The sequence below is a fragment of the Leptothrix mechoopdaensis (SeqCode) genome, from assembly GCF_053893855.1.
In genome coordinates, this window is record NZ_CM132699.1 from 56,033 (window position 1) to 963,103 (window position 907,071).

At 69.2% G+C, this 907,071-nt stretch carries 805 protein-coding genes, 9 tRNA genes, 3 rRNA genes, 6 pseudogenes, 1 riboswitch and 1 other annotated feature (1 of these 825 running past the window's edge); of the genes and pseudogenes, 420 read left to right on the forward strand and 403 right to left on the reverse strand.

The genetic code is table 11. The features are described 5' to 3' along the window. The first annotated feature begins 232 nt into the window (after positions 1 to 232). Positions 233 to 547 carry a c-type cytochrome gene (locus ACWA7K_RS00250; protein ID WP_456164506.1) on the forward strand — a complete coding sequence of 105 codons (315 nt, stop codon included), beginning with the start codon at positions 233 to 235 and terminating at the stop codon, positions 545 to 547. Between the two features lie 152 nt (positions 548 to 699). On the opposite strand, the gene ACWA7K_RS00255 is transcribed toward ACWA7K_RS00250, so the two are convergent. The 11 genes from ACWA7K_RS00255 to fliB all read right to left on the reverse strand — a co-directional run bounded on the left by ACWA7K_RS00255 (position 700) and on the right by fliB (position 10,030). Continuing rightward, complete coding sequence (locus ACWA7K_RS00255) at positions 700 to 1,473, reverse strand: ferredoxin--NADP reductase (RefSeq protein ID WP_456164508.1); 774 nt, start codon at positions 1,471 to 1,473, stop codon at positions 700 to 702. A 109-nt stretch (positions 1,474 to 1,582) separates the two neighbouring features. After that, positions 1,583 to 1,849 (reverse strand): acyl-CoA-binding protein, encoded by a 267-nt coding sequence (locus ACWA7K_RS00260; protein WP_456164510.1) that lies wholly within the window; start codon positions 1,847 to 1,849, stop codon positions 1,583 to 1,585. Between the two features lie 31 nt (positions 1,850 to 1,880). Further along, on the reverse strand, positions 1,881 to 2,513 hold the full coding sequence (locus ACWA7K_RS00265; protein ID WP_456164512.1) for a protein phosphatase CheZ: 633 nt from the start codon (positions 2,511 to 2,513) through the stop codon (positions 1,881 to 1,883). A gap of 16 nt (positions 2,514 to 2,529) precedes the next feature. Next, the gene (cheY, locus tag ACWA7K_RS00270; RefSeq protein WP_456164514.1) at positions 2,530 to 2,928 is read right to left on the reverse strand and encodes a chemotaxis response regulator CheY; all 399 of its coding nucleotides are present in this window, start codon (positions 2,926 to 2,928) and stop codon (positions 2,530 to 2,532) included. A 79-nt stretch (positions 2,929 to 3,007) separates the two neighbouring features. Next, positions 3,008 to 3,976 carry a flagellar motor protein MotB gene (gene motB / locus ACWA7K_RS00275; RefSeq protein WP_456164516.1) on the reverse strand — a complete coding sequence of 323 codons (969 nt, stop codon included), beginning with the start codon at positions 3,974 to 3,976 and terminating at the stop codon, positions 3,008 to 3,010. Between the two features lie 131 nt (positions 3,977 to 4,107). After that, complete coding sequence (motA, locus tag ACWA7K_RS00280) at positions 4,108 to 4,965, reverse strand: flagellar motor stator protein MotA (protein ID WP_456164518.1); 858 nt, start codon at positions 4,963 to 4,965, stop codon at positions 4,108 to 4,110. Positions 4,966 to 4,998: 33 nt separating this feature from the next. Then, on the reverse strand, positions 4,999 to 5,916 hold the full coding sequence (locus tag ACWA7K_RS00285) for a class I SAM-dependent methyltransferase (protein WP_456164520.1): 918 nt from the start codon (positions 5,914 to 5,916) through the stop codon (positions 4,999 to 5,001). Positions 5,917 to 6,018: 102 nt separating this feature from the next. Further along, positions 6,019 to 7,254: an HD-GYP domain-containing protein gene (locus tag ACWA7K_RS00290; protein ID WP_456164522.1), complete on the reverse strand. Its 1,236-nt coding sequence runs from the start codon at positions 7,252 to 7,254 to the stop codon at positions 6,019 to 6,021. A 185-nt stretch (positions 7,255 to 7,439) separates the two neighbouring features. After that, a complete protein-coding gene (gene flhC, locus ACWA7K_RS00295) occupies positions 7,440 to 7,976 on the reverse strand; it encodes a flagellar transcriptional regulator FlhC (RefSeq protein WP_456164524.1) in 537 nt (178 codons plus the stop codon). Between the two features lie 60 nt (positions 7,977 to 8,036). Continuing rightward, complete coding sequence (gene flhD / locus ACWA7K_RS00300) at positions 8,037 to 8,360, reverse strand: flagellar transcriptional regulator FlhD (protein ID WP_456164526.1); 324 nt, start codon at positions 8,358 to 8,360, stop codon at positions 8,037 to 8,039. A 389-nt stretch (positions 8,361 to 8,749) separates the two neighbouring features. Next, positions 8,750 to 10,030: a flagellin lysine-N-methylase gene (fliB, locus tag ACWA7K_RS00305; protein ID WP_456164528.1), complete on the reverse strand. Its 1,281-nt coding sequence runs from the start codon at positions 10,028 to 10,030 to the stop codon at positions 8,750 to 8,752. A 494-nt stretch (positions 10,031 to 10,524) separates the two neighbouring features. On the opposite strand from fliB, the gene ACWA7K_RS00310 reads away from it, so the two are divergent. The 7 genes from ACWA7K_RS00310 to ACWA7K_RS00340 all read left to right on the forward strand — a co-directional run bounded on the left by ACWA7K_RS00310 (position 10,525) and on the right by ACWA7K_RS00340 (position 17,318). Continuing rightward, positions 10,525 to 11,373 (forward strand): flagellin N-terminal helical domain-containing protein, encoded by an 849-nt coding sequence (locus ACWA7K_RS00310; RefSeq protein ID WP_456164530.1) that lies wholly within the window; start codon positions 10,525 to 10,527, stop codon positions 11,371 to 11,373. A gap of 298 nt (positions 11,374 to 11,671) precedes the next feature. Continuing rightward, entirely contained in the window at positions 11,672 to 12,538 is an 867-nt protein-coding gene (locus tag ACWA7K_RS00315; RefSeq protein ID WP_456164532.1) for a flagellin N-terminal helical domain-containing protein, read from the forward strand. 152 nt (positions 12,539 to 12,690) lie between these two features. Further along, complete coding sequence (gene fliD / locus ACWA7K_RS00320; RefSeq protein WP_456164534.1) at positions 12,691 to 14,109, forward strand: flagellar filament capping protein FliD; 1,419 nt, start codon at positions 12,691 to 12,693, stop codon at positions 14,107 to 14,109. A 155-nt stretch (positions 14,110 to 14,264) separates the two neighbouring features. After that, positions 14,265 to 14,684 (forward strand): flagellar export chaperone FliS, encoded by a 420-nt coding sequence (gene fliS / locus ACWA7K_RS00325; protein WP_456164535.1) that lies wholly within the window; start codon positions 14,265 to 14,267, stop codon positions 14,682 to 14,684. 71 nt (positions 14,685 to 14,755) lie between these two features. Further along, positions 14,756 to 15,091, forward strand: a complete 336-nt coding sequence (locus tag ACWA7K_RS00330) for a flagellar protein FliT (RefSeq protein ID WP_456210283.1) — start codon at positions 14,756 to 14,758, stop codon at positions 15,089 to 15,091. Between the two features lie 40 nt (positions 15,092 to 15,131). Continuing rightward, positions 15,132 to 15,911 carry a flagellar brake protein gene (locus tag ACWA7K_RS00335; protein ID WP_456164539.1) on the forward strand — a complete coding sequence of 260 codons (780 nt, stop codon included), beginning with the start codon at positions 15,132 to 15,134 and terminating at the stop codon, positions 15,909 to 15,911. A gap of 903 nt (positions 15,912 to 16,814) precedes the next feature. Next, positions 16,815 to 17,318, forward strand: coding sequence for an REP-associated tyrosine transposase (locus ACWA7K_RS00340; RefSeq protein WP_456164541.1), 504 nt, complete (start codon positions 16,815 to 16,817; stop codon positions 17,316 to 17,318). Here the strand turns inward: ACWA7K_RS00340 and fliE are convergent. Continuing rightward, a complete protein-coding gene (fliE, locus tag ACWA7K_RS00345; RefSeq protein ID WP_456164543.1) occupies positions 17,299 to 17,673 on the reverse strand; it encodes a flagellar hook-basal body complex protein FliE in 375 nt (124 codons plus the stop codon). The genes ACWA7K_RS00340 and fliE overlap by 20 nt on opposite strands. A gap of 199 nt (positions 17,674 to 17,872) precedes the next feature. On the opposite strand from fliE, the gene fliF reads away from it, so the two are divergent. The 16 genes from fliF (at position 17,873) to ACWA7K_RS00425 (ending at position 30,963) form a co-directional block, all read left to right on the forward strand. After that, positions 17,873 to 19,624, forward strand: a complete 1,752-nt coding sequence (gene fliF / locus ACWA7K_RS00350; protein WP_456164545.1) for a flagellar basal-body MS-ring/collar protein FliF — start codon at positions 17,873 to 17,875, stop codon at positions 19,622 to 19,624. 29 nt (positions 19,625 to 19,653) lie between these two features. Then, positions 19,654 to 20,649 (forward strand): flagellar motor switch protein FliG, encoded by a 996-nt coding sequence (gene fliG, locus ACWA7K_RS00355; RefSeq protein WP_456164547.1) that lies wholly within the window; start codon positions 19,654 to 19,656, stop codon positions 20,647 to 20,649. Next, entirely contained in the window at positions 20,633 to 21,580 is a 948-nt protein-coding gene (locus ACWA7K_RS00360) for a FliH/SctL family protein (RefSeq protein WP_456164549.1), read from the forward strand. Before fliG ends, ACWA7K_RS00360 begins: the two co-directional genes overlap by 17 nt. Next, positions 21,577 to 23,007, forward strand: coding sequence for a flagellar protein export ATPase FliI (gene fliI, locus ACWA7K_RS00365; protein WP_456164551.1), 1,431 nt, complete (start codon positions 21,577 to 21,579; stop codon positions 23,005 to 23,007). The genes ACWA7K_RS00360 and fliI overlap by 4 nt, the downstream gene beginning before the upstream one ends. 24 nt (positions 23,008 to 23,031) lie before the next feature. Further along, entirely contained in the window at positions 23,032 to 23,505 is a 474-nt protein-coding gene (gene fliJ / locus ACWA7K_RS00370) for a flagellar export protein FliJ (RefSeq protein ID WP_456164553.1), read from the forward strand. Between the two features lie 40 nt (positions 23,506 to 23,545). Next, entirely contained in the window at positions 23,546 to 24,994 is a 1,449-nt protein-coding gene (locus tag ACWA7K_RS00375) for a flagellar hook-length control protein FliK (RefSeq protein ID WP_456164555.1), read from the forward strand. Between the two features lie 170 nt (positions 24,995 to 25,164). Then, the gene (locus ACWA7K_RS00380; RefSeq protein WP_456164557.1) at positions 25,165 to 25,773 is read left to right on the forward strand and encodes a flagellar basal body-associated FliL family protein; all 609 of its coding nucleotides are present in this window, start codon (positions 25,165 to 25,167) and stop codon (positions 25,771 to 25,773) included. Positions 25,774 to 25,810: 37 nt separating this feature from the next. After that, entirely contained in the window at positions 25,811 to 26,818 is a 1,008-nt protein-coding gene (fliM, locus tag ACWA7K_RS00385; protein ID WP_130483611.1) for a flagellar motor switch protein FliM, read from the forward strand. Next, positions 26,808 to 27,269: a flagellar motor switch protein FliN gene (gene fliN, locus ACWA7K_RS00390; protein ID WP_456164560.1), complete on the forward strand. Its 462-nt coding sequence runs from the start codon at positions 26,808 to 26,810 to the stop codon at positions 27,267 to 27,269. The genes fliM and fliN overlap by 11 nt, the downstream gene beginning before the upstream one ends. Before the next feature lie 25 nt (positions 27,270 to 27,294). Next, the gene (locus ACWA7K_RS00395; RefSeq protein WP_456164562.1) at positions 27,295 to 27,684 is read left to right on the forward strand and encodes a FliO/MopB family protein; all 390 of its coding nucleotides are present in this window, start codon (positions 27,295 to 27,297) and stop codon (positions 27,682 to 27,684) included. After that, the gene (fliP, locus tag ACWA7K_RS00400; protein WP_456164564.1) at positions 27,677 to 28,471 is read left to right on the forward strand and encodes a flagellar type III secretion system pore protein FliP; all 795 of its coding nucleotides are present in this window, start codon (positions 27,677 to 27,679) and stop codon (positions 28,469 to 28,471) included. Before ACWA7K_RS00395 ends, fliP begins: the two co-directional genes overlap by 8 nt. Positions 28,472 to 28,500: 29 nt before the next feature. After that, the gene (gene fliQ / locus ACWA7K_RS00405; protein WP_456164566.1) at positions 28,501 to 28,770 is read left to right on the forward strand and encodes a flagellar biosynthesis protein FliQ; all 270 of its coding nucleotides are present in this window, start codon (positions 28,501 to 28,503) and stop codon (positions 28,768 to 28,770) included. 27 nt (positions 28,771 to 28,797) lie between these two features. After that, positions 28,798 to 29,568, forward strand: a complete 771-nt coding sequence (gene fliR / locus ACWA7K_RS00410) for a flagellar biosynthetic protein FliR (protein WP_456164568.1) — start codon at positions 28,798 to 28,800, stop codon at positions 29,566 to 29,568. 39 nt (positions 29,569 to 29,607) lie between these two features. After that, entirely contained in the window at positions 29,608 to 30,147 is a 540-nt protein-coding gene (locus ACWA7K_RS00415) for a hypothetical protein (RefSeq protein WP_456164570.1), read from the forward strand. Between the two features lie 122 nt (positions 30,148 to 30,269). Beyond that, positions 30,270 to 30,725 carry a PTS sugar transporter subunit IIA gene (locus ACWA7K_RS00420; protein ID WP_456164572.1) on the forward strand — a complete coding sequence of 152 codons (456 nt, stop codon included), beginning with the start codon at positions 30,270 to 30,272 and terminating at the stop codon, positions 30,723 to 30,725. Next, positions 30,694 to 30,963: an HPr family phosphocarrier protein gene (locus tag ACWA7K_RS00425; protein WP_456164574.1), complete on the forward strand. Its 270-nt coding sequence runs from the start codon at positions 30,694 to 30,696 to the stop codon at positions 30,961 to 30,963. Before ACWA7K_RS00420 ends, ACWA7K_RS00425 begins: the two co-directional genes overlap by 32 nt. An 18-nt stretch (positions 30,964 to 30,981) precedes the next feature. Here the strand turns inward: ACWA7K_RS00425 and ACWA7K_RS00430 are convergent, their stop codons facing one another. Continuing rightward, positions 30,982 to 31,866 carry a GNAT family N-acetyltransferase gene (locus ACWA7K_RS00430; protein WP_456164576.1) on the reverse strand — a complete coding sequence of 295 codons (885 nt, stop codon included), beginning with the start codon at positions 31,864 to 31,866 and terminating at the stop codon, positions 30,982 to 30,984. 151 nt (positions 31,867 to 32,017) lie between these two features. Between ACWA7K_RS00430 and ptsP the strand changes: the two genes are divergently transcribed. The 6 genes from ptsP to rrf all read left to right on the forward strand — a co-directional run bounded on the left by ptsP (position 32,018) and on the right by rrf (position 39,516). Continuing rightward, positions 32,018 to 33,802, forward strand: coding sequence for a phosphoenolpyruvate--protein phosphotransferase (ptsP, locus tag ACWA7K_RS00435; protein ID WP_456164578.1), 1,785 nt, complete (start codon positions 32,018 to 32,020; stop codon positions 33,800 to 33,802). A 492-nt stretch (positions 33,803 to 34,294) separates the two neighbouring features. Continuing rightward, a 16S ribosomal RNA gene (locus ACWA7K_RS00440) occupies positions 34,295 to 35,819 on the forward strand. A 68-nt stretch (positions 35,820 to 35,887) separates the two neighbouring features. Beyond that, positions 35,888 to 35,964: transfer RNA gene (locus ACWA7K_RS00445), tRNA-Ile, on the forward strand. A gap of 11 nt (positions 35,965 to 35,975) precedes the next feature. Beyond that, positions 35,976 to 36,051 (forward strand) — tRNA-Ala (locus ACWA7K_RS00450). 332 nt (positions 36,052 to 36,383) lie between these two features. After that, positions 36,384 to 39,259: ribosomal RNA gene (locus ACWA7K_RS00455) — 23S ribosomal RNA — on the forward strand. Between the two features lie 144 nt (positions 39,260 to 39,403). Further along, a 5S ribosomal RNA gene (rrf, locus tag ACWA7K_RS00460) occupies positions 39,404 to 39,516 on the forward strand. The 16S, 23S and 5S rRNA genes sit together here with 2 tRNA genes alongside, the layout of an rRNA operon. 177 nt (positions 39,517 to 39,693) lie before the next feature. Here the strand turns inward: rrf and ACWA7K_RS00465 are convergent. Continuing rightward, complete coding sequence (locus tag ACWA7K_RS00465) at positions 39,694 to 40,023, reverse strand: DUF3579 domain-containing protein (protein ID WP_456164580.1); 330 nt, start codon at positions 40,021 to 40,023, stop codon at positions 39,694 to 39,696. Between the two features lie 294 nt (positions 40,024 to 40,317). Between ACWA7K_RS00465 and ACWA7K_RS00470 the strand changes: the two genes are divergently transcribed. The 13 genes from ACWA7K_RS00470 (at position 40,318) to ACWA7K_RS00530 (ending at position 52,184) form a co-directional block, all read left to right on the forward strand. Next, complete coding sequence (locus ACWA7K_RS00470) at positions 40,318 to 41,535, forward strand: acetylornithine/succinylornithine family transaminase (RefSeq protein WP_456210285.1); 1,218 nt, start codon at positions 40,318 to 40,320, stop codon at positions 41,533 to 41,535. After that, positions 41,532 to 42,494, forward strand: a complete 963-nt coding sequence (argF, locus tag ACWA7K_RS00475; RefSeq protein WP_456164584.1) for an ornithine carbamoyltransferase — start codon at positions 41,532 to 41,534, stop codon at positions 42,492 to 42,494. The genes ACWA7K_RS00470 and argF overlap by 4 nt, the downstream gene beginning before the upstream one ends. Then, positions 42,494 to 43,891 carry an AMP-binding protein gene (locus tag ACWA7K_RS00480; protein WP_456164586.1) on the forward strand — a complete coding sequence of 466 codons (1,398 nt, stop codon included), beginning with the start codon at positions 42,494 to 42,496 and terminating at the stop codon, positions 43,889 to 43,891. The genes argF and ACWA7K_RS00480 overlap by 1 nt, the downstream gene beginning before the upstream one ends. A gap of 100 nt (positions 43,892 to 43,991) precedes the next feature. Continuing rightward, positions 43,992 to 44,318: a 3-hydroxyacyl-ACP dehydratase FabZ family protein gene (locus ACWA7K_RS00485; RefSeq protein ID WP_456164588.1), complete on the forward strand. Its 327-nt coding sequence runs from the start codon at positions 43,992 to 43,994 to the stop codon at positions 44,316 to 44,318. Then, on the forward strand, positions 44,318 to 45,268 hold the full coding sequence (locus tag ACWA7K_RS00490; RefSeq protein ID WP_456164590.1) for an acyl-CoA synthetase: 951 nt from the start codon (positions 44,318 to 44,320) through the stop codon (positions 45,266 to 45,268). Before ACWA7K_RS00485 ends, ACWA7K_RS00490 begins: the two co-directional genes overlap by 1 nt. Beyond that, on the forward strand, positions 45,255 to 45,881 hold the full coding sequence (locus tag ACWA7K_RS00495; protein ID WP_456164592.1) for an outer membrane lipoprotein carrier protein LolA: 627 nt from the start codon (positions 45,255 to 45,257) through the stop codon (positions 45,879 to 45,881). The genes ACWA7K_RS00490 and ACWA7K_RS00495 overlap by 14 nt, the downstream gene beginning before the upstream one ends. Positions 45,882 to 45,891: 10 nt before the next feature. Further along, a complete protein-coding gene (locus ACWA7K_RS00500) occupies positions 45,892 to 46,746 on the forward strand; it encodes a polysaccharide deacetylase family protein (protein WP_456164594.1) in 855 nt (284 codons plus the stop codon). Next, positions 46,743 to 47,546, forward strand: a complete 804-nt coding sequence (locus tag ACWA7K_RS00505; RefSeq protein WP_456164595.1) for a methyltransferase domain-containing protein — start codon at positions 46,743 to 46,745, stop codon at positions 47,544 to 47,546. The genes ACWA7K_RS00500 and ACWA7K_RS00505 overlap by 4 nt, the downstream gene beginning before the upstream one ends. Before the next feature lie 10 nt (positions 47,547 to 47,556). Next, positions 47,557 to 48,771, forward strand: a complete 1,215-nt coding sequence (locus ACWA7K_RS00510) for a beta-ketoacyl-[acyl-carrier-protein] synthase family protein (protein WP_456164596.1) — start codon at positions 47,557 to 47,559, stop codon at positions 48,769 to 48,771. Then, positions 48,768 to 49,586, forward strand: a complete 819-nt coding sequence (locus ACWA7K_RS00515) for a beta-ketoacyl synthase chain length factor (protein ID WP_456164597.1) — start codon at positions 48,768 to 48,770, stop codon at positions 49,584 to 49,586. The genes ACWA7K_RS00510 and ACWA7K_RS00515 overlap by 4 nt, the downstream gene beginning before the upstream one ends. Then, positions 49,583 to 50,065 carry a hydroxymyristoyl-ACP dehydratase gene (locus ACWA7K_RS00520; protein WP_456164599.1) on the forward strand — a complete coding sequence of 161 codons (483 nt, stop codon included), beginning with the start codon at positions 49,583 to 49,585 and terminating at the stop codon, positions 50,063 to 50,065. Before ACWA7K_RS00515 ends, ACWA7K_RS00520 begins: the two co-directional genes overlap by 4 nt. Before the next feature lie 17 nt (positions 50,066 to 50,082). Beyond that, on the forward strand, positions 50,083 to 50,826 hold the full coding sequence (fabG, locus tag ACWA7K_RS00525) for a 3-oxoacyl-ACP reductase FabG (RefSeq protein WP_456164601.1): 744 nt from the start codon (positions 50,083 to 50,085) through the stop codon (positions 50,824 to 50,826). Next, positions 50,823 to 52,184 carry a cation:proton antiporter gene (locus tag ACWA7K_RS00530; protein ID WP_456164603.1) on the forward strand — a complete coding sequence of 454 codons (1,362 nt, stop codon included), beginning with the start codon at positions 50,823 to 50,825 and terminating at the stop codon, positions 52,182 to 52,184. Before fabG ends, ACWA7K_RS00530 begins: the two co-directional genes overlap by 4 nt. Here the strand turns inward: ACWA7K_RS00530 and ACWA7K_RS00535 are convergent. Genes ACWA7K_RS00535 through ACWA7K_RS00550 form a run of 4 tightly spaced genes read right to left on the reverse strand, consistent with a single transcriptional unit; the run spans position 52,129 to position 55,592 of the window. Beyond that, positions 52,129 to 52,941, reverse strand: coding sequence for a glycosyltransferase family 2 protein (locus ACWA7K_RS00535; protein WP_456164605.1), 813 nt, complete (start codon positions 52,939 to 52,941; stop codon positions 52,129 to 52,131). The genes ACWA7K_RS00530 and ACWA7K_RS00535 overlap by 56 nt on opposite strands. After that, positions 52,938 to 53,717, reverse strand: coding sequence for a lysophospholipid acyltransferase family protein (locus ACWA7K_RS00540; protein WP_456164607.1), 780 nt, complete (start codon positions 53,715 to 53,717; stop codon positions 52,938 to 52,940). The genes ACWA7K_RS00535 and ACWA7K_RS00540 overlap by 4 nt, the downstream gene beginning before the upstream one ends. Positions 53,718 to 53,721: 4 nt before the next feature. After that, positions 53,722 to 54,606 carry a MipA/OmpV family protein gene (locus ACWA7K_RS00545; protein WP_456164609.1) on the reverse strand — a complete coding sequence of 295 codons (885 nt, stop codon included), beginning with the start codon at positions 54,604 to 54,606 and terminating at the stop codon, positions 53,722 to 53,724. Continuing rightward, the gene (locus tag ACWA7K_RS00550; RefSeq protein WP_456164611.1) at positions 54,603 to 55,592 is read right to left on the reverse strand and encodes a chorismate transformation enzyme, FkbO/Hyg5 family; all 990 of its coding nucleotides are present in this window, start codon (positions 55,590 to 55,592) and stop codon (positions 54,603 to 54,605) included. The genes ACWA7K_RS00545 and ACWA7K_RS00550 overlap by 4 nt, the downstream gene beginning before the upstream one ends. A gap of 236 nt (positions 55,593 to 55,828) precedes the next feature. On the opposite strand from ACWA7K_RS00550, the gene ACWA7K_RS00555 reads away from it, so the two are divergent. Genes ACWA7K_RS00555 through ACWA7K_RS00565 form a run of 3 tightly spaced genes read left to right on the forward strand, consistent with a single transcriptional unit; the run spans position 55,829 to position 58,576 of the window. Continuing rightward, a complete protein-coding gene (locus ACWA7K_RS00555; RefSeq protein ID WP_456164613.1) occupies positions 55,829 to 56,572 on the forward strand; it encodes a metallophosphoesterase family protein in 744 nt (247 codons plus the stop codon). A 46-nt stretch (positions 56,573 to 56,618) separates the two neighbouring features. After that, positions 56,619 to 58,076 (forward strand): serine/threonine protein kinase, encoded by a 1,458-nt coding sequence (locus tag ACWA7K_RS00560; RefSeq protein ID WP_456168632.1) that lies wholly within the window; start codon positions 56,619 to 56,621, stop codon positions 58,074 to 58,076. Positions 58,077 to 58,087: 11 nt separating this feature from the next. Continuing rightward, the gene (locus ACWA7K_RS00565) at positions 58,088 to 58,576 is read left to right on the forward strand and encodes a 3'-5' exonuclease (RefSeq protein WP_456164615.1); all 489 of its coding nucleotides are present in this window, start codon (positions 58,088 to 58,090) and stop codon (positions 58,574 to 58,576) included. A 19-nt stretch (positions 58,577 to 58,595) separates the two neighbouring features. Here the strand turns inward: ACWA7K_RS00565 and ACWA7K_RS00570 are convergent, their stop codons facing one another. From ACWA7K_RS00570 to ACWA7K_RS00610, 9 genes are all read right to left on the reverse strand, one after another. After that, a complete protein-coding gene (locus tag ACWA7K_RS00570) occupies positions 58,596 to 59,813 on the reverse strand; it encodes a beta-ketoacyl-[acyl-carrier-protein] synthase family protein (protein WP_456164617.1) in 1,218 nt (405 codons plus the stop codon). 12 nt (positions 59,814 to 59,825) lie between these two features. Next, positions 59,826 to 60,065 (reverse strand): acyl carrier protein, encoded by a 240-nt coding sequence (locus tag ACWA7K_RS00575; RefSeq protein WP_456164619.1) that lies wholly within the window; start codon positions 60,063 to 60,065, stop codon positions 59,826 to 59,828. A 130-nt stretch (positions 60,066 to 60,195) separates the two neighbouring features. Continuing rightward, on the reverse strand, positions 60,196 to 60,924 hold the full coding sequence (locus ACWA7K_RS00580; protein ID WP_456164621.1) for a phosphatase PAP2 family protein: 729 nt from the start codon (positions 60,922 to 60,924) through the stop codon (positions 60,196 to 60,198). After that, entirely contained in the window at positions 60,925 to 62,571 is a 1,647-nt protein-coding gene (locus tag ACWA7K_RS00585; protein ID WP_456164623.1) for an NAD(P)/FAD-dependent oxidoreductase, read from the reverse strand. Between the two features lie 91 nt (positions 62,572 to 62,662). After that, positions 62,663 to 63,562: a beta-ketoacyl synthase chain length factor gene (locus ACWA7K_RS00590; protein WP_456164625.1), complete on the reverse strand. Its 900-nt coding sequence runs from the start codon at positions 63,560 to 63,562 to the stop codon at positions 62,663 to 62,665. Next, positions 63,559 to 64,854 (reverse strand): beta-ketoacyl synthase N-terminal-like domain-containing protein, encoded by a 1,296-nt coding sequence (locus tag ACWA7K_RS00595; protein ID WP_456164627.1) that lies wholly within the window; start codon positions 64,852 to 64,854, stop codon positions 63,559 to 63,561. The genes ACWA7K_RS00590 and ACWA7K_RS00595 overlap by 4 nt, the downstream gene beginning before the upstream one ends. Then, positions 64,851 to 67,202 (reverse strand): MMPL family transporter, encoded by a 2,352-nt coding sequence (locus ACWA7K_RS00600; RefSeq protein WP_456164629.1) that lies wholly within the window; start codon positions 67,200 to 67,202, stop codon positions 64,851 to 64,853. The genes ACWA7K_RS00595 and ACWA7K_RS00600 overlap by 4 nt, the downstream gene beginning before the upstream one ends. Further along, positions 67,199 to 67,828, reverse strand: coding sequence for a hypothetical protein (locus tag ACWA7K_RS00605; protein WP_456164631.1), 630 nt, complete (start codon positions 67,826 to 67,828; stop codon positions 67,199 to 67,201). Before ACWA7K_RS00605 ends, ACWA7K_RS00600 begins: the two co-directional genes overlap by 4 nt. A gap of 24 nt (positions 67,829 to 67,852) precedes the next feature. Beyond that, complete coding sequence (locus tag ACWA7K_RS00610; protein ID WP_305751430.1) at positions 67,853 to 68,137, reverse strand: phosphopantetheine-binding protein; 285 nt, start codon at positions 68,135 to 68,137, stop codon at positions 67,853 to 67,855. Positions 68,138 to 68,308: 171 nt separating this feature from the next. Between ACWA7K_RS00610 and ACWA7K_RS00615 the strand changes: the two genes are divergently transcribed. The 4 genes from ACWA7K_RS00615 to ACWA7K_RS00630 all read left to right on the forward strand — a co-directional run bounded on the left by ACWA7K_RS00615 (position 68,309) and on the right by ACWA7K_RS00630 (position 73,177). Further along, the gene (locus tag ACWA7K_RS00615; RefSeq protein WP_456164633.1) at positions 68,309 to 69,643 is read left to right on the forward strand and encodes an argininosuccinate synthase; all 1,335 of its coding nucleotides are present in this window, start codon (positions 68,309 to 68,311) and stop codon (positions 69,641 to 69,643) included. A gap of 25 nt (positions 69,644 to 69,668) precedes the next feature. Beyond that, positions 69,669 to 69,989 (forward strand): pyrimidine/purine nucleoside phosphorylase, encoded by a 321-nt coding sequence (ppnP, locus tag ACWA7K_RS00620; protein WP_456164635.1) that lies wholly within the window; start codon positions 69,669 to 69,671, stop codon positions 69,987 to 69,989. Positions 69,990 to 70,180: 191 nt separating this feature from the next. After that, positions 70,181 to 70,690, forward strand: a complete 510-nt coding sequence (locus tag ACWA7K_RS00625) for a molybdopterin-dependent oxidoreductase (RefSeq protein WP_456164637.1) — start codon at positions 70,181 to 70,183, stop codon at positions 70,688 to 70,690. Positions 70,691 to 70,720: 30 nt separating this feature from the next. Further along, entirely contained in the window at positions 70,721 to 73,177 is a 2,457-nt protein-coding gene (locus tag ACWA7K_RS00630) for a response regulator (protein ID WP_456168634.1), read from the forward strand. Positions 73,178 to 73,186: 9 nt separating this feature from the next. Here the strand turns inward: ACWA7K_RS00630 and ACWA7K_RS00635 are convergent, their stop codons facing one another. From ACWA7K_RS00635 to alr, 6 genes are all read right to left on the reverse strand, one after another. Beyond that, the gene (locus ACWA7K_RS00635) at positions 73,187 to 73,591 is read right to left on the reverse strand and encodes a hypothetical protein (protein WP_456210287.1); all 405 of its coding nucleotides are present in this window, start codon (positions 73,589 to 73,591) and stop codon (positions 73,187 to 73,189) included. 47 nt (positions 73,592 to 73,638) lie between these two features. Beyond that, positions 73,639 to 75,006, reverse strand: coding sequence for a DNA repair protein RadA (gene radA / locus ACWA7K_RS00640; RefSeq protein ID WP_456164641.1), 1,368 nt, complete (start codon positions 75,004 to 75,006; stop codon positions 73,639 to 73,641). A gap of 87 nt (positions 75,007 to 75,093) precedes the next feature. After that, a complete protein-coding gene (locus tag ACWA7K_RS00645) occupies positions 75,094 to 75,555 on the reverse strand; it encodes a hypothetical protein (RefSeq protein WP_456164643.1) in 462 nt (153 codons plus the stop codon). Between the two features lie 113 nt (positions 75,556 to 75,668). After that, positions 75,669 to 76,250 carry a hypothetical protein gene (locus ACWA7K_RS00650; RefSeq protein ID WP_456164645.1) on the reverse strand — a complete coding sequence of 194 codons (582 nt, stop codon included), beginning with the start codon at positions 76,248 to 76,250 and terminating at the stop codon, positions 75,669 to 75,671. Between the two features lie 88 nt (positions 76,251 to 76,338). Beyond that, a complete protein-coding gene (gene arfB / locus ACWA7K_RS00655) occupies positions 76,339 to 76,740 on the reverse strand; it encodes an alternative ribosome rescue aminoacyl-tRNA hydrolase ArfB (RefSeq protein ID WP_456164647.1) in 402 nt (133 codons plus the stop codon). Continuing rightward, positions 76,737 to 77,855: an alanine racemase gene (alr, locus tag ACWA7K_RS00660; protein ID WP_456164649.1), complete on the reverse strand. Its 1,119-nt coding sequence runs from the start codon at positions 77,853 to 77,855 to the stop codon at positions 76,737 to 76,739. The genes arfB and alr overlap by 4 nt, the downstream gene beginning before the upstream one ends. A 225-nt stretch (positions 77,856 to 78,080) precedes the next feature. Between alr and lplT (ACWA7K_RS00665) the strand changes: the two genes are divergently transcribed. Together lplT (ACWA7K_RS00665) and ACWA7K_RS00670 are read left to right on the forward strand one after the other, a co-directional pair. After that, positions 78,081 to 79,358 (forward strand): lysophospholipid transporter LplT, encoded by a 1,278-nt coding sequence (lplT, locus tag ACWA7K_RS00665; RefSeq protein ID WP_456164650.1) that lies wholly within the window; start codon positions 78,081 to 78,083, stop codon positions 79,356 to 79,358. A gap of 22 nt (positions 79,359 to 79,380) precedes the next feature. Next, positions 79,381 to 80,301, forward strand: a complete 921-nt coding sequence (locus ACWA7K_RS00670; RefSeq protein WP_456164652.1) for a DMT family transporter — start codon at positions 79,381 to 79,383, stop codon at positions 80,299 to 80,301. Positions 80,302 to 80,325: 24 nt separating this feature from the next. Here the strand turns inward: ACWA7K_RS00670 and ACWA7K_RS00675 are convergent, their stop codons facing one another. Continuing rightward, entirely contained in the window at positions 80,326 to 81,168 is an 843-nt protein-coding gene (locus ACWA7K_RS00675) for a response regulator transcription factor (RefSeq protein WP_456164653.1), read from the reverse strand. A 256-nt stretch (positions 81,169 to 81,424) separates the two neighbouring features. Here ACWA7K_RS00675 and ACWA7K_RS00680 point away from each other — a divergent pair, with 256 nt between their 5' ends. Then, positions 81,425 to 82,618, forward strand: coding sequence for an amino acid aminotransferase (locus ACWA7K_RS00680; RefSeq protein ID WP_456164655.1), 1,194 nt, complete (start codon positions 81,425 to 81,427; stop codon positions 82,616 to 82,618). A gap of 23 nt (positions 82,619 to 82,641) precedes the next feature. On the opposite strand, the gene ACWA7K_RS00685 is transcribed toward ACWA7K_RS00680, so the two are convergent. Together ACWA7K_RS00685 and mscL are read right to left on the reverse strand one after the other, a co-directional pair. Beyond that, positions 82,642 to 84,129, reverse strand: coding sequence for an aldehyde dehydrogenase family protein (locus ACWA7K_RS00685; RefSeq protein ID WP_456164657.1), 1,488 nt, complete (start codon positions 84,127 to 84,129; stop codon positions 82,642 to 82,644). A gap of 186 nt (positions 84,130 to 84,315) precedes the next feature. Then, positions 84,316 to 84,741 carry a large conductance mechanosensitive channel protein MscL gene (mscL, locus tag ACWA7K_RS00690; RefSeq protein ID WP_456164659.1) on the reverse strand — a complete coding sequence of 142 codons (426 nt, stop codon included), beginning with the start codon at positions 84,739 to 84,741 and terminating at the stop codon, positions 84,316 to 84,318. 251 nt (positions 84,742 to 84,992) lie between these two features. Between mscL and petA the strand changes: the two genes are divergently transcribed. The 7 genes from petA (at position 84,993) to ACWA7K_RS00725 (ending at position 89,776) form a co-directional block, all read left to right on the forward strand. Further along, on the forward strand, positions 84,993 to 85,589 hold the full coding sequence (gene petA, locus ACWA7K_RS00695; protein WP_456164661.1) for a ubiquinol-cytochrome c reductase iron-sulfur subunit: 597 nt from the start codon (positions 84,993 to 84,995) through the stop codon (positions 85,587 to 85,589). Between the two features lie 18 nt (positions 85,590 to 85,607). Continuing rightward, positions 85,608 to 87,008: a cytochrome b gene (locus ACWA7K_RS00700; protein ID WP_456164663.1), complete on the forward strand. Its 1,401-nt coding sequence runs from the start codon at positions 85,608 to 85,610 to the stop codon at positions 87,006 to 87,008. A gap of 23 nt (positions 87,009 to 87,031) precedes the next feature. Beyond that, positions 87,032 to 87,814: a cytochrome c1 gene (locus ACWA7K_RS00705; protein WP_456164665.1), complete on the forward strand. Its 783-nt coding sequence runs from the start codon at positions 87,032 to 87,034 to the stop codon at positions 87,812 to 87,814. Positions 87,815 to 87,940: 126 nt separating this feature from the next. Further along, on the forward strand, positions 87,941 to 88,555 hold the full coding sequence (locus tag ACWA7K_RS00710) for a glutathione S-transferase N-terminal domain-containing protein (protein ID WP_130482952.1): 615 nt from the start codon (positions 87,941 to 87,943) through the stop codon (positions 88,553 to 88,555). Between the two features lie 15 nt (positions 88,556 to 88,570). Beyond that, complete coding sequence (locus ACWA7K_RS00715; protein ID WP_456164667.1) at positions 88,571 to 89,158, forward strand: ClpXP protease specificity-enhancing factor; 588 nt, start codon at positions 88,571 to 88,573, stop codon at positions 89,156 to 89,158. Between the two features lie 54 nt (positions 89,159 to 89,212). After that, positions 89,213 to 89,288 (forward strand) — tRNA-Thr (locus ACWA7K_RS00720). Positions 89,289 to 89,350: 62 nt separating this feature from the next. Then, complete coding sequence (locus ACWA7K_RS00725; protein ID WP_456164669.1) at positions 89,351 to 89,776, forward strand: YbaN family protein; 426 nt, start codon at positions 89,351 to 89,353, stop codon at positions 89,774 to 89,776. On the opposite strand, the gene dinB is transcribed toward ACWA7K_RS00725, so the two are convergent. Next, positions 89,716 to 90,987: a DNA polymerase IV gene (dinB, locus tag ACWA7K_RS00730; protein ID WP_456168636.1), complete on the reverse strand. Its 1,272-nt coding sequence runs from the start codon at positions 90,985 to 90,987 to the stop codon at positions 89,716 to 89,718. The two genes, ACWA7K_RS00725 and dinB, sit on opposite strands and share 61 nt — an antisense overlap. Positions 90,988 to 91,186: 199 nt before the next feature. Here dinB and ACWA7K_RS00735 point away from each other — a divergent pair, with 199 nt between their 5' ends. The 4 genes from ACWA7K_RS00735 to ACWA7K_RS00750 all read left to right on the forward strand — a co-directional run bounded on the left by ACWA7K_RS00735 (position 91,187) and on the right by ACWA7K_RS00750 (position 95,851). Further along, positions 91,187 to 92,467 carry a DUF5666 domain-containing protein gene (locus tag ACWA7K_RS00735; RefSeq protein ID WP_456164671.1) on the forward strand — a complete coding sequence of 427 codons (1,281 nt, stop codon included), beginning with the start codon at positions 91,187 to 91,189 and terminating at the stop codon, positions 92,465 to 92,467. Positions 92,468 to 92,561: 94 nt separating this feature from the next. Further along, complete coding sequence (tldD, locus tag ACWA7K_RS00740; RefSeq protein ID WP_456164673.1) at positions 92,562 to 94,025, forward strand: metalloprotease TldD; 1,464 nt, start codon at positions 92,562 to 92,564, stop codon at positions 94,023 to 94,025. Between the two features lie 307 nt (positions 94,026 to 94,332). After that, positions 94,333 to 95,451, forward strand: coding sequence for a 3-deoxy-7-phosphoheptulonate synthase (locus ACWA7K_RS00745; protein ID WP_456164675.1), 1,119 nt, complete (start codon positions 94,333 to 94,335; stop codon positions 95,449 to 95,451). Between the two features lie 97 nt (positions 95,452 to 95,548). Next, complete coding sequence (locus tag ACWA7K_RS00750) at positions 95,549 to 95,851, forward strand: hypothetical protein (RefSeq protein WP_456164677.1); 303 nt, start codon at positions 95,549 to 95,551, stop codon at positions 95,849 to 95,851. Here ACWA7K_RS00750 and ACWA7K_RS00755 read toward each other — a convergent pair. Beyond that, positions 95,845 to 96,453: a cob(I)yrinic acid a,c-diamide adenosyltransferase gene (locus tag ACWA7K_RS00755; RefSeq protein WP_456164679.1), complete on the reverse strand. Its 609-nt coding sequence runs from the start codon at positions 96,451 to 96,453 to the stop codon at positions 95,845 to 95,847. The genes ACWA7K_RS00750 and ACWA7K_RS00755 overlap by 7 nt on opposite strands. 57 nt (positions 96,454 to 96,510) lie before the next feature. Between ACWA7K_RS00755 and ACWA7K_RS00760 the strand changes: the two genes are divergently transcribed. Together ACWA7K_RS00760 and ACWA7K_RS00765 are read left to right on the forward strand one after the other, a co-directional pair. Beyond that, complete coding sequence (locus tag ACWA7K_RS00760) at positions 96,511 to 97,281, forward strand: UPF0149 family protein (protein WP_456164681.1); 771 nt, start codon at positions 96,511 to 96,513, stop codon at positions 97,279 to 97,281. A 118-nt stretch (positions 97,282 to 97,399) separates the two neighbouring features. Further along, a complete protein-coding gene (locus ACWA7K_RS00765; RefSeq protein ID WP_456164683.1) occupies positions 97,400 to 97,822 on the forward strand; it encodes a universal stress protein in 423 nt (140 codons plus the stop codon). A 69-nt stretch (positions 97,823 to 97,891) separates the two neighbouring features. Here ACWA7K_RS00765 and ACWA7K_RS00770 read toward each other — a convergent pair whose 3' ends face one another. The 3 genes from ACWA7K_RS00770 to ACWA7K_RS00780 all read right to left on the reverse strand — a co-directional run bounded on the left by ACWA7K_RS00770 (position 97,892) and on the right by ACWA7K_RS00780 (position 100,790). Then, entirely contained in the window at positions 97,892 to 98,101 is a 210-nt protein-coding gene (locus ACWA7K_RS00770; RefSeq protein ID WP_456164685.1) for a hypothetical protein, read from the reverse strand. A 111-nt stretch (positions 98,102 to 98,212) separates the two neighbouring features. Beyond that, positions 98,213 to 99,817: an alkaline phosphatase D family protein gene (locus ACWA7K_RS00775; RefSeq protein ID WP_456164687.1), complete on the reverse strand. Its 1,605-nt coding sequence runs from the start codon at positions 99,815 to 99,817 to the stop codon at positions 98,213 to 98,215. Positions 99,818 to 99,830: 13 nt separating this feature from the next. Then, the gene (locus ACWA7K_RS00780) at positions 99,831 to 100,790 is read right to left on the reverse strand and encodes a LysR family transcriptional regulator ArgP (protein WP_456164689.1); all 960 of its coding nucleotides are present in this window, start codon (positions 100,788 to 100,790) and stop codon (positions 99,831 to 99,833) included. 145 nt (positions 100,791 to 100,935) lie between these two features. On the opposite strand from ACWA7K_RS00780, the gene ACWA7K_RS00785 reads away from it, so the two are divergent. Beyond that, on the forward strand, positions 100,936 to 102,246 hold the full coding sequence (locus tag ACWA7K_RS00785; protein WP_456164691.1) for a D-amino acid dehydrogenase: 1,311 nt from the start codon (positions 100,936 to 100,938) through the stop codon (positions 102,244 to 102,246). 309 nt (positions 102,247 to 102,555) lie between these two features. Here the strand turns inward: ACWA7K_RS00785 and ACWA7K_RS00790 are convergent, their stop codons facing one another. Continuing rightward, positions 102,556 to 104,064: a hypothetical protein gene (locus ACWA7K_RS00790; protein ID WP_456164693.1), complete on the reverse strand. Its 1,509-nt coding sequence runs from the start codon at positions 104,062 to 104,064 to the stop codon at positions 102,556 to 102,558. A gap of 4 nt (positions 104,065 to 104,068) precedes the next feature. Then, positions 104,069 to 105,319, reverse strand: coding sequence for an SPFH domain-containing protein (locus ACWA7K_RS00795; protein ID WP_456164695.1), 1,251 nt, complete (start codon positions 105,317 to 105,319; stop codon positions 104,069 to 104,071). A 154-nt stretch (positions 105,320 to 105,473) separates the two neighbouring features. Here ACWA7K_RS00795 and ACWA7K_RS00800 point away from each other — a divergent pair, with 154 nt between their 5' ends. After that, positions 105,474 to 106,196 (forward strand): response regulator transcription factor, encoded by a 723-nt coding sequence (locus ACWA7K_RS00800; RefSeq protein ID WP_456164697.1) that lies wholly within the window; start codon positions 105,474 to 105,476, stop codon positions 106,194 to 106,196. After that, entirely contained in the window at positions 106,178 to 108,271 is a 2,094-nt protein-coding gene (locus ACWA7K_RS00805; protein ID WP_456164699.1) for an ATP-binding protein, read from the forward strand. The genes ACWA7K_RS00800 and ACWA7K_RS00805 overlap by 19 nt, the downstream gene beginning before the upstream one ends. A gap of 401 nt (positions 108,272 to 108,672) precedes the next feature. Here the strand turns inward: ACWA7K_RS00805 and ACWA7K_RS00810 are convergent, their stop codons facing one another. The 9 genes from ACWA7K_RS00810 to ACWA7K_RS00850 form a co-directional block, all read right to left on the reverse strand. After that, complete coding sequence (locus ACWA7K_RS00810) at positions 108,673 to 110,523, reverse strand: hypothetical protein (protein ID WP_456164701.1); 1,851 nt, start codon at positions 110,521 to 110,523, stop codon at positions 108,673 to 108,675. After that, positions 110,520 to 112,937 (reverse strand): AAA family ATPase, encoded by a 2,418-nt coding sequence (locus ACWA7K_RS00815; protein WP_456164703.1) that lies wholly within the window; start codon positions 112,935 to 112,937, stop codon positions 110,520 to 110,522. Before ACWA7K_RS00815 ends, ACWA7K_RS00810 begins: the two co-directional genes overlap by 4 nt. 10 nt (positions 112,938 to 112,947) lie before the next feature. Further along, complete coding sequence (locus ACWA7K_RS00820; RefSeq protein WP_456164705.1) at positions 112,948 to 114,372, reverse strand: hypothetical protein; 1,425 nt, start codon at positions 114,370 to 114,372, stop codon at positions 112,948 to 112,950. Further along, positions 114,365 to 117,700, reverse strand: a complete 3,336-nt coding sequence (locus tag ACWA7K_RS00825) for a DEAD/DEAH box helicase (protein WP_456164707.1) — start codon at positions 117,698 to 117,700, stop codon at positions 114,365 to 114,367. Before ACWA7K_RS00825 ends, ACWA7K_RS00820 begins: the two co-directional genes overlap by 8 nt. A 4-nt stretch (positions 117,701 to 117,704) precedes the next feature. Next, positions 117,705 to 119,138 (reverse strand): protein kinase domain-containing protein, encoded by a 1,434-nt coding sequence (locus ACWA7K_RS00830; RefSeq protein ID WP_456164709.1) that lies wholly within the window; start codon positions 119,136 to 119,138, stop codon positions 117,705 to 117,707. A 1-nt stretch (position 119,139) separates the two neighbouring features. Then, positions 119,140 to 119,844, reverse strand: a complete 705-nt coding sequence (locus tag ACWA7K_RS00835; RefSeq protein WP_456164711.1) for a PP2C family serine/threonine-protein phosphatase — start codon at positions 119,842 to 119,844, stop codon at positions 119,140 to 119,142. Next, on the reverse strand, positions 119,845 to 120,639 hold the full coding sequence (locus ACWA7K_RS00840) for a vWA domain-containing protein (RefSeq protein WP_456164713.1): 795 nt from the start codon (positions 120,637 to 120,639) through the stop codon (positions 119,845 to 119,847). It lies immediately after the preceding gene. A gap of 35 nt (positions 120,640 to 120,674) precedes the next feature. Next, entirely contained in the window at positions 120,675 to 121,022 is a 348-nt protein-coding gene (locus tag ACWA7K_RS00845; protein WP_456164715.1) for a DUF4258 domain-containing protein, read from the reverse strand. Between the two features lie 286 nt (positions 121,023 to 121,308). After that, positions 121,309 to 122,550 (reverse strand): hypothetical protein, encoded by a 1,242-nt coding sequence (locus tag ACWA7K_RS00850; protein ID WP_456210289.1) that lies wholly within the window; start codon positions 122,548 to 122,550, stop codon positions 121,309 to 121,311. Positions 122,551 to 123,140: 590 nt separating this feature from the next. Here ACWA7K_RS00850 and ACWA7K_RS00855 point away from each other — a divergent pair. Next, positions 123,141 to 124,315, forward strand: a protein-coding gene (locus ACWA7K_RS00855) for an IS3 family transposase (protein ID WP_456210291.1) whose coding sequence is annotated in 2 segments (ribosomal slippage) — positions 123,141 to 123,378 and positions 123,378 to 124,315 — 1,176 coding nt in all. Because the reading frame shifts where the segments join, the coding sequence is not laid out codon by codon here. Continuing rightward, positions 123,368 to 123,484: a sequence feature (AL1L pseudoknot), on the forward strand. It overlaps the preceding gene by 117 nt. Positions 124,316 to 124,393: 78 nt before the next feature. Here ACWA7K_RS00855 and ACWA7K_RS00860 read toward each other — a convergent pair. Continuing rightward, the gene (locus ACWA7K_RS00860; RefSeq protein ID WP_456164721.1) at positions 124,394 to 126,031 is read right to left on the reverse strand and encodes a sigma-54 interaction domain-containing protein; all 1,638 of its coding nucleotides are present in this window, start codon (positions 126,029 to 126,031) and stop codon (positions 124,394 to 124,396) included. Between the two features lie 204 nt (positions 126,032 to 126,235). Between ACWA7K_RS00860 and ACWA7K_RS00865 the strand changes: the two genes are divergently transcribed. From ACWA7K_RS00865 to ACWA7K_RS00875, 3 genes are all read left to right on the forward strand, one after another. Next, on the forward strand, positions 126,236 to 127,165 hold the full coding sequence (locus ACWA7K_RS00865) for a ParB/RepB/Spo0J family partition protein (protein ID WP_456164723.1): 930 nt from the start codon (positions 126,236 to 126,238) through the stop codon (positions 127,163 to 127,165). A gap of 91 nt (positions 127,166 to 127,256) precedes the next feature. Next, positions 127,257 to 127,781: a hypothetical protein gene (locus ACWA7K_RS00870; protein ID WP_456164725.1), complete on the forward strand. Its 525-nt coding sequence runs from the start codon at positions 127,257 to 127,259 to the stop codon at positions 127,779 to 127,781. A gap of 11 nt (positions 127,782 to 127,792) precedes the next feature. Continuing rightward, a complete protein-coding gene (locus ACWA7K_RS00875) occupies positions 127,793 to 128,794 on the forward strand; it encodes a relaxase/mobilization nuclease domain-containing protein (RefSeq protein WP_456164727.1) in 1,002 nt (333 codons plus the stop codon). A 410-nt stretch (positions 128,795 to 129,204) separates the two neighbouring features. Here the strand turns inward: ACWA7K_RS00875 and ACWA7K_RS00880 are convergent, their stop codons facing one another. Next, positions 129,205 to 130,473, reverse strand: a complete 1,269-nt coding sequence (locus ACWA7K_RS00880) for a tyrosine-type recombinase/integrase (protein ID WP_456164729.1) — start codon at positions 130,471 to 130,473, stop codon at positions 129,205 to 129,207. 194 nt (positions 130,474 to 130,667) lie between these two features. After that, positions 130,668 to 130,743, reverse strand: a tRNA-Ala gene (locus tag ACWA7K_RS00885). A gap of 109 nt (positions 130,744 to 130,852) precedes the next feature. Here ACWA7K_RS00885 and ACWA7K_RS00890 point away from each other — a divergent pair. Beyond that, positions 130,853 to 131,731: an alpha/beta hydrolase gene (locus tag ACWA7K_RS00890; RefSeq protein ID WP_456164731.1), complete on the forward strand. Its 879-nt coding sequence runs from the start codon at positions 130,853 to 130,855 to the stop codon at positions 131,729 to 131,731. On the opposite strand, the gene ACWA7K_RS00895 is transcribed toward ACWA7K_RS00890, so the two are convergent. From ACWA7K_RS00895 to ACWA7K_RS00910, 4 genes are all read right to left on the reverse strand, one after another. Beyond that, positions 131,732 to 132,403, reverse strand: a complete 672-nt coding sequence (locus ACWA7K_RS00895; RefSeq protein WP_456168638.1) for an RnfABCDGE type electron transport complex subunit B — start codon at positions 132,401 to 132,403, stop codon at positions 131,732 to 131,734. 4 nt (positions 132,404 to 132,407) lie between these two features. Continuing rightward, complete coding sequence (locus tag ACWA7K_RS00900) at positions 132,408 to 133,697, reverse strand: polyhydroxyalkanoate depolymerase (RefSeq protein ID WP_456164733.1); 1,290 nt, start codon at positions 133,695 to 133,697, stop codon at positions 132,408 to 132,410. 204 nt (positions 133,698 to 133,901) lie between these two features. Beyond that, complete coding sequence (locus ACWA7K_RS00905; protein WP_456164735.1) at positions 133,902 to 134,765, reverse strand: HDOD domain-containing protein; 864 nt, start codon at positions 134,763 to 134,765, stop codon at positions 133,902 to 133,904. Positions 134,766 to 134,909: 144 nt separating this feature from the next. Beyond that, complete coding sequence (locus tag ACWA7K_RS00910) at positions 134,910 to 137,075, reverse strand: sodium-translocating pyrophosphatase (protein WP_456164737.1); 2,166 nt, start codon at positions 137,073 to 137,075, stop codon at positions 134,910 to 134,912. A 307-nt stretch (positions 137,076 to 137,382) separates the two neighbouring features. On the opposite strand from ACWA7K_RS00910, the gene ppa reads away from it, so the two are divergent. Next, positions 137,383 to 137,922, forward strand: a complete 540-nt coding sequence (gene ppa, locus ACWA7K_RS00915; protein ID WP_456164739.1) for an inorganic diphosphatase — start codon at positions 137,383 to 137,385, stop codon at positions 137,920 to 137,922. A 127-nt stretch (positions 137,923 to 138,049) separates the two neighbouring features. Beyond that, positions 138,050 to 139,864 (forward strand): ABC transporter ATP-binding protein/permease, encoded by a 1,815-nt coding sequence (locus tag ACWA7K_RS00920; protein WP_456164741.1) that lies wholly within the window; start codon positions 138,050 to 138,052, stop codon positions 139,862 to 139,864. Between the two features lie 44 nt (positions 139,865 to 139,908). On the opposite strand, the gene ACWA7K_RS00925 is transcribed toward ACWA7K_RS00920, so the two are convergent. Next, positions 139,909 to 141,153 carry a GNAT family N-acetyltransferase gene (locus ACWA7K_RS00925; protein WP_456164743.1) on the reverse strand — a complete coding sequence of 415 codons (1,245 nt, stop codon included), beginning with the start codon at positions 141,151 to 141,153 and terminating at the stop codon, positions 139,909 to 139,911. A gap of 25 nt (positions 141,154 to 141,178) precedes the next feature. Here ACWA7K_RS00925 and ACWA7K_RS00930 point away from each other — a divergent pair, with 25 nt between their 5' ends. From ACWA7K_RS00930 to ACWA7K_RS00940, 3 genes are all read left to right on the forward strand, one after another. Further along, positions 141,179 to 142,903: an NAD+ synthase gene (locus ACWA7K_RS00930; protein ID WP_456164745.1), complete on the forward strand. Its 1,725-nt coding sequence runs from the start codon at positions 141,179 to 141,181 to the stop codon at positions 142,901 to 142,903. 43 nt (positions 142,904 to 142,946) lie between these two features. Beyond that, positions 142,947 to 145,748 (forward strand): zinc-dependent metalloprotease, encoded by a 2,802-nt coding sequence (locus ACWA7K_RS00935; RefSeq protein WP_456164747.1) that lies wholly within the window; start codon positions 142,947 to 142,949, stop codon positions 145,746 to 145,748. Between the two features lie 278 nt (positions 145,749 to 146,026). Beyond that, complete coding sequence (locus ACWA7K_RS00940) at positions 146,027 to 147,862, forward strand: methyl-accepting chemotaxis protein (RefSeq protein ID WP_456164749.1); 1,836 nt, start codon at positions 146,027 to 146,029, stop codon at positions 147,860 to 147,862. A 32-nt stretch (positions 147,863 to 147,894) separates the two neighbouring features. Here the strand turns inward: ACWA7K_RS00940 and ACWA7K_RS00945 are convergent, their stop codons facing one another. The 4 genes from ACWA7K_RS00945 to ACWA7K_RS00960 form a co-directional block, all read right to left on the reverse strand. Then, the gene (locus ACWA7K_RS00945; protein ID WP_456164751.1) at positions 147,895 to 149,718 is read right to left on the reverse strand and encodes a M24 family metallopeptidase; all 1,824 of its coding nucleotides are present in this window, start codon (positions 149,716 to 149,718) and stop codon (positions 147,895 to 147,897) included. A 96-nt stretch (positions 149,719 to 149,814) separates the two neighbouring features. After that, on the reverse strand, positions 149,815 to 150,480 hold the full coding sequence (pdeM, locus tag ACWA7K_RS00950) for a ligase-associated DNA damage response endonuclease PdeM (protein WP_456164753.1): 666 nt from the start codon (positions 150,478 to 150,480) through the stop codon (positions 149,815 to 149,817). Between the two features lie 4 nt (positions 150,481 to 150,484). Continuing rightward, positions 150,485 to 152,164, reverse strand: a complete 1,680-nt coding sequence (locus tag ACWA7K_RS00955) for a T6SS phospholipase effector Tle1-like catalytic domain-containing protein (protein WP_456164755.1) — start codon at positions 152,162 to 152,164, stop codon at positions 150,485 to 150,487. After that, entirely contained in the window at positions 152,161 to 154,965 is a 2,805-nt protein-coding gene (locus ACWA7K_RS00960; protein WP_456164756.1) for a ligase-associated DNA damage response DEXH box helicase, read from the reverse strand. The genes ACWA7K_RS00955 and ACWA7K_RS00960 overlap by 4 nt, the downstream gene beginning before the upstream one ends. A 103-nt stretch (positions 154,966 to 155,068) precedes the next feature. Here ACWA7K_RS00960 and ACWA7K_RS00965 point away from each other — a divergent pair, with 103 nt between their 5' ends. The 3 genes from ACWA7K_RS00965 to ACWA7K_RS00975 all read left to right on the forward strand — a co-directional run bounded on the left by ACWA7K_RS00965 (position 155,069) and on the right by ACWA7K_RS00975 (position 156,472). Then, on the forward strand, positions 155,069 to 155,887 hold the full coding sequence (locus ACWA7K_RS00965) for a DNA/RNA non-specific endonuclease (protein ID WP_456164758.1): 819 nt from the start codon (positions 155,069 to 155,071) through the stop codon (positions 155,885 to 155,887). Positions 155,888 to 155,969: 82 nt separating this feature from the next. Continuing rightward, positions 155,970 to 156,212 (forward strand): type II toxin-antitoxin system Phd/YefM family antitoxin, encoded by a 243-nt coding sequence (locus tag ACWA7K_RS00970; protein ID WP_456164760.1) that lies wholly within the window; start codon positions 155,970 to 155,972, stop codon positions 156,210 to 156,212. Then, on the forward strand, positions 156,209 to 156,472 hold the full coding sequence (locus ACWA7K_RS00975) for a Txe/YoeB family addiction module toxin (RefSeq protein ID WP_456164762.1): 264 nt from the start codon (positions 156,209 to 156,211) through the stop codon (positions 156,470 to 156,472). The genes ACWA7K_RS00970 and ACWA7K_RS00975 overlap by 4 nt, the downstream gene beginning before the upstream one ends. A gap of 16 nt (positions 156,473 to 156,488) precedes the next feature. On the opposite strand, the gene ACWA7K_RS00980 is transcribed toward ACWA7K_RS00975, so the two are convergent. Further along, positions 156,489 to 157,826 (reverse strand): TAXI family TRAP transporter solute-binding subunit, encoded by a 1,338-nt coding sequence (locus tag ACWA7K_RS00980; protein ID WP_456164764.1) that lies wholly within the window; start codon positions 157,824 to 157,826, stop codon positions 156,489 to 156,491. Positions 157,827 to 157,870: 44 nt separating this feature from the next. After that, entirely contained in the window at positions 157,871 to 158,764 is an 894-nt protein-coding gene (gene rarD / locus ACWA7K_RS00985) for an EamA family transporter RarD (RefSeq protein WP_456164765.1), read from the reverse strand. Positions 158,765 to 158,977: 213 nt separating this feature from the next. On the opposite strand from rarD, the gene ACWA7K_RS00990 reads away from it, so the two are divergent. Next, positions 158,978 to 160,093: a S1C family serine protease gene (locus tag ACWA7K_RS00990; protein WP_456164766.1), complete on the forward strand. Its 1,116-nt coding sequence runs from the start codon at positions 158,978 to 158,980 to the stop codon at positions 160,091 to 160,093. Between the two features lie 9 nt (positions 160,094 to 160,102). Here ACWA7K_RS00990 and ACWA7K_RS00995 read toward each other — a convergent pair whose 3' ends face one another. The 21 genes from ACWA7K_RS00995 to ACWA7K_RS01095 form a co-directional block, all read right to left on the reverse strand. Then, entirely contained in the window at positions 160,103 to 160,405 is a 303-nt protein-coding gene (locus ACWA7K_RS00995) for a GNAT family N-acetyltransferase (RefSeq protein ID WP_456164768.1), read from the reverse strand. Between the two features lie 46 nt (positions 160,406 to 160,451). Continuing rightward, a complete protein-coding gene (locus tag ACWA7K_RS01000) occupies positions 160,452 to 163,016 on the reverse strand; it encodes an EAL domain-containing protein (RefSeq protein WP_456164770.1) in 2,565 nt (854 codons plus the stop codon). A 21-nt stretch (positions 163,017 to 163,037) separates the two neighbouring features. Then, positions 163,038 to 164,393 (reverse strand): HD-GYP domain-containing protein, encoded by a 1,356-nt coding sequence (locus ACWA7K_RS01005; RefSeq protein ID WP_456164772.1) that lies wholly within the window; start codon positions 164,391 to 164,393, stop codon positions 163,038 to 163,040. A 132-nt stretch (positions 164,394 to 164,525) separates the two neighbouring features. Next, complete coding sequence (gene tolA / locus ACWA7K_RS01010; protein WP_456164774.1) at positions 164,526 to 165,476, reverse strand: cell envelope integrity protein TolA; 951 nt, start codon at positions 165,474 to 165,476, stop codon at positions 164,526 to 164,528. A gap of 34 nt (positions 165,477 to 165,510) precedes the next feature. Continuing rightward, entirely contained in the window at positions 165,511 to 165,987 is a 477-nt protein-coding gene (locus ACWA7K_RS01015) for a biopolymer transporter ExbD (protein WP_456164776.1), read from the reverse strand. A 15-nt stretch (positions 165,988 to 166,002) separates the two neighbouring features. Then, on the reverse strand, positions 166,003 to 166,707 hold the full coding sequence (tolQ, locus tag ACWA7K_RS01020) for a protein TolQ (RefSeq protein ID WP_456164778.1): 705 nt from the start codon (positions 166,705 to 166,707) through the stop codon (positions 166,003 to 166,005). Continuing rightward, positions 166,704 to 167,132 (reverse strand): tol-pal system-associated acyl-CoA thioesterase, encoded by a 429-nt coding sequence (gene ybgC / locus ACWA7K_RS01025; RefSeq protein WP_456164780.1) that lies wholly within the window; start codon positions 167,130 to 167,132, stop codon positions 166,704 to 166,706. The genes tolQ and ybgC overlap by 4 nt, the downstream gene beginning before the upstream one ends. Positions 167,133 to 167,140: 8 nt before the next feature. After that, positions 167,141 to 168,634, reverse strand: coding sequence for a serine/threonine-protein kinase (locus tag ACWA7K_RS01030; RefSeq protein WP_456210293.1), 1,494 nt, complete (start codon positions 168,632 to 168,634; stop codon positions 167,141 to 167,143). Continuing rightward, positions 168,631 to 169,848: a pyridoxal phosphate-dependent aminotransferase gene (locus ACWA7K_RS01035; protein ID WP_456168640.1), complete on the reverse strand. Its 1,218-nt coding sequence runs from the start codon at positions 169,846 to 169,848 to the stop codon at positions 168,631 to 168,633. Before ACWA7K_RS01035 ends, ACWA7K_RS01030 begins: the two co-directional genes overlap by 4 nt. A 24-nt stretch (positions 169,849 to 169,872) precedes the next feature. Then, complete coding sequence (gene nusB, locus ACWA7K_RS01040; RefSeq protein WP_456164784.1) at positions 169,873 to 170,418, reverse strand: transcription antitermination factor NusB; 546 nt, start codon at positions 170,416 to 170,418, stop codon at positions 169,873 to 169,875. Next, positions 170,415 to 170,879: a 6,7-dimethyl-8-ribityllumazine synthase gene (gene ribH, locus ACWA7K_RS01045; RefSeq protein ID WP_456164786.1), complete on the reverse strand. Its 465-nt coding sequence runs from the start codon at positions 170,877 to 170,879 to the stop codon at positions 170,415 to 170,417. The genes nusB and ribH overlap by 4 nt, the downstream gene beginning before the upstream one ends. A gap of 27 nt (positions 170,880 to 170,906) precedes the next feature. Next, positions 170,907 to 172,004 (reverse strand): bifunctional 3,4-dihydroxy-2-butanone-4-phosphate synthase/GTP cyclohydrolase II, encoded by a 1,098-nt coding sequence (ribBA, locus tag ACWA7K_RS01050; RefSeq protein WP_456164788.1) that lies wholly within the window; start codon positions 172,002 to 172,004, stop codon positions 170,907 to 170,909. A gap of 64 nt (positions 172,005 to 172,068) precedes the next feature. Next, positions 172,069 to 173,199: a bifunctional diaminohydroxyphosphoribosylaminopyrimidine deaminase/5-amino-6-(5-phosphoribosylamino)uracil reductase RibD gene (gene ribD, locus ACWA7K_RS01055; protein WP_456168642.1), complete on the reverse strand. Its 1,131-nt coding sequence runs from the start codon at positions 173,197 to 173,199 to the stop codon at positions 172,069 to 172,071. 192 nt (positions 173,200 to 173,391) lie between these two features. Then, positions 173,392 to 174,615, reverse strand: coding sequence for a type IV pilus modification PilV family protein (locus tag ACWA7K_RS01060; protein ID WP_456164790.1), 1,224 nt, complete (start codon positions 174,613 to 174,615; stop codon positions 173,392 to 173,394). Then, the gene (locus ACWA7K_RS01065; RefSeq protein ID WP_456164792.1) at positions 174,605 to 175,894 is read right to left on the reverse strand and encodes a hypothetical protein; all 1,290 of its coding nucleotides are present in this window, start codon (positions 175,892 to 175,894) and stop codon (positions 174,605 to 174,607) included. The genes ACWA7K_RS01060 and ACWA7K_RS01065 overlap by 11 nt, the downstream gene beginning before the upstream one ends. Before the next feature lie 3 nt (positions 175,895 to 175,897). Further along, positions 175,898 to 176,635, reverse strand: a complete 738-nt coding sequence (locus tag ACWA7K_RS01070; protein ID WP_456164794.1) for a PilW family protein — start codon at positions 176,633 to 176,635, stop codon at positions 175,898 to 175,900. Then, complete coding sequence (locus ACWA7K_RS01075) at positions 176,632 to 177,114, reverse strand: type IV pilin protein (RefSeq protein WP_456164796.1); 483 nt, start codon at positions 177,112 to 177,114, stop codon at positions 176,632 to 176,634. Before ACWA7K_RS01075 ends, ACWA7K_RS01070 begins: the two co-directional genes overlap by 4 nt. Then, positions 177,108 to 177,683: a hypothetical protein gene (locus tag ACWA7K_RS01080; protein ID WP_456164798.1), complete on the reverse strand. Its 576-nt coding sequence runs from the start codon at positions 177,681 to 177,683 to the stop codon at positions 177,108 to 177,110. Before ACWA7K_RS01080 ends, ACWA7K_RS01075 begins: the two co-directional genes overlap by 7 nt. A gap of 128 nt (positions 177,684 to 177,811) precedes the next feature. Beyond that, positions 177,812 to 178,255 (reverse strand): transcriptional regulator NrdR, encoded by a 444-nt coding sequence (nrdR, locus tag ACWA7K_RS01085; protein WP_456164800.1) that lies wholly within the window; start codon positions 178,253 to 178,255, stop codon positions 177,812 to 177,814. A 16-nt stretch (positions 178,256 to 178,271) separates the two neighbouring features. Further along, the gene (glyA, locus tag ACWA7K_RS01090) at positions 178,272 to 179,522 is read right to left on the reverse strand and encodes a serine hydroxymethyltransferase (protein ID WP_456164802.1); all 1,251 of its coding nucleotides are present in this window, start codon (positions 179,520 to 179,522) and stop codon (positions 178,272 to 178,274) included. Positions 179,523 to 179,622: 100 nt separating this feature from the next. After that, positions 179,623 to 179,753: riboswitch (ZMP/ZTP riboswitch) on the reverse strand. Positions 179,754 to 179,830: 77 nt separating this feature from the next. Beyond that, positions 179,831 to 180,790: a transglycosylase SLT domain-containing protein gene (locus ACWA7K_RS01095; protein ID WP_456164804.1), complete on the reverse strand. Its 960-nt coding sequence runs from the start codon at positions 180,788 to 180,790 to the stop codon at positions 179,831 to 179,833. A 258-nt stretch (positions 180,791 to 181,048) separates the two neighbouring features. On the opposite strand from ACWA7K_RS01095, the gene ACWA7K_RS01100 reads away from it, so the two are divergent. Further along, positions 181,049 to 182,623, forward strand: coding sequence for a UbiD family decarboxylase domain-containing protein (locus ACWA7K_RS01100; RefSeq protein WP_456164806.1), 1,575 nt, complete (start codon positions 181,049 to 181,051; stop codon positions 182,621 to 182,623). A gap of 273 nt (positions 182,624 to 182,896) precedes the next feature. Here ACWA7K_RS01100 and ACWA7K_RS01105 read toward each other — a convergent pair whose 3' ends face one another. After that, a complete protein-coding gene (locus ACWA7K_RS01105; protein WP_456164808.1) occupies positions 182,897 to 183,697 on the reverse strand; it encodes a YdcF family protein in 801 nt (266 codons plus the stop codon). A gap of 118 nt (positions 183,698 to 183,815) precedes the next feature. Here ACWA7K_RS01105 and msrA point away from each other — a divergent pair, with 118 nt between their 5' ends. After that, positions 183,816 to 184,376, forward strand: coding sequence for a peptide-methionine (S)-S-oxide reductase MsrA (msrA, locus tag ACWA7K_RS01110; protein WP_456164810.1), 561 nt, complete (start codon positions 183,816 to 183,818; stop codon positions 184,374 to 184,376). Here the strand turns inward: msrA and pdxH are convergent, their stop codons facing one another. Then, a complete protein-coding gene (gene pdxH, locus ACWA7K_RS01115; protein WP_456164812.1) occupies positions 184,377 to 185,027 on the reverse strand; it encodes a pyridoxamine 5'-phosphate oxidase in 651 nt (216 codons plus the stop codon). A gap of 241 nt (positions 185,028 to 185,268) precedes the next feature. On the opposite strand from pdxH, the gene ACWA7K_RS01120 reads away from it, so the two are divergent. Further along, positions 185,269 to 185,895 (forward strand): nucleotidyltransferase family protein, encoded by a 627-nt coding sequence (locus ACWA7K_RS01120; protein ID WP_456164814.1) that lies wholly within the window; start codon positions 185,269 to 185,271, stop codon positions 185,893 to 185,895. Positions 185,896 to 185,933: 38 nt separating this feature from the next. On the opposite strand, the gene ACWA7K_RS01125 is transcribed toward ACWA7K_RS01120, so the two are convergent. After that, positions 185,934 to 186,575, reverse strand: a complete 642-nt coding sequence (locus tag ACWA7K_RS01125) for a gamma-glutamylcyclotransferase (RefSeq protein ID WP_456164816.1) — start codon at positions 186,573 to 186,575, stop codon at positions 185,934 to 185,936. A 144-nt stretch (positions 186,576 to 186,719) separates the two neighbouring features. Between ACWA7K_RS01125 and edd the strand changes: the two genes are divergently transcribed. Then, positions 186,720 to 188,549, forward strand: a complete 1,830-nt coding sequence (gene edd / locus ACWA7K_RS01130; protein ID WP_456164818.1) for a phosphogluconate dehydratase — start codon at positions 186,720 to 186,722, stop codon at positions 188,547 to 188,549. 69 nt (positions 188,550 to 188,618) lie between these two features. Beyond that, the gene (gene eda, locus ACWA7K_RS01135; RefSeq protein ID WP_456164820.1) at positions 188,619 to 189,242 is read left to right on the forward strand and encodes a bifunctional 4-hydroxy-2-oxoglutarate aldolase/2-dehydro-3-deoxy-phosphogluconate aldolase; all 624 of its coding nucleotides are present in this window, start codon (positions 188,619 to 188,621) and stop codon (positions 189,240 to 189,242) included. 52 nt (positions 189,243 to 189,294) lie between these two features. On the opposite strand, the gene msbA is transcribed toward eda, so the two are convergent. The 5 genes from msbA to ACWA7K_RS01160 form a co-directional block, all read right to left on the reverse strand. Continuing rightward, the gene (gene msbA, locus ACWA7K_RS01140; RefSeq protein WP_456164822.1) at positions 189,295 to 191,022 is read right to left on the reverse strand and encodes a lipid A export permease/ATP-binding protein MsbA; all 1,728 of its coding nucleotides are present in this window, start codon (positions 191,020 to 191,022) and stop codon (positions 189,295 to 189,297) included. 115 nt (positions 191,023 to 191,137) lie between these two features. After that, positions 191,138 to 192,928 carry a hypothetical protein gene (locus ACWA7K_RS01145; protein WP_456164824.1) on the reverse strand — a complete coding sequence of 597 codons (1,791 nt, stop codon included), beginning with the start codon at positions 192,926 to 192,928 and terminating at the stop codon, positions 191,138 to 191,140. Between the two features lie 218 nt (positions 192,929 to 193,146). Continuing rightward, entirely contained in the window at positions 193,147 to 195,219 is a 2,073-nt protein-coding gene (locus ACWA7K_RS01150) for a transglutaminase family protein (protein ID WP_456210295.1), read from the reverse strand. Then, positions 195,216 to 196,307 (reverse strand): DUF58 domain-containing protein, encoded by a 1,092-nt coding sequence (locus ACWA7K_RS01155; protein WP_456164828.1) that lies wholly within the window; start codon positions 196,305 to 196,307, stop codon positions 195,216 to 195,218. The genes ACWA7K_RS01150 and ACWA7K_RS01155 overlap by 4 nt, the downstream gene beginning before the upstream one ends. After that, positions 196,307 to 197,263: an AAA family ATPase gene (locus tag ACWA7K_RS01160; protein ID WP_456164830.1), complete on the reverse strand. Its 957-nt coding sequence runs from the start codon at positions 197,261 to 197,263 to the stop codon at positions 196,307 to 196,309. Before ACWA7K_RS01160 ends, ACWA7K_RS01155 begins: the two co-directional genes overlap by 1 nt. 118 nt (positions 197,264 to 197,381) lie before the next feature. Here ACWA7K_RS01160 and ACWA7K_RS01165 point away from each other — a divergent pair, with 118 nt between their 5' ends. After that, positions 197,382 to 198,317, forward strand: coding sequence for a histone deacetylase family protein (locus ACWA7K_RS01165; protein ID WP_456164832.1), 936 nt, complete (start codon positions 197,382 to 197,384; stop codon positions 198,315 to 198,317). On the opposite strand, the gene ACWA7K_RS01170 is transcribed toward ACWA7K_RS01165, so the two are convergent. The 10 genes from ACWA7K_RS01170 to ACWA7K_RS01215 form a co-directional block, all read right to left on the reverse strand. Then, a complete protein-coding gene (locus ACWA7K_RS01170) occupies positions 198,318 to 198,992 on the reverse strand; it encodes an energy transducer TonB (protein ID WP_456164833.1) in 675 nt (224 codons plus the stop codon). It abuts the gene before it with no gap. Further along, positions 198,971 to 202,813 (reverse strand): pilus assembly protein, encoded by a 3,843-nt coding sequence (locus ACWA7K_RS01175; protein ID WP_456164835.1) that lies wholly within the window; start codon positions 202,811 to 202,813, stop codon positions 198,971 to 198,973. Before ACWA7K_RS01175 ends, ACWA7K_RS01170 begins: the two co-directional genes overlap by 22 nt. A gap of 10 nt (positions 202,814 to 202,823) precedes the next feature. Then, a complete protein-coding gene (locus ACWA7K_RS01180) occupies positions 202,824 to 203,513 on the reverse strand; it encodes a pilus assembly PilX family protein (RefSeq protein ID WP_456164837.1) in 690 nt (229 codons plus the stop codon). Positions 203,514 to 203,536: 23 nt separating this feature from the next. After that, positions 203,537 to 204,676: a PilW family protein gene (locus ACWA7K_RS01185; protein WP_456164839.1), complete on the reverse strand. Its 1,140-nt coding sequence runs from the start codon at positions 204,674 to 204,676 to the stop codon at positions 203,537 to 203,539. Continuing rightward, positions 204,676 to 205,098, reverse strand: a complete 423-nt coding sequence (locus ACWA7K_RS01190) for a type IV pilus modification PilV family protein (protein ID WP_456164841.1) — start codon at positions 205,096 to 205,098, stop codon at positions 204,676 to 204,678. Before ACWA7K_RS01190 ends, ACWA7K_RS01185 begins: the two co-directional genes overlap by 1 nt. A 10-nt stretch (positions 205,099 to 205,108) precedes the next feature. Further along, positions 205,109 to 205,741: a GspH/FimT family pseudopilin gene (locus ACWA7K_RS01195; protein WP_456164843.1), complete on the reverse strand. Its 633-nt coding sequence runs from the start codon at positions 205,739 to 205,741 to the stop codon at positions 205,109 to 205,111. Continuing rightward, a complete protein-coding gene (locus ACWA7K_RS01200) occupies positions 205,735 to 206,238 on the reverse strand; it encodes a type IV pilin protein (RefSeq protein ID WP_456210297.1) in 504 nt (167 codons plus the stop codon). Before ACWA7K_RS01200 ends, ACWA7K_RS01195 begins: the two co-directional genes overlap by 7 nt. 142 nt (positions 206,239 to 206,380) lie before the next feature. Then, positions 206,381 to 209,722: an error-prone DNA polymerase gene (locus ACWA7K_RS01205; RefSeq protein WP_456164847.1), complete on the reverse strand. Its 3,342-nt coding sequence runs from the start codon at positions 209,720 to 209,722 to the stop codon at positions 206,381 to 206,383. Next, positions 209,719 to 211,308: a Y-family DNA polymerase gene (locus ACWA7K_RS01210; protein ID WP_456164849.1), complete on the reverse strand. Its 1,590-nt coding sequence runs from the start codon at positions 211,306 to 211,308 to the stop codon at positions 209,719 to 209,721. The genes ACWA7K_RS01205 and ACWA7K_RS01210 overlap by 4 nt, the downstream gene beginning before the upstream one ends. Before the next feature lie 58 nt (positions 211,309 to 211,366). Continuing rightward, the gene (locus tag ACWA7K_RS01215; protein WP_456164851.1) at positions 211,367 to 212,272 is read right to left on the reverse strand and encodes a translesion DNA synthesis-associated protein ImuA; all 906 of its coding nucleotides are present in this window, start codon (positions 212,270 to 212,272) and stop codon (positions 211,367 to 211,369) included. A gap of 220 nt (positions 212,273 to 212,492) precedes the next feature. On the opposite strand from ACWA7K_RS01215, the gene ettA reads away from it, so the two are divergent. Beyond that, positions 212,493 to 214,157 (forward strand): energy-dependent translational throttle protein EttA, encoded by a 1,665-nt coding sequence (ettA, locus tag ACWA7K_RS01220; protein ID WP_456164853.1) that lies wholly within the window; start codon positions 212,493 to 212,495, stop codon positions 214,155 to 214,157. A gap of 71 nt (positions 214,158 to 214,228) precedes the next feature. Continuing rightward, on the forward strand, positions 214,229 to 214,567 hold the full coding sequence (locus tag ACWA7K_RS01225; protein WP_305748654.1) for a P-II family nitrogen regulator: 339 nt from the start codon (positions 214,229 to 214,231) through the stop codon (positions 214,565 to 214,567). Positions 214,568 to 214,625: 58 nt separating this feature from the next. On the opposite strand, the gene ACWA7K_RS01230 is transcribed toward ACWA7K_RS01225, so the two are convergent. Genes ACWA7K_RS01230 through ACWA7K_RS01255 form a run of 6 tightly spaced genes read right to left on the reverse strand, consistent with a single transcriptional unit; the run spans position 214,626 to position 218,093 of the window. Further along, complete coding sequence (locus ACWA7K_RS01230; RefSeq protein ID WP_456164856.1) at positions 214,626 to 215,213, reverse strand: LOG family protein; 588 nt, start codon at positions 215,211 to 215,213, stop codon at positions 214,626 to 214,628. Positions 215,214 to 215,238: 25 nt separating this feature from the next. Further along, positions 215,239 to 215,619 (reverse strand): diacylglycerol kinase, encoded by a 381-nt coding sequence (locus ACWA7K_RS01235; protein ID WP_456164858.1) that lies wholly within the window; start codon positions 215,617 to 215,619, stop codon positions 215,239 to 215,241. Between the two features lie 14 nt (positions 215,620 to 215,633). Then, on the reverse strand, positions 215,634 to 216,185 hold the full coding sequence (locus ACWA7K_RS01240; protein ID WP_456164860.1) for an RDD family protein: 552 nt from the start codon (positions 216,183 to 216,185) through the stop codon (positions 215,634 to 215,636). After that, entirely contained in the window at positions 216,182 to 216,937 is a 756-nt protein-coding gene (locus ACWA7K_RS01245) for a DUF3106 domain-containing protein (protein WP_456164862.1), read from the reverse strand. Before ACWA7K_RS01245 ends, ACWA7K_RS01240 begins: the two co-directional genes overlap by 4 nt. 50 nt (positions 216,938 to 216,987) lie before the next feature. Further along, positions 216,988 to 217,530 (reverse strand): DUF3619 family protein, encoded by a 543-nt coding sequence (locus tag ACWA7K_RS01250; RefSeq protein ID WP_456164864.1) that lies wholly within the window; start codon positions 217,528 to 217,530, stop codon positions 216,988 to 216,990. Further along, the gene (locus ACWA7K_RS01255) at positions 217,527 to 218,093 is read right to left on the reverse strand and encodes an RNA polymerase sigma factor (RefSeq protein WP_456164866.1); all 567 of its coding nucleotides are present in this window, start codon (positions 218,091 to 218,093) and stop codon (positions 217,527 to 217,529) included. The genes ACWA7K_RS01250 and ACWA7K_RS01255 overlap by 4 nt, the downstream gene beginning before the upstream one ends. Before the next feature lie 289 nt (positions 218,094 to 218,382). Here ACWA7K_RS01255 and ACWA7K_RS01260 point away from each other — a divergent pair, with 289 nt between their 5' ends. The 7 genes from ACWA7K_RS01260 to pbpG all read left to right on the forward strand — a co-directional run bounded on the left by ACWA7K_RS01260 (position 218,383) and on the right by pbpG (position 227,731). Then, positions 218,383 to 220,170 carry an acetolactate synthase 3 catalytic subunit gene (locus ACWA7K_RS01260; protein ID WP_456164868.1) on the forward strand — a complete coding sequence of 596 codons (1,788 nt, stop codon included), beginning with the start codon at positions 218,383 to 218,385 and terminating at the stop codon, positions 220,168 to 220,170. Between the two features lie 152 nt (positions 220,171 to 220,322). Next, positions 220,323 to 220,814, forward strand: a complete 492-nt coding sequence (ilvN, locus tag ACWA7K_RS01265; protein WP_130480800.1) for an acetolactate synthase small subunit — start codon at positions 220,323 to 220,325, stop codon at positions 220,812 to 220,814. Between the two features lie 148 nt (positions 220,815 to 220,962). After that, positions 220,963 to 221,979, forward strand: a complete 1,017-nt coding sequence (ilvC, locus tag ACWA7K_RS01270) for a ketol-acid reductoisomerase (RefSeq protein WP_456164870.1) — start codon at positions 220,963 to 220,965, stop codon at positions 221,977 to 221,979. Between the two features lie 107 nt (positions 221,980 to 222,086). Then, a complete protein-coding gene (gene pssA / locus ACWA7K_RS01275) occupies positions 222,087 to 222,923 on the forward strand; it encodes a CDP-diacylglycerol--serine O-phosphatidyltransferase (RefSeq protein ID WP_456164872.1) in 837 nt (278 codons plus the stop codon). Positions 222,924 to 223,201: 278 nt separating this feature from the next. Further along, positions 223,202 to 224,917 carry a 2-isopropylmalate synthase gene (gene leuA, locus ACWA7K_RS01280; protein ID WP_456168644.1) on the forward strand — a complete coding sequence of 572 codons (1,716 nt, stop codon included), beginning with the start codon at positions 223,202 to 223,204 and terminating at the stop codon, positions 224,915 to 224,917. A gap of 26 nt (positions 224,918 to 224,943) precedes the next feature. After that, positions 224,944 to 226,485 (forward strand): 2-isopropylmalate synthase, encoded by a 1,542-nt coding sequence (locus tag ACWA7K_RS01285; protein ID WP_456164874.1) that lies wholly within the window; start codon positions 224,944 to 224,946, stop codon positions 226,483 to 226,485. A 211-nt stretch (positions 226,486 to 226,696) separates the two neighbouring features. Continuing rightward, positions 226,697 to 227,731: a D-alanyl-D-alanine endopeptidase gene (pbpG, locus tag ACWA7K_RS01290; RefSeq protein WP_456168646.1), complete on the forward strand. Its 1,035-nt coding sequence runs from the start codon at positions 226,697 to 226,699 to the stop codon at positions 227,729 to 227,731. 82 nt (positions 227,732 to 227,813) lie between these two features. Here pbpG and ACWA7K_RS01295 read toward each other — a convergent pair whose 3' ends face one another. After that, entirely contained in the window at positions 227,814 to 228,587 is a 774-nt protein-coding gene (locus tag ACWA7K_RS01295) for an IclR family transcriptional regulator (protein ID WP_456164876.1), read from the reverse strand. A 314-nt stretch (positions 228,588 to 228,901) separates the two neighbouring features. On the opposite strand from ACWA7K_RS01295, the gene ACWA7K_RS01300 reads away from it, so the two are divergent. The 6 genes from ACWA7K_RS01300 (at position 228,902) to zapE (ending at position 236,191) form a co-directional block, all read left to right on the forward strand. After that, positions 228,902 to 231,760 carry a 2-oxoglutarate dehydrogenase E1 component gene (locus tag ACWA7K_RS01300; protein ID WP_456164878.1) on the forward strand — a complete coding sequence of 953 codons (2,859 nt, stop codon included), beginning with the start codon at positions 228,902 to 228,904 and terminating at the stop codon, positions 231,758 to 231,760. Positions 231,761 to 231,871: 111 nt separating this feature from the next. Continuing rightward, positions 231,872 to 233,125, forward strand: coding sequence for a 2-oxoglutarate dehydrogenase complex dihydrolipoyllysine-residue succinyltransferase (gene odhB / locus ACWA7K_RS01305; protein WP_456164880.1), 1,254 nt, complete (start codon positions 231,872 to 231,874; stop codon positions 233,123 to 233,125). A gap of 8 nt (positions 233,126 to 233,133) precedes the next feature. Then, a complete protein-coding gene (locus ACWA7K_RS01310) occupies positions 233,134 to 233,268 on the forward strand; it encodes a hypothetical protein (protein ID WP_456164882.1) in 135 nt (44 codons plus the stop codon). Between the two features lie 9 nt (positions 233,269 to 233,277). Beyond that, on the forward strand, positions 233,278 to 233,619 hold the full coding sequence (locus ACWA7K_RS01315) for a PspC domain-containing protein (RefSeq protein ID WP_456164884.1): 342 nt from the start codon (positions 233,278 to 233,280) through the stop codon (positions 233,617 to 233,619). A gap of 24 nt (positions 233,620 to 233,643) precedes the next feature. Continuing rightward, a complete protein-coding gene (gene lpdA / locus ACWA7K_RS01320) occupies positions 233,644 to 235,071 on the forward strand; it encodes a dihydrolipoyl dehydrogenase (protein WP_456164886.1) in 1,428 nt (475 codons plus the stop codon). Between the two features lie 22 nt (positions 235,072 to 235,093). After that, a complete protein-coding gene (gene zapE, locus ACWA7K_RS01325) occupies positions 235,094 to 236,191 on the forward strand; it encodes a cell division protein ZapE (protein ID WP_456164888.1) in 1,098 nt (365 codons plus the stop codon). Between the two features lie 19 nt (positions 236,192 to 236,210). Here zapE and ACWA7K_RS01330 read toward each other — a convergent pair whose 3' ends face one another. Next, complete coding sequence (locus ACWA7K_RS01330) at positions 236,211 to 236,996, reverse strand: PP2C family protein-serine/threonine phosphatase (protein WP_456164890.1); 786 nt, start codon at positions 236,994 to 236,996, stop codon at positions 236,211 to 236,213. 170 nt (positions 236,997 to 237,166) lie between these two features. Here ACWA7K_RS01330 and ACWA7K_RS01335 point away from each other — a divergent pair, with 170 nt between their 5' ends. Continuing rightward, entirely contained in the window at positions 237,167 to 239,140 is a 1,974-nt protein-coding gene (locus ACWA7K_RS01335) for an ATP-dependent DNA helicase (RefSeq protein WP_456164892.1), read from the forward strand. Between the two features lie 28 nt (positions 239,141 to 239,168). Here the strand turns inward: ACWA7K_RS01335 and ACWA7K_RS01340 are convergent, their stop codons facing one another. Beyond that, positions 239,169 to 239,999: an outer membrane protein assembly factor BamD gene (locus ACWA7K_RS01340; RefSeq protein WP_456164894.1), complete on the reverse strand. Its 831-nt coding sequence runs from the start codon at positions 239,997 to 239,999 to the stop codon at positions 239,169 to 239,171. A 72-nt stretch (positions 240,000 to 240,071) separates the two neighbouring features. Here ACWA7K_RS01340 and ACWA7K_RS01345 point away from each other — a divergent pair, with 72 nt between their 5' ends. The 20 genes from ACWA7K_RS01345 (at position 240,072) to ACWA7K_RS01440 (ending at position 261,472) form a co-directional block, all read left to right on the forward strand. Next, complete coding sequence (locus tag ACWA7K_RS01345) at positions 240,072 to 241,118, forward strand: RluA family pseudouridine synthase (RefSeq protein ID WP_456164896.1); 1,047 nt, start codon at positions 240,072 to 240,074, stop codon at positions 241,116 to 241,118. 315 nt (positions 241,119 to 241,433) lie between these two features. After that, positions 241,434 to 242,054 (forward strand): SMC-Scp complex subunit ScpB, encoded by a 621-nt coding sequence (gene scpB / locus ACWA7K_RS01350; RefSeq protein ID WP_456164898.1) that lies wholly within the window; start codon positions 241,434 to 241,436, stop codon positions 242,052 to 242,054. A 9-nt stretch (positions 242,055 to 242,063) separates the two neighbouring features. Beyond that, a complete protein-coding gene (locus ACWA7K_RS01355; RefSeq protein ID WP_456164900.1) occupies positions 242,064 to 244,301 on the forward strand; it encodes a pseudouridine synthase in 2,238 nt (745 codons plus the stop codon). Positions 244,302 to 244,510: 209 nt separating this feature from the next. After that, positions 244,511 to 244,936: a nucleoside-diphosphate kinase gene (ndk, locus tag ACWA7K_RS01360; protein ID WP_456164902.1), complete on the forward strand. Its 426-nt coding sequence runs from the start codon at positions 244,511 to 244,513 to the stop codon at positions 244,934 to 244,936. A 67-nt stretch (positions 244,937 to 245,003) separates the two neighbouring features. Continuing rightward, positions 245,004 to 246,176, forward strand: a complete 1,173-nt coding sequence (gene rlmN / locus ACWA7K_RS01365; protein WP_456164904.1) for a 23S rRNA (adenine(2503)-C(2))-methyltransferase RlmN — start codon at positions 245,004 to 245,006, stop codon at positions 246,174 to 246,176. Beyond that, complete coding sequence (gene pilW, locus ACWA7K_RS01370; RefSeq protein ID WP_456164906.1) at positions 246,173 to 247,072, forward strand: type IV pilus biogenesis/stability protein PilW; 900 nt, start codon at positions 246,173 to 246,175, stop codon at positions 247,070 to 247,072. The genes rlmN and pilW overlap by 4 nt, the downstream gene beginning before the upstream one ends. Further along, the gene (locus ACWA7K_RS01375; protein WP_456164908.1) at positions 247,065 to 248,099 is read left to right on the forward strand and encodes a helix-turn-helix domain-containing protein; all 1,035 of its coding nucleotides are present in this window, start codon (positions 247,065 to 247,067) and stop codon (positions 248,097 to 248,099) included. Before pilW ends, ACWA7K_RS01375 begins: the two co-directional genes overlap by 8 nt. A 29-nt stretch (positions 248,100 to 248,128) precedes the next feature. After that, on the forward strand, positions 248,129 to 249,415 hold the full coding sequence (gene ispG, locus ACWA7K_RS01380; protein WP_456168648.1) for a flavodoxin-dependent (E)-4-hydroxy-3-methylbut-2-enyl-diphosphate synthase: 1,287 nt from the start codon (positions 248,129 to 248,131) through the stop codon (positions 249,413 to 249,415). A 67-nt stretch (positions 249,416 to 249,482) separates the two neighbouring features. Further along, a complete protein-coding gene (gene hisS / locus ACWA7K_RS01385) occupies positions 249,483 to 250,820 on the forward strand; it encodes a histidine--tRNA ligase (RefSeq protein WP_456164909.1) in 1,338 nt (445 codons plus the stop codon). A 102-nt stretch (positions 250,821 to 250,922) separates the two neighbouring features. Then, the gene (locus tag ACWA7K_RS01390) at positions 250,923 to 251,597 is read left to right on the forward strand and encodes a YfgM family protein (protein WP_456164911.1); all 675 of its coding nucleotides are present in this window, start codon (positions 250,923 to 250,925) and stop codon (positions 251,595 to 251,597) included. Beyond that, positions 251,594 to 252,721 (forward strand): PQQ-binding-like beta-propeller repeat protein, encoded by a 1,128-nt coding sequence (locus tag ACWA7K_RS01395; RefSeq protein ID WP_456164913.1) that lies wholly within the window; start codon positions 251,594 to 251,596, stop codon positions 252,719 to 252,721. The genes ACWA7K_RS01390 and ACWA7K_RS01395 overlap by 4 nt, the downstream gene beginning before the upstream one ends. Positions 252,722 to 252,758: 37 nt before the next feature. Beyond that, a complete protein-coding gene (gene der, locus ACWA7K_RS01400; RefSeq protein ID WP_456164915.1) occupies positions 252,759 to 254,105 on the forward strand; it encodes a ribosome biogenesis GTPase Der in 1,347 nt (448 codons plus the stop codon). Positions 254,106 to 254,218: 113 nt separating this feature from the next. Beyond that, positions 254,219 to 254,461: an RNA chaperone Hfq gene (gene hfq / locus ACWA7K_RS01405; RefSeq protein WP_456164917.1), complete on the forward strand. Its 243-nt coding sequence runs from the start codon at positions 254,219 to 254,221 to the stop codon at positions 254,459 to 254,461. Positions 254,462 to 254,513: 52 nt separating this feature from the next. Next, positions 254,514 to 255,794, forward strand: coding sequence for a GTPase HflX (hflX, locus tag ACWA7K_RS01410; RefSeq protein ID WP_456164919.1), 1,281 nt, complete (start codon positions 254,514 to 254,516; stop codon positions 255,792 to 255,794). A gap of 144 nt (positions 255,795 to 255,938) precedes the next feature. Beyond that, positions 255,939 to 257,120 (forward strand): FtsH protease activity modulator HflK, encoded by a 1,182-nt coding sequence (gene hflK, locus ACWA7K_RS01415; RefSeq protein ID WP_456168650.1) that lies wholly within the window; start codon positions 255,939 to 255,941, stop codon positions 257,118 to 257,120. Between the two features lie 25 nt (positions 257,121 to 257,145). Next, a complete protein-coding gene (gene hflC, locus ACWA7K_RS01420; protein ID WP_456164921.1) occupies positions 257,146 to 258,042 on the forward strand; it encodes a protease modulator HflC in 897 nt (298 codons plus the stop codon). Positions 258,043 to 258,055: 13 nt separating this feature from the next. Then, complete coding sequence (locus tag ACWA7K_RS01425; protein ID WP_456164923.1) at positions 258,056 to 258,244, forward strand: DUF2065 domain-containing protein; 189 nt, start codon at positions 258,056 to 258,058, stop codon at positions 258,242 to 258,244. 103 nt (positions 258,245 to 258,347) lie between these two features. Next, complete coding sequence (locus tag ACWA7K_RS01430) at positions 258,348 to 259,511, forward strand: ATP phosphoribosyltransferase regulatory subunit (protein WP_456164925.1); 1,164 nt, start codon at positions 258,348 to 258,350, stop codon at positions 259,509 to 259,511. Positions 259,512 to 259,558: 47 nt separating this feature from the next. Beyond that, positions 259,559 to 260,896 (forward strand): adenylosuccinate synthase, encoded by a 1,338-nt coding sequence (locus tag ACWA7K_RS01435; RefSeq protein WP_456164927.1) that lies wholly within the window; start codon positions 259,559 to 259,561, stop codon positions 260,894 to 260,896. Positions 260,897 to 260,950: 54 nt separating this feature from the next. Beyond that, a complete protein-coding gene (locus ACWA7K_RS01440) occupies positions 260,951 to 261,472 on the forward strand; it encodes a phosphoribosyltransferase (RefSeq protein ID WP_456164929.1) in 522 nt (173 codons plus the stop codon). A 179-nt stretch (positions 261,473 to 261,651) separates the two neighbouring features. Here the strand turns inward: ACWA7K_RS01440 and ACWA7K_RS01445 are convergent. Continuing rightward, a tRNA-Leu gene (locus ACWA7K_RS01445) sits at positions 261,652 to 261,736 on the reverse strand. A gap of 148 nt (positions 261,737 to 261,884) precedes the next feature. On the opposite strand from ACWA7K_RS01445, the gene rnr reads away from it, so the two are divergent. Beyond that, on the forward strand, positions 261,885 to 264,209 hold the full coding sequence (rnr, locus tag ACWA7K_RS01450; protein ID WP_456164931.1) for a ribonuclease R: 2,325 nt from the start codon (positions 261,885 to 261,887) through the stop codon (positions 264,207 to 264,209). Here rnr and ACWA7K_RS01455 read toward each other — a convergent pair. Genes ACWA7K_RS01455 through ACWA7K_RS01470 form a run of 4 tightly spaced genes read right to left on the reverse strand, consistent with a single transcriptional unit; the run spans position 264,172 to position 269,050 of the window. Next, a complete protein-coding gene (locus ACWA7K_RS01455; protein ID WP_456164933.1) occupies positions 264,172 to 265,863 on the reverse strand; it encodes an NAD(P)H-hydrate dehydratase in 1,692 nt (563 codons plus the stop codon). The genes rnr and ACWA7K_RS01455 overlap by 38 nt on opposite strands. Positions 265,864 to 265,872: 9 nt before the next feature. After that, complete coding sequence (locus ACWA7K_RS01460; protein ID WP_456164935.1) at positions 265,873 to 266,337, reverse strand: PIN domain-containing protein; 465 nt, start codon at positions 266,335 to 266,337, stop codon at positions 265,873 to 265,875. After that, complete coding sequence (locus ACWA7K_RS01465) at positions 266,334 to 267,635, reverse strand: FAD-dependent oxidoreductase (protein WP_456164937.1); 1,302 nt, start codon at positions 267,633 to 267,635, stop codon at positions 266,334 to 266,336. The genes ACWA7K_RS01460 and ACWA7K_RS01465 overlap by 4 nt, the downstream gene beginning before the upstream one ends. After that, positions 267,635 to 269,050 carry an amidase gene (locus ACWA7K_RS01470; RefSeq protein WP_456164939.1) on the reverse strand — a complete coding sequence of 472 codons (1,416 nt, stop codon included), beginning with the start codon at positions 269,048 to 269,050 and terminating at the stop codon, positions 267,635 to 267,637. Before ACWA7K_RS01470 ends, ACWA7K_RS01465 begins: the two co-directional genes overlap by 1 nt. A 277-nt stretch (positions 269,051 to 269,327) precedes the next feature. Here ACWA7K_RS01470 and rpsB point away from each other — a divergent pair, with 277 nt between their 5' ends. From rpsB to ACWA7K_RS01555, 17 genes are all read left to right on the forward strand, one after another. Beyond that, positions 269,328 to 270,074, forward strand: a complete 747-nt coding sequence (rpsB, locus tag ACWA7K_RS01475; RefSeq protein WP_456164941.1) for a 30S ribosomal protein S2 — start codon at positions 269,328 to 269,330, stop codon at positions 270,072 to 270,074. 103 nt (positions 270,075 to 270,177) lie between these two features. Continuing rightward, positions 270,178 to 271,068, forward strand: a complete 891-nt coding sequence (tsf, locus tag ACWA7K_RS01480; protein ID WP_456164943.1) for a translation elongation factor Ts — start codon at positions 270,178 to 270,180, stop codon at positions 271,066 to 271,068. Between the two features lie 99 nt (positions 271,069 to 271,167). Beyond that, entirely contained in the window at positions 271,168 to 271,878 is a 711-nt protein-coding gene (pyrH, locus tag ACWA7K_RS01485; protein ID WP_456164945.1) for a UMP kinase, read from the forward strand. A 27-nt stretch (positions 271,879 to 271,905) separates the two neighbouring features. After that, positions 271,906 to 272,466 (forward strand): ribosome recycling factor, encoded by a 561-nt coding sequence (gene frr / locus ACWA7K_RS01490; RefSeq protein ID WP_456164947.1) that lies wholly within the window; start codon positions 271,906 to 271,908, stop codon positions 272,464 to 272,466. A 24-nt stretch (positions 272,467 to 272,490) separates the two neighbouring features. Continuing rightward, complete coding sequence (gene uppS, locus ACWA7K_RS01495; protein ID WP_456164949.1) at positions 272,491 to 273,255, forward strand: polyprenyl diphosphate synthase; 765 nt, start codon at positions 272,491 to 272,493, stop codon at positions 273,253 to 273,255. Between the two features lie 12 nt (positions 273,256 to 273,267). Beyond that, positions 273,268 to 274,104, forward strand: a complete 837-nt coding sequence (locus ACWA7K_RS01500) for a phosphatidate cytidylyltransferase (RefSeq protein ID WP_456164951.1) — start codon at positions 273,268 to 273,270, stop codon at positions 274,102 to 274,104. Further along, positions 274,101 to 275,327, forward strand: coding sequence for a 1-deoxy-D-xylulose-5-phosphate reductoisomerase (locus tag ACWA7K_RS01505; RefSeq protein WP_456210300.1), 1,227 nt, complete (start codon positions 274,101 to 274,103; stop codon positions 275,325 to 275,327). Before ACWA7K_RS01500 ends, ACWA7K_RS01505 begins: the two co-directional genes overlap by 4 nt. A gap of 19 nt (positions 275,328 to 275,346) precedes the next feature. After that, entirely contained in the window at positions 275,347 to 276,909 is a 1,563-nt protein-coding gene (gene rseP / locus ACWA7K_RS01510; protein WP_456164955.1) for an RIP metalloprotease RseP, read from the forward strand. Between the two features lie 5 nt (positions 276,910 to 276,914). Then, positions 276,915 to 279,227 carry an outer membrane protein assembly factor BamA gene (bamA, locus tag ACWA7K_RS01515; protein ID WP_456164957.1) on the forward strand — a complete coding sequence of 771 codons (2,313 nt, stop codon included), beginning with the start codon at positions 276,915 to 276,917 and terminating at the stop codon, positions 279,225 to 279,227. After that, positions 279,227 to 279,751 (forward strand): OmpH family outer membrane protein, encoded by a 525-nt coding sequence (locus ACWA7K_RS01520; protein WP_456164959.1) that lies wholly within the window; start codon positions 279,227 to 279,229, stop codon positions 279,749 to 279,751. The genes bamA and ACWA7K_RS01520 overlap by 1 nt, the downstream gene beginning before the upstream one ends. Beyond that, positions 279,748 to 280,803 carry a UDP-3-O-(3-hydroxymyristoyl)glucosamine N-acyltransferase gene (gene lpxD / locus ACWA7K_RS01525; RefSeq protein WP_456164961.1) on the forward strand — a complete coding sequence of 352 codons (1,056 nt, stop codon included), beginning with the start codon at positions 279,748 to 279,750 and terminating at the stop codon, positions 280,801 to 280,803. Before ACWA7K_RS01520 ends, lpxD begins: the two co-directional genes overlap by 4 nt. A 53-nt stretch (positions 280,804 to 280,856) precedes the next feature. Further along, entirely contained in the window at positions 280,857 to 281,294 is a 438-nt protein-coding gene (gene fabZ, locus ACWA7K_RS01530) for a 3-hydroxyacyl-ACP dehydratase FabZ (protein ID WP_456168652.1), read from the forward strand. Positions 281,295 to 281,328: 34 nt separating this feature from the next. Further along, positions 281,329 to 282,117: an acyl-ACP--UDP-N-acetylglucosamine O-acyltransferase gene (gene lpxA, locus ACWA7K_RS01535; protein ID WP_456164963.1), complete on the forward strand. Its 789-nt coding sequence runs from the start codon at positions 281,329 to 281,331 to the stop codon at positions 282,115 to 282,117. 4 nt (positions 282,118 to 282,121) lie between these two features. Continuing rightward, positions 282,122 to 283,324, forward strand: a complete 1,203-nt coding sequence (gene lpxB, locus ACWA7K_RS01540) for a lipid-A-disaccharide synthase (protein WP_456210302.1) — start codon at positions 282,122 to 282,124, stop codon at positions 283,322 to 283,324. Further along, positions 283,296 to 283,976, forward strand: coding sequence for a ribonuclease HII (rnhB, locus tag ACWA7K_RS01545; protein ID WP_456164967.1), 681 nt, complete (start codon positions 283,296 to 283,298; stop codon positions 283,974 to 283,976). The genes lpxB and rnhB overlap by 29 nt, the downstream gene beginning before the upstream one ends. Continuing rightward, positions 283,973 to 284,776 carry a TrmH family RNA methyltransferase gene (locus ACWA7K_RS01550; RefSeq protein WP_456164969.1) on the forward strand — a complete coding sequence of 268 codons (804 nt, stop codon included), beginning with the start codon at positions 283,973 to 283,975 and terminating at the stop codon, positions 284,774 to 284,776. The genes rnhB and ACWA7K_RS01550 overlap by 4 nt, the downstream gene beginning before the upstream one ends. After that, the gene (locus ACWA7K_RS01555) at positions 284,773 to 289,092 is read left to right on the forward strand and encodes a DEAD/DEAH box helicase (protein ID WP_456164971.1); all 4,320 of its coding nucleotides are present in this window, start codon (positions 284,773 to 284,775) and stop codon (positions 289,090 to 289,092) included. Before ACWA7K_RS01550 ends, ACWA7K_RS01555 begins: the two co-directional genes overlap by 4 nt. Here ACWA7K_RS01555 and ppsR read toward each other — a convergent pair whose 3' ends face one another. Beyond that, on the reverse strand, positions 289,093 to 289,914 hold the full coding sequence (gene ppsR / locus ACWA7K_RS01560) for a posphoenolpyruvate synthetase regulatory kinase/phosphorylase PpsR (RefSeq protein WP_456164973.1): 822 nt from the start codon (positions 289,912 to 289,914) through the stop codon (positions 289,093 to 289,095). A 246-nt stretch (positions 289,915 to 290,160) separates the two neighbouring features. Between ppsR and ppsA the strand changes: the two genes are divergently transcribed. The 8 genes from ppsA (at position 290,161) to dnaB (ending at position 298,369) form a co-directional block, all read left to right on the forward strand. Next, complete coding sequence (gene ppsA / locus ACWA7K_RS01565; RefSeq protein WP_456164975.1) at positions 290,161 to 292,572, forward strand: phosphoenolpyruvate synthase; 2,412 nt, start codon at positions 290,161 to 290,163, stop codon at positions 292,570 to 292,572. A 150-nt stretch (positions 292,573 to 292,722) separates the two neighbouring features. Then, complete coding sequence (locus tag ACWA7K_RS01570; protein ID WP_456164977.1) at positions 292,723 to 293,028, forward strand: DUF4212 domain-containing protein; 306 nt, start codon at positions 292,723 to 292,725, stop codon at positions 293,026 to 293,028. 4 nt (positions 293,029 to 293,032) lie between these two features. After that, positions 293,033 to 295,174 carry a VC_2705 family sodium/solute symporter gene (locus ACWA7K_RS01575; RefSeq protein ID WP_456164979.1) on the forward strand — a complete coding sequence of 714 codons (2,142 nt, stop codon included), beginning with the start codon at positions 293,033 to 293,035 and terminating at the stop codon, positions 295,172 to 295,174. 116 nt (positions 295,175 to 295,290) lie between these two features. Next, positions 295,291 to 295,659, forward strand: a complete 369-nt coding sequence (rpsF, locus tag ACWA7K_RS01580) for a 30S ribosomal protein S6 (RefSeq protein ID WP_456164981.1) — start codon at positions 295,291 to 295,293, stop codon at positions 295,657 to 295,659. 53 nt (positions 295,660 to 295,712) lie between these two features. Beyond that, positions 295,713 to 296,021, forward strand: coding sequence for a primosomal replication protein N (gene priB / locus ACWA7K_RS01585; protein ID WP_456164983.1), 309 nt, complete (start codon positions 295,713 to 295,715; stop codon positions 296,019 to 296,021). Between the two features lie 10 nt (positions 296,022 to 296,031). Continuing rightward, positions 296,032 to 296,316: a 30S ribosomal protein S18 gene (gene rpsR, locus ACWA7K_RS01590; protein ID WP_130480744.1), complete on the forward strand. Its 285-nt coding sequence runs from the start codon at positions 296,032 to 296,034 to the stop codon at positions 296,314 to 296,316. Between the two features lie 11 nt (positions 296,317 to 296,327). After that, positions 296,328 to 296,780 carry a 50S ribosomal protein L9 gene (gene rplI, locus ACWA7K_RS01595; RefSeq protein ID WP_456164985.1) on the forward strand — a complete coding sequence of 151 codons (453 nt, stop codon included), beginning with the start codon at positions 296,328 to 296,330 and terminating at the stop codon, positions 296,778 to 296,780. A 167-nt stretch (positions 296,781 to 296,947) separates the two neighbouring features. Further along, the gene (gene dnaB, locus ACWA7K_RS01600) at positions 296,948 to 298,369 is read left to right on the forward strand and encodes a replicative DNA helicase (RefSeq protein ID WP_456164987.1); all 1,422 of its coding nucleotides are present in this window, start codon (positions 296,948 to 296,950) and stop codon (positions 298,367 to 298,369) included. Between the two features lie 111 nt (positions 298,370 to 298,480). Here the strand turns inward: dnaB and ACWA7K_RS01605 are convergent, their stop codons facing one another. Then, on the reverse strand, positions 298,481 to 299,176 hold the full coding sequence (locus ACWA7K_RS01605; RefSeq protein ID WP_456164989.1) for a Bax inhibitor-1/YccA family protein: 696 nt from the start codon (positions 299,174 to 299,176) through the stop codon (positions 298,481 to 298,483). A gap of 171 nt (positions 299,177 to 299,347) precedes the next feature. On the opposite strand from ACWA7K_RS01605, the gene ACWA7K_RS01610 reads away from it, so the two are divergent. The 5 genes from ACWA7K_RS01610 to ACWA7K_RS01630 all read left to right on the forward strand — a co-directional run bounded on the left by ACWA7K_RS01610 (position 299,348) and on the right by ACWA7K_RS01630 (position 305,527). Beyond that, entirely contained in the window at positions 299,348 to 299,755 is a 408-nt protein-coding gene (locus ACWA7K_RS01610; protein WP_305748725.1) for a GlcG/HbpS family heme-binding protein, read from the forward strand. Between the two features lie 256 nt (positions 299,756 to 300,011). After that, positions 300,012 to 301,202: a glutamine-hydrolyzing carbamoyl-phosphate synthase small subunit gene (carA, locus tag ACWA7K_RS01615; protein ID WP_456164991.1), complete on the forward strand. Its 1,191-nt coding sequence runs from the start codon at positions 300,012 to 300,014 to the stop codon at positions 301,200 to 301,202. Continuing rightward, a complete protein-coding gene (carB, locus tag ACWA7K_RS01620) occupies positions 301,195 to 304,470 on the forward strand; it encodes a carbamoyl-phosphate synthase large subunit (RefSeq protein ID WP_456164993.1) in 3,276 nt (1,091 codons plus the stop codon). Before carA ends, carB begins: the two co-directional genes overlap by 8 nt. Before the next feature lie 119 nt (positions 304,471 to 304,589). Next, the gene (greA, locus tag ACWA7K_RS01625; protein ID WP_456164995.1) at positions 304,590 to 305,066 is read left to right on the forward strand and encodes a transcription elongation factor GreA; all 477 of its coding nucleotides are present in this window, start codon (positions 304,590 to 304,592) and stop codon (positions 305,064 to 305,066) included. Positions 305,067 to 305,074: 8 nt separating this feature from the next. Then, a complete protein-coding gene (locus tag ACWA7K_RS01630; protein WP_456164997.1) occupies positions 305,075 to 305,527 on the forward strand; it encodes a DUF4149 domain-containing protein in 453 nt (150 codons plus the stop codon). Between the two features lie 60 nt (positions 305,528 to 305,587). Here the strand turns inward: ACWA7K_RS01630 and ACWA7K_RS01635 are convergent, their stop codons facing one another. Beyond that, positions 305,588 to 306,070, reverse strand: a complete 483-nt coding sequence (locus tag ACWA7K_RS01635) for a YhbY family RNA-binding protein (protein ID WP_456164998.1) — start codon at positions 306,068 to 306,070, stop codon at positions 305,588 to 305,590. A gap of 20 nt (positions 306,071 to 306,090) precedes the next feature. On the opposite strand from ACWA7K_RS01635, the gene ACWA7K_RS01640 reads away from it, so the two are divergent. Both ACWA7K_RS01640 and ftsH read left to right on the forward strand, forming a co-directional pair. Next, positions 306,091 to 306,765: an RlmE family RNA methyltransferase gene (locus tag ACWA7K_RS01640; RefSeq protein ID WP_456165002.1), complete on the forward strand. Its 675-nt coding sequence runs from the start codon at positions 306,091 to 306,093 to the stop codon at positions 306,763 to 306,765. 199 nt (positions 306,766 to 306,964) lie between these two features. Beyond that, the gene (ftsH, locus tag ACWA7K_RS01645; protein WP_456165004.1) at positions 306,965 to 308,869 is read left to right on the forward strand and encodes an ATP-dependent zinc metalloprotease FtsH; all 1,905 of its coding nucleotides are present in this window, start codon (positions 306,965 to 306,967) and stop codon (positions 308,867 to 308,869) included. Positions 308,870 to 308,942: 73 nt separating this feature from the next. Here the strand turns inward: ftsH and ACWA7K_RS01650 are convergent, their stop codons facing one another. Both ACWA7K_RS01650 and ACWA7K_RS01655 read right to left on the reverse strand, forming a co-directional pair. After that, the gene (locus tag ACWA7K_RS01650) at positions 308,943 to 309,653 is read right to left on the reverse strand and encodes an anti-sigma factor (protein ID WP_456165006.1); all 711 of its coding nucleotides are present in this window, start codon (positions 309,651 to 309,653) and stop codon (positions 308,943 to 308,945) included. A gap of 3 nt (positions 309,654 to 309,656) precedes the next feature. Then, positions 309,657 to 310,334, reverse strand: a complete 678-nt coding sequence (locus ACWA7K_RS01655) for a sigma-70 family RNA polymerase sigma factor (protein ID WP_456165008.1) — start codon at positions 310,332 to 310,334, stop codon at positions 309,657 to 309,659. A 67-nt stretch (positions 310,335 to 310,401) separates the two neighbouring features. Between ACWA7K_RS01655 and purU the strand changes: the two genes are divergently transcribed. From purU to ACWA7K_RS01690, 7 genes are all read left to right on the forward strand, one after another. Beyond that, a complete protein-coding gene (gene purU / locus ACWA7K_RS01660) occupies positions 310,402 to 311,292 on the forward strand; it encodes a formyltetrahydrofolate deformylase (protein ID WP_456165010.1) in 891 nt (296 codons plus the stop codon). Between the two features lie 16 nt (positions 311,293 to 311,308). Further along, on the forward strand, positions 311,309 to 311,758 hold the full coding sequence (locus tag ACWA7K_RS01665; protein ID WP_456165012.1) for a YybH family protein: 450 nt from the start codon (positions 311,309 to 311,311) through the stop codon (positions 311,756 to 311,758). Between the two features lie 23 nt (positions 311,759 to 311,781). After that, positions 311,782 to 312,762 carry a YheT family hydrolase gene (locus ACWA7K_RS01670; protein WP_456165014.1) on the forward strand — a complete coding sequence of 327 codons (981 nt, stop codon included), beginning with the start codon at positions 311,782 to 311,784 and terminating at the stop codon, positions 312,760 to 312,762. A gap of 14 nt (positions 312,763 to 312,776) precedes the next feature. Further along, positions 312,777 to 313,313 (forward strand): DUF2946 family protein, encoded by a 537-nt coding sequence (locus ACWA7K_RS01675; RefSeq protein ID WP_456165016.1) that lies wholly within the window; start codon positions 312,777 to 312,779, stop codon positions 313,311 to 313,313. A gap of 166 nt (positions 313,314 to 313,479) precedes the next feature. Beyond that, a complete protein-coding gene (locus ACWA7K_RS01680) occupies positions 313,480 to 313,887 on the forward strand; it encodes a phosphonate transporter (RefSeq protein WP_456165018.1) in 408 nt (135 codons plus the stop codon). Further along, positions 313,887 to 315,170, forward strand: coding sequence for a diguanylate cyclase (locus ACWA7K_RS01685; protein ID WP_456165020.1), 1,284 nt, complete (start codon positions 313,887 to 313,889; stop codon positions 315,168 to 315,170). Before ACWA7K_RS01680 ends, ACWA7K_RS01685 begins: the two co-directional genes overlap by 1 nt. 50 nt (positions 315,171 to 315,220) lie before the next feature. Further along, the gene (locus tag ACWA7K_RS01690) at positions 315,221 to 315,766 is read left to right on the forward strand and encodes an ABC transporter ATP-binding protein (RefSeq protein ID WP_456165022.1); all 546 of its coding nucleotides are present in this window, start codon (positions 315,221 to 315,223) and stop codon (positions 315,764 to 315,766) included. Positions 315,767 to 315,809: 43 nt separating this feature from the next. Here ACWA7K_RS01690 and ACWA7K_RS01695 read toward each other — a convergent pair whose 3' ends face one another. Then, positions 315,810 to 316,919 (reverse strand): ComEC/Rec2 family competence protein, encoded by a 1,110-nt coding sequence (locus ACWA7K_RS01695; RefSeq protein WP_456165024.1) that lies wholly within the window; start codon positions 316,917 to 316,919, stop codon positions 315,810 to 315,812. A gap of 67 nt (positions 316,920 to 316,986) precedes the next feature. On the opposite strand from ACWA7K_RS01695, the gene ACWA7K_RS01700 reads away from it, so the two are divergent. The 3 genes from ACWA7K_RS01700 (at position 316,987) to ACWA7K_RS01710 (ending at position 323,139) form a co-directional block, all read left to right on the forward strand. Beyond that, positions 316,987 to 318,636 (forward strand): phage tail sheath family protein, encoded by a 1,650-nt coding sequence (locus ACWA7K_RS01700; protein ID WP_456165026.1) that lies wholly within the window; start codon positions 316,987 to 316,989, stop codon positions 318,634 to 318,636. A gap of 115 nt (positions 318,637 to 318,751) precedes the next feature. Further along, positions 318,752 to 321,811 (forward strand): alpha-mannosidase, encoded by a 3,060-nt coding sequence (locus ACWA7K_RS01705; RefSeq protein ID WP_456165028.1) that lies wholly within the window; start codon positions 318,752 to 318,754, stop codon positions 321,809 to 321,811. A gap of 101 nt (positions 321,812 to 321,912) precedes the next feature. Beyond that, entirely contained in the window at positions 321,913 to 323,139 is a 1,227-nt protein-coding gene (locus ACWA7K_RS01710) for a hypothetical protein (RefSeq protein ID WP_456165030.1), read from the forward strand. Between the two features lie 948 nt (positions 323,140 to 324,087). Here ACWA7K_RS01710 and codA read toward each other — a convergent pair. Beyond that, on the reverse strand, positions 324,088 to 325,332 hold the full coding sequence (gene codA / locus ACWA7K_RS01715) for a cytosine deaminase (RefSeq protein ID WP_456165032.1): 1,245 nt from the start codon (positions 325,330 to 325,332) through the stop codon (positions 324,088 to 324,090). A gap of 132 nt (positions 325,333 to 325,464) precedes the next feature. On the opposite strand from codA, the gene ACWA7K_RS01720 reads away from it, so the two are divergent. Then, on the forward strand, positions 325,465 to 327,261 hold the full coding sequence (locus tag ACWA7K_RS01720; RefSeq protein WP_456165034.1) for a sensor histidine kinase: 1,797 nt from the start codon (positions 325,465 to 325,467) through the stop codon (positions 327,259 to 327,261). A 16-nt stretch (positions 327,262 to 327,277) separates the two neighbouring features. Here the strand turns inward: ACWA7K_RS01720 and ACWA7K_RS01725 are convergent, their stop codons facing one another. The 4 genes from ACWA7K_RS01725 to ACWA7K_RS01740 form a co-directional block, all read right to left on the reverse strand. Next, positions 327,278 to 327,580 (reverse strand): high-potential iron-sulfur protein, encoded by a 303-nt coding sequence (locus ACWA7K_RS01725; RefSeq protein WP_456165036.1) that lies wholly within the window; start codon positions 327,578 to 327,580, stop codon positions 327,278 to 327,280. 165 nt (positions 327,581 to 327,745) lie between these two features. After that, complete coding sequence (locus tag ACWA7K_RS01730) at positions 327,746 to 328,126, reverse strand: MAPEG family protein (RefSeq protein ID WP_456165038.1); 381 nt, start codon at positions 328,124 to 328,126, stop codon at positions 327,746 to 327,748. A gap of 49 nt (positions 328,127 to 328,175) precedes the next feature. Then, the gene (locus ACWA7K_RS01735) at positions 328,176 to 328,607 is read right to left on the reverse strand and encodes a RidA family protein (RefSeq protein WP_456165040.1); all 432 of its coding nucleotides are present in this window, start codon (positions 328,605 to 328,607) and stop codon (positions 328,176 to 328,178) included. A 63-nt stretch (positions 328,608 to 328,670) separates the two neighbouring features. Next, positions 328,671 to 329,198, reverse strand: coding sequence for an N-acetyltransferase family protein (locus tag ACWA7K_RS01740; RefSeq protein WP_456165042.1), 528 nt, complete (start codon positions 329,196 to 329,198; stop codon positions 328,671 to 328,673). Positions 329,199 to 329,344: 146 nt separating this feature from the next. Between ACWA7K_RS01740 and ACWA7K_RS01745 the strand changes: the two genes are divergently transcribed. The 7 genes from ACWA7K_RS01745 (at position 329,345) to fae (ACWA7K_RS01775) (ending at position 336,182) form a co-directional block, all read left to right on the forward strand. Next, positions 329,345 to 330,427, forward strand: coding sequence for a beta-ribofuranosylaminobenzene 5'-phosphate synthase family protein (locus ACWA7K_RS01745; RefSeq protein WP_456165044.1), 1,083 nt, complete (start codon positions 329,345 to 329,347; stop codon positions 330,425 to 330,427). Between the two features lie 57 nt (positions 330,428 to 330,484). Then, positions 330,485 to 331,396 (forward strand): NAD(P)-dependent methylenetetrahydromethanopterin dehydrogenase, encoded by a 912-nt coding sequence (locus tag ACWA7K_RS01750; RefSeq protein ID WP_456165046.1) that lies wholly within the window; start codon positions 330,485 to 330,487, stop codon positions 331,394 to 331,396. Positions 331,397 to 331,403: 7 nt separating this feature from the next. Continuing rightward, positions 331,404 to 332,732 (forward strand): ATP-grasp domain-containing protein, encoded by a 1,329-nt coding sequence (locus ACWA7K_RS01755; RefSeq protein WP_456165048.1) that lies wholly within the window; start codon positions 331,404 to 331,406, stop codon positions 332,730 to 332,732. After that, on the forward strand, positions 332,729 to 333,745 hold the full coding sequence (gene mch, locus ACWA7K_RS01760) for a methenyltetrahydromethanopterin cyclohydrolase (protein ID WP_456165050.1): 1,017 nt from the start codon (positions 332,729 to 332,731) through the stop codon (positions 333,743 to 333,745). Before ACWA7K_RS01755 ends, mch begins: the two co-directional genes overlap by 4 nt. A gap of 12 nt (positions 333,746 to 333,757) precedes the next feature. Beyond that, complete coding sequence (locus ACWA7K_RS01765; protein ID WP_456165052.1) at positions 333,758 to 334,720, forward strand: ATP-grasp domain-containing protein; 963 nt, start codon at positions 333,758 to 333,760, stop codon at positions 334,718 to 334,720. Further along, positions 334,710 to 335,543 (forward strand): triphosphoribosyl-dephospho-CoA synthase, encoded by an 834-nt coding sequence (locus ACWA7K_RS01770; RefSeq protein WP_456165054.1) that lies wholly within the window; start codon positions 334,710 to 334,712, stop codon positions 335,541 to 335,543. Before ACWA7K_RS01765 ends, ACWA7K_RS01770 begins: the two co-directional genes overlap by 11 nt. A 129-nt stretch (positions 335,544 to 335,672) precedes the next feature. Continuing rightward, the gene (gene fae, locus ACWA7K_RS01775) at positions 335,673 to 336,182 is read left to right on the forward strand and encodes a formaldehyde-activating enzyme (RefSeq protein ID WP_456165056.1); all 510 of its coding nucleotides are present in this window, start codon (positions 335,673 to 335,675) and stop codon (positions 336,180 to 336,182) included. A 222-nt stretch (positions 336,183 to 336,404) separates the two neighbouring features. Here fae (ACWA7K_RS01775) and ACWA7K_RS01780 read toward each other — a convergent pair whose 3' ends face one another. Further along, the gene (locus ACWA7K_RS01780) at positions 336,405 to 336,950 is read right to left on the reverse strand and encodes a dihydroneopterin aldolase (RefSeq protein ID WP_456210304.1); all 546 of its coding nucleotides are present in this window, start codon (positions 336,948 to 336,950) and stop codon (positions 336,405 to 336,407) included. Positions 336,951 to 337,215: 265 nt separating this feature from the next. Between ACWA7K_RS01780 and ACWA7K_RS01785 the strand changes: the two genes are divergently transcribed. Genes ACWA7K_RS01785 through ACWA7K_RS01805 form a run of 5 tightly spaced genes read left to right on the forward strand, consistent with a single transcriptional unit; the run spans position 337,216 to position 342,742 of the window. Next, the gene (locus ACWA7K_RS01785) at positions 337,216 to 339,318 is read left to right on the forward strand and encodes a sigma-54-dependent Fis family transcriptional regulator (protein WP_456165060.1); all 2,103 of its coding nucleotides are present in this window, start codon (positions 337,216 to 337,218) and stop codon (positions 339,316 to 339,318) included. Beyond that, positions 339,251 to 339,946 carry a flavoprotein gene (locus ACWA7K_RS01790; protein WP_456165062.1) on the forward strand — a complete coding sequence of 232 codons (696 nt, stop codon included), beginning with the start codon at positions 339,251 to 339,253 and terminating at the stop codon, positions 339,944 to 339,946. Before ACWA7K_RS01785 ends, ACWA7K_RS01790 begins: the two co-directional genes overlap by 68 nt. Then, positions 339,925 to 341,355, forward strand: a complete 1,431-nt coding sequence (locus ACWA7K_RS01795) for a DUF6513 domain-containing protein (RefSeq protein ID WP_456165064.1) — start codon at positions 339,925 to 339,927, stop codon at positions 341,353 to 341,355. The genes ACWA7K_RS01790 and ACWA7K_RS01795 overlap by 22 nt, the downstream gene beginning before the upstream one ends. Beyond that, the gene (locus tag ACWA7K_RS01800) at positions 341,352 to 341,999 is read left to right on the forward strand and encodes a DUF447 domain-containing protein (RefSeq protein ID WP_456165066.1); all 648 of its coding nucleotides are present in this window, start codon (positions 341,352 to 341,354) and stop codon (positions 341,997 to 341,999) included. The genes ACWA7K_RS01795 and ACWA7K_RS01800 overlap by 4 nt, the downstream gene beginning before the upstream one ends. Further along, on the forward strand, positions 341,996 to 342,742 hold the full coding sequence (locus ACWA7K_RS01805) for a (5-formylfuran-3-yl)methyl phosphate synthase (RefSeq protein WP_456165068.1): 747 nt from the start codon (positions 341,996 to 341,998) through the stop codon (positions 342,740 to 342,742). The genes ACWA7K_RS01800 and ACWA7K_RS01805 overlap by 4 nt, the downstream gene beginning before the upstream one ends. A 323-nt stretch (positions 342,743 to 343,065) precedes the next feature. Here the strand turns inward: ACWA7K_RS01805 and ACWA7K_RS01810 are convergent, their stop codons facing one another. From ACWA7K_RS01810 to ACWA7K_RS01820, 3 genes are read right to left on the reverse strand one after another with little or no spacing between them, the layout of a single operon-like run. Further along, positions 343,066 to 343,677, reverse strand: coding sequence for an amino acid kinase family protein (locus ACWA7K_RS01810; protein ID WP_456165069.1), 612 nt, complete (start codon positions 343,675 to 343,677; stop codon positions 343,066 to 343,068). After that, complete coding sequence (locus ACWA7K_RS01815; protein ID WP_456165071.1) at positions 343,677 to 344,888, reverse strand: hydantoinase/oxoprolinase family protein; 1,212 nt, start codon at positions 344,886 to 344,888, stop codon at positions 343,677 to 343,679. Before ACWA7K_RS01815 ends, ACWA7K_RS01810 begins: the two co-directional genes overlap by 1 nt. Then, the gene (locus ACWA7K_RS01820) at positions 344,881 to 345,864 is read right to left on the reverse strand and encodes an ATP-grasp domain-containing protein (protein WP_456165073.1); all 984 of its coding nucleotides are present in this window, start codon (positions 345,862 to 345,864) and stop codon (positions 344,881 to 344,883) included. Before ACWA7K_RS01820 ends, ACWA7K_RS01815 begins: the two co-directional genes overlap by 8 nt. Positions 345,865 to 345,935: 71 nt before the next feature. Between ACWA7K_RS01820 and ACWA7K_RS01825 the strand changes: the two genes are divergently transcribed. The 7 genes from ACWA7K_RS01825 to ACWA7K_RS01855 all read left to right on the forward strand — a co-directional run bounded on the left by ACWA7K_RS01825 (position 345,936) and on the right by ACWA7K_RS01855 (position 353,244). Further along, positions 345,936 to 346,658: a HisA/HisF-related TIM barrel protein gene (locus ACWA7K_RS01825; RefSeq protein ID WP_456165075.1), complete on the forward strand. Its 723-nt coding sequence runs from the start codon at positions 345,936 to 345,938 to the stop codon at positions 346,656 to 346,658. Between the two features lie 287 nt (positions 346,659 to 346,945). Then, the gene (locus ACWA7K_RS01830; RefSeq protein WP_456165077.1) at positions 346,946 to 348,274 is read left to right on the forward strand and encodes a formylmethanofuran dehydrogenase; all 1,329 of its coding nucleotides are present in this window, start codon (positions 346,946 to 346,948) and stop codon (positions 348,272 to 348,274) included. After that, entirely contained in the window at positions 348,271 to 349,977 is a 1,707-nt protein-coding gene (locus ACWA7K_RS01835) for a formylmethanofuran dehydrogenase subunit A (RefSeq protein ID WP_456165079.1), read from the forward strand. The genes ACWA7K_RS01830 and ACWA7K_RS01835 overlap by 4 nt, the downstream gene beginning before the upstream one ends. Positions 349,978 to 350,024: 47 nt before the next feature. After that, positions 350,025 to 350,981 (forward strand): formylmethanofuran--tetrahydromethanopterin N-formyltransferase, encoded by a 957-nt coding sequence (gene fhcD / locus ACWA7K_RS01840; protein WP_456168654.1) that lies wholly within the window; start codon positions 350,025 to 350,027, stop codon positions 350,979 to 350,981. After that, a complete protein-coding gene (locus ACWA7K_RS01845; protein WP_456165081.1) occupies positions 350,978 to 351,889 on the forward strand; it encodes a formylmethanofuran dehydrogenase subunit C in 912 nt (303 codons plus the stop codon). Before fhcD ends, ACWA7K_RS01845 begins: the two co-directional genes overlap by 4 nt. A 36-nt stretch (positions 351,890 to 351,925) precedes the next feature. Then, positions 351,926 to 352,468, forward strand: coding sequence for a formaldehyde-activating enzyme (gene fae / locus ACWA7K_RS01850; RefSeq protein ID WP_456165083.1), 543 nt, complete (start codon positions 351,926 to 351,928; stop codon positions 352,466 to 352,468). Positions 352,469 to 352,533: 65 nt separating this feature from the next. Then, positions 352,534 to 353,244, forward strand: coding sequence for an HAD family hydrolase (locus tag ACWA7K_RS01855; protein WP_456165085.1), 711 nt, complete (start codon positions 352,534 to 352,536; stop codon positions 353,242 to 353,244). Positions 353,245 to 353,259: 15 nt separating this feature from the next. Here the strand turns inward: ACWA7K_RS01855 and ACWA7K_RS01860 are convergent, their stop codons facing one another. From ACWA7K_RS01860 to ACWA7K_RS01900, 9 genes are all read right to left on the reverse strand, one after another. Then, positions 353,260 to 353,676, reverse strand: a complete 417-nt coding sequence (locus ACWA7K_RS01860; protein WP_456165087.1) for a type II toxin-antitoxin system VapC family toxin — start codon at positions 353,674 to 353,676, stop codon at positions 353,260 to 353,262. After that, a complete protein-coding gene (locus ACWA7K_RS01865; RefSeq protein WP_456165089.1) occupies positions 353,673 to 353,909 on the reverse strand; it encodes an AbrB/MazE/SpoVT family DNA-binding domain-containing protein in 237 nt (78 codons plus the stop codon). Before ACWA7K_RS01865 ends, ACWA7K_RS01860 begins: the two co-directional genes overlap by 4 nt. 77 nt (positions 353,910 to 353,986) lie before the next feature. Further along, a complete protein-coding gene (locus ACWA7K_RS01870) occupies positions 353,987 to 354,388 on the reverse strand; it encodes a type II toxin-antitoxin system VapC family toxin (RefSeq protein ID WP_456165091.1) in 402 nt (133 codons plus the stop codon). Positions 354,389 to 354,406: 18 nt separating this feature from the next. Next, a complete protein-coding gene (locus ACWA7K_RS01875; RefSeq protein ID WP_456165093.1) occupies positions 354,407 to 354,658 on the reverse strand; it encodes an antitoxin in 252 nt (83 codons plus the stop codon). 121 nt (positions 354,659 to 354,779) lie between these two features. Continuing rightward, positions 354,780 to 355,325, reverse strand: a complete 546-nt coding sequence (locus tag ACWA7K_RS01880) for a thioredoxin family protein (protein ID WP_456165095.1) — start codon at positions 355,323 to 355,325, stop codon at positions 354,780 to 354,782. Beyond that, complete coding sequence (locus ACWA7K_RS01885; RefSeq protein WP_456165097.1) at positions 355,322 to 356,251, reverse strand: quinoprotein dehydrogenase-associated SoxYZ-like carrier; 930 nt, start codon at positions 356,249 to 356,251, stop codon at positions 355,322 to 355,324. Before ACWA7K_RS01885 ends, ACWA7K_RS01880 begins: the two co-directional genes overlap by 4 nt. A 13-nt stretch (positions 356,252 to 356,264) precedes the next feature. Next, positions 356,265 to 357,284 (reverse strand): MBL fold metallo-hydrolase, encoded by a 1,020-nt coding sequence (locus ACWA7K_RS01890; protein ID WP_456165099.1) that lies wholly within the window; start codon positions 357,282 to 357,284, stop codon positions 356,265 to 356,267. Beyond that, complete coding sequence (locus ACWA7K_RS01895; protein WP_456165101.1) at positions 357,285 to 357,833, reverse strand: SRPBCC family protein; 549 nt, start codon at positions 357,831 to 357,833, stop codon at positions 357,285 to 357,287. It lies immediately after the preceding gene. Positions 357,834 to 357,895: 62 nt separating this feature from the next. Next, positions 357,896 to 358,909, reverse strand: a complete 1,014-nt coding sequence (locus ACWA7K_RS01900) for a cytochrome D1 domain-containing protein (RefSeq protein WP_456165103.1) — start codon at positions 358,907 to 358,909, stop codon at positions 357,896 to 357,898. A gap of 36 nt (positions 358,910 to 358,945) precedes the next feature. Here ACWA7K_RS01900 and ACWA7K_RS01905 point away from each other — a divergent pair, with 36 nt between their 5' ends. Next, the gene (locus tag ACWA7K_RS01905) at positions 358,946 to 359,551 is read left to right on the forward strand and encodes a DUF3280 domain-containing protein (RefSeq protein ID WP_456165105.1); all 606 of its coding nucleotides are present in this window, start codon (positions 358,946 to 358,948) and stop codon (positions 359,549 to 359,551) included. Between the two features lie 5 nt (positions 359,552 to 359,556). Here ACWA7K_RS01905 and ACWA7K_RS01910 read toward each other — a convergent pair whose 3' ends face one another. From ACWA7K_RS01910 to mutS, 29 genes are all read right to left on the reverse strand, one after another. Then, complete coding sequence (locus ACWA7K_RS01910) at positions 359,557 to 360,438, reverse strand: quinoprotein dehydrogenase-associated SoxYZ-like carrier (protein ID WP_456165107.1); 882 nt, start codon at positions 360,436 to 360,438, stop codon at positions 359,557 to 359,559. Positions 360,439 to 360,451: 13 nt separating this feature from the next. Next, positions 360,452 to 360,832, reverse strand: coding sequence for a hypothetical protein (locus tag ACWA7K_RS01915; RefSeq protein ID WP_456165109.1), 381 nt, complete (start codon positions 360,830 to 360,832; stop codon positions 360,452 to 360,454). Positions 360,833 to 360,898: 66 nt separating this feature from the next. Further along, the gene (locus ACWA7K_RS01920) at positions 360,899 to 361,633 is read right to left on the reverse strand and encodes a hypothetical protein (protein ID WP_456165111.1); all 735 of its coding nucleotides are present in this window, start codon (positions 361,631 to 361,633) and stop codon (positions 360,899 to 360,901) included. Next, the gene (locus ACWA7K_RS01925) at positions 361,630 to 362,475 is read right to left on the reverse strand and encodes a quinoprotein dehydrogenase-associated putative ABC transporter substrate-binding protein (RefSeq protein ID WP_456165113.1); all 846 of its coding nucleotides are present in this window, start codon (positions 362,473 to 362,475) and stop codon (positions 361,630 to 361,632) included. The genes ACWA7K_RS01920 and ACWA7K_RS01925 overlap by 4 nt, the downstream gene beginning before the upstream one ends. Further along, complete coding sequence (locus ACWA7K_RS01930; protein WP_456165115.1) at positions 362,472 to 362,876, reverse strand: c-type cytochrome; 405 nt, start codon at positions 362,874 to 362,876, stop codon at positions 362,472 to 362,474. Before ACWA7K_RS01930 ends, ACWA7K_RS01925 begins: the two co-directional genes overlap by 4 nt. Positions 362,877 to 362,960: 84 nt before the next feature. Continuing rightward, positions 362,961 to 364,781 carry a methanol/ethanol family PQQ-dependent dehydrogenase gene (locus ACWA7K_RS01935; RefSeq protein WP_456165117.1) on the reverse strand — a complete coding sequence of 607 codons (1,821 nt, stop codon included), beginning with the start codon at positions 364,779 to 364,781 and terminating at the stop codon, positions 362,961 to 362,963. 441 nt (positions 364,782 to 365,222) lie between these two features. Further along, positions 365,223 to 365,564, reverse strand: coding sequence for a YkgJ family cysteine cluster protein (locus ACWA7K_RS01940; protein WP_456165119.1), 342 nt, complete (start codon positions 365,562 to 365,564; stop codon positions 365,223 to 365,225). A 60-nt stretch (positions 365,565 to 365,624) separates the two neighbouring features. Continuing rightward, entirely contained in the window at positions 365,625 to 366,089 is a 465-nt protein-coding gene (locus tag ACWA7K_RS01945) for an MSHA biogenesis protein MshP (RefSeq protein ID WP_456165121.1), read from the reverse strand. After that, positions 366,086 to 366,973: a PulJ/GspJ family protein gene (locus ACWA7K_RS01950; protein ID WP_456165123.1), complete on the reverse strand. Its 888-nt coding sequence runs from the start codon at positions 366,971 to 366,973 to the stop codon at positions 366,086 to 366,088. Before ACWA7K_RS01950 ends, ACWA7K_RS01945 begins: the two co-directional genes overlap by 4 nt. After that, the gene (locus ACWA7K_RS01955; RefSeq protein WP_456165125.1) at positions 366,970 to 367,452 is read right to left on the reverse strand and encodes a type IV pilus modification PilV family protein; all 483 of its coding nucleotides are present in this window, start codon (positions 367,450 to 367,452) and stop codon (positions 366,970 to 366,972) included. Before ACWA7K_RS01955 ends, ACWA7K_RS01950 begins: the two co-directional genes overlap by 4 nt. Beyond that, entirely contained in the window at positions 367,436 to 367,942 is a 507-nt protein-coding gene (locus ACWA7K_RS01960; protein ID WP_456165127.1) for a pilus assembly FimT family protein, read from the reverse strand. Before ACWA7K_RS01960 ends, ACWA7K_RS01955 begins: the two co-directional genes overlap by 17 nt. Positions 367,943 to 368,156: 214 nt before the next feature. Continuing rightward, complete coding sequence (locus ACWA7K_RS01965; protein ID WP_456165129.1) at positions 368,157 to 371,570, reverse strand: DUF6701 domain-containing protein; 3,414 nt, start codon at positions 371,568 to 371,570, stop codon at positions 368,157 to 368,159. A 12-nt stretch (positions 371,571 to 371,582) separates the two neighbouring features. Beyond that, positions 371,583 to 371,990: a type II secretion system protein gene (locus tag ACWA7K_RS01970; protein WP_456165131.1), complete on the reverse strand. Its 408-nt coding sequence runs from the start codon at positions 371,988 to 371,990 to the stop codon at positions 371,583 to 371,585. Between the two features lie 158 nt (positions 371,991 to 372,148). After that, complete coding sequence (locus ACWA7K_RS01975) at positions 372,149 to 373,420, reverse strand: type II secretion system F family protein (protein ID WP_456165133.1); 1,272 nt, start codon at positions 373,418 to 373,420, stop codon at positions 372,149 to 372,151. Positions 373,421 to 373,431: 11 nt separating this feature from the next. After that, positions 373,432 to 375,159: a GspE/PulE family protein gene (locus ACWA7K_RS01980; RefSeq protein WP_456165135.1), complete on the reverse strand. Its 1,728-nt coding sequence runs from the start codon at positions 375,157 to 375,159 to the stop codon at positions 373,432 to 373,434. A gap of 10 nt (positions 375,160 to 375,169) precedes the next feature. Continuing rightward, complete coding sequence (gene mshL, locus ACWA7K_RS01985) at positions 375,170 to 376,915, reverse strand: pilus (MSHA type) biogenesis protein MshL (RefSeq protein ID WP_456165137.1); 1,746 nt, start codon at positions 376,913 to 376,915, stop codon at positions 375,170 to 375,172. Further along, on the reverse strand, positions 376,915 to 377,364 hold the full coding sequence (locus tag ACWA7K_RS01990; RefSeq protein WP_456165139.1) for a hypothetical protein: 450 nt from the start codon (positions 377,362 to 377,364) through the stop codon (positions 376,915 to 376,917). The genes mshL and ACWA7K_RS01990 overlap by 1 nt, the downstream gene beginning before the upstream one ends. Further along, positions 377,361 to 378,068: a hypothetical protein gene (locus ACWA7K_RS01995; RefSeq protein ID WP_456165141.1), complete on the reverse strand. Its 708-nt coding sequence runs from the start codon at positions 378,066 to 378,068 to the stop codon at positions 377,361 to 377,363. Before ACWA7K_RS01995 ends, ACWA7K_RS01990 begins: the two co-directional genes overlap by 4 nt. Beyond that, positions 378,065 to 378,748: a PilN domain-containing protein gene (locus ACWA7K_RS02000; RefSeq protein ID WP_456165143.1), complete on the reverse strand. Its 684-nt coding sequence runs from the start codon at positions 378,746 to 378,748 to the stop codon at positions 378,065 to 378,067. The genes ACWA7K_RS01995 and ACWA7K_RS02000 overlap by 4 nt, the downstream gene beginning before the upstream one ends. Positions 378,749 to 378,761: 13 nt before the next feature. After that, entirely contained in the window at positions 378,762 to 379,694 is a 933-nt protein-coding gene (locus tag ACWA7K_RS02005) for an agglutinin biogenesis protein MshI (protein WP_456165145.1), read from the reverse strand. Between the two features lie 790 nt (positions 379,695 to 380,484). After that, a complete protein-coding gene (gene ftsB, locus ACWA7K_RS02010; RefSeq protein WP_456165147.1) occupies positions 380,485 to 380,796 on the reverse strand; it encodes a cell division protein FtsB in 312 nt (103 codons plus the stop codon). A 13-nt stretch (positions 380,797 to 380,809) separates the two neighbouring features. Further along, the gene (gene eno, locus ACWA7K_RS02015; protein WP_456165149.1) at positions 380,810 to 382,093 is read right to left on the reverse strand and encodes a phosphopyruvate hydratase; all 1,284 of its coding nucleotides are present in this window, start codon (positions 382,091 to 382,093) and stop codon (positions 380,810 to 380,812) included. Positions 382,094 to 382,200: 107 nt separating this feature from the next. Further along, the gene (kdsA, locus tag ACWA7K_RS02020; protein WP_456165152.1) at positions 382,201 to 383,058 is read right to left on the reverse strand and encodes a 3-deoxy-8-phosphooctulonate synthase; all 858 of its coding nucleotides are present in this window, start codon (positions 383,056 to 383,058) and stop codon (positions 382,201 to 382,203) included. Continuing rightward, entirely contained in the window at positions 383,055 to 384,719 is a 1,665-nt protein-coding gene (locus tag ACWA7K_RS02025) for a CTP synthase (RefSeq protein WP_456165154.1), read from the reverse strand. The genes kdsA and ACWA7K_RS02025 overlap by 4 nt, the downstream gene beginning before the upstream one ends. A 162-nt stretch (positions 384,720 to 384,881) precedes the next feature. Continuing rightward, positions 384,882 to 385,748, reverse strand: a complete 867-nt coding sequence (panC, locus tag ACWA7K_RS02030) for a pantoate--beta-alanine ligase (RefSeq protein WP_456165156.1) — start codon at positions 385,746 to 385,748, stop codon at positions 384,882 to 384,884. A 48-nt stretch (positions 385,749 to 385,796) separates the two neighbouring features. Beyond that, complete coding sequence (panB, locus tag ACWA7K_RS02035) at positions 385,797 to 386,669, reverse strand: 3-methyl-2-oxobutanoate hydroxymethyltransferase (RefSeq protein WP_456165158.1); 873 nt, start codon at positions 386,667 to 386,669, stop codon at positions 385,797 to 385,799. 152 nt (positions 386,670 to 386,821) lie between these two features. Continuing rightward, positions 386,822 to 387,679 (reverse strand): alpha/beta hydrolase, encoded by an 858-nt coding sequence (locus ACWA7K_RS02040; protein ID WP_456165160.1) that lies wholly within the window; start codon positions 387,677 to 387,679, stop codon positions 386,822 to 386,824. Position 387,680: 1 nt separating this feature from the next. Continuing rightward, positions 387,681 to 388,508 carry a peptidase gene (locus tag ACWA7K_RS02045; protein ID WP_456165162.1) on the reverse strand — a complete coding sequence of 276 codons (828 nt, stop codon included), beginning with the start codon at positions 388,506 to 388,508 and terminating at the stop codon, positions 387,681 to 387,683. 50 nt (positions 388,509 to 388,558) lie between these two features. Then, the gene (mutS, locus tag ACWA7K_RS02050) at positions 388,559 to 391,207 is read right to left on the reverse strand and encodes a DNA mismatch repair protein MutS (RefSeq protein WP_456210451.1); all 2,649 of its coding nucleotides are present in this window, start codon (positions 391,205 to 391,207) and stop codon (positions 388,559 to 388,561) included. A gap of 245 nt (positions 391,208 to 391,452) precedes the next feature. Here mutS and ACWA7K_RS02055 point away from each other — a divergent pair, with 245 nt between their 5' ends. The 6 genes from ACWA7K_RS02055 to ACWA7K_RS02080 all read left to right on the forward strand — a co-directional run bounded on the left by ACWA7K_RS02055 (position 391,453) and on the right by ACWA7K_RS02080 (position 397,338). Beyond that, positions 391,453 to 391,782, forward strand: coding sequence for a helix-turn-helix domain-containing protein (locus tag ACWA7K_RS02055; RefSeq protein WP_456165166.1), 330 nt, complete (start codon positions 391,453 to 391,455; stop codon positions 391,780 to 391,782). 2 nt (positions 391,783 to 391,784) lie between these two features. Further along, on the forward strand, positions 391,785 to 393,128 hold the full coding sequence (locus ACWA7K_RS02060; protein WP_456165168.1) for a type II toxin-antitoxin system HipA family toxin: 1,344 nt from the start codon (positions 391,785 to 391,787) through the stop codon (positions 393,126 to 393,128). 170 nt (positions 393,129 to 393,298) lie between these two features. Then, entirely contained in the window at positions 393,299 to 394,213 is a 915-nt protein-coding gene (locus ACWA7K_RS02065) for a methyltransferase domain-containing protein (protein ID WP_456165170.1), read from the forward strand. 54 nt (positions 394,214 to 394,267) lie between these two features. Further along, a complete protein-coding gene (locus tag ACWA7K_RS02070; protein ID WP_456165172.1) occupies positions 394,268 to 394,960 on the forward strand; it encodes a nitroreductase in 693 nt (230 codons plus the stop codon). Between the two features lie 415 nt (positions 394,961 to 395,375). Beyond that, on the forward strand, positions 395,376 to 396,179 hold the full coding sequence (locus tag ACWA7K_RS02075; protein ID WP_456210306.1) for a hypothetical protein: 804 nt from the start codon (positions 395,376 to 395,378) through the stop codon (positions 396,177 to 396,179). 310 nt (positions 396,180 to 396,489) lie between these two features. Next, positions 396,490 to 397,338 (forward strand): hypothetical protein, encoded by an 849-nt coding sequence (locus tag ACWA7K_RS02080; protein WP_456165176.1) that lies wholly within the window; start codon positions 396,490 to 396,492, stop codon positions 397,336 to 397,338. A 513-nt stretch (positions 397,339 to 397,851) separates the two neighbouring features. Here the strand turns inward: ACWA7K_RS02080 and ACWA7K_RS02085 are convergent. From ACWA7K_RS02085 to ACWA7K_RS02110, 6 genes and pseudogenes are all read right to left on the reverse strand, one after another. Then, positions 397,852 to 399,084, reverse strand: a complete 1,233-nt coding sequence (locus ACWA7K_RS02085) for an acetyl-CoA C-acyltransferase (RefSeq protein WP_456165178.1) — start codon at positions 399,082 to 399,084, stop codon at positions 397,852 to 397,854. Then, positions 399,063 to 400,559 (reverse strand): AMP-binding protein, encoded by a 1,497-nt coding sequence (locus ACWA7K_RS02090; RefSeq protein WP_456165180.1) that lies wholly within the window; start codon positions 400,557 to 400,559, stop codon positions 399,063 to 399,065. Before ACWA7K_RS02090 ends, ACWA7K_RS02085 begins: the two co-directional genes overlap by 22 nt. Before the next feature lie 17 nt (positions 400,560 to 400,576). Next, entirely contained in the window at positions 400,577 to 401,158 is a 582-nt protein-coding gene (locus ACWA7K_RS02095; protein ID WP_456165182.1) for a biotin transporter BioY, read from the reverse strand. 46 nt (positions 401,159 to 401,204) lie between these two features. Beyond that, positions 401,205 to 401,798, reverse strand: a complete 594-nt coding sequence (locus ACWA7K_RS02100; protein ID WP_456165184.1) for an energy-coupling factor transporter transmembrane component T family protein — start codon at positions 401,796 to 401,798, stop codon at positions 401,205 to 401,207. Next, positions 401,795 to 402,496 (reverse strand): energy-coupling factor ABC transporter ATP-binding protein, encoded by a 702-nt coding sequence (locus ACWA7K_RS02105; RefSeq protein WP_456165186.1) that lies wholly within the window; start codon positions 402,494 to 402,496, stop codon positions 401,795 to 401,797. Before ACWA7K_RS02105 ends, ACWA7K_RS02100 begins: the two co-directional genes overlap by 4 nt. A gap of 388 nt (positions 402,497 to 402,884) precedes the next feature. After that, positions 402,885 to 403,913 (reverse strand): annotated as a pseudogene (locus tag ACWA7K_RS02110) (inositol monophosphatase family protein); the annotation flags it as partial. A gap of 183 nt (positions 403,914 to 404,096) precedes the next feature. Here ACWA7K_RS02110 and ACWA7K_RS02115 point away from each other — a divergent pair. Both ACWA7K_RS02115 and cysE read left to right on the forward strand, forming a co-directional pair. Beyond that, entirely contained in the window at positions 404,097 to 404,864 is a 768-nt protein-coding gene (locus ACWA7K_RS02115; protein ID WP_456210308.1) for an RNA methyltransferase, read from the forward strand. 68 nt (positions 404,865 to 404,932) lie between these two features. Continuing rightward, the gene (cysE, locus tag ACWA7K_RS02120) at positions 404,933 to 405,712 is read left to right on the forward strand and encodes a serine O-acetyltransferase (protein ID WP_456165190.1); all 780 of its coding nucleotides are present in this window, start codon (positions 404,933 to 404,935) and stop codon (positions 405,710 to 405,712) included. A gap of 82 nt (positions 405,713 to 405,794) precedes the next feature. On the opposite strand, the gene ACWA7K_RS02125 is transcribed toward cysE, so the two are convergent. From ACWA7K_RS02125 to yjgA, 3 genes are all read right to left on the reverse strand, one after another. Continuing rightward, positions 405,795 to 407,309 carry a hypothetical protein gene (locus ACWA7K_RS02125; protein WP_456165192.1) on the reverse strand — a complete coding sequence of 505 codons (1,515 nt, stop codon included), beginning with the start codon at positions 407,307 to 407,309 and terminating at the stop codon, positions 405,795 to 405,797. Between the two features lie 122 nt (positions 407,310 to 407,431). Continuing rightward, positions 407,432 to 408,061 carry a molybdopterin adenylyltransferase gene (gene mog / locus ACWA7K_RS02130; protein WP_456165194.1) on the reverse strand — a complete coding sequence of 210 codons (630 nt, stop codon included), beginning with the start codon at positions 408,059 to 408,061 and terminating at the stop codon, positions 407,432 to 407,434. A gap of 12 nt (positions 408,062 to 408,073) precedes the next feature. After that, positions 408,074 to 408,769 carry a ribosome biogenesis factor YjgA gene (yjgA, locus tag ACWA7K_RS02135; protein ID WP_456165196.1) on the reverse strand — a complete coding sequence of 232 codons (696 nt, stop codon included), beginning with the start codon at positions 408,767 to 408,769 and terminating at the stop codon, positions 408,074 to 408,076. 81 nt (positions 408,770 to 408,850) lie between these two features. Here yjgA and pmbA point away from each other — a divergent pair, with 81 nt between their 5' ends. The 4 genes from pmbA (at position 408,851) to ACWA7K_RS02155 (ending at position 413,300) form a co-directional block, all read left to right on the forward strand. Next, a complete protein-coding gene (gene pmbA, locus ACWA7K_RS02140) occupies positions 408,851 to 410,239 on the forward strand; it encodes a metalloprotease PmbA (protein ID WP_456165198.1) in 1,389 nt (462 codons plus the stop codon). Positions 410,240 to 410,357: 118 nt separating this feature from the next. Next, positions 410,358 to 411,440 (forward strand): TRAP transporter substrate-binding protein, encoded by a 1,083-nt coding sequence (locus ACWA7K_RS02145; protein ID WP_456165200.1) that lies wholly within the window; start codon positions 410,358 to 410,360, stop codon positions 411,438 to 411,440. A gap of 94 nt (positions 411,441 to 411,534) precedes the next feature. Beyond that, positions 411,535 to 412,473, forward strand: coding sequence for a DMT family transporter (locus ACWA7K_RS02150; protein WP_456165202.1), 939 nt, complete (start codon positions 411,535 to 411,537; stop codon positions 412,471 to 412,473). 38 nt (positions 412,474 to 412,511) lie between these two features. Then, on the forward strand, positions 412,512 to 413,300 hold the full coding sequence (locus ACWA7K_RS02155; RefSeq protein WP_456165204.1) for an SDR family oxidoreductase: 789 nt from the start codon (positions 412,512 to 412,514) through the stop codon (positions 413,298 to 413,300). Here ACWA7K_RS02155 and ACWA7K_RS02160 read toward each other — a convergent pair. The 4 genes from ACWA7K_RS02160 to ACWA7K_RS02175 all read right to left on the reverse strand — a co-directional run bounded on the left by ACWA7K_RS02160 (position 413,297) and on the right by ACWA7K_RS02175 (position 420,764). Then, a complete protein-coding gene (locus ACWA7K_RS02160; RefSeq protein ID WP_456165206.1) occupies positions 413,297 to 417,400 on the reverse strand; it encodes a DEAD/DEAH box helicase in 4,104 nt (1,367 codons plus the stop codon). The genes ACWA7K_RS02155 and ACWA7K_RS02160 overlap by 4 nt on opposite strands. Next, on the reverse strand, positions 417,345 to 418,571 hold the full coding sequence (locus ACWA7K_RS02165) for a hypothetical protein (RefSeq protein ID WP_456165208.1): 1,227 nt from the start codon (positions 418,569 to 418,571) through the stop codon (positions 417,345 to 417,347). The genes ACWA7K_RS02160 and ACWA7K_RS02165 overlap by 56 nt, the downstream gene beginning before the upstream one ends. A gap of 12 nt (positions 418,572 to 418,583) precedes the next feature. After that, positions 418,584 to 420,149, reverse strand: coding sequence for a hypothetical protein (locus ACWA7K_RS02170; protein WP_456165210.1), 1,566 nt, complete (start codon positions 420,147 to 420,149; stop codon positions 418,584 to 418,586). 108 nt (positions 420,150 to 420,257) lie between these two features. Next, positions 420,258 to 420,764, reverse strand: coding sequence for a hypothetical protein (locus ACWA7K_RS02175; protein WP_456165212.1), 507 nt, complete (start codon positions 420,762 to 420,764; stop codon positions 420,258 to 420,260). 404 nt (positions 420,765 to 421,168) lie between these two features. Here ACWA7K_RS02175 and ACWA7K_RS02180 point away from each other — a divergent pair, with 404 nt between their 5' ends. Then, positions 421,169 to 422,740 carry a DUF4407 domain-containing protein gene (locus ACWA7K_RS02180; RefSeq protein WP_456165214.1) on the forward strand — a complete coding sequence of 524 codons (1,572 nt, stop codon included), beginning with the start codon at positions 421,169 to 421,171 and terminating at the stop codon, positions 422,738 to 422,740. Next, positions 422,737 to 423,744: a hypothetical protein gene (locus ACWA7K_RS02185; protein WP_456165216.1), complete on the forward strand. Its 1,008-nt coding sequence runs from the start codon at positions 422,737 to 422,739 to the stop codon at positions 423,742 to 423,744. Before ACWA7K_RS02180 ends, ACWA7K_RS02185 begins: the two co-directional genes overlap by 4 nt. Before the next feature lie 22 nt (positions 423,745 to 423,766). Here the strand turns inward: ACWA7K_RS02185 and ACWA7K_RS02190 are convergent, their stop codons facing one another. Next, positions 423,767 to 424,714 carry a DMT family transporter gene (locus ACWA7K_RS02190; protein ID WP_456165218.1) on the reverse strand — a complete coding sequence of 316 codons (948 nt, stop codon included), beginning with the start codon at positions 424,712 to 424,714 and terminating at the stop codon, positions 423,767 to 423,769. Between the two features lie 127 nt (positions 424,715 to 424,841). Here ACWA7K_RS02190 and ACWA7K_RS02195 point away from each other — a divergent pair, with 127 nt between their 5' ends. Then, positions 424,842 to 425,825: a quinone oxidoreductase family protein gene (locus ACWA7K_RS02195; protein WP_456165220.1), complete on the forward strand. Its 984-nt coding sequence runs from the start codon at positions 424,842 to 424,844 to the stop codon at positions 425,823 to 425,825. A 24-nt stretch (positions 425,826 to 425,849) separates the two neighbouring features. Here ACWA7K_RS02195 and ACWA7K_RS02200 read toward each other — a convergent pair whose 3' ends face one another. The 6 genes from ACWA7K_RS02200 to ACWA7K_RS02225 form a co-directional block, all read right to left on the reverse strand. Then, the gene (locus ACWA7K_RS02200; protein WP_456165222.1) at positions 425,850 to 426,701 is read right to left on the reverse strand and encodes a DUF2189 domain-containing protein; all 852 of its coding nucleotides are present in this window, start codon (positions 426,699 to 426,701) and stop codon (positions 425,850 to 425,852) included. Positions 426,702 to 426,799: 98 nt separating this feature from the next. Further along, on the reverse strand, positions 426,800 to 427,351 hold the full coding sequence (gene lspA / locus ACWA7K_RS02205; protein ID WP_456165224.1) for a signal peptidase II: 552 nt from the start codon (positions 427,349 to 427,351) through the stop codon (positions 426,800 to 426,802). Positions 427,352 to 427,413: 62 nt separating this feature from the next. Next, on the reverse strand, positions 427,414 to 427,950 hold the full coding sequence (locus ACWA7K_RS02210; protein WP_456165226.1) for a flavin reductase family protein: 537 nt from the start codon (positions 427,948 to 427,950) through the stop codon (positions 427,414 to 427,416). 72 nt (positions 427,951 to 428,022) lie between these two features. Beyond that, positions 428,023 to 428,949, reverse strand: a complete 927-nt coding sequence (locus tag ACWA7K_RS02215; protein WP_456165228.1) for an aldo/keto reductase — start codon at positions 428,947 to 428,949, stop codon at positions 428,023 to 428,025. A 29-nt stretch (positions 428,950 to 428,978) separates the two neighbouring features. After that, positions 428,979 to 431,849, reverse strand: coding sequence for an isoleucine--tRNA ligase (gene ileS, locus ACWA7K_RS02220; RefSeq protein ID WP_456168656.1), 2,871 nt, complete (start codon positions 431,847 to 431,849; stop codon positions 428,979 to 428,981). A 232-nt stretch (positions 431,850 to 432,081) separates the two neighbouring features. Further along, on the reverse strand, positions 432,082 to 433,140 hold the full coding sequence (locus tag ACWA7K_RS02225; RefSeq protein ID WP_456165230.1) for a bifunctional riboflavin kinase/FAD synthetase: 1,059 nt from the start codon (positions 433,138 to 433,140) through the stop codon (positions 432,082 to 432,084). Between the two features lie 73 nt (positions 433,141 to 433,213). On the opposite strand from ACWA7K_RS02225, the gene ACWA7K_RS02230 reads away from it, so the two are divergent. Then, positions 433,214 to 435,931, forward strand: coding sequence for a cation-translocating P-type ATPase (locus ACWA7K_RS02230; RefSeq protein WP_456165232.1), 2,718 nt, complete (start codon positions 433,214 to 433,216; stop codon positions 435,929 to 435,931). Here ACWA7K_RS02230 and ACWA7K_RS02235 read toward each other — a convergent pair. The 3 genes from ACWA7K_RS02235 to ACWA7K_RS02245 are packed head-to-tail and all read right to left on the reverse strand — an operon-like array spanning position 435,925 to position 437,644. After that, a complete protein-coding gene (locus ACWA7K_RS02235; RefSeq protein ID WP_456165234.1) occupies positions 435,925 to 436,599 on the reverse strand; it encodes a retropepsin-like aspartic protease family protein in 675 nt (224 codons plus the stop codon). The two genes, ACWA7K_RS02230 and ACWA7K_RS02235, sit on opposite strands and share 7 nt — an antisense overlap. Before the next feature lie 7 nt (positions 436,600 to 436,606). Beyond that, on the reverse strand, positions 436,607 to 437,095 hold the full coding sequence (locus tag ACWA7K_RS02240; RefSeq protein ID WP_456165236.1) for a YajQ family cyclic di-GMP-binding protein: 489 nt from the start codon (positions 437,093 to 437,095) through the stop codon (positions 436,607 to 436,609). A gap of 45 nt (positions 437,096 to 437,140) precedes the next feature. Further along, entirely contained in the window at positions 437,141 to 437,644 is a 504-nt protein-coding gene (locus ACWA7K_RS02245) for a DUF2442 domain-containing protein (protein WP_456165238.1), read from the reverse strand. Positions 437,645 to 437,816: 172 nt separating this feature from the next. On the opposite strand from ACWA7K_RS02245, the gene murB reads away from it, so the two are divergent. The 11 genes from murB (at position 437,817) to ACWA7K_RS02300 (ending at position 449,884) form a co-directional block, all read left to right on the forward strand. Then, positions 437,817 to 438,866 carry a UDP-N-acetylmuramate dehydrogenase gene (gene murB / locus ACWA7K_RS02250; protein ID WP_456165240.1) on the forward strand — a complete coding sequence of 350 codons (1,050 nt, stop codon included), beginning with the start codon at positions 437,817 to 437,819 and terminating at the stop codon, positions 438,864 to 438,866. A gap of 96 nt (positions 438,867 to 438,962) precedes the next feature. Further along, positions 438,963 to 440,606, forward strand: coding sequence for an allophanate hydrolase (atzF, locus tag ACWA7K_RS02255; RefSeq protein ID WP_456165242.1), 1,644 nt, complete (start codon positions 438,963 to 438,965; stop codon positions 440,604 to 440,606). Next, on the forward strand, positions 440,603 to 442,087 hold the full coding sequence (locus tag ACWA7K_RS02260) for an AtzE family amidohydrolase (RefSeq protein ID WP_456165244.1): 1,485 nt from the start codon (positions 440,603 to 440,605) through the stop codon (positions 442,085 to 442,087). Before atzF ends, ACWA7K_RS02260 begins: the two co-directional genes overlap by 4 nt. Positions 442,088 to 442,099: 12 nt before the next feature. After that, positions 442,100 to 442,477, forward strand: a complete 378-nt coding sequence (gene hpxZ, locus ACWA7K_RS02265; RefSeq protein WP_456165246.1) for an oxalurate catabolism protein HpxZ — start codon at positions 442,100 to 442,102, stop codon at positions 442,475 to 442,477. A gap of 70 nt (positions 442,478 to 442,547) precedes the next feature. After that, entirely contained in the window at positions 442,548 to 443,255 is a 708-nt protein-coding gene (locus ACWA7K_RS02270; protein WP_456165248.1) for a GntR family transcriptional regulator, read from the forward strand. A 245-nt stretch (positions 443,256 to 443,500) separates the two neighbouring features. Then, positions 443,501 to 444,604: a BMP family ABC transporter substrate-binding protein gene (locus ACWA7K_RS02275; protein ID WP_456165250.1), complete on the forward strand. Its 1,104-nt coding sequence runs from the start codon at positions 443,501 to 443,503 to the stop codon at positions 444,602 to 444,604. Positions 444,605 to 444,659: 55 nt separating this feature from the next. After that, positions 444,660 to 445,826 (forward strand): ABC transporter permease, encoded by a 1,167-nt coding sequence (locus tag ACWA7K_RS02280; RefSeq protein WP_456165252.1) that lies wholly within the window; start codon positions 444,660 to 444,662, stop codon positions 445,824 to 445,826. 34 nt (positions 445,827 to 445,860) lie between these two features. Next, positions 445,861 to 446,781 carry an ABC transporter permease gene (locus ACWA7K_RS02285; RefSeq protein WP_456165254.1) on the forward strand — a complete coding sequence of 307 codons (921 nt, stop codon included), beginning with the start codon at positions 445,861 to 445,863 and terminating at the stop codon, positions 446,779 to 446,781. A 63-nt stretch (positions 446,782 to 446,844) separates the two neighbouring features. Beyond that, positions 446,845 to 447,570, forward strand: coding sequence for a biuret amidohydrolase (gene biuH / locus ACWA7K_RS02290; RefSeq protein WP_456165256.1), 726 nt, complete (start codon positions 446,845 to 446,847; stop codon positions 447,568 to 447,570). Continuing rightward, the gene (locus ACWA7K_RS02295; RefSeq protein WP_456165258.1) at positions 447,567 to 449,207 is read left to right on the forward strand and encodes an ABC transporter ATP-binding protein; all 1,641 of its coding nucleotides are present in this window, start codon (positions 447,567 to 447,569) and stop codon (positions 449,205 to 449,207) included. The genes biuH and ACWA7K_RS02295 overlap by 4 nt, the downstream gene beginning before the upstream one ends. Further along, a complete protein-coding gene (locus ACWA7K_RS02300; RefSeq protein ID WP_456165260.1) occupies positions 449,204 to 449,884 on the forward strand; it encodes a cysteine hydrolase family protein in 681 nt (226 codons plus the stop codon). Before ACWA7K_RS02295 ends, ACWA7K_RS02300 begins: the two co-directional genes overlap by 4 nt. A 42-nt stretch (positions 449,885 to 449,926) precedes the next feature. Here the strand turns inward: ACWA7K_RS02300 and ACWA7K_RS02305 are convergent, their stop codons facing one another. The 4 genes from ACWA7K_RS02305 to ACWA7K_RS02320 form a co-directional block, all read right to left on the reverse strand. Further along, entirely contained in the window at positions 449,927 to 451,219 is a 1,293-nt protein-coding gene (locus tag ACWA7K_RS02305; protein ID WP_456165262.1) for a M16 family metallopeptidase, read from the reverse strand. A gap of 38 nt (positions 451,220 to 451,257) precedes the next feature. Then, on the reverse strand, positions 451,258 to 452,436 hold the full coding sequence (locus tag ACWA7K_RS02310) for a septal ring lytic transglycosylase RlpA family protein (protein WP_456165264.1): 1,179 nt from the start codon (positions 452,434 to 452,436) through the stop codon (positions 451,258 to 451,260). 46 nt (positions 452,437 to 452,482) lie between these two features. Beyond that, on the reverse strand, positions 452,483 to 453,346 hold the full coding sequence (locus ACWA7K_RS02315; RefSeq protein WP_456165266.1) for a septal ring lytic transglycosylase RlpA family protein: 864 nt from the start codon (positions 453,344 to 453,346) through the stop codon (positions 452,483 to 452,485). Positions 453,347 to 453,544: 198 nt separating this feature from the next. Then, entirely contained in the window at positions 453,545 to 454,327 is a 783-nt protein-coding gene (locus tag ACWA7K_RS02320; protein ID WP_456165268.1) for an exodeoxyribonuclease III, read from the reverse strand. 300 nt (positions 454,328 to 454,627) lie between these two features. On the opposite strand from ACWA7K_RS02320, the gene ACWA7K_RS02325 reads away from it, so the two are divergent. The 12 genes from ACWA7K_RS02325 to ACWA7K_RS02380 all read left to right on the forward strand — a co-directional run bounded on the left by ACWA7K_RS02325 (position 454,628) and on the right by ACWA7K_RS02380 (position 475,163). Next, positions 454,628 to 455,272 (forward strand): hypothetical protein, encoded by a 645-nt coding sequence (locus tag ACWA7K_RS02325; RefSeq protein WP_456165270.1) that lies wholly within the window; start codon positions 454,628 to 454,630, stop codon positions 455,270 to 455,272. Positions 455,273 to 455,311: 39 nt separating this feature from the next. Further along, entirely contained in the window at positions 455,312 to 458,569 is a 3,258-nt protein-coding gene (gene dpdE, locus ACWA7K_RS02330) for a protein DpdE (RefSeq protein WP_456165272.1), read from the forward strand. 38 nt (positions 458,570 to 458,607) lie between these two features. Beyond that, positions 458,608 to 461,127 (forward strand): protein DpdF, encoded by a 2,520-nt coding sequence (dpdF, locus tag ACWA7K_RS02335; RefSeq protein ID WP_456168658.1) that lies wholly within the window; start codon positions 458,608 to 458,610, stop codon positions 461,125 to 461,127. Beyond that, positions 461,124 to 462,023, forward strand: a complete 900-nt coding sequence (dpdG, locus tag ACWA7K_RS02340) for a protein DpdG (protein WP_456165274.1) — start codon at positions 461,124 to 461,126, stop codon at positions 462,021 to 462,023. The genes dpdF and dpdG overlap by 4 nt, the downstream gene beginning before the upstream one ends. Then, positions 462,020 to 465,091, forward strand: coding sequence for a protein DpdH (gene dpdH / locus ACWA7K_RS02345; protein WP_456165276.1), 3,072 nt, complete (start codon positions 462,020 to 462,022; stop codon positions 465,089 to 465,091). Before dpdG ends, dpdH begins: the two co-directional genes overlap by 4 nt. Further along, complete coding sequence (locus ACWA7K_RS02350; RefSeq protein ID WP_456165278.1) at positions 465,088 to 465,813, forward strand: hypothetical protein; 726 nt, start codon at positions 465,088 to 465,090, stop codon at positions 465,811 to 465,813. Before dpdH ends, ACWA7K_RS02350 begins: the two co-directional genes overlap by 4 nt. Then, positions 465,810 to 466,787, forward strand: coding sequence for a DEAD/DEAH box helicase (locus ACWA7K_RS02355; RefSeq protein ID WP_456210311.1), 978 nt, complete (start codon positions 465,810 to 465,812; stop codon positions 466,785 to 466,787). Before ACWA7K_RS02350 ends, ACWA7K_RS02355 begins: the two co-directional genes overlap by 4 nt. A 59-nt stretch (positions 466,788 to 466,846) precedes the next feature. Further along, positions 466,847 to 470,524, forward strand: coding sequence for a helicase-related protein (locus tag ACWA7K_RS02360; RefSeq protein WP_456210313.1), 3,678 nt, complete (start codon positions 466,847 to 466,849; stop codon positions 470,522 to 470,524). Further along, entirely contained in the window at positions 470,521 to 471,045 is a 525-nt protein-coding gene (gene dpdK / locus ACWA7K_RS02365) for a phospholipase D-like domain-containing protein DpdK (RefSeq protein ID WP_456165282.1), read from the forward strand. The genes ACWA7K_RS02360 and dpdK overlap by 4 nt, the downstream gene beginning before the upstream one ends. Further along, positions 471,038 to 473,266: a protein DpdD gene (gene dpdD, locus ACWA7K_RS02370; RefSeq protein WP_456165284.1), complete on the forward strand. Its 2,229-nt coding sequence runs from the start codon at positions 471,038 to 471,040 to the stop codon at positions 473,264 to 473,266. Before dpdK ends, dpdD begins: the two co-directional genes overlap by 8 nt. A gap of 90 nt (positions 473,267 to 473,356) precedes the next feature. Then, positions 473,357 to 474,370, forward strand: coding sequence for a hypothetical protein (locus tag ACWA7K_RS02375; protein ID WP_456165286.1), 1,014 nt, complete (start codon positions 473,357 to 473,359; stop codon positions 474,368 to 474,370). Further along, positions 474,360 to 475,163 carry an HAD family hydrolase gene (locus ACWA7K_RS02380; protein WP_456165288.1) on the forward strand — a complete coding sequence of 268 codons (804 nt, stop codon included), beginning with the start codon at positions 474,360 to 474,362 and terminating at the stop codon, positions 475,161 to 475,163. The genes ACWA7K_RS02375 and ACWA7K_RS02380 overlap by 11 nt, the downstream gene beginning before the upstream one ends. 22 nt (positions 475,164 to 475,185) lie before the next feature. On the opposite strand, the gene queE is transcribed toward ACWA7K_RS02380, so the two are convergent. Genes queE through ACWA7K_RS02415 form a run of 7 tightly spaced genes read right to left on the reverse strand, consistent with a single transcriptional unit; the run spans position 475,186 to position 481,993 of the window. Continuing rightward, positions 475,186 to 475,827 (reverse strand): 7-carboxy-7-deazaguanine synthase, encoded by a 642-nt coding sequence (gene queE, locus ACWA7K_RS02385; RefSeq protein ID WP_456165290.1) that lies wholly within the window; start codon positions 475,825 to 475,827, stop codon positions 475,186 to 475,188. Between the two features lie 3 nt (positions 475,828 to 475,830). Further along, positions 475,831 to 476,940 carry a 6-carboxytetrahydropterin synthase gene (locus ACWA7K_RS02390; protein ID WP_456165291.1) on the reverse strand — a complete coding sequence of 370 codons (1,110 nt, stop codon included), beginning with the start codon at positions 476,938 to 476,940 and terminating at the stop codon, positions 475,831 to 475,833. Next, the gene (gene queC, locus ACWA7K_RS02395) at positions 476,937 to 477,641 is read right to left on the reverse strand and encodes a 7-cyano-7-deazaguanine synthase QueC (RefSeq protein ID WP_456165293.1); all 705 of its coding nucleotides are present in this window, start codon (positions 477,639 to 477,641) and stop codon (positions 476,937 to 476,939) included. The genes ACWA7K_RS02390 and queC overlap by 4 nt, the downstream gene beginning before the upstream one ends. 5 nt (positions 477,642 to 477,646) lie before the next feature. Then, on the reverse strand, positions 477,647 to 478,723 hold the full coding sequence (gene dbpB / locus ACWA7K_RS02400; RefSeq protein WP_456165295.1) for a DGQHR domain-containing protein DpdB: 1,077 nt from the start codon (positions 478,721 to 478,723) through the stop codon (positions 477,647 to 477,649). After that, a complete protein-coding gene (gene dpdA, locus ACWA7K_RS02405; protein WP_456165297.1) occupies positions 478,720 to 480,015 on the reverse strand; it encodes a tRNA-guanine transglycosylase DpdA in 1,296 nt (431 codons plus the stop codon). Before dpdA ends, dbpB (ACWA7K_RS02400) begins: the two co-directional genes overlap by 4 nt. After that, on the reverse strand, positions 480,012 to 481,139 hold the full coding sequence (dbpB, locus tag ACWA7K_RS02410) for a DGQHR domain-containing protein DpdB (RefSeq protein ID WP_456165299.1): 1,128 nt from the start codon (positions 481,137 to 481,139) through the stop codon (positions 480,012 to 480,014). The genes dpdA and dbpB (ACWA7K_RS02410) overlap by 4 nt, the downstream gene beginning before the upstream one ends. Then, entirely contained in the window at positions 481,136 to 481,993 is an 858-nt protein-coding gene (locus tag ACWA7K_RS02415) for a hypothetical protein (RefSeq protein WP_456165301.1), read from the reverse strand. Before ACWA7K_RS02415 ends, dbpB (ACWA7K_RS02410) begins: the two co-directional genes overlap by 4 nt. A 1,390-nt stretch (positions 481,994 to 483,383) precedes the next feature. Between ACWA7K_RS02415 and ACWA7K_RS02420 the strand changes: the two genes are divergently transcribed. From ACWA7K_RS02420 to ACWA7K_RS02460, 9 genes and pseudogenes are all read left to right on the forward strand, one after another. After that, positions 483,384 to 483,875 carry a single-stranded DNA-binding protein gene (locus tag ACWA7K_RS02420; RefSeq protein ID WP_456165303.1) on the forward strand — a complete coding sequence of 164 codons (492 nt, stop codon included), beginning with the start codon at positions 483,384 to 483,386 and terminating at the stop codon, positions 483,873 to 483,875. A gap of 76 nt (positions 483,876 to 483,951) precedes the next feature. Continuing rightward, positions 483,952 to 484,842, forward strand: a complete 891-nt coding sequence (locus ACWA7K_RS02425) for a DUF932 domain-containing protein (RefSeq protein WP_456165305.1) — start codon at positions 483,952 to 483,954, stop codon at positions 484,840 to 484,842. Between the two features lie 318 nt (positions 484,843 to 485,160). Continuing rightward, complete coding sequence (locus tag ACWA7K_RS02430) at positions 485,161 to 486,021, forward strand: ParA family protein (protein ID WP_456165307.1); 861 nt, start codon at positions 485,161 to 485,163, stop codon at positions 486,019 to 486,021. Further along, complete coding sequence (locus ACWA7K_RS02435; protein ID WP_456165309.1) at positions 486,002 to 486,967, forward strand: ParB/RepB/Spo0J family partition protein; 966 nt, start codon at positions 486,002 to 486,004, stop codon at positions 486,965 to 486,967. The genes ACWA7K_RS02430 and ACWA7K_RS02435 overlap by 20 nt, the downstream gene beginning before the upstream one ends. Positions 486,968 to 487,381: 414 nt before the next feature. Continuing rightward, complete coding sequence (locus ACWA7K_RS02440; protein ID WP_456165311.1) at positions 487,382 to 487,945, forward strand: hypothetical protein; 564 nt, start codon at positions 487,382 to 487,384, stop codon at positions 487,943 to 487,945. 15 nt (positions 487,946 to 487,960) lie between these two features. After that, on the forward strand, positions 487,961 to 488,968 hold the full coding sequence (locus ACWA7K_RS02445; protein WP_456165313.1) for a relaxase/mobilization nuclease domain-containing protein: 1,008 nt from the start codon (positions 487,961 to 487,963) through the stop codon (positions 488,966 to 488,968). 342 nt (positions 488,969 to 489,310) lie between these two features. Beyond that, positions 489,311 to 489,721: pseudogene (locus ACWA7K_RS02450) on the forward strand (IS66 family transposase); the annotation flags it as partial. 464 nt (positions 489,722 to 490,185) lie between these two features. Then, a complete protein-coding gene (locus ACWA7K_RS02455; RefSeq protein ID WP_456165315.1) occupies positions 490,186 to 491,109 on the forward strand; it encodes a type IV toxin-antitoxin system AbiEi family antitoxin domain-containing protein in 924 nt (307 codons plus the stop codon). Next, entirely contained in the window at positions 491,106 to 491,963 is an 858-nt protein-coding gene (locus tag ACWA7K_RS02460) for a nucleotidyl transferase AbiEii/AbiGii toxin family protein (protein ID WP_456165317.1), read from the forward strand. The genes ACWA7K_RS02455 and ACWA7K_RS02460 overlap by 4 nt, the downstream gene beginning before the upstream one ends. A gap of 977 nt (positions 491,964 to 492,940) precedes the next feature. Here the strand turns inward: ACWA7K_RS02460 and ACWA7K_RS02465 are convergent. The 20 genes from ACWA7K_RS02465 to ACWA7K_RS02560 form a co-directional block, all read right to left on the reverse strand. Beyond that, complete coding sequence (locus tag ACWA7K_RS02465; RefSeq protein WP_456165319.1) at positions 492,941 to 493,243, reverse strand: hypothetical protein; 303 nt, start codon at positions 493,241 to 493,243, stop codon at positions 492,941 to 492,943. Positions 493,244 to 493,526: 283 nt separating this feature from the next. Beyond that, complete coding sequence (locus ACWA7K_RS02470) at positions 493,527 to 493,823, reverse strand: DUF3052 family protein (protein ID WP_456168660.1); 297 nt, start codon at positions 493,821 to 493,823, stop codon at positions 493,527 to 493,529. Between the two features lie 244 nt (positions 493,824 to 494,067). Continuing rightward, positions 494,068 to 495,177 (reverse strand): LPD7 domain-containing protein, encoded by a 1,110-nt coding sequence (locus ACWA7K_RS02475; protein ID WP_456165321.1) that lies wholly within the window; start codon positions 495,175 to 495,177, stop codon positions 494,068 to 494,070. A gap of 42 nt (positions 495,178 to 495,219) precedes the next feature. After that, the gene (locus tag ACWA7K_RS02480; RefSeq protein WP_456165323.1) at positions 495,220 to 495,936 is read right to left on the reverse strand and encodes an OmpA family protein; all 717 of its coding nucleotides are present in this window, start codon (positions 495,934 to 495,936) and stop codon (positions 495,220 to 495,222) included. A gap of 18 nt (positions 495,937 to 495,954) precedes the next feature. Then, positions 495,955 to 497,955, reverse strand: coding sequence for a type IV secretory system conjugative DNA transfer family protein (locus ACWA7K_RS02485; RefSeq protein ID WP_456210315.1), 2,001 nt, complete (start codon positions 497,953 to 497,955; stop codon positions 495,955 to 495,957). 95 nt (positions 497,956 to 498,050) lie between these two features. After that, complete coding sequence (gene virB11 / locus ACWA7K_RS02490; protein WP_456210317.1) at positions 498,051 to 499,070, reverse strand: P-type DNA transfer ATPase VirB11; 1,020 nt, start codon at positions 499,068 to 499,070, stop codon at positions 498,051 to 498,053. A gap of 118 nt (positions 499,071 to 499,188) precedes the next feature. After that, positions 499,189 to 500,718 carry a type IV secretion system protein VirB10 gene (gene virB10, locus ACWA7K_RS02495; RefSeq protein ID WP_456210319.1) on the reverse strand — a complete coding sequence of 510 codons (1,530 nt, stop codon included), beginning with the start codon at positions 500,716 to 500,718 and terminating at the stop codon, positions 499,189 to 499,191. Next, positions 500,696 to 501,511 carry a TrbG/VirB9 family P-type conjugative transfer protein gene (locus tag ACWA7K_RS02500; protein WP_456168662.1) on the reverse strand — a complete coding sequence of 272 codons (816 nt, stop codon included), beginning with the start codon at positions 501,509 to 501,511 and terminating at the stop codon, positions 500,696 to 500,698. The genes virB10 and ACWA7K_RS02500 overlap by 23 nt, the downstream gene beginning before the upstream one ends. Positions 501,512 to 501,642: 131 nt before the next feature. Then, complete coding sequence (locus ACWA7K_RS02505; RefSeq protein ID WP_456165331.1) at positions 501,643 to 502,512, reverse strand: virB8 family protein; 870 nt, start codon at positions 502,510 to 502,512, stop codon at positions 501,643 to 501,645. 14 nt (positions 502,513 to 502,526) lie between these two features. Further along, positions 502,527 to 503,243, reverse strand: coding sequence for a type IV secretion system protein (locus ACWA7K_RS02510; RefSeq protein ID WP_456165333.1), 717 nt, complete (start codon positions 503,241 to 503,243; stop codon positions 502,527 to 502,529). Positions 503,244 to 503,329: 86 nt separating this feature from the next. Beyond that, positions 503,330 to 504,403 (reverse strand): type IV secretion system protein, encoded by a 1,074-nt coding sequence (locus tag ACWA7K_RS02515; RefSeq protein WP_456165335.1) that lies wholly within the window; start codon positions 504,401 to 504,403, stop codon positions 503,330 to 503,332. A 19-nt stretch (positions 504,404 to 504,422) separates the two neighbouring features. Further along, positions 504,423 to 504,833, reverse strand: a complete 411-nt coding sequence (locus ACWA7K_RS02520) for a hypothetical protein (protein ID WP_456165337.1) — start codon at positions 504,831 to 504,833, stop codon at positions 504,423 to 504,425. Continuing rightward, on the reverse strand, positions 504,833 to 507,268 hold the full coding sequence (locus ACWA7K_RS02525) for a VirB4 family type IV secretion/conjugal transfer ATPase (protein WP_456168664.1): 2,436 nt from the start codon (positions 507,266 to 507,268) through the stop codon (positions 504,833 to 504,835). The genes ACWA7K_RS02520 and ACWA7K_RS02525 overlap by 1 nt, the downstream gene beginning before the upstream one ends. A gap of 97 nt (positions 507,269 to 507,365) precedes the next feature. Then, positions 507,366 to 507,698, reverse strand: coding sequence for a type IV secretion system protein VirB3 (locus ACWA7K_RS02530; protein ID WP_456165339.1), 333 nt, complete (start codon positions 507,696 to 507,698; stop codon positions 507,366 to 507,368). A gap of 18 nt (positions 507,699 to 507,716) precedes the next feature. Then, on the reverse strand, positions 507,717 to 508,007 hold the full coding sequence (locus tag ACWA7K_RS02535) for a TrbC/VirB2 family protein (RefSeq protein WP_456165341.1): 291 nt from the start codon (positions 508,005 to 508,007) through the stop codon (positions 507,717 to 507,719). A gap of 22 nt (positions 508,008 to 508,029) precedes the next feature. Continuing rightward, positions 508,030 to 508,539: a lytic transglycosylase domain-containing protein gene (locus tag ACWA7K_RS02540; protein ID WP_456165343.1), complete on the reverse strand. Its 510-nt coding sequence runs from the start codon at positions 508,537 to 508,539 to the stop codon at positions 508,030 to 508,032. 26 nt (positions 508,540 to 508,565) lie between these two features. Further along, positions 508,566 to 509,129, reverse strand: a complete 564-nt coding sequence (locus ACWA7K_RS02545; RefSeq protein WP_456165344.1) for a hypothetical protein — start codon at positions 509,127 to 509,129, stop codon at positions 508,566 to 508,568. Between the two features lie 130 nt (positions 509,130 to 509,259). Continuing rightward, positions 509,260 to 510,069, reverse strand: a complete 810-nt coding sequence (locus ACWA7K_RS02550) for a helix-turn-helix transcriptional regulator (protein ID WP_456165346.1) — start codon at positions 510,067 to 510,069, stop codon at positions 509,260 to 509,262. A 34-nt stretch (positions 510,070 to 510,103) separates the two neighbouring features. Beyond that, entirely contained in the window at positions 510,104 to 510,427 is a 324-nt protein-coding gene (locus ACWA7K_RS02555) for a hypothetical protein (protein WP_456165348.1), read from the reverse strand. A 360-nt stretch (positions 510,428 to 510,787) separates the two neighbouring features. After that, complete coding sequence (locus tag ACWA7K_RS02560) at positions 510,788 to 511,249, reverse strand: ACT domain-containing protein (protein WP_456165350.1); 462 nt, start codon at positions 511,247 to 511,249, stop codon at positions 510,788 to 510,790. Positions 511,250 to 511,605: 356 nt separating this feature from the next. On the opposite strand from ACWA7K_RS02560, the gene ACWA7K_RS02565 reads away from it, so the two are divergent. Together ACWA7K_RS02565 and ACWA7K_RS02570 are read left to right on the forward strand one after the other, a co-directional pair. Continuing rightward, on the forward strand, positions 511,606 to 512,562 hold the full coding sequence (locus ACWA7K_RS02565) for a fatty acid desaturase family protein (RefSeq protein WP_456165352.1): 957 nt from the start codon (positions 511,606 to 511,608) through the stop codon (positions 512,560 to 512,562). Beyond that, positions 512,559 to 513,797: a hypothetical protein gene (locus tag ACWA7K_RS02570; RefSeq protein ID WP_456165354.1), complete on the forward strand. Its 1,239-nt coding sequence runs from the start codon at positions 512,559 to 512,561 to the stop codon at positions 513,795 to 513,797. Before ACWA7K_RS02565 ends, ACWA7K_RS02570 begins: the two co-directional genes overlap by 4 nt. Positions 513,798 to 513,865: 68 nt before the next feature. Here the strand turns inward: ACWA7K_RS02570 and ACWA7K_RS02575 are convergent. Beyond that, a pseudogene (locus tag ACWA7K_RS02575) lies at positions 513,866 to 514,819 on the reverse strand (HTH-type transcriptional regulator ArgP); the annotation flags it as partial. Between the two features lie 382 nt (positions 514,820 to 515,201). Here ACWA7K_RS02575 and ACWA7K_RS02580 point away from each other — a divergent pair. Next, positions 515,202 to 515,510 (forward strand): hypothetical protein, encoded by a 309-nt coding sequence (locus ACWA7K_RS02580; protein WP_456165356.1) that lies wholly within the window; start codon positions 515,202 to 515,204, stop codon positions 515,508 to 515,510. A 21-nt stretch (positions 515,511 to 515,531) separates the two neighbouring features. Here the strand turns inward: ACWA7K_RS02580 and ACWA7K_RS02585 are convergent, their stop codons facing one another. After that, a complete protein-coding gene (locus ACWA7K_RS02585; protein ID WP_456210321.1) occupies positions 515,532 to 515,708 on the reverse strand; it encodes a helix-turn-helix transcriptional regulator in 177 nt (58 codons plus the stop codon). A 270-nt stretch (positions 515,709 to 515,978) separates the two neighbouring features. Here ACWA7K_RS02585 and ACWA7K_RS02590 point away from each other — a divergent pair, with 270 nt between their 5' ends. Continuing rightward, positions 515,979 to 516,431, forward strand: coding sequence for an H-NS histone family protein (locus tag ACWA7K_RS02590; RefSeq protein WP_456165359.1), 453 nt, complete (start codon positions 515,979 to 515,981; stop codon positions 516,429 to 516,431). 64 nt (positions 516,432 to 516,495) lie between these two features. Then, positions 516,496 to 517,583: pseudogene (locus tag ACWA7K_RS02595) on the forward strand (PDDEXK nuclease domain-containing protein). A 31-nt stretch (positions 517,584 to 517,614) separates the two neighbouring features. On the opposite strand, the gene ACWA7K_RS02600 reads toward ACWA7K_RS02595, so the two are convergent. Beyond that, positions 517,615 to 518,853: a tyrosine-type recombinase/integrase gene (locus ACWA7K_RS02600; protein WP_456165361.1), complete on the reverse strand. Its 1,239-nt coding sequence runs from the start codon at positions 518,851 to 518,853 to the stop codon at positions 517,615 to 517,617. A 287-nt stretch (positions 518,854 to 519,140) separates the two neighbouring features. On the opposite strand from ACWA7K_RS02600, the gene ACWA7K_RS02605 reads away from it, so the two are divergent. Next, positions 519,141 to 520,324, forward strand: a protein-coding gene (locus tag ACWA7K_RS02605) for an IS3 family transposase (protein WP_456165363.1) whose coding sequence is annotated in 2 segments (ribosomal slippage) — positions 519,141 to 519,411 and positions 519,411 to 520,324 — 1,185 coding nt in all. Because the reading frame shifts where the segments join, the coding sequence is not laid out codon by codon here. 97 nt (positions 520,325 to 520,421) lie between these two features. Here ACWA7K_RS02605 and ACWA7K_RS02610 read toward each other — a convergent pair. The 6 genes from ACWA7K_RS02610 to ACWA7K_RS02635 form a co-directional block, all read right to left on the reverse strand. Beyond that, positions 520,422 to 521,099 (reverse strand): DUF4336 domain-containing protein, encoded by a 678-nt coding sequence (locus ACWA7K_RS02610; RefSeq protein WP_456165365.1) that lies wholly within the window; start codon positions 521,097 to 521,099, stop codon positions 520,422 to 520,424. Positions 521,100 to 521,206: 107 nt separating this feature from the next. Then, positions 521,207 to 521,737 carry a GNAT family N-acetyltransferase gene (locus tag ACWA7K_RS02615; protein ID WP_456165367.1) on the reverse strand — a complete coding sequence of 177 codons (531 nt, stop codon included), beginning with the start codon at positions 521,735 to 521,737 and terminating at the stop codon, positions 521,207 to 521,209. A 31-nt stretch (positions 521,738 to 521,768) separates the two neighbouring features. Beyond that, positions 521,769 to 522,326 carry a GrpB family protein gene (locus tag ACWA7K_RS02620; protein ID WP_456165369.1) on the reverse strand — a complete coding sequence of 186 codons (558 nt, stop codon included), beginning with the start codon at positions 522,324 to 522,326 and terminating at the stop codon, positions 521,769 to 521,771. A 75-nt stretch (positions 522,327 to 522,401) separates the two neighbouring features. Further along, positions 522,402 to 523,172, reverse strand: a complete 771-nt coding sequence (locus ACWA7K_RS02625) for an SGNH/GDSL hydrolase family protein (protein ID WP_456165371.1) — start codon at positions 523,170 to 523,172, stop codon at positions 522,402 to 522,404. A 15-nt stretch (positions 523,173 to 523,187) separates the two neighbouring features. Continuing rightward, positions 523,188 to 524,378 carry an AAA family ATPase gene (locus tag ACWA7K_RS02630; RefSeq protein ID WP_456165373.1) on the reverse strand — a complete coding sequence of 397 codons (1,191 nt, stop codon included), beginning with the start codon at positions 524,376 to 524,378 and terminating at the stop codon, positions 523,188 to 523,190. A 110-nt stretch (positions 524,379 to 524,488) separates the two neighbouring features. After that, entirely contained in the window at positions 524,489 to 525,451 is a 963-nt protein-coding gene (locus ACWA7K_RS02635) for a MerR family transcriptional regulator (protein WP_456165375.1), read from the reverse strand. A 95-nt stretch (positions 525,452 to 525,546) separates the two neighbouring features. Between ACWA7K_RS02635 and ACWA7K_RS02640 the strand changes: the two genes are divergently transcribed. Genes ACWA7K_RS02640 through ACWA7K_RS02655 form a run of 4 tightly spaced genes read left to right on the forward strand, consistent with a single transcriptional unit; the run spans position 525,547 to position 529,966 of the window. Continuing rightward, complete coding sequence (locus ACWA7K_RS02640) at positions 525,547 to 526,707, forward strand: NAD(P)/FAD-dependent oxidoreductase (protein WP_456165377.1); 1,161 nt, start codon at positions 525,547 to 525,549, stop codon at positions 526,705 to 526,707. Continuing rightward, a complete protein-coding gene (locus tag ACWA7K_RS02645) occupies positions 526,704 to 526,886 on the forward strand; it encodes a DUF2256 domain-containing protein (RefSeq protein WP_456165379.1) in 183 nt (60 codons plus the stop codon). Before ACWA7K_RS02640 ends, ACWA7K_RS02645 begins: the two co-directional genes overlap by 4 nt. After that, the gene (locus ACWA7K_RS02650) at positions 526,879 to 528,432 is read left to right on the forward strand and encodes a cryptochrome/photolyase family protein (protein ID WP_456165381.1); all 1,554 of its coding nucleotides are present in this window, start codon (positions 526,879 to 526,881) and stop codon (positions 528,430 to 528,432) included. The genes ACWA7K_RS02645 and ACWA7K_RS02650 overlap by 8 nt, the downstream gene beginning before the upstream one ends. Positions 528,433 to 528,457: 25 nt before the next feature. After that, positions 528,458 to 529,966, forward strand: coding sequence for an FAD-binding domain-containing protein (locus ACWA7K_RS02655; RefSeq protein WP_456165383.1), 1,509 nt, complete (start codon positions 528,458 to 528,460; stop codon positions 529,964 to 529,966). A gap of 596 nt (positions 529,967 to 530,562) precedes the next feature. Here the strand turns inward: ACWA7K_RS02655 and ACWA7K_RS02660 are convergent. After that, positions 530,563 to 531,234 (reverse strand): hypothetical protein, encoded by a 672-nt coding sequence (locus ACWA7K_RS02660; RefSeq protein ID WP_456165384.1) that lies wholly within the window; start codon positions 531,232 to 531,234, stop codon positions 530,563 to 530,565. A gap of 491 nt (positions 531,235 to 531,725) precedes the next feature. Between ACWA7K_RS02660 and ACWA7K_RS02665 the strand changes: the two genes are divergently transcribed. The 10 genes and pseudogenes from ACWA7K_RS02665 (at position 531,726) to ACWA7K_RS02710 (ending at position 542,953) form a co-directional block, all read left to right on the forward strand. Further along, entirely contained in the window at positions 531,726 to 532,763 is a 1,038-nt protein-coding gene (locus tag ACWA7K_RS02665; protein WP_456165386.1) for a helix-turn-helix domain-containing protein, read from the forward strand. A 170-nt stretch (positions 532,764 to 532,933) separates the two neighbouring features. Beyond that, on the forward strand, positions 532,934 to 533,830 hold the full coding sequence (locus ACWA7K_RS02670; protein ID WP_456165388.1) for an NAD-dependent epimerase/dehydratase family protein: 897 nt from the start codon (positions 532,934 to 532,936) through the stop codon (positions 533,828 to 533,830). Further along, positions 533,827 to 534,282, forward strand: a pseudogene (locus ACWA7K_RS02675) (DUF2269 family protein); the annotation flags it as partial. The gene ACWA7K_RS02670 and the pseudogene ACWA7K_RS02675, both read left to right, overlap by 4 nt. A 110-nt stretch (positions 534,283 to 534,392) precedes the next feature. Further along, positions 534,393 to 534,968: a DUF4166 domain-containing protein gene (locus ACWA7K_RS02680; RefSeq protein ID WP_456165390.1), complete on the forward strand. Its 576-nt coding sequence runs from the start codon at positions 534,393 to 534,395 to the stop codon at positions 534,966 to 534,968. 173 nt (positions 534,969 to 535,141) lie between these two features. Next, positions 535,142 to 537,478, forward strand: a complete 2,337-nt coding sequence (locus ACWA7K_RS02685; protein WP_456165392.1) for a family 78 glycoside hydrolase catalytic domain — start codon at positions 535,142 to 535,144, stop codon at positions 537,476 to 537,478. Between the two features lie 86 nt (positions 537,479 to 537,564). After that, complete coding sequence (locus ACWA7K_RS02690; protein WP_456165394.1) at positions 537,565 to 538,860, forward strand: ABC transporter substrate-binding protein; 1,296 nt, start codon at positions 537,565 to 537,567, stop codon at positions 538,858 to 538,860. A gap of 137 nt (positions 538,861 to 538,997) precedes the next feature. Beyond that, complete coding sequence (locus ACWA7K_RS02695; RefSeq protein ID WP_456165396.1) at positions 538,998 to 539,894, forward strand: carbohydrate ABC transporter permease; 897 nt, start codon at positions 538,998 to 539,000, stop codon at positions 539,892 to 539,894. Then, positions 539,891 to 540,727, forward strand: a complete 837-nt coding sequence (locus ACWA7K_RS02700; protein ID WP_456165398.1) for a carbohydrate ABC transporter permease — start codon at positions 539,891 to 539,893, stop codon at positions 540,725 to 540,727. The genes ACWA7K_RS02695 and ACWA7K_RS02700 overlap by 4 nt, the downstream gene beginning before the upstream one ends. Before the next feature lie 2 nt (positions 540,728 to 540,729). Further along, positions 540,730 to 541,761, forward strand: a complete 1,032-nt coding sequence (locus ACWA7K_RS02705; protein WP_456165400.1) for a LacI family DNA-binding transcriptional regulator — start codon at positions 540,730 to 540,732, stop codon at positions 541,759 to 541,761. 46 nt (positions 541,762 to 541,807) lie between these two features. Then, entirely contained in the window at positions 541,808 to 542,953 is a 1,146-nt protein-coding gene (locus ACWA7K_RS02710; protein WP_456165402.1) for an ABC transporter ATP-binding protein, read from the forward strand. A gap of 16 nt (positions 542,954 to 542,969) precedes the next feature. Here ACWA7K_RS02710 and ACWA7K_RS02715 read toward each other — a convergent pair whose 3' ends face one another. The 7 genes from ACWA7K_RS02715 to alsB are packed head-to-tail and all read right to left on the reverse strand — an operon-like array spanning position 542,970 to position 550,098. Further along, positions 542,970 to 543,980 carry a hypothetical protein gene (locus ACWA7K_RS02715; RefSeq protein WP_456165404.1) on the reverse strand — a complete coding sequence of 337 codons (1,011 nt, stop codon included), beginning with the start codon at positions 543,978 to 543,980 and terminating at the stop codon, positions 542,970 to 542,972. Then, positions 543,977 to 544,612, reverse strand: coding sequence for a nucleoside/nucleotide kinase family protein (locus ACWA7K_RS02720; RefSeq protein WP_456165406.1), 636 nt, complete (start codon positions 544,610 to 544,612; stop codon positions 543,977 to 543,979). Before ACWA7K_RS02720 ends, ACWA7K_RS02715 begins: the two co-directional genes overlap by 4 nt. Positions 544,613 to 544,623: 11 nt before the next feature. Then, positions 544,624 to 545,487: a sugar phosphate isomerase/epimerase family protein gene (locus tag ACWA7K_RS02725; protein ID WP_456165408.1), complete on the reverse strand. Its 864-nt coding sequence runs from the start codon at positions 545,485 to 545,487 to the stop codon at positions 544,624 to 544,626. A gap of 59 nt (positions 545,488 to 545,546) precedes the next feature. Then, entirely contained in the window at positions 545,547 to 546,587 is a 1,041-nt protein-coding gene (locus tag ACWA7K_RS02730) for a hydroxyacid dehydrogenase (protein ID WP_456165410.1), read from the reverse strand. 10 nt (positions 546,588 to 546,597) lie between these two features. Next, on the reverse strand, positions 546,598 to 547,587 hold the full coding sequence (alsC, locus tag ACWA7K_RS02735) for a D-allose ABC transporter permease (protein ID WP_456165412.1): 990 nt from the start codon (positions 547,585 to 547,587) through the stop codon (positions 546,598 to 546,600). Between the two features lie 14 nt (positions 547,588 to 547,601). Beyond that, positions 547,602 to 549,110 (reverse strand): sugar ABC transporter ATP-binding protein, encoded by a 1,509-nt coding sequence (locus ACWA7K_RS02740; RefSeq protein WP_456165414.1) that lies wholly within the window; start codon positions 549,108 to 549,110, stop codon positions 547,602 to 547,604. Between the two features lie 46 nt (positions 549,111 to 549,156). Then, positions 549,157 to 550,098: a D-allose transporter substrate-binding protein gene (gene alsB / locus ACWA7K_RS02745; RefSeq protein WP_456165416.1), complete on the reverse strand. Its 942-nt coding sequence runs from the start codon at positions 550,096 to 550,098 to the stop codon at positions 549,157 to 549,159. Between the two features lie 271 nt (positions 550,099 to 550,369). Here alsB and ACWA7K_RS02750 point away from each other — a divergent pair, with 271 nt between their 5' ends. The 6 genes from ACWA7K_RS02750 to ACWA7K_RS02775 all read left to right on the forward strand — a co-directional run bounded on the left by ACWA7K_RS02750 (position 550,370) and on the right by ACWA7K_RS02775 (position 560,189). After that, positions 550,370 to 551,629, forward strand: coding sequence for an ROK family protein (locus ACWA7K_RS02750; RefSeq protein ID WP_456165418.1), 1,260 nt, complete (start codon positions 550,370 to 550,372; stop codon positions 551,627 to 551,629). Between the two features lie 135 nt (positions 551,630 to 551,764). Continuing rightward, entirely contained in the window at positions 551,765 to 552,571 is an 807-nt protein-coding gene (locus ACWA7K_RS02755) for a substrate-binding periplasmic protein (protein WP_456165420.1), read from the forward strand. Beyond that, positions 552,568 to 554,724: a diguanylate cyclase gene (locus ACWA7K_RS02760; RefSeq protein WP_456165422.1), complete on the forward strand. Its 2,157-nt coding sequence runs from the start codon at positions 552,568 to 552,570 to the stop codon at positions 554,722 to 554,724. Before ACWA7K_RS02755 ends, ACWA7K_RS02760 begins: the two co-directional genes overlap by 4 nt. Before the next feature lie 67 nt (positions 554,725 to 554,791). Then, positions 554,792 to 555,283 carry an MOSC domain-containing protein gene (locus ACWA7K_RS02765; protein ID WP_456165424.1) on the forward strand — a complete coding sequence of 164 codons (492 nt, stop codon included), beginning with the start codon at positions 554,792 to 554,794 and terminating at the stop codon, positions 555,281 to 555,283. 222 nt (positions 555,284 to 555,505) lie between these two features. Continuing rightward, the gene (locus ACWA7K_RS02770) at positions 555,506 to 558,022 is read left to right on the forward strand and encodes a sensor domain-containing protein (RefSeq protein ID WP_456165426.1); all 2,517 of its coding nucleotides are present in this window, start codon (positions 555,506 to 555,508) and stop codon (positions 558,020 to 558,022) included. 127 nt (positions 558,023 to 558,149) lie between these two features. Then, positions 558,150 to 560,189: a sensor domain-containing diguanylate cyclase gene (locus ACWA7K_RS02775; protein WP_456210324.1), complete on the forward strand. Its 2,040-nt coding sequence runs from the start codon at positions 558,150 to 558,152 to the stop codon at positions 560,187 to 560,189. On the opposite strand, the gene ACWA7K_RS02780 is transcribed toward ACWA7K_RS02775, so the two are convergent. Beyond that, the gene (locus tag ACWA7K_RS02780) at positions 560,092 to 561,009 is read right to left on the reverse strand and encodes a LysR family transcriptional regulator (protein ID WP_456165430.1); all 918 of its coding nucleotides are present in this window, start codon (positions 561,007 to 561,009) and stop codon (positions 560,092 to 560,094) included. The genes ACWA7K_RS02775 and ACWA7K_RS02780 overlap by 98 nt on opposite strands. 68 nt (positions 561,010 to 561,077) lie before the next feature. Here ACWA7K_RS02780 and ACWA7K_RS02785 point away from each other — a divergent pair, with 68 nt between their 5' ends. Genes ACWA7K_RS02785 through ACWA7K_RS02795 form a run of 3 tightly spaced genes read left to right on the forward strand, consistent with a single transcriptional unit; the run spans position 561,078 to position 563,915 of the window. After that, positions 561,078 to 562,046, forward strand: coding sequence for a 3-hydroxyacyl-CoA dehydrogenase family protein (locus tag ACWA7K_RS02785; RefSeq protein ID WP_456165432.1), 969 nt, complete (start codon positions 561,078 to 561,080; stop codon positions 562,044 to 562,046). A 3-nt stretch (positions 562,047 to 562,049) separates the two neighbouring features. Continuing rightward, on the forward strand, positions 562,050 to 562,880 hold the full coding sequence (locus ACWA7K_RS02790; RefSeq protein WP_456165434.1) for a 3-keto-5-aminohexanoate cleavage protein: 831 nt from the start codon (positions 562,050 to 562,052) through the stop codon (positions 562,878 to 562,880). 45 nt (positions 562,881 to 562,925) lie between these two features. Further along, positions 562,926 to 563,915 carry a Bug family tripartite tricarboxylate transporter substrate binding protein gene (locus tag ACWA7K_RS02795; RefSeq protein WP_456165436.1) on the forward strand — a complete coding sequence of 330 codons (990 nt, stop codon included), beginning with the start codon at positions 562,926 to 562,928 and terminating at the stop codon, positions 563,913 to 563,915. Between the two features lie 5 nt (positions 563,916 to 563,920). On the opposite strand, the gene ACWA7K_RS02800 is transcribed toward ACWA7K_RS02795, so the two are convergent. Continuing rightward, a complete protein-coding gene (locus ACWA7K_RS02800) occupies positions 563,921 to 564,829 on the reverse strand; it encodes a LysR substrate-binding domain-containing protein (protein WP_456165438.1) in 909 nt (302 codons plus the stop codon). Between the two features lie 118 nt (positions 564,830 to 564,947). On the opposite strand from ACWA7K_RS02800, the gene ACWA7K_RS02805 reads away from it, so the two are divergent. Next, on the forward strand, positions 564,948 to 565,718 hold the full coding sequence (locus ACWA7K_RS02805; RefSeq protein ID WP_456165440.1) for a type 1 glutamine amidotransferase domain-containing protein: 771 nt from the start codon (positions 564,948 to 564,950) through the stop codon (positions 565,716 to 565,718). Positions 565,719 to 565,735: 17 nt separating this feature from the next. Further along, a complete protein-coding gene (locus ACWA7K_RS02810) occupies positions 565,736 to 566,365 on the forward strand; it encodes an NADPH-dependent F420 reductase (RefSeq protein WP_456165442.1) in 630 nt (209 codons plus the stop codon). A 27-nt stretch (positions 566,366 to 566,392) separates the two neighbouring features. Here ACWA7K_RS02810 and ACWA7K_RS02815 read toward each other — a convergent pair whose 3' ends face one another. The 4 genes from ACWA7K_RS02815 to ACWA7K_RS02830 form a co-directional block, all read right to left on the reverse strand. After that, the gene (locus ACWA7K_RS02815) at positions 566,393 to 566,761 is read right to left on the reverse strand and encodes a DUF1428 domain-containing protein (RefSeq protein ID WP_456165444.1); all 369 of its coding nucleotides are present in this window, start codon (positions 566,759 to 566,761) and stop codon (positions 566,393 to 566,395) included. Between the two features lie 133 nt (positions 566,762 to 566,894). Next, positions 566,895 to 567,131 (reverse strand): hypothetical protein, encoded by a 237-nt coding sequence (locus ACWA7K_RS02820; protein ID WP_456165446.1) that lies wholly within the window; start codon positions 567,129 to 567,131, stop codon positions 566,895 to 566,897. Between the two features lie 51 nt (positions 567,132 to 567,182). Next, positions 567,183 to 567,344 carry a hypothetical protein gene (locus tag ACWA7K_RS02825; protein ID WP_456165448.1) on the reverse strand — a complete coding sequence of 54 codons (162 nt, stop codon included), beginning with the start codon at positions 567,342 to 567,344 and terminating at the stop codon, positions 567,183 to 567,185. Between the two features lie 74 nt (positions 567,345 to 567,418). Beyond that, a complete protein-coding gene (locus tag ACWA7K_RS02830) occupies positions 567,419 to 567,808 on the reverse strand; it encodes a hypothetical protein (protein ID WP_456165450.1) in 390 nt (129 codons plus the stop codon). 647 nt (positions 567,809 to 568,455) lie between these two features. Between ACWA7K_RS02830 and ACWA7K_RS02835 the strand changes: the two genes are divergently transcribed. Together ACWA7K_RS02835 and ACWA7K_RS02840 are read left to right on the forward strand one after the other, a co-directional pair. Continuing rightward, positions 568,456 to 569,427 (forward strand): Gfo/Idh/MocA family protein, encoded by a 972-nt coding sequence (locus ACWA7K_RS02835; protein WP_456165452.1) that lies wholly within the window; start codon positions 568,456 to 568,458, stop codon positions 569,425 to 569,427. A gap of 802 nt (positions 569,428 to 570,229) precedes the next feature. After that, positions 570,230 to 570,721 carry a single-stranded DNA-binding protein gene (locus tag ACWA7K_RS02840; protein ID WP_456165454.1) on the forward strand — a complete coding sequence of 164 codons (492 nt, stop codon included), beginning with the start codon at positions 570,230 to 570,232 and terminating at the stop codon, positions 570,719 to 570,721. A 200-nt stretch (positions 570,722 to 570,921) separates the two neighbouring features. On the opposite strand, the gene ACWA7K_RS02845 is transcribed toward ACWA7K_RS02840, so the two are convergent. From ACWA7K_RS02845 to ACWA7K_RS02855, 3 genes are read right to left on the reverse strand one after another with little or no spacing between them, the layout of a single operon-like run. Further along, positions 570,922 to 571,383, reverse strand: a complete 462-nt coding sequence (locus ACWA7K_RS02845) for a hypothetical protein (RefSeq protein ID WP_456165456.1) — start codon at positions 571,381 to 571,383, stop codon at positions 570,922 to 570,924. Next, entirely contained in the window at positions 571,380 to 572,129 is a 750-nt protein-coding gene (gene stbB, locus ACWA7K_RS02850; RefSeq protein ID WP_456165458.1) for a StbB family protein, read from the reverse strand. Before stbB ends, ACWA7K_RS02845 begins: the two co-directional genes overlap by 4 nt. After that, complete coding sequence (locus ACWA7K_RS02855; protein ID WP_456165460.1) at positions 572,126 to 572,497, reverse strand: hypothetical protein; 372 nt, start codon at positions 572,495 to 572,497, stop codon at positions 572,126 to 572,128. The genes stbB and ACWA7K_RS02855 overlap by 4 nt, the downstream gene beginning before the upstream one ends. A gap of 433 nt (positions 572,498 to 572,930) precedes the next feature. Between ACWA7K_RS02855 and ACWA7K_RS02860 the strand changes: the two genes are divergently transcribed. From ACWA7K_RS02860 to ACWA7K_RS02875, 4 genes are all read left to right on the forward strand, one after another. Continuing rightward, positions 572,931 to 573,476: a hypothetical protein gene (locus ACWA7K_RS02860; RefSeq protein ID WP_456165462.1), complete on the forward strand. Its 546-nt coding sequence runs from the start codon at positions 572,931 to 572,933 to the stop codon at positions 573,474 to 573,476. A gap of 241 nt (positions 573,477 to 573,717) precedes the next feature. Beyond that, complete coding sequence (locus ACWA7K_RS02865) at positions 573,718 to 573,972, forward strand: hypothetical protein (RefSeq protein ID WP_456165464.1); 255 nt, start codon at positions 573,718 to 573,720, stop codon at positions 573,970 to 573,972. A gap of 24 nt (positions 573,973 to 573,996) precedes the next feature. Beyond that, a complete protein-coding gene (locus tag ACWA7K_RS02870; RefSeq protein WP_456165466.1) occupies positions 573,997 to 574,275 on the forward strand; it encodes a hypothetical protein in 279 nt (92 codons plus the stop codon). A gap of 476 nt (positions 574,276 to 574,751) precedes the next feature. After that, entirely contained in the window at positions 574,752 to 575,621 is an 870-nt protein-coding gene (locus ACWA7K_RS02875; protein WP_456165468.1) for a MurR/RpiR family transcriptional regulator, read from the forward strand. Positions 575,622 to 575,705: 84 nt separating this feature from the next. Here ACWA7K_RS02875 and ACWA7K_RS02880 read toward each other — a convergent pair whose 3' ends face one another. The 4 genes from ACWA7K_RS02880 to iolG (ACWA7K_RS02895) are packed head-to-tail and all read right to left on the reverse strand — an operon-like array spanning position 575,706 to position 579,963. Further along, positions 575,706 to 576,677, reverse strand: a complete 972-nt coding sequence (locus tag ACWA7K_RS02880) for a hydroxyacid dehydrogenase (protein WP_456165469.1) — start codon at positions 576,675 to 576,677, stop codon at positions 575,706 to 575,708. Then, on the reverse strand, positions 576,677 to 577,492 hold the full coding sequence (locus ACWA7K_RS02885) for an HpcH/HpaI aldolase family protein (RefSeq protein WP_456165471.1): 816 nt from the start codon (positions 577,490 to 577,492) through the stop codon (positions 576,677 to 576,679). The genes ACWA7K_RS02880 and ACWA7K_RS02885 overlap by 1 nt, the downstream gene beginning before the upstream one ends. 12 nt (positions 577,493 to 577,504) lie before the next feature. Then, positions 577,505 to 578,953 (reverse strand): NAD-dependent succinate-semialdehyde dehydrogenase, encoded by a 1,449-nt coding sequence (locus ACWA7K_RS02890; RefSeq protein ID WP_456165473.1) that lies wholly within the window; start codon positions 578,951 to 578,953, stop codon positions 577,505 to 577,507. A gap of 2 nt (positions 578,954 to 578,955) precedes the next feature. Further along, positions 578,956 to 579,963, reverse strand: coding sequence for an inositol 2-dehydrogenase (iolG, locus tag ACWA7K_RS02895; RefSeq protein WP_456165475.1), 1,008 nt, complete (start codon positions 579,961 to 579,963; stop codon positions 578,956 to 578,958). A gap of 116 nt (positions 579,964 to 580,079) precedes the next feature. Here iolG (ACWA7K_RS02895) and iolD (ACWA7K_RS02900) point away from each other — a divergent pair, with 116 nt between their 5' ends. The 11 genes from iolD (ACWA7K_RS02900) to ACWA7K_RS02950 all read left to right on the forward strand — a co-directional run bounded on the left by iolD (ACWA7K_RS02900) (position 580,080) and on the right by ACWA7K_RS02950 (position 592,359). Continuing rightward, the gene (iolD, locus tag ACWA7K_RS02900; RefSeq protein WP_456165477.1) at positions 580,080 to 581,930 is read left to right on the forward strand and encodes a 3D-(3,5/4)-trihydroxycyclohexane-1,2-dione acylhydrolase (decyclizing); all 1,851 of its coding nucleotides are present in this window, start codon (positions 580,080 to 580,082) and stop codon (positions 581,928 to 581,930) included. A 103-nt stretch (positions 581,931 to 582,033) separates the two neighbouring features. Beyond that, on the forward strand, positions 582,034 to 582,852 hold the full coding sequence (locus tag ACWA7K_RS02905; RefSeq protein ID WP_456165479.1) for an SDR family oxidoreductase: 819 nt from the start codon (positions 582,034 to 582,036) through the stop codon (positions 582,850 to 582,852). A gap of 176 nt (positions 582,853 to 583,028) precedes the next feature. Continuing rightward, positions 583,029 to 583,247: a hypothetical protein gene (locus ACWA7K_RS02910; RefSeq protein WP_456210326.1), complete on the forward strand. Its 219-nt coding sequence runs from the start codon at positions 583,029 to 583,031 to the stop codon at positions 583,245 to 583,247. Positions 583,248 to 583,269: 22 nt separating this feature from the next. Then, positions 583,270 to 584,280, forward strand: coding sequence for an inositol 2-dehydrogenase (gene iolG, locus ACWA7K_RS02915; protein ID WP_456210328.1), 1,011 nt, complete (start codon positions 583,270 to 583,272; stop codon positions 584,278 to 584,280). Between the two features lie 108 nt (positions 584,281 to 584,388). Next, positions 584,389 to 585,423 (forward strand): sugar ABC transporter substrate-binding protein, encoded by a 1,035-nt coding sequence (locus ACWA7K_RS02920; protein WP_456165485.1) that lies wholly within the window; start codon positions 584,389 to 584,391, stop codon positions 585,421 to 585,423. A gap of 34 nt (positions 585,424 to 585,457) precedes the next feature. Beyond that, a complete protein-coding gene (locus tag ACWA7K_RS02925; protein ID WP_456165487.1) occupies positions 585,458 to 586,942 on the forward strand; it encodes a sugar ABC transporter ATP-binding protein in 1,485 nt (494 codons plus the stop codon). Beyond that, positions 586,939 to 587,985: an ABC transporter permease gene (locus ACWA7K_RS02930; protein ID WP_456165489.1), complete on the forward strand. Its 1,047-nt coding sequence runs from the start codon at positions 586,939 to 586,941 to the stop codon at positions 587,983 to 587,985. The genes ACWA7K_RS02925 and ACWA7K_RS02930 overlap by 4 nt, the downstream gene beginning before the upstream one ends. 37 nt (positions 587,986 to 588,022) lie before the next feature. Further along, positions 588,023 to 588,925, forward strand: coding sequence for a myo-inosose-2 dehydratase (gene iolE / locus ACWA7K_RS02935; RefSeq protein ID WP_456165491.1), 903 nt, complete (start codon positions 588,023 to 588,025; stop codon positions 588,923 to 588,925). A gap of 105 nt (positions 588,926 to 589,030) precedes the next feature. Further along, positions 589,031 to 589,915: a MurR/RpiR family transcriptional regulator gene (locus ACWA7K_RS02940; RefSeq protein WP_456165493.1), complete on the forward strand. Its 885-nt coding sequence runs from the start codon at positions 589,031 to 589,033 to the stop codon at positions 589,913 to 589,915. A 172-nt stretch (positions 589,916 to 590,087) separates the two neighbouring features. Beyond that, the gene (locus ACWA7K_RS02945) at positions 590,088 to 591,146 is read left to right on the forward strand and encodes a sugar phosphate isomerase/epimerase family protein (protein ID WP_456165495.1); all 1,059 of its coding nucleotides are present in this window, start codon (positions 590,088 to 590,090) and stop codon (positions 591,144 to 591,146) included. Positions 591,147 to 591,189: 43 nt separating this feature from the next. Beyond that, positions 591,190 to 592,359, forward strand: a complete 1,170-nt coding sequence (locus ACWA7K_RS02950) for a Gfo/Idh/MocA family protein (protein WP_456165497.1) — start codon at positions 591,190 to 591,192, stop codon at positions 592,357 to 592,359. 104 nt (positions 592,360 to 592,463) lie between these two features. Here ACWA7K_RS02950 and ACWA7K_RS02955 read toward each other — a convergent pair whose 3' ends face one another. Beyond that, positions 592,464 to 593,651, reverse strand: a complete 1,188-nt coding sequence (locus ACWA7K_RS02955) for a Gfo/Idh/MocA family protein (RefSeq protein ID WP_456165499.1) — start codon at positions 593,649 to 593,651, stop codon at positions 592,464 to 592,466. An 818-nt stretch (positions 593,652 to 594,469) separates the two neighbouring features. Between ACWA7K_RS02955 and xylF the strand changes: the two genes are divergently transcribed. The 8 genes from xylF to ACWA7K_RS02995 all read left to right on the forward strand — a co-directional run bounded on the left by xylF (position 594,470) and on the right by ACWA7K_RS02995 (position 604,142). Continuing rightward, positions 594,470 to 595,492, forward strand: a complete 1,023-nt coding sequence (gene xylF, locus ACWA7K_RS02960) for a D-xylose ABC transporter substrate-binding protein (RefSeq protein ID WP_456165501.1) — start codon at positions 594,470 to 594,472, stop codon at positions 595,490 to 595,492. 93 nt (positions 595,493 to 595,585) lie between these two features. After that, a complete protein-coding gene (locus tag ACWA7K_RS02965; RefSeq protein WP_456165503.1) occupies positions 595,586 to 596,776 on the forward strand; it encodes a sugar ABC transporter permease in 1,191 nt (396 codons plus the stop codon). Beyond that, entirely contained in the window at positions 596,773 to 597,579 is an 807-nt protein-coding gene (locus tag ACWA7K_RS02970) for an ATP-binding cassette domain-containing protein (RefSeq protein ID WP_456165505.1), read from the forward strand. Before ACWA7K_RS02965 ends, ACWA7K_RS02970 begins: the two co-directional genes overlap by 4 nt. A gap of 16 nt (positions 597,580 to 597,595) precedes the next feature. Next, complete coding sequence (locus ACWA7K_RS02975) at positions 597,596 to 599,224, forward strand: CRTAC1 family protein (RefSeq protein ID WP_456165507.1); 1,629 nt, start codon at positions 597,596 to 597,598, stop codon at positions 599,222 to 599,224. Continuing rightward, entirely contained in the window at positions 599,221 to 600,621 is a 1,401-nt protein-coding gene (locus ACWA7K_RS02980; RefSeq protein ID WP_456165509.1) for a vanadium-dependent haloperoxidase, read from the forward strand. Before ACWA7K_RS02975 ends, ACWA7K_RS02980 begins: the two co-directional genes overlap by 4 nt. Positions 600,622 to 600,718: 97 nt before the next feature. Next, entirely contained in the window at positions 600,719 to 601,480 is a 762-nt protein-coding gene (locus ACWA7K_RS02985) for an SDR family NAD(P)-dependent oxidoreductase (RefSeq protein WP_456165511.1), read from the forward strand. Then, positions 601,477 to 602,364, forward strand: coding sequence for an SMP-30/gluconolactonase/LRE family protein (locus ACWA7K_RS02990; protein WP_456165513.1), 888 nt, complete (start codon positions 601,477 to 601,479; stop codon positions 602,362 to 602,364). The genes ACWA7K_RS02985 and ACWA7K_RS02990 overlap by 4 nt, the downstream gene beginning before the upstream one ends. Beyond that, positions 602,361 to 604,142, forward strand: coding sequence for an IlvD/Edd family dehydratase (locus ACWA7K_RS02995; protein ID WP_456165515.1), 1,782 nt, complete (start codon positions 602,361 to 602,363; stop codon positions 604,140 to 604,142). The genes ACWA7K_RS02990 and ACWA7K_RS02995 overlap by 4 nt, the downstream gene beginning before the upstream one ends. A gap of 845 nt (positions 604,143 to 604,987) precedes the next feature. Here the strand turns inward: ACWA7K_RS02995 and ACWA7K_RS03000 are convergent. The 4 genes from ACWA7K_RS03000 to ACWA7K_RS03015 all read right to left on the reverse strand — a co-directional run bounded on the left by ACWA7K_RS03000 (position 604,988) and on the right by ACWA7K_RS03015 (position 608,108). Beyond that, the gene (locus tag ACWA7K_RS03000; protein ID WP_456165517.1) at positions 604,988 to 606,232 is read right to left on the reverse strand and encodes a tyrosine-type recombinase/integrase; all 1,245 of its coding nucleotides are present in this window, start codon (positions 606,230 to 606,232) and stop codon (positions 604,988 to 604,990) included. A 179-nt stretch (positions 606,233 to 606,411) separates the two neighbouring features. Continuing rightward, positions 606,412 to 606,486, reverse strand: a tRNA-Arg gene (locus ACWA7K_RS03005). A 294-nt stretch (positions 606,487 to 606,780) separates the two neighbouring features. After that, complete coding sequence (locus tag ACWA7K_RS03010; protein ID WP_456165519.1) at positions 606,781 to 607,452, reverse strand: hypothetical protein; 672 nt, start codon at positions 607,450 to 607,452, stop codon at positions 606,781 to 606,783. After that, positions 607,449 to 608,108 (reverse strand): hypothetical protein, encoded by a 660-nt coding sequence (locus ACWA7K_RS03015; protein ID WP_456165521.1) that lies wholly within the window; start codon positions 608,106 to 608,108, stop codon positions 607,449 to 607,451. Before ACWA7K_RS03015 ends, ACWA7K_RS03010 begins: the two co-directional genes overlap by 4 nt. Before the next feature lie 180 nt (positions 608,109 to 608,288). Here ACWA7K_RS03015 and ACWA7K_RS03020 point away from each other — a divergent pair, with 180 nt between their 5' ends. The 3 genes from ACWA7K_RS03020 to ACWA7K_RS03030 are packed head-to-tail and all read left to right on the forward strand — an operon-like array spanning position 608,289 to position 612,197. Continuing rightward, positions 608,289 to 609,197, forward strand: coding sequence for a TRAP transporter TatT component family protein (locus tag ACWA7K_RS03020; protein ID WP_456210330.1), 909 nt, complete (start codon positions 608,289 to 608,291; stop codon positions 609,195 to 609,197). Positions 609,198 to 609,249: 52 nt separating this feature from the next. Then, the gene (locus tag ACWA7K_RS03025; RefSeq protein WP_456165525.1) at positions 609,250 to 610,299 is read left to right on the forward strand and encodes a TRAP transporter substrate-binding protein; all 1,050 of its coding nucleotides are present in this window, start codon (positions 609,250 to 609,252) and stop codon (positions 610,297 to 610,299) included. Then, positions 610,296 to 612,197: a TRAP transporter large permease gene (locus tag ACWA7K_RS03030; RefSeq protein WP_456165527.1), complete on the forward strand. Its 1,902-nt coding sequence runs from the start codon at positions 610,296 to 610,298 to the stop codon at positions 612,195 to 612,197. The genes ACWA7K_RS03025 and ACWA7K_RS03030 overlap by 4 nt, the downstream gene beginning before the upstream one ends. Here ACWA7K_RS03030 and ACWA7K_RS03035 read toward each other — a convergent pair. Then, complete coding sequence (locus tag ACWA7K_RS03035; RefSeq protein WP_456165529.1) at positions 612,124 to 612,984, reverse strand: hypothetical protein; 861 nt, start codon at positions 612,982 to 612,984, stop codon at positions 612,124 to 612,126. The genes ACWA7K_RS03030 and ACWA7K_RS03035 overlap by 74 nt on opposite strands. Positions 612,985 to 613,160: 176 nt before the next feature. On the opposite strand from ACWA7K_RS03035, the gene phnC reads away from it, so the two are divergent. The 4 genes from phnC to ACWA7K_RS03055 all read left to right on the forward strand — a co-directional run bounded on the left by phnC (position 613,161) and on the right by ACWA7K_RS03055 (position 616,588). Next, a complete protein-coding gene (gene phnC, locus ACWA7K_RS03040; RefSeq protein ID WP_456165531.1) occupies positions 613,161 to 614,051 on the forward strand; it encodes a phosphonate ABC transporter ATP-binding protein in 891 nt (296 codons plus the stop codon). 32 nt (positions 614,052 to 614,083) lie between these two features. Beyond that, positions 614,084 to 615,076 carry a phosphonate ABC transporter substrate-binding protein gene (gene phnD, locus ACWA7K_RS03045; protein WP_456210332.1) on the forward strand — a complete coding sequence of 331 codons (993 nt, stop codon included), beginning with the start codon at positions 614,084 to 614,086 and terminating at the stop codon, positions 615,074 to 615,076. Positions 615,077 to 615,099: 23 nt separating this feature from the next. Then, complete coding sequence (gene phnE / locus ACWA7K_RS03050; protein WP_456165535.1) at positions 615,100 to 615,891, forward strand: phosphonate ABC transporter, permease protein PhnE; 792 nt, start codon at positions 615,100 to 615,102, stop codon at positions 615,889 to 615,891. A gap of 94 nt (positions 615,892 to 615,985) precedes the next feature. Continuing rightward, positions 615,986 to 616,588, forward strand: coding sequence for a phosphohydrolase (locus ACWA7K_RS03055; RefSeq protein ID WP_456168666.1), 603 nt, complete (start codon positions 615,986 to 615,988; stop codon positions 616,586 to 616,588). A 253-nt stretch (positions 616,589 to 616,841) separates the two neighbouring features. Here ACWA7K_RS03055 and ACWA7K_RS03060 read toward each other — a convergent pair whose 3' ends face one another. From ACWA7K_RS03060 to phnG, 7 genes are read right to left on the reverse strand one after another with little or no spacing between them, the layout of a single operon-like run. After that, positions 616,842 to 618,002 carry an alpha-D-ribose 1-methylphosphonate 5-triphosphate diphosphatase gene (locus ACWA7K_RS03060; RefSeq protein ID WP_456165536.1) on the reverse strand — a complete coding sequence of 387 codons (1,161 nt, stop codon included), beginning with the start codon at positions 618,000 to 618,002 and terminating at the stop codon, positions 616,842 to 616,844. Next, the gene (gene phnL / locus ACWA7K_RS03065) at positions 618,002 to 618,790 is read right to left on the reverse strand and encodes a phosphonate C-P lyase system protein PhnL (RefSeq protein ID WP_456165538.1); all 789 of its coding nucleotides are present in this window, start codon (positions 618,788 to 618,790) and stop codon (positions 618,002 to 618,004) included. Before phnL ends, ACWA7K_RS03060 begins: the two co-directional genes overlap by 1 nt. Next, positions 618,787 to 619,581, reverse strand: a complete 795-nt coding sequence (gene phnK / locus ACWA7K_RS03070; RefSeq protein WP_456165540.1) for a phosphonate C-P lyase system protein PhnK — start codon at positions 619,579 to 619,581, stop codon at positions 618,787 to 618,789. Before phnK ends, phnL begins: the two co-directional genes overlap by 4 nt. Continuing rightward, positions 619,578 to 620,477 carry an alpha-D-ribose 1-methylphosphonate 5-phosphate C-P-lyase PhnJ gene (locus tag ACWA7K_RS03075; RefSeq protein WP_456165542.1) on the reverse strand — a complete coding sequence of 300 codons (900 nt, stop codon included), beginning with the start codon at positions 620,475 to 620,477 and terminating at the stop codon, positions 619,578 to 619,580. Before ACWA7K_RS03075 ends, phnK begins: the two co-directional genes overlap by 4 nt. After that, positions 620,474 to 621,580: a carbon-phosphorus lyase complex subunit PhnI gene (locus tag ACWA7K_RS03080; protein ID WP_456165544.1), complete on the reverse strand. Its 1,107-nt coding sequence runs from the start codon at positions 621,578 to 621,580 to the stop codon at positions 620,474 to 620,476. The genes ACWA7K_RS03075 and ACWA7K_RS03080 overlap by 4 nt, the downstream gene beginning before the upstream one ends. Position 621,581: 1 nt before the next feature. Further along, a complete protein-coding gene (phnH, locus tag ACWA7K_RS03085) occupies positions 621,582 to 622,226 on the reverse strand; it encodes a phosphonate C-P lyase system protein PhnH (RefSeq protein ID WP_456165546.1) in 645 nt (214 codons plus the stop codon). Next, positions 622,223 to 622,714, reverse strand: a complete 492-nt coding sequence (phnG, locus tag ACWA7K_RS03090) for a phosphonate C-P lyase system protein PhnG (RefSeq protein WP_456165548.1) — start codon at positions 622,712 to 622,714, stop codon at positions 622,223 to 622,225. Before phnG ends, phnH begins: the two co-directional genes overlap by 4 nt. 125 nt (positions 622,715 to 622,839) lie before the next feature. Here phnG and ACWA7K_RS03095 point away from each other — a divergent pair, with 125 nt between their 5' ends. Next, positions 622,840 to 623,583, forward strand: coding sequence for a DUF1045 domain-containing protein (locus ACWA7K_RS03095; RefSeq protein ID WP_456165550.1), 744 nt, complete (start codon positions 622,840 to 622,842; stop codon positions 623,581 to 623,583). Here the strand turns inward: ACWA7K_RS03095 and ACWA7K_RS03100 are convergent. After that, positions 623,544 to 623,825 carry a hypothetical protein gene (locus ACWA7K_RS03100; protein WP_456165552.1) on the reverse strand — a complete coding sequence of 94 codons (282 nt, stop codon included), beginning with the start codon at positions 623,823 to 623,825 and terminating at the stop codon, positions 623,544 to 623,546. The two genes, ACWA7K_RS03095 and ACWA7K_RS03100, sit on opposite strands and share 40 nt — an antisense overlap. A 303-nt stretch (positions 623,826 to 624,128) precedes the next feature. On the opposite strand from ACWA7K_RS03100, the gene ACWA7K_RS03105 reads away from it, so the two are divergent. The 4 genes from ACWA7K_RS03105 (at position 624,129) to ACWA7K_RS03120 (ending at position 626,799) form a co-directional block, all read left to right on the forward strand. Next, positions 624,129 to 624,260 carry a hypothetical protein gene (locus ACWA7K_RS03105; RefSeq protein WP_456165554.1) on the forward strand — a complete coding sequence of 44 codons (132 nt, stop codon included), beginning with the start codon at positions 624,129 to 624,131 and terminating at the stop codon, positions 624,258 to 624,260. Beyond that, positions 624,257 to 625,237 carry a ketopantoate reductase family protein gene (locus ACWA7K_RS03110; RefSeq protein WP_456210334.1) on the forward strand — a complete coding sequence of 327 codons (981 nt, stop codon included), beginning with the start codon at positions 624,257 to 624,259 and terminating at the stop codon, positions 625,235 to 625,237. The genes ACWA7K_RS03105 and ACWA7K_RS03110 overlap by 4 nt, the downstream gene beginning before the upstream one ends. Beyond that, positions 625,234 to 625,773, forward strand: coding sequence for a GNAT family N-acetyltransferase (locus tag ACWA7K_RS03115; RefSeq protein ID WP_456165556.1), 540 nt, complete (start codon positions 625,234 to 625,236; stop codon positions 625,771 to 625,773). Before ACWA7K_RS03110 ends, ACWA7K_RS03115 begins: the two co-directional genes overlap by 4 nt. Positions 625,774 to 626,124: 351 nt before the next feature. Then, positions 626,125 to 626,799, forward strand: a complete 675-nt coding sequence (locus tag ACWA7K_RS03120; RefSeq protein ID WP_456165557.1) for an enoyl-CoA hydratase/isomerase family protein — start codon at positions 626,125 to 626,127, stop codon at positions 626,797 to 626,799. A gap of 319 nt (positions 626,800 to 627,118) precedes the next feature. Here ACWA7K_RS03120 and ACWA7K_RS03125 read toward each other — a convergent pair whose 3' ends face one another. Then, positions 627,119 to 627,868: a GH36-type glycosyl hydrolase domain-containing protein gene (locus tag ACWA7K_RS03125; protein ID WP_456165559.1), complete on the reverse strand. Its 750-nt coding sequence runs from the start codon at positions 627,866 to 627,868 to the stop codon at positions 627,119 to 627,121. Positions 627,869 to 628,038: 170 nt separating this feature from the next. Between ACWA7K_RS03125 and ACWA7K_RS03130 the strand changes: the two genes are divergently transcribed. After that, positions 628,039 to 628,911, forward strand: a complete 873-nt coding sequence (locus tag ACWA7K_RS03130) for a MurR/RpiR family transcriptional regulator (protein ID WP_456165560.1) — start codon at positions 628,039 to 628,041, stop codon at positions 628,909 to 628,911. Positions 628,912 to 628,936: 25 nt separating this feature from the next. Here the strand turns inward: ACWA7K_RS03130 and ACWA7K_RS03135 are convergent, their stop codons facing one another. The 4 genes from ACWA7K_RS03135 to iolG (ACWA7K_RS03150) are packed head-to-tail and all read right to left on the reverse strand — an operon-like array spanning position 628,937 to position 633,234. Beyond that, positions 628,937 to 629,908, reverse strand: coding sequence for a hydroxyacid dehydrogenase (locus tag ACWA7K_RS03135; protein WP_456165562.1), 972 nt, complete (start codon positions 629,906 to 629,908; stop codon positions 628,937 to 628,939). Next, on the reverse strand, positions 629,908 to 630,741 hold the full coding sequence (locus tag ACWA7K_RS03140; RefSeq protein ID WP_456165564.1) for an HpcH/HpaI aldolase family protein: 834 nt from the start codon (positions 630,739 to 630,741) through the stop codon (positions 629,908 to 629,910). Before ACWA7K_RS03140 ends, ACWA7K_RS03135 begins: the two co-directional genes overlap by 1 nt. Before the next feature lie 46 nt (positions 630,742 to 630,787). After that, positions 630,788 to 632,224: an NAD-dependent succinate-semialdehyde dehydrogenase gene (locus ACWA7K_RS03145; protein ID WP_456165566.1), complete on the reverse strand. Its 1,437-nt coding sequence runs from the start codon at positions 632,222 to 632,224 to the stop codon at positions 630,788 to 630,790. 2 nt (positions 632,225 to 632,226) lie between these two features. After that, entirely contained in the window at positions 632,227 to 633,234 is a 1,008-nt protein-coding gene (iolG, locus tag ACWA7K_RS03150; protein WP_456165568.1) for an inositol 2-dehydrogenase, read from the reverse strand. A 111-nt stretch (positions 633,235 to 633,345) separates the two neighbouring features. Here iolG (ACWA7K_RS03150) and iolD (ACWA7K_RS03155) point away from each other — a divergent pair, with 111 nt between their 5' ends. The 4 genes from iolD (ACWA7K_RS03155) to ACWA7K_RS03170 are packed head-to-tail and all read left to right on the forward strand — an operon-like array spanning position 633,346 to position 638,363. Then, on the forward strand, positions 633,346 to 635,211 hold the full coding sequence (gene iolD, locus ACWA7K_RS03155; protein ID WP_456165570.1) for a 3D-(3,5/4)-trihydroxycyclohexane-1,2-dione acylhydrolase (decyclizing): 1,866 nt from the start codon (positions 633,346 to 633,348) through the stop codon (positions 635,209 to 635,211). A 41-nt stretch (positions 635,212 to 635,252) separates the two neighbouring features. Further along, positions 635,253 to 636,071 carry an SDR family oxidoreductase gene (locus tag ACWA7K_RS03160; RefSeq protein WP_456165572.1) on the forward strand — a complete coding sequence of 273 codons (819 nt, stop codon included), beginning with the start codon at positions 635,253 to 635,255 and terminating at the stop codon, positions 636,069 to 636,071. 25 nt (positions 636,072 to 636,096) lie between these two features. Then, positions 636,097 to 637,155 (forward strand): sugar phosphate isomerase/epimerase family protein, encoded by a 1,059-nt coding sequence (locus ACWA7K_RS03165; RefSeq protein WP_456165574.1) that lies wholly within the window; start codon positions 636,097 to 636,099, stop codon positions 637,153 to 637,155. Positions 637,156 to 637,193: 38 nt separating this feature from the next. Next, positions 637,194 to 638,363, forward strand: a complete 1,170-nt coding sequence (locus ACWA7K_RS03170; protein WP_456165576.1) for a Gfo/Idh/MocA family protein — start codon at positions 637,194 to 637,196, stop codon at positions 638,361 to 638,363. A 24-nt stretch (positions 638,364 to 638,387) separates the two neighbouring features. Here the strand turns inward: ACWA7K_RS03170 and ACWA7K_RS03175 are convergent, their stop codons facing one another. Next, positions 638,388 to 639,581 (reverse strand): Gfo/Idh/MocA family protein, encoded by a 1,194-nt coding sequence (locus ACWA7K_RS03175; protein WP_456165578.1) that lies wholly within the window; start codon positions 639,579 to 639,581, stop codon positions 638,388 to 638,390. Between the two features lie 616 nt (positions 639,582 to 640,197). On the opposite strand from ACWA7K_RS03175, the gene ACWA7K_RS03180 reads away from it, so the two are divergent. The 4 genes from ACWA7K_RS03180 to ACWA7K_RS03195 all read left to right on the forward strand — a co-directional run bounded on the left by ACWA7K_RS03180 (position 640,198) and on the right by ACWA7K_RS03195 (position 644,591). Continuing rightward, positions 640,198 to 641,268: an ABC transporter substrate-binding protein gene (locus ACWA7K_RS03180; RefSeq protein WP_456165580.1), complete on the forward strand. Its 1,071-nt coding sequence runs from the start codon at positions 640,198 to 640,200 to the stop codon at positions 641,266 to 641,268. Between the two features lie 78 nt (positions 641,269 to 641,346). Further along, positions 641,347 to 642,162, forward strand: a complete 816-nt coding sequence (locus ACWA7K_RS03185; RefSeq protein ID WP_456165582.1) for an ATP-binding cassette domain-containing protein — start codon at positions 641,347 to 641,349, stop codon at positions 642,160 to 642,162. 26 nt (positions 642,163 to 642,188) lie between these two features. Further along, the gene (locus ACWA7K_RS03190; RefSeq protein ID WP_456165584.1) at positions 642,189 to 643,412 is read left to right on the forward strand and encodes a sugar ABC transporter permease; all 1,224 of its coding nucleotides are present in this window, start codon (positions 642,189 to 642,191) and stop codon (positions 643,410 to 643,412) included. A gap of 171 nt (positions 643,413 to 643,583) precedes the next feature. Then, positions 643,584 to 644,591, forward strand: a complete 1,008-nt coding sequence (locus ACWA7K_RS03195; protein ID WP_456165586.1) for a Gfo/Idh/MocA family oxidoreductase — start codon at positions 643,584 to 643,586, stop codon at positions 644,589 to 644,591. Positions 644,592 to 644,850: 259 nt separating this feature from the next. On the opposite strand, the gene ACWA7K_RS03200 is transcribed toward ACWA7K_RS03195, so the two are convergent. The 3 genes from ACWA7K_RS03200 to ACWA7K_RS03210 form a co-directional block, all read right to left on the reverse strand. Continuing rightward, a complete protein-coding gene (locus ACWA7K_RS03200) occupies positions 644,851 to 645,348 on the reverse strand; it encodes a GNAT family N-acetyltransferase (RefSeq protein WP_456165588.1) in 498 nt (165 codons plus the stop codon). Positions 645,349 to 645,690: 342 nt separating this feature from the next. Further along, positions 645,691 to 645,921 carry a hypothetical protein gene (locus ACWA7K_RS03205; protein ID WP_456165590.1) on the reverse strand — a complete coding sequence of 77 codons (231 nt, stop codon included), beginning with the start codon at positions 645,919 to 645,921 and terminating at the stop codon, positions 645,691 to 645,693. 418 nt (positions 645,922 to 646,339) lie between these two features. After that, entirely contained in the window at positions 646,340 to 646,693 is a 354-nt protein-coding gene (locus ACWA7K_RS03210) for a hypothetical protein (protein ID WP_456165592.1), read from the reverse strand. A 164-nt stretch (positions 646,694 to 646,857) separates the two neighbouring features. Here ACWA7K_RS03210 and ACWA7K_RS03215 point away from each other — a divergent pair, with 164 nt between their 5' ends. Continuing rightward, positions 646,858 to 647,004, forward strand: a complete 147-nt coding sequence (locus tag ACWA7K_RS03215) for a hypothetical protein (RefSeq protein ID WP_456168920.1) — start codon at positions 646,858 to 646,860, stop codon at positions 647,002 to 647,004. Between the two features lie 169 nt (positions 647,005 to 647,173). Here ACWA7K_RS03215 and ACWA7K_RS03220 read toward each other — a convergent pair whose 3' ends face one another. From ACWA7K_RS03220 to ACWA7K_RS03285, 14 genes are all read right to left on the reverse strand, one after another. Beyond that, positions 647,174 to 647,935, reverse strand: coding sequence for an Abi-alpha family protein (locus tag ACWA7K_RS03220; RefSeq protein WP_456165593.1), 762 nt, complete (start codon positions 647,933 to 647,935; stop codon positions 647,174 to 647,176). Positions 647,936 to 648,397: 462 nt separating this feature from the next. Then, the gene (locus ACWA7K_RS03225) at positions 648,398 to 648,988 is read right to left on the reverse strand and encodes a hypothetical protein (RefSeq protein ID WP_456210336.1); all 591 of its coding nucleotides are present in this window, start codon (positions 648,986 to 648,988) and stop codon (positions 648,398 to 648,400) included. 219 nt (positions 648,989 to 649,207) lie between these two features. Further along, positions 649,208 to 650,467, reverse strand: a complete 1,260-nt coding sequence (locus tag ACWA7K_RS03230; protein WP_456210338.1) for an STAS-like domain-containing protein — start codon at positions 650,465 to 650,467, stop codon at positions 649,208 to 649,210. Between the two features lie 465 nt (positions 650,468 to 650,932). After that, positions 650,933 to 655,405: a translocation/assembly module TamB domain-containing protein gene (locus ACWA7K_RS03235; protein ID WP_456165599.1), complete on the reverse strand. Its 4,473-nt coding sequence runs from the start codon at positions 655,403 to 655,405 to the stop codon at positions 650,933 to 650,935. Between the two features lie 18 nt (positions 655,406 to 655,423). Next, positions 655,424 to 657,379 (reverse strand): autotransporter assembly complex protein TamA, encoded by a 1,956-nt coding sequence (locus ACWA7K_RS03240; protein ID WP_456165601.1) that lies wholly within the window; start codon positions 657,377 to 657,379, stop codon positions 655,424 to 655,426. Further along, positions 657,376 to 658,557: a vWA domain-containing protein gene (locus ACWA7K_RS03245; RefSeq protein ID WP_456165603.1), complete on the reverse strand. Its 1,182-nt coding sequence runs from the start codon at positions 658,555 to 658,557 to the stop codon at positions 657,376 to 657,378. The genes ACWA7K_RS03240 and ACWA7K_RS03245 overlap by 4 nt, the downstream gene beginning before the upstream one ends. Before the next feature lie 71 nt (positions 658,558 to 658,628). Next, positions 658,629 to 659,717: a M48 family metallopeptidase gene (locus ACWA7K_RS03250; RefSeq protein WP_456165605.1), complete on the reverse strand. Its 1,089-nt coding sequence runs from the start codon at positions 659,715 to 659,717 to the stop codon at positions 658,629 to 658,631. Between the two features lie 7 nt (positions 659,718 to 659,724). Continuing rightward, positions 659,725 to 660,885, reverse strand: a complete 1,161-nt coding sequence (locus ACWA7K_RS03255) for a YjgN family protein (RefSeq protein ID WP_456165607.1) — start codon at positions 660,883 to 660,885, stop codon at positions 659,725 to 659,727. 15 nt (positions 660,886 to 660,900) lie between these two features. Further along, positions 660,901 to 662,901, reverse strand: coding sequence for a S9 family peptidase (locus ACWA7K_RS03260; protein WP_456165609.1), 2,001 nt, complete (start codon positions 662,899 to 662,901; stop codon positions 660,901 to 660,903). A 67-nt stretch (positions 662,902 to 662,968) separates the two neighbouring features. Further along, positions 662,969 to 663,586 carry a GNAT family N-acetyltransferase gene (locus tag ACWA7K_RS03265; protein ID WP_456165611.1) on the reverse strand — a complete coding sequence of 206 codons (618 nt, stop codon included), beginning with the start codon at positions 663,584 to 663,586 and terminating at the stop codon, positions 662,969 to 662,971. A 19-nt stretch (positions 663,587 to 663,605) separates the two neighbouring features. Further along, the gene (locus ACWA7K_RS03270; protein WP_456165613.1) at positions 663,606 to 663,920 is read right to left on the reverse strand and encodes a hypothetical protein; all 315 of its coding nucleotides are present in this window, start codon (positions 663,918 to 663,920) and stop codon (positions 663,606 to 663,608) included. A gap of 50 nt (positions 663,921 to 663,970) precedes the next feature. Next, the gene (locus ACWA7K_RS03275) at positions 663,971 to 664,834 is read right to left on the reverse strand and encodes an AAA family ATPase (RefSeq protein ID WP_456165615.1); all 864 of its coding nucleotides are present in this window, start codon (positions 664,832 to 664,834) and stop codon (positions 663,971 to 663,973) included. Positions 664,835 to 664,918: 84 nt separating this feature from the next. After that, positions 664,919 to 667,951, reverse strand: a complete 3,033-nt coding sequence (locus ACWA7K_RS03280; protein WP_456165617.1) for a bifunctional diguanylate cyclase/phosphodiesterase — start codon at positions 667,949 to 667,951, stop codon at positions 664,919 to 664,921. 150 nt (positions 667,952 to 668,101) lie between these two features. Next, entirely contained in the window at positions 668,102 to 668,878 is a 777-nt protein-coding gene (locus ACWA7K_RS03285) for an expansin EXLX1 family cellulose-binding protein (protein ID WP_456165619.1), read from the reverse strand. A 262-nt stretch (positions 668,879 to 669,140) separates the two neighbouring features. Here ACWA7K_RS03285 and ACWA7K_RS03290 point away from each other — a divergent pair, with 262 nt between their 5' ends. Together ACWA7K_RS03290 and ACWA7K_RS03295 are read left to right on the forward strand one after the other, a co-directional pair. Further along, complete coding sequence (locus tag ACWA7K_RS03290; RefSeq protein WP_456210340.1) at positions 669,141 to 670,748, forward strand: methyl-accepting chemotaxis protein; 1,608 nt, start codon at positions 669,141 to 669,143, stop codon at positions 670,746 to 670,748. Next, positions 670,718 to 670,915: a hypothetical protein gene (locus ACWA7K_RS03295; protein ID WP_456210342.1), complete on the forward strand. Its 198-nt coding sequence runs from the start codon at positions 670,718 to 670,720 to the stop codon at positions 670,913 to 670,915. Before ACWA7K_RS03290 ends, ACWA7K_RS03295 begins: the two co-directional genes overlap by 31 nt. Before the next feature lie 4 nt (positions 670,916 to 670,919). On the opposite strand, the gene ACWA7K_RS03300 is transcribed toward ACWA7K_RS03295, so the two are convergent. After that, positions 670,920 to 671,522, reverse strand: coding sequence for an HD domain-containing protein (locus tag ACWA7K_RS03300; protein WP_456165623.1), 603 nt, complete (start codon positions 671,520 to 671,522; stop codon positions 670,920 to 670,922). Between the two features lie 78 nt (positions 671,523 to 671,600). Next, positions 671,601 to 672,407: a hypothetical protein gene (locus ACWA7K_RS03305; protein WP_456165625.1), complete on the reverse strand. Its 807-nt coding sequence runs from the start codon at positions 672,405 to 672,407 to the stop codon at positions 671,601 to 671,603. Positions 672,408 to 672,707: 300 nt separating this feature from the next. Between ACWA7K_RS03305 and gstA the strand changes: the two genes are divergently transcribed. Beyond that, positions 672,708 to 673,316 (forward strand): glutathione transferase GstA, encoded by a 609-nt coding sequence (gene gstA / locus ACWA7K_RS03310; protein ID WP_456165627.1) that lies wholly within the window; start codon positions 672,708 to 672,710, stop codon positions 673,314 to 673,316. An 11-nt stretch (positions 673,317 to 673,327) separates the two neighbouring features. On the opposite strand, the gene ACWA7K_RS03315 is transcribed toward gstA, so the two are convergent. Further along, positions 673,328 to 674,164, reverse strand: a complete 837-nt coding sequence (locus ACWA7K_RS03315) for a UDP-2,3-diacylglucosamine diphosphatase (protein WP_456210453.1) — start codon at positions 674,162 to 674,164, stop codon at positions 673,328 to 673,330. A gap of 141 nt (positions 674,165 to 674,305) precedes the next feature. On the opposite strand from ACWA7K_RS03315, the gene ACWA7K_RS03320 reads away from it, so the two are divergent. Beyond that, a complete protein-coding gene (locus ACWA7K_RS03320) occupies positions 674,306 to 675,388 on the forward strand; it encodes a transporter (RefSeq protein ID WP_456165631.1) in 1,083 nt (360 codons plus the stop codon). A gap of 55 nt (positions 675,389 to 675,443) precedes the next feature. Then, positions 675,444 to 676,025 (forward strand): hypothetical protein, encoded by a 582-nt coding sequence (locus ACWA7K_RS03325; RefSeq protein WP_456165633.1) that lies wholly within the window; start codon positions 675,444 to 675,446, stop codon positions 676,023 to 676,025. On the opposite strand, the gene ACWA7K_RS03330 is transcribed toward ACWA7K_RS03325, so the two are convergent. Together ACWA7K_RS03330 and ACWA7K_RS03335 are read right to left on the reverse strand one after the other, a co-directional pair. Beyond that, positions 676,012 to 676,863, reverse strand: a complete 852-nt coding sequence (locus ACWA7K_RS03330; RefSeq protein WP_456165634.1) for an alpha/beta fold hydrolase — start codon at positions 676,861 to 676,863, stop codon at positions 676,012 to 676,014. The genes ACWA7K_RS03325 and ACWA7K_RS03330 overlap by 14 nt on opposite strands. After that, complete coding sequence (locus tag ACWA7K_RS03335; RefSeq protein WP_456165636.1) at positions 676,860 to 678,002, reverse strand: M14 family zinc carboxypeptidase; 1,143 nt, start codon at positions 678,000 to 678,002, stop codon at positions 676,860 to 676,862. Before ACWA7K_RS03335 ends, ACWA7K_RS03330 begins: the two co-directional genes overlap by 4 nt. Before the next feature lie 248 nt (positions 678,003 to 678,250). On the opposite strand from ACWA7K_RS03335, the gene ACWA7K_RS03340 reads away from it, so the two are divergent. Continuing rightward, positions 678,251 to 679,813 carry a Ppx/GppA phosphatase family protein gene (locus ACWA7K_RS03340; RefSeq protein WP_456210344.1) on the forward strand — a complete coding sequence of 521 codons (1,563 nt, stop codon included), beginning with the start codon at positions 678,251 to 678,253 and terminating at the stop codon, positions 679,811 to 679,813. Between the two features lie 24 nt (positions 679,814 to 679,837). On the opposite strand, the gene ACWA7K_RS03345 is transcribed toward ACWA7K_RS03340, so the two are convergent. Genes ACWA7K_RS03345 through ACWA7K_RS03380 form a run of 8 tightly spaced genes read right to left on the reverse strand, consistent with a single transcriptional unit; the run spans position 679,838 to position 689,491 of the window. Continuing rightward, positions 679,838 to 680,503 (reverse strand): N-acetyltransferase family protein, encoded by a 666-nt coding sequence (locus ACWA7K_RS03345; RefSeq protein ID WP_456165640.1) that lies wholly within the window; start codon positions 680,501 to 680,503, stop codon positions 679,838 to 679,840. Positions 680,504 to 680,529: 26 nt separating this feature from the next. After that, the gene (gene ppk1, locus ACWA7K_RS03350; protein WP_456165642.1) at positions 680,530 to 682,605 is read right to left on the reverse strand and encodes a polyphosphate kinase 1; all 2,076 of its coding nucleotides are present in this window, start codon (positions 682,603 to 682,605) and stop codon (positions 680,530 to 680,532) included. Positions 682,606 to 682,609: 4 nt separating this feature from the next. Next, positions 682,610 to 683,380: a phosphatase PAP2 family protein gene (locus ACWA7K_RS03355; RefSeq protein WP_456165644.1), complete on the reverse strand. Its 771-nt coding sequence runs from the start codon at positions 683,378 to 683,380 to the stop codon at positions 682,610 to 682,612. Between the two features lie 8 nt (positions 683,381 to 683,388). After that, positions 683,389 to 684,993, reverse strand: coding sequence for an ArnT family glycosyltransferase (locus tag ACWA7K_RS03360; protein WP_456165646.1), 1,605 nt, complete (start codon positions 684,991 to 684,993; stop codon positions 683,389 to 683,391). Then, positions 684,977 to 686,761 (reverse strand): ArnT family glycosyltransferase, encoded by a 1,785-nt coding sequence (locus tag ACWA7K_RS03365; protein ID WP_456165648.1) that lies wholly within the window; start codon positions 686,759 to 686,761, stop codon positions 684,977 to 684,979. The genes ACWA7K_RS03360 and ACWA7K_RS03365 overlap by 17 nt, the downstream gene beginning before the upstream one ends. Continuing rightward, positions 686,758 to 687,828 (reverse strand): glycosyltransferase family 2 protein, encoded by a 1,071-nt coding sequence (locus ACWA7K_RS03370; RefSeq protein WP_456165650.1) that lies wholly within the window; start codon positions 687,826 to 687,828, stop codon positions 686,758 to 686,760. The genes ACWA7K_RS03365 and ACWA7K_RS03370 overlap by 4 nt, the downstream gene beginning before the upstream one ends. Next, positions 687,825 to 688,724: a lysylphosphatidylglycerol synthase domain-containing protein gene (locus ACWA7K_RS03375; protein ID WP_456165652.1), complete on the reverse strand. Its 900-nt coding sequence runs from the start codon at positions 688,722 to 688,724 to the stop codon at positions 687,825 to 687,827. The genes ACWA7K_RS03370 and ACWA7K_RS03375 overlap by 4 nt, the downstream gene beginning before the upstream one ends. Next, positions 688,721 to 689,491, reverse strand: a complete 771-nt coding sequence (locus tag ACWA7K_RS03380) for a phosphatase PAP2 family protein (protein WP_456165654.1) — start codon at positions 689,489 to 689,491, stop codon at positions 688,721 to 688,723. Before ACWA7K_RS03380 ends, ACWA7K_RS03375 begins: the two co-directional genes overlap by 4 nt. Before the next feature lie 129 nt (positions 689,492 to 689,620). Between ACWA7K_RS03380 and ACWA7K_RS03385 the strand changes: the two genes are divergently transcribed. Together ACWA7K_RS03385 and lplT (ACWA7K_RS03390) are read left to right on the forward strand one after the other, a co-directional pair. After that, the gene (locus ACWA7K_RS03385; protein ID WP_456165656.1) at positions 689,621 to 690,670 is read left to right on the forward strand and encodes an NAD-dependent epimerase/dehydratase family protein; all 1,050 of its coding nucleotides are present in this window, start codon (positions 689,621 to 689,623) and stop codon (positions 690,668 to 690,670) included. Positions 690,671 to 690,673: 3 nt separating this feature from the next. Beyond that, positions 690,674 to 691,927, forward strand: coding sequence for a lysophospholipid transporter LplT (gene lplT / locus ACWA7K_RS03390; RefSeq protein ID WP_456165658.1), 1,254 nt, complete (start codon positions 690,674 to 690,676; stop codon positions 691,925 to 691,927). Here lplT (ACWA7K_RS03390) and ACWA7K_RS03395 read toward each other — a convergent pair. After that, positions 691,872 to 693,044, reverse strand: a complete 1,173-nt coding sequence (locus ACWA7K_RS03395; protein ID WP_456165660.1) for a glycosyltransferase family 4 protein — start codon at positions 693,042 to 693,044, stop codon at positions 691,872 to 691,874. The genes lplT (ACWA7K_RS03390) and ACWA7K_RS03395 overlap by 56 nt on opposite strands. A gap of 147 nt (positions 693,045 to 693,191) precedes the next feature. Between ACWA7K_RS03395 and ACWA7K_RS03400 the strand changes: the two genes are divergently transcribed. Continuing rightward, complete coding sequence (locus ACWA7K_RS03400; RefSeq protein WP_456210346.1) at positions 693,192 to 693,851, forward strand: hypothetical protein; 660 nt, start codon at positions 693,192 to 693,194, stop codon at positions 693,849 to 693,851. A gap of 25 nt (positions 693,852 to 693,876) precedes the next feature. On the opposite strand, the gene ACWA7K_RS03405 is transcribed toward ACWA7K_RS03400, so the two are convergent. After that, positions 693,877 to 695,532 carry an aminotransferase class III-fold pyridoxal phosphate-dependent enzyme gene (locus tag ACWA7K_RS03405; RefSeq protein ID WP_456165664.1) on the reverse strand — a complete coding sequence of 552 codons (1,656 nt, stop codon included), beginning with the start codon at positions 695,530 to 695,532 and terminating at the stop codon, positions 693,877 to 693,879. Positions 695,533 to 695,608: 76 nt separating this feature from the next. Between ACWA7K_RS03405 and asd the strand changes: the two genes are divergently transcribed. Genes asd through ACWA7K_RS03425 form a run of 4 tightly spaced genes read left to right on the forward strand, consistent with a single transcriptional unit; the run spans position 695,609 to position 701,001 of the window. Further along, a complete protein-coding gene (asd, locus tag ACWA7K_RS03410) occupies positions 695,609 to 696,487 on the forward strand; it encodes an archaetidylserine decarboxylase (protein WP_456165666.1) in 879 nt (292 codons plus the stop codon). 21 nt (positions 696,488 to 696,508) lie between these two features. Next, the gene (locus ACWA7K_RS03415; protein WP_456165668.1) at positions 696,509 to 697,744 is read left to right on the forward strand and encodes a glycosyltransferase; all 1,236 of its coding nucleotides are present in this window, start codon (positions 696,509 to 696,511) and stop codon (positions 697,742 to 697,744) included. Beyond that, positions 697,705 to 699,594: a bifunctional metallophosphatase/5'-nucleotidase gene (locus ACWA7K_RS03420; RefSeq protein ID WP_456165670.1), complete on the forward strand. Its 1,890-nt coding sequence runs from the start codon at positions 697,705 to 697,707 to the stop codon at positions 699,592 to 699,594. Before ACWA7K_RS03415 ends, ACWA7K_RS03420 begins: the two co-directional genes overlap by 40 nt. Positions 699,595 to 699,624: 30 nt before the next feature. Beyond that, positions 699,625 to 701,001 (forward strand): esterase-like activity of phytase family protein, encoded by a 1,377-nt coding sequence (locus ACWA7K_RS03425; RefSeq protein ID WP_456165672.1) that lies wholly within the window; start codon positions 699,625 to 699,627, stop codon positions 700,999 to 701,001. A 42-nt stretch (positions 701,002 to 701,043) separates the two neighbouring features. Here ACWA7K_RS03425 and ACWA7K_RS03430 read toward each other — a convergent pair whose 3' ends face one another. The 3 genes from ACWA7K_RS03430 to ACWA7K_RS03440 form a co-directional block, all read right to left on the reverse strand. Continuing rightward, positions 701,044 to 702,369, reverse strand: a complete 1,326-nt coding sequence (locus ACWA7K_RS03430; protein WP_456165674.1) for a TRAP transporter large permease — start codon at positions 702,367 to 702,369, stop codon at positions 701,044 to 701,046. Continuing rightward, positions 702,366 to 702,875, reverse strand: a complete 510-nt coding sequence (locus tag ACWA7K_RS03435; protein ID WP_456165676.1) for a TRAP transporter small permease — start codon at positions 702,873 to 702,875, stop codon at positions 702,366 to 702,368. The genes ACWA7K_RS03430 and ACWA7K_RS03435 overlap by 4 nt, the downstream gene beginning before the upstream one ends. Before the next feature lie 138 nt (positions 702,876 to 703,013). Beyond that, positions 703,014 to 704,057: a TRAP transporter substrate-binding protein gene (locus tag ACWA7K_RS03440; RefSeq protein WP_456165678.1), complete on the reverse strand. Its 1,044-nt coding sequence runs from the start codon at positions 704,055 to 704,057 to the stop codon at positions 703,014 to 703,016. A gap of 161 nt (positions 704,058 to 704,218) precedes the next feature. Here ACWA7K_RS03440 and ACWA7K_RS03445 point away from each other — a divergent pair, with 161 nt between their 5' ends. Beyond that, positions 704,219 to 704,752, forward strand: coding sequence for an SRPBCC family protein (locus ACWA7K_RS03445; protein WP_456165680.1), 534 nt, complete (start codon positions 704,219 to 704,221; stop codon positions 704,750 to 704,752). A 15-nt stretch (positions 704,753 to 704,767) separates the two neighbouring features. Here ACWA7K_RS03445 and ACWA7K_RS03450 read toward each other — a convergent pair whose 3' ends face one another. Next, positions 704,768 to 705,814: an AbrB family transcriptional regulator gene (locus ACWA7K_RS03450; RefSeq protein ID WP_456165682.1), complete on the reverse strand. Its 1,047-nt coding sequence runs from the start codon at positions 705,812 to 705,814 to the stop codon at positions 704,768 to 704,770. Positions 705,815 to 705,926: 112 nt separating this feature from the next. Beyond that, complete coding sequence (locus tag ACWA7K_RS03455) at positions 705,927 to 706,232, reverse strand: c-type cytochrome (protein ID WP_456165684.1); 306 nt, start codon at positions 706,230 to 706,232, stop codon at positions 705,927 to 705,929. Positions 706,233 to 706,407: 175 nt separating this feature from the next. Here ACWA7K_RS03455 and ACWA7K_RS03460 point away from each other — a divergent pair, with 175 nt between their 5' ends. The 28 genes from ACWA7K_RS03460 (at position 706,408) to ACWA7K_RS03595 (ending at position 733,362) form a co-directional block, all read left to right on the forward strand. Next, positions 706,408 to 706,659, forward strand: a complete 252-nt coding sequence (locus tag ACWA7K_RS03460) for a TIGR04438 family Trp-rich protein (protein WP_456165686.1) — start codon at positions 706,408 to 706,410, stop codon at positions 706,657 to 706,659. 50 nt (positions 706,660 to 706,709) lie between these two features. Then, positions 706,710 to 707,534, forward strand: a complete 825-nt coding sequence (gene lgt / locus ACWA7K_RS03465; RefSeq protein WP_456165688.1) for a prolipoprotein diacylglyceryl transferase — start codon at positions 706,710 to 706,712, stop codon at positions 707,532 to 707,534. Then, on the forward strand, positions 707,531 to 708,595 hold the full coding sequence (tsaD, locus tag ACWA7K_RS03470) for a tRNA (adenosine(37)-N6)-threonylcarbamoyltransferase complex transferase subunit TsaD (RefSeq protein WP_456165690.1): 1,065 nt from the start codon (positions 707,531 to 707,533) through the stop codon (positions 708,593 to 708,595). The genes lgt and tsaD overlap by 4 nt, the downstream gene beginning before the upstream one ends. Before the next feature lie 38 nt (positions 708,596 to 708,633). Continuing rightward, on the forward strand, positions 708,634 to 709,818 hold the full coding sequence (locus ACWA7K_RS03475; protein WP_456165692.1) for a pyridoxal phosphate-dependent aminotransferase: 1,185 nt from the start codon (positions 708,634 to 708,636) through the stop codon (positions 709,816 to 709,818). Positions 709,819 to 709,974: 156 nt separating this feature from the next. Further along, entirely contained in the window at positions 709,975 to 710,238 is a 264-nt protein-coding gene (rpsO, locus tag ACWA7K_RS03480; RefSeq protein WP_407068021.1) for a 30S ribosomal protein S15, read from the forward strand. A 301-nt stretch (positions 710,239 to 710,539) separates the two neighbouring features. After that, the gene (gene pnp / locus ACWA7K_RS03485) at positions 710,540 to 712,828 is read left to right on the forward strand and encodes a polyribonucleotide nucleotidyltransferase (protein WP_456165695.1); all 2,289 of its coding nucleotides are present in this window, start codon (positions 710,540 to 710,542) and stop codon (positions 712,826 to 712,828) included. 24 nt (positions 712,829 to 712,852) lie between these two features. Next, positions 712,853 to 713,839: an NAD(P)H-quinone oxidoreductase gene (locus tag ACWA7K_RS03490; protein WP_456168669.1), complete on the forward strand. Its 987-nt coding sequence runs from the start codon at positions 712,853 to 712,855 to the stop codon at positions 713,837 to 713,839. Between the two features lie 61 nt (positions 713,840 to 713,900). After that, on the forward strand, positions 713,901 to 714,647 hold the full coding sequence (gene tpiA, locus ACWA7K_RS03495; RefSeq protein ID WP_456165697.1) for a triose-phosphate isomerase: 747 nt from the start codon (positions 713,901 to 713,903) through the stop codon (positions 714,645 to 714,647). A gap of 46 nt (positions 714,648 to 714,693) precedes the next feature. Further along, complete coding sequence (gene secG, locus ACWA7K_RS03500) at positions 714,694 to 715,068, forward strand: preprotein translocase subunit SecG (protein WP_456165699.1); 375 nt, start codon at positions 714,694 to 714,696, stop codon at positions 715,066 to 715,068. A 232-nt stretch (positions 715,069 to 715,300) separates the two neighbouring features. Next, positions 715,301 to 715,385: transfer RNA gene (locus ACWA7K_RS03505), tRNA-Leu, on the forward strand. 280 nt (positions 715,386 to 715,665) lie between these two features. Beyond that, positions 715,666 to 716,025, forward strand: a complete 360-nt coding sequence (locus tag ACWA7K_RS03510) for an NADH-quinone oxidoreductase subunit A (RefSeq protein ID WP_130480623.1) — start codon at positions 715,666 to 715,668, stop codon at positions 716,023 to 716,025. Between the two features lie 27 nt (positions 716,026 to 716,052). Continuing rightward, the gene (locus tag ACWA7K_RS03515) at positions 716,053 to 716,529 is read left to right on the forward strand and encodes a NuoB/complex I 20 kDa subunit family protein (RefSeq protein ID WP_130480622.1); all 477 of its coding nucleotides are present in this window, start codon (positions 716,053 to 716,055) and stop codon (positions 716,527 to 716,529) included. A 14-nt stretch (positions 716,530 to 716,543) separates the two neighbouring features. After that, positions 716,544 to 717,143: an NADH-quinone oxidoreductase subunit C gene (locus ACWA7K_RS03520; RefSeq protein WP_456165702.1), complete on the forward strand. Its 600-nt coding sequence runs from the start codon at positions 716,544 to 716,546 to the stop codon at positions 717,141 to 717,143. A gap of 50 nt (positions 717,144 to 717,193) precedes the next feature. Continuing rightward, on the forward strand, positions 717,194 to 718,447 hold the full coding sequence (locus ACWA7K_RS03525) for an NADH-quinone oxidoreductase subunit D (protein ID WP_456165704.1): 1,254 nt from the start codon (positions 717,194 to 717,196) through the stop codon (positions 718,445 to 718,447). Then, the gene (gene nuoE, locus ACWA7K_RS03530) at positions 718,444 to 718,950 is read left to right on the forward strand and encodes an NADH-quinone oxidoreductase subunit NuoE (RefSeq protein WP_456165706.1); all 507 of its coding nucleotides are present in this window, start codon (positions 718,444 to 718,446) and stop codon (positions 718,948 to 718,950) included. The genes ACWA7K_RS03525 and nuoE overlap by 4 nt, the downstream gene beginning before the upstream one ends. A 4-nt stretch (positions 718,951 to 718,954) precedes the next feature. After that, positions 718,955 to 720,325 carry an NADH-quinone oxidoreductase subunit NuoF gene (nuoF, locus tag ACWA7K_RS03535; protein ID WP_456165708.1) on the forward strand — a complete coding sequence of 457 codons (1,371 nt, stop codon included), beginning with the start codon at positions 718,955 to 718,957 and terminating at the stop codon, positions 720,323 to 720,325. A 96-nt stretch (positions 720,326 to 720,421) separates the two neighbouring features. Continuing rightward, a complete protein-coding gene (gene nuoG, locus ACWA7K_RS03540; protein WP_456165709.1) occupies positions 720,422 to 722,737 on the forward strand; it encodes an NADH-quinone oxidoreductase subunit NuoG in 2,316 nt (771 codons plus the stop codon). Between the two features lie 26 nt (positions 722,738 to 722,763). Then, entirely contained in the window at positions 722,764 to 723,822 is a 1,059-nt protein-coding gene (gene nuoH, locus ACWA7K_RS03545) for an NADH-quinone oxidoreductase subunit NuoH (protein ID WP_456165711.1), read from the forward strand. Between the two features lie 29 nt (positions 723,823 to 723,851). After that, complete coding sequence (nuoI, locus tag ACWA7K_RS03550) at positions 723,852 to 724,364, forward strand: NADH-quinone oxidoreductase subunit NuoI (RefSeq protein ID WP_305750674.1); 513 nt, start codon at positions 723,852 to 723,854, stop codon at positions 724,362 to 724,364. A gap of 78 nt (positions 724,365 to 724,442) precedes the next feature. After that, positions 724,443 to 725,102: an NADH-quinone oxidoreductase subunit J gene (locus ACWA7K_RS03555; RefSeq protein WP_456165713.1), complete on the forward strand. Its 660-nt coding sequence runs from the start codon at positions 724,443 to 724,445 to the stop codon at positions 725,100 to 725,102. Continuing rightward, positions 725,102 to 725,410, forward strand: coding sequence for an NADH-quinone oxidoreductase subunit NuoK (gene nuoK, locus ACWA7K_RS03560; protein WP_305750676.1), 309 nt, complete (start codon positions 725,102 to 725,104; stop codon positions 725,408 to 725,410). The genes ACWA7K_RS03555 and nuoK overlap by 1 nt, the downstream gene beginning before the upstream one ends. A 20-nt stretch (positions 725,411 to 725,430) precedes the next feature. Beyond that, complete coding sequence (gene nuoL / locus ACWA7K_RS03565; RefSeq protein WP_456165716.1) at positions 725,431 to 727,476, forward strand: NADH-quinone oxidoreductase subunit L; 2,046 nt, start codon at positions 725,431 to 725,433, stop codon at positions 727,474 to 727,476. 18 nt (positions 727,477 to 727,494) lie between these two features. Then, the gene (locus tag ACWA7K_RS03570; protein WP_456165718.1) at positions 727,495 to 728,967 is read left to right on the forward strand and encodes an NADH-quinone oxidoreductase subunit M; all 1,473 of its coding nucleotides are present in this window, start codon (positions 727,495 to 727,497) and stop codon (positions 728,965 to 728,967) included. A gap of 20 nt (positions 728,968 to 728,987) precedes the next feature. Then, positions 728,988 to 730,466: an NADH-quinone oxidoreductase subunit NuoN gene (nuoN, locus tag ACWA7K_RS03575; RefSeq protein ID WP_456165720.1), complete on the forward strand. Its 1,479-nt coding sequence runs from the start codon at positions 728,988 to 728,990 to the stop codon at positions 730,464 to 730,466. A 122-nt stretch (positions 730,467 to 730,588) separates the two neighbouring features. Further along, positions 730,589 to 731,239: an NUDIX domain-containing protein gene (locus tag ACWA7K_RS03580; protein ID WP_456165722.1), complete on the forward strand. Its 651-nt coding sequence runs from the start codon at positions 730,589 to 730,591 to the stop codon at positions 731,237 to 731,239. Positions 731,240 to 731,249: 10 nt separating this feature from the next. Continuing rightward, positions 731,250 to 731,774, forward strand: coding sequence for a DUF1178 family protein (locus tag ACWA7K_RS03585; protein WP_456165724.1), 525 nt, complete (start codon positions 731,250 to 731,252; stop codon positions 731,772 to 731,774). Positions 731,775 to 731,913: 139 nt separating this feature from the next. Further along, positions 731,914 to 732,048, forward strand: a complete 135-nt coding sequence (locus ACWA7K_RS03590) for an HD domain-containing protein (RefSeq protein WP_456165726.1) — start codon at positions 731,914 to 731,916, stop codon at positions 732,046 to 732,048. A gap of 207 nt (positions 732,049 to 732,255) precedes the next feature. After that, entirely contained in the window at positions 732,256 to 733,362 is a 1,107-nt protein-coding gene (locus ACWA7K_RS03595) for a hypothetical protein (protein ID WP_456210348.1), read from the forward strand. Here the strand turns inward: ACWA7K_RS03595 and ACWA7K_RS03600 are convergent. Then, on the reverse strand, positions 733,319 to 733,723 hold the full coding sequence (locus ACWA7K_RS03600; RefSeq protein ID WP_456165730.1) for a hypothetical protein: 405 nt from the start codon (positions 733,721 to 733,723) through the stop codon (positions 733,319 to 733,321). The genes ACWA7K_RS03595 and ACWA7K_RS03600 overlap by 44 nt on opposite strands. Before the next feature lie 352 nt (positions 733,724 to 734,075). Between ACWA7K_RS03600 and ACWA7K_RS03605 the strand changes: the two genes are divergently transcribed. After that, positions 734,076 to 734,969 (forward strand): NAD(P)-dependent oxidoreductase, encoded by an 894-nt coding sequence (locus tag ACWA7K_RS03605; protein ID WP_456165732.1) that lies wholly within the window; start codon positions 734,076 to 734,078, stop codon positions 734,967 to 734,969. A 28-nt stretch (positions 734,970 to 734,997) separates the two neighbouring features. Here the strand turns inward: ACWA7K_RS03605 and ACWA7K_RS03610 are convergent, their stop codons facing one another. Genes ACWA7K_RS03610 through ACWA7K_RS03620 form a run of 3 tightly spaced genes read right to left on the reverse strand, consistent with a single transcriptional unit; the run spans position 734,998 to position 736,702 of the window. After that, on the reverse strand, positions 734,998 to 735,645 hold the full coding sequence (locus ACWA7K_RS03610; protein WP_456165734.1) for a BON domain-containing protein: 648 nt from the start codon (positions 735,643 to 735,645) through the stop codon (positions 734,998 to 735,000). Then, positions 735,642 to 736,235, reverse strand: coding sequence for an SIS domain-containing protein (locus ACWA7K_RS03615; RefSeq protein ID WP_456165736.1), 594 nt, complete (start codon positions 736,233 to 736,235; stop codon positions 735,642 to 735,644). The genes ACWA7K_RS03610 and ACWA7K_RS03615 overlap by 4 nt, the downstream gene beginning before the upstream one ends. A 38-nt stretch (positions 736,236 to 736,273) precedes the next feature. After that, on the reverse strand, positions 736,274 to 736,702 hold the full coding sequence (locus ACWA7K_RS03620; protein ID WP_456168671.1) for a YraN family protein: 429 nt from the start codon (positions 736,700 to 736,702) through the stop codon (positions 736,274 to 736,276). A gap of 25 nt (positions 736,703 to 736,727) precedes the next feature. Here ACWA7K_RS03620 and rsmI point away from each other — a divergent pair, with 25 nt between their 5' ends. The 3 genes from rsmI (at position 736,728) to ACWA7K_RS03635 (ending at position 741,089) form a co-directional block, all read left to right on the forward strand. Then, complete coding sequence (gene rsmI / locus ACWA7K_RS03625; protein ID WP_456165738.1) at positions 736,728 to 737,729, forward strand: 16S rRNA (cytidine(1402)-2'-O)-methyltransferase; 1,002 nt, start codon at positions 736,728 to 736,730, stop codon at positions 737,727 to 737,729. A gap of 91 nt (positions 737,730 to 737,820) precedes the next feature. Further along, entirely contained in the window at positions 737,821 to 738,780 is a 960-nt protein-coding gene (locus ACWA7K_RS03630) for a transporter substrate-binding domain-containing protein (protein WP_456165740.1), read from the forward strand. Then, positions 738,777 to 741,089 carry a diguanylate cyclase domain-containing protein gene (locus tag ACWA7K_RS03635; protein ID WP_456210350.1) on the forward strand — a complete coding sequence of 771 codons (2,313 nt, stop codon included), beginning with the start codon at positions 738,777 to 738,779 and terminating at the stop codon, positions 741,087 to 741,089. The genes ACWA7K_RS03630 and ACWA7K_RS03635 overlap by 4 nt, the downstream gene beginning before the upstream one ends. Here ACWA7K_RS03635 and ACWA7K_RS03640 read toward each other — a convergent pair whose 3' ends face one another. Both ACWA7K_RS03640 and exaC read right to left on the reverse strand, forming a co-directional pair. Beyond that, positions 741,090 to 743,147 carry a M3 family metallopeptidase gene (locus ACWA7K_RS03640; protein WP_456165744.1) on the reverse strand — a complete coding sequence of 686 codons (2,058 nt, stop codon included), beginning with the start codon at positions 743,145 to 743,147 and terminating at the stop codon, positions 741,090 to 741,092. 264 nt (positions 743,148 to 743,411) lie between these two features. Then, positions 743,412 to 744,932 (reverse strand): acetaldehyde dehydrogenase ExaC, encoded by a 1,521-nt coding sequence (gene exaC / locus ACWA7K_RS03645; protein WP_456165746.1) that lies wholly within the window; start codon positions 744,930 to 744,932, stop codon positions 743,412 to 743,414. Positions 744,933 to 745,187: 255 nt separating this feature from the next. On the opposite strand from exaC, the gene ACWA7K_RS03650 reads away from it, so the two are divergent. Further along, positions 745,188 to 747,188, forward strand: a complete 2,001-nt coding sequence (locus ACWA7K_RS03650; RefSeq protein ID WP_456165748.1) for a sigma-54-dependent Fis family transcriptional regulator — start codon at positions 745,188 to 745,190, stop codon at positions 747,186 to 747,188. Positions 747,189 to 747,214: 26 nt separating this feature from the next. Here the strand turns inward: ACWA7K_RS03650 and folD are convergent, their stop codons facing one another. The 3 genes from folD to ACWA7K_RS03665 all read right to left on the reverse strand — a co-directional run bounded on the left by folD (position 747,215) and on the right by ACWA7K_RS03665 (position 751,386). Next, the gene (folD, locus tag ACWA7K_RS03655) at positions 747,215 to 748,063 is read right to left on the reverse strand and encodes a bifunctional methylenetetrahydrofolate dehydrogenase/methenyltetrahydrofolate cyclohydrolase FolD (RefSeq protein WP_456165750.1); all 849 of its coding nucleotides are present in this window, start codon (positions 748,061 to 748,063) and stop codon (positions 747,215 to 747,217) included. 126 nt (positions 748,064 to 748,189) lie between these two features. Continuing rightward, complete coding sequence (locus ACWA7K_RS03660; RefSeq protein ID WP_130480508.1) at positions 748,190 to 748,813, reverse strand: response regulator transcription factor; 624 nt, start codon at positions 748,811 to 748,813, stop codon at positions 748,190 to 748,192. Further along, positions 748,810 to 751,386: a PAS domain S-box protein gene (locus ACWA7K_RS03665; protein ID WP_456165752.1), complete on the reverse strand. Its 2,577-nt coding sequence runs from the start codon at positions 751,384 to 751,386 to the stop codon at positions 748,810 to 748,812. Before ACWA7K_RS03665 ends, ACWA7K_RS03660 begins: the two co-directional genes overlap by 4 nt. Positions 751,387 to 751,559: 173 nt before the next feature. Here ACWA7K_RS03665 and aceE point away from each other — a divergent pair, with 173 nt between their 5' ends. From aceE to lpdA (ACWA7K_RS03680), 3 genes are read left to right on the forward strand one after another with little or no spacing between them, the layout of a single operon-like run. Further along, a complete protein-coding gene (gene aceE / locus ACWA7K_RS03670; protein ID WP_456165754.1) occupies positions 751,560 to 754,268 on the forward strand; it encodes a pyruvate dehydrogenase (acetyl-transferring), homodimeric type in 2,709 nt (902 codons plus the stop codon). Between the two features lie 21 nt (positions 754,269 to 754,289). Continuing rightward, on the forward strand, positions 754,290 to 755,966 hold the full coding sequence (gene aceF / locus ACWA7K_RS03675) for a dihydrolipoyllysine-residue acetyltransferase (RefSeq protein WP_456165756.1): 1,677 nt from the start codon (positions 754,290 to 754,292) through the stop codon (positions 755,964 to 755,966). A gap of 14 nt (positions 755,967 to 755,980) precedes the next feature. Further along, a complete protein-coding gene (lpdA, locus tag ACWA7K_RS03680) occupies positions 755,981 to 757,843 on the forward strand; it encodes a dihydrolipoyl dehydrogenase (protein ID WP_456165758.1) in 1,863 nt (620 codons plus the stop codon). A gap of 86 nt (positions 757,844 to 757,929) precedes the next feature. On the opposite strand, the gene ACWA7K_RS03685 is transcribed toward lpdA (ACWA7K_RS03680), so the two are convergent. Continuing rightward, a complete protein-coding gene (locus ACWA7K_RS03685) occupies positions 757,930 to 758,949 on the reverse strand; it encodes an MBL fold metallo-hydrolase (RefSeq protein ID WP_456165760.1) in 1,020 nt (339 codons plus the stop codon). 157 nt (positions 758,950 to 759,106) lie between these two features. Here ACWA7K_RS03685 and ACWA7K_RS03690 point away from each other — a divergent pair, with 157 nt between their 5' ends. Continuing rightward, positions 759,107 to 759,739, forward strand: coding sequence for a glutaredoxin family protein (locus ACWA7K_RS03690; RefSeq protein WP_456165762.1), 633 nt, complete (start codon positions 759,107 to 759,109; stop codon positions 759,737 to 759,739). 107 nt (positions 759,740 to 759,846) lie between these two features. Here the strand turns inward: ACWA7K_RS03690 and ACWA7K_RS03695 are convergent, their stop codons facing one another. Continuing rightward, positions 759,847 to 760,080 (reverse strand): cold shock domain-containing protein, encoded by a 234-nt coding sequence (locus ACWA7K_RS03695; protein WP_456165764.1) that lies wholly within the window; start codon positions 760,078 to 760,080, stop codon positions 759,847 to 759,849. Between the two features lie 185 nt (positions 760,081 to 760,265). On the opposite strand from ACWA7K_RS03695, the gene clpS reads away from it, so the two are divergent. Together clpS and clpA are read left to right on the forward strand one after the other, a co-directional pair. Then, the gene (gene clpS / locus ACWA7K_RS03700) at positions 760,266 to 760,622 is read left to right on the forward strand and encodes an ATP-dependent Clp protease adapter ClpS (protein ID WP_456168673.1); all 357 of its coding nucleotides are present in this window, start codon (positions 760,266 to 760,268) and stop codon (positions 760,620 to 760,622) included. Then, positions 760,619 to 762,937, forward strand: coding sequence for an ATP-dependent Clp protease ATP-binding subunit ClpA (clpA, locus tag ACWA7K_RS03705; RefSeq protein WP_456165766.1), 2,319 nt, complete (start codon positions 760,619 to 760,621; stop codon positions 762,935 to 762,937). Before clpS ends, clpA begins: the two co-directional genes overlap by 4 nt. A gap of 56 nt (positions 762,938 to 762,993) precedes the next feature. On the opposite strand, the gene ACWA7K_RS03710 is transcribed toward clpA, so the two are convergent. The 14 genes from ACWA7K_RS03710 to ACWA7K_RS03775 all read right to left on the reverse strand — a co-directional run bounded on the left by ACWA7K_RS03710 (position 762,994) and on the right by ACWA7K_RS03775 (position 778,745). Next, positions 762,994 to 763,089: transfer RNA gene (locus ACWA7K_RS03710), tRNA-Sec, on the reverse strand. A gap of 39 nt (positions 763,090 to 763,128) precedes the next feature. Then, positions 763,129 to 765,099 (reverse strand): selenocysteine-specific translation elongation factor, encoded by a 1,971-nt coding sequence (gene selB / locus ACWA7K_RS03715; protein WP_456165768.1) that lies wholly within the window; start codon positions 765,097 to 765,099, stop codon positions 763,129 to 763,131. Positions 765,100 to 765,121: 22 nt separating this feature from the next. After that, a complete protein-coding gene (locus ACWA7K_RS03720; RefSeq protein WP_456165770.1) occupies positions 765,122 to 766,246 on the reverse strand; it encodes a transglutaminase-like domain-containing protein in 1,125 nt (374 codons plus the stop codon). An 83-nt stretch (positions 766,247 to 766,329) separates the two neighbouring features. After that, on the reverse strand, positions 766,330 to 766,872 hold the full coding sequence (locus tag ACWA7K_RS03725) for a TlpA family protein disulfide reductase (protein ID WP_456165772.1): 543 nt from the start codon (positions 766,870 to 766,872) through the stop codon (positions 766,330 to 766,332). Positions 766,873 to 766,887: 15 nt separating this feature from the next. Next, positions 766,888 to 768,306 (reverse strand): L-seryl-tRNA(Sec) selenium transferase, encoded by a 1,419-nt coding sequence (gene selA / locus ACWA7K_RS03730; protein ID WP_456165774.1) that lies wholly within the window; start codon positions 768,304 to 768,306, stop codon positions 766,888 to 766,890. Positions 768,307 to 768,365: 59 nt separating this feature from the next. After that, positions 768,366 to 769,436, reverse strand: coding sequence for a formate dehydrogenase accessory protein FdhE (gene fdhE, locus ACWA7K_RS03735; RefSeq protein ID WP_456165776.1), 1,071 nt, complete (start codon positions 769,434 to 769,436; stop codon positions 768,366 to 768,368). Beyond that, positions 769,433 to 770,071 (reverse strand): formate dehydrogenase subunit gamma, encoded by a 639-nt coding sequence (locus ACWA7K_RS03740; protein WP_456165778.1) that lies wholly within the window; start codon positions 770,069 to 770,071, stop codon positions 769,433 to 769,435. Before ACWA7K_RS03740 ends, fdhE begins: the two co-directional genes overlap by 4 nt. Continuing rightward, complete coding sequence (fdxH, locus tag ACWA7K_RS03745) at positions 770,068 to 770,925, reverse strand: formate dehydrogenase subunit beta (protein WP_456165780.1); 858 nt, start codon at positions 770,923 to 770,925, stop codon at positions 770,068 to 770,070. The genes ACWA7K_RS03740 and fdxH overlap by 4 nt, the downstream gene beginning before the upstream one ends. Positions 770,926 to 770,937: 12 nt before the next feature. Beyond that, positions 770,938 to 774,069 (reverse strand): formate dehydrogenase-N subunit alpha, encoded by a 3,132-nt coding sequence (gene fdnG / locus ACWA7K_RS03750; protein ID WP_456165782.1) that lies wholly within the window; start codon positions 774,067 to 774,069, stop codon positions 770,938 to 770,940. A 116-nt stretch (positions 774,070 to 774,185) separates the two neighbouring features. Continuing rightward, positions 774,186 to 774,998 (reverse strand): M90 family metallopeptidase, encoded by an 813-nt coding sequence (locus tag ACWA7K_RS03755; RefSeq protein ID WP_456165784.1) that lies wholly within the window; start codon positions 774,996 to 774,998, stop codon positions 774,186 to 774,188. 12 nt (positions 774,999 to 775,010) lie between these two features. Next, on the reverse strand, positions 775,011 to 775,823 hold the full coding sequence (locus tag ACWA7K_RS03760) for a UDP-2,3-diacylglucosamine diphosphatase (protein WP_456165786.1): 813 nt from the start codon (positions 775,821 to 775,823) through the stop codon (positions 775,011 to 775,013). Continuing rightward, positions 775,823 to 776,332 carry a peptidylprolyl isomerase gene (locus tag ACWA7K_RS03765; protein WP_456165788.1) on the reverse strand — a complete coding sequence of 170 codons (510 nt, stop codon included), beginning with the start codon at positions 776,330 to 776,332 and terminating at the stop codon, positions 775,823 to 775,825. The genes ACWA7K_RS03760 and ACWA7K_RS03765 overlap by 1 nt, the downstream gene beginning before the upstream one ends. A 2-nt stretch (positions 776,333 to 776,334) precedes the next feature. Continuing rightward, a complete protein-coding gene (locus tag ACWA7K_RS03770) occupies positions 776,335 to 776,904 on the reverse strand; it encodes a peptidylprolyl isomerase (protein ID WP_456165789.1) in 570 nt (189 codons plus the stop codon). After that, complete coding sequence (locus tag ACWA7K_RS03775) at positions 776,901 to 778,745, reverse strand: L,D-transpeptidase family protein (protein ID WP_456165791.1); 1,845 nt, start codon at positions 778,743 to 778,745, stop codon at positions 776,901 to 776,903. Before ACWA7K_RS03775 ends, ACWA7K_RS03770 begins: the two co-directional genes overlap by 4 nt. 306 nt (positions 778,746 to 779,051) lie before the next feature. Here ACWA7K_RS03775 and cysS point away from each other — a divergent pair, with 306 nt between their 5' ends. The 9 genes and pseudogenes from cysS (at position 779,052) to ACWA7K_RS03820 (ending at position 786,984) form a co-directional block, all read left to right on the forward strand. After that, positions 779,052 to 780,428, forward strand: a complete 1,377-nt coding sequence (gene cysS, locus ACWA7K_RS03780; RefSeq protein ID WP_456165793.1) for a cysteine--tRNA ligase — start codon at positions 779,052 to 779,054, stop codon at positions 780,426 to 780,428. Positions 780,429 to 780,436: 8 nt separating this feature from the next. Next, entirely contained in the window at positions 780,437 to 781,093 is a 657-nt protein-coding gene (locus tag ACWA7K_RS03785; protein WP_456165795.1) for a DNA-3-methyladenine glycosylase family protein, read from the forward strand. An 89-nt stretch (positions 781,094 to 781,182) separates the two neighbouring features. Continuing rightward, entirely contained in the window at positions 781,183 to 782,151 is a 969-nt protein-coding gene (locus tag ACWA7K_RS03790) for an acetyl-CoA carboxylase carboxyltransferase subunit alpha (protein WP_456210352.1), read from the forward strand. A gap of 115 nt (positions 782,152 to 782,266) precedes the next feature. Next, a pseudogene (gene tilS, locus ACWA7K_RS03795) lies at positions 782,267 to 783,139 on the forward strand (tRNA lysidine(34) synthetase TilS); the annotation flags it as partial. Between the two features lie 277 nt (positions 783,140 to 783,416). Continuing rightward, positions 783,417 to 783,626: a TilS substrate C-terminal domain-containing protein gene (locus ACWA7K_RS03800; RefSeq protein WP_456210455.1), complete on the forward strand. Its 210-nt coding sequence runs from the start codon at positions 783,417 to 783,419 to the stop codon at positions 783,624 to 783,626. A 55-nt stretch (positions 783,627 to 783,681) separates the two neighbouring features. Beyond that, positions 783,682 to 784,950, forward strand: coding sequence for an aspartate kinase (locus tag ACWA7K_RS03805; protein WP_456165799.1), 1,269 nt, complete (start codon positions 783,682 to 783,684; stop codon positions 784,948 to 784,950). Between the two features lie 87 nt (positions 784,951 to 785,037). Next, a tRNA-Ser gene (locus ACWA7K_RS03810) sits at positions 785,038 to 785,128 on the forward strand. A gap of 337 nt (positions 785,129 to 785,465) precedes the next feature. After that, positions 785,466 to 786,098 (forward strand): type IV toxin-antitoxin system AbiEi family antitoxin domain-containing protein, encoded by a 633-nt coding sequence (locus ACWA7K_RS03815; RefSeq protein WP_456165801.1) that lies wholly within the window; start codon positions 785,466 to 785,468, stop codon positions 786,096 to 786,098. Beyond that, positions 786,091 to 786,984 carry a nucleotidyl transferase AbiEii/AbiGii toxin family protein gene (locus ACWA7K_RS03820; RefSeq protein WP_456165803.1) on the forward strand — a complete coding sequence of 298 codons (894 nt, stop codon included), beginning with the start codon at positions 786,091 to 786,093 and terminating at the stop codon, positions 786,982 to 786,984. The genes ACWA7K_RS03815 and ACWA7K_RS03820 overlap by 8 nt, the downstream gene beginning before the upstream one ends. On the opposite strand, the gene ACWA7K_RS03825 is transcribed toward ACWA7K_RS03820, so the two are convergent. From ACWA7K_RS03825 to gntR, 11 genes are all read right to left on the reverse strand, one after another. Beyond that, entirely contained in the window at positions 786,960 to 787,961 is a 1,002-nt protein-coding gene (locus ACWA7K_RS03825; protein ID WP_456165805.1) for a relaxase/mobilization nuclease domain-containing protein, read from the reverse strand. The two genes, ACWA7K_RS03820 and ACWA7K_RS03825, sit on opposite strands and share 25 nt — an antisense overlap. Positions 787,962 to 787,972: 11 nt before the next feature. Further along, on the reverse strand, positions 787,973 to 788,497 hold the full coding sequence (locus tag ACWA7K_RS03830; RefSeq protein WP_456165807.1) for a hypothetical protein: 525 nt from the start codon (positions 788,495 to 788,497) through the stop codon (positions 787,973 to 787,975). 99 nt (positions 788,498 to 788,596) lie between these two features. Further along, complete coding sequence (locus ACWA7K_RS03835; RefSeq protein ID WP_456165809.1) at positions 788,597 to 789,514, reverse strand: ParB/RepB/Spo0J family partition protein; 918 nt, start codon at positions 789,512 to 789,514, stop codon at positions 788,597 to 788,599. 478 nt (positions 789,515 to 789,992) lie between these two features. After that, positions 789,993 to 790,289 (reverse strand): hypothetical protein, encoded by a 297-nt coding sequence (locus tag ACWA7K_RS03840; protein WP_456165811.1) that lies wholly within the window; start codon positions 790,287 to 790,289, stop codon positions 789,993 to 789,995. A gap of 5 nt (positions 790,290 to 790,294) precedes the next feature. Further along, positions 790,295 to 792,649 carry an RHS repeat-associated core domain-containing protein gene (locus tag ACWA7K_RS03845; protein WP_456165813.1) on the reverse strand — a complete coding sequence of 785 codons (2,355 nt, stop codon included), beginning with the start codon at positions 792,647 to 792,649 and terminating at the stop codon, positions 790,295 to 790,297. Continuing rightward, entirely contained in the window at positions 792,646 to 794,946 is a 2,301-nt protein-coding gene (locus ACWA7K_RS03850; RefSeq protein WP_456210354.1) for an RHS repeat domain-containing protein, read from the reverse strand. Before ACWA7K_RS03850 ends, ACWA7K_RS03845 begins: the two co-directional genes overlap by 4 nt. A 792-nt stretch (positions 794,947 to 795,738) precedes the next feature. Further along, the gene (locus tag ACWA7K_RS03855; RefSeq protein ID WP_456165817.1) at positions 795,739 to 796,155 is read right to left on the reverse strand and encodes a hypothetical protein; all 417 of its coding nucleotides are present in this window, start codon (positions 796,153 to 796,155) and stop codon (positions 795,739 to 795,741) included. A 41-nt stretch (positions 796,156 to 796,196) separates the two neighbouring features. Next, complete coding sequence (locus tag ACWA7K_RS03860) at positions 796,197 to 798,650, reverse strand: RHS repeat-associated core domain-containing protein (protein ID WP_456165818.1); 2,454 nt, start codon at positions 798,648 to 798,650, stop codon at positions 796,197 to 796,199. Then, on the reverse strand, positions 798,647 to 801,151 hold the full coding sequence (locus tag ACWA7K_RS03865; RefSeq protein ID WP_456165820.1) for an RHS repeat domain-containing protein: 2,505 nt from the start codon (positions 801,149 to 801,151) through the stop codon (positions 798,647 to 798,649). The genes ACWA7K_RS03860 and ACWA7K_RS03865 overlap by 4 nt, the downstream gene beginning before the upstream one ends. 396 nt (positions 801,152 to 801,547) lie before the next feature. Then, entirely contained in the window at positions 801,548 to 802,759 is a 1,212-nt protein-coding gene (locus ACWA7K_RS03870) for a tyrosine-type recombinase/integrase (protein ID WP_456165822.1), read from the reverse strand. A gap of 208 nt (positions 802,760 to 802,967) precedes the next feature. Continuing rightward, complete coding sequence (gene gntR / locus ACWA7K_RS03875) at positions 802,968 to 803,987, reverse strand: HTH-type transcriptional regulator GntR (RefSeq protein ID WP_456165824.1); 1,020 nt, start codon at positions 803,985 to 803,987, stop codon at positions 802,968 to 802,970. A 164-nt stretch (positions 803,988 to 804,151) separates the two neighbouring features. Here gntR and ACWA7K_RS03880 point away from each other — a divergent pair, with 164 nt between their 5' ends. The 4 genes from ACWA7K_RS03880 (at position 804,152) to ACWA7K_RS03895 (ending at position 807,598) form a co-directional block, all read left to right on the forward strand. Continuing rightward, positions 804,152 to 804,667 (forward strand): gluconokinase, encoded by a 516-nt coding sequence (locus tag ACWA7K_RS03880; protein WP_456165826.1) that lies wholly within the window; start codon positions 804,152 to 804,154, stop codon positions 804,665 to 804,667. Beyond that, on the forward strand, positions 804,664 to 805,188 hold the full coding sequence (locus ACWA7K_RS03885) for a TRAP transporter small permease subunit (protein ID WP_456165828.1): 525 nt from the start codon (positions 804,664 to 804,666) through the stop codon (positions 805,186 to 805,188). Before ACWA7K_RS03880 ends, ACWA7K_RS03885 begins: the two co-directional genes overlap by 4 nt. A 5-nt stretch (positions 805,189 to 805,193) precedes the next feature. Then, on the forward strand, positions 805,194 to 806,486 hold the full coding sequence (locus ACWA7K_RS03890) for a TRAP transporter large permease (RefSeq protein ID WP_456165830.1): 1,293 nt from the start codon (positions 805,194 to 805,196) through the stop codon (positions 806,484 to 806,486). A gap of 92 nt (positions 806,487 to 806,578) precedes the next feature. Beyond that, a complete protein-coding gene (locus ACWA7K_RS03895) occupies positions 806,579 to 807,598 on the forward strand; it encodes a TRAP transporter substrate-binding protein (protein WP_456165832.1) in 1,020 nt (339 codons plus the stop codon). Positions 807,599 to 807,659: 61 nt separating this feature from the next. On the opposite strand, the gene ACWA7K_RS03900 is transcribed toward ACWA7K_RS03895, so the two are convergent. From ACWA7K_RS03900 to ACWA7K_RS03940, 9 genes are all read right to left on the reverse strand, one after another. Beyond that, the gene (locus ACWA7K_RS03900; protein ID WP_456165834.1) at positions 807,660 to 809,435 is read right to left on the reverse strand and encodes an IlvD/Edd family dehydratase; all 1,776 of its coding nucleotides are present in this window, start codon (positions 809,433 to 809,435) and stop codon (positions 807,660 to 807,662) included. Beyond that, a complete protein-coding gene (locus ACWA7K_RS03905; RefSeq protein ID WP_456165836.1) occupies positions 809,432 to 810,193 on the reverse strand; it encodes an SDR family NAD(P)-dependent oxidoreductase in 762 nt (253 codons plus the stop codon). The genes ACWA7K_RS03900 and ACWA7K_RS03905 overlap by 4 nt, the downstream gene beginning before the upstream one ends. 21 nt (positions 810,194 to 810,214) lie before the next feature. Next, the gene (locus tag ACWA7K_RS03910; RefSeq protein ID WP_456165838.1) at positions 810,215 to 811,426 is read right to left on the reverse strand and encodes a fumarylacetoacetate hydrolase family protein; all 1,212 of its coding nucleotides are present in this window, start codon (positions 811,424 to 811,426) and stop codon (positions 810,215 to 810,217) included. A gap of 37 nt (positions 811,427 to 811,463) precedes the next feature. Continuing rightward, on the reverse strand, positions 811,464 to 813,782 hold the full coding sequence (locus tag ACWA7K_RS03915; RefSeq protein ID WP_456210356.1) for a beta-glucosidase: 2,319 nt from the start codon (positions 813,780 to 813,782) through the stop codon (positions 811,464 to 811,466). Between the two features lie 110 nt (positions 813,783 to 813,892). Continuing rightward, complete coding sequence (locus tag ACWA7K_RS03920; protein WP_456165842.1) at positions 813,893 to 815,050, reverse strand: ABC transporter ATP-binding protein; 1,158 nt, start codon at positions 815,048 to 815,050, stop codon at positions 813,893 to 813,895. Positions 815,051 to 815,114: 64 nt separating this feature from the next. Then, the gene (locus ACWA7K_RS03925) at positions 815,115 to 816,509 is read right to left on the reverse strand and encodes a GH1 family beta-glucosidase (protein ID WP_456165844.1); all 1,395 of its coding nucleotides are present in this window, start codon (positions 816,507 to 816,509) and stop codon (positions 815,115 to 815,117) included. Between the two features lie 9 nt (positions 816,510 to 816,518). Next, a complete protein-coding gene (locus ACWA7K_RS03930; RefSeq protein ID WP_456165846.1) occupies positions 816,519 to 817,391 on the reverse strand; it encodes a carbohydrate ABC transporter permease in 873 nt (290 codons plus the stop codon). Next, the gene (locus ACWA7K_RS03935; protein WP_456165848.1) at positions 817,388 to 818,275 is read right to left on the reverse strand and encodes a carbohydrate ABC transporter permease; all 888 of its coding nucleotides are present in this window, start codon (positions 818,273 to 818,275) and stop codon (positions 817,388 to 817,390) included. The genes ACWA7K_RS03930 and ACWA7K_RS03935 overlap by 4 nt, the downstream gene beginning before the upstream one ends. 102 nt (positions 818,276 to 818,377) lie before the next feature. Continuing rightward, positions 818,378 to 819,652 carry an extracellular solute-binding protein gene (locus tag ACWA7K_RS03940; protein WP_456165850.1) on the reverse strand — a complete coding sequence of 425 codons (1,275 nt, stop codon included), beginning with the start codon at positions 819,650 to 819,652 and terminating at the stop codon, positions 818,378 to 818,380. A 251-nt stretch (positions 819,653 to 819,903) separates the two neighbouring features. On the opposite strand from ACWA7K_RS03940, the gene ACWA7K_RS03945 reads away from it, so the two are divergent. Further along, entirely contained in the window at positions 819,904 to 820,986 is a 1,083-nt protein-coding gene (locus ACWA7K_RS03945; RefSeq protein ID WP_456165852.1) for a LacI family DNA-binding transcriptional regulator, read from the forward strand. A gap of 46 nt (positions 820,987 to 821,032) precedes the next feature. Here ACWA7K_RS03945 and ACWA7K_RS03950 read toward each other — a convergent pair whose 3' ends face one another. Next, on the reverse strand, positions 821,033 to 821,947 hold the full coding sequence (locus ACWA7K_RS03950; RefSeq protein ID WP_456165854.1) for a LysR family transcriptional regulator: 915 nt from the start codon (positions 821,945 to 821,947) through the stop codon (positions 821,033 to 821,035). Between the two features lie 188 nt (positions 821,948 to 822,135). Here ACWA7K_RS03950 and ACWA7K_RS03955 point away from each other — a divergent pair, with 188 nt between their 5' ends. Genes ACWA7K_RS03955 through ACWA7K_RS03965 form a run of 3 tightly spaced genes read left to right on the forward strand, consistent with a single transcriptional unit; the run spans position 822,136 to position 824,231 of the window. Next, positions 822,136 to 823,383 carry an aromatic ring-hydroxylating dioxygenase subunit alpha gene (locus ACWA7K_RS03955; RefSeq protein WP_456168675.1) on the forward strand — a complete coding sequence of 416 codons (1,248 nt, stop codon included), beginning with the start codon at positions 822,136 to 822,138 and terminating at the stop codon, positions 823,381 to 823,383. Positions 823,384 to 823,406: 23 nt separating this feature from the next. Next, entirely contained in the window at positions 823,407 to 823,895 is a 489-nt protein-coding gene (locus ACWA7K_RS03960) for an aromatic-ring-hydroxylating dioxygenase subunit beta (RefSeq protein WP_456165856.1), read from the forward strand. A gap of 18 nt (positions 823,896 to 823,913) precedes the next feature. Next, complete coding sequence (locus ACWA7K_RS03965) at positions 823,914 to 824,231, forward strand: non-heme iron oxygenase ferredoxin subunit (RefSeq protein WP_456165858.1); 318 nt, start codon at positions 823,914 to 823,916, stop codon at positions 824,229 to 824,231. Between the two features lies 1 nt (position 824,232). Here ACWA7K_RS03965 and ACWA7K_RS03970 read toward each other — a convergent pair whose 3' ends face one another. The 6 genes from ACWA7K_RS03970 to putA form a co-directional block, all read right to left on the reverse strand. Then, entirely contained in the window at positions 824,233 to 824,736 is a 504-nt protein-coding gene (locus ACWA7K_RS03970; RefSeq protein ID WP_456165860.1) for a cupin domain-containing protein, read from the reverse strand. Between the two features lie 45 nt (positions 824,737 to 824,781). After that, entirely contained in the window at positions 824,782 to 825,060 is a 279-nt protein-coding gene (locus tag ACWA7K_RS03975) for a hypothetical protein (protein ID WP_456165862.1), read from the reverse strand. A gap of 144 nt (positions 825,061 to 825,204) precedes the next feature. Next, complete coding sequence (locus tag ACWA7K_RS03980) at positions 825,205 to 825,693, reverse strand: hemerythrin domain-containing protein (RefSeq protein WP_456165864.1); 489 nt, start codon at positions 825,691 to 825,693, stop codon at positions 825,205 to 825,207. Positions 825,694 to 825,794: 101 nt separating this feature from the next. After that, positions 825,795 to 827,084, reverse strand: a complete 1,290-nt coding sequence (locus tag ACWA7K_RS03985) for a Glu/Leu/Phe/Val family dehydrogenase (protein WP_456165866.1) — start codon at positions 827,082 to 827,084, stop codon at positions 825,795 to 825,797. 165 nt (positions 827,085 to 827,249) lie between these two features. Next, entirely contained in the window at positions 827,250 to 828,083 is an 834-nt protein-coding gene (proC, locus tag ACWA7K_RS03990; RefSeq protein WP_456165868.1) for a pyrroline-5-carboxylate reductase, read from the reverse strand. Positions 828,084 to 828,127: 44 nt separating this feature from the next. Continuing rightward, on the reverse strand, positions 828,128 to 831,271 hold the full coding sequence (gene putA / locus ACWA7K_RS03995) for a bifunctional proline dehydrogenase/L-glutamate gamma-semialdehyde dehydrogenase PutA (protein WP_456210358.1): 3,144 nt from the start codon (positions 831,269 to 831,271) through the stop codon (positions 828,128 to 828,130). 109 nt (positions 831,272 to 831,380) lie between these two features. Here putA and ACWA7K_RS04000 point away from each other — a divergent pair, with 109 nt between their 5' ends. Genes ACWA7K_RS04000 through ACWA7K_RS04020 form a run of 5 tightly spaced genes read left to right on the forward strand, consistent with a single transcriptional unit; the run spans position 831,381 to position 834,170 of the window. Further along, positions 831,381 to 831,851, forward strand: coding sequence for an Lrp/AsnC ligand binding domain-containing protein (locus ACWA7K_RS04000; RefSeq protein WP_130480523.1), 471 nt, complete (start codon positions 831,381 to 831,383; stop codon positions 831,849 to 831,851). A 3-nt stretch (positions 831,852 to 831,854) separates the two neighbouring features. Next, positions 831,855 to 832,298: a GNAT family N-acetyltransferase gene (locus ACWA7K_RS04005; protein WP_456165872.1), complete on the forward strand. Its 444-nt coding sequence runs from the start codon at positions 831,855 to 831,857 to the stop codon at positions 832,296 to 832,298. Between the two features lie 17 nt (positions 832,299 to 832,315). Next, positions 832,316 to 832,936, forward strand: a complete 621-nt coding sequence (locus ACWA7K_RS04010; RefSeq protein WP_456165874.1) for a DUF1294 domain-containing protein — start codon at positions 832,316 to 832,318, stop codon at positions 832,934 to 832,936. A gap of 8 nt (positions 832,937 to 832,944) precedes the next feature. Next, the gene (locus tag ACWA7K_RS04015; RefSeq protein ID WP_456165876.1) at positions 832,945 to 833,562 is read left to right on the forward strand and encodes a Crp/Fnr family transcriptional regulator; all 618 of its coding nucleotides are present in this window, start codon (positions 832,945 to 832,947) and stop codon (positions 833,560 to 833,562) included. A gap of 2 nt (positions 833,563 to 833,564) precedes the next feature. Continuing rightward, positions 833,565 to 834,170 (forward strand): DUF1349 domain-containing protein, encoded by a 606-nt coding sequence (locus ACWA7K_RS04020; RefSeq protein ID WP_456165878.1) that lies wholly within the window; start codon positions 833,565 to 833,567, stop codon positions 834,168 to 834,170. Between the two features lie 3 nt (positions 834,171 to 834,173). On the opposite strand, the gene ACWA7K_RS04025 is transcribed toward ACWA7K_RS04020, so the two are convergent. Continuing rightward, the gene (locus ACWA7K_RS04025) at positions 834,174 to 834,866 is read right to left on the reverse strand and encodes a YggS family pyridoxal phosphate-dependent enzyme (RefSeq protein ID WP_456165880.1); all 693 of its coding nucleotides are present in this window, start codon (positions 834,864 to 834,866) and stop codon (positions 834,174 to 834,176) included. A gap of 65 nt (positions 834,867 to 834,931) precedes the next feature. On the opposite strand from ACWA7K_RS04025, the gene ACWA7K_RS04030 reads away from it, so the two are divergent. Beyond that, positions 834,932 to 835,975 (forward strand): type IV pilus twitching motility protein PilT, encoded by a 1,044-nt coding sequence (locus tag ACWA7K_RS04030; RefSeq protein ID WP_456165882.1) that lies wholly within the window; start codon positions 834,932 to 834,934, stop codon positions 835,973 to 835,975. A gap of 34 nt (positions 835,976 to 836,009) precedes the next feature. Further along, positions 836,010 to 837,146 (forward strand): PilT/PilU family type 4a pilus ATPase, encoded by a 1,137-nt coding sequence (locus tag ACWA7K_RS04035; protein ID WP_456165884.1) that lies wholly within the window; start codon positions 836,010 to 836,012, stop codon positions 837,144 to 837,146. A gap of 6 nt (positions 837,147 to 837,152) precedes the next feature. Here ACWA7K_RS04035 and ACWA7K_RS04040 read toward each other — a convergent pair whose 3' ends face one another. Together ACWA7K_RS04040 and ACWA7K_RS04045 are read right to left on the reverse strand one after the other, a co-directional pair. After that, positions 837,153 to 838,619 carry an FAD-binding oxidoreductase gene (locus ACWA7K_RS04040; protein WP_456165886.1) on the reverse strand — a complete coding sequence of 489 codons (1,467 nt, stop codon included), beginning with the start codon at positions 838,617 to 838,619 and terminating at the stop codon, positions 837,153 to 837,155. Between the two features lie 10 nt (positions 838,620 to 838,629). Continuing rightward, positions 838,630 to 839,052 (reverse strand): DUF2069 domain-containing protein, encoded by a 423-nt coding sequence (locus tag ACWA7K_RS04045; protein ID WP_456165888.1) that lies wholly within the window; start codon positions 839,050 to 839,052, stop codon positions 838,630 to 838,632. Positions 839,053 to 839,107: 55 nt separating this feature from the next. Between ACWA7K_RS04045 and ACWA7K_RS04050 the strand changes: the two genes are divergently transcribed. Next, the gene (locus ACWA7K_RS04050) at positions 839,108 to 840,421 is read left to right on the forward strand and encodes a YihY family inner membrane protein (RefSeq protein ID WP_456165889.1); all 1,314 of its coding nucleotides are present in this window, start codon (positions 839,108 to 839,110) and stop codon (positions 840,419 to 840,421) included. 111 nt (positions 840,422 to 840,532) lie between these two features. Next, positions 840,533 to 842,161 carry a methyl-accepting chemotaxis protein gene (locus ACWA7K_RS04055; RefSeq protein ID WP_456165891.1) on the forward strand — a complete coding sequence of 543 codons (1,629 nt, stop codon included), beginning with the start codon at positions 840,533 to 840,535 and terminating at the stop codon, positions 842,159 to 842,161. A gap of 10 nt (positions 842,162 to 842,171) precedes the next feature. Here ACWA7K_RS04055 and ACWA7K_RS04060 read toward each other — a convergent pair whose 3' ends face one another. Beyond that, positions 842,172 to 843,044 (reverse strand): alpha/beta fold hydrolase, encoded by an 873-nt coding sequence (locus ACWA7K_RS04060; RefSeq protein ID WP_456165893.1) that lies wholly within the window; start codon positions 843,042 to 843,044, stop codon positions 842,172 to 842,174. Further along, positions 843,044 to 844,387 (reverse strand): O-acetylhomoserine aminocarboxypropyltransferase, encoded by a 1,344-nt coding sequence (locus ACWA7K_RS04065; RefSeq protein ID WP_456165895.1) that lies wholly within the window; start codon positions 844,385 to 844,387, stop codon positions 843,044 to 843,046. The genes ACWA7K_RS04060 and ACWA7K_RS04065 overlap by 1 nt, the downstream gene beginning before the upstream one ends. Before the next feature lie 95 nt (positions 844,388 to 844,482). Here ACWA7K_RS04065 and ACWA7K_RS04070 point away from each other — a divergent pair, with 95 nt between their 5' ends. Then, positions 844,483 to 844,965, forward strand: coding sequence for a CBS domain-containing protein (locus ACWA7K_RS04070; RefSeq protein ID WP_456165897.1), 483 nt, complete (start codon positions 844,483 to 844,485; stop codon positions 844,963 to 844,965). An 86-nt stretch (positions 844,966 to 845,051) separates the two neighbouring features. Here the strand turns inward: ACWA7K_RS04070 and ACWA7K_RS04075 are convergent, their stop codons facing one another. Then, complete coding sequence (locus ACWA7K_RS04075) at positions 845,052 to 845,585, reverse strand: YceI family protein (protein WP_456165899.1); 534 nt, start codon at positions 845,583 to 845,585, stop codon at positions 845,052 to 845,054. 335 nt (positions 845,586 to 845,920) lie between these two features. On the opposite strand from ACWA7K_RS04075, the gene ACWA7K_RS04080 reads away from it, so the two are divergent. Further along, complete coding sequence (locus ACWA7K_RS04080; protein ID WP_456165901.1) at positions 845,921 to 846,475, forward strand: RNA polymerase sigma factor; 555 nt, start codon at positions 845,921 to 845,923, stop codon at positions 846,473 to 846,475. Then, positions 846,462 to 847,286, forward strand: coding sequence for an anti-sigma factor family protein (locus ACWA7K_RS04085; protein WP_456165903.1), 825 nt, complete (start codon positions 846,462 to 846,464; stop codon positions 847,284 to 847,286). Before ACWA7K_RS04080 ends, ACWA7K_RS04085 begins: the two co-directional genes overlap by 14 nt. A gap of 51 nt (positions 847,287 to 847,337) precedes the next feature. Here the strand turns inward: ACWA7K_RS04085 and ACWA7K_RS04090 are convergent, their stop codons facing one another. Beyond that, on the reverse strand, positions 847,338 to 847,844 hold the full coding sequence (locus tag ACWA7K_RS04090) for a chemotaxis protein CheW (protein ID WP_456168677.1): 507 nt from the start codon (positions 847,842 to 847,844) through the stop codon (positions 847,338 to 847,340). 292 nt (positions 847,845 to 848,136) lie between these two features. Here ACWA7K_RS04090 and aroC point away from each other — a divergent pair, with 292 nt between their 5' ends. From aroC to ACWA7K_RS04105, 3 genes are all read left to right on the forward strand, one after another. After that, the gene (gene aroC / locus ACWA7K_RS04095) at positions 848,137 to 849,222 is read left to right on the forward strand and encodes a chorismate synthase (RefSeq protein WP_456165905.1); all 1,086 of its coding nucleotides are present in this window, start codon (positions 848,137 to 848,139) and stop codon (positions 849,220 to 849,222) included. A gap of 132 nt (positions 849,223 to 849,354) precedes the next feature. After that, positions 849,355 to 851,100, forward strand: coding sequence for a PAS domain S-box protein (locus tag ACWA7K_RS04100; RefSeq protein ID WP_456165907.1), 1,746 nt, complete (start codon positions 849,355 to 849,357; stop codon positions 851,098 to 851,100). Positions 851,101 to 851,116: 16 nt separating this feature from the next. Then, the gene (locus ACWA7K_RS04105; RefSeq protein ID WP_456168679.1) at positions 851,117 to 852,676 is read left to right on the forward strand and encodes a chemotaxis protein CheW; all 1,560 of its coding nucleotides are present in this window, start codon (positions 851,117 to 851,119) and stop codon (positions 852,674 to 852,676) included. Between the two features lie 32 nt (positions 852,677 to 852,708). Here the strand turns inward: ACWA7K_RS04105 and ACWA7K_RS04110 are convergent, their stop codons facing one another. From ACWA7K_RS04110 to ACWA7K_RS04165, 12 genes are all read right to left on the reverse strand, one after another. Next, positions 852,709 to 853,815, reverse strand: a complete 1,107-nt coding sequence (locus ACWA7K_RS04110) for a protein-glutamate methylesterase/protein-glutamine glutaminase (RefSeq protein WP_456165909.1) — start codon at positions 853,813 to 853,815, stop codon at positions 852,709 to 852,711. 53 nt (positions 853,816 to 853,868) lie between these two features. Beyond that, positions 853,869 to 854,375, reverse strand: coding sequence for a chemotaxis protein CheD (locus tag ACWA7K_RS04115; protein WP_456165910.1), 507 nt, complete (start codon positions 854,373 to 854,375; stop codon positions 853,869 to 853,871). Between the two features lie 25 nt (positions 854,376 to 854,400). Next, positions 854,401 to 855,213 (reverse strand): CheR family methyltransferase, encoded by an 813-nt coding sequence (locus tag ACWA7K_RS04120; protein ID WP_456165912.1) that lies wholly within the window; start codon positions 855,211 to 855,213, stop codon positions 854,401 to 854,403. Beyond that, positions 855,210 to 855,767 carry a chemotaxis protein CheW gene (locus ACWA7K_RS04125; RefSeq protein WP_456165914.1) on the reverse strand — a complete coding sequence of 186 codons (558 nt, stop codon included), beginning with the start codon at positions 855,765 to 855,767 and terminating at the stop codon, positions 855,210 to 855,212. Before ACWA7K_RS04125 ends, ACWA7K_RS04120 begins: the two co-directional genes overlap by 4 nt. A 35-nt stretch (positions 855,768 to 855,802) precedes the next feature. Next, complete coding sequence (locus ACWA7K_RS04130; protein WP_456165916.1) at positions 855,803 to 858,856, reverse strand: methyl-accepting chemotaxis protein; 3,054 nt, start codon at positions 858,854 to 858,856, stop codon at positions 855,803 to 855,805. 57 nt (positions 858,857 to 858,913) lie between these two features. After that, on the reverse strand, positions 858,914 to 859,468 hold the full coding sequence (locus tag ACWA7K_RS04135) for a methyl-accepting chemotaxis protein (protein ID WP_456210457.1): 555 nt from the start codon (positions 859,466 to 859,468) through the stop codon (positions 858,914 to 858,916). Further along, the gene (locus tag ACWA7K_RS04140) at positions 859,413 to 860,894 is read right to left on the reverse strand and encodes a PAS domain-containing protein (protein WP_456210360.1); all 1,482 of its coding nucleotides are present in this window, start codon (positions 860,892 to 860,894) and stop codon (positions 859,413 to 859,415) included. Before ACWA7K_RS04140 ends, ACWA7K_RS04135 begins: the two co-directional genes overlap by 56 nt. Before the next feature lie 67 nt (positions 860,895 to 860,961). Further along, on the reverse strand, positions 860,962 to 863,277 hold the full coding sequence (locus ACWA7K_RS04145) for a chemotaxis protein CheA (RefSeq protein ID WP_456165920.1): 2,316 nt from the start codon (positions 863,275 to 863,277) through the stop codon (positions 860,962 to 860,964). 14 nt (positions 863,278 to 863,291) lie between these two features. Further along, positions 863,292 to 863,588 carry an STAS domain-containing protein gene (locus tag ACWA7K_RS04150; RefSeq protein WP_456165922.1) on the reverse strand — a complete coding sequence of 99 codons (297 nt, stop codon included), beginning with the start codon at positions 863,586 to 863,588 and terminating at the stop codon, positions 863,292 to 863,294. A gap of 8 nt (positions 863,589 to 863,596) precedes the next feature. Beyond that, positions 863,597 to 863,962, reverse strand: a complete 366-nt coding sequence (locus ACWA7K_RS04155; protein WP_456165924.1) for a response regulator — start codon at positions 863,960 to 863,962, stop codon at positions 863,597 to 863,599. Between the two features lie 6 nt (positions 863,963 to 863,968). Then, the gene (locus ACWA7K_RS04160; RefSeq protein ID WP_456165925.1) at positions 863,969 to 864,340 is read right to left on the reverse strand and encodes a response regulator; all 372 of its coding nucleotides are present in this window, start codon (positions 864,338 to 864,340) and stop codon (positions 863,969 to 863,971) included. A gap of 38 nt (positions 864,341 to 864,378) precedes the next feature. After that, positions 864,379 to 865,530, reverse strand: coding sequence for a methyl-accepting chemotaxis protein (locus ACWA7K_RS04165; protein ID WP_456165927.1), 1,152 nt, complete (start codon positions 865,528 to 865,530; stop codon positions 864,379 to 864,381). 298 nt (positions 865,531 to 865,828) lie between these two features. On the opposite strand from ACWA7K_RS04165, the gene ACWA7K_RS04170 reads away from it, so the two are divergent. The 16 genes from ACWA7K_RS04170 to ACWA7K_RS04245 all read left to right on the forward strand — a co-directional run bounded on the left by ACWA7K_RS04170 (position 865,829) and on the right by ACWA7K_RS04245 (position 885,402). Then, positions 865,829 to 867,094, forward strand: a complete 1,266-nt coding sequence (locus tag ACWA7K_RS04170) for a methyl-accepting chemotaxis protein (protein ID WP_456165929.1) — start codon at positions 865,829 to 865,831, stop codon at positions 867,092 to 867,094. Between the two features lie 30 nt (positions 867,095 to 867,124). Continuing rightward, the gene (locus ACWA7K_RS04175; protein WP_456165931.1) at positions 867,125 to 869,233 is read left to right on the forward strand and encodes a diguanylate cyclase domain-containing protein; all 2,109 of its coding nucleotides are present in this window, start codon (positions 867,125 to 867,127) and stop codon (positions 869,231 to 869,233) included. A gap of 346 nt (positions 869,234 to 869,579) precedes the next feature. Beyond that, on the forward strand, positions 869,580 to 870,497 hold the full coding sequence (locus ACWA7K_RS04180; protein WP_456165933.1) for a hypothetical protein: 918 nt from the start codon (positions 869,580 to 869,582) through the stop codon (positions 870,495 to 870,497). Then, entirely contained in the window at positions 870,497 to 872,425 is a 1,929-nt protein-coding gene (locus tag ACWA7K_RS04185; protein ID WP_456165935.1) for a cytochrome C, read from the forward strand. The genes ACWA7K_RS04180 and ACWA7K_RS04185 overlap by 1 nt, the downstream gene beginning before the upstream one ends. Then, positions 872,422 to 874,200 (forward strand): cytochrome c3 family protein, encoded by a 1,779-nt coding sequence (locus ACWA7K_RS04190; protein WP_456165937.1) that lies wholly within the window; start codon positions 872,422 to 872,424, stop codon positions 874,198 to 874,200. The genes ACWA7K_RS04185 and ACWA7K_RS04190 overlap by 4 nt, the downstream gene beginning before the upstream one ends. Before the next feature lie 22 nt (positions 874,201 to 874,222). Continuing rightward, positions 874,223 to 876,694 (forward strand): hypothetical protein, encoded by a 2,472-nt coding sequence (locus tag ACWA7K_RS04195; protein WP_456165939.1) that lies wholly within the window; start codon positions 874,223 to 874,225, stop codon positions 876,692 to 876,694. Beyond that, positions 876,684 to 877,376: a cytochrome c biogenesis heme-transporting ATPase CcmA gene (gene ccmA, locus ACWA7K_RS04200; protein WP_456165941.1), complete on the forward strand. Its 693-nt coding sequence runs from the start codon at positions 876,684 to 876,686 to the stop codon at positions 877,374 to 877,376. The genes ACWA7K_RS04195 and ccmA overlap by 11 nt, the downstream gene beginning before the upstream one ends. Continuing rightward, on the forward strand, positions 877,373 to 878,128 hold the full coding sequence (gene ccmB / locus ACWA7K_RS04205) for a heme exporter protein CcmB (RefSeq protein WP_456165943.1): 756 nt from the start codon (positions 877,373 to 877,375) through the stop codon (positions 878,126 to 878,128). The genes ccmA and ccmB overlap by 4 nt, the downstream gene beginning before the upstream one ends. Positions 878,129 to 878,304: 176 nt before the next feature. Further along, entirely contained in the window at positions 878,305 to 879,066 is a 762-nt protein-coding gene (gene ccmC / locus ACWA7K_RS04210; RefSeq protein WP_456165945.1) for a heme ABC transporter permease CcmC, read from the forward strand. A 39-nt stretch (positions 879,067 to 879,105) separates the two neighbouring features. Next, the gene (ccmD, locus tag ACWA7K_RS04215) at positions 879,106 to 879,261 is read left to right on the forward strand and encodes a heme exporter protein CcmD (RefSeq protein WP_456165947.1); all 156 of its coding nucleotides are present in this window, start codon (positions 879,106 to 879,108) and stop codon (positions 879,259 to 879,261) included. Between the two features lie 3 nt (positions 879,262 to 879,264). Continuing rightward, positions 879,265 to 879,738 (forward strand): cytochrome c maturation protein CcmE, encoded by a 474-nt coding sequence (ccmE, locus tag ACWA7K_RS04220; RefSeq protein ID WP_456165949.1) that lies wholly within the window; start codon positions 879,265 to 879,267, stop codon positions 879,736 to 879,738. After that, positions 879,735 to 881,729 (forward strand): heme lyase CcmF/NrfE family subunit, encoded by a 1,995-nt coding sequence (locus ACWA7K_RS04225; protein WP_456165951.1) that lies wholly within the window; start codon positions 879,735 to 879,737, stop codon positions 881,727 to 881,729. The genes ccmE and ACWA7K_RS04225 overlap by 4 nt, the downstream gene beginning before the upstream one ends. Beyond that, complete coding sequence (locus ACWA7K_RS04230; RefSeq protein WP_456165953.1) at positions 881,726 to 882,262, forward strand: DsbE family thiol:disulfide interchange protein; 537 nt, start codon at positions 881,726 to 881,728, stop codon at positions 882,260 to 882,262. The genes ACWA7K_RS04225 and ACWA7K_RS04230 overlap by 4 nt, the downstream gene beginning before the upstream one ends. Next, positions 882,255 to 882,785, forward strand: a complete 531-nt coding sequence (locus tag ACWA7K_RS04235; RefSeq protein ID WP_456165955.1) for a cytochrome c-type biogenesis protein — start codon at positions 882,255 to 882,257, stop codon at positions 882,783 to 882,785. Before ACWA7K_RS04230 ends, ACWA7K_RS04235 begins: the two co-directional genes overlap by 8 nt. Further along, on the forward strand, positions 882,782 to 884,071 hold the full coding sequence (locus ACWA7K_RS04240) for a tetratricopeptide repeat protein (protein WP_456165957.1): 1,290 nt from the start codon (positions 882,782 to 882,784) through the stop codon (positions 884,069 to 884,071). The genes ACWA7K_RS04235 and ACWA7K_RS04240 overlap by 4 nt, the downstream gene beginning before the upstream one ends. 17 nt (positions 884,072 to 884,088) lie before the next feature. Next, a complete protein-coding gene (locus tag ACWA7K_RS04245; RefSeq protein WP_456165959.1) occupies positions 884,089 to 885,402 on the forward strand; it encodes an NAD(P)-binding domain-containing protein in 1,314 nt (437 codons plus the stop codon). A gap of 16 nt (positions 885,403 to 885,418) precedes the next feature. On the opposite strand, the gene ACWA7K_RS04250 is transcribed toward ACWA7K_RS04245, so the two are convergent. The 3 genes from ACWA7K_RS04250 to ACWA7K_RS04260 all read right to left on the reverse strand — a co-directional run bounded on the left by ACWA7K_RS04250 (position 885,419) and on the right by ACWA7K_RS04260 (position 888,918). Next, the gene (locus ACWA7K_RS04250; RefSeq protein WP_456165961.1) at positions 885,419 to 886,651 is read right to left on the reverse strand and encodes a GGDEF domain-containing protein; all 1,233 of its coding nucleotides are present in this window, start codon (positions 886,649 to 886,651) and stop codon (positions 885,419 to 885,421) included. Positions 886,652 to 886,664: 13 nt separating this feature from the next. Next, entirely contained in the window at positions 886,665 to 887,357 is a 693-nt protein-coding gene (locus ACWA7K_RS04255; RefSeq protein ID WP_456165963.1) for a GntR family transcriptional regulator, read from the reverse strand. Between the two features lie 94 nt (positions 887,358 to 887,451). Then, the gene (locus tag ACWA7K_RS04260; protein ID WP_456165965.1) at positions 887,452 to 888,918 is read right to left on the reverse strand and encodes an NCS1 family nucleobase:cation symporter-1; all 1,467 of its coding nucleotides are present in this window, start codon (positions 888,916 to 888,918) and stop codon (positions 887,452 to 887,454) included. A 235-nt stretch (positions 888,919 to 889,153) separates the two neighbouring features. Between ACWA7K_RS04260 and ylqF the strand changes: the two genes are divergently transcribed. Next, positions 889,154 to 890,164, forward strand: coding sequence for a ribosome biogenesis GTPase YlqF (gene ylqF, locus ACWA7K_RS04265; protein WP_456165967.1), 1,011 nt, complete (start codon positions 889,154 to 889,156; stop codon positions 890,162 to 890,164). Positions 890,165 to 890,170: 6 nt separating this feature from the next. Here ylqF and aroQ read toward each other — a convergent pair whose 3' ends face one another. Further along, positions 890,171 to 890,614, reverse strand: coding sequence for a type II 3-dehydroquinate dehydratase (gene aroQ, locus ACWA7K_RS04270; protein WP_456165969.1), 444 nt, complete (start codon positions 890,612 to 890,614; stop codon positions 890,171 to 890,173). A gap of 118 nt (positions 890,615 to 890,732) precedes the next feature. Beyond that, positions 890,733 to 891,416, reverse strand: coding sequence for a hypothetical protein (locus tag ACWA7K_RS04275; RefSeq protein ID WP_456165971.1), 684 nt, complete (start codon positions 891,414 to 891,416; stop codon positions 890,733 to 890,735). A gap of 304 nt (positions 891,417 to 891,720) precedes the next feature. Here ACWA7K_RS04275 and ACWA7K_RS04280 point away from each other — a divergent pair, with 304 nt between their 5' ends. The 3 genes from ACWA7K_RS04280 (at position 891,721) to ACWA7K_RS04290 (ending at position 894,787) form a co-directional block, all read left to right on the forward strand. After that, positions 891,721 to 892,917 (forward strand): 3-hydroxybenzoate 6-monooxygenase, encoded by a 1,197-nt coding sequence (locus ACWA7K_RS04280; protein WP_456210361.1) that lies wholly within the window; start codon positions 891,721 to 891,723, stop codon positions 892,915 to 892,917. Positions 892,918 to 892,936: 19 nt separating this feature from the next. Further along, on the forward strand, positions 892,937 to 893,986 hold the full coding sequence (locus ACWA7K_RS04285) for a cupin domain-containing protein (protein ID WP_456165973.1): 1,050 nt from the start codon (positions 892,937 to 892,939) through the stop codon (positions 893,984 to 893,986). Between the two features lie 99 nt (positions 893,987 to 894,085). Continuing rightward, positions 894,086 to 894,787 carry a fumarylacetoacetate hydrolase family protein gene (locus tag ACWA7K_RS04290; protein WP_456165975.1) on the forward strand — a complete coding sequence of 234 codons (702 nt, stop codon included), beginning with the start codon at positions 894,086 to 894,088 and terminating at the stop codon, positions 894,785 to 894,787. 284 nt (positions 894,788 to 895,071) lie between these two features. Here ACWA7K_RS04290 and ACWA7K_RS04295 read toward each other — a convergent pair whose 3' ends face one another. The 14 genes from ACWA7K_RS04295 to ACWA7K_RS04360 form a co-directional block, all read right to left on the reverse strand. Then, on the reverse strand, positions 895,072 to 895,263 hold the full coding sequence (locus ACWA7K_RS04295) for a 2-hydroxymuconate tautomerase (protein WP_456165977.1): 192 nt from the start codon (positions 895,261 to 895,263) through the stop codon (positions 895,072 to 895,074). A 47-nt stretch (positions 895,264 to 895,310) separates the two neighbouring features. Continuing rightward, the gene (gene dmpG, locus ACWA7K_RS04300) at positions 895,311 to 896,357 is read right to left on the reverse strand and encodes a 4-hydroxy-2-oxovalerate aldolase (protein ID WP_456165979.1); all 1,047 of its coding nucleotides are present in this window, start codon (positions 896,355 to 896,357) and stop codon (positions 895,311 to 895,313) included. A gap of 76 nt (positions 896,358 to 896,433) precedes the next feature. After that, positions 896,434 to 897,357, reverse strand: a complete 924-nt coding sequence (locus tag ACWA7K_RS04305) for an acetaldehyde dehydrogenase (acetylating) (protein WP_456165981.1) — start codon at positions 897,355 to 897,357, stop codon at positions 896,434 to 896,436. 45 nt (positions 897,358 to 897,402) lie between these two features. Beyond that, entirely contained in the window at positions 897,403 to 898,299 is an 897-nt protein-coding gene (locus ACWA7K_RS04310) for an alpha/beta fold hydrolase (RefSeq protein ID WP_456165983.1), read from the reverse strand. A 15-nt stretch (positions 898,300 to 898,314) separates the two neighbouring features. Beyond that, positions 898,315 to 899,103, reverse strand: a complete 789-nt coding sequence (gene dmpH / locus ACWA7K_RS04315; RefSeq protein ID WP_456165985.1) for a 2-oxo-3-hexenedioate decarboxylase — start codon at positions 899,101 to 899,103, stop codon at positions 898,315 to 898,317. Between the two features lie 111 nt (positions 899,104 to 899,214). After that, entirely contained in the window at positions 899,215 to 899,997 is a 783-nt protein-coding gene (gene dmpE, locus ACWA7K_RS04320; protein ID WP_456165987.1) for a 2-oxopent-4-enoate hydratase, read from the reverse strand. Positions 899,998 to 900,054: 57 nt separating this feature from the next. Continuing rightward, complete coding sequence (locus tag ACWA7K_RS04325) at positions 900,055 to 901,509, reverse strand: 2-hydroxymuconic semialdehyde dehydrogenase (protein ID WP_456165989.1); 1,455 nt, start codon at positions 901,507 to 901,509, stop codon at positions 900,055 to 900,057. A 129-nt stretch (positions 901,510 to 901,638) separates the two neighbouring features. Beyond that, positions 901,639 to 902,583, reverse strand: coding sequence for a catechol 2,3-dioxygenase (locus ACWA7K_RS04330; protein WP_456165991.1), 945 nt, complete (start codon positions 902,581 to 902,583; stop codon positions 901,639 to 901,641). Position 902,584: 1 nt separating this feature from the next. Continuing rightward, a complete protein-coding gene (locus ACWA7K_RS04335; protein WP_456165993.1) occupies positions 902,585 to 902,956 on the reverse strand; it encodes a 2Fe-2S iron-sulfur cluster binding domain-containing protein in 372 nt (123 codons plus the stop codon). 13 nt (positions 902,957 to 902,969) lie between these two features. Next, a complete protein-coding gene (locus ACWA7K_RS04340) occupies positions 902,970 to 904,040 on the reverse strand; it encodes a 2Fe-2S iron-sulfur cluster-binding protein (protein WP_456165994.1) in 1,071 nt (356 codons plus the stop codon). Positions 904,041 to 904,072: 32 nt separating this feature from the next. Further along, complete coding sequence (locus ACWA7K_RS04345; RefSeq protein WP_456165996.1) at positions 904,073 to 904,429, reverse strand: phenol hydroxylase subunit P4; 357 nt, start codon at positions 904,427 to 904,429, stop codon at positions 904,073 to 904,075. Next, on the reverse strand, positions 904,426 to 905,997 hold the full coding sequence (locus tag ACWA7K_RS04350) for an aromatic/alkene/methane monooxygenase hydroxylase/oxygenase subunit alpha (protein WP_456165998.1): 1,572 nt from the start codon (positions 905,995 to 905,997) through the stop codon (positions 904,426 to 904,428). Before ACWA7K_RS04350 ends, ACWA7K_RS04345 begins: the two co-directional genes overlap by 4 nt. Positions 905,998 to 906,040: 43 nt before the next feature. Further along, positions 906,041 to 906,310, reverse strand: a complete 270-nt coding sequence (locus ACWA7K_RS04355; protein WP_456166000.1) for an MmoB/DmpM family protein — start codon at positions 906,308 to 906,310, stop codon at positions 906,041 to 906,043. Positions 906,311 to 906,362: 52 nt separating this feature from the next. Next, positions 906,363 to 907,071 carry the 3' portion of an aromatic/alkene monooxygenase hydroxylase subunit beta gene (locus ACWA7K_RS04360; protein ID WP_456166002.1) on the reverse strand. The gene runs 287 nt beyond the window's last position, so the window shows 709 of its 996 coding nt (coding positions 288-996); its start codon lies off the right edge, out of view; it ends in the stop codon at positions 906,363 to 906,365.

Genomic DNA, 907,071 nt, shown 5'->3' on the forward strand with positions numbered 1-907,071 from the left:
CGCGGCGCAGGCTGTGCGCCGGCGGCGAGACGGATTGCGCCGTGCGCTGTCCGGTGCTGGCACAGCCGCTGCGGGTAGACCCTGGGCCCGGCTGGGTCACCGGGGGGAAAAACGGCCGTCGACGCAGGCTGCCTGGGGCGGCGGCACCGGGCACGCGGTTTGCGAAGACCGGCGACCCGCGAGCGCGCTTGCGCACCCGTCACGCCCGACACGTCCGACCGAGGAGACTTCCATGACCCGCGCCACCACCGCCCTGTCCGCCGCCGCGCTCTGCGCCGCCGCCTTCATCGCCGCCCCGGCCCAGGCCGCCGACGGCACGGCCGTCTACAACGCCAACTGCGCGATGTGCCACGTGCCCGGCCTGGCCAACGCCCCGAAGTTCGGCGACAAGGCCGCCTGGGCACCGCGCGTGGCGCTGGGCCGCGACGCGCTGCTGGCCAGCGCCGTCAAGGGCAAGGGCGCGATGCCGCCCAAGGCCGGCAACCCCAAGCTGACCGACGAGGAAATCGGCGCTGCGCTGGACCACATGCTGGCCGCGGTGAAGTGACCGCCTGATTGGCACCCAACGAAAAACGCGGCCGAGGCCGCGTTTTTTCATGGGGGATGCGTCAGCTCATCGGGCCGAGCGCCGGGCCGCCCCAAGCCGGCCCGAACCCCCTCGGGGGGTGGTCACGCGTATCCGCGTGACCGGGGGCTCCATCACTGCTCGGCGAAGGCGCGTTCGATGACGAAGTCGCCTGGCGACGTCGTGCTGCCTTCGCTGAACTTGCGCTCCTCCAGCATGTGCTTGAGGTCACGCAGCATCGCCGGGCTGCCGCAGATCATCACGCGGTCGGCGCCGGGGTCGAGCGGGGGCAGGCCGAAGTCGTTCCAGAGCCGGCCGTCGTTGATCAGGTCGGTGATGCGGCCCTGGCGCTCGAACGGTTCGCGCGTCACGGTCGGGCAATAGACCAGCTTGTCGCGGACCAGCTCGCCGAGGAACTCGTGGTTGGGCAGCTCGTTGAGGAACAGGTCCTGGTAGGCCAGCTCGTTGACCTGGCGGCAGCCGTGGACCACGATGACCTTCTCGAAGCGCTCGTAGGTTTCCGGGTCCTGGATGATGCTCAGCCACGGCGCCAGGCCGGTGCCGGTGCCGAACAGGTAGAGCCGCTTGCCGGGGTTCAGGTAGTCGATCAGCAGCGTGCCGGTGGGCTTGCGGCCGACCAGGATCTTGTCGCCCACCTTCAGGTGCTGCAGCCGCGAGGTCAGCGGTCCCTCGGGCACCTTGATGCTGAAGAAGTGCAGGTGCTCGGCCCAGTTCGGGCTGGCCACGCTGTAGGCCCGCAGCAGCGGCTTGCCGTTCACCGGCAGGCCGATCATGACGAAGTGACCGTTGGAGAACCGGAAGGCCGGATCGCGGGTGGTGGTGAAGCTGAACAGGCGATCGGTCCAGTGGTGGACCTCGGTCACGGTCTCTTCGTTGAACGGTTTCATGGCGGCGGGCGCGACGGGCGCGGCTACAGGTGCGGCAACAGGAATGAGGGTCTCGATCGCCGCCGGAAGGCTCCGGCGGCGAACCCTAGAGGATACCCGTAGCCCGCTTTCAGCCCTTCAACTCTTCGATCAGATCGATATAACCCTGCATCGCAGTGGCGCGGTCGGTGCCGGCCAGATCGGCCCAGGCGTCGAACTTGGCGCGGGCCACGAAATCGGTCATGCCGGGGCGCTCGCCGCTGGCGTCGCCCTCGCTGGCCTGCTTGAACAGCGCGTAGATGCGCAGCAGCGTGCGGTTGTCCGGCCGCTCGGGCAGGTCGCGCGACTGCGCCACGGCGGCATCGAACAGGGTCTTGAGGTCGGCGGTATCGGTCATGTCGGCAGGGCTCGTGAAAGAGCCGCCGAGTCTAGAACCCGAGGCTGGCCAGCAGGTCGTCGACCTCGGACTGGTCCTTGACCACGTCGGTGCGGCCTTCGGGGTTGACCACCGGGCCGTTGAGGATGTTGCTGTCGACCTTCTCGCGCTGGTCCGGCGGCACGACCTGGACCAGCAGCTTGACCAGCGCGTCCTCCAGGTCATCGGTCAGCGCGACGACCTTGGCGACCACCTGGCCGGTCAGGTCGTGGAAGTCCTGCGCTAGCATGATGTCGGTCAGGTGCTGGTCGATGCGCGCGGTGGCGGCCTCGACGTCATGGGCGAAGTTCAGCACCGCGCCGGTGGCCACGGCCTTGACCGGATCGGCGACCAGCGACCGCGCCAGCTCGCGCGTGTCGGCGCTGATGCGCTGGTGTTCCATCTTGGCCTGGTCGACCGAGTTCAGCACCTTGTTGGCCGCATCCGAGGTCTTGTTGGCGATGAAGGTCAGGCGGCTGCGCGCGTCGGGGATGCCGTCGGTGGCGATCTGCAGCTTGGGCATCACGCCGAGCTGCTGCATCGTGTCGTGCAGCAGCCGCGTGATCGCGCCGATCTGCTGGAACACCTCCGGCGAGGCCATCACCGGCTCGGTCGGGGCCATCGCGGCCAGGTCTTCGATCCTCATGATGTGCTCCCTGTGTTCAGGCCGTGGTGGCCATCTTCTGCATGATCTTGGTGACCTTCTCTTCCAGCGTGGCCTTGGTGAAGGGCTTGACGATGTAGCCGGCCGCACCGCTCTGGGCGGCCAGCACGATGTCTTCCTTGCGGGCCTCGGCCGTGACCATCAGCACCGGCACGTGCTTGAGGGTCTCGTCGGCCTTGACCGCCTTGAGCAGCTCGAAGCCGTTCATGACCGGCATGTTGATGTCGCTGACGACGAAGTCGAAGCGGCTGTTCTTCATCATGTTCAGCGCGACCTGGCCGTCCTCGGCCTCCTCGACGTTGTTGCAGCCCATTTCCTTGAGCAGCCCGCGCACGATGCGGCGCATGGTCGAGAAGTCGTCGACGACCAGGAATTTGAGATCGGATGCGTGGGTCATGGCGGTGTCCTTGACGGTCGGAGAGAGGGGGATCGAAGGGGGTGAGGTGTGCGTGGAAACGGGGAGTCGCCTGAGCGTCTTATCGGCTGTTCGGCGACGCCCTTGAATGCTCGGGAACGACACGCGGCGGGCCGACCAGCGGGGCCTGTTCGGGCTCCGCAGGCTCGGGCGCGGGTGCGTCGCCGCCGTGGAAGAAGCGGTCCTCGGCCTCGCGGGTCATCACGATGATGCTGATGCGCCGGTTGATCGGGTTGAGCGTGTCGGCCTGGTCGAACGGCACGCTCGCGGCCAGGCCCTGCACGCGCAGCACGCGCGATTCGTCCAGCCCGCCGGCCAGCAGCTCGCGCCGCGACGCGTTGGCCCGGTCGCTCGACAGCTCCCAGTTGCTGTAGCCGCGTTCGCCGGAGCCGAAGGGCTTGGCGTCGGTGTGGCCCTCCAGCGTGAGCTTGTTGGGCACCTCGGTCAGCACGCTGCCGATGGCACGCAGGATCTCGCGCATGTGCGGCTGCACGCTGGCATCGCCGCTCTGGAACATCGGCCGGTTCTGCTCGTCGACGATCTGGATGCGCAGGCCGTCGCGGGTCATGTCCAGGCGGATCTGGTTCTTGAAGGCCGACAGCTTGGCGGACGCGTCGATCACGTCGCTCATCTTCTGGCTCAGCGTCTCCAGCCGCTCGCGCTCCGCCTTGGCCTGGGCGTTCTTCAGTGACTGCATCGCGTGGCGGCGTTCGGACTCGATATCGCCGTTCTTGACCTGGCCGCCCTGGCGCGTGATGTCGGTGCCGCCGCCCTTGATGATCGAGGTCGCGTCGCCCGAACCCGAGCCGCCGCCCATGGCGACCTTCAGCGGGTTCTGGAAGTAGTCCTGGATGCCCTTCTTGTCGCCTTCGCTGGTCGAACCCAGCAGCCACATCAGCAGGAAGAAGGCCATCATGGCCGTCACGAAGTCGGCATAGGCGATCTTCCACGCGCCACCGTGGGCACCGTGGCCGCCCTTCTTGATCTTCTTGACGATGATCGGTTGAAGCTTCTTGGCATCACCAGCCATGGCAAGGCCTCACAGCGGTTGAGTTGGCCGGGCTTTCGTCCAGCTTCCCGCTGCGGATCCGGCTTTGCCGGTCCGCTAGCGGACGGCCCCCTCGGGGGGTAGCGAGCGAGAGCGAGCTTGGGGGCGCCATGTCACTTCTTCTTCACGTGGCTCTCGAGTTCCGCAAACGTCGGGCGCTCGGTGGAATAGAGCACCTTGCGGCCGAACTCGATCGCGATCTGCGGGGCGTAGCCCTGCATCGAGGCGAGCAGCGTGGTCTTGACGCACTGCAGCTCCTTGCCGTCCTCGTCGATCTTCTGTTCGAGCAGGCCGGCCAGCGGCTCGGCAAAGCCGTAGGCCAGCAGGATGCCCAGGAAGGTGCCGACCAGGGCCGAGCCGATCATCCCGCCCAGCACCGCCGGGGGCTGGCCGACCGAGCCCATGGTGTTCACGACGCCCAGCACGGCGGCGACGATGCCGAAGGCGGGCAGGGCGCCGGCCAGTCGGGCGATCGCGGCGGCGGCGCTGTGGGCCTCGTGGTGATGGGTCTCCAGCTCGGTGTCCATCAGCGACTCGATCTCGTGGGCATTGAGGTTGCCCGAGACCATCATGCGCAGGTAGTCGGTGACGAACTCGCTGACGTGGTGGTCGTTGCCCACCACCGGGTACTTCTGGAACAGCGGCGAGCTGTGCGGGTCCTCGATGTCTTTCTCGATCGACATCAGGCCTTCCTTGCGGGTCTTCTGCAGGATGTCGTAGAGCAGCGCGAGCAGGTCCATCGCACGGGCCTTGCTGTACTTCGAGCCCTTGAAGCAGGCGCCCAGGCCCTTCATCGTGGCCTTCAGCACCTTGGGCTGGTTGTTGGCCACGAAGGCGCCGAGCGCGCCGCCGAAGATGGTCAGCATCTCGAACGGCAGCGCGTGAAGGATCACGCTGATGTTGCCGCCGTGCGCGATGTAGACGCCGAAGATGCAGCCGATGGCCACGAGCCAGCCGACGATGACGAACATGGTGGGAGTCTTTCCGGTTGCGGGTTGCCAGCCTCACGCGGTGCGCGTGGCCGACGTTGCATGTCTTGCATATCGGGACGGCCGGTCGATCACTTGAGGCGCGGCTTGTCCAGATCGGGTCGGGCGTGAATTCGGTGACGGCATCGGGCCGGCATCGGCCGGGATGCGGTACAGCCAGACGGCGTGGCGGCGCTCGCCGCCGGCCTCCAACGTGGCCGGCAACGTGGCGGCGGGCGTGACGCCCGGCACCTCGAAGGCCAGGCTGACCAGCCAGGCGCCGGGTGCCAGTTCGGCGCAGGCCTTGGTCCAGACGCGCGCCATGCTCTCGGGCCGCTGGAACACGTAGACCATCGCCAGGCCCTGCCAGCCGTCGGCCCACAGGTCGCCACGGCGCACCGCCGCCCACGGGCAGCGCAGGCCGGCCAGCAGGCGCAGCGGCAGGCTCCATTCGATGCCCTCGATGCGGGCGTGCGGGTAGGACGTGTGCAGCGCCTGCAGGCCGTGGCCCATGCCGCAGCCGGCATCGCGCACGCGGGCGTCATCGGGCAGCGGGGCGAGTTCGGCCAGGCCGTCGAGCGCGCGGGCCGGCGTCGGGAACATCGGCGCGTCGCGCCAGGCGCGCAGCGGGTAGGCCGCCAGCAGCAGTGCCAGCGGCAGCAGCCACAGCCAGGCCGGCAGGTCTCGGGCCAGGCCGGCGGCCAGGCTCAGCGCCGGCCAGCCCAGCGCCAGCATCCAGCGCCGCCACGGCGCATCGGCCAGCAGCGCGGCGCCACCGCCCAGCGCCATCGCCGTGCCGGCGGCCACCGCCAGCGGCGCGCCCAGGCGCAGCAGCAGCGCCTGCAGCAGGCCGCAGGCCAGCCACAGCAGCAGGGCCGGCGCGGGCCAGGGCAGGCCGGGCAGCGGGGGCTGACTCGGGGAAATCCGATCGGATCGGGAAGGCGTCTTGCGCATCCCCAGGTTATGCCGCAGCTCCAGGCCGGGGGAGGCGCGGTGCAAGGGGGTGCGAGCGGCCCAGTTCCGGCGATGCCGTTGCGGCGCGCCCGGACGACGGCTTCACAGCAGCTCGATCAGCGCCTCGTGGTTCAGGCGCACCCGCACCTCGTCGACCGCCACGGCGGCCACGACCTTGCGGCTGGCCGACGCGGTGTCGCGCAGCACCGGCTCGGGCAGGGGCAGGCCGCTGCTGCCGACCAGCACGGCGACCCGCGGTTCGTTGGCGCGTTCGCCGCGTGCCATGACGACGGCGATCTCGCCGCCGACCAGGCGCACGTAGCTGCCCGGCGGGTACATGCCCAGCGTGCGCAGCAGCGCACTGCCGTATTCGTCGGGCTGGCCGTCCGGGCCGACGCAGGCCGCGCGTGCGGCGGCCAGCGGCGACATCGGCGGGCGACCGGCGCGGCGGCTGATCTTGGCGGTGAAGCGGTCGACCACGTTGAGCAGCCGCGCCATGCGCTGGGCCGGATCGAGCGAGGCCAGCGGCACCGTCAGCAGGCTGGCGTCGTGGTGCAGGCGCACGACCTTGAGCCAGCGCGGATCGGTCACGCCGCTCTCGGCCAGCAGCGCGGCCGAGCGCAGCGCGTGCTGGTCGATGCGCTGGCGCTGTTCCGGCGTCACGGGATCCTTCTGGCGCGCCAGCGTGTCCTGCAGCGCGGTCATCGCGACGTTCATCGTCATCGCGGCGATCGTCAGCGTCTCGCGGTCGTCGGTCGACCAGCCCAGCGTGGCGGCCACGCGGGCGCAGACCGTCGCGCACAGCGCCGCATGGTGGGCGCTGTACTGGCGGTGTTCGTGGCCGGCGTGCTGGATCAGCAGGAACAGCAGCTCGTTGGGCTTGCGGTCGGTCAGCGCCAGGCTCTGCGACATCGCCGCATGCAGCCGCAGGACCCAGTCGCCGTCCGGCGTGGCCTCCTGCAGCGCGCCGTTGATCTGGCGCATCAGGCTTTCCCAGCGTTCGCTCAGGCCGATGTCGAAGGTCGAACTTGGACTGCCGCGATCGGCGCTGGACGAGCCGGACGAACGGTTGCCGGGACGGCACCGCGCGATCGAGATGTCCTGCAGCTTGGCGTTGCGCAGCACCAGCGACTCGGCGGTCTCGTCGGCCAGGCGCAGCCAGGAGCCGGCCTCGGATTCGTCGACGAACAGCGGCATCGAACGCAGCGCCTGCAGCCGGCTTTCCAGCTCGATCGACAGCCCGGCGGGCGCCAGCAGCAGCCCCCGGCCGTCGAACAGACGGAAGGGCAGCGGCTGGTTCAGCGCCAGGTGACGAGCGGGGAATGCGATCAGGGCCATGGGTGTTCCGAAGATGAAACAACTATCGGCAGGGACGGCGGCGGACTTGATGGCTGAAACAGCTCAGCCGTGCGGGCCGTGTGCGGATCGCCCATAAAAAACGGGCCCCGAAGGGCCCGTGAATTGCATCGTCGGATGCAAGGAGGAGGAGACAAGCAAGAACTTCAGGATTCAGGAAGCAGGAATCAGTGCAGCTGGAGGGCGCCGTTGGCCTTGCCCTTGCCGGCGCGGGCGGGCGGGTTGCACAGGCCGCAGACGTAGTGCTTGGCGATCTCGTGCGGATGGGTCACGAAGTGGCCGCCGCACTTGGAGCAGGGGGTCATCGTCAGCATGCCGTTGTCGATGAACTTCACGAGGCGCCAGGCGCGCGTCACCGACAGCAGCGGCTCCAGGTTCTGGGCCTGGGTCTGTTCCAGGTAGAGCTGGTAGGCCTTGATGACGGTGTCGATCTCGTCGAGCTCGGCGACCTTGTTCAGGTACTCGTGGATGTTCAGGAACAGGCTGGCGTGGATGTTCGGTTGCCAGGTCATGAACCAGTCGGTCGAGAAGGGCAGCTGACCCTTGCTCGGCGACTTGCCCGCCACTTCCTTGTACAGGCGCAGCAGGCGCTCGTACGACAGGTCGGTCTCCGATTCGAGGACTTGCAGGCGGGCACCCAGCTTGATCAGGGTGACGGCCCGCTCGATCTGCTTGGCCTCGGTCAGGATGCTCTTGGCGCGCATGGTTCTCTCTCCGGCTGTTCTAGGTTTGTGCGTCTGGCGTGTCGGTCTGAAGCGGCCTGATCAGGCCGCTTCGCGGTGACGACCGGCCATCAGGATCGAGGCATGCAGACGGGACACGCCGTCATTGGCCGCGCTCTTGCCGTGGTTGGTCAGCAGGCTCCAGACCAGGTCGTCGTCGACGCGCATCCGGCACAGCAGCGTGTTGCCCGAGGCGATCTTCATCATCTGCGACGGCGACAGCGTCTCGATCACGGTGGCCGTCTCTTCCGACACGCCCAGGCGGAACAGGGCCTGTTCACGGTCGGCGCGGATGAGGCTCTGGGCCAGCATCAGGTAGGACAGGTTGGCTTCGCGGATTTCGCTGAGGATCTGTTCGGTGTTCATGGTGTGCTCCTGGCTGCTCGGTGTCTGAAGGTCTTCGGTTCTGCCGGGTGTCCACCGGGGCTTGCCGTCTGCCTGGGCGTCTGCCGGGGCGTTTGCGGTTTGCTTTTGGTGTCAACGTGGAATGAATTGTGAAGATCCGAACTGGCCCGGAACATCGGCCCACTTCTGTCGCTTGAGTCCGTCTTGCGCCATCCGGCGTGTCAGGCAAATTCCTACAAGCTGTCGGTGCGAGCGGCAGAAAAGCGGGGCCGGAGGGGCCCTTCAGGACCGATCGGGTCGACCGGGCGTGAGCTGCGTCACGAACCGGCCGTCCACGGCCGCCCGGGCGGGCGCGCCGTGTCGGATGCGGGATGACACGGCCTCCCGGCCTGTCATCCGCCGCCGTTGTCTCACTGCAGCAGCACGACGCCGGTGGCCAGGCTGCGGATGCCCTGTTCGTCCATCGCCTTGAGCACACCGGCCATGAAGGTGCGGTCGTGCTCGATGCTGCGCGACAGCGCGTAGACGGTGCGCACGGCATGGCCCTCGTCGAAGGCGTCGCCGTGCAGCGCCATCTGGCCGATCAGCCAGTAGCGCACCAGCGCCGCGCGGATGACCAGGTCGAGGTAGGCGTTCTCCAGCGCCTCGGGCGTGCCGAAGTGGCGCGCCATCAGGCTGGACTGCAGGCTGTTGTGCAGGTAGTTCTTCAGCACCTGCGGATGGGCGGCCTCCCAGGCGGTCCAGCGCTGCTCGCGGGTCTCGGCCCAGCGCGCCCGGGCGACCTGCTCGTCCGGGTGCTGCAGCTGCAGGCCGGCGACGACGTCGTCCAGCACGGCGCGGGCCGAGGCGGTCAGGCGGCGCTGCCAGATCATCTGGCTGACGGTGCGCAGCATGTCCGGCGCGAAGCGGCTGCCGACGTCCAGACCGCGCACGACATCGAGCAGCTCGGCGTTGTGGGCCGGATCCATGAACCGCGAGAACAGGTCGCTCAGATCCTGCAGGCGCTGCTCGCGCGGGGTCGCCTCGGGCGCGCGGCCCGACAGTCCAGCCACGTAGGCATTGACCCGGCGCACCAGCATCAGCCCGAGCGCGAGCGCGTCGAAGGCGCCCAGCTCGGGCGCCTCGAACAGGCTGGCCAGCAGGTCGTGCAGCACGCGCCCGCCCAGGTGGCTGACCCTGGGCGTGTCGGCCGGGTCGTTCCAGTGCGCGCCGGGCGGCAGCTCGCCGGCATTGGCGAAGGCCTCCAGCGTGACGGGTGCGGGCGTCATCGCCTGCGCATCGGTCAGCGCCAGGCGGGCGGCCTCGGGGCAGCTCAGCGTGGCGTAGACGCGGTGTTCGCCGTCGACTTCCTGGAACAGCCGCGGGTAGTGGTTGCAGGTGTCGGACAGCGCGCCCGCGCCCAGCGTCTTCTGGATGCTGCACAGCCGGTCCTCGTCGAGGAAGCCGCAGTCGCCGTTGGACTGCATGCGCAGGTGCGCGTAGGCGGCCGGGTCCTGGCCCTCGTCCTTGACCAGGTGGATGGCGATGCGCCGGCGCAGCGGCTCGTCGCCGATCGCCTTCATCTGCTTGAACGTGGCCTTGTCGATCGTCACGCGCCAGCCGCTGCAGCAGGTCTCCGGGCAGGCCGGGCCGATGCACTGGAAGGCTTGCAGGTAGCGCGGCAGCTGCGCGACGGGGCTGTACTTGGCCATGTTGTCGGGATCCTTCGGCGGTGACGGCGCCGCCGTGCGGCCCGTCGTGGTTTGCCACATTTTCCAGATGGCGCCAGCCGACCGGTGGACTGAATAGAAGGGTGTTTGCTGCGCTGGCGCGGTCCCTCAAGTCCCGCCGTCCTTGTGCCGAAAGCCTCTTGCGCCGGGCGGAAACGCTGCAGCGCGGTGGGACGGGCGAACAGGGCAGTCGAAGGTCAGACCGAGGTCAAACCAAGAAATGGCCTCGAAAAACTGATCAAAACGACCCTCAAGGAATCCTGAGACCCCACCGATAACCAAATCAACGGGTCGCAGAAATGGGATCCGCGGTCCGGTAAGCCGGCTGATGCAGTGAAGGCCCCAGTGGCACGTGACTGCACCGAGCTTGACGAGCGCCGGACACCAGGGACGAACCGGAAGGTTCGGAACAGTCGAAACCCCGGCGCTCATGCCGAGTTCAACAAGTCTTCAACGCTACAGCACAGGAGTTCATCATGGCTTCCACCATCAACACCAACGTCGTTTCCCTCAATGCCCAGCGCAACCAGGCTGCCTCGCAGTCGTCGCTGGCCACCTCGATGCAGCGCCTGTCGTCGGGTCTGCGTGTCAACAGCGCCAAGGACGACGCCGCCGGCCTGGCCATCGCCGAGCGCATGAGCGCCCAGGTCAAGGGCATGAACGTCGCGGTCCGCAACGCCAACGACGCGATCTCGCAGATGCAGACCGCTGAAGGCGCGATGGGCAAGATCGGCGAGAACCTGCAGCGCATCCGTGAACTGGCGGTGCAGTCGTCCAACGGCTCGCTGAGCCAGCCCGACCGCGACAACCTCCAGCTCGAAGTCGACCAGCTGCAAGAGGAAATCGTCCGCGTCGTCGACAACTCGAAGTTCAACGGCGTGGCCCTGTTCGACGGTGCCAGCAAGTCGGTCGACTTCCAGATCGGTGCCGACAACGGCGACAAGATCACCGCCGACACCACCGGCTTCGACCTGAAGACCAACGGCAACCTGAAGGCCTACGCCAGCGGTGCCAAGGCCAAGGCGATCGACATCAGCAGCCAGGCGTCGGCCCAGACGGTGCTGGACGACATGGACACCGACATCGACACGGTCAACACCGCCCGCTCGACCGCTGGTGCCCTGCAGAGCCGCTTCGAGGCCGTCATCAGCCAGCTGCAGGTGACCTCGGAGAACACCGCCGCCGCCCGCGGCCGGATCATGGATGCGGACTTCGCCTCGGAGACCGCGAACCTGAGCCGCGCGCAGATCCTGCAGCAGGCCGGCACGGCGATGATTGCCCAGGCCAACCAGCTGCCGCAGCAGGTCATGCAGCTGCTGCGCTGATCGGCTCGGCTGACGCGGCGGCCTGAGCGCCGCGTCCGATCCCTCTCACGCCACCGACACAAGCGCTGTGTCGGTGGCGTTGTCATTTCAGGATTCCCTGAGCGGAAACAGCCCCCCTTTGCGCCTCATTTCGACGATTCGGCCCGAACGCGCCTGACCACAATTCATTCCACAGCAGCAGCCACTTGCTTCTGTCGCCCGGGGCGGTTCCCGGTGGAATGTTTCCCAAGGTGCTTGGGGCCGCATCGGCAGTCGAGCCCGCCGGCTCGACGTGCGACTTACTTAGGGGTGAATCACCATGGCTCAGACGATCAACACCAACATGGCTTCGCTGAATGCCCAGCGCAACCAGTCGGCATCGCAAGCATCGCTGGCGACGTCGATGCAGCGGCTGTCCTCGGGCCTTCGCGTCAACAGCGCCAAGGACGACGCCGCCGGCCTGGCGATCGCCGAACGCATGAATGCCCAGGTCAAGGGCATGAACGTGGCGATCCGCAATTCGAACGACGGCATCTCGATGATGCAGACGACCGAAGGCGCGCTGGGCCAGCTCAGCACCAACATGCAGCGCATCCGCGAGCTGGCCGTGCAGGCCGCCAACGGCACGCTGTCCAACGCGGACCGGACCAATCTGCAGCAGGAAGCCGACCAGCTGCAGAACGAGATCGTGCGGGTGGTCAAGGACGCCAAGTTCAACGGCGTCAACCTGTTCGACTCGACCGCCGCGAACTCGCTGTCGGCGAATGCCACGCTGTCGTTCCAGGTCGGCGCCGACAGCGGCGAGACCATCGACATCGACGGCACCAAGTTCGACATGACGACGCTCAAGTCGTATGCCGCTGGCGCGACCGCGACCAAGTCGGTCGACATCAGCAGCAGCGCGGCGGCCGCATCGGCGGCGCTGACCGATCTCGATGCCGACCTCGACGCCGTCAACACCGCGCGGTCGACCGCCGGTGCCTTGCAGAGCCGCTTTGACGCGGTGATCTCGCAGCTGCAGGTCTCGGCCGAGAACACGTCCGCCGCCCGCGGCCGGATCATGGATGCGGACTTCGCGGCGGAAACCGCGAACCTGAGTCGCGCGCAGATCCTGCAGCAGGCCGGCACGGCCATGATTGCCCAGGCCAACCAGCTGCCGCAGTCGGTCATGAAGCTGCTGGGCTGAACCACCAGGCAGGCGCTCCTGCGCTGGCGCAAGCGGATGCGGGTCGCTGATCTCAAGTCGGCCCGCCAACTGCCGAAGAACAAGTCGTCCGAGGGCTGGCGCTGTCGGACGACTTTTTGCGTCGGCCCTCGGCGCATCCGGAGGTAAGCATCATGGCCAGCATCAGTTCCGCCGGGATCGGCAGCGGTCTCGACGTCGGTTCCATCGTCTCCCAGCTGATGACGGTGGAGAAGGCGCCGCTGCAGCAGATGCAGACGGCGGCCACCAAGATCCAGAACCAGCTGAGCGCGTACGGGAAGATCCAGAGCTTCGTCTCGACCCTGCGCGATGCGGCCGCCAAGCTGGCGAGTCCGACGACCTGGACCAGCACCTCGGCGACGTCGTCCGACAGCAGCGTGTTCAGCGCGTCGACCGACGGCACCGCGCAGGCGGGCAACTACAGCCTGTCGGTGCAGCAGCTGGCGACGGCCCAGACGGTGGCCTCGCCGGCCAGCGCCTTCCCGGTCGGCGGCGGACGGCTGCGCATCCAGGACGGCTCGGGCGGCCAGGCGGTCGACGTCAGCATCGACGCCGGCGACACGCCCGCCCAGGTGCGCGACAAGATCAACGCGGCCAAGGCCGGCGTGGTCGCCTCGGTCGTCACCGACGCCTCGGGCTCGCGGCTGCTGCTGCGGGCCAGCGACACCGGCACCGACCACGCCTTCACCGTCAAGGAGGTCGTCTCCGACGGCCAGGGCGGCGAGACCACCACCACCAGCGGCGACCTCGCCAAGCTGACCTACGACCCGGCGCAGCCGGCGGCGGCGGGCGTCAACATGGCGCTGACCCAGCCGGCGGCCAATGCCAAGGCGACCATCAACGGCCTGCCGGTCGAGTCGGGCAGCAACCTGCTGACCGGTGCGGTCGAGGGCGTGACGATCAAGCTGGCCAAGGTCAGCGCCTCGCCGGTCGACCTGACGGTGACCAACGACACCGAGTCGATCAAGACGGCCGTGCAGGCCTTCGCCGACGCCTACAACCAGCTCAACACCTACCTGTCGCAGCAGACCGCCTACGACGCCGCGACCAAGAAGGCCGGCACCCTGCAGGGCGACAGCGGCACCAACTCGCTGCGCTATGCGATGCGCGGCATCGTCGGCGCCACCGGCACGATGAGCGGCAGCTTCCAGCGCCTGGCGCAGCTGGGCATCGACGTCAAGAAGGACGGCTCGATGTCGGTCGACGCCACCAAGCTCGGCAATGCCCTGGGCAGTCGCCTGGCCGACGTCAAGACCGTGTTCGCCAACAAGGACACGGCCGTGGCGTCCAACAACGGCTTTGCGACACGCCTGCAGCAGTGGGGCGACGACCTGCTGAAGTTCAACGGCCCGCTGACCTCACGCAGCGAAAGCCTGCAGAGCCGGGCCAGCGCCAACACGAAGAAGCAGGACGAGTTCAACGACCGCATGACGCAGGTCGAGGCCCGCCTGAAGGCGCAGTACAGCGCGCTCGACACGCAGATGGGCAAGCTCAACAGCCTGTCGAGCTATGTCAGCCAGCAGGTCACGACCTGGAACAAGAACACCGCCTGAGCCCGTGGCCCGAGCCGTCGAAGTAGGCCGGCCGGACCGCCTTGTTCCCGGGCTCGAAATGCCCCGCGCCACTCAAGTCGGCCGGGTCCGCAGACGATAAACAAGGTACGCAGTTCATCTCGACAACGCGACAACATCAGCCAGGAAACACCCCCATGTTCAGCCAAGCCTCCACCTTCGGTCGTCCCCGCCACAGCGCCCTCATGTACCAGCAGGTGGGCGTGGAGACCTCCGTCGTCGCAGCCTCGCCGCACACCCTGACGCTGATGCTGTACGACGGCATGCTGACCCAGGTGAAGCTGGCCCGGCAGGCGCTCGTCGAAGGTCGCGTGGCCGACAAGGGCCGCCACATCGGCCGCGCCTCGCAGATCCTCGACGAGGGCCTGCGCTCGGCGCTGGACCTCAAGGGCGGCGGCGACCTGGCGATGAACCTGCGTGACGTCTACGACTACGCCCAGGTCCGGCTGCTGCTTGCGAACCGTCACAACGACGATGCCGCGCTGAAGGAAGTGCTCGGCCTGATCGAGCCGCTGCGGGAAGCGTGGGTGGCGATCGGCGCCAACGTGCCGGGCTGAGCCCGACCCCGATCGACGCTCGCTCTCCGGACCTTCCCGACACGCACCACAGGCAGACCATGCTCCAGACCATGACCACCACCGCCACCCCTTCCGCAACGACGCCGCACACGGCGCTGCTGCAGTACTACGAGGCCATCGAGAACGCCAGCCGCGACATGCTGCAGGCCGCCCGCGATGGCGACTGGGACCGCGTGGTCAAGCTCGAAGGCGCCTGCGCGGTGCTGATCTCGCAGCTCAAGCACGCCGCCAGCGGTGCCGCGCTGGACCGCGAGGAGGCGCAGGTGAAGGCGCGCATCATGCAGCGCATCCTGCTCAACGACGCCGAGATCCGCTACCTGGCCGAGCCCTGGCTGGAGGACATCGACCAGATGCTCTCGGGCCAGCCGCGCCAGGTCATGCACTGATCCCGTCCCGTCCGTCGAAACACCGAACCGCCGAGCCGACATGAGCCAGACCGCCGCCCTCGCCCCGCCGTCCGCCAGTGCCCCGAGCGAACACCGTGTCGTGGCGCCGCTGGCGGTGCGCGCCCACCTGGTCGAGCTGATCGGCCAGGGCGTGGCGGCCACGCTGGTCACGCCCGACGGCGCGACCCTGTCGGCCCGGCTGATCCACGAGGACACGACCGCGCGCCAGCTGCGCTTCGAGCCGCTCGGCGACGCCGCCGCCGTCGCCCGCCTGGTGCTGGCCGACGAGGCGGTCGTCGTGGCCTACCTCGCCAGCGTCAAGCTGCAGTTCGACCTGATGGGCCTGCGCGTGTGCGACGGCGAGCTGGTCACCTGCTACCCGCGCGAACTGTTCCGCTTCCAGCGCCGCAACGCCTTCCGCGTGCGGACCGAGCCGCCGCCGCAACTGGCGGCGCGACTCGGCAAGACGCTGCCCTACGTGATCGGCGGCCCCGAGCTGCTGCTCGGCGAACCCGGCCTGGCCGAGTCCCGCCACCGCCTGCGCGTGCTCGACATCAGCCACGGCGGCCTCGCCGTGCTGCTGCCGGCCGGCGACACCTCGCTGGCGCTGCACGGCCGCATCCCGGCCGCCTGCCTCGAACTCTCCCCCGGCCGCACCATCCAGATCGCCTTGCGCGTGGTCCGCACCGAACCCCTCGCCAGCCCCGAAGGCGCCCATCGCCTGGGCTGCGAAATGGAAGGCCTCTCCGGCGTCGCCGCCCGCTCGCTGCAGCGCTACATCGACGAGACGCAGATCAAGGCGCGGGCCTTGGCCGTCTGAGTGCGCCGCCGGAGGGCGGCGGGACCTGGATCGGGGAACGCGGGTTGAACGTGATCTGGTAGGTCGGACACCTGCGGTGTCCTCCGGGTTCGTGCCGGATGACCCGATCAACACGGATGCGATACGGAGGCCCATCGGCGCCAGCCCGTCGGACACGGAACGTGTCCGACCTACCGATGTGCCCCGGCGGTCGATGGGTCGGTGAACGCGGGTTGAATCTCATCCGGTCGTTCGGACACCTGTGGTGTCCGACGGGTTCGTGCCGGAAGACGCGATCAACACGGATGCGGTGCGGCGGCCCATCGGCGCCAGCCCGTCGGACACGGGGCGTGTCCGACCGACCGATGTGCCCCGGCGGTCGATGGGTCGGTGAACGCAGGTTGGATGTCATTCGGTAGGTCGGACACCTGTGGTGTCCGACGGGTTCGTGCCGGATGACCCGATCAACACGGTCGCGGTGCGCCGCCGGAGGGCGGCGGTCGACCGATCTGCGAACGCGGGTTGAACGTGATCCGGTAGGTCGGACACCTTTGGTGTCCGACGGGTTCGTGCCAGATGACGCGATCAACACGGTCGCGGCGCGGCGGCCCATCGGCGCCAGCCCGTCGGACACGGAACGTGTCCGACCGACCGATGCGCCCCGGCGGTCGATGGGTCGGTGAACGCAGGTTGGATGTCATTCGGTAGGTCGGACACCTGCGGTGTCCGACGGGTTCGTGCCAGATGACGCGATCAACACGGTCGCGGTCCGGCGGCCCATCGGCGCCAGCCCGTCGGACACGGGACGTGTCCGGCCGACCGGGTGGGCATGTCTCGTGGGACGTCCTTCGATCGGGGGCACCCCGAAGGGTGATGGTCGTGTCGGGGCGGGGGGTTCATGGTGGGCGTCCTCGTCAATGCCATGTGGATCCCGCCATGAATTTCCGTCGCCTGCACACGGCCGGGGCCGCGTATTTCTTCACCGTGGTGACCTGGCGCCGTGTGCCGTGGTTCGATGACCCGGAGAACGTGCGCCTGCTCGGTCGGGTGATGCGTGAGGTTCGGGCGCGTCGTCCGTTCCAGACCGACGCGATCTGCGTGTTGCCCGAGCATCTGCATGGCGTCTGGCGCTTGCCGGTCGACGATCCGGACTTCTCGACGCGGTGGATGCTGATCAAGCGCGCGGTGACCCTGGCGGTGCGTCGCAGGCCTGGGTTGGCCGATGTGCGGGTCTGGCAGGACCGTTACTGGGAACGACGGCTGCGCGACGAACGCGAACATGCGGCGCATTGCGCCTACGTGCACGAGAACCCCGTGCGACACGGCCGTGCCGAATGTGCCGAAGACTGGTGCGCCAGTTCGGTCCGCCGGTTCAACCGGACGGTCCCGTCCGAGACGGGTCAGCAGGTCACACCTGCATGTTCATGATGTCCGAATAAGCCTGCACCAGCTTGTTGCGCACCTGCACGGCGGCCTGGAAGCTGATCTGGGCCTTCTGCATCGCGACCATCGTTTCCTCGATGCTGACCGTCGGGTTGTCGAGCGTGACCTCGCGTTGCATCGACGAGGCCTGGGTCTGCTGGTTGCTGACGCCGCGCAGCGCCTGGGTGAAGACCTGGGAGAACTCGGTGCGCTCGACGCCCTGGCTGCGGCCGGTGGCGCCGGGCACGCCACCGCTCAGGCCGGCGGCCTGGGCGCTGTCGCGCACGCGCTGGGCGACCTGGGGCATGCCTGCCCGGGTGGCCGCCTCGGCGAAGTTGAAGGGTCTGAGCTTGACGTCCATGGTGTGGGGCGAGGGCAGGTAGCCACGTCGCCATGGAACGCACTTTAGTTTTCCGCCGAACGGCCGAAGGGGCGAACTGCACCACCCGGGGGGGCTTGTTCGTGGCATGTCGCGGCAGGGGGCGGGCGAACAATCGGTGACATCGCGGGACCCTTGCCGGTCCTGCCCATCGCACCGAAAACCTCACCCCGTACCCGTCATGGAAACCGCCACCCTGCAGCCCCTGACGCCCAACACGGCCGCCGCCGATGCGCCGCCGCCCGGATTCGCCGCCCGCCTGGCGGCCTTGCCGATGGGCCGCAAGCTCGCGCTGGTCGGCGGCGTGCTGGCGATGGTCGCGCTGTTCGCCTTCATGCTGATGGCCAACCGCGGCAACGACTACAAGGTGCTGTTCGCGAACCTGTCGGACAAGGACGGCGGCGCGATCGTCGCGCAGCTCGCGCAGATGAACGTGCCCTACAAGTACACCGAGGGCGGCTCGGCCATCCTGGTGCCGGCCGACAAGGTGCACGACGTGCGGCTCAAGCTGGCGCAGTCCGGCCTGCCCAAGGGCTCGATCGTCGGCTTCGAGCTGATGGACAACGCCCGTTTCGGCACGACCCAGTTCCAGGAACGCCTGAACTTCCAGCGCGGTCTGGAAGGCGAGCTGGTGCGCTCGATCACGGCGCTGTCGGCGGTGGAAGCCGCCCGTGTCCACCTGGCGCTGCCGAACCAGAACGGCTTCTTCCGCGACCAGCAGAAGCCCAGCGCGAGCGTGCTGCTGACGCTGCACCCCGGCCGCACGCTGGACCGCGCGCAGCTCGCCGGCATCGTCCACCTGGTGTCGTCCAGCGTGCCCGAGCTGAACCCGAAGGCGGTCAGCGTGCTCGACCAGAGCGGCAGCCTGCTGGCCGGTCCGCCCGAGGGCATGGCCGGCGTCAACGGCGGCGGCGCCAACGGCATGGATCCGCAGCAGCTGCAGTACGTCAACCAGATCGAGACGCTCTACACCAAGCGGATCATGGACATCCTCGAACCGGTGGTCGGCCGCGAGAACCTGCGTGCGCAGGTCAGCGCCGAGGTCGACTTCTCGCAGACCGAGTCGACCTCCGAGGAGTTCAAGCCGAACCAGAACGGCGAGCCGGCCTCCGTGCGCAGCGCCCAGTCCAGCGAGCAGACCAACGCCAACGCGGCGATGCCCACCGGCGTGCCCGGGGCGATGAGCAACCAGCCGCCGACGCCCGCGACCGCGCCGATCAACGGCCAGGCGCAGGCGATGCAGGCGGCCAATGCCGGCGGCGCGGCGTCGAGCAACACCGTCAAGCGCGAGGCCGTCACCAACTACGAGGTCGACAAGACCGTGCGGGTGACACGCGGCGCGACCGGCCAGGTCAAGCGCCTGAGCGCCGCCGTGGTGGTCAACCACCGCAGCAGCGTCGACAAGAAGGGCAAGACCCAGACCGTGCCGCTGTCGGCCGAGGAACTCGACAAGCTGACCGCCCTGGTCCAGGAGACGGTGGGCTTCAACAAGGACCGCGGCGACTCGGTCAAGGTCATCAACGCGCCGTTCCAGGTCGAGAAGCCGGCCGAGGACACCACGCCGCTGTGGAAGCAGCCGGAGGTGCAGGACATCGTCCGCACGCTGGCCCTGCCGCTGGGCCTGACGCTGCTGGCGCTGATCATCGTGTTCGGCGCGATCCGCCCGGCCCTGAACGCGGCCCGCCCGCCCGAGCCGGCGCCGCTGGTCGACGCGATGGTCGACGACCTGCAGGAACTGCCCAACGGCACCAGCGCCAGCGCGGCCGCCGGTGGCGTGGTCGAGCTCGGCGCGGACGGCGCCCATCTGCCGGCCCTGCCCGGTCCGGAGGACGGCGTCGCCAAGCGCCTGGAAGAGGCCCGCAAGCTGGCCCGCGAGAACCCGGCGGCCGTCGCCAACATCCTGCGCGGCTGGGTCAGCGGCGCGGCGTCCTGATCATCCCGATACGCTAGGCAACACGCACCATGGACGAAAACGGACTCGAGGACGCGGCGATCCTGCTGATGTCGCTCGGCGAGGAAGAGGCCGCCGAGGTCTTCAAGCACCTGACCCCGAAGGAGGTCCAGCGGCTGGGCGAGACCATCGCCAAGATGAAGACGGTCTCGCGCGAACGTTTCGACGGCGTGCTCGGCCGCTTCGAGTCGCAGGCCGACGAACACAGCACGCTGGTCAGCAACACCGATGAATACGTCAAGAACGTGCTGCGCAAGGCGCTCGGCGAGGACAAGGCCAACCTGCTGATCGACCGCATCCTGCAGGGCAGCGACGTCACCGGCATCGAGAGCCTGAAGTGGATGGACGCCGGCGCCATCGCCGAGCTGCTGCGCCACGAGCACCCGCAGATCATCGCGGCGATCCTGGTGCACCTGGAGTTCGACCAGGTCTCCGACGTGCTCAAGCACTTCAACGAACGGCTGCGCAACGAGGTGATGGTGCGCGTGGCCACGCTCGACGGCATCCAGCCGACGGCGCTGAAGGACCTCAACGAGGTGCTCTCCAAGGTGCTGGCCGGCGGCGACCGCATGCGCAAGGCCAACCTGGGCGGCGTGAAGTCGGCCGCCGAGATCATCAACATGATGGGCTCGGCGATCGAGACCTCGGTGCTGGACTACATCCGCGAGGCCGACAACGACCTGGCCCAGAAGATCATGGACAACATGTTCACGTTCGACGACGTGGTCAAGATCGACGACAAGGGCATCCAGGCGCTGCTCAAGGAAGTGCAGAGCGAGTCGCTCATCATCGCCCTCAAGGGCGCCACGCCCGAGCTGCGCGACAAGGTCTTCAAGAACATGTCCAGCCGTGCGGCCGAAACGCTCAAGGAAGACCTCGAGTCGCGCGGTCCGGTGCGGGTGTCCGACGTCGAGTCCGAGCAGAAGGAGATGCTGAAGATCGTCCGCCGCCTGGCCGACGAAGGCCAGATCGTGCTGGGAGGCGGCGGCGATGACCAGTTCCTCTGAACGATTCGCCGAACGGCTGCGCCGCGAGGCCGAACAGCGTTCGGAAATGCCGTCGCGCAGTCCCGCCCAGAGTCCCTTGCAAGGGGCGCCCGGTGCCGCCCACCTGGCCGCCCGGGCGGGCGTCTACAGCCGCTTCATCCCGCGCGAGGAGCTCAACGGCTTCGCCGCGTGGAAGCCCGGCAGCTTCGGCGACGACCCGTCGCGCAAGCCGCAGGCGGCTCCCGATCCGGCCGTGCTGGCACGCGAGGCCGAGGCCGCCGCGCGGCGCGAGGCCGCACGCCAGGCCGAGGCCGAGGCCCAGGCGGCGGCCGACCGGATCGAGGAGATCCGCCTGGCCCGCGACGGCGGCTATCACGACGGCTACCGCGACGGCACCGTCGCGATGGACGCCTTCAAGCAGAGCTTCGCCAGCCAGACCAGTGCCCAGGTGGCGGCGCTGCTGACGTCGATGTCGGGCCAGCTCGGCGCGATGGAACAGGCGCTGGCCGACCAGGTCGCGGCGATCGCGCTGTCGCTCGCCCGCCAGGTCGTGCGCAGCGAGCTGGCGCAGCGGCCGGAGGCCATCGTCGCGGTCGCGCAGGAGGCGCTCGGCGGCCTGCTGATGTCGGCCCGCCATGTCACGCTGCACCTGCATCCGGACGACGAGGCGCTGGTGGCGCTCGGTTGTGCCGACCTGATCGGCGCCCGCGAGGTCCGGCTGGTGGCCGATCCGTCGATCGAGCGCGGCGGTTGCCGGGTCGAGTCCGACATCGGCGTGACCGACGCCCAGGTCGCCGCGCGCTGGCAACGCGCCTGCGCGGCGATGGGCCGCGAGCTGCCGTGGACCGGTGGCGAATCGGCCGTGGACCTGCCGGGAGAACGACCGGGGAAGGCAGCGGTATTCGAGGCTTCGAAGGAGGACGACGCGGTCGATGATGCCCAGGCATCATGACCACCGTCCCCCTCCGTTCCCCCGCCACACCGGACCGGCCGCAGGCCTGGCGCCGCTACCTGGCCGATCTGCAGCACTTCGCCGACGCGCCGCAACCGCTGGCCACCTCCGGCACGCTGGTGCGCGTGGCCGGCCTGGTGCTGGAGGCGGCGGGCATCCGCGTGCCGGTCGGCTCGCTGTGCGAGGTCCGCATGCCGGGCCAGCCGGCGGTGCAGGCCGAGGTGGTCGGCTTCGCCGGTGACCGCGCCTTCCTGATGCCCACCGGCGAGGTCCACGGCCTCGTCAGCGGCGCGCAGGTCGTGCCGTGCGAGACGCCGGTGCAGGCGCCGAAGCTGGGTCAGGCGGCCCACCCGTGGCGCCGCACCGAGGACCGTTCACGCCACCTGCCGGTCGGTCGCGGCCTGCTCGGCCGTGTCGTCGATGCGCAGGGCGAGCCGATGGACCGGCAAGGGCCGCTGGCCGATGTCCACCCCGAACCGCTGGTGCGTCGCCCGATCAACGCGATGGACCGCGAGCCGGTGCGCCAGCCGCTGGACACCGGCGTGCGCTCGATCAACGCGCTGCTGACGGTCGGACGCGGCCAGCGTCTGGGCCTGTTCGCCGGCACCGGCGTGGGCAAGTCGGTGCTGCTGGGCATGATGGCCCGCTACACCGCCGCCGACGTGATCGTGGTCGGGCTGATCGGCGAACGCGGCCGTGAGGTGAAGGAATTCATCGAGGACATCCTTGGCGACGAAGGCCGCGCCCGCTCGGTCGTCGTGGCCGCGCCGGCCGATGCGCCGCCGCTGACGCGCATGCAGGGCGCCGCCTATGCCACCGCGATCGCCGAGTGGTTCCGCGACCAGGGCCAGCACGTGCTGCTGCTGATGGACTCGCTGACCCGCTACGCGATGGCGCAGCGCGAGATCGCGCTGGCCATCGGCGAGCCGCCGGCCACCAAGGGCTATCCGCCGAGCTGCTTCGCCAAGCTGCCGCAGCTGGTCGAACGCAGCGGCAACGGCCTGCACGGCATGGGCTCGATCACCGCGTTCTACACGGTGCTCAGCGAGGGCGACGACCAGCAGGACCCGATCGCCGACGCCGCCCGGGGCATCCTGGACGGCCACATCGTGCTGTCGCGCGAGCTGGCCGAGAGCGGCCACTACCCGGCCATCGACGTCGAGAAGTCGATCTCGCGGGTGATGACCAATGTCGCGCCGCGCGAGCACATCGAGTCGGCGCGCCGCATGAGGCAGCTGCTGGCCAAGGTCAACAAGGCGCGTGACCTGATCCAGCTGGGCGCCTACGCACCCGGCCACGACGCCGAACTCGACGCCGCCGTGCGCGTGCAGCCGGCGATGGTCGCGCTGCTGCAGCAGGACACCTGGACCCGCGCGCCGCTGACCGATGCGGTCGCGGCGATGCAGCAGATCACGCGCAGCGTCTGACCGACCTGAGCGAGGAACCCCACCATGACCCATCCCACGCTGCAACCGCTGTTCGTGCTGCTGGAGCAGGCCGAGCAGGCGCGCGACGAGATCGTCGCCCAGCAGGCCCGCGCCGAGCAGGCCCATGCCGCCGCGCAGGCCCAGCAGGCGCAGCTGCACGGCTATCGCCAGGACTACCAGCAGCGCTGGCAGCAGCAGTTCGCGCAGGGCGTGGCGATCGCGCTGGCCAACTGCTATCACGACTTCGCCGGCCGGCTCGACGGCGTGGTCGACCTGCAGGCCGAACAGGTCCAGCGTGCCGCCGAGGCGATGGCGGCGCTGCGCGAGCGCCGTCTGGCCGCCGAGCTGCGTGTCGCGTCGGTGCGCAAGCTGATCGAGCGCCGCGAGGCACTGATGGCCGCCCAGGGCGAGCGCCGTGACCAGAAACGCGCCGACGAGCTGGCCTCGCGCGCCGCCTGGCAGCGGCTGCAGCAGGGCAACGTGTTCGACCTCGCCTGAGCGCGGTCCCGAACACCCCAACAGAACACCGGAGTCCGCCATGTCCAGTCCTTCCCTGTCGTCGCTGAGTGCCGAGACCGCCCGGCTGGACCGCCAGGCCGCGAGCCGTGCCGGCCGTGACGAGGACACGTCGTCCGGCAAGGCGGCCGGCGCCGGCAGCTTCTCGGGCCTGCTCGACCAGGCGCGGCTGAGCCACACGCCCGACCCGGCTGACAGCGCCAGCGCGCAGCTGCAACGGCAGCTGCAGGCGCGGGCCTCGGCGCCGAGCCGTGTGCCGGTGCCGTCGACCCAGAGCCAGAACCAGCGCCCGGCCGAGACGCGGCCGGCCGACCAGCGCCAGCTCGACCAGCGTCGCGCGGAGGCCCGCCAGGCGTCCGGCGAGACGAACGACGCCACCGGACGTTCCGAGGTCGACGAGGCCAGCGCGTCCGACGACGCGCAGGACGGCAACCGCACCGATCCGAGCGCGGCCAGCGGCGCGACGCCGACATGGCTGATGCACACCGTCGTGCGCGCCAGCTTGCGCGGCGGCGCACCGGGGGGCGATGCCTCGGCGCTGGCCGCATCGACCGGCCCGGGTTCGGGCGGCACCGGTGACGCGGCGCCCGACAGCCTGTCTGCGGCCACGGCCACCCTCACGGCCACCACCACGGCCACCATCACGTCCACCACCGCCGCGCCGGGCGGCTGGGCCGGCGCACGCGGTGAGCCGGTCCAGGGCGGTGCGACGGACGCCCCGGGGCTCGAACCGGTCGGCGGCGGGCATCGTGGCAAGGGCGCCGCACCGGAGCTGGCCGATGTGGCCGGCAAGGCGGGGCCGATCGCGCTCGATGAATCGTTCCAGTCGGTGCCCGGCCAGGAGAGCTTTGCGGCCCAGCTGGCGGCGCAGGCGACCGCGGCCGCGCCGCAGCCCGTGGCCGACGGCGGCGCTGCGGCGACCCGCCTGGCCGAGGCGCAGATCGACACGCCGGTCGACGCGCCCGGCTTCGGCGAGGCGGTGATGCACAAGGTCGTCCACCTCGCCAAGGATGGCGCTCAGGACATCAAGCTGCACCTGAACCCGATTGAGATGGGGCCGATCCAGATCCGCATCGCGATCGAGAGCGGCCAGGCCCGCATCGAGTTCGGCGCCGCCGCCGAGGCGACCCGCCAGGCGCTGGAGCAGGCCATGCCGGCGCTGGCGCAGTCGCTGCAGGCCGACGGCCTGAACCTCGCCGCCGGCAGCGGCGTGGCGCCGACCGCCGACCCGACGCTGGCCAGCCTGGTCGGCCAGCAGCCGGGCGGGGCGATGGCGCAGTCCGGCGGCGGCCAGTCCGGCGCGCGGGGCCAGGGCGGTCAGTCCGGCCAGACCGGGACCGGCGAGCTGCGGGGCACGGCGACCGGCCGCAGCGGCCTGGCCGCGCCGGTGGGCCATGAGCTGCGCACCGGCTGGGCCGGCACGCCGAGCCTGTCAAACGGTGCGCTGCGCGCGCTCGACCTGTACGCCTGAGCCCGGCGGTGGTGAGCGTCGGGCCGGTTTTCGCCGGCTTTTCGCGGTATCGGTTTCAGGGCGGACTCGAATAATCGTCTCCAGAGGCCCCTGATGCGCATGGTGCGCGGCGGGTGCCGGAGTCGCCACGGGTCCGTCGGGTCCGGCGCCTCCCTCGTCAGGAGAACCGCATGTCCGCTGCCGCTGCGCCCGCCGCCGGCGACGCCCCCGCCAAGAAGGGCTCCAAGAAGATGCTCATCATCGCCATCGCGGCCGTGCTGCTGCTCGGCGGTGGTGGTGCCGCCTTCTTCCTGATGAAGAAGAAGGCCGCCGAGGCCGAGGACGGCGAGGAGGTCGCGGCCGATGCCGGCCACGCCAAGGCCGCCGCGCACGCCCCGGCGCCCAAGGCGGCCAAGCACGACCCCGGCCATCCGCCGACCTATGTCGCGCTGGACCCCTTCGTCGTCAACCTGGCCGACCGCGAGAGCGAGCGCTATGCCCAGATCGGCATGACGCTGGAGGTCGACGACCCCAAGTTCGCCGAGCAGATGAAGGGCTACATGCCTGCGATCCGCAACGGGATCCTGATGATCCTGGCGCACAAGACGTCGACCGAGCTGCTCAGCCGCGAAGGCAAGGAGACGCTGGCCGAGGAGGTCATGCGCGAGTCGGTCCGGCCGATGGGCATCGAGATCGATCCGCCCGAACACGAGGCCGATGCCAGCAAGAAGAAGCGCAAGCGCGCGCCGGTCTACAACCCGGTCACGCAGGTCCACTTCTCCAGCTTCATCATCCAGTGACAGCGAGCCCCGCAGGGCAACCCGGGGGACCGACGCGATGAACCAGCAGATCCTGTCGCAAGACGAAGTCGATGCACTGCTCCAGGGCATCACCGGCGAAAGCCAGAAGCTCGAGCAGGAGGACGCGCCCAAGGGCGGCATCCGCGACTACGACCTGGCCAGCCAGGAACGCATCGTGCGCGGGCGCATGCCCACGCTGGAGATCATCAACGAGCGCTTCTCGCGCAACATCCGCGTCGGCCTGTTCAACTTCATCCGCAAGACGCCGGAAGTGAGCGTGGGCGGCATCAAGGTGCAGAAGTACAGCGCCTTCCTGCGCGAGACGGTCGTGCCGACCAACTTCAACATCGTCAGCGTGCGCCCGCTGCGCGGCAACGGCCTGGTGGTGTGCGACCCGACGCTGGTGTTCGCGGTGATCGACGCGCTGTTCGGCGGCGTCGGCAAGTTCCACACCCGCATCGAGGGCCGCGACTTCTCGCCCACCGAGCAGCGCGTGATCCTGCGCATCGTCGAGGTCATCGCGGCCGAATACAAGAAGGCCTGGTCGGGCATCTACCCGCTGGAGCTGGAGTACCAGCGCTCGGAGATGCAGCCGCAGTTCGCCAACATCGCCGCGCCCGGCGAGATCGTCGTGACGACCTCGTTCACGCTGGAGATCGGCGACTCGACCGGCACGATCCACTTCTGCATCCCCTACGCGACGCTGGAGCCGATCCGCGACGTCCTCTATTCGAGCACCCAGGGCGACTCGGCCGAGCCCGATCGCCGCTGGGTCAAGCTGATGACCCACCAGATCCAGGCCGCCGAGGTGCAGCTGGTGGCCGAGCTGGCGCACGCGCCGGCCACGGTCGAGCAGCTGCTGGCGCTGAAGGCCGGCGACTTCATCGAGCTGGACCTGAACAAGTCCATCGAGGTGAAGGTCGACGGCGTGCCGGTGATGGAGGCCCAGTACGGCGCCTCCAACGGCCACTACGCCCTGAAGATCGAACGCATGTTGACCAACCAGGCCGGAATGGGCTGGATAGGAGAGAGCCATGTCGGCTGACAACACCGCCCGCGACGACTCGCAGTCCGAACAGGACGCGATGGCCGCCGAATGGGCGGCCGCACTGGAAGAACAGACCCACACCGGCAGTTCCGGCGGCGAGCTGGTCGGCAACGCCGAGTCGGTCGCGCCGGCCGCGTTCGCGAACTTCACGCCGACCACGTCGTCGGCCAACCCGGCCGTCAACGACATCAACCTGATCCTGGACATTCCCGTCCAGCTGACGGTTGAGCTGGGCCGCACGCGCATCCCGATCAAGAACATCCTGCAGCTGGCGCAGGGCTCGGTGGTCGAACTCGACGCGCTGGCCGGCGAGCCGATGGACGTGCTGGTCAATGGCTACCTGATCGCCCAGGGCGAGGTGGTGGTCGTCAACGACAAGTTCGGCATCCGGCTGACCGACATCGTCACGCCCAGCGAACGCATGCGCCGACTCTCGCGCGGGCAATGAACGCCGTGAACGCAGGAAAGATCCGATGACATCGAGCTGGACGGCCCTGCTGTGGCTGATCGTGGTGGTGGCGGCCATACCGGCCGCGCTGTGGCTGCTCAAGCGTTCCGGCATGGCCGGCCGCCTGGGAGCCGGCGCGGGTGGCATCGGCCTGAAGCAGGTCGGCGCGCTGGTGCTGGGCCCGCAGCAGCGCGTGGTGGCCGTCGAGGTCGGCAGCGGTGACCAGCGCCAGTGGCTGCTGCTGGGCGTGACGCCGCAGCAGATCAGCACGCTGCAGGTCCTGCCGCAATGGCCCGGTGCGGCCGAGCCGGTCGGCGCCACGAACCTGCCCGCCGGCAGCTTCGGGGTCGAACTGGCGCGGCGCCTGCACGGTGCGGCGCAAGGCAAGACGCAGCGGGAGGACGGCCATGTCTGAGCCCCTGTCCCGCCGTCTCCTCGCCAAGGGCGTTGCGCTCCTGGCCTTGTCGGTGTTGTCGGCCGTTTCTTCACCGGCTTTAGCCCAGGCTGCGGCCGGATCGACCGGCGCTGCGGCCACCTTGCCGCTGCTGGTGGGGCAGGGCGCCGGGGGCTCGTCGTTCTCGGTGCCGGTGCAGACGCTGCTGTTCTTCACGGCGCTGTCCTTCCTGCCGGCCATCCTGCTGATGATGACGGGCTTCACCCGCATCGTGATCGTGCTGGGCCTGCTGCGCCAGGCGCTGGGCACGCAGGCCGCGCCGCCCAACCAGGTCCTCGTCGGGCTGTCGCTGTTCCTGACCTTCTTCGTCATGAGCCCGACGCTCGACAAGGTCTACGCCGATGCCTACAAGCCCTATTCGGCCGGCCAGATCGGCTTCGAGGAAGCCCTCGCGCGCGGCGAGGCGCCGATGCGGCAGTTCATGCTCAAGCAGACCCGCCAGAGCGACCTGTCGCTGTTCGCCCGGCTCGCCAAGGTCGATCCGAAGATCAAGACCGAGGACGTGCCGATCCGCGTGCTGGTGCCGGCCTTCGTCACCAGCGAGCTGAAGTCGGCCTTCCAGATCGGCTTCCTGATCTTCATCCCCTTCCTGGTCATCGACATGGTCGTGGCCAGCGTGCTGATGAGCCTGGGGATGATGATGCTGTCGCCCGTGCTGGTGGCACTGCCCTTCAAGCTGATGCTGTTCGTGCTGGCCGACGGCTGGAACCTGCTGCTGGGTTCGCTGGCCGCCAGCTTCGTCACCTGACGCCCCGAGTTTCAAGAGGACCGTTTTCGATGGATGCAACCCAGGTGATGAGCCACGGCCAGGAAGGCCTGGCGATCCTGATGATGGTGGCCGCGCCGATGCTGCTGACCGTGCTCGTCGTGGGCCTGGTCGTGAGCATCTTCCAGGCCGCCACGCAGCTCAACGAGTCGACGCTGTCGTTCGTGCCGAAGATGATCGCCGCCGTGGTCGTCATGGCCGTGGCCGGCCCGTGGATGCTGACCACGCTGGTGGAGTACCTGCAGCGCACGCTGCAGGCGATTCCGGCGGCGGTCGGCTGACGCGACCGCACCACCTGACGGCATGACGTGATCGGCTTCAACGAGACCCAGCTGCTGCAGTGGCTCACGCCGCTGCTGTGGCCCTTCCTGCGCACGCTGGCGCTGTTCTCGGCGATGCCGGTGCTGTCGCTGCGGACCGTGCCGGTGCGGGTCAAGGTCGGCCTGGCGCTGCTGGTCGCGCTGGCCGCGCAGGCCAGCCTGCCCGACGTGACGGCCTTGCCGGCGGTGCCGCTGGACAGCCCGGCCGGGCTGGCGATGGTGGCCCAGCAGGTCGTGATCGGCCTGACGCTGGGCTTTGCCGCGCGGGTCGTGTTCGCGGCGGTCGAGTTCGCCGGCGAGCTGATCGGCCTGCAGATGGGCCTGAACTTCGCGGGCTTCTTCGACCCGGCCACCGGCGCGCAGGGCACGGCCACGTCGCGCTTCCTGAGCACCATCGGCTCGCTGCTGTTCGTCGTCATCAACGGCCACCTGCTGCTGACGCTGGCGGTGATCCGCAGCTTCGAGGCCTTCCCGGTCAGCGACCACCCGCTGTCGGTCATCGACCGGCTGCAGCCGCAGGTCTGGGGCGCCGAGATCTTCCGGCTCGGCCTGTGGATCGCGCTGCCGATCGTCGCGATGCTGCTGTTCGTCAACCTCGTGCTGGGCATCATTTCCCGCGTGGCGCAGCAGATCCAGATCTTCTCGGTCGGCTTCGCGATAACCGTGTCGGTCGGCCTGCTGGGCATGCTGCTGACGCTGCCGATGCTGGAGGCGCCGCTGACCAGCGCGCTCGAACGCATGCTGTCGCTGTTCGGTTGAGGCCACGGCCGCGCGGCAGGCGCTGCCGATAATCGACCGATGCGCTTTCCCATCCCGATCCACGTGTCCTGCACGGCCCTGGCCGCGCTGCTGCTGGCCGGCTGCACGCCGACGCTCGATTGGCGCGCCGTCCGGCTCGAACCCGACGCGCGGCTGCAGTTCCCGTGCAAGCCGGATGCGCACGAGCGCAGCCTCGATCTCGACGGGCAGCGCGTGGCCGCGCGCATGCTGGTCTGCGACGCCGGCGAGGTGACCTGGTCGGCGACGCAGTTCACGTTTGCCGACCCGGTGCTCGCGAGCGCTGCGGCCGTCACGCTGCAACGCACGGTGCGCGACAACCTGAAGGCGTCGGACGTCCAGTCCGTGACGCCCGAGGTGCCCGGCGCGACGCCCGGCTCGGCCTGGCGCGCCAGCATCGCCGGCCAGCGCCCGGATGGCAGCGCGGTCGCGGCACGCGCCCTGCTGGTCGCCCGCGGCGCGCGGGTCTACCAGCTGGTCGTGCTGGCCCGGTCGAAGGCCGCTGCAGGCTGGGAAGGCGCCGCGCAGGATTTCCTCGACGGCCTGCGCTGGCCGCTGTGAGCCGTCGGCCGATGCGTGTTCCCGATGTGAACCGGTCGAGCCGGTTGAGCGTTGGAGAGGGCCCGCTTCGTGGCCGTCGCCACGGTCCGGCACCCGTCCACCCCACCGCATAATCCGCCGCCATGGCCCGTCTGCTGATCCTTGCCCACGCCCCGCTGGCTTCGGCCCTCCAGGCGGTCGCGGCCCACACCTTCCCGGAGCTGGTCGACCGCATCCGCGTGGTCGACGTGCAGCCCGGCGACCAGCCCGAGCACGTCGAGGTCAAGGCCCGATCGCTGCTGGCCGGCGGTCCGGGCGTCGACGGCGAGACGCTGGTGCTGACCGACGTCTTCGGCGCCACGCCCGCCAACGTCGCCCAGCGCCTGGCCGACGGCCAGCGTGTGCGCGTGATCGCCGGGGTCAACGTGCCCATGCTGTGGCGGGCTCTCAACTACGCCCAACTGCCGCTGGAGGAACTGGCCAGCCGCGCGATGATGGGCGGTTCGCACGGCGTCATGCCGATCGCCACCACGCGCCCGCAGAACCAGGCGCACACGACCAACGTCCATGATTCGATCGAACATCACCATCAGCAATAAGCTGGGTCTGCATGCCCGGGCATCGGCCAAGCTGACGAAGCTGGCCGGCAGCTACCCCTGCGAGGTCTTCCTGACACGGGCAGGCCGGCGCGTGAATGCCAAGAGCATCATGGGCGTGATGATGCTGGCGGCCGGCCTCGGCAGCGAGGTCGAGATCGAGGTCAGCGGCGAGCGCGAGGAAGAGGCCATGGCCGCCCTGCGCCAGCTGATCGACGACAAGTTCGGCGAAGGCCAGTGAGGCCCGCCGGACGGCCGCTCAGGCGGCGTCCTTGAGGAAGTGCTTGCGGTAGCGCGGCGGGATGTCCGCCAGGCGCAACATGATCGGCAGGTCGGCGGTGTTGAAGTCCGGATCCCAGGCCGGCGCACCCAGCACCTTGGCGCCGCAGCGCAGGTAGCCCTTGATCAGCGGCGGCAGTTCCGCCGGCAGGCTCGAGTCGAGGTCATCGACCGGCAGCGGCAGGCGCGGCTGGACCTGCATCCCGATCGGCGCGAGGTGGGTCTTGCGCAGCTGTTCCCACAGGCTGGCGGCGACATGCCCGCCGTCGCGCATGCTGATGCTGGCGCAACCGACCATCGTGTCCAGGCCGTTGCGCACCATGAAGTCGGCCAGCGCGGCCCACAACGTCATGATCACGCCGCCGCTGCGGTGGTCCGGGTGCACGCACGAGCGACCCAGCTCGGCCATGCGCGGCATCAGCGGACGCAGGCGGGTCAGGTCGAACTCGGTCTCGCTGTACCAGCCGCCCAGGCGGGCAGCGGCCATCGGCGTCAGCACGCGGTAGGTGCCGATCACCGGGCCTTGCGCGCCGTCGCGCACCAGCAGGTGCTCGCAATGCGCGTCGAAGATGTCGCGGTCCAGTCCGGCCGGCGTGCCGGGCAGGTTGGACAGCCGGGCGCCCATCTCGCCGACGAAGACGTCATGGCGCAGGCGCTGGGCCTGGACGACATCCGCGTCGCTGCGCGCCCAGGTGGCGACGCATGCAGGGGTTTCGGTCTCCGCCACGGCAACGGCCGGCGCGGCCGGGGCCACGGGTGGCAGCGAGGTGCGCGGGCGCAGCAAGGCATGGCGGCGCGGTGTCGTCGCGGTGGCACGACCCCACAGGTCGGCCAGTGCCAGCGTGGGCTGGGGCAGTTCGAGCATGGTCATCTCCTGAATCGATGAGTCATCGTCGGCGGACCCGATGACCCCGCCATGTCGGTTCGGCGACGGCTTCATGACAGTGCGCGCGACGCCGCACGTCTCGGGGAGAGACCCGATCGGAGGCTGGCATGCCCGCTGCTAGCATGACCGCATGACCTTGCAAGTGTTCGGGTTGCCGGTGTCGCGGGGCGTCGCCATCGGACGTGCGGTGCTGGTGGCATCCAGCCGGATCGACGTCGCGCACTACTACATCGACCCGGTCGATGCGCCGGCCGAGATCTCCCGCCTGCGCCAGGCGCGCAAGCGCGTCACCCTCGAGCTCGAGGCTCTGAAGCAGGCCGTGCCAGCTGATGCCCAGCACGAGCTGGTGGCGCTGCTGGATGTCCACCTGATGCTGTTGAACGACGAGGCCGTCGCCGAGGCGACCTGCGCCTGGATCATCGACCGCCACTACAACGCCGAGTGGGCCATGGCCGCGCAGCTCGAAGTGCTGGCGCGCCAGTTCGACGAGATGGAGGACGACTACCTGCGCGAGCGCAAGGCCGACCTCGAACAGGTCGCCGAACGTGTGCTGCGGGCGCTGGCCGACAAGTCGGGCGAGCGGGGCACCTCCGCCGTCGGTCCGAAGGTCGGCGCACGGGACTTCGCCGGCGAGGATCCGCTGGTGCTGGTCGCCAACGACATCTCCCCTGCCGACATGCTGCAGTTCAAGGGCAGCGTCTTCACCGGCTTCGTCACCGACGTGGGCGGCAAGAACTCGCACACCGCGATCGTCGCCCGCAGCCTGGACATCCCGGCGGTGGTGGGCGCCCGCGAGGCGAGCCGGCTGATCCGCCAGGACGACTGGGTCATCATCGATGGCGATGCCGGCCTGGTGATCGTCGACCCGCCGCCGATCGTGCTGGAGGAATACCGCTTCCGGCAGCGACAGGGCCAGGTCGAGCGCGAGCGCCTGCACCGCCTGCGCCACAAGGCGGCCGTCTCGCTGGACGGCGCGAGGGTCGAGCTGCTGGCCAACATCGAGCTGCCGGGTGACGCGCCGGGTGCGCTGGCGAGTGGCGCCGAGGGGATCGGCCTGTTCCGCAGCGAGTTCCTCTTCATGAACCGCGAAGGGGCACTGCCGGACGAGGAAGAGCAGTACATCGCCTACCGGGATGCCGTCGTCGCGATGAACGGCCTGCCGGTGACGATCCGCACGGTGGACATCGGGGCGGACAAGCCGCTCGAGCGCATGTCCGGGCAGGAACTGCGGCACGAGCACACGCTGAATCCGGCCATGGGGCTGCGGGCGATCCGCTGGAGCCTGGCCGAGCCGCAGATGTTCGAGGCCCAGGTGCGGGCGATCTACCGCGCGGCGGCGCACGGCACGGTCCGCCTGCTGATCCCGATGCTGACGCACGCCAACGAGATCACCGCCAGCCTGGCCGTGATCCGCCGGGTGCGCGAGCAGCTGATGCGCGAGGGTGTGGCGCATGGCGCCGTGGAGGTCGGCGCGATGGTCGAGGTGCCGGCTGCGGCGCTGAGCCTGCCGCTGTTCCTGCGGCACTTCGACTTCCTGTCGATCGGCACCAATGACCTGATCCAGTACACGCTGGCCATCGACCGGGCCGACGAGGCCGTCGCCCATCTGTATGACCCCTGGCACCCGGCGGTGCTCCGGCTCATTGCCGACACCATCCGCCAAGGGCGTGTGGCGGGCAAGGATGTATGCGTCTGCGGCGAGATGGCCGGGGACATCGACTTCACCGAAGTGCTGCTCGGGTTCGGGCTGCGTTCCTTCAGCATGCACCCGGCATGCATCCCGGCGGTCAAGCAGCGGATCCTGCGGTCAGAGGTGCGGCGGCTGGAAGCCTATGCAGAGGACGTGCTCACGTCGGAAGACCCGCGCAGCGTGGTCCGCACGGGCATCGCCAACAGCGTCAAGGCGGCAGCCTGACCGGGACGCTCGGGCTTGCCCGAGCGTCCCGGTCAAGATTTTCTCGGTGAGGGCTTGCGCGCCTCGGAAGATCCACTGCATAATTGCGGTCTTCGCTGATCGCGACAACTTCTGAGTTGCAGCAGTCAGCGGGCGAAGCGGAAGCTTCGGTGTTCAGAGTGCTGTTCGACGCCGCAAGGCTCGTGAGTGCTTCGGGCTCCGAAGGTGGTCTTCAAGTCGGTCGACAAAAACTTCAAACGAAGCTGTTGACAAGATCGAAAAGACGACAGATACTTCCGCTTCTGCGCTGCAAACAGCAGTTTGCAGCAAACAACGCAAGTTGACCGACGCGAAAGCGAAGTTGATGAGTCGTTGAGCTCTTTAAAAATTTACAGCCGATAAGCGTGGGCGTTTGAAGGCGAATGCCAAGTCCTGGGTAAAACTGGGATGTCAAACGCTCACGGAAGAAGTGAATGTTAAGTCACTTCAATTCCGTTGAGTGAAATCAAGATCGAACTGAAGAGTTTGATCCTGGCTCAGATTGAACGCTGGCGGCATGCTTTACACATGCAAGTCGAACGGTAGAGGGGCAACCCTTGAGAGTGGCGAACGGGTGAGTAATGCATCGGAACGTGCCCAGTAGTGGGGGATAGCCCGGCGAAAGCCGGATTAATACCGCATGAGACCTGAGGGTGAAAGCGGGGGATCGCAAGACCTCGCGCTATTGGAGCGGCCGATGTCAGATTAGCTAGTTGGTGGGGTAAAGGCCTACCAAGGCGACGATCTGTAGCTGGTCTGAGAGGACGACCAGCCACACTGGGACTGAGACACGGCCCAGACTCCTACGGGAGGCAGCAGTGGGGAATTTTGGACAATGGGCGCAAGCCTGATCCAGCCATGCCGCGTGCGGGAAGAAGGCCTTCGGGTTGTAAACCGCTTTTGTCAGGGAAGAAATCTTCTGGGCTAATACCCTGGGAGGATGACGGTACCTGAAGAATAAGCACCGGCTAACTACGTGCCAGCAGCCGCGGTAATACGTAGGGTGCAAGCGTTAATCGGAATTACTGGGCGTAAAGCGTGCGCAGGCGGTTATATAAGACAGATGTGAAATCCCCGGGCTCAACCTGGGAACTGCATTTGTGACTGTATAGCTAGAGTACGGTAGAGGGGGATGGAATTCCGCGTGTAGCAGTGAAATGCGTAGATATGCGGAGGAACACCGATGGCGAAGGCAGTCCCCTGGACCTGTACTGACGCTCATGCACGAAAGCGTGGGGAGCAAACAGGATTAGATACCCTGGTAGTCCACGCCCTAAACGATGTCAACTGGTTGTTGGGAGGGTTTCTTCTCAGTAACGTAGCTAACGCGTGAAGTTGACCGCCTGGGGAGTACGGCCGCAAGGTTGAAACTCAAAGGAATTGACGGGGACCCGCACAAGCGGTGGATGATGTGGTTTAATTCGATGCAACGCGAAAAACCTTACCTACCCTTGACATGCTAGGAATCCTGCAGAGATGTGGGAGTGCTCGAAAGAGAACCTAGACACAGGTGCTGCATGGCCGTCGTCAGCTCGTGTCGTGAGATGTTGGGTTAAGTCCCGCAACGAGCGCAACCCTTGTCATTAGTTGCTACGAAAGGGCACTCTAATGAGACTGCCGGTGACAAACCGGAGGAAGGTGGGGATGACGTCAGGTCCTCATGGCCCTTATGGGTAGGGCTACACACGTCATACAATGGCCGGTACAGAGGGCTGCCAACCCGCGAGGGGGAGCCAATCCCAGAAAACCGGTCGTAGTCCGGATCGCAGTCTGCAACTCGACTGCGTGAAGTCGGAATCGCTAGTAATCGCGGATCAGCTTGCCGCGGTGAATACGTTCCCGGGTCTTGTACACACCGCCCGTCACACCATGGGAGCGGGTTCTGCCAGAAGTAGTTAGCCTAACCGCAAGGAGGGCGATTACCACGGCAGGGTTCGTGACTGGGGTGAAGTCGTAACAAGGTAGCCGTATCGGAAGGTGCGGCTGGATCACCTCCTTTCTGGAAAATGCATTCAAATTCATGCGCCCACACTTATCGGCTGTAGATACGACAGTGTAAGAAGATTGGGGTCTGTAGCTCAGTCGGTTAGAGCACCGTCTTGATAAGGCGGGGGTCGTTGGTTCGAATCCAACCAGACCCACCACTCATTCGAACGGGGGATTAGCTCAGCTGGGAGAGCACCTGCTTTGCAAGCAGGGGGTCGTCGGTTCGATCCCGTCATCCTCCACCAAAATCTTCTTCATGATCGGTGCAGACCTAAGCGTCGACCAGGCAGCGCGAGCTGAAACTGGGGTGTTTAGGTCTGCCATCGAAAGTTGGCTGTTGTTCTTTAACAATTCGTAGAGTCGAATCAGCGTCAGTAGCGGAAAGCTGCAACCGGTAAAGGGGTTGCAGCACCGTGCCGCTACTGACTATTGATTGCGTCACCAGACATCAATGAAGCGACGTAAGTCGTGAGAGTTGAAAGTACGGCAAACGTAAATACTCAAACACATGCCTCGATAGTCGATCGAGGTGGTGTAGTCCTTGACGACGTTCACGAGGTGGATGTCAAAGTTATAGGGTCAAGTGACTAAGTGCATGTGGTGGATGCCTTGGCGATTACAGGCGATGAAGGACGTGATAGCCTGCGAAAAGCTTCGGGGAGCTGGCAAATGAGCTTTGATCCGGAGATATCCGAATGGGGAAACCCACCCGCAAGGGTATCAACATCTGAATACATAGGGTGTTGAGGCGAACCCGGCGAACTGAAACATCTCAGTAGCTGGAGGAATAGACATCAACCGAGATTCCGAAAGTAGTGGCGAGCGAAATTGGAAGAGCCTGCATGATTTAGCAACCGACTTATCAGAACGGAATGGAAAGTCCGGCCATAGCGGGTGATAGCCCCGTATGAAAAAAGTTGGTTGTGGAACTGGGCATGCGACAAGTAGGGCGGGACACGTGAAATCCTGTCTGAAGATGGGGGGACCATCCTCCAAGGCTAAATACTCGTAATCGACCGATAGTGAACAAGTACCGTGAGGGAAAGGCGAAAAGAACCCCGGGAGGGGAGTGAAATAGATCCTGAAACCGCATGCATACAAAAAGTCGGAGCCTCGAAAGGGGTGACGGCGTACCTTTTGTATAATGGGTCAGCGACTTACATTCAGTGGCAAGCTTAACCGTGTAGGGAAGGCGAAGGGAAACCGAGTCCGAATAGGGCGATTGAGTCGCTGGGTGTAGACCCGAAACCAGGTGATCTATCCATGGCCAGGATGAAGGTGCGGTAACACGCACTGGAGGTCCGAACCGACTAGTGTTGCAAAACTAGCGGATGAGCTGTGGATAGGGGTGAAAGGCTAAACAAACCTGGAGATAGCTGGTTCTCTCCGAAAACTATTTAGGTAGTGCCTCAAGTATTACCATCGGGGGTAGAGCACTGTTATGGCTAGGGGGTCATGGCGACTTACCAAACCATTGCAAACTCCGAATACCGATGAGTACAGCTTGGGAGACAGAGCACCGGGTGCTAACGTCCGGACTCAAGAGGGAAACAACCCAGACCGCCAGCTAAGGTCCCTAAAATTGGCTAAGTGGGAAACGAAGTGGGAAGGCTAAAACAGTCAGGATGTTGGCTTAGAAGCAGCCATCATTTAAAGAAAGCGTAATAGCTCACTGATCGAGTCGTCCTGCGCGGAAGATGTAACGGGGCTCAAGCCAGTTACCGAAGCTGCGGATCACAGCAATGTGATGGTAGGAGAGCGTTCTGTAAGCCTGTGAAGGTGGCTTGTAAAGGCTGCTGGAGGTATCAGAAGTGCGAATGCTGACATGAGTAGCGTTAAAGGGGGTGAAAAGCCCCCTCGCCGTAAGCGCAAGGTTTTCTACGCAACGTTCATCGGCGTAGAGTGAGTCGGCCCCTAAGGCGAGGCAGAGATGCGTAGCTGATGGGAAACAGGTGAATATTCCTGTACCGATGTGCAATGCGATGTGGGGACGGAGAAGGTTAGCTCAGCCAAGTGTTGGATATCTTGGTTCAAGCCTGTAGTCATGGCCCTTAGGCAAATCCGGGGGTCTAAGATGAGGGGTGATAACGAGACGGCTTGCCGTCGAAGTGAGTGATACCCTGCTTCCAGGAAAAGCCACTAAGCTTCAGTTGCACACGACCGTACCGCAAACCGACACTGGTGCGCGTGATGAGTATTCTCAGGCGCTTGAGAGAACTCTGGAGAAGGAACTCGGCAAATTGACACCGTAACTTCGGAAGAAGGTGTGCCTTGAGTCAGTGAAGTTGAACAAACGGAGCTAAAAGAGGCCGCAGAGAATCGGTGGCTGCGACTGTTTATTAAAAACACAGCACTCTGCAAAGACGAAAGTCGACGTATAGGGTGTGGCGCCTGCCCGGTGCTGGAAGATTAAATGATGGGGTGCAAGCTCTTGACTGAAGTCCCAGTAAACGGCGGCCGTAACTATAACGGTCCTAAGGTAGCGAAATTCCTTGTCGGGTAAGTTCCGACCTGCACGAATGGCGTAACGATGGCCACACTGTCTCCTCCAGAGACTCAGCGAAGTTGAAATGTTTGTGATGATGCAATCTCCCCGCGGAAAGACGGAAAGACCCCATGAACCTTTACTGTAGCTTTGCATTGGACTTTGAACAGATCTGTGTAGGATAGGTGGGAGGCTTTGAAGTACGGTCGCTAGACTGTATGGAGCCGACCTTGAAATACCACCCTGGTGTGTTTGAGGTTCTAACCTTGGCCCGTTATCCGGGTTGGGGACAGTGCATGGTGGGCAGTTTGACTGGGGCGGTCTCCTCCTAAAGTGTAACGGAGGAGTTCGAAGGTACGCTAAGCACGGTCGGAAATCGTGCTGATAGTGCATAGGCATAAGCGTGCTTGACTGCGAGACTGACAAGTCGAGCAGGTACGAAAGTAGGACTAAGTGATCCGGTGGTTCTGTATGGAAGGGCCATCGCTCAACGGATAAAAGGTACTCTGGGGATAACAGGCTGATACCGCCCAAGAGTTCATATCGACGGCGGTGTTTGGCACCTCGATGTCGGCTCATCTCATCCTGGGGCTGTAGCCGGTCCCAAGGGTATGGCTGTTCGCCATTTAAAGAGGTACGTGAGCTGGGTTTAAAACGTCGTGAGACAGTTTGGTCCCTATCTTCCGTGGGCGCTGCAGATTTGAGGAAGCCTGCTCCTAGTACGAGAGGACCGGAGTGGACGCACCTCTGGTGTACCGGTTGTCACGCCAGTGGCATCGCCGGGTAGCTAAGTGCGGAAGAGATAACCGCTGAAAGCATCTAAGCGGGAAACTCGTTCCAAGATAAGATCTGCCGGGGCCTTGAGCCCCCTGAAGAGTCGTTCAAGACCAGGACGTTGATAGGCTGGGTGTGGAAGCGCAGTAATGCGTTAAGCTAACCAGTACTAATTGCTCGTGAGGCTTGACCCTATAACTTTGAGATCGCTTCGATCGTCAAAGCAGTAAATACGTTCCGTACTCTCTGGTACGCAATCAATATCGATTCGACTCTATGAATTGGCTGAAGCACCTCGCATCCCTTCGATGCGATAAACGCTCCAGCAACAAGTTATGCCTGACGACCATAGCGAGGTGGTCCCACTCCTTCCCATCCCGAACAGGACAGTGAAACGCCTCAGCGCCGATGATAGTGCGCATTCGCGTGTGAAAGTAGGTCATCGTCAGGCTACTATCCCCCAAACCCCCTCAGTGCAAACTGCAGGGGGTTTGTTCTTTTGGGGAATGGATTTCTCGATTGAAGAATATCGAGCGGAATCTTCGCCGGATACTCGAATCTGTTGATTCGAGCTGTGTGTGCTGACGGTGGTGCGCTCTCTCGAGCGTGGTCGACCCTGACGGACTTCTCAGCGTGAAGTGGGCGGGTCTGGCAGCAGGCAGGCTTCGCTGACCTGAAGTTCGTTGTCGCGGGCGAAGTTCATGACGAAGTCCCAGGCCATCGGCTCGATGTCGCGCAGGGCTTCGTTGACCACCACGCACTTGACCTTGCCGACCACCGTCGGGACGCAGTAGGGCGAGTAGCCGATCGAGGCGAACCGGTTGTTGGCCATGCCGCCCGGGCGGAACGCCGACATCGCACCCGCCAGTCGCTCGGCCCAGTCGCTGGGCCGGAAGGTGCGGCCGTCGCGGGTGATGCCTTGGATGAAGATCTCGCGGGATTTGGTCGTCGTGCTCATGCAGCCTCTACGCGTCCAGGGGAGGGGCCCCACGGCGCTCAACCCGGTATTGTGCTGCAGTGCACAAGCAGATGCCGTGCCGCAGTCTGACGCCGTTGGTGACGGCTCCCGGATCGCGGTGATCTTGCCGCATCCGGCTGTCACAAGGCTTGCCAGGACGTCGATCGACCGCATGCGGATCAACAGGCGACCTGACCGCCAAGGTCACCGACGCGTGCATGGGCTTGCCTACAATCGTGCAACGCGCCGTCCTCGACGGTGCGTTCTTTTTTGTCCTCTGCCTGGAGATCTGGGATGACCGCCGCTGCCGATGTGCCCGTGTCCGAACCGCACGTGATGAAGACCTATGGCCGACTGCCGATCGCGCTGTCGCATGGCCGAGGCTGCCGCGTCTGGGACACCGCCGGTCGGGAGTACCTCGACGGCCTGGGCGGCATCGCAGTGAACACGCTGGGCCATGCCCATCCGAAGCTGGTGGCCGCCTTGCAGGACCAGGTCGCCAAGCTGATCCACTGTTCGAACTACTACCACGTGCCCGGGCAGGAGGCACTGGCCGCCAAGCTGACCGAACTGTCCGGCCTGACCAACGCCTTCTTCTGCAGCACCGGCCTGGAAGCCAACGAGGCCGCGCTGAAGCTGGCGCGCAAGTTCGGCCATGACAAGGGCATCGAGCGCCCCGAGGTGATCGTCTACGAGAAGGCCTTCCACGGCCGCTCGATCGCGACCCTGTCGGCGACCGGCAATCCCAAGGTGCAGGCCGGCTTCGGTCCGCTGGTCGAGGGCTTCGTCCGCATCCCCCTGAACGATCTGGAGGCGGTCGAGCACGTCGCGCGCACCAACCCGAACGTCGTCGCCGTCTTCCTGGAGACGATCCAGGGCGAGGGCGGCATCAACCCGGCGCGCTGGGATTACCTGCGCAGCCTGCGCGCCATCTGCGACCGCCAGGACTGGCTGCTGATGCTCGACGAGGTGCAGTGCGGCATCGGCAGGACGGGCAAGTGGTTCGCGCACCAGTGGGCCGGCATCGTGCCGGACGTCATGCCGCTCGCGAAGGGCCTGGGCTCGGGCGTGCCGATCGGTGCGGTGGTCTGCGGCCCGCGTGCCGCCTCCATCTTCCAGCCGGGCAACCACGGCACCACCTTCGGCGGCAACCCGCTGTCGACCCGTGCGGGCGTCGAGACGCTGAAGATCATGGAAGAGGAGGGCCTGCTGGCGAACGCCGAACATGTGGGCGCCTACCTGCAGCGTTCGCTCGCCGAAGCCTTCCAGGGGCTGACGGGCGTGGTCGAGATCCGCGGCGCCGGCCTGATGATCGGCATCGAGCTGGACCGCCCCTGCGGCGAGATCCTGACGCTCGCGATGGAGGCCGGCTTGCTGCTGAGCGTCACCGCCGACCGCGTCATCCGCCTGGTGCCGCCGTTGATCCTCACCGAGGCCGAGGCCGACGAGATCGTCGCCAAGCTCGCGCCGCTGGTCCGCAACTTCCTCGCCCCTGGCGCCGAACACGCATGAAACCGGGCCTGTCTCTCATGAAGCACTACCTGCAATTCAAGGACCTGCGCGCCGAGGAGTACGCCTACCTCTTCGAGCGCGCGCGCCTGATCAAGACCCGCTTCAAGAACTACGAGAAATACACGCCGCTGGCCGACCGCACGCTGGCGATGATCTTCGAGAAGGCCAGCACCCGCACCCGCGTGAGCTTCGAGGCCGGCATGTACCAGATGGGCGGCTCGGTCGTGCACCTGACGACCGGCGACAGCCAACTGGGCCGCAGCGAGCCGATCGAGGACTCGGCCCGCGTCATCAGCCGCATGGTCGATCTGGTGATGATCCGCACCTTCGAGCACAGCAAGCTCGAGGCGTTCGCCGCCCACTCGCGCGTGCCGGTCATCAATGGCCTGACCAACGAGTTCCATCCCTGCCAGATCCTGGCCGACCTCTACACCTTCCTGGAACACCGCGGCACGCTCAGCGCCGCCGGCGTCGACCTGGGCGGGCTGAAGGGCAAGGTCGTGGCCTGGGTCGGCGACGGCAACAACATGGCCAACACCTGGCTGCAGGCGGCCGAGGTGCTGGGATTCACCGTCCACGTCAGCACGCCCAGCGGCTACGGCGTCGACCCGGCGGTGGCCGGCGTGCGCGACAGCAGCTGCTACCGCGTCTTTGACGATCCACGCGAGGCCTGTGCCGGTGCCGATCTCGTCACCACCGACGTCTGGACCAGCATGGGCTACGAGGCCGAGAACGAGGCCCGCAAGAAGGCCTTCGCGCTCTGGTGCGTGGACGCCGACATGATGTCGCGCGCGAAGCCCGACGCCCTGTTCATGCACTGCCTGCCGGCCCATCGCGGCGAAGAGGTCACCGCCCAGGTCATCGACGGTCCGCAGAGCGTCGTCTGGGACGAGGCCGAGAACCGCATGCACGTCCAGAAGGCGCTGATGGAGTACCTGCTCCTCGGCCGCATCGGCTGATGGCGCTTGTGCCCGACGGTGCGCGTTCGCTGCTGGCCGGCGACACGCTCGACGCGCCGCTGGCCTGGCGGGCGGGCCGGCCGATCACGCGAGGCCAGTACCTCGCCGATGTCGCGGCGCTGGCCGCACGCTGGCAGCCGCGCGGGCCGGTGCTGGCCCTCACCGGCGACCGCTACCGCTTCGCGCTGACGCTCGGTGCGAGCCTGGCCCACGGCCAGCCCGGTCTGCTGCCGCCGAATCACACGCCCGACATGCTGGCGCGGCTGACGCGCCTGTTCCCGGGTGCTTCCGCCTTGGCCGATGCGCCGGCGCTGGACGAGGCCCGCATCGGCGGCATGCCGGCGCAGGACTATGCCGAGGTGCTCGACGCCGCCAAGCCCGAGCCTGATCACGCGGAGCCGCCGTCGATCGACCTGCCGCCCGACGCGGTGATCGCCCAGGTGCTGACCTCCGGTTCGACCGGCGCGCCGATGCCGCATCCGAAGGTCTGGGACCGGCTGGTGCTGAACATCGACGCCGAAGCGCGCCGGGTCGCCGAGCATCTCGGTAGGCCGGACCTGCGCGGCGTCGTGCTGGTGGGCACCGTGCCACCGCACCACATGTACGGCTTCGAATCGACCGTGCTGCTGGCCTTGCGCGGCGGCGCCTCGTTCGCGGCCGAGCGGCCCTTCTTCCCGGCCGAGATCGCCGAGGTGCTGGCCGCGCTGCCGCGTCCACGCGTGCTGGTGACGACACCTTTCCACCTGAAGAACCTGCTCGACGCCGGCATCGACCTGCCGCCGGTCGACCTGGTGATCAGCGCCACCGCGCCGCTGTCGCCGCAGATGGCCGCCCGCGCCGAGGCCGCGCTGCAAGGTCCGCTGATGGAGATCTACGGCTGCACCGAGGCCGGCCAGGTTGCCACCCGCCGCAGCACCGCCGGACCGGAGTGGACCGCCTTCGACGGCCTGAGCCTGACGGGCGACGGCGCCGAATCGGTCGTGCAAGGCGGCCACGTCCAGCAGCCCACCCCGCTCGCGGACGTGCTGGAGGTGATCGACGCTCGCCGCTTCCGCCTGCTCGGCCGATCGAATGACCTGATCAACATCGCCGGCAAGCGCAGTTCGCTGTCGCACCTGAACTTCCACCTCAACAGCATCGACGGCGTGCGCGACGGCGCCGTCTGGTTGCCGCCGGGCGATGCGGCCGACGGCGTCGAGGCCGTCGTGCGCCTGACCGCCTTCGTCGTGCCCGAACCCGGCCTGACGCGGGTGACGCTGCTGGCGCGCCTGCGCGAGCGGGTCGATGCGGCCTTCCTGCCGCGCCCGATCGTGTTCGTCGACAGCCTTCCGCGCGATCCGACCGGCAAGCTCCCGGCCGGCCGGCTGGCCGAACTGGCCGCCGCCCTGAAGCGCTGAGACGCGCGACGACCTGCACGCTGATGTCTGCGCCGATGAATGCGCCGATGAATGCGCCGAAAAGGGCGCCGATGAGTGCGCCGATGAGTGCACCGAGACCATGCCCCACGCCGACCACACCGTCCCCGCCGATCACCCGAGCTTCGCCGGCCACTTCCCCGGCCACCCGATCCTGCCGGGCGTGGTCATGCTCGCCGAGGTCAGCGAGCGCCTGCTCGCCGACGCCGAGGCCGCCGCGCTGCTCGGGCCAGCGCCACGGTTGGGGGCGGTCAAGTTCCTGGCGCCGATCGGGCCGGGTGCGCGCCTGCGCATCGACTGGGCCTGCGCGCCGACCCGGGTGACCTTCGAGGTGCGCCTGCCGGACGCCGACGGACGCCTGGCCGTGAGCGGCCACTTCGATGTCCGTACACCGGCCCCGGGGGCGTGATGTCGGCGCCTGAAACGTCGCCCGACTGGACCCGCCAGCCCGAGCGCAGCAACGCGCAGGCGCTGGCCCTGATGCGCTGGATCGCGATGGCGCTGGGCCGCCGTGTCGCGCGCCTGGTGCTGCACCCGATCACGCTGTACTTCATGCTGACCGGCGGTGCGGCGACGCGGGCCTCGCGCCAGTACCTGGCCCGCGTGCTGGGCCGGCCGCCGACCTGGCGCGAGCGTTACGCCCACATCCACCACTTTGCCGCGACCATCCTGGACCGCGTGTACCTGCTGCAGCGCCGCTTCGAGGAGTTCGACATCACGGTGACGAATCCCGAGCTGCTGATGGTCCAGGTCGAACAGGGCCACGGGGCGATGCTGGCGGGCGCTCACGTCGGCAGCTTCGAGGTCCTGCGCTCGCTCGGCGAGGGCCAGCGCGACCTGCGGGTGGCGATGCTCATGTTCGAGGACAACGCGCGCCAGATCAACGCGACGCTGCGCGCCATCGCGCCCGACACGCCGCTGCACGTGATCGCGCTGGGGCGCATGTCGGCGATGCTCGAACTGCGCGCCTGGCTCGACGGCAATGGCGTCGCCGGCCTGCTGGCCGATCGGACGTTGCGCACGCCGGGTCATTCCTCGATGCAGCGCGGCGGCGTGCATCGCCTGAACTTCCTGGGCCAGCCCGCGTCCTTCTCGGACGGCCCGTTCCGGCTGGCGATGATGCTGCGCCGCCGGCTGCTGTTCATGGCCGGCCTGTACCACGGTGGTCGGCGCTACGAGCTGCGTTTCGTCGAGATCGCCGACTTCAGCCAGAAGCCGGCCGACGGCGCGCCGGCCGAGGTCGTCCTGCAGCGTGCGGTGCGGCGTTATGTCGAGATCCTGGAATCCATCTGCCATGAGACACCCTGCAACTGGTTCAACTTTTTCGACTTCTGGGCCGACCCTGATGCGCTGCACTGACCGTACGTTCACCCGTGGCCCGATCACCCGCCGCCGAGCCTGGGCCATCGTGGCGACGCTGCTGGGCGGCCTCCTGGCGGGCGGCGTCTCGCCGGCCTGGGCCTTCGGCCTCGAGGACCTGATGCGCACGCTCGCCAGCGTCAAGGAAGGCGAGGCCAGCTTCGTCGAGAAGCGCACCGTGGCGTCGCTGGACCAGCCGCTGGTGTCGTCCGGCCGGCTCAGCTTCACGGCTCCCGACCGCTTCGAGCGCGTCACGCTCAAGCCGCGCCGCGAGGCGTTGCAGGTCAACGGCAACACGCTGACGATGAGCCAGGGCAGCCGCAGCCGCACGCTCGCGCTGGACGCCGTGCCCGAGGCGCAGATCATGGTCGAGGCGGTGCGCGGCACGCTGACCGGCAACCAGGCCGCGCTGCAGAAGTACTTCAGCACCCAGGTGACGGGCGCGGCCGAACGCTGGTCGCTCGACCTGAAGCCGCTGGACGCCAAGCTGCGCGGCACGATCGCCGCGATCCGCGTCAGCGGCCGGCAGGCCGAGGTGCAGGAGATCGTGCTCGAACTGGCCGACGGCGACCGCTCGGTCATGAAGATCGAGCCGGCGATGGTCTCGCGTTGAGCCGGCGCCGATGACGACGTTGGCGAACGACCCGCCCCGCTGGCCCTGGCCGCCGCTGCTGCGCGCCAGCGTGGTGTTGCACGTCGTGGCGCTGGCCGTGCTGCTGGTCTGGCCGGCGTCATGGCCCTGGCTGCTGGCGGCGCTGGTGCTGGACCATGCGGTGATCACCTTCGCCGGCCTCTGGCCGCGCGCCGACTGGCTGGGCGCCAACCTGACCCGCCTGCCGCCGGCCGCCGCCGCGCGTGGCGAGGTCGCGTTGACGATCGACGACGGCCCGGACCCCGAGCTGACGCCCGCCGTGCTGGACCTGCTGGACGCGGCCGGCGCGCGCGCCACCTTCTTCTGCATCGCCGAACGGGCCGAGCGCCATGCCGGGCTGGTGCACGAGATCCTCCGGCGCGGCCACGAGGTGCAGAACCACAGCCTGCGGCACCGCCACACCTTCTCGCTGCTGGGCCCGCGTGGCTACGCGCAGGAACTGGCCGCGTCGCAGGCCGTGCTGACGCGCCTGACCGGCCACGCGCCGCGTTTCTTCCGCGCCCCGGCCGGCTTGCGCAACCCTTTCCTGGGCCCGCAGCTGCACCGCCTGGGCCTGACGCTGGCGAGCTGGACGCGGCGCGGCTACGACACCCGCGAGCGCGACCCGCAACGCGTGCTGGCGCGCCTGATCCGCGGTCTGGCCGCCGGTGACATCCTGCTGCTGCACGACGGCCATGCCGCCCGCGCCACCGATGGCCGGCCGGTCGTGCTGGCGGTCCTGCCGGCGCTGCTGGAACGGCTGCGAGCCCAGGGCCTGAAGGCGGTCACGCTGAGCGAGGCCTGCGGCAGCGCCGCCCACGACGAACCCATCCCCCAGACCCGATGACGACCCCGAACATGGCGCAAGCCAGCGCACCACCGCCGATCCGCCCGGACGCCGTCTGGCGCCGCCTGCTCGACGAGGCCACCACGCCCTACCGCAGCGCCGGGCGCTTCGCCTGGCACTTCGCGCGCGGCAAGCTCGCGCGCGACCCGGTCTTCCGCCACCTGCTCGAAAGCGGGCTGATCCGCCGTTCGGCCCGTGTGCTGGACATCGGCTGCGGCCAGGCGCTGCTGGCGCATCTGGTGCCGGCCTCCGACCGCGCCGAAGCCGCCGGCCAGTGGCCGACCGCCTGGGCCGCCGCGCCCGCGCTGGCGCACTACACCGGCGTCGAGCTGATGCCGCGCGACGTTGCCCGCGCCCAGGCCGCGCTGGTCGGCCGCGACGATGCGCAGGTGCTGTGCGGCGACATGCGCACGGTGCCGTTCCCGGACTGCGACACGGTCGTGATCCTGGACGTCCTGCACTACGTCGACCTCAGCGCGCAGGACGCCGTGCTGGCGCGGGTCCATGCCGCGCTGGCGCCCGGCGGCGTGCTGTTGCTGCGCATCGGCGACGTCGACCGGCGCGCCGGCTTCGTCGTCAGCCAATGGGTCGACCGGCTGGTGACCTGGACCCGCGGCCACCGCGTGCCGCCGACCTGGGGCCGGCCGCTGCGGGACTGGCTGGCCACGCTCGAACGCCTGGGCTTCGTCGCCGAGGCCCGCCCGATGAGCCAGGGCACGCCGTTTGCGAACGTGCTGCTCGTCGCCCGCAAGCCGGGCGCGGCGGCGCCGGTGCCGTCCGTTACTTCGCATCCCGTCTGACGAGGCCGACATGACGCCCTTGCCGATCACCCACCACACGCTGTGCACCGCCCTTGGCCGGGGGCTGGCCGAACACGCCGCCGCGCTGCACGAGGGCCGCAGCGGCCTGACGCCCTGCGACTTCCCCGACGTCACGTTGCCCGGCTGGATCGGCCAGGTGCGTGGCCTCGACGACGTGACGCTGCCCGAGTCGCTGGCCGACTGGAACTGCCGCAACCACCGGCTGGCCTGGCTGGCGCTGCAGCAGGACGGTTTCGCCGAGGCCGTCGCGCAGGCCCGGGCCCGCTGGGGCGCGCACCGCGTCGGCGTGCTGCTGGGCACCAGCACCTCCGGCATCTACGAGACGGAACTGGCCTACCGGCGCCGTGCCGAAGGTCCGGCCGGTCCTGGCACCGGCGCCTTGCCGGCCGACTTCCACTACGGGCTGACGCACAACAACGGCGCGCTCGGGCGTTTCGTCGCCGCCGCGCTCGACCTTTCCGGGCCGACCTGGGTCGTGTCGACCGCCTGCTCGTCCAGCGCCAAGGTCTACGCCTCGGCGCAACGCCTGATCGAGGCCGGCTGGATCGACGCGGCGGTGGTCGGTGGCGTCGACAGCCTGTGCCTGACGACGCTGTACGGCTTCAACGCGCTGGAGCTGTTCTCGCCCGAGATCTGCCGGCCCTGGGACGCGAACCGCAGCGGCCTGTCGCTCGGCGAGGCCGCCGCCTACGGCCTGCTGCAACGTGACACCAGCGGTGCCCCGGGCGGCGTGCCCGCCGGCTGGCTGCTGGGCTGTGGCGAGACCAGCGACGGCCACCACATGAGCTCGCCGCATCCCGAAGGCCTGGGCGCCGTCGCCGCGATGCGCATGGCGCTGGCCGACGCCGGCCTGGCGCCCGACGACATCGACTACCTCAACCTGCACGGCACCGCCACGCCGGGCAACGACGCGGCCGAGGACCGCGCGGTCATGGCCGTGTTCGGCGACCGCGTGCCCGGCAGCTCGACCAAGGGCGCGACCGGCCACACGCTGGGCGCCGCCGGCGGCGTCGAGGCCAGCCTGAGCCTGCTGGCGATCCGCGAGGGCCTGATGCCCGGCGGCCTGCACCGCCAGACGCCCGACCCGGACCTGCACATCGCCTACCTGGGCGAGAACCGCCGCGCGCCGGTGCGGCGGGTGCTGAGCAATTCCTTCGGCTTCGGCGGCTCCAACGCCAGCCTCGTCTTCGGAGACCAGCCATGAACGCGCCGCAGCCCGTCTTCGTGCGCGCCGCCGCGCTGATCGGCCCCGGCCTGAGCGACTGGGCCGCCGCGCAACCGGTGCTGACCGGCGCCCAGTCCTGGGCCCACGCGCCGACCGCGCTGGCCGCGCCGCAAGGCCTGCCGCCGGCCGAACGCCGCCGGGCCGGTGCGGCGGTCAAGGCGGCGCTGGTGACGGCCGAACAGGTCATCGCGCAGTCCGGCATCGACCCGGCCACGCTGGCCTCGGTCTTCACCTCGTCGAACGGCGATGGCGCCAATTGCCACGCGCTGTGCGAGGCGCTGGCCTTGCCACAGCGGTTGGTCTCGCCGACCCGCTTCACCAACTCGGTCCACAACGCGCCGGCCGGCTACTGGCACATCGCGGTCAGCGGCCGCCAGGCCTCGACCAGCCTGTGCGCGCACGACGGCAGCTTCGTCGCCGGCCTGGTCGAGGCGATCGGCCTGGTGCGTGCGCGCCGCCAGCCCATCCTGCTGGTGGCCAGCGACAGCCCCTACCCGGAACCGCTGCAGGCCTGCCGGCCGATGTCCGATGTGGTCGGCGTGGCGCTGATCCTGTCGCCTGTTCCGGCCGACGCGGCGGGGCTGGATCTGGCCCGGGTGACGGTCGACCTGCTGCCCGGCGCCGGTGTCGTCGAGACGCCCTGCCACGACGCCGGCCTTGAAGCCTTGCGCACGCAGGTGCCGGCGGCGCGGGCCTTGCCGCTGCTCGAAGCCATCGCGCGACGTGCCCCGGCCGAGGTCCGGCTCGCATGGCCGGCCGGACCGGCCGTGCGCCTCCACGTGGAGCCGGCATGACGGCCGCGCCGCTGATGGGCCGCGACGGCATCGCCGCGCGCATCCCGCATGCCGGCACGATGTGCCTGCTCGACCGCCTGATCGCCTGGGACGACGGCCGCATCACCTGCGAGGCCGACAGCCACCGCTGGGCCGACCACCCGCTGCGCAGCGCCAGCGGCCTGCTGGTCGGCGCGGCGATCGAATACGCCGCGCAGGCCATGGCGCTGCACGGCGCCCTGCTGGGCGAACGGCTCGCGGCCAGCGCGGCTGGCTCATCGACTGAGCCACCCAAGCCGGGCTTTCTCGCCAGCGCGCGCGGCGTCGACTTCAGCCGCTGGCGGCTCGACGACCTGACCGGCCCGCTGCGCATCGAGGTGGCCCGCCAGGCCGGCGATGCGCAACAGATCCTCTACCAATTCAGCGTCCGCCACGGCGACCAGACGCTGGCCAGCGGGCGGGCGGCGGTGGTGCTGAACACCCCCGTCACACCGACCTGAACCCGAACGAAAGCACCATGACCGACCCCGTGAAGAACCCCGCCCGCCGCGCCCTCGTGACCGGTGCCAGCGGCGACCTCGGCAGCGCCATCGCGCGCCGGCTGGCGCAGGCCGGTGCCCATGTCATCGTGCATGCCAACAGCCGCCTGTCGGCCGCGCAGGCGCTGGCCGATGCGCTGCGTGCGGAGGGCCTCAGCGCCGAGCCGGTCGCCTTCGACGTCACCGACCGCGCCGCCAGCGCCGCGGCGGTCGAGGCGCTGCTGAAGGACGGGCCGATCCAGATCCTCGTCAACAACGCCGGCATCCACGACGACGCCGTGTTCCCGGGGCTGCGGCCGGACCAGTGGGACCGCGTCATCGACGTGTCGGTCAACGGCTTCTTCAACGTCACCCAGCCGCTGACCCTGCCGATGCTGCGCACGCGCTGGGGCCGCATCGTCAACATCGGCTCGGTGGCCGGCATCACCGGCAACCGTGGCCAGGTCAACTACGCGGCGGCCAAGGGCGCGCTGCACAGCGCGACCAAGGCGCTGTCGATGGAGCTGGCCAGCCGGGGCGTGACGGTCAACGCGGTGGCGCCGGGCATCATTGCCTCGGCCATGGCCGACGCGGTGTTCGACGACAAGCTGATCGCCAACCTGGTGCCCGCCAAGCGCGCCGGCCGACCCGACGAGGTCGCCGCGCTGGTCGGCTTCCTGTGCAGCGACGAGGCCGGCTACATCTCCGGCCAGGTCGTGTCGATCAACGGCGGCATGGCATGAACACGGCCGCCGGTGCCGCCGCCGCTGCGGGCGTGCATGCCAGCGAGGCGCTGCTGTTCGCGGTGCTGCTGCAGCTGGTGGTGATCGTGCTGGCTGGCCGGCTCGGCGGGGCGGTGGCTCAGCGGGTGGGCCAGTCGACGGCGGTCGGCGAGATCGTCGTCGGGCTGATGCTCGGCCCGTCGCTGTTCGGCGCGCTGGCGCCGGAGCTGTTCACCTACGTGTTCCGTTCGGTCGGGCCGCAGACGCTGACCATCCTGTCGCAGATCGGCCTGCTGCTGCTGATGTTCCAGATCGGTCTGGCCTTCGACTTCGGCCACCTGTCCGAACAGCGCAACCGACGGGCTGTCTGGTGGGTCGCGCTGGCCGGGCTGGTCGCGCCGTTCAGCCTGGGCCTGGCGCTGGGCTGGGTCATGCCCGACAGCCTGATGACGGCCGCGCCGCGCCACGCCTTCGCGCTGTTCGTGGGCACCGCCTTCTCGATCACCGCGCTGCCCATCCTCGGCCGCATCCTGATGGAGTTCGGCCTGACGCGCACGCCGCTGGGCGTCATCACGATCAGCGCGGCGGCGATCAACGACGTGGTCGGCTGGCTGCTGCTGGCGCTGGTCACGGCGCTGACGACGGCGGCGTTCTCGACCGCCGTGTTCGTGCGCGAGGTCGTGCTGGTGCTCGCCTTCGCGCTCGGAGCCTGGTTCGTGCTGCGCCCGCCGATCGAACGGTTCATCGCCTGGCGGATGAAGGCCGATGGCGGCGAGCTCGGCCCGACCGCCATGGGCGCGGCCATCGCGCTGATCTTCGCGATGGGCATGTGCACCTACCAGCTCGGCATCTTCGCGATCTTCGGCGGCTTCATGGCCGGCGTGCTGCTGCATCGCCAGCAGGCCTTCGCGCTGGCCTGGCAGTCGCGCGTGGGCAGCTTCGTGCAGGTCTTCTTCCTGCCGATCTTCTTCACGTACACGGGGCTGCGCACCGACATCGGTTCGCTGTCGGGCGCCAGCGCCTGGGGCTGGTGCGCGCTGCTGATCGCCCTGGCCACGCTGGGCAAGTACGGCGCCTGCTCGCTGGCCGCGCGGGCCGCCGGCCTGTCGTCGCCGGCCGCGCGGCTGGTCGGCATCCTGATGAACACGCGCGCGCTGATGGAGCTGATCATCATCAACGTCGGCTACGACCTGGGCGTGATCTCGCGCGAGGTCTTCACGATGCTGGTGCTGATGGCGGTGTTCTCGACCATCGTCACCACGCCGATGCTGCGGCGCTGGCTGCCGGCGCTGCGCGGCGATGCCGTGCTGGCCGGCCGGGAGATCAGTCCGAGTTCCGCCCCAGGTACTGGAACGGCGGCTGCCGCAGCCAACGCCTGAGCAGCAGCAGCGGCAGTCGCAGCACGAACTCGACCATCAACCGCGTGTGCATCCACGTCAGCAGGACGTTGTCGCGCACGTAGTTGAAGTGGGAGACACCGCCTTCCTCGGCGCTGAGGTACTTCACCGGCGCCTGGCGGTTGATCGGCGCGACGCCGCGCCAGGCCAGCCGCACGACGGCCTCGGTGTCGAAGTCGAAGCGGCGCATCCACGGCTGGCTGCGCATCACCGCGATCAGCGGCTCGATCGGGTAGACGCGAAAGCCGTAGAGCGAATCGTGGATGCCCGCACCGAGCGTCTCGAGGTTGGTCCAGCCGTTGGAGATGCGCCGGCCGCGCACCCGCAGCAGCGGCGCGGAGGCGTCGAACACCGGCTCGCCCAGCACCATCGCGTCGGGCTTGTCGATCGAGGCCTGCATGAAGGCGCGGATCAGGTCGGCCGGATGCTGGCCGTCGGAATCCATCGCCAGCACGTGCGTGTGGCCGGCCGCGCGCGTTGCCTGCAGGCCGTGCAGCACGGCGGCGCCCTTGCCCTGGTTGTGCGGCAGCACCAGCACCTTCAGCAGCGGGTCCTCGGCGGCCATCGCCTGCAGGCCCTCGGCGGTGCCGTCGGTGCTGCCGTCGACGACGACCCAGACGGGCGCCCATTGCGCCCGCGCGGCCCGGACCGTCTCGTAGACCTTGGGGCCCGTGTTGTAGCTGGGGATCAGCAGGGCGTGGGTGGGGTGGGGCGTGGTCGCGGGCATGGGGTGGCTCATCGCGTGAGCTCGTGTTCGAGGTGGGACCGGAGCGCCTGCATCAGCTCGGCGGGCGCGGCCGGGTCATGGGCCGCAGGCGGATCGAAGCGTCGACCCAGCCGCAGCCGGTAGTGCATCGGCACGGGGGGCAGGCGCCAGATCGGCCAGCCCTTGGCGAGGAAGGGCGAGTCGGTCTCGATGATCACCGCCTGCACCGGCACCTGGGCCCGTTGCGCGATCAGCGCGATGCCGCCGCGCAGCGGCTGCAGCTGGTCGCCTTCGGTGCGTGTGCCTTCGGGGAACAGCACCAGCTGCGCACCGGCCTGCAGTTCCTCGACGGCATGGCGCACCAGCAGGTGCGGCACGTCGTTGGCGATGTAGCGCGCCAGCCGGGCACCGGCACCCAGGAAGATGTTGCGCTGCAGGCCCGCCTTCATGATGCAGACGCTGCGCGGCAGCCGCGCGACGATCAGCATCGCGTCGGCCATGCACGGGTGGTTGGCCGCGACGATCAGGCCGCCGGGCTGGCGGGCCAGCACGTCGAGTTCTCGCGCGTCGATGCGCATCAGCCCGCTGGCCCGGCCACACGCCCAGTAGAAGCGGTAGCCCCAGGCGATCACCGCGCGGCCCAGTCGCTGGCCGAAGGCGGCCGGCAGCAGCGGGTTCAGCAGCATCGCCAGCAGCGTCCAGGTCAGCGACAGCAGGCCCAGCCAGGCCACCAGCACCCACAGCCAGGCGATCAGCAGCCAGCGCAGCGGGCCGCGCGGCCCGCGCGAGGAGGTCGAGGCCTCGGGCACGGTGTCAGTCCGCCCGCGTGACCTGTTCGGACGACGTGGCGAAGACCCAGGCCATCGCCACGCCGCCGCTGAGGTTGTGACGCGAGCGCACCAGCGGGCTGTCGCCGAAGACGGCGCCGCCGACGTGGTCGTAGCGCAGGAAGGCGCCGACCCAGTGGCGGTCGTAGCGCCGCGAGGTGCCGGCCAGCGCCTGCCAGCCGCCGTAGCCGCCGCGCGCCTGGTAGGTCGGCCGGGTGCTGGTGGCCTCGGCCGCGCTGACGCCGTAGATGCGCTGGTTGACGCCTTGCGACGCCCACAGCGGACCGGCGACGAAGCCCAGTCGCCAAGGCGTGCCGGTGCTGACCGACAGGTCCAGGTTGGGCGTGAAGACGTTGCCGACGTGGCGCGGCGACGATTCCAGTGTCAGCACCGAACGCACCGGCAGTTCGAGGTTGAGCCGCAGCCCGGGCGTGCGCAGCAGCGTGCTGCGCAGCTTCGGGCCGATCTCGAAGGTGGCCGGCACGCGGCGCATGCCGGCGCGGGCGCCGGTTGCATCGGTGTAGACCGGCGGGCTGGCGTTGATGCTGACCTCCAGCTCGGCGACGGGGGTGTCGAGCAGCACGGCGCGTGCGCCTTCGCGGTCGGCACGCAGGAAGTCGCCGCGGTAGACCAGGAAGGGCAGCGGCAGCGCATAGCCGCGGTAGCTCTCGGCGCCCCGGTAGTCCGGCAGGCGCAGCAGGCTCAGGCCGGCGCCCAGCTCCCACAGCGGCAGCGACTTCATGACCGGGCGGGCCGGTGCGTCGGGCGTCATCGCCTCGGCGCTGTCGGCCGACCGGGCCGTTCCGGCGACCGACAGGGCGAGGGCGGCGACGAGGCCGGCGATCAGGTGGCCGCGAGGGCGTGAGGTCATGCGGGGGCTCCGTGGGTTCCGTCGGCGTTGACGTGGAAAGGCGTGGCGGCGAGTTCGGCCTGGGCCTCGATCTCGACCAGCAGCTCGGCGCGGCAGACGTCGGCGCGCAGCCAGGTGATGCGCGCCAGCGCGTCGGCATCGTGCTGCAACCAGGCCGCGATGATCGGCTGCACGACGGCGAGGTCGCCGCCATCGCGCAGGTAGACGCACAGGTCGAGGCGCTCGCGCAGGCGGGCCGCGTCGGCATCGACCTGGGCCAGCAGCACGTCGATGTTGCGCAGCGACTCGCGCGTCTGCTCGGCAACGTCGCCCAGGTGGACGCTGGCATGGCCGACGATGCTGGCGGTGCCGGAGATGAACAGCAGCCGGCGACGGTCCGGCAGCGGCAGCACGGCCGCACGCGAGAAGGTCGGGCTGACCGGGCCGTAGTCGCCGGGATAGCGGTAGGCGCTGACCTGGCGCGGGTTCTCGATCGCGCGGGGCACGAGGCGGCCGGCCAGCAGCGTGACGCTCAGCGCGCCGGCCCCGGTGCCCAGCGCGCAGGCGGCCGGCGCACCGTCGAAGGCGGCCTGCCCGGCGGCGGCGAAGGCCTGCTGACGGCCGATGTTGAACTGCCGGTAGCGCTCCAGCCGGCCGTGCGGGCTGTCGGTCTCGACGTTGATGTCGGCCAGGTAGTTCCAGAACCGCGCCGGCTCGGTCAGGCCGTGCTGCGCCATCAGCGCGAACAGCGTCGCGTAGGCGTGGCGTGCGGCGCCGACCAGGCCGTCCGGGTGGGCCGCCTCGTCGACGCCGATGTGGGCCAGCAGCCAGTCGCCGTCGCAGGCCCAGCGCAGCCGGGCCGATCCGTCGTGCCGCTCGCCACGGTTCAGCGGCCGGGCGGTCCACCACGGCTCGGCAGCCGGGCCGGCCGGCCGCAGCGCGTCCGGCGCGGCGATGGGGGCGGTGCCGGGCGGCAGCGACGCGTGTGACGGGTACGGCAGGGACATGAAGGGAGGTCGACGGGCAACGGCCCGGATGACGGCTTGAAGGCTCGCGTGGCGTGGACGCCATCGGCAGGAACCCTGAATCTTACGGGGGCCGGGTGAGCGGCCGACGCCGACCGGAGCGGGCCGGACAGCCCGGCGTCAGCCCGTTGCGCGACGCTGCAAGCCCGGCCGGACGTGATCGCGAGGCTATCCTCGACCGCTGGCTGGCGACCCCGCCGCCGTGTTCCAGAACCACCATGAAGCTCGCCCTCATCACCGACATCCACGCCAACCGCGAAGCCTTCGAGGCCGTGCTCGAACAGGCCCACCTGCACGGTGCCGAACGGATCGCGCTGCTGGGCGATTTCGTCGGCTACGGGGCCGACCCGGGCTGGGTCGTCGAGCGGGTGCAGGACCTCGTCGCGCAGGGCGCCATCGCCGTGCGCGGCAACCACGACGACGCGGTCGTGCAGGGGCCCAGCCCCAACCTGGTCGAGGACGCCCGCCGCGCGATCGCCTGGACCCGCGACCAGCTCAGCCCGGCGCAGATCGAGTTCCTGGCCAGCCTGCCCTACAAGGTCGAGGACAGCGGCTGCCTGTTCGTCCACGCCAACGCGCATGCGCCGTCGGGCTGGGAATACATCCTCGGCCGCACCGAGGCGGTGCGCTCGATGCACGCGACCGACTGCCGGCACACCTTCTGCGGGCATGTCCACCACCCGACGCTCTATCACATGTCCAGCACCGGCAAGATCGCCGACTTCCGCCCCGTGCCGGGCGTCGCGGTGCCGGTGCCGGGCCATCGCCAGTGGCTGGCGATCCCGGGTTCGACCGGCCAGCCGCGCGACGGCAATCCGGCCGCCTGCTGGGCGATGTTCGACAGCGCGCGCCACACGCTGACCTTCCATCGCGTGCCCTACGACCACGAGACCACCGGCGCCAAGATCGTCGCCGCCGGCCTGCCGCGCACGCTGGCCACGCGCCTGGTCGACGGCACCTGAGACCGGCCGCGAAGGAGCGGCCATCGCGAGGGAGGACAAGAACTTGATCGACGACACCACCAGCCAGTCGCCGCTGAACCCCGGCGACGTGGTCGACGGCTTCGAGCTGCAGGCCCGCCTGCACCAGGGCGGCATGGCCAACCTGTGGAGCGTGAGCCATCCGGACCATGCCGGCCCGCTGCTGATGAAGGTGCCGCGCATCAAGGGCGGCGAGGACCCGGCGACCATCGTCGGCTTCGAGGTCGAGCAGATGATCCTGCCGACGCTGCGCGGCATCCACGTGCCACGTTTCGTCGCCCGCGGCGACTTCATCACCCGGCCCTACATCGTGATGGAGCAGATCGGCGGCGAGTCGCTGCGGCCCCGGCTGGACCAGGCGCCGCTGCCGATCGACGAGGTCGTCTCGATCGGCATCCGCGTGGCGACCGCGCTGCACGACCTGCACCGCCAGCACGTCATCCACCTCGACATCAAGCCCAGCAACATCCTGTTCCGGCCGAGCGGCGAGGCGGTGCTGGTCGACTTCGGCCTGAGCCGCCACGACCACCTGCCCGACCTGCTCGACGAGGAGTTCAACCTGCCGATGGGCACCGGGCCCTACATGTCGCCCGAGCAGGTGCAGTTCGTGCGCAGCGAGCCGCGTTCGGACCTGTTCGCGCTGGGCGTGATGCTCTATCACCTCGTCACCGGCGCGCGCCCCTTCGGTGCGCCCAACAGCGTGCGCGGGCTGCGCGAGCGACTCTACGTGCGCCCGGTGCCGCCGATCACGCTGCGGCCGGACTGCCCGCCGTGGCTGCAGGAGGTCATCCTGCGCTGCCTGGAAGTCCAGGCCGACAAGCGCCATCCGAGCGCCGCCCACCTGGCCCAGGACCTGGCCAATCCGACGGGGGTGCCGCTGACCGAGCGGTCCCGCCAGCGCGACACCGGCAGCCAGCTGCAGCGCCTGAGCCGCTGGTTCAAGGCGCTGGGCGCCGAGCCGGTCGAACGGCCGAGCGTGTCCGAACAGCTCAAGCGCGCGCCGATCGTCATGGCGGCGGTCGACGTCAACGGCGCGGCCGACGACCTGCTGGACCTGCTGCGCGAGACGGTGCGGCGCATCGTCATCACCGAACAGGGCGCGCGTCTTGCATGCGTCAGCGTCATGAAGACCAACCGCATCGGGATGGACGAGCTGACCGACAAGCAGGGCAACAGCCTGCACGTCAAGCAGCTGGTCGGCCTCAAGCACTGGGCCCGGCCGCTGTCGCAGGCGCTCGGGCTGGCCGACAACCGCCTGACCTTCCACGTGCTGGAAGCGCCCGATGCGGCCTCGGCCATCATCGAGTTCGCCCGCCGCACCCAGGTCGACCACATCGTGATGGGCGCGCGCGGCAACTCGGCGCTGCGGCGCTATCTGGGCAGCGTGTCGTCGGAGGTGGTCGCGCAGGCCGAATGCACCGTGACGGTGGTGCGGGTGCCGAGCGCGTCCAGCGGCGAACCCGAGCCCGACAACGCCAACCCCTGAGGCGGCGCGACGTGGCCTTGCCCTGGGTGCTCGACGTCGAAGCCTCGGGCTTCGGCCGTGGCAGCTACCCGATCGAGGTCGGCTACGTCGGCCCGGCCAGCGAGGTCGGCTGCACGCTGATCCGGCCGGAACCGGACTGGACCGGCTGGGATCCGTCGGCCGCGAAGGTCCACGGCATCGAGCGCACCGTGCTGCTGCAGCACGGCCGGCCGGTCGGCATCGTGGCGAGGATGCTCAATGCCGCGCTGGCCGGCCAGCAGGTCTATTGCGATGCCTGGGCGCACGATTACGTCTGGCTGGCCCGGCTGTTCGATGCGGCCGATGTGGTGCCGACCTTCCGGCTGCGTGACCTGCGCGAGCTGCTGGAGCCCCATGAACTGGACCGGTTCGACGCGGTGCGCGAGCACGTGCGGCGCGAGACCGCCCTGCAGCGCCACCGCGCCAGCGGCGATGCGCGGGTGCTGCAGATGAGCGTCGCGGCGCTGCGCAGCCAGGCCTGACCGGGCCCGGTCAGGCCGTTCAGGTCCGCCTGAAGACCAGCGACGAGTTGGTGCCGCCGAAGGCGAAGGAGCTGCTCAGCGCCGCTTCCAGCGGGCGCGCCAGCGGCTCGTCCGCGCGCGCCAGCGGCACGTCGCAAAGCGGGTCGGGCGTGTCGCAATGGGCTTGCGGCGGCAGCTTCTGGCGGGCCAGCGCCTGGATCGTGATGACCGCCTCCAGCGCCCCGGCCGCGCCCAGCAGGTGGCCGTGCAGCGCCTTGGTCGAGCTGACCCGCAGACCGGGCAGGGCGTCGCCCCAGACCGCGCGGATGGCCTCGCACTCGACCGCGTCGCCAGCCTTCGTGGCCGTGCCGTGCGCGTTGACGTAGCCGACATCGGCGGGCGCCAGGCCGGCCATGCGCAGGGCCGCCCGCAGCGCGCGCTGCTGGCCTTGAACGTCCGGCTTGGTCAGGTGGCTGGCGTCGCAGCTGAGGCCCCAGCCGGCCAGTTCGGCATGGCGGTTCGGCGCCTGCCGGGCGGCGGCGCGTTCGGCGCTTTCCAGCACCAGGAAGGCCGCGCCCTCGCCGAGCACGAAGCCGCTGCGGTCGGCAGCAAACGGGCGACAGCAGCGCGCGGCGGCGTCGCCCCCGGGCGTGAAGCTGGCCAGCGTCTGCATGGCCTGCCAGGTCAGCACGACGCCCGGGACGATCAGCGATTCAGTGCCGCCGGCAATGGCCAGGTCGACCTCGCCGCAGCGCACCGCCTTGGCCGCCTCGGCGATCGCGACCGACGACGAGGCGCAGGCCACCGCATAGGTCAGCACCGGGCCGTGCACGCCCAGCCGCATCGCCACGTGGGCGGCGGGCGCGTTGGGCATGAAGGCGGGGATGGTCAGCGGCGAGACCCGGCCGGTGGTCGAGCGGTAGGCGGCATCCAGCGCCGCCGCACCGCCCATGCCGCAGCCGACGTAGATGCCGATGCGTTCGGGGGCGACATGGCCGAGACCGCCGGCGTCCTGCACCGCCAGGTCGGCGGCGGCCACGGCGAGCTGGCTGACGCGGTCGACGCCGGCCGACTGCAGCTTGTTGAACCAGCGGGTCAGGTCGATGTCGACGGTGGCCGCCGCAACCGGCTTGCCCAGTTCCATCGGCAGTTCACGCACCGCCGACGTGCCGCGGGCGACCGCCTCGAAGACGCTCGTCGCGTCGTGTCCGTGGGGCGCGATGACGCCCAGGCCGGTGACGAGGATGCCGTGGCTCACGCGCGGCGCTGCTCAGGCAGCCTGCGAGGCGCGGACCTTGTCGACCACCAGCGCCAGCGCGGCCAGCGTGTCGACATGCGATTCCTCTTCCGGGAGCTTGATGCCGTAGTGGTCCTCGACCGCGAACAGGAACTCGACCAGCGCCAGCGAGTCAATGCCGCTCTCGGCCATCGACGCGTTCGGATCGAGCTGGGACGGATCGAGGCCGTACTTTTCCTGGATCAGGGCCTGAAGCTCAGGGAGCGAACTCATGTGTAGGTTTCCGTGGTCGGGCGGCTGGCCCGTCGAGCGGGTCGACAGGTGGGAATCCGGGGGGGATTTCTGACCGGAGCAGGGCCTCCCATGCACCGGTTCCGGACTCGTCCGCAAACGTTCGATGATATCAGCGGCCCCCTGGCGTCAGCCCGGTGGAGCCGGGCTGCGGGCCCCCTTCGACAGGCGGTCCCCAGCGCAGCGAGGCCAGCGCGAAGACCACGCCCAACAGCGTCCCGGCGACGGCGTCGAGGACCACGTGCTGCTTGGTTGCCAGCGTCGACCAGGTGATCGCCAGGAACCACGCGATGTTGGCGACATGCCAGCTGCGCGGCGCCCCCAGCAGCGCCAGCTGGCGGCGCAACCACAGCGCCGAGAAGGCGGCCGAGGCCACGTGCAGCGACGGGCAGGCGTTGCCGGCCGCGTCGACACCCTGCAGCAGCGCGAAGCCGGCATGGCCGGACACGTCGATGCCGTGCGGGGGCACCGCGTTGGGCCAGAAGTAAAAACACGCCAGCCCCGTCAGGCACATCGCGCCGGCCCACAGGCCGTAGCGGATCAGGCCCCGCAGCGTCAGGAACAGGCCCGGCGGTATGCCGACATAGACCCACAGCGACACATAGGCCGCCAGCCAGCCCGGCTGCAGCGGGATGGCCTGGTCCAGCCAGGTCAGCGGCATCACGGTGACCGGGTAGACCGGGTGGCGCAGCAGGTGGAAGTAGCCGACGAAGAACAGCCACATGAAGCCGCTGATGCCGAAGACCTTGACCCACAGGTGGCGACGCCAGCAGCGCCACAGCGCCGGGTAGAAGCCGTCCGCCGTCGCAAGGCCGGCGCGGTGGTCCGGGACGCTGCCCACTCAGGCCGCGACGCGGTCGGGCGCGTCGAACAGCATCGGCTCGTAGGCGGCGACGCTGCCCTCGGGCAGCAGCGCGTCGAGGGCCGGGCAGTGCAGTGCCGGGTGATCGGCGCGGACACGCTCGCGCAGCTCCAGCGCCAGTGCCCGCAGCCGCCGCGTGCTCTCCTGGATGCGGGCCTTGAAGCCGGCCGCGTCCAGCGTGTCCTTCAGGCTGGCGTTCAGCGCGACGAACCACGGCACCGAGGCCTGGTCCAGCATCACCGGCCGGTTGCGGCGCGGGCTGTGTTCGCCCCAGGTGCGCAGCAGCGCCTGCACCTCGACATTGAGCCGCTGGCACAGCTGCAGCTCGTCGCGCAGCTGCGAGAGCGCGCCCAGGTCGGCCAGCTTCTGGTGGAAGAACAGCTGCGCCAGCACGCTCCAGTAGTAGGTGTAGTCCCAGCACACCTTGGACGGCAGCACCTCCGGGTCGCCGAACAGCCCGTACTGGTCGACGTAGAGCGCCAGCGTGCTGTCGTAGAAGGACCGGAAGATCTGCTCGAAGACCTGGGTGTGGGCCTCCAGCCGCTGGCCGGCGCGGTCGCGCATCACCAGCTCGGTGATGTAGGTGTTGCCGATGCCGATGAAGTCGCTGCCGGGCGAATAGAACGGGTCCAGGAAGCGGCCTGCCTCGCCGGCCAGCGCCCAGCGGTCGGCCGAGAAGACCTGCGAGCAGTCGTAGGAGAAGCGGCGGAAGAAGGCGAAGTCCTGCAGGTCGTCGCGGCGCGGATCGAGCTCGTCGAACAGCGCCGGCTGGTACGTCTCGAACCAGTCCATCGCCTTGTCGAAGGTGTCCATCGTCTCGACCGGGTGGATGCGCGGATCGGCCACGATGCCCACCGAATGCGAGCCCGACGACAGCGGGATCAGCCAGACCCAGTAGCCGCGCCCCACCAGGTGGTTGGTCGACAGCCAGCGGGTGGGCGTGACGCAGCGGGCCTGCCAGTCCGGGTTGTCGCTCCAGCGGTCGATCTCGATGTGGCCCTTGACGCGGAACCAGATCGCGTGCGCCGGGTGCGCGTTCTCGCGCGCCAGGCCGAGCTGGCGCTTGATCAGCCCGGCGCGGCCGCAGGCGTCGACGACCCAGCGCGCCTGCAGCGTCTGCTGCGGCTCGCCGGCACGTTGCCAGGCGACCGTGTGCAGGCCGTCGCCCGGGCCTTCGTGGAGCGTGACCTTGCGGATCAGCGCGCCGTCGACGAAGCGGATGCCGCGACGCTGGCATTCCTCGCCGAGGAAGTTCTCGAAGCTGCCGCGGTCGATCTGGTAGCTGGTGACCGGCAGCGGCCGGCTCGACCCGAGTTCGGTGACCTGGTCGATGTCGCGCCGGCCTTCGGAGAAGAAGAAGCGGAAGCCGAACTTGCGCAACTGCTGGCTGCGCAGGTGTTCGCCGAGGCCGAGCACCTGCTCGAAGTAGTGGGCACCGATCTCGACCGACGATTCGCCGACCTTGTGGCAGGCCAGCGGCACCGGATGCGAGCGCCGCTCCAGCACCACGATGTCGAGTGCCGGATCGGCCTGCCGCAGCTGCAGCGCCAGCGTCAGGCCGGCCAGTCCGCCGCCCATGATGACGAGGTCGTGCGTGTGGGCGGTCGATGGGTCGGTCGTGCTCATGCGGAGGGCGGTCCAGTGGGGCGTGCGGAATGGCCGGGGCATCATGCCTCAGGCCCCCGGGCGGTGTCTTGTCCGGATCGTGACGGCGACGTCAGCGCAACCGATCGAGTTGCAGCGCCAGGCCCGTGCCGCCCGGATGGCGGTCCAGCGGCAGGTCGAGCGCCAGATCGCTCGGATCGCTTGATGGCGGTCCGTTCGGATCGGGCGCTGCGGTCAGCACGGCCAGCGCCTCGGCCAGCGGCAGCGCGTCGGCCATCGCATGACCGGCCAGCGACCGCGCCGCCGCGCTGCGCAGCTCGGGCGCCAGGCCGACCGGGCCGGGCGCCAGCCGGATCGCGACGCTCGACCGCGCCGTGCGCTGCGGGCTCAGCACCAGCGCGAAGGCCAGCAGGCCGTGGTCGGCGTGGACCTCCGCCAGCCGGCCGCTGGCCGCCGTGTCCAGCGCCACCAGCAGCACCGGCTCGTCATCGGCCAGGCACAGCGCGGCGGCCTCGAACAGGCCGGCGGCGAAGCCGACGTGCTGCTGCGCCAGTGCGCTGCTGCCGCGCGTGCCGCCGCTGGCGATCGCCCAGTAGCCCGAGGCGGCGTTGTGGACCGAATGGTGGAAACGGGTCGGCGACAGCAGCAGCGGGTCGGCCGCCAGCGTGGTGCACAGCGCGTCGACGATTGCCAGGTCGCCGTGTGTCGACGTGAAGACGCTGGCCGGCGGTGCGTCGGTCAGCCCGGCGGCGGCGACGGCGGCCTGCGCCACTTCCAGCGCCAGCAGCACCGAGTCGGGCGCACGACGGCGTTCGTTGGCGGCCAGCATCGTGGCGGCCGGGCGTTGGCGTTGATGGGTACCGGCAGGCGCGGCCGGCGCGGTCGGGTCGGCGGTCGTGGCGGACGTCTCGCCGCGCAACGCGGCGGCGGCGCTGGCCCAGTCCGGCCAGGTGGCGGTCCATAAGGCGATGCCGTCGACGTAGAACGGGCGGGCGTGCGTCGTCTCGTTCATCGGGCCCCTCCGGCGCGGCCGAACAGCAGCACGCAGTTGTTGCCGCCGAAGCCGAAGGCGTGGCTCGCCACGTGGTTCACCGGGCTCACCGGGCTGACCGGTCCGGCCCCAGCGGGTTCGGCCTGCAGCCGCAGCTGCTGCGCGAACGGCGCCGGCAAGGCCGGGTCGACCGCCTGCGTGCCGATGCTGCCGGGCCGGCCGGCACCGGACAGCGCCTGCAGTCCCGCCACCGCCTGCACGATGCCCGCCGCGCCCATCGTGTGGCCGGTCAGGCCCTTGCTGGCGCTGGCATGGACGTCGGCGCGGTAGCGGCGCGCGACCAGCGCGGCCTCGACCTCGTCGTTGCGGGCGCTGGCGGTGCCGTGCAGCAGCACCAGGTCGACCGCGCCGGCGGGCAGGGCGGCACGCGCCAGCGCGTCGTCCAGCGCGAGTTCCGCACCCAGGCCCTGCGGGTGCGGGCTGGACATGTGGTGGGCGTCGTTCGACTCGCCGTGGCCGATCAGGCAGGGCGTGGCCGGGTCCTCGCCGGGTTCCCAGCGTTCGAGCAGCGCATAGCCGGCGGCCTCGCCGATGCTGATGCCATCGCGCGCCGCGTCGAAGGGGCGACACGGGGACGTCGACACCAGCCCGAGCGCGCGGAAACCGAACAGCACGCTGGCGCACAGCGCGTCGACGCCGCCGACGACCACCGCGTCGACCCAGCCCAGCCGCAGCCAGCGTTCGGCGCTGGCAAAGACCTTGGCGCTGGACGAGCAGGCGGTCGACACCGTCAGCGCCGGCCCGGCCAGGCCGAGCGCGCGTTGCACGAAGCCGGTGATCGCGTGCGGCGTGTTCAGGCTCGGGTGACGCAAGGCGGCCGGCACCGGCGCACCGGCCGGCCAGTCGCGAAAGGCCTGTTCGCTGACGCCGATGGTCGACGCCGAACTGCCCAGCAGCAGGCCGACCCGGTCGGCGCCCCAGCGCTGCACGGCGTCGCGCGTGGCGTCGAGGAAGCCGTCGCCCTGCAGGCCGAGCCAGGCCAGTTGCAGGGCGCGCGAGGTGCGCTCGATGCGGTCGCCGGGAAACGTGCTGTCGGGTTCGTCATCGAGCCCGTCGACCGCGCCGACCCAGGTGTCGAGCGCCCAGGCCGGCCAGCGCGTGGCGTCGAGCCGCTGCAGCGCCGTCGTGTTGCCGGCCAGCGCGGCGCTCAGCGCGTCGCGGCCGTGGCCGGCGGCGCTGGTGACGGTCCAGGCGCGCACCGGGATGGGCGTGATCGGGTGCAGCGGGCGCATCGGACGCTGCGGGCGGTTCATGCCGGCCGCCTTGGCGCGAACGCCGCCGACAGCAGCAGCGCCAGCAGCGCGCCGGGCGCGACCACGCGGCCCATCGCCGACAGCGCCGGGATGGCCGAGAACGCCAGCAGCGCGAACGACAGCACCAGCGTCAGGTTGGCCAGCGCCAGCGAGGCCAGCGTGTCGTCGTCAGGCTGCGGCTGCTCGCGCAGCAGGTCGAAGAACAGCGCGTAGTTCGAGCCGACCGCGACCACCAGCAGCAGCCCGATCAGGTGCAGGATGCCCAGCGGCACGCCGAGCGCGGCGCAACCGCCCATCGTCAGCAGCACGGCCAGCAGCAGCGGCTGGCAGACCGCGACGATGCGGCGCGGCGAGCGCAGCGACAGGGCGATCAGCCCGATCACCAGCAGCGCGCCAAGGCCGGCCTGCGCCTGCGCCTCGCCGAGGTAACGCTGGTACATGCGGCGCAGCTCGGTGCCGATGTCGAGCAGCTCGACGCCGTCCAGGCCGGCCAGCGCGGCGCTGACGGCGGGGGCGTCCAGGCCCTGGCCGCGGGCGGCCGGCGTCAGCGGCAGCAGCGCGGTCCAGCGGCCGTCCGGGCCTTCGAGCAGCAGGGCGTTGACCAGCGGTGCCAGCGCGCTGGCGCGGCCGTCCTCGGGCCGGTCGTCGCGGGCCTGGCGGGCCTGTTCGACCGCGTCGACGAAGGCCTGCAGTCGACGCGCCGGCAAGGGGCCACCGGCGGTCGCCTCGGCCAGCGCCTGTTGCAGCGCTTCCGGGGCGGGCAGGGCGGCGCGGCGCTGCTGCTGCGTCTGCAGGCTGGGCAGGAAGCGCGCGACGCTGCTGTAGCCGGCCAGCACGCCCTGGTCGACCAGGCTGTCGAGCCGCGCGCCGACCGCCTCGGCGCGTTGCAGCACCTGCTGCGCATCGGCGCCTTGCACGGCGACCAGCGCGCCGCCGTCGTCGGCACCGAGGTCCGCGCGCAGGCTGGCATCGAGCGCCAGCTGGGCCGGGTCGACGGGGCTCAGCGACGACAGCTCGGTGCCCCAGATCGCCCCGCGCGCCAGCATCGCGCCGGCGGCCAGCAGGCCCAGCGCCAGCCAGACCGGACGGGTGCGCGGCAGCCAGCCGAACAGCCGGCGCGAGGCCTGGCCGAGCTGGCGGCGCAGGCCCATGCCGCGGGCGCCGTCGGGCATCAGCACCGGCATCAGCCAGCGGGTCGTGGCGACGGCGCCGAGCAGGCCGGCGATCGAGAACACGCCGAGCTGCTGCAGCCCCGGGAAGCCCGAGAACAGCAGCGCCGCGAAGCCGCAGACGGAGGTCAGCAGGCCCAGCCGCACGGTCGGCCAGTTCTCGCGCAGCCAGTGGCGCCAGCCGTCGCCGCGGCCGCCGTGGCCACGGGCCTGGATCAGGTAGTAGATGGCGTAGTCGACCGCCTCGCCGATCAGGGTCGAGCCGAAGCCCAGCGTCACGCCGTGCACGTTGCCGAACACCAGACCGACGGCGGCGATGCCGGCCGCCACGCCGGTCGCCACCGGCAGCAGCGCCGTGCCCAGCGCGGCCAGCGACGCGAAGGCGACCAGCAGCAGCGCGCTCATCAGCACCGTGCCGGCGGCGGCCAGCAGGTGGACCTCGCGCTCGATGCCGGCGCGGCTGTCGACCGCGAACACCGGTGCGCCGGTCAACTGCAGCGCGAGGCCTTGCGCGGCCAGTGGGGCGAACTCGGTGCGGATGCGGTCGATCGCGCGCTGCATCGCGTCCAGGTCGGCACCGGGCGCGCGGGTGCTGGCCATCAGCACGGCGCGGGGTTCCTGGCGGCCGACCCAGACACCGTCCTGCGTGCGCGGTGACCCGGCCGGGATCAGGGCCTCGGCGATGCGGCGGGTCTCGCCGGTCGGGTCGCTCTCCAGGATCGGCTTGATCAGCGTGCCGGCCGGCGTGCCCAGCAGCGACAGCGTCTCGTCGATCGCCTCGCGCAGGCCCTCGGGCTGGAAGCGCTCGGGCGTGATCGCCGGGCTCAGCACGTAGCGGCGCTCGAAGACCCAGCGGCCGACCTCGGCCCAGGCGTCGTTCTCGCCGTTGCTGACCTGCTCGAACAGCCCGCTGGCGCGCAGCGCGGCGGCCAGCGTCTTCGAGGCGGCGGCCCGCTGCGCCGCGTCGCCACCGGTGATGCCCAGCATCAGCGTGCGGGCCGGCGCACCGCTGCGCACCTGGTCGATCAGCACCTGCTGGCGGGCGTCGGCGCTGGCCGGCAGGAAGGCCGACAGGTCGGCGACGAAGGGCGTGCGGGCGATCACCAGCGCGCACAGCGCCAGGGCGACCAGCCACAGGCCGATCACGGTTGCACGCAGGCGCGGGGTCAGGGTCGTCACTGCCGCGCGTCCACCGCGCGCCAGGCCTGCCAGGCGCTGGCCAGCGTCACGCGCTCGAACTCGGGGTGCAGGCGGTAGCGCAGCAGGTACTCGCCGACGAACAGCGCGAGGGCCGCCAGCGGCGTCAGCACGTTGCAGTAGAAGCTCCACCAGGCCCAGGGCGCGAGGCGGTAGATCAGCAGCGACACGCCGATCATCCCGATGAAATACGCGCACCAGATGCCGGTCAGCCGGCGTGTGTAGATGCGCTGCGCCTCGGGCAGATGGCGCTGCAGCCGCGCGGCCATCTGCGTGATCAGCGGCGTCGAGCCCTCGCGCAGCGTGATGCCGAAACCGTAGGCCATGACCGCGTGCATCGCGGCGTGCTGCAGCACGTAGAGCGTCTCGACGCGGCTGCCGCCGTCATGCTGTTGCACCAGCCACAGCACCAGGCCCAGGCCTGCCGCGCCCAGCAGCGACGGCACATGCCGCCGGACCACGCCGGCCAGCGCCAGGCCGCCCAGCAACGGGCCGAACAGCACCGCGATCGACCACGGCTGTTCGGGCCACCAGGCCATCAGGCCATGCGACAGCAGCGCATAGCCGGCCAGGGCGGTGGCGATCGCGGCGACTCGCCAGCGCGACATCGGCGGGGCTCGCGACGGATCGTCTTACTGGGTGCGGTGCCGGGCCACGTGTTCGGCCAGGCTGCGCAGCGACTGGAAGATGCGCTGGTTGTTCTCGTCATCCGACCGCAGCTGGAAGCCGTAACGCTGCGAGACCGCCAGAGCCACTTCCAGGATGTCGATCGAGTCGAGCCCGAGGCCGTCGCCATAGAGCGGCGCGGTCGGGTCGATGTCGGCGGCGGCCACCTCGAGGTTCAGGGCCGAGACGAAGATGTCGGCCAGCTCACGCTCGATCACGGACGGGTCGGTGGTGGGGGTCGGGCTGGTCAAGGCGATCTCTCCGTCTGGCGCGGCATCGATGGCCGCAGGGGTTTCGAACAACTGCGGGATTGTAGGAGGGCCCCTCCGGCGCTCCAGGCGGGCTGGCCGCTGACCGACGGGTGCCGCGCGTTCCTGCCAATAAAATGGCGGTTTGCTCTTTCAACGACTCCTCACCACACCATGTCCAAAGACATCAAGCGCGTTGTCCTCGCCTACTCCGGTGGTCTCGACACCTCGGTCATCCTGAAGTGGCTCCAAGACCAGTACCAATGCGAGGTGGTGACCTTCACCGCCGACATCGGCCAGGGCGAGGAGGTCGAACCGGCACGCGCCAAGGCGCTGAAGATGGGCATCAAGCCCGAGAACATCTTCATCGACGACCTGCGCGAGGAGTTCGTCCGTGACTTCGTCTTCCCGATGTTCCGCGCCAACGCGCTGTACGAGGGCGAGTACCTGCTGGGCACCTCGATCGCACGTCCGCTGATCGCCAAGCGCCTGATCGAGATCGCCCGCAAGACCAAGGCCGACGCCATCAGCCACGGCGCCACCGGCAAGGGCAACGACCAGGTCCGCTTTGAGCTCGGCGCCTACGCGCTGATGCCCAACGTCAAGGTCATCGCCCCGTGGCGCGAGTGGGACCTGCTGTCGCGCGAGAAGCTGCTGGCCTACGCCGACAAGCACAAGATCCCCGTCGACTTCAAGAAGCGCAAGGGCGGCGCGCCGTATTCGATGGACGCCAACCTGCTGCACATCAGCTACGAGGGCGGCATCCTCGAGGATCCGAACTTCGCGCCCGAAGAGAACATGTGGCGCCTGACGGTCAGCCCCGAGAAGGCGCCGGCCAAGCCGCAGGTCGTCGAGCTGAGCTACGTCAAGGGCGACATCGTCGCGATCGACGGCGTCGCGATGAGCCCGGCCACCGTGCTGGAGACGCTCAACAAGATCGGCGGCAAGCACGGCATCGGCCGTCTCGACAAGGTCGAGAACCGCTACGTCGGCATGAAGAGCCGCGGCTGCTACGAGACCCCTGGCGGCACCATCATGCTGGCCGGCCACCGCGCGATCGAGTCGATCACGCTGGACCGCGAAGTGCTGGCGCTGAAGGACGACCTGATGCCGCGTTACGCGCGCATGGTCTACAACGGCTACTGGTTCGCGCCCGAGCGCGAGCTGCTGCAGGTGCTGATCGACGCGTCGCAGCAGACCGTCAACGGCAACGTCAAGCTCAAGCTCTACAAGGGCACGATCATGTGCGTCGGCCGCGAGTCGGCGACCGACAGCCTGTTCGACATGAAGATCTCGACCTTCGACGACGACGGCGGCGCCTACAACCAGGCCGACGCGGCCGGCTTCATCAAGCTGAACGCGCTGCGCATGCGCATCGCGGCCAACGCGAAGGCGGCGCGCAAGACCGCCGCCAAGGTCGCCGGCAAGGCGGTCAAGGCAGCCGCCCAGCCGGCTGCCAAGGCCCCGGCCGCCAAGCGCAAGGCACCGGCCAAGAAGGCCGCAGCCTGATCCGGAACCGCAAGGAACAACGTCCATGAGCAACCTGCAACTCGCCGTCGCCAGCGTCGGCACCCAGGCCAACGTCTACTTCGACGGCAAGTGCGTCTCGCACGGCGTCACGCTGGCCGACGGCACGAAGAAGAGCGTCGGCGTCATCCTGCCGTCGTCGCTGACCTTCAACACCGGCGCACCGGAGGTGATGGAAACCGTCGCCGGCGCCTGCCGCATCAAGCTGGCCGGCTCCGACCAGTGGCAGACCTACGGCCCGGGCCAATCGTTCGATGTGCCCGGCAATTCGTCCTTTGACATCGTCGTCGAAGGCGCGCCGTATCACTATATTTGCCACTTCGGGTGATGCCGGCGTGACCAGTTGCCGGACCCGGCGGTCCGGTGACCGGTGGAAGCGTGGTCATCTGGCACGCACCTCAAGAAAATGCACCGACTGCCGAAACTGGCAAACGGCGCGCCGACAGCGGCGCGCAGCCTGTCCGGCGTCGGTTGCAACCGATGGCCTGTTCCGTTGCCATCCTGTACGAGGTGTGAAACATGCTCTTCTCCCGTCGCCATCTGCTCGCCTGCCTGGCCGCCTGCACCACCGTGCTCGCCACCGCCCCTGCGGTCCATGCCCAGGACAAGCCCAAGGTCGTCCTGACCGTCAGCGGCAAGATCTCCAAGACCAACGCACCCGGCAAGTTCGAGTTCACGATGGACATGCTCGCGGCACTGCCGCAGCACTCCTTCACGACCATGACGCCCTGGTACAAGGAGCCGCGCAAGTTCACCGGTCCGCTGCTGCGTGACGTGCTGGCCGCCGCCGGCGTGCAGGGCAAGGTGATCAAGGCCGTCGCGCTGAACGACTACAAGGCCGAGCTGCCGGTCGAGGACGGCACCAAGTTCCCGGTCGTGCTGGCCCGCCTGATGGACGACAAGCCGATGCCGGTGCGCGACAAGGGTCCGCTGTTCATCGTCTATCCCTACGACACCGACGAGGACCTGCGCTCGGAGCGTTACTACAACCGCTCGGCCTGGCAGCTCAAGACGCTCGAGATCGAATAAGGCCTGGCCAAGCAGGGATCTGCCTTGACGATGCCGTCCGATCGATCCGGTCGCCCGTTCGCCCCGCCGCCCGACATCCCCGACCGTCCCGCCGACGCCGTCGCGCTGGCCGAACCGGCCACCGGTCGACTGCGCAGCGACGGCCTGGGGCGCTGGCCGACGCTGCTCGCCGGCGTGCTGCTGGCGGTCTTCGCCGGCGTGGCCTGGGTGCAGTCGCAGTCGCTGGCGCTGCTCAATGGCACGGTCCAATACCAGGGCGACAACCTGGTGTGGAGCTTCTACCAGGTCGAGTCCGAGTTCGAGAAGCTGCGCGCCCAGACGCGCGAGCTGGCCTTCGATCCGTCACCGGCCAAGGTCGAGGCCCTGCAGACCCGCTTCGAGCTGTTCGTCAGCCGCACCAGCCTGATCGAGCCGGAGCGGACCGAGCTGATGCTGTTGCGGCTGCCGCTGCAGGCGCAGGTGCTGCAGCAGGTCCACGCTTTCGTCGAGGAGGCCGATCGCCTGATCGGCCCGGATGCCCCGCCGCCGCCGCTCGACGCCGCCTTCTGGCACGCCCTGGAAGCGCGTCTGGCCCCGTTGGGCGGGCCGATCCACGAACTCTCGCTGCAGGCCAACCGCGGCATTGCCGAGCAGGTCGCCGCGCGCAACGACGCGGTGCGCCAGCAGAACCGCATCGCCATCGGCCTGACGGTGTTCCAGTCGCTGCTGACGCTGCTGTTCGCCTTCGTCGTGGTGCGCCAGGTGCGTGCGCTGCAGCAGCGCCGTGTCCACCTGGAGGCCTTGGCGGTCAACCTGCAGGAAGCCCGGCTGGAAGCCGAGCAGGCCAGCCGCGCCAAGAGCGCCTTCCTGGCCAACATGAGCCACGAACTGCGCACGCCGTTCAACGGCCTGCTGGGCATGCTGTCGCTGCTGCAGCGCTCGTCGCTGGACAGCACGCAGGCCGACTACCTGCAGACCGCGCGCGAGTCCGGCGAGCATCTTCTGGGCATCCTCAACGACGTGCTGGACATCTCCAAGCTGGAGTCCGGCCGGCTCGAGATCTCGACCGCCCCGACCTCGCTGCAGCGCGTGCTCGGCGACGTGCGGTCGGTGATGAGCCCGCAGGCCCAGGCCAAGGGTCTGGGCTGGCATGTGACGCTCGCCGCCGACGTGCCGGGCTGGGTCGACACCGACGCCAAGCGGCTCAAGCAGATCCTGTTCAACCTGGTCGGCAATGCGCTGAAGTTCACCGAACGTGGCGAGGTCAGCCTGGTGGTCGATTGCCTGGCTGCCGACGCGCGCCAGGGCCGGCCCGAACCGCTGCTGCGGCTGCGTGTCAGCGACACCGGCATCGGCATGGACGCGCAGACGCTGTCGCGCCTGTTCCAGCGCTTCAGCCAGGGCGACGAGACCATCAACCGCCGCTACGGCGGCACCGGCCTGGGGCTGGAGATCTCGCGTTCGCTGGCCCAGATGATGGACGGCGACATCCAGGTCGAGAGCCGCCCTGGCGCCGGGAGCGTCTTCACGCTGGTGCTGCCGATGCGGCTGGCGCAGGCGCCAACCGATGACGCCGAAGCGGTCGTGCCGGATTCGGGTTGGCGCGATTCGGTCTCGGCCGCTGCGGCAGACCCGTCCGTCGATGACCCGCTCGCCCGCCAGCCGCTGGACGTGCTGGTGACCGACGACCATCCCGTCAACCGCAAGTTCATCCACGCGCTGCTGGCCCAGCTGGGCCACCAGGTCAGCTTCGCCGAGGACGGCCAGCAGGCGCTGGAACGGGTCCGGGCGCACCGTTACGACCTGGTGCTGATGGACGTCCACATGCCGGTGATGGACGGCATCGCCGCGACCCGGGCGATCCGCGCGCTGGACGGCGAGGCGGCCCGGACGCGGATCGTCGCGCTGACGGCCGATGCCTTCACCGAATCGCGCCAGCGCGTGTTCGACGCCGGCATGGACGACTTCCTCGCCAAGCCGGTCCAGGTCGAGGAGATCGAGCAACTGCTCAAGCGGCACTACGGCGCGCGCGGCCGCATCGAGCCGCCGGCCCGGGCGCCGATCCCGGCCATCGCCCCGGCCCAGGCAGCGAACCCGGAGCCGGTGGCACCGACGCCGCCGGCCGCCCCCCGTCGCCGCTTCCGCAAGGGCGATGCCGGACGGGTGCTGGATCTGGAGGCGATCGGCGAGGTCTGCGTCGCCGTGTCGGTCAGCGGCTACGGCTCGCTGCTCGGCGGTTTCCTGGCCGACGAGTCCGGCACGCTGGCCGATCTGCTCGAGGTGCTGCGGCTGGCCGATGTGGCGCGCCTGAAGGCCGCCGGCCACAAGCTCAAGGGCGCAGCGGCCAATCTCGGCCTGCGCGAGCTGGCCGCGACGGCCCGGGAGATCGAGCAGGGCGGCGAGACCTTCGATGCCGAGCAGTGCGCCGAGCTGCTGGTCCGACTGACCGACGAGTTCGAGACCGCCCGCGCGATCTGCACCCGCATGGGCTGGGTCGCGCCGGCCTGAGTCCCGCGATCAGGCGGTCGGCGGCTCGTTGGCCGGATCCCCGTCCGGTCCCTCGGCCCGCGCCACGGCCCAGCGCACCAGCACGTCGCGCCGGAAGGTCAGCACCAGCTCGTTGCCGCCGCCATCGCGCCAGCGCCACTCGTCGTGGTCGTTGAAGGCCTCGCCGAGGCTGCCGGTGATCTGCAGCACCTCCAGCCGCGACAGGCCGGGTTCCAGCCGCGCCTGCGTCATCACGACGCTGTCGACGAGGCCCTTGGGCCGCTGGCCGGCGTTGCGCAGCACGCGGGTGGCGCGGTTGAACTGCAGCACGGCCCAGAACACGATCAGCGTCAGCGCCAGGACCAGGCCCTGCCAGCCGTAGAACCAGAGACCGACGATCACGGCGGCACCGGCCAGCAAGGCGTTGAGGGGCATGCGGGACTTGGGGAACTTCATGGCGGCAAGGCAGTGGGTTGCGGGTTTCAGGTGAGCGAACGCGCCAGCTCGATGGCCTGTTCGATGCGTTCGACCGGGTGGACGGTCAGGCCCTCGATCGGCTTCTTCGGCGCGTTCGCCTTGGGCACGACCGCGACCGAGAAGCCGAGCTTGGCGGCTTCCTTCAGACGTTCCTGACCGCGTGGTGCCGGCCGCACCTCGCCGGCCAGGCCGACCTCGCCGAAGGCGATGAAGCCGCGCGGCAGCGCCCGGCCGCGCAGCGAACTCTGGATCGCCAGCAGCACGGCCAGGTCGGCGGCAGGCTCGCTGATGCGCACGCCGCCGACGGCGTTGACGAACACGTCCTGATCGGCGCAGGCCACGCCCGCGTGGCGGTGCAGCACGGCCAGCAGCATCGCCAGCCGGTCACGGTCCAGGCCGACGCTCAGGCGCCGCGGGCTCGGGCCGCCGGAGTCGACCAGCGCCTGCACCTCGACCAGCATCGGCCGGGTGCCTTCGAGCGTCACCAGCACGCAGGCGCCGGGCACCGGCTCGCCGTGGGTCGACAGGAAGATCGCGCTCGGATTGGCCACGCCCTTCAGGCCACGTTCGGTCATCGCGAACACGCCGATCTCGTTGACCGCACCGAAGCGGTTCTTGATCGCGCGCACCAGCCGGAAGCTGCTGTGCGTGTCGCCCTCGAAGTAGAGGACGGTGTCGACGATGTGCTCCAGCACGCGCGGCCCGGCCAGCGCGCCTTCCTTGGTCACATGGCCGACCAGCACGGTGGTGCAGCCGCTGGCCTTGGCCGCGCGGGTCAGGTGGGCGGCACATTCGCGCACCTGGGCGACCGAGCCGGGCGCCGAGGTGAGCTGGTCCGAATAGAGCGTCTGGATCGAGTCGATGACGCAGAAGTCGGGCTGCTCGTCGGCCAGCGTGGCGAGGATCTTCTCCAGCCCGATCTCGGCCAGCACGCGCAGGTGCCTGCCCTCCAGCCCGAGCCGTCCGGCCCGCAGCGCGACCTGGGCGCCGGACTCCTCGCCGGTCACGTACAGCACCTTCATCTGGCGCGACAGCGCCTCGGCCGCCTGCAGCAGCAGCGTGCTCTTGCCGATGCCCGGATCGCCGCCGATCAGCACCACGCCGCCGGCCACGATGCCGCCGCCGAGCACGCGGTCGAGCTCTTCCTGACCGGTGGGGGTGCGGGCAACCTCGGCGGCCTCGATGTCGGCCAGCGTTGCCACCGGCAGGCTGCGCGCCAGGCCCTGGAAGCGGTTGCGGACGGCGCCGGCGGCGGGTTCGGCCGGGCCTTCGTCGAGCGTGTTCCAGGCCCGGCAATGGGGGCACTGGCCCAGCCACTTCGGGCTGGTGCCGCCGCAGTCGCGGCAGGTGTAGAGGGTCTTGTCGCGGGCCATAGGGCCAGGATTGTGACGGTGCCGGCCGCGCCCGACGGGGGCGCGACGTCTGGCGCCGTGACCCGCGTTTCCGATCCGCGTTGCCGATCAGCGTGCTCGTTCCGGCACGCGTACGCCCGCGCCTTCGAAGATGCCTTCGGCGGCCTGGCGATGGCACTGCTCGCAGGCCGCCATCGACGTCACGCCGACCCGCTGCGAACGCACCTCGGCGGCGATCGACGTGTGGGCCCGCGCGATCGTCCGCACCTCGGAGATCCGCAGTGGCGCGGGGCCGCTGGCCGTCGCCACGGCGATCTTGCGTGAGCGCTTGTGCCAGGACCGATCGGCCGCCTGCCGGCTGGCCAGTTCGAGCAGCCGCTCCCGGACGGCGGGTTCGAGTTCCGCATGGACACCGAAGTGCGCCCCCAGCGCCTCCGGTGCCAGCAGCGCCTGCCATGACCGCGCCGGCAGCAGGCCGGGTGGGTAGGCCAGGTGACAGTCGCCGCATTCGCGTCGCCAGTCGGGGTCGGTGACCGGCTCGATCTCCTTCAGGCGGTCGATGGTGAGCATCCAGCCGAACCAGGACCCGGGTGAAGGTGCGGGCGCGGGGGCCTGTGCCCGCACCGGTGCGGTCAGCAGAGCCAGGCAAAGGGCCATCCAGGGGAGAAGTCTCGACATCGCGCTCACCAAGTCAGCTTGATGGCCGCGGCCATCGCCACGCCACCTGCAGCCGCCGTGCCTGCGTGCTGGGTCGGCACGGTCGAGTGCATCGACCTGTTGACGGCCGCCATCATCAGCAACGCGCCGCCCAGGCCCAGCAGCACGTGCTGGTTGTCCGGATCCGACAGGCCGTCCTCGAGGTGGAAGTCGTTCCAGTGCCATACCAGCCCGGTCGTCACCGTCGCCGCCGCGAACACGGAGGCTGCGCGGCCCAGCCGGGTGTGTGCCGTGCCGGACGTCCGGCGTGGCGTCGTGCCGGCGGTGCAGCCTTGCTCGCAGTCGCCGCCATCGTCGGGCGCGGTCACGGCGGTCAGGCCGATCAGGGCCAACGTGCCCAGGCCGAGCGCGAGGTGGGCATTGCGGCCGCTCAGCCAGGCGCTGTCGGGGATCAACGGACGCGGCTGCGGCCCGTCGCCGGAGGGGACGGACTGGGCGGCCACCGTCATCGGCGCCAGCGTGGCGAACAGCGAGGCGAACAGCCCGGCCCGGAGCCAGGCCCGGAGCGAGGGGGCCGAGCGGCGCCGGCGGGTGAAGGTCGATGTCATGCGCAAGGCCTGCGAGCGGTCATGTGGGAACGCAGGAATATCGACGCGCCACATGAAGGTTCACTGACGGCGAGCGCCGCCTGGCGGGTCAGCCGTCGATCCGTCGACGATCCGACTTGATCGCGCCGCGGTGCGACTTGCCCTCCAGCCGCCGCTGCTTCGAGCCGAAGGTCGGCCGGGTCGCCTTGCGGTCCTTGGGCACGAACAGCGCGCGCTGCAGCAGCTCGTCGAGCCGCGCCAGCGCCTCGGCCCGGTTGGCCTCCAGGCTGCGCGATTCCTGGGCCTTGATGACGACCACGCCGTCGCGCGTGATGCGGTGGTCGGGCAGGGCGACCATGCGCGCCTTGACCTCGTCGGGCAGGCTGGAGGCGCCGATGTCGAAGCGCAGGTGGACGGCGTTCGAGACCTTGTTGACGTTCTGTCCGCCAGCGCCCTGGGCGCGGATGGCCGACAGGTGCACCTCGTCGGGCGAGATGCGCACCGGCTTCATGGCGCCAGGCCGGCCGGCAAGGGCGCGACGTGTGTCGGCACCCGCGCGGCCAGCGCGCACATCAGCTCGTAGCCGATCGTGCCGGCCGGGTGCGCGACCGCGTCGATCGGCAGCTGCGTGCCGTGCGGGCCGTGGCCCCACAGCGTGACCTCGGTGCCGATGCCGGCGTGCGGCACCGGCGTCAGGTCGACCGCCAGCATGTCCATCGAGACCCGGCCCACCGTCGTGCAGCGCACACCGTCGACCAGCACCGGCGTGCCGGTCGGCGCGTGGCGCGGGTAGCCGTCGGCATAGCCGCAGGCGACGATGCCGATGCGCATCGCGCGTTCGGCACGGTAGGTGCTGCCGTAGCCGACGGTGTCGCCGGGCTGCAGGTCCTGCAGGCCGATCAGGCGGCTGCGCAGCGTCATCGCCGGGATCAGCTGCCAGTGGTCGATGTCGTGTTCGGGGTAGTCGGGCGCCGAGCCGTAGCTCAGGATGCCGCTGCGGACCCAGTCGGCGCGGACTTCGGGCCGGTGCGCATGGCGCAGGATTGCCGCGCTGTTGCCCAGGCTGCGCTCGCCGGGCAGGTCGTGCGTGACCGAGACGAAGGCGTCGACCGCCGCGTCGATCCCCTTGGGCCCGTCGGCGTCCGAGAAGTGGGTGACCAGCGAGATCTCGTCGACCTGCGGCAAGGCATTGAGCCGCACCCAGGCACCGCGCCAGGCTTGCGGCGTGTAGCCCAGCCGGTTCATGCCGGTGTTCATCTTCAGGAAGACGCGGTGCGGCTGGTGGGTCTTGTGCGCGGCCAGCCAGGCGATCTGCTCGTCGTGGTGGATCACGTGCCAGAGGTTCAGGCGCGAGCACAGCTCCAGGTCGCGCGCCTCGAAGCAGCCTTCGAGCAGCAGGATCGGCCCGCGCCAGCCGAGATCGCGCACGCGCTGGGCCTCGGCGAAGTCCAGCAGGGCCAGGCCGTCGGCGACCGCCAGGGCCGGCCAGACGCGCTCGATGCCATGCCCGTAGGCATTGGCCTTGATGACGCCCCAGAGCCGCGCGTCGCCGGCCTTCTGTCGGGCGATGCCCAGGTTGTGCGCGATGGCATCGGGGTGGATCAGGGCTTCGATCGGGCGCGGCATGGCCAAGATTCTGCCAGCCGGTCCGGAGCTGAAAGAGTCGGCCCGCCGACCCGTGCAGATGCCCGCGACAGGCCCTTGTTGGCGGGTGTGGATCGGGCCGGGGCGCCACAGGTGCCGTGCTATAACCCCGCCGCGTCCAACGCGACCCTCGGTGCATCCCGGCCCTTCCGCCCGTCCTGGCGTCAGTGGCTGTCCGGCAGGAGTCGCTCACCCCACCTGAGCCGGATGAAAAAAGGCTTCTACACCATCATGTCAGCGCAGTTCTTCAGCTCGCTGGCAGACAACGCCCTGTTCGTCGCCGCGGTCGAACTGCTGCGCACTTCGGGCGCCGGTGAATGGCAACGGGCCGCGCTGGTGCCGATGTTCGCGTTGTTCTATGTCGTGCTGGCGCCCTTCGTCGGAGCCTTCGCGGACGCGGTGCCCAAGGGCAAGGTCATGTTCTTCTCCAACAGCATCAAGGTGGTCGGCTGCCTGCTGATGCTGTTCGGCACGCACCCGCTGCTGTCCTATGCGGTGGTCGGCCTGGGCGCGGCGGCCTACTCGCCGGCCAAGTACGGCATCCTGACCGAGCTGCTGCCGCCGTCGCAGCTGGTCAAGGCCAACGGCTGGATCGAGGGCCTGACGATCAGCTCGATCATCCTGGGCGTGCTGCTCGGCGGCCAGCTGGTCGGCCCCCACATCGCGCCGTGGCTGACGACGGTCGACGTGCCCTTCGTCAACACCGGCATCGACTCGCCGGCCGAATCGGCGATCGCCTCGCTGGTCTCGCTCTACATCGTCGCGGCGCTGTTCAACCTCTACATCCCGCGCACCGACGCCGAGCTGCAGCCCTTCCCGGCCCAGCCGCTGGCGCTGGTTCGCGACTTCTCCGACTGCAACGCCAAGCTCTGGAACGACAAGCTCGGCCAGATCTCGCTGGCGACCACGACGCTGTTCTGGGGCGTCTCCGGCAACCTGCGCTACATCGTGCTGGCCTGGGCGGCGGCGGCGCTGGGCTACACGACCACGCAGGCCTCGTCGCTGGTCGGCGTGGTGGCCGTCGGCACGGCGGTCGGGGCGGTCGTCGCGTCGGTCGCGATGAAGCTGGACCAGGCCACCCGCGTGATCTCGCTGGGCATCGCGATGGGCCTGCTGGTGGTCGGCATGAACGTGATCGACAACGTCTGGTTGGCGGCGCCCTTCCTGATCCTGCTGGGCGGGCTCGGCGGCTTCCTGGTCGTGCCGATGAACGCGCTGCTGCAGCACCGCGGCCACAACCTGATGGGCGCCGGCCGTTCGATCGCCGTGCAGAACTTCAACGAGCAGGCCTGCATCCTGGCGCTCGGCGCCTTCTACACCGGCATGACGCGCGGCGGGCTCTCCGCCTTCGGCGCCATCACCATCTTCGGCCTGCTGGTGGCCGGCACGATGTGGCTGATCGGCCGCTGGCATCAGCGCAACCTGCGCGAGCACCCCGAGGAGCTGGCGCGCCTGCTGTCGGTGGCGCGCAGCGACGGCCACTGAGCCGCTCGCGCTCCCTTTCGCGATGACCTCGTCGAGCCGCGTCAGCGGCCTGGCCGTGCTGGCCCTGATGTTCAACGCCCTGACCTGGGGCCTGTCCTGGTGGCCGTTCCGGCAGCTGCAATCGGCCGGCCTGCACGCGCTGTGGAGCACTGTGCTGATCTACGGCTTCGCGGTCGTGGTGGTCGGCCTGCTGAAGCCGGGCGCCTGGGCCCAGCTGCTGCGCCAACGCAGCCTGTGGCTCATCGCGCTGGCCTCAGGCGGCACCAACCTCTGCTTCAACTGGGGCGTGACGATCGGCGACGTCAGCCGGGTCGTGCTGCTGTTCTACCTGACGCCGCTGTGGACGGTGATGCTGGCCCGCTGGCTGCTGCACGAGCGTGCCGACGCGCGGGTCTGGCTGCGGGTGGCGATGGCGCTGGCCGGCGCCGCGCTGGTGATCACCTCGGGCCACGAGTCCTCGACCGGCCAGCCGGTCCGACCGGCCGCGATGCCGCTGCTGGCCGACCTGCTGGCGCTGGCCGGCGGCTTCTGCTTCTCGCTCAACAACGTGATGCTCAAGCGCGCCGCCGGCCTGCCCGAGGAAGGCCGCGCGCTGGCGATGTTCGGCGGCGGCGCGATGGTGTCGCTGGTGGTGATCAGCGCCGGTTCGCTGGGCCTGGGCGCGTTGTCCGGGCTGGGCCTGCAGCCGCCGCCACCGTTGCAGGCCGCCTGGCTGGTGCCGGCGCTGGGGCTGGCCTTCGCCTTCCTGCTGTCGAACCTGGCGCTGCAGTACGGCGCGTCGCGGCTGCCGGCCAACGTCACGTCGGTCGTGATGCCCTGCGAGGTCGTGTTCGCGTCGTTGTCGGCCGCCTGGTGGGCCGGCGAGACGCTCGGCCCGATGCTGCTGATCGGCGGCGCGCTGATCCTCGGCGCGACCTTGCTGGCGGCCTGGCAGGGCCGCTGACCGGCGGGCGCACCGCGCTTGCGACTACTGCGGGATCGGCGCTGTCGGCTCGAAGACCCGTTCGAAGGTCCGGTCATGCTGGGCCAGCACACGCATCAGCTCGTTGCCGTCCAGCGGCGTGGTCAGGTAGGCGTCACACCCGGCGAAGGTCGCCCGGATGCGGTCGACCGCCCCGCTGCGATGGGCCAGCGCGACGACCACCGGCGCGACGCCGCTCCGGGTCGGATGGCGGCGGATGCGGCGGCAGACCTGGTAGCTGTCGATGCCGTCCTGGCCCAGTCCCAGGAAGACGAAGCCGAAGCTGCGGCTCTCGCTCAGCTCGATCGCCTTCTCGGCCGTGCGGGCCGTCGTGACGCCATAGCCGCAGCGGCCGAGCAGTTCTTCCAGCACGCTGCGTTCGGCCGGGCTGGCGCTGACGACCAGCACCTCGTCGAGCCGCAGTTCGCCTTCCACCATCACCGAGTTGCTGTAGCCCGTGCTGGTGCGGAAGTCGCCGACCTGCTGCGGGCTGTCGGCCGCCTGCTGGCGCGCCCGGCCGCTCGGGCGCGGCGGGTTGCGCTGGGCCAGCGCGTCGAGCGCGCGGCGGATCTGCAGCGCGTCGATCGGGCGCGCCAGATGGGCGCCGACGCTGGCCGGCGCGATCGCGCCACCCACCAGCACCGCGTCGCGCATGCGCCCGGCACGGCCCACGGCCAGCACGGCCTCCGGCTGCTCCGCATCGGCCACCACCAGGTCGCAGTCCTGCAGGTCGACGCCGACGACGTAGCTCACCGTGTCGCGCGCGGCGGCCAGGCGGAAGTAGCTTTCCAGCGTGCTGTGCTCGAACGGCGTGAAGCCCACGAAGGCCACCCGGTGCGTGGTGGTCATGCTGATCCCTGGTTGCTGCCGTTACAGATCGCAACGGTCGCCCATCTTTTGGCGCCGCGCCGACAGGGTCAAGGCCAGGGCTGGCGACGCTCGGGGGGTGACCCCGCGATCGAGGGGGCGCAGGGCCTGCGCGGTGTCGCGCTTGTCCGTTTTTGCCGACTTCGGCCTGCGCGTTCCGGCCGATGGGGCGCGCCGATAATCCGCGCCTTTCCGACACACCCCTTCCGACACCCCACCCGCGCCCCGGAGTCCAGCCATGTTCGAACACGTCGATGCCTACGCCGGCGATCCCATCCTGACGCTCAACGAGAACTTCCAGAAGGACCCGCGGGCCGACAAGATCAACCTGTCCATCGGCATCTACTTCGACGATGCCGGCCGCCTGCCGGTGATGGCTGCCGTGCGCGAGGCCGAGACGCAGCTGGCGCAGGCCATCGGGCCGCGTTCCTACCTGCCGATGCTCGGCCTGCCCGACTACCGCGTGCAGGTCCAGCACCTGCTGTTCGGCGCCGACCACCCGGCGGTGCGCGAAGGCCGCGTCGTCACGCTGCAGACGCTGGGCGGCTCGGGCGGCCTGAAGGTCGGTGGCGACTTCCTGAAGAAGTACTTCCCCGGCTCGGCCGTCTGGGTCAGCGACCCGACCTGGGACAACCACCGCGCGATGTTCGAAGGCGCCGGCTTCCAGGTTCACACCTACCCGTACTACGACGCGGCCACCGGGGGCCTGCGCTTCGAGGCGATGCTCGAGACGCTGCGCGGCCTGCCGCGCCACAGCATCGTGCTGCTGCACGCCTGCTGCCACAACCCGACCGGCGTCGACCTGAGCGACGCGCAGTGGCGCGAGCTGATCCCCGTGCTGGTCGAGCGTGAGCTGCTGCCCTACGTCGACATCGCCTACCAGGGTTTCGGCGACGGCATCCCCGAGGACGCGTTCGCGCTGCGGGCGCTGGCCGATTCGGGCCTGGCGTTCTTCGTCGCCAACAGCTTCTCGAAGAGCTTCTCGCTCTACGGCGAACGTGTCGGCGGCCTCAGCGTCGTCTGCCCGACGACGGCGGAGGCCCGGCTGGTCGAAGGCCAGCTGCAGATGGCCGTGCGCAAGAACTACTCCAGCCCGCCGACCCACGGCGCGCGCATCGTCGCCCGCGTGCTCGGCACCCCGGCGCTGCAGCAGCAGTGGTCCGATGAACTCGGCGCGATGCGCGTGCGCATCCAGGCGATGCGCCAGCGCCTGCACGCGGTCCTGAGCGAGATGCTGCCGGGCCGCGACTTCGGCTACTTCCTCAGCCAGCGCGGCATGTTCAGCTACACCGGCCTGAGCGCCGCGCAGGTCGACACGCTGCGCGAGGTCCACGGCGTCTACCTCGTGCGCTCCGGGCGCATGTGCGTGGCCGGTCTCAACACCGGCAACGTCGAGGCCACCGCGCGGGCGATGGCGGCCGTGCTGAAGTGATCGTCGCGGGGCGCGCCGCCGGCCTAGTCGTGCTGGATGCGCATGGACTTGACGCGCGTGTAGCGCTCGCGCAGGTCCAGCCCCCAGCTGGCGTGTGACGGCGCCTGGCCGGCCGCCGTCGAGGTGCAGGGATCGTCGGCGCCGTTGATGCTGATGCGGTCGCAGCGCAGCCCGTGCGCCAGGCGCCATTGCCGCGCGCCGTCGCGGGTCCACAGGCTGGCGCCGCGCAGCTGCTCGCAGGCATGGGCAAGGGCCAGCGCCTCGTCCTCGTCGTCGAACGGGATCACCACCTGCACCGGTCCGGCCGGGTCGACGGCGATGCGGCGGGTCCAGGCGGCCGTCCACGGCGTCAGCAGGGTCGGGCGGACCCAGTAGCCGCCTTGCGCGGCGGTCTCGTCGTCGATCTCGCCCTGGGCCACCAGCCGCAGGCCGCTCTCGCCGGCGAAGGCGATCTGGCTCTCGACCTGGTCGCGCCGGTGCGGCGAGGTCATCGGCCCGAGGTCCCGGTCGGCCAGCGCCGGCCCGACCCGCAGCTGCCGGTAGCGCTGCGCCATCCGTTCGACCAGCGCCGCGTGGATGCTGCGCCGCGCCAGGATGCAGGTCGGCCGCACGAGGCTCTGGCCGGAACGGTGGACGGCGGCGGCGACCAGCTCCGGCACGGCGCGGTCCAGGTCGGCGTCCTCGAACACCAGGTGCGGCAGGCTGCCGACCTGCAGCACGGTGAGGTCCTTGCCATGCCGGCTGGCCAGCGCGCGCACGGCGGCGGCGGCCTGGGACGAGCCGGCGACGGTGATGTGGGCGACGCCCGGGTGTTCGACCAGCGCCGCACCGGCCTCCTGGCTCAGGCCGGGCACGACGTTCAGCGTGCCCGCCGGCAGGCCGGCCTCGTGGCAGATATGGGCGAAGGCCAGCACGCTCAGCACGACCGTCTCGGCCGGCTTGACGATGCAGGCATTGCCGGCCGCCAGCGCCGCGCCGACGCAGTCGCCCAGCAGCGGCAGGCTGCCTTGCGTCGGCAGCATCAGGCCGATGACGCCGAGCGGTTCGCGCCAGCTCAGCAGCGTCTGTCCCGGCATGGCCGGCTGGGCGCTGCTGCCGGCCTGGCCGACATGGGCGGCCCAGCCTTCGAGGCGTCGCGCCAGCGCCATCGCGTCGGCCCGACCGCGTGACAGCGGCAGGCCGGCGTCGAGCGCCTCCAGCCGGGCCAGTTCGTCGACCCGTTCGCGCACCAGCGCGGCGATGCGCTGCAGGCACAGGCCACGTTCGTGCGGGCTGGCCTGGGCCCAGCTGCCGGGCTCGTCGGCGCGCAAGGCGCAGCGGGCGGCCTGCACGGCGGCGTCGACTTCCGGGGCGCCGGCCCGGGCGATGCGGCCCAGCTCGGCGCCGGTGGACGGGTCGACCAGCGGCAGCGTGTGCAGGCCTTGCGGCCGGCGCCACTGCCCGGCGATGCAGACCAGCGCCGGGTCGAAGGGCAGGGGAGCGCGCAGGCCGGTGGGCAGGGTCGGGGCCAATCAGGGTCCTTGGCGACCCTCGGACCTGGCAAACGTCGGCAATCCGGGGGCCGACGTTGTGGTGCAGCGCCGACGGGGTGCGTTGCATCTTAGGAGTCGACCCCGTCGCGACGTGGTGCGCGCGCGTCAGGTGTGTATCGGGTTGCTGCCCCGTGGCGCGCAGGCCACGGGTGACCCGAGCCGGGCTCAGCGCTTCAGGGCGTCGCGGATCTCGCGCAGCAGCACGATGTCCTCGGCCGGCGGCGCCGGTTCGGCCGGAGCGGCCGGTGCCGGTGCGGGTTCGGCCTTCAGGCGGTTGATCTGCTTGATCATCATGAAGATGATGAAGGCGAGGATCACGAAGTTCAGCGCCACGGTGATGAAGTTGCCGTAGGCCAGCACCGCGCCCGCCTTCTTGGCCTCGGCCAGCGTCGTGGCGGTCTGGCCGGCCAGCGGGATGAAGTAGTTGCTGAAGTCCAGGCCGCCGAAGATCTTGCCGACGATCGGCATGATCACGTCGCCGACCAGCGAGTCGACGATCTTGCCGAACGCGCCGCCGATGATCACGCCGACCGCCAGGTCGACCACGTTGCCCTTGACGGCAAAGTCCTTGAATTCGCTCATCACGCTCATCGCGCGCTCCTCGGAGATGTTGTGGGTTCGAGGGCGATGCCGCTTGGGTATCGCCCCGGCGTGCAGTATTCCCGGGGAGCCGGGGCTGTCAACCGGGCGGACATGGGGCTGCGGCGCTGTCGTTTTTTGACAGCCGCCGGCCGCAGCGCCCGTTTTCCGCGACTGCCGCTGTCAGGGAATCCCTCGGGGCGTGGACTAGAATCGCGGGTTGCTCCCATAACAGACCGGTTTACTTTTCCACGAGGACTCACATGAGTGACCAGCAAGTCGACCAGGCCAAGCGGACATGGCTGATTGCGTCGAGCTGCGCAGGTGCGATCGGCGGCGTGGCCGTTGCGGTGCCCTTCGTCAGCACATTTGCTCCGTCCGAGCGCGCCAAGGCGGCCGGTGCGCCGGTCGAGGCCGACATCGGTGGCCTGAAGCCCGGCGAGAAGATGACGGTCGAATGGCGCGGCAAGCCGGTCTGGATCGTGCGTCGTACCCCGGAACAGATCGACGCCCTGGCGAAGCTCGACGGCCAGCTGGCCGATCCGAACTCGGACCGCAAGGCCTACCCGATCCCCGACTACGCCAAGAACACCGCGCGCTCGATCAAGCCGGAATACCTCGTGGTCGTCGGCATCTGCTCGCACCTCGGCTGCTCGCCGAGCGACAAGTTCCAGGCCGGCCCGCAGCCGTCGCTGCCCGACGACTGGACCGGCGGCTTCCTGTGCCCCTGCCACGGTTCGACCTTCGACCTGGCCGGCCGCGTCTTCAAGAACAAGCCCGCGCCGGACAACCTCGAGGTGCCGCCGCACATGTACCTGTCCGAGACCAAGCTGCTGATTGGCGAAGACAAGAAGGCCTGACGAGGAACCGAGGACAACATGGCTGAATTCAAAGAGGCTCCCGCCGACGCATCGGCGGCACTCAAGCTCCTGACCTGGGTCGACAACCGCTTCCCGGCATCCAAGCTCTACAAGGAGCACCTGTCGGAGTACTACGCACCGAAGAACTTCAACTTCTGGTACTTCTTCGGCTCGCTCGCGCTGCTGGTGCTGGTCATCCAGATCGTCACCGGCATCTTCCTGGTGATGCACTACAAGCCCGACGCGGCGCTGGCGTTCGCCTCGGTCGAATACATCATGCGCGACGTCCCCTGGGGCTGGCTGGTGCGCTACATGCACTCGACCGGCGCCTCGGCCTTCTTCGTCGTGGTCTACCTGCACATGTACCGCGGCCTGATCTACGGCAGCTACCGCAAGCCGCGCGAGCTGGTGTGGATCTTCGGTTGCGCGATCTTCCTGTGCCTGATGGCCGAAGCCTTCATGGGCTACCTGCTGCCGTGGGGCCAGATGTCCTACTGGGGCGCGCAGGTGATCGTGAACCTGTTCGCCGCCGTGCCCTTCGTCGGCCAGGACCTGGCGCTGCTGATCCGCGGCGACTACGTCGTCAGCGACGCGACGCTCAACCGCTTCTTCAGCTTCCACGTCATCGCGGTGCCGCTGGTGCTGCTGGGCCTGGTGGTCGCGCACATCATCGCGCTGCATGAAGTGGGTTCGAACAACCCCGACGGCGTCGAGATCAAGGCCAAGAAGGACGAACGCGGCATCCCGCTGGACGGCATCCCCTTCCACCCCTACTACACGGTGCACGACATCCTGGGCGTGGGCGGCTTCCTGATGATCTTCACGGCGATCGTGTTCTTCGGGCCGGAGCTGGGTGGCTACTTCCTGGAGTACAACAACTTCATCCCGGCCGACCCGCTGAAGACGCCTGCGCACATCGCGCCGGTCTGGTACTTCACGCCGTTCTACTCGATGCTGCGGGCGACCACCGACGTGATGGTCAACGTGCTGAGCGTGATCGTCGCCGCCGGTGCCGTGCTGACGGTGCTCAAGGGCGGCCTGTCGGGCAAGGCCAAGGGCCTGGTGCTGATCGGCGGCCTGATCGCCATCGCGCTGCTCAAGACCTTCGACGCGAAGTTCTGGGGCGTGGTCGTGATGGGCGGCGCCGTGATCATCCTGTTCTTCCTGCCCTGGCTGGACCACAGCCCGGTCAAGTCGATCCGCTACCGCCCGAGCTGGCACAGCGTGCTCTACGGCATCTTCGTGGTGTTCTTCCTGGTGCTGGGCTACCTCGGCATCCAGCCGCCGTCGGACATCGGCACCCTGATCGCCCAGGCCGGCACGCTGTTCTATTTCGGCTTCTTCCTGCTGATGCCGTGGTGGAGCCAGATCGGCGAGTTCAAGCCGGTCCCGGACCGCGTCACGTTCGAAGCCCACTGAGTCGGCACGGAGTCATCACGATCATGATCAAGCGTATTGCCGCCTTGCTCGCATCCCTGGTCGCCTGCGCCGCCCTGCTGGCGCCGGCTGCCCACGCCAACACCGGCGGGATCGAGTGGGACAAGTTCCCCGTCGACAAGCTGCACGACACCGGCGCACTCCAGCGCGGTGCCAAGGTGTTCGTCAACTACTGCCTGAACTGCCACTCCGCCGCGTTCATGCGCTACAACCGCATGCGCGACATCGGCCTGACCGAGGAGCAGATCAAGACCAACCTGATGTTCGCCACCGAGAAGGTCGGCGACACCATGAAGGTCAACCTCGATCCGCGCCAGGCCAAGGAGTGGTTCGGTGCCACGCCGCCTGACCTGACGGTCATCGCGCGTTCGCGCGCCGGCTCCGGCGGTTCCGGTGCCGACTACCTCTACACCTACCTGCGCACCTACTACGCCGACGACACCAAGGCGACCGGCTGGAACAACCTGGCCTTCCCGAGCGTGGGCATGCCGCACGTGCTGTGGGAACTGCAGGGCGTTCGCCGCGCGGTGTACGAGGAGCAGGCCGATCCGCACGACCACGAGAAGAAGGTTCACGTGTTCAAGGGCTTCGAGCAGGTCTCGCCCGGCAAGCTGAGCGCTGCCGAGTACGACAGCACCGTGGCCGACCTCGTGGCCTACCTGCAGTGGATGGGCGAGCCGGCACAGACCACCCGCGTCAAGCTGGGTGCCTGGGTCCTGCTGTTCCTGTCGATCTTCACCGTCATCGCCTGGCGCCTGAACGCGGCGTTCTGGAAAGATGTGAAGTGAAGGCCTGACCGCCAGGGAGCCTGAAAGGCTCCCGGCGTCGGCGCGCAGTGGCGGGCAACCGTTGCTGCGCGATTTTGTTTTTGTGTCCCGCCTCTTTTGTGCGTCCTCTTGGGAGCGACTCCAGCCATGATGGTCCTCTACTCCGGCACCACCTGCCCCTATTCGCATCGCTGCCGCTTCGTCCTGTTCGAGAAGGGCATGGACTTCGAGATCCGCGACGTCGACCTGTTCGCCAAGCCCGAGGACATCGCGCTGATGAACCCGTACAACGAGGTTCCGATCCTCGTCGAGCGCGAACTGATCCTGTACGAATCGCACATCATCAACGAGTACATCGACGAGCGTTTCCCGCATCCGCAGCTGATGCCGGGTGACCCGGTCGCGCGTGCCCGCGTGCGCCTGTTCCTCTTCAACTTCGAGAAGGAACTGTTCGCGCACGTCAACGTGCTCGAAGGTCGTGGCGTGCCCAAAGGCAACGACAAGCAGCTCGAGAAGGCCCGTTCGCAGATCCGCGACCGCCTGACCCAGCTCGCGCCGATCTTCCTCAAGAACAAGTTCATGCTGGGCGACGACTTCTCGATGCTCGACGTGGCGATCGCGCCGCTGCTGTGGCGCCTCGACTACTACGGCATCGACCTGTCGAAGAACGCGGCGCCGCTGCTGAAGTACGCCGAGCGCATCTTCTCGCGCCCGGCCTACATCGAGGCGCTGACGCCGTCCGAGAAGGTGATGCGCAAGTAAGAAGGCGCCGCGACGATGCCCATCCCGACCGCGCCTGACGCCCAGGCCACCTCGACCCGGCCCTACCTGATCCGTGCGCTGCACGACTGGTGCACGGACAACGGCTACACGCCCTACATCGCGGTCTACGTCGATGCGAGCGTGCAGGTGCCGATGGAGTACGTGAAGAACCACGAGATCGTGCTGAACGTCGGCATCGACGCGACCAACGGCCTCAGCCTCGGCAACGACTACGTCGAGTTCAAGGCGCGGTTCGGTGGCGTGGCGCGGGACATCATCGTGCCGGTCGACCACGTGATCGCGATCTACGCCCGCGAGAACGGCCAGGGCATGGCCTTCCCGGTGCCGACCGAATCGACGCCGATCGTCGGCGGCGAGCAGGTCGGCGGATCGTCGGACGGTGCCCATGCGCAGTCGCAGGACCACGCGCCGGCGCCGGTCGTCGGCCTGCGACTGGCCAGCGTGCCGGGCAGCGTGCCGGGTAGCGATGGCGCGGGTGCATCGGCGGGGTCTTCGGGCGACGACACGTCCGATCGCGACGACGATCCCGTGCCGCCCGCCCCGGGTGGCACGCCGCGGCCGTCGCTCAAGCGCATCAAGTAGTGGGCACCGGGGTGCGACCTAGAATCGCGCCCCGTTGCATGTCAGAGCGACGCAGCCGGCTTAGCTCAGCTGGTAGAGCACCCGCCTTGTAAGCGGAAGGTCGTCCGTTCGATTCGGACAGCCGGCACCAACGCTGCGTCTCCCCACTCTCCCGCTTTCCCCGTTCCCCCGACCCTCCCGCTGGAGCTCGCGATGAGACGACCGCTGTGGATGCTGGCCGGCGCGATCAGCCTGATCGTCGGCATCGTCGGGATCGTCGTGCCGCTGCTGCCGACGACGCCGTTCGTGCTGCTGGCCGCCGCCTGCTGGTCGCGTGGCAGCGAACGCTGGGAACGCTGGTTGCTGGATCACCCCCGTTTCGGCCCGATGGTCATCGGCTGGCGCCGTGACCGTGCCATTCCGCTGCGCGCCAAGCAACTGGCGGCCGTGATGATGGCCGGCGGCAGCGCCTGGGCCTGGACCCGGATGCCGGTCGTGCCCTGGCTGCCCGCGCTGTGTTGCTCGGCGGTGCTGATCTGGATGTGGCGATTGCCGAACGGCCCATCCGGCTCGGACGCTCAGCCAGCGGACGGCGGTGCGGCCTGCGCGCCGTCGTCGTCGAACAGCGGCAGCGAATAGACATCGACCGGGGCGCTGCGCACCGCGCGCGGTGGCGCCTTGTCCGGTTCCGCATCCGCCGCACGGGCCGGATTCCTCGCAGCCTTCGGTGCCACGGCCTTGCCGATCGCGGGCGCCGCGAGCGCCCCGGGCCGGCTCAGGTTGCCGACCCTCACGCCGAGCAGCCGGATCCGCCGCGACAGCGTGATGCGCTTCAGGCACTGCCCGGCCGCCGCCCGGATCACCGCACCGTCGTCGGTCGGCGCCTCCAGCGTCAGGTCGCGGGTGACCGTGCGGAAGTCGTCGAAGCGCAGCTTGATGCCCACCGTGCGGCCGACGTAGCCCTTGCGCGCCAGGTCGTCGCCGACCCGCTGACACAGCGTCGTGAAGATCTCCGACAGCCGCGTGCGGTCGTTGCGCGGGTGCAGGTCGTGGTCGAAGGTGGTCTCGCGGCTCATCGACACCGGTTCGCTGTCGCGCACCACCGGCCGGTTGTCGCGGCCGTGGGCCGCTTCTTGCAGCCAGACGCCGTGGTGGTCGCCGAAGTGTTCGACCAGCCAGTCCAGCGGCCTCTGCGCCAGCTCGCCGATCGTGTGCACACCCAGCTCGATCAGCCGCGCGCTGGCCTTCGGGCCGACGCCGTGGATGCGGCCGACCGGCAGCGGCCAGATCCGCGTGGCGATGTCCTCGGGCATGACGACCGTCAGGCCATCGGGCTTGTCGAGGTCGCTGGCGATCTTCGACAGCAGCTTGTTGGGCGACACGCCGATCGAGCAGCTCAGGCCGGTCGCCGCGCGCACGTTGTTCTTCAGGTCGCGCGCCAGCGCCCTCAGGCCGCCGAGCGGGTCGTGGCCGACCGGATCGCGCGCGCCGGGCAGGTCGCTGAGGTCGATGTAGATCTCGTCGATGCCGCGGTCCTCGATGGTCGGTGCCAGCTCGGCCACGGCCGCCTTGAACAGCCGCGAGACGCGCCGGTACTCGTCGAAGTCGGCCGGCAGCAGGACGGCATGTGGCGCCAGCACGGCCGCCTTCATCAGGCCCATGCCCGAGTGGACGCCGAAGGCGCGCGCCTCGTAGGTCGCGGTCGTCACGACGCCCCGGCCGACGTAGTCCTTCAGCGGCGCCCCTTCCGGTGCATCGGCTGGCGCGGAACGGCGTCCGCCGACCACCACCGCCTTGCCGCGCAGCCCGGGCCGGCGCGCCAGTTCGACCGACGCGTAGAACGCGTCCATGTCGAGGTGGGCGATGAGCCGGTCAGGCAGGGCAGATGTCACGGTTGTTGCGCCAGGTGGGCGTTCAGCTTCGAGAGTTTGGCTTACAAGGTAGGCCTTGCCGACCGGGACTGAAGATGGGATGATTTCCCACATCGAGGCCAAGAACCGACTGCAACCCGGCTGCGCCGCTCGTCGTATCCCTTCCAGGAGCCAGAACATGACATCCATCACCTCTCGCGATTCCGTGGCGCCGGCCCGGCGACTGCTGCAACTGACCCTCGCCGGCCTCGCCGCCGCCGTGATCGCGGCCTGCGGCGGCGGTGGCGGCGTCGGTGCCGGCGGCACCGGTTCTGCAGCCGGCACGGTGAACGGCTTCGGCTCGGTCGTCATCGGCGGGGTCCGATACGACGACAGCGGCATCTCTGTCTCGGGCGAGGACGCTTCCGACGACAGCCGCTTGCGCCTTGGCATGTCGGTCGAAGTCTCGTACGACGACAGCAGCTGCTCGTCTGCCGCCACGCCGGTCTGCGTGGCCAAGGCCTTCGAGATTCACAGCGACCTCGCAGGCGAAGTGACCGCCGCCACGCTCGATTCGAACGGCAATGGCTCGATCACGCTGATGGGCCAGACCGTTTCGGTCACGGCCAACACCTTCGTCCATCGGTCCTCTGGCGTGTCGTCGTCGCTGGGACTCGGCCTCGGCCAGATCGTGAAGGTTCACGGGCGGCGCGCTGCGCCGGCTGCCGCCACCGACTGGGTCGCAACCTACATCGAGATCAAGGCGGCGACCGACGCAGGCCTTTCCGGCCTGAGCAGCAGCTTCCAGTTCCGCCTTGCAGGCCCGTTGACCGGGACCGCAGGCAACTACCAGATTGGTGGAGAAGCGGTCGATCTCACCGGTGTCACCGTGCCGACGGGCGCAAGCCCCTTCGTGCGCGCCCGCATCACGCCGGCCGCTGCGCGGCCATCGAATGGCTGGGTCGTCACCGAGATCAAGTCGCAGCGCAGCCGCGCGCTGGAACGAAGTGACCGCTCGCGTGTCGAGGTCCAGGGCTATGTGGAGTCGGCCACCGTCGGCACCAACAGCACCCTCCTGGTCATCAATGGCGTCGAGGTGCTGGTGGCGAGCAGTGGCGTCACCTACGACAACAGCAGCAGCCTGAGCTACGCAACGCTTCCGACCGAGACCGGTGTCATCGAGGTGAAGGGGACCATCAATGCGTCCGGCCAGCTCGTCGCGACCAAGATCGAGATCAGCAATGAGAACGAGCGCGAGTTCTACGTCCTGGCCTCCGAGATCGGCACCATCAACACGACGGCCAACACCTTCGTCGTGACCAAGCGCAACACGGATCCGATCACGGTGTCCTACACCCCCTCGGTGCTGGATACGCCTGTGACCGAGGCCAATCTGGGCACGATGAAGCTGGAGATCAAGGGCAACTTCGACCGCTCGACCAATCAGCTGATCGCCACCCGGATCAAGCGCGAAGACTGACTTTCCACACGATCACCCCGCGCTCAACCCCACGGCCCCGCCGTGGGGTTTTTCTTTGTCCGAAGGCCTTTCACCCGCTGCCTAGAATCGCCTCATGATTTCCCGCGAACCCACCCTCGAACGCCTCGTCATCGCCCGCCAGCTGCTGCTCGAGCCCTATGGCCTGAACAACGCGCATCTGCGGCAGGCGCTCAACACGATCTCGGCGCACAAGGTCGATGACGCCGACCTCTACTTCCAGTACACCCGCAGCGAGGGCTGGAGCCTGGAGGAAGGCATCGTCAAGAGCGGCAGCTTCAGCATCGATCAGGGCGTGGGCGTGCGCGCGGTGGCCGGCGAGAAGACGGCGTTCGCCTACTCCGACGACATCTCCGAGGCCGCCCTGCTGGACGCCGCCCGCACCGTGCGCAGCATCGCGGCGGCCGGGCAGAGCCGGCGGGTCAAGGTCGACACGCCGCAGCAGGTCGCGGCCAGCCGCAGCCTCTACCCGGGCATGGACCCGATCGCCACGCTCGACAGCGCCGCCAAGGTCGCGCTGCTCGAACGGGTCGAGCGCCTGGCGCGCGCCAAGGATCCGCGCGTGGTGCAGGTGATGGCCGGACTGGCCGGCGAATACGACGTCGTGCTGATCGCCCGCGCCGACGGCACGCTGGCCGCCGACATCCGCCCGCTGGTGCGCCTGTCGGTCACCGTGATCGCCGAACAGGGCGGCCGCCGCGAGATCGGGTCGGCCGGCGGCGGTGGCCGCTTCGGCATGGGCCATTTCCAGGACGACGTCATCGCCCGCTACGTTGACCAGGCCGTGCATGCGGCGCTGACCAACCTCGACAGCCAGGCCGCACCGGCCGGCGAGATGACCGTCGTGCTGGGTTCGGGCTGGCCGGGCATCCTGCTGCACGAGGCGGTCGGCCACGGTCTGGAAGGCGACTTCAACCGCAAGGGTTCGAGCACCTTCTCCGGCCGCATCGGCCAACGGGTCGCCGCCAAGGGCGTGACCGTGCTGGACGACGGCACGCTGGCCGACCGGCGCGGTTCGCTCAACATCGACGACGAGGGCCATGCCTCGCAGCGCAACGTGCTGATCGAGGACGGCATCCTCAAGGGCTACATCCAGGACGCCACCAACGCGCGCCTGATGAAGGTTGCCCCGACCGGCAACGGCCGCCGCGAGAGCTACGCCCACGTGCCGATGCCGCGCATGACCAACACCTACATGCTGCCGGGCGACAAGACGCCCGAGGAGATCATCGCCAGCATCGACCGCGGCCTCTACGCCAGCAACTTTGGCGGCGGCCAGGTCGACATCACCAGCGGCAAGTTCGTGTTCTCGGCCAGCGAGGCGTGGTGGGTCGAGAAGGGCAAGCTGCTGTACCCGGTCAAGGGCGCGACGCTGATCGGCAATGGCCCGGACGCGATGAACCGCGTCTCGATGATCGGCAACGACCTCGCGCTCGACCCCGGCGTGGGCACTTGCGGCAAGGAAGGCCAGAGCGTGCCGGTGGGCGTCGGCCAGCCGACGCTGCGCATCGACGGCATCACCGTCGGCGGCACCGGCTGAGTCGACGACACGGCCAGGAAGCCCGTGTTGATCGGCCTTCCCGGCCGTTGCGGCTTTCTCGCCACCCTCGGGTCATCACGTAGGCGGGTCGTCAGGATCCGCGTGCTAAAGTCTTTTGCATGTCTCGGTACTCGTTTTTCTTTGCGTACTTTTGGTTCTCGCACCGCACCGGCGGAGGAGAGGCCTGAACGCACGCGCAGAGCAGCGACAGACCGATCAAGAACCGCCGGATAGCCCGGCGGTTTTTTTTTGCCCCTTGAATTCCTCCTGCTTCCCTCCTTCGACCTCGTCATCACAGGACCCGACCATGACCGCTCCGCACGACCAAGCCGCCCAACGCTGGCAGGCCCCGATCGACAAGACCTCGCAGACCGATGACGAAAGGATTGTTGACGTGACCCCGCTGCCGCCGCCCGAGCACCTGATCCGCTTCTTCCCGATCCGCGGCACCGCCGTGGAGGGCCTGGTCTCCGGCACGCGCCAGAAGATCCGCGACATCCTGCATGGCCGCGACGACCGCCTGCTCGTGGTGATCGGCCCGTGCTCGATCCACGACCCGGCCGCCGCGCTCGACTACGCCCGCCGCCTGCTGCCGCTGCGCGAACAGCACGCCGACACGCTCGAGATCGTCATGCGCGTCTACTTCGAGAAGCCGCGCACGACGGTCGGCTGGAAGGGTCTGATCAACGACCCGTACCTGGATGGCAGCTTCCGCATCGACGAGGGCCTGCGCATCGCGCGCCAGCTGCTGGTCGACATCAACCGGCTGGGCATGCCCGCCGGCAGCGAGTTCCTCGACACCATCAGCCCGCAGTACATCGGTGACCTGATCAGCTGGGGCGCCATCGGTGCGCGCACGACCGAGAGCCAGGTGCACCGCGAGCTCGCCTCGGGCCTGTCGGCGCCGATCGGCTTCAAGAACGGCACCGACGGCAACATCAAGATCGCCACCGACGCGATCCAGGCGGCGGCCCGTCCGCACCATTTCCTGTCGGTCCACAAGAACGGCCAGGTGTCGATCGTCGAGACCCGCGGCAATGCCGACTGCCACGTCATCCTGCGCGGCGGCAAGGCGCCGAACTACGACGCCGCCAACGTCGCCGCCGCCTGTGCCGACCTGGGCGCCGCCAAGCTCGAACAGCGCCTGATGGTCGACTGCAGCCACGCCAACAGCAGCAAGCAGCACCAGCGCCAGATCGACGTCGCCCGCGACATTGCCGCGCAGATGGCCGGCGGCAGCCGATCGATCTTCGGCGTGATGGTCGAGAGCCACCTCGTCGGCGGCGCGCAGAAGTTCAACCCGGGCCAGGACAACCCGGCCGCGCTGGCCTATGGCCAGAGCATCACCGATGCCTGCATCGGCTGGGACGACTCGGCCGCCGTGCTGCAGACCCTGTCCGACGCGGTGCGGGCGCAACGCGGTTGAGGCGGCTCCAGGACGCCATCGGTTGATCTGCCGGTTGATCGTGTCGTCGGCGCCCCGCTAGCATCGACCCGATCAACCCGATAGCGGAGAAACCGACATGCCCCACGTCACCGTCAGCTGGTCCGAACGCGAGCAGGTGAGCCTGAACACCGAAGGTGGCCTGGACGCGCTCGATGCGCGCCGCTGGCTCGACGAGCAGTTCATCGCGCTCGACTGCGAGCCGCTGCGCGCCTCCGGCAAGGTGCTGGTGGCCGACAAGCTGCTGGCGCTGGCGGCCACCGGCGGACCCGAGCAGTTCGCCGATGCCGCCTGGGCCGCGCAGTTCGCGCGCGCTGCCGTCGCGGCGTCCGGTCGTGAATCCGTGCGGGTCGACGTCGCGACCGGCAAGGTCAGTTATTGAGCCGGGTCAGCGTCGGCGCCTGACGAGTCGGCCTGGTCCTTCGCCAGCCGCTCGCTGCGCCAATAGACGTCGTCGCCGCCCAGCCCGTCAAGGTTGGCACGGTTGAGCACGCGGGCCAGCACGAACAGCAGGTCCGACAGCCGATTGAGGTAGTGGCGCGGCGCCTCGTTGACCGCTTCCACGCCCGCCAGCGCAACGACCCCCCGTTCGGCCCGCCGCGCGATCGTGCGGGCGACATGCGCCAGCGCCGCGCTGCGGGTGCCGGCCGGCAGGATGAATTCCTGCAGCCGCGGCAGCTGGGCGTTGTAGTGCGCCAGGGCCTCGTCCAGACGGACGACAGCCTCGACCTTCAGCAGCGTGTAGCCCGGGATGGACAGCTCGCCGCCGAGGTTGAAGAGCTCGTGCTGGATGACGACCAGCAGTTCGCGCACATCGTCGGGCAGCGGCTCGGCCAGCAGCACGCCCAGTTGCGAGTTGAGCTCGTCGACATCGCCCATCGCGGCGATGCGCAGGTGGTTCTTTGGCACGCGCTGGCCGTCGCCCAGGCCGGTGCTGCCGTCGTCACCCGTGCGGGTGCTGATCTGTGTGAGTCGGTGTCCCATGGGGCGGCATCCTAGCGCCGGCACAATGCCCGTTTTCTGGAGAGCTGGAGAGCACCCATGGCCGCGATTGCCGACCTGACCGACGCCGAGATCGGCGAACTCGATGACCTGCTGGCCGCGATCCCGGAGCCCCTGGAGGCGCTGGACGTGGTCATGCTCGACGGCTACCTGTGCGGTGTGCTGGCGCAACCCCGCGTGATCGACCCGGCCCAGTGGCTGTCGCCCGCGTTCGACTGGAACCTGCTGGGTGCCGGCGAGACGGCCGAGCCCGACGCGCCGGCCGGCACGGTGCTGACGCCCGACACGCCCGGCTGGCATGCCGCCAAGCACGAGCGCCTGCTGCAACTGGTCATGCGCCGCCACGGCGCGCTGGCCCAGGGCCTGATCGACGGCTGGTTCGACCCGCTGGTCATGCAGCCGCTGGACGACGATGGCAAGCCGCTCAAGGGTCAGGACGCCATGACCGCCGCGCTGGCGCCGTGGGTCATCGGCTTCGAACATGCGCTGGAACACTTCCACGACCTCGAGTCGCTCGGCCTGCCCGAAATCCCCGACCTGCTCGCCTGCCTCTGGCGCCACCTGCCCGAACAGAGCGACGACGAGCGCGCGGAGTCGCAGGCGCTGGACCAGGAGCATCCGCTGACCTCGCTGGACGCGGCGATCGACGACCTCGTCGGCAACGTCGTCGAGCTGGCCGACCTGGCCCGCGCGGCCCGCGTCAAGGTCGAGACGGTGCGCCGTGAACAGCCCAAGGTCGGCCGCAACGACCCCTGTCCATGCGGCAGCGGGCGCAAGTTCAAGCAATGCCACGGCAAGGACGGCGCCTGACCGATCCGTCCATCGTGGGTTCCACGGATCCGGATCGGCACCTGAACTTGACGAACATCACGGGAACCGCCGGGGCCGGTGCCAAACTGGTCCCGATCTGCCAACAAGGAGCCTGTTCATGAAGATCCTGGTCGCCGTCGACGGCAGCGAGTTCACTCGCCGCATGGTCGCCTACTGGACCGCGCACGAGGAATGGCTCGGCGCGTCGCACACCTACACCGTGCTGACCGTCGTCCCGACGATCCCGCCGCGCGCCGCCGCCGTGCTGGACCGCGAGCTGCTGCACGCCTACTACGCCGACGAGGGCGAGAAGGTGTTCAAGCCGCTGCGGACCTTCCTGGACGGCCAGCGCATCCAGGCGACCTTCCTGAGCAAGACCGGCCATGTCGCCGACGTCATCGCCCGGACCGCCGAGGAAGGCAAGTTCGACCTCGTCATGATGGGCTCGCACGGCCACTCCGAACTGGCCGGGCTGGTGATGGGTTCGGTCACCACGCGCGTGCTGGCCGGCTGCAAGGTGCCGCTGCTGATCGTGCGCTGAATCGATTGCAGCGCCAGATGCGACAAGGCCCGCGACTGCGGGCCTTGTTCATTCCGGGAGCGGAGGGTCTCAGCGGACCGGTGCGGGCACCGGCACCGACGGCACCGCCGCTGCGGTCGGCGCATCGACCGTCTTGGCGAGGGTCGGCTGCGGTTCCGGCGTCATGCTCAGGTCCAGACCGAAGGCCGTGCCGTAGTCCGCGAAGTCCGGCACGCGGCGCTTGCGGCCGGCAGCGGTCCTCACGGTTTCCTTGCGTTTGAACCATTGGGTCCATGCCATCCAGGCGCTCATGACGTTACTCCCTGGCCCTGTGCGTCGAGCCTCACGGAACACGATCCCGGTCGTTGTCTGGTCCGACCGGGCTGGCTGGACGACAACCGGCCGCTGTCTTCAGGCGGCAAAGGGCGCTTCGTTCGAATCGTCCCTCTGGGGTCCGGCCCGGCCCGTTTCAATTGTGAACCGGACCTGAGTCCTCAGTTTCGCCTGATCGCGTACGGGGAAAGTCGTCGCCCGTGCAACGAAGTGTAGCGAGCGGTTACTGAGCTCCACACGCGCGTATCCCCTCTCATCACTACGAGCGTGCACGATGTCTGTGTTGCTTTCACGGATCAGGTCGTTTAGGGGATTGGGTAGGCCGCGCGTCGTGATCGATGTGGTCACGAACTCGCTGGCGACCACCGGCGAGCGGTCGTCGTTCGGGCGGACCCGCAGGTTGGCGGCGACGTGGCGGTGGACATCGCCACCGAGCACGACGACGTCGTCGATGCGGTGTTGCGCCACATGCCGCAGCAGCCGCTCGCGCGCAGCGGGGTAGCCGTCCCAGCCGTCGGTCGACACCAGGCGCCGCCCTGCCAGCGAGAGGGCGCTGCTGCTCATCTGCGTGCCCTGGGCGATCAGTTTCCAGCGCCGCTGACTGTTCGCCAGACCGTCCTGCAGCCAGCGTTCCTGGGCGGCACCCAGCAGCGTGCGGGCCGGATCGGCGCGGGCGATGTCGTCCGCGCTGGCCAGCCGGCCGCCGGGGGAGTCGAGGTCGGCGCCGACCTGGGGGCTGCGGTGCTGACGGCCGTCCAGCGTCCACAGTTCGGCCAGCCGTCCCCACGTCCAGCGGTCGTGCATGCGCATGCCGGCCGGCCCGGGCAGCTGGTCCAGCGCCAGCGGCAGGTGTTCGAAATAGGCCTGGTAGGCCGCCTGACGGATGGCCAGGAAGCGGCGCGTCTCGTCGGCGTCGCCGCCCAGTTCGCCGGCGTAGTCGTTGCGGACCTCGTGGTCGTCCCAGCACAGCAGCCACGGGTGGGCGGCATGGGCCGCCTGCAGGTCCGCATCGAGCTTGTAGGTGGCGTGGCGGGCCCGGTACTGGTCCAGCGTGACGGGCGGAGGGCCTTCGTGCGGGCGGATCAGGAAGGCCGGGTTGCTGGAGTCGTAGAGGTAGTCGCCGACGAACAGCACCAGGTCGATGTCGCTGCGGGCGATCTCGCGGTGCGCCACGAAGCGGCCCTGCTCGTAGTGCTGGCAGGACGCCAGCGCCAGCCGCAGGCGGTCGGGCAGGGCGTTCGGTGCGGGGGCCGTGCGGGTGCGACCGACGGGGCTGACGGCCGCGTCGAGCAGGAAGCGGTAGTGGTAGATGCGGCCGGGCGCCAGGCCCTGCACCGGCACGCGCACGCTGTGGCAGGCGTCCGGGTGGGCGATCACCTCGCCGCGCCGGACGACGCGGCCGAAGCCCTCGTCATCGGCGACTTCCCAGCGCAGCGGCACCGGCACCGGCGCCATGCCGCCAGCGGGCGCATGGGGTTGCGGCGCCAGGCGGGTCCACAGCACGACCGAATCCGGCCGCGGCTGGCCGCTGGCGATGCCGAGCGTGAACGGGTCGTCATCGAAGCGCGCACGCCAGGGCGGCAGGCGCGGCAACGCCGCCTCGGTCGAGCGCAGACGGCCGGCGGCCAGCACCAGCGCCAGTGCGGACAGGCGTTGCAGGGTCGAGCGGCGGGAGACGGTCATGCGCCGGCTGATCCTAGTCGGCGCCCTGGGGCGTGGCCCGTGCGACTCGCCCGGCGGCCGGCCATCCGTCACGCGGTGCGCCCCGGGCCAGCGCCGCGCCGATGCGGTCGAGCAGCGTCGGCCGGCCCGTGCCGCCGGCCTCGTCGCCCAGCAGCTTCCACTGGTGCCAGTGCAGCGCGACCTCCACGCTGACCTGCGGATGCAGCACCTGCAGCGCGCCCTGTTCGACGGCGGTCCGCACGAGTTCCCAGGCCGCCACGCCGATGCCCCAGCCGGCGGCGACCGCGCGCACGTAGGCCTCGGGCGACGGCACATGGCGCTGCACCAGACGCGGCTGGCGCACGCCGAAGGCCTTGGCGACCCACTGCGCCTGCACGTCGTCCTTGCGGTTGAAGACCACGAATGGCACCTGCGCGAAGTTGCCGCGGTGCAGGCCGTCGGGCAACTGGCGCGCGAGGAAGCCCGGACTGGCGACCGCGACGTAGTGCATCACCCCGAGCGGGCTGACGCGGCAGGCCCGCAGCGCCTCGTCCAGCGTCGTCACGCAACCCAGCACCTGGCCCTGTCGCAGCCATTCATGGGTGAAGTCCTGGTCGTCGACGATCAGCTCCAGCGACACGCCCTCGTCGACCAGCGGCTGCAGAGCCGGCAGCACCCAGGTCGCGAGGCTGTCGGCGTTGACGGCAATCGGCACCCGCTCGTGGGTGCGGCCCTGCTCGCCGAGTTCGCGGTCCAGGTCGGCCTGCAGCGCCTGCACCTGGCGGGCATGGCGCAGCAGCACCTGGCCCGAGGCGGTCAGCCGCAGCGGCCGCGAGCGCACCACCAGCGGCTGGCCGACGCGCGTTTCCAGCGCGCGCAGCCGCTGCGAGACGGCGCTCTGCGTCACGGCCAGCCGGCGCGCGGCGGCGTCGAAGCTGCCCTCGTCGACCAGGGCGATCAGGGCATCCAGTGCGGCGGGATCGAGCGGTTCCATGACCGCCATTTCATCAGATCGGCTAATGAATCGTGATGAATATTCATATCGCTTCTCGAATCACGGGTCAGCCCGCAAGATGCCGCTCACGGCGCGAAGGGCGTCGCCATCCAGCAGACGGCCGCGTGGCCGCAAGGAGTCCAGCATGCACGTGATCGTCCTGGGAGCCGGCATCATCGGCACGAGCACCGCGTGGCACCTGATCGAGCGCGGCCACACCGTCACGATGGTCGACCGGCAGCCCGATGCGGCGCTCGAGACCTCGTTCGCCAACGGCGCGCAGATCTCGGTCAGCTTCTGCGAACCCTGGGCCAGCGCCGACGCCCCGCTGAAGGTCGCGAAATGGCTGCTGCGCGACGACTCGCCGCTGCTGTTCCGCCCCCGGCTGGACCCGCACCAGTGGCGCTGGGGCCTGTCCTTCCTGACGCAGTGCCACGACGCCGCCTTCGAGCGCAACGTCGCGCAACTCGTCGCGCTGGGGCGCTACAGCCACCAGGCGCTCAAGCAGGTCGTCGCGTCGACGGGCATCCGCTACGACCGGCTCGAACGCGGCATCCTGCACTTCTTCTCGTCACAGGCCGACCTCGATGCCGGCGCCGCCGCCGCCGCGCTGATGCGCCGCCACGGCGTCGATCGCCAGGTGCTCGACCGCGCCGGCGTGCTGGCCATCGAGCCGGCGCTGGCGGCGTACGGCGACCGCATCTTCGGCGGCACCTACACCCGCAGCGACGAATCGGGCGACGCCCGCGTCTTCACCCAGGAACTGGCCCGACTGGCCATTGCACGCGGCCTGCACGCGCATTGGCAGCACGACGTGCTCGGGCTCGAACAGGGTCCGGGCGGGGCGGTCAACGGCGTGCGGGTGCGCGACAACGTCACCGGCGAATGCCGCACGCTGCGCGGCGATGCCGTGGTCGTCGCGATGGGTTCCTACAGCGCGCCGCTGCTGCGCCCGCTGGGCATCCACCTCAACATCTACCCGGCCAAGGGCTACTCGGCGACCTTCAAGCTGCGCGACCCGAGCCGCGCCAGCGTCGTCAGCCTGCTCGACGACAGCCGCAAGATCGCCATCTCGCGCCTGGGCGACCACTTGCGCGTGGCCGGCACCGCCGAGCTGGCCGGCTACGACACGAGCCTGGACAGCAAGACCGCCCGAGCCCGCTGCGCCGCGCTGACCCGGCGTGTCGAGGAGCTGTTCCCCGGTGTCGTCGACGCGAGCGAGCCGTCCTACTGGACCGGCCTGCGCCCGAGCACGCCCGACAACATCCCGCTGATCGGCCGCACCCGACTGCCCGGCCTGTGGGTCAACGCCGGCCACGGCACGCTGGGCTGGACCCACGGCGCAGGGTCCGGCCTCGCGCTGGCCGAACTGATGAGCGGCCGTCAGCCCGAACTGGCGTTCCGCTTCCTGGGGGCCACCCAAACAAGTCGGTCACCCGACATGGCGATGGCGTGAATCAGTTGTCGACAACGGCTCGACAACAACCAGGATCGGTGGGTTTGAGCCGTTGAGGCCCAAAAGCTGTGACAAATTCACCGGCCAGGCTCCACCTTCGTGGGGATGCCGATGGGGGGTAACCCCCCCTAAAGTGTGGACCAACAGCTGTCACACGGCCATGGAGTCCCGGCGCCAGCGATCTCCGCAGTCACACCAGAAAAGATCACAGACTGCTTCGATCCGGACGTTCGGTACCACTTTTCGTTCCCTTCAGAACGCCTGCAGGCCCACCCTCACCGGTGGGCCTGTTTTTTTTCGTGGCCGACTTCATCGGGCAATCGTCGAATTGCCGCGCCAGGCGGCGTCCGAGCTGCGCTGGAAGGTCGACAGCTGGCCGGGCTCCGCCACCCAGCGCGTGGCCTGAAGCAGGTCGGTGTCGTAGATCTCGAAGCGCCGCAGCTGACGGCCGCCCGCGTCGGCTTCGCGGGCGATCAGCATCTGTGGCCGGTCCTTGCCACCCTTGGACGGCACCCAGCCAGCCCATTCGACGGCGCCCAGGCCCGGCGATTCGCCGCTCGGGGGCAGGACGTCCAGACGCCCGTTGGCGTCCAGCCGCCAGAGTTCGGTCCAGCCGTCCAGCGGCTGCACGCCCAGCACGACGACGCTGCCATCGGGTGACAGGCGGGCGCTGTTCAGGTGGATGCGGCCGTGGCTGCATCGCCGTGATGTGTCCGGCGCGTCCGCATGGCGGAGCACGAGGCAGGTCTCGCCGGGGCCGCCGTCCTGCAGGCGCAGCTCGAAGCGGCCAAGCTGCACGGCGTCCACGGCCGGTTGCAGCAGCCAGCGCGCGGGGCTCAGGCGCAGTGCGGCGTCGCGCACGGCCGGCGCCTCGTCGGGCGACAGTTCCAGCGCGATCAGCTGGCTCCAGGCCGCGAAGGCCAGTGTGGCGGTGGCGCGCTCGGTGCCGTCGCGTTGCAGGAAGGACAGGCTGGCCAGCACGCTGGCGCGGCGCAGCAGCAGACGGTTGCGATCCACCGGGGCCAGCGCCGTCGGCGACAGGCTGTCGAGCCAGGCGACCTGCTGCTCCAGCAAGGCCCGCCGCTGCGACGGCAACGCGTCGGCCGGCAGGCAGTCGCTGCGGGTCAGCGACAGCGCGGCGCGCGCCTGCTGGGCCGGCGTGGCGGCCGGATGACCACGCAGCAGCACGGCCGGCTGCACGGCGGGGCAGGGTTGCAGTCCGCCGTCGGCCCGGGGCACCGAACGCAGCGCGAAGCCGTAGCGCTGCGCGACCTCGGCATGGGCCGCCGCAGCGGTCTGCTGCGCGCCGCTGGCGGCCGTCTGCACCCGCTGCGCCAGACGTTCGTTGAGCAACACCAGCGTGTCGAGCATCTCGGCACCCGCCGGCGACGCCAGCCAGGGCGCTGGCGCCCGTTCGATCAGTGCGGCGGCCAGGCCGATGCCAAGTGCTTCCGAACCGGGCAACTGGCGCAGCAGGCGCAGCTGCGCGGCCAGCTCCGGTACCGCCTCCGGGCCGGTCGGAAGCGATATCACCTGGGTGGCGCGCAGGTAGCCGCCACGTTCGCGTTGCGGGTCCCAGACCTGCACCCAGTCGCCGCTGGCGCCGCGCAACTCCATCGCCTCGCCGCGCCACAGCGGCAGGTGCAGGGGCGCGCTGTCGCGCGGAGCGGCGCGCAAGGCGGCCTGGTCGACGACCACCAGACCGGTGACCGGGCTGGCGCAGGCCACCACGCTGGTCAGCGCGGCCGTCACCGCGACGAGGGCGACACAGAGCGTGCGGGTCAACGCGGGTTCGAGCCGAGGGATCAGGCGCGTCATGCCATCACTCCTGCTGGCCGGACGTGTCCGGATTCGACTCGGCCGACGGGGTCGGGCCGGTGAGGTTGGCGAACAGCTGGCCCGACGTTCCCGGCGGCGCCACGATGACCTGCACCTTGTCGGCCAGCTTGTCGATCAGCGCCTTCTGCACCAGCAGCGGGTGACGGCTCAGCAGCTGGCCTTCGCGCGCCATCTGCGCTGCGCCGACCTGACCCAGCTGCGCGGCGCGGTAGGCCTCGGCGTCGGCCAGCTTCTGGCGTGCGGCGGCCTCGCCCTCGGCCTCGATGCGGCGGGCCTGCGCGGCGCCTTCGGCCAGCTTGACGCGCGACTGCCGCTCGGCCTCGGCCTCCAGCTGGCGCTGCTCGATCTGGCGCTGCTTGAAGGGCAGCACGTGTTTCATCGCCTCTTCCTGAGCCCGCGCGGCGATGACCTGCTCGCGCGCCGATGCGTCGGCCTCGATCTCGCGGCGCTCGCGTTCGGCGCTGGCGCGCAAGGCCGTCTCGCGCACCTGCTTCTCGCGCAACTCCAGCGTGAAGCGCATCTTGTCGCTGGCCAGCCCTTCGGTCAGCAGCGCGTCGAGGCCCTTGCGGTACTCGTCCGGCAGGTCGACGGCACCGAACTGCAGGTCCTTCAGCACCAGTCCTTCGACGGCCAGCCGCTCGCGCATCGTCTCCGACACGCGCTTCTGGATGTCGGCGCGCTGGCTGCTGAACAGCTCGCGCACCGTGCGTTGCGACACCTCCTGGTAGAGGATCCCGGCGAGCTGCGGCTCGACCAGGTCGGCGCCGATCGCGTCGGGCAGCGTGCGCGCCAGCGCCACCAGCCGCTGTTCGTCCAGGCCCAGCCGCAGCGTCACCTCCAGGCCGACCGACAGGCCTTCGACCGTCTGCAGCGCCTGCGGGCTGTCGTGCCGGGCCAGCTTGCTGGCGGTGATCGTCAGATCGCGCGCCGGCAGTCGCCGCGCCTGATGCAGGCCCGGCAGCACCCAGGCCGTGCCGCTGGCCAGCACGTCCGCGCCGCCGCTGAACGTGTTGGTCCGCACCAGGCGTTCGCCTCGCAGGATCTCGGTGCGCTGCTTCGACAGCCACAGCCCGCCGCCGCCCAGGGCGACCAGCACGGCCAGCGGCAGGGCGGCGCGACGCATCCACGGCAGGGCCGCGTCGCCCAGGCTCCGGATGTCGGGATGACGCGTGGGGGTGACGGGGCTGGCGCTGTCGGCGTTGTCGTCGTGATGGGGGCGTTCGCTGGTGTCCATGGCTTTCTGCCGGTGGGTGAGGGGTGACCTCACTGTCGGCCCGTACCCCCGGCGCAGGCCATGCCGTCGGCGGGTGCAAGCACCGCCGTCGCCCGGAAGATTTCTTCCGCGCCAGCCGCGTCGATGCCCCGTTGCCGCCCTGCAGAATGGCGCGATGAGCCCGCCCGTCCCCTGCATCGCCGTCGTCGAGGACGACCCGCCCACGCGCGACCAGCTGATCGGCTGGCTGCGGGCCGCCCGGCCCGATGCGCGGATCGTGTCCTACGCCGACCGCGACAGCGCCGAGGCCGGCCTGTCCGCCGAACGCTTCGACCTGGTCACGCTCGACCTCGAACTCGGCCGCGAACGCCATGCCGGCATCGCCCTGATCAACCTGCTCAACAAGCGCGGCCTGGGCACGCCGGTGCTGGTCGTCAGCGCCATGCCGGCGGCGGTCTACCGCTCGATCATGAAGGCGCTGGACGCCTGGGACTACCTGCAGAAGACGCAGTTCGACGAGGTCGAATTCATCGAGACCGTGCTCGAACTGCTGCGTCAGACCAGCCGGGCCGATGGCCGCCACGACCCGCTCGCGGCACCGGTCGATCCCCAGGTCGACCCGCAGATCGACCCGCTGCGCCAGCGCAATCCCACCTGGCGCGGCCAGCGCCTGAACCTGCCGCTGACGGCCCAGCGCATCCTCGCCACGCTGCTGGAACATCGCGGCGACGTGGTTGGCTACGACCAGCTGTTCGACGTCGTCAAGAGCGGGCGCAACAAGGACAACGTGCGCAAGCACGTGGCCACCATCCGCGATGCGCTGCGCGAGATCGACCCGGCCTTCGACGGCATCGAGAACGTGCCGATGCGGGGGTTCCGTTGGACCTCCCCACGCTGAACCTGCCGCGGCTGCCCGCCGCCGCCTTCCTGCGCCGCACGCTGCTGCGGCTGGTGTTCGTGGCGCTGCTGGTCGGCAGCGCGGCGCTGGTGCTGCAGCTGCTGACCGACGAGAAGCTGCGCCTGCAGCGCGCCTACGAGGCCGGCTTTCGCGGCCAGCTCGACGTCGTCGCCGAACGCCTGCGCCATCCCAGCGGCGAGCTGGTGCTGCTGAACCTGGACCGCCCGTCCGATGACGACCGGGGCAGCGTGCCGCTGCGCCTGCCGCTCGGCGCGATCGATTTCGACGACGAGGCCAAGGCCGAACGCGCGGTCGAGATGGTCGGCTGCACGCTGCGTCTGGCCGATGGCACCGAGTGGTGCCCGGGCGTCGGCCGTCGGGCCAGCGCCGGGGCCTTCGTCTATGCCGTGCTGCGCCTGCCGATGGGGCTGGCGCAAGGGCGACTGCGGGGTCAGACCGACCTGGATGGCGTCCACCGCCTGCAGATCGTGCTGCAGGACGGCGCCACCACGCAGCGCTGGCTGGCGCCGCTGGAGCTGATCGAGCCCGGGCGCGGCCAGTTCGCCGCCTTCCCGACCGACGCGGATCAGGTCGACCGGCTCGACCGCCTCGCCCGACCGGACCGCGACTTCCGCGGCTGGCTCTGGCAGGACCGCAGCTGCGCCCATGTCGCCGCCAGCGATGCCCGTGCCGATGTCCGTGCCGATGTCCGTGCCGATGACCGCCCCGACTGCCTGCGGCGCACGCTGGTCTCCCTGCGCATCCCGGTCGACGGCTGGCGCGACGCGGCGCGCACGTCAGCCGGCTGGCCGCCCGCCAACCTGCCGGCGGTGCGCCTGCAGCTGCGCGTGCGGGGCCCCGAGGCCGGCGCCGCGCCGCTGTTCGACAGCACCGGTGCGGCAGCGCCCGGGCCGACCCTGGCGGCGCTCGCCAGCAGCCTGCAACGCGACGAGACGCTGACCGTGCTGCGCGGCGACCAGGTCCTGGCCAGCGTTCACGGTGACGCCACCCGCGACGCCGGCGCGACCGCCATCCCCTGGCTGCAGTCGCTGGTCCGCCGCCTGCCGGGTGTGCGTCTGGAGGGCCCATTGCTCGCCCAAGCCCAGCTGCCCGGCGGCCTGAGCCTGCGCCTGCAAGGCGATCTGCAGCGCGTCGACAGCCAGCTGGCCGAGACCGCCTCGCGCTATTCGGTCTACTTCGGCGCGCTGGCGGCGGCCATCGCGCTGGCCTGGCTGATCGTCGAGGTCGGCCTGCTGCGCCGCATGGCCCTGCTGACGCGGCGCGCCAACGCGCTGTCGGTCGAGCTGCAGCGCCAGCCCGAGCAGCTGCCGCCGCTGGACGTCGCCGAACTGCGTGGCCGCGACGAGCTCGGCATCCTCGCCGGCACCCTCGACGACCTGCTCGCGCGGGCCCGCGAACACCTGCGCCGCGAGCAGCTGCGGGCGCATCAGGAGCGCGAGCAATGGCAGGCCGTGGGCCACGAGATCATGAGCCCGCTGCAGTCGCTGCTGGCCCTGCACCCACACGGCGGCGACAACGGCGGCGACACCAGCCGGCGTTATCTCGAACGCATGCAGGCGGCGCTGCAGCTGCTGTACGGCCAGGCCTCGGTCGGCGAAGCCGTCGCCCAGGCCAGCGCCGAACGCGACCGCTTCGACCTCGCCGCCTTCCTGCGCGAGGTCGCCACCAACGCCCCCCACGCCGGCATCGACCAGGTCGTCGCCCACCACTGCGAAGAACGCTGCGACGTCGTCGCCGATGCCCTCAAGCTCGAAGACGCCCTGACCCACCTGCTGACCAACGCCCAGCGTTACCGCACCCCTGGCAGCCCCATCACGCTGACCCTGCACGCGCAGCGCGATTGGGCCCAGGTGGACGTCTGCAACGACGGCCCGACCATCCCCGACGACCGCCTGCCGACCCTGTTCGAACTCGGCACCAGCGACCGCACCCAACCCGGCCAACGCGGCCAGGGCCTGTTCGTCGCCCGCGGCTACCTCGCCAAGATGGGCGGCTCGATCACGGTGCGCAACGAGCCGGCCGGGGTGTGTTTTTCGGTGCGGTTGCCGAGGTAGGACGAGGGGTCGTCGCCACAAGAAAAAAGCCCTGGAGCAGTGATGCTTCAGGGCTTCTTGTCTGCCTTGCGGGGCAAGGCGTGGTGTTGGTGGTGGGAGGAGGAGGATCGAAACGCGTCACGATGCTCGTCCTGAAGGGGTGCGACGTGCAGCGATCCATGAGTTACTGCAAAAGTTACTGCAACTCTTGGTTGAGACCCTCTACAGCGGGAGCGCCGAGCAGGCACTTGGTGCATCTCTCTCGAAAAGAAGGGTCGGTTGCCCGCTGTCTCTCCGTGGTCGGCTACTCGGACCTCATCGGGATCATCGAATGCTTCAGCTCGCAAGATGACGTCACATGAAGCATTCCTGCGGCTCCGATGAGGCTTTCCGGACCCCTGGTTGGTTGACAGTAGCGCAGTTCATGACTCCCCTTGCGTCACCAGATTAATCTCCACGCCGCCGCCGAACTCAAATCCAGCGCGCTCGCCGACATAGTTCGATGTCATGCTCCTAACCGGTGATGTCTTGACGGTGGTTTCCAGACGGCAAGACGGACAGACCAACCGCAACGCCCGCTCGTCGGCAGCCATGTCCCTAGCGCCGGCGGTTTCGCCACATGCGCGACACCTCATCAACCACTGGCCGAGGCCAATCGAATACTGGAGTTGGGCTTCAAGTTCAACCTGTGAGGCACATGCTTCCGTGACACGCCCGTAAAGACCTGATGCTGACTTTTTCGCACTTGGCAAGACCAGAAGCTCGTCCCCGCGTTGCTTGAATACATCCGCATCTCCATGGATCAACTTGTCCCGAATGCTCCCAGGAATCCGCCCGACCGCAGGCGGGTATTGGTCAAGAAAGACTTCACCGAGTTCATGTTCCAGAATCTGCCTGATCCGTTCAACGGCAAAGAACTGAAACGGATTGAGGACTCCTGGGTCTTGGTACTCGGCCGCGCCTGCTGCTACTGAGTCTTCCGAATAGAAGAGCGAACGACTCGGATCGAGGGTCTCCACCTCTGCCTCCTTGGTCAAGAGCAAGACGATCGTTCTCGTTCGCAGCAACTTGCCGCGGGCAAGGACCTTGAGTCGGACTTCGCCGATGTCATCGGTCTCAATCTGAACGTCCCAGGGGCCGACGCGGTAGTGGAGTTCGGTGGTGCCGATCCTGATAGCTCTCATGTCACGAAGCGCATGGCACAAGAGCAACAGCACATATCGTTGGAAGGCTGCCTGTCTCGCAGCGAACGATTGATAGCGCTCCGTCTCGCTGACCCGATCCTTGGTGGTCGCCGTGGCCAAGGCATCCCAAAGCGGCCGCAACTCTCGGTATCGCTTGTCGTACTGGAAGATGTTGGTCGGACGCAGCCTGAGCGCCACCCTGGCCGAGCGAGGAACACGCATATAGACACCTGCACGCCGAAGTCGCTCAACCTTGGACTTCATCTTCTCCAGCCTTTGAAGTGTGTCACGTGTGGTTTGCGTGTCTTCGGCTTCGCTGAACCAGGCAGTTCCCCATAGAGAACAGATGCGATGCCTGAGGAGCCGATGCCTCTCTTCGTTCTTCTCAAGCTCCATGGCCATGCTCTGGCCGTCCGCGATGGCGCGGACCTCTGCGATACGGGCATTCAGCCAGTGTGCACAGCCGTCCAGCAGACGCGCGAAGACGACGTTCTCGTAGATCGCGTGATCGTCTTCAGAGACCCTTGCCAGAACCTTTGAGGGGACGACACCGCTGATACTGCGTCGCGCCCAGAGCTCCGAGTGCTGGCAGAGGTGTTCCACCGCCGATGCCTGCACCCGCTTGGCACGGGCAACAGGCAAGGTTTCCGGTACATAGTGCATATCCATCCTGGGGCGGACAGAAATCTCGTCCCACTGCCCAGTCGCGAGTGCTCGCTCCAACTCGGGCTCTGGCTTCATCAACTCCATCCGATCACGGAGCACTGACGGCAGTAGCGGCGAGGGCAAGTTGCCAGCATCCACCTCGACAGACCAATCCTCGACAACCGCTGCGATCGACAAGCCCACGACACTGTGCGCTGTGGACTGCCCGGGGGCATTGGCGAATCGAATCGGCACGCGCAGATTGGGTTGATCCTCAGGCGTCAGCGACGCTGCTTCCTCTCCTGTTCGCCAGAGAGTGGCACCACGCGGGAGCTTGACCTCGCCGTTGAGGAGACAAGCCCGAGTCAAGAGGTAACGTCCACTGGCAATCTCAGTCGAGGGCAGGTCAACCTCCTGACCAGCGATCAGATCGTAGACCCTCACCCGCCACGCTCCAAACGTTGCTTGTCACGATGCAACGCATCCAGGCAGTTCCGGGGTTCTCCAGACAGTCCCAGATCCATCCAAAGCTCCCGAAGGTCCTCTTCCACGGACTCCAGTCGTCTCAGGTCGATATCGTGGCGGCCGGTCACCTTGCCATCACGGATCACACGTGTGTGAAGCAGATGGTCAATCGCCATCTCTTCATCTCCGCCGGCGGCAACGACCACAGGCACAAAGCGCTGCCACTGACGCTCCAGCCGTGACCCCCACCCAGTCTTGAAATCCCCTTCAAGGGTCTTCGAGAGACGGCTCGCGTTCAGCTTCTCGAGTTGGTCACGGCTGTGCGTGCTAGCCGCTTTCTCAGCGTCATCGAACGCAGTCAGAAGGCTACTGACGGACACCGTTCTCTTCTGCGGTAGGCGCTTCGCCTCCGCGACATCATTGCCAGGCCGATGAACCTCCATCACGAAGGACCTGTCATAGGTCTTGTCCGCGAAGGCGTTCGTTGTTTCATCCTGGTTGGCCGTGCCGATGAACCATACGTTCTGCGGTAGTTCCAGATCCCGCCCATCGATCAACGACCGCGGAGCGTTCTCGATGCGGTTGTCCACGAGCCGGATGTTTCGCGCCACGCCCTCACCCTCCAGCGCGGACAGGAAGTCCGCAAAGTACTGTTCAGGCCTGGATAGGTTCATCTCGTCCAGCAGTACCACATGCAATCGATCCTGATCTTGCCGTGTCTGCGCACGGTAGATGGCCTGCAGCGTCTTGAGCTCGTAGAACTTGCGATCGAACGCGTTGAAGTAGCCGAGCAGGTCCGCTCGCTCTCGCCAACCGGCCTGAACCGCAATCACCGTCAGCTCGGCACCTATGGCCTTCGCGAAGGCCGTCGCCAGGCTTGTCTTGCCGGTCCCACTGATGCCCTGAAGGATGTGCAGCTGGCTCATCGCCAGCCCGCCCACGAAAAGCTGAAGATCCCGCTCACGGAACTTCAGCACCCCTCGCTCCCCTGCGTGCGACATCGCGTTGCGCAGTTCAACGGTGAACTTCTTCAAGTCCGAAACAGGCTCGGTGTGGACAGGAATGGTGAACTCCCGGTCCATGCGGTTCAACTCAGGAAAGATGGACGCGGCCGATTGTCGATTGGTCAGATCATCGACCTGACTTTGCAGCTGCTGAACCCGCTCGTCCAACAAACGTCGGCTGCCTTCCATCACCAGCCGGGTACGTTCCCAATGCTGCCGTTCAACGACAGACAACTCCCATCGGTGCTCTCTTTCTCTGAGTGCGGCAAGTTCGCTTTGCTTTTGGGCCAATCGCTCCTCCAGATCGGCGACACGCTTCTTCAGCGCCACGGGGTCTCCGCGCTCCAGTGATGCACGAAGTTGCTGCAGCTCTTCTTCACGCTGATTCAACTGATCCCGTAGCGTTTGCACATCGGCCGCCAAGCGGGCCGGATCCCCGCCAGATCGCCGGTGAGCCTCTCGTGCGGCATGCAAATCGGCCTCCAGGCGCTGGATCTCCTCATGAGCAAGATCGAGTTGGGTCCTGATCCTGTCGCGCTCCGCGTGAATGGTCGCCACCATGTCATCGACGCGCTCTTGGACCTCGCTTGCGAGCGCCTGCCGGCGGGCCTGCAGTCGCTTCTCGCGCTCACTCATGAGCGACTGCGCTTTCTCGAGCTCGGCGTCCCGCTCAGCCACCTCTGCGAACCGTAGTTCCCACTGTGCCTTCTGCGAAAGTCCCTCTTCAACGATTCGAGCGGCATCTCGACGGGCCGCCGCCATCAGCTGATCTCGTTCAGCCTCCATGGACAGTTGCAGCTTGTCTCGTTCATCTCGCAACGCAGCCAGCTGATCCTTGACCGATCGGAGCATGGCGACTTCTTGTTGCATGAGCCCCTGCCTCAGCAGGTCTTCCTGTGCATCCAGGTCAAGCTGCAGCTTGGCAAGTGCACGCTCCTGCTGCTCGACCTGCTGCTCCCGAGACTGCAAACTTGCCTGCGACTGATCCAGTTCCTCGCAGCGGGCCTCCAGCGCCTTCTGCTGCTCATCGAGCTTCGTCTTGGCGGCTTCCTGGGCGGTTGCTTGCTCTTGCTCTCGCTGATCCAAGTGCTGAAGTTGCTTTGCAGCTTCTGCCTCACGGTCTGATGCTTCCTTAAGCACGTTGTGCATGGCAGAGCCCAGAGCACACAGCTGACTCTCGATGACGGAATCGAAGCGCGCCCGTTGATCCGGCGCTATCGCATCGCGAAGTGCCGACACCTCTGCCTCGTTCCACGTCGGGGCCCGATCCCCCAACACAGCGCTGGCTGATTGCTGAGTCGCCAACAACCGTGCAAGTGCACCGGCCGGCGCCGCCGTGGCGGATGCTCCTTGTCGCGGTTGGGGAAGGTTCTTGTGCTTCTTTGACATCTTGCTGCAGTTAGTAGTGATTCTTGAAAAGCTCGACCCAGTCAAGGGCCATCTCTGCGAAGTTGAGTACCGGGTCGCGCTGCAGCCGGAACGTCGAGGCGTGACCGCCCTTGTTGCGCAGACCGATCAAGCTCCAGTCCAGCGCGTTGATCGGGACCTGCCGAAGCGGATGCGACTCGTGGAGATGGGTGGACAGGAGCGCGGCGACCAGCAGCGCCTTCATGGGTTGATTGCGCTCCAAAGCCGCTTTTCGTACGGTCTTGCTCGACTGCGATTCCACTGCCCGCACGCAGGCCACGCCCAGCGGATCCGACAGCGGAAGATCTGCCAACCAAAGTCTCAGGTCTCGCTTATCCCACCGCTCAGGCCATTGCGCTGCTTCGGCTGGCCACCGCAGCAACATCCATTGCAGGAGGGCCTCCAGGCAACTCCCGCTGTGCACCACTGCACTGGACAGGTCTTCAGGCAGCGCGACCGCATCGCTCCTCAGGCGCTGAACCAACCTCAAGACCCTGGCCGTGTACTCTCTGATGAGCTCTACTGAGGAATCCGGGCTCGGCGATATGAGTTCAGAGACTTGCGCCTCCAATCGCAAAGTGGCTGAAAGTTGATCGCCATACTCGCTAACAGTGTCAGTGCGAAGGGCCAGTCGCTGTCCCAGCCAGCCCTCCAGCCGGGAATCGGATTGAACCAACTCGACCAACGCCTCGCGCATCGCTCTGTCAGGTCGATCGGTTTGAAATGGGTCGGTCACCAGCCACGGGTGCAGATCACCATCGACCACAAATGCCTGAACCCACACGCGCCCAGGTTGCGGCGCGTCGTCTAGAAACTGCAGCGCCGAATAGTTCGCGTCAACCTCGTCTTCGTCATCCGCGCTGGCACGCTCGCGCTGGAACTGTTTCAGCGCAGGCGCAAGCGCCTCTCGTTGGACCGTCCGATCACCTCTTGGCCTCTGAAGAACGAATGGCGAAATCGGATGCCCCGAATCGCGATCGATCAGAAAGCGGGGACGCTTGGCCGTCTCATCCAACGGGAAGATCTCCGGGGGATGCTCACACAAGAAGGGCATCCAACGGGCAGCCACCAGGTCCCAGAACGCGAACATCACGCGTTCTCTACCGGCAGCAGAAGCGCGGCCTTCCAATGCGGCCACGCCATCCTCCGTCAGGTCGAATCGATGGTCGACCCAACGGTTAGGCTGCAGCTCCTTCGCCAAGATGAACGCCACCAATTGCCGGTCCAATGCTGAAAGCTTGGCCAGTTCGTCCAGATCCTTGACGCCCGTCCGCAACAAGCGCAGCAGCACCTCCTGGAACAGGTTGACCACCACACCAAAGGCAGGCACCTGAACGGCGTGGATCTCCACCGGCCACAGCAAGTCGGCGCGACGCGCTCCGGCACGACGTCCCCAGCACAGGTAGGTCTCAGCCACGTCGCGCCTCCTCGTCGCAGAAGGTGAGGAACGCATGCATCTCCGGAACGGAGGCCTCTGCGATGGGCCCTTCGAACATGGCACGGTCCCCCACTGCAATGAGGATTCGGCGCTGGCGACTCATCGCCACATTGAGCCGATTCGGCGTACGGAGATGGCCATATCGGCTGCTGGCCTGTGACTGAAAGCGGTGGTGCTCCGCAGCATCTGCTTCAGGAGCTGGAACTTCAACGAGCCGCGCGTTCGAGCGGACGGTGGACAGCAGGACGACATCGAATTCCTTTCCCTGAAAGGCGTCGACGGTGCCCACGCGGAGTCGCTCGCCCCCACCCGGCAGTTGAGCGAAGGGTTCACTGACTTGCCAGGCTCCATCGAGGCACTCCATCAAGGGCTGCTGGCCCCCGCCCAAGGCTTGGCAGATGGCATCGCGCTGGCCCGCATAAAAGGTGATGACCCCTATGCTGACGTCCTGAGGCATCTGCTGGACCAGTCGCTTCACCAGTGACGAAATCCGCTTGGCTTCCGCGTTGCGAGTTCGAGTGGTGCTGCCGGGAGAGGGGCGGCCCTCCGGTCCTTCTGACGCTGGCACATTCACCCATGCGGCCACAGCGTGCCCGAAGTCGGGCAAAGCGAGCGCGAAGTCCGACTCTGGCCTGCCCGAGTGAACCCGCCCAAGGCCCACCTTCTCGTAAAAGTGTCTACTGACAAAATCGCCGAGGCGGGGATGCATGCGGAATTGCTGGTCCAGCATCACCACGCGATTGATCCCGTCGATGGCCTTCCGGCGCTCGAACTGCCGCCACAGCCTCTCAAACAGACTTTTCTGGTAGGTGTCGCTTGCCACCTGATCACCGCGTTCGGTGCGGATCTCTTCCTCGATCTCGGCATCCAGAAGATGCGGCAGTTGCCTTGGATCACCCACCAGAATGATTCGGCGCCGAGCCAAAGCCATCGGAATGAACAGATCCAATGGGTTCGCGCGGGCCGCCTCATCCACCACCACACTGCCGAAGCGCAGCCCTGAGATGGCGTCCTCGCTGCCATCCTTGAGCAGTGCCATCTGCTTGCTCACCGCCTGCTGACAGGTGGCACCGACAACACTGCTGTAGGTCTCCACAGCGCTCCGGACACGCCGAGGTTGAACCTCAAGCGCCTCCTGGTAACGCTCGATGGCAGCGATCACACCCCACTCGGAGTGAACCACCGCGCTCGCCATTCGAGCCTGAAGCTCATTCAGCAAGTCGCGCAGTTCGTCCGGAAGCCGATTGCGCTGAGCCAACGACCGCCGCTCATCCATCAGGCGGTCAAGAAGCCGCATCTGCAAGTTTTTCAGTGACTCCAGAAGGATCTCATCGGGTTCACAGGCAATTTCTGCCTCCTCAAGCATGGCCTGCTCTTCTGGCAGCAACCAACCCGAATAACTCGACACCTTGATGAGCAATCCCGACGCGCGTTCTGGTCCGTCATCCATGAATGAATCGCGTTCCGTGCGCAGCGCGCGCACGATCCGGCGAAGCTCAGGTCGGCGTTCGGCTGGGACCTTCTCGCTTGACCGAAGTCCGGGCCCCTGGGCTCGAAGGCTGTTCCAGTGCTGGCGCCATGCGTAGCCAACGCGGACCTTGCCATGGAGTTCCACATCGTCGAGCAGCCCGATCAGGGTGTCGAGATCCGCTGCCCGTCGTTCAGGCGGGGAACCCAACATGAGCATGTTGCGCGTGAGGGTCTGCAAGTCCGAGAAGGCCTGGTAGTGAGGATGCGCCTGCCTCAATTCGGTCAGAACCGCACCGACGCTGGCCTCCTGCTCATGCATCCACGTCGTCAGCGGGTCCTCGCCGGCTTGGTCTCGCCGTCCACCCACCTTGATGGCAGGCAGCCCATGGACACGGGTTCTGCCGAGCGCGTTCTCGACAGCGTCGTGCTGGAAGCTCGAGATCAACACCTCCTGTGCAATCACCTGCCCTTCATTCAATTCCGACAGGCGCCGCTCCAACGCTGCGATCACCTGCGTCTTGCCCGTACCTGGCGGACCGATGATGAGCGCCACGTCAGGTGTGTTCAAGGCCACATCCAATGCCTCAATCTGCCGCTCTGTGGGGCGCCCCTGATGAAACGTCTCGCGAACGTGGCGAGTCAGTGGCTGCAGCTTCGAGGCCCGAACACGCGGGAGTGGAATGTCCAGCAGCAGAGCGCTCAGGCCGGGCACGCCGTATCCGCCTTCAATGCTCTGGCGTGCACGAGTCCGTCGGAGATGCTGGGTACGATGCCCTGCCAAAGACAGGTAGACGTAGCCAGGGCACGGAGGCGCGCGGTCGTTGGAGTCGAGTACCAAACCGCCCTGACCCAGAAAGATCGTGCCCTTGATCGGCGCCCGCTTCCTCGTCGCCGGCGCTTCCAACTCGCGCTCTGCACTCCAGTCCGGAGGCGTCTCGCCAACTTCTGCCATGTCCGAACCGTTGGTCTCGTCCTGCCATCGTTTCCAGAACGCCTGCAGAAGGGACGGATCACCTTTCAGGATCCAGCCACCGCCCTCGGCGCTGACTGGCGCCACATCGGTGTAAGGCACCGCCTGGATCTGCGCGCCTCGGCGTAGTGTCCGATCCCACTCACGCTGCCCGTAGAGGCGCCATAGGTCCAGATATCCGCCCGGCGTCGTTGCAGCGGCGCGCAGCTTGTCGGCCTGACCGACGTTGTCTGGCTTTACATCGGCCGCCGCGTCTGTGATGCGGACCTCTCCCAACAGCAGCGTGAACGGTTGCTCCACCAATCTGGGGCGCCGAGCCACGCGCTCGAACCAAAGGTCGCCCTCGCCGTCCTCACGAAGGTCCCACGCGAATCGTCGACCGATCAGCTGTACTTGCCCCTTCCGGTCCGAACCATAAATCGCCAGGAACACCATGGATGCTCCGTCCAATGGATCGCTGCAGACGAACTCCTCCCTCAGCCATGCGACAGCCACGGCAATGTCGTCCGTATCGATGAGCCTCGACTGCCGCATCTGATCGACAGCCCGGGTGTCGATGAGGATGTCCAACTGAGGAAGCGCCAGCGTCTTTTGCGGCGTGAAGTACCGAAGCTTGACCTGACCGTTGCGGGCGTCCTGCAGCACCCATCGGGTCTCGGGGTTGGTGGCTCGCTGATCCAAGTCTTTGGAGCCGGAGGTGAGCGCCAGGTAGGCCAATCGTTGTCCTTGGGTGAGGACCCAGGCGTCGTCTACCAAGCTCAGCAGGACCGTCCCGCCGACCATCCATGCTGAGACAGGTGTCGAGCCGTCACTGATCCTTGCCGGCAGGACTTCGGTCGAGAGAAGTGGTGATTCGCTCAGCTTCATCGCATCACCACTCGAAGCCCCATGCGTCATGTGTGGCGCGTCGGTCTCCCACATGGAGGAGATAGGTCTGGCCGTTGCGCGGCAGGTCATGGCGCGCACGCAAAGGCTGAGCAGCGCGGGCACCGCGCCATTGCAGCGCCAGAGGCAAGCTGCCATCGGGGATCAATGACAGCTGCTGACCCGCCAAGCTGAACCCGAGAAACGGTTCTGCCCGGGCGTGTTCGGCACTCCCTGGCGGCGCAAGGCGCAGCTCGCCACGCCCGACATTGAGCACTTGCTTCCAGCCTGATCCGATCAACCGGTCTGCCGGCTTGGCGTTGTCGGGTAAATCTTCCTTGGAGGCCACGACAAAGTGACGCAGCAAAATCTGATGACCCTCTGGCGCCACCTGTTCACAGAACGGACACCGTCGCGCTGAGTTCCAGTAGAACGTACCGCCGCAGCAATGCTCGTGATGGTCGCAACGGACCTGAATGGCCGCCGCAGCCTCGAAGGCCTCCGCCCACTCGGCCATCACCGGGCGTTCGGCCGGCTCGTTGAGTCCTTGTCGAAAGCACTGGTCAAACAAGCGCTGCAATTCAGGCGTACACACCAGGGCTCGGTCCAATCCAGACTCCGCTCGGTTTCGGTCGTCGTCCGGATGATCGATCCAAGGGCAAGCACCCTTCAAGGCGTCAGCCTCCAACTCAGCATCGCCGTCAATCAGCAAGCCGCTCTTGATGGGATGCAAGTGCGTCAGGAGCTGGAAGGCAATGACCGCAAAACTCCAGATGTCCGTGTAGGTGCTGACGCCCAAGTCGCCACGCATCAGTTCGGGAGCACCGTAGTCCGGCGTAAAGATCTGCAGGCTGCTGTCGCGCACTGCGTAGCTCAGGTTGTCCACGTCGATGAGCCAGACCTGCGCATGGGCGTGGGTGCTTGAGACAAAGACGTTCCTGGGCGACAGATCTCCATGCGCGATACCCAGCCCATGCAGTGACGCGAGCACTCGGGCCAGTCGCGCCAGCAGGGCCAGGCGTCGCCCCAGGCCACCCGACTGCACGAAACCCTCCAGCTCACGCCCTTCTCTCATGGCCTGATCGAACTCGGTCATGAGCGACTCGAGTGGAACCAAGCCCTCCATCAGTTCCATGACATATCCGGGCCTGGGCTTGTTGATGTAAGCCACCGGCATCACCACGGGAAGGCCCATGTCCTGAATCGGCAGGTAACGGATTCGACTCAGTTGCTTTGCCCACGCCACCGTTGCAGGAGCGTCGGCCTTGGCATTCGCCAGTTTCACGATCTGGCGAGCGTTGCCCTTGATGTGAACGACGGTCCCCTGACCTCCCTTAGAGAGGCTAGCCCCCAGCGTGTACTCGCCGCCCTGGTCATCCCAGACTTTCTGTTCGCGCGCCGCCCCCCGAGCTTGTGTCGGTTCACGTTCTGCGTTTGGCATGTCAACTCCCCTTCTTGAATATCAATGCGAGGCTCTTGTCATCTGAATGCCCCGGCGTCCCCCAATGGGTCAATTCGTGCGTCAGCCATCGCCGCGCCCGTCTGCGACTCAGGCCTGAGACGCGGCGATGCAGCGCCTGCGGAAAGGTCGGCAATGACCTTGCGTCTATGTCGTCGGCCACACCGTCTGTCATCAGCACCACCATGTCGCCAACACGCGAGAGTTCAAATTCATGCGTTGACCACGCACTCCAAGCTCTATCAATGCCCAAGGCGCGTGTCTCATTGCCGAAGCCGCTCCTCGGAGGTGTCAACGCACGCACCTCTCCCTGGGATCGGATCAAGACCATGCCATCGCCCAGCTGCCAGGTTCGCACTTGGCCCTTGGCGTTGCATGCCGCGATGAGCAGCGTGGTGGCGGCGCCATCCGCGCGATCTGGACCTACCGCTCGCAGCCATGCGCGGTAGATCTGCGTCGCCAACTCCCGCGCAGCGCGCCGGTGGTCCAGTTCACGTCTCAACACCTGCATGGCCACCTGCGCGGCACACCGTGCCCCCCGGCCGCTCTGGGGCCGACTGCCCAGACCGTCTGCGACACAGACTATCCACCCACCTCGCCAGCCACGAACTGCACTGGCGTCTTGGCATGGCTCGCCTGCTTCGGCGTGGGTTGGTCCGACCACCGAGGTACCGACGGCGCTCAGCATTCAGAGTGCGTCCAGATCGAGGTCGTCCTCAAGGTCGTCGACCATGTTCAGGGGCTGGGCTGTGTTGGGCGAACCGCTGGTGGAACGTGCCACCACGCTCATCGTGACTGCCCGGAAGAACTTGACGATGTCTCGCGCACCGTCGGCCCCGAATACTGGTGCCTCCAGATCATTGTTGAACTGGCCCAGCATCGATCGATCAGCGTCGGCGCCGATCGCCATGGCGAAGCGAGTGGCCTTCTGGCCACGCTCGCTGGCCTTCAAAGCATTCAACGGTCCTTGCCAGTCGTCCGTCGGTGCACCATCAGAGACCAACACCAAGACCGGCCTGTAGGCCCGCGACGGCACCAGATCCTTGTCTTCCAGCCACTGGCGAGCCATCGCAAAAGCCGATCCCATCGGGGTGCTACCGCTGGCAACCAGTGCTTGTACGCCATCAATGCGGTGTGCACCCACCAATGGCACATGCGCTTGTGCAACATCGCCGCCGAACGTGATGAGGCCCACCTGGATCTCGGCGCGCAAGCGACTCTCTTGGCCGAAGCTCAGGATCATCGTCTTGAGCGCCTCGTTCAATGCGTCGATCTTGCCGTTGACCGACATGCTGCCGCTGGTGTCGGCCAACACGATCACCGGCAGCGGCCGAGGTTCCGGAGCCGCAAAGCCCTTCAACTTGGTGGGCGCGCCCTTGGACTCGGGTTCGGGTGAAAGGAGAGCGTCGTGCTCTTTGGCACGAATCACTGTGGCCTGATGAAAGCGAGAAACGATGTCTTCGCGGAACTTGGCGAGTGCCATGGTTGTGAATCCCTAGTGTTGCGTTTGTAGGTGTCTCAATGCCGAGACTGGATCTTCATGCGACGCTTGCTGCGGGCGGTGGTGCGAATTGCACGGAAATCGGTGTTGCGATAGGTGGTCACCACCAGCCCTTCCTCCTCTCGAACCAGAACCTGCAAGCCGGACAGAGAAGAGATGTCCAGCCCGTGTTGAGCGTGTCGTTCCACCTCCTTTCGCCCCACGACGTAGTACGTGAGGCCCTTGGAGTGGATGCGCCGTCCGTACTGAACGGCCAGTTCGATGTCGTTCCGACGAATTCCGCGCTGCTGCATCCTGACTTCCGCGTGGTGGCTCAACACCGGCTTGCGATCTAGCTGCGGGTCTGCGTCGTGGAACCGGTTCATGAAGGTCTCCCGAGGTTGCTGACGCTCAATACCTTGCGAGCACCGTACCAACATGAACGACTACTAGAACGCCTTAAAAATCAATGACTTAGACTCATGTTCAATCCAAAAGATGGAAATTCTTTTATTTATGTTTGTAATTTTTTTACTAGGCTTTGCCGCATCGCATGGCTGGCCGAGCCAATGCACATACAGTCGCCCCCATTGATGAGATGCGGGTCGCTCGACCACCCCTCTACCGTTGGTACCCCAACCGCCACAGCCTCCGAGGACTCGCTCCGATCGGCTATTGCGACAGATACGTTCGGGGTCCATCAAAGTCCCACAACGTGACCAACGGGCCAGCTATGGAACTCACCACCCTTAGGCGGGCAGGCGCAGATTTCGGCACCATGACGAGCACTCCGCGGGAAAGACCTGACCGTATCTTCAGCGCCTCAGGACCCATGCCGTTCAAGGCAAACCCGATAGCCATATGGTGCCGCAACCAGTTCGTCGCTCTAGCGCCTTCCGTACCGGTTGGAACTACCGTCATGCGGATGCTTCGCGCCAGCTCTGCGGCCTCCTCTGAATCGCACGCAGCTGGTGGCAGCAGCTCGTAGAGCACGGCATTTGCTCGCACAGCACGCATGGCATCCACCTCATCGACAAGAGGCCCTATGCGATCTGTCAGCTCCTCGCCCAAGTCCCAGGCCAGCCAAAGCAGAAGCGATCGAAGAAAGCTGACTTCTTCGATGGGCTCGTCCGCCTGATCGGTCACCGCATACAGCAGGCCAGAATCACGGCCGAACAGCGCCGACATGGCCGCGTCGAGAAGATCGCGCCGATCTGCCTCTTCAACCAGGCTTGGCGTGATGCGCCACCGAGGGTGATGCCGAAGACGCCTCAATTCTCGGACTAGGCCTAGCACCGCAACCAACTGCACGATGACGCCCTGAGCCCGCAGCCGCTCCCGGCGGGCTGCCTCGAGCTGCCTTTTCATGCGACGAATCAGGGTTCTGGCCTTACCACTGACAATTCCTGCAATCACTGAATCGCTCAGTCCTGCGGCCTCTTGCTTCGGAGCGTCAGGCAGATCGTCGTCATCCTGGCCAACGGCCTCTTCCTCGGTTCTACTTCGTGGATCAGTCGTACCTGGCGGGCGTTCGAGTTCAATACCAAGTCGCCTGATGAGTACATCCAACAAGTAGGCCAAGTCTCCCGACTTCAACAAGCGCAGCTTTTTCTTCTGCTTTGGCATGTCCGCGACGTGCACAGCGAGACTCGCAGGACGTGCAGGCATTGACGCACTTTCAATCGGGCGTCTCCCGCTGCGAGATAGCGTCGTCAATTCGGTATGAATGTCTTCAGAAAAGATGACCTTCTCGACCGAAGCAATCAAGCGGGCAACATCCCCCTCGCCAGAGCCCAGGGTGCCGAGCGCCTCGCGCAGGATGGCCTGGCGCTTGGTGTGTGCCAAGCCACTCAAATTGGCTGGGTGATGAACGATAGCGCGAAGTGTCTGATCGTTGCCAATCCGCAGCACCAAGGACCGAATGCGCCCAATATGTCCCTCGGGCCGTATCACTACACGGGACGGCCCAGTGACCGTCATTGATCCACCCCATCGTTCGTCTGCGCTTGCCCCTTCACAGTGCATCAATGTCAAGTGCTCTGGGCTTGAGTAGTCGAGGGATATCAACTCCGCGTCGGCGTCGGCGATAGCACCGCGCACGGACTCTGAAGTTTCAGCATCAGCCCGCTGATCCAACTCTCTATGGCATCGCTGGGCGACCAACTCCAAGTCAACCAGGAGCATGCGCGGAAGATCAAAGGCCTTTTTGAGGCCCATCGCCCCAGCGACTTCACTGGCGGCCGAACCCGCACGAACAGCGACTGCCTCAACGTTCCTGTATGCGGCGGTACTGAGCCAAGCTGGTCCGCTGGGATTAGCGCTGCCAGAGATAAACACATCCCCCTGGGCTGACTCGAAGTAGATGGCTTTTGCATGCAAGTACGAATGTGCATGATCTGGCCACTGAACCGCCCCGCCTTCCGCGGAGGCTCCATGATTTGAGAACATGGAGCCATCATGAGGAAGTCGAAGTTTTCCCCGAGGTGCGCGAGCGTGCGGTGCGCATGGTGTTCGAGCACAGCAGCGAACACGCGTCGCAGTGGGCCTGCATCGAGTCGATCGCCGGCAAGATCGGCTGCACGGCGCAGACGTTGGACAACTGGGTCAAGCAGCACGAGCGCGATAGCGGCGTGCGTGAAGGGATGACCACGACGGAGGCGCAGCGCATCCGTGAGCTTGAACGCGAGAACCGCGAACTGCGCAAGGCCAATGAGATCCTGAAGCTGGCCAGTGCGTTTTTCGCCCAGGCGGAGCTCGACCGCCGGCTGAAGTGATGTACGCGCTGGTGGACGAACACCGCGAGGCCCACGGGGTCGAGCCGATCTGCGCGGTGCTGCAGATTGCTCCGTCGGCATATCGGCGCCATGCCGCGCGGCGCCGGCAACCGTCGCTGTGCAGCGCCCGGGCGCAGCGCGACAAGGAACTGGCACCCAAGATCGAAGCGGTCTGGAACGCCAACCTGAAGGTCTACGGCGCCGACAAGGTCTGGCGTCAACTTCGTCGGGAAGGCACGGCCGTGGCGCGCTGCACGGTCGAGCGGCTGATGCGCCGGCACGGCTGGCGCGGCGTGCGTCGAGGCAAGGCCGTGCGCACGACGGTGGCCGATCAGAGGGCGCCATGTCCGCTGGACAAGGTGAACCGGCAGTTCAAGGCCAGCAGGCCGAACCAACTCTGGGTCTCGGACTTCACCTACGTCTCGACCTGGCAGGGCTGGGTCTACGTCGCCTTCGTCGTGGACGTCTTCAGCCGGCGCATCGTCGGCTGGCGCCAGAGCAGTTCGATGCACACCGAGTTCGTGCTCGACGCGCTGGAGCAGGCGCTGTATGCGCGTCGCCCGACCGATGAGGACAACCTCATTTGCCATTCCGACAGGGGGTCGCAATACCTGTCGATTCGCTACACCGAGCGTCTGGCCGAGGCCGGCATCGAGCCCTCGGTGGGATCCACGGGCGACAGTTACGACAACGCCCTGGCCGAGACCATCAACGGCTTGTACAAGGCCGAGGTGATCCACCGGCGCGCTCCCTGGAAGACCAAGCAGGCCGTCGAGATGGCCACGCTGGAATGGGTGTCCTGGTTCAACCACCACCGCCTGATGGAGCCCCTGGGATACCTGCCTCCGGCAGAGTTCGAGGACCTCTACCATCGACAACGCGCTGGTCAGGCCGCGACCGTCTGACTTAAACGAAGGGGCCTCCGCGATATGCGGGGCGGTTCATTCATGCCTCTTCTACAGCGAGCGCCGTGCCAGCCTCCTTCAGTCCTCTTGATCAGCCTCGTCAACACCGAGTCGCTTCATCCAATTCGCCAGGGTCTGATGGTTGGAGAAGCCAAGCAATCGCGCGGCGGCCGTCTTTCGTCGGCCCGATTGATGCAGCGCACGTGCAATGTAGTCGCGTGACACCTCGTCCAAAACTCCTTGCAAATCAAAGCCTTGGCTGAGGCTCCTGTGCAAGATGTCGTCGGGCCGTGTTTCTACATGAAGAAGCGCTCCCTGGACATCTTCAGCAGTCACTTCTGCCCCCCTTGACCATATGGCAGCCCGTAGCAACGAGTGGTAGAGCTCTCGGACGTTCCCAGGCCAAGGATAGGCGAAAAGAAGCTTTTTTGCAGGTAAGGAAAGAATTTTCTCAATGTACTCGGGCTGACCGCGAGAGTCGGCATTGATCTGCTCCATGAAACGATCAATCAGAAGTTCGACATCGCCGAGACGTTCACGCAGCGGCGGCAGACGAAGAATTCCTACTGCCAATCGATGGAACAGGTCCTCTCGAAACCGCCCTGCCTTGACTTCCATTGCCAAGTCCTTGTGGGTCGCGGCAATGACTCTGACGTCAATCTTCACGGGCGTCGATGCTCCCAAGGGGGTGACTTCTCTCGCCTGGAGCGCTCGGAGAAGGCGCACCTGTGAGTCTTGGGGAAGATCGCCAACCTCATCGAGAAAGAGGGTGCCACCATGAGCCTCCAGGAAGTGACCTTTTCGATCCGTCGAGGCTCCTGTGAAAGCCCCCTTCCTGTGGCCAAACAACTCGGATCCCGCAAGTTCCGATGTGATCGCGCCACAATTCACCGCAATGTAGGGCTTGCCGACTCGAGAACTGGCGTTATGGATTGCTTCGGCGAACAACTCCTTGCCAGTGCCGGTTTCTCCGAGAATGAGCACAGGGACGTCGTACACGGCCACTCGACGTGCAGCATCAATCTGCCCTGTCATTGCGTTGCTCGTGTGGATTATTTTCTCAAACCCTGGTGTCGGCGGCTTTGCGCCATCAACGAGCCTACTGATCCGCTCGTCCCCTCGCCTCAGGAACTCTGGCAGAAAGTCACTCGCAAGATCAAAGAAGAAATCCACTGCCTGTAGGCCATGCTCGCGGGATGTTTGAATGAGCTTGGCTGGGAATCGAGTCTTCGCCAGGATGATCCATATCGCCGTCATGGCCGATGTTCCGGGGCTGAGATGGAATGTGATCTCCACATCCTTCCTGGGTAGGCGAGCATCCTTCAGGTTTTTTGTTACCTCTTCATAGATTGATGCATAGTCAATCGGACTCCTGAGGTCGACCTGATATAGGTCGACTACATCTGATGGATAGTTCGTTCGTCTTTCAAGCCATTCGCAATAACGCTTGCTGACAGAATACTCATAGTTCGTCAGCAGGTATATTCGGTCGTACCGCTTGGCACCAAGCAGCGCCGAGGCGATCGGTCCTAGCTCTGTTCCGTTGGAGCGTTCGTCAGATGCATCGTGATCGGTCTTGCCGATCCAAGAGATGAGCCACGATTGTTGAGCCATGACCCATGTTACGAAGGTTCCTGTCAGGTAAGAAATCTGGCGGGTCGGTACCGATGACAAGTCGTGGCGCAATTCCGCTCTTGCCGCCATCAAGTCGCCCAATCATCGATGTGGCCGATGGTGAGCAAAGCGCTTCGGATTGCCGACTCAAGATGAGGGGGCAGTCAGAGTGAATCCAGTTGTTACCGAGATGCGCGCACCTTGGGACGTCATGAGGTGTCAAGGAACGTCAACGAACAATGCCGCACGCGCAGGCAGCAAGTAGGAGCTCTTTCGATCTGCGCGGCTCCTGGGCACGATCTTGTCATGCCCTCGAGACATGCAACTTCAGCATCGGCCCAACTCGATCTGCTGGGCGATGAGCTCTCGCTTGGCGGTTTCAATGCCATCGAACCGTCGCCGCGCAACTCGCCTCGACACAGGCAGCCTGCGCCACCTTGTCTCATCCCGATCACCCTGATCGACGAAGACCCCACCAGCCCGCGCATCAACTTCGCCGAAGCCGACCTCGACGCCCTGACCGCCGATATCCGATTGCGCGGCCTACTGGTGCCCCTGGTCGTCCACCCGGCCGATGCCCATGGCCGCCACCGACTGCACTTCGGGGCCCGTCGCTTGCGCGCTGCCCGGCGCGCCGGCTTGACCGAACTCCCCGTGGTCGTGCGCCTCGCCGCAGCCGACCGCTACGCCCAGGTCGCCGAGAACCTCAAGCGCTCGGATCTCTCGCCCCTCGACTTGGCCCGCTTCATCCGCCAGCAGATCGACGCTGGCGACTCGCACGCCGAGGTCTCACGGCGCCTGGGCATGAATCTCACCACGGTGGCCCACCACCTGTCGCTGCTGGACCTGCCGCCGGTGCTTGAGGCCGCGCTCAAGTCCGGCAGATGCACCTCGCCGCGAACACTGCATGAACTCAGCAAGCTGCACGTGCAGCGACCTGAACAGGTCCAGTCCCTCGTCGATGCCGCCGAGCCCATGACGCGTGAGGCAGTGGCCGCCTTGCGTGTCGAACCGAAGTCAAACGGTTTGACGACTCATGCATCAAGTTCGCGAGTGCTTCAGCAGGCCCATGCTGCATGTGAACGTCTGGAGCGATGGCTGCCTCGTGTGAAGCCGTCGGTCGATGCCAACGAGATCGCTGACCTGAAGCGCCGCCTGTCGGCTCTATCCGATCTGCTGCCCAAAGGGTCTGACCGTCAGACCCCTGGATCGGCCTCCAATCCACGCGGAGGATGAGCGATGAAGAGGATGCTTGGAAGGCTAGGGCAGGATAGGCGTCCCGCCAGCATTTGGATGCCACGCGGCCGGGCCGACGCCTGGGGCGGCCATGGCCAGCGCCTCGCGTGACCGTGTCACCGTCGACCTGCGCGGCATCGGGGACGCCGTGCGGTCCGTGGCGGCCGTCCGCCGCGTCACCATCGCCACCCTGGCGCGGGAGGCGCTGGTGGCGGTCATCGAGGCCGAGGGCCGTGGTGATGCGCCGCCGAACCCAGCGTCGAGCGGCCATCGTGACCGCACCTACAAGCTGACCCTGCGGCTGCCCGCGAGCGATGCGGCGCACTTGATGTGGCTGTCCGGTCGATTGGGTCTGTCCTACGGCGACCTGGTGGCGCGCCTCGTGCGCGACCGACCCCTGCCGCAGCCCGTCAAGGACCGGACTGCCGACCGGGCGGCCCTGCTGGCCTCGAACGATGCGCTCGCGGCCTTGTCGGCCGACCTCAACTCCTTCGTGCGGCTGGTGCGTCGGGCCCAGCGCGCGGAGGCCGAGCCCTTCGCCCAACGGCTGCGCAAGATGGACACGGAGGTGCAGAGCCATCTGGAACGTGTCACCAAGCTCTTGTCGGGACTCTGAAGGAAACCACCATGGCCGCACCGAATAGCGTCGATGGCGTGCTCGTCCTGTGGGGCGATCGGCTCTTCTACGCGGGCAACCGCCGCACGTCGGCCGCGCCCGGTGGGGTCCGAACGGCCGGGCTGCACGACCGCGCCACCTGGGTGCGCCAGCGCGTGGCGGCCACCGTCAAGCGGCGCGCGCCGCAGGTCATGGTCAAGGTCACCGGCGGCGGCCGCGGCATGGGCGCCATCGCCGCCCACCTGCGCTACATCAGCAAGGGCGGACAGTTGACGATCGAGGACGACCGGGGTGTCGAGCGCGAAGGCAGGGAGGCCCTGCAGGACGTGGTGACCCAATGGCGCCTGGGCGGCACGCGCATCCCCGACCGCAGCGAACGTCGCGAGGCCTTCAACATCATGCTGTCCATGCCCACGGGCACCAACACCGAGTACCTGAAGCAGGCGGTGCGCGAGTTCGCGGCCGACGAACTGGCCGGGCATCGCTACGTGATGGTGCTGCACATGCATCAAGCCAACCCGCACGTGCACCTGAGCGTGCGGGCCGAGGGGCGAGACGGCCAGCGCCTGAACCCGCGCAAGGAGGACCTGCGCCGCTGGCGTGAGGTCTTCGCGGAGAAGCTGCGCGGCTGGGGCATCGAGGCCGAGGCCTCGTCGCGGACCACGCGCGGCAGCCGGCATCACAACGAGCGGCTGTGGCAGATCAAGGCGCGGGAGCGCGGGGCGAGCGGCGACAGCCAAGCCAGCGGCGGGGAGGAGAAGCTCACGCCCAGTCGGCGGCAGGTGGCCAAGGCCTGGTGCGAGATCGCCAACGCGCTGGCTTCTTCGAATGACGCTGCGGACCGCGAACTCTCACGGCTGGTTGTCGACTACGCGCGGCACCTGCCGGGCGTTCGGTACAAGTCGCCGGAGCAGGTGGCGCGGCAGGCGTTGCAAGGGCAGCCGAAGGACTTGGATCGCGTGCCGACGCAGGAGGCGGGTCGGGCGTCGAGCGGGCCGGATTGGGAGCGTTGAGGCCTACTGCGGCGAGCGCGTTCGTTCGACGGAAGAAGCCGAGCCTGATGTCCTCGCCGCCGGACGGGCTCGGGGGCAGGCTGCTTTGAACAGCCTGCCCGATCCCGTCAGCGTGTGGGCGCCGCCCGCCGCGTCAAGGGTGCGCTGACGCCGGGCGATGCCCGCCCTTGACCCGGTGGGGGGCGCGACTCAATCGCCGACGTTTGGCACGAGGCGATTGGCTTGAGACGGCGAGAACTGTGTGCCAGCGGGTGCAGCCATCAAGGTCATTGCTTGGTGCTTCCGCTTTGCAGCGGAAAGCGACTTCCGGGCAGACGATCGGGCTCCGTCGGCCGACTTGAGGGTGCGTGGACACTGGCCTTGTCCACCCTCGACCTGTTGAGGGTTGACTTCGACTCAGCGACTTCCCGTCATGACGCGCGAGACCGCATCGGGACCACAGCTCCCAAGCCTCGTAGCTTGTCCAACTGATCCGCCCAAGCCTGCATCATGGTCCGCCGCGCAGGCAAGTGTTCTGCATGGTTGTAGGCCGCCTTCACTGCATTTCGCTCGGCGTGCGACAACTGCCGCTCGATCACGTCGGAGGGCCAGCCGGCCTCGTGTAGCAGCGTCGAGGCCATGCCCCTGAAGCCGTGCGCCGTGATGTCGGCCTTCTCGTAGCCGAGACGCCGCAGCGCCGCATTCACGGTGTTCTCGCTCATCGGCTCACCGTTCGTCCGCACGCCGGGAAAGACCCAGCGGCCTTTGCCAGTGAGGGGCTGCAGTTCCTTCAGGATCTCGATCGCCTGACGAGCCAGCGGGACGATGTGCATCACGCGGCCCTTCATCTTCGCGGCCGGGATGCGCCATTCAGCGGTGTCCAGATTGATCTCGCTCCACTCTGCGCGACGCAGCTCGCCAGGTCGCACGAACAGCAGCGGCGACAGCTTCAGCGCACATCGGGTGAGGAGTCCGCCGTCGTAGCCGTCGATATCGCGCAGCAGCTGGCCGATGTCGCGTGCGTCGACCAGGGTGGCGTAGTGCTCGGGCTTCCAGGGCGTCAGGGCGCCGCGCAAGTCGCGGCTCGGATCGCTTTCAGCGCGACCTGTCGCCACGGCGTAGCGGAAAACCTGGCCGCAGTTCTGCTGCACGCGGTGCGTGGTCTCGATGGCACCTCGTTCCTCGACGCGCTTGAGCAGGGCCAGCAGATCCATCGGCTTGATGCTGCCGACCGGCTTGGCGCCGATCCAGGGAAAGACGTCCATCTCCAGCCGACGGATGATCTTGGAGGCGTGCGACTCGGCCCAGGTCGGGGCGAACTTGGCGTGCCACTCGCGAGCAACCTCCTCGAAGCTGCCGGCCAGCGGGAGACCGGCCGCGATCCGCTTTTCGGTGTCTCGCTCGACGGTGGCGGCGTCCCTGGCTTCCTTGCGCACCTCGCTCGGATCCACGCCTGCACTGACAAGCGTTCGTGCCTCCTCGGCCTTCTGGCGAGCTAGGCTGAGGCCCGTGCTCGGATATGTGCCCAGGCTGAGCGTCTTGCGCCGCCCTCGGATGCTGTAGTCAAGGCGCCAGCCGTGCGATCCGCCTTTCACGAACAGCAGCAGGTAGAGGCCCGCGCCGTCGCTCAGGCGACGGCGCGAGTCACCCGGCTTGATCGACTTGATCGTGGTGTTCGAGGCGATGAGGTGGTGCGCCATGCAGTAACTCCGCAGCCAGTTCCTGCGGAATTCTGAGGTTACTGCGCGAGTTCCTGCAATGTGAACTCGGACCCGGTGGCACGCCCTGGGTCTGCTCCGGGCAAGAAAAAAGCCCTAGAGCGTTGATTCTCTAGGGCTTTTTCGCTACCTCAGGGCTGTTCCGGGACTGCCTGGAACACCTTCGGATGGTCTGGTGGTGGAGAGGAGGAGGATCGAACTCCCGACCTCCGCATTGCGAACGCGGCGCTCTCCCAGCTGAGCTACCCCCCCACGAACGACCGAAAGTATAGCAGTGGGCTATCGGGTGTCGGAATGTCTGACGGGCCAGGTGTGGTGTCGGTGTAGAAAGCGGGCTGTCGTGGTGGAGACGGAGAACGGGATGACGGGGCTGGAGAAGATGTCGACGCAGGCGCAGACGCAGGCGGCGCATGACGCGCTGTACGACAACCGGGCGCGGGTGCCCGAGCATGGGCAGATCTTCGAGCGATGGGCGGCGGCGTCGGCGCGGGCGCGGGAGCGCTTGCCGGGGGTGCAGGTCGACCTGGCCTACGGGACGACGGCGGGGCAGCGGCTGGATGTGTTTCCGTCGGACGAGGACGGCGCGCCGGTGCTGTTCTTCATCCACGGTGGCTGGTGGCGCTCGCTGGACAAGTCGCAGCACGGCTTCGTGGCGCCGGCCTTCGTGCAGGGTGGGGCGACGGTGGTGGTGCCGAACTACGACCTGTGCCCGGCGGTGACGATCGGCGAGATCGCCCTGCAGATGACGCGTGCGCTGGCCTGGACCTGGCGCGAGGTGGCGCGGTTCGGGGCGGATCGGCGCCGCATCCTCGTGGTCGGTCATTCGGCCGGCGCGCACCTGGCGGCCATGATGCTGGCGTGCGACTGGCAGAAGGTCGACCCGGCATTGCCGGCCGATCTGGTGCGGCGGGCGGTGGGGCTGTCGGGGGTCTACGACCTCGAACCGGTGGCGCGTGTGGGTTTCCTGCGCGACGACCTGAAGCTCGACGCCGACGGCGTGGCGCGCTGGAGCCCCGTGCGGATGCCGGCGCCGAAGGGCCGCATGGCCGCGCTGGTCGGTGGTGACGAGAGCGACGCCTTCCTGGCCCAGAACCGGGCGCTGGCGAGCGCCTGGGGCGCCCGCGCGGTGCCGGTCTGCGAGACCTTGGCCGGCGTCAACCACTTCACCGTCGTCGACGAGCTGGCCGAGCCGGGCACGCGCGCGCAGTCGCTGGTGTTCGAGTGGCTGGACGAGGTCTGATCAGCCCGGATCGGGCTTGCGCTGCGCCCGGGCCCGGGCGAGCGCGGCCTGGATGACGGCGCGCTTGCGGGCGAGTTCATCGCGGTGGGCGTCGCGGGTCTGGGTCTCGAGGTGCGCGAGCTTGTGCTCGGCCTTGGCCTGCAGCGTCTGGGCGTGACGCTGGCGCAGCCGTTCGCGGCGGGCCTGGCGTTCGAGGTAGAGGCGGCGGGCGGTGCCGGCGGCCTCGTCGCTCCAGGCCGACCAGCCGCTGCGGCCGGGCGTGACGACTTCGAGCTGGATGCAGTCGACCGGGCAGGCGGGGATGCACAGCTCGCAGCCGGTGCAGTCGGCCTCGACGACGGTGTGCATGCGCTTGTGGCTGCCGACGATGCAGTCGACCGGGCAGGCCTTGATGCACAGCGTGCAGCCGATGCACCAGCTCTCGTCGATCCAGGCGATGGTGCGCGGGCCTTCATGGCCGCAGGCCGGATCGAGCGGCTGTTCGGGCTGGCCGGTGATCTCGGCCAGACGCCGCACGCCTTCGGCACCGCCGGGCGGGCAGCGGTTGATCGGCGCGCGGCCGGCCACGATGGCTTCGGCATAGCCGTGGCAGTCCGGCTCGCCGCAGCGGGTGCACTGGGTCTGCGGCAGTGCCGCGTCGACCTGTGCGAGCGTGAAGACCGGCCGGGCCAGCGCGTCAGCCCTTCAGCGCCTTCGGGGCCTTCTGGCTCGCCACGGCCTTCGGTTCCTGCTGGTGCTGCAGGATGAACGAACGGATTTCCGGATAGGCCTTCTCGCGCCAGCGGCGGCCCGAGAAGATGCCGTAGTGGCCGGCGCCTTCGACGCTGTAGTGGCGCTTGTTGGCGGCGGGGATGCCGCTGCACAGGCCTTGCGCGGCCTCGGTCTGGCCGGCGCCGGAGATGTCGTCGAGCTCGCCTTCGACCGTCAGCAGCGCCGTTTGCGTGATGTCCTGCGGGCGCACCAGCTGGCCGCGCACGTTCCAGGTGCCGTAGACCAGCGCGAAGTCCTGGAAGACGGTCTTGATGGTGTCGAGGTAGTACTCGGCCGGCATGTCCAGCACGGCGTTGTATTCGTCGTAGAACTTGCGGTGGGCCTCGGCGCTGTCGTCGTCACCGCGGATCAGGTCGAGGAAGTAGTCCCAGTGCGAGTTCACGTGGCGATCGGGGTTCATCGCCACGAAGCCGGTGTGCTGCATGAAGCCGGGATAGACGCGGCGGCCCGAGCCCGGGAAGTTCTGAGGCACGCGGTAGATCACGTTGCTCTCGAACCAGTCGTGGCTGCGGTTCATCGCCAGGTTGTTGACGGCGGTGGGGCTCTTCCGGGCGTCGATCGGGCCGCCCATCATCGTCATCGTGCGCGGCGTGGCCTCGCCGTTGCTGGCCATCAGCGAGATCGCGGCGAGCACCGGCACGGTCGGCTGGCAGACCGAGATCACGTTGACCTCGGGGCCGATCTTGCGGATGAAGTCCTGCACGTAGGCGACGTAGTCGTCGAGGTGGAAGGCCCCCTCGCTGAGCGGCACCATGCGGGCGTCGACCCAGTCGGTGATGTAGACCTTGTGGTCCTGCAGCAGCGTGCGCACGGTGTCGCGCAGCAGCGTGCTGTGGTGGCCCGACAGCGGCGCGACGACCAGCACGGCCGGCTGGGCGCGCATGCGTTCGAGCACCTGGCTGTTGTCGGTGTAGCGCTTGAAGCGCAGCAGGCGGCAGAACGGGCGCGCCTCGACGGTCTGTTCCTGGACGGCGACGTCGACGCCATCGACCTTGACCGAGGTGATCTCGAAGGCCGGCTTCTCGTATTCCTTGGTCAGGCGATGCAGCAGGTCGAAGCCGGCGGCCATGCGCTGGGAGCCGGGCGCGTTCGCGAAGGGCGACATCGGGTGGCTGTACAGCTTGGCCGAGGCACTGGCGAATTCTGCGAACGGGCTCAGCAGGGCACGCTGGGTTTCATAGAGCTGGTAAAGCATCGCGCATCCTTTTGGGGCAATGGGGCCGATCGGGTGTCGGCGAACAGCACGAGGGTTGCATGCTGCGGTGCAACATTCTATCCGTGACACCCCGCAGACCGCAGCTTGGCGGGGCGCTTGACCGTGATCAAGCCGGAAAAAATGCGAGCTTGCGCGAGCGCGCTGAAACGATGCTGACACCCGTCGGGCATCGCGGTCCCGCGATCAGGCGGCCTGCAGGTGCTCGAACACGGGCTGCAGGGCGTCCTGCCAGTGGGTCAGCTCGTTCTCGTGGATCTGCAGGTGATGGAGGCAGTCGCCGCCGCGCTGGATCCACTCCGGCGCGTCCGGATGGCCCTCGTGGCTGTGCACCAGGTGTTCGGCGACGACGGTGGCGGCCAGCAGCACGCGCACCGGCTCGGCGATCGAGCGGTCGCCCAGCGCCTCGACCTCGTGGTGCAGGCGGATGGCGGTCTTCAGGTCATCGGGCAGGCCCCAGGTGCGGGCCACCAGCGCGCCGACGATGGTGTGGTCGGTCTTGTGCGCCAGCTGCTCGGTCAGCGTGTGGGTGCGGTCGATGCGGGCGCGCGCCTCGACCAGCGTGCCGGCGTAACCCGGCAGGCCCTGCAGCATGACGGGGATGCCGACGTCGCAGAACAGGCCCAGCGTGTGGGCCAGGTCGGGCGAGGTGCCGTAGAGCTGGCGGGCGATGTAGCCCATTGCCAGCGCGCGGCGCGAGGAGCCGAGCCAGAAGGTCTCCAGCAGCGGATGGTTCAGCGGCAGCGCGCGGGCGGCCAGGAACTGGGTCAGCAGGATCGCGGTCTGGCGCAGGCCCAGCAGCGACATCGCCTGTGGCACGTTGTCGACGCCGCGGCCGCGGCTGTAGACGGGGCTGTTGGCGGCACGCACCAGCGAGGCGGCCATCGCGACATCGGCCGAGGCGATCGCGGCCACGGCGTCCCAGTCCGGATCGGCCTCGGCCATCACCGCCTGCAGCCGCGTCAGCAGCTCGGGGCAGGGCGGGATGGTCAGCGTCCGCACGGGGCCCGAGCTTCGGGCCTGGTCTAGTTCGTGATCGATGTGGGGCATGGCCGGGCAGGAAATGGCGGACTGGACGCCGACTCTAGGCCCGCCCGCCGCAGCCCCAAAAGACGAACAGCGCGGACGAAGCCGCGCTGTTCGGAGTGGACAGGCCGCCAGGCCTGTCAGTCATCGAGCCTCAAGGGGCGGACATCACTGGCTGGCCGCCGGGGCCGCCGCCGGGGCGGAAGCCTCTGCCGCCTGCACCTGCGCGGCCGGTGCGGCGTGTGCCGCCTTGGGCGCCTGGGTGGCGCCGGCCGGCAGCAGCGGCACGATCAGCAGCGCCACGATGTTGATGATCTTGATCAGCGGGTTGACGGCCGGGCCGGCGGTGTCCTTGTACGGGTCGCCGACGGTGTCGCCGGTGACGGCCGACTTGTGGGCCTCGCTGCCCTTCTTGTGCAGCACGCCGTCGCTGTCCTTGAAGCCTTCCTCGATCAGCTTCTTGGCGTTGTCCCAGGCGCCGCCGCCGGTGCACATGCTGATGCCGACGAACAGGCCCGTGACGATGGTGCCCATCAGCAGGCCGCCGAGCGCGGCCGGGCCGAGCAGCAGGCCGACCACGATCGGGGCGACCACCGGCAGCAGCGACGGCACGATCATTTCCTTGATCGCCGCCGTGGTCAGCATGTCGACCGCCGCGCTGTAGTCGGGCTTGCGCTTGCCGGCCATGATCTGGCCGTCGGCGAACTGCTTGCGCACCTCGACGACCACCGCTCCGGCGGCGCGGCCGACGGCCTCCATCGCCATCGCGCCGAACAGGTAGGGGATCAGGCCGCCGATGAACAGGCCGACGATCACCTTGTGGTCCGACAGGTCGAAGGTCATCGACAGGCCGCGCGCTTCGAGCGCGTGGGTGTAGTCGGCGAACAGCACCAGCGCGGCCAGGCCGGCCGAGCCGATCGCGTAGCCCTTGGTGACGGCCTTGGTCGTATTGCCGACAGCGTCCAGCGGGTCGGTGATGTCGCGCACGCTGGCGGGCAGCTCGGCCATCTCGGCGATGCCGCCGGCGTTGTCGGTGATCGGGCCGTAGGCGTCCAGCGCCACGACGATGCCGGCCATCGACAGCATCGCCGTCGCCGCGATCGCGATGCCGTACAGGCCGGCCAGCGCGTGCGCCGCGTAGATCGCCACGCAGATGAAGGCGACCGGCCAGGCGGTCGACTTCATGCTGACGCCCAGGCCCGCGATGATGTTGGTGCCGTGGCCGGTGGTCGAGGCCTGCGCGATGTGCTGCACCGGGCTGAACTGCGTGCCGGTGTAGAACTCGGTGATCCAGACCATCGCTGCGGTCAGCAGCAGGCCGACCACGCAGGCGCCGAACAGGCTGGTGGCGCTGGCGGCGCCGCCACCGGTCAGGGCGACCGGCTGCGGGAACATCGCCGAGGTCACGAACCAGAAGGCCACCAGCGACAGCACGCCGGCGACGATCAGGCCCTTGTAGAGCGCCGGCATCACGTTCTTCATGCCCGGGCTGGCCTTGACGAACTGGCAGCCGATGATCGACGCGATGATCGACACGCCACCCAGCGCGAGCGGGTAGACGACGGCGGTCAGCGCCGAGCCGGTCACCATCAGCGCGCCCAGCGCCATCGCGGCGATCAGCGTGACGGCGTAGGTCTCGAACAGGTCGGCGGCCATGCCGGCGCAGTCGCCGACGTTGTCACCCACGTTGTCGGCGATCACCGCCGGGTTGCGCGGGTCGTCCTCGGGGATGCCGGCCTCGACCTTGCCGACCAGGTCGGCGCCGACGTCCGCGCCCTTGGTGAAGATGCCGCCGCCGAGGCGGGCGAAGATCGAGATCAGCGACGAGCCGAAGGCCAGGCCGAGCAGCGGCTTGAGGGTCTCGCTGGAGACGTCCGCACCGCCGGTGATGGCGTAGAAGAAGCCGGTCACGCCCAGCAGGCCCAGACCGACCACCAGCATGCCGGTGATGGCGCCGCCGCGGAAGGCGACGTCCAGCGCCGGGCCGATGCCGCGCGTGGCCGCCTGGGCGGTGCGGACGTTGGCGCGCACCGAGACGTTCATGCCGATGAAGCCGCAGGCACCCGACAGCACCGCGCCGATCACGAAGCCGGCCGCCGTGAGCTTGCCGAGGAACAGCGCGATCGGGATCGCCAGCACCACGCCGACGATGGCGATGGTGCGGTACTGGCGCGCCAGGTAGGCGGCCGCGCCCTGCTGGACGGCCGCGGAGATCTCCTGCATGCGGGCGTTGCCCGCGTCCTGCCCGAGGATCCAGCTGCGGGTGACGAAGCCGTAAATGACGGCTGCCACGCCACAGAGCAGCGCCAGGATCAGCGCCGTGGATGACGACATGGGGTTTCCTTCCTCATCGATCGTTCAATGGACGGTCGACATCGTCGTGGCCGCCAGGCGCCAGGCCTGGTGACCCGTATCCCTCGACGGTGTCGTGCCTGCGGTGCCTCCTGCGAGGCGGGGCCATGCTAGGGGAAGGGTTTCCGCCCCTCGCCCCGTGTTTTCCAGCACGTTCCATCGTGCGACAGCTGTGGCTGACGTGGGTCAAGCGCGCAAGGCCACCGCAAGGCCCGACCGTAGAATCCGGGCGATTCCCGGTTGACGCCGACCCAGCTTTCCAAGCATCACCAACCCACCTTCCCGAGCCATGAGCCTGCACAACGTCACCCCCGGCGCGAAGGCGCCCGAGCAGTTCAACGTGATCATCGAGATCCCGATGAACGCCGACCCGATCAAGTACGAGGTCGACAAGGAGACCGGCGCGATCTTCGTCGACCGCTTCATGACCACGGCGATGCACTACCCGTGCAACTACGGCTACATCCCGCAGACGCTGGCCGACGATGGCGACCCGGTGGACGTGCTGGTCATCACCCCCTATCCGCTGACCCCGGGCGTGGTCGTCACCTGCCGCCCGATCGGCGTGCTGAAGATGGACGACGAGGCCGGTGGCGACGCCAAGCTGCTGGCCGTGCCGATCGACAAGATCCTGCCGATCTACACCCACTGGCAGAAGCCCGAGGACATCAACCAGATGCGCCTGAAGGCGATCCAGCATTTCTTCGAGCACTACAAGGACCTCGAGGTCGGCAAGTGGGTCAAGGTGCAGGGCTGGGAAGGCCCCGAGTCGGCCAAGGCCGAGGTCGTCACCGGCATGCAGAACTACGCCCAGTCGGCCAAGTCCTGATCAGCGGTCGACGCGACGAGAAAGAGAGCCTGCGGGCTCTCTTTTTTTTTGCCCGTCGATTGATTTAGTCTCGCGGCTTCGTGCCTGTAGAACGACAAGGCACCACGAGGTCACCTCACGAGGACACATGGACTGGAACCAGGAATTGCTCAACAGCGCGCTGTGGCTGGCGCGCACCTACGCCGTCACGCTGGTCGCCTTCGTCGTCGTGATGGGCCTGCTGGCCCGCACGACGGTCTGGGGCCGGCAGTTCTGGGCCCTCAGCGGGGCGTGGTTCTGGCCGTCGCAGGCCGAACTCGGTGGCCGGGCGCGCCAGTGGCGCGACTGGAAACCGCTGATGGGCGTGGCCCTGATCCTGTTCTTCGTGCTGCTGACGGTGCGGATGAACGTGCTGTTTTCCTTCTGGTACAACGGTTTCTACACGGCGCTGCAGGGCGGGAACGAGCCAGCCTTCTGGACCCACATGCACCTGTTCGCGCTGCTGGCCTCGCTGCATGTGGTGCGGGCGCTGGTCAGTTCCTGGATCCGTTCGGCCTTCTCGATCCACTGGCGCGAATGGATGAACGACCGGCTGCTGACGCGCTGGCTCGACGGCCGCGCCTATCACCTTGGCCGCTATGCGAGCCCCGAGGTCGACAACCCCGAGCAGCGCATCCAGCAGGACGCCACCAGCCTGGTCGGCGACACGCTGAGCCTGTCGATGGGGCTGGTCGGCGCAGTCGTCTCGGTGGTCGAGTTCACCGGCATCCTGTGGCAACTGTCGGCGCCGCTGACCGTTGCCGGCATCGAGGTGCCGCAGGCGATGGTCTTCCTGGTCTACGTCTACGTGCTGGTCGCGACCTTCTTCGCGGTGCGCATCGGCCGTCCGTTGATCGGCCTGAACTTCCTCAACGAGAAGCTCTCGGCCACCTACCGCTACCTGCTGATGCGGCTGCGCGAGTACGGCGAGAGCGTCGCGATGTACCGCGGCGAGGCCGCCGAGCGTGTCACGCTGGAACGCGGCTTCGCGGCCGTCATCGCCAATGCCTGGGCGACGCTGTGGCGGTCGCTGAAGTTCGACGGCTACAACCTGTCGATCAGCCAGGTCGCGGTCGTCTTCCCTTTCCTGATCCAGGCCCCGCGCCTGTTCGCCGGCACGATCAAGCTCGGTGACGTGATGCAGACCGCGCAGGCCTTCGGCCAGGTGGAAGAGGCGCTGAGCTTCTTCCGGACCTCCTACGACTCGTTCGCCGGCTACCGCGCCGTGCTGGACCGCCTGACCGGCTTCACCGCCAACACCGACGCGGCCCGGGCGCTGCAGATGCCCGTCATCGCGAGCCGCCCGCAGGGCCTGTCGCTGGACCACCTGACCGTGCGCCGGCCGGACGGCCAGGTGCTGACCGAAGGCCTGAGCCTGCAGCTCGACCCGGGTCAGGCGCTGCTGATCCGCGGCCCGTCGGGCAGCGGCAAGACGACGCTGCTGCGCAGCCTGGCCGGCCTGTGGCCCCATGCCGAGGGCGATGCGGCGCGGCCCGACGATGCCGACTGCCTGTTCCTGTCGCAGAAGCCCTACCTGCCGCTGGGCACGCTGCGCCACGCGCTGGCCTACCCGCGTGCGACGCTCGACGACGCGCAGGCCCGCGCCATCCTCGAACAGGTCCAGCTTGGCCATCTGGCCGACCAGCTGGAGGTCGACCGCGACTGGTCGCAGGTGCTGTCGCCGGGCGAACAGCAGCGCCTCGCCTTCGGCCGCGTGCTGGCGACGCGCCCGGCGCTGGTGTTCCTCGACGAGGCCACGTCGGCCACCGACACCGGGCTCGAACACGGCCTGTACACGCTGATCCGGCGCGAGCTGCCGCAGTCGGTGCTGGTCAGCGTCGGCCACCGCGAGACCCTCGCGCCGCTGCACGACCAGGTCCTGCAGATCCAGAAGGGCGGCGGCTGGAGCCTGGCCGCTGCGTGATCTTTCGCTGATCGGTCGCTGATCGGCCGCTGAACGACGGCTGATCAGTCGCCGGCCGGCGGTGCGCCTTCCTTGAACGGATTGCGCTCGGCCAGTTCGTCGACATAGGCGGCCATGCCGGCGCCCTCGCGTTCGAGGTGCCGGGCCACGGCGTCGTGGAAGCGTCGGTCGGCCAGCTGGTGGGCCGACCAGGTGCTGACCGGCAACAGGCCGCGCGCCATCTTGTGTTCGCCCTGGGCGCCGCCCTCGAAGCGTTGCCAGCCGTGGGCGATGCACCACTCGATCGGGGCGTGGTAACAGGCCTCGAAATGCAGGCAGCGCACCGGCTCGGTCGCGCCCCAGTAGCGGCCCCAGGCGACCCGCCGCAACGGGTCCAGCGCGATCAGCGACCGGGCGATCGGCACGCCGTCGCGCAGCCCGGTGACCATCAGCCAGTGCTCGGGCAGGTCGCGCGCCATGCGGGCGAAGAAGTCGCGGCTCAGGTAGGGCGTGCTGTGGTGGGCCCGGTAGGTCAGCGTGTAGCAGTGGTGGAAGTGGTCCCAGTCGGCGGCCGTGATCTCGCGGCCGACACGGGTCTCGACCGTCACGCCGGCCTCGCGCACGTAGCGGCGCTCCTGCTGGATCTTCTTGCGCTTGTCGCGCTGCAGGCTGGCCAGGAAGTCGGCCATGTCGGCATAGGGCTGCGGCTGGCGGTTCTCCCAGTGGAACTGGACCGTGCGGCGCAGCAGCCAGCCGGCCGCCTCGGCGCAGCGGCGGTCGGCCTCGTCCATGAACAGCAGGTGGGCCGACGACAGGCCCATCGCCTGCACCTGCTGGCCGATCACCTGCAGCAGCCGCGCCCGGCCGGCGTCGTCGCGCGCCAGCAGCCGCGTGCCGGGCACCGGCGTGAACGGCACCGCGCCGAGCAGCTTCGGGTAGTAGCGGCCGCCGGCGCGTTCCCAGGCATCGGCCCAGGCCCAGTCGAACACGTACTCGCCGTAGGAATGGCTCTTGAGCCACAGCATCGCGGCGGCCTGCAACGTGCCGCCCGTGTCGCGGGCGACCAGCACCAGCGGCTGCCAGCCGGTCTCGGCGCAGGCGCTGGTGCTGTCGACCAGCGCGGCCAGGAAGGCGTGGCCCATGAAGGGCGTCGGCTGATCGCACTGCGTCAGCAGCGCGTCCCACTCGGCGGCGTCGACCTCGTCGAGGCCGGCGTGGGCCGTCCAGCGCCAGTCGGCACCGCCGTGGTCGGGGTGTCCTTCGGCGCTGTCGCCCGGGGGCTCGCCGCTACCATGCCCGACACTTTTCATGCCGCGATCTTCCGCACCGTCCGCCATGTCCTCACCGACCTCCGTGTCGTCCGCCGCCGGCCTGCCGGTGGCGCTGCTGCAACTCAATCCGACCGTCGGCGACCTGGCCGGCAACGTGCGCCGGATCGCCAGCGCCGCCCGCGAGGCCCATGCCGCCGGTGCGCGCGTGGCCGTCGCCCCCGAGCTGGCGCTGTGCGGCTACCCGCCCGAGGACCTGCTGCTGCGGCCGGCCTTCCTGGCCGCCTGTGAAACCGCGCTGGCCGACCTGGCCGCCGCGCTGGCCGACCTGACCGATCTGCACGTGGTGATCGGCCATCCGCGCGACCTGGGTGTCGAGATGGCACGCTGGCAGGCCAGCCATCCGGGCCATGTTCGCACGCGTTCCTGGGCCCTGCAGGGTTGCCTGAACATGGCCTCGGTGCTGCACGCCGGACAGGTCGTCGCCAGCTACGCCAAGCGCGAGCTGCCCAACTACCAGGTCTTCGACGAGCGGCGCTACTTCGTCAGCGGCCGCGATGCCGGACTTCTGCCCGTGGTGATCGAGGTCGGCGGCCACCGGCTCGGCCTGCTGATCTGCGAGGACGCGTGGTTCGACGAGCCCGCGCAGGCCGCCCGCGACGCCGGTGCCGATGCGCTGCTGGTGCTCAACGCCTCGCCCTTCCACCTCGGCAAGCCGGCCGAACGCGAAGCCCGCATGGCCGACCTGGCCCGCCGCATCGGCCTGCCGCTGCTGTATGCCCATCTGGTCGGGGCGCAGGACGAGGTCGCGTTCGACGGCGCGTCCTTCGCGGTCGATGCCGGCGGCGTGCTGGCCGCGCGGGCGCCGATGTTCGAGTCCGCCAACCTGCTGGTGACGCTGCAGCCCGGCGGCGCGGTCAGCGGGCCTGTGGCCGAACTGCCCGGCCTGGAAGCGCAGGCCTGGGGCGCGCTGGTCACCGGCGTGCGCGACTACATCGGCAAGAACGGCTTCCCGGGCGCGCTGATCGGCCTGTCCGGCGGCATCGACTCGGCGCTGGTGCTGGCCATCGCGGTCGACGCGATCGGCGCCGACAAGGTCCGCACCGTCATGATGCCCAGCCCCTACACGGCCGAGATCTCGTGGGTCGATGCACGCGACATGGCCGACCGGCTGAAGGTGCGCCACGACGAGGTCAGCATCGTGCCGATGTTCCAGGCCTTCCGCGCCACGCTCGATCCGCTGTTCGAGGGCCGGCCCGAGGACGCGACCGAGGAGAACATCCAGGCCCGCATCCGCGGCACGCTGCTGATGGCGCTGTCCAACAAGTTCGGCTCGATCGTGCTGACCACCGGCAACAAGAGCGAGATGGCGACCGGCTACTGCACCCTCTACGGCGACATGGCCGGCGGCTACGCGGTCATCAAGGACGTCGCCAAGACGCTGGTCTACCGGCTGGCCGAGTGGCGCAACCGCCAGGGCGACGGCCCGGTCATCCCCGAACGCATCATCACCCGGCCGCCGTCGGCCGAGCTGCGACCCGACCAGACCGACCAGGACAGCCTGCCGCCCTACGAGGTGCTCGACGCGATCCTGGCGATGTACATGGAAGAGGACCGCTCGCTCGACGAGATCGTCGCCGCCGGCTACGCGAGCGCCGATGTCGAGCGGGTGACACGGCTGATCAAGTTCAACGAGTACAAGCGACGCCAGGCCCCGATCGGCCTGCGCATCACGCACCGCGGCTTCGGCCGCGACTGGCGCTACCCGATCACCTCGAAGTTCCGCGCCTGACGATCCACCGCCCACCCTCCGACAGCCCTGCGACTGCCCCACGATGCCGACACGCCCGAACGCCGCCCGCCCGACCTGGCCCCTGTCGCTGTCCTGGCTGATGCTGCTGGCGGCCTGCGCGCAGCCGGGCGGCAAGATCGATGGGGCCACACCTTCTTCGGCTGCGGCTCCATCGGCGACCTCGACGGCCTCGACGGCCTCGGCGCCCAAGCCCGGCGCGGCGGCGTCGGCACCGGCGGCCGCGACCGCCGCGCCGGCACCCGGCCAGCCGCCGGCCTTTGCCACCGTCATCAAGGACGCCCGCCGCAGCGAGGGCCTGCTGTCGGTCTGGCAGCGCGAGGACAAGGTCTGGCTGGAGCTGGCCGAGTCCGACTTCAACCAGCCCTTCTTCCTGTCGCCCAAGATCGCCAGCGGCATCGGCGAGGGCCGGATCAGCGGCGGGCTGATGCTGGGCGGCGGTGCCTGGGTCGAGTTCCGGCGGGTCCACAACCAGGTCCAGCTGATCGAGCGCAACGCCGACTACGTCGCCCGCGCCGGCACACCCGAGGCCCGCGCGGTGGCCGCCGCCTACTCGCCCAGCCTGATCGCCAGCACGGCGGTCGCCAGCGCGCCGCACCCCGAGCGCAAGACCGTGCTGGTCGATGCCGGTGCGCTGCTGATGGGCGACTGGCCCGGTCTGGCCAGCGCGCTGCAGCGCAGCTACCGGCAGGGCTATGGCTATGACGGCCGCAACTCGGCGATCACGTCGGTGCGGGTCCAGCCCGAGCTGCTCGTGTTCGAGCTGCAGAACCACTACAGCACCGCCAACCTGAACTTCCCGCAGCCCGGCGCCGTGCCGCCCGGCGCGCCGCAGCCGTCGCTGCCGATGACGGTGCCGGACGCCCGCAGCCTGTTCGTGCGCCTGCACTACTCGCTGACCCGCCTGCCGGCCCAGCCGATGCGCGGGCGGCCGGCCGACCCGCGCATCGGCCACTTCAACACCGTCATCCACGACTTCAGCGACGACCTGGCGCGCAACGCCAAGGTCCGCCACGTCAACCGCTGGCGGCTGGAGAAGAAGGACCCGGCGGCGACGCTGTCCGAGCCGGTCAAGCCGATCACCTACTGGATCGACCGCAACGTGCCGCTGAAGTACCGCACGGTGATCAGCGAGGGCATCCTCGAATGGAACACCGCCTTCGAGCGGATCGGGTTCAAGAACGCGATCGAGGTGCGGGTCCAGCCCGATGACGCGCCCTTCGACACGCTCGACACCGGCATCGCGTCGGTGCGCTGGATGCTCAGCGTCCAGCCCGGCCTGGCCGGCATCGGCCCGAGCCACGTCGACCCGCGCAGCGGCGAGATCCTCGACGCCGACATCGCCTTCGAAGGCAACTCGCTGCGCTTCCAGCGCCTGCTGCGGCGCCAGATCCTGGCCGAGGGCGGGCAGACCGACTGGTCGGCCGTGCTGCAGGCTGGCGCCGGCCACGATCACGCCAGCCATGCCGGCACCGACCGCTGCGAGGCCGCCGAACGCGGCGCCGCCGAGCTGGGTTACGCGCTCGAACGGCTGGCGGCCGAAGGCGGCGGGCCGGCCGGCGACGACGACACGCCCGACGAGGCGGCCGAGGCGCTGGTGCGGTCCTACCTGAAGAACCTGGTGATGCACGAGGTCGGCCACACGCTCGGGCTGCGCCACAACTTCCGCGCCTCGACGGTGGTCGACGACGCGCACCTGTCCGATCCGGCCTGGACCCGCGAGAACGCGCTGACCGGCTCGGTGATGGACTACGTGCCCGCCAACCTGCCCAGCCCGGGCGCGCCGGCACCGGTCGCCTACCAGCAGCAGCTCGGGCCGTACGACTTCTGGGCCATCGACTACGCCTACCGCGACTTCGCGCCGGCCGACGAGCGCGAGGGCCTGGCCCGCATCGCCGCCCGCAGCGCCGAGCCCGGCCTGGCCTACGGCACCGACGAGGATGCCGGCCTCGGCCTCGACCCGCAGGTGCTGCAGTTCGACCTGGGCAGCGACCCGCTGGCGCATGTCACCAAGCGCCTGGCGATCGCCCGCGACCTGATCGCCCGGGCCGAACGCCAGACCCTGGCCGACGGCGACGAATACGCCCGGTTGCGCCGCCGCGTCTCCTATGCGCTGCTGGACATTGGCGGGGCGACCGGCATCGCGCTGCGCCAGATCGGCGGCGTCATCACGCTGCGCGACCGCGCCGGCACCGGCCGCGATCCGCTGCAGCCGGTGCCGGCGGCGCAGCAGCGTGCGGCGCTGGACCTGATCGCGCGCCAGGTGCTGTCGGCGCAGGGCCTGTCGGTCTCGCCGGCCTTGCAACGCCGGCTGGCGCCGGACTACTTCGACCGGGCCGAGAACCTGGGCCGTGGCGCGACCGTCACGACCGAGTTCCAGCCCGAACAGGTGCTCGGCGGCCTGCAGCGCAGCCTGCTGGCGCAGCTGACCAGCGACGCGCTGGCGCAACGCCTGCTCGACCAGCAGGGCAAGGCCCGCACGCCCGACGACGCGCTGACGCTGGCCGAGCTGCTCGACCGGGTCCGCGCCGAGGTTTGGTCCGAGCTGGAACGCCCGGGCGCGACGCGGATCGAGCCGCTGCGGCGCGACCTGCAGCGCGACCACGCCACCCGGCTGGCCGGCGCGCTGCTCAAGCCGGTGCCGGGCCAGCGCGCCGAGCTGCGCAGCCAGCTGCGGGTGCAGGCCCGCGATCTGCACGCCAGCCTGCGCCGGGCGGTCCAGGGCCGTGGCTGGGACGCCACCAGCCGGCGCCATCTGCAGGACCTGCTCGACGAGCTGGGCGAGGCGCTCGACGCGCGGGTGACCCGGGCGGTCAGCGGCGGCTGAGCCCAGTCTGATCGCGGGCTGAACGGCGGGCCGTCCGGCAAACGGCCCGGCCTACTCGCTTGGATTATTTGATCGCCGCGTCGCCGGGAACTGGCATCCTGAGTCTGGCCGGCCGCTCGAACCAGGGGTCGGCGCTGCGCGGTCTGCGCCTTCTTCGTGGTCTGCGTGGTCTGCGCGTTTGCGTGGCGGCCATCCCGCGAGTCGTGGCTTGCGGGAACGGGCGGCCTGCGAAGAATCGGGTCCGTTCCCCACACCTGCGCCGCGGCGCTGCCATCGCCATGTCCACCACCGTCTCGTCGTTCCTCCAGCGCCTGACGCGCAGCGTCGCCCGCCGCCTGGCGCTCGGCTATGCCGCGCTGTTGCTGGCCCTGGCGGTGATCGGTGGTCTGGCGCTGGTCAACCTGGACCAGCTCCAGCACGAGACCGAACTGGGCGAGAGCCGTCACCTCGACCGCATCGAGCTGGTGCAGGCGCTGCAGGCCGGCATCGACCGCGTCGCGCTGCACGCCCGCAACCTGGCGCTGGCAGAGGACACGCTGGCGCAGACCCAGGAACAGCGGCTGCTGAACCAGCAGCTGGCGCGGGTCGACGAACTCGAGCGGCGCCTGCGCACGCTCGAATGGGACGGCGCCAGCCTGGGCCTGCTCGATGCCTGGAGCCTGGCCGCCGGGACCGTGCGGCCGCGGCTCGACGCCCTGTCGCGACTGGGCCGCAGTCCGTCGCCGGCCGGTCGCGAGGCGGTGACGGTGGCGCTGGCGCAACTGCGTCCGGCCGAGGCGACCTGGCGTCAGCAGACCGAGGCGCTGACCCGCCACGTCACCGATGAGGCCGACGCCGCGCTGGCCGCCCACCGCGCCAGCCACGCGCAGGCGCGCCAGCAGCTCGGCGGCCTGCTGGCCGTCTTCCTGGTGATGGGCGCCTTCATGGCCTGGCAGCTGGTGCGCGGCGTGCGCAAACCCGTCAAGCAGGCCGTGCGCATGGCCGAGAAGCTGGCCCAGGGCGCCCAGGCCGACCTGTCGGCCCAGGGCGATGAACTCGAACGCATGCAACACGCGATGCGTGGCCTGCAGGACCGGCTGCGCGCCCAGGCGGTCGACCTGACGCGGCCGGCACCGGCCGCAGCCGTGGCGCCGACCGTCGCGGTACCGGGTCGCGTGCCGGAGGTCGGCGTGCAGGCGTCGACGGCGGCGGTGTCCGCGCTGGTCGCCGCGCCGCTGTCGCCCGTCAACCCGGAGCGCCTGCGCCAGGAGCCCCAGTTCGATGCCGAGGCCGTGGCCCCGGCGGCGCCGGCCGAGCCGGCGGTGCCCAACGACGCGCTGCAGGCCCTGCTCAAGCGGGTCCAGGCCGGTCCGCCGCCGACGGCCAACGACGGCGCCGAAACGCAGCCGGCTGCTGACGCGGAGGCCGCGCCGGCCGATCCCGACGCGCTGGTCAGCAACGCCGTCGAGGTTGCCGAACGGGGCAGCGAGGTCGTCACCCAGGTCGTCTCCAACATGGAGGACATCTCGGCGTCCAGCCGCAAGATCAACGAGATCCTGGCCACCATCGACGGCATCGCCTTCCAGACCAACCTGCTGGCGCTGAACGCGGCGGTGCAGGCCGCCAAGGCCGGCCATGAAGGCCAGGACAGCCACGGCGCCGTGGCCGGCGAGGTGCGCGGGCTGGCCCAGCGTGCGGCCAGCGCGGCGCGCGAGATCAAGGGGCTGATCAACGCCTCGCTCGACCAGGCCGAGGCCAGCAACCGGCTGGTGCGCGATGCCGGCGTGACGATGGATGCGCTGGTCTCGTCGGTCCAGAGCGTCACCGACCTGGTCGGCCAGATCGGCCAGGGCGGCGCGCCGCGCGAACCCGAGACGCTGCGCCAGGCCGACCGCTCGGTGCGCCAGCTCGACCAGCTGACGCGCAAGAACGCCGTGCTGGTCGAACAGAGCGCCAGCGCCGCCGACGCGCTGCGCGATCAGGCCGACCGGCTGCAGAAGGTCGTCGCCGCCTTCCGCCTGCTGCAGCAGACCCAGGAAGCGGCATGGACCGCCCACACCGCCATCCACAGCGCCCGCACGACCTCGCGCGGCGAGCCGCCGGTGGCCGGCAAGGGTGACTGGTCGACCTTCTGAGCCGACGTTCCGAGCCGACCGGTCGTCCCGCCTCAGATCGGCTCGGTCCGCCGCATCAGCCAGTCCAGTGCGGCGCCTTCGACGCGCGGCGACAGGCGCTGGCGGACCTCGGCGTGGTAGCCGTTGAGCCAGGCGCGTTCGTCCGGGCGCAGCAGCGCCGGGTCGATGCAGCGGGTGTCGATCGGGCAGAGCGTCAGCGTCTCGAATTCGAGGAAGTCGCCGAAGCCTTCGTTGACCGCCGCCGGCGTGTTCATCACCAGGTTCTCGATCCGCACGCCCCACTTGCCGGCCCGGTACAGGCCCGGCTCGATCGAGGTGACCATGCCCGGCTGCATCGCCATCTGCGGCTCGGGAATCGCCGGCGAGATGCTTTGCGGACCTTCGTGGACGTTGAGGAAATAACCGACGCCGTGGCCGGTGCCGTGGCCGTAGTTCAGGCCGGCCTCCCACAGCGGCGCGCGCGCGATCGAGTCCAGCATCGGTGACAGCGTGCCGAGCGGGAAGCGGGTGCGCGACAGCGCGATCGTGCCCTTGAGCACCCGCGTGTAGTCGGCCTTCTGCGCCGCGCTGGCCAGGCCGATCGGCCAGACCCGGGTGATGTCGGTGGTGCCGCCCAGGTACTGCGCGCCGGAGTCGATCAGCAGCAGGCCCTCGGCGACCAGGCCGTCGGGCGTCGAGATCGGCGCGTGCGACTCGGGCGTGGCGCGGTAGTGCGGCATCGCGCCGTTGGCGTTGAAGCCGGCGATGGTCGGGAAGCTCAGGCTGACGTAGCCGGGCTGTTTCGCGCGTTCGGCGCTCAGCCACTCGTCGACCGTCAGTTCGGTGATCGTCTCGTGACCGAGCGCGGCCTCGAAGCGGGCGTAGAAGGCGCACATCGCCGCGCCGTCGACCTCCATCGCCACGCGGATGTGGGCGGCCTCGGCGGCGGTCTTGCGGCTCTTGGCCAGCGTGCTGGGGTTGATCGCCTCGATCACCTGCACGCCGGCGGCGACCGCCTCGCGGAATCCGAGCGTGATGCGACGCGGGTCGATCAGCAGCTTCGCGTCGCCCGGCAGCGCGGCCAGCGCGGCGGCGGCGGCGTCGTAGGGCGCCAGCACCAGGCCGTCGCTGGCCAGCGTCGCGGCGAGTGCGGCGTCGACCTTGCCGGCGCCGACGAACAGCGTCGCCGCACCGCCGGCGGGGATCAGCAGGTGGGCCAGGAAGACCGGGTTGTAGTCGACGTCCGCGCCGCGCAGGTTGGTGATCCAGGCGATGTCGTCGACGGTCGAGACGAAGTGGTGCGTCGCGCCGTGGGCCTGCATCGCCGCACGGACCTGGGCGAGCTTGTCGGCGCGGCCGACGGCGGCCTCGGGCGGGCGGTGTTCGTAGACGGCGGCGGCGGGCAGGGCGGGGCGGTCGGTCCAGGCCTCGGCCAGCAGGTCGACATCGGTGCGCAGCGCGATGCCGTGCGGCGCGAGTGCCTCGGCCAGTGCCTTGGCAGCGGCCAGGCCCATCACGGCGCCGTCGACCGCCAGGGTCTGGCCCCGGCTGACGTGCTGGGTGAGCCATTGGATCTGGTGGCTGACCGCGCCGGACGGGATCCTGACCAGCTCGATGCCCGTCCCCGCCAGCTCGGCCTCGGCCTGCACCCAGTAGCGGCTGTCGGCGAACACCGCCGCGCAGTCACGCGTGACGATCAGCGTGCCCATCGAGCCCGTGAAGCCGCTGTAGCGCACGCGGCCCTGCCAGCGTTCGGGCAGGTACTCCGACAGGTGGGGGTCGGACGACGGCACCAGCACGGCGGCCAGGCCATGCGGGTCCAGCGCCAGGCGCAGTTCGGTCAGGCGCTGGCGGATCGGGTCGGTGCGGGTGTCCATGGGCGTCTGGTCTGTCGTGGAGAGGCGCAAAGGCCGATCGGCGGATTGTGGCAAGCCGGACCACCGCCCGGCATCGGGGCGGGCGATGACCTTCGCTCAGGGCCAGCCGATCACCTGTCCGTCACCCACGACATGCAGCCGCTCGCCCGGCCGGGCCCGCACCACATGCCCGCCGGTGAACTCGCCGAAGGCCGGCAGCACCAGCGCGCGCGGGGTGGCGTGGAAGCAGGGCAGGCGCAGGCTGTCCAGGCCCCGGCCGATGCGGGCGACCGGGTGGACGTGGCCGGCGATCACGTAAGCATCGGCGGAGGTCTCCGGTGCATGGCAGAGCGCCAGGCCGGCGCATGGCCAGGGCTCGTCGACGACCTCGATGGCCAGTTCGGCGGGTGGATCGCCGGCGTGGTCGTCGTGGTTGCCGCGCACGAGCGTGATCGGCAGGTCGGCGTGGCGTGCGCGCCAGTCGGCCAAGGCCGCCAACGTGGCCGGCGCCCGGCCGCTGGCGGCGTGCAGCAGGTCGCCCAGGACGACCAGCCGGCGCACCGGCCAGCGCGCCAGCAGGTCGTCGAGCCGTGCCAGGTTGGCGGCGGTCGTGCCGGCCGGCACCGGCACGCCCAGGCGCCGGAAGCTGGCGGCCTTGCCGATGTGGACGTCGGCGACCAGCAGCAGGCCGGCGTCGGCCAGGAAGGCGGCGCGTTCGGGCAGCAGCGTCAGCGTGCGGCCGTCGGGCAGGCTCAGGCAGGCGGTCGGGTCGGGCCGGCTCATCTCGTCAGCGGCGATGGCGGCGCAGCCACGCACTGCCGATCAGCCCGGCGACGCCCGCCAGCGCGACGCACTTGCCCGCGCTCGCCACGAACAGCGCCAGGCGCGGCGCCCAGGTCAGCAGGTCAGAACCCCAGGCACCCGCCGCCCACAGCGCCAGCGCGCTCAAGAGGTTTTCGGCCAGGTCGGCACCGACAGCAGCCGGCAAGGCCCAGCCCAGCAGGTTCAGCAGCCGCGCCGGCCGGTGCCCGACGTGGATCAGGCCGGCGTGGCGCGCAAAGGCGCGGCAGACCCAGGGCGCCAGCAGCACCGCGTAGAGGCCGATCAGCGCGAGGTCCAGCGTGAGCGCCAGGCCCGGATGCGCGAAGCTGGCGGCAGCGTTGCGCCAGTCGGTGGTCGATGCGAACAGGTCGAGCTGCCAGTGCTGGAAGCGCACGTTGGCGCACAGCAGCGCCAGCGCGTCGCGGGCGTCCGGATGCAGCAGCGCGCCGGTTCCCAGCATCAGCAGCAGGACCCCCAGCAGCTGGCCGGCCTGCCAGCCGAGGAAGGCGCGGCCGAGCGGTTTCGCCCAGACCGTGTCGCGCGGGAAGCGGGCGTCCCATTGCCCGACCGACGGGTGCGTGCAGGTCCGCACCGGCGCCGGGGCGGCACCGGCGACCGCGACGTGGTTGGTGTCGCGCACGGCCAGGCCGGTCAAGGCCCAGACGGCGCTTTCGGCGGTCTGGCTGCTGACGCTGGCCGGTTCGCGTGGCACGCCGGGCGGGTCGAGCAGCGGCAGCAGGGCCAGCAGATCGGCCTCGGTCTTCGGCGACGCCAGGTCCGATGGGGCCGGCAGCCGCAACCCGCAGCCGATCGCCTCGGCCACCAGCCACGCGAAGGGCGTGCGCGACAGCTCGCTGGCCTCGTGGTCGTTGCCGCCGCCGACGTCGCAATGCGCGCCGCGAAACCAGCACTGCACGATGTCGCCGGGCTGGTCATCGGCCAGCGTGTAGGGGCCGTCGTCCTGGGCATAGGCGCGCGGCGAGAACTGGGCGCGCTGTTCGTCCAGCGCCAGCGCGTGGCGGACGTGGCGGAAGCGCTTGCCGGCCAGTGTCGGCCTGGCGGCGATCTTCAGGCCGAACGGCGGCAGGCCGACGCTGGCCACCGTGTCCCAGACGCCGACGAAATGCACCACCGGCCGGCGATCCGGCGTCAGGCCCTGGCCGAACAGCCGCGAGGCCTGGTCGACGATGGCCTTCTGTTCGTCCGAAGGGGCCGAGAAATAGGTCGCCACGAGACTGCCGACCAGCGTGTCCTGGTGACCGTTGATGATCCCGAACGCGTTGACCATGCCGGCGATCGAGCGGGCGGTGAAGGCCCCGCGCGAGAAGCCGAGCACGTAGATCTCGTCGCCCGGCTGCCAGTGCGCCATCAGGAAGTGGTAGCCCTCGGCGACGTTGTCGTAGAGCCCGCGTCCGAAGGCCAGGCCGTTGATCCGGTCCAGCGCCCGCCCGGCCTTGTCGACCACCGTGGTGCCCGGCAGCTGGCCGGGATTGCCGACGCCGGGGTCGTAATAGACCAGCCGCTGCGGATCCGGAAAGCGCTGCAGCAGCTCGGCCAGCAGCACGACATGGGTGTCGGCGCGCCGGCCGCTGAGGTTGTTGTTGGTGCCGTCGCACAGCAGCACGAGCTGACGGGGGGTGGTCATCGGGCGGTTCTCCTGGTGCCGGGGCGTCGAGGATCACCGCTCGGGCGGCGGCTGTCCCGGGACTTTTTCGCTTTCGGGGCCGGATTCTGGACGCTGGACGGCTCGGTCCCCGGTCCTTCGACGTCCCGCGTCAGGTCCTCCATCAACCGCGCCAGCCGCTGGCGCACCGATTCGGTCGTGACCCGCTCGCGCAGCCGCTCGACCATCAGCGGGAAGCCGAACGGCGTCACGCGCGCCGGCCGGGTCATGACGACCTCGCCGGCGGCCATGCGGGCGAGGCAGCGCTGCAGCCGCTCGATGTCGAGCTCCTGCGCCAGCGTCTCGGCCTCGGCCTGGGCCAGCAGCAGGTTGCCGGGGTCGTAGGTGCGGAACACGTCGAAGAACAGGCTCGACGAGGCCTGCACCTGCCGCGTGCTGCGCGGCGCGCCCGGGTAGCCGGTGAAGACCAGCCCGGCGACACGGGCGATCTCGCGGAAGCGCCGCTGCGACAGCTCGGTCGCGTTCAGCGCCTGCGGCAGGTCGGCCATCAGCCGCTCGGCCGACAGCAGCCCGCGTGACCACGAGCCCGGGCCTTCGGGCTGCAGCAGCGCCGGCCAGTCGAACGGCGTGCGCGACAGCAGCTCGAAGCCGTGGTCGTTCATCGACAGGCTGAAGGTGCCCGGCAGGTCGCGCGCCGCCCGCCACGCCAGCAGCGCGCCCAGGCCGATGTGGACCATCCGCCCGGCCAACGGGTAGACGAACAGGTGGTGGCCCTCGTCGGTCTGCAGCAGCTCGAAGACGACCCGCCCGGTGCGCGGCAGCGCCGATTCGCGCGCCTGCAGCGCCAGCAGCGGGGCGATGGCGCGCAGCTCGGGCGGCGTGTCCTGGGGAAGGTCGCAAGCCGCCCCGCCGGGCTGCGCACCGGTCAGTTCACCGGTCAACGCCGGCAGCAGCGGCTCGGCCCGCGCCAGCAGGTCCAGCACGCTGTCGGCGAGTTCGCTCGACAGCGGCATCTTGCCGCCCTGCCAGGTCGGTACGGCGCCCTGGTTCTTCGGCGCCGGCTTGACGTAGGCGGTCAGGTCGCGCACGCGGATCAGCTGCAGCACGCGGCCGCTGAAGATGAAGCAGTCGCCCTCGCGCAGGCTGGCCAGGAAGCCTTCCTCGATCGAGCCGAGCCGGCCGCCGTTGAGCCACTGCACGGCCATCGACGCGTCCGACACGATCGTGCCGATGGCCATGCGGTGACGCCGCGCGACGTCGCGCCGGGCGACCCGGTGGCGGCCGTCCTCGGGGTCGATGGCGATGCGGTGGTGTTCCGGGTAGGCCGCCAGCGCGTGGCCGCCATGCACGGTGAAGCCCAGGCACCAGTCGAAGGTCTCGCGGTCCAGGTCGCGGTAGGGCCAGGCCAGCCGGACCTCGTCGAACAGCGCGTCGGGCTCGAAGCCCTCGCCGCAGGCCAGCGTCAGCAGGTGCTGCACCAGCACGTCGATCGGCCAGGGCGGCGGCTCGCGCGACTCGATGCGCCGCGCCAGCGCGGCCTCGCGCGCGGCGGCGCCTTCGAGGATCTCCAGCGCATGCGTGGGCACGACGGTGATGCGCGACGGCCGCCCCGGCGCGTGGCCCGAACGCCCGGCGCGCTGCAGCAGCCGGGCGATGCCCTTGGGCGAGCCGATCTGCAGCACCCGCTCGACCGGCAGGAAGTCCACGCCCAGGTCCAGGCTGCTGGTGCAGACGACGGCCTTCAGCGCGCCGTTCTTCAGCCCGGCCTCGACCCACTGCCGCACGGCGGGGTCCAGCGAGCCGTGGTGCAGCGCGATCAGGCCGGCCCAGTCCGGGCGCGCTTCCAGCAGGGCCTGATACCAGACCTCGGCCTGCGAGCGGGTGTTGGTGAAGACCAGGCAGGACGCGGCCGCGTCGATCTCTCGCACCACCTCGTCGCGCAGCCGCAGGCCGAGGTGGCCGCCCCAGGGAAAACGCTCCAGCGTGTCGGGCAGCAGCGTGTCGACCGTCAGCGCCTTGGGCAGCGCGCCCTGCACCCGCACGGCGTCGGGGCCGGCCAGCGCCTCGGCGGCCAGGCCGAGGTTGCCCAGCGTGGCCGACAGGCCCCAGACCCGCAGGCCCGGGTTGAGCCGGCGCATCCGGGCCAGCGCCAGCATCACCTGGGTGCCGCGCTTGTTGCCCAGCAGCTCGTGCCATTCGTCGACCACCAGCACCTCGACATCGCCCAGCACGGCCGAGCTGTCGGCCAGCGCCAGCATCAGGCTCAGGCTTTCCGGCGTCGTCACCAGCGCGGCCGGCCAGCGCTGGCGCTGGCGGGCCTTCTCGGACGCCGCCGTGTCGCCCGTGCGCACGGCGACGGTCCAGCCCATGCCCAGACCGTCGCAGGCGGCCTGCAGCGCCTGGGTGGTGTCGGCCGCCAGCGCGCGCATCGGCGTGATCCACAGGATGCGCGGGCCGCTGCGGCCGGCGCGCTCGGGCCGGTCGCGGCAGACCGCCAGCGCGCCGAACCACGCCGCCAGCGTCTTGCCCGCACCGGTCGTGGCGTGCAGCAGGCCGCTGCGTCCGGCGCGCATGTGGGCCCACACCTCGCGCTGGAAGTCGAACGGCTGCCAGCCGCGTCGGGCGAACCAGGCCTCGGCATCCGGGGCGACCGGGCCCGTTTCGACGCGGTCCTTCGCGTGTGCGGGCGCTGACGTGCGGCGCGCTGGCGTCGAGTCACGCCGCGCCTTCGCCCGCTTCAGCGCGGCGAGCTGCGTGCCCACGTTCGGCCCCGGCGGCAGGCCGCCGCGCCAGGGCGGATCGTCTTGTGGGGGCTCGCTCACGGGGGTGTCGGCTTCAGGCTTGGGGGTGGCTGGATCCAGGAAGGTCACGGGGCGGCTGCCTAAACTGCCGCCCGAACCCACAACGATGCCAGAGGGAGGCGCCATGTTCCGTCACGTCCAGCACATCCGGTGGCTGGCCCTGGTCATGTCCGCCAGCGTGCTGGTGGCCTGCGGCGGTGGCGATGCCGGCACGTCGGGCTACGACAACGTCGCCGGCTCGCCCGACAACGGCCACCGCGTCGTCACGCTGGACCACGGCGCCTTCGCGCTCAGCTACGACTGCGTCGACCGCATCACCGTGCGCTACGCCTACACGCTGGGCGTGGACACCGGTGCGGCGCTGCGCCCCGACACCTTCGTCCGCCAGGACCCGATGCTGCCGGCCGACTGCCCCGCGCAGACCAGCGCGGCGAGCTATGCCAGCGTGGCGCCGGGCTGGGACCGTGGCCACCTCGTGGCCGCCAACCACATGGACGCCAGCGACGCGCTGATCGCCCAGACCTTCCTGATGAGCAACATCGTCCCGCAGCGCGCCGCCTTCAACCAGGGCATCTGGGCCGAAGCCGAGGCCATCGCCGAATGCTGGCGCGACGTCGCGCCGGTCCAGGTGGTCGGCGGCGTGGTCGCCAACGATGCGGCCAACGACCTGTTCAAGGCCTCCCACGGCGTCGTCACGCCGGACATGTTCTGGATGGTGCTGGTCAGCGCCGACCCCGCCCACCCGGGCCAGCAGCGCGCGCTCGCCTGGTGGATCCCCAACATCGACGCCACCGGCACGCTGGCCAGCCGCCAGGTCCCGATCGCCACCGTCGAACGCCTCGCCGGCGTCTCGCGGGTCGGCCTGACCGGTCTGACGCCCAGCCTGAAGACGGGCACCGGGCCGGGCTGGGGCGAACCGGCGGGGGGGTGTCGGCTGGGGTGATGCGGGGAACGGACGGGCGGGGGCGCACGCGGACGGTGGACTTCTCGTACGAAATTACGTACGCTCTTGACCGGAGGTGTCCATGACCGTTCTGACTGCCAGCGAAGCGCGCGCCAATCTGTACCGCCTGATCGACGAGGCGGCTGCCACGCACGAACCGGTGCTGATCGCCGGCAAGCGCGCGAGTGCGGTGCTGGTGTCGGCGGAAGACTGGTCGGCGATCCAGGAGACGCTCCATCTGCTGTCCGTCCCTGGCATGCGCGAGTCGATCCGGGACGGCATGGCCGAGCCGATCGACGCCAGCGCCTCGACGCTGCCGTGGTGAGCTGGCAACTGCTGTACACGCGCCAGGCTCAGAAGGACTCGCTCAAGCTGGCCGCAGCCGGGCTCAAGGCCAAGGCGCAGGGCTTGCTCGACGTCCTGGCCGAGGATCCGTTCCAGCGTCCGCCCCCGTACGAGAAGCTGGTCGGCGATCTCGCCGGTGCCTATTCCCGCCGGATCAACATCCAGCATCGTCTGGTCTATGAAGTCCATCCGGAGGCGCGCATCGTGCGCGTGCTGCGCCTGTGGACCCACTACGAATAGGCCTCGATCGGCCCGATCACCCCGCCTGCAACCGCCTTCTCACCAGCTGGATATGGCTGCGCAGCGCGTACAGCTCCTCGGCATGGGACAGCGGCACGGGCAGGCGTTCGACGCGGGCGTCGAGGGCCTTCAGCTCGTCTTCCAGCGCGGTGACGGCCTCGGGCGCCAGGGACGTGTCGCCGGCCCGTTCCTCGATGTCGCGCAGGGTGCCGTACCAGCGGAAGATGCGTGAGCGGATCCGCATCGTGTAGAGCGGCGGGACGATGCGCGACAGCGGGAAGACCACCGCGACGATCGACACCAGCACGACCCACATCCGGTCGATCAGGTTGGCCAGCCAGAACGGCAGGTAGCGCTGCAGCAGCGGCGTGCCGCTTTCGTAGTAGCGCTGCGCCTCGGCCGACAGGGCGTAGTCGCTGGCGCCGGGCTGCGGGAACTCGCCCTTGCGCTGGAACCAGTTGCCCTCGCCGTGGATGCGCCCGGCCGCCTGCACCAGCAGCTGCTGCAGCGCTGGGTGGGTGTCCTCGCGCACGACCAGCGTGGCGTTGGCGGCCAGCAGGCGCAGGTCCTGTCGCGGCAGGTCGCGGGCCAGGTCGACGACGCCACGCGGCAGCAGCACCGGCTGGACCTGGGGCACGCGCCGCGCATAGGCCTCGGCCTGGGCGAAGTCCAGCAGCCGGATGCCCGGCGTGATCAGCAGCATCCGGACCAGCGGCGATTCGGGCGCCGAGACCAGCGCCATCGCGTCGATCCGGCCGGCCAGCAGCTCGACCACCGCCGGCGTGGGTTCGAGCCGGCCGAGCTTCTGCGTCTTCGGGTCGATGCCGTTGGCGTTGAACAGCCGGCGCATCACGTTGGTCACGCCGCTGCCCTCGTGGCCGATGTTGATGCGCCAGCCCTTGAGCTGCGCCAGGCTGTCCAGGCTGCGGCGCTCGTGCCGTTCGAGCGCGACGGCCTCGCGGTAGAACACCCAGACCGGCTCGCGGAACAGGTTGCCCAGGCTGGCCAGGCCCTCGGGCGGCGCCTCGTCCGGGCCCAGCTCGTCCTGCGCGCCGCCCTGCACGAAGGCGGCGTCGACCTCGCCGGACTGCAGCAGCGCCAGGTTTTCCTGCGAGCCCTTGGTGGTGCGCAGCTCGACCTCGATGCCGTGTTTCTTCAAGGCCGCCGCGTAGCGCGGGCCGAAGGCGGCGTAGGCGCCCTGGTCGGGGCCGGTGGCCAGCACCATCTGCCGGGGCGGCGTCGGGCTCAGCACCCGGTAGGCCAGCACCATCAGCACGATGGCCAGCAGCAGCACGGGGCCGGCGGTCAGCAGCAGGTCGCCGATCTGCAGCAGGGTGGTCTTGAACTTGCGCATGGGCAGGGGAAAGGTCTCGTCGAAAGGGGCGGCGGGCGAGCCGGTCAGACCGGCTCGGCGTCGACCGGATCGCGCGGCCGGTGACGCCACAGCATCTCGGCGCTGAAGACGGCGCAGGCGATCCAGATCAGCACGAAGCCCTGCAGCCGGGCGCCGCCGAAGGGTTCGCCGAACAGCCAGACGCCCAGCGCCAGCTGGATCGTCGGACCGATGTACTGCAGCATGCCCAGCAGGCTCATCGGGATGCGCTGGGCCGCCGCGCCGAAGAAGATCAGCGGGATGGCGGTCAGCGGTCCGGCGGCGGCCAGCAGCAGCTGCGTCGACAGGCTGGCGTGCTGGAAGGCGGTGGCACCGTGCGTGCCGACCCACAGCAGGCCGATGCCGGCCAGCGGGCCCAGCAGCAGGCTTTCCAGTGTCAGCCCTTCGAGCGTGCCCAGCGGAGCGCGCTTGCGCAACAGGCCGTAAGTCCCGAATGAAGCTGCCAGCGCCAGCGAGATCCACGGCACCTGCCCCGTGTGCCAGGCCAGCCAGGTGACCCCGGCGGCGGCCAGGCCGACCGCCAGCTTCTGCGCCGGCACCAGCCGCTCGCCCAGCACCAGCCGGCCGAGCAGCACGTTGAACAGCGGGTTGATGAAGTAGCCCAGGCTGGCCTCGACGACACGGCCGTGCGTGACGGCCCAGACGTAGATGAACCAGTTGCCCGCCAGCAGCGCCGAGCTGCCGACGAAGGCCAGCATCACGCGCCGGTCGGCCAGCGCCGGCCGCAGCCAGTCGGTGCGGCGCAGTGCCACCATCAGCACGGCCATGAAGGCCAGCGACCAGACGACCCGGTGGGCGGTGATCTCCAGCGCCGGGATCTCCGAGACCAGCCGGAAGTACAGCGGGAACAGCCCCCACAGCGCATAGGCCGTGGCCGCGTAGAGGGCGCCGCGGCGCATCAGCGTGCGGGTCCGCCGGCGCGGGCGGAGGCGTTCGGTTGGCGGCGCGGCATGGCGGAACTCAGGGCAAACACGGGGCCGCGAGCATAGCGGCGCGCCCTGAATCGTGTCGGCGACGCCGGACGTCGCGCCGTGGCCGGCCTTGAAAGCCGGTCGTTCCGCCCCAAGAACCGGGCCTTGATCCCGCCGCGAGGCGCTGCCGATACTGCCGCCATGAACCTGCTCCGATTGCTGACCCGTCCCCTGTCGCTGGCCCTGCCGGCCCTGCTGACCGCGCTGGCCGCCGTGACCGCCCTGGTCGGCTCGCAGCTGCTGGCCGATCCGGCTGGCGCGGCCGATGCCCAGCCGCGTCCCGTCAGCCCGCGTGGCGCTCTGCTGCCCGACGAGGCGGCGGTCGTGCGGCTGTTCGAGGAGACCGCGCCGTCGGTGGCCTACATCACCACCGAGTCGGTGCAGCGCAACGCGCTCGGCGGGGCCGAGGTCAGCCAGGGTGCCGGCAGCGGTTTCGTGTGGGACAGCGCCGGCCATGTCGTCACCAACTTCCATGTCGTCGACGGCGCCCGGCGGGTCTACGTGCAGCTGGATGCGGGCAAGCCGATCGAGGCCGAGACGATCGGCATCGCGCCCGAATACGACCTGGCCGTGATCCGCCTGAAGAGCCTGCCACGGGCGCTGCGCCCGGTGCCGCTGGGCAGCAGCCGCGACCTGCGCATCGGCCAGACCGTCTACGCCATCGGCAACCCGTTCGGCCTGCAGCGCACGCTGACCAAGGGCCTGGTCAGCGCGCTCGACCGCGAACTGCCGACCGCCAACTTCCGCGAGGTCGTCGGCGTGATCCAGACCGACGCGGCGATCAACCCCGGCAACTCCGGCGGCCCGCTGCTGGACAGCGCCGGCCGGCTGATCGGCGTCAACAGCGCGATCCGCTCGGCCAGCGGCAGCAGCTCGGGCATCGGCTTCGCGATCCCCGCCGACCTCGTCAACCGGGTCGTGCCGGCGCTGATCAGCAAGGGCCACGCGCCCTTGCCCGGCATCGGCGTGACGCCGGTCCGGCCGGACCTGGTGGCGCGGGCCGGCATCACCGGCGTGGTGCTGGCCGAGGTCGGCCGCGGCACCCCGGCCGCGCAGGCCGGCCTGGTGGCGATGAACCGCCGCACCGGCGACCTGGGCGACGTCATCACCGCCGTCAATGGCCGCTCGATCGAGTCGCTGTCGGACTTCGTCGTCGAGCTGGAGCGGGCCGGCGTCGACACCCAGGTCGAGCTGACGGTCAAGCGTGGCGAACGCGAGCGGCGGGTGCGCGTCCGCGTGATCGACCTTCGGGAATGAGCCGGACGCTCAGAGCACCTGACCGGGCGCCAGCAGGTCCTGCGTCTCGCGGTGGCGGCGCATGTAGGTGCGCACGTAGGAGCAGCTCGGCACGACGGCCAGGCCTTCGGCGCGGACCCAGTCCAGCGCCTGGCGGACCAGTTCGGCGGCGATGCCGCGGCCCTGCAGCGCGGGCGACACGCCGGTGTGGTTCATGACGACGGTGCGGCCGTCCTCGCGCCAGCGGTAGGCCGCCTCGCAGACGTGGCCGTCGACCTCGGCGACGAAGCGCTGGCGAGCGGGCTCGTGGCGCACGGTGATGTCGGTCTTCATCGCGACAGTGTCGCGCAGCGGTCGCGGCCCGAACCCGGGCGGGGGCTCAGGCGGTCAGCCGGAAGGGCGGATCGATCAGCGCCTCGAAGTCGGGCACGGTCAGCGCACCGGCGACCAGGAAACCCTGGAACGACGCGCAACCCAGCTCGCACAGGGCGCGGTGCTGCGCGTCGGTCTCGACGCCCTCGGCGATCACGTCCAGGCCCAGCGCCAGCGCGAGCTGCACGATGGTGTGGGTGATGGCGCGGTCGCTGGCGTCCTCCGGCAGGTGGCGGATGAACTCGCGGTCGATCTTCAGCCGGTGGATCGGCAGGCGCTTCAGGTAACGCAGGCTCGAATAGCCGGTGCCGAAGTCGTCGATCGCCAGCCGCACGCCCAGGTCGGCCAGCGCCTGCAGCTGCTGCAGGTGGGCGTCGACGTCGTCGAGCAGCAGGCTCTCGGTCAGCTCCAGCTCCAGCAGCTGCGGCGGCAGGCCGGCCTCGGCCAATGCGCAGGCCACGCCGTCGACGAAACCGGCATCGCGGAACTGCAGCGCCGAGACGTTGACCGACACCGGCAGCTCGCGGCCGTCGCGGTGCCAGCGGGCGGCCTGGGCGACCGCCTCGTGCAGCACCCAGTCGCCCAGCTCGGCGATGAAGCCGGTTTCCTCGGCCACGCCGATGAACTGGCCCGGCGAGACGGGGCCGCGCAGCGGATCGGTCCAGCGGCACAGCGCCTCGGCGCCGATCACGCGGCCGTCGCGCAGGTCGACCTGTGGCTGGTACTGCAGCCGGAAATGGCCGGCCGCCAGACCCAGGCGCATCGCCTGGTCCAGCTGCAGCCGCGCCAGCAGGTCGCGGTTCATGGCCGGTTGGTAGAAGCGCAGCTCGCCGCCCTGCTGCAGGCGGGCGGCCTGCATCGCGCTGTCGGCGTTGCGCAGCAAGGTGTCGGCGCTGACGCCATCTGCGGGGAACAGCGCGACACCGGCGCTGGCCTTGACCGTCAGGCTCAGGCCGGCCAGATCCAGGCGATCGACACGGTCCAGCGCCAGCGGTTCGGCCACCACCTGGAGCAGGCGGCGCCCGACCGCTTCCGCCTGGGCGGCGTCGGCGCCGTCCAGCATCAGCACGTAGCTGTCGCCCGCCAGCCGCCCGAGCACGTCGCCGCCGCGCACCTGGCCGCCCAGCCGGCGCGCGACCTCGACCAGCACCTGGTCGCCGCAGCCGTGGCCGAGCGAGTCGTTGATGCGGTCCAGCCGCTCCAGTCCCAGCATCAGCAGCGCAAAGCCGTTGCCCGACTGGCCGCGACGCTGGCGCTCGATGGCGGCCTGGATGCGCTGTTCCAGCCGGATCCGGTTGGGCAGCCCGGTCAGCGAGTCGGTCTCGGCCAGCTCGCGCAGCTGGCGCTGCTGGGCGACGCGTTCGCGCAAGTCGCGCAGGACCACGATGCAGGCCCCGATGCTGGTGCCGACATGCTCCGGCGACTCGCCGCCCGTGTTCGCCGCGGGCTGGCCATGCGCGATCAGGTGGGCCTGGACCGGGATGGGGCTGCGGGCACGGGTCCGCAGCTGCAGCTCGCCACGCCAGGGCCGGCCGGGCGCGATGCGGTCCAGCAGCGTGTCGATCGGGCCGTTGCCGCCGTGCAGCAGGTTGGCCAGCTGCAGGCCGACCAGGCCGTCGCGCGGGCAGCCGATCAGCGTCGCGGCGGCCGGGTTGGCGGCGATCACGGCGTGATGGGCGTCCAGCACCAGCAGCGCGTCGAGGCTGGTGTCGAAGACCTGGGCGGCCAGCCGCAGCCGGGCTTCCTGGGCCAGCGCCGGGCTCAGGTCATGCCAGACCTGGATCCAGCCGACCGGGCGACCCTGGCCGTATTGCGGCATCAGGCGGCGTTCGAAGACACGGCCGTCGACGCAGGCGATGCGGTCGACGGCGCAGCGCGCGTCGGCCTCCGTGCGGGCATCGCCCAGCGCGCGCTGGCGCTCGTGCAGCTGGTCAACGTAGCCGAGCGGATCGGCCAGGCGTTCGGCCAGGTGGGCCGACAGGCGGGCGTCGTCCCAGCCGTCCAGCGCGCTGTGGCCGTCGGCTGGCACCGGCAGGTCCCAGAGGGCGGCGCAGGCCGCGTTCAGGCCGCGCACGCGGCCGTCGAGATCGGTGACCAGGATCGCGTCGCGGCTGGACGCCAGCGTCGCGCCCAGCTCGCCGGCCAGCCGGCTGACCTCGTCGGCCAGGCGCTGCTCGGCGGCGCGGTCGATCCAGCTGACCAGCCAGGCGCGGCGGCCGTCGTCGAGCGTGACTGGCGCGATGCGGCGCTCGACCGCCACGCTGCGGCCGTCGGCCTGCATCACCAGGCTGTCCGAATGCAGCGACAGGCCACGGTCCAGGGCCGTCGGGTCGGCCGCCTCGAACCAGAACAGCTGGTCCTCCGGCGTGGCCGACAGACTGGCGACCGGCCGTCCGCCCTGATCGACCCGCTCGACCAGTTCGGCCAGCGACAGGCCGAACAGGCGCGCGGCAGCAGCGTTGGCCGCCCGGACCGTCAGGCGTTCCGGGTCGACCAGGCAGGCGGCCTGCGGCAGGCCGTCGAGCCAGTCCGGCGCGCTCGTGCCGTTCGGATCGGTCTGGGGGGGCGTCATCGCGGCGGGGGCGGCAGCCGCTCAGGCGAACTCGGCCGGGCGCACGCTGGCCGGTTCGAGGTCGTGGGCGAAGTAGTAGTGGATGCGGCCGCGCACCGACAGCGCCTCGACGACCGCACGCGGCAGGTGCTGCGGATGCAGGCTGCGGCGGATGCCGATCTCGGGGTGCGCGTCCAGGTGCAGCAGCGGCGTCTCGTCGGCGGCCAGGCGCGGGTCGTGGACCCGCACGCTCGGGCGCAACGGCCGCGCCGGATGCACGGCGATGACCAGCGCCATGCGCTCGTCGCTCAGCTGCACGATCGAGCCCGGCGGGTAGACGCCCAGCAGCTTGATGAAGGCGGCCAGCACGGTCGGATCGAGCTGCGCGCGCTGGTGCGCGAACAGGTGGGCCTGGGCCTCGTGCGGCGTGCGCAGCGGCTCGCCGGGGGGCGGGTTGCAGAGCCGGTCATAGCGGTTGACCAGCGCGACCACGCGCGCCGCCAGCGCGATGGCCGGACCGGCCAGGCCTTGTGGCAGGCCGCTGCCGTCGTGCCATTCATGGTGCTGGCCGATGACCCGCAGCACGTTGGCGTCCAGGCCCATCGCCATGCCCAGGCGCACACCCTGGGCGACGTGTTCGCGGCGCTCGCGCAGTTGCAGCGCCGGGTTGCTGGCATCGGCGTTGCGCAGGTGGTCGGGCAGCATCAGCTTGCCGACGTCGTGCAGCAGCGCGCCCATCGCGAGCTCCTGCAGCGCCGGGCCTTCCAGCCCGAGGCTGCGGCCCAGCAGCAGGCTCAGCACGGTCACGTTCATCGCATGCTGGGACTGGGCGGTGCCGGCCGCCTCGCCGATCACGCGGATGGCGGTCTCGGGGTCGCCGGACAGCTCATCGCACAGCCCGTGGGCCAGTGCGGCGGCGGCCTGGGCGGCCTGCATCGGCTGCGAGACGGCGTCGCGCATGACGCCCTGCCAGCCGCGCGTGATCTGCGCATGCACCCGTTCGCTGTGGGCCAGGCTGTCGCGCTGGGCCTGCAGCAACGCGCGACGCTGGCGTTGCGCCGTGCTGCCGAGCGCGCCGGCCGGTGGGTCGGCAGCGGGCGGGGCCGCCGGCGACACGGCCTTCGACACGGCGGGCGACAGGCTCGTTTCCGCCCGCTCCGCCTGAATGGCCAGATCCAATTGCGCCGAAGCCAGCGCCTGCGGGTCGCTGGCGGAACGCTGCACGCGGACCTCGCGCACGCCCAGGCGGCGCAGCGTGTCGATCTCGTCCGTGCCCTCCAGACGGAAACGGCCGCGCGGGAACGGGTGATCCATCCAGCCCAGGTCCAGCTGGATGAAGAGGCCGGCCCGCAGCAGGTCCACGGGCAGCATCAGGTGATCGTCGGGAGTCGAGGGCATCGGCGGCAGGTCTCAGGCGGGGCCGCTTGTCGACCCCTGTCCGCCTATCGGCCCTGCCGGATGTCAACTTGAGCACGCCCGGGCGGGCGGCTCGACGCCAGCGCCACAACCGTGACGGGTGGCGCATCCGGCTCAGCGCTGGGTCGGGTCGAAGCTCAGCACCATCACCGGCGGGATGCGGCCGTCGATGTCGGCCGGCAGCATGTCGGTGCGGGTCAAGGCCCGCAGCACCGCCTGGTCCCAGTCGGCATTGCCGCTGGGCTTGATCAGCCGGGTCGCGAGGATCTTGCCGTCCGGCGCGACCTTGACCTCGACATCGGCGAGGATGGGCTGGTCGCGGTTGCCCGAATAGACGATGTTGGGCAGCACGCGGGCGCGGATCCGTCCGGCATAGCTGGCCGACGGCGCGGCCGACACGGCGGCCCGGCCGCTGCTCGGCGCGGTGTTGTTGCCGACGGCCGGGTTGTCACTGCCCAGGTCGCGGTTCATGCGGGCGAGGTTTTCCTGGCGCTGACGGACGAGCTTGTCCTGTTCGACCTTCTCGCGCGCTTCCTTCTCGGCTTTCTCGGCCTTCTCGGCCTTTTCCGCCTTCTCGGCCTTCTCCGCCTTGTCCTTCGCGGCCTTCTCCTTGGCGGCCTTGTCCTTCTCGGCTTTTTCCTTGTCGGCCTTGAGCTTGTCCGCCTTCTCCTTCTCGGCGCGCTCCTTCTCCGCCTTGTCCTTCTCCGCCTTCTCCTTCTCGGCCTTTTCCTTGTCGGCCTTTTCCTTCTGTGCCTTCTTCAGCGCGATGTCGGCATCGGCCTTCTGCGCTGGTGCGGGCGGCGGTGGGGGCGGGGCGGGAACGGGCTTCGGGGCCGGTGCGGGCGCAGGCGGAGGAGGAGGCGGCGGCGGCGCGGCCATCGGTGCGGCGATCTGCGGCACGGCGGCCCAGAGTTCGGCCGAGACGGTGTTGACGTCCTGACGGCGCCAGGCGACGCCATAGGCGAGCGCGGCGACCAGGCCGACGTGGATCAGCAGCGCCAGCGTGATGCCGGTGCCCATGCCGTCGGGCGACGGCGGTCGGTGGAGGGCGTCGTAGGTGCTCAAGTCGGGAACGGCGTCGACGTCGGGGGCGACCGGCTCAGCTGCCGGTCGTGCGCACGGCCAGTCCCACGCGGGGCACGCCGGCCTTCTGCAGGATGTCCATCACCTTGACCACGGCCTCGTACTTGACGCCCTTGTCGGCCGAGATGATCACCGGCACCTGCTTGGCACCGCCGGGCGAGCCCTGCTGCAGCGCCTGCACGCGCGCGGCCAGGTTCTTCAGCGCGATGCGCTCGCCATCGGCCGACTTGCTGTCGGTGACGGCCGGGGCGCCCGGCGCGGCGCTGACCTTCAGGCGCAGCGTCTCGGCGCTGTCGAGGATCACCTCGACCACCCGGTCGGGCTGGCGCTGGGCCTGGCCGATGGTCGGCAGGTCGACGACGCCGGGCGTCATCAGCGGGGCGCTGACCATGAAGATGATCAGCAGCACCAGCATCACGTCGATGAAGGGCACCATGTTGATCTCGTTCATGGTGCGGCGGCGTCCATGGCCGCGGCCGGCGACGGCGGGCATCCCCGTGTCCCCCGCTCAGCGCGACACGCCCTGCGGGGCGGTCACGCCCTGGCCGACGTTGCGGGCCAGGATGTTGGAGAACTCTTCCATGAAGGTCTCGAGCTGGATCGCGATGCGGTCGATGTCGCGGGCGAAGCGGTTGTAGGCGATCACCGCCGGGATGGCCGCGAACAGGCCGATGGCGGTGGCCACCAGGGCCTCGGCGATGCCCGGCGCGACGGTGGCCAGCGTCACCTGCTGCAGGTTCGACAGGCCGGTGAAGGCATGCATGATTCCCCACACCGTGCCGAACAGGCCGACATAGGGCGAGACCGATCCGACCGTGGCCAGGAACGACAGGTTGTGCTCGATGGTGTCGAGCTCGCGCTGCAGGCTGGCGCGCATCGCGCGGCGGGCGCCGTCGAGCAGCGCGCCGGGGTCGGTGACGCGGCGCTCGCGCAGCTTGAGGTACTCGCGCATGCCGGCCGCGAAGATGCGCTCCATCGGCGCGCCGACCTCGGCATTGCGCTCGCTGGCGCCGTAGAGCTCCTGCACGTTGCGGCCGGACCAGAACTCGCGTTCGAAGCCGTCGTTGCCGCCGCGGACCTTCCGCAGGCCGATCAGCTTGCCGAAGATCACCGCCCAGCTGGCCAGCGAGACGCTCAGCAGGATGGCCATGACGAGCTGGACGACCAGGCTGGCCTGGGTGACGAGGTGCAGGATGTTCAGGTCCTGGTTCATGCGCGGGGTGTGTTCAACAGTCGTTCGAGAAGGTCGTCGGGCAGGCGGCACGGCGCAAAGCGCGTCGCGTCGACACAGCCGACACGGATGCGGCCCTCGGCCAGCACCGCGTCACCGCGCCGCACCTGCTGGTCGAGCAGCAGGCTGGCCCGACCCGGGCGCTCGCGCAGCTCGACGGTGACCTCGAGCGCGTCATCGAGCCGGGCCGGCTGGCGATAGCGGACCGCAGTATCGGCGACGACGAACAGCAGGCCCGTATCGAGGCGCAACCGTTCCTGCGACAGCCCGAGGCTGCGCAGCCACTCGGTGCGGGCGCGTTCGAAGTACTTCAGGTAGTTGGCGTAGAAGACGACGCCGCCGGCGTCGGTGTCTTCCCAGTAGACCCGGACGGGCCAGACGAACGAGGCGGTTTCAGCTGCGGGCATCGGGTCGATCAGGCGTGCGCGACCGCCCACCAGCCGAGCAGCAGCAGCAGGCCGAGCACGGCGACGCTGACGGCGGCGGACAGCCAGGGCGGACGCGACGACTCGGGGTTGCCTTCCGTGCCGTCGACCTCGTCGTCGTCGGAAGGCGCAGCGGCCGGTCCTGGCGCGGTGAGCCGGTCGGGGGCCGGATTGAGCGCCGGCGGCAGCACGGTGGCGTTGGCGTCGGCGCGGGAGCGGCCGGCCGGCGACCTTGGCGCGGCACTCGGCGGCGGCAACGGCAGGTCGGGCGTGCTGGGCAGCAGCAGGTCCGGCGAGGTCGGCAGGAAACCGGTCGGCGGATGGGTCGGCGCGAAGTCGCTGGCCTGCGGCGGCGGGCTGGCGATCGGGGTCAGGCGAGGGCGGTCGACCGGGGCCGGTGGCGGTGCCGGAACCTGGGCCTGGACCGGCGGCGCGGCGGCCGGCGCCGACAGCGTCGCCAGCCAGGTGCGCAGCTCGCGCGCCAGCGCACCGGCGCTGCGCGGACGATCGGCCGGGTCGACCTCGATGGCCTGCATCACCACGGCGTCGAGCGCCGCCGGCAGGCCTGGCACGCGCTCGGACGGGCGCGGCGCACCGCCCTGACGCACGGCGCTGCGGATCTCGTCGAGCGTCGCGCCGTTGTAGGGCCGCTGGCCGGTCAGCAGTTCGTAGAGCACGACGCCGAGCGAGTAGACGTCGCTGCGGGCATCACATTCGCGGCCGGCGTACTGCTCGGGCGCGGCGTAGTAGGGCGAGCCGAAGGCGGCGTCGTCGACCTCGTGGTGGACCAGCCGGGCCAGGCCGAAGTCCAGCACCATCGGCCGGGTTTTTCCGACCATGAAGATGTTGGCCGGCTTGACGTCGCGGTGCACCACGCCCTTGCTGTGGGCGTAGCCGAGCGCATCGGCGACCCGCCGCACGATCAGCGCGGCCTGGTCGGCGCCGGGCCGCCAGCCGCCGCGCAGCAGCTCGGCCAGGTCCTTGCCGCGCAGCAGTTCCATCGCGATGTAGGCGCCGTCGGCGCTGACGCCGGCGTCGTGCACCGTGACGATGTGCGGGTTGCTCAGCCGTGCGGTGGCGCGGGCTTCCTCCAGCACGCGCGCCGACAGCGTCGAGCGTTCCTCGGGCGTGCCGTGGATGCTGATGATCTTGACGGCGACCTGCCGCGCCAGCAGCGAGTCGTAGGCCGACCAGACCGTGCCGACGCCGCCGGAGCCCAGCCGCTCGTCGAGCCGGTAGCGACCGGCCGGGCCGATCTGCGGCGGCGCGCCGCTGGCGTCGACGCCGGGCGGCATCGCGCCGGGCTCCGTGTCCAGGTCGTCGTCCAGGCGCTGGGTGTCCTCATGGTCGTCGCGCATCGAGCCCGACAGGCTCAGGTCGACCGGCGTGCCCGGCACATGGGCGTCCATCGGCCAGTCGCCCGCGATGGACGGCGTGCCGGCGTTGAGCGGGGCGGCGTCGCCCCAGGCGTTCGGCTCGTTCATGCGCGTGATGCTCGCAATGCGCGGTCCAGCCGCCGCACGGCCAGTTCCAGCACGTCCATCGAGCTGGCGAAGGACAGGCGGGCGTGGTGGCCGGTGCCGGCATGGCCGAAGTCGCGGCCGGGGGTCAGTGCCACGTGGGCGCGGTCCATCATGTCGAGGCAGAAGTCCCAGCTGCTGGCCGCGTGCGCGCGGGTGTCGAACCAGACGTAGAAGGCGCCGTCGGGCATGACCGGCACCGGCAGGCCGATGGCTTCGAGCTGCGGCACCAGCCAGTCGCGGCGGGCCTGGAACTCGGCCCGGCGGCGTTCGCATTCGGCCAGCGTGTCGGCCTCGAAGCAGGCCAGCGCGGCATGCTGGGCCAGCGCCGAGGCGCAGATGTAGAGGTTCTGCGCCAGCTTCTCGACCGGCGCGACCAGGGCTTCGGGCAGCACCAGCCAGCCCAGTCGCCAGCCGGTCATGCCGAAGTACTTGCTGAAGCTGTTGATCACCAGCACGTCGTCACCCAGCGCCAGCGCGCTGCGTGCGTAGGCGTCGTCGTAGCCGAGCGCGAGGTAGATCTCGTCGACGATCGTGATGCCGCCGCGCGCCCGCACGACCTCGACGATGCGCGCCAGCTCGTCCGGCGCGATCGAGGTGCCCGTCGGGTTCGACGGTGACGCCAGCATCACCCCGCGCGTGGCCGGTCCCCAGGCGGCCGCGACCGAGGCGGCGTCAAGCTGGAAACGCTGCGCCGCGCCGGCCGGCAGCAGCCGGGGCGTGCCGCCCGCAGCCGTCACGAAATGGCGGTTGCAGGGGTAGCTCGGATCGGGCATCAGGATCTCGTCGCCCGGCTCGACCAGCGCGGTGCACAGCAGCTGCAGCGCGGCCGAGGCGCCGGCCGTCACGACGATGCGGGCCGGGTCGATGTCCAGGCCCCAGCGGGTGCGATACCAGCCGGCGATGACCGCGCGCAGCGCCGGCGTGCCGATGGCGGCGGTGTACTGCGTGCGGCCGGCGGCGAGCGCCTGGGCGGCGGCCTCGACGACACGCGGCGGCGCGGTGAAGTCGGGTTCGCCGATGTTCAGGTAGAGCATCGGCTCGCCGCCGCGTGCCGGGTCGCAGGCCGGACTGGCGGCGATCCGGTCGGCGGCCTTGGCGCATTCCATCACCCAGAACGGCTCGATCTGGTCGACACGCCGGGCCAGGCGCCAGGGCAAGGCCGCTGCGGTGGTCATGTTCACGGGCGTCGCCGCCGCGGATCAGCCGGCCGGACGCCGGTTGCGCTGGGCCGCGACCTCGGTCGGGCGCAGCACCAGCGCGGTCTTGTCGAGCACGCCGTTGACGTACTTGTGGCCGTCGGTGCCGCCAAAGGACTTGGCCAGCTCGACCGCCTCGTTGATCGCGACCTTGTAGGGGATGTCGATGCAGTGCTTGAGCTCGTAGGTGCCGATCAGCAGCACGCCATGCTCGATCGGCGACAGCTCCTGGACGCGGCGGTCCAGGTGCGGCGTGATCAGCGCGTCCAGCTCGTCGATCTGGGCGATGCAGCCGTGCAGCAGCGCGACGAAGTGGGCGTTGTCGCTCTTGGCGTGCTCTTCCTGCTCGCGCATGTGGGCGTCGACCACGCCGACATCGGCGCGGCTGATCTGCCATTCGTAGAGACCTTGCAGGGCCAGCTCGCGCGAGCGGCGCCGGGCCGACTTCGGTCGGACGGTACCCGGGGCGCCGGCGCCACCGTTGCCGCCTTGGCGGGGCTTGTGGGCCGGACGGCCGTCGGGCTTCGATTCGGGCTTGGGCGCGTTCAACTCAGGTCTTCCAGCAGGTTGGCCATCTCGACGGCCACACGGGCCGCGTCACGGCCCTTCTCTTCGGCTCGGGCCCAGGCCTGCTCGTCGTTCTCGACGGTCAGGATGGCGTTGGCGATCGGCGTGCCGTTGTCCAGCGACACCCGGGTCACGCCGGCACCGCTCTCGTTGGCGACCAGCTCGAAGTGGTAGGTCTCGCCGCGGATGATGCAGCCCAGCGCGATCAGCGCGTCGTAGTCCTTCTGCTCGGCCATGGCCTGCAGCGCCAGCGGCACCTCCAGCGCGCCGGGCACCGTCACGTGGCGGATGTGCTTGGGCGCGACGCCCAGCGCCAGCAGTTCGGCGTGGCAGGTCTCGTACAGCTTCTCGGTGATGGCCGCATTGAAGCGGGCCTGGACGATGCCGATGCGCAGGTCGTGGCCGTCGAGTTCACCGGCCACGCCCTTGTCTGCGTCTTTCATGTTCGCGATCCAGTTCGGGTTCGGTTGTCAGACGCCGGAGGTCGGCAGGAAGCCGGTCACCTCGAGGCCGTAGCCGCCGGTCATGCTCGGGATGCGACGCTGGTTGCTCAGCAGCTTCATGCGGCGCACGCCCAGCTGGCGCAGGATCTGCGCGCCGACGCCGTAGGTGCGCAGGTCCGAGCCGCTGCGCTGCGGCTCGAAGCCGTCGGGCTTGATCTGGCCGAGCAGCGCCTCGGCATCGCCAGCCGCGTTCAGCAGCACGGCGACGCCGCGTCCGGCCTGCTGCAGCGTCGTCAGCGCCTGGGGCAGCGACCAGGAGTGGCGCGGCGTGCCGGTGTCGAGCAGGTCGATGACCGAGAAGGGCTCGTGCACGCGCACCAGCACCTCGTCTTCCGGCTGCCACTGACCCAGGCTGAGGGCGAAGTGGATCTGGCCGGTGCGGTCACGGAAGGTGCGGCAGTCGAACGCGCCCCAGGGCGTCGTCAGGCGCTGGTTCGAGAGCGTCTCGATCAGCGTCTCGTTGCGGCTGCGGTAGGTGATCAGGTCGGCGATCGTGCCGATCTTCAGGCCGTGCTGTTCGGCGAAGACTTCCAGCTGCGGCAGACGGGCCATGGTGCCGTCGTCGTTCATGATCTCGCAGATCACCGACGAGGGCGTCAGGCCGGCCATGCGGGCCAGGTCGCAGCCGGCCTCGGTATGGCCGGCGCGCATCAGCACGCCGCCGTCCTGGGCCTGCAGCGGGAAGACGTGGCCGGGCTGGACGAGGTCATCGGGCCGGGTCTGGGCATCGACCGCAACCTGCACGGTGCGGGCCCGGTCGGCCGCCGAGATCCCGGTCGTGACGCCGGTGCGGGCCTCGATCGACACGGTGAAGGCGGTGCCGTGCTTGGTGCCGTTGCGCGTGGCCATCGGCGGGAGGCCGAGGTATTCGCAGCGTTCGCGGGTCAGGGTCAGGCAGATCAGGCCGCGGCCGTAACGGGCCATGAAGTTGATCGCCTCGGGCGTCACCAGGTCCGATGCAAGGACCAGATCGCCTTCGTTCTCGCGGTCTTCCTCGTCGACGAGGATGACCATGCGACCGGCGGCCAGCTCGGCCACCAGCTCAGGAATGGGGGAGATGGGCATGGGCGCGATTGTAGGCGGGCGGGTCCGCGCGGACCGTCCGGACGGGCTCCCGCCGCAGGGTGGATCAGGCGCCGGGCAGGTCCGGCCAGCCGGCCAGTCGCCCGGTCGGACGGGCTCGCAGACACAGGTCGGCGCCGACCGTGCGGACCTCTGTCCACTCCAGTTCGACCGCGTCGGCCAGCGACGCCAGCGGCCCCCAGTGCCACATGCCACGACCCAGGCCGAGCACCTTGGGCGCGAGGTAGACCAGGAACTCGTCGACCAGCCCTTCGCGGACGAAGGAACCGTTGAGCCGCTCGCCGGCCTCCAGGTGCAGCTCGTTGACGCCGTGCCGCGCCAGGTCCGCCAGCATCGCCGTCAGGTCGACCTTGCCGTTCGGGCCGCCGGGCAGATGGACCAGCTCGACCGGTGCGGCGTCCTCGCGCGACCGGACGGCGGCGAGCCACGTCGACTGCGTCGGCTCGTCGGCCGTCGTGTAGATCCGCACCGCGCCGGGCGCGGCCAGCAGCCGTGCCGTGACCGGCGTGCGCAGCGGCGCGTCGACCACCACGCGCAAGGGCTGGCGCGGCGTCGGCACCAGGCGCACGTCCAGGCGCGGATCGTCGTCCAGCACGGTGCCCACGCCGGTCAGCACGGCGCTGGCGCGACGCCGCCAGGCGTGGCCGTCGGCGCGGGCCGCCTCGGCGGTGATCCACTGGCTGGCGCCGTTCTCCAGCGCGGTGCGGCCGTCCAGGCTGGCGGCGACCTTCAGCCGCACCCACGGCCGCTGGCGGATCACGCGCGACAGGAAGCCGATGTTCTGCTCGCGCGCCTCGATCGCCCCGAGCCCCTGCTCGACCCGGATGCCGGCCGCCGCGAGCCGCGCCAGGCCCTGTCCGGCGACCTGCGGGAACGGGTCGGTCAACGCGGCGACGACGCGCCCGACGCGGGCCTCGACCAGCGCGTCCGCGCACGGCGGCGTGCGGCCGTGGTGGGCGCAGGGTTCGAGCGTGACGTAGGCGGTGGCGCCGACCAGGTCGTGACCGGCGGCGCGCGCCATGCGCATGGCCATCACCTCGGCATGTGGGCCACCGGCGCGCTGGGTATGGCCGCAGCCGATCATCCGGCCGGCCGGATCGGTGATGACGCAGCCGACGCGCGGATTGGGCTCGGTCAGCGCGTAGCCGAGCGTCGCCAGCGCCAGCGCCAGGCCCATCGCGGCATGGTCGGCCGGGCTGAAGCCGGGCACCGGTGTGATCACCAGCGGCTCAGGCAGCGGCGAGGGCAGGGGGACCGGCTCGATCGGGTTCGGGGCCGCGGGGTGCGAGGGCGACGCAGGTGTGTTCATGGCGGGGCGGTCGTGAGGAGGCGCGATTTCAACGCAGTTTTCCGGGCGACGGCTCCATCCTCACGGCGGCTGGTGCGGCACCGTCGTCGGAGGCGGACCGAAGGTGGTCGCCCACAGCAGCGGCGGCGCTCCCTGGGGACAGCTGGCGCCGGCCCGCACGACCAGGAAGTTCTGGTCGCCGAGCGGGCCGTCGACTGCGAGGTAGAGGGCCGGATGCTCCGCGTTGCTGATCCGGCCGTCCTGATCCTGGTCGACGCTGTAGCGGCAGACGCGCCGCACCGGTGGCGCCGGCGGCAGGCTGTCGACGGTGCCGATCGACCAGCCGTTCGGCACGATCTCCAGCCGGCCCGACCAGCGCGGCGGCAAGCCGCTGCCGGCCACCACGCAGCGGTAGCGCACGACTCCGGCGGGGAGGGGGATGCTGGCGGTGGCGTTGGCGTTGGCGTTGGCGTTGGCGTTGGCGGCGGCATCTGGCATGGCCTTGGGCGCGTCGACCGCGCAGTCGGTCTCGGGTGCGGTCAACGCGGGTGCGGCCGGCCGCATCACCATCGTCAACGGCAGCGCGGCAGAGGGCGGGTCCAGCACCTCGGCCGGACCGGGTTGTGCGGTGTCGGTGGCAAAGCGCACCACGCCGCTGAAGATCAGGCCGCCGACCGCGACGCAGTCGGTCACCTGCGGACCCGCCGTGCCGATGCCGCCCGCCACGAGCCCGCCGCAGCGCGCGACGACCGCGCCGGTGCGGTCGTCGATCAGCCAGACCGTCGCTTCGCCCGGACGCGGCTGCCAGGCGCTGCGGCCATCGCCCAGCGGTGTCGCGCCGGGCGGGATCAGGGCATGCCGGGGCACGGGCCAGGCGGCGCCGGAGGCATCGAGCCGCGCGGGCGTCCGGTCGAGCACGGTCAGGGCCGACAGTGCGGCCTCGCGGTCCGGGTCGGCCGGCATCAGGGTGTCGAGCACGACGGCCTCGAACGCACCCGGCCGGACCTGCCAGCGCGCGACGCTGCGTCGGCGTCGAAGGCCGGCGGGGCCGGCCGCGTCCTCGGTCTCGATCGTGATGCCGCCGGCGTCCGATGCCGGCTCGACCGGCCAGCCGGCGCGCAGGCGCTCATGCCGCGATTGCACCGCCAGCAGCGCGTCCAGCCGCAGACGTTCCCGTTCGGTGCCCGACGCCATCACCGACTGCAGGCGCAACAGGGCCACGAGCGCGAAGGCCAGCACCGCGAGCGCGACAAGGGCCTCGATCAGGCCGATGCCCAGCGGCCTTGGCGCGAGATCACGGGCCATGGTCCCGCCAGCTTCCGGGCAAGGCCATCCAGCTGCCGACGTGGCCGCGCATCGCGGCCAGAACCTGGGCGTCGTGGATCAGGTCGACCGGCCCGTCCAGCATGGCGTCTCCCCAGGTCGTGACCGCGCCTTGCCAGCGGCTGCCGGCGCCGTCCGGCGTGGGGCCGGCATGCCAGTCGAGGGCGCCGGCGATCAGCCAGCCGACGCCCTGCACCGGTCCGGTCATCCGCGCGGTGCCGTCGACCACCAGCAGCAGCGGCCGGTCGACGCTGCCCCAGGTGCCGCTGGCGAGGTTCAGCTCGCCGTCGATCCACAGCGCGCGGGCGCCATCGGTTCGTGCGGCGGCCAGATCGGCGGTGCTGCAAGCGCTGGTCGGGCAGGCCACATGGCGCAGGCTGGGCAACTGACGCATCAGCGCGGCCGAGGCGCCGAAGTGGCGCCACCAGCGGTGTGGCGCGCTGCGCAAGGCCACCCGGTCGGGGCTGACCTGGTCGTCAGGGCTGCTGCCGGGCGGCCCCTGCACACGGCTTCCGTTGGCCAGCGTGATGGCGCCGCCGGCCTCGATCACCGGTCCGCCGCTGCCGGCGGTGCCGCGGACCGCCCGGCTGCCGGCGCCGAGCCGGACCGCGCCGCCGGCCGACAGCGCGGCGTCCGGTGCGCTGGCCAGGTCGCCGAGCAGGGCCAGCGTCAGGTGCAGACGGCGGATCGCATCCGGCGGCGTCGCGCCGATCGGTTCGACCACCGCGCAACCGGGCACCGCGTGGCTGCAGCCGGTGACCGACAGGGACAGCAACGGCAGGCCGCCCGGATCGCTGACCGGCACCGGCCCCGGCGCGAGCTGCAGCAGCCAGGCGGGGTGCGGCGCGCCGTCGCCGGCCGGTCGCGGCGGCGTCGCGGCGCTGACCACGCCGTTGGCCTCCGACGTGACCCCGGCGCAACGCCAGCCTTGGGGTGTTGCCGCGTCCTGGGTGCAGGCTTGTGACGCGCCATCCTGGCGAGGGCGAGGCCACGCGCCATCGGGCCAGACCACCAGGCGTTCGCGAGCCCCGCCGGATGGCACTCCGGCCTGGTTCAGCGAGGCGGTGACCCAGGACACGCCCGCTTCGGCGGCCTCGTGCGCGGCCGCGCCCTGCACCTGCCGGCCGACCTGCCGGGTCTGACCCAGCAAGGCCTGGTGGCTGTGCAGCAGGAACAGCAACAGGCCGAGCAGCAGCAGCATCAGCACCGGCAGGCTGCCGGCACCGCGCTGGGCGGATCGTTCGCGTGCAGGCCTGGACATCGTTCAAGGCCCGGGGCAATGGCCACGCAACTCGTCGTTGCGGACCTGCACCACCCGGCGCAGCTGCTGCGGACGGTCGGGTGCGGCGGGGTCGTGGCCGTCCAGCTCCACGCTCAGCAAGCGGATCACGCGCTGGGGCGGGCAAGTCGTGTCGCCGGGCGGGCAGACGGGCCAAGGGCAGTGCGCCAGCAGGTCGACGACACGGTCAAGGCGGCTGACCTGCCAGCGTGTCACGCGCAGGCGTTGCGGATCGGTCAGGGCCTGCCAGCTGTCGCCGCTGCCGGGTGACAACGCGGGGCCGGACAGGCGCAGGTCGATCGCGCGGGTGGCCGCATTCAGGCGCAGCGCGCTGGCCTCGTCGGCATCGCGGCCGGTGTCGTCGAGCAGATCGGGGTGGTCCGGACTGCTGCGGCCGTAGCTCCAGGCCGGCAGGGCGGTCTGCCCGGCCGGGCCCGGTGGCAGCAGTGCGGCATGAGGGTTGGAGCGGGCCTCCGGCGTGGCCGCCAGCCATGCCTGTTCGGCCCGTCCCCAGTGGCCGGCCCGCCTCAGCTCGCGCATCGCCAGGTCGACGACACGATGCAGCGCCAGGGTCAGGCGGGCGTCGGCCAGTTGCCGGCGCTGCTGCGCGAGCTGGCCCAGCACGAAGGTGGTGGTGCTGGCGACCACCATCAGGCCGATGGCCAGCGCGACCAGCAGCTCGACCAGCGTCAGGCCCCGCCGTGGTTGCGGGTGCCGGTTCACCACGGTCCCCAGCAGCGGCGGTTGCGGTCGTCGTCGTTGTCGAGCCCGTCGTCCGGGCCGGACCGCCAGCGCAGCAGGCCGGCGTCGACCTCGATGGCCAGGTGCCGGCAAGGCAGGTCGTCGGACTGTCGTCCGGTGGCGGTGGCCCGGATCCGGTAGGCGACGTCGGCACGTCCAGGATCCAGGTCGACCGACAACCGGTAGTGCCCGGCCTCGCTCGATGGCGACAGTGGCAGGCCCTCGCTGCCGAAACGATCGGCATAGACGGCGGTGCGGCTGCGGTGCTGTTCCTCGGCCTGCTGCAGGCGCATCAGGGCGGTCTGGCCGTCCATCCTCCGCAGGCGTTGCAGACGTGATTCGTAGCTCGGCCAGGCCAGCGTCGACAGGATGCCCAGCATCGCGAGGCCGACCATCAGCTCGACCAGGCCCCAGCCGGTTGACACGGTGCGCGGCCGGGTCCGCCAGGGGCGGCTCAACATGCGCCGACCCCGGGCCAGCGCGGCGAGACCGGGTCCGCGACCACGCTGCACAGTCGCACGCGGCCCAGCAGGTTGACGACGTGGCGCAGCGGCGGCAGACCGGCGGCGCTCAGCTCGATGCTGCCGCTCGGGCTCATGTTGCCCAGACGCGGGTCGACCCGCAGGCTGGCGATGTTGGCCCGCATCAGCAGATCGCGGTTCGACCAGCTGCGCGCCTGCAGCAGCCGCGCGCCGGTGGTGCATTGCGGCGTCGGTCGGCCGTTGACGAGCGAGCTGCAGCTGCATTGCGCGGGCTCGCCGCTGTGCAGCAGCCAGCAACTGCCGTCGACGCCGCTGTGGAAGGACACGCGCAGGACCTCGTCGCCGGCCAGCGCGCTGGCGCGCAGCAGTTCGAGGTCGGCCAGCAACTGGGCCGAAGCCGCCTCGACGCGGCGTCTCGCCTGGTGCTCGGTCCAGCTCGGCAGCAGCGTCTTCAGCAGCACGGCGACGAGCGCGAGCACGAACAGCGACTCGATCAGGGTGTGGCCGCAGGCCGGGCTTCGGGCAGGTGGGGGGTGGACGGTTGACATGGCGCTCGGTACAGGACCGGGCCAGTCTCGGGCCACCCGTGGCGGGTGGCGCACCCCCAGGAGAGGGCATCCGCCACGGCGGCCCCCCCCCTGTCGGAGGGAGGCGCGCGGAGATCAGCCTGCAGCGATCAGATTTCCTTGATCAGCTTGCTGAACGCGTCGATGTCCTCGAACTCGCGGTAGACCGACGCGAAACGCACGTAGGCGACCTTGTCCATGCGCTTGAGCTCGCGCATCACCAGCTCGCCGATGCGCGAGGTGGTGACCTCGCTGGCGCCGCTCGAGAACAGCTTGTCCTCGATGCGGGCGATGGCCGCGTCGATCAGGTCGACGCTGACGTTGCGCTTGCGCAGCGCCAGGCTCATCGAGGCGCGCAGCTTCTCGCGGTCGAACTCGCGCCGGTCGCCGTTCTTCTTGGCGACGGCCGGCATCGCGAGTTCGGCCCGCTCGTAGGTCGTGAAGCGCTTGTCGCAGGCGCTGCAGCGCCGTCTGCGCCGCACGGCGTCACCCTCGTCGGACTCGCGGGTCTCGACGACGGTGGTTTCCTCGTGGGCGCAGTACGGGCAGCGCATCGACGACGACCGGCGCTTACTTGTAGACCGGGAAGTCGCGCGTCAGCTGGGCGACCTGGGCCTTGACGCGCTCGATCACCGACTCGTCGTTCGGCGCTTCCAGCACGTCGGCGATCAGGTTGGCGACCTGACGGGCCTGCTCTTCCTTGAAGCCGCGGGTGGTCATCGCCGGCGAGCCCAGGCGGATGCCGCTGGTGACCATCGGCTTCTGCGGGTCGTTCGGGATGCCATTCTTGTTGCAGGTCATGTGGGCACGGCCCAGCAGCGCCTCGGCTTCCTTGCCGGTCAGGCCCTTGGGGCGCAGGTCGACCAGCATCACGTGGCTCTCGGTGCGGCCCGAGACGATGCGCAGGCCGCGCTGGGTGAGCGTCTCGGCCATCACGGCGGCGTTCTTGACGACCTGTTCCTGGTAGGCCTTGAACTCGGGCTGCAGCGCTTCCTGGAAGGCCACGGCCTTGCCGGCGATGACGTGCATCAGCGGGCCGCCCTGGATGCCCGGGAAGATCGCGCTGTTGATCTTCTTGGCGACCTCGTCGCCCCGCATCAGGATCAGGCCGCCACGCGGGCCGCGCAGGGTCTTGTGGGTGGTGGTCGTGACGACGTCGGCGTGCGGCACCGGGTTCGGGTAGACGCCTGCGGCGATCAGGCCGGCGTAGTGGGCCATGTCGACCATGAAGTAGGCACCGACGGCCTTGGCGACGGCGGCGAAGCGTTCGAAGTCGATGCGCAGCGCGAAGGCCGAGGCGCCCGCGATGATCAGCTTCGGCTTGTGCTCGTGGGCCAGGCGCTCCATCGCGTCGTAGTCGATGTCTTCCTGAGCATTCAGGCCGTAGCTGACGACCTTGAACCACTTGCCCGACATGTTCAGCGGCATGCCGTGGGTCAGGTGGCCGCCTTCGGCCAGGCTCAGGCCCATGATGGTGTCGCCGGGCTGCAGCAGGCCGAAGAACACGGCCTGGTTGGCCTGCGAGCCCGAGTTGGGCTGGACGTTGGCGTGGTCGGCGCCGAACAGTTTCTTGGCGCGGTCGATGGCGAGCTGCTCGACCACGTCGACGTACTCGCAGCCACCGTAGTAGCGCTTGCCGGGATAGCCCTCGGCGTACTTGTTGGTCAGCTGCGAGCCTTGCGCGGCCATGACGGCCGGCGAGGTGTAGTTCTCGGAGGCGATCAGCTCGATGTGCTCTTCCTGGCGCAGGACTTCGGCGTCCATCGCGGCGGTGAGTTCGGGATCGATGGCATCCAGGGTGTGGGTGGCGCGGTCAAACATGTGGTGCGGTCCGATGTCTAGGGTTGCAGGCCCCGACCGACGGCAACGTCCTTCGGCCCGACCGATGACGGCGCATCGGTGTCGACGGAGCTGACGTGGAGGAGGTTGCCCAGGCGCACGGCGGAAACCGGCAGGTCCAGACAGGCTGGCTCGCTGCGGTCCACGCTCCCTGGTGGTGACCCACCTCGGACCGCGTTGCGCGGCCCTTGAACGCCAGTTGCGTGGCGGCGCGAGTGTAGCGGAAGGAGGGGTTTTCGAGCCCCTGGGCGACGCGCCGGAGCGGGCTCGCTCCGGCACATCTCACACCATCAAGGGATCAGTGCGACCTGCTGGTCGGGGGTGACGGCGCCAGCGATCTTGGCCGGCTTGGCGACCTTGGCAGGGGCGACCGGGGCGGTCGCCTTGACGGCGTTCTTGCCGGCCGGGGCCGAGGCGGTCGCCTCGGCCTCGACGGCCGGCGTGCCCTGTGCGGTGGTCACCGGCGGCACCGGCAGGCGGGCGGTCGGCGGCACCGAGCGGCCCTGCAGCAGCTGGGTCATGAATTCCTGCTCGGCCATGACCTTGAAGGCGTAGCCGCCATCGTCGGGCAGGTTGGCGGCGCCGACGTAGTGGCGCAGGCCGCCCTCGACCGAGCCGGCCGTCGCGATGCAGTCCTTCAGGACCTGCACGCCCACGCGCAGGTTGGTCAGCGGGTCGAACGCGGCGTGGTTGCCGCCGAAGGGCTCGTACTTGTCGTCATGGACGCGGGTCATCACCTGCATCAGGCCCTGGGCGCCGACGGCGCTCTGGGCGAACGGGTTGAAGCTCGACTCGACCGCGACGATGGCCAGGATCAGCGTCGGCTCCAGGCCGACCCGGCGACCCAGGCTCCAGGACTCCTGCACCAGCCGGGCGACCGGTTCCGGCGCGACCCGGTAGCGGCGCGACAGCCACTGCGCCACGACCGACTGCTGGCGGTTCAGTTCGGACGGATCGACCGCCGTGGCGCGATCGACCGCCGACAGGTCGCCGTGGTCGAACAGGTCGCCGGCATCGGTGGTGCGGGCTTCCTGACGCTGCAGCAGCCAGTCGAGCGCCTGCGCCTCGAGCGTGCCGCGGACATCGGCGCGACCGCCGATCACGAAGGTGGCGCTCAGCACCGCCAGGCCAAGGACGGCCAGGCTGTTGTGACCCACGGCCAGAAGACCGTGACCCAGATCTGCAAGAAACACCCGCGTCGAGGCAAGGATGCCGTCGCGCAGCTGTGCCCAGGATCGGAATGTGGACATGACACTCCTTTCACTTCTCAGGCGAGGGGTTCAGCGACACACGGCCGAAGGGGGGGCCGGGCTGACACCTCGATAATCCCGCCGCTTCGGACTGCTGGGGCTGAGCCGGCGATGCGCACTGTGCTCAGGTGCGGCGGGGTCGAATGGCCCGGGGCGACGTACTGGTACAAACCCGGAGCCGGTTGATCGGGGCGGATTCTATGCACCGTCCAAATAACCGGTCAACTATGAGACTTTGCTTTCTTATCCCGAAATGTGATGAAGTACCCAGACCTCCGCGGCTTTCTCGAACTCCTCAAGAAGCGTGAAAAACTGCTCGAAGTGGCGGATCCCGTCTCGACCCATCTCGAGATGACGGCCCTGTCGGACCAGGTCTTGCGTGCCGGTGGTCCGGCCCTCCTGTTTCGAGCGCCATGCAATGGTCACAAACGCTTTCAGGCGCCGGTGCTGACCAACCTGTTCGGCACGCCCGAGCGGGTGGCGCTGGGGATGGGCGCCGATGACGTCTCGTCGCTGCGCGACATCGGCCACCTGCTGGCCAGCCTGAAGGAGCCCGAACCGCCGCGTGGCCTGAAGGACGCCGGCCGGCTGATCCAGATGGCCAAGACCGTCTGGGACATGAAGCCCTCGGTGGTGCGCAACCCGGTCTGCCAGCAGGTGATCGTCGAGGGTGACGACATCGATCTGGCCGACCTGCCGGTGCAGCACTGCTGGCCCGGCGACGTTGCGCCGCTGATCACCTGGGGACTGGTGATCACGCGCGGCCCGCAGTCGGTGCCGCGCCCCCGGCTGCGCCAGAACCTGGGCATCTACCGCCAGCAGGTGATCGGCCGGCGCGAGGTCATCATGCGCTGGCTGGCCCATCGGGGTGGGGCGCTGGACTTCCGTGATTTCGCCCGCGCCAACCCGGGCCGTCCGTTCCCGATCGCGGTGGCGTTGGGGGCCGATCCGGCAACCACGCTCGGCGCCGTCACCCCCGTGCCCGACAGCCTGTCCGAGTACCAGTTCGCCGGCCTGCTGCGCGGCGCGCGCACCGAACTGGCCGCGTCATCGGTCGGCGAGGGCGACCTGAAGCTGCAGGTGCCGGCGACCGCCGAGATGGTGCTCGAAGGGCACATCCCCGTCGCCGAACCCGGCTGGACCGGCCTGAGTGACGCTGGCGTGCCGCTGGCCGAACGGGGGGGCTACCTGCATGCGCTGGAAGGCCCTTACGGCGACCACACCGGCTATTACAACGAGCAGGACTGGTTCCCCGTCTTCCGCATCGACCGCCTGACGATGCGCGACAACGCCCTCTACCACTCGACCTACACCGGCAAGCCGCCCGACGAGCCGGCGGTGCTGGGCGTGGCGCTCAACGAGGTCTTCGTGCCGATCCTGCAGAAGCAGTTTCCGGAGATCGTCGACTTCTACCTGCCGCCCGAAGGCTGCAGCTACCGCATGGCGGTCATCAGCATCCGCAAGAGCTACCCCGGCCACGCCAAGCGGCTGATGTTCGGCCTGTGGAGCTTCCTGCGCCAGTTCATGTACACGAAGTTCATCGTCGTGGTCGACGACGACGTCGACGTGCGGTCCTGGCAGGAGGTGATCTGGGCCATCACCACCCGGATGGACCCGGTGCGCGACACCACGCTGGTCGAGCACACCCCGATCGACTACCTCGACTTCGCGTCGCCGGTCTCCGGGCTGGGCGGCAAGATGGGTCTGGACGCGACCAACAAGTGGCCCGGCGAGACGAACCGCGAGTGGGGTCGGACGATCGAGATGGACCGCGACGTCAGCCTCCGTATGGACGCGCTGTGGCAGCGCCTGCAGGCCGGCGGCAAGTCCTGAACGGGGCGATGACGAACCGGGCCGGATGTCAATCCAGCGCTGTCGATGACGTCGCGGCGGTCGATCGAAACGCTTGGGTTGCGACGCCGCAGCGACAGGACTAAGGTTCACCTGTCTGCCGATGAAGGCAGGCACTTCACTCCGCGCAGTCTCTGCGTGGAAGGGACCCCGGACGATGATCCTCCGGAGTCCCGACGGGTGGCCTCGTGCCCCCATCGGCCCGCCGCTGAACCCTGGTTCTCGGCGGGCCAACTGCTTTCAGGGCCGGATGTGTCAGGCGCCCAGCCACAGGCCCAGCAGTTCGTGCAGCTGGCGGCGCACGTCGCGCGCGCCGCTGCCGTCGGGCAGGAAGTCCAGCAGTCGGCGCTCGGCCGGCTGCAGCCGACCCATCGGCGCGGGCGTGACCGGCAGGTCCGGACCGGCCGCCTCGCGGAACGCCCGCAGCGCGCGTGGCATGTGCGAGGCGTGCGTCACCAGCACGATCTGCCGCACGCCGGCGCCGCGCAGCAGCGCCACCGTGGCGGCAGCGTTCTCGCGCGTGTCGCGGGAGCGGTCCTCGATCCAGCGCAGCGGCTGGCCGTAGTCCTCGCGGGCGATGCGGGCGGCGATCGAGGCCTCGCTCGGGCCGTCGAGCTGGGCCCAGCCGACCCCGCCGCTGTAGGCCAGCGGCCACGAGGTGCGGCGCGCCAGCCAGAGGCCGTGGTGCAGCCGGGCCAGCGCCGTCTCGGTCAGGTTGCCGGCGCCGTCGAGCGCCTCGACGCGGGCCTCGCGTCCGCTGCCCAGCACGACGATCGCGACCTCGTCGGCCGACCGCACCGAGGCCTGCAGCCGCTCGCGCGCGTTGACGTCCAGCGCCGGTGGCGGCTGCAGCACCCGGTCCTGCAGCCATTGCGCCGTGACGCCGCAGGCACCCAGCCACAGCAGCGCCAGCGCGACGACCAGCGCGGACAGGCTGCGACGCGGCCAGCGCCGCCGCAGCAACAGCGCAGCCGACGCCAGCAGGATCGGGCTGGCGGGCGGCAGCAGCAGGGCGGACAGGACCGGCTTGAGTTCACCGGCGATCAGGTCAAGCATGTCGATTGGGCGAAGATGAGGCGGCGCGCATCATCGCCAGAACGACGTTGGCGGCGGCTGAACGCCCGCACGCCCACCCGCCGCGCGATGCGTCCTTCACACATCCGGAGCCCCTGACATGTCCGATCCCGTCGAATCTCCCGCCGTGACGCCCGCCCTGATCACGCTCGGCGGCGGCTGCTTCTGGTGCCTGGAGGCCGTCTACCTGCAGGTCCGTGGCGTGCTGGCGGTCGAGAGCGGCTACTGCAACGGTCATCGGGTCCAGCCGAGCTACGAGGCGGTCTGCCAGGGCGACACCGGCCATGCCGAGATCGTCCGCATCCGCTTCGACCCGGCGCAGGTCAGCCTGACGCAGCTGCTGCAGATCTTCTTCGTCGTGCACGACCCGACCACGCTGAACCGTCAGGGGCATGACGTCGGCACGCAATACCGCTCGGGCATCTACTGGCACACGCCGGACCAGGCCGACGTCGCGCGCGAGGTCATGCGCGAGGCCGCCGAGGCCTGGGGCGCGCCGATCGTCACCGAGCTGCTGCCCGAGGCCAACCACTGGCCGGCCGAGGACTACCACCAGCGCTACTACGAGCGCCACCCGTACCAGGGCTACTGCGCCCACGTGATCGCGCCGAAGCTGGCCAAGTTCCGCCAGGTCTTCGCCCGCCTGCAGCGGACGGACTGATCAGGGCGCCAGGCGCTCGCGGACCCAGTGCCCGGTCGCTTCGGCCGCCGGGTCGAAGCGGTAGACCAGCCGGTCGTGCAGACGCGACTTGCGGCCTTGCCAGAACTCCCAGCGGTCCGGCACCAGCCGGTAGCCGCCCCAGTGCGGCGGACGCGGCGGGTTCAGGCCGTGTTCGATCGCGGCGCGCGCGGCGGCCGTGACCAGCTCGGTGCGCGAGCCGATCACCCGGCTCTGCGGCGAGGCCCAGGCGCCCAGGCGCGAGTCCAGCGGCCGCGAGGCGTAGTAGGCGTCCGACTCGGCGGCGTCGACCGGCTCGACGCGGCCCTCGATGCGCACCACCCGCTCCAGCTCGACCCAGTGGAACTGCAGCGCGGCGTACGGGTTGCCGGCCAGTTCGCGGCCCTTGCGGCTGTCGTAGTTGGTGAACCAGACGAGGCCCCGTTCGTCGCAACCCTTGATCAGCACGATGCGGGTCGACGGCCGGCCGTCGGCGCCGACGGTGGCCAGCGTCATCGCGTTGGGCTCGGGGATGCCGGCGGCCAGGGCGTGTTCGAGCCATTGCTCGAACTGCTGCAGCGGTCGGGCGGCGGCGGCGGCCTCGTCGAGTTCGCCCTGTTCATAGCTCTTGCGGAGGTCGGCGATCGGCTTCATCCGGCCAGTATAGGAAGCGCTTTTCGGCGCCTTGTCCGCCTAGCACTTGCACTTAAGTGAACTCACCACTTCCTGCAGATCGGGGGTGGCGCGCACAGTGTGAACCCAACGGAGTACCGGCCTGAAGTCTTCCGGAAGGAAGGCTGATCCGAGTCTCTGCATGACCACACGCACCAGGGAAGGCCGTGTGTGCCCGGCGCCGAACCGCAACAGGTCTCGCCGGGCATGGCGACAAGACAACATGAGCAGCGACCGCAACGAGCCCACCGTCGTCATCGTGGGCGCCGGACGTGGCCAGCGCTTCGACGGCGAAGGTCACAAGCTGGCCCAGCCCTTCGGCGCCAGCACGGTGCTGGAGACCACGCTCGAGAGCGTCGTCGCCAGCGGCCTGCCGCTGGTCCTGGTGACCACGGCACCGCTGGTGGCACTGGCCCAGCAGGTGATCGCCGCACGCGACATCGTGCTGCTGCCGCCGGTGGGTTCCTACACCGGTGAACCCCTGGGCATGGGCTACACGATCGCCAGCGGCGTCGCCGCCCGGGCCCATTCGCGCGGCTGGCTGATCCTGCCGGCCGACATGCCGCTGCTGCGCCCCGGCACCTTGCGCAAGGTGGCTCAGGCGATGAGCCAGTACCCGGTCGTCTACCCGCAGCATCGCGGCCGTCGCGGACATCCGGTCGGCTTCTCGGCCGAACTGTTCACCGAGCTGATCAGCCTGACCGGCGACGAGGGCGCGCGTCGCCTCGTGGCGCGCTATCCGGCCCACGGTGTCGATGTCGACGACCCGGGCGTGCTGGTCGACATCGACACCCGCCGTGACCTGGAGGCCGCCCGCGCCTTGCAGGGCGAACCGGCCGCGGACGTCTGACACGACAAGGTCTGACGCCTCGACGGCCGTCGCCGCGCTCAGCGGTCCGTGTCGCCGCTGCCGGGCGGCGCCTGCAGCCCGTGACGTCGCGCCAGCGCCACCAGCGCCTGCACCTGCGGGTCGCGGATGCCGTGGCGCTGCAGCGCGCGGGCGGTGTCGAGCAGGTAGTCCAGCGTGCTGCCGTGGCGACCGCGGGCATGCCGCAGGATGTCGATCAGCTCGGCCTCGCCAAGGTCGCGGGCATGCCGGTCGCTGCGGCCCGGCAAGGTGAAGCCGAGGGCGATGACCGGGCCTTCGGCCGTCTGCGCGCGCAGCCAGTGCGGCCGGTAGGGGCTCGCTTCCATCTCGCGCAGCCAGAGCGCCTCGAAGACCGCCTCGGCCTGTCCGTCGGGCACCCGCTGGACCACGCCGGCGCACGAGCCGCCGGGCAGCAGCGCGAACACCAGCCCGGGCCGCTGCGGCGTGCCGCGGTCGCGCAGCGAACGCATGCGCAGCGCGCGGTGGTGGCCCCAGACCCGCGCCGGCAGTGCCTGCAGCGGCTCGAAGGCCGGCTTCCAGATCAGCGATCCGTAGGCGAAGACCCAGAAGCCATGACCTTCGTCCAGACGGGCCCGGACCTGCTTCCAGACCTGTGCCCGGCCGGGCATGGCACGGGTCGGCGGGGTGTCTCGCGTGCTCATGCCGGCAGTGTCGCCGGAGACCTTTCGGGCGACCCTTGATTTGACGCTGTAACTTAGTTTCGTTCTAATCGACCGGTCGGTTTCATGCCCGGATGCCCCACCGAGCCCGGGTCCCTCCGCCCCGTTTCCAGCCGCCAGCCACCGATGAAGTCCTCCGTCATTGCGCCCATCAGCGACATCACCGCGCGCATCCGCGAGCGCAGCCGTGTCACCCGCGAGGCCTACCTCGCCCGCACCCGCGCGATCGCCCAGCGCGACCGCGGCGCCGACCGCATGGGCTGCGCCAACGTGGCGCACGCCTTCGCCGCGCTGCCCAGTTCGGACAAGTTCCGCGTCGTGGCCGAGAAGGCGCCCAACATCGGCGTCATCACCGCCTACAACGACATGCTGTCGGCCCACCAGCCCTACGAGGGCTTCCCGGCCGTGATCCGCGACGAGGCCCGGAAGCTCGGCGCCACCGTGCAGGTCGCCGGCGGCGTGCCGGCCATGTGCGACGGCGTGACCCAGGGCCTGCCCGGCATGGAGCTGAGCCTGTTCTCGCGCGACACCATCGCGATGGCCACCGCCGTCGGCCTGACGCACGACGTGTTCGATGCCGCGCTGCTGCTGGGCGTGTGCGACAAGATCGTGCCCGGCCTGCTGATCGGCGCGCTGCACTTCGGCCATCTGCCCTGCGTGTTCGTGCCGGCCGGTCCGATGAGCACGGGCCTGTCCAACAGCGACAAGTCCAAGGTCCGCGAGCAGTTCGCGCAAGGCCTGGTCGGCCGCGACAAGCTGCTCGAGGCCGAGTCGGCCGCCTACCACGGCGCCGGCACCTGCACCTTCTACGGCACCGCCAACAGCAACCAGATGCTGCTGGAAGCCATGGGCCTGCATGTGCCCGGTTCGGCCTTCGTGCACCCGCACGCCGATCTGCGCGAGCAGCTGACCCGCGAAGCCGTCCGCCAGGTCCTGAAGCTGCGCAAGGGCCAGCGCTACACCCCCATCGGCGAGCTGGTCGACGAGCGCTGCATCGTCAACGCCATGATCGCCCTGCTGGCCACCGGCGGCTCGACCAACCACCTGATCCACTGGGTCGCCGTGGCCCGTTCGGCCGGCATCCTGATCGACTGGACCGACTTCTCCGACCTGTCCGCCCACGTGCCGCTGCTGGCCCGTGTCTACCCGAACGGCAAGGCCGACGTGAACCAGTTCCAGGCGGCCGGCGGCCCCGGCTTCGTGCTGCGCGAGCTGCTCGACAGCGGCTGCCTGCACGGCGACGTCATGACGGTGGCCGACGGTGGCATGGCCGCCTACGGCACGCTGCCGGCGATGGCCGCCGACGGCGCGCTGGCCTGGGCACCGCTGCCGGCCGAGTCGGGCGACGAGACGATCGTGCGCAAGGCCACCGCGCCGTTCAGCGCGACCGGCGGTCTCAAGCTGCTGCAGGGCAACCTGGGCCGCGGCGTCATGAAGGTCAGCGCGGTCCCCGAGGACCGCCATGTGATCGAGGCGCCGGCGATCGTGTTCGACAGCCAGGACGCCCTGCACGTCGCCTTCAAGAAGGGCGAGCTGGAACGCGACTTCGTCGCCGTCGTGCGCTTCCAGGGCCCCAAGGCCAACGGCATGCCCGAGCTGCACAAGCTGACGCCGCCGCTGGCGGTGCTGCAGGACCGCGGCTTCCGCGTCGCGCTGGTCACCGACGGCCGCATGAGCGGCGCATCGGGCAAGGTGCCGGCCGCCATCCACGTCAGCCCAGAGGTGCTCGGCGGCGGTCCGCTCGGCAAGGTCCGCACCGGTGACGTGGTGCGGGTCGACGCGGTCGCCGGCACGCTCGATGCGCGGGTCGATGCCGCCACCTGGGCCGCCCGCGAGATCGAGACCCGTTCGGACGCGCTGGCCGACGACGCCGGCCACGGCCTGGGCCGCGAGCTGTTCGCCGGCATGCGCCGCAACGTCGCCACGGCCGAAGAGGGCGCGATTTCCTGGCTCTGAGCCCGCACGCCTCTGTCGCTTGTCTCGTCTTCGATCCACGGCATTCCCCGCATCCACAGGAAGCTCCGCATGAACACGCTCGATCTGGTCCAGCACGGCCCCGTCATCCCCGTCATCGTCATCGACCGCGTCGAGGACGCCGTGCCGCTGGCCCGCGCGCTGGTCGCCGGTGGCGTCAAGGTGCTGGAGGTGACGCTGCGCACGCCCGCCGCGCTCGACTGCATCAAGGCCATGATTGCCGAGGTGCCCGATGCCATCGTGGGCGCCGGCACGGTGCGTTCGATCGCCGACGCGAAGGCGGCCAAGGACGCCGGCTGCCAGTTCGCGGTCAGCCCGGGCTACACCGCCGAGATCGGCCGCGCCTGCCTCGACATCGGCCTGCCGCTGCTGCCGGGCGTGTCGACCGCCAGCGAGGTCATGATGGCCAACGCCGACGGCTACCGCTTCCTGAAGCTGTTCCCGGCCACGGCGGTCGGCGGCGTCAACCTGCTGAAGGCCTTTGCCAGCCCGTTCCACGACGTCGTGTTCTGCCCCACCGGCGGCATCACGCTGGAGACCGCGCCGCAGTTCCTGTCGCTGCCCAACGTCAAGGTCTGCGGCGGCTCCTGGCTGACGCCGGCCGACGCGGTCAAGTCGGGCGACTGGGCCCGCATCACCCAGCTGGCCGCCGACACGCACAAGCTGCGCGGCTGACGCATCGGGGCCGGGCGGCCCCGATGGCTCACTGGCTCACCGGCTCACCGGCTCAGGTGATCGCCTGGGCCTTCACCATGCTGGCGTAGAGCCGGTCGCCGGCCATCAGCTCCTCGTGCGTGCCGGCTTCCAGCACGCGGCCGTCGCCCATCACGTAGATGCAGTCGGCGTTGCGCACGGTGCTCAGCCGGTGCGCGATCAGGATGATGGTCTTCTCGCCCTGCAGCTGCTCGATCGACTGCTGCACCGCCCGCTCGGACTCGGAGTCCAGCGCCGAGGTGGCCTCGTCGAACACCCAGATCCGCGCGTCCTTGTAGAGCGCGCGGGCAATCGCCAGGCGCTGGCGCTGGCCGCCGGACAGCCGGCTGCCGTTGGTCCCGACCGTCGTCTCGACGCCCTCGGGCATGCGCTCGACGTGGCCCCACAGGTTGGCCGCGCGCAGGCACTGCTCGATCCGGGCGGGGTCTTTTGGCAGCACGTAGGCGACGTTGTCGGCGATCGAGCCGTCGAACAGCACGATGTCTTGCGACACCACCGCGAACTGCCGCCGCAGCGAGGCCTTGCGGATGTCCTTCAGGTCCAGCCCGTCGAACGACACCTGACCCTCGGTCGGGGCAACGAAGCCCAGCAGCGTGTTGATGACCGTCGTCTTGCCCGACCCCGAAGGCCCGACCAGCGCGATGGTCTGGCCCGGCCGGATGTGCAGGTCCAGGCTCGCCAGCGCGGACTGCTCGCTGCCCGGGTAGCGAACGGTGACCTGATCGAAGCGCAGTTCGCCGTTCGGGCGCTCGGGCAGCACGCGGGTGCCGTGGTCGGGCTCGGGCGGCGTGTCCATCAGGTCGAAACAGGCCTTGGCGCCGATCAGGCCGCCGATGATCGGCTGGGTCACGTCCGTCAGGTGCTTCATCGGCGAGATCGTCATCAGCATCGCCGTGATGAAGGCGATGAAGTCACCCACCGTGGCGTTGCCCTGGTTGGCCTCGACCAGCGCCAGCGTCAGGATCAGTGCGACACCGAGGCTCGACACCGTCTGCGTCAGCGGCGTCATCGTGGCGCCGGCGGCGATGCTCTTGAGCGTCATGCGCCGGAAATGCTGGGCCTCCTGGCGGAAGCGCTTCTGCTCGAACTCGCCGGCATCGAAGGTGCGCACGACGCGCCAGGCCCGGATGATGTCGTCGACGATGCCGATCAGGCGGATCTGCGATCCATAGGCCTCGGCGCCCAGCCGCAGCACCCGACGCTGGACCGTGCGCACGACGTAGGCCAGCGCCGGCGCGATCACGAAGGTGATCAGCGTGAGCTTCCAGTTCAGATAGAACAGGTAGCCCAGCATCGCGATCAGCGTGGTGCCGTCGCGCAGCACGGTGATGACGGCGCCCGACAGCGACGCCATCGTCGAGTTCGGGTCGTTGATGACGCGCGAGGCGGCCACCCCCGGACTCAGCGAGTTGTAGAGGCTGGCATCGGCGCCCACCACCGCCCGCAGCAGGTCGTTGCGCAGCGAGAACACCGCCTTCGAGGTCGATGACCCGAACAGGTAGGTGCCGACGAAGGACAGCAGGCCGCGCACCACGAACAGGCCGATGACGATCAGCGGCAGCAGCCAGACCGGCATGGGGCTGTTGCCGTTGAAGCCGCGGTCCAGCAGTTCCTTCAGCAGCGCCGGGATCGCCGGTTCGAAGGACGCCGAGATGAAGAAGCAGGCGACGCCGCCGAGGAACTCGACCTTGTGCGGAGCCAGGTAGCTGATGAGGCGGGCGGCGGTCTTCTTGTGGTTCATGGGGGCGTGGGGGCAATCGGCGGTCTCGATGCGACCGGTTTCGGCGCACCGGCCATCGAGGGGGCGCCCCGAGACTGGCCGACCGGCGATTATGCCCAGCGCTGCCTGCCGGGTTTCAGGCCGCCAGCCGTTGCAGCGGCCGCGCCGCACGCGCCCGCAGGAAGTCGTCGACCTTGTCCTGCAGGCGTTGCTGGCTGGCCGCAATCATCGGGTCGTATTGGCTGTTCTGGATGCCCCAGAGCGTCGACTGACTTTCCGAACGGTGTCCGGCCAGGAATGGCAGGGTGGTCACGACGCGCAGCCCGGGATACTGTTCGAGATACCGGTCGATGGTGTTGCGGTGTATCGATCGGTTGCCGATCTTCCAGCGACTGATGATGTCCATGGCGCGCCGTCCGTAGATGTTGCAGACCATGCTGGTCATGCGGTCGATCGTCACCAGGGTCCTGCCTTCATATTCCTCGACATGAAGCACGCGGGTGTCCTGATGCAGGTCGGCAATCAGGGCGGCGAAAATGTCCCAATCACCCTGGCGATGCCCCAGCATGCGGCGGATGCTTTTCAGCCGGCGTTCGGTTTCCGGGTTCAGGACGGCATCGTCCTCAAACACCAGCAGGTCGGGCAGATCCTGTTCGAGCGCCTTGCGGCAGAGAAACTTGTAGCTCAGCGCGCAGCCTTGCCAGCCCAGCGGCTGGCGCAGGCCCTCGAAGATGCGTGCACCGAGTGGCGTCTTGTGGCGCACCAGACGGTGCCGATCGACCGATTCCGGCAAGGACAGGCAGATGGTGTCCGAGGGAATCTGCCAATCGAGCGTCAGTTCCTGGAACTTCCGTTCGTCGATCAGTTGCTGGGCCAGCAGGAACCGGCCGAACTGGTAGCGGAATTTCGTGTCACAGGCCTCCAGCAGGGGCGTGGGGTCCGGTTGCGGTCGCGCCAGACGTTCGCGGATCGCCGCGACCATCGCCTCGACATTCCCCAGTTCGACAAAACCGACCCATTCGGCCAGATGCCCGTGTTCGATCTGGTCGGCGCAGGTCTCCGACACCACCTGGGCGCCAAACGACAGGCATTCGTGGATCCGGGTGGTCTCCAGCGGCGCGTCCTCGTAATAGTGGATGTTCAGGACCACCCGCGTGCGGCGCAGCAGTGCATGCAGCGCCTCGCCGAACAGGTTCGTCTCGATGCGGATCGGGATCTGGCGCGCCACCTCGGACAGGACGTGCCGGCGCACGTCGTTCATCGCGCCGTAGAACAGCACGTCGATCGGTTCCTCGTCCGGCCCCGAGAGGTCGATGTCGACCCGGTGCTGGCCCTGAGCCTGGACACCGACATGAAAGGTCTTCGGGTATTCGATGCCGCGTTCTGCCAGTTTCGCGAGGTTGTCGGTCGAATAATCCAGGACGGCCCGCGCCGATCGCAGGAGTTTCAGATAACGCTCGTCCTGCCACAGCGGCGCCTGGCATTGCTCGAACTGGAAGATCACCATCTTGTCGCCCGGCGGCAGATGCAGGAAAACCTGGGGGCAGAGCACGATGTAGAGCCCGAGATCGAATACCGGATGTTCCGCAGGGTCGATCGCCACGGCCTCCAGGCCGGCCGCGGCGAGGACACGCTCGATCGCCCGGGCGACGAACGCGGTATGCGGCGGACTCAGGATACCGATTTTCCCGGCATTCCCGATCGGGCGATTCAGGCTGGCCAGCATGTACTTGTACTTGATGGCGCCGCGCCGATTTCGCAGCGCCTTGTAGAAACCCAGCTTGGCGCGATACCAGAAACCGGTCCAGCGATCCGGGCGTGCCGTGCGATTCTCGGGTCTCGATTCGGCAGGTACCGGCAGGGTGTGCGATTCGATCTCGTGGAGTCGTTCCGACAACTGATCGATGATCGCCAGCAGGTCCGTCAAGTCCCGTTCCGGGGGCGTCGCACGGGTTCTGGTGGTCGGAAAAGGCTGACCCGCGCGGAGCGGGTATCGGTGATCTGGCATGTCGGCGTCCTGTTGGCTGGGCGGGCTGGACACAAGCCAGGCCGCAGCGGACGGCTACCTTATCCAGCCTTGGGCGGCTGGCATATGACCGCTAGCGGTCAACCTTGATCGGTCATCGAGGCGATAGGACCAGCGTGCTAGCGGGTCGAAGCCATCTGCCGAACCGCCCGCCGCGCCTCTGCAAACCGCTCGTCGATCGACCGGGCGCCGTCGTGCGCGCCGTCGGGGTGGTAGCGCAGCCGTTCGAGCGCCCGCACGGCGCTGGCTGCGGCGGGGTCGTCCAGGCGGTCGGCCAGCGTGCGGGGCGTGTCGTTCGCGGCACTGGCGATGCCACGCCGGGCCAGGTCACGTCGCAGCGACTGCCAGCCGCGCAGCCACGGGTCCCGCACGCGCGGGTGGCGGGCCTGCCAGGCGGCCAGCATGGCGCCCAGCGTGGCCAGCAGCGTCAGTGCCATCGCCAGCCCGCGTCCCAGGCCGACCAGGTCGGCGTCGGCCCAGCCGAGGCTGCGCAGCAGGTCGAGCTGGCGTTGCCGGCCGTGGCCCAGCACCCACTGGTTCCAGCGGTGGTCCAGCGCGCTCCAGACCGCCCGCATGCGCTCCAGCAGCGCCGGATCGACATTGGCCAGCGCCCCGGCAACCAGGCCGCGCGGGGCGACCAGGCGCTGGTTGCCGCGGACGCGCTCGGGCGCGATCGCCGCCGTCGGGTCGACCTTCACCCAGCCGTCGCCGGCCCGCCAGTACTCGGCCCAGGCGTGGGCGTCGCTCTGGCGCACCTCCAGCACGCCGTCGATCGGGTTGACGGTGCCGCCCTGATAGCCGGTGACGATGCGTGCCGGCACGCCCAGGCTGCGCATCACGACGACGAAGGCGGTGGCGTAGTGCTCGCAGAAGCCGGCCCGGGTGTCGAGCCAGAAGGCGTCCAGCGGCTGACCGCCCAGGTCACCGGGACTGAGCGTGTAGGCGTAGCCGGCCTGGCGGATGTGGGCGATCAGCGCCACCGCGATCACGTCGGCGCGGCGTGCCGGACCGGGCGCGTCGGCGATGGCCGGTTGACGGGCCAGGTCGGCTGCCCAGGCGCGGGTGCGCGGGTGCAGGCCGTCGGGCAGGGCGATCCAGTTCGACAGCACGCCGTTCATCAGGTCTTCCGGCAGGCCGGGCGCGCGGGCGTCGCGCCGCGCCGCCGCGCGGACCTGCAGGCGATCGGTCAGCGGCTGGCTGGCGAACCAGCTGCCTTCCGGATGGGGCACCAGTTGCAGGCCGGGTTCGCCGCCGCCGACCGGCTCGGGCACGCCCAGCACGTTCTCCAGCAGCGGCAGCGTCGCCACGCGCAGCGGCTCGACGGTCATCACGTAACGCAGGTCGGACGGCAGGACCTGCTCGGTCTGCCGGCGCGGATCCAGCCCGTCGGGCAGCGCGGCACCGGTTCGCCAGGGCAGGACGGTCCAGCGCGCGCCGTCCGGCTGGCTCAGCACCGGACCGCGGAAGTACAGCGCCTGGGGCGGCGGCGGCGGGCCGTCGAACTGGACCCGCAGCGCCAGCCGGTCGTCCAGCGCCAGCTCGGCGACGTCGCCCAGCTGCAGCTCGTTGGACAGCCCGGTGCGCCCGCCCGCTTCGCCCGGCACGCCCCACAGCGGCGCGATGCGCGGGAAGAACACGAACAGCACGGCGACCAGCGGCGCGCCGGTCAGCATCAGCCGGGCGGCCTTGCCGGCGACCTGGCCGAGCGACGGTCGACCGACCGGCATGTGCGAGAGCAGCAGCGCGGCCAGCAGGCCCCAGACCGCCGCGCCCATCGCCAGCGCGATCGCCAGCGACTGCGAGTGCAGGAAGTTCGACAGCACCAGGAAGAAGCCGAGGAAGAACAGCACCTGCGCGTCGCGGCGGGCCCGCAGCTCCAGCGTCTTCAAGGCGGCCAGGACGACCAGCAGCGCGAGCCCGGCGTCCTTGCCGCCGAGGCTGCGCCAGGTCAGCGCGACTGCACCGACGCTGGCGATCAGCAGCAGCGTCAGCAGCCAGCGCGGCGGCAGCGCATGGCCGCGCCAGGTCACGACCAGCCGCCACAGCAGCGCACCGGCCGCACCGACCGAGGCCCAGGCCGGCACGTGCGCGGCCAGCGGCGCCAGCGTCCAGGCCAGCACGGCGAGCATGAACAGCGTGTCGCGTCGCTCGCGTGGCAAGCCGGCCAGGCCGGGCCAGGACCGCGCCGTCATCGCACGGCGCCCGGGTCGACCGGGAAGGCGCGGGCCAGCGCGTCCAGGCAGGCCAGGCGGTGCGCCGGCCCTTCGCCCTCTGGCACCTGCAGGCCGGGCAGGACCAGGGCCCAGCGCAGCCCGGTCGCCTCGGCCATCAGCACCCAGGCGCACAGCCGCGACAGGCGGGCTTCGGTGTCGGCACCCAGCGCGGCGGTCTGGCGCCAGCCCAGCACACGGCCACGCGGGGGAGGCGGGCGCAGGTCGCGCACCAGCAGCTCGCCGCCGTGCGCCAGCAACCGGGCCGAAGGCCGCCAGAGCACCTGGGAAGGCCGGTCGCCGTCGCGCCACGGGCGCACGCCGTCAGGCTCGGGCAGGTCGCTGGCCTGCCGCTGCCAGGGCGGCGTCGGCGGCGTCCCGTCGGGTTCGGGGGCAGGTTCGGGCGTCGGGGCGGGCGACTTCCCGTCGTCGTCCGCCAGGACCGGCAGCGGCGGCGGATCGGGCTCGGGCGCGGGCCAGGCCAGCAGCTCGCCGTCGGGCCGCCAGATCGACCAGGCGCGCAGCAGGCCGAGGGGGTAGCGGGCCTCGACCTGCAGCGTCGGCCAGGGCTGCGGGCCGCGCCGTCGGGGCGTCCAGGCGGGCGCGGCCTCGCTGCTGGCGGACGCCTGCCCGGCAGCGGTTTCCGGGCCGTCGATCACCAGCGGCTCACCGTCGCGCCAGCACAGCGAGATGCCGTGGCGGCCGAGGAAGAAGGCGCGTGCCAGCAGGCTGCGCGGCTGGTCGTCGGTCAGCCGCAGCGGCAGCTCGATCGCGCTGCCGACATGGCCTTGCCGGCGCGTCGCGCCCGCCGGGCCGATCACCAGGCCGCGGATCGTCGCGTGGGTGGCGTGCAGCGCGACCACGCCGGCACCGGCCAGCAGGAAGGTCAGCAGATGGCCCAGGTTGAGCTGGTAGTTGATCGAGCCCAGCAGCAGCGCGAGCAGCAGCAGGCCGTAGGTCCAGCCGGCCGACGTCGGCAGGATGTAGACGTTGCGCTGCGTCAGCCGGATCGACGGGCTGCGCGGGTGGCGGGCGTCCCACCAGCCTTGCCAGCGCGACCGCCAGGCCATCAGCGCAGCTCCACCGACTCCAGCATCGCCCGCACCTGCGCGGCACGGCCGCGTCCGGCGCCGGCCCGCGGCTGCAGGCGGTGCGCCAGCACCGGCACCGCGATGGCCTGCAGGTCGTCGGGCAGGACATGGTCACGGCCGTCCAGCAGCGCACGGGCCCGGGCGGCCCGCAGCCAGGCCAGGCCGGCGCGCGGCGACAGGCCGTTGACGAACCAGGCGCCCGACCGGGTCGCGGCGATCAGCGCCTGCAGGTAGTCCAGCAGGGCCGGCGCAGCGTGAACCTGCTGCACGGCGGCCTGCAGCGCCTGCACCCGGGCGCCGTCCAGCACCGCGTCGAGCTGGCGGATGGTGGTGCGGCGATCGGCCCCGGTCAGCAGCTCGCGTTCGGCGGCCGGGTCCGGGTAGCCGAGGTGGATGCACATCAGGAAGCGGTCGAGCTGGCTCTCGGGCAAGGGGTAGGTGCCCAGCTGCTCGGCCGGGTTCTGCGTGGCGATGACGAAGAACGGCGCCGGCAGCGGGTGGCTGGCACCGTCGACGCTGACCTGCTGCTCCTCCATCGCCTCCAGCAGCGCGCTCTGGGTGCGCGGGCCGGCGCGGTTGATCTCGTCGGCCAGCAGCACCTGGGTGAACAGGGGGCCTTGATGGAAGACAAACCCTTCGCTGGTGCGGTCGAACACACTGGCCCCGATCAGGTCGCTGGGCATCAGGTCGGCGGTGAACTGGACCCGCGCGAACCGCAGCCCCATCGACACCGCGAGGGCGTGCGCGAGCGTGGTCTTGCCCACGCCGGGGAGGTCCTCGATCAGCAGATGACCGCCCGCCAGCAGGCAGGCGATGCCGTCGCGGATCTGCCCGGCCTTGCCGACGACCACCGTGCTAATCTGGTTCGAGAGCCTCTCCAGAAGGGGGCCGAGGTCCGGATCGGGGCGGGTGGCGGTCGGTGGTGTCAGGTGCATGTGATGCGCGGGCTTCATCATCCGCAGACCATACCCGATGCTCCGCTGGTTCGCGGCACCGGTCCGACAACGACAGACGAGACGACGCGGGCGTGAGTCCTTCCGGCCGCGACACGACATGAGCACAGCCTTCTACAGCCACCCCGACTGCCGCGGCCACGACATGGGCCCCGGCCACCCCGAATGCCCGCAGCGCCTCGACGCGATCGAGGACCACCTGCTGGCCACCGGACTGGACATCGCGCTGCAGCGGCCGGACGTGCCGCTGGCCCGCCATGCGGACCTGATGCTGGCGCACACCGAGGGCTACCTGCTCGAACTCGACGAGTTCCTGCGCCAGGCGGTCGAGACCGGCGAACACCGCGCGCTCGACCCCGACACCACCGTCTGCCCCGCCACCCGCCAGGCGATGCTGCGGGCGGCCGGCGCGGCCGTGGCGGCCACCGATGCGGTGATCGACGGCACCTACGCCAACGCCTTCTGCGCCATCCGCCCGCCCGGCCACCACGCCACGCGCAGCGAGGCGATGGGCTTCTGCTTCTACAACAACGTCGCCATCGCGGCACGCCATGCGCTGGACGTGCGCGGCCTGCAGCGCGTGGCGGTGATCGACTTCGACGTCCACCACGGCAACGGCACCGAGGACATCGTCGCCGGCGACGACCGCATCCTGATGGTGAGCTTCTTCCAGGACCAGCTCTACCCGTTCAGCGGCGGCGTGCCGCTGGGCGACAACATGCTCAACCTGCCGATCCCCGCCTACACGCGCGGCGGCGAGATCCGCGAGCTGATCGAGGCCAACTGGATCCCCCGGCTCGATGCCTTCAAGCCCGAGATGATCTTCATCTCGGCCGGCTTCGACGCCCACCGCGAGGACGAGCTGGGCCAGCTCGGGCTGGTCGAGGCCGACTACGCCTGGATCACCCAGCGGCTGCTCGACGTGGCCGAGCGCCACTGCGGCGGGCGCATCGTCTCGTGCCTCGAAGGCGGCTACACGCTCAGCGCGCTGGCGCGCAGCGTGGCCGCGCACCTGCGGGTGCTGGCCGGCGTCTGATCAGGGCGGCGCCGGCGCATCGGCGCCGAACTCCACCGCCACCTTCATGCGGCTGCGCACCGCCGCGCCGCCTTTCTGGCCGGGCTCGAAGCTGGCCTTCAGGAAGGCCTGACGGGCGGCATCCTCCAGCAGCGGCGGCAACACGCTGCCGGCATCCAGGCGGACCCGCCGGACCTTGCCGGACTCGTCGATGAACAGCGTCATCACCGCCGCGTAGTGGCCCAGCGGCGCGCTGTCCGGGTAGGGCAGGTCGACCGGGCTGGCGGCCCACGGCGGCCGGTCAAGCTGGCTGCGCACCAGGAACAGCGACTCGTCGTCCGGCGCTTGCGCTGGCGAAGGCGCCAGGCCGGCAGCGTCCGACGCCGGTCCGGCGGCACCCGCCGCGGTCGGGTCGATCGGTGCAGTCGATGCGGTCGCCGACGACGTGGCCATCGAGACCGCCGTGTCGTCCGGCTGGCCCGACGGTGCCGCGCGGCCCGGCGCCTCGTCGACCGCCAGCATCCGGACCCGGGCGCTCGGCTGGCCCGCCCGCACGCCGGTGCCCGCGACGGCGTGGCCGCCGCCCGGCCCGGCATCCCATGGACTCAGCAGCAGCGCCGCATGGCCGGCTACAGCCAGCAGCACGGCCGCCGGCAGGTGCCGGCGCGACAGCGTCAGTCGGTGATCTCGCGCCACGAGGCCCGCCGGACGCTGTTGCCACCCGCGCCCGTGCCGCCCGTGCTGCCCTTCAGCACGGTCTTCTGGTCCTGCGTGGTGACGATGGCGCTGACCTTGCCGTTGTTGCTCATGACCCGGTTGAGGCCGACGATCATCGTCGTGAAGGTGTCCACCCCGGTGACGGCACCGGTGCCCAGGTCGATCTGGTAGAGGAACGATGCACCGCCCTGCGAGCAGGCATCGGCGGTCGGCACGGTCGAGGCGAAGGCGATGATGCCGGAGGCCAGCTGCACGCCGTCGACGTAGATCTTCTCCTTGCTGGCGGCGGTCAGGTCGATGTACCAGCCGTTCCGGGTCGACCAGTCGACCGGCGCGACGGTGGGCACCAGGCGGCTACTGTTGAGTGTCTGCTGCACCAGCCCGGCAGGAGTCGAGCGCAGGACACCCAGCGAGCTGGCGCCCAGCGTGTCCTTGATGCTGTAGATCGACTGCACGGTGGTGTCGCCCAGGTCGGTCGTCGTCAGCAGCCGGCCGGTGCCGACGCTGATGATCGCGGTGGGCACGCCGTTGATCGACTTCTCGGTCAGCACCGGCTTGGCCATGATCGGCTGCGCCGTGCCGTCGGGCGCCTCGGCGCGGCCGAGCAGCTGCGCCTCGCGGCCGGCCGGCGCGATGCGGTCGTCGTGGTCGAAGCGCCAGAGGTTGCCCAGCGTGTCACCGGCATAGAAGCGCAGCGCGGTGTTGTCGGTGTCGGAGCTGACCCAGGCGTTCAGGCGGCCCATGTTGCTGGGTGTGCCCGCCGTGCCGGTGGCCGTGCTGATGCTGCGGATCAGCGCGCCGGTGGCCGCGTTCAGCACGTAGAGCCGGCCGACGCCGTCGTTGACGTTGTTGGTGCCCGAGGTGAAGGCCACGATCCAGGTGCCGCTGGCGTCCTTGGTGACGACCGGGTTGCCGTAGCTGTAGCCGAGGTTGGTGTCGGTGAACTCCCACAGCGAGACCGGGTTCTCCGGGTCGGTGATGTCCAGCGCGTAGTAGCCGCGACCGCCGCCGCCCAGGCCGCCGACCAGGATCGTGCGCCAGCGCGCCGGGGTGACGGAGGTGTCGTAGATGTCCGAGACGTTGGGCGTCGCGTCGACGTAGTAGCGGTGGCTGTAGGCCTGATCGGCCAGGCGCCACATCTCGCCCATCGCCGCGCTCGGCACGTAGGCCCACAGCTCCGTGCCGCCGGTCGTGTCGCCACGGCCGGTGCCGACCTTGAAGGCGTGCAGCATGCCGTCGTTGCCGGCCGCGTAGACCACCGGGATGCGGCTGGCCTTCTCGGTCGCGAAGGCCGCGTAGCCGGCGTCGGCATAGCGGAACGGCGGCTTGCCGACATAGACCGGCGAGGCGTTGACGAAGTCGCCCAGCAGCGAGGTGGTGCGGGTGCGGAAGACCTGGTCGTCGATCGCCAGCGCGTTCAGGTAGAGCGTCTTGTCGCCGGTCAGGTAGCTCACCAGGTTGTTGGTCGTGACCTTGGCGCGCGCATTGGCGCTCAGGCTGGCGCACTGGCTCAGGTTGTCGGCCGAGGACGTGCGGGTGCAGCGGTTCGCGAACGGTGCATCAAGACCGGCCGCCGCGAGGTTGGCGCCGGTGAAGGCCGCCAGCGACGTGCCGCTGCGGAACAGCACGCGGCGCGACGATGTGCGGGCCGACAGGGCGCGGCTGGCGCTCCAGATCTCCTGGCCCGGGCTGGTGTCGGGCGCGACCAGCTCGCCGGTCGACGTGAAGGTGAACTTGAAGGCGCGCAGGTCACCGGCCCATTCGACCGTGGTGAAGCTCGGCACGAAGACCCAGTCGTCGCCCAGCACCGGCGTCAGCGTGCTGGCAGCGGCGGCCGCGCCCGATTCGGTCACCCGCTTGATCGAGGCCAGCGAGGTCGAGATCGCGTCGTCGAGCTGGTCCGGGTTGGAGGCCGAGAAGTACTGCCCGCGCCCGTTCACCGCCGCGTGCCAGAGGTCGTCGATGTGGGTCGCGTTCTCGCGGTTGCCGAGCGTGCCGGCCGGGACCGGCCAGTCCTTCAGGCCGTTCTTGATGTCGACGAAGTCGCCGCTGGACTGGGTCAGGTAGTTGCGGTCGTAGTTCAGCGTGCCCTTCAGGCCCAGGCCGATCGTGAACGTGCTCATGTGCTGGTGCGTCGCCGGATCGGACGAGCTGGTCGGCACGTTGTTCTCGAGGTTGGCGCGCAGGTCGGTCTTCCAGAAGTACTCGGCCACGTCGGCCAGCGTGTTGCTGTCGCCGGCGGTGGTCGTGGTGGTCTCGACCGTGTTGTCGGTGTTGATCGGCGTGGTGGAGCCGGTCACGGACGCGCCGGTGCTGGTCGAGTTCGACGAGGAGACGGTGTAGATCGTGGCGCCCGGTGTCAGCCCGTCGCTGGCCAGCTGGGAGGCGGTGCGGCAGCGGCGTGATTCGCTGGTGTTGCTGACCACCCAGCTGGACTGCGGGCAGCTCGGGCTGGTGCTGCTGAGCGTGACGTTGCGGGCGCTCGGCGCGACCGTGGTGGCGCCGGCCACGCCGTCGACGATGACGGTCGTGTAGGTCGTCACCGTCGAGCTGATCGTCGTGTCGGTGCGGGTCCAGTCGATCGTGCAGCTGGCTGTTCCGGTGCCGGTGCGCATGACCTGGTATTCGTCACGGTTGCAGTTGCCGCCGGTGGTCGCCGCCACCACGTTGCGCCGGCCGGTGGCGACCAGGCGCATCGGCGTGGTCGAAGCCGTCTGGCTGCCGACCTCCTGCGTGCGCACGCGGGTGATGCGGTTCGAGGCGCTGTCCTTCATCGGACGCTGCTCGGTGCCGTCGACCTGGCCGACGTTGTTGCCGGTCAGGTCGAACGGGCCGTAGCTGCTCGATTCGAGGTCGGTGTTCCAGTAGCCGTCGGTGGACAGCACGGCGTAGTTGCGCTGGCAGGAGTACTGCACCGGGTCGGGCGAGCCGCTGCGCGTGATCGCGCCGCCGTAGTAGCGGCCGATCTTGGACAGCGCCCCGCGCAGCGGCGTGAAGCCGCCCGGGCTGGCGCCGTAGAGCAGGTTGAAGAACGACACCTTCTGCGCCGTCGTGAAGTCGGCTGGCGGCAGGAAGCTGCTGCCGTTGACACCCGAGTCGCTGATCTTGGTGAAGCCGACCCGGTAGCCGTCCGACAGCTCGGAGAAGGCCCGGCCCGCCGCCGTGCGCATCGTCAGCATGCGCTTGCGGTAGTACGAGTACCAGTTGGCGTAGCGCTGCTTCTCGGACGTCGACAGCGTGCTGACGTCGACGCGCTGGAACAGCGTCGACGACGAGCCGATCGTCTGCATGCACTGCTGGTAGAAGGTCGTCGAGCTGTCGGCCGTGCCGTCGACCGAGTAGGTCCACGACAGCGGCGTCTGCTTGGCCGTGCCGGTGGCGATGTAGTTGTAGTAGTAGCGCCCGGAGGTGGCCAGGTTGGTGGTGCCCGAGCCGCTGTTAAAGCCGTCGTCCAGCGCGGCGGTGAACGAGGCGTTCGGATAGCTCTCGACCGCGCCGGTGGTCGAGTTGATGCGCACCGGTGGCAGGTAGGCGACGTTCGGGTCCGGGTTGAAGGCCACGCCGTTGCATTGCGACGACCAGTAGCCGTAGCGGTCGGAACTGTCGATCTCGTCGGGCATGTACTCCCAGTCCATCGAGCCCGAGTCATCGAGGATGAACATGATGTTGGGCTTGGCCGTCGTGGTCGACGAGGCGCCCAGCGGCACGTTGGCGATGTCGGGCACGGCGGCCAGCGTCAGCGTGCTGGCCAGCGTCAGGCCCAGCAGCAGCGTGCGGGCATAGGAGGAGCGGGTCGGCATGGTGGCCTCGTCAGAAGTGCACCAGCGTCTCGGTCACGCTGGTGGTGTTGCGGCCCCCGCGGGCGCGCACGATGACCCGGAAGTACTGCGACAGCACGACCTGCTGCAGCTTGGGGTCGGTGTAGTTCATCTCGCCCTTCTCGGCGGTCGGGGCGGTGCTGGCGGTGATCGGCCGGGCGCAGGCCACGGTCGACAGCGTCGGGTCGCCGGCGTTGCTGCACACGCGCACGATGTACCAGCGCGCCTGCACCGCGTTCGGTCCGACCGACAGGGCGGTGGCCAGCGGCTTGACGCAGTTGGCGAAGCCGCCGCAGTTGTTCATGTCCCAGTCGATCAGGACCCGCTGCGCGTAGCGCGCATTGGTCGACGGCCGGATGCCGGCCGGATCGAGGTCGGCCACGCTCGCCGCGCTGTAGCCCTGGGCCTCGATGCTGGCGTGCAGCGTCGTGCCGCCGCGGTTGTTGTCCAGCCAGGCGATGGCCTGACGGGTCGCCTCGTCGGCCGCCAGCAGCGTGTCCTGCTTGAAGCTGAGGTTGCCCAGGATCGTCGCGCCGGTGTCGACCGAGCGGATCAGCGCCACCGCCGCCAGCGACAGCGCGACCAGCGTGATCAGCGAGAACACCAGCGAGACGCCGCGCTGGGCGGCGTGCCGCAGGCGGGTGCGCACCGGGTGGGAAGGGCGTGTCTTGGCGTGGGTCATCACGGCGGTCCTCACGAGGCTCCTCACGATTGCCACAGCATGTTGCGCAGCGGCACGACGACCTCGAAGACGCGGTAGCGGTAGTGTTTCCAGTCGGTCAGGTGGTCGACCTTGAGCGCCTCGGACGTCGTGCCGTCGGGCTTCCAGGTCGGCTCGGCGGCCGTGACCTCGCCCTTCTCGTACTGCGTGCTGCGGGCCACCACGGCCACGCGCACGGCCAGCACGCGCGACCAGCCGTCGGGCGTGGTCGGCGTGGTTGTCGTCCAGCTGTCGACGACGCGGTCGGCGGTGGTGGTGGTGTCGACGCCGTAGACCGCCTGCAGGTTGACGATCTGCGGGTAGACCACCTCGGCGGCGCTCCAGACCGCGCTGGACGCATCGGTCGTGCGCAGCGTCAGCGCCGTGCCGCCACCGGCGGCGGTGTCGGCGCCGAGCGCGTATTCGCGGTAGGTCAGGGTGCCGAGGTTCACGAACTGGTCGCCGACCGCGTAGCCGACCGCATCGAAGGTCGAGCCGGGCTGCACGTTGGCCGTCGCGTCCTGGTTCCAGGCGCCGGTCAGCGCGTGCTCGATCGTGTCGGCCAGCGCAGCCGGCGTGGCCGTCACCTGCACCACCGAGCACCAGGTGGTGGCCGTGTTGACGGGGATCAGCGCCAGCAGGTCGCCGGCCTGCGCGGTCTCGCTGCCGAGGTTGGTGGTCGACTCCACGCCGATCGACACGTCGCCCTTCTTGTGGACCCGCGACAGCCGCACCGGCAGCGCGTGGAAGGACGTGCCGGGCCGGCCGCTGAGCATCACGAACAGCGTGTCGGGCGAACCGCGTGTCGCGTCGGTGCCCTGCACGATGCGCACCGGCGCCATCGGCTGGCCGTGCCAGGGCGGGTTGACGCCCGAGCGCAGGCCGCGCATCTCGCAGCCGGCGCCGTTGCCGGTGGTGATGCCGTAGCCGCTCATCTGCAGGTCGCGCGCCAGCATCTGCAGCGTCAGCGCGCCGTTGACCTGGGCGTCCGATCCGCCGGTCGTGCTGCGCTTCTGGCCCTCGAACAGCAGCGCGACCTGGGCGATCACCAGCACGGCCAGCAGGCCGATGACCATGCCGACCATCAGCTCGATCAGCGTGACGCCGCGCTGCGACGCGGCACGGGGGGCGGGTGCGTGCGGCATCACAGGTTCCGGTTGATCGAGGTGATGGTCGTGTAGCTGTGCTGCGGCTCGTTGGGCACGACCCAGTTCAGCGTGATCTCGACCGTCGAGTTCGTCGGGTCGATGTTCAGCGTCGGCGCGATGCCGCCCGGCAGCGTGGCCTGCACCTTGGTGCTCCAGTTGCGGCAGGGCGGGTGGTTGGAGCAGTTGGTCGCGTAGTTGCCGAGGTTGGCCGCGTCCGCCCACATCGTCCCGATCAGGTCGTTGGCCAGATAGGCCGCATCGGCGCGGAACTTGGCGCCGCTGGTGGCGCGGGTCAGCGAGACCTGCAGGCCGAGCACGCCGAGCGAGCCGAGCATGAAGATCAGCAGCGCGATCAGCGCCTCGATCATCGCGAAGCCGCGCACCAGCGCGGGTCGGGGGGAGCGTGTGGGCTGCGTCATGTCGGCCTCGTCAGCACTTGCGCGGATCGTTGTTGTCGGTGACCGCCGGATCGCAGCTGCGGACCGTGCCGCCCGGCGAGATCACGACGTTGAGCGAACGCACCGTCGCGCCGCTGTTGTGGCCGACGACGATGCAGCGCATCGCGGCCGAGCCGTTGTCGACCCGGCCGAAGCCGTTGTAGGTGACCTGGGTGTTGCTCGACACGGTGGCGCAGTCGGCCGCCCGCACGGAGACCGTCACGTTGCGCGAGCCGTCGCCCTGCGCGAACTTGGCCAGCGTGCGCGGCGCGGTCGTCTCGCTGACCGCGACCTGGCAGGCGCCGGCCGGGTCGTCCAGGCTGACCACCCACGAGGCCGACGTGGCCGACGCGGCGCAGGTCGTGTCGAGCACGCCGGCATTGCCGCTGGCCGCGCTGACCAGCGTGAAGCGCACCGGCAGGTTGCGCCGCACCGCCTCGGCGCGGGCCTTGGCCAGGCCGTTGCTGATCGACTCGGTCGCGTTGCGGATCTCGGTGTTGCGCAGCCACGCGCCGATGCTGGGCATGGTCGCCACCAGCAGGAAACCGAGGATGGTGAGCGTCACCATCATCTCGATCAGCGAGAAGCCGCTGCGCGCTGCGCGGCGGGCGGTCGCGATCAGCATTCGTCGCCCTTCACCAGCCAGCAGGCCTTGCCCGTGACCGTGTTGCCCTTGAACGAGGTGGTGGTGCGCGCGTTGGCCTCATTGACCGTGTAGACATGCGCGCTGGTCATGCTGGCGGTGTTGGTCGCCGTCAGCGTGTAGCCCTGGCCGCTGTTGGTCAGCGCGCAGGCATAGGTGAAGTACTTCGTGCCGGCCGGCGCAGCGGCGATGGCGCCGGCCGCGCAGTCGGTGCCGGTGCCGTAGTTCCGGTTGTCCTGGTAGTACTGCTCCATCTGGACCCGGTAGTTGCTCAGGTAGGTGAACGCCTCCGGAATCCGCCCGCGCCGCAGGTAGTCCGTGTACGACGGCAACGCCACCGCCGCCAGGATCCCGATGATGGCCACCGCGATCATCAGCTCGATCAGCGTGAAGCCCCCTTGCGGGCGTCGCCCCGCGTCCAGGTTCGGCAGGCGCGGGGTCTTCGGGTTCGTGTGCATGGCGGTCGGCAGTCGGGTCATCGTGACCACGATGCTAGGCGCTCGCCCGCGCCGCCATCCAGCCCAAACCCAACCGGTTGTCGCCTGGGTTCTGCCGTTCGTCGGTTGCGGCCGGGTCCGGGCAGGGGACGGATCCAGGCGATGCCCCCGCGCCCCGGTCCCCCTAATGAAAATCCCGCGACTGCGTCTGCAGACGTCCGAGCCAGGCGCTCATGTCGTGCAGGTCCTGGGCGATCAGGTGGCTGACGCCGTCGCGGCGCTGCCAGGTGCCGCGTACGGCCAGCAGGCGGGCGCCGAGCAGGGCCTGGCGGTGGCGTTCGCGGACGTCGCGCCAGACGATCACGTTGACCGGGCCGGTCTCGTCTTCCAGCGTGACGAAGATCGTGCCCTTGGCGGTGGCCGGCTGCTGGCGCGTCACCACCAGGCCGCAGGCGCGCACGGTGCGGCCGTCGGGGATGCGGGAGAGCTCGGCGGCGCTGCGCACGGACTGGCGTTGCAGGCGTTCGCGCAGCAGCGCCAGCGGGTGGCGGCGCAGGCTCAGGCCGGTGGCGGCGTAGTCGAGCGTGACGGCCTCGCCCTCCGGTGCCTCGATCAGGCTGAGCTGGGCCTCGCGCACCGGCGCGGCGCGCAGCAGGCCGGTGGGGACGTGCTCGCGCTCGCGCGGGCCGGCCAGCGGGGCGGCGGCGGCCCAGACCTGCTGGCGGCGGTGGCCGGCCAGGGCGGCCAGGGCGTCGGCCTCGGCCAGCGTCTGCAACTCGTGCGGTTCGAGCCCGGCACGCAAGGCCAGGTCGGCGACGTCGCTGAACGGCGCCTCGGCACGGGCGCGCAGCAGCCGCCCGGCACTGGCCTGGGGCAGGCCGCTGATCAGGCGCAGGCCCAGGCGCACGGCCGGGCCGCCGAGGCCGGAGCCGTCTTCCGGACGCGGGGCGCGGGCGGGTGACGCCGACACCGCCGTCGCCGCCTCCAGCGTGCAGTCCCAGTCGCTGCGGGTGACGTCGACCGGCCGGACCTCGACGGCGTGCCGGCGCGCATCGGCCACCAGCTGGGCCGGGCCGTAGAAGCCCATCGGCTGCGAGTTCAGCAGCGCGGCCAGGAAGGCGGCCGGCTCGTGGCATTTCAGCCAGGCGCTGAACCACGTGATGATCGCGAAGCCGAAGGCGTGGCTCTCCGGGAAGCCGTATTCGCCGAAGCCCTGGATCTGCTGGAAGATGCCCTCGGCGAAGGCGCGGTCGTAGCCGCGTTCGACCATGCCGTCGACGATGCGGTCGTGGAAATGGTGCACGCCGCCCTTGCGCCGCCAGGCCGCCATGGCGCGGCGCAGGCCGTCGGCCTCGCCGGGCGAGAAGCCGGCCGCGATCATGCAGACCTGCATCACCTGTTCCTGGAAGATCGGCACGCCCAGCGTGCGCTTCAGGGCCGCGTCCAGCGCCGGATAGGGCGACTCGGCCGCCTCGCGGCCCTGCTTGCGGCGCAGGTAGGGGTGGACCATGCCGCCCTGGATCGGGCCGGGCCGCACGATCGCGACCTCGATCACCAGGTCGTAGAACTTGTCGGGCTTGAGCCTGGGCAACATGCTCTGCTGGGCCCGGCTCTCGATCTGGAACATCCCCACCGTGTCGGCGCGCTGGATCATCCGGTAGGTCGGCCCGTCGTCGCGCGGGATGTCCTGCAGCGTCCAGGCCGGCGTGCCACCGGGCCGGCCGCGGCCGTGGCGCTCGTCGGCCAGCGCCAGCGCCTTGCGCAGCACGGTCAGCATGCCCAGCGCGAGCACGTCGACCTTGAGCAGGCCGAGCGATTCGAGGTCGTCCTTGTCCCACTGGATGACGCGCCGCCCGGCCATCGCCGCCGGCTCGATCGGCACCAGCCGGGCCAGGCTGCCGCGCGCGATGACGAAGCCGCCGCTGTGCTGCGACAGGTGACGCGGGAAGCCCATCAGCGTGTGCGCCAGCTCCAGCCACAGCCGCGTGATGGGCGCGTCCGGGTCCATGCCCTGTTCGGCCAGCCGGGCGTCGAGCGTCCCGCGGCCGTCGAACCACTGGTGGGACTTGGCCACCGCGTCGATCAGCAGGCCGTCCAGCCCGAGCGCCTTGCCGACCTCGCGCACGGCGCCGCGCACCCGGTAGGTCGCCAGCGCGGCGGCCAGTGCGGTGCGGTGGTGGCCGTACTTGGCGTAGAGGTACTGGATGACTTCCTCGCGCCGCTCGTGCTCGAAGTCGACGTCGATGTCGGGCGGCTCGCCGCGCTCGCGGCTGATGAAGCGCTCGAACAGCAGCGTCGTGCGGGTCGGGTCGACCTCGGTGATGCCCAGGCAGTAGCAGACCGCCGAGTTGGCCGCCGAGCCGCGCCCCTGGCACAGGATGCCGCGGCTGCGGGCGAAGCGGACGACGTCGTGCACGGTCAGGAAGAAGGCCTCGTAGCGCATCTCGGCGACCAGCGCGAGCTCGTGCTCGATCTGCGCCAGCACGGCCGGCGGCACGCCCTGCGGATGGGTCGACGGCGGGTAGCGCTGCTGCGCGCCGGCCTGGGTCTCGTGGCGCAGCCAGCTGGCCGGCGTGTGGCCGGCGGGGATGATCTCGTCGGGGTATTCGTAGGCCAGCTCGGACAGGCTGAAGCGGCAGTCCTGCGCGATCTCGACGGTGCGGGCCAGCCACTCGGGCCGGTACAGCTGGGCCAGCGTCAGCCGGGCGCGCAGGTGGGCCTCGGCGTTGCGCGCCAGCTCGGCGCCGCACTGTTCGAGCGGCCGGTTCAGGCGGATGGCGCTCAGCGTGTCCAGCAGCGGCTTGCGCGAGCGCACGTGCATCAGCACCGCGCCGCAGGCGACCAGCGGCAGGCCGCTGGCGGCGCTGGCCTGCCGGGCGTGTTCGACGGCCAGGCTGTCGTCGGCCTGCATCAGCAGCTCGACGGCCAGCCAGGCCCGGCCGGCACCGAACACGCCGGCCGCCCAGACGGCCTGCCGCGCCAGCGTCTGCGGCCCCTCGTGGCGACGCGGCAGCACGATCGCGTGCAGGTCGTGCCAGGTCGATGGATCGGGCTCGACAGGCACATCGACTGGCGCATCGACAGGCTCATCGACCGAGCCGGTCGGGACGGGGATCGGCCCGGGCCCGAAGTCGTCGGCATCGAGCCGGTAGGCGCCTTTCTCGCAGCGGCTGCGCGCCAGCGTGATCAGCTCGCACAGCCGGCCGTAGCCGGCCCGGTTGCGCGCCAGCAGCAGCAGCCGCGCGCCGGGGTGGTCGGCGGTCGGATCGAGCGTGAAGACGCTGCCGATCAGCAGCTGCAGGGTGTCGTGGCGGCGCGCTTCCTCATGGGCCCGCACCACGCCGGCGACCGAACATTCGTCGGTGATCGCCAGCGCCCGGTAGCCCAGCCGGGCGGCGCGCTCGACCAGTTCCTCCGGGTGCGAGGCGCCGAAGCCGAAGCTGAAGTTGCTGCGGCAGTGCAGCTCGGCGTAGTCGGGCACGGCGCTGAAGCCGGCCTGGCCGATGGCCGATGGCGACGCGCTCATCCGAACAGCCCGTGCAGGAACCAGCGTGCGCCGGGCTCGCGGTAGATCCAGCACAGCCGGCCGTCGTCGGCCAGCGCGACGTGGTAGTCGCGGCGCACCAGCGCGCCGTCGTGCCAGCCGGTCTCGATGCGTTCGGCGCGGGTCAGCAGCCGCAGCGGCCGGCCCTGGTGCAGCGGGCGGTCGTGCTGTTCGGCCAGCAGCTCGGGCTCGGGCAGCAGCCAGGTCGGGCGCGGAGGGGCTGCATCGCGTGCGGCATCGGGCGTGGCATCGGACCGCGCGGCGTCGGTCTCGCGCGGGTCGGCATCGACCCAGCGGTCGGCCTTCTCGGGCCGGGCGTCGGCCTGCAGCTGCAGCCGTCGCACCCGGCCACGGCCGAGCCGCGCCTGCAGCCGGTCGACCAGACTGCCGTGGGCCAGCGCCTGGGTGCGCGCATCCGGCCACAGCGCGACCGGCTGGCCGTGGTCGGCCACGCTGCGCAGCAGGTCCAGGCGGATCGCGTCGACCGGCGAGCCGAGTTCGAGCCGCTGCAGGTGCTCGCGCAGCAGCGTGCGCAGGTGCTGCGGATCGCGGCTCGGGCGGGCCAGGTCAAGGTCCAGCGTCAGATCGGGCAGGTGACGGCGCTGGCTGTATTCGTGGTGCAGGCTCAGGCGCAGGCCCTGGGCGGCCTGCCAGCGCCGGTGCAGCCAGCCGCAAAGGGCTTGCAGCAGCGGCTCGGCGGCGGCCTCGATCGGCGCGACGCCGTCGGCCCGGCCGGCCAGTTCGAGCCGCAGCGAGAAGGTCTCGGGCGGCTGGTGCAGCTCGCGCGGGTCGGGCCGGTCGCCCCAGGCGCGGTCGAGCGCGTCCAGCCAGGGCCCGGCGCCGCGCCGCCGCAGCCCGGCGCGCGGCAGGCGGCGCAGCTCGTCGATGCGGCGCAGGCCCAGCGCGATCAGCATCGCGTCGGTGCTGCCGGCGTGCTGGTCGGCCGGCACGCCCTGTTCGGCCAGCTGGCCCAGCGGCAGGTCGGCGATCAGCCGGCGCGTGCGGGCCAGCGTGGCGCAGCGCCGGTGCGGTCGGCCGGGCCAGGCGCTGGCCGGCGTGCGGGCCAGCAGCCGCGCGGCCAGCGGCGTCGCGGCCAGGCCCCAGCAACGTTGCGGCAGGCCGCAGGCGGCGACCAGCGCGTCGGCCCGCCGCAGCAGCGCGCGCAGGCCGCCGAACAGGCGCAGGCTGGCGTGGATGTCGACCAGCAGCACGGGGGCGTCGACCACCACATGCGAGCTGAGCTGGCCCAGCGCCAGCGCCAGGCGGTCCAGCAGCGCGGCCTCGCGCCCGGCATCGCGGGCCAGCACCAGCGTCTGCGGCGCCAGGCCCTGGGCGCTGCCCAGCCGCATGCCGGGCCGCACGCCCAGCGCCTGCGCAGCGGGGTTGGCCTGGTGGACCTGCCGGCCGCGTGCGCCGTCGGCCTGCCAGACCAGCGCGGGCAGCGCCACGCCGGGTGGCCAGGGCCCGAGCGCGTCGAGCGCCAGCTGGGGCAGGTCCAGGCAGAGCCACAGCGCGTTCAGGCGCGGCGCGGGACGGTGGGAAGACAGCGGGAACAGCGGGGGAGGCATGGCAGCTTTCGGCGGCGGTGGGTCGGCAGGACGGCGGCATGGGCCGGTCCTGCCGGGCTCAGCCGCCGGTCAGCAGGTCCGGGTGATCGGGCTCGCGGCGGGTCTCGCGCGGCCGCACCGGTGGCGGCATCGGCAGGAGCGGGCGATGCTGCGGCAGGGGCTGGCTCAGGCGATGAGCCAGTGCGGCGGCGAGCTGCGCGCCGGTGTCGAGCAGCAGCGGGGCCTCCAGCGGCGGGCCGCGGCGCTTGAGGATGCGCAGCCGCAGGCGGCTCGGCTGGTCCGGGTCGACGTCGGCCTGCAGCCGCAGCGGCGCGGGCGTGTGGCGACCGGCCCGGCTGGCCTGCGCGGCCGGGCGCAGCACGAACAGCAGCGCCTCGCTGGCCTGGACGGCCAGGTGCAGGCGGCGCAGCGTGCCGGTGGTCAGCGGGGACTGGCGTTCGTCGCTCCACCAGAGCACGGCGGTGCGGGCGGTCTGGCCGGCGGTCTGTCCGGATGTCTGTCCGCCGGTCTGTCCGCTGACCGGGCCGGCGCGTTCGGCGCTGCGCAGCGCCTGCTCGGCCGCCCAGGCGGCGTCGGTGTCGCTGGCCGCGTCGACCCACAGGCCTTGCGCCAGGTCCAGCCCGAGTGCCTGCAGGGCCGGGCCGTGCGGCCGCAGCGGCGGGGTGATCGCGACCCAGCGCCCGCCACTGCGGCCGAGCGTGGCCAGCAGCGGGCCGAGCAACCGCCACTCGCCGTGGCCGGGCTGCGCCAGCAGCAGCTCGGTCAGCGCGCCGACCGGCCAGCCGCCGCCGGGCAGCTGGGCATCCAGCGCCTCATGCCCGCTGGGCAGGACCGCCCGCGTCGTCTCGGCGATCCGGTCGGCGGCCCAGACCTGGCCGGCCAGCGCCGGATCGGCCAGGCCGGCCGGCGTTGACGGGGGAAGGTCCGCGATCGGGGCGATCGGCGGTGGGTGCGAGGGGGTCACGGCAGGGTGGGCGGGTGGACACGTCAGCAGCAGGAGCCACGAAAAGCTGTATGTTCATACAGTCTTTCGGGGGCTGCAAGCACGATCCGATCGCCCGACAGGGGTTCGTGGCATCCGACCGGATGCCGCTTGGGGCCGCTCGTCCCGGATAATCACGGGTTTTGCGACGCACGCGTCGCACGGAACACCTCCGCACAGCACAAGGCTCAGAACCGCACCCATGGCCCAATACGTTTTCACCATGAACCGCGTCGGCAAGATCGTGCCGCCGAAGCGGCAGATCCTGAAGGACGTCTCGCTGTCGTTCTTCCCCGGCGCCAAGATCGGCGTGCTGGGCCTGAACGGCTCGGGCAAGTCGACCCTGCTGAAGATCATGGCCGGCCTGGACAAGGACATCGAGGGCGAAGCCGTCGCGATGCCCGGCCTGCGCATCGGCTACCTGCCGCAGGAGCCCGAGCTGGACCCGAACGCCACCGTGCGCGAGGCGGTCGAGCAGGGCATCGGCGGCGTGCTGGCCGCCAAGCAGCGTCTGGAAGAGGTCTACGCGGCCTACGCCGAGGAGAACGCCGACTTCGACGCGCTGGCCGCCGAGCAGGCCGAGCTGGAGGCGGTGATCGCCGCGGCCGGCAGCGAGAACACCGAGATGCAGCTCGAGATCGCCGCCGACGCGCTGCGCCTGCCGCCCTGGGACGCCAACATCGGCAAGCTGTCGGGCGGCGAGAAGCGCCGCGTCGCGCTGTGCCGCCTGCTGCTGTCCAAGCCCGACATGCTGCTGCTCGACGAGCCGACCAACCACCTGGACGCCGAATCGGTCGAATGGCTGGAGCAGTTCCTCGGCCGCTTCCCGGGCACCGTGGTGGCCATCACCCACGATCGCTACTTCCTCGACAACGCCGCCGAGTGGATCCTGGAACTGGACCGCGGTCGCGGCCTGCCCTACCAGGGCAACTACTCGACCTGGCTGGAGCAGAAGGAAAAGCGCCTCGAGCTGGAACAGCGCACCGAGGACGCCCGCACCAAGGCGATGAAGCTCGAACTGGAGTGGGTGCGCAAGAACGCCAAGGGCCGTCAGGCCAAGAGCAAGGCGCGCCTGGCCCGCTTCGAGGAGCTGAGCGACGTCGAATACCAGAAGCGCAATGAGACCAACGAGATCTTCATCCCGGTGGCCGAGCGCCTGGGCACCGAGGTGATCGAGTTCGAGAACGTCAGCAAGAGCTTCGGCGACCGCGTGCTGATCGACAACCTGAGCTTCAAGGTGCCGATGGGCGCGATCGTCGGCATCATCGGCCCGAACGGCGCCGGCAAGTCGACGCTGTTCCGCATGATCCAGGGCACCGAGACGCCTGACAGCGGCACCGTCAAGATCGGCAAGACCGTCAAGATGGCCTTCGTCGACCAGAGCCGCCAGTCGCTCGACGGCGACAAGACGGTCTGGGAAGACCTCTCCGGCGGGCTCGACAACCTGGTCATCGGCAAGTTCGTGATGCCCAGCCGCGCCTACATCGGCCGCTTCAACTTCAAGGGCAACGACCAGCAGAAGCTGGTCAAGAACCTGTCGGGCGGTGAACGCGGCCGCCTGCACCTGGCCAAGACCCTGGCCACCGGCGGCAACGTGCTGATGCTCGACGAACCGTCCAACGACCTCGACGTCGAGACGCTGCGCGCGCTGGAAGACGCGCTGCTGGAGTTCGCCGGCTCGGCCATGGTCATCAGCCACGACCGCTGGTTCCTCGACCGCATCTGCACCCACATCCTGGCCTGCGAGGGCGATTCGCAGTGGTTCTTCTACCAAGGCAACTATCAGGAATACGAGGAAGACAAGAAGAAGCGCCTGGGCGAGGAAGGTGCGCGTCCGAAGCGGGTGCGCTACAAGGCCCTCAAGTGAGTCTGTCCGCCCGCCCGTGCCGGGCGGATTACGGTTAAATTGAATCGCAGCAACGCATCCGGAGCATCGTCATGAAGCAGATCACCGCGGTCATCAAGCCGTTCAAACTCGAGGAAGTTCGCGAGGCGCTGGCCGAGGTCGGCGTGACCGGCCTGACCGTCACCGAGGTCAAGGGCTTCGGCCGCCAGAAGGGCCACACCGAGCTCTACCGCGGCGCCGAGTACGTCGTCGACTTCCTGCCCAAGGTGAAGATCGAGGTGGTCGTCAAGACCGCCGACGTCGACCGCTGCCTGGAGGCCATCGTCAAGGCGGCCAAGACCGGCAAGATCGGCGACGGCAAGATCTTCGTGACGCCGGTCGAGCAGGTGGTGCGCATCCGCACCGGCGAGACCGACGAGCAGGCGATCTGAGTCGTCCCGCCCGAAGCGCCAGTCCACCTCGTGTGGCTGGCGCTTTTTGCTGGGCGGCTCAGATCCGGCGGTAGTTCCCGGCCTGGCCGCTGCTGCCGGCGGCCAGCCGGTCGAGCAGGGACTCGACGCCGTCCTCGACGATCAGCATGTCGGCCTGTTCGGTCGACACGAAGCCTTCGGAGCGCGTGCGCTGCAGGAAGGCCAGCAGCGGCTGCCAGTAGCCGGCCACGTCCAGCAGGGCGACCGGCTTGTCGTGGTAGCCGAGGTGGCGCCAGGTCCAGACCTCGAACAGTTCCTCGAAGGTGCCGATGCCGCCGGGCATCGCGACGAAGGCGTCGGACTCCTCGGCCATGCGCTGCTTGCGCGCGTGCATGGTGTCGACCACGTGCAGCTCCTGCAGTCCGCGGTGTCCGACCTCGCGGCGCATCAGCGATTCGGGGATGACGCCGCAGACGCTGCCACCGCCGGCCAGCACCGCATCGGCCACGACGCCCATCAGGCCGACGTTGCCACCGCCGTAGACCAGCCGCCAGCCGCGTCGGGCGATGGCCGCGCCGAGCGCGCGTGCGGCGTCCGCATAGGCGTCCTGCGCGCCCAGGCGCGAGCCGCAGTAGACGCAGACGCTGAAGGGGCGGGCAGGGCTCATGGCGTGTCGGCTGCGGTCGGGCCCGTCAGGCCAGGAAACGTTGCCACAGCGCAGCGGCCCAGATGCCGCCGCACAGCAGCAGCGCGAGCATCACGGCGGCGCTGCCGAAGTCCTTGGCCAGCTTGGACAGGTCGTGCAGCTCGAACGAGATGCGGTCGATCGCGGCCTCGACGGCCGAGTTCAGCAGCTCGACGATCATCACCAGCAGCACGCTGCCGGCCAGCAGGGCGGTCTCGACCCAGCTGCGGCCGAGCCAGAAGGCGGCCGGAATCAGCAGGACTGCCAGCACGGTCTCCTGCCGGAACGCGCTCTCGTTGCGATAGGCGGTGCGCAGACCGTTCCAGGAATAACCGGCGGCATGGATGACGCGGTCCAGGCCGGTACGGCCCTTGTGGGGATTCGACATGGGGCGCGATTGTGTCAGCGCTTGGCAGGCCGGGGCGGCGGGATGCGCCGGACCAGCCGTGTGCCGCAGATGACGTCGTGCAGGAACTGCCGGTCGGGCAGCAGCCGGCTGAGTCCGGCATAGACCAGCATGCCGGCCAGCAGCGTGCTCCAGAACTGGGCCGAGCCCTGGGTCAGCCCCGCCAGCCAGATCACGCCAAGCGCGGGGAGGAACCACAGCCAGCTGGTCAGGTAGCGCAGCGTCGCCTGGGCCAGCCGGACGGGCGCGCCGTCGGCGCGGCGCAGCTGGACCTGCCAGGTCTTCATCGCCAGGGTCTGGCCACCATGGGTCCAGAAGCCGATGAAATAGGCGGCCAGCACGATGAACAGGTAGAGCTGGAAGCCGTGCCGACCCTGCAGCGCGTGGCGCTGGTTGGTGAAGGCGGCAAACGGGATCGAGGCGGCCATCAGCACGCCGAACAGCAGCACGCCTTCGTAGAGCATGGCGGCCAGCCGGCGACGCAGGCCGGGCACGTCGGCCGTGCCGGGCGCCTGGGCGGGCCCGGTCGTCTCGACGCTGGCGCTCATGGCTGGCGGCTGGCGGCGGGCGCCGGCGGGACGGCCTTGCGGACCGGCTCGATCGCGGCGCCTTGCGGGCCCCGTTGCGGCAGCAGCGTGGTGCTGTCGATGAACTCGGGCGTCGCGGCGATCTTGGGCAGACCGGGCTGCTGGTGGCGCGGCGGCAGCGCGCCCTGGGTGATCGGGCGGGTGCTGGCGCCGACGGGAGCCTGCACCGTGCCGGGGCCGACCGGTTGCGGCCGGGCGCTGGGTTGCGGCGCCTGGGCGGTCTTGTTGGTGGCCGGGTCGACACGCGGCGCCGGCTTGGTCGTAGGGGCCGGCGCGGGTCGCGTCTCGGCCTGCTTGACCAGGGCTTCGCGCTGCTCGGTCGGCAGCGACTGGTAGGCGTCCCAGCGGGCCTGGCGTTCGCTCGCCGGCACCTGGCGGACCTGCTCGAACTGCAGCCGCGCGGCATTGCGCTGGGCGGGCGACATCGCCGCCCATTCGACCATCCGCGAGCTGGTGCGGGCCTGCTGGTCGGGGGTCATCGCGGGGAAGCGCTCGGCGATGTCACGCCATTTCTGCTTGCGCACCGCGTCGATCGTGCCCCATTGTTCCTTCAGCGGCTGGAGGACCTGCTGTTCCTTCGGGCTCAGATCGGCCCAGCCGGGGTTGCCCAGCACCTGGGCCTGCGCCAGCGCGCCCAGGCTGCTGCCGAGCACGACAGCCAGCAGCCAGCGGCGGGCTGATCCGGTCGGGCGGAGCTTGCGGACGGAACTCATGGTGGCGATGGCGGACAACCCGGAGGTGGCGGCAGACCGGACGGCGCGCGTCATTCGCGCATGTCGTCCGCAGCGGTGGACTTGGCCGGTTCGGTGGCGGCCTCGAGCGGGTGGCCGGCTTGCGGTTCAAGCAGGAACTCGACGAAACCCGGATCGGTGAAGGCGGCCGGCGGCAGGTCGTCGCCCAGCAGGGCGCTGTCGATGTCGGCGGTGGTGGCGATCTGCTCGCGGTCGCGCCAGTGGCTGATGAACAGCAGGCCGACCAGCAGGAGCAGGACCGGAAGAAGTCCGGCCAGGGCGGTGAGCCAGCCGGGGCGCTGGTCGGTCGGCAGGCCTTGCCAGTGCAGCGCGGCACTGCCGTTGCCCATCGTGACGACGTCCTCGGCCGTGCTGGCCGACGAGGCGGTCTTCAGCCGGCGGGCGGCCGCGCGCTCGAGCGCCTGCTGACGGGCGACCCGAAGGCGCTCGCTCACGTCATGCGGGAGCGTCTGCGTGCCCTCGTTCAGCCGTGCGGTGACGCGCAGGCCGAAGCGGGCCTCGAGGGCATCGACCTCGTGGGGGTGTGCGGGGCTATGGAGCGGACCGGTATTCACAGCGAGATTCCCTTGATCTTCAATGCCTTGGCCAATGCATGAACGGCCCGGGAGCAGTGCGTCTTCACGCTTCCCTCCGAGCAGCCCATGGATGCAGCCGTTTCTGCAACATCCATTTCCTCCCAGTAACGCAGCAGGAAGGCCTCGCGTTGACGCGCCGGGAGCTTGGCGATCTCGTCCTCGATCAGATGGAAGGTCTGGGTCCGTTCGGCGGTGTCGGCCGAGCTTTCGACGCGGTGCGATCCGGACTGGTCGGCCAGCATCTCGAGGATGTCGAAATCACCGTCGCTGCCAGCGGGCTCGAAATCGGAGAACGGCACCAGCACCCCGCGCCGCACCTTCTGGTGACGGAACCAGTCCATCGTGGCGTTGGACAGGATGCGCTGGAATAGCAAGGGCCATTCCGCCGGTGGCCGATCGGCATAGCGCTCGGCCAGCCGGATCATGGCGTCCTGCACGATGTCCAGGGCTGCGTCGTCGTCGCGCACCGCGTAGACGGTGCGCTTGAAGGCGCGTTTCTCGATGCTCTGGAGGAAGTCGGACAGTTCCTGGTCGGCGGCCAAGGTGGAGGGGCCGGAAGGCCATGTGACGTCTCGAAAGATTATGGCACCGGCCTGGGGCGAGGCCGCACCGCAAGGCAGCGCGCGACGCCCGGGTCCGGGGGGATGTCATAATTCATGGTTCCGCACACGTGCGGACTTGGTCACTTCGCTCACCCGACCACGGGTGACGCCGATTTCTGACCGCGCAGGCCCTGATTCCGCTCCACGAGAGCGAGTGCCCGTTTTGACGTAGGGCGCGCGAGGAGGGGCACCGTTCGATTTTCGTCAGAGAAAACCCGAAAGGTTCGACATGGACATGTCTGCAGCGGAACACAAGCGTGCCGCATCGGCACAAGCCTCCCGCGATTCCCAATCCACCGCCACGCCCGAGCTGAACGGCTCGGACATCCTCGTTCGCTGCCTCCAGGCCGAGAACGTCAAGTACATCTGGGGCTACCCGGGTGGCGCGGTCCTCTACATCTACGACGCACTCTACAAGCAGGAAACCATCCAGCACGTGCTGGTGCGCCATGAACAGGCCGCCGTGCACGCGGCCGATGGCTACGCGCGGGCGACCGGCGACGTCGGCGTCGCGCTGGTGACCTCGGGTCCGGGCGTCACGAATGCCATCACCGGCATCGCGACCGCCTACATGGACTCGATCCCGATGGTGATCATCACCGGCCAGGTCCCGACTCCGGCGATCGGCCTGGATGCCTTCCAGGAGTGCGACACCGTCGGCATCACCCGTCCGATCGTCAAGCACAACTTCCTCGTGAAGGATGTGCGCGACCTGGCGCTGACGCTCAAGAAGGCCTTCCACATCGCCCGCACCGGCCGTCCCGGCCCGGTCGTCGTCGACATCCCGAAGGACGTCTCGCTGAACAAGACCTCGTTCAGCTACCCCGAGACGGTCGAGATGCGCTCGTACAACCCCGTGCGCAAGGGCCACGGCGGCCAGATCCGCAAGGCCGTGCAGCTGCTGCTGGGCGCCAAGCGTCCGTACATCTACACCGGCGGTGGCGTGATCCTGGGCAACGCGGCGGCCGAGCTGCGCGAGCTGGCCGACCTGCTCGGCTACCCGGTCACCAACACGCTGATGGGCCTGGGCGCCTTCCCGTCGACCGACCCGCGCTTCCTCGGCATGCTGGGCATGCACGGCACCTACGAAGCGAACATGACGATGCAGAACTGCGACGTCCTGATCGCCATCGGCGCCCGCTTCGATGACCGCGTGATCGGCAACCCGAAGCACTTCGCCTCGGTCGAGCGCAAGATCATCCACATCGACATCGACCCGTCGTCGATCTCCAAGCGAGTCAAGGTCGACATCCCCATCGTCGGCGACGTCAAGGACGTGCTGCAGGAGCTGATCAGCCAGATCCGCGAGACCCAGCAGCGCGCCGAGCCGGCCGCGATCAACGCCTGGTGGGCGCAGATCAACGAATGGCGCAAGACCGACTGCCTGAACTACAAGAAGTCGGACGAGGTCATCAAGCCGCAGGCGGTAGTCGAGAAGCTGTGGGAGCTGACCCGCGACGGCGACACCTACATCACCTCGGACGTCGGCCAGCACCAGATGTGGGCGGCGCAGTTCTACCGCTTCGACGAGCCGCGTCGCTGGATCAACTCCGGCGGCCTGGGCACGATGGGCGTGGGCCTGCCCTATGCGATGGGCATCAAGCTCGCCAAGCCGGACGCGGACGTGTTCTGCATCACCGGCGAGGGCTCGATCCAGATGAACATCCAGGAGCTCTCGACCTGCCAGCAGTACAACACGCCGGTCAAGGTCATCGCCCTGAACAACCGCTACCTGGGCATGGTGCGCCAGTGGCAGCAGCTGGACTACAGCGGCCGCTACTCGCACAGCTACATGGACGCACTGCCCGACTTCGTCAAGCTGGCCGAGGCCTACGGTCACATCGGCCTGAAGATCGAGAAGCCGTCCGAGGTCGAGCCCGCGCTGAAGGAACTGATCCGCCTGAAGGACCGCACCGTCTTCCTCGACGTGCGCACCGACCCGACCGAGAACGTCTGGCCGATGGTCAAGGCGGGCAAGGGCATCAGCGAGATGCTGCTGGGATCCGAAGAGCTCTGAGCCGCGCCGGCAGCGCGCTCGCGGCGGCCACACGCCGTGCGCGACGCGTTGCGGGCTGCGGCCTGACGCACATCCATGAACCGACCCGTTGAATGGCCTGCACGAGGCCCGCAGTTACCGCTGCGGGTGGAGGTGCCGGTCTGGAGACCGACATGAAACACATCATTGCCCTGCTGCTCGAGAACGAGGCGGGAGCGCTGTCCCGCGTGGTGGGCCTGTTCTCGGCCCGCGGCTACAACATCGAGAGCCTGACGGTTGCCCCGACCGAGGACCCCTCGCTGTCGCGCATGACCATCGTCACGCACGGTTCGGACGAGGTGATCGAGCAGATCACCAAGCACCTGAACCGGCTGATCGAGGTCGTCAAGGTGGTCGACCTGACCGAGGGCCAGTACACCGCCCGCGAGCTCATGCTGATCAAGCTGCGTGCGGTCGGCAAGGAGCGCGAGGAGATCAAGCGCATGGCCGACATCTTCCGCGGCCGCATCATCGACGTGACCGACAAGACCTACACGATCGAGCTGACCGGCGACGCCGAGAAGCTCGACGCGTTCATCCAGGCGGTCGACCGCACGGCCATCCTCGAGACCGTGCGCACCGGCTCCAGCGGCATCGGCCGCGGCGAGCGCATCCTTCGCGTCTGACCGTTCGACGCAACCCGACCCGCGACACAAGGCCATGTGGCCGCGTGTCGCTCCCCCAAGGGGGAAGGGCGCCCGGACCGTCCGGACCGGTGCCTGAAACCCGCTCACTTCCCCCGCTGCAAGCGATCCGCATTTCCAGGAGAAACACATGAAGGTCTATTACGACAAGGACGCCGATCTGAGCCTGATCAAGGGCAAGAACGTCACCATCATCGGCTACGGCTCGCAAGGCCATGCCCACGCCCAGAACCTGAACGACTCGGGCGTCAAGGTCACGGTCGGCCTGCGCAAGGGTGGCGCTTCCTGGTCGAAGGCCGAGAAGGCCGGCCTCAAGGTCGCCGAGATCGCCGATGCGGTCAAGAGCGCCGACGTCGTCATGATCCTGCTGCCCGACGAGCAGATCGCCGCGGTCTACAACGCCGAAGTCGGCCCGAACCTGAAGGAAGGCGCGTCGCTGGCCTTCGCCCACGGCTTCAACGTCCACTACGGCCAGGTCGTGCCGCGCGAGGACGTCGACGTCTGGATGGTGGCCCCGAAGGCCCCCGGCCACACCGTGCGCAACACCTACACCCAGGGCGGCGGCGTGCCCCACCTGATCGCCGTCCACCAGGACAAGACCGGCAAGGCCCGTGACCTGGCCCTTAGCTACGCGGCGGCCAACGGCGGCGGCAAGGCCGGCATCATCGAGACCAACTTCCGCGAAGAGACCGAGACCGACCTGTTCGGCGAGCAGGCCGTGCTGTGCGGCGGCACCGTCGAGCTGATCAAGGCGGGCTTCGAGACGCTGGTGGAAGCCGGCTACGCGCCCGAGATGGCCTACTTCGAGTGCCTGCACGAGCTCAAGCTGATCGTCGACCTGATCTACGAAGGCGGCATCGCGAACATGAACTACTCGATCTCCAACAACGCGGAGTACGGCGAGTACGTGACCGGCCCGCGCGTGGTGACCGAGGACACCAAGAACGCGATGCGCCAGTGCCTGAAGGACATCCAGACCGGCGAATACGCCAAGAGCTTCATCCTGGAAAACCGCGCCGGCGCCCCCACGCTGCTGAGCCGCCGTCGCCTGACCGCCGATCACCAGATCGAGCAGGTTGGCGAGAAGCTGCGCGCGATGATGCCGTGGATCAAGGCCAACAAGCTGGTCGACAAGAGCCGCAACTGATCGTGCGGGCGGTGCCGGCGACGGCACTTCCCGACCGCTGCGCAGAGGTCCTCCGGGACCCACGGGCCGCCTTCGGGCGGCCCTTTTCGTGAGTTATTCTCAACGCCATGAACCCCGCTGAACTGCCCGAAGAAGGCATCGACGACGACGATCCGCAGCCCCCTGTGCGCCCTCGGCGCAAGGGCATCTACGTGCTGCCGAACCTGTTCACGCTGGCCGCGCTGTTCGGCGGCTTCTACGCCATCGTCATGGCGATGAACGGGCGGTTCGACCTGGCGGCGGCCGGCGTCTTCTGCGCCATGGTGCTCGACAGCCTCGACGGCCGCGTCGCGCGCATGACCAACACCCAGAGCGCCTTCGGCGAGCAGATGGACAGCCTGTCGGACATGGTCAGCTTCGGCGCCGCGCCGGCCCTGATCGTCTACGAATGGGCCCTGAAGGGTCTGGGCAAGGCCGGCTGGGTGGCCGCCTTCGTCTACTGCGCCGCAGCGGCGCTGCGCCTGGCGCGCTTCAACACCAACATCGGCGTGGTCGACAAGCGCTTCTTCCAGGGGTTGCCCAGCCCGGCGGCGGCGGCGATCGTGATCGGCTTCATCTGGGTCATGGACGACATGGGCTTCCATGGTGTCCACGAACTTCCGGCCATCACCTGGACGGCCTTCGCGCTGACACTCTACGCCGGCCTGACGATGGTCACCAACGTGCCGTTCTACAGCTTCAAGGATGTCGGCCTGAAGCGCAGCGTGCCCTTCGTCGTGATCGTCGCGATTGCACTGGCCATCGCGGTGATCAACCTGCATCCGCCGCTGGTGCTGTTCGGCCTGTTCATGGTCTACGGCGTGTCCGGCTATGTGGTCTACGGCATCCGCAAGTCGCGCGGCAAACCGGTCAGCGTGATCGCCACGTCGACCGACGAGCCCGACGAGAAGGGCCTGCACCAGTGAAGGGCGATGCCCGCCAGCCCCGTGGCGATCGGCCTTCCCGGTCGCTGTGCTACATTTTCCGTTCCATGAAGACCTCGACCTCGACCTCGACCTCGATCCGCGCCCTCGCGCTGCTACTAGGCACCCCGACACGGGTGCGCTGATCGATCACGTCCATTCTTCGTCCGGATCAACGGCCCGTCTTGCGCAACGCAGCGGGCCGTTTTCTTTTGTCTTCCAGGTCCAGGCATCCCCGGCGCGGCGTTGCATCCCACCATCTCCAGGAGTCCCCGATGAGCATGCTCAAGAACCCCGCCGCCAAGTACCGACCCGCCCCGACGATCGACCTGCCGGACCGCCGCTGGCCCGCCCGTGTGATCGCCGCCGCACCGCGCTGGCTCAGCACCGACCTGCGCGACGGCAACCAGGCGCTGATCGAGCCGATGGACGTCTCGCGCAAGCTGCGGATGTTCGAGGCCCTCGTCGCCATCGGCTTCAAGGAGATCGAGATCGGCTTCCCGTCCGCCTCGCAGGCCGACTTCGACTTCGTGCGCTGCCTGATCGAGGAAGACCGCATCCCCGCCGACGTGACGATCCAGGTGCTGACGCCCGCACGCGCCCACCTGATCGAGCGCACCTTCGAGTCGCTGCAGGGCGCGCGCGCGGCGATCGTGCACCTCTACAACGCGACCGCGCCGGTCATGCGTCGGGTCGTGCTCGGGCTGGACGTCGACGGCATCGTCGACCTGGCCACCACGCATGCGGCGATGCTGCAGGAACAGGCCGCGCGCCAGCCCGGCACGCACTGGACCTTCCAGTACTCGCCGGAGATGTTCTCCAACACCGAGCTCGAGGTCTCGCGCCGTGTCGTCGATGCGGTGACCGCCGTGTGGCAGGCCAGCCCGCAGCGGCCCTGCATCGTCAACCTGCCGTCGACGGTCGAGAACTGCACGCCCAACGTGTTCGCCGACATGGTCGAGTGGATGGACCGCCACCTCGCCCGTCGTGACGGCATCGTGCTGTGCGTCCACCCGCACAACGACCGCGGCACCGGCACGGCGTCGGCCGAACTGGCGATACTGGCCGGCGCCGACCGGGTCGAGGGCTGCCTGTTCGGCAATGGCGAGCGCACCGGCAACCTCGATCTCGTCAACGTCGCGCTGAACCTCTACACGCAAGGCATCTCGCCGGGGCTCGACTTCTCCGACATCGACGCGATCCGCCGCACGGTCGAGTTCTGCAACCAGATCCCGGTGCACCCGCGCCACCCCTACGTCGGCGAGCTGGTCTACACCTCGTTCTCGGGCTCGCACCAGGACGCCATCAAGAAGGCCTTCGCGGCCCGGCGCGATGGCGAGGCCTGGGACATGCCCTATCTGCCGATCGATCCGAAGGACCTCGGCCGCAGCTACGAGCCGGTCATCCGCGTCAACAGCCAGTCGGGCAAGGGCGGCATCAGCTACCTGCTCGAGACCGAATACGGCCTCGAACTGCCGCGTCGCCTGCAGATCGAGTTCAGTCAGCAGGTCCAGGCGGTGATGGACGTGCAGGGCAAGGAACTGTCGGCGGCCGACCTGTGGCGCCTGTTCGACGAGGTCTACGGCATCGCGGCGGTCGACGAGGCACTGCCGCAGCCGGCCCAGGTCGACGACGCCGGCGACGGCAGCGTGCGGCTGCGCGCCCGCGTCGGCGCCGGGCTGGTGGTCGATGGTGCCGCGATGACGCTGGCCGGCGCCGGCAATGGCCCGGTCGACGCCTTCGTGCAGGCGCTGGGCGAAGCCGGTGGCGAGCGCGTCGAGGTGCTGGACTACCATGAACATTCGATCGGCAGCGGGGCGCAGGCGCGTGCCGCCGCCTATGTGGAACTGCGGGTGGGGTCGCGTGTGCTGTTCGGTGTCGGCATCGACGCCAACATCGTCAGCGCCTCGATCAAGGCGGTGCTGTCGGGCTGGCAGCGCGCCATGAACGCGGGCTCGGCCAGCGCATCGGGCACCACCACGACGACCACCGCCTGACACGACGACGACCCAGGAGACCCGCCATGAGCGAACAACTCATCATCTTCGACACCACGCTGCGCGACGGCGAACAGTCCCCCGGCGCCTCGATGACGCGCGACGAGAAGCTGCGCATCGCACGCCAGCTCGAGCGCCTGAAGGTCGACGTCATCGAGGCCGGTTTCGCGGCCTCGTCCAACGGCGACTTCGAGGCCGTCAAGGCGATCGCCGACGTCATCAAGGACTCGACCATCTGCTCGCTGGCGCGCGCCAACGACCGCGACATCAGCCGTGCGGCCGAGGCGCTCAAGGGCGCCAACCGCGCGCGCATCCACACCTTCATCGCGACCAGCGAACTCCACATGGAGAAGAAGCTGCGCATGACCCGCGAGCAGGTGCTCGAACAGGCCCGGCTGGCGGTGCGTTTCGCCCGCAACCTGTGCGGCGACATCGAGTTCTCGCCCGAGGACGGCTACCGCTCCGACCCGGATTTCCTCTGCCGCGTGCTGGAGGCGGTGATCGAGGAGGGCGCGACCACGCTCAACATCCCCGACACCGTCGGCTACGCGATCCCCGAGCTCTACGGCAACTTCATCCGCACGCTGCGCGAGCGTGTACCGAACTCCGACAAGGCGATCTGGAGCGTGCACTGCCACAACGACCTGGGCATGGCGGTGGCGAACTCGCTGGCCGGCGTCAAGATCGGCGGCGCGCGCCAGATCGAATGCACCATCAACGGCCTGGGCGAACGGGCCGGCAACTGCTCGCTGGAAGAGGTCGTGATGGCGGTGCGCACCCGCCGCGACCACTTCGGGCTGGACGTGCGGGTCGACGCGACCCAGATCGTGCCGGCCTCGCGCATGGTGGCGCAGACCACCGGCTTCGTCGTGCAGCCCAACAAGGCCGTCGTCGGCGCCAACGCCTTCGCGCACGCCTCGGGCATCCACCAGGACGGCGTCCTGAAGGCCCGCGACACCTACGAGATCATGCGCGCCGAGGACGTCGGCTGGAGCGCCAACAAGATCGTGCTGGGCAAGCTTTCCGGCCGCAACGCCTTCAAGCAGCGCCTGCAGGACCTGGGCGTGGCGCTGGACTCCGAGGCCGAGATCAACACCGCCTTCCTGCGCTTCAAGGACCTGGCCGACCGCAAGAGCGAGATCTTCGACGAGGACATCCTCGCGCTGGTCAGCGATGAGGAAAGTGACCAGAAGACCGAGCACTACCGCCTGCTGGCGCTGTCGCAGCGTTCGGAGATGGGTGAGCGCCCGCACGCCAGCGTCGCCTTCGCCGCCGGCGACGTCGAACACCATGCCGAGGCCGACGGCAACGGCCCGGTCGACGCCAGCATCAAGGCGATCGAGTCGCGCCTGTCCACCGGCGCGGAGCTGCTGCTGTATTCGGTCAACGCGATCACCTCGGGCAGCACCGAGTCGCAGGGCGAGGTCACCGTCCGGCTGCAGTTGGGCGGGCGCATCGTCAACGGCGTCGGCGCCGATCCGGACATCGTCGTCGCGTCGGCCAAGGCCTACCTGGCGGCCCTGAACAAGCTGCACAGCAAGTCCGAGCGCGTCGCGGCGCAAGGCTGACGACGCGCCGACAGGGCCCGGGTTCGCGGGGGGTCCGCGAAGTAGGGCCCGATTTGCTGTTTTCTTCGATAAATCAAGGCGTTGCCTCGGGTCGGCGATCCCCTTAGACTGTCTCCAGTTGTATCTCCGGGTTCGTCCGGATGCCGCGTGTCGGCTTCCGGAAGGCCCTTCGAGACCCGTCTTCGCCTGCCCGAGTCCGCCGATGTCCGCCATGAAGTACCTGCGCCTGAACCCGATCGCCGCCCCGTCGCGCCCTGACATGAGGCGCTGGCTGGCCGTCGGTGCCGCCGTCGCGGGCCTGCTCGTGGCCGGTCAGGTCGGGGCGGCCGAAAGCGCCGGGCAGTCCAAGAACAGCGTGCGCGCGAAGTCCGCCAAGGTGGTCCCGCAGCGCAAGGTGGTCCGCACACGCGCCAGCGTCGCACCGGATCCCGTCTCCGTCGGGCGCAGCGCCGGCCTGCAGCACACCAGCGACCCGCTGGCGCTGAAGTCCAACGTCGCCTTCGTGGTCGACCAGGACACCTCCGAGGTGCTGTTCTCCAAGAACCCGCAGGCGATCCTGCCGATTGCCTCGCTGACCAAGCTGATGACCGCGATGGTCGTGGTCGAGTCCGGGGCCTCACTGGACGATGAGCTCGAGATCACCACCGCCGACATCGACACCGAGAAGGGCAGTTCGTCCCGGCTGGCCGTCGGCACCCGCCTGACCCGCGGCGAGATGCTGCACCTGGCACTGATGTCGTCCGAGAACCGCGCCGCGAATGCGCTGGGCCGGCACCATCCCGGCGGACTGGCCGAGTTCGTCCGGGCGATGAACGTCCGGGCTGCGTCGCTGGGCATGGTCGACACCCGCTACGTCGAGCCGACCGGCCTGTCGAGCCAGAACCGCTCCAGCGCACCGGACCTGGCGCGGCTGGTCGGCGCGGCCTACGAATACCCGCTGCTGCGCCAGTTCTCGACCACGCCCGAGGCCGAGGTCGGCATCGGTCGTCGCACCGTCCAGTTCAACAACACCAACCGTCTGGTGCGCAACCCGAACTGGGAGATCGGCCTGCAGAAGACCGGCTACATCGCCGAGGCCGGCCGCTGCCTGGTCATGCAGGCGCAGATGGCCGGTCGCAAGCTGATCATGGTGTTCCTCGATTCGGCCGGAAAGTACTCGCGGCTGGGCGATGCCGAGCGCGTGCGCCAGTGGATCGAGCGTGGCAACGAGCTGTCGGCCAAGGCCCAGGCCCGGCCGCTGCGCTGATCCCTCCGGGTTCCACCTTCCCCCGCGAGCCGGCGTCGATCACGCCGGCTTTTTCATGCCTGTGCCGGGCGGTTCAACCGGTTCAGCCGACCTGGTAACCCAGCGACTGCGAGATCTGGCTGGCGGTCTCGCGCAGGCGTTCGCTCCAGCCTTCCTCGAGCCGGTCGGCCGGTGCCGAGATCGACAGACCGGCGATCAGCTTGCCCTGGTCGTCGTAGATGCCGGCGGCCATGCAGCGCACGCCCAGCTCCAGTTCCTCGTTGTCACGGGCCAGCGTGGTCTGGCGCACCTTGGCCAGCTCGCGTTCGAGCAGCGCCAGATCGGTCAGGCTGTTGCGGGTGTGGCCGGCCAACCCCGTGCGGGCGGCGTAGGCGCGCACGCGCTGCGGGTCGTCCTGGGCCAGGAAGAGCTTGCCGACGGAGGTGAGGTGCAGCGGTGCGCGGCCACCGACGGCCCGGACCACCTGCATGCCTGAACGCTCCGAATAGGTCCGCTCGATGTAGACGATCTCGTCGCCCTGCCGCACCGACAGGTTGACGGGCTGGTGGGTGACCTTGTGCAGCTCGCGCATCGGACCCAGTGCGGCGTCACGCACGTCCAGTCGGGCTTTCACCAGGTTTCCGAGCTCCAGCAGGCGCATGCCGAGGCGGTAGCTGCCGGCCTCGGGACGCTCGACCAGCCGTCCGGCGGCGAGGTCGTTGAGGATGCGGTGCGCGGTCGACGGATGCAGGCCGGTCTGCTCGCTGATCTGCTTGAGCGACACCGGATCCCGGTGTGCGGCGAGCACGTCCAGCAGCAGGAAGGTCCGCTCCAGGACCTGGATCGTCGGCGTGGTCTGGCCGTCCTTTTTCGTCATGACTGCCCTCTTGAATCGCAGAGGCTATTTTTGCATGGCGAAAACGGGTTTGGCGATGCGAATGGCCGAAGGGCTGCGCGAGGGGGCTCCAAAGCGCTTCGGGCAGAACCCGCGAACGTCCGTTTTGCGCCCGTCCGTGCAAGTTTCGCGACGGCTTGCGGGTGCTACATTCGCGGCCTGACTTGAGGTCCTTCCCGTCCCCTTCTCTGGCAACAGTCAAGGCGGGTCGCAATCCGCCAACCGGTCAAGCCGTGTCGCGGAAGGTTGTTCAACCCATCGAAGTCCTGGATACCGGGGCGAGAGGTGAGCGAAAGATGATGCAGCAATACAGGTCGAACTCCTACCTGTTCGGAGGCAACGCACCGTACGTCGAAGAGATGTACGAGGCCTACCTCGACAACCCCGGTTCCGTGCCGGACAAGTGGCGCGACTACTTCGACGCCCTCCAGCACGTGCCCGCCACCGACGGCTCCGACAGCCGCGATGTGGCCCACGCCCCCGTGATCGAGTCCTTCGCGCAGCGCGCCAAGGCCAACGCCTTCGCCCTGAAGGCCAGCGAAGCCGACCTCGCCGTCGCCCGCAAGCAGGTCCACGTCCAGTCCCTGATCGCCGCCTACCGCTTCCTCGGTTCGCGCTGGGCCGACCTCGACCCGCTCAAGCGCACCGAGCGCCCCAAGATTCCCGAGCTGGAGCCGGCGTTCTACGACCTGAGCGAGTCCGACATGGACATCACGTTCAGCGCCGCGAACACGTACTTCAGCAAGGCCGAGAACATGTCGCTGCGCGACATCCTGCAGGCCCTGCGTGACACGTACTGCGGCACCGTCGGCGCCGAGTTCATGCACATCACCGACCCGACCGAGAAGCGCTGGTGGCAGGAGCGTCTGGAAGCCAGCCGCAGCAAGCCGGTCTACACGGCCGAGGAAAAGAAGCACATCCTCGACCGCCTGACCGCCGCCGAAGGCCTCGAGCGCTACCTGCACACCAAGTACGTCGGCCAGAAGCGCTTCTCGCTCGAAGGCGGCGAGAGCTTCATCGCCTCGATGGACGAGGTCGTCCAGCGCGCCGGCAGCCACGGCGTGCAGGAGATGGTCATCGGCATGGCCCACCGCGGCCGCCTGAACGTGCTGGTGAACACCCTGGGCAAGATGCCCAAGGACCTGTTCGCCGAGTTCGACCACACCGCGCCGGAACACCTGCCCTCGGGCGACGTGAAGTACCACCAGGGCTTCTCGAGCGACATCTCCACGGCCGGCGGCCCGGTCCACCTGAGCCTGGCGTTCAACCCGTCGCACCTCGAGATCGTCAACCCGGTCGTCGAAGGCTCGGTCAAGGCCCGCATGGACCGTCGCGGCGACAAGACCGGCGACCAGGTCCTGCCGGTGCTCGTGCACGGTGACGCGGCCTTCGCCGGCCAGGGCGTCGTCATGGAGACGCTGGCGCTGGCGCAGACCCGCGGCTACTACACCGGCGGCACGCTGCACATCGTCATCAACAACCAGATCGGCTTCACGACCAGCGACCCGCGTGACAGCCGCTCGACGCTGTACTGCTCGGACGTCGTCAAGATGATCGAGGCGCCGGTGCTGCACGTGAACGGCGACGATCCCGAAGCCGTGGTGTTCTGCACCCAGCTGGCGATGGACTACCGCCAGCAGTTCAAGAAGGACGTCGTCGTCGACATCATCTGCTTCCGCAAGCTGGGCCACAACGAGCAGGACACGCCCAGCCTGACGCAGCCGCTGATGTACAAGAAGATCGCCCAGCACCCGGGCACCCGCAAGCTGTACGGCGACAAGCTGGTGGCCCAGGGCGTGCTGCCGGCCGACGGTCCGGACCAGATGGTCAAGGACTTCCGTGCCGCGATGGACGCGGGCAAGCACACGGTCGATCCGGTGCTGACCAACTACAAGAGCAAGTACGCGGTCGACTGGGCCCCGTTCCTCGGCAAGAAGTGGACCGACAGCGCCGACACCGCGCTGCCGATGGTCGAGGTCAAGCGCCTGGCCGAGCGCATCACGACGATCCCGGGCAACTTCAAGGTCCATCCGCTGGTCGAGAAGGTCATCGCCGACCGCGCCGCGATGGGCCGTGGCGAGATCAACGTCGACTGGGGCATGGGCGAACACCTGGCCTACGCCTCGCTGGTGGCCAGCGGCTATGCCGTGCGCCTGTCGGGCGAGGACTGCGGCCGCGGCACCTTCGTGCATCGCCATGCCGTGCTGCACGACCAGAACCGCGAGAAATGGGACATCGGCACCTACGTGCCGCTGCAGAACGTGGCCGAGAACCAGGCGCCGTTCGTCGTCATCGACTCGATCCTGTCGGAAGAGGCCGTGCTCGGCTTCGAATACGGCTACGCCAGCGCCGATCCGAACACGCTGACCATCTGGGAAGGCCAGTTCGGCGACTTCGTCAACGGTGCGCAGGTCGTGATCGACCAGTTCATCGCCTCGGGCGAGGTCAAGTGGGGCCGCGTCAACGGTCTGGTGCTGATGCTGCCGCACGGCTATGAAGGTCAGGGCCCCGAGCACAGCTCGGCGCGCCTCGAGCGCTTCATGCAGCTGGCCGCCGACACCAACATGCAGATCGTGCAGCCGACCACGGCCAGCCAGATCTTCCACCTGCTGCGCCGCCAGATGGTGCGCCCGCTGCGCAAGCCGCTGGTCATCATGACGCCCAAGTCGCTGCTGCGGAACAAGGACGCGACCTCGCCGCTGACCGAGTTCAGCAAGGGCGAGTTCCGCACCGTGATCCCGGAGCTGAACGCGGCCATCGACCCGGCCAAGGTCAAGCGCGTGATCGCCTGCTCGGGCAAGGTCTATTACGACCTGGTCAAGAAGCGCGAGGAGAAGAAGTCCGGCGACGTCGCGGTGATCCGCGTCGAGCAGCTCTATCCCTTCCCGCACAAGGCCTTCGCGACCGAGCTGAAGAAGTACCCGAACGCGACCGACGTGGTGTGGTGCCAGGACGAGCCGCAGAACCAGGGCGCCTGGTTCTTCGTGCAGCACCAGATCCACGAGAACATGCTCGAAGGCCAGAAGCTGGGTTATGCCGGCCGCGCCGCCTCGGCATCGCCGGCCGTCGGTTACGCCCACCTGCACCAGGAGCAGCAGAAGGCGCTGCTGGATCAGGCCTTCGGCAAGATCAAGGGCTTCGTGCTCACCAAGTGAGCTTCCGAGTGACGGGAGCGGGCGCTGCGCGCCGCTCCCGTCGCGTGTGTGTGCCCGGCTCCAGGCCGGGTGTCGAACGCGCCGCAACTCCCCGAACAAAAGAGATTCCAAATGGCCATCGTTGAAGTCAAGGTCCCCCAGTTGTCCGAGTCGGTCGCCGAGGCGACCCTCCTGCAATGGAAGAAGCAGCCCGGTGAAGCCGTGGCGATCGATGAAATCCTGATCGAGATCGAGACCGACAAGGTCGTGCTCGAAGTCCCCGCGCCGGCCGCCGGCGTGCTGGCCGCCCACGTGGTGGGCAATGGCGGCACGGTCGTCAGCGACCAGCTGATCGCCCAGATCGACACCGAAGGCAAGGCCGGCGCCGCCGCTCCGGCTGCTGCCGCTGCCGCCCCGGCCGCCGCACCTGCGGCCGCGCCGAGCGCCGACAAGTCCGGCGTCGCGATGCCCGCCGCCGCCAAGCTGCTGGCCGACAACAACCTGTCGGTCGGCGCCGTGGCCGGCACCGGCAAGGACGGCCGCGTCACCAAGGGCGACGTGCTGGGTGCCGTCGCCGCAGGGGCCGCCAAGCCCGCCGCCGCACCGGCCATCAGCGTGCCGGCCGCCTCGGCCGTGGCCAAGCCGCTGCCGGCCGTGGCCGCACCGTCCGCGCAGAACCTGGGCGACCGCCCGGAACAGCGCGTGCCGATGAGCCGCCTGCGCGCCCGCGTCGCCGAGCGTCTGCTGCAGTCGCAGTCGACCAATGCCATCCTGACCACGTTCAACGAAGTGAACATGGCGCCGCTGATGGACATGCGCAAGAAGTTCCAGGACAAGTTCGAGAAGGAACACGGCGTCAAGCTCGGCTTCATGAGCTTCTTCGTCAAGGCCGCCGTCCATGCGCTGAAGAAGTTCCCGGTGCTGAACGCTTCGGTCGACGGCAACGACATCGTCTACCACGGCTACTTCGACATCGGCATCGCGGTCGGCTCGCCGCGTGGCCTGGTGGTGCCCATCATCCGCAATGCGGACCAGATGAGCTTCGCCGACATCGAGAAGAAGATCGCCGAGTTCGGCCAGAAGGCCAAGGACGGCAAGCTGGGCATCGAGGAGCTGACCGGCGGCACGTTCTCGATCTCGAACGGCGGCACCTTCGGCTCGATGCTGTCGACGCCGATCATCAACCCGCCGCAGTCGGCCATCCTGGGCGTGCACGCGACCAAGGACCGCGCGGTGGTCGAGAACGGCCAGGTCGTGGTGCGCCCGATCAACTACCTCGCGATGTCCTACGACCACCGCATCATCGACGGCCGCGAAGCCGTGCTGGGTCTGGTGGCGATGAAGGAAGCGCTGGAAGACCCGGCGCGCCTGCTGTTCGACATCTGAAGCCGCGCATGAACCTGCTGCGCGACCCGATCTGGCGCCTGTGCTCCTCGCCGTACGGGAGTACGGCTGTGGTGCTCGACGCCACCTCGGGCCGCTCGCGACGGTTCCTGCACGACTTCAGCGCGTCGCTCAAGACTTTCTAGGAGCGCCTGATGAGCCTCGCCGACGAACTCCAGCAACTTGATGCGCTGCGCCAGCGCGGCGTGTTGAGCGAGGCCGAGTTCGCGCAGGCCAAGGCGCGGCTGCTGTCCGGCCAGGCGCCTGCACCGGCGGTGGTCGCCGGCAACGGCTTTCGCCGCACGGCCGACGACCGCTGGATCGCCGGTGTCTGCGGCGGTCTGGCGCGCCTGACCGGCGCCGAGTCGTGGCTGTGGCGGCTGGCCTTCGCGCTGCTCTTCCTGTTCGCCGGCACCGGCGGGCTGCTCTACCTCCTGCTGTGGATCTTCGTGCCGCTGGCCCCGTCGCCCGGCCCACGCTCCCACCTGACGCCCTGAGACGGGCGAGAACGATAGGTCACCATGTCCAAGTCCTTTGATGTCGTCGTGATCGGCGGCGGCCCCGGCGGCTACATCGCCGCCATCCGTGCAGCGCAGCTCGGCTTCAACGTCGCCTGCATCGACGAGTGGAAGAACGAGAAGGGCGGCCCCGCTCCCGGCGGCACCTGCACCAACGTCGGTTGCATCCCGTCCAAGGCGCTGCTGCAGTCCAGCGAGCACTTCGAGCACGCCGGTCACCACTTCGCCGAACACGGCATCGGCCTGTCGGACCTGAAGATCGACGTGGCCAAGATGGTCGGCCGCAAGAACACCGTCGTGAAGCAGAACAACGACGGCATCCTCTACCTGTTCAAGAAGAACAAGGTCAGCTTCTTCCACGGCCGCGGCTCGTTCGCCAAGGCGGTCGAGGGTGGCTACGAGATCAACGTCGCCGGCGCTGCGGCCGAGACGCTGACGGCCAGGCAGGTCATCCTCGCCACCGGCTCGAACGCCCGTGCGCTGCCCGGTGCGGCCTTCGACGAGGACAAGATCCTGTCGAACGACGGCGCGCTGCGCATCGGCGCGGTGCCCGCGAAGCTCGGCGTGATCGGCTCGGGCGTGATCGGCCTGGAGATGGGGTCGGTCTGGCGCCGCCTGGGTGCGCAGGTCACGATCCTCGAAGCCATGCCCGGCTTCCTCGGCGCGGCCGATGAAGGCGTGGCCAAGGAGGCGCTCAAGGCGTTCCAGAAGCAGGGCCTGAAGTTCGAGTTCGGCGTGAAGATCTCGAAGGTCGACAGCAGCGGCGACGGCGTGGTCGTCTCGTATGCCGATGCCAAGGGCGCCGAGCAGACGCTGGCGGTGGACAAGCTGATCGTCTCGATCGGCCGTGTCGCCAACACCATCGGCCTGAACACCGAAGCCGTCGGCCTGAAGCTCGACGAGCGCGGCGCGATCGTGGTCGACGACGAATGCCGCACCAACCTGCCCGGCGTGTGGGCGGTCGGTGACGTGGTGCGCGGCCCGATGCTGGCGCACAAGGCCGAGGAGGAAGGCGTGGCGGTGGCCGAGCGCATCGCCGGCCAGCACGGCCATGTCGACTTCTCGATCATCCCGTGGGTCATCTACACCAGCCCCGAGATCGCCTGGGTCGGCCGCACCGAGCAGCAGCTCAAGGCCGACGGCGTGGCCTACAAGGCCGGCCAGTTCCCCTTCCTGGCCAACGGCCGTGCGCGGGCGCTGGGCGACACCACCGGCTTCGTCAAGTTCCTGGCCGACGCCAAGACCGACGAGATCCTGGGCGTTCACATCGTCGGGCCGTACGCCTCCGAGCTGATCTCGGAAGCGGTCGTCGCGATGGCGTTCAAGGCCTCGGCCGAGGACATCGCGCGCATCTGCCACGCCCACCCGTCGCTGTCGGAGGCGACCAAGGAAGCCGCGCTGGCCGTCGACAAGCGCACGCTGAACTTCTGAGCTCCAGCCGGACAGCCTCGCCTTGAACGTCACCGATCTCTACCACCAGACCCTCGCCGAGCGCGGCTACCAGGCCGATCCGGCCCAGCTGCGCGCGGTGGCGGCGCTGCAGCGCTGCCAGGACGAGTGGGCGGCGTACAAGGCGCGGCGCAGCAATGCGCTGACCAAGGCGCTGGTGCGCCCGCCGATCCCGCGCGGGGTCTACATGTACGGCGGGGTGGGGCGCGGCAAGAGTTTCCTGATGGACGCGTTCTTCCAGGCCGTGCCGCTGCAGCGCAAGACGCGGCTGCACTTCCACGAGTTCATGCGCGAGGTGCACCGCGAGCTGCAGGACCTCAAGGGCACGGTCGACCCGCTCGACGAGCTGGGCCGGCGCATCGCCCGGCGCTTCCGGCTGATCTGCTTCGACGAGTTCCACGTCGCCGACGTGACCGACGCGATGATCCTGCACCGGCTGCTGGACGCGATGTTCCGCAACCGCGTGTCGATCATCACGACGTCGAACTTCCACCCCGACGGGCTCTACCCGAACGGTCTGCACCGCGACCGCATCCTGCCGGCCATCGAGCTGCTGAAGGCGCAGCTGGAGGTCATCAACGTCGACAACGGCACCGACTACCGGCGCCGCACGCTCGAACAGGTCGAGCTGTACCACTGCCCCCTCGGGCCGGACGCCGATGCCTCGCTGACGCGCACCTTCGAGGACCTGGCCGAGGCCCGCGACGAGGACCCGGTGCTCAACATCGAGCACCGCGTGATCCGCGCGCGTCGCAAGGCCGGTGGCGTGGTCTGGTTCGACTTCAAGGAACTGTGCGGCGGCCCGCGTTCGCAGAACGACTACCTCGAGCTGGCCACGCAGTTCCACACGCTGATCCTGTCGAACGTGCCGCTGATGCCGCCCAAGCTGGCCTCCGAAGCCCGCCGCTTCACCTGGCTGGTCGACGTGCTCTACGACCGGCGCGTCAAGCTGGTGATCTCGGCGGCCGTGCCGCCCGAGCAGCTCTACACCGAAGGCCCGCTGGCGCACGAGTTCCCGCGCACGGTCTCGCGCCTGACGGAGATGCAGTCGGCCGAATTCCTCTCGCTGGAGCGGCGCGACGTCGACACGTCGCTGACCTGAGCGGCGCGGCCGCAGCGGCTCAACCGCCGTCGTCCGGCGCGTCCAGCGCCTCGACCTTCACCAGCGCCAGCGAGACGTTGTCGCCGCCGCCCCGGGCCCGCTGGCGCGCCTTGGCGATCAGCATCTTGGTGGCGTCACGCGGCTTCAGCGCATGCGTGATCGTGCCCAGCTCGCGCGGGGTGAAGTAGTGCCACAGGCCGTCGCTGCACAGCAGGACGGTGTCGCCCAGTTCCAGCGTCTGCACCGGTTCGAGCGTGATCGGCGGGTCCTCGTCGGCGCCCAGGCAACCGGTCAGCAGGTGGCCGTGCGGGTGGTCGTTGGCCTCGTCCTCGGAGATCTCGCCCTGGTCGATCAGGCGCTGCACCAGCGAGTGGTCCAGCGTGCGCGTGACCATCTGCGGACCGCGGAACAGGTAGACGCGCGAGTCGCCGGCGTGGATCACGTGGCATTCGCGGTTCGGCAGCAGCAGCGCGGCGGCGATCGTGCTGTGCGGCTCCTGCTCGGAGGTGATCGCGGTCAGCTTGATCATCAGGTGCGATTCCTCGACCAGCCGCCTGAGCAGCGCCTCGGCGCTGTCCTTGACCGGCACGAAGCGCTCGAACAGCTGGCGCGCGATCAGCAGCACCTGGTCGGCGGCCTTGCGACCGCCGCTCTTGCCGCCCATGCCGTCGGCCAGGATCGCCAGCAGGCAGCCGGCCACGCGCGGATGTGCATAGACCTCGACCTGGTCCTGCTGATAGAGACGGTCTCCGCGATCGATCGCGGTGGCGGCCGTCAGCCGGTGTCCCGGCGCCAATGATTTCATGGTCGAAAACTATAATCGTGGACACGTTTTGCGCGTGCCGGCAACGCTGCACGTGGCAGCGCGACTCGCTGCATTGTCCACGCCGACGGGCATCCTGACGGCCTCGATCGCCCGCTCCTGACCTTGACGACATCCCCGACCTACCGCCCGACCGGCATGGCCCGCCGCTGATGGCCGCCGCCCGCAGCCCGCTCCAGGCCGAGGTGGTCGAGGCCTTCGCACCCGAAGGCCTGCTGGCCCGCAGCGATGCGCAGTTCCGCCCGCGCGAGGTCCAGACCCGGCTGGCTCTGGCCGTCGCGAAGGCGCTCGACGAGCGCAGCGTGCTCGTCGCCGAGGCCGGCACCGGCGTCGGCAAGACCTTCGGCTACCTCGTGCCGCTGCTGCTGTCGGGCCAGCGCGCGCTGGTCAGCACGGCCACCAAGAGCCTGCAGGACCAGCTGTTCCTGCGCGACCTGCCGCGACTGGCTCGCCAGCTGGGCCTGCCGGTGCAGATCGCCCTGCTCAAGGGCCGTGCGTCCTACCTGTGCCTGCACCGCCTGCAGCTGGCGCGCCAGCAGGCCGAACTGCCGGACCGCCAGTCGGTGCGCCTGCTCGCCCGCATCGAACAATGGGCGCAGACCACCCGCAAGGGCGATCTGGCCGAGCTTGACGTGCTGGACGACCGCTCGCCGATCGTGCCGCTGGTGACCTCCACGCGCGAGAACTGCCTGGGCAGCGAATGCCCCAGCTACCGCGACTGCCACGTCATGCTGGCCCGGCGCGAGGCGCTGCAGGCCGACCTCGTGGTCGTCAACCACCACCTCTTCTTCGCCGACCTGGCGCTGCGCGACACCGGCATGGCCGAGCTGCTGCCCAGCGTCGATGCGGTCGTGTTCGACGAGGCCCACCAGCTCAACGAGGCCGGCGTGCAGTTCCTGGGCCGCCACCTCGGCACCGGTCAGCTGCTGGACTTCAGCCGCGACCTGCTGGCCGCCGGGCTGGCCCATGCGCGCGGGCTGCAGGACTGGTCCGCCGTGGCCGGCCAGGTCGAACACGGCGCGCGCCGGCTGCGGCTGGCCTGTGCCGGCGAGCTGCGCGGATCGGTCCGGCTGCGCTGGGACGAACGCAGCCGCAGCGTCGACTTCAACGAGGCGCTCGAAGCCGCGCGGCTGGCCTGCGTCGCTGCGGTCGATGCGCTGGCACCGGTGGTCGAGGCGGCGCCCGAACTCGCCAAGCTGCGCGAGCGGGCTCAGGCGCTGAGCCAGCTGCTGGCCGGCTATGCGCATCCGGTGCCGCCGGGCCATGTCCGCTGGATGGACCTGACGCTGCACCAGGCGCGGCTGTCGGAGGCGCCGCTGGACATCCGCGAGACGCTGCGCGAGCAGGTCGAGGACGGCAGCCGGGCGTGGATCTTCACGTCGGCCACGCTGGGCGACGACGACGAGCTGAGCTGGTTCACGCGCAGCGCGGGCGTCGAGGACGCGCAGACCTTGCGCGTGGGCAGCCCCTTCGACTACCCGAGCCACGGCCGCCTCTACGTGCCGTCGTCGGTGCCGCGACCGAACGACCCGCGCCATCCGGCGGCGGTCGGCGCGCTGGCCGCGCGCTGCGCGACGGCGCTCGGCGGGCGCACCTTCGTGCTGACGACGACGCTGCGCGCGCTGCGCGAGGTCGGCGACCACCTGCGCGGCGTGTTCGCCGCGATGGCCGATCCGATCGAGGTCCTGGTGCAGGGCGAAGGTCCGAAGCGGGCCTTGCTGAGCCGCTTCCTGGCCGCGCCGCGCGCCGTGCTGGTCGGCTCGCACAGCTTCTGGGAAGGCATCGACGTGCCGGGCAAGGCGTTGCAGTGCGTGCTGATCGACAAGCTGCCGTTCCCGCCGCCGAACGACCCGCTGGCCGAGGCGCGCAGCCGCAGCCTGGAGGCGCAGGGCCAGTCGCCGTTCGACGACTACTTCGTGCCAGAGGCGGCGGTGGCGCTCAAGCAGGGCGCCGGGCGGCTGATCCGCAGCGAGACCGATCGTGGTCTGCTGGTCATCTGCGACACCCGGCTGCTGAGCATGGGCTATGGCCGGCGGCTGCTGGCGGCGCTGCCGCCGATGCCGATGGTCGAGAGCGAGGCCGAGGCGCTCGAATGGCTGCGCTCGCTGGCGACGGATCCGGCCTGAAACGGTTTGCCAGCGTCGCCTGTGGCGGTCAGCGTTTCACGACGGTGCTCGGCGCACTGTCCTCGCGCCGGGCCAGCCAGGCGCTCTTCGGGTAGCTGGTCTGCAGCACGCGCCAGGTGTCGTCGCGCAGGGCGGTCAGGCCGAGCTTGTCGTAGCTGCTGGCCATCAGGTACAGCGCCTCCTCGGCAGCCGGCACGCCGCGGAAGTCGACCAGCGCCTGCTGCGCCCGGTTGGCCGCCGCGACATAGGCGCCACGGCGGAAGTAGTAGCGCGCCACATGCACCTCGTGGGCGGCCAGCGAGTTGATGATGTAGTTGATGCGCACGCGGGCATCGGGGGTGTACTTCGAGTCGGGGTAGCGCTCGACCAGCTGCTTGAAGCTCTGGTAGGCCGACCGGGCGGCCTGCTGGTCGCGCTCGGACAGGTCGGTGCCGATGAGGTTGCCGAACAACCCGAGGTCATCGTTGAAGTTGATCAGGCCCTGCAGGTAGTACGCGTAGTCGGCCGCCGGGCTGGTCGGGTGCAGCTTCAGGAAACGTTCGACGGCGGCCAGCGCCTGGGCGCTCTCGCGCTGCTTGAAGTGCAGATAGGCCCGTTCGAGCTCGGCCTGCTGGGCCAGCAGCGTGCCAGCGGCCAGACCCTCGATGCGCTCGTAGAGCTTGATGGCCCGTTCGTTGGCGCCGGCGGCGGCCTCCTCGCGGGCCTCTTCATACAATTTCCCGACGTCGTTGTTCTCGGACAGCTTCTTCGGGTCGCTGCCGCAGGCACCGAGCAGCGCGGCCAGGGTCAGGGCGCAGGCCAGCAGGACGCGTGGGCCAGGGTTGTGGCGGCGGACCGTGCTTTGAAGGGCGCTGGACATGGCGTCTGCTCTCCGGCGGTCATGCGCCGGCATCGATGGAAACAAGCCGATGATTATAGGAAGGGGGTCCTCGTGACCTCGCCCACCGGGCACGACCCGGCCCTGGTCGACGACGAGGTCGACGAGGCCGTCGAACGTCGCACCACGCGCATCGACGTGTCGACCCACGGCCTGCGGCTGGACAAGCTGCTGGTGACGTTGGCGGGCGAGTTCTCGCGCAGCCACCTGCAGCACCTGATCGAGGCCGGCCACGTGCAGGTCGACGGCCGTGTCGCGACGCAGGCCTCGCGCAAGGTGACGGCCGGCCAGCAGGTCGAGGTCGCGCTGATGCCGACCGCGCAGAGCACGGCCTTCCGGCCCGAGCCGATCGCGCTGGCCATCGTCCACGAGGACGAACATCTGCTGGTGATCGACAAGCCCGCCGGCCTGGTCGTGCATCCCGCCGCCGGGCACTGGAGCGGCACGCTGCTGAATGGCCTGCTGGCCCATCACGCCGGCGCCGCTACGCTGCCGCGGGCGGGCATCGTGCACCGGCTCGACAAGGACACCTCCGGGCTGATGCTGGTGGCGCGCACGCTGGTCGCGCAGACCGCGCTGGTGCGCGCGATTGCCGATCGCCACGTGCATCGCGAGTACGTTGCGCTGGTCCATGGCGACGTGGCCGGCACGGCACCCGGCCGGCCGCTGCGCATCGACGCGGCGATCGGGCGTGATCCGGTCTCGCGCGTGAAGATGGCGCTGGTCGCCAGCGGCAAGCCGGCGATGACCGACGTGATGCGGCTCGGCGGCGGGTTGCTGCCGGCCGTCGCATCGGTCAAGGCCCGGGCCGTCAGCGCGGTGCATTGCAAGCTGCACACCGGTCGCACCCACCAGATCCGCGTCCACCTGGCCTCGCGCGGGCATCCGCTGCTGGCCGATGCGCTGTACGGCGGCGCGCCCGCGCTCGGCCTGACGCGCCAGGCGCTGCATGCGGCGCGGCTGTCGCTGGCGCATCCGGTCGACGGCCGCGCGCTGTCGTTCGAGGCCCCGCTTCCGTCCGACCTGTCACAGGCGTGGACACAGGCCTGCGGCTCGCCGTTCAGCGGCCTGCCGGCGTGGGACTACAATCCGCGTCGTTGAGTCGATGCAGCGCCCGCGCAGGCACCGATCCAGCCGGCAGAAGTCCCGCCGGCGCCGGATCCGGTGAACCGCCGAAGGCCTCGATCCGATGGGGCGAGATGAAGGCCGAGGCCTGGTCCCCATCACCCGCGACTCCGAACGAACAGCTTGAACAGTCCCTTGCCGGCATGCCGGCCTTCCGTGTGAAGGTCCGTGACGCGGCTCGCAGGGGACGATCCCAGCGCCGGCCGACAGGCCGAAACACAGCAACCGACCGGGCCAGGGGCCCGCACACACAGGCAGCCGGGATGGCGGCCAAGGTGACAGACCGACTTCATGAACACCCAGGATGCCCGACGCGTCCTCGAGACCGCGCTCATCTGTGCCCAGCAGCCGATGACGGTGCGCGAGATGCGCGTGCTCTTCGATGACGAGCTGGCCGCCGACACGGTGCGCGAGCTGCTCGACGATCTCGTGCGCGACTGGCGCGACCGTGGCGTCGAGCTGGTCTGCGTGGCCAGCGGCTGGCGTTTCCAGAGCCGGCCCGAGATGCGCGTCTACCTCGATCGCCTGCATCCCGAGAAGCCGCCGAAGTACACCCGCGCGACGCTCGAGACGCTGGCCATCATTGCCTACCGGCAGCCCGTCACGCGCGGCGACATCGAGGAGATCCGCGGTGTCACCGTCAGCAGCCAGATGATCAAGCAGCTCGAGGATCGCGGCTGGGTCGACACGATCGGCTATCGCGACGCTCCCGGCCGACCGGCCCTGCTGGCGACCACGCGCCAGTTCCTCGACGACCTGGGCCTGCGCTCGCTCGACCAGCTGCCCACGCTGGATGCGGTGCTGCCCGACCCCCAGAACCTGGCTGCGACATTGCCGCAGCAGACCTCCCTGCTCGACGCGCTCGAAGCCGATGTGGCTCCGGACGACGTCACCCCTTCCGAAGAGGCCTGAGGCCACACGATGAACGACCTGCCTGAATCCAACGATCCGACCGCCGCCGATCCTTCGGCCGGAACCGCGTCCGATGCCACGCCGGCTCCTCGTCGTCGTGCGCCTCGCAAGACGGCCGAGGCCACCGTGCCGGATGCCGCCGCTGCAGTTGTCGCTGCTGCGGATGTCGCGGCCGAGCCTGCCGCCAAGGCGCCGCGACGCCGCAGCCCGGCCCGCAGTGCCAGCCCGATCGAGCAGGCCGCAGCGGCCGCGGCCGAGTCGCTGGCCGCGCCCGTCGTGACCGAGCCGGTGGCGGAGGCGGTGGCCGAGGCCAAGCCCAAGGCGCCGCGCAGGCGCAAGGCGGCGGAGCCGGATGCTCCTGTCGAAGCGCTGGCGACGCCGGCCGCACCGGCCGCACCGGCTGCCGACGAGGCCGTCGCCGATGCGGTGCCCGCCAAGCGTCCCCGCAGCCGCAAGCCGGTCGCGGCGCAGGAGCCGACCGCAGCGCCGACCTCAGCGCTTGTGGCCGAGACCCCCGCAAGCGAGTCGACGGCCGAGCCGGCTGTCGAGGCGCAGGAAGCCGCTGCGGTCGAGGGCGAAGGCGCATCGGGCGATGGCCAGCAGGAACGCGGTCCGCGTCGCCGTGACCGCCGCAACCGCCGTGACCGCGACCGCGGTCCGCGTGATGTGGCCGTGGCGGCCGACGGTACCCAGGTGCCGGCCGATGCCACGCCGGTGGCCGCCGAGGCCGAGGTGCCGGTCGTTCCGGTCGACGCCGGCGAGCTGTTCGCCGAGGTGCTGTCCGGCCAGTTCGACGTCGAACCGGTCGAGGAAGCCGCCGCCGAGCCGACCAAGCGCGTGCTGCGTCCGGAACCCGAGGCGCCCAAGCTGCACAAGGTGCTGGCGCAGTCCGGTGTCGGCTCGCGCCGCGACATGGAGCAGCTGATCCAGGACGGCCAGGTGACCGTCAACGGCGAGGTCGCACACGTCGGCATGCGCATTGCCCACGGCGACCAGATCAAGATCGCCGGCCGCCCGGTCAAGGTGCGCATCGCCCCCGGCCCGGCCCGCATCCTGGCCTATCACAAGCCGGTCGGCGAGGTCGTCACCCACCACGACCCGGAAGGCCGCCCGACCGTGTTCCGCGGCCTGCCGCGCCTGCCGTCGGGCAAGTGGCTGTCGGTCGGTCGTCTGGACATCAACACCGAAGGCCTGCTGCTGTTCACCAGCTCGGGCGAGCTGGCCAACCAGCTGATGCACCCGCGCTTCGGCGTCGAGCGCGAGTACGCCGTGCGCGTGCTTGGCAAGCTGGAGGAGGGTGACCGCGCCCAGCTGCTCGAAGGCGTCGAGGTCGACGGCCAGCGCGCCGCCTTCAAGGCCATCGCCGACGGCGGTGGCGAAGGCGTCAACCACTGGTACCGCGTGATCATTGCCGAAGGCCGCAACCGCGAGGTCCGCAAGCTGTTCGATGCCGTCGGGCTGACGGTCAGCCGCCTGATCCGCATCCGCTACGGCACCGTCGTGCTGCCGCGCGGCCTCAAGCGTGGCGTTTGGGTCGAGCTCGGCGAGGACGATGTGCGGGCGATCCGCCGGCTGGCGCATGCGCCGCGCGACGGGCAAGGTCAAGGTCAAGGTCAAGGTCAGCGCGATGCGCAGGGCGGCGAGGCCCTGCAGGGCCAGTCGCAACCGTCACAACAGCCGCGTGGCCAGCAGCCGCAGCAGCAGCGCGGCCAGCAGCAGGGCAAGGGCCAGGGCCAACAGGGCCAACAGGGCCAGAGGCACCAGGGCGGCCAGGGCGGACCGAACGGTCGCCAGGGCGGCCAGGGTGGCCAAGGTGGTCAGCAGGGCCAGGGCAAGCAGCGCAACAAGAACGGCAAGCCGGGCTTTGGCGGCCAGGGTGGCCAGGGCGGCAACTTCGAGCAGCGCCGCCCCGACGCACGCGCCGACCAGCGCCCGATGCGCGCCGAGCCGTCGGTGCCGCGCGACGACCTGGACGACGACGACGGCCCGATGTACATCCCGAACCCGCTGGAGCAGACCTTCGATCGCCGCTTCGCGACCGGCTCCAAGCGCATCTCCGCCGGCTTCGGTCGCCCGACCGAGGAACCGGTCGGCGGACGCGGCAACGGCCCTCGCAAGGGCGCCGGCGGTGGCCCGCGCGAGCCCGATCCGCTGCAGACCTCGGTGGGCTACATCGGCGCCGATGCCTACTTCACCAAGCCGGGTGGTGGCGGCAAGAACCGCGGCGGCGGCGGTCGACGCCGCTGATCGGCGCCCGGCCCGCAAGCCTCGCGCCGGGCGGCCCCCGAACGTCGCCCGACCTGACCCTGCATCGGGGTCCGGCAAGCCCGGATCCCCGATGTTCCCTTGACGGCGCCAGCAGACCCAAGCGGTCATGGGCCGTCACGCACGGCGGCTAAAATCGCCGGCTTTTCGTCAACACCCGGTCCCACGAGAACCGGTCCCTGGAGAACTACATGGCCATCGAACGCACCCTGTCCATCATCAAGCCCGACGCCGTCGCCAAGAACGTCATCGGCCAGATCTATTCCCGCTTCGAGGGCGCTGGCCTGAAGATCGCCGCCGCCCGTCTGGCCCAGCTGTCGCGCGCCGAAGCCGAAGCCTTCTACGCGGTGCACAAGGCTCGTCCGTTCTTCAACGACCTGGTCAGCTTCATGATCTCGGGCCCGGTGATGATCCAGGTGCTCGAAGGCGAGAACGCCATCCTGAAGAACCGCGAGCTGATGGGCGCCACCGACCCGAAGAAGGCCGACAAGGGCACGATCCGCGCCGACTTCGCCGACAGCATCGACGCCAACGCCGTGCACGGTTCGGATGCCGCCGAGACCGCCGCCGTCGAGATCGCCTTCTTCTTCCCGGCGATGTCGGTCTACAGCCGCTGATGCGGCAGCGGGCGAGGGCGCCTGCCCAGGCGCGTCGCCCGCGATCCGGTTCTCTCATCTGCCCGACATGACCGCCGTCAACCTGCTGGACTTCGACCTCGACGCGCTGACCGCCTGGTGCGAGCAGCTCGGCGAGAAGCGCTTCCGCGCCGTCCAGCTGTTCCGCTGGATCCACCAGCGCGGCGCATCCGACTTCGCGCAGATGAGCGACCTGGCCAAGAGCCTGCGCGGCAAGCTGGCCGACCAGGCGGTCGTGCAGCCCTTGCCGGTCGTCTCCGAGCACCGCTCGGCCGACGGCACGATCAAGTGGCTGTTCGACGTCGGTGACGGCAATGCCGTCGAATCCGTCTACATCCCCGAGGACGACCGCGGCACGCTGTGCGTGTCGTCCCAGGCCGGTTGCGCCGTGGGTTGCCGCTTCTGCTCGACCGGGCACCAGGGCTTCTCGCGCAACCTCTCGACCGGCGAGATCCTCGCCCAGCTCTGGTTTGCCGAGCACACGCTGCGGCGCGAACAGGGCACCGGCGCCGGTGACCGCGTCATCACCAACGTCGTGATGATGGGCATGGGCGAGCCGCTGCAGAACTACGGCGCGCTCGTGCCGGCGCTGCGCGTGATGCTCGATGACCACGGCTACGGCCTGTCGCGCCGCCGCGTGACCGTCTCCACCTCCGGCGTCGTGCCGATGATGGACCGCCTGCGCGACGACCTGCCGGTGGCGCTGGCCGTGTCCCTGCATGCCGGCGACGACGCGCTGCGCGACGTGCTGGTGCCGCTGAACCGCAAGTACCCGCTGGCCGAGCTGCTCGGCGCCTGCCAGCGCTACCTGGTGCGCGCGCCGCGCGACTTCATCACCTTCGAATACTGCATGCTCGACGGCGTCAACGACAGCGACGCCCAGGCGCGCGCGCTGCTCGATCTGGTCGGCCCGCGTGGTCCCGTCGGCCGTGTGCCGTGCAAGTTCAACCTGATCCCGTTCAACCCGTTTCCGGCGTCCGGCCTGAAGCGTTCGCCGAACGCGCGCGTGCAGGCCTTCGCCCAGATCCTGATCGACGGCGGGCTGGTGACCACGGTGCGCAAGACCCGGGGTGACGACATCGATGCGGCCTGCGGTCAGCTTGCCGGCGAGGTGCAGGACCGCACCCGCGCCCATGAGCGCATGACCCGTGCCCCGATCCGCGTCGTGCGCGACGCGGCGGTGACGGGCAGCTCGGCCGTTCCCGGAGACCTTCCCACATGAGCCTGCGCATGACCTTCCCGCACCGCCGTCCTGGCGCGGCCTTCGTGTGGCTGGCGGTCATGGCGCTGGGGCTCCTGTCGGCCTGCACGACCACGACCGAGGTGGTCAACACCAGCGTGGGCGACACCGTCCAGACGCCGCCTCCCGCGCCGGTTAGCACGCCGGCGCCGCTGCCGGGCACGTCCCGGCCGGACCTGGTGACCTCGTCGGACGAGACCGACAGCGCCAAGCGCTCGCGCATCCGCCTCGAACTGGCGGCGGCCTACTTCGGCCAGGGCCAGGCGGCGACCGCGCTGGACGAGGTCAAGCGTGCGCTGCAGGCCGATCCGAACAACGGCTCGGCCTACAACCTGCGTGGCCTGATCTACGCCGCGATGTCCGAGGACGGGCTGGCCGACGAGAGTTTCCGGCGCGCGCTGGCCCTCAACGCCAGTGACGCCGACGCGTCCCACAACTACGCCTGGTTCCTGTGCCAGAAGCGCCGCTACCCCGAGGCGCGGCGCTACTTCGAGCAGACGCTGGCACTGCCGCGGTATCGCGAGCAGGCCAAGACGCTGCTCGCGCAAGGCGTCTGCGAGGCCCGGGCCGGCGACCTGTCGGCCTCCGAGCGCCTGCTGGCGCGTGGCTTCGAGCTCGACACCGGCAACCCGGCGATCACCTACAACCTGGCCGAGGTGCTGATGCGTCGCGGCGACCTGGACCGCGCGCGGTTCTACATCCAGCGGCTCAATGGCGACGGCAACCTGTCCAGCGCCGAGACGCTGTGGCTGGGCGCCCGCATCGAGCATCGGCGCAACGACGTGGCCGCCACCGAGGATCTCGGCCGGCAGCTGCGCACCCGTTATCCGGGCTCGCGCGAGAGCGCGGCGTTTGAACGAGGTCTATTCGATGAGTGAAGCCACGCCAGCCCCGGTTCCGCCCGCCGGTGCCACCGGTCCGGACGGCAGTGCCGGCGCCATGCTGCGCGCCGCCCGCGAACAGCGCGGTCTGGAACTCGACCAGCTGGCGCTGCTGCTGAAGGTGCCGGTCCGCAAGCTGGAAGCCCTGGAGGCCGACCGGCTCGACGAACTGCCCGGCGTCGCCTTCATCCGCGGCCTGGCGACCTCGATCGCCCGCCAGCTCGAGATCGACCCGGCCCCGGTGCTCGCCGCCCTGCCGACGGCCCGCGTGGCGCCGGTCGCGCTGGAGACGGTCACGCGCGGCCTGGCCACGCCCTACCGCGAGCCCTTCGACAGCCAGCGCCTGACGAACTGGCGCAACTGGCTGCGCCCGAACCTGATCGCGCCGCTGGCGCTGCTGGTGCTGGCACTGCTGGTCTGGCAGGCGCCCGCCGCGTCGACCTGGCTGCCGAGCGGTCTGGTGCAGGCCTGGTCGGGACTGAAGGAACGCCTGTCGGGCGAAGGCTCCGGCGCCGAGCCGGGCGTGGCGGGTTCGGGTGGTGCGGCCGTGACCGAGACCTCGCCGGTGCCGGCGGCTGCGGCCAGCGATGCGATGGCCTCGGCCGATGGTGGCGACAGCGGTGGCGCGGTGGCCGTTGCCGGTGCGCCGAGCGCCGTGATCGAGACCGTGCATTCCGCCCCGCGCGAGGAACTGTTGCCGGCGCCGCCGGCCGCATCGGCGACGGGCAAGAACGCGGCCAAGGCTGCCGCAGCGGCATCGGCCGCCGAAGCGAGCCGGGCCGGCTACGCGCGCACCGTGGTGCTGCGCACGCGGGCCGATTCGTGGATCGAGGTCCGCGACGCGGCCGGCGCCGTGCTGCTGTCGCGCATGCTGCCGGCCGGCGAGACCGTCGGCCTGGAAGGCAGCCTGCCGATCCGGCTGAAGATCGGCAACGCCGAGGGCACCGAGGTGCTGTTCCGCGGCAAGCCGGTCGACCTGGCTCCGCTGACGCGCGAGAACGTCGCGCGGGTCGAACTGAACTGACGGGTGTGCACATGGCCAACGAGAGCACGATGACCGGCCTGGATCCGGAGCGCGAACCGATCGCCCTGGGCGAACCTGCGCCGCGCCGCAGCCTGCAGGCCCGCGTGGTCTGGGGTTCGCGCGTGGTGACGATCGGCGGCGACGCGCCGGTGCGGGTCCAGTCGATGACCAACACCGACACCGAGGACGTGATCGGCACGGCCATCCAGGTCAAGGAACTGGCGATCGCCGGCTCCGAGCTGGTGCGCATCACGGTCAACACGCCCGAGGCGGCGGCCGCCGTCCCGGCGATCCGCGAGCAGCTCGACCGCATGGGCATCGACGTGCCGCTGGTCGGCGACTTCCACTACAACGGCCACCGCCTGCTGACCGAGTTCCCGGAGATGGCGCGCGCGCTGTCGAAGTACCGCATCAACCCGGGCAACGTCGGCAAGGGCGACAAGAAGGACCGCCAGTTCGCGATGATGGTCGAGGCCGCCGTGCGATACGACAAGGCGATCCGCATCGGCGTGAACTGGGGCAGCCTGGACCAGGAACTGCTCGCCCGCCTGATGGACGAGAACCAGCGCCGCGCCCGGCCCTGGGAGGCACGCCAGGTCATGTACGAGGCGCTGATCCAGTCGGTGCTGGAGTCGGCCGCCGCGGCGGTCGAGCTGGGCATGAACCCGGCGCAGATCATCCCGAGCTGCAAGGTCAGCGGCGTGCAGGACCTGATCGCCGTCTACCGCGCGCTGCGTCCGCGCTGCGACTACCCCCTGCACCTGGGCCTGACCGAGGCTGGCATGGGCACCAAGGGCACCGTCGCCTCGGCCGCCGCGCTGTCGGTGCTGCTGCAGCAGGGCATCGGCGACACCATCCGTGTCAGCCTGACGCCGCAGCCCGGCGAGGCCCGCACGCAGGAGGTCGTCGTCGCCCTCGAGATCCTGCAGGCGCTCGGGCTGCGCAGCTTCGTGCCCAGCGTGACCGCCTGCCCCGGCTGCGGTCGCACCACCAGCACGACCTTCCAGGAACTGGCCAAGCAGATCGACGACTACCTGCGCGCCCAGATGCCGGTCTGGCGCGTCCGCTACCCCGGCGTCGAGAAGATGAAGGTCGCGGTGATGGGCTGCATCGTCAACGGCCCGGGCGAGAGCAAGCACGCCGACATCGGCATCAGCCTGCCCGGCACCGGCGAGGCCCCGGCCGCGCCGGTCTTCATCGACGGCGAGAAGGCCATGACCTTGCGCGGCGAGGGCATCGCCACCGAGTTCCAGACCATCGTCGAGCAGTACATCGAGCGCCGCTACGGCGCCGCAGCGGCCAGCGCCAGCGCCTGATCCCGGCGCCTGCCCCGCGCGCGGCGGCCCGTGGCCGCCGCTTTCACTTGGACGAGAAGACGCACACATGAGCGAGAAGATCCTGGCCGTCAAAGGCATGAACGACATCCTGCCGGCCGGCCTGCCGCGCAAGGAGAAGCTGCCCGACTCGGCGCTGTGGCGCTGGTTCGAGAACACCGTTCAGGCGGTGCTGGCGCGCCACGGCTACCAGTACCTGATGACGCCGATCGTCGAGCCGACGGCGCTGTTCGTGCGGGGCATCGGCGAGGCCACCGACATCGTCGAGAAGGAGATGTACTCCTGGACCGACGCGATGAACGGCGACCGCCTGACGCTGCGCCCGGAGATCACCGCCGGCATCGTGCGCGCGATGGTCGAGCACAACGCGCTCTACAACGGCCCGCTGCGGGTCTGGGGCATCGGCCCGGTGTTCCGCCATGAACGGCCGCAGAAGGGTCGCTACCGCCAGTTCCACCAGCTCGATGTCGAGGCGCTCGGCTTTGCCGGCCCGGATGTCGATGCCGAGCTGATCCTGATGGTCCGCCAGCTCTGGCACGCGCTCGGCCTGAAGGTTGGCGACGGCCCGGACTGCCATGTCCGCCTGGAGCTCAACAGCCTGGGCCAGCCGGTCGAACGGGCGGCCCATCGCGCCGCGCTGATCACCTACTTCGAGGCTCACGCCGACCAGCTCGACGAGGACGCCCGGCGCCGTCTGCACAGCAACCCGCTGCGCATCCTCGACAGCAAGAACCCGGCGATGCAGGCGCTGGTCGAGGCCGCGCCCAAGCTGCAGGAACATCTCGGCGACGAGTCGAAGGCGCACCTGGCCGCCGTCTGCGCGGTGCTGGACGCGGCCGGGCTGCCCTACCGCATCAACCCGCGCCTGGTGCGCGGGCTGGACTACTACAACCTGACGGTGTTCGAGTGGATCACCGAGCAGCTCGGCTCGCAGGGCACGGTCTGCGGCGGTGGTCGCTACGACGGCCTGTTCGAGCAGCTGGGCGGCAAGTCCACGCCGGCCATCGGCTTCGGCCTGGGCATCGAACGCCTGCTGCTGCTGCTGCAGGAACTGGGCGTGCCGGTGCCGGGCGCCCAGCCCGACGCCTACGCCATCGTCCCCGACGCGGCCGCGCTGCCGCAGGCGATGGTCGCGCTCGACCGGCTGCGTGCGGCCGGCGTCTCGGTGCAGATGCACGCGGGCGGTGGTTCGTTCAAGTCGCAGTTCAAGAAGGCCGATGCCAGCGGTGCCCGCCACGCGCTGGTCTTCGGTGCCGACGAGCTCGCCCAGGGCATGGTGGCCGTCAAGCCGCTGCGCGAAGGCGGCGCGGCCCAGCGCCTGTGCCCCCTGGACGGGGTCTCCGGCTGGGCCGCCGAACTCCTGGCCGGCCCGGGCCAGCCCGCATAATCTTGGGTTCGGTCCGGAGTCCGGGCCGTGCCACTTTCATCCACCGCAGCGAGCCGATCCAGCCGCCGCGGTGCCGCTATCCGAACGTCCCTCAGGCACTGCATGGCCACGCACCTCGACCTCGAAGAACAGGAACAGATCGATCAGCTCAAGCACTTCTGGAAGCGCTGGGGCGACGTCATCAGCTGGGGCCTGGTGCTCGTGCTGGGCGCCTACGCCGCCTGGTCGGGCTGGCAGTGGTGGCAGCGTGACCAGGCCAGCAAGGCCAACGGCATGTACGACGAGGTCGAACGCGCCGTGCTGGTCGGTGATGCCGACCGCGCCGCCAAGGTCTTCGAGGACCTGAAGTCGCGTTATGCCGGCACCGCCATCGCCGGTCAGGCCGGTCTGCTGACCGCCAAGGTGCAGGCCGACAAGGGCCAGGCCGAGGCCGCCCGCACGACGCTCGCCTGGGTCGCCGACCAGGCCAGCGTGCGCGAGTACCAGGTCGGCGCGCGCCTGCGTCTGGCCGCGCTGCTGCTCGACGCCGGCAAGGCCGAGGAGGCGCTGAAGGTGCTGCCGACCGATCTGCCCGAAGGCTACGAGGCGCTGGTCGCCGACCGCCGGGGCGACATCCAGATCGCGCTCGACAAGAAGGCCGACGCCATCAAGTCCTACGAGCAGGCCTACAAGGCGATGGACCCGACGCTGGACTACCGCCGCCTGATCGAGGCCAAGCTGATCGCGCTGGGCGCCGCCCCGGCGGTCGACGCCGCCGCGTCCGGAGCGCAGCCGTGAGATCGGCCGCCCGCCTCGTCCTGGCGGCAACGCTGATCGGCGCGGCCGGGCTGCTGGCCGGCTGTGGCGCAGCGCCGCCCAAGCCCGCTCCGCTGGAGAACGTCCCCGCGAAGATCGCCGGCAAGCAGGTCTGGCGCGCGTGGCTCGGCGGCGCGCCGCTGCCGGGGCTGACCGTGGCGGTCCAGGGCGACCGGTTCCTGGTGGCCACGCGCGACGGGCTGATCCTGGCACTGGATGTCGCCACCGGCACCGAACGTGCCCGCATCGCGGTGGGCGAGGCGCTGACGGCCGGCATCGGCACCGACGGCCGCTTCCTGGCCGTGGTCGGCGCCAGCAACGACCTGATCGTCTACGAGGGCGGCAAGGTGCGCTGGCGCAGCCGGCTCGGCTCGCGCGCGGTGACCGCGCCGCTGGTGGCCGGCGAGCGTGTGTTCGTCCAGCGTGTCGACCGCACGATCGAGGCTTTCGACGCGCTCGACGGCCGCAAGCTCTGGAGCCTGTCGCGCAGCGGCGAGCCGCTGGCGCTGGCGCAACCCGGCGTGCTGCTGCCCTTCAAGGACACGCTGCTGGCCGGCCAGGGCCCGCGCCTGCTGCAGATCGATCCGCTGCTGGGGACCTTGCGCCAGGAAGTGGCGCTGCCGGCCCAGCGCGGCACCAACGAGGTCGAACGTCTCTCCGATCTGGTCGCACCCTCGGTGCGCACCGGCGACGTGCTGTGCCTGCGGGCCTTCCAGTCCTCGGTCGGCTGTGTCCAGGTCGAACGCAACCAGCTGCGCTGGAGCCGCAACTTCGGCGGCTACCAGGGCGTCGCGGCCGATGCCGATGTGCTGGTGGCGGCCGACGGCAGCGACCGCATCAGCGCCTGGAAGGCGTCGACCGGCGACCTGCTGTGGAGCCACGAGCGCCTGCGCAACCGGGGCCTGAGCGCGCCGCTGATCAGCGGCAGCACGGTGGTCTTCGGCGACTTCGAGGGCTGGCTCCATTTCTACGGCCGCGAGCGGGGCGACAGCCTGCTGCGCCTGCCCACCGACGGCAGCGGCATCGCCGTGCCGCTGGTGCGCTCGGGCACCACGCTGCTGGCCATCACCAAGTCGGGTGGCGTCCACGCCTTCCGGCCCGAATGAGCGGGCGCGTCGCCGCCCGCTTGCAAGAGAGCCCATCATGAAACCGGTCATTGCCCTCGTCGGACGACCCAACGTCGGCAAGTCCACCCTGTTCAACCGACTCACCGGCAGCCGCGACGCGATCGTGGCCGACTTTGCCGGCCTGACCCGTGACCGCCACTACGGCGACGGCAAGGTCGGCAAGCACGAATTCATCGTCATCGACACGGGCGGCTTCGAGCCCGACTCGACCGCCGGCATCTTCAAGGAAATGGCCAAGCAGACCCGCCAGGCCGTGGCCGAGGCGGATGCGGTCGTCTTCGTGGTCGACGTGCGGGCCGGTCTCTCGGCCCAGGACCACGACATCGCGCGTTACCTGCGCGGCGCCAACAAGCGTGTCCTGCTGGCGGCCAACAAGGCCGAGGGCATGCAGGAATCGCCGCTGCTGGCCGAGTTCTACGAGCTGGGCATCGGCGACCCGCACCCGGTCTCGTCGGCCCACGGCCAGGGCGTGCGCAGCCTGATCGAGGCGGCGCTCGAGGACTTCTTCCCGGAAGACGACGAGGACGACGACGAGGCCGTGCCCGACGAGGACCGGCCGGTGCGGCTGGCTGTCTGCGGTCGCCCGAACGTCGGCAAGTCGACGCTGATCAACACCTGGCTGGGCGAGGAGCGGCTGGTCGCCTTCGACCTGCCCGGCACCACGCGCGACGCCATCACCGTGCCGTTCGAGCGCGACGGCAAGCGCTACGAGATCATCGACACGGCCGGCCTGCGTCGCAAGGGCAAGGTGTTCGAGGCGATCGAGAAGTTCTCGGTCGTCAAGACGCTGCAGGCCATCGCCGATGCCAACGTCGTGCTGCTGCTGATCGACGCGATCGAGGGCGTGTCCGACCAGGACGCGCACATCGCCGGCTATGTCCTCGAATCGGGCCGCGCGGTGGTCATCGCGGTCAACAAGTGGGACGCGATCGACAGCTACCAGCGCGAGATGCTGGAGCGCTCGATCGAGTCGCGCCTTTCGTTCCTGAAGTTCGCGCCGATCGTGCACATCTCGGCCAAGCGCCGCCAGGGCCTCGGCCCGCTGTGGCAGGCGATCGACGCGTCGTGGGCCTCGGCGACCTGCAAGATGCCGACGCCGCAGCTGACGCGCCTGCTGCAGGACGCGGTGTCCTACCAGCAGCCCAAACGGGCCGGCGCCTTCCGCCCCAAGCTGCGATATGCGCACCAGGGCGGCCAGAACCCCCCGATCGTGGTGGTCCACGGCAATGCGGTCGAACACGTCACGGACGTCTACAAGCGCTACCTCGAAGGCCGCATCCGCGAGCACTTCAAGCTGGTCGGAACGCCGTTGCGCATCGAGATGCGCAGCTCGCACAACCCCTTTGCCGACGACGATCGCTGAGCCCTTCCGGTGGCTTTCCGGAACCATGACAGGGCGATGTCCGGCCGGGCAGATCGGCGGAAACCCTGTGTTATGGTGCACCTCTTCTGAACTCTTTCAACACGGAGAATATCGTGAGCAACAAAGGCCAACTCTTGCAGGATCCCTTCCTGAACCTGCTGCGCAAGGAGCACGTGCCCGTGTCGATCTACCTCGTCAACGGCATCAAGCTCCAGGGCCACATCGAGTCCTTCGACCAGTACGTGGTCCTGCTGCGCAACACGGTCACCCAGATGGTCTACAAGCACGCGATCTCCACCGTCGTGCCCGGGCGTCCGGTGAACTTCCACCCGAACGACACCCCGGAAGCCGCCTGATCTTCGGCGCCCCCCCGATCCGTCCCCTCCCATCCCAGATTCTTCGATCACCTTGACCGACACGGAAGTCGTCGCACGTCCGCGGGCAGTGCTCGTGGGCGTCGACCTGGGGACGGGTTCCTCCTTCGATCCGACCCTCGACGAACTGGCGCTGCTGGCCGAATCGGCCGGTGACGAGCCGGTCGCCCGGCTGATCTCGCGCCGCAAGGCGATCGACGCCGCGCTCTACGTGGGCAGCGGCAAGGCCGACGAGATCAAGGAACTGGTGACCTTGCACCAGGCCCATTGCGTGATCTTCGACCAGGCCCTCGGCCCGGCGCAGCAGCGCAACCTGGAGCGCCACATCGGCGTCGAGGTGCTCGACCGCACCGGCCTGATCCTCGAGATCTTCGCGGCGCGCGCGCGCAGCCACGAGGGCAAGCTGCAGGTCGAGCTGGCACGGCTGCAGTACCTCGCCACCCGGCTGGTCCGGCGCTGGTCCCACCTCGAACGCCAGCGCGGCGGCTTCGGCCTGCGCGGCGGTCCGGGCGAGACCCAGATCGAGCTCGACCGCCGCATGATCGATGCGCGCATCAAGTCCGTGAAGGAACGCCTGGCCAAGGTCAAGCGCCAGCGCAACACGCAGCGCCGCTCGCGTGAGCGCCACGGCACCTTCCGCGTCTCGCTGGTCGGCTACACCAACGCCGGCAAGAGCACGCTGTTCAATGCGCTGGTCAAGGCCCGCACCTACGCGGCCGACCAGCTGTTCGCGACGCTCGACACCACCACGCGGCAGATGTACCTCGAAGCCGCGCAGCGCAGCGTCTCGCTGTCCGACACGGTCGGCTTCATCCGCGACCTGCCGCACGGTCTGGTCGAGGCCTTCCAGGCGACGTTGCAGGAAGCCGCCGAGGCGGACCTGCTGTTGCACGTCGTCGACGGTGCCAGCCCGACCTGGCTCGAACAGGTCCAGGAAGTCCAGCGCGTGCTGCGCGAGATCGGTGCGGCCGAGCTGCCGCAGCTGCTGGTCTTCAACAAGCTCGACCTGATCGAGGAAGACGCCCGGCCGCGCCAGATGGCCGATCACTACGAGCTCGAACCGGGCCGCGTGGTGCCGCGCCTGTTCATCAGCGCAGCGGCCGGTGTCGGTCTGGCCGCCTTGCGCGAGGCCATCGCGCAGGCCTCGATCGACGCCGATGCGGGCGCCGATGCGCGTGTCGACGACGTGCGCTTCCGACCGATCGACACGTCGATGGAACCGCAGCCTGCCGATCCGCTCGAAGCGACGCCCGAGGACCTGTTGTCCGACGCGGCAGACGATGACGAACACCGGCCCCGCCCCCGTGCGGCCTGATCGCCAGCCATTAGCATTCAGCCCATGACATCCATGCCCCACACCCTGAGCCTGGGATCACGACTGGTCGAGACCTGTGCGGCCGCCCGCGCCGTGGTCAACGGACTCGGCCGCCGCGCGCTGTCGTTGGCCGGCGTCGACCTGATGGCCAACGGCCGCAACGACGGCCCGCCCGACCTCGACGAACTCTGGCGCGACTTCAACCAGAAGCTCGGCGGCCTGTTCGGCGCACGCAACCCGGGCAACCGCGGTGGTGGCGTCGGCGGCGGTGGCGGCGGCGGCGGTGATCCGTCGGACGCCCGGATGCTGGGCATCGGCGGCGGCCTGATCGCCGGCATCGTCGGCCTGCTGTGGCTGGGCAGCGGCTTCTTCATCGTGCAGGAGGGCCAGCAGGCCGTGATCCTGACCTTTGGCCGATATGCCCGCACGGTCGATGCCGGCATCCAGTTCCGCTGGCCGTATCCGTTCCAGGCCCACGAGACCGTCTCGGTGACGCAGACCCGCTCGACCGAGGTCGGCCGCAACAACGTCGTGCAGGCCACCGGCCTGCGCGACTCGTCGATGCTGACGCAGGACGAGAACATCGTCGACATCCGCTTCACCGTTCAGTGGCGCCTCAAGGAGGTCAAGGACTTCCTGTTCGAGAACCGCAACGTCGAGGAAGCCGTGCAGCAGGCCGCCGAGTCGGCCGTGCGCGAGATCGTCGGTCGCAGCAACATGGACTCGGTGCTGTACGAGCAGCGCGATGCCATCGCGGTTGATCTGGTGAAGTCCATCCAGGCCCAGCTGGACCGCCTCAAGGCCGGCATCCTGGTGGTCAATGCCAACGTGCAGAGCGTGCAGGCGCCCGAGCAGGTTCAGGCCGCCTTCGACGATGCCTTCAAGGCCGGAGCCGACCGCGAGCGCCTGAAGAACGAGGGTCAGGCCTATGCCAACGACATCCTGCCGAAGGCGCGTGGCGCGGCCGCCCGCCTGAACGAGGAGGCTCAGGGTTACCGGGCCCGCGTGATTGCGCAGGCCGAGGGCGACGCCGAGCGTTTCCGCTCGGTGCTGGCCGAGTACCAGAAGGCGCCGGCAGTGACGCGTGACCGTCTCTACATCGACACGATGGCGCAGGTCTATGCCAACGTCACCAAGGTCATGGTCGATTCGCGCGGCAGCGGCAACCTGCTCTACCTGCCGCTGGACAAGCTGATGCAGCAGACCGCTCCGGCGTCGAGTGCGCCGACGCTCGGCACGCCGGTTCCGCCGACCGTCGAGACCGCCCCCGCGCCCGTCACGGACGTTCGTTCGCGCGACGGCCAACGCAGCCGCGACGCTCGCTGAGCCCGAGCCACAAGGACCTGAATCCATGAATCGAATCGGACTCTTCGTCGTTGGCGTGCTGCTGGTCCTGATGACCGCCATGTCCACGCTCTTCGTGGTCGACCAGCGCTTCGTCGCGGTCGTCTATTCGCTCGGCGAGATCAAGGAAGTCATCACCGAGCCCGGCCTGAAGTTCAAGCTGCCCCCGCCGCTGCAGAACGTCATCCTGATCGACCGCCGCACCCAGACCCTGGACAGCCCGGAGACCCGGCCGATTTTCACGGCCGAGAAGCAGAGCCTGGTGATCGACTGGCTGGTGAAGTGGCGCATCGTCGAGCCGCGCCAGTTCATCCGCAATACCGGCATCGACCTGCGCAATGCCGAGGCCCGCCTGACCCCGATCGTGCAGGCCGCGTTCAACGAGGAAGTGACCAAGCGCAGCGTGCGCTCGATGCTGTCGGGCGAACGCGAGAAGGTCATGCAGGACGTCATGGCCCGCATGGCCGACGACGCCAAGAACTTCGGCATCGAGATCGTCGACGTGCGCATCAAGCGCGTGGACTTCGCCTCGACCGTGACCGAATCGGTCTACCGTCGCATGGAGTCCGAGCGCAAGCGGGTGGCCAACGAGCTGCGTTCGCAGGGTTCGGCCGAGGGCGAGAAGATCCGCGCCGACGCCGACAAGCAGCGCGAGGTGATCCTCGCCGAGGCCTATCGCGACGCCCAGAAGCTCAAGGGCGAGGGCGACGCGAAGGCATCGGCCCTCTACGCCGATTCCTTCGGCCGTGACCCGCAGTTCGCGCAGTTCTATCGCAGCCTCGAGGCCTATCGCTCCAGCTTCCGCAGCAAGAGCGACGTGATCGTGGTCGACCCGGCCAGCGAGTTCTTCAAGGCGATGCGTGGCACGCCGGGTGGCGCGCCGGCGCCGGCCGGTCGCAAGTGATGTCGCTCGGCCGATGACCGAAACACTCTGGGCCGCGCTGGCGCTGGTCCTGGTCATCGAGGGCCTGCTGCCGTTCCTGAGTCCGCAGCGCTGGCGCCAGGTCTTCGAACAGGTGCTGCGGCTGCAGGACGGACAGATCCGCTTCTTCGGCCTGTGCAGCATCCTGATCGGCGTGTTGCTGCTGGTCGTCAGCTGGCCCTGACGCCCGCCCGGGCGTTCCGCCGTCCTTCCAAACCCAGCGCCGGTGTCGGCCGGCAGCAAGGTGCCGCCCGCTAGAATCCGGCGTTTTGAGTCCACGAAACGCCATGTCCTCAGCTTGGCTGCTGCCCGAGCACATTGCCGATGTCCTGCCGCATGAAGCGCGCCGCATCGAAGAACTGCGCCGCCTCATGCTCGATGCGGCGCGAGCCCATGGCCACGAGCTCGTCATGCCCCCGCTGCTCGAGCACATCGAGTCGCTGCTGTCGGGCACCGGGCTGGCCCTCGACCTGAAGACCTTCAAGCTGGTCGACCAGCTCAGCGGACGCACGCTTGGTGTGCGCGCCGACGCCACGCCCCAGGTCGCCCGCATCGACGCCCATCTGCTCAACCGCGCCGGCCTGACCCGCCTGTGTTACTGCGGTCCGGTGTTGCACACCCGCCCGACCGGCCTGCACGGCAGCCGCGAACCGTTGCAGTTCGGTGCCGAGACCTATGGCCACGCCGGCCTGGAAGCCGATCTCGAGATCATCGAGCTGGCGCTGGAGTGCCTCGGTCGTGCCGGCATCGGCGGCCTGCTGCTGGACCTCTCCGATGCACGGCTGCTGCGTGGCGTGCTTTCCTGCGGCGAGGTGACGGCCGACACCCGCGTCGCCGTCGAGGCGGCGCTGGCCGCGAAGGACGGCTCGGCCATCGAGGCGCTCGGCGATGCCCTGCCGGCGCCGGTGCGTGCCGGCCTGCTGTCGCTGGTCGACCTGTACGGTGGTGACAACCTGCTGCCGCGCGCCCGCGCGAGCCTGCCCGATGTGCCGCTGGTTCGCGCCGCGCTCGATGACCTCGAATGGCTGTCGCGCCATCTGCATGCCGTCCAGCCTGAACTGGCGCTTGGTTTCGACCTGGGCGACATGTCCGGCCAGGGCTACTACAGCGGTGCCCGTTTCGCCATCTACGGTCGCGGTTGCACCGATGCGCTGGCCCGTGGCGGCCGCTACGACGACGTCGGCGCGGTGTTCGGGCGCAAGCGTCCGGCGGTCGGCTTCAGTCTGGACCTGAAGGCGGTCGTCGGCGGTGTCGATTTCGACGGCCGTCGTGCCGCGATCCGCGCGCCCTGGAGCGAAGACCCCGAACTGCGCGCCGCCGTGCGCCGTCTGCGCCGTGCCGGCGAGACGGTGGTCAGCGTGCTGCCGGGCCATGAACACGAGGCCGATGAATTCGACTGCGACCGCGAACTGGTCGCCGAACATGGCCAATGGTCGGTCCGTGCGCGCTGAGTGCGTGCCGACCACACCGAAGATTCCCTTTTCGATCGGATTGAGAGATGGATACACGCAGTGCCGCGTCAGGCCGCAACGTCGTCGTGGTCGGCACCCAATGGGGTGACGAAGGCAAGGGCAAGGTCGTCGACTGGCTGACCGACCACGCAGCCGCAGTGGTGCGCTTCCAGGGTGGCCACAACGCCGGCCATACGCTGGTCATCAACGGCAAGAAGACGGCGCTGCAGCTGATCCCGTCGGGGATCATGCGCGAAGGCGTGGCCTGCTACATCGGCAATGGCGTGGTGGTCGATCCGGCCCATCTGATGCTCGAGATCGAGCGCCTGGAGGCCGCGGGCCTGAACGTGCGTTCGCGTCTCTACATCAGCGAGTCCTGCCCGCTGATCCTGCCGTTCCACGTCGAGGTCGATCGCGCCCGCGAAGCCCTGCGCGAGTCGAGCGGCGCCGGCAAGATCGGCACCACCGGCAAGGGCATCGGCCCGGCCTACGAGGACAAGGTCGCGCGCCGGGCGCTGCGGGCCCAGGACCTCAAGCATCCGGAGCGCTTCGCCAGCAAGCTCAAGGACCTGCTGGAACTCCACAACCATGCGCTGTCGGGATTCCTGAAGGGCACGACGCTCGAGTTCCAGCCGATCTACGACCACGCGATGAAGCTGGCTGAGCAGATCAAGCCGATGCTGGCCGACGTCGGCGTGCGCATCCACGCGACCAACGTCTCCGGCGGCAGCGTCCTGTTCGAAGGCGCGCAGGGCACGCTGCTCGACATCGACCACGGCACCTATCCCTACGTCACCTCGAGCAATTGCGTGGCAGGCAACGCCGCCGCAGGTTCGGGCGTCGGCCCGGACAAGCTGCACTACATCCTGGGCATCACCAAGGCCTACACCACGCGCGTGGGCAGCGGTCCGTTCCCGACCGAGTTGCCGATCGACGATGCCGGCACGGTCGGCCACCACCTGTCGACCATCGGTCAGGAGCGTGGCACCGTCACCGGTCGTGCCCGCCGCTGCGGCTGGCTGGATGCGGCGGCGCTCAAGCGCTCGATCCTGATCAACGGCATCTCGGGCCTGTGCATCACCAAGCTGGACGTGCTCGATGGCCTGGCCGAGATCAAGATGGGCATCGGCTACAAGCTGCGTGGGGAAACCATCGACATCCTGCCGCTGGATGCTGACGACATCGTGGCGGCCGAGCCGATCTACGAGACCTTCCCCGGCTGGACCGAGACGACCGCCGGCGTGACGGAGTGGGACAAGCTGCCGCTGAACGCGCGTCGCTACCTCGAACGTGTGCAGGCCTTCATCGGCGCGCCGATCGACATGGTCTCCACCGGTCCGGATCGCGATCACACCATCCTGCTGCGTCACCCGTACAAGGCCTGAGCCTGACGGATTTCGCGATCTTCACGACGATCACCGCTGACAAGGGAAAGACCGATGCTCACCGACGATGGCAAGCACCTGTATGTGTCCTGGGACGAGTACCACCTGCTGACCGAGCGTCTCGCACTCAAGGTCCACAACTCGGGTTGGGAGTTCGACCAGATCCTGTGTCTGGCTCGCGGCGGCATGCGCCCGGGCGACGTGCTGTCGCGCGTCTTCGACAAGCCGCTGGCGATCATGTCGACGAGTTCGTATCGGGCCGAGGCCGGCACGATCCAGGGTCGGCTGGACATGGCCAAGTACATCACCATGCCCAAGGGTGAACTGGCCGGACGGGTCCTGCTGGTCGACGACCTGGCCGACTCGGGCGTCACGCTGCAGGCCGTGGTCGAACGCCTGCGCGGCATGCCGCAGATCCGCGAGCTGAAGTCGGCCGTGCTGTGGGTGAAGGGCGTGTCGAACTACACGCCGGACTACTTCGTCGAGATGCTGCCGACCAGTCCGTGGATCCATCAGCCCTTCGAGGAATACGACGGCCTGCGTCCGGATGGTCTGGCCCGCAAGCTGGCGGTTTGAGCAGCAGGCCCTGCATGAACGACAACGCCCGGCATGTCCGGGCGTTTTGTTTGGCGAGTCACCACATCGGGGTCCGCATGCAGTCGCAGGCGAAGGCCGCAGGAGAATCGACATGACATTCGCTGCATCCAACACAAAACAAAACGGCCGACAGCTTGTGGCTGTCGGCCGTTTGATGATGGTGCCCAGGAGAGGACTCGAACCTCCACGGAGTTACCCGCTAGTACCTGAAACTAGTGCGTCTACCAATTCCGCCACCTGGGCTTGATCTTTTCGACTTCTTTTGTCGTGTTCTTGTTTTTCTTCTTTTTTCTTTTGCTGGTTGGTGCTGCGTTGCAGTGATCAACCGAGAAAGAAAGTGTAGCATCCATCGAATTCGAAAAGCAAGAGGTATTGTTTGAACGCCACACTCATGAGTGAGATCGAGGGCACGGTGCAGGGGCACCGCGATGGTCACGGCTTCGTGATCCGGGAAGACGGGGAGCCGGACATCTATCTGGCGCCCCAGGAAATGCGGGCGGTTCTGCACCGTGACCGCGTGAAGGTCCGGGTGATCCGCCTGGATCGCAAGGGACGGCCGGAGGGCCGCGTGCTGGAGATCATCGAGCGCAAGCGCGCGCCGATCATCGGCCGGCTGCTGCTGGAAGGCGGCGCGTGGATCGTGGCGCCCGAGGACAAGCGCTATGGCCAGGACATCCTGATTCCGAAGAACGCGACCGCGAAGGCCGAGGCCGGTCAGGTCGTCGCGATCGAACTGACCGAGCCGCCGTCGCTGTATTCGCAACCGGTCGGCCGGATCACCGAGGTGCTCGGCGACATCGACGATCCCGGCATGGAGATCGAGATTGCGGTGCGCAAGTACGAGGTGCCGCACCGCTTCAGCACCGAGACACTGGCACAGACCGCCAAGCTGCCCGATCGCCTGCGGGCGGTCGACCTGAAGGGCCGCGTCGACCTGCGCGACGTGCCGCTGGTGACGATCGACGGCGAGGACGCCCGCGACTTCGACGACGCCGTCTACTGCGAGCCCGCCAAGATCGGCAAGGCCAAGGGGTGGCGATTGCTGGTGGCCATCGCCGACGTCAGCCACTACGTCAAGCCGGGCGAGGCCCTGGACGGTGACGCCTTCGAGCGCGCGACCTCGGTCTACTTCCCGCGCCGGGTCATCCCGATGCTGCCGGAGAAGCTGTCCAACGGCCTGTGTTCGCTGAATCCCGATGAAGAGCGCCTGTCGATGGTCTGCGACATGCTGGTCGACACGACCGGCGAGGTGCAGGCCTATCAGTTCTATCCGGCGGTGATCCTGTCGCACGCGCGCTTCACCTACAACGAGGTGGCGGCGATCCTCGGCAACACGCGCGGTCCTGAAGCCCGCAAGCGCGCTGCGCGGGTCAATGACCTGATCCACCTGCACGAGGTCTACCGCGCCCTGCTCAAGCAGCGCGCGACCCGCGGTGCGGTCGACTTCGAGACCACCGAGACGCAGATCGTCTGCGACGACAACGGCCGCATCGAGAAGATCGTGCCGCGCACCCGCACCGAGGCCCATCGGCTGATCGAGGAGGCGATGCTGGCGGCGAACGTCTGCGCTGCCGACTTCATCCACGGTGCCAAGCATCCGAGCCTCTACCGCGTTCACGAAGGCCCGACGCCCGAGAAGCGCCTGACGCTGCAGAACTACCTGCGCTCGATGGGTCTGGGCTTCGTGCTCAGCGAGGATCCGAAGCCGTCCGAACTGCAGACCATCGCGCAGCAGACGCGTGATCGGCCCGACGCGGCGCAGATCCACCAGATGATCCTGCGCGCGATGCAGCAGGCGATCTACACCCCCATCAACAGCGGTCACTTCGGCCTGGCCTACGAGGCCTACACGCACTTCACCAGCCCGATCCGGCGTTATCCGGACCTGCTGGTGCATCGGGTGATCAAGGCCATCCTGGCGGGCAAGAAGTACGTGATCGAACTGCCGCGACCGGCCAACACCGGCAGCGACCGGCGTGGCCTGGCGCAGGCGGCCAAGAACGCCAAGGCCGCCCGCGAGCAGGAGGCCCACGCGCAGATCAAGCCGGTCAAGGGCGGTGCGAAGGCCGCGCAGGCCCAGGGCAACTGGGAAGCGGCGGGCATGCATTGCAGCGCCAACGAGCGCCGCGCCGACGAGGCCTCGCGCGATGTCGAGGCCTGGCTCAAGTGCAAGTTCATGCGCGACCGCCTCGGCGAGGAATACGCCGGCACGATCAGCGCGGTCACCAGCTTCGGCCTGTTCGTGCAGCTCAACGAGCTCTACGTCGAAGGCCTGGTCCACATCACCGAACTGGGCGGCGAGTACTACCGCTTCGACGAGGTGCGCCAGGAACTGCGTGGCGAACGCACGGGCGTGCGTTATGCGGTCGGCGGCAAGATCCGCGTGCAGGTCAGCCGGGTCGACCTGGACGGCCGCAAGATCGACTTCCGTCTGGTCCGCGAAGGCGGGGCGACGGCGCCCGGCGCCTCGCAACGCAGCCCGCGCGAACGCACGCCGAAGACCGGCAGCGCACAAGGCGAACTGGCCAGCGTGCAGGAGACCGATCGCGAGGTCCGCAAGGCCGCTCGCAAGGCCGCCGGCAGTGCCACCCGCAAGGCCCGGCCGGCCAAGGCGTCGAAGTCCGGCAAGGGCAAGGCGACCGCTGCCGGCAAGGCTGCGGCGGGCGATGGCAGCGCGGTCACGCGCAGCGCCAAGCCGCGCCGTTCGCGTTCCTGAGCCAGTCGCCCAGACCCGCGGCCAGCAGCGAGGCCGGCAAGGCCTCGCCGCGCGGGCTCATCGACTGAGCCACCCGGCCGTGCAGGTCGACCGCAGCGGTTGTCGCCAGCGTGGCAATGTCGTCGGTCGACCATCCTGAACGGGCTTCGGACGCCGCCGCGCGGCTCCACAGCGCCCCGATGGCGCCGGCCAGCACATCACCGCTGCCCGGCGTGGCGAGCGCCGCATTGCCGCTGCCGTTGATCGACGGCAAGGCGGTTGCGGCGGGTCCGCAGACCACCGTTCCCGATCCCTTCAGCAGCACCGTGCAGCCGTGTCGAGCGGCGAGCGCGCGTGCGGCTGCCAATCGATCGCGCTGCACGTCCGCCACGGTGGCATCCAGCAGCCGGGCCGCCTCCAGCGGGTGTGGCGTCAACACGCTCGGCAAGCCCCGGCCTGAACGATCCTGCAGCCGTGACCGCAGGCCGGCATCTTGTGCGATCGCGTTGAGGGCGTCCGCGTCCAGCACCAGCCGGGCGCTGCCGGCCAGCAGTTCGGGCAGGCGCGTGGCGATGGCCTGTCCGCCGCCGCAGCCGGCCACCACGGTGGCATGGCGCAGGTCTTCGGCGACTGCGCGACGACCGACCATCAGCTCGGGCTGTCCCGGATCCAGGCCCGGACCTGTCGTGTCCAGCAAGTCGACATGAACCCGGCCCGCGCCTGCCTGCAGCGCGGTGCGGGCGGCGAGCCAGGCGGCGCCCGTCATCGCCGCCGCGCCGCCGACCACCCACAGATCGCCGACGCTGCCCTTGTGCTGACGGTGCAGGCGCGGCTGCAGCACCTTTGCCAGCGCGGCACCGCGTTCCAGCCGGGCTTGCGGCGGAACGGCCGATGGCAACGGACTTGTCGAGGTGCCGAGGTCGTGCCACCACAGCTCGCCGACAGCATCGCGGCCCTCGCCGGTCAGCAGGCCGGGGGCAGGGCTCAGCAAGGCGAGCGTGGCATCGGCCCGCACGATCGCGGCCGCAGGCGCATCGACCCAGCTGCCGGTGTCGCCGTTCAGTCCGGAAGGCAGGTCGACCGCCAGAACGTGCGCGCCGCCTGCGTTCAGGTCCTCGATCAGGCGAGCCATCTCGCCATCGGCCGGCCGGTTCAGGCCGCGACCGAGCAGGGCGTCGAGGATCAGCGTGTCGTTGCCCGAACCGGCGAGCGTCTCGCACCAGGTTGACAGCGTTCGTGCTCGCTCGGCGGCGTCGTCGTCGAGTGACCGGATCACCACGCCGGCAGCGGCGGCGCGGGCGCGCGATGCCTGCGCGTCGGCGGGTTGGACCTGTGCGCGGCCAAGCCACCACAGCTCCAGATGGATGCCGGGCCAGCGCGACTGCAGCTGCGCGGCCGCCTCGAAGCCGTCGCCGCCGTTGTTGCCGGGTCCGGCCAGCACGATGACGCGCCCGGCGTGAGGCGCCAGGGCTTGCGCCAGCCGGGCGGTCACCAGGCCGGCCGTCTGCATCAGCTGGTGTGGCGGCAGGCGGGCGGTGTGAGCCCTTTCGAGTTCACCGGCGTGGCGGGCGTCGTGCAGATCCACCGGTGTCGCCCAACCGGCACCGGCCAGCAGGTGGAGCGGCGCATGGGTGACGACCAGGGAGCTGACAAGGGCGGGCAGGGGCTGCGACATGCGTGGATGCTAGGCCTGCCAGACCCCCTTCCACTGCGCCGGCGTCAGCACCTGCACGCCATGAGGCCGGGCGCGCTTGGCGAGCTTGAGCAGGGCGCGGTCGCGGCTCAGCAGCCAGGGGATGCGCCGGTGCAGCGCCAGGTCGATGTAGATCTGGTCGTCCGGGTCGACGCTGCGCAGCCGCATCGGCCAGGGCAACGGGGGCGGTGCCTCGACCGGTTGCATCCAGCGTTCGACGGCGGCCAGGGCCGGCAGGCGCCGTTCGTCCCAGCGTTGCAGGTGGGCGTGGGTGCGCAGGCGGTCCAGCACCTCGATCGACTCCTCGCGCATCGCCGCGGTGGCCAACCAGGCCAGCCGTCCGGCCTCGATCGCCGCGCCGAGTTCGGCGGTGTCTTCGCTGCGGAAGACCAGCCAGTCGAGCACGACATTGGTGTCGAGCACGACCGGCTCGATCGTCGCGAGGCCCGTGTTCATCGGCCTTGCCAGCGCGACAGCGCGAACGGCACCGGATCGACCGAGGTCGTCTGGCCGGCCATCTGCTCGGCCAGCAGACGGGCGCTGCCGCAAGCCAGCGTCCAGCCGTGGGCGCCGTGACCGACGTTGAGCCAGACACCCGGCATCGGCGCCGCGCCGATGATCGGCGGACCGTCGGGCAGCATCGGCCGCGCGCCTTGCCAGATCTGCGACGTGTTCCTGTCGGTGGCATGGCCGAACCAGCGGTTCAGCGCCCGGTAGAGCGGCCGCAGCGCGTCTTCCGAACCCGCCTCGCCAGGGGCGCCCAGCTCATGGCCGCCACTCACGCGCAGCCGCTCGCCCAGGCGGGTCAGCGTGATGCCGTCGCGCGCGTCGACCACGGCCGAGCGCAGCGCCTGGCTGTCGGGACGCAGCCGCAAGGTCAGCGAGCGGCCCCAGACCGACATCATCGGGATGCGCAGTCCGGCGCCCTGAAGCAGGCCGGTGTCCGCCCCGCCACACAGCACGACGGCGTCGTGCCGGGCGGTGCCGGGGTCGGCTGGCGTGCGCAGGCCATCCGGTCGCATCCGTGCGCCGGCCCGCGGGACGAGTCGCAGCTCGACGCCGGCGCTGTCGCCCGACTGCGAGATCGTCGTCACCTCGGTGCCCAGACGCAGCTGTACACCGTGCTGGCGCACCAGGCCGTCGCGCAGGCGCTGGATCCACAGGCGGCAGTTGCCGACACCGTCCTTCGGCAGCAGCAGGCCGCCGGCAATCGACGCCGGGCCCAGGTGCGGCTCGACCTGGCGGCACTCGTCGGGGCCGAGCTCCTTGGCCGTCCAGCCCAGCTCGCGCAGCATCTGCGCATGGCGATGGCTCGGTGCCAGCTCGCTGTTGTGGCGCAGCAGCACCAGCACGCCGTCGCTGCGCTCGTGCTCGATCGCGAACTCGCCGTTGATGCGGTCCAGCCGCTGCAGGCTGAGCATGGCCAGTTCGGTCATCGCGCGGACGTCGTCGGCATGGCCGCGACGGCTGGCGCGCCACCAGCGCCACAGCCAGCGGTAGGCGGCGGCCGATTGCATCGGGTGCCAGCGCAGTGCCGCCGAGTGGTGACGCAGGCCGCGCCACAACCAGCGCCGCATGCCCGGCGCGGCGGCCGGCGAAACCAGGCCGGGGGTCAGCAGGTTGGCATGCGCGAAGCTGGACGCTTCGGCGACGCCGTCGTGGCGGTCGTAGACGACGACCTCGTGGCCACGTTGCGCGAGTTCGCACGCGCTCGCCATGCCGGCCACGCCGGCACCGATCACCGCGACGCGCATCAGCGGCTCCGGGCGACGGCGTCGCGCAAGGTGGCCTCGATGGCCAGGGCGGCGTCGAGCAGGCGGTCGTCGGCATCGCGTCCGGCCCAGGCCATCAGGCCGACCGGGGCGGCATCGGCCGGGACCGGCGCGGGCAGGCTGATCGCGCAGCCGTCGAAGAGGTTGATCACGGCGGGGTTGCGCAAGAGCGCGGCGTTCAGGTCGAAGAAGGTCGCGTCATCGCCCAGCAGGTCGGCGATCGGCGGGGCAGGGCGGGCAACGGTCGGTGCCAGCATCACGTCGACATCGGCGATCTGGGCCTGAAGTCGAACGATCCAGTCGGCTCGCAAGGCGTGCAGCGACTTGCGGTGGTGGGCGTCGATGGAACGACCGCGCTGGATGCGCGACAGCACGCGCGGGTCGTAGTCGTCGGCATGCGCGGCGAGGTGCGGCGCATGCCAGGCCCATGCCTCGGCGGCGGTGATGCCGCCGCTGTCGGTCAGGCGCGGCAGGTCGTCGAGCGCCGGCAGGTCGCGTTCGACCAGCGTCGCGCCGGCAGCGGCCAGCACGTCCAGGCTGCGTTGCCAGGCGCTGGCGACGGCGGGGTCGAGCGCGTCGAGGAAGAGGCGGCGGCACCAGCCGAGTCGCAGGCCGGTGACCGGTCGACCGGCGAGGTGGACGCGGCGATCGGCCAGGACCTCGTGCAGCACGACGGCGTCGCGCACGCTGCGGGTGATCGCGCCGACGGTGTCGAAGCTGGGCGCGAGCGGCACGCTGCCGGCCAGCGGCACGAGGTGCTGGCTGGACTTGAAGCCGACCAGGCCATGCAGCGCGGCGGGGATGCGCAGCGAGCCGCCGGTGTCGGAGCCGAGCGCGGCCCACGAGGCGCCGCTGGCGACCGAGACCGCGCCGCCGGAGGTTGATCCACCCGGCGCCCGACCGGGTTGTCCGAGGCGGGCCAGCGCAACGTTGGCCGGTGTGCCGGTGTGCGGGTTGAGGCCGACGCCGGAGAACGCGAACTCGGTCATCTGGGTCCGCCCGATCAGCGCGGCGCCGGCAGCCCGCAGGCGCGCGACGGCGGGCGCGTCCTGGGCGGCGGGGTGACCTTCGTTCAACCAGGTCGAACCGGCCCGCGTGACCTGGCCGCGCACATCGAACAGGTCCTTCACGCTGATGGCCAGTCCGGCCAGCGCGCCAGGGTCGTCGCCACAGGCGATGCGCTCGTCGGTGCGGCGGGCGGCGGAACGGGCGCCGTCGAGGTCCAGCGACACATGGGCCCGTTCGGCGATGGCCGACCGCGCGGCAAGTGCGCTCTGCTCGATCAGGGCGGAGGCAACCGCAGTGCCTGCGAGGACGCGCTCTCGGGCGTCAACCAGGTCGGCGGGGCAGGCGGATTCGGGGGCTTGCGCGGGGACAGGCGCGGGACGGCTCTTCACGGCTGCTATACTCTTTGGGTTTTTTCGTGAACACCCCCGAGGCTAGGCAGAAGCCACACGGCGAAGGGGTGGGAGCGTCAAGACGATCAAGAAGACTTGTCCTAAACGCGAGTCCGGCAGCTGAACTGGATAGGCCAGCGAAGCGAACTGAAGGTGTTGCGACTGCAGAGGATGCGGGCAACGACGGTGGAGAGATCCCTGTCGTGTGTGCCGCGTGTTTCTCTTGTCACTGCGTGCAATTCGAGCCGGATTCTAGATCCAACCTTTGGAGCAACTCATGTCCTTCACCATGCGTGACATGCTGGAAGCCGGTGTCCATTTCGGACACCAGACCCGCTTCTGGAACCCCAAGATGGCCCCGTACATCTTCGGCCATCGCAACAAGATCCACATCATCAACCTCGAGAAGACGGTTCCGCTCTTCAACGAGGCCACCAAGTTCGCCCGCCAGCTGGCCTCGCGCCGCGGCAACATCCTGTTCGTGGGCACGAAGCGCCAGGCGCGCGACGTCGTCGCGATGGAAGCGGCCCGTGCCGGCATGCCCTACGTCGACCAGCGCTGGCTCGGCGGCATGCTGACCAACTTCAAGACCGTCAAGGGTTCGCTGAAGAAGCTCAACGAGATGCAGGCGATGGTCGAGGCTGGCACCCAGCCGTCGATCAAGAAGGAAGCGCTGCTGTTCCAGCGCGAGATCGACAAGCTGCAGAAGGACATCGGCGGCATCGCCGCGATGAACGCCCTGCCTGACGCGCTGTTCGTCATCGACGTCGGCTATCACAAGATCGCCGTCGCCGAAGCCCGCAAGCTCGGCATTCCGGTCATCGGCGTGGTTGACACCAACCACTCGCCCGAAGGCATCGACTACATCATCCCCGGCAACGACGACTCGGCCAAGGCCGTAGCGCTGTACGCCCGCGTGATGGCCGACGCCGTGCTGGAAGGCAAGGCCAACTCGGTCAATGAAGTGATCGAGGCCGTTGCCTCCAACGGCGACGAGTTCGTCGAGGTCAACGACGCCGCCTGAGTCCTCCGGGACCGGTGAGCAAGGGGCTGCTACAGCCCCTTTTTTTCGAGATATCCCGATGGCCGCAGTGGGTGCGGCCATCTTCCGTGACAGGAGTTGAACAATGGCTGCAATCACCGCCAGCATGGTCGCCGAACTGCGCGCCAAGACCGACGCCCCGATGATGGAGTGCAAGAAGGCACTGACCGAGGCCGAGGGCAACATGGACAAGGCCGAGGAGATCCTGCGGGTCAAGCTCGGCAACAAGGCCAGCAAGGCCGCCAGCCGCGTGACCGCCGAAGGTGTCATCGCCGCCGCCGTCAATGGCGACGTGGGTGCGCTGATCGAGGTCAACTGCGAGACCGACTTCGTCTCCAAGAACGATACCTTCCTGGGCTTCGTGCAATCGGTCGCCCAGCTGGTGGCCGACCACAACCCGGCCGACGTGGCCGCGCTGTCGGCCCTGCCGCTGGCGATGGAAGACTTCGGCCCGACGGTCGAGGACGTGCGCAAGGGCCTGATCGGCAAGATCGGCGAGAACATGTCGATCCGCCGCTTCAAGCGCTATGCCGGCGGTGGCCAGCTGGCCCACTACCTGCACGGCGTGCGCATCGGCGTGCTCGTCGAGTACACCGGTGACGGCACGGCCGCCAAGGACGTGGCGATGCACGTCGCGGCCATGAAGCCGGTCGCGCTGACGCAGGCCGACGTGCCCGCCGAACTGATCGAGAAGGAGCGCTCGGTCGCCACCGCCAAGGCTGCCGAGTCGGGCAAGCCGGCCGACATCGCCGCCAAGATGATCGAAGGCTCGGTGCAGAAGTACCTCAAGGAGGTCTCGCTGTTCAACCAGCCCTTCGTCAAGAACGACAAGCAGACCGTCGAGCAGATGCTCAAGGCTGCCGGCACCACGGTGGCCTCGTTCACGATGTTCATCGTGGGCGAAGGCATCGAGAAGAAGCAGGACGACTTCGCGGCTGAAGTGGCCGCCCAGGTCGCCGCTGCGAAGGGCCAGTAAGCCGGCCCGGGACCGGTCCTTCGGGGCGGGTCCCCAGGCCGGGGCGAAGGTGCCTTGGCCTACACTCGAACGCTGTTTTCGCTACCCCGAGGAACCTGCATGCCGGCCTACAAACGCATCCTGCTGAAACTTTCCGGAGAGGCCCTGATGGGCGACGATGCCTACGGCATCAACCGCGCGACCATCGTCCGCATGGTGCGCGAGATCCAGGAAGTCACCCAGCTGGGCTGCGAGGTCGCGGTGGTCATCGGCGGTGGCAACATCTTCCGCGGCGTGGCGGGAGGCTCGGTCGGCATGGACCGCGCGACGGCCGATTACATGGGCATGCTGGCCACGGTGATGAACGCCCTGGCCCTGGCCGACACGATGCGTCTGGAGGGCATGACCGCCCGCGTGATGTCGGCCATCGGCATCGACCAGGTGGTCGAGCCCTACGTGCGGCCCAAGGCGCTGCAGTACCTCGAGGAAGGCAAGGTCGTGGTGTTCGCCGGCGGAACCGGCAACCCCTTCTTCACGACCGACACCGCCGCCGCGCTGCGTGGCGCCGAGATGGGTGCCCAGATCATGCTGAAGGCCACCAAGGTCGACGGTGTCTACACCGCCGATCCGAAGAAGGATCCGAACGCCACGCGCTATCCCTCGTTGACCTTCGACGAGGCCATCATCCAGAACCTGCAGGTGCTCGACGCGACCGCGTTCGCGCTGTGCCGCGACCAGAAGCTGCCGATCAAGGTGTTCTCGATCTTCAAGCCCGGCGCCCTGAAGCGCGTCGTGCAGGGCGAGGACGAGGGCACGCTGGTCCACGTCTGAATCCGAGCGTCCCCGAGGAGTCCCACGATGAGCATCGCCGACATCAAGAAGAATGCCGAAGCCAAGATGGCCAAGTCCATCGAGGCCTTCAAGAACGAACTGCAGAAGATCCGCACCGGCCGGGCCCACCCGGGCATCCTCGACCAGGTCCAGGTCGAGTACTACGGCTCGATGCTGCCGATCAGCCAGGTGGCCAACGTGTCGCTGATCGACGCGCGCACCATCAGCGTCCAGCCCTGGGAGAAGGGCATGGGCCAGAAGATCGAGAAGGCCATCCGCGAGTCGGATCTGGGGCTGAACCCGTCGACCATGGGCGACCTGATCCGCGTGCCGATGCCGGCCCTGACCGAGGAGCGCCGCAAGGAGTTGACCAAGGTCGTGCGCCATGCCGGCGAGGACGCCAAGGTCGCCGTGCGCAACCTGCGTCGTGATGCCAACGAGCACGCCAAGAAGCTGCTCAAGGACAAGCTGATCACCGAAGACGACGAGCGCCGCTCGATCGACGAGGTGCAGAAGCTGACCGACCGCACCGTCGCCGAGATCGACAAGCTGGTGCAGGGCAAGGAAGCGGAGATCATGGCCGTCTGACGGCCGTCATCCGTCGACGGCCCGATGAGCCATCTCCCGACCGGCGACGCACCGCGTGTGCCTCGCCACCTCGCCATCGTCATGGACGGCAATGGCCGCTGGGCCAACCGGCGCATGATGCCGCGCGTGGTCGGTCACAAGTTCGGTGTCGACGCGCTGGTGCGCATCATCCGGGCCTGCCGTGACCGCGGCATCGAGCACCTCACGGTGTTCGCGTTCTCGTCCGAGAACTGGAACCGGCCTCAGGAGGAAGTCTCCGGGCTGATGAACCTGGTGCTGGTGGCGGTCTCGAAGTACCTGACGCGCATGGCCGAGGATGGCGTGCGCATCCGCATCATCGGCGACCGTGCCCGCGTGAACGCCAAGGTCCGCGAGGCCTGGGACCACGCCGAGGCCCTGACCGCCGGCAACCGCGCCATCACCGTCAACGTCGCCTTCAACTATGGCGGCCGCTGGGACGTGGCGCAGGCCTGCCAGGCGCTGGTGCGCGAGGGCGTGCCGGCCGAGTCGATCGACGAGGCTGCGCTGGCCCGTCGCCTGTCGTTGTCCGATGCGCCTGAGCTCGACCTGTTCGTGCGCACCGGCGGCGAGATCCGGATCTCGAATTTCCTGCTGTGGCAGGCGGCTTATGCCGAGCTGTATTTCACCGACTGCCTGTGGCCCGATTTCGACGAGCAGGCGCTCGACGCGGCCCTGGCAGACTACGCCGCCCGCGACCGCCGATTCGGCCGGGTGAAGAAGGACGTCAAGGCCGACGGAACCCCCGTCAGCTACGCCCCCGAAACCTGAGGCCGCCGGACCATGCTCAGAACGCGCGTCATCACGGCCCTGGTCCTGCTCGCCGTGCTGTTGCCGGCCTTGCTGGCCGCCAGTGCCTGGCCCTTCCAGCTCTTGACCCTGGTGATGATCGCCGCGGCCGGCTGGGAATGGTCCCGCCTCAACCAGACTCCCGGTTTGCCGGCCTTCGGGCTCGCCGCGATCGTCGCGGCCGGCTGTGGCGTGGCGCTGGCGCAGGGTTGGGTCGGTCATGTGCCGGCACCGCTGTGGCAGCTCGCCTTGCTGCTGTGGGTGCTGGGGGGTGCCGCCGCCCTCGCCAAGGGCGTGACCGGCTGGCCGCACGTGCCGGTGGCCGCACGGCTGCTGCTGGGCCTGGCGCTGCTGTGGCTGGCCTGGCTGGCGATTGCCGAGGCGCGCCTGCGCGGCCTGAACTTCCTGCTGTCGCTGTTCTGCCTGGTCTGGATGGCCGACATCGCGGCCTACTTCGGTGGGCGTGCCTGGGGCCGGCGCAAGCTGGCGCCGGCGATCAGTCCGGGCAAGAGCTGGGCGGGCGTCTACACCGGCATGGCCGGCGTGCTGGCGCTGGCGCTGGGCTGGATCGCCTGGGACGCCGGCCATCCCGAGGCGGGTGCCAGCCTCTACACCGCCTTGCTGCAGCGTGGCGGCTGGTTCGGTCTGGTGCTGGCCTGCCTGTTCCTGGCCGCCCTCAGCGTGGTCGGCGACCTGTTCGAGTCGATGGTCAAGCGCAGCGCCGGGGCCAAGGACAGCAGCGCGCTGCTGCCCGGCCATGGCGGCGTGCTCGACCGCATCGATGCCCTGCTGCCGGTCTGCCCGCTGGCGCTTGCCTTGCTGACGACATGAACGCTGCCGCCGCCCCGATCCCCACGATGCCGGCCGGTGGTCGGCTGCGCGTCTGCATCCTGGGCTCGACCGGCTCGATCGGGACCAGCACGCTGGACGTGCTGTCGCGCCATCCCGAGGCCTACGAGGTCACGACGCTGACGGCGCACAGCCGCATCGACGAGCTGGCCGCGCAATGCCTGAGCTGGCGCCCGCGCCGGGCCGTGGTCGCCAGGGCCGATCAGGCCGCCGACCTGCAGGCGCGGCTGCGTGCCGCCGGCCTGCGCACCGAGGTGCTGCACGGCGCCGACGCGCTGTCGCAGGTCGCCGCCGATCCGGACACCGACGCGGTCATGGCCGCGATCGTCGGTGCAGCCGGTCTGCCGCCCTGCCTGGCCGCCGCACGCGCCGGCAAGCGCCTGATGCTGGCCAACAAGGAGGCGATCGTGCTGGGCGGCGCGCTGTTCATGGGCGCGGTCAAGTCGGGCGGTGCGACGCTGCTGCCGATCGACAGCGAACATTCGGCGATCTTCCAGTGCCTGCCGGAAGACCGGTCGACCTGGGCCGCGCGCATCGACCACATCGTGCTGACCGCCTCCGGCGGGCCGTTCCGCGACCGCGACCCGGCGACGCTCGCCAGCGTCACGCCGGACCAGGCCTGCGCCCATCCGAACTGGGTCATGGGCCGCAAGATCTCGGTCGACTCGGCCACGATGATGAACAAGGCGCTCGAGGTGATCGAGGCGCGCTGGCTGTTCGACCTGCAGTCGGCGCAGGTCCGTGTCGTGTTGCACCCGCAAAGCATCATCCATTCGATGGTGGTCTGCCGCGACCACTCGGTGCTGGCGCAGATGGGCACGCCCGACATGCGCGTGCCGATCGCCTACGGCCTGAGCTGGCCGGCGCGGATCGCCTCCGGCGCGTCGATGCTCGATTTCCTCGGCCTGAAGCCGCTGACCTTCGAGCCGGCCGACGATCGCCGCTACCCGGCCTTGCCGCTGGCCTGGCAGGCCCTGCAGGCCCGCGAGGGCAGCACGGCGGTGCTCAATGCCGCCAACGAGGTGGCGGTGGAGGCCTTCCTCGGCGGCCGCCTGCGCTTCGACCAGATTGCCGCCCTGAACGCGGACGTGCTGGCTCGCCTGGCCGTGCCGGAGACGGCGGCCTCATCGGTCGAGGGCCTGCTGGCCCTTGACCAGGAAAGCCGCGCGCTGGCCCGCCAGCGCGTGACCGAACTGGCGGCGTGACCGCCGCCCGCGAGAGCGCATGAACACCTTGTTGTCCTTCCTGTTGACGCTGGCGGTGCTGATCGCCGTGCACGAGTGGGGCCACTACCGCGCCGCTCGGGCCTGCAACGTCAAGGTGCTGCGCTTCTCGATCGGCTTCGGCCGCCCGATCTGGCGGCGCCAGAGCGGTGAGACCGAGTGGGTGCTGGGCCTCCTGCCGCTGGGCGGCTACGTGCGCATGCTCGACGAGCGCGAGGCGCCCGTGGCACCCGAGGAACGCGACCGCGCCTTCAACCACAAGCCGTTGTCGCAGCGCGCCTTCATCGTCGCGGCGGGGCCGCTGGCCAATCTGGTGCTGGCCGTGCTGATGTACGCCGCCGCCCACTGGGTCGGCACCGAGGAGCCCCTGCCGCTGCTGGGCACACCGGTGGCGTCGTCGCCGGCCGAGCTGGCCGGCGTGATGCCCGGCGATCAGGTGCTCGGACTCGCTGACGCAGACGGGTCGTCGACTCGCGAGGTGCTGTCGTTCACCGACCTGCGCTGGCAACTGACGCGCGCCGCGCTCGACGGCCGCGATGTGCAGATGAGCGTGCGGCGCGCCGACGGCAGCGAGCAGGTGCTGACGCTGGAACTGGCGCGGCTCGGGGCGACCGACGCCGATCCGGGCCTGATGCGCCGCATCGGCCTGCCCGGGCCGCTGTCCGAGCCGGTGCTGGGCGACATCGTCGCCGGTGGCGCGGCCGAACGCGCCGGTCTGCGGTCGGGTGATCGTGTGCTGAGCGTCGACGGCCGTGTCGTGGCCGATGGCGCGGCGCTGCGCGGAATGATCCGGGCGGTCGCGCGGGATGTGCCGGTGAACGCGAACGTGAAGGCGAACGGTGCGGTCGCCGCGCCGGCCGCCGCTGCGCCGACGGCGGCGTCTGCCGTGGCCAACGGCCCGGCCGCAGCACCGGCTTCCGGTCCGTCGATGCCCGTCACGACCGACCTGGCGCCCGTCGCCGACATCGCCGAGACCCTGAACGCCGCCGCTGCGCCACCGCCGGCCGCCTTGCCGCCCGGCAGCCAGCTCTGGCAGATCGACCGCGCCGGTCAGCGCATGGAGATCGTCGTCACGCCTGCGATCGTCGACGACCGCGGCCAGCGCGTCGGCCGGATCGAGGCGGTGGTCGGCTCCGGCGTCAAGCTGGCGCTGGTCCGGCTCGGACCGGTCGAGGGCCTGCAGCGCGGCCTGGAACGGACCGGCGAAATGTCGATGCTGACGCTGAAGATGCTCGGCCGCATCGTCACCGGCGAGGCGTCGCCGCGCAACCTGAGCGGTCCGCTGACGATTGCCGAATACGCCGGCCAGTCGGCGCAGCTGGGCCTGGCCTACTACCTCGGCTTCCTGGCCGTCGTCAGCGTCAGCCTGGGCGTGCTCAACCTGCTGCCGCTGCCGATGCTGGACGGCGGTCATCTGCTTTTCTTCGCGTTCGAGGCGGTGGCCGGGCGACCCATCCCCGATGCCTGGATCGAACGACTCCAACGCGGCGGCCTGTTCATCATCCTGGTGATGATGTCGCTGGCGCTCTACAACGACGTGGCCCGACTGGTCGGGCAGCTGTGATCCGCATGCACCCACACGCACCCCTCCGAACCTCATCCCGCCTGATCGCGGCGATCGCCGCCGGCTGGCTCGGCCTGGGCCTGCCGGCCTGGGCGGTGACACCCTTCGTGCTGCAGGACATCCGCATCGAAGGCCTGCAACGCACCGAGGCGGGCACGGTGTTCGCGTCGCTGCCGTTCCGCGTCGGCGACACGTACAACGACGACAAGGGCGCGGCGGCCCTGCGTGCGCTCTACGCCACCGGCCTGTTCAAGGACGTCCGGCTGGAGGTCAGCGATCGGGTCGTCGTGGTCGTGATCGAGGAGCGCCCGATCATCGCGTCGGTCGATTTCACCGGCACCAGCGAGTTCGACCGCGACACGCTGACCAAGGCGCTGAAGGACGTCGGCATCGGCGAGGGCCAGCCCTTCGACCGCGGCCTGGCCGACCGCGCCGAGCAGGAGCTCAAGCGCCAGTACCTGACGCGCAGCTACTACGGCGCCGAGGTGGTCACCACCATCACGCCGATCGAGCGCAACCGCGTCAACGTCAGCTTCGCGGTGACCGAGGGCGGCATCGCCCGCATCCGCGAGATCCGCATCACCGGCAGCAAGGCCTTCCCGGAAAGCACGCTGCTGGCCGAGCTGGACCTGACCGCCGGCGGCCTGATGACCTGGTACACGAAGAGCGACCGCTATTCGCGCGCCAAGCTCAACGCCGACCTGGAGACGCTGCGGGCCTGGTACCTCAACCGGGGCTACCTGGAGTTCGTGGTCGAGTCGACCCAGGTCGCGATCTCGCCGGACAAGCAGACGATCTCGATCACGATCAACGTGCGCGAGGGCCAGCAATACACCGTCACGGCGGTGCAGCTGTCGGGTGACTACCTCGGCAAGGACGACGAGTTCCGCTCGCTGGTGACGATCAAGCCGGGCGAGCCGTACCGCTCGGAGGCGGTCAACGAGACCCAGCGGGCCTTCACCGACCGCTTCGGCCTGTTCGGCTTCGCCTTCGCGCGGGTCGAGGCGGTGCCCAAGATCGACCGCAACACCGGCCGCGTGCAGGTGCAGCTCAATGCCGATCCGGGCCGGCGCGTCTACGTGCGCCGCATCAACCTGGCCGGCAACTCGAAGACCCGCGACGAGGTGATCCGCCGCGAGCTGCGCCAGCTCGAATCGTCCTGGTACGACGGCGCACGCATCCAGCTGTCGCGCGACCGGGTCAACCGCCTGGGCTACTTCAGCGAGGCCGAGTTCGACACCAGCGAGGTGCCCGGCACGCAGGACCAGGTCGACCTGACGATGAACGTGACCGAGAAGGCCACCGGCAGCCTGCTGCTGGGCGCGACCTACTCGAGCGCCGAGAAGCTGTCGTTCAACTTCGCGGTCAAGCAGGACAACGTCTTCGGCACCGGCAACTACCTGGGCGTCGAGCTGAACACCGGCAAGTTCTCGCGCACGCTGGTGCTGTCGCACGTGAACCCGTACTTCACCGAAGACGGCATCTCGCGCGCGATCGACGTCTTCTACCGGACCAACCGGCCGCTCAACAGCCAGGGCGAGGACTACCAGCTGGTCACGCCGGGCGCCTCGGTGCGTTTCGGCGTGCCCTTCACCGAGCTCGACACGGTGTTCTTCGGCGGCGGCGCCGAGCGCACGACGATCCGGGCGGCCAACGCGCTGCCCGAGGTGTATTTCCGCCAACGCGCCCAGTTCGGCGACAGCAGCACCTCCGTGCCGCTGACGCTGGGCTGGCAACGCGACGGCCGCGACAGCGCGCTGGTGCCCAACAAGGGCCTGTACCAGCGCCTGAACGTCGAGTGGGGCGTGGCCGGCGACACCCGCTACGTCCGCAGCAACTACCAGATTCAGCAGTACATCCCGCTCAACAAGCGCTTCACGCTGGGCCTGAACGGCGAGTTCGGCTGGGGCCAGGGCCTCAACGGCCACACCTACCCGGTGTTCAAGAACTTCTACGGCGGCGGCCTGGGCACGGTGCGCGGCTTTGACCAGAACTCGCTCGGTGCCGTCGACGTGACCGGCGCCTACCTGGGCGGCAACCGGCGCCTGAACCTCAACGCCGAGCTCTACGTGCCGTTCCCGGGCGTGGGCAACGACCGCACGCTGCGCATCTTCGGTTACGCCGATGCCGGCAACGTCTGGCGCGAGGGCGAGAAGATCGGCGACTCCAAGGAGAACCCGATCCGCATGTCGGCCGGCGTCGGCCTGTCCTGGGTCTCGCCGGTCGGGCCGCTCAAGCTGGCGTGGGGCCAGCCTCTGCGCTATGCCCGTACGGATAGAATCCAGCGCTTCCAGTTCCAGATCGGTACCGCATTCTGATGAAGAAGCCCACGCTCTTGACGCTGGCCACCGTGGCCATGCTGACCTTGTCTGCCCCGATGCTGCGGGCCCAGGAGCTGAAGATCGGCTACGTGAGCAGCGACCGCATCTTGCGCGAAGCCGGTCCGGCCAAGGCGGCCCAGACCAAGCTCGAGGCCGAGTTCGGCAAGCGCAACAAGGAAATCGAGGACGCCTCGGCGCGATACAAGGCCGGTGTCGACAAGCTGGACAAGGACGCTCCGACGCTCAGCGACACGGAACGCAACCGCCGCCAGCGCGAGCTGGTCGAGCAGGAACGCGACATCCAGCGCAAGCGCACGGCCTTCCAGGAAGACCTGGCCCAGCGCAAGAACGAGGAACTGGCCAACGTCGTCGAACGCGCCAACAAGGTCATCCGGCAGATCTTCGAGCAGGAAAAGTATGACCTGATCCTGCAGGACGCCATCCATGCCAGCGCCCGCGTCGACATCACCGACAAGGTGATCAAGGCCCTGAACGCGCAACCGGCCCCTGCGGCCAAGTGAACGCGCGACACGCCCTGGACGTCACCACCACGCTGCACGAGATCCAGGCGGCGCTGGGGGGTGAACTGCTGGGCGACCCGGCGCTGGTGATCCATCGCATCGCCGCGATCGGCCAGGCCGATGGCCACGCGATCAGCTTCATCGCCAACCCGCGTTACCGGGCGCAACTCGAGACCTCGGCCGCCGGCTGCGTGATCGTCGCGCCGGCGCTGGCCGAAGCTGCCGCGCAGCGCGGGGCGGCGATCGTCACGCCCGACCCCTATCACTACTACGCCCGGCTGACCCAGTGGTGGTCGGCGCGGCTGCGTTCCAGGGCGGTGACCGGCGTGCATCCTTCGGCCGTGATCGGCGAGGGCGTCACGCTTGGCGACCGCGTCACCGTCGGTCCGCTCGCGGTGATCGAGGCCGGTGCCGAGCTCGGTGAAGGCGCCACGATCGGCGCCCATGCCTGCATCGGTGCCGGTGTCGTCATCGGCGCCCACACCCGGCTCGCACCGCACGTGACGCTGATGCATGGCACCCGCATCGGCGCACGCGGCCTGCTGCACGCGGGCGTCGTGATCGGTGCCGACGGCTTCGGCTTCGCGCCGCACCAGGGCCGCTGGGACAAGATCGAGCAGCTCGGCGGCGTGCGCATCGGCGACGACGTCGAGATCGGCGCCAACACCTGCATCGACCGTGGCGCCCTGGGCGACACGGTGATCGGCGATGGCGTCAAGCTCGACAACCTGATCCAGGTGGGCCACAACGTCCACATCGGCGACCACAGCGCGATGGCCGGTTGCGTCGGCATCGCCGGGAGCGCGAAGATCGGCCGCGGCTGCACCGTCGGTGGCGGCGCGATCGTGCTGGGTCACCTCGAACTGGCCGACGGCGTGCACATCTCGGCCGCGAGCGTGGTGATGCGCTCGATCACCCGGCCGGGCCAGTACAGCGGCGTCTTCCCGATCGACGACAACGCGTCGTGGGAGAAGAACGCGGCCACCTTGCGTCAACTGCACACGCTGCGCGATCGCCTGCGCAGCCTCGAAAAGAAGATCGACACACCATGACCACGACCTCCACGACCGACGCCCAGACGAACGACGACGGCTTCCCGAAGACGATGGACATCCACCAGATCGTCAAGAAGCTGCCGCATCGCTACCCCTTCCTGCTGGTCGACCGCGTCGTCGACATGAAGAAGAACACGTGGATCAAGGCGATCAAGAACGTCACGATCAACGAGCCGTTCTTCACCGGCCACTTCCCGCACCGTCCGGTGATGCCGGGCGTGCTGATCCTCGAAGCGCTGGCGCAGGCCTCGGCCCTGCTGTCGTTCGCATCGATGGACGAGGATCCGGGCGACGACTCGGTCGTCTACTTCGTCGGCATCGACGGCGTGCGCTTCAAGCGTCCGGTCGAGCCGGGCGACCAGCTGATCCTCGAATCGACCATCGAGCGCCACAAGGCCGGCATCTACAAGTACAAGACCCGCGCCTCGGTCGACGGCGAGACCTGCACCGAAGCCGAGCTGATGTGCACGATGCGCCGCATCTCGTGATCGCGCGCTGAACACCCGTCCCGCGCTCCCCGCCATGGCTCAGATCCACCCCACCGCGATCGTCGACGCGGCCGCGCAGCTGCACGAGTCCGTCAGCGTCGGCCCCTACACGATCATCGGCCCGCACGTGGTCGTCGGCGAAGGCACGACCATCGGTCCGCACTGCGTGATCGAGGGCCACACCACGATCGGCCGCGACAACCGCATCTTCCAGTTCTGCTCGCTGGGCGCCGTCCCGCAGGACAAGAAGTACGCCGGCGAGCCGACCGAGCTGCGCATCGGCGACGGCAACACCATCCGCGAGTTCTGCACCTTCAACCTCGGCGTCGTCGGTGCCGGTGGCGTGACGCAGGTCGGCGACCGCAACTGGGTGATGGCCTATGTCCACGTCGCGCACGACTGCCGGATCGGCGACGACAACGTCATCGCCAACGCGGTGCAGTTCGCCGGCCACGTCGAGGTCGGCAACAAGACGCTGATCGGCGGCATCACCGGTGTGCACCAGTTCGTGCGCATCGGCGACTACGCGATGGTCGGCTTCCAGACCCGGCTGTCGCAGGACCTGCCGCCCTTCATCGTCGCGGCCGGCAACCCGGCCGAGGCCCAGAGCGCGCACCTCGAAGGCCCGCGCCGTCGCGGCTACAGCCCCGAGCGCCTGGCGCAGCTCAAGCAGATGCACCGCATCCTCTACCGCAAGGGCCTGACGCTGGAAGCCGCGCGTGCCGAGCTGGTCGAGCTGCGTGGCACGGTCGACGGTGGCGACGACGACCTGGACATGATGCTGACCTTCCTCGACCAGGCGCAGCGCGGCATCGTCCGCTGATGCGATGACGGCCGACCCGCGCCTCGCCCTCGTCGCAGGCGAGACCTCCGGCGACCTGCTCGCCGGGCTGCTGCTGGGCGGGCTGCGGGCGCGCTGGCCGCAGCTGGTGGCGCAGGGCATTGGCGGTCCGCGCATGATCGCCGGCGGCTTCGAGAGCTGGTGGCCGCAGGACAAGCTGGCCGTGTTCGGCTACGTCGACGCGCTGCGCCACTACCGCGAGATCGCCGGCATCCGCCGCCAGCTTGGTGACCGCCTGCTGGCCGACCGGCCCGAGGCCTTCATCGGCGTCGACGCGCCCGACTTCAACCTTGGCCTCGAAGAACGGCTGAAGACCGCCGGCATCCGCACGGTGCATTTCGTCAGCCCGTCGATCTGGGCCTGGCGCGGCGGGCGCATCGAGAAGATCCGCCGCGCCGCCGATCGGGTGCTGTGCCTGTTCCCGTTCGAGCCGGCGATCTACGCCCAGGCCGGCATTGCGGCCAGCTACGTCGGTCATCCGCTGGCCGACCACATCCCCCTGGACGTGCCGCGCGCCCAGGCCCGCGCCGCCCTTGGCATCGCCGACGGCGTGCCGCTGGTGGCGCTGCTGCCGGGCAGCCGGCGCGGCGAGATCCGCCACATCGCCGCACCGCTGCTGCAGGCCGCCGCGCTGCTGGCCCGGCGCCGCCCGGACCTGCGCTTCGTGCTGCCGGTGGCGCCGGGGCTGCGCGCGCTGGTCGAGCCGCTGCTGGCCGAACACGCGCCGGACCTGCCGCTGACGTTGACCGATGGCCAGTTGCACACCGCGCTGGCGGCCTGCGACCTGACGCTGATCGCCAGCGGCACGGCCACGCTCGAAGCCGCGCTGTTCAAGCGGCCGATGGTGATCGTCTATCGCCTCAGCGGTCTGAGCTGGCAGCTGATGACGCGCATGTCCTACCAGCCCTGCGTCGGCCTGCCCAACATCCTGCTGCGGCTGGACGCGGCCAGCGCGCCGCCGGCCTTGCGCAAGGTCCGGCTGGGCGAGGGCGCCGAGACCTTCGCGGTGCCCGAGCTGCTGCAGGACGCCGCCACGCCCGAGGCCATCGCCGCAGCCGCCTTGCGCTGGCTGGACGATCCGGCCGCCTGCGAGCGCCTGGCCGTCCGCTTCACCGAACTCCATCAGACGCTGCGCCAGGACACCGCGCGGCGGGCCGCCGATGCCATCGCGCAAGTCCTCGGGCGCTAGGTCGATGCCGGCCGCACGCCCGCAGCAGATCCCGCTGGTCTTCGACCGCCCCGGGCTGCTCGCCGGTGTCGACGAGGCCGGGCGCGGGCCGCTGGCCGGGCCGGTGGTGGCGGCGGCCGTGATCCTCGACGAGCTGCAGCCCATCGTCGGACTGGCCGACTCGAAGAAGCTGACCGCGCTGCGGCGCGAACGGCTCTACGACGAGATCCGCGCCAAGGCGCTGGCCTGCTGCATCGCCGAGGCCAGCGTCGAGGAGATCGACCGCCTGAACATCCTGCACGCGACGATGCTGGCGATGCGCCGCGCCGTCGAGGGCCTGCGGCTCAAGCCGGCCAAGGTGCTGGTCGACGGCAACCGCGTGCCGGTGCTGCGCATCCCCGCCGAGGCGATCGTGCAGGGCGACGCCAAGGTGGCGGCGATCAGCGCCGCGTCGATCCTCGCCAAGGTCCACCGCGACCGGCTCTGCCTGGACCTGGACCGCCGCTACCCGGCCTACGGCTTCGCGGTCCACAAGGGCTACCCGACCGCCGCCCACCAGGCCGCGCTGCAGGCTCACGGCCCCTGCCCGGAACACCGCCGCAGCTACGCGCCGGTGCGCGAGGCCGAGGCGGCGCAGGCGCTGCGCAGTCCGACCCACGAGACCCGCCGATGACCTTCCCCGACTCCGCCGCGCCCAAGGTCCGCGAGATCCGCTCGCGCAGCCACGCGCTGCTGAAGGACCTGCGCCGGCTGGCGACCGATCCCGGCGCCTACCGCAAGCTCGGCCGCGTCTGGCTCGAAGGCGATCATCTGGCCCGGGCGCTGGCCGCGCGCGGTGGCCGGCCGTCGCTGGCGGTGGTCGGCGCGAGTGCCTGGCTGCAACCGCGCTGGCGCGAACTGGCGCTGGCCGCGCCCGAGGTGGTCGTGCTCGACGACGCGCTGCTCGGCGAGGTCAGCTCGCTGGAGACCGCCGGCCCGTTCGGCCTGCTGATGGACCTGCCCGAGCAGCCGCCGCTGCCGCGCGCCGGTGTCGCCGCGCTGGTGCTGGACCGGCTGCAGGATCCCGGCAACGTCGGCACCCTGCTGCGCAGTGCGGCCGCGCTGGGCGTGCCGCAGGTCATCGCGCTGAAGGGTTGCGCGGCGCTGTGGTCGCCCAAGGTGCTGCGCTCGGCGATGGGAGCGCATTTCGCGCTGCACCTGATCGAGGGCGTGGAAGCCGAGGCGCTCGACACGCTCGGCGTGCCGCTGCTGGCGACCAGCTCGCACGCCGCGCAGTCGCTGCACACCACCCGCCTGCCGTGGCCTTGCGCCTGGGTGCTGGGCCATGAAGGGCAGGGCGTCGACGCGGCCCTGCTGGCGCGTTGCGCGCTGACGCTGACGATCCCGCAACCGGGTGGCGAGGAGTCGCTCAACGTCGCGGCGGCCGGCGCGATCTGCCTGTACGAATCGGCCCGCCAGAGGCTCATCCCGTGAGCCTGGCGCGCCAGCTGGGCGTGATCGAGCGTGCGGTGCTGCAGGCGCTGGTGCTGGGCGCGACGATGCGCCCGCGCAGCTGGGTCACCGGCCTGGTCGGGCGGATGGCGGCGGCGCTGGGCGCGCGCGACGAGGGCATCGAGCGCCTGACCCAGGAACAGCTCAAGGCCGCCTTCGACACGCTGACCGACGCTGGCTGGCTGCAGCCGTCCGACCATCGGCCGGGCTACTGGTGCGTCGCGCCCGAACGCTGGGCCGAGGCCGACGCCGACCTGCGCGGCAGCCACGACGCCGACACGCTGATGCGCCTGCTGTGCCTGCAGGAAGGCATCGACCGGATCAACGGCCACGTGGCGGTCGGCGCCTTCCGCCACATGGACATGGCGGTGTCGGTGACCCGGCTGCTGCTCTACGGCGGCGCCGAGCCGGCCCAGCTGACCCACCTGCGCAACGCCTGCGGCTGGACGGTCGAATGGGACAGCGTGTTCGAACGTGCCGTGCTCGATGTCGCCGATGACCAGACCCTGCCGCACCTGCATCCGCAGATCCAGGCCCAGGTGCTGGCGCAGGCGCTGGCCGATGCGCTGACCCGCTGGATCGCGCCGCCGCGGCTGGCCTTGCCGCAGGCGGCGCTGGACTGGCTGGCCGCGCACGAAGGCCAGGTCTGGCCCGAACCGGTCGAGCCGGTCGTGCGCACGCTGCGCACGCTCTGCGCCGAACACCTGACGCTGGCCGGCCGCGCCGACGAGGCCCAGGCGCTGCTGGCGCCGCTGGCGGCCGTCGCGCCCGGGCTGGCGCACCGCGCCGGCCTGCTCGATGCCGTGGCGCACAGCGCGCGCGGCGCGTTTGCCGAGGCTGAAACGCTCTTCAACCGCCACCACGCGGCGCTGCGCAAGCTGACCCAGCAGCGCAAGGGCCTGCTGAACCCGCTGCTGGCGACCTTCCTGGTGCAGGCGCAGATGGCGCAGCACACGGCGCAGGGCGGCGCGGCGCGCCTGCAGGCGGCGCTGAAGTTCTGCCAGGCCGAAGGGGCGGGACGCAGCGCCGATCCGCAGACGCCGTGGGGCGTCATGGCGCTGGCGCTGCAGATGCGGCTGGGCGACCTGCCGCGCGACCTGCGCCCGCTGCGTCTCCAGGGCCGGCCCGGTGCGGTCGTGCCGAACGACTGGTGGGTCTGGCTGATGCGCGCCTGGCTGCACGAGCGCGGCGATGTCGAGCAGGTGGCGCTGCAACCGACGCCGGCCGAATGGGCCTCGGCCGATGCGCTGCGCGAGCGCCTGTTGTCGGCCGGCCTGACCGAACCGGCCGCGCAGCTCGACGGCGCGCTGGCGGTGCTGCGCCATGCCGATGTCCCGGCCCGTTTCTTCGTGCCCGCGCCGCAGGACGGCTGGCAGGTGGCGCTGGCCGCGCTGGCCGCCCTGGCCGGGTCGGCGGCCGAACCGGAAGGGGGCACCACGGCGGCGCCCAGCGAGACCCGCATGTGGTGGCGCCTGACGGTCGACGACGACGGCGCGCTGCTGGCGGTCGTGCCGTTCGAGCAGAAGCTCGGGCCGCGCGGCTGGGGCAAGTCGCGCGAGGTGCCGCTGGTCCGGCTGGTGCAGGCCCAGAACCTGTTGCCGCACGACGCGGCCGTGGTCCGCGCGATCCGCAAGGGCGTGGCCGCGCGCGATGTCCAGCTCGACCGCGCGGTGGCGCTGCTGGCGCTGGTCGGTCACCCGTGTGTCGACTTCGACGACGCGCCCGAGCGGGCCGTCCAGCTGGTCGAGGCCAGCCCCGAGCTGGAGGTGATCGAACACGGCGAGGACCTGCTGGTGCGCCTGCAGCCGCCGCTGCGCAGTGCCGGCCACGACCCGCTGGCCGGCATGGTCCGCTGGTCCGGCGCGGCGACGCAGAAGGAAGCCCAGGCGCTGCTGACGCTGACCGTGCTGCGCGACGAACCGCAGCGCGCCCGGCTGGTGCGCTACACGCCGGCGCAGCAGCGCGCGGCCCAGCTGATCGGCCTGGGCCTGACGGTGCCGCGCCATGCCGCCGCGCAGCTGCAGGGCGTGCTGAAGGGGCTGGGCGCGCACTTCCAGATCCACGCCGACGAGGTCGCCGCCAGTCGCGAGCTGCCGACCGACAGCCGGCTGCGCGCCGAGCTGAGCCCGGAAGGCGCGGGCGTGCGGCTGCGCCTGGTGGTCGCCCCGCTCGGCCCCGAAGGCCCGCGGCTGACACCCGGCAGCGGTCGCCAGCGCCTGATCGCCGCGATCGGCGGCGAGACGCTCGGTGCCCAGCGTGACCTGGCAGCCGAACGCAGCCACCTGGAGACCGTCATCGACGCCTGCCCGATGCTGGCGCCCCTGCCGGTCGCCCGCAGCGAGGGCCAGGTCGTGCCGGCGCTGTGGAGCGTCGACGATGCCGAGGCGGCGCTGGCGCTGGTCGAGCGCCTGCACACGCTCAACGCGGTGGCCGCGCTGGACTGGCCGCAGGGCAAGGCGATGCAGGTCGACCGCATCGGGCTGGGGCAGTTCAGCGTCCAGGTGCAGTCCGGCCAGGAATGGCTGGCGCTGCAGGGCGGCATCGAGGTCGACGAGCAACTCGTCGCCAGCCTCAGCCGGCTGCTCGACTGGGCGGCCACCACGCGCAGCCGCTTCATGCCGTTGGGCGACGGCCGCTTTCTGGCGCTGACCGAGGCGCTGCGCAGCCGCATCGACGACCTGGCCGCCGTCTCCGAACCGCTGCCGCGCAGCACCACCGGCGGGCTGCGCCTGCCGGCCGTCGCCGCCGGCTGGCTGGCCGCCGCGCTGGACGAGGCTGCGCTGAAGACCGATGCCGGCTTCCAGGACCGGCTGGAGACGCTGCTGCGCGCCCGCCACTGGGAACCGGCGCTTCCGGCCACGCTGCAGGCCGAGCTGCGGCCGTATCAGCTCGAAGGCTACCAATGGGCCATGCGGCTGGCCGAGGCCGGCCTGGGCGCGGTGCTGGCCGACGACATGGGCCTGGGCAAGACGCTGCAGGCCATCGCCGTGCTGCTGGCGCGGGCCGCCGGCGGCGCGGCGCTGGTGCTGGCGCCGACCTCGCTGATCGGCAACTGGGCGGCCGAGCTGCGGCGTTTCGCGCCGTCGCTGAACGTGCGCATCTTTGCCGAGGACGACCGCGAGGCCGTGCTGGCCGAGGCCGGTGCCGGCGACGTCGTGCTGATCAGCTACCAGCTGCAGTTCCTGCACGCCGAGGCCTTCGCGGCGCGGCGCTGGCACACGCTGGTGCTCGACGAGGCGCAGGCGATCAAGAACGCGGCGGCCAAGCGCACGCAGGCGGCCTTCGAGCTGGCGGCCGATTTCCGGCTGGCGCTGTCGGGCACGCCGATCGAGAACCGGCTGGCCGAGCTGTGGTCGCTGATGCGGGTCTGCAACCCGGGCCTGCTGGGCACGCCGGCCCAGTTCAACGCCCGCTTCGCGGTGCCGATCGAACGTGACCGCCAGCGCGGCGCCCAGCGCACGCTGCGCCGGCTGATCCAGCCCTTCGTGCTGCGCCGGACCAAGGCCGAGGTGCTCGACGACCTGCCGCCGCGCACCGAACGCGTCCTGCGCGTGCAGGGCAACGAGAGCGAACTCGCCCACTACGAGGCGCTGCGCCGCCAGGCCCTGCAGGAAGCCCAGGAGGCGCTGCGTGGCGCGACCACCGGCCAGGCGCACCTGAACATCCTCGCCCAGCTGACCCGGCTGCGCCGCGCCGCCTGCGATCCGCGCCTGGTCACGCCCGACCTGCGCCAGCCGGGCGCCAAGGTTCAGGCCTTCGGCGAGCTGGCGCGCGAGCTGGTTGCCAACGGCCACAAGGCGCTGGTGTTCAGCCAGTTCGTCGACTTTCTCGGCCTGCTGCGCGAGCCGCTGGACGAGGCCGGCATCACCTACCAGTACCTCGACGGCAGCACGCCCGCGCCGGAACGCAGCCGCCGCGTCGCGGCCTTCCAGGCGGGCGAGGGCAGCCTGTTCCTGATCAGCCTGAAGGCCGGCGGCTTTGGCCTGAACCTGACGGTGGCGGACTACGTCGTCATCGCCGACCCGTGGTGGAACCCGGCCGCCGAGGACCAGGCCAGCGGTCGCGCCCACCGCATCGGCCAGCAGCGCCCGGTGACGGTCTACCGGCTGGTCAACGCCGGCACGCTGGAGGAGACCATCGTCGCGCTGCACGAGCGCAAGCGCGAACTGGCCGACAGCGTGCTGGCCGCGCCCGACGAGGCCGAACTCGCCGCCCAGGCCGAGGCGGCGCACGGGGCGCCGTTCAAGGTCGACGAGCTGATCGCGCTGATGCGCGCGGAGCCGGCGGCGGAAGAATGATCAGTAGATGAGTCTGTCAGGGCGGATGTCGCTGAGGATCGTCGTCGCGATCTCCTCGATCGACTTGTGCGTCGACGACAGCCAGTGGATGCCTTCGCGCTTCATCAGCCGCTCGGCCTCGTTGATCTCGTAGCGGCAGTTGGCCAGCGCGGCGTACTTGCTGCCGGGGCGGCGTTCGTTGCGGATCTGGCTCAGGCGGTCGGCGTCGATGGTCAGGCCGAAGCACTTGCGCTTGTAGGGCAGCAGGCTCGACGGCAGCGCGTCGCGCTCGAAGTCGTCGGGGATCAGCGGGTAGTTGGCGGCCTTGATGCCGTGCTGCATCGCCAGGTACAGCGAGGTCGGCGTCTTGCCGCAGCGGCTGACGCCGACCAGGATCACGTCGGCCTCGGCGAGGTTGCGCGAGGACTGGCCGTCGTCGTGGGCGAGCGAGAAGTTGATCGCCTCGATCCGGTCGTGGTACTCCTGGCTCTTGGCGACGTCCGAGAAGCGGCCGACCCGGTGGTTGCTCTTGATGCCAAGCTCGGCCTCGATCGGCTCGACGAAGGTGCGGAACATGTCCATCACCAGCGCATTGCAGCGGCTCGAGATGCGGTCGCGCACGGTGTCGTTGACCAGCGTGATGAAGACGATCGGCCGCTTGCCCTCGACCACGGCCGTGCCGTTGATCTCGGCGATCACCTGGTCGGCCTTCTCGGCCGTGTCGATGAAGGGCCGGCGCACATGCCGGTGGCGGCTCGAGAACTGCGCCAGGATCGAGTTGCCGAAGGTCTCGGCCGTGATGCCGGTGCCGTCGGAGACGAAGAAGACGGTGCGGTTGGGCATGGTGTGGCGCGGCGGGCCGCGGTCGTGCAGTCGTGGCAGAAAACGTCCCTGCCATGCAGGAACAACAGCGTTACATGATAGGCGGGTGACCCTTAGAATCGACCGCAACACGCCCGGATCGAGCGCCCGAACCATGCACCCCGCCACCCCGTCACGCCGAAAAGAACAGCCAGAAATGCGCTGTGGCCGGGTCGCCGCGTGCGCGCCGTCCAGGGCTCCAGTTTTCTTACTTCACGGAGCTTTCCCATGTCTTCCACCCATCTGGCGACCGCCCTGGTCGTTCCGTTCGAGCAGCTGAGAATGACCGACGTCGAGACCGTAGGCGGCAAGAACGCCTCGCTCGGCGAAATGATCAGTCAGCTGGCCGCCTCCGGCGTGCGGGTTCCCGGCGGCTTCGCCACCACCGCCGCCGCCTTCCGGCAGTTCCTCGAAGCCGGCGGCCTGACCGCCAAGATCAACGCGCGCCTGTCCGCGCTCGACACCGAGGACGTCCGCGCGCTGGCCGAGGCCGGCGCCGAGATCCGTCGCTGGGTCGAGGAGGCGCCGTTCCCGGCCGACCTCGAGGCCGCGATCCGCACCGAGTTCGCCCGGCTGACCGAAGGCAACCCGGGCGCCTCGTTCGCCGTGCGTTCGTCGGCCACCGCCGAGGACCTGCCCGATGCGTCGTTCGCCGGTCAGCAGGAGTCGTTCCTGAACGTCGTCGGCATCGAGGAGGTGCTGCACAAGATCAAGGAAGTCTTCGCCTCGCTCTACAACGACCGGGCCATCAGCTACCGCGTCCACAAGGGCTTCGCGCACCACGAGGTCGCGCTGTCGGCCGGCATCCAGCGCATGGTCCGCTCGGACCTGGGCGCCGCCGGCGTGATGTTCACGATCGACACCGAGAGCGGCTTCCAGGACGTCGTCTTCATCACCTCCAGCTACGGCCTGGGCGAGACGGTGGTGCAGGGCGCCGTCAACCCGGACGAGTTCTACGTCCACAAGCCGGCGCTGAAGGCCGGCAAGTTCCCGGTCATCCGCCGCAACCTGGGCTCCAAGCTGATCCGCATGGAGTTCGCGACCGCCGCCGACCAGGTCGAGCGCACCGCCTCGGGTGGCCGCAAGCTGGTCAAGACGACCGACACCCCGCCCGAGCTGCGCAACCGCTACTCGCTGGTCGACGCGGACGTCATCGAGCTGGCCCGCTACGCGCTGATCATCGAGCAGCACTACGGCCGCCCGATGGACATCGAATGGGGCAAGGACGGCGGCGACGGCAAGCTCTACATCCTGCAGGCCCGGCCGGAGACGGTGAAGAGCCAGGCCGCCGGCCAGGTCGAGCACCGCTACAAGCTCAAGGGCAGCTCGACCGTGCTGGCCGAGGGCCGCGCGATCGGCCAGAAGATCGGCACCGGCCCGGTCCGGCTGGTCCACTCGATCACCGAGATGGACCGCGTCCAGCCCGGCGACGTGCTGGTCACCGACATGACCGACCCGAACTGGGAACCGGTGATGAAGCGCGCCAGCGCCATCGTCACCAACCGCGGCGGCCGGACCTGCCACGCGGCCATCATCGCCCGCGAACTGGGCATCCCGGCGGTGGTCGGCTGCGGCGACGCGACCGAGACGCTCAAGGACGGCCAGCTGGTCACGGTGGCCTGCTCGGAAGGCGACACCGGCTACATCTACGACGGCCTGCTCGAGATGGAGGTCAGCGAGGTCCACAGCGGCGAGATGCCGTACTCGCCGGTCAAGATGATGATGAACGTCGGCAACCCGCAGCTGGCGTTCGACTTCGCGCAGATGCCCAACTCGGGCGTCGGTCTGGCGCGGCTCGAATTCATCATCAACAACAACATCGGCGTCCACCCGAAGGCGATCCTCGACTACCCGAACATCGACCCCGACCTGAAGAAGGCGGTCGAATCGGTGGCCCGCGGCCACGCCAGCCCGCGCGCCTTCTACGTCGACAAGCTGACCGAGGGCATCGCCACCATCGCGGCGGCCTTCTGGCCGAAGCCGGTGATCGTGCGGCTGTCGGACTTCAAGAGCAACGAGTACAAGAAGCTCATCGGTGGCTCACGTTATGAGCCCGAGGAAGAGAACCCGATGCTGGGCTTCCGCGGTGCCGCGCGCTACGTCAGCGAGGCCTTCGGCGAAGCCTTCGCGATGGAGTGCGAGGCGCTGCGCCGCGTGCGCCGCGACATGGGCCTCGACAACGTCGAGATCATGGTGCCCTTCGTGCGCACGCTCAAGCAGGCCGAGCGCGTCGTCAACATGCTGGCCGACCAGGGCCTCAAGCGCGGCCAGGACGGCCTGCGCGTGATCATGATGTGCGAGATCCCGAGCAACGCGATCCTGGCCGACCAGTACCTCGAGTTCTTCGACGGCATGTCGATCGGCTCGAACGACCTGACGCAGCTGACGCTGGGCCTGGACCGCGACTCCGGCATGGAGCTGCTGGCGGCCGACTTCGACGAACGCGACCCGGCCGTCAAGGCGCTGATCTCGCGTGCCATCGCCGCCTGCCGCGCGCACGGCAAGTACATCGGCATCTGCGGCCAGGGCCCCAGCGACCACCCCGACTTCGCCGACTGGCTGGCGCAGGAAGGCATCGTGTCGATCTCGCTGAACCCGGACTCGGTCATCGCGACCTGGCAGCGCATCGCCCAGCGCTGATCGGCGCCACAGCCGAACCTGCCTGATCCGACGCCAGGGGCCGGCCTTCCGCAAGGGGGGCCGGCCCTTGTCACGTCCGGCGTGTCGCCCGGATGAAACTGGGTGACACCCCGATGGTGAGCGCACGCTGCGCCCCGCAAAATGTTGCACATGCAGCATGACGTCAGTGCCCCCCGTGACCCACGCGCCAACCAGCGCCAGTACTGGCGCGGCGTGGTCCGGTGGACCTGGATCGGGCTGGCGTGCTGGCTGCTGGTCACCTGCGCGGTGAGCTGGTTCGCCGGCAGCTTCAACCGCTGGACCGTGGCCGGCGCGCCGGCCGGCTTCTGGCTGGCGGCACAGGGCGCGATCGTGGTCTACCTGATCATCATCGTCGTGCACGGCTGGGTCATGGACCGGCTGGAGTCGCGTCGGCGCGATGCCGAGCGGCCCGATCCGCCCCTGACCTCGACCTGATCCGATGGCCAGCGGCCACGGAGCCTCCCAGCGGCCGCCCAGGCCGTCCGAAGCCACGCGTGTCTTCACGCGGGTGCTGCATCGACGTTATGCCTGGTACACGCTCGGGCTGCTGTGTTTCATCGCGCTGATGGCTGCGCTGGAGCGCATGGGCTGGCCGCGCACGTGGATCGGCGGCACCTTCCTGATCGGTACCGTCGCGGTCTATGCCGCGATCGGGCTGATGTCGCGCACGACCGACGAGTCCGAGTACTACGTGGCCGGCCGGCGCGTCCCGGCGATCTACAACGGCATGGCGACGGCGGCCGACTGGATGTCGGCGGCGTCCTTCATCGGCACGGCCGGCGTGCTCTACCTGCAGGGCTTCGCGGGGTTGGCCTACATCCTCGGCTGGACCGGCGGCTACTGCCTGGTGGCGCTGCTGCTGGCGCCCTACATGCGCCGCCTCGGCCTGTTCACCGTGCCCGAGTTCCTGGGCGTGCGCTATGGCGGCGTGATGCCGCGAATCGTCGGCGTGATGGCGGTGGTGCTGGTCTCGTTCGTCTACGTCGTCGTGCAGATCTACGGCGTCGGCCTGATCACCTCGCACCTGACCGGCTTCAGCTTCGAGATCGGCATCTTCGTCGGCCTGGGCGGCGTGCTGGTCTGCTCCTTCCTGGGCGGCATGCGGGCCGTCACCTGGACCCAGGTGGCGCAGTACATCGTGCTGATCGTGGCCTACCTGACGCCGGTGTTCTGGCTGTCGATCAACCAGACCGGCAGCCCGTTCCCGCTGTTCTCGTACGGCCGCCAGCTCGAACAGGTCGGCCTGCGCGAGCAGAAGCTGCTCGACGACCCGCGCGAGGCGCTGGTGCGCCACCAGTTCGAGGTGCGCGCGCAGGACGCGCGCCGCAAGCTGGCCGACGTGCCGCAGGCGATGGCCGACGACAGCGAGACGCTGCAGGCGCAGGTGCGTGCGCTGCAGGCCGCCGATGCGCCGCTGGCGCGCATCCAGCAGGCCGAACGGCGTTACCTCGACCGGCCGCGCACGATCGAGGAGGCCGAGGTTCGCTACCGGCGCGAGGCCGAGCAGTCCGAGGAACGCGCCCGGCCGCTGGGCGGCATGCCGCGTCAGGCGCAGGCCTATCCGCCCCGGGCTGGCGCGTCGTCGTCACCACCGTCCGCACAACCGCCCGCCTCAGACCACGCAGCACAACGCAACTTCCTGGCCCTGGTGCTGTGCCTGATGCTGGGCACCGCCGCGATGCCGCACGTGCTGACGCGCTACTACACGACGCCGTCACCGACCGAGGCGCGGCGCTCGGTCGCGTGGTCGCTGTTCTTCATCGCCTTGCTCTACCTGGCCGCGCCGGCGCTGGCTGTGATGGTCAAGTACGAGGTCTTCACCAACCTGGTCGGCACGCCGTTCGACCAGTTGCCCAGCTGGATCCGTCGCTGGTCCAAGCTCGACTCGTCGCTGGTGTCGGTCGAGGACATCAACGGTGACGGCCTGCTGCAGCTGGCCGAGCTGAAGCTGGCCGGCGACGTGATCGTGCTGGCCGCGCCCGAGATCGGCGGGCTGCCGCTGGTCGTCACCTACCTGGTCGCCGCCGGGGGCCTGGCCGCCGCGCTGTCGACCGCCGACGGGCTGCTGCTGACGATCTCGAACGCGCTGTCGCACGACCTGTACTTCGGCCTTGTCAATCCGCGTGCGCCGGCCATGCGCCGCGTCATGCTGTCGAAGTTCCTGGTGCTGGTGATCGCGCTGCTGGCGGCCTTCATCGCGTCGATGCGGCTGACCGACATCCTGCAGTTCGTGACGGCGGCCTTCTCGCTGGCGGCGGCGGCGTTCTTCCCGGCGCTGGTGTTCGGCATCTTCTGGGGGCGCGCCAACCGCATCGGCGTGACGCTGGGCATGCTGGCCGGCCTGACCACCTGCGCCGGCTACATGGTGATGGCGCATCCGCTGCTGCGGAGCTTCTTCGGCGTCACGCTGCCGCTGCAGCAGGCCCGGCTGCTCGACGTCGACGCGGTCGCCGCCGGTGTCTTCGGCGTGCCGGTCGGCGCGCTCGTGCTGGTCGTCGCCAGCCTGCTGACGGCGCCGCCCGGCCCGGAGCAGCGGGCTCTGGTCGAACGGGCCCGCAACCCGTCCCTCGAAGGCGACTGATGCTCGTACGGCGGGCGCATCCGCCGGTCCTGCTATAATTTTTGGCTTTCCCTTGCCGCACCTGTGTCCTGACGCGACGGGGCGGCTTCCTCAACTGGAAACCACAAGGAGTTGTGATGCGTCACTACGAAATCGTGCTGCTGGTCCATCCGGACCAGAGCGAACAGGTTCCGGCCATGCTGGAACGCTACAAGACCCTCGTCACCAGCAATGGCGGCAAGGTTCACCGCGTTGAAGACTGGGGCCGCTTCCAGCTGGCTTACCTGATCAACAAGCTGGCCAAGGCGCACTACCTGTGCATCAACATCGAGTGCAGCAAGGAAACCCTGGCTGAAATCGAGACCGGCTTCCGCTTCAACGACGCCGTCCTGCGTCACCTGACGGTGAAGAAGGACAAGGCCGAGACCGCTCCGTCTTCGATGATGAAGCGCGTCGAGAAGGAAGAAGCGCGCAAGTCGCAGCAACAGCAGGAGACGGCGGCCTGAGTGTCTGAACCCCCGCGTGCGCTCCGGCGCCCGGATGCAGCGACCTCGTCACCATGAACGACGTCCAGCTCTCCGGCCGCATCGTGGAACGCGCCGCCCTGCGCTACACCCCCGCCGGTCTTCCGGCACTGGACATCCGCCTGGCCCATGAGTCCGAACTCATGCATGCCGGGGCGCCCCGCAAGGTCTCCCTGGAGATGCATGCGACGGCGATCGGCGATCTCGCCCTCGACCTGGCCCTGGTGCCGGTCGGCGACGCGATCGACATCCGCGGATTCCTGGGCAAGCAGCGCAATGGCAAGGGGGTGATGCTGCACATCAGCGCCTTCGTCCCGTCGTCCCAGTCACCCAATTCGAATTGAAGAGGTCACTATGGCTCCGCCCCGTGGCAAGTTTTCCAAGGATCGCAAGACCAAGCGCAACCAGCAGTCGCTGCTGTTCAAGCGCAAGCGTTTCTGCCGCTTCACCGTCGCCGGCGTTCAAGAGATCGACTACAAGGATCTCGACGTGCTGCGCGATTTCGTCGGTGAGAACGGCAAGATCACGCCCGCTCGCCTGACCGGCACGCGCGCCTACTTCCAGCGCCAGCTGACCACCGCGATCAAGCGCGCCCGCTTCCTGGCCATGCTGCCGTACAGCGACCAGCACAAGGTCTGAGGAGTCGAAACATGCAAGTGATCCTGCTGGAAAAAGTGGCCAACCTCGGCGCCCTGGGCGATGTGGTCAAGGTCAAGGACGGCTACGCCCGCAACTTCCTGATCCCGACCGGCGCTGCCCGTCGTGCGACCGAGAAGGCCATCGCCGAGTTCGAGGCCCGCCGTGCCGAGCTCGAGAAGGTCCAGGCCGAGAAGCTCGCCGCCGCCCAGGCGCAAGGCGACAAGCTCGGCGGCAAGACCCTGACCGTGACCCAGAAGGCCGGCGTTGACGGCCGCCTGTTCGGTTCGGTCGGCAATGCCGACATCGCCGAAGGCCTGAAGGCCCAGGGCTTCGACGTCGCCAAGGCGCAGGTCCGCCTGCCCAATGGCCCGCTGAAGCATGTCGGCGAGTTCGCGGTGTCGGTGGCCCTGCACCACGATGTCGTCGTCGACATCACGGTGGCCGTCGTCGGCGAAACCGACTGATCCTGTCCCCAGGAACGGCGTCGCGGCTGCTTCAGCCGTGACTGCCCCGAGAGGCCGGCGCATGCCGGCCTCTTTCATTTCCTGTCCACACTTTTCCCCCGCGTTTCCAGGATTTGTCCCCAGGTCTGTCCACAGGACCTGCGCAACCCTCGACCTATCATCGATCGATGTCTGCCCTGCTGTCCGGAACCACACCCCTGCCTCGCGGCGCCGATGACGAGGTGGCGCGCCTTCGTGTCCCGCCGCACTCGGTCGAGGCCGAGCAGAGCGTGCTGGGCGGCCTGATGCTCGACAACAGCGCGTCCGACCGGGCCGGCGACCTGCTGACCGACAGCGACTTCTACCGCTACGAACACAAGCTGATCTACGCGGCCATCATGGCGCTGATCTCGACCAACAAGCCGGCCGACGTCATCACCGTGTTCGAGCAGCTGACCAGCCTCGGCAAGGCCGAGGAGGTCGGCGGTCTGGCCTACCTGAACGCGCTCGCCCAGAGCGTGCCGAGCGCCGCGAACATGCGCCGCTACGCCGAGATCGTTCGCGAGCGGGCGATCCTGCGCAAGCTGGTGGCCGCCAGCGACGAGATCGCGACCAACGCGTTCAACCCGCAAGGCCGGGCCGTGTCGAGCATCCTCGACGAGGCAGAGGGCAAGATCTTCCGCATCGGCGAAGAAGGGTCGCGCAACAAGCAGGGCATGCACTCGATGGAATCGCTGGTTGTCCAGCTGATCGACCGGGTACAGGAGCTGGCCGAGAACGGCGCCGGCGAGGTGACCGGCGTACCGTCCGGCTTCGTCGACCTTGACCGCATGACCGCCGGCCTGCAGCCCGGTGACCTGATCATCCTGGCGGCCCGTCCGTCGATGGGCAAGACCGCCTTCGCGCTGAACATCGGCGAGCACGTGGCGGTCAAGGAAGGCCTGCCGGTGCTGGTGTTCTCGATGGAAATGGGCGCCTCCCAGCTGGCGCTGCGGATGGTCGGCTCGCTGGGTCGCATCGACCAGCAGCACCTGCGCACCGGCGCGCTGCGCGACGAGGAATGGGGGCGGCTGTCCGAGGCGGTCGACCAGTTGCGCAACATCAGCCTGCACATCGACGAGACCCCGGCGCTCAACCCGACCGAGCTGCGCGCCCGCTCGCGCCGCCTGGCGCGCCAGTGCGGCAAGCTCGGTCTGATCATCGTGGACTACCTGCAGCTGATGAGCGGCTCGTCGGCCTCCAGCGGCGAGAACCGGGCCACCGAGATCAGCGAGATCTCGCGCGGCCTGAAGGCGCTTGCCAAGGAGTTGCAGTGCCCGGTGATCGCGCTGTCGCAGCTCAACCGCTCGGTGGAGACCCGCACCGACAAGCGCCCGATGATGAGCGACCTGCGCGAATCCGGCGCCATCGAGCAGGACGCCGACGTGATCATGTTCATCTACCGCGACGAGTACTACAACAAGGACTCGAAGGAGCCGGGCGTCGCCGAGATCATCATCGGCAAGCAGCGCAACGGCCCGGTCGGCACGGTCAAGCTGGCCTTCCTGCGTCCGCTGACCAAGTTCGAGAACCTCGCGCCCGGCAGCTTCGGCGGCGGCAGCGAGTACTGACTCTTGTTCAGGCGCCAAGGCGCCCGGACATGAAAAAGGCCCGGCATTGCCGGGCCTTGTCGCTTCGGTGGCGAACCGGATCCGCAGGGGATCAGGTCACCAGGTCAGCGATCACTCACGTTCACCGCCAGCGATGCCGAAGATCGCCAGCAGGCTCTGGAACACGTTGTAGATGTCCAGGTAGATCGCCAGCGTCGCGCTGATGTAGTTCGTCTCGCCGCCGTCGATCACGCGCTTGATGTCGTAGAGCATGAAGGCCGAGAACAGGCCCACGCAGATCACCGACAGCGTCAGCATCAGGGCCGAGGACTGCACGAACATGTTGATCACGCCAGCGATCAGCACCACCACCGCGCCGACGAACAGGAACTTGCCCATGTTCGTCAGGTCACGCTTGATGACCGTCGCGAGCATCGCCATCGCGAAGAACACGCCGGCCGTGCCGCCGAAGGCCATCATGATCAGCGAGCTGCCGTTCTTGAAGCCCAGGATCGTGGCGAGCATGCGCGACAGCATCAGGCCCATGAAGAACGTGAAGGCCAGCAGCACGGCCACGCCGGTGCCGGATTCCTTGGTCTTCTCGATCGCGAACATGAAGCCGAACGCGCCGACCAGGAACAGCACCATCGACAGGCCGTTGCCCATGGCCGCCATCACGCCGGTCGTCACGCCCACCCAGGCCCCCAGCACCGTCGGGATCATCGACAGCGCCAGCAAGGCGTAGGTGTTGCGCAGCACGCGCTGCTGTTGCAGTCCCAGCGCGCCCGAGCCGACTTGGCCGGTGTAGGACGACAGGTCAGGGGTCATGGATCCTCCGAAGGTTGTTGAGACGGTGTCTGAGACACCGGAAAAAAGATTCTAGTTCCCGGGTTCCTGAAGGAAATCCTCGGGATCCCGACGTCCGTGGGCGTCCAGGGGCTTGCGGAGAGAATGCGCCCTCCCTCAACCGAACGGGTCGTCCGCGACCCTCCCCGAATCATGAAGACCCGCTCCGCCCTGACCCACGAAGACCTGCGCCGCATGGCCGCCGCTGCCGAAGCCGAGGCGGTCAAGAACAACTGGGCCGTCACCTTCGCCATCGTCGACGACGGCGGCCACCTGCTGTGGTTGCAGCGACTGGACGGCGCCGCGCCGCTGTCCTCGCACATCGCGCCGGCCAAGGCCCGCACCGCCGCACTGGGTCGGCGCGAGAGCCGGATCTACGAGGAGATGATCAACCAGGGCCGCGTCTCCTTCGTGACGGCGCCCGAGGTCGACGCGCTGCTCGAAGGCGGCGTGCCCATCATCATCGACGGCGACTGCATCGGCGCCATCGGCGTCAGCGGCGTGAAGTCCACCGAGGACGCCCAGATCGCCAAGGCCGGGATCGCTGCGCTGACCGCCTGATCGAGACCGCCAACAGCCCTCCGGCGCACCGGGATCAGGCGGCGGGAAAACCCGCAGACGTTATACTTTCACGGTTTGTCTGCCAACAACGCCGCCCGGCCCGTCCGGGTCGTCGTGGCTCCCCGGATCAGGGGTGTCGCGGCCGGCCCGGATCGTGTTGCGACCCACCCCCAGTGCTGTGCCTGACGCGTCCCTCGCGGGACGGGTCGAGCCGCACCGGTACGCGTCGGGCGAGCGTCCACCTATCGGAGAACCCGTGCTGCCCGTCCTGCCCCCCGCTCTTCTCGCACTCGCAGACGGCACGGTCTTTCAAGGCACCTCGATCGGCGCTGCCGGTCAGACGGTGGGTGAGGTGGTGTTCAACACCGCGCTCACCGGCTATCAGGAAATCCTCACCGACCCGAGCTACTGCCGGCAGATCGTCACGCTGACGTATCCGCACATCGGCAACTACGGCGTCAACCCGCAGGATGTCGAAGCCTCGAAAGTCCATGCCGCCGGTCTGATCATCAAGGACCTGCCGGTTCGCTCGTCGAACTTCCGCCAGTCGGTCACGCTGACCGAGTACCTCGTGGCCGAAGGCACCGTCGCGATCGCCGACATCGACACGCGCAAGCTGACCCGCCTGCTGCGCACCCACGGTGCCCAGAACGGCACGATCGTCGCCTTCGCCGCCGGCACCGAGATCACCCAGGCTCACCGCGACGCCGCCGTCGCCGCCGCCCGTTCGGCGCCCAGCATGGCCGGCCTGGACCTGGCCCAGGTCGTCAGCCGCACCGAGCCGGTCGAGTGGACCGAGACCGAGTGGCGCCTGTCCGGTGCCGACGGCCAGCCCGGCTTCGGCCAGCAGACCGCGCCGCGCTTCCACGTCGTCGCCTACGACTTCGGCGTCAAGAACAACATCCTGCGCATGCTGGCCGAACGCGGCTGCCGCGTGACGGTGGTGCCGGCCAGGACGCCCGCCGCCACCGTGCTGGCGCACCAGCCCGACGGCATCTTCCTGTCCAACGGCCCTGGCGACCCGGAGCCCTGCGACTACGCGATCGCCGCGGCGCGCACGCTGATCGACAGCGGCATCCCGACCTTCGGCATCTGCCTGGGCCACCAGATCATGGCGCTGGCCTCGGGCGCGAAGACCTTCAAGATGAAGTTCGGCCACCACGGCGCGAACCATCCGGTCAAGGACCTCGACGACGGCCGCGTCTCGATCACCAGCCAGAACCACGGCTTCGCGGTCGACGCCGCCAGCCTGCCGGCCAACCTGCGCCCGACCCACGTCAGCCTGTTCGACGGCACGCTGCAGGGCCTGGCCCGCACCGACAAGCCCGCGTTCTGCTTCCAGGGCCACCCGGAAGCCTCGCCCGGCCCCCACGACATCGCCTACCTGTTCGATCGCTTCACCGCGCTGATGGCCCAGAACGACAAGAAGGAGAAGACGAATGCCTAAGCGCAGCGACCTGAAGACCATCCTCATCATCGGCGCCGGCCCGATCATCATCGGCCAGGCCTGCGAGTTCGACTACTCCGGCGCCCAGGCCTGCAAGGCGCTGCGCGAAGAGGGCTACAAGGTCGTGCTGGTCAACAGCAACCCGGCGACGATCATGACGGACCCGGCCACGGCCGACGTCACCTACATCGAGCCGATCACCTGGCAGGTGGTCGAGAAGATCATCGCCAAGGAACGCCCCGACGCGATCCTGCCGACGATGGGCGGCCAGACCGCGCTGAACTGCGCGCTCGACCTGCACAAGCACGGCGTGCTGGCGAAGTACGGCGTCGAGATGATCGGCGCCAACGAACACGCGATCGAGAAGGCCGAGGACCGCCTGAAGTTCAAGGACGCGATGACCAAGATCGGACTCGGCTCGGCCAAGTCCGGCATCGCGCACTCGATGGAAGACGCCTGGGCCGTCCAGAAGGCGATCCAGGCGGAGATTGGCGGCAGCGGTTTCCCGATGGTCATCCGCCCGAGCTTCACGCTCGGCGGCACCGGCGGCGGCATCGCCTACAACCCCGAGGAATTCGAGGAGATCTGCAAGCGCGGCCTCGACCTCTCGCCGACCAACGAGCTGCTCATCGAGGAATCGCTGATCGGCTGGAAGGAATACGAGATGGAGGTCGTCCGCGACAAGGCGGACAACTGCATCATCGTCTGCTCGATCGAGAACCTCGACCCGATGGGCATCCACACCGGTGACTCGATCACCGTGGCGCCGGCCCAGACGCTGACCGACCGCGAGTACCAGCTGCTGCGCAACGCCTCGATCGCGATCCTGCGCGAGATCGGCGTCGACACCGGCGGCTCGAACGTGCAGTTCTCGATCAACCCGCGCGACGGCCGCATGGTCGTCATCGAGATGAACCCGCGTGTCTCGCGTTCATCGGCGCTGGCCTCGAAGGCGACCGGCTTCCCGATCGCCAAGATCGCCGCCAAGCTGGCCGTCGGCTACACGCTCGACGAGCTGCGCAACGACATCACCGGCGGCGCGACGCCGGCCTCGTTCGAGCCGTCGATCGACTACGTCGTCACCAAGATCCCGCGCTTTGCCTTCGAGAAGTTCCCGGCCGCCGACCCGCACCTGACGACGCAGATGAAGTCGGTCGGCGAGGTCATGGCGATGGGCCGCACCTTCCAGGAAAGCCTGCAGAAGGCGCTGCGCGGTCTGGAGACCGGCATTGACGGCCTGACCGAACGCAGCCGCGATCGCGACGAGATCATCGAGGAGATCGGCGAGCCCGGCCCCGAGCGCATCCTGTTCGTGGCCGACGCCTTCCGCATCGGCATGACGCTCGACGAGATCTTCGAGGAGACCGCGATCGATCCGTGGTTCCTGGCGCAGATCGAGCAGATCGTCGTCACCGAGGGCCAGCTGAAGGGCCGCAGCGTCGAGAGCCTGTCGGCCGACGAGCTGCGCTACCTGAAGAAGAAGGGCTTCTCGGACCGTCGCCTCGCCAAGCTGCTGGGCACGAACCAGCATGCCGTGCGCCAGGCTCGCCATGCGCTGGGCGTGCGCCCGGTCTACAAGCGCGTCGACACCTGCGCGGCCGAGTTCGCCACGCAGACCGCCTACATGTACTCGTGCTACGAGAACGTCGACGGCGAGTGCGAGGCCGAGCCGACCAGCCGCCGCAAGATCATGGTGCTGGGCGGTGGCCCGAACCGCATCGGCCAGGGCATCGAGTTCGACTACTGCTGCGTCCACGCCGCCCTCGCCATGCGCGAGGACGGCTACGAGACCATCATGGTCAACTGCAACCCGGAGACGGTCTCGACCGACTACGACACCAGCGACCGGCTCTACTTCGAGCCGGTGACGCTGGAGGACGTGCTCGAGATCGTCGCCAAGGAACAGCCGGTCGGCGTGATCGTCCAGTACGGCGGCCAGACGCCGCTGAAGCTGGCGCTGGACCTCGAAGCCAACGGCGTGCCCATCATCGGCACGACGCCCGATTCGATCGACATCGCCGAGGATCGCGAGCGCTTCCAGCAGCTGCTGCACACGCTCGGCCTGCGCCAGCCGCCGAACCGGACCGCGCGCACCGAGGAAGCCGCGCTGACGCTGGCCAACGAGATCGGCTACCCGCTGGTGGTGCGCCCGAGCTACGTGCTCGGCGGCCGCGCGATGGAGATCGTGCACGGCGACAAGGACCTCGAGCGCTACATGCGCGAGGCCGTGCGCGTGTCCGAGAAGTCGCCGGTGCTGCTGGACCGCTTCCTCGACGACGCCGTCGAGGTCGACGTTGACTGCATCAGCGACGGCACCGACGTCATGATCGGCGGGATCATGGAACACATCGAGCAGGCCGGTGTCCACTCCGGCGACTCGGCCTGTTCGCTGCCGCCCTACACGCTGTCGGCCGCGCTGCAGGACGAGCTGCGCCGCCAGACCGCGCTGATGGCCAAGGCCCTGAAGGTCGTCGGCCTGATGAACGTGCAGTTCGCGATCCAGGGCGACGTCACGCGCGGCCTCGACGCCTGCACCGTCTATGTGCTCGAAGTGAACCCGCGCGCCTCGCGCACGGTGCCCTACGTGTCGAAGGCGACCGGCCAGCCGCTGGCCAAGATCGCCGCGCGCTGCATGGCCGGCCAGCGCCTGGCCGACCAGAAGGGCCCGGACGGCCGCACGCCGCGCGAGGTCGTGCCGCCGTACTTCAGCGTCAAGGAAGCCGTCTTCCCGTTCAACAAGTTCCCCGGCGTGGACCCGATCCTCGGCCCGGAAATGCGGTCGACCGGCGAGGTCATGGGCGTGGGCACCACCTTCGGCGAGGCCATGCTCAAGAGCCAGCTCGGCGCCGGCTCCCGCCTGCCGACCAAGGGCACCGTGGTGATCTCGGTCAAGGCCAGCGAACACGCCCGCGCCGTCGGCGTGGCGCGTGACCTGCACGCGCTGGGCTACGCGATCGTCGCGACCAAGGGCACGGCGGCGGCGATCAGCGCCGGCGGCATCCCGGTGAAGGTCGTCAACAAGGTCAAGGACGGCCGCCCGCACATCGCCGACATGATCAAGGCCGGCGAGATCCAGCTGGTGTTCACGACCGTCGACGAGACCCGCACGGCGATCGCCGACTCGCGCTACATCCGCACCGCCGCGCTGGCCAACCGCGTGACCTACTACACCACGATGGCCGGCTGCGAGGCCGCCACCGAGGCGCTCAAGCACCAGGCTGGCCTGTCGGTCATCTCGGTGCAGGAAATGCACGCCCAGCTGGCCTAAACTGCCGCTTCATACGCCGCCGCGGCGCGCTCCCTTCGGGGACAGGCCGCGGCGGCGCGTTTTTTGGCACTCCGAAGAACCCGCAACGATCGACCCCGATCGCACCCGACCGACCCATCATGGCCACCATTCCCCTGACCAAGCGCGGCGCCGAACTGCTCAAGCAGGAGCTGCAGCGCCTGAAGACCGTCGAGCGTCCGGCCGTCGTCAACGCCATTGCCGAAGCCCGTGCCCAGGGTGACCTGTCCGAGAACGCCGAGTACGACGCGGCCAAGGACAAGCAGGGCTTCATCGAAGGCCGCATCCTCGAGATCGAGAGCAAGCTGGCGCAGGCCCAGATCATCGACCCGGCCGCGCTGAACGCTGGCGGCAAGGTGGTGTTCGGCTCGACCGTCGAGCTGGAGGAAGAGGAGAGCGGCGACGCCGTCACCTACCAGATCGTCGGCGAGGACGAGGCCGACCTGAAGCAGGGCCGCATCTCGGTCGGCTCGCCGATCGCGCGCGCGCTGATCGGCAAGGAAGCCGGCGACACGGCGGAAGTCCAGGCCCCGGGCGGCGTGCGCCGCTACGAGGTCGTCGAGGTCCGCTACATCTGAGCGCCGCAATGCTGGCGCGTTTCGCGAAGCTGCTGGCCGCGCTCTGGCTCGGTCTGGTCGTCACGCTTGGCGGGGTGACCGCGCCGGTCGCCTTCCAGGTGCTTGAACGCCCGCTGGCCGGTCAGCTGGCCGGCGCCTGTTTCCGGATCGAGGCGCAGCTGTCGCTCGGACTGGCGATGCTGCTGTTCATGGTCCACCGCAAGCTGGCCCAGCAGCGCGCCGAGGCCGGCGAGGGCTCGCGGATCTCGACCGAGCTGCTGCTGGTGCTCGGTGCGCTGTTCTGCACCGTGCTCGGCTATTTCGCGCTGCAGCCGATGATGGCGTCGGCACGCGCGGGTCAGGGCATGTACAGCTTCGGGACGCTGCACGGCGCGTCGAGCCTGCTGTACCTGGCCAAGGGCGTCATGCTGCTGGCGCTGGTCTGGCGCGGAACCGCGACGCAGCGGCGCCCCGGCGGCTGAAAGCGGAACCGGCGGCTCGAGGCCGCCGGTGAGGTCGAGGGGACCGGATCGGTCCCGGCGTCATTCGCCCAGCGAACGTTTCTTGCTGCTGGCCGCGCGCTTCTTGGCGCGCTTGACGAGACCGCCGGCTGAGATCCGCTCGTTGCCCAGTACGGTCAGCTTCTTGACCTGCGCGCGCTGCGAGCCGCTCTTCGAGAACTTCAGGATCTTGACGACCCGCGGGCCGGGACGGCGGCTGTCGTCGGCCACGACCGGCGCGGCCTTCTGCTCGACCGGCTTCCACAGCACCAGCAACTTGCCGATGTGCTGGATCGGCGCCGCGTCGAGCTGGTCGGCCAGCGTCGCGAGCAACGCTTCGCGGGCGACCCGGTCGTCGCTGAAGACCCGGATCTTGATGAGGCCGTGCGCCTTCAAGGCGGCCTCGGCCTCCTTCAGGACGGCGGGCGTGAGGCCCTCGCCCCCGATCATGACGACCGGGTCGAGGTGGTGGGCCGCAGCGCGGTGTTCCTTGCGCTGGGCGGGGGTCAGTTGAATCGCGGGCATGCTCCTATTATCGGTGCGACATGAAGATCAACACGAAAAGCAAGAAGGTCAACAAGGCTTGGCTCAACGACCACGTCAACGACCCCTGGGTCCGGCTGGCGCAGAAGGAGGGCTATCGCGCCCGCGCCGCCTACAAGCTCAAGGAGATCGACGAGACGCTGGGCCTGATCCGGCCGGGCCAGGTGGTCGTCGACCTGGGCGCCACGCCTGGCGCGTGGAGCCAGTACGTGCGGCGCCGTTTCGCGCCGAAGGAGGCGGGCACCGGCGGTGCGGCGGTGGGGGCGCTGAACGGCGCCATCATCAGCCTGGACCTGCTGCCGATGGAGCCGATCGAGGGCGTCAGCTTCATCCAGGGCGACTTCCGCGAGGACGCCGTGCTGCAGCAGCTGGTCGACCTGCTCGCCGGCCGTCCGGTCGACGTGGTGGTCTCCGACATGGCGCCGAACCTGTCGGGCATCGAGGTCTCGGACGCCGCCCGCATCGCCCACCTCGTCGAGCTGGCGATCGATTTCGCCCAGGCCCACCTGCGTCCGCAGGGCGCGCTGGTGTGCAAGGTCTTCCACGGCAGCGGCTACAGCCAGCTGGTCGACACGTTCCGGCAGTCCTTCCGGGTCGTCAAGGCGATCAAGCCCAAGGCGTCGCGCGACAAGTCTTCTGAAACCTTTCTGGTGGGCATCGGTCTCAAAACTTCCTGACCGGGGTCAGACACACACCCCGAACCGGTGCGACAGTGCACGAAGCTTGAATTTGCCGGGTCTGCTCCAAGGTGTTTCGAGCCGGTTCAGGTGTAGGGGCTGCACTAGAATCAATTGAAGCTACCGCGTCAATCGCAGTCCGATTCGGCCCCGGCCGCATGACCCAGATGGGTCTTCATGAACGTTAGAAGGAGCCGCGGTGAACAATCAATGGTTCTCCAAAGTCGCTGTGTGGTTGGTGATCGCCCTGGTGCTGTTCACCGTGTTCAAGCAGTTCGACCGCACGTCGACCGCGGGCAACCAGATCGGGTATTCGGAGTTCCTCGAAGAGGTCCGCGCCAAGCGGATCCGCGAGGTGGTGCTGCAGGAGAACCCTGGCGGCGCCGACATCGAAGCCCTGACCACCGACGACAAGCGCATCCGCACCACCGCGACCTACCTGGATCGTGGCCTGGTCGGTGACCTGATCAACAACGGCGTCAAGTTCCGCGTCAAGCCGCGTGACGAGCCCTCGCTGCTGACCAGCCTGCTGATCTCGTGGGGCCCGATGCTGCTGCTGATCGGCGTGTGGGTCTACTTCATGCGCCAGATGCAAGGCGGCGGCAAGGGCGGCGCCTTCAGCTTTGGCAAGAGCCGCGCCCGGATGCTCGACGAGAGCAACAACTCGGTGACCTTCGCCGACGTGGCCGGCTGCGACGAGGCCAAGGAAGAGGTCAAGGAACTGGTCGATTTCCTGAAGGACCCGCAGAAGTTCCAGAAGCTCGGCGGCCGTATCCCGCGTGGCGTGCTGATGGTCGGCCCTCCGGGCACCGGCAAGACGCTGCTGGCGAAGTCGATCGCCGGTGAAGCGAAGGTGCCGTTCTTCTCGATCTCCGGTTCCGACTTCGTCGAGATGTTCGTCGGCGTGGGCGCGGCCCGCGTGCGCGACATGTTCGAGCAGGCCAAGAAGAACTCGCCCTGCATCATCTTCGTCGACGAGATCGACGCGGTCGGCCGCCATCGCGGCGCCGGCCTCGGCGGTGGCAACGACGAGCGCGAACAGACGCTGAACCAGATGCTGGTCGAGATGGACGGCTTCGAGACCAACCTCGGCGTCATCGTCGTAGCGGCCACGAACCGCCCGGACATCCTCGACCCCGCGCTGCTGCGCCCCGGCCGCTTCGACCGCCAGGTCTACGTGACGCTGCCCGACGTGCGTGGCCGCGAGCAGATCCTCAACGTTCACATGCGCAAGGTGCCGGTGGGCCAGGACATCCGCGCCGACATCCTCGCGCGGGGCACGCCGGGCTTCTCGGGTGCCGATCTGGCCAACCTGGTCAACGAGGCCGCCCTGTTCGCCGCCCGCCGCAACGGCCGGGTCGTCGAGATGGTCGACTTCGAGAAGGCCAAGGACAAGATCATGATGGGCCCCGAGCGCAAGTCGATGATCATGCCGGAGGAGGAACGCAAGAACACCGCGTACCACGAGGCCGGTCATGCGCTGGTGGCTCGCCTGCTGCCCAAGACCGATCCGGTCCACAAGGTCACCATCATTCCGCGCGGCCGTGCGCTGGGCGTGACGATGCAGCTGCCCGAAGGCGACCGCTACAGCATGGACAAGGAGCGCATGCTCTCGACCATCTCGGTGCTGTTCGGCGGCCGGATCGCCGAAGAGGTCTTCATGAACCAGATGACCACCGGCGCCAGCAACGACTTCGAGCGTGCGACCCAGATCGCCCGCGACATGGTCACCCGCTACGGCATGACCGAGGAACTCGGTCCGATGGTCTATGCCGAGAACGAGGGCGAGGTCTTCATCGGCCGCTCGATCACCAAGCAGGTCAACGTCTCGGAAGAGACGATGCAGAAGGTCGACAAGGAGATCCGCAAGATCATCGACACCCAGTACCAGCTGGCGCGTCGACTGATCGAGAACCACCAGGACAAGATGCACACGATGGCGCGTGCGCTGCTGGACTGGGAAACGATCGACGCCGACCAGATCGAGGACATCATGAACGGCCGCGAGCCGCGTCCGCCGAAGGACTGGGTGCCGCCGGCTTCCCGTCCGCCGGGTGGCCCGAGCAACCCGACGGTGACGCCCAACGCCACCGCCACGGTCTGATCGCCGCAAGGCTCGATCGGACGAAAGAAAAGGCCCGCAAGGGCCTTTTCCTTTTTCCTCGGCAGTTCCCTCGTCAGCTGTCGATCTTGCCGACCGCCACCACCGGTCCGGTGGGCGCCCCGGTGGGTGATCCGCCCGGCGGCTCGATGCTGACGGCGAAGGCGGCCGTGTCCTGCAGCAGGCGGGCGCGCTGCACCGTCGTGCCGCCCTGCGCGGAGACCAGGCCGAGCGAACGGGGCGCGCCACTCGGCGGCAGTGCCCACAGCTCGTAGGCCTGGCTGGCCGTCAGCGTGGCGCCGTCGATCGGCTTGAGCACGAGGCTGCGGCCATCGGCGCTGACGCTGGCGACGAAGCGGGTCTGGCTCTGGTTCGGTGACAGCACCACGACGATCGGCGGCTGTACCGGCGCGGGCAGGCTCAGCGCCACGGCCAGGCCGATCGCGGCAACGCTGGCCGCCGCGCTCAGGCCCTGCCACAGGCCCAGGCGTTGCCACCAGCGCTGCACGACCTGCCCGACCGACGCGGCCGGCGCATCGGCCGTCGCGCGTCGACGGGCGCCGAAGAGGTGCTGCTCGATCGAGACCCAGACCCGCGCCGGCGGTGTCACCGGCGGAACCGCCTGCGCCAGCGGCATCAGGCGGACCTGCCAGGCGCGGACGGCGTTGCGCAGCACCGGATGGGCCGGCAGCAGCGCCTCGAAGCGACGCCGGGCGCCGCCGCGCAGCGTGCCGACGACGTAGTCGGCGGCCAGGCGGTCGGCCAAGGCGGGACGGCTGTAGTCCATGCCTCAGCCCCCCGCCGCCGCGCCGGGACGCACGCCCAGCCGGTCCAGACAGCCCTTGAGTGCCTGCAGCCCGCGCCGCAGCCAGCTCTTGACGGTGCCCAGCGGCTGGCTCAGGTGGTCGGCCACTTCGGCATGGCTCAGGCCCTGGTAGAAGGCGAGCGCCAGGCTCTGCTGCTGTTCGGCGCTGAGCTGGCCCATGCAGCCCTGGATGGACTGCGCCTGGGCGGCCTCGGCCAGCAGTTGTTCGGGGCCGGGCTCGTCGCTCGGGAGTCGTTCCAGCATGTCGTCGTTGTCGGGGTCACCGTCGCCCAGCCAGACCTGGCTCGACACGGTGTCGGGTTCGGCCTGGCGCCGCCGCAGGCTGTCGATGGCCCGGTTGCGGGCCACGCTGGTCATCCAGGTCAGGGCCTGGGACCGGTGGGCGTCGTAGCTGGCGGCGCTGCGCCAGATGTTGACGTAGACCTCCTGCAGCACATCCTCGGCCAGCGCGCGGTTCTTCTGGATACGCAGCACGACGGCGAACAGATGCGAACTGCTGCGTTCGTAGAGCGTCTGGAAGGCGCGGCGATCGTGCAGGGCGACGCGCGAGAGCAGGGCGGCGAGTTCGGCAGCCCGGTCCTGGCCAGGGTTCGAAGGCGACGGGTCGGAGCTGGAATCTCGGGAATCTCTGGCGTTGGGCATGGGCTGCTCGGGTGCCACCCGATTCTAGGAGGGGGTCCCGCCAGGGGCGCTGCGTAGAATCTCGCGCATGTCCTTGCCTGTCTCCGCCCAGTTCGTCCTCACCCTTTCCTGCCCCGACGTCAAGGGCATCGTGCATGCGGTCTCCGGCCTCCTGTACCAGGCCGGCTGCAACATCATCGACTCGCAGCAGTTCGGCGATGTGCTCGGCGACGACGCCACCGGCCTGTTCTTCATGCGGGTCCATTTCGAGGCGCCCGAGCATCTCGCCGACGCGCACACGCTCGAGAAGCTGTTCGGCCCGATGCGCGCCCAGTTCAGCATGGACGCCCGCGTGCACAGCCTGGCGCGACGTCCGCGCGTGCTGCTGATGGTCAGCCAGCACGGCCACTGCCTCAACGACCTGCTGTTCCGCTGGAAGAGCGGCCAGCTGGCGATCGACATCCCGGCGATCGTCTCCAACCACCCCGACTTCGCCGCGCTGGCCGACAGCTACGGCGTGCCGTTCCACCACCTGCCGCTGAAGGCCGGCTCCGGCGCCGAGGTCAAGCGGGCGCAGGAACGCGAGGTCGAGGCGATCTGCGAACGCGAGCAGGTCGACCTGCTCGTGCTGGCCCGCTACATGCAGATCCTCAGCGAGGACTTCTGCCACTTCCTGGCCGGCCGGGCGATCAACATCCACCACAGCTTCCTGCCCAGCTTCAAGGGCGCGAAGCCGTACTTCCAGGCCCACCAGCGTGGCGTCAAGCTGATCGGGGCGACGGCGCACTACGTCACCGCCGATCTCGACGAGGGGCCGATCATCGAGCAGGACGTCGAGCGCGTGGACCACACGCTCAGTCCCGAGGACTACACCGCCGTGGGCCGCGACGTCGAATGTGTCGTGCTGGCCCGGGCGGTGCGCTGGCATGTCGAGCACCGCGTGCTGCTCAACGGCCGCAAGACCGTCGTGTTCCGTTGACGCTGACGAGGCCGCCATGAGCCAGACCAAGCCCCTGCAAGCCGCGCTGATGGCCACGCCCGACGATCTCGAGGTCTCGTTCTACGAGAGCCTGCAGCAGGGTGACCTCGAACGGCTGATGTCGCTCTGGTCGGACGAGGAGGAGATCGCCTGCGTCCACCCGGGCGGTCCGCGCCTGATCGGCGCACCGGCGATCCGCGCCAGCTTCGAGGAGCTGTTCTCGCAAGGCGGCATCGACGCCCGCCCGGCCCAGGTCCGGCGCATCACGCTGGGCGGCACCGCCGTCCACCATGTGCTGGAGGAAGTCCGCGTGCAGACCGAGGAAGGTCCGCGCAGCGGCTATGCGCTGTGCACCAACGTCTACGTCAAGACGCCGCACGGCTGGCGCATGCTGGTCCACCACGCCAGCCCGGGCACGCCGGCCGAGCTGCAGGAATACGTCGAGTCGTCGACGACGCTGCATTGAGGCCAGTGCCGGTCCAGCGCCCGTTGAGCTACCGCGCGCCGGCGTGGCTGCCCGGCGGCCACCTGCAGACGATCTGGTCGGCCCGCGTCGCCCGCCACCATGTCGATCCGGCTCAGCCGCCGCGCTTCCGGCGTGAACGCTGGACCACGCCCGACGGCGATTTCGTCGACGCCGACTGGCGCGACGATGGCCAGCCGCTGGCGCCCGACGCACCGCTGCTGGTGATGTTCCACGGCCTTGAAGGCAGCCGCGACAGCCAGTACGTCCAGGCCCATGCCGACCTGGCCCGGCGACGCGGCTGGGGCTTCGTGCTGCCGCACTTCCGCGGCTGTTCGGGCGAGCTGAACCTGGCGCCGCGCGCCTACCATTCGGGCGACCACGTCGAGATCGGCTGGATGCTCGACCAGGTCCGCGCCCGCCATGCCGGTCCCCTGCATGCCGTGGGCATCTCGCTGGGCGGCAACGCGCTGCTGCGCTGGGCCGAGGAGCAGGGCCATGCGGCCGGCGCGGTCGTGCGCTCGCTGGCGGCGATCTGCTCGCCGATCGACCTGGCGGCCGGTGGCCATGCGCTCGGGCGCGGCTTCGCCCGGCGCGTCTACACGCCGATGTTCCTGCGCACGATGAAGCCGAAGGCGCTCGCCAAGCTGGACCAGCATCCGGGCCTGTTCGACCGCGAGCGCCTGCTGGCCGCGCAGACGCTGCACGCCTTCGACGACGTCTTCACCGGCCCGCTGCACGGCTACCGCGATGCCGACGACTACTGGCGCCGCGCCTCGGCCCTGCCGGCGCTGGGCGACATCCGCGTGCCCAGCCTGCTGGTGCACGCGCTGAACGACCCCTTCGTGCCCGCCGCCAGCCTGCCGCGCGTGCCGCCGGCAGGGGGGCATGTGCAGCTCTGGCAACCGCCTGAAGGCGGCCATGTCGGCTTCGCGGTCGGCGCCTTCCCGGGCCATGTGCTGGACCTGCCGGCGCGTGTGCAGGACTGGCTCGCCGCCCCCGCCTGAGGCAGCATCGCGCGATGGACGACATCGTCAAGGCAGCGCTGCGCAAGTGGCCGAACGTGCCGGCCTGCCGGGGCTGGCTGGCGCTCGACGCGCGCGGCGACTGGTACATGCGCGACGACCGCACCCAGGCCGCCGGGCCCTTCCCGCAGGCCAAGGGCAGCCGGGTCGTGCACGACAAGCTGCGCGAGTTCATCGGCCGCAACTACGAAGCCGATGCCGACGGTTGCTGGTACTTCCAGAACGGCCCGCAGCGGGTCTATGTCGAGCTTGAACGCACGCCGCTGGTGATCGGCGTGCGGCGCGACGAGGCCGGCGGCTTCGAGCTGGCCGACCACACCGGACGCCACATCGACACGCCCGGCGCCTGCTGGGTCGACGAGGCCGGCCGGCTCTACCTGGAGACCCCGCGCGGCCTCGGCCTGGTCCGCTCGGCCGACATGGACGCCGCCGCCGACGCCGTGCTGGCCGGCCTGTGGCAGCCGGCCGAGATCGACAGCGCCAGCCTGCCGGCGCGCTTCGGCTATCGGCTCAGCCCGCAGGCCGGCGCCTGACCCGAGCGCGAAAAAACGTGCCGAGCGTGATAAGTCGCTCATCTCGACAGGGCCTGCTTCCGGCAACAAGCCCGCCCCGCCCGACTTTCTGAACCGAATCACCCCCTGTGCGCAGGGGTGACGACTCGACAATTGCGGCTTGCCTGATTGCCCACCAGAAGCCGACATGTCGCTCGCCGCCCTCCCTGATCCGACCTTCGACGCCCCCGACCTGCACGCCCGGCTCGAAGCCCTGGACGATGCCGGCCTGGACCGGCTGGACTTCGGCGTCATCGGCTTCGATGCCGCAGGCGCCATCAGCCGCTACAACCGCTGGGAAAGCGCCGCCACCGGCCTGGACGTGGCCCGCGTGATCGGCCAGCCGCTGTTCACCCACATCGCGCAGTGCATGAACAACTACCTCGTGGCGCAACGCTTCGAGGACAGCGTCACCGCCGACCGGCCGCTCGACGACGTGATCGACTACGTGCTGACCTGGAAGGTGCGGCCGGTGCCGGTCCACCTGCGCCTGCTCGCGCCGGCCGGCGCGCCCGGGGCCGCCGCCCGCTACGTCGTCATCCGCCGGCTTGCCTGATGGACGACCTGATGCTGGCCACGGGGCTCGCGGACAGCGAGTCCGGCAACCCGCTGCTCGAACTGCTCTATGCCGCGCCGACCGGCCTGGTGCGCTTCGACGAGGACGGCCGCATCGCGCTGATCAACTCGATGGCCGCGCAGCTGCTGCTGCCGCTGGCGCCGCAGTCCCGGCTGGACAATTTCTACCTGCTGCTCGAAGGCCTGTTGCCCAGTCTGCGGGCCCAGGTGCTGGCCAGCCAGGCGCCGGACGGCATGGTCTGCGACGGCCTGCGGCTGGAGATCGACGCCGCGCCGCCGCACCGCACCGAGTCGCAGTTCCTGACGCTGGCGATCAAGAAGATCGGCCACGGCTGGCTGGTCGCCGTCATCAAGGACATCACCGCCCAGGTCCGCCGCGAACTGCTGCGCCAGCGCCACGAGGCCTGGTCGCAGGCGGTGCGCGCCGGTGTGCGGGGCCGGGCGATGGCGGTCGTCGATGCCGACGGCCGGCTGGTCGACTGGGACCGTGACGGCGACACCGGCCTGGGCCACGACCCGGCGGCGCGCATCGGCCGTTCGCTGGCCGAGCTCTACGCCGACGGGGCGATCACCGTCGACCGCGTCACCGACCGGCTGCGCGAGGCCGACCTGAACGGCTGGAGCCTCGACGAAGGCTGGTTGCAGCGCGACGACGGCACGCGCTACTGGGGCAGCGTGCTGCTGGTGCCGCAGCGGCCGGGCAGCCGCTACACGCTGGTGATCCGCGACATCAGCGACCAGCGCGAGTCGATGGAGGCGCATCGCCGCGAGAGCGCCTGCGACCACCTGACCGGCATCGCCAACCGCCGCACCTTCTTCGACGCGGCCGAGCTGGAGCTGATGCGCTGGCGCCGCATGCCCCGGCCGCTGTCGCTGGTGATGTTCGACGCCGACCACTTCAAGCGCATCAACGACCGCCACGGCCATGCCGCCGGCGACGCGGTGCTGTGCAGCCTGGCTGGCCTGCTGACGCGCACCTTCCGCCAGGTCGACGTCGTCGCCCGCATCGGCGGCGAGGAGTTCGCGGTGCTGCTGCCGTCGACGGCACTGGGCGCCGCGCTCGGCGTGGCCGAGCGGCTGCGCAAGGCGGTCACCGAGGCCCACGTGACCTTCGAGGGCCGGCGCCTGCACTACACCGTCAGTGCAGGCGTCTCGACGATGGATGAATCGGTGCAGGACATCGGCGACTTGCTCAAACGCGCCGACAAGGCCCTCTACGCCGCCAAGGCGGCAGGGCGCAACCTCGTGATGGGACCACTGTGATCGAAGGTCAACAACTCCGCTGGGCACATCCGGGTGACCCGGGTCGTCCCTTGAACCCGGGCCTCTGCTTCCGGCTGATGCCCGGCCTCACGCTGCTGCGCGGCGGCGAGGGACGTGGCAAGACCACCCTGCTGCGTCTGCTCGCGGGCGAGCTGGCGCCGTTCGCCGGTGCGCTGGTGGGCCGTCCGGCGCGGGCCTGTTTCCCGCAGCCGTCCGACCCGGCCAGCGACGAGCAGGTGGCGCGTGCCTGGCTCGTCGCCCGGTTGGCCGAACAGGGTTCGGACGTGTCGCCACAGGCGATCGAGGCGCTGGCCGAACGCCTCGGCCTGACCCCGCATCTCGACAAGCCCAAATACATGCTGTCGACCGGCAGCCGCCGCAAGCTCGGCATTGCCGTGGCCGCGCTGGCGGGTGCGCCGCTGACGCTGCTCGACCAGCCCTTCGCCGCGCTGGATGCGCGCTCCTGCCGGCTGGTCGCCGACCTGCTGGCCGAGGCGTCCGGGCGGACCGACCGCTGCTGGGTCATCGCCGACCATGAACGACCGCACTGGCTCGACGGCGTCAAGCTGGCGGGCGTGGTGGAACTGGGCGAGTGACGGAAATGGGCGACTGACGGATCCGGCGACCGACCGCAGCGCTTCAGCGGCGCGGCAACGTCAGCGTCACGCCCGTTCCCGGCGCGCCCGGGTAGACCGTCGCGTGGCCGTGTGCAGCCTTCAGCGCGGGTTCGTCCCAGCGGCGGTTGCGTGGTGTGTCGTGGTTGAACCAGAGCGTCAGCGGCTGGCCGGCGCGCGCCGTGACGACCCGCGCCAGCGCCTCGTCGTCCGGGTGGTTGAAGATCTTGTTGTCGGTGCTGACGATCGCGTTCGGGCTGTCCAGCTTCGACAGCAACGCGGCGGTCACGTTGGCGCGGCTGCCGTGGTGGCTGAGCTTGATCGCGTCGACCGCCAGCCGTTCCAGGCCGCGGCGTTTCAGCAGCGCGTCCAGCGCCGGTTCCATCGTTCCGGGCACCGCATCGGCGCCCAGCAGAACCGAGGCGCCCTGGTGTTCCAGCAGGAAGGCGATGCTCGACCCGTTCGGCGCCGACGCGTCGTTGGGCGTGCGGCGGGCCGCCAGCGTGGCCAGGTCGTTCGGCAAGGGCGTCACCGCCGCAGGCGGTCCGGCCTTGCTCGCCGGTGTCTCGGCCGTGCGGGCCGCCACCTTGGCCAGTTCGGCTTCCCAGGCCGGCCACAGCCGCGTCAGCCGGTCCGGCGACGGCGACAGCAGCGTCAGCGTCGGCAGGCCCTTGCCGCCCAGCTGCACGCCGCCGCCGATCGCCGGCGTCACCACCGGCTGCCCCGCCCAGGTGCGGTTCCACGGCAAGCCCGGCCGACCCGAGCCGAGCAGCCGGGCCAGGGCAGCCCCTTCGACCGCCCCGCGCGGTCGCGGCAGGTTCGGCGGGGCGTTGAACCAGACATCGCCGAAGGCCAGCGCCAGCTCGCGGTCGTCGAGCATCTTGGCGACGCTGCCGATGTGGTCGTGGTCGATGTGGCTGACCACCAGCAGGTCGATCCAGCGCGTGCCGTCGGCCTGCAGCGGCAAGGTCATCAGACGCTTCCTCAGCGCCGGCCAGGTCTCGTCCGGGCCGGTGTCCATCAGCAGCGTCCAGGTCCGCTTGCCGACCGGACAGCGCAGCAGCAGCGCGTCGCCGAAGCTGGCGGGCAGGACGTCAAGGGTGATGGCGGGCGGGGCAGGGCGGCGCGTGGTCATGCCCGATCGTAGATAACCCAAGCGACGCCGACGCACGCCGGCGGCATCATCGGCACAAGGAAGTCACATGCCGAACCCGCCCGACCCGCCCGATCCGTCTTTAGCGGCCACCTTCATCGCCCCGGGCGTTTTCATCGAGGAGGCGCCGGCCGGACCGCCGGCCTTGACCGCCGTCGACGTCTCGACTGCCGGCTTCGTCGGCCCGACCCGCAGCGGGCCGCTGGACGGGCCGCCGCCGCTGCTGACCAGCCTGGCCGATTTCGAGCGCGTGCATGGCGACGGCCAGCCGCTGGTGTTCGCCGGGCAGGTGGTGCCGAACGGGATGTGGCTGGCCGCCCGCGCCTTCTTCGCCGAAGGCGGCCGACGCCTGCGCGTCGCGCGGGTGTTCCGGCCCGATCCGGCCGCCGCCGCCACGTCGCCCGACGGCATCGCCCGCTGGCGGCTGGACGGCGTGCTCTGGTCCGCCCGCAACCCCGGCCGCGCCGGCAACCTGCGCCTGCAGCTGACGCTGCGCAACGGCCGGCGCCAGGGTGACGGCAGCATCGTGCCGGAGCCCTGGTCGGCCACCCGCGCCGATCTGGTTGCCAGCAGCCCGGACGGCGTGGTGCTGGGCAGCTGGCCCGGCTTGTCGATCGATCCGGCAACGCCGCCGGCCGATGGCCGCCGATGGCTGTTCGAGGCCCCGGACCCTTCCGCGCCGGACGCCTTGCCCGTCATCGTCCAGGCGCAACCGGGCCTGGACGTCGAGACCCTGCTGACCTGGCTGGGCGCCTGGCGCGTGGCCGCCCGCACCGACGCGGCCCGCTGGGCCGACGGGATCACGCTGACCCGGGCGCTGAGCGGCGGCCACGACGGCCTGCCGCCCGGCGTGGCCGACCTGGGCGGCCCGGGTGGGCTGGCCCGTTTCGACACGGTCGACGACGTGGCGCTGCTGGCCGCGCCCGCCGTGGCCGAGTCCGACCTGCCCGCCGTTCACGACCTGCTGCTGGCCCAGGCGAGACCCCGGCCCGGCCAGCCGCTGGAACGCTTCGCGCTGCTCGACGCCGGACCCGCCACGACGCTGGCCGACGTGCAGGCGCTGCGCCGACGCCACGACGCCCGCTGTGGCGCGCTCTGCCACCCTTGGGTCCAGGTCGACGGCACGCCACCGGCGGCGCTGCCGCCGTCAGCCGTCGTCGCCGGCCTGATCGCCCGCGTCGACCAGGATCGCAGCGTCTGGAAGGCCCCTTCCGGCGAGCCGCTGAGGTCGGTGACCGGCCTGGCGCAGGCGCTGTCCAAGGCCGATCAGGAACAGCTCGGCGGCGACGGCGTCAACCCGCTGGTCGAGCCACCCGGGCGCGGCCGCCTGCTCTGGGGCGCCCGCACGCTGTCGACCGACCCGACCTGGCGCTACATCCCCGTCGCGCGTGGCATGGCCCGCCTGCAGGCGAGCCTTGAACGCGGCATGGGCTGGACTGTCTTCGAGCCGAACGACGAGGCGCTGTGGGCCCGCGTGCGCGCCACGATCACCGCGCTGCTGCAGGCCGAATGGCGTGCCGGTGCCTTCCAGGGCCAGAAGCCCGAACAGGCCTTCCTCGTCCGCTGCGACCGCACGACGATGACCCAGGCTGATCTCGACGCCGGCCGCCTGATCGTGCTGATCGGCGTGGCGCCGCTGAAGCCGGCCGAGTTCGTGATGCGCCGGGTCGTGCTGCAGGCCGCCCCTCCCGGCGCCTGAATGCCGTCCTGTTCACCTGACCACTGTTCGCCGTCTCCGGGTCAGCACGGACCTTGCGAACGGCGGGGCTCGTGTCAACTGCGGGCCGTTGTCCACTCCACCGCAGGTCCTGTCGATGCTCCCGTCCTCCCCGCTGCTGCAGCTCGTGCCCGCTCGCGCCCATGCCGTCCTGGCGCGATTGCGTGACCGCATCTGGCATCCGGCCGGGACGGTGACGATCGAGGCCGGCGAGCCGCAGGCGGCGCATCGGACCTGGGCGCAGGCGCGGCACGAGCCCGTCACGCCGCTGACCACCTTCCCGGAACACTGGGGCCGGCTGTGGGACCAGCGCTGGTTCCGGCTGACGCGCGATGCGGCCTCGGCCGCGCGCGACGACCTCTACCTCGCCTGGGACGACCAGGCCGAGGCGACGCTCTACGTCGACGGCCTGCCGTATTACGGCTTCGATCCCGTCCACCACCACGCACCGCTGCCGGCCGGGGCGCAGGAACTCTGGATCGAGGCGGTGGCCTGCCAGACCGGCATCTGGATCGAGGGCGCCAGCGGGCTTGACGCGGCCGGCTCGCGGCTGTCGGGTGCGCGGCTGCTGCGCCGCGATGACGCGACCTGGGCGCTGTTCCACGACCTGTCGGCACTGGAAGACCTGATGCGCCTGCTGCTGCGGCGCGAGTACGGCCCTGATCAGGCGCAGAACTTCCAGGGCTTCGGCACCCGGCCGGTGGTCGGCCAGGTCGACCCGCTGCTGCGCCGGCTGCTGCGCGAGATCGACGAGATCATCGACGCCTACCAGGCCGACGGCGTCGACGCCGGACGCGAGCGCGCCGCCCGTGCCTATGCCGCGCTGAAGGCCGGCCCGACGGCGCTCGACGCCGTGCTGACCGGCCATGCCCACCTCGACCTGGTCTGGCTGTGGCCGGAAGTGGTCGGCGAGTTCAAGGCCGTGCGCACCTTCGCGATCGCCAACCGGCTGATGGCGCGTTACCCCGAGTTCCGCTTCGGCTACAGCCAGCCGGCCAGCTACGAGGCGGTCGAACGGCGCTCGCCCGAGATCATGGCCGCCGTGCGCGAGCGCATGGCCGCCGGCCAATGGGACGCGACCGGCGCGACCGAGGTCGAATCCGATACCGTGCTGGCCTGCGGCGAGGCACTCGCGCGCAGCTTCCTGATCGGCCAGCGCCGCTTCGAGGCCTTGCGCGGCAGCCCGGCGCGGGTGCTGTGGCTGCCCGACGTGTTCGGCTACACGCCCTGCCTGCCGCAGATCATGAAGCAGTGCGGCGTCGACTTCTTCTACACGACCAAGCTGTCGTGGAGCGCCATCTCCAGCTTCCCGCACACCAGCTTCGTCTGGCGCGGCCACGACGGCTCCGAGGTCGTCACGCACCTGGGTTGCCGGCTCGGCTACAACCAGACGGCCGAGGCGACCCACCTCGACACCAACGCCCGCGAACACCGCCAGAGCGACGTCCACGGCGAGTTCCTCGCGCCGACCGGCTACGGCGACGGCGGCGGCGGCACGACCGAGGCGATGCTCGAACGCGCCCGCCGCTACGCCGACCTGGCCGGCCTGCCGCGCGCCCGCTGGGGCAACATCGAACCGTTCTTCGACCGCCTGGCCGAACGTCGCGCGCAACTGCCGACCTACCAGGGCGAGCTCTACCTCGAATACCACCGCGGCACCTACACGACCCATGCCGCCGTCAAGCTGGGCCTGCGCCAGGCCGAACGCGCGCTGCAGGTCCACGAGGCCGTGCGCTGCGCGACCGGCGCCGGGCCGATCGACGAGGCGGCGTGGCGGCGCGTCGTGTTCGCGCAGTTCCACGACTACATCCCCGGCAGCTCGATCCACGAGGTCTACGTCGAGGCCCGCGCCGAACTCGCCGCCATCGCGCAGCAGGCCGGCGCGGCGGCGCTGGCCGAGCTGGGTGGCTCATCGACTGAGCCTGTCGCACCGGCCGCGCTGTTCAACCCCTTGCCGCGCCCGCGCCAGCACCGCATCGGCACGCAGGCCGTCACCCTGCCGCCGCTGGCCGCCTCGACGCTGGCCGACCTGCCGCGCACGCCGCTGGCCGCCGTCACCGCCACGGCCGACACGCTCGACAACGGCCGCGTGCGGGCCCGCCTCGACGACCAGGGCCGCATCGCCGCGCTGCGCATCGACGGCGTCGACCTGGCCTTGCGCGCGCCGCTCGGCGAGCTCGTCGCCTATGCCGACCAGCCCCATCTGTTCGAGGCCTGGGACATCGACCGCCAGACGCTGGCGCTGGGCGAGCCGGTGCGCTCGCCGGCCCGCATCACGCTGCATCAGGACGATGCCGGCGCGGCCACGCTGAGCTGCACGCGCTCGCTCGGCGATGACGGTGTGGCGACGCTGCACTACACGCTCGAAGCCGGCGCCAGCGCGCTGCGGCTGCGCATCGAGCTGGACTGGCGCCGGCCCGAGCGGCTGCTCAAGCTGGTCTTCCCGACCGCCTACGCCGGCCGCATGGCCCGCTACGCCGCACCCTTCGGCAGCGTGCTGCGCAGCCAGGTGCCGGGCGAACAGGCCGACGAGGCCAAGTGGGAAGTGCCCGGCAGCCGCTGGGCGGCGGTCGCCGACGAGACCGAACACGAAGGCCTGTTCGTCGTCAGCCAGGCCAAGTTCGGCTGGACCTGCCGCGACGGCGCGCTCGGCCTGACGCTGGTGCGCAGCGCGGCCGTCACCTGCAGCGACGCGGTGATGGGCGGCACGCCGATCTCGCACCCGCGCGCGATGCGGCGCGATCCGGGCGCGTCGTTCTCGGACCTCGGCGCGCACACCATCGAACTGGCCCTGGGCCTGCACCGCGCCGACGCGCCGCGCGACGAACAGGCGGCGGCCTGGGCCGACCTGATCGACAGCCCCGTCCTGCCGGTCGGACCGGCCACCGCCGAGCAAGCCATTTCCGCCGGCCTGCTCGGCCTGGACGGCGGTGAGACGCTGCAGCCGGTCTGGGCCCAGCCGCTGGCCCCGGGCCGCTGGGTGCTGCGCCTGAACGAGACCCTCGGCCGCCGCGGCACCGTCCGCCTGCGCCTGGCCCCGGGCTGGCGCGCCAGCCGGGTCGACCTGCGCGCCCTGCCGCTGGACGGCGGCGCGCCGATCGACGCGCTGGCCTACGGGCCGTATGCGCTGGAGAGCGTGCTGATCGAGCAGGCATGAGCGAGAAGGTGTGAGCGCGAAGGCCTGATCGACGCGGCCTTGATGCAAGGGCCTTGATGCAAGGCCCTTGCCCGGCGTTTCACGCTGCCGAAAATCGGCCCATGACGCGACCCCACCTGCTCCTGCGTGGCCTGGCGGGCGCCGGGCTGATCGGCCTGACCGGCCTGTCGGGCTGCATCCCCGCGCCCTACGGCACCTACGACCGGCCGTCCTACCCGGACCCGTCCGCGACGCTGCGGGGCGCCCTGTGTTACGGCGAGGCCGGGCCGCTGTCGCGCCTGAACGCGACGGTGGCGGGCGGCCTGCAGCTCAGTGTCGCGGCCGACCTGGACGCCCCCGGACTGGGCCGTGGCGAAGGCCTGCTGCGGCTGTCGCTGACCGTGCCGGACGGGGATGGGAAGGTGAACAGCGCCCCGCGCCAACTGGCCTGGGCCGACACCCCGATCACCTGGCAGGACGGCAATCGGCCGCCGCAGCCGCTCGCGGCGCAGGTCCACGCCCACGCGTCCGTGCCCCTGCCGGCCGACGGCCGCATCGGCCTCGCCGCGCTCGCCCCGGTGGCCGCCGAGCAGGTCCTGTGGCCGGCCAGCGGCCCGATCCCGACGGTGACGCTGCGCGCCTCGCATCCGGCGCTGGCCGTGACGCCGTCCGACCGCTGGCGCCTGCAGATCCCGACGGCCGGGCCAGCCGGGGAACGCGCACCAACGTCCGCGCCCAACTCCGCGCTGACCTCGCTTGACCTCACGCTGGCCAGCGACGCCGGCCGCATCGTCCGCGTCCCCTACCGGACGGCCGACCAGCAAGCCGCCATCGACCAGCGCACCACCGCCTGCCTGGCCCAGGCCACGACCCCCGCCGCGCAACGCCGCTGCGAAGGGATCGACCGCTACGACACCCGCAGCTTCGTGCAGGTCCGGCCGCTCGGGCCGGGCGAACTCAAGCTGACCGGCGACGCCTGGACCGAATCCGCCGGCCGCGGCGGCATCCGCCTCGAACTCGTCTGGGAAGCCCCCGTCACCGCCGACTGGCAACTGACCACCCCCCAGGTCACCTGGTCCCGCCCCGACGGCAGCGACCCCCGCACCGTCCCGCTCCACGTCACCCCCCTGCGCTGGCACCTCCCGGTGCCCCTGTCCGCCCCCCTGCAACGCCGCCCCGGCGCCACCGGCCTCGGCTGGTCCCTCGAAGCCCGCCTGCCCGCCCCCAGCGGCAGCACCTACCGCATCCAGCTCCCCGCCCTCGACATCGACGGCGTGCGCCACGAACTCGCCCCCATCACCTTCGACCGCCGCCGCTTCGACGGTGGGCTGATGCCGTTCAACTGCTGAGCGCCCGGCCGCCGGGGCGGCTCATCCTGATTCACTCGTTGCCATCTCCTGCGTGACGCGAACAGGGGCGCGACTACCTGTTATTGCGCCGTGTTATTCCCGGGGTGAGGGTTGGGGGTGAGCGGCGATGATGAATCCAGTCTTGATATTCATGGGCTGATAGATTGACACGGTGGATTGTCTGGCTGGAGTTGGGAGATTGAGTTTTGGTATCGAATTCTCCTGGGGGACGTGATCATGAGTTTCGTCGTGGGATGTCTACGTTTTATTGTGTACGTTGCATTGTCTCTGGTCCTCTATGAGTCTCTATTGGGTGATTGGCATGCTGAATTCTATGCATGGAGGAACGGCATGCCACGAGCAGATATTGCGATTGGAGACGGCTTCACATTGTTTTTCGAGGCATTGCTTGTATTGATACTGGAGGTGTTTGCTTTGTACACATTGCCGTCCGTCGTGAGACTTGTCGGAAAGAAGTTGGGGTCGCGCTCTCGGTGAAGCCAAGCCGCCGTATTGGGTTGCCCGATACGCCGGTCGCCCACGACGGCGTTCGGGCAGATTCGACTGACTGACTCAGCGGCCTGCTGGCCCCGTGCGGCAACGTGACCCCGGTCATCTGTCGCTGCGTAGATCAAATCGCTTTGGCCTTGAGGTGACTCGGTCGTGATATTCAAGATTGGAATCTTCTTCTTGTTGTTGGGGCCACTCTTGCTGGTCGACAACGATTCGCACCTTGTTTTGTGGAGGCGGCAAGACATGTTGGCCTTGCAGGAATACAGGACCCGAAAGCTTGAAGGCGGTGTCTTGACGGATGACATGAAAGCCGCGAACACCAAGTGGTGGTATTGCCGGATTTGCTGGTATGTCTCGTGCGCAGGTTATCTGTGCATCCTGGCGGGTTTGGTGTGGGGCGGCCTGTTTCGACCCATGCGGGGATGAGCAGCGCCGTCACCCCCCCACCAACATCACCTCCCCCGGCGTGCGCCGCATCACCACCCGGCCCTCGCGCATCGACAGCAGCGCGTGGCCCTGGGTTCGCAGCAGCTCGACGTCGCTGTCGGCCGACAGGATCAGCAGGTTGGCCGGCCGGCCGATGGCGATGCCGTGGCGGTCGCCGAGAGCGAGCAGGCGGGCGGGGTGGTCGATGACGAAGTCGAGGCAGCGTTGCAGGTCGGCGTGGCCGAGCATGTGGCAGATGTGCAGGCCGGCTTCGAGGATGCGCAGGATGTTGCCGTTGCCCAGCGGGTACCACGGGTCCTGGATCGAGTCCTGGGCGAAGGCGACGGTCATGCCGGCGCGGTCGAGTTCGGGCACCCGCGTCAGGCCGCGGCGCTTCGGGTAGGTGTCGAAGCGGCCCTGCAGGTGGATGCTCTCGGTCGGGCAGCAGATGAAGCCGATGCCCGACATCGACAGCAGGCGGAACAGCTTGGCGCAGTAGGCGTTGTCGTAGGAGCCCATCGCGGTGGTGTGGCTGGCGGTGACGCGCGCGCCCATGCCGCGTTGGCGGGCGGCTTCGGCCAGCACCTCCAGGAAGCGCGAGTGCGGGTCGTCGGTCTCGTCGCAATGGACGTCGACCAGGCAGCCGTGGCGCTCGGCCAGGTCCATCAGGAAGTGGATCGACGCGACGCCCTGTTCGCGCGTGTTCTCGAAGTGCGGGATGCCGCCGACGACGTCCGCGCCGACTGCGATGGCCTCGGTCATGAGCCGGCGGCCGTCGGGGTAGGACTCGATGCCTTCCTGCGGGAAGGCGACGATCTGCAGGTCGATGAGGTGGCGGATCTCGTCGCGCACCTCGACCATCGCACGCAGCGCGGCCAGGCTCGGGTCGGTCACGTCGACGTGGGTGCGGACCTGCTGGATGCCGTGCTGGGCCAGCATCCGCAGCGTGGCGTGGGCGCGCGCCTTGGTGTCCTCGTGGGTCACCAGCGCCTTGCGTTCGGACCAGCGCTCGATGCCCTCGAACAGCGTGCCGCTCATGTTCCAGGACGGCTGGCCGGCGGTCAGCGCGGCGTCCAGGTGGATGTGCGGTTCGATGAAGGGCGCGACGACCAGGTGGCCGGCCGCGTCGATGTCGACCAGGCCGGCCTCGACCTTGCCCGGCTGGGCATCGATCGCGGCAATGCGGCCGTCCGAGAAGCGCAGCGTGTGCAGGCCGGCGCGGTCGCGCAGGCGGGCGTTGAGGATGCGGGGCATTCGAGGTCCTGCGTTCAGGTTTGCGTTGTGCGGAGCTTGCACCAAGCGTGCCGCCCTGTGGCGGTGCGTCGGGTTTTGGCGTCGGCGCTACCATCCCGCCGCCTGGGTTTTCGCCTTGGCGAAAGCCCGCCCGTGACCCTCGCCATCGCACCGACCGCCCAATCTGCCGACCGTGCCGCCGCCGCTCGATCGCCGAGCACGCTCAGTCGTTCGGTCGGCATGGCCGGCGGGGTGATGCTGGTGCTGATCTGGATCGCCTGCGCGCTGTTCCTGCAATACGAGCGCCGCGAGGCCCTCGACGGCCGGGCGCGCGAGAACATGAACCTCGCCCGCGCGCTCGAAGAGATGAGCGTGCGCGTGCTGGCCACCGTCGACCAGGCGACGCGGCGGGTCAGCGAGTCGGTCCGTGCGGGGGATGACGCCCAGAAGCAGCTGACCCAGTTCGCCAAGGAGACCGGCCTGACGCCGGGCATCCTCGTGCAGCTGTCGCTGGTGGGGCCGGACGGCCGTTTCCAGGGCAGCAACCTCGACCCCGACGGCACGCGCACCGGCCATGTCGACCTGAGCGAGCGCGAGCACATCCGCGTCCACCTGGCACCGGGGCTGGTCGACAGCGCCGCCCAGGGGCTGTTCGCGCAGGGCCTGTTCATCGGCAAGCCGGTGCTCGGCAAGGTCTCGGGACGCTGGACGATCCAGCTGTCGCGCCGGATCGACGGGCCGGACGGCCGGGCGCTGGGCGTGGTCGTGGCGTCGCTGGATCCGAGCTACTTCGAATCGGTCTACCGCAGCGTCGACCTGGGCCAGGCCGGTGCGGTGACGCTGCTCGGCGAGGACCTGACCGTGCGCGCCCGCGTCGTCGACGGCCAGAGCGTCGGCATGGGCCAGCGCATCAGCTCGACCGGGCCGCTGGCGCAGGCGGTGGCGCCGGAAAGTGGCAGCTACGTCGCGCGCAGCGGCGTCGATGGTGTCGATCGGCTGTTCGCCTACCGCCGGGTCTCCGGCTATCCGCTGTACGTGCTGGTCGGCTCGTCCACCACGGTCGCGCTGGCGGACTGGGTCGTCATGCGCAACGTGCTGGTCGGCCTGGTGCTGCTGCTGAGCGTCGCGGTGGGTGTCGGCCTGCGTGTCTTCACGCAGGGCTTGCAGCGCCTGGAGGCCAGCAACCGCGAGCTGGCCGAAAGCGAGGCCCGGGCGCTGTCGGCGAGTCAGGCCAAGTCGGAATTCCTGGCCGCCATCTCGCACGAGCTGCGCACGCCGCTGACGAGCATCCGGGGCTTTGCCGAGCTGATGGAGGCGCGCATCCCCGAGCCGCGCTACCGCGAGCAGGCCGGCCTGATCCGCAAGTCGGCCGAACACCTGAACGCGTTGCTCAGCGAGATCCTCGATCTGGCCAAGGTCGAGGCCCGGGCCGTGTCGATGCGCCACGCGCCGGTCGATCCGCGCGAGCTGATCCGCGGGGTGACGGAGCTGTTCGCGGTCACCGCCACCGAGAAGGGCCTGAGCTTGCGCGTCAACCTGGCCGACGAGCTGCCGGCCTTGCTGACCTGTGACGAACTGCGGGTCAAGCAGGTGCTCAACAACCTGATGTCCAACGCGCTGAAGTTCACCCGCGAGGGCGGCGTGACCGTGTCGGCGGAATGCCCGCCGCCGGCCGCCGGGGCGGCGCGCGAGGTGCTGATCCACGTGACCGACACCGGTCCGGGCATCGCGCCCGAACTGCACGAGCTGATCTTCGAGCGCTTCCGTCAGGCCGATGCCCGCATCAGCCATGAACATGGCGGGACGGGGCTGGGACTGGCGCTGGCCCGTGCGCTGGCGGAGCTGATGGGCGGGACGCTGGTGGTGGCGTCGACGCCCGGTGCGGGGGCCCGCTTCACGCTGAGCCTGCCGCTGACCCCGCCCGAGTCGGGCGAGGTCGTGAGCCCCTGACGGGGCTGCGGCCCGATCAGGCCTTCTTGGCCCAGGCGCTGCACCAGCCGGCGGCGGCGACCTGCTTGCCGGCGAACAGCGGGCAGTTGCCGGCCTTGTCGCCGGCCTTGCCCTGGAAGATCGCGCAGTTGCCGCAGTTCTGGCCGGCGGCGTACTTCGGGAACTTCTTGGCGTCGGCCTTGGTGGCATCGGCGACGTAGCCGAGCGCGGCCGCCTGGGCATCCTTCGGGTCGACCATCGTCTGGGCACGGGCGCCCAGGCTCATCGCGGCGCCGGAAGCGGCGACGGTCATCAGGAAAACACGGCGTTGCATGGACATGTTGCTGGACTCCAGGTTTGTTCGTGACAGGCGCCGCGCCGCAGGGTGCGGTCACGGCCGGCGGCAGTATCGGGGCCGACCGGCCCCGGCGGGCCTTCCGGGGGGAAGACCGTGTCGCCCGATCGATGCTGCCATGACCTGCATCAAGTCCGGCGGTGGAAGGCCTCAACGCCCTGTCACGATCCCGACCAGTGCGGCGCCCAGCAGCGCCAGGATCGGAAACGCGCTAAGCCCGAAACCCAGCGAGCGGCTGCGCGGGTCGCGCTGGTAGGCGGTGCGGTAGACCTGTCGCCCGACCAGGTAGACGGCGCCGACGCCGGCCACCAGGTGCGCGGGCCAGTAGCGCCCGGCCAGGTAGAGCGCCGGCAGGAAGGCCACCAGCAGCTCCAGCGTGTTCATCTGGACGCGGTAGATGCGCTCGAACATCGGGTCTCCGGTGACGGCCGGGGCGTGCACGCCGTAGCGGTTGCGGGCCATGCCGACGAGCATGCCGAAGACGAAGAACTGCAGCACGGCGAGGGCGGCGACGAGGTCGATCCAGTTCATGGGTTTCCTTTTCGGGCGGGACGGGAGGGCAGGTTGGACGGGTAGGTCTTCAGGTCGATGGCGCCGAGCCCTTCAGCGCGGTCACCTCGATCTCGATCTTCATGCGCGGATCGGCCAGCCCGGCGCTGATCATCATCGCCGCCGGCCTGACCTCACCGAAAGCCGCGCGCAAGGCCGGCCAGCAGGCCGGGAAGTCGTCGCCACGCGGCAGCACGTAGGTCACGCGGACGACCTCGCGCAGGCTGCTGCCGGCCTGGCCGAGCGCGTGGGCGATGTTGCGCAGGCACTGCGCGGCCTGCTCGGCCACGTCGTCGCTGATGGCCATCGTGGCGTAGTCGAAGCCGGTGGTGCCGGAGACGAACACCCAGTCGCCGACGACGACGGCGCGCGAGTAGCCGATGTCGGCCTCGAAGGGCGATCCCGACGAGATCAGCTGGCGGGAAGGGCGATCGGCACGGGGGTTGTCGGCAACAGGCGGCATCGGCGGCTCCGGCGGGCAGGGGCCGCGATGGTGCCTCACTCGCGTCCGATCACGCCCGCCCGATCACTCGTGCCCGATCACCCGCTCCAGGTAGACCACGTCCAGCCAGCGGTCGAACTTGCGCGCGACCTCGTGGAAGTGGGCGCAGCGGGTGTAGCCGACCCGTTCGTGCAGGCGGATGCTGGCGGGCTGTTCGGTGCAGGCACCGGCGATCAGCGTGTGGTAGCCGATGGTCCTGGCGCTGGCGATCAGCTGCGTCATCAGCGCGGTGCCGTAGCCGCGGCCGAGGTGGTCCGGGTGCAGGTAGATCGAGCTTTCCGCCGTGTGGCCGTAGGCGCTGCGCGGCTGGTGCAGCGCCAGCGCGGCCCAGCCGATGCACTGGCCGTCGACCTCGGCGACCCAGATCGGCAGGTCGGCGCTGCGTTCGCAGATGAAGGTCACGCGGCTGGCGACGCTGACCGGCTCGGTCATGAAGGTCGAGGTGCCGTGCACGATGTGGTGGTTCAGGATGGCCGCCAGCGCCGGTGCGTCGCGTTCGGCGCCGGGGCGGATCAGGAACCGGGGAAGGGGCGTGGGCTGGCTGGGTCGCATGGGCGTGACAGTGTGTGCCGCCTTTGCGTCGTCCGGGGCGCGCCGGCACGCTGGCAGCGGTGGACGGGCACCCGTTTCGCGGGTAAACCACATGTGGAATATCGCTTGCTAACTGCCTTGTCGATGCACCGCCGCCCCGTCCACCCATGAGCCATCCGGAAGACCTGCCCGCACCGGTTGCCGAACGACTCGTCGAGGTCGAGGCGCCCGCCCGCCTGCACCTGGGTTTCCTGGATCCGGCCGGCTCGCTGGGCCGGCCGTTCGGCAGCATCGGCCTGACCGTCGACGCGCCGCAGACCCGCCTGAGCCTGCGCGCCGCGCGGCCCGATGACGACGGCCCGGTCTGCCTGGCGCCCGGCGTGCCGGCGGCCGAGGGCGATCGCGCGCGGCGTCACCTGCAGACGCTGCAACAGCGCACCGGCCACGCGGCCGACGCGGTCCACCTGACGCTGCACGAGGCCCTGCCGGCGCATGCCGGGCTGGGTTCGGGCACGCAGCTCGCGCTGGCGGTCGGACGGGCCTGGTGCCGCTGGCATGGCCTGGACGTGCCGACCGCGACGCTGGCCGCCTGGCTCGGGCGCGGGCTGCGCTCGGGTGTCGGCATCGCCGGCTTCGACGCGGGCGGGCTGCTGCTGGACGGCGGACCGCTGGCCGATGGCGCACCCGCGCCGCTGCTGTCGCGCATCGCCCTGCCGGCCGGCTGGCGCGTTCTGGTCGTCACCGACCCGGCCACGCGCGGCCTGTCCGGTGCGGCCGAACGCGCCGCGCTGGCGCGCCTGCCGCCGCTGTCGCGCGAACAGGCCGCGAGCATCTGCCACGAGACCCTGATGCGCCTGCTGCCCGGCTGCGCTGGCGCCGGCTTCGCGGTCGCCGCCGCCGGGCTGACGGCGATCCAGGACGTCCTGGGCCAGCATTTCGCGCCGGCCCAGGACGGCGAGCCCTACACCAGCCCGGCGGTCGGCCGGCTGATGCGCTGGCTGCGCGTTGCCGCCGCGCGGGAGACCGATGAGCCGGGCGCCGGCATCGGCCAGACGTCGTGGGGCCCGAGCGCCTTCGCGCTGCTGCCGTCGGCCGCCCGGGCCGAATCGCTGATCGCCGCCGCGCAGGCCGCCGGGCAGGTCGCCCCGGGCCTGCAATGGCGCATCGCCACGCCGCTGAACCGGGGTGCGCGGGTGCTGGACCGCCTCGTCGCGCTCGGCCCGGTCGACCCGTCCTGCTGCCCGGCCTGAGCCCGGACCTGCCGCGCGCCGTTCCTCCCCACTCGCCACCTTCGCCATCCGCCCGCCATGGAACGCCCCTACGTCCTCCACATGTTCACGCCCGGCTCGCAGATGAGCCCCTTCGACATCAACATGGCCGCCGACGCCGGCTGGCAGGTCATCACGCCGTATTGCGGCGTGGCGCTGGCGGGCATCCGCGGGCTGACGCAGGACACGATCTTCTCGCGCAGCCCGAAGGGCCTGGCACGCACCGGCATCTTCATCGGCGGGCGTGACGCGCTGCTGGCGGCCGACATGCTGGACGCGGCGCGGCAGTCGCTGGTGCCGCCGTTCGCGGTCTCGCTGATGGCCGACCCGAGCGGCGCCTACACGACCGCTGCCGCGATGGTCGCGTGTGTCGAGGCTGGCCTGAAGCTGCAGGGCCTGGCCGACGGCTATGCCGGCCGGCGCGTGGTCGTGCTCGGCGGCACCGGGCCGGTCGGCCGCATCGCCGCCGTGCTGGCCGCGCAGGCCGGCGCCACCGTGGCGCTGTCCAGCCGCAACGGCATCGACGTGGCCGACGAGGCCGCGCAGGAAACCGCGCGCCGCTTCGGCGTGAGGCTCGAAGGCGTCAGCGGGGGCGACCGCGCCGCCGTGCGGGCCTCGATCGCCGACGTCGACGTGATCCTGGCCTGTGCCGCTGCAGGCGTGCAGGTGGTGTCGGCCGACGACCTGGCGCAGGCCGCCGCGCTGAAGGTGGCCGCCGACGTCAACGCGGTGCCGCCGGCCGGCATCGCCGGGGTCGACGTGATGGCGCGCAACGCCCCGATCGCCGGGACGGGCGCGATCGGCATCGGCGCGCTGGCGATCGGCAACGTCAAGTACCAGACCCAGCAGCAGCTGATGCGGCGCATGCACGAGGCCGGCGTGGCGCAGGTGTTCGGTCACGCCGAGGCCTTCGAGACGGCCCGGGCGCACCTTGCGGCCACGGCCGCGTGACAGCGGCATGTCGGCATCTCCGGTCGTTCTCGTCGTCGCCGGCCTGTCGGTCCGGGCGCTGGCCCAGGCCGCCCGGCGCGACGGCTGCACCGTCATCGGCCTGGACCTGTTCGGCGACGCCGACACCCGCGCCGCCTGCACGCACTGGCTGCCGCTGACGCTGGCGCCCGACCACACGCCGGGCGTCTGGCAACTCGACCCGGCGCGGCTGCGCGCGGCCTGGGCCGAGGCCTGCCGATGGGCGCGGGCGCAGGGCCTGGGCGAACCGGCCGGCCTGCTGATCGGCAGCGGCTTTGCCCGCGAGGGCGCCGAGCTGGTCGACCTGCCGCTGCTGGGCACCGCCGTGGCCGACATCGCGCTGCTGCGCGACCCGGCGCGTTTCTTCCCCGCGTTGAAGGCGATGGGCGTCGAGCACCCGCCGGTCTCGCTGCGGCCGACCACCGCGCCGGGCTGGCTGCGCAAGGACTTCGCGGCCAGCGGCGGCGCGCACGTGCGGCCGGCCGATGACGGCCACGCGGTCGTGTCCGGACCGTCGGTCTACTGGCAACAGCGGCTGCTGGGCGAGGCGCTGTCGCTGACGCTCGTCGGCGCGGCCAGCGACGACGGCGGCCAGGCGGCGCTGCTGGGCCTGAACCGGCTGCTGACCCATGCCGGGCCGGACGGCCAGTCCTGCGGCCATGCCGGCGTGATCGGCCCGCTGCCGTGGAACGCCAGCCTGCTGGCCCAGCTGCAGGGGCTGGCCGACCGGCTGGTGCGGCGCTTCCGGCTGCGCGGCCTCGTCGGCATCGACCTGCTGCTGACCGCCGGGCGCTGGCAGGTGCTGGAGGTCAACCCGCGCCCGACCGCCGCGCTGCCGCTGTACGGGGCCTTGCCGGGTGGACGGGACGATCGGACCGAAGCGCATTGGGACGGCCCCGGCGCCGGCCTGATCCGGGCCCATCTGCGTGCGGTCCAGTCGGGCCGGGCACCGGACGCCCTGGCGCTGGACGCCTGTCGCGGCGGCGCGGCCGCCCGGCTGCGCGGCTGCGAGCTGGTGCGCAGCCCCGTCGACGGCTGGCTGAGCGCCGACGGCGTCGCCCGGCTGCAGGCCCGCGCCGCCACGCTGGGCCTGCACGACCTGCCCGCAGCGCCCCAGCCGCTGAAGGCCGGCGACCCGGTCTGCAGCGTCCAGGTCGTCGCGCCGACCGCGCAGGCCGACCTGGCCTACCTGCGCCGCCTGCTCGAACGCCGCGTGCTGGCCGCCCAGGCGCTGCTGGTCGATCCGCCCGAACCCGATGCCGCGCTGACGCCGCCCGTGGCCCAATCCACTTCCGGAACGATCGAGACCCCCGCATGAGTGCCACGCCCACCCCGCTTGCCGGCTCGCCGCTGTCGGTCAACCGCCTGGCCGCGCCGATCGTGCGCGAGCTGGTCGAGCGGGCCGACGCGCTCGGCCTGGCGGTCCGCCGCAGCGACGAGGGCGTCTGCCTGGTCGACGCCGGCATCGCCGTGCCGGGCAGCGTCGAGGCGGGCTTGCGCATCGCCGAGATCTGCCTCGGCGGGCTCGGCCGCGTCTCGCAACGGCTGGCGCCGCAGGCCGGCTGGCCGCACTGGCTGGACGTCGCCAGCGCGCAGCCGGTGCTGGCCTGCCTGGGCAGCCAGTACGCCGGCTGGAGCCTGGCGGCCAGTGCCGAGGAGACCGGCGCGAAGAAGTTCTTCGCGCTCGGCTCCGGCCCGGCCCGGGCGCTGGCGCGCAAGGAGCCGCTGTATGCCGAGCTGGGTTATGTCGACGACGCCGACCAGGGCGTGATCGTGCTGGAGGTCGACCGCGTGCCGCCGCCGGTCGTGCTGGCCAAGGTGCTGCGCGACTGCCACCTGCCGGCCGAGGGCCTGACGGTGATCCTGACGCCGACCCGCAGCCTCGCCGGCCTGACCCAGGTCGTGGCCCGCGTGCTGGAAGTGGCGCTGCACAAGGCCCACGAGCTGCACTTCGACCTCGCCGACATCGTCGATGGCAGCGCGAGCGCGCCACTGCCGGCGCCGGTCGCCGACGGGGTCGCCGCGATGGGCCGCAGCAACGACGCGATCCTCTACGGCGGCCAGGTCCGGCTGGCGGTGCGCGGCAGCGTGGACGCGGCCCGCACGCTGGCGCGGCAACTGCCGGCGCTCAACTCGCCCGACCACGGCAAGCCCTTTGCCGCGCTGTTCCAGGCGGCCGGTTTCGACTTCTACAAGATCGACCCGATGCTGTTCGCGCCGGCCGAGGTCTGGGTCAGCCACCTCGACAGCGGGCGCACCTTCCATGCCGGCCGCACCGACCTGTCGATGCTGCTGCCCGACTGGCTGGCCGATGCTGACGAGTCGGCCTGAGTGGCTCACGCGATGAGCCAGCCCGAGAACCGTCACCCTGGCCGCCTGCGCGTGGCCATCATGACCGACGAGATCGGCTGGCACACGCGCCAGCTGCAGCGGGCCTTGCGCGCACGTGGGGGCATCGGCCGCTGCATCGATCTGGCCGATTGCGAGATCGACACCTCGGCACCCGGCTCCGGCCTGTTGCTGCCGGGTTTCGGCCGCAGCCTGCCCGACGCGGTGATCGTGCGCGGCATCGCCGCCGGCAGCTTCGAGCAGGTCACGCAGCGGCTGGGCGTGCTGCATGCGCTGCAGACCCTGGGCGTGCCGGTCTGGAACGAGGCCCGCGCGATCGAACGCAGCGTCGACAAGGGCATGACCAGCCTGCTGCTCCATGCCGCCGGCATCCCGACGCCGCCGACCTGGGCGTGTGAATCGCCGGCCCGCGCGCGCCGCATCCTCGTGCGTGAGGCGGCGGCCGGTCATGCCGTCGTGCGCAAGCCGCTGTTCGGCTCGCAGGGCAAGGGCCTGATGCTGGTGGGCGCGACGCCTGATGGCTGGGTCGACCTGCCCGAGGAACGCAGCGGCCACCATTACCTGCAGCGTTTCCTGCCCGCGCTGGCCGAGCCCGGCCACGACTGGCGCGTGCTGGTGGTGGGCGGCCACGCGATCGCGGCGATGCGGCGGGTCAGCACGCACTGGGTCCACAACGTCGCGCAAGGCGCCCGCTGCGAGCCTGCCGAGCTGACGCCCGACCTGGCCCGCATCGCCGAGGCCGCGACCGCCGCGCTCGGGCTGGACTACGGCGGCGTGGATGTCATGCCGTGCGGCGGCGCGACATCGATCCAGTCGCTGCAGGTGCTCGAAGTCAACGGCGTGGCCGCCTGGCGCGGCCTGCAGCAGGTCACGCCGTTCAACATCGCGCAGCGGCTGGTCGATGACCTGATCGACCGCAAGATGGCCGGTCTGCGCCGGCTGCGGCATGTCGCCTGAGGTCATCCGCGAGGCCTGGCTGCGCGCCTGCGCCTGGGACGTCGCGGTGCGCAAGCCTGGCAATGTCAGCCGCCAGTCGGATGGCCACGGCATGCAGGCGCAGACCTTCCTGGACAGCGCCGCCGCGTCGGTCGACGGCCTGTGCGCGGCCGGCGCATCGGTGGGCGCCCGCATCGAGGCGGCGGTCGCCGCGAGCTGGTCGCGCGTGGGCTGCAACACGAACCTCGGCATCGTGCTGCTGTGCGCGCCGATGGCCGTGGCGGCCGAACGTGTCGACACGCCGGAGGGCCTGAGGGCCGCGATCGCCGACGTCATCGAAGGTCTCGACGTGGCCGATGCCGAGGCCGCCTTCCGCGCGATCGTGCAGGCCAATCCCGGTGGGCTCGGAAAGGCCGCCGAACAGGACGTGCGCGCGGCGCCGAGCATGACGCTGCGCGAGGCGATGACGCTGGCCGCCGATCGCGACCGCATCGCCGTGCAGTACCGCGACGCGCTGGCCGAGCTGTTCGATGTCGGACTGCCGGCGCTGGGTCAGGAGACACCGGACGACCGCGCCGTTCAGCGCCTCTATCTGGCCTGGCTGGCCAGCGGCCCGGATTCACACATTGTCCGCAAGCACGGCATGGCCCTGGCACAAAGTGTCCTGACCGAAGCCTTGCCCTGGCACCGCCGCGCCGAGGCTGGCGAGTGGCTGGACGCCGATCCCGGCTGGGCCGGGTGGGATCGTTCGCTCAAGCAGCGTCGCATCAACCCCGGCACCAGTGCGGACCTCACCGTGGCCACGCTGATGCTGGCCTTGCTGGGTGCCGGACGACCCCGATGAACACGGGCATCGGGACCGTCCCCAGGTGACACCCGATGTGGCACGGATCGTGATTGGTGGAAGGCTGGGGACGCCGTCCTGAAGGGCGATCGTCACACCACAGAACCTTCATCTGGAGACGGAAACATCATGGCAAAGATCGATCGCATGCTGGTGGGAGAGTCGCTCGTCGGCGACGGCAACGAGGTGGCCCACATCGACCTCATCATCGGCCCGCGCGGCAGCGCCGCCGAGACCGCCTTCGCCAACTGCCTGACCAACAACAAGGACGGCTTCACGTCCCTGCTGGCGGTGGTGGCCCCCAACCTGCTGTGCAAGCCGGCGACCGTGATGTTCAACAAGGTCACCATCAAGGGCGCCAAGCAGGCCGTGCAGATGTTCGGCCCGGCCCAGCGTGGCGTGGCGATGGCCGTGGCCGACAGCGTCGAGGACGGCACCATCCCGGCCGACGAGGCCGACAACGTCTTCGTCTCGGTGGGCGTGTTCATCCACTGGGCCGCCGAGGACGACCGCAAGATCCAGGACTACAACTACGCCGCGACCAAGGAAGCCCTGGCCCGCGCCGTGGCCAATTCGCCGACGGCAGCGGAGGTCGTCGCGCGCAAGGGCAGCGCCTCCCACCCGTTCGCGGCCAAGTGAGTCCGCACCACTGGCTCACTCGCTGAGCCAGTGCAACCTGCACACCCTGTCGGTCCGGCCGGTCCGGACCGACGGGGAGGTGTGTCTTCCGGGAATCACGGACGCCCGCAAGGGCCTCCGCAGGGGAACTTGTCGGGCCGGTCTGTCAGGGCAGACCGGCTCTCTTTTTTGGGGCCGGCCCTTCGTGCGGCAAGGCCGATCAGCGCAGCCTGTCGGGCGGCTTCAACGCCAGGAACCCTCGTCGCCATCGGCCTGCGGCTGTGTGCGCTGGGGTACCGTGCCGGCGCCGATCCAGCGCAGCACCTGGGCGCCGCCGGGCGTCGTGTGGCGGGCGGTGGTGCGCATGTCGCCGCGACGCCGTTCGATCTGCACGCCCACCGCCTGCACGTTGTCGAACTTGCGTGGCTTGACCACCTTGACGCGCACCCAGGCCGCGCCGAAGTCGATCAGCAGCATCTGCGCGATGCGTTCGGCCAATGCCTCCAGCAAGGTCACGCCGTGGTCGAGCATCAGCGCGTCGAGCCGGTCGCGAACCACGCCGTAATCGATGGTGTCGACGATCTGGTCGCTGTCGCAGGCACCCGCATGCGGCACGCCCGCATGCACGTCGATCACCAGCGGCTGCGTGCGGTGGAACTCGGACGGGTGGATGCCGATGACCGTCTCGCCGGTGTAGCCCTCGATGAAGATCAGGTCGAGCGCCTGTGCGGTTTCTTCGGCGCCTGGCCTGGCTTGGGGCAGGTTCGTCAGGCTGGGTGCGGCATGCATCTCGGGTGTCTCCTCGTCGTTCCGTGTCATCGTGTCTCGCGCCGGCCGCATGTGGCCGCGCGATCGGCCCTTCACGCAGCATTCATGCCCGCGCCGCCGTGTCGTGAATGAGGGGTTCCAATCCGAAAACGTCCGGACAAACACCGCTTCCTTTCCCCCCGGGTCGGGAAAAAATCCTGGCAGGTCCTGATGACGGGTCTGCCCGACCCCGCGTCCAGGATCCTCGAATCAAAGCAGCATCCTGAAGCTGCAGGAGTACGTCCCGATGGCCATCACCGTTCTCAACACCGGCCGACATGCCGAACGTGTCTTTGATGTCGTCCGCAGCGGCTTCGGGGAGGAGAGCAACGATGTCGTCGCCCGCTCGTGGCGCCGGTGTCTCGACGAGTACCTGCTGCACCCCGACCGTCCGCGTGAACTGCGCGCGCTCGAAGCGCCGGCGCTGAACGAGCGGCTGGGCCGCATGTCCACGCTGGTGGACTGCGCCCGCCACGAGATGGCCACGCTGTTCCAGCAGCTCGCCGACCAGGAGGCGGCGGTCGTGCTGACCGACACCGACGGCGTGATCCTGCACATGGTCGCGTCGCCCGAGTTCTCCGAGGAAGTCGCCCCGCTGGGCCTGCGCCCGGGCGTGTTCTGGAGCGAGACCGAGGCCGGCACCAACGGCATGGGCACCTGCCTGGCCGCCGCCGCGCCGGTGGCGGTGCGGCGCGAGGACCACTTCTACACGCAGTACACCGGCCTGACCTGCTCGGCCGTGCCGGTCTACAACCCGGCCGGCGAGATGGCGGCGGTGCTCGATGTCTCCAGCCGTTCGTCGCTGATGCAGCAGCACCTGCTGGTGCTGCTGGGCATGACCGCCCGGATGATCGAGAACCGGCTGATCGACCAGTGTTTCCGCCACGCCCACCCGGTCCACTTCCACAGCCGGCCCGAGTTCGTCTACACGCTGCACGAAGGACGGCTGGCGGTGTCAGACGACGGCCACATCCTGGCCGCCAACCGCAGCGCGCTGTTCCAGCTCGGCCTGCAGTCGGTGGCGGACATCCGCTCGCGCCGCATCGAGGACATCTTCCAGACCTCGCAGGAAGACCTGCTGCACCGAAGCACGCTGTCGTCGTTCCACCCGGTCGTGACCTACCGCGCGCACGCCTCGCACCGCTTCTTCGCGGTCATGCGCCGCCCGGCGGTCGAGGCCAGCGCGCTGCAGCTCGGCAGTGCGGCCGGCCAGGCGCCGACGCCCGGCCGCGTCATCACGCCGACCCGCACGCCGCTGCCGCGTCCGCTGATCCAGACGAGCGCGCCGGTGGGCCCGACGCTGGCCGATCCGACGCTGACGCGCCAGCTCGACGTCGCCTGCCGCGTGATCGCCCGCCAGACGCCGGTGCTGCTGTGCGGCGAGACGGGATCGGGCAAGGAAGTCTTCGCCCGAGCCGTGCATGAAGGCAGCCCGCGCAGCAGCGGCGCCTTCGTGGCCGTCAACTGCGCCAGCCTGCCCGAGAGCCTGATCGAGTCCGAGCTGTTCGGCTACCGTGCCGGCGCCTTCACCGGCGCGCAGCGCAACGGCCGGCGCGGCAAGATCCTGCAGGCCGATGGCGGCACGCTGTTCCTCGACGAGATCGGCGACATGCCGCTGGAGCTGCAAGCCCGCCTGCTGCGCGTGCTGGAGGAACGCCAGGTCACGCCGCTGGGTTCCGAGGAGACCGTCGCGGTCGACTTCCAGCTGCTCAGCGCCAGCCACCGCAACCTGATGGAGCTGGTCGAGGCCGGCCGCTTCCGCGAGGACCTGTACTACCGGCTGGCCGGTGTCGAGGTCCGCCTGCCGGCCTTGCGCGAGCGCAGCGACCGCGCCGAGCTGATCCGCAGCCTGCTGCAGGCCGAAGGCGGCGGTGATTCGCGGCTGTCGTCCGAAGCCGAACAGCTGCTGATGAGCTACGCCTGGCCCGGCAACGTGCGCCAGCTGCGCCACGCGCTGCGCTCGGCCTGCGCGCTGGCCGACGGCACGCCGATCCGGCTGGAACACCTGCCGCTGGCGCTGCAGCGCGCCGCCATCGAGGCTGGCAGCCCGGTGGTCGCCCTGCCGCCGATGCCGGCGAGCGCCCACCCGACCGACGACGCGCCGCTGCACGACCCGGTCGCGCCGTCGCCGGCATCGAACTTGCCTGTCCCGACGCTCGACGAGGCCGCCGACGACGAGGCGGTCCTGAAGCTCAACCCGATCCAAGCCAATGAGCGGCAGATGCTGCTCAAGATGCTCGAACAGCACCGCTGGAACGTCAGCAGCGTGGCCAAGGCCTTCGATGTCAGCCGCAACACCTTGTACCGACGCCTGCACAAACTGCACATCCGGCTCTCCCACACCGACTGAGGAGACGACCGGTCCGACCGCCGCCGCCGTGGTGGCCGGAGACGACGAGGACGCGAACACGCTCGGTCCGGTCCGTTCCCGTTTCGCCTGGTGCCTGACCGGATCGGGCCACGGCCTGCACGAATCGCTCGAACTCGCCGCCCGCCTGCCGCAGGTCGACCTGTTCCTGTCGGCCGCCGGCGAAGAGGTGCTGGGCATCTACGAGATCCCGATCGAGAAGCTGCGCCAGCGCTTCCGCGTGCTGCGCGACAAGACCGCCAGCGCGGTGCCGGTCGGGCGGCTCTACACCGACGTCTATCACACGGTCATCGTCGCCCCTGCCACGAGCAACACCGTGGCCAAGTGCGCCTACGGCTTCAGCGACTCGCTGCCGACCAACATGTTTGCGCAGGCCGGCAAGCTCGGCATCCCCGGCATCGTGTTCGCGTGCGACACCGAGCCGGTGGTCGTCACGCAGGCGCCGCATGGCTGGGTGACGCTGCGCCCGCGCCGCATCGAGCTGGAGAACGTCGAGCGGCTGCGCGGCATCGACCACGCCCGCGTCGTCGCCTCGGTCGACGAACTGGAGCAGGCGCTCACCTTGCGCCTGCACGAGCTGTCGCTGTCGTGGATCACCTCGTCTTCCTGACCGGCCGGCTGGCCGAACCGGCGCTGCGGCGCGTGCTCGGCGAGATGGCCGAGGGCTCCGCGCTGCCGTTCACCTGGGAGGTCCTCGAGATCGGCGTGCAGGTGGCCGCGCTGATGACGCCGTCGCTGATCCAGCGCCGCGTGCCGCGCCCGCTGGCCGCCACGAAGCTGATCGTGCCCGGTCGTTGCCGGGGCGACCTGGACGAGCTGAGCGCCCACTACGGCATCCCCGTCGAACGCGGGCCGGAGGAACTCAAGGACCTGCCGCAGCACTTCAAGCGGGCCGCCCGGGCGGTCGACCTGAGCCAGTGGCGCACCCGCATCCTGGCCGAGATCGTCGATGCGCCGCGCCTGTCGGTCGAGGTGACGCTGGCGCGTGCCGCCGCGCTGCGGGCCGACGGCGCCGACGTGATCGACCTGGGTTGCCTGCCCGGCACCGACTACCCGCAGCTCGAGGACGCCGTGCGCGCGCTGAAGGACGCCGGCTACCAGGTGAGCGTGGACTCGCTCCAGCCCGAGGAACTGCTGCGCGGCGGCCGGGCCGGCGCCGACTACCTGCTGAGCCTGCCGCCGTCGCTGCTGTGGATCGCCGACGAGGTGCCGTCCACCCCCGTGCTGATCGGCCGCGAGCCGTCCGACGAGGAAGGGCTGGCCACCAGCATCGAGGCCTGCCAGCGCCGCGGCCGGGCCTTCCTGGCCGACGCCATCCTCGACCCGATCCCCTTCGGCTTCACCCGCTCGATCGTGCGCTACCAGCGCCTGCGCGACCGCTTTCCGGACGCGCCGATCCTGATGGGCGTGGGCAACCTGACCGAGCTGACCGAGGCCGACACCAGCGGCATCAACGCGCTGTTGCTGGGCATCTGCGCCGAGCTGGACGTGGCCGCCATCCTGACCACGCAGGTGAGCGCACACGCACGCCGCGCCATCCGCGAGGCCGACGCCGCCCGGCGCGTCATGCACGCCGCGCAGACGCTGCGCACGCTGCCCAAGGGCCTGGGCGACGCGCTGATGACGACCCACGCCAAGCAGCCCTGGCCCGACACGCCCGACGAGATCGCCGCGACCGCCGCGCAGGTGCGCGACCCGAACTTCCGCGTCCAGGTCTCCGAGCGCGGCGTGCATGTCTACAACCGCGACGGGCTGCGACTGGCCCAGGACCCGTACACGCTGTGGCCGCAGCTGGGCCTGCAGGGCGATGCCGGCCATGCCTTCTACATGGGCATCGAACTGGCCCGCGCGCAGGTCGCCTGGCAGCTCGGCAAGCGCTACGTGCAGGACCAGCCGCTGCGCTGGGGCGTCGCGGCCGACACGCCCGAGGACATCTCCGGGCTGACCCAGGACGACGCGGTCTGCGGCCCGGCCCAGGCCGCTGCGGACCCGACGAACCGAGCTTCCGGACCGACATGAGCAGCCCTCCCTCCAACAGCGTGGCCAATGACGTCATCTTCGAGGTCGTGCTGACCACCCGCTCGGCCACCGGCGCGCTGCACATCGCGCCGATGGGCGTGCGCTACCGCCAGGCGGCCGGCGAGTCCGGCGAGGACCTCGTCATCGTGATGCCGTTCAAGCCGTCGACCACGCTGGACAACATCCTGGCGCGGCGCGGTGCGGTGCTGAACGTCGTCACCGACACGCGCGTGTTCGCCGGCTGCGTCACCGGCCGGCGCGACTGGCCGTGCCTGCCGGTGCCGGCCATCGACGGGCTGCGACTGGCTCACGCGATGCGCCACCTGGCGCTCGAACTGGTCGACCAGCGCGACGACGCGCAGCGCCCGGTGCTGACGCTGAAGGTGGTCGAGCAGGCCGACCACGCGCCCTTCCTCGGCTTCAACCGCGCCCAGGCCGCCGTCATCGAAGGGGCGGTGCTGGTCAGCCGCCTGAAGCTGCTGCCGATCGAACGCATCGAGCGCGAGCTGGCCGCCCTGCAGGTCGCCATCGACAAGACCGCCAGCGCGCAGGAACATGAGGCCTGGAGCTGGTTGCGGGAGGCCGTCGAGCAGCATCGCCAAGGCCTCGTCGCCGCACCGGCCGCTTCGACGGAGGGCCGATGAACACGGGACTTCCGGCCGACATGGCTGTCGCGACCTCGACCCGGTTGCGCGCGCTGGTCAGCGTGCGCGACGTGCAGGAGGCCTTGCAGGCTGCGGCGGCTGGCGTCGACACGATCGACCTGAAGGACCCGTCGGACGGGGCGCTGGGCGGCCTGCCGTTGCCGGTCATCGCCGAGATCGTCGCGGCCGTGCGCGCGAAGGCGCCGGGCGCATCGATCAGCGCCACCGTCGGTGACTGGCCGGCACAGGCTCGCGCGGTGATCCTGCGGCGCGTCGACCGCGTGGCCGCCTGCGGGGTCGACCAGGTCAAGGTGGGCATCGCGATGCACGCCCCGGACGCGGCCGTCGCGCTGGTCGACGCGCTGGCGGCGCATGCGTCGGCGACCGGCCATTCGATCGTGCCGGTGCTGATCGCCGACAACGGCATTCCGGCCGCCTGCCTTGACGCAGTCCGCCGGGGCCGCTTCCCGGCCGCGATGCTCGACACCGCCGACAAGCGCGGCGGCTCGCTGCTGCAACGCCGCCCGGCCAGCGAACTGGCCGCTCTGGTGCGGGCCTTGCGCGATTCAGGCACCGAAGTCGGCCTGGCCGGCGCCCTGATGCCCACCGACATCCCGGCGCTGCGCCTGCTCGGCCCCGACTACGCCGGCTTCCGCACGGCAGTCTGCGCAGGCGATCGTCGGCTGGGGCTGGATGCGGGCCGGCTGCGCGGGTTGCTGGCGGCGCTGGCGGGAGGTTGCTGATCCCTCCGGAAGTGCGTTGCCTTCGGCAACGTGTCTTCGTTCCCCTCCTCCGGAGGGGTGGCAGGCGCAGCCTGACGGGGTGGTTGGTGGCAGGAAGCCACAGCCCGAAAACCACCACCCCCCGCCTACGGCGTACCCCTCCGGAGGAGGGGAATTGGGGCGCTGGCGGGAGGCTGCTGACCCCCTCCCCCCGGTGCCCTGGGTACTCCCCCTTGGCAGGGGGAGAGCTGTCGGTGGCAACCTGCGCTGGCTTCAACTCTCCCCCTGCCAAGGGGGAGTACCCCAACGGGGGGAGGGGGTTCACCCGCGCAACGCCGCCCTCATCAATGCGCCACACCCATCCCCGTCTGCCGCTGCCCATACAGCAGCAGCTCGCGCAGACCATCCCCCTCGTCGCGGCTGAGGATGTCGATCGGCAGCCCGGCCTGACGGGCCAGGGGCCCGAACCCGTCGTCCAGCACCTCGGCCTGGACGAGCTGGTCGACGTTCAGGCTGGCGTCGATCGCGCAGCTCTTGACCAGCACCAGCCGCTCGGCATTCAGGCGGCGGGCCAACGCCAGCGCGATGCTGTCGGAGCTGTGGCGCCAGTTGGTCGCCGGGTCGGGCTGGTGGCGCAGCAGTTCCAGCGGTTGCCACAGCGCGACGCCGCCGCGGCGCAGGGTGGGGGTGATGTCGGCTTCGCGGCTGACCAGGCGCAGGGCCGGGTTCAGGCCGTTGAACAGGTAGGCGTTCTGGACCATCGCCAGCACGGCCATGTTGTGGGCGCTCAGGTCGTCGGTATCCCAGCGGGCCTGCAGCTCGCGGACCTCGTCGGCCAGCGTGCCGCCGCCGCAGACCAGCGCGATGCGGCCGCCGCCGAGCTGGCCGAGCAGCGTCAGCCAGTCGGGTAGCAGCGGGTCGCCGCAGAGGCTGCCGCCGATCTTGACGACCCACATCAGCGTGCCCTCCCGTCGACCGCCTGTTCCCACAGGGCCGCGACGGCCACGCAGGGTGCGCAGACGCGGGCCCAGGCGGCGTGGATGGGGTCGATGTCGAGGCCGGCGCCGGGGGTGCGGTCGGCCGTCGAGGTGATGTCGATCAGGCCGGCGAGGTGCCGGTCCGCGCCGGCGCAGGCGATGTCGCGGCCGTAGTCGAGCAGCAGCGCGTGCGGTTGTTCGACCCGCGCCAGCGCGCGCAGCCGTGTCATCACGTCGGGCACCAGGAAGGCGCCGCTGCCGGCCGACACCGCGACGACATCGGCGAGGTCGAGGTTGTGCGTGCGGGCGACCCGCAGCGCCTGGCCGGCGATCTCGTGGACCTGGGCCTGCCGCCACGACAGCGCCATGTCGAGCCAGTCCGAGCTGCTGCCGTCGCGCACGTCGCATCCGACCATGCGGGCCAGACGGGCCCGGCTGGCCGCCGCCGACTTCGGTCCGCCGTCGGCGGTGGGCTGCTGGTCGTGGTCCGGGTGCAGCTCGCCGGTCAGCCGGTAGACGTCGGCGGTGGTGGCGAAGAACTCGTGCATCACGTTGAGGGTCTGGCCCTGGAAGGTGATGCGCGGCGCCAGCGCGCACAGCGGCGTGCGGACCACGCCGTGGTAGACCAGTTCGCCGCTGGCGAGGCGGTCGCGGTCGCTCAGGCTGCGCCCTTGCGGCCGGCCGCCGGCCAGCGCGATCACGTCGGTGGTGGTGCTGCCGATGTCGACCAGCAGCCCTTCGGCGTGGGGGCCCCAGCCGCGCTGCAGCGCCTGGGCCGCATGCCAGGCGGTGGCGCGCCAGTTGGCCGAGGCGATGCGCGGCCAGTGTTCGGCGGCCTCGTGAGCGGGGACCCAGTGGCGATCGATCGGCGGGTCTTCCCAGCCTCGGGCGTACAGCGCCACCGGACCGGGCAACGCGGCGGCCAGACGGCTGGCGATGCGCTGCACGCCGTCGGCCCGGTTGGCGTAGAGGTCGGCCATCTCGCCGGTCATCGTGACGGCATGCGGCGCGGCCAGCGCGGTGCCCCAGCGCGCGCCGGCCTCGTCGAGCACGCGGTCGAGGTGCTGCTCGCCCTGCCACAGCGGACAGGGCCACTGCGCCACGTCCAGCAGCGTGCCGTCGGCCCAGCGGCAGGCCTTGACGTGGGCGCCGCCGATGTCCCAGCCGAAGACCTGTTGCGATTCACGCATCGGCCGTCTCCCGCCGGGCGCAGGCGTCCAGCACGGCCGCAGCGAGCGGCCGGCCGAGCGCCTGCGACAGGCCGACGTAGGCGCAGGTCGTGCGCGCGTTCAGCTCGATCGCCACGGGGCCCTGCTGCGCATGCCAGACGAGGTCCAGGCCGACGATGCCGCGCAGCCCCGGCACGGCCACTCGCAGCAGGTCGACCAGCCGCAGCAGCGCCGGCCAGCGCGGGTCGCCGTCGCCCGGGCGGGCGATCGGCTCGACGCGGTCGAAGTGGACGAATCCATCGGGTTCGATCAGGAGGTGCTGACGGTTCAGGCTCAGCAGCTCCAGCCGGTCGGCATGGCCCAGCAGCGTCAGGCTCAGCGGCTCGCCGTCGATCCACGGTTGCAGCGTCACCGGGCCGCTGCGGCGCGCGGCGTCGGCATGCGCGGCGACCGGGTCGGCATGACGGCGCGTGTCGGTCGCGCCGGCGCCGTCGTCGGGCTTGACGACCCAGTGGCTCACGGACTGAGCCAGTCGGGCATCGAACGGCGTGCAGATGCCGGCCTGCGCCAATGCCGACAGCGTCAGGCTCTTGCGGGCGCTGACCTGCAGCGCGGCGGCGTCGCTGCCCAGCCAGCGTTTGGCGCCGACGCGGTCGCGGCAGGCCTGCATCAGGCCGTCGGTCTCGGGTGCGACGGCCCAGACGAGGTCGTGCGTGGCTGCCAGACGCGCCAGCGCATCGAGCGCCGGCTCGCCGTCGCGGGGGCGGAGGTCGTGGCGACGGCCGGCCGGATCTGCCTGCTCGTCCGCCCGCGCATCGATCACCGTGACCCGGGCGACGCGGCGGTCCGGCAAGGCCAGCAGATCGGTCGCGATGGCCTCGCGCATCGCCGCACCCATCGGCCACAGGTCGGCCTCGACGGCGGCGGGCGCCAGGCCGCGCAGGCCGCCGGCGGTGACGTGTTCGTAGACCAGAATCCGGGCGGCGGCGGGTGTCATGACGAGGCCCCCTGCACGACTTCAACGTCCCGATCGACCCGATCGACCCGACCCCACCCAGGCTTGCGACGATGCCCTGTGCCCTGATCCCCGTGCTCGACCTGCAGGCCGGCCGGGTCGTGCGTGCGGTGCGTGGCGACCGCGCCCGCTACCAGCCGATCCGTTCGGTGCTGTGCGATGGCAGCGCGCCCGAGCTCGTCGCGCCGGCCTTGCTGGCGGCGGCCGGCAGCGCGCGGCTGTACATCGCCGATCTCGATGCCCTGACCGGTGGCGCCGTGCAGGTCGACGTGCTGGCCGGCGTGTGGCGAGCCTTGCGCCGGCAGCGGCCCGACGTGCGCCTGTGGCTCGACGCCGGCTGGCGCGATCGGGCGGATCTGCAGGCCACGCTCGACGCGCTGGGGCCGGACCTGGCCGCAGCGATCGACCCGGTGCTGGCCAGCGAATCGCTGCGGCCCGGCGCGCTCGACGATCTCGTGGGTCAGGACCCGAAGGTGGTGCTGTCGCTGGACCGCCGCGACGGCCACCGGCTCGATCCGGCCGGCTGCTGGGAGCGCCCGGACGCCTGGCCGCAGCAGCTGATCGTGATGACGCTGGAACGCGTCGGTGCCGATGCCGGGCCGGACCTGGCGACGCTGGCCGAGGTGGCCCGCCGAGCCCGCCCGGGCACCCGGCTGATCGGCGCGGGCGGCGTGCGTGATGCGCAAGACCTGCGGGCGGCCGGCGCGGCCGGTGCCGATGCCTGGCTGGTGGCCAGCGCGCTGCACGACGGCCGGCTGCGCGCCGCCGGTCGTTGACGGCGGCTTCGGCTTCGGCGGGACGGGGCAGAGGGGCATGGATGTGAACCGGGGCAGGTGGTCGCGACAAACAGGAACCGTGCCACCTGGGGTCCACCCGGTCAGGGCGGGGTGCCGGGGCGGGCGGTGGCGCCCGCGACGGCACACAGTGTTGCGCAGCGGCGAGGCCGGCCGGCAGGTTCGGGGACATCCTGTCTCCGAAGCGCGCGACAAATGACCGCCCCCGCCCCTCGACCGCCGTGGCATGGCCTTTGCCTTCCACGATCCCCACGAGTCCAGGGACCTTCATGAACGCCACGTTGTCCAGCCCCGATCCGGTCGAGTCGGCGAGCCCAGGCTTGCCGGTCTGGACCTGCCCGTTCTGCCCCCTGCTGTGCGACGACGGCACGACCTGCGAGCGGGCCCATGAGCCACTGGCGCGGCTGACGGCGGTGTCCGGGCGCCGCGAGGCACTGTCGCCGCGCATCGGCGGGCGTCCAGCGACGACCGACGAGGTCCTCGACGCGGCAGCGGCGCTGTTGCAGCGGGCCGGCCAGCCGCTGATCGCCGGCTGGGGGTGTGACGTGGCCGGCGCGCGGGCGCTCTACACGCTGGCCTGCCGCACCGGCGCCATCAGCGATGCCGGTGCCGACGCGGCCGCCAGCGAGGCCCAGAGCCAGGCCCTGCGCGCCTTGCAGGATCGCGGCGGCTACACCACCACGCTGGCCGAGGTGCGCGAGCGCGCCGAGCTGATCGTCTTCATCGGCAGCTGGGCACCGGCCCGTGCGCCGCGTCTGCTGGAACGGTCGCTGCAAGGCCGGGTCGGCCGCCCGCCGCGGCTGGTCCACCTGGGTCTCCCCGACGAGGCCGACGCGGTGCCGTCCAACGTCCCCGGTGAGGGCGGTCTTGTGGTGCCGGTGGAGCATCTGACCTTCACGGGCCTCGGCACCGGTCCGGCCGCTCTGGCCGACCTGGCCGACCTGTCACTCGCGCTGAAGCTGCATGTCGACGGCCGGTCCGCCGCCGACCCCGTGCTGACCGCGCTCGCGGCCGACCTGCGGGCGTCGCCCTATGCCGTGCTGGTCTGGGAACCGGCGCGGCTGGGGCCCCATGCGGCGCTGGTGATCGAGCGGCTGCAGCAGGTCATCGCCCGCCTGAACGCGACGACCCGCGCCGCCGCGCTGCCGATCGGCGGCGCCCAGGGCACGTTGACGGCGCAACAGGTGCACACCTGGCTCAGCGGCCTGCCGCTGCGCAGCCGTGTCGGTCCGCGCGGGCTGGAACACGACCCGCTGCGCTACGGCGCGGCCCGGTTGCTGGCCGATGGCGCCGTCGATGCGCTGCTGTGGATCGGCGCCTTCCCCGCCATGCCGCCGCCCGCATCGACCTTGCCGCGCGTGCTGCTGGTCAGCGCCGACGTGGCCGCGCAAGCCGGTGCCTGTGGCGACGAGACCGATGCGGTCGTGATCCCCGTGGCGACGCCGGGCGTGCAGCATGGAGGGCACCTGTTCCGCACCGACACCGTCGTGCTGTTGCCGCTGCACCCGTCGCCGGCGGCGCCGGTCGGACTGGCGGGGCTGCCGTCGGTGTCCCGGGTCGTGGCCGACCTGCTGATGCGGCTGGAGGGATCGGCATGACCGCCTCGACGGCACCGCTGCAGACGCTGATCCGCGGCGTCCGTGTCCATGACCCGGTGCAGGGCGACGACGGGCAGACGCGCGACCTGGCGATCCGCGACGGCCGCTTCGTCACGCCGCAGCCGGGCGAGCCGGCGCTGCAGGTGATCGACGCCAGCGGCTGCATCGCGATGGCCGGCGGCATCGACCTGCACACCCACATCGGCGGCGGCAAGGTCGACCTGGCCCGGCTGCTGCTGCCCGAGGACCACCGCGACGCACGCGGCCAGCCCTGCGCCCGATCGGACAACCCGCTGGAGCTGGACGCCTGCGGCCATGTCACGCCCGGCACGCTGGCGACCGGCTACCGCTACGTCCAGATGGGCTACACGGCGGCCTTCGAGCCGGCAATGGTGGCGGCCAATGCGCGCCATGCCCACATGGAGATGGGCGACACGCCGATCCTCGACCACGGCGCCTACGTGATGCTGGGCAACGACGAGCTGTTCCTGCAGCGGCTGGCCGAAGGCGCCCACCCCGACGAGCTGCGCGACCTGATCGGCTGGGCCCTGCACGCGACCAAGGCGATGGGCGTGAAGGTGGTCAACCCAGCCGGCATCTCGGCCTTCAAGTTCAACCAGCGCAAGCTCGACGTCGACGAGGGCCACCGCCACTGGGGCGTCACGCCGCGCCAGGTCGTGCATGCGCTGGCGCAGGGCCTGCACACGCTGGGGGTGCCGCACCCGCTGCACATCCACGGCAGCAACCTGGGCGTGGCCGGCAACATCGGCTCGACGCTGGCCATCATCGACGCGCTCGAAGGCCTGCCCGCGCACCTGACGCACGTGCAGTTCCATGCCTATGGCAACGAGGGCCCGCGCAAGTTCTCGTCGGCCGCGCTGCAGCTGGCCGAGGCGGTCAATGCGCATCCGGAGATCAGCATCGACGTCGGCCAGATCATGTTCGGCCAGACCGTGACGGCCTCGGGCGACACCATGCGCCAGCACGCCAACGCCGGTCTGGCCAGCCCGCGCAAGTGGATCGGCTCGGACATCGAATGCGATGCCGGCTGCGGCGTGGTGCCGTTCCGCTACCGCGAGCAGAGTTACGTCAACGCGCTGCAATGGGCCATCGGGCTGGAGCTGTTCCTGCTGGTGCGCAACCCGTGGCAGGTGGTGCTGACGACCGACCATCCGAACGGCGGCCCGTTCACCAGCTACCCGCACCTGATCCGGCTGCTGATGGACCGGTCGTTCCGCCACGAGCAGCTGGCGAAGCTGCATCCGGATGTCGCCGCGCAGAGTGCGCTGAAGGACATCACCCGCGAGCTGACGCTGCAGGAGATCGCCGTCATGACCCGCGCCGCGCCGGCCCGTTTGCTGGGGCTGCAAGACCGTGGCCGGCTGGGCGTGGGGGCGGCGGCTGACCTGGCGATCTACCGCGAGGACGCCGACCGCGAGCGCATGTTCACGACGCCCGAATGGGTCTTCAAGGACGGCCGGCTGGTGGCGCGGCAGGGCCGCATCGTCGCCGCGCCGGTGGGCGGCACGCACTACGTCGAACCCGACTACGACCGCAGCTTCGACCGCACGATGCGCGAGCGCCTGCGCCGCCATGGCTCGGTCAACCCGGACCATGCCGTGATCGGCCGCGACGAGCTGTGCGCCTGCTGCAACGGCGGCACGCTGCTGCCCACCGCCTGCTTCACCGGAGAGGCGGCATGACGACGTCCACCCAGTCCCCACCGATGTCGCCACCGATGTCGCCGCTGATGCCGCCGCTGGTCGATGGCGCGTTGCATGGCGTGCGCATCGACGACTCGTTCGCCGAGGCCTTCCCGATACGGGCGACGCGGCTGATCGTCACCGCCCACAACCTGACCTGGGCCCGCCATGCGGCGGTCGCGACGACCGGCTTCGCGACCTCCGTGATCGCCTGTGGCTGCGAGGCCGGCATCGAGCGCGAGCTGACGCCCGACGAGACGCCCGACGGCCGGCCCGGCCTGGCGCTGCTGCTGTTCGCGATGAGCAGCAAGGAACTGGGCAAGCAGATCGAGCGCCGGGTTGGCCAGTGCGTGCTGACCTGCCCGACCACGGCGGTCTATGCCGGCCTGCCGCCGGATGCGACGCCCGAGCGGGTCGCGCTGGGCCGCAACCTGCGTTTCTTCGGCGACGGCTGGCAGAGCGGCAAGGTCATCAACGGCGAACGCTACTGGCGCGTGCCGGTGATGGACGGCGAGTTCGTCGCGCAGGAATCGACGCCGATGCTCAAGGCCGTGGGCGGCGGCAACCTGCTGCTGCTGGCCCGCGACACCGACAGCGCGCTGGCGGCGGCCGAGGTGGCCGTCGCGGCGATGCGCGCGGTGCCCGGCGTGGTCATGCCCTTCCCGGGCGGCGTGGTGCGATCGGGCTCCAAGGTCGGCAGCAAGTACCCGGCGCTGGGCGCGTCGACCAACGACGCCTTCTGCCCGACGCTGGTCGGCCTGGTGCGCCACACCGAACTCGATGCTGGCGTGCGCTGCGTGATGGAGATCGTCATCGACGGCCTGACCGAGGCGGCGGTCGGCGAGGCCATGCGCACCGGCATGGTCGCGGCCTGCACGCCCGGCATCGGACCGGGCGCGGCGGGCGGGCTGCTGCGCATCTCGGCCGGCAACTACGGCGGCAAGCTCGGGCCCTTCCACTTCCACCTCAGGCGCCTGCTGGGCGAGACCGGAGCGGCGGCATGAACGGCCATCGCCTGACGTTGAGGTCAGAGGCTTCAAGCCTGGCCCTGCGCCTGGACCTGCGCGGCGTGTTGCCCGATGTCCTGGCCTCGTTGTCATCGGACGAGATCGGCCGCCTGCCCATCGGCTGCGGCCGGCACCTGCAACCGCTTGCCGACCACTTCGACATCGAGCCCTTCGACGCCCCCGTGCCGACGCTGCACCTGCACGGCGACCGGGCCGCGCTGGCCCGCGTCGACCACATCGGCGAGGGCCTGGCCGGCGGCGTGCTGGACGTGTTCGGCGATGCCGGCGACCACGTCGGCAGCGGCATGACCGGCGGCGAGCTGCGCGTGCGTGGCAATGCCCGTGACCTGGTCGGCTGCGAGCTGGCGGGCGGGCGGCTGCGCGTCGATGGCGACGTCGGCGCGGCCTGCGGATCGGCCCGGCCCGGTCACCTTGACGGCATGCGCGGCGGGCTGCTGCTGGTGGGCGGATCGGCCGGCGAGCGGCTGGCCGACCGGATGCGGCGCGGCACGCAGATCGTTGCCGGCGACGTCGGCGAACACGCCGCCTCCCGGCTGGTGGCCGGCACGCTGGTGATCGGCGGCGCGCTGCGCGGCCGTCACGCCGGCTGGGGCCAGCGGCGCGGCACAGTGGTCTGGCTGGACGCGGCCCAGGCGCAGCGCTGGCGCGACGCGCCGCCGCCCGGCCACGTCATCGCCCAGGCCGATGCGCCAGTGGCGTGGGCGCTGATCGCGCGCGACCTGCGGCGCATCGGGGCCGAGGCTGTTGTGGACGCGGACCCCGTCTGGACACCCCTCGCCGCCCGGCTGGCCGCCTTGCCGGCGATGCCGCCACCGCAGCGTCTGCTCGGCGACATCGGCGTCGACGGGCTGGGCGAGTGGCTGCTGGCACCGCTGCAAGACTGAACCTGAACCCTTCACCCAAAACCTGGAGCCACCCGCATGACCTTCCCCGTTGCGCCCTACACCTTCCACGCCGGCGAGGCGACCGTTCTGGCTGCCGAGGGCCAGGCGACCGACGCGATGCCCGAGATCCTGATCGGCCGCGTCGACGGCCCGGTCGGCCAGGCCTTCGCCAACATGCTGGCGCAGAGCAAGGGCCACACGGCGATGTTCGCGATCCGCGCCTGCAACCAGATGGTCCGCCCGGCCACGATCACCGTGCCGAAGGTGACGCTCAAGGACAGCGCCAACATCGACCTGTTCGGCGGCGTGGTCCAGAGCGCCACGGCCGACGCGGTGCTCGACAGCGTCATCGACGGCGTGATCCCGAAGGACCTGGTGGACCAGCTGTGCATCATCAGCCTGGTCTGGATCGACCCGCGCTGCGCCAAGGATCCGAACCTCGACAAGAAGGACATGTACCGGACCAACTACGAGGCGACCAAGCTGGCGATTCGCCGCGCGCTGCGCCATGAGCCGTCGATCGACGAGCTGATCGCCAACCGCAGCACGATCCGCCACGACATGGACGACTGGAGCTGATCCGGCGGCACCTTGCGCGGATAAGCTGGCGGCCCCTTTGCCGAGCACGCGCCCTTGCGCCCGACATGACCCCGCCGACCCCTGTTCATGCCCCGGCCCCCGGGCCGACCCTGGCCCTGTTCGACCTGGACCACACGCTGATCCCCTTCGACAGCGGCATGGCCTGGACCCGCTTCCTGATCTCGCGCGGGCTGCTGCCGGCCGATGCCGAGCGGCGCTACCTGGGCTATGCCGGCCAGTACGTCGCCGGCACGCTGGACATCCACGAGATGCACGCCAGCAACCTCGCGCCACTGGTCGGCCAGCCGCTGGCCGAACTGCGCCGCTGGCAGGGCGCCTTCGAGGTCGAGATGGCCGGCCGCATCCCGCAGCCGATGCGCGCGCTGGTGCGCAGCCACATCGCGGCGGGCCACCACTGCGCCATCGTCACGGCGACGACCCGCCTGATCGCCGAACCCGTCGCCCGCCTGTTCGGCGTGCGCCACCTGCTCTGCACCGAGGCCGGCCGGCGCACCGATGCCGATGGCACCGAGTGGATCGAGCCGCACATCGTCGGCCAGCCCTGCTACCGCGAACACAAGATCGCCCACGTCGAACGCTGGCTGACGACGATCGGCGCGCCCGTGCTGGCCGAGGCGGGCCACAGCGTCTTCTACTCCGACTCGGCCAGCGACCTGCCGCTGCTCGAAGCCGTGCGCGAACCCGTCGCCGTCCGCCCCGACCCCCGCCTGCGCGAGATCGCGCTGGCACGCGGCTGGCGGATCGTGGAGGGCTAGGCGGGGCTGGCCCTGTCAGCCCGGCACGACCACGGGCGGTGCGAGGCCCAGTTTCTTCGCACGGCGCGCGAACTTCCGGTCGTCGAACGAGGCGACCTGGTCGCAGCTCCGGTATGCCGCATGGTGCAGCGCATCCGCGAAGTCCAGGCCACCGGCGACGTTGGTCACCGCCTGTTCGACCAGCGACCGGTCTTCCACCGTGACGTTCGGCATGTTGAGCAGGTGGGCGATCACGGACATGCACTGACCGGCGTCAAAGCCGTAGTAGCCCCGCATGACCCATTCAAGCTCCAGCACGACGGAACGGCTCACCATCAAGGGCCGGCCGGATTCGATCAGCTGGCGCGCCTGCACACGCTGTGCTGCCGCTTCCACATCCGAGCTGTCCTCGATGAAATAGCGTGCCAGCACGTTCGTGTCGAGTCCGATCATGGCTTGAGCAACGTCGCAGGATCGAGATCGGCCGGGACCGCCGGCCGAGCGCTCTTCAGCAGCCCGAAGCCGCTGCCTTCGGTGTCGGGCACGGCATGGCTCTGGACCTGCAGTTCCACCCGATCACCCACCACCACGAAGGCGACCCGACTGCCCTTGCGGATGCCGAGCCGTTGCCGGACTTCCTTGGGAATGGTGACCTGGCCCTTGCTGGTGACGGACGTGACATCCATGACGGACTCCGAAGTACGTGTATTACCGAGTAATACTAACCCGTCAGGCGGGGCCTTCACCACCCCCTTCACCACCCTCACGGCAGCGCCCATTCCTCCACCGCCAGCCCCGGCACACGGTGGAACTCACGGGCGTTGTTCGTGATCAGCACGCTGTCTTCGGCCAGTGCGTGGGCCGCGATCATCAGGTCCATGCCGCCGATCGGCCGACCGGCTCGTTCCAGTGCGGTGCGCACGCTTGCGTAGTGGTGGGTGGCCTCCAGCGGCCAGGGACGCAGGTCAAAGCCGGACAGCCAGGTTTCCACCGCCGACTGGAATCGTGGCTGACCCAGCTTCGCCGCGCCGAAGCGAAGCTCGGCGGCGACGATCGACGAGAGCCACAGGTCCTGCCGATCCAGCTTCGCGAAACGCTCGATCATTTCGGGCGGATGGCGTCGCAGGATGTAGCTGCAGATGTTGGTGTCGAAGGTGCGGCGCATGTCGGCTCGGGCCTCGGCTCAGGTCCAGTCGCGTTCCTGGGCCGGCGGGTCCTGGCGGTCCGACAGGAAGTCGTCCGGCAGCCGTTCGGTGCTGTCGTAGAAGCCTTGCAGCCACGCGCCCATGTCCTGTTCCGGTGGCACCTGAGGCTGCAGCCACAGGGCCGAGCCGATCTGTTCGACCCGCACCTCCTTGGCCTGGAGCCGCAACTTGGCCGGCAGGCGCAGCGCCTGGCTGCGCCCGCTCATGAAGATCCGTGCGGTGATGCCCATGGGACGACCTCGGTGTGATATGACGTCGTCATATTACTGGGGTTCTCGCTTGGATGCCAACGTCGACCTGCCACACCCGACGGTTCTGCGGCCTCGGTTCTCCGGCCTCAGTTCTCCGGCCTCAGTTCTCGAGCCTCAACACCTCCAGCTGCTCATCCACCGTCTCGAACGTCCCCGTGCCGGCCGGCATCTGCATCAGCGGCTGGCCGTCGGGGTCGAGCAGCCAGACGCTGGGGTAGACCAGCATGCGGGCGCGCTGGTCGCCGATGGCGCGCTGGAAGTCGGCGTAGGGCAGGCGGTGGCGGTCGCTGCGCAGGATCATCCGGGCGGCCGTGACCGACAGCTGGCTGCGCAGGTCGACCACCAGGTACTTCTCGCGGAAGTGCGGCAGCAGCTCGGTCGCGTGGGCGCTCAGGAAGGCCTCGTAGCGGCGGCAGAACGGGCAGTCGCTGGCGCCGAGGTACACGAACAGCCACTTGCCCTTCGCGCGGGCCTGGGCCTGGGCCGGGCGCAGGTCGAATTCGAGCCGGTTGCCGTCCTGCTGGGTCGGCTCGACGACGATCGGGGCATAGGGTGCCGGCAGGGCGGCCCGGGCGGGAAGGCCGATCAGCACGAGCATCGCGGCCAGGCAGGCGAACCGCCGGCCGGCGCGGCCGGGCGTGGTCATGCGGCCCCCGCGCGGTCCAGGTCCAGCTCGCCTCGGGTGTGCAGTTCCTTGCTGTCCTCGACCTCGGCGCTGAGACGGCCCAGGCTGCCTTCGGGCGGCACGGCCAGCTGGAAGCGCCAGCTCGGGTTCTCGCTGACCGAGAAGTCCATGTCGGCATCGAACACCCGCCGCTCGCCCAGCCGGACCTGGATGTTGCGCACGAAGTGCGGCGGGATGTACATCACCGTGACCTGGTTCAGCTCGAAGCCGGTGTCGTTCGGGTGCAGCACCGTCAGGTCGACGGGCGTGCCGCCGGCCGTGCCGCGCTGCAGGCCTTCGGGCAGGCGCAGCAGCGTCTTGCCGATCAGGTGAGGCGACTCGCGGTTGGGCGGCGCGCTGCAGCCGCCGGAGACCTTCACGTAGCGCGAATCCATGTGCAGCGTGCCGTCGTCAAGCTGCTGGATGACGCGGATGTGGCTGTACTCGTCGACCCGCAGCCGGGTCTCGAAATGCGCCGGCCCGAGCGCCTCGCCGAGCGTCAGCGTGGCGGCCACCGGCGACGGGTTCTTGTCGACCAGCAGCGTCATGCGCTGGACCCGCCGGCGGTCGCCGGGCGCCAGCTTCGAGACCACCCGCACCGGCACGGAAGCCCCGTAGGCGGCCCGCAGCGGCACGATCAGCTGCACCTGGCTCTCCGCGCCTGCCGCGATCGTCTGACGGCCGTACAGGCGCTCGCGCAGCGTGTCCCACTGCGGCGAGCTGTCGCCATGCCCGACGTTGGTCGGCAGACCGCCGACGGCGGCGTGGGCGGGCTGGTCCAGACCCAGACCCAGGCCGAGCCCCACGGCGCCGCCCAGGCCGCCCAGGCCGCTCAGGCCGGTCAGCAGGGCGCGACGCCGTCGCGGATCGACGGTGCGGTCGGCAGGCGAAGGCGGTTCGGGACGCATGGCGTGCTCCTGTTCAGCGGCCGAGCATGAGCACACGCTCCTGCCGCAGGTAGACGACCGAGGCGTTGCGCCGATGGGTGCTGTCCAGCCGGGCCCAGTCGGCGAACTCGGGCAGGGTGCTGGCGTCGGCGACCTCGCTGAGCGCCGTGCCGCTGCGCAGCAGCTCGGCGGTGCGGGCTTCCAGCTGGTCCAGGTAGCGGCGCTCCAGCCGGATCAGCTCGGCCGCATCGCCGGCCGGGCCGTGGCCGGGCAGGGCCTGGTGCGGACCCAGGCGCGCGACCTTCTCCAGCGCCAGCCGCCAGCCCTTCAGGTCGGCGTCCTGCACGTCGGGAATGGTGCGGGCGTCCAGCAGCGCACCGGCGATCAGGCTGGCGCTGCGCACGTCCCACAGCGCGGTGTCGCCGGGGCTGGCGGCCAGGTCGCCGGTGATCGGTGCGATCAGCCGCAGCGGCCGGCCGATGTCGGGCAGCGGCACCAGGCTGGCGTCGGCGTCGCGGGCGTCGAACAGGTGATCGGGCCGGGGCACGCGGGTGCCGGCCATCTCGTCGTCGCCGAGCTGGCGCTGCAGCGCCTTCAGGCAGGTCTCGCAACGGCCGGCCATCAGCCGGGCGGCGTCGCGGTGCATCCAGACCGGCACGCCGGCGTCCTGGAAGGCGGTCGCGCCGAAGATGAACTCCTGCATCGCATGGGTCAGCAGCAGGCCGCGCACGGGCTGGTCGGTCAGCTGCCGGACGCGGGCGAGCAAGGCCTCGCCGTCGCGCCGCGACACGCCGGCATTGACGACCAGCGCGCCGCGTTCGCCGACCAGCAGCGCCGCATTGCCGATCCGGCCGCGGTTGGCCGGGTCGACGTCACCGGCGTGGCCGCGCAGCAGCCAGACACCGGCGGCGACCTGCTGCGGCGCCGGGCGTTCGGGCGGTGGCGGGACGGCCGGTGCCGCCTCGCGCGCACCGTCGAGCGCCGCGCAGCCGGCCAGCCAGGGCAGGGCGAGCAGGCCCAGGGCCTGACGACGCGAGGCCCGGGCGTCGGTCATTCAGCGCCCCTCGGCCAGCGACTTGAGCTGCTTCAGGCCGGCCTGGTAGACGCCGGTGATCGCGGCCACGGCGGCCTCGTCGTTCTGGTCCGGCGGCGGGTCGTTGTTGGGGTAGCCGCGGTAGAAGGCGCCGCGCCACTCGACGCCGGACTTGCCGCCCCCGGCGTCGCTGACCTGGATCTGCGAGGTGTAGTTGGTGACCGGCAGCGCGCCGCCGTCCTTGGCGCGGTAGGCGTAGCGCATCTGGGCGTCGTCGTGGTGTTCCAGCGTCTCGATCAGGCCGCCGCCGCCCTTGAGCGTCAGCGTGCGCACCGAGCCGACCTCGTTGCCCTTGTCGGCGGGGCTCGACGCGACAGCCGGATGCCAGTCCTTCAGCGCATCGAAGTTCCGGATCAGGCCCCAGACCTTGGCCGGCGGCGCGTCGATCTCGATCTTCTCGGTGACCTTCTGGCGCGTCGGGCCGTGGGCGGCGGCGCCCAGGGAGGTCGCGGCGACCAACAGGCCGGCGATGGCGGCCAGGTGCCGACGGCGGCTGCTACGTTCGGACATCTCGGTGTCTCCTTCGGGGGGTGTGTTCGAGTGGGCACAAGGCCACGCATCGTGGCGGTTGATCAGTCGGGCGGGGCGCCGATGAAGCGGCCGAAACCCCTGCTGTTCGAGCCGGTCGGCACGGTGGCCAGCGTGCGGCCGCTGGCGGCGTCCAGCACGACCAGGTTGTCGTCCATCCAGTTGACGACGTGGATCTGCCCGCCGTGGGCGGCGATGCCCTCGGGGTAGGCGAAGCCTTCCAGCGTGCGCAGCGGGGCGAGCGTCTCGGCGTCCAGCACGCTGACGCTGTCGGCGCGCTGGTTGGTCACGTAGACGAGCCGCCCGTCGCTGCTCAGCGCCGCGCCATAGGGCGCCTTGCCGACGGCAACGCGGCGCAGCAGCGCGCCGGCGCGCAGGTCGAACACGCTCAGGTCATCGCTGTAGACGTTCAGCACGAACAGGCGCTCGCGGGCCGCGTCCAGCATCAGCGCGAACGGATGGGCGCCAGTGGTCCAGCGGGCGATGACCTCGCCGCGCACGACGTCGACCACCGCGACACGGTCGTCGTCGCGTTCGGCGACGAACACGCGCCGGCCGTCCGGATGCGCCAGCACGCCGGCCGGGTAGTGGCCGACCGGCACGCTCATCAGGGGCGCCGCATCGGGCCGGTCGATCGCGTCCGGGTCCAGCACCAGCAGCCGATGGCGCGACCAGTCGGCGGCATAGAGGCGCCGGCCGTCGGGCGAGAGATCCAGCCCCATCGGCCCGCCACCGCCGACACCTGCGGCCAGCCGGCCCAGCACGCGCGGGCCGCGCATGTCGATGACCGACACGGTGCCCGCCTCCGGATGGCCGACGTAGACGCGCCCGGTCACGCCCGAGGCCACCACGCCGGCCGGCGACTTGTCGACCTTCAGCGTCGACACGACCCGGCGCGTGGCCAGGTCGACCACGCTGACGTCGTGGCTGCCCTGGTTGGTGACATAGGCGAACGGCGCGGCGACGGCCGGCAGGCTCATCGAGTGAGCCAGTGCGGCGATGACGGGGAGCGCGATCCGCGTGACGACGGCACGGACGCTGCATGCATGCCACCCCACCGGGACAGTCTGTGCCAACCGAGCCGAAAGCGCCTCATGAACCTGCTGATGCAAGCCTTGCCGACGATCCGAACCACCCTGGCCCGCCGGGCCGGTCCGAACCTGGGCGGCCTGCTGGCGATCGGCCTGCTGGCGCTCTGCCTGACAGGGCCGGCCCGCGCGGCGGAGGTCGAAGCGAACACGCTGGCCTTCCTCGGCTTCGAGCTGATCGACGACCAGCCCGATCCGGAGCGCCTGCCCGGCCTGCGCGAGCGCCTGGCCGCGATCGACCGGCAGATGGCCGACGGGCTCGATCAGCGCGGGCTCTACCGCTTGCGGGACCTGGCCCCGGCGCAGGCCGCGCTGCAGGGCGCGCGCGACACGAACGAGTTCCTGCACCGCTGCAACGCCTGCCTGGGCGAGATCGGCGCGGCGGCCGGCGCGCGGCTGGTCGGCGTGGGCTGGGTGCAGCGCGTCAGCAACCTGATCCTCAACGTCAACCTGGCGATCTGGGACGTCAGCGACCCGGCCGGCGACCGGCAGGTGCTGACCAAGTCGGTCGACATCCGCGGCGACAACCTCGAATCGTGGCGACGCGGTGTCGCCTACATGCTGCGCGACATGGTCGAGCGGCGCGAACGCCAGCCGCGCTACGGGCTGTGAGCGTGTCATGACGTCAGGCTGGCCAGCGTGGCCTTGCCTTGCCATTCATGGCCCTGGGTGTCGCTCACTTCGGCCCGCAGCCCGCCCGGGCCGCGCGGCACGAAGACCAGCCGCAGCGTCGGGTTCTCGCTGATCGCGAAGTCCAGGTCGGCCGACAGCAGCAGGCGGTCGCCCTGCCACAGCTTCGCGCTGCGCACGAACTGGGCGGGGGTGAAGTGGCGCGTCAGCTGGTCCATCGCCATGCCCGAATGGTTCGGGTGGCTGACCATCCATTGCAGCGCCAGCGGCTGGCCCTCGACCGGCGGCGTGGCGGTGCGGAACTGCATCCGGCCCATCGCGGCGCGCATCGCGGCCTCGTCGCCGCCGGGCGGGGCCGAACAGCCGCCGGAGGACTTCACGTGGCGCAGCGCCATGCGCAGCGAGCCGTCGGCCGATTCGGCCACGACCCGCACGAAGCTGTAGTCGTCGACCCGCACGCGGGTCTCGATCTCGGGCAGCGCACCGTCGGCCGGCAGGTCGAACACGGCCGCGATCGGCGACGGGTTGTTGTCGATCACCAGCGTGAGGCGGCGGATGCCCTGCGGGCCGGACGGCGCCAGCGCACTGCGCAGCGTGATCGGCACGAAGGCCGGGTCATCGGCCCGTCGCGGCGCGTTCAGCGACAGCTCGACCGGGCCGGCATCGGCACCCGACTCGACCGTGCGGATCGGCCGATCGCCCCACAGCGACGTGCGCACCTGGCGCCAGCGCGGGCTGGCCTCCGGCCGGGTCGATTCGCGGTAGATGCCGACCTCAGGCTCGGCCGCACGGGCGCTGTCCGGCCGCATCGACAGCCAGACCAGCCCGGCTCCAGGGAGCAGGCGCAGGACGTGGCGGCGGGACGGCATGTTGGCGGCCCGCTCAGCGGACCACGTAGCAGGACTTCTTGGCCTTGGCCATGACCCCGCGATAGCGGCGGATCTCGTCCTGCAGCTTCTCGGTGTCGCGGATGTAGCTGCCGCGTTCACCGCCGATGGTGTTGGCGTTCAGCGCGGTCGACATCTCGACGTAGTCCTCGAACTTCAGCTCGGTGGCCATCTGGTCGAAGGCGCAGGCGCACTTGTTGACCATCTCGTAGAAGCCGCCGGGATGCTCGCGCAGGCAGGCCTGGACCCAGATGAAGCGCTCGGACGTCGGGTACTCCTCCAGCGCGGCCGATGCGGGCAGCGCGGCGGCGAAGGTCAGCGCTGCCAGTGCGACGCGGACGGTGGCGAGGGCTCGGGACTTGCGGAGGGACGGCATGGTGGGGTGCGTCTGGCGGTGCGTGGACGGGATGAAGGGAATGACGCGAGTCCGGTCGACCGGCGCTCAGCCCGGTGCCGGCCAGGCGGGCGCCTGGGCGCCGTCGATCAGCAGTTCCTCGTCCAGCACGGGCGGTGCGCCATCCGCGCCGGCCACGCCGCTGCGGATCGACACGACGGTGCCGGGCACGGCATCGGACAGCACGAAGACGTACTGCTTGGTGGCCAGTTGCGTGAAGCGGTCCTTGTTCGGGTCGTCGCGGTAGGGGCGGATCAGGATCTGCCGCGCCGGCACGGTCTTGCCGCGGTACTGGACCTCGATGTCGCTGACCGTCGCGGCCTCGTACAGGGCCATGCGCAGGCGCTTGCGGAAGTAGCTGGCGGAGCCCTTGGTGCGGCGGTTCATCTCGCGGATGTCGCGCTCCAGGAAATACAGCGTGACCGGGTTGCCCTCGGCCTGCTCGACCTCCGGCAGCGACAGGCGCCGCGGGCCGCTGAGGAACTCGCCGCTGGCCTTGCAGCAGCCGCCGCCCTTGGCCAGCGCCTCGATCGAGATCGTCACGCGGTCGTCGAAGTTCGGCTCGTCCTTGAGCGTGCTGGCCTGGTGGAAGTGGTAGCCGATCTTCGCGGGCAGCTTCAGCTTCGCGAACTGCGGCGACATCAGCAGCAGCTTCTCGGCCTGCGAGAAGTCCTGCACGTTGCCCGATGCGGCGGCCGGAGCTTGTGCCCTCGCTGGCGCGGCCAGCGCGAACGACGTCGCCAACATCAGCGCAGACAGGCGCATCAGCACGGTGTTCGTCATGGCAGCACGGTCCCGCCTTCGGCGACCAGCGGCACGCGGAAGTCGCGCAGGATCGCGGTGATCTCGTCCTTGCGCGTCTCCAGCAGCTTCTCGACCTGCTGCTTCCATTCGCGCTCGCCGTAGCGCACGCCCATCGCCATCTCGTAGTCGAAGCGCACGCCGGGCTCGGACTTCATCGGCAGCACCGCCAGGCGCGGCTCGCTCACGCGCTTGGCGAAGAAGCCCGCGATGGGGCCCCAGACGATCGCCGCGTCGACCTTGCCGGCGGCGAGTTCCTTCTCCAGCAGTTCGCCCGGGTACTGGGCCGGGTCGGGGCTCATCATCTGGTAGGGCACGCCCTGGTCGACCATCGCGTGGCGGGCCAGCCAGGCCGATGCCGGCGTGCGGTCGTACAGGCCGATGCGCAGCTTGTTGCGGCGTTCCGGCGGCAGCGCCAGGAAGTCGTCGATGCTCTTGACGTCGTCCAGCCCGCGACCCTGGGCATAGACCAGCGCATAGGTCGAGCGGTAGTAGGGCCTGGTCACGGAGACCTGGTCGAAGCCGACCGGCACGCCCATGACGATGTCGCAGCGGTAGTCCTCGCCAGGCAGCTTGTAGCGCAGCGTGTTGCGGATGAAGGCCAGCCGGGCCGGGAACGAGTAGTACTCGACCGGCAGCCCCAGCGCCTTGCCGAACAGGTCGGCCAGACGGTTCTCGATGCCCTCGGCGGCGAGGTTCGAGAACGGCAGGTTGTTGGGGTCCTGGCAGACCTTCAGCACCTTGCGCTCGGGCTCTTCCTGCGCACCGGCGGGCAGGGCGGCAAACGCGGCGCAGGCCACCAGCACGAGGCTGCGGATGATCATTTGGCTTCTTCCACCTTGGAACGGGTGATGGCGCCGTCGGAGCGGCCCTTCAGGTAGGCGTAGAGGTGATCGATGTTGTCCATCACCGTCTGGCTGGTGCCGAAGCTCTGCATGCCCTTCTCGAGGCGGCCGTCGCGCACGGTCTTGACGAACTCTTCCTTGGTCAGGACCTTCAGGCTGTTGACCAGCGACGGGCCGACCATGCCTTCCTGGTTCGCGCCGTGGCAGCGGTCACAGGCCGCCTGACGCCAGGTGCGGAAGCCCTTCATCGTGTTGGCATCGACCTTGTAGCCGTCGACCACGGTGTAGAGCGGCGTCTCGACCTTTTCCTGGGCCTGCGCGGCCGGGATGACGACGGCACACAGGAGGGCGAGGGTGCGGGCAGGGGCGGCGATTCTCATGACGTGTCGGATTCAGGGATTCATCGGGCAGGAGGCCGGCGGGCTTGATGCACGCCGGCCTCCTGGTTCAGTCACGCGGCCGGATCAGTTGGGCAGCGCGAACACGGTCAGCGAACCGCCGAGTTCCGTGTACTGGTTCAGCTCCTTGTAGCCACCCACGGCGCCCAGGCCGTCGGTGTCCTTCTCCAGGCCTGCGGCCATGCCGATGCCGGCCCAGCCACCGATGCCCGAGAACACGCCGATGTACTGCTTGCCCTTGTGCTCATAGGTGAACACGTTGCCGATGATCCCGGAGGGCGTCTTGAACTTGAACAGTTCCTTGTTGATGTCGTTCTTGTCGACGCACTTCAGGTAGCCCTCCAGCGTGCCGTAGCACGACAGGCCGCCAGCGGTGTTGAGCGATCCGCTCCAGACCGAGAACTTCTCGGCCTTGGTCTGCACGATCTTGCCGGTGCCGGCATCCCAGGCGATGTAGTTGCCCATGCCACCGTGGCTGCCCGGGGCCGGGAACATCGACAGCGTCGCGCCGACGTACGGCTGACCGGCGGTGTACTCGACCTTGAACGGCTCGTAGTCCATGCAGACGTGGTTGGTCGGCACGTAGAACAGCTTGGTCTCCGGGTCGAACGAGGCCGGCTGCTGGTCCTTCGAGCCCAGCGCTGCCGGGCAGACGCCCTTGGTGTTGACGTCAGGACCGTTCTGCGCCGTCGAGTACTTCGAGACGACCTGCGGGCGGCCGGTCTTCATGTCGACGTGCGTGGCCCAGTTCACCTTCGGGTCGTACTTCTCGGCCACCAGCAGCGCACCGTTGGTGCGGTCCAGGGTGTACGCGAAGCCGTTGCGGTCGAAGTGGACCAGCGCCTTGGTCGGCTTGCCCTTGACGTTGATGTCCGCCAGGATCATCTCGTTGATGCCGTCGAAGTCCCACTCGTCATACGGCGTCATCTGGTAGACCCAGTTGACCTTGCCGGTGTCGACGTCACGCGACCAGATCGACATCGACCACTTGTTGTCGCCCGGGCGTTGCGCCGGGTTCCAGGTCGACGGGTTGCCGGTGCCGTAGTAGACCGAGTTGGTGGCCTTGTCGTAGCTGTACCAGCCCCAGGTGGTGCCGCCGCCGATCTTCCACTGGTCGCCCTGCCAAGTCTTCAGCGACGAGTCCTTGCCGACCGGGGTGACCTTGCCGTCGGCCCAGGTGGTGGTCTTCTCGGGGTCCATCAGCATCTCGCTGTCGGGGCCGACCGAATAGCCCTTCCAGACCTGCTTGCCGGTCTTGATGTCGTAGGCGGCCAGGAAACCGCGCACGCCCCATTCACCGCCGGAGATGCCGGTGATGACCTTGTCCTTGAAGACGTGCGGCGCGTTGGTGTTGACCGCACCCAGCTTCGGATCGCCGTTCTTGACCGACCAGACCAGCTTGCCGGACTTGGCGTCCAGCGCGATCAGGTTGGAGTCGGCCTGCTGCAGGAAGACCTTGCCTTCGGCAAAGGCCAGACCGCGGTTGACCGTGTCGCAGCACATCTGCGGGATCACCGCCGGGTCCTGCTTCGGCTCGTACTTCCAGAGGATCTTCTGGGTGTCGAGGTCGATCGCGAAGACCTTGTTCGGGAACGGCGAGTGCAGGTACATCGTGCCGTCAACGACCAGCGGCGAGCCCTCGTGGCCACGCAGCACGCCGGTCGAGAAGGTCCACGCGACCTGCATCTTGCCGACGTTGCCCTTGTTGATCTGCTTGAGCTGGCTGTAGCGCTGGTTGAACATGTCGCCAGCTTGCATCGCCCAGTTCTTGGGGTTGGCGATGTTCTTCTCGACGTCGGCATTTGCCATCGACAGGGCCGGCATGCCCAGCAGGGCGATGCAGGCCCCGCGGATCAGCCATTGGCTGGTTGCGCCAGATGCATTCATGGAACTGTCTCCTTGCTCTTGCGGTGGTGTTCGGACGGGGTAGGACGGGCTCGCCGGAAACCACCTGACTCCGGCGGGAGCTGAACTGCCCAGCCACTTCCGCAACTCCCGTGCCCGTGATGTCCGCCACGAATGCCGCGATCGGCGCGGTGCGGTGCAGCATCGTCCGGCCGGTCGATGCTTCTTCCGCGTTAACCCTTGAAAGCCACGCCGTCGCGGTGATCGAGAGGCCCCAGAGTCAGCCCGGACATGCGTGTCTTCCCGTGTTCAACGGCCTTTCCGGCCACCACGGTTCAGGGAAAGTCCTGATCCGACCGGGCCCGCAGGCCCCGGTTCAGGCCGATGTCCAAGCCGTCTGCAGACCGCAAGGTGTGGCGCTGCGCGGGCCGTTCGTCATCATCGTCATCACTTTCGGGACACTGTGTTGCAGTGCCCGGCGGCTCAGTCCAGCGCGGGCAGACCGTGGCGGGCGCGGGCCCGCGCGCAGGCCTCGTCTCCGCGTCCGAGCGGTGCCAGCAGGCCGAACTCGCGGCACGGGCCGGGTCGCCATTCATGGATGCCGCAGCTGGCCTTCACGCCCACCGTGCCGACCAGTGCGGCGCAGCGCGGCCGGGCGTGGTCGGTGCCACGCATCCGCGCGGTGTGGTCGTTCAGCTCGACGGCCAGGCCGTCGGGCACGCTGCCGCCGCGCGACTGCAGCTCGTCGCAGGCGAAGTCGACCCGGAAGCTGGCGCAGCAGGCGCCGCAGATCAGGCAGGGGTTGTCGTTCGCGGCGGTGGTCATGGTGTTCGGCGGGGCGGGACAGGCCGTCACGATAGCGGCAAGGCCTCCAGCGGAAGACCTTCAGCGCATGGCCGTCGTCTCGCGCTGCCGCTCGACATAGTTCTGGCCGACCGCGCGGGCCGCGTCCGGACAGCCGGCGCTGCTGTTGCAGGCGGTCGCCTGGATGCGCCAGGCGGTCAGCGTGCGTGGCACGCCGGGGCTGGTCTCGCCCTCGTTCCAGGTGCTGCGCGTGCAGGTGACGCTGACCCACATGCCGGTGTCGGCGCTCAGGTCCAGCGTCTGGCGCGTGCCGGCCGCGCAGGTCGCCCAGCTGCCCTTCAGCGCTTGGTAGAGACCCCATTCGACGCCCGCCCGCGCCGCGAGCCCCGCCCGTGCGGCCAGCAGCGACTGGCTGCCCGCGACCTGCTGGCCCGTGCCCAGGCGGACCAGCGCGGCGGCCAGTCCGGCCAGCACCACCAGCACCGCGATCGCGGCGATGGCGCCCAGGCCGGCCTGCGAGTTGCGCAACAGCCGTCGTGACGTCATGGCGCGTTGGGCACGTGGGCCCCCATGCCGAGGTGGGCGCTCTCGCCGCGCCGGGCCAGGTCCAGCTCGATCCAGACGAAGCCGCTCTGCTGCGTCGCGCCCTGGTTCGGGTCGAACACGAAGTTGCAGGACCGCACGCCGCTGGCGACCACCACGCCGCCGCTGGTCGGGCAGCTGGCGGGCGTCGTCGCGTTGTAGCCGTAGCCGCTCAGGCGCAGCAGCTGGCCGCGGCCGTTGCCCTGCGCATCGAGCGTGCCGTCGGCGCCGACGCAGCTGTAGAAGACCGCCTGCTGCGCCGCCGGCACGAGGTAGTAGCGACCGCCGTCGTAGCCGGGCGAGACCTGCAGCGCGTCGATCGTCAGGCGCGCCACGCCATAGGCCGCGTTCGGCGTCGACACGGCGCTGACGCGGCTGCGGTTCAGGCCCTCGTAGACGTCGTTGCCGTTCTGGTTGTTGATGACGATGGCGTCGTTGACCGCTGCGGCCGTGCCGCTGGTGCTGATCGCGTCGAACACCGTCGTGGTCGTGCCGGTGTCGACCCAGGCGCTGCAGTTCGCGCCCGGCGTGCAGCCCGCGCCGCTGTCGTTGACGGTGTCCGGACCCATGCGGTAACGCCCGCCGCCGCTGGAGGGCAGCAGCTCGAAGCACTGGTTGCCGGGCGTGCGCACCGAGTTCGGCACCGCCCGGCGGACCTCGCGGACCATCGTCGCGACGCTGTTCTCCAGCTCGTCCTGCAGCGTGGCGCGTTCGCGCGTGCCGATGTAGCCGTCGATGGCCGGCCGCAGGAACACCGTCAGCGTCGCGGCCAGCACGCCGGCCACCACCATGACCACGATCAGCTCGACCAGCGTGAAGCCGCGTCTGCGGGGCAGGGCCGGCATCATGAGGCGTAGTCCGTGCGCCAGGTCCGCAGCACCAGGTCGGCACTGCCGCTGCGGCTGACGGTGACGGTGATGCGGCGTGCCGCCGCGATGCTGCCGAGCGTTACGGCCTCCACGTCGACCCGCACCGAGTAGCCCTCGAGCGCCGCGATCGGCGTGCCGTCGATCGTGCAGATGCGCCCGCTGGTGGCATAGCCGTGGTAATCGCCGATGTCGTTCCAGGTGTCGCGCGCGCAGCTGTTCGCGGGCGCGGCGTTGGCGGCGGCGACATAGGGCTTCAGGGCGATCTCCTCGACCATCTCCTCGGCGATGGCCTGCATCTGGCGCTGCACCACCGGGTTGGCCGATCCTCGCGTGACGGTCGAATAGGCCAGCATCACGCCGGCCAGGCCGACGCCGATGACGACCATCGCGATGACCAGCTCGACCAGTGTCAGGCCCTGCGGCGGCCGGCTGCGGCGGGGCCTACTGGACGCGGCCATGCAGGCCCTCCACCGTGATCGTCGCGACATCACCGGCGGCCAGCGTGTAGCTGCTGGTGACGCTGGCGGTGGCGCTGCTGGCGACGCCGCCCGAGGGCAGGAAGTACAGCGTGCGCGACGGGCTGGCCGTGACGCTCCAGCCACGCGGCGCCGTCAGCGCCAGCGGCTTGCCGTCCGGCCCGGGCAGGTCGGCGCTGCAGTCGCTCGCCCCGAAGGTCGACGCGATGCGCAGCCGCAGCACCGGCGGGCTGGCGTTGTCGAACGCGGCACAGACGACCCGCCGATGCCCCACCGCCATCGCGTGCGCCTGCCGCAAGGTCGCCACCACGCCGTCGCGCCAGGCCTGACCCTGCACCTGCGTGCCCGACTGCCAGCGCGGCAAGGCCACGACCGCCATGACGCCGATCATCACCAGCACGGCCACCAGCTCGACAAGCGTGTAGCCGCGCGGGACGGGCGTGGGCAGGGGTGGACGGGCGCGGAGCTTCATCGCGGGGATCGTGCCGCAGGGGGGCGGGGGGTCAAAAGTGGAAAAGATGGGGGTGGGGTGGGTAACTCGGGGAAGGGAGCGGTGGGTGGGGCTGCAAATCCCCCCTGCCCCCCTTTTGCAAAGGGGGGTTCCCGGAGGGCCGCGCGCTGTTGCCGGATCGGTTCCCCCCTTTGCAAAAGGGGGGCTAGGGGGGATTTGGGCTCCCCCGCCGTCCTCAATCCACCTCCCTCACCTGCATCGTCAACCTCGACTCCGGGCTGTACACCCCGAAGCTCGCGCGTGCCGAAGGGTCGCGGTCGAAGGCGGTGCTGCATGAGCCGGTGCGCGAGCGCAGCCAGGGCAGGCCGGCGCCGGTGCTGGTGCCGATGGCGCCGAACGTCCCGCCCGTGCCGGCCACGCAACTCGCGTCGCTGGTGCTGTTGCCCAGGTTGACGGCGACGTCGACCGTGCCGGTGCCCTTGGGGCTCGGCGCGGCCAGGCGCAGCTTGCCCTGACCGCCGCTCAGGCTGATCGACTGCACCGCCGCCGTCCAGCTGGCGCTGCCGCCGCGATGGCTGCGTGGTGTCGCGCGGGCCACGGCGGCGACGGGCAGGACGGTGCAGGTGTCGTCGCTGGACGGCACCCAGCTGCGGCCGCTCCAGTATTCGAGCTGCAGCGCCAGGTCGAGCGGCTGGCTGTCGGTGCCGAAGGCGTTGGACAGGCGCAGCCGGCCGCTGCGGAACGACAGGCTCGGGTCGCTGCCGACGCCGCCGACCGGGGCGCTGCTGACGCCGTCGGCGTCGAGGCCGCGCAGCGCCACGGTGCGCGGGCCGGTCAGCTTGTCGGTGTAGGCATAGGCTGGCGCACCGGTGCCGCTGACCGTCGCGATGCCGGCGCGGAAGCTGCTCGCGGCGATGCTGGCGTTGAGGTAGCCGCCACCGGCGGTGCCGGCCGGATCGGACAGGCTCACGCGCTGAGCCAGTGTCGGCGTGGTCAGGTTGCTGCCGTCGTAGTTGCGCGTGATGGCACCGGCCGCGTTCAGCGCCTGCACGGTCACCGCGAAGGGCTGGCCGGCGTAGCTCCAGGCGCCGCAGGACGGCGTGGCCGTCAGCGCCAGGCGTTTCGGGACGAAGCGGCCGATCGTGCCGGCCGTGCCGGTGCTGCCGAATGCGTCGATGCCGCTGCCCAGGTAGCTGGTCAGCGTGGCGTTCAGGTCGATGCGGCCGACCTCGCTCCAGCTCAGGTTGCTGGTGCTGGCCGCGCCGCCGCTGAAGGCGCCGAGGCTGCCGCTGAAGGTGCCGTCGACCGCGCCGCTGCCGGTCGGCGAGGCCCGCACGGCGCCGAGCGTGACGGCCGCGGGCGTGGCCTCGCGGCCGAAGTTGGGCATCACCGCGCCGGCCGCGTTCAGGGCCCGCACACGGGCGCCGAAGGCCGCACCGGCGACCAGGTTGCCGCTGGGCAGGTTGTCGATCGCCAGCACCGCCGGCGCGGCGATGACGCTGATCGAGCCGCTCAGGCCGAGGCTGCCCAGCACGTCACCGGCCGGGCCGGTCAGGCCGAACAGCAGCTCGATCTGGCCGGCATCGGCATAGGTCAGCCGGACGGTCGCGGTGCCCTGGCTGTCGAAGCTCATCGGGATCGCCGCGCCGGTGCCGTCACACGCCGCCGAGGCAATGGCGCCGGTGTTCAAGGCGGTGCCGTTGATGGCCGCCGGCAAGGTGCCGCTGGACGGGTTCTGGTAGCGGCATCGGCTGACCATCGTGCGCACGCTGTTGGCCAGCGCGGCCACGCAGACGTTGGCGTTGTCGGACTTGCGCACCGCCTTCAGCGTGACGATGTCCTCGACCCCGGCGACGAAGTTCGGCGCGCTGACCAGCAGGCCGACATCGGCCGAGGTGTAGGTGCAGCTCGGGCTGCCGAAGTTGCAGGTCGTGGCGTTGCTGGCTGCCGGAACCGCGAGCGCGACACCGAGGCTGCTCGTGCCGGCCACTGTCAGCTGCATCGGCACGCTGACCGTGCTGCCGCCCGGCGCGATCGTGAAGGCCGTCCCGCCGGACCAGACCATGTTCGCGCTGGACGACGACAGCGTGCCGGTGACGCCGTCGGTGTAGGGCTGCGTGCAGGCCGCGTCCTGGCAGGCCGCCACGACGAGGCTGTCGGCCAGGCAGGTGACGCCCGAGCCGCTCGGGTGACGCAGCTCCAGGTGGTGCAGCGGCGGCGTGCAGGTGTGGGTCTGGACCAGGTCGAGCGCGATCTCGGCCACGCCGAGTTCGTAGTTGGACACGCGCAGCTCGTCGAACTGGCCGTTGGCCGAGTTGACCGTGGCGTTCGAGGGCGCGACGGTGCTGCGGTTGTCGCCGACATAGAGCGAGGCCAGGCTCGGGTCGAGCTGGCCGTTGGTCTTGTTGGTCGCGACCGTCGCGAGCACGCCGTTGAGATAGATCCGCGCCGTGCTCTGGGTGTTGTTGGTGGACGGCAGCAGCGTCCAGGTGACCGCGATGTGGGTCCACGTGCCGGCGGCGATCGCCTGCGCCGCCGTGGTCGCCTGCACCAGCGTGCCGGCGCTGTCGCTGACGATGAACTGCAGCGTGCCGGTGGCCGTGCGCTGCAGGAAGAAGGGCCGGTTCGCGTTGGTTGTCGCGCTCATCAGCATGCCGGCCGTGCCGCTGGCCCAGACCGTGTTGGCGCGGTACCAGAACGACAGCGTGCCGCTGCTGCCGATGGCGGTGTCGACGTCCAGCGAGGTGTCGACCGCCGAGATCGCGGTCGTCGTGTTCAGCGGGATGTCGGCGCGGCGGCAGACGCGGCCGGCGTCCTGCACCGTCGCCGAGCCGACGCGCAGGCCGTTGTTGCGGTTGCCCGAGGCATCGCGCACCTCGCCGATGGCGCCGCTCCACGGGAAGGTCTCGTCGAAGCGGTATTCGGCCACCCGGACCGGCGTGGCGCTGGGCTTGTACCAGCGGATCGCCGTGCCGTTGGCGTTGTAGCCGCTGTTGTACGAGTACTGCGTGTAGTCGGTCGCGTCGATCTGCACGCCGATGGTCGCGTTCGAGCCCGAGGCGTTGGCGTTGCCGTACTGGAACTTGAACTCGCCGTTCTCGAACAGGATGATCTGGAAGGTGTAGGGCGTGCTGGTGTTGTACTGGAAGACGTTGTTCCAGCTGACCACCACGTAGCGGTTCGGCGCCGTGCCCTTCTGTTCCCACGTCACCGCACCGGCGCCGCTGCGGCCGGGGTCCAGGTCGGCCCAGTAGGCCATCAAGACGTTGCTCGTGTCGGTCGCGGCGCAGCCGCCACCCGCCGAGCCCGGCTTGCCGATCGGCATGGCCGTGTTGCTGTAGCTGCGGAAGAAGCCGGTGTCGGCGCCGAACTGCAGGCCGCCATTGGTCAGCACCCGCACCGAGGGCTGGGCCGTGCCGGCGAACGGGAAGGTGAAGCCGCCGGTGAAGGTGATCGTGGCGCGGTCGTCGTCACCCGCGTAGCTGGTGCAGCCGCCGGTCCAGCTGATCGTCTGCGAGGCCGTCTCCCACGCGAAGCTGTCGCTGCGGTAGCTGTACGTGGCGGCGCGGGCCGTGCCGGCCAGGCAGAGCCCGGCGAGCAGCAGCCCGCGCAACAGGTGCGGGAAGAGGCGAACAAGCCAGGCCGCCACGCGCCCGTCCGGTCAGTTGCCGGCGGAGACGCCGACGAAGGTCTGGCTGTAGGTCGTGGTGCCGACGGTCTTGCTGACCGAGCAGCTGGCGGTCGCGCCGTTGGTCGTGCCGATGTCGGCGCCGACGGCCGAGGCCGCATAGGCGGCCGGCAGGCCACCTTGCATCAGGCCGCCGACGTTGGCGCAGGCGGTGACCTTGACGCACTTGCCGGACGTGACGACGTTGCCGGTCAGCGCGCAACCGCTGTAGTTCAGGTTCATCGCCGCGCCGGCCGCACCGGCCACGCTGTCGACGGCGGCCTGTTCGGCGTCGCCGCGCATGTCGATGAACTTCGGCAGCGCGGTCGCGGCCAGCACGCCGAGGATGACGATGACGACGATCAGCTCGATCATCGTGAAGCCTTTTTGTTGCAGTCGCATGGGTCTCTCCAGGGTCAGAGGTAGTGGGTACTGATCGAACTGATCAAACGGTTTGTCCATTTGTGTTTTCGGAGATTCTTGGGTCGGGTTGAGAGCCTCGATCGGGGGATGTGTCACGTGTTGTTCAGGTAAATCCGATGTCCGGACGGGATGTCGGCTCAGTGCTTCATCGCCGTGCTGCCCAGGTCCCAGACCGGCAGGAACACGCCCAGCGCGAGCATCAGCACCAGCACGCCCAGCATCACGATCAGGATCGGCTCGATCTGCTGGCCCAGCGTCTTGAGCTCGTACTCGACCTCGCTGGCGTAGAAGCCGGCGACCTCGTCCATCAGCTCGTCGACCGCGCCGGTCTCCTCGCCGACCGCGATCATCTGCAGCACCACCGGCGTGAAGACCCCGGCCGAGGCCGCCGCGCGCAGGATCGAGTCGCCGCGTTCGACCGCACCGCGCATGCCGTCCAGGCGCCGCGCGATGTGCTGGTTGTCGACCGTCTGCGCGACCACGCTGAGCGCCTGCTCGATCGGCACGCCGCTGCGCAGCGCCAGCGCGAAGCTGCGCGAGAAGCGCGCCAGCATCGCCTTGCGGACGATCTTGCCGGCCACCGGCACCTGCAGCAGCGCCGCGTCGATGCGCAGCCGGCCTTCGGGCGTGCGGCGCCAGGCGCGCAGGCCGAACCAGCCGCCGACGGCAGCCAGCGCCATCGCCCAGCCCCAGTCGATCGTGAACTGCGAGGTCGCCATCAGCACGCGGGTGGGCAGCGGCAGGGCCGCACCGGCGGCGGCGAAGACGCTGGCAAAGGCCGGGATCACCATCAGGTTGATGACACCCAGCGCCACCACCATCGCGGCCACCACGAAGCTCGGGTAACGCATCGCGGCCTTGACCTGCTGGCGCAGCGTGGTCTCGAACTCGAGGTGATGGAACAGCCGCAGGAAGACCTCGTCGAGCCGGCCGGTCATCTCGCCCACACGCACCAGCGCGACGTAGATCGGGTCGAAGACACGGTCATGCCGGGCCATCGCCATCGACAGCGCGATGCCCGATTCGAGGCTCTTGCGGACCTCCAGCAGCACGTCCTTGACCGCCGGGTTGACGGCAGATTCCTGCAGCCCGGCCAGGGCCCGCAGGATCGGCACGCCCGAGCGCAGCAGCGTGTGCAGCTGGCGGCTGAACAGCATCAGGTCGACCGGGCGGACCTGGGGCGCGAACAGGCCGCGGCGGGGTTCGGCCGCGTCGCGGCGGCGCGGCAGGCCGGCACGCAGCCGGGTCAGCCAGCCGGGGGTCGAACCCGGGCCGGACTGCGGCCGGATCGTCAGCGGCGTGATGCCGCGCCCGCGCAGCAGGTCGGCGCAGGCGGCGGGGCTGGCGGCTTCCAGCACGCCTTCGGTGGCACCGCCGTTGGCATGGCCGGTCCAGGCGAACGAGGGCATCGTCGTGGCCCTCACTCGCCTTGCAGGTGGCTCACGCGCATGGCCTCGGCCAGCGTGGTGCGGCCGGCCAGCACCAGTTCGGCGGCGGCGCGGCCGAGCGTGTGGCCGGCCATCTGGCGACGTCCGGCGGCGGTGAACGCGGCCGGGTCGCCGTGGTTGATCGCCTCGACCAGTTCGGGCGTCATCTCGATCAGCTCGTGCACGCCGGTGCGGCCGCTGTAGCCGGTGTGGCTGCACTCGTTGCAGCCGCGGCCCTGGCGCACCTGGGCGGCATCGATGCGCTGGCCGGCCGGCAGGTGCGAGGCCAGCCAGGCGGCCTCCTGCGGGTCCGGCGCATGCGGTTCGGCGCAGTGGCTGCAGACGGTGCGGACCAGCCGCTGCGCCAGCACCATCTGCAGCGACAGCGCGACCATGTAGCGCGGCACGCCCATGTCGATCAGCCGCAGCGGCGTGGACAGCGCGTCGTTGGTGTGCAGCGTCGACAGCACCAGGTGACCGGTCAGCGCGGCGCGCATGCCGATCTCGGCGGTGGTCTGGTCACGCATCTCGCCGACCAGGATCACGTCCGGGTCCTGGCGCAGCGCAGCCCGCAGCACGCGGTCGAAGCCGAGGTCGATCTTGTCGTGCACCTGCACCTGGTTCAGGCCCGGCAGGCGGTATTCGACCGGATCCTCGACCGTGATGATCTTGCGTTCGCTGCTGTTGAGCGCGTTGAGCGCCGCGTACAGCGTGGTGGTCTTGCCGCTGCCGGTCGGGCCGGTCACCAGCAGCATGCCGTGCGGCCGGGCGATCGAGCGCCGCAGCGCCTTCACGACCCGCTCGGGCATGCCCATCGATTCCATCGACAGCAGGCCGTTGGACGGGTTCAGCAGCCGCATGACGACCGATTCGCCGTGCTGCGTCGGCATGGTCGAGATGCGCACGTCCAGCGCGCCGCCGCGCAGCGTGACGGCGAAGCGGCCGTCCTGCGGCAGGCGCTTCTCGGAGATGTCTAGGCCCGACATCAGCTTCAGGCGCAGCGCGACCGCACCGGCGATGCGCGCGTCGGCCTCGGTCTGCACATGCAGCACGCCGTCGATGCGGAAGCGGATGCGCAGCGCGCCGGCCTGCGGCTCGATGTGGATGTCCGACGCGCGCACGCGCAGCGCCTCGTCGAAGACCGAATACAGCAGCCGCACGACCGGTGCGTCCTCGGTGCTGGCGGTGCCCAGGCCGAGCAGCTCGCCCAGGTTGCCGGCCAGGCCGCTCTCGACGCTGTCGAGTTCGGTCGTCAGCTCGCGCGCCAGGCCGGCGATGGCCTCGGTGTTGCGGTAGCTGCGCTCGATCGCGGCGATCAGCTGGCCCTCGGCCATGACGACGAGCTCGAAGTCCCGCTTGAGCAGCCGCGCGACCTCGTCGTAGGCGGCCATGTCGGTCGGATCGGCCATCGCCACGCGCAGCGCGCCGGCGTTCTCCTCGATCACCAGCGCGCGCAGCCGGCGCGCCTGCACCTCGGGCAGCAGCCGGGCCACCTCGGGGCGGATCGAGCGCTGGCCCAGGTCGACGAAGGGGACACGCAGCTGGCCGGCCAGCGCGCGGGCGATCTGGCCCTCGTTGACCCAGCCGTTGTCGATGAAGACGCGGCCGAGCTTGCGGCCGGTCGACTTCTGCGCGGCCAGCGCCTGGTCGAGCTGCGACGGCGTGATCAGGCCCTGCTGGACCAGCAGGTCGCCCAGGCGGATGCGTTCGGGACGGGCCATGTCGCGGTCCTCAGCGGACGGAGCCGTCGATCACCAGCGCGGCGCGCGGGGCCGGGGCTTCGCGTTGGGCACCGGTGTCGGCCTTCTCGTCGGCCTTTTCGTCTGCCTTCTCCGGCCAGGGCTGCAGCCGACTGGTCGGCTGGCGCGGGTCGGCCTCGGGCCACGGTGCGCCGTCGCGCACGATGGTCGGCTTGATCAGGATGACCAGCTCGCGCTTGCGCATCGAGGTCGCCTTCTGGCGGAACAGGCCGCCCACCACGGGCAGTTCGCCCAGGCCGGGGATGGCGGTGCTGTCCTCGCGGCGCTCCTGGCTCATCAGGCCGCCGATCGCGGCGATCTCGCCGTCGCGCAGGCGCACGATGCTGTCGGTCTCGTTGACCGCGCTGCTGGCCAGCGGCAGCTGGTAGCTGCCCAGCGAGCCGAGGTTGATGGCCTTCTGCTTCTCGGTCACCGTGCTGATGGCCGGGTGGACATGCAGCATCACCTGGCCGTCATCGCCGATCTGCGGCGTGACGTCCAGCGAGATGCCCGAGAAGAACGGCTGCAGCACGACCGACGGCGTCGACGAACTGGTGCTCCCGGTGCTGGTCGTGGTCGACGAGACGCCGGTGACGTAGAGCTCGTCGCTGCCGACCTTCAGCACGGCCTTCTGGTTGTTCAGCGTGGCGATGCGCGGGCTCGACAGCACCTGCACCTTGCCCTGGCCGTCCAGGAAGCTCAGCAGCGCGGCGAAGTGGGTCGACTGGAAGGCCAGGCCGTAGAACGGCGCCGTGCTGCTGCCCGAGGCCAGGTTGCCGCCCGGCGTGATGGCGGTGCCATTGACATTCAGCGCGCCGCTGGCCGCCAGCGTCACGCCCGGCTGCGCCATGCCCACGCTGATCGCGCCGCCCAGCGCGCGGCCGAAGGCCGACCAGTTGATGCCGGTCTGGCTGCTCTCGCCGAGCTCGACCTCCAGGATCTTGGCTTCGAGCATCACCTGCCGCTCGATGCTGACCTGCACCGCCTGCAGGTAGGACTCGACCTGGCGCAGCTCGGCCGGCGTCGCCCGCACGACCACCACGCCGGCGGCCGGGTTCAGCACCAGGCTGCGGCGTGGCGCGGGGCTGGCCGCCGGGCCGGTGTCGGCGCCGTTCTCGTCCAGGCCCAGCAGGGCTTGCAGCGAGGCCTTCACGTCGCGCCAGAAGTCGGCGTCGGAACTGGTGCGCACATAGGCGCTGTCGTCGCTGCGGCCGTTGTGGCCGGCACCGCCTGGGCTGTTGCCGCCGTTGCCCGACGCGCCGCCGTAGGCGCCCGACGACGACGCGCCGTTCGGGCCGTTCTGGCCGTTCTGGCCGTTCCCGCTGGTGATCGACGCCGAGCTGACCCGCAGGTCGCTGGTGCCCTGGCGACGGCCGGGCAGGTAGTTGACGCGGAACAGCCGGGTCTGGACCGTGTTGGGCAGCACGTGCACGCGCTTGCCGTTGGCGCCGCCGAAGCGGACCTCGTAGCCGTACAGCTCGCGCAGCGTCTCCAGCGCCTCGGGCACGGTGGTGCCGCGCAGGTTCAGCGTGATGTTGCCGGCGACGTCCGGGCTGACCAGCATCTGCCAGTCACTGCCCATGCCGAGCTGCATGAAGACCTGGGCGGCCGGCGCCTGGTTCAGCGCCAGGTCGAAGCGGGGTTCTGCCGCCCGCGCGGGGCATGCGGCCAGCAGCGCCAGGGCGACGCCGACCAGCGTGGCGGTCAGCCGGGGCGAGGGGGAGGTCGATCGGGGCATCACGGTTCCTTGTGCAGGCGCGGGGCGGCCAGCAAGGGCAGCCACAGCGTGGCGGTGTCGGGGCCGGCGGCGGCCAGTCGGCGCAGCAGCACGCCGTCGTCGCCGATGCGTTCAAGCCGCCAGTCGCGCCCCAGCGTCTGACCGGCCAGCAGCAGCTGACCGTCGAGCAGGGCGCTGCGCGGGCCGTCTTCGGGCGTCATCAGGGCCTGCAGCTGCGGCGGCGGCACGACCCGGGCCGGTGCCGGCGCGCGGTTGCCCGCCGCGTTGACGGCACCCAGCCGGGCGACCGGCGCGGGGCTGGTGTTGCCCGGCGTGGCCGGGCGTGCGGCGCCCATCGGCCGGGTCGGGTCCGGCAAGGTCTGGGCCGGCACGGGGCCACTGCCCAGCAGCGCGGTCAGCGCCGCGACGGCGGTCAGCAGCGGCAGGGTCCAGGTCGGTTCCTGTTTCACAGCTGCACCCATCCGGCTTGCGGGCTGAGCGTGTAGACGCGCAGCGTCAGCACGGTCCGCGGGTGTTGCTCGACCTGCAGCTGCAGACTGCCCCACAGCAGCTTCTGCGGCAGGGCTTCGAGCGCCTGCAGGTAGGCCAGCAGCTCGGGGTAGCTGCCTTCGACGCGGATCTCCACGCCGTGGCGGTACAGCGCCGGCGGGTCGTTGTTCGGTGTGGCCGCGGATGCGGCCGGCGCGGCGGATGCGGCCACCACGGCCGGTGCGCCCACCGGGGTCTGGCCGAGCGACTGCATCGAGCGCACGCGCAGGCCGTGGCGGCGGCCGATCAGTTCGCCCAGCAGCTGCGGCATCTGGTCGGCGGCGACGAGTTCCTGGCGCGTGCCGTCGACCGGCTGCGCCAGCCGGGCTTCCAGCGCGGCGACTTCCGCCTGCATCCGGCCGACATCGGCGGTGTGGCGGTCGACCAGCGCGGCCTGGTCGGCCTGCAGGCGCAGCAGGCCGGCTTCCAGCGCCTGGTGCTGCTGGTGCAGGCCCTGCCAGTCCTGCCAGGCGCGTTCGAGCCACAGCGCATGCGCGAGGCCCAGCAGCAGCACGGCGGCGCTGGTGATCATCAGGACACGTTCGCGCGGCGCGCGGGCGTCGAAGGCGCGGGCGGCCTGGCGCCACAGCGCGGCCATGCGGGACGGGGGCTGGGCCTGGCTCATGGTGTGGAACGGGCGTTGGCGGACGGGCCACCGGGGTTGCCCGCCGAACCGACGGCCAGCGGCAGCAGGGTGCTGCGCAGCACGAACTCGGTCAGGCCGGCGGCTTCGGGATCGGCACCTTCGGCGGCCAGCCGGCGCAGCTGCAGCTGCGCGAAGGCGCGACCCTGCAACAGCGGCTCGCGGCGCAGCCGTTCGAGGTAGCCGGGCATCGCGGCCGGATCGGCCATGCGGCCAACCAGCTCGATCGACTGGCCGTCCGGGCCGACCGTCACGCCGGTCAGCCAGACGGCGGGATCGGCCTGACGCGCCAGCGCCATCAGCAGCTCGGCATGGCCACCGGCACGGCCGGCACTGCCACCCGCGATGACCTGGCGGACCTGCTGGCGCGTGGCGTCCTGCAGGCGCAGCTGCTGCCAGCGCGCGCTCAGCGCGTCGTGCGCGGCGTCGCCCTGCGGCAGCGCGGCGAGGTGCTGCTGCATCTGCTCGCGCTGCTGCGACAGGGCGGCCTGCATCGCGGCCATCTCGGCCCGTTCCTGGCGGCTCATCAGCATCAGCGCCGGCACGCTGGCGGTGCACAGCAGGGCCAGCAGGCCCAGCAGCGCGACACCCTGTTGCCAGGTCGCCCAGGGCCGCTGGCGCCGCAGGTCGGCGCTGAGCAGGTTGAGGTGCTGGGTGCTCACGTTCGGATCCGTCTCATTCGGGTCGCAGCGCCGCGCCGATCGCGCACAGGTAGCGGGCCTGCTCGGCCGGGTCGGACAGCGCCGGCACGGCGTCGATGTCGACCTGGGCGGCCAGTTCGTAGGGCTGCACCGGCAGGTCGACCAGGCCGCCGAGGTGGGCGATGAAGCCCGTTGCATGGCCCGGGCAGACCTGCAGCCGACCGATGCCGACGCGGTTGAACAGGCGCTCGCAGTGGTCCAGCGTGCGCAGGATCTCCAGCGCCGCGCGGTCCCAGGCGGCGGTGGCGTCCGGCGCCGGGTCGTCGGTCGGTTCGACCTGGGCCAGCGTGAGGTCGAGCGGGCGGGTCATCAGCAGCTCGCCCATCGCGGTGATCACCAGCGCGCCGTGGCGCTCACCCAGCCACAGCAGCGCGACGCCACGCGGGCCGTCCTCGCCGAGGGTGCACAGGTTGCGCAGGGCGGTGTCGGGCAGGTCGATCGCCTGCCAGGGCATGCGGGCCTCGTCGCCGCCCTGCACGATCGCCTCCAGCGCCGTGCGCGGCGCGACCGCCGCGAGCAGGCCGGCGCGGCCCCGCTGGCTGGCGTCGGCCGGCACTTCGAGCAGGTCGATGCCGGCGTCGTCGACCGGGAAGTCGACCATGTCCTTGAGCTGCCAGCGCACCGCATCGCGCCACGACTCGCGCGGCACGTCCGGCGCGTCCAGCGGCAGCAGCTGGTACTGCTCCCGCTGCAGCAGCGCGACGCTGCGCAGCCCGCGCAAGGCCGGCTCGCGCCTCAGCTGTCCCAGCCCGACGGCCGGTTCCTGCCAGCCGGCACTGCCCACCCACCGCAACTGCGGCCGCATCTCGCCCGCCGGCCACACCACATGCGCCGCCCGCGCCAGCTCACCCACCGGCGCAACCGCGAGCCATCCCGGCTGCTGGCGCTTGGCAGATCGACTGAACATGAAGGGCTCCCGCGTTTGGCCAAGGTGATGGCGACGGGGTGCATCTTGCGTTCAGGATTGGGGGTTCCAAGCTGAAAAAAACGCGCAAAAACAAGGCTGTCTGTGGCGCGGGGCATCACCGCGGGGAATGGGCATTGGCGCCCGAACCACCCCGTCAGGCTGCGCCTGCCACCCCTCCGGAGGAGGGGAACAAAGGCACGTTGCCGACGGCAACGCTGATCGCGTCGGCAACGGCAACGCTGAAGACCTGCCAGCACACCGCCCCATTCCCCTCCTCCGGAGGGGTACGCCGTAGGCGGGGAGTGGTGGTTTTCGGGCTGTAGCGCCCTGCCACCAAACCACCCCGTCAGGCTCCGCCTGCCACCCCTCCGGAGGAGGGGAATGAAGACGCGTTGCCGAAGGCAACGCTGGTGTCTCGCCAGCACCGGCAACGCCGCTGACCTGCAGGCACGCCACCGCCCCATTCCCCTCCTCCGGAGGGGTACGCCGTAGGCGGGGGGTGGTGGTCTTCGGGCTGTAGCGCCCTGCCACCAAACCACCCCGTCAGGCTGCGCCTGCCACCCCTCCGGAGGAGGGGAATGAAGACACGTTGCCGAAGGCAACGCAGTGACGGCGAAGGCGGGGGGTTTTCGGGCTGCAGCGCCTGGCCACCAACCACCCCGTCAGGCTGCGCCTGCCACCCCTCCGGAGGAGGGGAATGAAGGCAGGTTGTCAGCAGCAGCGTTGCCCGTCACGCGTCCATGAAAAAGGACGCCCTCGGGCGTCCTCTGTTGTCGAGCGTGCGGCGCGCTCAGCGGTTGGCGGCGTGGCGGTACTGGACCAGCAACTCGTCGGGGCGGACCATGCCGTGTTCCAGGCGGGCCCGTTCCTCGATGGTCTCCAGGCCGTCGCGCAGGTCCTCGACCTCGGCGGTCAGGCGGGCGTTGCGCTGGCGGGCGTCGGCGTTGCGGTCGCGTTGCTCGGCGATCAGCCGGTCCAGTTCGTTGACGCGCGGCATGCCGCTGCGGCCGAACCAGAGTTCCAGGTGGACCAGCCCGAGCAGGACCACCAGGACCAGCGTCACGCCGCGCATGCCGATCACCTCGCCGGGTGCCCGTGCCATGTCCGCCGCTGCCTCAGCGCAGGTTGTAGAAGGCCGCGCGGCCCGGGTACACCGCCACGTCGCCCAGGTCTTCCTCGATGCGCAGCAGCTGGTTGTACTTGGCCATGCGGTCGCTGCGGCTCATCGAACCGGTCTTGATCTGGCCGGCGTTGGTCGCCACGGCGATGTCGGCGATGGTGCTGTCCTCGGTCTCGCCCGAGCGGTGGCTGATGACGGCGGTGTAGCCCGCGCGCTTGGCCATCTCGATGGCGGCGAAGGTCTCGCTGAGCGTGCCGATCTGGTTGATCTTGATGAGGATCGAGTTGGCGATGCCCTTGTCGATGCCTTCCTTCAGGATCTTGGTGTTGGTGACGAACAGGTCGTCGCCGACGATCTGGACGTTCTTGCCCAGGCGGTCGGTCAGCAGCTTCCAGCCGTCCCAGTCGCCTTCGGCCATGCCGTCCTCGATCGAGATGATCGGGTACTTGTCGACCCAGGTCGCCAGCATGTCGGTCCATTCCTGGGCCGTCAGCGACATGCCTTCGCCTTCCAGGTGGTACTTGCCGTCCTTGTAGAACTCGCTGGCGGCGCAGTCCAGGCCCAGCGCGATCTGCTCGCCGGCGCGGTAGCCGGCCTTGTCGATGGCGTCGAGGATCAGCTGGATCGCGGCCTCATGGCTGGCCACGCTCGGGGCGAAGCCGCCCTCGTCGCCGACCGCCGTGCTGATGCCCTTGTCGTGCAGGATCTTCTTGAGCGCGTGGAAAACCTCGGCGCCCCAGCGCAGGGCCTCGCGCAGGCTCGGTGCGCCCACGGGGATGATCATCATCTCCTGCAGGTCGAGCGTGTTGTTGGCGTGCGCGCCGCCGTTGATGACGTTCATCATCGGCACGGGCAGCTGCACCGCGCCCATGCCGCCGAAGTAGCGGTACAGCGGCAGGCCGGATTCCTCGGCCGCCGCGCGGGCCACGGCCATCGAGACGGCCAGCATCGCGTTGGCGCCCAGGCGGCCCTTGTTGTCGGTGCCGTCGAGGTCGATCAGGGTCTTGTCGAGGAAGGACTGCTCGGCGGCGTCCAGGCCCAGCACGGCCTCGCTGATCTCGGTGTTGATGTTCTGGACGGCCTTCAGCACGCCCTTGCCGAGGTAGCGGCTCTTGTCGCCGTCACGCAGCTCGATCGCCTCGCGGCTGCCGGTCGAGGCGCCGCTCGGGACGGCGGCGCGGCCCATCACGCCGCTTTCCAGCAGCACGTCGCATTCGACGGTGGGGTTGCCGCGGCTGTCGAGGATCTCGCGGCCGACGATGTCGACGATGGCACTCATGTGGGTTCTCCGTGAATCAGGGGGGTGATGTGGGCTTGCAGCGCGCGGAGCATGCCGCAAACCGGTTTCGCGGGGGTCTCAAGCTGCGGCGCGGCGCGGCGGATGTCTCAGCAGCTGAAGTCGTTCTCGAGCAGCGGTTGCGCCTTGACCACGCGGTCCAGCGCCACCAGCTGCGACAGCAGCGCCTTCATGTGGCGCAGCGGCACGGCGTTCGGGCCGTCGCTGAAGGCCTTGGCCGGGTCGGGGTGGGTCTCCATGAACAGGCCGGCCACGCCGACGCCGACGCCGGCACGCGCCAGCACCGGCACCATCTCGCGGGCGCCGCCGCTGGAGCCGCCCAGGCCGCCGGGCTTCTGGACCGAGTGGGTCACGTCGAAGACGACCGGCGCGCCGGTGTTGCGCATCTCGGCCAGGCTGGTCATGTCGGCCACGAGGTTGTTGTAGCCGAAGCTCACGCCGCGTTCGCAGGCCAGGAACAGGTCTTCCGACAGACCGGCCTCGCGCGCGGCGGCACGGGCCTTGTCGATGACGTTCTTCATGTCCCAGGGCGCCAGGAACTGGCCCTTCTTGATGTTCACCGGCTTGCCGGACTGGGCCACGGCGCGGATGAAATCGGTCTGGCGGCACAGGAAGGCGGGCGTCTGCAGCACGTCGACGACGCTGGCGACCTCGGCGATCTGCGAGGCGTCGTGGACGTCGGTCAGCACCGGCAGGCCGGTCTGGCGGCGCACCTCGTCGAGGATCTTCAGGCCGGCATCCATGCCCACGCCGCGCAGGCTGGTGCCCGAGGAGCGGTTGGCCTTGTCGAACGAACCCTTGTAGATCAGCGGGATGCCCAGGCTGTCACAGGCTTCCTTGAGCAGGCCGGCGACGTCGAGCGTGATCTGCAGGCCCTCGATCGAGCAGGTGCCGGCGATCAGGAAGAAGGGCCGGTCCAGGCCGGCCTCGAAACCGCAGAGCTTCATGCCGAGGTCTCCTTCAGTCGCTGCTGGCGATGCTGCAGCGCCGCGTCGATGTAGCTGATGAACAGCGGGTGGCCGTCCCACGGCGTCGACTTGAACTCGGGGTGGAACTGCACGCCGACGTACCAGGGGTGGACGCTGCGCGGCAGCTCGACCATCTCGGTCAGCTTCTCGCGCTGGGTGATGGCCGAGATGACGAGGCCGGCGTCCTGCAGGCGCTGCAGGTACTTCTCGTTGGCCTCGTAGCGGTGGCGGTGGCGCTCGGTCACGACCGGGCCGTAGATCTCGTGGGCCAGCGTGCCGGGCTTGACGTCCGAACTCTGCGAGCCCAGGCGCATCGTGCCGCCGAGGTCGGAGTTGGCGTCGCGCTTCTGGATCGAGCCGTCGGCGTCCTGCCACTCGTCGATCAGGGCGATGACCGGGTGCGGGCCGTCGGGTTCGAACTCGGTCGAGTTGGCACCGGCCAGGCCGGCCTTGTGGCGGGCGTATTCGATCGTCGCGACCTGCATGCCCAGGCAGATGCCCAGGTAGGGGATGCCGTGTTCGCGGGCGTAGCGGGCGGCCTCGATCTTGCCCTCGATGCCGCGCTTGCCGAAGCCGCCGGGCACCAGGATCGCGTCGTAGCGCGACAGCTCGCCGACCGTGTCGGGCGTCAGCGTCTCGGAGTCGACGTATTCGATGTTGACCTTGGCATGGTGGTGGATGCCGGCGTGGCGCAGCGCCTCGTTGAGCGACTTGTACGAGTCCGACAGCTCGGTGTACTTGCCGGCCATCGCGATCGTCACCTCGGACTTCGGATGTTCGACCTCGTTGACCAGGCGGTCCCAGCGCTTGAGGTTGGCCGGACGCGTGAACAGCTGCAGCTTCATGCAGATCAGCTCGTCCAGGCCCTGCTCGTGCAGCATGCGCGGCACCTTGTAGATCGTGTCGGCGTCCCACACCGAGATCACGCCGTGGCGGGCGACGTTGGTGAACAGCGAGATCTTCTCGCGCTCGTCGTCGGGGATCGGCCGGTCGGCGCGGCACAGCAGCGCGTCGGGCTGGATGCCGATCTCGCGCATCTTCTGGACCGTGTGCTGCGTCGGCTTGGTCTTGAGCTCGCCGGCCGCGGCGATCCACGGCACGTAGGTCAGGTGGACGAAGGCGGCGTTGTTCGGGCCGGACTTCAGGCTCAGCTGGCGCACCGCTTCGAGGAAGGGCAGGGACTCGATGTCGCCGACCGTGCCGCCGATCTCGACGATGGCCACGTCGACCGCGTCATCGGTGCCGATGCCGGCGCCGCGCTTGACGAAGTCCTGGATCTCGTTGGTGACGTGCGGGATGACCTGCACGGTCTTGCCGAGGTAGTCGCCGCGACGTTCCTTCTCGAGCACGGACTTGTAGATCTGGCCGGTCGTGAAGTTGTTCGACTTCTTCATCCGCGTGGTGATGAAGCGCTCGTAGTGGCCGAGGTCGAGGTCGGTTTCCGCACCGTCGTCGGTGACGAACACCTCGCCGTGCTGGAACGGGCTCATCGTGCCCGGGTCGACATTGAGGTAGGGATCGAGCTTGATGAGGGTGACCTTCAGCCCGCGACTTTCGAGGATCGCGGCCAGCGAAGCTGCCGCGATGCCCTTGCCGAGCGAAGACACCACACCGCCGGTGACGAAGACAAACTTGGTCATGTGGAGCGGCCCTCCCTTGGCGCTCGCGCACCACCCGGAAAGCGGGTGGCGGGGCGGACAGGAGGGCCGTGGTGGTAAAGGGAGATTATAGGTGCGACGGCCTGAAGGGCCGGTCGCCACGGGGCTGCGCGGGCAGCGGGGGCGGCGGGGGCTGGGCGGGCCTCAGCCCTCGACGTTGTCGATCAGCCGCGTGCTGCCCAGCCGGGCCGCGCCCAGGGCCACCAGCGGGATGCCGGCGGCGAGTTCGGCGGCCTGCGGCGCGAGCAGGTCGGTGCGGCGGCGCACGGTCAGGTAGTCGGGCGCCCAGCCTTGCGCGGCCAGCGCGGCAAGGGCCTCGGACTCGATCACCGCCAGGTCCGCCCCGGCGCCGTCGCGCCGCACCCGTTCGAGCAGGGCTCGCAAGGCCGCCGACAGCTGCAGCGCCTGCGCCCGCTCCGCCTCGCTCAGGTAGCCGTTGCGCGAGGACAGCGCCAGGCCCTGCTCGCTGCGGCGGGTCTCGCCGGCGATCACCTCGATGGGCAGCGCGAACTGCTCGACCAGCCGGCGCAGCACCATCAGCTGCTGGTAGTCCTTCTTGCCGAAGATGGCCAGCTGCGGCTGCACGATCGTGAACAGCTTCATCACCACGGTGCAGACACCCGTGAAGAAGCCGGGCCGGAAATGGCCTTCCAGCAGCTCGGCCAACGCCGGGTCCGGCAGCACCTTGTAGCTCTGCGGCTGCGGGTACATCTCGCGTTCGTCGGGCGCGAAGACCAGGTCGCAGCCGGCACCGGCCAGCAGCTCGGCGTCGCGGCCGAGCGTGCGCGGGTAACGGTCGAAGTCCTCGTGCGGCGCGAACTGCAGCCGGTTCACGAAGATGCTCGCGACGACCGTGCCGGCGGGGCCGACCCGCTCGCGCACCTGTCGCACCAGCGCCAGGTGGCCGTCGTGCAGGTTGCCCATCGTGGGCACGAGGGCGACGTCGCCGGCCGGCGCGGGGCGGTCCTTCAGGACCTGCCGCAGCGCGGCGATGGTGTGGACGATCTGCATGGAGGAGGCGGGGGACTGCTTCAGGGTGACCGGTGCGGCGACCGGCCGTCAGGCCGCGCTGCCGTAGGCGTGGGCGACCGGGTCGGGGAACTGGCCCGACTTGACCGCCGCGACATAGGCCGCCAGCGCCGCCTCGGTGGCGACGGCCGCGCCGCTCTGTTCGTCGCGGGCGAAGTTGCGCACGAAGCGCGGCAGCTTGCCGCGGGTCAGGCCCAGCATGTCGTGCAGCACCAGCACCTGCCCGGCGGTGCCGGGGCCGGCACCGATGCCGATCGTGATCATCTGCGGGTTGTCGGCCTGCACGGCGCTGGCGACGTCCGACGGCATCAACTCCAGCACCATCATCGCGGCGCCGGCCTCAGCCAGTTCGCGGGCGTGGGCGCGCAGCGTCGTCGCGCTGGCGGCGTCACGGCCCTGGATGCGGTAGCCGCCCAGCGCGTGCACGCTCTGCGGCGTCAGGCCGAGGTGGGCGCACACCGGCACGCCACGCTCGACCAGGAAACGCACCGTCTCGGGCGTCCAGCCGCCGCCTTCGAGCTTGACCATCTGCGCGCCGGCCTGCATCAGCGCGGCGCTGGCGGCCATCGCCTGCGCGGGGCCCTGCTGGTAGCTCGCGAAGGGCAGGTCGGCGATCAGCCAGGCGGCGCCGCCCTGCAGGCCGCGCGCGACGCAGCGCGTGTGATAGGCCATCTCGTCGAGCGTCGTCGGCAGCGTGCTGGTGTGGCCCTGCACGACCATGCCCAGCGAATCGCCGACCAGCACGGTGTCGATGCCGGCCTCGTCGGCCAGACGCGCGTAGGTCGCGTCGTAGGCCGTCAGCATGGCGATCTTCTCGTGGCGGGCGAGCATGGCCCGCAGGCTGTGCAGCGTCACCGGCTTGCGCGTGCCGGCGTTGGCGGTGGGGAGGGCGTGGACGCTCATCGTGTACTCCTGCCGGCGGTACGGGACCGCTCGGGGGCTCCTCGGTCGGTGGGTGCCCTCTCTTGGGGCGTCGGGCGCGGCGGATTCTATCCAGCGCCCGGGTTCATGCTGCGGTGCGGAAACCCGCACCCGAAGCGGGCCGGCGACGGGCGTCAGCGGACCGCTTCGACCCCCATCTCGCGCAGCAGTTCGATCACCGACTGCGCCGTCTCCAGCGGCCGTTCCATCGGGTAGAGGTGACTGCCCTCGATCCAGCGCAGCCGCTCGTGGACCAGTGCGCGCGTGGCGCTCAGGCCTACCTGGCGCACCTCGACCGACTGGGTGCCGGCGATGAAGGCGGCCGGGCAGCGCAGCGGGTGGCGGCGAAGCAGCGTGGCGACGTGGTGCGGCAGCGTGTCGTAGATGCGCGTCTCGACCCGCCGGTCGAAGCGCAGCACGACGCCCGGGCCGTGCGGATCACCGTCCGGCGCGGGTTCGGTGCCGGCGTCGACATAGTCCTGCAGGACACCCGGCGCCCAGCGCGCGAACGCATGCTTGGCCGCGAAATGGTCCAGGCAGGCCTGCGCCGACGGCCAGTGCTGGCGCCGCCGCGACGAGACCTTGCCGGGCGACACCCGCGAGATCAGCCGCGTCGCCTTGGCCACCTGCACGCTGTGGGCGCGCCAGCCGGTCAGCAGCGGCGAGTCCAGCAGCACCAGCGCGCGCACCAGCTCGGGCCGGCGCGCGGCGGCCATCAGGCTCAGGTAGCCGCCCAGCGAATGGCCGACCAGCACGACCGGGCCGCGTTCGGCTTCCGGCCGGGCCGCCTGCAGCGTCACGATGTGCTCGATCAGCTGGTCGCGCAGGTGCGGCCAGTTGCCGCTGACCGGGAAGCGCGGGTCGTGGCCGTAGCGGTCGACCGCGTCGACCCGCCAGCCGGCCTCGCGCCAGGGCCCGAACAGCGCGCGGTAGCTGCCGCCCGGGAAGCCGTTGCCGTGGCTGAAGACCAGCGTGTCGACCGGCCAGTCCATGTCAGACGATCTTCTCGCCGGCGTGGCCGATCTTCTTCATCGGCTCGTGGCGGTCCGAGCCGACCATCAGCGGATGGGTCGCCTCGCCGCCGTCCCAGACCGGGTCGTCGATGCCCTCGAACACCTCGCGCAGCCGCTGGCCCCAGGTCTCGTGGATCATCTTGAAGTAGGGGTTGCGCTCGTCGATGCAGACGATCTGGTCGGCCGCCAGGCTGCCGGCGCGGTAGACCAGCAGGTCCAGCGGCAGGCCGACGCTGAGGTTGGACTTGAGCGTCGAATCCATCGACACCAGCGCGCACTTGGCGGCCTCGTCCAGCGGCGTGGTCGGCGTCAGCACCCGGTCCAGGATCGGCTTGCCGTACTTGCTCTCGCCGATCTGGAAGTAGCAGGTCTCGCGCGTGGCCTCGATGAAGTTGCCGGCCGAATAGACCAGGAACAGCCGCATCGCCTCGTCGCCGATCTGGCCGCCCAGGATGAAGCTGGCGACGAAGTCGATGCCGGCCTGCTTCAGCGCCGGGCCGTCCTGCTGGTAGACCCGCCGCACCGCCGAGCCCAGCACGCGGGCGACGTCGAACATGCTCTTGGCGTTCCAGATGCTGATGGGCTCTTCACCCTCGCCGCCGGGGATCTTCTCGACCTGCAGGATCTCGCGCACCGACTGCGAGATGCTCAGGTTGCCGGCCGACAGCAGGCACATGAAGCGGTCGCCCGGCTTCTCGTAGACGATCATCTTTCGGAAGGTCGAGATCGCGTCCAGGCCGGCATTGGTGCGCGAGTCGGACAGGAAGACGAGGCCGGCATTGAGCCGCAGGCCGATGCAGTAGGTCATGGTGTCGGAGGGGGTTCGGGTTGCGTGGTTCGGTGTTCGGCGACGTGCGCTCAGCTCGACGCGTCGATGCGCAGCTGGCGCAGTTCGTACAGGCGGGCCAGCGCCTCTCGCGGGCTCATCTGGTCGGGGTCGGATTCATCCAGCGCGGCCAGCAGCCGGGCCACGCGAGGATCGGGCCAGCCGGGCGATGCGGCAAGTGCAGGCTGTTCGTCTTCGAAAGGTTCTTCGGGCTCGGTCGACACGACCGGCGCGCCGAACAGGTCGATCTGCGCCGCGCCGGCCTGCTGCTGCGATTCCAGCTGTTCCAGCGCCAGCCGTGCCTGGCGCAGCACCGCGCCGGGCATGCCGGCCAGACGCGCGACCTGCACGCCGTAGCTGCGGCTGGCCGGGCCGGCCTCGATCGCGTGCAGGAAGACGATGTCCTCGCCGCTCTCGACCGCCGAGACGTGGCAGTTCAGCGCGTGGCGGTGGCGCAGCGGGAACTCGGTCAGCTCGAAGTAGTGGGTCGCGAACAGCGTGAACGAGCGGTTGCGGTCGTGCAGGTGGCTGGCGATCGCGCCGGCCAGCGCCAGGCCGTCGAAGGTCGACGTGCCGCGGCCGATCTCGTCCATCAGCACCAGCGAATGTTCGGTCGCCGCATGCAGGATGGCGCTGGCCTCGGTCATCTCCAGCATGAAGGTCGACTGCGCGTTGGCGAGGTCGTCGGCCGCGCCGATGCGCGTGTGGATCGCGTCGATCGGCCCGAGCCGGCAACGCGACGCCGGCACGTGCGAGCCGATCGCCGCCAGCAGCGCGATCACCGCGACCTGCCGCATGAAGGTGCTCTTGCCGCCCATGTTCGGGCCGGTCACGATCAGCATGCGCCGGCTGCTGTCCAGGCGGCAGTCGTTGGCGATGAAGTTGCCGCCACCGGTCTCCGCCAGCCGCGCCTCGACCACCGGATGGCGGCCCTGCTCGATCTCGATGCACGGGTGCGCGACGAACTCCGGCGCGCACCAGCCCAGCGTCGTCGAACGTTCGGCCAGCGCGGCCAGCACGTCCAGCGTCGCCAGCGCCCGGCCCAGCGCCGACAGCGCGGCCAGGTGCGGCATCAGCTGGTCCAGCACCTGTTCATAGAGCCACTTCTCGCGTGCCAGCGCCCGTTCCTGGGCCGACAGCGCCTTGTCCTCGAAGGCCTTCAGCTCGGGCGTGATGTAGCGCTCGGCGTTCTTCAGCGTCTGACGGCGCTGGTAGCGCGTCGGCACCTTGTCGACCTGGCCCTGCGTGACCTCGATGTAGAAGCCGTGGACCTTGTTGAACTGCACCCGCAGGTTGGCGATGCCGGTGGCCGCGCGCTCCCGTGTCTCCAGGTCGATCAGGAAGGCGTCGCAGTTGGTGCTGATCGCGCGCAGCTCGTCCAGATCGGCATCGTGGCCGCTGGCGATGACGCCGCCGTCGCGCAGCAGCACGGCCGGTTCCTCGGCGATGGCCGCCGTCAGCAGCGCGGCGATGCCGGCGTCGGGCTGCAGCGCCTCGTGCAGTGTGGCCAGCAGCGGCGCGCCGTCGGGCACCCGGCCCCGCAGCGCCGGCAGGCGCTGCAGCGTCTCGCGCAGGCCGGCGAGTTCACGCGGGCGGATCTGCCGCAGCGCCAGCCGGGCGGCGATGCGCTGCACGTCGCAGACCTCGCGCAGCGCGTCGCGCAGCGGCTCTGCCGCGCGGGTGTCGATCAGCACGGCCAGCGCGGCCAGCCGCTCGCGGGCATCGCGCCGATCGCGTCGCGGGTGCGTCAGCCATTCCCGCAGCAGCCGGCTGCCCATGCCCGTGCGGCAGGTGTCCAGCAGCGACAGCAGCGTCGGCGAGCGTTCGCCGCGCAGCGTCTCGGTCAGCTCCAGGTTGCGGTGCGTGGCCGGCGGCAGCGCCAGCAGCTCGCTGGCCCGTTCGACCACCAGCTGGTTGACGTGCGCCAGCGCCCGGCCTTGTGTGTGTTCGGCATAGGTCAGCAGCGCGGCGGCGGCGGCGTGCGCGACGTCCAGGTCCTGCGCGTTGACACCGGCGAGGTGCGCCACCTTCAGCTGCTCGCGCAGCTTGCGCGCGCCCAGCGCGGTGTCGAACTGCCAGCCCGGCCGGCGCGTCAGCGGCGCACCGGCGTTCAGCAGCGCGGCGGGCAGCTTGCCGGCATCCGATTCGGCGTCCCGGTCCGCGCTGACCAGCACCTCGGCCGGCCGCAGCCGCGCCAGCCAGGCCGGCAGCTCGGCGGCGCTGCATTCGGTCAGGCCGAGCTGCCCGCTGGCCAACGCCAGCCAGGCCAGCCCGTAGACCGCCTGACCGCCCGCGCCCTTGGCCTGCGACAGCGCCAGCAGCCGGTTCTCTTCCCGTTCGGCCAGCAGCTCGGTGTCGGTGACCGTGCCGGGCGTGACCACCCGCACCACCTTGCGCTCGACCGGCCCCTTGGCCGCGCCGACCTCGCCGACCTGTTCGGCGATCGCCACCGACACGCCCAGCTTGATCAGCTTGCCCAGGTAGCTTTCCAGCGCATGCACCGGCACGCCGGCCATCACCACCGGCTCGCCATTGCTCTGCCCGCGCGTCGTGATCGTGATGTCCAGCAGGCGATGCGCGGTGCGCGCGTCCTCGTAGAACACCTCGTAGAAATCGCCCATCCGGTAGAGCACCAGCGTGTCCGGGAACTCGGCCTTGATGCGCAGGTACTGCACCATCATCGGCGTGTGGCCGGCGTAGTCGTTCAAGACAGCGGCCGGCGAGCTGACGGCAGGTGGTTGGTGGGGATCGGCGGACATCGGCGGGCCGTGGCGGGGAAAGCCCGGTATTAGACAGGACCGATCGGCAGGACCGATCAGACAGGACCGTTGTTCATCTTGACTTGACCCGTGCTGCACCGGTTCATATAGTTGATCACAAAAGAGCACTTATCGAAGTTAGCGGCCCTTTTGTGGACTGTAAAGTCATGACAAGTCCGATTCCCCTTCCCGTTGAGCGGGCCCTGGCCCGGCTCGGTCAGAACATCTCGCTGGCTCGGCGGCGCCGCCACATGTCGCAGCAGATGCTGGCGGAGCGCATCGGCGCCTCGCTGAACACCGTTCGCCGGATGGAGCAGGGACATGCGGGCATGGCGCTGCAGCATGTCGCCCGTGCGTTGCAGGTCTTCGGGGAGCTCGACAAGCTTGAAGCCCTCCTGGACACCCCGCAGGACAGCGTGGGGCTGACGTTGATGGACGAGGCGCTGCCGCAACGCATCCGAACCCGCGCGCGCACCCCTGAATCGGGTTCGTTCTGACGATGGCGTCGCAACGAAAGCCAAGCGCAACGCAGGTCGAGCTGGATGTGTTTCTCGGCGCGGCTGAACATGCCGTCGGCAAGCTGGTGTACGTGCGTGCCGGGCAGCGGGAGTTCTCACAGTTCGCGTATCGGGAAACCTGGCTCTCAGACCCCCGCTTCTTCGACGTGTCGCCTGACCTCGACAAGACCGTGGGCCACCAGGTTCGCCGGGCTGCGACCCAGGAGGACTCCGTCTTCTTCTCCGTCTTCTTCTTTGCGCTGGCAGACACCGAGCCCGACAGCTGGGGCCGGCGGGTCATCGCGCGTTCGCACGCCAGGGAGCGGCAAAAGAATCCGTCTCTTGGACCGCTGACCGAACTGGACTACCTCTGCGCCGTCGATGACCACAGCCGAATCGGCGCCTTGCGCTTGCGCGACACCAGCAAGCGCTATCTGCGAAGCGTCGCTGCGGGTCAGCGCACCACGCCCGCGTTGTTGGAGCTTGAGCACATGCTGTCCGCCAGCCGCGCCGTGGAGCAGGGCAAGGAGTCGGCGGAGGACTTGAGGTACCTCCTCGGCAAGGCGACCTCGCTGGGCGGCCTTCGGCCCAAGTGCAGCATCGTCGATGAAGATGGCGCACTGGCCCTGGGCAAGTTCCCGAGCGTGCAAGACGAGCGCAGCGTGACCCGCGGCGAGGTCTTGGCGCTGCGCTTGGCGCAGTTGGCGGGTATCGAGGTGGCCTCGGCCCGCATCGTCACGGTCCAAGGCGAACCGGTGGCGGTCATCCGCCGCTTCGACCGCACCGCTGACCAGGCGCGCATCCCGTACATCTCCGGGGCCACGCTGCTGCAGTCCAACCGGGGTGACGAGCGCGCGTACACCGAGCTGGTCGACGCGATGCGCTCAAAGTGCCTGGCCTTCAAGCAAGACGCGCAGCAGTTGTGGCGGCGGCTGGTGTTCAACCACCTGGTCACCAACGTGGACGACCACCTCCACAACATCGGCTTCCTCTACGCCGATGCCAACCTGTGGCGCCTGGCGCCGGCGTTCGACCTGAATCCGTTCCCGGACAAGGAGCGCGAGTCCAAGACCTGGCTCAGCGAAGACACCGGGCCCATCACCTCGGTGGAGACGCTGCTGGCGCAGGCCGCGCGGTTTGAGCTGAGCGCCAGCGAGGCCAGGCAGGTACTGGCTGAGGTGGTGTCTGCGGTCGGTCGATGGCGACACATCGCGGTGATGCCTGAGGTCGGCATGGCACCGCATGAACTCGAGGTCTTTGCACCCGCTTTCGAGCATGCCGAGCTGGAGCGCGCTCGGCGCGCCAGCCGCTCGGAGGCGACGCAGCAGGGGGCCGCAAACTTGTAGCTATGGCGTAGCCAAATGATGTAGCAACAGCCTGAGTTGTTGAAGCGCCGGCGTCGTCCTGGCTGGATGGCAGCGCAGGTGTCGGCGGCGGTGGCGCCAGCGAAACCGCGTATCAGACAAGTTCACTGCCAGCGGTCCTGACGCCCCGCCACGCGTGCGAACATTCCGCCATGAACCGACGCGACAAGCTGCTGGCAGGCATCGACCTGCGACAGGCCCGGGCCCTGGAAATCGGCGCGCTCGACAAGCCCGTCGTGCCGCCCGACACGCCCGGGATCTTCTACGTCGACCATGCCGACACCGCCACGCTGCGCGAGAAGTACCTCGACGACCCGCACGTCGACAAGGACCGGCTGGTGAACGTCGGCGGCGTCTGGGGTGAGCGCACGCTCGCCGAGGCGACGGCTGGTGCCGGCCCGTTCGACCTGATCGTCGCGTCGCATGTCGTCGAACACGTGCCCGACCTCGTCACCTGGCTGGCCGAGCTGCGCTCGGTCCTGTCGCCGACCGGCGAGGTCCGCCTGGCCGTGCCGGACCGGCGCTACACCTTCGACTTCCTGCGTCACGAGACCGAGGTCGCCGACGTGCTCGACGCCTGGATCCAGCGCGCCCGCCGCCCGCTGACCCGCTGCGTGCTGGACCACGCGCTGCACGTCGGTCCGGTCGAGGCCGCCGATGCCTGGCGTGAAGGCTACGACGGCAGCGCGATCCAGACCTGGAACACCTCCGAAGGCGCGATTGCCAAGGCCCGCGAGGCCCTGGTCGACGGCCAGTACCACGACGTCCACTGCTGGGTCTTCACACCGCTGTCCTTCGCCCGCCTGATGGCCGCGCTGGCCCGCCACGGCGTGCTCGGGATGCGCTGCAGCGGCTTCCACGACACGCTGCGCAACGACCTCGAGTTCTTCGTCAGCCTGGCCGCCAGCGACGACCGCGACGCCATCCTGGCCAGCTGGGACGACATGCAACGCCAGCTGCGCCTGTCGCCGCCACCCGCCCCGCCGGTCGAGACGGCCCCGGCAAGGCCGCGCAAGTCGGCCCTGTCGCGGCTGTGGCGGCGCATCCGCGGGCGGGCGCCGGCCTGAGCCGGTCCTGACGTCCGGTCAGCCCTGACCGCCCCGCCCTTCGCTCGCCCACCGATGAGTCCCCCGACCTCCGCTGACGTCGCCACCTGGGCCGACCTGTTCGCCGCCCGCCGCTCGATCCGCGCCTTCCTGCCCACCCCCGTCCCCGACGAGACGCTGCACGAGCTGCTCCGGCTGGCCCGGCTCGCGCCCAGCGGCGCCAACCTCCAGCCCGGCGAGTTCATCGCCGTGCGCGGCGCCGCGCGCGAGCGGCTCAGCGCACGTCTGACCCAGGCCTGGCGCGACCAGGAACCCGCGCGCGAGGACTACAGCTACTTCCCGCAGCCCATGCCCAAGCTGCTGCGCCGCCGCCAGGTCGCCGCCGCCCAGGCGCTCTACGGCGCCATCGGCGTCGGCCGCGAGGACCGCCCCGGCCGCGACGCCCAGTTCGGCCGCAACTTCCGCTTCTTCGACGCCCCGGTCGCCCTGGTCGTCACCATCGACCGCAGCCTCGGCACCGGCTGCTACATGGACCTCGGCATGGCCCTGCACGCCCTGATGCTCGCCGCCCAGTCCCACGGCCTGTCCACCTGCGCCATCGGCGCCCTGGCCTCCTGGCCCGACCTGATCCGCACCGAACTCGGCCTGCCCGACACCACCGCCATTGTCTGCGGCATGGCCATCGGATATGCCGACGAGGACGCGCCGGTGAACCGGACGGTGACGGAGCGGGAAGTGCTGGGGAATTACTTTCGGGTGATCGAATAGGTCGGGAGATTCCCGTTGTTCAGATGACAGGCCCTGCGGGGCCTGTTTTTATTGGTGCGGCGGGTCTGCCAGGGTGAACCGATACGGTGGCGGACAAGGCTTGCCGGGACCTGCAATTCCATGCATTTGTTCAACATGAATCTGGCTCGGCCTTGGCATCAATACGTGGGCATGACTGCGTGAATATGTAGATCTTCATGTGGCGCTGTGATTTATTCACCTTTGCTGGTGTCTCCCGCTCGGTGTTGCGATAGCGTGCCGACCTTGTTGGATGAGGCAAGCACCACCAGAGTCGGCATCGCCCGGATCTTCGGTCAGGATGTGCTGCAGATTTAACTCTGAAAATCCAATTAACCGGGGAAACAGTATGGACTGCGTGAGGGTGTCGTTGAGTCTTGTTCGAATCTCGAAGCAGGTGCTTCTGGTTGCTGCCTGGATACTGCTGCCTTGGTGCCAGCCTGCGCTCGCCTGGAGCGAGAAGGACTGCAACCGCGACCCTTACGGCGAGTACCGTCATACCCTGAAAAAATGCGTGGACGCGGCCAAGGTCGCGGCACAGCAGAAACAGCCCGACGGCAGCCAGCCCAGCGAGGCGCAACGGTATGCGCGGGTGCGCGAGATTCTTCTAAAGCAGAAAGTTGTCCAGTACAGCTATTTCGGCATCAATTCCCGACGCGATCATCAAGTCTGCGAAGCCCGCCTCAAAGACTTGCAGGCGGGGCGTGGCTATGAGCCGATTGAGCCCGTGTATGTGCTTGACGACGCATGGCAAGCGGCCGACCCAGAGCAGAGCAAAAACAACAGCAACGCCCCGCGCCTGCCACCCAACTGGAACCGCTGTGCTTATGACAATAAAGAGCATTTTGGCCCCAAGGGTTATCCGACGCTGGCGCTCTACATGGACCGCCTGCGCCCCAACCCGCCGCCCTACCGCCTGTATGAATTGAAGCCGCACCAACGCCCCAGCCCCGAATGGCAATTCATGGTGGACATGACGTTTGAATTAGCGCCGCACTTTGGAGCCTTCTCGGCGGACAGTTGCGAAGAAATTGGTCACATCGGCTCGTTCACGGACACTTCACAGCAGCAGTCCTGGGCCTTGACTCAATACCAAGGAGCCCTGGCTGTTGTAGGCGTGATTGACCGATACACGCTTTACATCAAAAACCTGAACGATTACTGCTCATGGGATTTGTCATCCAGGCCGACAAAAAAGTAAAGCCATCCCCTTTTGCACACATTGGCCTCACTCATTCATTCTTTAGGAAGACGATGATGACCATCACCACCCACACCGGCTTCGACCCCAAAGCCAAAGCTGTTGACCTGCTCAAGTAGTTCGAAATCTTCAACACCGCCACCTTGAGTTACGGCTACACACTGATCGGCCCGTCAACAGCGCCATCAAGGCCACGGCGCAGTACATCGCATAGCCGGATTCGGCGGGTGGTATGGGCGTCGAGCGTGACGACAAAGGCGGCAGCAGCGAAAACGCGCTGGTGTCATCGCCGTCCCACATAAGCACAGACATGAATCACAAACACAAGCCCATAAACCCGCGCCGCGCCATGAAGGTACTCCTGTCAACGACGACTTTGGCGCTGCTGGCTTGGGGTGGTCCGGCGTGGGCCGATCAACCCAAGGGCCAATTTGTACTGATCCAAAATGAAGACCCGGTGTGCGCACCATTCACGCGCAACCTCAATGAATTCCGGTACATCGATCCGGATGTCTGCCACCCGCGACTCTCGCCAAAATATCCGGAGTTCAGTCGACCAAATTGGCGCGAAGTGCCGTTTGACATGGCCATTGCAAAGAGGCAACTGCCAGCATGGGCCTTGATATTGAAAATCAACCAGCCGGCGCAGGTTGATGCAGGGCGCTTGCAGCGCTTCGTTGACCAACATTCTCCCAAGATGTGGACGACAGAGGTGGACATCGACCGTGACAGTGAACCTGACCGTGTGGTCCGCATTGATCGCTTTGGGCCTTTTGGCGAACCTCCCACCACCACCCCGGCTTGTATTTACACCACCGCCGGATTGCGCTTCCTGGGTGAACCTAAGGGGCCGCTCGGCCCGTATGACAGGCGGTTTTCATTTGAAGACACCACTGACCTGATCCACTCCAGCGTCACCCAACGCACATATGCGCTGAGTTGGATGGATGACATGAAGTACTACAGAACTGTGCCAGGCAGCCGTGACTTTCCCGCGCCCAAAGGGGCCACCCGTGGGGTTTCGGTGAGACTTGCAATGACCAGAGAAGGAGATGAGCCAGTGTCAGGGGGGCTGATCAACGTCTGCTATATCGCCTGGGTGCCCACGGGCGCATCCACCAAGCTTGCCCCCGATCAGCACTGGAGACGTCAGCGCTGAGTCGTTGATTTGCGCCTGTTCCAATTGACTTCAGGCAGAACCGTTTGACCAAGCGCCGCATCAAGGAGATCTTGTTTTCGGCCGCCCCGTCAGCCCGTTTCACCCCACGTCCCTGGGCAGTTCCATTCCACCATATCGCCTCTACCAACCGATGGCGAGGCAGCGTCCGAGCCAGCAGTGGCGCTATGTCATCGAGTCAAAGATGCCCGGGCATGAGCGATATCTGCAGGCGGTGTCACTTGACCGCTGTGAGATGTTGGGGGGGATGTATGTGGCTCGGCAACGGTATGCATCACCCGGTGAATCCGGTATTCCGCAGCAGGCCCATGCCCTGACGCATCACCAGGGGCGGATGATGGTTTTGAGCATCATCGACAAGGTATCCCTTGTCATGGCGGAGGCAACGCCTGATCCACGCCATCAAAAGTCATGCCATTGGTCGTTTTGACCGGGCTTCTTTTCAGGTGGTGATGAACTGAGTTTCGAGGACGCGTACCCGCCGCCGCCCCTCCCTCAAACCCGCTCCACCACCACCCCCGCCCCCAACCCTCCCGCCGCCGCGATCAGGGCGAGGCCGGTCTGGCCGGGTTGGGCGTCGCGCGTCAGGTCGGCCAGCACGCGGACCAGGGTGATGGCGCCGGAGGCGCCGATCGGGTGGCCGCGGGAGAGGCCGCCGCCGTGGCGGTTCAGGGTGAGCGGGTCGATGCCGAGGGCGCGGGCGGTGTCGAGGGCTTGCACGGCGAAGGCGTCGTGCAGTTCGATGGTGGCGAGGCCGGCGATGTCGGTGATGCCGGCGCGGGCCAGGGCGGCGTGGGCGGCGGGGGCGGCGCTGCTCATCGGGCGTTCGGGGGCGCCGCCGGTCATGACGCCGGCGCGCCAGCGGGCGCGGGGTGACAGGTGCAGGCGGTGGCAGGCGTCTTCGCTGGCGAGCAGGACCAGCGCGGCGCCGTCGGCGCGGGGGGCGACGCCCAGCAGGCCAGGGGCGTGGGTGGGGTCGCGATCTGGGTCGTGATCGTGGTCGTGATCTTGATCGGCAGACGTGCCCGGCGTGGCGCGCCCCAGCCCGGTCGCGCTGCGCCAGGCCGGGGGCATGCGGGCGGCGCGGCTGGTGTCGGTGTGGCGGGGGCAGGCGTCGTGGTCCAGGCCGGCGATCGGGACGATCTCGTCGGCCAGCATGGCGCGTGCGGCCCGCGCGCGGCGGTGGCTTTCGGCCGCCCAGGCGTCCTGCTGGATCCGGGTGATGCCCTGTTCGCGTGCCAGCGCGGTCGCGGCGGCCAGCAGGTCGGGATCGCGGGACGGATCGGGGGCGAAGGCGGGGCGTTCGTAGGGGATCGGGGCGGCGCCGGGGGCGAGCGGGCGGTGGGCACGCAGGGGCGCGCGACTCCAGGCCTCGACGCCGCCGGCGACGACGACGTCGGCCTGGCCGCTGGCGATCAGGCTGGCGGCCAGCGTGACGGCGTCCAGGCCGGCGTCGCACTGGCTGTCGATGCTGAGGGCGGCGACGGCGTCGGGCAGGCCGGCGGCCAGCGCGATCAGCCGCGCCGGGTTGCCGCCGGCGCCGAGCGCGTTGCCGATCAGGACATGGTCGACGGCGCCGGCGCGGTCGGGCCCGAGGCCGGCACGGGCCAGCAGCGCGCGCAGCACCGGTGCGCCGAGCTCGTGCGCCGACAGGGCCGCGAACGCGCCGCCGACCGGTGCGACGGCGCTGCGCAGCGCGTCGACGATCAGGACGCGGCGTGCAGCCATGGCGGCGACGGGCCGTCGGCCGGGTCGGTGGTTGATTCGACGGCGCGGGCGATCGCGCCGTGGTCGGTCTTGCCGCTGCGCGTGCGCGGCCAGTGGCCGGGCTTGGCGACCCACCAGCGGCGCGGCTGCTTGTAGGGCTCCAGCGCAGCGCGGCAGGCGGCGGCGAGTGCGGCGATGTCGGGCGGCGCGGCGCCTTCCTCGGGCAGCAGGACGGCGACGACGCGCTTGCCGCGCACGTCGTCGGGGAGGCCCAGCACCGACGCGGCGGCGATGCCGGGACGGGCTTCGAGCACGGCCTCGACTTCCTCGGGGAACAGGTTCTTGCCCTGCGTGACGATCATCCGGTTCTCGCGGCCATGCAGCCAGAGTCGCCCGTGTTCATCGAGGCTTCCTTGATCCCGCACGGACAGCCAGTCACCTTCGGCGTCCGGCGTGCGGATCGCGGCGGTGGCCGGATCGGGTGTGCCGACGTAGTCGCTGAACAGCATCGCGCTGCGCACGTGGATGCGGCCAGGCGAGGCCGGGTCGCCGGGCACGAGGCGGTCGCGGATGTCGATCTCGACTCCGGCGAAGGGCCGGCCGACCACGGCGGTCGGCACGGCCGCATCGGCTTCCTGCCAGGCGACGAAGCTGAGTTCGGAGGCGCCGTAGAACTCGATCAGGCGGGCGTTCGGGAACAGCGCCTGCAGCGCGGGCGTGTGGGCGCGGGCCCAGGGCGCGCCGCTGATCAGGATCAGGCGGGTGGCGGTGATCGGCGTCGGGGCGGCGCCTGGCTGGCGGCGTAGCTCGTGGCGTTGCTGGTTGCGCTGTGCGAGGCCCAGCAGCATCAGCAGCTGACTCGGCACGGCGACCAGCACGGTGGCGTCGCCAGCGGCCAGTGTCGCCAGCGTGCGGGCGGCGGAATGGCGTTCCTGCACGACCGTGCCGGCGCCGGTCCACAGGCCCAGCACCATGCCGAACAGGAACAGCGAATGCGACAGCCGGCCTGGCGCCAGCACGCGGCCGCAGGTCTCGGGCCCGAAGGTGTCGACGCAGACGCGCAGGCTCTCGGTCCACGAGCGGTGATGGCGGCGGAAACCCTTGGGCTGGCCGCTGCTGCCGGACGTGTAGCCGATGTAGAACGGCGCGTCCGGGCGGTCGGGCAAGGGCGTCGCGGGCAGGGCGTCGAGCTGCCGGACGACGGCCGCGCGCACGGCCTCGGGCCAGTCCGGGTCAGCGACGGCGGCGCAGCGGTGGCTGGCCAGCGTGGCGAGGAAGTCGATCAGCTGGTCGACGGTGCTGGCGGCCGGGTCGACCAGGCGGTGCGAGGGCGCGCCGCTGGCGTTGATCGCCTCGGCTCGGGCGGCGACACGGGCCTGCAGCGTGGCCCAGTCGAGCGACCCATGCTCGCTGGTCAGGGCCGGCTGCAGCGGGCGCTGGCGGGCCCAGTGCGCCAGCGGCGCATGCACCCGCTCGAAGCTCGGCAGCGCCGGCATGGGCTGCTCGGCGTCGGTCAGCGGGCGTTGCCGCCGAGTTGCCAGTCCGGCAGGCCGCGGGCGACGGTGTGCACGACGCTGGCAGTGACCAGCGCCTTGATCAGGTCGCCCGGCACGAACAGCAGCGTGCCCATCAGTGCCTTGGCGGCCGGCAGTTGCGCGATCAGCATCAGGCCGATGACGCCGGTGGCATGGACCACCAGCAGGCCACCGCCGACGGCGGCGAAGAAGGCGCTGACGGCGGCGCGGCGCGGCGCGGCGGTCGGCAGCACCTTCATCAGCAGGGCGGTCACGAAGGCACCCAGCGGCCAGCCGATCAGGTAGCCGGCCGACGGCGCGACGAACACCGCCGGGCCGCCCCGGCCGCCCGACAGCAGCGGCAGGCCCAGCGCGACGGCGCCCAGGAACAGCAGCACCGCCAGCAGTGCCAGACGCGGCCGCAGCAGCGCGCCGGCCAGCATCACGCCAAGGGTCTGCAGCGTGATGGGCACGCCCAGCGGCAGGTCGATCTTGGGGATCAGGCCGAAGACCGCGATCAGCGCGGCGAACAGCGAGACGGTGGCGATCTGGCGGGCGGAGCTGTTGTCGTGGTGATTCATGGGGACCTTGTCATGCCGGGAGAGAGGGGATGCGTGTCGGCCAGCGTCAGCGGCCCAGCCGCACCTGAAGAGTATCGGCCACGCGTCTGGCGGCCATCAGCATCTGGATCGTCAGCGGCGCCAGCAGCCGCAGGCCGCCGGGGCGGCCGGTGCGCAGGCGATGGGCCTCGTCGAGCTGTTGCCAGCGGGCGAAGAAGTGTTCGGTGTAGCGCAGCATCAGCGCGATGTGCAGCGCGAAGCGCGACGGGTCCAGGCCGACGCGGCGCAGCGGCGACAGGGCTCGCTCGATCACGTCGACCAGGTCGGTCGGCCGGGTCGTCAGCGTCAGCGCCACGCCCAGCGCGGTGGTGCAGGTCAGCCGCAGCGCGGCGACGATGCCCAGCGGAACGGTGCCCAGCAGGCCATGCAGGCCGACCAGCAGCGCGGCCACGATCAGCGTCATCGTCATCGGCCGGCGCGCGCCACGCCCGGCTTCCCGCAGCGACAGCAGCAGGCCCAGCGCGATCACGGCGGCGAAGGCCAGCACCGGCCAGGCGCTGACGAAGGCCAGCGCGATGCCGGCCACCGCCAGCGCGGCCAGCTTGACCCCCGCCGGCACGCGGTGCAGCCAGCTGGGGGTGTCGGCATAAAGGCTCATCATGGTCGGGCCGCCACACGCAGCGCCACGTCGGCCTCGTAGGCCGCGCAGACCTCGGCGCCGGGGCCGTCGGCGCGGACGCGGCCACGGTCCAGCCACAACACGCGGCCGAAGTCGCGCAGCGGGTCGAGCAGGTGCGACGACACCAGCACCTGCGCCGGCGCGCGGCGGATCTCGTCACGCAGCCAGGCCTGGCCGGGCAGGTCGAGACTGGCGTAGGGCTCGTCGAGCAGCCGCACGCGCGGGGCGGCCAGGTCCAGCGCGAGCCAGCAGACGAACTGGCGCTGGCCGTGGCTCAGGCTGGCAATCGCACGCGGGGCCCAGTCCAGCAGGCCGCGCTGGCGCAGCGTCTCATGGGCGGCGGCGCGGGCCTCGGCGCGGCTGGCACCGGCGGCCTGCGGGCCAAGCGCGAGTTCTTCCTCGACGGTCGGGAAGATGATCTGCTCGTCGGGGTTCTGGAACATCAGCCCGATGCGGCCGGGCGGCAGCGGTGCGCCGGCCAGCGTCTGGCCGTCCACCGTGACCGTCCCGGCCTGCGGCCGTTCCAGGCCGCACAGCAGGCGCAGCAGGCTGCTCTTGCCGGCGCCGTTGTCACCGATCAGGCCGATGCGCGGCTCGGTCAGCGCGAGCGTCAGGCGCTCGAACACGGGCGTGGTGCCGCGTCGCAGCGTCAGGTCGGTCAGGTGCAGGCCTGACGTCATCGTCGGGACGTCGCTCGGGCAGAGGGTCAGAACGGCGCGTCGTCGTTGCGCTTGCGCGGGCGCGGGGCCGGCTTGGCGCCGCCGCCGGCATCGGCGCTCGGGCGCATGCCGGGGCGCTTGGGCGGCGGGCCGCCACGGGCCGGGTCGCGGTCGTTGCCACGCTCGCCCCGATCCCCGCGATCACCCCCCGGCCACGCGGGCCTTCGGCGGCGGCCGGCGGGGGCGGCGGCAGGTCTTCCTTGCGGATGCGGGTGGCGCGGCGGACGGTCACGACCGGCGCGGGTGCGTCGGCCGCCGGCGTGGGCTCGAACGCGGCGGCCAGGGCCTGGGCCGGCGACAGCTTGGGCTCGTAGGGGCGCGACGCAGCGGTGCTGGAGCTGGCGAAGGCGTAGGGCGCTTCCTCGAACGGCGCCGCATCGGCCGCATTGGCCGCATCGGTCGAGGACTCGGTCGATGCTTCTGCAGCCTCGGCGTCCGCGCCCTGGTAGGCACCGGGCGGCACGCCGGCCGTGGCGATGAAGGTCTCGGTCGCGTCGGTCTCGATGCCGCCGACGCCGGTGTAGGGCTTGCCGGTGGTCGAGGCGCCGACCTCGGGCTTGTCATCGGCGATCACGCGGGTGTAGGGCTTGAGGATCTGTACCAGCTGGGCGTAGATCTTGGGCGAGCCGCAGACCAGTTCGCGCTGGTACAGGAAGTCCGCCTCGCCGGTGAAGTTGCCGACCAGGCCGCCGGCCTCGGTGATGATCAGCGAGCCGGCGGCGACGTCCCACGGGCTCAGGCCGGTCTCGAAGAAGCCGTCCAGCCAGCCGGCCGCGACGTAGCAGAGGTCGAGCGACGCGGCGCCCGGGCGGCGCAGGCCGGCGCAGACCTGCATCACGTCCTCGAACATCTTCATGTAGCGCTTGAAGTTGTCGCCCTTGCGGAAGGGGAAGCCGGTGCCGATCAGCGCGTCGAGCATGCGGATGCGCTTGGACACGCGCAGGCGCTTGTCATTGAGGAAGGCGCCGCGGCCCTTGGTGGCGTAGAACAGGTCGTTGCGGTTCGGGTCGTAGACCACCGCCTGCTCGACCTTGCCCTTGAAGGCCAGCGCGATCGACACGGCGTACTGCGGGTAGCCGTGGATGAAGTTGGTGGTGCCGTCCAGCGGATCGATGATCCAGGTGTAGTCGCTGTGCTTGGAGCCGTGCTCGCGACCCGATTCCTCGGCCAGGATGGCGTGGTTCGGGTAGGCCTGGAGGATCACGTCGATGACCGCTGCCTCGGCCGCCTGGTCGACCTCGGTGACGAAGTCGTTGTGCCCCTTGCTGGTGACGGTGAGCCGGTCGACATCCTGGCTGGCCCGGCTGATCACCGCGCCTCCGGCGCGTGCCGCCTTGACGGCAATGTTGAGCATCGGGTGCAGGTTCGTTTGCGACATGGCGGCGGGCGTCTCGGGTGGAATGCGGCCGCACGCGACGGTGGCGCAGGCGGCGGGCAAGGGGCTGGCGGGGACAAAGAGCGGGTGGCCGCAGACGGGCCACCTAAGATCAAGCGCGCGATTCTAGCCAAGCGGCTCAGGGTTCGCACCCATGTACCGCCTTCCTCGTCCATGACGCTGCCGATGACTGCTTCCGATCCAGTGCCCGATCCCGTGCCCGTTCCCGCTCCGGTCGACCCGACCCGCGTCATCCTGATCCGCACCAGCCACCCCGGCAACGTCGGCGCCGCCGCGCGGGCGATGAAGGTGATGGGCTTGCGCGAGCTGGTGCTGGTGCAGCCGCGTTTCCCGGACGTGCTGGTGCAGGAGGAGACCGTTGCGATGGCCAGCGGCGCGGCCGACATCCTCGTGCGCGCCCGCATCGTCGACAGCCTGGATGCCGCGCTCGAAGGCGTGCACGTCGCCTGCGCCACGGCGATGACGCCACGCGACTTCGGCCCGCCGACCGCATCTCCGCGCGAGCACCTGCCGACACTGGCACCGCGCGCGGCGGCCGGCGAGCGCATCGCCTTCGTGTTCGGCAGCGAGCGCTTCGGCATGAGCAACGACGAGGTCCGGCGCTGCCAGGTCTGCCTGTCGATCCCGACCCAGCCGGACTACGGCTCGCTCAACCTCGCGCAGGCGGTCCAGCTGATCGCCTACGAATGGCGCATGGCGCTGGGCGGCTACCCGGTGGTCGAACGCACGCAGGCGCCGGTGCGCGCCACGCTCGACGAGGTCCACGGCGCGCTCGAACACTGGCGTGGCGTGCTCGAACAGATCGGCTACCTCGACCCGGCCGCGCCGAAGAAGCTGATGCCGCGCCTGCAGCTGCTGCTCGACCGCGCCGCGCTGACGCGCGAGGAGGTCCACATCCTGCGCGGGATCGCCCGCAGCGTCGCCCGGCATTGAGGGCCGCGCCTACACTTCTTGACGCCCCCGCCGCCCATCCAGAAGCCTTCAAGGCCCGTGAGTTGCCCATGTTCAGCCGCCTCCGCGAAGACATCACCTGCATCCTGGAACGCGACCCGGCCGCCAAGTCGCGCTTCGAGGTCCTGACCTGCTACCCCGGCCTGCACGCGCTGCTGATGCACCGCCTGGCGCATGCCTGCTGGAAGCGCGGTCTGCGCTGGCTGGGACGCTTCATCTCGCACCTGGGGCGCTGGTTCACCGGCATCGAGATCCACCCGGGCGCGACCTTCGGCCGGCGTGTCTTCATCGACCACGGCATGGGCGTCGTGATCGGCGAGATGGCCGAGGTCGGCGACGACGTGACGATCTACCAGGGCGTGACGCTGGGCGGCACCTCGCTGGTCAAGGGCGCCAAGCGCCACCCGACACTGGAAGCCGGCGTGATCGTCGGCGCCAACGCCTGCGTGCTGGGCGGCTTCACGGTCGGGCAGGGTGCGCGGATCGGCTCGGGTGCGGTCGTCACCAAGCCGGTGCCGGCGGGCGCGACGGCGGTCGGCAACCCGGCCCGCATCATCCAGGCCAGCGCCGACGCGCAGCGCGAGGAAGCGGCGGCCAAGATGGGCTTCTCGGCCTATGGCGTGACCCAGGGCGACGACCCGGTCGCACAGGCGATGAAGGGGCTGATCGACAACGCGGCCGGCCAGGAACACCAGATCGCGCTGCTCTGGCAGGCCATCGAGAAGCTGTCGAGCCGGGCCCGCGAGCTGCCGGTCGAACCGTGTGTGCCGCAGGACGCCCACACCACCGAGGACTTCGACGCCGAGCGCCTGAACCGGCTGGTGCGCTGAAGCCCGTCGCGCGGGCCTGAAGACGGCCTGGGCAACAAAAAGCCGACCCGAAGGTCGGCTGTTCATCGGCAGGCTATCCGGCTCAGAACGAGTCGTTGATGTCCTTGACCGTCTTGAATGCCGCGCAGTACGGCACGTGGTAGTGATCCACCAGCAGGATCGTCGGCAGCCGGCCACCGGATGCCACCTTGGCCTCCGTCAGGGCACGACGACCCAGGATGGCCTCGCTGTTCTCGCGCATCGAGGCCAAGGGCAACGAGACGCTGCCGAAGTGGTTGAGCAGGAACCCGCGGTCCGGCGTGTCCAGCGCTAAGTTCCGCTTCGTCACGGCATAGCGGTTGATGCCGGAACCGAAGCCGTACATGTTCTCGATGACGAAGTCGGTTTCGGCTCGGGTCACCGAGGTGGCGCTGGCATCGGCGGCTTCCTGGCTCAGCACCACCAGGCGCTTGTTGTCGGCAATCATCTTCCGCAGCGTCGGCAGGTTGTGGATGCCCGCACTCGGCAGGTTGATCGCCATGGGCGTCAGGCCAGACACCTGAAACACCTCATCGAGCTTGGCGGGATCCTTCACATAGCTCTCGAACACCAGCGTGACGATCTCGTTGCGGTTCGCGTCCAGGAAGGACTTGATCACGCTCAGGGTGTCCAGCAGCTTCTTTCGATCGCTCCCGTAGTTGAAGCCCCGTACGCCGTTGCAGTTTTCGTGGCACATCACGATCTGGTTGTCGTAGATGTGCAGGTCCAGGTTGATGACCCTGACGCCGCCCTTCAGCTGGCGTTGGACGTCGAAGGACTGCATGGCATACACATAACCATCGCTGTTGTTGGCATAGGCATTGTGTGTGCCCACCCAGGCCGTCTGGCTGTAGAGGCGGTCACGGCCGTCGCGGGTGGTCAGGGGCATGACGAAATCGCAATAGCCATCGTTGCTCGGCGGAAAGCTGCCGGCACTGCGGACGTGGGACGACTTGGCCACCGTGGCTTCCAGTCGGCAGGTCAGTCCGTCATTCCGGTAGCCGGCCGGGCAGTCGGCCAGGCACTGGGTCATGGCGCCTGAATATCCAGGCCGGCATGTCGAATAACACAGGCCGGCATTGAGTTGCTGTCCTGCCGGGCACGATTGGGGGATGGTTCCCGCATGTCGACCATAACTGCCCTTGCCGCGCGTCTGGATACCCCAGTTCCAGCGCCAGAACCACAGGCCGGCGTCGATCCATCCCGACGGCGTGTTTTCCCAGCAGACCGGACCGGCGCCGTGATAGTTGGATTGGCACTGCTCATAACAGAGGCCGCCGACATACTCGTTGCCCGGTGCGCAGGATCGGGGAATGGCGCCGATTCCTCGGCTGTAGGAGGCTCTGGCGCGGATGTCGGTTTTCGAGCAAAGGAGGCCGATGTCCCGGGTGCCATCCGGGCAGCGACTCCAGCAGACCGGGCCGATGCCGGTTTCCCCTGGACCGCACGCGTCGGTGCACAAGCCGGCATCCAGCACTTGCCCGGGTTTGCAGGCGGGCTCGCGTTCGGCGTATCCAGCGTGGGACGCGGAACTCAATAACAAGAGCAAGCCGTATATGGCGAATTTAAGTAGTTTCATCGGCGACCTTTCAAGGTCGCGCCAGTTTATGGAGCGTCGATGCGAGTTTCTTGTTATTGGCTCGGGCGGGATGACATGAATCGTCCAGGGATTTTCCCGAGATTCAACTCGCGTCCCCGCGTTCAGCCCCGGGAGGGCCGGCGCGCGGTCTTCGGCCGGAACGCCGCGATGACGCTGTCGCGCGTCTCGAGGTAGGGCCCGCCGATCAGGTCGATGCAGTAGGGCACCGCCGCGAAGATGCCCGGGCAGGGCGGCGTCGCGCCGGGCAGGCCTTCCAGGGTCTCGGCGATCGACTTGGGCTGGCCGGGCAGGTTGATGATCAGCGCCTGGCCGCGGATCACCGCTTCCTGGCGCGACAGGATGGCCGTCGGCACGAAGCGCAGGCTGATCTGGCGCATCTGTTCGCCGAAGCCGGGCATGACCTTGTCGGCCACCGCCAGCGTCGCCTCGGGCGTGACATCGCGGGGCGCCGGGCCGGTGCCGCCGGTGGTCAGCACCAGGTCGCAGCGTTCGACATCGACCAGCTCGCGCAGCGCCGCGCTGATGCCGTCGCGTTCGTCGGGGATTAGCCGCGTCACCCAGGTCACCGGGTTGTGCAGCGCGCGTTCCAGCCACTCGCGCAGCGCCGGGATGCCCTTGTCCTCGTAGACGCCGGTGCTGGCGCGGTCGCTGACCGAGACCAGACCGATGCGGACCGGCTCGGGCGGCGGGAGGTCCTGAGGAGTCGAGGTGTCGCTCAAGGTGTCGCTCATGAAGGGGCAGGCTCAGTCGTCGTGGACGGCGTTGCGGCCGTCCTCGTCGTCGCGCGCGGCACGCTCGGCACCGGCCAGGGCCTCGCGCACGAGCTGGAAGATCTCGCGGTAGGAGCGGCCCTTGCGCTCGGGCGCGCCGTCGTGCGGCTGCGCGGCGGCGGCGGCCTGCACGTCCTTGCGGGCGCTGCGGATCAGGCTGCGCAGCGCTTGCGCGTCGGTGTCGGGGTGGTCCGCCATCCAGGCCGTCATCGCGTCATCGGAGCCGATCAGCCGGTCGCGCCAGGCCTCGGCCTCGTGCAGCGCCAGCGTCTCGCGCGCCGAGGGCACGCGCTGGGCGGCGACCGCCTCGCGCAGCGGCTCCGGGTCGATGCCGCGCATCAGCTTGCCGACGTACTGCCACTGGCGACGCCGACCTTCGAAGTTGCGGATCCGGCGCAGTTCCTCCAGCGCATCGCGCAGGCCTTCGGGCAGGTCGAGCGCATCGAGCTTGGGGCGCGGCAGTTCGAGCAGCGCCTCGCCCAGCTCCTGAAGGTCGTGCGACTCCTTCTTCATCTGCGTCTTGCTGGGACGGGCCGACCGCGGCAGGCGCAGCTCGGGGTTGAGCGCCACGGCGGCGATCTGCGCCGCGTCGCGGGCCTGGCGCTCGGCCTCGGCCTCGATCTCGGCGGCGTTGGGCGGGCTGAACTTGAAGGGTTTGCGGGGCGGCATGGAAGGGGTCTGAAAGAGCGGCCGCTATGATAGTTCTGAGCCCCCGAAGGGCTGTCCGAAGCCCCCTTGAAGATGGATCCCATGACCGACTCCCAAGCTGCAGACGCCCGCGCCACCCACGGTTTCGCCTACACCCGCGAGCAGTTCCGGCAGCTGGTCGAGGACACCCTGCAGATGGCCCGCGACATCGGCGCGACCGATGCCGGCGTCGAGGTCTCCGAAGGTGCCGGCCTGTCGGTCTCGGTGCGCAAGGGCGAGATCGAGAACGTCGAGCGCAACCGCGACAAGTCGATCGGCGTGTCGGTCTACCTGGGCCAGCGGCGCGGCAACGCCAGCACCTCCGACTTCTCGCCGACCGCCTTGCGCCAGACCGTGCAGGCGGCCTACGACATCGCCCGCTTCACCGCCGAGGACAGCGTCGCCGGCCTGCCCGACGAGGCCGATCTGGCGCTTGGCGCCGAAGCCGAACGCGACCTCGGGCTGTGTCACCCGTGGCCGATCGACGCCGAGACCGCTGCGGCCATCGCCCTGCGCTGCGAGGGCGCGGCGCTGTCGGTCGACAAGCGCATCACCAACTCCGAAGGCGCGGCGGTGTCGGCCCAGCAGTCGCACTTCTTCGCCGGCAACAGCCGCGGCTTCCGGGGTGGCTACGCCAGCTCGCGGCACTCGATGTCGGTCTCGCCGATTGCCGGTCGCGGCCGCGACATGCAGCGCGACTCCTGGTACAGCTCGATGCGCGACGCGGCCGATCTGGCCGAGCCGGAAGCGGTCGGCCGCTACGCCGCCGAACGGGCGCTGTCGCGGCTGAAGTCCCGCAAGATCAAGACCTGCGAGGTGCCGGTGCTGTTCGAGGCCCCGATCGCCGGCGGCCTGCTCGGCGGCTACGTCCACGCGACCAGCGGCGGCTCGCTCTACCGCAAGGCCAGCTTCCTGGTCGACAGCCTGGGCCAGGCGATCTTCCCCGAGCACATCGACGTGCGCGAGGACCCGCACGTGCCCAAGGGCAAGGCCAGCGCGCCGTTCGACGACGAGGGCGTGCGCACGACGGCCCGCACCGTCGTCTCGGCCGGTGTCACCCAGGGCTACTTCCTGTCGAGCTACTCGGCCCGCAAGCTGGGCATGCGCACGACCGGCCATGCCGGCGGCCCGCAGAACCTGACGCTGACCAGCCGCCTGACCCGCCGCGGCGACGACCTGGCCGCGATGGTCCGCAAGCTGCATCGCGGCCTGCTGGTGGTCGAGCTGATGGGGCAGGGCGTCAACTACGTGACCGGCGACTACTCGCGCGGCGCGGCCGGCTTCTGGGTCGAGAACGGCGAGATCGCCTACCCGGTCGACGAGATCACCATTGCCGGCAACCTGCGCGACATGCTCAAGGGCATCGTCGCGGTCGGCGCCGACGCCTACAACGGCGGCAACAAGACGATGGGCTCCGTGCTGGTCGACCGCATGACCATCGCCGGCCACTGAGTGCGGCCACCGGGTCGGCCGACTACGCAATCTTGCGCAGGGGAAAGCCCCCGCCAACACGGCGGGGCCGCTTCCTAGAATGACTTCATCCCCCACTCGACCCCTTCAGGAGTCCCGCATGGAACGTCGTTCCTTTGTCCGTCAAGCCGGTCTGGCCGGCATCCTGGCTGCTGGCGCCGCTCCGGCGGTGGTGCAGGCCCAGGCCAACATCCGCTGGCGCGTCGCCTCCAGCTTCCCGAAGTCGCTCGACACCATCTACGGCGGCGGCGAGGTCTTCGCCAAGAAGGTCGGCGAGATGACCGGCGGCAAGTTCCAGGTGACCGTGCACGCCGCTGGCGAGCTGATGCCCGCCTTCGGCATCGTCGACGGCGTCCAGAACGGCACCGTCGAGGCCGGTCACACCGTGCCGTACTACTACTTCGGCAAGGACGAGACCTTCGCGCTGGGCGCGGCCGTCCCGTTCGGCCTGAACAGCCGCCAGATGACCTCGTGGATGTTCGAGGGCAACGGCCTGAAGCTGATGCGCGACTTCTACGCCGGCTTCGACATCATCAACTTCCCCTGCGGCAACACCGGCGCGCAGATGGCCGGCTGGTACCGCAAGCCGATCAAGTCGATGGCCGACGTCAAGGGCCTGAAGATCCGCATCGGCGGCTTCTCCGGCAAGGTCATCGAGCGCATGGGCGCCGTGCCGCAGAACATCCCCGGCGGCGAGATCTACCAGGCGCTCGAGAAGGGCACCATCGACGCGGCCGAGTGGATCGGTCCGTACGACGACCAGAAGCTCGGCTTCAACAAGGTCGCCCCGCACTACGCCTACCCGGCGTGGTGGGAAGGTGGTCCGCAGATCGACCTGTTCGTCAACCGCAAGGCCTACGAGGCGCTGACGCCCGAGTACAAGGCGATCGTCGAGGCGGCCGCGACCTACGCGCACGTCGACATGCAGGCCAAGTACGACGCCAAGAACCCGCTCGCGCTCAAGCAGCTGGTCGGCAACGGCACCAAGCTGTTCCGCCTGCCCAAGGACGTGATGGACGGCGCCTTCAAGGCCTCGAACGACCTGTACGAGGAAATCGCCGGCAAGAACCCGAACTGGAAGAAGGTCTACGCCGACTTCGTCAAGTTCCGCGCCGAGCAGAACCTGTGGTTCCGCTTCGCCGAGCAGGGCTTCGACCAGTACATGCAGTCGCAGAAGCTGTGATGTTCTCCAGGGGCTGACGATCCGCCCCCGCCACGGCCGCTGTCGCGAGACAGCGGCCGTGGCCGTTTCAGGGGCCCTCCCTAGAATCGCGCCGATGCAGTCGACCCCTCCGGCGGATGCGGCCTTCGCCGCCACGGCCAGCCCCCGCTCCTCGCCCCGTCTCTGGCCCGGCCTCGCGTTCGCGCTGATCGGCTCGATCGCCTTCTCGGGCAAGGCCATCATCGTCAAGCTGGCCTACCGGCACGGTGTCGACGCGGTCACGCTGCTGATGCTGCGCATGCTGTTCGCTTTTCCGCTGTTCCTGGGCCTGGCCTGGTGGGCCGGCCGTGGCAAGCCGGCCCTGACCACGCGCGACTGGCTGGTCGTGCTGGGCCTGGGCTTCTCGGGCTACTACCTCGCCAGCTTCCTCGACTTCGCCGGCCTGACCTACATCAGCGCCAGCCTTGAACGGCTGATCCTCTACCTCAACCCGACCCTCGTGCTGCTGCTCGGGCTGGTGTTCGCCGGCCGGCGCATCGGCCGGACCCAGTGGCTGGCGCTGCTGGTCAGCTATGCCGGCGTGCTGTGTGTCTTCGGCACCGAGCTGAGCCTGCAGGGCGACCATGTGCTGCAGGGCGCCGCGCTGGTGTTCGGCAGCGCCATCAGCTACGCCTGCTACATGTACTTCAGCGGCGAGGAGGTGCGCCGGCTCGGCTCGCTGCGGCTGACCGGTCTGGCCAGCAGCGTCGCCTGCGTGCTGTGCATCGGCCAGTTCCTCGTGCTGCGGCCGATCGGCAGCGTCGCCACGCTGGCGCCGGAGGTCATCTGGCTGTCGCTGCTGAACTCGACCGCCTGCACCTTCGCACCGGTCATGCTGGTGATGATGGGCATCGAGCGGCTCGGCGCCGCGATGGCCGCGCAGTGCGGGCTGATCGGGCCGATGAGCACGATCCTGATGGGCATCGTGCTGCTGGGCGAACCGTTCACGCCGATGCTCGCGGTCGGCACGCTGCTGGTGCTGACCGGCGTCTGGCTGCTGGCCCGTTCGCGCTGAACGGCCTTCCCCTCAAGCTTCTTCAAGGACGACACGACATGGACCTCGGCATCGCCGGCAAGTGGGCGCTGGTGTGCGGCGCCAGCAAGGGACTCGGACTCGGCTGCGCGCAGGCGCTGGCCGCCGAGGGTGTCCACCTGGTGATGACCGCACGCGGCGCCGACGCGCTGGAGGCCGCCGCCGCCGATCTGCGTGCGCGCCACCCGGCCATCGAGATCCGCACGGCAGCCGGCGACATCGCCAGCGCCGAGGGCCGCGCCGCCGCGCTGGCCGCCGCGCCACAGGTCGACATCCTGGTCAACAACGCGGGCGGACCGCCGACCGGCGACTTCCGCGACTGGGACCGCGAGGCCTGGCTGAAGGCGCTGGACGCCAACATGCTGACCCCCATCGAGCTGATGAAGTCCTGCGTCGACGCGATGGCCGCACGGGGCTACGGCCGCGTCCTGAACATCACCTCCGGCGCGGTCAAGGCGCCGATCGACATCCTGGGCCTGTCCAACGGCGCCCGCAGCGGCCTGACCGGCTTCGTCGCCGGCCTGGCGCGGCAGAAGTCGCTGGCCGGACGCGGTGTCACGATCAACAACCTGCTGCCCGGCGCCTTCGACACCGAACGCCTGCGCGTGACGCTCGACAAGGCCGCCGCCCAGTCCGGCCGCGACGTCGAGGCCATCGCCGCCGCCCGCCGCGCCGGCATCCCCACCGGCCGCTTCGGCGTGCCGGCCGAGTTCGGCGCGCTGTGTGCCTTCCTGTGCAGCCCCCTGGCGGGCTACGTCAACGGCCAGAACCTGCTGATCGACGGCGGGGCGTATCCGGGGACGTTCTAGAGCACGCCCGGCTCATCCCACAGCAGCAGCGCGTCGAACAGCGCACCGGTCTGTTTCATCGCGGGGGCATGGGCCAGGGCGACGATGTCGCGCAGCGGCAGCAGGCGGCCTCGGGTGGCCTCGACCCGGTCCATGACCCGCGGCCAGGACAGCAGCCCGCGAGAGGCGAGGTAGGCCAGGCACAGGGCCCCGGGTGCCGTCATGTGCGTGACCTCGGGATCGTCGAGCGTCATGGCCATCGGCCACGGCTCGTGCATCCGCACCGGCAGCGTCGGCAGTCTCGGGTCCGGGCTCGGAAGCTGGCGTGACGAGGTCGGGCCGCGCCAGAACAAGCGCCGCCCGTCGACCACCAGCGCCAGGGCCTGCGCATGGACCTGCCCTTGCGAGTCCGGGACCCGATCCAGCAGTTCGGCCAGCGCGGCCTCGCAGTCCCGCCCGATCCCGGCGGTCGGCAGCGTGACGAAGGCCGCCTCGCGCGGATAGTTTGCCAGCAGGGCCTGGATGCCGTCCAGCGCCTGCGCCAGGCGTGGCGCGGCCACGGCGGACGTGCCTTCGAACAAGGCCTGTCGCAGGGTGTCGAGCGAAGCCCGGTAGCCGCGCCGGACCCGGCGCCGGTACTTCTGCGCCTCCTTGGCGTCCAGCTCGGCGCCGCCGTCGTGCGGCATCAGGAAGTGGCGTGGCCGGATGCCTTGCGCCAGCAGCCCGGCGATGGTCTGGCGCCCCTTGTCCAGGCTGGCGCGCACGCCCAGCATCGGCAGGCCGGCCGGTGGCAGCCCGAGCCGCAGGCGGCGCGACAGGTCGGGCAGGTCGCGCTCGAAGCCGTCGGGCAGCCAGTCGCTGGCCTCGCCGAAGAAGCGGTGCGTCATCTGGGCCAGCCACGACAGCCGCTCGGCCAGCCGGGCATGGAAGGACGACGGCCGCTGGTCGCGTTCGTTCTCCGCCTCGACCTTGTCGTACATCGCCACGATCTCGTCGACCGGTGCGCCACGCAGCCAGGCCCAGGCCATCGCCGTGAGCTTCATCAGGATCGACAGCTTGAAGGCCTCGTTGCTGGCGTGTTCGAGGCCCTGGCCGTGGTCGCGCAGGTGTTCCTGCAGGCGTGCGACCAGGGCGTCCCAGGCCATGCCCGGGCGTTCCAGGACGTCGAACTCGCGCTTCAGCAGGTCACGCGCCCGCGACAGGCTGGCGTTCTCGTAGGCATGGGCCAGTTCGCGGGTCTCGGCGCCTTCGCTGCAGGCATTGCGCGCGGCGTTCCAGAACTCGGGTGTCAGCACCAGGCCCGGCACCATCAGCTCCGGCGCGACCGGACCGGCCGGCGCCAGCGCCTTCAGGCCGCTCAGCCAACCGGCGATCGGCTTGATCGCCGAGATCTGCGTGCCGGTGTCGATCAGCGCCTTGGCCGCCGCGCGCAGCCGGTAGCGGCCCTTCGTGTCCGGGCCCGAGCGTTCGACCAGCGCCGGCACGCTGTGCGGTTGGCCATCGCCCGAGAACTGCACCGCCGCCTGCAGGACCTCGTCGATCAGCAGCGGCACGGCGTCGGCGTCGACCTTGCTGCAGGTGCCTTGGTGGATGGTCAGGGCGACGAAGCGCACGATCTCGTCGAACGCGACCTCGGTGTCGACCCCGCCGAGGTGATGCACCACGTCGACCACGGCCCGGAAGGTTGCCGCGCGCACCTGTTCCAGCCGGGGTGGCACGGCCAGCTGGCGCAGCCGCGGGTGGTCGCGCTGTTGTCGGCGCAGCCGGCAGTCGGCCAGTTCGCGCGGCGTGAACAGCGCGCTGACCGGCTGTTCCGGCAGGCCGTTGGCCGTGTAGTAGCGGTTCACGAAGTCCTGCCAGTGGGACAGGCTCAGCGCGGCGTCGGCCCGGAAACAGACGATCGCACGCGGCTCCGGGCCGTCGCTGCCGGACAAGCCCGGGCGGCCGACCCGACCCAGCAGGTTGTGGAACTGGTTGGCGTCGAGTGGCTGCATCGCGCCCGACTCGCGCGGGAATTCCAGGCCGCCCAGCACGACCACGTCGGCGCTCAGGTTGACGCCGTAGGTCAGCGTCTCGGTGCAGAGGATGACGATCGGCCAGTCGGCCCATTCCGGCGGCCGCCGCACCGAGAAGGTCTGCTCGATCCAGGACCGTACCGAGGCCGGCGTGTCACCGTCGTGGACGAACACGCCATGCGCGGCCCACTTGCGGCGTTCTTCGATCGTCGCGCTGGTCTCGTCGGTCTGCCGCAGGATCGACTCGAGCGCCGCCAGCGGGGCGGCCGGGGCCACTTGTGCCGTGTCGGACCTGCTGCGCCGGTTCTTCAGCTGACGGGCGATGCGCCGCAGCACCTCCTTGCTGCCGTAGGCGAACAGCACGGTCCGGCAGCCGCGCGCCCACTGGCGTTCGATGGCTTCGGCGAAACAGCGGTTGTCGGGTGTCTTGGCCGCCGGCTGGCGGGCCAGGCGGTTGCCGAGCGAGGTGACCAGATCGGCCGCCTCGCGAGAGCGCGGCTGCAGGCGACGCTGGCGGTCGTCCACGAAGGTCAGCAGGTCGTGCTCGATCCAGTCGGGCGCCCCCGGCGCGGCCTTCAGGCCGTGAACCAGCACCTGATGACGCACGCCCTCGGGCCGCCGATGACCGCCGAGCGTCAGCGGCGGGCATTGCCAGGCCTGCGACCACCACGCCGCGATCGGCGCGTTCAGGCTTTCGGTCGACAGGCCGACGATCTGCAGCGGCTGGTTCGCCTCCCGCCGGCGCTGTTCGGCCAGCAGCTTGGTCAGCATCAGGTCGACCACGCCACCGCGCGCCGGGTCGGTCAGCATGTGCAGCTCGTCGACCAGCACCAGCGCCAGCTGGCCCAGCAGACGGCTGTTCTTCAGCGCCATCAGCACGTTGGCCTTCTCGGTCACGACGCAGGCCAGGTCGACATGGCCCAGCCGGATCGCCAGGTCGGATTCACCGCGTTCGCCGGTCGACACGACCAGCCGCTGCGCCGGCTCCGGGATGCCCAGCAAGGCGCCGTAGGTCTCGATGAACCGTCGGTGGAACTCGTAGGCCAGCGCGCGGGTGGGGGCCAGGTAGAGCGCGACGCCGCGCCGTTCCAGGATCGCGTTGAGGCACAGCGCGGCCCCCACCACGGTCTTGCCGCTGCCGGTCGGGCCGGCGATCAGCAGGTTGTCCGGCGCCCTTCCGTGGACATGGCCGGCGAAGACGCGCTCGCGCAGGGCCACCGCGCGGGCCTGGATCTCGAACAGCGCCGTGTCGCCGGGCGGGCTGGCGCGCCGTTCGATCGCCGCGCGCAGCGTGGCCTGGTTCGGCAAGGCGGCCTGCCAAAGGTCGGAGAAGGACGGACCGGGTATGGCAGGAGCCGTTTCCCGATCGGCGGGGCTGACGGGCCTCGGCGGCAAGCCCCCCAGCCAGCCGAGCAACTCGTGCGCGCGGCTGACCGCATCGCCCGGCTGGACCGTGATGACGAGGTTGTCGCGGGCCGTCGCCAGCCGTGTCGGCAGGTCAGGTCCGGCTGGCACGGCATCGGCGAGGCCGGCTTGTCCGTCGGTCGACAGCAGCAGCAGCGCCAGGCGGCGTTGACCGGCACCCGTGCGCACCGCCGTGGCCTTGGCCAGTGCGTCGCGGCCCAGTCCTTGAAGCTGGTTTCCCACGCTGCGCTGAACCGAGACCAGCAGGCCGGCGGTGGCATCCGCTGCGGCCGGGACCGTGGCCGCGCTGCAGGCCAGGTCGATCGCGAGCGAGGCCGAATAGCCCCCGATCGCGAGCCAGCCGGCGCGGGCCGGTCCGCGCAGCACGCTACGGCGGTCCTCCTCGGACTCGAACACGAAGACCAGGTGCTGGCGCGCCAGGTCCAGTGCCTGCCAGCGGGCCTCGTTCAGGCCGCCGTCGCCGCCCGAGAAGACGTCGTCCTGCAGGGCGACGCCGCCAAGATCGTCGTCGACGACGCGGCACGAGAAGCGGCTCTCAGCGGCCCGCCGGTCGCGGCGTTCCAGCCAGATCGGCAGCATCTGGCCCTCGGCCGTGAGGACCGGGAAACCCAGCAGCAGCGTCATCTCAGGAAGTCTTGTCATCGTGGTCATCGGGATGGCCTTGGGCATGGTCTTGGTCATGGAACAGCGCCTCGATCGGCAGGCCGGACGACACGCCCGGCCAGTGGCCGCGCGACAGGCCGGCCCGCGCCAGTTGGAAGGACCAGGGCTGCGCATCGCCGCAGCGCAGCGCCAGCCACAGCGGCAGACGCGCGTTCGGTCCGGCGCGCAGCAGCAGTTCGACGTCGGCGCCATCGGCATCGAAGCGCAGTTGCAGCACCAGCTGCAGATCGCGCTCGGCCAGGTCGACGGTCTGCACGAACAGACCCTCGCTGGCCGCCCGCGCGACGAATCCGGCGACCGGCCAGACGCAATGCAGGATCGCGTCGACGCCCGAACGCCAGGCCGGTTCGCGTGGTGGCGTCCGTTGCGGAGTGGGTGACAGGCGCAGGTCCAGCCAGTGCTGCAGCGCGCCGGACGGGTCCAGGTCGGCGGCAGGACGCGGCAGCAGACCGGCACCTTGCAGCCGCCCGTTCGCATCCAGCCGGATCCCGGCGGCGGGCAGGCCGCGCACGGGCAGCACGTCGCCCGGTTGCAGCGGCCGGTCGGGCGCGTCGTCGAGCAGGTCGGCCGGCACGATGGCCCTGGCCGGCCCCATCGCCCGCCGATGCCAGCGTGGCGGCAAGCCGTGTTCACGCTCGACCTGCCGCGCGTGACCGGGCATGGCCAACCAGCGTTCGAGTGCCTCCAGCCAGTCCCGCGACCGGGTGGCGGACAAGGGGGGTGTGAGGCTCAGTTCCTCGTCTTCACCACAGCGGAACTGCCCGAGCGCCTCGAAGACTTCGGGCTCCGGCATCTGCAACTGGCGTCGCAGCGCGTCGGTGGCGTCGGCGTCTGCCGGGTCCATCGGCAGCAAGCCCAGGTTGGCAGGCGTCGCGTGTGTGCCTGAGCCTGCGTCGGTCAGCGGCAGCAGGCCGTCGCACTCGTCGAGACACAGGACGGCGACCGCCGCCAGCCCGGCATCGGCAGCGCCGGCCAGCCAGGACCGCCAGACCTGCGGATGCGCGGCCGGATCGGGCAGGCAGCACAGCCGGCGCAGTTCGCCGCCGCCGGTCGCCGGCCAGCGCCAGTTGAACCACCGTTCGGGTGGTTCGTCGACCGGGTCGTCGCCCTCGGGTGTGGCGGGGTCCGACGCCTGGAGCTGCGCGTAGGCGCCGGGCGTCAGGGCAAGGGTCATCAGTTGCAGGTTCATGAGGGTGTCTTCTCAGGTCGTGGCGCAGCAATAGGGCTTGCCGCCATCGCGGTCGCCGTCGCCGTCGCAGTGCAAGGTGCCGCACAGCGAGCGGCCCGGCCGGGTGTCCAGGTCGAGGTCGACCAGCGGCTTCAGCCACCGGTCACCGAAGTTGGCGTCGTCGCGGGCCAGCGCCTTCACGCACAGGTACAAGGCGGGCCAGCCGGGAAAGTCGTGGTAGTGGTCGTCGGGCTTGGGCAGGCGCGGCACCGAGAACACGGCGTGCACCAGTTGGCCGAGCAACACCGGATCGGCGCCGGCATGAGTGGCTTGCCGCCGCGCCAGTGCGTCGTCGACCGCACGCCGGAAGGTGATGCCGAGCTTGGCGTTCCAGGGCTTCAGGTCCACGACCGACGCCCGCCCGCTCTTGCGGTGCGGCAACCGGCCGTGCAACGTGGCGGGCGCGTCGTCGAAGCCTTCGTAGTGCCGCGACCAGTCGTGTTCGCCAGCGCCGATGGCATCGTCCTGGTGGCGCACCAGCCAGCTCAGCACGGGCATCTCGTGCGCCCACCCGGCGCGCTGGCAGAGCCGCAGCTGGCGCAAGCTGCCCGCCAGCCGCGAGCCGAAGTCCGCCACGGTGCGTGGCATGCCGTCCGGTGTCGGCCCGGCTCGCGGATGCCACTGCAGGACGGTCTCGACCAGCGCGAAGTCGGCGGCCAGGCGGTGCCGTTCCCGCAAGTCGCTGGCCACCGCACAGAAGGCCTGCTGGTCGTGGACCGGGATGATCGATGCGTGCAGCGGCCTCAAGCCGTCATTCGGCATCGTGAGCCGGCCGCTGCGCATGTCCTCGAATCGCCTTTTGACGCTGGTGCCCGGGTCCTGGCCGTCGGGCGGCTTGGCGTCGTATTCCTTGCGGAGTCCGTACAGGTTGTGCATGAAGGCGTACAGCAGCTCGCGCTTGTCCGTCGAAGGCACTTGTGCGCATGCCGCCGCATACAGGGCCAGTTGCGCCACGAGATGATCGAGGCGGTCGAGCAGGACCCGTTCCTTGACGGCCTGCGTCGCCTGGCTCATCGCCTGAGCCAGGACCGGTTCGAGCCCGTCCGGCGTCTCCGCGTGGACGCCATGTGCGCGCTGGCAGGCCGCGATCCATTGCGTCGACGTGGTCGACGGGTGAGCGGTCAACAGCGCCTTGGCGACGTGTTCGACGGCCGCCCAGAGGTTCTCCTGCAGCTCGTACAGCACCTCGTCCGGGATCGTGCGCAGGCTTACCTTCCGGCTCAGTGTCGTCCGCAGGTTCCGACAGGCTTCCTCGGCCGGATGCGCGTCCAGGCCGTGTTCGCGGAGCAGCCGCAGCAGATGGTCGATCGGGTGCAAGGTGAGGGATTCCATCCGTTTGCGCCATGGGCGCCAGGCCGAGCGGGCCGCTGCGGGCAAGGCCATTTCGGCGTCCTGCATCGTCCGGTTGAACGCCAGCCGGTCCAGGCCGTCCGGCCATGTGCCCGCACACAGGGCCGTCGCCCACCAGGTCCTCAGCAGGCGATCGACGGGCTTGCGCAGGTCACCGGTCGCGAGGCGGTCTTCTGCCGGTTGATTCATGTCGTTCCCCTTGTGGCCAAGACTGGAAGGACATTGAAGCGACGCGTTCAGGCGGGGTCATCACCGGAACTTGCGGACCTGCCTGCGGATGCGGGCGACGCGGCGGGCCTATCCGGCGCCCGCCATCGCCATCGAGCGGTGTCGACGATCGGCGGTGCAGCGGCGCATCAGTTCGTCACGCTGGCGCAGCACCGGCTCGCGGGGGGCGATGCGCTGCAGGGCGGTCAGCCGCGCGGCCATCAGGCCGCAGTTGCCCGACATCGCGTTGGCCTGGGCCGACTGCAGCAGCACGTCGGCGCGCAGGGCATCGGGGATGCCGCTGAAGAGCATCGGCCCGAAGGCTGCCTCGGCGTCGGCCCAGCGGCCGGCCGCCATCAGCTCGCGGCCGTGCTGCCAGGCCGTTGGCGGGTGAACGAGGGTCTGCGTCTGGCGGACGAAGGTGGCGTAGCGCTGCTCCTGCCGTGTCGCGCGCTCGGTGGCCTGGGCCCGGTCGCGGTCCTGCTGGACGGCCAGATGGTCGATGCGTTCGCTCAGCTCGGACCGCTGCACGCCGTCGTGCTGCACCCACGCGAACTTCACCAGCAGCAGCGCGACCAGCAACAGCCCCGCGGCCATCAGCCACTCGCGGGCTGTCCACCCGGCCTGCGCAAGGGCCTCGGCCTGCAGCGGGGGGACGCTGGCGCGGCCTGGGCTTCTTCCTTGTATGAATCGGCCGGATCCGGACGCGCCGGCTCCGGGCGCAGGCGTTCATGCAGCGACGTCCACTCGCGCTGCGCCTGCCAGTCCAGTGGCGCCATCCCCGGGGGGCGCTGGCGGGCGCTGGCGCCGGGTCTTCGGGTCGACGACAGGATGCGGTCGTGCATGGGGGCTCCTCGGGGTGAAGGCTGGATTGCAGCCGGCCCCGCGTCGGGTCCTGTCCCACCGCTCGCTGGAATTCCGCCGATCGGTGGGAAGTCCGATCGCAGCGGTCGTTCGACATTGCAAGGGTTCTGAAACCCCGATGACCCAGGAGCCCGACCATGAACCCCTCCAAGTCCCTCTTCGCCCTGCTGACCGCCTTGGGCGTCTGGCTGCAGCGTTTCCCCGGCCTGGTGATCTGGTGCCACCGCCTGTGTGGCATCGACCGCCGCATCCTGGCGCGTGCGCCGAAGCCCGAGCAGGCGGCCTACACCGCGCTGGGCGCGCTGATGATCCTGTCGGCCTGCTGGACCGGCCTGGGCATGGCCTACAAGCTCGGCGAATCGCTCAACGTCCCGTGGCCGCTGCGACCGCTGATCTTCGTGTTCTTCATGGCGCTCGGCCTGTGCCTGGAGGTCGCCGTCCTGGCGACGGTCAAGCCCGGCATCGGCGTCGGCTTCATCGTGCTGCGCGTCAAGCTCGGCCTGATGCTGGTGGTGATGCAGCTCGCGCCGGTCGCGATCGTGGTCTTCGACGGCCCGATCCAGGCCCTGCTGCATCGCGAACGCCTCGTGGCGGTGGCGCAGGCCGGCGAGCTGTCGGCCAAGGCGCGCAACGTCGCGTCGCTGGAGCAGGGCGCCCGCACGCTCGACGAGAAGGCCGAGGCCGCCCGAGCCGCGATGGCCGATCCGCAGCATCCGCCGCAGGCCGTCGTCCAGGCTGCGGCGGCCGCCAGCGCGGCCGAAGGCCAGCTGTCCCGCGCCAATGCGGCGGCCGATGCGGCGCGTCGTCGCCATGCCGACGCCCGCGCCGCGCTCGGCGCGCTGGCAGGTCAGCGCAAGCTCGACGAGGCGGAACGCAGCCGCCGCGAAGCTGCCTTGAACGTGGCCCTGGCGAGTGCCGCCCGGCGCCTGGCCGAGGCCCAGTTGCAGGTCAACGCGGCCGATGTCGCGCTGCAGTCCGCTCGCAGCGAGCACGAGGCCGCCGTGGCCGGCTGGCACCGTACGCTGGAAGAGGCCAGCGCCAGCGCGGCGCAGCGGGCCGCGTCCCAGGCCGAGGCCGTGGCCGCCGCGCGAACGCAGCAGGGCGCGGACACCCGCGAGGCCGAAGCGCTGGCGCGGCAGGCCCTCAAGCCGTCCTTCGGCACCGCACTCGGCGCGCTGGCGCGGCTGGCCGGCAGCGACATCACCGTGGCGGTGCCCTTGCTGTTCATCTTCCTGGTGGCGCTGACGATCGACCTGACGCCGCTGGCCGTGAAGGTCAGCCTTCTCCAGGGCGTTCACGCGCTGGGCCTGGTCCGCAAGGCCGAGGCCGCGATCGAGGCGATGGAGACCGAACGTCAGGTGCAGGCCCAGCAGGCCCTGCAGGCGCGCATGGCCGCCGAGCAGGCACTGGCCGCCTCGCGGCAATGGGCCGAGCTCGACCAGGGCAGCAGCCAGGCGCAGCTGTGGGCCTTGCAGGCACAGGCCGAGATCGACCGGGCCGAGCTGGACGCACCGATCGAGGCAGCCCGCCAGCACCTCGCCGCGCTGCAGGCCCTGCTGGCCGAGATGCGGGCGGTGCAGGACGCGCCCCGAACGGCCGAGCAGACGATGGTCGTCAACGGCGCGCTGCAACGCCTGAAGGCGATGCTGGAACGCATGGCGCCCGGACCGGATGCGGCCATGGGCGCCGGGGCAGGAGCCGAAGCATGAGCGCCGCCGCCGAAGTCGCCCACAGCGCCTTGCACGCGCTCGCGCTGGCCGTCGCCGCGCAGCCCCCGGCGCGGCATGTTCAAGGCTGGCTGGCGGCCTGGCCACCGGCGCGCCTGTCGCTGCTGTGGTCGGCGCCGGACGGTCAGCCCGATGCCGACCGGTTCATCACCGCCTGCCGGGCCCTGGACGCCTTGCCGCAGCCTGACCGCATCGACGGCACCGCGCTGGTCGAGCTGCTCGCGGTCCTGCCGTGCTGGCGGGCCTTGCCGCCCGCGTGGCTGTGGCGGCTGGCGCTGCAGGAGCATCAACTAGCCACTGCAGATCTGGCCGGCGACGACAACCGCGACGACGAGGCGCTGCGGCGCCACGCGCTGGCCCGCGACCACGTGGCCGCCCACGGCCTGGCCCGTGCGGCGCGGCGGCCGGGCCGGGTGCCGCAGGCCGCTCGCCGGCTGGGTTGGGATGCGCTGCTGGATGCCGCCCTGAGGTGGCGACCCGACGACGAACTCGCGCTGCGCCTGACGCCACGCCGCTGGGCCGTGCCGGCAGGACTGGTCCGCCCGGTGCTGCGCGGCTTCGAGGTCGAGCCGGTCGTCGACAGCACCACGCTGCTCGCGCTGCTGGCTGGCGCGCCCGGCGAGCGCGCCACCGTCTGCCGCCAGGACACGCTGGACGCGCTGGCCCGGGGTGATCAGGTCATCTGGCGCGTGCGGTCGACCTTCGCATCCGGCCGGCCGTGGATCGCCTGCTGCCGCGTCGGCCGCAGCGGCGACGACGGTGCCGAGGCGCGTTGGCAGGTTCTGTCGGTTCTGTCAGCCTTGTCCGCCGCGCCCATCGATGCCGCCGGTCTGGCCCAGGCCGGCACGGTGCTGGACGCGCTGGCGCGCCGTCTGGTTGCGCAGATGGATGCGGCCGTGTTGCGCGCCCGGATGGCGCAACAGCGCGAAGGACTGCGAGCGGGTCTGCGCGAAGGTCTGCGCGCCCAGGCCCGCGATCGGCCCTAGGCGCCGCCCCTCACCGCCGCGATCACCGGCGCCAGGACGACACCGTGATCCCCGCCACGATCAGCGCGAAGGCGACGCCGTGGTAGGCCTTCGGGGCGTCGCCGAGCATCGCGGTGGACATCAGCGCGGCGAACAGAGGGGTCAGGTTGGTGAAGATGCCGGCCGTCGTCGGGCCAGCCTGGGCGACGGCCTCGCCCCAGAACTTGTAGGCCAGCAGGGAAGGGCCGATCGTGATGTAGAGCAGGGCCACGGCCACGGCCGGGGTCCATTGCGGCACGCGGTCGATGACCGAGGCCTCGATGCCGGCCGAGGTGGCCGACCAGACCAGGCCGAACAGCGTCTGCACCAGCAGGTATTCGGCCCAGTTCCACGGCCGGGGCTGGCCGTCGGCGCCGGTGACGCGCGGGCGGTTGGCCATCGTCATCGACTCGGGCGGGCGCACCAGCAGCCAGCTGTAGCCGGCCCAGCAGGCCGCTGCGGCGAGCATGAACAGGTCGCCCTGGACGAAGTGGATCTGCGCCAGCTTGGCCCAGTCGCCACGGCCCAGCACGGTGGCCACGCCGGCCAGGGACAGGGCGGCGCCCATGACCTGGCGCGCCTGCGGCTGTTCGCGGAAGAAGACGAAGCCGACCAGCAGCATCCACAGCGGCATCGACGACGCGATCAGCGTGACGTTGATCGGCGTCGACGTCGTCAGAGCCAGGTACTGCAGCGCGTTGTAGGCGCCCACGCCGAGCAGGCCGACGAGGGCCAGGTAGCGCCAGCGCGCACGGATCGCGGCACGGGCCTCGGCGGTGGCGATGGCGCGGCGGCCGATCACCAGCAACACGATCGCCACGGTGACCCAGCGCAGCAGGTTGAGCAGCAGCGGCGGCACCAGCGGCACCGTCAGCCGGCCGGCAATCGCGTTGCCGGCCCACAGCAGTGGCGGCATGGTCAGCATCAGGGTCAGGCGCGGGGTCAGTTTCATGGGCGCGGATCGTAGCGGCGCGGCCCCGGCGCGCGACAGGGGCGTCGCCAAGGTGATGCACCCCGCGCGCCGGCCTGTCCTATGCTGGCGGTCAATCAAGACCCATCCAGACGAGGAGATCCACCCCATGTCCCGTGCCATCCAGATCCAGTCCTTCGGCGGCCCCGAGGTGATGCAGCTGGTCGACGTCGAGGTCGGCCAGCCCGGCCCCGGCGAAGTCCGCATCCGCCACCACGCGGCCGGCCTCAACTTCATCGACGTCTACCAGCGCACGGGCCTGTACCCGAACGCGCTGCCGCTGTCGCTGGGCATGGAAGGTGCCGGCGTGGTCGAGGCGGTCGGCGCGGGCGTCACGCACCTGAACGTCGGCGACCGCGTGGCCTACGCCAGCCAGCCGCCGGGCAGCTACTGCGAGGTCCGCGTGATGCCGGCCAAGTGCGTCGTGCAACTGCCCGACGGCATCGACTTCGAGACCGGCGCGGCGATGATGCTCAAGGGCCTGACGGCGCAGTACCTGCTGCGCAGCACCCTGCCGCAAGGCGGCCTGCAGCCCGGCGACTTCGTGCTGTTCCACGCTGCGGCCGGCGGCGTCGGCCTGATCGCCTGCCAGTGGGCCCGGGCGCTGGGCCTGCAGCTGATCGGCACGGCCGGTTCGGACGCCAAGTGCCAGCTGGCGCTGGAGATGGGCGCGAGCCACGCGATCAACTACCGCAGCGGCAACTTCGTCGAGCAGGTCAAGGCGATCACCGGCGGGCGCGGCGTCAAGGTGGTCTACGACTCGATCGGCAAGGACACCTTCGAGGGCTCGCTGGACTGCCTGTCGCCGTTCGGCCTGCTGGTCAACTTCGGCAATGCCTCGGGCCCGGTGACAGCTTTCAACCTCGGCGTGCTCGGCGCCAAGGGCTCGCTCTACGTGACCCGGCCGACGCTGTTCACCCACATCGCGACCCGCGAACGCACGCAGGCGATGGCCGACGACCTGTTCGCGATGGTCAGCAGCGGCGCGGTGAAGATCCGCATCGACCAGCGTTACCCGCTTGAAGACGTGGCCCAGGCCCACCGCGACCTGGAAGCGCGTGCGACGACCGGTTGCAGCGTGCTGACCCTCTGAGATGGCTCTGAGCCAGGGTCTGGCTCAGGCCGCGCTGTCCGGCGCGTTCACGCCGGGCAGCGACTCGGCCGCCTCGGGCGGTTCGACCGCGCCGCGATAGGCATGCCAGCTGGCGTGGCCCAGCACCGGGCCGATCACCAGCAGGCCCAGGAACCACGGCAGCAGCGCGATCACCACCAGCAGCACCAGCAGGGCGCCCCACCACAGCATCACGCCGGGCTGGGTCAGCACCAGGCGCAGGCTGGTCAGGCCGGCGGTGATGGCGTCGACACGGCGGTCCAGCATCATCGGGATGCTGACCACGCTGACCGCGAAGATCAGCCCGGCGAACAGCGCGCCGACGCCGATGTAGGCGACGATGAACTCGATGTTCTCGGGGTTCAGCAGCGCCAGCAGCGAGCCCTTGAAGTCGGGCATGCCGTCGAAGCTGACCGCGAACACGACCAGCGAGGCGCGGCCCCACAGCATCTCCAGCACCAGCAGCACGAAGCCGAAGATGGCCATCTGCGCGGTGTGTTCGTCCCAGGCGGTCAGGGCGTCGCCGAAGTCGGGCCGTTCGCCCCGTTCGAGCCGCCGGCTGACCTGGTAGAGGCCCATGCAGATGAACGGGCCCATCAGCAGGAAACCGGCCGACAGCGCCAGCGTCCAGGCCGGTGCCTGCTGGAACACCTTCATCAGCGCCCAGCCCATGCCGGTGAAACAAAGCCCGAAGAACAGGCCGATGCCGGGGTGCCGGACGAAGTCCTGCCAGCCGCGCGCCAGCCACTGCAGCGGGTCGGCGAAGGCCAGCGTGCGCAGGCGGATCGGGGCGGTGCGGGTGGTTTCGGGGGGCGGTTCGGGTGCTGCGGGAACGGCGGGTACTTCGGGCGTGGTCATGCGGCAAGCCTCAATCGGGATGCCGCGCACCATAGGTGCAGCGCCAGGGCTTGAACAGCCGGGCTGACACCGACGCGCCGTTCCGCGTCAGGCCGCCTTCAGCTGCGCCGCACCCGGCGCAGTTCGTCGAGCAGCAGGGCGATCGCGCCGCCGGTGATCGCGCTGTCGGCCACGTTGAAGGCCGGGAAGTAGCCGCCGGGGAAGATGCCGGACAGGAAGTCCCAGTGGACCTGCACGAAGTCGATCACATGGCCGTGCCACAGGCGGTCGATGACGTTGCCGACCGCGCCGCCGAGCAGCAGCGTCAGCGCCAGCGCGAACAGGCGCTGGCCGGCATGGGCGCGCAGCAGCCAGATGAACAGGCCCGACGCCAGCACGCCGATGCCGGTGAAGAACCAGCGTTGCCAGCCCGAGGCCTGCGACAGGAAGCTGAATGCCGCGCCCGGGTTGTGGACCCGCACGAGGTTGAACCAGCTGGTGATCGTGACGCTGTCGCCATGCGCGAAGCGGCCGACGATCAGCACCTTGGTGAACTGGTCGACCAGCACGATCAGCAGCGCGATGGCCAGCCAGGTGCCCAGGCCGGGGCCGCTGCTGGACGAGGCGCCGGCGCGGCGGTTGGACGAGGGCGACTTCTTCGGAGGCGGCATGGGGTCGGGGCGCGGCAGGTGCGCTCGGGAAGGTGGAAGGCGAGGGCGCGTGCAGCCGCCGTTCAGGCCTGCGGGCTGACGCTGCCGAAGCGGCGTTGCGCGTAGACCAGGCTGCTGGCCAGGCTGGCGGCGCCGGGGGCGCCGAAGTCGCCGATGCGGCCGATCAGGATCTCGTGGTCGCCGGCGCGCAGCACCTCGTGCAGGCTGCAGTCGAACCAGGCCACCGCGCCGGCCAGCCGGGCCCGGCCGCTGGGCAGGCGCTCGATCGCGGCGCCGTCGAAACGTTCGGTCTGCGAGCCGCTGGAGAAGCGCTTGGCCAGGGCCGCCTGGTCGGCCGCCAGCACGTTGACGCAGTAGCCACCGCCCTGGTCACCCGGACGCGTGAAGGCGGCATGGCTGGCCGAGCCGCGGTGCAGGCACCACAGCACCAGCGCGGGGTCGAGCGAGACGGTGGTGAACGAGCTGCAGGTCATGCCCCAGTCGTGGCCGTCATGGTGGGCGGTGACGATCACCACGCCCGCACTGACGCAGGCCATGCCGTCCTTGAGGGCTTGCAGGCGGGCGGCCTGTTGCGGGTCCGGGGGCGGCGCGGAGGTCATGCGGGGGTCCAGGGAAGGGAGGGCTGCGGGATCGGGGCGCGCATCATCGCAGCGCCGCCGGACAGGCGTGGTTCATGGGACTTCATGCCCGCAGGCCAGCGTCCACAGCTCGAACCAGTCCTGCCGGTCCAGCGTGACGCGGCAGGCGTCCGACAACCGCGCGATGCGGTCCAGCCGGTTGGTGCCGGCCACCGGCACGATGCCGGCCGGGTGCATCAGCAGCCAGGCGAGCGCGACCGCATTGGCGCCGACGCCCTGTGCCTGGGCGATGCGCTGCAGCGCCGGCAGCACACGCGCGCCGACCGGGTGGGTGGCGTCCAGCAAGGCCCCGCCGCCCAGCGGCGACCAGGCCATCGGCCGGATGCGCTGCTGCTGCAGGAAGGCCAGCTGGCCGTCGGTCCAGGGCGACCGCGCGGCCAGGCTCAGCTCGATCTGGTTGGTGACCAGCGGGTGCTTCATCCGCGAGGCCAGCAGCGCCCAGTCGTGCGGCAGGAAGTTGGACACTCCGGCCGCCGTGATCAGGCCCTCGTCGACCAGCGCATCGAGCGCCGCGCCGGTCGCGCCCGCATCGATCAGCGGATCGGGCCGGTGGATCAGCAGCAGGTCCAGCCGCTCGACACCCAGCAGCGCGAGCGAGCGCGTGACCGAGGCGCGGATGTGGCCCGGCGTGGTGTCGTAGAACTTCAGCCGGGGCGTGCCGTGCAGGCCGCCGGGGATCACGATGTCGCACTTGCTGACCAGCTGGATGCGCGCCTTCAGGTCCGGCCGCGCCTTCAGCGCCGCACCGAACAGCGCCTCGCAGCGGTGGCCGCCGTACAGGTCGGCATGGTCGAAGGTCGTGATGCCCTGGGCCAGGCAGGCGTCGATCTTGGCCGCGACATGCGCGGGCGAGGTGTCGGCATCGTCGGCCAGCCGCCAGGCGCCGTAGACCAGCCGGCTGAAGGCCGGCAGGCTCGGGTGCAGCTGGATGCCGGGGACCTGCACGTCAGGGTGGCTCATCGGATGATCCTGTGACCGGTGCGGCCTGTTCAGGCAAAGGTCCGGACGTCGCCCGGGCCTTCGAGGTTGCTGACGCAGCGGCCGCAGATCGTCGGGTGCGCGGCATGCGAGCCGACGTCGTCGCGGTAGTGCCAGCAGCGTTCGCACTTGACGGCGCTGCTCGGGCTGACGCGCACGGCCAGCGCCTCGGCATCGACCACCTCGGCCACCGAGGTGATGGTGACGTAGCGCAGGTCGTCGCCCAGCGAGCGCAGCAGCGCCGCGTCTTCCGGACCGGCCTCGATCGCCAGAACCGCCTGCAAGGAGGCGCCGACCGCGCCGGTGGTGCGCACCGCCTCGATCTCCTTGTTGGCCAGCTCGCGGATCTCGCGGATGCGGCCCCACTTGGCCAGCAGCGCGGCGTCGACCGTGCCCAGGTCCGCATAGGTCTCGGTGAAGATCGTGCCCGACGAGCCTTCCTTGCGGCCGGCCGCGAAGATCGCCCAGGCCTCTTCGGCGGTGAAGCTCAGGAACGGCGCCATCCAGCGCAGCATCGCGTCGGTGATGCGCCAGAGCACCGTCTGCGCCGAGCGGCGTGCGTGGCTGTCGGCCGCGCTGGTGTAGAGGCGGTCCTTGAGCACGTCGAGGTAGAACGCGCCCAGGTCCTCGGAGCAGTAGACCTGCAGCTTGGCGACCACCGGGTGGAACTCGTAGCGCTCGAAGTGGGCCAGGATCTCGGCCTGCAGCGCCGCCGCGCGGGTCAGCGCGTAGCGGTCCATCTCCAGCAGTTCGGCCGCCGGCACGGTGTGCAAGGCGGGGTCGAAGTCGCTCGTGTTGGCCAGCAGGAAACGCAGCGTGTTGCGGATGCGGCGGTAGGCATCGACCACGCGGGCGAGGATCTTGTCGTCGATGTTGAGGTCGCCCGAGTAGTCGGTCGACGCCACCCACAGCCGCACGATCTCGGCGCCGAGCTTGCTGGTCACGCTCTGCGGCTCGACCGTGTTGCCCAGGCTCTTGCTCATCTTGCGACCCTGGCCATCGGTCGCGAAACCGTGTGTCAGCAGGCCGCGATAGGGCGCCCGGTCGTGCAGCGCGCAGCCCAGCAGCAAGGAGCTGTGGAACCAGCCGCGGTGCTGGTCATGGCCTTCGAGATAGAGGTCCGCTTCCGGCCCGCTGTCGTGGTGGCTGGCGCCCGGGTAGGCGTGGGCATGGCTGCCGCGCAGCACGTGCTGGAAGGTCGATCCGGAGTCGAACCAGACCTCCAGGATGTCGGTGCTCTTGGTGTAGTGCGCGGCATCTTCGGCACCGAGGATCTCCTCGGTCGTGACGCGGCTCCACGCCTCGATGCCGCCGGCCTCGACGATGTCGGCGGCCTGATCGAGGATCTCCATCGTGCGCGGGTGCAGCTCGCCCGAGTCCTGGTGCAGGAAGAACGGCACCGGCACGCCCCAGCTGCGCTGGCGGCTGATGCACCAGTCGGGCCGGTTGGCGATCATGTCGCGCAGCCGGCTGCGGCCGTTCTCCGGGTAGAACGCGGTCTGGTCGATGGCATCGAGCGCGAGCTGGCGCAGCGTCTTCGGCGCCTTGTCCTTGGTGAACACGCCCTCGCCCTCGTCCATGCGCACGAACCACTGCGCGGCGGCGCGGTAGATCACCGGCGTCTTGTGGCGCCAGCAGTGCGGGTAGCTGTGCGTGATCGCCTGCGTGGCCAGCAACCGGTCGCTCTGGCCCAGCACCTCCAGGATGCGCGGCACGGCCTTCCAGATGTGCTCGCCGCCGAAGAAGGGCAGCTCCTCGGCGTAGACGCCATTGCCCTGCACGGGGTTGAGGATGTCGTCGTAGGCCAGGCCGTGGGCAACGCAGGAGTTGAAGTCGTCCACGCCATAGGCCGGCGCCGAGTGCACGATGCCGGTGCCGTCGGCGGCCGTGACGTAGTCGGCCAGGTAGAGCGGCGACAGCCGGCGGTAGCTGTACTTGCCGCCCTGTTCGGCCGTGACCGTGTCGTGCAGCGGGTGACGGAACACCAGCCCGCGCAGCGCCTCGCCCTTGGCGGTGGCGACGATCGTGCCGTCCAGCGCATAACGCTTCAGGCAGGCCTCGACCAGGCTGGCGGCCAGCAGCAGCACGCCGCGCGGCGTGTCGACCAGCGCGTAGTCCAGCTCGGGGTGCGCGTTGAGCGCCTGGTTGGCCGGGATGGTCCAGGCGGTGGTGGTCCAGATGACCGCAAAGGCCTTCTTGTTGCCCTCGCCAGGCAGTGCGGACAGGCCGAAGGCGCGGGCCAGCGCGGCGGTGTCGTCGGCCTCGAAGGCCACGTCCAGCGTGTCGCTCTTCTTGTCGGCGTATTCGATCTCGAACTCGGCCAGCGACGAGCCGCAGTCGAAGCACCAGTAGACCGGCTTGAGGCCGCGGTAGACGAAGCCGCGCTCGATCACGCGCTTGAAGGCGCGGATCTGGCCGGCCTCGTTGGCCGGGTCCATCGTGCGATAGGGCATCTCCCAGTCGCCCAGCACGCCCAGGCGCTTGAAGTCCTCGCGCTGCTGGGCGATCTGCTCGGTCGCGTAGGCCCGTGACCTGGCCTGCATCGCGTCGCGGCCGAGGTTGCGGCCGTGCAGCTTCTCGATCGCGTTCTCGATCGGCAGGCCGTGGCAGTCCCAGCCGGGGATGTACTGCGCGTCGAAGCCGGCCAGCTGGCGGCTCTTGACGATCATGTCCTTCAGGACCTTGTTGAGCGCATGGCCGATGTGCAGCTTGCCGTTTGCATACGGCGGGCCGTCGTGCAGCACGAACAGCGGCGCGCCCTTGCGGGCCGCACGCAGGCGCATGTAGAGACCGCCGTCACGGCCGCCCGCGTTCCAGTCGGCGACCCAGGCAGGCTCACGCTTCGGAAGATCGCCGCGCATCGGGAACGGCGTGTCGGGCATGTTCAGCGTGGCGCGGTAGGCGCCTTGTTCGGCACCCTTGTCGGCACCCTTCTCGGGGGCGTTCTTCTTGGCGTCTTGCGGGGCAGATTGGGTCATCGCGACTCGCGCCACCTCGGGTGGCGCGCCTGGTCAGGGGATGGGGAAAAAGGCGGCGAGGGCGATGCCGGCGGGCAGCGTCCCGGGTGAGGGTGCGGCAGCCGGTGCGATCACGTCGCGGCCGGCTCCGGAACGGTCAAATTCGGTCGCGGGTGGTCTGGCGACGTTCGGCCGCGTGGGCGGCGGCCTGCGTGCCGGCCGCGTCGCGGACGAACCAGGCGCGGGCCTGCGCCACATCGCGGGCGATGGCGGCGGTCAGGGCATCAAGGCCGTCGTAGCGGGCCTCGTCGCGCAGTTTTTCGAGCAATTCCACGCGCACGATTTTACCGTAGCCCCCCTCGCGGCCCAGGCGGGCGGGCCAGTCCAGGCAGTAGGTCTCCAGCAGCACGCGGCCGGCGTCCTCGACGGTCGGGCGCACGCCCAGGCTGGCGACGCCGTCGAGCGGGCGTTCGTCCAGACCGTGCACCCGCACCACGTAGATGCCCGATGCCGCCGGCTTGCCATGCGGGAAGCGCACGTTCAGCGTGCGCAGGCCGTCGGCCGCGCCGTTGGCCGATTCGCCCAGCGTGCGGCCGAGCTTCTGGCCATGCACGACATGGCCGCTGATGCTGTAGGGCCGCCCCAGCAGCTGCGCGGCGCGGGCCATGTCGCCGACCTGCAGGGCCTCGCGCACGGCCGAGCTGGACACGCGCAGGCCGTGGACCTCGTAGCTCAGCATGCGGGCGACGTCGAAGCCGGCCCGGGCACCGGCGGCATCGAGCATCGCGTAGTCGCCGGCCCGCTTCGCGCCGAAGCGGAAGTCGTCGCCGACCAGCACGTAGCGCGCGCCCAGCGTGCCGACCAGCACCTGGTCGATGAAGGCCTGCGGCGACAGGCTGGCGAAGGCCGCGTCGAAACGCATCAGCACGACCCGGTCGATGCCGCAGCGCTCCAGCTCGGCCAGCTTGTCGCGCAGCGTGGCGATGCGGGCGGGCGCCTTCTCGGGCTGGCCCAGCACCGAGGCGAACCAGTCGCGCGGGTGCGGTTCGAAGGTCAGCACGCAGCTGGGCAGGCCGCGGTGACGGGCCTCGTTGCGCAGCAGCGCCAGCATCGCCTGGTGACCGCGGTGCACGCCGTCGAAGTTGCCGATGGTGACGGCGCAGGCCGTGGCCGGGGTGAGGTCGCCAGGGTGTCGGTGGCCGCGGAGGACTTGCATGGGCGCGGATTATCTGGTGCCGGGCCTGACCGCCGTCATCCGCGCTGCAGACCGCCGCGCCTATGCTCGAACGATGAGCTCCACCCCGCCCTGGCATGCCCTGACCCCCGACGCCGCGCTGCAGCGGCAGGCCGTCGATCCGGCGCACGGGCTCGACGCCGCCGAGGTGCTCGCGCGGCGCCAGCGCCACGGTGCCAACGCGTTGCCCGAGTCGCCGCCGCCGTCGCTGGCCTGGCGCTTCCTGCGCCAGTTCGCCAGCCCGCTGATCGCGATCCTGGGCGTCGCAGCCGGGCTGGCGCTGGCGATGGGCCATGCGCCCGATGCCGGCGTGATCGCGCTGGTGGTGGTCGTCAACGCCGTCATCGGCACCTGGCAGGAAGGCCGCGCCGACCGCTCGATGGCCGCCCTGCGCCAGCTCGCGTCGCTGCAGGTGCGGGTCTGGCGCGAGGGCGCCGAACAGGCCGCGCCGGCGCACGCGCTGGTGCCGGGCGACATCCTGCTGCTGGCCGCGGGCGATGCGGTCGCGGCCGATGCCCGGCTGATCGAGGCGGCCCAGCTGCAGGCGGCCGAGGCGGCCCTGACCGGCGAATCCGTGCCGGTCGCCAAGACCGTCGAGCCGCAACCCGAGGCCTGCGGGCTGGCCGACCGCCACGGCATGGTCCATTCGGGCACGCACATCACGGCCGGACGCGCCCGTGCGGTCGTCGTGGCGACGGGGCTGTCGACCGAGGTCGGCCAGATCGCCGACCTGACCATCCGCGCGGTCGAGCCGCGCACGCCGCTCGAACAGCGCCTGGACCGCTTCGGCCGCGGCCTGGTGATCGCCGCGCTGGTGCTGTTCGCGGCCGTGCTGGCGCTGGGACTGCTGCGCGGCCTGCCGCTGGGCGAGGTGCTGATGGTGGCCATCAGCCAGATGGTCTCGATGGTGCCGGAGGGCCTGCCCGTGGCCATCACCATCGCGCTGGCGGTGGGCATGCAGCGCATGGCGGCCCAGGGCGCGATCGTGCGGCGCCTGTCGGCCGTCGAGACACTGGGTTCGACCACCGTCATCTGCAGCGACAAGACCGGCACCCTGACCCGCAACGAGATGACCGCGACGCGGCTGTGGCTGGCCGACGGCCGGGGCTGGGACGTCGGCGGTTCCGGCTACCAGCCGGTCGGCGCCCTGCTGGGTGATGACCTGCCGGCCGCTGGCGACCCGCTGCTGGCCGAGCTGCTGCGCACCGCGCTGCTGTGCAACGACGCCGACCTGCTGGCGCCCGACGACACCGAGCGCAGCGCCTGGACCGCGCTGGGCGACCCGACCGAGGCCGCGCTGGTCGTGCTGGCGCACAAGCTCGGGCCGGCCGCCGGCCTGCAGCCCGACACGCTCCGGCGCGACTGGCCGCGCACCGCCGAGCTGCCCTTCGATGCCGACACCCAGCTGATGGCGACCCGCCACGCCGGCCCGGGCGCGCCGCGCCGCGTCTGCCTGAAGGGCGCGCCCGAACGGCTGCTGCGGCTGTGTGCCGGCCATGAACCGCCCGACCGCCTGGCCGCCGCCAGCGCCGAGGCCGAACGCCTGGCGCAGGGCGCCTTGCGCGTGCTGGCGCTGGGCATCGTCGACCTGGACGAGGCCGAGGCCGCGCAGCCGCTGACCTTCGACGCGCTGGCCGGCCGGGTCCGGCTGCTCGGCCTGGTCGGCCAGATCGACCCGCCGCGTGACGAGGTCCGCGTCGCCGTCGCGCAATGCCGCGCCGCCGGCATCCGGCCGGTGATGGTGACGGGCGACCACAAGCTGACCGGGCTGGCGATCGCGCGCCAGCTGGGCATTGCCGGGCCGGACGACCGCGCCGTCGACGGTGCCGAGCTCGAATGCCTGGGCGAGGCCGAGCTGCGCGCCGCGTTGCCGCACGTGGCGGTGTTCGCGCGCGTCCAGCCGGCCCAGAAGCTGCGCATCGTCGAGGCCTTCCAGGCCCGTGGCGATGTCGTCGCGATGACCGGCGACGGCGTCAACGACGCCCCGGCGCTGGCCCGTGCCGACGTCGGCGTGGCGATGGGCCGCAGCGGCACCGAGGTGGCCAAGGGCGCCGCCCGCATCGTGCTGGTCGACGACAACTTCGCGACGCTGGTCGGCGCGGTCGAACAGGGCCGGCTGACCTGGGGCAACCTGCGCAAGGTGCTGCTCTACCTGTTCGCGACCTCGCTGGACGAGGTGGTCGTGCTGATGGCCGCGCTGCTGGCCGGCCTGCCGCTGCCGCTGCAGGCGGTGCAGATCCTGTGGGTCAACATCGTCACCGAGGCCACGCTGACCGTGAACCTGGTGATGGACCCGCCCGAGGGCGACGAGATGCGCCGCCTGCCGACCCGCAGCGACGCCGCGCTGATCGACCGCGAGATGCTGGGACGCATCCTGCTGATGGCGCTGACCTCGTCGGTCGTCACGCTCGGTTGGTTCGCCTGTCGGCTCGACCAGGGTGTCGGCGCCGATCTCGTCCGCACGGAGGTCTTCACGCTGACCGTGCTGGCGCAGTGGTTCAACGTGCTGAACTGCCGCAGCGCGACGCGCTCGGTGCTGCGCGTGCCCTTGCTGGCCAACCGCTGGTTGCTGGGCGGCCTGCTGCTGAGCGTGGTGCTGCAGGCGGGTGTCCTGTACTGGCCGCCGCTGGCCGGGCTGTTCCACACCGAGCCGCTGCCGGCCACCACGCTGCTGGCGCTGGTGGGCGCAGCCAGTTCGGTGCTGTGGGTCGAGGAACTCCGCAAGGCGGTTGCCCGTGGCCGGGCGGGCCGGTCGGCCCCGATGCCTCAATAACGGCGTTCCAGCACCATCTGCTCGCCGTCACGCTGCATGCGGAAGCGGCTCAGGAAGCTGTTGCCCAGCAGCACGACCGGCATGTCCTGCGAGCTGACGACGGTGTCGACCTGATGCACCTCGACCTCGCCGATGCGGACCCGGTCGATGCTGATGCGCCAGGCCGGCGCGATGCCGTTGGCGGTCTGCATCGACACGCGCTTGCCGCCGCGCCAGTTCAGGCCGAGCCGGTCGGCCTCCTGCTGCGACATCGAGACCGCGCTGGCGCCGGTGTCGACCAGGAAGCGCACCGGCTGCCCGCCGATGCTGCCGTTGACCTGGAAATGCCCGTCGGCACCGGCCCCCAGCACGATGCGCTGGCCGCTGTCGCGCGCCGGTCCGCTGGCCTCGGCGGCAGCGGTGGCCGCGCCGACGCTGGCCGGCTGCGCGCCCATCCGCAGCGACAGCCGCTGGTTGCGGATCATCACGGTGGCGTTCTCGCCGTCGAGCATCAGCAGCTTGACGCCCTGCGCCTCCTGCCCGAGTGCCAGCGTGCGCGGCGCGCCGTCGATCACCAGCAGCGCGCGGTCGCCCATGCGGCCGGAATAGCTGACGTTCTGTGCCGCCGCCGGCAGTGCCAGCGTGGCCACGAGCAGCAGCGCGGGGACGACCGTCGGGCGGGTTCGCACCGGGCGCTCAGTCGCGGAAGTTGTTGAACGACAGCGGCACGTCGTCGACTTCCTTGCGGATCAGCGCCATCGCCGCCTGCAGGTCGTCGCGCTTGGCGCCGGTCACGCGGACCGTGTCGCCCTGGATGCTGGCCTGCACCTTCATCTTGCTGTCCTTGATCGCCTTCTGGATGCGCTTGGCGACGTCGCTCTCGATGCCGGCCTTGACCAGCACCTTCTGCTTGAGCTTGTCGTGGCTCATCTTCTCGGGCTTGGCCGAGCTGTCGAGGAAGCGGATGTCGACGCTGCGCTTGCTCATCTTGGCCAGCAGGATGTCGGTGACCTGCTGCAGCTGGAAGTCGCTGTCGGCGTACAGCGTCAGCTCCTTGTCCTTCTGCTCGATCCGGGCGTCGCTGCCCTTGAAGTCGAAGCGGGTCTGGATTTCCTTGTTGCTCTGGTCGATGGCGTTCTTCACCTCGACGAGGTTCGGTTCGAGGACGGTGTCGAAGCTGGGCATGGCGGTGTCGGTTCGGTGGAGATGGAGACAGCCGCGATTCTGCATTCAGGTGCCGGCGTCATCGGGCGGAACCGGCTTGCGCGGCCGGCCACCGAGCTTGCCGTTGGCCCGCGCCGCCTCGGACTTCGCCGCGCTGCGGGCCTTGCCGCCCACGCTGCCCAGCGCGGACGCGACCCGGCGCGCGGCGGCCCGCTCGCTCATCCAGTCGGGCGAGCCGAACAGGCCGCGCAGAAGACCGGCGACCGACAGGTCCGCATCCAGCGACGGAAAGTGCAGGCCCTGCCCGGATGGCGAGATCTCGATCGACGCGAGCTGGGCCGGCTTCGCCCCTTCCAGCCCCTGGGCATCGTGCGGACGGAAACCCAGCTCCAGCCCGTTGGAGAGGGTCACCACGACCCGACCGACCCGGCGGTCGTAGCGGGCGGCCACCGCCCTAGGCATCTCGGTGTGTTCGACCCGCGCCCGGCTGCGGGCGGCGTCGATGTCGGACGGCGACAGCGCGGCCGTGGCGGTGTGCGCTGGCCGGTGGTCGTTCGGATCAATCACCACGCGCTGTCCCCTGAAACGCTCGATGGTCGGCATGCTATCAAACCCAACTGTTTTGGTTTAAGAACTTTTTGGCGATCTGATGACACGCCGGAAGCCAGTCTCGGCGTCCCGGGCTGACAGGCGCTTCGCTCTCTTGGGGGTGTCGGGGAGCCCGATCGCGGAAAATCCCCCGATGCACATCGAACAGGACGTCAACCTCCTCGCCCACAACACCTTCGGCCTGCCGGCGCTGGCGCGCACGCTGGTGCGGATCGGCAGTGATGCGGATGTGCGGCGGGTGGTCGACCATCCGGTGCTGGGGCGGGCGCCGAAGTTCGTGCTGGGTGGGGGCAGCAACGTCGTGCTGACGCGCGACATCGAGGCCGTCGTGCTGAAGATCGAGGTGGCCGGCATCCGCGTGGCCGAGCGGCGCGACGATGCGGTGATCGTCGAGGCCGGTGCCGGCGTCGGCTGGCACGAGCTGGTCGCTTGGACGCTCGACCAGGGCGAGCCGGGGCTCGAGAACATGGCGCTGATCCCCGGCACCGTGGGCGCCGCGCCGGTCCAGAACATCGGTGCCTACGGGCTGGAACTGGCCGACCGCTTCGAGTCGCTCGATGCCGTCGACCTCGTCACCGGGCGCAGCGTCACGCTCGACCGGGCGGCCTGCCGGTTCGGCTACCGCGACTCGGTCTTCAAGCAGGCGCTGGCCGGCAAGAGCGTCATCACGCGGGTCCGGCTGCGCCTGCCGCGGCCGTGGCGGCCGATGCTCGACTACCTCGACCTGCAGCGCCGCATGGTCGAGACCGGCTACGCCAGCGCCATCGACGCCGAGCCGCAGGCCGGTCGCCTGCCCGATGCCCGCACCATCTTCGACTGGGTCGTCGCGATCCGGCGCGCCAAGCTGCCGGATCCGGCCGTCATCGGCAACGCCGGCAGCTTCTTCAAGAACCCGGTGGTCACGCCCGAACAGTGCCGCGACATCATCAGCCGCGACCCGCACCTGGTGCACTACCCGATGCCCGACGGCAGCTTCAAGCTCGCCGCCGGCTGGCTGATCGACGCCTGCGGCTGGAAGGGCAAGACCGTCGGCGCGGCCGGCGTCTACGAGAAACAGGCGCTGGTGCTGGTCAACCGGGGCGGCGCACGTGGCGCCGAGGTCGTCACGCTGGCGCGGGCGATCCAGGAAAGTGTCTACGGCCGTTTCGGCATCCGGCTGGAGCCCGAACCCGTCGTGATCTGAACGTGCCGCTCTGGCACGGGAACTGCTGATACCAGTCGGTATACCAGTTGGCGCACCACCTTCGGGCGCCCGACGGTCACGAGCCGGGAGCCCGCCATGAGCGACACATCCTCGACGCCACCGTCCGCGTCATCACCGCCGGACCTGCCGCCCCGCACGCTGGCCGGCTGGCGCGCGCTGCAGGATCGTCCCGACCACCTGCACGCGGCGCTGGCCGCGACGCTCGATCGGGTGCATGCCAGCGCGGCGTCCGGCATCTGGATCAGCCTGTGCCCGCGCGCCGTGTGGGTCGCCCAGCTCGACACGCTGGCCGAACGGCTGGCCGCCAGCCCCGACCTGGCCGAGCGACGTCGGCGCTGGCCGCTGCTGGGCGTGCCCTTCGGCATCAAGGACAACCTCGACGTGGCCGGCGTGCCGACCACCGCCGCCTGCCCGGCCTTCCGCCGCGCACCGGTCGAACACGCCACGGCGGTGCAGCGCCTGCTCGATGCCGGGGCGATCTGGGTCGGCAAGACCAACCTCGACCAGTTCGCGACCGGCCTGGTGGGCACCCGCTCGCCCTACGGCCGGCCGTGCAGCGTGGCCGATCCGGCGCGCATCAGCGGCGGCTCCAGCTCGGGCTCGGCCGCCGCCGTCGCGCGTGGCCAGGTGCCGTTCGCGCTGGCGACCGACACGGCAGGGTCGGGCCGCGTGCCGGCCGGCTTCAACGGCCTGGTCGGCCTGAAACCCACGCCCGGCCGGGTCGGCAATGGCGGCGTGTTGCCGGCCTGCCGCACGCTCGACTGCGTCGCCGTGCTGGCCCACACCGTGGCCGATGCGGCGCAGGTGCTGGCGCTGATCGAGGGCCCCGACGCCCGCGACGTCTACAGCGCCTTCCAGCCCGGCGCCGCGCGCCTGCCGTCGCCGCTGCGCATCGGCGTGCCGCCGCAGCCGGACCTGGACGACGCGATCGGCTACCCCGCCGCCTGGGCCGCCGCGAAGGAACACGCGGCCGGGCAGGGCCACACGCTGGTCGACGTCGACATGGCACCGCTGGCGGCCGTCGCCGCCTTGCTCTACGACGGCCCCTGGGTGGCCGAACGCCATGCCGTCGTGCGCGAGCTGCTGGCCAGCCAGCCGCAGGCCTTCGACCCGACCGTGCGGCGGGTCATCGAACGGGCGCTGACGCTGTCGGCCACCGACGCGTTCGAGGGCCTGTACCGCCTGCAGGCGCTCAAGCTCGAAGCCGCCCGCCTGTGGCCGGACGTCGACCTGCTGATGCTGCCGACCGCGCCGACACACCCGACCTTCACTGAGGTCGATGCCGACCCGGTGGGCGTCAACAGCCGGCTCGGCACCTACACCAACTTCGTCAACCTGCTGGGCTGGTGCGCGCTGGCGCTGCCGGCCGGCAAGACCGCCTCGGGGCTGCCGTTCGGCGTCACCTTCGTCGCACCGGGCGGCTTCGATGCGGCCTTGGCCGCCTTCGGCCTGGCGTGGTGCGATGAGCCGACCACCGCCGTCGACCTCCCCGGCGCCTGGCCCGCGACTGCTGCTGCGCCCCATCCTGCCGATGCGATCGCCGCGCGCATCGGCCTGCCGCTGGCCGACGCCCACCGCCCCGGCGTGCGGCGCTACTTCGACCTGGCCGCCGGCATGGCCGACCAGGTGATGGGCCTGCCGCTGGGCATCGAGGACGAGCCGGCCGAAACCTTCGTGCCGATCGGCCCTGTCGGGCATGCGGCCGGAGACGTCCGATGAACACGAGCGTCTCCTGGATCGACACGCTGCTCGACGGCCCCGCTCACGCCATGGCCGACGCCGTGCGCGAACGCCGCGTCAGCGCCCGCCAGCTGACCGATGCCGCGCTGGCCCGCATCGCCACACGCGACCCGCTCGCGCTCGGCGGCGTCAACGCCTGCACCGCCGTGCTGGCCGAACGCGCCCGCGCCGAGGCCGATGCGATCGACGCGCGGCTCGCCTCTGGCGATGCCGCCACGGTGGCCGCGACGCTAGCCCTGCCGCTGCTGGGCGTGCCCTATGCCGTCAAGAACCTGTTCGACGTCGCCGGGCTGGCGACGCTGGCGGGCTCGAAGATCGAACGCGACGCGGCGCCCGCCACGCAGGACGGCCTGCTGCTGCGGCGCCTGCAGGCCGCCGGCGCGGTGCTGCTGGCCGCCCTCAACATGGACGAGTACGCCTACGGCTTCACGACCGAGAACAGCCACGAGGGCGCCTGCCGCAACCCGCACGACCCCACGCGCATCGCCGGGGGCTCGTCGGGCGGATCGGGCGCGGCCATCGCGGTCGGCGAGGTGCCGCTGACGCTGGGCTCGGACACCAACGGCTCGATCCGCGTGCCGTCGTCGCTGTGCGGCGTGTTCGGCCTGAAGCCGACCTTCGGCCGCCTGCCACGCACCGGCAGCTACCCCTTCGTCGCCAGCCTGGACCACCTCGGGCCCTTCGGCCGCAGCGCCCGCGACCTGGCGCTGGCCTACGACGCGATGCAGGGCCACGACGCGCACGACCCCGGCTGCGTCGAGCGCCCGGCCGAGCCTGTCACGCCGCTGCTGGAGACGCCGGAAGACGGCCTGCGCGTGGGCGTGCTGGGCGGCTGGTTCCACGACATGGCCGATGACGACGCACGTGCCGCCGTCGCGCGGGTGGCGGCGGCCTTGCGCACGGCACCGGGCGTGGCCTCGGTGCGCGCGGTCGACTGGCCCGAGGTCGAACGCGCCCGCGCCGCCGCCTTCCTGATCACCAATGCCGAGGGCGCCAACCTGCACCTGGCCGACCTGAAGCGCCGGCCGGACGACTTCGAGCCGCTGTCGCGCGACCGCTTCCTGGCAGGTGCGCTGCTGCCCGCGACCTGGGTCGTGCAGGCGCAGCGGGTGCGGCGCTGGTTTGCGCGCCAGGTGGCCGCGTCCTTCGCCGACATCGACCTGTTCATCGCGCCGGCCACGCCCTGCGTCGCGCCCGAGATCGGCACCGAATGGCTCGACATCCAGGGCCGCCGCCTGCCCGCGCGGCCCAGCATCGGCGTGCTGACGCAACCGGTCTCGTGCATCGGCCTGCCGGTCTGCGCCGTGCCGGTCTGGGGCGTGCATGCGCGCCTGCCGATCGGCGTGCAGCTGATCGCCGCACCGTGGCGCGAGGACCGCGTGCTGCGCGCCGCGCGGCTGCTCGAACGCGCTGGCACGGTGCATGCACCGGTGGCGACATGGCCGCCGTCGTCGGCCTGACAGGACATCGCCATGCAGATCAACATCCCCGAGGTGCTGGCCGAACTGACCGCCGTGTTCGAGCGTTATGAACGTGCGCTGGTCGGCAACGACATCGCCGTGCTCGACGAGCTGTTCTGGCCCAGCATCCACACCGTGCGCTACGGCGTGGCCGAGAACCTCGTCGGCATCGACGCGATCCGCGCCTTCCGCGCCGCACGGCCGGCGGTCGGGCTGGCGCGCACGCTGGCCCGCACCGTCATCACGACCTATGGCCACGACTGCGGCACCGCGATGACCGAGTTCCACCGCAAGGGCAGCGTCCGCACCGGGCGGCAGAGCCAGACGTGGGTGCGCATGCCCGAGGGCTGGCGCGTGGTGGCCGCGCATGTCAGCCTGATGGCCGAGTGAATGTGGTTCGAGCACGGCCTGAACGCCGATCCGACCGGTCCGCACGAGGGCGCTTGCTAGCATCGACCGCATGTCCAGCGCACTCGTCACGCCCGCGTCTTCCGCCCCGGCCGGCAACCTCGCGACCCAGGTCTACAACGAGCTGAAGTCGCAGATGCACGACTTCCAGCTGGTGCCCGGCGACCGCTTCTCCGAGGCCGAGATTGCCGCGCGTCTGGGCGTCAGCCGCACGCCCGTGCGCGAGGCGCTGTTCCGGCTGCGCAACGAGGGCCTGCTCGATGTCGAGGCCAAGAGCGGCTGGTACGTGCGGCCGATCGACTTCGACCGGCTCGAACAGCTCTACGACCTGCGCGTGCTGCTCGAATGCGCCTGCGTCGCGCGGCTGTGCGGCCGCAGCGAACCGGCGCCGGAGCTGGATGCGCTGAAGGCGGTCTGGCTGGTGCCGGCGGCCGAACGCATCCTCGACGGGCGCGAAGTCGGTGCACTCGACGAGGCCTTCCACGCCACGCTGGTGCGTGCGGCCGGCAACGACGAGATCGCGCGGGTCCACTGGGACGTCACCGAACGCATCCGCATCATCCGCCGGCTGGACTTCACGCGCGCCGATCGCATCGAGGCGACCTGGACCGAACACGCCAAGATCCTGCGCGCCATCGTGCAGCGCAAGGCCGACCAGGCGCAGCTGCTGCTGCGCAGCCACATCGAGCAGAGCAAGGCGGAGGTGCGCAGCATCTCGCTGGCCTCGCTGCACGAGGCCCGCCAGCGCAACCGCCGCTGAGCGTCCGGCGCGTTGGCGCCGGCATAGGCCGACATCGGCCCGCATCCGTGAACCGGCACGGCTCTTGCTGAATACCAACTGGTATACCGATACGTGCACCGACGCGGCGCAAGCCGGTCCGGAATGTGCGTGCGGTCCAGCCAGTCGCCGCGCGGCGACCGCCGCTTGCGCGGTGGTGTTCGCGCACCTGTCGAGCCTCGGGGTGCATCACGCCTGCGCCCATGCCCTTCCCACACGGAGCCGCCATGAACCACGACCTCTCTCGCCGTCGCGCCCTTGCCCAGCTGTCCGCCGCCTCGCTTGCCTCGCTGGCACCGTGGGCGCTGGCCCAGAAGCCGCTGACCGTGGGCTTCATCTACGTCGGCCCGAAGGACGACTTCGGCTACAACCAGGCGCATGCCGAGTCGGCCGCCGAGATCCGCAAGCTCGCCGGCATCAAGGTGGTCGAGGAAGAGAACGTGCCCGAGACCAACGTGGTCCAGAAGACCATGCAGGGCATGATTTCCCAGGACGGCGCGGCGTTGCTGTTCCCGACCTCGTTCGGCTACTTCGACCCGCACATGCTGGCGCTGGCGGCCAAGAACCCGAACGTGCGCTTCGCCCATTGCGGCGGCATGTGGACTGCCGGCAAGCACCCGACCAACACCGGCAGCTTCTTCGGCTACATCGACGAGGCGCAGTACCTCAACGGCGTCATCGCCGGCCACATGAGCAAGAGCAAGAAGCTCGGCTTCGTGGCCGCCAAGCCGATCCCGCAGGTGCTGCGCAACATCAACGCCTTCACGATGGGCGCGCGCTCGGTCGACCCGAAGATCACGACCTCGGTGATCTTCACCGGCGACTGGTCGATGGCGGTCAAGGAAGCCGAGGCCACCAACAGCCTGGCCGACCAGGGCGTGGACGTCTTCACGATGCACGTCGACGGCCCGAAGGTCATCGTCGAGACCGCCGCCAAGCGTGGCCGCATGGTCTGCGGCTACCACGCCAGCCAGGCCAAGCTCGCGCCGAACGCCTACCTGACGGGCGCCGAGTGGAACTGGATCACCGCCTACAAGCAGATCATCGAGGCGGCCCGCAGCGGTGCGCCGCACCCGAACTTCGTGCGCGGCGGCCTGAAGGACGGCTTCGTCAAGACGTCCCCGTACGGCTCGATGGTCAGCGAGGCGGCGCGCAAGAACGCCGATGCGGTCAAGGCCAAGATGGTCGCCGGCACCTTCGACATCTTCGGCGGCGAGCTGAAGGACAACACCGGCAAGGTCGTCATCCCCAAGGGCAAGGTCTACAAGCAGACCGACATCGAGCTCGAAGGCATGAACTACCTGGTCGAAGGCGTGATCGGCAAGGTCTGATCCGCCCGACCCGACCTGTCATGTCCTGATCTCAGCTGACCACGGGAGGACCGCGATGTCCGCCGTCGAATCATCCGGTCGCTGGCGCGATCCGGCCGAAGCCGTGCTGCTGCCGGTGCTGGCGCTGCTCGGTGCGCTGCTGGCCTTCGGCGTGTTCGTCGCGCTGTCCGGCCAGAGCGCGCTGGAAGCCTGGAAGCTGCTGTTCCTGGGCGCCTTCGGCGACAGCTTCTCGTGGCAGAACACGTTGCAGCGCGCCGCCCCGCTGATGCTGACCGCATTGGCGGTGGCCCTGCCCGCGCAGGCCGGCCTGACGGTGATCGGCGGCGAGGGCGCGCTGGTGCTGGGCGCCCTGGCCGCCGCCGCCATGCCCTATGCCTTCCCGGCGCTGGCAGGCCCCGGCGGCACGACGCTGCTGCTGCTGGCCGGTGCGCTGACCGGTGCGCTGTGGGTCGGCCTGGCCGGCTGGCTGCGGCAGGGCAGGGGCGTCAACGAGACCATCTCCAGCCTGCTGCTGGCCTACCTGGCCATCGCGCTGTTCAAGCACGTGGTCGAAGGCCCGCTGCGCGATCCGGCCAGCCTGAACAAGCCGTCGACCCGGCCGGTGGCCGAGACGCTGCGCATCGGCGGCATGCCTTGGGATGGCGTGCCGACCGATGTCCACTGGGGCCTGGCCTTCGGCGTCGGCCTGTGCGTGGCGGCGGGCATCTGGCTGAGCTTCACCGCCTCGGGCTTCGCGATGCGCGTGGTCGGCGGCAACCTGCGCACCGCACGCGGCGTCGGCCTGCCGGCGTTCGCGCTGATCCTGGTCGCCTGCGGACTCGGTGGCGCGGCGGCCGGCCTGGCCGGTGCCATCGAGGTCCTGGCCGTTCACACCTCGGCCAACGCCTCGCTGATCGCCGGGCTGGGCTACACGGGCATCCTGGTGTCCTTCGTGGCGCGCCACAACCCGTGGGCGATCCCGCCGGTGGCCATCCTGTTCGGCGGCTTCGGCGCGGCCGGCAGCCTGCTGCAGCGCCGGCTCGGCCTGCCCGATGCATCGGTGCTGGTGCTGCAGGGCTTCGCCTTCGTGCTGATCCTGGCGGCCGAGGCCGGGCGCGGCCGGTTGCTGGCTGCTCGGGCGGCGTCGGCCAAGGCGCCGCAGCCATCGGCCCCATCGACCCCATCGGCAACAGGCTCACCGAATGAGCCTGCGGCGGTGCCGATGCCGCCCATCCCGACCTGATCCCCCAACCGCACCCCTCCGAGCGGAGCCCCTGATGGACGCACAAGCCTGGTTCGATGTCACGCTGGCGGTGCTGGGCGGCGCGATCCGCGTCGGCACGCCCTTCCTGTTCGTCAGCCTGGGCGAGTGCCTGACCGAGAAGTCCGGCCGCATCAACCTGGGCCTCGAAGGCGTGCTGGTGCTGTCGGCCATGGCCGGCTTCGGCGGCAGCTACCTGAGCGGCTCGGCCTGGATCGGCGTCGCACTGGCCGGCTGTGTCGGCGCGCTGCTGGCGCTGCTGCACGGCCTGCTGTGTTCGCTCGACCGGGTCAGCGACGTCGCCACCGGCATCGCGCTGATGCTGTTCGGCGCCGGGCTGGCGTTCTACCTGGGCAAGCCGCTGATCCAGCCGCAGGCGCCGCAGATCCCGGCCTTCTCGCTGGGCGGCTGGAGCGACTCGCCGGCCGTGCAGTCGGCCCTGACGATCAACGCGCTGTTCCCGCTCGGCGTGCTTCTGGCGCTGCTGCTGCACATCGGCCTGGCGCGCACCCGCTGGGGCCTGCTGGTGCGCATGGTGGGCGATTCCAGTGACGCGGCTCGGGCGCTCGGCGCGTCGGTGCCGGGCGTGCGCATCGCGGCGACGACGGCCGGCGGCTTCATCGCCGGGCTGGGCGGCGCCTCGCTGTCGCTGTACTACCCGGGCAGCTGGAACGAGGGCCTGTCCAGCGGCCAGGGCCTGATCGCCGTGGCGCTGGTGATCTTCGCGCGCTGGCGTCCGCTGGCCTGCCTGGGCGCGGCCCTGCTGTTCGGCGGCGCCGGTGCGCTCGGGCCGGCGCTGCAGTCGGTCGGCGTGTCGGGCTACTACCACCTGTTCAACGCGGTGCCCTATGCGCTGACGCTGCTGATCCTGCTGTTCACCTGCTCGCCGCACCGCGCCATCCGGGGCGCGCCGGCCGAGCTGGGCGCGGCGCGCTGAGCGGCCCGCCGATCGACGTCACGTCATCACCGTTGCCACCACCCGCCACGGGAGTCTCATCCGATGAGCCAGACCTTCCTCGCCTCGCAGCCCTATCCGTGGCCCTATGACGGCTCGCTGAGCCCGGCCAACACCGCGCTGGTCGTCATCGACATGCAGACCGACTTCTGCGGCGTCGGCGGCTATGTCGACACGATGGGCTACGACCTGTCGATGACGCGCGCGCCGATCGCGCCGATCGGCCGCCTGCTGGCCGAGGCCCGCCGCACCGGCCTGCACGTGATCCACACCCGCGAAGGCCACCGGCCCGATCTCGCCGACCTGCCGGCCAACAAGCGCTGGCGCTCGCAGCGCATCGGCGCGGGCATCGGCGACGCCGGGCCGTGTGGCCGCATCCTGGTGCGGGGCGAACCGGGCTGGGACATCATTCCCGAGCTGGCGCCGTGGCCCGGCGAGGTCATCATCGACAAGCCCGGCAAGGGCAGCTTCTGCGCCACCGACCTGGAGCTGATCCTGAACCTGCGCGGCATCCGCAACCTCGTGCTGACCGGCATCACGACCGATGTGTGCGTGCACACGACGATGCGCGAGGCCAACGACCGCGGCTTCGAATGCGTCATGCTGACCGACTGCACCGGCGCAACCGATGCCGGCAACCACGCGGCGGCGATCCGGATGATCCACATGCAGGGCGGCGTGTTCGGCGCCACCGCCGCCTCGGGCGACCTGCTGGCGGTGATGTCCGACTGGCCGACGGTCTCGCCCGCGATGGTGGGAGCCGGCGCATGACTGCCCCGCTCGACCCGCCCGATCCGGCCCGCGCCCCGAGCGGCGCGCTGCAGCTCGACACCTACCGGCTGACCCGCCGCTTCGGCGCCTTCACCGCGCTGGACGACGTCACGCTGACCGTGCGACCCGGCACCGTGCATGCGCTGCTGGGCGAGAACGGCGCGGGCAAGAGCACGCTGGTCAAGTGCGTCGTCGGCTACCAGCCGCCGAGCGCCGGCAGCGTGCTGATCGATGGTCGCGAGCAGGCCATCACCTCGCCGACCGTCGCCCGCCAGCTCGGCATCGGCATGGTCTACCAGCACTTCACCGTCGTGCCCGGCATGACGGTGGCCGAGAACCTGCTGCTGGCGCGTGGCACCTTGCCGACCTGGATCGACTGGGCCTCGGTGCGGCGCGAGCTGTCGGCCTTCCTGGAGACGACGCCGTTCCGGCTCGACCTGGACGCGACACCGGCCGACCTGTCGGCCGGCGAGAAGCAGAAGCTCGAGATCCTCAAGCAGCTCTACCTGAAGCCGCGCCTGCTGATCCTCGACGAGCCGACCTCCGTGCTGACGCCGCAGGAGGCCGACGAGGTGCTGGGCGCCCTGCGCGAGCGGGCCCATGCGGGCGACTGCAGCATCGTCATGATCACGCACAAGTTCCGCGAGGTCAGCGCCTATGCCGACGATGTCAGCGTGCTGCGGCGCGGCCGGCTGATCCACAGCGGCGCGGTCGCCGACACGACGCCGCAGAAGCTGGCCGAGGCGATGGTCGGCGGGGGCGAGGCCGCTGCCGAGGTCCGGCAGGAACTCGCCGACGAGCTGGCTCACGACCTGAGCCACCCCGGCCCGGCCGCGAAGGCTGCGGCGCCGACCGGTCCGGCGCGGCTGCAGATCCGCGGCCTGCAGGTCATGGGCGACCGGGGTGAGCCCTCTGTGCAGGGCTTCGACCTGGAGGCCCATGCCGGCGAGATCGTCGGCGTGGCCGGCGTCTCCGGCAACGGCCAGCGCGAGCTGATGGAGGCGCTGGTCGGCCAGCGCCCGCGTGCGGCCGGCACGGTGACGGTGTCGGGCGAGGCCTATGCGGCGCGGCGTTCGCAGAACCGTCGGCTGAAGGTGCGCAGCCTCCCCGAGGAGCCCTTGCGCAACGCCTGCGTCGGCCACCTCAGCGTGGCGCAGAACATGGCGCTGCGCAGCTTCGATGCGCCCGAGTACGCACGGGGCGGCTGGGTCCGCTGGGGCCGGCTGCGGGCGCGGGCGCGGGCCTGGATCGCCGACTACGGCGTCAAGACGCGCGGCGAGGACGCGCCGATCCGCACGCTCTCGGGCGGCAACGTGCAGCGCGCCGTGCTGGCGCGTGAACTGGGCGAGCCGGCCGACCTGCTGCTGGTCGCCAACCCGGTGTTCGGCCTGGACTTCGCGGCGGTGGCCGAGATCCACGCCCGCCTGCGCGCGGCCCGCGACGGCGGCACGGCGGTTCTGCTGGTCAGCGAGGACCTCGACGAGCTGCTCGCGCTGTCCGACCGCATCGTCGTGATGAGCGAAGGCCGCATCGTGTTCGGCTGCGCGGCGGCCGAGGCGGACCGGCACACGCTGGGGTCACACATGGGGGGACATGCGGGCGGACACGCCGAAGCACATCCGGAGCAAGCGACATGAGCGGCACCACCTTCCACCTCTCGGCCCGGCCCTTCCCGATGACGCTGGCGGGCGCCGGCGGCACCGCGCTGGTCGTCATCGACATGCAGCGCGACTTCGTCGAGCCGGGCGGCTTCGGCGCGTCGCTGGGCAATGACGTCAGCCTGCTGCACACGGCGATCGAGCCGATCGCCGACCTGCTCGCGGCCTGGCGTGCGCGCGGCTGGCCGGTGGTCCACACGCGTGAATGCCATCGGCCCGATCTGAGCGACTGCCCGACCGCCAAGATCGGCCGTGGCAGCCCGAGCCTGCGCATCGGCGAACCCGGCCCGATGGGCCGCCTGCTGGTGGCCGGCGAACCGGGCGCGGACATCATCCCGGCGCTGGCGCCCCATGCCGGCGAATGGGTCGTCGACAAGCCCGGCAAGGGCATGTTCTGGGCCACCGGCCTGCATGAGCGGCTGCAGGCCGCCGGCATCACGCACCTCGTGTTCACGGGGGTCACGACCGAGGTCTGCGTGCAGACCTCGATGCGCGAGGCCAACGACCGGGGCTACGACTGCGTCATCGTCGAGGACGCGACCGAGAGCTACTTCCCGGCCTTCAAGCGTGCCGCGATCGACATGATCACGGCCCAGGGCGCGATCGTCGGCTGGAGCACCGACAGCGCGACGCTGCTGCGGGCCTTGCCGGGCTGAGCGGCCCAGACCCAGACCCAGACCCAGACCCGCGCAGCCGGTTCAGGCGTTCGCCGGAACCCCGAACGCCGCCTCACACCGCTCGCGCAGGCCGGCCGGCACCTTGCCGGTGACCGCGAGCGCGGGCGGCTGCGCCAGCATCGTGGCGAAGCAGGCGCGCACCGCCTCGGCATCGACCGCCTCGATCGCCGCGCGCTGTTCGGCCGCGCTGCGCACGCGGCCGAGCACGAACAGGTCGATGGCGGCGTCTTCGAGCCGTCGCAGCGGGCGTTCCAGCGCATGCAGCTGGCGCACGACCAGCTGGTTGCGGGCGCGTTCGAGGTCGACCGGCTCGATCTGGCGGGCGTGCTGGCGCAGCAGCGCGAGCGTCTCGGCCAGGAACTCGTCGAGCTGGTCCGAGCCGGTCGCCGCCTCGATCACGAACTGGCTGCCCAGCTCCAGCGGATCGGCGTTTGCGCTGACGTGATAGGCCAGCCCGCGCCGCTCGCGCAGCTGGTCCAGCAGCGGCGAGCTCATGCCTTCGCCGAAGACCGCCGCCGCGACCTGCGCGGTCGCGTCCAGCGTCGCCAGCGCCGGGGCCGGCCAGCCCAGCACCAGCTGGCTCTGGCTGCTGCCGGTGTGGCGCTTGATGCGGATGCCGCCGCGCCAGGCCGGCGGCTCGACCACGTTGGGCGTGCCGGCCGGCAGGTGGCCGAAGGCGGCCTCGACCGCCTCGCGCACGTCCTCGGGCTGCATCGGGCCGGCGACCGCGACGATCAGGTTGCAGCCGGTGTAGCGCGCCTGCACATGGGCGATCAGCGTGTCGCGGTCGAAGCGTTCGATGTTGCGGCGCGTGCCGATCACCGGCCGCGCGAACGGGTGCAGGCCGTAGCAGGCGCTGTCGAACAGGCGGTAGGCGACCGCATAGGCGTCGTCCTCCAGGTCGGTCAGCTCATGCAGGATGACCTGCCGCTCGCGCTCCAGCTCGGCCGCCGGGAAGGTCGGGTTCAGCACCAGGTCGGCCAGCATGTCGATGAAGGCGCGCGTGTCGGCCGCCAGCCCGCGCATCTGGTAGGCGGTGTGGTCACGGTCGGTGTGCGCGTTGACCTCGGCGCCGAGCCGTTCGGCATCCAGGTTGATCTGCTGGCAGCTGCGCGCGACGGTGCCCTTGAAGGCCATGTGCTCGATCACGTGGCTGATGCCGTTGAGCGTCGCCCGCTCATGCTGGCTGCCGCTGCGCACGAACACGCTGACGCTGGCACCGGCCGCGCCGGGCTGGTGGATGGTGACCGCGCGCACGCCGTTGGCCAGGCGGTGCACGGTGGTGTCGTCGATCTGTTGCGGGGCGGAGGTCATCGGGCAGGGGGCATCGGGGGAGAAGGACGTGTTCGGGTTCAGCGGCGCTCGACCAGCATCGGCACCAGCTGCAGCTGGCTGCGCAGGCGCTCGGCAGCGGCCTGGGCCTCGGCCTTGCTCGGGAACGGGCCGGCCTGCAGCTTGTTGAGCGACTGCTCGCGGAACAGCGTCAGCAGCGGCGCCAGCCAGTCGGCCTCGCCACTGAGCTTGCGCTGGAACTGCGCCGCGCCATCGGCCGCCTTGAAGGCCCCGAGCTGCAGCCACCAGCCGCGCGCGGCCTGCGTGCCGGCACGTTCCTGCGGCATGACCTCGGGCGGCGCGGCGCGCGTGGCGGCCGGGCTCGGCTGGGTGTTCCATTCGGCGGCGGCGGACGACTCGATCGTCGGGACGACCAGCGGGGTCGGCACGGACACCGGCACAGGCGTGGGCACCGGCGCCAGGCTGCGGCTCTCGCTCGTCTGCGGCGCCGCCACCCGGCCGATCGTGGCCGGCGCGGCCGGGGCGACCCGCTGCGGCGGGGTGGTCTCCGCCGGTGCCGGATCGGCCTGCGCCAGCGTCGCAGCGTCGTCGTCACGGCGCCAGCTGCCGGTGCGGATCGCCTCGTGCGTCAGCCGCTCGACCTCGACCGGCGCGACGCCGCCCAGCAGGCCCAGCTTCAGCGCGGCCGTGTACGACAGGTCGATCACGCGGCCACCCTTGAACGGACCGCGGTCGTTGATGCGCACGATCACCTCGCGGCCATTGGCCGGGTTGCGCACGCGGGCGTAGCTGGGGATCGCGAAGGTCGGGTGCGCCGCCGTCATCGCGTACATGTTGTAGAGCTCGCCGCTGGCGGTGCGCCTGCCGTGGAACTTGCGGCCGTACCAGGACGCCAGACCGCGCTCGATGGCCGGCTCGTCGGCCGTCATCGGCCGGTAGGTGATGCCGTCGACCTCGTAGGGCTTGTTGGGACCGCCCTGGCGCAGCGGCTCGACCTTCGGCTCGGCATCGGGCACCAGGTGCAGGTTGGGCGGCGGGTTGGCCTCGGCGCCATCGCGGCTGCCGTCCCAGGAGGCCAGTGGCGGGACCGGTGCCGGCGCAGCAGGCCGGCCGGCGCCGCCTTGCGGGCTGCGGGCCGGTGGCGTGGTCGAACAGGCGGCCAGCCACAGCAGCGCGGCCAGGCTGGCGAACAGGGCAAGGTTCGGGCGGGCGTTGGCGCGTTCGACGGGTGGATGCATGGGGCGATGTTCGCCCAAATCCGCCGGCCGACCGGCCCGCCCCGGCTCAGGGCGCGGCCACCGCCACCCAGTCAGGCGGTGCGCGGCCCAGGTCGGACCAGCCCGATCCCGTGTGCGCGTGTGGCGATCCGCCCGCCGAGCCGGCCGACCAATCCGCCACGCTGGCCAGCAGCGTGTGCAGCCCCACCCCGTCGATCAGCCCACCGCTCGACGGCGGGCCGTCCAGCCGCCAGCTGCCGGTGCGGATCGCCTCGTGCGTGATGCCCTCGACGATCACCTTGGCCGTGCCCGCGCCCTTGGCGAAGCCGAGCTTGAGCGCGGCCGTGTAGGACAGGTCGATGATCCGGCCGTAGCGGAACGGTCCGCGGTCGTTGATGCGCACGATCACCGCCTTGCCGTTGACCGGGTTGCGCACCCGGGCGTAGCTCGGGATCGGCAGCGTCGGGTGCGCCGCCGTCATCGCGTACATGTCGTAGACCTCGCCGCTGGCCGTGCGCTGGCCGTGGAACTTGCGGCCGTACCAGGACGCCAGGCCCTCCTGCCGCAGGCCGACATCGGCCGGCACCGGCACATGGCTCTCGCCGCGTGCGACATAGGGCTTGTTGGGCGCGCCGTTGCGCACGAACTCGATGCGCGGCACCGGGTCGGGGATGCGGGTCAGGAAGGGCGGCGGATTCGGGTCCGGGCCGTCCGGGCCGTCGAATGGCGTGCTGCGCAGACCGGGCGGTCGCGGGATCGGCGCCGGGCCCGGGCCGGGACTGGACGGCAGCATCGCGGTCGGCGGCTGCGCCTTCACGGCCGCGCCGTCGGTGGCCAGCTGGCGCTCGGGCGGCGGTGGCTCGCAGACGACCGGCGACGGCGGCGGCAGGCTGCCGCAGGCGGTCAGCACGGCGGTCGCCGAAACGGTCACGAGGACCGTCCACGGCGCACGCGGCGCAAGCCCCGCCAGCGGCGTCGACGGGAGGCCGTCTGCCCAGCGACGGCGAAGAGGGCGCGTGCAGGTCCACATGGAGTGGACATCGGCCGCCGCCCGCCGCGCTGGAGGGCCGCGCGGCGCGTGTGCGCCGCCGCCGTGACGAAAGTCGCTCGATCCGCGCCCGGCGGGTCGTCAGCCGGCCGGCAAGGCCAGCTCGACCCAGACCGGCGCGTGGTCGCTCGGCCGCTCGTTCTTGCGCGGCGCCTTGTCGATCTGGCAGGCCGTCACCGCCCCGCGCAACGCCGCGCTGACCAGCACATGGTCGATCCGCAGGCCCTGGTTCTTGCGGAACGCGAGGTTGCGGTAGTCCCACCAGCTCCAGCTCTTGGCCGGCTGCTCGAACAGCCGGAAGGCATCGACCAGCCCCAGCTCGCACAGGCCCTGGAAATGCGCGCGTTCCTCGACCGTGCAGTGGATCTGGCCGGTCCAGCCGACCGGGTCGTAGACATCGGCATCGGTCGGCGCGATGTTGAAGTCGCCCATCAGCACCAGCTGCGGATGCCGCAGCAGCTCATCGGCCAGCCAGCCGCGCAGGGCATCCAGCCACGCCATCTTGTAGACGAACTTCTCGCTGCCCGGCGCCTGCCCGTTCGGGAAGTAGCCCCCCACCACCCGCACCCCGCCGACCGTCGCCGCGATCACGCGGGCCTGCTCGTCGGCAAAGCCGGGGATGTTGCGCACGACCTCGTCGGGCCCCGCATCCCCCCGCGACAACAGCGCCACGCCGTTGTAGGTCTTCTGCCCGAACCACGCCACCCGATACCCGGCCGCCTCGATCTCGGCGGCCGGAAACTTGTCATCGGTGAGCTTGGTCTCCTGCAGCACCAGCACATCCGGCGCCGCACTGGCCAACCAGTCCAGCAACTGCGGCAGACGGACGGCGAGGGAGTTGACGTTCCAGGTGGCGAGTTTCAAGGATGTCCTAAGTGATTGTTTTTGAACAACTTCTAAGTCTGTCATGTCTTGATCTACCCCCTGTCGTACCCCCGTTTTTCGGGGCTTCATGCCGTCGCGGCAAGTGACTGCCAGAGCGTTGTGGCCATCCTACAAGCCGAAGTGCGTTTGAGCCGTTGAAGCACCCGCCGCGACTTGGCGGTTGCCTTGTTCTTGAGCGGTGCCGAAGGAGTGGCCATTGCCATTTCTCCCATGCTCGTTGGATGACGGCGCCGCACCGTCGGACGGACCATGGCTGCCAGACTTCAAGGAGAACCCGCCATGGACGACTGCAAGACCCGCCCGGTCGACATCGACCGGCTTGAAGACATCTTCCGAGCGTGCGAGGCGGCCAAGGAACGGCCGATCGCGATCGAGCGCCACTTCCAGGTCCTGGCCGAGCGTGAGCCCCAGGTCAACACCCGGCTGGGGCGGGTCGACCGCGGCGACGGCCAGTCCCACTGGGATGTGGTCGTCGAGGTCGACGGCGTGCGGGCCGGCGGCCGGGCCCTGCCGCTGCCGTTGCGTGGTGAGGCCAGCCGCATTCCGCGCCGCCGGCTCGACGAGGCGGCGCAGTTGGAGCGGCTGCAGGCCCACGTCCCCGACCACCTCGCCTTCAGCGCCACGCCCGCCGACTGGGTGCGCAGAGTGCGCCGCATCCGGGATCCGCGCGTCGAACCGCGCATCGCGACCACGCTGTTCGGCAGCGATGACCGGCGCGCCTTCCGCGACACCGCCTACCCCTGGTCGACCGTCGGCCTGGTCGAGACCAACCGCGGATCGGGTTCGGGAGTCATGATCGGCCCGCACTCAATCACGGGATGTACATCCCAAACACAATCTGTAGTCGCCGTTCCGTTCTGCACTCTCGTGTGGATTGAACCGGTGGGGCCCCATCGACTTGAGGGCCTGACTTCCCAAGGCTAGTCTTGTACAGTAACTAGAAAGATCGGGGAGATCTGTTTGGTGACTACCGTCAACAGGAGTGTTGTTGGGGCGTTTGTTATCGTCTCAACCCAACCGTTGCGAAGGCTTGGGGTTGGCAAACTAGTCGATGTGTCTGACCAGAAGGCAACTATCGCCTACTTCGACGTGCCAGGCACTGATCTGGCACACCAGATCAGTGCCCACGTCGCGGAGGTGCGAGTCGTTTCGTTACCGCAGCAGACTCGTGTCTTCCGTCGAGATCAGGACACCGGTCGCTGGCAAGTGGGTCGGATCGTCGACGGCGAGGGCTCGACGTGTTTGGTGGCATTCCCGAACAAGGTTGTTGCCAACGTGCCTAGAGAAGATCTGGAGGTGCGTTGGCGCAAACCTATTGCCAACCCTACGGATTTTTTGATCCGCCAAGTCACTGAAACTCCACTCTTCGCGGCCGCTCGATCAAAGTTCGTGCGCGCTGTAACTGCCCAACGGGCCGCTTGCCGCGGCATCGGCGCACTGCTGTCCTCGTCGGTCCAACTGGCTGACTATCAGTTCAACGTCGTGCGAAAGGTACTGCAGGACCCCGTTCAGCGCTACTTGCTGGCCGACGAGGTCGGTTTGGGCAAGACCATCGAGGCTGGACTGCTGATTCGCCAGTACACCCTGGACGTCGCCGACGCGCATGTTCTGCTGATCGTGCCACCGTCGCTGGTGACGCAGTGGCGCAACGAACTCATTCAGCGCTTCGGACTGCGTGACTGGCTCGACGACCACGTTTGGATCGTTTCCAACGATGACTTGAGTGGTGTCAACGAGCGAATCCAGATGGCGGGGATGGTCGTCATCGACGAAGCCCATCACCTGTCTCGCAAGTCCGCCGATACCGCTCACCCGCTGTACGAACTGCTGCGCAGGCATGCGCCATCGGTGCCTCGGCTGTTTCTGCTGTCCGGCACACCAGTGCTCGCAGACACGGAGGGCTTCTTGCGGATCCTCCATCTTCTCGACCCGGTCGTCTTTCCGCTCGACGACTTGGCGGGGTTCGAGCGGCGCGTGCAATCACGGCAATTAGTGGCGGAGATTGCAGCGTCGCTTCAACCTGAGAACGTGTTGGCCATGGAGGACGACCTCGACCGATTGCGTGACACCTTCGGCGACGACTCGACTCTCATGAAGCGCGTTGACGCCCTACGGCCCATCGTGCAGTCGTTACCAGAGGAGGATGACGAGCACTTTTTGGCTGCATTGGGCGATCTTCGTGCGCATCTTTCGGAGACCTACAAGCTGCACCGACGGGTTCTCCGCAACCGCCGCAAGGCGGTTCCCTGGGCCACCCCGCAGCGCAAGGGACTTCAGACGCTGGGTTACGCCAGCCGCTGGCAATCCGAGCGCCACCGGGTGATCGACGACTTGCGTGTCTACCTGTTGAATGCCAACGAAGCGCCAGTAGCAACTCAGGCTCTCTTCTCGAGCGCCGTACACGCAGGGAGTTCAGACTCGCTTGAAAAGACGCTCGTGGCCCTGGGCATCTACGACACGCGCGCTCGGGATCTGGCGCAACAGGCCGACGAGCTTAAGCGCCGCGCCGACGAAGCCGGAGAACGAGATCAGGTCACCCACGCGGCCATTCGCGACTGCCTGTCGACGCCTGGCGTTCAAGTGGTGGTGTTCTGCGATGAGTCCGGCACAGCGGATCGGCTGACCGCGTCGCTAAGTTCTGCACTGAGCGAGACTGTGGAGGTGCTTCGGCACGACTTCACCGCCAACGAAACCGACACCGATCAGGAAGAGGAGGGTGAGGCTTGGCGCCGGTTTCTCAGCGAACCGGATCGATGCCGGGTGCTGGTCTGTGATGCCCGAGCCGAGGAGGGCCTCAATTTGCATGGTGGCCACAAAGTGGCCTTCCACTACGACCTTCCGCCCGCTCCCAATCGAATCGAGCAACGCCTTGGACGTCTAGATCGTTTTGGCGTAGGCCATGCGATCCGATCCTTGGCTCCGGTCTGCAGGGACGATGCCGCGGAAGTGGCGTGGGTCGAGTGCCTGGCGGAGGGCCTGCAGGTCTTCAACGTTTCAATAGCCAGCCTTCAGTACCTGGTCGAAGGTACTCTCAAGACAGCTGTTCAAGACTGGTGCAACGAAGGCGTTGGCGGATTGCTGCGGTGGCGGGACCAGTTGGCGGGTTCCACGGGTTGGGCCGCGCGGGAGCGGCGCCGCATCGACCAGCAAGACAGCCTTGACGCCATGGGTGATCCCCAGAGCGAGGAATTCGAACACCTACAAGAGGCCGATAGCCAGTGGCGGGACTGGCGATCCGCTTTTGATGGTTTTGCTTTCAATGCGCTGCTGTTTCATAGTCGCCCTGAAGCTTGGACGGGAAGCCTGCCTGAAGGCGAGCGGGTGTTCCGTCTTAACTACACCCGCGACAACAGCCGCCAGACTCTGTTGTCTCTGCCGGACTTTGTCAGTCAATTCCTTGGAACCATTGATACCGAGTCACGACACAGCACGGCGAGATCGCCCCTCACGTATCCCTACGCCTACAGTCGTCACACCGTGATGTCAAAGCAAGGGCAATCAAGAGGGCTCCGATCGCTCAGATACGGCGATCCGCTGGTCGAGTCATTGACGACGTTCTGTCAGTCTGACGATCGCGGACGGGCTTTTGCAATGTGGCGCTGTCGGCCTGCTTTCGAAGCGCGTGACGCGAGCGGGTGTGATCTTTGGTTTCGCTTTGACTTTGTCGTTGAGCCTAACCTCACAGAGTCCGACGATGACGCCGTACGTGCCCTGAAGCGCAGAGCGGAGCAGCATTTCGCGCCCCAGTTTTACACCGTGTGGGTTAGTGCGGCGGATGGCGCCACATTGCAACCCCCAGATGTTCTTTTGGAGGAATATCGCAACTCGGATCACCTGCGCGGTCGTGACTTCAACCTCAATCCCCGGCGGTGGCAGACGTTACAGATGCAAATCGACTCGGTGCCGTGGTTGCTAGAGTGGAAGCGCCACTGTCAGAACGCCGCAGCCAGCGCTCTGGCCTACATCAACGGCCACGATCTCGTTCACCAGCAAAGGGCCCGAGGCCTAGCCTCTTTGAGGAATCAGCACGCGACGCGCGTTGCACAGATCGAATCTCGGCTGACTCGGCTCACGGGTGTGGCGCGGGTCATGGAACAGCGCGACCTGGACGATGAAGAGGTGTTGTTCGCACGCCTGAACGATGCGATTCGGGTGCCCTCTGTACGCACAGACGTCGCTGGCGCCATTTTCGTGTCGGCGAGCGCGCCGTTCGTCCAATGAACTCAGCGGACGGCGGTGACTTTGACGTCGCAGCACTGATGAACCTGTGCAGCCAGTGGCCTGCACTCGCGGTGCCGACCCTTCCCGCGAGGGACCCGCTCCTTGAGCGACTGAGACAAGTGCTCCTGGCGATGGGTCGGCACCCGGCCTCGGTTTCCGGGACCGACTGCATCGCCCTGGTTCGGCATGTGCTGCTACGCGTTGCGCCACAGGATGGCCAGGCACCTTGGCTGCGAGTGCCTCTCAGCGACGGATGGCCCACCACAGACCAGTGGCGGCGAGCGCAATTCGAGGTACTGCCTGGCCCCACCTCGCTCAATGTGCAACCGCGATGGCCCCGTCTGGGTTTCCTTGACACGCAGGCCGACCTGTTTGACGACGTCTTTCAGGCCATCCAGTCTCGCCCCCGACACGAGGTCGCCGCCGACCCCGTGCTTTTCGAGTCTATGGGCCTGCCCAACTACACAGGACAAGGACAGCGAGAAGCCGTGCGTGCCTTGCTGCACCTGCCCGAAGGGCACACGCTCATTGCCAACCTGCCGACGGGCAGTGGCAAGAGCCTGCTGGCGCACTTGCCCCCCTTAGTCGAGCAGGAAGGTCAGATGACGCTGGCCATCGTGCCCACGGTCGCACTTGCCTTGGATCAGGCTGCGCGGATGAAGGAGTTGTTGCGGCGGCGATTTCCTCACCGGGAAATCCCGCCACTGGCCTTTCATGGCGGTCTGACCAAGGAGGAGCGGGCCCAGGTCCACCAAGCGATCCGGCAAGGCACGCAACCGATCCTATTCGCCTCGCCCGAGTTCGCTGTCGGCAGCCTGCGAGAGGGCCTAGAGCAGGCCGCATCGCAGGCCCGCCTGCATCGGGTCTTCATTGACGAGGCCCATCTGGTCATTGGTTGGGGCAACGGATTCCGCCCGGCGTTCCAGTTGCTCCCCGCACTGATACGCATGCTGCGATCCCGTGCCAGTCACAACGGCATCCGCGTCGTTCTGGCTTCAGCCACGCTGACTGACACCACGCTCAGAGACCTGCGAGAGTTGTTCGGCCCTGTGCACCAGGTCCATGTGGTCTCTGCGGTGCACTTGCGCCCGGAGATCCGGTATGCGACCTTGCCTTGTGCTGATCCGGATCGGGTCGATCGGGTGCTGGAGGCCGTTCAACTGGCCCCAAGGCCCTTCATTTTGTATGTCACGCGACCCGACGAAGCCGACTCCTGGCTGCAGCGACTACGCCAGGCAGGCATGAGGCGGGTGAACAAGTTCACGGGCGCAACACCTCCCGATGAACGCAAGCGACTCCTGGAGGCTTGGGGATCGAACGAACTTGACGCCATGGTGGCCACGTCGGCGTTTGGCCTGGGCGTGGACAAGAGTGACGTTCGGACCGTCATCCATGCCACCTTGCCGGAGTCTCTAGATCGGTACTACCAGGAGGTCGGGCGGGCAGGCCGAGACGGTAGGGCAGGTGCTGCGCTGCTGTTTCACACCCCCAGCGACGAAGAGCAGGCCATCAGTCTGGCATGGCCCAAGCTGATCGGCGATGAGAAGGCCTTCGAGCGCTGGAGCAGCATGGTCGATGCAGCCCAACCTCACCTCACGATCCCGGAGGTGTACTGGGTCGATCTGACGCAACTGCCGTACCATCTTCAGGTCAAGTCAGAAGCCAGCGTGGATTGGAGTGTTCGCGCCCTGACACTCATGGCCCGAGCCCAACTCATCGAGTTGGTTGCGATGCAATCTAATCAGGTGCTTGAGGACGAGACCCCGCTCAACTTCAGCGATGCCACTCGTGCGGCGGTGCGGATCCTGAGCGATGGCCATCGGCATCCCGGCGTTTTTGCCAGCGAGATGGCACGTGCGCGTGACGAAGTCCGACGGGCGTCGCTGCGAGGCCTGAATGCCATGCGAGATGTGGCCGCGGGTCGCCTGGAGATCTCCGTGGCCCTCAACCAGATGTACTCGGTCCGCGGAGATTCGTGGGTCCCGGTCACGACATGCTGCGGTGGATGTGCCTTCCATTGGGAGAACCGTCGCGAGACCGTTCACTATGCAGCGCCTGTTGCTGCACGTCTGCCGGCGTTCGCTCCTCGTTCGCTGGTCGCCCTGGATCGGATGACTCAGATGCGAGCCCTGGGCAACCTGCTGATGATCGCCGCACCACGAGACAAGGACTTCACGCAGACTTGCTCCCAACTGCTCGCGGCACTGGCGCCTCTGGTGGCTTGCCATACAGTCGCATGGGACCCCGACTTCGCCGCGACAAGCGCGCCCCTGGTAAAGCAGAGCATCCCAACCGAACAGAGGATGCGGACCTTCTTCGATACGATCCTACCGGACTCCTTGCGTCATCTGACCTCAGGCGAGGGCGAAGTGCGGATCCTGATCTGGACCCAGAATGACACCGCTGAACTCTGGAATCACCTGAAGCTGTCACCCGCCCAATTGGAGATCCTGGTGATTCCGGCAGACTTGCCCCATCCCCATCACCCGATGCGCCGACTGATTGATACCACGCCCTACACGGTGGCCAGGGACTTCCTACAGATCCTGAATCCATGAGCCTGCTGAACCTTACCAGCGACGGTCTGCCCAACATACTGGTCGTGCTCTACGCGGCCATCGCCAAGGCACGCGCGCCGATGACCGCTATTAAGTTGATTGAAGCGGTTGCGCCGGAGTCGGTGGTCAAAGACGCGCGACTCGCCAAAACCACTCTGAATCGCTGGACCGACCTGGGCCTCTTCAATGAGGATCCCGACACGAAGGTACTGTCCCTTCACCGACCCCCTCCGACCGACATGAAAGGCGAGGTCGACATCGTTCGGGCAGTTCGGATGGAGGCTCGCCATGTTGCGCTGTCTGAAGCGAACAATGGAGACCTGTGGGCCCGCGAAGAGGCCCGAGCGGCGGATCTGACTCGATCATTGGCCTGGATGCTGGCCTTGGACGTGTACCGCCAGGGTGCTGAGAACCTGTTTTCGCTCGCGAATGACCACATCTCCGGGACAGACCTGACCTTGATGCAGAACGAAGCGCGAGTCGTTGGACTAAAGGCTTGGGGGTACTTTCTTGGATTCGTCCGTCACCCCAAAGCGATCGATATCGATCCGACACTGGCCATCTCGGAGGTTGTGCCGGAGTGCATCGGCCCCGGCGAGGAGATGCCAGCCAGAGACTTGATCGAAAAGCTTGCCCAAGTCTTGCCTGTGATTGACGGAGGCCGCTATCGCCAGGCCGTGTTGGACAAGTTGAGGGACAACGCACTGCCGCCTTTGCAGGCCACCCAATTGTCGACTTCGTTGTCACGGGCCCTCCATTGCTTGATGGTCAACCAGACCCTGAACTTCAGTTCTCGCGCGGATGTGGGTAGCAGCATCCTCCTGACGGGCAGGGATGGACCGCAGACGAGCCATCGCTACACCTGGGTCAAACGACCGCGCAGGGGGGCGCAATGACTTCACTCAGTGACTTCTGGCCCAGCCCACAAAACATCGCCGAGTGCATCCGGACCGAGGCCGAGGTCGTCGACGACGCGGTGCTGCTGGCGGTTCATGAACCCGGACCGCTGATCACGCGGACGGCCAATGGCGCGGTCGAGCGACCCGCTACCGAGGCGAATCTGCTGGCGTCCCTCATGCGAGACGCTAGCGACGGCAGCGCCGTGCTGGTGGCCATCACCGGTGAGTCGGGTGTTGGTAAGTCCCACCTTGTCCGCTGGCTGTATGCGCAGTTGCAACGTCATCCCAGGCGCGACCAGTTGGTGATCGTTCTGGTGCCCAAGACTGCGAGCTTGCGCCAGGTCGTCGAGCGCATCCTGCAACCGCTGCAGGGCGAGGCCTACTCGAAGCTGCTGGCTGAACTCAGCCAGACGGTAGATCACCTCAGACCCAGTGACGCAGCCGAAATGCTGTGCACGGCAATCAGCCTCGTGCTTAAGCAGAGGTTCGACGAGGGCATGGCCTCGCTGCAGGCTACCGACCGCGAAGACCGGAAACTGCGCGAGCGACTAGACCTGACGCGTGTATTGCGGGACCTGATCCGCGAGCCCGAGGTCTTCGATCAATGGTTTCGCACCCCCCTCGAGCGCATCGTCCGCCAGACGATCGAAGGGGGCAGCGAGCAGCAGACCGGAGAGCAGCGCCGCTTCGTGCCGGCCGACCTGGATCCGCCGGAGTCCTATATACCCGATGGCATTCGCCGCACGGTTCAGGCAGCGCTGCAGAAGCTGACTCGCAACGACGGCGCCAGTCGGCCTCTGGCTGCCGAGATCCTTCAGGAAGCCCTGGATCCGGCTCTGCGGGATGTCTTCCAGTTCTCTCGGGCTCTGGGGCAGCGCACGATCGAGGAAATTGTCGACGGCATCCGCCAGCAGTTGCTCAAGGAGGGTAAGGAACTGGTGCTGCTGATCGAGGACTTCGCAGCCCTGGCGGGCATCCAGCAGCCTCTCCTCAACCTGATGATCGCGGAAAGCGATCACGGTGGGGTGCGCGTGCGGGCCCCCATCCGGACAGCCCTGGCGGTCACCGACGGCTTCTTGCCCAGCCGGCAGACCATCCTGACGCGTGCCAAACAAGAGTGGCTGATCCCCAATACGGCGGCTACGCCTCAAGCCATCATCGATCGGATGGTGTCGCTGGCAGGCCGGTATCTCAATGCCGCTCGCTGGGGAGCAGAAGCCCTGCGCAAGCAGTTCGAGGTCAATCCGGCCGGCGAAATCGAAGGCTGGGTCAAACCGTTCCCCACAGAACTGTCCGACGACGACCTTCACAGACTCTCGGCCTTTGGCGCGAGCCCCCAGGGCTACCCGCTCTTCCCCCTGTCTGACCTCGCCATTGAATCGATCGCACGCCGCGAGCTCAGCCCTGGCGGCGAACTTCGCCTGAATCCCCGTGCTTTCATCGACACGGTCCTGCGCCAGACCCTGTCGCATCGATCGCTGTACGAGAGCAGGGCCTTTCCGCCGGCCAACTTCAAAGGGGCCGCTCCCAACGCGACCGTGCAGATCGCGCTCAAGGCCCGCGGGATGCCGCGGGAGCAACTCGAGCGGCTCGCGCCCGTGCTGGACTACTGGGCTGGCAATCCAGGCAACCTCAGCGATGCGCCGCGGGCCGCCAAGGGCGTGTTCGAGGCTTTCGACCTCCCCTGGCCCTTCGACACCCCACTTGGAAACGTGGCAGGAGCGGCCTCAGGCGTTGGCCAGGGCTCTGTTAAGGCACCGGTAGCGCAGCCCGTATCGCCGCAGCCTCCTCCTCCAGCCTCCACCCCGGCACCCGAACTGGGGTACCTCAACTCCTGGTCGCTAGGCAGCATCGATCAGAAGTCGGCACTGCGCGTTCGCAAGTTGCTGGCTGAAGCCCTGAAGGATCGAATCGAGTGGTCCGTATACCGTCTCAAGGCTAGGTCGATCGAGATTGCTCACCTCTGGTTGCCGTATGCAAGCGTTGGTAATCCCACTAACGAGCCGAAGTTCGTGGTCGCCGCCGAAGCAAGACCGCTGGACCCCGTGCTGCTGGCGGGCCTGGCTGCGCTGGAGCGTTGGAGCGAAAACAAGAAGTCGTGGGACTACACAAACGCCGAAGCGGACTACCCGATTGCTCAACAGTTGCTCGATCGCATCGAGGCACAGGCCGTTGCCTGGCACACCACGTCGGCAGAGCAGCAAGCCGGCGTCGCCCTCAAACTCCTTCACCGTCAGGCGCTCCTGCTGCGCTTGAGTCACGCGGTCGAGCCCCGTACGCCCCCGCTGTCTGATTATTTCGCCGGTCTGATTCAACCGCCCTGGGAGCCTGACGCTGCGGATACCCAACCCGCCGCGATGATCGCCCGAGTAATCGGCCGTGCCGAAGCTGCCCGCGCTACGGTCTCCACGATCGTCGCCAGGTCCTTAGGGTGCTTCCAAGGTGACGGCGACACCGTGCAGGCCATCGACCTCAGACGAACCAAGTCTGCCTGGCGTCAGCCGTTGCCAGAAGCCGGCACGATGCTCATCAGCACGCAATTGGGAGACTTCAAGACCGCCGCGGATGAGATGTTCAATGCATCCCGCGTCGAAGGACTCCTGAAGCGATACTCAGCGGCGACGACCCACGTCCTGCTTGCGATTCGCGAGCGTCTCAGTGATTGGGAGGGCGCCGGCCCTGCTACACAACTGCTGGAACAACTTCAGCAAGCCCAAAAGGCCGGCCTGTTTGCCTTGATCAAGTCCGGCAATTTTGAGCAATCCAAGCGGGCGGTCGAGACGCTGTCCGCTGAAGAGGCCCGCCAACTGATCCGTCAGGCACTGGCGTTCAAGGAGCCCGACCCAGAGTCATCGATCGAGACACGTCTGCTGGCCTGGTCAGCACTGAACATGCGGCAACTCGTTGCTATCAGCGACGCCTTGGCGCTGCTCGACAGGGTCTTGCCGGATTTGGATCGGGCGGCCGACTCGCAGCTGAGCACTCTTGGCGGCGCGGACATCGGGGCCATGTTGACAGGCTTGCAGACTGATCTCGAGTCGATCACCAAGGAGGTCGGGCAATGACCACTCTCGTGCAGCGTTGCCAGACCTTGGAAGCCAAGATCAAGTCGCTGGCACAGGCCAAAAGACTTGCCACAGACCTAAAGCACGTCCAGCAGCGCACCGGTGAGTGGCAGGCTCGGCACTCCAAGCTAATGAGTCTGCGTACCCAGACCGCACCCTTGACCCTCTCGAGCCAAGATGCGGCAACGGTGGCCTCGAAGAGAGGCGCGCTTCGCCAGAATGCACAGAAGGTGCTGTCCCGCCTCCTCGAGAAGGAGGACATCAAGGAACTCACCCACGATGCGGCTTGGACGCGCCTGCTCAACGCCTGCCAAGGCCTCGCAGAGGAACTCGATGCAGCGGGGCGCAAGGCTTGGCGCGCCCATCTGGAGCAACTCGGCACCCTGGAGAGTCCGACCACCCTACGCTCGCGGACGCCGCCGACGCCCTCCAACGACCATGCGCTGCGGGCCTATCAAGACAGCTACGCCGCCTTTGCGGCGATCGCACGCTTGGAACTCCCCCGATCCCATGACGACCTCGTGCAGATCTCTGCTCATGTGACGTCGTGTCGACAGGCCTTCGCTCGACTTGCATTCGACTTGCCGGATGAGGTCAAGGCATTCTATGACGCCATCTATGCAGGCACCGCGACCCTCGCGCACGTCACCCCGACGGTCGCGAAGTGGCTTGGCGAGCAAGGGCAGTTGGATCGCTTCCGCGTTCGGAGTGCCCAACAGTGAGTCTTGCACCCGACCTGGCTTTGGCCGAAGCGGCTCTTGATCGCTTGGAGCGACTGGAAGTACGCGTTCTGGTCTGGGGCTTGGTCGACAGCGCGCTGAGCGAGTCGGAGGTTGAGGAAACGCTGAGAGATGTCCTGAACGAACGCCAGGATATTGCCGCCGATCCGAAGTGCACGATCGACACGGAAGCTGCGCTCCAGAAACGCCTGATCGAACTCGGGCACCTGTTCGCTGTTCCCGGACGCCCGGCAACACCGCCGAGGTTTCGGACACGCATGGCTGAAGGCGTTCGTTTGTTTGCCCGCCTGCGCCAGATGTTCCCGCGCCAGCACGAGGGACCGGACTGGGTGAGTGCCGCCACCCTGGTGGCCGACTACCGCTTGCTGTGGCGCCCTCGGAAGTACCCCGCGCGCAATCTGACGACCGCAGCGTCACGGGAGATCATTGCGGCGCGCGTGTCCGATCCCAGAGTGCTGACCGCCGTTGCCACGTGGTTCGATGGCGGCAGCCCGCATTGGAAGTTCGCGCGCTTCCAGATCGACGCGGCTGCCCGCATTCTTGAAGGCCTGACGGGCCGTGGCGCACGAGGCACGCTGGTGTCTGCGGGAACGGGTAGCGGCAAGACGCTTGCCTTCTACTTGCCAGCGCTATCGTGGTTGGCAGCTGAGCGAAGAGCCCAACCCGGCGCTCGCGGAGTTCGGGTCCTGGCGCTATACCCCCGAAACGAACTCCTGAAGGACCAACTCGCCGAGGTCTACGAACAGTCGCGCAAGTTTGATGCGGATCTGGGCAAGGTTGGGACCACGCTCAGCATCGGCGTGCTCTACGGGGACACCCCTGAAACGCTGAAGTCGATAGAGAAGAAGTGGCAGAAGACTCGGGGCGAGTGCCCCTTTTTCGCTGCCCGCAGCCGGGCTGTGGCGGAGGCCTGCGTTTGGCAGGCGCAGGCGGCCCTGAGAGCCAGGGCCGCCTGACCTGCGTCACATGTGGGCACGTCGTCGAATCGCTGCACCTGCGGTTCACCCGCAGGTCGATGATCGAGGACCCGCCCGACATCCTCTTCACTTCTGTGGAGATGATGAACCAGCGGCTCGCCGACTCGCAGATCAGACACCTCTTTGGTCTTGGGCCCAGGGCCTCAATGGCGCCGGCGTTAATGCTGCTGGACGAGGTGCACCTCTACACAGGGACCTTTGGTGCGCAGACGGCTCACTTGTTACGGCGGTGGTCGCACCTGAGTCGCCGTCAGACCCAGTTTGTCGGGCTGTCCGCGACCATCGCCGATGGGCCTGCGTTCTTTGCCTCGCTGGTCGGCTTGGACCGCAGTGTTGTCGAGGAGATTGCACCAAATCCTGACCACATGGTGAATGAGGGCGCCGAGTACATGCTGGCCTTGAGAGGCGACCCTGTATCTCAGGCCGCGCTCCTGTCGACATCGATCCAGGCCATGATGCTCGCCTCTCGCCTGCTGGACACCCGGGAAAGCTTCACCAAGGGAGTCAAGCCGTTTGCTGGCTGGCGCAGTTTCGCCTTCACAGACCAGCTGGACGCGACCAACCGGCTCTTCTATGACCTCCGGGATGCGGAAGGCCGCTCCGAACAGGGTCACCCCGCGAATCGCCGGCACCCTAACGGCGGACTGGCCCACCTGCGCCGCGCCGGTGGGAGCCTGCGCCGCTATGAGGGGGGGCAAGATTGGAGGGCTCTCGAAGCCAATGGCCATGTACTGTCCACCCGGCATCGCGTGGAGAGAACCACGGCGCTCGATACCGGTGTCAGCCACGACGCCGAAATCGTCGTCGCTACCGCGGCGCTGGAGGTGGGCTATGACGACCCGGCAGTCGGAGTCGTCCTGCAGCACAAGGCCCCTCGAGACATGGCGCAGTTCCTGCAGCGCAAGGGCCGGGCAGGCCGTACGCGTCATATGCGCCCCTGGACAATCATGGTGCTGTCCGACTACGGCCGCGATCGCTTGGCCTATCAGGCATACGAACAGTTCTTCGACCCTGAATTGCCGCCCCGTGAACTGCCCCTGAGCAACCGCTACATCCGGCGTATGCAGGCGGCCAATGCTCTGATCGACTATCTCGGCGTGGCCATGCAGCAAGGCGAGCCTGCAGGTTCAGTGTGGCGGGACCTGTCTGGACCACAGTCCACACGCTTGGAGGGCTGGTCGCGTCCGGCAGAGGACCAGATCAAGCAGAACAAGTCGAGCTTTCCGCTGAATGCGAGTCAGTGGAGAGCAGTCAAGAGTGAGGCGATTCGGATCGGCCCTGCAGGCGAACACAAGTTTGCTGGTAGCAACTGGCTGCAGGATCGCCTGCGTCGAGCCTACCTCACGCAGCAGCTGGTCAACCTGCTCAGGGATCCAGCCAAACTAGAAGACCTCACACGCTTTCTCGTTCAAGCGCTGGCCCTTTCGCGCGAGGAGGTGGACACCCTGCTGTGGGAGCATCCGCGCCCGCTGTTGCTGACCGTCGTGCCCACCGCCTTGAGACGCTTGGCTACCAACTGGCGTTCCCATGGCCAACCGGCCACCGACCGACGAAACAGCCACCCGCTTCCCGAGTTCATGCCGGGAACGCTCTTTGCGGACTTGTCTCTGCCGGAGGTCCAGCTTCAGGGCGGTCCATTCGATGACGTGGCCCTGCCCGTGCTGCAGGCCTTGAACGAACTGGCCCCGGGCAAGGTCTCCCGTCGTCTGGACCAGCCGTTGTGGATCGGACTTTCGGACGCTGAGCTCGCTGCCGATCTCGCGGCCGTGACGACGGCTCGTGAGGTCGACGTCACACGCTGGTACGACCTCGATCCCCAGTTCGACTTTCATCGTTCCGAAAGCGGACAGGTGAGCGCGTGCGCTGCCTTTCGCCCCGTGGCAATCAGACTTGTCTCGCCCCCACGGCGGCCGGAGCTGCGTGACACCTCCAACGCGCGACTGATCTGGCGGACCCAACTGTTTGGGGGTCGCGTGGGCAATGTCTTCGACGCTCCTTCGGACCGAGTCGGCATCGCCCGACTGGTGCAGCGCGTCTCTGTTCACACCCACGCCAGCCAGTCGGCAGCTACGGTGCGACGGTACGCCGTGGCCTCCAGCGTCAATCTGCGCGTGGCGACAGGCAACCAAACAGTCGACCACGCAGCCTTGTGGCACTTTACCCAGGGGGGCAAGCCCTGCGGCATCGGATTCGAAGTCGAGGCCGACGCACTGTGCCTCCACATGAACCTCCCAGCTTCCCCGAGCGCAACTCTTCTGCAGGAGGGCGCCTCCATTCTCCGCGCCGCCCGCAGCGCGCGTTTTCAATGGGAAGCTCAGCATGGCCCGGCGCTGGCCGGCACGGTGGGCAACGTCTTCCTTCGAGGTTGGCTGGCCCAGATCTTCAAGGTGGCTGCGGTAGCACTCGCTCAGGAGCGCGAGCTCTCACTGGGGCAGGCGATTGACCGGCTGCGACAACCGTCTGAGCAACCCAGACTGCGGGACGTCCTGGTCACGATCTTCCAGTCCCCAGATGCGCCTGACGACGACGACCACCTAGTACCGGGAAGGGAACCCCGCCTCCGTTCCAAGTTGACCGACGCGTTTGCTGACGCTGTGACACGCGACGCCCTCGCCACTTTGGCGCACCAGATCCTGGCCGAGCCCATCGATGCCGCTTGGGATGACTGGCTCCGACGGGCCCAACTGCAGACCTTTGCGGCCGCCTTCATGGACGCCATCCAGCAAGCTTGCCCCCAGGTGGACCCGGACGACCTCATGGTCGACACCGATCCAGGTCCAACGGAGGAGGGCAAGGAGCGAGCCGAAGTCCAGTTGTGGATCTCGGAGGCCAACCCGGGCGGCAACGGACTCATCGAACAGGTGGTTGAGGTCATGGCCACTCGGATGGATCACTTCTACCGCCGCATTGAAGCCGCGCTGGGGCCCTCGGAGTTTGAGCAGATCGACATCCAGTTGCAGGACTATCTCCAGCGAATCGGAGGCCCGACGCCCGAGACCGCCTGGATCGATGCAACCCAGGCGGTCCGCTCGGCATCGTCCACCCAAGAGGCTCAGGCAAGCCTGCTGTGTTTGCGACAGTTCCTGGCGGCCCAAGGCCACGGTGTGTTCCACGGCTACGTTTCAGCGATCAGCAATCGACTCCTTCGTCCGAACAGCCCTCCTGATCTGGACCAACTCCTTGCGGAGTTGCTGCAGGCTTGGGAGGCCCTGGAGGGGCGACTGGGTGTCGAAGTCGATGCACGCGTCATGTGCGCCGTGTTCAGCCAAGACCCCCGTATTGATGCGGCATTTGCGGCCGCTGACTTCCAAGTGCCTTCCGCTCAACTCGTGACCTGGCGGTTCAGCATGCTGCTGGGCGTGCTCTGGGCCAGGGGCCACGGACTGCGGGCCCATGCCTTGCCGGTCACAGAGCGGTTCGCCGAGAGGCCCATGACTACGGACCGCCTCCTGTTGGCACCGTGGCTGTCGCCACCCAAACGTGCCTTGGCCGCCGATGCCGCCGATCTGCAGGAGCAACTGCACCAGCAACTCAAGCAAACCGGTCAGGCAGTCGTTTCGGCGGGCCCCGACCCGGCGCAGATCCAGCGAGTGATCTGCCTGGCCGCCACGGTGCCCGTACAGCTCGAGTACCTGAATGTCTATCCTCGCCTGACATCCGTGGTCCGTGCAATGGGATCCGTGGCCCTCCACTTTGAGTTGGAGGCCACAGCATGAGCGGTACCCGCAAGATTTACAAGGGTGCGGTGACTTCGCAGCATGCCGTCAGGGAAGTGTTGACGATGGTGTTCGCCCAGGAGTTGTTGGCGCCCAGCAAAGAAGTCTTCATCGTCGCGCCCTGGATAAGCAACATCGTCGTCTTCGACAGTCAAATCGGCCAGTACGCCACCCTCAATCCCGAGTGGGCGAAGCGTGAGATTCGTCTGGTTGAGGTCTTGGTGGCCATCGCTGCCAACGGCACCACACTGCACATCCACACCCGTCCGGACGATCACAACAGAGTCTTCAAGCGTCGCATTCAAGAAGCTCTCGGGGATGCTGGTCTGCTCGATCAACTGCGCTGGGCCGATCGCAATGCGTTGCTGCACACCAAAGGCGTCTGGACAGACCGGGTTCTGATCGACGGCTCGATGAATCTGACAGAAAGCGGTGTGGCGCTCAACGAAGAGGCCGTGACGGTCTCGTTCGATCCTGAGCAAGTCGCTGCAGCCCGGGTGCACTTTGCCCTCTATGAGTAGCACTGACACCCTTGTCCACCGTCAGCGGGCTGCGGCACTGCAAGCCGCGTTCTTTGCGTCGCCCAACCGCTGCAACTGCGCGACCATCAGTGACGATCCGCAGGCGCAGAGCGCGCTGCAGACCTGCTTGAAGGGCCATGCTTCGGGCGCTGTTGACCGAGGCGTGCTCTTACCTTTCCGGGAAGCGGCCGCTGGACCGACGGCTTGGTTTGTCTGTGCCAGTTCGATGCAGATGCTGCGCGCGCTCCAGGACGAAGTGCGCGCCTTCATTGGGCCGAGTTTTGCCGAGGAGAGGGCGCAGAGCCGGCCACTGGACACGGCGGACCAGCATGCACTGCCTCTGATCGAAGCGGCAGGCTGGCTTTCTTTCCGCCTCGACTCGCCTGATCCGCGCAGCGACACCCGGCTGTTGAACCAGTGGCGACTCTATGAGGACCTGCTCAGCCGCCGCCCACGGACTCCGTCGTACGTACCCAGTACGTTTCACCAGCTTCGCGCCTCGTTCGATCGCGCCTTGTTGGCACGCAATGAAGTCGCTGCCCAGGCCGCCATGGCGGCCCTGCGCGAGAGGTTCGGGGTCTCGGCAGAGAACCGCCTGTACCTCGAGATTCGGTTGGCCGCTGCCTTTGAGCGCTGGGATGCCATCTCTCAGCATCCGCTGCTGCCGAGGTTGATTCACCTTCAATTGCCACCCGAGACGTACGGCGATGTGATGGAGGCGCTGTACCGCGAGCACGCTCAGGCGTTCGAGGCTGGCCCCACGCTCGAACCACTTCTTGATCAGTTCCGAACCGAGATCGGCATACCGGCTCTGCCGCTCTTCAAGACCCGCCGTACCTCTCGCCGCCCCTCGGTTCTCAAAGCCTTTGTGCTCCACGAACTGCTACAGGACGAGCCTCAATGGGCGGTCTGTGAGCGACTCCTAAAGGGGCTGCCGGTCGGCGCGTTTGGTGCGGTCGACGCTTTGGTGCGCGAGCGATGCGCAAAGTCACCCCGAGCGGCTGACTTTGAAGCCGCCCGGGCGGCACTTGCGAACGAGGAGTTCGACCGAGCTTGGGAGTTGCTGTGGGTCCTGCCGGACAGCGTTGACGTGTTGCGGGGCCTCATCGCGTGTGCGCGGGAGTCGGTCGACCCCGACAAGGCTGCAGCTGTCTTGACTCGACTGGACGCTTCGGAGACTGCCGTCCGGTCGAGCGTCGAGTCGGCATCGGCCACGCGCCTGGCGAATCTTCGCGCCAGCTACCGCCCTCCTGCGGGACCATCTGAGAAGGCCTCCCCCTTCGTTCGTTGGACGGACGAGCCCGAAGAGCGCTATGTCGAACGCTGGGCGGAGTTTGTGCGTTCGGTCGAACCGACAGCGCTGTTGGCGCACAGGGACGTAGTCAAGGTGGCCGTCGAGTGTCTGATGCACCTTGCCGTCGACGACCCGGCTCTGCTCGAGCGGCTCTACCCGCTGTGGCACGAGTTGTTCATCGAGCGTATCGATCCCAACCCGCTGCTGGTGCCGGTCTACCTCGAGATGCTGGAAGCGCTTCGGGCGCGTGATGTGTTTCAGCGAACGGACCAGGAACTGATCCATCAGATCCTTGTGACCATCATTGAGAGCGGTGACGACGCATCGTATCGACAGGCGGTGGACACCGTGTCCAAGGTCTTTGGGGTAGTTCGGTCCCCACATGCACTGGGCTGGGCCCTCGATGTCTGTGACACGTTGTCCAAGCGGCGGGTCCGCGATACCGACGCGCGGCTTAGGCTTCTCACCCAGGTCATCCAGGCGTGTAAGGAGTTCAGTTCCCGACTGGACCGTCTGCAGATCCACCAACTACGTCTGCTGGCCAAGGAAGCCCAACTCGAATCGCCCGAGTTGCCCGAGGCCACTCCTTTAGCCGACCAGGAGACGCAGGCGCCCGACGGGACACCCTACCGGGTCGCGATCTACAGTCTGGACGAAGCCGCCACACGGCGCGCCGTGGAGATCTTGAAGTCGCTACATCCCCACTGGGTCATAGACACCAACGCCGACCAAGTTTGTACCGATAGGCTCAAGGCCTTGGCCCATAAAGCCAATGTGTTTGTCTTCGCCTGGCGATGCAGCAAGCACGCCGCCTACTACTGTGTGAAGGCCAGCAGTCAGAAGGAGAATTTGGTCATGGCCCGTGGGGTAGGAACCACCAGCTTAGTTGCTGCAGCGGTCGAATTCCTGCACGGACATCAGACCTAATATGTCGGTTGGGATAACTCCGCAGTAGCAGGTCAAGGCATCATTAATTTGGTCAGGGCTCTTTGGAGCAAACTGAGAGGAAAGCAGGCTATGGCTCAAGATCTTGAAAGCTCTAACCTCGACGCGCGACTCGTGGCGTTGGAGCGCTTCTGGTTCCTGGCGGACACGCCCCTCTTTGTCGATAACGTGCTCATCAACCGTCTGTACGATTCAGTGTTCCGTCCGGAGGTGGAACTAGCCTCTCAATCAGAAACGACGACTAGCGAAGTGGCTGCCAAAGTTGCAGGAAGCGCAAAGTTGTCAGCCGAGGTGGAGGCGAAGGTGCCGCCCCTGCTCTCCCTGTTCGGCTTGGACGTGGCCAAGGCCAAGGCCGCCATCGAGGGATCGGTTTCCGGAGAGGGTTCTGGTCGTCGTACAAGCGGTGGGACGAACACCTACACTGCAGTGAAATCCAGCGAGCGCTACCTTGAGAAACTGGTTTCGCTATACGCACAAAAGTACAGCCGTCGCCTCTACTGGATTGGTGGCGACCTAGTTGTCGGTCGAAGCTTGCACGATCCCAAACAGTCGCAGTCATGGGAAGACATGGAGAACGAACTGAGCCGAGCTGGGCCCCGTCCCTTGGTTGTGCTCGACTTGGACAACGACGCGAAGCTAATACCAATGTACGGTGAGTTGACCAATGGCAGAGGGTGCGAACTGCTCCACGCCTTCCTTGCGCAGCGAGAGAAGCGAAGCGATGACGAAGAACGGCCGAAGTACCCACGGAGCAGCATGCCTGCGGAAGAGCAGGCGAGGGTGAGACGAACCTATTGGCAACATGTCCACGACCGTTTCGACTCGCAAGTGGTGCTGCGATCGATCGAGGCCGCTGCCGGCGATGAGAAATCTCGATTTGACTGGATTGACTTCAGAGCTTTGCTCGATCTAAAGAGCACGACGCTGAGCGAACCGCCTCACCTCCATCTAGTACCGAGGGGCGAGTACCCAACCGGCACCTTCGCGTACCAACTGGTCCGTAGGGCCGCTCGCTACGGCATTCGTATTGTCGGTACCCTAAAGCGTGGCCAAGACATAAACGTCCTCGCAATCTATGAGCGGTAGTCAATACGTCAACGCTCTTAACCAGGAAGCCGACCAGGCTGCCGCGGCGTCTCCCGGGTATGTCCTTGTCGTCGACGCGGACAATACTCTCTGGGACACCAATGAGGTATTCGCTCGCGCGCAATTGCGCCTGTTGGAAGGAACTGAGCAGGCCACCGGACGGATGTGTCCGGCAACGGATCGCCTCGACTTCGTTCGGTCGTACGACCAGGCGATCGCCCTCAAGCATCATCTGCATCTAAAGTACCCGCCGCAGTTGTTAGTGGCCGCCATCGGAGCAGGACTCTGCGGCACGGCCCCAGCTATCGCGGCGGAACTTGTCATCCGAGGCAGACCACTACCTCACAAGCTCTCCGAACCAAAAGTCAGTGAAGTGCTCGCGGCGTATACGCAAGCGCTGACAGACACACCAGCTCTTCTGCCCACTGTCCGCGAAGCACTCAAACTCGCGCGCTCCAGAGAAATGCCAGTCTTCGTAATGACGGAGGGCAAGCTAGAGCGCCAGCGTCGATCACTCACCGAGCATGATTTGGCTCAACTCGTGCTAAGTATTTGGGAGATGCCAAAGACCGTGGCGCAGTTCGAACGACTCCGTCAGCGATTCACACAGGCGGAAGTCGTGGTGATCGGCGACCAATTGGACCGCGACATCGTCCCAGCGCACAGTGCCGGTTGCAAGACCGTGCTCGTTCCAGGTCGATTTAGGCCTCGCTGGGACGATCAGGATGCACGGGTGGCAGACCACGTTGCGTCTACCCTCCTTGAAGCAATTGAGTGGGCAGCAACACGTTGACAGGGATCTCGGTCGATTCGCACTAGCGAATCCCAAGCATTTTATGTGTTTGGAGCGACAGTCGCCACTGAGGATGGGCCTGGCAGTACGCCACCGCCTTCGCCGTGTTGCGCGAGGCCTCCAGTCCATCCATCGGTTGAAGCAGGAAATGGTCGAACTGCAGTTCCGTCCAGGGCAAGGCGTCAGGCATCAACCCCGGCTGCGGGAACACCAGCTTGAGTTCATCTCCCCGTCGCTGCACCCACTCGGCTCCTGCCTTGGGACTGACGCACACCCAATCAATGCCTTCGGGTGCAGCAATCGTTCCATTGGTCTCCACCGCAATCCGAAACTCCCGTGCATGAAGCGCATCGATCAGTGCTCGGTCGACCTGCAGCAGCGGTTCGCCGCCGGTTGCCACGACCAGCCGATGTCGCCTATCGCCCTCAGGCCACAGCGCCGCGATCTTGTCGGCCAATCGTTCGGCCGTCTCGAACTTGCCGCCCAGGGTCCCATCGGTCCCCACGAAGTCCGTGTCGCAGAAGCGGCAGACCGCCGACGCCCGATCCGCCTCGCGCCCCGTCCATAGGTTGCAGCCCGCAAAGCGGCAGAACACTGCCGGCATGCCCATCTGCAGACCCTCGCCCTGCAGCGTGTAGAAGATCTCCTTGACCGAGTACGTCATGTCTTACACCGGTAAGGCAGGTCCCGCCAAGTCCACGCCAACCAGCGAGCCACAGCCCTCGGACTCGAAGAGGTCGACCCGGGTCAGTTGGGGCAGTTCGCGACGGGTGCGCTCATGCAACCAGCGCGCAATCGTCGTCGTGTCCCCATCAGCCAGTTCCGCGTGTTCATGCAGCGGGTGGTGATCCAGCGACTTGAAAATCGGATCGAACACCGCCTTCACGTCCCCGAAGTCCACAGTCCATCCCATGATCTGGTCCAGTGGTGCCCCCAGATGCAGTCGCAGCGTATACGTATGCCCGTGGACCCGATGCCTCGGATCATTGGCTGGTGCGTGGCGGAGTTGCACCGCGCTGTCGACGGTGAAGTCCTTCCAGATACGGTAGTTGGCGCCGTCGTATGTAGCCCCGCAAGAGGCCGTTTCGTAGACCGTTACCCACGACATCGCGGGCAGCTCCGGTTTCAATCGCCCCCACAACCAAGACGAGATCATCTCGCTGGTGGGATTGGACAGGCCCGGGATCTCGTTCAGGCATCGGTAGTTGACCTGCGCCGCGATCGGCGCCCAAAGGTCGTCCAGATGGTCATAGTCGATGCTTAGATCGGCCCCCGCCAGATCCTGGTCTGCGTGGACGATGACTTCGAAGCCATGCCCGTGCAGGCGTCCGCACTTGTGGCCCAGTGGCACATGCGGCAGGCGATGGGCCGCCTGGAACCGGTAGCGTCGCCACACATGCGCATGATCGCGGGCGTCGACCTCGACGCCCTGGTTAGGGGTGCTTTGCACGGCCACACGATCAATACCCGGGGCATCCAGCCGGCCACGAATCCACCGCGCCAGGTTCTCGTCGGTCGGTTGGGCCACCTTGTCGTTGAGCACCCCGTAGTTCAGCAGACCGGCGCAGCGATCGACCTGCCTCTGCAGAGCCGCCACCTCACCGCCGGGGTAGGTCACCCAGTCCGCCGGCACGCTGGCATAGGCGGTGGCCGTAAACCCATGACCGTGCAGGTTGCGGCATCGATGCCCGGCCGGCAGTACGTCGACCTGCCGAGCGGCCTCGAACCGGGCGCTGGCGGCATGCAGCACCGATAGCGAAAGTGGGTGGGTGCTCATGCGGCCTCTGCGGCGTTGAAGATCTCGTAGCCCTTGCGCCTCAGGTCGCAGGCCGGACACTGCCCACAGCCATAGCCCCAGGCGTTCTGAGTTGTGTGGTCACCCAGGTAGCAGGTGTGCGTTTCCGTACGGATCAACTCAACAAGCGCGGCACCGCCCAGATCCTTCGCCATGCGCCAAGTATCGGCCTTGTCCAGCCACATCAGGGGAGTCTCGACCACCATGGGCGCATCCATCCCAAGGCTCATCGCGACTTGTAGCGCCTTGAGGGTGTTGTCCCGACAGTCCGGGTAGCCAGAGTAGTCGGTCTCGCACATTCCACCCACCAGCACCGATACGCCGCGCCGGTAGGCCAACGCGGCAGCAAAGGTGAAAAACAGCAGATTGCGCCCCGGCACAAAGGTTGTCGGTAGCCCAGAAGCTGAGAACTGAATCTTGCGGTCCTGAGTAAGGGCTGTGTCGCTGACCTGACCCAGCACCGCGAGGTCCAGCAGGTGGTCCTCATCAAGCTTTTTAGCCCACTCCGGAAACATCCCGCGCAGGCGGTCGAGCACGCGTATGCGACAGTCCAGTTCGACGCGGTGGCGCTGGCCGTAGTCGAAGCCGATGGTCTCGACGTGGTCATACCGCTCCAGCGCCCAAGCCAGGCAGGTGGTGGAATCCTGCCCGCCGGAGAACAGCACCAATGCTCGTTTACTCATGAGATTCACCCGTTGGCGACGCGTCGCAGTTTGCGCAGCGACCGCTTGAGCGATCGCACAAGGTAATTGGCCAGGAGGTCGATGTCGGACGGCGTGTTCTGGATCCCGTTCCAGGCCCGCACGTCGTCCGCACCGAAGTGCCACTGCCCGCAGGTCCAGGCGGTATGTTCCTTGAGCAGTTCCAGGCCGGGCGTGAATTCGGCGGCCGTGGTTGCGCCGCTGTTCGAGTGCAGCAATTCCATGACAAAGCCCATGGCGACCAGGCCCGCGCCGTGGGTGAGGCGTGAGGTCTTGGGACTCATGCCGACCCATTCCGAGTTGAAGACGGTTTGCACCGCTTCGAAAAATTCGTTCAGCAGGCTGACCGATCGGTCCTCGAAATCACCATCCTTGATGAAGGAGCGGATCGCTCCGTCCGACGCGGAATTCATGACGATCTTTTGCATCGCCGTGTCGCTCAGCACGCCTTTGGGATTGGTGTGCTGGCGGATCGCGCCATAGAGCGAACTGCCCGGCGTGTGGTTGAGTCGATCGACCACACGCGCAGAGAACTTACGCGAGCTGAACCGATCCGGTAGACCTTCGACCGTCGGTAGCAGTTCGTAAATCAACGTCTTTGGTAGCGGGCGGGTGTTATTGATTAAGACAAACTGCTGACGAAGTTCGTTGTAGTCCTTGCAGATCAACGCGGACACGAACACCTGAAAGCCGGGTTTGCGCAACCCAGACAAAGCGGTGAGGCGCTGTTGACCGTCGACCACGAATCCGGGTTTGGTGCTGTGGGCCTCTATCACCACGTCAACCACGCCGTCGCCCACATCGCGGACCGAGGCCCCGTCTATGAAGGCGACGATGACCGCATTGGGCAGCAAGGCATCTTCGCGACCCAGATAGTCGCGAATCTCCTTGATGTGCGAGGCGATCTGGTGGCGCTGAAAACCCCGGAGTTCACCGGCATCGTCGCGGCCCACGCGTTCGATCTCGGAAAACGACAGCACCTCCTCCGGCGTGGCCGCGAAGACGAAGACGTCGTGGTTCGGTGCCTGCGAGGCACGCACAGCCTTGAAATGAAAGCGCTTCATGTGGGTCGATCTAGGATGTTCTGTACGTGACGGTGGTACACGCCGAGGTTGTGAAAGCCACGGCGCTTGTTGCGGTTGCTGGAGCGAAAAATGATGACCTCGACGCCAACCTTCCGGCAGATGTCACACGCGCACTGCTGCCAAGGTTTGTCTCGCAACGTTCGAAGGATCAACAGTCCCATCTTGGCCAAATCCTTGTCGCGCTGCTCTTGTGACTCGTCATTACCCAGGGTCAGAAAACGCTGGTAGTCCATGACGGCTTCGTAGGTCGCGTCCAGCGTTTCCAGTCCGCGGTCGTAGGCACGCAAGGCCGTGAGGGCCTTCTGCTCGCGCACCTGGAGATCTTCAGCGTGGAAGATGCCGCGCTTGATGCCTTGCATCAGACGCGGGTTCTCGATGGCTTGCGGGATGCGGATGGCCGCGTAGTAATCGAGGCCACCGTTCGGCGAAGGCAGGTAGTAATTGGCCTTCGCATCCTTGAACGCGCGGATCAAGGGCGACGTCGAATCGAAGCTCGTGATGCCGTAGTTCGTGAACTGATGGATGTGATCCGCCTTGGCGAAACCCAGCAGGTGGATGTTGGTGCTGGGCTTGATCGCGGCGCGTAGGGCTTGCAACACCTGATGAATAACATCGACTTTCAGGGGCACCAAGCCACCGATGGCAAGGTAGCGGTAGCCCATCTTCTCGAGGCGCTGAGCTGCGTCGGCCAGACTCGCAGGCGACCAACCTTGCACGGCGCCCATGGGCTCGAAGGGCAGCCCTTCGTCTTGAGAGAGTTTCAGGAACTCTCGCGCGTTGTCCAGCGTAATTTCGAAGCGCTTTTGCACCGCCTCATCCACCGCGCCGATCGGCGGGTTGGTGACATCGCAGTCGAAGATGATGTGGTCGGGCGAGACACCGTGCGTGAACTCGGCGTCGGCGTAGAACTCAACCACCTCGGCCGGTGGGTAGGCTGGAAACTCATGCTCGACATACGCGAAGGCGCCACAGTCGCCCACGAGCATCGCGTCCTTGAAGCGAGGTCCCTTGTAGCGCAAGAAAGCTCGCGCGCCGTCACGCAACAGTCGTTGCTCTTCGGCCGTGGAGTAACGGACCTTGGATGTCGCGACGCCCACTGCTTGACGCACGGCGCTCATGGCAACCAACAGTCCGTCATAGGGCGCAGGGACCATCATTTCGTGGGCGTACTGGTCATCCCAGTAGCGCTTGCGCCCAGGCGCATTGCGATCTGCCAGGAAGTCGTATTCGGGATCGACATAGTCCTGGGTGTCTGAATACAGAAACTTCATGTGCGATGGCTGCTCGCGTAGGCCCGCACGAGCGCATCTTGCAAGCGTTTGATGTCACGGGGGGTGTTCTGGATCTCGTTCCAGGCCACACCCAAGGTGTCCCAGGTTCCCTTGGTCCAACGGCAGTGGGGAGCGACACGCTCCAATTCGCGCCGGATAGTCTTGTAGTCTTCCTCGGGCTTGGTCAAACGGGCATAGATGCGATCCATCAGCACGCCCATCGCCTCGATACCTGCGGAGTGCATGAGTCTGCTTTGACGCGGATCTTTGCCCCAGGCTTCAGGAAACACGTCGCGCACTGCGGTCCAAAACGTGATGAGGATGCGATACATGCTCTCGATGTCAGCCCCTTCACGACCAGTGGCTTTGTAGGGCGACAGCGCGCCAAGTGGGTTGTTCAGACTCCCTTTGATCATGGTGATCACCGCCGTATCAGTCACCACGGCGGATGCTCCACCCTTCTCCGAGATGCGCTTGATGATCTTGTAAAACGGAGAAGCGGAATCGCGGTTCAACAGTCCGCAGATCTCGGAAGGCACCCGTCGAGCGCTGAGTTCGCGCGGCAGCAAGATGCTGCGAGTCTCGGGCAACAGTTCGTTGATCAGTCGCGTCGGGAGTGGCTTGGCCTTGTTGACGAGGATGAACTGCTCGCGTTGCAGTTCGAGGCTGTCGGAGACAAAGCCGATGACTGGCACAGGGATGGCGCGTGTACCCAACTGCGCCAGGGCCAGGGACCGCTGTTGGCCGTCGACGATCCACGCTACCCGCTGGCCTTCGCCGAAGATTGGAATGGTCAGTGTTCCGCTCTGTGCGATGCCCTGGTCGCCCGCTGGCTTGGTGCCTCGCGACGCGGCGAACTTCACCTGCGGCGACATGGCCAAAATGATCGCGTTCGGGAACAAGACATTGCCCTGGCTGAGATAGTCCACGATGCCTTTGACGTGGCTGCGGATCTCAGGCCGCTGGAAGCCCCGCAACTCATCGGTAGCCGCACGCTCAACTCGGGAGATGTCCGCGACACGGACGATGTCTGGGCCGTTGATGAAGAACGCATAGACATCTAGTCCATCGCCTTGCGTCGTGTGCAGAGCGCGCACGACGATCTCGGTGTACGACCGACTCATGACTGCGCCTCGGACAGTTCTGCTCGGACGCGATGCCATAGCTCCTTGAACCTCGACTGTTCGCACGCAACCCCAGCCTCGTCACGCAAATGGCGGAGCAGGCGACCGCCGGCGCCGCCATGGCGTTCCCATTGCGCCTTCAGCGTCATGACGATCTCGTCATCAGTCTGGCGTTGACGTTGGGGATGCGTCCGAGCAGGGAGTGCATCCATGGATTGAACAACGTTGCGAACTGCGCTTGTGATGCTAAGCCCGTGTCCTTCGAGAGCTTCTACGAAGTGACGCATCGCGCGTTGCGGGAAGTCCGACTTGGTCCCTGCGTACGGTGTGCCTTCCAGTCGGTCGTCGTAAGGCAAGACCTGAGCACGAACTCGTTCGGCCAAGAGCGCGGTACCACTGGGTGATGTGAACAGTCGGACCCGGCGCAGACCTGGTTGCGGCAAGGCTTCGAGTTCTTCACCAACCATCTCCAAATAGGTCGAAGGCAGTGCCACCAACATCATCGCGTTCGGTTGCACATCGAGAAGGTGCTTGAGGGGACGCGCGCGGCCGCGGGCTTCGTTCAGTTCCCGCCACCAATCGGCGGTGTTTAGGCCGTTTGCCCGAAGGTAGGGACGAATTGAGTTGTCGCCTGCGCTGATGGTCAGGTCGTAAGCTGGGATGACCGCGTCAGACCAAACGAATCCAAGCCCAGCGGACACAATGCCCAACCGAGCAGAAAGATGCCTCGAGACGTGTACAGCTTCTTGGAAGGCTCTTCCTCCGTAGTAGTCCCCTGCGCGAGGAACCAACACTTCATGGCGATTGACGCCCACAGTCCAGTTCGCCGCGACCGCGGGCAGGGAACCCCGCACGATCGCGCTATCGAGGCTCTTCTGAGCATAGCCTCCGCGCTTTCGACCGGAGCAATTGGTGACGACAACGAAATTAGTGCACGTCATGACGCCAAAAACTTACAAAACAACTGCAGGTTCGTGAGATTGTATGGCCAAAAAACTGCCAGAACAGGGGCGTCGACGGTCTGACGCGAATGTGTAGGTGAAGGAGCCTCCAGCCCCCTCTCGGCGCCCAGCACTTGACCGTAGGCGGGCTGGGTCGACGAGCGATCTTCAAGACCTTGAGTCAATGGTTGAAGCAGCACGGATTCATCCCGCGCGACGAGCAACTCGTCGACCCAGCATCGTGCGGGCGCCGATCACGCCGGCCAAGCCCGACGACGGTCAGTAACTGCGTGAAGTGCTGCAGGTGGCCGACCCCGGAGATCGACTGCTCGGTGACTGGGGACTACGACAGCCCGTTGGCTCAAGAGCGGCTGCGCTTACGCCGGAGCCACCTTCATGGAACGGGTTTCACGGAGCGCCCGCAGGCAGCACCCGCTGCACAACTGACTTAAAGGCGAGTTTTCGATACAGCCGCAGCCTGGGTGTGCAAGGAACACAGCATGACGACTTGCCTCACCTGCCGCCGTCTCGGGCGTGTCCCTGCTGCGCAGGGCCGGGCCATTGCGCTGCGCGTCAAGCCTCCGGCCAATGGCCTGGGGCTTGCCCCTTTCGGGCTGCCGTCCCTCACGCAATACGACCAGGCCGGCTGTGCCGGCTGAACTGGGATGCGGCCCGTGCCCGTGCCTGGTGAACGCGGGCCGAAGCAGCCATGGCGCCTGCGCGGCTGCGCCGCCCAGGGCGGCCCGCTGACCGAACAGCCGGTCGGCCCGTTGGGCGGACCACCCGGCAGATCGGCCTCCCCAGGCACCCGCCACGCCCGGTGCCGGGCCGCAGGAAGGACTACCCCAACAGCCCAAACAGCCCAAACATCCAGCTTGGCTCACCCCGTCTCGCCCGCCGCGCCAGTCGTCCGCTGACGCTCCCTTGGTGTCACGTCGGCCGCAGAGCCGCCGGGGTTCGGGTCATCGCGGTCGGCTCCCCGTGTCCCAGGCCACGCTGCGCCGCCCGATGCTCGAGGCAGCCCTGCGCCAGACCGGCCCACCGCGCTCCCCCCACCAGCCCCCGTCCTTTGGGCGAGGGGGACTTGTGGGGGATCTTTCAGCGGTGGGCCAGGAGACTGGCGCACCGCACCGGTTGCTGGGATCCAACACCACCCATCCCCCACCCCTTCCCTTGAGGGAAGGGGCCCTGCCCACCCCCCGCCCGCCCGTGGGCGGGTGCGAGGAAGGTCCAAGCGAGAGGATCGGTTTTCAGGGACACCCGGATCGGGGCCCGGCCGATGCGCTCATCCTTGGAGACCGTCATGGCCCACGTCCACGTCACCCAGCGCCACGCCCACCTGGCCGGCGCCGTCAAGCTCGACACCGTCAACGGCCGCGAAGGGCCGATCGCCCGCGCGGTGCTCACCGCCATCAGCAACACCCGCCGCGGATCCGGCGACCAGCGCCACGAGGACGCCACCGCGATCCAGTGGACCCTGTGGGGCGCCCAGGCCGAGAACGCCGCGCGTTACCTGGGCAAGGGCTCGCACGTGAACATCGTCGGCCGGGTCCGCAACCACCGCTACGAGAAGGACGGCGAGACGGTCCACACGCTGACCTTCACGGCCGACGAGATCGACTACCTCGACAGCCGCGCCGAGTCCGAGGCCCGCCGCGAACGCGACGGCCAGCCGGAGCCGGACGAGGAGGTCGAAGCCCGCACGCCGGCCACCGCCGCCAGCGCGCACCAAGGCCGCACCCGCCCGAGCCACAAGCCGCGCAGCGACCGCCAGACCCGCCCCGCCGCAGCCTGAACCGGCACGACCCGTCCCGACACGACCGGGTCGGCCTGGCTGGCCCGGTTCCTTCCCGCACCCGCAGGAGATGACCATGCACCCGTTCACCCCGTCCGCTTCGACGCCGTCGACCCGCCCGCAGCTCGCCACCCGCTTCGCCCGCAACACGCGGGTCCACCGCAGCGACACGCCACTCGACGACGAGCAGATGCGCCTGACCGCGCCGTCCATCTTTGCCGAGGGCAAGCACGCGAGCCGCTCGGAGCGCTACACCTACATCCCGACCATCGAGGTCCTGCGCGGCTTGAAGCGCGAAGGCTTCGAGCCCTACATGGTCGCGCAGAGCCAGAGCCGCATCGAGGGCAAGACCGCGTACACCAAGCACCTGATCCGCATGCGCCACGCCGGGCAGGTTCAGGCCCGGGGCCGCGACAGCGAGGCCAACGAGATCATCCTGATCAACAGCCACGACGGCGCCAGCGCCTACCAGATGCTGGCCGGGGTCTTCCGTTTCGTGTGCTGCAACGGCCTCGTGGTCGGGCAGGTCGCGCGCGACATCCGGATCCCGCACAAGGGCCACATCGAGCACGAGGTCATCGAGGGCGCCTACCGCGTGCTGGAGGACTTCGCCGCCGTCAACGAGTCGACCGCGCAGATGAAGGCCATCCGCATGGAGGAGCCGGAAGAACGCGCCTTCGCGACGGCCGCCCTGGCCCTGCGATTCGGCGAGACCGTCGACGGCCAGCACCCCGCGCCGGTCAGCGTCGACCAGTTCATGATGCCGCGCCGCTTCGAGGACATCGGCCCGAGCCTGTGGCACACCTTCCAGCGGGTCCAGGAGAACGCCCTGCGGGGCGGCCTGCCCGGCCGCAGCGCCCAGGGCCGCCGCATCGAGACCCGCCCGGTCGGCAGCATCGACCGCAGCGTGAGCCTCAACCGCGCCCTGTGGATCCTGGCCGAGGAGATGCGCAAGCTCAAGGCCTGATCCCGGACCGATCGGGGCGGCACAACCGCCCCGGTGATGGATCTGCACCCGGATTCATCGCCCCCAAGCCCGCGCGCTGGCGCCATCGTGGAGCCCGCGCGCGTTCGTCGTGTCGGACGCAGGGCGGAGGACTCAAAAACGGCTCGCCGTCCGCGTGGCGGCCGGCTCGCGAGGCCCGTCGCCGATCCATCGAGGACCGGGCACCGGGCAGCCTCCGTGCCCTGCAATCACCGCACGATGCACACGCGCCAGCGCCGGTGCCAAGGCCCTTGGAACGCCTGTCGGCCCGGCTCCATCCCCTGCAGCTGGAGTTCTCCCATGAAGACCCTGGTCCTGTGCAACCAGAAGGGCGGTGTCGGCAAGTCTGCCGTCGCGACCCTGCTCGCCCACCACCTGGCCCACCGTGGCCGACGAGTCCTCGCGATCGACCTCGATCACCAGGGCAACCTCACCCAGCCCCTGCTGCGCAGTGGCCGAGCGGCGTCCGCGCCGGTCACGGCCGACGTGCTACTGACCGGGCCGACCCCGGCCTTGCCGGACCGTCCCTTCGTGGTCGTGCCCGCCGATCGGGCGCTGCTGGACCTCGAGCGTCTGCCGGAACGCCACACGCCCTTCGCGCGGCAGTTCCGCAGCTTCCTGGCGGCCGCCGATCCGGCCTTCGATGTCTGCGTGATCGACACCAACCCCAACCCCGACATCCGCGTGATCTCGGCACTGGTGTCGGCCGACTTCGTGCTCTCGCCGATGCAGCTCAACCAGGAGGCGCTCGATGGCGTGCAGGGCCTGCTCAACCACGACCGGGTCGGCCTGCGCAAGATCAAGGCGGTGCTCAACCCGAAGCTCAGCCTGATCGGCCTGCTGCCCACGCTGGTCGAGCCCACGCCGTTCCAGAAGTCGAACTTCCAGCAGGTGGTCATGCGCTTCCACCCGCTGATGATCCGCATCGGCGACCGACCGGGCGAGTACGCCGCCATCCCGAAGCGCACCTGCATCGCCGAGGCCCAGGCCGCCGGCGAGGTGCTGTGGGAGATGAAGAAGACCGCCGCACGCGATGCATGGCGCGAGATCGAGCCCGGCCTGACCCGCATCGCCGACACCGTGCTGGGTCTGGCGCAGCCGATCGCCACCACGACGACCACCACGACCCAGGAGGCTCGCCATGACGCTGCATCTGGCTGACCTGGCGGCACTGGACGCGCCAGCCCCCCACACCAGCGGCACGCCGCTGATGGTGGACCTCGACGCCATCGACGAGGACCCGGAGCAGCCGCGCCGCGAGTTCGACGAGGGCTCGCTGCAGGAACTCGCCGAGACCATCCGCGCGCGCGGCGTGCGCCAGCCGGTGTCGGTGCGGCCGAGCACGAACCCGCCGGGCCGCTGGGTGCTGAACTTCGGCGCCCGGCGGCTGAGAGCGGCGCGGCTCGCGGGACTGCTGCAGATCCCGGTCTTCGTCGACACCACGGCCGATCGCTACGACCAGGTCATCGAGAACGAGCAGCGAGAAGGGCTGCGACCGCTCGAGCTGGCGATGTTCGTGCAGAGGCGGCTGCAGCTCGGCGAGAGCCAGGCCGAGATCGCGCGGCAGCTGGGCAAGAGCCGGCAGTGGGTTGCCCTGGTGACGGCCATGATCGGCCCACCGGACTGGTTGCTGCAGGCCTATCGCGAGGGTCGGTGTCGTGGCTTGCTGGAGCTCCACGAACTGCGCAAGCTTCACGAGGCTCATCCGCAGCAGGTCGAGGCCTGGCAGGCAGGACAGTCCGAGATCTCTCGCCGACGCATCGACGAGCTTCGGGCCAGTCTGGCTGGGCCTCGAAAGGCAGGGCTCGACGTCGTGCAGGACAACGAGTTGAAGACGACGACGGCGGCCACGGCGGAAAGCCCCGCACAGCCGGCGATGGCCGGGACGTCGAGTTCGGTCGCGGTCCGGTCCGCGTCGGTGCCGGAGATTCGGCCTGTTCCCGTGCCCAGCAAGCTGATCGTCGAGTGGGCAGGGGAGCGCTTCGAACTGGTGGTCGACCAGCGTCCCATCGAACCGGGGCATGTGTACGTGAGGCCGCGTGGCGGTCAGGAGCCGGTCCTGGTGCTGGTAGGCGGCTTGACGCTGCTGGGGTTCATGGCCGAATGAAGCGGAAACACAGCGACGTTCGGGGCGCTCGCGTGGCGCCCCTTTTCATGGGCGAAGCGATCGTGTTGTCAAACGGTTTGACAACTGCGCCTCAAGCGATCGGCCCGGTGGCGTCAGCGGTTCCGCTCTCGTGCCTCAGTTGTGCCGCTCTTGTGCCGTTCCTGTGCCGTTCCTGTGCCGCTTGTGTTCCGGATTCGTTCCGGTCGCGTGCCGGTTGTGTGCCGGACGTGTTCCGCATCGGCAGGGCCTCTCCCCGATTCGGCCCGTTCCCATCGATGAATCTGGCCTCGAAGTCATCGCCCACAAGGCTTCGATTCGAGATCAGACTGAAGGCGTGGGTGAGTGCAGAGATAGGCGCAGTGGCGCCAGTTGTCGGACAGGGTCCGACCTGCTCTCCGAGTTCAGGAGTCCGACATGTCCCCAACTTCGCGTGACCGGATCAGCGTCGACCTGCAGGGCCTGAAGGCCGCGCTCGTGGCGCGTGCCGACGAGATCGGCGTGTCGCCGTCGGACGTCGTGCGTCGTGTGCTGGCCGATGCGCTGGCCGCCCAGCCGATGAGCCGCCGATCCGACCTCCCCCGTGGCTCGCGGCGATCGCGCGGCACCGTCCAGCGGGTGTCGCTGCGCATGCGGCAGGTCCACGTGATGGCCTTGAACGAGGCGGCCCGCCGCGCGGGCCTGAGCCTGGGCGACTTCGTGGCCGGCCTGCTCGAGGGCGTGGCGGTGCTGGGCGGCGACGGCGACCGGCTGGGGAGCCTCGCGGCGCTCATCGCCTCGAACGCTGAGATGTCCAGCCTCGGCCGTGACCTGCGCCACCTGGCGAGCCTGCTGTCGCGCGGCGAAAGCCAGGCGGCGCGGTTCTATCGGGAACGTCTCGACACGCTGGCCGACGAGGTGCGTGCCCACCTGCGCGTGTCCTCCCGGGCCCTGTCAGATCTTCAGCCGAGACGTGCAGCGCAAGTCGACGCCCGCCCGTGACTTCAGGAGATGGCCATGACATCGGCTTCGAACATCGACGGCCTGATCGTGCTGTGGGGTGACCGGCTGTTCTACCCCGGCAACCGGATCACGCGGAACTCCACTCCGAAGCTTTCGGCCGAGGCGACAAGGCAGCGGGCCCGGGAGATCCGCGCCCGCATCGCGGCCACCGTGATCCGACGCGCGCCGCAGGTGATGGTGAAGGTGACCGGAGGAGGGCGCGGCATGCGGGCGATCGCGGCGCACTTCCGCTACATCAGCAAGAACGGCCGGCTCGACATCGAGGACGATCTAGGGGATGTGCTGCACGGCAAGGACGCCTTGCATGACCTGGTCGACGACTGGCGCTACAGTGGGTCCTTCATCCCGGACGACGTGCAGCCGGGACATCGGCGTGAAGCCTTCAACATCATGTTGTCGATGCCGCGAGGCACGGATCCGCTGGCCGTGCAGCGCGCGGCAAGGGCCTTTGCGAGGGCCGAGCTGGCCGATCACAAGTACGTGATGGTGCTGCACGACCACCAAGCCAATCCTCATGTGCATCTGAGCGTCAGGGCGGAGTCCAGGCACGGCCGGCGACTGAATCCGCGCAAGGCGGATCTCGCACGGTGGCGGGAGACCTTCGCGGAGAAGCTGCGCGAGCTGGGCATCGACGCCGAGGCGAGCCGGCGATTGGCCAGGGACAGCACCCGCGAGTCCGCTGCGTTGTGGCGTATCAAGGCGCTCGAGGAAGGGCGACTCAGGGGCACACGGAGACGCGACGGAACGGGAACAGTCGATCCGAGAACGTCGTCGAGAACCCACGAGGCCTGGTTGCGAATAGCCGCAGCTCTGTCGAGATCAGACGACCCAGCAGACCGCTCGCTGGCGTCGGCAATCCGAGATCGCGCCATCGGCGACCGATCGAGGAGTGGCGTCGGGTTCGCGGCGGAGCCGGGTCCTCGTCGACTGTCTGGGCCCGGTATCTCCTCGTCCCAGACTGTGAATGCTTCGATAGCGCCGCAACCGGATCGTCGTTTTTAGCTTGCAAGAAGGACCTTGGTACCGGGGCTTGGGCAGCTATGCAGCGAGTGCAGTCTCTCGCTCTTTCACAAATGCAACTCCCGAAAGCTGCCGTTCAACGTGCGAGTTCAGCGGACGGGGAAGCCGTCCGCTGCAGTGAAAGGCTGGGCATCACCGGCCATGAATTCGCGACATGTCAACGTGCCTTCTCTTCCTGCTTTTTCTTCGCTAGGCCGGAACCCGTGGCGCGGCACCTCGAGCTATGTGTTGATGAGGACACGGCACGAGCGAGAGATCGAGAACCTGAGCTCAGGCGTGAATGCGGACAAGCAACGCGAGTCTCAGCGCGTGCTCGCGGCGTTCCACCGCTGGCTGCTGGCAAGGCGCAAGCTCGTGCCGCCAGGCTCAGGCCCTCGACTACAGCCTCAAGCGCTGGCCAGCGTTGACGCACTTCGTCAATGACGGCGACTTGCCGATCTCCAACCACTGGGTAGAGAACCAGATCCGACCAATCGCGCTTGGCAGATCGAGTTGGTTGTTCGCCGGGAACTGCGGGCCGGGCAGCGGGCTGCGGCCATCATGAGATTGGTGCATTCGGCGCGGATCAACGGGCATGAGCCCTACGTGTACCTCGAAGAGGTCTTGGATCGGTTGCTAACACTGGCGGCGAGTCGAATCGCTGGGCACTTGCTCGCTGAACTACTCGGTCGCCACAGCGATCACCGGCAAGGTGACTTCACCGTGCTCTTTCCGGCGAGGTCTGCTAGCGGCTGATAGATGTGTCATTCATCGCACAGACAAGTTGTGTCCGCGCGCATTGAGAGATCTGTAAGACGTCTATACAATGCGTCCTTAGGACGCATTGTATAGACGTTAAGATGACCTGTCAAGTAGCGAGTCCCCTGGTGGAGCAGCCAGCTTCAGCTTACCATCTTGACAAGTTGCATGAAAATAACTACGATGCGTCCTTAGGACGCATCGTAGTTATGCTTCTTAGTACCACTTGGTGACACTGCCAGCTCACCAACCGACGCAGCTCGTCTTCATACGAGGGAGTGCCGAAAGGAGCACACTTCTTGGGGAGAAAACTTTGAGGCATTGTAGATAATTAGCGGTAGACTACGTCCTAAGGACGTAGTCTACCGCTATCTAAGCAATATGATATCGCTTTCAGCGATTTCCCTTACTTGAAAAGTCTTATTAAACCATCTACCATGCGTCCTAAGGACGCATGGTAGATGGTTGAAAAACGACAAATTTCGATCCCAACAGCTTTGACGCAGGTGCTAGGGCAGCGCGGAGCTTTGGTAGTGACTCGCTATGAGCTTGCCCATCTGGCCTGGGGCATCTACAAGCAGTCTAGTCACGATGGCACGCCATTGCGCAACCATAAGACGCAACTCGACCGCGCAGCATTCAGCCGAATCGAGGCCAAGCTGGTTGCGAACGGGGTGCTGCGGCCCATTCCTGGCGTTCCTGAAAACGCGGCATACGTACTTGTGGGGGCCAACATCTCAGACGCCCGAGTACTTGCCTGCGCAATTGATCCTTTCTGCTACGTGTCGCATCTGAGTGCCATGGAGTTCCATGGCATCACAGACCGGATGCCTGAGCAACTCTATATCTCAACGCCTGCAACAGCAAAGTGGAGGTCCTTCGCTCAAGATCGGATGCAGCGCGACCTTGGAGAGGACTACGCCGATTACACCCACGCCGGATTGCCGGCAGTGCAGCGAAACACGTTCACCAAGCTGAACAACCGACCGGTGCATCTCTTCAAGAGTTTGCATCTCGGCGCCTATCGCAGCTTCAAAGAACAGCATCTCCGCGTTGCCACCCTTGGTAGAACTTTCCTCGACATGCTGCGCGAGCCTTCTTTGTGCGGAGGTCTCAGCCATGTGCTCGCGGTGTTCAAGGAGCATGCTGCCGTAAATCGCAGACTGATTCTGGACGAACTCGATCAGCATGGCGCAGCCATTGACAAAGTGCGTGCTGGGTGGGTGCTGGAGCAAGTAGCCGGTCTAACAGACTCGCGAATCGATGCCTGGGCCGCCCTTGCGCAACGCGGAGGCTCGCGCAAGCTAGATGCCAGCGCTGATTACAGTTCCTCGTTCTCAGAGCGGTGGGCGCTTTCGATCAACACACCCGTACCAACAGAATGAACATCGACTTAGAGGCTTGGGTGGATGCTGAAACCGATCCCCAACGCCGAGAGTTCCGGCAAGCAGTACGACTCATCCTGCGCGCAGTGGCGAACTCGAATGATCTTGCCCCACTGATGGTAATGAAAGGCGGCATCCTGCTAGCAATTCGCTACAAGAGCGACAGGTTTACCAAAGATGTCGACTTCTCTACGCAGCGACGGCTTCAAGAGGTGCATCTGCCAGCACTAATCGCTGAAATTGAAGCTGCACTAGGCCCCGTCAGTTCAGACAATGAATACGGCTTGGCCATCGGACTGCAGTCGCACGCAATCAATCCGAAGAATCGTCCAGACAGCGATTTTCCGACACTTCAACTGAAGATTGGCTACGCGAATAGAGCATCACACAACGAAATGCAGAGATTCGTCAACAAGCAGTCAGCGAAGACCATCCAGATCGACTACAGTTTTAACGAGTGGGCATCCGAAGTTGAGCACAACGACGTCGACGGTGGCGCGCTGACGATGTACGCCTATCACGATCTGATCGCCGAGAAGTTGCGATCAGTTCTGCAGCAGCCAATCCGTAACCGCTCACGATTTCAGGACATCTATGATCTGTGCCTCCTGTTGGAATGCACCTCATTAGACGATGGCGATAGGCAAACCGTCCTAGAAAAGTTGCGCTCTGCTTCTGCGGATCGACAGGTGCCCATGAACTCTTCGGCCATGCGAAACCCAGACGTCAAAGTCCTTTCTGCCAAGGACTACCCCTCTGTGGCCGCACTCATAGCGACAAAGCCGCCGGAGTTTGAAGTCGCATACAGCACTGTTCAAGCCTTCTTTGAGAGCTTGCCTTGGCCGAGCGAGTGAACTGGCCAAAGGCCTCGCGGGCACGGCAAACAGTTCTACTAATAGAGCCCCGCGCTCACGGACATCGTGCGACCAAAGGTCAAGGGCAGGATTCCGGTGGTGATGTCACTTGAGGAGGTGCCGCAACGCTCGCTCATCGCCCGCTCTGACAAAGGCGGCAAGGATTGCGTCGTGATGCTTCCGCCGTCTTTCACGGTGCCAGCGGCGCCGTGCGAAGCCCATTAGACTCGCTACCCACGCTGAGGGGTCGCAAAGCAGTCGTTGGTGAGAGGCAGCAACCAGTCTCAAGCGGGCAATCACCTCCGAAACAGATCACCCCCATGCGACGGACCTGAACTCATGGCGATGCAGTCTGGTTCAGGCTGAAACGCACGGAGGGACTTGCATGGATGTCCACGGATTCGGCAGCAGCCCAGTCTGGTCGTCCACGCCCTGCTCGATGGACGCGTACCTTATGTGTTGCCATCAACAGACGGAAGTTGAACCTTCTCGGCTGACTTCGATGATGAACGCGCTCAGGCTGGATAGCCCTCGAACATCGGGGCCAAGACTGGGGCCATGGAAGAAATCTCGATCGACAGAAGTGGCGCCAATGCTGGCTCTCCGACGGTCTGGAAAGTCATGATCGACTGATGCACTTGCGGGACGTACTCGGGCGTCCCCTCTGGCTGCTTCGGGAACCCCAGTTCGTTGATTCGACTGGGGTTTTTGTCTTTGAGGGTTTCAGGCACTTCGTTGACATCCAACTCGTATAGGGCCAGATTCAGGGCCTCCGTGGGGCCATGGTTTCGGCCAAGTCACCGTCATGTGGCCGCACGGAACATGAGGAACGGACGCGACCCGGCTGCGCGAACACGGCTTCGGTCGTGATGTCGTCGAGCCGCTGCTGGCACACAGCGAACGCAGCGCGACCGTTGCCGCCGACCGATTCAGAGCACCGTCAGTTTGCGGTCGGCGCCTGCACGCTTGGCATTCACTCAGTGCTGGAAGATCGCGATGCCCGTGGACCAGACGGCAAAGACGCCGCCGGCCAGCAGGTTGGCCTTGGCGTCCGGCAGGCCCAGGCTGCCGGGCCGGCACAGTTGCTGGACCACCAGACCGACCAGGAAGCCGGGCAGGCTGCCCAGCAGCGTGCCCTGAGAAAACGGGTCAGGCCCGGACAGGCCCAGGACCCCGGATACCCCGAGCACCCCGCCGATGCCGTGGAACAGCATCATCGTGAGCCAGACCTCTCGGACAGGCGCCAAGTCCTCCCATGAGTAGCCGGGGATACCGTCCATGTGCGTCTCCTGGAGGGCCTGGAGGGCGAGTGTTGACACGATACGCCGGCTGGCACGACGATGACCGCGCGGCGCGAAGGTGCTCCTGCGTGGGGCGATGATGACCGGAAGCGAGGGTCCGGCCAAGTGCCCGACGCAGGATTGGCCGACCACCGCCACCCACATGATCATGCAGCCCGCACCTTGGCTCCGCCGCGGTGACGCCCGGCGGCGCGCTTGTGCGGGAGGCGCCCATCGGCGGCAACGGCATCTGGGTCGGCTCCCCGACATCTCGGGCTGTGTGTCATGTCGGGGTCCGTGATCGCAGTTCCCGGCGGACCACGAGCTTCAAGCCGGACCACACCTCGCTGACGGCGCAGACCTTGACGTCGACAAAGCCGAGCGGCAAGGCCAGTTCGCGGATCGTGTCTTCGGTGACGGTCGTCGGCACCTTCGAGGTCTTCTTCGGCCAGGACACCCAAACCGCGGCCGCCGGATTCAGCCGGGTTCGCAGCGACGCCAGTTGGCGCGCCAGTTCGTCTCGGTCCGTGACGAAGAGGTGCACGACGGTCGTCGTGCTCGACACCGACGCCTGTCTCACCAGAACGGCCGGCAGTGTTGACAATCACCTCGAACTGACCCACCGGGGATGCGGACAATTTCTTGGACTACTTGAAGGGGTAGTTCATGTATTCATACGAGGACCGGCTTCGAGCCGTGCGGCTCTACATCAAGCCTGGCAAGGTCAGGTATCGGCGTTCGCCGACGTTCGCCGGCCGAATCCGAGCAGCCGCAGACAGACTATTGCGGACAACGTAGTGACCCATTGCACAGTTGGTTCTGGATCACCTTACGCGCTCACCTCTTGGTTGCTCCAACTCTCGTACCGGTGTTGCGACAGGCCGCTGCGTCGGTGCAGCCCTGTCATAGAGCCTGACCACGGGAGCACGACCAAGTCGTTCGCGTTGCGCCAGTTTCTCGGTCGCTGCTGCCAAGATGTCCTGCCGCTTCTGCGCTGCGATCCCCTTCGCCACCAGCACTGCGTCGATGGCCGCCAGCACAGCCTTCCTGCCGCCGCCTCGACCCGACGACTTCTCCGTCGCTGCCGGAGCCGTTGGTTGTGAGGCCGGCTCGATCCGGTTGACCTGCCGCGCTTCGCGTTCCCGCCGCAGCACTTCCAGGTCCGCCGGGTTCGGCTCATACCCGATGGCCTTTACGCCGCGCACCGATGCCTCGAGCCAGACCAGGCGCTTGAAGTCCTCGTGACCACTGACGCGCAGCGCGGACCAGTTGCGAGCCTGGGCCACGTCCACCATGGAGCGAGCCACCGACGGGCTGTTGGTGTCCGTTGCCAGCTTGAAGGTCGACTCCGTGAAGGCAACCCGCGACGAGTCGCCACGAAACCGGTACTCGGTCTTCCCGACCGTCAGGTCGCCGACGCTGAGCGGGGCGCGCTTGATGATGTAGCGCTCCTGCAAGGCTGATTCCAGCAGCGCGACACGAGCAGCGCGTTCTGCCGCCGCCGTGGTCCGCGCAGGGGTCGTCGGTGTCGGTCGCGTGGTGGCTTTGGTCGAGCCGTCGACCGACTTCGACGGTGCCGCCGAGGGGGCGGCCTGCCTCTCGGTCGAGAGGTCCGGGGGGACCTCCCGGTCTTCGATCACGACTGGCCGTCGTTGCCACTCGCCGTTGCTTTGCTCCACGAAGGATCTCTGCCCGTTGGCTTCGATGGCGACGAAGCGATGTGCGCCCAGCTGCTCGGCCTTCGTCACCATCTCGCCCATCGTCCTCGCGGTGTACGTCACTTCGGCGAAGGGGTCGCGCAATTCGAAGTGGTCGCTGGCCTCGATGGCCGGCGCGCGGATCCTGGTCGCGTCGGCAGCCTTCCGGCCAGCAGGTTCCACCGCACCACCGGATGCCGATGAAGACGGCGCAAGGGGAGCAGGTGAGTCGTCCATGTGGACCTCCGATTCAGGCTTGAGGCGGCAACGGCTGCGGCATCATGGCTGGCTGGTCGCGGGCACCGACGCCAACGTGGGCAACGCGGCATAGACCTCGATCTCGACTCGACGATTGCGAGCCTGGCCGTCTGGCGTGCTGTTGTCTGCCGCGTGGTCACCCGTAGGCTGCCAGGTCGTGCGGATCCGGTTCGCGTCTAGCCCGGCGGCGACGAGGTGGGTCTTCACGGCCAGGGCGCGCTCTCTGGCCACGCGAACCTCGGCAGCAAGGTCCTGCGTGCCGTCGGTGCGGCCACGCAGCACGAGCAGGGGCGCCGTGCGTGCCAGGGCCAGCAACTCGCGCAAGGTGTCCGGCGCCAGGTTCACCCGGCTGCTGCCGTAGTCGAAGGTCACCACGTAGATGTGGTTGGTCGGCGGTGCGACCGGTTCGGGGTTGGCGGACACGGCGGATCCGACCGGAGGGCAGCTGGCGACCGTTGTCGCGGTGGCGGGCCTGGCCGGCCTGATCAGCTCGATGGCCTGTTGAAGGGCCACGATCCGGTCGGCGGTCGCCATCGCGAGATCGGCGCGTCGCGCGGACTCGGAGAGCTCGAGGCGCGTGTTGGCCAGTTCGGTGCGACAGGACTGCAGGTCCACCATCACGGCCGTGTTGGCGGGACGCCGCGTCGACTCATTGACGACAGGTGGCTTGGGCGCGGTGCTGCAGGCAGTCGCAAGCAGGGCTGCACCAAGGGAGAGGGTGAGATTCGGGACATGCATGGTCATCTCCTGCTGGGGTCAGGCGTCGGGTGGTGTGGGAACCGCGGCATGCGACAACGGCGCTTCGAGGGCGTTCTCGGCCGTGATTGACATGTCGGCTTCGTGCTCGTCCGAGATCAGGACGCCGTCCTCGTCGGCGGCAGGCTCGACGGCACCGCCGGCTTGAGGTGCGCTCCCGTGAAAGAAGACGTCGACGCAGATGCCGGCGACGTCCTCGGCGGGAAGTGCCTCGAAGTTGTCGGGCAGCTGGGAGAAGTCGTGGGCCAGCTGCTCGATGTTCAGGGTCTCGCCCGGCGCGAGCTCCTCGTCCAGCACGCGCCAGCGTTGCTGGACCTTGGCCAGGTGCAGGTCCATGTCCAGTGCGGGCACCGGGGGAGGCGGCAACAGCCGGCTCGTGAAGGCCGGGTCCCGGTGGTAGCGAATCTTCTCGCCCAGGATGGGCTTGCAGTTCTCGGCGATCACCACCAGCCGTTCGCTGCCCAGTTCCTTGAACTCCTGTGGCAGCAGCAGCGCACGGCGCTGTTCGCTCTCGTTGACGCTGACGGTGCGGCTGCCGTGTTGCCCCATCGACCGGCTGTGGCCGCGCGAGGTGGACCGCTCTGTGAAGTGACCGAGCATCGCGCTGTACTCGTCGGCGTCGCGCTGCTCGCGCGGCGCGAACAGGATCTGCAGGCCGTGGTTGGTCGCAAAGGTCCGGGCCTCCTTGTCGCCGTAGACCGCGTCCAGTTGCGACATCGCCTGCACCACCGTCAGCAGCCGCAGGTTGTAGCCGGCGAGGAAGGCGGCCGATAGGGTGATCACGCCGACGCGGCCCATGGTCGTGAACTCGTCGTTGACCAGCAGGCACTGCACCTTCAGTTCCGGGTCGTGTTCGGGCAGCGTCTGCGTGTTGAGGCTGACCAGCTGGGAGAAGAACAGGTTCAGCAGCGGCCGGGCGCTGGCCAGGCGGTTGGGCGGGATGTGGACGTAGACCGACATCCGCGTCTTGCGCACCGCTTCCAGCTCGAAGTCATTGGCGCTGGTAGCCGCATCGACCACCGCGTCCGCGAAGATCGTCAGCGGCGCATTGAAGGTCGCGACGATGCTGGACAGCGTGTTCTCCGAATTCGACAGCAGGCGCTGCAGCGCATCGATGCACTCCTCGGTCAGCGCCGGGCCATGGGTTGCAGTGGCCTCGCGCCGGTTGCGGATCTGGTCGGCGAGGTGGTCGCGCAGCGAGCGGCCCTTGCCAGAGGACTGCCGCAGCATCTCCCCGATCGTGCGCGGCAGGACCGGGGTCTCCAGCAGCAGCAGGCCCAGGCCCATGAACAGGTTGCGTGCCTGGTCGTTGAAGAAGGCCTCCGAGGACGTGCCGCTGCCATCGTTCGGGTAGAAGACCTGACCGATCGCGAGCAGGTCGCCGACTCGGTGCATCGGGCTTTCGCGCACCGCCGACAGCGGGTTCCAGCGGTGGCTGCGAGCCTGGTCGTCGAATGGCGCGAAGGCGTAGACCTTCTGGCCCGACCTTGCCCGGAAGCCGGCGGTCACCGCGTGGTTCTCGCCCTTGATGTCGAGCACCACGACCGAGTCCGGCCAGTTCAGCAGGTTGGGAATCACGACCCCGACGCCCTTGCCGCTGCGCGTCGGCGCCGAGAGCATCACCGAGAGCTGTCCTCCCAGGCTGATGAAGCGGCCCTGGTGCCGCCCGATCAGGATGCCGGGCCTGCCGTCGCCGGCGTCACCGAACAGCCCCGCAGCGGCGATCTCGGCCGAGGTCGCGAAGCGGGCGTCCCCATGCAGCCGACGGCGCGGCTGCGTTGCCGCCAGCAGCGAGCCGGGCAGCGCCACCAGCAGGCCCCCACCGGACACCACCATGGCCAGCAGCAGGCGCCTGCGCTGGGTCGGGTCCGGGCTGTAGAGGGTCCAGTAGTCCCACAGGCTGGTCCACTCGGCACGACGCGGATCGACCTTGTTGAGCAGGAGGAAGAGCGCGGCGGCAACGTAGGCCGCTGCAATCGCCAGCGCCACGAAGGCCATCATGCCGAGGCCGATGAGGAGGGCACGCCGTGGCGTCAGCCAGACCGACGACCCCATTCGGGTCGCGGTGCGTGCGGTGGGTGCGGCCTGTCCGGCGTTCATGGCCGTGGGCCTCCCCCCGGCGCCCGCAAGGCACGGGGCGTGTAGGCGATCTCCGAGATGTAGCGCCCACGCTCGTCGCGGTCGAACTGCACGATGACGTCGACCACCATGGCCAGCAGTGCATGGATCTCGTCCAGTCGCAGGCCCCCGCCAGCGCCGCACTCCCTGATCATCAGCGACATCTGCGCCAGGGCCAGTCCGCAGCTGCCGGCATGCAGGCTGGTGATGCTGCCCGGGTGACCGGAGGCAGCCAGCCGGACAAAGTGAAAACACTCGTCGCCCCGCACCTCGGCCAGGAAGATCCGGTCGGGCTTCATGCGCAGGCAGGCCTCCAGCAATGACTTGGCCGTCACCCGAGCCGTGCCCTGGGCGTCCTTGCTGTAGAACAGGTGCACGACGTTGGGATGGTTCGGCAGCGTCAGCTCGGCGGTGTCCTGGATCGTGATCAGGCGCTCCTGGCGCGGCACCTCCTCGACCAGGCCTTTCATGAAGGTGGTCTTGCCCGAGCCAGTGCGACCGCTGACCACGATGGTCTGGTGCCGGCGCACTGCCAGGCGCAGGAAGTCGGCGTAGCGGCCGGCCTCCTTGAGGGACACGAGCTCGCGCTCGAACAGCTCGACCGACTGACTGTCACCATCCAGGCGCACCGCCGCATCGGCGGTGCGCGCGAACAGGCCTTCGCGTTCGAAGTCGTCGAGGCGCCTGACCAGCTGGGAGGGCCGGCGCACCGTGATCGACACCGTGCCGCGCGGCACGGCCGGCGGTATGACGAACTGGATGCGCTCGCCGCTGGGCAACGTGGCCGACAGCAGCGGCCGTTCCTGGTTGATCTGCTGGTCACAGAAGGTGGCGACGGCGGTGGCCAGCGACAGGCAGCGCTCCTGGGTCATCTCGGGTGCGGTGACCGCTTGCCAGCCGGTAGCCGACTCGATCTGCAGCTCGCCGGGGCGGTTCAGGCAGACCTCGAGCACGCCAGGCCGATCGAGGTGCTCGCGCAAGGGGCGGAGGAATTCCACCACCGAGGTGGCGTCGCCCGACCAGGCGTCCCCGCTGTCGACTCCGTCGTGGTCCCCGTCGCGGTCGGCGACGGGATGCGTTTCCATTGGCATGGCCATGGTGACGTCTCCCGTGGCCTCAACGGCCGGGCTCGACCGGCTCGGGGCGCAGCTCGTAGACCGACCCGAAGTCGACGTCGCGCGCGACGTAGATGCCGACCACGCCACCCTGGTTCTGGTAGATCAGCGGCGGGATGTTGATCGTGCTCTCGAGCACCTTCTCGGCCAGCTTGCTGGTCTGCGCAGTGGTCGACGGCAGGACGACGGTGCTGCCGCCATTCCCCGCGCCATTCGCGGGCCCGTCGCCGGACTGCTGCTGGATGACGAGCTTGACCGAGTCATCGATGAGCGACAGCAGCATCGCCGCACCGATGCGCTCGTCCCAGCGGTTGTCGACATGGCCGTCGATCCCGGACTCGCCGAGCGGACCGGTGCCGGGCGACTCGATGTCCACCGTCACGCCCAGCGGCGTGCGCAGCCGGGTCCACAGCACCGGAATGCGGACGGTGCCTGGCTTGACCGAGGCGATGCGGTACTCGCCGTCGAGGTGCGAGCCGCGCTCGATCAGCAGCACCCGACCATCGTCGCCGTAGACGTTGCGCTGGACCTGGCAGCCGACCAGGCCCGAGGTCGCGCTGATGAGGCGGGTCTTGAGGGCGCAGGTGAAGGCCGTGCCCTTGGGCAAAGTGAGGCTGCGGTCGCCGAGCATCGTGGCGCTGACGCGCGGCGTCGCCGAGCCCTGCAGCTGTCCGCCGAACAGCCCGCTGGACGATGTGCCGCTGCTCGCCGATGCGGTCGGGCTGGTGCCCGTCGATCTTGTCGTCGAGGGCGGTGTCGAGGGTGCACTCGAGGGCGTTACCGGTGCATCCTCGCTGCGCGTCCCGGCGGTGGTCGCCGCCGTCGTCGTGCGGCTCAGCGTGTCCATCAGCCCCTGCAGCTGCGCCTGATAGGCCTGGAGGTTGCGCTGTGTCGCGGCCAGGGGATCGGCCTTGCCCTCGGACGATGGTGGGATCGGTGGCGAGGCCGCAGCGACGGCCCCCGGTCGAATCGACGCCAGTAGCACCGGAGCGTCCTCGGGCGGCGGCAGCCTGAAGCTCGCGGTGACCGGTGCCGTCGAGGTCGTCCGCCGGACGCCGATGGGCTCGGCGCGATCGTCCGGCATGCCCGTGATCGCCGGGATGCGCGGACCGGATGCGGCCATCGGCATGGCTGGCGCTGCGGCGGCGCTCGGGGCACTCGCGGTACCCGCCACGCCTGGCACGGGCGGCAAGCCGCTCAGGTCCAGCTGGCGATGCCCGCCCATCGTCGCGGCGGGTCGATTCCGGTTTGGCTGGATCTCGTGTGGCTCCTCCGCAGGGACGGGCGAGAACGTGCGCTGCACCGCCATTGCCGTTACCACCATGGCCGACAGCACGAACAGCACGAGCGCGATCCGGGCCTTGTTCGAGGCACGCTGCTCGCGCGCCTGCGCCGCGACGTCGGAGATGCCGTGCTCGCCGGGCAGGGGCTCGATCTCGTTCCGCGCGGCCTCCTGGGGTGCGGGTGGCGTGGCAGTCGACTTGACGTCGTTCGGGGCAGGGGAAGTTTCAGTCATGGCGGCTTCCTCCACGGTTGAGGGATCGACGGTCGGGGTGGCCGTCGGCCTTGAGGGCGCGGGTCACGCCGGGCACGGTGGTGGCGCGGCCCGATGTCGGCGTGTCGAGGTCGAAGGCCTCGTTCCAGAGCCCGACGACGGCCGATCCCGACCGCAGCACGAAGCGTCGTGCCACCCGGTCGATGACCATCAGGTCGTCTTCCATGCGGGTGTTGACCAGCGTCTCGCTGCCGTCTCCGAGCACCTGGAAGGCGGCCGGGATGTCGCGCTGGCCAGGGAACTTCAGGTAGGTGAACCGCCCGTCGTCGAACACCAGCGTCGGCACGATGTCCTGCGAGTGCTCGCCTTCGGCCAGCGAGTAGTCGCTGTTGCGGACCTGCGGCTTGGCCTGCAGGCGGGATTGCACGAGTTCCTCCGGGATGGGTAGGCCGGGTAGATCGGGCAGCGGCGGCAGGAGGGGTGCCTCCGCCACGGCGGTGGGCGGCGGTGGCGCCACGGCCTTCAGCGACAGCCGGTACACCGGTGTCCGCGCATCCCCCGGTCCCAGCACCACGAACTCGAAGGCATGCGTGCGCCGGGTGGTCAGCACGGCCAGGTTGTTCGGCGCCGACGCGCTGCTGCGCGCCTTGACGAAGAAGCTGCGACCGCCGGGCTGCGCGACCACGCACCAGGCCGATTCGGGCCGGGCGCAGTCGCCCCCGAGGCCGGCGGCGACCTCGGTGATCGTCTCGTCGGCATCGAGCATCACGTGGGTCAGAACGCCGCGCCGGACCGGAACCGTCACGACGGCCTGCGGGTCGTAGATCACCTCGCGCAAGCGAGGATCCGCTGCGCTCGGCCCGTCCGCGCGCGCCTCAGGTCCGGTCGAGGCCAAGGCCGCCAGCAGCGTGAGCGCCCACGCGCCATCGACGAGTCGTGCGGGGCCAGGGTGACGCGGGCTCATGGCTTGACCCCCGGTGTGGCTGTGGCGGCGGTACCGATCTCCGGATCAGACCGATAGGCGGTCACGACGAAGCCGAGCGGGTTCTCGAGCCGGTCGGCTTCCTTGCTCAGCGCCTGGGGCTGGTACTGGAAGACGACGCTGGCGACATGCCGGGTGACGACCTCGTTGAGGCTGCGGTCGGCCTGGCGAACGACCTTGTCGTAGGTGACGGTGGCGTCGCCCCGGTTGCCGTGCCGGCCGGACGGCGACAGCCGCACGCCGACGATGCGGATGCGCCAGTCCTCGCCGGCCCCGAGCTTCTTCTGCAGCGCCGCGTCGCCCTCGAACAAGCGGGCGTAGTCGCCGAACACCGTCTGCACCGACATGCGCGCCACCTGGTCGAAGTCGCGCTGCAGGAACATCCAGCTGTAGCCCTCGCGCGCCCGCACGAAGGTCGCGAGGTGGTGCTTGTCCAGCGCGTCCAGCGCGGGGATGGTCTCGACCGCCAAACGCTGTTGCACGGTGGTCTCGCCGGTCAGCCGGTCCACCACGATGGGGATCTCGACCGTGCGGCGGAGCGGCCCCTGCACGAACACCGCCGCGATGCCGAGCAGCGCGAGCAGGCTGGCCCCGAAGGCCACCCGCCAGGCCCGACGCTCGGAGCGTTCGAGCAGCTCGGCCCGGTCGATCTCCCAGGCGTGGTTGCCGGGGTAGGGCGGCTCCTCGATCGGCGCCGGGGGCGACCAGGCAGCCGCTTGCGCGCGGGCGAGGAACTCGTCGTCGACCGGGGCCCGCTGGTGGGGCAACGGGTCCTCATGGAGATCCGACGCCCATGGCCAGTCGGTCTCGAGCCGCTGGGCGTCGTGGAGGGGCAGGGTCTGGCTCATGGAGACCTCCGGGCTCAGGGCAGGTAGTCCGACACCTTGCCGGTGCGGCCGAGCATCTGGTACTGCCGCTCGCGGTCGCGGGCCCGGGCGATGCGCTCCTCGCTGTCGGCCATGCCCTGCAGCATCTGCAGCTGCGACATCTCGTGGGCCAGCAGCGCGTTCTCCGCACCGATGCGGGCCTGGATCTCCTGCACCGACTTCTGGTCGGTGGTGGCGTTGACCTGACCCATCAGGGCCTGGATCTGCGACAGCCGACCTGCGGCCGACTGCATGGCGTCCTGCAGCAGGCCCTTGTGCTGGTAGGGCGCTGACAGCGCGGTCTGGCAGCGTGCGCGGGCGTCTCCGCTCAGGTCCAGGCAGTTGTAGACCATGCCCGCGTCGCGCAGCGACTTCGCGGTGCTGCCGAGCGCCGCATAGCCCGACGCATCGATCGCGTTCAGCCGCGTGTAGGCCTCGGCCGGCACGTAGTTGCGCAGCGCCGGGTTGTCGAAGATCGCCCCCAGGTTGCGCATGCCATTGATGCTGTCGAGCTGCCCCTGCAGCTGCGTGATCTGCTGGACCTGGTTGTTGATCTCGGTGATGTCGTTGAGCACCTGCTGCACGGTCTGGATCAGGTTGGCGATGTCGATGACCGGGATGCCCTGGGCGTGGCTGGGCGCGGCACCGAGCGCACCGACAAGGCAAAGGGCCGAGGCGACGACGCGCTGCCGGAGGAGATGACGAAGGCGCATGGCGAACTCCTGTTGAACCGACGGGCACGAGCACAGGCGTGGGTGGTCCGGCGGCAGCCCGTCCTGCCGCCCGATCGACGGGGGATTCAGGTGCGTCCGCGCAGTGCGGCGAGGCGGTAGGCGGGTCGGCTGGCGGCCCTAGCTCCCGAGGAGCCGAGGGCAGCGCCGAGCGGCCTCGTCGTGGCGGAAGCGCTGCCGATCGCGCGGCCCATGGCGTAGGGCAGGCCGGTTCCGCCGCGCACGGCGCCGCCGGCGCCGGTGCCGGTGATCGCGCGTGAACCGCCCGAGCGCAGGCCCGCGACCATCATGGCGTTCTGGACCATCTGCACCCCCTGCTGCACTGCGGCCCCGCCGGTCAGGGCCGAGGCGAGACCGGGGGCCTGGAAGCACAGGATGGCCATCAGGATCATCAGCACGCAGTAGCGCATCGACTCACCCAGCACGTTGAAGGTGCCGCCGAGAAAGCCGCCGCCGTCGTGGATGGCCTGGAAGATCGCCGTGCCGATGTGGGTGCTCAGGCCCAGCGCGAAGAACGCGAACCAGGTCAGCACCACCGCGTTGAGCAGCATGGACAACCAGCTGTCGAAGAAGCGGGCCGTCGGACGCCAGGCCAGGCAGAGGATGAAGAGCGGGCCCACCGCGATCACGAAGGTCAGGAAGACCTTGGCCAGCGTGACCACGAACAGGCCGATGACCAGGAACACGATCGACCCGATCGAGAAGACCCCGGCGGCCACCATCAGGTCGAGCCGGAACAGGCTGGCTTCCTTCATCAGGTCACCGGTCTGGTCGCTGGCGAGGTCGTTGAAGCGGTCCAGCAGCGTGTACGGCGTGGTCAGCGTCGCCGGGTCGATGCCGGCGGGCAGGAAGGTCGAGGCCACGCCCATGGCCAGCGCATTCGCGCTGTCGGCCACGTGGGCGACATAGACGCCGGACTGGAGCGCGAAGGCCAGCACCAGGCCGATCTTGAACACTTTCCACAGGAAGGTGGCGATCGACTCCGAGACTTCATGGCGCAGCACGGCCCAGCCATAGAGCATGACCCAGAGCGTCATCGCCGACAGGGCGACCGGCGTGAGCGCCGCCATCAGCGCGGTGATGACGTTGATCACGTAGCCATTGAGGATGGCATCGAAACGGGACCCGACCCAGCTGTACATGGTGCCTCTCCTGCTGAACCTACTGGACCGCGTCGACGGGCAGGTTGGCCGGCGGGCGCGCGAACACCGGCACGCAGCGGCTCTTCAGGTCCGGGTACTGGCACTGCTGCCAGACGCCGCCGACCCGGACCACCCACAGGCGCGCACGCTTCGTGACGCCATAGCTCGACGCGCGGCAGCCGCCCGGTCGGGCCTGGACCTCGGTGCACTCCATCAGGCCCTGCGGTGTCTCGACCATGTGCCAGGCGCCCGCATGGCAGCCGGCATCCGCGCGGCACAACGGCCGGGCGGTACCGGTCGTGGGCATCGGAGGCGTGTCGATGCGCACGCGGCCATCGGCGAGTACCTGCACGGCCTCGTTGCCTGGCACCGTCTGGGCCTGCGCCGTCGAGGCGAGTACGAGCAGCACCCAGAGGACACGCGACGGCATCACGGCTGGCTCCCTGATGCCCGCGCCTTGCGCACCCGCACCGCCCGCTGCAGCAGCGGGATCCAGACCTCCGGGTCATGGCTGACCTGGCTGCGCAGCTCGTCGAGCAGCGCGACGTTGTCGGTGGTGGCCGACAGCACCGTGATGAAGTCCTCCAGCCCCGACAGGTCCAGCTCACAGATCGCGCTGGTCGAGCCCTGCTTGACCAGGAAGCGCCGGCCGCCCTGGCTGCTCAGGCTGCGCACCGTCTCGTACTCCGCCTCGCTCAGGCCGAAGCCCTCGACGTACTCGTCGTGCACCGCCTCCGGGTTGGCCAGGAAGATCTTGGTGACGCTCTGCTCGATCATGGTCCGCCCGATCGGGTGGCGCAGCACGTCCGACGGGCTCTGGGTGTCGAAGATGCCCAGGCCGTTCTGCTTGCGGATGGTCTTCTGCTTCTGCTTGGCGAAGTCGCTGAAGACCGCGTGGTCCAGCGCCTTCCAGAACTCCGAGATCACGTAGATCAGGCGCTCGCCATTGACCCACTCGTCCATCATCTGCAGCAGCACCATCATGACCGGCGTGCGCACCTCCGGCAGATCCAGGAACTCGGTGGTGTCGAAGCCCACCACCCGCGTGGCCGACAGCGATCCGAGCTGGTCCGGCGCCTGGTCGAACACCCAGCCCAGCGCGCCGCCGTCGCACCACCTCCCGAGGCGCTCGTACAGGCTGTTCTCGCCGGTCCGGGGCAGGTTCTGCCGCACGGTGGAGAAGCGCCGCAGGTGGGCCGGCATCATCGCCACGGCCCGCACCGCGTCGGCGATCGCGCGTTCGTCGGATGGCAGCAGCGGCAGGGCGGTGGTGGCGACGCAGGTCCGGATCAGCTGCTCCCAGAACTGCAGGCGCTCCGGTGTCGGTTCGTGCTGCAGCGGGTTGCAGCCGGTCGGGCGACCGGCCTCGAAGGCCAGGTACTCGCCGCCCAGCGCGCGCACCGCGATCTCGCAGCCACGGTCGAGGTCGAACAGCACCAGCCGGGGCGCAGGCTGCCACTTGCGCGTCAGCACCAGCAGGAACATCTCCAGCGTGGTCTTGCCCACGCCGGTCGAGCCGATGATGAGGGTGTTGCCCGGCAGCTTCTTGTCGGCCGAGTCCTCGCCCTCCGGGCTGCTGTGCAGGTTGAGGTAGAAGGGCTGGCCCGAGGGCGTGCGCAGCAGGGCCAGCGCCTCGCCCCAGGGGTTGCCGTCGCGCTTGCCGCGCGGGAAGTTGTGGCCGCAGGCGAGCGCAGCGAAGGCGCGCGAGGACAGCTTGGCCTCGCGCGGGCGCCAGGCCCAGTTGCCCGGCATCTGCGCGAACCAGGCCGCGTCCGCGACCAGGTCGACCGGCGCCAGCTGCAGGCTCGACGCCTCGCCGACCGCCCCGATGGCCTGGGCCGCGCGCCGTCCGGCGTCGGCCACCGAGTCACCGAACACCACAAGGCTGTAGTGGTACTCGCCCATGCAGAACTGGCCGTCGCCGAGCTCATTGAGCGCCACGTCCATCTCGGCGACCTGGCTGCTGACCACGTCGTCGCTGGCGAGCAGCTGGTCGCGCTGCAGCGTCAGCGCGCGCAGTGCGTCGCGGCGCGGCAGGATCGAGAAGCTCTGCGTCTCGATGAACTCGCTGGCCTCGTAGAGCAGCGTGTCGAGGATGCCCGGCTCGACCGCGTCGGCGTATTCCTTGATGTCGACCAGCGCGGCGTAGCGGCGCTCGTCGCCGTGGCGCAGCTCGAGCTTGTCACCGCCGAAGCTCAGGCGGGCGGCGGGCAGCACGCGGTACAGCGGTCCGGTGCGCGCAGGGATGGGCCGCGAGCGGCCGTTCACGAGACAGGCCAGGAACTCGGCCACCTCGGACCAGCGATGGCTGCCTTCCTCGCGCACGCCCAGCAGCTCCGGTCCGAAGCCGCGCAGCACGCGGCTGACGAGCGCGCTGCGCTCGGCCATCACGCGCAGGGCCTCGGCCTGGGCCTCGGCGATGGCCTGCCGGGTGCGCTGCCGGGACCTCAGGGCCCGGCTCATCCGAGAGGCATGCGGGCGATAGACCAGCGTCAGGTAGAGCTCGTTGCTCATCATGGGCTGGCTCGCCAGCCGGTCCTGGTAGGCCCGGGACAGGTCCTGCGCTAAGCCGGGCTCTCGCGGATCCGAGAGGGCGTCGCGGGTGCGACGGTGCAGCCGGTGGGTCCAGACGGCCCACTGGCCGCCGGCGAGGCTGCGCAGCAGGCTGCACAGGGCCTCGTGGCGTTCGGCAACGAGGTGCTCGTCGGCGCATTCGAAGGGCACGCCGTCCAGCCGCCAGACCCGCAGGTAGTCGCCGCCGCGCGTGATGACATCGTGCGGGCCGACCAGCGAGGAGAAAGGCACGAAGCGCGCGAGCGGGTTCTCTCGGTGAGCCTGGGCCCAGTACCGGGGTTGCTGGCGCAGTGGGCTGTCGGCGTTGCCGGCACCGTGACGTGAGCCCTTGCGATCGGTGCGATCGAAACCTTCCTTCACAGTGGTCCCATCGATCGTTCCGGCCTTGCTAGACATGCCAAACATCGCGTGCTCCCCGGTAGAGGGTGGGTGAGTAGCTGCGCGCGCGCCAGAAGGCGTGGTTGCGGTCGTGCAGTCGCAGCTTGGTGGCGAGGAACATCTGTCGGAAGCGCTGGTCATCCTGTGCGGTGACCCAGCGCATCCACAGCAGGGCCGGCACGAGGGCCAGCAGCACGGCCAGCGCGAGCCACCAGCTCAGCAGCGTGCCGCCCCAGACGATGAGCAGCATCCCGCCGCCGAACAGCACGACCAGCGGCACCAGCGGGATGCCCAGCTTCATGGCCGGACGGGTCGCGCCCTTGTAGATGGCTTCGGCCAGCATGGGGATCGCGCCCGAGCGTCAGACCACGATGAAGCTGGCGAAGGCCGCCGCGCCGCCGATCAGCGTGCCGCCGATCAGCACGTTGGCGACGTCGGCCAGGCGGGCGCCCTGGAAGATCATCTTGAAGCCGGCCCAGATGATCGCGATCGTCACCACGGCCACCGAGACCGTGACCAGGATGGCGTTGACGTTGTTGACCGTGGTGTTGATCTTGTCGAAGCCCTGTGCGTGTGCGAGCACCGGTCCGAGGATCAGAGCCAGCGGCAGGGGATGACGAACAGCACGGCGCAGCATGAGGTTGGGGAACATGGTGGGTCTCCTTGGCAGTGGGTCAGGGGCGGGAAGGGGATGGGGGTGACATCGACGCCGGCAGGCGGCGCGCCGCGTCGAGCACGCGTTGCACGTAGCCATGCCGGAAGCCGGTGACGAAGTTGCCGCTGTAGTAGCAGGACAGGGCCTGTCGCAGCCGTTGCTGGTCGCGCGCGGGACCGTCATTGCCGGGCGCTGGCGAACGTGCGTAGCAGTCGCCGAGCAGCGTCTGCATCGCCCGCAGGTTGGTGCAGGGCTCGAAGGCGTCTTCCAGGCGCAGGCCCATGCGTCGCACGTTGCGCATGTTGATCTGCGCGAGGCCGACGCTGAAGTCCCAGCCCTGGTCCTGCAGCGATCGCGCGGTGGCCAGGGCCTCCTCGCGGTGCCGGGGCTGGCGCAACAGGGCGCCGCCGACCACGCCGATCGCGTGCGGGTTGAGGCTGCTCTCGACGCTGGCCAGCGCGTGGGTGGTGCGGTGGTCCACCTGCGGTGCGCAGGCCATAGCGAGGACCAGGAAAGGGCCGGCGTCCATCTCGGGGGCCTCGGTGGGTGCGGCGCTCAGGGCGTCGAGGTGTCGACCACCGGGGCGGGCTGTGCCCTGGCCCAGGCCTGGTACTCGTCGTCGTAGCGCGTGTCCCAGGTGCCCAGCTGCGCCTTAGCCGCCGGGCTGAACTCGGTGACGGTGTCACCGCCCATGGCCCACCAGGTCTTGGCGAACGGCGCACCATCGACCACGACCGAGATCGCGCCGCTGTAGTCGCAGGTGTAGTACGAGCCGGTGTCGGTCTCGACGAGATGCGTGTACTGAGGCGGGCAATGGATCGGCGCGGAGGCCCAGGTGTGCTGGGCCGAGTTGCCCGACCCGCTCATCGAGCAGGTCGGGAAGGAACGTCCGCGCGCGAGGTCGCGCAGCACCTGCCGCACCGGCGGCACGCACTGCGGCACCTTGCGCCAGTCAGAGGCGGCGAAGCACAGCAGCACCTGGCAGCCGTCGACCGCGTGGGCCGGCACGGCCACCGCGCCGATCGTGGCGGCGGCCAACCAGGACAAGGCACTGAGGTGCCAGCGTCCCTTGAGGGAGCGGGTGGAGGGCGCTTGTGATGCGCATTGAGCTGTCGTCATGGTGATCCTCTCGAAGGTTGAACCGAGGCATCGGACGTCGGGGCCGAAGATCGGCACCCGTGGATTCACTCTAGGGACGAAGGGGGCACTTGTGGGCGATGACTTTGGGTACAGATCCATCGCGCCGCGATCAGGATCCGGTCGGATGAGTCGCCGTCTGGATAGCCGGGATGGCCGTGTTGATCGGATGTCCTTCAATGCGGCTGTTCCGGGGTCGACGCGCATCGGTCGGCAGGATCAGGCCACTGTCGACCAGCAGCCGGGCGGCCTGGCGTCGATTGGGAACGCCCAGCTTGGCGTGCAGACGCTGGAAGCGTGAGTCGATGGACGCGGGGCTGACGTGCAGCTCGGCGGCGATCTGCTTGCTGCCGTGGCCGGCACACTGGTGCCGGACCAGCGACAGCTCGGTGGCGGTGAGCTGGGCGCTGTCGAGCAGCTCGCGCCGGATGCGAGCGCTCCACCACTCGTGCAGCTCGGCGGCCAGTGCCCGGGCCAGGATGCGGTGGCTCGGTCGGTGATCCCGCTCGAAATGTCCCTCGGTCCGCGAGCCCAGGCACAACAGGCTGCTGCGTGCCTGGCTCCGGCCGGAATGGGCCGGCACCAGCAGTGTCGAATGGAAGCCGCCATCGCGGATCAGTGTCAGCACCCGGCGGTGTTCGGTGGTGACGAGGTCGAGCTCGCTCGCGACGAGGGGTTCCGAATGGTGTGTCGCGTAGACCAACCAAGGGTCGACGGTTGGGCCGCCCACATCCAGGTAGCGCCGATGCCACCCGGTCTCGCAGGCCAGCATGAAGCGGCAGATCAGCAGGTCGTCGTCGTCGCGCACGAAGGTGACGAAGTAGGCCTGATCGGCCCCGAGGGGACCGAGGCTGGCCTGCAGCCGCGACTGCAGATGCGCCGGTGAGGCCGCCTGCGGGATCGAGGAAATGATCTCGGCCACGGGGCACCAGGGATCGGGGTCCAGCCGGTCGACCTCAACCGTCCGGATCCCAGCGTTCGAGTCCGGTGCGATGCACGCGTTCGAGCAGCAGTCGATGCTCCCGGAGCACCGGGTCGTCGTCGCACCATCGCAGGAAGTGCTCTCGATCGCTGAAGAACTGGGACTGGATGGTGCGCACACCTTGGACTGGGGCGTCGTCGCGCTCGACATAGAGACCTCCCGGCGTGGGTTGAAGCGTGAACTCGACCGTGCCGCGTGGGTCTTGCGCGCGCAGCGGTGGATCGCAGAGGGTGTCGCGGCGACTGCCGAGCATCGCCACCGCCAGGCGGTCGGCGGCCTTGCGGACGGTGCGGCTCACGGTCGGTCTCCGGTTCGTGCGAGGTGGGGTGCAAGACCCGCGATGACGGAGTACCCCGATGACCAGGGCCATCGCGCGAGGTGCAGGGTGTCGTGGGCACGGTGATGCATGGCCATTCCCGAACAGGCAGCGGACCGACGGTCGGCGCGCAGGGGACATCGAAGAACAAGGCAAGCCGGGGTCGAGCCAGGGCTCGGTCGACTGGGAGTCAGCGTAGGCAAGCACCGCCGACGTCGTCAATGCAAGGTCGGTCGCTTTGTCGATTTCTGCCCGCGCGTCAGTCGCGCTTAACCGCAACGATCTGTGTCGTGCAGCGCGTCGTGCGTGATCGTGCAAGGCCTCCCGGCCTGAGCACGAGATTCAGAGCGTCAGGGCTTGAGCTGCAGGTGCTGTGCCATCAAGGGCGTGTGACGATGGCTCATCGCCTGAGCCCGAGGCGAGCGCCTGCAGGACGGTCAGGGCGTGAGCCGCCTGGTCGGCCGGCACCAGGATGTGGTCGTGGTGGTAGGCGGCGATGGCGTTGCAGGGGATGCCGGCTTGCGCGAGTTGCGTGGCCACCGCCGCGATGAGGCCGATCGCTTCGAGCGAGGAATGGATGGTCAGCGTGATCAGCCGGGCCTCGAACACGAAGGGCACCCCGGCCGTAACGGCCTGTGAGCGCTCGACGATGGCGGTCAGTCCCTCGGTCTCCCGAAAGGTGCACAGGGCCTCCAGGCCGTCCGGCAGTCGATCCTCTGCGAAGCAGCAGTAGACGTAGTGCGCCGCATGCAGCTCGGGCGCCAGGTGGCGCAGCAGCCGTTCGAGGTTCCGTTCACCGCTCATCGTGGGGTCCTGGTGTCTGGTGCGATCCGTGTGTTCGGCTTTCGCATTTTGGGCAAGGTTAGCGGCGTTCGCCGGGCCTTCCAAGACCCGCAAGGTGGGCCCCGACCGATGCACGGCGATGTCGACATCATGGCGCGGCGAGGGCGGTGTGCCCACCGGCGGGCACTCCCCCGGATCAGGTTGGTTCAGCCCAACTCACCCAGCGTCAAAGTTCCTGAACCATGGGATCAGCCGGGCAGCGGCTGATACCTTGCGGTCCACCGTGACATGGCCCGGCATGGTCGGGGACGACCAAGGACCGGCCCAGGTCACGGACCCACCTCGACGTCCGCCCATCACCGGGGAAGGAGACGGCCATGGTCACGCCATCGGACATCACCACGGACCTGCTGGCCTTGCGGGCGCAACTGCAGTCGCAGGACCGTGGACCCGCAGGGTCCTACCGTGAGCTGCTGCGACCCGATCTTCGTCGTCCGGTCCTGGATCTGGCGGTGGACTTGCTGGTCATCGCCGCATCGATCTCGGCCGTCGAAGTCTGGGGACTGGTGACCTTGCCCCTGGCCCTGCTGCTGCTGGGCAATCGTCAGCGTGCGATGGGCAACCTGCTGCACGACGCCGGGCACGGCAACCTCGATCGACGCCGTGCGGTCAACGACAGTCTGGCGCGGGGCCTGATCGCGCCGATGCTGTTCGCGGATCTGGCCCTCTACCGCCGCACGCACTTCCGGCACCACCAGTGGCTCGGCCGAGAGACATCGGATCCAGACTTCATCGTGCCACCCCAACAGTTACCGGCGCACTGGTGGACGCGCTATCGGGTCTGTGCGACCAGCATGTCGGGCTGGTGGGGTTCGGTGTGGGGTCACCTGGTCCATCCGGAGGCACATGCGTCCTGCAGATGGATCATCGTGGGATGGTGGGTACTTGCCTTGAGCCTCGTCGCGGTGCTGGTCGGGCCGCTCGTCGCCTTGCATGCGGCTGGGCTCTGGCTGCTGGCGCGCGCGACGACCTTCCACGCCATCACCACCTTCCGGGAAATGTGTGATCACCATGGTCTGCAGGCGGGCGGGGTGTTCTCTTTCACGCGCGACGTGATCGGCCATCGCTTCTTGCGAACGGTCATCCACCCGCGCCAGAACGGCTACCACCTGACCCACCACCTGCTGCCGGCGGTGCCCTACCACCGCTTGCCGCAGGCCCACGCGCTGCTGCAGGGGCTGCCGCTGGTGCGCCAGCGCGGCCAGGTTTGTGACGCTTACCTGTTCGGACCCGGTGCCGTGGTGCGATCCTGGGAACGCGGTCCCCGCCCATGAGCACCCGCACGCTGGGTGCCCTGCATGTCGCGACGCTGCTGGTGTCGGCCAGCTATGGCATCGGCTTCCTGTTCGGGTCAGGCGAACTCGCCGTGACCCACGGCATGGCGGGAGGGCTCTACGGAGTCGCGACGGCGGCGGGCATGCTGGTGCTCGCCGGACTGGCGCGATCTCTCTGGCGACTGGGTCGGCCCATCTGGGACGTGCTTGGCGACGCCTATGGCCCGAAGGTCAGTCGTGCCATCGCGCTGTTGTCGGTGGTCTGGATGGCCGGTGTGCTGGCGGCCCAGATCCAGGGCGGCATCGCGGTGGTCCGGTTGATGGGCATTGAACCGCTGGCGTCACAGGTCGTGGTGCTGTTGCTGGTCTTTGCGGCGGCACGACTGGATCTCTCGATCGCTGCACGTGTGTTTGCGGGTTGCCTGCTGCTGAGTGGACTCGTGCTGATTGCCGCCTTGGTCCATGCCGATGGGGTGAGCCTTTACCGGCAGTCCTTGCCTCGCTTCGTGGCCGATCTGCCGAGCTTCGGTCCGATGCGTCTGGTGGCGGTGACGCTCGGGGTGGGCCTGATGGCGATCGGCGGCAGTGACTACCACCAGTTCGTGCAGGCGGCGAAGGACGCCTCGGCCGCGCGTCGAGGATGCCTGTTGGCGGCAATGCTGCTGGTCGGGCTGGCTCTGCTGCCGCCGACAGTGGTTGTCGCGATGGCCGACAACCTGCCGCCCTTAGGACCCGGCGAGCGCCAGCAGGTCGTGCCGCGCCTGCTGGCCCAGGTGGCTCGGTCGCTGGGCAGCGGGGCCGAGGTCCTGTTGCTGGCCGCGCTGTCGACCGCTGCGCTCGGGTCGGGCGCGGCGATCCTCCGGGCCATGTCGGGTGCCCTGGCCTCCGCCTGGCCGGGACGACGTGGCCACGCCGTGCTGGCCCTGGCGCTGGGGGCTCTGGTCGCCGTGCGGGGCCAGGGCATCGTCGACACGATGGTGTCGGTCAACATGGTCTACCTCGCGAGCGTGGCAGCCGTTGCCAGCGCCGTGTTGATCGGCCGGCCGTTGTCCTCGGCAGCGGCGGTGCGCGCCATGCAGGTCGGGTTCGGGGCGTCGGCAGGGGTCTATGGGCTGGCCTGGTTGGGCTGGTCATTCGGAGACGCCGACCTGGTGTCGCTGCTGTCCGGTCTGTCGGCCTCGGCCTGCGTCGCAGGGTTCTGTTCGGGATCTTCCAGCCGTTCTGCGGTGTCATGATCAAACGGCAGCGGGCCCTGGTAGAAGTCGAGCAGGTCGTCGTACAGCGACGCGGCGTCCGGCGGCGCCTTCAGTTGCTGGCTGGCGATCTCGACGATGAGTGCCGTGATGTCTCGCGCCATCGGTGGTTCCAGCTCCCAGTGATGCCAGTACAGCGCCACATCCACGGCGTGCGCCGGTGCGAGGTCGATCAACTGGCCCGTCCGCATCAGGTCTTCGCATTGCGCGCCGGGGATCAGGCCGTAGCCCGCCCCGATTGTGATGGCTTCCAGCAGCGCCGCCGGGGACGGCAGGTAGTGCCGCGCATAGCGTTCGATCGCGAACCCGAAGACCGACTGCAGGAACTCGTCGTGCAGCGCGTCCTTGCGGTTGAACAACACGGCGGTGGCTTTGAGCACGCCCGAGACCGAAAGCCCGGACGGGAAGTGTTCGTCCGCGTAGGCCGGGCTCGCACAGCACCGGTAGGTCATCACCCCCAAGGCTTCGGCGACGAAGCCGGGCGCCGGACGGGCGTCGGTCGAGATGCAGCCGATGACTTCTCCCCGGGCCAGCCGCGAGACGGTGTGGTCCTGGTCGTCGCTGATGACCTCGATGGCGGTCTGCGGCCGGAGCAGGATCTGCTGCAACACCGACGGGAACCAGGTCGCGAGCGAGTCGGCATTGACCGCGATGGGGAAGGTGACCGGGATGCCCGGTCGGGGCTGTGGCGACAGTTCGCTCAAGGCCGCACTCTCGAACAGTCGGATGGCTTTCACGTAGCGCAGCAGGATTTCGCCGGCGGAGGTGGGGGTCACCGGTCGATCGCGCACCAGCAGCACGCGAGACACCGACTCTTCCAGGGCCTTGATCCGTTGCGACACGGCACTGCGCGTGATGTTGAGCTTGAGCGCGGCCTTGTCGAAGCTCTGTTCCTCGGCCACGGTGGCGAACGTTTCCAGTTGGTCGTGATCGAGCATCGATCCTGTCTCCTCGAGAACCCTTCGAATGAATCTTGTGTTTTCTCTATTCGACGCAGGGGTCATTCGGCCGTCCTTGTCGGCGGTGTATCGAATGGCCCGTGTTCGTTACGACGGTGAGTGCTGGTGAGCAATCGGAACTGCATCACAAGGTCGGGTCGTCGATTTATCGATTCCGATCGGATGCCTTTGAATGCCCCGTGGCTGAGTTGTTGATTCAATGGATTGCACGCGCTCTCCATCGAATTGCTGGATTAATCAAAAATGCGATTTCGGGAAGTCCAGCGACAACGCGTCATTCGCGGTCTTCGAGGCTATTCAGGTTCGGTGACAAACGGTTGCCGTGTGCGTTCTATCGAGACCTTGGACCTGCTGTACTGATGGCCAGGTGATCGAGGAATCGGTCCTCGATCAATGAAACATCCATTCCAGTCGACGGAGGTTTGCCATGTGGATCGTGATCCCTCGTCGGGAACGACCGGTGATGCCGTACTGGCCCGGTCGTCGCCTGTTGGGCGCCATGGACGCCTTGGCTTGGCCGGCTCTTTGGATGGTGACGCTGATGCGCGTCGACCTGCCGATGGGTGGCGTGCGACCGTTCCTTTTGACGGTGCTGACGTGGTTCGCCGTTTCGCGCTGTTGGCGGGCCACGTTTGACAACTCGGACTACACCTTCACGACCTGGCGGTGGGGCAAGGTGTTGGGCGGCCTGCTCTTGCACAGCTGGATCCTTCAAATCACGTCGAGGCACACCTGATGAATCGCGACCGTGAAGGTGTCAGTGAGTGGCGGGTGGGCGTTCGGCGCTCCAGCGCTCGAGATCCGAACGGCGCCAGGCGATCGCGCGGGTCGACAGCCGCACAGGTGTCGGAAACCGCGACTCGGCCATCAGCCGGTAGATGGTCGAGCGACCCAGGCCGACCAGGCGGGTGACCGCGCTGATGCGTAGGAGCACGGCGGAATCGGTCAAGGGTACGGTGGGCCGGGTTTCGGTGGCGGTGGGGCGCATGTCTGACCTCGCGTTGTCGTGGTGGAGTCAATTCTGATCACGATTGGCACCTTGTGGCGCGATGAATCGAGGCCTTGATCTGTCAGGCGCGCGCAAGTACTTCAGCCAGCCGTCTCGGAAGTCCTCTACATTCGAACGACCTTGGAATCGAGATTGCGATCGCCCATGCGGTCGCAATGTCGATGCTTCTTCCTCCACCCTAGAAAGTACATGTCCATGGCCACGAAGACCCTCGCGCAGATCCAGGCGCAGATCGACAAACTGAACCGGGAAGCCGAAGCCATTCGGAGCAAGCAGGTCGCCGCAGTCGTTCAGCGCATCAAGGGCGAGATCGCGGAGTACGGTCTGACGGCAGCGGATCTGGGCTTCGCGACCAGCCGCGGGCCGGTGCGCAAGTCACGGGCGGCAGTCGCGAAGAGCATGGCGCCTGCTGTGAAGGGTCCCAAGTCCAAGGTGCGCAAGAAGGCCGCAGCACCGGAAACGCCCGCGAAGTCTCCCAAACGTGCGAAGGCCGGGAAGGCTCCGGCCAAGGCGCATGGTGTCGTGAAGTACGCAGACGATCAGGGGCACACGTGGACAGGTGTCGGCAAGCGCCCGGGGTGGTTCCTGGCTGCGCTGGAGGCAGGCAAGACGGCAGAAGAGCTGCAGGTCAGTTCTGCTGGAACGTGAGTCCTTGCTCACGCGGGAATGCCTGGTCTTTTTTGGGCCTTGCTTTCGCACGGAGTGAACGGTCATGACTGACATCGTCCCTGATGATGCCGATGGCTCAGTGGACTACGCCAGCATTCCTGCCGATGTCGTCGCTTTGCTCGAGACGGCACGGCGCGACGCTGCGCGCAGCGTCAATGCGCTGATGACCGCGAGTTACTGGGCCATCGGCCAGCGCATCGTTGCGTCCGAACAAGACGGTCGACGGAGAGCGAGCTATGGCGATGCGCTGATCGAGCGCCTGGCCGATGACCTGACCCACCGTTTCGGGCGAGGCTTCAGCCGGCAGAACATCTGGCAGATGCGCTCGTTCTATCTGGCCTGGCCCAACGCGCAGATTCTCCAGACACCGTCTGGAGAATTGCCGGAGCTGCTGGCCTTGGCTCGGGCGTTTCCGCTGCCATGGTCGGCATACGTGCGCCTGCTGTCGGTCAAGTCTGACGCGGCCCGGGCGTTCTATGAGACCGAGGCGCTGCGCTGCGGATGGAGCGTCCGCCAGCTGGATCGGCAGGTCAACAGCCAGTTCTACGAGCGCATCGCCCTGTCGCGCAACAAGGCGGCCATACTCGAGAAGGCCGAAAAGCCCGATGCCGGTGACGTTGTGACGCCGGAGCAGGCCATCAAGGATCCCTTCGTCCTGGAGTTCCTCAATCTCAAGGACGAGTACTCCGAGTCAGATCTGGAAGATGGTCTGATCCAACACCTCGCCGATTTCTTCTGGAACTCGGGGACGACTTCGCGTTTGTCGGGCGCCAGCGTCGACTGAGGCTGGACGACAGCTGGTTCCGGGTCGACCTCTTGTTCTTCCATCGACGCCTGCGTTGCTTGCTCATCATCGATCTCAAGATCGGCCGGTTCAGCCACGCGGACGCGGGGCAGATGCACATGTACCTGAACTACGCCCGAGAACACTGGATGAAGCCTGGAGAGAACCCCCCGGTTGGTCTTGTGCTGTGCACCAGCAAAGGCAGCAACGAGGCTCACTACGCCCTGGATGGCTTGCCCAACAAGATCATGGCGGCCGAGTACCAGACGGTCTTGCCGGACGAGAAATTGCTGGAGGCGGAGTTAGACCGAACGAGGCGCGAGCTGGAGCTTCGACGGTCAAAGTGACCTGGTTCGGAGGCGGTCGCTGTCGTGCACTTCAAGGCTTCCGTACAGCAGCCCGAACGGTCTTTCCGGTAGGAGTCCGGTTCGTACCGGAGCGGAGACGATCCAGGTGATCTGCCCAGGCCTGAAGCATTTCCCGGCGCTCGGTCTGATAGGCGTGCCGGTTGTACGCAGCTCGAACGCGATTGACCGGTACATGGGCCAGACAGTGTTCGATCACGTCAATGTTTGCGCCGATCGCATTAAAGTGGGTGCTGAACGTCGCCCGCATGCCGTGCGGCGTTCCGTCACCCGCGAACCCCAGTCGAACCACGATCGCGTTCAAGGTCCCACCCGCCATCGGACGAGTTGGGTCGTGTCGATTCGGGAACAGGAAGTCGCATTCCGGTGGCACGATTTCCCGAAGCTTGGAAAGCAGTTCGACGGCCTGACGAGAGAGTGGGACCCAGTGGGTCCGATTCGCCTTCATCCGTGAGGCTGGAATCTCCCATTCACCTGACTCCAGGTCGATCTCGTCCCATCTCGCGCCGGTCACTTCCGCTTTGCGGCAAGCGGTCAGGGTGACCAACAGCATCGCCATCCGCGACTGTTCTTGTCCCAGGTCGAGTGCATCCAGCTTGCGCAAGAAGTCGCCCAGCATGTCCATCGTCAAGGCAGGGTGATTCTTCTGATTCCTCTTGCGCAGCACGCGGACGGGGGGAACTGGGTTGTATTCGATGAGGCCTGAATCAATGGCGTACTCGAAGATGCCCCAGAGGTGATTCCGAAGGTTGCGCGCGACTTCCGGTGCCCGTGCCTCGATCTCCTTGAGGGCGGCCGTGAGTTCCAGCCGAGTGATCTCCTGGATGGGACGATCCTTGAAGCGGGGGAACAGGTCCTTCTCGATCTCCCGATTGCGCTGCTTCACGGTCACGGGTCTGAGGTTGGCGCTGCTGGCGGAATTCCAGTCTTCGAACACGATGCCGAAGTTGGCCTTGGCTCGAAGTGCCTCCTCCCTTGCCTGGCGTTCTTGAGCTTCCCGCTTGGCGTGGATGGGATGGACCCCGGCGGAGATGAGCTTGCGGGAGTCTGCATGTGCGAGCCGCGCGTCTGACAGGGAGACTTCGGGGAACGCACCCAGAGCCTGCAGTCCTTCAACCCCGTTGAGCCTGAATTTATAGCGCCAGAGCTTCGAGCCTCCTGGCTGCACCAAGAGGAACAAGCCACCGGCGTCGGACAGCTTGTAGGGACGTTCGGCGGGCTTCGCCGACTTGATCTGGAGGGTGGTGAGCATGGGTGGCACCGACGTTGCGTACCCCCAAACTTACCCCTCGGCGATCGAGATCTCAAGAAATGACCTTGAACGGTCCTGGACCATTGATCGACGTAAGTGCTTGTGGTGATTGAAGATTTTTGACGTCTTGGGACGACTTGGCCTCGCTTCGGACAGAGCGCGACAGCTCAGGTGGCGAGTTTCAAGGGAGGGCCTGCGGGGTGAGTGTTGGGGGGATGGGCGCGGGATCTGTGCTGGTCCAATCTCCCTGGACACCTCGCTAGGTGGTCAACCCCCGGAGAGGACAGATGAGCAAGAAGGAAAGAAGGACGTTCAGCGCCGAGTTCAAGCTGCAGGTCGTGCAGATGATTCGGGATCAGGGACTGAGCGTGAGCGAGGTCTGCCGAGACATGAAGCTGGGCGAGACGGCTGTGCGTCGCTGGTTGACGCAGGTCGATGAAGAGGCGGCCGGTCGGTCGGGGATCGGCAAGCCGCTGACGGCCGAGCAGCAGCGCATCCGGCAACTTGAGGCCGAGAACAGGCAATTGCGGGGCGATGTGGAGATCCTAAAAAAAGCATCGGCCTTCTTCGTCCGGGAACTGCGATGAGCCACCGGCTCGTCGAGCATCTGCACAAGAAGGCCTACCCCGTCGAGCGGCTTTGCCACGTCCTGGGCGTGAGCCGATCGGGCTACTACGGCGCGCGACATCGACAACGGCAGGCGCCAGCGGCTTGCCTGGTCAGCGCCCAGCTCAAGGCCGAGTTTGTCGCCAACGAGAAGGTCTACGGCAGTCGTCGCCTGGTCTCGGCGCTGCAGGATCTGGGCTTGCGAGTGGGTCGCTACCGCGTGCGCCGCCTGATGCGCGAACACCGTCTGCGCCCCCGGTGGCAACGCAAGTTCATCCACACCACCGACAGCGCGCACGCGCTGCCGGTCTCGGAAAACCTGCTGGCTCGGCGCTTCGATCCGAGCCGGCCTGACCAGGCCTGGGTCAGCGACATCACCTACATCCGCACGCGCAGCGGCTGGCTGTACCTGGCCGTCGTGATGGACCTGTACGCCCGCAAGATCGTGGGCTGGTCGATGGCGCCGAACATGCCCGCCGAACTGGTGTGCTCGGCGCTCCAGATGGCCATTGCCCAACGTCGACCCGCCCCCGGTCTGATCGTGCACTCGGACCGCGGCAGCCAGTACGCCAGCGGCCAGCATCAAGCGCTGCTCGCACGCCATGGCCTGATCGGCAGCATGAGCCGAAAGGGCAACTGCTGGGACAACGCGGTCATGGAGCGCTTCTTCCTGAACCTCAAGATGGAGCGCGTCTGGCATCGCGACTACGCCAACCACGGCGAAGCCACCCAGGACATCGCCGACTACATCGTCGGCTTCTACAACAGCGTGCGCAGGCACTCGAAGCTGGGCAACGTCGCGCCCAACGTCTTTGAGCAACGGCAGGCTGTACAACAACCTATCGGCGTGTCCGTTGGGGCTTGACCAGCACAATCGTACAAGGCGGGGCGGCGGGAAGAGCGAGCGGCCCTGCGCTGGGGCCTGGGACCGCGTCGATCGGCAGAAGGCCGTGGCAAGCAGCTCAAGTGAGCCACGACCATGCCTTCGCGAGCTTGGCCACGGGCTGGTCATCGATGACCTGATCGTGCGCCACGATCACCCGCTGGATGGGGAGTGCCAGCAAGGGACGTACAGATCTCGCGAGAGCTTGTTTGTCCTTGATGAGCAGCTTCATGGTCCTCGACATGCCGAGCGTCCCATGTATGCCCAGCAACCTGGAGACCAAGGCGGTCATGCCCTGGCTTGTTCTCGAGATGCAGAACAGCAGGTCCGTCACGACCAATGTGCCGCTGTCGATGTGGAACCAGACCGTCTCATTCAAGATCGGCAGGCCTTCCATGAAGAAGCCTTGAATCTCCGCGTTCCAGGGGGCCTCGCGAGAGATGTGCGGGAAGCGGCCGAGGTCCGGGCGCTTCGACTCCAGGCCGGGAGCGATGTACCCCTGAGCCGCCGGGTGGGCCTTCAGGAAATCGAGGAAGAAGAGATGGTGACTCTTGTTCGGCGCCAGCACATGACGGACGCTTCCCAGCTTCCCGAGTTCATCCATCAACTCCTGCGAGGGCGAGATCGGAGAGTGAACCCAGAGCGAACCGTCGCGCAGTCGAACCACGGTCATTCGGGTGGTGATGGCGATCGGGCCGAACTTCAGGGCTTGCTGTGCGTACCAGACCGAGTTGGGGACCAGGCAGGTGAGTGACATGGTGCGGGTCGTGAAGTCGAGTGAATGAAAGCGGCATCTTCATCCGTCCACCGCTTCGAAAGCGGATGACCCGCGCCATGCCGTTGACGCTGCGGTTGAACGAGTGGTCAATCCATGTCCGCGCTGACGCGACACCACATGTGGCGCTTGGAGACGAACGCGGCACCGATCCTGTTGGCCAGCGGTTCGACGCCGAAGCTGATGAAGCCGCAGGACTCGTACAGCTTCGTGGCCGGCTGATTCCCTTCCGTCACCGTCAGCTGCACCAGGACGAGACCCGGGACGTCCCTGGCCTTCGCCAGGACCGCCTGCACCAGCAGGCGAGCGAGTCCGCGGTTCCGATGCCCGGGCGCCACATACATGCCAAAGAGAGTCCCCTTGTGGCTCGTGCGCTCGCGCTGCCCGCGCGACAGGCCGGCAAGCCCGACCAGCACGCCCTCGCAACAGGCGCCGAAGACCCACTCCGAGGCGTCGGGCTTGTTCCCGATCCTGGCTTGCCACCACGACAGAGGCAGCGACTGCCGCTCTTCGACCGTCGAGGTGAACGCGTCGGGTTCAAGCTGGTACGCGTCGAGCATCAACGCCCGGTAGTCGGCGGCATCCGCTTCTGTCAGCTGGCGAACCAGGGTGGTGTTCATGTGGCCTGACGGGTGATCGACGACGGGTGAATCAGTCGATTGTCGAGTGCCCGGGCGAAGGCGTCGCGCCACCCGCCCGTCGCGCACCGAGCAGCGCCCGCTCGATGAACTCGCTCTTTCCCATCGAATAGCTGGCGACCGAGTGGAGCGTCGTGCCCTCGTGCTGGCCGGCCAGCTGGCGCTTCAGGGCCTCGTATCGCTGCGCCTGTTCCGCGTTCTCTCGCAGGTGGTCGCGGAAGGCGAGGTGCAGGAATTCCAGTTCCTCACCGGCCACGCAAAGGTGGATGTGGTGCGTGCTGGGCCACAGGCCGGGCTTGGCGAACCACGGGTACTCGGGATCCACGAACTCGCTGATGCGGATCAAGTGATAGCCGAGTGACGCGAGGGGTGCCTCGAAGGGTTCGAGCGATGCCAGTGACCGGACGGACACCTGGATGTCGATGACCGGCTTGGCGGCCAGCCCGGGCACTGCCGTGGAGCCGACATGGTCGATTCGAATGGCGTCTGCACCCATGACGTTCCGGATGGCGGCGGCTTCGGACTCGAATGCCCATCGCCACGCGTCGGTGTAGGGGACGATCTCGATCATGGGGCGGTGCGCGTGTGTGATGGAAGGCAGACGAATGAATGGGCATCCATGTCGGCTCGCCATTCAGACCGTCATTCAGGCGGCCACCTGCGAGCCTTCGCCCTTGAACCGGCCTTCACTCACCGCACGCCAGATCGCCGAGGCGATCTTCCTGCCGCCGGCCACGGACGGCTCGATCGGGTTGGCGTAGTCGGCGGCGGTCTGGCAGACGCGGCGCAGGTCGATGACACGCAAGCCGTGTTCGGAGGCGACGCGGAGGATGACGTCGTTGTAGACGGCCAGCGCGGTCGTGATCACCCGCTGGTATTCGGGAATCGGGAAGTTGCCGTTGTAGATCGTGCAGACCACCACCGGCAGGCCGGTCGCGAGGCACCGCGTGACGGCGTCGCGGTAGTCGACCTCGAAGGACGCGATGGCTTCGGAGATCAGCAGAAGGGCGGCATGGCTGGAGTCGACCGGCGTGTCCAGGATGTCTTCGCGGCTGAGCGCGTCATTGCCGCCAACGCTGAGGACGATGTGGGTGTGGGCCGGTGTCAGTCCTTCCAGCTGCGCCGCGATCTGAGCCGACACGGAGCCGTCCACGGCGAGCAGGTCGGCTTGCCAGTTGGCGGGAATGATCTGTCGCAAGTGGTCGATGACGGCAGGACCGCCCTTGGTATAGGGCGCGTTGTCGAAAATCGAATCACCGAGTAGCGCGATGTGGGTCATGTGACGTGCCGCCGGGCTTGTCTGGGTCGACCGTGCGTTCGCACCGTGCCGGAGTGGTTCCAAGAGCGGTGCTGGCTGACGATTCTGTCGGTGGCTTGCGGTGTTGCCAATGGAGGCGGGCGGGGTGCGGGCCTTCATCCCCGCCCCGCCAAATCACTCCCGCCAGTCGTCTCCGCGCATGATGCGTTTCATGAACGAATCGAACATCGGCACCGTGAAGGCGGTGTCGCCGTGATTCGGGCTCCAGACCATTCCCTTCTTGATGAGCGAGCTTCTTGTGGGTGCGAGTGACGAGACCTTGGCCCCGAAGCAGGCAGCGATGTCGCCCGAGCGATGAGGTCCGGCGCCGAGTTCAGCCATGGCGCGCAGGTATCGCTTTTCCTTCGGGGTGCAGCGATCAAATCGAACCCTGAAGAAGCTTTCGTCCAGTGCAGCGATGGCTTGTGCGTTGGCCACTTCCACATCGTGAAGCGAAATCGGGGATTGATGGGCGACCAGCCAGGTGTGGCTGCCCCATTCCTGCAAGAAGTAGGCATAGCCCTGCGTCAGCGACAGGATTCGATCGACGGCATCGGCGTCAATGCTGGCGCCTTCGCTGATGATGGGTCGGGAGATGGCCAGACGCGCTGCGTCTTCAGGAAGCGGTCCGATGTCGGGGAAGTCGAACAGTCGCTCCGCGTAGGACTTCGCATTGCCCATCTGCCCGCGAAGCTGAGGCAAACCAGCGCCCACGAGAATGATCGGAAGTTGACGTTGCTCGGTTCGGTGCATCGCCGTGATCAGTGCCGCCAGTTGCGCTTCTTCCACGTATTGAAGCTCATCGACGAACAGGGCCACGGCAGTTCCTGCGGCTCGCGCGGCAAGTCCGACTTGTTCGAACAGGGCTTGCAGGTCGTGCTCAAGGTCTCCGTTGTCAGCAAGGCCCGGTTCAGCGTCAAAGTCGAAGCCGACCTCGATGTCGTTGTAGGTCGCCTTGAGCTTGTTCGCGAACCCGGCCAGCGCTCGCAAGCCTCTGATTGCGTAGGCCTTGGCGGTCTCGACGGTACTCAGGCGCAACAGGGCCTGCCGCAGTTGAGGGGCCAAGATCGCCGGCAGTGAGCGCCCCTCAGGAGCCTCGACTCGGACGGTATGAATGCCTGCCGCTTCGGCGTCCTGCCGGATGCGATCCAGCAAGACGGTCTTGCCGACCCCACGCAAGCCCACCAGCATCGCGCTCTTGGCCGGGCGCCCGATGCGAGTGCGCTCCAGGCTGATGCGCAGCGCAGAGCGAAGCTCGTCACGGCCGGCCAGCTCGGGCGGCGGCGTGCCAGCACCTGGGGCGAAGGGGTTGCGGATGGGGTCCATGTGTCGATTATCGTGAAGTTCGGAAAGTTATCAATCAAAGATAACTTCCGAAATTTCACTTGATCTCGTCTGCGCGTCCTCGCATGACGCGCCGGTCAACCCCCTCCAGCCTATCCCTCCCCCGGCAACAACAACCCTTCATGCCTCGCCACCGCCTCCAGCGCCGCCTCGAACCGCGCCCTGGCGCTGGCGGTGACCTGGTGGAGGTGCGCGTGCAGGGCCGCGTCGGACGGGCTGCGGTGGGCGCAGTCGGCGCTGTAGGCCTCGAAGTGCGACAGCTGCACCAGCAGCTCGGCGATGTGGCGCGGGCATTCGCAGGCGATGGTCGAGGACAGGCCGGCGAAGTCGGCCAGCGCGGCGTCGTCCCAGCGGCGGGGTGGGGCGGGTTCGGTGCTGCGGGTGATGGCGTGGAGCCACTGCGCCAGCACCGCGTCGGGTTGCGGGTCGCGCAGCAGGGCGACGCCGGCGTCGACCAGTGCGGTGCAGACGGCGTCGCTGGCGTAGCGGTAGACGACGGCCAGGCGCGCGGCGGTCGACGGCAGCGTGTCCTGCCAGCCGTCGTGCAGCGTGGGGGCGTGGATCAGCAGCAGGTCGACGTCGGGCAGATCGGCTGGATCCGTGAGATCCGGATAGGGCCCGCTGACGACGATCGACCCGTCCAGCCGCTGACGCAGTGCCGGCCGCTGCAGCCGGCTCGCCAGCGCGGGGCCGATGACGCCGATGCGGCGCAGCGGCGGGTGCGTCGGCACGGGCGGTTCCGCCTGCCGGCCGGCCAGCGTGCGGGCGTGGGTGGCCGCCACCTGCTGCAGCTGCGCCATGTCCAGGCCGGCGAGGCTGCCGATGGCGTGGCCCAGGTCGGTCAGCTGCTTGATCAGCGCCAGCCGCCGCACGTCGTCGGCGCCATAGAGGCGCTGGCCGCTGGGGCTCAGCGCCGGTTGCGTCAGGCCGTAGCGGCGTTCCCAGACCCGCAGCGTGGCGACCGGCATGCGCAACATCCGCGCGACCGCGCCGCTGCGGTGCCATGTGCCGTTGGCGACGGGGGGGTCTGACGGGGGCGGGCTGGAATCGGTCATCGATGAATCGGGTTTGAAGCGGATAGTCCGACCGGATTGTCCGATTGAAGCGGAGTTGAATCCGTTTTGACCTGGACAAACCTATGCTGGCGTCCATGACATCCCACCTTACCCCTCGTGTCGCCGTGATCGGCGCCGGCATGTCCGGCGCGACCTGCGCCCAGGCCCTGACGCAGGCCGGCCATGCCGTGCAGGTGTTCGACAAGGCACGCGGCCCTGGCGGGCGTCTGGCGACCCGGCGGATGGCGTGGGACGAGGCCGGCCGCCGGTCCTGGACCACCCGGATGGACCACGGCGCGCTGGGCATCACGGCCCGCAGCCCCGCCTTCCTGTCCTTCGTCCACCGGGGCGTGCAGGCCGGCTGGCTGGCGCGCTGGTCGCCGGTGATGGCGCCCGGCAGTCGCGCGCTGGAACCGACCCTGCGTTTCCACCTGCCGACGCCGGACCTGCCGACCGTCTGCCGCCAGTTGCTGGAAGGTTCGGTGACCCGCTGCGGCGCCGCCGTCCAGGCCCTGCGGCGGGGTGCCGACGGCTGGCAGCTGCAGGTGGATGACACGTGGCTGCCCGACCGTTTCGACGCCGTCGTGCTGGCGATTCCGCCGGCCCAGGCCGCACCGCTGCTGGCGCCGCACCGCGCCGACTGGTCGGCCGATGCGGCACAGGTGACGATGCAGCCGTGCTGGACGCTGATGGGCATCGAGGCGGTCGATGTGCTCAACGAACCCTTCCGGTCCAGCCGCCCATGGGACCTGGCCGCGCCGGTCGACGGCCCGCTCGCCTGGGTGCTGCGGCAGGACGCGCGCCCCGGCCGTCCGGCCGTGGCCGGTCAGGCGCACTGGGTCGCGCATGCCCGCATCGACTGGAGCCGCGAGCATCTGGAGCGCTCGCCGGTGTGGATCCAGGCGCACCTGCTCGATGCGCTCGACGCGGTGATCGGCCGCCGCGCCGGGCAGACGCTGTGGCACCACTCGGTCGTGCACCGCTGGCGCTACGCGCTGCCGCCGCAGCGGTCTTGCGCGCCGGCCGCGTCGACGTCGCCGTGCTGGTGGGACGCCGAACGCCGCCTGGGTGTCTGCGGCGACTTCCTCGGCGCTGAGGGGATGGAAGCCTCCGGCGACGGCCCGGGCAGCCACGGCGTCGAGGCCGCGTGGTGGTCCGGACGTGCGCTGGCGGCTCAGGTGTTGGCGCAACGACTGCCGCAACAGTTGTCGCACCAACAAGCGCCGGACTCGGCCTTCGCCGAGGCGCTGACGTGAGCGCACGCTCGCAGCGAGAGCCCGGCGCCGGCTTCCGCGGCAACAAGGCGTCCCTCCCCAGCAAGCCCTGCGTGGCCTGCGGTCTGGCGATGACCTGGCGGCGCCGCTGGGCGAAGAACTGGGCCGAGGTGAAGTACTGCTCCGACGCCTGCCGGCGCCAGAAGGCCGCCGGTGGCTGAGCTGCGCACGCTGGTGCTGGTGCTGGGCGACCAGCTCGATCTGGAGGCCAGCGCCTTCGACGGCTTCGACGCCGACCTGGACCGCGTCTGGATGGCCGAGGTGGCCGAGGAGTCCACCCACGTCTGGTCCAGCCAGCCACGCACCGCCGTGTTCCTGGCGGCCATGCGGCACTTCGCAAACGCCTTGCAGGACGCCGGCCGGCCGCTGAGCTACACACGACTCGACGCGCCCGACAACGCCGGCAGCCTGGCCGCGCAGCTGACGCAAGACATCGCCCGGCTGCGGCCGGCGCAGCTGGTGATGACGGCGCCCGGCGACTGGCGCGTGCTGCAGGCCATCAAGGCCGTCGCGGCCGATGCGGGCCTGCCGCTGGACGTGCGCGAGGACCGCCACTTCTACGTCACGGTGCGCGAGTTCGCCGCCCATGCACGTGGCCGCAAGTCGCTGCGGCTGGAGCACTTCTACCGCGAGCAGCGCCGCCGCCATCAGGTGCTGATGGACGGCGACGAGCCGGCCGGCGGGCAGTGGAACTTCGACGCCGACAACCGCGAAGCCTTCGGTGCTGACGGCCCCGGCTTCCTGCCCCCGCGTGCCGCCTTCGAGCCCGATGCGCTGACGCGCGAGGTGCTGGCACTCGTCGCCGAGCGGTTCGCCGATCACCCGGGCCGGCTCGACAGCTTCGCCTGGCCGGTGACGCGCGAGCAGGCCTTTCGGGCGCTGGACGCCTTCATCACCGAGCGCCTGCCGCTGTTCGGGCGGTATCAGGACGCCATGTGGCCGGGCGACCCGTGGCTTTACCACTCGCACCTGTCGGCCGCGCTGAACCTGAAGCTGCTGAACCCGCGCGAGGTCGTCGCGGCGGCCGAGGCGGCCTGGCGTGCCGGGCAAGCACCGCTGGCCAGCGTCGAAGGCTTCATCCGCCAGATCCTCGGCTGGCGCGAGTACGTGCGCGGCATCTACTGGACCCGCATGCCCGCCTATGCCGATGGCAACGCGCTGAACGCCACGCAGGACCTGCCCGGCTGGTACTGGACCGGCGCCACCGACATGGCCTGTCTGCGCGACGCACTGGCTCAGACCCTGAGCCACGGCTACGCCCACCACATCCAGCGCCTGATGGTCACCGGCCTGTATGCGCTGATGCTGGGCGTGCAGCCGAAGCAGGTCCACCGCTGGTATCTGGCGGTCTATGTCGACGCGGTCGAATGGGTCGAACTGCCCAACACGCTGGGCATGAGCCAGTACGCCGACGGCGGCCTGATGGGCAGCAAGCCCTATGTCGCGACCGGCCGCTACATCGACCGCATGGGGCCGCATTGCAGCGGCTGTCGCTACGACCCGGCGCAGCGCACCGGCGAGCGCGCCTGCCCCTACACGACGCTGTACTGGGACTTCCTGATGCGCCACGAGGCGCTGCTGGCCGGCAACCCGCGCATGGCGCTGCAGGTCAGGAATCTGGCCCGGCTCGACGACGCCGAACGCGACGCCGTGCGCCAGCGCGCCGACGCGATCCGGCGGGGCGAGGTCGGCGCCGCGAAGGTCTGAAGGGTTCGGGTCGATGGCCGACACGATGACCGACACCCACGCGCCCACCGCCGTCGTCTGGTTCAAGCGCGACCTGCGCCTGCGCGACCACGCCCCGCTGGCCGAGGCCGCGCGCATCGGCCGGGCGATCGGCCTGGTCGTCATCGAGCCCGCGTGGCTCGCCAGCCCCGAATGCGACCCGCGCCACGTCGCCTACCTGCTGGCCTGTGTCAGCCGCCTGCGCGACGACCTGGCCGCGCGTGGCCTGCCGCTGATCGTGCGCGTGTCCGACATGCCCGACGCGCTCGCGTCTCTGCACCGCGAACGGCCCTTCACCGACCTGCTCAGCCACGAGGAAACCGGCCCCGGCTGGAGCTACACCCGCGACCTGGCCGTGGCCGACTGGTGCCGCCGCACGGGGGTGCGCTGGCAGGAGTTCCCGCAGACCGGCGTGGTCCGCCGCCTGCGTTCACGCCTGGGCTGGGCCGGCCGCTGGACCGCCCGCATGGACGCACCCGAGGTTCCGCCGCCGCCCGCCTTCCAGCCCGCGATGCCGCTGGACGCGAGCCCCTTGCCGACCCTGCGCGACCTGGGTCTGACCGAGCCTGCCACGCCACTGCCCACCGCCGGCGAACGCGCCGCGTGGTCGATGCTCGACAGCTTCCTGGCCGGCCGCGGCCGCGACTACCGCCGCGCCCTGTCCAGCCCGATCACCGCCGTCGACGGCTGCAGCCGCCTGAGCGAGCACCTCGCCTTCGGCACGATCTCGATGCGCTGCGTCCACCAGGCCACCGAGTCCACGATCACCCGCACCCCCGACGCCACGCTCGCCTGGGCCCTGCGCGGCTTCGCCAGCCGGCTGCGCTGGCACTGCCACTTCATGCAGAAGCTCGAAGACCAGCCCGACCTCGAGTTCCGCAACCTCGCCCGCTCCGTCAACGGCGTGCGCCCCGGCGACGGCGTCCACCCCGGCCCGATCGACACCGAACGCCTGCAAGCCTGGTGCGAAGGTCGCACCGGCTACCCCATGGTCGACGCCTGCATGCGCCAGCTGCGTACCACCGGCTGGCTGAACTTCCGCATGCGCGCGATGCTGGTCAGCTTCGCCGCCTACCACCTGGGCCTGCACTGGCGCGAGCCCGGCCTCTTCCTGGCCCGCCAGTTCCTCGACTTCGAACCCGGCATCCACTGGAGCCAGATGCAGATGCAGTCCGGCACCACCGGCATCAACACGCTGCGCATCTACTCGCCCACCAAGCAGGCCCTCGACCACGACCCCCAAGGCCTCCACATCCGCCACTGGATCCCCGAGTTCGGCACCCCGGCCTATCCCGCCCCGATCGTCCACGAACGCACGGCCCTGGCCGCCATCAAGTCCGCCCTCTACGACGTCCGGCAGACGGCGGATGCGAAGGACGAGGCGGATGCGATCCAGCGGCAGCATGGGTCGCGAAGGAGTGGGTTGGGGGTGAGTGGGAACAAGCCGACGGCGCGGCGCGGGAAGGCAGGGGCGGAGGTGATGCCCAGGGAGGATGGGCAGGGGAGCTTGTTTTAGGTGTTGCAGCCAAGTAATTGACTTTTTACGTGGTTTGCTTGGCTTGCGAAAAATAGGTTTGGTGATTTATCGTCTGGCGTGGGGTTGCTCAGATGCTGATGTAGTGTTGATATATTTGTTTTAGCTCTATCTGGTCTGGCGATTCTAGTAGATCGAGCATTTCGTTAAAGCTATGGATGTAATTTAAATGTGGCAAAATTCTCGTTGCATCCAAAATCTGAACATTGGTTGTCGACTTGATGATCCAGTCAGAAAAGAGAATATTGATTCTCATTCGATGGGCGAGACTTTCGGAGATCTCGGCATCAAAAAAGTTTGTCGTAGTTGCCAAGCGAGTCCTTCTTCCTGGATGATTTGCGGAATACCTTCTTAGGGATTCGATGGATTTGGCTATTATTCTGTCTCGTTCCTCTTTGTGTGCTTGATCACCAAAGTGCTCGCACTGAACGAACTCGTCACATCGGAGGCAAAAATAGAGCCCATTTTCAGTGTTTAGGTCGCCGTGAAAGTGGTACTTGCCATCATCACTGGATTTGCTGCTGGTGATTGGACTACGAGGGATCGATTGGCTAACGAGTATGGGGTTCATTCTGAGGTCAATATGGGCGTTCGTCTGCGAAAGAAACTGATGCTTCGATACAAAGTTCTAGTTGATTGCTGAAACTTCCTTCGAAACCTGAGAAGTCCTTTCCGTCCCAGAATTCCAAGAGTGGAACAAATCGGGGAGGTCCGTCTTCATCGGTGATTCTGAGTATATCGAGTCCGCCGTCGGAATTTCTGTGAAACCATCGGACTTCATTTGACCATATTCCGTATGGTTCTAGAAAGTCTTCTTGGATGGATTGAATAATCTGGTTGAGTCGAGGGAATACCTGTCCGCTAGCTTTTTGTCCTCGCATATCGATGATTAGTGCTGTAATCCTTGAGCGTGCGATTTCATGGCTAACGTAAGCACGAATGCCTTCGTATTCATGTCTCCCTTTTGTATTTGCTGGTAAGTGGCTTGCCCATTCAACGCGAGCATCTTCCTCATTTTCTATCTTTACTCCGAGAGAGGATAGAACGCTTTCAATGGAAACAAGTCGTTCGAAAAAGCCTTTGCCATTGCAGCCTTTGCAGAATTGTTTTTCATTGTTGTCGGAAGTTTCTTGGCCATAGCACGTCCAACATGGATAGCGCCGGACTAGCAGTGTCCCGAGTTGAGTTCCGTTTGGATTTTTTTCGATTTGCCTTTCGCCGAAGATATGCTCATGGAAATTGATTCCCATAGGACCTCCGTAAACTTTCAAAAAATGGGGTTTGAGGCTGTTAAGTATTGACTCTTTTATTTTGGCGGGGTTGTATTGGAGTGTAAATTTATCATTGCTTTCCTTGGTGTTGGTTGAATGAACTAGATTCTAGATACTGTGAGGCTCATTGGTGGCCTCGGTGCTTGGCCAGTAAATATCGCACATCCTTTAGGCGTTGACCGACCAACTTTGCCCAGTTCGTGAGTTTCCCGATAGATGGGACTCTGATCTGATCCAGGTGCGGCTGCCCTCACGACGATGCCTCACCGCCAAAATCCTCTGTCATGCCAACTCCCACCGCCCCGCCACCCCCAGACAGCCTCCCCACCTCACAACCAGACCCCGCCACCACCAGCACCACGACCCCCCAACCCACCTTCGCCTCCACCTACGCCACCTGGATCGCCTCCCAAAACGCCCTCGTCGAAGGCTCCGGCATCCCCTTGTCCGACCTCCGCCCCTGGTGACCCGTGCACACCCTCCCCACCCTCCTCGCCGGCTACTCCCTCTTCTGCGCCCTCGCCATCGCCCTGACCCACTTCGGCGGTGAGGCGAATCGGGGGCAGGGCGCCGCTCGGGTGATGGGCTTGCTGTTGCTGGCGGCGCTGGCCGGGTTGCAGGGGGTGCATGTGGTGGCGTTGCAGGGGGATGGGGCTTGGACGGATGCGGTGGCGTATCGGGCCGCGCTGTTTGTCGTGGCGCCGTGTTTTTTCCTTTACAGCCGCTCGTTGCTGTCGCCCAAGGCGGGGGATGAGTGGCGGGCGGTGGATCTGGTGCATGTCGCGCCGGTGGGGCTGTCGCTGGTGATGCCGGGGGCGTGGGCGCGGTCGATGGCGTTTGTCGTCGGGGCCGGCTACCTGTTGTGGCTGGGGCGGCGATTGCTGGCGTTGCGGGCCGAGCGGGCGCGGTTTCAGGTCGAGGTGCTGTTGCTGGGCGTGACCTTCCTGGTGGCGGTCGCGGTCGCCGTGCTGGGGCTGTTGCCGGGTGCGCTGCCGGGGGTCCTGTCGGAGCAGGCGTTCACCGGGCTCTATGCGGCCGCGATCGGGTTGGCGTTCCTGCTGGTGCAAGTGACGCTGCACCTGCGGCCGCAGCTGGAGGCCGAGGTCCGCGAGGTCGTGCGCGCTGGCTATGCGCAGACCACGCTGGGTTCCGTCGACTGCGATGCCGCGCTGGGGCGCTTGCAGGAGCTGATGGCGGGCGGGCGGCTGTATGCCGATGCCGACCTGAGCCTGGCCAGCCTGGCGGCGCGGCTGGGGCTGAACGCGCACCAGCTGTCCGAGCTGCTCAACAGCCGGCTGGGCAAGAGCTACGCCCGCTACGTGCGCGAGCAGCGGGTCGAGGCGGCCAAGGCGATGTTGCGTGACGAGCCGACCGCGTCGGTGCTGTCGGTCGGGCTGTCGGTCGGGTTCGCGACCCAGTCGAACTTCTACGACGCCTTCCGCGAGATCGAGGGCACGACGCCGGGCCAGTACCGCAAGCTGACGCTGAGGCCTGGCGCGGCGGGTTGAACGGCGCGGCGGGACGGCTCGACGCTTGCGCGTTTTGCCGATTCGGGGTGCCGAAAGGCTCCGAAACGATCGTTCCGGAGCGGATTCCCGCTCCATTCGGCGCCGATCGGAAGACCCGGCAACGGCGCGTTCCGAGACTGGGGGCTCCTCAACACGGATGGAGTCTTCAGATGGCGAGCGATCGCAACGGGGCGGGACGACCGGACGGCGGTCCGGCGGGGCATGGCAGGAAGGTGCTGCTGACCGGGGCGTCCGGCTTCATCGGCCGGCACATTCAGGCGGCGCTGGTGGCGGCCGGGCACACCGTCGTGCCGGTCTCGCGCCGGCATGGCGTGGACCTGGCGGGGCTGACGTCGGCGAGCCGGTGGCGGCCGCATCTGGCGGGGGTCGACCGGGTGATCCAGGCGGCCGGGATCATTGGCGAGACCGGCCGTCAGACCTTCGACCTGCTGCACGTGCAGGCCCCGCTGGCGCTGTTCGAGGCCTGCGTCGAGACCGGCGTGACGCGGGTCGTGCAGCTGTCGGCGCTGGGCGCGGACGCGGGTGCGTTCTCGGCCTATCACCGCAGCAAGTTCACGGCCGACGAGGGCCTGCGGCGGCTGCCGATCGACAGCTTCGTGCTGCGGCCGTCGCTGGTCTACGGCGAGCCCGGCGACGCAGATGCGGAAGGCACCAGCAGCGCGCTGTTCCGGCGGCTGGCGCGGTGGCCGTGTCTGCCGGTGGTCGGGGACGGGCGGCAGGCGATCCAGCCGATCCGGCTGGGCGACCTGGTCGAGACCGTGATGCGCTGCCTGCACGCGCAGCCGGCGCGGCGCACGCTGGATGCGGTCGGGCCGGAGGCGATCACCTTCGCCGACTGGCTGCAACGGCTGCGCGCCGCGCAAGGCCTGCCGCCGGCGCGGCTGCTGCACGTGCCGCCCGCGCTGGTGCAGGCGCTGATGCGGGCGGGCGCGCCGTTCAGCCCGATGCTGCGGGTCGACAACCTGCGGATGCTGCAGGCGGGCAACGTGGCGGACGTCGCGCCGCTGGCGGCCTTCCTGGGCCGCATGCCGGGGGCCGTGCGATGACCTACACGACCCTCAAGACGCTGCACATCCTCAGCATGGTGCTGCTGTTCGGCACCGGCCTGGGCAGCGCGTTCTACAAGTGGATGGCCGATCGCACCGGCTCGGTCGCGCACATCGCCGCAACCGGGCGGCAGGTGGTCCTGGCCGACTGGCTGTTCACCACGCCGACGGTGATCTTCCAGCCGCTCAGCGGCCTGTGGCTGGCGCACCTGGTCGGCTGGCCGTTGACGTCGCCGTGGCTGGCCGCCAGCCTGGCGCTGTACACGCTGGCGGGGCTGTGCTGGCTGCCGGTCGTCTGGCTGCAGATCCGCATGCGCGACCTGGCCGAAGCCGCCGTCGCCAGCGGCACCGGCCTGCCGCCGCATTACTGGCGACTGGCGCGGATCTGGTTCTGGCTCGGCGTGCCGGCCTTCGTCGCGATGGTGATGGTCGTCGTGCTGATGGTGGGAAAGGACGTGGTGGGCAAGGACGTGGTGGGCAAGGACGTGGTGGGCAAGGACGTGGTCGGCATGGACCTGGCCGGCGGGACCCCGTTCGCGCTTCCCCGGACCGGAGGCCAGCCATGACCCCCATGCGACGGGCGCTCGGCGCCGACTGGGACCGCCTGCCGCCGGCCCTGCAGGCCCACCACGGGGCGGAGGCTGCGGCCGACTGCGGCCACATGGACATCGACTACCCGAGCGCGATGCAGCCGGGCCTGCGCCTGCTGGGCGCGCTGGGCGCCTTGCTGAGCCGGCGCGGCCGGCAGGTCGAGACCCGCGTCGACCGCTTCCTGGACGGCGAGCGCCAGCACTGGCACCGCACGATCCGCTATGCGGACGGCGAGGCGATCACCTTCGACAGCGTCTGGGTGCCGTCCGGCCCGGGCCGTTTCATCGAGTACGTGAACCCCTGGCTCGGCCTGGAGATGGCACCCACCTGGGACGGCCAGCGCCTGACCTGCCGCGGCCTGCGCTTCGTGCTGCGCATCGGCACGTGGCACGTGACGGTGCCGCAGTGGCTCGGCCCGGGCGTCACGACGATCGTCGAGCAGGCCGTCGACGACCGCCACTTCGCGATGGACTTCCGCATGACGCACCCGTGGTTCGGGCAGCTGTTCCGGTATGCGGGGCGGTTCGAGGCGGGGCGGCGGGGGTGACGTGGTGGGTGTTGGTCACCGTCAGGCGCCCGGGAAAACACCGACGCCACGACACGCCTGATCGCTTGGCATCCGAGTGTGTACCGCTCTACACTTTCCTCGAACGACACGGCCACCCCGTCGCCAGCCGGACCGGGTGGTGTCGTGTCCCACGCCGCACAGGAAACGCCGCCATGAGCGACCTCACACCGTCCGCCAGCCTCGCCTGGACCGCCCGTCTGATCCGCCCGCAGACCGACCTCGGTGTCGGTGAACGGGCGCCGTTCGTGCGCCAGACCTTCACGCTCGACAGCGTGCCTGCCGATGCCGAACTGCGCATCAGCGCGCAGGGGCTCTATCGCTGCTTCATCAACGGCCAGCGGGTCGGGCAGGACCTGCTGACGCCCGGCTGGACGAGCTACCAGGACCGCCTGTCGTTCCAGACCTATCCGGTCGGATCCCTGTTGCGATCGGGTGAAAACGTGATCGACATCTGGCTGGGCGATGGCTGGTTCCGCTCGCAGATGCTGTGGAAGAAGATCGGTCAGGTGAACACCTGGGGCGACCGGCTCGGCGCCATCGCCGAGATCCGCAGCGCGGCCGGCGTGCTGCTGGCGACCGACCACACCTGGCGCAGCGGGCTGCTGCCGATCCTGAAGAACGGCATCTATCTCGGCGAGGACTACGACGCCCGCGAGGCCACGCTGACGGCCAGCGCCGGCTGCAGCGTCGACGAGACCTTCGCGCTGGCCACGCTGATGCCGCATGAGACGGGCGCGGTCCGGGAGCTGGAGGCGCTGGCACCAGCCGCGCATTTTTTTGACGCGGAGGGTAGATCGGTCTACGACTTCGGCCAGAACATCGGCGGCTATGTCGCCTTCACGGTCGAGGGCCCGCGCGGCGCGACGGTGGTGGTGCAGCACGCCGAGATCGTCGATGCCGACGGGGTGTTCAACAACACCAACTACCGCAGTGCCCGGGCCGAGCTGCACTACACGCTGCAGGGCGGCGGCCCGGAGTCGTATCGGCCGCATTTCACCTTCCAGGGCTTCCGCTATGCCCGCGTGAGCCTGCCGGCCGGCGTGCGCATGGTCGCGATCGAGGCGGTGCCGATCTCGTCGGCGACGCGCCGCACCGGCTGGCTGAGCACCGGTCATGCGCTGGTCAACCGGCTGGTCGAGAACACGGTCTGGTCGCAGCGCGGCAACTTCATCGAGGTGCCGACCGACTGCCCGCAGCGCGACGAGCGGCTGGGCTGGACCGGCGACGCGCAGGTGTTCGCGCCGACCGCCTGTTTCCTGTTCGAGAGCCACAGCTTCTGGGTCAAGTGGCTGCGCGACGTCGTGGCCGACCAGCGGCCGGACGGCGCCATCGCCCACTTCTCGCCCGACCCGACCCGCGGCCACGAGGACACCGCCAAGGGATTCTTCGGCAGCACCGGCTGGGGCGACGCGATCTGCCTGGTGCCGTGGGCGCTGTGGACCCACTACGGCGACCGCGCGATCCTGCAGGAGACCTTCCCGGCGATGCGCCGCTGGGTCGACTTCGTCTGGTCGATCAGCAACGGCCCGATCGTGCAGCCGCCGCGCCAGTGGGGCGAACGGGGCTTCAGCTTCGGTGACTGGCTGCAGCCGGGCGGCCCGACCGAGAAGCCGGTGCCGACCATCGGCGACGACGCGTCCGCCACGATCTACCTCTACATCTCGACGGCGCTGACGGCCCGCATCGCCGCGCTGCTGGGCCATGACGCCGATGCCGCGCTGCTCGCCGAACGGGCCGCGCAGGTCAAGGCGGCCTTCCAGCACGAGTTCATCGCGCCGAGCGGCCGGCTGGTCTACGACGATCAGACGTCCTATGCGCTGGCCATCGTGCATGACCTGATCCCCGCGCACCTGCTGCCGGCCGCGCGGCGCCACTTCAAGGCCACCATCGCGCGGGCCGAAGGGCGCATCGGCACCGGCTTCATCGGCACCCCGGCGCTGCTGCCGGCGCTGGTCAAGATCGGCGAACCGGAGCTGGCCGCCGCCGTCTTCCTGCAGGAGGAAGTGCCCGGCTGGCTCTACCAGGTCAAGCGCGGCGCGACCACGATCTGGGAACGCTGGGACGCGATCCGGGCCGACGGCTCGGTGTTCGACCCGGCCATGAACTCCTACAACCACTATGCCTACGGCGCCGTCTGCCAATGGCTGTTCGAGGGCGTCGCCGGCCTGAAGCCGGATGCCGAACGGCCGGCCTTCCGCCATGTCGAGCTGTCGCCGGTGATCGTCCCGGCGCTGTCGCCGGTGCAGGCCGCCCACGACAGCCTGCACGGCCGCATCGAGGCCGGCTGGACCGTCGACGGCGATGCCGTGCGCTACACGGTCACGCTGCCGCCGGGCTGCACGGCGACCTTCCGCCCGGGCGCCGGCCATGCCGATGTCGTGGTCGACGGACTGGCCGTCGGAAACGCCGATGCCGGTGCCGATGCCGGCGCCAGCCCGGTCGAACTGGCCGATGGCCGCCACGTCATCACCTTCAGGCTCATCGGCTGAGCCACCCCGATCGGATCCCTTCCCCCACCGCGCACAGACGCCGTTCAGCGCACTTCCACGCACGTCAACACCACAGGAGACTGACCATGCCGACCTTGATCGCCCGCCGCCACCTGCTCGCGTCCGCCGCCGCCCTGGCGCTCGGACTCGGTGCCGCCACCGCCCATGCCGCCAGCACGATCACCGTGCTGATCGACGGCGGACCGCAGACCGTCGGCGCGCTGAAGGCGCTGGCCGCCGACTTCACCGCGAAGAACCCGGATATCAAGGTCGAGATCGAGACGCGCCCGGGCGGTGCCGAGGGCGACAACCTGATCAAGACCCGTCTGGCGACCGGCGAGATGGCCGATGTCTTCCTCTACAACGCCGGTTCGCTGTTCCAGGCCCTGAACCCGAAGAAGAACCTGGTCGACCTGACCGGCGAGCCGTCGCAGGCCAACGTGCTGGACGTCTTCAAGCGCGTCGTGACGGTCGAGGGCCGCCAGTACGGCGTGCCGGTGCAGACGGCGATGGGCGGCGGCGTGCTCTACAACCGCAAGGTCTACGACAAGCTCAAGCTGCAGGTGCCGAAGACCTGGGCCGAGTTCCAGAAGAACAACGCCGCGATCAAGGCCGCCGGCGGCGTCGCGCCGGTGATCCAGACCTTCAAGGACACCTGGTCGTCGCAGCTGTTCGTGCTGGGCGACTTCCACAACGTCGCCACCGCCGTGCCGACCTTCGCCGACAACTACACCGCCAACAAGGCCAAGTACGCCAGCACGCCGGCGGCGATGAAGGGTTTCCAGCGCCAGGAGGAAGTCTTCAAGGCCGGCTACCTCAACCGCGACTTCGCCACCGCCAAGTTCGAGGACGGGCTGCGCATGGTCGCCAAGGGCGAGGGCGCGCACTACCCGATGCTGACCTTCGCGATCGGCGGCATTGCCGTCAGCCACAAGGAGTTCATCAACGACGTCGGCTTCTTCGCGCTGCCCGGTGACGATGCCGCGCAGAACGGCGTGACGGTGTGGATGCCGCCGGGCCTCTACATCCCGAAGTCGAGCGAGAAGCAGGCCGAGGCGAAGAAGTTCCTCGCCTTCGTCGCCAGCGTCGACGGCTGCAATGCCCAGACGCGCGGCGCCGGCCCGCAAGGCCCCTACATGGTCAAAGGCTGCGAACTGCCGGCCAGCGTGCCGCCGTCGGTCAATGACCTGGTCGCCTACTTCAAGCCGGGCGCCAAGAGCACGCCGGCGCTGGAGTACCTGTCGCCGGTCAAGGGCCCGAACCTGGAGCAGATCACCGTCGAGGTCGGCTCGGGCATCCGCAAGCCGGCCGACGCCGCAGCGCTGTACGACGAGGACGTGCGCAAGCAGGCGCTCCAGCTCGGTCTCGCTGGCTGGAAGTGATGACTTGAACGGTGTCGGGCGCAGGCCCGCATCGAGGATTTCACGGGGGTGAAAACCGGCCGGTCTTCGGCATCGTTCGATGCTGCGGACCGGCCCTCTCTTCCCGCGATGCACCACTCGCTCCACCTGTCTCGGCCATGACCTCCGACAACCGCCAACGTGCCCGGCCTCGACCGGTCGAGGCCCGCAGCTACCCGGCCTGGTTCTTCATCCCGGCGGCGATCGTCTTCGGCGTGCTGTTCCTCGCCCCGATGCTGTCGTCGTTCTACTTCGCCTTGACCCGCTGGACGCTGTTCGAGTCGACCTTCATCGGCCTGGACAACTTCGAGCAGTTCCTGCGCGAGCCCTTCCTGGTCAAGGGCCTCGTCAACACGCTGATCTACGCGGTCGTGACCTCCGGCCTGAAGGTCGTCTTCGGCATGGCGCTGGCGGTGGTGCTGACCTCGCCGATCGCGTTCCGCGACTTCCTGCGCTCGGTCATCTTCTTCCCGGTGCTGGTCAGCACGGTCGGTGTCGGCCTGACCTTCACGGTGCTGATGCACCCGGACCACGGCCTGATCAACCAGGTGCTGGCGTGGGTGGGCATCGAGGGCCCGTCCTGGCTGACCGATCCGCGCTTCGCGCTGCTGTCGGTCGCGCTGGTGGACGTCTGGAAGGGCGTCGGCCTGGCCACGCTGATCTACATCGCCGGCATCGTCGCGATCCCGGCCGAGTACTACGAGGCCGCCCGCATCGAGGGCGCCGACTGGCGCCAGCAGTTCCTGCGCGTGACGCTGCCGCTGGCCCGGCCGGCGACGGTCACGGTGGTGATCCTGAGCTTCATCGGCGGCCTGCGTTCCTTCGACCTGATCTGGGCGATGACACGCGGCGGCCCGGGCTTCACGACCGACGTCATCGCCTCGGTCATCTACAAGCAGTACCAGGCCGGCTTCTACGGCCTGTCGACCGCCGGCAACGTCGTGCTGTTCGTGCTGATCTCGGCACTGGTGGTGCCGCTGTACCTGCGCCTGAACAAGGATGCCGCCGCATCATGAACCGCCTCAAGAAGCACTGGAACCTGATCGCCGGCCTGCTCGGGCTGGTGGTGGTCAGCGCCATCTTCCTCGTGCCCTTCGCCTTCATCCTGGCGATGTCGGTCAAGGACGTCGAGCAAGCCGCGCTGCTGCGCTTCACCTGGCCGGCGGTCACGCATGCCTGGGACAACTTCCGCCAGGTCATCGAGGCGCGCGACCACATGCTGCTGCTGGCCTTCTTCAACAGCGTCGTCATCACGGTGGCCAGCGTGGCGCTGATGGTGGTGTTCGGCGCGATGGTCGGCTTCGTGCTGCAGCGCCGCCGCAGCGCCTGGAGCCGCGTGGCCGATGTCTGCATCCTCGCCGGCCTGATCATGCCGCCGGCAGTGGTGCCGACCATCTGGGTGATGCAGAGCCTGTTCCTCTTCAAGACGAAGACGGGCCTCGTGCTGATCGAGGTGGCCTACGGTCTGGCCTTCAGCATCATGCTGTTCCGCGCCTTCATCGCGACCGTGCCCAAGGAGCTCGACGAGGCTGCGATCATCGAAGGCGCCGGCCCGCTGGCGCTGTTCTTCAAGGTCATCCTGCCGCTGCTGAAGCCCGTGGTGGTGACGGTGATCGTGGTGCAGTCGGTGGCCGTCTTCAACGACTTCACCAACCCGCTGTATTACCTGCCCGGCGCGAAGAACGTGACGGTGCAGCTGACGCTCTACAACTTCCAGAGCATGTTCACGACGTCCTACAACCTGCTGTTCATGAACATCCTGCTGATCACGATTCCGCCGCTGGTGATGTTCCTGTTCTTCAACCGCCAGATCGTGCAGGGCATGACGGCTGGCGCGGTCAAGGGCTGACGATGGCCGACCCGATCAAGCGCGCCACCATCGCCGACGTCGCCGCCAAGGCCGGCGTGTCCCGCTCGGCGGTCTCCAAGGTGCTGCGCAACGCCTACGGCATCAGCGAGCAGATGCGCGCCAGCGTCGAGCAGGCGATGGCCGAGCTGAACTACCGGCCGCAGATTGCCGCACGTGGCCTGCGCGGCCGCACGTACACGCTGGGCGTGGTGATGCCCGACATGCGCAACCCCTTCTTCCCGGACATCCTCGACGGCGTGTGGAGCGCCATCGAGGGCACGCAATACCAGCCGCTGATGGCCGTGCGACCGCCGGCTCACCGCACCGAGCAGGCGCTGATCGAGACCATGCTCGACCACAAGATCGACGGCTTCGTGCTGATCGCGCCGATCATCGGCCACGACGACCTGTGGAAGCTCACGACCACCGTGCCGATCGTGATGCTCGGCCGTCACGAGACCGGCGGCGCCTTCGACACCGTCAACAACGACGACGAGGAGGGCGCCTTCCTGGCCGTCTCCCACCTGATCGCGCAGGGCCACCGGCGCATCGCCTTCTTCAGCTTCGAGCCGCCCGAGGACAGCGCCGTCAACCCGGTCGTCTACCGCCAGCGCGGCTACATCCGCGCGATGCAGTCGCACGGCCTCGACAACCACCTGCAGATCTGCAAGACCCGCAGCGGCGGCTCGGATGACGAGGACCGCCAGCTCGCCCGCAGCGTTCTGGGCCTGCCGTCGCGGCCGACGGCGATCTTCTGCTGGCACGACACGGTGGCGATCAACGTCATGGCCGAGGCCCAGGAGATGGGGCTGCGCGTGCCGCAGGACCTCGCGGTGGTGGGCTACGACAACTTCCACATCAGCGCGCTGCCGCAGATCTCGCTGACCTCCGTCGACCAGGACCCGCACGGGCTGGGCGCGGCGGCGGCCGAGCAGCTGATCGAGCGCATCGAGGGCCGCACCGAGCCGGTCCACCACGTGACGAAGCCGACCCTGGTGGTGCGGCGTTCGTCGCAGACGACCCGCGCGGGCTGATCCGCGCACGACACGTCGACCTACACCTGACACACGGAGCCTGCACATGGCCAGCGTCGAACTCCAGAACCTGCGCAAGTCCTTCGGCTCGCACGACATCATCAAGGGCGTGGACCTGCGCATCGAACACGGCGAGTTCATCGTGTTCGTCGGCCCTTCCGGCTGTGGCAAGTCCACGCTGCTGCGCCTGATCGCGGGGCTGGAGATGGCCACGTCGGGCACGCTGTCGATCGGCGAGCGGGTCGTCAACGACCTCACGCCCAAGGACCGCGGCATCGCGATGGTGTTCCAGTCCTATGCGCTGTTCCCGCACCTGACGGTGTTCGACAACGTCGCCTTCGGCCTGAACCTGGCCGGTGCGCCGAAGGACGAGGTCGAGCGCAAGGTCGGCGAGGCCGCGCGCATCCTGAAGATGGAACACCTGCTCGGGCGCAAGCCCAAGGAACTGTCCGGCGGCCAGCGCCAGCGCGTGGCGATCGGCCGCGCCATCGTGCGCAACCCGGAGGTCTTCCTGTTCGACGAGCCGCTGAGCAACCTCGATGCGGCGCTGCGCGTCAACACCCGCGCCGAGATTGCCCGGCTGCACCGCGACCTGGGCGCGACGATGGTCTACGTGACCCACGACCAGGTCGAGGCGATGACGCTGGCCGACCGCATCGTCGTGCTGGAGGCCGGCGAGGTGCGCCAGGTCGGCCGCCCGCTGGAGCTCTACCACCTGCCGAAGAACCAGTTCGTGGCCGGCTTCATCGGCTCGCCGAAGATGAACTTCCTGCCGGTGCAGGTCAGCGCGGTCGACGCGCAGGGCGTGACGGTGACCTCGGCCGCGCTGGTCGGCGCACACCGCATCCCGGTGGCGCCGGGCCGCACGCAGGTCGGCGAGGCGATGACGCTGGGCATCCGGCCCGAGCACATCGGCGCCGGGGACGGGCCGGTCGTCGGGGGCGTCGCGGCCGTGAGTCTGGGCGGCGAGGTCGGCCTGGTCGAGCGGCTCGGCCACGAGACCTTCGTCGAGATCACCACCGCATCCGGCCCGTCTCTCAGCGCGCTGGTCGGCGGCAACACCCGCGTGGCCCTGGGCGAGACGCTCGGCCTGCACTTCTCGCCCGACGACGCCCACCTGTTCGCCGCCGACGGCCAGGCGCTGCGGCGCCAGCGCGTGCCCGACATCGTGGCGATGCCGCTGGCGGCGTGAGGGCCCGCCCGAGCCTTCAGACGCCGCTGGCCGACAGCCGGTAGCTCACGACCTGAGCCTGTGCCGGATCGAGCCGGATGCCGTGCTGGCCGGCCAGCGGGTGGTCCGGGGCGGGCGTGACGACGCGGCCGAGGTCGAAGAAGCCGGACATCGGTTCGATGCCGAGGGCGACGTGGCGGCCGGACCAGGGCGGGTGGCGGCGGCCGCGGTTGCTGAACCACAGCAGCGCATCGGGCAGCACGGCGGTGTCCCAGTCGAGTTCGACCCGCACGCCTTCGGCCAGGTAGTCCAGCGCGAACGGCGGCGCGCAGCCTTCGAGCTGCAGCAGCTCTTCGGTGTCGTGCATCAGCGGCAGGCGGTCCAGCGCGGTGATGCCGTCGAGCGACGGCACGGCGGTCAACGACGACGCGGTGGCCAGCGGGCGCAGGCGCGAGACGCCGGGCTCCGTCGGCACCGGGTAGGTGTGGATGCAGCGGGCCGGCGTGGTGTGGAGGTGCACGCCGGTCGACGGCACCGCGAAGGTCGGGTGCAGCGCCAGCGGCATCTGGCAGGCGCGGCGTGCGTGGATGTGCAGCTCGACGTGGAGCGCGGCGGCGTCCGGGTCCGGGCGGATGTGGCGCTCCAGCCGTGCGATCGGGCTGTCGGCCGGGTAGTCGATCGCGACGCTCAGGACGTCGTCGTCTTGCGCGACCCGGTGCCAGTCGTGGTTGGCGGTGTAGCCGTGGGCCCAGTCCTCCTCGGCCGCGTGGCCTTGCCAGCCGTGCGGCAGGCCGGGCGGTGGCTGCACGGCGCCGTAGGGCAGGCAGGGCCATTCGCCGCGCAGGCGGCGCAGCACGCCGGGCCAGCGCGGGTCGTTGTCGGCGCCCCAGGGCGCCACCTGCAGCGGCGACACGCTGCGGCCGTCGCGCAGGCGCAGCGTCAGCGGCGCGAGCATGCCGCCAAGGGCCTGCACGGTGACGTCGCCCCAGCGCCAGCGCAGCGTCCATTCGACCGGTTGGGGCGTGTCGTCGGCCGGCCCGGCGTTCATGTGACGCGGACCCGGAAATGCGTGCGCGGCAGCGTGGCCTCGATCAGCCGGGCGTTCGGCTCGTCGGTGCCGTGGGCCCAGTCGATCGCCTCCTGCTGCGAGCGGCCGTAGCGCATGTGGCGCGCGACCAGCCGTTCCATGCGCAGGGCCGGGTCGACGTCGACGAACCAGATCTCGTCGAGCAGCGGCGCGACGTGGCGCCAGCCGCCCTGGTCGTGCGCGAGGTAGTTGCCCTCGGCGATCAGCAGCGGGATGTGCGGGTGGATCGGGATGGCGCCGGCGATCGGCTCCTCGATCTCGCGCCGGAAGGTCGGCGCGTAGACGATCTCGTCATCGGCCTGCTGGCGCAGCCGGCGCAGCAGCGCGACATAGCCGTGGCTGTCGAAGGTGTCGGGCGCGCCCTTGCGGCCGGCGCGGCCGAGCCGGGCCAGTTCGACGTTGGCCAGGTGGAAGCCGTCCATCGGCACGATCTGCGAGCGCTGCGGGTGCAGCGCCTGCAGGTGTTCGGACAGCGTCGACTTGCCGGCCCCGGGCGGGCCGACGATGCCCAGCAGCGTGCGCGTGTCGCGCGCCAGGAAGGTGGCGAGCCGCTCGGCGGCGTCGCTCAGGGACAGCGTGGGGGGCAGGCTCATCGTCGTGCGTCTCAGGCGTTGCGGGCCTTCATCATGCCGTCGGCCATGAAGGCACGCGCGTGTTTGGCCAGGTCCATGCCGTCGCCCCAGAGGTTGCGCCAGACCGACAGCGCGTTCGACAGGGTGTCGTCGACGACGGCCGACGAGAAGCTCTCGAAGGTGATCACGCCCTGGTAGTCGATCTCGGCCAGCGCCTGGAAGAACTCGGGGAAGTCGATCGTGCCGGTGCCGAGGTAGCCGCGGTGGCTCTCGCCGATGTGGACGTAGCCGAGCCGGTTGCCGCAGGCCAGCACCGGGCGCAGGAAGTCGACCTCCTCGATGTTCATGTGGTACGTGTCGAGGTGGACCTTGACGTTGGGCGCGTCGATCCGGTCGAGCATCTCCAGCGCCTGCATCGCCGTGTTGAGCTGGTTGCTCTCGTAGCGGTTGACGACCTCCAGGCCCAGCGTGACGCCCTTGGCGGCGGCGAAGTCGGCCATGCGCTTGACCGACTCGGTCGCGTTCTGGCGGCCCTTGGCGGTCAGCGGGCCGGGGTACTTGGCCATCGCGCCGTAGAGGATGCCGCCGAAGTAGTTGCCGCCCAGCTGCGCGGCGATCGTCACGCCTTCCTCCAGCATCGCGATGCCGCGTCGGACACATGCCGGGTCCTCGCTGGACACGTCGGCCGCGAACGACAGGCCGCGCGAGCAGCCGACCTTCATGCCGTGTTCCTGCAGCAGGTCGCGGGTGTAGGCGATGTCCATCACCTGCGGTGCGTGCAGCGACAGCTCGACCAGGTCGAAGCCGGCCTGTTTCGAGTCCAGGATGATCTGGCGGGCCGAGGCCGGGGCGAGGTCACCGGCCCAGACCAGTGCGTGGATGCCGAGGGTGTTCATGCGTTTCCTTGGGTGTGGGGCGAGGGTCCGGCGTGCGGGCGGGGGAACAGGGGTAGGGGTCAGCTCTTGTCGATCGGCTTGCTGCGCCACATCGCCACCGTCTCGGGCTGGGCGACCTTGCACAGGCAGGGCGGCAGGCCGCGCGCGATCAGCTCGGCGTCGGCCGTCGCCAGCACGCCGATGTTGGCCAGCGCCTCGGCCATGCCGCCGGCCACGTGGGGCGACAGCAGCAGGCCGTCGACCTGGCGGGCGCGGTGGCCGGCCGGCAGCGGCTCCTGCGGGAAGACATCGGTGGCGACGCGGATGTGGCCCGATGCGGCGACGTCGAGCAGCGCGTCGAAGTCGACCACGCCGGCCCGGCTGACCAGCACCAGCGCGGCGCCGGGCCGCATCGACCGGAAGGCGTCGCGGTCCAGGAAGCCCTGGTTCTGCGAGGTCACGCCGGCGACCACGAAGACCAGCTGCGAGCCGCTCAGCACCTCGTCGAGCGTGGCCGGCTGGCAGCCGTGCGCCTGCACGTGTTCGGCCGGCAGCCACGGGTCGTAGGCCTTCAGGCGCGGCTTGAACGGCGCCAGCAGCGGCACGATCGCGCGGCCCAGGTCGCCGAAGCCGATGAAGCCGATGTCCTGCCGGTGCAGCGACCAGGCGTCGCGGTTGGCCTCCAGCCCGTAGGACTCCAGGCCCTGCCGGAACAGCCGGTCCGAACGCGTGATGCCACGCGCCAGGTCGATCGCCATGCCCAGCGCGGCCTCGGCCACCGGCTCGGCGAACACGGGGCTGACGCTGAGGACGCGCACGCCGCGCGCCATCGCGCAGGCGTAGTCGATGTTGGGCAGGAAGTTGCTCTCGACGTTGACGATCGCGCGCAGCCCAGGGGCGGCCAGCAGGCGGGCCTCGGGCATGTCGATCTGGCCGAGCAGGATCAGCAGCCGGGGCGCCAGCGCGTCGAACTCGGCCGGTGTCGGCGGCACGTCGTCGTAGACGTGCAGGTCGCCCAGCGCACGCAGGCGCGCCAGCTGGTCGGCGGTGAAGATGTCGGCGACACGGCGCGGCGCGGGCGCCAGCAGGATCACCGGGCGGTCGGACGGCGGATGGCTCATGGACGGGGCCTCATTTCTGCTGGCCGAACAGCTTGTCGGCCGTGACGGTGCCGATGATCAGCGCGCCCATCACGATCTGCTGGTAGTACGACTGCACGTTCATGATGTTCAGGATGTTGCTGATCACGCCGATGATCAGCCCGCCCACCACGACGCCGGAGACCCGGCCGCGACCGCCGAAGAAGCTGGTGCCGCCGATGATGGCCGAGGCGATCGCGAAGGTCTCGAAGCCGGTGCCGGCATTGGGTTCGGCCGCGCCGGTGCGGGCAATCATCACGACGCCGGCGATGCCCGCGCAGACCCCCGAGATGACGAACACGACCAGCGTGTGCAGGGGGATGTCGATGCCCGAGAACCAGGCCGACTGGGCGTTGCCGCCGAGCGCGTAGACATTGCGGCCGACCTTGGTGCTGCCGGCCAGCACATGCAGGAAGGCGGCGACCGCCAGCGCGATCAGCACGGGGGTGGGCACGCCGAGGATGCGGCCGGCGACGATGTTCGAGAAGGTCACCGGGAAGCCGAACACCGAGCGCGCGTCCGACAGGATCAGCGTCAGGCCGCGGTAGATGGCCATCATCCCCAGCGTGATGATGAAGGGGTGCAGCTTCGTCACGTTGACCAGCACGCCGTTGATCGCCCCGAGCAGCGCACCCAGCAGCACGCCGCCCAGCAGCACCGCCAGCCACGGCGGGCAGCCGGCCACCATCAGCTGCGCGGTGACCATGCCGGTCAGCGCGAGCATCGAGCCGACCGACAGGTCGATGCCGGCGATCAGGATCGTGAAGAACACGCCGCAGGCCAGCAGGATCATCACCGAGCTCTGCAGCAGCACCTGCACCAGGTTGTCGGTGGTCAGGAAGTACTGCGGCGACAGCGCGCTGCAGATGGCCACCAGCACCAGCAGGATGGCCAGCGTGCCGTAGCTCTGCCAGAGCGTGCCGAGGTCGGGCCGCGCCGCGCGGGCGCTGGCCGCCGGGGCGGTCTTGTCGGGAGTCGTCATCGGGTGTGGGGCGCTCAGGCCGTGGCGATGCGCAGGATGTCTTCCTCGCTGGCATCGGCGTTGTCGAGGATCTGGGCGATGCGGCCGTGGCGGTAGACCGCGATGCGGTCGCACACGCCGAGCAGCTCGGGCAGTTCGGAGGACACCATCAGGATGCCCTTTCCGGAGGCCGCCAGCGTGCGCATGATCTGGTGGATCTCGCTCTTGGCGCCGACGTCGATGCCGCGCGTGGGCTCGTCGAAGATGAAGACCTCGCTGTCGGCCGCGAGCCACTTGGAGATGATGGCCTTCTGCTGGTTGCCGCCCGACAGCTCGGTGATGTTCTGCTCCGGCGAGGCGCAGCGGATGCGCAGCCGGTCGCGGTACTGGCGGCCCAGCGACCGTTCCAGGTCGAGGTCGACCCGTTCGAGCGACAGCCGCCGTCTCGCGCCCTTCACGAAGGGCAGGATCGAGATGTTCTCGGCGATCGAGAAGTTGTGGAAGAAGCCGGTGTGGCGGCGGTCCTCGGTCACGAAGGCGATGCCGGCCTTGACGGCCTGCCACGGCGAGCCGATGGCCAGCGGCCGGCCCCGCAGCCGGACCTCGCCGGCGGCCCTCGGACGGGCGCCGAAGATCGTCTCCATCAGCTCGCTGCGGCCCGAGCCGATCAGGCCGGCGAAGCCGAGGATCTCGCCATGTCGCAGGCTGAAGCTGACGTCGCGCACGCGGCCGTCGCGCGAGCTCAGTCCGCGCACCTCGAAGACGGTCTCGTGGCCTTGATCTGGCAGCGGCGCGGGCCGGCCGGCCTGCACCTCGCGGCCGACCATCGCGGTGATCAGCGTCTGCGGCGGCGTCGTCCTGGCGGGGAAGGTCGCCACCAGCAGGCCGTCCTTCAGCACCGACACCCGGTCGGCCACGCGCGGGATCTCCGCGAGCTTGTGCGAGATGTAGACGATGCCGATGCCGGCGGCCTTCAGCTCGCCGATGACCTGGAACAGGTGGCGCACCTCCTCGTCGGTCAGCGACGAGGTCGGCTCGTCCATGATGATCACGCGGGCGTCGCTGGCCAGCGCCTTGGCGATCTCGACCTGCTGCTTCTCGGAGATCGACAGCCGGCCGACCCGCGTCGCCGGATGGCGGTCCAGACCGACCCGCTGGAGCACCTCGCTGGCGCGGGCGCGGATGCGTGCCCGGTCGATCAGCGGCAGCCCCAGCACGCGCCGCGTCGGCAGGCTGCCGACGAACAGGTTCTCCTCGATCGACAGGTGGTCGATGACGCTGAGTTCCTGGTAGATCAGCCGGATGCCGAACTGCTTGGACAGCGGCGGGGTCAGGCCGGCGTGGCTCGTCTGGCCGAGCCGGATCTCGCCGGCGCTGGGCTGGTAGATGCCGCTGAGGATCTTCATCAGCGTCGACTTGCCGGCGCCGTTCTCGCCCAGCAGGGCGTGGACCTCGCCGGCCTGGACGTCGAAGCTCACGTCCTGCAGCGCGACGGTGCTGCCGAATCGCTTGACGATGCCGCGCACCGCGATCAACGGGTTCATGGAACGTGGACGGCGGTGGGCGACATCGGAGGGCGGCCGGAGCGGCTTACTTGGCGACGATCTGCGAGTCCACCGCGATGAACGACGGCGCCACGTCGACCTTGATGGCCGGCTTGTTCTTGACCGCGTCGATCATCGCGCCGAGCGCGATGGCGCCCATCGCGGCCGAGTCCTGCGCCGCCGTGGCGGTCAGCTCGCCGGCCTTGACCGAGGCGATCGCCTCGGGCACGCCGTCCGTGCCGATGACCATCACCTTGCCCAGCTTGTTGGCGTTCTTGACCGCCTGCAGCGCGCCCAGCGCCATGCCGTCGTTGGCGGCGTAGATGGCCTTCAGGTCGGGGTTGCGCTGCAGGATGGTGTTGGTCACGTCGAGCGCCTTGGAGCGGTCCCAGTCGCCCGGCAGGCTGGCCACCAGCGAGACGTTGGACTGCGTCGCCAGGGCCTTCTTGACGCCGTCGCGGCGGGCGTCGCCGCTGGAGTTGCCGGCCTTGCCCTCGATGATCGCGACCTTGCCGCCCGAGGCACCGAGCTTGCCGAGGATGAACTTGCCGGCCTTCTCGCCGAGCGCCAGGTTGTCGGTCGACAGGAAGGTCACGACGCTGCCGCCGGCCGCCTTCAGCTGGCCCATGTCGGCGCGCTCGTCGATGTTGATGACGTAGATGCCCTTCTTGGTCGCGGCGGCCATCGCCTGGATCAGGTTGACCGGCGAGATCGGCGCGACGCCGACGGCCTTGTAGCCCTTGTTGACGACGTCCTCCATCAGGCGCTGCTGGCCGGTGATGTCGTCCTCGCCGGCGGCGGCGAACACGTCGACCTCGATGCCGCGTTTCTTGGCCTCGGCGACCACGCCGTCCTTCATCGTGACCCAGTACGGGCTGGCCAGCGTCTTGAGCACGACGGCGTAGTCGGCCGCCTGGGCGTTGCCGATCAGGCCGGCGGACAGGCTGGCGGCGGCGGCCAGGGTGAGGGCGATCTGCTTGAGTTTCATGCGTGTCTCCTGTAGCGCGGGCTGCGCTGTTCTTGTGGTGGCATTGCGGGGAACGGGGCGTGTGGGCTGTGGCGTCGGCGACTTCCTTTGCACGGCTTTTATGGCTGCGCAGTCTAGGATTCGCCCCGAATCCGGGAAGTTTTGTATTATTTATAACGAGAATCGTCATAAATAAGCAGCCTATCGGCGATTCAGGGTTAACACTGAGCCAGTTGGCTACGAAATGCAGGGTTCAATGCCGTCGATCCACCCCCGTCCGCCAGCCCGCACCATGAACCCCCACGCGCCCCTCGGACTCGACCTGCCCGGCGCCGCGCCTGCGGTGGTGTTCCGGATGGGCAAGCTGGAGGTCCAGAGCGAGCTGGCGCGGCTGATCTCGGCGCAGCCGGGCATCGGCCGTGCCGACATCGCGCGGCTGACCGGCATGGCGCGCTCGACCGTGTCGGACCATGTCCAGCCGCTGCTCGACGTCGGCCTGCTGAGCGAGCTGAAGGCGCGTTACGCCGGTCGCGGCCGGCCGTCGATGGGGCTGACGCTGAACGCCCGCGCCGGGGTGATCCTGGTGGCCGACATCGGCATCTCGCACGCCCGCCTCGTCGTCGCCGACCTGATGCGCCAGAAGCTCGCCGAGGACGCCCTGACGCCCGACTTCAGCGTGCCGCCGCAGGTGCTGCTCGAACAGGTCGCGGCGCGCTTCGAGGTCCTGTTGCGCGACGGCCAGCTGGCGACGCTGCCGATCCGCTCGCTGGTGGTCGGCCTGGCCAGCCCGGTCGACTTCGAGAACGGCATCCCGGTGCGCCCGCCGATGATGCCGGGCTGGGACGGCTTCCCGATCGCCGACTGGCTGCGCCAGCGCCTGAACGTCGCCGTGCTGGTCGACAACGACGTCAACCTGATGGCGCTGGGCGAGGCCCGTTCGCGCCCGGCGTCGGCCTCGCCGCTGCTGTTCGTCAAGGTCGCCAGCGGCATCGGCTGCGGGATCATCACGCAGAGCGGCGAGCTGCACCGGGGCGCCGACGGCGATGCCGGCGACATCGGCCACATCCGCGTCGAGAAGGGCGCGCGCATCACCTGCGCCTGCGGCAACCAGGGCTGCATCGAGGCGATCGCGTCGGTGCCGGCGATCCTGGGCCAGATCAAGGCCGCCAACGGCGATCCGGACGCCGTGCTGCCCGAGCTGGCGGTGCTGATGTCGAGTGGCGACACGACCGCGATCCGGCTGGTGCGCGAGGCCTCGGCGCAGATCGGCGAGGTGGTCGCGACGCTGGTCAACATGTTCAACCCGGCCTGCATCGTGCTCGGCGGCAAGCTCGCCCACATGAGCGACGACCTGCTGTCGGGCGTGCGCGCGGCGGTCTATCGCCGCGCCCCGCCGCTGGCGACGCGGCGGCTGACGATCGAGAACTCGCGCGTCGGCCGCGAGGCCGGCGTGATCGGCGGCATCTCGCTCGGTGCCGACAGCGCGCTGTCGCCGCAGGCGCTGCAGCAGATGCAGGCGGGTGCGGAGTCGCGGGCCTGGCGCCCGACCTGAGGGGGGGGCCGGGCCTGGCGCCCGGCGTGACATCGGCCGCGCCGCCGCGCCGCCAGCTTGAGCCGGCGCAGGACTTCCGCACGGGGCCGGGCGCAGAATCGGCCGATCGCGACGACGCTTCCGCGCGGGGTGACCATGAGACGCAGCCTCCTGCTGACCGGCCTTGCCGTGACGATCCTGGCGAGCCTCTCGGCGCCGGTCAGGGCCACGACCGCAGCGCCCTGCACCCGCGTGGTGTTCTCGGCCAATCCGGACTACCCGCCCTACCACTGGGCCGAAGGCGACCGCATCGTCGGTGCCAGCGTGGCGCTGACCGGGCGCATCCTCGACGAGCTGGGCGTGGCCTGGGAGGCCCGCCATGTCGGGCCGTGGCCGCGTGTGCTGAAGTCGGCCGAACACGGCCAGATCGACCTGATCGTCAGCCTGAAGCCGACGCCCGAGCGCGAGGCCTATCTGGTCTTCACCCGCGCGCCGGCCTTCCCCAACCCGATGGCGGTCTTCGCCGCCAAGGCCCGGCCGGTGCGCTTCGACAGCCCGCAGGACCTCGTCGGCAAGCGCGGCGGGCGCACCGCCGGTGACCGCTTCGGCGATGTCTTCGACCGCTACGCCGAACAGTCGCTGACGCTGGAGGACGCCGACAGCCTGAACGTCAACTTCCAGAAGCTGGTCGCCGGCCGCATCGACTACGTCGTCACCGGCCTCTACACCGGCCGCGCGCAGCTGCTGCGGCTGGGTCTGGCCGACAAGGTCGTGCCCTTGCCCCGACCGGTCAACGAGGGCGACGTCCACCACGGCTTCTCGCGCCTGAGCCCGTGCGCCGCGCTGATCGATGCCGTCAACACCCGGCTGGCGGCGGCCCGCAAGGACGGCCTGCAGAACCGCCTGCTCGAAGAGGCCCTGCAGCAATGGCAGCGCAGCCAGAAAGGCGGGCCGCGGCCATGAGCGATCGTCGCGGCATCGGCCGGCTGGCCTTCCGCCACGCGATGCTGGCCGCGCTGCTGGGCGTGCTGCTCGGCGCCGCCTTCAGCGTGCTGCAGTTCGGGGCCGACTACCGCCAGTCGGTCGAGACCGAACGGCGCGAGATCCTGCAGATGCTGGCCGTCATGCGCGAGCCGGCCGCGCAGGCTTGCTACAACCTCAACGGCGAGGCGGCCCGGGTGGTGGTGCAGGGGGCGCTGTCCTATGTGCCGGTGCAGCGGGCGATGCTGGTCAGCGACTTCGGCGAGACGCTGGCGCAGGGCAACAGCGACAAGGTCCCGGCCGATGCCGGCCGGGCCTGGTGGACCCGCCTCATCGCGCCGACGCAGGACTACAGCCTGACGCTCGAGGTCGGCCCGTCGCGCAAGCGGGTCGGCGAGCTGAAGGTGGTCATCGCACAGGCACCGCGGGTCGAGCGCTTCCTGCAAGGCGCCTGGCGCGACATGCTGATCAACGTGCTGCGCAGCGTCACCGTCGCGCTGGCGCTGGGCGTGCTGTCCTTCGTCACGCTGACCCGGCCGCTGACGGCCATCGCGCGGCGCATCGGCCACGGGCCGGCACGGTTCGCGGGTGGCGAGCCGCTGGCCGAGGCCGCCCGCGCCGACGAGATCGGCGAGATCGCCAGCGCCTTCGAACGCTACGAGCGCGAGGCCGGCGAACGGGCCCGCAGCCTGGAGACCGCCGCGCGTGCGCTGGCCGCCAGCGAGGTGCGCTACCGCCGCATCGTCGAGACGGCCGGCGAGGGCGTCTGGCAGGTCGATCCGCTGGGCATCACCACGCTGGCCAACGAGGCGATGGCGCGCATGTTGGGCCGCAGCGTCGAGCAGCTGGTGGGCCATTCGATGTTCGAGTTCGTCGACCTGGCCGACCGCCCGGCAGTCCATGCGCTGCTGCGCCCGCGTGACAGCCAGGACAGCGAGCGCAGCGAGATCCGCTTCCTGCGCGCCGATGGCCATGACGTCTGGGCGGAGGTCTCGTCCTGCCCGATGACCGATGCCGACGGCAACCCGCTCGGCACGCTGGCGATGGTCACCAACGCGACCGAGCGGCGTCGTCGCGACGAGGAACTGCGCGCCACCAACGGCCGGCTGACGTCGATGGTGGCCGACCTCGAACGGCACAAGTCCGACATGGCCCGCATCGCCGAACTCAACGAGCTGCTGCAGTCGGCGCGCACCGAGTCCGAGGCCTTCGAGGTCGTGCGCGCCGCCGCCGCCGAGCTGTTCGCCGACTGTGCCGGCGGCTTCGCGGTGGCCGGCGCGGGCGACGACATGCGCGTCGTCGGCACCTGGGGCAACTGCGGCTGCCTGCCCGATCACTACGCCCGCACGGCCTGCTGGTCGATCCGGCGTGGCGGCCCGCACCTGCACGCCGGCCGCGGCGGGATCCGCTGCCGTCACCAGTCCGGGGACATGACGGGCGCGATGTTGTGCACGCCGCTCTATGTCGAGGGCGAGCTGATCGGCGTGCTGCATCTTCACGATGCCCATGAGGACCACGAGGGCGGCAGTCCGCTGGCCGCCGACGGCGCCGCGCAGCAGCGTCTGGAGGTCTTCGGCGAGGTCGTCAAGCTAGGCCTGTCCAACCTGCGGCTGCGCGACAGCCTGCGCGAACAGGCGCTGCGCGACGTGCTGACCGGCCTGCCGAACCGCCGCCTGTTCGACGAGACCCTGCCGCGCGAGCTGACCCGCTGCCTGCGCGCCGGCGAGCCGATGACGCTGGCGATGGTCGATGTCGACCACTTCAAGCGCTTCAACGACCGCTACGGCCACGACGTCGGCGACCGCGTGCTGCGTGCCGTGGCCCAGGTGCTGATCCACGGCATCCGCGCCAGCGACATGGCCTGCCGCTACGGCGGCGACGAGTTCATCTGCCTGCTGCCCGGCATGACCGCCGCCGACGCGAGCGCCCGCTTCGAGCTGGCCCTCTCGCGCATGGCCGAGGAAGCCGGCCACGCCGGCCTGCCGCTCGAACCCATCACCTTCACCGTCGGCCTGGCCTGCGCCCCCGCCAGCGGCACCGACGTCGCCACGCTGACCCGCGCCGCCGATGCCGCGCTCTACGTGGCCAAGGAGAAGGGGCGCAACCGGGTGGAGGTGGCGGCGGCGGTGGCGTGACCAGCGGGCGCCAGACGGTATCCGGAGGCCGCCCCGTTGAACCCGCGCACCGGCCCAGAATGTCGGCATGAAGACCCTTCGAGATCTCAACCGTCCGCCCTCGATCGAGGGACGCATCGAGGCCATCGTCGTGCGCGGCTCGCCCCGCGAGCTGGCCCGCCACATCGACGCCACCGTGGCGCTGGCCGGCATCGGGCTGGCCGACGACCGGCTCGGCCGGCGCGGCGAGGCGGAGCTGTCGACGCGTCAGGTCACGCTGATCCAGGCCGAACACCTGGACGTCATCGCGCGGCTCGCACGTGTCGACCGGGTCGATCCGATCGGCCTTCGGCGCAACCTCGTGGTGTCGGGCATCAACCTGCTGGCGCTGAAGAACGCGCGCCTGCAGGTGGGCGAGGCCGTGCTGGAAATCGTCGGCCCCTGCCAGCCCTGTTCCCGCATGGAAGAGACGATCGGCGCCGGCGGCTACGCCGCGATGCGCGGCCACGGCGGCATGACAGCCCGGGTGATCAGCACCGGCGCGATCCGTCTGGGGGACGGCGTCCGGGCACTGATCTGAGGGCTGGCGGGAGCGGCTCTTGAGCCGGGTCTTGAGCCACGTCTTGCGCTGGTATCGGCCCACCCGTGTCCAGCTGCGCACCCGAAGGCCCCATCGTGGTCAAGGCTACCGTCATGCAGCGGGAGAACGATGGGACGATGGGTTCCAACGAGCGCGCCATCGGATCTGCGCACCGACCCGGAGCCGGTGGGGCAGGGCGCCCGGACCGAGGAGGGCCATCGCATGCCAGACCACGACGCCACCAGCCGGCAGGACGCGCCAGTCGATCCGTCGTTTGACCTCCGGGTTGCCGACCATCTGCAGGACATCGTGTCGCGCTTCGACGAGCAGCACCGGCATCTCTACGTCAACCACGCGGCCGAACGCATCACCGGGCGGCCTGCGGCGCAGTTTCTCGGGCGGACCAACCGCGAGCTGGGCATGCCGCCGTCGCTGGTCGAGCAGTGGGAGCAGGCGCTGGCCCAGGTCTTCCGCAGCGGGCGGGCGTCGACGCTGCAGTTCGCCTATGAAGGGCCGCAAGGCCAGCGGCACCTGATCCATTCGCTGCTCTCGCCCGAGATCGATCCGGGCGGACGGGTCCGTTCGGTGGTGACCGTGGCGCGCGACCTGACCGAGCTGGTCGCGCAGCGGGCTGCGGCTGATGCGACCGGGACGGCTGACAAGGCCGTCGCCTTGCCACCCGCCGTGGCGACCGAGCACTACCGCGCGATCGTGCAGTCGTCCGATGACGCCATCATCAGCAAGACGCTCGACGGCATCGTGACGAGCTGGAATGCCGGTGCCGAACGCATCTTCGGCTGGCGTGCCGACGAGGTCGTCGGCCGGCCGCTGACGCTGATCTTCCCGTTCGACCGGGCTGATGAGGAGCGCTTCATCCTCGAGACGCTGCTGGACGGTGGCAGCGTCGACCACTTCGAGACGGTGCGCCTGCGCAAGGACGGCAGCACGGTGCAGGTCTCGGTCTCGATCTCGCCGATCCGGGATGCCGACGGCCGCATCGTCGGTGCCTCGAAGATCGCCCGCGACGTGACCCGGGCGCGGCAGTCCGAGGCGCGCTTGCGGCTGACGTCCAACGTCTTCACCCATGCCAACGAGGGCATCGCGATCGTCGACCGTGACGGCTGCGTGATGGACGTCAACGATGCCTTCTGCCGCATCACCGGCCATGCGCGGCAGGCGGTGCTGGGCGTCCACCACCGCCTGTTCCTCGACACGGCGAAGGACCGTGCCGGCCTGTGGCGACTGCGCCGCGCGCTGGTCCGGCAAGGCCAGTTCCAGGGCGAGGTCTGGTGCCGGCGCCACGACGGCAACCGCTTCGCGGCGCAGCTGACGGTCAGCGCCATCGTCGACGACGAACAGCGGCTGCAGAGCTACGTCGCGCTGTTCACCGACGTCACGGCGCTGCGCGAGCAGTCCGAGCGGCTGCAGCATGTCGCGCACTACGACGCGCTGACCGATCTGCCCAATCGCCTGCTGCTGCAGGACCGGCTGCGCCAGGCGATTGCCGTCAACCAGCGCCATCGCCAGTCGCTGGCGGTGCTCTACCTCGACCTGGACGGCTTCAAGGCGATCAACGACAGCCACGGCCATCACGTCGGCGACCAGTTGCTGGTCAAGCTGGCGCACCGCATCCGCCAGACGCTGCGCGAGAGCGACACGCTGGCGCGCATCGGCGGCGACGAGTTCGTGGCCGTGCTGACGGACCTGGCCCATCCCGACGACTGCGCGCAGCTGGCGGACCGCATGCTGCAGGCCTGCGCCGAGCCGATCGCGCTGGGCAGCCAGGTCGTGCAGGTGTCGGTCAGCATCGGCGTGACGCTGTACCCGCAGGACGATGTCGATGCCGACCAGCTGATCCGCCATGCCGATCAGGCCATGTACCAGGCCAAGCAGGCCGGCCGCAACCGCTGCCAGTATTTCGACCTCGCGCAGGACGCCCTGTTCAAGAGCCGCGACCTGCGCCTGCAGCGGGTCGAGGAAGGTCTGCGCCGCCAGGAGTTCGTGCTGCTGTACCAGCCCAAGGTGAACCTGCGCACCGGCTGTGTCATCGGTGCGGAGGCCCTGATCCGCTGGCAGCACCCGGAGCTCGGGCTGCTGTCGCCGGCCAGCTTCCTCGATGACATCGAACGTCACTCCGTCAGCCTCGCGCTGTGCGACCACGTGATCGACCAGGCGTTGCGGCAGATGGAGGTCTGGCCGCAGCAGGGGCTGACGCTGTCGGTCAGCGTCAACATCGGCGCCTGGCAGTTCCAGCAGCCCGACTTCGCCAAGGGCCTGGCGGCGCACCTGGCCCGCCATGCCGGCGTCGATCCGCAGCTGCTGGAGCTGGAGATCCTCGAATCCAGCGCGATGGAGGACCTGGGCGCTGCCTCGCGCACGATGGCCGAATGCCACCGGCTCGGTGTCCACTTCGCGATCGACGACTTCGGCACCGGCTACTCGTCGCTGACCTACCTGAAGCGATTGCCGGCCGAGACGCTGAAGATCGACCAGAGCTTCGTGCGCGACATGCTGCACGACAGCGAGGACATGGCGATCGTGCAGGGCGTCATCGGCCTGGCCCACGCCTTCGGCCGCCACGTCATCGCCGAGGGTGTCGAAAGCGACGCCCACAGCGCGATGCTGCTGGAACTGGGCTGCGAACTCGCCCAGGGCTACGGCATCGGCCGACCGATGCCGGGCGGTGAACTCGTGGGCTGGGTGCGGGCCTGGGAGGCACGTCACCGTGCCTTGCCCTGAAGTCGGACATCGGGCATCGGGCATCGGCTGATCCGGTGGAAACTTCGGGGCCGCAACCGGGCGGCGGACACGACCGCTGATCCGGAACCATCGTCAACCTCCTGGGCCCTGCGGGCCTGCACCGAACGTGATTGACCTGACTCACCATCGTGTCGGCCTGCGGCGCTGGCTCTTCGTCCTGGCCCTGGTGTCGATGCTGCCGGTGCTGGCCTTTTCCGGCTTCGTGGTGTTCGAGTACCAGCGCAGCTCCCGCGAGGCCATCCTGGCCGACCTGGTCGACCGCACCCACGACAAGGTCGTCGAGATCGAGAGCGTGTTGCAGACGACCACCCTGTCGCTCGGCGCGCTGGCCGAGAGCGCATCGGCCCAGGCCGGTGACTGGCGTGCGCTGCACGCGCACGCCCGCCGCTTCGTGGCCCGCGAGCATTCTTTGCGCTCCGTCACCCTGGTGGATCGTGAAGGCCGCCTGGTCTTTTTTTCGGGCGCCGACTTCGGTAGCCCAGGCTTCGCGGTCGGCGACCCGTCCTCGGTGGCATCGGTGTACCAGTCTGGCAAGCCGCACGTCTCCACCGCCTTCCGCGTGCCCCACAGCCCGACGCCAGTGGTGGCCGTGTCGGTGCCGCTGCGCATCGATGGCGAGGTGCGCTACGTGCTGCGCGGCATCCTGCGCACGGAGACCTTCGACCGCCTGCTGGCCGACCGGGGCGTGCCCGAGGGCTGGGTGCTGGGCATCACCGACAGCCAGGGCGTGCTGATCTCGCGCTCGCGCCACCCGGAGCAGTTCGTCGGCAAGTCCGCTGCGCCGGGCTTCCTGGCGGCGATGCGCCGGGGCGATGTCCAACCCTGGCCCGGCCGGACGCTCGATGGCGTCGCCTCCACCAGCATGGTGCTGCCGGTCTACGGCGGCAACTGGTTCCTCGGTGTGGGCGTGGCCAACGAGGTGCTGAATGCCTCGCTGACCGCCTCGATCCGCAACATCGCCGTCCTGGCCGCCATCTGGCTGCTCCTGGCCATCGTGCTGACGCAGCGCGCGTCCAGCTTCCTGCTGCGGCAGGTGAGTCAGCTGGTCGAATTCGCCAGCCGAGTCGACATCCACGGGCGGCGGCGAGGCGGTCTGCTCATCCAGGAATTCGAGACCGTGCTCGACGGACTCGAAGACGCCCGCCACGGTGCCCTGCGGGCGTTGTCCGAGAAGGCCGACGCGATCGAACAGCGCGAGCAGGTGTTCGATCTCTACGAGCGCGCGCCTTGCGGCTACCACTCGCTGGACCCGCAGGGTCGGATCCTGCGCATGAACGCGACCGAGCTGGACTGGCTGGGCTACCGCTTGGTCGATTTGGTGGGACGGCCTTACACCGACCTGCTCACCGAGGCCAGCCGCATCCGGTTTGCAGAACGTTTCCCGGTCTTCCTGGCCCAGGGTCACATCGACCATGTCGAGCTGGAACTCATCCGCCACGACGGCAGCCGTCTGCCGGTCTCGGTCAGCGGTTCTGCCATACGCGATGAACAGGGCGCGATCGTGGCGACCCGCTCGACGGTGTTCGACCTGTCCGAGCGCAAGCGCCTGGAAGCCCAGTTGGAGCAACTGGCCCGCACCGACGCGCTGACCGGCCTGTCCAACCGCCGTGACTTCGAGGACCGTGCGCTGCACGAACTGCAGCGCGCCCGACGGCTGGGTCGACCGCTGACCGTGCTGATGCTGGATGTGGACCACTTCAAGGGGATCAACGACCGTCATGGCCATGCCGTCGGCGACCGGGTGCTCAAGGGCGTGGCCGATGTCTGCCGGGCCCAGCTGCGCGACATCGACCTGCTGGCCCGGCTGGGTGGCGAGGAGTTCGTGATCCTGTTGCCCGAGACCGCTCCGGCCGACGGCCACGACGTGGCCGAGCGCCTGCGCCAGTCGATCGAAGCCGCAGCCCTGGCAGAGGCATCGGGCGACGTGATCCGATGCACGGTGTCGATCGGCATCGCGTGGCCGGACGCCCCGGACGATTCGATGGCCACGATGCTGGCCCGCGCCGACGAGGCGCTCTATGTCGCCAAGCGCGAAGGGCGCAACCGCGTCACCGACGCGGCCCCGCCAGCATCCGCAGCACCTCCTCGCGCAGCAGGTCGCAGACGGCCTGCGCCGCCGTCGACAGGCGGCGGCCCTGCAGCGTGACCAGGCCGATCGGGCGGCGGATCACCGGGTCGACCAGGCGGCGCTGGACGACGTCGGCGCCGCGCGCGACGCGGGCGGCGAGTTCGGGCAGGGCGGCGACGCCGAGGCCGGCGGCCACCATCGCGTTGATCGTGGCGAGGTGCTCGACCTCGTAGCGCGGCTCGAAGCGGCGACCGAGCTGCAGGAAGGTGTCGTCGGCGTACTGGCGCACGCTGGTCGGCGCGGGCATCGAGATGTGCGGCAGCTCCAGCACCTGGCGCCATTTCAGCGGCTGCCGGCCGCGAGCCAGCGCATGGCCCTGGTGCAGCAGCAGCACGAACGGGTCGCTGGTCCAGCTGTCGTAGGTCAGGTCGGCGTAGGCGGGGTTCTCCGCCGTCAGGGCGAAGTCGACCTCGCCGGAGCGCACCAGCTCGAACGACGCCACCGACAGCGTGTCCGACAGGTCGAGCTGCACGCCGGGATGGGCCTGCGCGAACTGCGAGAAGACCAGCGGCACGACGGTCGCCGCCAGCGAGGGCAGGGCGGCCACGCGCACGCGGCCCTGGCGCAGCTCGGTGATGTCGCGCACGGCCGCCTCGGCCGCCTTGGCCTGTGCCTGCAGGGCCTGTGCGTGCAGCAGCAGCGCGTGGCCGGCATCGGTCAGGCGGACCGCGCGGGTGCTGCGCTCGAACAGCGCGGCGCCGAAGCTGGCCTCCAGCCGGCTCACGACGCCGGACACCGCCGGCTGCGACAGGTGCAGGCGCTGGGCGGTGCTGCGAAAGCTCAGCGTGTCGGCCAGCGAGACGAAGACGGCGATCTCGCGCAGGGACCAATTGATCATGCTGGATTATCAATCCATCGCGAATCACGACTGGACCGGATCAAACCCGGTTCCTAGACTCGCGCCGCATGAACCGACTCAATGCCTCCCACGCGGTCGTCATCGGCGGCGGCACGATGGGGACCGACGTGGCCGTCGTGCTGGCGCGTGGCGGTCTGGCCGTCACCGTCGTCGAGCGCGATGCCGCCCGGCATGAACGCGCCCGCCACCGCATCGTGACCGAGCTGGACGCCTGGCACGCCGAACAGCCGCAGGCCGCCCGGCCCGACACGCCCGTGCTCGTGACGCGGCTGGACGACGTCGCCTGGCCGGGCGTGGCGCTGGTCGTCGAATGCATCGTCGAGCAGCTCGCGCCCAAGCAGCTGCTGTTCGCCGAACTGGTCGCCCGCGCGCCGGCCACGGCCCTGCTGACCAGCAACAGCTCGGGCCTGCCGATCAGCCGCATCGCCGAAGGCCTCTCGACCCGCGAGCGCATGTTCGGCCTGCACTTCTTCATGCCGGCCCATCTGGTGCCGCTGGTCGAGGTGGTGCTCGGCCCCGACAGCGACGCCGCGCTCGCCGATGGGCTGATGACCACGATGCGCCGCTGCGCCAGCGTGCCGGTGCTCGTCCGCAAGGACCGGCCGGGCTTCCTGGCCAACCGCCTGCAGCACGCGCTGGCGCGCGAGGCCTTCGCGCTGCTGGACGACGGCGTGGCCAGCGCCGAGGACATCGACGCCGCCGTGCGTTTCGGCTTCGGCTTCCGCTTCCTGGCCGCCGGCCCGGTGCTGCAGCGCGACCACGCCGGGCTCGACATCCACTGCGCCGCCGCCGCCACGATCTACCCGAGCCTGTGCAACGACGCGGCACCCGCGCGGGTGCTGCGCGACCCGGTGGCGGCCGGCCGGACTGGCATGAAGGCCGGCGCCGGCTTCTCCGACTGGCCGCCCGAGCGCCGCGATGCCGAGCGCGCCCGCTACGACCGGCTGCTGCGCGCGGGGCTGCGGCTGCTGCGCGACGACCTGCCGTCATCGCCCGCCGACGATCCACACGACTGAGCCATGCACACCACCGATCCGCTGATCGTCTGCGTCGCGCCCAACGGCGCCTACAAGCAGACCGCCGACCACCCCGCCGTGCCGCTGACCCCGGCGGCGCTGGCCGACACCGCCAAGGCCTGCCTGGACGCTGGCGCGGCGATGCTCCACCTGCACATCCGCGACGCGCAGGGCCGTCACAGCCTGGACGTCGCCGGTTACCAGGAGGCGCTGCGCGTGGTCCGCCATGCCGTCGGCGACGAGATGGTGCTGCAGGTGACCAGCGAGGCGGCCAAGGTCTACCGCGCCGAACAGCAGATCGCGATGGTCCGGGCGCTGCGGCCCGAGGCCGTCTCGGTCGGCCTGCGCGAGGTCGACCAGCCCGAGATCGGCGCGGCCGGGCTGCGCGCCTTCTTCGGCGAGCTGGCGCAGCGGCAGACGATGACGCAGGTCATCCTCTACGACGTGGCCGACCTGCGGCGCTGGCAGGCGATGCGGGCCGACGGCACGGTGCCGGACGCGCCGTGGTTCCTGCTGTTCGTGCTGGGCCGCTACAGCGCCCACCAGACCTCGGACCCGCGTGACCTGCTGCCCTTCCTGCAGGCCCATGACGGCCCCGAGCCCTGGGCCATGTGCGCCTTCGGGCCGAGCGAGAACGCCTGCGTGGCGGCCGCCGCGTCCTTCGGCGGACATGCCCGCGTCGGCTTCGAGAACAACCTGCGGCTGCGCGACGGCCGGATCGCGCCGGACAACGCCGCGCTGGTCCGGCAGGCCGCCGAGGTGGCGGCCGCGCTGGGCCGTCCGCTGGCAACCGCGTCGCAGATCCGCGCACGCTTCCACGGCCTGCCGCGCTGACCGCATCGATCCCCCCATCACACGACACACCTGCAGGAGACCCCCATGACGATCACCCGCCGCCACCTGACCGCCGCGCTCGCGCTGGCCGCCGCCGGCCTGACGATGGCCACCGGCGCGCAGGCCCAGGCCAGCTACCCGAACGGCCCGATCCGCTTCCTGGTGCCCTATCCGCCGGGCGGGCCGACCGACCTGATGGCGCGCCTGCTGCAGCCCGAGCTGCAGAAGCGCCTGGGCGTGACGGTGCTGATCGAGAACAAGGGCGGTGCCGGCGGCAACGTCGGCAGCGGCGAGGTGGCGCGCCAGGCCCCCGCCGACGGCCAGACCCTGCTGCTGGCCGCCAGCGGCCCGATGGCGGTCAACGGCACGCTGTTCCGCACGATGCCCTTCAACGCGCTGACCGACCTGGTGCCGGTGGTCCAGCTGTCGGCCTTCCCGCTGGTGCTGGAGGTCCACCCGTCGGTCGACGTGAAGACCCTGAAGGACTTCATCGCCCTGGCCAAGTCGCAGAAGGAGCCGTTCACCTACGCCTCGGCCGGCAACGGCACGCCGCAGCACCTGGCCGGCGAACTGTTCGCGCGTGCGGCCGGGGTCAACCTGGTCCACGTGCCCTATCGCGGCGCCGGCCCGGCGCTGAACGACCTGCTGGGCGGTCAGGTGAAGGTGATGTTCGACATCCTGGGCAGCTCGCTGCCGCACATCCAGGCCGACAAGCTGCGCCCGATCGCCGTGACCTCGGCCCGCCGCAGCCCCGCCCTGCCCAACGTGCCGACGATGGCCGAAGCCGGCCTGGGCAACTTCGAGACGACGGCCTGGCACGGCGTGGCCGTGCGCACGGGCACGCCCGCGCCGATCGTCGCCAAGCTCAACGCGACCTTCCTCGACATCTTCAAGGACCCCGCCTTCCGCCAGAAGTGGGAGGCCACCGGCACGCCGGTCGTCGCCGGCACGGCCGAGGCCTTCGGCCAGCTGATCCGCAGCGAGTCCGAGCGTCTGGGCAAGGTCGTGCGCGAGGCGGGGGTGACGGCGGATTGAGACCGTCAGCCAGCCGCTGATCCGCCCGAACCCGTCCCCTCGAACCGCGCCACCGCCAGGTCGATGAACGCCCGCACCTTGGGCGTCAGGTAGCGCGCGCTCGCGAACACCGCATGCACCGGCACGTCCGGCGGACGCCAGTCCGGCAGGACCCGCTGCAGCAGCGCCGGCTGGCCGGCCGGTTCGGCCACGCGGCGCGGCAGCAGGCCGATGCCCAGGCCGCGCTGCAGCACGTCGCGCACGGCCAGGCTGGTGTTGACGCGCAGGCGCGGCTGCAGCCGCACGCGCTGCGTGTCGTCGCCGCGCGCCAGCTGCCAATGCCCTTGCGGCGCCGCCCCGGCATAGACCACCAGCGGGTGCGCCGCCAGGTCCTGCGGCGACCCGGGCGGGCCGTGGCGCTGCAGGTAGTCGGCCGATGCGTACAGGCCGTAGTCCAGCATGCCGAGCCGCCGCGCGGCCAGCGATGAATCGGCCAGCGGGCCGACCCGCAAGGCCAGGTCGTGGCCCTCGTGGACGATGTCGACGACGCGGTTGGTGTAGTCGGCCTCGACCTGCATCTGCGGGTAGGCGGCCAGGTAGTCGGCGATCCAGGTGCCGGCCGCCACCAGGCCGAACTCGACACCGCAGGTCAGCCGCAGCGTGCCCTGCGGCTCGCCCCGGATGCGCTGCATCGCCTGCCGGGTCTCGTCGACCGAGGCCAGGATGGCGTGGGCGCGCTCGAAGAACTCGCGCCCCGCCTCGGTCAGCGACAGCGAGCGCGTGCTGCGTTCGAGCAGCCGCACCGCCAGCTCGCGCTCCAGCGCGCTGACCACGCGCGACAGCCGCGCCTTCTGCGTGCCCAGCGCATCGGCCGCGCGCGTGTAGCTGCCGGTCTGCACGACCTTGACGAAGGCTTCCAGGCTGGCCAGGTCCATTGTTGTCTCCAGTGGCAACAGTGAATCTCATTCTGGTGGATTGAGCCGGAGGGTGTCGATCCGGACACTGCCGGACATCGGGGCCCGATCCGGCCCCGACCCACCCGAGGAGATCCCGATGAGCCTGCAAGACCCCAACGTCGTGAACCCGCAGCGCCGCAAGCGCATCGCCCTCGTCATCGCCAACCCGGCGGTGTCGACCACCACCGGCTGGCCGGTCGGCTTCTGGTGGAGCGAGCTGACCCACCCGTACCACGCCTTCGTCGAGGCCGGCTACGAGGTGGCGCTGTTCAGCCCCGCCGGTGGCGCCTGCGCGGCCGACGCCATGAGCGACCCGGACGACGCCAGCGGCTACAGCCGCACCGACCTGATCAGCCAGGGCTTCATCCACACGCCCGAGCTGCGTGCGCTGGTCGAGAAGACGACGCCGGTGGCCGATCTGGACGTGGCCGCGTTCGACGCCATCGTCGTGGCCGGCGGTCAGGCGCCGATGTTCACCTTCGAGGCCGCGACCGGCCTGCACGCCACCTTCGCCGCCTTCTTCGAGGCCGGCAAGGTCGCCGCCGCGCTGTGCCACGGCTGCGCGATCCTGGCGTTTGCCCGCGACAGCCGGGGCGAGCTGATCGCCCGGGGCCGCACCGTCACCGGCTTCGCCAACGTCGAGGAAGACTATGCCGACAACGCCGTCTGGTCGTATGGCCTGCTGCCGCGCGACCGTCACGTCATGCCGTGGCGCATCGAGGACCGGCTCAAGGCCATCGGCGCGAACTACGTGCAGGGCGGCCTGTGGCGCAGCTTCGCCGTGCGCGACGGCAACCTGATCACCGGCCAGCAGAACTTCTCGGGCGCGGAAACCGCGCGCCTGGTCATCGAGGCCCTGGGTCGCTGACCCGCCAGGAGCACGCCATGAACCTGAGCATCCTGGGCGCCGGCAACGTCGGCATGGCACTGGCCCGCGCCTTCCTGCGCGCCGGCCAGCCGGTCACGATCGGCGTGCCCGACCCGGCACGTCATGCCGATGCCGTGGCCGCACTGGGCCCGCAAGCCACGCTGCGGGCCAGCGACGAGGCCGTGCAGGCCGGCGAACTCGTCATCCTGGCGGTGCCCTGGACCGCCGCGCTGGACATCGCCCGGCGACGCGAGGACTGGCAGGGCCGCGTGCTGGTCGACGCCACCAACCCGCTGGCCCCGGGCCTGGCCGGCCTGAGCCTGGCCACCACCACCAGCGGCGCCGAACAGATCGCCGAACGCGCCCTCGGCGCCCGCGTCGTCAAGGCCTTCAACACGACCGGTGCCGAGAACATGGCCGACAGCCGCTACGCCCAGGGTCTGCCGATGATGCCGGTCGCCAGCGACGACGCGGCGGCCCGCCAGCAGGTGCTGGCACTCGCCACGCTGATCGGCTTCGACGCCGTCGACATGGGCCCGCTGAGCGCCGCGCGCTACCTGGAGCCGCTGGCGATGGTGTGGATCCACCTGGCGTTCAAGCAGGGTGCGGGGCGGCGGTTCGCGTTTTCGCGCATGACACGCGGTTGAACCGAGGACGACGCGGCCACCCTGCGCTCAGGCCTTGACCTCCACCACCTGCTCGAAGCCGCCGAAGATCATCCGCCGGCCGTCGAACGGCATCGGCGGGTTGGCGGGGTTGGACGGGTCCATGCGCGGGTCATCCACCATCTTCTTCATCGCCGCGTCGCGCGTGGCCTTGTCCGGCCACTCGACCCACGCGAAGGCCACCGTCTCGTCGGCCGTGGCCTGCACCGCACGGCGGAAGTCGGTGAGCTTGCCGTCGGGGATGTCGTCGCCCAGCGCCTCGACCACCCGCAGGGCGCCCAGCTCGATGAACAGCGCATCGAAGTGCAGCGCGTGTTCGACGAACTTCTGCCGGTCGGCGCGCGCCACCGGGATCACGAAACCATCGATGTAGGACATGTCGTCTCCTTCGCGGCTCAGGACAGCAGCGCGTCGAGCGGGTCGCACGGCAGAGGGATCTTGGCGCGGGCGAGGCCATCGGGCATCGCGATTCACCCGGGTATCGCCTGCGCATCACCCGGGCAGGACCGGTTCAGCGAGATTCCTTGACCGGACAAAGCGCCACGATGAATCCGCAGCAGGCGCCGGGCAGGGGGCCCAGCCCCCAGAATCTTTGGGCCGTTCGCACAAGACAAGCCGATAGATCGGTCACCGAATGTCCGACGATCGAACAGGTGATCGAGCTGAAGGCGATATAGCCTGCAAGGCCGCCCAGGATCAAGCTGACGAACACGATGGCCAACTCGGACACGAAGGCGGTGTCTTCCACCCGGAGTCTCAGCCAGGGGAGAGTGACGCGCATGGCGGCGTCATGCATCACTCACGTCGCAATCGCAACCGGTGCACCGAACAAGAATATGAGCGGCAGCGTGATCGCCGGGCCTGACAGCAGGCTCTCCCCTGTGCCAAACGCGCCGACGATCGGACCGACCAGCGCGAAGATCAGCAAGGCTCGGCGCGTCGATGTAAAGAGTTTGCTCATGGGTGGTCTGTCATCTAGACGGCAAGCCGTTGGCGTCGTTTGTATACCCCGTCCAAGCTCGCTTGACGGACTTGCTACAGCGCACTCATGTCGACCTTGGACATCGGGACCGCACTTTCGATGACCAGGGCCAGCGCGAGTGCCGGAGGAATGACTGGCTTGCTGGCTTCGATCGCACCCTGAATGGCAAGGCCGTAGGCAACGGGCCATTCGATGGGCAATGGGCACAGTTTCTGGACGACCGAAAAGGTGGCGGGCCAGAACGCCGCGAGATATTGCGCCGGTTGCCGTTGTGGCGCGTGTTCGGGTGGCGATCGCGGTACACCCAACGGCTGCGTTCCGAGTGATTCGGACGGAGGTTTTAAAATATCGTTTCGATCGGGGGAGTTCGGTGGCGCCAGCCTGCTGCGTCGCACCGACTGCAAGTGCGTCCAGTGCGCAATGCAGAGATTCGACGTGAACAACCCTTTCCTGCTTGAGTGTGTCCATGGGTTTGCACGTCAGTCCTGAAGTGATCCGGTTAGAGGTTGGGTATATTGCGCCCAGTTCTCTTGTCGCTCAACCCGTCAATCTGTTATTGGCGACGGCCTTCATTCCCAACATCAGTAGCCCGGCGTGCGGATATTCCGCCGCATGTCCAGTGTCATGCGGGTATTGGTGGATTGACTGACGATCTCAAGGTTGCAAAGAATAAAGCCACCCGCTCGGGTGGCTTCTCATCGGGCATCTGGTCCCGCCGACAGGAATCTCATCTCCCAGGGGAGGACCCCTCCATCAGCGGGAGTTGCCCCCAAAGTTGCCCCCAGGCTTCGAGCCCTGAGATAGCGATTCTTGACCCGTCTGGGAGCCGCCAATCTTGCCCCTGTCAACACCGCAGCTGAAACTGCCAGCTTTGGCCTGAAGCCCAACTGACTGACCGTCGCACTGGAAGGCGGCGACGGATCAAGAAGGATCGGATCCTTGCGGCCCTGTTTCTGTCGATGCCGGATGGACGTCATCCTTGCTGGCGACCTGTCTTGCTATCGCAGTCCTTTGGTCCCTTCGATCTGAAACACCGTCCGCGGCTACGATGGACTTTCGACCATCGAAAGGAAGCATCGTGACCCAGGCCTTGCGTTGGGGGATTCTCGGGACCGGCTGGATCGCCGACCTGTTCGTCAAGGACCTGCAGCTCACCGGGCATGCGGTCAGCGCCGTCGGTTCGCGTACGCAGGCGTCGGCGGACCGCTTCGCCGCCCGTTTCGGCATCCCGAACGCCCACGGCAGCTACGACAGCCTGGTCGCGGATCCGCAGGTCGACATCGTCTACGTGGCCACGCCGCACCCGATGCATGCGGCGAACGCGATGGCCGCGCTGAACGCCGGCAAGCACGTGCTGGTCGAGAAGCCCTTCACCCTGAACGCGGCCGAAGCGCGGGCCGTGGTGGACCTGGCCCATTCCCGCAACCTCGTCGTGCTGGAGGCCATGTGGACCCGCTTCCTGCCGCACATGCGCCGCATCCGCGAGATGGTGGCATCGGGCGTCCTCGGCACGGTCCAGTCGGTCGTCGCCGACCACACGCGTGACCTACCGGATGACCCGGCGCATCGACTCAACGCGATGGAACTGGGCGGCGGCGCGCTGCTGGACCTGGGCATCTACCCGATCGCCTTCGCCTGGGACATCCTGGGTCGACCGGAAGAGATCCAGGCCATGGCGCGCTTCAAGGCCACCGGCGCGGACGCCGAGGTCACGACGATGTTCCGCCATGCCGGCGGGGCACTGTCGACCACGATCTCGTCGAGCGACAACGCCGGTCGCAACGTCGCCACGATCCAGGGCACCGAGGCGCGCATCGAGATCGATGCGACTTGGTACGAGCCGACCTCGTTCCGCGTGCTGGACGCCGATGGTCGGGTGATCGAGCAATTCGTCTCCGAGGTGCCCGGGCGTGGCATGCAGTTCCAGGCCGACGAGATCGAGCGGCTGGTGATGGCGGGTCTCCTGGCCGGCGAGATCCTGCCGCCGGAGGACAGCGTCGCGATCATGCAGACGCTGGACACGATCCGCGCGCAGATCGGGCTGCGCTATCCGGGCGAGTAGCGAGGTGTCGGCGGTGGTGGCGGTGTCGGCTGCAATTGCGCCCGGATGAAGAATCCTTCGGGCGTGCCCCGGCGTTGCCGGGCCAGGCCGTGGCGCTGCGCGTCGAGCCTCCGGCCGGTGTCCGGTGTCTCGCCCCTGTCGGGCGGCCGTCCCTCACGCAACACGGTCAGGCCGGCGGTGCCGGCGGTCCTGGGGGCGCGGCCCGTTCCCGTGCCCGGTGATCGCGGGCCTGAACACCCAGATCGCCTGAGCGGCTGCGCCGCCCAGGCCGACCCGCTGGCCGAACAGCCGGTCGTCCCGCTTCGCGTGCCTTCCGGCTGAACGGCCTCACCGGTCACCCGCCACGCCCGTTGCCGAGCCGCGCGAAGGCCACCCCAACCGCCGATCCGGCTCACCCCGGCTCGACCGCCGCGCCCGTCGTCTGCTGACGCAGCCTTGGTGGCACGCCGGCCGCAGGGCCGCCGGGGTTCGGGTCTTCGCGGTCGGCTCCGTTCCACTGCGCCGCCCGCAGGCGGGTGGCAGCCCTGCACCAGACCGGCCCACCGCGCTCCCCCCACCAGCCCCCGTCCTGTGGGCGAGGGGGACTTGTGGGGGGATCTTTCAGCGGTGGGCCAGGAGACTGGCGCACCGCGTCGGCTGCAGGACACACCACCCATCCCCCGACCCCTTCCCGTGAGGGCAGGGGCCATGCCCACCCCCCGCCCGCCCGTGGGCGGGTGCGAGGAAGGTCCAAGCGAGAGGATCGGTTTCCAGGGACACCCGGATCGGGGCCCGGCCGATGCGCTCTCGCAAGGAGTCCGTCATGGCCCACGTCCACGTCACCCAGCGCCACGCCCACCTGGCCGGCGCCGTCAAGCTCGACACCGTCAACGGCCGCGAAGGGCCGATCGCCCGCGCGGTGCTCACCGCCATCAGCAACACCCGCCGCGGATCCGGCGACCAGCGCCACGAGGACGCCACCGCCATCCAGTGGACCCTGTGGGGCGCGCAGGCCGAGAACGCCGCGCGCTACCTGGGCAAGGGCTCGCACGTGAACATCGTCGGCCGGGTCCGGAACCACCGTTACGAGAAGGACGGCGAAACGGTTCACACACTGACCTTCACGGCCGACGAGATCGACTACCTCGACAGCCGGGCCGAGTCCGAGGCCCGCCGGGAGCGTGACGGCCAGCCGGAGTCGCCGGAGGAGGTCGAAGCCCGCACCCCGGCCACCGCCGCCAGCGCGCACCCGGGCCGCACCCGCCCGAGCCACAAGCCCCGCAGCGATCGCCAGGCGAGCCACGGCGCCGCCTGAGGTTTCGCGACGCCACACTTCACCAACCCCAACCCCAAGCCCGCGCGCTGGCTCCATCGTTGAGCCAGCGCGCGTTCGTCGTGTCGGGCTCAGGGCGGGGGTGACAAAGAACGGCTCGCCGTCCGCGTGGCGGCCGGCTCGCGAGGCCCGTCGCCGATCCATCGAGGACCGGGCGCCGGGCAGCCTCCGATGCGCGCGCGTCAGTGCCTCGGCAGCCACATGATCACGACGTAGGTCAGCGACGCCGAACTCACCGCCGTCAGCGCGTGCGAGATCCAGTCCCACCAGGGGTGATCGAGTCGCTGCTGCAACTGGTCCAGCGGGCCGACAAGCTTCGCCAGGCTCGGCCGCAGTTGCTCCGCGAACATCCGGTCGGCGGCGGTGCCCATCGCCTCGGCCTGTGCGGCGGCGATCTCGTCGGCCTTCTGCGTGGCGAGGGCCTCGATGCGCTGGCGGGCGTCGCGCTCGGCGGCCAGTTTCAGGTCTTGGAGCTGCTTTTGAAAGACATTCGTCTGGTGCCCCAGCGAGAGCGCCGCACGCACGAAACTCTTGTCGGCACCTTCCACGATGACCTGGCAGCGCTCGAGCCGGTCCAGCACCTGGCCCAGGTCCCCAATCGCTTCGGCCAGCAAGGCTTCGCGGGTCGTGTTCGGGTGGCTCATGGTGTGGTCCTCTCGGGGCTATCCGTGGCAGCTGCCTTCGGTCCCATGGCACCCAGACCCAGGGCCGCGAAGCAGGCATCGAGTTCCGGAACGACACCGAGCGCCAGGCGTCGTTTCGCGAGGCGCTGGGCCAGCGCGAGCCGTTCGGTGCTGTCGCTGGCCCGTTGGATCAGGGCCTTGTAGTCGGTCGTGTCGGCGGCCAGGGCCACCAGGTCGACGCCGCTGCCCTTGATGCGCCCGTAGATCTCGTTGCTGCCGAGCCGGCAGGCCAGCGACAGCTCAGCCGAGCGCGTCATCTGCGCGAACGACAGCACCGGCTCGAACACCCGCCCGAGCTCGCTGCCATCCTCGACCATGTTGAAGACGACGCGCACCTTGGCGGCGGGTATGCCGATGCGCGCCAGTTCGGCCAGCGTGGCGATGGTGTCCTGCTGCTGCTTGGCCGCCGGCACCGTCGGGATGACGTAGTGGTCGAAGTCCTCGTGGCTGCCCCGGTAGCGGTGCATCAGCCCGAGCAGTTCCTCGACGTTGCTCGCGCCGATGTCCACCACCACGTCGTCGACCACCTGCAGGAACTCCTGCAGCTCGGCGAACTGGCGGCCCCGGATGACATGGTCCTGGTCCTCGCCGGCGTTGATGCTCTCGATCGAGACGAGCGCGGCGCCGGGCAGGCGAGGGGCCAGCAGGTGGCGGGCGATCGTGGTCTTGCCCACGTTGCCCGAGAAGCTGATGACGGCGACTTTCATGGCGGGTTCCTCTCCTGCAGCAGGGGGTTGGTGATGCGGCCCTTCATGAAGGCCTCGGCGATGGCCTGGCCGCTGCGGGTGTCCGAGGTCAGGCCCGATGGCAGGGGCCGAACGGGAGCGAGCGTCGTTGATGTCATGAGCGACACGCGCCGCTCAACCGACGAGGTGATGGGATGACCGTTGGCGCGGCGAACTCGGACCACCTCGCGGTACACGGTGCTGCGGCTGACCACGACGCCGACCGAGCCCAGCGCGAGGCGGATGGCCTCCAGGCTGTGCCCGGCGCCATGCAGCCGCTGGATCTCGGCGGCATATGCCAGGGCCTTGCGGGTGGCTCGGCCTGGCGGGCGCGTGGGGTGCAACTCCATGTCGTCGGTGGGTGAGGGCGACGAGCCGAGTCTGGTGCGGAGTCCGCAGCTTGTGGGCGATGACTTCGGGGACCGATTCGTCGTGCGGACGGCCCGGGACGACCTGGGACGAGGCCGATCGCAGCGATGACAGCGACAGCGGCTCGAGTTGTTCCGGTCGTGTTCCGGTCCCGTTCCGCTCTTGTTCCGGATTCGTGCCGGTCCTGTTCCGCTCGTGTGCAGGTTGTGTTCCGGTGAGGTGCCGCCTGGAGGCCCGGTCGGGGTGCTTCGTGGCCGCTGATGGCGCCTAAATCGATGGATCGGCGCGCGAAGTCATCGATTCAAGGCGTTCGATCGAGGTCCAGACGGAAGGCGTGGGTGAGTGCAGAGATAGGCGCAGTGGCGCCAGTTGTCGGACACGGTCCGAGCTGCTCTCCGAGCTCAGGAGTTCGACATGTCCCCAAACTCGCGTGACCGGATCAGCGTCGACCTGCAGGGCCTGAAGGCCGCGCTCGTGGCGCGTGCTGACGAGATAGGCGTGTCGCCGTTGGACGTCGTGCGTGGGGTGCTGGCCGATGCGCTGGTCGCACAGCCGACGAGCCGCCGATCCGACCTCCCCCGTGGCTCGTGGCGATCGCGCGGCGCCGTCCAGCGGGTGTCGCTGCGCGTGCGGCAGGTCCACGTGATGGCCTTGACCGAGGCGGCCCGCCGCGCGGGCCTGAGCCTGGGCGACCCCGTGGCCGGTCTGCTCGAGGGTGTGGCGGCGCTGGGCGGCGACGGCGACCGATTGGGGAGCCTTGCGGCGCTCTCCGCCTCGAACGCCGAGATGTCCAGCCTTGGCCGTGACCTGCGCCACCTGGAGAGCCTGCTGTCGCGCGGCGAGAGCCAGGCGGCGAGGTTCTATCGGGAGAGTCTCGACACGCTGGCCGATGAGGTGCGTGCCCACCTGCGCATGTCCTCGCGGGCCTTGTCCGATCTTCAGCCGCGACGTTCAGCGTAAGTCAACGGCCGCCCGTGACTTCAGGAGCGTGCCATGACATCGGCTTCGAACATCGACGGTGTGCTCGTGCTCTGGGGCGACCGACTGTTCTATCCCGGCAACCGGATGGCGCGGAGCTCGACGCCGAGGCTGACTCCCGAGGCGACAAGGCAGCGGGCCCGGGAAATCCGCGCCCGCATCGCGGCCACCGTGATCCGGCGCGCCGCAGGTGATGGTGAAGGTGACCGGAGGAGGGCGCGGCATGCGAGCGATCGCGGTGCACTTCCGCTACATCAGCAAGAACGGCCGACTCGACATCGAGGACGAACGAGGTGAAGTGCGGAACGGCAAGGACGCCTTGACCGACCTAGTCGATGACTGGCGCTACGGCGGCTCCTTCATTGCCGATGACTCGCAACCGGGCCATCCCAGAGAGGCCTTCAACATCATGTTGTCGATGCCGCGAGGCACGGACCCATTGGCTGTTCAAAGGGCGGCGAGGGCTTTTGCAAAGTAGGAACTGTCCGATCACAAGTATGTGATGGTGCTCCACGACCACCAGGCCAATCCGCACGTGCATCTGAGCGTGAGAGCGGAATCTAGGCGCGGCCGGCGGTTGATCCCGCGCAAGGTGGACTTGGCGAGATGGAGGGAAACGTTCGCGGAGAAGCTCAGGGAACTGGGGATCGAAGCCGAGGCGAGCCGGCGGTTCGTGCGCGGCAACACGCTTAGACCAGAGACGCTATGGCGCCTCAAGGCGGTCGGAGACGGCCGGCTCCAGCGAAGTGCGCGGGACGCGGGCGCTGCGCCGGAAACGTGATTGCATAAGGAAGGATGGTCTCAGATCGTTCAAGCACTGGCGACGTCCAGCGACCACGCCGATCGGATGCTGGCACTGGCCATGCACAGTGTTGAAGAACTCGGGCCTGAAGCGCGAGACATTGGAGCCGCTAGGGGGCAAGCGGTTAGTTCAGTGCAAGTCATCGAACGACGTACGCGGTGCCGGGTCAGACCACGCCGATGTCGCGATACTGGTAAGCGCGGATGATCTCCTCGACCCAGTTGCCGGACTCCTTCAGCCCGGCCAGCACATGGTCGACCAAGTCTTCTGGTATGCGTCCAGTGCGGTCGGTCGTTGACTTCCCTGCGACAATGAAAATTGCGTACGCTCAAGCGATGTTGCCAGGCCCCGGGCCCAGAACCTGGCGATTGGTGTGCGCCTCGCCCGGTGATGTCCGAGGACTTCCCGGACCCCTTCTGCCCCGACGGACCCGTCGACCAGCCGGACACGCGCCGATGACCCAGCATCCATCGCTCAAGGACTACGAGGACCTGATCCGCGTCATCCACGAGAAGCACGACTCGATGAGCAAGACCTACCAGGCCATCGCCGTCTATCTCACGCAGAACCCCAACGACGTCGCCATCAAGTCGGTCAACTCGATCGGCGAGAGCTGCGGCATCCATGCCTCCAGCTTCGTGCGCTTCGCGCAGTCGCTGGGCTTCAAGGGTTTCAAGGAACTGCAGGAAGTCTTCCAGCGCCGGCTGTCGACGGCCGCGCCGGGCTTCGAGGCCCGCATCAAGGCGCTGGAGGGCGAGCTCGGCGGCGGTGCCGAATCGGGCAAGACCTCGCTGCTGCGCGAGCTGGTGCTGCGCGACATCGCCTCGCTGCAGGAGCTGATCAAGGACATCTCGGACGAGCTGATGGAGCAGGCCGTCACGCTGATGGACGAGGCGCAGACCATCTACCTGATCGGCCAGCTGCGCTCGGCCCCGGTGGTCGAGCTGATGCGCTACGTGCTGACCATGCTGGGCAAGCGCACCGTGCTGCTCGATGCCAGCGGCGGCCTGGCCACGCACATGGGCAAGCTGATGGGACCGCAGGACCTGCTGATCGCCGTGTCCTTCCGCTTCTATGCCCGCGAGACGGTCAACGTGGCCGAGGACGCGGTCCAGCGTGGCGTGCCCATCCTGGCCATCACCGACTCGACGCTGTCACCGCTGGCCAAGGGCGCGCGCGCGCTGTTCACGGTGCCGGAGCACGAGTACATCTTCTCGCGCTCGCTGGCCGCGCCGATGTGCGTGGCGCAGGCGCTGGTGGTGTCGCTGGCCGCGCGGCTGCAGAAGGAAGTGGCCCCGCGCATCCCCACCGTCACGCAGCCCTGAGGCGACGCCGGACGTGAGACGCCCCGTCGCCGGACCCTGGTTCCGGGGACGGGGCAGACGCCCGACGGGGCGGGCGGCGAGGCTTCAGGCGGTCGTCGTGCCGAGCTGGGCGCGATTGATCACGCGGTCCAGGGCGATGTGGCCGTCGAAGAAGTCCAGCACGTTCTGCACCGAATGCAGGGCCATGCGCTCGGCGCAGCCTTCGGTCAGGCCGGCGATGTGCGGCGTCAGCAGCACGTTGTCGAGCGACAGCAGGCGCGAGTCGGGCTTCAGGGGCTCGTCCTCGAAGACATCGAGACCGGCGGCCGCGATCGATCCGGCCTGCAGGGCGTTGATCAGCGCCGCCTCGTCGACGATGCCGCCGCGTGCCGAATTGACCAGCACGGCCGAGGGCTTGAGACAGGCCAGTTCGGCGGCGCCGATCAGCGGCTGGTCGTCGCGGGGCACATGGATCGAGACCGCGTCGGCCCAGGCCAGGGCCTCGTGCAGGTTCGAGATCGGCCGGACCTCGCCCTCGGGCCAGCCCATCTTCTCGAGATACGGGTCATAGGACCGGATCGTCATGCCGAAGCCCGAGGCCATGCGTGCCAGATGCCTGCCGCTGCGGCCGTAGCCGACGATCAGCAGGTTCTTGCCGCCGGCCTCCTGCGACTGCAGCTGGTTGCGCCAGGACCAGTTGCCCGACCGCACCGAGCGGTCGGCACGCAGCGTCTGCTTGAGCGTGGCCAGCAGCAGCATCATGCTGTGCTCGGCCACCGCCGCCGAGTTGACGTCGCCGCAGACGGCCAGGACGATGCCGCGCTCGACCAGCGAGGGCAGGTGCACCGCGTCGTAGCCGACGCCGTGGCGCGAGACGATCTTCAGGCGGTCCGCCTTCGCGACCGTGGCGGCCGACAGCGGCTGCGTGCGGATCACCAGCGCGTCGGCCTGGCCGATCAGCGGGGCGTAGCTGGGCTCGGAGACGTCCTCGACGTAGTCGTAGGTGATGCCCGGGGCCGACTTCAGCAGCGCGATGCCGCTGGGGTGCAGTTTTCCTGCGACGAGGATGTGCGGCATCAATAGGCTCCGGTGCGCTCGGCCGCGGCGGCCGTGCGTTGGCTGGCAAGTTCGCGGAAGCGCGCAACGCTGGCCTGGGCCGCCCCGGCGAGCAGGCGCGAGTCGCCCGAAACGGTGGTCATGTCGAAGCCCCAGGCGATGGCGCGGGCGGCGTACTCGGGCGTGCCGCAGTGCAGTGCGGCGCGGATGCCGTTCTTCTTGCAGGCCACCACGATCTGCTGCAGGGCCGCGATCATCTCGGGCTCCTCGCGGTCGAAGGCCGGAGCCAGCCGGCCCTGCGACAGGCTGAAGCTCAGGTCGGCCGGACCGACGTAGATGCCGTCCAGGCCGGGCGTCGCGGCGATCGCGTCGAGGTTGGACATCGCCTCGGCGGTCTCGACCATCGCGAAGGCGAGGATCTCGCCGTTGGCCTCGGCGGCGTAGTTGGCGCCGGCCGAGAAGTTCGCGCGGGTCGGGCCGAAGCTGCGCTGGCCCAGCGGCGGGTAGCGCAGGTAGCTGACGAACTCGGCGGCCTGCTCGGCGGTGTTGACCATCGGGCAGATCACGCCGTAGGCGCCGGCATCGAGCACCTTCATGACGATGCCCGGCTCCAGCCAGGGCACGCGCGCCAGCAGCACCGCGCCCGAGGCGCGCATGGCCTGGAACATCGGCAGCACGTCGCCGTAGTCCAGCGCGCCGTGCTGCACGTCGATGCAGATGCTGTCGTAGCCCTGCGCGGCCATGATCTCGGCGGTGAAGGGGTTGCCGATCGACAGCCAGCCGTTGAGGGTGGGCTTGCCTTCGGCCCAGAGGGACTTGAGCTTGTTCTTGATCACTGGATTCCCCGCTTAGAAGACCACCTGGGCCAGCTTGGTGTCGAGGTAGTCGGCGATGCCTTCGATGCCGCCTTCCCGTCCCATGCCGGAGTACTTGGTGCCGCCGAAGGGTGCCTCGGAGGCCGCCAGCGCATAGCTGTTGATGCCGACCATGCCGGCCTTCAGCTCGGCCACCGTGCGGCGGGCCCGCCTGGCGCTCGTGGTGAAGGCATAGGCCGACAGGCCCATGTCGGAGGCATTGGCGCGGGCCAGCGCCTCATCGTCGCTGCTGAAGCGGGTGATGGCGGCGATCGGGCCGAAGTTCTCCTGCTCGAACACGCGCATGCCGTCGCTCACGTCGGTCAGCACGGTCGGGGCGAAGAAGTGGCCTTGACCATGTCCGGCCAGCCGGTTGCCGCCGTGGGCGACGCGGGCGCCCTGGCGGGCCGCGTCCTCGACGATGGACTCGATCTCCTGCAGCCGGGCCGCGTTGATCAGCGGGCCCATCTGCACCGAGGGGTCCAGGCCGTCGCCGATCTTCAGCGCGGCGGTGCGCTCGACGAAGCCCTTGACGAAGGCATCGTGGATGGACTCGTGCACGAAGAAGCGGTCGGGCGTGACGCAGACCTGCCCGGCGTTGGCGAACTTGGTCGGCACCGACACGTTCAGCGCCATCTCGAGGTCGGCATCGTCGTAGACGATCAGCGGCGCATTGCCGCCGAGTTCCATCGAGACCTTCTTCAGCGTGTCGGCCGCGTCCCGGATCATCTGCTGGCCGACCCGGGTCGAGCCGGTCAGCGAGACCTTGCGGACCTCCGGCGAGGCCATGATGGGCTGGTAGGTCGACGCGGTCGCGCCGACCACCAGGTTGACCACCCCGGCGGGCAGGTTGCCGGCGCGGATGCAGTCGACCATCACCATCGCCACGCCCGGCGTCTGGCTGGACGGACGCAGGATGGTCGAGCAGCCGGCGGCCAGCGCCGGGGCGACCTTGCGGGCGATCAGCGCGGCCGGGAAGTTCCAGGCCGTGAAGGCGGCGGCGATGCCCACCGGCTCGTGCAGCACCTCGAAGCGGCCGCCCGGCACGCGGCTCTCGACCACGCGGCCGTAGATGCGGCGGGCTTCCTCGGCGAACCAGCGGAACTGGTCGATCGACAGGGTCCACTCGCGTTCGGACTGCGCGATCGGCTTGCCGGTCTCGCTGGAGATCATGCGGGCGGCCTCGGGGCGGCGGCGGATCATCTCGTCGGCGATGGCATGCATCGCGTCGGCCCGCTCGAAGGCCTGCCTGGCGCGCCAGGCCTTGAAGCCCTGCGCCGCACTCGCGATCGCTTCCTGCGTGTCGGCCACCGAGGCCAGCGGCACCCGGCCCAGCGGCAGCCCGGTCACGGGGCTCAGCACCGGCGCGCTGGCGCCGCCCTGGGCCTGGCGCCACTCGCCGTGGATGAACAGCCCGAACCGGTCGTACAAGGTGTCGGACATGGTCACTCCAGTTCGGACAGTCGCACCGCGCGGCCTTCGGCGGCGGACTTGATCGCGGCCTCGGCCAGCAGCAGGGCGAGGCGGCCGTCGTCGAAGCCGACCGACGGGGCGCGCTGCTCGCTGATCGCCGAGACGAACTCGTCGATCTCCGCCGAGAAGGCCTCGGCATAGCGCTCGATGAAGAAGTTCAGGTAGGGCGCCTGGCGGCCGGTGAAGGTCTCGGTGTGCAGCACCGACTCATGCGGCTTGCGGTTGTCCGACAGCACCATGCCCAGCGAGCCCAGGGCCTCGACGCGCTGGTCGTAGCCGTAGGCCGCCTGGCGGCAGTTGTTGATCACGCACTGCTTGCCCGAGGCGGTGCGCAGCACCACGGTGATCGTGTCGTAGTCACCCAGGCGGTCCATCAGGGCCGGATCGACCAGGCGGCTGCCCTGCGCCAGCACCTCGACCGGCTCCTCGCCGAGGACATAGCGGGCCATGTCGAAGTCGTGGATGGTCATGTCGCGGAAGATGCCGCCCGAGGCCTCGCTGTAGGCCACCGGCGGCATGCCGGGGTCGCGCGAGGTGATGACGACCTGGCGCAGCGCGCCGATGTCGCCGCGGGCGACCGCGTCGCGGGTCGCCTTGTGGCCCGGGTCGAAGCGGCGCACGAAGCCCAGCATGATCGGCACCGAGCTGCCGCGGATCGTGGCGGCGCAGGCGTTGACCCGCGCCAGGCTCAGGTCGATCGGCTTCTCGCACAGCACCGGCTTGCCGGCGGCGACCGCACGTTCGAGCAAATCCGCATGTGTGCTGGTCGAAGTTGCAATGAGAATTGCATCGACCAGGTCAGAAGCGAGGATGTTGTCGATCGACGGGGCGACCGGCACGTTCAGCTCGCGGCCGATGCGCTCGGCGGCGCCGACGTCGATGTCGTACACGCAGGCCAGCCGGGCCCTCGGGTGCTTGGCGATGTTTCGGGCGTGCATCTGGCCGATGCGGCCGCAACCCAGTACTGCAATCTTCAACATGTTTGCCTCCAGTCCAGTGTTGCAATGATATTTGCGGCAAGCTAAACTTGTCAACGATCGATTCGGAGAGGGCAAGGACCCGACCGGACGGCGACACCTCAAGTTGGAGATGAACCATGGCCCAGACGACCGTTCGGCTGACGATGGCACAAGCCCTCGTGCGCTACCTGCAGAACCAGTTCACCGTCATCGACGGCGAGAAGGTCCCGCTCTTCGCGGGGGTCTTCGCGATCTTCGGACACGGCAACGTGACCTGCCTGTCCGAGGCGCTCGAAGCGGTGAAGGACGAGTTCCCGACCTGGCGCGGCCAGAACGAGCAGTCGATGGCGCTGGCCGCGATCGGCTATGCCAAGGCCAGGCGCCGTCGCCAGATCATGGTCGCCGCGACCTCGATCGGCCCGGGCGCGGCCAACATGGTCACGGCGGCCGGCGTGGCCCATGCGAACCGCCTGCCGGTGCTGCTGCTGGCCGGTGACACCTTCGCCAACCGCCTGCCGGACCCGGTGCTGCAACAGGTCGAGCACTACGGCAACCCGACCATCACCGTCAACGACTGCTTCAAGCCGGTGTCGCGCTACTGGGACCGGATCACGCTGCCGCAGCAGATCATCACCTCGCTGCCGCAGGCCATCGCGGCCATGCTGGACCCGGCCGACTGCGGCCCGGCCTTCATCGGCCTGTGCCAGGACACGCAGGAAGTCGCCTTCGACTACCCGCTGGCCTTCTTCGAGCCGACCACCTGGACCATCCCGCGCCCGCGCGCCGATCGCGACAAGGTGCAGGAGGCGATCGAACTGCTGAAGTCGGCCAAGGCGCCGCTGATCATCTCGGGCGGTGGCGTGCGCTACTCGCAGGCCGAGCAGGCGGTAGCCCAGTTCGCGCTGGACCACGGCATCCCGCTGGTCGAGACCATCGCCGGCAAGGGTGGCGTGGTGCACGACCATCCGGCCCATGCCGGCCCGATCGGCATCATCGGCTCGACCTCGGCCAACGCCCTGGCCGCCGGTGCCGACGTGATCCTGGCCATCGGCACGCGACTGCAGGACTTCACCACCGGCTCCTGGACCGCCTTCCGCCAGGACGCCCGCTTCATCTCCGTCAACACGGCCCGCTGGGACGCCACCAAGCACCGCGCGCTGGCGGTGGTCGGCGATGCGCTGGAGACGGTCGGCGAGATCCGCGCCGGCCTGGGCGACTGGCGCGCCCCGATCGGCTGGACCGCCAAGGCCCGCGTGCTGTTCTCCGAATGGGACGCCCTGCTGGACGGCTTCAAGAAGGACAACGGCGCGGCCGTGCCGACCTATGCGCAGGTGGTCGAGGTGATCAACCGCGGCGCCCGCGAGGACGACACCCTCGTCACCGCCGCCGGCGGCCTGCCCGGCGAGGTCACCAAGGGCTGGCGCGTCAAGAAGCCGCACACCTTCGACTGCGAGTTCGGCTTCAGCTGCATGGGCTACGAGATCGCGGCCGGCTGGGGCCACGCGATGGCCAAGGCCGGGCAGGGCACGCCGATCGTCATGCTGGGCGATGGCACCTACATGATGATGAACTCCGACATCTACTCGTCGGTGCTGTCGGGCCACAAGATGATCGTCGTGGTCTGCGACAACGCGGGCTATGCGGTGATCAGCCGCCTGCAGACGTTCAAGGGCGTGCCGGGCTTCAACAACCTGCTCAAGGACTGCCGCGTGCAGGAGCCCTTCGCGGTCGACTTCGTCAAGCATGCCGAAGCCATGGGCGCGCTGGGCCGCCGCTGCACCACGCTGGCCGAGCTGGCGGATGCCTTCGAGTGGGCGCAGGGCAATGACCGCACCACCGTGCTGTCCATCGCCACCGATGCCCACGCCTGGGTGCCGGGCGACGCGGACTGGGATGTCGGCGTGCCCGAGGTCAGCAACCGTCCGTCGGTCCAGGCCGCCCGCGAGGCCCAGCTGCTGATCCGCAGCAAGCAGCGCGTCGGCGTCTGATCCCCGTGCGGGCCGACCGGCCCGCGCCCTTCATCGAGTCCTTCAACCTCCCGCGCCGGATCACGTCGATCCGGCCGGTTTCCCACGTCTCCAGGAGCAGCACATGAACAGAGTGGATGGAAAGGTGGCCGTCGTCACCGGTGGCACCCAGGGCCTGGGCGCCGCCGTGGCCCGGCAACTGGCACAGGCCGGCGCCGCCGGCCTCGTGATCTGCGGCCGCAGCGCCGACAAGGGCCGCACGGTGGCCGAGCGCATCCAGGGCGAGACCGGCGTCAAGACCGTCTTCGTCGCGGCCGATCTCGGCCAGGTGGCCGACTGCCGTCAGGTCATCGCCGCCGCCGACCAGGCCTTCGGCCGGGTCGACGTGCTGGTCAACGCGGCCGGCCTGACCGATCGCGGCAACCTGCTGAACACGTCCGAGGAACTGTTCGACCGCATGTTCGCGGTCAACGTGCGGGCGCCGTTCTTCCTCATGCAGGAGGCCGTCAAGCTGATGATCCGCGACGGCATCCAGGGTGCCATCGTCAACATCGGCTCGACCTCCGAGCGCGCCGGCCAGCCCTTCATCGCGCCCTACTGCGCCTCCAAGGGCGCGCTGGCCACGCTGACCCGCAACAGCGGCTACGCGCTGCTGCGCAACCGCATCCGCGTCAACCAGCTCGACATCGGCTGGATGGCCTCGGACGGCGAGGACCGCACCCAGCGCGAGTACCACGGCGCCGATCCGGACTGGCTGGCCAAGGCCGCTGCGGCGCAGCCCTTCGGCCGTCTGCTCGACCCCGCCGAGGTGGCCCGTGCGGTCGCCTTCCTGGCGAGCGATGACAGCGGGATGATGACCGGCTCGGTCATCCACTTCGACCAGTCGGTCTGGGGCGGCTACGACGCCAGCCCGCCGGTGCCGGCCGGCCCCCTGAGCGCCTGATCCGGACGAGGCGAGTCCTACGCGGACCTCGCCTCGTCCCTGCGCCGTGAACCCGGATCTTGACGGTCCTTTAGGTGTTTTCCCGGATTCTGCAACTCGGCGTGCAATGAACATTGACACGCAATTTTCGTTGCGATAATCTGCTGGAACTGACCCGGGCCATGCATCAAACACGGATGCAGGCCGCAGCGGAAAACCCTGGCAAGGGCTCTGCGCCAAAAAGTCGTGCAGCCCGCCCGATAGAACCGAACGCCCGCACGGGCACCCTTCCAAAACCTCAACCATTCAACTGGATGGGTGGGTATGTGTTCGCCCTGAATTGTTTGATGAAGATGATTCCGGCGACCCTCGAATATCAGCTGATAACCGACCGGCTGGTCAGTGATCTGATTTGATCTGGAATTCTGGAGAAACCGCATGTTGAGAATTGCCGTCCTGGGTTGTGGCCGTATCGGCCAGATGCATGCCGCCAACGTCGCCCGGCATCCGCGCGCCACGCTGGCCATGGTCTATGACGTGCACCGCCCGTCCGCCGAGCGTGTCGCCGCCGAGCAGGGCGTGCGGGCCGCCCAGAGCCCCGACGAGGTGTTCGGCTCCAAGGACGTCGACGCGGTGCTGATCGCGACCGCGACGCCGACCCATGCCGACTACATCGAGATGGCCATCGCCGCCGGCAAGGCCGTGCTGTGCGAGAAGCCGATCGACCTGAACCTGGCGCGGGTCAACGCCTGTGCCGCCCGCATCGCCGGCACCGCCATTCCCATCCAGCTCGGCTTCAACCGCCGCTACGACCCGGGCCACAGCGCGGCCCGCGCGGCCATGCTGGCCGGCGAGATCGGTGACCTGCACCAGGTGGTGATCACCTCGCGCGATCCGGCCCTGCCGCCGCGAGCCTATCTGGAAGCGGCCGGCGGCCTGTTCCGCGACATGACGATCCACGACTTCGACCTCGCGCGCTTCATGCTCGGCGAGGAGCCGACCGAGGTCTTCGCGCTGGGCAACGCCCTGATCGACCCGGCGCTGGGCCGCGAGCTCAACGAGGTCGACAGCGCCATGTTCATCCTGCGCACCGCCTCGGGCCGGCAGTGCCACATCAACAACTCCCGCACCGCCGTCTATGGCTACGACCAGCGTGTCGAGCTGATGGGCAGCACCGGCATGCTGATCTCCGACAACCGCAAGCCGAACGAATTGCGCCGGTATTCGGCCAAGGGCACCGAGGCGGCGGCTCCCTACCAGTTCTTCTTCCTCGAGCGCTACCTCGAGGCCTTCATGGCGGAAATCGACGGTTTCGTCGATTGCGTCGAGAAGGGCGCGACCCCGCTGGCGAGTTTCGAGGACGGTCGGCGCGCCCTGATCCTGGCCGAGGCGGCCTACCGCTCGATGCACGAGCGGCGCCTCGTCAACGTATCGGAAGTGTCCGGCTGATTGCATCGGCCGGAAGCTCGAGATTCCCTGGCCGGACGGCCGGGGGAGTATTCAAGCAAGAACCCTGAAAAGGGATAACGGGCCATCGAGCCCATGACGGAGATACCCATGAAACTCACTCGCAAGAAATTCGTCGTCGGCGCCACCATGCTGGCCGCCATGGCTGCAATGCCTGTTGCGCACGCCCAGAGCGACGTCAAGGTCGGCATCACCCCGAAGTTCCTGAAGGACGACTTCCAGACCCTGATGCTGAAGATGTCGCTGGACGCCTTCAAGAGCAGTGGTTTCACCGTCGTGGGCGCCCCTGACCCCAACGGCGACATCGCCGCGCAGGTCAGCGCGCTGCAGAACCTGGTCGCCGGTGGCGCCAACGTGATCGTCTTCGCGCCGATCGACTCCGCCGGCATCGTGCCGGCCGTCAAGCGCGCCAACGACGCCAAGGCCCTGGTGTTCTCGATCGACGACGCACCGGCTGGCGGCAACGTCACGGCCACGGTCCGCGCCGACAACATCAACGCCGGCGTGCAGGGGGCCGAAGAGATGGTGCGTCGCCTGAAGAAGGCACCGTGCTGGGCCGCCAGCTCGTGCATCGTGCTGGAGCTGCAGGGCGGCCTGAACACGCCGAACGGCCGTGACCGTTCGAGCGGCTTCGCCGACACACTGAAGAAGGAAGCCCCCAAGGTCCGCCTGATCCAGCGCCCGACCGAGTGGACCGCCGACATGGCCGCCGATGCCGCCCAGAACGTGCTGACGCAGAACCCGACGCTGTCGGGCATCTTCATGGCCTCCGAGCTGATGGCCACCGCCGTCAATGCGCAGCTCAAGGCCGCGCGCCGCGATGCGCCGGTGGGCGATGCCAAGTCGGTCATCCGCGTGGCGATCGACGGCACCCCGCAGGGCCTCGAACTGATCCGCAAGAAGGCGCTGGACGCCACCGTGTCGCAGCCGCTGAGCGCCTATGCCACCAAGACGGCCGAGCTGATCAAGCTGGTCAAGGGCGGTGGTTCGATCCAGATCGGCCCGCGTCCCGACGGCCGCGTGATCGAGACGCCGGTCGGCCCGCAGTACCAGCTCAACGCGACGCTGGTGACCGCGGACAACGTCGAATCCAAGGCCCTCTGGGGCAACCAGGTCGGCAAGTGATCGACCCGCAGAGCATGTCTGGAGCCAGAAGGTCATGACGAGCGATCAAGCCATCGTGGCGATGCGCAACATCACCAAGACCTTCGGGTCCACGCGTGCTCTGCGAGGCGTGGACTTCACGGTCGCAAGAGGTGAAGTCCACGCATTGCTCGGCCGCAACGGCGCGGGCAAGAGCACCCTGGTGTCGGCGCTCAGCGGGTTCACGCCCGCCGACTCCGGCCACATCCGCATCGGCGGGACGGAAGTGACGGCCGACGGCCAGAGCTACGCCGCCGCCATCCGCAACGACATCGCGCACGTGCAGCAGACGCCCCGTCTGTTCAACCTGCTGACGGTCGCGGAGAACCTGTTCCTCGAGAGCCCCTCGGTGCGCAACCGCTTCGGCATGGTCAGCCATCGCCTCATGCAGGAGCGCACGGCGGCCATGCTCGCGGAATGGAACATCGACATCGAACCTGGCGCGCTGGCGGCCTCGCTCGATGCCGGCACGCGGCAGCTGCTGGAGATCATCAAGGCCCTCAGCCGAGGCGTGCCGGTGATGATCCTGGACGAGCCGACCGCCGCGCTGAGCAACGCCGAGAAGCGCATCCTGTTCCAGCACGTCAAGGCGCTGAAGGCGCAGGGCGTGTCCTTCGTCTACATCTCGCACCACCTTGACGAGGTCTTCGAGGTGGCCGACATCGTCACCATCCTGCGCGACGGCCAGGTGGTCAAGGCGCGCGAGCCGGTCGCCAACCTCGACGTGCGCACCATCGCCAACCTGATGATGGGCGAGGAGACCAGCCGCAGCCTGCGCGAGGACCACACGCAGCGTTCGGCCCCGGCCCTGCTGCAGGCCCGCGGGCTGCAGATCCAGGCCAAGGTCGACGCGACGCTGGACTTCGAGGTCAAGGCCGGCGAGATCGTCGCGCTGGCCGGTCCGGTGGCCGGTGGCAAGGAAGACCTGGCGATGATCCTGGCCGGCCAGAAGCCGCCCGTGCGCGGCGAGGTCCTCAGCCCGCGCGGCAGCCTGCCCACCATCGGCCTGGTCCCGACCGATCGCCACGAGAGCGGCTACGTCGGCATCCTCGGCGTGCGCGAGAACGTCGCCATCGGCGGTCTGGACCTGCTGTCGGACGGCCTCGGCTTCATCCGGCGCGACAAGGAACAGGCCCACGTCGGTGAGCTGGCCCGGCAGACGCGGGTCGTTTCCTCATCCCTTGAACAGCCGGTCAGCCAGCTCAGCGGCGGCAACCAGCAGAAGGTCGTGTTCGCCCGCGCGCTGTGCCGCAGCCCGCAGGTGATCGTGGCCATGAGCCCCACACGCGGCGTCGACGTCGGCGCCAAGGAGCAGCTCTACGGGCTGCTGCGCGAACTCGCCCGCCAGGGCATGGGCATCGTGGTCGTCTCCGACGAGGAAGACGAGATCGAGCAGCTCGCGAACCGCGTGGCCATCATCGTCGACGGCAGGTTGGTCGACGAACTGGTGGGCGACTACGACATGAAAGACCTGATCTTGCACATGGAAGGTGTGGCATGAACGCCCGAGCAGACACGATCCCCAACGCCCCTGCCGCCGCGCAGGGCCCCTCACGGCTTTCGGCCTTTGGCAGCGCCTTCGTCGCCAACGGCTTCACGATGTACCCGGTGCTGCTGATCATCGTGATCATCGGCGCCTTCATCGCGCCGAGCTTCCTGACGACGGTCAACCTCGTCAACATCCTCGAACAGGTCAGCGTGCTGGGCCTGACGACCATCGGCCTGACCTTCGTCGTGCTGATCGGCCGCCTGGACCTGTCGCTCGAAGGCATCGTCGGCTTCGCGCCGATGCTGGCGGCGGTGATGCTGGTGCCGGCGGCAGCCGGTGGCTTCGGCATCGAGCTGCCAGGCTGGACCGGCCTGATCATCGCGCTGGGAACGGCCGGCCTGATCGGCGTGTTCAACGGCTTCATGGTGGTGAAGGTCGGCCTCAACCCCTTCATCTCCACGCTGGGCCTGCTGGTGCTGCTGCGCGGTGGCGTGCTGATCGTCTCCAGCGGTCGCTCGATCTACTCGCCCGGCGCGGCGCTCACCTTCCTGGGCTCGGCCACGGTCGGCGGCATCCCGGTGTCGGTCTTCGTCTTCCTGGTGGTCGCGGTGATCGTCGGCGTGGTGTTCCAGTTCCATCGCTACGGCCGGGCGCTCTACGCGGTCGGCGGCAACGAGGAAGCGGCCCGCGCGGCCGGCATCAACGTGGACCGCGTGATCTGGTCGGCCTTCATCTTCGCCGCGCTGCTGTCGGGCCTGGCGGGCGTGCTGATGACCGGTCGCCTCGACTCGGCCGTCACGACCCAGGGCCAGGGGATCATCTTCTCGGCCTTCGCGGCGGCGGTGATCGGCGGGGTCAGCCTCGGCGGTGGCAAGGGCACCATCATCGGCGTCATCGGCGGCGTGCTGCTGATCGGCGTGATCAACAACCTGCTCACGCTGGCCCAGGTGCCCTCGTTCTATGTCCAGGCCTCGACCGGCGCCGTCATCGTGGTGGCCGCCGTCCTGACCACAGTGGCGAGCAGCCGCTCCAGCGGCGTAAAGACCCGTACCTGAGTCCTTCAGCCTGTCCATCCTTCGACATCGAGCCGACATGACCCTCGAAGCAAGACTCGGCATCGCGCCGATCGCCTGGTCCAACGACGACCTGCCGCAACTCGGTGGCGACACGCCGCTGGAAACCTGCCTGAGCGAAAGCCGGCTGGCCGGCTTCACCGGCGTGGAGACCGGCGGCAAGTTCCCGAAGACCGCCGCCGAGCTGGCGCCCAGGCTGCAGGCTCACGGACTGAGCCTGGCATCGGGCTGGTACTCCGGCACGCTGCTGGACAACGATCTGGAGAGCGAGAAGCGCCAGGCCCGGGCCCAGCTGGAGATGTTCCGCGAGCTGGGTGCCGCCTGCCTGGTCTACGGCGAGACGGCCGGCACGATCCAGAACCGGCAGGACGTGCCGCTGGCGCGTCGCCGCACGCTGACCGATGCCGAGATCGTGGCCTATGGTCGCAAGCTGACCGCGTTCGGCGAGTACTGCGCCGAGATGGGCGTGCCGCTGGCCTTCCATCACCACATGGGCACCGCGATCGAGAGCGAACACGACATTGACCGCCTGATGGCCGCCACCGGTCCGGCGGTGCGTCTCCTGTTCGACACCGGCCACCTGACCTTCGCCGGCGCCGACGTGCTGGCGGTGCTGCGCAAGCACGGGCCGCGCATCGTCCATGTCCATGCCAAGGACGTGCGCCGCGAGGTGCTGGCCCAGCTGGTCTGGGAGGCCGACTCCTTCCTGGATGCCGTGCTCAAGGGCGTCTACACCGTGCCGGGTGATGGCCTGGTCGACTTCAACGCGGTGGTCGCCGAACTGGCCGCGATCGGCTACCAGGGCTGGTTCGTGGTCGAGGCCGAGCAGGATCCCGTCAAGGCACCGCCGCTGGAATACGCCCGCATCGGTCACCGGTCGTTGAGCGCGGCGCTGGCGCGCGTGGGCTACCGGCTGGTCTGAACCGTGGCGCCTGTGATCCTGTCCGGTCACGGGAGCCGCGTCGGCAGCGCGCCGGTCCGCCGGTCTGCGGATGGCGTGCCAGCGGGCGGCATGCCGACAGGGCCGATGCCCCCGGTCTCGCTGATGGGCTACGAGGACCTGATCCGCGTGATCCACGAGAACCACGACGGGATGAGCCGGACCTACCAGCAGATCGCGATCTACCTCACCCAGAACCCCAACGACGTCGCGATCAAGTCGCTCAACGCGATCGGCGAAGGCTGTGGCATCCATGCCTCCAGCTTCGTGCGCTTCGCGCAGTCGCTGGGCTTCAAGGGTTTCAAGGAACTGCAGGAAGTCTTCCAGCGCCGGCTGTCGACGGCCGCGCCGGGCTTCGAGGCCCGCATCAAGGCGCTGGAAGGCGAACTGGGCCATGGCGGTGGCGAGGGAGGCCGGACCTCGCTGCTGCGCGAGCTGGTCTTGCGCGACATCGCCTCGCTGCAGGACTTGCTCAACGACATCTCCGACGAGCGGATGGAGCAGGCGGTCACGCTGATGGACCAGGCCCGCACCATCCACCTGATCGGCCAGCTGCGTTCGGCCCCGGTGGTCGAGCTGATGCGCTACGTGCTGACCATGCTGGGCAAGCGCACCGTGCTGCTCGACGCCAGCGGCGGCCTGGCCACGCACATGGGCAAGCTGATGGAGCCTCAGGACCTGCTGATCGCGGTTTCCTTCCGCTTCTATGCCCGCGAGACGGTCGACGTGGCCGCGGACGCGGTCAGCCGAGGCGTGCCCATCCTGGCCATCACCGACTCGACGCTGTCACCGCTGGCCAAGGGCGCGCGCGCGCTGTTCACGGTGCCGGAGCACGAGTACATCTTCTCGCGCTCGCTGGCCGCGCCGATGTGCGTGGCACAGGCGCTGGTGGTGTCGCTGGCTGCGCGGCTGCAGAAGGAAACCGATCCGCGCATCCCGACCGTCACGGCCGAGGCCGCCCAGCGGGCCTGAGCGCCGGCACCGGCAAAGCCGCCAGCGCCCGACCCGTCGCTGCGCTCGGGTTCTGTGGTCTGTCTTGCAATGATATTTGCACCAAGATAGACTTTTCAACAATCTATTCGGCTCGGGCGACCGTGCCACCTGGCCGGCGCGTGTCGGCCTGACTTCGAACGGAGCATCTCCCATGCGCACCATCAAGGGCCCCGGCGTCTACCTGGCCCAGTTCGCCACCGACGAGCCTCCCCACAACCAGCTGTCCACCATCACCCGCTGGGCCGCCGACAAGGGCTTCGCGGGCGTGCAGGTCCCGACCTGGGACACCCGCCTGATCGACCTGAAGAAGGCGGCCGAGAGCCAGACCTACTGCGACGAGCTGCTGGGCACGCTGCGCGAGAGCGGCGTCGAGCTGACCGAGCTGGCCTCGCACATCACCGGCCAGCTGGTGGCGGTGCATCCCTGCCATGACCAGATCATGGATGCCTTCGCACCGGAGGCCTTTCGCGGCAACCCGGCCGCCCGCCAGCAATGGGCGGTCGAGCAGATGGGCTACTGCGCGCGCGCCTCGCGCCGGCTCGGCGTGGACCGCCACGTGTCCTTCACCGGCTCGCTGCTGTGGCCCTATCTCTACCCCTATCCGCAGTGGCCCGAGGGCCTGGTCGACGAGGCCTTCGACGAGCTGGCCACGCGCTGGCGGCCCATCCTCGACCAGTTCGAGGAACAGGGCGTGGACCTGTGCTTCGAGGTCCATCCCTGCGAGGACGTGCACGACGGCCTGACCTTCGAGATGTTCCTGGAGCGCGTGGGCAACCACCGCCGTTGCAACATCCTGTTCGACCCCAGCCACTTCGTGCTGCAGTCGCTCGACTACCTGGCCTTCATCGACCACTACCACGAGCGCATCAAGATGTTCCACGTCAAGGACGCGGAGTTCCGCCCGAACGGCAAGACCGGTGCCTACGGCGGCTTCCAGCCGTGGAAGAACCGGGCCGGCCGCTTCCGCTCGCTGGGCGACGGCCAGGTCGACTTCGGCGCGATCTTCTCCAAGCTCGCCACCTACGACTTCGACGGCTGGGCCGTGCTGGAGTGGGAATGCTTCCTGAAGAACTCCGAGGACGGCGCGGCCGAGGGCGCGCGCTTCATCCGCGACCACATCATCAAGGTGTCGGAACGCGCCTTCGACGACTTCGTGCGCTCGGGCGCCGACAAGTCGGCCAATCGCGAGATGCTCGGGCTCAACCGCTGAGCCACACGGCCCGCGTGGCCGACAGACACACGGAAACACGGACATGACGAACACATCTTCCGCCCGGCCGCTGCGCCTGGGCATGGTCGGTGGCGGCGAGGGCGCCTACATCGGCAACATCCACCGCATCTCGGCGCGCCTGGACAACGGCTTCCAGCTGGTGGCCGGTGCCTTCGACGTCGATGCCGAACGGGGCCGCCGCTTCGCGGCCAGCCAGGGCATCGCCACCGACCGGGCCTATGGCGACTTCCGCGAGATGCTCGAAGCCGAGCTCCAGCGTGAGGACCGCGTCGACGCGGTCGCCATCTGCACGCCCAACCACACGCACTTCCCGATCGCCAAGGCCTTCCTCGAAGCCGGCTTCGACGTCATCTGCGAGAAGCCGCTGACGACCACGCTGGAAGACGCCGTGGCGCTGCGCGAGGTGGTCGAACGCACTGGCCGCTTCATGGGCGTGACCTACACCTACTCGGGCTACCCGATGGTCCATGAGGCTCGCGAGATGGTCGCCGCCGGCCAGCTCGGCGCGATCCGCGTCGTGCAGGTCGAGTACCCGCTCGAATGGATGGCCACCGCGATCGAGAGCCAGGGCAATGCCCAGGCCGCCTGGCGCACCGACCCGAAGAAGTCGGGCCGCGGTGGCTCGATCGGCGACATCGGCACGCACGCCTACCACCTGGCCGGCTTCGTGACCGGCCTGAAGCTCGAATCGCTGAGTGCCGACCTCGCCACCTTCGTGGCCGGCCGGGCGCTCGACGACAACGCCCACGTGATGATGCGCTACGAGGGCGGCGCACGCGGCCTGCTGTGGTCCTCGCAGGTGGCGATCGGCTGCTCCAACGGCGTGCGTCTGCGCGTGTTCGGCGAGAAGGGTTCGCTCACCTGGTTCCAGGAGCAGCCCAACGAGCTGGAGTTCACCGGCCTGTTCGGCCGCACCCAGCGCATCAAGCGCGGCGCGGACGACCTGTCGGAATCGGCCAAGGCCCGCACCCGCACGCCGCCCGGTCATCCGGAAGGCTATCTCGAGGCCTTCGGCAACCTCTACGCCGGCTTTGCCGAGGCCATTCGTGCGCGCCAGGAAGGCCGCCAGCCGACGGCGATCGGTCGCAACATCCCGGGCGTTCAGGACGGCCTGAAGGGCGTCGCCTTCGTCGATGCGGTGGTCGACAGCGCACAGGCCGGTGGCCAGTCGCTCAAGCCGCACACGGTCTGATCGGCCCCTGAGGCCGACAAGTGAAAAGCCCCGCCAGCAGCGATGCCGGCGGGGCTTTCGGCTTTCAGGGTGGCAGCCGTGCAGGCTGCGTCAAGGGTGAGGACTCAAGGCGCAACCCGGCAATCGACCCACTGGCCGCTGGCGTTGGACTCGACCGCCGCTTCGACGAAGCGCACGCCCTGGACGCCTTCGCGGACCGTGGGAAGGTTCACCAGGCCTTCCGGCAGGGTGATGCCCAGGCGGCGCGCCTCGATCGCGACGGCGAACTCGGTGTAGAGGTTGGCCCAGGCATCGCTCAGGGCCTCGGGATGGCCGCGCGGCATGCGCACCAGCCGAACGGCCGGCTCCAGCATGCCGCCGCCGTAGCCCCGGCCGATGACCTGCGTGGGCGCGTCGAAGGGCGTGTGGCGCAGGTACTCGGGGTTCTCCTGCTCCCACTCCAGCCCGCCCAGGCTGCCGTGCACGCGCAGCCTCAGACCGCATTGCGTGCCCGCCGCCGCCTGCGACACCATCAAGGTGCCGGGAACGTTGCCCGCGAACCGCAGGTGCATGAAGGCGCTGTCCTCCAGCGCCTTGGGCTCGCCGCAGACGTGGAAGTCGGCCCGCACCCGCTCGATGTCCAGGCCGGTGGCGAAGCTGGCCAGGTGGAAGGCGTGGGTGCCGATGTCGCCGACCGTGAAGGCCCGGCCGACCTTGGCCGGATCCAGCCGCCAGGGCCTGTCGGCGCCGGCGTCGCTCAGGTGCAGCGCCCATTCCTGGAAATACTCGACATGGACCTGCCGGATCGTGCCGATCAGGCCGCGCCGGATCATCTCGCGGGCCTGCCGGACCATCGCGTGGGCGGCGTAGGCGTAGGTCACGCCGAACACGAGGCCGGTCTCGCGCTGGCGTCGCGCGAGGTCCAGCGCGTCGGCCAGGTTCGAGGTCAGCGGCTTGTCGGAAATGATGTCGATGCCCGCGTCCATGAAGGCCGCCGCGACCGGGTGGTGCAGGTGGTTGGGCGTGGTGATCACGACCGCGTCGATGCCATCGGGCCGGGCCGCCTCGGCGCGCGCCATCTCGCGGTAGTCGCTGTAGATGCGGTCATCGGCCAGCAGCCATTCGCGGCCCGAGGCGAGCGCACGCGCCGGGTCCGAGGACAGCGCCCCGGCGACGGCCTGCCAGCGGCCGGACAGGCGAGCACCGTTGGCATGCACGGCACCGATGAAGGCGCCCTGGCCACCGCCGACGAAGCCGAGGCGCAGGTGACGGGACGGGGGAGGGAAGGCGTGTTGGGCGGTCAGGGTCGTCATGGCAGGTCGGCAAGCGTGGAAGGGTCGTGGCGGCGGCGATGCCGTGCCTCTTGGCAATTCTGCATTCACTATATGTTGACGTGCAATTTTCATTGCGTTAGCCTGACGGCGCGGACACCAGCCGGGCTGGAAGAGTCTGCAACGCTTTCCGTCGGGGGACGGCAGAGGTCAGGTCGCGTGTGCAGGGGCAGCTGGGGAGCTGCGCGCGGGCTGGCCGATACGTGGCACTCCAGGGGGATGACCCTGCCATCGCGAACACTGGAGTCATGGTCTCGCCTCGACCGCTTGAACACGCGCATCCCGGGCCGCCTGCCGCCACGGCTGCCCGCCCGGGATGACGTGACGGGGACCGTGTCTGCCATCCCCATCGGTGGGCACGGGACCTTCGGACACCGCGGCGAGGGTCTCCCGCCGCGGTGCTCCGGAGGCTTCTGCCTCGCGACTCGTGTCCGATCAAGGGGCACTTCTCCCATCGACGGAAGGGCACGGCCGGTGCACCCTGCGCAGCGGCGCGATCGGGTGAGGGTGCCGTGTGGCGCACACAGCTCATCAGGCTCATCAGGGCTTCCCCGGGGTTTCGCAATTTCGCGTGCAACGCGAATTGACGTGCAATTTTCATTGCGTTAGTCTGACCGCCGGTTGAACGGGCTTCCCTGTCCCGTGCGTTCGAAACCGGTGCCACCCGCCCCGAAGCATGGCGGCGGGCGGTGATCCGGACGGGCGCAGTTCTTCATCCAGTCCCGGGGGACGGCCCGGGATCAGATCGCATCGTGCCGATTCCGTCCTCGGTCGCACATCCCATTCCTCTGGAGACAAGCATGAATCTGCAACGCAAGATCCTCATCGCGGCCCTGTTCGCCGCCGCCAGCACCACCTCGATGGCGCAGCTGGTCGGCGTGAGCTGGTCGAACTTCCGCGAAGAGCGCTGGACGACCGACGAGAAGGCGCTGAAGGACCAGCTGGCCAAGCATGGCGCGACCTATGTCGCGGCAGACGCGGCGGCCTCGGCCGAGAAGCAGCTGGCCGACATCGACGGCCTGATCAACAAGGGCGCCAAGGTCCTGCTGATCCTGGCCCAGGACAAGGACGCGATCGCGCCGGCACTGGCCAAGGCCAAGGCCCGCGGCATCCCCGTCATCGCCTATGACCGCCTGATCGAGTCGCCCGAGGTGTTCTACCTCTCGTTCGACAACAAGGAAGTCGGCCGCATGCAGGCCCGCGCCATCCTGGCCGCCAAGCCCAAGGGCAACTACGCCATGATCAAGGGCGCCTCGACCGACCCGAACGCCAACCTGCTGCGCTCGGGCCAGCAGGAAGTCCTGGCCGACGCGATCGCCAAGGGTGACATCAAGATCGTCGGCGAGGAGTACACCGACGACTGGAAGCCCGAAGCCGCCCAGAAGAACATGGAGCAGATCCTGACCAAGACCGGCGGCAAGGTCGACGCGGTCGTGTGCTCGAACGACGGCATGGCCGGTGGCGTCGTCGCCGCGCTGTCCTCCAAGGGCATCAAGGGCGTGCCGGTGTCGGGCCAGGACGGCGACCACGCCGCACTGAACCGCGTCGCGCTGGGCAGCCAGACCGTCTCGGTCTGGAAGGACTCGCGCGAGCTGGGCAAGGCCGGTGCCGACATCGCCGTCGCGCTGGCCAAGGGCCAGAAGCCGGCCGGTGCCAGCACCTTCAACGGTGGCGAGAAGGGCGTGATGATGAATGCCATGCTGCTCAAGCCGCTGCCGGTCACGGCCGACAAGCTTGACGCCGTCATCAAGGGTGGCTGGATCAAGAAGGAAGTCGCCTGCAAGGGCGTGAGCGGCGCCAACGCTCCGGCGGCCTGCAAGTAAGACTCGTCTCCGATGGGGTTTGCGGGTGCGTGCCGTCGTGAGCGGCACGCCCCGTTTTTCCCTGCGCAGACCCCGAATCCACCGAGGTTTCCGATGCGATCCCTGCGAGAAAAACTCCAAATCAGCACGCTGGACCTGCGCCTGCTGATCATGGCCGGCGTGCTGGTCGTGATGGCGCTGGCCTTTCATGCCGTGACCGGCATCTTTCTCACCCCCGAGAACCTCTACAACATCGCGCAGCAGAGCGCGGTCGTCGGCATCGTGGCCGCCGCGATCGGCCTCGTGATCGTCTCGCGCCAGATCGACCTGTCGGTCGGCTCGGTGCTGGCCACCGTCGGCGTGGCCATCGCCTACCTCATGTACAGCAAGGGCTGGCACTGGGTGCCGGCCAGCCTGGTCGGCCTGGCCATCTCCATGGGCGTCTACCTCTACCAGGGCTGGCTGACGGCCTACCTGGGCGTCGCGTCCTTCGTCGTCACGCTGGGCGGCCTGGTGTCCTTTCGCGGCATCGCCTTCCTGTTCTCCGACGGTCGCACGCAACCGGTGACCGATCCCGTCTTCCTGCTCATCGGTGGCGGCCTCGACGGCTCCATCGGCACGACCGCCAGCTGGGTCCTCGGACTGCTCGGCTGTGTGGCCATCGTCTGGAACATGTCCAACCGCCGTCGCTCGGCCTCCAAGCATGGTCTGGCCTCGCGGCCGCTGCCGGTCGACCTGGCCATCTGCGCCTTCTTCTGCGTCGTCATCCTCGGCTTCGTCGCGGTGATGTGCGCGTACCAGATCCCCAGCAAGGACGTGCCGCAGGGCATCCCCAACCCGGTGCTGATCTGGGCGGTGGTGGTCGGCGTCGTCGCCTTCATCATCAACCGCACCGCCTTCGGCCGCTACATCTACGCCATCGGCGGCAACCCCGAGGCGGCCACGCTGGTGGGCATCCCGGTGAAGTGGGTGACGCTCAAGACCTTCCTGCTGCTGGGCTTCATGACCACCATCGCCGCGATGGTCGCGATCTCGCGCCTGAATGCCGGCACCGCCTCGCTGGGCACCGGCATGGAGCTGTACGCGATCGCGGCGGCCGTGATCGGCGGCGTCGCACTGGCCGGCGGCAGCGGCTCGGTGCTCGGCACCGTGCTGGGCGCGCTGGTGATCCAGTTCCTGGAAAGCGGCCTGCTGCTGCTCGACGTGGGCGTCGGCCAGCGGCTGGTGATCATCGGCCAGGTGCTGATCGTCGCCGTGGTCTTCGATGTGGTCTACCGCCGCGCAACTGGGGAGCGGATGTCGTGAGCAACAGCCAAGAGAACAACAGCAGCGCGACGCGCCCGGATGCGCTGATCGACCTGCGCAACATCAGCAAGACCTTCGGTGGCGTGCACGCGGTCGAGAACGTCAGCCTCAAGCTGCACCCGGGCGAGGTCGTCGCCCTGCTGGGCCACAACGGCGCGGGCAAGTCCACGCTGATGAAGATGCTGGCCGGCGCGCTGCCGATCACGGGCGGCGAGATCGTCGTCAACGGCGAACGCGCCCAGATCGAGAGCCCGGCCGATTCGCAGGCCCTGGGCGTCGAGACCATCTACCAGACGCTCGCGCTGGCCGACAACCTCGACAGCGTTGCCAACCTGTTCCTCGGCCGCGAGCTGAAGACGCGCTGGGGCACGCTGGACGACCACGCGATGGAGAAGGCGGCCGGCGAGGTCTTCCGCCAGCTCAACCCGAACTTCAAGAACATCCGCGTGCCGGTGCGTGCCCTGTCGGGCGGTCAGCGCCAGGTGGTGGCGATCTCGCGGGCGATCTACTTCAAGGCCAAGGCCCTGATCATGGACGAGCCCTGCGCGGCGCTCGGTCCGGAAGAGACCCGCATGGTCCACGACCTGGTGCGCAAGCTGAAGGCCTCGGGCGTGGGCATCTTCCTGATCTCGCACGACATGCCCGACGTGTTCGGCCTGTCTGACCGCCTGTGCGTGATGAAGAACGGCAAGGCGGTGGGCACCTACCGCACCGCCGACGTCACCGAGGACGAGGTGCTGGGCATGATCATCGCGGGCAAGAAGGTCACGCGCGTGCCCGAGTGCTTCGAGCCCGTGATCTGACGCGACGAGGCCGCCGATGAGCCGTTCAGACCTGGCCGCGGCCCTGTGGGCCGCTGGCTGCCTCACGCTGGCTGCCGCGCCAGGCCTCGCTGCTGCGGCAGCCGACGAGCCGGCGGTCCCGCGCTATGTCGAGGAGACCGGCCCGTCGGGCCTGCAGAGCCGCTTCGACGGCGACAGCGAGTACATGGTGGGCGGCGGCGTCGCGGTGTTCGACTGCGACGACGACGGCCTGCCCGAGCTCTACGTCACCGGCGGCGTCAACAAGGCCAAGCTCTACCGCAACCGCTCGACGCGGGGCGGCCCGATCCGGCTGGAGGAGATGCGCTCCGGCCTGGAACTGACCAACGCGATCGGCGCCTACCCGCTGGACATCGACGGCGACGGCCAGGCCGACCTGGTCGTGCTGCGGGTCGGCGAGGTGCAGGTCTTCCGCGGCCTGGGCGGCTGCCGCTTCGAGCGTGCGACCGAGCGCTGGCAGGTCACGACCACCAACGGCTGGCACACCGCCTTCTCGGCGACCTGGGAACAGGGCCAGACCTGGCCGACGCTCGCCTTCGGCACCTACGTCGACCGGGCCCGGCCGGACTTCCCCTGGGGCAGCTGCACGCCCGGCCTGCTGCTGCGGCCGGCGGACTCCGGCACCGGCTACGCGCCGGCCACGCCGCTGCTGCCGGGGCATTGCGCGCTGTCGATGCTGTTCTCGGACTGGAACCGCTCCGGCCATGCCTCGCTGCGGGTCAGCAACGACCGCGAGTACTACAAGGGCGGCCAGGAGCAGCTCTGGCAGCTGCGTCCCGGCGAGGCGCCGCAGCTTTACTCGGCAAAGGAGGGCTGGAAGCCGCTGCAGATCTGGGGCATGGGCATCGCCAGCCACGACCTCGACGGCGACGGCTACCCCGAGTACGTGCTGACCAGCATGTCCGACAACAAGATGCAGACCCTCGCGGGCGACGCGTCGACGCCGACCTACAAGGACATCGCCTACGTGCGCGGCGCGACCGCGCACCGGCCCTATGTCGGTGGCGACATCCATCCGTCGACGGCCTGGCATGCGCAGTTCGCCGACGTCAACAACGACGGCCACGCCGACCTCTTCATCGCCAAGGGCAACGTCGCGGCCATGCCGGACTTCGCCGCGCTCGACCCGAACAACCTGCTGCTGCAGCGCGCCGACGGCACCTTCGTCGAGGCCGGCCAGACCGCCAACGTGGCCAGCGTGCGGCGAGGACGCGGCGCGATGGTGTCCGACCTCAACGGCGACGGCCTGCTCGACCTGGTGGTCATCAACCGCTGGGACCAGGCCCAGCTGTGGCGCAACCTCGGTGCCGGCACGGCCCGACAGCCCAAGGCCATGGGCCACTGGCTGCAGCTGCGGCTGCGCCAGCCGGGCGGCAACCGCGACGCGATCGGTGCCTGGGTCGAGGTCGACCTGGGCGCTCGCGTGGTGCGCCAGGAAGTCACCGTCGGCGGCGGCCATGCCAGCGGCCAGCTGGGCTGGCTGCACGTCGGCCTGGGCCCGGCCGAGCGGGCCAGGGTCCGCGTGCAGTGGCCGCATGGCCCCTGGAGCGACTGGCAGGAGGTCGCGGCCGATGCCTTCCTCGTGATCGACCGGGACACCGGGGTCGCCCCCTGGAAACAGCCATGAAGCCAACCTCCCGCCACGCCTGGCCGCACCGTGTCCTGATCGGCAGCATCGCCTGGCTGATCGGCGGACTGGCCCTGCTGCCGGCGCCGTCGACGGCCCAGCCGGTGGTGAGCGAGGCCATCACGCTGACGCCACCGCAGGCCTACAGCTCGCGCGTCGCGACCGACTGGTTCGAGCTGATCCTTCAGATCACCCAGCAGACACCCGGCTTCAGCCCGCCGGTGGCCGCCCGCGCGCTGGGCTACCTGGGCTTGACGCTGTACGAGGCGGTCGTGCCCGGCATGCCGGAACACCGCAGCCTGGCCGGCCAGCTCAACGAGCTGAGTTCGCTGCCCTGGGCCCAGCCCGACGAGGTGCTGCACTGGCCCACCGTCGCGAACGCGGCGATGGCGACCATGGCGCGGATGATGTTTCCGAACGCCAGCGCCGAGAACAAGGGCCGCATCGACCTGCTCGAACGCAGCCTGCCGCTGAAGGATCTGCAGGACTTCGACACCAGCCAGCTGACGCCCGAGATCACGCAGCGTTCCGAGAGCTTCGGCAAGCTCATGGCCATGGCCGTGATGACCTGGGCCCGCACCGACGGCGGCCACGAGGCCTGGGGGCCGATCCGGCGCGACCGCGCCAACTTCGTGCCGCCGAGCGGTCCGGGCCGGTGGTCGGTCACGCCGCCGACCTTCTCGCCGCCGCTGCTGCCCGAGTGGGGCCGCAACCGGCCCTTCGTGCTGGCCAGCGGCGCGGACTGCCCGGCCCCGCCGCCACCGCCGTATTCGGAGGAGCCCGGCTCCGCCTTCCATGCCGAGGGCCTGGAGGTCTGGCGCATCGCCAACGCCGCCACGCAGGCGCAGCGCCAGTACGCGCTGTACTGGGCCGACGACCCGCTGAAGACGCCGACGCCGGCCGGTCACTGGGCCTACATCGCCGGTGACCTGCTGAAGGCGCGCAAGGCCAATCTGGCCGAGGCGGCCGAGGCCTACGCGCGGCTGAACATCGCCATGTCCGATGCCTTCGTGGCCTGCTGGCACACCAAGTACACGGTCAACCTGCTGCGCCCGGTGACCTACGTCCAGCTGGCGATCGACAGCAACTGGGTGCCGCAGCTGATGCACACGCCGCCCTTCCCGGAGTACCCGTCCGGCCACTCGGTGCAGTCGAGCGCGGCGGCGGCGGTGCTGGCGTCGATCTTCGGCGCCAACGTCGCCTTCACCGACAACACCCACAACGACCGGGGCTGGGGCCCGCGCACCTTCCCGAGCTTCAAGGCGGCGGCCGACGAGGCGGCGCTGTCGCGGCTCTACGCCGGGATCCACTTTCGCTCCGGAGTGGAAGGTGGCAAGTTACAGGGCAACTGCGTGGCGCAGCGGGTGGCGAAGCTGATGTTCAGGCAGTCGCCTTGACCTCTGCTTGGCCCGGTGACGTACCGGGCCCTTGCGCCAGCGGCCCATGCTCCGGCGGTCCGTGTGCCCGCCACGTTTTCCTTGCGGACCTCCTTCGATGAACACTGCGTTCTACCCCAGCCTGTCCGGCAAGCGCGTCGTCGTCACCGGCGGCGGCTCCGGCATCGGCGCCGCGCTGGTCGAAGCCTTCGTGCGGCAGGACGCCCAGGTCTTCTTCCTCGACATCTGCGACGACGAGGCGCAGGCCCTGGCCCTTCGTCTGGCGGGCGCGAAGCACCCGCCGCGCTTCCTGCACTGCGACCTGACCGAGCTCGACCAGGTCGGCGCGACCTTCGCGCAGATCCTCGCGGCCAGCGGCGGCGTCGACGTGCTGGTCAACAACGCCGCCAACGACGACCGCCACACGCTGGCCGAGATCACGCCGGCGTACTGGGACCGCCGCATCGCCGTCAACCTGCGCCACCTGCTGTTCTGCAGCCAGGCGGTGGCACCGTCGATGCGGGCGGCCGGCGGCGGTTCCATCGTCAACATGGGCTCGGTGTCCTGGCACCTGGCCTTGCCCGACCTGGTGATCTACGAGACCGCCAAGGGCGGCATCGAGGCCATGACCCGTGCGCTGGCGCGTGACCTCGGCGGCGACGGGATCCGCGTCAACTGCGTCGTGCCCGGCGGCATCCGCACGCCGCGCCAGACCCGGCTCTGGCACAACCCGGACGAGGAGGCCCGCATGCTCGCGGCCCAGTGCCTGAAGGAACGCGTGGACCCGGAACACGTCGCCGCGATGGTGCTGTTCCTGGCCTCGGACGACGGTCGCATGTGCACCGCCCACAACTACTTCGTCGATGCGGGGTGGAGATGACAACGGAACCCTCGACGGACGTCACCTGCGTCTGGCCGCTCTCGGCCACCCTCGGCGAAGGACCGGTCTGGTCGGTGCCCGACGCCTGCCTCTGGTTCGTCGACATCAAGCGCCACCAGCTGCATCGCCATGTGCCCGGGACCGAAGGCGGCCAGACCTGGGCGCTGCCCGGCCAGGCCGGCTTCGCGCTGCCCGCGACGGGCGGTGAACTGGTCATCGGCCTGCCCGGCGAGCTGCGCGCCTTCGACCCGCGCAACGGGCAGAGCCGGCCGCTGCTGAGCTTCGAGCAGGACCGCCCTGGCAACCGCCTCAACGATGCCCACGTCGATGCCGCCGGACGGCTCTGGTTCGGGTCCATGGACGATGCCGAGACCGCCTTGAGCGGCGCGCTGTATGCGTGCGTGCAAGGCCGTCTGACGCGCCACGACGACGGCATCTGCATCACCAACGGCCCGGTCACCAGCCCGGACGGCCGCACGCTGTACCACACCGACACGGTCCGGCGCGAGATCCATGCCTTCGACCTGGCGGCCGACGGCACGACCTCGAACAAGCGGCTGTTCCTGCGCTTCGACGGCAGCCATGGCTGGCCCGATGGCAGCACGGTCGATGCCGAGGGCTGCCTCTGGGTCGCCTTCTTCGGCGGCTGGGGCGTGCGCCTTTATGCGCCGGACGGCCGCTTGCTGGCCATCGTGTCGCTGCCCTGCGCCAACGTCACCAAGCTGGCCTTCGGCGGCCCCGACCTGCGCACCGCCTACGTCACCACCGCGCGCAAGGGCCTGAGCGAGGCCGAGCTGGCCGCGCAGCCGCTGGCCGGTGGCCTGTTCGCCTTCACGGCACCGGCGCCGGGTCTGCCGTCGACCGCCTGGGACCTGAGCGCATGACCGAGCCCCGCATCCCTGTCCGCCCCTTCCGATCGCGCGAGTGGTTCGCCAACGCCGATCGCATCGACCAGACCGCGCTCTACCTCGAGCGCTTCATGAACCACGGCCTGACCCCCGCCGAGCTGCGCTCGGGTCGGCCCATCATCGGCATCGCCCAGACCGGCAGCGAGCTGTCACCCTGCAACCGCATCCACGTCGAGCTGGCGCAGCGGGTCAAGGAGGGCATCCGCGACGCGGGCGGCATCCCGCTCGAATTCCCGGTCCATCCGATCTTCGAGAACTGTCGCCGCCCGACCGCCGCGATCGACCGCAACCTCGCCTATCTGGGCCTGGTCGAGATCCTGCACGGCTACCCGCTGGACGCGGTGGTGCTGACCACCGGCTGCGACAAGACCACGCCCTCGGGCGTGATGGCCGCCAGCACGGTCGACCTGCCGGCCATCGTGTTGTCGGGCGGGCCGATGCTGGACGGCTGGATGAACGGCGAGCGCGTCGGCTCCGGCACGGTGATCTGGCGCAGCCGCCGCCAGCTCGCGGCCGGCGAGATCGACGAGGAGCAGTTCCTCGACGCCGCCGCCGCGTCCGCCCCGTCGGCCGGCCACTGCAACACCATGGGCACGGCCTCGACCATGAACGCGCTGGCCGAGGTGCTGGGCCTGTCGCTGCCGGGCTGCGCGGCCATCCCCGCGCCCTACCGCGAGCGGGCGCAGATGGCCTACGCGACCGGCCGGCGCATCGTCGACATGGCCTATGAGGACCTGCGGCCCTCGCGCATCCTGAGCCGGCGGTCCTTCCTCAACGCCATCGCGGCGGTGACCGCGCTGGGCGGCTCGTCCAACGCCCAGCCACACCTGCATGCCATGGCCCGCCATGCCGGCTTCGAGCTGACGGCCGAGGACTGGAAGCAGGCCCACGACATCCCGCTGCTGGTCAACATGCAGCCGGCCGGCAAGTACCTGGGCGAGAGCTTCCACCGCGCCGGCGGCGTGCCGGCGGTGCTGGCCGAGCTGATCCGGGTCGGCCGGGTCGACGGCTCCTGCGCGACCGTCACCGGCCGGACGCTGGCGGCCAACGTCGAGGGCCGGCGCAGCATCGATGCCGACGTCATCACGTCCTACGAGCAGCCGCTGATGGAGAAGGCCGGCTTCCTCGTGCTGGCCGGCAACCTGTTCGACTTCGCGATCATGAAGACCTGCGTGATCTCGCCGGACTTCCGCCGCCGCTACCTCAGCCGGCCCGGCGCCGAGGGCATCTTCGAGGGCCGCGCCATCGTCTTCGACGGTCCGGACGACTACCACGCCCGCATCAACGACCCGGCGCTGGCGATCGACGAGGACTGCATCCTGGTCATGCGCGGCGCCGGCCCGATCGGCTTCCCCGGCTCGGCCGAGGTCGTCAACATGCAGCCGCCCGATGCGCTGATCCGGCGCGGCATCACGAGCCTGCCGACGCTGGGCGACGGCAGGCAGTCGGGCACCTCCGACAGCCCGTCCATCCTCAACGCCTCGCCCGAGGCGGCGGCCGGTGGCGGCCTGGCCTGGCTGCAGACCGGCGACCGCATCCGCGTCGACCTGAATGCCGGCCGCTGCGACATGCTCGTGGCCGACGAGGAACTGGCGCGCCGTCGCACGGCCGGCCTGCCGGCCGTCCCGCCCAGCCAGACGCCGTGGCAGGAGATCTACCGCGCGACGGTCGGCCAGCTCGACAGCGGCGCCTGCATGGAGCTGGCGCTGAAGTACCGCACGGTCAGCAACGTCACGCCGCGCCACAACCATTGATCAGCGGCGGGGCGGCTCGGCGTGCGAGGCGCGTTCACATGGAGCGACGGTAACGCCGAACTTGCCTCGCTTGCACTCTGATCGCGAGACATGCGCCAACTTGCCTGCGTACGCAGGGGATCGTTCGATGGGTACATGGATGACGCCAAGTAAGCGTTCGTCCAAACATCCATGACGATGTCGGACGCGATCAAGCCCCGTTGGATGCAGCCGGCCATCGATCCGGAAGCAATGCAGCGATGCTTCTTGCAGACTGGATCGGCAATCGCTCCAAGCCATCGCGCAGACGAGAGAATGGATTCAGGCAATTGAGGTTGGCCGAGTGACCAGACTCATCACCGCCGCAGCGCGCTTGCCCGCGCGCAAACTGCCGGCGAACAGCCGTTTTTGCATTCCGACAGCGATGGGCCGGATCAGTTTCTCGATACGGTTGTTGTCTACGGTCTAGTCGCCGCCATTGATGTAGCGTGTCAGGGCAGCCCAGCGCATGGGGCTGTGGTCTATGGACTTGGCTGTCTCACTGCCATCTGGCACTTTCTGTCCGTTGGCGATCAGCAAGTGGTGCAGCAGGGCGGCTGCCGGCCCAGCCTGGCTTGCCGCAGACTTTGCCGCTGGTCGCGCCCCAGAACTTCGGCTTCGCGCTTGATGTCGTAGAGAGTGCCGAATAGCTTGAGCGCGGCTGGTCGACAGGGGTTTCACACAGCCTCAGACTTCTGCGGACAACGTGGTGTCGAATTGCACAGGAGATGCTGGAATGACGACATTGGGCTGATGATCATCACGTGCCAGTTTGGCTGGGCGGTTTAGATGAGAGACCTGCCCGTGCGACGAGCGTGCGATGCCATTCAACCAAGTCCTTGCTTCGTTGCTCGCATTTTCCTTCGAGTGCTCGCATTCGTCGTGATCTTGAGACCCTTCCACCCGTCCAGACGGTCTGCCCACCACTGCATCAGCTCCCGCCTTTCCTCCAACCATTGCGCCCGGTTGTATGCCGCACGCACTGCGTCACGCTCCTCGTGAGCCAGTTGTCTTTCGATGACATCCGGGCGCCAGCCAGCTTCGTTGGCTGACGTCGAGAACACGGTGCGAAAGCCATGGGCGGTCGTTCGACCCTTGTACCCCAGTCTGGCCAGCGCACTGTTCAGCGTGCCGTCGCTCAGTGGCTTTCCAGGGTAGAACGGCGACGGGAAAAGTAGGTCAGAGCCGTCATTCAGTGCCTTCGCCTTCCCGATCACGGCGAGGGCTTGACGGGAGAGCGACACCAGGTGCTCCGTCTTCATCTTCATGCGCGCCGCCGGGATGCGCCACATTGCGCGCTCCTCGTCGATCTCTGAATATCGGATTCCTCGCAGCTCGCCGGGGCGCACCGCCGTGAGGATCAGCAACTCGAGCGCCAGCTTGGTGCTGGGATCTCCCTCGTAGGTGGCCAGTGTTCGCAGGAATCCGGGCATGTCGGCTTCTGGGAGCGACGCGCGATGCTGCGTGATCCGTGGCTGGAAAATCTCCATTGGCTTAAGCGGGTAGGTCGGATCCTCCTTCGCCAAGTCGTGGGCGATCGCGTGCCGATAGACCGCACGGATGCGCTGGAACACCCGTCCTGCGGTCTCCGAAGCTCCGGTCGACTCAATGGCCTTGACCACCTCGCGCACATGTTTCGGGTTGACGTCGTCGACTGGCAGGTGGCCGATGTTCGGATAGACGTGGTTCTCGAACGAGGCCGTGATGGCGGCCAGCGTCCCATCTGACCATGCCGATGCTCGATGAGCCAGCCACTGAGTCGCGACAGTCCGGAAGTCCCTCGCAGCCTTGGCCTGCCGTTCCTCGCGTGCCTGTTGCTTGACGACGCTGGGATCCCGGTTGGCCGCGAGGTCCGAGCGGGCACTGTCACGCGCTTCTCGCGCTTCCTTCAGTCCGACGGCCGGGAAGGTGCCGAGACTGATGCGCTTTTCCTTGCCGTCGATCCGGTACTTCAGCCGCCACCACTTGCCCCCGCTGGGGGCAACTTCAAGGTACAGCCCGCCTGCGTCAAACAGCCGCTGCGTCTTGTCCGTGGGGCGGGCCTTGCGGATCGTGATGTCGGTCAGTGGCATCTGGGGGCAACTCTGGAGGAAGGGGCAACTCAAGTTGCCCCCAATGTTGCCCCCAATGAACCTGCGCTTCAACGGATCCACATGATGCGATCCTGGACTTGCCTTCGCGGGTTCTAGTGGGGAAATGGCTGCTGAGGAGCTCAGTATGGGACGTTTCCGGACCTTCTGAAACGACCACTTGGTCCCGCCGACAGGAATCGAACCTGTATTTGCCGCTTAGGAGGCGGCCGTTCTATCCATTGAACTACGGCGAGGGCACGTCACGCTGACGGGCTGGACGGCGCCTGTTGCGGGCGCGGGAGCGGATTCTAGAGGGGTGGCGAACATCGCTTCCGGGCGGCAACTTGGAAGGCGGCACCACCTTCCACTTCATCAACGCCGCGCCTGCCGTAGCCCTGGCCGCTGACCGCGCTGCAGCGACAAGGCTGGACTTGCGCATTGGCGGCGGAGTCAGCACCTTGCGCCAGTTGCACGCCGCCGGTGCCTTGTGACAGACCACGCAGAGCCTGGTGCCCGCGATGTTCCGGATGAAGTCCGGATCGATTCGATCAATCGGGGTCCATGCCGTCAGTCCCGCCGTTCAAGTCGGGAAACAGCAAGCCGTACAGATGGCGAGCCGTCGGTGACATGTTCCTCGGGTTGGGCCGCAGGACCTTGTCTTCCGGGGCGAGCAGCTTGGCATAGACGGCCTGATAGACGCGCTTGACCACCCCTGGCGAGATCAGTTCGCGGTCGTAGCCCGGAAAGAATCCCAGCAATCGGTAGCCACCGCTCTCGAGTCCTTGCTGCATGAATCGATGCTTGAGCGTGACCATCGCGTAGATGAACGCCGCACCCATGCGGCGACCCACCTCTTCCATGCCGTCGTTGAGACGGCGCGTGAGGCCCTTGCCCGCATGGTCCGGCGACATCACGACGATGCGGCCCCACAGCGCCAGCGAGTCCACTTCACGCTCGCTCGCCCACACGCCCACCAGCGCGTCGCCGTGCCACACCGTGAGGGTGATGACGTCCCGGTCGACGGCACCGTCCAGGCACACGCGATCGCGGTAGAAGTCCTCGCGCAGAAAGACGCTGTTCACGCCGTACGCGATGTCCGGATACCAGCGCCGCACGGCGTCCGTCACGTCGCCGATGTGCCGGCTCGCGAGGGTCTGGACGGCATAGCCCGGCGGCAGATCGATCAGGCCCAGCGCTTCGTTCCAGGGCAGCCAGTTCATGTCGATCCACCCGTATCCGGCTGCGGGAACAGCACGTCAAAGAGCGCTCGTGCGCGCGGCGTCAGGTTGGCCGGATCCGGTCGGACCAGTTCGTCCTCGGGCACCAGCACCTTGCAGTACACCCCTTCGAAGACCCGTCGCACGTCGCCCGGCGCGACCTCTTCGCAGTCGTAGCCTGACGTGAAGCCGATCAGCTGGTAGCCCGCGCGTTCGAGCGCGTGCTGCATGTGCGGGATCTTCAGCGTGGCCAGACCGAACAGGAACTCGGCGCCCATCGCCCGCCCGGCCCGCTCGGCCAGTGGCATCACGGCCGACGCGAGCTTGGCGCTGCGGTGTTCGGGCGCGATGACGATCAGGCGGCCATACATCGCCAGCGTGTCGGGCAGCCGTTCCCACGACCACATGCCCACGAGTTGATCGGCGTGCTTGAAGACGCCGACGAACACGTCCTGGCGCGTCTGCTGGTCCAGGCAGACGCTGGTGTCATAGAAGGCCTCGCGCAGGTAGCAACTGCCGCCGCCGACGGCGATGTCCGGATGCCAGCGCCGCACCTTGTCGATCAAGGCCGGCACGTCCGAGCGTGAGAGCTGCTCGTACGAATAGCCCTCAGGCAAGGGCGCGAGTGCCGAAATCTCCGCGATCGTGGGCCAATCCATGAGCGTCAACCCTTCCTGGTTCCCACATGATCTGCTCGATCTGTGGCGGCTGCCCGCATGGCGCGCGCCCGTTGGACGGCACGGGACCGACAACGTCCTGTCACACGGCCGCCGCACACTCGTGGCGATCGTCGGACGGGCATCGTGCCCCGATGTCCTGCCACCTGCCTGCCCATGCCGATGTCTCCACACGCCCTGCCGGCTCGCGCTGGCCGAGTACCGCTGCTGGCGTTGCTTGTCGTCATCATGTTGCTGCTCGGCGGCTGTTCGGTCAATCGCATCGTGGCCCAGCGACTGGCCGATCAGCTGGCCGATCAGGCCGGGGCGGCCGAGGATGACCTGACGCTGGCCCGCGAAGCCAGCGCGTTCTACCTGAAGCTGTCGGAGTCGGTGCTGCGCGAGGCGCCCGATCACGCCGCGTTGTCCGGCGCGGTGGCCGGCGGATTCACGCAGTACGCCTATGCCTTCGTCGCGTTCGAGGCCGACCGCATCGAGGCCCGCGACAGCGCCGCCGCGCAGCAGTTGCGCCAGCGTGCCCGGCGGCTGTACCGGCGTGCGCAGGGCCATGCGATGGCTGCGCTGGAGCGCCGCACGCCCGGCTTCGCCGCCGCACTCGCCAGCCCGGACCCCGCCCGCTGGCCGCGCCTGAAGGCCGACGAGGTCGAGCTGGCCTACTGGGCCGCCGCGTCGTGGGGCGGTGCGATCTCGCTGTCCAAGGATGACCCGGATGCCGTCGCCGATCTGCCGCTGGCGGTGCGCCTGGCCGGCCTGGCCTATGCCCGCGCGCCGGGCCATGGCGATGGCGCGCTGGCCAGCCTGATGGGCACCTTCGAGGCCGCGCGCCCCGGCGGTTCGGCGGCGACCGCGCTGACCTACTTCGACCGCGCCATCGCGCTCGGCGGCACCCGGCAGGCGGGGCCCTGGCTGGCCAAGGCCGAGTCGATCGCGCTGCCGGCCGGCGACCGCCCGGCCTTCGAGGCCCTGCTCCGGCAAGCCCTGGCCGTCAGTGCCGCGCACCGCGACGTCGCCAACGAGGTGATGCGCGAGCGCGCCGCCTGGCTGCTGGCGCAGGTCGACGACCTGTTCTGAACCTTGACCCCTGACCCCTGACTCTCGACCTGATCCGGAAGCCTTCCGCACGATGTCCTCGATCCCGACCTCCCGCCGCCATGTCCTGACGCAACTGGGCCTGGGCGCTCTCGCCACGGCCGGCCTGTGCGCCGGTCCCGTCCAGGCGGCCGACAAGACGCTGCGCATCGGCACGCTGGTGCCCAAGAACTCGCTCTACCACCGCCAGCTGCTGGAGATTGGCGAGGCCTGGCGCGCGGCCCAGAACGCGCAGGGCGGCAACGCGCGCTGGCTGGTCTACCCCGACGGCAGCCAGGGCGGCGAGGCCGAGATGGCGCGCCGCATGCGCATCGGCCAGTTGCAGGGCGCGCTGCTGTCGGTCGTCGGCCTGCAGGAGATCGAGCCGTCGATCGCGGCGCTGCAGTCGCTGCCGCTGGCCTTTCGCAGCTGGGACGAGATCGACCATGTGCGCGAGAAGATGCGCCCGGCGATGGAGCGCAAGTTCCTCGACAAGGGCTTCGTCGTGCTGGCCTGGGGCGATGCCGGCTGGGTGCGCTTCTTCTCGAAGGAGCCGGCGTTCAGGCCGGACGACTTCCGCCGCATGAAGTTCTTCGCCTGGGGCGGCGAGACGGCGCAGCAGGAGATCATGAAGAGCCTGGGCTACACGCCGGTGCCGCTGGAGACGACCGACATCCTGCCGGCGATCCAGACCGGGATGATCAGCGTCGTGCCCGCGACGCCGTACTTCGCGCTGGCCAGCCAGGTCTACACGACCGCGTCCAACATGCTGGACATCAACTGGGCGCCCATCGTCGGCGCGCTGGTGGTCACCCGCAAGGCCTGGGACGAGATGAGCCCCGAGGTGCAGGCGCAGCTGCGCAGCGCCAGCGACAAGGCCGGCGTACAGATGCGCGGTCGGGCGCGGCAGGAGGTCGACGAGGCGGTCGACGCGATGAAGAAACGCGGCCTGGTCGTCAACAAGCCGAATGCCGAGCAGATGCGCGAATGGCAGGACCTGGCCGACAAGGTCTACCCGCGCATCCGCGGCACGATGGTGCCGGCCGAGACCTTCGACGAGGTGTTCGCCCACCTCAAGGCCTTTCGCGCGGGCAAGGCCAAGTGAGCGGCCAGGGTCTGCGTCCGAAGCTGGCCTCTCTCGGGCGTGTCGACGAGCTGATCGCCGGCGGCGCACTGGCGCTGATGGCGCTGATCCCGCTGGTCGAGATCGTGCTGCGGCCGCTGGTCGGCTCGGGCGTGCAGAGCGCGCCGGTGCTGGTCCAGCACCTGGGCCTGGTGCTGGCGATGGCGGGTGCGCTCGCGGCCGAACGGCACGGCCATCTCAGCACCCTCGGCGGTGGCCTGGCGACGCTCGGCGGCCCCGGCCTGCAGGCCGCCACCGGCCTGTTCGCACGCGGCGGCGCGGCACTCATCTGCGGCGTGCTGGGCTGGTCGAGCTGGCAGCTGGTCGACAGCGAACGCGCGGTCGGCCATGTGCTGGCCTACGGCTTGCCGATCCACGTCGTGCAGGCCTTCATGCCGGCCGGTTTCCTCGCGCTGGGCGCGAAGTTCGGCTGGCGGATCGGCCAGAGCCTGGCGGCGGGCGATGCCGTGACCCGCGTCTTGTCCCGTGCCTGGACCTGTTTCCTCGCCTGGCTGCCGGCCATCGCCTTGCCCTGGCTCGGCTGGATGCTGGCCGACCACTTCGACGGCGCGAGCCTGCCGGCCTGGCCGGCGGTGGCCGTGCTGATCGCGCTGTTGCTGGCAGGTGCGCCGATCTTCGTGGCGCTCGGCGGCCTGGCGCTGGCGCTGTTCTGGCAGGACGGCCTGCCGCTGGCCTCGGTCGCGCTCTCGCACTACCAGATCACCGTGAACCCGTCGCTGCCGGCACTGCCGCTGTTCACGCTGGCGGGGCTGCTGATGGCGCGCACCGGCGCGGCGCAGCGGCTGGGCGATGTCTTCCTGGCGCTGTTCGGACGCGGCGTCAGCGGCACGGTCATCGCGACCGCCGTGCTGTGTTCGTGCTTCACGGCCTTCACCGGCGGCAGTGGCGTGACCATCCTGGCGCTCGGCGGCCTGCTGCTTCCGCTGCTGCGCCAGGCCGGTTTCCCGGAGCGCCGCGGCATCAGCCTGGTGACCAGCGCCAGCGCGCTGGGCGTGCTGCTGGCGCCGTCGGTGCCGCTGATCATGTTCGCGATCGTCGCGCGGGTGCCGATCAACACGATGTTCCTGGCCGGCGTGGTGCCGGCGCTGGTGATGGTCGCCAGCCTGCTGGTGTTCGGCGGCTACCTGCGGCGTGACCGGTCTTCCATCTCGGTCCCCGAGCCCGAGCCCGTGTCACCGGTCGACGCCCGCGCCCGCTCGGTCGGCGCGACCCTGTGGCGCGCGAAGTGGGAGATCCTCGCGCCGGCCGTGGCGATCGGCTCGCTGGTCAGCGGCATCGCCACGCCGACCGAGAGCGCTGCGCTGACCGCCATCTACGCGGTCGTGACGCAGGCCTGGGCGCACCGTGAACTCGGCTGGCGCAAGCTGGCCGGCACGCTGTCCGACGCGGCCCAGATCATCGGCGGCGTGATGCTGATCCTGGGCATGGCGCTCGGGCTGACCAACTACCTGATCGACGCCGGCATCCCGGACGGCGCGATCGAATGGGTGCAGGGCGGCATCCCGAACCGCTGGCTGTTCCTGCTGGCGCTCAACGTGTTCCTGTTCGCAGCCGGCGCGCTGATGGAGATCTACGCCGCCATCGTCGTGCTGGTGCCGCTGCTGCTGCCGGTGGCGCTGAGCTACGGGATCGACCCGGTCCACTTCGGCATCATCTTCCTGGCCAGCCTGGAGATGGGCTTCCTGTGTCCGCCCGCCGGCATGAACATCTACTTCGCCTCGGCGATGTTCGGCAAGCCGGTGCGCGAAGTGGCGCGATCGGTGTTGCCGGCGGTGCTGGCGATCTTCATCGGAACGCTGGCGATCTCCGCGCTGCCGCCGCTGGCGACGGCGCTGCCGGCCTGGCTGGCCGGACGTTGACACGCACCGGCGCGTGGATCAGCGCGATGCTGATCCAGACCGCGACGCTGAAATAGAGCGACATCCAGATCACCTCGCTGCGCCAGTCGGCCCAGTGCAGCGAGACGCGCCAGCGTTCGGTCACGTCGGCCCAGCCCTGCGACAGGCTGAGGTAGCCGTGGCCGGCGGCCTCGTCGGCCAGCCAGCGGGTGGCATACATCGGCACGTCGACGGTGAACATGTAGAGCGCATACGCCAGCCCGGCCGCCGCCCACAGCTGCAGCCGCCGCTGCGTGGCGCCGTCGACCTGCCGGTGAACGGCCAGCAGGCTGGCGACGAACAGCAGCGCGCAGGCGCCCCAGAGGGTCTCCTCGAACACGTGGCCGAGGTTCGAGGTGGTCAGCACCGCGCACCACGAGCAGACCTCGGCGACGACGATCAGCGGCACGATCGAGCGGGCCACCCGCGCGGCCGGCCGGCTGCCGGTGTCGCGCGCGACCCGGTGCAGCACCAGCGCCCACTGCGCCGCGAAACACAGCTCGGCCACCGTCGCCACGCTGCGGCCGACCGCGACGCTCGACAGCCAGTGGTCGAACAGGCAGAGACGTTGCACGTCGAAGACCGGCCAGAACGAACGGTGCGCGCAGCCGAGCACATAGCCGGCCGACAGCAGCAGCTGCCAGCGGCGATGGGGGTGGTCTGGATCGATGCGGTCCGCGTGCCGCAGCGCCGACCACGTCCACGCCAGCAGGTTCAGCACGCTGACCGCACACAGGGACCACCACCAGAGCTGCAGTTCGATCGGCATGACGGCCTCGCCGAGTGAAACGATGTAAATCGTTTATACGGTTCGCGAGCGGGTACGTCAAGCCGGATGACAGGACCGCCGCCGGCCAGCGTGCCGGTCATCACGTCGTCATGGCGCCGTCTGACCATGCCGGCACGGGCGCGTCGCGCCTTTCCAGCCGGAGACGACACATCGCCATGACGAACACGGTCATCGAGGTGCAGGCGCTGCACAAGAGCTTCCACGGTCGGCCCGCGCTGAAGGGCGTTTCCTTCCAGGTCCGGCGTGGCGAGATGGTGGCGTTGCTGGGCGCGTCCGGCTCGGGCAAGTCGACGCTGCTTCGGCTGATCAACGGTCTGCATCGGGCGGACCCGACCGCCGACGCCAACGCCGACGCCGGCGTCTGCCGGCTTCTGGGTCAGACCCTGCAGCGCAACGGCCGGCTGACACCCGAGGCGCGTGCGCTGCGGGCGCGCACCGCCACCATCTTCCAGCAGTTCAACCTGGTCGACCGCCTGTCGGTCATGACCAACGTGATGGCCGGCTCGCTGCACCGCCTGCCGCTGTGGCGCACGCTGCTCGGCCGCTTCCCGAAGGCCGAGCAGGAACGCGCCTGGGCGGCGCTGCAGCGGGTCGACATGGCGGCCTGCGCCTGGCAACGGGCCTCGACGCTGTCGGGCGGCCAGCAGCAGCGCGCGGCCATCTCGCGGGCGCTGGTGCAGGGCGCCGAGATCATCCTGGCCGACGAGCCGATCGCCTCGCTCGACCCGGATGCCGCACGCCGCGTGATGGCGCTGCTGGCCGAGCTGAACCGCGAGCTCGGCGTGACCGTGCTGGTGTCGCTGCACCAGATCGACCACGCCTTCGCCTGGTGTCCGCGCACGATCGCCTTGCGCCATGGCGAGGTCGTCCACGACGGCCCGACCCGGGCGCTGGACGCCGACCGGCTGGCCGCGCTGTACGGCAGCCAGACCGGCGAGCTGACGGGCGCACTGACCATTGCAGGCGGACTGTCGCCGTCCGCCGCAGAAGCACAGGCTCACGCGATGAGCCATCCACGCGGCTACGCGGCCGCGCTGGCCGCCTGAGCACCTTCCACTCCACGTCACGAGCAAGAGGCATGACCATGAACCGTCGCAACACCCTGGCCCGGATCCTGTCGATCAGCGCGGCCGCCCTGGCCATCCCGGTGGCCACGCAGGCCCAGCCGGTCCGCGAGCTCAGCTTCGGCCTGATCTCGACCGAGTCGTCGGCCAACCTCAAGAGCACCTGGCTGCCGGTGCTGGAAGACCTCGAGAAAGCCACCGGCCTGAAGGTCAAGGCCTACTTCGCGCCCGACTATGCCGGCGTGATCGAGGCGATGCGCTTCAACAAGGTCCAGGTCGGCTGGTTCGGCAACAAGTCGGCGATGGAGGCGGTCGACCGGGCCCAGGGCGAGATCTTTGCCCGCATGGTCCAGCCCGATGGCGGCACCGGCTACTGGAGCCTGATGATCGTCCACAACGACAGCCCGCTGCAGACGCTGCAGGACGTGCTGAAGGCGCGTGCGTCGCTGAACTTCGGCCTCGGCGACCCGAACTCGACCAGCGGCTATCTGGTGCCCAACTACTACGCCTTCCAGCTCAATGGCGTGGACGCGACGCGCGACTTCAAGCGCACGGTGCGGGCCAATCACGAGACCAACATCCTGACGGTGGTCAACAAGCAGGTCGACGCGGCCGTCGTCGCCAGCGACGCGATGGACCGCATGAAGCTCAAGATGCCCGAGAAGCACGACGACATCCGCGTGGTCTGGCGCTCGCCGCTGATCCCGTCGGACCCGCTGGTCTACCGCAGCGATCTCGATACCGCGACCCGCAAGCAGCTGCGCGACTTCTTCACCGGCTATGGCAAGGATGCCCGCGAGAAGGCCAACCTGGTGCAACTGACGCTCAGTGGCTTCCAGGCTTCGGACAACAGCCAGCTGCTGCCGATCCGCCAGCTCGAACTGGTGCGGGACCGCAGCAAGGTCGAGGCCGACACCACGATGGCCGCCGATGAGAAGAGCAAGCGCCTGAAGGACATCGACGCGCGTCTGGCCGAGCTGAACCGCCAGATGGCCAGCGCCCGCTGAGTCGCGCCGGACCGGAGACGACCATGACCACCGCCATCGGCCCGGCCATGCCGGCCCCGCCGTCGACCCCGTGGTCGACCCGTCTGGTCTGGCTGGTGCTGGCCCTGCTGCTGGCCGGCAGCTGGCAGGGCGCGGACATGCGGCCGCTGGACCTGTGGCGTGACGCCGCCAACATGGCCGAGTTCGCGCGGGGCTTCGTGCCGCCCGATTTCCACGACTGGCGCAACGATCTCGCCGAGCGGCTGGTGACGCTGCAGATCGCCGTCTGGGGCACCGCGCTGGCCATCGTCTGCTCGGCGCCGCTGGCCCTGCTGGCGGCTGGCAACCTGACGCCGTGGTGGATCCACCAGCCGGTGCGCCGCCTGCTCGATGCCTGCCGCGCCATCAACGAGATGGTGTTCGCGCTGCTGTTCGTCGTGGCCGTCGGCCTGGGCCCGTTCGCCGGCGTGCTGGCGCTGTGGATCCACACCACCGGCACGCTGGCCAAGCTGTATTCGGAGGCGGTCGAGGCAATCGACCCGCAACCGGTCGAAGGCATCCGCGCGACCGGCGCCCACCGACTGGAGGAGATCCTCTACGGCGTGATCCCGCAGGTGCTGCCGCTGTGGATCTCCTACACGCTCTACCGTTTCGAGGCCAACGTGAGGTCGGCCTCGGTCGTCGGCATGGTCGGCGCCGGTGGCATCGGCCTGGTGCTGTGGGACGTCATCCGCGGCTTCCAGTACGCCCGCACCTCCGCCGTGCTGCTGCTGCTGGTGGTCTCGGTGGCCCTGATCGACCTGGCCTCTGCCTGGCTGCGACGCCGGCTGGTGTGACCCGACCACGACGATGGAGAACCCCATGAACACGCCCATGAATGAAGCGGAAATGCGTGAGCCCCGCGACGCGAACGAGGTCCACCTGTCGCTGATGCACTGGATCGACCTCGACGGCATCGATGCGGCCGGCGCGGCGGCTCTGGAACACATCGCGCTGCAGTTCATGCTGCACGGGCACCAGCCCTACGAGGGCCGACGCCGCGAGGACGTCGACGCGCTGGCCCATGCACTGCAGAGCGCACACCTGGCTGAACTGGCAGGTGCGGACGCTGCCCTCGTTGCTGCCGCGCTGCTGCACGACCTGGGCCATTTCGACATCGACGTCGGCGAACACGTCGACGACCGCCACGAGGACCGCGCCGCCGCCTGGCTGCTTCCCATCTTCGGCGCGGCCGTCGCCGAGCCGGTCCAGCTGCACGTGGCCGCCAAGCGCTACCTGGTCGCCGTCGACAGCCACTACGCCGAATGCCTGAGCCCCGCCTCGGTCCACTCGCTGGCCCTGCAAGGCGGCGCGATGTCCCAGCAGGAGATCACCGCCTTCGAGGCCCTGTCCCACGCCAACGACGCGCTGCAACTGCGCCGCTGGGACGAGGCCGCCAAGATGACCGGCCGCCTGACGCCGCCGCTGGCGCACTACCTGGGCGTGCTGGCGGATCTGCTGCGGCGGGAGAGCCCGAGGTTGTCGCTGGCTTGAGGTGCGTCGCCGGAGGGCGACGGGGATGGGCGTGGCTGGGCGGGAGACCCCTCACCCTCGGTCCCTCTCCCGCAAGGGGAGAGGGATGACGCGGTTGGGAGGGTATTGCGCTGACAAGGTGAGTTGACTGGCTCATTGAATGAGCCACATCAAAGAACATCGATCAACACGTGGCAAGAAACCCTCTCCCCTTGCGGGAGAGGGTAGGGTGAGGGGTCCATTTCCCGTCGCCCTCCGGCGACGCACTTCCTCCTCAGATCACCCGCACCCCACCCCGATACACCTCCCGCACCAGCGGCATCCCGCGCACCTCGCGCACGCGGATGACGTCGGCGCGCAGGCCGTTGGCGATGCTGCCGCGGTCGTCGAGGCCGCAGGCCAGGGCCGGCGCACGGCTGACGGTGCGGATGGCGTCCGACAGGCTCATGGCGGCTTCCTCGTGCAGTCGCCAGGCGGCCTGCAGCAGGCTGGTCGGCACGTAGTCCGACGACAGCACGTCCAGCACGCCGGCGCGGGCCAGGTCGAGTGCGGCGACGTTGCCGGAATGCGAGCCGCCGCGCACGACGTTGGGCGCGCCGGCCACGGTCGACAGGCCCTGGGCGTGGGCCATGCGGGCGGCCAGCATCGTCGTCGGGAACTCGCTCATCGCGGCCCCCAGGGCGAAAGCCTCGTCGACATGGGCCGGCGTGGTGTCGTCGTGGGTCGCCAGTGCCACGCCGTGTTGTCGGGCGTAGGCGGCAAACCAGTCGCGGTTCGGCCGCGCGTGCTCGCGCTGGCGTTGCGGGGCCAGCAGCACCTCGGCGTCGAACTTCGCGTCGCTCCAGCCCTTCTTGCCGGTGTAGTAGGTGCGTGCATGGCTGATCTCGGTCCACTGGCGCTGGCCGGGGGTGTGATCCATCAGCGACAGCAGGCGCAGCCGGCGGTGACCGGCGAAGGGCTCGAACAGCTCGCGTGCGTTGGCCGCCGGCAGTTCGCAGCGCACGTGGATGTGGTGGTCGCAGCGCAGCGTGCCGGCACCTTCGAGGTGGTCCAGCACGGCCAGCAGCTCGCTCTGGTCGCGGGCCCGGAAGCCGTCGCCATACGGGTCACCGACGCCGACGGCGTCGAGCACCGTCGTGATGCCGGCCGCCGCGATCTCGGCGTCGTGGGCCTGCACCGCACCGGTCATCGGGAAGGTGACCTTCGGGCGCGGCATCACGTGGCGTTCGAGGTTGTCGGTGTGGACCTCCACCAGCCCCGGCAGCAGCCAGTCGCCGTCCAGGTCGATGGCCCCGGGCAGGCGGCTCGGGCCGTGGCCGAACGCGACGATGCAGCCGCCGCGCAGCACGACGTGTCCGTCGTCGATCACCTCGTCGGGCAGCACCAGGCGGGCGCGGTGCAGCACCCGTTCGGGCAGGGAGCGGGTGTCGTCCATCACCAGGCCTCCATCGACAGAGCCCGGCTTTCGGCCAGGTTGATGCAGCGGCTCGCGATGGCGTCGCGGACCTCGGCATCGTGGAAGATGCCCAGCACGGCACTGCCGCGTGTACGGGCTTCGAGGATCAGCTCGATCAGCACGCGCCGGTTGGCCGCATCGAGCGAGGCCGACGGTTCGTCCAGCAGCAGGAGCATCGACGGCACGACCAGGCCGCGCGCGATGTTGACGCGCTGCTGCTCGCCGCCCGAGAAGGTCGCGGGCGGCAGGTCCCACAGGCCGGACGGCAGGTTGAGCCGGGCCAGCAGCGCGCGGGCCTCGTCGCGGGCGGCGTCCAGCAGGGCGGACAGCTCGGTCTCGTCGACGGCTTCGGCGCGCCCGGCCAGCTCGGCCTCGACGCGGCGTTCGGCCACCACGTCGAGCGCGCTGACCCGCGGCACCGCGCGCAGGAACTGGCTGACGTAGGCCAGCTCGCGTTGTCGCAGGGCGATCAGCCGGCGTGCGTCGGCCTTCAGCAGGTCGACCGTCTCGCCATCAGGCAGGCGCAGGCGGGCCTGGCCGACATCGGCCGCATAGCTGCCGTACAGGCACTTCATGACGGTCGACTTGCCCTGGCCGGACGGCCCGACCAGCGCGACACATTCGCCGGCCGCGATGTCCAGGTGGACGCCCTCCAGCACCGGCAGGCGCAGGCCACCGCGCAGGTGCAGCGTGAAGGTCTTGCCCAGGTCGCGCACCTGCAGCACCGGGGTGCGCGCTGGCGCAGCGTTCAACGGGGTGTCGTTCATGGCGTGACCACCGAGGCGACCAGCAGCTGCGTGTAGGGATGGCGCGGATCGTCGAGCACGCGGTCGGTCAGGCCTTCCTCGACGATGCGGCCGTGCTGCATGACGACCGTGCGATGGGCCAGCAGCCGCGCCACGCCGAGGTCATGCGTGACGACCAGCGCCGACAGGTTCAGGCGGCTCACCAGCAGCCGCAGCAGGTCGAGCAGGCGGGCCTGCACCGAGACATCCAGCCCGGTGGTCGGCTCGTCCATCAGCACCAGCCGCGGATGCGTGACGAGGTTGCGGGCGATCTGCAGGCGCTGGCGCATGCCGCCGGAGAAGGCGCCGGGCAGGTCGTCGATGCGTTCGGCGTCCAGCTCGACCCTGCGCATCCAGTCGCCGGCCTGTTCGCGCAGCAGGCCGTGGTGACGCTGGCCCAGCGCCATCAGCCGCTCGCCGATGTTGGCGCCGGCGCTGACCCGCATCCGCAGGCCCTCGTGGGCATGCTGGACGACATGGCCCCACTCGGTGCGCGCCAGCTCGCGGCGCTGCCGTTCGGGCATCGTGTGGACGTCGACCCAGCCGGCCGAACGGGTGCGGTAGCGGACGCTGCCCGCGTGCGGCTGGCGCTGGCCGGCGATGCAGTCCAGCAGCGTGCTCTTGCCCGAGCCGGACTCGCCGACGACGGCCAGCACCTCGCCCGGATGCAGCACCAGGCTGGCCTGCTGGACGGCATCGGCGGCGGCGCCGGGGAAGCGGTGGCTCAGTCCCTGAACCACCAGCAAGGGCTCGTGTCCGGTCGTCGATGTCATCGCGGCGCCTGGTGATCGGCCTGCCGCTCGCGGCAGAAGTCGCTGTCCGAGCAGGTCCACAGCCGCACGCCGCCGTCGCGCACGTTCTCGTCCAGCCAGGTGTCGGTGCTGCCGCACAGCTCGCAGGCATGGCCTTGCGCTTCGACGTGGAAGGGGTGGTCCTCGAAGTCGAGGCTGCGCACGTCGGTGTAGGGCGGCACGGCGTACAGGCGCTTCTCGCGCCCGGCGCCGAAGACCTGCAGGGCGGCCATGCGGTGCAGGCGCGGGTTGTCGAAGCTCGGGATCGGCGACGGCGCCATGACGTGACGGCCGTTGACCAGCACCGGGTGGTCGTAGCTGGCGTCGATGCGGCCCCAGCGCGAGACGTCCTCGTAGAGCTTCACGTGCATCAGGCCGTATTCGGCATGACCGTGCAGCGCCATCGCCTCGCCCCGTCGCGGTTCGAGCTTGTAGAGCGGCTCGGGCTGCGGCACCTGGTAGCAGAGGATCTGATGCTCGCCCAGCGTCGCCTCGGGGATGCGGTGGCGGGTCTGGATCAGGGTCGCCTCGCGGGTGCGCTCGGTCGTCGCCACGCCGGTGACCTGCTGGAAGAAGCGCCGGATGTTGACCGCGTTGGTCGTGTCGTCGCTGCCCTGGTCGATGACCTTGAGCGTGTCGTCGCGGCCGATCAGCGCGGCCGTCAGCTGGATGCCGCCGGTGCCCCAGCCGTAGGGCAGCGGCATCTCGCGCGAGCCGAACGGCACCTGGCAGCCGGGCACCGCGACGGCCTTGAGCAGGGCGCGGCGGATCATCCGCTTGGTCCGCTCGTCGAGGTAGGCGTAGTTGTAGCCGGCGCGTGTCGTCGTGGCCGACGCGGTGGGCGGCAGGGGCTCGGTCGGCAGGTCGTGCAGGTTCATGTCGCGGACTCCTCGCGCAGCGCGCGCACCAGCTGCATCTCGCTCTCGAAGGTCACGTGGTGCGGCAGCTTGAGGTGCTGCACGAAGCCCGAGGCCTCGACGTTGTCGCCGTGCGCCAGCACGAACTCGGCGTCCTGGGCGGCAGCGCCGGCCTGCGGCAGTTCGCCGAACTCCTGCCAGCGCAGCGCGCGGTCGACCAGCGACATCGCCATCGCCTTGCGCTCGCCGTGTCCCAGCACCAGGCCGTAGCCACGCGTGAACTGCGGCGGTGCGCTCGCACTGCCGGCGAAGTGGTTGACCATCTGGCACTCGGTCAGCTCGACCGAACCGATCTCGATCGGGAAGCCCAGCTCGTCGGGCACCAGCTCGATGGCGACCTCGCCGACGCGGATCTCGCCGGCGAACGGGTGGCTGTTGGCATAGCCGCGCTGGGTCGAATAGGCCAGCCCCAGCAGCCAGCCTTCGTCGGCCCGGGCCAGCGTCTGCAGCCGCGCGGTGCGGCCCATCGGGTGGACGGGCGGATCGCGCGTGATGTCCGGCGGCACCGGGTCACCCTCCGAAGGCCGGACCGGCTCGATCAGGCCTTCGGCCGCCAGCAGGTCGAGCGCGCAGGGCTCGCTGGCCAGGCCGGCGTCCGATGCCGTCGTGTCGACGGGCTCATGCGATGAGCCAGTCGGGGCCGTGTGGTCAGCGGCTGTGTCGAGCAGGCTGAAGTCCAGCAGGCGCTGCGTGTAGTCGAAGGTCGGCCCGAGCAGCTGGCCACCCGGCAGGTCCTTGAAGATGGCCGAGATGCGCCGCCGCGTGGCCATGCGATCCAGCCGCAGCGGCTCGCTGCAGCCGAGTCTCGGCAGCGTCGTGCGGTAGGCGCGCAGCAGGAAGATCGCCTCGACCGCATCGCCACGCGACTGCTTGAGCGCCAGCGCAGCCAGCTCCGGATCGGCCAGCGAGGCTTCGGCCATCACCCGGTCGACCAGCAGGCCGAGCTGTTCGCGGATCTGGCGCACCTCCAGCTCGCGCACCGCAGGGTCACCGCGACGCGCCTCGGCCAGCAGGCGTTCGGCGGCGGCAATCGCGGCGGCACCGCCCTTGACGGCAACGTACATGTCAGGCTTCCAGCCGGGTCACGTGGGTCGAACGCGGCAGCCCGGCGATCCGGTGGCCGCAGCACAGCAGCAGGTCGACGCCGCAGGGGTAGTGGGCGGACTGGGCGATGCGGGCTTCCCAGACCTCGCGGGCGATGCCGGCCACGCGCAGCCGTGCGACCCGCTCGATGCCCGGTCCTTCGAGCGTCAGGATCGCTTCGCCATCGAGCCGCGCAGCCGCCTCGTCCGGCACGCTGTCGAGCGCGTCGACCTCCACGATCAGCGTCGCGGACGTGTGCGGTGCCACGTCGGTGCCGGGCCGCAGGCGCGACCACAGCGGCAGCGTCAGCGCCGAGGCGCGCAGGCCGACGATGTCGGCCTCGTCGACCGGATCGACCCAGCGCACGCCGGCATGGAAGCGGGCCCATTCATGCAGCTGCGGCAGGCGCGGTCCGGGCGACCACCACAGCGCCGTCTCGTGGTCACACAGCGTCAGCAGCACGGCGGCGGCGGCGGTGCCCAGCGGCAGCGGCGGCCGGCTCGGGTGCTCGAACAGCCCGGCGGGCATTTCATGGACACGGCCGGGCCGCGCCATCGCGTCGAGGACCTGGCGGAACACCGCCTGGGCGCCGTGGACCGGATCGGCCAGACCCGCGGCGGGGCTCATGAGGTCTCGCCTTGCACGGTGTAGAAGGCGACCCGGCTGGTGGCCGAGCGTGCGGCCGAGCGGGCCCGCCGCGCCGTGTTCTCGTGGGCCAGCGGCTGCAGCACCGCGCCGCGCACGTCGGCGGCCTCGTCGGGCAGCTGCATCAGGGCGTCGATGGTGGCGGTCCACAGCGCACGTTCCGGGTCGCGGCCCAGCACGTAGCCGATGCCGATCGGACCGCCGACGTCGTCGGGCCCGTCGCAGCACAGCTGCAGCGCGCAGCGGGTCACCGGCACCTCGCCGAGATGGAAGCGGTCGCCGTCGCGCGAGATCCGCGCACGCAGCATCACCAGGCCGATCTCGGGCGGGCGCAGCACGCGCTCGCGGTGTCGGCCCAGCCAGGGCCGGACCCGTCCGGCCAGCGAGTCGCGGTCACTGGCCGACAGCAGGGCGAGCCACGCCTGGCGGTCGGCGATGGCCGGGTCTTCGCGCGTCGTCGGATCGGTCATGGCGCCTTCACGGTGCGTTTGCAGAATCGGCCGCAGTGTCGACAGCGGCCGTGACACTTTGTTGAAGTGCGCAGCGGCCGCGCGCCGAGTCCGGGTCGCCTCGCGACCCACCGCCATCCCGTCCCATGCACCGTTACGCCGTCTACTACGCCCCGCCTGAGGACCATCCGCTGTGGGAGGCTGGCTGCAGCTGGCTCGGCCGCGATCCGCGTGCCGGCCGGCCGCTGCACCATGCGCCGCCCTGGGGTCGATCGGCCTGGCGCTACGGCTGGCACGCGACGCTGCGCCCGCCGATCCGGCTGGCGCCGCGCATCCGGACCGAGACGCTGCTGCGGCTGCTGGCCGAGATCGCCCAGCGCCACGCGCCCTTCGAACTGCCGCCGCTGCACGTGGCCGGACTGGCCGACTTCATCGCGCTGCGGCCGTCGCTCTCAGGCCGACCGGAACCTGCCGGCGAAGGCCCGCACGGCCGCCTGGCGCGGCTGCAGGCCCTGGCCGACGACGCCTTGATCAGCCTCGACGACCTGCGCGCCGAACCCGACGTGGTCGACCTGGCGCGGCGCGGTGCCGATGCCCGTCTGGACGATGAACAGCGCACGCTGCTGCAGCGCTGGGGCTACCCGCACGTGCTGCACCGCTGGCGCTTCCACATGACCCTGACCGATGGCCTGGAGCCGGCCGAGCGGGCCGTCCGCATCGCCAAGGCCAGCGCGCATTTCGAGCCGGCGCTGAGCCGGCCGGCCCCCGTGCGGGACCTCTGCCTCTACGTCGAACCGGCCGCCGGTGCGCCGATGCAGCTGATCGAGCGCTTCGCGCTGACCGGCAGCCCTCAGGCCGCCAGCCCCAGCGTGTCGATCGCGCCCCACTGAGACTCGGCCGGCGCGGCGTCGTCTTCGAGCACCGCCTCGATCCAGCCCTGGTCCAGCAGTTCCTCGACCGCCTGCGCCACGAACGGCTGCTCGGCCGCCGTCACCAGCATCGCCAGCGGCGAATAGCCGTTCAAGCGCAGCAGCAGCCGCTCCGCCAACGTCGTTGCCCGACCCGTGAGCAGGGCTTGCGACTGCCCCGTCCGGCTGCGGGCATACACGGCTTCAAGGCGGGTCTGCGTCATGTCGGCTCCTGGGTGTCGAAGGCCTGGATCGGCTGTTGACAGGGTTCGCGGCGGAACCCAAGCCGATGAATCTACGGTGTGTGAGCGGCTTTGTCGAGGGGGCTCCACCTTTCCGGGTTGAAGACAGACACCACTCCTGGGGACATGACCGGACATGACCGGACATGACCCATGACCGGGGCCCGCCGCACCAGGCGCCTTCGTCGACTGCCGATTGATCCCCTCGCGCTGAAAGCCGATGATGGTGGCGCAGCGCCCAGGCAGGTGCCATCCACATGCCAGCGCTCGCGAACGGGAGAGGCCATGAGCACCCAGGTGATCTTCGACGACGAGAGCCGTGATCCGGACCGTGACCAGGCGTTCATGAAGGGCGTGAAGCCGCTGCGCGACGCGTGCAGCTCGGCGCGGCTGGTCTCGGTGGAGGGCTTGACGTGATCGGCCCGGCACCCTTGCGCTTGACCGTGCTGGGCAGCGGCTCGGTCGGACTCGCCATCGCGGCAACCTTTGCCCACAGCGGACAAGGCGTGACGCTCCTGGCGCGGGGCTCGGCGGTGCCCGCGCTGCAGTCGCATGGCATCACCGTCACCGGCGTGTGCGGTGAATACGCGATCGAGCCGCACAGGTTGAAGGTCTGCGACGCCAACGATCCCGATCCGCAGGCCATCGCCTGTGACGTGCTGATCGTGGCTACCAAGGCCTATCAGGTCGCGGACGCGCTGAAGAACCTGATGCGCCAGGCGACTGCGACGGCGCCAAGGGCTGTGCTCCTGCTGCAGAACGGCTGGGGCTCGGCCGACGCCGCACGTGCCGTCTTGCCACCCGACGTGCCGGTGTACTCCAGCATCATGATGATCGGCATCGAGCGGCGCAGCCCCACGCACGTGAACGTCAACGTGCAGGCGAGCCCCGTCCGGGTGGGCACCTTGTTCGGTGCGGCGCCGGCCCTCATGAAGGACGCGGTGGCGCGCGGGCAGGCCGGCTTCCTGCCGATGACCTACGAAGACGAGATCGAACCCGCGATCCTCAACAAGTTCCTGTTCAACACCTGCCTCAACGCCATCGGCGCGATCACGCGCATGACCTATGGCGAGCTGGTGAGCAACCCGCACACCCGTCACCTGATCACCCAGCTGGCCGACGAGACGATCCGGGTCGTCCTGGCCGAGCGAGGACTGGCGCTGGCCCTGGATGGCACCACCTACCTCGAAAAGACCTTGACCCCCTTTGTCTTGCCAAAAGCGGCCGCGCATCGTTCATCGATGCTGCAGGACGTGCAAGCCGGGCGCCGAACCGAGGTCGACTTTCTCAACGGCGCCGTCGTCCGCATGGGACAGCGACTGGGCATCGCCACGCCGGCCAACGACGCCCTGGCGAACCTCATTCGCGCCCAGGAAACTCAGGTCGTCGAATGACAACGCACTCGCCATCCGAGAGCCTCAGCAGCGTCGTACGGGCCGAAACGCCGGACGACATCGAGGCTGTGCGCCAGCTGATCCGCAGCTTCGTCCAATGGACCACGACCGAGATCGCCCCATCCGACAACCCGGCCATCTTCGCCGGGCTGGAGACCGAACTGGCCGGTCTGCCAGGACGCTATGGCGCGCCAACTGGCTGCCTTGTGCTGGCGCGGCTGGACGGAGAGCCCGCCGGATGCGTCGCCTTCTATGCGCAAGACGCCGAGACGATCGAGATCAAGCGCATGTTCGTCCTGCCTCAGTCACGCGGCCACGGCATTGGCGACCGGATGCTCGATGTGCTGCTGACGCAAGCCCGATCCGCTGGCTATCGGCGCGCGCGCCTGTCAAGTCACCACAGCATGCACGCTGCCCACGCCATCTACCGGCGCGCGGGCTTCCGGGATGTTTCCGTATCTGCCGAGTTCCCGAGCGCGGTGATTGGCGTCGATGTCTGCATGGAGATGGCGTTGAATGGGGTGACTGTTGAATGAATGGTGAGACGGGGGGGGGTGCGGGGCGGAGAAGTGCAGGGTGGAAGGGAGTTGGTGGGGGCGGGGTGATGGGGCTGCTCAAGAATGGGTGAGGCCGGGCGCCGAAGGTGTGTCGAACGACGGCCTTCGACCCATTGTTGACGTTGTGTCAAGCCCAAAGCTGCCGGTGGCGCAAGCACCACCGTCCTACGTGCCCGGTAAACACCTTGGCCCGACGCTGGAGGTTCACCATAGATCGGTCATACGAAGCGGCAGCGCGCATCGACGGTCCTCACACGCGCGGATGCCGCGCCGGCCTCAAAATCAGGCGCCATGACATCTTCTAGATTGATCACGAGCGTTCAACACGGCGTGTTGACGCTGTCGCTCAACCGGCCCGAGAAGCTGAACGCCATCGACAACGATCTGTCGCGCGATTTGCTGTCCGCGTTGACGATGGCGAGCAGCGATCCATCAGTACGGGTGGTCGTTGTCAACGGCAATGGAAGGGCGTTCTGTGCCGGGCGGGACGTCTCGGCTGCACCTACCGACGAGGACCTTGTACTTGTCCAGGCCGTCTCGAAGGCCATCGTCGGCCTGTCGAAGCCCGTGATCGCAGCTGTGCACGGGTGGACCGTCGGAGCCGGGCTGGAGTGGATGCTCAATGCGGACGTTGTGATCGCCGCGTCGAGCGCCCGGTTCAAGTTGCCCGAGGCATCCATCGGCGTGTTCGTCACGGGTGGCCTCACCGCGACGCTCGCGGCTTACGCGGGACTCTCGCGTGCCAAGGCACTGATGCTGCTTGGCGAGGAGTTCTCGCCGACGCAAGCGCTGGCGTGGGGCATGGTGTGGCGTGTCGTGGCGCCGGACGAGTTCGCCTTGGAGTCTCGTCGCGTGGCCGAGCAGATCGCCTCGCTGCGACCGGAGGTGGTGAGCCAGTACAAGCGGGTGCTCAACGCAGTGGGACTGTCCAGCTTCCATAAGGCCATTGAACTGGAGAACGAGGCCCAGCGAGCCATTGCCGGCCAACAGGTATCTCCTGGTTGATGCTTCCCACCATGATGTGAAGGTCCGCTCCAGGTCCTTGCCGCTTACGTCCGGTTGTGGCCGCCTGCAGTCCCTCAGAGGTCAACAGCCACCTGCCGCATCTGCGGAAGAGCAGTCCACCTCCTCATCGCAGTCCTGCCTCCTTCACCGCCTTGACCCACCGCTTGGCCGGCCTGTCCCAAGCCCTCCTGAACGACTCGCCCTTCTCGCTCAGCATCGCCAGCGCCGGCTAAGCGCGTCCACGTGATGCGCCCAACTGCGCCTCCCCATGCGCGACTCCCTTTCAACGACGGCGAATGCACATCACGCTGACGGGCTCTCAGTTGCCCAGCGTCATCGCATACGCCCATCGGCCGACCAGTCCGCGCCAGACCACGATCTCGCCGGGCGACAAGGGGTGACTGTCTTCACCTTCCGTGCCCACGCCTAACCGGCGGATCGTCACCTGCAGCGTCAGGGCGCCGCGTCGCAGGGTCAGTTCGGCCTGTGGCCAGTGCGATGGCAGGCTGGGTGTGAGCGAGAAGGTCTGCGCGTTCATCTCCAGGCCGAAGATCGACTCGATCGCGGCGCGGTGCAGCCAGCTGGCGCTGCCGGTGTACCAGGTCCAGCCGGCCCGGCCGGCGTGGGGTGGCTGGCTGTAGATGTCCCCGGCGATGGCATAGGGCTCGGCCAGGTACAGGGGCCCCAGCATCGGGTCGGCGCTGCGGTGGGCGGGGCTCAGGTGGGTGAAGGTGCGCCAGGCGTCGTCGGCTTGTCGCTGCGCTGCGGCCGGATCCTCGGACCGCAAGCGGCGCGCCAGCGTGGCCTGGGCCATCAGGGCCCAGATGTAGCCGGGGCGCGGTTCGGCCTGCGCGAACAGGTCGATGCGGGCTTCGGCATTGGCGCAGGCGCCATGCGCCAGGCCGTGCGCGACCTGCTCGCGCGGATGGCCGAGCCGCAGGCCTCGCGCAGGCTCGGCGGACGAGCCTCCTGGGAGGCCTTCAGGAAGTGGAGACGTGCCCGCGTGCGGCCTTGTCGGTGCGGTGCCGAACCCGCCCGTCTCCGGACACGGCCCGGTGCAAGTCCGCATCTCATGTTCCGCAGCTTCCCTGCGACAATGAAAATTGCGTAGGTTCAAGCTGTATTGCCATTCCCTGACCGCCACACGGTCGCGCCGGGAAGTCGGTGGAAGCTGCGCCCGTGGAGGTCCGTGGACCTCTTCCTTCCCGGCGGAAACGTCGAACAGCCACGCACGCGACGATGACCCAGCACCAATCGCTCAAGGACTACGAGGACCTGATCCGCGAGATCCACGAGAAGCACGACTCGATGAGCAAGACCTACCAGAACATCGCGGTCTACCTCACGCAGAACCCCAACGACGTCGCCATCAAGTCGGTCAACTCGATCGGCGAGAGCTGCGGCATCCATGCCTCCAGCTTCGTGCGCTTCGCGCAGTCGCTCGGCTTCAAGGGCTTCAAGGAGCTTCAGGAGGTCTTCCAGCGCCGCCTGTCGACGGCAGCGCCGGGCTTCGAGGCCCGCATCAAGGCGCTCGAAGGTGAACTGGGTGCCGGTGCCGAAGGCGGGCGCAAGTCGCTGCTGAGCGACCTGGTGTTCCGCGACATCGCGTCGCTGCAGGAACTGCTGGCCGACGTCACCGACGAGTACCTGGAAAGCGCGGTGACGCTGATGGAGCGGGCCCGCACGATCTACCTGATCGGCCAGCTGCGCTCGGCGCCGGTGGTCGAGCTGATGCGCTATGTGCTGACCATGCTGGGCAAGCGCACCGTGCTGCTGGACGCCAGCGGCGGCCTGGCCACGCACATGGGCAAGCTGATCGAGCCGGAGGACCTGCTCGTCGCCGTCTCGTTCCGCTTCTATGCCCGCGAGACGGTCAACGTGGCCGAGGACGCGGCCAAGCGCGGCATCCCCATCCTGGCCATCACCGACTCGACGCTGTCGCCGCTGGCCAAGGGCGCGCACGCGCTGTTCACGGTGCCGGAGCACGAGTACATCTTCTCGCGCTCGCTGGCTGCGCCGATGTGCGTGGCGCAGGCGCTGGTGGTGTCGCTGGCCGCGCGCCTGCAGAAGAGCGCGACGGCGCCGCGCATCCCGACCGTGACCCAACCCTGAGGGCTCGCCACGGCCGGGTCCGGGTTCAGGCCGTGGCCGTGTTCAGCTGGGCCCGGTTGATGACGCGATCGAGCCCGATCCTGCCGTCGAAGAAGTCCAGCACGTTCTGCACCGAATGCAGCGCCATGCGCTCGGCGCAGCCTTCGGTCAGGCCGGCGATGTGCGGCGTCAGCAGCACGTTGTCCAGACCGATCAGCGCCGAATCGGGCTTCAGCGGCTCGTCCTCGAAGACATCGAGACCGGCCGCCGCGATCGACCCGGATTGCAGGGCCGCGATCAGCGCCGCCTCGTCGACGATGCCGCCGCGGGCCGAGTTGACCAGCACGGCCGACGGCTTGAGCCGCGCCAGTTCGGCCGCGCCGATCAGCGGCTTGTCGTCGCGCGGCACGTGGATCGAGACCGCATCGGCCCAGGCCAGGCCGTCGTGCAGGTCCGGGACCGGACGCACGTCACCTTCGGGCCAGCCCATCTTCTCCAGGAAGGGGTCATAGGACCGGATCGTCATGCCGAAGCCGGCGGCCATGCGGGCCAGGTGCCGGCCGCTGCGGCCGTAGCCGACGATCAGCAGGTTCTTGCCGGTGAGTTCCTGCGCCTGCAGCTGGTTGCGCCAGGACCAGTTGCCCGATCGCACCGAGCGGTCTGCGCGCATGGCCTGCTTGGCCGTGGCCAGCAGCAGCATCATGCTGTGCTCGGCGACCGCCGCCGAGTTGACGTCACCGCAGACGGCCAGGACGATGCCGCGCTCGATCAGGGACGGCAGGTGGACCGCGTCGTAGCCGACGCCGTGGCGCGAGACGATCTTCAGCCGATGGCCCTGCGCGACGGTGGCGGCCGACAGCGGCTGGGTGCGGATCACCAGCGCATCGGCCTGGCCGATCAGCGGTGCGTAGCTCGGCTCGGAGACTTCCTCGACGTAGTCGTAGGTGACGCCTGGGGCCGACTTCAGCAGCGCGATGCCGCTGGGGTGCAGTTTTCCTGCGACGAGGATGTGGGGCATCAGTAGGCTCCGGGGCGGGCGGACGTTGCGGACTTTTCGGACGTGGCCGGGGCGGCGGTGCTGGCGAGCTCGCGGAAGCGGGCGACGCTCGCCTGGGCGGCGCCGGCCAGCAGGCGCGAGTCGCCCGAGACGGTGGTCATGTCGAAGCCCCAGCCGATGGCGCGGGCCGCGTATTCGGGCGTGCCGCAGTGCAGGGCGGCGCGGATGCCGTGTTTCTGGCAGGCCGCGACGATCTGCTGCAGCGCCGCGATCATCTCGGGCTCCTCGCGGTCGAAGGCCGGTGCGAGACGGCCCTGCGACAGGCTGAAGGTCAGGTCGGCCGGACCGACGTAGATGCCGTCCAGGCCGGGCGTGGCGGCAATCGCGTCGAGGTTGGACATGGCCTCGGCCGTCTCCACCATCGCGAAGGCCAGCACCTCGCCATTGGCCTCGGCGGCGTAGTTCGCGCCGGCCGAGAAGTTGGCCCGGGTCGGGCCGAAGCTGCGCTGGCCGAGCGGCGGGTAACGCAGGTAGCTGACGAACTCGGCGGCCTGCGCGGCGGTGTTGACCATCGGGCAGATCACGCCGTAGGCACCGGCATCCAGCACCTTCATGACGATGCCCGGCTCCAGCCACGGCACACGGGCCAGCAGCACGGTGCCGGAGGCGCGCATGGCCTGGAACATCGGCAGCAGGTCGCCGTAGTCCAGCGCGCCGTGCTGCACGTCGATGCAGATGCTGTCGTAGCCCTGCGCGGCCATGATCTCGGCGGTGAAGGGGTTGCCGATCGACAGCCAGCCGTTCAGCGTCGGCTTGCCTTCGGCCCACAGGGTCTTGAGCTTGTTCTTGATCACGGGCTTGTCTCCATCGGGTGGCGGTCCAGGGCTCGGAGCACGGGGCTCAGAACACGACCTGGGCCAGCTTGGTGTCGAGGTAGTCGGCGATGCCCTCGATGCCGCCCTCGCGGCCCATGCCGGAGTACTTGGTGCCGCCGAACGGCGCCTCGGAGGCCGCCATCGCGAAGCTGTTGATGCCGACCATGCCGGCCTTCAGTTCGGCGACCGTGCGGCGGGCCCGCCTGGCGCTGGTGGTGAAGGCATAGGCCGACAGGCCCATGTCGGAATCGTTGGCGCGGGCCAGCACCTCGTCGTCGCTGCTGAACCGGGTGATCGCCGCGATCGGGCCGAAGTTCTCGCCGGCGAAGGCACGCATCTCGTCGCGCACGTCGACCAGCACGGTCGGGGCGTAGAAGTGGCCGCTGGCGTGCTGCGTCAGGCGATGACCGCCGTGGGCGATGCGGGCGCCCTGGGCCACCGCCTCGTCGACGATCGACTGGATCTCGCTCAGCCGGGCCGCGCTGATCAGCGGGCCCATCTGCACCGACGGGTCCAGGCCGTCGCCGACCTTGAGTGCGGCGGCGCGTTCGACGAAGCCCTTGACGAAGGCATCGTGGATGGACTCGTGGACGAAGAAGCGGTCGGCCGTCACGCAGACCTGGCCGGCATTGGCGAACTTGGTCGGCACCGACACGTTCAGCGCCAGTTCCAGGTCGGCGTCGTCGTAGACGATCAGCGGCGCATTGCCGCCGAGTTCCATCGACACCTTCTTCATCGTGTCGGCGGCGTCGCGGATCATCTGCTGGCCGACCCGGGTCGAGCCGGTCAGCGAGACCTTGCGCACCAGCGGCGAGGCCATGATGGGCTGGTAGGTCGTGGCGGTCGCGCCGACCACCAGGTTGACGACCCCGGCGGGCAGTTGGCCGGCGCGGATGCAGTCGACCATCACCATCGCCACGCCCGGCGTCTGGCTCGACGGCCGCACGATCACCGAACAGCCTGCTGCCAGCGCCGGGGCGACCTTGCGGGCCACCAGCGCGGCGGGGAAGTTCCAGGCGGTGAAGGCGGCGGCGATGCCGACCGGCTCGTGCAGCACCTCGAAGCGGCCACCCGGCACGCGGCTCTCGATCACGCGGCCGTAGATGCGGCGGGCTTCCTCGGCGAACCAGCGGAACTGGTCGATCGACAGGGTCCATTCGCGTTCGGCCTGGGCGATCGGCTTGCCGGTCTCCGACGAGATCATCCGGGCGGCCTCGGGCCGGCGCCGCGTCATCTCGTCGGCGATGGCGTGCAGCGCATCGGCACGCTCGAAGGCCTGCTTGCCGCGCCAGGCCTTCAGGCCCTCGGCGGCGCTGGCGATGGCGTCCTCGGTGTCGGCGACCGTGGCCACCGGGACGCGCCCGAGCGGCTGCTCGGTGACGGGGCTGAGCACGGCAGCCGTGGCGCCGCCACGCGCCTGACGCCACTCGCCGTGGATGAACAGGCCGAAGTTGTCGTACATGGTCACTCCAGTTCGGACAGGCGCACGACCCGGCCTTCGGCGGCGGACTTGATCGCCGCTTCGGCCAGCAGCAGTGCCAGGCGGCCGTCGTCGAAGCCGACCGACGGCGCGCGCTTCTCGCTCACCGCCGAGACGAACTCGTCGATCTCGGCCGAGAAGGCCTCGGCGTAGCGCTCGATGAAGAAGTTCAGGTAGGGCGCCGAGCGGCCGGTGAAGGTCTCCGTGTGCAGCACGCTCTCGTGCGGCTTGCGGTTGTCCGACAGCACCATGCCCAGCGAGCCGAGCGCCTCGACGCGCTGGTCGTAGCCGTAGGCCGCCTGGCGGCAGTTGTTGATGACGCACTGCTGGCCCGACGCGGTGCGCAGCACCACGGTCACGGTGTCGTAGTCGCCCAGACGGTCCATCAGCGCCGGGTCGACCAGGCGGCTGCCCTGGGCCAGCACCTCGACCGGCTCCTCGCCCAGGACGAAGCGGGCCATGTCGAAGTCGTGGATGGTCATGTCGCGGAAGATGCCGCCCGACGCCTCGGTGTAGGCCACCGGCGGCATGCCCGGGTCGCGTGAGGTGATGACGACCTGGCGCAGCGCGCCGACGTCGCCACGCGCCACCGCGTCGCGGGTCGCCTTGTGGCCCGGATCGAAGCGGCGCACGAAGCCCAGCATCACCGGCACCGTGGTGCCGCGGATCTTCGCGGCGCACTGGTTGACGCGCGCTAGGCTCAGGTCGATCGGCTTCTCGCACAGCACCGGCTTGCCGGCGGCGACGGCGCGTTCGAGTAAGTCCGCATGTGTGCTGGTCGATGTTGCAATGAGAATTGCATCAACAACGTCAGATGAAAGAATGTTGTCGATCGACGGTGCGACCGGCACGTTCAGCTCCCGTCCGATGCGCTCGGCGGCCGCGACATCGATGTCGTAGACGCAAGCCAGCCGGGCACGGGGGTGCTTGGCGATGTTTCGGGCGTGCATCTGGCCGATCCGGCCGCAACCCAGCACTGCAATGTTCAACATGTCTGCCTCCAGTGTTGCAATGATATTTGCAGCAATGTAGACTTGTCAACAATCGATTCGGACACGGCCAGGCGGCCCACCGGACGGCGACCCCCCAAGTTGGAGAACCCCATGGCCCAGACCACCCTTCGGCTGACGATGGCGCAAGCCCTCGTGCGCTACCTGCAGAACCAGTACACCGTGATCGACGGCCAGCGCGTCCCGCTGTTCGCGGGCGTGTTCGCGATCTTTGGCCACGGCAACGTGACCTGCCTGTCCGAGGCGCTGGAGGCGGTCAAGGACGAGTTCCCGACCTGGCGCGGCCAGAACGAGCAGTCGATGGCGCTGGCCGCGATCGGCTTCGCCAAGGCCAAGCGGCGTCGCCAGATCATGGTGGCCGCCACCTCGATCGGCCCGGGCGCCGCCAACATGGTCACCGCCGCCGGCGTGGCACATGCCAACCGCCTGCCGGTGCTGCTGCTGGCCGGCGACACCTTCGCCAACCGCCTGCCCGATCCGGTGCTGCAGCAGGTCGAGCACTACGGCAACCCGACGACGACGGTCAACGACTGCTTCAAGGCCGTCTCCCGCTACTGGGACCGCATCACGCTGCCCGAGCAGATCATCACCTCGCTGCCGCAGGCGGTCGCGGCGATGCTCGATCCGGCCGACTGCGGCCCCGCCTTCATCGGTCTGTGCCAGGACACCCAGGAAGTCGCCTTTGACTACCCGGTCGCCTTCTTCGAGCCGACCACCTGGACGATCCCGCGCCCGCGCGCCGACCGCCAGAAGGTGCGCGACGCGATCGAGCTGCTGAAGTCGGCCAAGGCGCCGCTGATCATCTCGGGCGGCGGCGTGCGCTATTCGCAGGCCGAGGAAGCGGTCGCGAAGTTCGCGCTGGAGCGTGGCATCCCGCTGGTCGAGACCATTGCCGGCAAGGGCGGCGTGACGCACGACCACCCGGCCCACGCCGGCCCGATCGGCATCATCGGCTCGACCTCGGCCAACGCGCTGGCCGCCGGCGCCGACGTGATCCTGGCCATCGGCACGCGCCTGCAGGACTTCACCACCGGTTCGTGGACCGCCTTCCGCCAGGACGCCCGCTTCATCAGCGTCAACACCGCCCGCTGGGACGCCACCAAGCACCGCGCGCTGGCGGTGGTGGGCGATGCGCTGGAGACGGTCGGCGAGATCGAGCAGGGCCTGGGCGACTGGCGCGCACCGGTCGGCTGGACCGCCAAGTCGCGCGTGCTGTTCTCCGAATGGGAGGCGCTGCTGGACGACTTCAAGAAGGACAAGGGCGACGCGAAGGTGCCGACCTATGCCCAGGTCGTCGAGGTCATCAACCGCGGCGCCCGCGCCGACGACACGCTGATCACCGCCGCCGGCGGCCTGCCCGGCGAGGTCACCAAGGGCTGGCGCGTCAAGCAGCCGCACACCTTCGACTGCGAGTTCGGCTTCAGCTGCATGGGCTACGAGATCGCCGCCGGCTGGGGCCATGCGCTGGCCAAGGGCACCCCCGGTGGCGGCACCGGCACGCCGGTCGTCATGCTGGGTGACGGCACCTACATGATGATGAACTCGGACATCTACTCGTCCGTGCTGTCGGGCCACAAGATGATCGTGGTGGTCTGCGACAACGCCGGCTACGCCGTCATCAGCCGCCTGCAGACCTTCAAGGGCGTGCCCGGCTTCAACAACCTGCTGAAGGACTGCCGCGTCGTCGAGCCCTTCCAGGTCGACTTCGCCAGGCATGCCGAATCGATGGGCGCGCTGGCCCGCCGCTGCACCACGCTGGCCGAGCTGGCCGATGCCTTCGAGTGGGCGCAGGGCAACGACCGCACCACCGTGCTGACCATCGCCACCGATGCCTACGCCTGGGTGCCGGGTGATGCCGACTGGGACGTCGGCGTGCCCGAGGTCAGCAACCGCCCGTCGGTCCAGGCCGCCCGCGAGGCGCAGCTGCTGATCCGCAGCAAGCAGCGCGTCGGCGTCTGAGCGACGTCGTCGCGCCTCAATCTTTTTTTCCGGAGCAGCACATGAACAGAGTGGATGGAAAGGTGGCCGTCGTCACCGGTGGCACGCAGGGCCTGGGCGCCGCCGTGGCACGACAGCTGGCGCTGGCCGGCGCGGCCGGCCTGGTGATCTGCGGCCGCAGTGCCGACAAGGGCCGCGCGGTGGCCGAGCGCATCCAGGGCGAGATGGGCGTCAAGACCGTCTTCGTCGCCGCCGACCTGGGCCAGGTGGCCGATTGCCGTGGCGTGATCGCCGCGGCCGACGAGGCCTTCGGCCGCGTCGACGTGCTGGTCAACGCGGCCGGCCTGACCGATCGCGGCAACCTGCTGAACACGTCCGAGGAGCTGTTCGACCGCATGTTCGCGGTCAACGTCCGCGCGCCGTTCTTCCTGATGCAGGACGCCGTCAAGCTGATGATCCGCGACGGCATCCAGGGCGCCATCGTCAACATCGGCTCGACCTCCGAACGCGCCGGCCAGCCCTTCCTGTCGCCGTATTCGTCTTCCAAGGGCGCGCTCGCCACGCTGACCCGCAACTCCGGCTACGCGCTGATGCGCAACCGCATCCGCGTCAACCAGCTCGACATCGGCTGGATGGCCTCGGACGGCGAGGACCGCGTCCAGCGCGAGTACCACCACGCCGATCCGGACTGGCTCGCCAAGGCCGCCGCCGCGCAACCCTTCGGCCGTCTGCTCGACCCGGCCGAAGTGGCCCGTGCGGTGGCCTTCCTGGCCAGCGACGACAGCGGAATGATGACCGGCTCGGTGATCCATTTCGACCAGTCGGTCTGGGGCGCCTATGACGGCGGCCCGCCGGCACCCGCCGACGTGCTGAGCGCCTGAACCCGACACCCCAAGGACAAGCACCATGCGCACCATCAAGGGCCCCGGCGTCTACCTGGCGCAGTTCGCGACCGACGAAGCCCCCCACAACACCTTGCCCACCATCGGCCGCTGGGCCGCCGACAAGGGCTTTGCCGGCGTGCAAATCCCCACCTGGGACACCCGCCTGATCGACCTCAAGCGGGCGGCCGAGAGCCAGACCTATTGCGACGAGCTGATCGGCGCGCTGCACGAGAGCGGCGTGCAGATCACCGAGCTGGCCTCGCACATCACCGGCCAGCTGGTGGCCGTTCATCCGGCCCATGACCAGATCATGGACGCCTTCGCACCGGCCGCCTTCCGCGGCAACCCGGCCGCCCGCCAGGCCTGGGCGGTCGAGCAGATGGGCTACTGCGCGCGGGCCTCGCGCCGGCTCGGCATCGACCGGCACGTGTCCTTCACCGGCTCGCTGCTGTGGCCCTATCTCTACCCGTACCCGCAGTGGCCCGAGGGCCTGGTCGACGAGGCCTTCGACGAGCTGGCCACGCGCTGGCGGCCGATCCTCGACCAGTTCGACGAGCAGGGTGTCGACCTGTGCTTCGAGGTCCACCCGTGCGAGGACGTGCACGACGGCCTGAGCTTCGAGATGTTCCTCGAACGCGTCGGCAACCATCGCCGCTGCAACATGCTCTTCGACCCCAGCCACTTCGTGCTGCAGTCGCTCGACTACCTGGCCTTCATCGACCACTACCACGAGCGGATCAAGATGTTCCACGTCAAGGACGCGGAGTTCCGCCCGAACGGCAAGACCGGTGCCTATGGCGGCTTCCAGCCGTGGAAGAACCGGGCCGGGCGTTTCCGCTCGCTCGGTGACGGCCAGGTCGACTTCGGCGCGATCTTCTCGAAGCTCGCGACCTACGACTTCGACGGCTGGGCCGTGCTGGAGTGGGAGTGTTTCCTGAAGAACTCCGAGGACGGCGCGGCCGAAGGCGCGCGCTTCATCCGCGACCACATCATCAAGGTGTCCGAACGGGCCTTCGATGACTTCGTGCGCTCGGGCGCCGACAAGGCGGCCAACCGCGAGATGCTGGGGCTCAACCGCTGAGCCACCCGACTGGTCGACAGAACCACAGAGAGACCCACATGACGAACACGACTTCCGCCCGGCCACTGCGACTCGGCATGGTCGGTGGCGGCGAAGGCGCCTACATCGGCAACATCCACCGCATCGCGGCCCGGCTCGACAACGGCTTCCAGCTGGTGGCCGGCGCCTTCGACGTCGACGCCGAACGCGGCCGCCGTTTCGCGGCCAGCCAGGGCATTGGCGCCGACCGGGCCTATGGCGACTACCGCGAGATGCTGGCCGCCGAACTGCAGCGCGAGGACCGCGTCGACGCGGTCGCCATCTGCACGCCCAACCACACCCACTTCCCGATCGCCAGCGCCTTCCTTGAAGCCGGCTTCGACGTCATCTGCGAGAAGCCGCTGACGACCACGCTGGAAGACGCCGTCGAGCTCGAAGCCATCGTGCGCCGCACCGGCCGCTTCATGGGCGTGACCTACACCTACTCGGGCTACCCGATGGTCCACGAGGCGCGCGAGATGGTCGCCGCCGGCCTGCTCGGCGCGATCCGGGTGGTGCAGGTCGAGTACCCGCTCGAATGGATGGCCACCGCGATCGAGAGCCAGGGCAATGCCCAGGCGGCCTGGCGCACCGACCCGAAGAAGTCGGGCCGGGGCGGCTCGATCGGCGACATCGGCACGCACGCCTATCACCTCGCCGGCTTCGTCACCGGGCTGAAGCTGGAATCGCTCAGTGCCGACCTCGCCACCTTCGTGGCCGGCCGTGCGCTGGACGACAACGCCCACGTGATGCTGCGCTACGAGGGCGGCGCGCGTGGCCTGCTGTGGTCGTCGCAGGTGGCGATCGGCTGCTCGAATGGCGTGCGCCTGCGTGTCTTCGGCGAGAAGGGCTCGCTGACCTGGTTCCAGGAACAGCCCAACGAGCTGGAGTTCACCGGCCTGTTCGGCCGCACCCAGCGCATCAAGCGCGGCGCGGACGACCTGTCGGAATCGGCCAAGGTCCGCACCCGCACGCCGCCGGGCCATCCGGAGGGCTACCTCGAAGCCTTCGGCAACCTCTACGCCGGCTTCGCCGAGGCGATCCGGGCGCGCCAGGAAGGCCGTCAGCCGACGGCGATCGGCCGCCACATCCCCGGCGTGCAGGACGGCCTGAAGGGCGTCGCCTTCGTCGATGCCGTGGTCGACAGCGCACAGGCCGGTGGCCAGTCGCTCAAGCCCGTCTCGGTCTGATCGGACCGTCGGTCAAGGCTAGTCTCAGGCAGGCCAGCGGCAATCCACCCATTGCCCGCTGGCATTCGATTCGACCGCCGCTTCGACGAAGCGCACGCCCTGCGCGCCCTCGTGCACCGTCGGGTGGTTCAGCAGACCGTCGGGCAGGGTGATGCCCTGGCGGCGCGCGTCGATGGTGATGGCGAGCTCGGTGTAGAGGTTGGCCCAGGCGTCGCTGAGCGCCTCCGGATGGCCGCGCGGCATGCGCACCAGCCGCACGGCCGGCTCCAGCATGCCGCCGCCGTAGCCGCGGCCGATCACCTGCGTGGGCGCGTCGAACGGCGTGTGGCGCAGGAACTCGGGGTTCTCCTGTTCCCATTCCAGCCCGCCGAGGCTGCCGAACACGCGCAGCTTCAGGCCGCATTGCGTGCCCGCCGCCGCCTGCGACACCATCAGCGTGCCGGGCACGCCACCGGTCAGGCGCAGGTGCATGAAGGCGGTGTCCTCCAGCGCCTTGGGCTCGCCCGAGACATGGAAATCGGCCCGCACCCGCTCGACGTCCAGCCCGGTCGCGAAGGCCGCCAGGTGCATCGCGTGGGTGCCGATGTCGCCGACCGTGAAGGCGCGGCCGACCCGGGCCGGATCGAGCCGCCACGGCCTGTCGGCGCCCTGGTCGCTCAGGTGCAGCGCCCATTCCTGGAAGTATTCGACGTGGACCTGCCGGACCGTGCCGATCAGGCCGCGCCGGATCATCTCGCGGGCCTGCCGGACCATCACGTGGGCCGCGTAGGCATAGGTCACGCCGAACACCAGGCCGGTCTCGCGCTGGCGCCGCACGAGGTCCGCCGCATCGGCCGAGTTCGTCGTCAGCGGCTTGTCGGAAATGATGTCGATGCCCGCGTCCATGAAGGCCGCCGCGACCGGGTGGTGCAGGTGGTTGGGCGTCGTGATCACGACCGCGTCGATGCCGTCCGCACGGGCCGCCTCGGCCCGCGCCATCTCGCGGTAGTCGGTGTAGACGCGGTCATCGTCCAGCAGCCACGCACGGCCCGAGGCCCGCGCGCGCGCCGGGTCCGACGACAGCGCACCGGCCACGATCTGCCAGCGGCCGGACAGGCGCGCGCCATTGGCATGCACCTCGCCGATGAAGGCGCCCTGGCCGCCGCCGACGAAGCCGAGGCGCAGGTGGCGGGAAGGCGGCGGAAAGGACCGTGTCGGGTCCGAGGTCATGGCGGTCATGGGCGGGTGTGGGTGGGTTGGACGGGGGCTGTGCAGGCCCTGAAGGTTGACGCATTGCAATGAACGTTGCGGCGCCTGGGCATCATGGTTAACCCTCGTTTCCCCAGGGCGCAACGACCAGGACCGTGGCGAGCTCTCCAGGTTTTCCCGATGTTCTGGCAATTACGGGTGCAACATGCATTGACGTGCAATTTTCATTGCGCTAAATTTCCCTCACGTTGAAAGCGCAGGTCTCGCCGGCCCGCAGGACGAGCCCGATGGCAGGGCTCCAGACCCTGTCGGAACGGCGGTCAGCAGTATTCGAATCTCCTGTTCGTTTCTTTCGAGACCGGATTCATCCGGCCTCTGGATTCCTTCGCCCATTCGATTCGTCATGGGGTTATCCGAACCCGTTGAACCGGTTTTGGATGATTCGATGCGCATCGATCCGAATATCGCTTGTGCAGTTCTTGTCGAGATCGCTTCCGAGTATCTCGATCGATATCGAAAAACCTGCCAACAGGTGCGGTGCGACTGCGCGCCGCTGGTTCACCAAGACTCCCGGGGGACGGCCCGGGTTCAGGTCGATCCGTGCCATCTCCGTCCAAGTGCGCACGAACATTCCCGGAGACACCCCATGAAGCAACGCATCCTCGGCACCCTGGCCGCATCGATCCTCGCCAGCGCGGCCACCTCGGCCATGGCCGAAGACAAGGTCTTCTTCCTGCTGCCCAACGCCACCACGATCCGCTTCGAGAGCCGTGACGCGCCCTTCTTCGTCGAGGCCATGAAGGCCAAGGCGCCGCAGGCCAAGGTGATCGTGCAGAACGCCCAGGGCGACCCGTCGCGCCAGCAGCGTCTGGTCGAGGACGCGATCGCGCAGGGCGCCAAGGTCATCGTCTACACCGCCGCCGACGCCAACCTGTCGGCCGGCAGCCTGGCGGCTGCTGCGGCGGCCAAGGTGCCGGTCGTCCTGTACGACCATGACGCGGTCGGCGGCAAGGCCGAAGCCCACGTCGTGTTCGACTCGCTGTCGGTCGGTCAGGCCCAGGGCAAGCGCGCCGCCGAGATGATCAAGAAGATCAACAAGCCGGTCGTGAAGGTCGCCCGCGTCAAGGGCAACCAGGGCGAATACGGCACGGGCCAGTACGAGGCCGGCCAGAACGAGTTCCTGAAGCCGCTGATCGCCTCGGGCAAGGTCAAGGTCGTCTGCGAGCAGTACACCGAGAACTGGGATCCGGTGAAGGCGCAGGCCTTCGCCGAGGACTGCCTGACCCGCAACAAGGGCGACGTCGACGTCTTCCTGGGCATGAACGACGGCACCACCGGCGGCTCGGTCGCGGCGCTGATCAGCCAGGGCTTCAAGCCCGGCCAGAAGCTGGTGACCGGCGGCCAGGACGCCACCGTCGAGGCGCTGCGCTACGTCGCGATGGGCTGGCAGGACAACTCGGTCCTGAAGGACCTGAAGGTCGAGGCCACCTACGCGGCCGACGTGGTCGCCTCGCTGCTCGCCGGCAAGGGCGTGCCCAAGAACCTGATCAACGGCAAGGTGAACAACAAGTTCATGGACGTGCCCGCGGTCTTCCTGCCGGTCAGCAACATCACCGCCGACAACCTGTCGGACGTCGTGAAGGCAGGCGTGTGGACCTGGGCCCAGATCTGCCAGGGCATCCAGAACACGCCGGTCTGCCAGGCCAACAACAAGTAAGTCCGGGTCGCCAGACCTGAAGGGGGCGGCCACGGGGCCGCCCCGTCACTTTTGATGAGTTACCTGAAGAGGTCTTCCATGACTGCACAGACTTCGCACGCGGCTGGCGCCGGCACCGCATCCGGCGGCAAGACTGCGCCGCTGATCTCGATGCGCAACATCACCAAGGCCTTCGGCTCGGTCAAGGCCTTGCGCGGCGCATCCGTCGAGGTCCATGCCGGCGAGGTGGTCGCCCTGGTGGGTGACAACGGCGCGGGCAAGTCGACGCTGGTCAAGGTCATGGCGGGCGTGCACGGCTACGACTCCGGCGACTACGAGATCGACGGCAAGCCTGCCCGCATCAACAGCCCGTCGGACGCGACCGGCCACGGCATCCAGACCGTCTACCAGGACCTGTCGCTGTGCAACAACCTGGACGCGGTGCAGAACCTCTTCCTGGGCCGTGAGCTGACCGGTTCGGCGTGGTTCGGCCGACGCATCCAGCGCGCCGAATGCGAGATCCGCGCCCGCGAGGTCATGACCCGCATGCGGCTGGGCAACCTGTCGCTGACCCGGCCGGTCGGCGCCATGTCCGGCGGCCAGCGCCAGAACATCGCCATCGCCCGTTCGATCCTGTGGACGCCCAAGGTGCTGATCCTCGACGAGCCGACTGCCGCGCTGAGCCATTCGGCCGCCGAGCAGGTCTCGCGCCTGATCCGCACGCTGGCCGACGAGGGCTTGGGCATCGTCGTGGTGAGCCACGACATCCACCATTTCGTCGTCAAGTCGACCGACCGCATCGAGGTCATGCGCCTGGGTGCCAACGCCGCGAGCTTCAAGTCCCGCGAGGTCACCGGCGAGCAGGTGGTCAACGCGATGGTCGGCGGCAACGAAGGCGTGAACCTCGCAGGTTGAGGCGCATGCAAAGCAAGGAGAAGCAAGTGGCACAAGTCATGTCGGCGCCGATCGATTCGGGCACCTATCCGCCGCCGCAGAAGCGGCGCACCTTCGGCGAACTGCTGGCCTCGGACCTGAGGGCCTTGCCCGTGGTCATCGGCCTGGTGGCGCTGTGGATCTTCTTCGCGATCCAGAGCGACGTCTTCCTGTCGCCGCAGAACCTGTCGAACCTGCTGCTGCAGAGCACCGTGGTGGGCGTCATGGCGCTGGGCCTGATGTTCGTGCTGCTGGTCAAGGAGATCGACCTGTCGGTGGCCGCCATCAACGGCGTGACCGCCGTGCTGATGGCCAAGCTGATCGTCGAGTTCGGCTATTCGCCGTGGACGGCGGTGGCCTGCGCCGTGGTGGCCGGGGGTGTCATCGGCTGCCTGTCGTCGCGCTGGATGACCTACATCGGCGTGCCGTCCTTCGTCGTCACGCTGGGCCTGGGCCTGGCGCTGAACGGCGCACAGCTGCTGCTGCTGCCGCAGACGGCCCGCTACGGCCTGATGGGCACGGGCATCGAGAAGATCGCGCAGACGCGCATCGAGGGCCTGTGGGCCTGGGCGCTGCTGCTGGTCGGGTTGCTGGTCTACATCGGCATCACGGTCTCGAACGCGCTGCGCCGTCGCCGCGTCGGCCTGCCGGTCTCGCTGCTGTCGGGCCTGGCGGCACCGCTGCTGGGTGGGACGCTGCTGGGCGTCGTCGTCATCGCCGTGCTGAACGCGCACCAGGGCGTGCCGCTGCTGGTGCTGATCTTCGCGGCCATGCTCGGCCTTGGCGGCTACGTGCTCAATGAAACGCAGTTCGGGCTCTACCTCTATGCCGTCGGCAACAACGACGAGGCGGCCCGCCGCACCGGCGTCAACGTCGGTCGCATCAAGATGGCCGCCTTCGGCATCGCCGGTGCCGTGGCCGCGATTGCCGGCGTGCTGGCCGCCTCGCGGACCCTCGGCGTCGGCGCCTTCTCGGGCGGTGGCATCGGCGGCGGCACGCTGTTGCTGGAGTCGATCGCGGCGGCCGTCATCGGCGGCGTCAGCCTGTTCGGCGGACGCGGCTCGGTGCATGCCGCACTGCTGGGCGCGCTGGTCATCGGCACGGTCCAGAACGGCCTGAACCTGATGGGCGTCGAGAACGAGATCCGCCTGATCGTCACCGGCCTGCTGCTGGTGCTGGCGGTGTCGATCGACAAGCTGATCGAGAAGGCGACGGGGCAGCAGGCCTTCTGACGGACCTCGTGGGGACGGGGTTGGGGTGGAGCGAACCAACCGATACGATCGGTTGACGCGTGCCTTCCGGGCACCGCAGCGCAGGTCTCCTGCTGCGGTGCTCCGGAAGGCTTTTTTCCCCGCTGGCGACCCGCGACGGCCCGTCGCCACACCCGACCGGATCGACCCCACATGAACCTGCGCATCGGCCTGATCGGCACCGGCATCATGGGCATGGACCATGCCCGGCTGTTCGCCGAACAACTGCCCGGCGCCGAGCTGGCGCTGGTCTGCGATGTCTCGAAGGATCGCGCCGAACAGGTCGCCCGGCCGTTCGGCGTGCCGCACGTGACGACCGATGCGATCGAGGCCGCGACCAGCGACCGGGTCGATGCGCTGGTCATCGCCAGCCCCGACGAGACCCACGCGCCGCTGACGCTCGCGGCCATCGAGGCCGGCAAGCATGTGCTGTGCGAGAAGCCGCTTTCGCAGTCATCGGCCGAGTGCATCCGCGTGATGGAACTCGAATCGCGGCTCGGCCAGCGGCGCGTCCAGATCGGCTTCATGCGCCGTTTCGATCCGGCCTATGCCGAGATGAAGGCCGCGCTCCGTCAGGACCGCGTCGGTGCTGCGGTGATGCTGCATTGTTTCCACCGCAACGTGACCGCGCCGGCCAACTTCAGCGGGCGCATGGCGATCTCCAACTCGGCACCGCACGAGTTCGATGCCGCGCGTTTCCTGCTGGGGCAGGACATCACCGAGATCTCGGTCTTCCAGCCCACCTCGATCGACACGACCCGGACGGGCGCACCGGTCTTCATGGTGATGCGCACCCGCGGCGGCCAGCTTGTCACCGTCGAGGTCAACAACAACGCCGGCTACGGCTACGACGTGCGCGCCGAACTGGTCGGCGAACGCGGCAGCGTGTTCCTGCGTTCACCCGTGCTGACCGAGGTCCACGCCGACCTGCAGTCCCGCGAGTCCTACCCACCCGACTGGCGCCCACGCTTCGCCGAGGCCTACCGGCTGCAGAACCTCGCCTGGCTGCACGCCATCCGCACCGGCGTGCCGTCCCCGGTCGCCTCCACCGCCTGGGACGCCTACTGCGCCACCCGCATCGCCGAGTCCGGCGTCACCGCCCTGACCACCGGCCAGCGCCAGACGGTGGAGCTGATCGAGCAGCCTGGGATCTATCGCTGATAGGGCGGCGCTGGATGAGCGTGTCGCTGACAGGTCTGGACAAATCGGCGCGGCTGCTGAGGAACGTCATGCCGGCTCGGCGGACGGAGTGGCAGTGGCAGGCCATTTGGAGGGGCCTGGGCGCGGGCTTGATGGGTCTGGGTTGGATGGGGTGGGTTGATTCGGAGGGGGGGCTGAATGATGGCGCGCGATCCGGGGCGTTGGAGCGGAGTGTGGATTCGGCGACTGGGGGCCTGCCGTTGGCGCTCCGTTTGATCGGTTAGGCGGCATCTGGCTCCGTGCGCATGCAGTAGAACTTGGAGTCGACCGCCATGACCGGAAAGCCTACGGGCAACTCGCCCCGCTGGACCTCGCGGAACCCGTTCTTCTCATAGAACCTGTGCGCAGCGAGAAATTTGGCTGTGGTTCCAAGAAACACTTCCCGGACTTGGCGGGTGCGGCACCAATGCACAAGAGTTTCGAGCAATCGCTTGGCAACGGTGTGCTCAGCACCACGGTGCGACGCGGCTACGAACATCTTGCGCAGTGCGGCCTGGTGATTGCCGATGTCGAGCAATGCTACGGTGCCGATGACGGCCTCACCGTCCAGTGCGACCCAGAAGTTGCCTTGGCCATACCTATAGAAGGCAGGAATGTCCACTAGATCGGGCTGCGCCTCCAGCGTGATTGGTATTCCGAACTCCGACTGTTGGATGGGCAGAATGAGCGAGATGACGCCGGAAGCATGCTCTGGTGAGAACGGAACGATATGAACCACGGTTTCCCCAATGCCGCCTAACGAATAAAAGGGTCATCCCCGTCCCGATGCGAGACGATGGTGTTGCAAACGCTCATCAACTCACACCTCTCGGAAGGGGATGGCCATGACCATTGTGTTGTTGGGATTGATCTCGCCAAGAGCGTTTTCGCGTTGCATGGCGTGGATGAGGCGGGCAAGGAAGCACGTTGTGTCCGGTCGTGCAACGAGACCAGTTTTTTGATTCCCGCGCGCATCTCCCTTCAGGCAGCAGCGGCAGAGAATGCTTTGGCGCCCCCACGCTGGTAAGCATGCCTCCAAAGGCAGACAGCCAGATGGAGATTTGCAATGTCATCCCGCCAGCTATGGCTCTCGGCGCAAAGCCTTCGGCAAAGCAGTTAAGAATGCTTCTGCAAAAAGAATCACGGCCAACAATGCCAGACCAAGCATGGTCCATGAACTGTTGTTCTTGGCGTGACGAGGGAAGTAAAACGCGTTAATCATGTTTCCAACGTATTCAGCTATGGCTAGAGCGATGCAAAGCAACGCCAGAACGACAACGACGATGCGGTAAGCAGTGATGCGCTTGTACATGATGGCAAAGCCTAGCGAATGAAAGGAGTATTCCCGTCCCGATGCGAGACGATGGGGTTGCAAACGCTGATCAACTCGCACCTCTCGGAAGGGTATGGCCATGACCACTGGTTTTGTTGGGCTTGATCTCGCCAAGAGCGTTTTCGCGTTGCATGGCGTGGATGAGGCGGGCAAGGCGACACTGGTGGGTCTAGCCTTGGTAACGGCCATGGCGTCCACAACGGTCGGCAACTCGCGGTCGTGCTGAGCGGTTCGTATCCGGTCCGGCGCCATGTAACGGCGCAAAAAGTCCGTTGGTAGATGTGTAGTCGGCGCCTGACTGCGATGCGGATTCAAAACGCACGGCTTAAAGAGGTCGTCAGGAGATCAAACGCCTGCCAAGGGGTGGCGGTTCGCCGAGTTTGTTGCTCTGATCGGACTACCTTTCGATCTTCCTTGCGCCACAAAGAGTCGTTGAGAGCCCGCGGTTCAACTTTCTCTCTATCCCTGCCTTGACGTAGCAGGCAACGGTCTCTTCGGCGTTTTTCGAGCCGGCGCAAAGATCAATAGCAATGCCACGTGGAATGCCGCCATCTACTTTCGAAACCGCTGAGTAGCACAAAACAGGTTCTTGCGTCCAAGCCGCTGCACAGAGTCTTGTGCTCAACCCGACAGAAATTTCAGGATCCACCTTCGCTATATCATCCAGGCAATCGACGGGATCGTAGGCGAACGCAGCACTGCAATACATGAGAGCAATCGCAAGGTTGGCGTGCCGCATCACCTGAATCATGTCAGAGAATTTGATTCGCATACTTCTGCTCTGTGTTTGCGTCGTTGGTGTACCCACTGTCGCTCCATACTATGTCTAACGAATGAACGGGACAACCCCGTCCCCATGCGCGATGATGGAGTTGCAAACGCTCATCAACTCACACCTCTCGGAAGGGGGTGGCCATGACCATTGTGTTTGTTGGGATCGATCTCGCCAAGAACGTTATCGCGCTGCATGGCGTGGACGAGGCAGGCGAGGCGGCGCTGGTGGGTTTTGCCTTGGCAACGGACATGACGCCCACAATGGTCGGCAACTCGCGGTCTTGCTGAGCGGTCGTGTCTGGACCAACGCCGTGTAACGGGTCACGTGTCTGTTTGTAGTTGGACAGTTTGTTCCTGAACGTGAAGTGGATTCAAGGCGCACAGCTTGAAGAAGTCGTCTGGAGATCAATTCCCTGCCACGGGGGTAGCGGATCGCGGGGAAGTCCTTGTAGAAGGGTTAGGCTTCATCCGGCACAGTTTGAGGGGTGCATGCGTTCAAAAATGCAGAGCCATACTCGGTCATGTACAAAAATCTGCGCTCGTCCTTACTGACCCAAGGCGACGGAGAGTCTTCGTCAGCCCTTTTGTACTCAACTTCAGTCACAGTTTCGAGGGAGACCAAATTCAAACGCTGTAGATTCTCAAGCCACAACTGCACGGGGTACTCGCTTCCAAAGCCCAGTGCCCGACAGTAGTTTGAGAACTGCCCTTCGATTGTGCCGGGTGCGGCAAAATGAGGCGGCTTGCGATCCTCATCAAATAGCGCGTGAGCGAATCGATCTCCAAAACTCACGAATATCAAAGCCTCCTGTGGAGTAAGTTGCGAAATCAAGGAGATGTACGAAGGGTGGACGTTGTCTCTAGTTCGAGTGTCCATGGCCTTTAGCAAAAGTTCAGCATACAATTCGCGCAATTCTGGAGCATCGTGGGACATCGCAATCTGTGTAATCGACTGCATCGAGATCTGGTTTGAAGGTGACGTGCGGAATGCCGGTGGGGTTTCACTCAAACGCTTCTCAATCTTCTTTCGTAGCCACTCTTTGGATTGCTCGAACCCCCACCCGAGCATTGCGACTGGCGACAGGCCGATCTTGAACACGGTCTCAATTGCAGTTCCAAATTCCTTCGCTGCAGGGCTCGCCACATCAGAGTAGATCGCTCCAGCGACTTTTCCAATTGAGTCGATTGCGGCCTTTGATGCGTCTTCTTCAATGGACATGGTCGTAGGTGTTGGTTTGATGAAGCCTAACGAGTGAAAGGGGCATTCCCGTCCCGATGTGCGACGATGGGGTTGCAGACGCTCATCAACTCACACCTCTCGGAAGCTGCAATAAAAACCGGTTGTAGTTTTGCAGTCCGCACCCTTGTTCCTTCTGATGTTCCGGCGCGGCGATAGATAGGTTCAGAAACCATTTCCAAGCGAATTGCTGCGCAATTCGTCAGGGATTGGTTTTGCTCGACAGGTGAGGATGCCCTTGTCGTTGGGGGTGAGGGGCGAGAGGCCGGCTTGCCGGCGGGGCGTTCCGCTTGACTGAATGGTCAGAACTCTTTTGCATAGTTGCAAGTAACGACCTTGAACTGGTGGTCAGTTGCATGCGGGAAATACCCGAGAACCCGTCCGTCATCCAAGAATGCGACGCCTTGTGCATCGGATGCCCACGGATCAGTGCAGAGATGGTTTTCATTGAAGTCGGCCCATATGGCAAAAGTCTTCACCGCGGGCTTGAACGTCTTGGCAATGTTGTAAGCGAGGGCAAGAGACTGCAGAGGTCGCAACTACAACAAGAACAAGGTAGCCTATCTTTCTTCCGCGGCCCTCGACACCCTTGGCGACCAGGAAATAGATAAAGTAGAACGGAATTATCAAGGTAGTCGTTATGTCGAATAGATTGAAGGCGATGCCGACGACATCTGTGCGGTATAGAAGGCCAAAGGGCGTGAATAATACTGCTAGCACTGCGGACGTGATGCCAAAGTACCTGCTATCTAAATTAAATAGTTCGTTAATGATGTCTCCGGCCCACTTTTGGCCATAAATTCCATATGCGAACAGCGCGGCAACAGCGAACGCTCGCAAATGCCAGACTTCGAACCAACCGCGGATCTCCTTCCCCTTCTCAGAAAGACTTAGCCAGAGAATTGCGAGCACAAACGGCATTGCTCCAGTTAGAGCGAGTACGAGCAAAGCAAGAACCCCGATCTTTGTCAATGCGGCCAGAACGAGTAGCACCAACCAAGAAGTAAGGATTTTTCTCGTGATGATGGAGAGCATTGAGCTGGTGGGCATAGAGTTCTAACGTCTAGGTTAGCGGGCGCCGGAGTGCGAAGCGCGTAGGGCACCAACACTGGCCATGAAAATGGCAAAGCTATGATTAGTGTTGAAGTTCGATTTGAATCGAAAGTTAGACTGTGGCGCGTAGGCAGGGGTTGGCAAGTATACTTCGTCTGCGTTATAGGATCTAGTTTCCACAAGAATCGGGTAGGCGTCGATCTAAGCCTCATCTGGTGAGGCTTTGGCATACGCGGCAACGGCCATCACAGCCTCTCTAGTTGAGTTTGAGCAGTTTGCAATTGATAGAGTTGAGCCAATTTTTTGACCATCTCGAATGACTTTGTACATCAAGGCGTGCACGAATGATTGAGTCGCAAATCGAACCTTGGTGAAGTCTAGGACAATCATTCTCCCTGCATTAATGGTTGGTATAATATTGCTATCTCTGATGCGAGCGGCTGCCTCAACATCTTCTTCAAACTGAGCAATTTTTATAACGAGTAAATCTGGGACATCTGGAACTTCTTCGATAAAATCCAGCGCCAATTCTGCGGGGTATTTTCTTGCTTCGGCGGCCATTTTGCGGCACACAGTAAGTATTGAGTCAAACTCCGAAATACTGTCCCGTCTAAGTTGCAGGTATGCAAACGTACCTGGCCACCCCCCATTTTTCGCAATTTTATACAGTTTTTTCTGTCTACCTTCGTTGTCTCCCCATAGGTCAATTAAGGCTTCTTTCGATCCCAAGAAGAAGCTTCCGCCCGATAGTGATGCAATTTGCTTTATAAAGAAGAGGCCGAGGCCTGCATTGTCCCGCATTGCGGAGTATGTCGATGGGCCAAAAGTTCTTGATACGTGCGGGAGGGTTGCTAGTTTAAGTGCTTTCAAATCGGTATCAATCTCCGGATATGCCTCGTTCAGGGTTGCCCTTACGCCCATCCCTGTATCAGCCACGCATAGATTCACAAGTCCGGTGTTTGGGTAGTATTGGGCCATGGCCACTCCACCTGTCGCGCTGGCGGAATGTTGCACGACATTCCTAAGTAGCTCAATAAGTGAATACTTAACGGCGCCTTCTAGCTCTTCGTCTTCTATTTTTAGTATATCCATTACTTTTGCTGCAAAAGCGGGGATTTCTGAGCTATTTGTAATGAGTGTGAGCTTCACGGTTCTGTCTGGTCGCGCAACCGGCGGCGAGTCCTCTTTTTCACCTAGTACTTCAAAGAAGCCGGTTTCGACAAGATAGTTTCCTGCAATGCTTTTGCGATCAACGTGAATTCGAACTGATCTCTTTTTTGTCTTTTTTAGCCAGATTATGTATGTGGCGAATAAGGTGACTGCGTACGGAGAAAGAAAGTTGCACCCTCTAAAATCAATCTCAATTGGCGGAGGTGGGTCGTTGTGCCAGCGCCACCCCTGGAAAAACCGAGGCAATTCCTTGTCTACTATGTTTGCTGGGACTGAAAGCTGAAATTTCATTGTTGCCTCACTATTGATTTTATTTTCTGATGGCCCAACGTTTTGTAGACGACTCCATACTGTTGCCTAACACGACAACTGCCGTCCTAATCGGCTCCGGAAGATGTGACTCATGTGCTCGACGCATCTGATCTTCCTCCCTTTAAACTGTATATTCATACAGTCCGAATATCGCTGTCAAAAGCAGCGTTCTCTAACAATTCTGTCGACAGTCCGCCACCTTGCCAAGAGAGGCAACGATGGCATTTGCGTGACAAGCTCAGGGATCACGAGGTGCGCCCCCGCGACCGGTGCATTCAGCGCATGTGCCGCCACCATTGAAGTCCGTTCCGCTGCTGAACCACTTGCTGCACGAAAGCTTGCGCACCGAATACGCCTATGTGTACTGCGCGCGGGCCTTGATCCGGTTACGTGGGCTGCGGCGCCAGGCTTAAATCGCCCTTCTTGAACTCCAGCAAGCGCGCCTCAAGGCGACGCGCTCGACGACGCCCCCGACGCCGGCACCGCCGTCCGCCGCCCCGGCAGCATCCGCGGAATCTGCTGGATATCCGGTGGCAGCACGTCCTCGCCCCACTTCCAGGTCCAGATCAGGTCGAGCGCGTTTTCGTTGCCCGACAGGGCGCGCAGCGTGAAGCGTTGGGCGGCGCGGTAGATGAGTTGCCAGTTGCCGGCGGCGGCGTTGAGGCTGCGTTCGTAGCCGACGAACCAGCGGCGGCTGAGTTGTTTGCCGAGGGTGACGACGGTCTCGCGGGTGTCGCCGGTGTCGCTCTGGCGGACCGAGAGTTCGTCCAGGCCGATGCGCTCGATCAGCGACGGCGAGTCCTGTTCGCCGCTCAGCAGCGCGAAGGCGGCGCGTTGCAGCAGGGCCAGGTCGGTGCGGCCGAGGCCGTCGGAGGCGCGGCCGAGCAGCAGCCAGGACAGCTTGTCGGTGTCGGTCATCGTCGGGCTGCTGAACAGGCGCACGCGCGGGGCCTGGGCGGTGCCGGTGATCAGCACGCCGACGCGCACGTCTTCCAGGTCGGACCGGGTCGCCTCGATGTCCAGGCGCGGGTTGTCGGGCGTGCCGATGAAGGTGATGACGCCGCGGTCGACCGTCAGCTTCTGGCCGTAGGCGGCGTAGGTGCCCTCGTCGGTGCGGATCACGCCGGCCAGCGCGTACTTGCTGCCCGGGCTGGTCAGACGCAGGTCGCCGGTCAGGCGGGTGTTCAGGCCGCGACCCTTGAGCATGAAGGACGGCCCGAGGTCCATGCGCAGGTCGAACTGGTTGACGCGCGGGTCGCGCTGCTGGGCGGCGGCGCGGGCGGCCACTTCCTCGGGGCGCTGGACGTCGACGTCGTCGGCCAGGCTGGGGGCGTCGTCGTTGCTGAAGTCGATGCGGCCCTCGTCGGCCTTCAGGCTGCCGGTCAGCGCGGTGCTGCGGGCGTCGAGCTTGAGCAGCGCGTCGCCGCTGACGACCAGGCGGCGGTCGACCCGCTGCAGCGCGGCGAACTTGTCGGCCTTGGCCTGCAGCGTCAGGCGCGGCGTGTCGCCCAGCGTCAGCTCGCCGGTGGCCGTCGCGCGGCCCTCGCCGGCGCGCAGGCTGAGCTGGTCGATGCGGGCGCGCGAGCCGTCGAAGCGGACCTGCATCTGGGCCTCGTTCCAGTCGACGCCCTGCAGCAGGTTGCGCACCGCGATGCGCTGGCCGACCAGTTCGCCGCTCAGTTCGGGTTCGCCGAGCTTGCCGGCGATGCGGGCGTTGCCGGCCAGCCGGCCCGACAGCCGCCAGCCGGCGGGCAACCAGCGGCCCCAGTTGCCGAGCTGGGCGATCTGCAGGTCCAGGCGGCCGTCGACGCGCGACTGGCGGTCGGGCCACCAGGCCGACTCGCCGGCCTGCAGGCTCTGTTCGCCCTCCAGCCGGCCGAGGTTGCCGCCGCTGATGCGCTGGGTCAGGCGCCACAGGCCGTCCTTGGCGACCAGCGCCAGGCGCAGGTCCTGCAGGCCCAGCCGCTGCGGGTTCTTCGGGTTGTCCGGGTCGGTCACGCGCAGGTCGCCGGACTCGCGGTGGATGCTGGCGTCTAGGCTGTAGCGCTCGGGCGTGGCCTGCAGCTCGATGTGACCGCCGATGCGCAGGTCGCCGCCCCAGCCGAAGCCGGGCTGGGTGCGCTGCAGGATCGGCGCCACCTCGATCGCGTCGAGCTCGCTGCGCAGGCTCAGGCGTTCGGTCGTCTGCGTGCCGCTGCGGTCCTGTTGCCAGAGGAAACGGCGCAGCGCCAGGTGGATGTCGCCCAGGTGCGCGCGGGTCTCGCCCAGCGTCAGCTCGGTGCGGTCGGGCGACTGGTCCAGCGTGATGCGGGTCGGGTCCAGCACCAGCCGCAGCGGGCGCGGCAGCAGGCTGCTGTTGCCGGTCAGGCTGGCGGCGGTGGCGCTGCGCGGGGCCTCGCGCTCGCGCAGCTCGAAGCGGTCGATGCGGCCCTGCCAGACCAGGCGGGCGCTGCGCAGGTCGATCTGCCAACCGCCGGCGGTGTCGAGCTCGCCGGCCAGGGCGGTCAGGGCGTTCGTGGCGGCGGCGTTCGCGTTGCCGTTCGTGCTCGTGCCCGTGTTCGTGTTCGTCGGGGCCACCGCTGCCCGGCGCGTCATCTCGTCCAGGCGGACGTGCAACTGATGCGCCTCGCCCCGGCCGGTGGCCTTGAGCGTGGCGCGGCGCAGGCGCCAGCCGGCGAGTTCGGCCTCGTCGACGCCGCCGTCGATCTCGACCGGGTCGTCGGTGGCGGTGCCGACCTGCCACTGGCCCTGCAGACCGGCCAGGCGGCCGATGCCGCTGCCGCTCAGTTCGGGGATCTGCAGCCGGCCGCGGCTGCGCAGCTGCGGCCAGCGGCCGTCGAGCGTCAGCTCGGCATCGCCCCGGCCGGCCAGCAGCAGCGTCTGGGCCGGGTCGATCTGGCGCAGCCACGGGTTGAAGACGGCCAGGTCGGCGCTGTCGGTCTCGAACTGCCAGTGGTCGCGGGTGCCGACCGGGTCGATGTCGCCGTTCAGGGCCAGCCGGGTCGGATGGTCGGACGGGCCGAGTTCGAGGTTCAGCCGCATGCGCGCCTGCGACAGCGCCGAGGCGGCCTGCGGCGTGCCGTCCAGCTCCAGCGCACCGGCCAGCGGCACGCCGGCCCAGACGCTGGGTTGCAGCGCCAGCCGGGCCTGGCCGCGCAGCTGGCCCAGGCCGGCCAGGTCGCGGCTGGCCTGGGTGGGCAGGGCGACGTCGGCGTCGAAGGTGCCGTTCAGGCGATGCGGGCCGGCGGCCAGCAGGCGCTCGACCGCGTCGGCGGGTTCCTGCAGCGCGCGGCGCGGCCACCAGATCGCCGGATCGAAGTCGCGCAGCGTGCTGCGCCATTGCAGCGCGTCCTGCCCCGGCTTGCGTTGCAGCGTGCCGCTGGCGGTCAGGCGGGCGCCGCCGGCATCGGCCTGCAGGCGGGTGATGCGCAGCTGCTGGCGGCTGCCTTCGGCGTCCAGCGCCAGCGTGACGGACGGCAGGCCGGCGCCGATCAGCTGGCCGGTCAGGTTGGTGCGGGCCTTCGCCTGCGGGCCGCGCGGGGCCACGCCTTCGGCCGGCCAGGGCAGGTCCAGCTGCAGCGCCAGCGGGCCGCCGACCTGCAGCGCCGGGCTGGCCGGCACGATGCGTTGCGGCTGCAGCGCGGCGATGTCGGCATCGAGCTCGATGGCGACGCGGCGGTCCGGGCCGCGTCCGGCCAGCGACCAGCGGCCGGTCGCCGACAGCGTGCCGGCGGGCGACTTCGGGGTGCCCAGGCTCATCTGCAGCGCGCCGACACGGCCCTGGTCGACCTGACGCAGGTCGCTGCGGGCGTCCAGCAGCAGCCGGTGGACCGGCAGGCGGTGGTCGGCCCAGGCGCCGGCCTGCGGGTTGTCCAGGCGGGCTTGCAGGTGCAGCGGGTTCTGGTTCCGGGCCTGACCGGCGGGGTCGGCGTCGAGCTGCAGGTCGACGCGGCCGGTCAGCGCGGTGCGGGGCAGGGCGCTGGCCAGCGCGCCGAGGTCGAGCGCGTTCAGGTCGGCATGCAGCTCGGTCAGCGGCATGGCCTGGGTCGGCTGGATGCGCGCGGCGGCGTCGAGCGACTGCCCGGCCGCGCGCAGCTGCGTGACGACGCGGAAGTCGGCCAGCGGGCCGTCGGCGTTGACCTGCAGCTCCCAGTCCTGCAGCGCCGGGGCGCCGGGCTCGCCGGTGTGATCGGCCGGGCGCAGCGTCGCGTGGGCGCCCAGCATCAGCGGTGCATCGGCCCGGATCGACAGGTTGCCGCCGCCGAGCTGCAGCCGGTCCCAGCGGGCCTGCAGCGCATCGGCGCGGTGGACGCCGAGGGGGCCGGCGTCCAGCCGCAGACGCCCGGACAACGCGGTCAGCGGCTGGGCCAGGTGATCGGGCAGCGCCAGTTCAGCCAGCTCGACCCGTTCGACATCGAGCGCGAACGGCAGCGCCAGATGGGTCGGCAGGCGCAGCGGTTCGGGGTTGTGCGGCCGGCTGTCGCGCAGCGTCGCGCGGCTGGCCGTGACCTTGTCGGCCTGCAGCGCGAGGTGGGCCGGCACGGGGTTCTCGCGCGCCCGCCAATGCCAGCGCAGGCCCTGCCAGCGCGGCTGTTCGAGGTCCAGCGTCAGGCCGGGCTGCAGCTCGATGACCAGGCGCGACAGGCTGAAGTCGCGGTCGGTCAGCGCGCCGCTGGGTTCGCTGGCTTCCAGGCCGAGCGCCGGGGCGACCCAGGTCAGCAGCCAGCGCGTGCCGGTGGCGCTGAACGGCAGGCTGGCCAGCAGCGCGGCGGCGGCCAGCAGCAGCGCCAGCGCCGCGCCGATCAGCTGGCGGCCGTGGCCCCACAGCCGCCGCCGCAGCCGCGGCCGGGTCGGCGGCGGGTCAGTGGCGTCGGGCGTGCCCGGGGCGTCGGGGCGCGGCGTGTCGTCGATCGGCATGGATGGGTGAACGGCCGGTCAGAACGTCACGCCGACGTTGAAGTGCAGGCGCCAGCGGTGGCTGAGGTCACCGTAGGCGAGGTCGATGCGCAGCGGTCCGACGGGGCTGCGCCAGCGCACGCCGAAGCCGGCGCCGTAGGCGTTCTTGTAGTCGGACCAGCGTTCGGCGGCGTTGCCGGCGTCGATGAAGACGGCTCCCCACCAGGCCGGCGTTCGGCGCGAGAACGGCCGCGCCAGCTCGATGCTGCCGGCGCCCAGCACCCGGCCGCCGATGGCGGTGCCGCTGCTGTCGGTCGGGCCGAGCGACTGGTAGCCGTAGCCGCGCACCGAGTCGTCGCCGCCGGCGCGGAACAGCAGCGTGAAGGGCACGGCGACGGGGTCGCGCGCGAACACCTGGCCCAGCTGCACGCGGCCCTGGCCGTACCAGGACGCGCCGAGCGGCCAGTAGCCGGTCAGGCGGCCGGTGGTGCGGCCGAAGAAGCCGCTCTTGTCGGTGCTGGCATAGGAGTGGCCGACGGCGGTCTCGGCCGACAGGCTGAAGCCGCGGGTCGGCAGGATCGGGTGGTCCAGGTCACGCCAGACCCAGTGGTAGTTGAGCGTCGCGGCCTTGGTGTCGTCGGTCAGCAGGTGGGTGTCGAGGTCGCGCGTCATCGCGCGTTGCCACTCGACGAAGTAGAGCCGCTCGATCCGCTCGGTGTCCTGCGTGCGGCCCAGCCGCAGCCGTTCGTTGGTGACGCGCAGGTCGCTGCCGTCGGTGCGCGTCAGCGCCGCGCCGATCAGGTTGCGGTAGGGGCCGGGCTGCGGGTGCGAGGTCAGGTCCAGCGACAGCGACTGCGCCGTGCGGCCCAGCTGCAGCTTGGTCTTGGCCTGCCAGCCGAAGCCGGCGATGCGCTGGTGCAGGTGTTCGAGCGTGATGCGCGGGCCGCTCAGGTCCGATGCACCGACGCCGAAGGTGGCCTGCTGCAGCGACTGTTCGCTGACCCGCACCGTCACCGGCATCGCATCGGCGTGTTCCGGATCGGGCTCGTAGAGCACGCTGACGTTGTCGAACAGGCTGGACTTGACCAGCCGGTCCTGGAAGTCGAGCAGCGTCTGCTCGCGCAGCGGCTCGCCGGGGTCGAAGTTGACCAGCGCGGTGATGGCGTCCGGCCGGACGTGGTCCAGGCCCTCGAAGCGCAGCTCGCCGAAGCGGAAGCGCGGGCCGCTGTCGACCACGATGAACAGGTCGGCGCGCTGGCCGGCGGTGTCGATCTGGGCGACGCTGCCGCTGAGCTGCGTGGCCGCATAGGCCTGCGTGCGGGCGGTGGCGATCAGCGCGGCCTTGGCATCGGCCCAGGCCTTCTGCGTGTAGGCGCTGCCACGCGGCAACGACCAGTTCGAGCGCAGCCGCTCGATCAGCTCGCGGGCCTCGGCATCGCCGGCCTCGGCGGCGACCGACAGGGGGCCCTGCACCTCCAGGCGGACCTCGCCGACCTCGGTGCGCACGCCGGGCTCGACGTCGAGCACGACCTTCAGCGCCAGCGGCTTGCCGGCCGCCGGGGCCGTCGCGGGCTCGTCGGCGTGCGAGCCGATGCGGGCATTGAAGTAGCCCTCGGTCTCCAGCAGCTTGCGCGACTGCGCCGGCGCGGCGGCCATCAGCCGGGTCAGCTCCAGGCGGGTGATGCGTTCGGCCTCGGCCAGCGACTCGTAGCGCGCCAGGTCCAGGTGGCGGCGCAGCAGCGCGGCCAGGTCGGCGTCGACGCCGCGGATCTCCAGCTGCCAGGTGACGTAGCGCTGCTCCTGCGCACGCTGCTCGGCGCCGAGGGTGTCCTCCAGCGCGGCATCGGTGTCGTCGGGCTCCGCCTCGACGGGGGCCGGGCCGGGATCGGTCTCCAGCGGCACGACCGCCTGCGCCTGCAGCGGCGTGGCGTTCAGCGCGGTGACGAGGCCCAGGGCCAGCGCGGCCCAGGGCCGCCAGGGCTGCGTGTCGCTCACTTCGAAAGCTGGCGCATCGCCTGTTCGAGACCGGCCAGCGACAGCGGGTACATGCGCTGCCGGACCAGCTGCTGGACGATCGAGATGCTCTGGCGGTAGTCCCACACGCCCGGCGGCTCGGGGTTGATCCAGGCGTGGTGCGGGAAGGCGTTGGTGAGTCGCTGGATCCATTCGGCGCCGGGCTCGGCGTTGTTGTATTCGACGCTGCCGCCGGCCTGCAGGATCTCGTAGGGGCTCATCGTCGCGTCGCCGACGAAGACCAGCTTCCAGTCCTTGTTGAACTTGCGGATCACGTCCCAGGTGGGGGTCCGCTCGGCCTGCCGGCGCCGGTTGTTCTTCCACAGGTGGTCGTAGACGCAGTTGTGGAAGTAGAAGAACTCCAGGTGCTTGAACTCGCTCTTGGCGGCCGAGAACAGTTCCTCGACGCGCTGGATGTGGTCGTCCATCGTGCCGCCGACGTCCATCAGCAGCAGCACCTTGATGCGGTTGTGACGCTCGGGCACCAGGTGGATGTCGAGCATGCCGGCGTTGGCGGCGGTGCGGGCGATGGTGCCATCCAGGTCCAGCTCGGTGGCCTCGCCCTCGCGCGCGAAGCGGCGCAGCCGGCGCAGTGCGACCTTGATGTTGCGGGTGCCCAGCTCGACCGTGTCGTCGTAGTCGCGGTAGGCGCGCTGTTCCCAGACCTTGACGGCGCTGCGGTTGCGGCTGGTGCCGCCGATCCGGATGCCCTGCGGGTTGGTGCCGCCGTGGCCGAACGGGCTGGTGCCGCCGGTGCCGATCCACTTGCTGCCGCCCTCGTGGCGGCCCTTCTGTTCTTCGAGTCGCTTCTTCAGCGTCTCCATCAGCTCGTCCCAGCCGAGCGCCTGGAGCTTGGCACGCTCTTCGGGGCTGAGCTCGCGTTCGAGCGTCTGGCGCAGCCAGTCCAGCGGGATCTCGGCGGTGAAGTCCGTCAGCATCTCGACGCCCTTGAAGTAGGCGCCGAAGGCCCGGTCGAACTTGTCGAACTGGGTCTCGTCCTTGACCAGCACGAGCCGGGCGAGGTGATAGAACCTGTCGACCGTCGGGCCGCCGTCGTCATCGAGCACGCCGGCCCGCAGCGCCTCCAGCAGCGCCAGGAACTCGGTCACCGAGACCTTCAGCTTCGCGCTGCGCAGCGTGTAGAAGAAGTCGATCAGCATGGGGCGGAAGGATACGACGGGCGACGGCCCGACCGCCCGCCGCGGGTTGCCGGTCGCCGGTCGCCCGTGGATCAGCGCGGCTGCCGGAACCAGGCGATGCGTTCGGCGCTGTCCGGGTGGCTCGACAGCAGCCAGGCCGCCGCGCCCTGCCCATCACCCGCCGTGGCGGATGCGTCCGCATGGGCCTGCAGCCGTTCGAGCAGGCGCGCCATCGGCTCGCCGTCCAGGCCGTGCGCGCGCAGCTGCGCCAGCGCGGCGACATCGGCCTCGCGTTCGGCCTCGCGTGACCAGGCCAGCTGGCCCAGCACCAGCGGCGCGCTGGCCAGCAGGCCGCTGATGTCGCCGAAGACCAGCGTGCCCAGGGCGCTGGTCAGGCTGACCTGCACCAGCATCGTCAGGCCGTGCCGGTGCGTGACGTGGCCGCGCTCATGGCCGAGCAGGCCGATCCACAAGGCGCGCTGCTCGGCCGGCGGTGTGTCGTGCCCGATCAGCCGGACCATCTCGTCGGACAGCACGATGCTGCCGTCCGGCAAGGCCCAGGCGTTGGCCTGGTGGCCGACATCGCGCAGCAGCAGCCGCGGGACAGGGGCGTCGACAGGCTGGTCGACCGGCGTGCCGGCCAGCACCTCGGCCAGCACGGCCTGCAACCGTGCCTGCTCGGCCGCGTCGAGGCGGCTGGGCTTGAACATCTGGGCGTCGAGCGTCTCCAGCGTGCGTTCGCCCAGCGACTGGTCGATGCTGACGGGCAACAGCGCGGTGACGCCGCGGGCCAGCGCCGGCACGCCCCAGCGCTGCAGGCCGGCGAGCGTCAGCACCACCAGCAGCAGGGCCACCAGGGTGCCGCGCCAGCTCTGCTGCAGCCGCACGACCAGGCCGTCGTGCCGGCCGGCCTGCCGCGCCAGCTCGTCCCACGACACCGGGTCGGCCGCCTGCAGGCTGGTGCCGTCGGGCAGATCCATGCGGCGCGGGCCGTGGCGCTGGCGCTCGGGCCAGTGCAGGCCGTCCAGCGGCCAGCTGCGCGGCAGGGCGGGGTCGTGGTCGTCGTCGTGCTCGATCGGCTCGGCCGGATCCGCATGCAGCCGGCCCTCCGCGATGCGCAGCCGCACCGGCCACGCGCGCGGGCTGCGGCCGTCGTAGAACAGCGCGGGGGCGTCGTTCACGGACGTGTCAGAGGCCGAGGTCGAAGCCGGTCAGGTCGGCGGCCGCGTCACCGCCGGCATTGCCGACCGCCGCGACCGGGTCGGCGATGCCCCGTTCGAAGTCCGGGCCGAACGACACGCTGACCGCGCCCAGCCTCAGCCGGGCGGTGGCCACCGCCGCGAACGGCCAGTACAGGCCGAGCGTGACGATCAGGCCGAGGCAGTTGAGGGCATAACGCCCCGCCAGCTTGCCGATGCCGAGGGTGCTGCGCAGTTCGACCTGCGGCATCCGCGTGCCCGTCCAGACGGCGTTCTGGATGCTGGCGCGCCAGATCGACAGGCTGACGATCGAATACATCGCCGTCAGCGGCACCACCAGCCAGGGCTCGCGCGTCGACCTGACCAGCAGCACGGCCAGCAGACCGAACACGATGACCACCGGGATGCAGAGCAGGATGGGCCGGTAGAAGGCACCGACCGAGGCGCAGAAGCTGCTGCTCGCGCCGGCATACCGGATGTTCCCCTGCCGGTAGGCCAGCAGCGCGCGGTGGGCCATCGGCAGGAAGGGCATGAGGCACAGCATGGCGATGCCGAGCCCGAAGGTCAGGAACGTGACCCAGCGCGACGGCTCCGACTTCAGGGCCTCCTGCAGCGTCGGCGCGGCCAGCACGTAGAAGCCGATCGCCAGGAACGCCGAGGCCGCCCAGGCCGCCGCGCCGGTCGTGCCGTGAAACGAGAAGCGCAGCCCGCGCCAGCCGGTCTGCGACAGACGGAACTGCATCGACAGCCGCAGCAGCAGCGGCGCGGCCACGATCAGCAGCCAGGCCGCCAGCAGGCCCAGGCCCAGCGAGAACTGGCCGCTGAGCGAGACCAGCAACAGCAGCGCCCCCATGACCGCGAAGCCGCGCAGCATCGAGCGGCCTTCGCCGTGGAAGCTGAAGGCGTGGTCGCCGATGCGCGTGTTGGCGTGGAAGTAGCGCAGCCGCCGGGCCTTGGCCCAGGGGTAGTAGATGCCGGCCGTCACCAGCATCAGCAGCAGGTTGACGATCCAGATGCGGAAGTACTCGCTGCCCGAGCCGGTGAACGTGACGGGCTGCGGCGGGGTCCAGCCGGTGCGGGAATCCACGCTGGCGGCGCTGGCGGCGCTGGCGGCGCTCGCGTCGCTGCCGGCCTCAAGGGTTTGGGTCATGGGGAGTCCTGTCGATCAGGCCGGATGGCGGGCCAGCCAGTCCAGCACCTCGCGATACCAGAGACGGCTGTTGCGCGGGCCGTCGATCCAGTGGTGTTCATCGGGGAACCACAGCAGCCGGGCCGGCACGCCTCGGGCCTTGAGGGTGTTGTAGAACGCGAAGCCCTGGGAATCGGGCACGCGGCAGTCGCGGGCGCCGTGCGAGACCAGGGTCGGCACGTTCATCTGCCCGGCGAGGCTCGCAGGGCTCTGGACGGCGATCAACTCGGCGTTGTCCCAGTAGTCGGCGCCGAGCTCGCGCGCATGGGTTTCCCAGGCATCGTCGGCATACATGGCTTGCCAGTCCCAGCAGCCGGCATGGCAGACCAGCGCGGCGTAGCGCCCGGGCTGGCCGGCGCCGTTGAGCCAGGCGGCCAGGCAGCCGCCGTAGCTGCCGCCGGCCGCGTGCAGGCGGCGCCGGTCGGCCCAGGGCTGGGCCAGCAGCCAGTCGCTGGCGGCCTCGATGTCCTGCACCTCCAGCTGGCCCCAGCGGTGCGTGATGCTGTCGAGGAAGGCGTAACCCCAGCCGCTGGAGCCGTGGTAGTTCACGCAGGCGACGACATGGCCGGCGGCGGCGAAGACATGCGCGTTCCAGCGCCAGTGCCAGTTGTCGCCGTAGACCGAATGCGGCCCGCCGTGCAGCAGGTGCAGGACCGGATGCGGCCGGGTCGGGTCGAAGCCGGGCGGGTAGAACAGCCGCATCGTGACCGCATCGCCGAGCGCGCCCTCGAAGGTCACGACCTCGCTGCGGGCCAGCCGGTGGCGGCGCAGCAGGTCGTCGTTCAGGCGTTCGATGCGGCGCAGCGGCTGTCCCGGCAATTGCGCCCACAGCTGCGGCGGGTGGCTGGCGCCTTCCAGCGCCACGGCCAGCGTGCCGGCCTTCTTGTCCCAGCCGGCGACCCAGCCGGTCGGCACCAGACGCTCGGCGCGGCGGTCGGCCAGGTCGAAGCGCCACAGCGGCTGCTCGCCCCGGTCCTGGGCGGTGAACAGCACCGACTGGCCGTCCTCGTCCCATTGCAGCGGCGCCTGCACCGCGTGGTCCCACTGCGCGCTCTCGACCTGCCAGCGGCCGTCCTCGGCCTGCCAGACCGCCAGCTGCGGCGGCATCGTGTACTTCAGGCCGCGGTGGCTGGCCAGGAAGGCGATGCGCTGGCCGTCCGGGCTGTGGCGTGGCGCGTCCAGGTGCCAGTCCGGATGCTGGGCGATCTCCTGCACCGCGCCGCTGGCGACGTCGATGCGGGCCAGCGCCAGCGGATGGCCGTGGTGCTTGTGCGGCGCCGGGTCGTGAACGTAGACGATGTGACGGCCGTCGGGCGAGATGTCGAAGGCGTTCTCGTTCAGATCGAAGCGCGGCAGTTCGTGCGCCGTGCCTTCGAACAGGTCGCGCAGCCGGCCGCTGGCCAGGTCCAGCACCAGCAGGTGCGGCACGCGACCCATCGGCAGGGTGCGGTCCCACCAGCGGTAGATCGATTCCTCGGTCACCAGCGCCGAGGACCCGCGTTCGCGTTCGGCCTGCATGCGCTGCGCCTGGGCCTTCGCGCCGATCGCGTCGGGCCAGCGCCACGACACCAGCGCGATGCGGCGGCCGTCCGGGAACCAGCGGAAGGCCGTCACGCCGGTCGGCAGGTGGACGGCGCGGCGGGCCTCGCCGCCGTCCGGGTCGATCAGGTAGAGCTGCGGCTCGTCGTCGCGCAGGCCTTGCTGCTCGCGCCGGGCGATGAAGGCGATGCGGTCGCCGCGCGGGCTCCAGGCCGGCCGGCCGTCGCCGTTGCCGCACTGGGTCAGCGCACGCGGCTGTGCCGCCGTGCCGGTCGCGCCGACCGGGAACACCCACAGGCTGGAGACCAGCCGGTCGTGCGCCATGTCCGGCCGCGCCACGGCGGCCACCGCGCGGCTGCCGTCCGGGCTCAGGCTGGGCGTGCCCAGGCGCTGCAGCTGCCACAGCGTGTCGACCGTGTAGGGGGCGTGTCGTGGCATGGGGCTCTCCGGTCGTGGGTTGCCGGTGCCCGCGCGCGTCCCGGCGTGGGGCGCGCGCGCGGTCCGGTCAGGCCGCCCGGGGCCGTTCCATCAGCCAGCGCAGGTGCCGGTCGGTGGTCGGCCATTCGGGCGCGACGATGCTGTAGACGCAGGTGTCGCGCAACAGGCCGTCGGCGGTGCGCTGGTGATGGCGCAGGATGCCGTCGAGCTGCGCGCCCAGGCGCTCGATCGCGCGGCGGCTCTGCTGGTTCAGGCGGTGGGTGCGGAACTCGACGGCGATGCAGCCGAGCGTCTCGAAGGCATGGCGCAGCATCAGCCACTTGGCCTCGGTGTTCAGGCCGCTGCGCTGCACGCGCGGGGCCAGCCAGGTCGAGCCGATCTCGACCCGCCGGTGGACCGCGTCGATGTTCATGTAGGTCGTCATGCCGGCCGGACGGCCGTCGGCGTCCAGCACGGTGTAGGGCCGCATCGAGCCGGCGGCCTGCAGGCCGAGGCGGCGCGTGATCTCGGCGTCCATGCGTTCGGGCGGCGGCACGAGCGTGTACCAGAGCCGGTCCAGCCCGGCCGCGGCGACTTCGGCGGCCAGCGCCGGGCCGTGTCCGGCCTGCAGCGGCACGAGGCTGACGCGCTGGCCGGCCAGCGCGGTGTGGACGGGCCAGGCGGCGGTGTCGTTGGGGCTGGACATGGCGGCTCCGCTCGGGCGTTCAGCGCTGCTTGCGCTGGTCGCGCCGCTCGTTCTTCGCGGCCTTCTTCGACAGCTTCGGCGCGGCCGGGTCGCTGCGTTCGGCCGCCTCGGCCGGCGTCTCGCGGCGCAGCAGCCGGCGCGCGGCGGCCTTGCCCAGGCCGGCGCCGAGGCCGACCAGCACGATGCCGAACATGGCCTTGGCGTCCCAGCTCGTGTTGGTCAGGAAGTCCAGCCCGAGCCAGCGCGCCAGCAGGCCGCCGGCCAGGGCGCCGCCGACGAAGCCGAGGGCATCGACCAGGCCTTCGCCGAGTGCGTTCTTGATCTGGGGGTCCATGGGGCGGTCGTCTCTCGTGTCGTGTGTGGGTCGGGCGGGTGTCGTCAGGTTCAGCGGTTGCGGCCCTGCATGAACACGAGCTTCTCGAACAGCGTCAGGTCCTGCTCGTTCTTCAGCAGCGCGCCGACCAGCGGCGGGATCTGCACCTTGTCGTCGCCGCTGTGCAGCGCGGTGGCGGGGATGTCCTCGGCGACCAGCAGCTTGAGCCAGTCGATCAGCTCGCTGGTGCTCGGCTTCTTCTTCAGGCCGGGCAGGTTGCGCACGTCGTAGAAGTTCTTCAGCGCGGCGGCCAGCAGGTCCTGCTTCAGGCTCGGGAAGTGGACGTCGACGATGCGGCGCATCGTCTCGGCCTCCGGGAACTTGATGTAGTGGAAGAAGCAGCGGCGCAGGAAGGCGTCCGGCAGTTCCTTTTCGTTGTTGCTGGTGATGAAGACCAGCGGCCGATGGCGCGCCTGGATCAGCTCGCGGGTCTCGTAGACATGGAACTCCATGCGGTCGAGTTCGCGCAGCAGGTCGTTGGGGAACTCGATGTCGGCCTTGTCGATCTCGTCGATCAGCAGCGCCACCGGCCGGTCGGCCGTGAAGGCCTGCCACAGCGTGCCCTTGACGATGTAGTTGCGGATGTCCCTGACCCGCTCCGAGTCGTTGCCGTGGGCCAGCTGCGAGTCGCGCAGGCGGCTCACCGCGTCGTATTCATAGAGGCCCTGCTGGGCCTTTGTGGTGCTCTTGATGTGCCACTGCAGCAGCGGCATGCCCAGCGAACGGGCGACCTCCTCGGCCAGCAGCGTCTTGCCGGTGCCGGGCTCGCCCTTGATCAGCAGCGGGCGCTGCAGCGTGATCGCGGCATTGACCGCGAGCATCAGGTCGGGCGTGGCGACGTACTGGTCCGAGCCGGTGAACTTGGGGGCGGTCATGAGGGTGTCCGGAAGGGCGCTGCAAGGGGTGCGGCGCAGTATATCGACGGGGTTTTCGCCGACCTTGCGGCGCCCGGCGCGGCCTCAGTCGACCCGCACCGCCCCGGACAGCCGCGCCACCAGCGACTCGAACTCGGCCATCGGCACCGGGCGGCCGATCAGGTAGCCCTGGAAGCGCGAGCAGCCGGCGGCCATCAGCAGGCTGCGCTGCAGCTCGGTCTCGACGCCCTCGGCGATGACGTCGAGGTTCATCGTGTGGGCCATCGCGATGATGGTGCGCACGATCGCCTGGTCGTTGTGGTCGCTGGCCAGGTCGCAGACGAACGAGCGGTCGATCTTCAGCTGCGACAGCGGCAGGCGCTTGAGGTACTGCAGCGACGAGTAGCCGGTGCCGAAGTCGTCCATCGAGAAGCGCACGCCGGACTGGCCGAGCGACTGCATCAGCGCGACCACCTGGTCGACGTCGTCGAGCACGGCGCTCTCGGTGATCTCGAGCTTGAGCAGCGCCGGGTCGATGCCGTGTTCGACCACCGTGCGCCGCACCATCTCGGCGAAGCTGGCGTCGTGCAGCTGCCGCGCGCTGACGTTGACCGCCAGCGACAGGCGGCCCAGCACCGGGCGGTCCTGCCAGGCCTTGAGCTGCGCCGCCGCGCGCTGCAGCACCCACTGGCCGATCGGCACGATCAGGCCGACATCCTCGGCCAGGCCGATGAACTCGGCCGGCGCGACCAGGCCGCGCTCCGGGTGATGCCAGCGCAGCAGCGCCTCGGCGCCGATCGGGCGGTTGTCGGTGTCGACCTGGATCTGCGCGTGCAGCTCGAACTCGTTGCGCTGCAACGCCAGGCGCAGGCCGGCTTCGGTCTGGGTGCGGCGCTGCAGGGCAGCCTCCATCGCCGGATCGAAGAAGCGCACGGTGTTGCGCCCGGCGGTCTTGGCCGCGTACATCGCCGTGTCGGCGTGCTTGAGCAGGTCCTCGACGCGCGCACCCGGCTCGAACACGCGGATGCCGACGCTGCAGGTGGCGACATGCGTGTCGTCGCGCAGCACGTGGGGTTGCGCGACCGCCTCGCCGATCTTCTGGCCGACCACCAGCGCGGCGGCGGCGGCGCTGTCGCCCGACGGTTCGAGATCCTCGATCAGCACGACGAACTCGTCGCCACCGAGGCGTGCGACGGTGTCGATCTCGCGCACGATGCCGGTCAGGCGCCGCGCCACCTCCACCAGCAGCAGGTCGCCGACGTCGTGGCCGCGCGTGTCGTTGAGGCTCTTGAAGTTGTCCAGGTCGATGAACAGCAGCGCGGCACGGCGGTGGTTGCGCGCGCAGGCCGACAGCGCGTGATGCAGCCGGTCGGTCAGCAGCCGCCGATTGGGCAGGCCGGTCAGCGGGTCGTGGAAGGCCAGCCGCTCGATCTCCTGCTCGACCCGCTTGCGGTGCGTCACGTCGATGAAGGAACCGATGTACTGCAGCTCGCCGCCGTTCGGGCTCTGCACGGCGGTGATGGTCAGCCACTCGGGGAAGATCTCGCCGTTCTTGCGGCGGTTCCAGATCTCGCCCGACCAGCGTCCGGTCGCCGCCAGCTGGGCCGACATGTCGGCGTAGAAGGCCGCGTCGTGCCGGCCCGAGCGCAGCAGCTTCGGCGTCTGGCCGACGACCTCGTCGGCGCCATAGCCGGTGATGTCGGTGAAGGCCTGGTTGACGCGCACGATGCGGTGCTGCGCGTCGACGATCATGATGCCGTCCTGGCTCTCGAACGCGGTGGCGGCGATGCGCAGCTCGCGTTCGGCCAGGACCCGGTGCGTGACGTCGCGCGACAGCACGATGAAGCGGGCGTCGTGGCCGGCCTCGTGGTCCGTGTCGTGGTCCGCGTCGTGGTCAACGTCGTTGAGCGCCGCCGACAGCTCGAAGTGGTATTCGCCGTTCGGCAACCTCAGCGCGATGCGGCGACCGCGCGAGCGGCCCTCGGCCTCGGCCTCGGCCAGCGTCTGCATCACCGACGCGGCGGCCTCGGGCGGCATGACCTCGGCGACGGTGCGGCCCTTCAGGCGGTCGCGGTCGACCACCAGCAGGTCCGGATCCCGGCCGGGCCAGACGTCGAGGTAGCGGCCGTCGCGGTCCATCTCGAACATCAGGTCGGGGACGGTCTGCAGCACCGTCTGCAGGCGCTGGTTGGCGGCCTTCAGGCGGGCATCGGATTCGGCCCGGCGCTGCGCCTGACGGGTCAGGTTGAAGGCCAGCAGGCCGGCCATCGCGCACATCAGCAGGCCCACCAGCCGCAGCCGCTGCACGCTGGCGGGCAGGGCGTCGTCGCGCGGGTAGGCGGCGATCTGCCAGGTGCCGCCGGGCAGCACGATGTCCTGCTGCGCCAGGGCCTGGTCGAAGGTGGCGGCGTCGCCGCGGAAGACCTCGCCCTGGGCGCCGGCGCCGTCGCGGCCGCGCAGCGCAACGACGAAGTCCTGTTCGAGTTCCGGCAGGCCCGTCTCGGCGAACACCTTGTCGGCATTCAGCGGGATGCTGACGGCGCCGAGGAACTCGCCGCTGCCCGGCGGCTGCCCGGGCTCGGCGCGGTGCACGGGGATGCGCACGATGATGCCGGTGCCGCCCTGCACCAGCGCCACCGGGCCGGCGATGACGATGGCCCGCGTCGTCATCATGCGCTGGAAGGCCGGCCACATCGTGGGCGTCTGGCGGATGTCCAGTCCGATGGCGCGCTGGTTGCCTTCCAGCGGATAGATCTGGCGCAGCACCGTGCCGCGGATCAGGCCGATGTTGACGAGGCTGTCGTGCTGCTCGGAGGCCTCTCGCGCCAGCGCGACGAACTCGGCCTCGCTGAAGCCGGGCCGCGTGGCGTAGACCAGCGCCAGGCTGCGGGCCGACGAGATGACGTGGTTGAGATGGCTCTCCAGCCGCACCCGCACCAGCGACAGGCGCTCCAGCACCATCGCGCGCTGGTCATGTTCGATGTGGGCCCGCTCGGTGCGGTCGATCATCGCCAGCAGCAGCCCGACGATCAGCGTGGCCAGCAGGCCCGTCAGCCAGGGCCGCGCGTTCGGCGGGATGGCCTGCCAGGCGCGCCGGGGCGGGGCGAGCCGGGACGGTGCGGTCGATGCGGGCGGCAAGGGGCAGGTCGGCGGAGGGTCGTGTCGGGTGGACCGGCGAACTACTGAACCGGAAACCCGATCTTGCCCGCTCGAAGCCGCACGCTGCCTTGATCTGGATCCAGAAAGACCCGAAGCCGTGCAGCTTTTCCGGGCCCGGACCCGGGCGCGTCAGGGGAACTGGCCGCGACCGCTGGTGACCAGGCCGGACTGCGGCACCGGCAGGGTGTCCTGCAGCATCGAGCCGTCGCTGGCCGTCACGCGCACGTCGAGCGGGCCGTCCGGCACGGGCTGGTCGTGGACGAAGTAGTTGTAGGCCGTGCGTTCGACCGGGATCCAGTCGCCCGAGCCGCTCGGGCGGATCTCCAGCCGGGCGATCGGCAGGCGGTGGTTGCGCACCTGGATCGCCGTCCACCAGCGGCTGCTGCCTTCCTTGTAGCGGTAGCTGACCGGGCCGCTGACGCTGGCCGGTTCGGCGCGCCAGCTGACCGTCACGCGGCCGTCGATCGGCCGGGCGATGCGGGCGAAGGCCTCGGCGCTCAGGTCGACGTCGCCGGGGGCGCATTCGGGGCAGACGTCGACCACGCGCACCGTCACCGGGCCGTTCGGTCCGGTCACGACCAGCTGGGCCCCGCAGGCGGCGCTGCCGGCGTAGTCGGTCAGGTTCATCGCCGCGATCATGCGGTCGTCGACCGCGCCGTAGCTGCAGGCGCCGGCCGTCGACGGGAAGGCGACCGCGCTGGCGCTGTAGTCGTAGAACGTGCCGTCGCCGTGGTGCGTCACGCTGAGCGCGAAGGCCTCGCCCGCCGTGCCGGTCGAGCCGCCCCCTCCGCCCCCACCGCCCCCGCCCGACGGTCCGCCGCCGCAGGCCGCCAGCGCCAGCGCACACAGCAGGCTGGCGCTGCGGGAAACGAACAGGGACAGGGCGATCACGGTCGGGCTCTTCACGGCGGTGTTTGCGGGTTTGTGCATTTTCAGCGGCCGATCGATCGGCGAGGTGCGGCTGCTGCATCTTGACAACGCCCGCAGGCGCACGAGTTCTCATCTGTATCCGGCGCCGATTTGGCCGGTCAACGCGCCGTTCTTCCGGCCTTGGGCCTGGGGGTGCCGTTCCTACGATGAACGACAGCGACTGATGCCATCGGCCCCGTGCCGCAGGCCCGGTCGTCGACTCGCCGATGTTCACGACCCTTACAAACCGGACTGCCACGTGAAACGCAACACCCTCCGACTGTCCACACGCCTGTTCCTCGCCTTCGGCGCGATCGTGTTCATGTCCCTGCTGGCGAGCGGGCTGGCGCTGTTCCAGCTGCGCGAGGTCCAGAGCAACCTCGACGACATCGTCAAGGACAACAACGTCAAGCAGCAGCTGGGCGTGCGCATGAACGATTCGGTGTCCGTGATCACCCGCAGCATGCGATCGATGATGCTGATCTACGACCCGTTCAAGCGCGGTCTGGAGCGCCAGAAGATCCAGGCGGCCCGGACCAGCTACGACGAGGCCCGCGAGACCTTGAAGGGCATGCCGGCGACCGAGGCTGGCATGGCACGGCTGAAGGCCGTCGACGAGGCGCGGGACGTCGCCCATCCGCTCAACGACAAGATCATCTCGCTGGCGATCTCGGCCGATGTCGGCGAGGCCATCAACCTGCTGGTCGGCCCGGGCGGCAAGGCTTCCGACGCCTGGCAGGCGGCGATCACCGACTACCTGAAGTTCCAGGACGAGCAGAACCAGGCGCAGTACGCCGAGGCGCTGTCGGCCTACGCGACCGCCCGCAACCTGCTGATCGGCTTCGCGCTGGTCTCGCTGGCGCTGGCAGCCGGTCTGGCCACGCTGGTGGTGCGCGGCGTCGTCGACGAACTGGGGGCCGAACCCGCCGAGGTGGCCGAGGCGCTGCAGGCCGTCGCCGATTCGGACCTGACCCGCAGCATCCGCGTCCGCCCCGGCGACCAGCACAGCGTGATGGCCAGCCTGGCGCGCATGCAGGCATCGCTGAGCGGCGTGGTGGCCAACGTGCGTGGCAATGCCGAGAGCGTGGCCACCGCCAGCTCGCAGATCGCGCAGGGCAATGCCGACCTGAGCCAGCGCACCGAGGAACAGGCCAGCGCGCTGCAGCAGACCGCCGCGACGATGGAAGAGCTGGGCACGACCGTGCGCAGCAACGCCGACAACGCCCGCCAGGCCAACCAGCTGGCGCAGGGCGCATCGGACGTCGCCGGCCGTGGCGGCGAGGTGGTGGGCCGGGTGGTCGACACGATGAAGTCGATCAACGACAGCTCCAAGAAGATCGCCGACATCATCAGCGTCATCGACGGCATCGCCTTCCAGACCAACATCCTGGCGCTGAACGCCGCCGTGGAAGCGGCCCGTGCCGGCGAACAGGGCCGCGGCTTCGCGGTCGTCGCCGCCGAGGTCCGCACGCTGGCCCAGCGCAGCGCCGGTGCGGCCAAGGAGATCAAGTCGCTGATCACCGCCAGCGTCGAGCAGGTCGAGCAGGGCACCACGCTGGTCGACCAGGCCGGTCAGACGATGGACGAGATCGTCGGCGCGATCCGCCGCGTCACCGACATCGTCGGCGAGATCAGCGCCGCGTCGAGCGAGCAGAGCAGCGGCGTCAGCCAGGTCGGCCAGGCCGTCACGCAGATGGACCACGTCACCCAGCAGAACGCCGCGCTGGTCGAGCAGAGCGCGGCGGCGGCCGAGAGCCTGAAGGCGCAGGCCCAGGCGCTGGTGCAGACCGTCGCGGTGTTCCAGCTGGCGGGGGGGCGTCGGCACATGCCGCCGTCATGCCGGTCGCGGTCAGCCCTGCCGCCGTGACACCGGCCGCTGCGCCCCGGCACACCCCGGCGCCGGTCAGCCGGCCGGTTGCCAAGGCCGAACCCCGGGCCGTCGCGCCGCGCAAGCCGGCCGCCGTCGAGCCGCTGCCCAGTGCACCGGCCCTGTCGACCGCCGCAGCCGCCGACGACAGCTGGGAAACGTTCTGACCCTTCAACCCCGATCGAGCTGACCCCGCGCCGCCGCATGGCGGCGCGTGTCCTCGTCGACCTGCGCGCGGATGCGCTCGATCAGCGGGTGCCCGGCGGTTGCCTTGCGGCCGTAGACCAGGTTGAAGGCGTAGTCGAACGAGGCCGGATTGGCGCCCTGGTTGTGCTGCAGGATGGTCTCGAGCTTGTCGAGCGCCTTGACCGCGCGCGCCTCGGGCGTGCGGGCGTGTTCGTAGTCTTCCCACAGCGCCAGGAACTCGTCGCGCAGGGCGACCGGCAGCGGCGCCATCAGCGTCAGCAGGTCGGCGCGTTCGCGCTCGGACTTGTCCGGCACGGCGGCCTGCTCGACCGCCGGGATGTCGCCGGAGATCGCCTCGCCGAGGTCGTGGATCACGCACAGGCGCAGCACCTGCGCCAGGTCCAGCGGGGCCGCGCCGTCCGCATGCAGATGGGGCGCGAACACCATCGCCATCAGGCACAGGCGCCAGGTGTGCTCGGCCGTGCTCTCGTGCCGGCCGGTGGAGGTGTGCGCGCTGCGCAGCACGCTCTTGAGGCGCTCGGCCTCGCGGATGAAGGCCAGGCAGCCTTGCAGGTCGATGTCGTTCATCGCCCCATCTTCGCCGCGACGCCGCGTGCTGCCCATCCGGGCCGTCACGCGGCGTGCGGCTCGATCGTCAGGTGACGATCAGATCGCCGACGAGGCCGGCAGGCTCGGGGCGACCGGCGTGGTGACCGGCGTCGTGGTCACCGGCGTGGTCGGGGCCGGCGTGGCCGCCACCAGCGGCGCGTCGACGATCGCCTTCAGGTCGGCCAGCAGTTCGGCGCGGGCGGCGGCCAGCGCGGTGCGGGCGGTGTCGACCGCCTTCTGCGCGGCGGCCAGGTCGGCGGCGCTGGTGGCCGGGTTGGCCTTGGCGGCGGCCAGCGCGGCCTCGGCCTTCTCCAGCGTCTCGTGTTCGGTCTTCAGCGCGGCGCGGTCGTCCTTGATGCCCGGGTCGGCGGCGATCTTGGCGCGCAGCGCCTCGTAGTCGGCGCGCAGCTTGGTGCGGGCGGCGGCGACCGCGTCACGGTCGGCCTGCAGCACCGCATCGGTCGCGTTGGCGGCCTTGTCGGCGCGGTACTTGGCGATCGCCGATTCCAGCGTCGTCTTGTCGGCGCTGACCGTCGGGTTGGTGGCCAGCAGGCCGCGCAGGCCGTGGTGGTCGCCATGGTGTTCGCCGTGGTGACGGCCATGGTCGTCGCCGCCGCGGTGTTCGCCACTCTCCGACTTGGCGCTGTCGCGGCCGGAACGTTCGCCGGAGCGGCTTTCCGAACGGTTCTCGGAGCGGCTTTCCGACTTGCTCTCGGACTTGCTGCCACCCGAGGACTTGCTCGACGAGCTGGTGCTGCTCGACGACGAACCGCCGGACGAGCCGCTCGACGAGTTGCGGGCCTGTGCCTGGCCGATGACCATCAGGCTGGAGGCGACGAGCAGGGCGATCAGGGTCTTGGACATGAAGGACTCCGGTGGTGGAAGGGGGACAAAGCGGCCACAAATGGAATGCTTTCCCATATCCTAAGGCTGTCGGACCCGCCGTGCGCGTTCGTGACCGGGATGTCACCGCTCCTTACCAGCGTTTACGCCGATGAATCCGCGATTCAGGCTCACCCGGTCGGGTTGCGGGCCTGCCGCGTTGCAGCGCCTTGAACGGTGTCGTCAGCAGGCGGGCGCTGACGCCGTGCGCGCGAGCGTGTACCGTCCGGCCCCGTCGCCTTTGACGCGACGTCGGACCAAGAATCCACCTGGAGAACCTGCATGAAGCTCTACTACAGCCCCGGCGCCTGCTCCCTGTCACCCCACATCGCGCTGCACGAGGCCGGTCTGGCCTTCGAGGCCCTGCTGGCCAGCACCAAGACCAAGAAGCTTGCCGATGGCAGCGACTTCCTGGCGATCAACTCCAAGGGCCAGGTGCCCGTGCTGGAACTCGACAACGGCGTGCGCCTGACCGAAGGCCCGGCGATCGTCCAGTACATCGCCGACCAGGCCCCGGCCACCAAGCTGGCGCCGGCCGCCGGCACGCTGGAGCGCTACCAGCTGATGGAGTGGCTGAACTTCATCACCAGCGAGCTGCACAAGGGTTTCTCGCCGCTGTTCACGCCGGGCACACCCGATGACTACAAGACCATCGCCCGCCAGCGCCTGGGCGACCGGCTGGCCTGGGTCAACGCGCAGCTCGAAGGCCGCGACTACCTGCTGGCCTCGGGCTACAGCGTGGCCGACATCTACCTGTTCGTCGTCTCGGGCTGGGGCCAGTACGTCGGCGTCGACATCTCGGGCCTGGCCAACCTCGTGGCGCTGCGCGGCCGCATCGCCGCCCGTCCGGCCGTGCAGGCGGCCCTGAAGGCCGAAGGCCTGCTGAAGTAAGGCGTCCGCGCTCAGGCCGTCGCGGCGATCGCGGCGGCCGGTCGGCTGGCCCGCAGGCGCAGTTCCTCGGACCAGTCGACCACCTCCAGCCGGCCGTCGGCGTGTTCGACCAGCGCGGTCAGGCTCTCGACCCAGTCGCCGTCGTTGGCGTAGACCACGCCATCGATGTCGCGCAGCTCGGCATGGTGGATGTGGCCGCAGATCACGCCGTCGACGCCACGCCGGCGCGCCTCCCGCGCCACGGCGGTCTCGAAGTCGCCGATGAAGCTCACCGCCCGCTTGACCTTCAGCTTCAGGTAGCGCGACAGCGACCAGTAGGGCAGCCCCAGCCGCGCCCGCAGCGAGTTCAGGTGGCGGTTCAGCCGCAGCGCCGCGTCGTAGAGCCGGTCGCCGACCAGCGCCAGCCAGCGCGCGCACTGCACCACGCCGTCGAACAGGTCACCGTGCGTGACCCAGTAGCGCCGGCCGTCGGCGGTGCGGTGGATGACGTCCTCGACCACCTCGATGCCGCCGAAGTGATGGCCGATGTAGCGCCGCGCGAACTCGTCGTGGTTGCCCGGCACGAAGATCACCCGCGTGCCCTTGCGGACCCGCCGCAGCAGCTTCTGCACGACGTCGTTGTGGGCCTGCGGCCAGTGCCAGCGACGCCGCAATTGCCAGCCGTCGATGATGTCGCCGACCAGGTAGAGCTGTTCGCACTCGACACAACGCAGGAAGTCCAGCAGCGCCTCGGCCTGGCACCCGGGCGTGCCCAGGTGGACGTCGGAGATGAAGACGCTGCGCACCTTCAGCCGGCGCGCGCCGTCGGGCAGGCCTTCGGGCGGTTCGGGCGCCAGCGCCGCACGCATCAGCAGGGTCGGGGACATGTCCATGCGGGGCATGGTCACGGCCCCGCATGACGGCCGCTTGATGGCGTCGTGACGGTTCGATGACGTGGCCCGATGACCACGCATCGCCGGCAAGGCCGGTCAGCACGAGAATCCCGGCCCATGCCGACCTTGCCGCCGATCCCCGCCGCCCGTGCCAGCAGCACCGCCATCGACGATGCCGGCCTGATCTGCGCCTACCGCTTCCCGCCGGCTGCGGGTGACGATGCCGACGAGGGTTCCGCCGGCCTGCCGATCGACGCGCACGAGGCCGCCGCCTGGCTGGCCACCACCGCGACGCTCGATGACGACGCGCCGTCGCCCGGCCTGCTGTGGCTGCACTTCAACTTCGCCGACAACCAGTCGCAGGCCTGGCTGCAGACCCACGGCGGCCTGCCCGATGCCTTCTTCGAGAGCTTGCGCGGCGGTCTGAACTCGACCCGTCTGGAGCGCGTCGACGACGTGCTGCTGGCGGTCGTCAACGACCTGCAGTTCGACTTCTCGTTCGAGCCGTCCGACACCGCGACGCTGCTGATCTGCCTGCACCGGCGCCTGATCGTCACCGGCCGGCGCAAGCCACTGCGTTCGATCGACCAGCTGCGGCGCGCCGTGCGCGGCGGCGAGCCGGTGCGTTCCAGCCCCGACCTGCTGGCCCAGCTGCTGCGCCATCAGGGCGACATGCTGGTCGACCTGGTGCGCCAGATCACCGCCCGGGTCGACGACATCGAGGACCGTTTCCTGGCCGGCCGGCTGGACCACAAGCGCGCCCGGCTCGGGGCCTTGCGGCGCCTGCTGGTGCGGCTGCAGCGGCTGCTGCTGCCAGAGCCGGCGGCGCTGTTCCGGCTGCTGCAGCACCCGCCGGCCTGGATGGACGAACGCGACACCCAGGGCCTGCGCGACGCGACCGAGGAGTTCTCGGTCGTGCTGCGCGACATGGTGGCGCTGCAGGAGCGCGTCAAGCTGCTGCAGGAAGAGGTCGCCGCGCGCATCAACGAGGAGACCAGCCGCAGCCTGTTCGTGCTGACCATCGTGACGGTGCTGGCGCTGCCGATCAACATCATCGCCGGCCTGCTGGGCATGAACGTCGGCGGCATTCCGCTGGCCGAGAACGCACACGGCTTCTGGATCGTGGTCGGCCTGATCCTCGGCCTGACCGTGCTGGCGGCGGTCATCACGCTGATCCGCCGACGCGACGGCGGTGACTGAAGCGGCTTCTCCGAACAACGGCCTATACTGTTTATACCGTTTTCAGGAGAATGCCATGAACAGCCCCGCACCGTTGTCCCCGAGCCCCGCGCCCAAGGCACCTCGCCGGCGCCGCGCCGCGCCCGAGGCCGCTGTGGCGGTCGCAGCGCCTGTCCAGGCACCGGCCGCGGCCGAGGCCAAGGTCAAGCTGGTGCGCGACAGCTACACGATGCCCGAGCTTGAGTACGCGCAGCTCGACGCGCTGAAGCGCCGTTCGCTGGGGCTGGGTCATCCGGTCAAGAAGAGCGAGCTGCTGCGTGCCGGCGTCGCCGCGCTGGTCGCCCTGGCCGACGACAGCCTGCTGGCCGTCTTGAAGGCCGTGCCGCCGCTGAAGACCGGTCGGCCCAAGGGCAGCGAGGCGGGCAAGGTTGAAAAGGTTGAAAAGACCGAGAAGGCCGAGAAGGCTCCCAAGGCCCCGAAGGCAGCGAAGACGGCGAAGGCCGCCAAGCCGGTCAAGCCCGCCAAGCCGGTCAAGGCGAGCAAGTCTGCCAAGGCCGCTCCTCCGGCCGCGCCCCAGGCCGTGATCCGGGCCGAGAAGAAGGCCGTGCCGTCCAAGCCGGCAGCCCGCCGTGCGGCGACGCGCGTCAAGGCGACCTGAGCTCGGATCGGGCGGCGATCGTCCGCTCGATCGTCCGCTGGATCGTCCGCTCGATCAGCCAGTCCGGCGCGTCCAGCGGCAGGTCGTGGCCGGCGTCCGGGTGTCGATGCAGCGGCGCGCCGGTGGCGGCTGACAGGTGGGCCGAGCAGCGCGGGTCGACCAGCGCGTCACCGTCGCTGCACAGCACCTGCAACGGCACGCGCAGGCGGCGCAGTTCACCGGCACCCAGCCGGTAGCGGGCAGCGGCCAGCAGCTGGCGCAGCACGTTCAGGCGGCTCACCGGCTCGGCCTCGCGCAGGGCGGTCCACCACGTCACGGTGGCCTCGAACGACCCGGTGTCGCGGCTGGTCAGCCGGTGCAGCGCACCTTCGCAGGTCCGCGCGCTGGCCGGCCAGGCCAGCAGCCGCAACAGCGTCGGCCATGCCATCGGCCGCATGCGCCAGTGCAGCGGTGCCAGGCCACCCAGGCTGCTGTTGACCAGCGTCAGGCTGGCGAGCTCGTCCGGATGCCGTCGGGCCCATTCCAGCGCCACCATCCCGCCCATCGACAGCGCCAGCAGGTGCAGCGCGCCGACCGCGTCGGCACCGGCCTGTGCCTGCCACTGCCGGCGCAGGTCCGCGGCCAGGGCCGGCACGGACGCGGGGCTGCGTTCGCGCCAGCGCGTGCCATTGCCGGGCAGGTCGAGGCAGACCACGCGCGCGTCCCGGTGGACCCGCTCGCGCAGCGCCGACTGCAGGCGCTGCGGCAGGTCACCCCAGTGCGCCGCCGAGCGGCTCAGACCACGCACCAGCAGCCAGGCGGGTGCGACGTCGGCGGGATCGGGCGCGGGCGACCTCACCGGCGGGTCGCGCCGTACCAGCGCACGAGTGCCCGCTGCTGCAAGGCCTGACGTTCACCGTCCTCCGTCGGCAGCCAGTGCTGCCAGCTCGCGGCGGCGCGGATCATGAAGTCCAGTCCGGCCAGATGACGGCGCAGCACCCGTTCGCGGCGGTGTTCGGCCAGCGGGTTGAACAGGCCGTCGCGGCGCAGCAGCTGGCGGGGGTTCTGGCGCACCCAGCGCCACGAGCCCATCTCCAGCGTCAGGGGCAGGAACACGCCACCGTCCGTTCGCTGCGCGGCGCGCTGCGCCAGGTGGTCCCACAGGTCGCCATGGGTCAGGTACTCGCGGCACTGCGGCTCCAGCCGGTAGTCGTGGTGCAGCAGGCTCTGGTCGAGGATGTCGCCCAGCGCCTGCAACTCGGCCAGGTGCGGATAAGGCTGGCGACTGCCGGCCCACGGGAACCACAGCCGGTCGTCGACGCCGTAGCCGGAATGGCAATCGACGCTCAGCACGAACGGTCGGCCGAACAGCTGCTGCTCGACCAACGCGCACAACGCCGCGCCTTCGACCGGCATCGGCGCGCCGACCGCGCCGCGGAACCAGGGCAGGAAGCGGCCGAGCCGGTGCCCGCCGACCAGCGGCGCGACCGGGTCGACTGCCTCGACCGGCGCGCTGCGCATCAGGTCGATGCCGTCGGGGTTGCAGCGGCTGCCCAGCCACAGTCCGCCCGGGTTGACGATCGGCATGAAGACCAGCCGCAGGTCGGCCAGCTGGCGGTGCAGCGCGTCGTCCCAGCGCAGCCGCATCAGCAGGCTGCGCAGGTGCGCCAGCACGACCTGGGCGCCGATGCGTTCGAGCCCGTGCACGCCGCCGAAGAAGGCCACCGCCGGCGCGTCGGGCCGATCGCTGCCGAGGCTGAACGCCAGCAGCGGCAGGGCTTGCGGCCCGGCCGCCGGCATGGCCGGGTCGACGAAGCGGACCTCGCCGAGCCGGTGGGTCGTCAGCAGCGGGCCGCCGAGCGCCATCAGCGCTTCGAGCTCGCGCCATTCGGCCGGTGCCCGAGGCACGCCGCCACTGCCATCGGGCAGCAGGGCCGGCCGGCTCCACCCACCCGGACCGGTCCAGCGTTTCCAGACGTGATGCCACGAGATCGTCATCGTCGCTCGCTAACGTGGGCCGCCGGCCGGAAGGCCGGCCGGATGCGCATTCCTGCGGTCTGACGGCCGCTGCGTGAGGCAGCACCCGTTCGCGTGGGCGAGCGGTCATCCGAGACATGAGACGATGCCGAATCGTCGCGGCCGCAGGGCCTGTCAGAAACCGTATGCATCGTATTCCATGACACGATCCAACGCCATCGCGGCCCGTTTCGCCGCGACCGCCGCAGCCCTTCCTGCCGAGGTGAAAAATGCCTGAGGTGATCCAGGACCCACGCCCGGCGGACACCGTGCAGAGCGCCACGGGCGGCCAGCCGCAGGGCCAGCAGTGGCGCGGTGTGCTCGCCGCGATCGACATGGGCTCGAACAGCTTCAGGCTCGAACTGGCCCAGATCCGCGACGGCCAGTACCGCCGCATCGCCTACCTGAAGGAGACCGTGCGGCTCGGTGGTGGCCTGGGGGCCGACGGCCGGCTGGCGCGTGACGCGGTCGAACGCGCGTTGGCCTGCCTGGCGCGGTTCCGTCAGCGACTCGGCGGGCTGCCCGCGACGCAGCTGCGCGCGGTCGCCACGCAGACGCTGCGCGAGGCCAGCAACCGCGACGAGTTCCTGTTCCAGGCCGAGCAGGTGCTCGGTTTTCCGATCGAGGTCATCTCCGGCCGCGAGGAGGCCCGGCTGATCTACGTCGGCGTGTCGCGGCTGGAGCCGGCCGGCCATGCCCGGCTGGTGATCGACATCGGCGGGCGTTCGACCGAGCTGATCGTCGGCGAGGGCGAATCGGCCCGGCTGGCCGAGTCGTTCCAGATCGGCAGCGTCAGCCTGTCGGAGCGTTACTTCGGCGACGGGCGTTGCAGCGATGCGGCCTTCCGCGATGCCCAGGTCGCCGCCGGTGCCGCGTTCGAGGAAGCCACCCGCGCCTTCACGCGTTTCCGCTGGAAGGAAGTGCTGGGTTCGTCGGGCACGGCCGGTGCGGTCGGTGACCTGCTCGAAGCCAACGGCCAGAGCGACGGCACGATCACCGAGGCCGGCCTGCGCTGGTGCATGAAGGCCTGCGTGCGCGCCGGCACCGTCCAGCTGCTGCAGCTCGAAGGCCTGCGCGAGGAACGCCGCGCCGTGTTGCCCGGCGGGCTGGCGATCCTGGCGGCGCTGTTCAGCCAGTTCGGCATCGACGAGATCCGCCCGACCCGCGCCGCGCTGCGGCAGGGCGTCGTGTTCGACCTGTCCGAGCGCATCGCCGCATCCCGTGCCCACGACCGTGCCACCTGGCGCGACGAGACCGTGCGCGACCTGCAGCGCCGCTTCGAGGTCGACCTCGACCAGGCCGCGCGGGTGCGCGAGCTGACGCTGGCGCTGTACGACCGCATGGTGCCGACGCCCCCGCACGAGGCCCGTCAGGAGCTGGCCTGGGCGGCCGCGCTGCACGAGATCGGCATGAGCATCTCGCACCACGACCACCACCGCCACAGCGCCTACCTGCTGGCCCATGTCGACGCGCCGGGCTTCTCGCAGAGCCAGCAGCGCCGGCTGGCCGATCTGGTGCTGGGCCAGCGCGGCGGGCTGCGCAAGATCGAGGTCCTGCTGGCCGACCCGCAACGCGCCGCGCAGGTGCTGGCACTGCGGCTGGCGGTGCTGTTCTTCCATGCCCGTGGCGAGCTGCTGACCGAGCCGCCGCAGATCGCGCTGAAGGAAGGCACCGCGACCCTGACGCTGGACCCGGACTGGGCCCGCGAGCAGCCGCGCTGCATGCACCTGCTGCGCGAGGAACAGCAGGCCTGGGCGCGGGTCGGCGACCTGGAGCTGGTGCTGGTGGCCTGACGGCGCCGGTCCGGATCGGGCGGTTCAGCCGCCCGCCGCCGGTGCCTTCACCGCCGTCAGCTGCTCGATGTAGTCGCGGCCTTCGCGACCCTGCCGCACGGCCGCCCCGCCACGTTCGACCGACAGCGCCAGCCGGCGCGCGCCGAGCGCCTGCGCGTGCAGGCTCAGCTCGGTGATCATCAGCCGCGCCACGCCGCGCGCACGCGCCGACGGGTCGACGATCAGGTCCTGCAGCAGCGCCAGCGGCTGGCCGTCATGGGCCAGGCTGGGCAACAGGAAGAAGGTCGCGGCGCCGGCCAGTTCGCCCGCCGATTCAAGCAGCCAGACCTGCCCGCCAGCCGCCTCGATCGCCTGCCACCGGCGTTGCCGCGCACGCTCGTCGACCGGATCGGACGAGGCCTGCGTGCCTTGCGCCAGCGCCTGCAGCCGGGCCAGCCGGGGCAGGTCCTCGGCGACGGCACCGCGCAGCGTCCAGTCCGGTGCCTGACCCCGACGGCGTGCGGCCTTGGCGGCATGGACCGCCCGCAGCTTGTCCAGCCCTCGACCGGGCAACGTCGCCAGTTCGCTGGGCGACAGCGCCCGCATCACGTTCAGGGCGCCACGGGCGGCCACGCCGAGCGCCTGGTCGAGCGATCGAGGGCTCTTGCGGGTCTCGTCCGGCGGGTCGGACGGCGGGCGTTCGTCGTGCATCGTGGCGACCAGACGGTTGAGGGGATCTAGCGGTGTCGCCGCTGCAGCGCCCGCTGGGCGCTGTGCGTGCCGCTGCCGTCGCCGACCTTCACGTAGCTGCCGTCAGGCTGCAGCGCCCAGGCGTCGACGTCGTCGTGCAGATAGGGCACGAGGGTCTCGTCGATGACACGCTGGCGCAGGTCCGGGTCGCGCACCGGCCAGGCGATCTCGATGCGGCGCTCCATGTTGCGGCTCATCCAGTCGGCGCTGCCGAGGTAGAGCGCCTCCTGTGTCGGCCCATCACCCCAGCGGAAATAGAAGACCCGGCTGTGTTCGAGGAAGCGGCCGACGACCGAGCGCACGCGCACGTTGTCGGTCTGGCCGGGGATGCCAGGGGCCAGCATGCAGGCGCCGCGCACGATCAGGTCGATGGACGCACCGGCCTGGCCGGCCCGCACGACCGCGTCGATCAGCACCGGGTCGGTCAGCGCGTTGAACTTGGCGACCACGCGGGCGACCTTGCCCTTGCGGGCCGACTCGCCGACCTTGTCGAGCAGCGCCACGAGCTGCGCCTGCAACGAGGTCGGCGCGACCAGCAGCCGCTTGGTCGGCAGCAGCGGGTTCAGGCTGGCCAGGTGCTGGAAGACGGCCTCGACATCGGTGGTGATCTCGGTGTCGGCCGTGAACATGCCCAGGTCGGTGTAGAGCCGCGCCGTCTTCGGGTTGTAGTTGCCGGTCGACAGGTGGGCGTAGCGGACCATCCGCGGGCCCTGCTTGCGCGTCACCAGCAGCAGCTTGGCATGGGTCTTCAGGCCGACGATGCCGTAGACGACCTGGGCGCCGACGGCCTCCAGCCGCTCGGCCCAGTTGATGTTGGCTTCCTCGTCGAACCGGGCCTTCAGCTCGACCACGGCCAGCACTTCCTTGCCGCGCCGGGCCGCCTCCAGCAGCAGCTCCATCAGCACCGACTCGCTGCCGGTGCGGTAGATCGTCTGCTTGATCGCCAGCACGTTCGGATCCTCGACCGCCTCGCGCAGGAACTGCACGACCGGCTCGAAGGACTCGAAGGGGTGGTGCAGCAGCACGTCGCGTTCGGCGATGTTCTCGACGATCGAACGGTTGCGCGGCAACGCCTTCGGCCACGACGGCTCATGCGCCCGGAAGCGGTGGCCGTTGCCGCGCACCTGGTCGATCAGCGCGTTCATGCGCACCAGGTTGACGGGGCCGTTGACGCGGTAGAGCGCGGCCTCGGGCAGGTCGAACTGGGTCAGCAGGAAATCGCTCAGCGCGGTCGGGCAGCTGCGCACGACCTCCAGCCGGATCGCCTCGCCGAAGTGGCGTGCGCTCAGTTCGCTGCGCAAGGCGGTGCGCAGGTTCTGGACCTCGTCCTCGTCGACATCGAGGTCCGAGTCGCGCGTGACGCGGAACTGCGAGAAGGCCTCGACCGTGCGGCTCGGGAACAGCTCGGCCAGGTGGGCGCGGATCACGCTGGTCAGCTGGACGAAGACCTGCCGGCCGTCGCTGACGCGGTCGGGCAGCCGGATGACGCGCGGCAGCACGCGTGGCACCTTGACGATCGCGATGCCGTTCTCGCGCCCGTAGGCATCGAGCCCGCCGAGCTGCACGATGAAGTTCAGCGACTTGTTGGCGACCTGCGGGAAGGGGTGCGACGGGTCCAGGCCCAGCGGCACCAGCAGCGGCTGGACCTCGCGCTGGAAGTACTGCGCGACCCAGGCCCGCTGCGCCTCGTTGCGCTCGGCATGGTTGAGCAGCACGATGCCCTCGCCGGCCAGCGCCGGCATCAGCTCGTCGTTGAACAGCGCGTACTGCTCGTCGATCAGCGCATGGGCTTCCTCGGCCGCCTTGGCCAGCTCGCTGTGCGTGGTGCCGCTGCCGGGCTCGGAGGCCGCCTCCAGCGCATCGGCGAAGCGGACCTCGAAGAACTCGTCCATGTTGGACGACACGATGCAGATGTAGCGCAGCCGCTCCAGCAGCGGGATGTCGTGGCGCCGGGCCTGCGCCAGCACGCGCCGGTTGAAGGCCAGGATCGAACGCTCGCGGTTGAGCAGGTTCGGCTTGGCCGGCGCATCGGCCGGAGTGTTCGGGTCGGTCGTCTCAGACATCGGATCAGGGTAGAGCGCCGAGGTGACGGCCTTGTGACGGTTGGCTGATGACCCGCCGCGCGTACCGGCGCCGCACCGCCAGCTGGCGCAACAGCAGCGCCACGCCCTGGATCATCAGCCCGGCGAACACGATGTCGCTGAGGAAATGCCCGCCCTGCAGCACCCGGCCGGTGCCGATCAGCAGGCCGGCGACCAGGCCGGCGCGGGCCCAGGCGCGGCGCCGGTGCGGGGCGCCCAGCAGGCCGACGACCATCAGCGCGTAACCCTGCGCGGCATGGCCGCTGGGGAACGAGCAGTTGCTCTCGCACAGCGACGACGGCTGTGCGATCGAGCGGAACGGCTGCGCCCCGCCCAGCGCCGTGACCGCCGCCGGACGTGGCCGACCCCAGTGTTCCTTGAAGCCGGCGTTGACGACCAGCCAGACGCCGAGCACCAGCATCGCGACGATCCACGGCGCCCGGCCGCGCCAGCGTCGCAGCGTGGCGGCGTGGCGCCCGGTCAGGCGCTCGCGCGGCAGGCACCACAGCAGCACGGCGGCCAGCAGGCTCAGACGGCCCAGCGTCGGCACGCTCCAGTAGGACGCCTGCACCAGCATCAGCTCGCCCCAGGCCCAGGCCGGCGCACCGTCAGCCGGGTCACCGCCGATGCGCATCGCCGCCGCGCTGACGGCCAGGTCGATGCCCGGCCAGGTGGTGAAGACGGCGATGGCGGCGAGCGTCAGCAGCAGCCAGCGCAGGGCTTCGGCAAGGCGTGGGCGGCGGGGCTGTCGGGGCATGGTGTTCCTCAAGGGCGGGCGTGCGCACGCCACAACCACAGCGTCACGGTCGAATGGCCGCCGGCTGGCGCATCGGCGCGGGCCAGCAGTTCCGGCGCGTCCAGCCGGGCCAGCAGCTCGGCGGGCAGCGGCGCGTCGGCCAGCACCAGCACCGGCCCGGGCCGGTCGAACGGGCCGGGCCAGCGCGCGGTCAGCTCGTAGTGGCTGTGCGCGGGCCCGCCGGCCGACCAGGCCCGCCACGGCACCGGCAGATCCCGCCACGCGTGGGCCGCGATCGCGACGACGCTGCGCGAGGTCGTCACCACCGCGGCATCGGGCGACTGCGCCAGCGCGGCGGCAACGCTCGGGCGCAGGGTCGCCAGCGCCTGCGGCCAGCCGCGCATGCGGGCCCACAGGTCGAGCCGGCGCGGCAAGGCCGGCGCTTCGGGGTCGACACGGATGTGCCAGACCTGGCTCATCGGCTGAGCCAGTGGAACGGCCGCGCACAGCCCCGTCTGCAGGGCCAGCGCGAGCAGCAGCACCCGTCGGCGCCACACGGCGGCCGTGCCGGCCCACGCATCGGCCGTGCGCAGCGCCAGCAGCAGCACCAGCCCGGGCACCACCGGTGCAACCCAGTTGAGCTGCGCCACGCCGCGCAGCGCCTGCAACATGCCCAGCAGCAGCAGCGGCGTGTGCAGGGTCACCAGGTAGCGGGTCGCGGTGTCGCGCCGGCGCAGCCCGGCCATTGCCCGCCGGCAAACCGGCACGATGACAGGCCCGGCCATCACCAGCACGCCCAGCGGCACCATCAGGCTGCGCACGATCGACGGCCACAAGGTCGACCACCCGCCGCCATCGCCCAGGCCACGCGGTGCGACGGCCGTGATCTCGGCCGTGTGGTGCAGCGTCGGCCAGCCCATCGCCGCATTCCAGGCCAGGTGCGGCAGCAGCAGCGCCAGCGTGACGGCGGCCGCGCCGGCCAGTCCGCGCCGGGCGCTGCGGGGGTCGGCGAACAGCACGTCGCGGTCCTGCCAGCACCAGATCCACGCGCCGGCGATCCAGGCCGCGAAGGTGTATTTCGACAGCAGGCCGATGCCGCAGACCAGGCCGAGCGCCAGCCAGCCCGCCGGTGTTGCCCGCCCGGCCGCGCTCGACTGGCGCAGGTGCCACAGCAGCGCGGTGGCCAGGCTCCAGCACAGCAGCAGCGGTGCGTCGGTGGTCGCCGCCAGGCCCAGCACGGCGGCCAGCGGGCTGGCCATGAACAACGCGGCGGCCAGGGCGGCGGCCGGCCGTGCGGCGAGCCCGCTGTCGCGCGCCAGCCGGCCCGCCAGCAGGCCCAGCACGCCGCCGGTCAGCGGGAACAGCAGCAGCCCGACCGACTTGACCGTCAGCACGCCATCGCCGAACAGCGCCGTGCTGCCGGCCAGCAGCACGGCGATCGCCGGTGGCTTGGAGTAGTAGCCCCAGGCCAGCTGCGTCGACCAGTGCCAGTACTGGGCCTCGTCGACGTGCAGGCCGACGTCACCGGCGGCCAGCGCCAGCAGCAGCGTGACCAGCCGCAGCGCGGCGTAGCCCAGCACGATCAGCACGACCGTCACGAGGACGGCACTGCCGGCGTCATCGTGGCGGCGCATCGTCCGGCCAGCGGATCAGCGCGTAGCCCCGTGTCTCGGCCAGCACCCGCGGCGCTTCGCCCGGGGGTGTGCCGGCGTCGGCCAGCAGGCGCGCGAGGCGGTCCTGGCGCACCAACGCGACCTCGCCGGCCAGCGGCGCGCGGCGCGGCACCGGGCGGCCGAGGTAGAGCGCGAAGCTCGGTTGGTGCAGGCCCCACTGGACGACGCCGCTGCGCCCCGTCGGCGCGCGCTCGTCTTGCCCGCCCAGACCGAGCCGGCGCGCCGCCAGCGCCAGGTCGCGCACGGGGCCTTGCAGCCGCTCGCCCCACCAGGGCAGCACGACCTGGGTCAGGCCGAGCGTCAGCAGCAGGCCGGCCAGCAGCGGCCCGGCCGGGCGCAGGGCGGTGCGCAGGCCGGCCCAGGCGCCGCCGGCCAGCAGCAGGCCCCCGATGCCGGCGAGCGCCATCAGGCGCTGTCCGGCCTCGCCGTCGAGCAGGCCAGGCCCTGCCAGCAGCAGGCGCAGCAGCGCATCGTCGGGCCGTGTCGAGGTCGCCAGCCGGGCCTGCGCCGCATCGCCCATCACCAGCGCCAGCAAGGGCAGGGCGGCCAGGCAGGCCAGCAGCGCGCCTTCGGCCAGGCGGTCGATCGGGCTCGACCAGCGGGTCGTGGCTTCGGTCTGCGGTTGTGTCAGCAGGCGCCCGGCCAGCATCGCCAGCGGCGTCAGGCCGTACAGCAGGTAGTGCGGCAGCTTGGTGCCCGAGGCGCTGAAGAACACCAGCACGAAGCCGGCCCAGGTCAGCAGGTAACGGTCGGCCGGATCCCGCCACAGCGGCCGCAGCCGCGCCAGCAATGGCAGCAGCAGGGCCGACCACGGCAGCATCAGCAGCGGCAGCAGCACCAGGTAGTAGGACCAGGCGCCGTCATGGCCTTCCAGCGCGCCACCGTAGCGCTGCAGGTTGTGGCGCCACAGGAAACCCTCGACGAAGGCCATGCCGTGGCGGTGCAGCGCGTAGGCATACCAGGGCAGCGCCAGGCCGACCAGCAGCGCCCAGGCGGGCCCGTCCGACAGCAGCGGGCGCCACGTGCGCCACAACCGCGTGGCGGCCCCGTGGCGACCGGCTTGCAGCGCCGTCGCGGCGGACCACAGCGCGACGGTCGCACCTGGCACCAGCAGCGCCACCGGGCCCTTGGTCAGCAGCCCCAGCGCGATCCAGACAGCAGACAGCCGCAGCGCGCGCAGGCCGGCCGGGCGCCGCGCCGCATCGGCGGGTTCATGCGAGTCCGGCGCCAGGTCGCGCAAGGCCGACCACAGCGACAGCATCGACAGCGCCAGCCACAGGTTCAGCAGCGCATCGGCGGTCGCGGCGCGGCCGATCAGCGCCACGCCGAGGCTGGTCGCCAGCAGCGTGCCGGCCGCGAGCCCCGCGCGCATGCCGTGCGACTGGCTCACGCGATGAGCCACGCAGACGGCCCACAGCCAGGCCGCCAGCGCCGACGGCAGGCGCAGCGTGAACTCGTCCAGCCCGAACAGCGCGACGCTGCCGGCCTGCAGCCAGTAGGTCAGGATCGGCTTGTCCCAGCGGTCCTCGCCGTTCAGCGTGGTGTGGCCCCAGTCGCCGCTGGCGAGCAGCTCGCGGGTCGCCTCCGAGAACGCGCCCTCGTCGACATCGAACAGCGGCACCGTGCCCAGGCCGGCCAGCTGCAGCACCAGCAGCAGCAGGGCCCAGGCCAGCAACAGGCGGAGGTCGCGGCGGGTGAGCCGGGTGTAGCGGGCGCAGGCGTGAGTCATCCCGCTCGACCGGCCCAGCCGGCCGCATCGACTGGCGTCGTGTCGGGGCTGCTGCGCAGCACGTAGGGCGAGCCGTGGCGGGCGCCGTAGTAGATGCGGATCAGCAGCTCGGCCAGCACGCCGGTGGTCAGGAACTGCAGACCGCCGATCAGGCCCGAGAAACCCAGCGCCAGCAGCGGCCGCGCGCCGACGTCCTGCCCCAGCAGCTTGAGCACCGCCAGGTAGCCCAGCACCGCGCCGCTGCCCAGCGTCAGCACGAGGCCGATCACGCCGAAGAAGTGGCCCGGCCGGGCCGCGAAACGCTGGAAGAAGCTGACCGCCAGCAGGTCGACGACCACCCGCAGCGTGCGCGACAGACCGTACTTGGACGTGCCGACCGTGCGTGCGTGGTGCCGCACCGGCTGCTCGCCCATGCGGTCCGGCGAGGTCACCGTCGACAGCCAGGCGGGGATGTAGCGGTGCATCTCGCCATAGAGCCGGACCTCGCGCAGCACCGGCGCGCGGAAGGCCTTGAGGCTGCAGCCGAGGTCGTGGAACGGCAGCTGCGTGATGCGGCGGATCAGCCGGTTGGCGAGCTGCGACGGCAGCCGGCGCAGCCAGTAGCCGTCCTGCCGGTCGACCCGCCAGCCGGCCACGATGTCGAGGTCGTCGCGCAACAGGCGGGCCACCAGCGCGGGGATGTCGCGCGGGTCGTTCTGCAGGTCGCCGTCCATCGTCACGATGACGTCGCCGCGGGCCTGGTCGATGCCAGCCTGCATCGCGGCGGTCTGACGGAAGTTGCGCGCCAGCCGGACCACCCGGATGTGCGTGCCGACCCGCTCGGCATGGCGTTGCAGCGCGGCGCCGGTGCCGTCGCGGCTGCCGTCGTCGACGACCACCAGCTCCCACGCATGACCGTAGGCCAGCAGGGCCGACTGCACCGCGTCGATCAGGCGCTCGGCATTGCCGACCTCGTTGTACATCGGCACGACCACCGACAGGCGGTGCGGCGGCACCGGGCGGGTGTCGGGTTCCGTGGTGGTCGAAGGGTCCAGCGGCCGTTCGGCATCCAGGCTGAGTTCGTTCATGGGGTCGGTTCCAGGAGAGGCGAAGACGGGTTGGGCGCTGGCCGTGTGCGGTCCAGCAGCAGGGCCGGCCAGGCGGCGACCAGGCCGACCGCGAGCCAGAACAGGTGGGCGATCAGCGCGGCGGCCACCAGCGTATCGAGCGGCGCGACGCGGCCGGCGACATGGCCTTGCAGGCCGGCCCAGACGCCGGCCTCGTAGGTGCCCAGGCCGCCGGGCGCCTGCAGCGGCAGCACGGCAGCCCATTCGCCGCCGAGCGCGCCGCGCAGCGTGGCCTCGGCCGGCAGGCCGGCCAGCGCCGACAGCAGCAGCGTGACGACCGCCAGGCGCAGGCTCCAGTTGGCCAGCGCACACAGCCAGGCGGTGCGGTTGAAGCGGCCCGGGCGGTCGGCCGGCAGCAGCAGCGCCAGCACGGCCAGCGCGACCAACGCGGCCAGCGCGGCGGCCAGTCGTGCCAAGGGCAGCCACAGCGCCAGGCCCGTCAGCGTGGCCAGCACGGTGACGTCCTGCAGCCGCATCCACAGCAGGCTGCGCGACGACTCGCGCCAGCCCACGCCCCAGCGCTGCTTCAACCAGAGGCCGTAGCCGAGTTCACCGCTGCGCAGCGGCATCAGCAGCACGGCGGCGTTGTGCAGCAGGCTCAGGCGCAGGCAGGCGGCCCAGTCGGCGCCGCTGCGGCGGTGCCATTCGGCATGCAGACGGGTGGCCCGCAGCGCGTGGCTGGCCAGCACGCCCAGGGCGGCGGCGAGCCAGAGCCAGGCCGGCATCCGCGCCATGCGGGCGCCGAGTGCGGCCAGGTCCAGGCCGCGCAGCGCCAGCGTGAAACCGGCCACGCAGGCCAGCAACGCCAGCGCGAGCAGGAGGTACCGCCGCCAGCCGGCGGGCTTGTCCGTGTTCACGCCGGATCCGTCAGGCGCAGGCCCTGTCGTGACGAGCGGTTCAGGCGCCACAGCCGCCACAGCCGCCGCAGGCCGTAGACCATGCCGACGACCGCCAGCACGCGCTGACCGGGCAGGGCCAGCGGGTAGCCGGTCGGCAGGTCCCACAACACCGCCGAGCTGACCAGCAGGACCAGCGCGAGCCAGACACTGCCGGACAGGCTCATCAGATGAGCCACCCAGCGGCCGCGACCGGCGCACCACCAGCCGAAATGGCCGACCAGCAGGCCCAGCAGCGCACCGGCCGCGATGTCGGCCGGCCAATGGGCGCCGACCGCCACGCGCGACAAGGCCACCGCGAACGCCAGCAGCCAGATCGCCAGCCGCCACGGCCAGGACAGGCGCCGCTCCAGGCTGACCAGCGTGGCCACCGTGAAGGCGGTCACCGCATGGCCCGACGGCATTGCCTTGCTGAGCAGCGGCGTGCCGATCACGACCATCTGGTCGACACCCAGCGCCGCCGCCGGACGGGCCGCCTGCAGCAGCTGCTTGAGGCCATGTGTCAGCGCGCCGCCCACGGGGAAACACACCAGCAGCGCGGCCAGCCGGCGCATCGCTGTCGGTGCCGTCTGCCGGTCGACCGCCGGCGGCACCGACAGCGCGAAGACGATCCAGGCGCACAGGCCGAGGCCGAACACGCTCAGCATCGACCACAACACGGGTGCGGCGTTGCCCAGGGCATTGACGGCGTGGAACAGCTGCAGGTGCTGCGGATGGAGCGAGGTCATGCCGCGATGCTCCGGTGCGGCCGTGACGTGTCGGTGAAGGCTGCATGTCGTGACGATGACGGCGCCACTGTCACGGCTCGGACACGGCAGCGCCGCCGTCGTGTCACGGCCGCTCGAAAGAATCGATGCATGAGATCGATCCTGGTCACCGGCGCGGCCGGCTTCATCGGTGCGCACGTGGCGCGCGAGCTGGCCCTGCGCGGTCATCGCGTCAGTGCCTGCGACAGCTACAACGCCTATTACGACCCGGCGCTGAAGCGCGCCCGCGTGCAGCACCTGCTGGAACCCGTCGGCGTCGAGGTGCGGCGGCTCGACCTGAGCGACGCGGTGCAGACGCAGCATCTGGTCGATGACTGCCAGCCCGAGGTCGTGCTGCACCTGGCCGCACAGGCGGGCGTGCGGCATTCGGTCGAGCATCCGCTGGACTATGTGCAGGCCAACCTGCTGGGCTTCGGCTCGGTGCTGGAGGCCTGCCGCCACGCGCGGGTCGGTCACCTGCTCTACGCCAGTTCATCGAGCGTCTACGGCCACCGTGAAGGCGTGGGCGAGCGGGGCGCGCGGCCCTTCGGCGAGGCCGACCGGATCGACCAGCCGGCCTCGTTCTATGCCGCCACCAAGGTTGCCAACGAGGCGATGGCCTATGCCACCGCGCGCATCCACGGCCTGCCGACGACGGGGCTGCGCTTCTTCACCGTGCACGGCCCGTGGGGCCGGCCCGACATGGCCTGCTGGCTGTTCGCCGAACGCATCCGCGCCGGCCTGCCGATCCGGGTGTTCGGCCGGGGCGAGCTGGTGCGCGACTACACCTACGTCGCCGACACGGTCGAGGCGATCTGCCGGCTGATCGACCGTGGTGCGCCGGCGCGTGATGCGCAGGGTGTGCCGGTCGAGACCTTCAACGTCGGCCACAGCGTGCCGGCGACGGTCAATGAACTGGTGGCCGGACTCGAACAGGCGCTCGGCCGCCGCGCGATCGTCGAATACGCGCCGCTGCAGGCCGGCGATGTGCCGCACACCGAGTCGGATCCGACGCGGCTGCGCGCGGCCATCGGCCACTGGCCGCGCACGCCGATGGCGCAGGGCCTGGCCGAGTTCGCCCGCTGGTTCGCGTGGTGGCAGCAGCGCGACGGCCAGCCGCCTATCGTGTCGAGGCCACTCGTCGCCGAACTCGCGGCCTGATCCGTGCGTGCGCCAGACGATCCGGCAGGCACCGGCCTGCCGAAGGGTTTCCATCGCCTGATCGCCGCGCAGTTCTGTTCGGCCCTGGCCGACAACGCGCTGCTGATCGTCACCATCGCGCTGCTGCTGCAGCAAGGCGCGCCGGCCTGGTGGGCGCCGATGCTCAAGTTCGGCTTCACGCTGTCCTATGTGCTGCTGGCGCCGGTCGTCGGGCCGCTGGCCGATGCCTGGCCCAAGGCGCGGCTGATGGCGTGGATGAACGCGGTCAAGGTGCTCGGCGTGTTCGGCCTGCTGGCCGGCTGGCCGCCGCTGCTGGCCTTCTCGATCGTCGGCTTCGGCGCGGCCGCCTACGCACCGGCCAAGTACGGCCTGGTCACCGAGATGGTCGGCGCCGGCCGGCTGGTCGAGGCCAACGGCTGGATCGAGGTCTCGGTGGTCAGCGCCGCGCTGCTCGGCGCGGTGCTGGGCGGCGTGCTGGTGAGCCCGTGGTGGACGGGCATCGCGGCTGGCCTGGCGCCGTCGTGGCCGGCCCTGAGCCCGTCCCTTGCTGCGCTGCTGACGGTCTACGCGCTGGCCGCGTGGCTCAACGTCGGCATCCCCGACAGCGGTGCGCGCTACCCCGCCAGCGGCATCCACCCGGTCGCCCTGCTGCGCACCTTCATCGCCGCCAACCGCACGCTCTGGCGTGATCCGGATGGCGGCCTGTCGCTGGCGGTCACGACGATCTTCTGGGGCCTGGGCGCGACGCTGCAGTTCATCGTGCTGCGCTGGGCCGGCGACGTGCTGCGCCTGCCGCTGGACCGTGCCGCCTACCTGCAGGCCGCCGTCGCGGTCGGCGTGGTCGTCGGTGCCTCGGCGGCCGGGCGCTGGGTCGCCCTGCACCAGGCCAAGCACATGCTGGGTGCGGGCGTGGTGCTCGGCCTGACGATGCCGCTGGTGGCGGTCACGACGTCGCTGCCGCTGGCACTCGTGCTGCTGGTGCTGGTCGGTGCCGTCGGCGGGCTGATGGTCGTGCCGCTGAACGCGCTGCTGCAGCACCGTGGCTGCGTGCTGCTGAGCGCCGGCCGGTCGATCGCCGTGCAAGGCTTCAACGAGAACGCCAGCGTGCTGGCGATGCTGGCGGTCTATGCCGCGCTGATCGCGCTGGACGTGGCCATCGTCCCGCTGATGTGGGGCTTCGGCCTGGCCATCGCGCTGGCGATCAGCGCATTGATGGTGCTGGAAAGGCGCCGCGCAGCACGCCTTCGAAGCGCGTGACGATGGCGTCCCAGCCCAGGCCCTCGGCACGCTGACGGGCCTGCCGGCCGAGCTGGCGACAACGCGCCAGGTCGCTGGCCAGGCTCACCGCGTGAGCCACGAAGGCATGTTCATCGCCCGGTGCGGCCAGCAGGCCGTGCTGACCCGGCTCGACCAGTTCGCCGGCCGCGGCATGGTCGAAGGCCGACACCGCCAGGCCGCTGGCCATCGCCTCGGTCGTGACGTTGCCGAAGGTCTCGGTCAGGCTGGCGAAGACGAACAGGTCGGCGCTGGCGTAATGGGCCGACAGCGCCTCACCACGTTGCTGGCCGGTGAAGACGGCCTGCGGATGACGGGCCTGCAGGTCGGCCCGCTGCGGGCCGTCGCCGACCACGACGATGCGGGCGCGCGGCACCTTCTGGACGATCGAATCGAAGGTGCGGCTCAGCACGGCCAGGTTCTTCTCGGCCGCGACCCGACCCACGCACAGCACGACCGGATCGTCCGGCCCCGCGCCCCAGCGCTCGCGCAGCGACTCGTCGCGGTGGCGTGGCGAATAACGCCCGGTGTCGACGCCGCGCGTGACCACGTGCAGGCCTTGCAGGCCCTGCGCGGCGAGCGTGTCGCGCAGCGCCTCGGTGGGCACCATCGTGGCGTCGCAGCGGTTGTGGAAGTGGCGCAGCCAGGCGGCGATCGGGCGGCGCAGGAAGCCGATGCCGTAGTGCGCGCTGTAGGCATCGAAGTTGGTGCGGAAGTCCGAACAGACCGGCAATCCCAGCGACCGCGCCGCCCGCAGCGCCGAGGCGCCGAGCGGTCCTTCGGTGGCGATGTGGACGACGTCCGGCCTTTCCTTCTGCCAGAGCTGTCGCAGCCGCCGACCGGCGGGCAGTCCCATGCGCAGGCCCGGATAACGCGGGATCGGCAGGCCGGGCAGGCGGTGCAGTCGCAGGCCGTCGACCAGCTCGGGCAGGACACCGGTGGTGTATTCGCCGGCCTGACAGGGCCGCAGCAGGTCGACGCGGTGGCCGCGTGCCACCAGGCCCTCGACGACGCGGGCCAGGGTCACGGCGACGCCGTTGACTTCGGGTGGATAGGTCTCGGTCACGCAGGCGATGCGCAGCTGGCGTTCATGTGTCATGCGCCGATGCTGCGCAGGAAGCGCGACGTTTCGATGACAGGGCCAGCTGTCGCCAATCCGTCACCGGTCTTTCACGTGCGCTCGTCACCATCGTGACATGCAGGCATCGACCCGATGCCGGCTTCATCCATGCCGAGCCACTTCCACATGAGGACCGCCGTGAACCGCTTCTTCGAGACCCTGGCCGTGCAGCGCTGGGACGACCACCGCTACTACCACCACTGCCGCATCAACCAGAGTCTGCACTTGCTCAGCGCTTGCAGCTTCCTGGTGGCCTACGTGCTGCTGTTCATCGACCCGGCGATGGCCGCGATCGTGGCCTGGTGCGTGTCGATGCTGAGCCGTCAGGCCGGCCACTTCTTCTTCGAGCCACGCGGCTACGACGAGGTCAACCAGGCGACCGACGAACACAAGGAAGCGATCAAGGTGGGCTACAACATCCGCCGCAAGATCGTGCTGATGGGCGCCTGGGTCGTGATCCCGGCGGTGCTGTGGTTCGCGCCGTCGGTCGGCGGGCTGATCGAGCCGGCCACCGACGTCATGGGCTGGGTCCACGACGTCGGCATCGCCTGGCTGGCACTCGGCGTCTCGGGCCTGATCTTCCGGGTCGTGCAGCTGTGGCTGACGCAGGGCTTCATGGTCGGCCTGGCCTGGGCCACCAAGATCGTCACCGACCCCTTCCACGACATCAAGATGTACCACCGCTCGCCGCTGTACCTGCTGCGCGGCCAGCGTCTGGACCCGATGGAACACGTGCGTGCTCATCGGCCGGACGACGAGGCCGGCCACGAAGGCACGGCCCACTGATGTTCCTGGGGCCGTCGCGACTCGTTCAGCGACCCAGCCGCTGCGCCAGCATCTCGCGCAGCAGGCCGCGCCGGATGGCCTTGTTGCTGAGCTCGGCCGGCGTGTCCCACCAGCCGTCGGCCTGCATCGCGCGGGCGGCGGCGACGAAGCGGCGCTGCACCTCGTCGAAGTCGGCGTCGCTGTAGTTCAGGCTGAAGATCAGCCGGCCGCTGCCGACCCAGCTGAGTGCCAGGCCCTGCTCGCGCAGGTAGAACTGCAGCATCCAGTTGTGGCGCGCGGGCTGCCGGTAGAGCACCGTCCAGACCGTCGAGAGGTTGGCCACTTGCACCGGCACCCCCGCCTGATCCAGCGCCGCGTTCAGTCGTGCGGCGCGGCCGTTCCAGCGTTCCTCCAGGCCGTCGTAGAGCGCGCGCACCTCGGGCGTCTCCAGCCGGTCGAGGAAGGCGGCCATCGCGCCGAGCACGTAGGGGTGCGCGTTGAAGGTGCCACGCGCGAAGCACAGGTCGGCCGGCCGGTCCTCGCGGTAGCGCTTCATCAGCTCATGCCGGCCGCAGACCACGCCGACCGGCAGGCCGCCGCCCAGCGTCTTGCCGTAGGTGACCATGTCGGCGCGCACGCCGAAGTATTCCTGTGCCCCGCCCGGTGCCAGCCGGAAGCCCATGAAGACTTCGTCGAAGATCAGCACGACGCCATTGGCGGTGCAGGTCTCGCGCAGGCGCTTCAGCCAGGCGGTGTAGGCCGCTCGGTCATAGCCGGCCTTGCGGCCGCTGTCGACCAGCGAGGAATCGCCCGGCGCCGCGACGTTCGGGTGCAGCGCCTGCAGCGGGTTGATCAGCACGCAGGCGATGTCGCGGCGGCTACCGATGACCTTCAGCGCCTGTTCGCTCATGTCGGCCAGCGTGTAGGTCTCGCGCGGCGGCAGCGGGTTGCCGGGGCCGGGCTGCACGTCTTCCCACCAGCCGTGATACGCCCCGGCGAAACGCACCAGGTTGCGGCGGCGGGTGTGATAGCGAGCCAGCCGCACGGCCTGCATGACGGCCTCGGTGCCGGACATGTGGAAGCTCACCTCGTCCTGGCCGGAGATCGCCTTCAGGCGGCGCAGGTTGTCGATCAGCACGGGGTGATAGGCGCCCAGCACCGGGCCGAGCGCCTCGGCCGTGCGCACGCCTTCGGCGATGCACTGCTTGTAGGTGTCGTAGCCCAGCAGGTTGACGCCGTAGGAGCCGGTCAGGTCGTGGAACTCGGCGCCGTCGAGGTCGCGCACCTTGACGCCGTCGGACGACTGCAGGAAGCCGCCGAGCTTCAGGTTCTGGCGCAGCCACGGGCTGAACTGGAAGGGCACCCGGTAGCTGCCGGTGAACTGCAGGTCGGCCAGCGTCTCGCGCGCTTCGGCGGTCGCGGCAATGGACTTGGCGTGGCGCGTGTTGAGCGTCTCGCACAGCCGCGCGAAGCCGGCGCGGCGGCGGGCGATGACGGCCTCGTCGGCACCGTCGCAGCCGAAGAAGCGCGCCTCGTCATAGGCATAGCCGGGGATCAGGCCGGCGACGCGCTTGGCCATGCGCGAGTGGCCGGTCAGCGAGCGGTGCTTGGCCCGCGAGAGTTCAAGCCGTCGATGGGCCTTGGGCACCAGCCAGGCCAGCGTGGCAAGTGCCACGGCGGTGAGCGCGAAGGAATCGTTCATGGGTCCGTTTCCGTGGCCTTGGAAGGCCGTGGGTTGAAGCGAGACCCGATGTCTAACCGTCGGAATTGACAACGTCATGAAAACGTCACTGCTGCAGAAGATCGCCGCCCAGGAAGACCTCAACTTCCTGCTCACCAACCGCGTGCCGCGCATCGCGCTGACACGTTTCATCGGCTGGTACAGCCAGATCCGCAGCCCGCTGCTGGCACGCCTGTCGATTGCCGTCTGGCGCTGGTTCACCGACCTCGACCTGAGCGAATCGCCGCCACAGCGTTATGGCTCGCTGCACGAGTGCTTCACGCGGCCGATCCGGCCCGAGACCCGGCCGATCGATGCCGACCCGGACGGCCTGTGCAGCCCGAGCGACGCGATCGTCGGTGCCTGCGGCCTTGTCGAGGGCGCGCACGTGTTCCAGGCCAAGGGCTACCCGTACACGCTGGCCGAACTGTTCGGGCCGAGCCAGGACGCCTCGCCCTATCACGGTGGCAGCTTCGTCACGCTGCGGCTGACCTCGGCGATGTACCACCGCTTCCATGCGCCGCAGGACCTGTCGGTCGAGCATGTGACCTACCTCAGCGGCGACACGTGGAACGTCAACCCGATCGCGCTGAAGCGGGTCGAACGGCTGTTCTGCCGCAACGAGCGCGCGGTGCTGAACACGCGCCTGACGCGCACCGGCACGCCCATCGCGATCGTGCCGGTGGCCGCGATCCTGGTGGCCAGCCTGCGCCTGCACTTTCTCGACGTGCTGCTGCATTTGCGCTATCGCGGTCCGAACGAGATCCCCGTGCAGCCGCCGGCCGTGTTCCGCAAGGGCGACGAGATGGGCTGGTTCCAGCACGGCTCGACCATCCTCGTGTTCGCGCCGCCGGGCTGGCGACTGGCCGATGGCATCGCCGATGGCACGCGCATCCGCATGGGTCAACCCCTGCTGGTGCCGCAGCTGATGTCCTGAGTCCTGAAGGGAACCACCGCCATGAAGACCATCGACCTCGTCTACTTCAACTACGGCGGCGGCCACCGCGCCGCAGCCCTGGCGCTGGAGCAGGAGATGGCCCGCCAGCGCCGGCCCTGGCAGGTGCGGCGTGTCGACCTGGTCGAGGTGCTCGACCCGCAGGCGCAGTTCCGCCAGCTGACCGGGCTGGCGCCCGAGGACCTCTACAACCAGCGCCTGGCGCGCGGCTGGACCTGGGGCATGACGCCCGAGCTGAAGCTGCTGCAGGGCCTGATCCGCGCGTCCCATGAACGCATCTGCCGGCGCCTGACGCAGCACTGGTTGCGCAGCGAGCCCGATCTGGTCGTGTCGCTGGTGCCGAACTTCAACCGGCCGATGTGCCAGTCGCTGCAGGCCAGTCTGCCCGGCGTGCCCTACCTGACGGTGATGACCGACATCGCCGACCTGCCACCGCATTTCTGGATCGAGCCCGAGCTGGCGCAGCAGCACGTCGTCTGCGGCAGCGAACGTGCGCTGGCCCAGGCCCGTGCGGCCGGCGTGCCCGACGAGCGCCTGTCGCTGACGACCGGCATGATCCTGCGGCCCGACTTCCACCAGGCCCCGGTGATGACGCGCGAGCGCCGTGCCCAGGGGCTGCGCGATCTGGGGCTCGATCCGGCCCGCCCGGTCGGCGTGGTGATGTTCGGCGGCGAGGGCTCCAGCCAGATCGGCCGCATCGCACGCGCACTCGACGACCAGCAGCTGATCCTGATGTGCGGCCGCAACGAGGCGCTGGCTCATCGCATGAGCCAGCTGCGCCGCAGCGCGCCGCATGCGGTGGTCGGCTACACCGCCGACGTGGTGCGCTACCTGCAGCTGGGCAGCTGGTTCTGCGGCAAGCCCGGCCCGGGCAGCCTGAGCGAGGCGGTCCACCTCGGCCTGCCCGTCATCACCTTCCGCAACAGCGCGACGATGCCGCAGGAGCGCCACAACACCGACTGGGTCCGCGAGCAGGGCTACGGCCTGGTGATCCCGTCCGTCGCCCGCTTGCCGGAGGCGGTGCGCACCTTGCTCGCCGACCTGCCGGCCTTCCAGATGCGGGTGCGCGCCAGCCGCAACCGGGCCGTCTTCGAGGTCGTCGAGATCGTGGCGGACACGCTGTTGCGCAGCGCGGCTGTCATGAGCATGACTTCGGCAGACGGCACCCTGCGCGACTTCCGTCACACCAGAACAAGCTCATGTCCGCTCGATTCCCGTACCACCTCCGCCCGGCCCTGACGGCGGTGTTCTCGACCTTGCTCGTGCCGACCTTGGTGATGCTGGCCGGTTGCGGCGGATCCGGTGGTGGGTCGACCGCGACGGACAGCTATGCGCCGGTCGAGATCAACATCGCCCACATCAACGACCACCACTCGCAGCTGGAGCCGTTCGCGAACACGCAGCTCACGCTGGACGGGGTCGCGACCCAGGTCGACCTGGGTGGATTTGCGCGCCTGACGACGCTGTTCAAGGCCCAGTCCGGCACGCGCAACCTGTTGAAGCTGCATGCCGGCGATGCCGTCACCGGCACGCTGTACTACACGTTCTACAAGGGCGATGTCGACGCGAAGATGATGAACACCATCTGCTTCGACGCCTTCGAGCTGGGCAACCATGAGTTCGATGATGGCGACCAGACCACACGCAACTTCATCGACTCGCTCTACACGCCGGTCTGCCAGACGCCGGTGCTGGCGGCCAACGTCGTGCCGGCCAGCGGCACGCCGCTGAACCCGGCCGGCACGCCGGTGATCCGGCCCTACATCGTCAAGAGCTACGACGGCGTGAAGGTCGGGATCATCGGCCTGGACATTGCCGGCAAGACGACCAACTCGTCGCGTCCGCTGTCGACCACGCAGTTCCTGGCCGAGACGGCCACGGCGCAGCGCACCATCGACGAGCTGAAGGCCCAGGGCATCCGCCACATCGTGATGCTGACGCACCAGGGCTACGACAACGACGTCGCGATGGCCGCGCAGCTGACCGACGTCGACGTCATCATCGGCGGCGATTCGCACACGCTGCTGGGCGACTTCACGGCCTTCGGCCTGAGCAGCTCGGGCGCCTATCCGACCCGCGTCACCAACCGCGACGGCAACACCGTCTGCATCGGCCAGGCGTGGGAATACGCCAAGGTGTTCGGCCTGATGAACGTCGCCTTCGACAGTCGCGGCGCGGTGTCGCGCTGCAGCGGCAACGCCTCGCTGGTGATCGGCGAGAACTTCCGGCGCAGCAACGGCACGGCCTTCGTCGATGTCGACGCACCCACCAAGGCTGACCTGAAGGTGAAGCTGGCGGCTGATCCGCGCGTCAAGGTGACGACGCCCGATGCCGCGGCGGCCGCCTTGCTGGCGACCTACACCAGCCAGGTCAGCGCCGAGAAGGCCAAGACCATCGGCACGGCCAGCCAGGCCCTGTGCCTGGTGCGCGTGCCGGGCGAGACGACCAACCGCTCGGCCGGCACGGTCGGCTGCGAGACGGCCAACACGCTGGCACGTGGCAGCGATGCCGGCCAGGTCGTCGCCGAGGCCTTCCTCGGCGCCAGCCTGCGGGCCAGCTTCGCGCTGCAGAACGCCGGTGGCGTGCGGGTGCCGGTGGCGGCCGGCACGCTGTCGATGAACACGGCCTTCACGCTGCTGCCGTTCACCAACGTGCTGGTCGAGATGGACGTGACCGGCACGCAGATGGTGACCGCGCTGGAGGACGGCGTGGCCAACCACCTCGACAACCTGCAGTCGACCGGCTCGCACCCCTATGCCGCCGGGCTGCGCTGGGACCTCGACATGAGCCGGCCGCGTGGCAGCCGCTTCAGCAATGTGGAGGTGCGCGACCGCGTCACCGGCACCTGGTCGCCGATCGTGCCGACGCAGCGTTATGTGCTGGTCACCAACGACTTCGTCGCGGCCGGCCAGGACGGCTACGCCACGCTCGGCGCGATCTTCCGCACGGGTGCCTACGTCAACACCTACCTGCTCTACACGCAGACCTTCGCAGATTACGTCGTCGCGAACACGCCGATCGGCCGGCCGCTGGCGGCCAACTACTCGCACAAGTCGGTCATCACGGCCGCTGGCGTGACCTTGCCCTGAACCCTTTCTGCATCCACCCTGGAGTCCGACATGCCCTTGATCCGTCCCTCCCTGCTGGCCGCGATGGCCCTTCTTGCCAACCTGTCTGCCGCCCAGGCCCAGACCGAGGTCACCGCCGTACTGGACGGCCATGCGCGTCTGCCGCATGACGCCACGGTGGCGGCGCCGCGTGATGCGGGTCCGATGTTCGAGACCGCCGGCAAGTTCGTCGCCGCCAACCGGCAGCGCACCGAGGCGCTGGGCAGCGTGCCCGGCATCACCTTCGTCGGCGACCCGAAACATCCGCGGGCTTCCGGTGGCGCCTTGCCGATCAAGGGCCAGTCGGTGCAGGGCTTCTCGGCCATCGTGTCGCTCGGCCGGGACGAGTTCCTGGCGATGACCGACAACGGCTTCGGCAGCAAGGTCAACTCGGCCGATGCGCTGCTGATGGTCCACCACGTCAAGGCCGACTGGGCCTCGGGCATGGTCACGCGGCAGGGCACGACCTTCCTGCGCGACCCGCAGCGCAAGGTGCCGTTCCTGATCCAGAACGAGGCCACGCGCGAGCGTTACCTGACCGGTGCGGACCTGGACATCGAGTCGCTGCAGGTGGTCGGTGACGAGTGGTGGATCGGCGACGAGTTCGGCCCCTACGTGATCCGCTTCAACCAGAAGGGCGAGGCACTCGGGCTGATCGAGACGACGGTCGGCGAGCGCACCTACCGCAGCCCGGACCACTACCTGCAGGGCCGTCTGCCGAACTACCCCGGCGAGGCCGGCGGCTGGGAGGTGCGGCGCTCGGGCGGTTTCGAGCCGATGGCGAAGTCGCCCGATGGCAAGACGCTCTACCCGATGTTCGAGTGGCCGCTGTGGGATGCCGCGACCAAGGCCCAGGAACAGAAGGACGGCAAGCCCTACTCCCGCATCCTCGAACTCGACGTGGCCAGCCAGCGCTACACCGGCCGGCAGTGGAAGTACCGCTTCGAGGCGGCGGGCAATGTCGCGGCCGACTTCCAGCTGCTGGACGCCGGCACCGGCCTCGTCATCGAGCGGGACGACGCCACCGAAGGCGCCGGCCCCGGCTGCCCGGACGAGCCGCGCACCGACTGCTTCACGCGGCCGGCGCGCTTCAAGCGCCTCTACAAGATCGACCTGGCCGGTGCCGATGCCGACGGCTTCGTGCGCAAGGTGGCCTATGTCGACCTGACGAAGATCGCCAACCCGAAGCGCGTGGCCAAGGTCGGCCCGAACGAGGCGGTGTTCGTGCTGCCGCACCTCGGCCCCGAAGGCCTGACGCTGGTCGATGGTCGCCACGTCGTGGTCGTCAACGACAACAACTTCCCGTATTCATCGGGCCGCCAGATCGGCAAGCCCGACGACAACGAGCTGACGCTGCTGGACATCGGCGCGCTGGTCGACGCGAAGTGAGTCAGCGCCCGTCCGGGCGCTGAAGGCCGGGGTCGATCCGCCTCAGCGGAAGAACCACGGCAGCACGCCGATCGCGATGCCGGGCACCAGCAGGATCGCGATCAGGCGCAGCGCATCGCTGGCCAGGAAGGGCAGCACGCCCTTGTAGGTCTCGTGCATCGGCACGTCGCGGGCGAGGCTGTTGACGACGTAGACGTTCAGGCCGACCGGCGGCGCGGTCATGCCGATGCCCACCGTCATCAGCACGCAGATGCCGAACCAGATCGCCTTGGGCTCGGCGGCCAGGCCATGCACGTCCAGCGCCATGACGGCGGGGAACAGCACGGGGATGGTCAGCAGCATCATCGACAGCTCGTCCATCACGCAGCCCAGCAGGACGTAGAGCAGCATGATGGCCGCGATGATCAGCAGCGGCGCCACGTGCAGCGAACCGGCCCATTCGGCGATGTGCAGCGGCATCTGGGTCAGCGCCAGCGCCGAGTTCATCATGTCCGCGCCGAGGAAGATCATGAACACCATCGCGGTCGTCTCGGCCGTTCCGGTGAAGGACTGGACGATGCCGGCGCGCGTGATCTCGCCGCGCGCGACGGCGGCCAGGAAGGTGGCGACCGCGCCGACGGCGGCCGCCTCGGTCGGCGAGAACAGGCCGCTGTAGATGCCGCCGAAGACGATCAGGAAGATCGTCGCGATCGGCCACACGCCGAGCAGCGCACGCCAGCGCACCGACCAGGGCTGCGGCTCGCTGGGCGTGGCCATCTCGGGCCGCAGGCGGCAGACGAGGCCGATCACGACGAGGTAGCCGACGGTGGCGATCAGGCCCGGCACCATCGCGGCGGCGAACAGCTTGGCGATGTTCTGCTCGGTCAGGATGGCGTAGACGACCAGCGGCACCGACGGTGGGATCAGGATGCCCAGCGTGCCGCCGCAGGCCAGCGCGGCGGTGGTCAGGCGGCCGTGGTAGCCGTGTGCCTTCATCTCCGGGTAGGCGACCTGGGTGATGGTGGCCGAGGTGGCCACGCTCGAACCGCAGACCGCGCCGAAGGCGGCCGCCGACAGCACCGCCGCCATCGCCAGTCCGCCCCGGATGTGGCCGACGAAGGCCGCCGCCGCCTGGAACAGCGCCCGCGACAGGCCGCCCTGGGTGGCGAACTGGCCCATCAGCAGGAACAGCGGGATGACCGACAGGTCGTAGACCGAGAGCCGAGCGACGGCGCTGCCCTTGAGCATGTTGAGCAAGGCCATGTCGCTCGACAGCGAGGCATAGCCGATCGCGCCGGGGATGAACATGGCCGCGGCGATGGGCACGCGCAGGCCCATCAGCACGAGCATGCCGGTGAACATCAGGATGCCGGTGGTGGTCGGGCTCATCGCGCGGCCTCCTGTTCGATGCCGGCGATGCTGGCGTCCAGCCCGCGCAGCAGGCGCTGGGCCTGCCACAGCGCGACCGCCGTGGTCAGGGCCAGGCCGGGCGCCAGCATCAGGTAGTTCCAGCCCATCGGCAGGCCCAGGATCATGGTCGTCTCGCCAGCCTCGCTGACGGCGATGGCGCCGGCGGCGGTGCGCAGGCTCAGCAGCGCGCACATCAGCGCCAGCAGGATCGCGCCGAAGCCGTCCAGCGTGCGGTTGATCCGCTGGGGCAGTCGCTGGGTGAAGAAGTCCACGATGATGTTGGCGCCATGCAGCTGGCACCAGGGCAGGCACAGCGAGATGGTCAGCGCGATGCCGAACTGGGTCAGCTCGACGTCGCCGGGGATCGGCCGCGACAGCGTCGCGCGTCCGGCGATGCTGACCACGACCATCAGCGCGATGCCGCTGGCCACGGCACCGCCGGCCAGCGCGAAGAACCAGGCGATGCGCCTGAGCAGGGTGAGCATGAAGGGGCCCCTCGGGTCCTGCCGTCCGATGCGACGACGCGCCCTGGGCGGGCGCGTCGCGTCGTGCGGTCGTTGTGGAGTCGTCAGCCGGACCGTGCGCGGTGGCCTGTCGCCATGCCGCGCCGATCCGTCAGGGCGTCATTTCGCGCCGCGGTACTTCGTCAGCAGGTCGCGGGCGTCCTGCAGCATCTGCTTGCCGGGCATGCCCTTCTTGTCCATGTCGGTGACGAAGTCGTCATAGAGCGGGGCCGAGGCCTTGATCCAGTTGTCCAGCTCGGACGCCGGGATCATCGTGAAGGTGTTGCCGTGGTCCTGCGCGGCCTTGCGACCGGCCGCCTGGCTGCCGTCCCAGATCTTGCCGATGGCCTGCGAATAGGCCGCGCCGCTGTTGGCGTCGATGACCTTCTTCAGGTCGGCCGGCAGGGCGTCGTAGCGGGCCTGGTTCATCGCGAAGACAAACACGGCGCTGTAGAGCGCCGGGCGGGACGGATCGGTCTCGGAGTGGTACTTGACCATCTCGTGCAGCTTCAGCGAGGGCATCACCTCCCACGGCAGCAGGAAACCGTCGATCGTGCCCTTGCCGACGGCATCGACGATCGCCGGCAGCGGCATGCCGACGGGGCTGGCGCCCAGCGTGGCCAGCAGCTTGTTGGTCTGGCGGGTCGGGGCACGCATCTTCAGGCCCTTGAAGTCGGCCAGCGTGCGCACCGGCTTGTCGCGGGTGTGGACGTAACCCTCGTCGTGGACCCAGATCGCGAGAATCTTGGTGCCGGGGAATTCCTTCAGCGCGTATTTCTGCAGGTAGTCCCAGGCCGCGCGGGCCCCGGTCTCGGCCGAGTTGGTCATGAAGGGCAGCTCGAAGACTTCCAGCGCCGGGAAGCGGCCGGCGGTGTAGCCGGGCAGCGTGATGACGAGGTCGGCGACGCCGTCCTTGACCTGGTCGACCAGCTGCGGCGGGGTGCCGCCCATGCTCATCGCCGGGAAGACCTGGCACTTCATCTTGCCGGCCGACTCCTTCGCGACCTTGTCGCACCAGGGCGCAATCACGTTGACCGAGGCCATCGCCTGCGGGTTCCAGATGTGGTGGAACTTCAGCGTGACCTCCTGGGCCAGCGCGGTGCCACCCAGGCACAGGCCGGCGGCGGCGGCGAGTGCGGCGCGCTTCCAGTTCTTGATGTTCATGGACATGTCTCCGTGCGTTCGTGGATCGCGAGGATTCTTGTCCGTCGCCTGCGGCTTGCCAGTCAGGCTAACCCGCAAGGGCACCCACCCGGGCACTCGTCCGGGTGGACAGGCTGTCGTGGCGGGGCAAGATGGGCGTCGTCCCGGATGAGGAGCCCCTGATGAAACTGATCCTGCTTCTGCTGGTCGCGGCCGTGGCCGTGCTGCTGTGGCGCGCCTCGCGCCGGCCCGACCGGTTCCGCATCGAGCGCAGCGCGGTCATCGCCGCACCGGCGTCGACGCTGCATGCGATGGTCGACGACTTCCGCCGCTGGGCCGAATGGTCGCCCTGGGAAGACCGTGACCCGGCGCTGCAGCGCCAGTACGGCGGCGCGCCGCGGGGCGTCGGCGCGCACTACGCCTGGTCGGGCAATCGCCAGGTCGGACGCGGCGAGATGACGATCACGGCGTCGGACGTGCCGCGCCGGATCGCGCTGAAGCTGGATTTCCACGCGCCGTTCGAGGCCCACAACGTCGGCGAATTCACCTTCGAGCCGGTCGAGGGCGGCACCCGCGTGGTGTGGGTCATGGAAGGCCCGGCGAACTTCGCCAACAAGGTGATGGGCGTGCTGGTCGACTTCGACCGGATGGTCGGCCGCGACTTCGAACGTGGGCTGCAGCGGCTGGGCGACAGGGCCTTGCGCCCGGCCGCCTGATCGGTCGGACCGAGGTCAGCGCGGCGCGATCCAGCGTCGCCAGATCGGCCCGGTGGTCAGCAGCACGACGAGGTAGCGCACGACGTGGAAGGCGGTCACCAGCGGCACGCCCAGTTCGAGCGCGCGGGCGGTGATGCACATCTCGGCGATGCCGCCCGGCGAGGTGCCCAGCAGCACGGCGGCCGGGTCCAGGCCGGCGGCCCGGGCGACGCACCAGGCGAAGCCGGCCGACAGCAGGATCATCCCCAGCGTGCCGACCGCCACGGCGCCCAGCCAGCGGGGCGCGGCATGCAGGAAGTCGGGCGTGAAGCGGGTGCCCAGCGACACGCCGATCGCCAGCTGCGCGGCCGGCGCCATCCAGCCGGGCAGGGCGCTGGGTTGCCAGCCGGCGGCCGTGGCGGCCAGCGTCGCCACCAGCGGTCCGAGCACCCACGGGTTGGGCTGGCGCAGGCGGCGCATCAGCAGGGCGGCGGCGGCCGTCAGCGCCATCAGCTGCGCCAGGCCGGCGAGGTCGACGCGGGTGTGCCGGCTGGCGCCGGAAGCGTCATGGCCGTGGACCTGCGCGAACAGATAGGCGAACGGGATGCCGACCACCACGATCATCACGCGCAGCGAATGGGCGGCGGCGACCCGGTCGACCCGGGCACCGACCCGTTCGGCGAACTGCGCCATCTCCGAGGCGCCGCCGATCACCGACGAGAAGTAGGCCGTGGCGCGGTCGACCGTGCCGGCCGGCTGGCTGGCCAGCAGCCAGCGGAAGTACAGGTGGCCGAGCAGCACCGACCAGGCCGCGCCCAGCAGCGTCCACGGCCCCAGCGCGACGGTGCGCGCGGCCACCTCGGGCGTGAAGTACAGGCCCAGCGCCATGCCGATCGCCCACTGCCCGCCGTTGCGCAGCCGCGCCGACGACAGCACTGGCGCACCGGCCAGGCTGAGCGCGGCGGTCAGCAGCAGCGGGCCGATCATCCAGGGCAGCGGCGTGTGCAGCGCCGCACAGGCGGCACCGGCGGCGCTGGCCAGCACAAGGGTCAGGGCCAGGCGGACGCGGCGGGGCAGGTTCATCCGGAGGAGCGGGACGGCGGCGGTCGTCGCCGGCGGAGGGCCCATGAAAAACCCCGCCTCGAAGGCGGGGTCTGCGGGGATCCCGGCCGTTGCAGGGGCCGGGAATCGGGGATCACTTCTGGGTCAGGATCCAGGTCACCAGGGTCTTGGCCTCGGCTTCGCTGACGGCCGTGTTGGCCGGCATCGGCACGGGACCCCAGACGCCGGAGCCGCCCTTCAGGACCTTGGCGGCCAGCTTGTCGACGGCGTCCTTCTGGCCGGCGTACTTGGCGGCCACGTCCTTGAACGCGGGGCCGACGACCTTCTTGTCGACCGCGTGGCAGGCCAGGCAGGCCTTCTTCTGGGCCAGTTCCTGGTTGGCGAAGGCCGGGCCGGCGATCAGCGTGGCGGCGGCGACGAGGGCGAACGTGAGCTTCATGGACGGCCTTTCTGTGGCGGGATCGTGTTCGTTCGACGAACGTGGCTTGGGGTAGATTTCGAACGCGGCGGATTCTAGTGATCCGCCTTGCTCGGGCTTGACGGCCGGAGGCACCCCAAGGTGTCGCCGTCGTCCGGTCAGACAACGGCCTCAGGCCGCGAAAGGTGGACAGGCGATGGCCTTCGTGTTGCTCGGATTGGTGCTGCTCGTCACGGGCTGGCTGGAGATCGGTCCGGCCGCCGGCTGGCCGCTGTGGGTGCGGCTGCTGCCCTTCGGGCTGGCGCTGCTGTGGTGGTGGTGGAGCGATGTCAGCGGGCGCACCCGCCGCGTCGAGGACCAGAAGTACCAGGACCTGAAGGCCGAACGCCGTCGCCGCGCGACCGAGTTCAACGGCCTGCAGGACCGCCGCCGTCGACGTTCGCGCTGACCCGCAGGCGGTCATCGAAGGGTCCGGGTCGACCCTTATGATCGCGCCCCATGCTGGTCCACCCGCAGTTCAATCCCATCGCGCTCGACCTCGGTTTCTTCCAGATCCACTGGTACGGGCTGACCTATCTGGCGGCCTTCGGGCTGTTCTATTTCCTGGCCACGCGCCGCATCCGGCAGGCGCCCTACGTGGCCGCCGGCTGGACGCCACGTGACGTCGAGGACCTGCTGTTCTTCGGCGTGGTCGGCGTCATCGTCGGCGGGCGGCTCGGCTACGTGCTGTTCTACAAGCCCGTCTACTACCTGCAGAACCTCGCCGAGATCCCGGCGGTCTGGAAGGGTGGCATGGCCTTCCACGGCGGGCTGCTCGGCGTGATCGTCGCGATGCTGCTGTTTGCCAAGTTGCGCGGACGTCGCGTCTTCGAGGTCACCGACCTGATCGCGCCCTGTGTGCCGACCGGGCTGGCCTGCGGGCGCATCGGCAACTTCATCAACGGCGAACTCTGGGGCCGGGCGGCCGATCCGTCGCTGCCCTGGGCGATGGTGTTCCCGCAGAGTGACAGCCCGGTGCCGCGGCATCCGTCGCAGCTCTACCAGTTCGGGCTGGAAGGCCTGACGCTGTTCGTGCTGCTGTGGCTCTACACCCGTCGGCCGTCCTCGCTGGAGGACAGCCAGGGCCGGCGCGTCTGGGGCCGTGCCAGCGGCTGGTTCCTGATCGGCTACGGCGCCTTCCGCTTCATCGCCGAATACTTCCGCGAGCCCGACGCCTTCCTCGGCCTGCTGGCGCTGGGCATGAGCATGGGCCAGTGGCTGTGCGTGCCGATGGTGGCCGGCGGCGTGCTGGTGCTGTGGCTGTCGAAGCGCTCCTCGGCATGACGACCGCACCGCTGCGGGTGCTGGGCATCGAGTCGTCGTGCGACGAGACCGGCATCGCGCTGGTCGAGTTGCCCGACGGCGTCGGTGGCGACCGCCCCGCGACGCTGCTGGCCCATGCGTTGCACAGCCAGATCGACATGCACCAGGCCTATGGCGGCGTGGTGCCGGAACTGGCCTCGCGCGACCACATCCGCCGCGTCGTGCCGCTGCTGCGCCAGACGCTGGCCGAGGCCGGGCAGGCGCTCGATGCCGTCGACGTGATCGCCTACACACGCGGCCCCGGCCTGGCCGGCGCCCTGCTGGTCGGTGCCGGCATGGCCTGCGCGCTCGGCCTGGCGCTGGGCCGGCCGGTGCTGGGTGTGCATCACCTGGAAGGGCATCTGCTGTCGCCCTTCCTGTCGGCCGACCCGCCGCAGTTCCCCTTCGTGGCACTGCTGGTCTCGGGCGGTCACACGCAGCTGATGCGGGTCGACGGCGTCGGGTCCTACGAACTGCTCGGCGAGACCATCGACGACGCCGCTGGCGAGGCCTTCGACAAGTCGGCCAAGATGCTCGGCCTGGGCTACCCGGGCGGGCCGGCGCTGGCTGCGCTGGCCACGCAGGGCGACCCGAAGGCCTTCGCGCTGCCGCGTCCGCTGCTGCGTGGCACCGAGCTGGACTTCTCGTTCGCCGGCCTGAAGACGGCGGTCTGGACCCAGCAGAAGAAGCTGGAGGCGGCCGGCACTTTCGACGACGCCCGCAAGGCCGACCTGGCCGCGTCGACCCAGGCCGCGATCGTCGACGTGCTGGTGGCCAAGTCGATGTTGGCGCTCAAGGCCACCGGGCTGGACCGGCTGGTCGTCGCCGGCGGCGTCGGCGCCAACCGCGAGCTGCGTCGCCAGCTCGACGAGCAGTGCCGCCGTCGCCGCGTGCGGGTCCACTACCCGGAGCTGCACCTGTGCACCGACAACGGCGCCATGATCGCCCTGGCCGGCGCGATGCGCCTGCGCAGCGGCCGGGCGCAGCCGACCACCGACTACCACTTCGACGTGCTCCCGCGCTGGGACCTGGGCTCGGTCTGAGCCGCCCGCCGCACCTTCCCGACCCTTCGACTGCCGACATGAAACCTGCCCTGCGTACCGTCATCGAGGACCTGCCGGCCTCGCGCATCCGCGAGGTCGCCAATGCCGGACTCGGCCGCAGCGACGTGCTGGCCTTCTGGTTCGGCGAGAGCGACGAGGTCACGCCGATCGGCGTGCGCGAGGCCGCCATCGCGTCGATCGAGGGCGGCGAGACCTTCTACGCCCACAACCTCGGCCTGCCGCCGCTGCGCGAGGCGCTGGCGCGCTACGTCAGCGGCCTGCACCGGCCGGTCGGCGCCGATCGCATCGCGGTGACGTCCTCGGGTGTCAGCGCGCTGATGGTGGCGCAGCAGGCGCTGGTCGATGCCGGCGACGAGGTCGTCGCGGTCGTGCCGGTCTGGCCCAACCTGACGGCCCAGCCGGCCATCCTCGGCGCGCGGGTGCGCTGCGTCAGCCTGAGGCCGGTGGCGGGGGCCTGGACGCTCGACCTGGACGAGCTGCTGGCCGCGATCACCCCGGCCACGCGCGTGCTGATCGTCAACGCGCCCAACAACCCGACCGGCTGGACGCTGACCCGCGCCGAGCAGCAGGCGATCCTGGACCACTGCCGGCGCACCGGCACGTGGATCCTGTCGGACGAGGTCTACGAGCGGCTGTACTACGGCCTGCCGGGGGAGGCGGGTGATGCGGCGGCGGCCTGCGCGCCCAGTTTCCTCGACATCGCCGAGCCGGACGACCGGCTGGTGGTGGTGCACAGCTTCTCCAAGAGCTTCCTGATGACCGGCTGGCGGCTGGGCAACCTGGTCGCACCGGCCAGCCTGGTCGAGCAACTGGGCAAGCTGATCGAGTTCAACACCTCCTGCGCGCCGGTGTTCGTGCAACGAGCCGGCATGGCCGCGCTGGCCGCCGCGCCGCAGTCGGTGCCGGCGCTGCAGGCCCACCTGAAGCGCTGCCGCGACACGCTGGTCGGCGCGCTGCAGGCCTTGCCCGGCATCGAGCTGGCCAGCCCGCCGGGCGCGATGTACGCCTTCTTCCGCGTCGCCGGCCAGGACGACTCGCTGGCCTTCGCCAAGCGCCTGGTGGTCGACCACGGCCTGGGACTGGCCCCGGGCGCCGCCTTCGGCGAGGCCGGCGAGGGCTGGCTGCGCTGGTGCTTCGCGTCGCGCACGCCCGATCGCCTGCTGCAGGGGGTGGAACGGCTGGCCGGCGCGCTGCGTCTATAATCGCGGGCTTCGCGGGGCATAGGCCCTGCGGAATTCGCACGGCGGGGGTCGGTTTCACCCCTGACCGCAAGTGGCAACCTCGGAACCGACGCGACGGCACCTCTGCAAAGGGCAAGTGTCCGGACGGCGCGGTTTCGATCCATCCAGGAAATCGTCATGTCCGAGATCAACAAGGCCGAGATCGTCGCCTCCAACGCACGCGGCACCGGTGACACCGGCTCCCCCGAAGTGCAGGTCGCGCTGCTGACCGCCCGCATCAACCACCTGACCCCTCACTTCAAGGCCAACGCCAAGGACCACCACGGTCGTCGCGGCCTGCTGAAGATGGTGAGCCGCCGCCGCAAGCTGCTCGACTACCTGAAGGGCAAGGACGCTGACCGCTACACCGCGCTGATCCAGAAGCTGGGCCTGCGCAAGTAAGCTGGCGTGTGCCGCCAAGAGCCTGTTGCCTGGACGACCTCCAGCACAGGCTCTTTGCGTTTGGCGGGTCCGAAACGGTTCACCTGAACCCCGCGTTCCCGCCGCCGCTCTTTTCTCCCGTCCCGCAACCCGTCAACCGGAGACCGGCCGCCGTGCGCGCTGCTGTGTCATTCCACCGAGATCGTCCGTCGCCCTGTCCGCGGCACGGCACCGGCCTCGCTGGAATGGCATTGCGCCACGTCATCACCGGCTCCAGGCGCCGCATCCCGCCCCCCGGATGCCTGCACCAGGAGAACGCACCATGACCATGTTCAACAAAGTCACCAAGACCTTCCAGTGGGGTCAGCACACCGTCACGCTCGAGACCGGCGAGATCTCGCGTCAGGCGAGCGGCGCGGTCATCGTCGACATCGACGGCACCGTGGTGCTGGCGACTGTCGTCGGCGCCAAGAACCCGAAGCCGGGCCAGGACTTCTTCCCGCTGACCGTCGACTACATCGAGAAGGCCTACGCGGCCGGCAAGATCCCCGGCAGCTTCTTCAAGCGCGAGGCCAAGCCCTCCGAGCTGGAAGTGCTGACCAGCCGCCTGATCGACCGCCCGCTGCGCCCGCTGTTCCCGGAGGGCTTCTACAACGAGGTCCACGTCGTCATCCACACGCTGTCGCTGAACCCGGAAGCCTCGGCCGACATCGCCGCGCTGATCGGTTCGAGCGCCGCGCTGGCGATCTCCGGCATCCCGTTCAACGGCCCGGTGGGCGCGGCCCGCGTCGGCTACATCAACGGTGAGTACGTGCTCAACCCGGGCCCGACCGACCTGAAGAGCTCCAAGCTCGACCTGGTCGTCGCCGGCACCGAGGCCGCCGTGCTGATGGTCGAGTCCGAAGCCGACCAGCTGTCCGAGGACATCATGCTGGGCGCCGTGGTCTACGGCCACGAGCAGGCCCGCGTGGCCATCGCCGCGATCAACGAACTCGTGCGCGACGCCGGCAAGCCGGCCTGGGACTGGCAGCCGCCGGCCCGCAACGAGCCGCTGATCGCCAAGGTCGCCGAGTTCGGCCTGGCCAAGATCGAGGCCGCCTACCAGATCCGCAACAAGCAGGCCCGCACCCAGGCCTGCCGCGCCGCCTACAGCGAGGTCAAGGCCGCGCTGACGGAAGCCGGCGTCGCCTTCGACAACGTCGAGGTCGACAACCTGCTGTTCGAGCTGGAGGCCAAGACCGTGCGCGGCCAGATCCTGCAGGGCGAGCCCCGCATCGACGGCCGTGACACCCGCACCGTGCGCCCGATCGAGATCCGCACCGGCGTGCTGCCGCGCACCCACGGCTCGGCCCTGTTCACGCGTGGCGAGACCCAGGCGCTGGTGGTGGCCACGCTGGGCACCGACCAGGACTCGCAGCGCATCGACGCGCTGGCCGGCGAGTTCCACGACAAGTTCCTCTTCCACTACAACATGCCCCCGTTCGCCACCGGCGAAGTGGGTCGCATGGGCACGACCAAGCGCCGCGAGACCGGCCACGGCCGTCTGGCCAAGCGCGCGCTGGTGCCGCTGCTGCCCAACAAGGAAGACTTCGCCTACACGATCCGCGTGGTCTCGGAGATCACCGAGTCGAACGGCTCGTCGTCGATGGCCTCGGTCTGCGGCGGCTGCCTGGCGCTGATGGACGCGGGCGTGCCGATGAAGGCGCACGTCGCCGGCATCGCGATGGGCCTGATCAAGGACGGCAACCGCTTCGCCGTGCTGACCGACATCCTGGGTGACGAGGACCACCTCGGCGACATGGACTTCAAGGTCGCCGGCACGACCGCCGGTGTGACCGCCCTGCAGATGGACATCAAGATCCAGGGCATCACCAAGGAGATCATGCAGGTCGCGCTGGCGCAGGCCAAGGAAGCCCGCCTGCACATCCTCGGCAAGATGACCGAGGCGGTCTCCGGTGCCAACACCGAGGTCTCGCAGTTCGCCCCGCGCCTCTACACGATGAAGATCAATCCGGAGAAGATCCGTGACGTGATCGGCAAGGGCGGCTCGGTGATCCGTGCGCTGACCGAAGAGACCGGCACCCAGATCGACATCGGCGAAGACGGCACGATCACCATCGCGTCGACCGATGCCGACAAGGCCGAACTGGCCAAGAAGCGCATCGCCGACATCACCGCCGAGGCCGAGATCGGCAAGGTCTACGAAGGCCCGGTCACCAAGATCCTGGACTTCGGCGCGCTGATCAACATCCTGCCGGGCAAGGACGGCCTGCTGCACATCAGCCAGATCGCGCACCAGCGCGTCGAGAAGGTCACCGACTTCCTGACCGAAGGCCAGATGGTCAAGGTCAAGGTGCTGGAGACCGACGAGAAGGGCCGCATCAAGCTGTCGATGAAGGCGCTGATCGAACGTCCGGAAGGCATGGAAGAAGAGCGCTACGAGCGTGCTCCGCGTCGTGAATACGGTGACCGCGGTGACCGTGGCGATCGCGGCCCGCGTCGCGAGCGTGGCGACCGTCCGGAGCGCGGCGAGCGCCCGGCCCGTGCCGAGCAGCCGGCGACCGAGGGCGATGCCCCGGCCGAAGGCCAGCAGCAACAGCAGCAGCAATAAGCGGCAGGCGACGTCATGGCCGACATGAACGCGATCGAGATCAGCCGCCCCGGCGCGCCCGAGGTGCTGCAGCCGACCCGGCGCGCACGCCCCGTGGCGGGCGCCGGCGAGGTCCTGATCCGCGTGTCGGCCAGTGGCGTCAACCGGCCCGACGTGCTGCAGCGCAAGGGCGCCTACCCGCCGCCGCCGGGGGCTTCGGACCTGCCGGGTCTGGAAGTCGCCGGTGTCATCGAATCGGGTGACGCCGCCGCGTTGTCCGCAGCGGGTCTGGCCATCGGTCAGCGCGTCTGCGCGCTGGTGGCGGGCGGCGGCTATGCCGAGTTCGTCACCGCGCCGGTCGGCCAGTGCCTGCCGGTGCCCGACGGCTACAGCGACATGCAGGCGGCGGCCCTGCCCGAGACCTTCTTCACCGTCTGGTCCAACGTCTTCGACCGTGCCCGCTTGCAGGCCGGCGAGACGCTGCTGATCCAGGGCGGCACCAGCGGCATCGGCGTCACCGCGATCCAGCTGGCCAAGGCGTTTGGCGCGACCGTCATCGCCACGGCCGGCAGCGACGACAAGTGCGCGGCCTGCGTCGCGCTCGGCGCCGATCACGCGATCAACTACCGCAGCGCCGACTTTGCCGCCGAGGCCTTGCGCCTGACCGGCGGCAAGGGTGTCGACGTGGTGCTCGACATGGTCGCCGGCGACTACGTTGCCCGCGAGGTGAGCTGTCTGGCCGAGGACGGCCGGCTGGTGATCATCGCGGTGCAGGGCGGTGTCACGTCCGGGTTCGATGCCGGGCTGGTGCTGCGTCGCCGGCTGGTCATCACCGGCTCGACGCTGCGTCCGCGCCCGGTCGCCTTCAAGGCCGCCATCGCGGCGTCGCTGCGCGAACGTGTCTGGCCGCTGCTGGCGACCGGTGCCGTCAAGCCGGTCATCCACAGCACCTGGCCGGCCGCGCAGGCGGCGCAGGCGCATGCGCTGATGGAATCGAACCAGCACATCGGCAAGATCGTGCTGACCTGGTGAGGCGCATCGCCTCGCACCACGCAGTCCCCCATCCACATCCACGAGACAACAGGAGCCCACGATGAGCGTCAAGCGCAAGCTGGTGGTCGGCAACTGGAAGATGCACGGCAGCCACGCCGCGAATGCCGAGCTGCTGCAAGGCGTGCTGTCGGCCCAGCCCTTCGGCTGCGACGTCGCCGTCTGCGTGCCGTTTCCCTATCTGTCCGAAGTCGCGGTCACGCTGGCCAAGGGCCCGCTGGGCTGGGGCGCGCAGGACGTGTCGGCCCATGAGCAGGGCGCCTACACCGGCGAGGTGTCGGCCGCGATGCTGGCCGAGTTCGGCTGCCGCTACGCGCTGGTCGGCCACTCCGAGCGTCGCGCCTACCACGGCGAGACCGATCAGGTCGTCGCCGACAAGGCCAAGGCCGCCCTGGCGCGCGGCATCACGCCGATCGTCTGCGTCGGCGAGACGCTGGCCCAGCGCGAGGCGGGCGAGACCGCTGCGGTGGTCAAGCGCCAGCTGTCGGCGGTGGTCCACGCGCTGACCCACTGCATCGGCGAGATCGTCGTGGCCTACGAGCCCGTCTGGGCCATCGGCACCGGCCGCACCGCGTCGCCGGAGCAGGCCCAGGAAGTCCATGCGCTGCTGCGTGCCCAGCTTGCGGCGGCGACGCCTCAGGCCGCCCAGATGCGCCTGCTCTACGGCGGCAGCGTCAAGCCGGACAACGCGGCCGTGCTGTTCGCACAACCCGACATCGACGGCGGCCTGATCGGTGGCGCCGCGCTGAAGGCCGCCGACTTCGTCGCCATCGCCCGCGCTGCGGGCTGATGCCGACGCCTATCCCTGTTCACGTGTTTCCCGGAGCTTCTGGCCCATGCAAGTCTTCATGAATCTGGTGCTGCTGGTGCAGCTGTTGTCGGCGATCGTGATGATCGGCCTGGTCCTCGTCCAGCACGGCAAGGGTGCCGACATGGGCGCGTCCTTCGGCGGCGGTGCCTCGGGCAGCCTGTTCGGTGCGACCGGCAGCGCGAACTTCCTGTCGCGCTCGACGGCGATCTGCGCCACGGTCTTCTTCCTGTCGACGCTGGGCATGGCCTACTTCGGCAACGTGCGCGGCACCAACACGCAAGGCAGCGTGCTGGACGTCGGCAGCGCGCCCGCCGCATCGGCGGTCGAGGCGGCCTCCGCGCCGGCTCCGACGGGCGCCGAGCTGATCCCGGGCGCAGCCCCGGCCGCAGCGTCGAAGTAAGGCGTTGCACAAGGGGGTTACGACAAGGTTTCGTCTGAGCGTTTCGATCGGGCAACACCTTGAGACAAACCCTAGCAAGGGATAGAATGCCGGGCTGCGCTGTCGAGCAAACCTCACGCGAAACAGTGCAGCAAAACGAAGACTGAAGGTGGTTGGAACCAAGTCTGAGGCGGGTGTCGAGACGATGCCCAGGCAGCTTCAGCAAGGGCCTCCGCTGTCAGTTCACGGACATGCCGACGTGGTGAAATTGGTAGACACGCTATCTTGAGGGGGTAGTGGCGAAAGCTGTGCGAGTTCGAGTCTCGCCGTCGGCACCAGATTTCGAAGTAGTTGTTGTTGTCGAGTAGACGTTGTCGAGACGACCCGAGGGTTGGCCCTGCATCCGGTGCCAGCCTCGCGCCCTGACAGCGGCGATGGCCTTCCTGATGGAGGGCGGTGGCCGGGCAGGGGACCAGTGGGCGCGCTGCGTGTGTGGCTGAAGAGGGGGCATCCCCTTCGGTCATGACGGCGCGCCTTGTTTTTGGCGGATGCAAACCGGACGTCGTCCGGTGCGTGTGCGAGCCGGGCACCGACCCGGCCTGATTCGAGGCTGTGACCATGAACCTGGAAAACTACCTACCCGTCATCCTCTTCATCCTGGTTGGTGTCGGGGTCGGGGTGGCACCCCAGGTCCTCGGCTTCCTGCTCGGTCCGCGTCGCCCTGACGCGGCAAAGAACTCCCCCTACGAATGCGGCTTCGAGGCCTTTGAAGACGCGCGCATGAAGTTCGATGTGCGCTACTACCTCGTCGCCATCCTGTTCATCCTCTTTGACCTCGAGATCGCCTTCCTGTTCCCCTGGGCGGTCTCCTTGCGCGAGATCGGCGCCACCGGCTTCTGGGCCATGATGGTCTTCCTGGGCATCCTCGTCGTGGGCTTCATCTACGAGTGGAAGAAGGGTGCCCTGGACTGGGAATGACGGCGCGCGCGATCACAAGGACTCATCATGGGCATTGAAGGCGTACTCAAGGAAGGCTTCGTCACCACCAGTGTCGACGCCCTGATCAACTGGTCGAAGACGGGCTCGCTGTGGCCCATGACCTTCGGCCTCGCATGCTGTGCCGTCGAGATGATGCATGCGGGCGCTTCCCGCTACGACATCGACCGCTTCGGCATGCTGTTCCGGCCCAGCCCGCGCCAGAGCGATCTGATGATCGTCGCCGGCACGCTGTGCAACAAGATGGGCCCTGCGCTGCGCAAGGTCTACGACCAGATGGCCGAACCGCGCTGGGTGCTGAGCATGGGCTCGTGCGCCAACGGCGGTGGCTACTACCACTACAGCTATTCGGTGGTGCGCGGCTGCGATCGCATCGTGCCGGTCGACGTCTACGTGCCCGGCTGTCCGCCGACGGCCGAGGCGCTGCTCTACGGCATCCTGCAGCTGCAGGCCAAGATCCGGCGCGAAAACACCATCGCGCGCTGAACGTCGGCACCGTCATGACGCAAAAACTCGACTCCCTCCAGGCTGCGCTGCAGCGCGTGCTCGGCGACCGCGCCGCGCAACTCGTGCGTGAACGTGGCGAGCTGACGCTGACGATCAACCACCTCGTCTACGCCGACGTGGCGCGCACGCTGCGCGACCATCCCGAGCTGGGCTTCGAGCAGCTGCTCGACCTCTGCGGCATCGACTACAGCGGCTACAAGGACGGTGCCTACGAGGGACCGCGCTACGCCGCCGTCTCGCATCTGCTGTCGGTCAAGCACAACTGGCGCCTGCGCATCCGCGTGTTCGCCGCCGATGACGACTTCCCCGTCGTGGCCTCGGTCACGCCGATCTGGAGCGGCGCCAACTGGTTCGAGCGCGAGGCCTTCGACATGTTCGGCATCGTCTTCGACGGCCATGCCGACCTGCGCCGCATCCTGACCGACTACGGTTTCATCGGTCACCCGATGCGCAAGGACTTCCCGGTCACCGGCCACGTCGAGATGCGCTACGACCCCGAGCAGAAGCGCGTCATCTACCAGCCGGTCACGATCGAGCCGCGCGAGATCACGCCGCGGATCATCCGCGAGGACAACTACGGCGGTCTGCACTGACCGGCCCGTCCAGGCCCGTCCCGTCCACCGCGCGCGAGTGAGCAACAGTCATGGCTGAAATCAAGAACTACACGCTGAACTTCGGTCCCCAGCACCCGGCTGCACACGGCGTGCTGCGCCTCGTGCTCGAACTGGACGGCGAGGTCATCCAGCGTGCCGACCCGCACATCGGCCTGCTGCATCGCGGCACCGAGAAGCTGGCCGAGCAGAAGACCTTCATCCAGTCGCTGCCCTACATGGACCGTCTCGACTACGTGTCCATGATGTGCAACGAGCACGCCTATTGCCTGGCGATCGAGAAGCTGCTGGGCATCGAGGTGCCCGAGCGCGCGCAGTACATCCGCGTGATGTTCAGCGAGATCACGCGTCTGCTGAACCACCTGCTCTGGCTCGGCTGCCACGGCATGGACTGCGGCGCGATGAACATGCTGATCTACTGCTTCCGCGAGCGGGAAGACCTGTTCGACATGTACGAGGCCGTTTCCGGCGCGCGCATGCATGCGGCCTACTTCCGTCCGGGCGGTGTCTACCGTGACCTGCCGGACACGATGCCGCAGTACAAGGTCAGCAAGATCCGCAACGCCCGCGCGATGGCGCGTCTGAACGAGAACCGCCAGGGCTCGCTGCTCGATTTCATCGAGGACTTCACGCAGCGTTTCCCGACCATGGTCGACGAGTACGAGACGCTGCTGACCGACAACCGGATCTGGAAGCAGCGCACCGTCGGCATCGGCGTTCTGACGCCCGAACGTGCACTGAACCTCGGTCTGACCGGCGCGATGATCCGCGGCTCGGGCATCGCCTGGGACCTGCGCAAGACCCAGCCCTACGACGTCTATGACCGCATGGACTTCGACGTGCCGGTCGGCGTCAATGGCGACACCTACGACCGCTACCTGGTGCGCGTCGAGGAGATGCGCCAGTCCAACCGCATCATTCAGCAGTGCGTCGCCTGGCTGCGTGCCAACCCGGGTCCGGTGATCACCGACAACCACAAGGTCGCTCCGCCGTCGCGCGTCGAGATGAAGACCTCGATGGAAGAGCTGATCCACCACTTCAAGCTGTTCACCGAAGGCTTCCACGTGCCCGAAGGCCAGGCCTACGCGGCCGTCGAGCACCCGAAGGGCGAGTTCGGCATCTACCTCGTCAGCGACGGCGCCAACAAGCCGTACCGCCTGAAGATCCGCGCCCCCGGCTTCGCGCATCTGGCCGCTCTCGACGAGATGTCGCGCGGCCACATGATTGCCGACGCCGTCGCGATCATCGGCACCATGGACATCGTTTTCGGCGAGATCGACCGATGAGCAAGAACATCTTCTCCGACGCCACCTTGCAGCGTTTCGCGCGCGAAGTGGCCAAGTACCCGTCCGACCAGAAGCAGTCGGCCGTGATGGCCTGCCTGTCGATCGTGCAGCAGGAGCAGGGCTGGGTCTCGCCCGAATCCGAGCGCGGCATCGCCGAGGTGCTGGGCATGGCGCCGATCGCGGTGCATGAGGTCACGACCTTCTACAACATGTACAACCAGCAGCCGGTGGGCAAGTTCAAGCTCAACGTCTGCACCAACCTGCCGTGCCAGCTGCGCAATGGCCAGGCCGCTCTTGAGCACCTGTGCCAGAAGCTCGGCATCGAGGCCGGCGGCACGACGGCCGACGGCCTGTTCACGGTCCAGCAGTGCGAGTGCCTGGGCGCCTGCGCCGACGCGCCGGTGATGCTGGTCAACGACCGCAAGATGATCAGCTTCCTCAGCAACGACAAGCTCGATGCCGTGGTCGACGCCCTGAAGTCCAACGCCATCCTGGGTGCGTGACGCGATGACGCCTGAACAGATCACCGAACTCGACCGCGTGCTGGCGCCGTTCCAGGCGACCGGTGCCGAGACCTGCTTCCACGGCCGCCACGTCAACCCGCAGATCTACGCGGGGCTGGATGGCAGCAACTGGCGTCTGGCCGACTACGAGGCCCGTGGCGGCTACCAGGCGCTGCGCAAGATCCTGGCGCAAGGCGAAGGCGCGGGCATGACGCCCGACCAGGTCATCGCCGAGGTCAAGGCCTCGGGCCTGCGTGGCCGTGGCGGCGCGGGTTTCCCGACCGGCCTCAAGTGGAGCTTCATGCCGCGAGCGCTGCCGGTGCAGAAGTACCTCGTCTGCAACTCGGACGAGGGCGAGCCGGGCACGTGCAAGGACCGCGACATCCTGGCCTACAACCCGCACACCGTCATCGAGGGCATGATCATCGCGGCCTACGCGATGGGCATCTCGGTGGGCTACAACTACATCCACGGCGAGATCTTCGAGGTCTACGACCGCTTCGAGGAAGCGCTGCGCGAGGCCCGTGCGGCCGGCTACCTGGGCAACAACATCCTGGGCAGCAGCCACAGCTTCCAGCTGCACGCGCACCACGGCTTCGGCGCCTACATCTGCGGCGAGGAAACCGCGCTGCTGGAATCGCTCGAAGGCAAGAAGGGCCAGCCGCGCTTCAAGCCGCCGTTCCCGGCCAGCTTCGGCCTGTACGGCAAGCCCACGACGATCAACAACACCGAGACCTTCGGTGCCGTGCCCTGGATCATCCGCAACGGCGGCCCCGCCTATCTCGAGTGCGGCAAGCCGAACAATGGCGGCACCAAGATCTTCTCGATGGTCGGTGACGTCGAACGGCCGGGCAACTACGAGATCCCGCTGGGCACCTCGTTCGCGCAGCTGCTGGAGATGGCCGGTGGCGTGAAGGGCGGTCGCAAGCTGAAGGCGGTGATCCCCGGCGGCTCGTCCGCACCGGTGCTGCCCGCGCACATCATGATGGACATCACGATGGACTACGACGCCATCAGCAAGGCCGGCTCGATGCTGGGCTCGGGCGCCGTGATCGTGATGGACGAGACCCGCTGCATGGTCAAGAGCCTGCAGCGCCTGTCCTACTTCTACTCGCATGAATCGTGCGGCCAGTGCACCCCTTGCCGCGAAGGCACGGGCTGGCTGTGGCGCATGGTCGACCGGATCGAGAACGGCCACGGCCGTCCCGACGATCTCGCGCTGCTCGACAACGTCGCCGAGAACATCATGGGCCGCACGATCTGCGCGCTCGGCGATGCGGCGGCGATGCCGGTGCGCGGCATGCTCAAGCACTTCCGCGACGAGTTCGTGCATCACATCGAGCACAAGCGCTGCATCGTCCCGGCCTACGTCTGAAGCCCTGTTGAGATGCGGCGCTTCCACTTCCCCCATCCGACCCTGCGTGCCGACGGCATGCAGCGGGCGTCGTGAGCCGCGTCGCGGTTGAACACCATGATTGAAATCGAACTCGACGGCAAGAAGGTCTCGGTCCAGGAAGGCAGCATGGTGATGCATGCCGCCGAGGCGGCCGGCACCTTCATCCCGCACTTCTGCTACCACAAGAAGCTCTCGATCGCGGCCAACTGCCGCATGTGCCTGGTCGACGTCGAGAAGGCGCCCAAGCCCATGCCGGCCTGCGCCACGCCGGTCACGCAGGGCATGATCGTGCGGACCAAGAGCGACAAGGCCATCAAGGCCCAGCAGTCGGTCATGGAGTTCCTGCTGATCAACCACCCGCTGGACTGCCCCATCTGCGACCAGGGCGGCGAGTGCCAGCTGCAGGATCTGGCGGTGGGCTACGGCAAGTCGGCCTCGCGCTACGAGGAAGAGAAGCGCGTCGTGTTCCCGAAGGACGTCGGCCCGCTGATCTCGATGGAAGAGATGAGCCGGTGCATCCACTGCACCCGCTGCGTGCGCTTCGGCCAGGAGATCGCCGGCCAGATGGAACTGGGCATGGCCCACCGCGGCGAGCATTCCGAGATCACGACCTTCCTGAGCGGCACGGTCGACTCCGAGCTGTCGGGCAACATGATCGACATCTGCCCGGTCGGCGCCCTGACCAGCAAGCCGTTCCGCTACAGCGCCCGCACCTGGGAACTGTCGCGCCGCAAGAGCGTCAGCCCGCATGACAGCACCGGCGCCAACCTGATCGTGCAGGTCAAGAACCACCAGGTCCTGCGCGTCGTGCCGCTGGAGAACGAGGCCGTCAACGAATGCTGGATCGCCGACCGCGACCGCTTCAGCTACGAGGCCCTCAACAGCGACGCCCGCAACACCACCCCGATGCTCAAGCAGGGTGGGCAGTGGAAGGCGGTCGACTGGCAGACCGCGCTCGAATACGTCGCCAACGGCCTGAAGCAGATCAGCCGTGACCACGGCGCCTCGGCCATCGGCGCGCTGGCGTCGGCCGGTTCGACCACCGAGGAACTGCACCTGCTGGCCCAGCTGGTGCGTGGCATCGGCAGCGACAACATCGACCACCGCCTGGGCCGCAGCGACTTCCGCCAGGAAGCCACCCGCGTGCAATGGCTCGGCACCTCGATCGCCAGCCTGTCGACGCTGGACCGCGTGCTGATCGTCGGTTCGTTCCTGCGCAAGGACCATCCGCTGTTCGCCCAGCGCATCCGCCAGGCCGCCCGTCACGGTGCGCTGGTGACGCGCGTTCACGGCGTCTCCGAGGACTGGCTGATGCCGGTGGCCGCCGAGGCCATCGCCGCGCCGTCCGAGTGGGTCCGTTCGCTGGCCGAGATCGCCGCCGCCGTCGCGATGACCAAGGGCATCGCCGCGCCGTTCGACGTGGCCGCCGGCGACATCGCCAAGGCCATCGCGCTGGGCCTGCTGGGTGGCCAGCGCAAGGCCATCCTGCTGGGCAACGCCGCCGCGCGTCACCCGCAGGCCGCCGACCTGCAGGCGCTGGCGCAGTGGATCGCCGAACACACCGGCGCGAGCGTCGGCTTCCTGGGCGAGGGCGGCAATGCCGTCGGCGCGCAGCTGGTCGGCGCGCAGCCGCGCACCGGTGGCCTCGACGCCGCCGCGATGCTGGCTCAGCCGCGCAAGGCCTACCTGCTGTTCAATACCGAGCCGGTGCTGGACGCGGCCAACCCGTCGCAAGCCGCCGCCGCGCTGGCTGCTGCCGAGATGGTCGTCGCCTTCAGCCCGTTCAGCGCCAACGTCGACCATGCCGACGTGCTGCTGCCGATCGCGCCGTTCACCGAGACCGGCGGCGCCTTCGTCAACGCCGAAGGCCGCGTGCAGTCCTTCCACGGCGTCGTCCGTCCGCTGGGCGAGACCCGTCCGGGCTGGAAGGTGCTGCGTGTGCTGGGCAACCTGCTGGGCCTGCCGGGCTTCGCGCAGGAGACCGTCGAGGAAGTCCGCGCCCAGGCGCTGGGTGACGTCGCCACGATCCCCGCCCGACTCGACAACCGCACCTCGGTGCTGGCGCAGCTGAACGCGCCGGTCACCGGCCTGCAGCGCCTGGCCGACACGCCGATCTACGCCACCGACAGCGTCGTGCGCCGCGCCCCGTCGCTGCAGAAGACGGCCGACGCCAGCGTCGCGCCGGTCGCGCTGCCGGCGGCCGTGTGGGCCTCGCTGGGTCTGGGCGACGGCGTCGCGCAGGTCCGCGTCACGCAGGGTTCGGCCTCGGCCACGCTGGCCGCCGTGCGCGATGAGCGCCTGGCCGCCGACACCGTGCGCGTCAGCACCGGCCTGGCCGCGACGGCCTCGCTGGGTGCCGCCTTCGGTCCGGTCACCGTCGAGCTCGCCTGAGCCATAGCCTGAGCCTGGAACTGAACATGCTGGATACCCTGCAAACCTTCGGAAGCTCGACGCTCGGCGGCGCCTGGCCGGTGGTCTGGACGCTGATCAAGATCGTCGCCGTCCTGCTGCCGCTGATGGGCTGCGTGGCCTACCTGACGCTGTGGGAGCGCAAGGCCATCGGCTGGACCCAGATCCGTCCGGGCCCGAACCGCGTCGGTCCCTGGGGCCTGCTGACCCCGATCGCCGATGCGGTCAAGCTGATCTTCAAGGAGATCATCACCCCGACGGCCGCCAACAAGGGCCTGTTCTTCCTTGGCCCGATCATGACGATCATGCCGGCGCTGGCCGCCTGGGCGGTCGTGCCCTTCGGCCCCGACGTCGTGCTGGCCGACGTCAATGCCGGCCTGCTGTTCCTGATGGCGATCACCTCGATGGAGGTCTACGGCGTCATCATCGCCGGCTGGGCGTCGAACTCGAAGTACGCCTTCCTGGGTGCGATGCGCGCGTCGTCGCAGATGATCAGCTACGAGATCGCGATGGGCTTTGCCTTCGTGGTCGTGCTGATGGTCACCGGCAGCCTGAACATGACCGCGATCGTCGTCAGCCAGACCCACGGCACGTTCGCCAGCATGGGCCTGAACTTCCTGTCGTGGAACTGGCTGCCGCTGCTGCCGATCTTCGTCGTCTACTTCATCTCGGGCCTGGCGGAGACCAACCGTCACCCCTTCGACGTCGTCGAAGGCGAGGCCGAGATCGTCGCCGGCCACATGATCGAGTACTCGGGCATGTCGTTCGCGATGTTCTTCCTGGCCGAGTACGCCAACATGTGGCTGGTCTCGATCCTGACCGTCATCATGTTCCTCGGCGGCTGGGACGCCCCGATCGCCGCGCTGTCCTTCATCCCGGGCTGGATCTGGCTGGGCATCAAGACCTTCTGCGTCGTCACGATGTTCCTGTGGGTTCGCGCCACCTTCCCGCGCTACCGCTACGACCAGATCATGCGTCTGGGCTGGAAGATCTTCATCCCGGTCACCCTCGTCTGGCTGATCGTCGTGGGCCTGTGGATGCAGTCGCCCTGGAACATCTGGCCATGAGCCGCGTGAGCCCCGACCAGGAAACCACCATGTCTGCCGCCGCCCCCGTCAAGGACTTCTCCTTCAAGGACTTCATCTCCAGCTTCATGCTGCTGGAGCTGCTGAAGGGCCTGAAGCTCACCGGCCGTCACTTCTTCCAGCGCACGGTCACCGTGCAGTTTCCGGAAGAGAAGACGCCGCTGTCGCCGCGTTTCCGCGGCCTGCATGCGCTGCGCCGCTACGAGAACGGCGAGGAGCGCTGCATCGCCTGCAAGCTGTGCGAGGCCGTGTGCCCCGCCATGGCCATCACGATCGAATCGGACGTGCGTGCCGACGGCAGCCGCCGCACCACGCGCTACGACATCGACCTGACCAAGTGCATCTTCTGCGGCTTCTGCGAGGAAAGCTGCCCGGTGGACTCGATCGTCGAGACCCACATCTTCGAATACCACGGCGAGAAACGCGGCGACCTGTACTTCACGAAGGACATGCTGCTGGCCGTCGGTGACCGCTACGAAAAAGACATCGCAGCCAACAAGGAGGCGGACGCCAAGTACCGCTGAACCGCGCGAGCGGCGGGCCGTGGACCACACGGCCCGTTCGCTGCTGCGCAGGTCTCATGCGACGTACCCCGAGACGACATGGAAACCACCACCGCGCTCTTCTACGTCTTTGCCGCAATCCTGCTGTTTGCGGCCTTCCGGGTCATCACCGCCCGCAGCCCCGTTCACGCGGCGCTGTATCTGGTGCTGGCGTTCTTCAATGCCAGCTGCGTCTGGATGCTGCTGCAGGCCGAGTTCCTGGCGATCTCGCTGGTGCTGGTCTATGTCGGCGCCGTGATGGTGCTGTTCCTGTTCGTCGTGATGATGCTGGACATCAACATCGACGCGCTGCGGCAGGGTTTCTGGAACCACTTCCCCGTCGTCGCCCTGGTGGGCGTGGTCATCGCGCTCGAGATGGCCTACGTGCTGATGCACGACTTCAACACGTCGCTGGCCAAGGCGATGGAAGGCGGCGCGGGCGTGCCCAATGCCAAGCTGCTGGGCATCGAGATCTACACCCACTACCTCTATCCGCTGGAGATCGCGGCCGTGCTGCTGCTGGTGGCCATCATCGCCGCCATCGCGCTGACGCTGCGTCGTCGCAAGGACGTCAAGGGCCAGGACCCGGCCCAGCAGGTGCGTGCCCGCAAGGCGGATCGCCTGCGCATCGTGAAGATGGACGCCGTGCGCGAACTGCCCGCCGCTGAAGCCGCGCCTGCGGCCGATGCCGCCGCCCCGGCCCCGAAAGGACAAGCGTGATGACCATCGGCCTCGGACACTACCTGACGCTGGGCGCGATCCTGTTCGCGCTGTCGGTGATCGGCATCTTCCTGAACCGCAAGAACCTGATCGTGCTGCTGATGGCCATCGAGCTGATGCTGCTGGCGGTCAACCTGAACTTCGTGGCCTTCTCCCACTATCTGGGTGACATGGCCGGGCAGGTCTTCGTCTTCTTCATCCTGACCGTCGCGGCCGCCGAATCGGCCATCGGTCTGGCCATCCTGGTGGTGCTGTTCCGCAACCGCTCGACGATCAATGTCGATGAACTCGACACGCTGAAGGGCTGAGGCCAGAGGGAAGAACACAAATGACCGAGCTCTCGCTAACCCCCCTGCTGGCCGTGCCGCTGGCGCCGCTGGCCGGCGCGGTGATCGCCGGCTTCTTCGGCAAGACCGTGGGCCGTCGCGGCGCCCATGTCGTGACCATCCTCGGCGTGCTGATCTCCTTCATCCTGTCGGCGCTGACGCTGCAGCAGGTGCTGGACGGTGCCCGCTTCAACCAGACCGTCTACGAGTGGATGGTGCTGGGCGGCCTGAAGATGGAAATCGGCTTCCTGGTCGACGGCCTCACCGCGATGATGATGGTGGTCGTCACCTTCGTCTCGCTGATGGTGCACATCTACACCATCGGCTACATGGAAGAGGACCCGGGCTACCAGCGCTTCTTCTCCTACATCTCGCTGTTCACGTTCTCGATGCTGATGCTCGTGATGAGCAACAACTTCCTGCAGCTGTTCTTCGGCTGGGAAGCGGTCGGCCTGGTGTCGTACCTGCTCATCGGCTTCTGGTTCAAGAAGCCGACCGCGATCTTCGCCAACATGAAGGCGTTCCTGGTCAACCGGGTCGGCGACTTCGGCTTCATCCTGGGCATCGGCCTGATCGTCGCCTACGCCGGCACGCTGAACTACAGCGAGACCTTCGCGCAGGCCGAGGCCTACGCCAAGCTGCCGTTCCCCGGCACCGACTGGATGCTGATCACGGTGACCTGCATCTGCCTGTTCATCGGCGCGATGGGCAAGAGCGCGCAGTTCCCGCTGCACGTCTGGCTGCCCGACTCGATGGAAGGCCCGACGCCGATCTCCGCGCTGATCCACGCCGCCACGATGGTGACGGCCGGCATCTTCATGGTCGCGCGCATGAGCCCGCTGTTCGAGCTGTCGGACACCGCCCTCAGCTTCATCCTGATCATCGGTTCGATCACCGCGCTGTTCATGGGCTTCCTGGGCATCATCCAGAACGACATCAAGCGCGTGGTCGCGTATTCGACGCTCTCGCAGCTCGGCTACATGACGATGGCGCTCGGCGCGTCGGCCTATTCGGTCGCCGTCTTCCACCTGATGACGCACGCCTTCTTCAAGGCCCTGCTGTTCCTCGGCGCCGGCTCCGTGATCATCGGCATGCACCACGACCAGGACATCCGCAACATGGGCGGCCTGTGGAAGCGCATGCCCATCACGTGGATCACGTCGCTGCTGGGTTCGCTTGCGCTGATCGGCACGCCGTTCTTCGCCGGCTTCTACTCGAAGGACTCGATCATCGAGGCGCTGCATGCCAGCCACCTCGGCGCCGCGCACTGGGCCTACTGGGCGGCGGTGATCGGCGTGTTCGTGACCGCCTTCTACTCGTTCCGGATGTACTTCCTGGTCTTCCACGGCAAGGAGAACTTCCACCACAAGCCCTTCCCGCCGGAAGACGACCACGCCCATGACGACGGCCATGCGGACGAGCACGGTCATGGTCACGACCATGCAGATGCCCATGCGCATGCTCATGTCCCGCACGAGTCCCCCTGGGTCGTGACGCTGCCGCTGGTGCTGCTGGCGATCCCGTCGGTCATCGTCGGCTACCTGACGATCGGCCCGCTGGTCCACGGCGACTTCTTCAAGGACGCGATCTTCGTCAACGGTGAACTGCACCCGGCGATGGAAGCGCTGAAGGAAGAGTTCCACGGCGCCGCCGCGATGGCCCTGCATGCCGTGTCGACGCTGCCGTTCTGGCTCGCGCTGGCCGGTGTCGTGACCGCCTACGTGTTCTACATGCTGGTGCCGGCGATCCCGGCCACGCTCGGCCGCGTGCTGTCGCCGCTGGTCACCGTGATGCAGAACAAGTACTACCTCGACGCCTTCAACGAGCACGTGCTCGCCGCCGGTGCGCGCCTGCTGGGTCGCGGCCTGTGGAAGGGCGGCGACGTCGCCATCATCGACGGCGCGGTCATCAATGGCTCGGCTCGCCTGGTCGGCTGGATCGCCTCGCTGGTCCGTCTGTTCCAGACCGGCTACATCTATCACTACGCACTGGTCATGCTCGTCGGCGTCTTCGCGCTGATGAGCTGGTTCGTGTTCCAGGCGCGCTGAGCCGGGGAAACGAAGAACATGGCTTATCTCTCCATTGCCATCTGGCTGCCGATCGCCTTCGGTGCCGTGCTGCTGGCCCTCGGCCGTGACGACAACGCCGGCGTCGTGCGCTGGATCGCGCTGGTCGGCGCCGTCGTCAGCTTCCTCGTCACGATCCCGCTGATCTCCGGCTTCGACGTCGCCAGCGCGGCGATGCAGTTCCAGGAAGTGCAACCCTGGATTGCACGCTTCAACGTCAGCTACCACCTCGGCGTCGACGGCATCTCGGTCTGGTTCGTCCTGCTGACCGCCTTCATCACCGTGATCGTCGTGATCGCCGCCTGGGAGGTCATCACCGAGCGCGTCCACCAGTACATGGGCGCCTTCCTGATCCTGTCGGGCCTGATGGTGGGCGTGTTCAGCGCGGTCGACGGCCTGCTGTTCTACGTCTTCTTCGAAGCCACGCTGATCCCGATGTACATCATCATCGGCATCTGGGGCGGCCCGCGCCGCGTCTATGCGGCCTTCAAGTTCTTCCTGTACACGCTGGCCGGCTCGCTGCTGATGCTGATCGCGCTGATCTACCTGTACTACAAGTCGGGTGGCAGCTTCGACATCCTGGCCTGGCACAAGCTGCCGCTGGGTGCGACCGCGCAAGCATTGCTGTTCGGTGCGTTCTTCGCCGCCTTCTCGGTCAAGGTGCCGATGTGGCCGGTCCACACCTGGCTGCCCGATGCCCACGTCGAGGCGCCCACCGGCGGTTCGGTCGTGCTGGCCGCGATCATGCTGAAGCTCGGCGCCTACGGCTTCCTGCGCTTCTCGCTGCCGATCGCGCCCGATGCCGCGCACACCTACGGCCCGATCATCATCGGCCTGTCGCTGATCGCGGTGATCTACATCGGCCTGGTCGCGCTGGTCCAGAACGACATGAAGAAGCTGGTCGCCTATTCGTCGATCGCGCACATGGGCTTCGTCACGCTGGGCTTCTTCATCTTCAGCGAACTGGGCATCTCCGGCGGCCTGGTGCAGATGATCTCGCACGGCTTCGTCTCGGGCGCGATGTTCCTGTCGATCGGCGTGCTGTACGACCGTGTGCACTCCCGCGAGATCGCCAGCTACGGCGGCGTGGTCAACACCATGCCCAAGTTCGCGGCCTTCGCGGTGTTCTTCGGCATGGCCAACTGCGGCCTGCCGGGTACCGCCGGCTTCATCGGCGAGTGGATGGTCATCCTGGGTGCCGTCAAGTACAACTTCTGGATCGGCATGCTGGCCGCCACCGCGCTGATCTTCGGCGCCGCCTACACGCTGTGGATGGTCAAGCGGGTCTACTTCGGCGACGTCACCAATGACGACGTCCGCGACCTGACCGACATCAATGCGCGCGAGTTCCTGATGCTGGCCGTGCTGGCCATCGCCACGCTCGCGATGGGCCTGTACCCGAAGCCCTTCACCGACGTCATGCACAGTTCGGTCACCGAACTGATCCGCCACGTCGGCGTCTCGAAACTCTGATCCACGGAAACGCTCGCACCATGACCTCGATGAACTGGAACGCGATCCTTCCGGAGATCGTGCTGCTGGTGATGGCCTGCGTCGTCGCGCTGGCCGATCTCTTCGTCACCGACCCGCAGCGCCGGCCCACCTACCGCCTGACGCTGCTGACGCTGGCCGTCTACGGCGCCCTGCACCTGGTGCACTTCCAGAACCCGACGCCCGAGTTCGCCGCTGGCGGCATGCTGGTGTCCGACCCGATGGGTCACCTGCTGACCTTCTTCGCGACGGTCTCGGTGGCCGTCACGCTGGTCTACGCGCAGCCCTACGTGGCCAGCCGCGAGATGCTCAAGGGCGAGCTGTTCACGCTGAGCCTGTTCTCGCTGCTGGGCATCGCGATCATGGTCTCGGGCGCCAACCTGCTGATGATCTACCTCGGCCTGGAGCTGATGAGCCTGTCGCTGTACGCGCTGGTCGCCTTGCGCCGCGACAACGCGCAGGCCACCGAGGCGGCGATGAAGTACTTCGTGCTCGGCGCGCTGGCTTCGGGCTTCCTGCTCTATGGCATGTCGATGATGTACGGCGCGACCGGCAGCCTCGACCTGGCCGGCGTGTTCGAGGCCATCAACAAGGGTGAGCCCAACAAGCGCGTGCTGGTCTTCGGCGTCGTCTTCATCGTCTCCGGCCTGGCCTTCAAGCTCGGCGCCGTGCCCTTCCACATGTGGGTGCCCGACGTCTACCACGGTGCCCCGACGGCGGCCACGCTGCTGATCGCCGGCGCACCCAAGATCGCCGCCTTCGGCATGGCCATGCGCCTGCTGGTCGACGGCCTGATCGGCCTGGCGGTGGACTGGCAGCAGATGCTGGTCGTGCTGGCGGTCTGCTCGCTGGTGGTCGGCAACCTGGCCGCCATCGCGCAGACCAACCTCAAGCGCATGCTGGCCTATTCGACGATCGCGCAGATGGGCTTCGTGCTGCTGGGCCTCGTGCCGGGCGTCATCAACGGCAACACCGTGTCGGCGGCCAATGCCTACAGCTCGGCGATGTTCTACATCCTGACCTACGTGGTCACGACGCTGGGCACCTTCGGCCTGATCATGCTGATGGCCCGCCAGGGCTTCGAGGCCGACCAGATCGACGACCTCGCCGGCCTGAACCAGCGCAATCCGCTGATGGCCGCCGTGATGGGCGTGTTCATGTTCTCGCTGGCCGGCATCCCGCCGACGGTCGGCTTCTACGCCAAGCTGTCGGTCCTGCAGGCGCTGGTGTCGACCAACGAAGGCGGCTACATCGGTCTGGCGATCTTCTCGGTCGTCATGTCGCTGGTCGGTGCCTTCTACTACCTGCGCGTCGTGAAGGTCATGTACTTCGACGACGCCACCGACACCACCGCGATCCAGGCACCCGGCCAGGCCCGCGCCGTGCTGTCGCTGAACGGCGCCGCCGTGCTGGTGCTGGGCATCCTGCCCGGTGGCCTGATGGCCATGTGCGCCTACGCGATCAAGGCGCTCGCGACCTGATCCCGACCCGTTCGCGCCAACAGGTGCGACGTCATCCAACGGCCCCGCCCAGCCCCTGGCTTGCGGGGCCGTCGGCCATCCGGGGCCTCGACCGGAACGAGACCCGCTGACAGGATTGCCGCATGAACCCACCTCGCACGTCTTCAGGCCATGCCCTGCCGTCGCTGACCGATCTGCCGCAAGGCCATGAGCACCTCGTCGAGCGCCCGCTCAGCAGCGAGCAGGTCTACCGGGGCAAGCTGCTCGATGTCCGGCTTGACCATGTCAGCCTGCCGGACGGCGGCCGCGCGACACGCGAGTACATCGTCCACAACGGTGCGGTGATGGTGATCCCGCTGCTCGACGACGGCCGGCTGCTGCTGGAGCGCCAGTACCGCTATCCGCTGCAGCGGGCCATGATCGAGTTCCCGGCCGGCAAGCTCGAGATCGGTGAAGCGGGCATCGCCTGCGCCGTGCGCGAGTTGCGCGAGGAGACCGGCCACGAGGCCAGCGAGTGGGCCTATGCCGGCCAGCTGCACAACGCCATCGCCTACGCGACCGAACACATCCAGGTCTGGCTGGCACGCGGACTGACGGCGGGCGAACGCGCGCTCGACGAGGGCGAGTTCCTCGACGTGTTCGCGGCCAGCGCCGAGGAACTGGCCGCCTGGTCCCGCGACGGCAGCGTCACCGATGCCAAGACGCTGGTCGGACTGCTGTGGATCCAGCAATGGCGTGCCGGACTGTGGGCTCTGGACTGGAAGACCGAGGCCGAACACGTCGCGGCCGGATAATTCGGCCACCATGAAGGTTCTCAATCTGCAATGTGACGCCGGGCACGGCTTCGAAGGCTGGTTCGGCTCTGAAGCCGACATCGCCGACCAGCAGGCGCGCGGCCTGCTGACCTGCCCCGTCTGCAGCAGCCACGAGATCCAGCGCCTGCCATCGGCGCCGCGCCTGAACCTGTCGGGCGCCCGCGAGCCGCGCAAGGCCGAAGCCGTGCCGCCGCGCTCGCCATCGGGAGGCACTGCGACCGCGCCGGCCCCTTCGACGCCGATGCCTGCCGCCCCGACCCTGACGCCGGAAGCTGCCGCGCATGCGGCGGTCATGCAGGCGGCCTACCTGCACGCGGTGCGCGAGCTGATGTCGAACACCGAGAACGTCGGCCCCCGCTTCGCCGAAGAGGCACGCCGCATCCACTACGGCGAAGCCGAGGAACGCCAGATCCGCGGCAAGACCACGCCCGACGAGGCCGAGGCGCTGCGCGAGGAAGGCATCGAGTTCTTCTCGGTGCCCGTTCCGGACGGCTTCGACGGCCCCGTGCAGTAGCCGCAGGACGGCGCGCTTCGGTCGCGCCCACCTGAATCTGTCAGCGGGAAAGTCCCCGCCGGTCCTGCAACCGGGCGCTCGGTCCGCGCCCTGAAGATGCGCGCCTGACAGCCCCGTCGTGGCTGCAAGGGCGCATCACATGGCGACATCCTTCGGCTCACCCTTCCGATACTGGGGCAAGGCCCGGCCGGTGGCCGACGGCCCGGCCTGTCACCTGCTGGTCTGGCACAGCCTGGACGTTGCGGCGGTGGCTCATTCATGGAGCCACATCTGAGTTCTGCGTCGACTCCGTGCGCTTTGCATGGCCCGACTTGGCGCGACCAATGAAGCCACTTCATGACGATGTCTCATGGGAGGGACGATGCATTCACCTTGTTTTCTTCATCTCAGTGCGGCCATGGCGGCTCAGTGCATTCATGACGCCTCCCGGCGTGTCGTGTATTGCGCCCCGGGACTCCAGCAACCGCTGGCGGCAGCGCTGGTGAATGCACGCGCGCAACTCGGCCGAGACGCGGTCCGGGTCGTGCTGGACGTCGACGATGCGACCGCCAGGATGGGGTACGGCGATTTCGAGGCCGTTGCACTCCTGAAGGAAGGAGACGTGGACGTGCGCGTTGAGCCCGGCCTGCGCACCTGCGTGCTGGTCTGCGATGGTCAGGGATATGCGTTTTTCACGCCACCCATGTTGGTTGAATTGCAGGACGACCAGCATGTCGGTATCAACGCGCTCGTCTTGCAGTTCGATCAGGTTGACGCGGTGTTGAACGCGTTCTTCCCGGTAGTGCCACAGGCGGGTCGAACGTCATCACCCCCGGAGCTTGGCCAGCGGGCGCTGTCGGACCAGAAGATGGTGCAGGTCAAGGCGGCGCTGGATGCCGATCCGCCGCAGAAGTTCGATCTGGCCCGGAAGGTCAATGTGTTCAATGCGTTCATCGAGTTCGTCGAACTCCGACTGACAGGCCTGCGCATCGCCCAGCACACGGTCCGATTGCCCAACGACCTGCTGCCATCCTTGAGCGATGACACCACGATCAAGCGATTGCTGACGACCTTCCAGCTCGTGGGCGACGACAGCAATGTGGCCAAGGGTGCCGCAGAGATCGATCGGAAGGTCCGGGCCCTTCGCGACCAGTACACCCGTCCGGTTGGAAAACGTCTGGGTAGCGTGCTCTTGCGATCGAAGTTGCCGGAGTTCGACTCCGAAGTCCGTGCCATCCGCAACGACATCCGCGAGTTCCAGGCTCAGGTGGCCGTCCAGTTCCAGACCGAACTGGATGCCTCTCGAACGAAGCTCGTCGACGCGCTCCTGCCGATCGTCGAGGCGAACCCGCCTGCGGCTTTGCGTGCCCAGGTCAACGGCTCGCCATCGTCTGAGGTGGTCAAGCGCTATGTGGATAAAGAACTCGACCGCGTGTTTCCTCGGGCCTCGTCTCTGGTTGAGGACATGACGCTGGAGTGGATACGCAAGGGCGTGACGTTCCAGACGCTCAGTGACCCGGACTTCCAGAGGGCCGTGAAGGATGCGTTTCCCTATGCGGACTGGGTCAAGCCCTTTCGCGAGTTCGAAGCAGCGCCAGGGAATGGATAGGCGCGCTCCCTGGTTCGTCTGATCGGGACTTGCAGATGCCGGACCACTCGATTAACGCGCCATGCAGCCCATCCTCACGGACGTGGGGAACAAGTACGCCGAAGTGTTCTTCACGCACTTGGGGATGAGCTAAATGCCCACAGGCAATCAACCCGCTTGATTCGACCGTACTGCGCGCATCGAGCGTAGAGGATTCATTGGTCTGATCCAACGAGCCGAATGGCACCAGCCCGTCGGTGCGCGACGGGCTGGTGCCGATGGGCCATTCAACCGGGACCATGTTGAACACGCCCGCAAGCCGCGCGCCGATGCATTCATCGGTCAGGGCCCACGAGCCGATGGGTACGAGCCCGTCGGACACCGAAGGTGTCCGACCTACCGGGTTGGCGCATCGCCACGATCAGCGCGCGATGGGCCGGTGCCTGCGGGCGACGCAGATATGTGATCGGGAAACTCCCGAAGCCTGCAAGCGATCGCAATGGCCGACAACTGTCTAGCATGTGCGCAGTGATGTCGTCGAGGAGTGGCTCTGCCCAAGCCCCTATACAACGCCGACACACGATGCAGCCCGGGCAGGGGCTGCATCAACTTTTTCTTGTCGACGACGATGGGCCACGCCGCTCTTGCGCTTGCGGGGCCATGACGCGGCGGGGCGATGCGGTGAAGCCGGCGTCGTGCCGCGAGAATGTGTCCGTCTCAACAAGGAGCTGGGCATGAGCAGCAAGACCTACGAATCCACCGCGTCGCGTCGCGTCGCGTTTCTTGGCCTGGGCGTGATGGGCGGCCCGATGGCCGGGCATCTGGCCAAGGCCGGTCATCAGGTCACCGTCTACAACCGCACCGCCAGCAAGGCGGCCGACTGGGCCGCGCAGCATGGCGGTGCCCATGCCGCGACGCCGCGCGAGGCGGTTGCCGGGGCCGAGTTCGTGTTCGCCTGCGTCGGCAACGACGACGACCTGCGTTCGGTCGTGCTGGGCGATGACGGTGCGCTGGCCGGCATGGCCGCCGGTGCGGTCTTCGTCGACCACACCACCGCATCGGCCGAGGTCGCGCGCGAGCTGTCGGCGGTGGCGGCTGCACGCGGCGTCGCCTTCATCGACGCGCCGGTGTCGGGCGGTCAGGCCGGCGCGGTCAATGGCGTGCTGACGGTGATGTGCGGTGGCGACGCGGCGGCCTTCGAGGCCATGAAGCCGGTCGCGATGGCGTTCTCGAAGGCGGTCACGCGGGTGGGCGAGAGCGGTGCGGGCCAGCTCGCCAAGATGGTCAACCAGATCTGCATCGCCGGACTGGTGCAGGGCCTGGCCGAGGCGATCTCCTTCGGCCAGAAGGCTGGCCTGGACATGCACCAGGTGCTCGACGTGATCGGCAAGGGCGCGGCGCAGAGCTGGCAGATGGACAACCGCGGCAAGACGATGGTCGACGACCAGTTCAACTTCGGCTTCGCGGTCGACTGGATGCGCAAGGACCTGGGGCTGGTGCTGGCCGAGGCCCGTCGCAACGGTGCCCGCCTGCCGGCCACCGCGCTGGTCGACCAGTTCTACGCCGACGTCCAGCAGATGGGCGGCGGCCGCTGGGACACGTCCAGCCTGATCAAGCGGCTGCGCTGAACCCGGCCAGCGCAGCGTCGCAGGCCGCTCAGCGCGGCTTGCGGTCGGCCAGTTCCTCGGGCGAGATGATGTCGAGCAGCCGCACGACCTTCTTCACGCCCGAGATCGTGCGGATCAGGTCGATCGCGCGGGTCGCCTCGGCTTCGGTGACCTTGCCCATCAGGTAGACCGTCTCGCGCTCGGTCAGCACGGTGAAGGCATTGGCCGAGAGGTCCTTGGCATCGACCAGCGTGGCCCTGACCTTGGTGGTCAGCAGCAGGTCGCGCGAGCGTTCAGAGGTCGAGCTGGGCCAGCCCACCACCAGGTCGTTGACGACATTGCGCACGTTCTCGACCTTGGCCACGGCGGCCTCGATCGCGGCCTTGTCGGCATCGTTGAAGACCTCGCCGGTCAGCAGCACCTGGCGGTCATAGCTGGTGACGGTGACATGGGACCGATCGCCCACGACGTCGCGGATGCGGTTCTGCGCCTTCAGCTCGATGCCCTGGTCCTCCAGCTGCGTGCCGGAGGTGCGGCGGTCGGTCGCGACCAGCGCCCCGCCCAGCGCGGCGCCACCGACGAGCAGCGGAGCGCAGCCGGTCAGCGCGGCACCCAGGCCGGCGGCGGCCAGCAGGCCGCAGATCAGGCGGGTGGGCGAGCGCAGGCGCGTGTTCATCGAGGTTCGGGTGCAGGTCATGCGTCGGTTTCTCCTAGGAGGTGCAGGTCGATCACGTCACACAGCGTGTGGATGACCAGCAGGTGGACTTCAAGGATGCGGGCCGTGCGTTGGTGCGGCACGCAGATGTGGACATCGGTCTCGGCCAGCGCCTGGTTCATCGCGCCACCGCCCTGGCCGGTCAGGGCGACGACGGTCATCTCCTTCTCGTGCGCGGCCTCGACTGCGGCCAGCACGTTGGCCGCGTTGCCGCTGGTGCTCAACGCGATCAGCACGTCACCCGGATGACCGAGTGCCAGCACCTGGCGGGCGAAGATCTGTTCGAGGCCCTGATCGCGTCCGACCCCGGTCAGCACGGAGGTGTCGCTCGACAGGCTGACGGCGGCCAGGCCGGGCCGGTCCTGTTCGAAGCGGCCGACCAGCAGGGCCGCGAGGCGCTGCGCATCGGCGGCCGAGCTGCCATTGCCGCAGGCCAGCACCTTGCCGCCACCGGTGATGCAGCCGAGCACCGCCTGCACGGCATCGCCGATCGGTCGCGTGAGGGCTTCGGCAGCGGCGTACTTGAGGTCGGCGCTGTCGAAGAACTGCTGCTGGATGCGCTGTTCGGACATGCAGGAATGATATGCGAGCCCCTCCGGAAGGCCCGGTTTCAACCGGTGTCGAAGGCGGCCTGCAGCCAGTTCAGCGACTCGCCGTCGATCGCCACGAGGTCGAACCGGCAAGGCGGCGGATCCGGGTCGCGCAGCAGGTAGTGGCGGGCCGCGTGGATGATCCGTGCGCGCTTGGCGGCACCGACACTCGCCGCCGCGCCGCCATGCGCGCTGCCGGCGCGGCGCGAGCGGACCTCGATGAACACGAGCGTCTGGCCGTCCCGCATGATCAGGTCGATTTCGCCGCCGGGCCGGCCGGGGCCGCGCGCGACTCGATAATTGCGTTCGACCAGGCCCAGTCCCTGAGCCTGCAGATGCGCCAGCGCGCGGTCCTCGGCGGCCATGCCGGGGCGCTGCACCGAAGGTCGGGCCGACGGCTCGGCCGCCTTCCCACCGGGTGTCCACCGCTTGAACCACGACTCCGCCATCACGCCTCCCGAGCCTTCGTCCCCGATGCCGACGTCGCCTTCGGTCACCGCCTTGCCGCTGCTGCAGCAGGCCGCTGCGGCGGCCACGTCCGGCCAGCAGTTGCCGGCCGGCGCACTGTATGTGGTCGCCACGCCGATCGGCAACCTGGCCGACATCACGCTGCGCGCGGTGCACGTGCTCGGGCTGGTCGATGCGGTCGCCTGCGAGGACACGCGGGTCAGCGGCGGCCTGCTGCAGCGGCTGGGCCTGCACAAGCCGTTGCTGTCGCTGCACGAGCACAACGAGGAACGCGCCGCCGCGCAGGTCGTCACACGTCTGCAGGCCGGTGAGCGCATCGCCTATGTGAGCGATGCCGGCACGCCGGCCGTGTCCGATCCGGGCGCGCGGCTGGTCGCGGCCGTGCGGGCGGCCGGCTTGCGCGTGCTGCCGCTGCCGGGCGCCAGCAGCGTCGTCACGGCGCTGAGTGCGGCCGGCGATGTCGCGGCCGAGGGCTTCCGCTTTCTCGGCTTCCTGCCGCCCAAGGCGCAGGCGCGTCGACAGGCCTTGCAGGCGCTGCAGGCGGATGCGGCGTCGCGCGGGCACAGCCAGGTCCTGTTCGAGGCACCGCACCGCATCGAGGCCCTGGCCGAGGCGCTGGCCGACGTCGTGCCCGAGCGCCGCCTGACCGTCTGCCGCGAACTGACCAAGCAGTTCGAGAGCCTGCACACGCTGGCCGCGCGCGAGCTGCCGGCCTGGCTCGCGGCCGATGCCGACCGGCGGCGCGGCGAGTTCGTGCTGGTCCTGCATGCCCAGCCGGCGCCCGCACGCGGCGACGGCGACGAGCCGGGCGAGGTCGACCCGGCGCTGGCGGCGCTCGACCCCTGGCTGCGGGCGCTGTTGCCGTCGATGCCGCTGAAGCAGCTGGCGGCGCTGGCTGCCGGCGTCAGCGGCCAGCCGCGCAACGCGATCTATGCGCGCCTGCTGGCCATCAAGGCCGAACTGGACGAGGACGACGAGGCATTCGACGACTCGGGCTTCGGCGACTGAAGTCCATTCGTCACGCTCCGGCCGTGTCAATCGGGTCTCCGGCAGTCTGCCGGGGCTGTGCGGGGCCGGTCCGTCCGTTCACAATCCGTGCATGTCGTCGCGTGCCGTCTTGCGAAACATCCTCGGTCTGCTGAACGCCTTGGCGGGCGGGGCGCTGGCGATGGCGATGGCCTCGTCGCACGCGGCAGATGCCGCCGCCGTGGCCGCCACCGCTTCGGCGGTCGACGTCACGCCGGTGGTGCCGGTCCAGCCGCTGCTGCCAGCCGTGCGCTTCGCGCCCGAATCGGACTACGGCCCCTTCGTCTACCGCGATGCCGACGGCCGCGTCCGTGGCCTGTCGGTCGACCTGCTGAACCGCGTCGCGATGCATGCGGGGCTTTCGTTGCAGGTCCTGCCGGCACGGCCGCTGGCCGAGATCCTGGCCGGCGCCCGGCGCGGCGAGGTCGACGTGATCACCTCCCTGCGCCCGACGCCCGAGCGGGCCGCTTTCCTGGGCTTCACCCGGCCCTATGTCCAGGTCGACGCGATCGTGGTCGGTCGCAGCGGCGGCGCGAGGCCGGACCTGGGCTCGCTGGACGGCCGCGCGGTCGCGGTCGGCTCCGGGTACGCCGTCGAAGCCTTCGTCCGGAGCGGCTACCCGCGCATCCGGTGGCAGCCGGTGGCCGACGACCATGCCGCCCTGAAGCTGCTGCGCGCCGGCCACGTCGACGCGGTCGTGGCCGATGTCGCGAGCGTGCATTTCATCCGCACCCGCGAGCGCTGGTCCGACCTGGCGCTGGGACGTTCGGTCGGCTTCAGCTACCCGCTCTCGTTCGCGTGGCGCAAGGACATGCCGGCGCTGGGCGCCGCGCTGGAAGCCGGCCTGACGGCGATGACGCCGGCCGAGCGGGCGGAGGTGCTGGCCCGCTGGCTGCCGCCTGAAGCGCTCGAAGCCACCGACGATCGACGCACGCCGCTGATGCTCGCCGGTGGTGCCGCACTGCTGCTGGGGGCCGGACTGGTGCTGGCCGCACGTCGCCGACGTCGCCGCCTGACGGGCGAGGGCGCATGAACCACGCCGCGCCGCCGCCCGAAGGCCGGGTCGAGACCCGGCCGATGCCCTTGCTCGGTCCGGCCACGCCGCTGGTGACCGGGCTGGCGGATGGCGAACCCGACCCGTCCGCGCCCGAGCGGGCCGTCGAGGCGCAACTGCGTCACCTGGCCCTGCAGCACCCCTGGCTGATGCTGCTCGTGGCGCTGCTGGGCGCCTGGTTCTGGTCCTCGATGGCGATGTGGCTGTCGCGGTTTCCCGGGCAGGTCGCGGCGGTCTGGTACACGAACGTCTGGGGCCTGGCGCTGCTGCTGGTGTTGCCGCGCCGACTCTGGCCGGGGGCGCTGCTGGCAGCGGGCCTGGGCATCTTCGGCGCCAACCTGGCCTTCGGCGACAACGTGGCGCTGGCCTCGCTGCTGGTGCTGCCGAACCTGGCCGAGATGCTGGCCGCCGCCTGGCTGCTCCAGCGCGGTGGTGACCACCAGCGTCTGCTGCACGACCCGATGGCGATGTTGCGGGTGCTGATCCAGGGTTCGCTGCTGCCGGCATTGCTGGGTACCGTGACGGCGTCCGTGCTGGTCGAGCTGACGGGCCTGGGCCAGGCCACGCAGATCGCCTGGGGCTGGCTGGACAGCTCGGCGATCGGGTCGGCGACCTTGCTGCCGGTCACGCTGGCGGTGCTGGCCAGCGATCCGGAGACCCTCGGCGACCAGCTGCTCGACGGCCGTGCCGCCGCGCTCGGGCTGATCAGCGTCGGCGTGGCGCTGCTGGCCATCCTGCTGCTGCCGTTTCCCTACGTCTACATGGTGCTGCCGCTCGTGCTCGGCGCGATGCGCCTGCCGTTCGTCTCGGTGGCGGCGGCCGTCGCGCTGGTCTCGCTGACGGTCGGCACGCTGATCGCGCAGGGCCTGTTCCCGGCGCCGCCGCAGACGGCGCCCTGGCAGCAGCTGCTGGTCTACACGCCGCTGCTGGCCGCGCTGGTGCCGCCGCTGCTGCTGGCCGCATCGGCCGAACAGGTGCGGCGCCAGACCCGCGAGCTGGGCCGCAGCCGCGAGCGCTACCGCTCGCTCTATGAGCGCACGCCCGCCATGATGGTGTCGGTCGACCGGGCAGGGCGCCTGATCGGCGTCAGCCGGCTGTGGCTGGAGCGCCTGGGGCTGGAACAGGAAGACGCGCTCGGTCGCCGGCTCGACGACTTCCTGACCGAACCGGCGCGCCTGCTGGCCAGCCTGCAGCTGTGGCCGGCCCTGATGGGCGCCGGCCGCTGCCGCGACGTCGAGCTGCAGCTGGGCCGGCGTGACGGGAAGGCGATCGACGTGCTGGTCTCGGCGACGACCGACCGGGCCGCCGATGGCCGCGTGCTGCGCGCCCACATCGTGCTGGAGGACATCACCCGCAAGCGACTGGCCGAGCAGCTGGCGGCCGAACACGTGCGCAGCAAGGTGACGCTGGAAAGCATCGCCGACGCCGTCATCACCAGCGACGCACGCGGGCGCATCACCTACCTGAACCCGGTCGCGCTGGCGCTGCTGGGCCAGCCCGAGGCGACGCTGCTGGGCCAGGCCTATGGCGAGGCGTTGCACCGCCGCGATGCCGAACACGGTCACGAGCTGCCCGACCCGGTCGCCCTGTGCCTGCAGCAGCGCCAACGTCAGGTCGTGCCGCAGCGGGCCCGGCTGGCGCATGCCGGCGGCGGTGACCATGTGGTGCAGGAATCGGTCTCGCCGATGCTGGCCGACGGCCAGGTGATCGGCGCCGTCGCCGTGCTGCACGACGTCACCGAAGCCCATGCGCTGGCGCTGCAGCTGGCCCACCGGGCCCAGCACGACCCGCTGACCGGCCTGCCGAACCGGCTGCTGCTGCACGACCGCCTGCTGCAGGGCCTGCAGATGGCGCGCCGACAGCGCCGCGTGCTGGCGCTGATGTTCATCGACCTGGACGGCTTCAAGGCCGTCAACGACCGTTTCGGCCACGCCAGCGGCGATGCGCTGCTGTGCCAGGTGGCCGAGCGCCTGCTCGAACAGCTGCGGGCCAGCGACACCGCCTGCCGGCTGGGTGGCGACGAGTTCGTCGTGCTGCTGCCGCAGGTCGAGTCGGTGGTCGACGCCGGCCGCGTCGCCCACAACCTGCTGGAGGCGATCTCGCGGCCCTACCCGCTCGCCGGCACCGCCGTGCAGGTCAGCGCCAGCATCGGGGTGGCCTGCCTGCCCGAAGGCGGGCTGGACGAGTCGGCGCTGATGCGCAACGCCGACAGCGCGATGTACGAGGCCAAGCAGCGCGGGCGCAACCAGGTCCTGTTCTTCACGCCGAAGGCGTTGCCGCCGGGTTGATCAGGCCGGCTGCGGCTCGGCCGGCTCGGCCATGCCCTGATGGCGCAGCAGCGCGTCGATGCGCGGCTCGCGGCCGCGGAAGGCCTTGAAGTTGTCGATCGCGTCGCGGGCGCTGCCGGCTTCCAGGATCTCGGTGCGGTAGCGCCGGCCGGTCTCGGGGTTCAGGATGCCTTCTTCCTCGAAGGCGCTCCAGGCGTCCGCGCTCAGCACCTCGGCCCACTTGTAGCTGTAGTAACCGGCCGCGTAGCCGCCCGCGAAGATGTGCGAGAAGGTGTGCTGGTAGCGGTTGAAGGCCGGCGGCTTGAGCACCGCGACCTCGTCGCGCACCTCGTCGAGCGTGCGCTGGATCGCCTCGGCGCTGGCCGTGCCGGGCTCGGCGTGGATGCGCATGTCGAACAGCGCGAACTCGACCTGGCGCAGCGTCATCATGCCGCTCTGGAAGTTCTTGGCCGCCGTCATCTTGTCGAACAGCGCACGCGGCAGCGGCTCGCCGGTGTCGACGTGGGCGGTCAGCTGCTGCACCACGTCCCATTCCCAGCAGAAGTTCTCCATGAACTGGCTCGGCAGCTCGACGGCGTCCCACTCGACGCCGCTGATGCCCGAGACGCCCAGGTCGTCGACCTGGGTCAGCATGTGGTGCAGGCCGTGGCCGAACTCGTGGAACAGCGTCTGCACCTCGTCGTGTGTCAGCAGCGCGGGCTTGCCGTCGATCGGGGCGGTGAAGTTGCACACCAGGTGTGCCACCGGCGTCTGCAGCGTTCCGGTGTCCGGGCGCAGCCAGCGCGAGCGCACGTCGTCCATCCAGGCGCCCGGACGCTTGCCGGTGCGGGCATACGGGTCCAGGTAGAACTGGCCGACCAGCTGGCCGGCCCGCTCGATGCGGAAGAAGCGCACCGACTCGTGCCAGACCGGCGCGCTGTCGGGCGAGATCGTCACCTCGAACAGCGTCTCGATGATGCGGAACAGCCCGGCCAGCACCTTGGGCTCGGTGAAGTACTGCTTGACCTCCTGATCGCTGAAGGCGTACCGCGCTTCCTTGAGCTTCTCGCTGGCGTAGGCGCTGTCCCACGACTGCAGCTCGGCGATGCCCAGCTCGGTGGCGGCGAACGCCTGCAGCTCGGCCAGGTCGCGCAGGCCGTGCGGCTTCGCGCGGCGGGCCAGATCACGCAGGAAGTCGAGCACCTGCTGCGGCGTCTCGGCCATCTTGGGCACCAGCGACAGATGGGCATAGCTGGCCAGGTCCAGCAGCGCCGCCTCTTCCTGACGCAGGCGCAGGATCTCGGCCATGACCGGGCCGTTGTCGCGCTCGGCCGGGCCGGTCTCGCAGGCCCGGGTGACGTAGGCGGTGTAGAGCTCGCGGCGCAGCTCGCGGTCGTCGGCGTACTGCATCACCGGCAGGTAGACGGGCATGTGCAGCGTCAGCTTGTGGCCGTCCAGACCATCCTTCTGGGCCGCCGCGCGGGTGGCGCTGCACACGTCCTCGGGCACGCCGGCCAGGCGCTCGGCCGGCACCACCAGCGACCAGCCGTCGGTCGCGTCCAGCACGTGTTCGGAGTAGGTCTGCGAGGCGACGGCCTGGGCTTCCTGGATCTGCGCGTAGCGCGCCTTGGCCTCGCCCTGCAGCTCGGCGCCGCCGAGCACGAAGTCGCGCAGGCTGTGGGCCAGCTCCTGCCGGCGGGCCCGGTTCAGCGACGCGGCGGCCGGGCTGGCGGCGATGGCCTTGTACTTGGCGTAGAGCCGCTCGTCGGCGCCCAGGCGCGTGTAGAACTCGGTGATCGCGGGCAGCTTGTCGTTGTAGGCCGCGCGCAGCTCGGGCGTGTCGGCCACGCCCTTGAGGTGGCTGACGGCGCCCCAGGCGCGGCCCAGGCGCTCGATCGGCACCGACAGCACGCGCGACAGCGTCTCGTAGTCGGCCGGCGTGGCGTCGCTGACGGCACTCTCCAGCGCGGTCTCGGCTTGCGCCAGCAGCACGTCGATGGCGGGGCCGACGTGTTCGGGGCGGATCGCGGCGAACTGGGGCAGCGGGGCGGTGTCGAGCAGGGGGTTGTCGATGGACATCGTGGCGAGCTTCTCGTGCAGGGGATGGCGGATTCTCTGCCAGCTGGTGGCAGCCCCAAGCGAGTTGCGGCCATCACCGCGATGCACAAGTCCAATCGCCTCGACGCCGGCCGGCATCCCATGAAAAAAGCCGCACGGACCCTGAGGTCGCGTGCGGCTCCAAGCCACGGAGTCCAGCTGCTCGCCTATCCGGACACGGCGGCCGGGCGGGCCCCTCTCCAACGCCCGGCCGCCGTGTTTCCCCCGAAATCGGCGCGCGTCGGTTCAGAAGAAGCCGAGCGCGTTGGGCGAGTAGCTGACCAGCAGGTTCTTGGTCTGCTGGTAGTGGTCGAGCATGGCCTTGTGCGTCTCGCGGCCGATGCCCGATTCCTTGTAGCCACCGAAGGCCGCGTGGGCCGGGTAGGCGTGGTAGCAGTTGGTCCAGACGCGGCCGGCCTGGATCGCGCGGCCCATGCGGTAGGCGCGGCTGCCGTCACGGGTCCACACGCCGGCGCCGAGGCCGTAGACGGTGTCGTTGGCGATCTTCAGCGCCTCGGCCTCGTCCTTGAAGGTGGTCACGGCCAGCACCGGGCCGAAGATCTCCTCGCGGAAGATGCGCATGTCGTTGTGGCCCTGGAACAGCGTCGGCTGGATGTAGTAGCCGCCGGCCAGGTCGCCGCCGAGCAGCGCGCGGTCACCGCCGCACAGCACCTGGGCGCCTTCCTGCTTGCCCAGGTCGAGGTAGGACAGGATCTTGTCCATCTGCATGGCCGAGGCCTGCGCGCCCATCATCGTGTCGGTGTCCAGCGGGCTGCCCTGCTGGATGGCGGCGACGCGCTTGAGGGCGCGCTCGATGAAGCGGTCGTAGATCGATTCCTGGATCAGCGCGCGGCTCGGGCAGGTGCAGACCTCGCCCTGGTTGAACGCGAACAGCACCAGGCCCTCGATCGCCTTGTCGAGGAAGGCGTCGTCCTCGGCCATCACGTCGTCGAAGAACACGTTCGGGCTCTTGCCGCCGAGTTCCAGCGTGGCCGGGATCAGGTTGGCCGCCGCCGCCTGGGCGATCACCTTGCCGGTCGCCGTCGAGCCGGTGAAGGCGATCTTGGCGATGCGCTTGCTGGTGGCCAGCGGCGTGCCGGCTTCGCGGCCGTAGCCGTTGACGATGTTGAGCACGCCCGGGGGCAGCAGGTCGGCGATCAGCTCGGTCAGCACGAGGATGCTGATCGGCGTCGATTCGGCCGGCTTGAGCACCACGCAGTTGCCCGCGCCCAGGGCCGGGGCCAGCTTCCAGGCCGCCATCAGGATCGGGAAGTTCCACGGAATGATCTGGCCGACGACGCCCAGCGGTTCCTGGAAGTGATAGGCGATGGTGTGGCCGTCGATCTCCGACAGCGCGCCTTCCTGGGCCCGCACGCAGCCGGCGAAGTAGCGGAAATGGTCGACCGTCAACGGGATGTCGGCGTTCAGCGTCTCGCGGATCGGCTTGCCGTTGTCGACCGTCTCGGCATAGGCCAGCAGCTCCAGGTTCTGCTCGATGCGGTCGGCGATCTTCAGCAGGATGTTGGCGCGCTCGGCCGGCGGCGTGGCGGCCCACTTCGGCGCGGCGGCGTGGGCGGCATCCAGCGCCCGTTCCACGTCGGCGGCCGACGAGCGGGCGGCCTGGGTGTAGACCTGACCGCTGATCGGCGTGATCACGTCGAAGTAGCGGCCTTCGACCGGGGCAACGAACCGGCCGCCGATGAAGTTGTCGTAGCGGGGCTTGTAGGCGATCTTGGCGCCGGCGACGCCGGGGGCTGCGTAGAGCATGTGTGTCTCCTCGGGAGAGTGGAAGAACCGTCTGGGTCCGCAGCCCTTTTCGCATCGGCCGTGCCAGGCCGGTTTCGCCAGCCAACGGGTGGTCCTTGCGGAAACCGCCGTGTCTGGACCGCCGTCGCGGCACGGGTGTTCAACGGCCGTGGCACACCTGTCACGACGCGGGACACGGTCCTGCGGGAATCTGCGCGATGGCCCGGCCGGGTTGCGGCGGCGACAGTCGCCAGACTGACCCGGAGACCGACCGCCATGCCGATGACGACCCTCACGCCCCGCAGCAGCGCCGACCGCCTGCGCACCGCGCGCCGCCAGTGGCTCGACTCCGGCCAGGTCAGCGACGGCCTGGTCACGCCCGGGCTGCAGGCCAGCTGGCAACGCAGCCGCCAGCACGGGCTGTTGCCCGACGGCAGGATGCCGGGCACGCCGCACGCCTCGGCCGCGCAGCTGGCGCGGGCGCTGGAACTGCGCCGCACGCTGGTCTCGCATGCCCGGCCGGTGATGGCCTTCCTGAACGACCAGATCCGCGACAGCGACAGCATCGTCGTGCTGGCCGACCCGCAGGGCATGCTGCTGCACGCGCTGGGCGACCTCGGTTTCGCCGACCGCGCCGCCCGTGTCGCGCTGCGGCCCGGTGCGATCTGGAGCGAACAATGGCGCGGCACCAATGCCATCGGGACCGCGCTGGCCGAGGGCGGCACGGTGGTCGTGCATGGCGCCGAGCACTACCTCGAACGCAACGCCTTCCTGACCTGCGCGGCCGCGCCGATCGCCGATCCGGCCGGGCAGCTGCTGGGCGTGCTCGACATCTCCGGCGACCGGCGCGCCCACCATCGCCACACGCTCGGGCTGGTGCGGTCGGGCGCCCGGATGATCGAGCACCAGCTGTTCGAGAGCCGCCACGCCGCCGGCCTGCAGCTGCGCCTGCATGGCCAGGTCGAAGGCCTGGGCACGGTCACCGAAGGGCTGCTGGCGCTGTCCGAGGACGGCTGGATCACGGGCGCCAACACGGCGGCGCTGGAGCTGCTGGGCCTGCCGCGCAGCGCCATCGGCACGTTGACGATCGAACGGGTGCTGGCGCTGGACATGGCGGTGCTGCTGGCCGCCGCCCGGCCCGGTGCGAACGGCGCGCCGCGCGAGCTGCGGCGCCTGGACGGCACGGCGTTGTGGGGTCGGCTGGACGTCGGCCGCACCGTGCGGGCCGGCCCCAGCGCGCTGGCGGCGCCACGCGCCACCGACATCGCCGCGACGCCGGTGCCGCCGCGCCGGCATTCACCCGAGCTGGCGCCGGTCGACGCGCTGGCCGCGCTGGACCGTGGCGACGCCGCGATGCAGGCCGCCGTCGAACGCGCCCGCCGGGTGCTCGACAAGCCGATCGCGCTGCTGCTGCAGGGCGAGTCGGGCGCCGGCAAGGAGGTCTTCGCGCGGGCAGTTCACCGCAGCGGACCGCGTGCCGACCGGCCCTTCATCGCGGTCAACTGCGCGGCGCTGCCCGAGACGCTGATCGAGGCCGAGCTGTTCGGCTACCGCGCCGGTGCCTACACGGGTGCCAGCCGCGACGGCGCGCCCGGCCGCATCCGCGAGGCCCACGGCGGCACGCTGTTCCTCGACGAGATCGGTGACATGCCGCTGCCGATGCAGGCCCGGCTGCTGCGCGTGCTGCAGGAACGCCAGGTCGTGCCGCTGGGCGGCGGCAAGCCGGTCGACGTCGACTTCCGGCTGATCTGCGCGACCCACCGCAAGCTGCGCGGCGAGGTCGAGGCCGGCCGCTTCCGCGAGGACCTGTACTACCGCGTCAACGGCCTGTCGCTGACCCTGCCGAGCCTGCGCGAACGTGGCGACCTGGACCTGCTGGTGGCCGCCATGCTGCGCGACCTGGAACCGGGCCGCGAACTCGCGCTGTCACCGGACGTCGCACGTGCGTTCGCCGGCTACCGCTGGCCCGGCAACCTGCGCCAGCTGGTCAACGTGCTGCGCACGGCCTGCGCGCTGCTGGGCGACCACGAACACCAGATCGAACGCTGCCACCTGCCGGAAGACCTGCTCGACGAACTCGACGGGCCGGCGACGGCCGAGACGGAGGCGCTTGCAGGGGGCGACACGGACCCCACCGACACCGACCTGCGCCTGCGGGCCGACCGCTGCATCACCGAGGCCCTGCGCAGCAGCGCCGGCAACCGGTCCGAGGCCGCGCGGCGGCTGGGCATCAGCCGGAACACGTTGTACCGCAAGCTGCGGGAGCGGCAGGGCTGAGGGTTGGCGGGTTCACCCGCCACAGGTCAGAGCCGCTCGGCGGCCTCGATCGTGTTCACCAGCAACATCGTGATCGTCATCGGTCCGACGCCGCCCGGCACCGGCGTGATCCAGCCGGCAACTTCGCGGACGCCGTCGAAGTCGACATCGCCACACAACTTGCCCTCGTCGTTGCGGTTCATGCCGACGTCGATGACGACCGCGCCGGGCTTGACCATCCCGGCCGTCAGCACGTTGCGCTTGCCCACGGCCGCCACGACGATGTCGGCCTGACGGGTGTGGTGCGCCAGGTCGGCCGTGCCGCTGTGGCAGACGGTGACCGTGGCATTCGCCGCCAGCAGCATCATCGCCATCGGCTTGCCGACGATGTTGCTGCGGCCGATGACGACGGCGTGCTTGCCGCGCAGGTCGGTCATGCCGATGCTGTCGAGCATCTTCATGCAGCCATACGGCGTGCAGGCCTTGAAGCCCTGTTCACCCACCATCAGCGCACCGGCGCTGGCCACGTGAAAGCCGTCGACATCCTTGGCCGGCGAGATGGCCTCGATCACCGCGTGGTCGTCGATGTGTTTCGGCAGTGGCAGCTGCACCAGGATGCCGTGGATCGCCGGGTCTTGGTTCAGCGCGTCGATGCGGGCCAGCAGCTCGGCCTGGGTCATCGAGGCATCGTGCTTTTCCAGCACCGAATGCAGGCCGCTGTCGGCGCAGGCCTTGACCTTGTTGCGCACGTAGACGGCACTGGCGGGGTTGTCGCCCACGAGGATCACGGCCAGGCCGGGCGTGATGCCACGGGCGCTCAGCGCGGCGGCGCGTTGCGCGACATCGGAGCGGAGCTGGCGGGAGAGGGCGTTGCCGTCGATCAGTTGGGCGGTCATGGTCGGAGGTGTCTGCGGGGAAGGTGGGCGATGTTCCGGGGCGATGCCCCTTGGAGGCAGTCGGAACAGGTGCCGATCAAAACACGAGAGGCCGCGCAAGGCGGCCTCTCGTTGGCTCAAGAATGGTCAGACCTTGGCGGCCGCGCCGAGCGCGATCTTCAGCAGGTCCGCCACCGTGTTGGCGTTGAGCTTTTCCATGATGTTGGCGCGGTGCGCCTCGACCGTCTTGATGCTGATGCCGAGGTCATCGGCGATCTGCTTGTTCAGGCGGCCGGCGACGATGCGTTCGAGCACCTGGGCCTCGCGGGTCGTCAGGCGGGCGAGCAGCGCGTCGCGGCTGGCCTGTTCCTGGTGGTGCGAGAACGAGGAGCGGGCCCGGTCCAGCATGCGCTCGACCAGCGTCACCAGCTCGTCTTCCTTGAAGGGCTTCTCGATGAAGTCCTCGGCACCCTTCTTCATCGTCGTGACGGCCATCGGCACGTCGCCGTGGCCGGTGATGAAGACGATGGGCAGGGGGCTCTTGCGTTCGAGCAGGCGGTCCTGCAGTTCCAGCCCGGTCATGCCGTCCATGCGGATGTCGGCGATCAGGCAGGCCACTTCACGCGGGTCGAAGCGGGAGAGGAAGGCTTCGGCGGAATCGAAGCACTTGACCCGGTAGTCCTTGCCCTCCAGCAGCCATTGGAGGGAGTCGCGAACGGCCTCGTCATCGTCGACAACGTAGACCGTACCTTTCTTGGGGATCAGGCTCATGTGGACTCGGTGGACTTGTTGGGGGAATCGGCAGGGCTCAGCGGGCTGGCCATCGATGCCGCCATCGACGCGGAGATCGAGGCCTGCACCGGCAGCATGACCGTGAAACGGCACCCGGTCACGAGGCCGGAATTGTAGAGGTTCTCCGCCTTGATCCGACCCTGGTGGGACTCGATGATCGACCGGCACAGCGACAGGCCGATGCCCAGGCCCTCGGTCTTGGTCGAGAAGAAGGCCTCGTAGAGTCGATTGATCACTTCCTCTTTCAGACCGGGGCCGTTGTCGCTGACGCTGAACTCGATCACGCCCCCGAGTTCGGGGGTGTGGCGCGGCACCACGCGCAGCTCGATGTAGCGGCGCTTGGGCGGCAGCTGCGCCCCGTCGATCGCCTCGGCCGCGTTCTTGATCAGGTTGAGCAGCACCTGCTCGATCAGGATCGGGTCGACCTGCAGCACCGGCAGGCGCTGGGCCACGTAGGTGTGCAGCGTGATGTTGCGGCGCCGCAGCTCGATGCCGGCGAGCTCGACCGCGTCCTCGACGATGTCGGCGGCGCGGGCCTCCTGGCGCTGCGGCTCGCTGCGTTTCACGAAGGCGCGGATGCGGTGGATGATCTGCCCGGCCCGGTGCGCCTGGCGGCTGGTCTTCTCCAGCGCCGACAGCAGGTCCTCGTCGTTGAGCTTGCCGGCCTTGTGACGCGAGATGATGCCGTTGCAGTAGTTGCTGATGGCCGCCAGCGGCTGGTTCAGCTCGTGAGCCACCGACGACGCCATCTCGCCCATCGTCACCAGCCGGCTCGTCACCTGGGCCCGTTCGGCCTGCTGGGCCGCCAGTTCCTCGATCCGGCGGCGGGCCGTGATGTCGGTGGCGATCAGCATCTGCGCCAGCCGGCCGTCGGTCCATTGCAGGTAGCGGGCGCGCACGTCGAACCACTTCTCCAGCGTGTCGACGTAGACCTCGCGGGTGTCGACGCTGGCATCGGTCAGCTCGGCGGTGGGCAGGCCGCCGAGGCCGTCGACGTCATCGGACTCGCCTTCGCCGTCGGCCATCGGGCCGCCATCGGCCGCGTGCATGCCGGCCAGCAGCGCGTGCCAATGGGCATCGCCGCCGAACCAGAGCCGGTACGAGCGGTTGGCGAACAGCAGTTCGCTGTTCTGCACCGCCAGCACCGACACCGCCGCGTCCAGGCCTTCCAGCACCGTGGTGAAACGCTCGTGCGAGGCGGTCAGCTGGTCGCGGATCCGCTTGGCCTCGGTGATGTTGGTCATCGAGGTCATCCAGCCGGTCTGCTGGCCGCGCGAGTCGATCAGCGGCGAGACGTACATGCGCGCATCGAACTGCGTGCCGTCCTTGCGCAGCACCTTGACCTCGATGCCGCCGGCGGGGCTGCGGCCGGCCAGCTCCTGGGTCAGCAGCCGGCTGTTTTCCTCGATGCGATCGGGCGGCCAGGTCGGGTAGGGCGGCATCCGGCCGATCAGCTCGGCCTCGCTGAAACCGGTCATGGCGCAGAAGGCCGGGTTGACGTAGGTGATGCGGCCGTCCTGGTCCATCGCCCGCATGCCCGTCAGCATGGAGTTCTCCATCGCCCGGCGGAAGTTGGTCTCCTGCACCAGCGCGCCCTGGATCTGCAGCCGCCGGCGCATGTGCCGCCAGGTGCCCAGCAGCATCCAGACCGTCAGCACCGACAGCGCCAGCACCATCCAGAACAGCGTGTTTCCGATCAGGCCGAAGGAGGTCCGGTAACCCTCGCCGCGCAGCGTCAGGCCCTGGCCGACGGTGCCGAAGCTGACGTCGTAGATCAGCTTGCCGCGGGTCCGCCCGGGCTGGCTGGCCATCGTGCTGGCCAGCACCGTGTCGGACTCGTCGAGCAGGCTGATGACATGGCGCTGCTGGACGTCGACCGGCACGAAGTAGCGCAGCAGGGCCTCGATCGAGTACTCGACCATCAGCGTGCCGACGAAGGCGCCGTGGTCGATCAGCGGCACGTGCAGCTGGACCACGCCGATGCGCTCGTCGTGCGTGAACGGGCGCGAATAGATCGGCAGGCGCAGCTCGCGGGCGTCGTGGAAGGCGCGCCGCGCGGCCTCTGGCAATGGCTGGTTGGGGCCGGACATCGACAGGTGGGGCAAGGAGCCGGCCAGGTCGGGCGAGATCATCCGGGCCTGCGTCTGCTGGGCCGCGTCGAGCCAGCTGATGCCGATGATCTCGGGCCGGGTGCGCAGCAGCGCCTCGGCCTGGGTGTCGAAATGACCGCGGTCGGCGCTGCGCTGCATGACCTCGCGGGCGACCCGGACGAACTGCTCCTGGTTCTCGATCAGGCGCAGCCGGATCTGCTGCTGCACCAGCTCGGCATCGCGCCGGACCGACTCGATCTCCCGCTCGACTTCCTCATTGCGCAGGTACCAGAACGCGGCCACGATCGCCGCCAGGAACAGCAGCACCGACAGGAGCGGTGCCAGGGTCGCCACACGGTCCTGACGGGCCGGCGACATGCCGCGCCACCAGGCCCAGAAGATGCGCCGCGGCCGGACCCGGGTCGGTGGGGCGGCTGCGGCAGGGATTCGACGATCGGTCATGTCCGAATTATCCGTGGCGCCCCGCAGGCGAACGATCGTTCGTGCCTGCATTTCATATAGTGAAAGTGTTCGGCACGATTTGAAATTCGCACCCTCTTGTGCAACACTGCGCGCCGACCCCGCGTGGTGCGGGGATCCGAGACGCCCCCCGAGACGCCCCAAGAGGAGACTGCATGTCCGCCCAGCCACAGAGCCAGCCGAGTCAGGCCGATGCCGACGCCCTGAACCAGGAAACCCGCGAGTGGCTGGACGCCCTCAGCGCCGTCATCCAGGCCGAGGGCGGCGAGCGCGCCCACCAGCTGCTCGAAGACCTGCTCGAACACGCGCGCCAGAACAGCATCGACATGCCGTTCTCGGCCAACACCGGCTACGTCAACACGATCGAGCCGGACCAGGAAGCGCGCTGCCCCGGCAACATCGAGATCGAGGAGCGCCTGCGCGCCTACATGCGCTGGAACGCGATGGCGATGGTCGTGAAGGCCAACCGCCACAACCCGGAAGACGGCGGCGACCTGGGCGGCCACATCGGCTCGTTCGCCTCGCTGGCCCACATGTTCGGCGCCGGCTTCAACCACTTCTGGCACGCCGAGAGCGAGAACCACGGCGGTGACTGCCTCTACATCCAGGGCCACGTCTCGCCGGGCGTCTATGCCCGCGCCTATCTGGAAGGCCGCCTGACCGAGGAACAGCTGCTGAACTTCCGCCAGGAAGTCGACGGCAAGGGCCTGTCGAGCTACCCGCACCCGAAGCTGATGCCCGAGTTCTGGCAGTTCCCGACCGTCTCGATGGGCCTGGGCCCGCTGATGGCGATCTACCAGGCGCGTTTCCTGAAGTACCTGCACGCCCGCGGCATCGCCAACACCGAGAACCGCAAGGTCTGGGTCTTCTGCGGCGACGGCGAGATGGACGAGGTCGAGTCGCTCGGCGCGATCGGCCTGGCCGCGCGCGAGAACCTCGACAACCTGATCTTCGTCATCAACTGCAACCTGCAGCGACTGGACGGCCCGGTGCGTGGCAACGGCAAGATCATCCAGGAGCTCGAGAGCGAGTTCCGCGGTGCCGGCTGGAACGTCATCAAGCTGCTGTGGGGCAGCAACTGGGATCCGCTGCTGGCGCGCGACAAGGACGGCGCCCTGCGCAAGCTGATGATGGACACGCTGGACGGCGACTACCAGGCCTTCAAGGCCAACGACGGCGCCTATGTCCGCAAGCACTTCTTCGGCCGTGACCCGCGCACGCTGGAGATGGTCGCCCACCTGAGCGACGACGACATCTGGAACCTGCGCCGTGGCGGCCACGACCCGCAGAAGGTCTATGCGGCCTACCACCAGGCGGTCAACACCAAGGGCCAGCCGACGGTGCTGCTGATCAAGACCGTCAAGGGCTTCGGCATGGGCAAGGTTGGCGAGGGCAAGAACACCGTCCACCAGACCAAGAAGCTGACCGACGAGGACATCAAGATCTTCCGCGACCGCTTCAACATCCCGGTGCCCGACAGCGAGCTGCCGAAGATCCCGTTCTACAAGCCGGCCGACGACACGCCGGAGATGAAGTACCTGCACGAGCGTCGCCAAGCGCTGGGCGGCTACCTGCCGCATCGCCGCACCAAGGCCGACGAGAGCTTCACCGTGCCGGCGCTGGAGACCTTCAAGGCCGTGCTCGATCCGACCGCCGAAGGCCGCGAGATCTCGACCACCCAGGCCTACGTGCGCTTCCTGACGCAGCTGCTGCGTGACCAGGCGCTCGGCCCGCGCGTCGTGCCCATCCTCGTCGACGAGGCTCGCACCTTCGGCATGGAAGGCCTGTTCCGCCAGGTCGGCATCTACAACCCCGCAGGTCAGCAGTACACCCCGGTCGACAAGGACCAGGTCATGTACTACCGCGAGGACAAGGCCGGCCAGATCCTGCAGGAAGGCATCAACGAGGCCGGCGGCATGTCCAGCTGGATCGCGGCGGCGACGTCCTACAGCACCAGCAACCGGATCATGGTGCCGTTCTACGTCTACTACTCGATGTTCGGCTTCCAGCGCATCGGTGACCTGGCCTGGGCGGCCGGCGACATGCAGGCCCGCGGCTTCCTGCTGGGCGGCACGTCCGGCCGGACCACGCTGAACGGCGAAGGCCTGCAGCACGAGGACGGCCACAGCCACATCCTCGCCGGCACGATCCCGAACTGCGTCAGCTACGACCCGACCTTCGCCCACGAGGTCGCGGTGATCATGCAGCACGGCCTGAAGCGCATGGTCGAGAAGCAGGAGAACGTCTTCTACTACCTGACGCTGCTCAACGAGAACTACCCGATGCCGGGCCTGAAGGCCGGCACCGAGGAGCAGATCATCAAGGGCATGTACCTGCTGGAGGAAGGCGCTGCCGGCGCCAAGTTCAGCGTCAACCTGCTGGGCTCGGGCACGATCCTGCGCGAGTCGATGGCCGCCCGCACGCTGCTGGCCGCCGACTGGGGCGTCTCGGCCAACGTCTGGAGCTGCCCGAGCTTCAACGAGCTGGGCCGCGACGGCCAGGCCGCCGAGCGCTGGAACCTGCTGCACCCGACCGAGAAGGCCCGCGTGTCGTTCGTGGCCCAGCAGCTGGCGCCGCACGACGGCCCGGTCATCGCGTCGACCGACTACATGAAGAGCTACGCCGAGCAGATCCGCGCCTTCATCCCGAAGGGCCGCAGCTACACCGTGCTGGGCACCGACGGCTTCGGTCGCAGCGACTTCCGCAGCAAGCTGCGCGAGCACTTCGAGGTCAACCGCCACTACATCGTCGTCGCCGCGCTGCGTGCGCTGGCCGACGAGGGCAAGCTGCCGGTGGCCAAGGTTGCCGAGGCGATCAAGAAGTACGGCATCAACGTCGACAAGATCAACCCGCTGGTCGCCTGACGCAGCAACGGAGACAACAACATGGCATTGGTTGAAGTGAAGGTCCCCGACATCGGGGACTTCAAGGAAGTGGCGATCATCGAGCTGCTGGTCAAGCCGGGCGACACCATCAAGGCGGAACAGAGCCTGATCACGGTCGAGTCGGACAAGGCCTCGATGGAGATCCCGTCGTCCCACGCCGGCGTGGTCAAGGAACTCAAGGTCGCGATGGGCGACAAGGTCAGCGAAGGCACGCTGCTGCTGCTGCTGGAAGTCGCGGGCGGCGCAGCCGCGCCGGCTCCGGCGCCCGCCGCCGCACCGGCCGCCGCTCCGGCGCCGGTGGCCGCTGCCCCGGCCGCTGCGCCCGTGGCCGCCGCTGCCCCGGCCGCCGCCGGCCCGATCGACATCTTCGTGCCCGACATCGGCGACTTCGCCGAGGTCGCGGTGATCGAGCTGCTGGTCAAGCCGGGCGACACGATCAAGGCCGAGCAGAGCCTGATCACGGTCGAGTCGGACAAGGCGTCGATGGAGATCCCGTCGTCGCATGCCGGCGTGCTCAAGGAGCTGAAGATCAAGATCGGCGACAAGGTGAGCAAGGGCTCGCTGATCGCGGTGATCGAGGGCGTGGGCGGTGGCGCTGTCGCTGCTGCACCGGCCGCCGCTGCTGCTGCCCCGGCTGCTCCGGCTGCTGCACCCGCTGCGGCATCCGTGGCTGCGGCCGCGCCGGTGGCCGCCGCCGCCAGCGTGCCGGCCCACGACCCGACCGCGCAGAAGCTCAACCTGCCGCACGCCTCGCCGTCGATCCGCAAGTTCGCCCGCGAACTGGGCGTGCCGCTGGACGAGGTCAAGGGCAGCGGCCACAAGGGCCGCATCACCCAGTCCGACATCCAGGGCTTCGTCAAGGGCGTGATGGGCGGTGCGGTGCAGACCGCGGCCCAGAAGGCCAAGGCGCCCGCCGCCGCACCGGCCGCCGCCGGTGGCGCGTTCCCGGGCCTGCTGCCGTGGCCGCAGGTCGACTTCGCGAAGTTCGGTCCGGTCGAGCGCAAGGATCTGTCGCGCATCAAGAAGATCAGCGGCGCCAACCTGCACCGCAACTGGGTCGTGATCCCGCACGTCACCAACCATGACGAGGCCGACATCACCGAGCTGGAAGCCTTCCGGGTCCAGACCAACAAGGAGAACGAGAAGAGCGGCATCAAGGTCACGATGCTGGCCTTCATGATCAAGGCCGCCGTGGCCGCGCTCAAGAAGTTCCCCGAGTTCAACGCCTCGCTCGACGGCGACACGCTGGTGCTGAAGAACTACTTCCACATCGGCTTCGCGGCGGACACGCCCAACGGCCTGGTGGTCCCGGTGATCAAGGATGCCGACAAGAAGGGCATCTTCCAGATCAGCACCGAGATGGGCGAGCTGGCCAAGAAGGCGCGTGACGGCAAGCTCGGCCCGGCCGACATGACCGGCGGCTGCTTCAGCATCTCGTCGCTCGGCGGCATCGGCGGCAAGTACTTCACGCCGATCATCAACGCCCCCGAGGTCGCGATCATGGGCGTGTGCAAGAGCACGATCGAGCCCAAGTGGGACGGCAAGGCCTTCCAGCCGCGCCTGATCCTGCCGCTGTCGCTGTCGTGGGACCACCGCGTCATCGACGGCGCGGCCGCCGCACGCTTCAACGTGTACTTCGCATCGCTGCTGGCGGACTTCCGCCGCATCGTGCTCTGAGCCGGGGACACGACATGGCATTGATCGAAGTTCAAGTTCCCGACATCGGCGACTTCAAGGATGTCGGCATCATCGAGATCCTGGTCAAGCCGGGTGACACGGTGAAGGCCGAGCAGAGCCTGATCACCGTCGAGTCCGACAAGGCCTCGATGGAGATCCCCTCGTCGCACGCCGGCGTGGTGCAGGCCATCAAGGTCGCGATCGGCGACAAGGTCAACCAGGGCAGCGTGATCCTGTCGCTGGAGGCGGCTGGGGCGGGCGCATCACCCTCACCCCAACCCTCTCCCGTCAAGGGAGAGGGAGCCAGCCCGGCGCCAGCGAAAGTTCCTGCCCCCTCTCCCCTTGCGGGAGAGGGCCGAGGTGAGGGGTCAGCGGCCTTGCCTGCAGCCACCTATGCCGGCGCGGCCGACGTCGAATGCGACGTGCTGGTGCTGGGCGCCGGCCCCGGCGGCTATTCGGCCGCCTTCCGGGCCGCCGACCTGGGCCTGAAGGTCGTCATCGTCGAGCGCTACGCGACGCTCGGCGGCGTCTGCCTGAACGTGGGCTGCATCCCGTCGAAGGCGCTGCTGCACGTGGCCGCCGTGATGGACGAGGTCAGCCACATGGCCGATCTGGGCGTGAGCTTCGGCGCGCCCACCGTCAACGTCGACCAGCTGCGCGGCCACAAGGAAAAGGTCATCGGCAAGCTGACCGGCGGCCTCGCGGCGATGGCCAAGATGCGCAAGGTCACGACCGTGCGCGGCATCGGCACCTTCCTCGATCCGTATCACGTGAAGGTCAGCGAGACGACCGGCACGGGCACCGAATCGAGCGGCGGGCAGAAGGTCGTCAAGTTCAAGCACGCCATCATCGCGGCGGGCTCGCAGTCGGTGAAGCTGCCGTTCTTCCCGCAGGACGAGCGCATCGTCGACTCGACCGGCGCGCTGGCGCTGAAGTCGGTGCCCAAGAAGATGCTGATCGTCGGCGGCGGCATCATCGGCCTGGAGATGGGCACGGTCTACAGCACGCTGGGCGCCCGCCTGGACGTGGTCGAGATGCTCGACGGCCTGATGCAGGGCGCCGACCGCGACCTCGTCAAGGTCTGGGAGAAGATGAACAAGGGCCGCTTCGACAAGATCATGTTGAAGACCAAGACCGTCGGTGCCGAGGCCACGCCCGAAGGCATCAAGGTCCGCTTCGAGGGTCTGGACGGCACGACCTCCGAAGGGCTCTACGACCTGGTCCTGCAGGCCGTGGGCCGCAGCCCGAACGGCAAGAAGATCGGCGCCGATCAGGCCGGCGTCGCGGTGACCGACCGGGGCTTCATCCCGGTCGACATCCAGATGCGCACCAACGTGCCGCACATCTTCGCGATCGGCGACATCGTCGGCCAGCCCATGCTCGCCCACAAGGCGGTGCACGAGGCGCACGTGGCCGCCGAGGTCATCGCCGGCACGCTGCAGGGCAACAAGGAACTGGCGGCTGCGGCGTTCAACGCCCGGGTCATCCCGAGCGTGGCCTACACCGATCCGGAAGTGGCCTGGGTCGGCCTGACCGAGGACCAGGCCAAGGCGCAGGGCATCAAGGTCAAGAAGGGCCTGTTCCCGTGGTCGGCCTCCGGCCGCGCCATCGCCAACGGTCGCGACGAAGGCTTTACCAAGCTGCTGTTCGACGATTCGCCCGAGGCCCACGGCCACGGCAAGATCCTCGGCGGCGGCATGGTCGGCACCCATGCGGGCGACATGATCGGCGAGATCGCGCTGGCCATCGAGATGGGCGCGGACGCGGTGGACATCGGCAAGACCATCCACCCGCACCCGACGCTCGGCGAGAGCATCGGCATGGCCGCCGAGGTCGCGCACGGCTCCTGCACGGACCTGCCGCCGGCCAAGCGCTGACGCGCCTTGGGCGGGCCTCGTCGGCCCGCCTCGAAAGCCGCCCCGGCGCCAGCCGAGGGCGGCTTTTTCATGTTCAGGCCACGTGCCTATACCGCCTGTTTGGCCAGCCAGATCGCCAGCCCCTGACCATTCAGGCGGATGTCGATGTCCAGCCGCTCGGCGGCGGCCTCGTCGCTGAGCGGCGAACCGGCGCGGCGGGCGGCGCCGAGCAGGATCTCGCGCATCAGCGCCACCATCGCGGCCTCGCGCGTGGCCGCGTCGGCGCCCGGGTGGGCACGGGCCCAGGCCAGCGCGCCCTGCTCGAAGGCATCGACCTGTTCGAGGATCTGCGCGGCCAGCGCCGGCACGTCGCCCAGCCGGCCGTAGTGGGTCGGGTAGATCCAGTCGGGCCGGGCCGCCAGCATCCGCGCGATCGAGGCTCGCATCGCGTCGGGCTCGAACTGCACCGGCGTGCTGCTGGGCATGATGTAGACGCGCGGGGCGCCGCCGGGCTGCAGCGGCGCGCCGTCCAGGTCGCGGTAGCTGATGCCGAAGGTGTCGCCGGTGAACCAGCCGCGGCTCTGCTCGTCCCAGATCGCGTGGTGGTGGCGGGCGTGGCCGGGGCTGTCGATCAGGCGCAGCGCGCGGCTGCCCAGCATCACGGTCATCTCGTCGTGGCTCTCGACCACGCGCTCGGCGGCGATCGGCAGGATGTGGCCATAGGTGCGCAGCACCTCGTCGGGGCCGTAGACCGCCCGGGCGCCCTCGACCAGCGCCAGCGGGTTGATCAGGTGGCGCGCGCCGCGCGGGTGGATCAGCGCCTGCGCGGCGGGCAGGTTGGCCATCAGCAGGCCGGCACCGCCGGCGTGGTCCAGGTGGACATGGGTGGGGATGACCCAGTCGACCGCGTCGCGGCCCAGGCCGGCATGTTCCAGGGCGGCCAGCAGGCGCGGCACGGCGACGTTGTGGCCGGTGTCGATGAAGGCGGCGCGGCCTTCCGGGCTGACGATCAGGTAGGCGGCGTCGAAGTCGGCGCGGTGGAAGCCGGTGTCGACCACGGTGATGCCGTGTTCGAGCGGCTTCAGGAAGACATCCGGCGCTTCGTTGGAGGGGGGTGTCAGGCTCATGGCTTCGGATCATGCCAGCGGCCATCGCGTCGCGGCCCGTGCGAAATGCGACAGGAATGGGGCCGGCTCGGGTGCCAGATCGGGCCTTGCCGGTGACGGGCCGCTGATACGATCTTTCGCAGTTCCGACCTTTGCCGCACGTCCCCTGGAGAACCCCATGACCCGAGCCGTAGCCCTGAGCCTGTGCGCTGTCGCGCTGGCGCTGCCGGCGCTGTCCTCGGCCCAGTTCAAGGTGGTCTCGCCCGACGGCACCGTGACCTACACCGACCGCGAACCGGTCGACCGCGGCCTGAAGGTCCAGCCGCTGCGCCGCGACGCCACGCCTGCGGCCAGCGTCACGGCGGCGCCGGAGCTGCCCTACATGCTGCGTCAGGCCGTGACGCGCTACCCGGCCACGCTCTACACCGCGCCGTCCTGTGCCGCCTGCGACACCGCCCGGGCGGCGCTGCGTGCGCGTGGCGTGCCTTACACCGAGCGGGTCGCATCCGATGACGAGGGCGTGCGCGAGCTGCGCCGGCTCGAACAGACCACCGAGGTGCCGGTGCTGCGGCTGGGTCGCCAGCAACTGGTCGGCTACGCGGCCGATGACTGGCAGGCGATGCTGGACGCGGCGGGCTACCCGCGCACATCGGTGCTGCCGTCGACCTGGCGCCACGCCGCGCCCGAACCGCTGGCAGCGCCACGCAATGCCGAGGCGGCGCCGGCCCGATCCGCGCCGCAGACGACAACGATTGCGCCGGTCTCCCCGACGGCGCCGGTCAACCCCGCAGCGGGCGGGATTCGTTTCTGATCGGAATCAGTCTGCTCGCCATGACCACGCGACACCGCAGCCCGGGCTCGACGGGCGGACAGCAAAAAGCCCGCGTCGCGCGGGCTTGGCAACGGGGCGTCGGGTGGTCAGGTCGGAGCGGTCGCGCGCAGGGCAGCCTCGGCGGCGCGGATGTTCTGCGCCAGCTTCCCCTTGGGGCCGTCCACGAGATCGAAATCGACCGAGGAACCCTGCTTGAGGGTACGGAAACCGTCCATCTGGATCGCCGAGAAGTGCGCGAAGACGTCCTCTCCGCCACCTTCCGGTTCAATGAACCCGAAGCCCTTCACGTCGTTGAACCACTTGACGATGCCGCGTGCCATCTCTCGCTCCTCGTGCCGAAATTTGTTTCGAGATTCTCGTTATCGCGAAAGAGGCTTGTCAACGCAGGAAAGACCCTGCCCGTGAACGTTTCCGAACGCCGTTTTCCGATTTCCGGAACACCTGCGAGCGGGCCGTGCAAGGCGTCATTGCCTCGCTTGGGCGAGGCCTGCGGGCCGTCTATAGAATGGTTCGCATGACCGAGCGCAAGCCTGACCCACCGCGTGTGCCGCCGTCCCCCGACGACGGCCAGGGCGCGGTCATTGCCGAGAAGCAGCACCAGCGCACGGAGCCCCCGCGCGTCTATCAGGTCCTGATGCTGAACGACGACTTCACGCCCATGGAGTTCGTCGTGATGGTGCTGCAGCAGTTCTTTCGTCACGACCTCGAGACCGCCACCCAGATCATGTTGAAGATTCATCATGAGGGCCGGGCGGTCTGTGGTGTCTATACCCAGGATGTCGCCGCCACGAAAGTGGAGATGGTGATGGCAGCCGCACGAAGGGCGGGTCATCCGCTGCAGTGCACGATGGAGGTCGCATGATCGCGCAAGAGTTGGAAGTCAGTCTGCACATGGCGTTCGTCGAGGCGCGCCAACAGCGGCACGAGTTCATCACCGTCGAGCACCTGTTGCTGGCGCTGCTGGACAACCCCTCGGCGTCCGAGGTGCTCAAGGCTTGCGCCGCGAACATCGATGACCTGCGCAAGAGCCTGTCGCAGTTCATCAAGGAAAACACGCCCACGGTCGGTGGCACCGACGAGGTCGACACGCAGCCGACGCTGGGTTTCCAGCGCGTGATCCAGCGGGCGATCATGCATGTGCAGTCCACCGGCAACGGCAAGAAGGAAGTCACCGGCGCAAACGTGCTGGTGGCGATCTTCGGCGAGAAGGATTCGCACGCCGTCTACTACCTGCACCAGCAGGGCGTGACGCGCCTGGACGTCGTCAACTTCATCGCCCACGGCATCAAGAAGAGCGAGCCGCCCGAGCCCACCAAGGGCAGTGGCAGCGAGCCGACCGGCAACTCGTCGGGCAACGATTCCGACAAGGAAGAGGGCGAAGGCAAGGGCTCACCGCTGGACCAGTACACGCAGAACCTCAACCAGGCTGCGCGTGACGGCCGCATCGATCCGCTGATCGGCCGCGAGCACGAGGTCGAGCGCGTGATCCAGGTGCTGTGCCGCCGCCGCAAGAACAACCCGCTGCTGGTCGGCGAGGCCGGCGTGGGCAAGACCGCCATCGCCGAGGGCCTGGCCTGGCGCATCACGCAGTCCGACGTGCCCGACGTGCTGGCCGAGTCGACCGTGTATTCGCTCGACATGGGCGCGCTGCTGGCCGGCACCAAGTACCGCGGCGACTTCGAGCAGCGCCTGAAGGGCGTGCTCAAGCAGCTCAAGGAACACCCGCACGCGATCCTGTTCATCGACGAGATTCACACGCTGATCGGCGCCGGTGCGGCTTCGGGCGGCACGCTCGACGCCAGCAACCTGCTCAAGCCCGCGCTCAGCTCGGGCCAGATCAAGTGCATCGGCGCGACCACCTTCACCGAGTACCGCGGCATCTTCGAGAAGGACGCGGCGCTGTCGCGGCGCTTCCAGAAGGTCGACGTGGTCGAACCCTCGGTCGAGCAGACCATCGAGATCCTCAAGGGCCTGAAGTCGCGCTTCGAGGAGCACCACAGCGTCAAGTACGACCTGGGTGCGCTGCAGGCCGCCGCCGAGCTGTCGGCCAAGTTCATCAACGACCGTCACCTGCCCGACAAGGCGATCGACGTGATCGACGAGGCCGGTGCGGCCCAGCGCGTGCTGCCCAAGAGCAAGCAGAAGAAGAAGATCACCCGCAACGAGGTCGAGGACATCGTCGCCAAGATCGCCCGCATCCCGCCGGCCAGTGTCTCCAGCGACGACCGCTCAAAGCTCAAGAGCCTGGACCGTGACCTGAAGAGCGTGGTGTTCGGCCAGGACCCGGCGATCGACGCGCTGTCCGGCGCGATCAAGATGGCGCGTTCCGGCCTGGGCAAGCCCGAGAAGCCGATCGGCGCCTTCCTGTTCAGCGGCCCGACGGGCGTGGGCAAGACCGAGGTCGCCAAGCAGCTGGCCTACATCCTGGGCATCGACCTGATCCGCTTCGACATGTCCGAGTACATGGAGCGTCACGCCGTCAGCCGCCTGATCGGCGCGCCTCCGGGTTATGTCGGCTTCGACCAGGGCGGTCTGCTGACCGAGGCGGTCACCAAGAAGCCGCATTGCGTGCTGCTGCTTGACGAGATCGAGAAGGCCCATCCGGACGTCTTCAACGTGCTGCTGCAGGTCATGGACCACGGCACGCTGACCGACAACAACGGGCGCAAGGCCGACTTCCGCAACGTCATCGTCATCATGACGACCAACGCGGGTGCCGAGACCATGCAGAAGGCCACCATCGGCTTCACGACGGCGCGCGAGAGCGGCGACGAGATGGGTGACATCAAGCGCATGTTCACGCCCGAGTTCCGCAACCGGCTCGACGCCATCGTCAGCTTCCGGGCGCTGGACGAGGAGATCATCCTGCGCGTGGTCGACAAGTTCCTGCTGCAGCTCGAGAGCCAGCTCGGCGAGAAGAAGGTCGAGGTGACCTTCACCGACGCGCTGCGCAAGCACCTGGGCAAGAAGGGCTTCGATCCGCTGATGGGCGCACGTCCGATGCAGCGCCTGATCCAGGACACGATCCGCCGTGCGCTGGCCGACGAGCTGCTGTTCGGTCGCCTGACCGAAGGCGGTCGCCTGACGGTCGACCTCGACGACAAGGGCGAGGTGCTGCTCGACATCGAGCCGCGCAACAAGAGCGACAAGCCGAAGTCGGAGCCTGCGACGGCCTGATCCGCGCGAGACCCGCTGCCCGAGAAGCCCCGCCGATGCGGGGCTTCTTCGTTTCGTGGCGGAAGGGAATGGGAGTCGAACCCACCCGGCGACGCATGGCGCCACCCACCGGGTTTGAAGCCCGGCCGACCCACCAGGATCGTTTCCCCTCCCGGGAATCTCGTGTCGTGCGCCGGTCCTGTCCGGCCCGGTCAGGACGACGTGCTCACCTCCTCGTCGCGGAACAGCTGGCTGTCGGCGCGCAGCCGGTGGAGGTCACCTACCCGACGGAGTACCCCGATGCGATCGAGGTATTCGAGGATCTGGATCGCCCGCTTGCGGCCCAGCGACGTGGCGTCGCGGAACCGTGCGGCCGTGACCTCGCCGTCATGGGCGTGGGCGACCTCGCGGGCGATGGCGCAAAGTCTGGCCATCGTGCCCGGCGGGTAATAGAGGTCTTTCACCACTTGCATCAGCTCGCCGCGCTGCGCGAGCCGGGCCAGCGTGACGCGCATCAGCGGCTCGGACTCGGCGGCATCGCGGGCCAGGTCGCGCACCCAGGCGCCCTCGAAGCCGGCAGCGGCCAGGGCCGGGCTCACCTTCTGAGCCAGTCGTTCTTCGGTGGCCGACAAGCGGATGCCGTGTTCGGGCAGATGGACGAAGGATCCGCGGACCTGCAGCTGCGCATCGGCCTGCAGGCGGGCCAGCAAGGCCCTGTACAGCGGCTCGGGCAGTCGCGGCAGGGCCAGGCGACGCAGCCGCGCCGCATCGGGGCCGAGTTCCTCCGGATGGCCGGCGTGGAAGCGGATCAGCGCGGCCAGCAAGGCGGTGCGCGCCGCGCCGGTCTGGTCGGCCCCGAGGGCCCAGCCGTCCGCCGTCAGCAGCGTGGTGGTGTCGGGGCCGATCGACGGAAGGGCCGATCGGCACGAGGCCAGCGGCTGACCCTGTGCAGCGGCGAGGCGGTTCAGGTCGACGCCGTTCGGTGCCGCATCGACCAGCGCGGTGACCCGCGCGGCCAGCGTCTCCAGACCCAGCGCATCAAGCTCGGCCAGTCGCTGCAGCGTGCGCCGGTAGCGCACCGGCGCATGCGGGTCGAGCACCGTGCCACCGGCCAGGGTGCGGCTGGCCGAGGCATCGCGCAGCACGACCCGGTCACCGTGCCAGGCACCGACAGGGCTGCGCAGCACCAGCTGCACACGCGCCTGGGCGCCGGGCAGCAGGCGGTCGACACCCTCGTGTTCATCGAGGATCGCGACGGTGCCGGGCATGTCGATCGCGCCGATGTGGACATGCACGGGCGTGCCGCTGCGCAGCGCGCGGGTCTCGTCCTGCCAGAGCGTCAGCTGCACGTCCAGGCGCTCGGTCGCCAAGGCCGCCTCGGGCGCGACGATCCACTGGCCGCGTTCGATCTCGTCCTTGGCCAGGCCCACCAAGCCGATCGCGCAGCGCTGGCCGGCCTGCGCGTGCTCGACCACCCGGTTCTGCGCATGCAGGCTGCGCACCCGGACCTTCTGGCCGCCCGGCATGCGGACCAGCTCGTCGCCGACCGCCACGCGGCCGGCGTGCACCGTGCCGGTGACGACCGTGCCGACGCCGTCCAGCGTGAAGGCCCGGTCGATCGCCAGCCGGAAAGCCCCGTCGACACGGGCATCGCGACGCGCGGCATGGGCGCGTGCGGCGTCGCGCAGGCGCTCGCGCAGCTCGGGCAGGCCGGTGCCGCTGTGGGCCGACACGGCCAGCACCGGGGCCTGCTGCAGCGAGCTGCCTTGCAGCAGCGTGGCCACTTCGGCCTGCACGGCGGCCAGCCGGTCGGCGTCGACCCGGTCGGCCTTGGTGATGACCACCGCCCCGTCGCGCAGCCCCAGCAGCGACAGCACCGCGAGGTGTTCGCGGGTCTGAGGCATCACGCCGTCATCGGCGGCGACCAGCAGCAGCGCGTGGTCGATGCCGGTGGCGCCGGCCAGCATCGTGTGGACCAGCCGTTCGTGGCCGGGCACGTCGATGAAGCCGATGCGCGGCGCGGCCACGCCGTCCTGTTCCGGCACGTCCAGGAATGCGTAGCCCAGCTCGATGCTGATGCCGCGTTTCTTCTCCTCGGGCAGACGGTCGGTGTCGACGCCGGTCAGCGCCTTCACCAGCGTGGTCTTGCCGTGGTCGATGTGACCGGCGGTGCCGACGATCATGGGCGTCTCCGCCGCCGCTGGCTCAGGTCGTGAGCTCGCGGGCGGTGATGGTGTACTTGAAGGTGTCGGGCGCCAGCTCGTCGAAGCGGCCGCTGGCGTTCTCGCCGTTCGGGTACATCAGGAAGGACTTGGTGCCGGTGTCGGCGCTGCCGGGCAGGACCAGGTCGTTGACGGTGTTCCAGCCCACCCAGTTGCCTTCCCAGCCGCCGAACAGGCCCTTCATCACCGGGGCCACCACCGGGTGTGCGGGATCCTTGATCCAGTCGGCCGTCTCCTGGCGCATCACCTTGAGCACGTCGGCCGGATCCATCGCGACCCAGCCCAGGCCGGCGATGTGGGCCTCGGCGCGGCAGTGCTGGGCGCCCTTCAGGTTGGCGGGGTTGCCGCTCAGTTCCTTGTAGCCGAAGGCCGACGGCACCAGGCGCAGGCCGTAGACGTCACGGGCCGGCACGCCGACGGCGCGGCACAGGCCGACGAAGACCGCGTTCAGGTCGGCGCACTTGCCGCCCAGGTTGCCGGTCTCCAGCATCGTCCTGATGTCGCCGGTGCCGCAGCCGCGGGTCTTGGGCTCGCGGTGCGCGTTGGCGACGACCCAGTCGTAGATGCCCCGCACCTTGTCGAGATCGGTCTTCGCGCCGCGCGTCGCGTCCAGCGCGGTCTTGCGCACGATGCCGTCCAGCGGCTTCAGCTCGGTCGGCTGCAGGTTGGCCTTCAGCACGGCCGGATCCTCGGCGACGGCCGGGCGGCCCTTCCAGTCGACCGCGCGGTTGCGGGTGCGCAGCGTGCTGGTCAGCGTGACGGTCGGCTGGGCGGTCTCGGGCGCGAAGGTGGCATGCAGCATGCGCACGCCGTGTTTCGGCTCGCGCACCAGACCGGCCTGGCGGGCATTGCCGGTCCAGCTGTTGTCGACCGACTGCTGGTAGTCGCTGTCGATGTCGGGCACCGGCAGCCACAGCTGGGTCGCGCCCTGCACGTCGGCGATCTGCACGGTGGTGGTCACCTCGAAGGTGCGCCAGCCGGCAACGACCGGCTCGAAGCGGCGCTCGGTCGCGGCCTGCGCGCGGGCCAGTCCGGGGACGAGCAGCGGCGCGGCCAGCGCGGCGCCGGAGCTCAGCAGGGTGCGGCGGTCCAGGCGGAGAGGTTTCATGGTCGGGGCTCCAGGGCAGGTCGGTCAGGGTTCAAGGTTCGGGGATCGGGGATTGGGGAATAGGGATAGGGCTTCGGCAGGCGTCAGATCAGCTCGCGCAGCCAGCGTCGCGGCGCGGCGCCGGCCCAGTCGATCTCGCCGACGACGCTGAAGGCCGCACGGCCCTTGCGGTCGACGACGACGGTGGTCGGGAACACGCGCGCGCCCCAGGCCCGCGAGGCCGCGCCGTCGCGGTCGCGCAGCACCGGCAGGCTCAGCGGTTCGATGTCGAGGTAGCGGCGCACGGCGGCGTCGGTCTCGCGGTGGTTGACGGTGACGACCTGCACGCGGTCGTCGAGGTGGCGCTGCGCCAGCAGTTCCAGCGACGGCAGCTCGGTGCGGCAGGGCTCGCACCAGCTGGCCCAGAAGTTGATGACGACGACCTGGCCGCGCGCATCGGCCAGGCGCCAGGTCGGGCCGTCCCAGGTCGCCAGCTCCAGGCCGGGCGTGGCCTGTCCACGGGGCCAGGGCGTGCGCTGGCTGTCGGCCGGGTCGGTGGCCGCGCGGCTTGGCAGCGCGGCCAGCGCGCCGAGGCCGAGGCCCAGGCCCAGCAGGCTGCGGCGTGTCACGGCGTGGTCGGGGTTCATGTGTCGGTTCGGGGCTCAAGCCAGCAGGTCGCGCAAGGTGCCCAGCTGGGCAGCGAAAAGGGCGTGATTCTCGACGCAACGCAGGTCAAGCAGCAGGCGGTCGTCGGCGATGCGGCCGATCACCGGGCGGGGCAGGGCGCGCAAGGCGGTCGCGAGTTCGTCCAGCGCCCGGCCGGCGCCCTTCTTCTGCAGCGGGGTGATGGCGAGGCCGGCCGAGGGCAGGCGGTCGACCGGTAGCGAGCCCGAGCCGATCTGGCCGAGCAGGTCGTCGACCACCTGCACGCCGAAACGGGGTGCGACGGCAGCGGCCACATCGGCCTGCAGCGCCGTGGCGGTGGCCCGGATGTCGGCCAGCGGGCGCGTCAGCAGGCGCAGCGTGGGCAGGTCGCGGCTCAGGCGTTCGGGCCGCAGGTAGAGCCGCAGCGTGGCTTCCAGCGCCGCCAGCGGCAGCTTGCTGACGCGCAGCGCGCGTTTCATCGGGTGGCGGCGGATGCGATCGACCAGCGCCTTGTGGCCGACGATCAGCCCGGCCTGCGGTCCGCCCAGCAGCTTGTCGCCGCTGAAGGTGACGAGCTGGCAGCCGGCGGCGAGCTGTTGCTGCGGCATCGGCTCGTGCGGCAGGCCGTGGGCCGACAGGTCGATCAGCGAGCCGGCCCCCAGGTCGCTGACCAGCGGCAGGCCGTGGCGCTGCGCGATGCCGGCCAGCGTGGCCTCGTCGACCGAGGCGGTGAAGCCCTGCACCTGGTAGTTGCTGGTGTGGATCTTCATCAGCAGCGCGCTGCGCTCGCCGATGGCGTTCTCGTAGTCGCGCGGGTGGGTGCGGTTGGTGGTGCCGACCTCGACCAGCCGGGCGCCGGCCGCCGTCATCACGTCGGGGATGCGGAAGGCGCCGCCGATCTCGACCAGCTCGCCGCGCGAGACGATCACCTCGCGGTCACGCGCCAGCGCGGCCAGCGTCAGCAGCACGGCCGCCGCGTTGTTGTTGACGACGGTGGCGGCCTCGGCGCCGGTCAGCTGGCACAGCAGGTCCTCGACCAGGCTGTCGCGGTCGCCGCGGCCGCCGCTGGCCAGGTCGTACTCGAGGTTGTTCGGGCTCGCCATCAGCCCCAGCACCTGCTGCAGCGCAGCGTCGGCCAGCAGCGCGCGGCCGAGGTTGGTGTGGATGACGGTGCCGGTGCAGTTGAAGACCGCCCGCATCGCCGGCGCCAGCGCGGCGTCGATGCGCTGTTGCAGCGCGCCGGTCAGCGCGTCGGGCTCGACCTCGGCGCGGGCCAGCGCACCGGCCAGCGCCCGGGCGCGCAAGCCATCCAGCAGCGCCCGTGCGTGCCGGGCCACCAGCGTGTGGCCGTGTTCCTGCAGCAGCGCCGCAGCGGCGGGCAGGCGCAGCAGCCGGTCGACGGCGGGGAGGTCCTTGGGGCCGGCCGGCTCCGTCACGGAGCCTGTCTCGCCGGGGGCCTTGGAACCGTGAACCACGGATTCTTCGGGCCGCGCCATCACGCGCCTCCGGGATCGGGTGGCGTGCCGCCGGGATCCACCGTCGCCGCGTCGTCGGGCTCGCCGAACAGCAGCATCAGGTTCAGCCCGTGGCGCTGCAGGCCGGTCTCGGCCACCAGCAGGTCCAGCGTGATCGAGGCCAGGTCGTCGGCCACCGCGTCGACGCCGGGGTCGCGGTCGGTGTGCAGGATCTTCAGGTAGTGCCCGCAGTCGTCGCAGGTCTCGGCCTGGATCGCCGCCTGGGCCGCGCGGGCCGAACGGGCGGCGGCCTCGTCCTCGTCGAGTCCTTCGGCCAGTTCGGCGGTGTCGAGCGACTGGAACGCGATCGCCTTGCCGCTGCCGCAGTGCGCGCACTGGATGCGCACCCGGTGCCATTCGGTGTTGCACAGCCCGCAATGCAGGTAGCGCTGACCGAGCGACTCGCCTTCGCTGCGCGTGATGCTGGCCACCGGCCGGCTGCCGCAGCAGGGGCAGACGCCGCTGGCGTGGTCGTCGGGCCGGCCGAAGGGCTGACCACTGCCGATGTGCTGGCGCTGCACCTCCAGCACGAGGTGGGTCCAGTAAACCTGCAGCGCGGCGGCGATCAGCGGGGCGGTGCCCATGTCCAGCCCGCGCATCAGCCCGGTCAGCAGCCGGTCGGCCTGCTGTTCGAGGTGGTCGGCGTCGGCCCGCACCAGGCCGTCCAGCAGCGCCTGCACGGGTGCCGGCGCCGCTGGCCGCAGGGTCAGGCAGATCTGGCGCAGCGCGGCTTGCCAGGCCGGGTCGCGTGGCCAGTCCAGCGTCGACAGCGGCGGTTCGCCGCGCTGCGCGGCCCTGTCCAGCGCGGCCGCGTCGGGCAGCGGCACGCCGGACGGGAAGTCCTTCAGGGCCTGGTGCTGGGCCATCGCCAGCTCGGCCATGAAGGCGAGGAAATCGCCCATCGCGTGGCCGCGCGCGAGCTGGCGCAGCCGCATCGACCGCTCGGCGAACAGCGTCTCGCGCTGCGGCCAGCGGAAGTAGGGCGTGGCGCCACCGGCCCGCGAGGCGATCTCCTCCGGGCTCATCACGCGGACCGTGGCGCTGGCGCTCATCGGGCGTTTTCCTTCGCGGTCGAACGGGTCATTTCCTCATGCCAGAGCGGGTGGTTCAGGCGCGCCCAGTTCTCCGACACCGTGCCGCGGGTCATTGCCCGCACGGTGCCCTTGACCCAGATCGCCGCATACACGTGCACGATCACCGACAGCACCAGCACGACCGCCGCGACCGAGTGCAGCAGCACGGCGACGCGCAGCACGTTGATCGGGAACAGCGGTGCGAACCACGGGCGCCAGAACATCAGGCCGGTCGCGACCAGCACCAGCAGGCTGATCGACATGGCCCAGAACACCCGCTTCTGACCGGCGTTGTACTTGCCGACCGGTGGCAGGTTGGCCTTGTTGCCACGCAGCATCTCGCCCATGTGCCGTGACCACTCCTTGTCGGCCTCGGTCATGACGTTCTCCTTCCACAGCCGCACGAACAGGCCCAGGAACGCGATCACCATCAGCAGCCCCAGGAAGGGATGCAGGATGCGCGTCCACGGGCCGCCGCCGAACAGGTTGGTGAAGAAGAACAGGCTGGGGTGGAAGAAGGCCAGGCCCGACAGCCCGGCCAGCACGAACATCAGGGCGATGAACCAGTGGTTCATGCGCTCCGAGTCGCCATAGCGTTGCAGCATGCGGCTCATGACTTCTCCTCTTCCGACTCGATCGGACCGACCTTCATGTAGTGGAAGAAGCCGGCCACGACCGCGCCGACCATGCCCGCCACCGCGAGCGGCTTGGCGATGCCCTTCCAGACCGACACCATCGGGTTGATCGTCGGGTTGGCCGGCAGGTCCTCCAGCTCGGGCTTGTCGGCATGCTTGAGCACGTACATGACGTGCGTGCCGCCGACGCCCTGCGGGTTGTAGAGACCCGCGTTCTGGAAGCCGCGCTCCTTGAGCTCACCGGCGCGCTTCTCGCCGTACGAGACCATCTCCTCCTTGGTGCCGAAGCCGATCGCGCCGGTCGGGCAGGTCTTGACGCAGGCGGGCTCCAGCCCCACGCCGACCCGGTCCGAACAGAGCGTGCACTTGTAGGCCTTGTTGTCGGCCGCGCTGATGCGCGGCACGTCGAACGGGCAGCCCTTGATGCAGTAGCCGCAGCCGATGCAGTTCTCGCTGATGAAGTCGACGATGCCGTTGCTGTACTTGACGATCGCGCCGGGTGAAGGACAGGCCTTCAGGCACCCCGGGTCCTCGCAGTGCATGCAGCCGTCCTTGCGGATCAGCCATTCGAGGCTGCCGTTCTCGGGCTCGACCTCGAAGAACTTCATCACCGTCCAGCTGCTGGCGGTCAGGTCGCTGGGGTTGTCGTACACGCCGATGTTGGTGCCGACCTCGTCACGCAGGTCGTTCCAGTTCATGCAAGCCACCTGGCAGGCCTTGCAGCCGATGCACTTGGACTCGTCGATGAGCTTGGCGACCTGCGGTGCGTTGGTCCGCACCTGGGGCGTGGGCGAGGTGGTGGCCGAGCGGGCCACCACGTCCTGGGATTGCATGCTGGCCACGACTCAGCTCACTTTCTCGATATTGACGAGGAAGGCCTTGAACTCCGGTGTCTGCGAGTTGGCGTCGCCGACGAACGGTGTCAGGGCATTGGCCAGGTAGCCGTTCTGCGTCACCCCCTTGAAGCCCCAGTGGATCGGGATGCCGACGTGGTGAACCTTCTTGCCGTTGACCTCCATGGCCTTGATCCGCTTGGTCACCACGCAGGCCGCGATGACCTCACCGCGCTTGCTGCGCACCTTGACCTTGTCACCCTGCCTGATGCCCTTCTCCTTGGCCAGCTCCTCGCCGATCTCGACGAAGGGGGCCGGCTGGACGATGGCATTGCTGCGCGAGTGCTTGGTCCAGTAGTGCAGGTGCTCGGTCAGGCGGTAGGTGGTCGCGGCGTACGGGAACTCGTCCTGCTTGCCGAAGTTCTCCCGGTCGCCCTTGTAGACCCGTGCCGCCGGGTTGCTGACCGCGCCCGGGTTGGTCGGGCACATCAGGTTGACGCCCAGCGGGGTCTCGAACGGCTCGTAGTGCTCGGGGAACGGACCTTCGTTCATGCCCACCGCATGGAGTCGGGCGACGCCCTCGGGGTTCATGATGAAGGCGCCCACGCCCTGCTCGGGCGCGGCATCCGGGCGCATGTCGGGGATGTCGGCCCCGCCCGCCCATGACGTGCCGTTCCAGGCCAGGTACTTGCGCGACGGATCCCACGGCTTGCCGTCCTTGTCGGCCGACGCGCGGTTGTAGAGGATCCGGCGGTTGGCCGGCCAGGCGAAGCCCCAGTTCGGGAACACGCCCAGCCCGGTCGGATCGCTGTTGTCGCGCCGTGCGGTCAGGTTGCCCGTCGGGCCCCAGCAACCGGCGTAGATCCAGTTGCCGCAGCTCGTCGTGCCGTCGTCGCGCAGCACCGCGAAGCCCGGCAGCTGCTCGCCGGCCTTGACCAGCGGGGCGACCGGCGCGGCAGGTGCGGCCGGCGCCGCAGCAGGCTTGGCACCGGCCACGGCCGGCGCCGGAGCCGCAGGCGGCGGCGGGAACAGGTCGGCCAGCGCCTTGCCGGAAATCTCGCGCAGCAGCTCGCCGGGTTGCGGCACGTTGGCGTTGAGATAGGGCCAGCTCAGGGCGGCGATCGGCTCGGGCAGCGCGCCGCCGTCCTTCGCATACATCGCGCGCAGCTTGACGAACAGCCGGGCCATGATTTCCGAGTCCGGCTTGGCCTCGCCCGGCGGGTCGACGGCCTTCTCCTTCCAGCTGATGACGCGGCTGGAGTTGGTGAAGGAGCCGGTCTCCTCGGCAAAACAGCTGGTCGGGAAGCGGAACACCTCGGTCTGGATCTTCGACGGGTCGGCGTCGTTGAGCGGGCCGTAGTTCTTCCAGAACTCGCTGGTCTCGGTCTCCAGCGGGTCCATCACGACGAGGAACTTCAGCTTGGACAGGGCCGCCGACAGCTTCTTCTTGTCGGGCACCGCCGCCAGCGGGTTGAAGCCCTGCACGACGAAGCCGTTCATCTTGCCCTGGTGCATGCGCTCGAAGATGGCCAGGATGTCGTAGGCCGTGTCGCGCTTCGGGATCCAGTCGTAGGCGAACTGGTTCTCGGCCGTCGCGGCATTGCCGTAATACGCCTTCATCAGGCTGGTCTGCCACTTCGCGAAGTTCTGCGTGAAGGCCATCTGGCCCGGACGCAGCGGCTTGCCGGTGCGCGCGGCCAGGTAGGTCGCGCGGTCGACGTCCGCATCACCGGGCGCGCCGATGTAGCCCGACAGCACCTCGGAGTAGGCGCACATGTCGGTGATGCCCTGCACGTTGGCATGACCGCGCAGCGCGTTGATGCCACCACCCGGACGGCCCATGTTGCCCAGCAGCAGCTGGATCATGGCCATCGTGCGTATGTTCTGCGAGCCGATCGAGTGCTGGGTCCAGCCGAGCGCGTAGCAGATGGTCATCACCTTGTCCGGCGCGGCGGTGCCGGCGAGCATCTCGCACACCTTCAGGAACTTGTCCTTGGGCGTGCCGGTGATCTGGCTGACCAGTTCGGGCGTGTAGCGCGCGTAGTGCTTCTTCATCTGCTGGAAGACGCACTGCGGGTTCTGCAGCGTGTCGTCCACCTTGACGAAGCCGTCCTCGCCCATCTGGTAGCCCCAGGTGGACTTGTCGTAGTTGCGCTTGTCGGCGTTGTAGCCGCTGAAGAAGCCGTTCTCGAACGAGTAGCCGTCCTTGACCAGGAAGGCCGCGTCGGTGTTCAGCTTGACGTAGTCGAGGTGGATCTTCTCGTTGCTCAGCAGGTAGTGGATGACGCCGCCCAGGAAGGCGATGTCGGTCCCCACGCGGATCGGCGCATAGAAGTCGGCCACGGCGGCCGAGCGCGTGAAACGCGGGTCGACCACGATCAGCTTGGCCTTGCGCTGCTGCATGGCCTCGGTGACCCACTTGAACCCGCAGGGGTGGGCTTCGGCGGCATTGCCGCCCATGATCAGGACGAGATCCGTGTTCTTGATATCCGTCCACGAATTGGTCATCGCTCCGCGACCGAAAGTCGGGCCCAGACTGGACACCGTCGGTGCGTGTCAGATGCGCGCTTGCGTGTCCAGGGCGACCATGCCCAGGCCACGCGCCACCTTGACGCTCAGATAACCGGATTCGTTGGAGGAAGCGGACGAGATCAGGAAACCGGTGGTGTTCCAGCGGTTGACCGTCACGCCCTTGTCGTTGGTCTTGATCAGGTTGGCATCGCGGTCAGCCTTGAGGTGGGCGGCCACGCGGGTCAGCGCCTCTTCCCAGGACAGGCGCTTCCACTCGTTGCTGCCGGCCTCGCGGACCTGCGGGACCTTGACGCGGTCCTTGGACTGGATCATGTCCATCACGCCGGCGCCCTTCGGGCACAGCGTGCCGCGGTTGACCGGGTGGTCGGGGTCGCCCTCGACGTGAACGATGGTCGAGCGGACGTTCTTCGCCTTGTCGCCCAGCGTGTACATGATCAGGCCGCAACTGACCGAGCAATACGGGCAGATGCTGCGGGTCTCGGTGGTCCGGGCCAGCTTGAAGTTGCGCGTCTCGGCCAGGGCGGCCGTGGGCGAGAAGCCCAGCGCGACGAGGCTGGACGCTGCCAGCCCCGCTCCACTGACCCGGAAGAACTGCCTCCGGTCCATGTCCATGGGTGAGATCTCCTTGGGCGTTGCGCCCGACGTGTGCGAGGCCCTTCCAGGGCCACTTTGCAGAACCCGAGCCGATTGAATCGCCGACCCGGTTGACCAGCCATCGGGGCTGATCCTTAGGGTGTCCTGCCAAGTTGTCGCAGACGGGGTGCCGCCGCCGGACGGGTCGCCGCAGGATCCTGCCGGTAGTAGCCCGACAGCAGTTCGTAGAGCGCCGGCTCGTGTTCGAGCAGCAGCTCGGGCGCGACGAAGAAGGCCTCGCTGGCGACCGGGAAGAACTCCTCCAGGCCATGCACGCCATAGGGATCCAGGGCGGTCGGCTCGTCTCGTTCGACCTGCCGGACCAGGCGGGCGTGGGCCGCCTCCATCACGCGCAGCCAGTGCCGCCGCGTGGCCGCATCGGGCATCGGCGGGATGCCGTCGGCCTCGCCATCGAGCAGGTCGATGACATGGACAAACTCGTGGATGACGACGTTGTAGCCCTCGTCGGCGGTCTCGCCGCTGGCGGCGACCTCGCTCCAGGCCAGCATCACCGGACCGCCGGGCATGGCCTCGCCGGCCAGCTCCTCGCTGCCCTCGTGGCAGACGCCGTCCTCGTCGACCCACTGGCGCTGCGCCACCACCTCGCCCGGGTGCAGGACGATGCCGACGAAGCCGTCATAGGCGGCCAGGTCCAGGTGCAGCACCGGCAGGCAGGCCTGCGCGGCGACGGCCACCGCCATCTCGTCGGTGACCTCCAGGCCGCCGGCGCCGTGGAACTCGTGGCGGTCCAGGAAGACGGCGCAGTCCTCGCGCAGCTTCAGCAGGTCGGCCAGCGGCCGTCGCTTCAGGAAGGGCAGGCGGTGCAGCGTGTCCAGCCACAGCTCGTCGGGGATCGCGCGCTGCTGCTTCGCCCGTGCGTCACGCCAGCGTCGCCACCAGTCCAGCATGGCGGATCGGCCTCAGGCGGGCGCGCCGAGCGGTGCCCGGCGCTCGATGCCGCTGGCGCGCCAGCGCAGCACGTCGGCACGCTGCAGCGAGCGGCCGTCGGGCGCGTCATGCCAGTCGCTCAGGACCCAGCGCGTCAGGCCGTCGCCCAGCGCGTGGCAGGCCGGGCGGTGGGTGTGGCCGTGGACCAGCGTGCGCGCGCCGGCGAGGTCCAGCGCGGCGCGCACGGCCGCGTCGTCCAGGTCGCCCCAGGTCTCGACGCCCTCGGCGCCCTGGGCCTGCTTGCGGGCCTCGCTGGCCTCGCGCAGGCCGCGTGCGATGGCGCGCCGTTCGGCCAGCGGCCGGTCCAGGAAGGCCTGTTGCCAGCCGGGGCTGCGGACCTGTCGGCGGAAGTCCTGATAGGCGTGGTCGTCCAGGCACCAGGCATCGCCGTGCGCGACCAGCAGGGCCTCGTCCCACGGTGCGTGCAGGACGGTCGGATCGGCCAGCGCGCGCAGGCCGAGCGCGGCACAGAGGCGCTCGCCGGCCAGGAAGTCGCGGTTGCCGACCACCAGGCCGAGCGTCAGGGGGGTGTCGCGCTGCGCCAGGGCCGAGGCCAGGTGGGCGCAGGCGCGGGATTCGAAGCTGCCGAGCTCGTCGAGGCTGTCGTCGCCGATCCAGACCTCGAAGATGTCACCGAGCAGCAGCAGCACGTCGGCATCGGTGTGCCGCAGGTGCTGCGCCAGGGCCGCCAGCGTGGCGGGGGTGTCTTCGGCCAGGTGCAGGTCGGCGAGGAACTCGACCGACCGGGTCTCTGGCGGAAGGGTCCACGCGGGGCCCAGGCTCATCAGGCGGCGACGACCACGGCCTTGGTGATGACGACGTCCTCGACCGGCACGTCATCGTGGTGACCGCGGCTGCCGGTGCGGACCTTCTCGATCTGGTCGACGATCTCGGTGCCGGCGATGACGCGGCCGAACACGGCGTAGCCCCAGCCTTGCGGCGACTCCGAACGGAAGTTCAGGAAGTCGTTGTTGACCGTGTTGATGAAGAACTGCGCGGTGGCCGAATGCGGCGCGTTGGTGCGCGCCATCGCCAGCGTGTACTTGTCGTTCTTCAGGCCGTTGTTGGCCTCGTTCTGGATCGCGGCCTGGGTCGGCTTCTGCTTCAGGCCCGGCTCCATGCCGCCGCCCTGGACCATGAAGCCCTTGATGACGCGGTGGAACACCGTGCCGTCGTAATGGCCGCTGTTGACGTAGCTGAGGAAGTTGGCCGCCGACAGGGGGGCCTTGACGTCATCGAGCTCGATGCGGATGACGCCAGCGGTGGTGTGCAGGTCGACTTGAGGTGCTGCCATGTTCATTTCTCCAGGGTGGCCTTCTTGATGATGACGGGTTCGTTCGGGACGTTCTGGTGCGGGCCGCGGTTGCCGGTCGGCACGACGCGGATCTTGTCGACCACGTCCATGCCCTCGATGACCTTGCCGAACACCGCGTAGCCGTTGCCGTCCTGCGAGTTGGGCTGGTCGAGGAAGGTGTTGTCCTTGACGTTGATGAAGAACTGCGCCGTGGCCGAGTCCGGCACCATGGTGCGGGCCATCGCGATCGTGCCGCGGGCGTTGGACAGGCCGTTGCGGCTCTCCAGCGGGATCGGCGCCTTGGTGCTCTTCTCCTTCATGCCGGGTTCCATGCCGCCGCCCTGGATCATGAAGTTCGGGATCACGCGGTGGAAGATCGTGCCGTCGTAGTGGCCGGCCTTGACGTAGCCGATGTAGTTCTCGACCGTCTTGGGCGCCTTGGCGGCGTCAAGCTCGACGACGATGTCGCCCAGCGTGGTCGACAGCCGCACCTTCTGTGCGAGGGCGACGCCGCTGAGGGCGAGGCCGAGGGTCAGGGCGGCTGCGCCGCGGGCCAGGGTGGCCAGGTTCATTCAAGGACTCCTTCGGAAAAGATGCGCCATTGTCCGCTGTCGTGCGACCAGTACTGGCGCCGCATCAGGCCGTGCGTGCTGCCGCGCAGCCGCTCACGGAAGGTCACGACGAGGACGTCGCGGGGTTCGTTCCAGCCCAGCACGCTGAGTTCATCGAGCTCGCGTTCGCGGCCCGGGCTGGCGCGGGCTTCGGCTCGCAGGCGTTCGCGCCACGCATCGTAGCCATCCTCGCCATTGTCGAAGTGCATCGAGTACAGCGTCATCAGCCCGGTCAGGTCGCTGTGCGTCCGGGCCCGTCGCCAGCTCTCGATCAGGCCGAGGGCGGTCTGGCGCTGGGCCATCAGCTGGCGCGGGGCGACCCATTCGAGCCGTTCGGCCACGATGACCGGCGTGTGGCGCGGCGCCAGCAGGCGCAGCCAGCGCGACAGGTCGTCATTGGCCATCACGATGCAGCCGTTGGTGGCCAGCGGCGCGCGGCTGTACTGGCCGGTCGGCGTGCCGTGGATCCAGATGTTCGCGCCGGTGCGGCCCTGCTGGCGATCGAGGTCGTTGGGGTAGTTCAGCGGCAGGGCGCCGGCGCCGTAGAAGTCGCCGAGCTGGGCACCCTCGAGGTGGCTGGTGATGCTGTAGACGCCCAGCGGCGTGCGCTGGTCGCCTTCGTTGCGCTTGCCGGTGCCGCGGCTGCCGATCGAGACGTAGTGGTCGCCGACGATGCGCGGGCTGCCGGCCTGGTTCTCGATCACGTAGAGCCGGGCCCGCGAGGTGTCGACCGCGACGACGTGCCGCACGCTGGCCGACAGTTGCAGCACCTGCCGCGGCCAGGTGCCCGTCGGCGGTGTCTCGGCCAGCGCCTGCAGGCGCAGCACCGCTTCGCGTCGCAGGGCTTGCGCGGCGGGGTTGGCGGCACCGACGGCGCCGGGCGTCTGGAGGTCGCCGGTCGAGGCCAGCAGCAGGTCGCCATAGACCAGCTGCGCCAGCGCGAACTGCGGCACGTCGCGCACCAGCGCTTCGATCGCGGCCAGCGCCTGCGGCAGGCGGGCCTGGCCGACCAGCCGGTAGACGCCGATCAGCCGGGCCTCGGGCGCCTCGGCGGGCGCGGCGATCGGCTCGGCCTCGTCATGCTGGATCGTGGTCGCGTAGGCGGCGGCGAGGTTGCCCTCGTCGACCGGTGCGGCCGCCGGGGCCGCCGCGTGGCGCCCGCGCGCCCAGACCATCGTGATGCCACCGGCCAGCAGCAGCAGCGAGGCCAGCGCCATCCAGACGAGGCGCTGCAGCGTCGTCATCGAGGCGGTGGGCCGAGGTTCGGTCGTGGCGGGCACGGCGGGCTCCGGAGACGAGGCTGAAGGTGCGGGCGCCGCATTGTCGGACGCCGTCGGCGCGGGCCGGCGCGCGCTGCCGCCGGTCAGGGTCCACGGCAGCGCCATCGGCGTGTCGTCATGGCGGGCCTGGCCGAGCGCGCGGTCATAGGCCTGGCGAGCCATCTGCGCATGCAACAACTGCAGCAGTTCGTAGGCCCGCGCGTGCATCGGGCTGGTCTTCAGCGCCGCCTCGAGATGGGCCCGCGCGCCCGGTCCGTCCTGATCCTGGATCGCCAGCGTGGCGAGGTTCATGTGGGGTTCGGGCCGATCCGGCCATCGACCGACCAGGGACTCCAGCTGCTGCCGGGCGGCTTCACGCTGGCCGCTGCGCGCGAGGGTCAGCGCGGCGTCCAGTTCGGCGGCCAGCGGGTCGGCGGCGGGACTGGCCGGCTGGGCGGGCACGAGGCTCGCGAACAGCAGCAGGACCAGTGCCGATGCCAGCCTCGACACGATCGCCCCCAGGCCGATCCGGGGCGATCTCACGGGCTCGTGCATCGGTCACCGGAGGGGAGGCGGACGACCCGTCGCGAGGTCTGGCGGAGGGGGTGCGCAAGGCTCACGTCAGAGGGTCCAGGGCTATACTGAAATCATTCTAGGGGAGGCCAAGCAGGGGTCCTTCCGGGCCTGCGAGGCCGCGTCGACCGCGTCGCGCGACCGATGTATCCGGGCCCCCGGACCCGCCGTCTGCCGGCCCGCCCCCCTTGTTCGAGTGGTGCCCCCCGGGCCTTCCGGTGAACGTGCCACCTCGATGTCACCCAACACGCGAAGCGGCCCGAGTCGCGTCGTCCTATGCGCCTACACAACAGCCTGACCCGTGCGGTCGAGACCTTTGAATCGCTCGAGCCCGGCCATGTCCGCATGTACGTCTGCGGCATGACGATCTATGACCTGTGCCACATCGGCCACGCCCGCATGATGATGGCCTTCGACGTGGTCTACCGCTGGCTGCGCGCGAGCGGATACAAGGTCACGTATGTCCGCAACATCACCGACATCGACGACAAGATCATCCGCCGCGCGACCGAGCGCGGCATCACGATCCGGCAGCTGACCGACGAGATGATCGCGGCGATGCACCAGGACATCGGCGCGCTCGGCATCGAGCGCCCGACCCACGAGCCGCGCGCCACCGAGTACGTGCCGCAGATGCTGGACCTGATCGGCCGCCTGCAGGACAAGGGCCTGGCCTACCGCAGCGGCACCGGCGACATGAACTACGCGGTGCGGCGCTTCGAGGGCTACGGCAAGCTGTCGGGCAAGTCGCTCGACCAGCTGCGCGCCGGCGAGCGCGTGGCCGTCAATGATGGCAAGGACGACCCGCTCGACTTCGTGCTGTGGAAATCGGCCAAGCCCGAGGAGCCGGCCGACGTCAAGTACGACAGCCCCTTCGGCACCGGCCGGCCGGGCTGGCACATCGAGTGCTCGGCGATGAGCTGCGCGCTGCTCGGCGAGCGCTTCGACATCCACGGCGGCGGCCTCGACCTGCAGTTCCCGCACCACGAGAACGAGATCGCCCAGACCGAGGGCGCGACCGGCCAGCCCTGGGTGCGCTACTGGATGCACAACGGCTTCCTGAACGTCGACAACGAGAAGATGTCGAAGTCGCTCGGCAACTTCTTCACGATCCGCGATGTCCTCAAGAGCTACGACGGCGAGACGGTGCGCTTCTTCATGCTGCGGGTCCACTACCGCAGCCCGTTCAACTTCAGCGATGCCGGCCTGGACGATGCGCGCAACGCGTTGACGCGGCTCTACACCGCGCTCGACGGCGTGGCGGTCGACACCGAGGCGGCGATCGACTGGCGCCTGCCCGCCGCCGCGCGCTTCAAGGCCGCGATGGACGACGACTTCAACACGCCGATCGCCGTGTCGGTGCTGTTCGACCTGGCCGGCGAGGTCAACCGCACCAAGGACCGCGCGACCGCGACGCTGCTGCGCCAGCTCGCCGGCGTGCTGGGCGTGCTGCAGCAGCCGCCGCGCAGCTACCTGCAGGGGGGCGCCGCGTCGGGCCTGGACGAAGCCGCGATCGCCGGCCAGATCGAGGCCCGGCAGGCGGCCAAGGCGGCCCGCAACTTCGCCGAGGCCGACCGCATCCGTGACGCGCTCGCCGCGCAGGGCGTGATCCTGAAGGACACCCCGCAGGGCACGACCTGGGTCAAGGCTTGAGCGCCCCGATGAACACGCCTGCGGCCCTGGCGCTGGTCACGCCCGACTATTGGGACGAGGCCTGCAAGCACCTGATGAAGCGCGACCGGGTCATGAAGAAGCTGATCCCGCGCTTCGGCGAGGCCCGTCTGCAGAGCCGCGGCGATGCCTTCACGACGCTGGCCCGATCGATCGTCGGCCAGCAGATCTCGGTCAAGGCCGCGCAGTCAGTCTGGCTGCGCTTCCTGGCCCTGGGCGCCTCGGCCGACGCGCCGCTGCAGCCCGGCTGGGTCATCGACCTGGGCGTCGAGGCGATGCGCTCGGCCGGCCTGTCGGCCCGCAAGTGCGACTACCTGCGCGACCTGGCCCGCCACTTCATCGACGGCGCGGTCCACGAGACGCACTGGTCGTCGATGGACGACGAGGCCATCATCGAGGAGCTGGTGGCGATCCGCGGCATCGGCCGCTGGACCGCCGAGATGTTCCTGATCTTCCACCTGATGCGCCCGAACGTGCTGCCGCTGGACGATCTCGGGCTGATCAAGGGCATCAGCCTGAACTACTTCAGCGGCGAGCCGGTCTCGCGCGCCGAGGCGCGCGAGGTCGGCGACGCCTGGGCCCCGTTCCGGTCGGTTGCCACCTGGTACGTCTGGCGCAGCCTGGACCCGTTGCCGGTCGACTACTGAACTACACTGATCGACCGTTATCCAGCCATGCGCTGGCGCGGCACGGATCCTGCAAGGACCTGCCGCCGACAGCAGAAGGAAAGGCGCTCATGAGCAAACGACACTTCCTCGAATTCGAGCAACCCATCGCCGAACTCGAGACCAAGATCGAAGAGCTGCGCTACGTGCAGAACGAGTCCTCGGTCGACATCTCCGAAGAGATCGACCGGCTCTCCAAGAAGAGCCTGCAGCTCGCCAAGGACATCTACTCCAGTCTCTCGCCGTGGCAGGTCACGCTGATCGCCCGGCACCCCCAGCGCCCCTACACGCTGGACTACGTCAACGAGATCTTCACCGACTTCCAGGAACTGCACGGCGATCGTCATTACGCCGATGACCTGTCGATCGTCGGTGGGCTGGCCCGCTTCAATGGCCAGGCCTGCATGGTGCTCGGTCACCAGAAGGGCCGCGACACCAAGGAACGTGCCGCGCGCAACTTCGGCATGTCCCGCCCCGAGGGTTACCGCAAGGCGCTGCGCCTGATGAAACTGGCCGAGAAGTTCGGCCTGCCGGTCTTCACCTTCGTCGACACGCCCGGCGCCTATCCCGGCATCGGCGCCGAGGAACGTGGCCAGTCCGAGGCGATCGGCCGCAACATCTTCGAGATGGCGCAGCTGGAAGTGCCGATCATCACGACCATCATCGGCGAAGGCGGCTCCGGCGGCGCGCTGGCGATCAGCGTCGCCGACCAGGTGCTGATGCTGCAGTTCTCGGTCTATTCGGTGATCTCGCCCGAAGGCTGTGCGTCGATCCTGTGGAAGACCTCCGAGCGTTCCAGCGACGCGGCCGAGGCGCTGGGCATCACCGCGCACCGCCTGAAGGCCCTGTCGCTGATCGACAAGATCGTCAGCGAGCCGGTCGGCGGCGCCCATCGCGATCCGAAGGCGATGGCGGCCTCGCTCAAGCGTGCCCTGAACGACGCGCTGCGCCAGGTCTCCGACCTGAAGACCCGCGACCTGCTGAACCAGCGTTATGCGCGCCTGCAGTCCTACGGCCGCTACAACGACACCAAGTCCTGATCGATCGGATCGTCCCGACCCGCGACCTCCTCGACGGCCGTCCCGGCAACACCGGGCCGGCCGTCTTGCCTTCCAGACCATGACCTCGCCGACGGTCGACCTGTCCGACCTGCCGATGCTGGCGGGACTGTCGCGTGTCGCGGTGGCCTACAGCGGCGGGCGCGACTCGACGGTGCTGCTGCACGCGGCCTGCCACTGGGCGCTGGCCCACGGTGCGCAGGTTCATGCCTTGCACGTCCAGCACGGTTTGAGTGCCCACGCGCCCGATTGGGAGGCCCACTGCGCTGCGCAGGTGTCGCAATGGGCGCGCGGGACCACGGGCATGCCGGCCTTCCCGGTCACGCTGCAGGTGCGCCGGCTCGGGCTGGTCGTGCCGGGCGGCGCCAGCCTCGAAGCGCATGCCCGCGCGGCGCGATACGAGGCGCTGGCCGCGATGGCCCGTGCAGCCGGTTGCGACACGGTCCTGCTGGCCCATCACCGTGACGATCAGGTCGAGACTTTCCTGCTGCAGGCCTTGCGCGGAGCTGGTCCCGCCGGCCTGTCCGCCATGCCGGTCGACGTCCGACGCGACGGCCTGCGCTGGTTGCGCCCCTGGCTGGATAGACCCCGCGCTGAACTCGAAGCCTGGCGGGTGGCTCATGCACTGAGCCATGTCGAGGACGACAGCAACGTCAGCCCGCGACATGCCCGCAACCGGCTGCGCCAGTCGGTGCTGCCGGCCTTGCGTGCGGCCTTCCCGGCGGCCGACGACACCCTGTCCGCGAGCGCCCGGCTGGCCCAGGATGCGCGGGCTTGTCAGGACGCACTGGCCCGCATCGATCTGGAGACCCTGATGGACGCGCCGACCGCTGCGGGCCTGTCGATCGAGCGCTTGTCGGCACTCGAACCGGCGCGGCGGCGCAACGTGCTGCGGACCTGGCTGATCGACCTGGCCGGCAAGCCGCCGACGCAGACGCTGGTCACGCGTCTGGCCGACGAGGGCATCCGGGCCACCGACGGCCGATGGCACACCGACGGCGGCACGCTGCAGGCCTATCGCGGGCGGCTGGTCTGGGTGCCGTCGTGCTGGCCAGTGGCAGGATCCGGCGTCGCGTCCGGCGACCTGCCGCCTGCCGCTGGTGGCAGGCGTGCATCCGGTGCCTGCCTGGGGAGGGGCACTGGTGGTGGCGGCGGTCACGTCCGGCGGCATCGCGCAGGCGGGCGTCGACCAGGTCGAGTTGCGCGCCCGGCAAGGCGGCGAGCAGTTCCAGGCCCATGCGCACGGCATGCCCCGTTCGCTGAAGAAGCAGTTCCAGGACGCCGGCGTGCCGTCGTCGGCCCGCTTCGCGCCGCTGATCTGGCGCGGCGACGTGCTGGTGCAGGTCCCCGGCCTGGGCGTCGATGCCCGCAGCGTGGCGCCGGACGGACAGCCACAGTGGGCGCTTCACTGGCAGCCCGACCCGGTGTCAGGCGGAGCAGGGGTTGCGGGTCGTTAAAATGTCGGGTTTTCCGCGCGGCTGTCGTGCGGGAGAACTCATTTCTGCAACCGACATGGCCTTGATCGTTCACAAGTACGGCGGCACATCGATGGGCTCGCCCGAGCGCATCCGAAACGTCGCCAAGCGCGTCGCCAAGTGGGCGCGTGCCGGCCACCAGATGGTGGTCGTGCCCTCCGCGATGAGCGGCGAAACCAACCGCCTGCTGGGCCTGGCCAAGGAGGTCTCGCCGGCCGTCCAGACGCCTTCCGTGCTGCGCGAACTCGACATGATCGCCTGCACCGGCGAGCAGGTCTCCGTGGGTCTGCTGGCGCTGGCGCTGCAGGCCGAAGGCATGGAGGCCATCAGCTACAACGGCTGGCAGGTGCCGATCAAGACCGACCAGGCCTACACCAAGGCCCGCATCGAGAGCATCGACGACAGCCGCGTGCGCGCCGACCTGGCCGCCGGCCGTGTCGTCGTCATCACCGGCTTCCAGGGCATCGACGGCGACGGCAACGTGACGACGCTGGGCCGAGGCGGTTCCGACACCTCGGCAGTCGCCGTGGCGGCCGCGATGAAGGCCGATGAGTGCCTGATCTACACCGACGTCGACGGCGTCTACACCACCGACCCGCGCGTCGTCCCCGAAGCCCGCCGGCTGCACACCGTCAGCTTCGAGGAGATGCTGGAGATGGCCAGCCTGGGCTCCAAGGTGCTGCAGATCCGTTCGGTCGAGTTTGCGGGCAAGTACCGCGTGCCGATGCGGGTCCTGTCGAGCTTCACGCCGTGGGACATCGCCATCGAGGAAGAAGCCAAGTCGGGCACGCTGATCACATTCGAGGAAGACGAGAAGATGGAACAAGCCGTTGTGTCGGGCATCGCGTTCAACCGCGACGAAGCCAAGATCACCGTCATGGGCGTGCCGGACAAGCCGGGCATCGCCTACAGCATCCTGGGCAAGGTCGCCGATGCCAACATCGACGTGGACGTCATCATCCAGAACGTCTCGCACGATGGCCGCACCGACTTCTCGTTCACGGTCCACCGCAACGATTTCCAGCGCACCGTCGACCTGCTCAACAAGGACGTCGTGCCGGCGCTGGGCGCCAAGGAAGTGCTTGGCGACACGAAGATCTGCAAGGTCTCGATCGTCGGCATCGGCATGCGCTCGCACGCCGGCGTGGCCAGCACGATGTTCCGCGCGCTGAGCGAGGAAGGCATCAACATCCAGATGATCACCACCAGCGAGATCAAGACCTCCGTCGTCATCGACGAGAAGTACATGGAACTGGCGGTTCGCGCGCTGCACAAGGCCTTCGACCTGGACCAGCCGAACGGCTGAACCATCGGCGCCGAGCGGCGCTGAAGACCGGTTTGAAAAGCCGGGAGCTGGAACCCGAAGAGTTTCAGGCTATACTCCCGCTTCTTCGGAGACGTGACCGAGTGGCCGAAGGTGCTCCCCTGCTAAGGGAGTATGCGCCAAAAGCGCATCGAGGGTTCGAATCCCTCCGTCTCCGCCAGGATAGGGCCCAAGTGATTGATTCACTTGGGCTTTTTTCTTGTCTGCTCGGCTGACCCCACTTCAAGCCCCACATCCGGAGATCGCTGGATCCGAGCACGGACGCGAGGCTTGCTTCTCGCCGGGCATCGGGTCAAGGGCGGGCAACGCCCGGCGACAGCGCACCCTTGAGGCGATGGTCGGCGGTCCCACGCTCGCCGGATCGGGCAGGACACCTCGTGGCCGGCCCGATCCAAGCCCTCGGTGTGATCTGCGACCAGACGATGGATGGTCTCACATGGGGTATTGAATGGTATAAATCATCGGATCATTCACTCGATGAGCCGAGGAAACGCACCGTGTCATCCGTCCAGCCCTCCCAGCTGTTCACCCAACGCGACCAGGCGCTCGCCCTGCTGCGCCAGCGGGGCCTGGCGCGCCTGTCGGAACTGAAGGCACATGGCATCACCGCCACCACTGTCAGCCGCATGGAAAAAGCTGGAGAAGTCGTCCGGCTGGCGCGTGGCCTCTACCAGCTGCCGGATGCCGAACTGGACGTGAACCAGTCCCTCGCCGAGGCCTCGCGCCTTGTGCCGCGTGGCGTCATCTGCCTGGCCTCGGCCCTGGCCTTCCACGGCCTGACCGACCAGATGCCGGCCCAGGTCTGGATCGCCATCGGCCGCAAGGACTGGCGCCCACGCGTCACCGACCCACCACTTCGCGTGGCCCGCTACTCGGACGAGGAACTCGGCCGCGACGTCGAGACCGCACAGATCGCCGGCACCACCGTGCCCGTCTTCGGCGTGGCCAAGACGCTGGCCGACCTGTTCCGCTACCGCCGCAGCGTCGGCGACCTGCTGGCCGTCGAAGGCCTGCGACAAGCCCTGCGGCAACGCAAGGCCACCCCGGCCCAGATCGCCCAGGCCGCCCAAGCCGGCGTGGTCTGGCGAACGATGCAGCCCTATCTGATGGCGCTGACCAGCGATGCCTGATCAAGCCGCCAAGGGGCCGCGCCACATCGGCGTTTCGTTCCGTCAACGTCTGCTGAACCTTGCCAAGGCACGAGGCGAGCCGCTGGACCTGCTGCTGACCCGCTACACGCTCGAACGCCTGCTGCACCGCCTCAGCCTGTCGACGCACCGCGACCGCTTCGTGCTCAAGGGCGCGATGCTGCTGACGACCTGGTTCGACGAGCCCCACCGCGCCACCCGCGACCTGGACCTGCTCGGCTTCGGCGACCCCGCTGATGAGGCCTTGCTGGCGGTGTTCCGGGACGTCATGTCGATCGCGGTCGACGACGGCCTGAGCTTCAACACCGACGCCCTGGCGATCGCCCCGATCCGCGAGGACAACGACTACGGTGGCTCACGGCTGCGCACCACCGCCACCCTGGCCGGCGCCCGCATCACGGTGGTCGTCGACGTCGGTTTTGGCGACGCCATCGAGCACGGCGCCGACCTCATCGACCTGCCGGTCCTGCTCGATCTGCCATTACCCCGCCTGCGCGCCTACCCCCGCGAGACCGTGGTCGCCGAGAAGCTGCACGCGATGGTCGTGCTCGGCCTGGCCAACAGCCGCATGAAGGACTACTTCGACCTGTGGATGTTGCTGGGCAGCTTCGCGTTCGATCCCGTGCGCTTGCAGCAAGCCGTCCGGGCAACGTTCCACCGGCGCGGCACCCCGATCCCCGAGCACGTGCCCGAAGGCCTGAGCGAGGCGTTTGCCACCGATGCGTCCAAGCGCCTGCAGTGGGAGGCTTTCGTGCGCGGCCTGTCGAAGGGCGCACCGAGCCTGGAAGTGGTCGTGGCGACGTTGAGGGATCGGCTAGCCTTTGTCTTCGTCCCAGAAGCCTTTCAGCGCTCCCGTTCGGGCCCTTGAGGTGTCCGAACCGTCGACGGCGGCGTCAAGCGATCAGCGCCCTTCGACAGCCCCGGTAATGTGCGCTGTGCCACCTGCTCCCTTGTTCGATACCTCACGCCTGGCAGTCGCCGTGCGTAGTCGACCACGCATCGGGACAGTTCGCGATCCGCAGCATCGCTCGACGACGCCAGTGTGTTGGCGATCTCGCACCAGGCCTGGGCCACCTGCCGTCGACCGGGCGTGAGCTTCACCCCGTCGCCATCGGATGTCGTGCTGGTCCCTTGCCCACGCTCCCGCGCCTTGATCTGCCACAGCCGCTCGTTGTGATGCCGGCTGCCGCGCGTGGTCCGCGAAGAGGCTTCGGCCTCGATGCCCCAGCCGCGCAGCTTCTCCGCGAAGACCTCGCGCCAGCGGCGCAGGTCTTCCTTGCGCGGGTTCAAGCGCTTGCCGTCGCGCCCCTCGGCCCGCACGCTCAGGTGCACGTGCGCGTTGGCCTGATGTGTGTGCAGCACCATCACGTAGCGATGCCCGGTCAGTTCGTCGGCGGCGAACTCCCGGACCGCCTGCTGCAGGTACTCCGTCTTCGTGCCCGTAGGCATCGACAGCATGATGTTGAATGCCTCGCGACGCTCGCTGCGATCGGGGATGCGCATGCCGCCCATCCGCCATTGGGTCACGATGTCCTGCAGGGCTTCCGGGCCTTCGCGCTCGACGCCTCGGTCGTCTTCAATCGGCAGCCGGCCGCCCTTGCTGATGTAGCGCAGGTGCGCTGCGATCGCGCCCATGCCGCGACCACCGCCGGTGACCTTGACCATGACCTGCGGCGCTCGGACCTTGACCGTGGCGGCGACGCGCTGGCGGACCCAAGTAGCCCGGTCGTGCAGGCTCGCCGTTCGCAGCCCTCCGGGCGAGGCGGACGTGCGGCGATTGCCGGCGTAGAAGAGCCGATCGCCCCACAGGACGAGCACGCCATCGACGCTGTTCGGAGTGGTCATGGCCGTCTCCTTCAAGGTCCCGACAGGAGCTTCGACGCGCGATCCAGATGGACCTGCACCTCCACGTCCATCTTGCGCAGCCGCTGGACGAAGGGCTCGGCCTCCGCGCGCTTGGCCAGACGCATCAGCCGCAGGAAGGCGTTGAGATCAGCCGACAAGGTCGCGAGCGCATCGTTCGAGGCCAGCAGTGCAGCCCGGTCGGCGCTGCGTTCGGCCACCGGCTGAGGCAGGGGCGCATCGCGAACCAGGCGGGCGACCACGTCGCCATACGACAGGCCCAGGCGCCCGGCCACGAACATCAGCCTCTCGGCATCGTCGGCGGGCAGTCGCAGGGTCAGCTTCGTGATGCGTCGACGATGACCGGGCACGAGCACCTGGCCATGGGCATCGGTGTCGTCCGCGTTGCCGATGGCCTCGACCAAGGCGGCCCGGGCGAGCGCTGCCACCGTCACGCCAAGGCCCGCCGCAGCCGATCGGACGTCGTCGCCGATGCCTCGGAGGTCGACGGTGACGCGGTCACGCGAGGCGCTGGCCATGACCACCCCACACGTCGGCCAGGCCGCGTGGCATCCAAATGCTGGCGGGACGCCTATCCTGCCCTCGCCTTCCAAACGCCCCCTTCATGGCTCGATTCCTCAGCCTGGAGTGGTGTCAGGGGTCTGACCGTCAGACCCCTTGGGCAGCAGATCGGCCAGTGCCAACAGGCGGCGTCGCAGGTCAGCGATCTCGTCCGCATCGACCGACGGCTTGATGCGAGGCAGCCAGCGCTCCAGCCGATCGCATGCCGCATGAGCCTGTTGCACCAGCCGTGAGCCAGGCGCCTGGCGTGTCAATCGGATTGACGCCGGCGCAGCCCGGAGCGCGATAACTGCGTCGCGCGTGATGGGCTCGGCGGCGTCGACCAGGGCCTGCACTTGCTCAGGTCGATGCACGTGCAGCTTGCTCAGCTCATGCAAGGTTCGCGGTGAGGTGCAGCGGCCGGACTTGAGCGCGGCATCGAGCACGGGCGGCAGGTCGAGCAAGGACAGGTGATGGGCCACCGTCGTCAGGTTCATACCCAGACGCCGCGAGACCTCGGCGTGCGAATCACCGGCGTCAACCTGTTGGCGGATGAAGCGGGCCAGGTCGAGCGGAGAGAGGTCGGCGCGCTTGAGGTTCTCAGCGACCTGCGCATAGCGGTCGGCGGGATCGCGGCGCACGACCACCGGGACTTCGGTGAGGCCGGCACGACGTGCAGCTCGCAAGCGGCGGGCGCCGAAGTGCAGCAGGTAGCGGCCTTGGGCACTGGCTGGGTGGACGGCCAGGGGCACCAGCAGGCCGCGCAGGAGGATGTCGGCCGACAGCGCTTCGAGGTCAGGTTCGGCGAATTGGAGGCGAGGGCTGGCGGGGTCTTCGTCGATCAGGGCGATCGGGACCAGGCAGGGCGCTTGAGGAAGCGGGGGCCGAGATGATTTCCTGGTGGCCCTACACGAAACGCGGACGGCCTCAGGCGTGACCTCAATGCCCAGCAGATCGAGCTGGGCATGAACGGCATGAGCTTGACGCTGGCGCATGGCGGGATCGTGCCGACCGCAACGCCATAGCGGAAGAACCAGTAAGCCTGCCGGGGTGGCTCATCGATTGAGCCAGAAGAGTTCAAGAGATCTCGGGTAGGTTCAAGCCGTCCCCTGGTTGTTTCGAGTGCTTACATGTATGAGATGGCTTCTTTTGACAATTGAGGCGCCGCTCATCCGCTCCCCAGTTCGCCGCCGCCATGTCGGCGGCCAGCGAATAAGGCAACCTATCGACCCATGAGGGCCGCTCGAGTACCGCATTGCTGGGTTGTCGTAAGCGCCCTGGTAAGTCATGTTGATCCGCTGACACCTTCAGCCACAACACCGGGGCCCAGCCCAAGAAGGTTCGCCGCCCTGCGCGAACTCATGACGCCGCCCGATCCGCCGAAGCGGCCTATCGGGTTCATCACGCCCGAGGACAAGGGCAAAAAGACCTCCGGGGTGAGGGACAAGGCGTGAAGCGACAAGTAGGCCGCGATCACACAGGAGCGCGGAACACCCTGTCGAACCAATAGGCCCGCTCGTCTCGGAACCACTCTGCGAACTCGGGGCGATCAAAGACCTCAAGTTGCTTGAGGCTCACGCCGTACCGATGAAACAGGGCCAAGATTTCACGAAGCGCATCTTCATCGACTGCCGCCGGATCGACTTCAATGTAGAGCGCGTCGCCATTGCCTTCGTAGCTGCGAATGGCAGCGATCTTGTCTAACCATTCGAAGAACGCTGCTTCGTCGTGCTCAGAGAAGTAGCGTACGGCGCGGGCTTCAAGTTTCATCGTTGTCATCGCCTGCCGCCACCGGGATAGACGTTCACATAGCCACCACCAGGTGTTTGGACGTCCCAGTGTGGCCCGCCATGCGCATTGCCAGGTCGTGGTCCGGTGGGCACCCAAACGCGCCCATCGTCACCACGCCAACCGCTCCCGCGCCCGTTGGGATTCTTCACCCAGTCCGGGCCTCCCTTCGGATCGCAGAACCCTACGTCCGTGCCAGGCTTACCGGGCGCCTTTGGCCCATTCGGGTCGGAGGCGTCCGCAGGCGGCTTTGCGAAGATCCGATCCAAACCAATCAACGCACCGCCGGTCCCCAGGCCAATACCAACATCTGCAAGCGTCACCCCTACGCCGATGAACGGAATGGCTAGGCACATTGGACACAAGCCAGTCGGATCAATCGAACTGACCGGATTTCCGCCCACATATTCGTAAGTGTTGATCCCTCCTGCGAGCCCGATGGGATCGGACTGCATATATCTTCCAATCCAAGCCGCGTAGTCCCGATGGTGGTTGTAGAACCCCGTGGTTTCCCGGTCGTACACCTGCCCCGGGAAGCGCAGGTTGAAGCTGTAGACGCCCAGCGCGTTCGGGTTCTCGTTGACCGGCGTGACGCCGAAGCTCTCGAAGCTGTCCCAGCGCCAGACGATGGCGTGGTCACTGCTTCGGACCACAATGCGCGGCGTGTTCAGGTGATCGGCGTAGACGTAGTCGATGCGAGTGGCAACGTTCAAGGTCGCCCCGCTGCCGGTGCGGGTCTGCTTGACCACCGCCACCGGCTGGTCGCCCAGCCACACCACCTCGTAGATCGGAATACCCGAGGTGTCGTACTCACCCAGGATGTGACCGTCTTCGTCATAGGCGTAGTGCACCGCACCGGTCGTCACCACAGCCGTAGCGCCACTTTTGCGAACGCGTTGTTCCAGACCGTTGTACCAGTAGTTCACCGGCGTGGTCGTCGTGGTCCCCGTAGGGATGTTGGCCTGGCTGAGCCGTCCGCGATCGCTGTAGACACCGCTACCGGCCGATCCATTCCCGATCGTGTTGCCTGCATTGTCGTAAGTTGGGACATCCGTCACCAGCGAGCCCGTGGAGTTCACGCGCTGGACGCTGGTCAGCCGGTTGCTGGTCGCGCTGACCTGGTTGACGAAGCGTGTGGCCGACACCAGGAACTCGGTGCGATTGCCATTGGCGTCGTAACTATAGGAATAGCTGGTCGTGCCTTGGTTCGAACGGGTGAGCCGCCCCAGCCCGTCGTAGACGAAGGCTTGGTCGAAGGCGACCTGGGCCACGCCACTGCGGGTATGGCCATACGCCGTGATCCGACCGGCGTCGTCATAGCCAACGGTACGCAACAGACCGGCCGCCGTGCCGGTGCCGTTCGGATGGCCCAAGGGGTAGGTCTTGGGCCGACCGTAGCCGTCCCAGGTCCGCGCATAGGTTACCGGCCCTGTGCCCCAGGTCCAGCCCTTGGCGTTGCCCATCGCGTCGTACGCGATCGTCGACAGGATCGACGTCGAGATGGCGGCGTTGGTGCCGACCCCGTTGGCGTTGACCGGGTTGAGCGCCAGCCCGCTGACGCGTCCGGTCAGGTCGTAGCTCAGGTTCACACGCGCGCCACTGGGCAGCGTCAGGGTCTTGAGGTGCCCGTTGTCAGCGCCCGTACTTCCCCAGCCGTACTGGACATCGAAGGCTCGCGCTGAGGCCTGTCCGGTGACCAGCACCGTCTGAAGCTTGCGCACCACCCGACCCAGCCCGTCATACGTGTAGGCCGTGTTGCCGCTCTCATCGGTGATCTTGGTAAGACGGCCGATGCTGTTGGCAGGCTTGGGCGTGACCGTGCCGCCGTCGTATTCGAAGATCGTGTCCACCCCGGTCGGGTAGTCGATCTTGGTGAGTCGGTTGAGTGCGTCGTAAGAGTAAAGAACTTGCTTGCCACGCGCGTCGGTGCGGGTCTTGAGGTTGCCAGCCGCATCGAAGGTGGAACTGGTTGTGCCTGTGTCGGGGCTGACTTGGCTGGTCCGATCTCCCAGGCCATTGGCGGTGTAACTGGTCACCAGGTTGCGAGGGTCCGTGAGCCCAGCGGGCTGATCCGCCAGGTCCCAGCTCGGACGGACCACCGGACGAGCCACGCCCGTGGCGGGCAGGGGCTGTGTCACCTGCACCGGCCGCCCCAGCGCGTCGTATTGCGTCTGCGTGGTCAGCCCCAGCGGATCGACCACCGTGTGTCGACTGCCCATCGGGTCGTAGCCGAAGGTGGAGGTCATCACGCCCGGTGCCGGGCTCTGCGCCAGGACGACCGAGGACAACATCGAAGCCGACGTGCCGAGCAGCAGGGCGAGGGTATGGGTGAGCGGCTTCATGGCTGGACTCCGGTCATGCTCTGAACACGGCCCAGGGCGTCAAAGACCCGGGTCACATTGCGCGCCAGGACGCCAGCCGGATCCTTGAGCGCCTCTGCCGTGCGATTGCCTGCGTTGTCCAAGGTGTAGGTGATCGTGTTGCCTGCGCCGTCCTTGATGCCTGTGAGGCGGTGCGCGGCGTCATAGCTGTAGGTGATCTTGGTGGCATCGGGCAGCGTGGCTTCCTTGAGTTGCCCAACACCGTCGTACAGATAGGACGTGGTCTGCGCAGCACCAGCACCCGTCGGAGGACTGACCGCGACCGAGTTCACCCATCCGCGTGGCGTGTAGGTGATGTCCGTGACCACACCATTGGGATCGACGCTGCGCTTGAGGCGACCGGCGCGGTCATACACCGTGAACTGCGTGATATGGCCGGCTGCGTTGGTGATGCTCTGCAAGTCACCGATGGTGTGGTCGGCGTTTGTGTCTGCGTAGTACGCGTAGGTGGTCAGATTGCTGAGTGCGTCGCGGGCGGTGAGCACCTGGCCGAACGAGTTGTACGTGTAGTTGGTCACGCGAGCGACACCCGCAGCCGTCGCGGCAAAGCCCGAGGTGCCAGTGGCATCGGTCGTGGCTTGTTCGACCTGCTTGCACAGCACGGCAATCGGGCTGCCGTCGGGCAGCACTGCCGTTGCCGGTGCGCAATTGAGCACGGCATTGCCTGCGGTCGGATCAGGCTGGCCGTTGTAAATCCAGGTCGTGATCTTCTTTGGCTCGGCCAGGCGAGTCTTCAGATTCCAGACGGGGTGCCATTGAGTACTGATCTTGCGCTTGACGCTTCCCGCTGGAATCACGCTGCCGCTGACAGGGTATTGACACGCCTCGGTGGCGTGACTCAAACCCTCGATTCTTGCAGTTTCCAGTCGCCGCCCTGAATCATTATCAAAGCATGCTTTGACCCCATTGAAATCAACCGATGCGCGAACGAGTCCACCCGCATCGTAGTAGGTGCTACTCGACGCTGCCGCACATCCAGCCCCGGCTGGCTGGCTTTGGCTGGTAACACGTGGAATCCCCAGTCCCATTTCGACACCGTAGCTCGTGATGCTGCCGTTGGGCGTGGTCATCGACGGCGCAACCGGCAGGCCCCAAGTATGATCACGCCAAACCACGCCGGTCGTCGCATCGTAGGTTTCTGACACGATCCACGTTGGAACACTGACATACGAAGCCGTGTAACGATTTACCCCGCCAGCCAGTTCGGTCCCAATTGCACGACCGGCGACATCGTAAGTGTAAGTACTGTGACGCGATAGGTTCTCATCAAGGACGCCCGTCAACGCCCAAGGCAGCCCAGGTAACTCGTAGACATATTGCCGAGATGTTGAGTCTTGCCAGGTGAATTGACTCAATATCCCGCCGACTAGGTACGAAACCAGAATGATGCCACCATCAGGGTTAGTAATCGATTTGATGCGAGGTAAATTTGTGGAAGAGTCTTGCTCATACGCAAACTGCAGTACACGTCCGGTCTGATTTTGTATTCCGACGATCAAGCCTGCCGCTGGGGCCACCGCCAGCGGCGTTGCGGCATCGCTGTATAGGTAGGTTAGAGCTGTTCCATCTGCAAACTTGATATCAATCAGTCGCCCATCTGCACGATACGTCTCGACCGATTGTGCAGCAGCATCGAAGTAGCGCCATCCATTGAGCGTAGCCACCAACCGATCGCGAACGTCGGTACTGGCTCGATAAAAGCCGCCAGCGTCAAGGAGGAAGTCAACCCAGACGCCACCCCCGCGCGACGCCTGGATGCCTTGCTTGACACCACTCACACTTGACTGAAAGACCAAACTCTTGTGGAGATTGCTATCCCATTGGGATCCGAACGACGGCACCGGTCGCGAAACCGGCAACTCGGCTCCACCTTCTGCCGGGAAATTCCTTCGGCTGTCATATTGCGCCGAGAGGCGCAAGCCACCAATTTGCGCCGTCAGGGCCTCAGTCTGTCGTTTTGTGGCTGTCAGCGGGTAAATGGGATTTCCGCCGCTTGGCTGTTCGCACGATTGCGGTTTGCCTGCGTAGCGATCAACAATATTAATGCAGGCATTCGCTTCAGCGATCCATTTGGCATTTGCAGGACAAACCGGCGAACAAGCCGGATCACTCGCAAGAAATCCAGGACCACAAAACCTGCTTATCGAGGCATTATTTCCTGAAACTGACAAACTTCCATCTGAAAAAACATATATACACCTGCCCGAGACATAATCATCTTGTCGAGGCACCCAATGTAGCCCAGAGTCACTGTACAAGGATTCAATATGCAAACATGAATCAGTGATTGATTGAAAATGTAGCGCCCTGTCAGGGGCTGCGAGGCGCGAAATTCCATTGTCGCCAACAATCTGCCAATAAAATTGGGCGGAGCAGTCAAAAGATAGCGCCACCCCAAGTAGAGCCATCCAAATCCTAAGGAAATTCATGTTTTATGATCTATCGATTTGGTGAATTACTGATCAGCTCTACTTGACTTTGTCAAGATGAACCGACGATCGTCGCTTCGATTGATTATTTCTTTTGGGGCAAGTCTTGCGCTTCCCCCAAATGATGAAGTGGTTCTACTCTGGACAAACGGCTTTTAAACAGATAGATGGCACATCATCATAAGTGCGATCCGAGCCACATGACAGATTCTTGACTGATTGGCTGCGATCCGATGAATGCAATGGAGTTTCTTCGTCAGCTTTTGGTCAGACATCGTCCGTTTGAATGAGTGCCGAAGCCTGAAGGGTCCGTCCTAAAACCGCCGATCCGACCGCCCCAGGCGCTGGACAGGCCTCGTGATGGTTTTCGTGACATCTTTGACGTCGGGTCCGACGTTCCACTCGGCCGAACTGGCCGTCTGTTGCGGCTGGTTGCCGCTTCAACGGGCTCTTGGGTCCCTCACGTGTTGGCGCCGACCGAATTCTGACCACGCCAAATTCGGCATGCGATGACGCTGTGCGAGCCGTCATGACGTCGATCACGTGTCAGCGACGGCTGGCGCGTTGGTTTTAGGAAGTGCCCGTTGGCCAGCCTGGACTCGGTGGATTGCCTAGAACCCGCTACTTCTCAGCCCTAGGTGGCGGACGGCTCTCGTAGTCCGTCAGCATGGCGGCCAGCTTCTCAGCTTCGCCCGCTCCAGGCTCAATGCCACCGCCATCGACTATCCCCTTGACCAGGTAATACTCATTGAGCGACTTGATGCTACCGCGCTTGAGCACCTGAAGGTACTTGCGCGAGTATTTCGCTCGGACCTCAGACAGCGATGGAGCGCTATTCAGTACGAACCGCTTATCCGCCAGTGCAACGACTTCGGGACCCCATTCACTGGAATCCTCGACGCAGTCATTGATGGCCATCTCAAGCCCTCGCTTTGCCTGCGAACGCGACTTTTTTTCCAATCTCTCCAACACAGCCAGAGGATGACTTTCTGGACGATGAGAGGGCTTAGCATTGAACCACTCATAGAAGAGGCTCATGAACCTCTTGAGACTTTCATATTCCGCTTCTGTCATTTCGGTCACTGGCAAGTGCAGTTCTCTGCGGGAACAGGGATACCGAATTCACCAGTCGCCTCGTCAAGATAGGCGTCCCCAAACGGGTTCATCGGGCTGATGCCGTTAATCATATTCCTGGATGTTCCACCAACGCTTCGCGCCCCGCCATTTATGTCGATGAGTTGCTGCTCTCTCCCTCGGATGGCGCCCCTGTTCGTTGACGACCTATCAAGCACAGGCGGCAAGAAGCCTTCAGAGTTCAAGAGTAGCTGGCCCAGCGCACGCTTCCGGATGTTGGTCAGAGGGTCGTCATTGCCAGAAGTCCGCCCGCTGTAGCACTTCCCCGTTCTGGGGTTGTAGCGTGTGTAAGTCTGGTATGTCCTCTCAGGAAAGGCACTTCGCAGGGCGGCCGTGAGCTGCAGTGCCAATTGCTGCTGAGCATCCGCACTTGGGTTCGGTACCCCCGGAACCGGAATTGGGGGAAGCGGAATCGCCTGTAACCCCTCGGGGTCCGTGTAGCTAAGCGGGTTCCCCCCGACATATGCATACGGATTGACGCCCCCCGCGAGCCCGATGGGATCGGACTGCATATATCTTCCAATCCAAGCCGCGTAGTCCCGATGGTGGTTGTAGAACCCCGTGGTTTCCCGGTCGTACACCTGCCCCGGGAAGCGCAGGTTGAAGCTGTAGACGCCCAGCGCGTTCGGGTTCTCGTTGACCGGCGTGACGCCGAAGCTCTCGAAGCTGTCCCAGCGCCAGACGATGGCGTGGTCACTGCTTCGGACCACAATGCGCGGCGTGTTCAGGTGATCGGCGTAGACGTAGTCGATGCGAGTGGCAACGTTCAAGGTCGCCCCGCTGCCGGTGCGGGTCTGCTTGACCACCGCCACCGGCTGGTCGCCCAGCCACACCACCTCGTAGATCGGAATACCCGAGGTGTCGTACTCACCCAGGATGTGACCGTCTTCGTCATAGGCGTAGTGCACCGCACCGGTCGTCACCACAGCCGTAGCGCCACTTTTGCGAACGCGTTGTTCCAGACCGTTGTACCAGTAGTTCACCGGCGTGGTCGTCGTGGTCCCCGTAGGGATGTTGGCCTGGCTGAGCCGTCCGCGATCGCTGTAGACACCGCTACCGGCCGATCCATTCCCGATCGTGTTGCCTGCATTGTCGTAAGTTGGGACATCCGTCACCAGCGAGCCCGTGGAGTTCACGCGCTGGACGCTGGTCAGCCGGTTGCTGGTCGCGCTGACCTGGTTGACGAAGCGTGTGGCCGACACCAGGAACTCGGTGCGATTGCCATTGGCGTCGTAACTATAGGAATAGCTGGTCGTGCCTTGGTTCGAACGGGTGAGCCGCCCCAGCCCGTCGTAGACGAAGGCTTGGTCGAAGGCGACCTGGGCCACGCCACTGCGGGTATGGCCATACGCCGTGATCCGACCGGCGTCGTCATAGCCAACGGTACGCAACAGACCGGCCGCCGTGCCGGTGCCGTTCGGATGGCCCAAGGGGTAGGTCTTGGGCCGACCGTAGCCGTCCCAGGTCCGCGCATAGGTTACCGGCCCTGTGCCCCAGGTCCAGCCCTTGGCGTTGCCCATCGCGTCGTACGCGATCGTCGACAGGATCGACGTCGAGATGGCGGCGTTGGTGCCGACCCCGTTGGCGTTGACCGGGTTGAGCGCCAGCCCGCTGACGCGTCCGGTCAGGTCGTAGCTCAGGTTCACACGCGCGCCACTGGGCAGCGTCAGGGTCTTGAGGTGCCCGTTGTCAGCGCCCGTACTTCCCCAGCCGTACTGGACATCGAAGGCTCGCGCTGAGGCCTGTCCGGTGACCAGCACCGTCTGAAGCTTGCGCACCACCCGACCCAGCCCGTCATACGTGTAGGCCGTGTTGCCGCTCTCATCGGTGATCTTGGTAAGACGGCCGATGCTGTTGGCAGGCTTGGGCGTGACCGTGCCGCCGTCGTATTCGAAGATCGTGTCCACCCCGGTCGGGTAGTCGATCTTGGTGAGTCGGTTGAGTGCGTCGTAAGAGTAAAGAACTTGCTTGCCACGCGCGTCGGTGCGGGTCTTGAGGTTGCCAGCCGCATCGAAGGTGGAACTGGTTGTGCCTGTGTCGGGGCTGACTTGGCTGGTCCGATCTCCCAGGCCATTGGCGGTGTAACTGGTCACCAGGTTGCGAGGGTCCGTGAGCCCAGCGGGCTGATCCGCCAGGTCCCAGCTCGGACGGACCACCGGACGAGCCACGCCCGTGGCGGGCAGGGGCTGTGTCACCTGCACCGGCCGCCCCAGCGCGTCGTATTGCGTCTGCGTGGTCAGCCCCAGCGGATCGACCACCGTGTGTCGACTGCCCATCGGGTCGTAGCCGAAGGTGGAGGTCATCACGCCCGGTGCCGGGCTCTGCGCCAGGACGACCGAGGACAACATCGAAGCCGACGTGCCGAGCAGCAGGGCGAGGGTATGGGTGAGCGGCTTCATGGCTGGACTCCGGTCATGCTCTGAACACGGCCCAGGGCGTCAAAGACCCGGGTCACATTGCGCGCCAGGACGCCAGCCGGATCCTTGAGCGCCTCTGCCGTGCGATTGCCTGCGTTGTCCAAGGTGTAGGTGATCGTGTTGCCTGCGCCGTCCTTGATGCCTGTGAGGCGGTGCGCGGCGTCATAGCTGTAGGTGATCTTGGTGGCATCGGGCAGCGTGGCTTCCTTGAGTTGCCCAACACCGTCGTACAGATAGGACGTGGTCTGCGCAGCACCAGCACCCGTCGGAGGACTGACCGCGACCGAGTTCACCCATCCGCGTGGCGTGTAGGTGATGTCCGTGACCACACCATTGGGATCGACGCTGCGCTTGAGGCGACCGGCGCGGTCATACACCGTGAACTGCGTGATATGGCCGGCTGCGTTGGTGATGCTCTGCAAGTCACCGATGGTGTGGTCGGCGTTTGTGTCTGCGTAGTACGCGTAGGTGGTCAGATTGCTGAGTGCGTCGCGGGCGGTGAGCACCTGGCCGAACGAGTTGTACGTGTAGCTGGTCACGCGAGCGACACCCGCAGCCGTCGCGGCAAAGCCCGAGGTGCCAGTGGCATCGGTCGTGGCTTGTTCGACCTGCTTGCACAGCACGGCAATCGGGCTGCCGTCGGGCAGCACTGCCGTTGCCGGTGCGCAATTGAGCACGGCATTGCCTGCGGTCGGATCAGGCTGGCCGTTGTAAATCCAGGTCGTGATCTTCTTTGGCTCGGCCAGGCGAGTCTTCAGATTCCAGACGGGGTGCCATTGAGTACTGATCTTGCGCTTGACGCTTCCCGCTGGAATCACGCTGCCGCTGACAGGGTATTGACACGCCTCGGTGGCGTGACTCAAACCCTCGATTCTTGCAGTTTCCAGTCGCCGCCCTGAATCATTATCAAAGCATGCTTTGACCCCATTGAAATCAACCGATGCGCGAACGAGTCCACCCGCATCGTAGTAGGTGCTACTCGACGCTGCCGCACATCCAGCCCCGGCTGGCTGGCTTTGGCTGGTAACACGTGGAATCCCCAGTCCCATTTCGACACCGTAGCTCGTGATGCTGCCGTTGGGCGTGGTCATCGACGGCGCAACCGGCAGGCCCCAAGTATGATCACGCCAAACCACGCCGGTCGTCGCATCGTAGGTTTCTGACACGATCCACGTTGGAACACTGACATACGAAGCCGTGTAACGATTTACCCCGCCAGCCAGTTCGGTCCCAATTGCACGACCGGCGACATCGTAAGTGTAAGTACTGTGACGCGATAGGTTCTCATCAAGGACGCCCGTCAACGCCCAAGGCAGCCCAGGTAACTCGTAGACATATTGCCGAGATGTTGAGTCTTGCCAGGTGAATTGACTCAATATCCCGCCGACTAGGTACGAAACCAGAATGATGCCACCATCAGGGTTAGTAATCGATTTGATGCGAGGTAAATTCGTGGAAGAGTCTTGCTCATACGCAAACTGCAGTACACGTCCGGTCTGATTTTGTATTCCGACGATCAAGCCTGCCGCTGGGGCCACCGCCAGCGGCGTTGCGGCATCGCTGTATAGGTAGGTTAGAGCTGTTCCATCTGCAAACTTGATATCAATCAGTCGCCCATCTGCACGATACGTCTCGACCGATTGTGCAGCAGCATCGAAGTAGCGCCATCCATTGAGCGTAGCCACCAACCGATCGCGAACGTCGGTACTGGCTCGATAAAAGCCGCCAGCGTCAAGGAGGAAGTCAACCCAGACGCCACCCCCGCGCGACGCCTGGATGCCTTGCTTGACACCACTCACACTTGACTGAAAGACCAAACTCTTGTGGAGATTGCTATCCCATTGGGATCCGAACGACGGCACCGGTCGCGAAACCGGCAACTCGGCTCCACCTTCTGCCGGGAAATTCCTTCGGCTGTCATATTGCGCCGAGAGGCGCAAGCCACCAATTTGCGCCGTCAGGGCCTCAGTCTGTCGTTTTGTGGCTGTCAGCGGGTAAATGGGATTTCCGCCGCTTGGCTGTTCGCACGATTGCGGTTTGCCTGCGTAGCGATCGACAATCTGAACACAGGCTCCCGCCTGGGCTACCCACAGACTGTTTGCCGCACAAAATGTCCAAGCTGCCGAACCCCCGACGTGATCGCCGCCGCCTTCAACAGTTTTGTTGTAGGCGTAATCGCATCGCCCGGATTCCGATACATTGACAGGCACCGCACTGCAGGTATCGACGTACAACGAGGCTAGGTATGGGCAGCTCGCTGTGTATGCCATCAATGCAGAAATCGCATCGCTCACACTGGAGTAAGTTCCGGAAAAACTTCCGCACTTCCAGTCTGCACCGCTTGCAGTAGCACTAATCAATCGTGCCGGTGCAGTTTGAGCGCCAGCACTCAGGGCAATCACTGCCAAACTTGTGATCGAAACGATTGACCGCCTGATTTTTACAACCATTTGCCCTCCCTCTGCTTCAAATCTGTGTGTCATGAAAAGCCGCTCCGCCTTCCAATGAATTCTGGCCAACTTGAACGAGCAGCTCAGAAAATCAAGTCTTCGATGGCATCACCGTCAGACCACGATCGCTTGGATACAAACTCACGAACATCGCTTGGGATGATTCTTTCATTTGAGGAGCGCTATGCACTCCCCCCAAGTGATGAGGTGGTTTCACTCTGGACAAACGGCTTCTGAACGGATAGGAGGCACATCACCACAAGTGCGTTCCGAGCCACATGACAGATTCTTTACTGATTGGCTGCGGTCTGATGAATGCAATGGGGTTACTTCGTCAGCTTTTCGTCAGACATCGGCCGTTTGGATGAGTGCTGAAGCCTGAAAGACTCATCGAGCGACTCGGCGAGTGCGCCAAGCATGAGAATCAATTCAAGTCGCAGCCAGAAACAAAGCCCAGTCCGCCATCAATCGTCGTCGTTTGTCGAACAGGTCACCCCGCGCGTAGCTGGCCTCCGCCTTGTCCTTCAGCAGATGCGCCAGGGCTTGCTCGATGACCTCCCGCGCATGCGCGGTGCGCTCCCCGGCCCAGTCCCGGAAGGTCGACCGCATGCCGTGTGCTGTCGCCGGTACCTTCATGCGTCGCAGGAGCGCCGTCAAGGTCATGTCGGACAGCGTCTTGGCCTGGCCGTCGGACAGTTGCTGCAGCCCTGGAAAGACGAGGCTGTCGTGCTCGGGGCCGGGCATCGAATGCAACAGAGCAATCGCCGCATCCGACAGCGGCACGCGGTGTTCCTTGCCCGCCTTCATGCGATCGGCGGGCACCGTCCAGACGCGCTTGTCGAGGTTGATTTCTGGCCAGCGCGCACCACGAACCTCGCCGGAACGCGCGGCCGTCAGTACGACGAACTCCAACGCGCGGGCGCCGATGCCGGACTGCTCGCGCAGGGTCCGCATGAAGCCGGGAATGTCGTCGATTGCCAGGGCGGCATGGTGCTCGACCTGGGCGACCTTGGTCGGCCGGGGCAGTAGCTTGTCGAGGTGGCCGCGCCACCGGGCCGGGTTCTCGCCCGTACGGTACTTGCGCACCGTTGCCCAGGCCAGGATCAGTTCGATCCGGCTGCGAAGCCGTGTGGCGGTCTCGGTCCTCGTGTGCCAGATGGGCTGCAGCACCGCGAGCACATGGGGCAGGTCGATGTCGCTGACCGGTAGTTTTCCCATCACCGGGTAGGCGTACTGGGTCAGCGTGTTCGTCCACTGCTGGGCATGCTTGGCGTTTTTCCAGCCGGCCTTGTTGTCGTCGATGTAGCGCGAGGCGCATTGCTCGAAGGACAGCGCGGTGCTCCGTTTCAAGGCGAGCGCATGTCGTTCGGCGCGCTTCTGGGAGACCGGATCCCCGCCGCCCCGGATGACCTCTCGTGCACTTCGGGCCTGTAGCCGGGCTTGTGCCAGCGAGACCTCCGGGTAGCCACCCAGTCCCATGTCCCGCCGGCGCCCGGCGACGCTGATCCGCAGGATCCAGCTGCGAGCGCCGGTTGGCGTGACCTGCAGCGCCAGGCCAGGCGTGCCGCCGACCGAATGCAGGCCGGGTTCGGTCAGGGCGGCCACCTGGGTGGCCTTGAGGGCTGTAGCGATCTTGGGCATGGGCACCTCCTGCCCCACATGCTACCCAACATCAAGAATGGAATGAATGAGATTTCCTGACATCGATGGAGATGATTAATCGACCATCTCTCCTATGAAGATCGGTCAAACAGGACGTTCCTGAACTGCCTGAAATGTCAAAAAAGCGGACTCCGTCTCCGCCAGGATCGAAGCCCAAGTGATTGATTCACTTGGGCTTTTTTCTTTTCTACGTGCTTTCCCGGGGCATGAGTTCAAAGCCGAGATCGATGACCGGTTCGGCGATCTGCTGGCCCTCCATCAACTTGAGCAGCAACTGCGCCGCCTGTCGACCGATGGCCGCCCGAGGTGTCCGCACGGTGGTCAAGGACGGCACCATCTGGTCGCTGCCGACGACGTCATTGAAGCCCGCGACCGCGACCTGTCCCGGCACCGGGACACCCAGTCGCGCGGCCGACAGCAGGGCGCCCTGCGCCAGGTCGTCGTTGCAGAAGAAGATGGCGTCCACACCCAGGTCGGTCGACACGATCTGCCTGAACAGCTCACCGCCCAGCGCGATCGACGACGGCGCCGAGGTCACCGTCTCCAGCATTGGCTCGTACATGCCCTGGGCACGCATCTGGGCGCGCCAGCCGTCGAGCCGCTGCAGCGTCCGGGCGTCCAGCTGGACGGCGACGAAGGCGATGCGGCGGTAGCCGCGCTGCTGCAGGTGGGCGGTCATGGCCCGCGCGGCCTCGAACTGCGACAGGCCGACGCAGTGGCTGCCCGGCCGGTCGGTGAGCGTCATCATCCGCACGCAGGGCGCGCCACTGGCGGCGACCAGGTTGCGCGCCGCCTCGGACTGCTCGGCGCCGGTCAGCAGCAGCCCGGCCGGCCGGTGTTGCAGGAACTCGCGCAGGATCTGTTCCTCTTCGGCCGGGTCGTAGTGCGTGATGCCCAGCAGCGCCTGGTAGCCGCCGGCGCGCAAGGTCGTCTGGGCTGCCTCGATCAGCTCGACGAACAGCGCGTTCGACAGCGCCGGCACCAGCATCGCCACATAGGTGCCCCGGCGTGACGCCAGCGCGCGTGCGGCCGGGTCGGGCACGTAGCCGAGCTTGGCGCTGGCGGCCTTGACGCGCTCGACCAGCACCGGGTCGACCGCGCGGGTGCCGCGCAGCGCGCGCGATGCGGTGATCGGGCTGACGCCTGCCAGCGCCGCCACATCGGCCAGGGTCACGGCGGCGCCGCCGCGTGGGGAAGGTTGTTTCATGCTCGGGTTTTCACTGATCTGGGATGCATCTCGCAGCCTTAGGATAGCGCTGTCCGAAGCCGGTCATGCATCGAGCGCAGCGTTCTACCACGGCTGCCAGATGTGGGCCGATTTTTTTTGATTGCGTTGGACAGCGCTATCCCAAGATCCGATCGAAATCCTCCATGAACCCATCCCTCGTCGTCATGGGCGTCGCCGGTTGCGGCAAGTCCAGCCTGGGTGAGGCCGTCGCCGTCGCCCAGGGGCTGCCGATGATCGAAGGCGACCGCCATCACAGCGCCGAGAGCGTCGCCAAGATGAGTCGGGGCATCGCCCTGACCGATGACGATCGCGCCGGCTGGCTCGACCGGCTGGCCGAGCTGCTGCGGCAACACCCGGACGGGGCGGTCCTGACCTGCTCGGCGCTGAAGCGGGCCTATCGCGATCGCCTGCGTGCGGCGGCGCCGGGCCTGCGCTTCGCCTGGCTGGACATCCCGCGCCACGAGGCACTGGCCCGCGTGGCCGGCCGAGGCGCGGCGCACTTCTTCTCCGCCGATCTGGTCGACAGCCAGTTCGCGGCACTGGAGCCGCCGCTCGGCGAGCCCGGCGTGCTGCGGCTGGACGCCAGCCGGTCGCTCGATCACCTGCAGGCCGATGTCTCGGCCTGGCTCGCCACCTTCCAGGAGACCCCTGCACCATGAGCCGCTCGCTCGACTCGAACGTCCCGGGCCAGACGCCCGGACACCCGCTGCAACGCTGGACCCAGCGCGCCATGGCCGTCTGCCTGGGCGTGATGGCACTGGCCGTGTTCGTCAACGTGGTGCTGCGCTACGGCTTCGGCAGCGGCATCGCGGCCAGCGAGGAACTCTCGCGCCTGCTGTTCGTCTGGATGGTCTTCATCGGCGCCACCGCCGCCTATCCGGCCGGCGAACACATGGCCTTCACCAGCCTGGTCGGCCTGCTGCGCAAGCGCCCGGCCGTGTTCCAGGCCTTCACCGTGCTGATCCGCGTGCTGGTCGTGCTGGCCTGCGGGCTGATCGGCTGGGGCGCCTGGCAACAGGTGCTCGTCGGCATGGGCAGCCGGTCGGTCGTGCTGGGTTACCCGACCGCGCTTCTGCCCTTGCCGGCGCTGCTGTCGATGCTGGCGATCGGCGTGATGGCGCTGGTCGAACTGCTGCGCAACACCCCCCTGGACCTCGGCCATGGCGCCGACGTGGAGTGATGGTCATGACACCTGAAGCACAAGCCTTCGTCGTCTTCTCGCTGGGCATGCTGGTGCTGATGGGCATCGGCATGAACATGGCGCTCGCGCTGGCCCTGACCGGTGCCGGCATGGCCTGGGTGCTGGGTTTCTGGGACGCCCAGCTGCTGGCCCAGAACCTGGTCGCCGGCGTCGACAGCTTCCCGCTGCTGGCGGTGCCCTTCTTCATCCTGGCCGGCGAGCTGATGAACTCGGGCGGCATCAGCCGCCGCATCATCGACATGGCGCAGGCCTGGGTCGGCCACATCCGCGGCGGACTGGGCTATGTGGCGATCGGCGCGGCCGTGCTGATGGCCAGCATGAGCGGCTCGGCGCTGGCCGACACCGCCGCGCTGGCCACCATCCTGCTGCCGATGATGAAGCGCCAGGGCTACCCGATGGCGACCTCGGCCGGCCTGATCGCCTCGGGCGGGATCATCGCGCCCATCATCCCGCCGTCGATGCCGTTCGTGATCTACGGCGTGACGACCAACACGTCGATCTCGGCGCTGTTCATCTCGGGCATCGTGCCTGGGCTGTTCATGGGCGCCGGCCTGATCGTCGCGTGGCGCTACGTGCTGCGCGGCATCGACCTGCCGGCCGAGCCGCGCCTGCCGCTGGCCGACCGGATCCGCGCCACCGTGAAGGCCTTCTGGGCGCTGCTGATGCCGATCATCATCATCGGCGGCATGAAGTCCGGCGTCTTCACGCCGACCGAGGCGGCGGTCGTCGCGGCCTTCTATGCGCTGGTCGTTGCGCTGGCCGTGCACCGCGAGATGAAGCTGGCCGAGATCGAGGGCGTGCTGGTGCGCGCAGCCCGGACCACCGCCGTGGTGATGTTCCTGTGCGCCGGCGCCCAGGTGGCCAGCTACATGATCACGCTGGCCGACCTGCCGGGCGTGCTGACCGGCTGGCTCGGTCCGCTGGTCGAGAGCCCGCGTCTGCTGATGGCCGTGATGATGGTGGCGCTGGTGATCATCGGCACCGCGCTGGACCTGACGCCCACCATCCTGATCTTCGCGCCGGTGATGCTGCCGATCGCGGTCAAGGCCGGCATCGATCCGGTGTACTTCGGCCTGATGTTCGTGCTGAACGGCGCCATCGGCCTGATCACCCCGCCCGTGGGCACCGTGCTCAACGTGGTTGCCGGCGTCGGTCGGATGTCGCTGCACCAGGTCATCAAGGGCGTGAACCCCTTCCTGATCACCTACACGGCCATCCTGTTCCTGTTCGTGCTCTTCCCCGCGCTGGTCATCGAGCCGGTCAAGTGGTTGCGCTGACCGGCACGTCGGTCAGCCCATCCCCCGCAGTTCCCATTCCCCACCTGGCCGGCGTCCCGGCCACCCTTCCACCGGAACCCTTGGACACCCCCATGAACTTCCTCCGTCGCACCCTGATCGCCGCGGCCGCCAGCGCCGTCCTCGTCGCCCCCTACGCCGCACAGGCGCAGGACATCAAGCCGCGCCTGATCCGTTTCGGCTACGGCCTCAACGAACAGAGCAACCAGGGCCGCGCCGCCAAGGTCTTCGCCGACGCGGTCGAAAAAGCCAGCGGCGGCAAGATGAAGGTGCGCGCCATCGGCGCCGCCGCTCTCGGCCCGGACACCCAGATGCAGCAGGCGCTGATCGGCGGTGCCCAGGAGATGATGGTCGGCTCGACCGCCACGCTGGTGGGCATCACCAAGGAGATGGCGATCTGGGACACGCCCTTCCTGTTCGGCAACACCCGTGAAGCCGATGCCGTGCTGGACGGCCCGGTTGGCCAGAAGGTGATGGACAAGCTGACCGAGAAGGGCCTCGTCGGCCTGGCCTATTGGGAAAACGGCTTCCGCAACCTGACCAACACCAAGCGCCCGGTCACGAAGCTGGAGGACATGGACGGCATCAAGCTGCGCGTGATGCAGAACAACGTCTACCTCGACAGCTTCAAGCTGCTCGGCGCCAACGCGGTGCCGCTGCCGTTCTCCGAGCTGTTCAGCGCGCTCGAGACCAAGACGGTCGACGGCCAGGAGAACCCGTACAACACGATCCTGAGCAGCAAGTTCTACGAGGTGCAGAAGTACCTGTCGATCACCAACCACGTCTACAGCCCGTGGATCGTCACGGTCAGCAAGAAGTGGTGGGACGGCCTGTCCGCCGACGAGCAGAAGGTGCTGCGCGACGCCGCCATCGCGAGCCGCGACTTCGAGCGCAAGGACACCCGCGAGGAAGCGGCCAAGGCGCTGGCCGACCTGAAGGCCAAGGGCATGCAGGTCAACGAGCTGCCCGCCAGCGAGGTCGCCCGCATGCGCGACAAGCTGCATGGCATCAACACCAGCATCGCCGCCAACGTCGGCCAGCCGCTGTGGGACGAGACCCAGGCCGCGCTGGCCAAGATCCGCAGCGGCAAGTGAGCGGCAGCCGGCGACGACCCGCCCGGGTTGTCGCGGGCGCCGCGTGCCCGGCGCTGACGCCTCAGTGGTTGTGGCGCGGCGTCACGTCGCTCACGGCCCGGTACTTCAGCGCCAGTTCCATGCAGCCGCCGCTGTCGAGCTGGCCGACCGTCGCGCGGTAGATCTCCTGCCACGGCGTCTGGCTGGGCGGAATCGCCGGCAGGCCGGCACGGCGGCGGCGCGCCAGTTCCTCGTCGGCCACGAGCATGTCGCAGCGACCGGTGTTCAGGTCGACGCGGATGGCGTCGCCGGTGCGCAGCCAGGCCAGACCGCCGCCGGCCGCCGCCTCGGGCGAGGCGTTGAGGATGGACGGGCTGTCGGACGTGCCCGACTGGCGCCCGTCGCCCAGCGTCGGCAGGCTGGTGATGCCGCGCCGGATCAGCGCGTCGGGCGGCTGCATGTTGACCACCTCGGCCGAGCCGGGAAAGCCGATCGGACCGGCGCCGCGCATGACCAGGATGCAGTTCTCGTCGATCGCCAAGGCCGGGTCGTTGATGCGCGCGTGGTAGTCGTCCGGGCCGTCGAAGACGATGGCGCGGCAATCGAAGACGCCTTCCGCGCCCGGCCGGCTCAGGTAGCGGCGGCGGAAGTCCGGCGAGATCACGCAGGTCTTCATGATCGCGAAATCGAACAGGTTGCCGGTCAGCACGAGGAAACCGGCCTGTTCGAGCAGCGGCTGCGCATAGGGCGTGATGACGTCCGCGTCGATGCTGTGGCGCCCTTCGACATTGGCCGCCAGCGTCTGGCCGGTCACGGTCGCGCAGCTGCCGTCGACCCGGCCGGCGCGGATCAGCTCGGTCAGCACCGCCGGCACGCCACCGGCGCGGTGGAAGCTCTCGCCCAGGTACTGGCCGGCCGGCTGCAGGTTGACCAGCAGCGGGATGTCGTGGGCCTGTCGCCAGTCGTCGGCCGTCAGCTCGAAGCCGGCATGGCGGGCCATCGCGTGCAGGTGCGGTTGGGCATTGGACGAACCGCCGAGCGCGGCCACCGCCGCGATCGCGTTGAGGAAGGACTGCCGGCTCAGGATGCGCGACGGCCGCAGGTCCGCGTAAGCCATGTCGACGATGCGTCGGCCGGTCGCGTAGGCCATCTGCGCCCGCTCGCGGTAGGGCGCCGGAATCGCGGCGCAGCCCGGCAGCGACAGGCCCAGCACCTCCGCCAGCGCGTTCATCGTCGAGGCCGTGCCCATGGTGTTGCAGTGGCCGGCCGACGGGGCGGACGCGGCGGCGGCTTCGAGGAACTGTTCCTCGTCGATCTCGCCCGCTGCCAGCTGGCGCCGGCTGCGCCAGATGACGGTGCCGGAGCCGACCCGCTCGCCGTGCTGCCAGCCGTCCAGCATCGGCCCGCCCGACAGCACGATCGCCGGGATGTCCACCGTGCTCGCGGCCATGACGCCCGAGGGCGTGGTCTTGTCGCAGCCGGTGGTCAGCACGACGGCATCCAGCGGGTAGCCGTGCAGGATCTCGACCAGGCCGAGGTAGGCCAGGTTGCGGTCGATCGCCGCCGTCGGTCGACGGCAGTTCTCGAAGATCGGATGGACCGGGAATTCGATCGGGATGCCGCCGGCATCGCGGATGCCGTCCTTGACCCGCTGCGCCAGCTCGACGTGGATGCGGTTGCACGGCGACAGCTCGCTGCCGGTCTGCGCGATGCCGATGACGGGCCGGCCCGAACGCAGCTCGGCGGGCGTCAGGCCGTGGTTCATGAAGCGCTCGAGGTAGAGCGCGGTCTGGTCGATGCGGTCGGCGTTGGCGAACCACTCGCGTGACCGGAAGGGGCGCACGGGCTGCCGGCTCATCGCCAACCCGCGTCGACGAAGTAGTGGTGGGCCGTGCACATTCGGGCATCGTCCGACGCCAGGAACAGCACCATCGCCGCGACGTCTTCCGGCTCGACACGTTCCTTCAGGCATTGCGCCGCCAGCATGCGGGCCTCCTCGTCCGGGTTGTGCCAGAGCCGGGTCTGGCGCGGCGTGCGTACGCCGCCGGGCACGACGCAGTTGACGCGGATCCTGTCGCCGCCGAGGTCGCGCGCCAGTGCCCGGGTCATCGCCTCGATGCCGCCCTTGGCGGTCTCGTAGATCACCAGGTCGGGCAGGGCCAGGTGCCACGAGACCGAGCCCATGTTGACGATCGACCCGCCACCGGCCGCCCGCATCGACGGCACCACCGCCTGGCTGCAGAACAGCACGTGCCGCAGGTTCACGGCGATGCGCTGGTCCCAGTAGGCCGGCGTGATCTGGTCGATGGCGTGGCGGTCGTCGTTGGCGGCGTTGTTGACCAGCACGTCGACACCGCCGATCTGGTCGACGATCTGCGCGAAGGTCGCACCCACCGCATCCAGGTCGGTCAGGTCGCAATGCAGGAAGCGCGGTGGCCGCGTCGCGCCGGACCAGCGTCGGGCAAGAGCTTCGGCTTCGTCGTCGCAGATGTCGAGGAAGCAGACCTGTGCGTCCTGCTTCACGAACGCCTCGACCAGCGTGGCGCCGATGCCGGAGCCGCCGCCGGTCACGACGACGCGCTTGCCAGAGAGGCTGGGATAGATCGCCGTGTTCATGGGGCCTGTCGCTCGATCGGGTCAGGCCTGACGCAGCAGGCCACGCGCGGCGAGGTTGCGCATCAACGCGCTCACGCCCCAGGTCCACGGCGGCGCGTCGTGGCAGAACACGACCCGGTTCTCCAGCGCGCCCAGGGCCGGCGAGGCGATGCGCACGCGGTCGCCCGGGTGATGGGTGAAGCCTTGCCCGGGCGCGTCGCGGTCGGCCACCGGCGCGAACAGGGTGCCGAGGAACAGCGAGAAGCCGTCCGGGTACTGGTGGTCGCGGCTGCGGGCCTGGCCGACCAGCTCCAGCGGGTCGCGGCTGATCTGGTCCATCGAGCTCTTGCCCTCCAGCACGAAGCCATCGGCGCCATGCACCGCCAGCGTCACGGTGCAGGTGCGCACGTGGTCGAGCGTGTAGTGCGCGTCGAACAGGCGAATGAAGGGCCCCATCGAGCAGGACGCGTTGTTGTCCTTGGCCTTGCCCAGCAGCAGCGCGCTGCGGCCCTCGATGTCGCGCAGGTTGACGTCATTGCCCAGCGTCGCGCCGCGCACCTGGCCGCGGCTGTCGCAGACCAGCACGATCTCCGGCTCGGGGTTGTTCCAGCTCGAATCGGCACGCACGCCGACGTCCGCGCCGGCACCGACGGCCGACAGCACCGGTGCCTTGGTGAAGATCTCGGCATCCGGCCCGATCGCCACCTCCAGGTACTGCGACCACAGGCCGTCGGCCTGCAGGGCCGCCTTGAGCCGCCGCGCCGGTTCACTGCCCGGCTTCACGCCGCGCAGGTCACCGCCCATGCGTTCGGACAGGTTGGCGCGGATGGCCTGCGCGCGTTGCGCGTCGCCACGGGCACGCTCCTCGATCACTCGCTCCAGCGCCGACACCGCGAAGGTCACGCCCGAGGCCTTCACGCACTGCAGGTCGACCGGCGCGAGCAGGCGGGCCTTCGGGTTCGCCGCGACCTCGGCAATCGTGCCGATGCGCGTTCCGGCAGGCCATGTCGAACCGTCCGGCAGCGTCTCCAGCAGGTCCGACACGGTCGGCGCGACGCCACTCAGGTCGAACACCTCGCCACCGCGCAGCAGCACCGGCGTGGGCCCGGCGCCGAAGTCCATGCGGCCCAGCAGCAGGGCTTGCGAGGCGTCTTCGGGCAGACAGGCCGCCCAGGGGCGCAAGGCCAGGTCCGGCGTGGTGGAAGGGGGCGTCGAAGGGGAAGGGGAAGGGGAAGGGGTCGTGTCGTTCGTCATGGCTGGGGGCACCCGTCGAAGGAGGTGCGATGTTCTCTCAAACGGGCGTGACCTCGGCTGTGCTTTCCATGCGCCAGTCGCGGCCGAGGGTGCGGACCGTCCCGGACACGTTGACGTCCGTGCGGAGGCGGATGTCGCTGCTCGATGCGCCGACGAGCAGCTCGAACGCCCCGCCCTCGACGATCCGTTGGCCGGCATGGCCGGTGAAGCACAACATGTCCACCGGGATGCGGAAGGTCACGCGCGCGGACCTGCCGGCATCGAGCGGCACGCGCGCAAAGGCCTTCAGCTCGCGGACGGGTCGCACGACGCTGGCGAGCGTGTCCCGCACGTAGAGTTGCGGCACTTCCACGCCGGCCATGTCGCCGACGTTGGCCACCTCGAAGCTCAGGTCGATCTCGCCGTCGTCCAGCGGTACCTCGGCATGCGCCAAGGTCAGGTGGCGGTACTCGAAGCGGGTGTAGCCGAGACCGTGACCGAAGGGATAGCGGCTGCCGAAATGGCGCGCGATCGGCGTGCCGCCGCTCTTGAGCTTGTGGTTGTAGTGGTAGGGCATCGCGCCGACGTTGACCGGCACCGACACCGTCATGCGGCCCGAGGGCGGCACGATGCCCGCCAGCACCTCGGCCAGCGCGATGCCACCCTGCTGGCCGCCCGCGAAGGCCATCACGAAGGCGGCGACGCGGTCCTCCAGCCCGCCGAGGTTGTAGGGCCGGCCGGCGTGCAGCACCACGACCGTGGGCGTGCCGGTGGCCACGACGGCTTCGAGCAGCGACTGCTGCACGCCGGGCAGGTCCAGGCTGTCGGTGTCCGAGCCTTCGCCGATGGTGCCGGTCTGGAACAGGCCCGCCAGGTCGCCCACGCAGACGACCGCGACGTCGGCCTCGCGGGCGGCCGCCACGGCCTCGGCGATCTCGTCGGTGCGTCGCGACACCGGCGACTCCGGAAGGGCAGGATCGTCCAGCACGTCGCCCGGGAACACTGGCGAGCCGGGCCGGCGGATCTCGATGATCTGGCAACCGCGGGCGTAGGTGACCTGTTCGGCGCCGAAGACCTGCTGCAGTCCCTGCAGCGGCGTGACGATGCAGCTGGTGTCCTCGGTCTGGTCGTGCAGCACGACGTGGGCGGGGTAGCTGTAGCCGCTGAGCTGGGCCATCGGATCGGCGGCGGTCGGGCCGATGACGGCCAGGCGCAGCGCATCGGCCGGCCGCAGCGGCAGGATGCCGTCGCGGTTGTCCAGCACGACGATGGCCTGTCGCGCAGCCTCGCGGGCCGTCGCCACGGCCGCCGCGCCACGCAGCTGTGGCGCCGGGCCGTCCTCGTAGCGGCGCTCGAACAGGCCGAGTCGGAACTTCTCGGTCAGGATGCGGGCGACGATCTCGTCCACCTTGGCCATGCTGAGCAGGCCGCGCGACACCGCCGTGGCCAGATGCTGGCCGCAGTCGTCGCCGGGCAGTTCGACATCGAGCCCGGCATGGAAGGCCAGCGCCGCCGCCTCGACCGCATCGGCGGCCACACGGTGGTGCTGGTAGAGCAGGCTGATGCCCACGTAGTCGGCCACCACGAGGCCGTCGAAGCCCCATTGCTCGCGCAGGACCTCGGTGAGCAGGTGGCGGGACGCATGCACGGGCTCGCCGTCGATGTCGTGATAGGCCGGCATCACCGAGCCGGCGTCGGCCTGCTTCACGGCCATCTCGAAGGGCAGCAGGAAAACGTCGTTGAGCTCGCGCCAGCCCATGTGCACCGGCGCGTGGTTGCGGCCGCCTTCGCTGGCCGAATGGCCGACGTAGTGCTTCAGCGTGGCCAGCAGGGAACGGTCAGGGCCCTGCAGGCCGCGCACGTAGCGCGTGGCCATCACGCCGACCAGGTAGGGGTCTTCGCCGAAGGTCTCCTCGGTGCGGCCCCAGCGCAGGTCGCGCGAGACGTCCAGGACCGGTGCCAGGCCCTGATGGGCGCCGACCTGCCGGCATTCGTCGCCGATGCGCTGCGCAACCTCCTGCACCAGCGCCGGATTCCAGGTCGCGCTGAGCGCCAGCGGCGACGGGAAGAGCGTGCCGTCGCGGGTCATCACGCCCATCAGGCATTCCTCGTGCGACAGCGCCGGAATGCCCAGGCGCGTCTCGTGGCGCAGGAAGCGCTGCAGCTTGTTCAGGGCCCGCAGCCCGGCCCCCGCCTCGACGCTGTGCGTGCCCATGGGCCGCGTGATCTGGCCGACGCCGCGCGACAGCCGGCGCTGCACGTCGGCATCGTCGGTGCCGCCGATGAAGGCCTCGCCCGGCCGGGCGCGGTGCTGGCCCGTCTCGGACAACACGAGCCAGTAGGCGTGCATCTGGGCGAACTTCTCCTCGGGCGTCATGCGATCCAGCAGGTCGCGGACTCTCTCGGGGATGGGTTTCGCAGGATTCAGATAGAGCGGTGGATTCGTCGTCATGGCGGATCAGGTCGGTGTGTGCACGTCCGGCAGTCTCAGGCCTTGACCCGTTCGATGGCAAAGCCCTGCGCATCGAACAGATGGCAGTGCTGCGCCTGCAGCGAGAAGGTGGCCGATGCACCGGCCTGGACCGCGCCATGTCCGGGGACCTTGGCGATCAGGTCCTCGGCGCCTTCCGGTCCGTTGCCGGCATGGAGGTAGACGTAGCTGTGTTCGCCGAAGTGCTCGACCTGTCGGACGGGCCGGGTGATGGTGGTCAGTCCGTCGCCGACATCGGACTGCAGGTGCTCCGGACGGATGCCCAGGGTGATGTGGCTGCCGATGGGTGGCGGGATCACGTCCAGCGACAGGTGCAAGGTCTCGCCGCCACGGTCTGCATCGATCTCCAGCACGAGTTCGGTGAGCAGCCCGTCGAAGCGCGATGACCGCACCGTCGCCGGCAGGAAGTTCATCCGCGGCGAGCCGATGAAGCCGGCGACGAACCGGTCGCGCGGATGGTGGTACAGGTCCATCGGCGATCCGACCTGGGCGATGCTGCCGTGTTTCAGCATGCCGTCACCGGCCCGCAGCAGCACGATCTTGTCGGCCAGCGCCATGGCCTCCGTCTGGTCATGGGTGACATAGACGACGCTGGCACTCTCGAACTCGCGGTGCATGCGGGCGATCTCGCCGCGCATGTGCACCCGCAGGGCGGCATCCAGGTTGGACAGCGGCTCGTCGAACAGGAACACCTTGGGCCGACGCACGATCGCGCGGCCAATCGCCACGCGCTGACGCTGACCGCCCGACAAGGCCTTCGGCAAGCGGTCGAGCAGGTGCGTGATCTGCAGGCTCTGGGCGGCTGCGCGCACCCGCCGATCGATCTCGCCCTTCTCGACCTTGGCCTGCCGCAGGCCGAAGGCCATGTTGTCGTACAGGGTCATGTGGGGGTAGAGCGCGTAGTTCTGGAACACCATGGCGACCTCGCGCTTCGCGACGGGCACGTCGTTCACGCGCACGTCGTCGATCAGCACGTCACCGCCCGTGATGGATTCCAGCCCGGCAATCATGCGCAGCAGCGTCGACTTGCCGCATCCCGATGGGCCGAGGAACACGCAGAACTCACCCGCGTCGATCTGGAGGTCGACATCGCGGATGACCGGGGTCGAAGCCCCATAGGACTTCTGTACGGAACGCAGCGAGATCTGGGTCATGTCGTCACTTCGGTGTGGCGGGTCGGGTTCAGGCCGGTTCGAGTTCGATCCGGCGATGGAAGGCTCACAAGGTCGCGTTCGCGTCGGCAATCGGGAATCCATTGGCGCGGGCCGCACGGCCATACCAATGCCCGGAGTCCTTGATGGTTCGCCGTTGCGTCGCGTGGTCCACGTGGATGACGCCGAATCGCTTGGTGAAGCCGAATGCCCATTCGTAGTTGTCGACAAGGGACCAGACGAAATAGCCGCGCACCTGGGCGCCGTCGGCAATCGCCTGGTGCACGGCGGCGGTGTGACGTGCCAGATAGCGCGTCCGGTACAGGTCATGGACGGCGCCGTCGTCACCCGGACCTTCGAGCCCGGTCGTGCCGTTCTCGGTGATGTAGAGGCTGGCCGGCCGATAGTCGCGCTGCACGCGCAGCAGGGTCCGGTACAGCCCTTCGGGCGCGACCTCCCATTCGTCGAACTCCGCGCGAGGCACGAACGGCCAGTAGATCTGGCGCGCGGACAGGAAGGCGCGCTCCGATGCGTCGCGGGGCGTCGGGTCGTGGGCGATGACACGGCGGGTGTAGTAGTTCACGCCAAGGAAGTCGGTCGGGACGGCCATCGCCTCGAAGTCGCCCGGCTCGACTCGCGGCGCGGCGTGGCCGTACCAGGCGAGCATGTCGGCGGGATAGCCCCGGCCGAAGACGGGGTCCAGGAACCAGCGGTTGAAGGCGCCGTCCCAGCGGGTGGCCGCCGCCTGATCCTCGATGCGGTCGGAGGCCGGCTCGATCCATTCGAGGTTGTGGACGATGCCCACGCGCGCCCCGGGACAGAGGTCGCGGATCAGCGGCACTGCCTTGCCATGCGCGACCATCAGGTGGTGCGCGACCGAGAGTGCGGTGGCCAGATCCTTCGAGCCAGGCGCATGCACACCGTAGAGGTGGCCGCAGAACGAGAACACCCAGGGCTCGTTGTGGGTCATCCAGTCCTTGACGCGGTCACCCAGGCGACGAACCGTGGCTTCGGCATAGCGCAGATAGGCGTCGATCGTCTCGCGCCGCGCCCATCCGCCACGGTCCTGCAGCGTCTGTGGCAGGTCCCAGTGGAACAGCGTGGCGAACGGCCGGATGCCACGTTCGAGCATGGCATCGACCATGCGGTCGTAGAAGTCGAGTCCTTCGGGATTGACCGGGCCGTCACCGCCGGGCACGACACGCGGCCAGGCGATCGAGAAGCGGTAGGCGGACAGTCCCAGCGACTTCATCAGGTCGAAGTCGTCGGCATGACGGTGGTAGTGGTCGCAGGTGACGGCCGGGTTCGTGCCATCGGCAATGCGCGAGGGGTCGGTGGCAAACCGATCCCAGATCGATTCCGACTTTCCGCCTTCGGCCACGGCGCCGTCCACCTGGGTCGACGCGGTGGCCGCGCCCCAGACGAAGTTCTCGGGGAAGTGCAGGATTTGAGGGTCATTCACGGGAGTTCCTTATCCCTTCACGGCGCCAGCGGTGGCGCCTTCCATGATGCGGCTGCTGAATGCGAAATACAGCGCCAGTGCGGGCAGCGCGACCAGCACCATGCAGGCGAACTGCACGGCATAGTCGGACGCGTACTGACCCTGAAACCGGATGATCGAAAACGGCAAGGTCCGCTTGTCGTCGGTCGAGAGATAGGTGTTGGCCATGATGAATTCGTTCCAGTTGGTCAGGAAGGTCATCACGGCCACGGTGACCGTGGCCGGCACCGACATCGGCGCGACCACGCTCCACAGGAGACGCGGCCAGGACGCGCCGTCCATCAGGGCGGCCTCCTCGATCGAGCGGGGCAGATTGGCGAAATGGCCCATGAACACGAGCGTGTTGAACGACAGCGTGAAGGCCACGTAGGTGATGATCAGCGCGAAGTGCGTGTCGACGAGACCGAAGTAGCCGAACCAGATGAAGTTCGGCAGCAGCGTCGTGTGGATCGGCACGACCATGCCCATCGTGATCGCGCCCAGTGCCAGCGACTTCAGGCGCCACTGCAGCCTGGTCAGGGCATAGCCGAGGCAGAAGGACAGCACCGTCGAGAGCACGGTGGAGACGGACACCACGAACAGGCTGTTCAGCGAGTACTGCAGCACCTTGCCATCTCGGAAGGCACGCACGTAGTTGTCCCACTGCGGATCCAGCGGCAGGCGCAGCAGCTCGCCGCCGAACAGGTCGCCGGACTTCTGCAGCGAATAGGACGCCACCCAGATCAGCGGGAAGAGCTGCATGACCGCGACCAGGACCAGCAAGGTGTAGAGCGCCACCTTCAGGACCTGGCGTTGAAGCCGATACGCGCGGCCGTGGTCGTTCGCAGGATGGATCGTGTTCATGAGGCCTCCGTGGGTGCCGGCATGGCCCGTCTGACGACCAGCGTCAGCGCGATCGAGATGGCCACGAACAGGACGGACAGGGCATTGCCGTAGCCGTATTCGCCCGCCGTGAAGGCCTTCTGGTAGAGGTAGACGCCGAGAAACTGGGTCAGTTGTCCGGGCCCCCCGGCAGTCGACAGCAGGATCAGTTCCATCTGCTTCATCGACGAGATGACGTCGATGACGATCACGGCGCCGATCACCGGGTAGAGGTAGGGGATGACGACGTGTACGTAGGTCGCCAGCCAGCTCGCGCCGTCGACCCGAGCCGCCTCCTCGAGGTCCTTGGGAACCGTCATGAGCCCGGCGTAGTAGAAGAGCAGCGCCCACCCGAAGCCTTGCCAGACGATGATGAAGATCACCGCCCAGATGGCCGTCTGCGGATTCGACAGCCACGACACCGCCAGGCTCTCCAGGCCCATCGCGACCAGGACCTTGTTCAGCACGCCATAGGTGGGGTTGAAGATGCTCACCCACATCTTGGCGATGATCACGACCGACAGCACCGCCGGCACGAAGTAGATCGTGCGCAGGATGCGCGAGAGGCGTTGCGTGACATGCGCCAGCAGGGCGGCCAGGGCGAAGGCGATCGGGTTCTGGATCAGGATCGTCACCAGCATCAGCAGCAGCGTGTTCCACAGTGCTCGCCAGAAGACCTTGTCGTCCATCAGGATCTCGCGGTAGTTCTCCAGGCCGATGAAGCTGTAGTCGCCGAAGCCGGCCCAGTCGGTCAGGCTGAAATAGATGCTGAAGCCCAGCGGGATCAGCATGGCGAAGACCATGACAGCCACGGCCGGCAGGACCAGGCAAGCCACCAGGGTCTTGTTCTCGAACGGGCTTTGCACGTCGGGTTCGCTTTCACGCGATGGCGCTGCGCGCCAGAAGGAAACGGGCAGCCCGTGCGAACGTCGTTCGCCAGGCTGCCTTGAATGGCCGATGCAGCCGGATTACTTCTGCCGGCGCGCGGCCTTCTCGGCGGCGGCATCGACCTTTGCCGTGAACTCCTGCGGCGTGATCAGCAGCGAGCTGAGTTCGCGGATGGCGTTCTGGATGTCTTCCTTGAACGCGGGCGTCGACAGGTCGAGCGAGCCGGTTCCCGACGTGGCCTTGGCCTCTGCCGCGATGCGCAGCAGCGACTTGGCCACGGGGGTGTCGGTCGGGCGAGCCGCCACGGTCTGGGCCGGGAAGGTCGCCTGCTTTTCCCAGGCAATGGTCGGGAAGCGCTTGGCGTAGAACTCGAGGTACTTCGTGCCGAGCGCCACGTTCTTGCTGGATGCGCTGACCACGTAGTTGCCGCCATACCAGGCGAACAGGTCATCCGCCTTGCCCTTGCCACCGGCAATGGTGGGGAACTTCAGGACGTCCACGTTGGCGCGGAACTCCTCCGAGAAGTTGGCATCGCTCGCGAGGCCGAGTTCCCAGCTGCCCATCAGGTACATCGCTGCCTTGCCCTGACCGAACAGGTTGCGCGAGGCACCGTAGTCCGATACGCCCAGGTCTTCCTGGAACATGCCCGCCTTGACCATGTCCTGCAGCACGGTGGCCGCCTTCACGAAGATCGGGTCGGTGAACTTGACCTTGCGGGCCAGCGCCTGGCGCGGCAGCGTCGCGTCACCCGACAGGCGCCAGACGATCTGGTCGAAGGTGATGGCCAGCGGCCAGGCGTCCTTGCCGTCGGTGGACATGGGGATGATCCCCTTGGCCTTGAACTTCGGCGCCAGCGCGATCATCTCCTCGAGCGTGCTCGGCAGCTTGTCGACGCCCGCTTCCTTGAAGAGCTTCTTGTTGTAGTACACGACCCAGAGGTCGGCCGACACCGGGATGCCGTAGAGCTTGCCGTTGTAGACGTTCGATTCCAGCGCGCCCGGCAGGTAGCCGTACTTCGCGAACGTGGCCTGATCGAGCGGCACGACGAACTTGCCGTCGACCATCGGCTTGAGCAGGGTCGAGAAGCTCCAGTACTTGAAGACGTCCGGCATCTGCTTGGCCGTGGCGTAGATCTTCATCTTTTCCTGGTAGGGCTGGTCCGGGTAGCTCTCGGTGACGATCTCGACACCCGGGTTGGCGGCCTTGAACTCGGCATTGATCGCCTCGACGACGGCGCCCCAGCCGCCATTGCGGTCGGGAAGGTTGTCGGCCATCTTCAGGGTGACCTTGTCGGCGGCCATGGTGGACGTCGACAGGGCGAGAAGGGCGGGAACGAGCAGTTGGCGCAATGACATGCATGTCTCCTGTGTTTGGGGGGCGGAACTCGGCTTTACGTGCATGAACGTTAGCGGTAACGTTAGTTGTCGACACCAGAGAAAACCCGAGGGCACCCGTCGTGGCAGGCGACTTTCCATGGACACCACAGGCGACAGGCTTCCGTCCGGGGCCGACCCGGCCATCGCCGCGCGCTAGCGCTACCGCTAAGATCGACACGGCCTTGTGCCTTCCCATGTCTGCGAAGGTCCGAACCCCCGGCGATCCCACGATGACCAAGAAGCACGCACCGACGCTGGCCGAACTCGCGGCGGCAGCGGGTGTCTCGACGATGTCCGCCTCGCGTGCGGTGAACCTGCAACCCGGCGTGTCACGCGAAACCCGCGAGGCCATCCTGAAGCTGGCGGCCGAAATGGGCTATGTCGCCAACCGCAGCGCGCAGAAGCTGTCGGGTGGACGCAGCCGGGTCATTGGCCTGCTGGCCGCCGATCTCAACAATCCCTACATCAGCGCCCTCGTCTCCGGTGCCGTGAGCGCTGCCGCCGTGGCCGGGAACGAGGTGCTGATCTATTCGCTGGTCGGAAACGACCGGCGCCCCACCGCCGACGTGATGCAGCTGCTGCAGCAGTTCACCGATGGCGTCATTGCCGTTCTGCCCTACCAGTTCGGATTCGTCGAAGGCCTCACGGCCGCACGCTTGCCGGTCATCACCATCGACCAGCACCGCGAGCACGCCGAGTTCCCGTCGATTGCCGCCGACAACTACGGCGGGGCCCGCAGCGCGATGCAGCATCTCGCCACCCTGGGGCACCGCAGGATCGCGTTCATCACGGGCGAGGAACAGCTGGGATCGGCGAAGGACCGGCACCGCGCCTATGACGATGCGGTCGCGATTCACCGTCTCGATCGCGATCCTTCGCTCGTGCTTCGGGGCGATCACACCGCACGCGGTGGCCGCGATGCGGTGCAGAAGCTGCTGGCGATGAAGGTCCGCCCCACCGCCGTCTTCGCCAGCAACGACCTGAGCGCCATCGGTGCGATGTCCGCGCTGCTGGCCGCGGGCATCCGGGTGCCGGAAGACATGTCGGTCGTCGGCTTCGACGACCTGCCGGCGGCGTCCCAGGTTCATCCGTCCTTGACCAGCGTGCGGCAACCGATTGCCGAAATGGGCCGCGCCGCGGTCAACACGCTGCAGGCCGTCATTGCCGGTCTTGACGTGGCGACCCGGCAGGTGACCTTGCCGACGGAACTGGTCGTGCGCAATTCAAGCGCCGCTCCCGGTGACCTGCCCCGGGCGGTGCCGTTGAAGTCCCCCGCCAAGCCTGGTGCCGCCAGCCGGAAACGGGCCCGCTGATCGGACCGATGCGGGCGGACCGATGCGGGCGGCCCGACGGCGCCCGTCACGCCCCGGCGTCGTCGCCGAACAGCTCCACGATCACGCGGCGCAGCCACTGGCTGGCCTCCGAGCGGTGTGACTTGGCGTGCCAGGACAGGTTGATCGCGATGTCCGGCAGCTTCACCGGATGGGCCACGTGGCGCAGGCCGAAGGGCTCGGTCAGGTGCCGGGCCAGCCGTTCCGGGACGGTCGCGACCAGGTCCGAGCCCTGCAGGATGTGGCCGACGCCGACGAAGTGCGGCACCGTCAGGCGGATCTGGCGCTCGACCCCGGCGCGCCGGATCCGCTCGTCGACCTTGCCGTGGCCCGTGCCCGGCGAGACGACGACCAGGTGCTCGGCCCTGCTGTAGTCCTGCAGCGTGACGCGCGCCTTGTCGAGTGCATGGCCACGCCGGAACAGGCAGACATAACGCTGCTGGAACAGCCGGCGCTGGAAGAAGCCGGCCTTGAGCTGCGGCAGCAGGCCGATCGCGAGGTCGACCTGGCCGGACTCCATCTCGTCGCGCAGGTTGACGGCGGAACTGCGCACCGTGCTCAGCGTGACGCCGGGGGCGACCTCGCGGAGACGGTCGATCAGCGCGGGCAGGAAGACGATCTCGCCGATGTCGGTCATGCCGATCGTGACCGGGCGCTGGTACGAGGCCGGATCGAAGCCGGTCTGCCGGTTCAGGCCGTCGTGGATCAGGCCGAGCGCCGGGCCGACCGATGCGGCCAGCTGCTCGGCGAACGGCGTGGGCACCATGCCGGCCGGCGTGCGCAGGAACAGCTCGTCGCCGAACTGGCGGCGCATCCGGGCCAGCGTGTTGCTGACGGCGGGTTGCGTCAGGCCGAGCGTCTCCGCTACGCGCGAGACGCGCCGCTCGACGATCAGCTGCTGGAAGACGACCAGCTGGTTCAGGTCGATGTCCTTGAGGTCCATGCCGGGGCTCCGTGTCGGCGCGACATCACTGCGCGTGATGTTTCACATGCCGGGGATGTTATTGGCTGATTGGCGCCGAGGCCCGAACATCGCGCCCATCGCCGAGCCGCAGCGTGGAGATCGACGTGAGCCTTTCCTCGAACCCCTCGACCCCTTCGTCCCCCTCGTCCCCCTCGTCCCCCTCGACGATCTTCCCGATCACCCCGCAATGGGAGGGCGACGGCACCCACCGCATCCCCTTCCTGGCCTACACCGATGCGCAGATCTACCAGCGCGAGCTGGAGCGTTTCTTCTACAAGGGCCACTGGTGCTACGTCGGCCTGGAGGCCGAGATCCCCGAGCCGGGCGACTACAAGCGCACGGTGGTCGGTGAACGCTCGGTCATCCTGGTGCGCGATGCGGACGGCTCGATCCACGTCGTCGAGAACGTCTGTGCCCACCGCGGCATGCGCTTCTGCCGCGAGCGCCACGGCAAGGCCAAGGACTTCGTCTGCCCCTACCACCAGTGGAGCTATGGCCTCAACGGTGAGCTGCAGGGCGTGCCGTTCCGGCGCGGCGTCAAGCAGGACGGCCAGGTCCACGGCGGCATGCCCTCGGACTTCAAGACCAGCGACCATGGCCTGACCAGGCTGAAGGTGGCCGTGCGCGGCGGCGTGGTGTTCGCGTCCTTCGACCACGACATCGAGTCGCTGGAGGACTACCTGGGCCCGACCATCCTGGGCTACTACGACCGCCTGTTCAACGGCCGCCAGCTCAGGATCCTGGGCTACAACCGCCAGCGCATCCCGGGCAACTGGAAGCTGATGCAGGAGAACATCAAGGACCCCTACCACCCGGGCCTGCTGCACACCTGGTTCGTCACCTTCGGCCTCTGGCGGGCGGACAACAAGTCGCAGCTGCGCATGGACGACAAGCACCGCCACGCGGCCATGATCTCGACGCGCGGTGCGGCCGGCAAGGCCGATCAGGTCACGCAGGTGTCGAGCTTCAAGGCCGAGATGAAGCTCCACGATCCGAGCTTCATCGACATCGTCCCGGAGCCGTGGTGGAACGGCCCGACCGCCGTGATGACCACGATCTTCCCGAGCGTCATCCTGCAGCAGCAGGTCAACAGCGTGTCGACGCGCCACATCCAGCCCAATGGCCACGGCAGCTTCGACTTCGTCTGGACCCACTTCGGCTTCGAGGACGACACGGAAGAGATGACCCAGCGCCGGCTCACGCAGGCCAACCTGTTCGGCCCGGCCGGCTTCGTGTCGGCCGACGACGGCGAGGTGATCGAGTTCTCGCAGCAGGCCTTCGAGTCCAAGCCCTTCCACCGCGCGGTGGCCGAGCTCGGCGGCAAGGGCGTCGAGAACACCGAGCACATGGTCACCGAGACGCTGATCCGCGGCATGTACCGCTACTGGCGTGACGTGATGGAAGCGCAAGAGTGACCCGGCGCGAAGGAGACCCGACCATGAGCAACAACACATCGCTGAACTTCGAGGACTGGTTCGCCCTGAACCAGCTCTACGCCGACTACGCCAGCGCGGTCGATTCCGGACATTGGGACCTGTGGCCCGAGTTCTTCACCGACGACTGCGTCTACCGCCTGCAGCCGCGCGAGAACCACGAGCGCGGCTTCCCGCTGGCCACACTGTCCTTCTCCAGCAAGGGCATGTTGAAGGACCGCGTCTACGGCATCCAGGAGACGCTGTTCCACGACCCCTATTACCAGCGCCACGTCGTGGGCGTGCCGGTGGTGCGCGAGGTCTCCGACGGTCGCATCCGCAGCGAGGCCAACTACGCCGTCTTCCGCACCAAGCTGTCGCAGGAGAGCACGGTCTTCAATGTCGGTCGCTACCTCGACGTGGTGGTGCGCACGCCGGCCGGCCTGAAGTTCGCCTCGCGCGAATGCATCTACGACACCGAGATGATCCCGAACTCGATCATCTATCCGATCTGATCTGCCAAGAGACATGACATGAGCGATCCCAACTGGACCGATGCCCTGGCCGCCGCCGACCTGCCCGGCGACGACGTCATCGGCGTGGCCGTGGCCGGCCGCGACATCGCCGTCTACACCGTCGGCGACGAGGTCTACGCGACCGACAACCTCTGCACCCACGGCCATGCCCGGCTGTGCGACGGTTTCCTCGAAGGCCACGAGATCGAGTGCCCGCTGCACCAGGGCCGCTTCGACGTGCGCAATGGCATGCCGACCTGCTCGCCGGTCAGCGTGGCGGTGCGCAGCTACCCGGTGAAGATCGAGGCGGGCCGCGTGTTCGTGCAGATCGGCTGAGTCAGTAGCCGCTGCCGTCCTTGTGCGTGAAGACCCAGCGGCCGTCGACCAGCGTGGCGACCAGGTCGTCGTCCGGATAGCAGGCTGAATCGCCGGCGGTCCGGTCGCCGACCTCCAGGTAGACCACCGGATCGCCGGTCAGGTTGACGAGCTGATGCGCGTCGCCGCTGCCGGCCCGGAAACCGGCGCACATGCCCGGTGCCAGCAGCGTGTCGCCGGCATCGGTGCGCAAGGTCGGGTGGCCTTGCAGGATGTAGACGAACTCGTCCTGCCGGGTGTGCGCATGGCGCAGCGCCGAGACCGCGCCCGGCGCCAGTTCGGTCAGGTTGACGCCGAAGTTCGTCAGGCCGAATGCCGCGCCGAGCGCACGCTTGGTGCGGCCCGCCATGCGTGAGGCGTAGGGTTCCGGGTAGCTGGACGGCGTGCTGCGCGGCGGCACGTCGGCGGCCGGAAGGGCGATCGGAAGGGCGATCGGAAGGGCGCTCGGCAGAGGTCGGGTGGTCATGGACTGGATCGTGCCATCGCGCGACGCCGGGTCAACGACGCCGACTCAGCGCGCCGGTCGCCCGACCGTGTGCAGCCAGTCGCAACGCAACAGGCCACTGCGGTGCAGTCGGCGCCGCACCGACCAGTAGCCCAGCGGCATCAGGTGGGCCACCAGCGACAGCGGCAGCCAGGCCCATTCCTGCAGCAGCACCATCACCGGCAAGGACATCCAGCCCATCAGCCAGGCGGCGAGCACGGCGTCGCAGACGGCGGTCTCGACCGTGTGACCCTGCGGATGGCCGAGGTGCCAGTGCTTGAAGTCCGAGAGCTGCTGCAGCGACATCGCGGGTCTCCTCCGGTGGGGACTCGCGGGGTGTCGGGCGGGGCCGATGGGGTCGGCCTGGTGGCGAATCCGGGTTCGACTCTAGTCCCGGAAGTTCCCGTTGTCAGCCAGATGTCAGCCTGGAAACGTCATGAATTTCGCGTTTCAGGCGTCGCTGCAGCTCAGGCTGCCGCAGCCGGCGATGGCGGCGGCGGGTTCGCAGGCGCGGCCTTCGGCGGCGGCCTGGGCGCGGGCCTGTTCGGCCTCGGCGATGACGGCGGCCAGGCCGGCGTCGGCCGCGCGGGCATGGCCGTCGAACCACTGGATCAGCCCCGGCAGCAGTTCGCCGAGCAGCTGGACCTGACCCTGCTCGACGATGCGCTTGCGCACCTCCTGCAGCACCGCCAGCACCTGCGTGTGCTGCAGGCTGTGGCAGTTCTCGGTGGCGAAGCCGTTGGCCTGCATCCAGGCGTCCTCGCGCGCGAAGTGCTCGGTGGTGTGGGCGATCAGCTCGTCGTAGACCGGCAGCACGGTGGCCGCGTCGGCCTCGCGCAGCGCCTCGACCCGGTCCAGCAGCGCGATGAACTCCTGATGGGTCTGGTCCATCTCGGCATGGCCGGTGGCAAGGTCGTCGGTCCAGGCGAGCAGGGTCATGCGGGGGCTCCGTGAAGGTCGATCAGGCAAGGCCGCGCAGCTTAGGGCACGCGGCCCGGCGCGGACTTGCGTCAGGACAAGAGACGGCGCCCCCGGCTCGCTCAGGGGTACAGGCCGCGTTCCTGGCGCGCGATCAGGATGCGCTCGCAGGCGACCGCGAAGGTGGCGGTGCGCAGCGTGATGCGGTGCCGGTCGGCGGTGTCCCAGATGCGTCGCAACGCGTCGACCATGATCTTGTCGAGCCGCAGGTTGATCTCGTCCTCGCTCCAGAAGAAGCTGGAGAAGTCCTGCACCCACTCGAAGTAGCTGACCGTCACGCCGCCGGCGTTGCAGATCACGTCGGGCACGACCAGCACGCCCCGTTCGGCCAGCGCGTCATCGGCCTCGGGCAGCGTCGGGCCGTTGGCACCTTCCAGCACCAGACGGGCCTTCAGGCGGTTGACGCGCTCGGGCGTGATGACGCCTTCCAGCGCAGCCGGGATCAGCACGTCGCAGTCGAGGTCCCAGAAGGCCTCGTCGTCGATCTTCTCGGCCCCGCTCGGGTGGCCGGCAAAGCCCGCCACGCCGCCCTGGCGCTTGACCAGCGGCAGCAGCTCGGCGAGGTCCAGGCCCTTCGGGTTGGCGATCGTGCCGGTGTGGTCCTGCACCGCGACGATCTTCGCGCCGGCCTGGCCGAAGAGTTCAGCCGCCGCCGAGCCGACGTTGCCGAAGCCCTGCACGATGACGCGGGCGCCGTCGAGGTCCAGGCCGATGCGGCGGGCCGCCTCGCGGCCGGTCACGAACACGCCACGCCCGGTCGCCTTGACCCGGCCCAGCGAGCCGCCCAGGTGGATCGGCTTGCCGGTGACGACACCGCTGGCCGAGCCGCCGATGTTCATCGAGTAGGTGTCCATCATCCACGCCATGATCTGCGGGTTGGTGCCCACGTCCGGCGCCGGGATGTCCTGGTTCGGGCCGATGATGATGCCGATCTCGCTGGTGTAGCGCCGCGTCATGCGCTCCAGTTCCTTGACCGACAGGCTGCGCGGGTCGACCCGGATGCCGCCCTTGGCACCGCCATAGGGCAGGTTCACGGCGGCGTTCTTGACCGTCATCCAGGCCGACAGCGCCATGACCTCCTCCAGCGTCACATCCGGGTGATAGCGCACGCCGCCCTTGCCCGGGCCGCGGCTCAGGTTGTGCTGGACGCGGTAGCCCTCGAAGTGGCGCACGCTGCCGTCGTCCATCTCGATGGGCACGTCGACGACCAGGGCCCGCTTCGGGCGCTTGAGGGTCTCGCCCCAGCGCGCCAGGTCACCCAGGTAGGGCAGGACGCGGTCGACCTGGGACAGGTAGGTGCTCCAGGGGCTATGGGCGCTCGGGTGGATGTAGGACAGGGGTGCGTGGGACATGTCGTTGGAGCCCGCTCGTGACGGGCTTGTCTGCCGTTGTGGAGCGGTCAATGTAGAAGCGGCCCGCAGCCCCGATCCGCCCGGGTGATGCAAGGCCGACATGCCGACCGGCGCTGCGCTTCATCCGTGTGCGGCCGGTCTGCCGCCCTCACGCCCTCACACGCATCAGCGCCCGAACTCGTCACCCAGCTCGCGCGCCCGGTCCTGCGCCGCCTTCAGCGCGGCGATGAAGGCGGTGTGGACGCCCGCCTCGTTCAGCGCGGTCAGCGCCGCGTAGGTCGTGCCGCCCTTGGAGGTGACCCGCTCGCGCAGCGTCGCCGGGGTCTCCGGGCTGCGCCGCGCCAGCTCGGTCGCGCCGGCGAAGGTGGCGATCGCCAGCTGCTTGCCGGCCTCGGCGCCCAGGCCCATCTGCTCGGCCGCGGCCATCATCGTCTCGATGAAATAGAACACGTAGGCCGGCCCCGAACCCGACAGCGCCGTGACGGCGTCCAGGTCGCTTTCCTGCCGCACCCAGACCCGCTCGCCGGTGGCGGCCAGCAGGTGCTCGACCAGCGCGCGGTCAGCCTCGGTCACGGCCGCGCGGGCATACAGCCCGGTGATGCCCATGCCGATCAGCGCCGGCGTGTTGGGCATGCTGCGCACGACCCGCTCGGTGCCCGCGCCCTGCGCAATCGCGTCGCTGCGGATGCCCGCCATGACCGACAGGTGCAGCGCCCGCCCGACATGCGCGGCCACCGGCGCAATCGCCTCCTTGAAGCTCTGTGGCTTGACCGCCCACACGACCGCATCGGCCCGCGCCAGCTCCGGCCCGGCAACGGCCAGCGCCACGACGCCGAAGTCGGCCCGCAGCTTGTCGCGCTGCACGTCCCACGGCTCGACCACGATCAGCCGATCCACCGGCGTCCCGCCTCGGATCAGCCCGCCGATGATGGCGCTGGCCATGTTGCCGCCGCCGATGAAGGCGAGGGTGGGGGTGGGGGTGGCAGACAGGGTGGTCATGGTGTTGGCCGGATGGGGCGATGGGTGAGGAATGGCGCGAGAGTTTAGGCAGCTTGGCGGGACTGCTCGCCCGCCAGCAACGTCGCATTCCCCCCCGCCGCCGCCGTGTTCACCGTCAGCGTCTGCTCGGCGCAGAAGCGGTAGAGGTAGTGCGGGCCGCCGGCCTTGGGGCCGGTGCCGGACTGGCCTTCGCCGCCGAAGGGTTGCACGCCGACCACCGCGCCGATCATGTTGCGGTTGACGTAGACGTTGCCGACGCGGGCCCGGTCGGCGATGCGCTGGGCGCGGCCGTCGATGCGGCTATGCACGCCCAGCGTCAGGCCGTAGCCCATCGCGTTGATGCGGTCGACCAGCGTGTCGACCGCGCCGGTCCAGCGCATCACGTGCAGCACCGGGCCGAAGACCTCCTCGCGCAGCGCCTCGGTGCCGTCGATCTCGTAGGCGACCGGGGCGATGTGGGTGGCCGCACACGTCGCGGGCAGCGCCGTGCGGGCGATCCGGCGGGCGCTGGATTCGAGCCGGTCGATGTGGGCCGACAGGCTGGCGTGGGCCTCGGCGTCGATCACCGGGCCGACGTCGACCGACCAGCTCGTCGCCGCGTCGCGCGGGTCGCCCAGGCGCAGCTCGGCCATCGCGCCGGCCAGCATCGCCAGCAGCCTGTCGGCGACTTCCTCGTGCACGCACAGCAGGCGCAGCGCCGAACAGCGCTGGCCGGCGCTGCGGAAGGCGCTCTGCACGACCGCGTCGACGACCTGTTCGGGCAGCGCGCTCGAATCGACCACCATCGCGTTGAGTCCGCCGGTCTCGGCGATCAGCGGCACGATGGCGCCGGGCCGATCGGCCAGCGTGCGGTTGATGGCGCGCGCCACGGCGGTCGAGCCGGTGAAGCACACGCCGCCGCAGGCCGGATGCGCGACCAGCGCCGCGCCGACCGTCTCGCCCGGGCCTGGCAACAAGGTGAGCGCCTGCTCCGGCAGGCCGGCTTCCTGCAGCAGCCGGACGAAGGCGGCGGCCACCGCCGGGGTCTGTTCGGCCGGCTTGGCCGCCACGGTGTTGCCGGCCACCAGCGCGGCCACCACCTGGCCGGCAAAGATCGCCAGCGGGAAGTTCCACGGGCTGATGCAGACGAACACGCCGCGGCCATGCAGGCGCAGCGTGTTGCGCTCGCCGGTCGGGCCGGGCAGGTCCTGCGGGGCCAGCCGCGTCAACGCCTGTTCGGCGTAGTAGCGGCAGAAGTCGACCGCCTCGCGCACCTCGGCGACCGCGTCGCCCAGGGTCTTGCCGCCTTCGTGGACCAGCCGGGCGCAGAAGTCGTCCAACCGCGCGTCCAGCAGGTCGGCCGCGCGCTGGAGCACGGCGCAACGGTGTTCCAGCGGCGTCGCGTTCCAGGCCGGCTGGAAGCGCGCCAGTGCCTGCATCGCGGCATCGGCCTCGGCCACCGACACGTCGGCCGGGCGTTCCAGGCCGAGCCGCCCGCGCGCCTCGACCGCCGCCAGCATCGGCAGCCGGTGCGCGGCGATGTGCGGGTCACGCCCGGCGCTGTTGGCGCGGCCCGGGCCGTAGAGCGCGCCCGGCAGCGGCAGCTGCGGGGCGGCCGGCGGCAGCAGCGGCGAGGCCAGCAGCGTCGGCAGGTCGACCGTCGGGTCGGCCAGCTGATGGACGAACGAGCTGTTGGCGCCGTTTTCCAGCAGCCGGCGGACGAGATAGGCCAGCAGGTCGCGGTGCTCGCCGACCGGTGCGTAGATGCGCAGCGGTGGCGCGTCCGGCCGGCCGGCCAGGCTGGCCTCGACCTCGCGGTGGACCGCCTCGCCCATGCCGTGCAGGCGCTGGAACTCGTAGCGCGGCGCGACCGGGCGGGCCGCGCCGACGGCCGGCTGCGCCATCTGCAGGATCGCCGCCAGCGTCGCCGCGTTGTGGGTCGCGAACTGCGGGTAGACGCAGTCCTGCGCCGCCAGCAGCGCCTGCGCGCAGGCCAGATAGCTCAGGTCGGTGTGGCGCTTGTCGGTCCAGACCGGGTAGGCGGCCAGGCCCAGCTCCTGCGCCCGCTTGATCTCGCTGTCCCAGTAGGCGCCCTTGACCAGCCGCACCATCAGCCGCCGGCCATGCAGCCGCGCGATGCCGACGACGGCGGCGACCGTGTCCAGCGCCCGCGTCTGGTAGGCCTGTACCGCCAGCCCCAGGCCTTGCCAGTCCGGATGCGCCCGGCGCGCGTGTGCCGCCAGCGCGTCCAGCACCCACAGCGACAGTTCCAGGCGCTCGCTCTCCTCGGCATCCAGCGTCAGGTTGATGTTGGCGCGCGCGGCCGCGTCGACCAGCCCGATCACGCGCGGCAGCAGCCGGCTCGCGACCGTGTCGGCATGGGCCGCCTCGTAGCGCGCATCCAGCGCCGACAGCTTGATCGAGATGCCGTCGGCCGTCTCCGGCGACACGGCGCGGCCCTGCGCCCCGATCGCCGCGATGGCGCCGTGGTAGGCCGCCAGGTAACGCTGCGCGTCCTCGTCGGTGCGGGCGCCTTCGCCCAGCATGTCGTAGCTGTGGACGCGGCTGCGGTGTTCGACGCGGTCGGCGCGGGCGGTCTTCAGCGCCTCGCCGATCGACTGGCCCAGCACGAACTGCCGGCCCAGCAGCTGGATCGCCCGCACCGTGGCGGCCACGACCGTCTGCGCGCCCAGGCGCTGCAGCAGCCCGGGCTGGCCGTCGCCGTCGGTCTCGGGCAGCAGCCGGCGCGAGAAGTCCAGCGACCGCGCCGCCAGCGCCGCGACCAGCGGATGCGCGCTCGCACCGCTGCGCTGCTGTTCGGCCGCGTGGGCGCTGAAGTCGGCGCGGCCGAGCTGGTCGGCCGTCAGCGCGATGGCGGTGGCCGTGTCCGGCACCCGCAGCAACGCCTCGGCCAGCCGCATCAGCGCCAGGCCCTCGGCGCTGGAGATCGGGTACTCGTGCAGCAGCGATTCCAGCGCCCAGAACGGGGCCGGCTGGCGCCGCACCGCCTCGACCCACGGGGCGGCCGTCGCCATCACCCGTGACCACTCCAGCGGCGCGCTCGCCGCCGGTCCGGCCAGGGCGCCCAGCAGGCGCTGAACTTGCTCGGTCTCGTCGCGCAGCGGCGACGGCAGGCGGTCCCCCGCACGCGGCGACAGCGGCGCGGCGGCCGGCAGGGCAGGGCTCGGGGAAGTCGGGGTCTGGATCATCGTGAACCTCGGCGTGTCTGGTGAATGGCGCAACAGTACGCTTGTCATCCACGAATCTTTCGCCAAAGATCGGCGCCTTCGCCGCAAGAAATGCAATGGCCAGGGAACCATGAAGACCATCGCCGACCTCGACAAGACCGACCGCAAGATCCTGCGTCTGCTGCAGACCGACGGCCGCATCTCCAACCTGAAGCTCGCCGAGGCGGTGCACCTGTCCCCCACGGCGGTGCTCGAACGTGTGCGCCGCCTGACCCGCGACGGCTACGTGCTCGGCTACGAGGCCCGCCTCAACCCCAAGCTGCTCGACGCCGGGCTGATGGTCTTCGTCGAGGTGCTGCTCGACCGCACCGTCCACGACGTCATGGACACCTTCAAGGCCGCCGTCCAGGTCCGCCCCGAGATCCTCGAAGCTCACCTCGTCGCCGGCGGCTTCGACTACCTCCTGAAGACCCGCGTCGCCGACATGGCCGCCTACCGCGAGTTCATCGGCAGCGTCATCTGGACCCTGCCCGGCGTGCGCGAGACGCGCACCTACGTGGTGATGGAAGAGGTCAAGAACACGGCGGCGATCGAGATCTGAGCGATGGACATCCGCAAGGCGGTTCCCGCCGATGTCGACGCCATCAGCGCCCTCGTCGCGGGCCTGGCGCATCACTTCCTGCTGGATCCGGCCGGGCAGGGCGCGGAGCGTTTCCTCGAAAGCGTCTCGCCCGAGGCCATTCGTGGCCACGTCACGGCGCCGAACTTCCTGTACCTCGTCGCCGTGGATCAATCCCGCATCGTCGGCGCCGCGTCACTGCGCGATGGCCGACATCTGTTCCACCTGTTCGTGGCGACGAGCCACCAGCGCCAAGGGATTGCCCGGGCGCTCTGGAACACGCTCAGGAGCGATGCTCCGGCGGGAATCGAGGCATACACGGTCAATTCCAGCCCCGGTGCCGTCCCGGTCTACGAAGGTTTCGGCTTCGTCGCGACCGGGCCGCGCACCGAACGCAATGGGATTGCCTACGTGCCGATGCGTCTTTGACCGAGGTCCATTCACCCATGCGCTTCACCGGCCGCCTCACCTCCTGGAACGACGAACGCGGCTTCGGTCGCATCGAGTCATCGCAAGGCGGTGAACCGATCTTCGTGCATGTGTCAGCGTGGCCGCGCGGGGCCGGACGGCCGGTGGTGGGTCAGGCCGTGACGTTCGAGGTCGAGAGCGGGCCGAAGGGCAAGCGGGCCCGGCATGTGCAGATCCTGAGGGCTCCCGCACCGTCGGGCCGCGATCGGCGGGACGGGCCGGCGCAGTGGGGCACTGCGACGCTGTTCGCGGTGCCGGCGTTCGTGGTGTTCCTGGCCGTCGTGGCCTACGTCTGGAAGCTCCCGGCGTGGATCCTGGGCGCCTATGCCGTCGCCAGCGTGGCGACCTTCATCGGGTATGCAACGGACAAGTCCGCTGCCCGGCGGGGCGAATTCCGCACTCCGGAGCGAGTCTTGCACCTGATGGCACTGGCGGGCGGCTGGCCGGGGGCGCTGGTTGCGCAACAGGTCTTGCGACACAAGTCCGCCAAGGTGGCTTTCCGGCAGACCTTCTGGGCGACGGTCGTGCTGAACATCGCCGGCTTGCTCGTGCTGGCGTCGCCGATCGGGCGGCTGCTGCTGGTGGCCGTCGTTGGATGAATGCCGCCATGACCTGGGTCGACGCCTTCGGCTACGCCGGTGCCCTGCTGACGCTGGCGACGTTCTCGATGAAGACGATGGTGCGGCTGCGCATGGCGGGCATCGTCGCGAACGTGGCGTTCATCTCGTACGGGGCGACGGGTGGTGTCTACCCGGTGCTGCTGTTGCACCTGACGCTGCTGCCGCTGAACGTGTGGCGGCTGTGGCAGCTGCAGCGGCTGACGCGGCAGATCCGGGATGCGAGCCTGGGGCAGCTGTCGCTGGACTGGCTCAAGCCGTACTCGCGCTCGCGGCAGGTCGCGGCGGGCGAGACGCTGTTCCGCCAGGGCGATGCGGCCGATGAACTCAGCTTCGTGCTGAGCGGGCGCTTCCGGGCGGTCGAGGCCGACGTGGTGCTGCAGCCGGGCGACGTGATCGGCGAACTTGCGCTGGTCGCCCCCGACCACCGGCGCACGCAGACGGTGGTGTGCGATCAGGCCGGCGTGCTGCTGGTGCTGACACACGACGAGGTCCGGCAGATGTATTTCCAGAACCCGCGCTTCGGGTTCTTCTTCCTCGAACGGGTGGCCGAACGCCTGTCGCGCGATGCACGGCGCGTGGCGCAGGCCCCCTCATCTGGAGCGTGACCATGAAGACCTTCCGCGTCGCGGGTATCCCGGCCGAGTTCACCTGGCACATCGAACCGGCCGCCTGGCAGCTGGATGCCGACGGGGGCCTGGTGGTCCGGTCCGGCCCGAAGAACGACTACTTCAACGACCCGGCCACTGGCAGCCAGGTGGGCTCTGCCCCGTGTGCCCTGATGGGGACGGACGAGCCGGCGTTCATCCTCGGGGCCCATTTGGCGCTGGACGGGAGCGCGACCTTCGACGCCGGCGTGATCTTCGTGCGCACGCAGCCGGACCACTGGGCGAAGTTCTGCCTGGAGCGATCGCCGGACGGCCGGCCGATGATCGTGTCGGTGGTGACGCGCGGGGTGTCGGACGACTGCAACTCGGTGGCGCTGTCGTCGCCCGAGGTATTCCTTCGTGTCGCCCGGACGCCCCGGACCTTCGCCTTCCACTACTCGACGGACGGCCAGCACTGGCAGCTGGCGCGCTACTTCTCGCTCGGCCAGGCCGAGCGTGTGCAGATCGGGTGGGTCGCGCAGTCGCCGATGGGCGAGGGCAGCGAGGTCCGCTTCAGCCGCTTCTTCCACCGCATCGGCGAACTCGCGAACCTGCGCGACGGGCAGTGAGGGTCAGCCCCGCTCGCCGAAGATCGCCGTCCCGACCCGCACGATCGTCGCGCCTTCGAGCACGGCGGCCTCCAGGTCGGCGCTCATGCCCATCGACAAGGTATCCAGGCGTGACAGGCCGGACGCGCGCAGCGTGTCCAGCAAGGTGCGCAGCGCGGCGTGCGGTGCCCTCTGGGCGGCCCGGTCGGCGGCGGGTTCGGGAATGGCCATCAGGCCGCGCAGGCGCAGCCGGGGCAGCGCATCGACGGACCGGGCGACGTCGGCGACGTCGGCTGGGGCCAGGCCGCTCTTGCTGGCCTCGCCGCTGATGTTGACCTGCAGGCAGACGTTCAGCGGCGGGAGGCTGGCCGGGCGCTGCTCGTTCAGGCGCTCGGCGATCTTCAGGCGGTCGACGCCGTGGACCCAGTCGAAGGCTTCGGCCACGACGCGGGTCTTGTTGCTCTGCAACGGGCCGATCAGGTGCCAGTCGAGCTGGGCGCGCAGGTCGGCCAGCGCGGCGATCTTGTCGAGCGCCTCCTGCACGTAGTTCTCGCCGAAGGCGCTCTGGCCGGCGGCGTGGGCGGCGCGCACGGCGTCGGCCGGCTGGGTCTTGCTGACGGCCAGCAGCAGGACATCCGACGGGGCTCGGCCGGCCTCGCGGCAAGCCTGTTCGAGACGGGCGCGCACGGCACCCAAGCGAGTGGTGATCGTCTGCATAATCGTCCGGATTAGACCAACTCCGGCCTTGCCTGCCGCCCCTCGCGGCACCGCCACATCCACCCATGGACATCACCCAGCTGCTCGCGTTCTCGGTGCGCAACAAGGCCTCGGACCTGCACCTCTCGTCGGGGCTGCCGCCGATGATCCGGGTCAACGGCGACGTGCGGCGCCTGAACGTCGACCCGTTGCCGCACAAGGCGGTCCACGACATGGTCTATGACGTGATGAACGACTCCCAGCGCAAGGTCTTCGAGGAGACGCTGGAGTGCGACTTCTCGTTCGAGATCCAGGGCCTGGCGCGCTTCCGGGTCAACGCCTTCAACCAGAACCGCGGCGCCGGTGCGGTGTTCCGGACCATCCCGAGCAAGGTGCTGACGCTGGAGGAGCTGGCCTGCCCGAAGGTCTTCGCCGACCTGTCGCTCAAGCCGCGCGGGCTGGTGCTGGTGACCGGCCCGACCGGCTCGGGCAAGAGCACGACGCTGGCGGCGATGGTCAACCACCGCAACGAGAACGAGTTCGGCCACATCCTGACGGTCGAGGACCCGATCGAGTTCGTGCACGACTCCAAGAAGTGCCTCGTCAACCAGCGCGAGGTCGGGGCGCAGACGCTGACCTTCTCGAACGCGCTGCGTTCGGCCCTGCGCGAGGACCCGGACGTGATCCTGGTGGGCGAGCTGCGCGACCTGGAGACGATCCGGCTGGCGCTGACCGCCGCCGAGACCGGCCACCTGGTGTTCGGCACGCTGCACACGTCGAGCGCGGCCAAGACGATCGACCGGATGGTCGACGTGTTCCCGGCCGGCGAGAAGGAGATGGTCCGCTCGATGCTGTCGGAGTCGCTGATCGCGGTGATCTCGCAGTCGCTGCTCAAGCGCCGCGACGGCAGCGGGCGCATCGCGGCGCACGAGATCATGCTGGGCAGCCCGGCGATCCGGAACCTGATCCGCGAGAACAAGGTCGCGCAGATGTACTCGATCATCCAGACCGGTCAGGCGCAGGGCATGCAGACGCTCGACCAGTGCCTGGCCGACCTGGTGCGGCGCGGCTACGTGGCAGCGGCCGATGCCCGCATGATCGCCCGCACCCCCGAGAACTTCCCCGGCTGATCGCCCCAGTCGCCCGTCTCATCCAGGAGTCCGCATGGAACGCGACCAGGCATCCAAGTTCATCAACGACCTGCTGCGCCTGCTGGTGTCGCGCGGCGGTTCGGACCTCTTCCTGACGTCCGAATTCCCGCCCGCCATCAAGGTCGACGGCAAGGTCACCAAGGTCTCGCCGCAGGCGCTGTCGGGCCAGCACACGCTGGCGCTGGCGCGTTCGGTCATGAACGACAAGCAGGCCGCCGAGTTCGAGCGCACGAAGGAATGCAACTTCGCCATCTCGCCGCAGGGCGTGGGCCGGTTCCGCGTCAACGCCTTCATGCAGCAGGGCCAGGTCGGCATGGTCTTCCGGACCATCCCGAAGGACCTGCCGAGCATCGACAAGCTGGGCCTGCCGTCGATCCTCAAGGACATCGTGATGACCAAGCGCGGGCTGGTCATCATGGTCGGCGCCACGGGCTCGGGCAAGAGCACCTCGCTGGCGGCGATGGTCGACCACCGCAACACGGTGGCCTATGACCACATCATCACGATCGAGGACCCGGTCGAGTTCGTGCACCCGCACAAGAACTGCATCGTCACGCAGCGCGAGATCGGCATCGACACGCTGGGCTGGGAGGCGGCGCTGAAGAACACGCTGCGCCAGGCGCCCGACGTGATCCTGATGGGCGAGATCCGCGACCGCGAGACGATGGAACACGCGGTCGCGTTCTCCGAGACCGGCCACCTGTGCCTGGCCACGCTGCACGCCAACAGCGCCAACCAGGCGCTCGACCGGATCGTCAACTTCTTCCCCGAGGAGCGCCGCAGCCAGCTGCTGATGGACCTGTCGCTGAACCTCAAGGCGATGGTCAGCCAGCGCCTGCTGGCGCGCGAGGAAGGCAACGGCCGCATCGCGGCGGTCGAGATCCTGCTGAACACGCCGCTGATCGCCGACCTGATCTTCAAGGGCGAGGTGGCCGAGATCAAGGAGATCATGAAGAAGAGCCGCGAGCTGGGCATGCAGACCTTCGACCAGTCGCTGTTCGACCTCTACGAGAGCCACTACATCAGCTACGAGGACGCCCTGCGCAACGCCGACTCGGTCAACGACCTGCGCCTGCAGATCAAGCTCAAGAGCCACCGCTCGCGCAACACCGACTTCGGCTCCGGGACGGAGCACCTGTCGATCGTCTGAAGCCCTTCAGGCCAGCACCCGCCCCGGATTCATGATGCCGAGCGGGTCGAGCGCCCGCTTGATGCGCCGCATCAGCGCCAGCGCGACGGGGTCGTGGCGGCGCGCGAGTTCGTCGCGCTTGAGGCGGCCGATGCCATGTTCGGCCGAGATCGTGCCGCCGAGCGTGCCGAGCAGGTCGTGGATGACGGCATTGACCGGCGCTTCCCAGCGGGCCAGGAACTCGGCCGGCGCGACGCCTTCGGGCGCCATCACGTTGTAGTGCAGGTTGCCGTCGCCCCAGTGGCCGAAATCGATATGGCGCGCACCCGGCACGAGTGCCTGCACGGCGGCATCGGCCCGGGCGACGAAGGCGGGAATGCGCGAGACCGGCACGGCGATGTCGTGCTTGATGTTCAGGCCGTCGGCCGCCTGGGCCAGCGGGATCGATTCGCGCAGGTGCCAGAACGCGGCGGACTGGCTCATCGACTGAGCCACCCAGGCATTGCCGGCCAGACCGTCGTCGATCGCGGCGGCCAGCACGTCTTCCAGCGTGCGGCGGGCGCGGCCCTCGTCGTGCGCGTCGGTGAGCTCCAGCAGCACGGTCCAGGCGGTCGACGGATCCGCCTGATCGGCCTGATCGGCGAGAGCCGCCGGCACGGCCTGCGGCAGGTGCCGGCCGACCAGCGCGATCGACGCGGCGTTCATCACCTCGAAGGCGGTCAGCGCGCCGCCGCTGCCGGCCAGCGCGCGCTGCAGCAGCGCGACGGCCGCGTCGGCGCTGGCGCAGCCGGCCAGCGCGGTGGCGGTGCCGCGTGGCTGCGGGTGCAGCCTGAGCACGGCGGCGGTGATGATGCCCAGCGTGCCCTCGCTGCCGATGTAGAGGTCGCGCAGGTCGTAGCCGGTGTTGTCCTTGCGCAGGCCGCGCAGGCCGTCCCAGACCTCGCCGGCGGGCGTCACGACCTCCAGCCCCAGGCACAGCTCGCGGGCGTTGCCGTAGCGCAGCACCTGCACGCCGCCGGCATTGCTGGCCAGGTTGCCGCCGACGCTGCAACTGCCTTCGGCGGCCAGGCTCAGCGGCAGCAGCAGGCCGTGTGCGGCGGCGGCCTGTTGCGCGGTCTGCAGGATGCAGCCGGCCTCGACGGTGATCGTCAGGTTGCGCACATCGACCGCGCGGATCGCGTCGAGCCGGCGCAGCGACAGCAGCAGCTCGCGGCCGCTCTCGTCCGGCGTCGAGCCGCCGACCAGGCCGGTGTTGCCGCCTTGGGGCACGACCGGCAGGCGGTGGGCACTGGCGATGCGCAGCACGGCGGCAACCTCGGCCGTGCTGCCCGGGCGGATGACGGCGGCGGCGCGGCCCAGGTAACGGCGGCGGCGGTCCTGCAGCCAGGGCTCGCCGTCGGCGCCGGCCAGCGCGTCACCGCTCAGGACATGGGCCGGGCCGACCGCTTCCTGCAGCGCCGCGAGCGCGGCTGGGGGCAGGGTGTCGGCGGGCATCGCGGGGCGCTCAGGCCGACGGGGCGCTTGCCGCAGCGGCGGCACGACCGGCCGCCAGCCGCAGCCGCACGTGCAGCGCGCAGTTGGTGAACAGCAGCAGCCCGATCACGACCTCCACGGCGGCCAGACGGGCGCCGAGACCGGCTTCGCTGGTGGCGCGCACGAGGCCTTCGGTGACATAGAGCCAGACGGCCAGGCTGAGCCAGCGGTACGTGTAGAGCCGCATGCGCCACAGGCCGGGCAGGGCGATCAGCAGCGGCAGGGCCTTGATGGCCAGCGTGCCGCGCCCGGTGGGGGCCCAGGACAGTTCCCAGGCCAGTGCCAGCGCGGCCAGCATCAGGGCGGTCATCACGGCGGCCCAGCGGGTCGCCTGGATGGCGGGGGACGGGGTGGAAGGCGTGGCCGGAACGGCGGGATCGGGGCGGTCGGACATCGGTCGGGGCCGCGTTGAAACGGTCGAGAAAAGGGCGGCTGGCATCATAGCCAGCATGTTCCCGAGCCCTGACCTGCACCTGCCGTCCCCGCCGCTCACGCGCATCCGCCGCCTGCGTGCGGCCACCCGCCTGGCCTGGCGTTCGCTGCAGACCTGGCCGTGGCTGGAGACGCTGCGCACGCTGCGGCAGCGCTTCCGCGAGGACCGGCTCGGCATCGCCGCCAGCAGCCTGACCTTCACCACCCTGATCGCGCTGGTGCCGCTGGCCACGGTGATGTTCGCGGTGTTCACCGCCTTCCCGATGTTCGGCAGCTTCCGCAAGGCGCTGGAGGTCTACTTCCTGCAGAACCTGGTGCCCGACCAGATCGCCAAGCCGGTGCTGCTGCAGCTGACCAGCTTCGCGACCAAGGCGCACCGGGTCGGCTCGGTCGGCCTGGTCTTCCTCGGCTTCACGGCCATCGCGCTGCTGCTGACGATCGACCGCGCGCTCAACGCCATCTGGCGGGTGCGCCGCCAGCGGCCGATCGCGCAGCGGGTGCTGGTGTACTGGGCCATCGCCACGCTGGGCCCGCTGATCGCCGGGGTCAGCCTGTCGCTGACCTCGTATGCACTGTCGGCCTCGAAGGGCTTCGTCAGCGCACTGCCCGGCGGTGTCGCGCTGCTGCTGGACCTGACCGAGTTCCTGCTGATGGCCAGCGGCATGGCCGCGCTCTACCGCTTCGTGCCGGCCACGCAGGTGCGCTGGGCCCATGCCTGGGCCGGGGGCCTGTTCGTGGCCATCGGCTTCGACCTGGCCAAGCGCGCGCTGGCGGTCTACCTGGCCGCCACGCCGGTCTACTCGACCATCTACGGCGCGTTCGCGGCGGTGCCGATCCTGCTGGTGTGGATCTACGTCAGCTGGGTCATCGTGCTGATGGGCGCGGTGATCGCCGCCTACGCCCCCAGCCTGCAGATGCGCGTGGTGCGCCCGGCCGCCTTGCCGGGCTGGCGCTTCACGCTGGCGCTGACGTTGCTGCGGGCACTGGCCGAACGCCGGGTCAGCGACCAGCGCGGGCTGGGCATCGCCGCGCTGGTCGAACGCCTGCATGTCGACCCGCTGCAGATCGATCCGCTGATCGAGCAGTTGGTGGCGCTGGACTGGGTCGGCCGGCTCGACGAGCCCGGCGACAGCCGCCTGGTGCTGCTGGTCGACCCGGCGGTCACGCCGCTGACGCCCTTGTGCGAGGCGCTGCTGCTGGCGCCCCAGCCTGCCAACCGCGCGTTCGCCGCCGCAGTCGGGTGGGGCGACCGCACGCTGGCCGATGCGCTGGCTGATGCACTGCCCGATGCGCTCGCCGCCGCGTCCGCCGGCCCGCAGACATCGAACTGAACTGAGCTGACTTTTCTCAGTTTTTCGCCCGATGGCCGCAGGCCGCGGGTTCCTAAGCTCGGGTTTCCAGTGGATCGCCCCGTCGATCACCACACGCCCAACAGGAACCCCATGCGCACCAACCTGCCCGTCAGCCAACGCGAGTACCCGTTCCCGAGAGGGACGACCCTTGTGTCGACGACCGACCTCCAGGGGCGCATCACGTACTGCAACCCGAGCTTCGTCCAGGTCAGCGGTTACAGCCGCGAGGAACTGCTCGGCCAGCCGCACAACCTGGTGCGCCACCCCGACATGCCCGAGGAGGCCTACCGCGACATGTGGGCCACGATCCAGGCCGGCCTGCCGTGGTCGGCTGCGGTCAAGAACCGTCGCAAGGACGGCGATCACTACTGGGTCATGGCCAACGTGACGCCGCTGATGGAGGGCGACCGCCCGGTCGGCTACATGAGCGTGCGCACCGAGGCCACGCGCGAGCAGATCCAGGCCGCCGAGGCCCTCTACGCGACGATGCGCGAGGAACGTGCGGCCGGTCGGCTGGTCCATGTGCTCGACCGTGGCGAGCTGAAGCGCCAGGGATTGGCCGGCCGCCTGCGTCGCCTGCTGTCGTTCGACGCCGCCCGTCAGGTCGCCGCCCTGCACCTGTTGACCGTGGCCGCCACCTGGGGCGTGGTCGAGCTGTCCGAGCACTTCGACACCGGCCGCTGGCCCTGGCTGCTGCTGCTGCCCATTGCCCTGGCCAATGGCGCATGGACCCGGCGCATCGCCTTCAACCCGATGGTCCGGCTGACCGACTACGCCAACCGCATCGCGGCCGGTGACCTGACCCAGCGTCTGGCCGTGCGCAGCCACGGCGTGATCGGCCAGTGCGAGCGGGCGCTGAACCAGCTGGGCGTGAACCTGCTGGCGATCGTCGGCGACGCGCGTTCGGGCGTGCACCACCTGCGCAGCACGGCTGGCGAGCTGGCCCAGGGCAACCAGGACCTGTCGGGGCGGACCGAGTCGCAGGCGTCGAGCCTCGAAGAGACGGCGGCGTCGATGGAACAGATCACCGGCACCGTGCGTCAGAGCGCCGAATCGGCCCGGGGTGCCGCCGCCTTCGCCGACCAGGTCAACGCCGTCACGCAGCGCACGGCGCAGGCGGTCGACGGCGTCAGCGCGACGATGCAGGAGATCAACCGCTCGTCGGCCCGCATCAACGAGATCATCGGCGTGATCGACGGCATCGCCTTCCAGACCAACATCCTGGCGCTGAACGCGGCGGTGGAAGCCGCCCGCGCTGGCGAGCAGGGCCGCGGCTTCGCGGTCGTCGCCGCCGAGGTCCGTTCGCTGGCCCAGCGCACGACCGGCGCGGCGCGCGAGGTCAAGCAGCTGATCCAGGACTCGACCGGCAAGGTCAGCGCCGGTGCCCAGCAGACCGAGCAGGCCCGCGCGACGATGGAAGAGGCGCTCGAATCGGTGCGCCGCATGGCCGCGCTGGTGGCCGAGATCGACACCGGCGCGGGCGAGCAGCTGACCGGCATCTCGCAGGTCAACGAGGCGGTCGCCCACATGGACGCGCTGACGCAGCAGAACGCCGCACTGGTCGAGCAGCTGGCCGCCGCCGCGATGGCGGTGCGCAGCGAGAGCGAGGCGGTCGCCGAGATCGTCAACGTGTTCCGGCTCAGCGAGTCGGAACACCGCGCCACGACCGATGCCGTGGCGTTGCGCCGCGACATGAAGGCGCAGCGCGCCGAGGCCTGATCAGGCGCCGTCAAGCGCCTTCCAGCGCCTTCCGCAGGGCCTTCAGCAGGCCTTCCGGATCCTCCTGCATCAGCTCGTGGCCGGCAGCCGGCAAGGTGTGCACGGCAGCGCCCAGGCGCGTGCAGACGTCGCGCGCGGCACGCGGCAGCGTCATGCGGTCGCGCGCCCCCAGGATGGCCGCGCTGCGCGTGCGGCCACCTTCGGCGATGCGCTGCGCGGCATCGAGCCCGCCCGCGTGGTCGTTGCACAGGCTGAAGTCGTGGTGGAACAGGTTGTGCGCCAGCCCGGCCACGCCGGCCGAACGGGCCAGCACCTGCCGCATCAGCTGGCGGCTGGCGCCGTGGTGCCAGGTGCCCGGCCCGGGGTTGCCGGGCTTGGCGCCCAGGCTGCTGTGGGCGAAGCTGACCACCATCTCAATGGCCTTGTGCGGGTCCAGCGCGGCCGTCTCCAGCAGGGCCGGCGAGACCGGCATCGGCACGGCGGTGCCGACCAGCACGAGGCGGTCGACCTGCACGGCGGCGTCGGCAGCAGCGCAGCGCGCGGCCGCCTCCAGCCCGATCAGCGAGCCCATGCTGTGGCCGACCAGCGCGGCGCGGCCCACGCCGAGCCGGCCGAGCAGGGCCAGCAGCGTGTCGGCCAGATCGGCCACGCTGGCCTGCACCGGACCGCCGCTGCGGCCGTGGCCGGGCAGGTCGACGGCGAGCACGCGCCAGCCGTGGTGCGCGAACCAGCGCGCCGGCAGGGTCCAGACGCTGTGGTCGTTCAAGGCGCCGTGGATGAAGACGACGACCGGGCGCTGCGCATCGTCCGACCAGGGCTTGCCGCCGGTGTAGGCGTACAGGTCGACCGGGCCGGCCGGCGTGGCGAGGGCTTGGATCAGCATCAGCGGCTCCCGGACGACGGGCCCGTGGGGGACGCGGCGGCCTTCTCGGCTGCCTTCAGCGCGCGCTTCAGGTCATCGACCAGGTCGTCGGCGCTCTCCAGCCCGATCGACAGCCGCACCGTGCCCGGGCCGATGCCGGCGGCGGCCAGCGCCGCGTCGTCCATCCGGAAGTGGGTGGTCGAGGCCGGGTGGATCACCAGCGAGCGGGCGTCGCCGACGTTGGCCAGGTGCGAGAAGATTTCCAGCGCATCGATGAAGGCGCGCCCGGCCGCCCGGCCGCCCTTCAGGTCGAAGCTGAAGACGGCCCCGCAGCCGCGCGGCAGCAGGCGTTGCGCCAGCGCGTGGTCCGGGTGGCCGGGCAGTTCCGGGTAGGCGACCCGTTCGACCCCGGCATGGCCGGCCAGGAACTCGACCACGCGGCGGGTGTTGTCGATGTGGCGCTGCATGCGCAGCGACAGCGTCTCGATGCCCTGCAGCATCAGCCAGGCGGTGTGCGGGCTCATGCAGGCGCCGAAGTCGCGCAGGCCCTCGCGGCGGGCGCGCAGGCCGAAGGCGGCGACGGGGCTTTCCTCGGCGAACACCATGCCGTGGAAGCCGGCGTAGGGCTCGCACAGTTCCGGGCAGCGGCCGTGCGCGTCGTGTGCGGCCTGCCAGTCGAAGTTGCCGCCGTCGACCAGCACGCCGCCGACGACGGTGCCGTGGCCGCACAGGAACTTGGTCGCCGAATGCATCACCAGGGCCGCGCCGAGTTCGGCCGGCCGCTGCAGCCAGGGCGTCGCGAAGGTGGCGTCGACCAGCAGCGGCAGGCCGTGGTCGCGGCCGAGCTGGGCCAGGGCGGGGATGTCCAGCACGTTCAGGCCGGGGTTGCCCAGCGTCTCGCCGAACAGCAGCCGGGTCTCGGGCCGGATCGCGGCACGCCAGGCATCCAGGTCGCCCGGCGGCACGAAGGTGGTCTGGATGCCCAGCCGCGGCAGCGTGTAGGCCAGCAGGTTGTGCGAGCCGCCGTACAGCGCGCTGCTGGCGACGATGTGATGGCCCGCGCCGGCCAGCGTCGTGATCGCCAGGTGCAGGGCGGCCTGACCGCTGGCGGTGGCCAGCGCACCGACGCCGCCGTCCAGCGCGGCCATGCGTTCCTCGAACACGGCGGTGGTCGGGTTCGACAGGCGGCTGTAGACGTGGCCGGGTCGTTCCAGGTTGAACAGCGAGGCCGCGTGTTCGGTCGACTCGAAGACGAAGGAGGTGCTCAGGTAGAGCGGCACCGCACGCGCGCCGGTGGCGCTGTCCGGGGGTGCTCCGGCATGGAGCGCGAGGGTGTCGAAACCAGGGTCCGAGACGCCTGTCATGGGGTTCTCCTCGTGTCGGGGCGGCGGGGATTGTGGGCTATATTGATTCGCAGGCGCCCTTGGCGCACCCATCGGTCAGGACGAGGAGAAATCAGATGAAAGTCAGCGACATCCTGCGCGTCAAGGGCAACACGCTGTTCACGGTGTCACCGGAACAGCCGCTGTCGGATGCCATCCAGGTCATGAGCGAGCACGACATCGGCTCGCTGGTGGTCATGCACCACGGTGACCTGGTCGGCATGCTGACCTTCCGCGAGGTCATCCAGGCGGTGGTCAAGAACGGCGGCGCGGTCGGCCAGTCGACGGTGCGTGGCGTGATGGACGATCACCCGCTGACCTGCACCCCGGCCACCGAGATCGACGAGGTCCGCCGCATGATGCTGGAGCGCCACGCGCGCTACATGCCGGTCCTGACCGAGCGCACGCTGATGGGCGTGATCTCGTTCTACGACGTCGCCAAGGCGGTGGTCGACAGCCAGGACTTCGAGAACCGCATGCTCAAGGCCTACATCCGCGACTGGCCGGTCGAGGAAGAGGCGGCCGACCAGGCCCGCGCGGCGCAGGCGACCGGGGGTTGAGCGCCGCCGGGACGGCGCCAAGTCGTCACCTGCATGAAAGAAGGGCACCGAAAGGTGCCCTTTGTCGTTGTGGCCGTCGCCTGGGTTCAGCCCGGTGCGCGCAGCACCATGTTCAACGTGACCGGCGCGGCGGTGGACAGGAAGTTCAGGCCCATCACCTGGCGCAGGGCTTCGACGCCGGCCTGCAGCCCGAAGGCTTGTGCGTCGACGACGATCGGTGCGCGGGTGGTGACCTGCAGCGAGCCGGTCGGCAGTCGCGTGATGCGCAGCGCCGCCTGCATCGGTTGACTCTGGCCCGCCAGCCGCAGGTAGCCGGCCAGGTCCAGATCCAGGCTGCCGTTCTCGCGCAGGCCATCGAGCGTGGCGGGATCGATCCGGGCGGTGAACGTGGCGCTGGGCGATGCGGCCACGTCGAACAGCATCGTGCGCAGACGCTCGTCGCGGAGGTCGATGCCGGTGCGCACGCTGGCCAGGTCGATGTCCAGCCAGATCGTGCCCTTGGCATCGAGACCGCCCTTGAAGCGGTCGAAGCGGTGAACCTCGACGATGCCGCCAGCCCCGGCAGCACCGGCCTTGATGCTGACGAAACGCAGCGACGAGGCGTCCGCGTCCACCATCATGGCCGTCCGCGGTCGTGGCGCGCTCCCCAGGGCGCAGGCGCCCAGGGCCAGTGTCAACGAGGCCACGGCGGCGGCGGCCAGTCGTCTGCATGAAGGCGGGATGTTCGGCATGCGCAGGTTCCAGGTGGGTGGGGCCGATGAAGGCCGAGGTCGGCAGCCCGCGCAGGGCCGCATCCTGCAGAACAGCGCAGGCACGCTGTTATTCCGCGTACCCAGCATCGACGACCTCAGGGTCGGTCCCCGGGAATAGAACCCGGCGCTGGGCTGTTCAGCGCTTCGAGAACCCCACCCGGGGTCGCTGCCGTGTACCCGGCAGTCGTGTGGCACCCGAGACGATGAACGACGACATCCAGGAACAACTCCCTCTGCTGCTGCCACGACTCTGGCGCTTTGCCTTGCGACTGACGCGCGACGTCCATGACGCGCAGGACCTCGTGCAGCTGTGCTGCGTGCGCGCGCTGGAACGTCGCGCGCAGTGGCGACCGGGCACATCGATGCTGAGCTGGCTGTTCGCGATCGAGCACTCGATCTGGGTCAACGAACTGCGCCGACCGCAACGCCTGCGCACCGAGAGCCTGGACATGGTCGACGCCGAGGGCGCGATCGGTGCGGAACTGCACCGCGACGTGATGGCCTCGGACCCGTTGCAGCAGGCCCACTACCGGCAGGTCGTCGCGTGCGTGGAGGCCCTGCCCGAGGCGCAACGCACGGTGATGCTGCTGGTCGCCGTCGAAGGGTTCAGCTACCGGGAGGCGTCCGAGATCATCGGCGTGCCCATCGGCACCGTCATGAGCCGGCTGGCGCGGGCCCGCTTGCGCATCGGTCAGTCGTTCGGGCGCGGCACGTCGGTGCTGCTGGCCTACAAGGAGGACCACCATGGACGTCGATGAAGAGCTTCTGCGCGCCTTTGTGGACGGTGAACTCGACGCCGGTCAGCGGCGCCAGGTCGAGGACGCCATCGCCGCCAGCCCGTCGCTGCAGGACACGCTGGCGGCCCTGCAGGCGAGTCGACTGCCGTACCGCGAGGCGTTCGATGCCCAGGCCTTGCCACCCGTGCCGCCCGAATTGGTCGGACATGTGAAGGGGCTGCTCGCCGATCGGCCCTGCTCGCGATCCGATGCCGGAGCCGATCGCCCGCCCGGATGCGGTGCCGGCCCCCACCAGCGCTCGCGACGGGCCTGCCTGTTCGCGGGCTTTGCCGCGTCGTTCGCCGCCGGGGCCTGCCTGCCGAAGGTGCTGGCGCTGTTCGGGGATGCCGGATCGGTGGTCGCGCAGAAGGAGCCCTGGGTCGAGGCGATCGCCCGGTACCACGCGCTGTACGTGCGCGAGACCATCGAGTGGGCCACGATGGCGCCGGAGACGCTGCCCGATCTGCTGGAGGGTTTCGACCCCGCCGTCCGCCCGCGTCTGCGGGTGCCCGACCTGGCGGCTGCGGGCCTGTCGTTCCGGCGCGCCCAGCGTCTGGGGCTGGGCTCGGAGCCGCTGATCCAGCTGGTCTACCTGCCGGCGCGGGGGCGACCGCTGGCGGTGTGTTTCCTGACCGCAGCCGGGCCGGCGTCGGCACCCCGCTACCTGAACATCGGTGCGCAGGGCGTCGTCGCCTGGCGTGCGGACGGGCTCGCCTTCGTCGTCGCCGGTGACCAGACGCCGCACGAGCTGAAGCGGCTGGTGACGATCATCCAGCCGCAGATCCTGTCCTGAGGTTCCGCCAGGGCGAACCCGACATCGGTCGGGTCGCCGCTGGCGTGTCGATCAGTGCATCGCCGCCTCGATCAGGCCCATCTCGGCGCCGCTCATCAGGGCCTCGATGTCCATCAGGATCAGCATGCGGTCGGCGACGTTGGCGATGCCGGTGATGTAGCTGGTGTCGACCGCCGCGCTGATGTCCGGTGCGGGGCGCACGGCCTCGCCGGGCAGTTCCAGCACGTCGGAGACCGAGTCGACCACCGCGCCGACGACGCGGCCGCGGATGTTCAGCACGATCACGACGGTGAAGCCGTTGTAGTCGGCGTTGTCGCAGCCGAACTTCAACCGCAGGTCGACGATCGGGACGATCACGCCGCGCAGGTTGACGACGCCCTTGAAGAACGGCGCCGCGTTGGCGATGCGGGTCGGCGGCTCGTAGGAGCGGATCTCCTGGACCTTCAGGATCTCGATGCCGTATTCCTCGCTTCCAAGCCGGAAGGTCAGGAACTCGCCACCCAGGTGGTTGGAGCTGGCCGCACCCTGTGCGGCACCGCTGACGGACCGGCCTGCCATGCCGCCGCTGCCGGCGTGGTTGCTGCTGGTGGCCGGGAGAGAGTCAAGAACCATGCTCATGGATTACCTCGGAGTGCGTTCGCGGGTCGGTCGGGTGACGTGACCCCGTCCCTGGCCATCCGGATGACCCGTGAAGGTGGAACCGAAGGCGGGGTGCTGGGATGAATTGTTCGCCCCGACCCGGCCGGTCGAACCGATGAGCAGCGGGTCTTTTGCCGGCTTTCTCCCGCGTCGGGGCCCCTCCTACAATCGCGGCCCCTGTTTCCCACGCCTGCACTGGCAGGTCCGCGCGATGTCCGGCAGCACCTTCGGTCACCTGTTCTGCGTCACCAACTTCGGCGAGAGCCACGGCCCCGCGATCGGCTGCGTGATCGACGGCTGCCCCCCCGGCATGGCCCTGTCGGAAGCCGACATCCAGCCTGACCTGGACCGCCGCCGCCCCGGCACCAGCCGCCACGTCACCCAGCGCAACGAGCCCGACCAGGTCGAGATCCTGTCGGGTGTCTACGAGGGCCTGACAACCGGCACGCCGATCGCCCTGCTGATCCGCAACACCGACCAGCGCAGCAAGGACTACGGGAACATCCTCGACACCTTCCGCCCCGGCCACGCCGACTACACCTACTGGCGCAAGTACGGCCTGCGCGACCCGCGCGGCGGTGGCCGGTCCTCGGCCCGCATGACCGCGCCGATGGTGGCCGCCGGTGCCGTCGCCAAGAAGTGGCTGAAGGAGGCCTACGGCACCACCTTCACCGGCTGGATGAGCGCGCTGGGCGAGATCGACATCCCGCATGTCGACGAGTCGCAGATCCCGCTCAACCCGTTCTTCGCGCCCGACGCCGGCATCGTCGAGCGGCTGGAGGCCTACATGGACGCGCTGCGCAAGGCCGGCGACTCGGTCGGCGCCCGCATCGAGGTGCGCGCTCGCGGCGTGCCGGTCGGCCTGGGCGAGCCGCTCTACGACAAGCTCGACGCCGACATCGCCCACGCGATGATGGGCATCAACGCCGTCAAGGGCGTCGAGATCGGCGCCGGCTTCGCCAGCGTCGCCCAGCGTGGCAGCGAACACGGCGACGGCCTGACGCCCGGCGGCTTCGCCAGCAACCATGCCGGCGGCGTGCTGGGCGGCATCTCGACCGGGCAGGAGCTGGTCGTCTCGCTGGCGATCAAGCCGACCAGCTCGATCCGCAGCCCGAAGCCGTCGATCAACCGGGCCGGCGAGCCGACGGTGGTCGAGACCTTCGGCCGCCACGACCCCTGCGTGGGCATCCGCGCCACGCCGATCGCCGAGGCCATGCTGGCGCTGGTCGTGATGGACCAGGCGCTGCGCCACCGGGCCCAGTGCGGCGACGTGCAGCTGCCGATCGCGCCGATCTGAGCGGGGATTGAACTGGCGGGGATCGGCCCGTTTTTTTGCAGGATCGGGCCGGGTGGGTGCGGACTAAGGTTTGCCTGAGTCGCAGCCGCCCGTGGGCGTTGCGTGTCCTTGAACGCCAGGAACTGCCCGCCCATGAAGACCCCGCTCATCCCGCCGACGCACGGCCAGCTCGAAGCTGCACGCGAACAGGCCGGCAAGGACGACGCTGCCGCGTTGTTCGGTGCGCTCGAATCGACCCACGCGATGGCCCACTACACGCCCGACGGCCTGCTGCTGTCGGCCAACGCGCCGTTTCTCGACCTGTTCGGCTACACGCTCGACGATCTCGTCGGCCAGCCACATGGGGTGATGTGCGGGGTCGGCACGTCCGGCCATCCGGACGACATCGCGGTGTGGCACCGGCTGCGCATGGGCCTGATCCAGCGTGGCGATTTCCACCGCACCCATCGTGACGGCCACGACCTGTACGTGCAGGCCACCTACCTGCCGCTTCACGATGCCCAGGGCGCCGTCCGCAAGGTCATCCAGGTCGTCACGGACTTGACCGGCTTGCGCCAGTCGGCACACGAGGCCAGCGCGTGGTCGGAGGCGATCTCGCGTTCCCAGGCCGTCATCGAGTTCGACCTGCACGGCCGGGTGCTGCGCGCCAATGACAACTTCCTGCGCCTGATGGGCTACTCGGCCAGCGACGTGCTGGGCCAGCACCATCGCCTGTTCGTCGACCCGGCCGAAGCTGCCAGCACCGCCTACACCGTGTTCTGGGACCGCCTGGCACATGGCGACTACATGAGCGGCGAGTACCGCCGCATCGGCCGCGACGGCCGCGAGGTCTGGATCCAGGCCACCTACAACCCCGTCTTCGACCTGAAGGGCAAGCCCTGCAAGGTCGTCAAGTTCGCGCAGGACATCACCGCCAGCAAGTTGCGCAACGCCGAGTTCGAGGCCAAGGTGGCGGCCATCGACCGCGCCCAGGCGGTGATCGAGTTCGACCTCGACGGCCATGTGCTGTCCGCCAACCGCAACTTCCTGTCCGCGATGGGCTACACGCTGCGCGAGATCCAGGGCCAGCACCACAGCCTGTTCTGCACCGACGGCTACACCCGCAGCCCCGAGTACCGCGACTTCTGGTTGCGGCTGGGTGAAGGCCAGTTCGTCAGCGGGCGCTTCCACCGGGTCGGCAAGTTCGGCCGCGACGTCTGGATCCAGGCCGCCTACAACCCGGTGCTGGACCTCAACGGCCGCGTCATGAAGATCGTCAAGTACGCCCACGACGTGACGCACGAGGTCGAACTCGAACGGCGCGTGCAGGACAAGTCGCGCCAGATGTCCGACAGCGTGCGCGACCTGATCGAGTCCATCACCCAGATCGCCGCCAACTCCGGCGCCGCCGAGTCGGTCGCCCGCGAGGCCGTCCAGGCGGCCAGTTCGGGGCACCAGGCGCTGAGCCAGTCGATCGAGGCCATCCGTGTCATCGAGACCAGCTCGGACCAGATGTCGCAGATCGTGCGCGTCATCAGCGACATCGCCTCGCAGACCAACCTGCTGGCCTTCAACGCCGCGATCGAGGCGGCGCGCGCCGGCAGTCACGGCGTGGGCTTCTCGGTCGTCGCGATCGAGGTCCGCAAGCTGGCCGAGCGCAGCGCGCAGGCCGCCGGCGAGATCACCCGGCTGATCCAGCAGTCGGTCCAGCAGATCGCCAATGGCGCCGATGTCAGCGTCAAGGCGGCCCACAGCTTCGAGTCGGTGCTGTCGTCGATCGAGCGTGCCGGTCTCAGCGTCTCGGCAATTGCCGATGCGACCGGGCGCCAGCGCGAGATGGCCGGCCAGGTGTCGGTCCTGATCGACCAGCTCGGCCAGGCCGCCGAGGCCGTCTCCTGAGACGGGTCTCGTGTTGATGCCCGCCGCCGACGAACCCCGTCACTGGGGCAGCTTCACGCTGGGCGGTGCCGCCTATGCCCTGCCGCTGGCGCAGCTGCGCGAGGCGGTGCCCGCCGGTCGGCTGGCCGTCTGGCCTGGCACCTCGGGCTGCGTGCCCGGTGCCGTCGAACTGCGCGGCCTGCTGCTGCCGGTGGTCGACCTGCGCCGGCTGGGCGGTGCACCGCCGAAGGCCGATGCCGATGCCGACGTCCATGCCAAGGCCGACGTCCATGCCAATGCCGTGCCGCCGCTGGTCATCGTCATCGCCCATGACGGCCACCTGCTCGGCCTGTGTGCCGACGCGGTCACCGGCATCTTCCAGGCCGCTGGCGATGGCCTCCAGACCGTCACCCACGCCGATGGCAGCGAGCCTTGTGTGCTCGGTGCGCTGGCCCGGCCCGACAGCGGCGCCTTGCACAGCGTGCTGAACGCGGCGGCGCTGATGGCCCTGCCGCAGGTGCCGCGATGCCGTGACCCGAGGGCGACCGGGCCGCTTGATCCCGCCAGCGGCGCGGCTGTCCCGGCACCCGACGAACACTGGCTGCTGATGCAGGCGGGGCCGTGGCGCCTGGCCATCGCCTCGTCGTGCGTGCGCATGGCCGTGCCGCTGCAGGGTCTGCGCCCCAGCGTGCTGAGCCGCATGCGCGGCAACGACGACTGCCTCGGCGAATGGCCGCACCCGACCCAGCCCATCGCCGTGATCGACCCGCTGGCACGTGCCGGCCTGGGTCGGCTGGCCGAGGGCGAGGCCCGTCAGGCCCTGCTGCTCGACACCGACGGCGGCCTGCTCGGTCTGGCGATCGACCGCGTGCTGGACGTGCGCCACCTGCCGCCGCAGGCCCTGCAGCCCTTGCCGGGCGGCCGGGTCACCCGGCCCGAATGGTTTGCCGGCGTGCTGCGCCTGCCCGAGGACGGCGGCGATCAGGCCAGCGGCCTCGACGCCGAACCGTCGCCGCTGCTGGTGCTCGACGCCGCGCGCTGGACCGGCCACGACGAACTCGCCGGCATGGCCAGCCTGCATGCGCCCGGCGCGACCGCCACCGCGTCGTCCGACGCCGGCAGTGGCGCGCTGACGCTGATCACCTACGCCTTGCCCGCCGAGGCCGGCACACCGATCGACCAGGTCGACGAGGTGCTGCCCTGGCAATGCGACCGCGAGGGTGTCGAAGACGACGGCGTCAGTCCCTGGGTCGGCCTGTGCATGCACCGCCAGCAACCGGTGTCGCTGCTGTGCCTGCGACGCTGGAGCGGCGCCGCCACGTCGCCGACGACCGACTCGGCCGCCAGCATCCTGCTGGTCCGCAGCGGTGAGCAGCGCATCGGTTTCATCGTCCCGAAGCTGCTGGGCATCGAACAGGCCGGCTGGCAACCCGCCGTGGCCGGCGTGCTGCGCAGCCGCAACCCGACCCCGATCCAGGCCGCCCGCCTCGCCCAGGTCGACCCGCCCACCGGCCCGCGCCGCCTGGTGCCCGTGCTGGACCTGCGCGACATCGCCCGCAAGGCCCTTGCTTCCAGGGCTCCGGGAACCCCCCTTTGACAAAGGGGGGAATCTGGGCCAGCGCAAGACGCTCAGGCCGTGACGCGGCCGGCGACGCTGTCGACGCGCTGGAGCCAGGTGGCGATGTCGTCGAGCGGGATCTGGGTGTCGGTGCCGCCCAGGCGCACTGCTTCGCGCGGCATGCCGTAGACGATCGACGTGGCCTCGTCCTGCGCGGCGGTGAGGGCGCCGGCGCGGCGCATCTCGAGCAGGCCGCGGGCGCCGTCGTCGCCCATGCCGGTCAGGACCATGCCGGCGGCGTTGGCGCCGGCGACCTGGGCGACCGAGCGGAACAGCACGTCCACCGACGGCCGGTGGTGGTTGATCAGCGGGCCGTCCAGCACCTCGACGATGTACTGCGCGCCGCTGCGCTTCAGGCGCATGTGGCGGCCGCCTGGGGCGATCAGCACGCGGCCGTTGATGACACGCTCGCCGTCGCGCGCCTCCATCACCTCGACCTGGCAGATGCGGTCCAGCCGCTGCGCGAAGCTGGCGGTGAAGTTGGCCGGCATGTGCTGGACGATCACGATGCCGGGCACCGTGCGGGGCAGGTCACGCAGGATCTTTTCCAGCGTCTGCACGCCGCCGGTCGACAGGCCCAGCGCGATCACGCGGTCGGTCGTGCGAGACATCGCGACGGCGGCCGTGACGGGGCCGTTGACGGCGACGGGCGCTGCCTTCGCCACAGGGCGGGCAGCGGGTCGTGCGGTGGGCGGCATCGCCGCGCGGACCGCCCGCAGGTTGGCTTGTGCCGCCGCGCGCACGGCCTCGACCAGGCCGTTGCTGCTGTCTTCCAGGAAGTTGCGCAGCCCCAAGCGGGGCTTGGTGACGAAGCCGACGGCGCCGGCCTCCATCGCCTGCAGCGTGGTCTCGCAGCCGGCCTCCGTCAGCGTCGAGCACATGACGACCGGCGTCGGCCGTTCGGCCATCAGCTGGCGCAGGAAGCTGATGCCGTCCATGCGCGGCATCTCGACGTCCAGCACCAGCACGTCGGGCCAGTCGGCGCGCATCTTGGGCAGCGCGAACAGCGGGTCGGAGGCGGTCGCGATGACCTCGATGCCGGCCTGGGTGAGCAGGTCCGACAGGTGCTTTCGGACGACGGCGGAGTCGTCGACGATCATGGCCCGGATGACCGGCATGGGGTGACTGCCTGGCAAGTGGTGCGGTGGTGGATGTGTCGGCGCGGGCGACGTCAGCGCTCGGAGCGCCGCATCGCGACCTCGCCGGTGCGCATGTCCAGCCGGACCGAGCGCGGCACGTCGTCGCCGACGTCCACGCCCATCAGCTGGAAGCCGTGGCGGTCGACCAGTTCCCAGCCGATCTCGATGTTGCGCACGCCCACGTTGGGCTTGTGCGCGAGGTGGTCGGGCAAGGTGTCGGCGCCGCCGTAGAGATGGGCCTCGTATTCGTCCGGTCGCGTGCCAACATGCGCGATGGCCTCGACCAGCAGCGCCACGGCCTCGGCGGCATAACGACCGTCGCGCAGCGTGGCCTCGACCACGTTGCGGTCGGGCAGCAGGTAGTGGCACATGCCGCCGATGCGACGTTTCGGATGCCACAGCGTGATCGCCACGCAGGACCCGAGCAGCGTGCGCAGGCTGGCCGGCTGGTTGCCGAAGTAGAGCTGGCCGGGCATCAGCAGCAGGTCCGTGCCCGGCTGCGCCCGCGCGACCACGCCGGTCGGCAGGTTGGCGGGCACGCGTCGATGCTGGTGCGCGTGGGCTTCACGTCGCGTGTGCATAGACGGCGGTGGCGACGGCCCGGACGGGCAGGTCGAGGTTGGCGAGGGATTCAGCATGGCCGGTGTACAGCAGTCCGTCGGGCTTGAGCTGGCCCAGCACCCGCCGCACGATGGCGGCCTTGGCGGGCGGATCGAAATAGATCAGCACGTTGCGCAGGAAGATCACGTCGAAGCTGCCCAGCGTGCGGGGCAGGTCGCGCATCAGGTTGGCCGGGCCGAACGAGACGTGCTCGCGCAGGTGGCGCTGCACCAGCACATGGCCGTCGTATTCGCCGGTGCCGCGCAGGCAATGGCGTTTCAGGCGTGCCGGGCTCAGGTTGCGGGCCCTGTCCATCGTGTAGAGCGCGCGCTTGCCGTGCTGGACCATCTGCGTCGACAGGTCCGTGCCGACGATCTCCCAGCGCGCGCGTTCGCCGATCTCCTCGTCCAGCAGCATGGCCAGGCTGTAGGCCTCCTCGCCGGACGAGCTGGCCGCGCTCCAGACCCGCAGCGGCTGGCCGGCCAGGCGCTGCAGCAGCGCGGGCAGCTGCGCCTTCAGGTGGTCGTAGTGCTGCGGCTCGCGGAAGAAGTAGGTCTCGTTGGTCGTCAGCTTGTCGACCACGCGGGTGATCTCGTCGGGCGTGGCCGCGTGGATCAGCTGGTGCACGTAGTCGTCCAGCCGGGCATGTCCGGCCTGCTGGGCCAGACGCTGCAGGCGGCCTTCGACCAGCGGCTTCTTGGCGGCCACCAGCCGGATGCCCGAGACCTTCTCGAACAGGCCGACGACGGCCTCGAAGGAGCCCTGGGACAAGCTCATGCGGCCACCAGCCGCTGGCTCGACGACGCCACGCGATGCGCGGACGCCGGCTGCGAATGCGCGACGATCTCCGCGCCCAGCGCGCTCTCGTCGAGCACCTGGGCCAGGGCCAGCACCGGCGTGACCTCGCCGCGCAGGCGGGCATAGCCGGCCAGGAAATGACCGGGCACGGCGGTGCCCAGCGGCGGCACCGGCTCCAGGCCGGCGGCCGGCGGTTCGGCCACCTCGTGCACGGCATCGACCAGCAGGCCCAGGGTCTGCGGCCGCTGGCTGTGTTCGTCGTGGCTCTCGACGATCACGACGCAGCTGCGGCGGCTGCGGGTGGCCCGGCCCAGGCCCAGCCGGGCCGCCAGGTCGATCACCGGCACGACGGCGCCGCGCAGGTTCATCACGCCGCAGACGAAGGCCGGCATCAGCGGCAGCGCCGTCAGCGTGGTCAGCTTGAGGATCTCGCGCACCTGCTCGATGGCGACCGCATAACGCTGGTCACCCAGGGCCAGCCGCAACAGCTGGCCGGCCGGGTCGGTGCCGTCCTGGTTCATCGTGGCGCTCATCGGCGTCGCTCCGGTCTCGGGTTGTCGGGCCAGGTTCAGAAGCGCGTGAACGCGGCTTCGTCGATCACGTCGGCCCAGGTCACGGCCGAGCCACCCGAAGCGGCCGGACGGGCCGGCGCGGCGGCGCTCTTGCGCGGCTTGGCGCCGCCGAGCGGTGCGCTGGCGTGACCACTGACGGCGGCCGGCGCATGGCGACGCGCCTTGACCGGTGCCGGCGCGACGCCGGCCTGTGCCATCGCATCGGACTGCAGCCGGAAGAAGGCCATCAGTTCCTGCAGCTGCGTGGCCTGGGCCGACAGCTCCTCGGCAGTGGCCGACAGCTCCTCGGCGGCCGACGCGTTCTGCTGGGTCGAGCCGTTGACGTGTTCCATCGCGGCATTGATCTGCGTGACGCTCTCGGCCTGTTCGCCCGAGGCGGCGGCGATCTCCTGCACCAGCTCGCTGGTCTTGTTGATCGACGGGACCATCTGCGAGAGCAGCGAGCCGGCCTTCTCGGCCATCGTCACGCTGGATCCTGCGAGCTGGCCGATCTCCTGCGCGGCGACCTGGCTGCGTTCGGCCAGCTTGCGGACCTCGGCGGCGACCACCGCGAAGCCCTTGCCGTGGTCACCGGCACGGGCCGCCTCGATGGCGGCGTTCAGCGCCAGCAGGTTGGTCTGATAGGCGATGTCGTCAATGATCGAGATGCGCGTGGCAATCGCCTTCATCGCCTCGACGGTGCGCGACACGGCCTCGCCGCCATCGCCGGCCTCGCGGGCGGCCTGCGTGGCCATGCCGTCGGTCATGTGGGCGTTGTCGGCGTTCTGCTTGACCGACGAGGCCATCTCCTGCAGCGAGGCACTGGTCTCCTCGATGCTGGCGGCCTGTTCGGACGCCGACTGCGACAGCGACTGCGACGTGCTCGAGACCTGGTTGGCCGCAGCGGTCAGCGACTGGCTGGCCGCGTTGACCTGCGCGATGGTCGTGACCAGCTGCGCAATCATCTGGTTCAGGTCACCCTGCAGGCGCTCGAAGATGCCTTCGAACTCGCCGTCGACCGTCTGGCTCAGGTCACCGTCGGAGATGCGGGTCAGCGCGTCGCTGAAGACGTTCAGGTTGGACTCGGTCGTGCTGACGACGGTGTTGATGCCGTCGCCCAGCGTCTTGAAGAAGCCGGTCGCGCCGGTCGTGTCGATGCGGTTGCCGAAGTCGCCGCGTGCGGCGCCCTGGACCACCTGAGTCACCGACTCCTCCAGCTTGACTTCCTCGGTGCGATCGAGCCATTCGAGCACCGTGCCGACACGGTTGCCCTTCGGGTCGGCGATCGGGCTGGCGGCCAGCGCGATGGTGCGGTCACCGAACTTCATCTGCGCGCGGTGGGTCGCGCTCAGGCCGTCGATCATGCGGCGCTGGTGCGCCGGGTTGGCGTGGAAGATGTCGAAGGTCTGGCCGACCACCTGGCTGGCGGTGAAGTTCGGCAGGCGGGTGCGGATGTCCGACTCGATGCGGCCGAGCAGGGCGGTGACCGAGTGGTTGCCGTAGCGGATCACGCCGTCGGCATCGGCGATCAGCACCGCGCTGGGCACGCCGTCCAGCGCCATGCGGATGCGCAGGTTCTCGGCGGCGGCGGCGGCGGCATCGCGCAGGCGCTCGCGCACCGGCTCGATCGCGTCGTTGACGAAGGCCTTCTTGCCCGGCAGGCGGGCCAGCGGCTGCTCGAAGTCGCCGTGGCCGAAGGCCTGCACGACACCCAGCGCCTGGCGGCTCATGTCGAGGTGGCTGGCCACCATCGTGTTGATGCCGTCGGCCATGCTGGCGTAGTCGCCGCTGTAGCGGCCGGCGTCGATCGTCGCGTCGATCTCGCCCTGGTCATGGGCGGCGGCCATGCTGTTCATCTCGCCGATCAGGCGGGTCAGCGTGCTGCGGGCCTGTTCGAACGACTGCGCGATCTGGGCGAACTCGTCGCGGCCGGCGGCGTTGACCGGCTGGTCCAGCGCGCCGGCGGCGATGCGGCCGGCGTCGTCCTGCAGCTGCCGGGCCGAGCGGCGGATCGAGCCGACCGTGGCGGTGTAGAGGTAGAGCGCGGCCAGCAGGCCGAGGACCGACAGGCCGATCATCACGGCGCGTTCGCGGCTGATGCGCTCGACCCGCGCGGTCAGCTGCTCGTTCAGCGCATCGACCGCGTTGTCGTGGAAGGCGAAGATCTTTTCCTGCATCGCCACGCTGTTGGTGAACAGCGCATCGGCCGACACCCGGGTCGGCCCGACCACCGCGAGGGTGCGGATGTCGGCCTTGAAGCGGTCGATCGCGTCGGCTGCTTCCTTCCAGCCCTTGGGTGCCGGCTGGCCGCTGCGTTCGTAGGCGGCGACGTCGCGGCGCACGGCCGAATCGGTCGCGTCGACCTCGTGCAGCATGGTGCGCAGCGTGGCGACTTCCTCGGCCGACATCTGGCCTTCGACGGCCGCATTGACGGCCTGGTCGCGCAGCATCGAGATCGCGTCCAGGAAGGGCACGATGCGGTTGAAGGCGATGTCCTGCAGGAAGTAGGGGCCGGCATCGGGTTCGAGCAGCACGCCCGAGCGGTCGAGCACGTCATGCGTCAGGCGCGACAGCCGATCGGTCAGCGCCAGGTAGCTCGACTCCAGCGTGGCCACGTCGGTCTGCGGCGTCAGGCGCTGGAACTGCTCGATCTGGACGCGCGTCTCCTTCCACGGCCCGGCGAAGGCCGGGTCATGGCCAATGCTGGAACTCTCCAGTGCCTTGTCGACGGCGGCCAGGTCGTCGCCGAGCTGCTTGTGCTGCCGGGCGATCAGTTCCTCCGAGCCCTTCACGTGCGCCTGACCGAGCGTCAGCGCCGACTTGTAGGCCCGCACCGGGTCGTAGATGTCGATCAGCTCGTTGGCCACCGGCGTGGCCTGCAGCTCGCCGCGGGTGTAGTCCAGGTCGGCGTTCTGCTTGACCACCACCGAGGCCAGCAGGCCCAGCAGCGGCACCGTCAGCACCGTCGCGACGAGCGCGAACTTGGCACCCAGCGTCATGCGCTGGAGCAGCGGGTCGACCGGCGCGAACAGACGCGGCGGCCGATGGGCGGAGGCAGTCTTCTGGGTCATGGGCGTCTTTCTTGAAAAGGGTGCAGACGGTGCGGAACGGGGGCGTTGCGTGAAGGTTCAGGCCGACACCGCGGCGTGGGCGCGCGCGGCGGTGCCGCGTCGGCCTGCAGCGGCGGGTGCGGAGGCGTCCTGGAGTCGGTACTGCGAGATCAGGTGCTGCAGCTGGCTGGCCTCGTCGTCGAGCTGGTCGGCGGTGGCCGACAGTTCCTCGGCCGACGCGGCGTTGATCTGGGTGGCGTGGCTGACCTGGTCCATCACCGCATGCAGCTGGCTGACCTGGTCGGCCTGCGATTGCGAGGCCCGCGCGATGTCCTGCACCAGCGCGCTGGTGCGGGCGATCGACGGCTGCATCTGCTGCAGCAGCGAGCCGGCCTGTTCGGCCATGCCGACGCTGTTGCTGGCCAGCTCGCCGATCTCGCGGGCGGCGACCTGGCTGCGTTCGGCCAGCTTGCGGACCTCGGCGGCGACGACCGCGAAGCCCTTGCCGTGGTCACCGGCACGGGCCGCCTCGATCGCGGCGTTCAGGGCCAGCAGGTTGGTCTGGTAGGCGATGTCGTCAATGATCGAGATGCGCGTGGCGATCGCCTTCATCGCGTCGACGGTCTTCAGCACCGCGCTGCCGCCCTGGGTCGCTTCCTGCGCCGCGCGGGTGGCGATCTCGTCGGTCTGGCGGGCGCTGCGGGTGTTCTCCGACACGCTGCCGGCCATCTCCTGCAGCGAGGCGCTGGTCTCTTCCATGCTGGCGGCCTGTTCCGAGGCCGACTGCGCCAGCGACTGCGACGTGCCGCTGACCTGCGAGGCCGCGATCGAACAGGCGCTCGGCCGCTTCGCGCACCTGGCTGAGCGTCAGGCCGACGCCGCCCATGACCTCGTTGAGCATGTCGCCGAGGCTGCGATAGAAACCTTCGGCGCGCTCCAGCGAGACACGGGCCGAGAAGTCGCCGGCAGCGGCCGATTCGGCCAGCCGCGTCAGCGCCTGTTCGGCCGCCAGCTGGTCGGTCAGGTCGGCCCACTGGCCGACGCTGCCGAGCGTCTGGCCGCTGGCGTCGCGCACCGGCGTGGTGATGACCTCGTAGGTCCTGCCGCCCAGCACCATGCGGGTCTGGACCCGCTGGGTCAGGCCGCGCAGGCGGGCGACCGCCGCTTGCGGGTCCTTGTAGAACACGCCCACCGAGGCGCCCAGCACGGCCTCCGGATCGAAGCCCGGCAGGTCCTGGCGGAAGGCGGCGGCGTCGCGGCGCAGGATCTGCCGCAGCGCGTCGTTGAGGTAGACGATGGTGCCGTCGGCATCGGCGATGCGCACCGGCATCGCGGCGGCGTCGAGGGCCTGGCGGATGCGCAGTGCGGCATGGCGTTCGGCCAGCTCGGTGGCCGCACGGGCCTGGGCCTCGGCCTGTTCGCGCAGGCCGGCCGTCAGGTCGCGGCATTCGCACAGCAGGCCGGCGCCCTGGCCGGCGGCGTCGTGCAGCGGCTTGAGCGTGAGGGCCAGCGTCAGGCCGTAGGCGTCGACCTGCTGGCTGGTGGCCTTCAGGTCGATCAGCGTGCCGGCCGGGCCGAACAGCTGGCTCAGTCGCTGACCCACCCAGTCGGTGCGGGCGTTGCCGGCGCGGGCACCGGGGCGGCGGGCCTGGACCTGGTCGAGCAGCTGCTGCAGGGCCGGGTTGACCAGCCGCAGCGTGCCGTCCTCGCTGCAGGCGCCCACCGCGCTGGTGCTGCTGGTGATCAGCTGCTGCAGCAGGTCGGCGCGGTCGGCGTTCTCGTCGTGCGCGGCCTGCAGCGTGACGAGCTGGTCGGACTGCGCGGCCGCCTCGGCCTGCAGCGCGGCCCGTGCCGCCTCGGCACGGTCACCGGCCTGTCGCGCCGCCCAGGTCGAGACGCCGGCCAGCGCGGCGGCGGCGAGCGCCAGCAGGCCGCCGCCCAGCGTCGGGCTCAACACGCCGGCATGACCGGCGCCCAGTGCGGCGAGCGGGGCGAGCAGGGCGGTGGCGCTGCTCAGTCGCTGCATCGCATCGGGAGGGGTGTTTCGGGCTTGCGGCATGTCGGGTGTCCGTGTCTCGTGTGGGGCAGGGTGGGGCATCGTCTGCGGGCCGTCTCGGGGCGGTCCGTCAGGCTTGGGACAGGGCGTTGGCCAGGTGGCCGCGCTGCGGCGTCACGTGGACCATCAGGCTGGGCACGTCGACCACCAGCGCGACTTCGCCGCTGCCGAGGATGGTCGAGCCGGCGATGCCGGGCAGGTGCTGGAAGATCCGGCCGAGCGGCTTGAGCACGGTCTGGTGCTCGCCCAGCAGGCGGTCGACCATCAGGCCGACCTTGCCGGTGGCCGTGCGCACCAGCAGCATGCTCTGGCGCTGCGGCCGGGTGCCGGCCACGCCGAAGCAGGTGCGCAGGTCGACCCACGGCAGCACCTCGCCGCGCAGGTCGAAGCAGCCGCTCAGGCGCGTGTCGGCATCGCTGCGGCAGGCCGGCGGGGTCTCGATGCACTCGACCACGGTCTCCAGCGGCAGCACGTAGTGGACGTCGCCGATGCTGGTCAGGAAGCCGTCGATGATCGCCAGCGTCAGCGGCAGGCGGATCTGCATCGTGGTGCCGCGACCGACCGCGCTGGCGATGTGGATGTGGCCGCGCAGCGCGTCGATGTTGCGCTTGACCACGTCCATGCCGACGCCACGGCCGGAGATGTCGGTGACCTTCTCGGCGGTCGAGAAGCCGGGCGCGAAGATCAGGTGGTTGACCTCGGCATCGCTGAGCACCGCGTCCTCGGCGACCAGGCCGCGTTCGACGGCCTTCGCGAAGATGCGGTCACGTGCCAGGCCGCGGCCGTCGTCGCTGACCTCGATGACGATCTGGCCGCTCTCGTGATAGGCGTTCAGTGCCAGCCGGCCGCGTGCCGGCTTGCCGTTGGCGACACGGTCGTCGGCCGACTCGATGCCGTGGTCCAGGCTGTTGCGGACCAGGTGCATCAGCGGGTCGGCGATCGACTCGACCATCGCCTTGTCCAGTTCGGTGTCGCCGCCGGTGATCTCCAGCGCGACGTCCTTGCCGAGCGACTTGCTGACGTCGCGCACGACCCGCTGGAAGCGCGCGAAGGTCTCGCCGATCGGCACCATGCGCAGGCTCAGCGCGCCGTCGCGGGCTTCCTGCACGAGGTCGTGGATGCGTTGCGCGGCCTCGATGAAGCCGGGCGAGTTCTCGCGCTGCGCGACCAGCTGGGCGCCCGAACCGGCGATCACCAGCTCGCCGATCAGGTCGATCAGGTGATCGAGCTTGTCGGCACTGACGCGCAGGTAGCGGTTCTCGTCGCCGCGCTTGTCGGTGCGGCGATCGGGCGCGGCCTGGCGACGCTCGGGCTTGCCGCCGCGACGTTCGATGTCGACCGGTGCGACGGCCGCCCCGGGGCCGCCGGCCTCGACCGCGTCGAGCACGTCGAGGACCTCGGTCAGCGCCAGCGCCTGGGCGCTGTCGGTGCGGCGCAGCGGCAGCACGATGCCGAGCGCCAGCCAGCGCTGCAGCAGCGCGCGACGGGCCTCGGGCTCGCCGCCGCTGCGGCGGTCCAGCAGCGCGTCATGGGCCTGGGTGTCGGCCTCGGGCGGCAGGATCTCCAGCGAGCAGTCGTCCAGCACGAACTCGAACACCTGCTCGATGGCGGTCTGCGTGGCCTCGCTCTCCAGCCGGATCTCGAAGCCGAGGTGGCAGTTCTCCGGGTCCAGCGCCGCCAGCGGCGGGACCGTGTCGGCCACCGTGTCGATGGCGCGGACCGTGCCGACCGTGGCCAGGTAGCGGATGAAGGCGAGCGGGTCCAGGCCGTTGCGCAGCACGTCGGCGCCGAAGCGCAGCGACAGCAGCCACAGGCCCTGGCCCGGACGGTCGGCCAGCACCGCCAGGTCGGACAACCCGGCCAGTTCGGCGCTGGCGGCGCGGCCCTGGTGGTCCTCGCCATAGGTCGCCGAGACGGCGTCCGGATCGGCCTCCGGATCGGCCAGCGGACCGCCGGCGGTGCCGGCCTGCTGGCCCATCAGGCGACGCAGCTCGGCGCCCAGCGTGCGGCTGTGGGCCTGCACGTCGGCATCGCAGTCGTCCAGGCCCTGACGGCCGGCGCGCACTTCCTGCAGCAGCCGGCCCATCTGGTCACGCGACTGCAGCAGCGCGGCGGCCACGGCATCACCGAAGGCCAGGGTGTCGCTGCGCAGCGACTCCATCAGCGTCTCGACCTCGTGGGTGAAGGCGACCACGGCCTCGCAGCCGAACAGGCCGGCGGTGCCCTTGATGGTGTGGGCGGCGCGGAACGCGGCGTTCAGCAGCTCGTGGTCATCGGGCGCGGATTCGAGCCCGAGCAGCGCGTCCTCGAACTGCTGCAGCAGCTGGTCGGCCTCTTCGAGGAAGCCGTCGCGTGCTGCGGCCAGGATGTCGTCGTCGTCGTTCATCGGGTGTCCCGGATTCAGGCCCGTGGGGCCGAGGGGTCGAGCAGCGACTGCAGGCCATAGGTCTGCAGCACCTCGCGCACCACCGCGCTGGACTGGACGATGCGCAGTTGCGCACCGGCCGGCTTCAGCGTGTTGCGGGTCGACAGCAGCAGCTGCACGCCGGTGCTGTCGCAGGCGTTGATGTCGGCCAGGTCGAGCAGCAGGTCCTCACCGGCCGGCGTCGCGGCGACCGCCGCGAGCAGCGCCTCGCGCTGGGCCTGGGCCTGCTGGATGTCGAGTTCGCCGTGCAGGGCGTGCTGCGTTGCGGTCATCGCTCGCCTCAGACGCAGAGCTTGTTGACCGCCTCGACCAGCTGCGACGGCTGGAAGGGCTTGGTGATCCAGGCGCGCGCACCGGCGGCGCGGCCCTCGGCCTTCTTGGACTCCTGGCTCTCGGTGGTCAGCATGATCACCGGGGTGAACTTGTAGCTCGCCAGCGTCTTGATGTGACGCAGGAAGGTCAGCCCGTCCATCTGCGGCATGTTCACGTCGCACACGATCAGGTTGATCTTCTGGCCGTTGAGCTTGGTCACGGCGTCCTTGCCGTCGCCGGCCTCGACGACCGCGTAGCCGGCCTTCTGCAGCGCCAGCTTCACGACGGTGCGGAAGCTGCTCGAATCGTCCACGACCATGACGGTCTTGCTCATGTCGACTTACTCCTTGAAGAACGAGGTGACCAGCTCGACCAGCTTGGACGGCTGAAAGGGCTTGGTGATCCAGGCGTTGGCACCGGCGGCGCGGCCTTCGGCCTTCTTGGCCTCGCTGGTCTCGGTGGTCAGCATCACCACCGGCGTGCGGGCGTGTTTCGGCTGGGTGCGCAGCTGGCGCACGAAGCTCAGGCCGTCCATGCCGGGCATGTTCACGTCGCAGACCAGCAGGTCCACGGGCTGGGTGCCCAGCTTGCGCATCGCGTCCTGGCCGTCGCTGGCCTCGACGACGGCATAGCCGACGCGCTTGAGGGCCAGCGCGACCACGGTGCGGAAGCTGCTGGAGTCGTCGATGACCATCACGTTCTTGCTGCCCATGGCAGTTCTCCTTGTCGTTGAGGTTGGCTGCGGGGGGTTCAGAAGAACTCGACGCCGCTGTTGCGTTGGATGTCCACGGTGCCGTGGTGGTGGTTGCGCTGTTCTTCCATCGTGTAGGTCCGTTCGAGGTCTTCCAGCCAGCGCGCCGCGTCGGCATGCGACGCACCCTCGTGGGTCTCGATCCAGCCGGCGAAACGCTGCATGTCGTTGCCGATGGCATCGAGCATCTGCGTCAACCGGTCCTGGAACTGGAAGCCCACGAAGATCTGTTCGAGGTCCTGGCCGAGCTGCACGCTGAGCGTCTGCAGCTCGCGCGACGAGGCCAGCGAGGTCGACAGGTCGCGCACCAGCACGGCCACCACGTCGCGGGCCTGCAGCCGGGCGCGCAGCTCGATCTCCTCGTCGGAGCGGGTCTGCGCGATCGCCTGGTTGCGGGACTTCTCGATCCGTTCGGCCAGCTTCTGGATCCGCGTGGCCAGCTGCGCGCCGTTGCGCTCGCACTGGCCGGCCAACGAGCGGACCTCCTGGGCCACGACCGCGAAGCCCTGGCCTTCGCGACCGGCGCGGTGGGCCTCGATCGAGGCGTTCAGCGCGACCAGGCCGGTGTTGGCGGCGATCTGGCGCACGTCCTTGACCAGCCGCTGCAGCGCGTCGAGTTCCTCGTGCAGGCTGATCACGTCGTCGAGCATCGCCCTGCGCTGGCGGGTCGCCTCCTGCATCGGCTCCAGCAGGCCGGCGATGGCGCCCTGGTGGACCTCCACCAGCTCGTCGGTGGTGCCGGCGCGCAGGCTCAGCGAGCTGCCCTCGACCTCGCGGGCGGCCACCGACAGGCCGTCCGACAGGCTGGAGAAGGACTGCAGCAGCGCATCGATCTGCTTGCCGGCCTCGTTGCGCGAGGCCTCGATGTGGCGTTTCCAGACCGGCACGACACGGCTGACCATCAGCCGCGCGCCGCTGTCCGTCTCGCCACGGCCGGTCGACCGGAGCGGCGCCGCGTGGCGGCGCTGCACCAGCCAGCCGGTGACGACTGCGCCGGCCAGCGCCACGCCGGTGGCCACGGGCCAGCCCGGGTCGGCGGCCGCCAGGACCGCGCAGGCGGCCGCCGTGGCCAGGGAACCCGCCAGCGCCATCGGGTCGATGCCGCCGCCGGACCGGCTTGCCGCCGGGTTCGAGGTCGTGTCCTGGTTCAACGTGTCACCCCGCTCGGGAGCGCCCGCCAGGAACGTGTGCGTTTGACCATCGGGGCGTGCTCCATCTGAAAAAGTCGTTGTCGTCAGGTCGCGTCGGGGCTGCCCGCAAGACAGGCATGCCGAAGCGCTCAGGACGTACTGTGTTCGGTGAAGACCTCAGCCAATGACCGGATATCGGCCGGCGGAACCGTTTACTTCTCAGGTTTTCCTGGCCCCACCTGGCGGAAGAATCCGTTCATCGGATCCTTGTGGACGCCTCGTGCGTGCAAGGGCCCCACCTCTCCACCGAGGACACCGGATGACGATGAACCTAGTGGCGCCATCCCCGCCCGAGCTGGGTCAGCCGACCCCTGAAACCGGCGCGTCTGACACCGCCGAGGCCCCGGCTCGACCCGCGCCGGCGGCGCGCGGCAACACGCTGCGCAACTTCTTCCGCTACCACGGCATCTATGCGCCGGGCGTGCGCGTGATGCGGGCGCTGTCGGTGCGCGGCAAGGCGACGCTGCTGGCCGGTGCCTTCGTGCTGCCGCTGGTGTTCGCGCTGGAGCCGCTGCTGCTGTACGACGGCCTCGACGCCGAGCACGTCACGATGCTGCTGGCGGCGATCGGGACCTGCCTGGCGCTGGCCATCTACATGCTGATGTCGTTCTACCGGGTCACCCACGGCGGCCTGGCCCATCTGAAGGAACAGGTCGGCCGCATGGCGACCGGTGACCTCAGCATGCGCCCGCAGCCCTGGGGCCGCGACGAGGTGGCCCACGCGATGCATTCGCTGGGCCAGTCGCTCGGCCGGCTGGCCGACCTGTTCGCGGTCGTGCGGCAGGGCGTGGCGGCGTCGTCCCATGCCTCACGCGAGATCGCCGCCGGCAACCACGACCTGGCCCGCCGCACGGCCGATGCGGCTGCCGCGATCGACCAGGTGCTGGCCGGTGTCGGCCAGTACATCGAGCAGCTCGACGCCAGCGGCCTGCGGGTCGACGAGGCCGAGGCGGTGGTCCAGCGCATGCGACTGGACGCCGCGCACGCGCGCCACCAGATGGCCCAGCTCGATGCCCGCATGCAGGCGCTTCAGCAGCGCAGCCGCGAGATCGTCGAGATCGTCGCGCTGATCGACAACCTGGCCTTCCGCACCAACATCCTGGCGCTGAACGCGTCGATCGAGGCGGCCAAGGCCGGCGAGGCCGGGCGCGGCTTCGCGGTCGTGGCGCAGGAAGTGCGCAGCCTGGCCGGCCGCAGTGCCGAGTCGGCCCGCCGCATCGGCGAGATCATTTCCGGCTCGACCGACGACATCGCGCAGGGCCACGTGCTGGCCGGCGAAGCGTCGCAGGCGCTGCGCCAGACCGACAGCCAGGTCAGCCGCATCCACGACGAGATGCAGCAGATCGTCGCGCTGACCCGCGCCGGCCAGAACAGCTCGCAGGAAATCCTGGCCGAGCTGCGTCGCCTCGGCGAGCTGACCCAGGAGAACCACCGCCTGGTCGACCAGATGGCGACCGCCTCGAACGCGCTGAGTGCGGAAGGCGACCGGCTGGATGACACGGTGGCGGGCTTCAAGCTGGTCTGATCGGCGCCGGGCGCGCCTAGACTCCCGGCCGTGTTTCGCTGGACCGACCTCCGCCGCGCCGCCCTGGCCCTGTTCCAACCCGACGCCCGACCGGGCTGGCCGGGCCGCGCCCGCGAGCGCCTGCCGCAATGGTTCGGCTCGCTGCGCCTGCGGCTGGCGCTGGCCTGCGGCCTGCTGATCGCCATCAGCGTCATCGCCGTGACCGCCGCCGTGCTGGCGCACGGGGCCCGCAACACCGAACAGGCGGTGCTCGACAACGAGGCCGCCAACGTCGATCACCTGGCCGTGCTGCTGCGCGACCGTGTCGTCCGGCTGCAGCTGGCGCTGCGCGCGGCGGCCCAGCCGGTCGACCAGCGCGTGCTGCGCGACCGCGAGGCCCAGCAGCGCTACATGGCCCAGCGCCAGGTGCTCGCCACGCTGTTCGCCACCATCGCGCTGGTCGATCTCGACGGCCGCGTGCTGGTGCTGCGCGACGGCGCTGCCATCCTCCACCCCGACACCCGGCTGGACGACCGACCCTATTTCCGCGCCACCGTCGGCCAGGTCCGGCCGATCGTCTCCGAACCGCTGATCGGCCGGGTCTCGCGCGAGGCGCTGGTCGCCCTGACGATGCCGGTGCTGGGCGAGGACGGCACGCTGCGCGCCGTGCTGCTGGGCACCCTGAGGCTGAACTCGCGCGACCTGCTCTATGGCCTGGGCGGCAGCGAGTCCGAAGGGACCGGGGTCATGCAGACCGTCATCACCGATGCCGGCGGGCTGGTGCTGGCCCACCCGGATCCGGCCGTGATCCTGCGGCCGATCGACGAGGTGCCAGGCCTGCGCGTCGCGGCGGCCCGCTGGGTCCGCGCCGGCCGGCCGGTCGAACCGCTGCCGGAGGCCTACAGCGACAGCGGCTATGTCGTCGCGGCGGCCGGCGTGCCGGGGCCGGACTGGATGGTCTTCCGCATCGCCAACACCGATGCGCTGCTGGGCGGCGTGCGCTCCGGCGTACGCGAGGCCATCGCCTACGGTGCGGCGGTTGCCCTGCTGGCGATGGCGCTGCTGTGGCTCTGGCTGACCCACCTGCTGCGCCCGCTCGACCGGCTCGAACAGCGCACCCGCGCGCTCGGTCCGGGTGGCCCGCCGCTGGACCAGGGCTGGCCCGGTGCGCGCGGCGAGGTCGGCGAACTGGAACAGGCGCTGCGCGGTGCGCTGCACGAACAGGCCCGGGCCGAGGCCAGCAACGCCGAGCTGCTGGTCAAGCTGCGATCGGTCATGAGCACCGCGCCGATCGGGCTGGCCTTCACCCGCTCGCGCAACTTCGAGCTGGTCAGCGACGAGTTCTGCCGGATGTTCGGCCACCCGCCGGGCGGACTGGTCGGCGAGTCGGCCCGGCTGATCTATGCCTCCGACGCCGACTACGCCGGGCTGGGTCCGCGGGTCGCGCTGGCCTTCGACGAGGGCCGGCCCTACAGCGGCGACCACGAGTTCGTGCGCCGCGACGGCAGCCGCTTCCTGGGCGAGCTGACCGGTCAGCCGGTCGACGCGGAGGATCCGACCGCCGGCACGATCTGGCTGCTGCGCGATGTCACGCAGGAGCGGGCCCAGCAGCGCGAGCTGGCCTGGAGCGCCAGCCACGACGGGCTGACCGGGCTGGTCAACCGGCGCCATTTCGAGCGTTCGCTGGCGCAGCTGGTCGAGGGCCAGCGCCAGGCCGAACGCCTGGGCCAGTCCTGGCCGACCGCGGCGCTGCTGTTCATCGACCTGGACCTGTTCAAGCAGGTCAACGACCAGGGCGGCCACGCCGCCGGCGACGAGATGCTGCGCACGGTGGCGCGCACGCTGGGTGGCAGCCTGCGTCGCGACGAATGTGTCGCGCGGCTGGGCGGCGACGAGTTCGCCGTGCTGCTGGAGGGCTGCGACCCGGTCGCCGCCGAACGGCTGGCCCACAAGCTGCAGCGGGCGGTCGAGCAGATCCGCCTGCCCTGGGGCGATCTGGAACCGCTGCGGGTCGGTGCCAGCGTCGGCGTGGTCATCATCGAGCCGCCGCTGCGCGAGCCCGATGCGCTGATGCACGCGGCCGATCTGGCCTGTTATGCGGTCAAGCAGTCCGGCCGCCACGGCGTGCGCGTGGCCGAGCGTCCCGGCGCCGCTGCGTGAACCTGTAACAGGCGCATCCGGCGTCCCTCATCTGGGTGGACCCATCTGGGTCAGTACACCCTTTGCCACACCCACGTTGGCGACCCGATCCGTGACGAAAAACACGCCGGATCCTGCTGCATTGCAGCAATCTTGCGCGAATTTTGACGTTTCGGGTCCGGATCGAGGGCTTGGATCCCACGTTCAGATGGGTTTTGTGGGCGTAACCAGCTTACTTTTGCTCACGGCGCCTTTCAGCCAAGTTTCATGCGCAGCCGATAGGATCCTGGGAAATCGTTCCATTCCATCATTTTGGGTTGGGTGAAGTCCCCAAACGGGGGCTGTTCAAACCTTCCGGGATCCGATCGTGACCACTCTGCTGTCTGCCCCCTCTGCCTCCCGCGCCGCTGCGGCATCGACCGATGCCCGCCCGGCCGCGCGCCGGGGTGCCCGCAACACCACGGTGCTGCTGGTCCTGGGCGCCCTGCTGGGGGTGACCTGGGAGGTCAGCCGGCGCGGCTGGGTCCCGACCGACGGCGAGATCGGCTACTGGATGGGCGTGGCCGGCGGCTCGATGATGTTGCTGCTGCTGCTCTACCCGCTGCGCAAGCACATCCGCGCGATGCGCGACTGGGGCTCGCCCAAGGTCTGGCTGGCCGGCCACATGGTGCTGGGCATCGGCGGTCCGCTGCTGGTGCTGCTGCACTGCGGCTTCAAGGCCGGTTCGCTGAACGCGGCGGCGGCCCTCTACAGCATGTGCATCGTGGCGGCCAGCGGGATCGTCGGGCGTTTCCTGTATGTGCGGATCAATCGCGGCCTGGTCGCAGAACGCAACGCCCTGGGCGACTTGCGGCGGCAGATGGGCTTCGACGGCTCGCATCGATCGGTGCTGTGGTTCGCGCCGCATCTGCAGGAAACGCTCGACGCCTTCGAGGCCGACGCGGTCGAGCGCGGGGCCGTCAAGGCCGCCGCCTGGCGCCACTGGCTGCGCCTGCTGCTGGTGCTGCCGGTGCGCAGCTGGCTGGTGCGCGTGAAGGTCCAGCGCGAGGCCCGCCTCGGCCTGCGCATCCTGGCGCGCACGCAGAACTGGCAGCCGGCGCTGCTGCGCCATCGCCAGCGCCAGCTGCGTCGTGCGCTGGTGAGCTACTTCGTCGGCGTGATGCGGGTGGCGATGTTCGCGGCCTGGGAGCGGGTCTTCGCGCTCTGGCACGTGGCCCACATCCCCTTTGTGTTCCTGCTGGTGATCGCGGGCGTCGTGCACGTGGTCGCGGTCCACGCGTACTGATGATCGATGTGCGCCGCACCTGCCTTCGGCTGCCGGGTTTCCTGCCGCTGCTGGCGCTGTTCGCGCTGCTGACGCTGCTGGCGGGCGGTGCGCGCGCGCAGGGCATCGAGTCGGTGCTGGCGCCGGGCAAGCTGACGCAGTCGCACGTCAAGGCCGAGGCCGACTGCAAGAACTGCCACGTCAAGTTCGACCGCGCCGCGCAGGACCGCCTGTGCAGCGACTGCCACAAGGACATCGGCGCGGACGTGCGCGACAAGGCCGGCTTCCACGGCCGCAAGCTGGCCGCGCAGCCGACCGCCTGCCGCGACTGCCACACCGACCACAAGGGCCGCAACGCCCGCATCGTCGAGTTCGATCCGAAGGCCTTCGACCACACCGGCCTGGCCGACTGGGCGCTGCGCGGCGCGCACGTGAAGACCGAATGCAAGAGCTGCCACGTGGCCGGCAAGAAGTGGCGCGAGGCGCCGCAGGACTGCCTGGGCTGTCACAGGAAGGACGACACCCACAAGGGCTCGCTCGGCCCGAAATGCGCCGACTGCCACAGCGAGAACGACTGGAAGAAGACCACCTTCGACCACGACAAGACCCGCTTCGCGCTGAAGGACAGGCACGCCGACGCCAAGTGCGGCGACTGCCACCGCGACACCAATTACCGCGAGACGCCGCGCACCTGCATCGGCTGTCACCGCAAGGACGACGAGCAGCTCATCAAGGGCCGTCGCGGCCACCAGGGCCAGTACGGCGAGAAGTGCGAGAGCTGCCACACCGCCAAGGCCTGGAAGCCCAGCACCTTCAACCACGACACCGACACGAAGTACCTGCTCAAGGGCAAGCACAAGCCGCTCGAATGCAAGAGCTGCCACACCGGCCATCTCTACAAGAACCCGGTCAAGAGCGACTGCCTGAGCTGCCACGTCAAGGACGACAAGCACAAGGGCACGCTGGGCAAGGACTGCGCGGCCTGCCACAACGAACGTGGCTGGAAGGACCAGGGCAAGTTCGACCACGACAAGACGAAGTTCCCGCTGCTGGGCAAGCACATCGAGACCGAGTGCAAGGCCTGCCACAAGTCGCAGGTCTTCAACGAGGCACCGAAGGACTGCATCGGCTGCCACGAGAAGGACGACAAGCACGAGAAGACGCTCGGCCGTGACTGCGGGGCCTGCCACGGCGAGCGCGACTGGAAGACCACCCGGGGCAAGTTCGACCACGACAAGACCCAGTTCCCGCTGCGCAACGGCCATGCCGTGCCCAAGCTCGAATGCAAGGCCTGCCACAAGAGCCTGAAGGAGATGCGCAAGACGCCGATGGACTGCCTGAGCTGTCACAGGAAGGACGACAAGCACGAAGGCCAGCTCGGCGCGCGCTGCGAGAACTGCCACACCGACAAGACGTGGAAGACCACCATCGGCTTCGACCACGCCAAGACGAAGTTCCCGCTGACCGGCCGCCACATCACGACCGTCTGCAAGGACTGCCACACCACCGGTGCGCGCTTCAAGGACGCACCGTCGGACTGCTACAGCTGCCACAAGAAGGCCGACAAGCACAAGCAGACGCTGGGCCCGGCCTGCGAGAGCTGCCACAACACGCGCTCGTGGGGCATCTGGAACTTCGACCACGACCGGCAGACCCGCTACCGGCTCGAAGGTCCACACGCCAAGGTCGCCTGCATCGCCTGCCACAGCCGCCCGGCGCCGGCCGGCCAGAAGGTCGCGCCGACCGGCAACACCTGCATCGCCTGCCACCGCAAGGACGACGTACACGACGGCAGCTTCGGCAATCGCTGCGAGCAGTGCCACGTGGTCGACCAGTGGAAGCGCATCGCCAACCGCGGCATGGCGCCGCCGCCGGCGATCCAGCCGGCCGCACCGCCGGTCACCCCGTCGACCACACCGCCCGCCCGGACCAACCGGAGTCCATCATGAAGCTGTTGCGTGCCCTCGTGTTCCTGACCGGTCTGCTGACCGGACTGGTCGGGCTGTTGCCGGCGGCGCAGGCCCAGACGGCCGGCCGCAACTTCGACCACAACCGCACCGGCTTCGTGCTGAGCGGTGCGCACGCGCGCGAGCGCTGCGAGTCCTGCCACGTCAACGGCGTGTTCAAGGGCACGCCACGCGACTGCCAGACCTGCCACACCGCCGGCAACCGGCTGGCCCGCACCAACACGGTCAAGTCGTCGGACCACATCCCGACCACCGCGCCGTGCGAGACCTGCCACAACAGCCAGTCCTTCAGCGGCGCGCGCTTCAGCCATGCCGGCGTCGTGCGCGGCACCTGCACGACCTGCCACAACATGCGCAACGCGCCGGGCAAGCCGTCCAACCACATCGCGACCACGGCCAGCTGCGACACCTGCCACCGCACCACCGCCTGGCTGCCGGCCACCGGCACGGACCACAGCACCTTCAGCGCCGCGACCAACTGCGCGAGCTGCCACAACGGCACCAGCGCGACCGGCAAGACGGCCCGCCACATCACGACCGGCGCGCTGAACTGCACCAGCTGCCACAGCACCCGGGCCTGGCTGCCGAGCAGCTGGAACCACAGCCAGATGGTCGTCGCCGGCACCTGCTCGTCATGCCACAACGGCAACAACGCCAGCGGCAAGTCGCCAACCCACATGGCCACCACGGCGCAGTGCGACACCTGCCACAAGTCGACCAGCAGCTGGGCCGCCAGCACCAAGGTCGACCACGGCACCTTCACCGTCGCCACCAACTGCAGCACCTGCCACAACGGCAGCACGGCGACCGGCAAGCCGATGACGCACATCCCCGTGGCGGCGACCAACTGCATCGCCTGCCACACGACCACCGGCTGGAAGCCGCACCGCTTCACGCACAGCCAGGTCGTCGTCACGAACCAGTGCAGCTCCTGCCACAACGGCAGCTACCCGCCAGCCGACGGCCGCAGCGCGACGCACATCCCCTACCAGTCGCTGACGGGCGTGGCGATCACCAACTGCGACACCTGCCACAAGGCCGGCTTCGTCTCATGGACCCCGGCGCGGCTGCACACCAGCGTGACGGTGACGGCGCAGTGCGCCACCTGCCACCTGTCGATCAAGCCGGCGACCGGCGTGCACGTGGGCGTGACCGGCAACTGCGAGAGCTGCCACCGCTCGACCGCCTCGTGGGCATCGGCCACGTTCGCGCATTCGCCCACCAACGCGGTTGGCACCGGCACCTGCGACACCTGCCACAACGGCGTGACCGCGCGTGGCAAGTCGACCACCCACATCCCCGTGCCGGCGGCCACGGCCAAGTGCGATTCCTGCCACCGCTCGCAGACCGCGTTCGCGACGGCGGTGACGATGAACCACAGCGTCGTCAACACGGCGACCTGCAAGAGCTGCCACAGCGGCGCCTACCTGGCCGAGGGCATCGTCGGTGCGCTGGCCAAGCCGGCCAACCACATCCCCGAGGGGCTGCAGCTGCTCAACGGCAGCGCGATGGACTGCAACGCCTGCCACCGCTCGACCACCGTCTGGACCACCGTGACCATGAACCACAACGGCTCGATGGGCAACGGCTCGGGCTGGTGCAAGGGCTGTCACCAGAGCGGCACCGCCTTCCTGGGTGCGATGGACCGCATGGCGGTGAACCACCGCAACCGCACGCCGGCCCCGACCGACTGCTCGATGTCGGGCTGTCACCGCCCGCTGGGCAGCTTCGGCAGCACCTACACCCGGTGGAACTGACCACCCGATCACGAGGAACACCGTGACCCACCGCCACCTCCCGTTCGCGCCGCTGGCGCTGGCCTGCGCGGCCGCCTGCGCCGTGTTCGTCCCGGCGGTCGCCCGGGCCCAGCTGCTCGACGACCTGGAACTGCGCCGCGAGGGCGCCGACGCGATCGTCGGCGTGCGCTTCCAGACGCCGGTCCGCTACGGCCGCAGCGTCAGCACCAAGGCCGGCGACCTGATCCAGGTCTATTTCGACGCGCCCGACCTGCGCGACGCGACGATCCAGCCGAGCCAGCGCCGCCTCGATGCCGGCAACGGCCTGCCGGTCGTGACGATCGGCGAGGAGGCGCTGCTCGGCAGCCTGACGCAGCGCAAGCTGATCGTGCGGGTCGACCCGGCCACCAAGCTGCGGGTGCGCAGCGGCCGCGACAACCGCAGCATCGAGCTGGTCCTGCCGGGCATGGGCTCGCGGGTGCGGGCCAACGCCGCGCCCGCCGCCAGCGAAGCCGCTGCAGCCGCCGTGGCAGCGACCACCACGGTGATCGTGCTGCTCAGCTCGACCGACCCGAACGTGCAGCTGGCCGCGCCGATCCCGAAGCAGCTGCAGTCGCTGGACGTGCGCACGACCACCCGCGAGGTCGACGGCCGCACCCGCCACGAGGTCCAGCTCGGCCCCTTCGCCGACCCGGCCGAGGCGCGCCGCGCGCTCGAGATCGTCAAGCCGCGTTTCCCGGCCGCGACGCTGGCGACGGTGCCGCTGGTGGCGCCGGCCATGGTGGGCGCACCAGGAACATCTGGAGCACCGGGAGAGGGCGCCACGCCGATCGACGTCGAGGCGACCGCCGCCGCGCTGCTGGCCGAGGCCCGCCGCGCCAACGAGGCCCGCGACCCCGGCACCGCGCTGGACCGCCTGAACCGGCTGCTGGATCTGCCGCCCAACCGCGCCTCGCGCGAGGCTCAGGAACTGATCGGCCTGGTACGCCTGAACGCCGGTGACACGGCGCGCGCGCGGCGCGAGTTCGAGACCTTCCTGAAGCTCTACCCGACCGGGCCGGACAGCCAGCGCGTCGCCGCCCGGCTGGCCGCGATGCCGGCCGAGGCCACCGCGCCGACCGAGAACCGGCCGCGCCAGCAGCCGACCACCACGACCGTCAACGGCTCGGCCGGCCTGTACTACTACGGCGGCCAGTCCAAGGTCCGCTCGGAGGAGTTCCGCGACTCGCCGATCAGCGGCCTGCCCGAGCTGGTGCAGAACCCGACGCTGACCGGCACCGACCAGAAGCTGGCGGTCGGCACCTTCGACCTGAACTACCGCCATCGCAGCAGCGAACAGGACCTGCGCTTCGTCTTCCGCGACAGCTACACGGCCGACCTGATGCCCGGCCGCAGCGATCGCAACAAGCTGTCGGCGCTGTACGTCGACCACAAGTCCTTCGAGCGCGGTACCAGCATCCGGCTCGGGCGCCAGTCGCCGACCGGTGGCGGCGTGCTCGGCCGCTTCGACGGCGCGACCGCCGGCTACAGCTTCGCGCCGAAGTGGAAGGTCAATGCCGTGGCCGGCGTGCCGACCGACAAGCTGCAGCAGACCAAGCGCAGCTTCGGCGGCCTGTCGGTCGATGCGGACGCGCTGACGCCGCATGTCTCGGGCAGCCTCTACACGATCCAGCAGAAGATCGACGGCCAGGTCGACCGCCGCGCGATCGGCAGCGACCTGCGCTACTTCAGCGGCGGCACCTTCGTGTCGGGCTCGCTGGACTACGACACCGTGCTGCGCGCGGTCAACGTCGCGGCGGTGCAGGGCACCTGGCAGAACCTCGATGCCGAAGGGAATGCCGGCACCACCGTCAACTTCCTGCTCGACCGGCGCTCGCAGCCGATCCTGATGCTGGGCAACGCGCTGTTCTTCCAGGACCCGAACGGCGGCCCGGTGCCGGTGCGCCTGAGCGACGCGCTGGCGCTGCGCGACATCGACACGCTGCGCAACTACGTGCGCACGACGACGGCCTATGCCAACCAGGCGCAGCTGGGCGTGACCACGCCGCTGAACGAGCGCTGGCAGATCGGTGGCGACCTGCGCATGACGCGGGTCGGCGCCATCGCCGCCGTGCCGGCGCTGGCCCTGCCCGCGCAGCCGGCCACCGGCAACATCTGGAGCCTGGGCACGCAGCTGATCGGCAGCAACCTCTACTCGGTGCGCGACACCCACGTCTTCAACCTGACGACCCAGCGGGCGCCGACCTTCAGCGGCCTGCTGTTCATGTACAACAACCTGTCGGCCCTGAACGAGCGCTGGAGCGTCGAGCCGTCGCTGCAGCTCTACCGCCAGACCAGCAGCAACGGGCTGGCGCTGTCGCGCGTCAAGCCCGGCCTGCGGGTGACCTGGCGGGTCGACGCGGGCGTCACGCTCGAGTCGGCCGCCGACTACGAGATCAGCCGGATTTCCACGACCACAGGCAACGAGAATACGAACCGCGTGTTCTATTACCTGGGCGGTCGTTATGACTTCTGATCCCGCGGCGCCGCTCGAGGCCCGCGACCTGGCCTGCCGACGTGGCGAGCGCAAGCTCTTCGGCGGCCTGAACCTGGCGCTGCGACCCGGCCGGCTGGTCTGGCTGCGCGCCGACAACGGCCGCGGCAAGACCAGCCTGCTGCGCCTGCTGGCCGGGCTGGCCGCGCCGGATGCCGGCGAGGTCCGCGCCGCCGGCCTGCCGGTGCGCCGCGCCGCCGCCGCCGGCCGCGCGCCGCTCTACATCGGCCATGCCAACGCGCTGAAGGACGACCTCAGCGCGGCCGAGACGCTGGCCTTCACCGCCCGCCTGCACGGCCGCATCCCGGCCGCCGATGCGCAGTCCACCCCGGTCCGCGCCGCGCTGGTCCGCCTGGGCATGGCGCAGCGGCTGGACGCGCCGGTGCGCACGCTGTCGCAAGGCCAGCGCCGCCGCATCGCGCTGGCCCGGCTGGCGCTGGAAAGCGCGCCGCTGCCGTGGATCCTCGACGAGCCCTATGACGCGCTGGACAGCGCCGGCATCGCCGCGCTGGACGGCCTGCTGGGCGAACACGTCGCGCGCGGCGGTTGCGCCATCCTGACCAGCCACCAGGCGCTGGCCGCGAGCGCGCCGCCGGCCGAGACGCTGTGGCTGACCCGCACCGGTCTGGAGACCCGTCCGGCGACCGCGGAGGCCGCGCCATGAGCGCCGCGCTGCATCCGGTCGACGGGCAGGGTGACCGTGACGCTGGCCCGGTCGACGGCCAGGAAACGCCAATCACCGCGCCGCTGCTGGGCACGCTCGGGGCGCTGGTGCTGCGCGACCTGCGCCTGGCCGCGCGGCGGCGCAGCGAGGCGACGCTGCCGATCGTCTTCTTCATCGTCGCGGTGGGCCTGTTCCCGCTCGGCGTCGGGCCCGAGCCGCAGACGCTGCGCCAGATCGCGCCGGGCGTGGTCTGGGTCTGTGCGCTGCTGGCGGCGATGCTGTCGGTCAATGCGCTGTACGCGGCCGACCATGCCGACGGCACGCTCGAACAGATGCTGCTGTGCGGCCAGCCGCTGGCCGGTGTCGCGCTGGCGCGTTCGCTGTCGCACTGGCTGCTGACGGGCCTGCCGCTGGTGCTGGTCGCGCCGCTGTTCGGGCTGATGTTCGACCTGTCGGCCGACGGCATCGCCGCACTGGTGCTGGGCCTGCTGATGGGCACGCCGGTGCTGAGCCTGCTGGGCAACGTCGGCGCCGCGCTGACGCTGGGCCTGCGCAGCGGCGGCATGCTGGTCTTCCTGCTGGTGCTGCCGCTGGCGGTGCCGGTGCTGATCTTCGGCACCGGCGCGGTCGGCGCGGTCGAGTCGGGCCTGTCGCCGCAACCGCACTACGCGCTGCTGGGCGCGCTGCTGATCGCGACCGCCGGCCTGGCGCCGCTGGCCAGCGCGGCGGCCTTGCGGATCTCGACCGAATGAAGACCTTCGGCGTCAAGCGCCTGTGTCAATGCCTTGAACGTGCAGCCTGAGAGAATGCTGAAGGTCGTGAACGGCGACCGAGGCGGCCGGAACTCGACCGCTCCTGCCGACTCCGACCCCGCATCCGCTCCCGATCCCCGCTGCCCCGTCGACCGACTCCAACGCTCCTCCAGCCGATGCAACACTGGCGTCTCTTCACCTTCGCCGCGCCCTCGCGCTTCTATGCGCTGACCGGCGCGCTGCTGCCCTGGCTCTGGGCCGCGACGATCGCCCTGGCGCTGGCCGGGCTCTACATCGGCTTCATCGTCGCGCCGACCGACGCGACGCAGGGCGAGGCCTACCGAATCATCTACATCCACGTGCCGGCCGCCTGGGTCTCGATGGTGCTGTACCTGGCGATGGCCTTCTGGGCCGCGATCGGCTGGGCCTTCAACGCCCGGCTGGCCTCGATGGTGGCCCGCGCCATCGCCCCGACCGGCGCGCTGCTGACCTTCCTGGCGCTGTGGACCGGCTCGCTGTGGGGCAAGCCGACGTGGGGCACCTGGTGGGTCTGGGACGCCCGGCTGACGTCCGAGTTCATCCTGCTGCTGCTCTACCTCGGCTACATGGCGCTGGTGGCGGCGATCGACGACACCCGCCGCGCCGACCGGGCCGGCGCGCTGCTGGCGGTGGTGGGCGCGGTCAACGTGCCGATCATCTATTTCTCGGTCAAGTGGTGGAACACGCTGCACCAGGGCGCCTCGGTCAGCCTGACCGCCGCCCCGAAGATGGCCGAGACCATGCTGCAGGGCATGCTGCTGATGAGCCTGGCCTTCTGGGCCTATGCCTTCGCGGTGGTGTTCTCGCGCACCCGTGCGCTCATCCTGGAACGCGAGCGCGACACCGCCTGGGTCGGCGAACTGGCCGGTCGCCCGGCCGTCGTCGCCGCGACCCGCTGAGCCCGCCTACCTGTCACCCGTTCTCGACACGGACATCCGATGAAAGACTTCTGGTCCATGGGCGGCTACGGCCTCTATGTGTGGGGCTCCTACGCGGTCTGCGCCGCGGTGATGCTGCTCGAACCCTGGCTGGCGCGACAGCGCCGGCGCCGCGCGCTGCAAGCCGCGGCACGACCGATCGATGAGGAGATCTGATCCATGAAACCCCGTCACAAGCGGCTGGCGATTGCCGGCGGCGTGCTGGTCGCCGTCGGTGCCGTCGCGGCACTGGTGCTCAGCGCCTTCGAGAGCAACCTCGTCTTCTTCTACTCGCCCAGCCAGGTCGTCGCCAAGGAGGTCCCGGACGGCCGCACCTTCCGCCTCGGCGGCATGGTCGAGACCGGCAGCGTCCAGCGTGACGGCGTCAAGGTGACCTTCGTGGTGACCGACACCGTCCAGAAGGTGCCGGTGACCTACGAGGGCATCCTTCCCGACCTGTTCAAGGAGGGCAAGGGCGTGGTGGCGCAGGGCAGCGTGCAGGGCGGTGTCTTCAAGGCCCGCGAGGTGCTGGCCAAGCACGACGAGAACTACATGCCGCCCGAAGCCGCCGAGGCCCTGAAGCGGGCCAAGGAAGGCGGCCAGATGCAGAGCGCGCAGGCCGACAAGTCGGCGCCCAAGGGAGTCCAGCCATGATCAGCTACGCCGAACTGGGCCACGTCCTGCTGTGGATCGCGCTGGGCGTCTCGCTGGTGCTGGGCATCGTGCCGCTGATCGGCGCGCAGACGAACCGGGCCGACTGGATGGCGCTGGCGCGGCCGGCGACCACGCTGCTGTTCGTGCTGGTGCTCGGGTCCTTCGTCTGTCTCGGTGCGGGCTTCGTCACGCACGACTTCTCGATCCTCTACGTCGCCAGCAACTCCAACAGCGCGCTGCCCTTGCCCTATCGCATCGCCGGCATCTGGGGCGGCCATGAAGGCTCGCTGCTGCTGTGGATGCTGATGCTGGCCGGCTGGATGATGGCCGTCGCGCTGTTCAGCCGCGACCTGCCGATGCCGGTGCTGGCGCGCATCCTGGCCGTCATGGGCCTGGTGGCGGTGGGCTTCCTGGCCTTCACGCTGCTGACCTCCAACCCGTTCGAGCGGATGTGGCCGCCGGCACCCGATGGCCGCGACCTGAACCCGCTGCTGCAGGACCCGGGCATGGTCATCCACCCGCCGATGCTCTACATGGGCTATGTCGGCTTCGCGGTGGCCTTCGCCTTCGCGATTGCCGCGCTGATCGGCGGCAACCTCGATGCGCAATGGGCCCGCTGGACCCGGCCGTGGACCACGGTGGCGTGGATGTTCCTGACCATCGGCATCGCGCTGGGCTCCTGGTGGGCCTACTACGAGCTGGGCTGGGGCGGCTGGTGGTTCTGGGATCCGGTCGAGAACGCCTCGTTCATGCCGTGGCTGGTCGGCACCGCGCTGATCCACTCGCTGGCGGTGACCGAGAAGCGCGGCAGCTTCAAGAACTGGACCGTCCTGCTGGCCATCATCGCGTTCTCGCTGTCGCTGGTGGGCACCTTCCTGGTCCGCTCGGGCGTGCTGTCCTCGGTCCACGCCTTCGCGACCGATCCGGCGCGTGGCCTGTTCATCCTCGGCTTCCTGGTCATCGTGATCGGCTCGTCGCTGACGCTCTACGCCTGGCGCGCCCCGAGCGTCGGCCTGGGCGCGCGCTTCGGCCTGCTCTCGCGCGAGACCCTGCTGCTGGGCAACAACGTGATGCTGGTCGTCGCGATGGCCGCCGTGCTGCTGGGCACGCTCTACCCGCTGCTGCTGGACGCGCTGAACCTCGGCAAGATCTCCGTCGGCCCGCCGTATTTCGACACGGTGTTCGTGCCGCTGATGATCCCGGTGGTGTTCCTGATGGGCGTCGGCCCGATGACGCGCTGGAAGCAGGCCGAACTGCCCGACCTGGCCCGCCGCCTGCGCTGGGCCGCCGTCGTGGCGCTGGTCGGCGGACTGGCCAGCGGCTGGTGGGCCGGCCACATCGGCGTGATGTCGAGCATCGGCCTGGCGCTGGCCTGGTGGATCGCCGCCAGCGTCGCGACCGACCTGTGGGAGAAGGTCCGGCCGCTGCCGGGCGTCGCCACGGTCGGCCAGCGGCTGCGCCAGCTGCAGCGCGCCACGCTGGGCATGATGGTGGCGCACCTGGGGGTCGCCGCCTTCATCTTCGGCGTCACGATGGTGCGCACCTACGAGGTCGAGCGCGACGTGAAGATGCGCCTGGGCGACACCACCACGGTGTCGGGCTATACCTTCACCTTCCTCGGCGTGCGCGAGGTGCCGGGCCCGAACTACACCGCCGCGCGCGGCCAGATCAAGGTCACCCGCGAGGGCAGCGACGAGAAGGTCGCCGAGATGTACCCGGAGAAGCGCATCTACCGCGTGCAGCGCAACCCGATGACCGAGGCCGCGATCGAGTCCGGCCTGGCGCGTGACCTGTACGTCTCGCTGGGCGAGCCGGTCGACGACAACGAGGCCTGGATCGTGCGCGTCTACGTCAAGCCCTTCGTCGACTGGATCTGGTCGGGCTGCTTCGTCATGGCGCTGGGCGGCCTGCTGGCCGCGACCGACCGCCGCTATCGCCGCAAGGTTCCCGCGACGGCCGCACAGAACGCGGCCGAAGGAGTCTCCGCATGAACCGCAAGATGCTGCGATTCCTGCTGCCGCTGGGTCTGTTCCTCGTCATCGCCGCCTTCCTGGGCGTCGGCCTGAACCGCGACCCGCGCGAGGTGCCGTCGCCGCTGATCGGCAAGCCCGCGCCCGAGTTCCAGCTCGCCACGCTGGCCGACCCGGGCAAGGCGATCGGCCGGGCCGACCTGCTGGGCAAGGTCTGGATGCTCAACGTCTGGGCCTCCTGGTGCGTGGCCTGCCGCGAGGAACATCCGCTGCTGGTCCAGTACGCCAAGCAGAACCGCCTGCCGATCTACGGCCTGAACTACAAGGACAAGCGCGAGGACGGCCAGCAGTGGCTGCAGCAGTTCGGCAACCCCTACACCGAGTCGCTGCACGACTTCAACGGCCGCGTCGGCCTGGACTTCGGTGTCTACGGCGTGCCCGAGACCTTCATCATCGACCGCGAGGGCGTGGTGCGCTTCAAGCACATCGGCCCGATCACCCCGCAGGTGATCCGCGAGCGCATCGAACCCCTGCTGAAGTCGCTCCATGCCTGATCGCCACACCTTCCTGTCGACCGGGCGCCAGCTGTTGCTGGGGCTGCTGACGGCCCTGAGCCTGGCCGTCCCGGCGGCCCGTGCGGCCGAGGCCCAGCCGTCGGTCGCCGACCCCGAGCTGGAGCGCCGCATGCTCCAGATCACCGCCGAGCTGCGCTGCCTGGTCTGCCAGAACCAGACCGTGGCCGACTCGCACGCCGACCTGGCCGACGACCTGCGCCAGCAGGTCCGCGAGATGCTGCACAAGGGCGCGACCAACGACGAGATCATCGCGTTCATGACCGCGCGCTACGGCGACTTCGTGCTGTACCGCCCGCCGGTCAAGGCGACCACCGTGCTGCTGTGGGTCGGCCCGGCCGTGCTCATGGTCGGCGGCCTCGCCATGCTCATCCTGGTGCTGCGGCGTCGCAGCCGCATGCCGGCCGAGGCCTTCGATCCCGACGAGGACGATGACGCCCACCCGGCCGGCACGGCCACGGCCGTCGTCACCCCCACCGCATCGCTCGATCGACCGAACCCATGACCCCAGACCTCCCCACGCTGCGTCGCCAGCTCCAGCAGCTCCAGGACCTGCACGCCAGCGGTGCGCTTGACGAAGCCCAGTTCGCGCAGAGCCGCGAACGACTCGAACGCCTGATCGTCGAGCAGGTGATGAACCAGGCCGGTGACGCGGTGGTCGAGGGCGCGCCAGCCCCGGCCGCGCCCGTCAAGCCGCCCGCGCCCGCCCGCGCTGCGGCGGCGCCATCGGTCCGTCCGTCGAGCCGGATGTTCGCGCTGTGCACGGCGGTCGTGCTGGTCGTCGCGGTCGGCGGGTATGCCATCAAGGGCCGCCCCGACCTGTGGAACCAGCGCGCCGGCACGCCCGAGGCGGCGGCCGCCGCCGGTGGCGGTCAGGGCGGCAGCCACGAGGTCACGATGGAGCAGATCGCCGCGATGGCCGACGGCCTGCGCGACCGGCTGGCCAAGGAGCCGCAGAACGCCGAGGGCTGGGCCATGCTCGGCCGCTCCTACAGCGTGCTGAACCGCCACGCCGACGCCGTGCCGGCCTACCGCAAGGCGATCGAGCTGGTGCCCGACGACGCCGGCCTGCTGGCCGACCTGGCCGATGCGCTGGCGGTGGTCAACAACCGCCAGATCGCCGGCGAGCCGATGCAGTTCATCGAGCGGGCGCTGAAGATCGACCCGAACCAGCCCAAGGCCCTGTCGCTGGCCGGCACCGACGCCTTCCTGCGTGGCGACTTCAAGGCCGCCTCGACGCTGTGGGAACGCATCCTCGCCAGCCAGCCGCCCGGCTCGCCGATGGCCCAGCAGGTGCGCGAGAGCATCAACGAGGCCCGCCAGCGCGGCGGCCTGCCGCTGCTGGCCGAGGGCGAGGTGCCCAAAGTCGCCGCCACTGCGGCGACCGGGGCGGTCAAGCCGGTCCAGGCCGACCAGAAAGCCGCCCAGCCCGCCGCCGCCGGCAAGGCCACCGTCGCCGGCACCGTGACGCTGGCACCCGCGCTGGCCGCCAAGGCCTCGCCGGACGACACGGTGTTCGTGTTCGCCCGCGCCGCCGAAGGCCTGCGCATGCCGCTGGCGATCCTGCGCAAGCAGGTCCGCGACCTGCCGATCACCTTCACGCTCGACGACAGCAGCGCGATGGCGCCGGCCATGCGCCTGTCCAACTTCCCGCAGGTGATCGTCGGCGCGCGGGTCAGCAAGTCCGGCAACGCGATGCCGCAGCCGGGTGACCTGCAGGGCCTGAGCCAGCCGGTCGCGCTGGGTTCGAGCGGCCTGAAGATCGTCATCGGCGAAGAAGTCGGCCGCTGATCGGGGAGGCGGGCCCGATGGACTATTCCTGGATCTACCTGATCGTCCTGGCGCTGCCGGTGCTGGGCTACATCGCCTGGCAACGCCACAAGCAGGCCAGCGCGCTGCGGCAGCTGGAAGAGGCCACGGCGGCCGGCCTGAACGAGCCGCCGTCGCTGCACCCGGTGATCGACCCGGCCCGCTGCATCGGCTCGGGTTCGTGCATCCCCGCCTGCCCGGAAGGCGCTCTCGGCATGGTCGCGGGCAAGGCGGTGCTGATCAACGCATCGGCCTGCATCGGCCACGGCGCCTGCCAGCCGGCCTGTCCGTTCGACGCCATCTCGCTGGTCTTCGGCACCGAGAAACGCGGCATGGAGATCCCGCCGCTGAGCCCGACCTTCGAGAGCAGCGTGCCCGGCATCTTCATCGCCGGCGAACTCGGTGGCATGGGCCTGATCCGCAAGGCGGCCGAACAGGGGCGCCAGGCGATCGACGGCATCAAGACCCGTTGCGATGCACAGCCCGCCCAGGCGGCCGCCTTCGACCTCGACGTGCTGATCGTCGGCTGCGGCCCGGCCGGCTTGTCGGCCGGTCTGGCCGCCAAGGCGCACGGCCTGCGCTACCGGCTGATCGAGCAGGAAGAAGCGCTCGGCGGCACCGTCTTCCACTACCCGCGCCACAAGGTCGCGATGACCGCGCCGGTCGAGCTGGCGCTGGTCGGCAAGGTCAAGTTCGGCGAGGTCCGCAAGGAGAAGCTGCTGGCCTTCTGGCAGCAGGTGGTGGCCCGCACGCAGCTGCAGATCCATTTCGCCGAGCGCATGGACGACGTCCAGCCGCTCGACGGCGGTGGCTTCCTGGTCAAGACCAGTCGCGGCGAACAGCGCGCCCGCACCGTGCTGCTGGCGATGGGCCGGCGCGGCACGCCGCGCAAGCTGGGCGTGCCCGGCGAGTCGCAGCCCAAGGTCGTCTACGGCCTGACCGATGCGGCCCAGTACGCCGGCCAGGCCGTGCTGGTGGTGGGCGGCGGCGACAGCGCGCTGGAAGCCGCCCTCGCGCTGGCCGACGAGCGCGGCACCGAGGTCACGCTGAGCTACCGCAGCGCGGCGTTCTCGCGCGTCAAGGCCAAGAACCGGCTGGCGCTGGAGGCAGCGCGCAAGAAGGGTCGCCTGCAGGTGCTGATGGAATCGACCGTGCAGCGCATCGGCGAGCAGGACGTCCACCTCGACGTCGGCCACGGCGCCGTGCGCACGCTGCGCAACGACGCGGTGATCGTCTGCGCCGGTGGCCTGCCGCCGACGCCGCTGCTGCAGAAGATCGGCATCCAGTTCGTCACCAAGCACGGCGAGGCCTGAGCCCCGAGACGGGTCTTCAGCCGGCCCGCTCGGGCAGATCGCGCGCGTGAACGCTGCGGTCGCGCCCCTGGGCCTTGGCCTGGTAGAGCGCCCGGTCGGCCAGGCCGTAGAGCGCATCGGGCGTCGGTGCCTGTTCACCGGCGACGGTTGCCACGCCGATCGACACGCGGATCGAGACGTGGACCGACCGGCCGTCCTGCCCCGTTCCGTGGCCGTCGGGCGTGCCATCGGTCAGGCCCGGCAACACCGGCGTCAGCGCCGCGACCGCCAGCCGCAGGTCCTCGGCCACACGCAGCGCGTCGTCGGCCGGCGTGCGGGCCAGCACCACCGCGAACTCCTCGCCGCCCAGCCGGGCCAGCAGGTCGGCGCCACGCAGGCGGCCCTGCAGCGCTTGCGCGCAGGCCTTCAGCACCGCGTCGCCGGCCTGATGGCCGTGGCGGTCGTTGATGGCCTTGAAGTGGTCCAGGTCCAGCACCAGCAGCGACACCGGCGTGGCGTCACGGCGGGCCTGTTCCAGCGTCGTGCGCAGCTGCGCGTCGAACAGGTTGCGGTTGGCGCAGCCGGTCAGGCTGTCGTGCGTGGCCAGGTCGCGCAGGCGGCGCGTGCTGCGTTCGAGGTTGGCCAGCAGGAAGCCGAAGCCCGCGCCGAGCGGGAACAGGAAGGCGGCCATGTAGGTCAGCCCGTTGCCCAGGCTGGCCTGGAACAGGCTGCTGTAGGCCTGGGGCGACAGCAGGGCGTCGACCGTGCGCAGCAGCAGCGCCGTGACGGTCAGCCCCAGCGTGACGCCGACCATGCGGATCGCGCGCTCGGCCGTGCGGAGATGGCAGGCGATCAGCCACACCGACGGCAGCAGCTGGATCGCGTACATCAGCGACACCTGCGCCGAACGCCAGGGCACCGGCAGACCCGTCGCCAGCGCCAGGCCGACCAGGGCCACGTGCAGCACCAGCAGGCCGATCTGCCAGCGCGGCACGTCGTCCTGGCGCAGGAAGCGGTGCAGGGCCTGACCGACCAGCAGCAGGCTCAGGCCGATCAGCAGGTTGCCGGCCAGCGCCGAGACCCACTCCGGCAGCACCACGCGCGCGGCCAGCATCACGAAGCCGGCGGCGGCGGTCCAGCTCGACCAGGCCCAGTGGCGCAGGCCGCCGTGGCCTTCGGGCACCTCGCCGGCCTGGCCCAGCGCCACGCCGAACAGCAGCATCGCCGTCAGCAGCGCGATGTAGAGGGTCGGGACGTCCAGGGTCAACATGGCGTGATTCTGCTCAGGCCCGCGTGCCGGCGTCCGGCAGCAGGGCGGCGCGCAGCCGGCCGGCGCCACGGCTGTTGCCGGCCAGCGTTTCGTCCAGTCGTGCGGCCAGCCGGTCGATGTGCTCGCGCATCAGCGCCTCGGCACGGGCGTTGTCGCCGTCGGCCAGCGCGTCGACGATGTGGGCGTGGTCCTCGTTGCTGTCCTCGGCCTCGGTCTGCGACTGGTACAGCGCCGACACCAGCGTGGTGCGGGCCGACAGGTCGACCATCATGGCCGTCAGGAATCGGTTGCCCAGGCATTCGGCCAGGCAGACATGGAAGTCGGCCAGCGCGACGCTGCGGGTGCCGGCATCGCCGGTCAGGATCGCCTCGCGTTCGGACGCGACATGCTCGCGCAACTGCTTCAGGGCCGACTGCAGCGGCCGGCCGGCGTCGCGCAGCATGCCGGTCTCGATGATCCGGCGCGCCGCGTAGGTCTCGCGCGCCTCGTCGAACGACGGCTCGACCACATACCAGCCGACCCGCGGGCGGACCTCGACGAAGCCGCGCGCCTGCAGCTGCATCAGCGCCTCGCGCACCAGCGTGCGGCTGACCTCGAACATGTCGGCCAGCTCCTGTTCGCCGAGTCGCTCGCCCGGGCGCAGGCGGCGCGCCAGGATGGACTGCACGACGCGTTCGGCGATGTCGGACTTGCTGCTGGTGGCCATCGGTCTGCAAGAAGAAAGGGGCGCCGGCATTGTCGGCGCCCCTTTCCACTTTTCGCCTGACGAACGTGTCGATCAGGCAGCCTTCAGCCGGTCATCAGGCACGTTGCAGGCCGCTGGCTGCGAGGGCGGTGCGCGGGCGCAACGTCGACATCACCAGGTAGACCGCGCCGCCGATCGCCACGCCGAAGAACCAGCCGTAGGTGCCCCACCAGGACGGCAGCAGCGTCGTGAAGGTCGGCAGGAGGGTCGAGAAGACCGCGCCGACGCCGGTGGCGATCAGGGCATTGACGTTCCAGCCGCCTTCGTAGCGGTATTCGCCATGTTCCTGATAGAGCGCCTGCACGTCGATCGCGCCCTTGGCGACCAGGTAGTAGTCGACCAGGATGATCCCCAGCAGCGGGCCCATCGTCGAGCCGATGCCGTTGACGAACGAGGCGGCATTGCCTTCCCACGGCGCGAACGGGTAGAGCACCAGCGCGATGCCCGCGGCGATGTAGCCGCCCTTCTTGAAGTCGATCTGGCGCGGGAAGACGTTCGAGATGTCGAACGCCGCCGAGACGAAGTTGGCCACCACGTTGATGCCCAGCGTCGCCACCGCGAAGGTCAGCGCGGCGATCAGCGCCAGCACCCAGCTGTCGAACTTGGCCGAGATCTGCTCGGGGTGCAGCAGCACCTCGCCGTAGACCTTGTAGGCCGCGATGGTCGTCACGCCGGCCACCAGCGAGAAGGCGATCAGGTTGATCGGCAGGCCCCACAGGTTGCCCTTGCGGACGGCGTCCTTGTCCTTGGCGTAGCGCGAGAAGTCGCAGAAGTTCAGGTAGAGCGCCGCGAAGTAGGTCACCCAGGTCGCGCCCACCGCCATCAGGGCCCAGAACGAGCCGGGCTGGCCGCTGACGCCGGCGTCCTTGGTCTTGTCGAGCAGCACGTCCATGGGGATGCCGTGGTCGAACGAGAAGCCGCCGGCCTTGACCGTCAGGCCCACCGCCAGCACCAGCATCGCGATCCACACGGCCGGGCCGGCCCAGTCCTGGAACTTGCGGACCGTCTCCATGCCCTTCTGGATGATCAGCAGCTGCAGCGCCCAGATGATCACGTAGCAGATCACCTCCAGCGTCGAGTGGCCCAGGAAGTGCGCGTTCTGGTGGAACGACAGGATGTCCGGGTTGCGTACCAGCAGCGCGACCATCGCGCCCGAGGCCGCCGCCGTCTGCGCGCCGTACCAGAAGCAGGCCACCACCGCGCGCACCAGCGCCGCCAGGTTGGCACCCCAGATGCCGAACGAGGCCCGCGCCAGCACGGGGTAGGGCACGCCGGTCTTCTCGCCGGCATAGCCGATCAGGTTCATCAGGAAGAAGATCACCAGCGAGCCCAGGCCGATGGCGATCAGGAAGTTCGTGAAGCTGCCGCACAGCAGGAACAGGCTGGCCGCGAGGTAGTAGCCCCACAGGCTGTGCACGTCCGAAGTCCAGACGTTGAAGATGCTGAACGCACCCCAGTTGCGTTCCTTGGCGGGTGCCAGGTCCTCGTTGTAGAGCCCCGGTGATGGGTTGCGGATGTCCATGCTGGCGTCTCCTGTCCTCGTTTCGGTAAAGGTCGATGCGGTCCTGCAGCTTGCGTTCTTCAAAAGCGTCTTCATTCGCGTGCAAGCTTGCATACAAGAATGTACGCATCTGCGTGAACTGGCGTTTCGGTAGAAACCCGAGCGAGGTGGACGACCGCGCCGGCCGATCACGGCATCATTCGCGCCTTTCACGTGGCGCGCGCCGCCGCGAACCTCTCCTCGAAAGCATCCCCCCATGAGCATCCAATGGTTTCCGGGCCACATGAACGTCACCCGGAAGGCCATCGCCGAGCGCGTGCCCGAGATCGACGTCGTGATCGAGCTGCTCGACGCCCGCCTGCCCGGCTCCAGCGCCAATCCGCTGCTGGCCGAGCTGACGCGGGGCAAGCCAGCGCTGAAGATCCTGAACAAGCAGGATCTGGCCGACCCGGCCCGCACGAAGCTGTGGCTGGCCCACTACCAGGCCCAGGTCGGCACCCACGCCTTCGGGCTGGACGCCAGCGAGCCGGCCCCGGCCAGGCGCCTGATCGACGCCTGCCGCGCGCTGGCGCCCAACCGCGGCGGCATGGTCAAGCCGATGCGCGTGCTGATCTGCGGCATCCCCAACGTGGGCAAGTCGACGCTGATGAACTCGATGGTCGGCCAGCGCAGCGCCAAGACCGGTGACGAGCCGGGCATCACCAAGGTCGAGCAGAAGATCCTGCTGGCCAGCGACTTCTACCTGTTCGACACGCCCGGCATGCTGTGGCCGCGCATCAGCGTGATCGAGGCCGGCTACCACCTCGCCGCCAGCGGCGCGATCGGCCGCAACGCCTTCGACGAGGAAGACGTCGCGCTCGAACTGCTGGCCCGCGTGCGCGGCCCCTACCGCGACCGGCTGGAGACCCGCTACAAGCTCACCGGCCTGAAGGACGTGCGCGGCCTGGAGGCCCTGACCGACAGCGAACTGCTCGACCTGATCGGCCGCAAGCGCGGCGGCCTGATGCCCGGCGGCGTCGTCAACCGCCAGAAGGCCGCCGAGATCGTCCTGCACGACTTCCGCAGCGGCGCCTGGGGCCGCATCACGCTGGAGACGCCCGAGGAATACGCCGTCTGGCACGAGGCCGGCGAACAGCGCGAAGCCGAACGCGCCGCCCGCAAGGCGGCCCGTCAGGCGGCACGGGCCAAGGGTTCCGGGCGGCGCGACGAGGACTCGGGCGACGCGCCGGAGGGGTTTGACGAGGACGAGGACGAGCTCGACGATTGAGGCGGCTTATTTCCCCGCCTTCGCCGCCGACACCGCCGCCCGCAGGCCCAGCAGGTAGCTGTCCACGCCGAAGCCGCAGATCTGGCCACGCACGATCTCGGCGAAGACCGAGACGTGGCGGAAGGCCTCGCGGGCGTGGATGTTGGACATGTGCAGTTCCACGATCGGGCAGGTCAGGATCGCCAGCGCGTCGCGGATGCCGTAGCTGTAGTGGGTCCACGCACCGGCGTTGATCAGCACGCCGTCGACGCCGTCGACATAGGCCTGGTGGATGCGCTCGGCCATGTCGCCTTCGTGGTTGGTCTGGAAGGTCTCGATCTCCACGCCCAGCTCACCGGCCAGCGCCGCCAGTTGCGCGTCGATCTGTTCGAGCGTGATGGTCCCGTACTGCTTCGGGTCGCGCTTGCCGAACATGTTGTGGTTGATGCCGTGGAGCATGAGGAACTTCATGGTGCGGGTCCTGTGGTCGTGTTCGAAGGGCCGCAACGATACGACGAGCCACACCCGCCATCGATGCCGGGCGCTCAGGTCTCCCTTCACGCCGCGTGAATGATGGCGGGCTGCGAGGTCAGGACCGCGTGAAGGCGATCCTCCTGTCGAGGGCGTTCGGATATTCCGCAGCTGCATCGACGTCGCTGTCGTCGCCGGGATAGAGGGTATGGCCCTGGATGAACAGGATGTCCAGGCGAATATCACCGGCAGTGCCGTCGGTCGTTTTCTCGGTCACCTTGACCCGGTCGACGACATTCCCGTCCGTCAAGGTCTTTTGACCGGTGAATGCCACGAGAGTGCTGGATGAAGCGATCAACGTGCCGTTGGCGCCGCAAGTCGAATCGGTCCCGAATGATTCGTGCCGGCCTTCGCTGTCCATCGATTGGGCGGAAACCTTGGTGAGCTTGAAACTCAGTCGTTGGTAGGTCGGGGGATTCTGGCTGGCGTCGCCTGCGCAGTCCGACACCCAGGTACCGACATAAGGGTCCACGATGTCCGCAACGACAGGGGCGGCAACGTCGGCGCCGCCTTCGCTGACGACGTCTCCGACGTTTCCGCTGCCCTTGTCATCCACGACGTTTTCGAGATTGATGGTTTCGGCGCTGCTGGCTTGTCCGCCACCGCCGCCGCATGCGGCGATCAACAGGCAAACGGCCCCGGCGATGAAACTGCGCGTGGCGCTCAGGAACCTGTCGTGCGGTGGTCCAAAACAAGTCAGGGCATTCCTGGTCGTCGTCGGATGGTTTTCTGGAGTCTTCACGTCGTGATGGCCTGGTCTGGTGGCTGGAATCCCGTGAGCCCTCTCTCACAGGGCGTGATCCTCGCGATATCCGGATTCGGGTGCATGACCTGTCAGTGGGAATTCCTGGGTTTTCTGGCTAATCGCATGACCCATTTGTGTAGATTTGAGCTCATGACTGGGTCACCGGTTTCGGCGGCAGACGGCGGCGAGCTGCCGCTTGCGGACGAGCCGCGGGTTTTCCCTCTGCCGATCGACGCAAGTCGTTCTTGATCCAGAACGTCAGCATGCGTACGATCAGCATTCAAGTTTTGAGGAGCAGACGATGACGGACAGGACTTCCGGCCCCGTTCTGGTCGCCGGCGGCGGCATCGGTGGCATTGCCGCTGCGCTGGCGCTGACGCGGCAGGGGTTCGACGTGCAGGTGCTGGAGCAGTCGCCGCAGCTCGGCGAGATCGGGGCGGGCATCCAGCTCGGACCGAACGCGTTTTCGGCCTTCGACGCGCTGGGCGTCGGTCCGCAGGCGCGGGCGCGGGCGGTCTATACCGACGAGATGGTCATGCACGACGCGGTGGACGAGTCGCTGGTCGGCCGCATCCCGACGGGCGAGGCCTTCCGGCAGCGTTTCGGCAACCCGTATGCGGTGATCCACCGGGCCGATGTCCATCTGTCGCTGCTCGAAGGCGCGCAGGCCAGTGACCGCATCCAGGTCCGCACGTCGACGCAGGTGCAGGCGGTCGAGCAGGACGAGGCCGGCGTCACCGTGATCGATCAGCACGGCCAGCGCCATCGCGGCATCGCGCTGATCGGCGCGGATGGTGTCAAGTCGGCCGTGCGGCGCCAGTACGTCGGAGACGAGGCGCGCGTGTCGGGCCATGTGGTCTACCGCGCCGTGGTCGACAAGGCCGACTTCCCCGAGGACCTGCGGTGGAACGCCGCCAGCATCTGGGTCGGCCCGAACTGCCACCTCGTCCACTACCCGCTGCGCGGCGGCGAGCAGTACAACGTCGTCGTGACCTTCCACAGCCGCCAGGTCGAGCAGTGGAGCGTCACCGAAGGCAGCCGCGAGGAGGTGCAGAGCTACTTCGATGGCATCAGCCCGCGCGCACGCCAGCTGATCGACCTGCCGAAGTCGTGGAAGCGCTGGGCCACCGCCGACCGCGAGCCGATCGGCCAATGGACCTTCGGCCGCGCCACGCTGCTGGGCGACGCCGCCCATCCGACGTTGCAGTACCTGGCCCAGGGCGCCTGCATGGCGCTGGAGGACGCGGTGACGCTGGGCGAGGCGTTGCGTGTCTGCGGCAACGACTTCACCCCGGCCTTCGACCTCTACCAGCGCTCGCGCGTGGCCCGCACCGCCCGCATCGTGCTGTCGGCCCGCGAGATGGGCCGGATCTTCCATGCCAAGGGCGTCGAGCGGCTGGTCCGCAACGACCTCTGGCGCGGCCGCAGCCCGGAACGTTTCTACGATGCGATGGAATGGCTCTACGGCTGGAAGGTCGAGAACTGCCTGGCCCGTTGAACCCCCGATCGGAACGACCATGAACGACCTTGGAAGACTCGAGGACCTGCCCGCCGACTACGTCGCGAAGCTGCGCGAACTCAACCTCGTGCCGCTGTGGCCGAGCCTGCGGGGCGTGTTGCCGCCGGGCAAGCCGCGGCCCAACACCCGCCCCACGCACTGGCCCTACGCGACGATCAGGCCGCTGCTGCTGCAGGCCGGCGAGCTGACCCCGATCGAGAAGGCCGAACGCCGCGTGCTGGTGCTGGCCAACCCGGGCCACGGCCTGGACAAGATGCAGGCCAGCGCGGCCATGTACCTGGGCATGCAGCTGTTGCTGCCGGGCGAATGGGCGCCGTCGCACCGCCACACGCCCAACGCGGTGCGCATGGTGGTCGAAGGCGAGGGCGCCTGGACGACGGTCGACGGCGAGCAATGCCCGATGTCGCGCGGCGACCTGATCCTGACGCCCACCGGGCTGTGGCACGAACATGGCCACGACGGCGACCAGCCGGTCATCTGGCTCGATGTGCTGGACCTGCCGCTGGTCTATTACATGGAGGCCTCGTACCACATCAACGGCGATCGGCAGGCAGTGTCCGGCAGCCGCAGCGACCGGGCCTATGCGCGGTCAGGCATCGTGCCGATGCCGGTGTTCGAACGCAGCCGCAAGGCCTACCCGATGCTGCGCTACCCGTGGGCGCAGGCGCGTGCGGCGCTGCAGTCGCTGGCCGAGGATCAGCCGGAGCTGGAGACGGTCCAGATCGGCTACGTCAACCCGGAGACCGGCGAGTCGGCCGAGAACATCCTCGGCTTCTACGCGTTGATGCTGCGACCGGGCCAGACGCTGCGTCTGCCGGCGCGTTCGCCGGCGATGGTCTTCCACCTGATCGAGGCGGCGCCCGGCGGGTCGGTCGAGGTCGGCTGCGACGACCAGTCCTTCACGCTGGTCGAGGCCGACACCGCCTGCGTGCCCGGCTACACGCCCATCACGCTGCGCAACGCCAGCGCCGATGCGCCGGCCTTCCTGTTCATCGCCGACGAGAGCCCGCTGCATCGCAAGCTGGGTGTCTACGAGGTGCGGGGCTGACGTGCCGGCCTGAACCCGGTCGTGCCCGACAGCCCCGTATCCATCGATACTTTGAGCCCTTTCCAACGTCCCAACCCGCCGAACACGAGCACCGAGCCCATGACCACCTACCTCTGGAATCCGCCCCCCGTCGCCTCCCTGCCGGTGCGCGGCACCGATGCGCGCCTGCCCGTCAACCGGCTGTTCTTCGTCGGCCGCAACTACCACGCGCACGCCATCGAGATGGGTCGACCGGTCGACAAGTCGGTCGAGCGCCCGTTCTACTTCACCAAGTCGCCGTCGACGCTGGTCGAGTCCGGCGCGACGGTGCCGTATCCCAGCGAGACCGGCAACTACCACCACGAGATGGAACTCGTGATGGTGCTGGGCAAGGGCGGTTTCCGCGTCAAGGCCGAGGATGCGCACGAGCTGATCTACGGCTATGCGACCGGCCTGGACATGACCCGCCGCGACCTGCAGTTCGTGCTGCGCGACAAGGGCCGCCCGTGGACGCTGGGCAAGGACGTCGAAGGCTCGGCCGTCTGCAGCGAGGTCGTCCCGATGCCCGGCGTGGTGATCGAGCGCGGCGCCATCTCGCTGACCGTCAACGGCCAGACGAAGCAGTCGTCGGACATCGACAAGCTGATCTGGAACCTGCGCGAGATCATTGCCGACCTGTCGCTGTTCTATCACCTGCAACCCGGCGACGTGATCTACACCGGCACCCCCGAAGGCGTCGGCCCGGTGGTCCCGGGCGACCGCATCGAGGGCCAGGTCGAGGGCGTCGGCAGCATCGTGATGAACGTCGGGCCTGCGGTGTGAGGCTGTGTGCCCGTCCGGTCGGATGCAAGTAGCGGCCCATCGGCACGAGCCCGTCGGACACAGCGTGTCCGACCTACCGAAAACGCGTCGCCGGAGGGCGACGGGTCGTGGCGCATCACGCGGGATGTGTCGCAATTCGGATGCGGTTCATCGCGCTTCACGCGGGTGTGGCTGACAACCGGTAGGTCGGACACCTCCGGTGTCCGACGGGCTGGTGCGTGGTGACGCGTTGGGGCTGTTGCGCGAAGAGGCCCATCGGCACGAGCCCGTCGGCGGCTCGACCCTCAGCGACCCAGGTCCTTCGCGCTCACCCCCGCGATGCCCCAGTTCTGCTTGGGGACGTCCTGGATCCAGACGCGGATGGTTTCCTTCGGGGCGCCGACGGCTTCTTGCAGGGCTTGGGTGACCTTCTCGATCACCGCGCGCTTCTGGTCTTCGGTGCGGCCTTCGAGCATGTAGATCTGGGCGAATGGCATGGGGGTTCCTGTGCGTTGGAGGTGGATCGGGGCGAGGCGTGCCAGGGTCAGGCGGCCGACTTCAGCAGGCCGCGTTCGCGGGCCATGGTGATGGCGGTGTCCTCGATCATGTCCTCCTGGCCGCCGACCATCTTGCGGCGGCCCAGCTCGACCAGGATGTCGCGCGAGGGCACGCCGTACTTGGCCGCCGCGCGCTTGGCGAACAGCAGGAAGCTGCCGTAGACACCGGCATAACCGAGCGTCAGCGCGTCGCGGTCGATGCGGATCGGGAAGTCCATGATCGGCACCACCAGGTCCTCGGCCACGTCCTGGATCTTCCAGACGTCCACGCCGGTGTCGATGCCCATGCGCTCGCAGACGGCCACCAGCACCTCCATCGGCGTGTTGCCGGCGCCGGCGCCCAGGCCGGCCGCTGCGGCGTCGATGCGGTTGGCGCCGACCTCGATCGCGGCGATCGAGTTGGCCACGCCCATGGCCAGGTTGTGATGGCCGTGGAAGCCGAGTTCGGTCTCGGGCTTCAGGGCGTCGCGCACGGCGCCGAGGCGAGCCTTGACGTCCTCGGGCAGCAGGTAGCCGGCCGAGTCGGTGACGTAGATGCAGTTGGCGCCGTAGCTCTCCATCAGCCGGGCCTGCTTGACCAGTCCTTCGGGGCTGTTCATGTGGGCCATCATCAGGAAGCCGACGGTGTCCATGTCCAGCTTGCGGGCGGCCGTGATGTGCTGCTCGGAGACGTCACCCTCGGTGCAATGCGTGGCCACGCGGATCGTGTGCACGCCCAGGCCGTGGGCCATCTTCAGGTGGTCGACCGTGCCGATGCCGGGGATCAGCAGGGCCGACACCTTCGCCTGCTGGAGCAGCGGGATGACGGTGCCGAGGTAGTCCTCGTCGCTGTGGGCCGGGAAGCCGTAGTTGACTGAACTGCCGCCCAGGCCGTCGCCGTGGGTGACCTCGATCAGCGGCACGCCGGCGGCGTCCAGGCCGCAGGCAATGGCCTTCATCTGGTCGAGCGACATCTGGTGGCGCTTCGGGTGCATGCCGTCGCGCAGCGTCATGTCGTGAACGGTGATGCGGCGGCCGTCGAGTGAGCTCTTCATGGTGAGGTTCCGTGTTCGATTGCGTGTGCTGGTGCGTGTGCTGGTGCGTGTCTGGGCTGTGGCGACCTGTCGTCGATCAGGCGGCGACAGCCTCCAGCACCAGCTCGCCACTGAGCATCTGCTCGGCGAACATCTCGGCGGTGCGGGCGGCGGCGGCGGTCATGATGTCGAGGTTGCCGGCGTACTTGGGCAGGTAGTCGCCCAGGCCTTCGACTTCCAGGAAGACGCTGACGCGCTTGCCGTCGAACACGGGGCCGTTGACCAGGCGGTAGCCGGGCACGTACTTCTGCACCTCCTTCAACATCGCGTGGATGCTGGCGGTGATCGCGGCCTGATCGGGCTCGCCTTCGGTCAGGCAATGCACGGTGTCGCGCATGATCAGCGGCGGCTCGGCCGGGTTGATCACGATGATGGCCTTGCCCTTCTTCGCACCGCCGACACGCTCGACCGCGCCGGCCGTCGTGCGGGTGAACTCGTCGATGTTCTTGCGCGTGCCCGGGCCGACCGAGCGGCTCGACACGGTCGCGACGATCTCGCCGTAGGCAACGGGCTGCACGCGGCTGACGGCCGCCACCATCGGGATCGTGGCCTGCCCGCCGCAGGTCACCATGTTGACGTTCATCTCGCCCCGGCCGACGTGTTCGATCAGGTTGACCGGCGGCACGCAGTACGGGCCGATCGCGGCAGGCGTCAGGTCGATCATCAGCGCGCCCTGTGCATTGACCTTGCGCGAGTTCTCGGCGTGCACGTAGGCGCTGGTCGCGTCGAAGACGATCTGCACGCCGTCCGCCCTCATGTGCGGCACGAGGCCGTCGACGCCCTCGGCGGTGGTCTTGATGCCCATCTCGCGGGCGCGCTTGAGGCCGTCCGACTCGGGGTCGATGCCGACCATCCAGACGGGCTCCAGCACGGGGCTGCGCTGCAGCTTGGCCAGCAGGTCCGTGCCGATGTTGCCGGGCCCGATCAGGGCGCAGCGGATCTTCTTCTTGCTCGTGTTCATGGGCATTCCAGGGGATCGTGGGGATTCGGAGATTCGGGGCAGCGGTCAGGCAAGCTGGGCGGCTTCCACCGCGTCGCCTTCGCGCAGGAAGTCGCCGACCAGGCGGACGAAGCGCTGGGCGTGTTCGATCTGGGTCCAGTGGCCGCAATGGCCGAAAACGTGCAGCTGGCTGTTGGGGATCCAGTCGGCCAGCGTCAGCGAGGTCTGCAGCGGGATCACGCGGTCCTCGCGGCCGTGCATCACCAGCGTCTCGTGCGGCAGCGCGCGGATGTCGGCCTCGGCGCTGGCCATGGCGTCGACCCAGCGCTGGCGCGGGGCCGGGAACATCGCCGAGAAGGACTCCTGGAAGCCCGGCCGGATGCTGGCGCGCCAGCGCAGCTCGGCCAGCTCGTCGGTCACCAGCGCGCGGCTGTGGGCGAAGACGTCCAGCAGGCCCTTCATCGTCGCCAGCGAGGGCTGGTAGCCCCAGACCGCATCCAGCCCCGGCGTGATCGGGAAGGGCACGCCGACGCTGCCCATCAGCACGAGGCGACGCACCCGCTCCGGCGCGCGAATGGCGAGGGCCAGCGACAGGGCACCGCCGAAGGAGTTGCCGACGACGTCGGCGCGCTCGATGTCCAGCGCGTCAAGCACGTCGATCGCCTGCTGCACCCAGCGGTCCATCGTGTAGACGAAGCCTTCGGGCCGATCGGTGTAGCCGAAGCCGACCATGTCGGGCGCGACCACGCGGCGTTCCTGTGCCAGCACCGGCATGGCCAGGCGCCAGTTGGCCCAGGCGCTGACGCCCGGACCGGAGCCGTGCACCATCAGCAGCGGCACGCCGTCGCGCCGGCCGAGGTCGTGCACGTTGCTGTCGAAGGCGCCGGTGCGGATGCGGTGCGCGATCTCCGGGTTGACCGCGTTGTTCGAGTTGACCGGGTTGGCGGAGTTGTTCGTGTTCATCGGACTTCCCGTCGATCAGGCAAAACGCATCGAGACGCTGCCCAGGTCCTGGAAGCGCACCAGCACGTTGTCACCGGTTTCCACCGCAATGGCCTCGGTCACGCCGCCGGTCATGATGAAGGTGCCGGCGGGGATCTCCTGGCCGCGCTGGCCGAGGTGGTTGGCCATCATCGCGACCGCAGCGGCCGGATGGCCCAGCACGGCGGCGCCGGCGGCCATCGAGACGATGCGGCCGTTCTTCTCCAGCACGACGCCGAGCGTGCGCAGGTCCAGGTCCTCGACCGAACGCGAGCGGCCGCCGATGACGAAGCGGGCGGCCGAGGTGTTGTCGGCGATGACGCTCTTGAGGTCGAACTTGAAGTCGCGGTAGCGGCTGTCGATCACCTCGACGGCCGGCAGCACGAAGTCGATCGCCGCCATCACTGTGCCGACGTGGCAGCCGGGGCCGCGCAGCGGGGCCTTGGTGACGATGCAGATCTCGGCCTCGACCTTCGGGTGGATCAGCTCGTCCATGCGGATCTCGCCGCCGTCGGGCCGGGCCATGTCGTCGGTGACGAAGCCGAAGCAGGGCGTGTCCACGCCCATCTGCTTCATCTTCGCGAACGAGGTCAGGCCCGCCTTCAGGCCGACCACGCGACGGCCGCGCGATTCCTTGCGGCGGCGGATCTCGTCCTGGATGTCGTAGGCATCGGCCCAGTCCATCGCGGGAAAGTCGTCGGTGATCTTGGTGACGTCGCGGGCTTCGAGCTGGGCCGATTCCAGGTGCGCCGCCAGCGCCTCGATGTCTTTACGTTGAAGTGCCATGTCCATTCCTTCGTATTCGTGTTCTTGGCAAGGTTCAGGCGTGGATCCGGCTTTGCCGGTCCGCTGCCTGCGCCCCCACGGGGGGCAGCGACCGCCAGGGAGCGTGGGGGCTCACATGAATCGGACGGAGGTGCTGCCCAGGCCGCCGACGCTGGCGTGCAGGCTGTCGCCGGGCTTGACGGGGACCAGCGGCGATTGCGAGCCCGACAGGATCACGTCGCCCGCCTTCAGCCCGATGCCCAGCGCGCCGAGCGTGTTGGCCAGCCAGGCCACCGCATTGACCGGCGAGCCCTGCACGGCCGCACCGCAGGAGGTGCTGACGATCTCGCCGTTCTTCTCGAGCACCATGCCGGCCAGGGCCAGATCGAGCTGGCGCGGGCTGCGCCGCGTGCCGCCAAGCGTGAAGACGCCGCAGCTGGCGTTGTCGGCGACGGTGTCCTGGATCTTGATCTTCCAGTCGCGGATGCGCGAGTCGACGATCTCGAAGCAGGGCATGACGCAGTCGGTCGCGCGCAGCACGTCGGCGGCGGTCACGCCCGGGCCGGTCAGGTCACGCGCGAGGATGAAGGCGACCTCGGCCTCGGCCTTGGGGGCGATCATCTTGCCCGTGTCGATCGGCTCTCCCTCGTTGAAGACCATGCCCGACAGCAGCTGGCCGAAGTCGGGCTGGTTGACGCCCAGCATGTCCATCACGACCTGGCTGGTCACGCCGATCTTCTTGCCGATGACGACCTCGCCGGCCGCGATGCGGCGCTCGATCATGCGCAGCTGGATGCGGTAGGCATCGTCGATCGTGATGCCGGCAAACCGGTTGGTCAGGGGCTCGACCGGCACGCGGTCGAGCAGCGACTGGTAGAGCTCGTCGCCGAGGGTCTGGATCAGGTCTGGGGTCATGTCAGCTTCCGATGAGGACGGTCGTGATGGTGGTTCGAACGCCGCTGCGCGTCGTTCTCACAACTTGATCATCACGTTGCGAAGTTCCGTATAGAACTCCAACGAATGGACACCGCCTTCGCGGCCGATGCCCGATGCCTTGGCGCCACCGAAGGCGGTGCGCAGGTCGCGCAGGAACCAGCTGTTGATCCAGCACAGGCCGACCTCGATGGCCGCGGCCATGCGGTGCGCCGTGCCCAGGTCCTGGGTCCAGACGGTGGTGGCCAGGCCGTAGTCGGTCGCATTGGCCAGCGCGATGGCTTCCTCTTCCGTGTCGAAGGGGGCGATGTGGCAGCAGGGGCCGAAGATCTCCTCGCGGATCACGCGGGCGCTCTCGGGCAGGCCGGTCCAGATGGTCGGCTGGACCCAGTGGCCTTCGGCCAGCGCGGCGGGCATGTCGGGGGCGCCGCCGCCGGTCACGACGGTTGCGCCTTCGGCCTTGGCGAGTGCGTAGTAGCCCATCACCTTCTGCTTGTGCTCGGCCGAGATCAGCGGGCCCAGGCCGACGCCGGGCTGGTCGGGCGGGCCGATCACCAGCGACTCGGCCTTGGCCTTCAGGGCCTGCACGAAGCGGTCGAAGATCGGGCGCTGCACGTAGACACGTTCGGTGCCCAGGCAGACCTGGCCGCAGTTCTCGAAGGCGCTGCGGGTGATGCCGGCGACGGCCTTGTCGAAGTCGGCATCGGCGAACACGATGCCGGCGTTCTTGCCGCCCAGCTCGAATGACACCGGCCGCACGCCCTTGGCCGCTGCGGCCATGATGGCCTCGCCGGTGCGCGTCTCGCCGGTGAAGGTGATGCCGTTGACGTCCGGGTGCCGGGTCAGGAACTCGCCGGCCGAGCCGGGTCCGAAGCCGTGCAGCACCTGGTAGACGCCCTTGGGGATGCCGACCTTGTTCATCACCTCGGCCAGCAGCGTGGCGGTGGCGGGTGTCTCTTCCGAAGGCTTGACGATGACGGCGTTGCCGCAGGCCAGCGCCGGGCCGACCTTCCAGGTCATCAGCAGCAGCGGCAGGTTCCAGGGACAGACCACCGCCACGACGCCCAGCGGCGTGCGCAGCGCGTAGCTGACGGCGGTGCCGCCGTCGGGCGTGGTCATCGTGAAGCTCTCGGTCGGCACGTTCTTGACGATGTCGGCGAAGACCTTGAAGTTGGCCGCGCCGCGCGGGATGTCGATGTGCGAGGCCAGGCTGTGCGGCTTGCCGGTGTCGGCCAGCTCGGCAGCGAGGAACTCGTCGAAGCGGCGGTTGATCTCGTCGGCCACGGCATGCAGCAGCTCGGTGCGGCGGACCACGCTCAGGCGGCCCCACTCGCCCTTCATCGCGGCATGGGCGGCGGCGACGGCCGCGTCGACCTCGGCCTGTCCGGCCTCATGGACCTGACCGATCACGCGGTTGTCGACCGGCGTGCGCTTGTCGAAGGTCTTTCCGGTGGCGACGAACTCGCCGTTGATGAAGTTGAGGAACTGTTTCATGGTCGTGCGTCGGACTGCTGCGCGAAAGGGAAGGGATGACGCCGGGTGGAAGGCCGGGAAGCCCGTGTGCATCGGGCTTCCCGGCGGTCCGGTCGATCCGCCGAGGATCAGTTGACGATCAGGCGACGATCAGGTGTACACGTCCGTGAAGGACGGCACCGCCTCGCCCGTGTGATAGAAGATCCCGGTCCAGAGCTTGTCCTCGGTCCAGGTCGTGACCGGCCGGTCGCGCTGCGCCAGGTAGCCCAGGCCGGCGAAGGTCTCGTTGCGGTTGCCGCTCGGGTCGAAGAAGTAGATGGTCTCGCCGCGCGTGATGCCGTGGCGGGTCGGGGCCACGTCGATGCGGGTCTTGTTCTTGGCCATCACGTCGGCGGCCTTCAGCACGTCGTGCCAGCTGTCGAGGAAGTAGGCGATGTGGTGCAGGCCGCTGCGCGCACCGCCGACGAAGGCGATGTCGTGCGGCGTGGTGGTGCGGGCCATCCAGGTGGCCGCCTGGATCGCGCCGCCCGGGCCGACCACGACCTGTTCGGTCATGAAGAAGTCCAGCGCCTCGGTCATGAAGCGGGTGTTGTCGGCGACCGTGTTGATGCCCTCGGCGGGGTTCATCTCGCACATCAGCAGCAGGTGGTCCAGCCAATGCGCGCCGGCGCCCTTCAGGTCATCGGGCCACGGGTCCGGGTTGGTCGTGCCCACGCTGGTGCCGACGTATTCCTTCATCGCGAACAGCCGCATCTCGTGGCCGCTGGGCAGGTTGAACTGCAGCATGCGGCCGGTCGACGGCAGGGTGCCTTCGGGCAGCATCGTCGTGCGCACGCCCCAGGCCTCGATCTTGGCCTGCAGCTCGTCCAGATCGGCATCGCGCTCGACCTTGTAGGCCACGTGGTTCAGGCCGGCCTGGTCCGACGGGGTCAGGATCAGCGAGAACTTGTCCCACTCGTCCCAGCACTTCAGGTAGACGTTGCCGGCCTTGTCCTGCATCGTCGTCTTCAGGCCCAGCACGTTCTCGTAGTGCTTGACGGCCGCGGCCATGTCCATCACCTTCAGGCTTGCGTGCCCGATGCGCATCACACCCATGTCAGTCTCCTCTTTCGGTGGTTGCGGGGTGGGCCGAACTGGCATACCCCTTGGAAAACGGTTTCTCGAACTTGCCGATCACCTGCAGGCGAACGGCGCTGGTGGGGGCCACGCGGCAGGCCAGCGTGCAGCCCTGCGCCGATTCCTCGGCGCTGACGTGGGCCCGGCTGACGGGCCCGAGGGCCGTCACCTCGCCCTCGACGATGCGGACCTTGCAGACGCCGCAGCCGCCGTTGACGCAGCCCACCGGGATGCCCTTGCGGCCGAGCTTCAACATGCCCTGCAGCAGGCTCTCGGTGGTCGCGCAGGGGTACTGCTCGCCGGTCTGCTCGACCCGCACGGTGACCTTGGGACGGGTATCGAAGAGGCTCATCGTGTGATCCTCCTCAGACCCGCTTGAACAGCGGACTGCGCGGGCCCTGCGCATCCGCAGCCGAGAGGAACTTCTCGGTGTGGATGTCGCGCTCGTACAGGCGGCCCTGCATCAGCGCGGCCAGGCAGGCCTCGATCATGGGCGGCGGGCCGCACAGGTAGGCCTGCTGGCCGGCATAGCCGTCCGGATACAGCGTGCGCGCGGCCTCATGCACGAAGCCGCGTGCGCCGGCCCAGCCCGATCCTTCCGGCTCGGCCGACAGGGTCGGCAGGTAGCGGAAGTTGGCGTGCCGGTCGGCCAGGGCGCGGAACTCGGCGTCGCCATACAGCTCGTCCCGGCAGCGCTGACCGTAGACCAGCGTGATGGGCTGCGTGCAGCCGCCGGCCAGCAGGTCCAGGATCATCGAGCGCGGGCTCGACAGGCCCGAGCCGCCGGCCATGAACAGCATCGGCTGGGCGATCGACCGGCGCACGAAGAAGCGGCCATACGGGCCCGCCAGCCGCAGCCGGTCGCCGACCTTGAGCTGCTCGTGCAGCCAGCCGGTGCCGGCGCCGCCGGGCACGCGGCGCACATGCAGCTCGATGCAGCCGCTGCGTTCGACCTCGTGCGGCGCGTTGGCGATCGAGAAGGCACGCGAGGCGCCCAGCCCGGGGATCTCCAGCTGCACGTACTGGCCGGCCTGGAAATGCAGGCCCGCGACCGACCGGTCGAGCGCCAGGTGCAGGCCCTTGATGGTCGGCGTCAGGTCGACGATGCGCTCGACGGTGACGGCGAAGTCGCGCACCGGGATGATCTCGGCGTCCGGGTCCTCGTCGACATCGGCCTCGATCACCACGTCCTCGCAGGCGGTGGCGCAGCAGGCCAGCGTCTGACCGTCCTCGCGCTCGAAGTCCATCAGCGCGAACGGGTTGGCCGCGCCGTGGTCGACGCTGCCCGAACAGACGCGGACCTTGCAGGTGCCGCACAGCCCATGCCCGCAGGCATGGGGGATGTGGATGCCCTGCCGCAGGGCCGCGTCGAGCAGCGTCTGGCCTTCGGCCAGATCGATCGTCGCGCCCAGCGGGTCTATGGTCATCTGATACATCGTTCGACCTCTTTCAAGCTCTTGTCGCGACCTCAGCTGCTCGACCCGGCCAGGCCGTCCAGGCCGGGCGTGCGGAAGCGGATCGCGTCCTTGTGCTTCAGGCCGTTGTCGGCGAGCGACTTGGCCGGATCGGGCGTCCACGGCTGGTTGCCCTTGAGCCACTGCACGGTCGACCAGTCGATCCTGGCGAAGTCCGGGTGCTCGCCGTAGATGCCCGGCAGCACGGCCTGGGACAGCGCGCCGAAGGGCATGTCCGGCGGCAGCGGCAGGCAGAACGGCGCGGGGTACATCAGGTGGCGGTCCCAGCCGATGAACAGCAGTGGCGCGGGGAAGTTCTCGCGCACGTCCTTCATCGGGAAGTCGTAGGGGGCGAGGGCAACGACGCTCATTTCGTCTCTCCTTGGCTGCTGGCGGCAACGCCTTCACCGCGCCAGGCGGCGAAGTTCTTCTGGTCCTCCGACCCGTTGAAGTCGAAGTTGTCGCGGCCGATCTCCATCTCGTAGTACTGCAGCACCGCGATCAGCGGATCGAAGCCTTCTGCCGTCGGATCGGTGCCCGGCTTGAAGCAGTGGCCCTGGTAGATCTGCTGCACCGGCAGCCAGCTCTGCACGTACTTCTCGGGCTCGTCCTCGAAGATGTGCTGGCAGTGGTCCGAGCAGAAGTGGTACTTGTTGCCGAGGTAGTCGCTGTCGCGATAGCAGATCTCGGTCGGGTCGCCCATCTCGGTGAACAGCATCGGGATCTGGCAGGTCGTGCACAGCATCGGCAGCGTCTTGATGTAGAAGCGCTTGCCCTCGGCCTGCTGCTGGCGGTGGTGTTCCCAGCGCGGGCGGTAGTACTGGTCGAAGGTGTCGGGGTACTTGGACGACAGCCAGTCGAGTTCCTCGTCGGTGGGCACCCAGGTGTGGAAGGGCGCAGCCGCGTTGAAGCCGAAGAAGGTGCTCCAGGCCTGGTGGCTGATGTGGTCCTTGCCGTCGCAGGCCTGCTTCCAGCCGGCCGGCTCGCGGATGCCGTAGCGGGCGAGGTCCTTGAACAGCGCGCCGCCGTTCTGCTCGGCATACATCTCCCACGCTTCCTTCCAGCTCATCACGCGCTTGGGGAGCATGTAGTCCTGCATCATGGCCACGAGGGTCAGCAGGCGATAGCCGCGCCAGAACCACTTGTCGATCCACTTCTGCACGATCGGCACGTTGGCCGGATCCTGTTCGAGCATGAACTTGATGCACTCGATGCCCAGCGTCATGTGGCGGCTCTCGTCGCTCTGCGCGCTGAAGCCGAAGGTGACGGTGCTCATGTCGCCGTTGTGCGCCGCGCCGCTCATGAAGGGCACGAACAGCAGATTGGTCAGCACGTACTCGAACGAGAAGCTGACGGCGGTCAGGAACTCGAACGGGCCGCCGGTGCAGGCGTCCTCGAAGAAGGACTTGGGCACCGACAGATACCAGACACGGTCGAACCAGTGGTTCGCGTGGTGCATCCCGTTGAAGTACTTGTTGTAGTGGGAGATCGCATGCGTCTCCGTCTGGTAGTGGCGCAGCTCGTCGATCGACTGCATCTGCGCGGCCACGCGCGCACCTTCGCCGGTGAACTGGCGGCCCACGTGCGCGAAGCCGCGGTGCGCGTAGTACTCCAGCGGCGTCACGCCCTGGATGAACAGCTTGAGCGCGTTGATGTAGCGCGCGTCGGCCACGCCGAGCTGGCCGTTGTTCTGCGCGAAGGCCTCGATGACGGCGTAGAGCTTCTTCTCCTTCTCGCCCTGGTACTTCCAGTAGGCGTCCATCGTCAGGCGGAACGGGTCTTCCCACTTGTCCCAGTCGTGGATCTTGATGCCCTCGTAGCGGTCGTACGGGAAGACCTTCTCCATCGGCTGGTAGGTGGTCTCCCAGCCCAGGCCTCGGGTCATCGCGGCGTACCGCTCCTTGAGGCCCAGCTTCTTCTTGTTGACGCGGGTGTCCATGCTTGTCTCCTCGGGTGGATCGGGTGGATCAGGGGTCGCGGACTCAGTGCTTCCAGCTCAGCGTGAGCTGGTCGTCGTCCTCGTCGATGTGGCCCGACAGGGTGACGAGGTTGATGTGCAGCGCCTGCAGGTCATAGGGCCGGCCGGTCTGTTCCTCGATCGTGCTGCGGCGGATCGTCAGGCGGTCCGGTGCGTCGACCTTGACCAGGCCGGTCGGGTGCGAGACCACGGCGGCGGGGTTGTCGGCCACGATCGCGTCGATCACGGGACGCGATTCCTCGTTGGCCTGGAAGGCGATGAAGACGTTCGACATGGGTTGTCCTTGGTGTCTCTTGAATGGGGCCGTCGGGTGCTGCGGGCCTGGCTCAGGCCGTGAGCCCGAGCTTGGCGATGCGGGCGTCCAGCGCCTGTCGGACCTCGGTCAGCGCGGCGCTGCCGTGTTCGCCCAGGGCCAGGTCGGCGACCGGCGCGAGCGCGGCCTGCGCCCGGTCGGACCAGGCGCGGGCCCAGCGGCCCAGCGTCGCGCGATTGGCGTCGGACTCGGCCGCAGCGGTCTTGATGACCGCGTCGATCCAGCGCGAGGACTCGGCCTGCCACTCGGTCATGAAGCTGGTCAGCATCGCCACCGCGCTGCCGCCGTTCAAGGCCAGGTGGTCGTCGACGTAGTGGCTGTAGACCAGCGGGTAGAGCAGCCCGTCGATGGCCAGGTTCTGCGCCACGAACAGCTCGAAGGGGTCGGCCACGACGAGGCTGTCCTCGACCAGCTGGCGCAGCGGCTGCCAGCGCGGCTCGCCCAGCCAGGCGGCCTTGCCGGCGTCCAGCACCTCGGGCTCGCCGAGCGCCAGGCCGAGCTTGGTCAGGTACTGCGCCACGCCCAGGTTGTCCATCGCATGGAACATGGCCGGTGCGGTGAAGGCGGTGCCGTAGCCGTAGGCGCAGACCGAGGCGTTGTTCATGTTGGCGCCCCAGGCCGCGTGGCGCAGCGGCATCAGCACGGCCAGCGCGTGGCTCTTCTGGACGTCGCCCATGCGGGCGGCCAGGCCACGCGACTCGACGAACTGCGCGGCCGATTCC

Coding starts and splice junctions, on each gene's coding strand:
- ACWA7K_RS00250 (WP_456164506.1), top strand. CDS start 233: ATGACCCGCGCCACCACCGCCCTGTCCGCCGCCGCGCTCTGCGCCGCC.
- ACWA7K_RS00255 (WP_456164508.1), bottom strand. CDS start 1,473: ATGAAACCGTTCAACGAAGAGACCGTGACCGAGGTCCACCACTGGACC.
- ACWA7K_RS00260 (WP_456164510.1), bottom strand. CDS start 1,849: ATGACCGATACCGCCGACCTCAAGACCCTGTTCGATGCCGCCGTGGCG.
- ACWA7K_RS00265 (WP_456164512.1), bottom strand. CDS start 2,513: ATGAGGATCGAAGACCTGGCCGCGATGGCCCCGACCGAGCCGGTGATG.
- cheY (WP_456164514.1), bottom strand. CDS start 2,928: ATGACCCACGCATCCGATCTCAAATTCCTGGTCGTCGACGACTTCTCG.
- motB (WP_456164516.1), bottom strand. CDS start 3,976: ATGGCTGGTGATGCCAAGAAGCTTCAACCGATCATCGTCAAGAAGATC.
- motA (WP_456164518.1), bottom strand. CDS start 4,965: ATGTTCGTCATCGTCGGCTGGCTCGTGGCCATCGGCTGCATCTTCGGC.
- ACWA7K_RS00285 (WP_456164520.1), bottom strand. CDS start 5,916: ATGCGCAAGACGCCTTCCCGATCCGATCGGATTTCCCCGAGTCAGCCC.
- ACWA7K_RS00290 (WP_456164522.1), bottom strand. CDS start 7,254: ATGGCCCTGATCGCATTCCCCGCTCGTCACCTGGCGCTGAACCAGCCG.
- flhC (WP_456164524.1), bottom strand. CDS start 7,976: ATGCGCGCCAAGAGCATCCTGACCGAGGCCAAGCAGATCGAGCGGGCC.
- flhD (WP_456164526.1), bottom strand. CDS start 8,360: ATGAACACCGAACAGATCCTCAGCGAAATCCGCGAAGCCAACCTGTCC.
- fliB (WP_456164528.1), bottom strand. CDS start 10,030: ATGGCCAAGTACAGCCCCGTCGCGCAGCTGCCGCGCTACCTGCAAGCC.
- ACWA7K_RS00310 (WP_456164530.1), top strand. CDS start 10,525: ATGGCTTCCACCATCAACACCAACGTCGTTTCCCTCAATGCCCAGCGC.
- ACWA7K_RS00315 (WP_456164532.1), top strand. CDS start 11,672: ATGGCTCAGACGATCAACACCAACATGGCTTCGCTGAATGCCCAGCGC.
- fliD (WP_456164534.1), top strand. CDS start 12,691: ATGGCCAGCATCAGTTCCGCCGGGATCGGCAGCGGTCTCGACGTCGGT.
- fliS (WP_456164535.1), top strand. CDS start 14,265: ATGTTCAGCCAAGCCTCCACCTTCGGTCGTCCCCGCCACAGCGCCCTC.
- ACWA7K_RS00330 (WP_456210283.1), top strand. CDS start 14,756: ATGACCACCACCGCCACCCCTTCCGCAACGACGCCGCACACGGCGCTG.
- ACWA7K_RS00335 (WP_456164539.1), top strand. CDS start 15,132: ATGAGCCAGACCGCCGCCCTCGCCCCGCCGTCCGCCAGTGCCCCGAGC.
- fliE (WP_456164543.1), bottom strand. CDS start 17,673: ATGGACGTCAAGCTCAGACCCTTCAACTTCGCCGAGGCGGCCACCCGG.
- fliF (WP_456164545.1), top strand. CDS start 17,873: ATGGAAACCGCCACCCTGCAGCCCCTGACGCCCAACACGGCCGCCGCC.
- fliG (WP_456164547.1), top strand. CDS start 19,654: ATGGACGAAAACGGACTCGAGGACGCGGCGATCCTGCTGATGTCGCTC.
- ACWA7K_RS00360 (WP_456164549.1), top strand. CDS start 20,633: ATGACCAGTTCCTCTGAACGATTCGCCGAACGGCTGCGCCGCGAGGCC.
- fliI (WP_456164551.1), top strand. CDS start 21,577: ATGACCACCGTCCCCCTCCGTTCCCCCGCCACACCGGACCGGCCGCAG.
- fliJ (WP_456164553.1), top strand. CDS start 23,032: ATGACCCATCCCACGCTGCAACCGCTGTTCGTGCTGCTGGAGCAGGCC.
- ACWA7K_RS00375 (WP_456164555.1), top strand. CDS start 23,546: ATGTCCAGTCCTTCCCTGTCGTCGCTGAGTGCCGAGACCGCCCGGCTG.
- ACWA7K_RS00380 (WP_456164557.1), top strand. CDS start 25,165: ATGTCCGCTGCCGCTGCGCCCGCCGCCGGCGACGCCCCCGCCAAGAAG.
- fliM (WP_130483611.1), top strand. CDS start 25,811: ATGAACCAGCAGATCCTGTCGCAAGACGAAGTCGATGCACTGCTCCAG.
- fliN (WP_456164560.1), top strand. CDS start 26,808: ATGTCGGCTGACAACACCGCCCGCGACGACTCGCAGTCCGAACAGGAC.
- ACWA7K_RS00395 (WP_456164562.1), top strand. CDS start 27,295: ATGACATCGAGCTGGACGGCCCTGCTGTGGCTGATCGTGGTGGTGGCG.
- fliP (WP_456164564.1), top strand. CDS start 27,677: ATGTCTGAGCCCCTGTCCCGCCGTCTCCTCGCCAAGGGCGTTGCGCTC.
- fliQ (WP_456164566.1), top strand. CDS start 28,501: ATGGATGCAACCCAGGTGATGAGCCACGGCCAGGAAGGCCTGGCGATC.
- ACWA7K_RS00415 (WP_456164570.1), top strand. CDS start 29,608: ATGCGCTTTCCCATCCCGATCCACGTGTCCTGCACGGCCCTGGCCGCG.
- ACWA7K_RS00420 (WP_456164572.1), top strand. CDS start 30,270: ATGGCCCGTCTGCTGATCCTTGCCCACGCCCCGCTGGCTTCGGCCCTC.
- ACWA7K_RS00425 (WP_456164574.1), top strand. CDS start 30,694: ATGATTCGATCGAACATCACCATCAGCAATAAGCTGGGTCTGCATGCC.
- ACWA7K_RS00430 (WP_456164576.1), bottom strand. CDS start 31,866: ATGCTCGAACTGCCCCAGCCCACGCTGGCACTGGCCGACCTGTGGGGT.
- ptsP (WP_456164578.1), top strand. CDS start 32,018: ATGACCTTGCAAGTGTTCGGGTTGCCGGTGTCGCGGGGCGTCGCCATC.
- ACWA7K_RS00465 (WP_456164580.1), bottom strand. CDS start 40,023: ATGAGCACGACGACCAAATCCCGCGAGATCTTCATCCAAGGCATCACC.
- ACWA7K_RS00470 (WP_456210285.1), top strand. CDS start 40,318: ATGACCGCCGCTGCCGATGTGCCCGTGTCCGAACCGCACGTGATGAAG.
- argF (WP_456164584.1), top strand. CDS start 41,532: ATGAAACCGGGCCTGTCTCTCATGAAGCACTACCTGCAATTCAAGGAC.
- ACWA7K_RS00480 (WP_456164586.1), top strand. CDS start 42,494: ATGGCGCTTGTGCCCGACGGTGCGCGTTCGCTGCTGGCCGGCGACACG.
- ACWA7K_RS00485 (WP_456164588.1), top strand. CDS start 43,992: ATGCCCCACGCCGACCACACCGTCCCCGCCGATCACCCGAGCTTCGCC.
- ACWA7K_RS00490 (WP_456164590.1), top strand. CDS start 44,318: ATGTCGGCGCCTGAAACGTCGCCCGACTGGACCCGCCAGCCCGAGCGC.
- ACWA7K_RS00495 (WP_456164592.1), top strand. CDS start 45,255: ATGCGCTGCACTGACCGTACGTTCACCCGTGGCCCGATCACCCGCCGC.
- ACWA7K_RS00500 (WP_456164594.1), top strand. CDS start 45,892: ATGACGACGTTGGCGAACGACCCGCCCCGCTGGCCCTGGCCGCCGCTG.
- ACWA7K_RS00505 (WP_456164595.1), top strand. CDS start 46,743: ATGACGACCCCGAACATGGCGCAAGCCAGCGCACCACCGCCGATCCGC.
- ACWA7K_RS00510 (WP_456164596.1), top strand. CDS start 47,557: ATGACGCCCTTGCCGATCACCCACCACACGCTGTGCACCGCCCTTGGC.
- ACWA7K_RS00515 (WP_456164597.1), top strand. CDS start 48,768: ATGAACGCGCCGCAGCCCGTCTTCGTGCGCGCCGCCGCGCTGATCGGC.
- ACWA7K_RS00520 (WP_456164599.1), top strand. CDS start 49,583: ATGACGGCCGCGCCGCTGATGGGCCGCGACGGCATCGCCGCGCGCATC.
- fabG (WP_456164601.1), top strand. CDS start 50,083: ATGACCGACCCCGTGAAGAACCCCGCCCGCCGCGCCCTCGTGACCGGT.
- ACWA7K_RS00530 (WP_456164603.1), top strand. CDS start 50,823: ATGAACACGGCCGCCGGTGCCGCCGCCGCTGCGGGCGTGCATGCCAGC.
- ACWA7K_RS00535 (WP_456164605.1), bottom strand. CDS start 52,941: ATGAGCCACCCCATGCCCGCGACCACGCCCCACCCCACCCACGCCCTG.
- ACWA7K_RS00545 (WP_456164609.1), bottom strand. CDS start 54,606: ATGACCTCACGCCCTCGCGGCCACCTGATCGCCGGCCTCGTCGCCGCC.
- ACWA7K_RS00550 (WP_456164611.1), bottom strand. CDS start 55,592: ATGTCCCTGCCGTACCCGTCACACGCGTCGCTGCCGCCCGGCACCGCC.
- ACWA7K_RS00555 (WP_456164613.1), top strand. CDS start 55,829: ATGAAGCTCGCCCTCATCACCGACATCCACGCCAACCGCGAAGCCTTC.
- ACWA7K_RS00575 (WP_456164619.1), bottom strand. CDS start 60,065: ATGAGTTCGCTCCCTGAGCTTCAGGCCCTGATCCAGGAAAAGTACGGC.
- ACWA7K_RS00585 (WP_456164623.1), bottom strand. CDS start 62,571: ATGAGCACGACCGACCCATCGACCGCCCACACGCACGACCTCGTCATC.
- ACWA7K_RS00590 (WP_456164625.1), bottom strand. CDS start 63,562: ATGAACGAGACGACGCACGCCCGCCCGTTCTACGTCGACGGCATCGCC.
- ACWA7K_RS00595 (WP_456164627.1), bottom strand. CDS start 64,854: ATGAACCGCCCGCAGCGTCCGATGCGCCCGCTGCACCCGATCACGCCC.
- ACWA7K_RS00605 (WP_456164631.1), bottom strand. CDS start 67,828: ATGTCGCGCTGGCGAGTCGCCGCGATCGCCACCGCCCTGGCCGGCTAT.
- ACWA7K_RS00615 (WP_456164633.1), top strand. CDS start 68,309: ATGTCCAAAGACATCAAGCGCGTTGTCCTCGCCTACTCCGGTGGTCTC.
- ppnP (WP_456164635.1), top strand. CDS start 69,669: ATGAGCAACCTGCAACTCGCCGTCGCCAGCGTCGGCACCCAGGCCAAC.
- ACWA7K_RS00625 (WP_456164637.1), top strand. CDS start 70,181: ATGCTCTTCTCCCGTCGCCATCTGCTCGCCTGCCTGGCCGCCTGCACC.
- ACWA7K_RS00630 (WP_456168634.1), top strand. CDS start 70,721: ATGCCGTCCGATCGATCCGGTCGCCCGTTCGCCCCGCCGCCCGACATC.
- ACWA7K_RS00635 (WP_456210287.1), bottom strand. CDS start 73,591: ATGCCCCTCAACGCCTTGCTGGCCGGTGCCGCCGTGATCGTCGGTCTC.
- radA (WP_456164641.1), bottom strand. CDS start 75,006: ATGGCCCGCGACAAGACCCTCTACACCTGCCGCGACTGCGGCGGCACC.
- ACWA7K_RS00645 (WP_456164643.1), bottom strand. CDS start 75,555: ATGCTCACCATCGACCGCCTGAAGGAGATCGAGCCGGTCACCGACCCC.
- ACWA7K_RS00650 (WP_456164645.1), bottom strand. CDS start 76,250: ATGACATCGACCTTCACCCGCCGGCGCCGCTCGGCCCCCTCGCTCCGG.
- arfB (WP_456164647.1), bottom strand. CDS start 76,740: ATGAAGCCGGTGCGCATCTCGCCCGACGAGGTGCACCTGTCGGCCATC.
- alr (WP_456164649.1), bottom strand. CDS start 77,855: ATGCCGCGCCCGATCGAAGCCCTGATCCACCCCGATGCCATCGCGCAC.
- lplT (WP_456164650.1), top strand. CDS start 78,081: ATGAAAAAAGGCTTCTACACCATCATGTCAGCGCAGTTCTTCAGCTCG.
- ACWA7K_RS00670 (WP_456164652.1), top strand. CDS start 79,381: ATGACCTCGTCGAGCCGCGTCAGCGGCCTGGCCGTGCTGGCCCTGATG.
- ACWA7K_RS00675 (WP_456164653.1), bottom strand. CDS start 81,168: ATGACCACCACGCACCGGGTGGCCTTCGTGGGCTTCACGCCGTTCGAG.
- ACWA7K_RS00680 (WP_456164655.1), top strand. CDS start 81,425: ATGTTCGAACACGTCGATGCCTACGCCGGCGATCCCATCCTGACGCTC.
- mscL (WP_456164659.1), bottom strand. CDS start 84,741: ATGAGCGTGATGAGCGAATTCAAGGACTTTGCCGTCAAGGGCAACGTG.
- petA (WP_456164661.1), top strand. CDS start 84,993: ATGAGTGACCAGCAAGTCGACCAGGCCAAGCGGACATGGCTGATTGCG.
- ACWA7K_RS00700 (WP_456164663.1), top strand. CDS start 85,608: ATGGCTGAATTCAAAGAGGCTCCCGCCGACGCATCGGCGGCACTCAAG.
- ACWA7K_RS00705 (WP_456164665.1), top strand. CDS start 87,032: ATGATCAAGCGTATTGCCGCCTTGCTCGCATCCCTGGTCGCCTGCGCC.
- ACWA7K_RS00710 (WP_130482952.1), top strand. CDS start 87,941: ATGATGGTCCTCTACTCCGGCACCACCTGCCCCTATTCGCATCGCTGC.
- ACWA7K_RS00715 (WP_456164667.1), top strand. CDS start 88,571: ATGCCCATCCCGACCGCGCCTGACGCCCAGGCCACCTCGACCCGGCCC.
- ACWA7K_RS00725 (WP_456164669.1), top strand. CDS start 89,351: ATGAGACGACCGCTGTGGATGCTGGCCGGCGCGATCAGCCTGATCGTC.
- dinB (WP_456168636.1), bottom strand. CDS start 90,987: ATGGACGCGTTCTACGCGTCGGTCGAACTGGCGCGCCGGCCCGGGCTG.
- ACWA7K_RS00735 (WP_456164671.1), top strand. CDS start 91,187: ATGACATCCATCACCTCTCGCGATTCCGTGGCGCCGGCCCGGCGACTG.
- tldD (WP_456164673.1), top strand. CDS start 92,562: ATGATTTCCCGCGAACCCACCCTCGAACGCCTCGTCATCGCCCGCCAG.
- ACWA7K_RS00745 (WP_456164675.1), top strand. CDS start 94,333: ATGACCGCTCCGCACGACCAAGCCGCCCAACGCTGGCAGGCCCCGATC.
- ACWA7K_RS00750 (WP_456164677.1), top strand. CDS start 95,549: ATGCCCCACGTCACCGTCAGCTGGTCCGAACGCGAGCAGGTGAGCCTG.
- ACWA7K_RS00755 (WP_456164679.1), bottom strand. CDS start 96,453: ATGGGACACCGACTCACACAGATCAGCACCCGCACGGGTGACGACGGC.
- ACWA7K_RS00760 (WP_456164681.1), top strand. CDS start 96,511: ATGGCCGCGATTGCCGACCTGACCGACGCCGAGATCGGCGAACTCGAT.
- ACWA7K_RS00765 (WP_456164683.1), top strand. CDS start 97,400: ATGAAGATCCTGGTCGCCGTCGACGGCAGCGAGTTCACTCGCCGCATG.
- ACWA7K_RS00770 (WP_456164685.1), bottom strand. CDS start 98,101: ATGGCATGGACCCAATGGTTCAAACGCAAGGAAACCGTGAGGACCGCT.
- ACWA7K_RS00775 (WP_456164687.1), bottom strand. CDS start 99,817: ATGACCGTCTCCCGCCGCTCGACCCTGCAACGCCTGTCCGCACTGGCG.
- ACWA7K_RS00780 (WP_456164689.1), bottom strand. CDS start 100,790: ATGGAACCGCTCGATCCCGCCGCACTGGATGCCCTGATCGCCCTGGTC.
- ACWA7K_RS00785 (WP_456164691.1), top strand. CDS start 100,936: ATGCACGTGATCGTCCTGGGAGCCGGCATCATCGGCACGAGCACCGCG.
- ACWA7K_RS00790 (WP_456164693.1), bottom strand. CDS start 104,064: ATGACGCGCCTGATCCCTCGGCTCGAACCCGCGTTGACCCGCACGCTC.
- ACWA7K_RS00795 (WP_456164695.1), bottom strand. CDS start 105,319: ATGGACACCAGCGAACGCCCCCATCACGACGACAACGCCGACAGCGCC.
- ACWA7K_RS00800 (WP_456164697.1), top strand. CDS start 105,474: ATGAGCCCGCCCGTCCCCTGCATCGCCGTCGTCGAGGACGACCCGCCC.
- ACWA7K_RS00815 (WP_456164703.1), bottom strand. CDS start 112,937: ATGTCAAAGAAGCACAAGAACCTTCCCCAACCGCGACAAGGAGCATCC.
- ACWA7K_RS00825 (WP_456164707.1), bottom strand. CDS start 117,700: ATGAAGCTGAGCGAATCACCACTTCTCTCGACCGAAGTCCTGCCGGCA.
- ACWA7K_RS00830 (WP_456164709.1), bottom strand. CDS start 119,138: ATGCCAAACGCAGAACGTGAACCGACACAAGCTCGGGGGGCGGCGCGC.
- ACWA7K_RS00835 (WP_456164711.1), bottom strand. CDS start 119,844: ATGCTGAGCGCCGTCGGTACCTCGGTGGTCGGACCAACCCACGCCGAA.
- ACWA7K_RS00840 (WP_456164713.1), bottom strand. CDS start 120,639: ATGGCACTCGCCAAGTTCCGCGAAGACATCGTTTCTCGCTTTCATCAG.
- ACWA7K_RS00845 (WP_456164715.1), bottom strand. CDS start 121,022: ATGAACCGGTTCCACGACGCAGACCCGCAGCTAGATCGCAAGCCGGTG.
- ACWA7K_RS00865 (WP_456164723.1), top strand. CDS start 126,236: ATGCCCTCGAGACATGCAACTTCAGCATCGGCCCAACTCGATCTGCTG.
- ACWA7K_RS00870 (WP_456164725.1), top strand. CDS start 127,257: ATGGCCAGCGCCTCGCGTGACCGTGTCACCGTCGACCTGCGCGGCATC.
- ACWA7K_RS00875 (WP_456164727.1), top strand. CDS start 127,793: ATGGCCGCACCGAATAGCGTCGATGGCGTGCTCGTCCTGTGGGGCGAT.
- ACWA7K_RS00880 (WP_456164729.1), bottom strand. CDS start 130,473: ATGGCGCACCACCTCATCGCCTCGAACACCACGATCAAGTCGATCAAG.
- ACWA7K_RS00890 (WP_456164731.1), top strand. CDS start 130,853: ATGACGGGGCTGGAGAAGATGTCGACGCAGGCGCAGACGCAGGCGGCG.
- ACWA7K_RS00900 (WP_456164733.1), bottom strand. CDS start 133,697: ATGCTTTACCAGCTCTATGAAACCCAGCGTGCCCTGCTGAGCCCGTTC.
- ACWA7K_RS00905 (WP_456164735.1), bottom strand. CDS start 134,765: ATGCCCCACATCGATCACGAACTAGACCAGGCCCGAAGCTCGGGCCCC.
- ACWA7K_RS00910 (WP_456164737.1), bottom strand. CDS start 137,075: ATGTCGTCATCCACGGCGCTGATCCTGGCGCTGCTCTGTGGCGTGGCA.
- ppa (WP_456164739.1), top strand. CDS start 137,383: ATGAGCCTGCACAACGTCACCCCCGGCGCGAAGGCGCCCGAGCAGTTC.
- ACWA7K_RS00920 (WP_456164741.1), top strand. CDS start 138,050: ATGGACTGGAACCAGGAATTGCTCAACAGCGCGCTGTGGCTGGCGCGC.
- ACWA7K_RS00925 (WP_456164743.1), bottom strand. CDS start 141,153: ATGAAAAGTGTCGGGCATGGTAGCGGCGAGCCCCCGGGCGACAGCGCC.
- ACWA7K_RS00930 (WP_456164745.1), top strand. CDS start 141,179: ATGTCCTCACCGACCTCCGTGTCGTCCGCCGCCGGCCTGCCGGTGGCG.
- ACWA7K_RS00935 (WP_456164747.1), top strand. CDS start 142,947: ATGCCGACACGCCCGAACGCCGCCCGCCCGACCTGGCCCCTGTCGCTG.
- ACWA7K_RS00940 (WP_456164749.1), top strand. CDS start 146,027: ATGTCCACCACCGTCTCGTCGTTCCTCCAGCGCCTGACGCGCAGCGTC.
- ACWA7K_RS00945 (WP_456164751.1), bottom strand. CDS start 149,718: ATGGACACCCGCACCGACCCGATCCGCCAGCGCCTGACCGAACTGCGC.
- pdeM (WP_456164753.1), bottom strand. CDS start 150,480: ATGAGCCGGCCCGACCCGACCGCCTGCCTGAGCCTGCCCGACGGCCGC.
- ACWA7K_RS00955 (WP_456164755.1), bottom strand. CDS start 152,164: ATGACCACCCCCCGTCAGCTCGTGCTGCTGTGCGACGGCACCAACAAC.
- ACWA7K_RS00965 (WP_456164758.1), top strand. CDS start 155,069: ATGTTCCGTCACGTCCAGCACATCCGGTGGCTGGCCCTGGTCATGTCC.
- ACWA7K_RS00970 (WP_456164760.1), top strand. CDS start 155,970: ATGACCGTTCTGACTGCCAGCGAAGCGCGCGCCAATCTGTACCGCCTG.
- ACWA7K_RS00980 (WP_456164764.1), bottom strand. CDS start 157,826: ATGCGCAAGTTCAAGACCACCCTGCTGCAGATCGGCGACCTGCTGCTG.
- rarD (WP_456164765.1), bottom strand. CDS start 158,764: ATGCGCCGCGGCGCCCTCTACGCGGCCACGGCCTATGCGCTGTGGGGG.
- ACWA7K_RS00990 (WP_456164766.1), top strand. CDS start 158,978: ATGAACCTGCTCCGATTGCTGACCCGTCCCCTGTCGCTGGCCCTGCCG.
- ACWA7K_RS00995 (WP_456164768.1), bottom strand. CDS start 160,405: ATGAAGACCGACATCACCGTGCGCCACGAGCCCGCTCGCCAGCGCTTC.
- ACWA7K_RS01000 (WP_456164770.1), bottom strand. CDS start 163,016: ATGACGCCCCCCCAGACCGATCCGAACGGCACGAGCGCGCCGGACTGG.
- ACWA7K_RS01005 (WP_456164772.1), bottom strand. CDS start 164,393: ATGCCCTCGACTCCCGACGATCACCTGATGCTGCCCGTGGACCTGCTG.
- ACWA7K_RS01015 (WP_456164776.1), bottom strand. CDS start 165,987: ATGCCCGCCGTCGCCGGCCGCGGCCATGGACGCCGCCGCACCATGAAC.
- tolQ (WP_456164778.1), bottom strand. CDS start 166,707: ATGAACCAGGACCTGAACATCCTGCACCTCGTCACCCAGGCCAGCCTG.
- ybgC (WP_456164780.1), bottom strand. CDS start 167,132: ATGCCCGCAGCTGAAACCGCCTCGTTCGTCTGGCCCGTCCGGGTCTAC.
- ACWA7K_RS01030 (WP_456210293.1), bottom strand. CDS start 168,634: ATGAACGAGCCGAACGCCTGGGGCGACGCCGCCCCGCTCAACGCCGGC.
- ACWA7K_RS01035 (WP_456168640.1), bottom strand. CDS start 169,848: ATGACCACCGCAGCGGCCTTGCCCTGGCGCCTGGCCCGGCGTGTCGAC.
- ribH (WP_456164786.1), bottom strand. CDS start 170,879: ATGAAAGACGCAGACAAGGGCGTGGCCGGTGAACTCGACGGCCACGAC.
- ribBA (WP_456164788.1), bottom strand. CDS start 172,004: ATGCCCATCTCCCCCATTCCTGAGCTGGTGGCCGAGCTGGCCGCCGGT.
- ribD (WP_456168642.1), bottom strand. CDS start 173,199: ATGGGCCTGGCGCTGGCGCTGGCGACGCTCGGCTACGCGCTGACCGAG.
- ACWA7K_RS01060 (WP_456164790.1), bottom strand. CDS start 174,615: ATGGCCCGTGATCTCGCGCCAAGGCCGCTGGGCATCGGCCTGATCGAG.
- ACWA7K_RS01065 (WP_456164792.1), bottom strand. CDS start 175,894: ATGTCCAGGCCTGCACGCGAACGATCCGCCCAGCGCGGTGCCGGCAGC.
- ACWA7K_RS01075 (WP_456164796.1), bottom strand. CDS start 177,114: ATGTTGAGCCGCCCCTGGCGGACCCGGCCGCGCACCGTGTCAACCGGC.
- ACWA7K_RS01080 (WP_456164798.1), bottom strand. CDS start 177,683: ATGTCAACCGTCCACCCCCCACCTGCCCGAAGCCCGGCCTGCGGCCAC.
- nrdR (WP_456164800.1), bottom strand. CDS start 178,255: ATGCGCTGCCCGTACTGCGCCCACGAGGAAACCACCGTCGTCGAGACC.
- glyA (WP_456164802.1), bottom strand. CDS start 179,522: ATGTTTGACCGCGCCACCCACACCCTGGATGCCATCGATCCCGAACTC.
- ACWA7K_RS01095 (WP_456164804.1), bottom strand. CDS start 180,790: ATGTCCACATTCCGATCCTGGGCACAGCTGCGCGACGGCATCCTTGCC.
- ACWA7K_RS01100 (WP_456164806.1), top strand. CDS start 181,049: ATGAAGTACCCAGACCTCCGCGGCTTTCTCGAACTCCTCAAGAAGCGT.
- ACWA7K_RS01105 (WP_456164808.1), bottom strand. CDS start 183,697: ATGCTTGACCTGATCGCCGGTGAACTCAAGCCGGTCCTGTCCGCCCTG.
- msrA (WP_456164810.1), top strand. CDS start 183,816: ATGTCCGATCCCGTCGAATCTCCCGCCGTGACGCCCGCCCTGATCACG.
- pdxH (WP_456164812.1), bottom strand. CDS start 185,027: ATGAAGCCGATCGCCGACCTCCGCAAGAGCTATGAACAGGGCGAACTC.
- ACWA7K_RS01120 (WP_456164814.1), top strand. CDS start 185,269: ATGAGCAGCGACCGCAACGAGCCCACCGTCGTCATCGTGGGCGCCGGA.
- ACWA7K_RS01125 (WP_456164816.1), bottom strand. CDS start 186,575: ATGAGCACGCGAGACACCCCGCCGACCCGTGCCATGCCCGGCCGGGCA.
- edd (WP_456164818.1), top strand. CDS start 186,720: ATGAAGTCCTCCGTCATTGCGCCCATCAGCGACATCACCGCGCGCATC.
- eda (WP_456164820.1), top strand. CDS start 188,619: ATGAACACGCTCGATCTGGTCCAGCACGGCCCCGTCATCCCCGTCATC.
- msbA (WP_456164822.1), bottom strand. CDS start 191,022: ATGAACCACAAGAAGACCGCCGCCCGCCTCATCAGCTACCTGGCTCCG.
- ACWA7K_RS01150 (WP_456210295.1), bottom strand. CDS start 195,219: ATGACGGCGCGGTCCTGGCCCGGCCTGGCCGGCTTGCCACGCGAGCGA.
- ACWA7K_RS01155 (WP_456164828.1), bottom strand. CDS start 196,307: ATGGCCTGGCGGTCGCGCTGGCAAGGCTGGTGGGACGCCCGCCACCCG.
- ACWA7K_RS01160 (WP_456164830.1), bottom strand. CDS start 197,263: ATGCACCTGACACCACCGACCGCCACCCGCCCCGATCCGGACCTCGGC.
- ACWA7K_RS01165 (WP_456164832.1), top strand. CDS start 197,382: ATGAGCACAGCCTTCTACAGCCACCCCGACTGCCGCGGCCACGACATG.
- ACWA7K_RS01175 (WP_456164835.1), bottom strand. CDS start 202,813: ATGCCGACCCGCTCCTCCTATGCCCGCACGCTGCTGCTGGGCCTGACG.
- ACWA7K_RS01180 (WP_456164837.1), bottom strand. CDS start 203,513: ATGACCCACGCCAAGACACGCCCTTCCCACCCGGTGCGCACCCGCCTG.
- ACWA7K_RS01185 (WP_456164839.1), bottom strand. CDS start 204,676: ATGCCGCACGCACCCGCCCCCCGTGCCGCGTCGCAGCGCGGCGTCACG.
- ACWA7K_RS01190 (WP_456164841.1), bottom strand. CDS start 205,098: ATGACGCAGCCCACACGCTCCCCCCGACCCGCGCTGGTGCGCGGCTTC.
- ACWA7K_RS01195 (WP_456164843.1), bottom strand. CDS start 205,741: ATGCTGATCGCGACCGCCCGCCGCGCAGCGCGCAGCGGCTTCTCGCTG.
- ACWA7K_RS01200 (WP_456210297.1), bottom strand. CDS start 206,238: ATGACCCGACTGCCGACCGCCATGCACACGAACCCGAAGACCCCGCGC.
- ACWA7K_RS01205 (WP_456164847.1), bottom strand. CDS start 209,722: ATGAGCGCGTCGCCATCGGCCATCGGCCAGGCCGGCTTCAGCGCCGTG.
- ACWA7K_RS01210 (WP_456164849.1), bottom strand. CDS start 211,308: ATGCCTCCCCCGCTGTTCCCGCTGTCTTCCCACCGTCCCGCGCCGCGC.
- ettA (WP_456164853.1), top strand. CDS start 212,493: ATGGCCCAATACGTTTTCACCATGAACCGCGTCGGCAAGATCGTGCCG.
- ACWA7K_RS01225 (WP_305748654.1), top strand. CDS start 214,229: ATGAAGCAGATCACCGCGGTCATCAAGCCGTTCAAACTCGAGGAAGTT.
- ACWA7K_RS01230 (WP_456164856.1), bottom strand. CDS start 215,213: ATGAGCCCTGCCCGCCCCTTCAGCGTCTGCGTCTACTGCGGCTCGCGC.
- ACWA7K_RS01235 (WP_456164858.1), bottom strand. CDS start 215,619: ATGTCGAATCCCCACAAGGGCCGTACCGGCCTGGACCGCGTCATCCAT.
- ACWA7K_RS01240 (WP_456164860.1), bottom strand. CDS start 216,185: ATGAGCGCCAGCGTCGAGACGACCGGGCCCGCCCAGGCGCCCGGCACG.
- ACWA7K_RS01245 (WP_456164862.1), bottom strand. CDS start 216,937: ATGAGTTCCGTCCGCAAGCTCCGCCCGACCGGATCAGCCCGCCGCTGG.
- ACWA7K_RS01260 (WP_456164868.1), top strand. CDS start 218,383: ATGGACATGTCTGCAGCGGAACACAAGCGTGCCGCATCGGCACAAGCC.
- ilvN (WP_130480800.1), top strand. CDS start 220,323: ATGAAACACATCATTGCCCTGCTGCTCGAGAACGAGGCGGGAGCGCTG.
- ilvC (WP_456164870.1), top strand. CDS start 220,963: ATGAAGGTCTATTACGACAAGGACGCCGATCTGAGCCTGATCAAGGGC.
- pssA (WP_456164872.1), top strand. CDS start 222,087: ATGAACCCCGCTGAACTGCCCGAAGAAGGCATCGACGACGACGATCCG.
- leuA (WP_456168644.1), top strand. CDS start 223,202: ATGCTCAAGAACCCCGCCGCCAAGTACCGACCCGCCCCGACGATCGAC.
- ACWA7K_RS01285 (WP_456164874.1), top strand. CDS start 224,944: ATGAGCGAACAACTCATCATCTTCGACACCACGCTGCGCGACGGCGAA.
- pbpG (WP_456168646.1), top strand. CDS start 226,697: ATGAAGTACCTGCGCCTGAACCCGATCGCCGCCCCGTCGCGCCCTGAC.
- ACWA7K_RS01295 (WP_456164876.1), bottom strand. CDS start 228,587: ATGACGAAAAAGGACGGCCAGACCACGCCGACGATCCAGGTCCTGGAG.
- ACWA7K_RS01300 (WP_456164878.1), top strand. CDS start 228,902: ATGATGCAGCAATACAGGTCGAACTCCTACCTGTTCGGAGGCAACGCA.
- odhB (WP_456164880.1), top strand. CDS start 231,872: ATGGCCATCGTTGAAGTCAAGGTCCCCCAGTTGTCCGAGTCGGTCGCC.
- ACWA7K_RS01310 (WP_456164882.1), top strand. CDS start 233,134: ATGAACCTGCTGCGCGACCCGATCTGGCGCCTGTGCTCCTCGCCGTAC.
- ACWA7K_RS01315 (WP_456164884.1), top strand. CDS start 233,278: ATGAGCCTCGCCGACGAACTCCAGCAACTTGATGCGCTGCGCCAGCGC.
- lpdA (WP_456164886.1), top strand. CDS start 233,644: ATGTCCAAGTCCTTTGATGTCGTCGTGATCGGCGGCGGCCCCGGCGGC.
- ACWA7K_RS01330 (WP_456164890.1), bottom strand. CDS start 236,996: ATGAAATCATTGGCGCCGGGACACCGGCTGACGGCCGCCACCGCGATC.
- ACWA7K_RS01335 (WP_456164892.1), top strand. CDS start 237,167: ATGGCCGCCGCCCGCAGCCCGCTCCAGGCCGAGGTGGTCGAGGCCTTC.
- ACWA7K_RS01340 (WP_456164894.1), bottom strand. CDS start 239,999: ATGTCCAGCGCCCTTCAAAGCACGGTCCGCCGCCACAACCCTGGCCCA.
- scpB (WP_456164898.1), top strand. CDS start 241,434: ATGAACACCCAGGATGCCCGACGCGTCCTCGAGACCGCGCTCATCTGT.
- ACWA7K_RS01355 (WP_456164900.1), top strand. CDS start 242,064: ATGAACGACCTGCCTGAATCCAACGATCCGACCGCCGCCGATCCTTCG.
- ndk (WP_456164902.1), top strand. CDS start 244,511: ATGGCCATCGAACGCACCCTGTCCATCATCAAGCCCGACGCCGTCGCC.
- rlmN (WP_456164904.1), top strand. CDS start 245,004: ATGACCGCCGTCAACCTGCTGGACTTCGACCTCGACGCGCTGACCGCC.
- pilW (WP_456164906.1), top strand. CDS start 246,173: ATGAGCCTGCGCATGACCTTCCCGCACCGCCGTCCTGGCGCGGCCTTC.
- ACWA7K_RS01375 (WP_456164908.1), top strand. CDS start 247,065: ATGAGTGAAGCCACGCCAGCCCCGGTTCCGCCCGCCGGTGCCACCGGT.
- ispG (WP_456168648.1), top strand. CDS start 248,129: ATGACCGGCCTGGATCCGGAGCGCGAACCGATCGCCCTGGGCGAACCT.
- hisS (WP_456164909.1), top strand. CDS start 249,483: ATGAGCGAGAAGATCCTGGCCGTCAAAGGCATGAACGACATCCTGCCG.
- ACWA7K_RS01390 (WP_456164911.1), top strand. CDS start 250,923: ATGGCCACGCACCTCGACCTCGAAGAACAGGAACAGATCGATCAGCTC.
- der (WP_456164915.1), top strand. CDS start 252,759: ATGAAACCGGTCATTGCCCTCGTCGGACGACCCAACGTCGGCAAGTCC.
- hflK (WP_456168650.1), top strand. CDS start 255,939: ATGGCCAACGGCCGCAACGACGGCCCGCCCGACCTCGACGAACTCTGG.
- hflC (WP_456164921.1), top strand. CDS start 257,146: ATGAATCGAATCGGACTCTTCGTCGTTGGCGTGCTGCTGGTCCTGATG.
- ACWA7K_RS01425 (WP_456164923.1), top strand. CDS start 258,056: ATGACCGAAACACTCTGGGCCGCGCTGGCGCTGGTCCTGGTCATCGAG.
- ACWA7K_RS01430 (WP_456164925.1), top strand. CDS start 258,348: ATGTCCTCAGCTTGGCTGCTGCCCGAGCACATTGCCGATGTCCTGCCG.
- ACWA7K_RS01435 (WP_456164927.1), top strand. CDS start 259,559: ATGGATACACGCAGTGCCGCGTCAGGCCGCAACGTCGTCGTGGTCGGC.
- ACWA7K_RS01440 (WP_456164929.1), top strand. CDS start 260,951: ATGCTCACCGACGATGGCAAGCACCTGTATGTGTCCTGGGACGAGTAC.
- rnr (WP_456164931.1), top strand. CDS start 261,885: ATGAGTGAGATCGAGGGCACGGTGCAGGGGCACCGCGATGGTCACGGC.
- ACWA7K_RS01455 (WP_456164933.1), bottom strand. CDS start 265,863: ATGTCGCAGCCCCTGCCCGCCCTTGTCAGCTCCCTGGTCGTCACCCAT.
- ACWA7K_RS01460 (WP_456164935.1), bottom strand. CDS start 266,337: ATGAACACGGGCCTCGCGACGATCGAGCCGGTCGTGCTCGACACCAAT.
- ACWA7K_RS01465 (WP_456164937.1), bottom strand. CDS start 267,635: ATGCGCGTCGCGGTGATCGGTGCCGGCGTGGCCGGCATGGCGAGCGCG.
- rpsB (WP_456164941.1), top strand. CDS start 269,328: ATGTCCTTCACCATGCGTGACATGCTGGAAGCCGGTGTCCATTTCGGA.
- tsf (WP_456164943.1), top strand. CDS start 270,178: ATGGCTGCAATCACCGCCAGCATGGTCGCCGAACTGCGCGCCAAGACC.
- pyrH (WP_456164945.1), top strand. CDS start 271,168: ATGCCGGCCTACAAACGCATCCTGCTGAAACTTTCCGGAGAGGCCCTG.
- frr (WP_456164947.1), top strand. CDS start 271,906: ATGAGCATCGCCGACATCAAGAAGAATGCCGAAGCCAAGATGGCCAAG.
- uppS (WP_456164949.1), top strand. CDS start 272,491: ATGAGCCATCTCCCGACCGGCGACGCACCGCGTGTGCCTCGCCACCTC.
- ACWA7K_RS01500 (WP_456164951.1), top strand. CDS start 273,268: ATGCTCAGAACGCGCGTCATCACGGCCCTGGTCCTGCTCGCCGTGCTG.
- ACWA7K_RS01505 (WP_456210300.1), top strand. CDS start 274,101: ATGAACGCTGCCGCCGCCCCGATCCCCACGATGCCGGCCGGTGGTCGG.
- rseP (WP_456164955.1), top strand. CDS start 275,347: ATGAACACCTTGTTGTCCTTCCTGTTGACGCTGGCGGTGCTGATCGCC.
- bamA (WP_456164957.1), top strand. CDS start 276,915: ATGCACCCACACGCACCCCTCCGAACCTCATCCCGCCTGATCGCGGCG.
- ACWA7K_RS01520 (WP_456164959.1), top strand. CDS start 279,227: ATGAAGAAGCCCACGCTCTTGACGCTGGCCACCGTGGCCATGCTGACC.
- fabZ (WP_456168652.1), top strand. CDS start 280,857: ATGGACATCCACCAGATCGTCAAGAAGCTGCCGCATCGCTACCCCTTC.
- lpxA (WP_456164963.1), top strand. CDS start 281,329: ATGGCTCAGATCCACCCCACCGCGATCGTCGACGCGGCCGCGCAGCTG.
- lpxB (WP_456210302.1), top strand. CDS start 282,122: ATGACGGCCGACCCGCGCCTCGCCCTCGTCGCAGGCGAGACCTCCGGC.
- rnhB (WP_456164967.1), top strand. CDS start 283,296: ATGCCATCGCGCAAGTCCTCGGGCGCTAGGTCGATGCCGGCCGCACGC.
- ACWA7K_RS01550 (WP_456164969.1), top strand. CDS start 283,973: ATGACCTTCCCCGACTCCGCCGCGCCCAAGGTCCGCGAGATCCGCTCG.
- ppsR (WP_456164973.1), bottom strand. CDS start 289,914: ATGCCCAACCGCACCGTCTTCTTCGTCTCCGACGGCACCGGCATCACG.
- ppsA (WP_456164975.1), top strand. CDS start 290,161: ATGTCTTCCACCCATCTGGCGACCGCCCTGGTCGTTCCGTTCGAGCAG.
- ACWA7K_RS01570 (WP_456164977.1), top strand. CDS start 292,723: ATGCAGCATGACGTCAGTGCCCCCCGTGACCCACGCGCCAACCAGCGC.
- ACWA7K_RS01575 (WP_456164979.1), top strand. CDS start 293,033: ATGGCCAGCGGCCACGGAGCCTCCCAGCGGCCGCCCAGGCCGTCCGAA.
- rpsF (WP_456164981.1), top strand. CDS start 295,291: ATGCGTCACTACGAAATCGTGCTGCTGGTCCATCCGGACCAGAGCGAA.
- priB (WP_456164983.1), top strand. CDS start 295,713: ATGAACGACGTCCAGCTCTCCGGCCGCATCGTGGAACGCGCCGCCCTG.
- rpsR (WP_130480744.1), top strand. CDS start 296,032: ATGGCTCCGCCCCGTGGCAAGTTTTCCAAGGATCGCAAGACCAAGCGC.
- rplI (WP_456164985.1), top strand. CDS start 296,328: ATGCAAGTGATCCTGCTGGAAAAAGTGGCCAACCTCGGCGCCCTGGGC.
- dnaB (WP_456164987.1), top strand. CDS start 296,948: ATGTCTGCCCTGCTGTCCGGAACCACACCCCTGCCTCGCGGCGCCGAT.
- ACWA7K_RS01605 (WP_456164989.1), bottom strand. CDS start 299,176: ATGACCCCTGACCTGTCGTCCTACACCGGCCAAGTCGGCTCGGGCGCG.
- ACWA7K_RS01610 (WP_305748725.1), top strand. CDS start 299,348: ATGAAGACCCGCTCCGCCCTGACCCACGAAGACCTGCGCCGCATGGCC.
- carB (WP_456164993.1), top strand. CDS start 301,195: ATGCCTAAGCGCAGCGACCTGAAGACCATCCTCATCATCGGCGCCGGC.
- greA (WP_456164995.1), top strand. CDS start 304,590: ATGGCCACCATTCCCCTGACCAAGCGCGGCGCCGAACTGCTCAAGCAG.
- ACWA7K_RS01630 (WP_456164997.1), top strand. CDS start 305,075: ATGCTGGCGCGTTTCGCGAAGCTGCTGGCCGCGCTCTGGCTCGGTCTG.
- ACWA7K_RS01635 (WP_456164998.1), bottom strand. CDS start 306,070: ATGCCCGCGATTCAACTGACCCCCGCCCAGCGCAAGGAACACCGCGCT.
- ACWA7K_RS01640 (WP_456165002.1), top strand. CDS start 306,091: ATGAAGATCAACACGAAAAGCAAGAAGGTCAACAAGGCTTGGCTCAAC.
- ACWA7K_RS01650 (WP_456165006.1), bottom strand. CDS start 309,653: ATGGACTACAGCCGTCCCGCCTTGGCCGACCGCCTGGCCGCCGACTAC.
- ACWA7K_RS01655 (WP_456165008.1), bottom strand. CDS start 310,334: ATGCCCAACGCCAGAGATTCCCGAGATTCCAGCTCCGACCCGTCGCCT.
- purU (WP_456165010.1), top strand. CDS start 310,402: ATGTCCTTGCCTGTCTCCGCCCAGTTCGTCCTCACCCTTTCCTGCCCC.
- ACWA7K_RS01665 (WP_456165012.1), top strand. CDS start 311,309: ATGAGCCAGACCAAGCCCCTGCAAGCCGCGCTGATGGCCACGCCCGAC.
- ACWA7K_RS01675 (WP_456165016.1), top strand. CDS start 312,777: ATGGACGACATCGTCAAGGCAGCGCTGCGCAAGTGGCCGAACGTGCCG.
- ACWA7K_RS01680 (WP_456165018.1), top strand. CDS start 313,480: ATGTCGCTCGCCGCCCTCCCTGATCCGACCTTCGACGCCCCCGACCTG.
- ACWA7K_RS01685 (WP_456165020.1), top strand. CDS start 313,887: ATGGACGACCTGATGCTGGCCACGGGGCTCGCGGACAGCGAGTCCGGC.
- ACWA7K_RS01695 (WP_456165024.1), bottom strand. CDS start 316,919: ATGACCACGCGCCGCCCTGCCCCGCCCGCCATCACCCTTGACGTCCTG.
- ACWA7K_RS01700 (WP_456165026.1), top strand. CDS start 316,987: ATGCCGAACCCGCCCGACCCGCCCGATCCGTCTTTAGCGGCCACCTTC.
- ACWA7K_RS01705 (WP_456165028.1), top strand. CDS start 318,752: ATGCTCCCGTCCTCCCCGCTGCTGCAGCTCGTGCCCGCTCGCGCCCAT.
- ACWA7K_RS01710 (WP_456165030.1), top strand. CDS start 321,913: ATGACGCGACCCCACCTGCTCCTGCGTGGCCTGGCGGGCGCCGGGCTG.
- codA (WP_456165032.1), bottom strand. CDS start 325,332: ATGCCCCGCATCCTCAACGCCCGCCTGCGCGACCGCGCCGGCCTGCAC.
- ACWA7K_RS01725 (WP_456165036.1), bottom strand. CDS start 327,580: ATGTCCATGCAACGCCGTGTTTTCCTGATGACCGTCGCCGCTTCCGGC.
- ACWA7K_RS01730 (WP_456165038.1), bottom strand. CDS start 328,126: ATGAACTGGATCGACCTCGTCGCCGCCCTCGCCGTGCTGCAGTTCTTC.
- ACWA7K_RS01735 (WP_456165040.1), bottom strand. CDS start 328,607: ATGCCGCCTGTTGCCGACAACCCCCGTGCCGATCGCCCTTCCCGCCAG.
- ACWA7K_RS01740 (WP_456165042.1), bottom strand. CDS start 329,198: ATGCGACCCAGCCAGCCCACGCCCCTTCCCCGGTTCCTGATCCGCCCC.
- ACWA7K_RS01745 (WP_456165044.1), top strand. CDS start 329,345: ATGAGCCATCCGGAAGACCTGCCCGCACCGGTTGCCGAACGACTCGTC.
- ACWA7K_RS01750 (WP_456165046.1), top strand. CDS start 330,485: ATGGAACGCCCCTACGTCCTCCACATGTTCACGCCCGGCTCGCAGATG.
- ACWA7K_RS01755 (WP_456165048.1), top strand. CDS start 331,404: ATGTCGGCATCTCCGGTCGTTCTCGTCGTCGCCGGCCTGTCGGTCCGG.
- mch (WP_456165050.1), top strand. CDS start 332,729: ATGAGTGCCACGCCCACCCCGCTTGCCGGCTCGCCGCTGTCGGTCAAC.
- ACWA7K_RS01765 (WP_456165052.1), top strand. CDS start 333,758: ATGAGCCAGCCCGAGAACCGTCACCCTGGCCGCCTGCGCGTGGCCATC.
- ACWA7K_RS01770 (WP_456165054.1), top strand. CDS start 334,710: ATGTCGCCTGAGGTCATCCGCGAGGCCTGGCTGCGCGCCTGCGCCTGG.
- fae (WP_456165056.1), top strand. CDS start 335,673: ATGGCAAAGATCGATCGCATGCTGGTGGGAGAGTCGCTCGTCGGCGAC.
- ACWA7K_RS01780 (WP_456210304.1), bottom strand. CDS start 336,950: ATGCATGCCGCACCCAGCCTGACGAACCTGCCCCAAGCCAGGCCAGGC.
- ACWA7K_RS01785 (WP_456165060.1), top strand. CDS start 337,216: ATGGCCATCACCGTTCTCAACACCGGCCGACATGCCGAACGTGTCTTT.
- ACWA7K_RS01790 (WP_456165062.1), top strand. CDS start 339,251: ATGTCAGCCGCAACACCTTGTACCGACGCCTGCACAAACTGCACATCC.
- ACWA7K_RS01800 (WP_456165066.1), top strand. CDS start 341,352: ATGAGCAGCCCTCCCTCCAACAGCGTGGCCAATGACGTCATCTTCGAG.
- ACWA7K_RS01805 (WP_456165068.1), top strand. CDS start 341,996: ATGAACACGGGACTTCCGGCCGACATGGCTGTCGCGACCTCGACCCGG.
- ACWA7K_RS01810 (WP_456165069.1), bottom strand. CDS start 343,677: ATGTGGGTCGTCAAGATCGGCGGCAGCCTCTGCGGCGACCCGCTGCTA.
- ACWA7K_RS01815 (WP_456165071.1), bottom strand. CDS start 344,888: ATGCGTGAATCGCAACAGGTCTTCGGCTGGGACATCGGCGGCGCCCAC.
- ACWA7K_RS01820 (WP_456165073.1), bottom strand. CDS start 345,864: ATGACACCCGCCGCCGCCCGGATTCTGGTCTACGAACACGTCACCGCC.
- ACWA7K_RS01825 (WP_456165075.1), top strand. CDS start 345,936: ATGCCCTGTGCCCTGATCCCCGTGCTCGACCTGCAGGCCGGCCGGGTC.
- ACWA7K_RS01830 (WP_456165077.1), top strand. CDS start 346,946: ATGAACGCCACGTTGTCCAGCCCCGATCCGGTCGAGTCGGCGAGCCCA.
- ACWA7K_RS01835 (WP_456165079.1), top strand. CDS start 348,271: ATGACCGCCTCGACGGCACCGCTGCAGACGCTGATCCGCGGCGTCCGT.
- fhcD (WP_456168654.1), top strand. CDS start 350,025: ATGCCGCCGCTGGTCGATGGCGCGTTGCATGGCGTGCGCATCGACGAC.
- ACWA7K_RS01845 (WP_456165081.1), top strand. CDS start 350,978: ATGAACGGCCATCGCCTGACGTTGAGGTCAGAGGCTTCAAGCCTGGCC.
- fae (WP_456165083.1), top strand. CDS start 351,926: ATGACCTTCCCCGTTGCGCCCTACACCTTCCACGCCGGCGAGGCGACC.
- ACWA7K_RS01855 (WP_456165085.1), top strand. CDS start 352,534: ATGACCCCGCCGACCCCTGTTCATGCCCCGGCCCCCGGGCCGACCCTG.
- ACWA7K_RS01860 (WP_456165087.1), bottom strand. CDS start 353,676: ATGATCGGACTCGACACGAACGTGCTGGCACGCTATTTCATCGAGGAC.
- ACWA7K_RS01865 (WP_456165089.1), bottom strand. CDS start 353,909: ATGGATGTCACGTCCGTCACCAGCAAGGGCCAGGTCACCATTCCCAAG.
- ACWA7K_RS01870 (WP_456165091.1), bottom strand. CDS start 354,388: ATGCGCCGCACCTTCGACACCAACATCTGCAGCTACATCCTGCGACGC.
- ACWA7K_RS01875 (WP_456165093.1), bottom strand. CDS start 354,658: ATGGGCATCACCGCACGGATCTTCATGAGCGGGCGCAGCCAGGCGCTG.
- ACWA7K_RS01880 (WP_456165095.1), bottom strand. CDS start 355,325: ATGACCACGCCCGGCCGCGCCGGCCGGCGGTTCGCCTGCCTGGCCGCG.
- ACWA7K_RS01885 (WP_456165097.1), bottom strand. CDS start 356,251: ATGCGTCCCGAACCGCCTTCGCCTGCCGACCGCACCGTCGATCCGCGA.
- ACWA7K_RS01890 (WP_456165099.1), bottom strand. CDS start 357,284: ATGACCGACGCCCGGGCCTCGCGTCGTCAGGCCCTGGGCCTGCTCGCC.
- ACWA7K_RS01895 (WP_456165101.1), bottom strand. CDS start 357,833: ATGTCCGAACGTAGCAGCCGCCGTCGGCACCTGGCCGCCATCGCCGGC.
- ACWA7K_RS01905 (WP_456165105.1), top strand. CDS start 358,946: ATGAACCTGCTGATGCAAGCCTTGCCGACGATCCGAACCACCCTGGCC.
- ACWA7K_RS01910 (WP_456165107.1), bottom strand. CDS start 360,438: ATGCCGTCCCGCCGCCACGTCCTGCGCCTGCTCCCTGGAGCCGGGCTG.
- ACWA7K_RS01915 (WP_456165109.1), bottom strand. CDS start 360,832: ATGCCGTCCCTCCGCAAGTCCCGAGCCCTCGCCACCGTCCGCGTCGCA.
- ACWA7K_RS01920 (WP_456165111.1), bottom strand. CDS start 361,633: ATGACGAACACCGTGCTGATGCGCCTGTCTGCGCTGATGTTGGCGACG.
- ACWA7K_RS01925 (WP_456165113.1), bottom strand. CDS start 362,475: ATGATCATCCGCAGCCTCGTGCTGGTGGCCTGCGCCGCGTTTGCCGCC.
- ACWA7K_RS01930 (WP_456165115.1), bottom strand. CDS start 362,876: ATGAGAATCGCCGCCCCTGCCCGCACCCTCGCCCTCCTGTGTGCCGTC.
- ACWA7K_RS01935 (WP_456165117.1), bottom strand. CDS start 364,781: ATGAATGCATCTGGCGCAACCAGCCAATGGCTGATCCGCGGGGCCTGC.
- ACWA7K_RS01940 (WP_456165119.1), bottom strand. CDS start 365,564: ATGACCACCGCCGCGAACGACAACCCCTGCCTGATCTGCGGCGCCTGC.
- ACWA7K_RS01945 (WP_456165121.1), bottom strand. CDS start 366,089: ATGACGTCACGACGGCTGTTGCGCAACTCGCAGGCCGGCCTGGGCGCC.
- ACWA7K_RS01950 (WP_456165123.1), bottom strand. CDS start 366,973: ATGATGCCGGCCCTGCCCCGCAGACGCGGCTTCACGCTGGTCGAGCTG.
- ACWA7K_RS01955 (WP_456165125.1), bottom strand. CDS start 367,452: ATGGCCGCGTCCAGTAGGCCCCGCCGCAGCCGGCCGCCGCAGGGCCTG.
- ACWA7K_RS01960 (WP_456165127.1), bottom strand. CDS start 367,942: ATGAAGCTCCGCGCCCGTCCACCCCTGCCCACGCCCGTCCCGCGCGGC.
- ACWA7K_RS01970 (WP_456165131.1), bottom strand. CDS start 371,990: ATGCGACTGCAACAAAAAGGCTTCACGATGATCGAGCTGATCGTCGTC.
- ACWA7K_RS01975 (WP_456165133.1), bottom strand. CDS start 373,420: ATGCCCTCGTTCGCCTGGACCGGCCATGCCAACGGCGGTGCCACCGAA.
- ACWA7K_RS01980 (WP_456165135.1), bottom strand. CDS start 375,159: ATGGCCCGTCCCGAACGCATCCGCCTGGGCGACCTGCTGGTCCAGCAG.
- mshL (WP_456165137.1), bottom strand. CDS start 376,915: ATGCCCCGATCGACCTCCCCCTCGCCCCGGCTGACCGCCACGCTGGTC.
- ACWA7K_RS01995 (WP_456165141.1), bottom strand. CDS start 378,068: ATGAGCCAGGCCCAGCCCCCGTCCCGCATGGCCGCGCTGTGGCGCCAG.
- ACWA7K_RS02005 (WP_456165145.1), bottom strand. CDS start 379,694: ATGTTCAGTCGATCTGCCAAGCGCCAGCAGCCGGGATGGCTCGCGGTT.
- ftsB (WP_456165147.1), bottom strand. CDS start 380,796: ATGGCACGGGCACCCGGCGAGGTGATCGGCATGCGCGGCGTGACGCTG.
- eno (WP_456165149.1), bottom strand. CDS start 382,093: ATGAGTGCCATCGTCGACATCGTCGGCCGCGAGATCCTCGACAGCCGC.
- kdsA (WP_456165152.1), bottom strand. CDS start 383,058: ATGAAGCTCTGCGGTTTCGAGGCCGGCCTGGACCGGCCCTTCTTCCTG.
- ACWA7K_RS02025 (WP_456165154.1), bottom strand. CDS start 384,719: ATGACCAAGTTTGTCTTCGTCACCGGCGGTGTGGTGTCTTCGCTCGGC.
- panC (WP_456165156.1), bottom strand. CDS start 385,748: ATGCAGATCGTCCACACCATCGCCGCGCTGCGGCAGGTCCTGAAGGAC.
- panB (WP_456165158.1), bottom strand. CDS start 386,669: ATGAGCGTCCACGCCCTCCCCACCGCCAACGCCGGCACGCGCAAGCCG.
- ACWA7K_RS02040 (WP_456165160.1), bottom strand. CDS start 387,679: ATGGACTGGCCGGTCGACACGCTGGTCTTCAGCCACGGCAACGGCTTC.
- ACWA7K_RS02045 (WP_456165162.1), bottom strand. CDS start 388,508: ATGACCTACTGCATCGGCCTGCGGCTCAATGCCGGCCTCGTCTTCCTG.
- mutS (WP_456210451.1), bottom strand. CDS start 391,207: ATGATGGTGCAGTACCTGCGCATCAAGGCCGAGTTCCCGGACACGCTG.
- ACWA7K_RS02055 (WP_456165166.1), top strand. CDS start 391,453: ATGACAAGTCCGATTCCCCTTCCCGTTGAGCGGGCCCTGGCCCGGCTC.
- ACWA7K_RS02060 (WP_456165168.1), top strand. CDS start 391,785: ATGGCGTCGCAACGAAAGCCAAGCGCAACGCAGGTCGAGCTGGATGTG.
- ACWA7K_RS02065 (WP_456165170.1), top strand. CDS start 393,299: ATGAACCGACGCGACAAGCTGCTGGCAGGCATCGACCTGCGACAGGCC.
- ACWA7K_RS02070 (WP_456165172.1), top strand. CDS start 394,268: ATGAGTCCCCCGACCTCCGCTGACGTCGCCACCTGGGCCGACCTGTTC.
- ACWA7K_RS02080 (WP_456165176.1), top strand. CDS start 396,490: ATGAATCACAAACACAAGCCCATAAACCCGCGCCGCGCCATGAAGGTA.
- ACWA7K_RS02085 (WP_456165178.1), bottom strand. CDS start 399,084: ATGGCTGCACGCCGCGTCCTGATCGTCGACGCGCTGCGCAGCGCCGTC.
- ACWA7K_RS02090 (WP_456165180.1), bottom strand. CDS start 400,559: ATGCCGGCGCTGCCGAGCTTCGAGCGGGTGCATGCGCCGCTGGCGCAC.
- ACWA7K_RS02095 (WP_456165182.1), bottom strand. CDS start 401,158: ATGAATCACCACGACAACAGCTCCGCCCGCCAGATCGCCACCGTCTCG.
- ACWA7K_RS02100 (WP_456165184.1), bottom strand. CDS start 401,798: ATGATGAGCCTTTATGCCGACACCCCCAGCTGGCTGCACCGCGTGCCG.
- ACWA7K_RS02105 (WP_456165186.1), bottom strand. CDS start 402,496: ATGACGTCAGGCCTGCACCTGACCGACCTGACGCTGCGACGCGGCACC.
- ACWA7K_RS02115 (WP_456210308.1), top strand. CDS start 404,097: ATGACTGCTTCCGATCCAGTGCCCGATCCCGTGCCCGTTCCCGCTCCG.
- cysE (WP_456165190.1), top strand. CDS start 404,933: ATGTTCAGCCGCCTCCGCGAAGACATCACCTGCATCCTGGAACGCGAC.
- ACWA7K_RS02125 (WP_456165192.1), bottom strand. CDS start 407,309: ATGAAACTACTTAAATTCGCCATATACGGCTTGCTCTTGTTATTGAGT.
- mog (WP_456165194.1), bottom strand. CDS start 408,061: ATGAGCGACACCTTGAGCGACACCTCGACTCCTCAGGACCTCCCGCCG.
- yjgA (WP_456165196.1), bottom strand. CDS start 408,769: ATGCCGCCCCGCAAACCCTTCAAGTTCAGCCCGCCCAACGCCGCCGAG.
- pmbA (WP_456165198.1), top strand. CDS start 408,851: ATGACCGACTCCCAAGCTGCAGACGCCCGCGCCACCCACGGTTTCGCC.
- ACWA7K_RS02145 (WP_456165200.1), top strand. CDS start 410,358: ATGGAACGTCGTTCCTTTGTCCGTCAAGCCGGTCTGGCCGGCATCCTG.
- ACWA7K_RS02150 (WP_456165202.1), top strand. CDS start 411,535: ATGCAGTCGACCCCTCCGGCGGATGCGGCCTTCGCCGCCACGGCCAGC.
- ACWA7K_RS02155 (WP_456165204.1), top strand. CDS start 412,512: ATGGACCTCGGCATCGCCGGCAAGTGGGCGCTGGTGTGCGGCGCCAGC.
- ACWA7K_RS02160 (WP_456165206.1), bottom strand. CDS start 417,400: ATGACCAAGACCATGCCCAAGGCCATCCCGATGACCACGATGACAAGA.
- ACWA7K_RS02165 (WP_456165208.1), bottom strand. CDS start 418,571: ATGAACCTGCAACTGATGACCCTTGCCCTGACGCCCGGCGCCTACGCG.
- ACWA7K_RS02170 (WP_456165210.1), bottom strand. CDS start 420,149: ATGAATCAACCGGCAGAAGACCGCCTCGCGACCGGTGACCTGCGCAAG.
- ACWA7K_RS02175 (WP_456165212.1), bottom strand. CDS start 420,764: ATGGCCGCGGGGCTGTTGCTGGTCGCGCTGCTGCTGGTGAAGTTCGCG.
- ACWA7K_RS02180 (WP_456165214.1), top strand. CDS start 421,169: ATGAACCCCTCCAAGTCCCTCTTCGCCCTGCTGACCGCCTTGGGCGTC.
- ACWA7K_RS02185 (WP_456165216.1), top strand. CDS start 422,737: ATGAGCGCCGCCGCCGAAGTCGCCCACAGCGCCTTGCACGCGCTCGCG.
- ACWA7K_RS02190 (WP_456165218.1), bottom strand. CDS start 424,714: ATGAAACTGACCCCGCGCCTGACCCTGATGCTGACCATGCCGCCACTG.
- ACWA7K_RS02195 (WP_456165220.1), top strand. CDS start 424,842: ATGTCCCGTGCCATCCAGATCCAGTCCTTCGGCGGCCCCGAGGTGATG.
- ACWA7K_RS02200 (WP_456165222.1), bottom strand. CDS start 426,701: ATGACCACGCCCGAAGTACCCGCCGTTCCCGCAGCACCCGAACCGCCC.
- lspA (WP_456165224.1), bottom strand. CDS start 427,351: ATGCCGCCTCCGAAGAAGTCGCCCTCGTCCAACCGCCGCGCCGGCGCC.
- ACWA7K_RS02210 (WP_456165226.1), bottom strand. CDS start 427,950: ATGACCTCCGCGCCGCCCCCGGACCCGCAACAGGCCGCCCGCCTGCAA.
- ACWA7K_RS02215 (WP_456165228.1), bottom strand. CDS start 428,949: ATGAGCCACCCTGACGTGCAGGTCCCCGGCATCCAGCTGCACCCGAGC.
- ileS (WP_456168656.1), bottom strand. CDS start 431,849: ATGCCCGACACGCCGTTCCCGATGCGCGGCGATCTTCCGAAGCGTGAG.
- ACWA7K_RS02225 (WP_456165230.1), bottom strand. CDS start 433,140: ATGCAAGTCCTCCGCGGCCACCGACACCCTGGCGACCTCACCCCGGCC.
- ACWA7K_RS02230 (WP_456165232.1), top strand. CDS start 433,214: ATGAGCTCCACCCCGCCCTGGCATGCCCTGACCCCCGACGCCGCGCTG.
- ACWA7K_RS02240 (WP_456165236.1), bottom strand. CDS start 437,095: ATGCCCAGCTTCGACACCGTCCTCGAACCGAACCTCGTCGAGGTGAAG.
- murB (WP_456165240.1), top strand. CDS start 437,817: ATGCACATCGAACAGGACGTCAACCTCCTCGCCCACAACACCTTCGGC.
- atzF (WP_456165242.1), top strand. CDS start 438,963: ATGAGCGACACATCCTCGACGCCACCGTCCGCGTCATCACCGCCGGAC.
- ACWA7K_RS02260 (WP_456165244.1), top strand. CDS start 440,603: ATGAACACGAGCGTCTCCTGGATCGACACGCTGCTCGACGGCCCCGCT.
- hpxZ (WP_456165246.1), top strand. CDS start 442,100: ATGCAGATCAACATCCCCGAGGTGCTGGCCGAACTGACCGCCGTGTTC.
- ACWA7K_RS02270 (WP_456165248.1), top strand. CDS start 442,548: ATGTCCAGCGCACTCGTCACGCCCGCGTCTTCCGCCCCGGCCGGCAAC.
- ACWA7K_RS02275 (WP_456165250.1), top strand. CDS start 443,501: ATGAACCACGACCTCTCTCGCCGTCGCGCCCTTGCCCAGCTGTCCGCC.
- ACWA7K_RS02280 (WP_456165252.1), top strand. CDS start 444,660: ATGTCCGCCGTCGAATCATCCGGTCGCTGGCGCGATCCGGCCGAAGCC.
- ACWA7K_RS02285 (WP_456165254.1), top strand. CDS start 445,861: ATGGACGCACAAGCCTGGTTCGATGTCACGCTGGCGGTGCTGGGCGGC.
- biuH (WP_456165256.1), top strand. CDS start 446,845: ATGAGCCAGACCTTCCTCGCCTCGCAGCCCTATCCGTGGCCCTATGAC.
- ACWA7K_RS02295 (WP_456165258.1), top strand. CDS start 447,567: ATGACTGCCCCGCTCGACCCGCCCGATCCGGCCCGCGCCCCGAGCGGC.
- ACWA7K_RS02300 (WP_456165260.1), top strand. CDS start 449,204: ATGAGCGGCACCACCTTCCACCTCTCGGCCCGGCCCTTCCCGATGACG.
- ACWA7K_RS02305 (WP_456165262.1), bottom strand. CDS start 451,219: ATGACCTCCGCCCCGCAACAGATCGACGACACCACCGTGCACCGCCTG.
- ACWA7K_RS02310 (WP_456165264.1), bottom strand. CDS start 452,436: ATGCATCCACCCGTCGAACGCGCCAACGCCCGCCCGAACCTTGCCCTG.
- ACWA7K_RS02325 (WP_456165270.1), top strand. CDS start 454,628: ATGGACGACTGCAAGACCCGCCCGGTCGACATCGACCGGCTTGAAGAC.
- dpdF (WP_456168658.1), top strand. CDS start 458,608: ATGAACCTGTGCAGCCAGTGGCCTGCACTCGCGGTGCCGACCCTTCCC.
- dpdG (WP_456165274.1), top strand. CDS start 461,124: ATGAGCCTGCTGAACCTTACCAGCGACGGTCTGCCCAACATACTGGTC.
- dpdH (WP_456165276.1), top strand. CDS start 462,020: ATGACTTCACTCAGTGACTTCTGGCCCAGCCCACAAAACATCGCCGAG.
- ACWA7K_RS02350 (WP_456165278.1), top strand. CDS start 465,088: ATGACCACTCTCGTGCAGCGTTGCCAGACCTTGGAAGCCAAGATCAAG.
- ACWA7K_RS02360 (WP_456210313.1), top strand. CDS start 466,847: ATGATCGAGGACCCGCCCGACATCCTCTTCACTTCTGTGGAGATGATG.
- dpdK (WP_456165282.1), top strand. CDS start 470,521: ATGAGCGGTACCCGCAAGATTTACAAGGGTGCGGTGACTTCGCAGCAT.
- dpdD (WP_456165284.1), top strand. CDS start 471,038: ATGAGTAGCACTGACACCCTTGTCCACCGTCAGCGGGCTGCGGCACTG.
- ACWA7K_RS02375 (WP_456165286.1), top strand. CDS start 473,357: ATGGCTCAAGATCTTGAAAGCTCTAACCTCGACGCGCGACTCGTGGCG.
- ACWA7K_RS02380 (WP_456165288.1), top strand. CDS start 474,360: ATGAGCGGTAGTCAATACGTCAACGCTCTTAACCAGGAAGCCGACCAG.
- queE (WP_456165290.1), bottom strand. CDS start 475,827: ATGACGTACTCGGTCAAGGAGATCTTCTACACGCTGCAGGGCGAGGGT.
- ACWA7K_RS02390 (WP_456165291.1), bottom strand. CDS start 476,940: ATGAGCACCCACCCACTTTCGCTATCGGTGCTGCATGCCGCCAGCGCC.
- queC (WP_456165293.1), bottom strand. CDS start 477,641: ATGAGTAAACGAGCATTGGTGCTGTTCTCCGGCGGGCAGGATTCCACC.
- dbpB (WP_456165295.1), bottom strand. CDS start 478,723: ATGAAGCGCTTTCATTTCAAGGCTGTGCGTGCCTCGCAGGCACCGAAC.
- dpdA (WP_456165297.1), bottom strand. CDS start 480,015: ATGAAGTTTCTGTATTCAGACACCCAGGACTATGTCGATCCCGAATAC.
- dbpB (WP_456165299.1), bottom strand. CDS start 481,139: ATGAGTCGGTCGTACACCGAGATCGTCGTGCGCGCTCTGCACACGACG.
- ACWA7K_RS02420 (WP_456165303.1), top strand. CDS start 483,384: ATGGCCCACGTCCACGTCACCCAGCGCCACGCCCACCTGGCCGGCGCC.
- ACWA7K_RS02425 (WP_456165305.1), top strand. CDS start 483,952: ATGCACCCGTTCACCCCGTCCGCTTCGACGCCGTCGACCCGCCCGCAG.
- ACWA7K_RS02430 (WP_456165307.1), top strand. CDS start 485,161: ATGAAGACCCTGGTCCTGTGCAACCAGAAGGGCGGTGTCGGCAAGTCT.
- ACWA7K_RS02435 (WP_456165309.1), top strand. CDS start 486,002: ATGACGCTGCATCTGGCTGACCTGGCGGCACTGGACGCGCCAGCCCCC.
- ACWA7K_RS02440 (WP_456165311.1), top strand. CDS start 487,382: ATGTCCCCAACTTCGCGTGACCGGATCAGCGTCGACCTGCAGGGCCTG.
- ACWA7K_RS02445 (WP_456165313.1), top strand. CDS start 487,961: ATGACATCGGCTTCGAACATCGACGGCCTGATCGTGCTGTGGGGTGAC.
- ACWA7K_RS02455 (WP_456165315.1), top strand. CDS start 490,186: ATGGTTGAAAAACGACAAATTTCGATCCCAACAGCTTTGACGCAGGTG.
- ACWA7K_RS02460 (WP_456165317.1), top strand. CDS start 491,106: ATGAACATCGACTTAGAGGCTTGGGTGGATGCTGAAACCGATCCCCAA.
- ACWA7K_RS02465 (WP_456165319.1), bottom strand. CDS start 493,243: ATGGACGGTATCCCCGGCTACTCATGGGAGGACTTGGCGCCTGTCCGA.
- ACWA7K_RS02475 (WP_456165321.1), bottom strand. CDS start 495,177: ATGGACGACTCACCTGCTCCCCTTGCGCCGTCTTCATCGGCATCCGGT.
- ACWA7K_RS02480 (WP_456165323.1), bottom strand. CDS start 495,936: ATGCATGTCCCGAATCTCACCCTCTCCCTTGGTGCAGCCCTGCTTGCG.
- ACWA7K_RS02485 (WP_456210315.1), bottom strand. CDS start 497,955: ATGATGGCCTTCGTGGCGCTGGCGATTGCAGCGGCCTACGTTGCCGCC.
- ACWA7K_RS02505 (WP_456165331.1), bottom strand. CDS start 502,512: ATGAGCCAGACCCTGCCCCTCCACGACGCCCAGCGGCTCGAGACCGAC.
- ACWA7K_RS02510 (WP_456165333.1), bottom strand. CDS start 503,243: ATGCGCCTTCGTCATCTCCTCCGGCAGCGCGTCGTCGCCTCGGCCCTT.
- ACWA7K_RS02515 (WP_456165335.1), bottom strand. CDS start 504,403: ATGTACAGCTGGGTCGGGTCCCGTTTCGATGCCATCCTCAATGGCTAC.
- ACWA7K_RS02520 (WP_456165337.1), bottom strand. CDS start 504,833: ATGCCGTCGCGTGTCCTCTGGGTGCTGCTCGTACTCGCCTCGACGGCG.
- ACWA7K_RS02530 (WP_456165339.1), bottom strand. CDS start 507,698: ATGCTGGCCGAAGCCATCTACAAGGGCGCGACCCGTCCGGCCATGAAG.
- ACWA7K_RS02535 (WP_456165341.1), bottom strand. CDS start 508,007: ATGTTCCCCAACCTCATGCTGCGCCGTGCTGTTCGTCATCCCCTGCCG.
- ACWA7K_RS02540 (WP_456165343.1), bottom strand. CDS start 508,539: ATGGACGCCGGCCCTTTCCTGGTCCTCGCTATGGCCTGCGCACCGCAG.
- ACWA7K_RS02545 (WP_456165344.1), bottom strand. CDS start 509,129: ATGACGACAGCTCAATGCGCATCACAAGCGCCCTCCACCCGCTCCCTC.
- ACWA7K_RS02560 (WP_456165350.1), bottom strand. CDS start 511,249: ATGAGCGGTGAACGGAACCTCGAACGGCTGCTGCGCCACCTGGCGCCC.
- ACWA7K_RS02565 (WP_456165352.1), top strand. CDS start 511,606: ATGGTCACGCCATCGGACATCACCACGGACCTGCTGGCCTTGCGGGCG.
- ACWA7K_RS02570 (WP_456165354.1), top strand. CDS start 512,559: ATGAGCACCCGCACGCTGGGTGCCCTGCATGTCGCGACGCTGCTGGTG.
- ACWA7K_RS02580 (WP_456165356.1), top strand. CDS start 515,202: ATGTGGATCGTGATCCCTCGTCGGGAACGACCGGTGATGCCGTACTGG.
- ACWA7K_RS02590 (WP_456165359.1), top strand. CDS start 515,979: ATGGCCACGAAGACCCTCGCGCAGATCCAGGCGCAGATCGACAAACTG.
- ACWA7K_RS02600 (WP_456165361.1), bottom strand. CDS start 518,853: ATGCTCACCACCCTCCAGATCAAGTCGGCGAAGCCCGCCGAACGTCCC.
- ACWA7K_RS02610 (WP_456165365.1), bottom strand. CDS start 521,099: ATGTCACTCACCTGCCTGGTCCCCAACTCGGTCTGGTACGCACAGCAA.
- ACWA7K_RS02615 (WP_456165367.1), bottom strand. CDS start 521,737: ATGAACACCACCCTGGTTCGCCAGCTGACAGAAGCGGATGCCGCCGAC.
- ACWA7K_RS02620 (WP_456165369.1), bottom strand. CDS start 522,326: ATGATCGAGATCGTCCCCTACACCGACGCGTGGCGATGGGCATTCGAG.
- ACWA7K_RS02625 (WP_456165371.1), bottom strand. CDS start 523,172: ATGAAGGCCCGCACCCCGCCCGCCTCCATTGGCAACACCGCAAGCCAC.
- ACWA7K_RS02630 (WP_456165373.1), bottom strand. CDS start 524,378: ATGGACCCCATCCGCAACCCCTTCGCCCCAGGTGCTGGCACGCCGCCG.
- ACWA7K_RS02635 (WP_456165375.1), bottom strand. CDS start 525,451: ATGACCGATTCCAGCCCGCCCCCGTCAGACCCCCCCGTCGCCAACGGC.
- ACWA7K_RS02640 (WP_456165377.1), top strand. CDS start 525,547: ATGACATCCCACCTTACCCCTCGTGTCGCCGTGATCGGCGCCGGCATG.
- ACWA7K_RS02655 (WP_456165383.1), top strand. CDS start 528,458: ATGACCGACACCCACGCGCCCACCGCCGTCGTCTGGTTCAAGCGCGAC.
- ACWA7K_RS02660 (WP_456165384.1), bottom strand. CDS start 531,234: ATGGGAATCAATTTCCATGAGCATATCTTCGGCGAAAGGCAAATCGAA.
- ACWA7K_RS02670 (WP_456165388.1), top strand. CDS start 532,934: ATGGCGAGCGATCGCAACGGGGCGGGACGACCGGACGGCGGTCCGGCG.
- ACWA7K_RS02680 (WP_456165390.1), top strand. CDS start 534,393: ATGACCCCCATGCGACGGGCGCTCGGCGCCGACTGGGACCGCCTGCCG.
- ACWA7K_RS02685 (WP_456165392.1), top strand. CDS start 535,142: ATGAGCGACCTCACACCGTCCGCCAGCCTCGCCTGGACCGCCCGTCTG.
- ACWA7K_RS02690 (WP_456165394.1), top strand. CDS start 537,565: ATGCCGACCTTGATCGCCCGCCGCCACCTGCTCGCGTCCGCCGCCGCC.
- ACWA7K_RS02695 (WP_456165396.1), top strand. CDS start 538,998: ATGACCTCCGACAACCGCCAACGTGCCCGGCCTCGACCGGTCGAGGCC.
- ACWA7K_RS02700 (WP_456165398.1), top strand. CDS start 539,891: ATGAACCGCCTCAAGAAGCACTGGAACCTGATCGCCGGCCTGCTCGGG.
- ACWA7K_RS02705 (WP_456165400.1), top strand. CDS start 540,730: ATGGCCGACCCGATCAAGCGCGCCACCATCGCCGACGTCGCCGCCAAG.
- ACWA7K_RS02710 (WP_456165402.1), top strand. CDS start 541,808: ATGGCCAGCGTCGAACTCCAGAACCTGCGCAAGTCCTTCGGCTCGCAC.
- ACWA7K_RS02715 (WP_456165404.1), bottom strand. CDS start 543,980: ATGAACGCCGGGCCGGCCGACGACACGCCCCAACCGGTCGAATGGACG.
- ACWA7K_RS02720 (WP_456165406.1), bottom strand. CDS start 544,612: ATGAGCCTGCCCCCCACGCTGTCCCTGAGCGACGCCGCCGAGCGGCTC.
- ACWA7K_RS02725 (WP_456165408.1), bottom strand. CDS start 545,487: ATGAACACCCTCGGCATCCACGCACTGGTCTGGGCCGGTGACCTCGCC.
- ACWA7K_RS02730 (WP_456165410.1), bottom strand. CDS start 546,587: ATGAGCCATCCGCCGTCCGACCGCCCGGTGATCCTGCTGGCGCCCGCG.
- alsC (WP_456165412.1), bottom strand. CDS start 547,587: ATGACGACTCCCGACAAGACCGCCCCGGCGGCCAGCGCCCGCGCGGCG.
- ACWA7K_RS02740 (WP_456165414.1), bottom strand. CDS start 549,110: ATGAACCCGTTGATCGCGGTGCGCGGCATCGTCAAGCGATTCGGCAGC.
- alsB (WP_456165416.1), bottom strand. CDS start 550,098: ATGAAACTCAAGCAGATCGCCCTCACCCTGGCCGCCGCCGCCAGCCTG.
- ACWA7K_RS02750 (WP_456165418.1), top strand. CDS start 550,370: ATGAACCCCCACGCGCCCCTCGGACTCGACCTGCCCGGCGCCGCGCCT.
- ACWA7K_RS02755 (WP_456165420.1), top strand. CDS start 551,765: ATGAGACGCAGCCTCCTGCTGACCGGCCTTGCCGTGACGATCCTGGCG.
- ACWA7K_RS02760 (WP_456165422.1), top strand. CDS start 552,568: ATGAGCGATCGTCGCGGCATCGGCCGGCTGGCCTTCCGCCACGCGATG.
- ACWA7K_RS02765 (WP_456165424.1), top strand. CDS start 554,792: ATGAAGACCCTTCGAGATCTCAACCGTCCGCCCTCGATCGAGGGACGC.
- ACWA7K_RS02770 (WP_456165426.1), top strand. CDS start 555,506: ATGCCAGACCACGACGCCACCAGCCGGCAGGACGCGCCAGTCGATCCG.
- ACWA7K_RS02780 (WP_456165430.1), bottom strand. CDS start 561,009: ATGATCAATTGGTCCCTGCGCGAGATCGCCGTCTTCGTCTCGCTGGCC.
- ACWA7K_RS02785 (WP_456165432.1), top strand. CDS start 561,078: ATGAACCGACTCAATGCCTCCCACGCGGTCGTCATCGGCGGCGGCACG.
- ACWA7K_RS02790 (WP_456165434.1), top strand. CDS start 562,050: ATGCACACCACCGATCCGCTGATCGTCTGCGTCGCGCCCAACGGCGCC.
- ACWA7K_RS02795 (WP_456165436.1), top strand. CDS start 562,926: ATGACGATCACCCGCCGCCACCTGACCGCCGCGCTCGCGCTGGCCGCC.
- ACWA7K_RS02800 (WP_456165438.1), bottom strand. CDS start 564,829: ATGGACCTGGCCAGCCTGGAAGCCTTCGTCAAGGTCGTGCAGACCGGC.
- ACWA7K_RS02805 (WP_456165440.1), top strand. CDS start 564,948: ATGAGCCTGCAAGACCCCAACGTCGTGAACCCGCAGCGCCGCAAGCGC.
- ACWA7K_RS02810 (WP_456165442.1), top strand. CDS start 565,736: ATGAACCTGAGCATCCTGGGCGCCGGCAACGTCGGCATGGCACTGGCC.
- ACWA7K_RS02815 (WP_456165444.1), bottom strand. CDS start 566,761: ATGTCCTACATCGATGGTTTCGTGATCCCGGTGGCGCGCGCCGACCGG.
- ACWA7K_RS02825 (WP_456165448.1), bottom strand. CDS start 567,344: ATGAGCAAACTCTTTACATCGACGCGCCGAGCCTTGCTGATCTTCGCG.
- ACWA7K_RS02840 (WP_456165454.1), top strand. CDS start 570,230: ATGGCCCACGTCCACGTCACCCAGCGCCACGCCCACCTGGCCGGCGCC.
- ACWA7K_RS02845 (WP_456165456.1), bottom strand. CDS start 571,383: ATGAGCCACCCGAACACGACCCGCGAAGCCTTGCTGGCCGAAGCGATT.
- stbB (WP_456165458.1), bottom strand. CDS start 572,129: ATGAAAGTCGCCGTCATCAGCTTCTCGGGCAACGTGGGCAAGACCACG.
- ACWA7K_RS02855 (WP_456165460.1), bottom strand. CDS start 572,497: ATGGAGTTGCACCCCACGCGCCCGCCAGGCCGAGCCACCCGCAAGGCC.
- ACWA7K_RS02860 (WP_456165462.1), top strand. CDS start 572,931: ATGTCCCCAAACTCGCGTGACCGGATCAGCGTCGACCTGCAGGGCCTG.
- ACWA7K_RS02865 (WP_456165464.1), top strand. CDS start 573,718: ATGCGAGCGATCGCGGTGCACTTCCGCTACATCAGCAAGAACGGCCGA.
- ACWA7K_RS02870 (WP_456165466.1), top strand. CDS start 573,997: ATGGTGCTCCACGACCACCAGGCCAATCCGCACGTGCATCTGAGCGTG.
- ACWA7K_RS02875 (WP_456165468.1), top strand. CDS start 574,752: ATGACCCAGCATCCATCGCTCAAGGACTACGAGGACCTGATCCGCGTC.
- ACWA7K_RS02880 (WP_456165469.1), bottom strand. CDS start 576,677: ATGCCGCACATCCTCGTCGCAGGAAAACTGCACCCCAGCGGCATCGCG.
- ACWA7K_RS02890 (WP_456165473.1), bottom strand. CDS start 578,953: ATGTCCGACACCTTGTACGACCGGTTCGGGCTGTTCATCCACGGCGAG.
- iolG (WP_456165475.1), bottom strand. CDS start 579,963: ATGTTGAAGATTGCAGTACTGGGTTGCGGCCGCATCGGCCAGATGCAC.
- iolD (WP_456165477.1), top strand. CDS start 580,080: ATGGCCCAGACGACCGTTCGGCTGACGATGGCACAAGCCCTCGTGCGC.
- ACWA7K_RS02905 (WP_456165479.1), top strand. CDS start 582,034: ATGAACAGAGTGGATGGAAAGGTGGCCGTCGTCACCGGTGGCACCCAG.
- ACWA7K_RS02910 (WP_456210326.1), top strand. CDS start 583,029: ATGCAGGCCGCAGCGGAAAACCCTGGCAAGGGCTCTGCGCCAAAAAGT.
- iolG (WP_456210328.1), top strand. CDS start 583,270: ATGTTGAGAATTGCCGTCCTGGGTTGTGGCCGTATCGGCCAGATGCAT.
- ACWA7K_RS02920 (WP_456165485.1), top strand. CDS start 584,389: ATGAAACTCACTCGCAAGAAATTCGTCGTCGGCGCCACCATGCTGGCC.
- ACWA7K_RS02925 (WP_456165487.1), top strand. CDS start 585,458: ATGACGAGCGATCAAGCCATCGTGGCGATGCGCAACATCACCAAGACC.
- ACWA7K_RS02930 (WP_456165489.1), top strand. CDS start 586,939: ATGAACGCCCGAGCAGACACGATCCCCAACGCCCCTGCCGCCGCGCAG.
- iolE (WP_456165491.1), top strand. CDS start 588,023: ATGACCCTCGAAGCAAGACTCGGCATCGCGCCGATCGCCTGGTCCAAC.
- ACWA7K_RS02940 (WP_456165493.1), top strand. CDS start 589,031: ATGCCCCCGGTCTCGCTGATGGGCTACGAGGACCTGATCCGCGTGATC.
- ACWA7K_RS02945 (WP_456165495.1), top strand. CDS start 590,088: ATGCGCACCATCAAGGGCCCCGGCGTCTACCTGGCCCAGTTCGCCACC.
- ACWA7K_RS02950 (WP_456165497.1), top strand. CDS start 591,190: ATGACGAACACATCTTCCGCCCGGCCGCTGCGCCTGGGCATGGTCGGT.
- ACWA7K_RS02955 (WP_456165499.1), bottom strand. CDS start 593,651: ATGACGACCCTGACCGCCCAACACGCCTTCCCTCCCCCGTCCCGTCAC.
- xylF (WP_456165501.1), top strand. CDS start 594,470: ATGAATCTGCAACGCAAGATCCTCATCGCGGCCCTGTTCGCCGCCGCC.
- ACWA7K_RS02965 (WP_456165503.1), top strand. CDS start 595,586: ATGCGATCCCTGCGAGAAAAACTCCAAATCAGCACGCTGGACCTGCGC.
- ACWA7K_RS02975 (WP_456165507.1), top strand. CDS start 597,596: ATGAGCCGTTCAGACCTGGCCGCGGCCCTGTGGGCCGCTGGCTGCCTC.
- ACWA7K_RS02980 (WP_456165509.1), top strand. CDS start 599,221: ATGAAGCCAACCTCCCGCCACGCCTGGCCGCACCGTGTCCTGATCGGC.
- ACWA7K_RS02985 (WP_456165511.1), top strand. CDS start 600,719: ATGAACACTGCGTTCTACCCCAGCCTGTCCGGCAAGCGCGTCGTCGTC.
- ACWA7K_RS02990 (WP_456165513.1), top strand. CDS start 601,477: ATGACAACGGAACCCTCGACGGACGTCACCTGCGTCTGGCCGCTCTCG.
- ACWA7K_RS02995 (WP_456165515.1), top strand. CDS start 602,361: ATGACCGAGCCCCGCATCCCTGTCCGCCCCTTCCGATCGCGCGAGTGG.
- ACWA7K_RS03000 (WP_456165517.1), bottom strand. CDS start 606,232: ATGCCACTGACCGACATCACGATCCGCAAGGCCCGCCCCACGGACAAG.
- ACWA7K_RS03010 (WP_456165519.1), bottom strand. CDS start 607,452: ATGAACTGGCTGCCCTGGAACGAAGCGCTGGGCCTGATCGATCTGCCG.
- ACWA7K_RS03015 (WP_456165521.1), bottom strand. CDS start 608,108: ATGGATTGGCCCACGATCGCGGAGATTTCGGCACTCGCGCCCTTGCCT.
- ACWA7K_RS03020 (WP_456210330.1), top strand. CDS start 608,289: ATGTCTCCACACGCCCTGCCGGCTCGCGCTGGCCGAGTACCGCTGCTG.
- ACWA7K_RS03025 (WP_456165525.1), top strand. CDS start 609,250: ATGTCCTCGATCCCGACCTCCCGCCGCCATGTCCTGACGCAACTGGGC.
- ACWA7K_RS03035 (WP_456165529.1), bottom strand. CDS start 612,984: ATGCCGATCGAACTGCAGCTCTGGTGGTGGTCCCTGTGTGCGGTCAGC.
- phnC (WP_456165531.1), top strand. CDS start 613,161: ATGACGAACACGGTCATCGAGGTGCAGGCGCTGCACAAGAGCTTCCAC.
- phnD (WP_456210332.1), top strand. CDS start 614,084: ATGACCATGAACCGTCGCAACACCCTGGCCCGGATCCTGTCGATCAGC.
- phnE (WP_456165535.1), top strand. CDS start 615,100: ATGACCACCGCCATCGGCCCGGCCATGCCGGCCCCGCCGTCGACCCCG.
- ACWA7K_RS03055 (WP_456168666.1), top strand. CDS start 615,986: ATGCACTGGATCGACCTCGACGGCATCGATGCGGCCGGCGCGGCGGCT.
- ACWA7K_RS03060 (WP_456165536.1), bottom strand. CDS start 618,002: ATGGACGACACCCGCTCCCTGCCCGAACGGGTGCTGCACCGCGCCCGC.
- phnL (WP_456165538.1), bottom strand. CDS start 618,790: ATGAACGACACCCCGTTGAACGCTGCGCCAGCGCGCACCCCGGTGCTG.
- phnK (WP_456165540.1), bottom strand. CDS start 619,581: ATGACATCGACGACCGGACACGAGCCCTTGCTGGTGGTTCAGGGACTG.
- ACWA7K_RS03075 (WP_456165542.1), bottom strand. CDS start 620,477: ATGAACCTGCACGACCTGCCGACCGAGCCCCTGCCGCCCACCGCGTCG.
- ACWA7K_RS03080 (WP_456165544.1), bottom strand. CDS start 621,580: ATGTACGTTGCCGTCAAGGGCGGTGCCGCCGCGATTGCCGCCGCCGAA.
- phnH (WP_456165546.1), bottom strand. CDS start 622,226: ATGAGCCCCGCCGCGGGTCTGGCCGATCCGGTCCACGGCGCCCAGGCG.
- phnG (WP_456165548.1), bottom strand. CDS start 622,714: ATGACCGATCCGACGACGCGCGAAGACCCGGCCATCGCCGACCGCCAG.
- ACWA7K_RS03095 (WP_456165550.1), top strand. CDS start 622,840: ATGCACCGTTACGCCGTCTACTACGCCCCGCCTGAGGACCATCCGCTG.
- ACWA7K_RS03100 (WP_456165552.1), bottom strand. CDS start 623,825: ATGACGCAGACCCGCCTTGAAGCCGTGTATGCCCGCAGCCGGACGGGG.
- ACWA7K_RS03105 (WP_456165554.1), top strand. CDS start 624,129: ATGAGCACCCAGGTGATCTTCGACGACGAGAGCCGTGATCCGGACCGT.
- ACWA7K_RS03115 (WP_456165556.1), top strand. CDS start 625,234: ATGACAACGCACTCGCCATCCGAGAGCCTCAGCAGCGTCGTACGGGCC.
- ACWA7K_RS03125 (WP_456165559.1), bottom strand. CDS start 627,868: ATGCGGACTTGCACCGGGCCGTGTCCGGAGACGGGCGGGTTCGGCACC.
- ACWA7K_RS03130 (WP_456165560.1), top strand. CDS start 628,039: ATGACCCAGCACCAATCGCTCAAGGACTACGAGGACCTGATCCGCGAG.
- ACWA7K_RS03135 (WP_456165562.1), bottom strand. CDS start 629,908: ATGCCCCACATCCTCGTCGCAGGAAAACTGCACCCCAGCGGCATCGCG.
- ACWA7K_RS03145 (WP_456165566.1), bottom strand. CDS start 632,224: ATGTACGACAACTTCGGCCTGTTCATCCACGGCGAGTGGCGTCAGGCG.
- iolG (WP_456165568.1), bottom strand. CDS start 633,234: ATGTTGAACATTGCAGTGCTGGGTTGCGGCCGGATCGGCCAGATGCAC.
- iolD (WP_456165570.1), top strand. CDS start 633,346: ATGGCCCAGACCACCCTTCGGCTGACGATGGCGCAAGCCCTCGTGCGC.
- ACWA7K_RS03160 (WP_456165572.1), top strand. CDS start 635,253: ATGAACAGAGTGGATGGAAAGGTGGCCGTCGTCACCGGTGGCACGCAG.
- ACWA7K_RS03165 (WP_456165574.1), top strand. CDS start 636,097: ATGCGCACCATCAAGGGCCCCGGCGTCTACCTGGCGCAGTTCGCGACC.
- ACWA7K_RS03170 (WP_456165576.1), top strand. CDS start 637,194: ATGACGAACACGACTTCCGCCCGGCCACTGCGACTCGGCATGGTCGGT.
- ACWA7K_RS03175 (WP_456165578.1), bottom strand. CDS start 639,581: ATGACCGCCATGACCTCGGACCCGACACGGTCCTTTCCGCCGCCTTCC.
- ACWA7K_RS03180 (WP_456165580.1), top strand. CDS start 640,198: ATGAAGCAACGCATCCTCGGCACCCTGGCCGCATCGATCCTCGCCAGC.
- ACWA7K_RS03185 (WP_456165582.1), top strand. CDS start 641,347: ATGACTGCACAGACTTCGCACGCGGCTGGCGCCGGCACCGCATCCGGC.
- ACWA7K_RS03195 (WP_456165586.1), top strand. CDS start 643,584: ATGAACCTGCGCATCGGCCTGATCGGCACCGGCATCATGGGCATGGAC.
- ACWA7K_RS03205 (WP_456165590.1), bottom strand. CDS start 645,921: ATGTACAAGCGCATCACTGCTTACCGCATCGTCGTTGTCGTTCTGGCG.
- ACWA7K_RS03210 (WP_456165592.1), bottom strand. CDS start 646,693: ATGATTCAGGTGATGCGGCACGCCAACCTTGCGATTGCTCTCATGTAT.
- ACWA7K_RS03215 (WP_456168920.1), top strand. CDS start 646,858: ATGACCATTGTGTTTGTTGGGATCGATCTCGCCAAGAACGTTATCGCG.
- ACWA7K_RS03220 (WP_456165593.1), bottom strand. CDS start 647,935: ATGTCCATTGAAGAAGACGCATCAAAGGCCGCAATCGACTCAATTGGA.
- ACWA7K_RS03225 (WP_456210336.1), bottom strand. CDS start 648,988: ATGCTCTCCATCATCACGAGAAAAATCCTTACTTCTTGGTTGGTGCTA.
- ACWA7K_RS03230 (WP_456210338.1), bottom strand. CDS start 650,467: ATGAAATTTCAGCTTTCAGTCCCAGCAAACATAGTAGACAAGGAATTG.
- ACWA7K_RS03235 (WP_456165599.1), bottom strand. CDS start 655,405: ATGCCGATCGACGACACGCCGCGCCCCGACGCCCCGGGCACGCCCGAC.
- ACWA7K_RS03245 (WP_456165603.1), bottom strand. CDS start 658,557: ATGCTGATCGACTTCTTCTACACGCTGCGCAGCGCGAAGCTGAAGGTC.
- ACWA7K_RS03255 (WP_456165607.1), bottom strand. CDS start 660,885: ATGACCCAAACCCTTGAGGCCGGCAGCGACGCGAGCGCCGCCAGCGCC.
- ACWA7K_RS03260 (WP_456165609.1), bottom strand. CDS start 662,901: ATGCCACGACACGCCCCCTACACGGTCGACACGCTGTGGCAGCTGCAG.
- ACWA7K_RS03265 (WP_456165611.1), bottom strand. CDS start 663,586: ATGTCCAGCCCCAACGACACCGCCGCCTGGCCCGTCCACACCGCGCTG.
- ACWA7K_RS03270 (WP_456165613.1), bottom strand. CDS start 663,920: ATGGACCCCCAGATCAAGAACGCACTCGGCGAAGGCCTGGTCGATGCC.
- ACWA7K_RS03275 (WP_456165615.1), bottom strand. CDS start 664,834: ATGACCGCCCCCAAGTTCACCGGCTCGGACCAGTACGTCGCCACGCCC.
- ACWA7K_RS03295 (WP_456210342.1), top strand. CDS start 670,718: ATGCCGGTCGCGGTCAGCCCTGCCGCCGTGACACCGGCCGCTGCGCCC.
- ACWA7K_RS03300 (WP_456165623.1), bottom strand. CDS start 671,522: ATGAACGACATCGACCTGCAAGGCTGCCTGGCCTTCATCCGCGAGGCC.
- ACWA7K_RS03305 (WP_456165625.1), bottom strand. CDS start 672,407: ATGTCCAAGACCCTGATCGCCCTGCTCGTCGCCTCCAGCCTGATGGTC.
- gstA (WP_456165627.1), top strand. CDS start 672,708: ATGAAGCTCTACTACAGCCCCGGCGCCTGCTCCCTGTCACCCCACATC.
- ACWA7K_RS03315 (WP_456210453.1), bottom strand. CDS start 674,164: ATGCGTGCGGCGCTGGCGCCCGAACCGCCCGAAGGCCTGCCCGACGGC.
- ACWA7K_RS03320 (WP_456165631.1), top strand. CDS start 674,306: ATGCCGACCTTGCCGCCGATCCCCGCCGCCCGTGCCAGCAGCACCGCC.
- ACWA7K_RS03325 (WP_456165633.1), top strand. CDS start 675,444: ATGAACAGCCCCGCACCGTTGTCCCCGAGCCCCGCGCCCAAGGCACCT.
- ACWA7K_RS03335 (WP_456165636.1), bottom strand. CDS start 678,002: ATGACGATCTCGTGGCATCACGTCTGGAAACGCTGGACCGGTCCGGGT.
- ACWA7K_RS03340 (WP_456210344.1), top strand. CDS start 678,251: ATGCCTGAGGTGATCCAGGACCCACGCCCGGCGGACACCGTGCAGAGC.
- ACWA7K_RS03345 (WP_456165640.1), bottom strand. CDS start 680,503: ATGCACGACGAACGCCCGCCGTCCGACCCGCCGGACGAGACCCGCAAG.
- ppk1 (WP_456165642.1), bottom strand. CDS start 682,605: ATGTCTGAGACGACCGACCCGAACACTCCGGCCGATGCGCCGGCCAAG.
- ACWA7K_RS03355 (WP_456165644.1), bottom strand. CDS start 683,380: ATGCCCCGACAGCCCCGCCGCCCACGCCTTGCCGAAGCCCTGCGCTGG.
- ACWA7K_RS03360 (WP_456165646.1), bottom strand. CDS start 684,993: ATGCGCCGCCACGATGACGCCGGCAGTGCCGTCCTCGTGACGGTCGTG.
- ACWA7K_RS03365 (WP_456165648.1), bottom strand. CDS start 686,761: ATGACTCACGCCTGCGCCCGCTACACCCGGCTCACCCGCCGCGACCTC.
- ACWA7K_RS03370 (WP_456165650.1), bottom strand. CDS start 687,828: ATGAACGAACTCAGCCTGGATGCCGAACGGCCGCTGGACCCTTCGACC.
- ACWA7K_RS03380 (WP_456165654.1), bottom strand. CDS start 689,491: ATGACCTCGCTCCATCCGCAGCACCTGCAGCTGTTCCACGCCGTCAAT.
- ACWA7K_RS03385 (WP_456165656.1), top strand. CDS start 689,621: ATGAGATCGATCCTGGTCACCGGCGCGGCCGGCTTCATCGGTGCGCAC.
- ACWA7K_RS03395 (WP_456165660.1), bottom strand. CDS start 693,044: ATGACACATGAACGCCAGCTGCGCATCGCCTGCGTGACCGAGACCTAT.
- ACWA7K_RS03400 (WP_456210346.1), top strand. CDS start 693,192: ATGAGGACCGCCGTGAACCGCTTCTTCGAGACCCTGGCCGTGCAGCGC.
- ACWA7K_RS03405 (WP_456165664.1), bottom strand. CDS start 695,532: ATGAACGATTCCTTCGCGCTCACCGCCGTGGCACTTGCCACGCTGGCC.
- asd (WP_456165666.1), top strand. CDS start 695,609: ATGAAAACGTCACTGCTGCAGAAGATCGCCGCCCAGGAAGACCTCAAC.
- ACWA7K_RS03415 (WP_456165668.1), top strand. CDS start 696,509: ATGAAGACCATCGACCTCGTCTACTTCAACTACGGCGGCGGCCACCGC.
- ACWA7K_RS03420 (WP_456165670.1), top strand. CDS start 697,705: ATGTCCGCTCGATTCCCGTACCACCTCCGCCCGGCCCTGACGGCGGTG.
- ACWA7K_RS03425 (WP_456165672.1), top strand. CDS start 699,625: ATGCCCTTGATCCGTCCCTCCCTGCTGGCCGCGATGGCCCTTCTTGCC.
- ACWA7K_RS03430 (WP_456165674.1), bottom strand. CDS start 702,369: ATGAGCCCGACCACCACCGGCATCCTGATGTTCACCGGCATGCTCGTG.
- ACWA7K_RS03435 (WP_456165676.1), bottom strand. CDS start 702,875: ATGCTCACCCTGCTCAGGCGCATCGCCTGGTTCTTCGCGCTGGCCGGC.
- ACWA7K_RS03440 (WP_456165678.1), bottom strand. CDS start 704,057: ATGAACATCAAGAACTGGAAGCGCGCCGCACTCGCCGCCGCCGCCGGC.
- ACWA7K_RS03445 (WP_456165680.1), top strand. CDS start 704,219: ATGAAACTGATCCTGCTTCTGCTGGTCGCGGCCGTGGCCGTGCTGCTG.
- ACWA7K_RS03450 (WP_456165682.1), bottom strand. CDS start 705,814: ATGAACCTGCCCCGCCGCGTCCGCCTGGCCCTGACCCTTGTGCTGGCC.
- ACWA7K_RS03455 (WP_456165684.1), bottom strand. CDS start 706,232: ATGAAGCTCACGTTCGCCCTCGTCGCCGCCGCCACGCTGATCGCCGGC.
- ACWA7K_RS03460 (WP_456165686.1), top strand. CDS start 706,408: ATGGCCTTCGTGTTGCTCGGATTGGTGCTGCTCGTCACGGGCTGGCTG.
- lgt (WP_456165688.1), top strand. CDS start 706,710: ATGCTGGTCCACCCGCAGTTCAATCCCATCGCGCTCGACCTCGGTTTC.
- tsaD (WP_456165690.1), top strand. CDS start 707,531: ATGACGACCGCACCGCTGCGGGTGCTGGGCATCGAGTCGTCGTGCGAC.
- ACWA7K_RS03475 (WP_456165692.1), top strand. CDS start 708,634: ATGAAACCTGCCCTGCGTACCGTCATCGAGGACCTGCCGGCCTCGCGC.
- rpsO (WP_407068021.1), top strand. CDS start 709,975: ATGTCCGAGATCAACAAGGCCGAGATCGTCGCCTCCAACGCACGCGGC.
- pnp (WP_456165695.1), top strand. CDS start 710,540: ATGACCATGTTCAACAAAGTCACCAAGACCTTCCAGTGGGGTCAGCAC.
- ACWA7K_RS03490 (WP_456168669.1), top strand. CDS start 712,853: ATGAACGCGATCGAGATCAGCCGCCCCGGCGCGCCCGAGGTGCTGCAG.
- tpiA (WP_456165697.1), top strand. CDS start 713,901: ATGAGCGTCAAGCGCAAGCTGGTGGTCGGCAACTGGAAGATGCACGGC.
- secG (WP_456165699.1), top strand. CDS start 714,694: ATGCAAGTCTTCATGAATCTGGTGCTGCTGGTGCAGCTGTTGTCGGCG.
- ACWA7K_RS03510 (WP_130480623.1), top strand. CDS start 715,666: ATGAACCTGGAAAACTACCTACCCGTCATCCTCTTCATCCTGGTTGGT.
- ACWA7K_RS03515 (WP_130480622.1), top strand. CDS start 716,053: ATGGGCATTGAAGGCGTACTCAAGGAAGGCTTCGTCACCACCAGTGTC.
- ACWA7K_RS03520 (WP_456165702.1), top strand. CDS start 716,544: ATGACGCAAAAACTCGACTCCCTCCAGGCTGCGCTGCAGCGCGTGCTC.
- ACWA7K_RS03525 (WP_456165704.1), top strand. CDS start 717,194: ATGGCTGAAATCAAGAACTACACGCTGAACTTCGGTCCCCAGCACCCG.
- nuoE (WP_456165706.1), top strand. CDS start 718,444: ATGAGCAAGAACATCTTCTCCGACGCCACCTTGCAGCGTTTCGCGCGC.
- nuoF (WP_456165708.1), top strand. CDS start 718,955: ATGACGCCTGAACAGATCACCGAACTCGACCGCGTGCTGGCGCCGTTC.
- nuoG (WP_456165709.1), top strand. CDS start 720,422: ATGATTGAAATCGAACTCGACGGCAAGAAGGTCTCGGTCCAGGAAGGC.
- nuoH (WP_456165711.1), top strand. CDS start 722,764: ATGCTGGATACCCTGCAAACCTTCGGAAGCTCGACGCTCGGCGGCGCC.
- nuoI (WP_305750674.1), top strand. CDS start 723,852: ATGTCTGCCGCCGCCCCCGTCAAGGACTTCTCCTTCAAGGACTTCATC.
- ACWA7K_RS03555 (WP_456165713.1), top strand. CDS start 724,443: ATGGAAACCACCACCGCGCTCTTCTACGTCTTTGCCGCAATCCTGCTG.
- nuoK (WP_305750676.1), top strand. CDS start 725,102: ATGACCATCGGCCTCGGACACTACCTGACGCTGGGCGCGATCCTGTTC.
- nuoL (WP_456165716.1), top strand. CDS start 725,431: ATGACCGAGCTCTCGCTAACCCCCCTGCTGGCCGTGCCGCTGGCGCCG.
- ACWA7K_RS03570 (WP_456165718.1), top strand. CDS start 727,495: ATGGCTTATCTCTCCATTGCCATCTGGCTGCCGATCGCCTTCGGTGCC.
- nuoN (WP_456165720.1), top strand. CDS start 728,988: ATGACCTCGATGAACTGGAACGCGATCCTTCCGGAGATCGTGCTGCTG.
- ACWA7K_RS03580 (WP_456165722.1), top strand. CDS start 730,589: ATGAACCCACCTCGCACGTCTTCAGGCCATGCCCTGCCGTCGCTGACC.
- ACWA7K_RS03585 (WP_456165724.1), top strand. CDS start 731,250: ATGAAGGTTCTCAATCTGCAATGTGACGCCGGGCACGGCTTCGAAGGC.
- ACWA7K_RS03590 (WP_456165726.1), top strand. CDS start 731,914: ATGGCGACATCCTTCGGCTCACCCTTCCGATACTGGGGCAAGGCCCGG.
- ACWA7K_RS03605 (WP_456165732.1), top strand. CDS start 734,076: ATGAGCAGCAAGACCTACGAATCCACCGCGTCGCGTCGCGTCGCGTTT.
- ACWA7K_RS03610 (WP_456165734.1), bottom strand. CDS start 735,645: ATGACCTGCACCCGAACCTCGATGAACACGCGCCTGCGCTCGCCCACC.
- ACWA7K_RS03615 (WP_456165736.1), bottom strand. CDS start 736,235: ATGTCCGAACAGCGCATCCAGCAGCAGTTCTTCGACAGCGCCGACCTC.
- ACWA7K_RS03620 (WP_456168671.1), bottom strand. CDS start 736,702: ATGGCGGAGTCGTGGTTCAAGCGGTGGACACCCGGTGGGAAGGCGGCC.
- rsmI (WP_456165738.1), top strand. CDS start 736,728: ATGCCGACGTCGCCTTCGGTCACCGCCTTGCCGCTGCTGCAGCAGGCC.
- ACWA7K_RS03630 (WP_456165740.1), top strand. CDS start 737,821: ATGTCGTCGCGTGCCGTCTTGCGAAACATCCTCGGTCTGCTGAACGCC.
- ACWA7K_RS03635 (WP_456210350.1), top strand. CDS start 738,777: ATGAACCACGCCGCGCCGCCGCCCGAAGGCCGGGTCGAGACCCGGCCG.
- ACWA7K_RS03640 (WP_456165744.1), bottom strand. CDS start 743,147: ATGTCCATCGACAACCCCCTGCTCGACACCGCCCCGCTGCCCCAGTTC.
- exaC (WP_456165746.1), bottom strand. CDS start 744,932: ATGCTCTACGCAGCCCCCGGCGTCGCCGGCGCCAAGATCGCCTACAAG.
- ACWA7K_RS03650 (WP_456165748.1), top strand. CDS start 745,188: ATGCCGATGACGACCCTCACGCCCCGCAGCAGCGCCGACCGCCTGCGC.
- folD (WP_456165750.1), bottom strand. CDS start 748,063: ATGACCGCCCAACTGATCGACGGCAACGCCCTCTCCCGCCAGCTCCGC.
- ACWA7K_RS03660 (WP_130480508.1), bottom strand. CDS start 748,813: ATGAGCCTGATCCCCAAGAAAGGTACGGTCTACGTTGTCGACGATGAC.
- ACWA7K_RS03665 (WP_456165752.1), bottom strand. CDS start 751,386: ATGACCGATCGTCGAATCCCTGCCGCAGCCGCCCCACCGACCCGGGTC.
- aceE (WP_456165754.1), top strand. CDS start 751,560: ATGTCCGCCCAGCCACAGAGCCAGCCGAGTCAGGCCGATGCCGACGCC.
- aceF (WP_456165756.1), top strand. CDS start 754,290: ATGGCATTGGTTGAAGTGAAGGTCCCCGACATCGGGGACTTCAAGGAA.
- lpdA (WP_456165758.1), top strand. CDS start 755,981: ATGGCATTGATCGAAGTTCAAGTTCCCGACATCGGCGACTTCAAGGAT.
- ACWA7K_RS03685 (WP_456165760.1), bottom strand. CDS start 758,949: ATGAGCCTGACACCCCCCTCCAACGAAGCGCCGGATGTCTTCCTGAAG.
- ACWA7K_RS03690 (WP_456165762.1), top strand. CDS start 759,107: ATGACCCGAGCCGTAGCCCTGAGCCTGTGCGCTGTCGCGCTGGCGCTG.
- ACWA7K_RS03695 (WP_456165764.1), bottom strand. CDS start 760,080: ATGGCACGCGGCATCGTCAAGTGGTTCAACGACGTGAAGGGCTTCGGG.
- clpS (WP_456168673.1), top strand. CDS start 760,266: ATGGTTCGCATGACCGAGCGCAAGCCTGACCCACCGCGTGTGCCGCCG.
- clpA (WP_456165766.1), top strand. CDS start 760,619: ATGATCGCGCAAGAGTTGGAAGTCAGTCTGCACATGGCGTTCGTCGAG.
- selB (WP_456165768.1), bottom strand. CDS start 765,099: ATGATCGTCGGCACCGCCGGTCACATCGACCACGGCAAGACCACGCTG.
- ACWA7K_RS03720 (WP_456165770.1), bottom strand. CDS start 766,246: ATGAAACCTCTCCGCCTGGACCGCCGCACCCTGCTGAGCTCCGGCGCC.
- ACWA7K_RS03725 (WP_456165772.1), bottom strand. CDS start 766,872: ATGAACCCCGACCACGCCGTGACACGCCGCAGCCTGCTGGGCCTGGGC.
- fdhE (WP_456165776.1), bottom strand. CDS start 769,436: ATGAGCGCCAGCGCCACGGTCCGCGTGATGAGCCCGGAGGAGATCGCC.
- ACWA7K_RS03740 (WP_456165778.1), bottom strand. CDS start 770,071: ATGAGCCGCATGCTGCAACGCTATGGCGACTCGGAGCGCATGAACCAC.
- fdxH (WP_456165780.1), bottom strand. CDS start 770,925: ATGCAATCCCAGGACGTGGTGGCCCGCTCGGCCACCACCTCGCCCACG.
- ACWA7K_RS03755 (WP_456165784.1), bottom strand. CDS start 774,998: ATGCTGGACTGGTGGCGACGCTGGCGTGACGCACGGGCGAAGCAGCAG.
- ACWA7K_RS03760 (WP_456165786.1), bottom strand. CDS start 775,823: ATGAGCCTGGGCCCCGCGTGGACCCTTCCGCCAGAGACCCGGTCGGTC.
- ACWA7K_RS03765 (WP_456165788.1), bottom strand. CDS start 776,332: ATGGCAGCACCTCAAGTCGACCTGCACACCACCGCTGGCGTCATCCGC.
- ACWA7K_RS03770 (WP_456165789.1), bottom strand. CDS start 776,904: ATGAACCTGGCCACCCTGGCCCGCGGCGCAGCCGCCCTGACCCTCGGC.
- cysS (WP_456165793.1), top strand. CDS start 779,052: ATGCGCCTACACAACAGCCTGACCCGTGCGGTCGAGACCTTTGAATCG.
- ACWA7K_RS03785 (WP_456165795.1), top strand. CDS start 780,437: ATGAACACGCCTGCGGCCCTGGCGCTGGTCACGCCCGACTATTGGGAC.
- ACWA7K_RS03790 (WP_456210352.1), top strand. CDS start 781,183: ATGAGCAAACGACACTTCCTCGAATTCGAGCAACCCATCGCCGAACTC.
- ACWA7K_RS03800 (WP_456210455.1), top strand. CDS start 783,417: ATGCCCCGTTCGCTGAAGAAGCAGTTCCAGGACGCCGGCGTGCCGTCG.
- ACWA7K_RS03805 (WP_456165799.1), top strand. CDS start 783,682: ATGGCCTTGATCGTTCACAAGTACGGCGGCACATCGATGGGCTCGCCC.
- ACWA7K_RS03820 (WP_456165803.1), top strand. CDS start 786,091: ATGCCTGATCAAGCCGCCAAGGGGCCGCGCCACATCGGCGTTTCGTTC.
- ACWA7K_RS03825 (WP_456165805.1), bottom strand. CDS start 787,961: ATGACCACTCCGAACAGCGTCGATGGCGTGCTCGTCCTGTGGGGCGAT.
- ACWA7K_RS03830 (WP_456165807.1), bottom strand. CDS start 788,497: ATGGCCAGCGCCTCGCGTGACCGCGTCACCGTCGACCTCCGAGGCATC.
- ACWA7K_RS03835 (WP_456165809.1), bottom strand. CDS start 789,514: ATGCGCCAGCGTCAAGCTCATGCCGTTCATGCCCAGCTCGATCTGCTG.
- ACWA7K_RS03840 (WP_456165811.1), bottom strand. CDS start 790,289: ATGAAACTTGAAGCCCGCGCCGTACGCTACTTCTCTGAGCACGACGAA.
- ACWA7K_RS03845 (WP_456165813.1), bottom strand. CDS start 792,649: ATGAAGCCGCTCACCCATACCCTCGCCCTGCTGCTCGGCACGTCGGCT.
- ACWA7K_RS03855 (WP_456165817.1), bottom strand. CDS start 796,155: ATGAGCCTCTTCTATGAGTGGTTCAATGCTAAGCCCTCTCATCGTCCA.
- ACWA7K_RS03860 (WP_456165818.1), bottom strand. CDS start 798,650: ATGAAGCCGCTCACCCATACCCTCGCCCTGCTGCTCGGCACGTCGGCT.
- ACWA7K_RS03865 (WP_456165820.1), bottom strand. CDS start 801,151: ATGACACACAGATTTGAAGCAGAGGGAGGGCAAATGGTTGTAAAAATC.
- ACWA7K_RS03870 (WP_456165822.1), bottom strand. CDS start 802,759: ATGCCCAAGATCGCTACAGCCCTCAAGGCCACCCAGGTGGCCGCCCTG.
- gntR (WP_456165824.1), bottom strand. CDS start 803,987: ATGAAACAACCTTCCCCACGCGGCGGCGCCGCCGTGACCCTGGCCGAT.
- ACWA7K_RS03880 (WP_456165826.1), top strand. CDS start 804,152: ATGAACCCATCCCTCGTCGTCATGGGCGTCGCCGGTTGCGGCAAGTCC.
- ACWA7K_RS03885 (WP_456165828.1), top strand. CDS start 804,664: ATGAGCCGCTCGCTCGACTCGAACGTCCCGGGCCAGACGCCCGGACAC.
- ACWA7K_RS03890 (WP_456165830.1), top strand. CDS start 805,194: ATGACACCTGAAGCACAAGCCTTCGTCGTCTTCTCGCTGGGCATGCTG.
- ACWA7K_RS03895 (WP_456165832.1), top strand. CDS start 806,579: ATGAACTTCCTCCGTCGCACCCTGATCGCCGCGGCCGCCAGCGCCGTC.
- ACWA7K_RS03900 (WP_456165834.1), bottom strand. CDS start 809,435: ATGAGCCGGCAGCCCGTGCGCCCCTTCCGGTCACGCGAGTGGTTCGCC.
- ACWA7K_RS03905 (WP_456165836.1), bottom strand. CDS start 810,193: ATGAACACGGCGATCTATCCCAGCCTCTCTGGCAAGCGCGTCGTCGTG.
- ACWA7K_RS03910 (WP_456165838.1), bottom strand. CDS start 811,426: ATGACGAACGACACGACCCCTTCCCCTTCCCCTTCCCCTTCGACGCCC.
- ACWA7K_RS03915 (WP_456210356.1), bottom strand. CDS start 813,782: ATGACGCCCGAGGAGAAGTTCGCCCAGATGCACGCCTACTGGCTCGTG.
- ACWA7K_RS03920 (WP_456165842.1), bottom strand. CDS start 815,050: ATGACCCAGATCTCGCTGCGTTCCGTACAGAAGTCCTATGGGGCTTCG.
- ACWA7K_RS03930 (WP_456165846.1), bottom strand. CDS start 817,391: ATGAACACGATCCATCCTGCGAACGACCACGGCCGCGCGTATCGGCTT.
- ACWA7K_RS03940 (WP_456165850.1), bottom strand. CDS start 819,652: ATGTCATTGCGCCAACTGCTCGTTCCCGCCCTTCTCGCCCTGTCGACG.
- ACWA7K_RS03945 (WP_456165852.1), top strand. CDS start 819,904: ATGACCAAGAAGCACGCACCGACGCTGGCCGAACTCGCGGCGGCAGCG.
- ACWA7K_RS03950 (WP_456165854.1), bottom strand. CDS start 821,947: ATGGACCTCAAGGACATCGACCTGAACCAGCTGGTCGTCTTCCAGCAG.
- ACWA7K_RS03960 (WP_456165856.1), top strand. CDS start 823,407: ATGAGCAACAACACATCGCTGAACTTCGAGGACTGGTTCGCCCTGAAC.
- ACWA7K_RS03965 (WP_456165858.1), top strand. CDS start 823,914: ATGAGCGATCCCAACTGGACCGATGCCCTGGCCGCCGCCGACCTGCCC.
- ACWA7K_RS03970 (WP_456165860.1), bottom strand. CDS start 824,736: ATGACCACCCGACCTCTGCCGAGCGCCCTTCCGATCGCCCTTCCGATC.
- ACWA7K_RS03975 (WP_456165862.1), bottom strand. CDS start 825,060: ATGTCGCTGCAGCAGCTCTCGGACTTCAAGCACTGGCACCTCGGCCAT.
- ACWA7K_RS03980 (WP_456165864.1), bottom strand. CDS start 825,693: ATGACCCTGCTCGCCTGGACCGACGACCTTGCCACCGGCCATGCCGAG.
- ACWA7K_RS03985 (WP_456165866.1), bottom strand. CDS start 827,084: ATGTCCCACGCACCCCTGTCCTACATCCACCCGAGCGCCCATAGCCCC.
- proC (WP_456165868.1), bottom strand. CDS start 828,083: ATGACCACCCTGTCTGCCACCCCCACCCCCACCCTCGCCTTCATCGGC.
- putA (WP_456210358.1), bottom strand. CDS start 831,271: ATGATCCAGACCCCGACTTCCCCGAGCCCTGCCCTGCCGGCCGCCGCG.
- ACWA7K_RS04000 (WP_130480523.1), top strand. CDS start 831,381: ATGAAGACCATCGCCGACCTCGACAAGACCGACCGCAAGATCCTGCGT.
- ACWA7K_RS04005 (WP_456165872.1), top strand. CDS start 831,855: ATGGACATCCGCAAGGCGGTTCCCGCCGATGTCGACGCCATCAGCGCC.
- ACWA7K_RS04010 (WP_456165874.1), top strand. CDS start 832,316: ATGCGCTTCACCGGCCGCCTCACCTCCTGGAACGACGAACGCGGCTTC.
- ACWA7K_RS04015 (WP_456165876.1), top strand. CDS start 832,945: ATGACCTGGGTCGACGCCTTCGGCTACGCCGGTGCCCTGCTGACGCTG.
- ACWA7K_RS04020 (WP_456165878.1), top strand. CDS start 833,565: ATGAAGACCTTCCGCGTCGCGGGTATCCCGGCCGAGTTCACCTGGCAC.
- ACWA7K_RS04025 (WP_456165880.1), bottom strand. CDS start 834,866: ATGCAGACGATCACCACTCGCTTGGGTGCCGTGCGCGCCCGTCTCGAA.
- ACWA7K_RS04030 (WP_456165882.1), top strand. CDS start 834,932: ATGGACATCACCCAGCTGCTCGCGTTCTCGGTGCGCAACAAGGCCTCG.
- ACWA7K_RS04035 (WP_456165884.1), top strand. CDS start 836,010: ATGGAACGCGACCAGGCATCCAAGTTCATCAACGACCTGCTGCGCCTG.
- ACWA7K_RS04040 (WP_456165886.1), bottom strand. CDS start 838,619: ATGCCCGCCGACACCCTGCCCCCAGCCGCGCTCGCGGCGCTGCAGGAA.
- ACWA7K_RS04045 (WP_456165888.1), bottom strand. CDS start 839,052: ATGTCCGACCGCCCCGATCCCGCCGTTCCGGCCACGCCTTCCACCCCG.
- ACWA7K_RS04050 (WP_456165889.1), top strand. CDS start 839,108: ATGTTCCCGAGCCCTGACCTGCACCTGCCGTCCCCGCCGCTCACGCGC.
- ACWA7K_RS04055 (WP_456165891.1), top strand. CDS start 840,533: ATGCGCACCAACCTGCCCGTCAGCCAACGCGAGTACCCGTTCCCGAGA.
- ACWA7K_RS04060 (WP_456165893.1), bottom strand. CDS start 843,044: ATGCTGATCCAAGCCCTCGCCACGCCGGCCGGCCCGGTCGACCTGTAC.
- ACWA7K_RS04065 (WP_456165895.1), bottom strand. CDS start 844,387: ATGACAGGCGTCTCGGACCCTGGTTTCGACACCCTCGCGCTCCATGCC.
- ACWA7K_RS04070 (WP_456165897.1), top strand. CDS start 844,483: ATGAAAGTCAGCGACATCCTGCGCGTCAAGGGCAACACGCTGTTCACG.
- ACWA7K_RS04075 (WP_456165899.1), bottom strand. CDS start 845,585: ATGATGGTGGACGCGGACGCCTCGTCGCTGCGTTTCGTCAGCATCAAG.
- ACWA7K_RS04080 (WP_456165901.1), top strand. CDS start 845,921: ATGAACGACGACATCCAGGAACAACTCCCTCTGCTGCTGCCACGACTC.
- ACWA7K_RS04085 (WP_456165903.1), top strand. CDS start 846,462: ATGGACGTCGATGAAGAGCTTCTGCGCGCCTTTGTGGACGGTGAACTC.
- ACWA7K_RS04090 (WP_456168677.1), bottom strand. CDS start 847,844: ATGGCAGGCCGGTCCGTCAGCGGTGCCGCACAGGGTGCGGCCAGCTCC.
- aroC (WP_456165905.1), top strand. CDS start 848,137: ATGTCCGGCAGCACCTTCGGTCACCTGTTCTGCGTCACCAACTTCGGC.
- ACWA7K_RS04100 (WP_456165907.1), top strand. CDS start 849,355: ATGAAGACCCCGCTCATCCCGCCGACGCACGGCCAGCTCGAAGCTGCA.
- ACWA7K_RS04105 (WP_456168679.1), top strand. CDS start 851,117: ATGCCCGCCGCCGACGAACCCCGTCACTGGGGCAGCTTCACGCTGGGC.
- ACWA7K_RS04110 (WP_456165909.1), bottom strand. CDS start 853,815: ATGCCGGTCATCCGGGCCATGATCGTCGACGACTCCGCCGTCGTCCGA.
- ACWA7K_RS04120 (WP_456165912.1), bottom strand. CDS start 855,213: ATGAGCTTGTCCCAGGGCTCCTTCGAGGCCGTCGTCGGCCTGTTCGAG.
- ACWA7K_RS04125 (WP_456165914.1), bottom strand. CDS start 855,767: ATGAGCGCCACGATGAACCAGGACGGCACCGACCCGGCCGGCCAGCTG.
- ACWA7K_RS04130 (WP_456165916.1), bottom strand. CDS start 858,856: ATGACCCAGAAGACTGCCTCCGCCCATCGGCCGCCGCGTCTGTTCGCG.
- ACWA7K_RS04140 (WP_456210360.1), bottom strand. CDS start 860,894: ATGCCGCAAGCCCGAAACACCCCTCCCGATGCGATGCAGCGACTGAGC.
- ACWA7K_RS04145 (WP_456165920.1), bottom strand. CDS start 863,277: ATGAACGACGACGACGACATCCTGGCCGCAGCACGCGACGGCTTCCTC.
- ACWA7K_RS04150 (WP_456165922.1), bottom strand. CDS start 863,588: ATGACCGCAACGCAGCACGCCCTGCACGGCGAACTCGACATCCAGCAG.
- ACWA7K_RS04155 (WP_456165924.1), bottom strand. CDS start 863,962: ATGAGCAAGACCGTCATGGTCGTGGACGATTCGAGCAGCTTCCGCACC.
- ACWA7K_RS04160 (WP_456165925.1), bottom strand. CDS start 864,340: ATGGGCAGCAAGAACGTGATGGTCATCGACGACTCCAGCAGCTTCCGC.
- ACWA7K_RS04170 (WP_456165929.1), top strand. CDS start 865,829: ATGACGATGAACCTAGTGGCGCCATCCCCGCCCGAGCTGGGTCAGCCG.
- ACWA7K_RS04185 (WP_456165935.1), top strand. CDS start 870,497: ATGATCGATGTGCGCCGCACCTGCCTTCGGCTGCCGGGTTTCCTGCCG.
- ACWA7K_RS04190 (WP_456165937.1), top strand. CDS start 872,422: ATGAAGCTGTTGCGTGCCCTCGTGTTCCTGACCGGTCTGCTGACCGGA.
- ccmA (WP_456165941.1), top strand. CDS start 876,684: ATGACTTCTGATCCCGCGGCGCCGCTCGAGGCCCGCGACCTGGCCTGC.
- ccmB (WP_456165943.1), top strand. CDS start 877,373: ATGAGCGCCGCGCTGCATCCGGTCGACGGGCAGGGTGACCGTGACGCT.
- ccmC (WP_456165945.1), top strand. CDS start 878,305: ATGCAACACTGGCGTCTCTTCACCTTCGCCGCGCCCTCGCGCTTCTAT.
- ccmD (WP_456165947.1), top strand. CDS start 879,106: ATGAAAGACTTCTGGTCCATGGGCGGCTACGGCCTCTATGTGTGGGGC.
- ccmE (WP_456165949.1), top strand. CDS start 879,265: ATGAAACCCCGTCACAAGCGGCTGGCGATTGCCGGCGGCGTGCTGGTC.
- ACWA7K_RS04225 (WP_456165951.1), top strand. CDS start 879,735: ATGATCAGCTACGCCGAACTGGGCCACGTCCTGCTGTGGATCGCGCTG.
- ACWA7K_RS04230 (WP_456165953.1), top strand. CDS start 881,726: ATGAACCGCAAGATGCTGCGATTCCTGCTGCCGCTGGGTCTGTTCCTC.
- ACWA7K_RS04235 (WP_456165955.1), top strand. CDS start 882,255: ATGCCTGATCGCCACACCTTCCTGTCGACCGGGCGCCAGCTGTTGCTG.
- ACWA7K_RS04240 (WP_456165957.1), top strand. CDS start 882,782: ATGACCCCAGACCTCCCCACGCTGCGTCGCCAGCTCCAGCAGCTCCAG.
- ACWA7K_RS04245 (WP_456165959.1), top strand. CDS start 884,089: ATGGACTATTCCTGGATCTACCTGATCGTCCTGGCGCTGCCGGTGCTG.
- ACWA7K_RS04250 (WP_456165961.1), bottom strand. CDS start 886,651: ATGTTGACCCTGGACGTCCCGACCCTCTACATCGCGCTGCTGACGGCG.
- ACWA7K_RS04255 (WP_456165963.1), bottom strand. CDS start 887,357: ATGGCCACCAGCAGCAAGTCCGACATCGCCGAACGCGTCGTGCAGTCC.
- ACWA7K_RS04260 (WP_456165965.1), bottom strand. CDS start 888,918: ATGGACATCCGCAACCCATCACCGGGGCTCTACAACGAGGACCTGGCA.
- ylqF (WP_456165967.1), top strand. CDS start 889,154: ATGAGCATCCAATGGTTTCCGGGCCACATGAACGTCACCCGGAAGGCC.
- aroQ (WP_456165969.1), bottom strand. CDS start 890,614: ATGAAGTTCCTCATGCTCCACGGCATCAACCACAACATGTTCGGCAAG.
- ACWA7K_RS04280 (WP_456210361.1), top strand. CDS start 891,721: ATGACGGACAGGACTTCCGGCCCCGTTCTGGTCGCCGGCGGCGGCATC.
- ACWA7K_RS04285 (WP_456165973.1), top strand. CDS start 892,937: ATGAACGACCTTGGAAGACTCGAGGACCTGCCCGCCGACTACGTCGCG.
- ACWA7K_RS04290 (WP_456165975.1), top strand. CDS start 894,086: ATGACCACCTACCTCTGGAATCCGCCCCCCGTCGCCTCCCTGCCGGTG.
- ACWA7K_RS04295 (WP_456165977.1), bottom strand. CDS start 895,263: ATGCCATTCGCCCAGATCTACATGCTCGAAGGCCGCACCGAAGACCAG.
- dmpG (WP_456165979.1), bottom strand. CDS start 896,357: ATGAAGAGCTCACTCGACGGCCGCCGCATCACCGTTCACGACATGACG.
- ACWA7K_RS04305 (WP_456165981.1), bottom strand. CDS start 897,357: ATGAACACGAGCAAGAAGAAGATCCGCTGCGCCCTGATCGGGCCCGGC.
- ACWA7K_RS04310 (WP_456165983.1), bottom strand. CDS start 898,299: ATGAACACGAACAACTCCGCCAACCCGGTCAACTCGAACAACGCGGTC.
- dmpH (WP_456165985.1), bottom strand. CDS start 899,103: ATGGCACTTCAACGTAAAGACATCGAGGCGCTGGCGGCGCACCTGGAA.
- dmpE (WP_456165987.1), bottom strand. CDS start 899,997: ATGACCCCAGACCTGATCCAGACCCTCGGCGACGAGCTCTACCAGTCG.
- ACWA7K_RS04325 (WP_456165989.1), bottom strand. CDS start 901,509: ATGAAACAGTTCCTCAACTTCATCAACGGCGAGTTCGTCGCCACCGGA.
- ACWA7K_RS04330 (WP_456165991.1), bottom strand. CDS start 902,583: ATGGGTGTGATGCGCATCGGGCACGCAAGCCTGAAGGTGATGGACATG.
- ACWA7K_RS04335 (WP_456165993.1), bottom strand. CDS start 902,956: ATGAGCCTCTTCGATACCCGTCCCAAGGTCACCGTGCGGGTCGAGCAG.
- ACWA7K_RS04340 (WP_456165994.1), bottom strand. CDS start 904,040: ATGTATCAGATGACCATAGACCCGCTGGGCGCGACGATCGATCTGGCC.
- ACWA7K_RS04345 (WP_456165996.1), bottom strand. CDS start 904,429: ATGAGCGTCGTTGCCCTCGCCCCCTACGACTTCCCGATGAAGGACGTG.
- ACWA7K_RS04350 (WP_456165998.1), bottom strand. CDS start 905,997: ATGGACACCCGCGTCAACAAGAAGAAGCTGGGCCTCAAGGAGCGGTAC.
- ACWA7K_RS04355 (WP_456166000.1), bottom strand. CDS start 906,310: ATGTCGAACGTCTTCATCGCCTTCCAGGCCAACGAGGAATCGCGTCCC.